Here is a 915382-nt window from a genome sequence, read left to right as displayed (position 1 = left end):
GCCATGACGATGCCGATGACGGCCATCCGCCAGCGCCCCGCCATGTTGGACCGGACCTCCAGGTCGACGAGGCCCTCGGACTCCTCCGCGAAGGAGCGGGTGAGCGAGTCGGAGCGGCCCATCGTCCGGCCGAGCAGGATGCCGCTCACGGAGAGCGACTCCGTGACGGTGGCAGCCATGGCCGCCATCTGCTTCTGGCGCTCGGTGGTGATCTTCTTGCGTTCGTTGCCGACGCGGCGGCTGATCCACACGAACACCGGCAGCAGGAGCAGGGAGACGACGGTCAGCCGCCAGTCGAGGGCGATCATCGCGATGATCGTGGCGACGACGCTGGTGAGGTTGGAGACCAGCGAGGTGGCTGTCGAGGTGACCGTCGCCTGCATTCCCCCGATGTCGTTCGCGATGCGCGACTGGACCTCGCCGGTGCGCGTCCTGGTGAAGAAGGCCAGCGACATGCGCTGAAGCCGGTCGTAGACGGCGGTGCGCAGATCGTGCATGACGCGCTGGCCGACCGTCGTGGAGATCAGGGTCTGCAGGACCCCGAAGACACCACCGAGGACGGCACTGAGGATCATGCCCAGCGCGAGCAGGCTCAGCAGACCGGTACGGCCCTGCGGGATCGCGGTGTCGAGGATCTCCTTCAGCAGGAAGGGCGTGGCGACCGAGACGAGGGAGGCGGCCCCGACGAGCAGACCGACCACGGCCAGCCGCCCGCGGTAGGGACGGAAGAGTGTGAGGATGCGGCGCACCTGCCGGGGCTGTCCGGCCTCGACGGGGGGCGGCGTCCAGATGATGTCGTCGCGGGGCATGGGCTCCTACGGGGTGTGCGAGAACGAGGACTGACAGACCATAGCTCATTGTTACCTATACTCACAATGAACGAGGTCCTGATATTGTTCCCGGCATGAACACCCCCGACGCCGACGGACTGCTCGCCGAGCAGCTGCTGCGGTTGACCCGCCGCGTGCACCGCATCCAGAAGCGTCATCTGGAGAAGCGCGGCATCGGCATCACTCCGGCACAGTCCCGGCTGCTGCGCACCCTTGCCCACTACGGGTCGCCGCCGCGCATGACCGACCTGGCCGCGCGGCTGGAGGTGGTGCCCCGGGCCGTGACCACGCTGGTCGACGGTCTGGAGGCGAGCGGCAAGGTACGCCGCGTTCCCGACCCCACCAACCGGCGGGTCATCCGCATCGAGCTGACGGACGCCGGACGACTGGCCCTGCGGGAACTGCGCGGTGCGCGCCGGGCGGCCGCGGAGGACATCCTGGCGCCTCTCACGGACGAGCAGCGGACGGTGCTCGGCGGCCTGCTGGACACACTGGTCGACGGAATGGGCGCGGCGACGGGTGCGCCAGGCACGGTCCCCGACGGGACGGGCTCAGCGGCGAACGGTACGGGTACGGCCGTCGGCGGGTCGGACACGGCGCAGGAGCCGAAGCTCGACTGCTGACCGGTGCCGTGCGACCAGGCTCGGGGCAAGGGGGCGGCGGGCCTCGGCGGCAGCGTACGCCCAAGCGGAGCGAGTGCACGGGGCCCGACGCCGAGCGGGCGCGTCGGGCCCCGGCTCTCAACCAGCCTCGTCGGCGGTCTCCTTGACCATCGGCGCCTGGCCGGCCGACGCCGTGACCTCTGCGATCCGCTCGGTCCGTTCGGCCCGGTGCGTTTGCGCGGGCGCATCCGCGTCAGGCGCCGCTCCCGCTGCCGGCGCGCTCTCGGTGTCCTCCTCCACGAACGCGATCTCGCCGTCGAGCATCTTCCGCGCCCGTTCCGTGTCGAGGGCGCCCTCCCAGCGGGAGACCGCGAAGACGGCGACGCAGTTGCCGAGCAGGTTGGTGACGACACGCATCGAGTCCATGATGCGGTCCACGCCGAGGAGCAGCGCGACGGCACCGGCGGGAATGACCCCGAGGGCGGACGCGGTCGCCGAGAGCGCGAGGAACGCCGAACCCGGCACACCCGCCATGCCCTTGCTGGTCAGCATGAGCACGAGAATCACGGTGATCTGCTGGCCGATGCTCAGGTCCACGCCCACGGCCTGCGCGATGAACAGGGTGCCGACGGAGAGGTAGATCGAGGCGCCGTCGAGGTTGAAGGAGTACCCGGTCGGCAGCACCAGGCCCACGGCGTCGTCACGGGCTCCGGCCTGACGCAGTTTCTGCATCATGCGGGGCATGACCGTCTCGCTGGACGCGGTGCCCAGCGCGAGCAGCAGTTCCTCACGGGTGTAGCGGACGAACTTCCACAGGCTCAGCCCGGTGACCAGTTTCAGGGCGACCCCGAGCAGCACCAGGAAGAACGCCGCGACCGCGTAGCAGAGGGCGATGAGTTTGCCGTACGTCTCGATGACTCCGAGGCCGTACTCGCCGACCAAGTGCACCATCGCGCCGAACACCGCGAGCGGCGCGAGCTTCATGACGAAGCCGACGATCGCGAAGATCACTTCCTGCGCCTGTTCGAGGGCGGGCAGGATCGCGGGCACCTTGGTGTGGCCGAGGTGCAGCAGTGCGGCGCCCACGAGGCACGCCAGCACGAGTACCTGCAGCAGGGAGTTCTCGGCGAAGGCGCCGACCGCGCTCTGCGGCAGCGCCTCCAGGACGAACTCGCCGGTCGAGGGCAGTGAACCGCCGGCGGTCTTGCCCTCGACCGCCGAGGCGTCGAGCTTCGAGGGGTCGACGTTCATGCCGGACCCGGGGCTGAAGACGTTGGCCGCGACCAGACCGATGACCAACGCGGCCGTGGAGGCGACCTCGAACCAGATCAGCGCCTTGAACCCGATCCGCCCGAACGCCTTCAGGTTGCCGGCCTTGGCGATGCCGACGACGACCACGCAGAACACGAGCGGCGCGATCACGGTCTTGATGAGGCGCACGAAACCGTCGCCGAGCGGCTGGAAGGTCGTGGCCGTGTCCGGCCACAACCTTCCGACGACGATTCCGAGCACGAGCGCGCAGGCGACCTGCGCGAACAGTGAGGTGCGCAGCATGTGTACGGCGCGTCGCGGCAGGGACGGTACGGGCGGCGGCACGGGCACTCCTCCGAAAGACTTCTGGTATGCGGAAAGTTGCTTCCGCGGTGATCACTATCGGGGGAGTTTGCTACCGCCGGAAACCGCCGTGTGACAGGCGTGTAAATCATGGCGCGATGTGGCACGCCGCACACGAGCGCCGGTCAACAGCCGTCGCGGACCTCGGTGAGGACGCCCTGTTCGGTCGCCAGGCGACGGTCGTGGCAGCCGCCCGAGCCGTACAGCCGGTAGCGCTCACTCGTCGTGCCGACGGCATGCCGCTGGTCGCGCGGCACGTTCGCGGTGTAGGTCGCGTCACCCGCGTAACTGTCGTCGAGCCGGGACCACGCGGTGCGCCGGCCACCGCGTGTCTCCACGACGGACGCCCGGTCCCCCAGGGACAGGACGGTCCGCAGCCGGTCGCCGGCGCCGAGCGTCGTGGTGCCGTCCATGGTGTACGTGCGATGCGTGCGGGTCATCACGGCGGGCCCGGGTCCGTCCACGGTGACCGTCTCGTCGTCGGTCCAGGTCCCCTTGAGCGCGTCCGTGCTTTCGCCGTCGGTCCACCGGTGCACGGAGGTGTTGGCCAGCTCGCGGTCGACCGTGGTCGCGACCCGGCCGTGCGAGGTGTCGACATACCCGGACACGGTCAGCCGGTGCCCGGCCCCGGTGTCGAGGCGGTGTTCCGAACCCGGCGTGTACGTCGAGGAATTGGCGAGGTCACCAGCCCGGTGCGCGGTGAGCCCACCGGTGACGTGCCTGCTCTTCGCGTCCTGCCAGACGAGCACGTTCACGGGGACGCTCCATCCGCTCTGCCCCTCGGGTACGCCCACCACGGAGACGTCGATCCGGTGAGGGCGGCCGTCGTTGAGCAGTCCCGCGAACGGAGTCAGGTCGTACTCCACGGGCTTGATGTCGAAGGCGCGCGGTCCCGGAATCACGTACCAGAGGAAGGGGTTGGACCATCCTCCGGTCCACACCGTCGGGAACGGGGCGGCGATACCGGCGAGTCGGCCGTCGACCCTGATCTGCACCTCGCGGTAAGGGCCGTCCTCGGCCTTGCAGGAGTAGGGCGCGGCGTCGGGCACCGTGAGGTACCAGTACTCCTCGCAGCCGCCGCCGGACCCGGTGGCGTACACCTCGGCGACGATGCGTTCACTGTTGCGGGGCGTGGTGAGGGCGCCGTCCCGGAGGGTGAGGACGCGGTCCGGTGTGCTGCCCGGCCTGTTCTTGGGCGCGGTCGACCCGTCGGCGGCGTAGAACGTCAGGGCGACCTTGACGTCGATGATTCCCGTGTACGTGTCGTCGACGACGTTGCCGATGAGCATCTCGACGTCGTGACCCTCGCGGAACGTGGCGCTGTAGCGCGTGACGTCCTTCTCCACCGACCAGGCGATGCCGTCGGGCGAGGGTTGCGGGGTGGATGTCCTCAAGACCTCGACCCCGCCGATGTGCAGATAGCCCAGCCGGTCGAACTGCCGTCCCTGGACCTTGCCTTCGAGGCGCAGAACGACCTTGCTCCAGCGGTCGCCGCAGCCGCGCGGGGGCGCGTACGTGCCCTTGTAGGGCGTGAAGTCGCGAAACTGCGCCTCGGCCACGGTCACTCGGCAGGACCTGCCGTCGGGCTTCGAGACGGGCGGGGCGGCGGTCAGGGGATCGTGCCAGTCGGTCCCGAACTCGGCCGGCGGGTCGACGGCGCGGGCGCCTCGGGTGCCTTCGAGGCTCTGGACGCCCTGCACAGCGGGGCGGACGGCCTGCCCGGAGGTGCTTGCGGACCGGCCGGGCGGTGCGGCGGCCTGGGCTGGTGCCGTTCCGAGGAGGGTGCTCGCCACGAGGGTCGCTCCGGCGAGCATGGACATGATGATCCGTCTTCTCATGGGCGGAGTTCTACGGGGAGTTGGGCCGCGCCGCAATGAGCCCTCGGGATCCCGCACGGCGAACGTCTCGGTTCCGGACCGACGAATGTCAGGCCTTGAGATCCGCCTTGTCGCCCATCACCACGACCGGGTTGCTGTCCGGATCGAGGGTGCGCAACAGGTACTCCATGCCCGACTTGGACAGGCTCACGCAGGCCGACGTACCACTCCCGTGGTCCATGTGCAGCCAGATGCTGCCGCCCTTGGACTGGCCCTGCGGGCGTGTCGGGTCGTTCGGCGAGGTGCCCTTGACGCGGTTGTAGTCGATGGCGATGACGTAGTCGAAGTCGTTCCAGTGCGACTTCGCCCAGTAGTGCGGGGCCTGGAAGCCCGCGGACCGCGTGTACGGGAGCTTGGCGCCCGGGTCGGCGAGGACGCCCCCCGCGTCGCTGAGCGTGAACACGCCCACAGGGCTGCGCTTGTCGTTCTCCCGGTGATCGGCCGTCCAGCCCTTCTTGCCGTTGTGCCCTTCCCAGCTGCGGGTCTTGTCCCAGGTGGAGCCGGACTTGGTGTAGAGGACGATCGTGGAGTCCGCCGAGTCCTTGCCCTGTCCGTAGACCGCCACGACCTGGCGGGAGTTGGCGGGGATCTGTTTCTGCAGCCTGTCCCCGACATCGGGGATGCGCTTGAGGTCGACGGTGCGCGCCCGCTCGGGGCGGGACTCGTCGCCGGCCTGCCCGTGACTCCCGCTCCCGCCGTCCGAACCGCCACAGCCCGCCAGGGACACCAGAAGGACACCGGAAACCGCGGCCGCGGCCGTCGTGCGCATCGCACCGCCTATTCGCATGCGGTCCATCGTCGCACCACGATCCGGACGATTGCGCCCGGCCCCTCGGCTTCCCGGCCATAACCGGGCGCTCCGGGCCGAATCTTTGCCCTGCGGAGGAAAACCGTTTGCCTGCGGACACGCTGCGACGCGAACCTTGCACGGTTTGTTGCCTCCGCCCACCCCATTCTCCGAGTCTCCTGGGACGTCATGCAGATTCAAGACCTTCCGTATCCCGACCCGGGTGTGCCGGACGCCCGCTCGGGGCCCCGGTTCCTGGTGTGGCTCGGCCGGAATCAGCTCGGTGGGCAGGTGAAGGCCCTGGTCTGGGGGCTGCTGCACTTCGTGTCCGTCTCCGCTCTGCCCTTCTGCGTCGGCTTCGCCGTCCAGGCCGTCGCGGACCGCTCCGGGGCGCGCCTCGGTCTCGCGGGCGGACTGATCGCGCTGAGCGGCCTCGGTATCGCGCTGGGCGACACCATGCTGCACCGGGCCGCGATCACGAACTGGATCACCGCGGCCGCGCGCGTCCAGCAACTGCTGGCCCGCAGAACCGCCCTGCTCGGGTCCGCGCTGACCCGACGGGTCGCGGCCGGTGAGATCGTCGCGGTCTCGACCGGCGACGTCGAGAAGATCGGCTGGTTCGTGGAAGCCGTGTCGCGGTTCACCGCGGCCGCGGTGACCATCGTGCTGGTCTGTGTCGCCCTCGTCGTCTACCAGCCGGCGCTCGGCGTCGTCGTCGCCGTGGGCGTGCCCGTCCTGGCGCTGTCGGTACTGCCGCTGCTGCCCCGGGCCACCCGCCGCGCCGACTTCCAGCGGGAGAAGGCCGGGCACGCCACCGAACTGGCCTCCGACACCGTCGCGGGCCTGCGCGTGCTGCGCGGCATCGGCGGTGAGGAACTGTTCCTCGACCGCTACCGCCGTGCCTCGCAGGAGGTCCGGCACGCTGCCGTGCGCAGCGCCCGGATGTGGTCGCTGATCTCCGCGATCCAGGTCCTGCTGCCCGGGATCCTGCTGATCGCGGTCGTCTGGCACGGCGTGAACCTGGCCCGCGAGGGCCGGATCACCGTCGGCGAGATGGTCACCGTGTACAGCGCGGTCATGATCCTCAGCTATCCGCTGCGGCACTTCGAGGAGATCGCGATGGCGTACTCCTTCTCCCGGCCGTCCGCCCAGCGCGCGGCACGGGTGCTGTCGCTGGAGCGGGCCACGGACGGTGAGGGCTCGCGCGAGGCCGTCGTACCGACCGGGGACCTGTACGACCCGGCTACCGGTCTGCTCGCGCCCGCCGGACGGCTCACCGCCGTGGTGTGCGGTGACCCGGACGCCGCCGGTGAACTGGCAGAGCGACTCGGCGGTCATACCGCGGTCTCCTCGCCCCTGCCGTCGGCGCTGGTCGGAGGTGTGCCGCTGGACGAACTGCCCCTGGATTCCGCCCGCAGTGCCGTCCTCGTCCAGGACAAGGATCCGGTCCTGCTCTCGGGAACGCTGCGCGAGCTGCTCGACGTGCCCGCCTCGGGAGACGTCAGCCCCGAGGAGGCACTGTCCGCCGCACAGTGCGGTGACGTCCTGGACGCGCTCGCCCAGGGAGCGCTGGATGCCGACGACCCGATGGACGCACGGATCACCGAACGCGGCCGTTCCCTGTCGGGCGGCCAGCGCCAGCGTCTCGCGCTGGCACGGTCGCTGATCACGGCGCCGGGCGTGCTGGTCCTGGACGAACCGACGTCCGCGGTCGACTCGCACACCGAGGCGCGGATCGCCGACGGGATCCGGTCGCTGCGCCAGGGACGCACGACGGTGGTGTTCACCTCGTCGCCACTGCTCCTCGACCACGCGGACCGGGTCGTACTCGTCCACGAGGGCGAGGTGGCGGCAGTCGGCATGCACCGCGAACTGCTGCACAGCGAGCCGCGATACCGCGCGGTGGTGACCCGTGAGACCGACGACGAAACCGCCGCGCACGAGCTGGGCCGCCTGCAGGAGCTGGAAGAAATCGAGGAGACAGCATGATCGGCGTGGCGCCACCGGCCTACGACCCGGCGGCCCCGACGACCGCAGAGACCCTGCCCGTCGGCGCCCCCGCGACCGTACGCGCCTACGTGGCCGAACTGTTCCAACGGCACCGCCGGGCCTTCCTGGTACTCATCGCCGTCAACACGGTCGCCGTCGTCTCCTCGATGGTGGGCCCCTATCTGCTGGGCTCCCTGGTCCAGCACGTCTCCGACGGCGCGGCGGCCGCACGCGAGTTCCACATGGAGCGCACCGCCGCGCTGTTCGCCCTCGCTCTGGTCGTCCAGACCCTCTTCGTGCGCCAGGTGCGGCTGCGCGGGGCCATGCTCGGTGAGCGAATGCTCGCCGACCTGCGCGAGGACTTCCTCGTGCGCGCCGTGGGGCTGCCGCCGGGCGTCCTGGAACGGGCCGGTACCGGCGACCTGCTGTCCCGGATCACCACGGACATCGACCGGCTGGCCAACGCCATGCGCGAGGCCGTGCCGCAGCTGGCCATCGGTGTGGTGTGGGTGGCGCTGCTGCTCGGCGGGCTCGCGGTCACCGCGCCGCCGCTCGCGCCCGCGGTGCTGGTCGCCGTACCGCTGCTGGTGGTCGGCTGCCGCTGGTACTTCAAACGCGCACCGTCCGCCTACCGCTCCGAGGCCGCCGGCTACGCGGCCGTCGCCGCCGTGCTCGCCGAGACCGTGGACGCCGGGCGCACCGTGGAGGCGCACCGCCTCGGAGCGCGCCGCATCGGCCTCTCCGACCAGCGGGTCAGGGAGTGGACCGCATGGGAGCGGTACACCCTGTGGCTGCGGTCGGTGCTCTTCCCTGTCATCAACGCCACGCATGTCACTGTCCTCGGCTCGGTCCTCATGATCGGCGGATACTTCGTCCTTCAGGGCTGGATCGGGGTGGGGCAACTGACGACGGGCGCCCTCATCGCGCAGATGCTCGTCGACCCGGTGGGCCTGATCCTGCGCTGGTACGACGAGCTTCAGGTGGCCCATGTCTCGCTGGCCCGGCTGGTGGGCGTCCGTGACATCGAGTCGGACGCGGGGGACGGGACACTGGCCCCCGACGGACGCGACGTGCATGCCAAGCAGGTGCACTTCGGCTACCGGGCGGGCGTCGACGTCCTGCGCAAGGTCTCCCTGGAGGTCGCGCCCGGCACCCGGCTGGCCCTGGTCGGCCCGTCCGGCGCCGGCAAGTCGACACTGGGCAGACTGCTCGCCGGGATCTACGCACCCCGCTCCGGCCAGGTCACGCTGGGCGGCGCGGAACTCTCCCGCATGTCCGCCGAACAGGTTCGCTCCCATGTGGCGCTGGTCAACCAGGAACACCACGTGTTCGTGGGCGCCCTGCGCGACAACCTGCTCCTCGCCCGTACGGGTGCCGACGACGCCGAGCTGTGGGCCGCCCTCGGCGCCGTCGACGCCGACGGCTGGGCCCGCGCGCTGGACGACGGCCTCGACACCGAGGTCGGCTCGGGCGGGGTCGCTCTCACTCCGGCCCAGGCCCAGCAGATCGCGCTGGCGCGCCTGGTGCTCGCCGACCCGCACACGCTGGTCCTGGACGAGGCCACCTCGCTCCTGGACCCGCGGGCGGCCCGGAACCTGGAGCGCTCCCTGGCCCGGGTCCTCGACGGCCGCACCGTGGTCGCCATCGCACACCGGCTGCACACCGCCCACGACGCGGACGTCATCGCCGTCGTCGAGAACGGCCGCATCAGCGAACTCGGCAGCCACGACCAGCTGGTCGCCGCGGACGGCGCGTACGCGGCACTGTGGCGGTCCTGGCACGGCTGAGCGGGCGTCCCCACGGGTCCCCCCGGGCCCGGGAGGACCCGCTCCGGCCCCGCCCGGACCGGTGGGGTCGCCGGTGTCTCGGCGAGGCCTGGACCGGCCGGATCGCCACCGGTCTCGACCCGTTGCCCGCTCCGGGACCGGCCGGGATAGACCGGGATAGACCGGGGCAGGCCGACAGTGCTCCGCCCACTCCCCTGCCGACCGGCTGACAGCGCACCGGCGGGCCGGCAGCACACCACCAAGGTCCTCGAGGCCGGGCTGACAAGCGCACCATGCCGGTCCGGGCGGGCAGGCCGGCGTCCGGCCGCCCGGACCGGGCCGGGTCGTGGACGGCCGCAGATCCGCTCGGGGCCGGGGCCGGGCTCCGCCGCGTCGCGCTCGCGGCCGCTTCCGCCCCTGGTGAGCGGGCCGGCCGCGCGGGGCCGGCCTCCGTGCCGTTGCGCGGTGTCGAAGAGGGGTGGAAGGGTGGATGTCGGCACCGGCTCGGGGAGCGCCCGGGAACCGACCGGTTCCGCGGGGTCCGTACGGGCGAGGCCTGGGCCGGGAAGTCCCCGTACCAGCCGCCGAGCGCGGTGACAGCAGGCCGGCCCGCACCACCTGGAGGTAGCCGTGAACAGCTCCGACGGATGGGGAGACGACGTCTACCAGCCCGACGGATCCGAGGTCCAGGACGACGCCGGGCTGCTGGACGCCGAGGACACCCTGGAAACCGACGGCGTGAGCGACCCACTGGACCGCGGCTGGTCCCCTCCGGAGCGCCCCTGGGCGGTGGAACGCAACGACGTGACAGCAGCCGGGCGGCAGCGCGGCGAGACCCTGGCCGAACGGCTGGCGGACGAACTGCCCGATGTCGTGGCAGCCGACGGCGACGGCATCGGAGACTGCCCCGACTCGGACGGGGAACCCCTGGACAACGAAGTGGGCGCCGTCCGCTCCGGACGTCTGGTGGCCCCCGACGAAGGCGCGCACGAGGACGAGGAGAGCGGGCTCATCGCCACCGACGTGGGCATCGACGGCGCGGCGGCCTCGGCCGAGGAGGCCGCCATGCACATCGTCGACGAGGACGCCCTCTCCGGCTGACTCCGCCTGCGTCCCGCCCTGTCCGCGCCCCCGCTCCCCACGCAAGGAGTTCCGATGCAGCAGGACAAGCACCCCGACTACCACTCCGTGGTCTTCCGTGACCGCGCCGCCGGGTACGCCTTTCTGACGCGGTCCACCGCGGCCAGCGACCAGACGATCGAGTGGGACGACGGCCGGACGTACCCGGTCGTGGACGTGGAGATCTCCTCGGAAAGTCACCCCTTCCACACCGGCAAGGCCAGGACGGTGGACACCGAGGGGCGGGTCGCACGCTTCGAGAAGCGGTACGGCGGCGGGGACCGGAGCGAGGGACCGGGCGGGGGCGACGTGGCGTGATCCCACCTGGACGCGTACGCCCCCGAGGCCGGCGGAGGCAAGATCGGGCCGGCTGAGGAAGCGACGCCGCCTGGCCGCGGCACCACGTGAGCGGCCACCAGGAGTGCTTGGCCCGCCCACAGCAGCGTGCCGCCGGACGACGGCACTGCGCGAGGGGCCGCTCACGGCGCCCGGCCCGGGGAACGACGTGTCTGGTCGACCGATGGCGCCCGCCCCGCCGGCGCTGCCCCTCAGATGACGTTGAGCGCCGCGGCGCAGCCCACCCCGCCCAGGAGCATGAACGCGGGCATCAGCACCTTCAGCTCCACCCAGCTGCCCGCCCTGAACCGCAACACCTTCGGCGGCCCGATGGGATACCACCGCTTGCGGCCGATCGGGATCGGCCACAGGATCGGGCATCCCGACACCGTCAGCGCGTCCCCGATGTCGTGCACCAGCGCGCCGAGGACGATCGGCAGTCCGAGCCACAGATACTCCTGGCCCGGTGCCGAGAACAACCAGTCCGAGCCGTTCCCCGGCTTGTCCAGCACTCCCGCGACGATCCACGCGCTCGTCGCGGCCAGCAGCCAGACCAGGACGTCGGCACTGGAGCCACGGGTGGCCCGCCACAGCAGCCCCTCGATGGCGAGCACCATGTGCACGAACAGGAGGGCGAGAACAGCCCAGCGCCCTCCCGTGATCGCGGCGACCGATGCGCCGGCGCCGATCATCACCGCCCACAGCCAGGTATGCGTCAGGGTGCGGTGTCCTCCCGAGCGGCGCGGGTCGCCGGGCTTCTTCGTCCCCTTGTAGACGGCATACGAGAGCTTGTCGACGATCTCGCACAGGCCCCTCGAGATGGGACCGAAGGCCCGCGAGATGGTGGCCGCCTTGTGGTCCAGATCCGGAGCGAGCGCGGCGCCCGCGCAGATCAGCGCGCCGGTCAGGAGGACCGGCCAGGGCATCGTGTGACCGGAGGCGGCCGCCGCCGCTCCGACGCCCAGCCAGGCCGCAGCCCCGGACAGTGAGTGTGCTGGTCCCATCATGGCCGTGCCCCGCCCCATTCCGCTTGTACTGACAGCCAGTTGCCCCAGTGCGCTGACGCCCTGTCGGCGCCACAGCGTAGCGTTCGTGATCTTCGGCCCCGCATCCGATTCCCTCATCGGGTGGGATCACAGGCAAGATGGGGTCGTGACCCTTATCGATCAGCTGCCGCCGACCGCAGATCCCGACGCCCTCTACGAAGCCTTCGAGTCGTGGGCCGTGGAACGCGGTCTGACGCTCTACCCCCACCAGGAGGAAGCGCTGATCGAGGTGGTCTCGGGTGCGAACGTGATCGTGTCGACCCCCACCGGATCCGGCAAGAGCATGATCGCCGCGGGGGCGCACTTCGCGGCGCTCGCCCGCGACGAGGTCACCTTCTACACGGCGCCGATCAAAGCGCTCGTCTCGGAGAAGTTCTTCGAGCTGTGCAAGATGTTCGGCACCGAGAACGTCGGCATGCTGACCGGCGACGCGTCCGTGAACGCCGACGCCCCGATCATCTGCTGCACGGCCGAGGTGCTGGCGTCGATCGCGCTGCGCGACGGCAAGCGTGCCGATGTCGGCCAGGTCGTGATGGACGAGTTCCACTTCTACGCCGAGGCCGACCGCGGCTGGGCCTGGCAGATCCCGATCCTCGAACTGCCGCAGGCACAGTTCATCCTCATGTCGGCGACACTCGGCGACGTCTCGATGTTCGAGCAGGACCTGACCCGGCGGACCGGTCGCCCGACCTCGGTGGTCCGCTCGGCGACCCGTCCCGTCCCTCTCTCCTACGAGTACAAGCTGACGCCGCTGACGGAGACGCTCACCGAGCTCCTCGAGACGAAGCAGGCGCCCGTCTACATCGTGCACTTCACCCAGGCCCAGGCCGTGGAGCGCGCGCAGGCGCTGATGAGCATCAACATGTGCACGCGTGAGGAGAAGGACCAGATCGCCGCGCTGATCGGCAACTTCCGCTTCACCACCAAGTTCGGCCGCAATCTCTCCCGTTACGTACGCCACGGCATCGGTGTGCACCACGCCGGCATGCTGCCCAAGTACCGCCGGCTGGTGGAGAAGCTGGCGCAGGCCGGTCTCCTCAAGGTCATCTGCGGTACGGACACTCTCGGCGTCGGCGTCAACGTGCCCATCCGCACCGTACTGTTCACGGCTCTGGCGAAGTACGACGGCAACCGGGTGCGGACGCTGCGCGCGCGGGAGTTCCACCAGATCGCGGGACGGGCCGGCCGGGCGGGATTCGACACGGCGGGCTTCGTCGTGGCACAGGCTCCCGAACACGTCGTGGAGAACGAGAAGGCTCTCGCCAAGGCGGGCGACGATCCGAAGAAGCGTCGCAAGGTGGTGCGGAAGAAGGCACCCGAAGGCTTCGTCGGCTGGACGGACGGCACGTTCGAGAAGCTGATCACGTCCGATCCGGAGCCGCTGGCCTCGCGCTTCCGGGTCACGCACACGATGCTGCTGTCCGTGATCGCGCGGCCCGGCAACGCCTTCGCCGCGATGCGTCATCTGCTGGAGGACAACCACGAGCCGCGCAAGCAGCAACTGCGGCACATCAGGCGGGCGATCGCCATCTACCGCTCGCTCCTCGACGGCGGAGTCGTGGAGAAGCTCGACGTGCCGGACGCCGAAGGCCGCATCGTGCGCCTCACCGTCGACCTGCAGCAGGACTTCGCTCTCAACCAGCCGCTGTCGACCTTCGCCCTCGCCTCGTTCGAGCTCCTCGACCCCGAATCCCCCTCCTACGCCCTGGACATGGTGTCCGTCGTGGAATCCACGCTGGACGACCCGCGGCAGATCCTCGCCGCCCAGCAGAACAAGGCCCGCGGCGAGGCCGTGGGGGCGATGAAGGCGGACGGCGTCGAGTACGAGGAGCGCATGGAGCGGCTCCAGGACGTGTCGTACCCGAAGCCGCTGGAAGAGCTGCTCTCCCACGCGTACAACACCTACCGCAAGAGCCATCCTTGGGTGGGCGACCATCCGCTGTCCCCGAAGTCCGTCATCCGCGACATGTACGAACGGGCCATGTCCTTCACGGAGTTCGTGTCCCACTACGAGCTCGCCCGCACCGAGGGCATCGTGCTCCGCTACCTGGCCAGCGCCTACAAGGCCCTTGACCACACCGTCCCGGACGACCTGAAGTCCGAGGACCTGGAGGACCTGATCGCCTGGCTCGGCGAGATGGTCCGCCAGGTCGACTCGAGCCTCCTCGACGAGTGGGAACAGCTCGCCAACCCGGAGGTGATGACCGCCGAGGAGGCCCAGGAGAGGGCCGACCAGGTCAAGCCGGTCACGGCCAACGCGCGCGCCTTCCGCGTCCTCGTCCGCAACGCCATGTTCCGGCGCGTCGAACTCGCCGCCCTCGACCACGTCGGGGAACTGGGCGGGTTGGACTCCGAGTCCGGCTGGGACGCCGACGCCTGGGGCGAGGCGATGGACAAGTACTGGGACGAGTACGACGACCTCGGCACCGGCCCGGACGCACGCGGCCCCAAGCTCCTGCTGATCGAGGAGGAGCCGCAGCACGGTCTGTGGCGGGTCCGGCAGACTTTCGCCGACCCGAACGGCGACCATGACTGGGGCATCAGCGCGGAGATCGACCTCACGGCTTCCGACGCCGAAGGACGTGCCGTCGTCAAGGTCACCGCCGTCGGGCAGTTGTGAGCACAGGAGAACGCGACACATGACGAACCCAGCGGAACGACTCGTCGATCTGCTCGACCTGGAGCAGATCGAGGTCAACATCTTCCGTGGCCGCAGTCCGCAGGAATCCCTGCAGCGGGTCTTCGGCGGACAGGTGGCGGGCCAGGCCCTCGTCGCCGCCGGCCGTACCACGGACGGAGAGCGGCCCGTGCATTCGCTGCACGCGTACTTCCTGCGCCCGGGCCGGCCGGGCGTACCCATCGTGTACCAGGTCGAGCGGGTACGTGACGGGCGGTCGTTCACCACGCGCCGCGTGACCGCCGTGCAGCAGGGCCGCACGATCTTCAATCTGACCGCCTCCTTTCACAAGCCTGAGGAAGGGAGCTTCGAACACCAGCTGCCGCCGGCCCGTGAGGTCCCCGATCCCGAGTCGCTCCCGACCGTCACTCAGGAGATCAAGGAGCATCTGGGGGTGCTCCCCGAGACGCTGGAGCGCATGGCCCGGCGCCAGCCCTTCGACATCCGCTACGCGGACCGGCTGCGATGGACCCCCGAGGAGATCGAGCACGCCGAGCCGCGCAGCGCCGTCTGGATGCGCGCTGTCGGCCCTCTGGGCGACGACCCGCTGGTCCACACGTGCGCGCTCACCTACGCGAGCGACATGACCCTCCTGGACGCCGTCCGCATCCCGGTCGAACCTCTCTGGGGCCAGCGCGGTTTCGACATGGCGTCCCTCGACCACGCGATGTGGTTCCACCGGCCGTTCCGCGCCGACGAGTGGTTCCTCTACGACCAGGAATCTCCGATCGCGACGGGCGGCCGAGGTCTGGCCCGGGGCCGCATCTACGACGTGGAGGGGCGACTGCTCGTGTCCGTCGTCCAGGAGGGGCTGTTCCGCAAGCTCGAGCGCTGAGGGTCAGGGGTTTCTGCGTCGCAGCCAGCTCAGGAGGCCCTTGGGGCGCTCCGGTTCGTCGATCGTGTGACGTACCTCGGCCGGTCGTCGCGGTTCGCCCGGTCGCCGCACGTGGACCGGCCGCCGCAACTCGGCAGGCCGCTGTACTCCGACCGGCGGCCACGGCTCGCGAGCCCGCCGCAGCTCGACGGGCCGGCGGTGACCGGCGGACTGCCGGTGCTCCCTGGGTGACGGCTGCCGGTGGTGTGCCAGGTCCGCAGTGCCGGGGATCGTCGTCGGTCGCGGTGCGGGGCGGTGGTCGCGTGCCTCTTCCAGCCCGTTCGCCAAGTCGGCCCGGAGCCAGCTGATCTCGTCCGGATCCGCCGCCGTCATGATCCGGGCGACGATGCGCGCGGCAGGCGAATCGGGCATGCCGTGAGTGCCCTGATCAGGCCGGTACCGCTCCAGGTGGGCGCGCTCGTAGGGGTCGGTGACGATCTCGGCGACCTGGGCGGGGTCGAGGAGCGACGCCACGGCCGCGGCACGTGCCCAGGGATTCTCAGTCTGTCGGAGGAGAGAGCCGAGGTGTCGCCCACGCCAGTTCCGGGCCCGCAGATCCAGGCCGGCGCCCAGCTGGTCCCGCAGCCCCTCGGGCGTACGGCCTTTCAGCAGCGGCGCGTTCTCCGCTTTCTCGGCGAACTCCCGCAGCTCCTCGGCCAGATACAGCCACACCACGGCCCGGTAGCGGTTCAAATAGAACGTGACGGGAACGACGAGGCCCAGGCGGGCGAAGCGTGTGAACCGGGCGGTCGTCACCTCCATGAGGGCCGCGCCCTGCGAGGTGCCGACCGCTTTGACGCGTTCCCGCAGGGTTTCCGGGAAGCCGTCCTCGGAGCGAACCCTGTCGATCTCCATGCGGGTGACGCGACGGCCTCCGCCGCCTTCGTCAGGGACTGTTCGGATGCGCCCGAGTCGCACGGCAAGGTCGAACTCGCCCCGCTTGAGCTCCAGTTCTCGCGCGGCGCGGCTCTGCGCGAGTGTCTGTCGCACCGCCGGGGCGGCGGCTGTGACGGTGGTGACGGTGGACGCGCTGCTCGCGTCCACGGGTCCGGTCGCGCCGGACGTGAGGGACTGCGTGATGGTGTTGCCGGACATGGTGGTTCTCCCCCGTGCAGTGTGTGCACTTGCGTGCGCTTGCTTCGAGAAAAACCGTAGCCGGTTCGCCACGCCTCGCGTCGAGCCTGTGGATAACCTCGCTCGCGCAGGCGTCTGCGCAGGTCAGATGTCCACGGAGGGCGAGCGCTCCGGTTGCCGGGCATCGACGCGGAGGTGCTCGCCTACGCGATTGACGAGCAGCGTCATCTCGTACGCGACCTGGCCGATGTCGGCCTCCGCCGCACTGAGTACGCACAGACAACTGCCGGTGCCCGCCGCGGTGACGAAGAGCACCGCGTCGTCGAACTCGATCATCGTCTGGCGGACGCGGCCCGCGCCGAAGTGCCGGCCGGAGCCTTTGGCCAGGCTGTGCAGGCCCGACGAGACGGCGGCGAGATGTTCGGCGTCCTCTCGCCTCAGACCCGTACTCGCCCCGGTCACCAGCCCGTCGTTGGACAGGACCAGTGCATGGCGTATGTGCTCGACCCGCTGGGTCAGGTCGTCGAGCAGCCAGTCGAGTCCCTGGTTCTCCGCCATGATCCGTCTCCCCGTGGAGTGTGACTCCCCCTGGCCGGAGGATCCGATCAACCAGACTTCCCCACCACCGCCGTCCGGGCAAGGAGGATAGGGGCATGGCACACAAGATGACCGATGAGGAATGGCGGGCGTTCGTCTCGCACGGAACCCGCACTGGCAAGTTGTCGACCGTCCGGGCCGACGGACGCCCGCACGTGGCGCCGATCTGGTTCGTGCTCGACGGGGACGACCTGGTCTTCAACACGGGGAAGAACACCGTCAAGGGGCGGAATCTGGTGCGGGACGGCAGGGTCGCCCTGTGTGTGGACGACGACCGGCCTCCGTACGCGTACGTCGTCCTGCAAGGGCGGGCGCATGTCTCGGAGGACCTCGACGACGTGAGGTTGTGGGCGGGACGGATCGGCGGCCGGTACATGGGTGAGGAGCGCGCAGAGGAGTTCGCCGCCCGCAACGGCGTGCCCGGCGAGCTCCTCGTGCGCGTGACCATCGAGAAGGTTCTCGCGGAGGCAAGCGTCTCCGACTGAACGGTCGCGCTCACAGGGCTGGATGCCCCTGCCGGCCGAGAGTCCTGCGTCGGCCGGCCCCGGGGGCCGACGCGAGCGAGTCGGTGTGAGGGGGCCGGTGCCTGACGTCGACGGGCTCGCCTTCTCCCGTCAGCCGACCGAGTCGAGCAGCCGGGCGGTGTGCATCCGCCCGGCGTACTCGACCAGACGGATCAGCACCTCCTTGCCCGAGTCACGATCGCGGGCGTCGCACAGCACCACGGGAGTCCCCCGGTCGAGGTCGAGGGCACGTGACACGTCGTCGGCTCCGTACGCGCGCGCCCCCGTGAAGCAGTTGACGGCCACCACGAAGGGGATGTGCCGGTGCTCGAAGTAGTCCACGGCGGGGAAACAGTCCTCGAGTCGCCGCGTGTCCGCGAGGACCACGGCGCCGAGGGCTCCTTGCGAGAGTTCGTCCCACAGGAACCAGAACCTGTCCTGGCCCGGCGTGCCGAACAGGTACAGCGACAGGCCGGACCTGATGGTGATGCGTCCGAAGTCCATGGCCACGGTCGTCGTGACCTTCTGGTCGACGCCGTCGGTGTCGTCCACCGACTGGCCCGCCTCGCTCAGCAGTTCCTCGGTGCGCAGCGGCCTGATCTCACTGACCGCGCCCACCAGGGTGGTCTTGCCGACGCCGAAGCCGCCGGCGACGAGGATCTTCAACGCCAGGGCGGCCGACTCACCGCTCGTGGCGTCGGAGTGTTCGGAGACCATCGATCACTTCTCTCGGGAGTGCCGGTATCGGCCGACGTCAGTACAGGTGTGCGGAGGCCGCGCCATGACAATGGCGCCTCCGCTTCGAAGAACGGGACCGTGCGTCGGCCGCCGTGACCGACTCGCGCCCGTTCGGCGCGGATGTGCCGGCACTAGGTCGTACGGAACGATTCGCCGACAGTGGTGATTCATCATCTACAGGGCCCTCAGTCCGTCGATGACCTCGCGCAGGATGCGCTCGTCGGGCAGTTGTGCGGGCGGCACCGGGCGGCTGACCGTCACGCAGCCCAGTTCGAGCAGATCGCCGAGGAGCACACGCACCACGCCCACGGGCAGGTCGGTGCCCGCGCCCAGCTCGGCGACCGACTGGGTCTCGGTCCGGCAGAGCTCGACGAGGGCCCGGTGCTCGGGGCCGAGCGCCATGTCGTCGCCGACCTCGGGCGCCCCGGCGTCGAGAGTGACGAGAGCGATCAGGTCGAAGCGCACCCCGGTGGGCCCCGGCCTGGTGCGTCCGCCCGTCATCGCGTACGGGCGGACGAGCGGCCCGGCCTCGTTGTCGTACCACTGGCTGCCCGGCTGCTCAGGAGCGGCTGTCCGGTCCTCGGTCATGTGCGCCGCCTCCTCCCTCACCCGGCCGCGGGCGGATGAGCGGCGCGCGGGGCCGAGTAGAGGTGCTCTCCCACCCGTTTGACCAGGCGGGCCATCTCGTAGGCGATCAGGCCGATGTCGGCCGTCACGGTGCTCAGGACGGCGAGGCAGGAGCCGTCGCCCGCGGCCGCCACGAACAGGAAGCCGTCGTCCATCTCCACCATGGTCTGGCGTACGCCGCCGGCGCCGAAATGGCGGCCGGCACCCTTGGCGAGACTGTGGAAGCCGGAGGCGACCGCGGCGAGATGTTCCGCGTCCTCGCGCCTGAGATCGCTGGAGGCGCCCACTGCGAGCCCGTCGTTGGAGAGCACGACGGCATGCCTCACCTCGGCGACGCGTGTTACCAGGTCGTCCAGCAACCAGTCGAGTTCGCCGGACCGCGCTGCGGTCCCCGTGCCCGGATCCTGGATCATGCGGGGTCTCCTTCGCTGCTGTCGCTGCCCGCCGCGGGGTCGGGGGTGGCGCGGGCGCCGGGCGTGGGGCCGCTGCCGCGGGCCCACCCTGCGCTGTACGCCGCCATCCGGTCCCGTACCGCTTCGGGGGTGCGCTCGGTGTCGTCCCGGTGACGTGCCGAGTCCGGGGGTTCTTCGGCGCGTTCCTCGCGCAGCTGCGGAGCGAGGCTGGCCTGGCGTACGCGCCGCGGAAGCTGGTCGGACGGCTCGGCGTCGTCGGAGGGGCGGTGCAGGCGCAGGGTGGTGACTCCGGGCGGAGGGCCGTCGTGCGAGCCGTCATGTGATCCGGACGCCGAGGCTTCCGCCACGGCGGCCATGGGTGCGACGAGTGCGGGCCGCTCCATGTGGGCCTCCACGGAGTCGTGCCGGGGCGCGGGGCCGGGCACGCGCGCGTACTCGCGTTCCGCAGGTCGTTCCGCAGGTCGTTCGGCAGATCGTCCCGCCTGCGCTGAGCGCGCTGCGGAGCGTTCCTCGGCGCCCGTGTGCAGCAGGGCCGTCGGGAGGAGGACCACTGCGGTGGTGCCTCCGTAGGGCGAGGGCCGCAGGTGGACCTTGATTCCGTGGCGGGCGGCGAGCCTGCTCACCACGAAGAGGCCGAGTCGGTCGCTGTCGAACAGGTCGAGCGCCTCGGACTGTTCGATGCGGTGGTTGGCCTCGGCGAGGGTCTCCTTGCCCATGCCCAGGCCCCGGTCCTCGACCTCCACGGCGTATCCGTTGCCGACCGGCTCGCCGGTGACCCGCACCCTGGTGTGGGGCGGGGAGAACTGGGCGGCGTTCTCGACGATCTCGGCCAGGAGATGCGTGAGGTCGGCGACCGCCGCTCCGACGACCGAGGTCTCCGGGAGTTGTCGTACCTCCACCCGCGCGTAGTCCTCGACCTCGGAGACGGCGGCGCGCACCACGTTCGTCAAGGAGACCGGCATGCGCCAGGCCCGGCCGGGCGCGGCTCCCGAGAGGATGATCAGGCTTTCCGCGTGGCGCCTCATCCGCGTCGTGAGGTGATCGAGCCGGAAGAGGTCGCTCAACTCGTTCGGGTCGTCGGAGCGGCGCTCCATGCTGTCCAGCAGGGTCAGCTGACGGTGGACCAGGACCTGGCTGCGGCGGGCGAGGTTGACGAAGACGCCGGAGATGCCGCTGGCGAGCTCCGCGCGTTCCACTGCTGCCCGCAGGGCGGCACGGTGCACGATGGTCAGGGCTTCCGCGACCTGTCCCGCCTCGTCCTCGGCGGGTGGCCCCGGCGGGGCTTCGGCGCGGACGTCGATCTCCTGTCCGGCCCGCAGTCTCCGCATGGCGTGCGGAAGTTTGCGCCGGGCGATCTCCAGGGCGCTGTTGCGCAGGGTCACCAGTTCGATGACGAGGCCACGTCCGATGCGTACGGAGATGACCAGGGACGCGGCCACGGCGGCGAGTCCCATGAGGACCGCGACACCCGCCGGTGAGAGCAGGCCGCGCCGGATGGGGTCGGCCCGGTCCGCGACACCGTGGCCGGCGTCCGCCTCGATGGTCCGCATGTCGTCCTGCACGCGCGCGTGGGCGCTGTTCCAGGCCTCACCGGGCGCGGACCGCAGGGCCCTGACGCCGGGCGGGGTGGCGAGCACCTTGTCCTCCATCGCGGTCATGCCGGTGTAGGCGCTCCCCTTCACCAGGTCCTGCCAGGCGGCTCGTTCCGGTCCGCGGAGATCGGCGGCAGCGGAGTCGGTGAGCAGCCTGCGGGTGTCGACGGCGCCGGTGAACATCCGCAGGCGTTGTCCGTCGAGGGTCCCTGCGAGCCGGGCGCCGGCGAGTACCGCCTCCTCCTGTGCCAGGGCCTCACCCGCGCGGGAGAACTCGAGCAGTACGCGCGCGTCGGAACCGATTTCCGCGTCCTGGATTCCGGTGAGCGCTCCGCCCACACCGAAGGCCGTCGTGATGTTCCCCGTGTACCGCTCGTACGTCTCGGCCCAACCCGTCCTGCGGTCGAGTACGGAGGCCCGCAGGGAGCGCAGCTGCTCGGTCCCGGTGACGAAGTTTTCGAGGCGCCCCGCCACTCCGGCGGGCAGTTCCTCGCTGTCCGCCACGGTGTTGTCGTCTCCGAGCCGGAGCTTCGCCACGGCCCGGTCGGTGCGTGCGGCCAGCTTCTTGAGATCGCTCTCGTGGTCCGCCGCGGGGCGCGTGGCGTAGCGGACGGCCGCTGTGCGTTCGTCCTGGAGCGCGGTGACGGCCGCGGCCACCGGGCCACGCACCTGGGAGTCCACGCGCTGCAACTGCCGCAGTCGTGAGACGTCCTGCGCGGTGGTGACCGTGGCGTACGCCCAGAGCGCGAGCAAGGAGACGACGGGAACCATGAGCAGGCAGACGATCTTGGCCCGCACGGTGCGGGGGCGCAGGCTCCAGTTTCCCGCACGCGTGGGCGGGGCGCCGGGCTCCGTGTCGGTGAATTCCTCGGGGCCGAATTCTTCGTCGGCCGGCGGCCCGGCGTGCGCGCGACGGCCCCGTACCGGGGTCGACGGATGCTGCGAGCCGTCTGTCGGGGTCCTTCGGGGTGTACGCATGGCCTCCTCGCTCGGAGTGGTTCGGGGACTCATCGGCCGGGTGGCCGGTTCGGCCCACCGCTAGCGGGTGGCGCTCTCGACAGGCTGTTGCGCCGAGGCGGAGGCCTCGCGCTCCCCCGCTGTCGGGGAGAGCGCGACGAACGCCGACGTCAGGAAGAGATAGGACCCGAGGCCGACGGCGAGGGGGAAGATGAACTGCATCGCCGTGGCCCCGGGCAGGACCTCCCCGGAAGGGTCGACGTGGACGCCGACCGCGATCATCCCGGTGTAGTGCATGCTGCTCACCGCTCCGCCCATGACGAGCGAGGCGACGGCGACCGCGACCGGTGACCTGATGTTGAGAGCGGCCCACAGTGCCGCGGTCGCCGCGACCACGGCGATCACGACGGAGACTGCGACGAGCACAGGGTCGTAGGTCACGCCGCCGTGCAGGCGCAGCGCGGCCATGCCCAGGTAGTGCATGCTCGCCACGCCCAGTCCGGTGGTCAGCCCGCCGAGGACGAGTGCGCGGCCGCGGTCGCGGCCGTAGCCGACGGCGAAGACGCCCGCGCCGACGACGACCATGGCGACGAGCAGGCTGAGCATGGTCAGTGGCACGTTGTAGCGGATGTCGGTGCCGCTGACGCCGAAGCCGAGCATCGCCACGAAGTGCATGGTCCAGATGCCCGTGCCGATCGCGGAGGCGGCGGTGAGAAGCCAGTTGCGGCGCGATCGGCCCGAGGCGCCGAGGGCGCGGACCGTGCAGCGCAGCCCGAGGGCGGCGCCTATGCAGGCCATGACGTACGACAGTACGGGGGTCAGCCACCCGAAGGTGGCGTGGTCCAGGTGTCCCATGGCTCCGGGACGCTAGACCCGTCCAGGGCGTACGTAGGGGGCGCGTTTCGAAAGCTGTTGGAATATGACGTAGAGGTGTGGTGGAACGATCGCGTCACGCTCGAACGTGTGCACCGCCTCATGTTTCGCGTCGGCGTTCGATCATGTCGCTCGCTGTGCGATGCGGGATCATGCGGTGCATGAGCGACGACCACACGCATGTCCAGGAGTTCTTCTCGGTCCGCGCGGCCTGCTGGGACGACAGGTTCCCCGACGACGGTCCGGTGTACGCGGCGGCCGTCGCCGAGCTGGGGCTGCGGGAGGGCGACCGCGTGCTCGACGCGGGCTGCGGCACGGGACGGGCCCTGCCGCCCCTCAGAGACGCCGTGGGACCGTCCGGAGTGGTCCTGGGCGCGGACCTGACGCCGGCCATGCTGGAGGCCGCGGCGGGGGCGGGGCGCGACCGGGCCGGGCAGTTGCTCGTCGCCGACGTGGCCCGGTTGCCGCTGCGCACGGCATCCCTCCATGCCGTCTTCGCGGCCGGGCTCATCGCGCATCTCCCGGATCCGGCCGAGAACCTGCGGGAATTGGCACGGGTCGTACGGCCCGGAGGGATCCTGGCGCTCTTCCACCCGATCGGCCGGGCGGCTCTCGCGGCGCGCCAGGGACGCCAGATCACTGCGGAAGATCTGCGCGCGGAGGCCAGTCTCGGCCCGCTGTTGTCCGCTTCCGGTTGGCGCATGACGTCGTACGCGGACGAGGACGCCCGGTTCCTCGCACTGGCCGTGCGCCGGCTCTGAGAATGTCAGTCCGGCCTTCCCCGAAACCTGCGCGGAGTGTGCGTCCGGGTCGCACATGAGGAGGTGCCCGGCGCCGGGGGCGATCACCTCGGCGGCCACCCCGCGCCCCGGCACTTTCCAGGTTCTCCCTGCCGGAGAGTTCACCGCTCGGAGCGCCTCGGAGCGCCTTGCAGACAGCCACAGCTGATCGCCAGGCCCGCTCGACGAGGGCGTTCGGCGGCCCTTCACGGCACCGCCCTCTTCTGGTGCAGAGGCTTCAACTCTACGTTGAATGGCAACAGATGGGCGATGACCGATGAATCTGCACACGGGGGAAGGCGGCCCGAATGTCCGGCACGTTGGCCAGACTCTGGAAGTTCTTCGCACGCCCGCGACCGGCCGAATCGCGGCCCCCGGGCCCACCGGCGACGCGCCCCTCCGAGAAGCGGACGCACAATCTGTTCGAAGCCGCGGCGGCTTACGTGTCGGCGTGCGCCGAGGACGACCAGGACGGGATGGACGAGGCGGCGACCTGGGTGTCGCCGGAGGCGCTGTCGTTCGGGGTGAACGAGCTGGCGTGCCGGGCCGTCATCGCGCTGGCGCGGGAGCGCGACGAGTCGCCCACCGCGGTGGCCCGGACGCTGCTGGGCCTGCCGGTCGCCTGACCGGGACACGGCACGGATCGCACCGGATGGCGGGCCCGAGGCAGGGCAGAAGGGGAACCTGCACGGCTGCAGGTGGTCGTTTCGCCCCCGTACAGGACGATCGACGCAGCTCGGTACGTGTTCCGGACCCGTGACAACGGCCGCGGGCGCGCATTAGGGTGCGCCGACGGATGTAGCGATGGGGAGGCTGGGATGGCCGGGACGGACGATGAGGCCGTCGCCGCCGGGGACGACGACGCACTGTATGTGCTGACGGCGGTGCTCCTGACGCCGGCGAAGTTCCCCAGCGTGCTGGGTGACGACTACCCGGAGGCGTGTGCGGCACTCGGCCTCGCGCCCCTCGCAGACGGGTACGGCCTGGTGCTGGGCCAGGACGGGGACGGGTCACGGTGGACCGTCGTGATCGACGACGTCTCACTGGTGGCTGTCGCCATCGCCTCCTGGGACTGCGGCATGGAGTACGACCTGTCGCCGGACGATCGCACGATGGTGGCGGCGCTGCCCGGGTGGCCGCTCGCCGTCGCGGTTGCGGCGCCCGATGTGCCCGCCCCGCACGATCCGGCGCCCGAGATCGCCGGGCAGGCGCCGCTGAGGCCGCCGGACACGTCCGTCTGGGGCGCCGCGCAACGGCGCCTCGGCGCGGACGAGATCGCCCTCCAGTGGGCCGCCTGGCGCGAGCAGATCGACGAATCGGAATTCGCCGATTCGTCGACCGCGCCGACCGCGCCGACCGCGCCGACCGCCGGCAACGACGAGTCCGCACCGGGTGGCGAAGACGGAGGCAGCGAGCGGGAGCCGCTCAGCGGCGTCCAACGCGTTCTTGCCGAAGCGCGCTCGTATGTGGACGCGCCGCCTCCCCTCGGCCGGGTCCGCTCGTCCTTCGCTCCGGGAGACGCGCGGACGCTCCGGGCCGACGGGCCGGGCTGGTCGCTGGTGGCACGGACCGACGACATCGCCTTCGTGCTGCTCGACGAGAAGCCCGGAGAGATCCTTCCGGTGGGCCGTGGCCCCGAGCTGCCCGGGCTGCTGGAGGCTCTGGACAAGATCGCCGTACGCCCGAACTGAGCCCGCCAGGACGACCACCGGGCGACAGCGTCTGGAGGGAAAACCCCGGGAAGTCGACGCAAGGCATGGACGACAGCGTCTCGGGACGCCATGGCGGCCGATCATGCCGTGCTACCGGGCGGCGTTCGACGCGCTCGCCGGGTGGGTGGAGCGCGGCACGCAGCCGCTCGCGAACCGGGCCATCGGCAGGTCCGCGAGCGGCGACGTGGTCAACTCCTGCGCTCTGGAGGGGAACCGACTCGGTCAGGGGTTTCTCAGCGACCGAGCTTCTTGCGGTTCACGCGGCGCAGCCTGCGCCGCTGTGAAGGGTCGAGTGTCAGGTACGCCGCCGCGGGAACTCCCAGGACGATCAGCAGGGCGGCCCACCAGGGCAGCCAGATGAGCAGGATGATGCCGGCCGCGACACCTCCTGCGGCGATCTTCGCGTTCTTCGACATGTGCGTAGCCTCCTTAGCGGCCACTGCCGCTCTCTGTCCTGAGAACGGATCCGTGCTCCCGGCGGTTCCGGCCCGCGACCCTGATACGACCCTGAGGTGCGCCCCCTACTCGCCCCTGAGGGGCTCTCCGACCTCGTGCATGTGCCGGAGGGCCTGACGGTAGGAGTCCACGAGCGTTGTCTCCGCATAGGGGATACCCAACTCGCGGCAGTGTGCGCGCACCAGGGGCTGGGCGAGTTTCAGATGGGGGCGGGGCATGCTCGGGAACAGGTGATGCTCGATCTGGTGGTTGAGACCGCCGAGGAACCAGTCGGTCAGGATCCCTCCGCGGACGTTGCGCGAGGTGAGCACCTGGCGACGGCCCCCCCCATCCCTCTCCATCGGGATCGGGCATCTCCATGCCCTTGTGGTTCGGTGCGAAGACCAGTCCCAGGTGCAGCCCGAAGAACGCATGGTGGAGCGCGGCGAAGGCGAGCGCCGTCCCCAGGGGCATGGAGCTCAGCAGCAGAGTCGCGTACGCGGCGAGGTGCGCGATCATCAGACGGGGCTCCACCATCCGTAGCTCATGCCCAACAGCAGATTCGCGTGCAAGAGGCCGATCACGCGGCCGGTCGGCCGGCTTCCGGTGATCTGGGCGTGCCCCGCGTCGTGGCCTATGAACGCGGTGCGGGCGCACAGCACGGCGAGTACCGGCGCCAGGAGCAGCACCCACCAGGAGGGGCCGACCAGGGCGACGCCCGTGACGACGCCGCCCAGGGCCAGCGCGTTGACGGCAATGGTGAACGCGTACCAGCCTTGCCGACGGTCCAGGAGTCCCGGTCCTTGACCGTGCGCAGGAGGGGTGTGAACTCGCTAGCGGCACTCCTGGGAGGGTGCTCCGCGACGGCGACGGCGACGGCGCTTTCGGACATGGCTGGACTCCGGTTTCTGAGGGAACGGGCCGAGAGAGAACGGGCTGACCTGTAGAAACGAACGGAGCAGTGCCCGTGAGCAGCCATGACGCCACCACCCGGGCGCGAGCGGGGGAACACCTGCATCGAGGGGTGGGCCTGAATCCACCTTTCAGTACAGAGTGACCGACATCACGGTCAGCACATTTGGCGCTTTTCCGGGAGCGCTGTACCCTCGGCGATTCTGACCCCCGGTAGTCAAATTTGAGGAACACAGTCATCGCTGTGCAGAGGATTCCTGCCCCCACCCCCTCCGAGATCTCCGAACTCGCCCGCTGCCGAGCCGTATTCGTCCCCTCCGACCCGGCCCGGACAGGCTGCGTCGCTTTCTGGCAGCCCGACGGCGAAGAGCCCCCGGCGGTCGGCTCGGGTTCTGTCGAGGAACTGTCGGTCGTCCTTCCCGCCACGAGCGGTGTCGAGCTGGTGAGCGTGCGGGCCGTCCTCCTGCCGATCCGGACGGCACTCCCGGTCCTCACGCGCGCGCGTGCCGCATCGGGAACCCACGGCACGACCGCCTTCTGGGGTGCCGCGGCCGTGCTGGCGCTCCAACTCGCCGCGCGCGGGCTCCTGTTGCCCGGCCTGAGCGCCGGCGACCACGACGCGTGGCGCACCGGCCCCTTGGGCGCGCAGGACCTGGAGCGGATCCGTGAGCTGGCCGCCGCGATGCCTCCGCACGCCCACGCGGTGCCCCTCAACGAGACCGAGCCACTGCGGCTGCCCGAGCCCGAGCGGCTGCTGCGCGCCTTCCTCGACGCGGTCGCCGACACCCTGCCCCGCTCCCCCGCCGCGGCGCTCGCCGCGGGCGGCCCGGCCTTCGCCGCACCGGAACCGCAGCACGTGCCCGAGCACCGTGCGTGGGCCGCCGATGTCGCGGCCGGGCACGACGCGGGCGTACGGATCTCGCTGCGCGTCGAGGTGCCGGGTCTCGCGTCGGCCGTGTCCGACGAGACCCGCCTGCCGTTCCGAGCGGTGCTGCAACTGCACAGCGTCAGCGACCCCGCCCTGCTGGCGGACGCGGCCGAGGTGTGGGGTGGTTCGAGCACGGCGTTCGGCCCGCGCGCGCGGATGGACGCCCTGCTCGCGTTGCGTCGTGCCGCTCGGGCCTGGTCCCCGCTGACTCCCCTGCTGTCGGCGACCGTGCCCGACGCGGTCGAACTCGCCGACGAGGAAGTCACCGAACTCCTGGGCGAGGGGGCACGAGCACTCGCGGCCGCCGGTGTGGAGGTGCACTGGCCCAGGGAACTGGCACACAAGCTGACGGCCCGCGCGGTCATCGGACCGCCGGACGACGAGCGGAGTGCGAGCGCGACGGCTTCGGACACGCCCTCCTTCCTTTCGGCCGACGCCCTGCTGTCCTTCAGCTGGTGGTTCGCGCTGGGCGACCAGCAACTGACGCGCCAGGAGATCGACCAGCTCGCCGAGGCCAACCGGCCCATGGTCAGGCTGCGCGACCAGTGGGTGCTGGTCGATCCGCAGGAGGTGCGCCGTGCCCGCGCCCAGCAGGACCACAAGCTGACACCCGTCGACGCGCTGAGCGCCGTTCTCACGGGCTCGACGGAGGTCGACGGCCGCAGGGTCGACGTGCGGCCCACGGGCTGGCTGGCGACACTGCGGGACCATCTGTCGGCCCCGGAGGACCAGGAGCCGGTCGGGCAGCCGCCCGCGCTGGCCGCGACCCTGCGCGACTACCAGCTCCGCGGGCTCAACTGGCTGGCCCGTATGACGTCCCTGGGTCTGGGCGGCTGTCTCGCGGACGACATGGGTCTGGGCAAGACGATCACGCTCATCGCACTGCACCTGCACCGGCAGACCGACGAGTCCGCCGCGGGCCCCACACTCGTCGTCTGTCCGACGTCCCTCATGGGCAACTGGCAGCGCGAGATCGAGAGGTTCGCTCCCGGTACTCCTGTGCGCCGCTTCCACGGCTCGCGACGGAGCCTGGAAGGGCTCGCCGCCGGCGAGTTCGTCCTCACGACCTACGGCACCATGCGGCTCGACACGGCACGGCTGGCGGACACACCGTGGGGCATGGTCGTGGCCGACGAGGCACAGCACGTGAAGAACCCGTACTCGGACACGGCCCGGCAGCTGCGGACCATCAACGCACGCGCGCGCGTGGCGCTCACCGGAACTCCGGTGGAGAACAACCTCTCCGAACTGTGGGCGATCCTCGACTGGACGACACCGGGCCTGCTGGGCCGGCTCGGGACGTTCCGCAACCAGTACGCGAAGGCTGTCGAGGGCGGGCAGGACCCGGGGGCGGCGGACCGACTCGCCCGGCTCGTGCGGCCGTTCCTCCTGCGCCGCCGCAAATCCGACCCCGGCATCGCACCGGAGCTGCCGCCGAAGACCGAGACCGACCGCGCCGTGTCCCTCTCCAAGGAGCAGGCGGGCCTGTACGAGGCCGTGGTCCGCGAGACCCTCGCGGAGATCTCCGGCGCCGACAGCATGGCGCGGCGCGGACTCATCGTGAAGCTCCTCACCGGGCTCAAGCAGATCTGCAACCACCCGGCGCAGTACCTCAAGGAGGAGCGGCCGAAGATCGCCGGGCGCTCCGGAAAGCTGGAGCTGCTGGACGAGCTGCTCGACACCATCCTGTCCGAAGGGGCGTGCGTTCTGGTCTTCACGCAGTACGTGCGGATGGCGCGCCTGATCGAACGCCATCTGAGCGCGCGCGGTGTGCACTCTCAGTTCCTGCACGGGGGTACGCCGGTGCCCGAGCGCGAGGCCATGGTGGAGCGCTTCCAGAACGGAGAAGTGCCCGTCTTCCTGCTGTCGTTGAAGGCCGCGGGCACGGGCCTGAACCTCACGCGGGCCGAGCACGTCGTGCACTACGACCGCTGGTGGAACCCCGCCGTCGAGGCCCAGGCCACCGACCGCGCGTACCGCATCGGCCAGACCCGGCCGGTCCAGGTGCACCGGCTGATCACCGAGGGGACGATCGAGGACCGCATCGCGGACATGCTGCTGCGCAAACGGGAGTTGGCGGACTCGGTCCTCGGATCCGGGGAGTCGGCCCTCACCGAACTGTCCGACGCCCAACTGGCCGACCTGGTGGAACTGCGAGGAGGCGCCCGATGAGCGAGCCTTACGAGAACACTCAGGAGCGTACGTTCGCCGCCCTGCCGCCCGCGCACGGCCGGGGCTTCGCGCAGACCTGGTGGGGGCAGGCCTGGCTCAGGGCACTGGAGGACGCCGCGCTGGACTCGGCGCAGCTGAAGGCGGGCCGTCGGCTCGCGCGGGCGGGCGCCGTGGGCGCCGTGTCGGTCCGCCCGGGGCGCGTCACCGCGGTGATCCAGGACCGCGACCGCACCGCGCGCCGCGCGGACGTCCTGCTGCAGGAACTCTCGCAGGAGCAGTGGGACCGGTTCCTGGACATGGCAGCCGAGCGGGCGGGGCACATCGCGGCACTGCTCGACCGTGAGATGCCGCCGCACCTGGTCGAGGACGCCGCGACCGCCGGTGTCGAACTCCTGCCGGGCCTCGGCGACCTGGAGGCGGAGTGCGACTGCGGCGCGTGGGACCACTGCGGTCACACCGCGGCCCTGTGCTACCAGGTGGCGCGGTTGCTGGACCAGGATCCGTTCGTGCTGCTCCTCCTGCGTGGCCGCGGCGAGCGCGAGCTCCTCGACGCCTTGCAGACCCGCAGCGTTCCTCGGTCGGCGACCCCCGCGGTGCGGCAGGAGACGCACGAGGGCGTGGACGCCGTGGAGGCCTACGCGGCGGGAGAAATCCTGCCGCCGCTGCCGGGGGAACCCGCCGTGCCCCCGGAGCCGGGTCTGCCGCCCTCGCTGGACACGGAGACCGCTCCGGCGCCCGGCGTCGATCCGGCCGCGCTCGGCTTCCTGGCGGCGCAGGCCGCCCGTGAGGCGCACCGGCTGCTCGCCGATGCGCTCGGGGCGGGCCACGGGCAGCGTGCGGTGGAGGCCGAGCCGACGCCCGCGCAGGATGCCGTGCGGCTGGCCTCGGGCGCACCCGAGGCACCGGTGGCCGCCCGGCTCGCGGAGGGATCGGGGCGTGACCGCGAAGGCCTGGCGCTGGCCGTCCGGGCCTGGGAGTACGGCGGTGCGCCCGCACTCGACGTACTCGAGGAAGACCTGCCCGCGGAGGCGGAAACACTCGCACGCGCGCGTGCCGCTCTGGAGTCGGCCTGGGAGGACGACGAGCGGCCCGCCCTGCGCCCGGCCCGCGGCCGCTGGACCGTGGTCGGAGGACGGGCACAGCTGCGGCTGGGGCAGGACGGCCGCTGGTGGCCGTACCGCAAGGAGCGGGGCCGGTGGGCTCCCGTCGGCCCCGCCTCCCAGGACCCGGCGACAGCGCTGGCCCTGGCCGAGGGGCGGGAGTGACACCGGCCCGCCGGGCACGCGGGGCGGCGCCCGTGCCCGGCGGGCGTTCGACGCGCGGCGTTCACCATTGTCGTACTCCGTTGCGTGCAGGAACGGAATCGGTGGCGGCGACGGAGGAGCGGTTCACTTCAGTGGTTTGGTGAGCTTGCGGTCGCCCTCGCCGGAGTCCGCCGCCAGGCTGCAGGCGACCTTGTCGATGCCGACCTCGAATCCTGTGGGATCGGGGTACTGGACCAGGGTGCCGCGCACGGTGTCGGCGGGCTGCTCGGCCGCCTTGGTGTCCAAGGGTTTCCGGCAGAGGTCCGACGCCGCCTTCTTGAGGGCGGCATCGGTCGTGTACGCGCCTTCCAGCTCGGCCACCTTCACCACCTCGGCGTCGTGTTCCTCTCCGCACCGACGCTTCATCGCCTGGCCGGGCCGGGTGTCGTCGATGTCGAAACAGTCACCGGTTCGCAGCATGTAGTACGGCACTTCGTCGCCGGCCAGGGACGGTAGGAGCGACTCCAGGCCACTGGGCAGGTCGGACGGCACTCCCGTGGGCAGGGAGGGCGAGGAGGGCAGTTCGGTCGGCAACTGCGACGGAATGCTCAGTGAGGGTGACGGCGACCGCCCCGTGGTGGAACTGCTCTCCGAGGGCTGCTTCTTGTCCGAAGAGCCGTCACCACCCGTGGCCGCCAGCACGACCGCGGAGGCGGCGCCGACCGCCACGACCACGGTCAGCAGGAGCAGGAGCATCCTGCGGCGCCGCCCCGAGCCGCCCGGTGATCCGGGTGGCGGGGGCGGTGGCGGTGGCGGTGGCGGCTGCCATCCTCCCCCGCCGTGCCCGGGTGGACCGACCGCAGGTGGAGGGCCGTAGCCCTCGGGCAGCGGTCCGAAGCCTTCCGGCGGAGGACCGTACCCACCCCCGCCGTAGGGCGGTGTGTTGTCCGGCGGCCGAGGAGGCTGGGGCGGTAAGGGCGGCGTGGCCATACCGTCCAGAGTCGCCTCGAACCGGTCACGAAGCGACCCCTGCGCGGAACTTGCTGCGGACTCATGGCGTGGACCGCATGGTTCCGGAAGCTGCCGCGCAAGGGTTGCTCCCCGCCCTCGCGCCGAGTCAGCCGCGGGCACCCAGCAGGTGGTCCATGGCCAGCTGGTCGAGATACTCGAACGCCATCCCGCGCGCGGCGGCCGCCTCGGCGTCGAAGTCCTCGAAGGCCGCACGGTCCGCCAGCAGCGCCTGGAGACCGTCGGAGGCGGTCGGCTGCGCCAGTTCGTCCAGACGCGAAGCGCGCAGCGCCTCCTGGACCTCCGGGTCGCCGCGGAAGGCCGCGGCCCGCTCGCGCAGGATCAGGTAGTTGCGCATGCAGCCCGCGGCCGAGGCCCACACACCGTCGTAGTCCTCGGTCCGCGGCGGCTTGAAGTCGAAGTGCTTGGGGCCCGCGTAACCGGCCGACTCCAGGAGGTCGACCAGCCAGAAGGCCGAGCGCAGGTCGCCCGCTCCGAAGCGCAGGTCCTGGTCGTACTTGATGCCGGACTGGCCGTTGAGGTCGATGTGGAAGAGCTTCCCCGCCCACAGGGCCTGGGCGATGCCGTGCGGGAAGTTCAGCCCGGCCATCTGCTCGTGGCCCACCTCGGGGTTGACCCCGTACAGCTCCGGCCGCTCCAGGCGCTCGATGAAGGCCAGCGCGTGACCGACCGTCGGCAGGAGGATGTCGCCGCGCGGCTCGTTCGGCTTCGGCTCGATCGCGAAGCGCAGGTCGTAGCCCTGGGACGTCACGTACTCGCCGAGGAGGTCGAAGGCCTCCTTCATACGGTCGAGTGCGACCCGTACGTCCTTCGCGGCGCCGGACTCGGCGCCCTCACGTCCGCCCCACGCGACGTAGACCTCCGCGCCCAGTTCCACCGCAAGATCGATGTTGCGGATCGTCTTGCGCAGGGCGTAGCGACGTACGTCCCGGTCGTTGGCGGTGAAGGCGCCGTCCTTGAAGACGGGGTGTGTGAAGAGGTTGGTGGTGGCCATCGGCACGGTCATGCCGGTCGTGTCGAGTGCCTGCCGGAAACGCTTGATGTGGGACTCGCGCTCGGTGTCCGAGGCCCCGAAGGGAATCAGGTCGTCGTCGTGGAAGGTCACTCCGTAGGCGCCGAGTTCCGACAGGCGCTGCACGGACTCGACCGGGTCCAGGGCGGCCCGGGTGGCGTCGCCGAACGGGTCCCTTCCCTGCCAGCCGACGGTCCACAGGCCGAAGGTGAACCTGTCCTCGGGGGTGGGCTGGTAGTTCATGCCGCGGCTCCTCAGCTTGCTCCGACTATTTCGTCATGGCACTTAACAAATTAGTATGCGGAGGCATCTCTGGGAAGGGACAAGATGTCCCCGCACAGGGACGGAAGCTGGATTCGGGCCGTCACCGGCCTGGACAGGCTCCGAAAACACCAGGTCAGATGCCGCGGAGCCGCGGAAGAGGGAGAGCCCGATGTCAGCAGCCGAGGGTCCGCTCGTCGTCGGCGTGGACACGTCCACCCAGTCCACCAAGGCCCTGGTCGTGGACGTGGCCACCGGCGCGGTGGTGGCAAGCGGCCAGGCGCCGCACACGGTGTCCTCCGGTGCGGGTCGTGAGAGCGATCCTCGGCAGTGGTGGGACGCGCTGCGCGAGGCGCTGCACCAGTGCGGGGACGCGGCACGCGAGGCCGCGGCGGTGTCCGTCGGCGGTCAGCAGCACGGGCTCGTCACTCTCGACGCCCAGGGCGCGCCGGTGCGGCCCGCGCTGTTGTGGAACGACGTCCGGTCGGCTCCGCAGGCCCGTCGCCTCGTGGAGGAGCTGGGCGGTCCGAAAGCGTGGGCCGAGCGCAGCGGAAGTGTGCCCGGCCCGTCCTTCACGGTCACCAAATGGGCGTGGCTCGCCGAGCACGAGCCCGAGTCCGTCCGTGCGACCGCTTCTGTGCGACTGCCCCACGACTACCTCACCGAGCGTCTCACCGGACTGGGTACGACCGACCGGGGCGACGCCTCCGGAACGGGCTGGTGGGCGTCCGGCACGGAGGCGTACGACGAGGAGGTCCTCGGCCATGTGGGGCTCGATCCGGCTCTGCTGCCCCGGGTGGCGCGGCCCGGTGAGGTCGTGGGAACCGTGCGCGGTTCCGAGGACCTGCCCTTCTCCAAGGGCACGCTGGTTGCGCCCGGCACCGGAGACAACGCCGCCGCCGCGCTGGGCCTCGGCCTGCGCCCCGGCACCGCGGTGCTCAGCCTCGGCACGTCCGGCACCGTGTACGCCGTGTCCACGCAACGGTCCGCGGACCCCACCGGCACCGTGGCGGGTTTCGCGGACGCGCGGGGCGACTGGCTGCCGCTGGCCTGCACCCTGAACTGCACCCTCGCGGTGGACCGCGTCGCCGCGCTGGTCGGCATCGACCGCGAGGCCGTCGAGCCGGGCACGGGCGTGACTCTGCTCCCCTACCTGGACGGCGAGCGCACCCCCGACCTGCCGCACGCCTCGGGCCTGCTGCACGGGCTGCGGCACGACACCACGCGGGGGCAGCTGCTCCAGGCCGCGTACGACGGGGCGGTCCACTCCCTGCTCGGCGCCCTCGACCTGGTTCTGGACGAGGACGCGAACCGTTCGGCGCCCCTCCTGCTCATCGGCGGGGGCGCCCGGGGAACCGCCTGGCAGCAGACCGTACGACGGCTGTCCGGGCGTCCCGTCCAGGTGCCCGAGGCCAGGGAGCTGGTGGCACTCGGCGCCGCCGCACAGGCCGCGGGCGTGCTGACCGGCGAGGATCCGGCGGCGGTGGCCCGGCGCTGGGACACGGCACGCGGGCCGGTACTGGAGGCCGTGGAGCGGGACGAGGCGGCGCTCGCACAAATCACCGGGGTACTCTCCGACGCGGCCGCACTGCTGGAGCGGGGGGCTGATCAGCGCTGACGGCTTCGCCTGCGGGGAGCGGGGCCGGGTGGTCACCGGCTCTCCGAGGCGCCCGCACGGACAGGGCGGCCCTGAGGGGACCGGCCGGACGAGGACTGACTCAGGCATGACCGCACCGCTTCACGAAGCCCATCCCAGCAGTCCCGGCCGACGGCTGCCCGACACGCAGCAGGGCATGCGCCGCCGCAACCTCTCGCGAGTGATGCACACGGTGAACGCCGACGGGCCGCTGTCCCGTGCGGCCGTCGCCTCACGCATCGGACTGACCAGGGCGGCCGTTTCGACGCTTGTGGACGAACTGGTCCGCTCGGGGCTGCTCGAGGAACTGGGCCCCGAGCGGCCGGGACGGGTGGGCCGGCCCGGCTCGGCGCTGGCCCTCAGCGGACGCGGCCCGACGGGAATCGGTGCGGAGGTGGGCGTCGACCATCTCGCCGTGTGCGCGGTCGATCTGCGCGGGGAGGTGCGCGCACGAGCGGTGCGGCACGGCACCAACCGCGGCCGTGCGCCCGAGCCGGTCCTGAGGGAACTGTCCGAGCTGGTACGGAAGGTCGTCGCCGAGACGGAGCGCGAGGGGCTGTGGCCTGCGGGTCTGGCCGTCGCCGTGCCCGGCCTGGTGGCACGCGACACCCGGACCGTGGTGCGAGCCCCCAACCTCGGATGGCACGACACGGACCTCGGGACGCTCCTGCCGGACGGACTCCCCCTGACCGTCGACAACGAGGCGAACTTCGGCGGGCTGGCCGAACTCTGGCTCAACGAGGCGGCACCGCGCGACTTCCTGCACGTCTCCGCTGAGATCGGCATCGGCGGGGCGGTGGTCGTGGACGGGCGGCTGTTGCGTGGAACCCGTGGCTTCGCGGGCGAGTTGGGACATGTGCCGGTACGGCCCGAGGGGCCCGCGTGTGCCTGTGGCGGACGTGGCTGTCTGGAGCAGTACGCGGGCGAGGAGGCCGTGCTGCGTGCGGCCGGTCTGGAATGCGGCGAGGACCGTGTCGGGCTGTTGGCCGAGCGCGCCTCGCAGGGCGACAAGGACGTGCGGCGAGCCTTGCGTGACGCCGGTACCGCGCTGGGCATCGCGCTGACCGGTGCGGTCAATCTGCTGGACCCGGAAACCGTCGTGCTGGGCGGCGCCCTGTCCGGGCTCGCACCCTGGCTGCTGCCTTCGCTCGAACGGGAGTTGGCCCGCAGGACGGCGGGGCCCGCCTGCTCGGTGTCGGTCTCCCGGCTCGGCCCGGAGGGCCCGCTGCTGGGCGCGGCGCATTCCGTCGTGCGGGCCGTGCTCGATGATCCGGCGGCGGTCAGGGGCGGGGCGTAGGCACAGCTGCCTCGTCCGCGGCCGGGCGCGTGGGGCCGTCACACCCGCCCGGCCCGTGAGGGGTGCGTGGTTCAGCGTCCGCTCACCTGACGGGCACGCGCGTCGGCAGTTCCGTCTCGGCGGCCTCGTCGTCCGTGCCGTGCCCCGGATTCCTGGCGACTTCCCGGCGGCCTCCGGCTTGCCTCTCACCTGCCTCGCGTGCTGCGCACGATGCTTCGATCCCCCTTACGGGTGACCGAGTTGTCCACAGTCGAGACACTGTCCACGGCCCTGGGCCGGTGATCCCTCCGCAACCGGCCCGACCCGTACCGTGATGCACGCGAGACGCCCTCGTCAGGCCGGCGGAGGCGTCCGAGGAAGCACAGAGATTCGGGGGATGCACATGCCGGGGAAGACTGTTGCCTGCTCGCGCGCCGACGTCCGCGACACCGACCACACCTGCGGGGACAAGATCCCCGAGGGACGGATGTCCGAGTGGGAGGCGCACCGGGGACCGCATGCCCGGATGCGCGAAACGGCCACCGCCCTGGGGCGTTGAACCCTGTCTCCACGGTTCGAACCGTGCCCACCCAAGGGTTCGAACCCCTGCCCCACCCTTCGCGCCTCGCATTCCGTCGAGTCCCGTCGCACGTCACATCTGCCCGCCCACCCCGAGAGGTACCTCATGGACCGAGCCACGTACCTGCCCGCCTCCCTGCCCAGCAGGCGGCGTCTGCTCCAGAGTGCGGCCCTCGCCACGCTCTCCACCGCCTTACTCCCCAGCACCCGGGCGGGCGCCAAACCCCAGGGGCTCGACCACCCGCGGGCCGAGTGGTCCCCTGCGAGCAAGTCCAACTACACGGTGGCCGACCGCCCGACGAGCCACCCCGTCGACTTCGTGATCATCCATGTGACGCAGGCGACCTACTCGAACACCCTCGCCATCTTCCAGAACCCGAGGAAGCAGGTGTCCGCGCACTACGTGGTCAGGTCCGCCGACGGCCACATCGCGCAGATGGTGCGCGAGCGCGACGTCGCCTGGCACGCGGGCAACTGGGACTACAACACCCGCAGCATCGGAATCGAGCACGAGGGCTGGGTGGACAGGCCCGCGTATTTCACCAAGGCCCTGTACGAGGAGTCGGCGAGGCTCACCGCGGCGATCTGCGCCAGGTACGCGGTCCCCAGGGACCGCTCGCACATCCTCGCCCACTACGAAGTGCCCGGCAGTGACCACACCGACCCGGGCCCCGACTGGGACTGGACGCGCTACATGAGACTGGTCAACTCCGCCTGACCGTTGGAAGTCCAGAAGTGCAAGGGGGGTGGGCGAGGTGCGTGCGGTGCGTGCGGTGGGCGAGTCCCCGAAAGCACCACGGGTCTTCAGCGAGGCCGGACCGTCCTGGATCGGGTCGGGCCATGGCCGGGTCGGATCAGGTCGGAGGGGCGGCAACGCTTGTCCGCGTCGGCCATGAGAGTGACGATGTCCCCAGCCGCGTCGCGTCCAGTCTCAACGCCCACAGGGAGGCCGAGTTGACCGATCCATGGGTGGCCCTGAATCCGGGTGCGGATCCCGTCGAGCGGGTGCGCGTCCTGCGCCGCGCCCATGAGACGTTCACCGAGGTGGGCACGGTGCCGCGGCCGGTGCGGCCCGTCGTGGCGGACTCGTGGCGGCGCTCGGCACGGGCGGGGGTCGGGCCGGAAGGTTCCGCGTATGTCGAGCTCACCGACGGAGACCTGGGGTCGTACCGGGCGGAACACCCGTTGGCCCGGGTCATGCCGCTCTTCCGGGAACTCATGGGCACATTCGCTTCGGACGGCGAGCATCTCCTCGCGGTGTGCGACGCGCAGGGCCGCCTCCTGTGGGTGGAGGGCCACCCCGGCACGCGGCAGAAGGCGGACGGCATGAACTTCGTGCCGGGCGCCCGGTGGGCGGAGTCGGCGATGGGCACGAACGCTCCGGGTACGGCGGTCGCGCTCGACCGGCCGGTGCAGGTGTTCGCCGCGGAGCACTTCATCCGACGCGTGCAGCCGTGGACGTGCGCGGCGGCTCCGGTGCACGATCCGCGCACGGGCCGGCTGCTCGGCGCCGTAGACATCACCGGCGGGGACGGGCTCGCGCATCCGCACAGTCTGGGTTTCGTGCAGGCCGTGGCGCGCGCGGCGGAGTCCCAGCTGGCGCTGCTCACTCCGGCGCCGGCCGCCACCGACGCCCTGCAGCTCACGGCGCTGGGCCGGGACGAGGCGCTGCTCGTGGCGAGTGGCCGCAAGCTGCGTCTGAGCCGCAGACACAGCGAGCTCCTGGTGCTGCTGTCCCGGCGTCCTGACGGCCTGACCGGCGACGAGCTGCTGTGCGCACTGTACGAGGACGAATCGGTGACACCGGTGACGCTGCGCGCCGAACTGGCACGCTTGCGTCGCCTCCTCGGGCCGGGGGTGCTGGGCTCGCGGCCCTACCGGCTCGCGGTTCCGGTCGAGTCCGATGTCGCGGTCGTGGAGCGCAGACTCGGCGTCGGCGCGGTCACGGCTGCCGTGGCCGCGTACGCGGGTCCGTTGCTGCCCGGATCGCAGGCCCCGGCGGTGGTGCGGCTGCGCAGACGGCTGGCCGACGGACTGCGTGCGGCCCTCGTCTCGGGCCGTGATCCCGATCTGCTGGCGGACTGGGTACAGGCCTCGTGGGGCGAGGACGACCTCGCCGTGTGGAGAGCGCTGGCCATCACCCGTCCGACGGCTCCGGTACGGGCGCGACTGGCCGAGCTGGAGGCCGAACAGTCCGCATCCGCCAGGCGGGCACGACGCTGACGGCCAAGGGCAGGCGCCTCATCCCGGCTCGGTCGGCTCACTTTCAGCCACACAGCCCGCACGGCTGCCACGCAACGTACCTGCAACCTCTCCGTCCCTACCCTCGCGGCGAGAGCTGTCCAACGGCGGGCGGCACTTTCTCGGGAGGCAGAGCACATGACCCGATACGCAGCGCCCGGCACCGACGGCGCGATCGTCTCCTACCAGTCTCGGTACGACCACTTCATCGGCGGAGAGTACGTGGAGCCCGCCCGGGGGCAGTACTTCGAGAACCCGAGTCCGGTGAACGGGCAGCCGTTCACGGAGATTGCGCGAGGAACGGCCGCGGACGTGGAGCGCGCGCTGGACGCGGCGCACGCCGCCGCCCCTGCCTGGGGCCGCACCTCGGTGACCGCGCGGGCCGACATCCTCCTCAAGGTCGCCGACCGGATGGAGGCGAACCTGGAGCAGCTCGCGGTCGCGGAGACCTGGGAGAACGGCAAGCCGGTCCGGGAGACCCTGGCCGCCGACATCCCCCTCGCCATTGACCACTTCCGCTACTTCGCCGGAGCGATCCGTGCGCAGGAGGGGTCGCTCGGCGAGATCGACGACGACACGGTGGCGTATCACTTCCACGAGCCGCTGGGTGTCGTGGCGCAGATCATCCCGTGGAACTTCCCAATCCTGATGGCGGTGTGGAAGTTGGCACCGGCGCTCGCGGCGGGCAACGCCGTCGTCATCAAACCCGCCGAGCAGACCCCGGCGTCCATCCACTACTGGATGAGTCTGGTGGCGGACCTGCTGCCGCCGGGTGTCGTCAACATCGTCAACGGCTTCGGCGTCGAGGCGGGCAAGCCCCTGGCGTCCAGCCCGCGGGTCGCGAAGGTCGCGTTCACCGGCGAGACCACGACGGGGCGGCTGATCATGCAGTACGCCTCCGAGAACATCAAGCCGGTCACGCTGGAGCTCGGCGGCAAGTCGCCGAACATCTTCTTCGACGACGTGTGGGCGCAGGACGACGACTTCCGGGACAAGGCGCTCGAAGGTTTCACGATGTTCGCGCTCAACCAGGGCGAGGTGTGCACCTGTCCGTCCCGGGCGCTCGTCCAGCAGGGTCACTACGACGAGTTCCTCGACGCGGCGGTCGCCCGCACCGAGCTGATCAAGCCCGGCCATCCGCTCGACACCGAGACGATGATCGGCGCCCAGGCCTCCAACGACCAGTTGGAGAAGATCCTCTCCTACCTGGACATCGGCCAGCAAGAAGGTGCCAAGGTACTGACGGGCGGTCACCGTATCGAGTACGACGGCGAGCTGGCGGGCGGCTACTACGTCCAGCCGACGATCTTCCAGGGCGACAACCGGATGCGGATCTTCCAGGAGGAGATCTTCGGTCCCGTCGTGTCCGTCACGTCGTTCACGGACTTCGACGACGCCATCAAGATCGCCAACGACACGCTCTACGGACTCGGGGCCGGAGTGTGGACGCGGGACATCAACACGGCGTATCGCGCGGGACGTTCGATCCAGGCGGGCCGGGTGTGGACGAACTGCTATCACGCGTACCCGGCCCACGCGGCGTTCGGCGGCTACAAGCAGTCCGGCATCGGACGGGAGAACCACAAGATGATGCTGGAGCACTACCAGCAGACGAAGAACCTTCTTGTTTCCTACAGTCCGAAGAAGCTTGGGTTCTTCTAGAGCTACACGTCGGTTGCCTGGAGGCTTCGTCGGACTCCAGGCAACCCGCCACGGAAGCCACTCTCCATCATCAAAGTGACACGTCGCGTCCCTGTCCGAGCTCCAAGAATGCATCCGTCCCGGACCAGCCACGGACCAAACGGGTGGTGTCGTTCGCCAGCATTTCGTACGGCGGTGTCGTCACGGCGTCACTCCGTCTCCCGCGTAGAGGTAGCCGCCGGGGTTGGCGGGGTCCGCGATGAGTAGGACCTGATCACCGGCGCGGGGGATGCGCAGTTTCGAAACGAGGGTCTGGAGCGTGATCGGGTCGGCGGTGACCCCGGTCAGCTGGAGGACCAGGTCGACGACGGGGTCGTGGTTGACCAGCTTGCCGGTGTCGCCGATCGTCACGACCACGGCGGGGGTCGTCGGTACGCCCATGGCGAGCAACTGCTGCACGGTGGCACCGGAGTTGTACGCGCCGATCGACTGCTGGAGCTTGGCGTAGTCCTCGCCGCCGAGCGTCGCGCGCGTCATACGGCCGTAGAAACCCTTGCCGCCAGCCACCTGCTCCGCGATCTTGGCGGCCTTCTCCTCGCGGCTCTTGCCCTTGCCCTTGCCCTTGCCCTTGCCCTTGCCCTTGCCCTTGCCCTTGCCGAAGATTCCCATGCTGTGCCTGCCCTTCCGGTCCGTTCTGCCTGGTGGTGTGGACGTTAGGAGGCGGGCAGCGCCTACCGATCCCAGGTTCGACCGCCAGTTCCCCCAGGACGTACGCTCGGCCCATGCCGTCCCCGAGCGAGCCGTCGACCGGCGAGCGCCGTCCGCGCGCCATGGTCATCGACAGGGCTTGGCGCGACCTCGGGCCGGGTCCCCAGGCGCTGAGCGGGCCCGGTGGCGCGCCGCTGACCCGGACGGTCAAGCTGATCGTGCTGCCGCTGATCGTCCGGCCCGCGCTGCGTCCGGAGCTCGCCGTCGACTTCCTCGACGCGCGGGAGGCGGAGCAACTCGACGCGCTGATACGGGAGTCTGGTGCGGTTCTGGAAGCGACGGCACGGTGGTTCACGCTGCTGAAGAAGACCCGCCGAGCACTGGCGATCGTGGCGGGCAACCCCCAGGACCTGTATTTCCAGCGGTGCTTCGAGCTGGCGACCGAGCACGGGCCGCCGGGGCCCGGGGCGGACGCGGTGGCGAGGGCGGTGCTCGAAGACGTCGTGGACGCTTCCGGCGGACGGACAGTGGAGGCGCTGAAGGAGCATCTGGCGGACGCCGCGCGGCGCGCCCGGCTCGACGCCGAGCTGGCAGCGGCGTGGGACGGACGCGAAGGGGTACCGGGCGCCGCCGACACGGGCCTGGCGGCCGAGGTTCTCGAGGCCTGCGGTGCGGCGGGGGCTGGTTCGCCGGCCTTCGCCGCCATGGTCCGGGCCGGGCAGGGCAGCCTGCTCGGGCGAGCCCTGTGGGCGGCGCACCAGGCCGACGTCTGGGACCGCGCCGACGTACCCCCGCACCTCGGACTGACCGCGCACCGCGTGCCCCCGCGCCCCGAGGTCGGCCGGAGCGCCTCGACCGCCACACTCCCCGCGCCGTTCGACCGCACGCTCTTCGAACGGCTCTTCTCCGTGCTCCAGGCGTCGACCCACCGCGAGCACCTGCCGACCGTGCCGGAGCTCGTCCGGCGGGAGGTCGACCGCAGCTGCGCCCCGCTGGGCCTGTACGACGAGAGTCTGCGCGTCACCGTCGTGCTCGGCGGCCGACTCGCGGTGGGCCTCGATCCGCTGGGCGCCGGGACCTCCGCGGCGGGGTCGACGGCGGCACACCGCATCGTCAACAGCCGCTGGCAGCGGGAGGCTTCGGTCCTGCGAGCCCGCAGGATGACCGTCTCCCCCCGCCCCGACCCGGACGGCGGCGTGCTGAACGCCCTCGCCCAGGACCTGCGCACCCCGTGGGCCGCTTACATGCGGCGCCTGTGGGTACGGCTGCATGGGCGCGACGTCCGCGACGCGGCACTGCCGGACGCGGCATCGGCCTGGGGTGTGCTCGACGGGGTCGCCCGCTCGGTGATGATGGACCACCGCGCACGCGTCCGTACGGCACTGCGCACCCTGTCGGCGACCGCTGAGCTCGCAGCCGAGCCGAGGAGCGCGTGATGCCTGAGCGGCGCTGTGTCATCACGCGAGCCGACGACGGCACACCTGAACTCCCGCCCGGTGCCGGGGTCCTGGTACACGATCGTCACCGGTATCCCGTGCTGCCCCGACTCACCGTGTCCCGGCGGATGCACCTCCACGACCCGAGCCGTCACCCACACCGCCCGCTGCGGCCGGGTCAGCCCGGCCAGCGAACACGCGTAACCCACCAACGCCAGCCCAGCGGGCACCGTCCACCACAGCCCGAGCATCTTCTGCAGGTCCATGCGGCGAGGCTCTCGCTGCCGGAACTCCTACCGATCCCAGGTTCGGGCCGGGCCGGCCGTCTCCTCCAGGAGGCTTCGGTGGAGCCAGGGGCATCCTGGCTCCACCCGTGGTGCGGGCGTGCGGGCCTGCCACTGGAACTGTGCGAAGAACCTCCAGATCTCTGCTTTGGTCCAGGTGGTGACGCCGCTTTCGCCGGAGGAGCCGTCGACCGGACCCGGTATGTGGCCTCCGTCGAACGCGGCCCATTGGACCGGGTATCCGGCACGGCAGCCCGAGTAGGTGGTGGTGATGTGCGTTCGGCTGCCCTGCGCAGGCTCGCGCGGGTTCTGGGAGGTGCAGCCGTTGTTGCGGACGAATGTGTCGCGCAGGGACCGTCCTTGCCCGATGTTGAGGACGTTGTCGCTGATGCCGTGGATTCCGAAGTAGGCGATGGGCTGGCTGCCGACGCTGCACCCGCTGATCTGAGCGCCGGAGATGACCGCGACGGCCCTGAAGGCGCCCGCCCGGCTGCACGCGAGTGCGTAGCTCATACCGCCGCCCCAGCTGAATCCGGTGGCGAAACGCTGTGCCGGGTTGACACAGAGGCCGCCCTCGATGCGCCGGATCATGTCGTCGACGAAGGTGATGTCCTCACCGCCCGCATTGGCCCAGCCGTTGCCGAGGCCCTGGGGAGCGACGAGGATCGCGCTGTTGTTCGACTGTTCCTGTTGGCCGTAGTAGGACCAGGCGTTCCCGCTCGTGCCGCCCGAGGCGACGTCGCCGGCGGTTCCGCCCCGCCAGTGGAACGCGAAGATCAGCCGGTAGGGGCGGCTGTTGTCGTAGTTGGCAGGAACCCTGAGGATGAAGCTGCGGCTCTTGCCGCCGCTCTGAATGGTGTGCGTACCGCTCGCCAGAGTCGGGGCGCTGCCGCATCCGCCGCCACCGCCACCGGACGACAGTTTGATCATCTGCCATTGCTGGTTGGCTCCGCCCCAGTCGGAGTACTGGACGACGTTGCCGCCGTCGGCGGTGGAGGCGCCCTGCACCTCCACCGCCTTGCTGCTGGTGCGGTTGATCAGCCGGACGTGACCCCCGTCGGAGTCGGCCAGACGGAACTGCTGGTTGGCCCCGTTGTGGTCGGCCCACTGCTGGATCGCGGCACCGTCTGCGGTCGAGGCGCCGGCCACGTCGAGAACCTTGCCCGAATGCCGGGCCTTGAGGCGGTAGAAGCCGCCGCCGGAGTCCACGAACTGCCACTGCTGGTTGGTCCCGTCGCTGCGCGTCCACTGGCCGGCCCGCGCGCCGTCGGCGGTGGCCGCGCCGGCGACGTCCAGCGCCTTGCCGCTGTTGCGATTGACCAGGACGTACCAGGCATTGGTGTCCACCGTCGCCGCCGCGGCGGGCGCCGGATTCACCACGGCGAGCATGCCGATCGCCAGGGTCGCCGCCACCATGCCGGCGACCCGGGACCACCAGCGACGTCTGGGTGGAGGGGCGGAGGAAGCCGCACCGTAGGTCTTCATCGATTCACCCACTTCTTTGTGGCAGGTCCCATCAGGTGCGGGTCCAGCGTTGGTTGCTGCCGTTCGAGCAGGAGTAGAGCTGGATCAGGGTGCCGTTGGCGGTGCCGCTTGCGACGGCATCCAGGCAGAGGCCGGACTGGACGCCGACGATGGATCCGTCGGAGTTGAGGCGCCATTTCTGGTTGTCGCCGCCCCAGCAGCTGTAGATCTGGACTTTGGTGCCGTTGCCCGTGCCGGCGGCGTCCAGGCACTTGTTGCCGTAGACCCTGAGCTCGCCGGCGGCGGTGTACGTCCACTGCTGGTTGCTGCCGTTGCCGCAGTCCCACAGGTTGAGCTGGGTGCCGTCGGCGGTACTGGTGCCGGGCACGTCCAGGCAGCGGCCCGAACCGACGCCCTTGACCGGTCCGGATTCCGACGGAGGCGTCGTGGAACCGCCGTTGAGTGCGTTGAGAACGGCGGTGTAGGCGGGCTTCTTGCTGCCGTTGCCGTTGAACAGCAGCGGCGTGTCCCCCGGTCGCCAGGAGTCGGTGTCGCGCACACCCCAGACGGTGATGCCGAGACAGCGCGGGACGGCCAGGCAGTCGTTGGTCACGTTGGCGTAGGTCGTGGCCGACGCGCCCTGGATGTCGAGCTCGGTGATGGCCACGTCGACGCCGAGGGCGGCGAAGTTCTGCAGGGTGGTGCGGAAGTTGCTGTTGTAGGGGCTGCCGCTGTTGAAGTGCGACTGGAAGCCGACGCAGTCGATCGGCACGCCACGCTGCTTGAAGTCCCGGACCATGGCGTACATGGCCTGGGTCTTGGCCCAGGTCCAGTTCTCGACGTTGTAGTCGTTGTAGCAGAGCTTGGCGGCCGGGTCGGCGGCGCGCGCGGCGCGGAAGGCGACCTCGATCCAGTCGTTGCCCGTGCGTTGCAGGTTGGAGTCGCGCCGGGCTCCCGAACTGCCGTCGGCGAAGGCCTCGTTCACGACGTCCCACTGGGCGATCTTGCCCTTGTAGTGGGCCATCACGCCGTTGATGTGGCCGATCATCGCCTGGCGCAGCGTGCTTCCGCTGAGGCTCTGCATCCAGCCGGGCTGCTGGGAGTGCCAGGCGAGGGTGTGGCCGCGCACCTGCTTGCCGTTCGCCACCGCCCAGTTGTAGACGCGGTCGCCAGCGGTGAAGTTGAACTGGCCCCGCTGCGGTTCGGTGGCGTCGATCTTCATCTCGTTCTCGGCCGTCACCGAGTTGAACTCACGGCCCGCGATCGTCGTGTACGCCGAGTCGCCGAGCCTGCCCGAGGCGATGGCGGTGCCGAAGTAGCGGCCACTCTGCGCCGCCGCGGCGCCGAGCGTGTTCTCGGCGGCGTGTGCGGTCGGCGGCGCGACCAGTGCGGCGGCCACGCCGAGGATGCCGGCGAGCAGCGCCAGCAGCAGGCCGCGGATCTTGCGGCGGACAAGGGATCTGGGAAGGGCATACGAGCCCATGGCTGTGCCTCCAAGGTAGAAATCACGGAAGGACTGGAGCGCAGGGGAATGCGTCGTCCGCTCCCAACCGGCAGAGGGACGGGGTGAGCCGGCACCTGGCCGGCACGAGATCGCCGGGCACCGCGGTCATGGGACCGGGACGATCTCAGTCGGCGCGAGACGGCAGCCGGTCGGCCGTCGGGTGAGGTACGGCGGGCGGTGGCGGTGTCTCGACATGGGCATGGGGCCCTCCATCGCGGCTCAGCCGGGGGATCGCCACGCGACGTCGCGTCCCTCTCCAACTGCGCGAACAGCCGGGACGCGCTGGTGCGAGCCTCACCGGAACGAAACGAGGTGGCGCATGTGCCTCGGTGCGCGGATCTGCGGTGCAGCTGTGCGTGGATCTGCCGTGCAGCGCAAGTACTCACGGCGACGTCGTTCGGAATCTCGAACTACGGTCGGTCACTCAGAGAGGGATGATTGAGGGATTGACGGTGACTCGTCAATACTCGCCGCAGAGAAAGTTTCTGTTCGTCGCCCGAATCTTTCGGAACCTCGCCGAGCGGTAGATGCCGCGCACTCAACTCCCCTTTCCCGCTCGGGCCTTGGAATGGCGGGCCGTATCGCGAGCTTCCGGAGTGCCGGGAGGAGCTGTTTGTGGACAGATCGGCGACAGACCTTGACCGGAGGGCCCCACATTCCTAACTTGTGGCGTCAATGGTTCGGAGGAGTCTTCGAAAGTTTCGAGACTGTCTCTGCCCCCGGTACGGCCGCTCCGCGGTTCATCGGCGTCGCCCCACCCCGCCACCAAGGAGGCCTTCTGATGTGGTTTCGCCACCCGTCCCCGGTCCGCCCCAGACGCATACTCGCCGTTCTTGCGCCCTTGCTGCTCGTGGCCACCTTCCTCGGTGCCCAGCCCGCCGCCGCGGCGACCGTCGACCCCAACGCCTCGTACGTGCTGGTCAACCGCAACAGCGGCAAGGCCCTGGACGTCTACAACCTGGCGACCAACGAGGGTGCCCGCATCACCCAGTGGACCAGGAACGACCAGAACCAGCAGCTGTGGCAGTTCGTCGACTCCGGCGGCGGTAACTACCGCATCAAGTCCCGCCACTCCGGCAAGGTGCTGGACGTCGACAACGGGTCCACCGCCAACGGCGGCGCGATCGTCCAGCGGACCGACCTGAACAGCACCAACCAGCAGTGGCGGCTGGCCGACAGCTCGGACGGCTACGTGAGGTTCGTCGCGCGCCACAGCAACAAGGCTCTCGAAGTACAGGGTGGCTCCACCGCCGACAACGCGAACATCGTCCAGTACGACGACTGGGGCGGCACCAACCAGCAGTGGCAGCTCGTCAAGGTCGGCGGCACCCCTCCCGGCTCGTGCAATCTCCCGTCGACCTACCGCTGGACGTCCACGGGCACGCTGGCGCAGCCCAAGGCCGGGTGGGCCTCGCTCAAGGACTTCACCGTCGTCCCCTACAACGGCAAGCATCTCGTCTATGCGACGACGCACGGCGCCGCGGGAACGGGAGCGGGCTGGGGTTCGATGAACTTCGGCCTGTTCAGCAACTGGCCGGAGATGGCCTCGGCCAGCCAGAACACGATGTCGAACTCCGTCGTGGCGCCCACGCTCTTCTACTTCGCGCCGAAGAACATCTGGGTGCTCGCCTACCAGTGGGGAGGTGGGAGCGCCTTCTCCTACCGGACGTCCAGTGACCCCTCCAATCCCAACGGCTGGTCCGCACAGCAGGTGCTCTTCTCCGGAAGCATCACCGGCTCCGACACCGGCCCCATCGACCAGACGCTCATCGCCGACGGCCAGAACATGTACCTGTTCTTCGCCGGTGACAACGGCAAGATCTACCGGGCCAGCATGCCGATCGGGAACTTCCCGAGCAGTTTCGGCTCGAACTACACGACGATCATGAGCGACACGAAGAACAACCTGTTCGAAGCCCCGCAGGTCTACAAGCTCCAGGGCCAGAACCGCTACCTCATGATCGTCGAGGCGATCGGCTCGCAGGGCCGCTACTTCCGCTCGTTCACGGCCACCAGTCTGAACGGCTCATGGACACCCCAGGCCGCGACCGAGAGCAACCCCTTCGCCGGCAAGGCCAACAGCGGCGCCACCTGGACCAACGACATCAGCCACGGCGAACTGATCCGCACCACCGCCGATCAGACCTTCACCGTCGATCCCTGCAACCTGCAGTTCCTCTACCAGGGACGCAGCCCCAACTCCGGTGGCGAGTACGGCCACTGGCCCTACCGCCCGGGTCTGCTGACACTGCAGCGCTAACGGCGTGACACCGGTCCGGCTCCCGTGCGAAGCCGGCGTGGCGGGCTCGGCGCAGGCCGAGTCCGCCTGGTCACGCGACCACGTCAGCGCTCATACGGCGACGGAGCGCGGGGGCGGGCAACGCTCACCGGCCCGAGGGCCGTCCCGCAACGCGGTGCCACCGCCGGTGGCGCCTGCCAACGGTCCAGGCGCACCGGGTCGCCTGGTGCGCCGCGACGGACGAGCCGGGCTTCGGTGATGTGGGTGTCGCGGACCAGGCAGGAAGCTTCGCTGGCGGCGATACCAGCCAGGCAGTAGTGCCCTGATCGCGGCTCATGCCGAAAAAGGTGTCTGCGGCAAAGTCCTGCCGTTCCGCAGAGAACCCTTCGCTCCGAGGGGCCGCGCCCATGAACACCGGTCCGGCCGGCCCCAGGGAGACCGGATACAGTGCGCGAGACGGCAGCCTGGTCAGGGAGGGAAGCGTGACCGACACCAGCGACACCCGGCCCGCCGACAGCGAAGCGGGGGCTCCGCGGCAGAGCCGACTGCACCGCCTGATGCGCTACATCCCCCTGATCGCGCCCGTCCTGCTGTGGGCCGTGCCCTGCTGGGTGCTCCTGCACACCGGCCAGCACTGGCCGCTGCCCGTCTCCCTGGGCGGCACCACCCTGTTCACCCTCGGCCTCGTCGGCATGCCGCTCGCGATGGTGCGCGGACACGGCCGGCGCCAGCAGGACCGGGCGGCGATCGTCGGTGACACCCTGCTGGGCGCCAGCTGGGTTCTGTTCGCCTGGTCCCTTCTGCTCGGCGTCCCGTTGCGGCTCGCCCTGACCTTGGCCGACGTCGGCGAGAGTCAGGACCGGGCCCGAATCGTCACATGGGCCGTCCTCGGCACAACCGCCGTACTGCTCGCCTGGGGGTACGCCGAAGCCCGCCGCGTGCCACGCGTGCGCCGACTCGACGTGCAACTCCCACGGCTGGGTGCCGGATTGGACGGCCTCCGCGTCGTCCTCATCACCGACACCCACTACGGCCCCCTCGATCGCACTCGCTGGTCGGAGCGGGTCTGCGAGACGGTGAACACGCTGGAAGCCGACCTGGTCTGCCACACCGGCGACATCGCGGACGGCACGGCCGAACGCCGCCGTGCCCAGGCCCTCCCACTCGGTACCGTGCGGGCCACCCGGGCCCGCGTGTACGTCACCGGCAACCACGAGTACTACAGCGAGGCCCAGGGCTGGGTCGACCTGATGGACGAGCTGGGCTGGGCGCCACTGCGCAACCGCCATCTGCTGCTCGAACGCGGCGGCGACACCCTCGTGGTCGCCGGCGTGGACGACGTCACCGCCGAGTCCTCCGGCCTGGCGGGCCACCGCGCCCACCTCGCCGGAGCCTTGCACGGCGCCGACCCCGACCACCCCGTCCTGCTCCTGGCACACCAGCCCAAGTTCGTCGACCGGGCGGCAGCCGACGGCATCGACCTGCAGCTCTCCGGCCACACCCACGGCGGCCAGATCTGGCCCTTCCACCACCTGGTCCGCATCGACCAGCCCGCCCTCGCCGGCCTCAGCCGCCACGGCACCCGCACCCTCCTCTACACCAGCCGCGGTACCGGCTTCTGGGGCCCGCCGTTCCGCGTCCTCGCCCCCAGCGAGATCACGCTCCTCGTGCTCCGCTCCCCGCACCTGCCCACCTCGCCGTAGCACTGGGCCGGCCAGCACACCCGCTCGGAGCGGACCACGAGCCGAGGGGTGCGGCATCGACAGATCGGCGCGAGTGGGACCGGGCGCCGACGACTCACACCGCCCACCTGCGTGCCGCCGCCGGAGGCACCCCCGTATGACCACACCACGGCTCAGCCTCGGGGGGAGCGAAGCATCGGGGGACAAAACTCTCCCTGCCACGAGGGTCACCGGCGGTGCCACACTTCCGGCGTGACCGGCCGCGGCTGTGATCCCCACGGTCGTCCAGGCCCGCGGCGACGCCGGTCCCGCCTCCTGCCGTGCCGCAGTGCGCGGCATGATCCGTCCGCGACGCGAAGGCGTACCCATGCCCACTGAACCCCCCGAGCCGGCCGTTGCACTCCCCACAGAAGCCGGTGAGTCCGCTCCAGCAGCCCCCAGTCGGCGCACGTTCATCGCCACCACCAGCGCGGTCGGTGGTGTCGTCGTCGCAGGCGGTCTGATCGCAGGGACCGATCTCGCCGGTCCGGGCGAGGCGTCCGCCGCCGAGGCGTCGCCCGCGAGCCGCGTCTCCCTGACGGTGAACGGCACCCGGCGGACGGTGACGGTCGACAACCGCACCTCGCTGCTGGATCTCCTGCGCGAACACTTCGGCCTGACCGGCTCCAAGAAGGGCTGCAACGCGGGTGCCTGCGGCGCGTGCACGGTCCTGGTCGACGAGCATCGGGTCAACTCCTGCCTGACGCTCGCGGTGCGGCTGGAAGGTGCCGATGTCACCACCATCGAGGGCCTGGCCGACGGTGACCAACTGCACCCGCTCCAGAAGGCGTTCATCGAGCAGGACGCATTCCAGTGCGGCTACTGCACACCGGGCCAGATCCTGTCCGGCGTCGGCTGCATCCAGGAGGGCCACACCGGTTCGCCGGAGGAGATCCGGGAGTGGATGAGCGGCAACATCTGCCGCTGCGGCTGTTACGTGAAGATCGTGCGCGCGGTCGAACAGACCGCGGGCCGGAAGTAAGGAGCGGCCACCATGCACCCCTTTACGTACACCAAGGCGTCCGACACTCGTGAAGCCCTCGACTCGGGCCGCCGCGGCGGCCGTTACATCGCCGGCGGCACCACCCTGGTCGACCTGATGCGGGAGACCGTCGAGCGCCCCGAGACCCTCGTCGACATCACCGGTCTGCCGATGCGCGCGGTCACGGCCACCACACACGGTGGTCTGCGCATCGGCGCGCTGGTGAGCATGACCGAGGCCGCCGCCCACCCCCGGGTGCGCGCCCTGTATCCCGTCATCTCGCAGTCGCTGGAACTGAGCGCCTCGGCCCAGTTGCGGAACATGGCCACCATCGGCGGCAACATCATGCAGCGCACCCGGTGCACCTATTTCCGAGACGTGACCGCCGCCTGCAACAAGCGTGAGCCGGGCTCGGGTTGTGCCGCGCGGGAGGGCCACAACCGCGCCCACGCGATCCTCGGCACCTCCGACCGCTGTGTGGCCACGCACCCCTCGGATGTCGCAGTGGCGTTCGCCGCGCTGGAGGCGACCGTGCACCTGCTGGGCCCGGACGGGGAGCGCCGTGTGCCCTTCGCCAGCTTCCTCCTCAGGCCCGGCAGCACTCCCGACCGTGAACAAGCCCTGAGGAAGGGCGAGTTGATCACGGCGGTGGAGATCCCGGCTCTGGCCCGTCCACTGAGGTCGGGCTATCTGAAGGTGCGTGACCGGCAGTCGTACGAGTTCGCCCTGACCTCGGCGGCCGTCGCCCTGCACGTGCGCGGCGGGGTGATCCGGGAGGCGAAGGTCGCCGCCGGTGGGGTGGGCACGGTGCCGTGGAAGCTGCCCGCGGTCGAGGAACACCTCGTCGGGGAGCGCCCCTCCGAGGCCCTGTGGACAGCCGCTGCCCGGACGGCGGCGGACGGGGCCCGCCCGCTCACACACAACCGGTTCAAGGTCGAGCTGCTCCGGCGGACCGTGGAACGTCAGCTGCGCATCGTAGGAGGTACCAAGTGAGTCCTCAGCCGCAGGCCGCCGTGGGTGCGCCGCTGTCGAGGGTGGACGGCCGGCTGAAGGTCACGGGCACGGCACGCTACGCCGCCGAGCACGAGGAGGACGGGGCGGTGCACGCCGTCATCGTCGACGCGAGTATCGGCCGTGGCCGCATCAGGTCCATCGAGACCCGCACCGCCGAGAGGCATCCGGGTGTGCTGCGGGTGATCCACCACGGCAACGCGCCGAAGCTGCCGTACCGCGACAACGCCGGGTCCAACAACATGCCCGGGCGCAGGCTGCGGGTGTTCCAGGACGACCGGGTGCTCTTCCACGGTCAGCCGGTGGCCGTCGTGGTCGCCACCACCCTGGAGGCCGCCCAGCACGGTGCGAGCCTGGTCGAGGTCGGCTATGACGCCGAGCGGCCGTCGACCGACCTGCACAAGGCCGAGCCGGACGAGCCGACGGACTACGCGCGCGGCGACGCGGAATCCGGCCTGCGCGACGCCGCGGTACAGCTCGACCTGACGTACCAGCTGGCCCGCAACCATCACAACCCGATGGAGCCGCACGCCACCGTCGCCCGATGGGACGGGGACAAGCTGACCGTCTGGGACAAGACGCAGTGGGTGATGGGCACCCACGACGAGATCGCCGCAGTGTTCGACCTGCCCGCGGACGCGGTGCGCGTCATCAACCCGTTCGTCGGCGGCGGCTTCGGCAGCGGGCTGCGCTGCTGGCCGCACACCATCGTCGCCGCCCTGGCCGCGCGGGAGACGAAGCGCCCGGTCAAGCTGGTGCTCAGCCGTCGGCAGATGTACTTCGGCACCGGTTTCCGGCCCTCCTACGAGTACCGGCTGCGCCTCGGCAGCGACCGGCGCGGCCGGCTGGCCGCCGCGGTCCACCGGATCGACGCCGAGACCTCCTCGTACGAGACGTTCACCGAGGGGGTCATGCTCGCGGGGCAGATGCTCTACAGCATGCCCGGCGTCAGCCAGGCGTACCGGACGGTGCCGCTGGACGTGAACACTCCGATCTGGATGCGCGGGCCGGGTTTCGCGTCGGCGTCGTTCGTGATCGAGTCGGCCATGGACGAGCTCGCGCACAAGGTCGGCATCGACCCGATCGAGCTGCGCCGGCGCAACGAACCGTCCGAGGACGAGGGGAAGAACCTGCCGTTCTCCACCCGTCGGCTGCGTGAGTGCTACACGGTCGGTGCCCGGGAGTTCGGCTGGAACCGCCGTAACCCCAAGCCCCGTTCGACGCGTGACGGGGACTGGCTGATCGGCCTGGGGATGGCTGCCGGGGTCTACGATCCCGGGCGTTTCCCGGCGCAGGCCAGGGCTCGTCTGGATGCCGACGGAACCGCGGTGGTCGAGTCGGCCACCAGTGACATGGGCCCGGGCACCTACACCTCGCAGACCCAGGTCGCCGCGGACGCGCTCGGACTGACCGTGCGCGCCGTCACGTTCCGGCTCGGCGACTCGCTGTATCCGCAGACCGGGCCGCACGGCGGCTCGGCGACCATGGCCAGTGTCGGCTCCGCCGTCGTCGACGCGTGCGACCAGGTGCGACGCCAGGCGATCAAGCTGGCAGTCGAGGACAAGAGGTCGCCGCTGTACGGGGTGGCCGCCGGCCGGGTGGTGGTGCGGAGCGGCCGGCTCCATGTGCAGGGCGACCCGGCCCGCGGGGAGACCTATCGAAGCCTGCTGGCCCGTAACGACCGCTCCCACCTGGAGGCCCGCGGTGACTACACCGGGCCGCCTGCTCCCGAGCGGGAGTCCTACGCCGCCTACAACGCGACCTTCGCCGAGGTCGCGGTGGACGCCACGCTCGGTCTGGTGCGGGTGCGGCGAATGCTCGGTGTGTACGACGCGGGCCGCATCATCAGCCCCAAGCTCGCCGACAGTCAGGCCATCGGCGGCATCGTGGGCGGCATCGGCACGGCCCTGCTGGAGCACACGGTCACCGACCACCGCGACGGCCGGATCGTCAACGCCAACCTGGCCGACTACCTGGTGCCGGTCAACGCCGATGTCCCCGAGGTGAAGGCGATCTACCTGGACGGCGAGGACAACGCGGGCAACGCATTGGGGGTCAAAGGACTCGGCGAGGTCGTCCAGGTGGGGGTGGCGGCCGCGATCGGCAACGCGGTCTTCAACGCCACCGGCCGCCGCATCCGTCAACTGCCCATCACTGCCGAGGCGTTGCTCTGAGTCGAGCGGCCCGGGCCACTGCGGAGCGGCCCAGCGCCACTCGTTCCTCGTCCGGCTGGGGGTCCCCACGCCTGCACGGCAGTTGGGGACGGTCCCCCGGCCCGGCTGCCGGACCCTCCAGGGCCGCCGCCGCGTGCAGCAACGCTCCCCGGCGGCGCGGCGGCGGCCCGCCCACGCCACCCCCTGCACGAAGGACCCGTTCATGCTGAACATCGCGGAGACACTGCACCGCTGGTGCCTCGAGGCCCGCCCCTTCGCCCTGGCCACCGTCGTCGACGTCACCGGCAGCGCACCGCTGCCCGCGGGTACGTCGGTGGCGGTGGACGCGGACGGCAACGCGGTCGGCAGTATCTCCGGCGGCTGCGTCGAGGGCGTCGTCTACGACCTGTGCCGGCAGGTGCTGCGCGACGGGGGCGCCCCCCAGCGGGCCTGGTTCGGCTACTCCGACGACGACGCCTTCGCCGTCGGCCTGACCTGCGGCGGAGAACTCGACGTCCTCGTCCAGCACATGGATCCAGCGGCCCAGCCCCACCTCGCCGCGGCCCTCTGCGATGTCGTCCAGGGACGGCCCGCCGCCGTGGCACAGGTCGTGGACGGCCCCCGCGACCTCCTCGGCTCGACCCTGAGCGTCCTCGCCGGCGGCAGCGTCACCTACGGCACGCTGGCCGACGGAGCGGCGGACCGGCTGGTGGCGGAAGAAGCCACGGCCCTGTTGCGATCCGGGCGGACCGCCCGCGTCACGGTCGGCGGGGACGGCGACGGCTGCCCCGAACCTCTGACCGTCCTCGTTCACGTCCACGCGTCCCGCCCGCGCCTGCTGGTCTTCGGCGCCGTCGACTTCGCCGCCGCGCTCAGCCAGGCCGGGGCCTTCCTCGGCTACCGCGTCACCGTCTGCGACGCCCGCCCCGTCTTCGCCACCACCGCACGTTTCCCGTACGCGGACGAGGTCGTCGTCGACTGGCCGCCCCGCTACCTGGAGCGCACCGACGTGGACGCCCGCACCGCTGTCTGCGTCCTCACCCACGACGCCAAGTTCGACATTCCCCTGCTGCGCCTGGCGCTCGATCTGCCCGTCGGCTATGTCGGTGCGATGGGGTCCCGGCGCACCCACGCCGAACGCCTTCGCCTCCTGCGGGAGGCCGACGTCCGCGCGGAACAGCTCGCCAGACTGCACTCACCGATCGGCCTCGACATCGGGGCCCGCACACCCGAGGAGACCGCGGTGTCCATCGCCGCGGAGATCATCGCCCACACCGGCCAGGGCACGGGCCTGCCGCTGTCACAGGCCACCGGTCCGATCCACCGGCCGCTTCCCTCCCGGGGGTCCGAATCGCCGCACAGCGCGTCAGCGGTTCTCTGTCCGTGAAGCGGCGGCTGCCGAGGATGCGGCCGCTCGCCGTTCCGTCACGCAGCAGGGAGAGGTTCCTCCCCCTCGCAGAACGCCCGTGCGATGCGATGTTCTCGGCGTCCCCACCCCGCGGCGGTCGCACGCCGCCCCGCAAGGAGAGTGCCACCGCATGTCATCCCCGCCCGGTGGCCGCAGGCTGCCCTTCGTCGTCCTGGTGCTGTCCGCCGGAACGTTCCTCATGGGCACCACCGAATTCGTCATCGCGGGCCTGCTCCCCGAGATCGCCGGCGATCTGGGCGTCAGCGTGTCTCACGCGGGTCTGCTGATCACCGTGTTCGCCGTCGGCATGGTCGTCGGGGCACCGGCGATGGCCATCGCGACGCTGCGCCTGCCCCGGCGCTCCACACTGGTCCTCGCACTCGTCGTCTTCTCCCTCGGCCACCTGGCCGCCGCGCTCAGCTCGTCCTTCGCGCTGGTGCTCGCGGCCCGTGTGGTGACCGCGCTGGCCACAGGCACCTTCTGGTGTGTCGGCGCGGTCGTGGCGACGACCGCGGCAGGTCCGGCAGCGACGTCACGGGCCCTGGGCATGCTCATGGGGGGCCTGACCGTGGCCACCGTGGCCGGCGTACCGCTGGGCTCGTGGCTCGGACAGCTGTCGGGCTGGCGCGGGCCGTTGTGGGTACTGGCCGCGCTGTCAGCCGTCGCGGCGGCAGTCGTCGGCCGGTTCATACCTGCCGACGAGCGGCGTGAAGCGCCTTGTGTCCGGGCCGAGTTCGCCGTGCTGCGGGATGTGCGGGTCTGGCTGACGCTGAGTGCCATGACGCTGCTGATGGGCGGTGTCCTGGCGACGTACAGCTACATCTCGCCCCTGCTCACCGAACGGGCCGGCGTCCCCGCCGAGGCCGTGCCCATGGTCCTGACCGGCTACGGCCTGGGAGCCCTGCTCGGCACCACGGTCGGCGGGCGCCTGGGTGACCGGCGCCCCCTTGCCACGCTCATCACCTCCGCTGCCACGACCACGCTGGTCCTGCTGCTGTTGACCTTGCTCTCCCCGAGCCCCGTGGCGGCCGTCATCCTGGTGACGCTCATGGGGACGACCGGCTTCGCCGCGACCCCAGTGCTCGGCGCGCTGGCCCTGCGCTTCTCCGGTTCCGCACCCAACCTCGTCTCCGGCCTCAGTGGCTCGGCGCCCAACGTGGGCATCGCCATCGGCTCCTGGACGGCAGGAATCGCCCTGACCTCACCGCTGCGGCAGGCCGGACCCCCGCTGGTCGGCACGGTGGCGGCCGCGCTGACCCTCGTACCGCTGACCGCACTCGCGCTGATGCACGCCACCCGCGCCGAGACACCCCAGCCCCAGCCAGGAACAGCCACGGACCAGGCGGTCGGGGCGCGCGCGCAGGACGTCGGCTGACGCGGTGCCCGTCCCGCGCGCGATCAGCGGGTCCCGCTCGCGGGCCGACGGCAGGTGAGTTCACGGCACGGGGCACTGCCGGGTCGGCACGCCACCGCACCCGGGAATGACCGGGAAGTCCGTCGGCCGGCGTGGGCCGCGGTCAGCGGAGGGACGAAGAGGGCGACAGGTTCTGCTCGGCGGCCCAGGAGGCGAGGATGCGCAGCCGCTCGTGGGTGGGGGAACCGGGGGCGGCGGTCCAGACGGTGAGGTGCTGGTCGGGGTCGGTGTTGGCAGTGAGGGTGTCCCAGTCCAGGACGAGTTCGCCGACGACCGGATGGTTGAGGGTCTTCGTGCCCACGGTGCGGGCGGCGACCTTGTGGTCGCCCCACCACTGGGCGAACTGCTGGTCACGCGTGGACAGTTCACCGACCAGCTCGACCAGCCGGGGGTCCTCGGGATACCTGGCCGCCTCCATCCGCAGCTGCGCCACGGCGATCCGCGCCGAGCTCTCCCAGTCGGCGTACAGGCCGCGCATCACCGGATCGGTGAAGATGAGCCGGGGGTAGTTGCGGTGCTTCTCCGGTACCTGGGAGAAGTCGGTGACCAGCGCGGCCGCCAGCGCGTTCCACGCCAGGACGTCCCCGCGCCGCCCCTGCACGATGGCCGGGGTGGCGGTGAGGTCGTCCAGCACGCGTTGCAGCTGCGGCTGGACCTTCTGCCTGCCATGACGCCGGGTGCGGGTGGTGGTCTTCCCCGCGAGCTGGAACAGATAGCCCCGCTCGTCGTCGTCCAGATGCAGGACCCGGGCGATGGTGTCCAGGACGGGAGCCGACGCCTGCATACGGCCCTGCTCAAGCCTCGTGTAGTAGTCCGTGCTGATCGAGGCGAGCTGGGCGACCTCCTCCCGGCGCAGCCCGTCCACCCGGCGCGGTCCGCCCGTCTCCGGCAGCCCCACCGTGCGCGGACTCAGCTCCGCGCGGCGCTTCTTGAGGAATTCCCCAAGCTCATTGAGAGGAACGTTGCTGGTCATGCTTCCCATCCTGACGAGGCCGGCAGGTTCTGGTCGGCGGCCCAGGAGGCGAGGATGCGCAGTCCGTCGTGCGCGGAGGAGCCCGGGGCGGCGGTCCAGACCGTCATGTACTGGTCGGAGTCGGTACTGGCGGTGAGGGTGTCGCAGTCGAGAGTGAGCTCGCCCACGACCGGATGGATCAGGGTCTTCGTGCCCACGGTGCGGGTGGCGGCCTTGTGGTCGCCCCACCACTGGGCGAACTGCTGGTCACGCATGGACAGTTCACCGACCAGTGCGATGAGCCGGGGGCCTCGGGGTACTTCGCCGCCTCCATACGTACCTGTGCCACCGTCACCTGGGCTGCCGTCTCCCAGTCGGTATGGAGAGCGCGCATCGCCGGATCGGTGAACAGGAGCCGGGGGTAGTTGCGGTGCTTCTCCGGGACACGGGAGAAGTCGGTGACACCTCGTGCAGTGGTCCGTGCTGATCGAGGCCGGCTGGGCGACCTCCTCCCGGCGCAGTCCCTCGACCCGGCGGGACCCGCCCGTCTCCGGCAGCCCCACCGTGCGCGGGCTCAGCTCCGCGCGGCGCTTCTTGAGGAGTTCTCCCAGTTCATCGAGGGTGGCATTGCTGGTCATGCTTCCCAGCATTGCATCGATCGCACCTGAGGAAGGGGGGAGAGTTTCCTCCCTGGATGTTCCTCTCCCGGGAAAGGTTCCTCCGCTTTTCCCGCCCGCTCTCGCGTGTGAGGCTCGATCGTGAGCAGCCTTTCCCGACTCTGGCTGCGGCTCTCAGTCCCCGTACCGAAGGAAGCACCATCATGCGCGGAGCAGTCATTCACGCACCTGGCGACGTGCGCTTCGAGGAACTGGACGATCCGAGGATCAGCCGGCCGACGGACGCCGTCATCCGGACGGTCGCCACCTGCGTGTGCGGTTCGGACCTGTGGCCCTACCGCGGCGCGGAGCCGGTGGACGAGCCCCACCCGATGGGGCACGAGTACGTCGGCATCGTCGAGGAGGTCGGCAGCGAGGTCACCAACGTCAAGCCGGGCCAGTTCGTGGTCGGCTCGTTCGCCACCTCGGACAACACCTGCCCGAACTGCCTGACCGGCTGGCAGTCCAGCTGTCTGCACCGGGAGTTCATGAGCACCTGCCAGGCCGACTACGTCCGCATTCCCAACGCCCACGGCACGCTCGTCGCCACCGACGAGCACCCGTCCGGCGATCTGGTGCCCAGCCTGCTGGCCGTCTCCGATGTGATGGGCACCGGCTGGTACGCCGCCGTCGCCGCCGAAGTGGGTCCGGGCTCGACCGCCGTGGTCGTCGGTGACGGTGCGGTCGGCCTGTGCGGTGTCATCGCCGCCAAGGAGCTCGGCGCCGAGCGGATCATCGCCATGAGCAGGCACTCCTCCCGCCAGAAGCTGGCCGTCGAATTCGGCGCGACCGACATCGTCACCGAGCGCGGTGAGGAAGGTGCCGCCCGTGTGAAGGAACTGACGAACGGCATCGGCGCCGACTCGGTCCTGGAGTGCGTCGGCACCTCCGAGTCGATGCGGCAGGCCCTGCACTGCGCACGGCCCGGAGGCAGCGTCGGCTTCGTCGGTGTCCCGCACGACGTGGCGATCGACGGCCAGGAGCTGTTCTTCTCGCATGTCGGTCTGCGCGGCGGCCCCGCCCCGGTCCGGCGCTTCCTGCCCGACCTGATCGGCCGTGTCCTGGACGGCAGGATCGACCCGGGCAGGGTCTTCGACCTCACTCTGCCGCTGGAGCAGGTGGCCGAGGGCTACAGGGCGATGGACGAGCGCCGCGCCATCAAGGCCCTCCTGACGCCCTGAACCCGTGAACCGTCCCACCGCCGGGGCCGGGCATCCACAGTCCGGCCCCGGCGCCCCCTCCCACCAAGGACTCACCGTGACCACCTTCGCTCTCATCGGTGCCGGCCCCGGCCTCGGGCTCGCCACCGCCCGACGCTTCGCCGCGGCCGGCCACTCCGTCGCCCTGATCTCGCGCACCGCCCAGAACCTGGACGACCTGGCGGCCGGGCTGGCCCGTGACGGCGTTCAGGCCCACGGCTTCCCCGCCGACGTCCTCGACCCCACCTCCCTGACTGCCGCCCTGCGCGCTGCCGCCGACACCCTTGGGCCCGTCGAGATCCTCCAGTACAGCCCCGTGCCCCGCGCCGACTTCATGAGGCCGGTCCTCGACACCAGAGCCGACGACCTCGACGCCCCGCTCGCCTTCTCCGTCAAGGGCCCCGTCACCGCGGTGAACGCCGTCCTGCCCGGTATGCGCGAACTCGGCCGCGGCACCCTGCTGTTCGTCAACGGCTCCAGCGCCGTACGCCCCAACCCGAACGTCGCCGGCACCTCCGTGGCCTTCGCCGCCGAAAGCGCCTACGCCCGCATGCTCCACGACGCCCTGGCCCCGGAGAACATCCACGCCGCGCAGCTGATCGTCCCCGGCGCCATCCGGCCCGACGCCGAGCACAGCAGCCCCGCCGCACTGGCCGAGCGCCTGTACGGCATCCACACCGAGCGCGACGGCTTCCGCCACTACGCCGAGGTCCTGCCGACCGAAACGCCGGGCTGACCATGACCTCGGCCGCCCCTCTCGGCCTCGCCCGTGGTGCCGTGGCCGCGGCTCTCCTGCTTGCCGTGACCGCCTGTGCCGAAAGCTCGCCGTCCCCCCAGTCCTCTTCCGGGGCGACGTCCACGTCCCCGAACACCCCGGAGCGGAGGACGCCGAGTCCCGCACCCACCACACCCCCTGGCAGGTACACCGCCATGAAGATCCGGATCACCATCGACGGCACCCCGGTCGACGCCACGCTCAACGACAGCGCCGCCGCCCGGGACTTCGCCGCCCAGCTCCCGCTCACCCTGAACCTGACCGACTTCCACCGGAACGAGAAGATCGCCGACCTGCCCCGCCGGCTGTCCACCTCCGGTGCCCCCGACGGAGTCCATCCCCGTACCGGCGACCTCGCCTACTACGCGCCCTGGGGCAACCTCGCCATCTACTACCGCGACGGTTCCCCCAGCCCCGGCAACGACCTGATCGTCCTGGGCCACATGCCCGAAGGCGCCACGGCACAACTCGCCGACAACGACGAGGTCAGGGTCACCGTCGAAGACGCCTCCTGACCTTTCCGCAGCCAGGTGGCCCCTCCCCGGCGCCCGCTCCGACGGCTGCCCTGTCCCCCTTGGCCCGACCGCATGCGCCGCCGCGGCGACCGCCCTGGTCCTGTTCCCGGTGATCCCGCGGTCCACCAACCCGGTCACGGCCGCCGCTCTCACCGTGCGCGGCACCTCCGGCAGCGGCCGCATCGTGGCCAGCGCACGGTCCCCGATCCACGACAGGAGACACACGACGTGAATCCCACCTACGACTTCGCCGGCCAGGTCGCCCTCGTCACCGGAGCCGGCTCCGGTATGGGCCTGGCGACCGCCCGCGCCTTCGCGGAGTCCGGGGCCGCGGTCGCCCTCACCGACATCGACGAAGCCGCCCTGAACGCGGCCACGAAGGAACTGACCGACGCGGGCCACAGGGTCCTCGGCCTCACCTGTGATGTCACCGACGAGGACCAGGTCGCCGCCTCGGTCGACCGGGCCGTGGAGACCTTCGGCCGCCTCGACATGGCGTACAACAACGCCGGCATCCAGATCCCGCCCAGCGACGCCGCCGACGAACCCGCCGAACGGTTCGACCGCGTCAACGCCATCAACCTCCGCGGCGTGTGGGCCTGCATGAAGCACGAACTGCGGCACATGCGCGCCCAAGGCAGCGGAGCCGTCGTCAACTGCTCCTCACTCGGCGGTCTCGTCGGTCTCCCCGGCCGCGCCTCGTACCACGCCGCCAAGCACGGTGTGATCGGCCTGACCACCAGCGCCGCCCTCGAATACGCGCCACGAGGCATCCGCATCAACGCCGTCTGCCCCGGCACGATCGACACGCCCATGGTCAGCGACATGATCGGCAAGGGAGAACTCGACCGCGCCGAGGCCGAGGCCAACCAGCCCATCAACCGTCTCGGCACCGCCGAGGAGATCGCCCAGGCCGTCCTGTGGCTGTGCAGCCCCGGAGCCGGCTTCGTCGTCGGCGTCGCCCTCCCCGTCGACGGCGGCTACGTCGCCCGGTAGGGGGCCACCACGCCGTCGACGGGATTCATCAGCCTGGAGGCGGCCCGCTCGCACGTGCAGGTCGCCCGGGAGCCGGCCGAACGCGGCTGTCCGCGCGAGGCCGGACCCGGTGTGTACGACATCCCCTCCCCGCGTGTGCCGAGCACGGGCGAGGCGGCAGCCCTGCTCCGCAAGGGACTTGAGGCCATTACGGCCGAACGGCGGTGGGTCGATCCCGACTGCGGTCTGAAGACCCGCGCCTGACCCGAGACCCGGGCCTCCCCGGAGAACCTGGTGACCGCGGCCCGGACGGTCAGCACCGAGCTGTCCGCGTCCTGATCCTGCCCCTGGTTCCGCAGCGGATCCGCGGCGGAGCCAGGGGCTGTCGAGGGCCGGCCGGGGCTACCGTCGGCTCCGTACCAGCAGATACAGGAAGTACGGCGTGCCGATCACCGCTGTCATCAGGCCGGCGCCCAGCTGGGCGGGGGCGATGACCGTGCGGCCCAGCAGGTCGGCCGTGCAGACGAGTGCCGCGCCGAGCAGGACGGCGACCGGCACCACCCGTACGTGCCGCCGGCCCACGAGGGCGCGCGCCGCGTGCGGCGCGACGAGGCCCACGAAACCGATGGTGCCGGCCGAGGCGACGGCGGTCGCGCTGAGCAGCACACCCACCACGAGGAATCCGAGCCTGGCCCGGGACAGTCCCAGGCCGAGGAGCCGCGGTGTGTCTCCGTCCAGGGAGACGAGGTCCAGCTCGACACGCCGGGCGACCGCGACGACGAGACCGAGCACCAGTACCAGCGCGACGGGCAGGACGTCCGGCATGGTCCGGCCGTACGTCGAACCGGACAGCCAGGTCAGCGCCTTCGTGGCGTTGAACGGATCGGTGAGCACGATGAGCAGGCTGATCAGCGCGGCGGTACCGGCGGCCATGCCGATGCCGACGAGAACCAGCCGGTTCTGCTGGTAGCCGCCCCGGGCGGCAAGCCCGAAGACGACCACGGAGGTAGCGGCGGCGCCCGCGAACGCGGCACCCGCGATGCCCCAGGTGCCGGCGGCGGGCACGGTGGTGACGAGGAGGACGGCTCCCAGTCCGGCTCCGCCGGACACGCCCAGGACCCCCGGCTCCGCGAGCGGGTTGCGGGTCACGGCCTGGATGAGCGTGCCGGCCAGCGCGAGAGCGGCGCCCGCGCACAGGGCCGCGAGCACCCGTGGCGTCCGGGTGTCGAGGACGAAGGAGACGGCCTGGCCGGCCCGCCCCTGGGTCCAGTTCACGAGGTCGCCGAGCAGGAGTTTGCTGTCGCCCAGCAGAGTTCCGGCGATCGTGACGCCGACGACCACGGCGACGAGGGCTACCAGGGTCACCAGGAACGCCGTCCGGCTGGGGATGCGCAGCCGGTCAGGTGCCTCGGCCCCCGAGGTGTCCCGCAGTCGCAGGGCCATCACGACCAGGAACACGGCACCGACCAGGCTGGTGACGACGCCGGTGGGCACGGCGACCGCCGTGCCCGAGGGCACGAGAGCCCGCAGCAGCACGTCCGATCCGAGCACCAGGCCCGCGCCGACGACACCGGCCACGGGCAGGACCGTACGGATGCGGACGAAGCCCCGGAAGCGGCGGGCGAGCGGACGCACCAGGGCCGGTGCGCACAGGCCGACGAAACCGATGGGCCCGGCGAGCGTGACCGCCGCAGCGGAGAGCAGGGACGCCAGTACGACGACGGTGACCCGGGTCGTCCGGACGGGGACGCCCAGTCCACGGGCGGCGTCGTCACCGAGGGCGAGGGCGTCGACCCGACGGGCCGTCAGCAGCAGGCCGACGAGGCCGATCAGGGCGATGGGCAGCATCTGCAGGACACCGTCGAAGCCGTTCTGGCCGATGCTGCCCTGGTTCCACTGGTAGAGGCCCTGCGTCTGCTCGGGGAACAGCAGGAGCAGCCCCTCCGTCACGGAGTTGAGGCCCAGTGCCAGCGCGGTGCCGGCCAGGACCAGCCGTACGGTGCCCGTGCCGAGGCCGGACAGCGCGAGGACGACGGCCGCGGCCAGGAGCCCGCCGACGAAGGCGATTCCGGAGGAGGCGAGCAGCGGGAGCGATACGCCGGTGGCGCCGGCCAGGCCGAGGGCGAGGTACGAACCGGCGTTCACCGCGAGGGTGTCGGGAGAGGCGAGGACGTTGCGGCTGACGGCCTGCAGCACGGCGCCGGCCACGCCGAGGATGACGCCGACCAGGATGCCGGCGGCCATCCGCGGCAGCCGGGAGGCGATCACGACGGACGCGTCGGCCGGATCGGCCTGTCCGGTCAGGGCCTTGAACACCTCGGCCGGTCCGACGGCGGCGGTGCCCTGGGTGATGTCGACGACGGCGAGGGCCGCGACCAGGAGGACGAGCGCGGCCGTCACCGCGGCCGCGCCCGTCCGGGACGCGGTTGTCGGCCGACGGAGGGCGGGGGGCGTGGCGGTGACGGCCATGACCTCGTTACTTCGTCAGCGCGTCGACGAGGGCGTCGATGTACGCCTCCATCGACCTGGGACCGCCGAACATCCAGATGCCGTCGGGCAGTCGGTGCACGTCGCCGGACTTCACGAACGGTAGGGAGGTCCACACCGCGTTCTTCGCGAGCGCGCCGGTGAAGGGAGTGCTGCCCTTGTCGTCGTCGTTGCCGATGTACGCGAACCGCGTGTCCTTCGGCAGGGCGGTGAGGCCTTCGACGTCGGTGGTGCCGAGGCCGTAGGCCGCGTCGCCCTTGACCTTCCAGGCGTTCTTCAGGCCGAGACGCTCGTTGACGCTGCCTATGAGGGAACCGCTGGTGTACGGGCGCAGGGAGACCTGGTTGGAGGTCACGTAACCGTCGGCGAAGGCGATGTCCGCGCCGGCGAGGTCGGCGTCGGCGAGGGCCTTCTTGCCCTCGGTGATCTTGGCCTCGAAGTCGGCGCGGACCGTCTTGGCCTTGTCGGTGGTGCCGGTGGCCTTGGCGATGAGGTCGAGGTTCTCCATCATCTGCCCGATCTGGTCGGAGGCGTCCGCCGACTTGATCCCCAGCACCGGGGCGATCTTGCGCAGTTGCTTCACGGCCGAGGGCGGCAGGTCGGAGGAGGCCACGATGAGGTCGGGCGAGAGGGAGGCGACGGTGTCCATGCTCGGCTCGCCGCGCGTGCCGATGTCCTTCGGCTCGTTCTTCAGCGGGACGGCGGTGTCCCAGGTCTTGTAGCCCTTGACGTCGGCGACGCCGACGGGGTCGACGCCGAGCGTGACGAGGCTCTCGACCTCGTTCCACTCGGTGGCGACGACCTTGGTGGCCGGGCCGTCGAGCTTGATCTTGGCACCGGTGGAGTCGGTGAGGGTGATGGCCTCCGAGGGCTTCTCGGTCTTGTCGGCGGCAGGCTCGGTGGTGCCGCAGGCGGCGAGGGTGAGCGCCGCGGCGGTGGTGGCGGCCGCGGTGAGCAGGAGGCGTCTCATGAGGTGGTGCCGAGCCTTTCGGTTCGAGTGTGCCGGGTGTGGTGGCGGCCGATCGGGCGGGTGCGCAGTCGGCCGGTCAGGGGGTCTGTGTCGACGTCGATCCGGATGCCGTAGACGGCTGTCAGGCGTTCCGGTGTGAGGACGTCCTCGGGCAGGCCGTCGGCGACGATCCGGCCCTGTTCGAGCAGCGTGACGCGGTCGGCGACGGCGGCCGCCTGGTCGAGGTCGTGGAGGACCACTCCGACGGCGATGCCGTGGTCGTCCGCCAGGTCGCGGATGAGGTCGAGGAGTTCGATCTGGTAGCGCAGGTCGAGGTAGGTCGTGGGCTCGTCCAGGAGCAGCACGCCGGTCTCCTGGGCGAGGCAGCTCGCGAGCCACACCCGCTGCAGCTGCCCGCCGGACAGGTGGTCGGCGCCCCGCTCGGCGAGGTCCGTGACTCCGGTGAGCGCGAGGGCCCGGTCGACCGCGGCCGTCGCGTCCGGATCCGGCCTGCCGAAGCGGCCGCGGTAGGGGTAGCGGCCGAACTCGACGATGTCCCGCACGGTCAGGCCGCTGGGCGTGGGGCGGCCCTGGGTCAGCAGGGCGACGTACCGTGAGAACTCGCGGGCGCTCAGGGCGAGGCCGTCGGTGTCGGCGTCGATCCTGAGCGTGGCGTGGCGGGCCCCCTGCAATCGGGCGAGCGTCCGCAGGAGAGTCGACTTTCCGCTGCCGTTGGGGCCGACCAGGACGGTCACCTCGCCGGGCCGGAGGGTGACCGCCGCGTCGTGCACGACGTCGACGCCGTCGTACGACACGGTCACACCCTTGGCCGACAGTTCGTGCCCGCGCAGACGCGGGGTGTCGGCTGTTTCTTCACCAGATCTCACATGGCGAAGGTTAGCCTAACCTAAATTGACCTTGACAGCGGTGTCCCCGACCCGGTTCAGCCGGTCTGCCAGGACGCCGGATTCCAGACTCCCGAGCGGCGCAGCGACTGCGGGCAGTGCAGGTAGATCTCGTCGATCTCCAGGACCAGGGCCAGCGTGGGGCGCTGCTCGGCCGAGGTCATCGCGTCGAAGAACGGGGCGTCGGTGAGGATGCGGGCCCGACCGTTCACCCGCAGGACCTCCTTGCCGCCGGGGATCAGGTAGAGCAGGCCCGCGTGCGGGTTGTCGAGAATGTTGTGGAAGCTGTCGCCGCGCCGGTTCCCCGGCCGGTCGGGCAGGGCGATCGTGGCGGAGTCGACGACGTGTGTGAAGCCCGGGGCGTCCCCGCGCGGGGAGACGTCGCAGTTGCCGTGCGCGTCGGAGGTGGCCAGCAGGCAGAAGGGCGAGCGGGCGAGTATCTCCAGGTCCTTGCCGGTGAGACGGTCGTGGACCTTCTCGATCACGACAGGCCAGGGCTCGCCCAGCAGCTCGCGCAGCTCGTCGCGTGAGCCCAGCTCGACCCAGCCCTTCCCGGTCGCGGCGCCCTGCCCGCTCCCGGCGGTGTCGATCGTGTGCGGCAAGGCCGACTCCCAACATGCGTATGTCCCACGAACAGTTGCACAGGGAACATTATCGGACGTTAGGTTTGCCTTACCTACCTTTGAGGCGCCTGGCGCGGGTCTCCGTCGTCAGGCGCCTCCGGCCGGCTCAGCTCGCAGGGGTCACCTTCGTCGGACCGTCCGGGTGCGGGAGGCGGCCGCGACGACGCGGTCCCGCTCGGCGCGGGTGAAGAGCCCCTCGGCCAGCCAGGTGCCGGCGAGCGTGCGTACCGCTTGGACGAAGCGGCCGGAGTTCGCGAAGGGGGCCTGCCCCCAGAGGACGTCGAGGAAGGTCAGTCCGTCGCCGCGGGCGCGGTTCGGCACGCCGGAGTCGGCGGTGCCGAACACGACGACGGGTTCGGAGCGTTCGAAGTAGGCGTGATAGCGGGCGTCGTCCGCGAGGTGGAACGGCGCCAGGGTCAGGCCGTGGGTGGTGAAGTGCAGCGGGCGGCCCTCCGGCGCGATCACATCGGCGAGATCTCCCCGGAGCGTGAAGTCCTTGTAGAAGGAGAACGTGCGAAATCCCGTCTCCTGGCTCCGCGCGACCAGCAGGACCGGCCCGTAGGACAGTGACTGGACGGTGGGATCGTCCAGGGCCCGCTCGACGCGCAGCCGGTAGGGGGCGGTGACGCGGATCCGGTCGCCGCGCTGCCAGTTCCGGCTGAGGGTGAGATAGCTGCCGGGTTCCGCCTCGGCTCGCTGCCGGACCCCGTTGACCGTGACGGTGAATCCGCCCGTGGCCCAGGACGGCACCCGCAGTCTCACGTCGAGCGGGCCGCCGCCCTCACGGAACGTCAGGGTGCGGACGCCTTCGGCCGGGTAGTCGCCGGTCTGCTCGATGACGAGGCCCTTCTCCGGCCATCGCAGGGTCGAGGCGAGGTAGAGGTTGACGTACAGCGTGTCGCCGGCGGCGGACCGGAAGTAGACCGAGTCCTGGTACTTGGTGTGGTTCTCCATGCCCGTGCCGCCGCAGCAGGTGCCGGTGTTGCCGTACTCGCGCACGACCCCGGGCCCCATGCCGACGAAGTAGGTGACCTCCGGGCTGCTCGTGCTGGGGGCGTCCCGGCGGGAGGCGAGGATGTGGTTGGTCAGGCCCCGCTCGTAGTGGTCCATGTAGGCGGCGTCCGGCTCGTGGAAGAAGAGCTGCCGGCTCAGCTTGAGCATGTTGTACGTGGCGCAGGTCTCGGCGTTCTTGTCGTCCAGGGTCGCCGCGATCGCGCCCCGGGCCCGGAACATCTCGCCCTGCCCCGTGCCGCCCAGGCTGTAGGTCCGGGAGCCCGCGACCATGCCCCAGAAGTTGCGGGCCGCGGCGGCGTACTCCTCCTGGCCGGTGTGGTCGTGGAGCCGCAGGTATCCCGTGAACTGCGGGATGTGCTGGTTGGCGTGTCTGCCGTCCAGGATGTCGCGGTCCGCCGCGCAGGCTTCGAGCAGCGCGGTGTTGTCGAAGCAGCGGGCGGCGGCGAGGTGTTCCGCCCGCCCGGTGAGGGCGTGGAGGTCGGCCAGCACCTCGTTCATCCCGCCGTACTCGCCGGCGATGTAGATCGACCACATGCGGTCCAGCTGGGTCTTCGGCAGCCGGGCCAGCCTGCTGTGCACCCAGTCGCCCATCGCCGAGGCGATGGTCAGGGCCTGTGCGTTCCCGGCCAGGGTGTGTGCGTCGAGGAGACCGCGCATGATCTTGTGGCAGGTGTAGTACGGCGCCCAGATGGTGGGGTAGGTCGTGTAGCTCTCCAGCAGGACGAACTGGGTCTCCGGGTAGGCCGCCAGGTAGCCGGGATGACTCGGTCTCGGCGAGCCCTGTTCCGCCAGGGCCCGCTGGCATTCTCCGAGTGCGGTGACCAGGTGGTCCAGCTTGGCCTTGAGTGCGGCCTCCCGTGTGTCGGCGTAGGCCTGGGCGACGAGGGTGAGGAAGTGGCCGCCGTAGTGGCCCCGCAGGTTGCCGTCGGAGGTCTCCCAGCCGCCGGGCGGGCGGGCCCCGCGGGTGTCGAGTCCGGCGTTGGCCCGGAAGACGGCCAGGATGCGGTCGGCCGGGTAGGACCTGGCGTAGTCGAGCATCAGGTCGCGCTTGCGGCGGAACACGCCGTCGCCGAGGGCGACCTGGCCCAGCGGGAACGGCTGCACCGGCCAGGCGGGCGCGGCGGACGGGGCGGCCGACGGCACGGCGGCAGCCCGGTCGGGCGTCGCCCCCGCGACGCGGGCGAGGGGCGCCGCACCCGTGGCGGCATGCGCCGGAGTGATCGCCTGAGCGAGCGGCACAGCGGCCGCCGTCCCGGCTGCGAGCCGCAACAGACCGCGGCGTGTGGGGGGTTGGGACATGCTCGGACTCCGATCGTGGTGGGTCGACGGACACGGACGTGGTGCGGAAGAGATGAGGACGGCAGCGCGCCGAGGCGGTCGTGGCGGGGTGGGGACCGGGGCCGCGGCGCCATGACGGAACGGCGGTGCACGCCTACCTCGCGGTGGGAGTGCTCTCCGGCGGCGTGGGGCGGTCCGGTTCCTCGGCGGGCAGCCACACCCGCATCGTCGCGGGACCGCGGTTCGCCCAGGAGTGGTACGGGACCAGGACGATTCCCGTCCGCTCGGCGGCCGGTGGGGCGGCGGGAGCGTCGACGGGCCGGTACGGCCAGGGTCCGTCGTGCTTCGCGTCGTGCGTGGTCACCTGCCCGGTGACCACGACGGTGGCGCCCGCCGGGTCCGGTCCGTCCTTTGGTGCGGCGGACGGGTCCACCCGGATCGCGTCGACGTCGTGGCCGGCGGGCAGGTCGACGGACTCGGCGCAGTACACCAGCGGCCCGCGCTGGACGGCCACCGCGGCGCGTACCGCGTCGACGCGCGGGTCGGCCCGGACCCAGCGCGGCCGGACGGGCAGTTCGAGCCGTATCTCGTCACCGGGCCGGAAGACCCGGGTGACCTCGGCCGTGCCCGCGGCGACGGCACGGCGTGTGCCGTCCGGGTCGGTGAGCCACGCCGTGTCCCCCGCCGTCCACGCGGGGACGCGCAGCGACACGGTCCACGGACGGGCCGGCGACGACCGGTCGATGCGTACGACCACGTTCCCGCCGGACGGGTAGTCGGTGCGCATCCGCAGTGCGACGGCGTGACCGGCCGTGAGGGAGGTGGTGATCCGCGCGTCGGCGTACTGGTGCAGTTGCACGCCGCGATCGTCCGCCGTGGCCAGGTACGCGGGCAGCAGGGCAAGGGTCCGCGCCACGTTGGTCGGACAGCAGGACACGGCGAACCAGGGCGCGCGCAGGCTCGACTCGGCGCGCGGGCTGGGTGCGTCCGTTTCGGGCACGCCGCCCCGGTGGCGCCGGTGCAGGGTGTTGGCGTAGAAGAAGGCCCGGCCGTCCTCGGCCGGGGAGGTCGCGACCACGTTGAACAGGGTTCGCTCGGCGAGGTCGGCGAAGCGTGGTTCGCCGGTGGCGAGCAGCAGCCGCCAGCCGAGCATCACGGAGGCGACACCCGCGCAGGTCTCCGAGTAGGCGCGGTCCGGCGGGAGGACGAAGTCGTCGCCGAAGGACTCGTCCCGGTGGTGCGAGCCCATGCCGCCGGTCAGGTGGGTACGCCGGGCGACACCGGCCTCCCACTGCCGTACGACGGCGGCGAGCAATTCCTCGTCGCCGGTCTCCACGGCCACGTCGACGGCGCCGGCCGCGAGGTAGAGGGCGCGGACGGCATGGCCGCGCAGCACCGTGGCCCGGCGTACGGGTAGGTCGTCCTGGTAGTAGACGCGGCCGAACTCGCCGTCGGCGAGCGTGCCGTGGCCGCGGCGGTCGACGAAGAGCGCGGCCTGGTCGAGGTAGCGCTGCTCCCCCGTCAGCCTGGCCAGTTCCACCAGGGCCGTCTCGATCCCGGGGTGGCCGCAGACCTTCTCGATGCCGCCCCGGCCGAAGGCGGCGCAGACGTGGTCGGCGGCCCGTCGGGCGATCTTCGTGAGTTCACCCTCGCCGCGGGCCCGCGCCCGGGCGACGCCGGCCTGGATCAGGAAGCCGTGACAGTAGAGCTCGTGGCCCCATTCGAGGTCGCTGTAGCGGGACTGCTGCCCGGGGTTGCCGAAGGCGGTGTTCAGGTAGCCGTCCGGTGCCTGGGCGGGCGCCAGGGTTTCGGTGAGTGCGGCGATGTCCGTGTCGAGGCCGGTACCGGTACGGGCACCGGTCTGCCAGGCCATGGCTTCGAGGAGTTTGTAGACCTCGGAGTCGGCGAACTCCCGGCCGCGCCGGTCCCGGTGGACGCGGCCCTCGGCGACGGCCCGGAAGTTGCCGGTCCAGCCGACGCGTTCCATCCAGTCGCGGCAGTGGCCGAGGGTGGCCGTCTCGTTGATGTGCCGGCGGTGGGCCCAGAAGCCCCCGGTGATGCTGACCTCGTCGAGACCCAGTGGTCGCAGCCGGCCCCGGGAAGGTGCCACCGGGAGGACGGATGACGGCGCTGTGTTCTCCTTCACCACTTCATGCCTTCGGTTCATCCCTTCGGTTGTCCGTCCAGGTCGTCCGGTGCTTCAGCCCTTGAGCGCACCGGACATGAAGCCCCGCATGTAGTGCCGTTGCAGCAGCAGGAAGAGGAGAAGGCAGGGCACGGCGAGGACCACCACACCCGCTTCGGTTGCGCCGTAGTCGACGGCGCCCATGCTCTGCTGCCGAAGGTTCGCGACGGCCAGCGGCAGGGGCGCCTTCTCGCTGTCCGAGATGAGGATCAGCGGGGCGATGAAGTCGTTCCAGGCCGCGAGGAACGCGAAGAGCCCGACGGTGATCAGCCCCGGCCGCACCGCCGGAAGAAGGATCCTGCGCAGGGCGCCCGCCGTGCCGCACCCGTCGACGAACGCCGACTCCTCCAGTTCGCGGGGCACGGCCTCGAAGGAGATCCGCATCATGAAGGTGGCGAACGGCAGTTGGAACATCGCGAGCACCAGGCTCAGCCCGACGAGCGAGTTCTGCAGGTGGAGTCTGCCGAGCAGCACGTAGAGGGGGATGAGGAGGGTGGCGTACGGGACCATGAGGATGGCCAGGGTGAGCAGGAACAGCAGGTTCTTGCCGGGGAAGTCGAAGCGGGCGAAGGCGTAGCCGCCCAGCAGGGACACTCCGAGGGTCAGGGCGACCGTCAGCGCGGAGACGACGGTGCTGTTGAGGAGGTACCGCCACAGACCCGCGTCGTAGTCGAGCAGAGTGCGGTAGTTGCCGAGCCCGTAGCCGGATTCCTGGGCGGTGCCCGGCTGTCCGCTGACGGAGGCCCAGGCGTTCCACAGCAGGGGGAAGAGGAAGATGACGGCCAGGCCGCCCGCTACGACGAAGTAGGGCGTCCTGCCGAGGGCGCGGGTCAGCACCGTGGTGTCCCTTCTCGCGAGGTACGGCTCATGACTCGTCGGCGCGGCGCAGGCCGCGGAACTGAAGGGCGTTGAGCAGGAGCAGCACGGCCAGCACGATGATCGACAGGGCGGCGGCCGTACCGAGGTTCAGCCGCTGGAAGGCCTCGCGGTAGATCAACTGGACGACGGTGACCGTGCTGTTGTCCGGTCCGCCCTTGGTGAGGATGAAGAACTGGTCGAAGGCCAGCAGGGATCCGGTCACGCAGAGCAGCAGGGTCAGTGCGAGGGAGGGCCGCAGCAGCGGCAGGGTGATGCCGCGGAAGATCTGGCCGCGGCTCGCACCGTCCATGCGGGCCGCCTCGTACACCTCGTGGGGGATGCGCTGGAGGCCGACGAGGAGGATCAGCATGTAGAAGCCGGCGAACTTCCAGACGATGAGGAAGACCGTCGACAGCAGGGCGGCGGTCGGTGTGCCGAGGAAGGACACCGGGTCGTCGACGAGGCCGAGCTTCTCCAGGATGCGGCTCAGGGGGCCGGTGGTGGGGCTGTAGAGGCCCCAGAACAGCAGGGACGCGGAGGCGAGTCCCAGGGCGCCGGGCAGGAAGTACACCGTGCGGAAGAAGCCCGCGGCGGGGCGGGCCTCCTGCACCAGCAGGGCGAGGCCGAGGGCCAGGCCGAGGAGGACGACCGTGACGATCACGGTGTAGAGGAGGGTGAAGCGGATCGCGGGCCAGAACAGGGTGCTGTCGGTGGCGTCGGTGTAGTTCTCCGGTGCGTTGACGCCCCGGTCGCCCGCGAGGAGCGGCCAGTCGCTGAGTGACATCTGTGCGACGAGCAGCAGCGGCAGCAGGAAGAACACCGTGACGAACACGGCTGTGGGAGCCGCGTAGGCGAGGCCCTTCAGGGTGCGGGGCCGCCACCGGGGCGGGGTGGGGCGGGGCGGGTGGACCCGGCGCTGTGGCCGGGTCCGGGGTTCGGCCGGCGCCGGGTCGGCCGCCTTCACCTGCATGGCTCTCCTCTGCCGGGTGACGTGGGAGGGGTGGTGCCACGGCCGGGTGCCGTTCAGTCGGCCAGTGACGAGCTGACCGCGTCGTTGTCCTTGTCGAGGGCCGCCCCGTCGCCGAAGACGGCGTTGCGCATCAGGCTCAGCCAGGGACCGTTGGGGTCGTTGAAGGTCTGGCCGAACTTCAGGGCGTACGGGGTGCGGCCGTCGGCCACGAGTTCGTTGATGGTCACCAGGCGGGGGTCCGCCTCGGAGTGCTTGTTGGACGCGAGGTCGGTGCGCGCCACCACGTCCTTGTGCGCGGCGACCACGTCGACCTGCGCCTTGTCGCCCAGGGACCAGGCGAGGAAGTTCCAGGCCTGGTCGGCCGACCTGCTGGTGGCCGAGATGCCGATGGCGTCACCGCCGACGAAGGTGGACCTGCCGCCGTCGGGCCCGGGGATGGGCGCGACCCCGAGGTCGAGGTCCTTGGGCATCAGCCCCAGGGTGGTCGACGGCATGGGCATCACGCCGACCTTCCCCTTCGGGAAGACACCGGTCCAGGTCGTGCCCGTCTCGTCGCGTGCGCCGGGGGCCACGATGTCGTCGTCCACCCATCCGCGGTAGGTGTCGTAGACCTTCTTCGCGGTGTCGGAGGCGAGCTCGGCCGCTGTTCCGTCCTTGTTCAGCACCTCGTCGCCGGCGGCCCAGATCGACGGCCACCAGGTGAAGACGCCGCAGCCGCCGCAGTTGCCGCCGAAGAAGGTGCCGCTGACGCCTTGGCCGAGCGCGTCCACGGCCCGTGCCTGCCGGTCCCATTCGGCCAGGCTGGTGGGCGGCTTCTCGGGGTCGAGTTTCGCCTGCCGGTAGAGGTCCTTGTTGTAGAAGAGGACCGACAGGTCGAGGGTGTGCGGCACGACGTACTTCTTGTCCTCGTACGTGCCCGCCTTGATGTGCGACTGGGCGAGGCTCTTGGCGAAGGGCAGGGCGTCGACGCGTTCGGTGAGGTCGGCGAACAATCCGCTGGAGGTGTAGTTGGGGACGAACACCACGTCGGAGGCGAACAGGTCGGGCAGGTCCTTCGCTCCCGCGGCCGCGCCGACCTTGGCCTGGTAGTCGTCCGTGGGGACGACGGTCAGCTCGATCCTGTTCTTGTGGCTCGCGTTGTACGCCTTGACCAGTGCCTCGCTCTGCGGCCGGGTCGCCGCGCGCGTCCACATCGTCAGCGTGGCGCCGTCGTCGGTGCCCTTGGCGTCCGCCGCTCCCCCTCCCCCGCCGCCGTCCGGTCCGTCGTCCCCGGAGCCGCATGCCGTGACCAGGCTCGCGGCGGCCAGCAGCGCGATGGCACCGGTGACGAGGCGGTGTGTACGTCCACGTGGTCCGGCCGTGCTCCCCATGGTCGATCCCCCTTGTGCGGCGGCGGGCGTGGGCCGGCCGGCGGGACGATGGATGTGGTGGCACTGAACTCTGCGGCGGAATCCGACATCGGACGAGCGCGCCGAACGTCGACGTCGAACAAGGGGTTCGGACGATGACGTCGAACTTCCACGACGGAAAGAGAACGAAAAGGCTTTCTGCAAGTTAGGACCCGGCCCATCGCCCGTCAATCCCCTTGTCGGGAAAGGCTTCACGCGGCTTGCCGAAACCTGTGGAAGCGTCATGTCCGCACCTCGGCCGAAACTTCTCGCGTACCGTTTCAGGCGTGACGTGCCACCCTCGACGGCCTCGGCACGCGACGCGAGACAGGAGAACCCCATGGCACAGGCCATCGACCCCTCCCGTTCGGGGCCCGCCACACTCAGCGACGTCGCCCGGCTGGCGGGCGTGTCCCTCGCCACCGCGTCGAAGGCCCTCAACGGCCGCAGCCAGGTGCGTGCCGAGACACGCCAGCGGGTGATCGAGGCGGCCGAGCGACTGTCGTTCCGGCCCAACCAGCTGGCGCGCGGCCTGCTCGCCGGGCGCACGGGCACCGTCGGTCTGCTCACCAGCGACCTGGAGGGCCGGTTCGGCATCCCGATCCTCATGGGCGCCGAGGACGCGTTCGGGGCGGGTGAGGTGGCGGTGTTCCTCTGCGACGCCCGCGGGGACGCGATCCGTGAGCAGCACCATGTCCGCGCCCTGCTCGGCCGCCGGGTCGACGGCCTCATCGTGGTGGGCAGCCGGACCGACCCGCGTCCGTCCCTGGGCCGCGAACTGCCCGTCCCCGTCGTCTACGCGTACGCGCCGTCGGAGGATCCGGCGGATCTGTCCATCGTCCCTGACAGCGTGGGCGCCGGCCGGATCGCGGTCGGTCATCTGCTCGCCTGTGGCCGTACGCGCATCGCGCACATCACCGGGGACCCCGGGTATCTCGCGGCGCAGGAACGGGCCGAGGGTGCCCGGGCCGCCCTCGCCGACGCCGGGCTCGGCCTGGTCGGCGAACCGCGGTTCGGGGTGTGGTCGGAGGGCTGGGGACGGGCGGCCACCGCGATGCTGCTCGACCAGCACCCGGACGTGGACGCCGTCCTGTGCGGCAGCGACCAGATCGCCCGCGGCGTCATGGACGTACTGCGTGAGCGCGGCCACCGGGTGCCGGAGGACGTGGCGGTGATGGGCTTCGACAACTGGCAGGTGCTGACCTCCGCCTCCCGCCCGCCGCTGACCAGCGTCGACATGAACCTCGAACAGGTGGGGAGGGCGGCCGCGCACGCCCTGTTCAGCGCGATCGCCGGGGCGCGGCGGTCGGGCGTGGAGACCCTGCCCTGCCGGGTGGTGATCAGGGGGTCCACCGCGGCTCTGTCCTGAGGGCGGAGGGGGGCGGGCCGCGCCGGGCCGTGCGCATCCCTCTTGACACTTCCGGAGCACGGACCTACGTTGCGAAAACCTTTTAGGTCGCTTTCAGCGCCTCTCCGGCACGCGGGGTCTCCTTCCCCGGCAGGTCCCGTTCCCGCTCTCCAGCGCCTCCCCGTGCACGTCCGCACACCTGCATGTCATGAGCACAACACATTCGACGGCAGTCGACGAGCCGTCTCCCGGCACGTCCGGGCGACGGCGTGTGCCGTCCACCGGACAGGGAGCTCCGATGAGAAGACGACGGCCGGCGTCCCCGGGAAGGGACGCCCTCCACGCCCTGCACCACTTCATGTCACCCGGGGCCGGCGGAACCGGGCCAGGAACCACCTGCGCCCGCGACCGACTGGACGCCCGCCACCAAAGGGCCCTGTCGTGAAGCGCCTTCTCGTCGCACTGGTGCTCATCATCTGTTCCGTCGTCACCGCGGCTCCGGCCCATGCCGCGCAGACCATCGGCTTCCCCACCTTCAGCGGGCCCGCGATCCCGGCACCGCCCGTCGCCCACACGACGGGCGACATGATGCGGAGCATCTACGACGCGGAGAGCTCGGGGACCGACTTCTGGATGGACCGTCTGCTGGCCCGCACCGGCAACGACCCTGCCGGGCCCTGGCTGATGACCCGCGGCCGCGCGCTCTTCATGAAGACCCACGATCCCGCGGTGCTCGGCTTCGGCGGCCACGCCGCCTACTGGGAGAGCGTCAACGACAACAACGCCTACAGCGTGGCGCTCTCCCCCGGCACCTTCACCGAGCAGGTCTCCCAGCGCCGGCAGACGCCCAGCCACTGGAAGAGCGTGCACACCAGCGGCTCGGTCACGGTCGACCAGACCAAGTTCATCACCGACAACAACGTCGCCGTGACCAACCTGTCGATCAGGAACAACGGCAGCGGCGCCACCACGCTGCAACTGCGGGCCACCTCCCCGCACGCCACCTCCGGCAGCGGCAGCGAGCTGACCGGGCAGGTCAACGCGTACAACAACCTCACCACCCTCCGCCCGCGGCTCACCGGCGACGGTTTCGCCGTCTCCGGTGGCGGGCTGAACCGGTCCGTGACGATCGCGGCCGGAGCCACGGTCACGGCCAAGGTGGTGATGGGCTTCGTCACCGACGAGATCCCCGAGTCCCTGACGGAGTACAACGCCTACGCGGGCTACTCCAACAGCACCGCGTTCGCCACCCACGTCAGGGCCTACAACCTGTGGTGGGCGCAGAACGTGCCCTACATCGACGTCCCCGAAGGCGCGATCAAGAAGAACATCTACTACCGCTGGTGGCTGATGCGCTTCAACAGCCTCGACGCCGACATCCCCGGGCAGACCTTCCAGTTCCCCACCTCGACCGAGGGCGTTCTCGGCTACAACAACGCCATCGCGCTCACCCAGCCCATGCACATCGACGACCTCAAGTACCTGCGCAACCCGGCCTACGCGTACGGGGACTGGCTCAGCGTGGGCCAGACCTCCAAGGGCGCCCGCTTCCTCGACAACCCGGGCGATCCGGAGAACTGGTCCAACAGCTACACCCAGTACATCGCCGAAGCGGCCTGGAAGAGCTACCAGATCCACGGCGGCCAGCCGGGCATCGCCGCCAACCTGGCCCGCTACGCCGAGGGCGACGTCAAGGGACAGCTCGCCCACTACGACCACGACAACAACAAGCTCATCGAGTACGACTGGGGCGCCCTGACCGGCAACGACGCCGACGCGGTGTCCTTCCACTGGAAGCCCGGGAACATGGACCGCGCCGAGTCCGCCTACCAGTACAGCGGCGCCCTCGCCGCCGCCCAGGCCTACGAGGCGATCGGCAACACGGCCAAGGCCACCGAGATGCGCACCCTCGCGACGCAGATCAAGGACGCCATCGTCAACGTGCTCTGGAACCCGAACAGGCAGCTGTTCGAGCACCGGCTCAAGTCGACCAACGAGTGGGTGCCCTGGAAGGAGATCAACAACTACTACCCGTTCTCGGTCGGAGCCGTCCCCAACACCGCGGCCTACAAGCAGGCCCTGCGCCTGTACGACGATCCCGCCCAGTACCCGGTCTTCCCCTTCTACACGGCCAACCAGGCCGACAAGAAGGCCGCGGCCGACGCCGGGAACCCCGGCTCCAACAACTTCTCCACCATCAACTCCACCGTGCAGTTCCGCCTCTACTCGTCGGTGCTGCGCAACTACCCCAACTCCGCGATGAGCGCGACCGACTACAAGAAGCTTCTCTACTGGAACACCTGGGCGCAGTACGTCGGCGGCAACACCCAGTGGCCGGACGCCAACGAGTTCTGGGCCGACTGGAACGGCACCGGGATCGACTACCGCTCCTGGATCCACCACAACATCCTCGGCAGCAGCAACTGGACCGTGATCGAGGACGTCGCGGGGCTGCGCCCACGCAACGACGCGAAGGTCGAACTCTCCCCGATCGACATCGGCTGGAGCCACTTCACCGTCAACAACCTCCGCTACCGGGGCGCCGACCTGTCCATCGTCTGGGACGACCCGGCCGACGGCGTGGTCCGCTATCCCGGTGTCCCGGAGGGCTACTCGATCTACGTCAACGGCAACCGGGCCGCGACGGTCAGCTCCCTGGTGCCCTTCACCTGGGACCCGGCCACCGGCGACGTCACCACGAGCGGCACGGTCACCCACCACACGTCCGTCGCCGGGCTGAAGGCCCCGAACCAGGTCGTGCAGAACAGCCCCCGGATGGTCGACATGCTCGCCAAGGCCGGCGTCGACCTGACCGCGGACCTCCCCAACCTCGCCTCCGGCGCGACCGTGTCCGCCTCCCACACCGCGTCCGGCAGCAGCACGTCCGGCGCGGTCGACGGCTTTCCCACCAACGAGCCGTTCTGGGGCGCCGGCGGCTCGGCCAACAGCCAGGACTGGTACGAGCTGAACCTCGGCAGCGCCCGCACGCTCGACGAGGTGCGCCTGTACTTCAAGGACAGCCGCCCGGCCAGCACCGTCTACCGGGCCCCGTCCGCGTACACCGTCCAGTACCACAACGGCAGTTCGTGGGTGAACGCGCCGAGTCAGACCAAGAGTCCGGCCGCGCCGCGCGCCAACTACAACCTGGTGCGGTTCCCGGCGGTCAGTGCCCAGCGCATACGGATTCTGGCGACCAACGCCGCGGGCGCCAGGACGGGGCTCACCGAGGTCAAGGTGTACCACCGCGGTGGCGTCCAGCCACCGGCCAACCAGGCGACGTCCGCGACGGCGTCCGCGTCGTACACCTCCTCCTGGGAGAGCGTCACCGCGGTCAACGACGGGATCGATCCGCCGTCGTCCAACGACACCGTGAACCCGCGCTGGGGAACCTGGCCGGAGACGGGCCAGCAGTGGGCCGAGCTGACCTGGCCGTCCGCGAAGGCCCTCGACAGGGCCGAGGTGTACTTCTTCGACGACGACCAGGGCATCGACATGCCCGCCTCGTGGAAGCTGCAGTACTGGAACGGCAGCGCCTACGTCGACGTGCCGGGCGCCGGCGGCTATCCACTGGCCAAGAACCAGTACAACACCGTCACCTTCACTCCCACGAACACCACCCGACTACGGGTGCTGCTCACCGGCAACGGCAGCAGCTCCGTCGGGCTCCTCGAAGCCAAGGTGTACGGCCCCCCGGCAACCTCCAAGCGATGAAGGGTGTGCCCCAGTGACCCGTTCCAGATGCCTGTCCGTGCTCACCGCCGTGCTCGCCATGGTGGTCGCCCTCCTGGTGGCACCCCCGCCCGCGGCCGCAGCCGTCGCCTTCACCTCGACGGGGGTGAACCAGAACGGCGGCAACTGCCTTGAGCTTCCCGGGGGTTCGACGACCAACGGAACACAGCTGCGCGCCTCCACCTGCGGCGCCGGTGCGAACCAGGACCTCGGCTTCACCCCGGTCGCGGGGACGAGCGACACCTACACGATCACCACGCGGTCGGGTCAGTGCGTCGACGTGTCCGGCGCGTCCACGGCGGACAACGCCACGATCATCCAGTGGCCCTGCCACGACGGGACGAACCAGCGGTGGCGGCTCGCACCGGTGTCGGTGACCGGAACGGACAAGACTTTCAACCTGGTCTCGACCGGCTCCGGCAAGTGCGTCACACCGAGCGGCGGTTCGTCGGCCTCGAACACCGGCCTGGTGCAACTGCCGTGTGCCACCGCGAACGGGAGGGTGTGGCGGCTGCCGGGCTTCACCGGCGGCACGAGCCCGGGGACGTTCAGCAACCCGCTCGCCCAGCGCGGCCCCGACCCCTGGCTCACCCATCACGACGGGTACTACTACCTCGCCACCACGACCTGGAACTCGACGGTCACCATGCGCAAGGCCGACACCCTGGCAGGTCTGAGGACGGCCACGGAGCAGGTGATCTTCAACCTGTCCCGGCCCAACGGCGCCGGCACGATGTGGGCCCCGGAGTTCCACCTGCTCGACGGCCCCAACGGAAAGCGGTGGTACTTCTACTACACGGCCGGGCGGGAGCCGTACGACCTGGGCACCCAGCGGATCCACGTGCTGGAGAGCGCCGGCCTGGACCCGATGGGGCCCTACAGCTTCAAGGCCGACCTGCTCGACCCGGCCCAGGACAACACCTGGGAGCTGGACCCGGGCATCCTCCAGCTCGACGGCAAGCTCTATCTGCTCGGCACCTTCTACAACGGTTCGCAGCCGATGTTCATCCGGCCACTGTCGAATCCGTGGACCGCGAGCGGTACCCGCCGGGTTCTGTCCACGCCGACCTACGGCTGGGAGACGGTGGGCGGCGCGGTCAACGAGGGCGCCGAGGTCCTCCAGCGGGGCGGGAAGACCTTCATCGTCTACTCCGCCAGCCACTGCTCCACGCCCGACTACAAGCTGGGGATGCTCACGTACAACGGCGGTGACCCGCTCAGCTCCTCGTCCTGGGTCAAGTCGCCGAACCCGGTCTTCCAGCGGTCCAACGCGGCCGGTGTGTACGGGCCGGGCCACAACGGCTTCTTCAAGTCGCCCGACGGGACGGAGGACTGGATGGTCTACCACGCCAACAGCTCGGCCTCCGGCGGCTGCGACATGAACCGGAGCACCAGGGCGCAGAAGTTCACCTGGAACGCCGACGGCACGCCGGACTTCGGCGCGCCGGTCGGTCTCGGTGTCAGCCTGACGGCACCGTCGGGCGAGTAGCCGCCGCTGCGGGAACCGTCGGTTCGGGAACCATCGCTTCCCGGGCCGACGGTTTGCGGATCAGGAGCAGCGCGGCGTCGTCGTGGAGCCGGCCGCCCACGTGCGCCAGCAGTTCGTCGTGGATGGCGCCGAGGGTGCGCGAGGGCTCGTCGGACACGTGGCGGGCCAGGCCTTCCACGAGGGGATAGAACGCACGGCTCCGGTCGCGGGCCTCGGTCACCCCGTCGGTGTAGAGCAGCAGTTGGTCGCCGTCGGCGAAGGGCAGGACCTGCAGGTCCGGGGTGTGGCCCGTGAGGGCGCGCAGCCCGAGGGGCGGGGCCGGGTGCGTCGGCTCCGCCGCGACGACGTTCCCGGCCGCGTCCACCAGCAGCGGGGGCGCGTGTCCGCAGTTGACGACCTCCAGGTGTCCCGCGTCGGCGTGCCCGGCCCGCGGGTAGCCGGCGACGACGGCGGTGACGAAGTCGTCGTGGCCGAGATTGCGTGCGAGGCTCCGCTCGATGCGCTCGACGACGGCGAGGAGGTCGGGCTCGTCGTAGGCGGCCTCCCGGAAGACACCGAGCACCAGCGCGGCGGTCCCCACGGCCGGCAGCCCCTTTCCGCGCACGTCGCCGACGATCAGGCGCACCCCGTACGGCGTGGGTATCAGCGCGTAGAGGTCCCCGCCGATACGGGCCTCGGCCGCGGCGGCGCTGTAGCGGACGGCCACCTGGAACGGGCCGACCGTGGCGGGCACGGGTTTGAGCAGGGCGTGCTGGGCGGTCTCCGCGACGGAGCGGACGGCCGCGAGCACCCGTTCCCGGCGCCCGCGCAACGCGCTGGCCAGGCCGCCCGCCAGGGTGACGGCGGCCAGGGCGCACAGCAGGGCCGCCAGTTCCCGGCCCGGGACGCCGTCGCGGATGCCGAGCGTCGCGCCGAGCGCCGCGGCGAGGAGACCCACGCACAGGACGCCGCGCGGGCCGTTGGTGGTCGCGGCCAGGGCCGGTCCGGCGGCGAGGAGGGGCAGCCAGATCATGCCCGCTCCGCCGAGGAGGTCGGTGAGCGCGACGACGGAGACGATCAGCCCGGGCAGGACGGGCGTCCCGGCGGCCAGCCGCACGGCGGCGCGCCTGCGGGCCGGGGTTCCGGGGCAGGTCACGCGGTGCCGGAACAGCCGGGCCTGCCGGTGGTCGCCCTCGTGGTGTCGCGCCTGGCTCATTCGGCAGCAGTCCTCGTCTGTGGATGGGCGCACCTACGGGACGTACTCCCGAAATGCCTGTTTCATCCAGGAAACGGTGTGGGCCGGGGGTGCCACAAGGAGGGGGATTTCAGATAGTGAGCGAGAGGCCGCGGGTCACCCGGTCCGCGGCCGGGATCAGCCGCGCCCTGATCTCCTCCAGCCGGGAGAGCCGGCTCACCGGAAGCGAGACGCCGAGCGAGCCGAGCGTGTCCCCGCTGTAGACGGGCACGGCCACGCAGACGGTACCGAGGGCGTACTCCTCCAGGTCCGTGACGGCCGGGGCCACCGGGGAGGAGTCCAGGCGCCGGAGCAGTTCCGGCCGGCTGGTGATGGTCCGTGGCGTGAGGTCGGCCAGGCCGTGGCGGGAGAGGTAGTCCTCGCGGGCCTCGTCGTCCAGTTCGCGCAGCACGGACTTGCCCAGGGCCGTGGCGTGCCCGGCGTCCTCGAAACCCACCCAGAGGTCGACGCGCGGGGCCCGTGGGCCGTCGACGATCTCGGCGACCCTGATCTCACCCTCCTCGTAGAAGGTGAGGTAGGCGGCGGTCGCCAGGTCGTCGCGGAGCGCGGCGAGCGCGGGACGGATGCGACTGAGGAGCGCCTGCCCGCGGCCCGCGGTGCGCAGCGTCTGCACTTTGTCGCCCAGGACGAACCCGCCGTCCTCCAGCTTCCGCACATATCCGTCGTGGACCAGTGTCCGCAGCAGGTGGTAGGCGGTCGCCAGCGGCAGACCCGTCTCCCGTGCGAGCTGTTTCGCCGGCGCGCCGTTCTCGTGCGCGGTCACCGCCTCCAGCAGCCTCAAGGCTCGCTGGACGGACGCGATGAGCGTAGGCCCGTCGTGCGCACCCATGGGACCAGCGTGCGTCACGCGCACGGAGCGGGCAAGGCGGGCACCGCCCAGGAGAAGCCAGACACGTTCACATACATAGACGCACCGTCACAGCCGTACGAATGTCGGCTTGTTGCTGCACACCCCTTGACGCCTCCGACAAGGCCCACCCAATAATGATCGTCCACATATCTAAACCGCGTTCTCCATTGTGGACGGAGTCCCTGGTTGCGCTTGCGGAGGAACAGAACAGTGATCGGTCCAGGCCCAGTGCGCATCCGTTCCCACACCCGTCCACGCCGCAGACGCACCGCGGGCGTGCTCGCGTCGGCCCTCGTTCTGCTGGCCGCCCCGGCCTGCTCGGTGGCCGGCGCCGACCCCATCGGCGAGGGCCCCGACACCCTCCGTGTCGTCCTGCCCGAGGAGCCGCCGACCCTCGAACCCTGCGACGCCTCGCTGACCGCGACGGGCCGGGTCACGCGCTCCAACATCACGGAGGCGCTCACGGAACGCGATCCGTCCACCGGACGGCTGGAACAGGCCCTGGCCACCAAGTGGAAGCGCGACTCGCCCACCTCGTGGACCTTCACCCTGCGCGAGGGCGTCCGCTTCCACGACGGCTCCGCGTTCACGGCCGAGGCCGCGGCCTTCTCCATCGAGCGCGCCACGGAGTCGGACCTCAACTGCAACGTCGACGGCTACATCTTCACCGACAGCAAGGTCACCGCGACACCCGCCGGGGACACGACGCTCGAGGTCACCACCGCCGAACCGGACCCGATCCTCCCGCTGCGCCTGTCGTTCGTCGAGATCGTGCCCACCAGCACCGACCCCGACGCGAGGGTGCGCAAGCCGGTCGGCACCGGGCCGTACCGGATCGACGAGTGGAGCCAGGGCCGGTTCCTGCGCCTCAAGCGCTTCTCCGGCTACTGGGGCGAGGCCCCCGACTTCGCCGCCGCCAAGTACGTGTGGCGGGCGGAGGGCAGCGTGCGCGCGGCCATGGTCACCAACGACGAGGCCGACGTCGCGATCGGGCTCGCCCCGGAGGACGGCGCGGGCGACCGGGCGGTCGAGTTCACCACCAACGAGGTCTCGTACCTGCGGATGGACGCCACCAAGGCGCCGCTCGACGACGTCCGGATCCGACGGGCCGTCAATTACGCCATCGACAGGGAGGGTCTGGTCACGGCGGTCTTCTCCGGCCGCCCGAGCGGCCAGCTCGTGTCGAAGGGCGTCACGGGGCACAACCCGCGGATCAAGCCCTGGGCCTACGACCCCGAGCGCGCCAAGGCTCTCGTGGCCGAAGCACGCGCGGACGGCGTACCGACCGGCACCACCATCACCCTCATCGGCCGCAACGGCATCTACCCGAAGGCCGCCGAGGCCATGGAGGTGGTGCAGGACGGCCTGATCAAGGCCGGGCTGAAGGTCGAGATCAAGATGCTGGACGTCAACGCGTGGCTGGAGTACCTGCTGCGCCCCTTCCCCAAGGGAATCGGCCCCACCCTCCTTCAGGCACAGCACGGCAACCAGGCGGGGGACGCGGCCTTCACGATGGGCCAGATCTACGGCAGCAAGGGCGCGCAGAGCAGCTACGGGACGTCCGAACTCGACGCCCTGACGACACGGGCTCAGCTGGCGTCCGGCGACAAGCGGCAGAAGGCCTTCGCGGACGCGTTCGCCCACCAGAACGACGAGGTCGTACGGGACGCCGTCATGGCCAACATGACCGGCATCCTCGCTCTCTCCTCGCACGTCCGCTACCGGCCGGACTCGGCCACCAACGACGAGATGCGGCTCTCCGACATGCGCCGCGCGGACTGAGGGAGGAGCGGACCGATGTTCACCATGCTGCGCCGCCGTGCGCTCTCCAGCGTCATCCCCCTGCTGGTGGTGGTCCTGGGAGTGTTCTTCCTGGCCCGCCTCACCGGGGACCCGTCCAACCTGTATCTCCCTCTCAGCGCGACACCCGAGATGAGGGACGAGTTCGCCGCCCGCAACGGTTTCGACCAGCCGCTGCTCACCCAGTTCGGCGACTACCTGGTCCAGGTCGCCCACCTCGACTTCGGCGAGTCGCTGCGCACCGCGCAGTCGGCGAGCGAGACGGTGCTGCGGGCCTTTCCCGCCACGCTTCAGCTCGCCGGATGGACGATGCTGCTCGCCGTCGTGGGTGCCGTGGTGATCGGCAGCCTGGCCGCGTACCGCCCGAACTCGGCGACGGACCGCGTCGCGAGCTTCCTCTCCTCGACGGCCGCCAGCATCCCCGACTTCTGGTTCGCCATCATGGGCGTCCTGATCTTCGCGGTGACACTGGGCTGGCTCCCCACGTCCGGCACCGACAGCGCGGCGGCGTGGGTGCTGCCCGTGGCCACGCTGCTCGTCCGCCCGTTCGGCGTGCTGGTGCAGGTCGTGCGCGGCGCCATGGTCTCCGCGCTCTCCGCCCCCTACGTGAAGGTGGCCCGCAGCAAGGGCGCCCGCGAGTCGCGGGTGGTCTTCGGGCACGCCCTGCGCAACGCGGCCGCCCCCGCGCTCACCGTCGCGGGGGACCTCGCCGTCGGACTGGTCAACGGGGCCGTCGTCGTCGAGACCATCTTCGGCTGGCCCGGCATCGGCAAGCTCATGATCGACTCGGTGCTTCAGCGTGACTTCGCGGTGCTGCAGGCCGCCGTCCTGCTGACCGCCCTCGTGATCTTCGCTCTCAACATCCTCGTGGACGTCTGCCACGCGATCCTCGACCCGCGGGTCCGGCAGCGGGCGGCGGCGTGAGTCAAGGAAGAGACATGCACCGTAAGAACACCGTCCTCAAGGACGCGGACCACGACAGCGACGCGGGTCCCGGCACCGGCCGGGTGACGGCCCGGCGGAAGTGGCTCGCCCTGCTCCTCCAGGACAGGTTCGCCTGCGCGGCGGCTCTGGTCCTGCTGGCCGTCGGGGTGTGCGCCGTCCTGGGCCCGCTGCTCGTCGGTGACCTGGCGACGCAGCAGAACCTGCGCGATCCCGGCCGGTCGCCGTTCACCCTCGACCACGGCTGGGCCTTCGTGCTCGGCAGCGACTCCCTGGGCCGCCCCGTGGCCGCCCGGCTGATCACAGCGGCCGGGACCACCCTGTCCGTGGCGGTGCCCGCCGTGCTCTGCTCACTCGTCATCGGCTCGGTCTGGGGCATGTGGGCGGGCTATCACGGCGGCCGGCGCGAAAACGTGTCCCTGCGGATCGCCGACGTGATCCTCAGCTTCCCCTCCCTCCTGCTGGCCGTGGTCGTGCTGTACGTCTTCTCGCCGAGCGCCGCCAACATCGTGCTGGTCCTGGCCGTCGCCCGGATCCCCGTGTACCTGCGCACCGCGCGGGCCGAGTCCGCCGAACTGCGCAGCCGCCTGTTCATGGACGCGGCACGCACCTTCGGCACCGGGAGCTGGGCGGTCATCCGTCGCCACGTCGCCCCCACGGTGCTGCCCACCCTGCTCACCGTCGCCGCGCTCGACTTCTGCTTCGTGATGCTGACCGAGTCCTCGCTGAGCTTCCTCGGCATCGGCATCCAGCCGCCGGACGTGAGCTGGGGGCTGATGGTGGCGCAGGGGCGGCAGGAGTTGCAGAGCTCCTGGTGGATCGCGGTCTTCCCGGGCCTCGCCATCGTCATGACCACCGTGTCGGCGACCGTCCTCGCCGCCTGGGCCCGGCTGTCGACCGACCCGGGCCAGCGCTGGCGGCACGGCCTGCGACGCGGTGGCCGCCGCGGAGGGCCGCGCGGCCGCCCGGCGACCGAGGGCACGGGTGCCGTCCACGCCCCTGAGTCCGCAGCCCCGGGTGCCCACCACGGTCCGGATGCCGGCCCCGCCGCCCCCACGGCCGCCGACGTCGGGCCCGCCGCGGCCGTCCACACGGTTCCCCGCCCCCGTGAAGGGGCCGACGGGACCGCCACCGGCGCGCAGGACGACACCCTCGCCGTCGACGCCCTGTCGGTCGACATCCGTACCCCCGCCGGGTCCGTTCCCGTCGTGCGCGGGGTGAGCTTCGCCGTGCGGTCCGGGGAGACGCTGGCGCTGCTGGGCGAGTCAGGATGCGGCAAGAGCATGACCGCCCACGCCGTCGCGGGGCTGCTCGACCCGGCCGCCCAGGTCGTGGGCGGGCAGGCCCGGCTGGAGGGTGAGGACCTGCTGGCGCTGGGTGCCCGGGCCAGGCGCAAGCTGGCCGGCCCCGGTCTGGCCATCGTCTTCCAGGACGCGCTCAGCGCGCTCAACCCGGTCCAGACGGTCGGGGCGCAGCTCGCGGAGCCGTTCCGCATCCACGAGAAGATGTCCCGGCGCGCCGCGAAGGCCAGGGCGGTCGAGCTGATGGAGCGGGTCGGCATCCCGGAGGCGTCCTCGCGCGCCGACGCCTACCCGCACCAGTTCTCCGGCGGCATGCGCCAGCGGCTGCTGATCGCCATGGCGGTCGCCCTGCGGCCGAAGGTGCTGCTCGCCGACGAGCCCACCACGGCGCTGGACGTCACCGTGCAGGCCCAGATCATGGACCTGCTGCGCGAACTGCGCGGCGAGCAGCGGATGGCCCTGGTCCTCATCACCCACGACCTCGGACTCGTCGCGGAGCACGCGGACCGGGTCGCCGTCATGTACGCGGGCACGGTCGTGGAGACCGGCCCGGTGGGCGAGGTGTTCGGCAAGCCCAACCACCCGTACACCCGGGGCCTGTTGGAGTCGGTACCGGCCGAGCAGCACAAGGGTTCCCGGCTGAGCTCCATACCCGGGAACCCGCCCGACCCACGCTCCGTGCCCTCCGGCTGCGCCTTCCGGCTGCGCTGCCCGATGGCCCGCGACCTGTGCGCCACCCACCGGCCCGAACTGGCCGGCACCGGAGCCGGACGCGCCGCCGCCTGCCACTTCGCGAAGGAACTGGCCGATGCCTGAGCCCGGAACACCCATGCTGGAGGCCACCGGCCTGGCCAAGACCTTCCCGGTGCCGCGTACCGCGAAGGGCAGCACCGGACTGCGGGCCCTCGCGGGCGTGGACCTGACCCTCGGCCGCGGCGAGACACTGGGCCTGGTCGGCGAGTCCGGCTGCGGCAAGACCACGCTCGCCCGGGTCCTGCTGATGCTGGAGAGGCCCGACGAGGGAACCGTACGGTTCGACGGAGTGGACCCGTTCTCGCTGTCGGGGGCGAAGCTGCTCGCCTGGCGGCGCAAGGTGCAGATGGTCTTCCAGGACCCGTTCGGCTCGCTCAATCCGCGGCTGTGCGCGGCGGACCTGATCGGCGAGCCGTGGCGCACCCATCGCGACCTGGTGCCCGCCCCGAAGCGGGCGGCGCGCGTGGCCGAACTGCTGGAGATGGTGGGGCTGCGCGCCTCCGACGCGCGCCGCCATCCCCAGGAGTTCTCCGGCGGGCAGCGGCAGCGGATCGGCATCGCCCGCGCCCTCGCCCTGGAACCCGAGGTCATCGTCTGCGACGAGCCGGTCTCCGCGCTGGACCTGTCCGTCCAGGCGCAGGTGCTCAACCTGCTGGGCGATCTGCGGGACGAGCTGGGCCTGTCGTACGTGTTCATCTCGCACGACCTGTCCGTGGTGCGGCACGTCGCCGACCGCGTCGCCGTGATGTACCTCGGCAAGATCGTGGAGACGGGCCCGGCGGAGGATCTCTTCGAACGGCCCCGGCACCCCTATACGGCGGCTCTCCTGTCGGCGGCCCCGTCGCTCGCGGCCGGGCGCGGGGCGAAGCGGGAGCGCATCCTGCTCACCGGTGAGATCCCGTCCCCGGCCGACCCGCCGTCCGGCTGCCGTTTCAGAACGCGGTGCTGGCGTGCGGAGGACATCTGCGCCGAGGCCGTCCCCGCGGCGCCCCTCGCGGCGCCGCACCACACGGCGGCCTGCCACTTCCCGCTGGAGGAGACACCCGTGGCCGCGGCGGCGCCCGGAACCGGGGCTCTCTGAGCGCGGCGCGCGCCGGGGCGCTCAGCGGACCCGGCGCGCGCTGCCGTCGGCACGTGTCAACTGGCCGTACGCCGGATGCGGCCCGCGTACCTCGTCTCCAGTTCCAGGTTGCCCTCGAAGCCGCCGGGCACGTTGGCGGAGACGTAGACGGGCGGTCGCAGTCCGTCGGCGAGCAGCCGCGCGGCCGTGTCGGCGACGGTCATCTGGACGAGCATCACCCCGGTGAGGGTGGACAGGGCGCAGACGGCACCGCCGCCGGGGAGTTCGAGGAGGGCGTCGCCCCGCGGAGCGGCGTTGTCCAGGACGACGTCGGCGATGTCGGCGAGCTTCTTCCCGCTGGGGTGGGAGGCGGGGACGGCCCGTGTGTGGGCCAGCGAGGTGATGGCGAGGACCTGGTGGCCCCGCTCCTTGGCCCGCAGCGCCATCTCCACGATGACGTTGTTGACGCCGGAGTTGGAGATGATGACGAACAGGTCCGCCGGTTGCGGCCCGGCGAGGTCGTAGAGCCGTTCGGCGACGCCCGGCCTGCGCTCCAGGAGCGGGTCGTCCAGGACGCTCGGGTCGTCGCCGCCGTACAGGACGAGGTCGGCGATGCTCAGCCGGTTGGTGGGGACCAGCCCCCCGGCGCGTCCGGCGAGTTCGAGGACGAGGGCCTGGGAGTGCCCGGTGCCGAACGCCTGGATGACGCCGTCCGTGCGCACGCACCGGGCCAGCAGTTCGGCGGCCCGGCCCACCGCGTCCCGGGAGGACGCGGCGATACGGTCCAGGACGTCCAGGCCCTGGCGTGCGTATCCGCCCGCGTTCACAGAGTCGACGGTCACGCGGCACTCCCCACCGGTGGATGAAACCACCATTCTCCATGAGCTTGCTTGAATGAATAAACCATAGGCCACGAACGTCGGGCAACGGGGCTCCTCCGCGCCCTTGCCGCGGCTGGGCGTGACGGGCCTTTCGGTCCTGATATTCAATCTGCGGGACGGTCGGTGGCTGATACATTCGCAGCTGCACTGCAGGCACCACCGAGGAGATCGGGAATCCCATGGAACGGACCGGCGCCGGCAACGGAATGCCCCCGACGGACGTCACCTCGCTGATCCGCACGGAGCTGCCCCGGCTGGCCGGCTCGCTGCGGAAGGTGGGCGAGCTGATCCTGGAGGATCCCGCGGCCGTCACCCACTCCTCCGCCGCCGAGCTCGGGCGCCGCACCGGCACCTCGCAGGCCACGGTGACCCGGTTCTGCCGCGCCATCGGCCTCGACTCGTACCAGCATCTGCTGATCGAACTGGCCCAGGAGCGCGGCCGCGGCGAGGTCTCCGACTGGGGCAGCGCGGAGATCGGCCCCGACATCTCCCCGGACGACGACCTGGAGCGGGTCGTCACCGTCGTCGGCAGCGCGGACCTGCGCGCGGTCCAGCAGACGATCGACCGGATCGACCTCGACGCACTGGAGCGGGCGGCCCAGGCCGTCGCCCGCGCCCGCCGTATCGACGTCTACGGAGTCGGCGGCAGCGGCGCGGTGGCCCAGGAGACCGAGACCCGGCTGTTCCGCATCGGCTGCTCGGTCCGCGGCTGGACCGAGGTGCACGCCGCGACCACGTCGGCGGCGCTGCTCACCCCGGCGGACGTCGCCATCGGCATCTCGCACTCCGGGGCGACCCGAGAGACCATCGAGCCCTTCGAGGTCGCCAAGGAGCGCGGCGCCACCACCGTGGCACTCACGGCGGACCCGAAGTCGCCGCTCGCCCGGACCGCGGACATCCGTCTCGTCTCCTCCTCCTCGGAGACGAGTTTCCGCACCGGCAGCATCGGCGCCCGGCACTCCGTCCTGGTGCTCATCGACTGCCTCTACGTGCGGGTGGCCCAGCTGTCGTACACCCGGGCCAGTGCCTCACTGGCCCTGACCGACCACATCGCCGGACAGCACGCGGTGAAGACCCGCCGCACGCGCTAGGCCCACCGGGAATGTATGGATGAACCACCGAGAAGCTCGATGGATGGTTGTTTGAATCATCCTCTCGGTGCCACGATGGGGCTCCGCCGAGCACCCTCGTAGGAGCCCCATGCGTGTGATCTCTGTCGAGTCGACCGAGCTCTTCGTCGGAACCGCCGAGCAGCCGCACCAGGTGGTGGCCGTCGAACTGGGCCACTCCCCCGGCCGGACCGTCCGCCTCACGGTCGAGGGCCCCGGCGTCGCCGGAGAGACCCGCGCCACGGCGGCCGACGACGGCACCGTGCGCGCCGAGACACCCGTACTCAGCAGTCTGGCCCCCGGCGAGCGCCGCACCATCACGGTGACCGCGACCGACGAGCGCGACGCCTCTCAAGTCGCCGTGCACACCGACGAGTTCACCGCGGCCGAGACCGGCTGGACCATGTTCATGGTCAGCCACTTCCACTACGACCCCGTCTGGTGGAACACCCAGGCCGCGTACACCGAGACCTGGGACGTCGCCGACGACCCGGCCGTCACGGGCCTGCCGGCCCGTACCTTCGACTCCCGCGGCCAGTCCGGGATGAGTCTCGTGCGCGCCCACTGCGATCTCGCGCGGCGCGATCCGGCGTACACCTTCGTGCTGGCGGAGGTCGACTACCTCAAGCCGTACTGGGACTCCTTCCCGGAGGAGCGCGCCTTTCTGCGGGAGTTGCTGCGCACCGGCCGTGTCGAGATCATGGGCGGCACCTACAACGAGCCGAACACCAACCTCACCGGCGCCGAGGCCACCATCCGCAACGCCGTCCACGGGGACGGTTTCCAGCGCGGCGTCATGGGGGCCTCGCCCGAGACGGCCTGGCAGCTGGACGCCTTCGGGCACGATCCGCAGTTCCCGGGCCTGATGGCCGACGCGGGTCTGACCTCCAGCTCGTGGGCGCGCGGCCCCTACCACCAGTGGGGCCCCACTCTCTCCGTCTTCGGCGAGGAACCCCGTGACCCGAAGCGGATGCAGTTCCCGGCCGAGTTCTCATGGATCGCGCCGTCGGGACGCGGGCTGCTGACCGCGTACATGGTCAACCACTACGGCGCGGGCTGGGCCATCGACAACGCGCCGACGCTCCCCGAGGCGCGGGCGGCGGCGTTCAAGCCGTGCTGCCGGTGCCGTGCCGGCCGCCGGTGGGGCTCGTTGCGGGTTCCGCGGGTGCGGGCGGGAGGACGGGGCCGGTCAGGTGGCCGGAGCTGAGGGTGCCGGGCGGCCGTGCCCCAGCCGGGCGAGGGCCACGGCGCCCCGGCAGCCGTCCGCGACCCAGTCGAGCCGCAGGCCGAGCTCCCGGAGGCGCTCGCTCAGGGGGACCGTCAGCGGCCCGTCCGGGCCGAGCAGTCCGCCGGTGGCGACCAGGGGCTCGCCGGGGCGGGGCTCCAGAGCGCGGACGGTGTCCAGCAGATGGTCCACCGCCTCTTCGAGAATCGCCTCCGCGACGGGGTCCCCGGCCCGGGCGGCCTCGGCCACCAGCGGGGCGAGCCGGGCGAGAAGGATCGGCGGCCCGGCCATGACGGCGGGCAGCAGATGCATGCGGTACGCCTCACGCCGGTCACGCGCCCACACCGGCTCCACCGGAATCCGCCTGGCTCGGCCGGCGCCGGGTCTGTCTTCAGCGCGGCAGCCGTCGGTGCGGCGGTCCCCGGCGCGGACGCCACCCTCCGCACGGGCGCCTTCGCCCAGGCCGCCCTCGCCGTGAACGGCGGCGGCGTGGCCGGGAGCACTGCGCTCCGCGTCGCCGTGGGCGTCTTCGCCCTCGGTGTCACGGGCGGGGTCGGCGGGGGTGGGGTCGGCGGCGCGTTCCGCAGGTGGGCGGGCCTCCGGCGGCACCTCCAGTGCCCGGCCGACCATGTCGGCCAGCGCGGTGGGGGCGCCGCGTCCGTCCGCCATGCGCAGCGCCGCCCGTACCGCGCTGCGGCCGATCCAGAATCCGCTGCCGTCGTCCCCGAGCAGCCAGCCGTCGCCGTCGACGGTGACGCAACAGCGGCGGTCCCTGATACGGATCGCGACCGCGCCGGTGCCGGCCACCAGGGCCAGACCGTCGGCCGGCGCCCCGGGAGCGGAGGCGAAGGCCGCCTCGATGTCGCTGCTGACGCCGATCGAGCCGGGCGCGATGCCCAGGCGCCGCAGCGCGGCGGTGAGCGCGGCCAGGGCGTTGAGGCGTCCTGGCTCGTCGGGAGAGGTCTGCGCGGCGCCCGCGAAGCCTCCGGCCACGGCGACGACCCGCGCCCGCGCCCGCTCCGGCACCGCCCCGGCAATGGCTTCGGCCAGGTGGTCGGTGAGCCGCGGCACCGGGACGGTGAGGGCGTTGCCGGGCCCGGCGGCGCCCTCGCGGAGCACACGGCCGTCCGCGGCGGCTGCCAGGACGGCTCGGGTACGGGTGCCGCCGGCGTCCAGGCCCACCACGAGATCCTGAGCCAGATCCTGGTTCAAATCATTGTTCATCGCCGACCATGGTGGTTGATACATTCGCCGAGAACAAGCCCCGACCGCGCGTCGGGACGGGATTCCACCCTTTTCCGCCCCCGCCCCCTTCCCCTCCCACTCCTTCAGCGTTCGCACTCCCCCAGCCGGGACTCCGAGGAGGACTCCATCAGCGCTTCACCCGCGTCCGCACCCCGCTTCGGCGTGAACTACACACCCCGCCGTGGCTGGTTCCACTCCTGGCACGACTTCGATCCGGCCCACGCCCGTGAGGACCTGGCCCGGATAGCCGGGCTTGGCCTCGACCACGTGCGCGTCTTCCACCTCTGGCCGCTCCTCCAGCCCAACCGCACCCTCATCCGCACCACAGCGGTCGATCAGCTCGTGCGGCTCGTCGACCTGGCGGCCGAGGCGGGTCTCGACGTCCTCGTGGACGGCGTGCAGGGCCATCTGTCGAGCTTCGACTTCTATCCGGAGTGGACCCGCGGCTGGCACCACCGCAACGTGTTCACGGATCCCGACGCCGTCGAGGCCCAGGCGGAGCTGCTGCGCGTCCTCGGCCGTGCGCTCGCCGGCCGGCCCCACCTCATCGGCCTCCAGCTCGGCAACGAGCTCAACAACCTGGTCGAGCACAACCCGGTGACGGCCGGCGAGGTGGACCACTACCTCGACACGCTGCTCGCGGCCGCCCGGGACGGTCTCACCACCACCGGCGCGAGCGCCACAGCGCCCCGCCACCTGGTCACCCACTCCGCGTACGACGCGGCCTGGTACGGCGACGACCACCCGTTCACCCCCGAGGCCTCGGCCCGCAAGGGGGATCTGACCACCGTGCACCCGTGGGTCTTCTCCGGCGACTGCGCGCGCCGCTACGGCCCCCGCTCCACCGAGGTCCTGCACCTGGCCGAGTACGGCGTGGAGCTGGCCACGGCGTACGCCGAGGACACGGCACGGCCCGTCTGGGTGCAGGAGACCGGCGCGCCAGAGCCTCACATCCCGGCCGCCGACGCCCCGGGGTTCGCCCGCGCGACCGTGCTGAACGCCGCCGGGTGCGCGGGGCTGTGGGGCGTGACCTGGTGGTGCTCGCACGACGTGGACCGCTCGCTGGCCGACTACCCGGAACTGGAGTACACGCTGGGCCTCTTCGACTCCGCCGGCCGCGCCAAACCGATCGCCGCCGCGTTCTCCGAGGCCGTCGCCGAGGTTCGGGCCGCACCCCGGCCCGGGCAGCGTCACACGGCCCTGGTACTCGACTGCACCCCCGCCACCCGGTCGGTCTCGGGCCCGGGCGGCAGGTTCTTCGAGGCCTGGATGCGTCTGCGCGAGCGGGGCGTGCGCCCGGCCGTGGTCCTGGCCTCCCGGGCGGACGATGCCACGCACCTCGCGGCCCGGGGCATCACGGAGCTCGTACGCGACACGTGAACGCGACGGAGCGGTCGGAACACGACACACGGGACGGCAGGAAGACGGGCGGTGGAGCGCCCGAGAGCGGACCGGGTGCGGCAGTGGGAGGGCCGGGGCTCAGCGGCCCGCCAGTACCTCCGCCGCCGCCCGCAGGTTGACCCGGCCCCGCCCGTACGAGCAGAGGCTGTCCCCGTCCTCCGGCAGCCCGGTGGAGACCCGGACGGCGTCCGGCCGCCGGGCGAGGAGGGCCGATCGGAAGCGGTCCTGCCAGGGGTGCAGGCCCGCGTCGCAGGTGGCGATGACCAGTGGCGAGCCCTCCGCCCACCGCAGGATCCCGGCGACGAGGGCCGCCGGCTCCGACGGCTCTCCGGTGACCGCTGTTCCCGAGGCCGTGGGATCGACGGCGCGCAGTTCGGTGAGCAGGTCCTCGCCGCCCCAGTTGAGCGCGGGGTGCGGCGGCGGGAACAGGTCGACGACGTGGGCTCCGGTCACGGGCGCCGGCGCGGGCCGGCCGCGCACGGCCCGGCGCGCCGCCTCCTGTCCGGCCCCGGTGTCCCAGCCGGCGACCGTGCCCGGGTCGACAGGATCCGCGTACCGCTCGAGGAGCCGCCCCACGCGCCCCGCGGCCTCCAGCACCCGTTCCTCGGGCAGCACGCCGGCGCGCAGCGCGCCGAGTACCGCGTCCCGGCAGGCGAGGGTGGTCTCCAGGTCGGGTACCGCGACGATCACCTGGTCGGCACCCGCGGCGAGCGCGATGCGGGCTCCCGCCGCCTCGCCGTAACGGTCGGCGATCGCCTTCATCTCCAGCGCGTCGCTGACCAGGACCCCGTCGAAGCCGAGCTCGTCGCGGAGCAGATCGCGCAGGATGCGGCGGCTCAGCGTCGCCGGGCGGTTGGGGTCGAGCGCCTGGAAGACGACATGGGCGCTCATCAGCATCGGCACGCCCGCGGCGACGGCCTCGCGGAACGCCTCGAGGTCGGGCAGGAGCTCCTCGTACGACCGCGGGTCGACGGCCGTGTCGTGGTGGCTGTCGGTGACCGTGCCGCCGTGGCCGGGGAAGTGCTTGGCGCAGGAGGCGATACCGCGCGCCTCGGTGGCGGTGATCCAGGCCCGCAGATGGCGTCCGGCTAGCCCGGGGTCGCCGCCGAAGGACCGGGTGCGCACGATCGGGTTGTCCGGGTGGTGCTGGAGGTCGGCGACCGGGGCGTACGAGGCGGTGATGCCGAGGGTGGCGAGATGCCCTGCCAGCGTGTCGGCGCAGCGGGCGGTGAGCTCCGTGTCGTCGACGACACCGAGGGCGAAGTTCCCGGGGCCGTCGGGAGCGCCCGCGCCCACCAGGTGGCCGATGCCGCCGCCCTCGTTGTCGATGGCCACGAGCAGGTCGGGGCGTATGGCCCGCAGCTCGTCGGTGAGCCGGCGCACCTGCTCGGCGTCGCGCACGTTGCGGGTGAAGAGGATGACGCCGCCGAGACCCCGGTCGATGAGCCGCTTGAGGGTGTGGGGGACGCTCGCGGTTCCGTCGAAGCCCGCGACGAGGCAGCGGTGGGCGGCTTCGTCCAGGTCGACGGGCAGCGCGGAACCGTCGTACGCGGCGAGCACGGTGTGGATCACGGCGGCTGTCCTCCGATCGGATGATGCAAGCCACCAAAACATAACCCCAAGGTGAATCAATCAACCAGCCTCGGTGTCATACGCAGCGATCTCCCGACGGGGCGCTGACGCGTGTGCGCCGACTCGGTAGTGTCCGCCGCAGCGGTCACGACCTGATCCGGTACGCCCATAGCGACGAGGAGTGATGGACAGTGCCCTCTTCCGCCCCACGCGTGGAGCTGACACCCGCAGCGGCCGAGCTGCTGCGACGACTGCGAGCCGTCCACGGTCCGCTGATGTTCCATCAGTCCGGAGGCTGCTGCGACGGCAGCGCGCCCATGTGCTACCCGGAGGGCGAATTCAGGACCGGCGACTCCGACGTCCTGCTCGCCTCGCTGGCCGTCGAGGGGGTCGAGGAGCCGGTCACGTTCTGGATGTCGCGGAGTCAGAACGAGGTGTGGAGCCACACCCGGCTGATCGTGGACGTGGTCGAAGGCAGGGGCAGCGGCTTCTCGCTGGAGGCACCCGAAGGGGTACGTTTCCTGACCCGTTCGCGTCTCGTCGGCACGTAGCCGTCGTCACGGCACCCGCTCTGTGGTGAACTCCCCTGTGTCCTGGGCTATTTGAGGAGACAGCGGAGAGAGCAGGGGCAGCGTGACACGACGCACCGGACGACTCAGAACCGCACTGACGGTCTTCGCGGCATGGAGCGCGCTGGCCGGTGCCACTCTCGCCGGGGCGGCGCCGGCCAGCGGCGCACCGGCCTTCGGCCGGCTCGCGCCGGGCGTGCGCTACGCGGAGTTCGACATCCCGGCCGCCAGGGGTGTGGCGCACGCACATGTACTCAGCATCGATCTCGGCAACCCCCGGGTGAGCGTCGATCTGCTCCACCCCGGCGCGGTCGCGGCCCGCGCCCCGATCTCGCGGCTGGCCGACGCGCAGGGCGCCGTCGCGGGCGTCAACGGCGACTTCTTCAACATCACCGAGACCCAGCACCCGGGCGTCGAGGCGACCGGGGCGTCCGTCGGCCCGGCCGTCGCGAGCGGGCGCACGACCAAGGCGGCGGTCCCGGACGGGCAGCGCTTCGGCCCCGCCCTGCCGCCCGGCACGAGCACCGAGGACGTACTCGGCGTGGGTACGGACCGCAGGGCCCGCCTCGACGCTCTGGCCCTCGACGGCTCGGTCGTGACCGGCGGGACACGGCTGCCGCTCGGCGGCCTCAACCAGTACGCCCTGCCCGTCGGGTCCGTCGGCGCGTTCACCTCGGACTGGGGCCGGGCCTCCCGCGTGCGGGCCACCTGCGGGACGGACACCGATCGCGCCGCGCCCTGCAGCACGGACACCCACGAGGTGACGGTCCGGGACGGCCGGGTCGTGTCGTCGGCCGGGGTCCCCGGCAGCGGAACCATCGCGTCCGACACCACGGTCCTGGTCGGCCGGGAGGCGGGCGCCCAACAACTGCGGAAGCTGTCCGCGGGCGAGCGGGTCGTGGTGCGGCACCGGCTGGTGGCCGCCGCGTCGAAGATCCCGTACCACTTCGCGGTCGGCGGCTATCCGGTCCTGCGGGGCGGCAGGCCGCTCGCGGGGCTCGACGACGTCACGTCGGCGGTCCGGACCGCGGCGGGCGTCTCGGACGGCGGCACCCGGCTGCTGCTCCTGGCGCTGGACGGGGCACCCGAGTTCCGCAGCGGGCTGACCATCGCTGAAGTCGCCGACACCATGCGGCAGCTGGGTTCCGTGGACGCGTTCAGCCTGGACGGGGGCGGCTCCACCACGCTGGCCGCCCGGGAGCCGGGGTCGACGGCCGCGACCGTGCGGAACCATCCCAGCGGCGGGGCCGAACGCCCGGTACCGAACGGGATCGGCGTGTTCTCGCGGTCCTGAGACACCCCGGCGCCGCCCGGCGGCCCCGTATGCCACAACCGTGCGTCGCACCGGCGTACGGGGCGGCCGCTCGGCTCACCGGCGGCTCAGGGCCTGAGGCTGCTGACGATGTCGGCGGTCGCCGTGAGCCCGTTGTGGATGGTCGGCGCCATGCTGGTGCTCGCAAGGTAGAAGCCGAGCAGGACGCAGACCACGGCGTGCGAGAGCTTCAGCGCGCCGTTGCGCAGGAAGACCACCGCCAGGATCACGAGCAGCAGTACCACTGAGATGGAAATGGCCACCGTCAACCTCCTCCGCCACGTCCACACCGCGGCTTTCGGCCGCAAGTGTGGCGTAGCGGGAGGTTCGTCCGGGCGGCTGACGTGTCCGCCGAACGTGTGTTGACTGCGTGTGGAAGCGCTGGGCTACGCCCGCGGGCGGGCGTCCAGGAAGGCCTGGAGGCCCGCGAGGTCATCGGTGTTGAGGTGGTCGACGTCCGCGGCCAGGAGTTCACCCCACAGCGCGTCTCGGGCGGGACCCGCCAGGTCCGGTGTGGCCCAGAAGCGGACCTTCTGGCCACGGGAGTGCGCCGTCGAGACGATCGCGCGCAGCTTCTGCCGTTCGGCCTCGGGGAAGGCGCCGACGCCCCGCCAGGTGAAGTTGAGCGTCCAGTTGTCGCTGATCAGCGGGATGAAGGAGGCCGGGGCCGGCACGGGAGCCAGCAGGTCGAGGAGCCGGCCGTCGTAGAAGGCGCGCCGCACGGTCTGGGCCTCCATGGGCGCCCGGGCGGCGCGGTCCCCGGAGATCACGGCCGTCACCGGGCCGGGCAGGACCCGGCCGTGGGCGTACGTGGTGAACAGGTGCCGGTAGCGGCGCAGTCGGCGGTCGAGTTCGAGGTAGGTGGACGAGCCCTCGGTCTTGATGTCGATGAGCAGTTGGAGCGGCCTGCGGTGGCCCCGGTACACCGAGCCGCGGTTCGCCTTCACCCGGGCGGCGAGGGGGTTCAGGTAGAGGGACTCCAGGGTGCGGGCCGGGTCGAGCTCCACCGGGTCGTGGGCGACGAGGAGTTGGCCGTCGACGAGGAAGATGTCGGCCTCGACGCTGCCGAAGCGGTGGCCGAGCGCGTCGAGGAGGGGCCGGGGGTGGAGGTAGTCGTTGTGCGCGTGGGCACGCCACAGCGGGCGCGGGCGGTGCCTGCTCTCCGTCGCCTGCGCGTGGGCGGGCACAGCGATGCCGCCCGCCAGACCGGCGGCGAGGGTGGTGAGGGCTCTGCGTCGGGTGGTGAAAACCATGTCTGCCTCCCTGGGAGTGCCGTACGGGGCCACGGACGCGCCCCGGCCGGGCGAAGACGGGACTGGGGAGAGTATGGGGCGCCGACGTGCCCAAGGAGCAGGGCCGTGCGGGGAGTTGGCCGGACCGCCGCTGCGTGTTCACTTCGCCGGACCACTTCCGGCGGGGGTTCACCCCGCGGTCAGCTCGGCCCAGCCCACCGTCCGGTCGCACCACCGCTCCAGCAGCACCCGGTCGTGCCCGACGGCCAGCAGCCCCGCCCCGCTCTCCCGCCGGTAGGCCTCCACGACGCCGACCAGCGCGGCCGTGGTCGAGGCGTCGAGCATCGCGGTCATCTCGTCGCAGACGAGCCAGCGCGGCCGCAGCGCGAGCGCCCGGGCGAGGCAGGCCCGCTGCAGCTGGCCGTCGCTCACCTCGTGCGGCCGGCGGCCCAGCAGGTCCGCTCCGAGCCCGACGGTTTCGGCCAGTTCGGGTACGGCGTCGACCGGTCGGCCGTTGGACCGCAGCGGTTCGGCGATGAGGTCCGCGAGGGGCAGCCGGGGGTCGGCCGACAGCCGCGGCTGCTGGAAGACGACTCCGAAGGCGGTGCGCTGCGACCGGGGCGCGCGATGGCGCCAGCCGCGTGCCGTCTCACCGTCCAGGACGACCTGGCCGGTGTCGGGCCGGTGCAGCAGGGCGGCGACCCGCGCCAGCGTGGACTTGCCGCAGCCGCTGGGTCCCTGGAGTCCCACGGCCTCTCCCGCGCCCACGGTCAGGGTGACGTCACGGACGACAGGGGCGCGCCGGTCGTATCCGGCCGTGACGGACCGCAGTTCAAGCACGCGCCACCTCCACGTGATGGCAGGCCACGCCCGACTCCAGGGCCGGGACGACCCGGCAGGCGTCGCCGGCCCGTTCGCAGCGGGCGGCGAAGGCGCAGCCCTGCGGCAGCGCGCCGAGTTCCGGCGGCATGCCCGGGATCGGTGTGAAGTCCCGCTCGGGCAGGGCGTTCAGCAGCCCGCGCGCGTAGGGATGCCGTGGGCCCGGCGAACCGAAGAAGGCTGACGCGTCGGTGATCTCCACCAGGCGTCCGGCGTACATCACGGCGACGCGGTCGGCGATGCGCCCGGCCGCCGCCAGGTCGTGGGTGATCAGCAGCAGGGCCCGGTGGTCCCCGGTGTGGCGGCGCAGTTCGTCGACGGTCCGCTCGACGAGGTCACGGTCGAGACCGGTCGTCGGTTCGTCGGCGAGCAGCAGGGGCGCGCCTCCGACGAGGGCGAGGGCGGTGGCGGCCCGTTGGGCGAGCCCGCCGGACAGTTCGTGCGGGTAGCGGTCGAGATGGTCCTCGGGGAACGCGGCGCGCCCTGCGGCGGCCGCCACGCTCTCCGGTGTGGCGATCCCTGTCAGTTCCCGCACCGTTTCGCGGAGTTGGGACCGGACGGTGCGTACCGGGGTGAGGTGGGCGGCGGGGCTCTGCGGTACGAGTCCCGCGCGCCGGCCCCGTATCTCGCGGGCCAGCACCCGTTCGTCCGCGGCCAGGACATCGAGTCCGTCGTCGCCGAGCACGGCCGATCCCGCCACCGAGGCGTTGCCCGGCAGCAGGCCGAGCAGCGCCGAGGCGAGCACCGACTTGCCGCAGCCGCTCTCGCCCACGAGGGCCAGGCACTCCCCCGCCGCGAGGTCGAAGGAGACGTCCGTGACGGCCCGTACGTGGGTTCCGTCGCGCATCCGGAAGCGTACGGAGAGTCCCCGCACCGACAGGACGTTCACGCCATCGGTCGGCGGTGTCACAGCATCAGCTCCGATCGGCGGCGCGGGTTGAGCCGTTCGCGCCAGGCGCCCGCGAGTCCCGCGATCGCCAGGGTGGCGGTCACGGCGCACAGTCCGGGGAAGAGGGTGGGCCACCAGTCGCCCGCGAGCAGCGATCCGCGCGCGCTCTGCACCAGCGTGCCGAGGCTGGCCTGGTGCGTGGGCAGGCCGAGCCCGAGGAAGGAGAGGGCGGATTCGTGCCAGACGGCGTGCGGCACCATCAGCACGGCGGCGAGCCCGGCCTGGGGCAGCACTCCGGGCAGCAGGTGCCGTACGGCGACCCGGTAGCGGGAGGCGCCGCCCGAGATCGCGGCGTCGACGTACGGGCGGGACCGCAGGGAGAGGACCTCCGCGCGGACGATCCGGGCCGTCGACAGCCAGTGGGTGAGGGCCACCGACACGACGACCGGCCACACTCCGGGCCGGAACATGGCGACGATGAAGATGCCGAGGAGCAGGTGCGGCACGGACGCGAACGCGTCCACCAGGCGCATCAGCAGCCGGTCGGTCCACCCGCCGAGCGCTCCCGCGACGGCGCCGACGGCCGTGCCGACGACGGTGGCGACGACAGCGGCCACCACGCCGACGAGCAGTGAGACCCGCAGCCCGTAGACGCAGCGCAGCAGCAGGTCCCGACCCACGTCGTCGGTCCCGAACGGGTGGTCCCAGGAGGGTGGTTGAAGCTTGGCCGCCAGGTCCACGGCCTGCTGGTCGAGCTGGACGACGGGCGGTACGAGGAGGACGGCCAGGACCAGCACGGCCACGACGGCCGCGGAGCCGCGCACCCGCCAGGCGCGCGCCGAGCGCCGCACGACCGCGCGCGTGCGCCATGCCCCGCCCGGCTCGGCGTCCTCGGCAGGTCCGGTGACGTCGGTCGTTTCGGTCGTGTCAGCCATCGAAGCCCACCCTCGGGTCGGCGAGCCCGTACAGGAGGTCCGCGAGCAGGTTGCCCACCAGTACGGCGATCGTGGCGAGCACGGTGAGCGCGGCCAGCAGGGGGAAGTCGACGGCGGTGGCGGCCTCGACCGTCGCCGCCGCGATGCCGGGCCAGCTGAAGACGGTCTCCACGAGCAGCGCGCCGGTGATGAGTTCGGGCACGCGTGAGCCGATGAGGGTGAGTACCGGCAGCATCCCGGAGCGCAGGGCGTGCCCCAGCAGGACCGTCCGCTCGGCGAGTCCACGCGCGCGTGCCCCGCGGACGGGGTCCTCCTGGAGCGCGTCGCCGACGCCCTGACGGACGTACAGGACGAACCACGGCAGCTGGGAGAGCGCCAGGACCGCCGCGGGCAGCACGAGATGGCGTGCGACCTGTCCGACGGTGACCACCGTGCTGCCCGTGTCGGTCAGGCCGCCCGCGGGCAGCAGCCCCAGTTTCAGCGCGAACAGCCATATGACGAGCAGCCCGAGCCAGAACGGGGGCGCGGCCTCCAGGGTGTACGCGAGCGAGGAGACGGCCCTGTCCGTCCAGCCGCCCGGCCGGCGCGCGGCGAGGACACCGAGCAGGCCGCCCAGCAGCACGGCCACCAGGAAGGCGGTGGCGGCCAGCAGCACGGACCAGCCGACGCGTTCGCCGATCACGTCGGCGACCGGCTGCCGCAGGGCGCTGGAGTCACCGAGGTCGCCCCGCACGGCGGCCGCCAGCCAGTTCCACCACCGGGTGACGAGCGGCTCGTCCGCGCCGAGGTTGGCACGCAGCTGGTCGAGGGTCTCCTGCGAGGCGCTGAGGCCGGCGGTGCCCGCGTACGCCTTGACGGGGTCGAACGGGGAGGCCGCGGCGATCGCGAAGACCCCGAACGTGACGATGCCGAGGACGGGGACGGCGAACAGGGCCCGCCGTCCCGCGAGCCGCGCCATGGGCCCCCAGGGCGGACGGCTCACGGACGCCAGTCCTCTACGTTCCACCACGGGCCCGCCGCGAGACCGTGGTCGTGCGGCTCGACCTGCGTGGACAGTTCGCCGAAGCGGTCGTCGACGACGTACAGGTGGTCGATGTGGGTCAGGAAGGTGTAGCCGGGGTTCTTCACCAGCTCCCGCTGCACGGTGTCGTAGGCGGCCTTGCGCTCGGCCGGGTCGCCGCTCTCGCGGCCTGCTTCCAGGGCGCGGTCGACGGTGGCGTTGTCGTACCAGCCCATGTTGTTGAAGCCGTCGCCCGCGAGGTCCGACCTCAGGAGCGGGTACTGGTCGAAGTCCGGGTCGGCCGGTGAGCCGCCGCCCGCGAGGACGGCGTCCTTGGGCATGCGCGGCTCGATGACCTCCCAGGTGCCCGCCTGCACCTTGGCCTCGACGCCGATCTTCTTGGCGTCCGAGGCGTAGGCGAGGGCATGGTCCTGGCGGAGCTTGTCGCCGGAGACGTACCAGAGCGGGAAGCTCGCGCGGACGCCGTCCTTCACGCGGATCCCGTCCTTGCCGGGCTTCCACCCGGCCGCGTCGAGGATCTTCCGCGCCTTCTTCGGGTCGTACGCCCGCTCGGTGCCCTCGGTGAACCATTCGCTGTCCGTCGGGACAGGTCCGTAGGCCTTCTTGCCGGCGCCTTCCAGGATGCCGTCGACCATGGCCTTGCGGTCGACGGCGATGTCGAGGGCCCGGCGCACGGCGGTGTTCCCGGTGACCCTGTTGCCCGTCGGCAGGGTGACGGTGCGGTGGTCGAAGCTCTCGGCCGCGTACGTCTTCTGCCCCGAGCCCTTGAAGGCCTTGGCGAGGTTCGGCGGCAGGATCGCGCCGTCGAGGTCGCCGGAGCGCAGCCGGGTGGCGCGGACGTCGTCGTCCCTGATGATCGCCATGGTGAAACGTTTGATCTTCGGAGCGCCGCCCCAGTAGCCGGAGTTGGCCTCCAGGACGAGCTGCTCGCCCTTGGACCACTGGGCGAGCTTGTAGGGCCCGGTGCCGACCGGCTTCGTCCCGAAGGAGCCCGTGTTGGCGTCCTGGCCGCCGGCTATGTGCTCGGGCGCGATGGGCAGCACCGTGCGCTCCGCGAAGGGCGCGTAGGGGTACTTGAGCCGGAAGACGACGGTGTCGTCGCCCTTGGCCTCGACGCTCCTGACCGCGTCGAGTTCACCCTTGGAGGCGTTGTTGGTCTTCTCGTCGAGGATCGTCTCGTACGTGAAGACGACGTCCTCGGCTGTGAACGGGTGGCCGTCGCTGAACTTCACGCCCCGGCGCAGCTCGTAGGTGTACGTGCGTCCGCCGTCGGTCACCTTCGGCAGGGCGACCGCGAGCGCCGGCTTCAGCTCCAGGTCGGCGTCGTGTGTGAGCAGCCCGTCGAAGATCTTGGAGTTGCCGTCCTTGCCGAAGCCGAGGAGCGGGCTCAGGGTCTCCGGTTCGTACGCGATGCCGACGACGGCCGAGGTGGCCGTGGCTGCGCTGTCGCCCTCGCCGGGCGCCGAACAGGCGGAGGCGACGGCTGTCAGAGCGGTCGCCGTCGCCAGGGCGCCCATGCCTCGTATCGATCGGGCCCTCATGCCGCCCCACCCCTAATGCAGATCAACTGTTATTGCGAACAGTTCGCAATTATGCATGATGTACGAGGTGGGCAGAGCGAAGGCCCGCTCCTGTCCGGGGGGTCGGAGCGGGCCCTCGTGCCGTGCGTGCGGTGGGTCAGGGGGCCTGGAGGTCCACCAGGACGGCCAGCGCCTCCCGATGACTGCCCGCCGTGCCGTACGCGATCGAGTCGGCCTTGGCCCGCTTCAGGTACAGGTGCGCCGGGTGTTCCCAGGTCATACCGATACCGGCGTGCAACTGGAGCGCCTCCTCCGCGACGTGGACGGCTACCGGCGCCGCGTACGACTGGGCGACGGCGACCGCCACGTCCGCGTCCGCGCTGTCGGTGGCCAGCGCGTCGGCCGCGTTGCGGGCCGCGGCGCGGGTGCTGACGGTCTCCAGCCACAGGTGCGCGAGCCGGTGCTTGAGCGCCTGGAAGCCACCGACGGGGCGGTTGAACTGCTTGCGCTCCTTCAGGTAGCGGACCGTCTCGGTCAACGACCACTCGGCGAGGCCGAGTTGCTCGGAGGCGAGGAGCCCGGCTCCGGCACGCAGGGCACGCCGTACGGCGGCTTCGGCGTCCGGGGTGAGCCGGCGTGCGGCGGCCGCGTCGAAGGTGACCGTGGCGACCGGCCGGGTCAGATCGAGGGAGACCTGAGGGGTGACCGTCACTCCCCCGGCGCCCGGGTCCACGGCGTACAGGCCGGCGTCCTGCGCCGGGACGAGCAGCACGTCCGCGGTCGCCGCGTCGGCGATCCCGCTCAACTCCCCGTGCAGAGCGCCGCCTTCGAGCCGTACGGACCTGTAGGGCGCCCCCGGTCCGACGGACAGCGCCACCGCGAGTGCGCCGAGCGTGCGGCCGGAGGCCAGCGCGGAGAGCAGCCCGGCGGCCTCGTCGGCGGGGCAGGCCAGCAGCGCCTCGGTCGCCACGACGGCACTGGTCAGATACGGGGCGGGAGCGACCGCCCGGCCCAGCTCCTCCAGGACGACGGCGACTTCGCGATGCGTGGCGCCCTGGCCGCCCAGCGACTCCGGGACGAGGAGACCGGCGAGGCCCATGCTCTCGCCGAGGGCCTTCCACAGTTCGGGGTCGTGAGGTCGGTCCGACTCCATGCGGGCGATCACACCCGGCGCGTCACAGTGGTCGGTGAGGAGATCGCGGACGGCCGCACGCAGCGCCTCTTCCTCCTCCGAGTACAGCAGGTCGGGCTGTGCGCGCTGCGTTGTCCGCGTTGTCATCGGGCCAGGTCCTTCCAGGCGACGTCCTTGTCGGTGCGCGGCTCGGAGGGCAGGCCCAGCACGCGTTCGGCGACGATGTTCAGCAGGACCTCGCTGGTCCCGCCCTCGATGCTGTTGCCCTTGGAGCGGAGGTAGCGGTATCCGGCGTCACGGCCGGTGAAGTCGACGAGCTCGGGGCGACGCATCGTCCAGTCCTCGTACAACAGGCCCTCCTCACCGAGGAGTTCGACCTCCAGGCCGCTGATCTCCTGGTTCAGGCGGGCGAACGAGAGCTTCATGCCCGAGCCCTCGTAGCCCGGCTGTCCCGCGACCAGCTGCTGCCGCAGGCGCTCCCCGGTGAGCCGGGCCACCTCCGCCTCGACCCACAGCTTGAGCAGCCGCTGGTGGAGATCGTGGGTGCGCAGCTCGGGACGCTCACGCCAGGTCTTCGAGACCGGGCCGATCATGCCGCCCTCGCGCGGGATGCGCATGCCGCCGATGGAGACCCGTTCGTTCATCAGCGTGGTCTGCGCGACCCGCCAGCCGTCGCCGACCTCACCGAGCCGGTGTGCGTCGGGGATGCGGACGTCGGTGAGGAAGACCTCGTTGAACTCGGCCTCGCCGGTGATCTGGCGCAGCGGCCGCACCTCGACACCCGGGTCCGTCATGTCGCAGATGAAGTACGTGATGCCGCGGTGCTTGGGCAGGTCCGGGTCGGTGCGGGCGATGAGGATGGCCCAGCGGGCGAGGTGGGCGCTGGACGTCCACACCTTCTGGCCGTTGACCACCCACGAGTCGCCGTCCCGCACGGCGCGTGTGCCCAGCGCCGCCAGGTCGGACCCGGCGCCCGGCTCACTGAACAGCTGGCACCAGACCTCCTCGCCCACCCACAGGGGCCTGAGGAAGCGGCTCTTCTGCTCCTCGGTTCCGAAGCCGAGGATCGTCGGCGCGGCCATGCCGAGGCCGATGCCGATGCGCCGGGGATCGTTGTCGGGAGCGCCCGCGGCCTCGAGTTCGGCGTCCACGACGGCCTGGAGGGAGCGGGGCGCGCCGAGGCCGCCGAGTCCCTGCGGGTAGTGCACCCACGCGAGACCGGCGTCGTACCGGGCCTTGAGGAAGTCCGGGCGGCCGGTACTGCCGACCGGGTGCGCGGCCAGCAACTCCTGGGTGCGGCGGCGCAGTTCGGCGGCGTCGTTCGTCCCGCCCCCGCTCACGGCGTCGGTCATGCGGCTGCTCCGCTCTCGAGTGAGGGCACCACGGCGACCCGGCCCGTGGTGACGCCGTCGGCGACCCGCTGCACGGCGTCGGCCGCGCCGGTCAGCGGCACACGCTCACTGACCAGCGGCTTGATCGCACCCCGGGTGGCCAGCTCGGTCAGCTGCTCGTGGCAGTGCAGGACCAGCTTCGGGTCCTTGGTGTTGTAGAGGCCCCAGTGCAGGCCCAGGATCGAGTAGTTCTTCACCAGGGCGTGGTTGAGCGCCGGGCTCGGGATGCTGCCGCTGGCGAAGCCCACGACGACGATGCGGCCCTCGAAGGCGACGACCTTGGTGGACTGTGTGTAGGCCCCGCCGCCGACCGGGTCGTAGACGACGTCGACGCCCCGGCCGCCGGTGGCCTCCTTGACCGCGGCGACGACGTCCTCGGAGCGCCGGTCCACGACGACGTCGCAGCCCAGCTCGCGCGCGACGGCGGCCTTGTCGGCGCCGCCCACAACGCCGATGACCTTCGCGCCCGCGGCCCTGCCGAGCTGCACGGCCGCGCTGCCGACCCCTCCCGCGGCAGCGTGGACGAGCAACGTCTCGCCGGCCTCCAGACGGGCCCGCCGGTGCAGGCCGAACCAGCCCGTCTGGTAGCCGATGTGCAGGGCCGCGGCCTCGGCGTCGTCCAGCGCCTCGGGGGCGGGCAGCAGAGCCGCGGCGTCCGCGACGGCGTACTCGGCGAAGCCGCCGTACGGCAGCGCGGGGTTGGCGATGACCCGCCGGCCGTCCTCGGTCTCGCCGCAGATCTCCACCCCCGGCGTGAACGGCATCGGCGGCCTGACCTGGTACTGCCCGCGGCACATCAGGGCGTCCGGGAAGTTGATGTTCGCCGCACGCACAGCGAGGAGGACCTGGCCGTCACCCGGAGTGGGCCGCTCGACCTCCTCGAGCCGCATCACCTCGCCGGGCTCGCCGTTCTCGTGCACTTGCCATGCCTGCATGCGGGGCCTCCACGGGACTGCTTCATCTGGTCGGGCTCAAACGCATACTAAGCGGTCGCTTGCCGATCAGGGAACAGTCGGGCGGCGGTCGGTGTCAGTCCGCACGGCCGCCGCGCTTCGGGCGCGCCCGTACATGCATCCGCTCTCCCTGCCGCCCGAAGAGGCTCAGGAACTCCACCGGCCCCTCCCCCGTGGAACCGAACCAGTGGGGCACGCGCGTGTCGAACTCGGCGGCCTCCCCCGCGCCGAGCACGACGTCGTGGTCGCCGAGCACGAGGCGCAGCCGCCCGGAGAGCACGTACAGCCACTCGTAGCCCTCGTGGACGCGGGGCTCCGGCTCCTCCTTCCGTTTCGGTTCGAGCACCTTGTAGGCCTGGAGGCCGCCCGGCTGGCGGGTGAGCGGCCAGTGCGTGCGGCCGTGCATGACGATCGGCTTCGCCGCGCGGACGCGCGGGTCGCCCACCTGTGGCGCTCCGACGAGCTCGTCGAGAGGCACCTGGTGGGCCCGGGCGATGGGCAGCAGCAGCTCCAGGCTGGGTTTGCGCAGGCCGGACTCCAGGCGGGAGAGGGTGCTCACGGAGATGCCGGTGGCGGCGGACAGCCCCGCGAGTGTGGCTCCGCGCTCCTTGCGGACGCGACGCAGCCGGGGGCCGACCTCCGCGAGAACGTCGGCCGTGCCGGTCGCGCCGGCGGCCCCGTCCGTGTCCGCGGAGCCCTCGTCGGCCGCCCCGCGCCCCTGGTGCCCTGCGTGTTCCTCGTGCTCCCTCATGACAACATTGCAGTTTCAGCAAAGAAGTTTGTCAATACGGACGTTGTCGGCGACCTTCTCAGTGGAGGTGGTCACCATGACCGATACATACGAAGTGGTCGTCGTCGGCGGCGGTGCGGCCGGACTGTCCGCGGCGCTCGTCCTGGGGCGCGCACGCCGGAGCGTGCTCGTGATCGACGCGGGCGAACCACGCAACGCGCCCGCCGCCCACATGCAGGGCTACCTGTCCCGGGACGGCATGTCGCCGGCCGAGTTCCTCGCCGTGGGCCGCGAGGAGATCGCGCGGTACGGCGTCGAGCTCGTCCAGGGCCGGGCGGTGGACGTGGCGCGGGGCGCGGACGGGGAGTTCGACGTGACACTCGAAGGAGGGCGCGCGGTGCACGGGCGCCGGCTGTTCGTCGCCACCGGGCTCGCCGACGAACTGCCGAAGGTGCCCGGGGTCGCCGAGCGCTTCGGCCGGGACGTGCTGCACTGCCCCTACTGCCACGGCTGGGAGGTGCGCGACCAGGCGTTCGGCGTCCTCGCCTCGACCCCGATGGCCGTGCACCAGGCCCTGATGGTCTCCCAGTGGTCCAAGGACGTGACCCTGTTCCTGCACACGGTCGACGAGGGCGAACTTCCGGACGAGGATCTGCGCAGGCTCGCCGCGGCCGGTGTCGCCGTGGTGCCCGGTGAGGTCGCGGGCCTGGAAGTGACCGACGACCGGCTCACCGCGGTCCGGCTCGCGGACGGCACGACGCACGAGCGTGCGGTGCTGTTCGTCGCCCCCCGGCCCGTCCCCCGCACCGGCCTGCTGGAACGGCTGGGCGCCGAACTGCAGGAGACACCTTTCGGCACGTACGCCGTGGTCGACGCGACGGGTTCGACCAGCGTGCCCGGCGTCTGGGCGGCCGGCAACGCGACCGGTTTCGGCGAGCAGGTCGTGAACGCCGCGAGCGGCGGCTACCGGGCGGGGGCCACGATCAACGGAGAGCTGCTCTTCGCGGACCTCGACGCGGCCGTCGGGGTGTAGACCGGCCGCCTCCGTTGCACCATTGCTGCATGCTGCTGACCCGGCTCGCCCATGTGTCCCAGGAGGTCGCCGCCACCTCGGCGCGGTCCCGGAAGGTCGCTCTGCTCGCGGAGCTCTTCCGGGACGCGGAGGCCGACGACGTGCCCGTCGTCATCCCGTACCTGGCGGGCCGTCTGCCCCAGGGGAGACTCGGAGTCGGCTGGAAGACGCTCAGCGCGCCCGTCCCGCCCGCCGAGCGGCCCATGTTGACCGTGCGGGAGGTGGACGCACGTCTCACGCGGCTCGGCGAGGTCTCCGGCGCCGGATCACAGGCGCGGCGGGCGCGGCTGGTCGGGGAGTTGATGGGCGAGGCCACCGGCCCCGAGCAGCGGTTCCTCCTCGCGCTGATCGGCGGTGAGGTGCGGCAGGGCGCCCTCGACGCCGTGGCGGTCGAGGGCCTGGCCCTGGCGACCGGCGCGCCCTCGGCCGATGTGCGCAGGGCGGTGATGCTGGCGGGTTCGCTCCAGAGCGTGGCCGCGCGGCTGCTCGCCGACGGACCCGAGTCCCTCGCCGCGTTCCGGCTCACCGTCGGCCGGCCCGTCCTGCCGATGCTGGCGCACAGCGCCCCGTCCGTCGCCGAGGCGGTCGACAAGCTCGGCGCCTGCGTGGTCGAGGAGAAGCTCGACGGCATTCGCGTCCAGGTCCACCGCGACGGCGACGACGTACGCGTCTACACCCGCACCCTGGACGACATCACCGACCGACTGCCCGAACTCACGAGCGCGGCGAGGGACTTGAAGGGCGAGCGCTTCATCCTGGACGGTGAGGTCATCGCCTTCGACGACAGCGGGCGGCCCCGGTCCTTCCAGGAGACCGCCGGCCGCGTCGGCTCCCGCGTGGACGTCGCCACCGCCGCCGAGGCCGTGCCCGTGTCCCCCGTCTTCTTCGACGCCCTGTCCGTGGACGGCCACGACCTGCTCGACCTGCCGTTCGCCGACCGTCACGCGGAACTGGCCCGCCTGGTCCCCGAGCCGATGCGCGTGCGGCGCGCCCTCCTGCCGGACCCCGCGGACGAGACGGCACGGGCCGCCGCCGAACGGTTCCTCACCGACACACTCGCGCGCGGCCACGAGGGCGTCGTCCTCAAGTCCCTCGACGCGCCCTACAGCGCGGGCCGGCGCGGCGCCTCCTGGCTGAAGGTCAAACCGGTGCACACGCTCGACCTGGTCGTGCTGGCCGCCGAGTGGGGCAGCGGGCGACGCACCGGCAAACTCTCCAACCTGCATCTGGGGGCGCGCAGGCCGGACGGCTCGTTCGCCATGCTGGGCAAGACCTTCAAGGGCATGACGGACGTGATGCTGGCCTGGCAGACCGAGCGGCTCCAGGAACTCGCCGTCGAGGACAGCGGCCATGTCGTGACCGTCCGTCCCGAACTGGTCGTGGAGATCGCGTACGACGGCCTGCAGCGCTCCACGCGCTACCCGGCGGGCGTCACCCTGCGCTTCGCCCGTGTCGTGCGCTATCGCGAGGACAAGACCCCGGCCGAGGCCGACACCGTCGAGACGCTGCTCGCCGCCCACCCGGAGGTCGCCCCGTGACCGCCGACGGGAAACGCAGCGCGGGCCTGCTCCTCTTCCGCCGCACCGGCCTCGGTGTCGAGGTGCTGCTCGGCCACATGGGCGGCCCGTTCTTCGCCCGGCGCGACGCCGGGGCGTGGACCGTGCCGAAGGGCGAGTACGAGCCGGACGAGGCGGCGTGGGACGCGGCCCGCCGCGAGTTCGAGGAGGAACTGGGGCTCCCGCCGCCCGACGGCGAGGCCCTGTTCCTGGGAGAGGTCACCCAGACGAACCGCAAGATCGTCACGGTCTGGGCCGTCGAGGCGAACCTCGACCCGGCGAGCGTGGTCCCCGGCACCTTCACGATGGAGTGGCCACCCCACTCGGGCCGGAGCCAGGAGTTCCCCGAGCTGGACCGGGTGGAGTGGCTGGCCATGGACCGCGCCCGAGCCGTACTGATCAAGGCCCAGACGGAGTTCCTGGACCGCCTGGAACGGCATATGGGCTGACGGGAGGGGCACGCGCCCCGAGGGGGCGCGGGGAGGGAACCGCGCGCTCAGCCACGACGAACCCGCACCCTACGAACCGCACCAGGAGGCCCGTCCATGCCGATCGCAACCGTCAACCCGGCAACAGGTGAAACGCTCAAGACCTACGACGCCCTGAACGCGGAGGAGATCGAACAGCGCCTCGCCACCGCGGAGGCGGCGTTCCGCCATCACCGCACGACCTCGTTCGCGGAGCGCGCCCGACTGCTGCACCGGGCCGCCGATCTCCTCGAAGGCGACGCACAGGACATCGGCCGGATCATGACCACCGAGATGGGCAAGCCCGTCAAGCAGGCCCGCGCCGAGGCGGCGAAGTGCGCGAAGGCCATGCGCTGGTACGCCGACCACGCGGAGGAACTCCTCGCCGACGAGGAGGGCGGCAAGGCCGACGCCGAGGACTCCGGCGCCTCCCGTGTCCTCGTGCGGTACCGCCCGCTCGGCCCGGTCCTCGCCGTCATGCCGTGGAACTTCCCGCTCTGGCAGGTGATCCGCTTCGCCGCGCCCGCGCTGATGGCGGGCAACGTCGGTCTGCTCAAGCACGCCTCGAACGTCCCGCAGACCGCCCTCTACCTGGAGGACCTGTTCCGCCGGGCCGGCTACCCGGAGGGCTGCTTCCAGACGCTGCTCATCGGCTCCGGCGCGGTCGAGGACATTCTGCGCGACCCACGGGTCAAGGCGGCCACGCTGACCGGCAGCGAACCGGCGGGCCGCGCGGTCGCCTCGGTCGCCGGGGACGAGGTCAAGAAGACCGTCCTGGAGCTGGGCGGCAGCGACCCGTACGTGGTCATGCCGTCGGCCGACATCGACAAGGCGGCGAAGACCGCGGTGACGGCCCGGGTGCAGAACAACGGGCAGTCCTGCATCGCCGCCAAGCGGTTCATCGTGCACACGGACGTCTTCGACGCCTTCGCCGAGCGCTTCACCGCGGGGATGAACGCCCTCACGGTCGGCGACCCGCTGGACGAGGGCACGGACGTCGGCCCGGTCGCCACCGAGCAGGGCCGCGACGACCTGACGGAACTGGTCGACGACGCCATCGAGAGCGGTGCGACCGTGCTGTGCGGCGGCGAGGTCCCCGACGGGGACGGCTGGTACTACCCGCCCACCGTCCTCACCGACATCACCCCTGAGATGCGCATCCACCAGGAGGAGACGTTCGGGCCCGTCGCCACGCTCTACCGCGCCGCCGACCTCGACGAGGCGGTGGCCATCGCCAACGACACGCCGTTCGGGCTGAGTTCCAACGTCTGGACCCGCGACGACACCGAGATCGACCGGTTCGTACGGGATCTGGAGGCCGGCGGGGTCTACGTCAACGGGATGACGGCGTCCCACCCTGCGTTCCCGTTCGGCGGCGTCAAGCGGTCCGGCTACGGGCGTGAGCTGTCGGGGCACGGAATCCGAGAGTTCTGCAACATCACCACCGTATGGCACGGAGCGTGAGCGTTCCGGAGCTACGATCCCCTCTGTGAACCGCGAAGTGACCCTGCCTCTGATCGTCGACGACCGCGGGACCCTGCAGGTGGCTGCCGCCGATGTGAGCAAGCTGCTGCGCACGATGGGCGGCCGGTGGCTGCATCTGGTGGAAGCCGGACAGGACGGGCTCGACGAGGACACCGTCGCCGCGCTCACCATCGAACTCGCCAAGCTTGCCGACCGGATCGATGTGGCGTGCATCGCGCACAGCAGTGGCGGTGCCTCCGGCTAGGGGCACCGTCACAGGACACGGTTCCGCACCGCTCAAGGGGCGCTCCGCTGGTCCCGTTCCCACAGGGCGTGCCAGAACCTCGTCTCGTAGGTCTGCAGCAGGCGCCCGTGGCGGTGCGCCTCGTGTTCGTTCAGCCGGCCGGTCTCCAGGCCCGCCGCCACAGCCGCCAGCGCCCTGCGGTCCAGCTCCGCGGACGGCTCGGCGAAGAGGTCGAAGAAGCCGCACGCCTCGTCGTCGAAGCCGTAGTGGCGGCGCAGCGCCTCGGCGATCGTCGCGCAATAGCCGCCCCACGCAGCGAAGTTGGCGCTGAGGGCGAGAACCACTTCGGCCGGGGAGCCGTTCAGCGCGAGCCAGGCCACGTACGCGGGATAGGTCTGGCAGTCGGCGAGCGGCTCGTACGCCGCCTCGCGTGCCGGGTCCACGCCACAGGCGGCAGCGAACGCTCCGAGGCGGTCCCGGGCCAGCTCCTCGCCCTCCGCGAGCATGCCGAAGAAGGCGGCGCACTCGGGCCCGGCGGACAGCCCCTCCCCGGCCGGCCGTGCGGCCAGATGGCGGAACGCCCGGAGGTCGGCGGCGATCACATGGCGCTGCTCCAGGGCGAGGGCCGCGAGCGTGTCGCGGCGGGCCGCACCCCGGGCGATCAGCGGAAGCAGCCGGTTGGCATGCGAGTCCGGGGCGAGCTCGGCGGTGGTGCTCTCCAGCAGTTCCCTGGCCGTCCGCGTCATCGCGCATCCCTTCGGTCCGACTGACTGGCTGCCCTGCGACCAGGGTCCCACCCCCGGCCCGTGTCCCCGGGCCCGTGTCCCCGGTCTGGAGTAGTCCGACGCGATATCCGGGCTCCCCCGGGTGATCGTGGTGGAACCACCCTTCCGCCGAGGAGAGGGAGTTCCCGGCGGGCGAGAGAAGGCGCAGGCACATGGCGACTTTGTGCAGACCCGCGGTCTCCGTTCCGGAATACGTGATCACGATGGAGGAGACGCTCGAGCTGGCGCGCTCCCGCCACCCCGATCACCCCCAACTGCCGCTCGCACTGCGGCTGATCGAGAACACCGGTGTACGCACCCGGCACATCGTGCAGCCCATCGAGGAAACGCTCAAGCACCCCGGCTTCGCCGAACGCAACAAGGTGTACGAGGCCGAGGCGAAGGCCCGCGTGCCGGCGGTCGTCCAACGGGCGCTCGACGACGCGGAGGTCCTGGCCGCCGACATCGACGTGATCATCTACGTCTCGTGCACGGGCTTCATGATGCCCTCGCTGACGGCCTGGCTGATCAACTCGATGGAGTTCACCAGCGACACCCGCCAGATACCCATAGCGCAGCTCGGCTGCGCCGCCGGGGGCGCCGCGATCAACCGGGCGCACGACTTCTGCACGGCCTACCCCGAGGCCAACGCGCTCATCGTGGCCTGCGAGTTCTGCTCGCTGTGCTACCAGCCGACCGACCTCGGAGTCGGCTCGTTGCTGTGCAACGGCCTGTTCGGGGACGGCATCGCCGCGGCCGTGGTCCGCGGACAGGGCGGCGAGGGCATCCGCCTGGAGCGCAACGGCTCGTACCTGATCCCCAAGACCGAGGACTGGATCATGTACGACGTGCGGGCCACCGGCTTCCACTTCCTGCTGGACAAGCGGGTGCCGGCCACCATGGAACCGCTCGCCCCCGCCCTTCAGGACCTCGCGAACCTGCACGGCTGGGACGCCTCCGACCTGGACTTCTACATCATCCACGCCGGGGGTCCGCGGATCCTCGACGACCTCAGCAAGTTCCTCCAAGTGGCACCGGAGGCCTTCCGGTTCAGCCGGGCGACGCTCACCGAGTACGGGAACATCGCCAGCGCCGTCGTCCTGGACGCGTTGCGCAGGCTGTTCGACGAGGGGGGCTCCCATCACCAGGCGCGCGGACTGCTCGCCGGCTTCGGGCCGGGGATCACGGCCGAGATGGCGCTGGGCCGCTGGCACCGCACGGACGAAGAAACGGCGTGACATGACCCTGAGCGAAGAGACGACGGCCGCACCCCCGGTACGGCACTGGCCGGCCCTGGACCTGACCGGGGTCGACTTCGACCCCGTCCTGTCCGAGCTGATGCGGGAGGGCCCCGTCAACCGGATCCAGCTGCCCAACGGCGAGGGCTGGGCCTGGCTGGTCACGCGCTACGAGGACGTACGGCTGGTGACGAACGACCCGCGGTTCAGCCGCGCGGCGGTCCTCGGCCGTCAGGTCACCCGGCTGGCGCCGCACTTCATTCCGGCACCGGGTGCGATGAGCTTCGTCGACAAGCCCGACCACGCCCGGCTGCGCAGAGCGGTGAACGCCGCGTTCACCACCCGCGGCATCGAGCGCCTGCGGGCGAACGCCCAGGAAACCCTCGACGCGATGGTCGACGGCATGCTCCGGGACGGGCCGCCGGCCGATCTGATCGACCGGGTCCTGTCCCCGTTCCCGATCACCGTCATCTGCGAGCTGATGGGTGTCCCGGCCGACGACCGGCACACCCTGCACACCTGGACGCAGGCGATCCTCTCCTCCTCGCAGGGCGCCGAGACGAGTGAGCGCGCCAAGCGGGACATGGAGGTGTACTTCGCCAAGCTGATCGCCGAGCGCCGCGGGGCCACGGGCGAGGACGTGACCTCGCTGCTCGGCGCGGCGGTGGGCCGGGGCGACATCACCGAGGAGGAGGCGGTGGCGCTCGCGGGTCCGATCCAGATCGGCGGCGAGGCCGTCACCAACAACACCGGGCAGATGCTCTACATCCTCCTGACCAGGCCCGCACTGTTCGACCGGCTGCGCGCCGAACCGGAGCTGCGCCCGCAGGCCCTGGACGAACTGCTGCGCTACATCCCGCACCGCAACGCGGTGGGCCTGTCCCGGATCGCCACGGAGGACGTGGTGCTCAGGGGTGTGCGGATCCGGGAGGGCGATCCCATCTACGTGTCCTATCTGGCCGCCAACCGGGATCCGGACGTCTTCCCGGACCCCGACCGGATCGACTTCGAGCGCAGCCCCAACCCGCATCTGGCGTTCGGGCACGGTCCGCACTACTGCGTGGGCGGCATGCTGGCCCGCATGGAGTCGGAGCTGATGGTGAACACGCTCCTCGACCGGATCCCGACGCTGCGCCTGTCCGTCTCCGAGGACGAGGTGCCGTGGCGGCGCGGCGCACTGATCCGCGGGCCCGAGGCCCTGCCCGTCACCTGGTGACCGCGCTCACGCCGCCCGAGGGCCTGCTGGTACCCCCGGGCCACGGCCGTACGGTCCGTACCCCGGCCCAGCACGTCACCTTCAAGGTGACCGGTACGCACTCCCGGGCGGCGTCCAGCTTCGAGGTGATCGTGCCACCCGGCTTCGACGTCGGCGCGCATGTGCACACGCGCAGCGAGGAGCTCTTCTACGTCCTCGAGGGCGAGCTGGACGTGCTCGCCTTCGAGCCGCGGGTGCGGACCCCCGACACCTGGCAGCGCTGGGAGTCCGGTTCGGGCAACCGGGTGGTGCGGGCGACGCCGGGCACGGTGATCGTCGTGCCGCCCGGCTGCCCGCACGCGTTCGCCAATCCCACGGGAAATCCGGCCAAGATGTTCTTCCAGGCGTCCCCGCCGCCCGACCACGAGCGCTATTTCGAGGAGCTGCTGAAGATCCTGGACGCGGGCGGCCCACCGGACCACGCGGCGATCGAGGAGCTGCGTTCGCGGTACGACATCGAGCAACTCACGCCGCTGAAGCACCGCTGACCGGGGCGGCGCCCCCTCAGGGGCACGGGGAACTGCGCGACCAGCCACAACGAATCCGCAGATCCCCACCGCCATCAACGAATCGGCATGCCTGCCAGGGTGCGCGCGATCACCAGACGCTGGATCTCGCTCGTGCCCTCGAAGATCGTGTAGATGGCCGCGTCCCGGTGCATCCGCTCGACGGGGTACTCGCGTGTGTACCCGTTGCCGCCGAGGATCTGGATCGCCTGCCCGGTGACCTTCTTCGCCGTCTCGCTGGCGAACAGCTTCGACATCGAGCCCTCGGCCGAGGTGAACTGCTTCCCACTCACGGCCATCCAGGAGGCGCGCCACACCAGCAGCCGTGCCGCGTCGATCGACGTGCGCATGTCGGCGAGCTGGAAGGCCACGCCCTGGTTGTCGATGATCGGCCGCCCGAACTGCTCACGCGTCCGCGCGTAGTCGAGGGCCACCTCGTACGCGGCCCGTGCCGTGCCGACCGCCATGGCACCGACGGCCGGGCGGGACGCCTCGAACGTGGCCATCGCCGCGTTCTTCAGGCGCTCACCGCCTCCCGCCTTCGCGCGCTCCCGGGCGCGGGCGAGACGCTCGTCGAGCTTCTCCTTGCCGCCGAGGAGGCAGGAGCCGGGAATCCGGACGTTCTCCAGAACGACCTCGGCGGTGTGCGAGGCGCGGATGCCGTGCTTCTTGAATTTCTGTCCCTGGGACAGACCGGGCGTGTTCGGCGGGATGATGAAGGACGCGTGGCCCTTGGAGCCCAGTTCGGAGTCCACGACCGCGACCACGACGTGCACGTTGGCGATACCACCGTTGGTCGCCCACGTCTTCGTACCGTCGAGAACCCACTCGTCCTTGGCCTCGTCGTACACGGCGCGCGTCCGCATGGAGGCGACGTCGGAGCCGGCGTCGGGCTCGGAGGAGCAGAAGGCGGCGACCTTGACATCGTTGGCATCGCCGTACATCTGGGGGATCCAGGTGCCGATCTGCTCCTCGGTGCCGTTGGCGAGGACGCCCACGGCGGCGAGGCCGGTGCCGACGATCGACAGGGCGATGCCCGCGTCGCCCCAGAACAGCTCCTCCATGGCCATGGGAATACCGAGGCCGGTGGGGTCGAAGTACTGCTGGGCGTAGAAGTCCAGGGAGTAGATGCCGACCTTCGCGGCCTCCTGGATGACCGGCCAGGGAGTCTCCTCGCGCTCGTCCCATTCGGCGGCCGCGGGGCGGATGACGTCGGCGGCGAAGCCGTGGATCCAGTCCCGGACCTCCCTCTGTTCGTCGTTGAGCTCCATGGTGAACTCGGCCATGTCCCCTCCAGGGCTGCACTCACGTGTTACTTGCGGTAACCGTAGCCTGTTACTGGTCGGTAGTAAAAGTCAACTCCCCGTTCCAGCTCGGCAGCCCGTTCGAGGCAGACCCCGCTCCGGGTGTTACGTTGCGCAGGCGTCACCGAATCAGCACGGGTGGGGAGAGCTCATGGACACCACACAGCGGACCGAGCAGCAGAGGTCCGCCGACCGCCGACGGCGCGAGCTGCTGGAGGCCGCCGACCGGGTGGTGCTCCGCGACGGCCCGGGCGCCTCGATGAACGCCATCGCGGCGGAGGCGGGCATCACCAAACCGATCCTGTACCGCCACTTCGGCGACAAGGGCGGACTCTACGCTGCCCTCGCCAAGCGTCACACCGACGCCCTCCTCGGAGCGCTGCGCGCCGCGCTCGACGCCCCCGCCGAGCGCCGGCAGCGCGTGGAGGCCACGCTCGACACCTACCTCGCGGCGATCGAGGCACGCCCTCAGGTGTACCGCTTCCTGATGCATCCGTCGGAGGGCGGCCCGCAGAGCGACCAGGGCTTCGCCGTGGGGCTCTCCGCTCCCCTGCTGCGCCGGATGGGCGAGGAGCTCGCCGAGGTCATCGAGGAGCGCGTCGATCTCGGCCCGGACAGCCAGCAGTTGGCCCGCGTCTGGGGCCACGGCATCGTCGGCATGATGCACGCGGCGGGCGACTGGTGGCTCGGCGAACGCCCCTGCGCCCGAGCCGAGTTGGTCCGAGCCCTGGCCGACCTCCTCTGGGGCAGGCTGGCCGCGGCGGGCGACAGGGTCGGCGGCCCCGGCTTCTAGCGTTCCGCCGGATGTGCGGTTCGTGGGGTCCACGCGATCAGTCCCCGTGCCCCTGTTCAGGGGCGCGGGGACTGCGCGACCAGCCACGACGCACCCGCACCCGACGACCGGGCCGCGCACCCTCAACGACTCCAAGTGGCCCGCCCCGCCTGCCACATCACCCGCCGGTGGCGCCATCCGCGAACGCGGTCCACGTACAACCCACCGTCGAGGTGGTCGCACTCGTGCTGAAGGCACCGGGCGAACCACCCGGTGCCGTGCACCCGCACCGGCTCACCGTCCATGGTGACGCCCTCCACCACGGCATGGTCGTACCGCTCGGTGCCCGCCTCCAGGCCGGGCAGCGACAGGCACCCCTCGGGCCCGCGCAGCACCAACCCGTCCACCGCCACGAGCCGCGGGTTCACCATGTGTCCCACATGTCGTCGGTCTTCGTCGTCGGGGCAGTCGTATACGAAGACCCGCAACGACTCGCCCACTTGGTTCGCGGCCAGCCCGACCCCCTCCGCCGCGTACATCGTCGAGAACATGTTCTCGACGAGCCGCGCCAGTTGGGGACCGAACTCCGTGACTTCTTCACACCGTGTGCGCAACACGGGGTCGCCGAGCAAAGACAGAGGAAGGACGCGCCCTCGGGCGCCCGGGATCGAGCCGTGTCGCATGGCCGCAAGGGTACGGTCCTCAATGTCGCGCGGGTGCCGGGGTGGTGCCGCGGTTCGGGTGGGTGAGTGGATCTCGATAGGCTGAGGGCCACACGTTGCCGGGAGCAGTGCGCGGCGCCGTACGCAAGGAGGATCGAGAACTGATGGCAGGCAACTCGGACCCGCTGTCGCCGCGGGCCAAGCTGGCCGTGACGGCGGGCAAGGCGGTCGCAGCGGCGTCCCGCGCCGCGGGCCGCGGCAGCGGATCGGTGATCGGCGGCCGGGTGGCGCTCAAACTCGACCCCGACCTGCTGGCCCGGCTCGCACAGCACCTGGACGTCATCCTGGTGTCGGCCACGAACGGCAAGACGACCACCACACGGCTGATCGCCGAGGCGCTGCGCGCCGCGGGGCCCGTCGTCTCGAACGCGCTGGGCGCGAACATGCCCGCCGGCATCACCTCGGCGCTGGCCGGCGGCTCGGACTCGCGGTTCGCCGTGATCGAGGTCGACGAGAAGTACCTCTCCGGGGTGGCGCGCGACACGGATCCCAAGTGCATCGCCCTGCTCAACCTCTCCCGCGACCAGCTGGACCGCGCCGCGGAGACCCGCATGATGGCCGAGCACTGGCGCGAGGGCCTGGCCGGGTCCAAGGCCGTCGTGGTCGCCAACGCCGACGACCCGCTCGTCGTGTGGGCGGCGTCCTCCTCACCGAACGTGGTGTGGGTGGCCGCCGGCCAGATGTGGAAGGACGACGCCTGGTCCTGCCCGTCCTGCGGCGGTGTGATGCAGCGCCCCGGCGACGACTGGTTCTGCAGCGATTGCGGTTTCCGCCGCCCCACGCCGAGCTGGGCGCTCTCCGGTGACCACGTCCTCGACCCGCACGGTTCGGCCTGGCCGATCCACCTCCAGCTGCCGGGCCGCGCCAACAAGGCCAACGCTGCCTCGTCGGCCGCCGTCGCCGCCGTCTTCGGCGTACCGCCGCAGGTAGCCCTGGAACGCATGTACCAGGTGCAGGCCGTGGCCGGACGCTACGACGTCGTGCAGTTCATGCAGCGCGACCTGCGCCTGCTGCTCGCCAAGAACCCGGCGGGCTGGCTGGAGACGTTCTCCCTGATCGACCCGCCGCCGACCCCGGTGATCCTGTCCGTGAACGCGCGCGGGGCCGACGGCACCGACACCTCCTGGCTGTGGGACGTCGACTACACCCGGCTCACCGGCCACCCGATCTTCGTGCTCGGCGACCGGAAGCTGGACCTGGCCGTCCGCCTGGAGGTTGCGAACCAGCAGTTCCAGGTCTGCGAGACCCTCGACCAAGCCGTGCAGACGGCACCGCCGGGACGCATCGAGGTCATCGCGAACTACACCGCTTTCCAGGACCTGCGGCGTCGTGTCGGCAACTGAACCCCGGAGGACGAAGAAAATGAGTGACAACAGCCTGCGGCTGGTGTGGATCTACCCGGACCTGCTGAGCACGTACGGCGACCAGGGCAACGCGCTCGTCGTCGAGCGCCGGGCCCGCCAGCGCGGGCTGGACGTGGCCCGTCTCGACGTGCGCAGCGACCAGCCGATCCCCACCTCCGGTGACATCTACCTCATCGGTGGCGGCGAGGACCGGCCGCAGCGGCTCGCGGCCGAGCGGCTGCGCCGCGACGGCGGTCTGGAACGCGCGGTCGGCAACGGCGCGATCGTCTTCTCGGTGTGCGCCGGCTACCAGATCCTCGGCCACGAGTTCATCAACGACCTGGGCCAGCGCGAGCCGGGCCTCGGTCTGCTCGACGTCGTCTCCACCCGCGGCGAGGGCGAGCGGTGCGTCGGTGACGTGTTCGGCGACATCGACGCGCGCCTGGGCCTGCCTCCGCTGACCGGCTTCGAGAACCACCAGGGCGTCACGCACCTCGGTCCCACCGCCCGCCCCTTCGCGAACGTGCGGCTCGGCAAGGGCAACGGCACGGGCGACGGGACGGAGGGCGCGTACAACGACACGGTCTTCGGCACGTACATGCACGGTCCCGTGCTGGCCCGGAACCCGCTGATCGGTGATCTGCTGCTCAAGCTGGCACTGGACGTCAACGCCCTGCCGCCGATCGACGACCGGTGGTACGAGGCGCTGCGCTCCGAGCGTATCGCCGCTGCTCAGCAGCCTGCCTGACCCCGCGGGCGGAGCCCATCCGACAGCGTGCCCGCTCACCTGTGCGGGTACGTCCAGCAGGCGGACGCACAGTGCGGATCCGCCCCCTGCCGCCGGTAGGGTGGCGGCGTCCAGCCGGACAGCGTGGTCCGGTTCCCGGCCCACGTTGAGAAGGTATTTCGGGCTATGCGCATTGGTGTCCTCACGTCCGGCGGCGACTGCCCCGGCCTGAACGCCGTCATCCGGTCCGTCGTACACCGCGCCGTCGTCGACCACGGCGACGAGGTCATCGGCTTCCGGGACGGCTGGAAAGGCCTCTTGGAGTGCGACTACCTCAAGCTCGACCTGGACGCCGTGAGCGGCATCCTGGCTCGCGGCGGCACCATGCTCGGCTCCTCCCGGGTCCAGCCCGCGCATCTGCGTGACGGTGTGGAGCGGGCCAGGGGGCACGTCGAGGAGCTCGGGCTCGACGCGATCATCCCGATCGGCGGAGAGGGCACGCTCAAGGCGGCCCGCCTCCTGTCGGACAGCGGCCTGCCGATCGTCGGCGTGCCGAAGACCATCGACAACGACATCGCGGTCACGGACGTCACCTTCGGCTTCGACACGGCCGTGGGCGTCGCCACCGAGGCTCTGGACCGGCTGAAGACCACCGCCGAGTCCCACCAGCGGGTCCTGATCGTCGAGGTCATGGGTCGCCACACCGGCTGGATCGCGCTGCACTCCGGCATGGCCGCGGGCGCCCACGCGATCGTCGTCCCGGAACGACCCTTCGACATCGAGGAGTTGGCCACCAAGGTCGGCGAGCGCTTCTCGGCGGGCAAGAAGTTCGCCATCGTCGTCGCCGCGGAGGGCGCGAAGCCCCGCGAGGGCACGATGAGTTACGACGAGGGCCGCAAGGACGTCTACGGCCACGAGCGCTTCGCGGGCATCGCGCGGCAGCTCTCGATCGAGCTGGAGGAGCGCCTCGGCAAGGAGGCCCGTCCGGTGATCCTCGGACACGTCCAGCGCGGGGGCACGCCCACCGCGTACGACCGTGTGCTCGCGACGCGGTTCGGGTGGCACGCCGTGGAGGCCGTGCACCGGGGCGAGTTCGGCAAGATGACCGCGCTGCGTGGGACGGACATCGTGATGGTGTCGCTGGCCGAGGCGGTCGAGACGCTCAAGACCGTTCCGGACGAGCGGTACGCCGAGGCGGAGTGCGTGCTCTGACACTGCGCTGAGAGCGGTCGGACCCGCGGACCGTCCGTGGGCCGGGGCCGCCTGTGGCCTGTCGCACAGTTCGCCGCGCCCTTCGAGGGGTGCCTCGGACCGGAACCGCCCCCGGTCGCGGACGTGACCGGGGGCGGTTCTAGTCTGGGTGCGGACAGACGGCACGCAACCAGTACGAACCAGGAGCCGGCGGATGGATCACAGCGGGCACGGCATGACGATGGATCTGCCGCCGTTCACGCTGGGCCGGGGACTTCAGTGGTCCCCCGACCCGTTCTTCCTCGTCGCCTGCCTCCTGGGGCTCGCACTGTACGGGTGGGGTGTGGTGCGGCTGGTGCGGCGCGGTGACGCGTGGCCGGCCGGGCGGACCGTGGCGTTCGTCGTCGGTGTCCTGAGCGTGATGCTCGTGCTCTGCACCAAGCTGAACGACTACGGCATGGTCATGTTCAGCGTGCACATGGTGCAGCACATGGTGATCAGCATGCTGTCGCCGATCCTGATCCTGCTCGGCGCCCCGATCACACTCGCGCTGCGCGCGCTGCCGACCGCCGGGCGCGGCCGCAAGGGACCGCGCGAGCTGCTCCTGATGCTGCTGCACAGCAGGTTCATGCGGGTCGTCACCCACCCGGCGTTCACGATCCCGCTGTTCATCGCGAGCCTTTACGGGCTGTACTTCACGCCGATCTTCGACTCCCTGATGGGATCCACGGCCGGCCACACCGCGATGATGTGCCACTTCCTCGCCGTCGGCATGGTGTTCTTCTGGCCGATCATGGGCGTCGATCCCGGTCCGCACCGGCCCGGCTATCTGATGCGGATGCTGGAGCTGTTCGCCGGCATGCCGTTCCACGCGTTCTTCGGCATCGCACTGATGATGGCGTCCGAGCCGATGGTCGAGACGTACAGGAATCCGTCCACCTCCCTGGGCATCGACGCCCTCGCCGACCAGACCGCGGCGGGCGGCATCGCCTGGGCGTTCAGCGAGATCCCGTCCGTGCTCGTGCTGCTCGCGCTGCTGTTCCAGTGGCACCGCTCCGAGGAGCGGCAGGCGCGGCGGTCGGACCGGGCCGCCGACCGTGACGGCGACAAGGAACTCGAGGCGTACAACGCCTATCTGGCCTCACTCAACGCACGCGGTAACTGAGTCCCTTTTCCCCTTTCGGTCACTCCGCACACTTCGACAATTCCCCTTGACTGCAGGGCTTTTCCCTTCAGTAGCATGATGCGTGACGCCCTGCTTCCGCTCTGCAGGGCTACGGGGGAAACCGCCGGGGGGGAGCGGTCATGACAATTCACGCATGCTTGTTGCGGACCGGAAAATCCGTGGTCCGAAGGCTTTCCGTTCTGCTGGCCGCTGTGTTGATCCTCAGCGGATGCGCCGAACAACGCCTGTTCGCGGTGAAGGCCGTCGCGGCCGGAATACCGTCACTCGCACCTTTTTTCGAAGAGGACGGATCGCTGGGCAGGGACAAGAGGAATGTCAGGCCGGAGCAACCGCACAGCGGCCTCCAGCAGGGCAACACCCCTGGTCTGTACGGGGGCACGCGCCATCAGCGGGTCTGTGACGTCGACCGGCTCAAGGATTTCCTCACGGATCCCAGGAACGAACAAAAGGCCCGGGAATGGGCGCGGATCGTGGACATAACACCTGGTCGGATCGAGGGGTACGTGGACAGCCTCACAGCGGTCCTGCTGCGTCACGACACCCTCGTGAAGAACCACGACTACAAGAAGGGCAGCGCGGTCCCCTACGACGCATTGCTGGAGGCGGGAATCGCGGTATTGGTGAACGACCGGGGGCTTCCCGCCGTGAAGTGCTCCTGCGGAAATCCCTTGCGGGCCTTCGACAGGGACCCCGGGCGGATCTCGGTCGAGTTCCAGGGCGGCAACGAGAAGTGGGACGGCTACGAGAAGTCGGACGTGGTGACCGTCAAGCCCTCGCCGCGGCCGCTGGAGCGGATCGCCCTGCTGGACGTGGAGGACCGCGACAGGGCCATCACCCGGCCTGTCGGCACCACGGGCGAGCAGGACAGCATCTTCGACGCGACGAAGCGGCGCGCGGTGCCGCCCGTGGTGGGGACGACCTTCGACGAGGCCGGCCAGGCGCTCGCCGAGGTGGGCCTGGCCGTGACGTATGCCGGAGACGGGCTCCCTCCGGGTGACGCGCCGGTGACCGGAGTCACTCCCGGGCCGGGGACGCCTCTGGCGTTCGGGAAGGCCGTGGCGCTGAGCGTGGATCCGGCCTCTCGGTCCGGTGGAGGGGCCACGCCCTCGTCGCCGTCCGGGACGAAGTCGCCTCCGGGCACCCGGACGCCGTCCGGGACGGAGTCCGCCCCCGGCAAGGGGACGCCGTCGGACAAGGAGACCGGGCCCGGAAGCGGCACACCGACGGGGACCGGGCCGGCACCCGGCGGCGGGACACCGTCCGGGCAGGGGTCGACGCCCGGCGGCGGGACCGCGTCCGGGACGGAGTCCTCGCCCGACGACGGGACACCTGCCGAGACCGCGTCGAAACCGGCCCCGAAGCCGCCGCCGTCCCCGGACCCGCCGCCCACGGCCGTGTCGAGCACGCCGCCCACGGCCGGTCCCACGTCCGCCGCCCCGACGTCCACCGGCCCCGCACCGGTGGAGCCCACCCGCGGCGACCCGGCCTCGGGGGAACCCGCCACGCCCGGCGCGCCGGACACCGGCGCATCCGGCATCGAGGCGTCGGACACCGGCGAGGCGGCCCAGAGCCCGGCCCAGGCCCATACGGAGCAGAACCCGGGAGTGACCGGATGTCATCAGGATCACCACAGCCGGGAGTCGGCCGCGTCATCGGCGGCCGCTATCTCCTGCTGAACCAGCTGGGCAGTGGCGGCATGGGCCACGTCTGGCTCGCCCACGACCAGCGGCTGGCCTGCGAGGTCGCGCTGAAGGAGATCGTGTTCCGCGACCCGGGAGAGTCGGGCCGGGACCGTTCGGCCAGAGTCGCCCGGGCCCGCGCGGAGGCCCGGCACGCCGCGGGCCTGCGCGGTCACCCGCACGTCGTGACCGTGCACGACGTCCTGGAGCACGAGGGCCTGCCCTGGATCGTGATGGAGTACGTGTCCGGGGCACTGGATCTCGGTGCGCTGATCACCCTGCGCGGGGCCCTGGCGCCCGCCGAGTGCGCCCGGATCGGGCTCGCCGTGCTGGACGCCCTGACCGCCGGGCACGAGCGCGGTGTCATGCACCGGGACGTGAAGCCCGCCAACATCCTCCTCGCCCCGGACCGCGCGGGGTCGCCGTACGCCCGGGTGCTGCTCACCGACTACGGCATCTCCGTGCAGCCCGACGGCGGTGAGACCCGGTACACCCTGACCTCCGCCCTGGTGGGCACCGCCGGATATCTGGCACCCGAGCGGACCCGGGGCGGGCCGCCCACCGCGGCCGCCGACCTGTTCTCGCTGGGCTGCACGCTGTACTGCGCCGTCGAGGGACACGGCCCCTTCGACCGCGAGTCGGGGCTCGCGGCGCTCACCGCCGTCGTCCTGGAGGAGCCGCGGCCCATGCTGCGAGCGGGCGCGCTCGGGCCGCTCCTCGCGGCCATGCTCGTCAAGGACCCGGTCCACCGGATCACCTCCGAGGAGACCGCGGCCGCGCTGTCCGCGATCCTGGCGCCCCGGTCGCGTCCCCGGACCCTGCTCGACCCGGGCTCGGAGTCGCCGTGGGCGGGCGGGGCCACCCATACGGCCCCTCCCCGCGACCGACCGGTGCCCGAGGCCCCGCAGAGCCACGGGAGCGGCTCGCAGTGGTACGCGCCGTCCGCCGGGCAGGAGTCGTCCTCGGCGCCGCCCCGGGTGGGGAGCCCCGGCACCTGGCCGCCCGCGCAGGAGCCCTCCGCCGCAGGGCCTCCGGGCCCTCCGGACCCGTGGACCGCCGGGCAGGGGTACGGCCCTCCCCCGGCGGTCACCGGCCGGCGCCGCCGCAGGCGCAACCGCGCCCTCCGGGCCGTCCTGGCCGGCGCGCTCGGCGTGGCTCTCGCGGGCGGCGGCACCTGGTACGCCATGGCGTACCTGCCGGGGAACGGCGACGCCGAGCCGTACGGGCAGGCCGTCGGGCTCACCGAGCCGCTCAGGGACGGCGACTGCGTGGCGACGCGGTGGCCCGGCACTCCCTTCACGGGGGACCCGGGGCTGAAGGTCGTGAAGTGCCTCAGCGACGACACGTACGGGCAGGTGATGGCCGTGTTCGAGGTGGGATCCGCGGAGGAGGCGCGCTCGGGCGGCGCCGCCGGGTGCGAGCAGCGCACCGAGGAGATTCGCAACAAGCTCGCGGATGCCCGCTCCTACGCCGTCGTACCGACCGACGAGGGCTTCGAGGCGGCCGGGCGCCGCGTGGCCTGTCTGCTGCTCGACGCACGCGGCAAGCCGCTGTTCGGTCCCGTCGGGGACCATCGTCCGCCGGGCATGGTGTTCAGGGACACGGCCACCATGCAGAAACGGGACTGCCTCGACCGGGTGTCCGACACCGGCGCCGAGCTGGTTCCGTGTGCGGGCCCGCATCAGGAGCAGGTGCTCGACTTCCACCGGATGAGCCCGGACACCACCCTCGCCGAGGCCGGGCGGGAGGCGACCGCGGCCTGCCGGAAGGACGTACCGCCGGGCGACTACGGCTACGACCCGAACGTCTACACGGGCGCGTCCTGGGTGGGCGAGAGCGCCTGGAACTCCGGCACACATTTCGTGGTCTGCACTGCAATTCGCAAAGACGGGGGCACCATGGGTAGGGACGAACCATGAGGAGGGTGTTGCGATGCCCGGTTCCACGAAGACCATGGGAGTGCTCACCGTCGGCGGCCTGGTGATGGTCACGGCCTACACGGTGGCGCTCGGGAGCAGCGGCTGGCTGTGGTTCGGCTGGGTGGTGCTCGGCCTGATCACGCTGGCGATGGTGGCGTCCCGGCCCACCTGACGCACCACACCAGTCCCCCAGGGAAGGGCCGCGGCCCTTCCCTGGGGGACCGGTGTGCGCGGGGCTCGTGCGCGGGGGACTCAACCGCGGGGCAGCGGTCCCGCCGAGTGCACACCCGGCTGGTACTTCGGCAGCCGGGCGGTGATCTTCATGCCCGCGCCCAGCGCGGTCTCGATGACGAGGCCGTAGTCGTCGCCGTACACCTGCCGCAGGCGGTCGTCGACGTTCGACAGCCCGATGCCGCCCGAGGCGCCGGCCTCACCGGCCAGGATGCGGCTCAGCCGGCCGGGATCCATGCCGGGGCCGTCGTCCTCGATGACGACGAGTGCCTCGGCTCCCGCGTCCTGCGCGGTGATGCTGATGCGGCTCTTGTCGACCTTGCCGGTGCCGCCCTCCAGGCCGTGTTTCACGGCGTTCTCGACGAGCGGCTGCAGGCAGAGGAAGGGCAGCGTCACCGGCAGCACCTCGGGGGCGATCTGCAGGGTGACCGAGAGCCGGTCCCCGAAGCGGGCCCGGACCAGCGCCAGGTAGTGGTCGATGGCGTGCAGTTCGTCGGCGAGCGTGGTGAAGTCGCCGTGTCTGCGGAACGAGTAGCGGGTGAAGTCGGCGAACTCCAGCAGGAGTTCACGGGCCCGCTCGGGGTCGGTGCGCACGAACGAGGCGATCACCGCGAGCGAGTTGAAGATGAAGTGCGGGGAGATCTGGGCCCGCAGCGCCTTGATCTCGGCCTCGATCAGCCGCGTACGGGACTGGTCGAGGTCGGCGAGTTCCAGCTGGACCGAGACCCAGCGGGCGACCTCTCCGGTGGCCCGGACGAGCACGGCGGACTCGCGGGGCGCGCAGGCGACGAGCGCCCCGTGGACCCGGTCGTCGACGGTGAGCGGCGCGACGACGGCCCAGCGCAGCGGGCAGTACGGCTCGTCGCACGCGAGGCGGAAGGCCTCACCTCGGCCGGTCTCCAGGGGTCCGCCGATCCGCTCCATGATCTGCTCCCGGTGGTGCTCGCCGACGCCCTCCCAGGCCAGCACGGTGTCCTGGTCGGTGAGGCAGAGGGCGTCGGTGCCGAGGAGGGTGCGCAGCCGTCTCGCGGACTTGCGGGCCGTCTCCCCCGTCAGGCCCGCCCGCAGGGGCGGCGCGGCGAGGGACGCGGTGTGCAGGGTCTCGAAGGTGGCGTGCTCGACGGGGGTGCCGAGGCCGCCGGGGCTCGGCGTGCGCGCGGTGCGCCTGCCGTACCAGAAGCCGGCCGCCAGCAGCGGGAGCGCGGCCACACAGAGGCCCGCCAGGAATCCACTCATGCCTTGACCTCCGTGCGTACCTGGCCTCCGGCCAGTTCCTCCGGCAGATGGAACCGGGCGAGGATCGCCGCCGTCCCGGCCGGCACCCGCCCGGGCGTCGCCAGCGACACCAGCACCATCGTGAGGAAGCCCAGCGGCACCGACCACAGGGCGGGCCAGGCGAGGAGCGCGTGCAGCGCGCCCCGGCCCGGGAAACCGGCCATGGTGGCCGCGACCGCGAGGAGTGCCGAGCCGCCGCCGACGAGCATTCCGGCCGCCGCTCCGGGCGGGGTGAGCCGGTGCCACCAGATGCCAAGGACGAGCAGGGGACAGAAGGAGGAGGCGGACACCGCGAAGGCGAGCCCCACGGCGTCGGCGACCGGCAGTCCGCCCACGAGCATGCTCGCCGCCAGCGGCACGATCATGGCGAGAACCGTGCCGAGCCGGAAGTGCCGTACGCCGCGGGAGGGCAGCACGTCCTGGGTGAGCACGCCCGCCACCGCCATGGTCAGGCCGGACGCCGTGGACAGGAACGCGGCGAAGGCCCCGCCGGCCACCAGCGCGCCGAGGAGGTCCCCGCCCAGTCCGCCGATCACCCGGTCGGGCAGCAGCAGCACGGCGGCGTCGGCGTCCCCGGTCAGGGTGAGCTCGGGTGCGTACAGGCGCCCGAGCGCGCCGTAGACCGGTGGCAGCAGGTAGAACACGCCGATCAGGACGAGGACGGCGACGGTGGTGCGGCGGGCGGCCACGCCGTGCGGGCTGGTGTAGAAGCGGACGACGACGTGCGGCAGCCCCATGGTGCCGAGGAAGGTGGCGAGGATCAGTCCGTACGTGGCGTAGAGCGGGCGTTCCTCGCGGCCCGAGGCGAGCGAGGTGGACATGCCGCCGTTGGTGACGCGGTCGGCGACGGGCACGGGGTCGCCCTTGGTGAACGCCAGCCGGGTGCCCTGCTCGATGCGGTGGACGCCCGTGGGCAGCCGGAGTCTCTCGTCCTCGTACCGTCTGCCGTCGACCGTGCCGTCCACGGTGACGGTCAGGGGCCGGGTGAGTTTCAGGTCGACTCCGGCGTCGACCCGGACGACCCGGTGCTCACGGAACGTCGCCGGTTCGTCGAAGGCGTGCCGCGGCCCCCCGTCGTCCTGCCAGGCGAGGACGAGGAAGAGCGCGGGGACGAGCAGGGCGGTGAGTTTGAGCCAGTACTGGAAGGCCTGTACGAAGGTGATGCTGCGCATGCCGCCCGCGGCGACGGTCGCCACCACGACGACCGCGACGATGACGCCGCCGAGGGACTTCGAGGCTCCGGTCAGCACGTTCAGCGTGAGCCCCGCGCCCTGGAGTTGGGGCAGCAGGTACAGCCATCCGACACCGACGACGAAGGCTCCGGCCAGCCGCCGTACGGCCTGGGAGGCGAGCCGTGCTTCGGCGAAGTCGGGCAGGGTGTACGCCCCGGAGCGGCGCAGCGGGGCCGCGACGAAGATCAGCAGGACGAGATAGCCGGCGGTGTAGCCGACGGGGTACCAGAGCATGTCGGGGCCCTGGACGAGGACCAGTCCCGCGATGCCGAGGAACGAGGCGGCGGAGAGGTACTCACCGCTGATGGCGGCCGCGTTGAGCCGGGGGCCGACCGTGCGCGAGGCCACGTAGAAGTCGGAGGTGGTGCGCGAGATGCGCAGGCCGAAGGCGCCGACGAACACGGTCGCGACGACCACGAGGGCGACCGCCGGGACGGCGTAGTTCTCGTTCACGGGCTGTTCTCGCTCACGCGCTGCTCTCGCTCACAGGCTGTTCGTCCACGGGCTCTTCGTCCACAGGCGGCTGTCCTCGGTCTCGTTCATGGCTCAGCGGTCCTCGACGAGCCGGACGAAGTCCTTCTCGTTGCGGTCGGCGCGGCGCACGTACCAGCGGGCGAGCAGGACCAGCGGCGGGTAGACGCAGAAGCCGAGCACGATCCATTCGAGGCTCGAGCTGTCGCCCGTCACGGCGAACACCAGCGGGAGCGGGCCCACTAGGAGCACGAGGACGGCGAACACCGTGAGCGCGGCGCGCAGTTGGCTGCGCATCAGGGAGCGGACGTAGGTGTGGCCGAGCGTGGTCTGTTCGTCGATCTCGGTGCGCGGCCGGGAGCCGCTGAGCGGGCGGGTGCGGCGCGGCGGGCCGGTGACGACGACACGGCGGTCGGCGGGGTCGTGGGGCACCTCCGGCCTCCTCAACTCGCGGTCCGGCGCATCAGCAGGTCACGCAGTTCCCGTGCGTGCCGGCGGCTGACCTGGAGTTCGACCGAGTCGACCAGGACGCTCACGGTACCCGCGTCGAGGCGGAGCTCGCTGATGTGACCGAGAGCGACGAGATGGCGGCGGTGGATGCGGACGAAGCCGCGCGAGCGCCAGCGCTCCTCGAGGGTGGAGAGCGGGATGCGGACGAGGTGGCTGCCCTGGGCGGTGTGCAGTCGCGCGTAGTCGCCGTGGGCCTCGGCGTGGGTGATGTCCTCTACGGCGACGAAGCGGGTGACCCCGCCGAGCTCGACGGATATGTGGTCCGGGTCGGGCTCGTGCACGGGTATCAGCGGGGCCGCGTCCATCTGCTCGACGGCCCGGCGCACGGCCTCGGCCAGCCGCTCCCGGCGTACCGGCTTCAGGACGTAGTCGACCGCCTTCAGGTCGAAGGCCTGGACGGCGAATCCCTCGTGGGCGGTGACGAACACGACGAGCGGCGGCTTGGCGAACCCGGCGAGCAGCCGCGCCATGTCGAGACCGTCGAGACCGGGCATGTGGATGTCGAGGAAGACGACGTCGATGCCCTCGTCGCCGCCGGGGCCGCTCTCCAGGGCACGGTTGATCCGCCGCAGCGCCGCGGTGGCGTCGCTCGCGCCCTCGACGCTGCTCACCCGTGGATCGGCGTCCAGCAGGTAGAGCAGCTCTTCGAGGGAGGGCGGTTCGTCGTCGACGGCGAGAGCGCGGAGCATGAACCCGGAGTGTAGGAGCAATTCGTACGCCTGCACATGCGGAGGGCCAGGTCGTCGCCGCTGGATACAGTGCCCGCATGAGACCCGCGTCCGCGCCCTTCGACGATCTCGACCGCAAGATCCTCACGGCCCTGATGGCGAACGCCCGTACCAGTTTCGCGGAGATCGGCACGGCGATCGGGCTGTCCGCCACGGCGGTCAAGCGGCGGGCGGACCGGCTGCGTGAGACGGGTGTGATCACCGGGTTCACGGCGACGGTGAAACCGGCCGCGCTCGGCTGGCGTACGGAGGCGTACGTGGAGGTGTACTGCGAGGGCGCGGCGCCGCCGCGGCGGCTCGCGGAGGTGATGCGCAACCATCCCGAGATCACCGCGGCGATGACGGTGACCGGCGGCGCGGACGCGCTGCTGCACGTGCGGGCGCGGGACGTGGAGCACTTCGAGGAGGTGCTCGAACGGATCCGCGTGGAGCCGTTCATCCGCAAGACGATCAGCTACATGGTGCTGTCGCACCTGCTGCCCGAGAGCGCGGAGGCGGGCGCGAACCTGCCCGCTCCGGAACCGGAGGCGTGAGGCGAATCTCCGGTCCGGATCCGCGCGCCCGGCCCTTCTTCCACTCTTTCGGACCAGTCACGCACGGAACGTGCGCCAAGGCACCCCAACACGCAGCATTTCTGCGGTAGCGCGCAATTCCTGATTCTTGTCGCGCTTGTCCCGCGCTTCCTACCGTTGAGGCATCAGACCCGATACCGCAGGAAAGCGGAGGAACCCCTCTGTGCCCATGAGCCGTGTGCCGCGATCGAGGCGCTTCCTTGTCTGCGAACCCAGACACTTCGCCGTGCAGTACGCCATCAATCCCTGGATGCATGAGGACACACACGTCGACGTCGATCTGGCCCGGGACCAGTGGGCGGAGCTGATCCGCGCCTACCGCGCCCACGGCCACACCGTCGACAGCGTGGAACCGGTCGCCGACCTGCCGGACATGGTCTTCGCCGCGAACTCGGCGCTGGTCATGGCGGGCCGGGTCTTCGGTTCGTACTTCCACGCACCGCAGCGCCGCCCGGAGTCCAACGCGTACGAGACGTGGTTCAAGAACGCGGGCTTCGACGTCTACCGCCCCGAGTCGGTGTGCGAGGGCGAGGGCGACCTGGTGCCCGTGGGCCGCTACGTCCTGGCCGGCACCGGTTTCCGTACGGCGCGGGCCGCCCATCACGAGGTGCAGGAGTTCTTCGGCGTCCCCACGGTCAGCCTCCAGCTGGTGGACCCGCGTTTCTACCACCTCGACACCGCGCTGTTCGTGCTCGACGAAGGGGCGGAGGCGAACATCGCGTACTACCCGCAGGCCTTCTCCGCCGGCAGCCGCGAGGTGCTTCGGCGGCTCTTCCCGGACGCGGTGGTGGCCACCTCTCAGGACGCGCTGGCGTTCGGGCTGAACTCCGTCTCGGACGGCCGCCACGTCTTCATCTCGCCGCGCGCCGAGGCCCTCGCGGGCGAACTCGCCCGCCACGGCTATGTTCCCGTCCCCGTCGACCTGTCGGAGTTCCAGAAGGCCGGCGGAGGCATCAAGTGCTGCACCCAGGAGATCCGCTCATGACTGTCGCGCCCAGCCGTTCCCTGCGTTCGTCCGCCGAGCTGATCCGTGCCGAGGAACCCGTCCTCGCGCACAACTACCACCCGCTGCCGGTCGTCGTCGCGCGCGCCGAGGGTGCCTGGGTCGAGGACGTCGAGGGCCGTCGCTTCCTGGACATGCTGGCCGGGTACTCGGCCCTCAACTTCGGCCACCGGCACCCGGCCCTGATCGAGGCCGCGCACCGCCAGCTCGACCAGCTGACGCTGACCTCACGGGCCTTCCACAACGACCGGCTGGCGCAGTTCGCCGAGTCGCTGGCCGAGCTGACGGGCCTGGACATGGTCCTGCCGATGAACACGGGCGCCGAGGCCGTGGAGAGCGCCGTCAAGGTGGCCCGCAAGTGGGCGTACGAGGTGAAGGGGGTCGCACCGGACCGGGCGACCATCGTCGTGGCCGCCGACAACTTCCACGGCCGTACGACGACCATCGTCAGCTTCTCCACCGACGAGACGGCCCGGGCGGGCTTCGGCCCGTTCACGCCGGGCTTCCGCGTCGTCCCGTACAACGATCTCGCCGCGCTCGAAGCGGCGATCGACGAGACGACCGCGGCCGTGCTGATCGAGCCCATCCAGGGCGAGGCCGGAGTCGTCATCCCGGACGACGGCTATCTGCGGGGCGTGCGTGAGCTGACCCGGCGGACCGGATGTCTGTTCGTCGCGGACGAGATCCAGTCGGGCCTCGGACGGACGGGCCGCACCCTGGCCGTCGAGCACGAGGGAGTCGTCCCGGACGTGCTGCTCCTCGGCAAGGCGCTCGGCGGGGGCATCGTCCCGGTCTCCGCGGTGGTCGCGCGGCGCGAGGTGCTCCAGGTGCTGCGGCCGGGCGAGCACGGCTCGACGTTCGGCGGCAACCCGCTGTCGGCGGCGGTCGGCTCGGCCGTCGTCGAACTCCTGGAGACCGGCGAGTTCCAGCGCAGGGCGGCGGAGCTGGGCGTGGTCCTGCGCGGCGGCCTGGACGCGCTCGTCGGCAAGGGCGTCAAGAGCTTCAGGGCGCGCGGGCTGTGGGCGGGCGTCGACATCGACCCCGCGATCGGCACCGGCCGCGAGATCAGCGAACGCCTCATGCGGGAGGGCGTCCTCGTGAAGGACACCCACGGCTCGACGATCCGCCTCGCTCCCCCGCTGACCATCACGGGCGAGGAACTGCGAACGGCCCTCGGGGCGCTGGAGACGGTACTGGGGCAGGGGGCCTAGGCCCTGGGCGGGGCGGGGCTCAGCAGTTCCGGGCCTCGGGCGAGGCAACGCTCCGGTACTCCGGCCCGCGCCCTCCGCGGCTCGTGCGCCCGCCGCGTGGCGGGACGCGGGGTACGACGGACCGGTGGCCATGCCGTGTCCGCGTACCCCGCGCCCCGCACGAGACCGGGCCACGAGGGCCCGGGGCCTGCTTCTGCTCAGCCCTCCAGCCGGCTGCGCAGCAGTCGCTTGCCGTAGTCGGCGCCCTTGGTGCTGTCGCCTCCGCGCGCCGACGGCGCTTTGACGGGCCCGGCCCGGCCGGCGCCGCGGACATCCCGCTCTCGTCGAGCGGCCGTCGCGTCGAGCGGCCGTCGATGTCGCGGCGACACCCGTCTGAAGCGACCGACGGGTACCCGGGGAGCCGGGCCGTACACGACGTCCGGGAGGGCGGGCACCGGCCGTTTCCGGTCAGTCGCACGACCGGGCCGTTCCGCCCGGGACCACCCGGGCGGAGCGGCCCGTCATCGTGCGCTACGACCCGTCGTCGATGGCCGCCCGGGTCAGAGCGCGGTCCCGAAGCGAGCCCAGACCCGGTGCTCGCCCAGGAGCCGGGTGATCTGCTCCAGGGCACCCGAGCCGCTGTCCGCGGTCACGACGCCCGCGGCGTCCGCCGGGATGCCCGCGGCCGCCAGCACCGCGTCGGCGCCGGCCCAGCCTCCGACGGCCTTACCGTGCCGGAAGGCCTCCGCCAGCATCAGCGACACCCGCGGGTCGGCGATCCCCTCGAGTCCGGCGTCGCCCGCCTTGGCGTCGCGTGCACCGTAGGCGTCCTTGCCGTGGCCGGGGACACCCGCGACCAGGAGGGCGTCGTACTCCACCGACCTGGCGGCGGCGAAGGTGCGCTGCACCTGGAGGGGCTCGCCCTCCGCGTCGAGCTTCCCGCCGGTGGGGGCGATCACCAGGGGGACCATGCCGGCGCTCAGGACCGCCTCGCGCACGACGCGTACGCCGTCGAGGTCTCCCTGCTCGTCGGTCACGATGCCGATGATCCGCCCGTCCAGCGGCCACGTCCCGCCGATCTGGGAGAGGGCGGGGCTGGGGTCGGCCGCCACGAGCGGCACGGTGGCCTCGGGCGCGGGCAGGCCGAGGCCGGTGGCGACCTGCGCGCACAGTTCGGGGTCGATGTTGGCGAGGACCTTCAGCGCACGCTCCTTGACGGCCTGCTCGTAGCACTTGCCCAGTTCGAAGGTGTAGGCGGCGACGATGTGCTCGCGTTCCACCGGCGTCATGCTGAGCCAGAAGAGCCGCGGCTGGCTGAAGTGGTCCGAGAAGGAGGCCGGGGCCCTGCGCTCCTTGTTCGCCCGCGGCACCTCCACCGGGGTCTCGATGTACGCGCGGGTGTCCTCGCCCGCCAGGAACGGGCAGCCCCCGTCGAGGGAGTTGGGCCGGTAGGGCGCCGTACCGGTGTGCACGGCCGTCTGGTGCATGCCGTCGCGCAGCATGTCGTTGACGGGGGCGTGCGGGCGGTTGACCGGGATCTGTCCGAAGTTCGGTCCGCCCAGCCGGCTGATCTGCGTGTCCAGGTAGGAGAAGAGCCGGCCGGCCAGCAGCGGGTCGTCGGTGACGTCGATGCCGGGCACGAGGTGGCCGGGGTGGAAGGCGACCTGCTCGGTCTCGGCGAAGTAGTTGGTCGGGTTGGCGTTCAGCGTCAGCAGGCCGATCGGCTGCACGGGGGCCAGCTCTTCCGGGACGATGTTCGTCGGGTCGAGCAGGTCGATGCCCTCGAAGGTCTGCTCGGCGTTGTCCGGGAAGGTCTGGATGCCCAGCTCCCACTGCGGGTACGCCCCTGCCTCGATGGCGTCGGCGAGGTCACGGCGGTGGAAGTCGGGGTCCATGCCGCCCGCGATCTGCGCCTCCTCCCACACCAGGGAGTGCACCCCGAGCTTCGGCTTCCAGTGGAACTTCACCAGCGTGGTGGCGCCCTCGGCGTTCACCAGCCGGAAGGTGTGGACGCCGAAGCCCTCCATCATGCGGTAGGAGCGCGGGATGCCCCGGTCGGACATGTTCCACAGCGTGTGGTGGGTGGCCTCGGTGTGCAGGGTCACGAAGTCCCAGAACGTGTCGTGGGCGCTCTGTGCCTGCGGGATCTCCCGGTCGGGGTGCGGCTTTCCGGCATGGATGACGTCCGGGAACTTGATGGCGTCCTGGATGAAGAAAACCGGGATGTTGTTGCCGACCAGGTCGAAGGTGCCCTCGGCGGTGTAGAACTTCGTCGCGAAGCCCCGGGTGTCACGCACCGTGTCCGAGGAGCCGCGTGAGCCGAGCACGGTCGAGAACCGCACGAACACCGGTGTCTCGATCCCGTCGCCGAGGAAGGCCGCCTTGGTGACCTTCGCGGCGGTGCCGTACCCCTGGAAGACGCCGTGCGCTGCGGCGCCCCGGGCGTGGACGACCCGTTCCGGGATCCGCTCGTGGTCGAAGTGGGTGATCTTCTCCCGCAGGTGGTGGTCCTGGAGGAGCACGGGTCCGCGGGCGCCGGCCTTCAGGGAGTGATCGGTCTCGTACAGCCGAGTTCCCTGGGCCGTGGTCAGATGGGCGCCGCCCTGGGCCCGCACGTCCGGGTCCGCGCCGGTCGGCAGCCCCGTGGGGCTGACCGTCTCGGGCGCGCCCTGGTCCGCCTTGGGCGGCAGGGGTTCGCGGGGCTCGGTCGGTTCGTCGACGGGGGGCGTCCGCACTCCCGGCTTGCCGGGAACACCGTCCTCCGGTCCCCCTTCACGCAGCGCGTCGGCCGCCTTCTCCACCACGGCCTTCAGGGGGTTCTTCTCCGTCATCACGTCTCCAAGCGTCGGGGGCGACGCCTGGGTACCCACGGCCCGATCGGTGAACCGTCGGTTCCGCGCCGGAGGACGGCCGCCTCACCGCATGCCGCACCGCCACGGCCCACGGGTGAGCGGGGCCGCGCGCCCGGGCCCTGTCCGAAACCCGGGGGCACGGCGCCGCCGAAGGAGTGAACACCTCAGTCCGCACCGCACCCGCCGGACGCCCGCACCGGATCGCACCGGCCCGTACGCAAAAGAGGGCCGGGCCGCGGACCCGGGTCCCACCGGGTCCGCGGCCCGGCGGTCCCGCGGCCGCTCGGCCACCTCGCGGGTACCCCGTCGCGCCCCGGCCGAACAGGTCCGCTCGCCGGGTCGTCCCCGGCGCGCGCCGGACACCGTCCCGTCCGGGGCCCGGTCGGGGCCCGCGGTCAGTGCCCCAGCTTCTGCTTCAGTTCGGTCTTGTTCATGGAGGAGCGGCCCTTGACGTTGCGCCGCTTGGCCTCTTCGTACAGCTGGTCGTAGGTGGGGCCGGCCGCGCCGCTGTGCGACCGTTGGCCGCCGCGCTCCGACGACGACGTGTCCCGCGTCGACGTCCTGCTCGCCGTCCTGGACTCGCCCGAGCGAGCCCGTTCCTTGTTCACCGTGCGGGCGGCGATCTCCTTGGCCCGCCCGGTGCTCTCGCCGCGCTCCTCGGCGCTCTCCTTGATGTGCTCGTACTGCCGTTCCCGCTTGGGGCTGGAACCACTGGGCATGGTCACTCCTCGGAAGTCGTCGTCACGGCTTCAGGAGGGTCTTGACCATGCCGTCCTCCTTGGCCTGGAACATCGCGTACGCCTTCGGTGCGTCCTCCAGCGGCATGGCGTGCGTCTTGAACGTGTCCACACCGAGCGGGTCCTCGTCCGTGAGCAGCGGCAGGATGTCCTCCACCCACCGCCATACGTTGGCCTGGCCCATGCGCAGCTGGATCTGCTTGTCGAACATCGTCAGGAGCGGCATCGGGCTGACCGCGCCGCCGTAGACCCCGGACAGGGAGAGCGTGCCGCCGCGGCGGACGAGTTCGATCCCGGCGTGCAGGGCTCCCAGGCGGTCCAGTCCGGCCTTCTCCATCAGGGGTTGCGCCACGGCGTCGGGGAGCAGCCCCGTGACCCACTGTGCCGCCTTGGCGAACGGCGCACCGTGCGCCTCCATGCCGACGGCGTCGATGACCGCGTCGGTCCCGCGCCCGTCGGTGAGGTCCCTGACCGCCTCCGTCAGGTCCTTGCCGTCCCTGCGTGCGTCGAAGCACGTCACTCCGTGGGCGTTGGCGCGCGTGAGACGGTCCTTGACCAGGTCCACGCCGATGACCAGCCCGGCGCCCCGGTGCTGGGCGATACGGGTGGCCATGTCCCCGATGGGTCCGAGGCCCAGCACCGTGACGGTGCCGCCTTCCGGGATCGCCGCGTACTCGACCGCCTGCCACGCGGTGGGCAGGACGTCGGAGAGATAGACGAACCGGTCGTCGGGCGGGCCCTCGGGCACCTTGATGGGCAGCTTGTTGCCGAACGGCACGCGCAGGAACTCCGCCTGCCCGCCCGGCACCTGCCCGTACAGCTTGGTGTACCCGAACAGGGAGGCGCCGCAGCCTCGGTCGCGGTTCTGGGTCGTCTCGCACTGCGAGTGCAGGCCCTGGTCGCACATGTGGCAGTCGCGGCACGAGACGTTGAAGGGAATGACGACCCGGTCGCCGGGCGCGAAGGCGTGGACGTCCGGTCCGACCTCCTCCACGACACCCATCGGTTCGTGGCCGAGGATGTCGCCGGGGTCGATGTAGGGACCGAAGAGTTCGTAGAGATGGAGGTCGGAACCACAGAGACCTGTCGATGTGATCCTGACGATGATGTCGTCCGGCTTCTCGATACGTGGATCGGGGACGGTCTCCACGCGGACGTCGCGCTTCCCCTGCCAGGTCAGTGCACGCATGGTGTGGCTCCTCCAGCGGTCGTGGTCCGGTCGTGGTCGGCTTCCGCCGTCCGAGTCCCCTTCCCCCGGTGTCCGACACTCCGCCGACGGAGGGGAAGCAGGTGTGCCGCGCGGCCCGCGGCGCAGGACCGGTGCGGTGGTCGTCGCGTGCATCCGCGGACCCCGGGTACTCGGCCCGGGCATCTCCCAAAACACCTGGATCGGATCCCTCGGAGAGGAGCCGGCAGTGAGCAGCGAAGCGGGCCGCAGGATCGTCGGCACCGGTGCCACCGGCAATGTGGGCACCAGCCTGGTGAATCTCCTCGCAAAGGACAGTGAGGTCGGCTCGGTGGTGGGCCTGGCCCGGAGGATTCCCGACCGGTCGCCGGCCAGGACGCAGTGGACGGCCGTGGACCTGGCGTCGGAGGGGACGGACCTCGCCGGGACGTTCGAGGGCGCCGACGCCGTCGTCCACCTGGCCTGGGCCTTCCAGCCCACGCACGATCCGGCCACCACCTGGCGCACCAACGTGCTCGGCAGCATGCGCGTCTTCGAGGCGGTGGCGGCCGCGAAGGTGCCCGCGCTGGTGCACGCCTCGTCGGTGGGCGCCTACTCGCCGGGGCCCAAGGAGCACACGGTGGACGAGTCATGGCCCACGCACGGCTGGCCGGACGCCGCCTACTGCCGTGAGAAGGCCTATCTGGAACGGGCCCTGGACTCCTTCGAGCACGAGCACCCCGGGGTGCGGGTCGTGCGGATGCGGCCGGCCTTCCTCTTCAAGCGGGAGTCGGCGAGCGAGCAGCGCCGTATCTTCGGCGGCCGCTTCCTGCCAGGCTCCCTCGTCCGGCCCGAGCTGCTGCCCTTCCTGCCCGACATCCCCGGTCTGCGGGTGCAGGCGCTGCATACCGACGACGCGGCCAGGGCGTACCGGCTGGCCGTGCACAGTCAGGTCCGGGGCGCGTTCAACCTGGCGAGCGAGCCGCCCGTCGACGCGCGGATGCTGGCCGGGATGCTCGGAGCGCGCCCGGTCCGGCTGCCGCGCACCGCCGCGCGTTCGGCGATCGCCGCGGCCTGGGGCCTGCACCTGCTGCCGGCCTCGCCGCACCTCTTCGACGCCGTACTGCGGCTTCCGCTCATGGACTGCTCGCGCGCTCGCACGGAGCTCCACTGGCAGGCCGGGCGGACGTCCCAGGAGGTGCTGGAGGAGTTCCTGCAAGGGGTGCGGCAGGGGGCCGGCGCGGACACGGCTCCCCTGCAGGGCCACAAGGTCGGCTAGCGCGACCCGGCACCCGGCCCTCACCGGACCCGGCCCTCCGCGGCCGGGCTCTCCCCGTGCCCCGGCACACGCCACCGAACCTGGACCGAGGAGGAACGTCACTTGTGGCATGCACTTACCTGGGAGGCCGCCGCCGTGGGGCGGGCGGTCCGCAGGTGCGTCACGCAGTCCGGGACCGAGCGCGACACCGCCGTCCAGTCCCTGAAGGCGGCGGGCGCCGCGCTGCTGGCCTGGGCGCTGGCGGGATGGTGGTGGGACGCGCCGATGGCACTCCTGGCGCCGTGGACCGCGCTGTTCCTGGTGCAGAGCACCGTCTACCGCTCGCTGCTGTCCGCGCTGCAGCAGGTCGTGGTGGTCATGGTGGGCACCCTGCTGGCCGCCGGTGCTCTCATGCTGACCCACAACACCATGGTGGCGATGGCGCTGGTCCTGCCGCTCACCGTCCTCCTCGGCAACTACGCGCGTTTCGGCGCGCACGGCCTCTACGCGCCCACGGCGGCGCTGTTCGTCCTGGTCTACGGGTCGTCCAGCGGCATCGACATCCTGCACCGGCTCCTGGAGACGCTGCTCGGAGCGGTCATCGGGGTGGTCGTGAACGCCGGTGTCCTGCCGCCGGTCCACTCCCGTCGTGTCCGCCACCTCCGCGAACGGCTGCCGCGGGACTGCGCCGACCTGCTGCACACGGTCGCCGACGGCATCGGCACGCCGTACGACGAGGAGCGGACCCGCGGCTGGTACGACAGCGCGGTGCGCCTGACCGACGTGGTGACGGAGCTGAGGGCCGCGCGGCGCTGGTCGGACGAGAGCAACCGGTTCAACCCGGGGCGCAGACTGCGCCGCTCCGTCGTCGCCCCGCCGCCCGCCGACTGGGACATCACCTGGGACGGCATCACCGAGCACATCAGGGCGACCATGCGTTCGCTGTCCGAGGCCGCCGCGCTCCCGGAGGGCGTACCGGGAATCCTGTCGGCACTGCTGCGGGCGGGCGGTGACGTCCTCGGCTCCCGGGACGGCGAGACCGACGAGCGGCGCCGCTCGCTGGAGGCGGCGACCGCGGCCCACCACCGGCTGACCTCGGTACTCGCGGACGACCGCCACGAGACCACGCCCGCGCTGGGCGGCCTGACCGCGGACACCCACCGGCTGCTGGCCGACCTCTCCGCCGTGGTCGGCGCGTGGGACGGTGACGCCCCGCGGGACGACCGGCGGCAGAGCGCTCGGTGAGAGCCTTCCCGGGGCCGGTCGGGAACGAGCCACCCGCCACCGTGGCGGGTGGTGCCCGAAGGGGAAGGAGGTCAGCATGAGTCCGACCGGAGACGGTTACAGGCCTGGACGCCTGCACATACACTGGCGTCCCGCAGCACACCTCTTGACCAGCTAGAACACGGCGGTTGAGCCAATCCGGCGAAGCGAGGAGCGACCCGTTGTTCTATTACGTTCTCAAGTACGTGCTTCTGGGACCGCTGTTGCGGCTGGTCTTCCGGCCCCGGATCGAGGGCCTGGAGCACGTACCGGCGACGGGTGCGGCCATCGTCGCGGGCAATCACCTGTCGTTCTCGGACCACTTCCTGATGCCCGCCATCCTCAAGCGGCGCATCACGTTCCTCGCGAAGGCCGAGTACTTCACGGGCCCGGGCGTGAAGGGCCGGCTGACGGCGACCTTCTTCCGCAGTGCCGGGCAGATCCCGGTCGACCGTTCCGGCAAGGACGCGGGGCAGGCGGCGATCCGTGAAGGGCTCGGCGTGCTGAGCAAGGACGAGCTGCTCGGCATCTACCCGGAGGGCACCCGCTCGCACGACGGCCGGCTCTACAAGGGCAAGGTCGGCGTCGCGGTGATGGCGCTGAGGGCCGGGGTGCCCGTCATCCCGTGCGCGATGATCGGCACCTTCGAGGCGCAGCCCCCGGGACGCAAGATCCCGAAGATGCACCCTGTGGCGATCCGCTTCGGCGAGCCCCTCGACTTCTCCCGCTACGCCGGCATGGAGAACGAGAAAGCGATCCTGCGCGCCATCACCGACGAGATCATGTACGCGATCCTCACCCTCTCCGAGCAGGAGTACGTGGACCGGTACGCGGCTGTCGTGAAGGCGGAGGAGACCGCGGCGAAGGCGAAGGCCCGCAAGTTCCCCCGCCTGCCGCAGCGCTGACGCTCTGCCCTCAGCCGATCGGCTGGGTCCCGGGCTCCGGGAGTCATACGGTCGCTCCATGACACGAGCTGTGGTGATCGGGGCGACGGGACAGATCGGGCGGGTGGCCGTGGGCGCGCCGGCCCGGGACGGCTGGGAGGTGACGGCTCTCTCCCGGGGCGGCGGACGGGATAAGGCCTGGCCCGACGGGGTGCGCACCGCGCGGGTGGACCGCGCCGACGACTCCGCGCTGGCCGTCGCGGTCGGCGAGGGCTGCGACGTGCTCGTGGACGTGGTGGCCTACGGGCCGGAGCACGCCCGGCAGTTGACGAATCTGGCCGGTCGCGTCGGATCGGCCGTGGTGATCTCCAGCGTGTCGGTGTACGAGGACGACGAGGGCCGCATCTTCGACTCGCAGACGGAGCCGGACGGCTTCCCCCGGTACCCGGTGCCGTTGACGGAGGGCCGGCGCACGATAGCGCCCGGCGGCTCCTCGTACAGTTCCCGCAAGGCGGGCCTGGAGCGTGAACTCCTGGCCGCCGCCGACCGGTTGTTGGCCACGGTGCTGCGGGCGGGGGCCGTTCACGGGCCGCGCTGTCTCACACCGCGCGAGCTGTACTTCGTCAAGCGCAACCTGGACGGCCGTACCCGGCGCGTCCTCGCCTTCGGCGGCGGGAGCCGCTTCCATCCGGTGAGCGTCCACAACATCGCGGAGTTGGCCCGGCTGGCCGCCGCGCGGCCGGGCGCTCGTGTGCTGAACGCCGTGGATCCCGACGCGCCCACGGTGGCGGAGATCGCCCGGGCGATCGACTCCGTGATGGGCGCCGACACCGAGACCGTCCTGGTCGACGGGCCCGTTCCGGCGCCCGGCGTCGGCGACACCCCGTGGACGGTGCCGCACCCGGTGGTCTGCGACATGACGGCGGCGGAGCGGGAGTTGGGGTACCGGGCTGTGACGGAGTACGCCGGGACGCTGCCGGAGACGATCGCGTGGATCGAGCGCCGGCTGGCCGACGGGGACTGGCGTCAGGCGTATCCGAAGATGTTCGCCGCGTACGGCGACCTCTTCGACTACGCGGCGGAGGACGCCTGGCTGGCGGGGCGGGGCGTCTGAGTCGCGGCGCGCGAGAGGGGGCGGCCGTCAGGACGGCCGCCCCCTCCGCTTCGACTCCCGGTGTCCGCTACGGCTTGGGCGTGGCGTGCGGGGTGCACGTCACGTCGGCCGCGTCGACCTTGCCGGTGAGCAGGTAGGTGTCCACCCGCTCGTTGACGCACGGGTTCGTCAGCCCGGTCACGCCGTGCGAGCCCGCGTCCTTCTCGGTGATCAGGCGGGAGCCCTTGAACCGCTTGTGCAGCTCGACGGCGCCCTCGTACGGGGTGGCGGCGTCACGCGTGGCCTGGACGATCAGGACGGGCGGCAGGCCCTTGCCGGTCTTCACGTTCACCGGGGTCTGCTGCTTGGCGGGCCAGGTCGCGCACGGCAGGTTCAGCCAGGCGTTGGCCCACGTCATGAACGGGTAGTTCTTGTGCAGCTTCGAGTTGTCGCGGTCCCACTTCTTCCAGCTGGTGGGCCACTTGGCGTCGGTGCACTCGACGGCCGTGTAGACGGCGTTGCCGTTCTCCGAGGCGATGTTGCCCGCAGTGTCCGACGGGTCGGGAGCGGCGGCGTCGACGAGCGCCTGGGTGTCACCGGCGACGTACTTGCTGAACACCGTCGCGGTCGAGACCCACGCGGAGTCGTAGTACGGCGCGCTCTGGAAGAAGCCGATGAGCTCGGCCGGGCCGACGACCCCGCCGATGGGGTTCTTCTTGGCGGTGGCGCGCAGCTTCAGCCACTGCGCCTGGACCTCGGCGCGGGTGTCGCCGAGGTGGAAGGACGCGTCGTTCTTGGCGACCCAGTCCTGCCAGTCCTTCCAGCGCATCTCGAAGGCGACGTCCTGGTCGAGGTTGGCCTCGTACCAGATCTTCTCGCGCGACGGGTTGACGACACTGTCCGCCACCATGCGGCGCACGTGGGTCGGGTACATGGTGCCGTAGACGGCGGCGATGTACGTGCCGTACGAGACGCCCAGGAAGTTGAGCTTCTTCTCGCCGAGCGCGGCCCGGATGACGTCCAGGTCGCGGACGGTGTTGGGGGTCGTCATGTGCGGGAGCATCTTGCCGCTGCGCTCGGCGCAGCCGGCCGCGTACTCGGCGGCGAGCTTGCGCTGGGCGCGCTTGTCGGCCTCGGAGTCCGGCACCGGGTCCATCTTGGGCGCCTTCACGAACTCCTGCGGGTCGGCGCAGGAGATGGGCGCGGAGTGGCCGACGCCGCGCGGGTCGAAGCCCACGAAGTCGTACGCCTTGGACGTCTTCACCCAGAGCGGGTTCTTGGTGGTGACGCGGAGCGGGAAGCGCAGTCCGGAGCCGCCCGGGCCGCCCGGGTTGTAGACGAGGGCACCCTGCCGCTCCGCCTTCGTGCCCGTGTTGCCGATGCGGTCCACCGCGAGCTTGATCTTCTTGCCGTTCGGCTTCGCGTAGTCGAGCGGAACGGTGACCCATCCGCACTGGACGGGCTTGGCTATCCCCCAGTCGGCGGGACAGTCCTGCCAGTCGATGCCGGCCTTCGCGGCGCGCTCGGCGGCGATCGCGGCGCCCCTCGCCTGGCTGTCCTGGCCGTGGCGGCCTTCCGCGCTGGCTGTCGGGGCCGCAACGGCACCGGCTATCAGCGTCGCCGTGACGAGCGCTCCGGCCGAGCCGAACGCCGTCGCCCTTCTCATACCCCTCAAGTGAGTTCTCCCCCTGCTGTCGTCGTGGTCGTACGAGGGATCCTTGCGACTGTGAGGTCCCTGAGAACAGGGGCGGCGCGGCTTCTTTGCCAATCCGATAACCGGAACATCTCTGCCCGTTGAGCGGTGACGTTCGTTCGCCGGTCGTCGGGCACACGGTTCGGCCGGTCCTCAGCCCAGTACGCGCAGCGCCTCGTCGAGGGTGCGGCGCAGGTCCAGCGCGTCGGGCGCGAGGGCCGTCACCAGGGCGCCCGGACCGGCGAGCGGGGTCAGCGCGGCGTACTCCCCCAGCAGCCGCGGTGCGACCGGCCGCCGCGCGAACTGTGGCCGTACGACGAGAAGCTGACCCAGGGCGCGGTGTCCGGCGAGCACCGCGGGGCCGTCCCATCCCCCCGGTGCTCCGGGACCGCAGGAGAGCTCCTGGTCGAGCAGCGGCCGTCCGTCGAGCAGGGCGGTGAGCCGGCTCGTGAGCCGCCCGGGCTCCTCGGCGGCCCGTCCGAGGACCTGCTCCTCGCGCAACGTCAGCCGGGCGCCCGCCGCGAGGTCGACGCGTGTCGTGACACGCAGGTCGCTGCCCTTCGCGGAGATCAACTGCTCGGGAAGCCAGCACAGTTCGGCGCCCTCGCCGACCGTGAGACGCACGTCGTAGCAGGCCTCTCCCTTGTCCTGGCCCGGCAGCGCGATGGTGGCCGCGGCCGATCCGACGTGCAGGCGGGCCCCCTCGGCCACGTCGGCGGTGACGGTGAAGCGGTCACCGCCCAGGGGCCCGCTCATCGCGCCGACCAGCATGACCCTGGCCTCGGAACCCGTGGCCCGCGTCCGCCGCAGGGCGAGCGGGCCCTGGCTCTCCAGGGTGGGCAGCGCGGTACCGCCCCGGCCGTCGGCCCGGGCCCCGATCCGCGCGTGGGCCCGCACCCCGGCGGCCGGCGCCGTCATGCCGTCCACACGGCGAGCCGCGCCCGTACCCAGGCGGCCACGTCCCGGACACCGTGCTCGGACCGCAACGACTGGAACACCACCGGCAGTTCGGCCCGTTGCGCCTTCGCGTCGGCGGCCATGCGTGCGAGGTCCGAGCCGACGTGGGGGGCGAGGTCCGTCTTGTTGACCACGAGCAGGTCGGCGGTGGTGACTCCGGGGCCGCCCTTGCGGGGGATGTCGTCGCCGCCCGCGACGTCGATCACGAAGATCTGTGCGTCGACGAGCCCCTTCGAGAAGGTCGCCGTCAGGTTGTCGCCCCCCGACTCGACGAGGATCAGATCCAGCGGCCCGGCCTCGTCCTCCAAATCCTCGACCGCTTCGAGGTTCGCGGAGATGTCGTCCCGGATCGCCGTGTGCGGGCAGGCCCCGGTCTCGACGGCCGTGATCCGTTCGGGCGGCAGCACGGCCTCCCGCAGCAGGAACTCGGCGTCCTCACGGGTGTAGATGTCGTTGGTGACGACCGCCAGCGACAACTCGTCGCGCAGCGCCCGGCACAGCGCGGCCACGGTGGCGGTCTTCCCGGACCCGACGGGCCCTCCGAGCCCGATACGCAGGGCACGGCGCCGCCCGTCGGGCCGGTGGGCGTCGGCGCTGACAGCCGACGGGCCGTCGTGGGAGTGGTCTAGGTGCATGGGTACGACTCCAGCTCTTGAGTCTGTCCGGCGCTCGCGGGCGAGGCCGGCCCGGTGGTCTTTGGGAGGGGGCGCCCCGGGAAGGGACGCGACGGGCAGGGGCGGCAGGTCCGACCCATGAGTCATCAGCCCCGCCGCGGGCTCCCTACGAGGCGAACAGCCGCACAGCCCAAGCCGCATGCACCTCCGCACTGATCTCCAGCACCGGCGCGGAAGCCGCGGGCAGCACACCGACCCCGTCGTCCACGGCACGCCGCGCGGCCTCGGCGCCCTGAAGCGCGACCCGGTCGAGCTCGGGAGCCAGCCGTGCCAGTACCCCGGTCGCGTCGAACGGGTCGAGACTCAGCAACCGCACCGCCGCACTCGCCGGCCCGCTCACGCACTCGTACACGGCGCAGTACGCGGCGTCCTCCGCGCCGAGGCCGGCGGCCCGGGCCGTCAGCCCGAGGACGACCGGCTGGTGGGCCCCCTTGGGGAACTCCTCGGCCAGCGCGTCGAGTTCGGGCGAGGGCCAGGTCGCCCGGGCGGCCCGCATCAGCTGCCGCCCGAGCCTGCGCGCGGTGACCCGCAGAGCGGGCGACGGCGTGCGGGCGTCCGCGGCGCCGTCCAGCGCCACCGGGTCGAGGCCGAGCGCGGCCCCGGCGGCGAGCGCGGCCGACACCAGCCCGGCCGTGTGCAACCGACCCCGGCAGAACTCCTCCAGGCTTCGCGCACCGGTGATCCGCCCGGCCTTGACGGCCGCCTCGGCCCCGCCGGAGTGGGCATGCCCTCCCGCGGGAAACCGGCCGTCGGCCAGAACGAGCAACGCAGCACGCGACATGACGAGTCCCAGGACGCAGAGTCGGAAAGCAGGGTCAAAAAGCAGGAGCCGGAGAAGTCGGCCGACGCGGAGACCGACGCCGGACGGGCCGGGGCCCGACCGGCATCGGTGTCGGGATCAGAAAAGGAAGTACCTCTGGGCCATGGGCAGTTCAGCGGCGGGCGTGGCCTCCACCAGTTCCCCGTCGATGGTGACGGCGAAGCTGTCGGGGTCGACCTGGACCCGCGGCCGCGCGTCGTTCTCCCGCATGTCCGCCTTGGTCACCCCGCGCGTCGACTCGATCGGCACGAACCGCTTCCCGAGCCCGAGCCGCTCCGGCAGCCCGTCCTCGATCGCGATCGGTGCCACGAAGTTGAAGGAGTTGGACGCGGGTGCCCGGCCGATCGCGCCGAACATCGGCCGCGGCAGGATCGGCTGCGGAGTGGGGATGGACGCGTTGGCGTCGCCCATCTGCGCGTACGCGATCTGCCCGCCCTTGACGACGAGATGCGGCTTGACCCCGAAGAACGCGGGCTCCCACAGCACCAGGTCGGCGAGTTTGCCCGTCTCGACGGAGCCGATCTCGCGGGCGAGGCCCTGCGCGACGGCAGGGTTGATCGTGTATTTGGCGACATAGCGACGAACCCGGTGGTTGTCCGCCCGCCCGTCGCCGGGCAGGGCTCCCCGGCGCCGCTTCATGACGTGCGCGGTCTGCCAGGTCCGCATGATGACCTCGCCCACGCGCCCCATCGCCTGGGCGTCGGAGGAGATGATCGAGATCGCGCCGAGGTCGTGCAGGATGTCCTCGGCCCCGATGGTGGTGGGCCGGATCCGGGACTCGGCGAAGGCGAGGTCCTCGGGCACGGCGGCGTTCAGGTGGTGGCAGACCATCAGCATGTCGAGGTGTTCCTCGGCGGTGTTGACGGTGTAGGGCCGGGTCGGGTTGGTCGAACTCGGCAGTACGTGCCCCTCGGAGACCACCGTCATGATGTCCGGCGCGTGCCCGCCGCCCGCACCCTCCGTGTGGTACGCGTGGATCGTGCGCCCCGCGATGGCGGCGAGCGTGTCGGCCACGAACCCGGCCTCGTTGAGGGTGTCCGTGTGGATGGCGATCTGGGCGCCCGTCCGGTCCGCGACGGTGAGCGCTGCGTCGATGACGGCGGGCGTGGAACCCCAGTCCTCGTGCAGCTTGAGCCCGAGCGCCCCGCCGCGCAGCTGCGACAGCATCGCCTCGTGGGAGACGGTGTTGCCCTTGCCGAGGAGGCCGAAGTTGAGCGGGTACCCCTCCATGGCCTCCAGCATCCGGGCCAGGTGCCAGGGGCCGGGGGTGACGGTGGTGGCCTTGGATCCCTCGGCGGGCCCGGTGCCGCCGCCGACGAGGGTCGTGATGCCGGAGGCGAGGGCCTCGTCGGCGATCTGCGGGCAGATCAGGTGCACGTGGGCGTCGATGGCGCCGGCCGTGAGGATCCGCCCGTTGCCGGCGATGATCTCGGTCTCCGGGCCGATCACGAGGTCCGGGTGGACCCCGTCCATGGTGTCGGGGTTGCCCGCCTTGCCGATGCCGGTGATCCGGCCGTCGCGGATTCCGACGTCGGCCTTGACGATCCCCCAGTGGTCGACGATCACCGCGCCCGTGACGACCGTGTCCGGGGTGCCCTCGGCGCGGGTGGCGCGCGACTGGCCCATGGACTCGCGGATGACCTTGCCGCCGCCGAACACGGCCTCGTCACCGGCGCGTCCGGGGCCGCCGGAACGGTCCTCCTCGATCTCGATGAGGAGGTCGGTGTCGGCCAGCCGGATGCGGTCGCCGGTGGTGGGGCCGAACAGGTCGGCGTACGCGGCACGCGAGATGTCAGGCATCGAGAGCACCTCCGGTCTCGCCGCGCAGGCCGGGCACGACACGGGCACCGGTGAGCGGTACGAGTTCGACGGCGACGGGGATTCCGGGCTCGAAGCGCACGGCGGTGCCCGCGGCGACGTTGAGCCGCTTGCCGCGCGCGACGGCGCGGTCGAAGTCGAGGCCGGGATTGGCCTCGGCGAAGTGGTAGTGCGAGCCGACCTGGACGGGCCGGTCGGCGGCGTTGAGGACGGTCAGCCGGGTGACGTCGAGGCCTTCGTTGAAGGCGACGGGCCCGTCGGCGAACAGGATCTCTCCGGGAATCATTTCTGCTGCTCCCCCGTCAGACGATCGGGTCGTGGACGGTGACGAGCTTGGTGCCGTCGGGGAAGGTCGCCTCGACCTGGACGTCGGGGATCATCTCGGGGATGCCCTCCATGACGTCCTCCCGGGTGAGGACCGCGCGACCGGAGGCCATGAGCTCGGCCACCGTGCGGCCGTCCCTGGCCCCTTCGAGGATGTGCGAGGTGATCAGGGCGACGGACTCGGGATGATTCAGCTTCAGTCCCCTGGCCCGGCGCTTCTCGGCCACATCGGCGGCCACATGGATGAGCAGCCTCTCCTGCTCGTGCGGCGTCAGTTGCACGGCGTCCACCTCTCGGTCCTCGCTCCGGACCGTGCGGGGTCCGGTTGCCGCGGCCACCACGAAGAATCGGGACGCGGTACGCGACGCGACTGCGGTACGCGGCCGGATTGCGCGACGGTGCGCGTCCGGGCTGCGAAAACCCCTGGTGACGTGGTGGTGCAGGCTAGTTGCGCGGGATTTCAGGGACGTTAACCACCACGCGGGGATTCTCCGAGGATCACCACGTCGGACGCCTGTGCCGCCGATACCGGCCCGGCGCCCTCGCGTGGCGTCTCCACACTCATCAACGCCCGCAGTCCGTCCTGGATGACCTCGACGGGCGCCGAACCGAAGAGCGCCTGCTGGGCGGCGAACCCCTGCGCCGCGGCGATCAGGGTCCTCGCGACATGCTCGGCGGGGATGTCCGCCCGCATCACACCGGCGTCCTGATAGCCCTCGACGATCTTCACCCAGGCCTCACGCACCGTGCCGAAACCCTCGCGCAGCAGCGCCGACAGCTCGCCGTCGCGGAGGGTCTCCGTCCAGACCTGGACCATCAGCCTGGGGAAGGAGGCCTCTCCCTCCCAGGTCAGGCCGTGCCTCTCCGCGCCTCCCAGACCGAGCACCTCGGTCATGACCCGGCCCACGAGGACGTCCGGCAGCGGCGGCGGGGTCTGCCGGGCGGCCTCCTCGAAGGCCTCGCGGATCTCGCCGAGAACCTCGGTGACGACGGCGGCGATCAGCTCGTCCTTGCCGCTGAAGTAGCGGTACACGGCCCCCGCGGAGAGGTTCACCTCCTTCAGGACGTCCTGCATCGACGAGGCGTGGAATCCGTTGCGGGCGAAGCAGCGGGCGGCGCCGTCGAGGATCTGGCGGCGACGGGCGTCTAGGTGTTCCTGGGATACGCGGGCCATGCGAGAAACGTAAAACGAACATTCCTTCTTGACAAGCCCGGATACCGGCGGGACAGTGGGGCCACAGCTAAAACGAACGATCCTTCTTTTTAGCGCGACGGCCTTCCGGGCCGACGAGGCCCCGGCCAGGAGCCCGAGCACCGCCCATCCGAATCGAGGGAAGAAGCATGTCCGCCACCTCCGCTACGACCACCGGGACCGCATCACCGCCGCCGGACCGGCAGCCGCCGCCCTCGGCCGCACAGCAGCCGGCGTCACCCTCGCACCTTCGCCGCATCGCCGCCGTCGTCGTGCTGGTCCCGCTTCTGGCGGCCCTCGCCCTGTGGGCCTTCGCCTGGCCGGCGGCCCGTACCGCCCCCCAGGATCTGCCGCTCGGAGTGGCGGGCCCGGCGACCGCGACCGCCCAGGTGCAGAAGCAGCTCGAAGCGCACGAGGGCGCCTTCGAGATCCACCGCTACGCGGACGAGGACGCCGCCCGGGACGCCATCGAGAACCGGACCGTATACGGAGCGGTCGTGGTCACCGAGCGGGGACCCGAGCTGCTCACCGCTTCGGCCGCGAGCCCTCTGGTGGCCCAGTCCCTCCAGCAGGCCGTGGCCCGGCAGCCCGGCGGGGCCCCGGTGAGGACCGTCGACGTCGTACCCGCCCCCGCGGACGATCCGCGCGGTGCGGTCCTGACATCGAGCGTGCTGCCCATGACACTCGCGGGTATCGCCGCCGGAGCCGTGGTGACCCTGCTGGGCCTGCGCGGGCGGCGCGCGGTGGCCGCCCTGATGGGCGCGGCGGCGGTGGTCGGCATGGTGGCCGCCCTCGTCGCGGGCAGCTGGCTGGGCGCCTTCACCGGGAGCTGGTGGCCCGAGGCGGCCGTCCTGGCGGTCTCGACGCTGGCCGTGAGCGCCGCCGTCGCGGGCCTCGCCGCCCTGCTCGGCACACCGGGGATCGGCCTGGGCGCGTTCGTCGTGATGATGCTCGGCAACCCGTTCTCCGGTGCGAGCTCCGCTCCCGAGATGCTGCCCGCGCCGGTCGGCACGATCGGCCAGTGGCTGCCGCCGGGCGCCGGCGCGTCACTCCTGCGATCGGTCTCCTTCTTCGACGGGGCCGCAGCGTCCGGTCCCGCGCTGACGCTGGCCTGGTGGTCCGCCCTCGGCCTGGGAGCGGTGCTGCTGGGCAGCGCGCTCAAGCGGCGCAAGGAGTCCGCCCCCGCCACGACCGAGCGGGAGCCCGCACTCGCCGGCTGACCCGCCGGCACCCGCCCAGGACCGGCCGTGCGCCCCCGCAGTAGCGGACGGGGGTGCACGGTCTTGTGCGTGCGGGACCGGCAGCCGGGCGCGCACCACGCATCGGGTGCCGTTCCGGAGCGATCATGCCCGTGCGGACGCACCGGCGCAGGCCGCCACCTGCCTCAGCGGCACGGGGAAGCGCGACCGGCACCCGCTCACCAGCCCGCCCTGCGGCGGCCGGCAACCCCCTCACCGCCTACGACGCGCCGGGCCCTCGATGTTCCGCGGCGATCCCGAACCGCTGCCGTTCGCGGGGAGCGGACGCGACCTCGCGGACACCGGAGACCGAGGTGATCACCTGCTCGTCCCCCACCGCGTCGAGTTTCTCGAGTCGCTCCAGGTCAGCGGCTGACACCAGGGCGACGAGGGGCTTTCCGTGCCGCGTCACCACGACGCGCTCGGCGCCGTACACCACCCGGTTGATCAGGTCGGCGAGCTCAGCCCTGGCTTGCGTCACCGGAATCTCGTAGGCCATGCTCCCCAGCTTACGTGGCGTCCGGGGAGTCCATCAGTTCCACTGGGCGCAAGGAAAGACCAGGTCAGACGCCTCTCGGCTGCCGCCTCTCATACAGTCCGTGAGAAATGTGTGAGAGGCGGCAGCCGCCTGTCAGCCCTACTCCTCCGCATTGGCCGAGCATCGCGTCTGCCGTCGTCGGCTGCGTCTTACCCTTGCCGGTGAGGATGAGCTCACTGCCAGTCTCTGTCCTTGCGGGACGGCTCCACAGTGCCACACAGCACCTACCAGCCAGGTTCTCTCCGACGGCCATTTCACCCGGGCGAGCGACTGGGTCTTCACCAGCTGCCTACGGCTGCAGCCGATCTCTACTACGCCGTCGTGCTCGGACTGCCCACACTGCTCCTCGACGCCGATGCGACCAGCCAGTCCGCCTACAACTGGTTCAAGGTCGCCAAAACCGCCGGCTTCGACATCCCGGCCAACCTGTTCATCGAGCGGCACCCGTTCGACGATATCGCCGAGTACATCCGCGACAAGCACACCAAGTTCGGCGCGATCGTCGTCGACGCCGGCGCCAAGCTGTTCCACGAAGCTGTCACCGAGGCAAACCGACTGATCGTGCCCGTCGCCCCCACCAAGATCGAGCGCCGCAAGCTCATCGCCACCTTCGACGAGGCCGAGCGAGCCGCCGCCCGCAACACCGCGACGTCACCGCCCACGTCGTCCTGGTCAAGGCCGACGACCGCACCAGCCTCCCCCGCACCGCCAAGGACCAACCGGCAAGGCATCGCGGACGGGGCCGCGGACGCGGTGCAGGTCAGCGACCGTTTCCACCTCTGGCAGGGGCTGTCGAAACGAGTCTCGGACATCGCCGCCGCCCACCGCGCCTGCTTGTCAGCCGCAGTACCTGAATCCGAACCTGCCGCGCCACCGCCAGCAGAACTGTCCGAGGCGGTTGATTCTCCCGCTCGCCGCCACGCCTAGCGGCTGTTCGAGGCGGTGCATGCTGTCTCCGATCCCGGCCGCTCGCTCCGCGCGATAGCCCGCGAGCTGGGCCTGAACCGACGTGCCGTGGCCAAGTACGCGCGCGCTGCCTCCTGGCAGGAGTGCGTACGGCGCACTCCGCCCCGCCGGTCCGCGAGTTTCGATCCGTATCTGGAGTACTTGCGTCAACGCTGGGAGGAAGGCGAGCACACAGCGACAGTGCCCACCAGGAGATCGTCGCCAAGGGCTACGGAGGCCACTACCAGAGAGTCAGAATGGCCAAACACGCCTGCGTCGCGGTCTTCCGATCGACACACCACGCAAGCGGCCACCCTCGCCCCGCCTAGTTTGTTGAGTCGTGCAGATCCCCTGCTGCCTGGAGTGCCTCAGCCCACCCAGTCGCCCACGAAGTCCGCAAGTCCACGATCACCAGGGCGGGTTCCGCCGATTGTCACGTAGTCAGTGCTCGTCGACGCGTCTCGAAGGACTCGGACCACGAGTTCATGCATGGGATGCATCGTCAGGAATCGCCAAAGCGCGCGGTTCAGAAGCCTGCTACGAGAATTGGGGGGATCTTCTGCGCCCCCGGCGTGAAAGTACCGGACATGGTCGTCACCGCGAGTCAGAGAGCGTCCCAGCCAGAGTCGTTCCCGGCACTGAGTGCAGCTCAGGTAACCGTCGCCGATAAAAACCGCCCGGCGTTCGGCGCCCTGGTTGTCACGGCTCTCTGGCTGGTTGGCCACATAATCCTCGAACGAGATGTCACGATCGGCGTCGCCGCCAAGAATACGCGGATCCAGGTTCGCGTTGAGCTCATTCCACTCCGCGGCGAAGTCGTAGAGAGGCTTGATGCGATGCCCGCCGTGCTGCGCGAGAAACCGCCAGAGCACCACTGATTCCAGGGGAGACTCCGAGAGGTAAGGTCGCTCGAAATATCGGATGGCCCCACCCGGACTCTCTTGGATCGCAACGCCGAGCGGGAGAGCCACCTCACCGCACAGGCAGGCAAGAAACACCAAGGGCCCCATTCCCTCTCCTTCCGGCCGGGCTAGCCCCCAGGAACGCCCATGCCGCGGGCCCCGAACATCCACAGGCCGAGTGGACGCCCTTTCTCGTCATGGAACGCCGCATATACGTCGGCATATTTATCGAGTGCACCTTTCCCCTTTCGGTCGTCCCAGAATCTCTGCATCAAAACCTTAGGGTCGACCTCCCCCTTGACTTGAATATAGAACTCGCCCCGGTATTTCATTTTGCCCGCATACTTCGAGAAGCTTTTGGAGAAACTGCTCTCATTCCCGTCAAAGGTCTTTATTTCACGTCGGTAGACTTCCTTTCCCTCCTGGTCACGAAAAGAGACATCTGGCGCCGGCTCTGACTGGCCAGCCACCTGCGGCGTGGAGCCTGCGGGCCCGTACAGGGATTTCTCCGCGTTCACCCGGGTCAGCGGCGGACCCTGGTGTTCGGAGTGTTCGCGAAGCAACTCGTCCATCATCTCCTTCTTCGTCGCCGCGTCGACTTTCAGTTCACCACCACATCCCGCACAGGCCGAACGGGCCGCGCTCACATTACGTGACAAGATCTCGACAGGGTCGAGTGCCGCTTGGGCTGTAGGCTCCTCTGCCGCACCAGCCGACTGCGGACCCGTCGGCGTGGGGGATTCGCTCGGCGCCGAGGTGGGGGGCGTCGGTTCCGCACCGCAGCCGACGAGGAACAGCGCGACAAATAGCGCGACCACAACCCGCGACCACCACGTCGCCTTGGCCTCCGGCCGTCCGGTCCCTCGTCGCATACCTTCAACCCCCTGATTCGCTCCCACCACGATTACGTCTTCTTCAGCTTCTCGACGGCCGTCTTCGCCAGGTTGCGAGCCACGCTCTGCAATTGATCCGCGGTATCCGTTCCGCGGGCGCCAGCCACGTAGTAGTTGACCTTGATCGTCACATTCCCCGCGCGGACATACACCTCGGCGCCGCCCGAGCTGTATGTCTCTATGGCCTCGTCGCCGATTCCCGCCGCCTTGGTGAAGCTCACGAAGTGGTCCCGCAGGAAGGTGGTGCGGGAATCGATCCAGCCCTCTGCAACCTCGGTGCCGGACTGCCGGGTAGTGGCCTCCTCCCGGCGGTACTCGATGCTGACCGTCACGAGGTCCGGGGCATAGCGGGCCCACCTCGCGGTCGAACTTGAGGTGTAGCCGCGGGAAGCGGATAGGTATCCGCGGTCCTCCTCAAGCTTGAGGATCTCGGAGAGCTGAGCGATGTCGGAGCCCTTGGTCTCGAAGACCGCGCTTGCCGGAGGCACGACGCTGTAGGTGTCACTTCTGCCCTGCCACCAAGGCATCAGATGGGTCCATGCAGCCACCCCTCCTCCGACAAGCAAGGCGAGGAGGAACGTGAGAACGACGACGCGTAACCATCGGCGCCGCCGCTTGGGCGGGGAAAGCTGCTGGGGAGCCTCAGCGTTACTGGATGCCTGCGTCATCGGACGTCACGCCACGTCGGTCTCCCCTGCCCAGCGCCGCCTCTGTCCATGAAACGCCCCCCTCGCCGCATTACCTGCGCCTCCTTCCCCACCCGGCTCAGCCTTCGCAGCAAGCGGGTCCCCGCCGTGCGGCCCCGAACAGCCCACGTAGCAGCCGGAAGCTGGCCCATCGTATAACTCCCTTAACAACGCCAACAGTTGACATGACGTCAGAGGGTGTTAAGGCTGGCGTCCTATGTGGCCGTGGCTCGTTGAGTCGTGCGTGGGGAGGAGTACGTGGGGTTGGACTTTCCGGACGGGCCGTGAGAGATCGCGAAGCCTCGATGTGGGAGAGTCCGCCGCCAGGACCGGCGCAGGCGGCGAAGCCGAGACGCTCCGCCTCACAGCGGACCACCCGGCCGGTCCCGGCGAAGCAGACCACGATGCCCCGTCTCCACACGGTCGGGTGAAGAACCCCGGACCGGAGAACTTCCACGGCCGCCGGCACGTCCTGCCGTGCATGAAGCCGATCAGCGAAGCACATCTCTCAGAGCCGGGGCTGGCCGTGGTGGACGTCGTTGCCGCGGATGACGAGACCGCTCTCGCCGTCCAGGAACTGAACGGAAAGCGCCGGTCAGAGTGATGTCAAGATCACGGCCCCACACCTCGTCCGGCTCCTCTTCGAAGAGCGGGGCATCGCGGTGGCACGCGCAGGCGTTGTTGACCAGCACGTCCAGCGAACCGTACGCCTCCACGGCGCAGGCGACAGCAGCCTCGACCGATTCCCGCGAGCCGACATCACACACAAACGCCTCGGCCGGCCCGATCGCGGCGGCCGTCCTCTGCGCCTCGGCCAGATCGATATCGGTGACCAGGACGCGGGCGCCCTCCATCACAAATCTGCGGGCAGCGGCCGCCCCGATACCGCGCGCCGCCCCAGTGACCAAGACCGCGTACCCCTCAAAACGTTCCATCCCCGGTCCGCGGGCCACGAGGTCTCGCTTGAGGCCGCTGCGGTGCCGGCCGGGCTTTCCGGGGCGCCGTAGAAGATGAACTCCTCATCGAAGGTGACCTGTTCATCCTCGTCGAGGCCTGCGCATTCCCCGGCCCAGGGCCCGCAACAAGCCGGGCGGCCACGTCCGGGTCGGGAGTGAAGTTGCGGACGACGAGGTCGGGCCGGGCGGCCGCCCACGGGTCAGGGATCGTCGTCGGCCGCCGTCGCCTGCGGTGGCGGCCCTGCAGCCCGGCGTCGCGCATCAGTCGGGCGACGCGGCGCCGTCCGCAGTCCTGGCCCTGTCGTTGCAGGGCGGCATGGACCCGAGGGACCCCGTAGGTTCCACGGGACCGCTCGTGGACTTCGGCGATCTTCTCGGTCAGCCCGGTGTCCCGGACCGCCCGCGGCCCAGGCTTGGCGGTGCGGCGGGCGTAGAAGGCGGCTCGGGAGACCTGCAGCAGTTCACACGCACGCTTGACGCTGTGACCGCCGTACGGGGCAGCGAAGAAACGAGCCAGCCCACCGGTCGGCAGGATCCTGCCACCGGAGGACGACACATCAAGGGCCAGCCACCATAAGCGAGTTCGGCCCGTGCACGCCCACCGATCGCCAACAGCCTGGCATTGACGCGAAGAAAGCTGTCGCCCGCTTGAGGACCTCGACGTCCTCGCGCAGCCGGCGGTTCTCCCGCCGCAGCGCGGCCAGTTCCCCGCGTTCGCTGCTGGTCAGTCCGTCGCGTTCGCCTGCGTCGACTTCGGCCTGGCTGACCCACAGCCGCACTGCCGGCTCGGTCAGATCGAAGTCCTTGGCGATCTGACCGACCGAGCGGTCACCGCGCCGACACAGATCAACGATCTCGGCCTTGCACTCCGGTGTGAACGAACGGCGAGGGCGTGGCTTCTTCCTCCCCATGCTCTCCATGATGGACATCCTTCCGGGATGGAACCCCTGATCTCGGATGTCCGTCAAAGCGGATCAAACCCAATAGACTATGTGGTCGCTGAGGGAAAAGAGAAGTGCGATCTCGGCCGCCCTTCCGGGACTTTGCCAGAACCGGGGCGTACCGCCGCACCCGGGTGCGATCCCCCCAAGCCGCTAAGCCCGTTTCGCTCCATTCTGCTCCCGGACGGCGTCGAACAGGGAGGTCAGAGTGGGGCTTCCCGCGAGGCTGCCCAGCAGGGCCTGAAGCGAGTCTCGTTCCGTGGCACCCAGGTCTGCGAGGATTTCGCCGTCGAGATCGACGAGTGTGCGGTTGAGGTCGGCAAGAACCTTGCGGCCTTCGGCGGTGATGTCCACGGCGTAGCGTCGACGATCCTGTGGATCTCGCGTCCGCTCGGCGCATCCGGTGCGCTCCAGGTCGTCGAGACTCGTCACCATCGTCGCCGGGTCGATCCGCAGGAATGAACCAAGTGCCAGTTGCGGCATGGCGCCGTTGTCCGCAAGAGCTTGCAAGACGCTGTAGTGCCGCACTCGCAGACCGGTCCCGCCGATACCGTCCTCAGCGATCCTGAACGCCACCTGCCCGAGCTTGACCAGCAGGCAGATGGTGTGTTCGGCCACTGTCCCTGGTACCAGCGGAGCCTCGGACATCGTTTATCCCGCCCATGGTTAGTCATACGTATGGTCCTGTCCATCGTACGAGAAAGCCCGAGGCGGCGGGACCGCTGCAGGCCGACGGGATGCCCACTGTCCGTCGGCTCACTGCACCGGCGCGTCCTGGGCGATCAGCCGACGATGGCCCGACCGAAGATCTGCCGAGCTATGACCCACTTCTGGATCTCATTGGTCCCCTCGTAGATCTCACCGATTTTGCTGTCCCGGTAGATCGCCTCGACAGGCCCGGGGCTGCCGTCGGCGCCCAGTTCGCGCGCGAAGCCGAGGCCTCCGAAGGCCTGGACGGCGTCGCGTGCCATGTCCACGGACAGCTTGGTGCCGTAGTACTTCGCCATCGCGGCCTCGGGCTCCGGGGACGGGTTGCCCGCGTCCAGACGCAGGGCGGCCTTGGTGTAGAGGGTGCGGGCGTTCTCGATCTCGGTGGCCCGTTCGGCGAGCAGGAACTGCCAGTGCTGGTTGGCGGCCACCGGCTTGCCGAAGGCGTGTCGCGTCGACAGGTGGGCCACGGTGTGATCGAAGGCGGCCTGCGCCATGCCGACCCCGGCAGCCGCGATGCCGATCCGGCCGTAGGTCAGAGTGGACAGCGCATGGCGCAGTCCGTGTCCCTCGGCGCCACCGAGGAGGTCGTCGTCGGTCAGGTGCACATCCGTGAAGCGGATGTCCGCGGTGAGTTGGCCGCGGTTGCCCATCTTGCGGTCGGGAAGGCCGACTTCCACTCCGGGAAGTGCCGTGTCGACGATGAACATGCTCAGCCGGGTGCCGGTGCGGGCGAGAACCACCACGAACCCGGCGACGGGCGAGTTGGAGATCCACCGCTTGTGGCCGTTCAGCACCCAGCCGGCCTCGGTGCGTATCGCCTCGGTCTGAACCGCCTGCGGGGACAGGTCACTTGAGGCATCCGGCTCGGTGGTGGCGAACGCGCCGACCACTGATCCCTCCACGACCTTTCGCAGCCACCGCTGCTGCTGCTCCTCAGTGCCCTGCCGCAGGGCGTTGCCCGCCAGGATGCAGTGCACATCGAAGACGGCCGCGACGCTGCTGGAGTAGTAGGCCAGTTCCTCGATGGCCGCGGCGGTGGCGGTCGCCGGGTGGGTCAGACCGTCGCCGCCGACCTCGCCGGGGAAGGGGATCCGGAAGACCCCCGCCGACGCAAGCCCGTCAAACACCTGCCGGGGGAAGCCGTCCGTGCGCTCGTCACCACCGGCGATCGCCACGGCGTGCGGAGCCACTTCGCGTTCTGCGATCCGGCGCACGGCAGCGCGAACGGACTGTGCCTCTTTGGGGGCCAGGAGCTCGTGGTAGAGCCGGTCGATCTGGCGTGTGGGAGTCGAAGTCATACGCGGAAGATACCATTAGCATCGCGTACCATTAGTCTGGCAATCTATTCTGGAGGTTCAGCCATGACACAGACACTGGCCGACAAGACCATCCTGATGTCGGGAGGCAGCCGCGGCATCGGACTCGCCATCGCCCTGCGCGCGGCCCGCGACGGTGCGAACGTGGTGATGCTCGCCAAGACCGCCGTGCCGCATCCAAAGCTCGAAGGCACGGTCCACACCGCCGTCGACGAGATTGAGCGCGCGGGCGGCAAGGGGCTGGCCGTAGTCGGCGACGTCCGCGAAGAGGACGATGTGCGCACCGCCGTCAACGCGGCGGTCAGCGCCTTCGGCGGCATCGACATCGTGGTCAACAACGCCAGCGCGATCGACCTGTCGTCGTCGGAGCAGCTGGAGATGAAGCGGTACGACCTGATGCAGGACATCAACACGCGTGGCACGTTCCTGCTGAGCAAGGCAGCGATCCCACATCTGCGCAAGGCGGGCAACCCGCACATCCTCACGCTCTCCCCGCCGTTGAACCTCGCGCCGCACTGGGTGGGGAAGCATCTCGGTTACACGCTGTCGAAGTACGGCATGAGTCTGTGCACCATCGGGCTCGCCGAGGAGCTCGCCGCCGACGGCATCGCCGCCAACTCGCTGTGGCCGCGGACCCTGATCAACACAGCCGCCGTGCGCAATGTGGTCGGCGGCGCCGGACAAGCCCGTAGTCCGCGGATCATGGCTGACGCCGCGTACGCCATCGTCACGCGTGACGCGCGGAAGTGCACCGCCAACCTGTTCATCGACGACGAGGTCCTCTCGGACGAGGGCGTCACCGACCTGTCCGCCTACAGCCCTGCCGGCTTTGAGGGTGATCTCGCGCTCGACATATTCGTCGATCCGGCCTGATCCCGCACCGCTCAGCACATGAACGCGAGGGCGTTCTCAAGGACCTCGTCGGCGAGCTTCGAGCGCGCCGCACTGGTGCCGGAGCCACCGACACCGCCCCCTCTGAAGCGCCAGCCGACGTACCGCGCCACATAATCCGCCGCTCATTCCGCAAGGCCATTGCCTTGCACCCCACCCCGCACCTATTGTCTGTCGAATGTAATATTATGACTCACATTTTATTGGCGGAATCAGAGTCAGAGATGAGGCATGGCGTGAGTGACGTCCCCTTCCAGCCCGCAGTGGAGCAGTCGCGCGCGCTGGCCGCGGGTGAGATCTCGAGCCGGGAACTCGTAGAGCTGTATCTCGAGCGGATCACCATCCACAACACCGCACTGAACGCGGTGGTGACCCTCGACGCCGAGCGTGCCCGTCGTGAGGCCGGGGAAGCCGACGCCGCCCGGGCGGCGGGGCGGGACCTCGGTCCGCTGCATGGTGTGCCGATCACGGTCAAGGACAGCTTTGAGACAGCCGGGATGCGCACCGTCTGCGGGCGCACGGACCTCAAGGACTACGTGCCCGACCTGGACGCCGAGGCGGTCAAACGGCTGCGTTCGGCCGGTGCCGTGATCATGGGGAAGAGCAACATGCCTCCGGGCAACCAGGACGTCCAGGCCGACAACCCGGTGTTCGGTCCTTCATCGAACCCGTGGGACACGACCCGCACCTCGGGCGGATCCGCCGGGGGCGGCGCCGTCGCCACCGCCGCAGGCCTCACAACGTTCGACTTCGGCTCGGAAATCGGCGGATCGACCAGGATCCCGTCCCACTTCAACGGCCTGTACGGGCACAAGTCGACCTGGCGGTCGATACCCCTCATCGGGCATGTGCCCTACGGCCCGGGCACGGGACGATGGACGGACGCCGACATGGCCTGCGGCGGCGCGCAGGTCCGCGACGCCCGTGACCTCGTACCGATCCTGCGGGCAACGGTCGGGGCAGCCGACTACGACGGCGGTTTCAGCTACACGCTCGCTCCGCCACGCGCGACCAACCTCGCCGACTTCCGGGTCGCCGTCTGGGGTGAGGATCCCGCGTGCCCGGTCGACAGCGACGTCGCGGCAGCCGTGGACGATGCAGTCACTGTGCTGCGGGCGGTCGGCGCGAAGATCACGGTCCAGCCCGCCAGCCTCCCTGTCGACATCGCGACGAATCATGGGAAGGTCTTCCAGCCCCTGCTCTTCGGCGCGGGCGACCGCACCGGCCTCGCTCCTGCCTCCAGCGCCGCGGCGCTGGCCCGGTTCGTCCAGCACCCGCGGGGTGACGCCGGTCCCGCCCTGCTCGGAACCTTCCAGTCCCACTACCGCTGGCTGCAGGCCCACATGGTGCGCAACGAAATCCGGCAGCGATGGTTCGAATTCTTCCAGGACTTCGACATCGTGCTCATGCCGGTCACCCCGACGGCCGCCCCCGCCCACCACAACAAGCTGATCGACTGGTTCGGACGGCCCTTCGAAGTCGACGGTGTACGACGTCCTTACTGGGACCAGGTCAAGTGGAGCGCCATTGCCAACGTCTCCGGAGGGCCGGCGACGACCATCCCGGTGCGCAAGGGCAGGAGCGGACTGCCCATCGGTCTCCAGGCCATGGGCCCCAGCGGGGGCGATCTCACCACCATCGAGTTCGCCGCGCTGCTGGGCCGGGAAGTCGACGGCTTCGTGCCGCCTCCGGCCTTCGTCTAGACCCCGATCGCTGAACCCTGACCACCCGCCCATGCTGCCTCAAAGCAAGATGCTGCACGTCCGGCAACACGGGGCCCCGCGTCTCCGGCCTTGAACGCCCCGGGGGCAACCGGTCTCTTGGAACGCGCCAGGCAAGGGATTGGCAACCGTTGGTGACTCAAGAGCGCTAAACCGATCCGAGCACGCTTGCGCCCCCGCGCCGTTGCACCGGGTCCAACTCACCATCTCCCCTGTCTGACCGTCTCGCGCGCATGTCGGCAACGCGGCAGAGCCCTCGATGCATCCCCACACCGCATTTCGAGGGGACGGCACCCTGCTACATGTTGATCATGTGGCCGGCGAGGCCGTGGACGGCTTCCTTGACCGCCTCGCCCAGGGTCGGGTGGGCGTGGACGTTGCGAGCGACCTCGTGGACCGTGAGGTCCCACTGCTGGGCCAGGGTCAGCTCGGGGAGCAGCTCGGTGACGTCGGGACCGATCAGATGGGCGCCGAGGAGCTCGCCGTACTTGGCGTCGCTGATCAGCTTCACGAAACCGGTCGCATCCCCGAGGCCGTGGGCCTTGGCGTTCGCGGTGAACGGGAACTTGGCGACCTGGACGTCGTACCCCTGCTCCCTCGCCTGGGCCTCGGTGTAGCCGAAGCTGGCGATCTGGGGCTGGCAGAAGGTGGCCCGCGGGATCATCGCGTAGTCGAGCTCCATGGTCTCGGCATCAGCGAGGGTCTCGGCGGCGATCACGCCCATCGCCTCCGCGGCGTGCGCGAGCATCAACTTCGCGGTGACGTCGCCGATGGCGTAGATGTGCGGCACGGAAGTGCGGCAGCGGCCGTCGACGTCGATCGCGCCGCGCTCGGTGACGCGCACGCCGGTGTTCTCCAGGCCGTAGCCCGTGACATTCGGCGCGAACCCGATCGCCTGGAGGACCTTGTCGGCCTCCAGGACCTGCTGGACGCCGTCCTTGCCGGTGACCGTGACACGGACCTGCGCGCCGGACTCGTCGATCGACTCGACACGGGTCGAGGTGAGGACGTCAATCCCCAACTTCCGGTACTGCTTGGCCAGTTCGGCGGAAACCTCCTCATCCTCCAGCGGCGCGACCCGGTCCAGGAACTCCACGACGGTGACCTTCACACCGTAGTTGTTCAGGACGTAGGCGAACTCGATGCCGATCGCGCCGGCGCCCGCGATCACGATGGACTGCGGCAGATCCTCGGCCAGGGTCTGCTCCTCGAACGTCACCACCCGGGACGTACGACGGGTGCCCGGTAGCAGCTTCGGGGTGGCGCCGGTGGCGATGATGCAGTGGTCGAAGCCGATGGTGCGGGTGTTCCCGTCGTAGTCGGCGATTTGGAGCGTGTGCGGGTCGAGGAACGTGCCACGGCCGCTGATTTCCGTGATCCTGTTCTTCTTCATCAGGTAGTGGACGCCCTTGACCCGGCCGTCCGCGACCTTCCGGCTGCGGCGGAAGGCCTCCCCGTAGTCGAAGGAGACCTGCCCGTCGACCTTGATTCCGAAGGTCTTCGCCTCGCGCGTGAAGATGTGCGCGAGCTCGGCGTTGCGCAGCAGGGCCTTGGTGGGGATACAGCCCACGTTCAGGCAGACGCCGCCCCAGTACTTCTCCTCGACGACCGCCACGCGCTTGCCCAGTTGAGCGGCCCGGATGGCGGCGACGTATCCGCCGGGGCCCGCACCAAGTACGACGACGTCGAAGCGCTCGCCCTGCTCGTCCATGGAAGGTTCCTTTCCGCTGGGGTGGTCGGCTCCTCGCGAGGGACCGGCCGGCTCCCGATCGAACAACCTGTTCATCAACTCATTAGTGGCAGCTTCAGCCACCGCCCGCCTCAGGGAAAGCGCAGGCAGTCCCCTATGCGTCCATCTCAGCGCCCCGACGCCATGATCTATGCCCGGGCAGCGATCAGCGGCGGCGCGCCGACACCTCATCGACTTCATGCACTCCGGCCTCGGCCGCACCGCGCCTGAGGGTGTCGAGCCCGAAGGCCGCGACCGGTCCGTGGGCGCCAGGTTTGAGGACCGCATCCGGCGCCGCTGCCTGCACCGCACCCCACGCCAGAAGAGATCCCGTCATCTCGTACGGATCCGGCCCGGTGAGGGTTGTCGTGACCAGGGGCCGGCCCTGCCCGTCACGGGCGACAGCGATCACCAGGGAACGGCCGTCGAGATCCGGTTCACGGCGGGATCCCGGGAGCCGCTCGGACCATCGCGCCAACGCGGCCCGCACCTTCGCCGACCGCAGCAATGGCGCCTGCAGGGTGGCGGCGATCTGTATCGGCCGGGTCCACCGTCCGAGCCAGCCCAGGCCTACCTCGACACTCTCCAACTGGGGGAAACCCGCCGGGAGTCCGAGATGCTCCGTGCCCGGGACGGTCATGGCCGAACGCTTCACACCGGCGTAGCGAAATGTGCGGACCCTCTTGGCGGCACGTTCGTCGATCAGCCGGGAAGGCTGCCCGCGACGTGCAGGACGGTAAGCGAAGCCGTCCTCGGCCGCCGCGGCAACGAGTGTCTGCCGCGTACCTGCCGTGGTCAGGGTGTAGGAGTCGCGCAGAGTGGTGCGGTAGAGCAGTTCGTCCCCGTGTCCCGAGCGGGTGATGAAGTAGCCGATCTCGACATGTCGTGCCCGCTCGCCTGCCGTGTCCAGAGCCAGCGCGCCGGCGAGGTTGCCCGGCACGTAGTCATAGCCGAACGACGGCACGAGGGTCGCTCCCCGGGCGGCGGCCACGGAGTCCAGCTCATCGCGGACACGGCGAGCGAAGGGCCCCTCCCCCGCGGAGTCGAAGTAGTGGGCCCCTGCCCGCGCGGCGGCCGTGACCGGGACCATACCGACATGGGTGAACGGCCCGACGGTAGAGAGGAGCACGTCGCCTGGCTCCAGGAGGCGCGCGAAGTCGGACGCCGACGTGGCGTCCACCTCGAACACCGGAAGCTCTGCCTCGAAGGTGTCAGCCAGAGCCAGCATCCTGGTTCGGCTACGCCCGGCCAAGGTCGGCTTCTCGCCTCGTGCGAGCAGTTCCCGGAGCACTCTCTGTCCGGTGTATCCCGTCGCACCCAGCAACACGATCCTGCGCTTCTCCACGGCTCCGCCTGCCTTCCCGGAGGGCAGTGTCATGACGACCATCGGCCGACCGTGAGTCATTCATTGACTTCGGGTCATTGAATATACGATGGCACACATGAGAGGGCCAAACCGACGCCAGATGTACGCGGAGCAGACCCGGGCGGACCTGGTGGCGACCGCGCGCAAACTGTTCGTCGACAACGGCTTCGCGGGCACGTCGGTCGAGGCCATCACCGGGGCGGCGCTGGTGAGCAAGGGCACCTTCTATCACCACTTCCCGGACAAGAAGGCGATGTTCGCCGAGCTGTACACGGAGCTCATTCAGCAGGTCGGGGCTCTGGGAGACGCGACGTCCAAGGCGGTCCGGGCCACGCCGGACACGCCCGCCATGACCGCGGTGGCCAACCTCACGCACGCCTTCCTGCGCCGGACCATCCACGACCCCCTGCACCGCGAGCTGATGGCTCAGGCTCCCGCGGTCCTGGGCGAGCAGTACCGGCACATCAACGAAACCGTCGCCCAACCGCCGATCGAACGGCTCCTGACCGTTTTGGCCGAACGCGGCGACCTGCAACCGGATGTGCCCGTCCCCACCGTCGCCCGGCTGCTCTTGGCAGGCCTGTGCGAGGGCAACCAGATCATCGCCGCCGCGGCGGATCGGGAAGATGCCCTGGCGAGGACGTTCCGCGCGATCACCCTGCTGATGTCGGGCCTGGCCGCCGACGACATCAGCGCCCGCGGTTGACCTGACCGGGACCCCGTCGACGGCGCCGACGCTGAGCGGCCCTCGTTGGCCGGCATGACCCGTCGCTACCGTGCCGCCTCGTCCTCGATGTCGCGGACCAGGTCGATGGCCCGGCCCAAGGTCGCGAGTCGGGCGGCGAGGGTCTCGCCGGCGGGATAGAAGCGAACGGTGTCGACACCGGTGTCGCGCCACACGCGCAGCCGCTCGCGCACCATGTCCTCGGTTCCGATCAGCGTGGTCGCCAGCACCATCTCGTCGGTGACCAGGCCAGCCGCGCCGTCCCGGTCCCCCGCCTGCCAGCGTGTCCGGACCTCGGCCGCCACCTCGGCCCAACCCTGGCGGCTGTAGGCGTTGTTGTAGAAGTTCGTGGTCGCCGAGCCCATGCCGCCGAGGCTGAAGGCAAGCTCCTTCTTGCGCCCGGCGACCATGGCGCACAGCGCGTCCTCGTCTTCGGCGAAGGCGACCTCGGCGCCCTGGCAGATGTCCAGGTCCGAGCGGCTGCGACCAGCGGCAGCCAGGCCCCGGTCCAGGTGGTCGAAGTACGCCTCCTTTGCGCCCTCGGGTACGAAACTGGTGCCCAGCCAGCCGTCCGCGATCTCACCGGTCAGGTGCAGCATCTTCGGGGAGAGGGTCGCCAGGTAGACCGGGATGTCGTACTCGGCGCGCATCGACAGCCGCATGGGCTTGGCTTCCCCGCCCGGCAGGGGGATCTGGAACTCCCGCCCGGAGTAGGCGACTTTCTCCCCCGACGCGGCCCGCCGCACGATCTCGACGGTCTCTCGCATCCGTGACAGCGGACGGTCGAAGGGCACTCCGTGCAGTCCTTCGATCACCTGCGGCCCGGAGGGTCCCAGTCCGAGAATGAAGCGCCCGTCGGAAATCCGGGACAGCGTGATCGCGGCGCGGGCGACGGCCATCGGCGTGCGGGTGCCGAGCTGGATGATTCCCGATCCGAGCAGCATGCGCTCGGTCCTCGCGGCGAGGTAGCCCAGCGGCGAGGGCGCCTCGGAGCCCCACGCCTCCGCCACCCAGCAGATGTCCAGACCGAGGTTCTCCGCCTCGGTGACGTAGTCGACGGTCTCCTGCCAATCGGCGTCGGAGGCTTCGATCGTGGTAGAGGTACGCATCAGAGTGTCGCCTCGCCAGAGGCCCCGGCGCCCTCAGCCAGCTTCTTGATCCCCTCGACAGTGGCGATCATGTTGGCCTCGAACTCCCGCATGCGCACGAAGACGATCTTCTGCTCCTTCTCCGGCATACGGTCGATGGCGAAGGAGAGACCCGAGCGGGCGGGCCCCATCTGCATCCATTCCCGCAGCAGAGTGCCGCCGTCCTGCGGCTCCAACAAGAACCGCCAGATCGCTGTCGGGTTCAACGGGTCCTCCACCGCCCAAGCGAGCCTCCTCGACGGCTCACACTCGACGATGTGGGACGTGGTGGCCCACTCCCCCAAGGACTCATGCCTGCTCCGGCCGATGAATCGGGCACCCAGGGCAGGTCCGTCTCCGCCGTCCAGCCACTCGACCGATTGCAGCTCCGGACTCAGGCGCGGCATCAGCTCGATGTCGGACACCAGCGTCCACACCTCTGCCGGTGGGGCGGCGATCCAGGTGTGGACCTCAACCGTCGGCTTGTCCGCATAGCGCGCGCCCGTCCACTCCATGATCCCGCAGCCTCTCGCCAAAGACACCCACGTGAGCTTGTGACCTGTAAAGTTGCGTAGATAGACTTACCTGTCAAGGGTGAGTGCGGATCTGCGGAACCACTGAGTCAGCCCGCGAAACGCTCCTTCACATCCGGCCGCTCGGCCAGGTGTGGCGGATAGCCAGGGCCCATCCGGGTGCGGGTGTTGTCCGCGGTCATCGGCTCACCACAGGCGGCGCACACCACCTCGGCATGGGTTTCCTCCCCGCACACCTCGTGATGCATGGCGACCGGCGGGCCCGCTTCACCAGCCAGCCAACGGTCCCCCCAGCGATTCATCACCAGCAGCACTCCGTAGAAGTCGCGCCCCTTCTCGGTGAGCACGTAGTCGTAGCGAACCGGCTCCGCCTGGTACGGCCGTTTCTCCAGCAGCCCCTCCTCCACCAGCCGGCGCAGCCGGTCCGTGAGCGTGTTGCGTGCGATCCCCAGCGACTCCTGGAACGCGTCGAACCGCCGGATCCCGTAGAACGCCTCGCGCAGCACCAAAGGCGTCCACCAGTCCCCGAGCAGGTCCATGGTCCGCGCGATCGAGCAGGGCCACTGAGCAAAGGATGTCCGCCTCATGACAGCCAGCATAGGTTCGTCCAGTCATGAGACCCAGCAGGTACAGCAAGCACGGAACCTGCGCGCGATGCCTTGTGTTCCGTAAATAACGAAGTTATGTTGCCGCCATGAAACGTGACTTGCTGGGCAGAAAGCTGGTTGTCACCGGAGCGGCACGCGGGATCGGCGAGAAGGTGGCCCGCCTGGCCGCCGCCCGAGGGGCTCGTGTGGCCCTGATCGGCCTGGAGGCCGATCGGCTGCGCGCCCTCGCCGATGATCTGGGCCCCGCCGCCTCATGGTCTGAGGCCGATGTGCGCGACGGTGCCGCCCTCCGGTCAGCGATCGACGGGGCCGCGGAGGTCATGGGCGGCGTCGACCTCGTCGTCGCCAATGCCGGCGTCGTGGCGTACGGAACGGTGCGGCAGACAGATGAGGCGTCGTTCGAGCGGGTCCTGGACGTCAATTTGAACGGGGTGTTCCGCACCCTCAAGTACGCGACGCCCCATCTGGAGCGCAGCCGGGGCCACGTACTGGTCGTGGCGTCCGCGCTCTCCTTCATGCCGCTGGCCGCGATGGCCTCGTACGGCGCGAGCAAGGCCGCGGCCGAGTTGCTCGCCCTGACCTACCGCCAGGAGGTGGCACACCTCGGGGTCACGGTCGGCCTCGTGCACCCCTCCTGGATCGACACGGACCTCGTCCGGGGGGCCGAGGCAGACCTCCCCTCGTTCCAGGGGCTGCGCCGACGGCTGCCCTATCCGGGCAATGTCACCACCAGCGCCGACCGGGCTGCCGCTGCGATCGTCGACGGGCTCGTGCGCCGACGCAGCCGCGTGTACGTCCCGCGCGCCGTCGCCGTGGCCAACTGGGCCAAGGGGGCACTCAACTCGCCGCTGACCTGGCCCTGGGCTCGGCGTTTCGCGGCCCGCGCGGTTCCGTCCCTGGAACGGGAGGTCGAGGCATTGGGGAGGCATGACCAACTCACGCCGGGCACCAACAGCCCCATCGTGGAGACCAGGTCGCCCTAGCGTGGAGCGCAAGGGGCGACACCCGTCCGCCCCTCCTTCTCACAGGCCTTGGGTGATGGATTCGTACAAGCGCGCGCCAGCCTCGTGGGAGGCCTCGGCACGTTCACGCCTGTCACCCAGGCCGACAGAGAAGTTCACACCCATCGGCAGAAGCACCTGCATCACCGCGTCGTCGAACTCGACGAAGTGCTCGGCCAGTTCAAGGGTGATGTAGCCGTGTACAAAGCTCCACAACTGAGCGGCTATGACCTCGGGTCGCTGCTGCCGGCCCCTGCCGGAGCGCACGAACCGTTCGCACGCCGCGGCGACATGGGCGTGGGCTTCTCGAAATTCCGGTGAGCGCCCACTCAGGCGAAGGTCCGCGTCTGACAGCGGCCGGTATGTCGCGCGAGTGGACAGACCGAACATCAGGTCGTAGAGGTGAGGGTTCTCGTGAGCCTTTCGACGACACGTCAAGGCCATGGCGAAGAGTTCCGCGATCGGATCCTCAGTCACCGGGACCTGGGCAAAGGCTCTACCGAGCTCCTTGAACCCATGGCCGGCAACGGCGCTCATCAGCTCAGGGATCCCGCCGAAGTGGCTGTAGACCACCATGGTCGACAGTCCGCTCGCGGAAGCCACCGTGCGCGCCTTGATGGCCGACGGCCCCTGCTCGGCCAGCAGGCCGATGGCCGCCTGGACAAGTCGCTCCTGCGCGTCTTCGACCCTCGCCCGCCCTGCCATGTCTCGCCTGCCTCCACCGTTGACACATTCAAAATAACTTGGTTATCTAACTCTTCACGGCAATGTTACACATCGTGGGCGACGTGTCGTCGCGGACACGGCGTACGTCTCTGGACCCGTCGTCACACGCTGCCCAGTCTCATGCCGCCTGCGCGGACACAACCCCCGGGGCGAACACGACCCCATCACTGCCACACGCGGCCGCAACTGTCCCCCCGCACTTTCCCACCCCTCCATGAACTCAGCACGGGAGCAGACTTCATGCCGTACAAAGACAAGGGCCATCTCAAGATCGAGGACCGGGGAGCCGTCCTGGTCGTCCGTGTCGACGGTGGCCCGCACCAGGAGTTCGGCCTCGACATCTCCACCCAGCTGGACAAACTGGTGGACCGGGCCGACCGCGATCCGAACATTCGTGCCGTCGTCTTCACCGGTGCCCATCCCGAACGGTTCGTCAGCCATGCCGCGGTCCGATGGCTTCAAGAAGAGGGCGCAGCCAGCCCTACCGTCGGCCGCCGTGGAGCCGCCGCCGTCGTGCGCATGGCAAAGCACGTGGACCGATCTCGTCTCCTGGGCACCTTGATGCGCAAGACTCCGATGCGAGGTGCCCTCCAACTGGAGCACCTGCACACGACCTTCCTCCGGATGAACCGCAGCGGTGTCCTCTTCGTCGCCGCCCTCAACGGTTCCGCTCTCGGCCTCGGCGCGGAGTTCGCCTGGGCATGCGATCTGCGGGTCATGGCCGACGGGGACTTCTTCATCGGCCAGCCGGAAATCCTCCTCGGCATCATCCCGGGCGGAGGCGGCACCCAACGGCTGACCCGCCTGATCGGCACCCACCGTTCCTTGGCCGCGATCCTCGAAGGCAAGCCCTTCACGCCTGCGGAGGCTCTCGCCAACGGGGCGGTCGACCAGGTCGTTCCGCAGGACAAGGTGGTCGCACAGGCCATCGAACTAGCAGAACGCTTCGGCAAGCGGCCGAAGGGGGCGGTCGAGGCCGCCAAGCGGTCGGTGTACTTCGGCGGCTCGATGTCGCTGGAGGACGGTCTACACGTCGAACGCGCCGAGTTCTTCACCAGAGTCATGTCCAAGGAGGGGCAGGAACTGATGCTCGACTACCAGGACACGACAGACGCCACCGGCGAGCTCCCGCTCTACAGCCCGGACACGTACGCGCAGGCGCTCGCCTCGGGCAGCGCGCCCGGGCGCCGCCCGGCGAATGGACGGTGACCGACATGACCGCTCCGCAGCCCTTCATCCGGCACGACGTCACCTTCCCCTCCGGTGACAGCACCTGTGCCGGCTGGCTCTACCGGCCCACGGGGGTCACCGCCCCGCCCGTCGTCGTACTCGGGCACGGCCTGGGCGCCACCCGCGAGATGCGCCTGGACGCCTTCGCCGAGCGCTTCGCACAGGCCGGCATCGCCGCCCTGGCCTTCACATACCGGCACTTCGGGGACAGCGGCGGCCACCCTCGCCAGCTCCTGTCGATCAAGCGCCAGCTGGCCGACTGGGACTCCGCCCTCGCCTACGTCAAGACACGCCATGATGTCGACCGCGCACGCGTCGCGGTGTGGGGCAGCTCCTTCGGCGGCGGCCACGCCATCACGGTGGCCTCTCGACATCCGGAACTACGCGCGGCCGTGGCCCAGTGCCCGTTCACCGACGGTCTCGCCTCCGCGCTCGCGCTCGGCCCGCTCGCCTCACTCAGAATGACTCCGGTGCTCGCCCGGGATCTGACGGCCAGAGTGCGCGGCAAGGCGCCCGCGATGGTGCCGATCGCCGCCGCCCCCGGTTCGCCGGCCCTCATGAACGCTCCGGACGCCCTCCCCGGATACCAGGCGCTGCAGCCGCCCGGGAAGACGTTCCGCAACGAGGTCGCGGCACGCGTGATCCCGACCATCGCCGGCTACCGGCCCGGGCGGGCCGCGAAGAAGGTCGCCATGCCGATCCTCTTCTGCGTCAGCAACACCGACTCCGTCACCCCTCCCGCCCAGACCCTGCGGTACGCGCGCACCGCGCCCCAGGGAGAGATCAAGCGGTACGACGCCGGTCACTTCGACTTCTACACCGGCGAGACGTTCGAGGAACTGGTACGCGACCAGATCGAGTTCCTCGCCCGCCAGCTGCACCCGGCACCCGCCGCATCGACGACTTGACCGGATCGCATCACACCGAGACAGGTATGCCCGCCATGAATTTCGCTTCTCTGCCCGACCGCCGAGCCGAGCTCGACCCCCAGGGGGCCGCGGTATCGGACGGGCGGCAGTCCCTCACCAACGCCCAACTGCTGAGCGGCGTCCTCCGGACGGCGCGTCAGCTCCACGATCTCGGAATCGGTCCCGGTGACGTCGTCGCCCTCAAGCTGACGAACCGCGTCGAATTCGTCCTTCTGCTGTTCGCCGCCTGGCGGCTCGGCGCCACCATCACGCCGGTCAACCCGAGCATGACCGATGTCGAAGTGGTCCGGCAGCTCAAGGACTCCGGTGCGCGCCTGCTCGTGGTCGAGGACGGTTCGGAAACCACGGCAGGCCTGGCCACACTCACCGTCGGTGAACTGCACGAACATCAGACGCCGGAGTGGGATGAGGCACCGCGTCCGGACTCGTCCGTGCTGGCTCTCCTCATCTACACCAGCGGCACGACCGGGGTACCCAAGGGCGTCATGCTCGACCACGCCAACATCGACGCCATGGTGGAGATGGGACGCCAGGCTCTCGAGCTGGGGCCGAGCGACCGCTGCCTGCTGATCCTGCCGCTCTTCCACGTGAACGGCATCGTGGTAAGCATCCTGACGCCGCTTCTTGCCGGCGCCAGTGTCGTCATCGCGGGCCGCCGGTTCGACCCCCACCACTTCTTCGACCTCGTCGAACAGGAGCGCCCCACCTTCTTCAGCGCCGTCCCGACGATCTACAGCATGCTCGCAGCACTCCCTGACGACGTTCGGCCCGACACATCGTCGGTGAGGTTCGCGGTCTGCGGCGCCGCACCTGCCTCCGCCGAGTTGCTGACCCGGTTCGAGGCCCGGTACGGGTTTCCCCTCGTTGAGGGGTACGGGCTCTCCGAAGGAACCTGCGGCTCCACCATCAACCCCGTCGCGGGACCCCGTCACGCAGGAACCGTGGGGCTTCCCTTCCCCGGCCAGGAGATCCGGATCCTCGACGCCGACGGTACCGAGGCGGCGCCGGGCACGGACGGCGAGGTCGTCCTGAGGGGCCCCAACATCATGCGCGGCTATCTCGGCCGTCCGGACGACACGGCCCGGGTCGTCGTCGACGGCTGGTTGCACACGGGCGACGTGGGCCACCTCGACGCCGAGGGCTATCTGACCCTGGTCGGACGCTCGAAAGACATGATCATCCGTGGTGGGGAGAACATCTACCCCAAGGAGATCGAGGACGTGCTCGCGAGCGACCCGTCGGTCCTCGAGGCCGCAGTGATCGGCGTACCCGACGAGAAGTGGGGCGAGGTGGTCGTCGCCTACGTTCAGCCCCGGCCCGGTTCGACCGTCGACCCCGCGGCGCTCGAAGCGATTTGCGCGCGCAGCCTGACCGGCTTCAAGCGCCCGGCCTCATACGTCGTGGTGGAAGCCATCCCGAAGAACGCGGTCGGCAAGATCGACAAAGGCTCTTTGCGGGCAGGCCACACCGCCGTCCTTGCAGGGTCCTGATCAGCACAGTTGAGGTTATGGGCCGCACCTGTCCGACCGCATCGGCAGCGCTCCGTTGTCACCGTCGGCGAGGCCCTGAACACGGTGGGCCTGGGGCTCTGGGCGCCGGCCGTCGAGCCGCAGGTGTCGTACACCTCGCTTCTGCCGGCGCTGATCGTCTGCGTAATCGGCATGGGTATGTTTTTCGCTCCCAGCGCGAACCTCGTCATGAGCACGGTCCGCCCGGAGGAGCAGGGCGTAGCCTCCGGTGCCAACAACGCGATCCGCGAGGTCGGCGGTGCCATAGGCGTCGCATCGCCGGCGGCGGTGTTCTCCGCGCAGGGCGGCTACGAATCGGCCTCACTGTTCGTGGACGGGCTGGTGCCGGCGCTCTGGGTCGGTGCCGGTGCGGTCGGCCTGGCGGCGGCTGGCTCTCCGGATGCCCCGGCGGCACGGGGCTGCCGGCCTTGCCACGGAAGACGCTCCGGCGGGCGCATCGGTCGCAATCTGAGCTCCACGCCGGGGGGTGGTCCGGCCTGTTGCAGCTGGGCCCCCCTCGGCGCTCCCGTCCTTCACGCTTCAAGCTCATTCGCCGCGCGCGGGGGCATCGCACCGTGGTCGAAGCCCCTCCGACGACTTGCTCGTGCGGCCACTGCGCACCTTCCGGAGGGACGCCGTGTCCGTCAGCGCGACGGCGTCAGCGGTTCGTCTCTCCGGCCAGGAACGGGCGCAAGTGCGCCAGCAGCGCCTCCGGCTGCTCTTCCGGGATGAAGTGACCGCATTCCGGGATCTCGGCACCCGTGACGTCATCCGCGTAGTCGCGCCAGATCTCCAGCGTCGGCAAGCGGGCCGGCAGCCCCGCGGCACCCCACAACGCCAGCACCGGCATGGCGAGGCGGCGCCCCGCGGAGGCGTCGATGTCGTCCAGCGCAATGTCCTGCTCCATGGCCCGGTAGTCGTCGAAACTCGCGCGCATGGCACCCGGACGGGAGAAGGCGCGGACGTACCCGTCGACTGCATCGGGCGTCAGTCCGTGGCGGTTGTAGGTCCACCGCTCGAAGAAGTACTCGAGATACCCCCGTATGTCATGCCCCACCAGCCGCTCGGGCAGATCGGGCTGCATCTGAAACAGCCAGTGCCAGTACCCGGAGGCAAGCGAGGCGTCCAGGCGGCGGAACATCTCCCGGGTGGGCACGATGTCGAGCACGGCCAGCCGTTCCACCTGCTCCGGGCGGTCCAGCGCCCAGCGGTGGCCCACCCTGGCTCCCCGGTCGTGCCCCACGACCGCGGCCTTCTCGAAGCCGAGCGCTTCGACGAGGCCGGCGATGTCGGCGGCCATCCGTCGCTTGTCGTAGCCGGTCGCGGGCTTGTCACTCAGGCCGTAACCACGCAGGTCAGGTGCTACGACGGTGTGGTCGGCGGCGAGATCCGCCAACACCGGCCGCCAGCAGTCGGAGGTCTGCGGCCAGCCGTGGAGCAGCACGAGCAGAGGGCCGGATCCCGCGCGGAGGTAGTGCAGACGGACCCCGTCCACCTGACTCACTCCGGTCGTCACTGTCGGCTGCCCCATGGATCCGCCTCCTAGCACGCACTAACCCTCTTAGAGGGTTAAGCTAACGTGCAGAATAGGGACGTGGCAACGGACGACATGTGGATCTGGGACGGCGGGCGGGTCTGCCTGGACCTCGTCAACACCCTGCGCAATCGTTGGCGGACACCGCCAACGGAGACACTCCGGAGTTCAGGCGACCTGGTCCTCTGGCTTCAAGAGGCCGGGCTGCTCGCACCGGACCCCCCGCACTCCGCCCCTGCCGCCGTCCTGGCGTCGGGCCGCCGACTGCGGGAGACGGTCGACCGGGCCGTACTGGCGGTCACAGACGGCCGGCTGCCCGCAGCCGACGACATCATGGCGCTCAACCGATCTGCAGCGCAGGCCCCGCGCCCCGCCCTGCAGATCGCCATCGCGGACGGACGCCTGGAGCCTGCCGACACCACGAACCTGGCCACCGACCCCGCGGTCGCCTTGGCGCTCGTCGCCCAGGACGCCGTCGATCTACTTCTGTCCGCCGAGATCCGGCGCGTACGCGTCTGCGGCGCGGACACCTGCGCCCTGCGCTTCCTGGACCGCTCCCCTGCCCACAACCGCCGCTGGTGCTCCATGGCGCGCTGCGGCAACCGCACCAAGGTCCGCCTCCACCAGGCCCGGGCCAGACGGAGCGAGCACACCCCGAGAGGCTGAGGCCCTCCACCCGGCACCCTCGTCTACAGCCGGCGACGTCCCGCCGGTCGCCCGACGCAACCGCGTTCAGCTCACTCGGCGGCCTTCATGCGAAATGCGGGCCCAGGAACGCTCTCGATGTCTTCCTCCCGCACGGAGTGGCCTTGCTCGCAGCGGACGTGGACGTTGACCTGCGCGCCGCACCCACGGTGCCGCGTCAGCACGGCCGGCCCCTCCGGATCGGCGCGATACCGGTCGCCCCAGTGCAGGAGCCCCATCACGGCCGGCACGAGATCCATGCCCATCGGGGTGATCACGTACTTCGGTCGGCTCCGCGCACCCGGCTCCTTGTAGGTCTCGGTGGCCAGGATCCCTTCCTCCACCAGCATCCGGAGTCGCCCCGCGAGCAGGTTGCGAGGACAGCCCAGGACGCGTTCGAAGTCGCCGAAGCGGGACGAGCCGTACCAGACCTCGCGGAGGATCAGGATCGTCCACTTCTCCCCCACGACCTCAAGGGTCCGCGCGATCGAGCAGTTCGACGTGTCCCGGTCGAGACGGTGGTCCATGCCGGAGTCCTGAAGAGCTTCGGTCCATACATCCATGGGGTGATACTAACCTCGCCTAAGTTTACTTTCCTATACCCAGCGAGTAGCGTCACAACTGACACATCAACCCGGCCGCGCACGCGAAGCGGGGCCTCCCAGAAAGGCGGCCGACATGAAGGCATTCGCCGTCGCAAAGTACGGCAAGGACGGTGCCCGCGCCGCCCAGGTACCCGAGCCCAGCGTCGGGGACCGCGACGTCCTGGTCAGAGTGAGCGCTGCCAGCATCAACCCGCTGGACAAGATGGTCCGCAACGGAGAGTTCAAGCAACTCCTGAAGTACAAGCTTCCGTTCACCCTCGGCCACGACGTGTCCGGCGTCGTGACGCGTGTCGGTTCCGCCGTACGCGGCTTCGAGGTCGGCGACGAGGTCTACGCCCGTCCGCGCGACCTGCGGATCGGCGGCTTCGCGGAGTTCATCGCGATCGACCAGGACGACGTCTCGCCCAAGCCGGCCTCGCTCACCTTCGAAGAGGCAGCCGCAGTACCGCTGGTGGCCCTGGCCGCCTGGCAGATCCTCGTCGACCGCGCCCGCGTGCAGCCGGGCCAGAAGGTGCTCATCCACGCCGGTGCCGGTGGCCTCGGCTCGACGGTCATCCAACTCGCCAAGCACCTCGGCGCCACAGTGGCGACGACGACTGGCACCGACACCGCGAAGCTGGTCAGGAGCCTCGGCGCCGACGTCGTCGTCGACTACACCAAGGAAGACTTCTCAAACGTGCTGTCCGGCTACGACCTGGTGCTGGACTCCCTGGGCGGGACAAACCTCGAGAAGTCCCTGACGGTGCTGAAGCCCGGCGGTCTGGCCATCGGTGTCGTCGGCCCGCCGGACGCCGGGTTCGCCAAGCAGCTCGGCGCCCCCTCGTTCATGCGCCTGGTGATGAACACGCTCAGCCGCAAGATCCGCAAGCAGGCCAAGGCCCTGGGCGTGCGCTACCAGTTCTTCTTCATGCAGGCCGACGGCTCCCAGCTGCGCAAGCTCAGCGCCCTCTACGACAGCGGGAAGCTCCGCCCGGTCGTCGACAGAACCTTCCCGTTCGACCAGACGCTCGAGGCTATGGCGTACGTCGAGCAGGGCCGTACCAAGGCCGGCAAGGTCGTGGTCTCGATGGTGACCGACGGCGACTGACGTCAGGCCGGGCCGCTACGCCGCCCCGAGCCGTGGTCAATACCTCGCACCCGTTGCGCGTCAGGCTGGGTCACGGCTCGAACCACCGCGCCTGTGCGAGCCCGTCGAGGCGGAGAGACGGAGATTTCACTGCGCCAGGCGAAACCCCCTTACGGCTCGCGGTCATCGACGCTCATGACGGACAGGGCCTGACAGGCTTGCATCGACCACGCACCGGCGCCGTGGACGGTTCCGCGTCCCTCCCGACACCTCGGAATTACTCAGGACTGCAGCGTCCCTCCGCCGTGCGACGCACGTTGCCAGTGGGGACTGCGGTCCTTGTCGACCAGGGCCGCACGGACGCCCTCCAGGAAGTCCGGCGTGCGGATGGTCGTGCGGGTGAGAGCGAGTTCGATGGCGAGGCATTCGCGCAACGTGGACTGCCTGCCCCGCCCGAGCAAGGCGTGAGTGATCTCCAGGCTCTGCGGCGAGGCCGCCTCCAGGGCGGCCAGCGCTGCTGCGGCCCAGGGGGTGTCGAGGTGGTGCAGGCGTTTCTCGATCTCGCCGAGGGTCGGCGCACCGAACGCCCAGTCCACGTCACCGCGTACGTCCGCCAGCCTGCTCTCCGTCACCGGGGAACGGCCGGAGAGACGGTTCAGGACGACGTCCACCGGGTCACCGGGGCTGTCGGCCAAAGCGTCCGCGACCGCGGCGAGCCGCTCGCTGGGGACGAAGTGTGTGGCCAGCCCCGTGTACAGGGCGTCGGCCGCGTCGAGCCGGTGCCCGGTCAGCCCCAGGTACATGCCGATCGCGCCGGGCAGCCGCGGCAGAAAGTAGCTGGCCCCGATGTCCGGGAAGAACCCGATCCCGGTCTCGGGCATCGCCAACACCGCGCTCTCGGTGACGACGCGGAAGCCTCCGTGGACAGACAGCCCCAGACCGCCACCCATACAGAGGCCGTCGACGAGCGACACGATCGGGACGGGATACTCGGCCATTCGGGCGTTGAGCCGGTATTCGGAGGCGAAGAACCCTTCACTGGCCGCGGCATCCCCGGCGAGACTGTGCTCTCGGATCGTGCGGATGTCTCCGCCGGCGCAGAACGCCTTCATGCTGGTGCTGGCGAGCACCACAGCGGACAGGCGGGTGTGCTCCCATGCGGCGAGTGCGCCGTCGATGGCGCCGACCATGCTCGTCGTCAAGGCGTTGAGCGCCTTGGGCCGGTTCAGCAGGATCCGGCCCACGCCTCGGTGCACGTCGGTGAGAACCTCGACCGCAGCGGTATCAGTCATGGCTCGTCACCTCGCACTCCGCGTGGTCCTGGCTGTCGTGGCCATCACGGTTCCTCACTCGCCGGGTGTCAGGCGTAGATCTGGGCGTAGAGATCCTGGATCTCGTCCGCGGTCGGTAACGGGGTTGTTGGCGGGGGACCCGGACGCGAGCGCCTGCTCTGCCATGAAGGGCGACAGGCGGAACCACTCGTGCTTGTCGATGCCGTGGGCTCTTGGGGTGGGCACCTCAAGATCCTTGCACAGGGCTCGGACCGCCTTCACGAGCCTATCGGCGGCCAAGGGGTCGCCGTCGGTGGCGGCTCCGAGTGCACGGGCGCAGTCGGCGTACCGGCTCTCGGCGGCGGGCACGGAAAAAGCGGTCACCGCGGGGAAGAGCATCGCGTTCGACAGATCGTGGGCGACGTGGAAGTGAGCGCCGATCGGACGGCTCATGCCGTGCACCAGCGCCACGCTGGAGTTGGAGAAGGCGAGGCCGGCCTGGGTCGCGGCGAGCAGCATCGCCTCGCGCGCCTCGATGTCTCTGCCATCGGCGTAGACGCGGCGGAGGGGGCTTGCAGAAAGCCCCATCGCCGCAGGTCAGCGGAGGGCCAGGATGCGTTCCGGACCGCGTCGGCAGTCCTACCTGCTGCCAGGAACCGTGCCTCCAGCCCTCGCGGACCGCTCATCGGCTGCCCGGTGGCTTCGGCCAAGGTGCTCCCGTGGCAGCAGCATCCAGCCCCACGGAGCGGGATGGCGGGCAGGGCCGGCATCCGACTACTCCGCAAACGCGTCCTTCTCGTCGCCCACTCCAGGCGAGTCCCCCGACAACCCGTCGATGACGACCCTTGGTCGATCAACGCACAACGAAATCTTGTACGAGCCAAGAGCCGCACCCATCAAGGTTGGCGGGGCCAGGAACGGAAGCTGGAAGACCTGGAGATCCGTCGGCCTGTCGGACTGCACGTGTGCGTGCAACGAGCGGTCCTCCGGGTCGGAAGAGGCGTAACCGAGTATGCCGACGGGGTCGGTGAACCGAGCCAGATCAAATATCAGATCAGCTTCGTCAATGCCCTTGGGGTCATGGAAATCCTGCGATGGCACGCAGTGGAATCCCATGCCGACCTTGAACTCACGGAGGCCGGCGGTGGCCACGTGGGCGAAGAGGTTGGCGTCGTCGCCCAGACTGATCCAGCGATATCCCTTGGCTCGGGCGATCTGCATCACGGCCAGGTAGAGGGTGCGTGCCAGGCTGAATCTGCGTTACTGACCATTACGGCGTGGTGTCGTTGAGGGCTGACGGTGTGTGATCGTCGCGGTATGCCTGTTGTGTGAGATATCCGCAGGGTGGTGGGCTGACGCCTGAACGGCAGGGGTTTCGCGAGCGGATCCGGCTGGAGGCCGCGGAGCTGTTCGCTGCGGGTGCCTCCAATGCCGAGGTCGCCAAGGACTTACGGGTGAGTGTGCGCTCGGTGCAGCGCTGGCGCCGGGCCTGGCACGACGCAGGCGCCGAGGGGCTGCGCTCTGCCGGGCCGGTGTCACGGCCCAAGCTGAGCGAGGCCCTGTTCACCGTGCTCGAGCAGGAACTCGCCAAGGGGCCGGTCGCGCACGGCTGGCCGGACCAGACGTGGACGCTGACGCGCATCAAGACGCTGATCGGGCGCCGGTTCCACAAGAGCATGACGCTGTCGGCGATCGCACGGATGCTGCACCGGCACGGCTTCAGCCACCAGGTCCCGGCCCGCCGGGCGGTCGAGCGCGACGAGGAGGCCGTGGCGGGCTGGGTGAAGGAGACCTGGCCGCAGGTGGAAGGTCCGTGGCGGCGCTTGGGGCCTGGCTGTGCTTCGAAGACGAAGCCGGCTTCTCGATGACGCCGCCGACCGTCCGCACCTGGGCCAGGCGCGGGCACACACCCGTCATCCGGGTGAAGGGACGCTCCCAGCGCCGCTTCTCTCTCGCCGCTCTGGCCTGCTACAAGCAGGGCGAACGCTCACGGCTGATCTACCGTCCCAAACGGCACGTCGATCACAAGCGCGGCGGCAGACGCAGTTTCACCTGGACCGACTACCGCGACCTGCTCATCGCCGCGCACCAGCAGCTCGGTGCACCCATTGTGCTCGTGTGGGACAACCTCAACGTCCATAAGGACCGCCGACTACGGGAGTTCATCGACGCCCGCGACTGGATCACCTGCTACTTCCTGCCGGCCTACGCACCCGACCTCAACCCCGTCGAGGGCATCTGGTCCCTGCTGCGCCGCAGCAGCCAGGCCAACACCGCCTTCACCGACCCCGACCACCTCATCAGCACGCTCCGACGCGGTCTGCGCCAGATCCAGTACCGCAGCAACCTCATCAACGGATGCCTCGCCGAAACCGGCCTCACCTTGACGACACCACGGCGACAACGTCAGTAGTGCCTAGGCACTAACTGGGAGGGTACTGCGGAGAAACGGATGCGGATCACGCCTTGGCCAGGACTCTCGCGGACGATGCAGCCGCCGACCAGCGCGCCGTTCTGGTGAGCAAAGACCCGAACTACTCCTGGCCGCCGAGGAGACGTGCGCGTTGCTGGACCGCGATGGCGACGCGGTACCGCATCGTCTCGATCTGCTGAACGTACAGGCCCAGGAACGCGTCCAGCAGCCCGGGTCCACTTGATCGTGGATGGCGATTTCCAGTTCACCCTCCGCCTTCTTGCGCCATGTCCGGATGTAGCGCCGCCGCTTCTTTGAGAGGCCGGACAGGAAGTCCTCCTCACTGGTGTCGAATTTGGCCTTCCATGTCTGCATGTTGGGCTTGCGCACGAATCCGGCTGCCGCCAGGTCGCCCCAGGAGTCGCTCGGTGGCGTGGTGAGGCAGTTCCGGGTAGGGCTGGCGCAGGAACGCGGTGCGCAGGCCGGGGAGTTCGAGGTCCGGGGCGGGGGCGTCCTGGAGCGCGTAGAGGGCCTGGTAGAGCGGGGGCCGGCCGCCCTACCACCCTGCAGGCTCCACGCGGGCACCCATTCACCTTGGCGTAATGCATCACGAGACGATGTCTCGCATATTGACCCCGACCCAGACGTCTCCTATGGTTGAGGTACTTCTCGAAAGGACGGGACCAGCATGAGGCCAGTCGCTCTGATCGGCGTCCTGCTCGTGTCATGCGCCGGCCGCCGGACCTACGACGAGCCGCTCAGCTACTTCCCTCCCCGGGAGGGACTGCGCCCCGGCACGGCTGTCGGCGAGCCTCAGACTCCCTTCTGAGCGCGGTTCGTCGCCGTGCGACGAGCCCCCGCCACACCGAACGTTCGTCGTCCGTCGTGTCGTCACCGACGGGCTTTGCCATCACATTTTCGAGGAGCGCATCATCGTGACCACCACTGTCGGCCTTCAGCCGATCTCCGGGCCGTCCGCCTGGCGCGGCGACGAGCTGTCGAAGTCCACTGACTGGATCTATGTACTCAGCGACGCCGAGCGCACCGAGCTGGAAGACCTGGGACGGCGCTTCGTCGCCGACGACCCCGACCTGCGCACCGTCACCGCCGCCGACTACCCCTTCGACGCCTGTCGCGCCCTGAACGACGAGTGCGCCCGCCAGATGGACGCCGGCCGGGGCTTCGTCCTGGTGCGCGGGTTGCGCACCGAGGAGTACGGCGACCCCATGGCCGCGGCCATCTTCTTCGTCATGGGCCTGCACCTCGGCCAGCCGATCGGGCAGAACCAGCGGGGCGACCTGCTCGACCACGTGGTCGCCACGTCGAACATGACGCTGTCCGACGAGGGCGCGCTGCCCTCCCGCGTACGCGACCGACTCCCGTTCCACTCGGACAGCTCCGACGTCGTCGCCCTCATGTGCCTGCGCGGCGCCAAGGAGGGCGGAGCCTCCAGCCTGGTCAGCGGCACCACGATCTACAACGAGATGCTGCGCCGCCGGCCGGACCTCGCCGCGCGGCTCTTCGACACCTACCACTGGGACTGGCGGCGTCAGGACCCCGACTCCCCGGAACTCACGTACACCTCGCCGATCATCAGCCACGTCGACGGCGTCTTCAGCACCTACGCGGGCAACTCGATGATCTTCAGCGCCCAGGAGTACCCCGGCGTCCCCCAACTGACGCCCGACCAGGCCGCAGCCATCAGCCTCTTCGACGAGATCTCGCAGGAACCCGGCCTGCCGATCGACATGGACTTCCAGCCGGGGGACGTGCAGTGGCTGCTCAACTACGCCGCACTGCACTCGCGCACCAGCTACATCGACCACCCGGAACCGGAGCGTCGCCGACACCTGCTGCGTCTGTGGCTCAAGCGCGACGTCGGCCGACCGCTGGCGCCCCGGTTCGGCAAGCATGTCGTCGTGATGGGTGAGCCCGCCACCCCCCTGGTGCCCGGCGGCCGGTTCGGCATCACCGACGCCGTCACCGTCAATGACGACTGGGGTGTGTGACGCCTCGCCCTCCCGGTGAGGGCCGCGCCTCTCGGACAGCGGTCGCTCGACCAGCGCCGCTGACCGTCGGGGTGCCGCCCTGGAGAAGTACCGACCGCCGCAGCCATAGCGACCCCATGGCTGCGGCGGTCGTTTTCCACAGCCAAGAGGTCCACGAGCGCGCCCACGCAGCCGAGTCGAGCACGTCGAGCGGCCCGTCGGCTCACGGCCGACGGGCCGGTGATCTCCACACGCCGGGGCCTGGATCCGGGCGCGAGCGGGGCGACATACACCGGTCGCCGACGGACCTGGGCCGTGTGTACGGCCTTGATCCCGGTCGGCGACGAGTTCGGGGTGCCCTCACCGACGGCGACGGCGCGTCGGGCCCTGAGCACGGCCTCCAGGCCCGACGCGCACAGCCCCTCGACGTTCGCTCCGGGAACGGTGACCGGCAGGCAGCACGGGCGTGCTGCCAGGTCGTACGCGCCACGGAGGGCCGGCTACGAGCGGGTTCCATAAGGGATGAGCACATTCGCCGCCGTCTTCACGGTGATCTCCTCGGCGGTGACGCCGGGGGCGGTCTCGACGAGGAGAAGGCCGTCGTCGGTGACGTCGAGGACGCCGAGGTCGGTGATGATCCGCTCCACGCAGCCCTTTCCGGTGAGCGGCAGATCGCACTCCCGCACGATCTTCGGGGTGCCGTCCTTGGCGGTGTGGGTCATGGTGACGATCACTCGGCGGGCACCGTGCACGAGGTCCATGGCTCCGCCGATACCGGTCACCATCCTGCCGGGGATCGCCCAGTTGGCGAGGTCGCCCCGTTCGGAGACCTGCATGGCGCCGAGCACGGCCGCGTCGATGTGGCCGCCGCGGATCATGCCGAACGACAGCGCGGAGTCGAAGTAGGCCGCGCCCGGCAGGACGGTGACGGTCTCCTTGCCCGCGTTGATCAGGTCCGGGTCGACCTCGTCCTCGTACGGGAAACGACCGGTGCCGAGGATGCCGTTCTCCGACTCCAGCACGACGTGGACACCCTCGGGCAGGTGGTTGGGGATCAGCGTCGGCAGCCCGATGCCCAGGTTGACGTACTCGCCGTCGCGCAGCTCGCGGGCCGCGCGGGCGGACATCTCGTCCCGTGTCCAGGCCATCAGACCCGCACCTCCCTGGGCGTCACCGTGAGGTTCTCGATCTTCTTGTCGGCGGCCTGCTCGGGGCTGAGGACCACCACGCGCTGGACGAAGATGCCCGGCAGATGGACGTGGTCGGGATCGATCGCGCCCGGTTCGACGAGCTCCTCCACCTCGGCGATCGTGATACGGCCGGCCATGGCGGCGAGGGGGTTGAAGTTGCGGGCGGACTTGTTGAACACGAGGTTGCCGTGCCGGTCGCCCTTCGCCGCCCGCACCAGGGCGAAGTCGGTGGTGATCCCACGTTCCAGGACGTGGGCGGCGCCGTCGAAGTCGCGGACCTCCTTGGCCGGTGAGGCGACGGCGACGCCGCCCCCGCCGTCGTAGCGCCAGGGCAGCCCGCCGTCGGCGACCTGGGTGCCGACCCCGGCCGGGGTGTAGAAGGCCGGGATGCCGCAGCCCCCGGCCCGCAGCCGCTCGGCGAGGGTGCCCTGCGGGATCAGCTCCAGCTCGATCTCGCCGCCCAGGTACTGGCGGGCGAACTCCTTGTTGCCGCCGATGTAGCTGCCGGTGACCCGGGCTATCCGGCCCGAGGCGAGGAGCACTGCGAGGCCGGATTCCCCCGCCCCGCAGTTGTTGGAGACGACGTCGAGTTCCGTGACGCCGGCGTCGTGCAGGGCCTGGATCAGGGCCCCCGGGATTCCGCTGAGTCCGAAGCCGCCGACGGCGAGGGACGCCCCGTCCGGGACGTCCGCCACCGCCTCGGCCGCGGAAGCGACCACCTTGTCCATCCGCCCGCCCACTTTTCTGCAGGGCGAAGCGCCCTGCGCTGATTGGTTGTTCGCTCAGTGGTTGTTCGCTGAGTAATTGTTCGCTGAGTGAGATGAAAGGTCCGGTCGGCGCCGGGATCCGGGGCGCTACGCCGGCAGTTCGGTCAACAGCCGGCGGTAGACGCGCGCGTAGGCGGTCAGCTGCCCCAACGACAGGGCGTCTCGACGGGGATCGTCGGCGGCCGGCTTCGCCTGCGGGCCGAGGCGCACGGTCTCCACGCCGCGGGCGCGCAGTACGACGCCGTCGGTCGATCCCGTCCAGCCGGTGACCGGCGGCGGCTGCTCACCGAACTCGTCGAGCCAGGCCGCCCGCGCGGCCGTCACCACCGGGGCGTCGGCCGGCGTCGCCGCTGCTGCCGTGACCGGCTCGGCCTCCACCTCGACCGCGCAGTCGCGCAGCGCCGACTTCGCGCAACGTGCCCGCAGCCGGTCGGCCAGCTCGGCCGCCAGCGCCGTCGGTTCGACCCGGTCACCTGCGACGACGTAGAGATCGATCCGCAGCTGGGCCGGCAACAGGTCCGGCTTGTCCGGCCATCCGCCGCTGATCGCGCCGATACCGCACGCCCGGCCGGTCTGCCCTTCGCGCGGGTCGGCGGCCAGGTAGTCCGTGCGCCAGCGGGCCAGCTCCTCCAGGACGACGCCGGCCCCGGCTACGACTCCCCCGGGGGGCGTGGCGGACTCCGCCGCCATCGCCGCCCCGGAGCGGCCGGTCACCGTGACCGTCAGGTAGAACGCGCCCGGCTCGTGCCACAGCAGGGTGGGCGGGCCGCACTTGGCGACGATCGCCGACCGCGGCAGTGGGTACGAGTCGGCGTAGGCCTCCAGCCCTGTGGTCCCGCCGGCGCGGCGGTGCGTACCGGAGCCCGCGAGCAGCAGCCGTCCGGCGCCCGCCTCGGCGAACGCGACCAGTGCGGCCGCCATCGGCGCGCGGGCGACCCCGAGACCGAAGCCGGTCACCACGTCGCCGTCCACGGCGAGCGGAGCGACGGGCGCGGCGTTGCCGGTGACAAGCGGGTTGTGCGCCCCGCCGTCGTCCAGCGACGTGTCGAGATGGGAGTACAGCAGCGGCCCGGCCCCGTGCGTGGCGATCAGGCTGCCGCCCGCGGGGCCGTGCTCCACCACCTGCCACTCGACGTGCGGCCACCGGTCGGCGCACCAGGCGCGCAGCCGGTGCGCCGCCGTCCGTTCCGCGCCACGTGGCGCGGGGGTCGCGTCGAGCAGGCGCAGGACGTCAAGCACCTGCTGTCTCAAAAACGTCCCCAGTCGTCGGACGCCGGACGCCACACGTCGATGTTGCGCGGGTCGGCCGGCATCCTGCGGGCCCGGTGCGTCTCGTGCTCCTCCGGCGTGAGCACCCGGTGGCTGTCGCACAGCTCGAACCGCGGGCCGAAACGCGTGTCGTGCAGGTAGAACGCGATCGATGTCGACGCCGAGTGGTTGACGATGTCGGAGGCGATCGGCGCGCCCTTGTACAGCGCGCGGGCGCGCATCCGCATGACGTGGTCGAGGCTCTTCATCGCGAAGCACAGGTGCGCGGTGAAGTGCTCCTTGTTGTTCTGCAGCGCGAGGCTGTGGTGGTAACGGTCCTCGCCACGGAGGAACGTGGTCGAACCGACGACGTAGTCCGAGGATACGAACTTCAGGACGTTCCGGTAGAAGTCCAGCGACTCCTCGTACTTCGCGGTGGCGATGAAGGGGTGCACCAGGTCGAGCGGCCTGATCTCGATGTGCGGCGGCTCGGCGTACTCCTGGAACTCGGTGAACAGTTCGACGATGAGGCCGTTGGGGTCCTTGACCGCGAAGCCGTTCTCGCACAGCGCCTGCTGCCGCTCCTGCAGGTCCAGGATGTCGAGGCCGGCGTCGGCGACGCTCTTGCGCAGCTGATCGAGGACCTCCTCGTTCTCCACGCTGTAGCCGACGGCGGTCGTCCACCCGTCGGTCCGCTCAGGCGCGTTGATCAGCTCGATCGCGTGGTGCTCGATGTCGGCGCGCAGGTAGGCGTACTCGTCCGTACGCTGCTCCAGCTGCAGTCCGACGTGGTACTCGAGGAAGTCGATCGTGGCCTGCATGTCCGGAACCTCGATCCGGGCGTACTCCATGCCGAACGGGGCGTGCGGGCGTGTGCTCACTGGGGATGTCCTTCCTGCAGCGAGCGAGGGACGCTCGGCGTACTCGAACGAGGTGATGGCCTGCCGGCCGATGACCGGTCGCCAGCGTGTGTGCACGAAGTTCTCGTGGGACTCGCTGCCGAGATAGGCGAGCAGGTCGTCCTGGCTGTCGAAGTCGACGGCCATCGTGTGGGTGAAGGTCTGGTCGCGGGTGCTGACGTTCTCGCCGAGGACGAAGCCGCGCATCGCCGGGTACCGGTCCGGGAAGGTACGCAGCTCGGCCAGTACGGACTCGCGCGTGGCCTGGTCGACGCCGTCGTCGAAACGGAAGGACAGGGTGTGTCGGATCATTGGGTCACCGTCCGTCGCCGGCTAGAGGATGAAGCTGAGCCGGGCGCCTGCCGCCAGCGACTCGTGGCCGAGGATCGAGCGCCGCAAGCGGAAACGCAGGCTGTCCTCGGTCGGCACCAGTACGTGCTCGTACCAGCCGACGTAGGCGTCGAAGTGCCCGTCGCGGGCGCGGTGCACCACGAAGGACGCGGCCACCCGGAACGAATCCTCGCTGTGCTCGGACAGCCGCACGTTGGACACCAGCCGGTGCGTTCGCGAGTGCGGGTTCTCGGCGTGCGCCTTGCGGGACTTCATGCGCTTGACCCGGGCGCGGAGCAGGTCCCAGTCGTCGTCGACGAACGATCCGGTCTCGTGCGGCGACCAGCCGGGACGGTAGTCGGTGGTAGGGATCTCATAGCGGGCGCCGGGCTCGAAGAGGGCCAGCCAGCCGTCGTAGTTCCAGTGGTCGAGGATGTCCGCCTCCGCGTAGAGGAAGTCCTCCACCTCGGGCCGGGTGACGGTGCGTCCCCCGCACCGCAGGGAGTGGGTGTTGGTGGTCGCGCTCATCGCACGTCCCTTCCCGCGAGGAAGGACTCCGGACGCCGGCCGTGGACCTGGAGTTCGTTCTCCAGCCCGACGGCTTCGATCCAGTGCCGCCAGAAGCCCCGCATCGCGCCTTCGTCGGTCGACCTGCCCTGTACGCCCTTGACCTCGTCGGCCATGCCGCGCGACATGTCGCTGTAGTCCAGCTCGGGCGCGGCGGTGCCGACCGTGGCCTGGATGCCGCGCTGGACCGCCTCGTACGCCTCGATGTCGTCAGGCGTGGCGAGCCCGCCCGGGCCGACGAAGCTGACGACCGTCTTCATGCGCAGGGCGCGGGTGTCCGGGTCCTCGTTGCGGGGCACCAGCTGCCAGGCGCGCACATCGGTCTGGTCGGGCGCCACCGGCTCCAGTTGCCGGATCGACAGGCCCTCGATGTCGAACAGCAGCAGGTTGGGGAACACGAACAGGATGTGGCTCTCGTCTGCCACGTGATGTGCTCGCTTCTCCCCCAGCCGCCGCGTCATCTCGGCTCGGTGGGCCTCGGTGCGCACCCGCTCGGCCTCGCCGAAGCGCGGTTCCCACTCCATGCTGATCCGTCCGCCGTGCCCGGTGAGGACCAGCAGCCCGTGGCCGTTGCCGAGGTTGTAGGCGTACTGGTTGTCGTCGGTGACGGCGTAGCCGCTCTCGCGCAGGTAGCCCACGAACGTGTTGTGCGTCGGCGCGAAGTGGTAGCCGTCCATCGCGTTCTCGACGGCGAGTTTCCAGTTGCCCCGCACGCTGTACTTCTGTGTGCCGGGCAGTGTGGTCATGCCGCCGACGTGCTGCTGTTCGATCATCGTCATGTAGTCGGCGGCATCGCCGAGGTGTTCGAGCAGCGGCGGAACGTCCGGATCGAAGGCGACGAAGACGAATCCCTCGTGGATCTCCAGGCGCGGCACGCCGCGCAGGCCCATGGACGCCTTGAACTCGTCGGTCGACTCGTACGCGTCGGCGTCGGGGATCGCGGCGAGGTCACCGTTGTTGCGGAATGTCCAGGCGTGGTAGAAGCACTGGAAGAGCCTGGTCGAGCCCTCGCTCTCGCGGCACAGCACGGTGCCGCGGTGCGGGCAGGAGTTCAGGAAGGCGTGCACCTCGCCGGCGCTGTCCCGGCAGAAGATCAGCGGTCGGCCCCCGAGGGTGCGGACCTTGAAGTCGTTGGGGTTGGGGATCTCGGTCTCGTGGCCGAGGTAGAGCCAGGTGTGTGTCCACACCCAGCCGCGTTCCCGGGTGAAGATCTCCGCGCTGCGGTAGGCCTCGCGGTTGACCCGGAAGGTGAGCAGGTCCCAGTCCTCGACGATCATCGGTGCTGGGACGGTCCGGGGGTTGCTTCCCATTACGGCGTTTGCCTCTCACAAGTCCCGACCCGAGTGGCGCGCTGTGAGACGCCATCTCGTATGTCGCATCAGCTTCTCCTAGCACACGCGACGATGTCAAGCAATCACCTGATGGTTGACACCCTGGACCGACGCCGTCATCATGCATTCCACGTTCCGCATTAGAAGACGCCATCTCGCATACTGTGCGACCGTGTGAAGGGCAAGAAGCCCGTGCCGTACGTCATCACTCAGGCATGTCTCGACGTCATGGACAAGTCCTGCATGGAGGAGTGCCCGGCCGACTGCATCTACGAGGGCGACCGGATGCTGTACATCCAGCCCGACGAATGCGTCGAGTGCGGGCGCTGCGAACCCGTCTGCCCACAGATCTCGATCTTCCACCACGAGGACCTGCCGGCCGAGTCCCAGCAGGCCGAGCGCATCAACACCGAGTTCTTCACCCTCGGAATCGGCGGAGCCGAGCCGCTCGGGTCGCCCGGCGGCGCGCGCAAGGTCGGCCGGGTCGGCCACGATCACCCCGAGGTGGGAGCGTGAGTGTCCTCCCGACCGTCAAGGGCGACGGCTCCGAGGTGACCGTCGATCTGCTCGTCATCGGTGCCGGCCCGACGGGGCTGTACGGCGCGTACTACGCCGGCTTCCGCGGCCTGAGCGTCGCGGTCGCCGACGCACTGCCCGAGGTGGGGGGCCAGATCGCCGCGCTGTACCCCGAGAAGCTCGTCTACGACGTGGCCGGCTTCCCCGCCGTCCGCGGCCAGGACCTGGTGGACCGGCTGGCCGAGCAGGCCGGGCGGTGGAACCCGACCTACCTGCTCGGGCACGGGGTCATCCGCCTCGACGACGCGGGCGAGGGCATCGTCGCCACCACCGACGCCGGCGCGCGGATCACCGCGGGGGCGGTGCTCGTCTGCGGCGGGATCGGCAACTTCGTCCCCCGCGAGCTTCCGGTGGGCTCCGACTACCTGGGCCGGGGGCTTCGGTACTTCGTGCCGCGCCTGGACGAACTCGCCCGACAGGACGTCGTGGTGGTCGGCGGCGGGGACTCCGCGCTGGACTGGGCGCTGTCGCTGGAGCCGATCGCCTCGTCGGTGACGCTGGTGCACCGGCGTACGCGGTTCCGGGCCCACGAACGCACCGTCGAGCAGGTGCACGCGTCCTCCGTGCGAGTCCTGACGCCCTACGAGGTCGAGAAGATCTCCGGCGACGGGTCGGCCGACGGGGCGGTGTCCGAGGTCGTGGTCGCGAGCCCGGACGGCGACCGGGTCAGCCTGCCCGCCCAGTCCGTCGTCGCCGCGCTCGGCTTCATCGCCGATCTCGGGCCGATCGAGCAGTGGGGACTGGAGCTGCGCCGCCGACGCATCCTCGTCGACCGCACGATGCGCACAAACCGGGAACGCGTCTTCGCGGCCGGCGACATCGCCGACCACGACGGCAAGGTCAGCCTGATCTCGATCGGCTTCGGCGAGGCGGCCCTCGCCGTCAACCACATCGCCTCCCTGCTCGACCCGGCACGCTCTCTCACACCGGGGCACTCCTCCGACATGTGAGGTCGTCGCACCGAGTCGGCGACCTGCCGCCGGCCGTCCGCGTGAAAGGCCCGCGCGGACGGCCGGTTCCGACGGCTCAGCTCGCGGTGGCGGAGCACCTCAGCCTTTCCCGCACATTTCCCCGACTCCCACCGTTACGCTATTCGATACGGCGTTCCATTCAACGTCTTACCCTCTTACTGAGTACGGGACAACAGGAGTAAGATTTCATGGCCACGAAGGCGCAGCCCGGCACCGGCGAACGAAGCGGTCCCGACACGACCGCGCCGACCATCCAGACGGTGCAGCGTGCGGCGCTGATCCTCGGCTCGTTCACGGTCGGCAAGCCGCACATGAATCTCAACGAGATCACCGCACGTCTCGGGGCGAGCAAGGCGACCGCGCACCGCTACACGAAGGCACTGCGTGCGGCGAACCTGCTGCGGTACGACGAGCGCACCTCGCTCTACTCCCTCGGATCCCAGGTGCTCACGCTCGCTGCGGCCGCGCGGGCCGGCCTGCCGATCGTCGCCGCCGCCGAGCCGTACATGGAGGACCTGGTCCGGCGTATCGACGAGACGATCGTGCTGTCGGTCTGGGACGGCGAGTCGGCAACCGTGGTGCGCTCGGTGGACAACACCGACCACATGGTGCGCATCAGCGTCCGGGTCGGCTCACGTCTCGACCTCACCTCCTCGGCACAGGGACGGATTTTCCTCACCTTCCTGCCCCCGGACCAGGTACCGCCGCTGCCGCGCTCGGTCCGCATGTCGGCCGAACTCGCCGACGAACTCGCCGCCATCCGGCACCACGGGCTGTCGGTCAACTCCCCCGCGGTCAACGGGGTCCGCACCATCGCGGCACCGATCTTCGACGGCGACAAGATCAGCGGGACGCTCGCGGTCGTCGGCACGACGGCGACGGTCCCCGACGACGTCAAGGCGCCGATGGCCCAGGCATTGCTGGAAACCGCCCGCGCGCTGTCGCAGCGGCTCGGCCCCTCGGACGGCGAACCCAACGGCGGCTGACCCACCCACCGGAGCGATCTGCCGGCCCACCGCGGAGGGCGCGGCGGGCCGGCAGGTCGTGGCCCGCACACCACTGACGGTGCGGCACATGGCGGGGCCCTGGTCGCACCCGCCCTCGTACGAACCCTCGGGGCGCCCGACCAGGGCGGCCGGGCCCACGAATGCGGCCGGCAGCTCAGTTCCTCTGCGAGGTCAAGTATCCGTGGTTCGGCGCCGACGAGCTGATTGCGCGCTGCAACTGAGCGCCGAAGGTGTCGGCGCCCACCGCGCCGATCATCGACACCGTGCCGCCCGCGCGGGCCGCGGCCACCGCCTGGTTGGCGCCCTTGCCGCCGGGGACCGTACGGAACTCGCGTCCGGTCACGGTCTCTCCGCGCTGCGGGGCCTTCGCGACGTACGCGACGAGGTCCATGTTCGTGCTTCCGAGCACGACGATGTGGGTCATGTGACACGCCTCCCGGCGGTGACTCGGGTGTGGGTGGGCTGAGTCAGTCCCGGCACCGATTACCGCGCGCCCCGGGTGCCGCGGCGAGCCGGCCTTCGGTCAGGGAAGCAGGTCGGCACGCGGCGGGACGAAGAAGTCGATGTTCACGCAGGGCGCCTCCGTCGGCTCCACATAGTGCTCGCTGCCTCGGGGGACCAGCAGGAACGAGCCCGCGCGCATGTCGTGCGCGACACCGTCCACGTAGTAGTTCGCTCGCCCCTGGGCGATATGGACCAGCTGGTCGAACTCCTCGTGCCGGTGCGGGTTGAGCGTCATGCCGACCTCGAGCTCGTGGTGGCAGATCATCATCTCGTCCGTCGCGTAGACACGACGGCGCACCCCCGGCCGCACCTGGGTCACCGGCAGCTCGTCCCAGTTCAGGACGGTGCTGAACAATGCCGCGTTGCGTGTGGTCACTGGTTCTCCTCTCCGGCGGCGGCGCGCAGGGCTGCCGCCAGCATTTGCAGGTCCGAGCCGACGACCAGGTAGTCGGCGTCACTCAGGCCCAGGTGTCCCGCCGCGCCCCGGGTCGGCGCCCAGCCGCCGAACGCCACCGCCGCCGAGCGGGCGGCCTCGCGCACGCGGTCCACCGCGGCGCGCAGCACCGTGGGATCGTCCGGCAGGCCCAGGTCGACCGCGAGGTCGGTGCTGCCGACGAAGCACACGTCGAGGGGGGCGAGCAGATCCGGCAGGGGATCGGTGCGGGCCGTCTCGATCTGGCCGACCAGTACCGGCGGGTCGTCCTGCTCGGCGCCCAGGAAGGCGGCCAGCGGGAGCGCGCCGAACCGGGCGGCCCTGTTGGCCAAGCTGACCGAGCGGCGGCCGGCGGGCGCGAACCGCGTCGCGGCCACGAGTGCCTCTGCCTGGTCGACGCGGGTGAGCATGGAGAGCTGGATCCCCGCCGCCCCGGCCTCCAGCAGCCGGTTGACGGCGGCGGCGTCCACCTCGGGCACGCGGACCAGGGCCGGCAGGCCGCAGGCGTGGGCGTGGCGGACCAGGTCGACGGCGTTCTGTTCGGTGAGGGTGGAGTGTTCGAGGTCGACGACCACGAACGCGAACCCGGCCGCCTCAGCCAGTTCCACCACGTCGGGCGAGGCCAGTTTGACGAACGTCCCGACGGCGGGCCGCCCCGCCGTCAGGGCCGCGCGCAGCCGGCGCCGCAGCAGGTGGACGTCGCCGATGGTCATCGCGTCCTCTCCGGGGCGGGCGGGGTTCTCATGCCGACGGCAGACCGCGCCACGGCACGATGTCGACCTCGGCGCCGGCGTGCAGCACGACGGACGGCTCCAGGCGCGGCGCGAGGATGGTGTTGCCCGCGGCGTCGGGCAGGGTGACCTCGTCGGTCCAGTCGACGACCGTGACGTCGGCCCGACCGCCGACCGCCAGGCGCCCGTAGCCCTCGGTGTCGAGGCCGAGCAGCTTTGCGGGGGCGACGGTGGCCCGCCGTATGCACTCCTCCAGCGGCGCGCCGAGCGCGACCAGCTTGGAGACGCTGGTGAGCAGGTCGAACACCGGGCCGCGCCAGTTGCGGGCGCTGGTGTCGGAGCTGAGGATGTCGGGCAGGAATCCGTCGGCGATCGCCCGGCGTGCCACCTCGAAGCTGAGGTTGCTCTTGCCGTGGGCGGAGTCGAACAGCACGCCGCGCTCGCGGGCCGCCATGACCGCGGGGTGCACCTGGTCGCCGTCGAGGATGCCGTTCGGCTTGCCGGTGTAGCAGTGCGCGACGATGTCGCCGGGGCGCAGGTAGTCCAGGACGACGGGCACCGGCTCCTCGGTCTCACCGATGTGCACCATCAGCGGAAGCTGGGCCTGTTCGGCCAGCGCCACGGACTTCTTCAGCAGCGACTCCCAGTGCTCGCCGACGACGTCCTCGGACAGCCGGATCTTGAAGCCGCGCACGATGTCGGGGTGGGCCTCGGCGGTCGCGAGCGCGTCCTCGGGGACCAGGGTGTCGGGGTTGAGCAGCTCGCCGAACCTGAAGTCGATCAGGCCGAGCACCGAGACGTTGAGGAAGTTGACGATGCGCAGCGGGTTCGCCTCGACCACCAGCTTGCGGAAGGCCGCGAACGTCGAGGCGCCTGCCGTGCCGGCGTCCGCCGCGGCGACGACGCCACGGCGCAGGTGGGCCTCCTCGGCGGGGGCGCCGACGGCGGAGACGTACTGGAAGATGTGGGTGTGGCCCTCGACGAGGCCCGGCAGCACGGTGGAACCGGTGACGTCGATCGTGCGGGCCGCGCCCGCCGCCAGCCCTTCCCCGATCGCGGCGATGCGGTCACCGGTGACGGCCACGTCGAGCCGGGCGTTGGTGCCCGACGCCGGATCGATGACGGTGCCGCCGGCCAGGACGAGGTCGTAGGACGACGGGGAGGAGATGGGCATCGGTGTGTGCTCCAGTGTGAGGGGCGGTCAGCTGACCGGTTCGGTCAGCCGGTGGTCGTGCGGTGAGGCGTCCGCGGGACGCACGACGCGGGTGACGAGGGGCAGTACGCCGTCCACCTCGACCCGTATCTCGTCGCCGTCGGCGAGGAAGCAGCCGCGGTCCTGGCCGGTGCCGGCCGGGGTTCCGGTGAGGACGACGTCGCCGGGTTCGAGGGCGGTGAACCACGAGAGCCGGCTGAGCAGATCGGCGACCGGGAAGATCATCCCGGCGCTCGTGTCGTCCTGCATGAGTACGCCGTTGACCCAGCTCCGTACGCGGATCGCATCGCGGTCGGCGAGGTCGTCGGGGGTGCAGACGGACGCGCCGAGCGGCGTGAATCCCGGGTAGCTCTTGGCGAGGGCGGGCGTGGCGGTGGCGCGCATGACATCACGCGCCGTCATGTCGTTGGCCGCGGTGATGCCGGCGATCGCGGGCCAGATCTGCGACTCGGACGCCTGGTACAGCGGGCGCCCGACGACGATCGCGATCTCCCCTTCGTAGTCGGGTTCGGTCGCGGCCCGTGGGATCACCACCTGTGCGCCCGGTGCCAGGACGCCGGACGACGCGGCCAGGTACAGGATCGGCTGCTCGGGCAGCCCCCGGCCGGCCCGGGCCGCCTTCGACACGTAGTTGAGGCCGATGCCCCACACAGCGCGTGGACGGCCCAGCGGCGCCACGAGCGTGGCTTCGTCGAGCGGGATCCGCCGACGCACCGCGCTCGACTCCAGGCACCGCAGCGATCCCTGCTGTTCGAGGACCGCGCCGACGTGCGGAAAAGCCGTGTCCAGCAGGGCGATGGCCCCGCCCTCGATCCGGCCAAGGCCGGCGTCCGTCGTCACTACTCGCATGGCGGGCATCTTTCAATGCGAGATAGCATCATGTCAAGCGATACAGAAATGCGAGATGCAGGCAGGCCGACATCCCGCCCGGACAAGAGCTGACGGGTAGTCAGGTGCGAGCTCGGAGCGCCACTTCCACGACGTCGGCCACGGCGGCACACGAGCCGCCGCCTCACCTTGCCGCCACCCCAGCGGTCCGTGCGGCGCGTGCCGACACGGCCGCCGACGGCGAACCACGAAGACCCCACGGATGCGCTCGGCCACCCGGCCGGCAGCGCCGGTAAGCAGGCCGTCGTCATGACCGTGGCCCTGTACGGCTGGCGGCGATGGACCGAGCGTGCGGCGACGGTGGGCGCCGTCACCGTCCGCACGGTCGCCGTGGCCCTGCTGTTCAAGGCCTACCCGACACTGCCCTGGGACCCTTGGCCGGACGCCTACGTCTTCGTCGGCACGGTCGTCGCGATGTACGCCCAGGCACGCGGCATGGTCGAGTTCTGGATCGCCTGACTACTGGTCGACCTGGTCGACCTGGTCGGCGTCCCGCCGGCCTTCACCAGCGGCTACGCCTTCTCCGGCTTCGTCCACGTCACCTACGGCGCGCTTGCCCTATGGGGCATGCGCGACTGGTGGCTGCACTCCCGCAGCGGACCGCGGGCCGCCCTGAAGCTGCCCGGTGCACACGATCCCAAGGGAGTGTCGCGGTAGCGGGTGGTCGAGACTCGCGGTGCGGGATCACCGCTCTCCACCCGGGCGGGCGGAGGCCGACGCCGTGGACGCCTCGCTGACAGCCCCAAGCTTCCATACATGACCCAGCGACTGATCGACGTGGCCTTCTGCACGCTCGACGAAACGACCGGCAGCGCCCGGCATCCCTCGGCACCCGCACAGCACGGCTGTTCGCACCACCGGCGAGCCGACGCCGCCGATGAGAACAACCTTGCCGAACCCCCACACCCCACTTGCGACACTCCATACGAGATAGCATATTGACATACGAAACACCTCATCTTAGCGTCGGGGCATCCCTAGCAAAGGCAAGACAAGATGAGATCCGCTTTCTCCCCGCCGGCCTCCCCGCCGGCCGCCCCGCCGAATCCCGCGACACGACGACCGTCCCGGATCACCGGCGGCGGCGATGCCTGCGGAGCACCCGGCCGCATCCACCGAGCCACCGAGTCGACGGCCTGCGGCGCGCCGGAGTGCGCCGGCGAGATGGCGGTGGTCTGACATGCCCACCCCCTCCACGGATCACGCCGTCAAGCGCCGGCCGGTCATCCGCCAAGACCCGCAGGCGTACCGCGACGGACTGTCCTCGATGGTCACGTCTGTCTGTGTAGTAACCACCGAAGTGGACGGGCAGCGGTACGGTTTCACCGCCAACTCGGTGACCAGCGTGTCGATGGACCCGCCGCTGATCTCGGTCTGTCTGGCCGACACCGCAGACGTCCACCCGGCCTTCAGCCAGGCCGAGTCGGTCGCCGTCAACGTCCTGGCATCCGACCAGCACCCGGTGGCGCAGGCGTTCGCGACGGCCGGCGTCGACAGGTTCGCTTCGGCGCGCTTCAGTCCGGGTGAGCTCGGTCCACCCCTGCTCGACGGCGCCACCGTGTCGCTCGAGGGCGTCGTGCACCAGCGCCTCACCGCCGGCGACCACACGATCATCCTGATCGAGGTGGCCGGTGTGGTGGTCGACGGAGGGGAGCCGCTCACCTATCAGGGTCGCCGGTTCCATACTCTGAACCCGCTGGAGCCGACCGCCCTGCAGCCGACCGGAAAGGATCCGTCATGAGCACCTGGACGACCTCGCTCCGCTCGGCCGTCCCCGGCCCCGTCGAAGACCTCGCGGGACGTTCATCGGCCTGATCGGCCCGAGCGGCCACAGGAAGTCCACCCTGCTGCGGGCATTCGCCTGAATCGGCGCGTACAGCAGCGACAGCCTGACGCTCTCGGGATGACTCCGGCGCAGGGCTTGCGCGCTGAAGGCGATCGGAACGGTCCCCCAGGCTCCCGCCCTGCTGCCATGGTCGACGCTACGAAAGGACGTCGCCCTGCCGGCCGGCATCAACCAATCGGTGGGTCGGCCCCGCGACCGTCGGCGCGGCGCGGACCGAGTCTCCGAGTCTCTCCACGGGAGATCAGGACGAGCTGCTGACGCCGGTCGGCCTCGGTGACTATGCCGGCAAGTACCCTGCAGAGCTGTCCAGGGGCATGCGACAGCGGTGGCCTTCGTCCGCGCCCCCGGTCTGCGGCCGGTGACCTTTCGCGCTCATGGACGAACCCTTCTCCGCAGCACCGAGTACGACGCTCCCGCCACACCGGCGCAGTGCGGACCAGGCCGCGCCGTCCGCGGGCAGGCCCGGCCGGTCCGGCGGGCGTGGCCCGTCCGGCTCAGGCCAGGATCTGTCCCGCGATCATGGCGGGCTCCACTGGCAGGTCACCGTCCCGTTGACGGCGGCTTCTCTGTCGCGACAAGGCTGCCCACGGTCGAGGGCACGCCCGAGGTCCCCCGTGTGCGCGGCCGCAGAAGGAGACGTTCGGCCAGGGCCGGGCACAGACGTCGACTGACAAGGGCGCCCTCGTTCTTCACAGGCGCCGCAGCCCGGGTCACCCACAACCTCGCACCGCGTCGTACGGTCTCTCGATTTCCGGGGGGACGCAGGCGCGGTGCCCAGCGGTGTCTCCAGCGGTTTGCTCGCATGGCGAGCATCTCTCATCCGAGACAGCGTCACGCCCGAGAATTGCCAGTCCGGGAAGGCACGGACACCCCGTCCGCACGAGGGGCGGACGGGGTGTCAGGGGGCCCGGTCTCGGGCGGCAGGAAGGGGCGTCAGGCGAGCTGCCGCTGCACCTCACCGCTGTCCCAGTAGTCCGTGCGACGCGTGATGAGGCCGCCGGCGACGGTGAACACGAAGACCCCGCGCACTCGTACGGGGCGGTCGCCCGCCGACCGCATCAGAAACGTCATGACGTACGGCACCGCGGCCGACTCGCCGTCGACGAGGACGCCCTCGGGCGCGTAGTGCAGGTCCCCGAAGTTCTCGAGGAACCCGGTCAGCGCGGCGCGGTACTCGGCGCGGCCCCTGCGGCTGTGTCCCAGCGACGACGTGTGCTCGTTGACGAAGTTCTCGGCCACGCAGGCGGCCACGGCGTCGGCGTCGTGCGCGTTCAGTGCCGCGAGGTAGGCCTCGACGGCGGCGCGGGTGTCTTTCAGGACGAGCCCCACTTCTTGCGGACCGAGGTGAAGACCCGCTGGTCGTGGGAGATCTCGACGACGTTGCCGTCGGGATCCTTCAGAGCGCAGATGTAGCCGACGGGTTCGGGCATCTGCCTCGGCTCCCAGTGCAGGCAGCCGAGCTCGCGGGCCCGGTCCGCGAGCGCGTCGACGTCCTCCCGCGCCGGCACCTCGATGCCGAGGTGCGCGAACGGGTGCAGCAGGCCCAGCTGGGCGCCCTTGTCCTTGTTGAACGACACCAGGACGAGTACGAACGGCGTCTCGGCCTGCTGGTCGTTGGAGAGCCAGACGCTCTCGCCGTCGGCGTCCTTGAACCGCTCGACCACGACCAGCGGAGTCAGGGTGGTGTAGAACGCGATCGCCTTGTCGAGATCGCCGGTCGGCAGCGCGACGTGAGTCCAGCGTGCCGAGGTGAGACCGGTGGTCACGGTACCTCCATGGTGAGTGGGTGGGATTTCTTTCGAGCCTAGGTGCGCACGCACCCGCGGGTCGATGTGCTGCGGACACAACACGCAGGCCAGGGATGCTGGCCCCGCGCGACATCGGTTCGCGGCCCGCCGCCGTGCGAGCCTGCGCGAGGACAGCGACAGGGCGTCGGCTGGGAGACGAGGGCAAGCGTGCGCTACCGGATTCTGGGTGGGACGGGCATCGAGGTGAGTCAGCTGTGCCTGGGGACGATGATGTTCGGCGCCTGGGGCAACACCGACGAGGCGGAGTGCCACCGCATGGTGGCGACGGCGCTGGACGCCGGGGTCAACGTCGTCGACACCGCCGACGTGTACGCCTTCGGCGAGTCGGAGGAGATCGTCGGCCGGGCCCTGAAGGGACGGCGCGACGACGTCGTCCTGGTGTCGAAGGTCGCGAGCCGGATGCCCGCCGGCCCGCTCGACCGCAACCGGGGCGGCACCTCCCGGCTGTGGATCACACATGCCGTGGAGGACAGCCTGCGCCGGCTGGGGACGGACCACCTGGACGTGTACCTCGTCCACCGTCCCGATCCCCACACCGACGTCGAGGAGACCCTCGGGGCGCTCAGCGACCTGGTGCGGGCGGGCAAGGTACGGGCGATCGGCTCGTCGAGCTTCCCGGCCGAGGAGATCGTGGAGGCCCAGTGGGCGGCGCGGCGCGGTGGCCGCGAGCGGTTCACCGTGGAGCAGTTGTCGTACTCGCTCCTCGCCCGGCACGCGGAGGCCGCTGCCCTGCCCACCGCGCAGCGGCACCGTATGGGCGTCATGGTCTGGAGCCCGCTCAACGGCGGCTGGCTGACGGGCAAGTACCGGGCCGGCGCCGAACCGGCGGGAGACTCGCGCGCGCTGCGCAACAGCGAGCACTTCGACTTCGCCGACGAGCAGGTGCGTACGCGCAAGCTCGCCGTCGTCGAGGAGCTTGTCCGCGTGGCCGCCGAGGAGGGCTGCACGCTCGTCGAGCTGGCGCTGCGCTTCGTGCTCGCCCATCCCGGTGTCACCTCGGCCGTCATGGGCGCGCGCACCCACGACCAGCTCCTGTCGCAGCTCACCGCGGTGGACCGGCCCTTGTCGACCGAGGCGCTGGACAGGATCGACGCGCTGGTCGCGCCGGGCAGCGTCCTCAACCCGCTGGACGTCGGCCACACGCCGCCGGCGCTGGAGACCGCGGCGCTGCGCCGACGCTGACGGCGGTGCCGCACACCCACGGCGGATGCCGGCCCCGCGCCTTCGCGGGGCCGGCATCCGCCGTCGCCGGACCTGGCCCGTCACGTCGACCCACGCTCGAAGGGACGGCCGAGCGCGCCGGGTTCCCGGTGTTGCGTGGCGAACAGGAGCATGGCCAGCAGCGCCAGGAGGTACGGGGCCGCGACGAGCAGCTGGGCGTTGAGGGTGACGCCGAGTGCCGGGAGCGCCAGGCGCATCGCGTCGGAGAGGCCGAAGACCAGGCAGCCGAGCATGGTCCGGCCGAGCCGCCACGCCCCGAAGATCACGGCGGCGATGACGAGGTATCCGCGCCCGGCGGTCATGTTCTGGTTGAACGATCCGACCTCGCCGACCGCGAGGTAGGCGCCACCGAGACCGGCCAGAGCGCCGGCCCACAGCAGAGCCTGCCGGCGCCGCATGTTCACCTTGATGCCCGTGACGTCGGCGGCCTGAGGGTTCTCCCCCACCGCCCGCAGTTCCAGGCCCCAGCGGCTACGCTCCACCAGCCACCAGGTGAGCGGCACCAGCGCGAACAGCAGGAAGGCCGGCCAGCGTTCGGAGAACAGCGGCTTGCCGAGGAGGGGGATGTCCTGCAGCAGCGGGATCGACAACACGTCTACCTGGTGCGAGACGAACTCGTTCGTCGTGATCAGGTAGCTCGTCAGCCCGAGCACCAGCGCGTTCAGCACCAGGCCGACGACGAAAGTATTGATCTGTGCCCGGTGGGAGAGGTTGCCGTGCGTGAAGCCGAGAACGAGGCCCGTCACGACGCCCGCCACGAGGCCGGCGGTGGCGCTGCCGGTCGCGCTCGCGGTGGCGATCGAGGTGAACGCGGCGCCGAGCATCATCGCCTCGACGGAGATGTTCATCGTGCCGGCGCGCTCGGCCACGTACTCACCGCAGGCGGCGAACGCCAGAGGCACGGTCAGCCGGACACCGCTGGCGAGAATGGTGGTGGTGCTGTCCAGAACGCTCACGCGGCTGCCTTCACCTTGGTCGGGACTACGGACAGGCCGGGCGTCGCCCGCGGTGTGGCACCGCGACGCCGGCGGAAAAGATCGACGAGCACGGGAGGCGCGACGAACGCGAGGACCAGCAGTGCTTTGACGACATCGACGAGGTAGTACGGCACGCCCGTGGCGGAGAGGAAATCGCCGCCCGCGCGCAGTACGGCGAACACCAGCGACACCGGGATCGCGACCAGGGGCCGGTTGCGTGCGACGAGCGCGACGAGCAGACCGTCCCAGCCGAAGTTGTCCGAGAGCCCGGCCTGCAGGCGGTTGGTGCCGACCGGGCTGACCAGCAGCAGCCCGCCAGCCAGCCCCGCGAAGGCTCCGGACAGTGCCAGGGCGAAGCCGCCGAGCGCGGCCACCCTCACTCCGGTGTGCTTGGCGGTCAGCGGGTTCAGTCCGAGCATGCGCACCCTGAAGCCCCACCGGCTGCGGGTGAGGACCACGGCGACACCGACAGCGGCGACGAGGGCGATGAACAGGCCGATGTTCCACTGCACCGACGGGTACTGCCCGAAGCCGCCGAGCCGGGCGCCTGCCGGCAGGGGGTTGGACGCCGCGTCGGTGATGCCCGAGGAGCCCTGCGCGCTCTCCTGCAGCCACGGCGTGCTGACCGCGAACGTGACGAGCTGGATGGCGAGGAACGTCATCAGCAGGGTGCTCACCGGGACGTTGACGCCGCGCAGGCGGAGCATCACCGCGCTGAGCGCGGCCCAGGCGCCACCGCCGACGGCCGCGGCGACCAGCACCACGACGACCAGCGTCGGGCCGGGCACGGCCAGCCGCAGCCCGACCCATGCTCCGACCAGGCCGCCGATGAGGACCTGTCCCTCCTGGCCGATGTTGAACGTGCCGGCCGACGCGCAGACGCACGCACCGACCGCGACCAGCAGCAACGGCGCCGTGTTGAGGAGCGTCGTCGTCCATCCCGTCGCGTCGGCCAGACTTCCGGTCCATATCGCGTCCGCCGAAGCACTAGGCGAGCCACCGGTCAGTACGAGCAGCAGCGCGGAGGCGCCCGCGGCGACGGCGACCAGTACGGCGGTCAGGCCCGCCGTCATCCAGCCGTCGCGCCCGGGCCGAAGCCGGGCGAGGAAGCGCCGGGCGAGGTCGTCCCCGTCCGTCAGCGAGGCGGCACTCATGCGGCCTCACCGCCGACCAGCATGCCCAGTCGCTCGGGAGTCGCCTCCGAGACGGGGAGGGCTCCGGTGATCCGCCCGGACGAGATCACCGCGATCCAGGTTGCAAGGGCCATGACTTCCTCGAGTTCGGTGGAGATGAGCAGCACTCCGACGCCGTCCGCGGCCGCCCCGCGCAGCCGGGCGTACATGTCCTCGATGGCGCCGACGTCCAGCCCGTGGGTGGGCTGCGCGGCCACCAGGACGCTGGTGTGACCTGACAGTTCCCGGGCGAGTACGACGCGCTGCTGGTTGCCTCCGGAGAGGCTGCGCAGCGGCGCGTCGAGCGAGGGCGCGCTGATGTTGAACTCGTCCGCGAGGCGACGGGCCTCGGCGTGCATCGCGCTCCGGCGCAGCAGGAACCGGCCGCTGAGTTTGTCGAGCGACTTCATCGTCAGGTTTTCGGTGACACTCATGTCGAGGACGACGCCGCTTTGATGCCGGTCCTCCGGCACGATGCCGAGACCGGCCTTTCCGAGCGCGCCGGGCCGGGTCACGTCGACCCTGCGGCCGGCGACCTCGATGGTGCCGGTGGTCGGCGGGACCAGCCCGGCGAGGACTTCGCCGAGCGTCGCCTGGCCGCTGCCCTCGACGCCGTAGAGGGCGCAGATCTCGCCCTCGCCCACGGTCAGGTCGACTCCTTGAAGAACCTTCACCCCGCCCTTTTCGACGGTGAGCCCGGCCAGGCTCAGGACGGGCGGGGGCCGGTCGTGGGCCCCGCCCCGGCCCGTGCGGGTCGTGTCGACCGGCAGCAGGCCGAGGGCGGCTCCCTCCTCGTGCAGCGACACGTCACGGCCCACCATCTGGCGGGCCAGTTCCGGCGCGGTGGTCTCGGCGGTGACCGCCCGGAAGGCGACAGCGCCCTTGCGCAGGACCGTCACCCGGTCCGTGGCCTGCACGATCTCGGCGAGCTTGTGGCTGATGAGGATGACGGCGCGGCCCTCCTCCTGCACCACCCGGCCGAGCACGGCGAACAGCTCCTGCGACTCGGCCTGGGTCAGCACCGAGGTGGGCTCGTCGAGGATCAGGATCTGAGGGTTGCGCCGCAGACACTTGACCACCTCGACGCGCTGCCGCTCGCCCGCCGAGAGCGCGTCGACGCGCGCCTCGGGGTCGACCGGCAGCCCGTACCGCGCGGCGACCTCGGCGATGTCGGCGCAGATGGCCTGCTTGTTCACCGCGCCGGTGTCGCCGAGTGCGACGTTCTCCCACACGGTGAGCCCGTTGATGAGGCTGAAGTGCTGGTGCACCATGCCGATGCCCAGCTCGGCCGCCTCCTGCGGGCTGTCCAGCGCGACCTGTTCACCGCGCACCAGCACGGTGCCGGCGTCGCGCCGGATCAGTCCGAGCAGAACCTTCATGAGACTGGACTTGCCCGCCCCGTTCTCGCCCAGGAGACCGTGGATCTCGCCGGCGTCGACGGTGAGGTCCACGGCGTCGCAGGCCGTGACGGACCCGTAGGACTTGGTGATGCCACGCAGCTCGAGGATCCGGGCCGCTGAGGTCGTCGGTGTCATCGCGTGTGAATCTCCTGGGTCGGTGTCGGCACGGTCGGTCAGCCGAGGCGCTTGACCTCGGCCTCCGGGTCGATCTCCTTGTTGCCGATCTTCTTCATGAACTCCGCCAGCCGCTGGTCCTCGTCGCCCTGGCCCTTGCAGATCTTGATGGTCGGGTAGGGGTCGACGCCCAGCTGCCACACGCGCGGCGTGCCCATCTTCAGGTCGTCCTTGGCGAAGTCCTCCAGCGCGGCCCGGAAGTAGTCACCCGGGCTGAAGATCACCGAGATGTCGAACTTCGGGCTGGTCGAGGCGCACCGGTCGGTGCCCGGAGTGAGGGTCAGCACGCCGCTCGCGTTCGCCACCTGCGCCGCGGCGTCGGTCGCGCCCCCGAGGTAGGGGTAGATGACCTTGGCACCCTGGCTGATCTGGGCCTGGATGGCTTCCTTGGCCTTCGCCGAGTCGTTGAAGTCACCGGTGTAGGTGCTCACCAGGGTGGCCTTGGGGACGACCTCCCGGATACCGGCGAGGAATGCCTTCGCTCCCAGGACACTGAAGTCGGCCTTGATGCCGGTGACGAATCCGGCCTTGGTGTAGCCGCCCGCCTTCATCTTCAGGCCCGCGGCGTAGCCGGCGGCGAGCATCGACTGGTTGGGGTTGTCGGAGGACAGCATGATCCGCGGGGTCTGGTCGATGTTCGCCGACGACGGCACGTACCAGGCGGTCTTGGCGCAGACCGGCTCCTCGGAGGCCGGGATGGCGGCCTTGAGCTCACTCGCGGCGAGCGCGACCATGTCGACGTGCTGCTGGCACAGCGCGCGGGCGGCGCTGAGCGCGTCGCTCGCGGGCACGCTGCCGCGCTTGATGACCGTCCAGCTCTTCTCCTTGGCGTAGGCGTCCGCCGAGTCGACGAAACTCTCGTAGTAGCCGCGGTCGTTGATGTCACCGGGGCTGAGGACACCGATGACGACCTTGCCGTCGCCGTTGACGTCGGGCTCGTTGAGGCCCGATCCGCCGCTGCCGCCAGTGGCCGCGGCGGTCGCCTTGGGTGCCGTCGCGTCGTTGCTGGCGCAGCCGGAGAGCGCGAGGGCTCCTGTGAGGGCGAGGCCGAGCGCCGCCCTACTACGCCAGAGAGATCTGCCTGCAGTCATGTCTGCGGTTCCGTTCGCTGGGTGGCACCGCCCTGTGGAGGCGGTGGTGACTTCGGAGGGAGTGACTTCGCGGGGGGGGTGACTTCGCGGGGGGACTTTGCGGGGAGTGGGTCAGTTGGCGGACCGGTCGGCCCGGTCGAGCTCGGCGTAGGAGACACGCGCCTGGTGGAAGATGGACTCCTCCCCCGCGGCGACGAACCACGGGAAGCCCATCCGCCCGACCGCTCGGACCCGGGTGGGGTCGACGCGGCCCGGGGCGGACATGAGCGAGTCGTCGGTGGTGATGCAGACGACCTCGGCGAGGACGATGTGCACGCCCGAGAAGCAGGAGGTGTGGTCGCCGCGGTCGATCACCTCGTGCACCCGGCACTCCAGGTGCGCGGGGCTGTCGGCCAGCGACGGCGTGTCGACGACCTGTGAGGGCACCGATCGCCAGTCGGCGACGTCCATCTCGCTGACACCGCGAGGGTATTCGCGGGCCACCGCCTCGATGTGCTCGGCGATCTCGGCGGTGGTGACGTTGACGACGAACTCGCCCGTGCGCTCGATGTTGAGCCACGTGTCCTTCGGCTCACGGGTCGCCTCCCGCTGGGCGCCGATGGTGACGGCGATCAGCGGGGGCTCGCCGCTGACCGGCATGTAGTAGCTGTACGGCGCGACGTTGACCCCTCCGTCCGGGTCGAGTGTGGTGATCATCGCGATCGGCCGCGGTACCACCAGTTGTGAGAGCAGGCCCTGCTTCTGTGCCGGGGAGCGTCCTGACATGTCGATGACGTTCAACGGGTGGTCTCCTTCACGGGGTGCCCGCCGGCTCTGTCGGCCAGGTCGGGCGGGGCTTGATGCCGGCGCGCCGCAGGAGGGCGGCGGACCGCTCGGCGGCGGCCTCGGCTACGGCGGTGAGGTCGATGCCGGTCGGCTGCCGGTCGCGGACGACCACGCGGCCGTCGACCAGCACGTCACGGACGGTGCGCGACACGTGGCCCCAGACGAGCTGGCGGGCCAGGTCGCCCCGCGGCATCCAGGCGGGGTCGCTGGTGTCGAGTACGACGAGGTCGGCGGCCTTGCCGACCTCCAGGGAGCCGGTCCGCCCGCCCAGACCGACCGCTTCGGCGCCGTCGACCGTCGCGAGCGCGAACGCCTGCTCGGCGCGGATGGGGTCGGGCAGGTCACGGTCGCGTTCGAGGCCGGCGAACAGATAGGCGGCCAGGAGGATGTCCGGGGCGTCGCCGGCGTTGTGGGCGTCGCAGCCCAGGGCCACCCTGCCTCCCCTGCGCACCAGCTCGGCGTGGCGCGAGGCGCGGGTGTAGCCCTGGGCGAGGCGCAGGTAGGCCCCCGGGCAGGCGGCGACGGCGGTACGGGTGTCAAGGATCGCGTCGACCTCGGCGTCGTCGAGCCACACGGCGTGCCCCAGCAGCAGGCGCGGGCCGAGTACGCCCAGTTCTCCGAAGTGGACCACCGGCCGGCGCCCGCAACGCTGGGCGTAGGCCTCGATGTCGGCGGGCCCGGGCGAGACGTGCCAGGTCAGTCCGGTGTCGAGCCGCTCGGCCAGGTTCGCCGCTCCGGTGAAGAGTTCGTCGCTGGCGAGGTCGTGGCCGACGAGTGTCACCCATCCGGTGACCGGCCCGGTGGCCGGCAGGGACTTGACGATGTCCTCCTGCCGGGCGAGCACCTCGTCGGCGGGTGCGCCGAACGGCACGCCCTCGGCGTCCCAGCCCCAGCCGCCGACCCGGGCGCGGATCCCCGCGGCGGCCAGCCCGGCGGCGACCCGTTCCGGGTAGGCCACCGTGCCCGGTTCCAGCACGGTGGTGATGCCCCGGGACAGGCACTCGACGGCGGTGATTGTCGCCGCGAGTTCGTCGTCGTCACCGTCGGCGTGGGCGTGCAGCGGGACGATCCAATCGAAGATCGACTCCTGCGAGCTGATGTGGTCCGGGATCGTGCTGCGTACGAGGGGGTCGACGGTCGTGTGCTGGTGGGCGTCGACGAGGCCCGGGATGACGACACAGCCCGTCGCGTCGATCTCTCTCGCGTCCGGGAAACGGGCGCGCAGGTCCTCGGTGGTGCCGAGTGCGGCGATGCTGTCCCCGGACACGGCGATCGTCGCGCCGGTGAGGACCCGCCGTGCGGAGTCCATGGTGACGATGTCGCCCCCCACGATGAGCAGGTCGCTCATGGCGTGATCACGACCTTTCCTATGGTGTCGCGGGCGCCGAGCACGTCCCAGGCGTCGGCGAGATCATCGAGCGGGAAGCGGGCGGCGGTGGGAAGGTGCAGGCCGTCGGCGAAACAGGCCGAGGTGGCGGCGACGAAGTCGGCCGAGGTGTAGCCCCCGGCGCCCAGCAGTTTCAGGCCACGGTGGAAGACCTCTCTCAGTGAGAAGGAGACCTGGTCGCCGCTGGTGTTGCCCAGCAGCACCAGTCGCCCGCGGATGCCGAGGCAGTCCAGTGAGGTGCGCCAGGTGCCGGTGCCGACGTGGTCCAGGACCAGGTGCGCGCCGGCGCCGTCGGTGAAGGCGGTCACCGCTTTCGCCGGATCCGGTTCGTCGTTGCGCAGGGCCAGGTCCGCGCCGGCCGCGCGGGCCGCGGCCAGCTTCGCGTCGCTGCCCGCGAACGCGACGACCGAGGCACCGGCCTGCTTGGCCAGCGCGATGGCCGCCAGGCTGACAGGACTCGCGGCCGCGTGCACCACGAAGGTCTCACCGGCGTCCAGTGCTCCGACGCTGTGTACCGCGTGCCATGCCGTCGCGAAGGCGGTGGGCAGGGTGACGGCCTCGTCGAGCGACACCGACTTGGGGACCCGTACGATCGATTCGGCGGACGCCAGGACGTATTCGGCCAGCGCGCCCGGGATGTTGCCGCCGAGGATGCGCGGGCTGACGCAGTACGCGCGATCGCCCACCGAGCAACGTGGACAGCTCCCGCAGCCCTGGGTGGGGTCGGCGACGACCCGGTCGCCTGGGACTATGGAGCTGACCGCGGATCCGGTCGCCACCACCGTTCCGGCGAAGTCCATGCCCGGTACGTGGGGAAGACGGAAGCCGGGGATCAGACCGGGCCCCTTGCGCTGCAGCAGGTCCAGGCGGTTCAGCCCGCAGTACGCGACCTCGACGACGACATCGCGCGCACCGCACACCGGCTCCGGGATGTCCTGCGGAGACACGACTTCGGTTCCCCCGAAATCGGTCTGCACCATCGCTCGCACCGCGGCCCTCCTCACCTTTGCCGTCTCGCATTGCGAGGCGGTGGAACGTATTGTGAGGCCACTCTGCCCATGCCGACCAGTGCTGTCAACGCTTGTATGGAAAAACTGGGTTTCGTCGTCGTTTCACCGACTGTTATCGGCATTTCGCTTGCTGTTAAGGCTCACCACGCAGGCCGCGGCGGCGCGTGAGCGGGTGCGGACGCATTGCGACGCACCCCCCTGGCGGCACAGGCCAAGGACGGTTCAGCGTCCGGCGGAGACCGGTTCTTCGTCGTCGCCGCGCAGCCGCTGATCGTCGGCGGCGAGCAGGTCGAGCGCCGCGAGCGCCAGGTGCAACTGCGCCGAGGCGGCGGGAATCAGGGGGTCCGTGCCGAGGAGGTTCTTGATCTGGCGGACCCGGTAGCCCACCGAGTTGCGGTGGAGATGGAGTTGTTCGGAGACGCTCTGCCGGCTGCCCCGCTCGGCCAGCCAGGCACGGAGGGTCGCCATCAGCTCCGGACGCTGCCGGATCGGCCCGAGGTGCGCCTCGGCGTACGCCTCCAGCTCCGCGCGCGGGAGGGGCAACAGCAGCTGGACCACCCCGCAGCCGGCGAAGGTGAGCAGCGGGACGCGCCGGCTCCTGGCCAGCCCGAGCAGCCGTTCTGCCTCGATGAAGGACCGGGCCAGACCGATCGTCGAGTCGGGGTAGAAACCGCTCGCCGCGACGACGTGGTCACCGGCGGACTCGTCGCCGGTCATGAGGCGCAGCCTGCTCTGCAGTCGGGCGAGTACGACCTCGCCCGACACCACCGTCCACGCCGTACGCCCCTCCTGCCGCACAGGGTGCTCCAGCCAGGCGAGGGCGGTGGACCAGGCACGCAGTCGGGAGCCGCTGTAGTGCAGTACGGCACCGGCCGGCGGTCGCCGCAGATCGATCCCCAGTCCCGCGGCCGCCGCGCACACCGAGGGGCTCACCGTCCCGGACCGCAGCGCGGCGACGACGTCGGCCGGTGTGTGCCGCGGCGAGACCTCGGCCGAGGCGTCCCCCGCGCGCACGGCGTCGATGAGGAGCGCGGTGACGGCGGCACCGGCCAGCGCCTGCACCCGCGGATCGGCGGGACCGACGGTCAGCAGCACACCGCCCAACGTCGTCCCCGCTCGTACGGGCAACGCCGTGGCGCACAGCCCGTCGAGCGTGTCGACCACCGGTTCGGCCACGCCGGAGAGCACGCCGTCCGCGACCGTGGCCGCGACTCCGGATCCGCCGTCGGTGGTCGCCAGCGGCACACCCTCGGCGGACAGCAGCCGCACCTGCCGGCCAGTCGCCCGCAGAAGCGCGCGGAGCACGTCCGAGCGCGCGGCGCCGGCGAGCACGGCCTCGGTCAGTTCCCGCTCCAGCCCGGCAGGTTCGCGGTCCGGCCCGGCGGGTTCGCGGTCCGGCCCGGCCCTCTCCCGGGCCGGGCCGGACCGCGCTTCAGCGACGGTTCCCATGATGTCGACTCTCAGCGGGCCAACAACCGGATGGCCACGCCCTTCTCCTGGGTGTACTCGCGCAGCGCCCCGTACCCGCCGCCCCGGCTGAAGCCGCTGTCCTTCTGCATGTTGAACGGAAAGCCGATCACTCCCGCGTCGTGGAACTGGTTGACCGCCACCTGCCCGGAGCGGACGTCCTTCGCCAGCCGCAGCGCCCGGGAGACGTCGTTGGTCCAGATGCAGGCCAGCAGGCCGAAGTCCGTCGCGTTCATCAGCTGGGTCGCCTCGGCCGTGTCACGGAAGGACTGGACGGCGAGAACCGGGCCGAAGACCTCCTCGCGGGCGACGCGCATGCCCGCGTCCACACCGTCGTACACGGTCGGCTGGACGAACCATCCGTCGCCGGTGGGCGCGCCACCGGTGACCAGCCGCGCGCCCTCGCGAGGGGCGTCCTGGAGGAAGCCGCTGACGCGGGCGAACTGCGCGGCGCTGACCAGCGGTCCCATGTCCAGGTCGGCGTCCCAGGGCCCCGTCTTGATCGCGGCCATGGCGGCGGCGACCCGCTCCACGACCTCGTCGTGCACCGAGGCCTCGACGAGCAGCCGGGAACCGGCGTAGCAGTTCTGCCCCGCGTTCTCGGTGATCGAGGCGACGACCGCTTCGATCGCCGTGTCGAGGTCGGCGTCGGCGAACAGCACGTTCGGCGACTTGCCGCCGAGTTCGAGCTTCACCGGGACGAGGTTCTGCGCGGCGGCCGTCATGATCGCCCGCCCGGTGGCGGTGGAGCCGACGAAGCTGATGTGGTCGACGCCCGGGTGCGAGGTCAGTGCGGCGCCCGCCTCGGGGCCGCCCGCGACGACGTTGAGCACCCCGGGCGGGAAGCCGGCGCGGCGGGCGAGTTCGACGAGTGCGAACGGGGTCAGCGGTGCGATCTCGGACGGCTTGAGGACGACCGTATTGCCCGCGGCGAGCGCCGGCGCGACGTTCGCGGCCATGAGCACGGCCGGCACGTTCCACGGGATGACGACGGCGCACACGCCGTACGGCTCGGGCACCGTGTAGCCCAGGTAGTCGGGGCTGCGTGTCGGCAGCGTGACCCCGGTGAGCTTGTCGGCCGCGCCCGCGAAGTAGTTGACGATGTCGTGGGCGATGTAGATGTTCGTCCGGCCCCCGGACAGCGGCTTGCCCACGTCCCTCGCCTCTACGGCGGCCAGCGCCTCGACGTCGGCGAGGATCAGGTCGGCCCAGCGCCGGATCAGCGTCCCGCGCTCGCTGGGGTTGGTCACAGCCCAGGCAGGGGAGGCGCGGCGCGCCGCGGCGACCGCGTCGTCGACATCGGCTCCGCCCGACAGTGCCACCTTGGTGATCACCTGCCGCGTGGCCGGATCGACGATGTCCAGGGTGCCGCCGTCACGGGCCGCGACCCACTCGCCGTCGATGAAGTGCTGGGAAGAAGGGAAGTCAACAGCAGCCATACGCGAACCTTGACCGACCTTGTCACGCATGTCAATATGCGATCTCGCTATGTGAGTCACTACAGGAGGCCTGGTGCGCGCCACCGCCGCTCTGCTGGAGCAAGCCGGACAGCCATTCGTCCTGACCGAGGTGGACCTGGAGGAGCCCCGTCCCGACGAGGTGCTCGTCCGCGTCGTCGGCGTTGGCATCTGCGGCACCGACCTCGAGTTCGCGACCTTCTTCCCCACGCCGGCGCTGCTCGGGCACGAGGGGTCGGGCATCGTCGAGAAGGTCGGCGCGCACGTCACCTCCGTACGCCCGGGCGACAGCGTCACCATGTCCTTCGCGTCGTGCGGCTCGTGCACGCTGTGCCGCACCGGCTCGCCCGCCTACTGCCGCGGCTTCGACGCCGTGAACTTCTCCGGCCGCCGCCCCGACGGCTCCACCGCCGTGACCCATGAGGGGCGGGAGGTCAACGCCCACTTCCTGGGCCAGTCGTCGTTCGCCAGCCACGTCGTCGCACCGGAGCGGGCGGTCGTGAAGATCGACCCCTCACTGGACTTGCGGCGGGCCGGACCCTTCGGCTGCGGATTCCAGACCGGCGCCGGCGGCGTGCTCAACGTGCTGCAGCCGCGCCCCGGCTCGTCGATCGCCGTCTTCGGGGCGGGGGCTGTCGGCGTGGCCGCCATCATCGCGGCCGCACTGAGCGGCTGCGCGATCGTCGCCGCCGTCGACATGAACCCGGCCAAGCTGGAGGCGGCCCGCGGCTTCGGCGCCACGCACACGGTCGACTCCTCGGCCGGACCGGCCGCCGAGCAGCTGGCCGCCCTCGTCCCCGAGGGATTCGACTTCGTCATCGACACCACCGGGCGCGAGGACGTCCTGCGCGTCGCGGTGGAGTCGCTCGGGCCGCTCGGCCGCGCCGGGGTCATCGGCATCGGGCCGAGCGAGTCGATGAGTTTCGAGTGGCGCAGCATCCTCAACGGGCGCAGCGTCACCGGCATCATCGCCGGGTCCAGCCTGCCGCAGGTGTTCCTGCCCCAGCTCCTCGACCTGAACGCCAAGGGCCGGTTTCCGGTCGAGAAGATGATCACCTACTTCCCGTTCGAGCAGATCAACGAGGCCGTCGCGGCGGTCCGGTCCGGCTCGGTCGGCAAAGCTGTGCTGACCTTCTGAGATGTCGCCCACCCTTCGTTGTCGCACACCGCGGCAGCGCCTTAGGGTGGCGACGCCGATGAGGCACCAGACATCCGGTGGCGCGGCCGGACAACACCGCGCAGAAGGCCGAGCACGTGGAGCGTGCCCACCATGTCCGCCGACATCGACTTCGATCACCACTCCGATGAGGCCAACGCCGATCCGGTCGCCTACTACGCGCGCTTTCGCGAGTCCTGCCCGGTAGGCCGGTCCGCCGCCTACGGCGGCTTCACCTACACGACGCGGTATGCCGACGTGGCCCGCATCGCCCGCGACGACGAGACGTTCTCCTCGGCCCGCAGCGACCACGGCGGCCAGGGGGTCGGCATCGTCATCCCCAAGGGACCGGGGCTCGATCAGTATCCGATCGAGCTCGACCCGCCGCGTTCGACCGAGTACCGGCAACTGATCAACCCGCTGCTGACCCCGGAGGCGGTCGAGCAACTGGTGCCCATGATCGAGCGCCATGCCGCCCGCGTCGTGGACGACTTCATCGAGCTCGGCTCCTGCGACTTCGTGCGCGACCTCACCAACCCGCTGCCGGCCGCGGTGACCTTGGACTGGCTCGGTTTCCCCGAGGAGGACTGGGCGAAGCTGGCCGGTCCGATCCACGACATCTTCGCCGCACCGGCCGACAGCGAGCGCGCCGTGCGCGGGGCCGCCGGACTGGCCTACATGGACCAGCGCATCCGCGAGCTGATCGCCGAGCGCCGGCTGGCGCCACGGGCCGACGCGGTCAGCGAGCTGGTGGCCGGCCGGCGCGGCGACGGCAGCGAGTTCGCCGAGGACGAGCTGGTGTCGGTGATCGGCCTGCTCATCGCCGGCGGCGTCGACACCACCACCTCCCTGACCGGATGGACGCTCGTCCACCTCGCCCGCAACCCCGAGCAGCGCCAGCGGCTGATCGACTCCCCCGATCTGCTGGACACCGCGACCGAGGAATTCCTGCGCGCGTTCGCCCCCTCGCAGTCGATGGCCCGTACGGTCACCCAGGACACCGAGGTCGGCGGCTGCCCGATGCGAGCGGGCGACCGGGTGCTGATCCCGTGGGTCGCCGCCAACCACGACCCCGCCGTGTTCCCCGACCCCGAGCAGGTGCGGCTGGACCGCGACGCCAGCCGGCATCTCAGCTTCGGCATCGGCTCCCACCGGTGCGCCGGCGCACACCTCGCCCGGGCCATGTTCCGCGCGATGATGACGCAGGTACTGACCCGGCTGCCCGACTACCGGGTGATCGAGGAGGGGCTCGTCGCCTACCCGACGCGCGGCAACCAGTCCGGCTGGGACGCGATCCCGGCGGTCTTCACACCCGGTCCCCGGGCGAGTGGCACGGCCGGCTCGGTCCGCGCGCTGACCACGCCGACCCCGCTGCGGGTGACCGCGGTCCGCGCGGCGGCGCAGGATGTCGTCGCCGTCGACCTCGGCCTGCCGGACGGCGGCGAACTCCCCACGTGGCGGCCCGGCGCGCACATCGAGGTGCGGCTGCCCTCGGGCAGGCTCCGTCAGTACTCCCTCTGCGGTGACCCCACCGACGCCACGACGTGGCGCATCGGCGTCCTGCGCGAGCCCGAGGGCCGGGGCGGATCGGCCGAACTGCACGAACTGGCCCGCCCGGGAGCCACCTTCGCGGTACGCGGGCCACGCAACCACTTCCCGCTAGTGCCGGCGCCTTCCTACCTGTTCCTCGCCGGCGGCATCGGCGTCACACCGATCCTCGCCATGGCCCGTGCGGCCGCCGGACGCGGCACACCCTTCTCCGTCGTGTACGGCGGACGCACCCGCTCGACGATGGCGTTCGCCGACGAGCTGTCCGCCGTCGTCGGCGACGCGCTCATCCTCCTCCCGCAGGACGAGGCCGGGCTGCCCGACCTTCCCCGGCTGCTGGGCGGGCTGGACGCGGACACCGCCGTCTATGCGTGCGGGCCGCCGCCGATGCTGGCGGCCGTCGAGCGCGAGTGCGCCCGCCTGGATCTCACCGACCGGCTGCATCTGGAGCGCTTCACGGCCGGCGACGGCCTCGAGACGGCGTTCGACGCCACGGAGAACCGGACCTTCGAGGTCCAGCTCGCGCGTACGGGAGCCACGCTCACCGTGCCGGCCGACCGCCGCCTCATCGAGGTCCTGCGCGACGCCGTGAGCGGCCTGTCCTACGACTGCGAGAAGGGGTACTGCGGTGCCTGCGAGACCCGTGTGCTCGCCGGGACGCCGGAGCACCGGGACTCCGTACTCAGCGACGAGGAACGTCTTGCCGGGCGCACGATGATGATCTGTGTCGGCCGGTGTCAGGGCGACCGACTGGTCCTGGACATCTGAGCCGTCCTCGCCGACGGACGGCGTTCGGGGACCGACGGCCCGGCACCAGCGGGCTGCCGCACGGGTCCGACAGCGGACACGACGTTCGCCGTCGGACCCGCGCCCGTGGCCGGGCCGGCGCGGCCCGGCCTTCCGTCTCCGGAAGCGGTCAGCCGAAGGCGCGGATGCCCAGCCAGACGCCGGCCAGTACGCCGAATCCGACCACGGCGGCACGCAGTACCGGCTCGCTCAGCCTCGTCGCCAGCCGGCCGCCGAGCACTCCGCCGACAAGGGACGCCGGCGCGACCACGAGCGCGATCATCCAGTGCACGGGGCCGAACAACGCGAAGACGACGAGCGACACGGTGGCCACGACCAGCTGCAACGTCCCCTTGAGTACGCTCACTTCGGCCAGCGGAGCGGACAGCGTCAGGCCGAGCAGAGCCATCAGGATGACTCCCAGCCCACCTCCGAAGTAACCGCCGTAGACCGCGCCGGCGAGCGTGCCGGCGTAGAGCCTGACGCGATGGTCACCTTCGTCGGCGCCGAGCAGTGCCCGCAACCGGGGCTGGAAGGCGAGGAGCGCACTGGCGCCGAGGACGAGGAACGGCACCGCGACCGAGAAGGTCCGCGACGGAGTGAGCAGCAGCAGCGCGCATCCGGCGGCGGCACCCACTGCGGACACGACCGCCAGTGACATGACGGAAGACGGGCGGGAAGACCCCCTCAGTGCCGCGACATTGCCCAGGTAGCCCGGCCAGAGCGCCACGGAGTTGGTGACGTTGGCGGCCACCGTACCCAGCCCGCCGGCGACCAGCGCGGGGAAGAGGAGCAGTGACCCGCCGCCGGCTATGGAGTTGACGAATCCACCGACAAGGCCGGCTCCGCCGATGAGAACAACGTCGCCGACATCCATCCAGGTCTCCTCTGCAGCACATATGCGAGATGCCATGTTGCCATACGAGACAGCTTTACGGCACAGACCCCCACCGGAAACACCGGGGCAACGCAACGTTCCTAACGTCGGGCCAGCCCTTCCACTCCCTGAAAGGTGGGCCATGACCGCGATCGACTCGCCCTTCCTCGACGTCGCCACCACCGGCTTCCCGATCCTCCAGCCCGGCCACGGAGCGATCGCGTCGACGACCTACGTCCCGGCCACGCCGGGGAACACCCTGTGGGGCCGCCTTCCGTGCGAGGCGGACCCCCCGTGCGCCGTCGTTCGACCGGGCTCCGTCGTCACGGTCGACACGATCAGCCACGAGGGAGTGCTCGAGGACCAGGGCCGCAACCCGGTCGAGTTCTTCGGCCGTTACGGCGTCGGCGGCAGCCAGGTGCTCGACGACGCCCAGCAGGTGGCGGACTCCGGAATGCCGCACGACTTCGACGACGACGGACCGCACCTCGTCACCGGGCCGATCGCCGTGGCCGGCGCCCGGCCCGGCGATCTGCTCGCGGTGACCGTCCTCAACCTCGCCCCACGGGTTCCGTACGGCATGGTCTCCGCCCGCCACGGCTTCGGCGCACTCCCCGGCGAGATGCCGTCGACGCCCGGTCCTGTCTTCACCTTCGCCACGGCACTCGCGGATCACCAGGGCGCGTGGGGCCGGATTGCGGTGGATCCGACGGACCCCGCCCGCGGCTCACTCCGCTTCCCGCTGCGGCCTTTCCTCGGCGTGATGGGCGTGGCGGTGCCCGGGGACGAGCGACCGCACTCGGTGCCGCCGGGGCGCCACGGGGGCAACATCGACATCTCCCTGCTCGGCGAGGGCGCCACGCTGTTCCTCCCGGTGCAGGTCGACGACGCGCTGGTCTACTTCGGGGACCCGCACTTCGCTCAGGGCGACGGCGAGGTCGCCCTGACCGCGTTCGAGGCATCGTTGCGCGCCACCGTCAAGCTCGAGGTGGTGCCGGGCGGCGCGGCTCTGCGGCCCGGCCACGGGCGCGTCGCACCGTTCGCCGAGACGGACGACTATCTGGTGCCCATCGGCCTGGACAAGGATCTCAACGAGGCGATGCGCGACTGCGTGCGCTGCGCGCTCGACCTGCTCGTGACCGACTACGGCATCGAACGCCATCTGGCGATGGCGTACCTCAGCGCGGCAGGCGACTTCGCGGTCTCCCAGGTCGTCGACGACGTGAAGGGCGTCCACGCGAGGATCCGCAAGTCAGACTTCCGCGAGGTCCGTCGACCGCACTGACCCGCGGAACCGATTCCCGCCGCGGAAACGCGATGCGGACCGGGCGGCGGGTCAGGTCCAGGAAGAGAGCGTTCCGAGCCACACAGAGTCGGCGACCGCGGTCAGGATCTGGGCACAGACCGGGTTCGTGGACCGCAGCATCGCCTCGTACTCGCTCCAGTCCCGGCCGCCCGACGCGACCCCACACGCACTCGCCAGTGCGGCCAGCGCGATCAAGCGATCAGAGGAATCAGCCGTAACACCAAGGGACCGGACCACGGCATCCCGCCTCCCTCCAACCAGGACGTCGTAGCGACGAGCCCACCAGGCCGGCAACGGCAACCGTCCCCGCGTGCGAACGAGGACACGCTCAGCGATCAAGCCAACCGCCAGCCGCTTGTGCGCCCCGATGCTCAAAGCCCTGACCCACTCCGACGCCGTACGCAGTCTGCGAGACGACCGGATCCGGACGAGCACCTCGCCGAGCGCCCGGTCACGCGGCTGCGCACCGTGGACGGCGACAACGCGTCCGTCCAGGACGTCGATGAAGCCACCCAGAGCGAGTTCCATCAGCATCGCGCCGCTCAGGCCGAAGCCGAGGCCGGTGCGATAGCCGGGAACACGACCTTGCTCGTCCAGGTACACAGCCAGCATGAAGTCTCCGCAAAGGCCGGAGGTGGTATCGGTCTTCATCCCGTTCTCCCCAATACGGCACTCCGGCTTCAGCTTCGGGGTCCTTCCGGACCGGGCTGGAGCCGAACCAGATCCCGAGGATTGTTCGCAGCACTATGACGGGCCCAGAGTCCTTACGTCAATGCAAGACATCGTCCTGGCATGCGGAACACAGCTCGCTTGTTCCGACCAGACTCCCAGATCGTCATTTCGGCGGTATGCCATAACACCGAGAGGCACATCGGCAGTGACTGCGACCGTTCAGCCGCATTGCGGCACGGACATCCACCGCTGCAGTGCCCACGATCACCGGTATCTCGGTGCACCCGAAATGTGCGGTGCCCACCCGCTTGCCCGTCCTGTGGGTCCGCCGCCGACTTCGAAGCGGTCGCTGCGGTCGTGGCCACCGTCGGCGCGTTCACCTTCCTCCTCACCGGTCAGGGCTTCCTGGACGACACCAGCGTCATGCTCAGCCTGTGCGATTACGGCGTCACCTGCACGATCACCTCAGAAGCTGTTGTCTTTCCGGACTTGAGGTCTGCGTTTCCGCTGGTCAGGTGTAGGGGCGGCGATCCCGTGGGAGTTGCGGCCTGTCGTGCTGCCGCTGCCCGGGAGGCCGTGGATGCCGTCGGTGGTTGGTCTGTTGGAACAGCGTGAGCTGGGTGCTCGCCGTCGTGTTGACGAGCTGCGAGAGGAAGCCGACCGTGTCCAGGCCGAGCCTGGTCGGTACTGTCGGCGGACTACCAGCGCATCCTTATGGCGCTCACAAACCGGGACCGGCTCCATCAGGGGGCCGTTGACCTGCCAGGAGTTGGCCGTGTTGTTCGGTCCGGACGTGGTGCCGGCACGGGTGGAGGCGTTGCGGTCGAAGGCGAAACGCCAGCGGCGCCTTCGCTGGTCGAACGCCGTGTCGCGGCGCTGGAGAAGAGCATCGGCCTGCGCCTCATCGAGCGCGGCCCGGACGGATGGACGCTGACGGAGATCGGAAGAGCCATCTCGGACAGCGCGCGCGTGATCGAGGAGGCCGTCGACCGTGTCGTCGACACCGTGGAGGGCCAGGACTCGCCGTCCCTGCACGGCACGGTGCGCGTCAGCGCGCCCGACGGCTTCGGCACCGCCTTCGCCACGCCCGCCCTCGTACGGGTGCGCCGCCACCATCCCCAGCTCCAGGTCGAACTCATCACCGCGACACGGCAGCTCGCCCTGCGCCCGTCCGGTTTCGATCTCGCCGTAGTCATCGGCGTTCCCTCCAGCAGCCGCCTGGTGACCGAGCACCTCACCGACTACACGCTGGGGCTCTACGCCTGCGACGACTACCTGGCCAAGTACGGCCGGCCGAAGTCGCTGGCGGAGCCGCGCGAGCACCCGCTCATCTTCTACATCGAGTCCGTGCTGCAGGTCGGCGACCTCGACATCGAGCGCCACCTTCCCGGCATGGCCCCCGCCTTCTCCTCGACGAACGTCTTCGCGCAACTCGAAGCCACCCGGCAGGGAGCCGGCATTGGCGTCCTTCCGGCCTTCCTGGCCCAGCGGACGCAACTGCGCCGGCTGCTCCCCGACGAGATCGACATCCGGCTCCCCGTCACCCTGGCCGTCCGCCGGGAGGCGGTGACACACGCCGCCGTGCGCACCCTGTGGGCCGCGCTACTGCAAGAGGTCGCCGAACGGGCCGATGAACTGCTTCCGGAGTGAACGCCGGCGAGATGCAGGTGCGGTGGAATCCCGCCGATGGAACCACAGCCGCCGCCTGGTCGCGGCGATCAGGATCAGAGCCATGGCGTAGCCGAGAACCATCCTGATGATCGCCTGGGACGGAGACCGGCCGCGCTTCAGCGAGGCAGCAGGACCTCAACCTGCCCCCGGATGTCCTGCACGATCTCCTCGACACTCAAGGCGATGTTCACGCTCACCGCCATGCTGAGGAACATCACGGCGGACACGATGTGTGCCAGCGTCGCGGCGTCGCCCTCCGCGACCCGCTCGTCTCGGCGGAGCACGGCGGCGACGGCCTCCTCGGTCTGCGCGACGATGGCGAGTGCCGCACCGTGCCGGGGCTCCTCGGGGTCGCCGAAGACCATCTCTCGCAGGTAGGTGCGTCCGTTGTCGATCTGGATGCGGTTGCACTCGACGATCGGCCGGACGATCGCCAGCACCGCGTCCAGCACGCCTGGGACGGTCTCGGCGTCCGCAAGGCCCTGCTCAAGTGCTTCGGCGTACTTGGCGTTCTGGACAAGGAGGAGGAGTTCGCCCTTGGTCTTGGCGTAAAGGAACAGGGTCCCGGTGCCGATGTCGGCCTTGTCGGCGATCTGCTGGGTTGTGACCTCATCGACGCCGTGTTCGGCGAACAACTCAGTCGCGGCAGCGACGATGCGGTCGAATTTCTCCTGCTTGTTCCGCTCGCGCCGTCCGACCGGCCGGGGGGCGACAGACATGGCGATGTCCTCCAGGGATACACTTCTGACCTTAGTCACTTATGATTACACTCAGTACCGCGTGGGCTCGAATATGGCTACGCTCATTCTCCCATGACAGGGCGAGCAGTCATTGCTCCATCCGGGCAGAGCCACGCACTTCACATCCCCCTGGAACGAAGGAACACCCATGCCCTCCCTCGATGGAGCAGTCGTCCTCGTCACCGGCGCCAATGGCGGTATCGGCACCCACTTCGTCCACGACGCCCTGGATCGCGGCGCCGCCAAGGTCTACGCCACCGCCCGTTCCCCCCGCGCCTGGGACGACGAACGCATCGTCCCCCTGGCCCTTGACGTCACCGACCGCGCGTCGATCGACGCGGCCGTCGCCGCCGCGGCGGACGTCACCGTGCTCGTCAACAACGCGGGCGCCACCCCGCCGAGCGCGAGCCTGCTGGACGTCACCGAGGCGGACATCCGGGCGAACATGGAGACGAACTTCTTCGGACCGGTCTTCCTTGCCCGCGCCTTCGCACCGATCCTCGCCGCCAAGCAGGGGTCGATCCTCATCGACGTGCACTCCGTTGCCAGTTGGTACGCCTTCGGCGGCGCCTACAGCGCGTCCAAGGCCGCACTGTGGTCGGCCACCAACTCGCTGCGCATCGAGCTCGCACCCATGGGCGTCCACGTGACGGGCGTGCACATGGGTTACGTCGACACCGACATGGCCGCGCACGCCGAGGGACCCAAGATGCTGCCGACGCAGCTGGTGACGACGGTCTACGACGCGGTCGAGGCCGGCGAGTACGAGGTCTTGGCCGACCAGTTGACCCAGGGGGTCAAGGCGGCTCTGAGCGGCCCGGTCGAGGCGCTCTACCCGGACCTGCGCGGCACGAACGCCTGAACTTGTCCTTCGGTCCCGGTGTGATCTCCTGACGTCGGGACCGCGTGATCCATGGGGTTCGAACGGTTTGCCGGTATCGCGAAGGCGTTCACCGCCGTATCGGCAGTCGGCCCAAGCAGCAGTCCGATCGATCAGCAGCCCGGCACCATCGTGAGGACAGACCATCGCGGCTGTCGGGCCACGGGCGCAGGCGGTGCCAGGTGCCGCGAGTTCACCCCGGTCGGTGTCGGTGAAACTCGGACAGGCCATGCCCGGCGAGCGCTTCGTCGAGCATCGTCCGGTGCAGTTCGCCCGGCGACCGCCAAGGACACTTCCCCGACACCATCCGCAGCCCTGTCGGCGTACAGGCCGCGCCACTGGGTGGTGAGCCCTGGTCAGTCGGCCTGTGCCCCGACGCGGGGCGCCGACGCGCTCGAATTCGCCGGCCCTGCCGGGGCGCCGGTCGACCACGGTACGGAAGACGTCGAACACCGCACCGCGTCCGCAGCAGCCCCGATCCGTCGGTCGTCCTTGATGGTGACCGGGCTTCGCGCCATCGTTCCCCTCCCCCATCGGGCAGGCGCACGACGACCCAGATGGGACTCGCGACAAACGAGCACGGCCGCGGCATCTGCTGCGTACGTGCTCGCTTCCTGCCGCGTGTCAGCGTTGCTGGTTGGCGACGCCGATGTAGTGCCCGAGACGGTATTCGAAGTCGATGCCGGCCTGTTCGGCGAGGGCCTGCGTGCCTGCGGCCCGGGCGAGGAAACCGGGGAGGGTGAGGGAGTGGGCGAACTCGCCGTACGCGGCGACCAGGTCCGCGTCCGGGGGCAGGGATGCCCGGTTGACCTGGGCTTTGGCCGAGGCGAGTGAGGTGCGGTCGAAGGAGGCGAGCCGGGCGGCGACGGTGCCGACGAAGGCGTCGAGTTCACTGTCGGGGAGGGCGCGGGTGACCCAGCCCCAGCGCTCGGCGGTGTCGGCGTCGTAATCGTCGCTGGTAAGAATGGCTTCCAGGGCGCGGTCGCGTCCGATGGCCCGGGGGAGGCGTTCGGCGCCGCCACCGCCGGGCAGCAGTCCGCTGCCGACCTCGGGCTGTCCGAAGATCGCCTTCTCACGACTGGCGTAGCGCAGATCGAGGGCGAGGGCGAGCTCGTTCCCGCCGCCGCGGGTGCGTCCCCGGATGGCCGCGATGGTGATGTAGGGCGCTCTGGAGAGTTCCAGGACCAGATTCGTCCATGCCGGCGCCGCTTCCGGGTCCTCGGGGGCGGGGAAGTCGGCGGCGGCAGCCAGGTCGAAGTGGTTGTAGAAGAAGTCGGGGGTCGCGCTGTCGAACAGCACGACCTGGATGTCCGGGTCGGTGGCCAGTTCTTCGACGATCTCGATGAGGCGCAGGACGGTCTCGCCGGTGATGAGGTTGACGGGCGGGTTGGCGAAGGTGATCTTCGCGATCTGCGGTGAGGTGCGCTCGTAGTGGATGGTGCTGTGCTCGCTCATGGCTGGCTCCGGATGTGTGAGGGGTGACAGATGGCGACGGGGGCGTGAGGAGGGCCAGGAAGCCGGGGCGGATGGATTTGCCGAGCAGATCCGGTGGTCCCGCTTCCCGTCTGTGCGCGCCGCTCACTCCTCGTAGTGCGGGAGGATGTCGCCGTTCTTGACGTAGGTGAGGGCGGCGGTGACGTCGTAGGCGTGGATCGCGGAGACCTGCGGTGCCAGACGGTTGGACAGGTCCTGGACCAGGTTGCCGGTGAAGAAGGCGTCCCGTGCTGCGGTGTCGGCGAACCCGAGGCTGACCGAGGCGTGGAAGTGCTGGTCGTGGGGGTTGTCGTGGGCGACGTCCGGGGTGTCCCAGAGTTTTTCGATCCAGGGCAGGAACGTCTGCGTGCGCAGTTCCGTCAGCGCTCCGGTGCCGGCGAGCGCGGGGGCGAGCTGCTCGTTGACGAACTTCCGGAAGGCGCCGGAGCCGACCCCGTCTCTGCGGCGAAGGTAGATCAGCGCGCGGGCACCGACCGGCTGTCCGGGTCCTGCGACGTCGTACCAGCGGGATGAGTTCGGCGGGCCGGCGTAGAGCAGGGTGCGGCGGAACACGTTGATCTCGTCGGCGTAGGCCAGCTTCGTCTGCTTGCGCCCTTTCAGGGGTGCAAGCGCCGATTGGAAGGTGACTTCCGCGACGCCGTCGATCTTCCGGTCGGCGGGAATCGCGGTCTGGACCCCGTCGGTGGCCGGCCACAGGCCCGTGTTGTGCTCGGCGAGGTGGATCTGCCGGTACTCCTCCAGGCCCGGGGTGGCGGAGATGATCCCTGAGTGCGGGCCCTTCCAGTGGTCCATGCCCCTCTGGCGGGGCTGGTCGGTGCGCACCCACAGCAGGATCGAGGAGGTGAGGGGCTTCTTCACTTCCAGGGGTGCGACGGCCGGTGACGTACTCATGGTGCTGCCCTTCTCTTCCTGGTCAGGCGGTGGTCACGGGGCGAGGAACTCGACCGCCACGGGGGCGAACCGGTCGTGGAACTGGAAGATGCCGCCGTGCCCGGAGTCGGGGTAGATGATCAGCTCACTGCCCTTGATGCGCTGGTGCAGGTCCTCCGACAGGACCGAGGGCACCATGCGGTCGTTGTCGCCGTTGGCGATCAGGGTGGGCTGCGTGAGCGTCGACAGGTCGTCGGGGGCGGAGCGCCCCCACTTCTTGATCGCCTTCAGCTGTGTCTGGAACGCCTTGGTCTTGATGTCCACGTCGCGGTCGACGGTGCGCTCCTTGAGCCGGTTGACGAACGCGCGCGCGGCGGGCTTGCCGGTGGCGTTGCGGTTGAAGAACAGGAACTCCTTGGGGTCCGAGCGGGTCAACGTGGCGCGCAGGATGTCCCAGTAGGTGACTCTGGCGACCTTGTCCATGTCCTTGCCGCCCTTGGGCCCGGTGCCGGTGAGGACAAGCTTGCGGACGAGCTCGGGGTGCTTGACCACCAGGGCCTGGGCGACCATGCCGCCGAGGGAGAAGGAGAAGACGTCGATCTTGTCGTATCCGAGCGCCCTGATGAAGGTGTAGGCGTCGTCGGCCATCGCCTCGACACTGTCCGGCACCTGGCCGGTGGACGCCCCGACCCCGCGGTTGTCGAAGGCGATGACGTGACGGCCCTGCGCGATGGGATCGACGATGCGGGGGTCCCAGTTGTCCAGGGTGGCGGCGAGGTGGACGAAGAAGACGACGGGGATACCGCCCTTCGGGCCCAGCTCCCGGTAGGCGTAGGTGACGCCACCGGCGCTGACGGTGCGGGCCGGGGCCTTCGCGTAGGAGGTGACGACGGCTTCGTTCGGGGTGCCGGTGCTGCTCATGACGGATTCTCCTCGTGTGTTCTGTGCCGCTGTGTGTTCTGTGTCGCCCGTCGCGGTTGCGCCGGGTGAGCCGGGTGAGCTGGGTCAGCTGGGTCAGCTGGGTCAGCTGGGTCGGCTGGGTCGGCTGGGTCGGCTGTTTGCGATGACGGCCTTGCCGCGGATGCCGCCCTGGGACAGGGACTGCAGTGCCTGCGGGGTCTGGTCGAAGCGGACCACCTTTCCCACGACCGGGCGCACCACGCCCTGGTCGATGAGGGTGGTGATCTGGCGGAGCTGGTCGCCGCTGGCGCGCATGAACAGGAACTCGTACGTCACGCCGAGCTTCTTGGCCTGCCTGCGGATCTTGCCGCTCAGGCCTGCGACCGCCAGGCGCATCAGCGGGTTCAGGCCGGCCTCGCGGGCGAACGCGGGGTCCGGCGGACCGGCGATCCCGATGGCCTTGCCGCCGGGCCTGAGCACCCGCAGGGACTTCTCCAGAGTCTCCCCGCCGATGCTGTCCAGCACCAGGTCGTAGCCGCTCAGGAGCTGCTCGAAGTCCTGGGTGCGGTAGTCGATCACCGTGTCCGCGCCGAGCGCGCGCACGAAGTCCGCGTTGGAACCGCTGGCGGTCGTGGCGACGCTCGCACCGAGGTGCGCGGCGAGCTGGATCGCGATCGAACCGACCCCGCCGGCCCCGGCGTGGATGAGGACCTTCTGCCCGGGCCGTACCTTCCCGCGCTCCACCAGCGCCTGCCACGCCGTGAGCGCCGCCAGCGGCAGTGAGCCCGCCTCTTCCATGCTGATGGAAGCAGGCTTGAGCGCCAGGTCGCCCTCCGCTACGGCGATGCGTTCGGCGAACGTGCCGATGCGGTCCTGGTGGGGCCGGGCGTAGACCTCGTCTCCGGGCTTGAAGCCGCGAACTGCCGTCCCGGCGCTGATGACGGTGCCCGCGACGTCGTTGCCCAGGATCAGCGGCAGCTTGTAGGGCAGGATCTGCTTGAACTCACCGGCGCGGATCTTCTCATCCAGCGGGTTCAGTCCGGCGGCCTCCACCCGGACGAGCACGTCGTGCTCCCCCACGGTGGGTTCGGGGACGTCCGCCTCCTGCAGCGGCTCCTTGTACTTGGTGACGACGAACGCTCGCATGGGGCGCCACTCCTAGAATTTGTCTTATTTATTCACGTTTGCGATTGGACCGGCCAACCCGGTGTGGCATCCGGGGTCTCGCCCCGCCCGACCAACCCGAGTACACTCAACTATGAGTCCACTCAGAAATATTGTCAAGGGAGGTCCCCATGGGAAGCGGTCACATGCCGATCGGGCGCCGCGAGCGGGCCAAACAGGCCAAGCGCGAGCGCATCATGACCGCAGCCCGCGAGCTGTTCGTCGAACACGGCGTCGACAAGGTCACGACGCAGCAGGTTGCCCGCCGGGCCGATGTCGCGATCGGGACGCTCTACCTGTACGCGTCCACCAAGGCCGAGTTGCTGATCATGGTGCAGAACGAGAAGTTCGCCGCCGCCGTCGATTCCGGCCTCGCCGCCGCGAACACCGCCGTCGGACAGGGCGCGCTGGAGCGGGTCATCGCTCTCATCCGTCCCGTAGTGGAGTGCGTGAGGGAGCACATCGAGAACGGCCGCACATACCTGCACGAACTCGTCTTCGGCGACCCGGCCGAGCCCTACCGGCAAGCGGGCCTGGCCCTTGCCGGCCGTCTCGAGGACAGCGTCACCGGCCTGCTCACGCGCGACGAGCACATCGGTGCCGCCGACGCGGCAACGCTGGCGCGGGTGATCACCGCGATCATCCACATCAGCACCACCGCCACCGTGTACCTGCACCGCAGCGACGATGCCGTCCTCGCCGACATCCGCGCCCAGATCCACGCCACCCTGGCGCCCCACCACCGCGCCGCATGACCGCTCGCTCCACGCGCCACCCATCAAACCCCGGAAAGGGGGCACATCATGAGCACGCACTACGGCGTCGTCGCCCTCGGCGCCGGAACAGCGGGTACGTCACCGCGATCCGCGCCGCGCAACTCGGCAAGACCACTCGGCTGCGGTCAGGCTTCCGAGCCCATCGCCTCCGACCCGTCGACGTTGCCGTGTGTCAGTGACGCAAGAATCCCCGCGCGGCAGACATCGAGGATTTCGTCCGCCAGCGGAGAACCGTCAGGGCATGCCCGCGACAACATGATCGCGCCGACCGAATGGGCGAGCATGCCGATCACCATGGTGCGGGCCGCGCGCTGGTCCGCATCCCCCGGTGTATCACTTTGGGACTGAAGGGCCGTCAGCAGGTTCTCGATCCCGGCTGCGAACTCTGTTTTGATGTCCGCCGGCTGGCGTGCGGCGTCGCCGCTGAGGGCCGCGATGGTGCAGCCGTCACCGCGCCCGTCGCGATGCTCCCGCGAGACGTAGCGCTCGACGAACTCGGCGGGGTCCAGACCTTCCGTCCGTGCCGCGGTCTGTGAGAGTCCGCTTGCGGACGCTTCGGCCATCAGGTCAGCCTTGGAGCGGAAGTGCTTGTAGAACCCGCCATGGGTGAACCCGGCGGCTGCCATCAGTTCTGCCACGCCGACACCGTCATATCCGCGCTCACGGAACAGCCTGGCGGCTGTCGCGACGATGTGAGCCCTGCTCTTCTCTGCCTGTGCCTTGGGGACCCGCATGTCCAGCCGTCCCTTCCTCGGTCGACGCTCGACGGTCAAGCATACATAGATGTCGATCGACATCTAAGGGGTTGACTTTTTAGATTATGACCGTCATCGTATTGATCACCCGCTACAGAAAGGCCCAGGCCATGAGTGACACACATGTGACCGCACCGACTCAGTACATCGAGGTCGACGGCGACCGGTTCGCCTACCGCCGCTGGGGCAAGCCCTCCGGAGTCCCGATCTTCCTGGTCCAGCACTTCCGCGGGGGAATGGACAACTGGGACCCGCTGCTCACCGACGGCCTGGCCGAAGGCCGTGAGGTCATCCTGTTCAACGGCCGCGGCATCGCCTCGTCATCGGGCACGCCACGTAACCGGATGGAGGACATGGCCGACGACATCGCCGCGGTCATCCGCGCACTGGGGCTGGAGCAGGTCGACCTGCTCGGCTTCTCGCTCGGCGGTTTCCAGGCGCAGGAGGTCACGCTGCGCCACCCCCAGCTGGTACGCAAGCTCCTCCTGCTCGGCACCGGCCTCCGCGGCGGGGACCCGACAAGTGACCCCCAGGTGCCCCAGTACGCCCTGAACCCGGTCCCCACCCTGGAGGACTTCCTCTTCCTGTTCTTCGGCCGCTCGGAAGCCGCGAAGCAAGCGGGCAAGGCCTTCTGGGAGCGCCGCCACCAGCGGGCCGACCAGGACCCGCCGACCTCGCCCGAAGTCGCACAGGCGCAGTTCGAAGCGACCATCGCCTACGGGGAACCGCTGCCGGGCGAGAACCCCTACGCCCACCTGAACGCGATCACCCAGCCGACGCTGGTCCTCAACGGCGAGAACGACGTGATGATCGCCTCGATCAACTCCTGGCACCTCGCCCAGAACATCCCCAACGCACAACTGCTGATCTACCCCGACGCCGGGCATGGAGCACAGTTCCAGAACCCCGAGCGCTTCCTGAAGCACGCCATTCAGTTCCTCGACGAGTAGCACCCGTGCAGTCGCTGATGCCTGGTGTGCGATGACGGCCCAGCCCAAGGGGTCCCAGGACTGCGACAAGCGCGCCTTCTCATCCAAGAAGTCATCTGCGCCTCCACCGTCGCAGACACAGGACAGTCCAGCGGTCGGATCGCCGCCGATCCCGTCGGCCTGACCAGTTGCCCGGCAAGCCGACAGGCCTGCCGGTACGGCCGACCGAGGCGGGCAAGCCCGCGCGATGCAGGCCGGGCGCAGTGGCGCCCGGCTGTCGCGCCCACACCCACCGCCACGCGACCGCCCCGAAGCCAAGCCTGGACGCGGCGGCAGAATCCCCGGATCGCCGGCGCGGACGCCGCCCACAGGCGCGTCGCACGCACTCGCCCCACCGGCTCCCGGGCGGTCCGGCCCACAGGTCGCGACCCGCCCGGCAGGCGCCCTGAAGGATCCATGCCCGATGCCCCGTCATGGGCTCCGCGCATCCATCAGGTGACTCGAGCCTTCTGAGTTTACTTTCTTATACTCAGCAACTAGCGTCATGACCAGTACCTCGACCCGCCCGCCGCGGGGGAACGCGGCACGGCACCCGCCCGACAAGGAGCAGCACCATGGGAGTAAGCCAAGAGGCACACGAGTTCGCGGAGTTCCTCGCGAGCGTGAGCGCGAAGTCGTCGACACCCGGTCTCGACCTGGCCGTCATCCGCGACATCGTGGACTCGAACCACAAGGCGTCGACCGAGCCGGAAGGCGTCACGTACGCCGAGGTGGACGCGGGCGGAGTCCCCGCCCTGTGGGCCATCCCCGAGGGCGCCGACCCCGACAAGGCGCTGCTCCACTTCCACTTCGGCGGATCCGTCACCGCCTCCATGCACTCGGACCGCAAGGCCGCCGGCCACATCGCCAAGGCCGCCGGAGCCCGCTCCCTCGTCGTGGACTTCCGCCTGGCACCCGAACACCCCTACCCCGCGCAGCTCGACGACGCCGAGACCGCCTACCGCTGGCTGCTCTCGCAGGGCTACGAGCCGCGGAACATCGGCAGCACGGGCCACTCGATCGGCGGCACCCTCGCGGTGATGCTCCCGCTGCGCCTGCTCGCGAAGGGGGAGGCCACCCCGGGCGCGATCGTCAGCGTCTCACCGTGGACCGACCTCACCATCCAGAACGCGTCGGTGGACGAGAACGAAGACAACGACAAGATGCTCAGCAGGAACACCCTCGAACTCTTCCGAGGAGCCTGGCTGCAGGACCCCGCCGTGGACTTCACCGACCCCTCGATCAGCATCGCGAACGCCGATCTGACCGGCCTGCCGCCCACGACCGTCCACTACGGCGAGTACGAGACCCTCGCCGACGACGGCGCCGAACTCGGCCGCCGCCTGACGGACTTCAAGGTCACCTCCGAGGTGCACCCGATGCCCGAAGGGCAGCACTCGTTCGTCCTGGGCGCCGGGCGCGTACCCGAGGTGGACCAGGCGATCCAGCAGATGGGTCAGTGGCTGCGCAAGCACCTCGGCACGTGAGCAGAAGCGGTACCTGACGACGGGCCTGTCGACGGCCGGGCCGCCGCACCACCGCCATCCGGCGACCGGTCTCCTGCATCCTGCTCGGCCATGCCCGCCGGCATGCGGTACTTGTGTCCGGCACCGTTCCGCAAGCAGCCCCACCACCGTCCCTCGATGCCACAAAGGAGTGCGCGATGGGAACGTACGAGGACGTCTTCCGCTTGAGTACCGAGGACCCGGAGGGCTTCTGGCTGAAGGCGGCAGAGAGCATCGACTGGGATGTCGCTCCACGACGCGCTCTGGACTACTCGGGCGCGCCCTTCTACCGCTGGTTTCCCGACGGACGGCTCAACGTCTGTTTCAACGCGCTCGACCGGCACATCGAAGCCGGCCGGGGCGAGCAACCCGCGCTCGTCTACGACTCACCCGTGACCGGCACCCGCCGCACCTACACCTACGAACAGCTGAGGGACGAGGTGGCGGCCTTCGCCGGAGCGCTCGCACAGCTCGGCGTGGGACAGGGCGACCGCGTGGTCATCTACATGCCGATGGTCCCCGAGGCAGCCGTCGCGATGCTGGCCTGCGCACGCATCGGCGCGGTCCACTCGGTCGTCTTCGGCGGGTTCGCCCCGCGCGAACTCGCCCTCCGTATCGACGACGCGGCCCCCAAGGTGGTCGTCTCCGCCTCCTGCGGCATCGAGGGCAAGCGTGTCATCGCGTACAAGCCTCTCCTCGACCAGGCGATCGAACTCGCGGCCCACAAGCCGGAGAAGAGCGTGATTCTGCAACGCCCACAGGAGACAGCCGAGTTGGGGCCTCACGATCTCGACTGGGCCGACCTGGTGGCTGCCGCACCGCCGGCCGACTGTGTTCCCGTCCCCGCAACCGACCCCCTCTACATCCTCTACACCTCCGGAACCACCGGAAAACCCAAGGGAGTCGTGCGTGACTGCGGCGGCTACGCGGTCGCCCTCCACTGGTCGATGGGAGCCGTCTACGACGTGGGCCCGGGCGAGACAATGTTCACCGGCTCCGACGTCGGCTGGGTCGTCGGACACTCGTACATCGTCTACGCGCCCCTGCTGGCCGGCGCCACGACGGTGCTGTACGAGGGCAAGCCGGTCGGCACCCCGGACGCGGGACAGTTCTGGCGCGTTGCCGCCGAGTACGGGGCCAAGACCATGTTCACGGCGCCCACCGCGTTCCGGGCCATCCGCAAGGAAGACCCGAAGGGAACGCTCACGGCGGGCCACGACCTGACCGGTCTGCGCCACCTCTTCCTCGCCGGTGAGCGCCTCGACCCCGAGACCTACCACTGGGCAAGCGATCTCCTGGGCATCCCGGTCATCGATCACTGGTGGCAGACCGAGACCGGCTGGCCCGTCGTCGCCAACCCGGTGGGCATCGAGGCGGCTCCCCTCAAGTCCGGGTCCCCCACCCGCCCGCTGCCAGGGTGGGACGTCCGTGTCCTCGACCCCTCGGGCGAACCGGTGGCCACAGGCATCGACGGCGCAATTGTCGTACGGCTCCCCCTGCCGCCCGGCGCACTGCCCACGCTCTGGCAGGACGACGACCGCTACATCGCCTCCTACCTCTCCGCCTACGACGGCTTCTACCTCACCGGCGACAGCGGTCACATCGACGACGACGGCTACGTCTTCGTCATGGGCCGCACCGACGACGTCATCAACATCGCCGGGCACCGTCTGTCCACCGGCAGCATGGAAGAGGCACTGGCCGCCCACCCCGACGTCGCCGAATGCGCCGTCATCGGCGTCGCCGACGCCCTCAAGGGACAGGTACCGCGCGGCTTCGTCGTCCTGAAGGCCGGCGTCGACCGCGAACCGGGCGAGGTCGAGTCCGAACTCGTCCAGCTCGTACGCGAGCGCATCGGAGCCGTCGCCTCCCTCAAAGAGGTCGCGGTCGTGGCCGCCCTGCCCAAGACCCGTTCAGGAAAGATCCTGCGCAAGACGATGCGCGGCATCGCCCACGGGCACGACGAACCCATCCCCTCCACGGTGGACGACCCCGGCGTCATCGAGGCCCTGCGCCCTGTTCTCCGACGCCCTGGCCACACCGCGTGAACGGCTGACCCGCAGCCCGGTCGACGACGGGCGAGCTTCCGGACCGTGCCGTGCGGCACACCAACTCGGAGGCCCCGCAGACTACCGACTCCTGCTTGCAACTGCCCGCACACCCACATAGTATTATGATTGTAATTCCATAGATCGCGCCGACACAGCTCGGCCGACAGGGGTCATGACGGGTCCCCATCGGGCCCCAAGCAGGACGGCCCGGTCCTCCCGCTCGGCTGATCACACCTACTGCCGGCCCCCGCCCTCAGCGATCGACTACTCATCACCTGAGGAATCACCCATGCTCAACGCCCTGTGGAACCCGACCGTCGCCGGAGAGATCTCCCTGCCGCACCGGCTCGCCATGGCCCCTCTGACCCGAAGCCGGGCCACCCCCGACGGCGTGCCGACCGAGCTCAACGCCGAGTACTACGCCCAGCGCGCCTCACACGCGCTCATCGTCACCGAGGGCACCCAGCCCTCCGCCGACGGCCAGGGCTACCCAGTGACCCCGGGCATCTACACCGAGGAACACATCGCCGGCTGGCGCAAGGTCACCGACGCGGTACACGAGGCCGACGGACGCATCGTCATCCAGCTCATGCACGCCGGACGCATCGCCCACCCGGACAACACCCCCCACCACCGGCAGCCGGTCGCCCCCTCCGCCATCAAGCCGGACGGCCGGACGTTCACCCCGTCCGGGCTCCAGGAGATGCCGGTGCCGCGCGAGCTGTCGACGGCAGAAGTCGCTGCGACGGTCGACGACTTCCGGCGCGCCGCCGCAGCCGCCATCGCAGCCGGCGCCGACGGCGTCGAGATCCACGGGGCCAACGGCTACCTCGTCAACCAGTTCCTCTTCCCCAGCACCAACCAGCGCACCGACCGGTACGGGGGCTCCCTCGACAACCGCATCCGCTTCGCGGTGGAGGTCGCCACGGCCGTGGCCGACGAGATCGGCGCCGGCCGCACCGGCATCCGGATCTCTCCCGGCAACCCCTTCCAGATCAACGACCTCACGGAGAGCGATCCCCACGAGCTCTACCCGCACCTCCTGCGCGCCCTCGCTCCCCTCAACCTCGCCTACCTGCACATCGGCCACGGCGGCGACGAGGAACTCCTGCACACCCTCCGGAAGCTGTGGCCGACCACGCTGCTCCTCAACCGGGGCGGTGCCGATCTCTCCACCCGCGCCAAGGACATCGAAGACGGCCTGGCCGATGTGGTCACCGTCGGCACCATGGCACTCGCCAACCCCGACCTCGTCGAGCGCGTACGCACCAGCGCACCCCTGAACACCCCCGACCCCAACACCTTCTACGGCGGCGGCGCGGCCGGCTACACCGACTACCCCGCCCTCGCCGCCTGACGAAGGACCGGGCGTCCGGGCGAAATCATCGCCCTCGCACGCCTGGAACAGGCGTACGCCGCACGGTGGTGACGACCCGAGGAGCAGCGGGCCGTCACCACCGTGCCCGCAGGTATTTCCCTCGCACCTTCGAGAGGGAGACACACCGAAAAGAGCATGCGGCTGCCGGAACCATGGGCAAGAAGGAGGTCCGCCCGGGCTGCCAACTGCGCCTGGGCCAGGGCGGTTTGACAGCCCTGGCCGACAACGGCGCCGATGGTCCGCACCGTGCCCGTGTCATGGGAATGGACGTTGCCGATCCCGCGTGACGCGACCAGGAGTCCGACGCTTCGACGACTTCCACCGCCACATCGACCTGTCGGAGGCGTCCCCAGTGACCGTTTCCGGAAGTTGATCTCGGTCGGCATCCTGAAGGCCGTCCCGCTGAGCCAGTGGGGCGAAGCATACGTACTCGGCCCCGAGGGTCCCGTGCTGAACGCTGGCCACACCGACTGCGGCACTCCAGTCCGCGTCGTCGAGCGCTCCAGGAAACATTCGCCCTCCCGCCAGGGAAGTCACCGGCCGGCCGGGACCGGGCGGGCCGCCCCGACTCCGAACAGCCGGAGAACCTTCACCCGAATGTCCTTTCGATCGTAATATTACGCACATCAGGCAATGGACTAGGCTGGACTGCGAGGCATCGGTCTTACGGAGCGAACGGAGGATGCTCGTGGTGCGCTACGCCAAGGAGCACAAGCAGGCGACACGGCAACGGATCATCGAGACGGCGGGCCACCGATTCAAGCAGGACGGCATCGACGGTTCGGGCGTCTCCACCCTGATGTCGGATGCCGGGCTCACCAACGGAGCCTTCTACGCCCACTTCGCATCCAAGGACGACCTCGTCGCCAACGTCGTGACCGACCAACTGCGCACACAGGTCGCGAGGTACGGCACTCTGCGGCCCGGCCGCCAGGGTCTCGAAGACCTGGTTCGCGAATACCTGTCGCCTGGGCACCGGGACCGCCCCGGCGACGGATGCCCCTCCGCCGCGCTGCTCGACGAGATCAGCCGTTGTGGGGACGAGACGCAGCAGGCCTACACCGACGGCGCACGAGACATCGTGGACGAGATCGCCGCCCGCCTGACGCCTGCGAATCCGCAGTCCGCCCGGGGCAAGGCCATCGGGCTCTTCACCATGATGGTGGGCACGTTGCAGTTGTCCCGAGCCCTCTCCGACCAGAAGTTCTCAGACGAGGTCCTGACGCAGGGGATCGAGAACGCCCTCTCCTTCATGCGCTGAGGGGAACCGTTCACGGCCTTGTACAACGCTCAGCCCAGCCTCACCGGGATGCCCGGGAGGTAAGCAGGGCTGCACCTCCGGAGGGTCTGCCCGACTCGCTCATACCCAGGGCGCCACGGCCCTGGGGCGACACCCCCGTCTCATACGGCGACCGCACTCGACGCCTACTACCGTTCGAGAAACTCGAGAGCCGTCTGCACGAACTGTCGGTGGAACTGGAAGATGCCGCCGTGACCGGCGTCGGGGGAGATCACTAACTCGCCGTTCGACATCCGCCTCGCCAGGTCGGCCGAGTTCTGCGACGGAACCATCCTGTCGCTCTCACCGTTCGCGACGAGCACGGGCTGATGGATGGCGGAGAGATCGTGGGGCTGCTCCAGCCCCCAGCGATGAATGACCTTGAGCTGAGCACCGTACGACGTGAGCGAGATCGCCTTGTCTCTGTCGTGGGTACGTTCCTTCAACCGGGCCAGGAACTCCTTGCCGGCCCGACGCCCGCCCGCGGTGCGGGTGAGGAAGAGGAACTGCCCGGACCAGGCCGCAGTCCATGGAGCGGACCACGACAACCGGAGATCGCCTCGGCGCTGCTCGCGTCCGCCCAGCACCTCGGCGTCGCCCCTGGCCTCGCGATCCTGGCGAGCGTCGCCGCTGCAGTCGACACCGCGCCGCGACGGCTGGCGCGAGTACTTCGTCGAGTTCGTCCTGGGCGACGCCAGTGGCCCGGCTCCTGATCAGCTCGCAGACAAGTGGCAGCAGGGGGCAGTGGCTGCCGGCAACGCTGCGTCGGCGGGCCTGCTGCGCCGTCTCTGGCTCCGCCCGGACGGGCTCCCTGCCCTCGGGGTGTGGCAGACGCTCGACCGGGCGCTCGAGGGTCTCCCTATGGCTCCGTGACTCATGATGCCGGTCACTCACCTGGATCCACACACCCGAGCGCCCCCGTCGAGCAGGCGTTCGCAGTGTGCCGAGAAAGCCCTCGCTCTATCGAGCATGCACGATTTCATGGACCAGCGGCGCGAACCCTCCAAGCTGACGAAGCCGCTGCGAAGCGCGCCTACTTCGTCTCGTTCGGGTGGCTCGTGTGCACCTGTTCCAGGAAGACCGTGCGCTCGTGGACGTAGAACCAGATGCGCGCGGCGCCCTTGGCAGTCGGTTTGTGCTGCCACCGCTCATGGGTCGCGCCGCCACGCTCGATGACGCCGAGCTCACCCTTGAGCCGGTAGTTCGTCGGCGTCGTGGACAGTGGCGTCCGCGTGAGGAAGTCCCAGGTCTCCGTCATGGGGTTGCGGATCGTCGCGACCAGCTCGCCCTTCCTGGCGGCCGCCACGGCTACGGACGCTCCACGGTCTCATCGTCGTCGAACCACTCCAGACCGGCGCTGCCGCTGCTGAGCCCGGCCGCGACGGCCGTGGCCGTCTCCTTCCAGGAGGTCAGCTCTGCGATCGCGAGGTGCGGCTGGCCGGTGGCGAACGACGCGCGCGCCGCATCGACGAGGTCCTGCGCGCAGGACTCCCGGTCGGCCGGCGACAGCGCGAGCATCCAAGGGAAGGCCTTGGACATCCGCTCGGCGAGCGAGCCGCGGTCGTCGAGGGTGACGGTGATGAGCTGCGCGGCAAAGTTCAGCAAGCGGGCACGGCCCTCGGCCTCGCGCTGCGACATCAGGACCAGAGCCTCACCGTCGCGCCGGGTCACCGTCACGGGGTGGTCCTCGTCCTCGGCGAAGACCTCGGCGGAGTGCTTGCTCAGGTCCGAGGAGCGCCGAGTCGCCACGGGGAGGCCTGCTGCTATGGGCATGGATCCATAGCATTCGGAACGTAATCGGAAGTCCAGCGGAGGCCGCGGAGCGCGTGCGCCAGACTCGAAGCACCCCACGCTGTTCGACACCGTCCTTGAGGATGCGGCATCGAGGCCGCACTCAGCGGGGTCCGGATGCCGCGAATGAACGCGCTCACGGAACGCTGGGTGCAGACCTGTCGACGCGAACTGCTGGACCGCACCCTGGTCTGGAACCAGCGCCACCTGCTCCACGCCCTGCGCGAGTTCGAACAGCCCTACAACTCCCACCGGCCCCACCAAGGCATCGCAGACGCCCGCCCGCTGCACCCCCCTGCCACCACCGATCACCGGCCCGGACGCCATCGCCCACCTCGACATACGACGACGCGACCGCCTCAGCGGCACCCTCCACGAGTACCAGCATGCGGCCTGACCTGCACGGACGAAATTTTCGCCAGGGACAGGGCCACGTGAGCGCGTCGTTCACGAAGCGCGTCCATGTCCATCCGAGCCCCGAGGACCTGCGTGCCGCCTCCGATCACCTCACGGTTCTGCTCGGCTTCCAGGACGACACGGCTGCCTGAACACACCAGATGAACATAAGAGAAGCCTGCTTCACGATCAGCGTAAACAGGGGCTGACCAGCTGTGATATATGGATCACTAGAATCCGGGCCCATCATCACGTCATGTACGTCCTGTACGTTTTTACAGAACCTCACCCGGAGGAGGCGTGTGTCATGACCCGACCGTCCGCCCGCTACGTCCTGCCCCAGTTCACCGAACGCACCAGTTCGGGGACGCTGACCATGGACCCGTACTCCAAGCTCCTCGAAGAGCGGATCGTTTTTCTCGGCACGCCGATCGACGACACGTCCGCGAACGACGTGATGGCGCAGTTCATGCACCTCGAGTACCAGGCGCCCGACCGGGACATCTCGCTCTACATCAACTCCCCGGGCGGCTCCTTCAGCGCCATGGCGGCCGTCTACGACACGATGCGGTTCGTCAGCTGCGAGGTGGAGACCGTCTGCCTGGGCCAGGCCGCGTCGGCCGCGGCGGTACTGCTGGCGGCCGGCACCCCGGGCAAGCGGTCCGCCCTGCCCGGCGCCCGCGTGCTGATCCACCAGCCGTCGTTCTCCGAGCCCGTCCAGGGGCAGGCGTCCGACCTGGCCATCCAGGCCGACGAACTGCTGCGCACCCGCACCCGGCTGGAGGAGATGCTCGCGCTGCACACGGGCCGGAGCCGCGAGCAGGTGAGCGCGGACATCGAGCGGGACAAGATCCTCGACGCCCCGGCGGCGCTGGAGTACGGCCTGATCGACCGGATCGTCCCGAGCCGCCGAGCGGCTTTCGGCACACCCGGCGCGAGGTGAACCGCCGGTGCTCCCACCCGAGTTGCCCCCGCTGCCGGCGCTGACCCGGGCCGAGGCCGAGCTGATCGACCGTTACCTGGAGGTGGTCGACCTGCTCGGCCGGATCAACCCGGCACACTCCGGGGACACCTACCGCGGACTGCGTGCGGCCCAGGCCCTGGTCGGCAGGGCCACCGCACTGCGCGACGCCCTGACGCTGATGCACCAGCGGGGCGAGCACGAGGTGCACGCGCCGACCCTGGCGCGGGCCCTGCGCGTCCTGGACGGTGAGCGCCGGGCGGGCCGGGTCGCCCTGCCGCCCGGCTCCGGCACCTGACGCACAGCCACCGGCCCGGCGTCACACGGGCATCTGACGAGGCGTCCGGGCAAGGGTTGAATCGGACCAAACGGTGTACCCCCGGATGGCGTAGACGGGGCTGCTTCTTCAGGCCCCCGGAACTTGCGCAGCACGCGCACCACCAGGGCGGAACAACCCGTTCCGGTGCTGGTACGGGGGTCCCCCGCCCTCTCGACGCCTTCAATGGAAAGGGCTGTCCACCCGAACGGGTGAGTGGTGAGTAAGCCCACAAATCGCCGATTCCGCTCGGCTTTTGGGACATCAGTGCGTCAAGATCCCTTCCGACGACAAGACCCCGCCACAAGCGGCGGGGCGATCCGGGCGGACGCCGAGTCCTGCCGCCGCCCGGATGACAGGTCGACAGAAGTGGATCGGCAGGAGTGGAGGACCCAAGCACGACGGGTCGCCGGAACGGTCACGCCATGACCGGGCCGAGCAGCCCTTGGGGTGAAGCCGCAGCAGCGGCCGGGCAACTTCGCCAGCCCGAATCCGACAGGTCATCCTTCACAGGCGGCTGACGAAGGGTTGCGCATGACTGCGCTCAATCGTGTCCCGTCGCTGTTCACCAGGGCCGGTACCGCATCGGCTCTGACCATCGCCGCTGTCGGCGGCGGCATTGTGGCCCCGGGCTTCGCGTCCGGTGCGGAAGCGGCCACACCCGCGACGAAGGCACTTCAGGTGGCGGCCTCGAAGAAGGGCTCCCCTTACAAGTACGGAGCGGTGGGGCCCAAGCGCTTCGACTGCTCCGGCCTGACGCTCTACTCGTTCAAGAAGGCGGGCAAGAGCCTGCCCCGAACGGCCGCGGCGCAGTACAACAAGACGAACCACATCTCCGCTTCGAAGCGTAAGCAGGGGGACCTCGTCTTCTTCCACTCCGGCCGGAACGTCTACCACGTCGGCATCTACGCCGGGAAGGGACGGATCTGGCACTCCCCGAAGACCGGGGAAGTGGTGAAGCTCCAGAAGATCTGGACGAAGAGCGTCTGGTACGGCCGGGTGAGGTGACCTGCCCCCGGGGTGGCAGCGGCGATCGCCGCTGCCACCCCGTGAGGGGCCGTGGCGTGATATTCGCGGCTGAACGGTTACTTGTTCAGCTATGGCCGAACGTCACCACCACGAGGAGCGCAACGAGACCCGACTCGAGCGCGCCGACCGCAACTTCAACGAGCTCCTCCAGGAGCTGCGGGTCACGCAGACCGGCGTACAGATCCTCTTCGCCTTCCTGCTGACCCTCGCCTTCACCCCGCGGTTCCCCTCCCTCGACGCGATGCAGCGCGCCACGTACGTCACCACGCTGCTGCTGTCCGTTCTGGCCGCGACCCTCTTCACTGCCCCCGCCGCACTGCACCGCCGGCTCTTCCAGCAGGGCGCCAAGCCTCAGGTCGTGCACGTGTCGTCGCATCTCGCGCAGCTCGGCATGGCCGCCCTCGCGCTCGCCCTGTCCGGCTCCGTCCTGCTCGTCGTGGACGTGGCGGTGGACCGGGCCGAGGGTATCGCCGCGGGCTCGGCCACTCTGTTCGTGTGCACCGGCCTGTGGGCCGTCATGCCCTACCTGGTGAAGCGCGCCACCGTCAAAGGCGCGAACGGGAAGGACGAGGACGGCTCGGAGGACGGGTAGCTCAGGCCGGCGTTCCCGGCTTCGGAGGGGACAGGTTCAGTCCGCCGGTACCGGCGCCACCGGAACGGTCCAGGGCAGCATGATCGACACCGTCTTTCCGCCCTCCCTCGTGGGCCGGACCGTGAGCTTGCCACCGCACTCGACGGTGAGCCAGCGGACGATCACCATGCCGCGGCCGTTGTCCTGCTGGACCGCCGCGGGCAGTCGCTTGGGGAAGCGCGGGTGGCTGTCGGTCACGCCGATGCGCAGTTGTTCGTCACGGTCGAGCGCGATGTCCACCGTGAAGGTGGGTGACTGCCCGAACGTGTGCTGGACGGCGTTCGTGGCGAGCTCGGAGACGATGAGCCGGACGGTGTCGGCGGCCTCCGAGCCGGACGGAAGCCCCCATTCGGCCAGGACGTCGGTGACGTACGTGCGGGCGGCGTGGACCGAGGCGGGATCGCTCGGCAGAGTGACGGATGCTTCCTGGTGGTCTGCCATGGCGACGTCGTCCCTTTCCCCACGGGACCGGAGTCCGACACGAAGCGGTTGATTCGAGTACGGTCCCGGACTGGTGCTTGCGCCAGAGTGCCACTACCTCGCCGTTCACGGTGCCGATCCACCAAGATATGCATATATCTGTCGCTCGAAGCGGTGAACTCTACGACCGCCGACCGTATTTGGGCGGGCCGCCGATTCGTCCTCTACCGTCGGCGTGATGCCGGACGTCATAGCGTCGGCGCGACGGTCGGAAGGAGACGGCCATGCAGTACGGTCCCGCGGTGCGCCGACGGAAACTCGGCGCCGAACTGCGCGCCCTGCGTGCCCTTGCGGGCCTCACGAGCGGTGAGGCGGCCCGGCTCGTCGGCTGGCACCAGTCGAAGGTGAGCCGGATCGAGACCGGCCGCAGCGGGGTCAAGCCCGCGGACGTACGGCTGCTCCTGGACGCGTACGACGTCCGGGACGTGGAACTGCACGAGTTGCTCGTCGCACTGGCGGGCTCTGACGACGACGGCCGGCAGCACTGGTGGCGGGCCTACCGGGGGCTTCTGCCGTCCACCTACAGCGACTTCATCAGTCTGGAGTCGCAGGCCGGCGTGATGCGCACGCTGGAGAACTCCGTCGTGCCGGGGCTCCTGCAGACACCGGAGTACGCCCGTGAGGTGACGCGCGCCGCCGTGGACGGGGCGCCCGACAGCAAGGTCGACGCCCTGGTGGAGGTGCGCCTCGCACGCCAGGACGTCCTGCGTTCGAATCCACCGCTCCGGCTGAGCGCCGTCCTCGACGAGGCGGTGCTCCGGCGAACGGTGGGCGGACCGGAGGTCATGGCACAGCAGTTGGAGCGGCTCCGCGAGGCCGCGCAACTCCCCCACGTGCGGATTCAGGTGCTGCCGTTCGGAGTTGGGGCCCACATCGGAGTCACCGGGCCCTTCGTTATTTTTTCGTTTCCGAGCAAATCTGATCTGGATGTGGTTGTTCTCGACCACTTGACGAGTAGCCTCTACCTCGAACGGAAAGAAGACCTCCAGGCCTACAGCGAGGCCTTCGACTCCCTTCAGGTCCACGCCCTTTCGCCCGAGGACACGTTGGATTTCATCGCCGGTGTAGCTGACGGCGCATAAGGAGGCACCATGCCCGCCATGCCTCGGTACGTACCTTCCAGCACTCATCTGCACGGTGTGCGGTGGCAGCGCAGCAGCCGCAGCACGGGAATGAACAACTGCGTCGAGACAGCCCGTCCCGGCTCCGGCCCGTGGGCCGGTCTGCTCGCGGTACGGGACTCCAAGAACACGCCGGGCCCCGCCCTGCTCTTCGCCCCCGCCGCCTGGGAGGGCTTTATCGCCGCGCTTCGATGATCACGCGCACGGCCTGGTCGAGCTGTCCGTCGGTGAGGTCCGCGCGGGCGGTGAGCCGCAGCCGTGAGATGCCGTCCGGTACCGACGGGGGACGGAAACAGCCGACGGCCAGTCCCGCAGCACGGCAGTCCGCGGCCCAGCGGACCGCCTGCTCCGGGGAGGGAGCGCGCACGGAGACGACCGCGGCGTCCGGCCGTACGGCTTCGAGTCCCTCGGCCGTCAGCCGTTCGTACAGAGCCGTCGCCACCGCACGCGCGCGGGCGGCCCGTTCCGGCTCCCGGCGCAGCAGACGCAGGGCCGCCAGGGCCGCGCCCGCCGCGGCGGGGGCCAGACCGGTGTCGAAGATGAAGGTGCGGGCCGCGTTCACCAGGTGGTCGATGACGTGGGCCGGTCCGAGGACGGCACCACCCTGGCTGCCGAGCGACTTCGACAGCGTGACGGTCGTGACGACGTCGGGCGCACCCGCGAGTCCCGCCGCCCGTGCGGCACCCCGGCCGCCGTCGCCGAGGACGCCCAGACCGTGCGCGTCGTCCATGACCAGGGCCGCGCCGGATGCCCGGCAGGCGGCGGCCAGGCCCGCCAGCGGGGCCGCGTCGCCGTCCACCGAGAAGACCGTGTCGGAGACGACGATCGCGGGCCCGGCATGCGTGTCCAGCGCCTTGCGTACCGCCTCGGGGTCCGCGTGGGCGACGACCTGGGTGGTGCCGCGCGCGAGACGGCAGCCGTCGATCAGCGAGGCGTGGTTGCCGGCGTCGGAGACGATGAGGGAGCCGTGCGGCGCCAGCGCGGTGACGGCGGCGAGGTTGGCCGCGTACCCCGAGGAGAAGACGAGGGCGGACTCGAAGCCGCAGAATCCGGCCAGCTCGCGTTCGAGTTCCGTGTGTAGTTCCGTGGAGCCGCTGACGAGCCGGGAGCCGGTGGCGCCGCCGCCCCACGTGCGGGCGGCCCGGGCGGCGGCCTCCGTGACCTCGGGGTGCCGGGCCAGGCCCAGATAGTCGTTCCCCGCGAGGTCGAGCAGCGCGGAGTCGGCGGGGCGCGGACGCAGGGTGCGGACCAGTCCGGCCCGGTGGCGCGCCCTCGCCTGCTCGTCGATCCACTCGAACGGCGATCGCGCCATGTGTCCTCCGGGCCATCAGGTGCGGGTGTGCGGGTGTTGCATGGAGTGCCGGCACATGACGTTCCGCCCGGCGGCCCCCACGGCCTTTTGTAGGCAACGCACAGACCCTAGCCGGACCACCAGCGGGCCATGATGTGGCAATACCCACACCTCGAACCGTCTCTGTTGTCCGGTCCCTCCTTGGCCCGGTGCGGTCGGATAGGCCAGGATCGGACCTCATGGACCTGCTGAACACGCTGGTGGACAAGGGGCTTCGGCGCGAGCTGCCGACCCGCGACGAGGCGCTGGCCGTGCTGGCCACCTCCGACGACGAACTCCTCGATGTGGTGGCCGCGGCCGGCAAGGTACGCCGGCAGTGGTTCGGCCGGCGGGTGAAACTCAACTACCTCGTCAACCTGAAGTCGGGCCTGTGCCCCGAGGACTGCTCGTACTGCTCGCAGCGGCTCGGTTCCAAGGCCGGGATCCTCAAGTACACCTGGCTCAAGCCCGACCAGGCTTCCGAGGCCGCGGCCGCCGGGCTCGCGGGCGGCGCCAAGCGGGTCTGTCTGGTGGCGAGCGGACGCGGTCCCACCGACCGGGACGTCGACCGGGTCTCGGACACCATCAAGGCGATCAAGGACCGGCACGACGGCGTGGAGGTGTGCGCCTGCCTCGGGCTCCTGTCGGACGGCCAGGCCGAGCGGCTGCGCGAGGCGGGCGCCGACGCCTACAACCACAACCTCAACACGTCCGAGGGGACGTACGAGGCGATCACCACCACCCACACGTACGCCGACCGCGTGGACACGGTCCAGAAGGCGCATGCCGCGGGTCTGTCCGCCTGTTCCGGGCTGATCGCGGGCATGGGCGAGAGCGACGAGGACCTCGTCGACGTCGTGTACGCCCTGCGGGAGCTCGACCCGGACTCGGTCCCGGTCAACTTCCTGATCCCGTTCGAGGGCACCCCGCTCGCCAAGGAGTGGAACCTCACCCCGCAGCGCTGTCTGCGCATTCTCGCGATGGTCCGCTTCGTCTGCCCGGACGCCGAGGTGCGGATCGCGGGCGGCCGCGAGGTGCATCTCCGTACGATGCAGCCCCTCGCCCTGCACCTCGCCAACTCGATCTTCCTCGGTGACTACCTGACGAGCGAGGGACAGGCGGGCAGGGCGGACCTGGACATGATCGCGGACGCCGGGTTCGAGGTGGAGGGCGCCGGCGAGGTGACGCTCCCGGAGCACCGGGCCGCGGCGGGCGCGGGGTGCGGTTCCCGCGCCGAGGCCGGATGCGGCTCGCACGCGGAGGCGGACGCGGGCTGCGGCTCGCACGAGGGCGGCGGATGCGGCCCCTGCGGTCCGGCCGCCGCCGAGCCGGCCCCGGCAGGCACGCGGGTTCCCGCCGAGGCCCGTACGGACCTGGTCGCGGTACGCCGCCGCGGTGCCGGAACGGATCTCGCCCCCAATGCCTGACCCGCACGTCCTGGGCCTCTCCGTGCCCGAACTCCTGGAGCTCGACCGGCGGCACGTCTGGCATCCCTACGGGCCCATGCCCGGCCGGCAGGAACCCCTTGTCGTGGAGTCGGCGAGCGGGGTGCGGCTGCGGCTGGCCGGCGCCCGGGACGAGCTGATCGACGGCATGTCCTCCTGGTGGTCGGCGATCCACGGCTACAACCACCCGGCGCTCAACGAGGCGGCCCGCGACCAGCTCGGGCGGATGAGCCATGTGATGTTCGGCGGGCTCACCCACGAGCCCGCCGTACGGCTGGCGAAGCGTCTTGTCGACATGTCCCCCGAAGGACTGGAGCATGTCTTCCTGGCCGACTCCGGATCGGTGTCCGTCGAGGTCGCGGTCAAGATGTGCCTCCAGCACTGGCGTTCGCTCGGGCGGCCGGGCAAGCAGCGCCTGCTGACCTGGCGCGGCGGCTATCACGGGGACACCTGGCAGCCGATGTCGGTGTGCGATCCCGAGGGCGGGATGCACGAGCTGTGGCAGGGCGTGCTCCAGCGCCAGGTGTTCGCGGACGCACCGCCGGCCGCGTACGAGGAGTCGTACGCCGACCATCTGCGTGCGCTGATCGAGCGGCACGCGCACGAGCTGGCCGCCGTGATCGTGGAGCCCGTGGTGCAGGGTGCGGGCGGGATGCGGTTCCACTCACCCGCGTATCTGAGGGTGCTGCGCGAGGCGTGCGACGCCCACGACGTGCTGCTCGTGTTCGACGAGATCGCCACGGGCTTCGGACGTACGGGGACTTTGTTCGCGGCCGGGCACGCGGGTGTGACGCCCGATGTGATGTGTGTGGGCAAGGCGCTGACCGGCGGATACATGACGATGGCGGCCACGCTGTGCACCTCGCGGGTGGCGGAGGGCATCTCGCGGGGCGAGGTGCCGGTCCTCGCCCACGGTCCGACCTTCATGGGCAATCCGCTCGCCGCCGCGGTGGCCTGTGCCTCGATCGACCTCCTGCTCGGCCAGGACTGGCAGACCGAGGTCAAACGCATCGAGGCGGGCCTGCGGGACGGGCTGGCTCCGGCGGCGGAGCTGCCGGGCGTCAGGGACGTACGCGTGCTCGGGGCCATCGGGGTCGTACAACTGGACCATGCCCTTGACGAGGCGGCCATGGCGACCGCGACCCGGGCGGCGGTGCGCGAGGGCGTGTGGCTGCGGCCGTTCAGGGACCTCGTCTACACGATGCCGCCGTACGTCACCGGGGACGCCGACCTGGCGCGGATCACGGCGGCCGTGTGCGCGGCGGCGCGGGAGGGCTGACATGACGGTGCTGGTGATCACGGGAACGGGTACGGAGGTCGGCAAGACCGTCACGACCGCCGCCGTCGCCGCGGCGGCCGTCGCGGCCGGCCTGTCGGTGGCCGTGCTCAAGCCCGCGCAGACGGGTGTGGTGCCGGGTGAGCGCGGGGACGCCGACGAGGTGGCACGGCTCGCGGGCGCGGTGACGTCCGTCGAACTCGCCCGATATCCCGAGCCGTTGGCGCCCGCCACGGCGGCCCGGCGGTCCGGTCTCGCGCCGGTGCGGCCGCAGGAGGTGGCGGAGGCCGCGGGCAAGCTGGCCGCGGCGCACGATCTCGTGCTGGTCGAGGGGGCGGGCGGGCTGCTCGTACGGTTCGACGACGAGGGCGGCACGCTCGCGGACGCCGCGCGGCTGCTGGACGCGCCGGTGCTGGTGGTGGCCTCGGCCGGGCTCGGCACGCTCAACACGACGGAGCTGACCGCCCGCGAACTGCGGTTCCGTCGGCTCGACCTGCTCGGCGTCGTCGTGGGCAGCTGGCCGGACGAGCCCGATCTCGCGTCGCGTTGCAATCTGGCCGATCTTCCCGTGGTGGCGGGGGCGCCTCTGCTGGGCGCCCTGCCCGGGGGCGCCGGGCGGCTTCCCGCCTCCGTCTTCCGCGCGAGCGCGGGCAGTTGGCTGGCACCGCGTCTGTGGGGCACGTGGGACGCGGAGGCATTTGCGGCGGAGCGGACCGGCGGCTGACCCGCCTCCGGCTCAGTCCTCCGAGGCCAGGAGACGGACCAGTTCTATGCGTGAGCGGATGCCGAGACGGGTGAAGACGCCGCGCAGGTGATGGTCGATGGTGCGGGGGCTGAGCAGCAGGCGGGACGCGATCTCCCGGTTGGTGGCGCCCTCGGCGGCCATGCGGGCCACCAACAGCTGCTGGGCGGTGAGAACGGCGGCCAAGGGCCGTGCGGCGGCCTGGGGCCGGGCCGGTTCGCCCAGTGCGCGCAGCTCGGCCCTGGCCTGGGCCGCGCAGTGCGGGGAGCCGAAGTGTTCGAACGCCTCGAGGGCGCTGTGCAGCCGGTCACGGGCCTCCGTACGGTTGCGCAGCCGGCGCAGGGCGCTGCCGAACAGGAGTTCCGTACGGGCGCGTTCGAAGTCCCGGGTCCCGTCGGCGTGGAGGCCGAGAGCGGTCCGGTAGTGGTCGGCGGCGTCGTGGCCGGTGGCCAGCAGGGCCCGGCAGCGGGCGCTCAGGGCCAGGTCGTCGGGGCTGCGGACGGCCCTCGCCCAGCGGTCGTAGTCGGCGTGGGCGGCGCGCGCGACCCGGGTGTCCCCCGTGCGGACGGCGGCTTCCACGTAGTGCGGGGTGGCGAGGTGGCGGACGGCCCGGTGCCCGTGCCCGGGGCCGAACCCGGCGAGCGCCCGCAGCCGGGACGCGGAGGCCGCGTACCGGCCCGTGCTGAGGTCGAGGAAGGCGAGCGCCCACAGGGCGAGGGCGGCGGGGAGACCGAGGCCGCGTTCCAGGGCGTGGGTGCGGGCCGCCTCGGCGCGGGCCCGGCAGAGCTCCTCGTCGCCGGTGACGGCCGCGAACATGGCGAGGGCCGCCTGGAGGTGACAGGCCCCGTTGTCCTGTCCGGTGGCGTACGCCTGCCGCAGGGCGTCCAGCGCCGCGGCTCCGGCGGATCGCGGGCGGCCGGTCCAGAACTCGGCGTACGCCCGGAACTCCATGGCCTGCGGAACGGCCGCGGGCTCGCCCATGGCACGGGCCGAGGCGGCGGCCCCGACAGCCGCGGCCGCGGCGCGGGTGTGGTCGCCGAGCAGCAGCGCGGCGATCGAGGCGTGGATCAGCGAGGTGGGGTCGCCGCCGGGCCCGCAGCGCCCGGCGGCCGCCTTCAGCAGGTCACGGGCGTCCTCGTAGCGCCCGTCGAACGCCGCGGCCAGTCCTCCCAGCGTGCCCGGGGGTACGATCCCGAGCCGGTCGGCGACCGCCGCGGCCTCCCGGCAGCGGCGCAGGTCCCCGGTGTAGACGGCGGCTTCGGTGGCACGTGCCAGCAGGTGCGCGGAGGCGTCGGCAGCGGCGGGGAACACCACCCGGCTGCCGCCCGCGCCCTCGATCAGCGCGCCTTTGACCGTGCGGTCGGACGGGGCGCCCGTGCTCGCTTCCGGCTCTCTCTCCATGCCCCTCTCCGCGCCGCGCTCGGCACTGCGCTCCGCTCCCGCGAGGAGCGCGTCGAACGCCTCCGTCGCGTTCCCCGCGCGTAGAGCGAGCAGTCCGTTCAGCCCGTCGATGTTCCCGTGGGAGGCCAGGCGGCGGGCCCGGTCGCCGTCGCCGGAGCGCCAGGCGTCGGCGGCGGCGCGGGCCAGCAGGCGCGGCCGTTCACGCGGGTCCGGAATCAGCTCGGCCGCCCGTTCGAGGAGTACGCAGGCCAGCGCGTGTTCCTGGGCGGCGCGCGCCTCGTGCGCCGCGGCGCGCAGTTCCGCCGCAAGGCGCCGGCTGGGACCGAGCGCGGCCGCGGCCCGGTGCCAGGACCGGCGGGGTGCCTCGCCCTCGCCGCGCAGGACCCGGGCAAGGAGCCGGTGTGTCTCGCGCCGGTCCACGGCGGAGGCGGTCTCGTAGGCGGCGATGCGGGTCCAGGGATCCCGGAACACGACTCCGCCGGACGTGGCCCTGGCGAGCCCTGCCGCCTCCGCGTCGTCGAGGGGGCCGGTGTCCAGCCGGGCCGCGGCCACCGCGCGTTGGTAGGCGTGCGTGGCGACCGGGTGCTGGTCGGCGGCGGCGATCAGCAGGAGACGCCGGGTGTCGGACGGGAGCGAGCGGAACTCCGGCCGGAGCGACCTCAGGAGGCCGGGCACCACGGCGGCGGGGTCGGCCGGCAGCGGTTCGAGACCGGCCAGTTGGCGCTCGTCGAGGGCGGCCGTGAGTTCGGCGGCGGCGAGCGGATCGCCGTGCACGGCGCGCAGCACCCGTATCCGGACGCCCTCGGGCATCGGCGTTCGCGCGAGCGTCCGCGCCACGCCGCCCGGCTGTTCCGGAGCGTGCGTCAGGGACGGTGGCGGATGCTGCGGGAGAGGCGGGGGGTTCACCGAAGTCACCACGCCTTTCACGTTACTGGCGAGTTAAGTGGTGCGTAAAGACCGGCGATTTCACCGATGCGCCGCGCGTAGACCCCGCCGGACACTCCTGACGAACCCACCCCCTTCAGGAGGCGTCATGACCCGCCGCATTCGCACTGCCGGCACGGTCTTCGCAGCCGCGCTCGCGTCGCTGCTCCTGTCCCTGCCCGCGTCCCCGGCCCACGCGGCCGCCCGCAATCCCGTCGTCTTCGTACACGGACTGAGCAGTTCGTCGAGCAGCTGGGACGACTGGATCGCCGACTTCAAGGCCGACGGCTACACGAGCTCCGAGCTGTTCTCCTGGTCGTACGACTGGGGCCAGTCGAACGTCACGACCGCCCAGCAGCTGTCCGCCAAGATCCAGAGCGTGCGCACGCAGACCGGAGCGGCCAAGGTCGACCTGGTCGTCCACTCGATGGGCGCGCTCAACTCCCGCTACTACCTCAAGAACCTCGGCGGCACCGCGTACGTGGACGACTTCGTGTCGACGGCCGGTGTGAACCACGGGACCACGACGGCCGGCTGGTGCCAGTGGCTCTACACGTCGTGTGCACAGATGTACACCGGCAGCTCGTTCCTGACCGCGCTCAACTCGGGGGACGAGACACCAGGCAGCGTCTCCTACGCCAGTTACTGGTCGAACTGCGACGACGCACTGACCCCCGACACCAGTGCGATCCTCAGCGGCGCCACCAATGTCGAGGTCGGATGCGTCTCGCACACCGACATGAACAACGACCACGGCGTCTACGAGCAGGTGCGCGACTTCGTCGCCTGACGCCCCACAGGTCCGCCCCGGGCCCCGGCGCGGCCGGGTTTCCGGGGCGGACCGCGGCGGTGAGGGCGAGAACCGCCGGGCGGCGGACGGGTGAGGGTGGCCCTCCGGGGGGACAATCGCGGTAGGTCCGCACCCAGGGGAGGCCCGTATGCGACCGCTCGGCTCCAGATTCGGCAAGACCGGCACGCTGCCTCCGCCTCCGGTGCACCACCCGCTGTTCGCCCGCTTCTACGCCCGGCTGAGCGTGGCGGCCGAGCCTGCGATCGGCGTCCATCGCGACGAGTTGCTCGCCGGGCTCTCCGGCCGGGTCATCGAGATCGGCGCGGGCAACGGCCTGAACTTCGCCCACTATCCGGGCACGGTCTCGGAGGTCGTCGCGATCGAACCCGAGCGCCGCCTGCGGCAGTTGGCCGGGACCGCGGCCCGGCGCGCCGACGTGCCGGTCGACGTGGTGCCGGGGGTCGCGGAGGCCCTGCCGGTCAAGAGCGAGGCGTTCGACGGGGCCGTCGTGTCACTGGTGCTGTGCAGCGTACGGGACCTGCCGCGGGCGCTCGCCGAGATCCGCCGTGTCCTGCGCCCGGGCGGTGAGCTGCGCTTCTTCGAGCACGGCAGGGGCGGCGGCCGCGCGATGACGACCGGGCAGCGCGTCCTCGACCGCACGGTGTGGCCGCTGCTGTTCGGCGGCTGTCACGTGAACCGGGACCCGGTCGCCGCGATCAGGGACGCGGGGTACGAGCTCGGCGCCTACCGGCGGCTGCTGGTGCCCGACAGGGGGCCGCGGACGCCGAGTTCGTACTGCGTGCTGGGCACCGCGCGCCGTCCGGACGCCCGGGACCCGGCCGTCTCCTGAAGCCGTCGCGACCACCGGGCCGGATGGGCCGGGCCGGGCGCAATTCTCTGCACGGGGCAGGCTCGGTGCCGCCTCACGTCTCATCACGTCGCCTGGTGGGCGACAGCCCTTCAGCACCGTGCGAAGCACCGGGTACGCGCGCCGCCCGGCCGTGGGGCCTCACGTCGCCGTGCGAGCGGGCACGGCCGACGGGCCTCACAGGGTCCACTGGCGCAGCTCTCGCGCGATGTCCTGCACCGTCGCCTCGCCCGTCTTGACCAGTCTGGCCAGGTCGCGGACCTGCTCGGGTGACGTGACGACCTTCAGGCCGCTGGCCACGAGGTAGGCGTACGCGACGGCCATGGCGAACATCGCGTTCGAACGTTCGAGTGCCGGCACGTGCAGCAGGAGCTGGAGCAGCGCGGCGGCGCGGGTGTGCGGGGTGTCGTAGACGGGGACGCCGAATATCGCGGCCTCGTGCCGGCTGACGGCGGCGACGAGTGCTCCCCAGTCGACGACCTGGGGGTCTCCGGGCGTCTTCTGTTCGGCGACCATGAGGAGCCAGGCGAGGTCGACTCTGATGTTCAGGGGTTCGTTCAAGAGCTCAGCGACGGCCTTCTCGTTCCGCGCCGAACTCCTCGGCGAACACGGACTCGTACTGCTTCATGAAGTCGGCGGCGGCCTCGACGAAGGTGTGGCCGGCCTCGCCGGTGTCCTGTCTGACCAGTTCCTCGATGTAGCGGTTGACGCTCATCCCGCGGGCCAGGGCGCGTTCACGCGCGGCGCGGGCGGTGCCCTCGTCCACGCGTACGTTCAGCTGGGTCTTCGCCATACTTCGAAGCTAGCGCCGGAACGCTAGCAACGGCAAGGGGGCAGGCCGGGCCCTTCCCTTAAGGGTGCCCCTTACACGGACCTCGGGGGCACCGACCTGCGACGGAGACCCACCCGGCACTTCGGGGGGATACCGGGTGTGCCCCGGATCACACTAGGCTCGCCCGCGGACACCGTAGTCCGACCTAGGAGGCGGCCTTGTCCACAGCAGCTACGGAGCACGCCCTCGGGCGCACGGACGCCGAGGAGATCGCGGCCCGCGCCCGGGGTCTGACGAAGGCGTACGGGTCGGGTGAGACGACCGTGCTCGCCCTCGACTCGGTCGACGTGGACATCGCGCGCGGCCGCTTCACGGCGGTCATGGGGCCCTCGGGCTCCGGAAAGTCCACCCTGATGCACTGCCTGGCGGGGCTCGACAGCGTCTCGACGGGACAGGTGTGGCTGGGCGACACCGAGATCACCGGACTGAAGGAGCGCGAGCTGACCCAGTTGCGCCGCGACCGGATCGGCTTCATGTTCCAGTCGTTCAACCTGATCCCGACTCTCGACGCGGCGGAGAACATCACGCTGCCCATGGACATCGCGGGCAGGAAGCCCGACGAGAAGTGGCTGAACCAGGTCATCGACCAGCTCGGCCTGCGCGACCGGCTGAAGCACCGGCCCGCGCAGCTCTCCGGCGGTCAGCAACAGCGCGTCGCCTGCGCCCGGGCGCTCGCGTCACGCCCCGAGCTGATCTTCGCGGACGAGCCGACCGGCAACCTCGACTCGCGGGCGGGCCTGGAGGTCCTCGGCTTCCTGCGGGACGCGGTCGACGAGCTGGGGCAGACCGTGGTCATGGTCACGCACGATCCGGGCGCGGCCGCCCACTCCGACCTGGTCCTCTTCCTCGGGGACGGGCGGATCGTGGACGAGATGGCACGGCCGACGGCGGACGCGGTGCTGGAGCGCATGAAGAGGTTCGACACGATCCGCGGGACGTTCGAGGGTGACGCCGCCCCCGACCAGGACAACGTCCTCGACCAGGGCATCGCCCCCGACAAAGACTGAGGCAGACCGTCGTGCTGAAGGCGACACTCCGGAGTTTCCTCGCCCACAAGGGCCGGCTGCTGCTCTCGGCGCTGGCCGTCGTCCTGTCCGTGGCATTTGTCGCGGGCAGCCTGATCTTCTCGGACACCGTCAGTCGTACGTTCGACCGGCTCTTCGCGTCCACGTCGGCCGACGTGACCGTGGCCCCGAAGGACGACCTGAAGTCACAGATCCCCTCCGGGGCTGTCGAGACGGTGCCCACGAGCCTCGTGGACCGCATCGCGAAGATCGACGGGGTCGCCCTCGCGCGTCAGGACGTGTCCGTCGAGAACGTCACCGTCGTCGACAGTGACAACAAGTCGGTGGGCCCGACCACGGGCGCGCCGACCATCGCCGGCGACTGGTACGTCACCGCGCGCAGCCCCGTAAAGCTGACGTCCGGGCACGCCCCGCGCGGGCCCGGTGAGGCGCTCCTCGACGCGGACACGGCCGACAAGAAGCACGTGCGCATCGGTGACACGCTGACCGTGATCGCGCAGCCCGGGTCGTTCAAGGTGGAGGTCGTCGGCATCGCGACCTTCACGACCACCAACCCCGGCGCCGCACTCCTCTTCGTCGACCCGGCGGTCGCGTCCCAGAAGCTGCTGGGCAGGGCCGGGGCCGCCACCAGCATCCAGGTGGACGCGAAGGAGGGAGTGAGCGATGCGATGCTCAAGCAGCGCATCGCCGCCGAACTCGGCTCCGGCACCTACGAGTTGGAGACCGCGGACGAGCAGGCCGAGTCGGCGGCGTCCCAACTCGGCGGATTCCTCGACGTGATCAAGTACGTGATGCTCGGCTTCGCGGGGATCGCGGTGCTCGTCGGGATCTTCCTGATCGTCAACACCTTCTCCATGCTGATCGCCCAACGCACCCGCGAACTGGGCCTGTTGCGTGCGCTCGGCGCCGACCGGCGCCAGGTGCGCCGCTCCGTGCTCACGGAGGCGACACTGCTGGGCCTGGTGGGCTCCACGCTCGGCCTGGCCACGGGAATCGGGCTCGCGGCCGGACTGATCGAGCTCATGGGTCTGTTCGGCATGAACCTGAAGAGCACCGAGATGGTCATCGGGTGGGGGACGCCCGTCGCCGCGTACGTCGTCGGGGTGGGCGTCACCTTCGTCGCGGCGTATCTTCCGGCCCGCCGCGCCGCCGGAGTGTCACCGATGGCCGCGCTGTCGGACGCCGAGATCGCCGGGGTGGGCCGGCCGTTGCGGGTCCGGGCCGTCGTCGGATCGGTCGTCGGCCCGCTGGGCGCCGCGGCACTGGTGGGCTGCGCGACGGCGACGAAGACCTCGTCCGCCGCCTCCCTGCTGGGCCTCGGTGTCGTCCTCACCCTCACCGCGACGGTGATCGCCGGACCGTTGCTCGTCCGCCCGGTGATCCGTGTCCTCGGCGGCTTCTTCCCGGCCCTGTTCGGGCCGGTCGGCCGGATGAGCCAGCGCAACGCGCTGCGCAACCCGCGCCGCACGGGCGCCACCGCGGCAGCCCTGATGGTGGGCCTCGCCCTGGTCGGCGGCATGTCCGTGGCGAGCGCGTCCATGACCAAGTCCTTCGACCAGCAGATCGACAAGACGCTGGGCGCCGACTTCGTGGTGCAGAACGCCAACTTCATGCCGTTCCCGCAGGAGATCACCGAGAAGGTGAAGGACACGGACGGCGCGGGACTCGTCGTACGGCAGCGCTTCGCGCCGGTCGCCGTCCGGCTGCCCGACGGCAAGCGCGTCAAGACGACGGCGGCGGCCTACGAGCCCCAGCTGGACGAGGTCGCCCGCATCACCTACGCCGAGGGGGACACGGCCGCCGCGCTCGCGGACGGGAACATCGCCATGGACGCCGGCTTCGCGAAGGACCACGACGTGCGCGTGGGGAGCACGATTCCCGTCGAGTTCCCCGCCGGGCGGAAGACCGAACTGAAGGTGGCGGCGCTGACCGACCAGGACGCCGCCGAGGGCTTCGGAACGCAGGGCGGGCTCTTCCTCGGCTTCGGGACCGTCGAGAAGTACGTGCCGGGCGGCCAGGACTCCGCGCTGTACGTGAACGCGGCCGCCGGCGCCTCCGCCGACACGCTGCGCTCCAACCTCGACAAGGCGCTCGACCCGTACCCCCAGGTGCAGGTCCGCGACCTCGCCGACTACAAGAAGCTGATCCACGACCAGATCGCCGTCCTGCTCTACCTGGTGTACGCCCTGCTGGGACTCGCGATCGTCATCGCGGTGCTCGGAGTGGTCAACACCCTTGCCCTGTCGGTGGTGGAGCGCACCCGCGAGATCGGCCTGCTGCGCGCGATCGGGCTCGCCCGGCGGCAGCTGCGGCGGATGATCAGGCTGGAGTCGGTGGTGATCGCCGTGTTCGGCGCGGTGCTCGGCCTGGCCCTCGGACTCGTGTGGGGCGTGTGCGTGCAGCAGGTCCTCGCACTGCAGGGGATGACGGCGTTCGCGATCCCGTGGACCACCCTCGTCGCGGTCGTCGTGGGCTCGGCCGTCGTGGGCATCGTGGCGGCGCTGCTGCCCGCGTTGCGCGCGTCACGCATGAACGTGCTGGCGGCCATCGCGCACGAGTGATCGGTACGAGGCGCGGAGCACTGTCCGAAGCGTCAAGTCGCCCGCAGGTGAGGAGAGTTCATGCCGCGCCCCTTCCGTTTCGGAGCCAGCCTCGTCACGCCCGCCCCCGCGGGCGAATGGCGCGCCAAGTGCCGCCGCGCCGAGGAGCTCGGCTACGACGTGATCCTGGTCGCCGACCATCTCGGCATGCCCGCTCCCTTCCCCTCGCTGGTCGCGGCCGCCGCGGCGACCGAGCGGCCCCGTCTCGGCACGTTCGTGCTCAACGCCGGGTTCTGGAATCCGGCGCTGCTGGCCCGCGAGGTCGCCACCACGGACGCGCTCACCGGCGGACGCCTCGAACTGGGGCTCGGCACCGGATACGTACAGGCGGAGCACGACACGGCCGGGCTCCCGTACGGTTCGCCGCGCGAGCGTGTGGACCAACTGCGACACATGATCAAGGAGCTGGACCGTCTGCTCGGCACGGCGGATCATCCGCCGGGGGCGGCGCGGAAGCGGGTGCCGCTGCTCGTCGGCGGCAACGGCGACCGGATGCTGCGGCTGACCGCCGAGCACGCGGACATCGCGGCCTTCACCGGCGCGCGCTCGGTGCGGGGCAGCACGACCGGAACCCTGGAGCCGCTCTCCGCCGAGGAGATCGACGAACGGGTGGCGGCCTACCTGCGCCTCGCCGCCGACCGGCCCGAACCCGCCGAACTGAACCTGCTCGTCCAGCTGGTCGTCGTCACGGACGACCCGCAGGGCGCCGTCCAGCCCCTCCTCCCCCACATCCCGCACCTCACCGAGGAGCAGGTCCTGGAGCTGCCGATCGTGCTGGCCGGCTCGGTGGAGCAGATCAGGAAGAAGGTCCGGGCGGTCCGGGAGCGGTACGGCTTCTCGTACCTGACGGTGCTGGAGCCGTACATGGAGGCTTTCGGAGCGGTCATCGCGGGGCTCCAGGGCGAGTGACCGCGTCCGGACCGTTCCGGACCGCGCGAGGGCCCGCGAGGACGTGTCCGCATCGTGGAATCCGATGCCCGTGAGCTTCGGCCGTGATGGGATCGGAGCATGAATGATCTTCGGATACGGGCCGCCGCGCCGGGAGACCTCGACACCGTTCTCGCCTTCTGGAAGACCGCTGCCGAGGGCACCAGCATCAGTGACGACCGGGACGGGGTGGAGCGGCTGATCGTGCGCGACCCCGAGGCCCTGATCCTCGCCGAGCGGGACGGCGAGCTCGTGGGCACCGTCATCGCGGGCTTCGACGGCTGGCGCTGTCATCTGTACCGGCTGGCGGTGGACCCTGACCGGCGCCGCCAGGGCATCGGCTCGGCGCTCCTGGCGGCGGCCGAGGAACGGTTCGTACGCCTCGGCGGGCGCCGGGGCGACGCGATGGTTCTGGCACGCAACGAGACGGCACACCATGCCTGGCGCGCGGCGGGGTACACGCCGGAAGAGCACTGGCGGCGTTGGGTCAAGCCGCTGGTCGAGTGACCGCAGCCGGGACCCCACCGGTCCTTCGCTCCCGAAGGACCGCACCGTCCCCGAGGAAAGGTGAGAGCGTCCGCCCATGGGCGAGCCTTCCGACAACCGACGGCACGGCGTCCCGCCGTGCCGACATCGCGCGATTCCTCCACCTCTGCCCGATCATTGGACGGAGGTGACCCGATGACCGAAGTGCTCCTCCTCGCCGTGGCGGTGCTGCTCTCGCTGGCCTGCGGCGCCTTCGTCGCGGCCGAGTTCTCACTGACCACCGTCGAGCGCAGCCAACTGGAGCGGGCCGTCGAGCGCGGCGAGGTCGGCGCGGCGGGCGCCCTCAGGGCCGTACGGAACCTCACCTTCCAGCTCTCCGGCGCTCAGCTGGGCATCACCGTCACCAACCTGGTCGTCGGCATGCTCGCCGAGCCGTCCGTCGCCAAGCTCATCGCCGGGCCCCTCGAAGCCGCCGGGGTACCTCCGTCGGCCACCTCGTCCGTCGCCCTGGTGATCGGTACGGCCCTGTCGACGGTCTTCCTGATGGTCGTCGGCGAGCTGGTGCCCAAGAACTGGGCGATCTCCTCGCCACTCGCCGTGGCCAAGCGGGTGGCGACGCCGCAGCGCTGGTTCAGCGCGGTGTTCCGGCCCTTCATCACCCATCTCAACAACACAGCCAACCGTGTCGTACGCCGCTTCGGCATCGAGCCGGCCGAGGAGCTGGCCTCCGCGCGCGGCCCGCAGGAACTGGTCGCCCTGGCCCGGCACTCCGCGAAGGAGGGGGCCCTGGAGGCGGACACCGCCGAACTGTTCGTACGCACGCTGAACCTCGCCGACCTCACCGCGGAGAACGTGATGACTCCGCGCGTCCAGGTCATCGCCCTCGACGTCCAGGCGACCTGCGAGGACGTGGCGAACGCGACGCGGGCGACCGGGCTGTCGCGCTTCCCGGTCTACCGCGGCAACCTCGACTCGGTCGTCGGAGTCGCACACATCAAGGACGTCATCACCGTGCCCGCCGACGGCAGGGCCCGTACACCCGTGTCCCAGGTGATGCGCGAGCCCCTTCTCGTACCGGAGACGCTGACCGTCGACCGGCTGCTGGACCGGCTGTCCGGCAAGCGCACGATGGCCGTCGTCATCGACGAGTACGGCGGCACCGCCGGGGTCGCCACCCTCGAGGACATCGTCGAGGAGGTCGTCGGGGAGGTGCGGGACGAGCACGACCCGCACGAGACGCCCGACCTGGCCCCGGCCGGCACGGACGACGAGGGCCGCACGCTGTACTCGGCCGACGGCTCCGTCCGCACCGACCGTCTGGCCCGTGTCGGCCTGCGCGCGCCCGACGGGCCGTACGAGACGCTCGCGGGCCTGGTCGCGACCGAACTCGGGCGCATCCCCGCCGAAGGGGACACGGTCGAGGTCGCCGGGTGGCGGCTGGACGTGGTGGACGCGACGGGGCGGCGGGCCGCTCGGGTACTGATGCACACGCCGGACGCCACGGACACCCGTGCCGAAGGGGCCGGATCGGAAGGAGGGCGGCGACGATGACCGCCGTACAACTGCTGATCGGCCTGGCGACCCTGGTCGTGAACGCCTTCTTCGTGGGGGCCGAGTTCGCGCTGATCTCCGTGCGCCGCAGCCAGATCGAACAGTCCATGGAGAACGGCGGGACGGGGGACCGGCGGGCACGCGCCGTGCTCTGGGGGCTGGAGCACGTGTCCGCCCTGATGGCGGCCGCGCAGCTCGGCATCACGCTGTGCACGCTGGTCCTGGGCGTGGTCGCCGAGCCCGCGATCGCGCATCTGCTGGAGCCGCTGTTCCACGCGGTGGGGCTTTCCTCCGGCACGGGGCACGCGATCTCGTTCGTGATCGCGCTCAGCCTGGCCACGTATCTGCACATGCTGCTCGGCGAGATGGTGCCGAAGAACATCGCGCTCGCCGAGCCGGTGCGGACGGCACTGCTCCTCGGTCCGCCGCTGGTCGGCCTGTCGCGGGCGCTGCGGCCGGTGATCTTCACGGTCAACGCGTTCGCCAACGGGCTGCTGAAGCTGCTGCGCGTCGAGGTCCGGGACGAGGTGTCGGCGACCTTCTCGGACACCGAGCTGGCCCGGCTGGTGAAGGACGCCAGCGAGGCGGGGCTCATCGACGACCGCGCCCAGGAGCGTCTGCACGACGCCCTGGAACTGGGGCGCCGTCCCGTGCGGGACGTGGTGCTGCCGCTGGAACGCGTCGTCTACGCGCGCCTGGGTGTCACGCCCGAGCAGTTGGAGGCCCTGTCCGCCGAGTCCGGGTTCTCCCGCTTCCCCGTGGTGGACGACGGGCTGCGCATCGTCGGCTACCTCCACGTCAAGGACGCCCTGGACGCGATGCCGCGCGACCTGCGGTTCCGGGTCCAGGACATGCGGCCCATCGCCCGCGTCCGCGAGGGCACGCCGCTCGACGACGTCCTGACGGCCATGCGGCGCAGTCGTACGCATCTGGCTGCGGTGCTCGGTGCTGACGGGCGGCTGGCCGGTCTTGTGACGATGGAGGACGTGCTGAGGGAGCTGTTCGGTCAGCCCGTGTGACGGTGTCGGTGTCGGTGGCAGTGGTGGTGGGGGTGCCGGTGGCGGTGTTGTCGTGAGGGTCGGCTCACGGCCGGGCCGGAGTCGGAACGGGGCCGGCGCGAGGTGGCGCCGGCCCCACCCGTTCGAGTCCCGCCGGCCCGGGTCGTGGCGGCGCGGGTTCATGGCGATTCAGGTCACGCCGACGCGACTCCTGTCGGCGTCGGTCCCCGCTGCGCGGGGCGCGCCCGCCTGCGCGCCGAGCGGCAGACCGGCGGGTATGTGCACGCGATATCATTTCTTCCGCCATGCAGACGAATGCCACCTTCACCAGCCTTGTCGCCGTCGGCGACTCCTTCACCGAGGGCATGTCGGACCGCCTTCCCGACGGTTCGTACCGGGGCTGGGCGGATCTCCTCGCGGCCCGGATGGCCGCGCAGACGCCCGGCTTCCGCTACGCCAACCTCGCGGTGCGCGGGAAGCTCATCGGACAGATCGTCGCCGAGCAGGTGGACGTCGCAGTGGCGATGCAGCCCGACGTGATCACGCTGGTCGGCGGCCTCAACGACACACTGCGGCCCAAGTGCGACATGGTGCGGGTCCGCGGGCTCCTGGAAGAGGCCGTGGAGCGTCTGGCGCCGGCCTGCAAGCAGCTCGTCCTGATGCGCAGCCCCGGCCGCCAGGGCCCGGTGCTGGAACGCTTCCGCCCCCGCATGGAGGAACTGTTCGTCTGCATCGACGATCTCGCCTCCCGCCACGGCGCGCTCGTGGTCGACCTCTACGGAGCGGCGTCCCTGGGCGACCCCCGCATGTGGGACGTGGACCGGCTGCACCTGACGGGCGAGGGGCACCGGCGGGTCGCCGAGGCGGTCTGGCAGGCACTCGGGCACGCGGCGGAGGACGCCGAGTGGCACACCCCGATGCCGGTTTCCGCCCCGCCCGGCTGGGCCGCCCGCCGGGCGGCCGACGCGCGCTTCGCCCGTCAGTACCTGCTGCCGTGGATCGGCCGCCGGCTGACCGGCCGCTCGTCGGGCGACGGCCGCCCGCCCAAACGACCGGAACTGCTGCCGTACGAGGAGTACCGGGGGCCGGCGGAGTAGGGGCGGCACCCGCGGCGCGGCCGGTGGTACGAGGCCTGCGGCCCTGGCGGGCGGGCGGGTGGCGTACACGGTCCGTGCGGCGCATGATCGGGCTCGCCGCCCCGAGCGTGAACGGAGAGCCCGTGACCACGACCGTGATCAACCTCAAGGGACACATCCACGACTTCGGCGCCCGGCTGGAGCGGGCCCCGGCGGACCTGGTCTACGTCGGCCGGCGCTGGACCATGGGGCACTGGGACCTCCCCCGGCACCCGCTCCACAACCCGTTCGCCTACGACACCCCGGCCAGGAAGCGCGACGGAACCCGCGCCGAGGTCATGGCCAAGTACCGGACGTACCTCCTCGAACGCCCGGACCTGCTGGCCCGGGTGCCCGAACTGCGCGGCAGGACACTGGCCTGCTGGTGCGCGCCGGAGCTGTGCCACGGCGACATCCTGGCGGAACTCGCCGACGCCGGGGCCACCTCACCCGCCCCCGGTTCACTCTCGTAGGTTCCGACGAACGGGCCCGCGGCGCCGGCCTGCAGGAACCGCCAGTAGAATGCGTCCACGTGACTGCGCCTGCAAAGCCCCGTATCCCGAACGTCCTCGCCGGCCGCTACGCCTCGGCCGAGCTCGCCACCCTGTGGTCCCCCGAGCAGAAGGTGAAACTGGAGCGTCAGCTCTGGCTCGCCGTGCTGCGGGCCCAGAAGGACCTCGGGATCGAGGTGCCCGACGCCGCCCTCGCCGACTACGAGCGGGTCCTCGACCAGGTCGACCTGGCCTCCATCGCCGAGCGCGAGAAGGTCACACGCCACGACGTGAAGGCCCGGATCGAGGAGTTCAACGACCTCGCCGGACACGAGCACGTCCACAAGGGCATGACGTCCCGCGACCTCACCGAGAACGTCGAGCAGCTGCAGATCCGGCTCTCCCTCGAACTGGTCCGCGACCGCACGGTCGCCGTCCTCGCGCGGCTGGGCAAGCTCGCGGGCGAGTACGGCGAGCTGGTCATGGCGGGCCGCTCGCACAACGTGGCGGCGCAGGCGACGACCCTCGGCAAGCGTTTCGCGACCGCGGCCGACGAGCTGCTCGTGGCGCACGGCCGGGTCGAGGAACTGCTCGGCCGCTACCCGCTGCGCGGCATCAAGGGCCCGGTGGGCACGGCCCAGGACATGCTGGACCTGCTGGGCGGGGACGCGTCGAAGCTCGCCGACCTGGAGCAGCGGATCGCCGGGCACCTCGGCTTCTCGCAGGCGTTCACGTCGGTGGGCCAGGTCTACCCCCGCTCGCTGGACTACGAGGTCGTGACCGCGCTGGTACAGCTGGCGGCCGCGCCCTCGTCCACCGCCAAGACCATCCGGCTGATGGCCGGGCACGAGCTGGTGACCGAGGGCTTCAAGCCGGGCCAGGTCGGATCCTCCGCGATGCCGCACAAGATGAACACCCGCTCCTGCGAGCGCGTCAACGGCCTGATGGTGATCCTGCGCGGATACGCCTCGATGACGGGCGAACTCGCGGGCGACCAGTGGAACGAGGGTGACGTGTCCTGCTCGGTGGTGCGCCGGGTCGCGCTGCCGGACGCGTTCTTCGCGCTGGACGGTCTGCTGGAGACCTTCCTCACGGTCCTCGACGAGTTCGGCGCCTTCCCGGCTGTCGTCGCGCGCGAGCTGGACCGCTACCTGCCGTTCCTCGCGACGACGAAGGTCCTGATGGGCGCGGTGCGCGCGGGTGTCGGCCGTGAGGTCGCGCACGAGGCCATCAAGGAGAACGCCGTCGCCTCCGCGCTCGCCATGCGTGAGCAGGGTGCCGAGCGCAACGAGCTGCTGGACAAGCTCGCCGCGGACGAGCGCATCCCGCTCGACCGTGCGCAGCTCGACACGCTGATGGCCGACAAGCTGTCCTTCACGGGCGCCGCCGCCGACCAGGTGGCCGTGGTCGTGGCCCGCGTCGAGGAGATCGTGAAGCAGCACCCGGAGGCCGCGGGCTACACGCCGGGGGCGATCCTCTGACGCGGTTCACCCCCGCCGAGTTGGAGGCCGCCCGCGACCGGCTCGTGCCGGATGTCGTCGCGGACGGCCTCCGCGTCCTGTTCTGCGGGATCAATCCCGGTCTCATGACGGCGGCGACCGGCCACCACTTCGCGCGCCCCGGCAACCGCTTCTGGCCCGTACTGCATCTGGCGGGCTTCACTCCCCGGCTGCTGAAGCCCTCGGAACAGGACGAGTTGCTCTCGTACGGGCTCGGCATCACCAACGTGGTGGCGCGAGCGAGCGCCCGGGCCGACGAGCTGAGCGCGGACGAGTACCGGGAGGGCGGGCGTCTGCTCGCCGCCAAGGTGGAACGGCTGCGGCCACGCTGGCTCGCGGTGGTCGGTGTGACCGCCTACCGGACGGCCTTCGACGACTGTAAGGCGGCGATCGGCCCGCAGGAGCGCACGTTCGGTGCCACCCGGGTGTGGGTGCTGCCCAACCCCAGTGGTCTGAACGCGCATTGGACGGCCGCGACGATGGCGGAGGAGTTCGGGCGGCTGCGGAAGGCGTCCGAGAGCCGGGGGTGATTCACGGCGGGTCCACCTCGGTGACCACGGCGAGCAGTTGGAACGGCAGCTCCGTGTCCCACTGGGAGACGCCCAGGGCGATCCAGCGGTCCTGGGCGTCCGTCCTCCAGAGGTGTATGTCCGGTACGTGTGAACTGAGCGTGCCCCAGGGCTCCGGTATGTCCTCGCCGTCCATGCTCCGCTCGAAGACACCGGCCAGGCTGAAGACGTCCGGACGGCCCCAGCGGCTGGTCAGCCGCTCGGAGAGACCGTCCCTGTCGAGCTCGTACTGCGTCTCCGTCTCCTCCCGCCCGGTGCCGTCGTCCTCCCAGAAGCCGTCACTCGTCGCTAACTCGGCGATGTGATACCCGGGTCCCGCCGTGCCGACGTCCGACCTGCCGTACTCCGCGGGGAAGTCGCGGGTGTGCAGCAGGTCGATCGTGGCCAGGTGCTGTGCCGTGGTCATGCGTTCCAGTAAAGCGGCCGCCACTGACAAGTGGCGATGCGTCAGGTGCGGGGGCGTTCCACCGGTTCACGCGTCCCGGCGCCGAACGCTCCACGCACCCGCCAGCAGAGCGGCCCCTGCCCACACCGCCGTCACCGCGAGTCCTGTCCACGGACCGAGCGCACCGTCCCACGTCTCGTGCAGGACCACCTGTCCCGCCTTGTCGGGCAGGAAGTCGGCCACGCTCCCGGACATGTCGCCGACCACGAAGGAGACGATGAGCAGGAAGGGGATGAGGATGCTCAGGGTGGCGACGCCGCTGCGCAGCAGCGCGGCCAGTCCGGCGGCGAACAGGGCCATCAGTGCGAGGTAGATCCCGCAGCCCACGGCTGCCCGCACCCCCTCGCCCCAGCTCAGCCCGCTTCCCCGGTCGCCGAGGACGGCCTTGCCGACGAGCAGGGTCGCCGCTCCGGTGAGCAGGCCTGCCGCCAGGGCCGGTAGCCCCACCGCCGCCGCCTTCGCCGCGAACCACCGCCCCCGGTGCGGCACGGCCGCGAGTGAGACCCGCAGGGCACCGCCCTGGAACTCGGCGGAGACGGCCTGCGCGCCGAAGGTGATCGCCGCGATCTGCCCGAAACTGACGCCGAAGAACGCCGAGAACAGGGGGTCGAAGTCCGCGTCCCCGGAGTTGTCGAGCCCGGCGAGCGCGGAGAAGACCGCGGTGACGGCCACGACGGCGCCCAGTGCGGCGACGAGCGACCGAAGCGTACGGATCTTGAGCCACTCCGAGTGGAGTGCGGGGGTGAACGGCACGGTCAGACCTCCTGCGGCTGCGTCGGGGACTGGGCTGCGAACTCGGCCTCCGGGGCCGTCAGATCGAGGTAGGCCTGCTCCAGCGTGGCCTCCTCCGCGGCGAGTTCGAGGATGGGCAGGCCCGCGGCCGACGCGAGGCGGCCGATGTCCTCCACGCGCGCGTGGTGCACGATCCACCGCTCGTCCTCACCCGCGCCCTCGCCCCCGCTCGCCCTCTCCACGGCGTCGTATCCGTTCCGTGCGAGCAGTTCGCGAAGGGCCGGTCCGTCCGTGGTGCGCACCCGTACCCGGGGGTCCACGCGCGCGTGGATGAACTCCCGCATCGGCATGTCGGCGAGCAGCCTGCCGCGGCCCAGCACGACGAGCTGATCTGCGAACGACGCGGTCTCGTTCATCAGATGGCTGGAGACGAGCACGGTGCGGCCCTCGCGGGCCAGGCGCCGCATCAACTCCCGGATCCAGATGATGCCTTCGGGATCGAGCCCGTTCGACGGCTCGTCGAGCAGGATCACCGGCGGGTCGCCGAGCAGTGCGGCGGCGATGCCCAGGCGCTGGCGCATGCCCAGCGAGTACGTCCTGACCCGGCGGCGGGCGACGGAGGCCAGACCCGCCTCCTCCAGGACCTCGTCCACGCGGCGCTCCGGCAGACGATTGCTCGCCGCGAGGACGCGCAGGTGGTCCCGGGCGGTACGCGAACCGTGGGCGGCCTGCGCGTCGAGCAGGGCGCCGACGTGGCGCAGCGGCTCGTCGAGCGTCGCGTAGGCGCGTCCGCCGAGGGTCGCGGTGCCGGACGTGGGCCGGTCCAGGCCGAGTACGAGCCGCATGGTGGTGGACTTCCCCGCGCCGTTGGGACCGAGGAAGCCGGTGACGCGGCCCGGCGCGACACCGAAGGTCAGCCGGTCCACGGCACGCGTGGTGCCGTACTCCTTGGTGAGTTCTTGGACGTCGATGCTGGTCATGGGCCAAGACTGGCTGGCGGGAGGGGTGTTGGGCCTCCCCCGCCCGGGGAGTGCGTCTCCCCCGCTCGGGGGAGGCTCGTTGTCGGTACCGGCTGGCACGATGACGGGATGGTCCGCCTGCTGCGCCCGCTGACCCGCGGGACGACGTACACCCGGCTGCTGCACCTGTGGGTGCCGATGCTGTTCGTCAGCGTGTGGATGTTCATCGACCCGTCCAAGCCGTGGGTGCCCGCGCTGTTGGTCGTTCCGCTGGGGCTCATCCCGGCCGTGCGTCGGGGCGAGGGCGTGCAGGCGCGGTTCATGCTGACGCCGGGCGAGCGGGACGAGCGCGGAGATCGGGCCGGGCAGGGCGGACAGGACACGGCCATTTCCATCGCGCCGTCGGCCACCTGGTACGACCGGCTGCGGACCGTGCTCCTGCTGGAAGTACGCATGGCTTTCGGGTGGGTGGTGGCGGGCGTCACGGTGTGGCTGCCGCTCATCGCCGTGGACCTGGTCCGGATCTCGACCGGCTATGTGCCGGACGACAATCCGTTCCTGCCGGTGTCGCAGCCGCACTGGGCCTACGCGCTGCTCGCACCGCTTCCCCTTGTCGCGATGTACGCCGCCGTGGTCGGCCTCGGCGAGCTGATGACGGTGATCGCGCGCCGCCTGCTCGGTCCGTCCGCCGCAGAACGGCTCGCCACCCTGGAGGAGCGCACCGAGCAGCTCCTGGAGCGCTCCCGCATCGCCCGTGAGCTGCACGACTCGATCGGCCACGCGCTGACGGTGGCCGTGGTGCAGGCGGGTGCCGCGCGCGCCGCGGGGAGCCCCGAGTTCACCGACCGGGCTCTGCTCGCCATCGAGGACACGGGCCGTGCCGCGCTGGAGGACCTGGAGCGGGTGCTCGGTGTGCTGCGCGAGTCGCGGCGGCCCACGAGCGGCCGCCCGACCCTGGTGGAGGCCGACCGGCTCATGGAGTCCGCGCGCACGTCCGGGGCGAAGATCGACGCCGAGATGACGGGCCCGCTGGAGACGGTGCCCGGTCCGGTCTCGCGCGAGGGCTACCGCATCCTCCAGGAGTCGCTCACCAACGTGCTGCGGCACGCGGGCTCGGTGCCCGTCCGCATCCGTATCGCGGTCGAGGACCGGACACTCTCCCTTGAGGTGCGCAATCCGCTGACGGCGGAGATACCGGGACCCGGCCGGGGCAGCGGCCTGCGGGGCATACGGGAGCGGGCCTCGCTGCTGGGCGGCAGCGCGCGGACCGGCCCGGACGAGGGCGACTGGCAGGTGCACGTCGAGCTGCCGTTGCGCTGATCTACGCTGGCCGGATGCCGGTCACCGTTCTGCTCGTCGACGACGAACCCCTCGTACGAGCCGGTCTGCGGGCCGTTCTGGAGGCGCAGCCCGACATCGAGGTCGTCGGTGAGGCCGCCGACGGCGCGGCGGTGATCCCGCTGGTGCGGCGGCTGCGGCCCGACGTCGTCGCGATGGACGTCCGTATGCCGCTGATGGACGGCATCGAGGCCACGCGCGCGGTGCTGCGGACCGTCGACCGGCCGCCGAAGATCCTCGTGGTGACGACCTTCGAGAACGACGAGTACGTGTACGAGGCGCTGCGCGCGGGGGCCGACGGCTTTCTGCTGAAACGGGCCCGGCCGGCCGAGATCGTGCACGCCGTGCGGCTGGTCGCCGAGGGAGAGTCGCTGCTGTTCCCGGCGTCGGTGCGGCAGTTGGCCGCCGAGTTCGGGGACGGTGACGGGAATCCAGCGGCCCGGGCCGCTCTGGAGCGGGCGGCCCTGACCGACCGTGAGGCGGAGGTGCTGCGGCTGATGACCCGGGGTCTGTCGAACGCGGAGATCGCCACGCGGCTGGTGGTCGGCACCGAGACGGTGAAGTCCCACGTCAGCGCGGTACTGGCGAAACTGGGGGCCCGGGACCGCACACAGGCGGTGATCGCGGCGTACGAGTCGGGGTTCGTGGCACCCGGCTGATTCCGGTCCCGGGCAGGGAGGGGGTCCCCGGCACTCGCCGGGACCCGCCGCGCCGAGTACGATCCGGCCAACCGACACGCGCACGAGCTGGGAGGACGGACGTTGGGGCAGTTGACCGGCGGGGATCCCTCTCTGCTGCGGAGGATCAACTCCGCGGTGGTGCTGCACGCGCTGCGGGCGACGGACTTCGCGACCCTCACCGAGATCACCCGGGTGACCGGGCTGTCCCGGCCCACCGTCGAGGGCGTCGTGGAGGGTCTCATCGGCGGCGGGCTCGTCGTGGAGACCGCGGCCGACGAGAGTGCCGCGCGGCGCCAGGGCCGGCCCGCGCGCCGGTTCCGCTTCCGGGCGGAGGCGGGCCATCTGCTGGGTCTGGAGATCGGCCCGCACCGTGTGGCGGTGCTCCTGTCGGATCTGGACGGCCGCGTGCTCGGCTCGCTCGCCAAGGACGTCTGCGAGACGGCTCCGGCGGACGAACGGCTCGAACGGCTGCGTACGGCCGTCGCCGAGCTGCTGCGTCGCGCGGGAATCGCGCGCGGTTCCCTGCGGGCCGTCGGTGTGGCCTCCCCCGGCATCGTCGAGGCCGACGGCACGGTACGCCTCGGTACGGCGCTGCCGGAGTGGACGGGGCTGGCGCTGGGCGAACGGCTGCGCCGTTCCTTCAAGTGCCCGGTGCTCGTGGAGAACGACGCCAACGCGGCGGCGGTCGCCGAGCACTGGAAGGGCGCCGCCACCGATTCCGACGACGTGGTGTTCGTGCTGGCCGGCCTGAGCCCGGGCGCCGGGGCCCTGATCGGCGGACGTCTGCACCGCGGCTACGGCGGGGCGGCCGGTGAGATCGGCGCGCTGCACCTGCTGGGCCGGGAGGCGACTCCCGAGACGCTGCTGTCGACGACCGGCGAACCGCTGCACCCGCTCGACGAACAGGCGGTGGCGGAGGTCTTCACGCACGCGCGTGAAGGCGACGAGCGGGCTCTGGCCGCCGTGGACCGCTTCATCCAGCGGCTGGTGCACGACGTCGCCGCGCTCGTCCTGGCCCTCGACCCGGAACTCGTCGTGATCGGCGGCTGGGCGGCGGGCATCGACGGCGTCCTGGAGCCGCTGCGCAAGGAGCTGGCCCGCTACTGTCTGCGGCCGCCCCGGGTGACGCTGTCGCTGCTGGGCGAGGCGGCCGTCGCGACCGGCGCGCTGCGGCTGGCTCTCGACCACGTGGAGGAACAGCTCTTCGCGGTGGAGGGCACCGTGACGGCACGCCGCTGAACCTGCCCTCAGGTTCCACCCCGCGCCATGGTCCCGCGCCACGGCAGGCTCCGTACGGCAGGGTTCGTCGCCACACTGTGCGGCACGTGGTCATCGGCAGTCGTGGCAGCGGCGGCACAGCGCCGCAGGTCCCAGCTCTTGCTCCCGGCTCCCGGCTCCCGGCAGCAGAACGTCGCGCCCCGGAAGCGGGGCGCGACGTGTGCGAGAGACACGGCTCCGGTCAGGAAGCGCGACGCTCCGGGTCGTGGTGGATCTCCACGCCGCCGGAGTCGCCGAAGGTCAGCCGGCAGGTGTCGGCGCGGTAGGTGGCGACGGAGACCGCCGCCGTGCGTCCCTCGGCGACGAAGCGGGTCGTGACGACGAGGACGGGCGCGCCGGGAAGGCGGTCCAGTTCCTTCGCGTCGTCCGCCCGGGCCGAGCCGAGCTCGACGGCACGGTCCTGGCCCTCCAGGTCCAGGCGCTGGAGCTCCCGCAGCACCGCACGCGCGCGGGCGACTCCCGCGGGTGCGTCGATGCCCGACAGCTCGGGCACCGAAAAGGCCGGGATGTACAGCAGTTCGGCGGCGACCGGCTGGCCGTGCGTCATCCGGGAGCGGCGCACGACGTGCACCTGCTCGTCGCTCTCGGTCTCCAGGACCTTGGCCACCGCCGGGGGCGGGACCGCGACCGAGCAGTCCGCCGGCTGCCAGGCGTCGCCTGCCGCGCCCGGCCACACGTGCTGCTCGGAGCCGACGGCCACACCCATCCTCGGCGGGGCCACGGTCGTGCCGACACCGCGGCGGCGCTGGAGCCGCCCTTCCAGTTCGAGCTGCTCCAGGGCCTGGCGGAGCGTCGCCCTGGCGACGCCGAACCGGGCTGCCAGATCGCGCTCGTTGGGCAGGATCTCGCCCACCGAGAACTCGGAGTCCAGTGCTTCGCTGAGCACGGTCCTGAGGTGCCAGTACTTGGGCTCCGGCACCGTATCCAACTGCGTGGTCCCCACCGTGTCCTCCGCAATCGCCGTGTCCCGGCGGCTTTTAGCGCCCTTGTTTATTAAAGGTTCCTGCACTATCCCTGCGACCATAGGGCCGCCCCCACCCTTGGTCAAGACCAATCCTCGTACTGTTACCGCTCACACAGACGGGCTGCCGCAGAGCGTTCATACGACGTTCGCGATACGCCGTACGGGTGACACGACGGCGAGACCCCCGCCTCCGGGGCGGGGGTCTCGGCCGGGCCGGGCTTCGTCAGTCGACGGTGAGGAGCAGCAGTTTCTCCGGGTTGCGGACGATGTAGACGCACTGGATCCGGCCGTCGGCGACGTCCAGTTGGAGGACGCTGTCGGGCTTGCCTCCGGACATCACCAGCAGCGCCGGACCGCCGTTGGCCTCGATGAGCCGGACGGACACGTCCACGAGGCCCCTGCGTGCGATGCCGGCGACGAAACGGCCCACATTGTCGGCCGACTCGATGGCGCGCACCGGCCCCTTCGACAGGCCGCCGCTGTCGCCCACCAGGCGCACGTCCGGAGCCAGCAGGGACATGAGTCCGTCCAGATCACCCTCGAACGCCGCGGCGAGGAACCGCTCGGTGAGGTCGCGCCGTTCGTTCGGGTCGACCTCGTAGCGCGGGCGTTTCTCCTCGACGTGACGGCGGGCCCGCCCCGCGAGCTGCCGTACCGCGGGCTCACTGCGGTCGAGGGTGACGGCGATGTCCGCGTACGGATAGCCGAAGGCTTCCCGGAGCACGAACACCGCGCGCTCCAGCGGTGAGAGGGACTCCAGGACCACGAGGACGGCCAGCGAGACCGTGTCGGCGAGGACGGCGCGCTCGGCCGTGTCGGCGACGGTGTCCCCGAAATCGGTGAGGTACGGCTCGGGCAGCCACGGTCCCACGTAGGACTCGTTGCGGGACTGGACCTGCCGCAGCCGGTCGATGGCGAGCCGGGTGACGACGCGCACCAGGTAGCCGCGCGGTTCGCGCACGCCGGAGCGGTCGGCGCCGGACCAGCGCAGCCACGCGTCCTGCACCACGTCCTCGGCGTCGGCCACCCGGCCGAGCATGCGGTAGGCGACGCCCATCAGAACGGGCCGGTGCTCCTGGAAGACCTCGGTCACGGTGTCGGTAGCCACGAAGCCATCCCATCCCGGCACGTGGGCTCGTGTCCAGCGACATCAGGAGCCGTCGGGGACCGACCGGGAGGGGCATGGGGCGCCTTGCGCGACGTACGTCCAGAAGGTTGGCACAGCCGGGGGCTACCCGCCGGTAGTAATTGCTGACAAGCTGTCTAGGAGTCGCCCCGGTTCCAGACGAGGAGCAGTCCATGGCCGCCACGGTCTCCTTCAGCGTCCCCTCTCCGCACGGCCCGCGGACCGTGTCCCTCGCGTACACGCGCGTGGGCAACGGCCAGCCGCTCCTGCTGCTGCACGGGATAGGCCACCACCGGCAGGCGTGGGACCCGGTCGTCGACCTCCTGGCGGCCGAGCGCGACGTGATCGCGGTGGACCTGCCCGGTTTCGGTGAGTCCCCCGCACTGCCCGACGGCCTCGCCCACGACCTGACGACGATGAACGCGGCGCTCGCCGCGCTGTGCGAGACGCTGGACATCGACCGGCCGCATGTGGCGGGGAACTCCCTGGGCGGCCTGCTGGCCCTCGAACTGGGCCGCGAGAAGCTCGTACGGTCCGTCACGGCGCTCTCTCCCGCCGGTTTCTGGTCGCCCGTCGAGCGGCGGTATGCGTTCGGACTGCTGCAGGCGATGCGGCAGGCGGCCCGGAGCATGCCGCTGCCGATGGTCGAGCGGCTGTCGCGGTCGGCGGCCGGCCGCGCGGCGCTGACCAGCAGCATCTACGCGCGCCCGGCCCGCCGTTCACCCGAGGCGGTGGTCGCCGAGACCCTCGCACTGGCCAACGCCCAGGGATTCATGGAGACCCTCAGGGCGGGCGGTTCGGTCCAGTTCACGGACGACGTCCCCGGGCTTCCCGTCACCGTCGCGTGGGGGATGCGGGACCGGATCCTGGTGCGCCGCCAGGGGGTCCGCGCCAAGCAGATCATCCCCGGGGCCCGGCTGGTGCGGCTGCCCGGCTGCGGTCACGTCCCGATGAACGACGACCCCGCGCTGGTCGCCCGGGTCATCCTGGACGGCAGCCGCTGAGCCCCGCGCCCCGCGGTTCGACGCACCGGAGCCGAGGGCGACTCCGGCGCCCACCAGGGCACTGCCCACGGCCTGTGCCGCCCCGTAGGACCCCGTTCCGACGAGCGGGGCCGTGCAGGCGGCGGCCACCGGAATGAGGCCGGAGAAGAGCGTCGCGCGTTCCGCGCCGATGCGCTGCATGCCCATGTACCAGCAGACGAAGCCGACGACCGTGACGATCGCCGCCTGCCACAGCAGTGCGACGGCCTCGGTGGAGTCCGGAGTCCGCAGCCAGTCACGGCCGTCGACGATCACCCCGGCCACCGCCGACTCGACCGCCGCGATCCCGCACACGGTCGCGGAGAGCAGCCTCGGTCCGAGCGGCCGCAGGACGGGCACCGCGAGCACCGCGAAGCCGACCTCTCCGACGAGCGCGCACAAGGAGAAGGCGATACCGGCTCCGTCGGTACGGCCCCAGCCCTGGACCGTGAAGGCGCCACCTGCCACGAGCAACGCTCCGTACAGGACGAGCCGTTGGGGCCGGCGGCCCTCCTGAAGGGGGACGAGTACGGCGACGACCACCGGGGCGCAGCCTACGAAGACACCCGGTATCGCGGGTTCCGCGGTGCGCTCGGCGGCGATCACGGCGAGGTTGAAACCGACCATGCCGACGGCCGCGAGCAGCGCGAGGCGTGTCCAGTGGCGCGCGGTCAGTGCCCGCAGGGGCGCCGCCCCGCCCCGCCCCACCAGGGGGAGGAGGAGCAGGCACGCGAGGCCGTAGCGCAGGAACTGGCCGCCCGCGTACGGATAGTGGCCGAGGACGCTGTTGGCGGTGAAGGAGCCTCCGACGAGGACACAGGCGAGGGCCGCGAGCAGGGACCCGCGCGTGGTGGTGGCGTTCATGGGTGTGACGCTATGAAGGGCCGCGGTCCGGTTTAAGGTCCACTTCCATGACGTCATCGGGGACCAATCCGGAGGAGCCCGCCGCGGCGGGCCGGGCCGGCGCCTGGGACATGCTCCTGCCGGCCGCTTCGGCACCGGCACGCGCGCGTGGCCGTGCCCTGCAGGCGGCGCTGCGGGAGGCGGTCCGGGCGGGGCGGCTCGCGCCGGGCACCCGGCTGCCGTCCAGCCGTGAACTCGCCGCCGATCTCGGGGTGTCACGGGGTCTGGTCACGGAGGCGTACGAGCAGCTGACCGCGGAGGGGTACCTCCGCAGTGACCGGGGTGCGGGGACCTGGGTCGGCGGTGCCGTGCGGGCGGCCGACCCTCTCGTGCGGGACCTCGCGCCCCGCTCCCCCGGCGCGCGGACGGACTTCCTGCCCGGGACGCCCGACCTGTCGCTGTTCCCGCGCGCCGCGTGGTCGGCCGCGCAGCGCGGGGTGCTCGCCGAACTGCCGCACCACACGCTGGGCTATCCGGATCCGCGCGGGCTGCCCCGGCTGCGCAGCGCGCTCGCGGAGCTGCTCACCCGGCGCAGGGGTGTGGTCGCGGATCCGGAGCGGGTGATGGTCGTCTCCGGTGTGGCCCAGGCGACCACACTGCTGGGATTCGTGCTCCACGCGCGCGGGGTGCGTGCCGTCGGCGTGGAGGACCCCGGAAGCCCCGATCACGGGGCCCTGTACGCGTCGGCGGGTCTCGGCGTCGTACCGCTGCCGCTGGACGACGAGGGTCTGGACAGCGGGGCGCTGCGGGCGTCGGGGGTGCGGGCCGTGGTGACGACCCCCTCGCACCAGTTCCCGTCCGGGATCGCGTACTCCGCGCGCCGCCGCGCGGAACTCCTCGACTGGGCACGGTCCGTGGACGGGCTCGTCGTCGAGGACGACTACGACGGGGACTTCCGCTACGACCGGGCGCCGGTGGGCGCCCTGCAGGGCCTCGATCCGGAGCACGTCGCGTACACGGGTTCCGTCAGCAAGTCGCTGGCACCCGGGCTGCGGCTCGGCTGGCTGCTGGTACCGGCGTCGTTCGCCGAGGAGGTCGTCGAACGCAAACGCACGATGGACCTCGGCAATCCCGTCATCGACCAGGCGCTCCTCGCCCGCTTCGTGGAACGCGGCGACTACGACCGTCAGCTCCGCCGCTGCGGGCGCGCGTACCGGGAACGCCGCGACACACTGGTCACGGCCCTGGCCGAACACCTTCCCGGGACGGAGGTCTCCGGCATCGCGGCCGGTCTGCACGTCATCGCGACGCTTCCCGACCGCTACGGGCCGCCCCAGCGCTTCCTGGCCTCCGCCGCCGGGGCCGGCGTCGCCGTCCGCCCGCTCTCGGACTACACACGGACTCCGGCCGGGGACGACGTGGTGCGACTCGTCCTCGGGTACGCGCATGTGTCCCCGGCACGCATCCGCGAGGGAATCCGCCTTCTGGCGACGGCGACGCGCCCCGGGTAGCCGGGCGACGACGCCCGCGCGCCGGCCTGCACCGAGTGGCGTGGGGAGCCGAGCGCCGACGGCACACACCGTCCCGTCACATGTCCGCCGACTCCGGCCGGATCTCCACCTCGGGCGGAGCGGAGCACGTTGTTCACTTGCGGTTTCCGCGTGCGCTGCGGCACACCAGTAGTTGTATCCATAGCCATGCACATCGGCCGACCCGCCCCAGGAGGCGCCCCATGCCACTCAGCCCGCCGAGCCCGCTCCCCGGCCGCCGCAGCGTCCTGCGCGGCACGCTCGCCGCGTCGGCGGCACTCGCCCTGCCCTCCGCAGTCGCCGCCGCGGCTCCGGCGTTCGCCCTGTCGGGGCGGCCCCAGGCGCAATGGGGTGTGCAGGCCGGAGACGTGACCACGCACTCCGGTCTGGTGTGGGTGCGTTCCGACCGGCCCGCACGCATGATCGTGGAGACCTCCGCGACCGAGTCGTTCCGCAGGCCGCGCAGATGGCACGGCCCCCTCCTGGGTGCCGACACGGACTTCACGGGTACGGTCCCGCTCCGCGGTCTGCCGTCCGGGGAGCAGATCCACTACCGGGTGACCCTGGCCGACCCCGACGACTACCGCCGCACGGGCGAACCCGTACAGGGCACCTTCCGGACAGCGCCCTCGAAGCGGCGCCAGGGCGTCCGGTTTTTGTGGTCCGGTGACATCGTGGGCCAGGGCTGGGGCATCAACCCGGACATCGGCGGTCTGTACGCGTACGAGGAGATGCGCCGCCTGGACCCGGACTTCTTCCTGTGCAGCGGTGACACGATCTACGCGGACGGGCCGCTGTCGGCGTCCGTGACACTCCCGGACGGCCGTGTCTGGCGGAACGTCACCACCGAGGAGAAGTCCAAGGTCGCGGAGACCCTCGCCGAGTACCGCGGCAACTTCCGGTACTCGCTGCTCGACGAGAACGTGCGCCGGTTCAACGCGCAGGTCCCGACGATCGCCCAGTGGGACGACCACGAGGTCGTCAACAACTGGTACCCGGGCGAGATCCTCACCGACGCCCGCTACACGGTGAAGGACGTCGACACGCTGGCGTCCCGGGCCCGCAAGGCGTTCAGCGAGTACTTCCCGATCTCCACGCTGCCCGCCACGGGCGAGGAGGGCCGGGTGCACCGGGTCGTGCGCCACGGCCCCCTGCTGGACGTGTTCGTGCTGGACATGCGCACATACCGCAACGCCAACTCGCCGGGGCGGCAGACCGACGACACCACCGGCATCCTGGGCGCGGAGCAACTGGCCTGGCTGAAGCGGGAACTGGCACGGTCGCGTGCCGTGTGGAAGGTGATCGCCGCCGACATGCCGCTCGGCCTGGTCGTGCCGGACGGCGCGACGGACATCGAGGCCGTCGCACAGGGCGACCCGGGCGCTCCGCTCGGCCGCGAGCTCCAGATCGCGGAGCTGCTGCGGTTCGTCAAGCACCGCCGGATCACCGGCACGGTGTGGCTGACGGCCGACGTCCACTACACCTCGGCACAGCACTACGACCCCTCGCGTGCGGCCTTCAAGGACTTCGCGCCGTTCTGGGAGTTCGTCTCCGGCCCGCTCGCCGCGGGCGGTTTCCAGGCCAACGCGCTGGACGGCACGTTCGGTCCGGACCGGGTCTTCGTCAAGGCGCCGACGAGAGCGAACGTTTCCCCGATGGAGTCGCCCCAGTACTTCGGCGAGGTCGACATCGACGGTGACAGCGGCGAACTGACGGTCCGTCTGCGGGCCACCGGAGGGGCGGTCCTGTTCACGAAGGTCCTGCAGCCGGGGCGCGTGGGGCAGTAGTTCCCTCTCGTCACGGCTGCTCCCGTGGCGCGTGCCGAGGGTGTGCGGGGCCGCGGTTCCCGTACCCTCAAAACCTGTGCCGCGTACCGGCGTCATCCCCCGGTACGCGGCACGTCGGTGCCTGCTCGGCGCCCATGTCCGCGCAGGTCGGAGCCGATTGTCAGTGGTCGCCTCTACGGTTTTTCCATGACGCGATCTTTGCAGGCCGTGGCCTACACCCGATCCTCCGCGCTGGAGTCCTCACCGGGCGGAGGCCGCCTGGGACTTGAGACCTCACGAGGTGCGACGCCCCGCGGCGTCGAGGATCATCCCCGTTTCTTCGCGGGATTCCTGACCTCGCCTCAGGTGGCGTCGGCCGGGCTGCTCGCGGTCGCCGACGTGGCGGGGGCGCGCTACTTCCAGCGGCAGCTGGCGGCGTCCCTGGACCCGGTGGTCACGGGCAACGGCGACCGGCTGCGTTTCGAGTCCTTCTCCGGCTGCGGTGGGGTGTACGCCCGGCTGGACGTCCTCGAGGCGGGGCTCGACGGCGGCGAGGTGGGGCACGGCACGACGAACGTCGACGTCAACAACCCCTTGCGGGAGGCTCTGTCGAGGATCGGTTCCGACGATCCGCTGCATCTGCGTGTCGGCCCGGACGAGATGGCCGTGACCACCCTGGACGGGCCGGTCGTGGAGAAGAAGGTGCCGCTGCCGGACCGCTGGCTCCGGGGTTTCGCCGAGGCCCAGGTGATAGCGGCCGGTTTCGACCTGCGGGCCGAACTGCCCGCGTCGGAGGCCGTGCGGTTCCTGCGCTCGCTGCCCCGGTCCAGCGCACGTGGCGCCTCCCGGGGCGCGCGGTGGGTGGTGCCCGCGGGGCATGTCCTGCGACCCACCACCCGGCCGGTGCCCGGAGCGGTCTGCCTCCCGGGCCCGGAGCGGCTGATCGCCCTCCAACGGGTGCTCCGGCACGCGTCGGCGCTGCGGGTGTACGGTCCCGCGCTCGCCGGGGGCGCCGCCACGGCCAGTGCCTGGGAGGTCGTCCTGCCCGGGATGCGGCTCACACTGACACTGTCACCGGAGGCCTCCCGGGGCTTCTCCGGCGAGGGCGGAGTGCTCGACGCGCTGGCCGCGGACGAGACGGCCGAGGACGCGGAACTGATCGCGGTCCTGCTGGCCTGGGAACCCAGGATCGACGTCGGGGACCTGTCGGCCTCTTCGGGACTGCCCGCCGAGCGGGTGCGGGCGGCCCTCGTCCGGCTGGGCACCTCGGGACGCGTGGGCTACGACACGGCGGAAGCGGCCTACTTCCACCGCGAACTCCCTTACGACGCCGGGCGCGTGGGGCGGTACAACCCCCGGTTGCGGGCCGCCCGGGATCTCGTGGGCGCGGGCGCGGTGGTCCTGGACGGCGTCCTCGGCACGGTGACCGCCCAGGACGGGCACGCGCACCGGGTGCGCGACGACGCGGGGGTGCTGAGCTGCAGCTGCCTGTGGTGGGCCAGGTACCGGGGCGGGCGCGGGCCGTGCAAGCACGCGCTGGCGGAACGCATGGTCCGCCGCGGCGCGGTGTCCGGGCAGGCGGAGGTTCTGGCAGACGGGGGTGTGCGATGAGCGGTGCGGTGCCGGTGAGTGACACGTTGCTGACGACCGTACGGGCGGGGCGGACGAACGAGGCCGCGGGTCTGCTGGACGGGATGACGGATCCGCAGCGGCGGCTCTGTCTGCCCGCGCTGAAGGAGCTGCGCAAGGAGCTGCGGGTCGCGCCCTGGGACGCCGCGTCCCGCAAGGCGTATCCCGCACTGCACGCGGCCGGTGCCGCCTGCCACACCGGAGCGGCCGGGGCGGCGGCCTGGATCACCGCGGCCGACATGCGCTGGTCCCAGGCGTCTCCCGCGGCACTGCTCCACGTGCTGGGCGACCGGGACCGGGACTGGCTGGGCAACCTCGCGCGGCGGCTCGCGGACCGCCCGGCGACCGCCCAGGTCCCCTACGAGCTGATGGCGGGACTGGTGCGGCTGTCCGGTTGCGCGGTGCCGACGACGGAGACCTACGTCGTCGGCTGGGTCGAGCAGATCGGCAGCCTGTGGCAGCGCGGCGACACCGTTGCCCAGAGGCTTCGCCAGGATCCGTACACGGCGGAGCTCGTCCCCGCGCTCTTCGGGATCCCCGACATCGGCAGCCACCTGGACTGGCTCTTCGGCGACGGTCCGGACAGTTGGTGCAACGCCCTCGCGCGGCTCACCGAGGAGGGCGTCCTCGACCGGAAGGCCCTGGTGGACGACTGCGTGGCCCGGCTGCTGCGGGGCGGCGCGGCGTCCGACTGCCGCGTCTTCCTGCGGTTGTTGGCGGCACTAGGGCTCAGCCGGGACGAGGAGCGGGAGCGGGTCGCCGACTGGCTGGCGCTCACCTCCCACGCGGCCTCCACCGTGGCGGCCCACGCCCAGTCGGTGCTGGGCGCTCTGGCGTCGGCCGGCGGGATCACGTCCCGTCAGCTCGCCGAGATGTCCGCCGGCGTGCTGTTCCGCACGGAGAAGAAGCTGGTGCGCGCCCAGCTCGTGCTGCTCGGGAAGGTGCTCCGGCGCGACCCGTCCACCGCGACCGAACTGCTGCCCTCGGTGGCGCAGGCCTTCGGGCACGAGGACACGGACATGCAGGAGCGTGCATGGAAGCTGGTGGAGCGGTACGTCGGCGTGGTGGACGTGCGGGCGCGTGCGGAAGTGGCCGACGCGGCCGTCCGGTTGAGCGCCGGACTGCGAGCGCGCGCCGGCATGGTCCTGGGAATGGACGCGGCCGAGCTCGCGCCGCCGCCGTATCTGGAGCTGCTGCCTCCCGCGCCGGTGCCGGACCGGCTCGCGCCCGCGCCGGACTCGGCGACCGAGCTGGCCGAGGAGGTCGGCGCCCTGCTGGCGTCCGGCGACGGGGACGTGGCGGCGTTCGAGCGCGCACTGGACGGCCTGGTGCGGCACGCCCACCGGCGCCGGGAGGAGCTGGCCGAAGCCCTGGCACCGGTGGTCGCGCGGCTCTGGTGGGCCGACGCCGATCTTCAGCACCACTCGGCGGACGAGTACTTCCGGGCCGCGCCGCACGGCCTGGAGGTCGTGCTCGCGGCCCTGCTGGGACGGGTGCGGACGGCCACGCTGCACAAGGCCGATCAGCACGGACCGATGTCGGACCCCTGCGTGCACAGCGCGATGAGCGCCGCCTTCAACGCGCGACTGTGGGAGGCGGCCTACCGGGTGGGCACCGACCCGATGCCGTTTCTGCTCGCCACGCCCACCTGGGCGTCCGGATTTCTGGAGCCGGACGAGCTGGTGTCCCGCCTCGGCGAGTACCACCGGCTCGGCGCCCGGCCCGGGGCGGCCGACTTCGCGCAGGCACTGCTCCGGGTACGGCGCGACGACCGTGCGGTGGCCGCTGCCGCCGCCGGGCGGGCCGCCTCACTCGGCACGGCACACGGAGAGCGGCTGGCGCGCTGGCTCGCCGGCGACGCCCCGACGGTGCCCACGAGCAGGCGACGCACCTCGGGGGTCCGCATCCTGCTGGAACTCGGCGAGCTCGACGAGCTGCAGGCAGACCTCCCGCCGGCGTTCCGCAGGCTCGGCCGACCCGTCGGCGTCTTCGAGGCGCGCAGATACTGCCACCACTACTGGAGCCAGGACGGGCGGCAGCACTGGCTGGCCGTGGTGCCCGGGCGGCGCGAGCTGGTGGCCGCCCGCCTGATGCGTGAGGTCTCCTCGGTCTCGGTCGAGGGCACCCGCAACGCCGCCACGATCCTGCCGCTGATCGCCGAGGCGGAGGGCGAGGCGGGCGAGGCCGTGCACCTCTGCGTCGCGTACGGGCTGGGGGCACGTCACCCGGAGGACCGGCTCGGCGCGGTGGACGCCCTCCTGGTCCTCGCCGCGCGGGGGCAGTTGGACGCCGAGCGGCTCGGCGGGGACCTGGGGCAGTTGGTGCGCCGCGGGGCGGTGAAGCCCCTGCGGCTCGCCGAGTCCGCGCGGACCGCGGCGACGACCGGCGCGTACGCCACCGTCTGGTCGATACTCCGGGCCGCGCTGCCCGTGCTGCTCGCGGACCTCGCGGCGGACGGCGCCGCCCCGGCCACCCGCGGATTCGGCGAACTGCTGGCGGTCGCCGCCGAGTGCGCCGAGCTCACCGGGGCGCGCGACGACGTGGCGTATCTCGCGCAGGCGGCGGAGCGGAGCGGCTCGTCCCGGCTCGTGACCCAGGCCCGTCGGCTGCGTGACACCCTGGGCAGGGAAGTGGCCGCCTGAAGCGGGCACCGCCGCCGAAGCTCCGGCCTCGGCGCGCAAGTCCTGTACGTGTTCGGCCCGTTCGACCCGTTGAGTCCGTTCAGGGGACGTTCGATTCCCATCCCGGGATTCGTAAAAAATGCAACAAAAAAGACAGAAGCACACTTAACCGATCAGTCACAAAGCGTTCGTGATCACGCAACACCGATGCTCCACAGTGAACGCATGACTCCAGACATGTCTCACGCGACGCGCACGAAAAACGGCCGGCCGGTCCACCACTGGCGCCGGCATCTCATCCGGCTGGCCGCGCTGTTCACGGCCGCGGCGGTCGCCGACACCGTGGCTCACCTGACCGGGCACGGCTCCTATGGCCCCGTCCTGCTCGCGATTCCGGCGATCGCCCTGATCGCCACGGCGGGGTTCCACACATGGTGGGCACGACGCCACGGTCACGCCCCGCCGACGGGCGATACCGGCGCCCGGCCGCCCGCATCCGTGCGGCAGGCCGGGGCGGCCGTGGGGGATGCCGGCTCGCCGGAGGCCGGCTCCGGTGAAGCCGTGCTGTGGCGGATGCGTACGACCGTGCGGGACGAGCCCGGGTCGCTGGCCGCGCTGTGCGTGGCGCTGGCCGGTCTGCGGGTCGACATCCTGAGTCTGCAGACGCATCCGCTGGCCGAGGGCACCGTGGACGAGTTCCTGCTGCGTGCTCCCGCCCCGGTGGCGGCGTCCGACGTCACCGACACGGTGGCGCTGGCCGGCGGTCGCGGCACGTGGATCGAGCGGGCCGACGCGCACGACCTGGTGGACGCTCCCACCCGTGTCCTGGGCCTCGCGACACGTACGGCACTGGACGCGGCGGAACTGCCGTTGGCGCTGCGCCAGTTGCTCGGGCGGTGCACGATCCGTTCGCTGCCCGCCACGTCGGTGCGCGGGGACCGTTCGCACGAGGGGGCGCCCGTCGAGGGGGCGCTGGAGGACACCGTGATGCGGTTGCGTGCGCCGGAGGGCGGAGTGATCACCGTGGAGCGGCCCTATCTGCCGTTCACGCCCACCGAGTTCGCGCGGGCCCGGGCGCTGGTCGAGCTGGACGCCCGGCTCGGTCCGCGGGTGCCGCACAGCAGGGACGTCCTGACACTGCCCCGGGGCAACGACATCACTGTGCGCCGCGCCGACGCCGGTGACGTCGACGCCGCGAAGGCCATGCACGAGCGGTGCTCACAGCGGACGCTGAGCATGCGCTATCACGGACCCGTCAACGACGCGGACAAGTACCTCAAGCACCTTCTCAGCCCGCACTTCGGGCGCACGCTCGCCGTGCAGACCGCGTCGGGGCGCGTCGTCGGGCTGGGCCATCTCCTCTGGGACGGCGACGAGACGGAGATCGCTCTGCTGGTGGAGGACGACTGGCAGCGGCGCGGTATCGGCGGCGAGCTCCTCGGCCGTCTGGTGGCGATGGCCGTCGAGGCCGGCTGCGAGAGCGTGTACGCCGTCACGCAGTCGTCCAACACCGGCATGGTCGCCGCGATGCGCGCCCTAGACCTCCCCCTCGACTACCAGATCGAGGAGGGCACTCTCGTCATCACCGCCCGCCTCAGCGCGATGCCCCTCGACCCGCACCCGCCGTACGCGGAGGCTCCCGGGGACGAGCGCGAGCAGATGCCCGAGCACGAGCACTCGGTGCGCGACTGACGGGGTCGACGGAAGCGACGGAGCCGGACGGGGTCGGCCGGCCGGCATCCGTTCCGCACGGTGGCGGGTCCGGCGAGCACGCCGGGCCCGCCACCGTCCGCGTTCCGGTGCATCGGCCGCACCGCATGTCCCCGATGCTCCAGGGCGACACCACACGCCGCACGCCGCGCACCACTTGCCGCACCGGGACTACCGCTCCGCCGCCAGCTCCCGCTCGGAGCTGTCGCCCGGCGCCGACCCCAGCGCCTCGTCGAGATCCCGCCAGAGATCCTCCACGTCCTCCAGCCCGACCGACAGCCGAAGGAGCCGGTCGCTCACTCCGCTCCCGCGCCGGTCCTCCGCGTCCACGATGCGATGGCTGATCGAGGCGGGGTGCTGGATCAACGTGTCGACGCTGCCGAGACTCACCGCCGGAGTGACGAGCCGGACCCCGGCGATCACCTCGTGCGGATCGCCATGGATCTCGAAGGCGATCATGGCGCCGCCGAGCCGCGGATAGTGGACCCGGGCGACACGCGGGTCGGCGCGAAGGCGCCGAGCCAGTTCGGCGGCGTTCGCGGAGGCGGCGCGCACCCGGACGGGCAGCGTCGACAGACCGCGCAGCAGCAGATAGCCGGCGAGCGGATGCAGCACGCCCCCCGTGGCGAACCGGACCTGCCGCAGCCGCCCGGCGAACTCCTCGTCGCAGGCCACGACCCCGGCCATCACGTCACCGTGCCCGCCCAGGTACTTGGTGGCGCTGTGGAGCACGAGCCGTGCTCCCAGCTCGGCGGGCCGCTGCAGCACCGGTGTGGCGAAGGTGTTGTCGGCGAGCAGCGGAACGGTCCCGCAGGAGTGGGCGATCGCCCGCAGATCGAGTTCGGCGAGCGTCGGGTTGGCCGGTGACTCGACGAGGACCAGACCGGTGTCCGGCCGCAGGGCGTCCGTGATCCCCGCGGGATCGACCCAGGTCACCTCGGAGCCGAGCAGCCCGGCCGTCAACAGGTGATCGCTGCAGCCGTACAGGGGCCGTACGGCGACGACATGGCGCAGGCCCATGGCGTTCCGTACGAGCAGCACCGCGCTCAGCGCGGCCATGCCGCTCGCGAAGGCGACAGCACTCTGCGTGCCCTCCAGCCGCGCGAGAGCCGTCTCGAACCGGGCGACGGTCGGGTTGCCGAGCCGGCCGTAGACCGGTGGCCCGTCCGGGTCGGCGCCGTCGGTGGCGAAGGCGTCGATACGGGCCGCCTCGCCCCGGCTGTCGTACGACGGGTAGGTGGTGGACAGGTCGATCGGCGGGGCGTGCAGCCCCTGCCGGGCGAGGTCGTCCCGCCCCGCGTGCACGGCCTCGGTGGCCAGCGCGCGCAGGCGAGTGCCCACCGCCCCGGCCGCCCGGCCGCCGTTCTCCGCTGCGTCGTCACACGTGTCGCGCACGTCAGTGCTGCCGAAGTCCATGAAGTGCAGCCTGAACATCGAACGGGCTGCATGGGGAAACCGCCGTGCTACGTTCGGCACATGGCTGAATCTGTCGCACTGGACCCGGTGGATCTTCATCTTCTGCGCCTGTTGCAGAACGACGCCCGGACCACGTACCGGGATCTGGCCGCACAGATCGGTGTCGCGCCCTCGACCTGTCTGGACCGGGTCACCCGGCTGCGCCGCTCGGGCGTCATCCTGGGCCATCAGCTGCGGCTCGATCCGGCCAAGCTGGGGCGAGGGCTGGAGGCACTGCTGTCCGTGCAGGTCAGGCCGCACCGGCGGGAGTTGGTCGGGCCGTTCGTGGAGCGGATCAGGACGCTTCCGGAGTCCCGTACCGTCTTCCACCTCACCGGGCCCGACGACTATCTCGTGCATGTCGCGGTCGCCGACATGGCGGATCTGCAGCGGCTGGTTCTGGACGGGTTCACCGCGCACCGCGAGGTGGCCCGCGTCGAAACCCGGCTGATCTTCCAGCAGTGGGACTGCGGGCCCCTGCTGCCTCCCGATCCGCCGGGGGCCACGCTCCCGGCCAAATCGGGCTGACGCGGCACAAGGCCCGGTAAACGAAGCTGACGCGGCCCCCGTCCCCGTATGAGGATGGCCGCATGTCACAGACGAAGAACCCGCTGCCCCGAGAGGTCGCCGACACCTACGTCGACGAGCTCATCGCCCTCGACCCGGTCACCGGTACGTACCTCGGCGTGAAGGAGAGTTCGAGCAGGCTGCCCGACACCTCGCCCGCCGGCCAGGAGGCACTCGCGCACCTGGCGAGGGTGACGCTGACCCGGCTCGACGAGGCGGAGCGGCAGCCCGGCGCGGACAGTGACATCGAGCGCCGCTGCGGCCGCCTGCTGCGCGAGCGCCTCACCGCCGAACTCGGCGTGCACGAGGCCGAGGAGGGCCTGCGGGCCGTCGGCAACATGCACACGGCGGCCCATTCGGTGCGCGAGGTGTTCACCGTGACGCCGGCGGACACGGACGAGGACTGGGCTGCCATCGCCGAGCGGCTGCGCGCGGTGCCGACGGCTCTCGACGGCTACCGCGAGTCCCTCTCCCTCGGCCTGGAGCGCAAGCTGTACGCGGGCCCGCGCCCCACCGCGACCTTCGTCGAACAGCTCACGGAGTGGTCGGACATGGACGGCTCGGGCCGCGGCTGGTTCGAGGACTTCGCGTCGGCGGGTCCCGGGACCCTGCGCGCGGAACTCGACGAGGCCGCCCGCGCCGCGACCGCAGCCGTCGTCGCGCTGCGCGACTGGATGCGCGACGTGTACGCGCCCGCGATCGAGGGCGCACCCGACACGGTGGGCCGCGACCGGTACGCCCGCTGGTCGCGCTACTTCAACGGTACGGACCTCGACCTGGACGAGGCGTACGCGTACGGCTGGGCGGAGTACCACCGGCTGCTCGACGAGATGAAGAAGGAGGCCGAGAAGGTCCTGCCCGCCGCCGGGACCCCGTGGGTCGCGCTCGCCCACCTGGACGAGCACGGCCGGCACATCGAGGGCGTCGACGAGGTCCGCGAGTGGCTGCAGGGCCTCATGGACCAGGCGATCGAGGAACTGGACGGCACACACTTCGAACTCGCCGATCGCGTACGGAAGGTGGAGTCCCGCATCGCCCCGCCGGGCAGCGCCGCGGCCCCGTACTACACGCCGCCGTCGGAGGACTTCTCACGCCCGGGCCGTACGTGGCTGCCGACCATGGGACTCACCCGTTTCCCGGTGTACGACCTGGTGTCGACCTGGTACCACGAGGGCGTCCCCGGCCATCACCTGCAGCTCGCCCAGTGGGCCCACGTCGCCGAGAACCTCTCCCGCTACCAGGCGACCATCGGCGGCGTCAGCGCCAACTGCGAGGGCTGGGCCCTGTACGCGGAGCGGCTCATGGACGAACTCGGCTACCTCAAGGACGCCGAGGAGCGGCTCGGTTACCTGGACGCGCAGATGATGCGCGCGGCCCGTGTCATCGTCGACATCGGTATGCATCTGGAGCTGGAGATTCCGGCGGACTCGCCCTTCCACCCGGGGGAGCACTGGACTCCGGAGCTGGCCCAGGAGTTCTTCGGCGCGCACAGCAGCCGCCCGGCGGACTTCGTGGAGAGCGAGCTGACCCGCTACCTCTCCATCCCCGGCCAGGCCATCGGCTACAAGCTGGGCGAGCGCGCCTGGCTGCTGGGCCGTGAGAACGCCCGCAAGCGCCACGGCGACGCCTTCGACGCGAAGGCGTGGCACATGGCGGCGCTGTCCCAGGGTTCGCTGGGTCTGGACGACCTGGTCGACGAGCTGTCCCGCCTCTGACGAGGCACGGCGGCCGGGCCCCGCACCGCGCGCGGCGGAGCGACCGGCCCGGCCGCCGGCCGCGATCAGCTTCCCAGGGGCCTCAGTTGGACGAGGCCGAGCCATGTCTCCGGTCCCGGCTCGGCGTGCGCCGCGCGCACCGCGTACCGGCCCGGTGCGAGGGCGATCCGAAGGTGCCCCGTCTTCGTGGACTCCTCCCCCGGCCATGCCGCGTCGAACAGCACGACGGCCCCGGGGACCTCCCAGTGCACCTCGCGTCCCCACGCCGCGGTGTCGAGAGCGGCCGGAACCCCGGCGAGCAGCTCACCCTCCGATTCGCCCGCCAACCACCGGACGAACGTGCCGTGTTCGGGCAGATAGGCGGTGGCGGCGGGGTCCTCACCGAGGACGAGGGCCGTGGCGTTGCCTACGGGGAGCAGGCCGACGAAACCCTCCACCTCGCAGGCCCTGTCGTAGTCGGAGGCCAGCTCGTCGCCGTCGGCCCCCGTCCAGAACGGCAGCACCCCTTCGGGTATCGCCATGAGCGGTCCACCGCCCGACTCCACCCACTCGACCGAACCGGTGTCCGTATAACTCGCCATGGGCCGAAGCTACACGCCCGTGCGGGCCGCGATTGACGATTCCTTTGCCGGTCCGCCCAGCTGATACGCGACTGAGTCCGTAGGGCCTTCGCGAGGGCGGCCTTCGCCTGGGGTGAGGACTGGGGTCGACGTCGGTGAACCGTGTGACACAGGGGCCGAGCGGCTGTCAGCAGCCGCAGTCGTCCGTGCCCGCCGGAGCCGTCAACGGGTCCGCGGCGCGCTGCTCGCGTCCCTCCCAGGTCTCGAACTCGAAGCCCTCACGCACCCAGTACTCGAACCCGCCGAGCATCTCCTTGACCTGGTAGCCGAGTTCGGCGAGGGCGAGGGCGGCCCGGGCGGCCCCGTTGCAGCCAGGGCCCCAGCAGTAGGTGACGACCGGCACGGCCCTGTCGAGGAGTTGCTCCGCCTGCTCGCGTATCAGGGCGGTGGGCAGGTGGACCGCGCCGGGCACATGACCCTGGTCCCAGGACGCCGTGGAACGCGAGTCGAGGACGACGAACCCGGGGTCGCCGTCGGCCGCCAGCGCGGCGGCGACGTCGGACACGTCGGCGTGGAAGGCGAGACTCGCCCCGAAGTGCGCGGCGGCAGCGGCGGGCGATGCCGGCGGCACGCGGAGAACGGGGTTCCGGGCGGCGGTCCTGCCGGTCGTCGCGGCGCTGGTGCTCACGGTGGTGCTGCTGGTCATGGCCATGGCCTGGGTTTCCCTCCCGGTTCCTTCCGCCGACCCGCCCTGGGGCGGTCCGGCGCCGTCGCCGCACCGGCTGTGCGGAACTCCATGACCAGAATCTACGGCCGGTGATCCTTCCCCTTGAAGGAGCGATTCCCGGCCTCCGCCTTGATCAGCCGGGGATTTCCCTGCTATTCCTCGACCATGACCGCGTATTCACCGGACACCACGGACTGGCGCATCCTCGATGTCCTCCAGCGCGACGGCCGGGCCAGTTTCGCCGAACTGGCCCGCGCCGTCTCCATGTCCGCGAGCGCGGTCACCGAGCGGGTGCGCCGGCTGGAGGAGGCAGGTGTCATCCAGGGGTACGCGGCGGTGGTCGCCCCGGAGAGCCTCGGCCTGGCGATCCTCGCGTTCGTGCGGCTGCGCTACCCGAACGGCAACTACAAGCCGTTCCACGATCTGGTCGCCGCCACCCCGGAGATCCTGGAGGCGCACCACGTCACGGGCGACGACTGCTTCGTGATCAAGGTCGCGGCCCGCTCGATGAGTCACCTGGAGGAGGTGTCGGGCAGGATCGGCACACTGGGCTCGGTCACGACGAGCGTCGTGTACTCGTCACCCTTGCCCCGCCGACCGCTCGGCCGCTGAAACCGGCCCGTCGGCACCGCACGGCCGCCGGGCGCCCCCACCGGCCCCGCCCGGCCACATGGCACCGCCGGCTGACACCGCCGACCGGCTCCTGACGCGAGCGGCCGTCTCCCGACCGACTGCCTGACCTAGCCCGGGCATCTCGCCCGACCTGCACGTGAGCGCGGCCGCCCCCACGCCGACCGGCTGCCCCGCCCCCTCTCCGCCCTCGGCCATGCCCAGGCGTCCGTCTGTCAGCCCGACCGGCTCGCCCCGGGGCCGGTCTCCGGCCCCGGCGGACGACTCCGCCGAGCCGTCCGGCAACGGCCGCCGATGCCGCGCCGACAGTCGCCGGTGCCCCGGACGTCAGCCGCCCATCCGTTGCCGTACGACCGATCCCGAGCGTCCCTTGACGATCTCCAGCTGTGCGTGGATCCGTCGGCGCAGGTCGGCGACATGACTGACGATGCCGACACTGCGATCCCGCTCCCGCAGCGAGTCCAGTACGTCGAGGACCTCGTCGAGCGTCTGGTCGTCGAGGCTGCCGAACCCCTCGTCGATGAAGAGCGTGTCGAGACGGACGCCCCCCGCTTCGTCGGTGACCACGTCCGCGAGTCCCAGCGCGAGCGCGAGGGAGGCGAAGAACGTCTCGCCCCCGGAGAGCGTCGCCGTGTCGCGCTCGCGACCGGTCCAGGCGTCGACGACGTGCAGCCCGAGCCCGCTGCGGCCGCGCCCGGCCCGGTCGTCGGAGTGCACGAGGGTGTACCGCCCGGCGGACATGCGCTGCAGCCGTGCTGTGGCGGCCGCCGCGACCTGTTCCAGACGGGCGGCGAGGACGTAGGACTCCAGACGCATCCTGCGTTCGTTGTCCGCGGAGGTGCCGGCCGCGAGTGTCGCGAGGCGGGCCACACGGTCGTACTCCTCGCGCAGCGGCGCCAGCCGGCGGACCGACACGGCCGCCCGGTGTGTCAGCCGGTCGAGTTCGGTGCAGCGGCGGGCCGCGTCGTCGCGCGACGAGGCGGCCTCACGCACTCGCCGGCCGGCCGCGGCGGCGGTCTGCTCGGCGGCCCGGAGGTCGGCCGGCGGCTGCTGCGCGGCGGACGCCGTCCCGGCCTCCGCGAGCACCGCACGCACCGTCGCCTCCTCCTGCTGCCAGGCGTCGATCCGTCGTTGCAGATCGCGGTGGGCGGCGTCGTCGAGGAGGGCGGCCGCGGCGGCCTGCGGCGTGTCGAACCCGGCCCGGAAGGCGGCGTCGGCGAGTCGCGCGTCGGCGTCCTTGAGCCGTTGCGCGGTGTCCGCCGCGACGCGCGCCGTGTCCGCGGCCTCCGTGAGCGCCGAGACCCGCCGCTCCAGCTGCGCCGCCCGCTCGGCGACGCTGCCCGCCGAACCCCTGGCCTGCGTCAACTCCTCTTCCAGCGCTGCCGTTTCCCGGGCGAGGGCGTCTTTGCGTGCGGTCCGTGAGGCGCCCCGCACCGCGGCCTCCTGGTGGGCGGTGAGCCGGCGCCGGTGCTCCTGCTCGGCCTGCCGGAGTGCCTCACCTGCCGCGTGCAGCCCCGAGGCGGCGCCCCGTGCCTCGGCGTGTCGCCGCTCCAACTCCTCGGCCTGCTCGGCGAGTCGGCCGGTGGGGGTGTCTCCCGCCTCGGCCGTCGCGGCGGCCAGCGCCTCGCGCACCACGCCGAGCCGTCGCTCCTCCTCGGTGCGCTGCTCGTCGGCGCGCTGGTACGCGGCGAGCGCGGCCTCTTCGGCCCGCCGGTCGACGTGCCCCTCAACCTTGCGGGCGGGAACGGGGTGTTCGGTGGCGCCGCAGACCGTGCAGGCCTCGCCGTCCACCAGACCCGCCGCGAGTTCCGCGGCGATGCCCTTGAGGCGCTGCTCCTTGAGATCCAGCCAGTGGGCGCGGGCCTCCGTGGCCCGTTCGCGCGCGGCCAGCACGCGTGCGTGGGCCTCGTCGGTGTCCCCGGCGAGCTGGTCGCGCAACCGGGCGGCCGCGAGCCGTGAGCGGGCGGGATCGCGCTGGACGGAGAGCTGTTCGGCGCGGGTGGCGGCCTCCTGGGCCACGTCGATACGTGTCTGGAGGCCGGTCCTGTGCGCCTCCCACTCCGAGAGCCAGTGCTCGGCGTCCTGCAGCACGTCCTCGTCGGCGCGCTCCTGACGGTCCAGCTCGTGGCTCTCGGTGGCGAGTTCGGCGAGCCGGTGCTCGCCTCGGCGGGCCGACTCCAGTCCGCCCAGCTCCTCGGCGGCCTTGCGTGCGGCGCCCGCGAGTTCCGTCGCACCGGCTTCCGTGAAGGCTTCGGGGAGCAGGGCGCGGGCGCGCGCCTCGGCGTCGGCCGCCCGGCGGTGCTCGGCCTCGGTCGCCTCACGCAGTCCGAGGGCGGGCGCCACCGCCTCCGCCTTCCGGGCACGCTCCATGCGCGCCAGCGCCTCCCGGTGGCTCCCGGACCGCTCCTCCAGACGGGCGGCCCGCTCCCGGGCCTCGGCGAACCGCTCCTGGAGCCTCGCCACTTCGCGGACGTCCTCGAGTACGCGATCCGCGGCAGCCTGTGCCGACTCCCCGGCGGCCTGCGCGCAGTGGGCGATCGTGAACCTCTCGCGGGCCGTGCTCCTGGCGATCGCCGCCCACACGAGGACGGCCTCGGCGAGCCCCGGTTCGCCGGGCGTCAGGTCGGGCAGCGGCAGCTCGACGAGATCACCGGCCGCCTGCTGCATCCGGTGGGCGTCGGCGAGCAACTCGGCGTCCGTGGATCGCACCTGCGTCTCGGTCGCCCGCCTGCGCTCGGCCAGGCGCTGCTCGACGGCGGCGAAGCGGCTCGTGTCGAAGAGACGGCCGAGGAGTCTGCCGCGGGCCTCGGCGTCGGCCCGCAGGAAGCGCGCGAAGTCTCCCTGGGGCAACAGCACGACCTGGCAGAACTGCTCGCGGCTCATGCCCAGCAGCTGGGTGATCTCCTCACCGATCTCCTGGTGGGAGCGGCTGAGGTCCTTCCAGGAGCCCGCCGGGGCGTCGTACTCGCGCAGCCAGCTCTGTGCCTTCTCCTTCGTGGTGCCGGTGCCTCGCTTCTTGGGGCGCTCCCAGGGCGGCTGCCGGGTGACCTCCAGGCGCCGTCCGGCCACGGTGAGTTCCAGCGACACCTCGGTGCGGGTGCCGGACAGCGCGTGGTCGCTGCGCAGCGAGCCGCCCTGTCTGGCGCCCGGCACCGAGCCGTAGAGCGCGAAGCAGACGGCGTCCAGGACGGAGGTCTTGCCTGCGCCCGTGGGCCCGTGCAGCAGGAAGAGTCCGGCGGCCGACAGGTCGTCGAAGTCGACCTCCTGGGCGCCGCCGAACGGCCCGAAGGCGGTGATGTGCAGCCGGTGCAGCCTCATCGGGCTCCCTCGAAGTGCGGCGCGCGGTACGGGCCGTGCGACTGCGCCGCGGGCCGTCGGCCGTCCGGGTCGTGCGGCGTCACCTGGCGACCTCGCGGACGGTGTCGTCGGCGCGGACCGTGTCGAACGCGTCCTGGAGCACGGCCTGTTCGTGTTCGTCGGGGCCGGCGCCGCGCACATGGGCCACGAAGTCCTCCGCGATCTGCTGGTCGTTGCGGCCCGCGAGCCGCCGCGCGTACGACACGTCGGGGTCGTCGGCCGCCCGCTCTGGTTCGAAGACGAGGCTGAGCGTGTGGGGGAACCGCTCGGTGAGCCGCGCCATGGGGTCGGCGGGACGCACCGGGTCGGTGAGGGTCGCCTCGATCCATGCCTCCTCGTGGCGCGTCAGTGCCGGATCGGCGAGCAGATCCTCCAGTGCGCCCCGGACACGGGCCAGTGCGCGCGGTACGGGGCAGTCGAGGCGCTCGGCCTCCACCGACCCGTCGGCTCCCAGGTCGACCAGCCACATGCTCTTGCGGTGGTCCGTCTCCGAGAAGGAGTACGGCAGGGGCGAGCCCGAGTAGCGCACGCGCGGGGTGATGGTCTGGCTGCCGTGGAGATGGCCGAGCGCCACGTAGTCGACGCCGTCGAAGACCCCCGCGGGGACGGCGGCGACCCCGCCCACCGTGATGTCCCGCTCACTGTCGCTGGCCTCACCACCGGTGACGAAGGCGTGGGCGAGGACGACGGAACGGGTGCCCGGCGCGCGGGTGGCGAGGTCGGCGCGCACCCGGTCCATGGCGGCGGCGAGCACGCTCTCGTGGCCCGCCTTGTCCACTCCGAACTCGTCCTTCACCAGGGCCGGTTCCAGATACGGCAGTCCGTAGAAGGCCACACCGCCGAAGGCGTCCGCCAGCACCACGGGCGTGCCGCACGCGGAGGGATCGGTCCGCAGATGGATGCCGGCGCGGTCGATGAGTCCGGCGCCGACGCCGAGCCGGCGCGCCGAGTCGTGGTTCCCGGAGATCATCACCGTGGGCACGCCGAGGCCGGCCAGGCGGTGCAGCGCGTCGTCGAAGAGCTCGACCGCGGCCAGCGGGGGCACGGCCCGGTCGTACACGTCCCCCGACACGACCACCGCGTCCACCTCGCGCTCGCGCACGGTGGTGACGAGGTGGCCGATGAACTCGGCCTGGGCTCCGAGCATGTTCACCCGGTGGAACGCCCGGCCGAGATGCCAGTCGGAAGTGTGCAGAAGCCTCATGATCCCCGAGACTAACGGCCGGGTCGGACATCACGGGCGGCTACTCCCGTATCGGCCCGATGTGCGGCCTATGCGTCCCCGTACGCCTCTCCGCCCGGTTCGAACCCGGCTGTCCCGGCCGTGATGTCGGCGAGCCAGCTGCGGAAGGCGTCGACTTCGGAGTCCGGCAGCCCGATCTCGATGGTGACGGCCTCCCCGTAGCGCACGTCACGTACGTCGCGGCCGGTCGAGCGCAGGTCGTTCTCCACCTTGCCCGCCCGCTGGTGGTCGACGGTCAGGGTCACGAGGCGAAAGCGTCGGCGGGTGAGTGTGCCCAAGGTGTCCAGTGCCTCGCCCACCGCGCCGCCGTAGGCCCGGATGAGTCCGCCCGCGCCGAGTTTGACGCCTCCGTAGTAGCGGGTGACGACGGCGACGACGTAGCGCATGTCGCGTCGCAGCAGCATCTGGAGCATCGGGGCGCCCGCGGTGCCGCCCGGTTCACCGTCGTCGCTCGCCTTCTGCACGGCGGCGTCGGCGCCGATGACGTACGCGAAGCAGTGGTGCGACGCGTCCGCGTGCTCCCTGCGGACGGCCGCGACGAAGTCCTGGGCCTCCCGCTCGGTGGCCGCCGGCGCCAGCGCGCAGAGGAAGCGGGAGCGGTTGATCTCGATCTCGTGCACGCCTGCGCGGGCCACCGTGCGGTACTCGTCCTGCATCGGACCAGCGTATGCGTGCGGAACACACGCGTGCGACCGTCGCCTGGGCGGCGCCGTCCCAGGAGGGCGGCAGCGGTCCGCCGAGCCCTGCCCCGCCGCCCTCACCGCCCAACACCCCCGGCTCCTCCCGCTCCCCCTCCCCCTCGATCTACGTGCCGTCCTTCTTCCTTCCCCTCGGCACGATCATGTCCGTGAGCAGGGCGGTACCGGGGCCGAGCGACTCCCAGCCGCCGTGCCGGGCGAGGATCGCGATGGCCGAGGTGGGGAACTTCGTACGCACGTCGTCGAGCGCGTCGTCGAGGCTGTCGCCGGCCAGCGTCAGCACCAGGTCCTCCAGGCCGGGGTTGTGCCCGATGAGCAGCAGGGTCTTGGCCTCGGCGGGTGCCTCGCGCACCACTTCCAGCAGCTCGGGTACGTCGGCCCCGTACAGCCGCGCGTCATGACGTACGGGAGGAGGGGTGCCCCACTGTGCGGCAGTCAGCTCCCAGGTCTGCCGGGCGCGCACGGCGGTGGAACAGAACGCGAGCTCCGGCAGGCAGTCCGCGGCGGTGAGGGCGCGTCCGGCGGCCGGGGCGTCCCGGCGCCCGCGCGGTGCGAGCGGCCGCTCGTGGTCGGTGACGCCGTCAGGCCAGGCGGACTTGGCGTGCCGCAGAATGATCAGACGGCGCAGCGGGCCCGCTCCGGCGCGCGCGATCACGCCGGGGCCCCGCGGCCGATGTCACGGGTGAGCTCCAGCCCGAGGAGCCGGTCCGCGTAGGCGTACGTCTCGAAGCGGGCCCCGTCGGGAACCGTCCCCGACGTCTCCACCTTCCGCAGGACACCGAGTACGGCGGGCACGTCCAGGTCGTCCTCCCAGGCGGCGCGCAGCTGTTCCCGTACGGGATCGGGGATGGGCCCGGAGGGCCGGGTGGCCCAGGTGGCGACGGCGTCCCGCCAGCGTCTCAGGTTCTCCTGCGCGGCCGCGAGGTCCGCGGCGCCGATGCGCAGGGTCTCGCCGCGGGGGTGTGCGAGCAGGGCGAGGCGCAGCGCCGAGGCGCTCTCCTCGTCGTGCGCCGCACCCTGCTCGACCTCTGCCCCGGCGACCTCGACGCGCAGACCGCCCGCCGCCTCACCGGCCACCGGTTCCCCGGCCACCGACTCGCCGTTCTCCCGCTCGCCGTTCTCCCGCTCGCCGCCTTCCGGATCGTTGCCCTCCGGCCGGTCGGGCGGGCCGAGTACGCGCAGCACCTGGGCCTCGCCCAGACCGGAGCCACTGTCCCGTTCGTCCTCGAACGGACGGATGCCGAGCTCCGCGGCCCGGGCCCGGAGCTCCGCGCGCTCTTCCGTGCCGGTCAGGACGGTCCAGACGGGTGTTCCGCTGAGCTCCAGGGCCCGTACGAGCACGTCGGCGATCAGGAGCACCCGCAGGCCGGTGGTGTCGGGGCGTGGCACATGGGCCTCGACGCGGGTCAGGCCCCGGCGGGCGGGGGCGGCGGTGACGGAGTCGCCGGTTCGGGCGTCGGTGATACGCAGCACGGGCTGAGCGTAGGCGCGTGAGGGGCCGCGCGCAGGGATGCCGACGTCGTGGCGGACACGCGTTCCCGCGTCATCGGGGCGCGGGCCGGCCCACGGTGCCCAAAAAACGCACGTGCGCCCGGCCGTCGGGGCCCTCGCGCGTGACCGCGGCCCGGACGCCGTACACCTCGGCGATGAGCTGCTCGGTGAGGACGTCGCCCGGGGTGCCGCCGGCCACCACGCGTCCCTCGCGCAGGACGAGGAGCTGGTCGCAGTACATCGCCGCGAGGTTGAGGTCGTGCAGGGCGACGACGCTGGTGACCGGGAGCGAGGTGACGAGGGTCAGGAGGTCGAGCTGGTGCTGGATGTCCAGGTGGTTGGTCGGTTCGTCGAGGAGCAGCTCGCGGGGCTCCTGGGCGAGCGCGCGGGCGATCTGCACGCGCTGGCGCTCGCCGCCGGAGAGGGTGTGCCAGGAGCGGTGGGCGAGGCCGGTGAGTCCGGTGCGGTCCAGGGCGTCCCGCACGGCTTCCTCGTCCGCCGGGGACGCGGGCGTCCAGGCACGGCGGTGCGGGGTGCGGCCGAGCCGTACGACGTCCAGCACACTCAACTCGACCTGGGTGTCGACCTGTTGCTCGACCACGGCGACCCGGCGCGCGATGTCCCTGCGGCTCAGGTCCGCGAGGGGGCTGCCGTCGAGCGTGACCACTCCCGACGCCGGGGCCAGGACGCCGGCGAGGAGGCGCAGGAGGGTGGATTTGCCTGAGCCGTTCGGCCCGAGGAGGCCGACGGTGGCACCCCTGGCGGGGGTGATGCTGACGCCGTCGAGAATGAGCCGGTTGTCGGCGGTGCGGCTCACGCGGTGGGCGTGCAGCCCTTCGTCCGGCGCGGCCTCCGTGGGTCCGGTGCTCCTGGTGGCCCCGGCGGTCCTGGCACTGTCCGTCGTCATCCCGTCCTCCGCGTCCGGTACAGCACCAGTACGAAGACCGGCACGCCGATCAGCGAGGTCACCACGCCCACCGGTACCTCCTGGGGGTCGAGGACGGTACGGGCCAGGGTGTCGACCCACACGAGGAAGACCGCTCCGGCCAGTGCGGTGACCGGCAGCAGCCTGGCGTGCCCGGAGCCCACCAACGCCCGTGCGGCGTGCGGCAGCACGAGCCCGACGAAGCCGATCGCGCCCGCCGAGCTGACCAGGGCGGCCGTCAGAAGCGCCGTGGCGCACAGCAGCACCAGACGGGTGCGGGCCACGGACACGCCGAGCGTCGCGGCGGCGTCCTGGCCGAAGGCGAACGCGTCGAGCGTGCGCGCGTGCCCGAGGCACACCAGCAGGGTGACCCCGAGCACCGCGCCGCAGACCCAGACGTCGGTCCAGCCGACTCCGCTCAGCGAGCCGAGCAGCCAGAACAGCACCCCGCGGGTGGTCTCGGCGTCGGCGGACGTCATCACGACGAACGAGGTGAGCGCGGAGAAGAGCTGCATCGCCGCGACACCGCTCAGCACCACGCGGTCCGTCGCACCGCCCAGGGTGTGGCTCAGCAGCAGGACGAGCCCGAACGAGAGCAGCGCGCCCAGGAACGCGCCCGCGGAGACGGAGACCAGGCCTCCGCCGACTCCGAGCACGACCACGACGACGGCGCCGGTCGAGGCGCCCGAGGACACCCCGAGGACGAACGGGTCGGCGAGCGGGTTGCGCAGCAGGGACTGCATCACCGCGCCGCACACGGCGAGTCCCGCTCCGCACACGGCCGCCAGGAGCGTGCGCGGCAGACGCAGCTCCCAGACGATGCCGTCGCGGACGGGGCTCAGTTCCGTGGCTCCGAACCCCAGATGGGCCGCAACGGCGGACCACACGTCGCCGACGCGGATGTCCGCCGGGCCGATGGTGATCGCCACGGCGACGGACACACAGAGCAGCGCGGCACCGGCCGCGACGAGCAGTAGCAGGCGCGGCCGCGTCACCCGGCGAGCCCGAACTCCCGCAGGGCGGAGGCGACCTGCTCGATGCCCCCGACCGTGCGGATGGTCGGGTTCAGGGCCTGCCCGCTGAGCAGGACGTACCGCTTCTTCCTGACGGCGGTCATGTTCTTGGTGACCGGGTCGGACTCCAGGAACTCGATCTTCTTCTTCGCGGACTCGGCGGTCTGCGACCTGCGCGTGAGGTCACCGATGACCAGGACGTCGGGGTCGCGGTCGGCGACCGTCTCCCAGTTGATCTGGGGCCACTCGTCGTGGGTGTCGTCGAAGACGTTCTTCGCGCCGACGGCCCGGGTGATGATGCCGGGCGCGCCGCAACAGCCCGCCATGTAGGGCGAGTCGGAGTTGGCGAACCAGTAGAGGAGGGTGACGTCGGACGCGTCGACCCCTGCGATGGCCTTCTTCACCCGCTGCCTGAGGTCGGCGACGAGCCGCTCGCCCCGCGCCTCCACGCCGAACACCTCGGCCAGGTCGCGCACTTCGCCGTAGACGGTGCCGATGTCGAGGGCCCGCTCACGGGCGCCGTCGCCGCCGGACGCGTTGTCCTTGCCCTCGCAGTCCGAGGGCGAGACGTAGGTGGGGACACCGAGCCTGTCGAACTGCTGCCGGGTGGCCACGCCTCCCTTGCCGAGCGTGGACACGAACGAGGCGGCGACGAAGTCGGGGTCGGCGTCCAGGACACGTTCGAAGGAGGGGTTGTTGTCGGCGATCCGCTCCACCTTCGCGTTGGCCTTCTCCAGGCCCTTCAGCACCGGATCGGTCCAGGTGGCGGTGCCGGCCATGCGGTCGGCGAGGCCGAGGGACAGCAGGATCTCGGTGGTGCCCTGGTTGAGGGAGACGGCCCGCCGTGGCGGTGAGCCGACGCGGACGGACGCACCGCAGTTGTCGAGGGTGACGGTGTCCCCGGAGTCCGCGCCGGACGGCGTTCCTTGCGAACCGCAACCGGTCAGCAGGAGGGCCCCGGACAGGACGAGGGCGGCAGGACGGGCAAGACGTGCGAAGGGCACGGAAGTTCCTCGGGCGTCGAGGGCTCGAACGCGGAGCCCGGTCGTACGGTGCTCCCCCGCCGTCAAGGGACCGCGGAGGCCGCCAGCAGGTCTTCGGACTCGGGTTCACCCGGACGAGGCGCCTTCCCGGACCGTCATACCGGTCCAGTGGCCGATGCCCCGCCCGTCACCCTCACCGCTGCGCGTCAGCTCCGGATTTCCACCGGATTCCCTGACCCACGTACATGGGTTCGACTGGCCTCGGCAAGCTATCACGGCGGCTTTCGCGGCCTCGCGGCGGTGCGAGAGGCCCGGATCCGGGGACGTTCTACGCCAGGCGCTCTGCCCACTCCCCCGCGGCCGGGCGGGCGTCGCCGCCCGGGCGGCGACGCCCGGCACCGGGAATCACCGCCCCGCGCCCGCTGTTGTCCGGCGCAGCAGCCCTCACCCGCACTCCCAGGAGGCCCACCGTGTACGGCGACCCGGCAACCGTCCGCAAGATCCTCACCGAGCTCGGCGACACCTGGGCGGTCGTCGGCCTGTCCTCGAACGAACGGCGTGCCGCGTACGGCGTCGCCGAAGTGCTCCAGCGCTACGGCAAGCGCGTCGTCCCGGTCCACCCGAAGGCCGAGACGGTCCACGGGGAGAAGGGGTACGCCTCGCTGGAGGAGATCCCCTTCGACGTCGACGTCGTCGATGTGTTCGTCAACAGCGACCTCGCCGTCGCCGTCGCCGACGAGGCCGTCACCATCGGCGCCAAGGCCGTCTGGTACCAGCTCGGCGTGATCGACGAGGCCGCGTACGAGCGCACCCGCGCGGCCGGCCTCGACATGGTCATGGACCGCTGCCCGGCGATCGAGATCCCCCGCCTGGGCTGACCTGCCGGACGGCGGCCGCGCCTTCGCTCACCAGCCGCGCCGGGCGGGCGCCCCTGACTCGTACGTGCGCCGATCCGTGGCGGACGGGGCCTCGAACAGGGCCCCGGGGCGGGCGGGCCGCTCCGTACTCTGGGCCACGGTGCGACCGCGGGTCGTGGCCCGGTTCCGGTCGCTGTCCCCGAGGACGAGCATCGGGTCGAACATCACGACCACTCCCGCGAGCAGCAGGAAGAGGACCGGGCCGATGAGCATGGGCAGCAGGAGCGAGTACGCGGAACCGCCGTCCCCCGGCGTGCCGGTCGCCCCGTGCAGATGCACGCTGACGGCCGCCATGCCCGTGTAGTGCATGCCGGACACGGCCACACCCATGACGAGGCTCGCACCCAGGCTGGTCAGGAAGCCGCGGATCGCGACCGCGGCCCAGAGCGCGGCCGTGGCGGCGACGATGGCGATCACGACGGAGAGCGCCACGGTACCGACGTCGTACTGCAGGCGGCCGTTGAGGCGGATGGCCGCCATGCCTATGTAGTGCATGGCAGCGACTCCGAGGCCGGTGAAGGCGCCCGCGATGATCAGGGTCGTCGTGTTCCCGCCCCGGTATCCGACGGCGAACACGCCCAGAGCCACCACGGCGATCGCCACCGCGAGGCTGAGAATCGTCAGCCCCACGTCATACCTGATGCGGCTTTCCTCGACCTGGAAGCCGATCATCGCGATGAAGTGCATCGTCCAGATGCCGCAGCCGATCGACGCCGCCCCGAGCGCGAGCCAACCCGGTTTCCACGACCGGTCGTTACCCAGGGACCGGGTGACGCAGCGCAGCCCCAGAGCCGCTCCCAGACAAGCCATGACATAAGCCGTCAGTGGCGTGACCATCCCATAACTGAAACCGTCGACCGTACCTTGCATATGCCAACATCCCCCCGAAACACAACTGTTGCGTGGACAGATGTACGTGCCACGCCAGGGCGGGAGCAAGCGGTTTCGTTGAATTCGCAGCCAACTGCGTTCTCCAGCAGTCACTTCCGGTCACAAGTAGTCGCCTTTGAGTCGGAGTGAATCATTCTGGTGGCGCGGTCTCATCGTTGAGGCTTCGACGTCACCGTGAACTGCGCCCCGTCGGGATCGCGCAGCACCGCCTCCGTGACGGACACCTCGCTCTGGACCGTGCCCCCGTGGGCGAGCGCGGCACGCACACAGGCTTCGACGTCGGCGACCGTGAAGTGGATCTGCCAGTGGGGCCGGATCGTGGGGTCGGGAGCGGCCTCCACCGCTCCGGAGTGGATCCGGGCCACCACGTCGCCGTCGCTGCGCAGGACGACCTCGTCCCCGTCGTAGTGCACCTCGCAGCAGCCGGGCCGCGAGGTCGCCCACTCCAGCACCTCGCCGTAGAACATGGCGGCGTCGAAGGCGTTGCGTGTGTGCAGCCTCAGGAAGGCGGGGGCGGCCCGGCGCCAGGTCTCCCAGCCGGCCACCAGCTGCCCCTCCCAGACCCCGAAGACGGCCCCGTCGCGGTCCGCCAGCAGGGCGGCCCGGCCGGGCGGGAAGCCGATCGGCCCGACCGCTGTCGTACCGCCCCGTTCCTGCCCCCGGGCCACCGCCTCGTCGGCGTTGTCCACGGCAAAGTAGGGGGTCCAGGCGACAGCCATCTGCCACATCGAGGCCACGGCGGCGATACCCGCGACCGGCACCCCGTCCGCGTACGCGACCCGGAACCTGTCCATCAGAGCGGTCGTCCGGAACCGCCAGCCCAGCACCGCCCGGTAGAAGCCCTCGGCGGCCTGCTGGTCGCGGGCCGTCAGGCTGACCCAGCAGGGGGCGCCCACCACCGAGTGGCTGGAGACGACGTCGCTTCGGAGTGTTGCGTCGCGGTTCATGGCAGTACCGTTCCTGAATCGTGCCGAGGGGCGTACGGGGACGTCCGACAGCGTCGGAAGCACCCGCGGGGCCGGGGTTCCGCCTCTCTCAGCATCCCCCGCATCGGCCTCCCGCGCCCGGAGGCAGGCTGCGGCTCATGCCCCGAGTACCCGGGGTCCGAGCCCGAAACAGACCAGGGGCCGCGGCCGCTCAGTCGTGCGCCGGCCGGTCACTCAGCCGGTGGTCGGCCAGATTCAGCGCCTCGTCCACGACCCGGCGCAGATGGCCGTCCCGCAGCGAATAGATCACCCGGCGGCCGTCCTTGCGCGTGTTGACGAGACCCGCGAGCCGCAGCCGGGCCAGGTGCTGAGAAACGGCGGGACGGGCGGCGCCGCACCGCTCCGTCAGCGTCGTGACGTCCGCCTCGTCCTCGGCGAGGGCGTGCAGCAGGACGAGCCGGGTGCGGTCCCCCAGCAGGGCCAGGAGCTCGGCGGCGAGGGCGAACTGTTCCTCGCCCGGCGTACGCGGATGCTCATCGTGTGCAGGTGACAGGTGCATGCGTGCGCTCATACGCACATAATGGCTTCGTGGACCTCACCCAGTCCACCGAACACTCCGGAATCCGGGAAGGGGGCCCAGGTGAGCGCCGAGGACAGCGGGCACGGGCAGGAACACGGGCACGTCCACGATCACGGCTCGAGTCTTGAGCACGGGCACGGGCACGGGGCCGGTCGCTCCGGGCACGGGCACCAGCACGGACACGGGAGTCCGGGGCTCGGCGCGGGGCTGCCGTCCCGGCTGCGGCATCGCCTGGCGCACCTCCTCACCCCGCATTCCCACGCCGCCTCCGACAAGGTCGACTCCGCCCTGGAGTCCTCGGCCCGGGGCATCCGCACGCTCTGGATCTCGCTGGCCGTCCTCGGCGTGACCGCCGCGGCCCAGGCGGTCGTCGTCGCGGTCTCCGGTTCCGTGGCACTGCTCGGCGACACCGTGCACAACGCCGCCGACGCGCTCACCGCCGTACCGCTCGGCATCGCCTTCGTGCTGGGCAGGCGGGCCGCGACGCGGCGCTTCACGTACGGCTACGGCCGGGCGGAGGATCTGGCGGGACTCGTGATCGTGCTGACGATCGCCGCCTCCGCGGCCTTCGCGGGATGGGCGGCGTTCGACCGGCTGCTCGATCCACGCCCCGTCGAGCACGTGCCGGTGGTCGCGGCGGCGGCCGTCATCGGTTTCGCGGGCAACGAGTGGGTGGCCCGCTACCGCATCCGCGTGGGCCGCGAGATCGGCTCGGCCGCGCTGGTGGCGGACGGGCTGCACGCGCGGACGGACGGGTTCACCTCGCTCGCGGTGCTGCTGGGCGCGGGCGGCGCGGCACTCGGCTGGCAACTCGCCGACCCGGTGGTCGGGTTGGCGATCACGGCGGCGCTGCTCCTGGTGCTGCGCGACGCCGCGCGCGAGGTGTTCCGCCGGGTCATGGACGCGATCGACCCGGCCCTGCTCGACGCGGCCGAACAAGCGCTGCGGGAGGTGCCGGGCGTGCAGGGCGTCGGCGAACTGCGGCTGCGCTGGATCGGCCACCGGCTGCGCGCGGAGGTGGCCGTGGTGGTCGACGGGGACGCGAGCGTACGTGCCGCCCACCAGGTGGCGGTCGCGGCCGAACACGCCCTGCTGCACGCGGTGCCGGGCCTCACCGCGGCCCTGGTGCACGCCGACCCGTCACCCGCGCCGGGCGAGTCGGACCCTCACCTGGCGCTGGCCCACCACACGTCGGTGTGACCCCGGCGGTCAGGCGGCCCCGAGCCCTTCGATCACCACCGCGTTCGGCAGCTCCGCGAAGGCCTTGCCCGGCACGAGCAGCTTTCCCCGCCGCCGGCCGCTGCCCACCAGCATGTACGGCAGATCGACCACCGCCGAGTCCACCAGCACCGGCCAGTCGGCGGGCAGACCGAGGGGGGTGATCCCGCCGTACTCCATGCCGGTCTCGCCGGTCGCGGTGTCCATCGACGCGAACGACGCCTTGCGTGCCCCGAGTTGGCGGCGGACCACGCCGTTCACATCGACCCGGGTGGCGGACGGCACCACACACGCGGCGAGGGTGGTCTCCCCGCCGCGCCGGCCGGCGACGACCACGCAGTTCGCGGACCGGTCGAGGAGTTCCGGGCCGTAGTGCTCCAGGAACGTCGCGGTGTCGGCCCACTCCGGTTCGGTGTCGACGTACACGATCTGCTCGGCCGGGACGCTCCCGCGCCAGTGACGTACGGCGTCGGCGACCGGGCCGGTCAGCACGTCGAGGCGGTCGGGGGCGGGCGTGGCGTCGTCGAACTGTCCGATGGGTGCGCGCATGGCGGCACGCTAACAGCCGCTCGACCGGCCCCGGCGAGGGCCTCAGTGCACGCCGGGCACCGACACGGCCATCACCATCTCCAGGGGTACGTCGCCCGTGTTGGCGTACGTATGGGGCGTGTTGGCCTCGAAGGATGCGCTCGCGCCGGCCGGGACGCGGTACTCCGCGCCGTCGACCGTGAGCGCCAGCTCGCCCTTGGTGACATGGAGGAGTTCGACCGTGCCCGTGGGGTGCGGGTCCGAGGGGCTGCCGTCGCCCGGCATCAGCAGCCAGTCCCACATCTCCAGCGGACCGGGCGCCTCGGTGCCCGCGAGGAGCCTGTTGTAGCTGCCGGCGTCGGTGTGCCAGAGGCGTACGGCCTGCTCGGCCGGGACGATGCGGACCTTGGGGCCCTGCTCGTAGTCGAGCAGGGTGGTGATGCTGATGCCGAGCGCGTCGCCGATCTTGACGACGGTGCCGAGGCTGGGGTTGGTCCTGGCCTGCTCGATCTGGATGAGCATGCCGCGGCTGACTCCGGCGCGGGCGGCGAGCGCGTCCAGGGTGAAGCCGCGCTCGGTGCGCCAGCGCTTGACGTTGCGCGCCAGGGACTGGGTCAGCAGGTCGAGGTCCGACACATTCCGTCCAATGTCGTCGTTCAATATTCTGGATGACAGAGTTCAATGAACTGAACTACGGTGTGGTGCACCGGATTGTTCACCGAACTGTACTGCGAGGTACGTGATGACAGCACTGTTCGCCCTGGCCACCAGCCTCCTGTGGGGACTGGCCGACTTCGGCGGCGGGGTGCTGGCACGGCGTACCCCCGCACTGACGGTGGTGGTCGTGTCGCAGACCATCGCCACCGTCGTGCTCGGCGCGATGGTCCTCGTGACGGGCGCCTGGAGCGAGAGGGGCCCGCAGCTGTGGTTCGCGGTGGGGGCCGGCCTCGTCGGACCCGTCGCGATGCTCGCCTTCTACAAGGCGCTCGCGCTCGGCCCGATGGGCGTCGTGTCGCCCCTCGGCTCACTCGGCGTCGCCGTACCCGTCGGCGTCGGGCTCGTCCTCGGAGAGCGTCCGGGGCTCCTGCAGTTCGCGGGCATCGCGGTCGCCGTCGCGGGAGTCGTGCTCGCGGGCGGCCCGCAGTTCAGGGGCGCGCCCGTGCAGCGGCAGGCCGTTGCGCTCACCCTGCTCGCGGCGTTCGGATTCGGCGCGGTGATGGCCCTCATCGCCGAGGCCTCGACCACTCTCACCGGCCTCTTCCTGGCCCTGTTCGTCCAGCGCGTCACGAACGTCCTCGCGGGCGGCACGGCCCTGTACGTCTCCGTCCGACGCGGCACCTCGCCTCCCCCGAAGGTCGCCCGGCGCTCGCTCGTGGCCTTCGCGTTCGTCGGTCTCGCCGACGTCGCCGCCAACGGCACGTACGCGCTGGCCGCCCAGCGCGGTCCGGTCACCGTGGCCGCCGTCCTCGCCTCGCTCTATCCGGTGGTCACGGCCCTGGCGGCGCGCGGTTTCCTCAGCGAACGGCTGCGCGGGATCCAGGCCGCGGGCGCCGGCCTCGCGCTCGTCGGCACGGTCCTGCTCGCCACGGGGTGAGGCCCCCCGGTTCAGGACTCGGCGCGTACGTCCTCGTGGGCGGTCTCGACGGCCCGCAGGGCGGCGATGCCCTCCGCGTCCAGCTCGGACAGTGCGAGCAGTTGCTCGGGGGTGACGCCGTCGGGGATCGGCACCGGCGCCGGCGTCCGCAGCGGCGGCTGCCAGCCGTCGCCCGCGGTCCAGCGCCGTACGACCCGCGCCGGCGCCCCGGCCACCACCGCGTGGTCGGGCACCACTCCGCGCACCACGGCGCCGGCCGCCACCACGACGTTCCGCCCGATCCGCGCGCCGGGCAGGATCACCGCGCCCGTGCCGATCCAGCAGCCGGGCCCGATCTCCACCGGCTCCATCCGCGGCCACTGCTTGCCGATGGGCTCCTGGGGATCGTCGTAGGAGTGGTTCGTGGACGTCACGTACACATAGGGCCCGAAGTAGCAGTCGCTGCCGATCGTGACCGTCGTGTCGGCGATGACGTGGCTGCCGCGGCCGAGGACGACGCCGTTCCCGATGCGCAGTATGGGCTCGGCACCGAGGTCGAGGTCGGGCATCAGCCCGGCGGTCAGGGTGACCTGTTCGGCGATGATGCAGTGGTCGCCGAGATGGATCCACGGCTCACCGAAGACGGTGCCCTGCGGGAAGGCCAGCCTGGTACCTGTTCCCATCGCGCCGAAGCGCAGCCGCCCGGGCCGCTCGGCGGTCACCGCGCCCGTGCGCTGCACCCAGGCCCAGCCCGCGTGGACGGCGCGCTGGACGAGCCGGCGCCGCCGGGATGAGAACGTGTTCTTGCTCTTGGGCACCCGCTCACCGTACTCAGCGCGACGTCCGCCGATCAGCCCGGGAACCTGTGATCTTCGCCCCACCCCGAGGAGGCCGGATCGCTTACGGTGCCGGTACCGACGAGGACGAGGAGACGGCGATGACGCACAGGGCGCTGATCGCGGGCGTGGGCGGCAAGGATCCGAAGGTGGATCAGGAGGCGTTCGTCGCCCCGATGTCCGTGGTGCTCGGCGAGGTGACGCTGCACCCCGGCGCGAGCGTCTGGTACGGGGCGGTGCTGCGGGCCGAATGCGGTCCGATCGTCATCGGCGCGGACAGCAACGTCCAGGACAACTGCACCCTCCACGTCGACCCGGGCTTCCCCGTCACCGTCGGCGAGCGGGTCTCCATCGGCCACAACGCCGTGGTGCACGGGGCGACCGTCGAGGACGACTGTTTGGTCGGGATGGGCGCGACCATCCTCAACGGGGCCGTGATCGGGGCGGGTTCGCTGGTCGCCGCCCAGGCCCTGGTGCCGCAGGGGATGCAGGTCCCTCCGGGGGTGCTCGTCGCCGGTGTGCCCGCCAAGGTCAGGCGGGAGCTGACCGCCGAGGAGCGGGAGGGGATCTCGCTCAACGGGGTGCTGTACGTGGAGCTGGCGAAGACGCACCGGGAAGCGCACCAGGAGTGACGGGAGTACGCGGGGCGCGGGTTCGTCGTGGCCGGTGACGCGGTCCCCCGCGCGCCTGAAGGCCTGCGCCCTGTCGGGGGCGCAGGCACTCGGTCGTCTAGTCGGCCGCCGGGACGGGCTCGGGCGCCAGGCCGGCGGGCTGCTGCTCCGCCGTCACCTTCTTCGCCTTGCGCTTGAGGACCAGCATCGAGGTGAGGCCGATGAGCAGGGCGACCACCAGGCCGAGCCAGGAGAAGCGCTTGAGCCAGGACTCGGCGACCACGCCGACGTAGTAGATGACCGCGGTCGTGCCGCCGGCCCAGAGGATGCCGCCGAGCACGTTGGCGGTCAGGAACTTCCAGTAGGGCATGCGCAGCACGCCCGCGAGGGGGCCCGCGAAGATCCGCAGCAGGGCGACGAAGCGGCCGAAGAAGACGGCCCACATGCCCCACTTCTCGAAGGACTTCTCGGCGGTGGCGATATGGCCCTCGCTGAAGTGCCTGGGGAACTTCGCGCCCAGCCAGGCCAGCAGCGGCCGACCGCCCTTGCGGCCGATCGCGTAACCGATGGAGTCACCGATGATCGCGCCGGCGACGGCACAGGCGCCGAGGACGACCGGGTCGATGTCGCCGTGCTGGGAGGCGAGCAGGGCCGCGGAGACGAGGATGATCTCGCCCGGCAGCGGAATGCCCAGGCTCTCCAGGCCGATGACCACGCCCACCAAAACGTAGATGCTGACCGCAGGCACGGTCTCTAGCCACTCCTGGACGTGCAACGCCGGTTCCTCCCGATTCACCGCGGACCGGGCCCGGGCCCGGCGTGCGCTCGGCCCCGAACGCACGCCGGGCAGCCTACCCGTTCACTCCACAGGCACAGAGCCCCTCAGGTCCCTCACACCCCGGCCCTCGAACTGAGGCGCAGTTCGCTCGACGAGGCCCCCACCCACACGGTCCGCCGTCCGGTACCGAGCACCCAGCCGTGCCGCTTCGGATCCCACGAGGAGAGCGTGCGCTCGTCGACGCGCACGGTGACCCGGCGCGACTCCCCCGCCTTCAGCGCGAGCCGCTGGTAGCCGCCCAGCACCCGCACGGCCTGGTCGACCCGGAGGTCCGGCGAGGGCCCCACGTAGACCTGCGGGACGTCGACACCGTCCCGCCGGCCCGTGTTCCGCACGGTGAAGGACACCTCCAGCCCGTCCCCGGTCCGCTCCACCCGCAGTTCCCCGTACGCGAAGGACGTGTACGAGAGCCCGTACCCGAACGGGAACAGCGGCCGTACGCCCTTGGCGTCGTACCAGCGGTAGCCGACGTGGATCCCCTCCGAGTAGTGCTCGACGCCGTTCACGCCCGGGTAGCGGCGTGGTTCCCCCGCGACCGGGTGGTGGTCGTCGTCGACCGGGAAGGACTGGGTGAGCCGTCCGCCGGGGTCGCAGTCGCCGAACAGGACGGCGGCGGTGGCCGCCGCGCCCTCCTGGCCCGGGTAGTACATCTGGAGCACGGCGGCGGTGCGTTCCAGCCACGGCATCGAGGTCGACGACGAGGTGTTGAGGACGACGGCCGTCCGGGGGTTCGCCGCCGTCACCGCCTCGATCAGCTGTGCCTGGTGGCCGGGGAGCGCGAGGGTCGTGCGGTCCTGGTTCTCGGTGGCGTCCTCGTACGCGAACAGGACGACGCTGTGGGCGGCGCTCGCGGCCCGCACGGCCTCGGCCACGTCCTGGGCGCGGGTCGCGCCGGTGGCGCGCCGCAGTCTGAACGTCTGCCCCTTGGCGCCGCCCTTCGCGGTGATCTCGATCCGGTGCTCACCGGCGGCGAGGTCCAGCGTCCTGCGGCGCACCGCCAGGCCGTCGGGCGCGGCGGACACCAGTCCGCCGGTGAAGTACTCGGCGAGGCCGGTCGCCACCGGGAAGAGGTCGACTCCGTCGAGGAGCACCTTGGGCCGTGTGCCGGAGTAGTGGACGACGAAGGTCCACTCGTCGTCGTCCTCGACGGTGAGCGTCCCGTCGTACGTCCAGGTCTTCCCGGCGGCGACCCGCTGGGCCTCCGGGGTGATCCCGGCCGAGAGCGCGTCCTTCGGCAGGGGCTTGCCGAAGAGGTCCTCACCGAGTGCGTACGACACCCGGGAGCCTTCTCCCGCGCGGAACCTGATGGCGTCGAGCGGGCTGTCGGCGTGGTCGGGCACGACGTGGGCGCTGCCGCCGCCGCTGACGAACGGGAGCGAGCCGGTGGGGCCGACGACGGCGATGCTGCGGGCGGCCTCGCCGGTCAGGGGCAGGGTGCCGTTCGCGTTGTGCAGGAGGGTCGCGCCCGCCTTGGCGACCTCCAGGGCCACGGCCGCGCCGGCCGCCGCGTCCCGGGCGGGGCGGGGCGGGGCGCTGCCGTCGAGGAGCCCGAAGTCGTCCATCGCGGTGAGGATCCGGCGTACGGCCCGGTCGACGTACTCCTCAAAGACGCTCCCGTCGCGGACCGCCGTCTTCAGGGCGGCCCCGAAGTACTTGCCGTTCGGCATCTCCATGTCGAGGCCCGCGGTGAGCGCGGCGACCGTGCTGTGGGCTGCGTGCCAGTCGGTCATCACCCAGCCCTGGAAGCCCCAGCGGTCGCGGAGGATGCCGGTGAGGAGTTCCTCGTTCTCGCAGGCGTAGGTGCCGTTGACCTTGTTGTAGGCGCCCATGACGGCGCGGGTGCCCGCGCCGACGGCGGCCTCGAAGGCGCGGAGCTCGACCTCGTTGAGGGTCTGCTCGTCGACCCGTACGTCGACGCTCTCGCGGTCCTGCTCCTGGTTGTTCATCGCGTAGTGCTTGACGGTCGCGATGAGGCCCTCGCCCTGGATGCCGCGGATCTCCTCGGCCACGAGGTCGGCGGAGAGCAGCGGATCCTCGCTGAAGGTCTCGAAGTTGCGGCCCGCGTACGGGGTGCGGACGAGGTTGACCATCGGCGAGAGCAGTACGTCCTGGCCGAGGGCGCGGCCCTCGTGTCCGATGACGCGGCCGTAGCGGCGGGCGAGGCCGGGGTCGAAGGCGGCGGCGAGCAGGACGGGGGCGGGCAGGGCGGTGGCGTGCTGCTTGACGCGGACTCCGGCGGGGCCGTCGGCGAGGCGCAGCGGTGGGATTCCGAGCCGTTCCACGCCGGGGACGCAGCCGGCCTGGCCGAGGGACTTCGGGTCGGGGGCGCCGTGCAGCAGGGAGATCTTCTCGTCCAGGGTGAGCCGGGTGAGCAGGCTCTCGACGCGGGGGCCCGCGGCTTCCCGCGCGGCCGCCCGGGCCGGGGTGGGGAGGCCGGTGGTCGCGGCGAGGGCTACGGCGGTCGCGCCGCCCAGCAGGCGCAGGACGGACCGCCGGGACACGGTGTCGGACATGAGGCGTCACTCCTCGTTGGGTGCGGGCACGAGGAGGTGAACCGCGGGGCGCGCGGGCGACCGTCCTGGTTCGCCCTCCGGACGCACTATGCGACAAAAGTGACTTAATACGACGTTAGACACCGCGTGTGCGGCAGAAAATCGGACGTCACCGGCACGGCGGAGGACCTGTCGAGACGCCGGGCCGAACCGACGGGCGCGGCGCGGGACCGCTCCCGCCGGGGCTCAGACCGCCGGGCCCGCCAGGGACTGTTCCGTCCAGATGATCTTGCCGTCCTGGGTGTAGCGCGTGCCCCAGCGCTGGGTGAACTGGGAGATCAGGAAGAGACCGCGGCCGCCCTCGTCCGTCGTCTTCGGGTGGCGCAGGTGCGGGGCCGTGGGACTGCCGTCCCACACCTCGCAGACCAGGGTTCTCGACATGATCAGCCGCAGCCTGATCGGTCCGGCCGCGTGCCGGATCGCGTTCGTGACGAGCTCGCTGACGACGAGCTCGGTGGTGAAGGTCAGCTCGTCCAGTCCCCACTCGCACAGCTGCCGCGAGGTGCGTTTGCGGACCTCGGCGACCGCGGCCGGATCACCGGGCAGCTCCCAGGACACCATCCGCTCCGCCGGCAGGCGGCGGGCGCGGGCCATCAGCAGCACGACGTCGTCCGGCGGGCGCGCCGGGACGAGCGCCTCGACCACGGCCTGGCAGCTGTCGTCGAGGCCGGGCGCCCGCCGTTCGAGCACGCGCCGCAGCCGCTCCCGGTCGGCGGCCGCGTCCCGCACGCTCGCGGGTCCTTCGGCGGCGAGCAGCCCGTCGGTGCACAGCGCCAGCACACTGCCCTCCGCGAGTTCCAGTTCGACCGACTCGAAGGGCGGGCCGCCGACGCCGAGCTCGGGGCCCGGCGGCAGTTCGGGGAAGTCCACCGTGCCGTCCGGCCTCACGACGGCGGGCAGTCCGTGGCCGGCGGCGGCCATGGAGCACCGGCCGCCGACCGGGTCGTACACCGCGTAGAGGCAGCTGGCGCCCTTCGTCGGTACGCCGTCGGCGCGGGGCGCCGTGTCGGGGTCGTCCTCGTGCCCGGACCGGTCGACCAGGTCGTCGAGGTGGGCCAGCACCTCCTGGGGCGGCAGGTCCAGATCGGCGAGGGTCTGCACGGCGGCCCGCAGCCGGCCCATGGCGGCGGCGGCCTCGATGCCGTGCCCGACCACGTCGCCCACCACGAGGGCGACCCGCGCGCCCGACAGCGGGATGACGTCGAACCAGTCCCCGCCGAGCCCCGTCAGTTCGTCGGCCGGCCGGTAGCAGGCGGCGACCTCCATCGCGTCCTGTTCGGGGAGCCGGTGCGGCAGCAGATGGCGCTGCAGGACGAGCGCCGCGTCGCGTTCCCGGGTGTAGCGGCGGGCGTTGTCCAGGCAGAGGGCGGCGCGGGCCACGAACTCCTCCGCCAGGGCCAGGTCGTCCTGGTCGAAGGGGTCCTTGCGCCGCTTGCGGAAGAACGTGGTGATCCCGAGCGTGGTGCCCCGGGCCCGGATCGGGACGATCATCACCGTGTGCAGCCCGAGGTCGCGGAAGGTCGCCGCCCGGCCGCCGGGTCCGCTGTTGGACCACTCCTTGGCCCCCGGGTCGAGCCGCTCCTCGATCCAGGAGTCGCCGCTGGTCAGACAGCTGATCGGGGGTGCTCCGACAAGGTAGCGCGCCACCTGTCCGACGTCGACGACGGCTTCCGGGACGCCCTCGCTCACGGACTGCTGGCCGGCCCGTCGCAGCGGTACCGCGTCCGTGACGCTCAGCGGGCCGGGGGCGGGCTCGCCCCCTTCGAGGACGGACTCGAGCAGGTCGACGGCGACGAAGTCCGCGAGCCCCGGCACGGCCACGTCGGCCAGCTCCTGGGCCGTGCGCATGACGTCCAGGGTGCGGCCGATGCGCTTGCCCGCCTGGTCCAGAAGGGTGAGCCGCTCCCTGGCCCGGAAGCGTTCGCTGACGTCGACCACCGTGTAGTACGCGCCGATCGGGTTGCCCTGGTCGTCGTCGAGCCGGGTGAACGACATCGCGTGGGCCGTCTCCCGGTGCGGCGCCGAGGCCACCGAGCCGATGTGCTCGTATCCGATGACGGCCTCACCGGTCTCCAGCACCCGGCGCATGACCGCTTCGAGCGCCTCGGCGTCCAGGCCCGGCTGGATGTCCGCGAGCCGTTTGCCGATCCGCTGGTGGGCGGGGCCGCCGCCGAACTGCTCCAGGGCCGCGTTCGACCACACGAACCGCAGGTCCGCGTCCACGATGGCGATGCCGATCGGCGAGTGCGCGGCCATCCGCTCCAGCACCGTACGGCTCATGTGCCAGCCCGCGGCGCCGGTCATGTCGGCGACCAGGGCCACCCGGCGCGGCGGGCCGTCCGCGCTCTCCACGGCCGAGACGACCCGCACGGTGGTGACGACCGGGTGTCCGTCACGGTGGCGTACGGCCAGGAGCCCCGTCCAGGTGCCGCTCGGGCCGCACCGGCGGGTCAGGTCAGGCAGCCGCGCGGCGTCCTCGGGCATGAGCAGGTCGGCCACGGCCCGGCCCACGACCTCGGCCGGGCGGTAGCCGAACAGCCGCTCGGCGTCGTCCGTCCAGCCGGCCACCGCCGTACGCGCGTCCAGCAGCACGACGGCGGCGTCCGCCATGTCGAAGCGCCGCGCCACGCCGCTCTCCTCGCTCATCGCCACCCTGACCCCTCTCCGTCTCTGGGAGTGGTCTTCCCGTTCGCCACACTCGGTGCACCGAGCTGCACGGGCCCAACGTACCGCCGCGGGAGCCGCACGACCCCGGCAGCCGCATCCGTCAGGGGCGGACGAGCAGCTGGAAGTCGAAGGTGTAGCGGGACGCGCGGTAGACGTGGGTGCCGTACTCGACGGCCCGCCCGGTGTCGTCGTAGGCCGTGCGGCGCATGGTGAGGAGCGCGGCTCCCGCGCGCTCGTCGAGCAGGCCGCCCTCCTCCGCGGTGGCGCTGCGGGCCCCGACGGTCTGGTGGGCGCTGTGCAGCGTGATCCCGGCGGCCCGCATCATCCGGTAGAGACCGGTTGCCTCCAGCTTCTCGGTGTCCAGGTCGAGGAGCGTGGCGGGCAGGTAGTTGCAGAGACGGGCCACGGGTTCGCCGTGGGTCGAGCGCAGCCGTTCGAGCACGACGACGTCCCGGCCCTCGGGGATGCCGAGGGCCGCGGCGACGTCCGCCGAGGCGGACTCGACCTCGTTGCGCAGTACCCGGGTGGCGGGGCTCTGGCCGGCGGCCGCGAGGTCGTCGTACAGGCTGCTCAGTTCGAGCGAACGCCGGACCTGGCTGTGCACCACCTGGGTGCCGATGCCGCGGCGGCGCACCAGCAGACCCTTGTCCACCAGCGACTGGATGGCCTGGCGGACGGTCGGCCGGGACAGGCCGAGCCGGGCGGCTATGTCCACCTCGTTGCCCAGCAGGTTGCCCGGGGCGAGCGCCCCGTGTTCGATCGCGGACTCCAGCTGCTGGGCGAGCTGGTAGTAGAGCGGGATCGGGCTGCCCCGGTCCAGGGCGACCTCCAGGCTGTCGAAGGCCGCGGCGGTAGCCGGACGTGCCGTTTCGGTGGATGCCACGGGTGCCCCTCCCTTCGCGTGTCCGTGGGTACGTGGTTCCCGGTCAGGTCGTGCCGGTACCCCGTACGGCTTCGGTGAGGCCGTGCCGGTGTCGGGCACGGCCTCCTTCGGTGCGGCTTGTGTCAGGAGTTGCTGGGGAAGCCGAGGTTGATGCCGCCGCCGTCCGCCGGGTCGGGCCAGCGGGTGGTGATGACCTTGCCCTGGGTGTAGAAGGCGACGCCGTCGTTGCCGTAGATGTGGTGGTCGCCGAAGAGGGAGTCCTTCCAGCCGCCGAAGGAGTGGTAGCCGACGGGCACGGGGATCGGGACGTTGATGCCGACCATGCCGGCCTGGACCTCCAGCTGGAAGCGGCGGGCGGCGCCGCCGTCTCGGGTGAAGATCGCGGTGCCGTTGCCCCAGCGGGAGCTGTTGATCAGCGCGATGGCCTCGTCGTACGTGTCGGCGCGGACCACGCACAGCACCGGGCCGAAGATCTCGTCCTTGTACGCGTCCGCGGTGACCGGGACCCTGTCGAGGAGCGAGACGCCGATGAAGAAGCCGTCCTCGTGACCGGGGACGGTGTAGCCGGTGCCGTCCACGACGACCTCGGCGCCCTGGGCGCGGGCGCTCTCGACGTACGAGGCGACCTTGTCGCGGTGCTCGCGGGTGATGAGGGGGCCCATCTCGCTGGCGGCGTCGCTGCCGGGGCCGATCTTCAGGCCCTTGGCGCGCTCGGCGATCTTGCCGACCAGCTCGTCGCCGGTGTCGCCGACCGCGACGACGACGGACACGGCCATGCAGCGCTCGCCTGCCGAGCCGTAGGCGGCGTTGATGGCCTGGTCGGCGGCGAAGTCCAGGTCGGCGTCGGGCAGCACCAGCATGTGGTTCTTGGCGCCGCCGAGGGCCTGCACGCGCTTGCCGTGCTCGATGCCCTTGAGCTGGATGTACTTGGCGATGGGCGTGGAGCCGACGAAGGAGACGGCCGTGATGTCCGGGTGCTCCAGGAGGCGGTCGACGGCGACCTTGTCGCCCTGCACGACGTTGAGCACGCCGTCCGGCAGGCCCGCCTCGGAGGCCAGCTCGGCCAGCCGGTAGGAGGCGGAGGGGTCCTTCTCGCTCGGCTTGAGCACGAAGGTGTTGCCGCACGCGATGGCCAGCGGGAACATCCACATCGGCACCATGGCCGGGAAGTTGAACGGCGTGATGCCGGCAACGACGCCGAGGGGCTGGCGGATCGCGGCCACGTCGACCCGGGTGGAGACCTGCGTGGACAGCTCGCCCTTCACCAACTGCGGTACCGAACAGGCGAGTTCGACGATCTCCATGCCCCGGGCGACCTCGCCGAGCGCGTCGGAGTGCACCTTGCCGTGCTCGGCGGTGATGAGCTCGGCGATCTCGTCGCGGTGCGCGTCGAGCAGCTCGCGGTACTTGAAGAGGACCGAGGTGCGCTTGGCCAGCGAGGCGGTGCCCCAGCTCTCGAAGGCGGCCTTCGCGGAGGCGACGGCGGCGTCCACCTCGTCCACGGAGGCGAAGGGCACCTGCTTCTCCTGGGCGCCCGTGGCGGGGTTGTAGACGGGCCCGAAGCGGCTGGAGGTGCCCTCGACGGGCTTCCCCCCGATCCAGTGGTCGATGTTCTTCATGAGGTGCGGGTCCTTTTCGTGAGCGGGGAGTTCAGAGGTGGCGGCGGCGGTCGACGACGTTCCGGTCGTACGTCTCGCGGGCGCGGGTCGCGGCCTCTCGGGAGGCGACCTCGGCGACCGGTACGTCCCACCAGGCCTCGGCACCGGGGGCGCCGGGCGTCGGATCGGTCTCGACGTACACGCACGTCGGCCGGTCGGAGGCGCGGGCGGTGGCCAGGGCGTCCCGCAGTTCGCGGACGGTCTTGGCGCGCAGGACGTCCATCCCGAGGCTGGCGGCGTTGGCGGCCAGGTCGACCGGCAGCGGGTCGCCGGTGAAGGTGCCGTCGGGAGCGCGGTAGCGGTAGGCGGTGCCGAAGCGCTCGCCGCCGACCGTCTCGGAGAGTCCGCCGATGGACGCGTACCCGTGGTTCTGGATCAGCACCAGGTTGACGGGCAGCCGTTCCTGGACGGCCGTGACGATCTCGGTGGGCATCATGAGGTACGTGCCGTCGCCGACCAGCGACCAGACGGGGGTGCCGGGGGCGGCCTGCTGGACGCCGATGCCCGCCGGGATCTCGTAGCCCATGCAGGAGTAGCCGTACTCCAGGTGGTACTGGCGCGGGCTTCGCGCACGCCAGAGCTTGTGCAGGTCGCCGGGGAGCGAGCCGGCCGCGTTGATGACCACGTCGTCGTCGCCCACCACGGCGTCCAGGGCGCCGAGGACCTGGGTCTGGGTGGGTACGGCGTGCTCGTCGTCCGCCCGGAAGGCGGCGTCCACGACCTGCTCCCAGCGCTCCTTGCCCGCGCGGTACTCGGCCTCGTACGCCGTGTCCACGCGATGGCCGGCGAGCGCCTGCGTGAGGGCTTCGAGACCGGCGCGGGCGTCGGCGACCAGGGTGCGCGCGCTCAGCTTGTGCGCGTCGAAGGCGGCCACGTTCAGGTTGACGAACCGGACGCCCGGCTCCTGGAAGAGCGTGGCGGAGGCGGTGGTGAAGTCCGTGTAGCGGGTGCCGACGCCGATGACCAGGTCGGCGGTGCGGGCCAGGTCGTCGGCGACGGCGGTGCCGGTGTGGCCGACGCCGCCGAGGTCGGCCGGGTGGTCGTGGCGCAGCGATCCCTTGCCGGCCTGGGTGGACGCGACCGGGATGCCGGTGGCCTCCACGAACGCCTTGAGCGCCGCCTCGGCCTCGCTGTGGTGGATTCCGCCGCCCGCGACGATCAGGGGGCGCCGGGAGCCGCGTACGGCCTCCACGGCGGCCGCGAGCTCGGCCGGGTCGGGCGCCGGGCGGCGCACGTGCCAGACCCGGTCGGCGAAGAACTCCTCGGGCCAGTCGTACGCCTCGGCCTGGACGTCCTGCGGCAGGGCCAGGGTGACGGCGCCGGTCTCCACGGGGTCGGCGAGCACGCGCATCGCGTTCAGCGCGGACGGGATCAGCGCCTCGGGGCGGGTGATCCGGTCGAAGTAGCGGGAGACCGGGCGCAGCGTGTCGTTGACCGAGAGGTCCGCCTCCACGGGGTGCTCCAGCTGCTGGAGCAGCGGGTCGGCGGCGCGGGTCGCGAAGTAGTCACCGGGCAGGAGCAGCACCGGGAGGCGGTTGACCGTGGCCAGGGCCGCGCCGGTGACGAGGTTGGTGGCGCCGGGGCCGATGGAGGTGGTGACCGCCTGCGCGGAGAGCCGGTCGAGCTGGCGGGCGTGGGCCACGGCTGCGTGCACCATGGCCTGTTCGTTGCGGCCCTGGTGGAAGGGCATGGTGTCCTCGCCGGCCTCCAGGAGTGCCTGGCCGATCCCGGCAACGTTGCCATGGCCGAAGATTCCCCAGGTTCCGGCGATCAGCCGGTGCCGTACGCCGTCGCGTTCGGTGTACTGCGCGGCCAGGAAACGCACCAGTGCCTGGGCGACGGTCAGTCGGAGGGTGGAGCGGCTCATCGGTTCCTCACTGGGATGCGGACGTGGATCGGGTCAGCCGGGGGTCGACGGGCTGGCTCGGCCAGGTGTCGCGGATCCAGGCGTGGTCGGGGTGGTCGCAGATCAGCCAGGCGCGGTCGGCACCGGGGCCCGCCATGACGTTGAGGTAGTACATGTCGTGGCCGGGCGCGGCGATCGAGGGGCCGTGCCAGCCGTCCGGGATCAGGACGACGTCTCCGCCGCGCACCTCGGCCAGCACGTCGGTGCCGCTGCCGTGGCCGGACGGCGAGACCCGCTGGTAGCCGAGGCCGGGCGTGCCCTCGTGGTCGGCGATCTCGAAGTAGTAGATCTCCTCCAGTTCGGACTCCTCGCCGGGCCGGTTCTCGTCGTGCTTGTGCGGCGGGTACGAGGACCAGTTGCCGCCGGGAGTGATCACCTCGACGGCGATGAGCTTGTCGCACTCGAAGACCCCGGCCGCGCCGAAGTTGTGGACCCGGCGGGAGCAGTTGCCACTGCCGCGCAGCTCGACGGGCACGTCCTCGGCGGGCCCGTGGCGGGCCGGCAGGCGCCGGGAGCAGCGGGCCCCGGTGAGCGCGAAGCGCCCGCCGCCGTCGGAGGTGAGGGTCGCGCTCGCGTCGCGCGGCACGTAGACGAAGTCGCTGACGCCGTCGAAGACGCTCGTGCGGCCGTGCAGCGCGAACTCGTCGCGGCCGAAGTCGTCGGTGACGGCGACGGAGCAGCCGCCGCCGAGCGAGGTGACGATCCACTCGCTGTCACCGGCGGTGAACTCGTGCGTGCCGCCGGGCGGCAGTTCCAGGACACGGAGGCTGGAGTGGTCCCAGCCGGCGCTCTCCGGGGTGACGTCCACGGCGTACGGGCCGCTCGCGGCCTTGCCCGCGGGCAGGTGATGTGCGCTGGTCATGAAGTGGGTCCTTCCGGTCAGAGGAGGCCGACCGCGGTGTCCACCGCGGTCTCCACGCTGCCCTCGGCGGGATAGAGCAGGGACCGGCCGACGACGAGGCCCTGGACGGTGGGCAGCCGCAGCGCCTTGCGCCACTTCTCGTACGCGCCCTCCTGGTCCCTGCCGACCTCGCCGCCGAGCAGGACGGCCGGCAGGGTCGAGGTCTCCAGCGCGACGGCCATGTCGTCCGGGTCGCTGGTGACGGGCAGTTTCAGCCAGGTGTACGCGGAGGTGCCGCCGAGGCCGGAGGCGATGGCGATGGAGCGGGTGACGGCCTCCGCCGTGAGGTCGTTGCGGACCGTCCCCTCGACGCGGCGGGAGATGAACGGCTCGACGAACACGGGCAGGCGGTGCGCCGCCATGTCGTCGATCGCCCGGGCGGTGGACTCCAGCGTGGTCAGCGAGCCCGGGTCGTCGTAGTCGATGCGGACCAGCAGTTTGCCCGCGTCGAAGTTCAGCCGGGCGATGTCCTCGGCCCGGTGGCCGGTGAAGCGGTCGTCCATCTCGAAGGACGCGCCGGCCAGACCGCCGCGGTTCATGGAGCCCATGACGACCTTGTTCTCCAGCGCGCCGAGCAGGAGCAGGTCGTCCAGTATGTCGGCGGTGGCGAGCACCCCGTCCACGCCCGGCCGGGACAGCGCGACGCACAGCCGCTCCAGCAGGTCGGCGCGGTTGGCCATGGCCAGTCTGCGGTCGCCGACCCCGAGAGCGCCGCGGGCCGGATGGTCGGCGGCCACGATCATGAGGCGGCCGCTGTCGCCGACGAGGGGGCGCCGGGCGCGGCGGGCGGCCGCTTCGGCCACGGCCTCGGGGTGCCGGGCGCGCACCCTGACGAGGTCGGGGATGGTGATGCTCAAGAGTTGGCTCCGTTCAGGGGGTGGCGGCGTCAGCCGCGGGAGGCGACGAGTTCCTCGACCTCGGCGGCGGTCGGCATCGCGGAGGAGCAGGCGAGGCGGGAGGCGACGAGGGCGCCGGCCGCGTTGGCGTACCGCATCGTCTTCTCCAGTTCCCAGCCGGCCAGCAGCCCGTGGCAGAGCGAGCCGCCGAACGCGTCCCCCGCGCCGAGGCCGTTGACCACCTCCACGGGTACGGGCGGTACTTCGGCGGTGGTGCCGTCGCGGTGGACGGCGAGGACGCCCTTCGGGCCCTGCTTGACGACGGCCAGCTCCACGCCTGCCTCCAGGAGGGCCTCGGCGCATGCGCGCGGCTCCCGGACGCCGGTGGCGACCTCGCACTCGTCGAGGTTGCCGACGGCGACCGTCACATGCCGCAGGGCTTCGGCGTAGTACGGGCGGGCCTCGGCCGGGTCCTTCCAGAACATCGGGCGCCAGTCGAGGTCGAAGACGGTGGTGCCGGCCTTGTCGCGGGCCTTGAGGGCGGCGAGCGTGGCCGAGCGGCTGGGCTCCTCGCTCAGTCCGGTACCGGTGATCCAGAAGATCTTCGCCGCCCGGACGGCGAAGAAGTCCAGCTCGTCCGTGCGGATCACCAGGTCGGGCGCCTTGGGCTGCCGGTAGAAGTACAGCGGGAAGTCGTCGGGCGGGAAGATCTCACAGAACGTGACCGGTGTGGGGTACTCCGCGACGGGGGTGACCCAGCGGTCGTCGACCCCGAATTCCTTGAGAGCCTGGTGGAGATAGGCTCCGAAGGGATCATCGCCGGTTCGGCTGACGATCGCCGTGGTGCGCCCCAGGCGTGCCGCGGCGACCGCCACGTTGGCCGCCGAACCGCCGAGGAACTTGCCGAAGGTTTCGACGCGGGCGAGCGGCACGCCGGTCTGCAGAGGGTAGAGATCGACCCCGATGCGACCCATGGTGATCAGGTCGAAGGACTCGGTCATACGCGTCGCTCCTCGTGGTGGCTGCGGACTTCCGGGGGTGCGGGATGCAGGGCACCGGTGTGTCCTAGGTGTAAGACCGAGACCGAGTCATGTCAAGACTTTGTACTTACATTCTCACGTGATCGTGAAATGATGTCTTAACAAAGTATTGACAGCGGGGTCAGTCAGGGACTTACATCCCCTCCCAACAGCACAGCCGAGTTTGTTCGTACCTGGCCCTGCGGTTCCCTCCGTACGGGCCAAGGCCCGGGCTCCCGCCCGGACCACTGCCCCTGCTCCCTTTCCCCTGTAGCACAGTGAGGTGCCGGAAAGATGGACCGCACGTCTCGCCCCCGTTCCCGCAGAATCGCCCTCGCCGCCGCGGCCGCCGCGGCGGCCCTGATAGTCACCGGTTGTTCCAGCGACTCCGGCGGCAAGAAGGCCGAGGAGGACACGGGCAACGCGTCCGCCGGCAAGGCCGACACCCCCCGCATGAAGGTCGCGATGGTCACCCACGCGGCTCCCGGCGACACCTTCTGGGACCTCATCCGCAAGGGGGCGGAAGCCGCCGCCGCCAAGGACAACGTCGAGCTGGTCTACTCCAGCAACCCCGACTCGGCGAAGCAGGCCAACCTCGTCCAGAACGCCATCGACCAGAAGGTCGACGGCATCGCGGTCACCCTCGCCAAGCCGGACGCCATGAAGTCCGTGGTCGCCAAGGCGGAGAAGGCCGGCATCCCGGTCGTCGGCCTCAACGGCGGCATCGACGACTGGAAGGAGCAGGGACTCCTGGAGTACTTCGGCCAGGACGAGTCGGTCGCCGGTGAGGCCTTCGGCGAGAAGCTCAACGAACTCGGCGCCAAGAACAACATCTGTGTCATCCAGGAGCAGGGCCACGTCGCCCTGGAGGCGCGCTGCGCCGGCGTGAAGAAGACGTTCAAGGGCAAGACCACGAACCTCTACGTGAACGGCACGAACATGCCGTCCGTGAAGTCGACGATCACCGCCAAGCTCAAGCAGGACAGCTCGATCGACTACGTGGTCACGCTCGGCGCCCCGTTCGCGCTGACCTCCGTGCAGTCCGTGGACGACGCGGGCAGCAAGGCCAAGGTCGCGACCTTCGACCTCAACAAGGAGATGGTCAAGGCCATCGAGGACGGCGACATCCAGTTCGCCGTCGACCAGCAGCCGTACCTGCAGGGCTACCTCTCGGTCGACGCCCTGTGGCTCTACAAGACGAACGGCAACTTCAGCGGTGGTGGCCAGGAGCCGGTGCTGACCGGTCCGGCGTTCGTCGACAAGGAGAACGTGGCCGACATCGCGAAGTTCGCCGCGAAGGGCACTCGGTGACACCCATGACCCAGGCAACGGCACCGGCGACGAGCAACTCGTCGCCGGGTTCGCCGGCCGCCCCCAAGGACGGCCGGACCACCCAACGGTCACTGGCACGCAGGCTGGCGGCCCGTCCCGAGATCGGCGCGCTGATCGCGGCGATCGCCGTCTACGTCTTCTTCTTCGCCGTCGCCTCGCCGTTCCGCGAGGCGAGCTCGCTGGCCAACGTGCTCTACGAGTCCTCCGTCATGGGCATCATGGCCCTGCCGGTGGCGCTGCTGATGATCGGCGGCGAGTTCGACCTGTCCGCCGGCGTCGCAGTCACCACCTCCGCACTGACCGCCAGCATGTGGAGCTTCCAGCTCTCCATGAACGTGTGGACCGGCGTCATCGTCGCCCTGGTGGTGGCTCTGGCCATCGGCGCGTTCAACGGCTACATGCTGGTACGCACCGGCCTGCCGTCCTTCCTGATCACCCTGGGCTCGTTCCTGATCCTGCAGGGCGCCAACCTCGCCATCACCAAGATCTTCACCGGGAACGTCGCCACCGACTCGATCAGCGACATGGACGGCTTCGACCAGGCCAAGAAGGTCTTCGCCTCCGAGATCGGCATCGGCGGCGTCGACGTCAAGATCACCGTCTTCTACTGGCTGGTCTTCGCCGCCGCCGCCACCTGGCTGCTGCTGCGCACCAAGTTCGGCAACTGGATCTTCGCCACCGGCGGCAACAAGGACAGCGCCCGCGCGGTCGGCGTCCCCGTCACGTTCACCAAGATCGCCCTGTTCATGGGCGTCGGCGCCGGCGCCTGGTTCGTCGGCATGCACATCCTGTTCTCGTTCAACACCGTCCAGTCCGGCGAGGGCGTGGGCAACGAGTTCCTCTACATCATCGCCGCGGTCATCGGCGGCTGTCTCCTGACCGGCGGCTACGGCTCCGCGATCGGCCCCGTCATCGGCGCCTTCATCTTCGGCATGGTCTCCCAGGGCATCGTCTACGCCAACTGGAACCCCGACTGGTTCAAGGCCTTCCTCGGCGTCATGCTCCTGCTCGCCGCCCTCGTCAATCTGTGGGTCCGCCGCCAGGCCACCCGGAGGTAACGCCATGACCACCGACAACACCTCCCCCAACGGAGCCACAGCCGTCCAGGACAAGCCCGAGGACGCCGAGCCGATCGTGCAGCTGCGCGGCGCCGGCAAGGCCTACGGCAACGTCCGCGCCCTGCACAGCGTGGACCTGGCCGTGCATCCCAGCCAGGTCACCTGCGTGCTCGGCGACAACGGCGCCGGCAAGTCGACGCTGATCAAGATCATCTCGGGGCTGCACCAGCACACCGAGGGCGAGTTCCTCATCGACGGCCACGCCGTCCAGCTGAACACCCCGCGCGAGGCCCTCGACAAGGGCATCGCCACCGTCTACCAGGACCTCGCCACCGTGCCGCTCATGCCGGTCTGGCGCAACTTCTTCCTCGGCTCCGAGATGACCAAGGGCCCCTGGCCCGTCCGCCGCCTCGACATCGCCAGGATGAAGGAGACCGCGGACACCGAACTCCAGGCCATGGGCATCGTCCTGGACGACCTCGACCAGCCCATCGGCACCCTCTCCGGCGGCCAGCGCCAGTCCGTGGCCATCGCCCGCGCCGTCTACTTCGGCGCCCGCGTCCTGATCCTCGACGAACCCACCGCCGCCCTCGGCGTCAAGCAGTCCGGCGTCGTCCTCAAGTACATCGCCGCCGCCCGCGACCGCGGCCTGGGCGTCATCTTCATCACCCACAACCCCCACCACGCCTACATGGTCGGCGACCACTTCAGCGTCCTGCGCCTGGGCACCATGGAACTCTCCGCCGCCCGCAGCGACGTCACCCTCGAAGAGCTCACCAACCACATGGCGGGCGGCGCCGAACTCGCCGCCCTCAAACACGAACTCGCCCAGGTCCGCGGCGTCGACGTCGACAAACTCCCCGAGGAGGAGGACCTCAAGGCTTCCCTTCCCGCGTCGGAGAGGAAGTCCTGATGACCGGCGCGCTCGACCGTATCCGCGTCGGCTCGGCTCCGGACTCCTGGGGCGTCTGGTTCCCCGACGATCCCCAGCAGGTTCCCTGGGAACGTTTCCTGGACGAGGTCTCCGAGGCCGGCTACTCCTGGATCGAGCTCGGCCCGTACGGCTATCTGCCGACCGACCCGGCCAGGCTCACCGACGAGGTGGCCAAGCGCGACCTGCGGGTGTCGGCCGGGACGGTCTTCACGGCGCTGCACCGCGGCCCCGACGTCTGGGACGCCACCTGGGAGCATGTCAGCCAGGTCGCCGAACTGACCCGGGCCATGGGCGCGAAACACCTCGTGGTCATCCCGTCGTTCTGGCGGGACGACAAGACCGCCGCGCTGATCGAGCCGCCGGACCTGACGGTCCGTCAATGGTCGTACCTGGCCAAGGGCATGGAGCGGCTGGGGCACGAGGTCAAGGAGCGCTACGGGCTCGACATCGTCGTGCACCCGCACGCCGACACGCACATCGACACCGAGGAGCACGTCGAGCGCTTCCTCGACTCGACCGACTCCGGCCTGGTGGGCCTCTGTCTGGACACGGGCCACTACGCCTACTGCGGTGGCGACAGCGTCAAGCTGATCGAGACGTACGGCGAGCGCATCGGCTATCTGCACCTCAAACAGGTCGATCCGCAGATCCTCGCCGACGTCGTCAGGAACGAGATCCCGTTCGGCCCGGCCGTGCAGCGCGGAGTGATGTGCGAGCCCCCGGCCGGCGTCCCCGCCCTGGAGCCGGTGCTGGCCGCCGCCCAGAAGCTCGGCGTCGACCTGTTCGCCATCGTCGAGCAGGACATGTACCCCTGTCCGCCGGACAAGCCCCTGCCCATCGCGGTGCGCACCCGCACGTTCCTGCGCTCCTGCGGCGCCTGAGAAGGGAGCAACCGACCATGGCTCAGCGCGGAACGCTCGGCGTGGCGGTCATCGGCACCGGGAAGATGGGCGCCGATCATGTCCGTCGGCTCAGCGAGGTGACCAACGGGGCCCGCGTGGTCGCCGTCGTGGACGTCGACGCGGAACGCGTCAAGCGCGTCGCCGACGGCATCGAGGACTGCTCCGCGTACACCGACCCGTCCGCCGCCATGGCCGCGGAGGGCGTGGACGCCGTCCTCATCGCCTCCCCGGGCCCCGCCCACGAGGCGGCCCTGCTCACCGCCTTCGAGCACGACCTGCCCGTGCTGTGCGAGAAGCCGCTCACGCCGGGCTCGGCCTCGGCGCTGCGCGTCCTGGAGGCCGAGCGGAAGCTCGGGCACCGCCTGGTGCAGGTGGGCTTCATGCGCCGTTACGACACCGAGTACGTGAAGCTCAAGGCGCTGCTGGAGACGGGCCAGCTGGGCCGGCCGCTGATGCTGCACAACCGGCACCGCAACGTCGCGACCCCGCCCGGCTTCACCAGCGAGATGCTCATCAACGACTCCGTCGTGCACGAGATGGACATCACCCGCTGGCTGCTCGGTCACGAGATCACCGCGGTGACCGTGCTGAAGCCGACACCGTCGGGCAACGCGCCGGAAGGCCTGCAGGATCCGCAGTTCGTGGTGTTCGAGACCGCCGGCGGCGCGATCGTGGACGTCGAGATCAACGTCAACTGCGGCTTCGGGTACCAGGTCCAGGCCGAGGTGGTCTGCGAGCGCGGCACGGCCCGCATCGGTGACGGACACGCCCTGGTCACGAACATGGCGGGCCGCTGGGGAGGCACTATCGCCCAGGACTTCGTGGAGCGCTTCGAGGACGCGTACGACCGCCAGGTGCAGGCCTGGGTGGACGCCACCCGGCGCGGCGAGGTCACGGGACCCAGCGCCTGGGACGGCTACGCCACGGCCGCGGTCTGCGAGGCGGGCGTCCGGGCCCAGGCCGAGGGCGGCCGCGTCGAGGTCGAACTCGTGGAGCGCCCGGCCTTCTACGCCTGAGCCAGGCACAGCGGCAACAACGCCCTGAGGGGGCCGCCGATCGGGCCCCCTCAGGCCAGGCGCGCCCCTGAAGGGGCGCGCGGGGAACTGCGCGACCAGCCCACGACGGCCTGCGGAGACGGACCGACCGGGACCGGTTCCTGCCCAGGGCGGCGCGTCCGACGCCGCCGGACGCTCACGCGCGCGGAAGCTCCGTACGGGGCCGGGGCGAGAAGCCGGCCCCGCGGTAGCAGTCGTCGATCAGGCTCATGGTGGCCACCGCGTCCTGCGCGTCGAGCGGCAGCGCCGCCCCGCCGCGCACATGGGCGGCGAACGCCTCCAGCTGGTAGGTGTACGAGGACCGCCTGCCGAGCTGCTCGGTCCGCTCCCCCGACGCCGTGCGGACCACGACGCGGTCGTCCCGGTGCGGCAGGACGAAGTTCATCGCGGTCGCCTCGCCGAGCGAGCCGACGATCCGGCAGGTCATCCGCAGTTCGCTGTAGTCCATGTGGCAGCGGGCGGAACCGGTGGCCCCGCTCGGGAAGGCCAGGTCCGCGTCCAGCCACTCGTCGACCTCCGGGGCGCCCTCGCGGCCGCCGCCCCTGGCCTCGACCAGGGTGGGCGCCCCGCCCGCCCAGGGCGCGAGCATGCGCAGGGCGTGCACGCTGTAGCAGCCGAGGTCCATGAGCGCGCCGCCGGCGAGCGGCAGGGACCAGCGGGGATCGGTGTCGGGCGGGGCCGGGACGGCGACGAGCGTCTCGACGTGCCGCAGCTCGCCCAGCTCCCCGGACTCCAGCAGTGCGTGCAGGCGCCGGGTGACCGGGTGGAAGAGGTAGTGGAAGGCCTCCATGAAGACGGTGCCCGCCTTGTCGGCGGCGTCCCGGACCTCGACGGCCTCCTCCGTGTTGCTCGCGGAGGGCTTCTCCGTCAGCACGTGCTTGCCCGCGGCGAGGGCGGCGAGGTTCCACGGCCCGTGCAGGCCGTTGGCGAGCGGGTTGTAGACGACCTCGACCCCGGGGTCGGCGATCAGTTCCGCGTACGAGTCCACGACCCGTTCGACGTCGTGCTCGGCGGCGAAGGTCTCGGCCCGGGACCGGTCGCGGGCGGCCACCGCCACGAGGCGGTGGCCGGTCGCGCGGGCCGGGCCGACGAGGGACAGATCGGCGATGCGGGCGGCGCCCAGCACGCCGATGCGCAGTGGCTCGGCCGGAATCGTCATGCGCCGCGTACCTCCTCGATCGTCACGGTGCGGTGCTCACGCAGGGAGAGCGTGCAGGCGTCGGCGATCCAGCCCGCCTCCAGCGCGTCGGCGACGGTGCACGGCGAGGTCCGCCGGCCGGCGACGACATCGGTGAACGCGCTCAGTTCCGCACGGTACGCCTCGGTGAAACGGTCCATGAAGAAGTCGTGCGGAGTGCCCGCGGGGAAGGTGACGCCGGGCTCGACGGAGCGCAGCGGCAGCTTGTCCTCCAGACCGACCGCGATGCTGTCCCGGAAGCCGTGGAGTTCCATGCGGACGTCGTAACCGCGCGCGTTGTGCCGGGAGTTGGAGACCACGGCGAGCGTGCCGTCGTCGAGGGTGAGGATCGCCGCGGTGGTGTCGGCGTCACCGGCCTCGGCGATGTAGGGCTCCCCGCGGTTGCTGCCGGTCGCGTACACCTCGGTGACCTCGCGCCCGGTGACCCAGCGGATGATGTCGAAGTCGTGCACGGAGCAGTCGCGGAAGATGCCTCCGGAGGCGGCGATGTACGCGGCCGGGGGCGGCGCGGGGTCGAGCGTGGTGGACCGTACGGTGTGCAGCGGGCCGAGCTCGCCGCCGAGGACGGCGGCGCGGGCGGCCACGAACCCGGCGTCGAAGCGCCGGTTGTAGCCGATCTGGATCTGGACACCGCTGTCGCGCACGGCGTCGAGGACCTCCACGCCCTCCTTCATGGTGCGGGCGACGGGCTTCTCGCAGAAGACCGGCACGCCCGCCTCGACGGCGGCGAGGATCAGGCCCGGGTGGGCGTCGGTCGCGGCGGCGATCACCACGCCGTCCACGCCCGCGGCCAGCACGGCCTCGGGCGAGTCCTTGGCCTCGGCGCCGAAGCGCTCGACGGCCGCCGTGACCGCGGCCCGGTACGGGTCGGCGACGACGAGGGACTCGACCGCGTCGAGCCGGGAGAGGGTCTCGGCGTGGAAGGCGCCGATCCGGCCGAGGCCGAGGATGCCGATGCGCATGGTTCAGGGCTCCTTGCTCACGTGCTTGGTGCTTGTCTGCTTGCTTGTCCGCTTGCTTGCCTGCGCGCTTGCGCCGACGTGCTCGGCCGAGTCCGTCGCGCGGAGGCTCAGTCGAGTCCGCCGAGGACGTTCTGGTCCCAGTCGATGACCGAGCCGGTGACGACACCGCTGCGGTCGGAGAGGAGCAGCACGACGAAGTCGGCGATCTCGTCGGGCTGGCCGAGTTTGCCCATCGGCAGTCGCCGCGCCGCCTGTTCGCGCCAGTCGTCGCCCGCGTCGTGGAAGGTGCGCTGGGTGGTGTCCTCGCCCTCGGTCGCCGTCCAGCCGATGTTCAGGCCGTTGATCCGGATCCGGTCCCAGCGGTGGGCGTGCGCGGCGTTGCGGGTCAGTCCCGCGAGTCCGGCCTTGGCGGCCACGTACGGGGCCAGGAAGGACTGTCCGCCGTGCTCGGAGCTGGTGATGATGTTGACGACCGTGCCGGGCGCCTTGCGGGCCACCATGTCGGCCACGGCGGCCTGCATGGCGAAGAACGGGCCCTTGAGGTTGATCGCGATGTGCGCGTCGAACAGCTCGGGGGTCGTGTCCAGGAGCGTCCCGCGCGAGGTGAGCCCGGCGGAGTTGACCAGGCAGTCGACCCGGCCGTACGCGGCGATCACCTCGGCCACGCTGCCACGTGCCTGCTGCGCGTCGGAGAGGTCGGCCCGTACGTACAGGGCCTTGGCGCCGGCCCCGGTCAGTTCGGTGACCAGCGCCTCGCCGGGCTCGGGGCGACGGCCGGTGACGGCGACGGTCGCGCCCTCCCGGGCTGCGGCCCGGGCGACGGCCGCGCCGACGCCCTGGCTGCCGCCGTTGACGAGGACGACCTTGTCGTCGAGAAGTCCCATGCTCTCTTCTCTCCTCAGCTCTCGCGGCGCCCGGCGGCGGACCGCAGCGCGTCACGCAGGTGGTCCGGGGCCCAGTCCTCGCTCAGGGCACGGCGGACGAGGTCCGCCTGGGACGGTGGGGCCAGGCCGTCGACGGGCGGGTCGGAGTCCAGGTTGGTCGGGAAGGGGTAGCCCTCCGCGCAGGACGCGACGACCGTGTCCAGCCACTCCTGGCTCGCGCCCGCCGCCTTGCGCCTGAGCAGCACCGGATAGACGGCGTTGGTCATGGCCTGCCGGTCGACGCTCTCCATGGCCCGCCCGAAGGCGGAGGAGACCTGCAGCAGGTTGGCCATGCGCCGGATGTCCGGCGACGTGTTGTGCCCGGCGGCGTGGAAGAGGGCGGGGTTGAAGAACACCGCGTCCCCTTCGGCCAGCGGCAGCTGCACGTGGTGCGCCTCGAAGTACGCGCGGAACTCCGGCAGCCGCCAGGCCAGGTAGCCACTTTCGTACTTCTGCGAGTGCGGCAGGTACATCGTGGGGCCGGACTCGACGGGCATGTCGCAGTGGGCGACCGCGCCCTGGAGCGTCAGCGCCGGCGAGAGGCGGTGCACGTGCGCGGGATACGCGGCGGCGGCCTCGTTGCTCAGGAATCCGAGGTGGTAGTCCCGGTGCACCCTCTGCGCGGCGCCGCCCGGGTTCACGACGTTGACCTGCGAGGTGACCTGGTAGCCGGGGCCGAGCCAGGCGCCGGAGAGGAGGGCGAGGACGTCGTTGGCGTAGTAGTCGGCGAAGGCCTCCGGGTCCAGCAGGGCCGTCTTCTCCAGCGCGTTCCAGACACGGTCGTTCGCGCCCGGCTTGGCGAAGTGGTCGCCCGCGGTGGCGCCCGAGGCACGCTGCTCGGCGATCAGGGCGTCGAAGGCCTCGCTCGTGCGGCGGAGGACCCCGCGGTCGGGGAAGGCGCCCCGGAACACCACGATGCCGGGGCCGTCGGCCAGCGCGTGCACCAGCTCCGCCTGGACGCGGCGGCGGCCCTCGGGCGTCCGGATCTCGGCGCGCAGGCTCTCGCTGTCGTACAGCGGCACGTTCCGCTCGACGGAGGCGGCGTACGGGTGGTCGGCCGGGTCGGTGCCCCGCTCGACCAGTTCGCGGAAGCCTTCGAGGTCGCAGTCGTCCGCGGACAGCCACGTCCGGGGGCCTGAAAGGGTGCGGGACATCGTCGTCCTTTCGGAGATCGCAGCGACCCCTTCCGGTGTCGCGGCGACGCGTTGATGTCATTCTTGTGTCGCCGAACCCCTCAAGCAATCGTCAGCGAGCCATCAAAAACCCCTCAAGGAGCCGGTGCATGGGCCACCCGTACGCGATCAGAGAGATCGCTCGTCAGGCGGGCCTGAGCGAGGCGACCGTGGACCGGGTCCTGAACGGGCGGGGCGGGGTCCGCGAGAGCACGTCCCGCTCGGTGCACCAGGCCGTCGCGGACCTGGACCGGCAGCGGACGCAGGTCCGGCTGACGGGCCGCACCTTCATGACCGACATCGTCATGCAGACCCCGGAGCGGTTCTCCACGGCGGTGCGCACGGCGCTGGAGGCCGAACTGCCGTCGCTGAGCCCGGCCGTGCTGCGCTGCCGGTTCCACTTCCGGGAGACGGGTGCGCCGGACGACCTGATCGCGACGCTGGACCGGATCGCCCGCCGCGGCTCACAGGGCGTGATCCTCAAGGCCCCGGACGTCCCGGAGATCACGGCGGCCGTCGGCAGGCTGGTGACCGCGGGCATCCCGGTGGTGACCCTGGTGACCGACCTGCCCGCCAGCGGCCGGCTCGCCTACGTCGGCATAGACAACCGGGCGGCGGGCGCCACCGCCGGATATCTGATGGGCCAGTGGCTGGGCGACGGCCCGGGGCACGTCCTGACCACCATCAGCCGCGGCTTCTTCCGCGGCGAGGAGGAGCGCGAGATGGGCTTCCGGGCCACGATGCGCACGCTGCGTCCGGCCCGGCGGCTCGTCGAGGTCACCGACAGCGACGGTCTGGACGCCACCCAGTACGACCTGGTGCTGGCCGCGCTCCGGCACGACCCCGCGATCCGGGCCGTCTACTCGATGGGCGGGGGCAACAACGCCACGCTCGAAGCCTTCGACGCCGTCGGCCGGCGCTGTGACGTCTTCGTCGCCCACGACCTGGACCACGACAACGCCCGCCTGCTGCGCGCCGGGCGCCTCTCCGCGGTGCTCCACCACGACCTGCGCCAGGACATGCGCACCGCCTGCCAGGCCGTCATACGGGCCCATGACGCCCTGCCCGCCGACCCGGCGCCCTCGCTCCCGTCGGCGATCCAGGTCGTCACGCCGTACAACATGCCGCCCGAGACACCCCTGCCGGACGTCCGCACCGGCGGCCAGGGGTGACAGGGAGATCGCTCAGCCGTTGGGGCGCAGCGTCCAAAGGACCGTCATCTCCCCGGTCACCGCGCCGTCCTCGCGCTGGATGGCGACCGCCACCGGGAACTCCGGGCGCTCCCCCGCGTCGAGTTCGGCGACGACGTCGGCGATGGGACGCCCCAGCGTCGCGGTGGCCGTGACAGGCCCTCTGGCCAGCTTCTTGAACGCGATCTCGGCGGTCACGGGCAGCGGTACGGCCCGCGCGAGCTGGTCCCCGAACGCGGCCAGTACGACCGCGCCGCTCGCCGACTCCCCGAGTGTGAACATCGCTCCGGCGTGCGGTCCGCCCACGTGGTTGTGGTACTCGCTCTGGTCGGGCAGCGCGAGCACGGCCTTCTCCGGAGTGGTCTCGAGATACTCCAGCTTCAGGGTCCGGACCATCGGCACCGTGGCGGCGAGCATCTCGCCGATCGACATCTGATCTGCGCTCATGGCCGCACGTTACCCATGAGTAGCCAAGCATGGCCAGAAAGGAACCCTCTCCACCCGGCCCGGCGGGAGGAGGCTCGGTACCGGTGCGTCCGTATAAGAACCCATCTGCCTCCCGATCCGGTACGTCCCTGACGAGGGGCAGTGACCCAACCGTGTCCGGGACAGCACTAGGGTTACTGGCCATGTGGCCAGGAAACCAGCCGCCCGGGGGCGAGCAGAACCCGCAGGACCCGAACCAGAACCCGTATCAGCAGCCGGGGTACCAGCAGCCGAATCCGTATCAGCAGCCCGGATTTCAGCAGACCGGACCTCAGCCTCAGAGTCCATACACGCAGCCGGGGCAGCCCGGTTGGAGTGCGCCCGGCGCACCGCAGCCCCCCGAGGGCGGCGGTGGCGGGAACAGGACGAAGCTCGTCGCGATCGTGGCGGCCACGGCCGTCGTCGTCGCGGCGGGTGTCACGGGCGTGCTGGTTCTCGGCGGCGACAAGGACGACGAGGCAGGCGGCGACAAGGGCGGCAAGGCGAAGCAGTCGCCGTCGTCGAGCGCGGCCAAGGACCCGAGCGCGTCGGCGTCCACCGGTGAGGACAACCCGCGCGGCGCGGACGGCGAGAAGCCGACGATCGCGGGGTGGAAGGTCGTCATCAACCCCCGCTTCGGCACGATGTTCGACGTGCCGGCCGATTGGGAGATCGAGAGTGCCGACACCAGTGTCGGCTTCGAGTGGGAGGAGAAGGGCAAGACCGACCGCACCACGGTCACCGCCCCCGCCTACCTCAAGTCCAAGTGGTGCACCAGCGACGGCGACAAGGACGGCCGCGCCGAGGACACGGCGCTGGCCACCGCCGGAACACGCGGCGAGAACGGCGCCAAGGACTCGGCCGAGGCCGCCGAGACCCGTGTGCCGTGGTGGATCTTCGGCGGCTACACGCAGCCCGACAAGAAGAGCGTGAAGTTCGACAAGGCGAAGCCGTACACGACCAAGTCGGGTCTCAAGGGCAGCATCGCCACGGCGCACTCCAGCAACACGCCGCAGAACAAGAAGTGCGACAGCGAGGGCAAGGCGATCGCCTTCGCCTTCAAGAACGGCGCGGGTGACTACGTCACCTGGAACCTGTACGGCGCCAAGGGTGTCGACGACGAGATCCCCGAGGCCACGGTCCAGAAGATCCTGGGCACGGTACGCCTGACCGAGGACGCGCCGACGGACGGCTAGCGTCCCCGGCGCATCGCACCGCCGCCGTGATCGCGACGAACCCGAGCAGTCGAGGTACGTCGATCGCGGCGGCGTTCGCCGTCCTGGACGAGGGCGGCCACCACGGCATCCCTGGGTCCAAAGCCCTCAGCCGATGCCGAACGCCCCGTCCGGCGGCTCCGGCGACGGCACCGCGTCCTCGTCGCGTACGGGCCGCGCGTCCCCCATGAAGACCCGCAGCGTGTCCCCGTGCTCGACCCGGGCCGGGAAGGCGTCGGCGGCCGTGCGGCGCATGAGGGTGGCGGTGTCGAGCGGCCGGTGCGAGGCGACGAGTACGGCGTTCCCGAAGCGGCGGCCGCGCAGCACGCCGGGCTCGGCGATCAGCGCGAGCTCTTCGAACACCGTGGAGAACGTGGCGAGCTGGGAGCGCAGGAAGGCGAAGGGCGTAGCATCGGCGAGGTTGGCCAGGTACACGCCGTCGCTCCGCAGGACGCGCGCGGTCTCCCGCGCGTACGCCTGCGAGGTCAGATGCGCCGGTACCCGGGAGCCGCCGAAGACGTCGGCGACCAGGACGTCGGCGGAGGCCGCGGGGGCGCTTTCGAGCCAGGCCCGGGCGTCCGCGCCGTGCAGCGCGATTCCGGCGTCCTCGGGAAGGGGCAGATGCTCGACGACGAGGTCCAGGAGGCCGCCGTCGGCCTCGACCACGTCCTGCCGCGACCCGGGCCGCGTCGCGGCGACGTACCGGGGCAGCGTGAGCGCGCCACCGCCGAGGTGCAGGACGTCCAGCGCCCGCCCCGGCTCCCCGACCGCGTCGAGGACGTGCCCGAGCCGTCGGGCGTACTCGAACTCCAGGTGCGTCGGCTCGTCCAGATCGACGTACGACTGGGGCGCCCCGTCGACCGTCAGGAGCCAGGCCCGCTTCCGGTCGACGTCCGGCATCAGCTTGGCGGTCCCGTGATCCACGGTCCTGGTCACGGGTATCGGCTCGTCCACGGGGCCATTGTGCCCGTACGGGCATGACCGGACCCGGTTCTCCTCCGATCCCGGCTCTCGTGGCCCTCCCGCCCCGTGTCCGCCGAGCCGCACGCGGTCCCGTGCCCGCACCTCACACGCCGACGGCCCCGTCGACGCGCTCGCGGAGCAGGTCGGCGTGGCCGTTGTGCCGGGCGTACTCCTCGATCATGTGGATGAGGACCCAGCGCAGCGACACCGGCCCTCGCCAGGAGTCCTCGCCCGCGACGGCCAGATCGGGCGCTTCGGCCACAAAGGCCTCGGAGAACGCCACCTCTGCCCGCCAGGCCGCCCAGGCCTCGGCGATCACCGCGGGGTCCGCGACCGCGCCGTCGAAGTCGCCGTCCGGGTGCGCCGCCGAGGTGAAGAGCGCGGGCGCGTCCTGCCCGGCCAGCACCCGCCTGAACCAGCGGCGCTCCACGTCGGCGAGATGCCGTACCAGCCCGAGCAGCGAGAGCGTGGAGGGCTCCACGGACCGAAGGGCCAACTCACCCGCCAGACCCGCGCACTTCATCTCCAGCGTCGCCCGCTGGGCGCCCAGGATGTCGACGAGCATGCTGCGCTCGTCGGCGGTGGCGGACGTGCTGAATCGGCGGTCCTCCCCGGCTGCGGCGAAAATCCCGGCTCTTCGGTGTGGTCGCTGGCTCGTCATGCCCCCATCCTCGGCCGGAGCCGTCGGCACGCGCACCCGTGTTTTCCGGGCGGGCGGTGTCCGGCGCCCGTGCTCCCGGACCCGGCGGACGGCGGACGGCGACGCGCGAGTGCCCGCCTCCCGTACGGATACAGGAGACGGGCACCGGTCCGGCAGCGCCGGTTCAGCCGACGGCGGTCACCGTGCCTGCGCCGACCGTGCGGCCGCCCTCACGGATCGCGAAGCCGAGCCCCGGCTCCAGCGGCACGTCGCGACCGAGCTCGACCGTCATCGTGACGGTGTCACCGGGCCGCGCGACCGCGCTCTCACCGAGGTCGACGTCGCCGACCACGTCCGCGGTGCGGATGTAGAACTGCGGCCGGTAGCCGGTGGACACCGGCGTCGTCCGGCCGCCCTCGCGCGCCGACAGGACGTAGACCTGCGCGGAGAAGCGGCGGCCGGGGACGACACTGCCGGGCGCCGCGACGATGTGTCCGCGGCGCACGGCATCGCGCGGGACGCCGCGCAGGAGCAGCGCCACGTTGTCGCCGGCCTGCGCCTCGTCCATGGGCTTGCCGAACGTCTCCAGCCCGGTGACCACCGTGTCCACGGTGGCGCCGAGCACCTCGACGCGGTCGCCCACCCTGATCGTGCCGCGCTCGACCGCGCCCGTGACGACCGTGCCGCGGCCGGTGATGGTCAGCACGTTCTCCACCGGCATCAGGAACGGCGCGTCCACGTACCGCTCGGGCATGGGCACATACGTGTCCACGGCGTCGAGCAGCGCACCGATCGCCTCGGTCCACCGCGGGTCGCCCTCCAGCGCCCGGAGCCCGGAGACCCGGACGACCGGTACGGAGTCGCCCCCGTAGCCGTGCGCGGTCAGCAGCTCACGGACCTCCAGCTCCACGAGGTCCGCCAGCACGGTGTCCTCGCCGTCGTCGACGGCGTCGGCCTTGTTCAGGGCGACGACGATGTGGTCGACGCCCACCTGCCGGGCGAGCAGCACGTGTTCGGCGGTCTGCGGCATGATCCCGTCGAGCGCGGAGACGACGAGGATCGCGCCGTCGAGCTGGGCCGCGCCCGTGACCATGTTCTTGACGTAGTCGGCGTGGCCCGGCATGTCCACGTGCGCGTAGTGCCGGGTGTCGGTCTCGTACTCGACGTGCGCGATGTTGATGGTGATGCCGCGCGCGGCCTCCTCCGGCGCCCGGTCGATCCGGTCGAACGGTACGAAGGTGCCGGAGCCGCGCTCGGCGAGGACCTTGGTGATGGCGGCGGTCAGGGTGGTCTTGCCGTGGTCGACATGACCCATGGTGCCGATGTTCAGATGCGGTTTGGTGCGCACGTAAGCCGTCTTGGGCATGGCAGAACCTCGAAGCCTCTTCAGTGTCAGCGGAGCTGAGTGATGGCCCCGGCGTCTCAGCGGCCGGGACAGGGACCCCAAGGACTTGCCGACCCTCCCCCTGCGGGGTCCGCCGGACTATCCGGGAAGGGTCAGCTTCGGGCGCCTTCTGCGGCAGCCGCTGTGGTCACGACGGCAGCCTTCGGGGCATCCGCGACTGCGGACGCTGCGAGAGGGAAGGCGTACCGGAACATGAGGCGATCATCGCCGACGCGTCCGGCCGCGTCGAATGGTTTTCCGCGGGCGCGGACCGCCGTGATCCGGGTGTTTCTGCTGGTGCGTCAGGGGCCGATGTTCTTGAGCGCCTCGCGCACGGAGAGCGGCGAGAGCCGGTCCCGCTCGCGGGCGACGAACTCCCGGACGGCCGCCGGATCCGTCTTGGCGTACTCCCGCAGACACCAGCCGATCGCCTTGCGGACGAAGAAGTCGGGGTGTCCGGACCGGCGGACGCAGTACGCGAAGAGCCGTTCGGTGTCGGTGGCCTCCTTGTACCGGAGTTGGTGGAGGAGCGCCGTACGGGCGATCCACAGGTCGTCGTCCTCGATCCACCTGTCCATGTCGGCCCGCAGGCGCGGGTCGGCGGCCACGAGGCCTCCCACCACATGGCAGGCGAGCAGATCGACGGTGTCCCACCAGGGGACCGTGGAGACGAGATGACGTGCCACGGGCAGGAAGCGGGACGAGAGACACCTCACATTGCGGCGCAGGTAGTCGACGGCGAAGTACTGGTACTCGCGCTCCGGCAACCGCCAGCAGCGCAGGGCCACCGCCGTGCAGTCGGTCTCGTCCGGACGGGGCGTTCCCGCGAGGACCGTACGGGAGAGCGCGCGGCGATCAGGCGTGGTCAGGCCGAGGAAGGGGGCGATGTCCTTCATGTACGCGCGCGCCGACCGGGCCCGCTGCGGGTCGGCGCCGCCGGCGTACGCGGCGGTCAGGCGCTCCAGCACCGTGTCCGCGAGAGCGCTGTGCGGCGGCTCCGAACGGTCACCTGACATTCCGGAAGCTGTGACGCCCATGAGACGAACCATACGGCGATCACACACATGGGTCAGTTAGTGTCACCGGATGCTCGATGCCACCACCCGCTCTGGGGGCACCGCCACGGTCACTCCCCCACTCCCCGCAACGGAACTCGTCCCCGTCGAGTTCTCCGCCGCGCCGAGAGGCCTGGCCGCCCGCTGCACGAGAGCACTGCTCTCTCCGTGGTCCCGGCTCTCGCTCCTGATCGCGCTGCTGCTGTCGGCCGCCGGGACGGTGCTGCTGTTCGAGCCGCAGAGACTGCTGTCCGACGGCTGGCCGCCCCAGCTGAACGGCGCCGCGGCGGCGCTGGTCTTCGCGGTCGCGTACGGGTTGTGCACGGTCGCGTTCGTGCCCCGTCCGATCCTCAACCTCGCGGCGGGCGCCCTCTTCGGCTCGCAGCTGGGGCTCGGGGCCGCGCTCTCCGGCACGGTGCTCGGCGCCGGGCTGGCCTTCGGGCTCGGCCGGATACTCGGGCAGGACGCGCTGCGGCCCCTGCTGCGCGGCCGCTGGCTGACGGCGGCCGACGGGCAGCTCAGCCGGCACGGCTTCCGTTCGATGATGGCCGCGCGCCTCTTCCCCGGGGTGCCGTTCTGGGCCGCGAACTACTGCGCGTCCGTGTCCCGCATGGGCTGGTTCCCGTTCCTGCTGGCCACCGGGCTCGGCTCGATCCCCAACACCGCCGCCTACGCCGTCGCGGGGGCCCGCGCCTCCACGCCGACCTCCCCGGCCTTCCTGATCGCCATGGGTTTCATCGCGCTCCCCGCTCTGGCGGGCGCGATCGTCGCCTGGCGCAAACGCCACCACTTCCGGTCCCGCTGAGGCCGGTCCCGCAAGCGGCCGCCCGGCCCCGGGGGCTCCGCGGCACGGGCCCCGGGGCGGACGCCCGGAGCGCCCACGACGGGACACACAGGGAGCGGTTCACGTCCCCCGGTACACGTCGAGCCGCCCGCACATCCCGAACTTCCCGTACGCCGACGGCTGCTCGGCCCGCACCGCGGCGTCGGCGAGGTGGGACACGTCGCCCCGCTCCAGCCGGTCGAGCTGTGTGCCCGTCGCCGCGGCGGCGGCCTCGGCTCCGCGCCGCCACCGATCCCGCCAGTCGGCGAGCCGGGGCCGTACGAGGGCCGCGGCGGCCCGGTGGAACGCGGCGAGGGGCTCGGGCCCGTCCGCCTCCCGCAGCAGCCGGTATCCCTCCAGGGCGAGGTCGCGGCGGGCGCGGGCGATGCGCTCCTTCTCCTCCTCGGGCGCGTCCGCCGGAATGACGGTGGCGGCGGCGTACGTCTCCGGGTCGGTCAGGTACTTCGGCGGCAGCGTCAGGACCGCGTCTCCCGCCTCCGGAAGGCCGCTGTTCTGCATGAGGACGGTGATGCGCAGGTCGTCGTCGTTGACCAGCCGGTGGATCGTGCCGGGCGTGAACCAGGCGACCGTGCCCGGCGCGAGCGGCGTGACCTCGTACCCGGAGGCCGTCAGGGTCTGCACGGAGCCGCGCCCGCCGGTGACGACGTACGCCTCCGAACAGGTCAGGTGCAGATGGGGAGTTCCCCCGCACACCCCGTCGTCGGCGGGCCAGTCGTAGACCGAGAGATGCGAGACGGCGACGCCGCCGGGAAGGCCGGCGAAGCCTCCCGGCGGGCCGGTGAGGGCTTCGGACGGGCCGGTGGACCCTTCGGCGGCGCTCACCACGGGTGCTCCTCCAGGTACTTGGCGATCTCCTCGCGCTCCCAGGCTCCGTCGGCGACGACCACGCGGTAGCGGCGGGTGAGCGTGGCGCCGGGCGCGAGCTCCAGTTCGTCGAAGAACGCGAAGGAGGGCGCGACGGCCGCGAAGGGCTCGTTGCGGACGAACCAGTGGGCCGGGTGTTCGCCGCCGTCGCCCGTGTGGTCGTTCTCGGGTGCGTGTGCGAAGACGAGCGTCGCGTACCCGTCGGTGACGTCGTGCTCCGCGCAGTACGCGAGCCACGGCGCCTGCTGCCCCATCAGGTCCGGTCCCTCGCTGTCGGGACCGATGATCCGGCCGTCCCGGAAGCCGCGGGGTCCGCGCCAGAACAGGCCCGTGTAGCCGGCCATCTCCCGCCCGGCCGTCGTCGGGCTGCCGAACCTCAGGGGCTCGTCCCGGCGGTTGGTGACGGAGGTCGTCCAGGTCAGCGCCCACGAGCCGGACGCCGGGTCCACGTCGTGCACCTCGACGCGGCGCTCCTCCTCCGCCCACAGCGAGCCGTCGTACGGACGCCAGGTGAGCCGCTCGGCGATGACCGCGCCGCCCTCGCCCGTGCTGTCCGCCTCGACCCGGTCGAACGCGACGTGATCCATCGACCCGACGCGTTCGGGGAGTTCGAGATACCCCTCCCCGTGAACGTATGTGTTGCCGCCCCACAGATTCGCCCCCGACAGATGCGAGGCGGTCATCTGCAGACCCTTGTGCCAGCGGTGGTCGTTGGGCCGGTAGTCCGTGACAACGTTGCCCGCGAGCGTCCTGAGCGGGTGCAGGTACGGCTTCGGAGCCTCCCAGGCCGCCTCCGGGCCGTAGACATAGCTGAACAGCTCCACGCCCGTGGTGGGTTCGGTGACCGTGATGCGGTCGCCATGGGCGTGGACGATGCGCAGGCCGCCTCGTGCGGTCATGCCGATGCCTCCTCGTGCGTCGCGGGTGCCCAGCCGGGCGCGCCACCGTGCAGGGCCGTGTAGTAGGGGTCGCCGGGGCGGATCTCGCCGGCCCGGACGGTCGTGTCCGTGAACGCCGACTTGTAGAGCGCGGTGATCAGTTCGAGGCTGGTGCGCCCGTCGGCGCCGCTGCTGCGCGGCCGCTCGCCCGCGCGCATGCTCGCGACGAGGTCACGCAGCTGGGCCAGGTGCGAACTGGGCACGTCGGCGCCGAAGTCCCGCCAGGCCGCCACGTCCTCGGCCGGCGCGTCCGGCACCGGGGTGATCCGCCAGTTGTCGTTGCTGTGGCCGTAGAGATGGGTGAGTTCGACCGTCGCGCGCTCGCAGTCGACGCGTATGCGGCTGACCTCGTCCGGGCTGAGCACGCTGTTGACCACGGTCGCGAGCGCTCCGCTCCCGAAGCGTACGAGCGCGGTCGAGACGTCCTCCGTCTGCACGTCGTGCACAAGGCGCCCGGCCATGGCCCGTACCTCGCTCCACGGACCGAGCAGGTCCAGCAGCAGATCCATCTGGTGGATGCCGTGCCCCATGGCGGGACCGCCGCCCTCGGTCTCCCACTTGCCCCGCCAGGGCACCGCGTAGTAGGCGGCGTTGCGGTACCAGGTGGTCTGGCAGTGCGCCACGAGGGGCCGTCCCATGGCTTCCTCGGCGAGCAGGCGGCGTACGTGCTGCGCGCCGGAGCCGAAGCGGTGCTGGAAGACGATGGAGGCGTACGGCCCGCCCCCGGTTCCCTCCGCCGCCTCCACGGCGTCGAAGTCGGCGAGCGTCGGCACCGGCGGCTTCTCGCACCACACCCAGGCGCCGGCACGCAGCGCGGCGACGGTCTGGTCGCGGTGCAGGGTCGGCGGGGTGCAGATGGTGACGAGGTCCGGGCGCTGCTCGGCCAGCATCCGGTCGAGGTCGGTGTAGCCGTGCGGGACACCGCCGTCCGCGCAGAAGCGCTTCACCGCCTCGGCGTCGATGTCGACCGCGGCGACGACCTCCACCTCGCCCTCGGCGGCGAGTGCCGCGAGGGCGGGCAGGTGGCTGCCGGAGGCGATGGCTCCGGTGCCGATGACGGCGGCCCGGATCCGGCGGCCTTCGAGCGGGGCCGGGCGCCGCCTCTCGGGCTCGGGGCTCTCGGGGTCCGGGGGTTCCGTGCTCTCGTGTGCGATGTCCTCGTGCTCGGTCGTCTGGCTGGTGGTGGCGTCGCGGGAAGTACGCATGGACGGGATCAGCACTCCATCGGACGAAACAACGGATCTGGCAGACGCCCGACCGTCACGATGACCACTGGGGCGTCCCGACGGGAGCAAGCGCTTTCACTCCTCGCGGAAACGTAAGCGGCGGCATCGTCGCGGGTCAACACCCTGGCCACCTCGTGGGATCTCCGCCGGGGAGGCCCTGTGGTCGCCCGGTCACCCGGGGGCGCTACGCTGCCCCGGGCGCGCCTGATCACCGAAGGCGACAACACGGCACGTCCGCCCGCCCATTCACCGCGCTCCCGCCATCAGCACTTGGATCACGTAATTCATGTCTTGGTTTGAATCCCTCATCCTCGGACTCGTCCAGGGGCTGACCGAGTTCCTGCCCGTCTCCTCCAGCGCGCACCTGCGGCTGACCGCGGCGTTCGCGGGCTGGGAGGACCCGGGAGCGGCCTTCACGGCGATCACCCAGATCGGCACGGAGACGGCGGTGCTGATCTACTTCCGCAAGGACATCGCGCGGATCATCTCGGCATGGTCCCGCTCGCTCACGAACAAGGCGATGCGGCGCGACCACGACGCCCAGATGGGCTGGCTGGTGATCATCGGCTCGATTCCGATCGGCGTGCTGGGCGTCACCCTCAAGGACCAGATCGAGGGGCCCTTCCGCGATCTGCGCATCACGGCGACCACCCTGATCGTGATGGGCATCGTCCTGGGCATCGCGGACCGGCTCGCGGCGCGTGACGAGACCGGCGGGAAGCACCGGGCCGCGAAGGAGCGCAAGTCGCTCCAGGACCTGAGCGTGAAGGACGGCCTGATCTACGGCGTCTGCCAGGCGATGGCCCTCGTCCCCGGCGTCTCCCGGTCGGGCGCCACCATCAGCGGCGGCCTCCTCATGGGCTACACCCGCGAGGCCGCGGCCCGCTACTCGTTCCTGCTCGCCATCCCGGCCGTGCTCGCCTCCGGCGCGTTCGAGCTGAAGGACGCGAGCGAGAGCGGTCATGTCTCCTGGGGACCGACGGTCTTCGCGACGATCATCGCTTTCCTGGTGGGTTACGCGGTGATCGCGTGGTTCATGAAGTTCATCACGACCAAGAGTTTCATGCCGTTCGTCTACTACCGCATCCTGCTCGGCATCCTGATCATCGTGCTGGTCAGCACGGGCGTACTGAGCCCGCACGCGGCGGAGTCGTCGGGCTGACGCCCGCCCGCCGGGGATCGCGAACATGACGGAGCCGCCCGCCTGATTCCCCCGTGGCGGGCGGCCCGTGCTCGATGTCCGGAGGTCTGACTCGGCGGCGGCGACGAGGCGTCCTGGGCCACTGGACGACACCGGCCTGCGCCGGAGGCGGGATTCGAACCCGCGTTTCCCTCTTATGAGGAGAAGTAGCCGCTGCCTTCGCACCCGGACGTCCACGACGGTAGCGGGCCCGGCGCTCGCGGGCACGCGAATAAAAGCGGCCCTGCCGAGAAGCGGACCTCGCGTCCGGCACGGCCGGGGCGTTCATTCCTGCGGGAACGCCTGCGCCCACGGCTCCTGCTCGATCTCCAGGCCGCCTGCCACGTACGCGATGGTGCGGTACCAGCCCGCGAGGACCAGGAACTCCAGGGCCTCGCGTTCGCCGAGGTGCTCGCGCAGGCCGGTCCAGGCCTCGTCACCGAGTCGGGCCGTGTCGTGGAGTTGGTCGACGGCCGCGAGCAGGGCCTTCTGGCGGGGCGTCCACGCCGGGTCGCCGGGAGCGCCGGTCACGGTCAGGAGCACCTGCTCCGGGGTCAGGTCGGCGGCCTGCGTGTACGCGGCCGCATGGACCCCCCACTCGTAGGCGCAGCCGCAGCGGGCCGTCACCCGTGCGACGACCAGCTCACGGTCCGCGTCGGAGAGCAGGCCGTGGACTAGGAGGCCCGCGCCGAGCGCGCGCATCCGGGAGGCGAGGTCCGGGTGGCGCTGCAGGACCTTGAAGAGCATCAGGGGTTCCCGGGTGACGCCGGGCGGCATCCAGCGGCGCAGGGCGCGCTCGGATTCGGGGTCGTAGGGCGGCGTGATGCCGTCGATGCGCTGCTTCATGCCTGTCGACTCTTGCGCTTCTGATTCAGAAGCGCAAGACTCGGAACGCGGCGGACCACTCGGAGAGTTGTTCGTTCAGTGAGGCAGCCGACAGGGAAGGGAGCCATTGCGTGAGCACGACACCCCGTCCCGGCCGGCCCGTGCGTGGCTCGGACACCGGCCGCCCCGTGATGGCCGCACTCGACCTCCTCGGCCGCCGCTGGACGCTCCGGGTGATCTGGGAGCTCCACCAGGGCGGTGCGCCGGTGGGGTTCCGCGATCTCCAGCGGCGCTGCGACGCCATGTCCTCCAGCGTGCTGTCCGCCCGGCTCACCGAGCTTCGCGAGGCGGGGATCGCCGCTCCCACCGACGAGTCCACCTGGCGTCTGACCCCCCTCGGCGACGAGCTCGTGACGGCGATGGGTCCCCTGCTCGCCTGGTCGCACACGTGGGCGGAGCGGCAGTGAGGCCCGGGCCCGCCGCGCCGGATCCTCAATTCGATGGCTCCCGCAGGTTTATGGCGTGACCAACCACATACGGAATGGGTAGTCATCCGGTAGCGCACGGTCAGTCCCTGGCCCTAGGCTGGTGCCCATGTCCCCCGATTCCCTGACCCCTGGTTCCGTGCGGTCTGCTGCCGCACTGAACGAGCAGATCCGAGCGTTATGGATACGCGCGGGCGGTTCCCTGTCCGCCCAGGAGCGGGCCGAGTACGAGCTTCTGGTCGTGAAGTGGGCCGCCGCCGTACGGAAAGAGATCATCGAAGCGGCATGACGTCCGGGGCGCGCGGGGCCCGTCACGGCGCCCCGCGCTCCCCCTCCCGGGCCCTCCGCCCGGAGCGGCACCCCCGCCTCGCGCCCCGCACGGCGCGTGCGGCGCGTGCGGCGCGTGCGGCGACCTCAGCCCGTCGCCCCGAGCGCGGAGGCCTCTCGCGTCGCTCGCAGCACGTGGGCACGGAAGGTGCGCGGCTCGCGGCCGGTGAGGCGTCGGACGGTGTCGGTGACGCGGTCCTCGGCCCCTTCCGCGTTCGCACGGTCCATGCCTGCCAGCATCGCGGCGTACTCCAGGGGCATCGAGGCGGCCAGGTGGTCCCGCATCCGCTCGTACGCCAGCGGCCGGTGGACGACCGTGCGCCCGGTCACCTCGGCGAGGACGGTCGCGACGTCGGTGTGACTCAGCGCCTCGGGTCCGGTGACGACCAGGTCGGTGCCGGGCGCCCGGACATCGGTCAGCGCGTGCTCGGCGACGGCCGCGATGTCGTCGGCGTCGACAAAGGCCACCCGGCCCCCGCCCGCCGCGGTGAGGATCACTCCCTCCTCCCGGATGCTCCGCGCGTGCAGGTGGTCGCCGGTGAAGTTCTGCATGAACCACGACGGCCGCAGGACCGCCCACTCGTCGAAGAGCGCGGGCAGAGCCCGGTGCACCTGCCCGACGGCCGGGCCTCCCGCGGGTATCGCCGACGAGCTGAGCAGGACCGCGCGGCGCACCCCGGACGCACGGGCCTGTTCCAGGAAGGGCAGCATGACGTCGGCCGGCGTCGGTGAGTCCACCGGCGGGACGAGATAGACGCGATCCGCGCCGCGCAGAGCCCCCTCGTACGTCGCCGGATCGTGCCAGTCGAATCGCACGGCCTCCGCGCCGTCGACGGGGGTGGCGCGCCGGCCGGCGGCCTTGACCCGGCACCCCCGCGCCGCGAGGCGGGAGGCCACGCGACTGCCGGTGGTGCCGGTGGCCCCGAGGACCAGCGCGGCGCCGGGCCCGGTCATCGGTCCCTCCGCGTGAAGTCGGCGGCGTCGCCCTGGAGGACGGCGAGCGGGTTCCAGTAGTCGCGGTAGCGGGTGATGAGACCGCCGGCCACCTTCACCACGGCGACGTACCTCATGTCGAACGGCGCATCGGTCTCCACCAGTTTCCCCACCCCGCGCATCTCCACCACGATCGTCCCGGGTTCGCCGGTCTCGTGGACCTCCACGTCGGGGAAGTCGTGGAGGTCGATGTGGTCGGGGTAGTGACGCATGTAGTCGGCGACCGCACCCCTGCCCTCCAACCGCTTGGGCCAGCCTTCCGGCGCGAAGGGGAACTCGAGGGCGCCGTCCTCGTCCCACAGGTCGAGCCAGCCGGAGATGTCCTTGTCGATCAGCAGCCGCAGGCCGTGGCGGAACAGGTCCGCCGGTCGCGTGGTCGTGGTCATGAGGGCTCCTCCGATACGATGCGGACCAGCGGTCCGCTTGACCGCAACAATACGGACCGCGGGTCCGTTTATGCAACCCTGGGAACCCCGGAGGAACCCCGTGCCCGAGCGCAAGCCCCGTGCGGACGCCGTACGCAACCAGGAAGCGGTGCTCGCCGCGGCCGACCGGCTCTTCGCCCGCAGCGACCGTCCGGAGCAGGTGACCATGGCCGACATCGCGGCCGAGGCCGGCGTGGGCAAAGGGACGCTCTTCCGCGGCTTCGGCGACCGCACCGGTCTGATCCAGGCCCTGTACGAGACCCGGCTGGAACCGGTCCGCCGGGCCGTCACGGAGGGCTCGAGCCCTCTCGGCCCCGACACCCCGCCCCTGGAGCGCGCGCCGGCCCTGCTGGACGCCGTCCTGTGCTTCAAGCTCGACCACCGGCACCTCTCGCTGGCCCTGGAGGAGGCGGGGAGCGGCAGCCCTTACGGCGCCGGGCACTACGACTGGTGGCACGGCACGCTGCGGGGCGTCCTGGAGGAGATTCCCGGTTTCGACGGCAGCGACTTCACCGCCCACGCACTGCTCGCCGCGGTCCGCGCCGACCTCGTCGACCACCTGGCCGACCGTCAGGACGCGCTCCGAGAGCGACTGCGGGCGGAGCTGGCCGCCTTCGTCGCAAAGGTCCTGAACGGCCCGTACCCGAGCGGGCCGGCCGCCCCGTAGGGGCAACTCCCTTCCGTGCAGCGGGCATCCGTCCCGGGGCGCGTCCGGGCGTCCGTACGGCCCACGCCCGGTGAATGTCCCTGCACGCCCCTTGGCTCGGCCCCCCTCGTGGCCAACACTGAGCCGATGACGCAGCGCGTGGAACTGGCAGCGGTGATGGACCGGCTCGCGGTCGACGGGGTGGTCACCGAGTACGCGGTGGCGGTCGACGACGGGGACTGGGAGGCGTACCGGCGGCTGTTCGCGCCGGACGGGCGGGCGGACTACCGGTCCGCGGGCGGTATCGAGGGGGACGCCGTCCAGATCGCCGGGTGGCTCTCGCAGACCATGGAGCTGTTCCCCATGCGGCAGCATCTGATCGTCAACCGGCAGGTGACGTTCGGGCTGCTGGAGCAGGACACGGGCGACACGGCCCGGGTGCGGGCCGACTACGTCAACCCGATGCGCTTCTCGGGACACGGGGACGGATCCACCGAACCCGACTTCGTGTGCGGCGGCCGGTACGACTTCGGCCTGCTGCGTACACACACCGGCTGGCGGCTGCGCGAGGTGGTCGTGCACGAGAAGTGGCGCCGGGCCACCCAGCCGCGCCAGGAGCCCGCCGCCCGCTGAGGCGGGCCGACCTCGTCCGACACGTCCTCGCGGGCCCAACCCACCCCGACGACACCTGCCGACTGGCCTGACCCGCGCGACTCTGGGCACCCTTACGGAGATCGTTCCGGTGCGCGCACACTGGAGTCACGCACCGGGCTTCGGGGGTCGAGGGAGGCGTTGGATGAACCTGTCCGCCACTGACTGGCGCCGACGTCTCGCCTCTCCCTGGTGGCGTGGTGCGGCGGCCGCGCTCGCCGGAGCGCTCCCGATGCTGAGCTTCCCCGCGCCGTCCCTGTGGTGGTTCGCCTACGTCGCCCTGGTGCCGTGGATCCTGCTCGTGCGCTCGGCCCCGACCGGGCGGCGGGCCGCGTACGACGGCTGGCTCGGCGGGCTCGGCTTCATGCTGGCCGTGCACCACTGGCTACTGCCGAGCCTGCATGTCTTCACCTTCGTGATAGCGGCCCTGCTGGGCGCGCTCTGGGCTCCGTGGGGCTGGCTGGTACGCCGGTTCCTGGCCGGTGTGCCGTCGCCCGGCCGGGTGGTGGCCGCCTTGTTCGTCCTGCCCTCGGGCTGGCTGATGGTCGAACTCGTGCGTTCCTGGGAGGGGCTGGGCGGCCCCTGGGGCCTGCTCGGGTCGAGCCAGTGGGACGTGGAGCCCGCGCTGCGGCTCGCCTCGGTCGGCGGTGTGTGGCTGCTCAGCTTCCTGCTCGTCGCCGTGAACGTCGCGGTCGCCGTCCTCGTCGCGGTACGGCGCTCCCGCGTCCCCGCGGTCGCCGGACTCGTCGCGACGGCCGCGGTCACCTCGGCGGTCTGGTTCTGGTCGCCGCGCCCGGAGACGGACGGCCGGACCCGGATCGCCGTCGTGCAGCCCGGCATGATCGACGGTGTCGACGGCCCGGAGAGGCGGTTCGCGCGCGAGGAGGAGCTCACCCGGGAACTGGCCGGTCAGGACGTGGACCTCGTCGTGTGGGGCGAGAGCAGTGTCGGCTTCGACCTCGTCGGCCGCCCGGACCTGGCGGACCGGCTCGCCGCGCTGTCCCGCGATGTCGACGCCGACATCATGGTCAACGTGGACGCCCGCCGCTCCGACCGGCCGGGCATATACAAGAGTTCCGTGCTCGTGGGGCCGCAGGGCCCGACGGGCGACCGCTACGACAAGATGCGGCTCGTCCCCTTCGGCGAGTACGTCCCGGCCCGGTCCCTTCTCGGCTGGGCCACCTCCGTGGGCAAGGCGGCGGGCGAGGACCGCAGGCGCGGCACCGAGCAGGTCGTGATGAACGTCGGCGACGGACTGCGGGTCGGCCCGATGGTCTGTTTCGAATCGGCGTTCCCCGACATCAGCCGGCACCTCGCGCGGGACGGGGCCCAGGTACTGCTCGCGCAGTCGGCGACCTCCTCGTTCCAGAGCAGTTGGGCGCCCGAGCAGCACGCGTCGCTCGCTGCGCTGCGGGCCGCCGAGACGGGCCGGCCGATGGTCCACGCGACCCTCACCGGTGTGTCGGCGGTCCACGGCCCGAGCGGCGAGCGCGTCGGCCCCTGGCTCGGCACCGACGCGAGTACGTCCGCCGTGTACGAGGTGCCGCTGGCCGACGGTGTCACCCCGTACGCACGGTTCGGCGCGTGGCCGGTCCACGCGGCCCTGCTGATCCTGGCCGCTCTGGGCGGCGCCGAGGTCACGCGGGCGCTGCGCCTCAGGCGGAGCGCTCCGCCACCGCCTGCACCACTCGCTCGCACAGTTCGTGAGTCGCCAACGCGTCCCGGGCGCTGACGACCTTGCCCGCGCCCACCGCGTCGAGGAAGGCGAGCACGACCTGCTCGATACCGCGCTGCCGGGCCACCGGGACCCAGTCGCCGCGCCGCCGCGTCGTCGGCTGCCCCTTGTGGTCGACGACCTCGGCGAGGTTGAGCACCTGACGCTTGGTGTCCTGTCCGGACACCTCCAGGATCTCCTCGTTCGAGCCGCTCAGCCGGTTCATCACACCGAGCGCCGTGAATCCCTCCCCGGCCAGCTGCAGCACGACGTGGTGCAGCAGCCCGTCCTCGACGCGCGCCCGTACGCTCACGTCGTCGACCTGCCCCGGCACCAGGAACCGCAGGGTGTCCACGACGTGGATGAAGTCGTCGAGGATCATCGTGCGGGGCTGTTCCGGCAGGCCGACGCGGTTCTTCTGCATCAGGATCAGGTCACGCGGATGGTCGGCGCACTGCGCGTACCCGGGCGCGTAGCGCCGGTTGAAGCCGACCGCCAGGCTGGTGTTGCGCTCCTCCGCGAGCCGCACCAGGCGCTCCGAGTCGGCGAGTTCGTACGCGATCGGCTTGTCGACATACGTGGCGACGCCCGCTTCGAGCAGCCGCGTCACGATCTCGGGATGCGCGTGGGTGGGCGCGTGCACGAACGCCGCGTCGAGGTCTTGGGCGAGCAGCGCGGAGAGGTCCGTGTGCCGCCGCTCGGCCGGCACGTGCAGGCTGTCGGCGACCGTGGCGAGGGTCGCGGGCGTCCGTGTGTGCAGGTGCAGTTCGAGCCCCGGGCGGGTGGCGAGCACCGGCAGGTACGCCTTCACCGCGATGTCGCCGAGTCCGATGCAGCCGACCTTCACGGGGATCTCCTCCAACGCTTTGGCGGGCTAGGGGACACGTACGCCCGTCTCGTCGGAAGCATACGGCGAGCGCGGCGGCCGCCAGTCGGCGATTCCGTCGAAACTCCGCAGGAAGAGGGCGGGCCCGGCCTTGGAGACCATGGTGATCGCCGCGTCCCGCAGCATGATCCCGGGACGGCTTCGCATCATGTTGAGGCGGGCCACCCCGACGGCCTTGCGGCTGATTCCGGTCGTACGCGGTTTGCGGGCCGCCGTGTACCCGGCGAGGCCCTCGACGGTCCGGCCGTCACGCGGGTCGGCGTGATGGGCGAGCACGACCGCGTCCTCGATCGCCTGGTTGCCGCCCTGGCCCAGTGTCGGCGGCATGGCGTGCGCCGCGTCCCCGAGCAGGGCGACCCGGCCGGCGTGGAAGGCGGGCAGGGGCTCGGCGATGTGGTGAACGTCGTGGCGCAGGACGTCCTCGGGGCGGGCGGCGGCGAGCACGGCGGGGACCGGGTCGTGCCAGTCGCCGAAGAGCCGTACCAGCTCGGCCCGTTCGTCGTCGGCCGCCCGCCCTCCGGCAGGTACACGGGCGGCGGCGTACGCGTACACCCGGCCGTCGTCGAGCGGGTGCGTGCCCCAGATACGGCCCCGTCCCCAGGTCTCGTGCGAGGCGAAGGCCACCCCGGGCAGCGGGATGACGGTCCGCCAGGTGGTGAAACCGGAGTAGACGGGCCCCGGATGCCCCGGGAACAGCGTCCCGCGTACGGCTGACCGGATACCGTCCGCGCCGACGACCAGCTCGGCCTCCAGTTCACCGGCGGGGGTGCTCACGCGTGCGGGCCGGCCCTCACCACCGGGATCCACCAGGACCGCCGCGGACGCCGTCCGCACGACGCCCCCGGGCAGCCGTGCGGCCAGGCTGTCGATGAGCGTGGCGCGGTGCAGGAGGACGAGCGGTCCGCCGAAGCGCTCGGCCATCACGGCGGCGTTGCTCCGCGAGAGCCAGTGGCCGCCGGGGGTGCGCAGTCCGCCGTCGCCCTGCCAGGCGGCGAGGCCGCGGATCTCGTCGCCGAGCCCGATCACGTCGAGGGCCCGCAGCGAGTTGGGCGCGAGGGAGATGCCCGCGCCGACCGGTTCGAGGAAACGCGCCCGCTCCAGGACCGTGACCCGCCAGCCGCGCCGGTGCAGCGCCACCGCCGCGGTGAGACCTCCGATGCCGCCGCCCACGATCAGCGCGCGTGGTGACTGTGCCATGGCCCCTCCAGCGTCCACTACATCTGTAGTATCCGAACACGTCGACCGTACTACAGATGTAGTGCGAAAGGTAGGTTGGTCCCCATGGCCCCCAGCAGCACCGGCGCGACCCGCGCCGAACTCATCGCCGACTCCGCCCTCGACCTGCTCGCCGAGCGCGGCATGCGCGGGCTCACCCACCGCGCCGTCGACGCGGCGGCCGGGCTCCCGCCCGGGTCCACGTCCAATCTCGCGCGGACGAGGCTCGCGCTGCTGGAGGCGGCGGTGCGGCGTCTCGCGGAGCGCGAGGCGCGGGTGCTCGGCCTCGACGAGATGCCGGATCCGCGGGGCGGCCTCGACTCGATCGCGGAGGGCATGGCCCTCGGGGTGCACCGCTCGCTGACGGGCAACCGCCACCTGCTGATCGCACGGTACGAGCTGGCGCTGGAGGCGACCCGGCGTCCGGAACTGCGCGAGTTCTTCGACGCCACGGGGCGGCAGTTCCGGGACGCCCTCACCGGGCTGCTGACGGCGGCGGGCTCACCGGACCCCGCACGGCACGTGCTGTCCCTGGTGGCCTGGGCGGACGGGCTGATGTTCTCGTGCGCCGCGGGTGCGTACCACGCGGACGTGCCGTCCCTCGGCGAGGTACGGGCCGGGCTGCGGGAGCTGCTGGACGGGATGCTGCGCGACTGACGAGGCACGACTGACGAGACGGTCCGCGGGCGTGGGCGCCTGCCGAGACCGATGCCCCAGGGACCCGGTGGCCGGGCGGTCCCGTGCAGCGGCGGCCGGTGCAGCGGTGGCCCGGGCACGGAAAGTGGTGGGCCGGGCCCGCGACGGTCCGCGATGATGCGGCCATGACGATCGAACGCAGTGAACCCGCGCAGGACGCCGGCGAACGGGCCATGCTGGAGGGCTGGCTGGACTACCACCGGGAGACCCTCGCCCGGAAGTGCGCGGGGCTGGACGACGCTCAGCTCAGGACCGCGTCGGTCCCGCCCTCCGAACTGTCCCTGCTCGGTCTCGTCCGGCACATGGCGGACGTGGAGCGCGGCTGGTTCCGCAGGGTCCTCACGAATGACGACCCCGGGCCGATCTACTACAGCGACGAGGACCGGGACGGCGAGTTTCACCTCACCGAGGCGGACACCTGGGAGGAGGCCCACGCCACCTGGCAGGGCGAGATCGCCATCGCCCGCCGCAACTCGGCGCGCTTCGGCCTGGACGACCTGTCGGAGGGCGGGAACAGGCACACCGGTGAGCGCTACAACCTGCGGTGGATCTACACCCACATGATCGAGGAGTACGCACGGCACAACGGCCACGCCGACCTGCTCCGCGAGAGCATCGACGGGGTCACCGGTGACTGAGGCACAGGCCGCCGGGCGTTCACCCATGCGGGGCATACTCCCGTCGTCGGCTCCCCAAACCCGGGCCGACGCAGCAGAGTTGCGCGGGTGCATCGAACCGCGACCACCGCAACGCTCCTGGTCACCGTGGCCGTCTCGGCCGTCTCCGGCTGTGTGACCATCCAGCGGACAGCCCCGCCCGGCCCACCGCCCGTACCGCCCCCGGTGGCGGAGCCCCGGCCGGGCGGCCGGGCCGAACCGCAGATCGTGCAGGCCCCGGCCCGCGAGGCCCTGGAGCTCATCGGCCCGTCCCGGCCTCCGGCAGCCGCGTCCACCCCTGGCCGTACGGCCCCCGAGGGTCCCGCCGCGGCCCCGGCGGACGCGCCGCGCCACGTCCCCGCCGAGCCGCCCGGGCAGCAGCGGCCGCGGCGACCCGACCACCGCGCAGTCCCGCCCCTGCCCACGTCCGTGCCGTCGGCGAACACGGACGTCTGTGCCCTGGGCCGGGCGTACGGCGGGTGGAAGGCGGACAGTCCACAGGCGGCCATCTGCAAGGACATGTACGGCCGTTGACCGCCGGGGCCGCTCCGAGGACGTCGGCCGGGCGACGACCGGCCCGTGCCCGGCCCCGCACCCCGGCCTTCGATTGCTAGGGCCTTTGGCGTGGCGGTCCCAGCGTCTCCCCGCCCGGCCCTCTCCCCTGCCTCGGCGTGGGTTCGGGCGCCTCGGCCGGACCTGCCCGGTCCAGTCTCGACTCCAGGCGGCCGATGCCGGCCCGGATCCCGTCGCCGTAGGCGTCGTCGCCGAGGACGTCCACACGGCTGCGCGCCACACCCAGGTGGCTGCGGGCCGCCTCGGAGCGGCCGAGCTTCACGTAGTCGGCGGCGAGGTTCAGATGCAGGGACGGGTAGAAAGCCCGTACCGCGAGGGACTGGTGATGCTCCGCGACCCGCGCGTCGGTGAGCTCGTCCGCCGCCGACAAAGCCCGCAGGTCCCAGGCGAGCTCGTCCGAGGGATCGTCCTGCGCGTCGGCCATGTAGTGCGCGAGCGTGCAGCGGTGGAGCGGGTCGCCCTCCTCGCCGATCTCGGCCCACAGGTCCAGGAAACGGCTCCGGGCCTCCTCACGGTCGCCGCCGTGGAGAAGCATGACGACCTGTCCGATCCTGGTCATCATCGCGTCCGCCGCCGCCTGTTCCTGTCGCTCCGCCACCGCGTCACCCTCCACCCGATCGTCCGCCGGCCGGCGCACCCGCGCCTGCCGTTGCCACCTCTCCCGACGCTAACGGCAGGCACTGACAATCGAGCTCAGGCGGCCCCGTGCACCGCTGGGCCAGCCCGGTGACGGGGCCGGGCCGGCAGGCTCGGCGCACGAGGCGCCCGGCCGGTTCTCAGGTCCGGCGCCGGTGAGGACCTGGTGACGTCACCTCACGTCAGCCGAGGTCGGGGATCCGCCAGTCGATCGGGTCGTGGCCCTGCTCGGCGACCGCCTCGTCGATCCGGGTGAAGGGCCGGGAGCCGAAGAACTTCTTCGCGGACAGCGGCGAGGGATGGGCGCCCTTCACCACGATGTGGCGCTCCTCGTCGATGAGCGGGAGCTTCTTCTGCGCGTAGTTGCCCCACAGGACGAAGACCGCCGGGTCGGGCCGGTCGGTCACGGCCCGGATCACCGCGTCCGTGAACTTCTCCCAGCCCTTGCCCTTGTGCGAGTTGGCCTCACCGGCACGGACGGTCAGCACCGCGTTGAGCAGCAGGACACCCTGCTCGGCCCACGGCATCAGATAGCCGTTGTCCGGCACGGGGTGGCCGAGCTCCTCCTTCATCTCCTTGTAGATGTTGCGCAGGGAAGGCGGGGTCTTCACACCGGGGCGGACCGAGAAGCACAGGCCGTGGCCCTGGCCCTCGCCGTGGTACGGGTCCTGGCCGAGGACGAGCACCTTCACGCGCTCGTACGGCGTCGCGGCGAGCGCGGCGAAGACCTCGTCGCGAGGCGGGTAGACAGGGCCCCTGTCGCGCTCCTCCTCGACGAACTCGGTGAGCTCCTTGAAGTAGGGCTTCTGCAGCTCTTCGCCCAGGACGCCGCGCCAGGACTCGGGCAGCATGGCGGTGTCGGTCACGTGAACTTCCTTAGATGTGCGGTCGTTTCCGGTGCACCAGAACCTACCGCCGCCCACTGACAACCGGCCGGGCTCCGGCCGACTCCGCCGCTACCAGCTGGTCTTGCGGTCCAGCTCCCACATCATCATGATCGTCGACGGGTCGATGGAGCGCTCGACGCCGGAGATCTCCTCGCTGGCGGCGACGTACTGCTTGCCCTGCCACAGCGGCAGCAGCCGCGCGTCGTCCACGAGGATGTCCTGGGCCCTCCTGAACTGCGCGACGACGGCCCCGCGGTCGCTCTGACGGCGCGACTCGGGCAGCAGCACGTCCGTGATCTCGGGGGACTTGTACGGCGTACCGAGCGCGTTCTGCTCGCCCACGAACGGCGCGATGAAGTTCTCCGCGTCCGGGAAGTCGGGGAACCAGCCGCGGCCGAACACCGGGTACTCGCCCTTGCGGTAGCCCGCCTCGTACGTCTTCCAGGGGCGGCCCTTGACGGTGACGCTGAACAGGCCGGACGCGTTGAGCTGGCGTCTGAGCTCCTCGAACTCCGGCTTGGTCGTCGAGCCGTACCGGTCGGTCGTGTACCAGAGGGTGAGCGGGACGCGTTCGGCGATCCCGGCCTCCAGGAGCATCTGCCGGGCCTTGGCGGTGCTGGGTTTGCCGTAGTCGTCGAAGAAGCCGGTGGTGTGACCGGCCAGCCCGCGCGGGACCATGGAGTACAGCGGCTCGACGGTGTCCTTGTAGATGTTGTGGGCGATGGCCGGACGGTCGATGACCTGCGCGACGGCCTTGCGGACAGCGGCCTTCTTGGCCCACGGGTCCTTCGGGTTGAACACCAGGTAACTGATCTCGGTGCCCGCCCCCTCCAGCAGCTGGATCTCGTCCTTGGCCCGCCGGTCCTGGAGGTCGACGACGTCCTTGGCGGCGAGTCCGCGGAGGGTCACGTCGATCTGCCCGTCCTCCAGCGCGGCGACCATCTCGCCCGAGTCCTGGAAGTACCGGATGGTGGTGGCGCCGTTCTTCCGGTCGGCGAAGCCCTTGTAGTTGTCGTTGCGGACGAGCCGGGCCTCCTGCCCCTCTTCGTAGCCGTCCAGGCCGTACGGTCCCGATCCGGTGACCTTGCCGTCCTCGCGCAGGGCGTCGGCCGGGTACTCCTCGGGGTCGACGATCGACATGGCCGGCGTCGCGAGCACGAACGGGAAGGTGGCGTCGGGCTTGTTGAGGCGGAAGACGACCTCGCGGTCGCCCTTCGTGTCGACCCGCTCCAGGCTGCCGAGCAGCCCCGCGGGGCCGCCGTCCACGGCGATCTTCCGGATGCGGTCGATGGAGTGCTTCACGGCCTTGGCGTCGAGTCCGTGCCCGTCGGAGAAGGAGAGACCCTCCCGCAGCGTGCAGCTGTACACGCGGTTGGAGTCGTCGGTGAAGCGGCAGCTCTGGGCGGCGTCCGGCTCGGGCGCGGCCGCCCCGGCGGGGTAGCTGAGGAGCGTCTGGTAGATGTTGCGGAACAGCTCCCAGGAGCCGTCCCAGGACGCGGCGGGGTCCAGGGTGCTGGGCGCGCTGGTCGTGCCCACGACGATCGGACCCTCGTCCTCGGACGCGTCCGAGGAGAACACCCCACATCCCGTCACCAGGGATATGGACGCGATCGCCGACAAGTGCCGTAGAGACCGATTCCGGTTGAACACGCGCACGCTCCTCGATGTGCCCTGCCAAGGTGGGCAGGACCATATCGCAGTGCCCCGCCCGGTCAACCGGATCCGATGGCGGGGCACCTGACGTGCACGAACATCATTTGTGCGATTTTTTTCGGCTCTGCGGCACTTGTTTGGAAAGTGTGCGGAACAAATCCGTCAACTGTATGAATTTTCCCAGTCGCCGCACTCCGTGAGACGCCGCGGAGAAATCACCGAACTCCTCGCCGGAGCGGCCGGTTCAGGACACGCCGGCGTTGAGGAGGATGCCGCCGTCGACCACGAGGGTCTGCCCGGTGATCCAGTCGGACTGCTCCGAGGTGAGGAACGCGGCGGTGCCGCCGATGTCCGACGGCACACCGAGCCTGCCGAGCGGGTAGGCCGCGGCGGCCTCCGCCTCCCGGCCCTCGTACAGCGCCTGCGCGAACTTGGTCTTGACCACGGCGGGAGCGATCGCGTTGACCCGCACCTGGGGCGCGAACTCGTGCGCCAGCTGCAGGGTCAGGTTGATCATGGCGGCCTTGCTGATGCCGTACGCCCCGATGAACGGGGAGGCCGAGACGCCCGCGAGGGAGGCGATGTTGACGATCGCGCCGCCGTTCGCGCTCTGCCACGCCTTCCACGTCTGCTGGGCGAACCCGAGCGCGGAGACGACGTTGGTCTCGAACACCTTGCGGGCCACGTCGAGGTCGAGGTCGGCGATCGGCCCGAACACCGGGTTCGTACCGGCGTTGTTGACCAGGAAGTCGACGCGGCCGAACGCCTCCATGGTGCGCTCGACGGCGTGGGCCTGGTGGGCGACGTCGTGGGCCTTGCCCGCGACACCGATGACGCGGTCGGCGCCGAGCTTCTCGACGGCCTCCTTGAGGGCGTCCTCGTTGCGGCCGGTGATGCACACCCGGTCGCCGCGGGCGAGCAGCGCCTCGGCGACGCCGTAGCCGATGCCTCGGCTGGCGCCGGTGACGAGGGCGACCTTGCCCGAGAGTTCCACAGTGGTCATGTCGCTGTCCCCAGTCCTAGTTGAGCGGTCCGCCGGCCACGTACAGCACCTGGCCGGAGACGAATCCGGCGTCGTCGCCCGTGAAGAAGGCGATCGCGTTGGCGATGTCGTCCGGGTTGCCGACGCGCTGGACGGGGATCTGGGTGGCGGCCGCGGCCTGGAACTCCTCGAAGCCCATGCCGACCCGCTCGGCGGTGGCGGCCGTCATGTCGGTCACGATGAAGCCGGGCGCGACGGCGTTCGCGGTGACGCCGAACTTGCCGAGCTCGAACGCGAGCGTCTTGGTGAAGCCCTGCAGTCCGGCCTTGGCGGCGGAGTAGTTGACCTGGCCGCGGTTGCCGAGCGCCGAGGACGAGGAGAGGTTGACGACCCGGCCGAACTTGGCGTCCACCATGTACTTCTGCACGGCCCGCGTCATCAGGAAGGAACCGCGCAGGTGCACGTTCAGGACCGTGTCCCAGTCGGACGCGCTCATCTTGAACAGCAGGTTGTCGCGGAGCACGCCCGCGTTGTTCACCAGGATCGTCGGCGCCCCGAGCTCGGCGGCGACACGGATCACGGCGGCCTCGACCTGCGCCTCGTCGGAGACGTCGCAGCCCACCGCGATCGCCTTGCCGCCGGCGGCGGTGATCTTCTCGACGGTGTCCTTGCACGCGGCCTCGTCGAGGTCGATCACCGCGACGGCGCGGCCCTCGGCGGCCAGTCGTACGGCGGTCGCGGCGCCGATGCCGCGCGCGGCACCGGTGACTACGGCGACGCGCTGCTCAGTGGTGGACATTGCTGGTTCTCCTCGCCCTTGGGAAGCCCTCTGACAGGCCGAAGCCTGCGGCTCTCACGGTACGCCCCTCTGGTGAGCGACCGCTTAGTACCTTCAGCAGACGTGACGCTAGAAGCCTTGGCACCCAGTGTCAACGGCCGACCGCGCCCATGTGATCCATTACCTGACCAGCAGGTCGAGCAGCCGCCGCGCCTCGGCCGCGGGATCGGCCGTGAGACCGGTGTGGACGGGCCCCGGCTGCACGACTGTGGAGCGGGGCGCGATCAGCCAGCGAAAGCGCCGCCCGGGGTCGTCGCCCGCGGCCTGTCCCGCCGCCTCGCCCCCGGCGCAGACGCCCTCTACGGCCCGCAGGGCGGCCTGTACTCCCGCCACGTCCGCCTTCGGGTCGAGGGCGCGCAGTTTGGTCTCGTCGAGGTGGGTGTGGGCGGCCACGAAGGACTTCGCGCGGCAGTAGACGAGCACGCCCGCGTTGAAGTACTCCCCTCGTTCGACGCGCGGTACGACGCGCAGCAGCGCGTACTCGTAGACGACGCGGTCGTCGCGCTCGCTCACTTCGTGCCCTCCCGGCCGGTGCGGATGCGCTCGTGAACGGTGGCGGCGCGGGCGAGGAGCGGCTCCGCGTACGCCTGCCGGAGCGCGTCGGCCGACTCGAACCCGGGCTCGTCCCTGAGCCATGCGTCGGGGATCGCGGCGGTCACCTCGGCGAGCAGTTCCGGCGTGACCCGCGACCCCAACTCCCTTGCGGCAGCCGCGATGTCGGGGTCGAAGGGGGCGAGTGCGTGCTCGGAGGCGTCGTAGTGCCTGGCAGCGGAGGCCTGTGCGCCCGGCCAGTTGTGGTGCCAGATCATGGTGGCGCCGTGGTCGATGAGCCACAGATCTCCGTCACGGACCAGCATGTTGGGGTTGCGCCACGACCGGTCGACGTTGTTGACGAGCGCGTCGAACCAGACGACCTTCCCGGCCTCCTCCCGGCTCACCCGGTGGGCGAGGGCGTCGAAGCCGATCGCCCGGGAGAGGAAGTCCATCCCGAGGTTCAGTCCGCCGCTCGACTTGAGCAACTCCTGCACCTCCTGGTCCGGTTCGCCCAGTCCGATGACCGGATCGAGTCCGATCGCGACCAGTCCCGGCACGCGCAGGCCCAGCCGCCGGGCGAGTTCACCGCAGACGACCTCCGCGACGAGGGTCTTGCGGCCCTGTCCCGCGCCGGTGAACTTCATGACGTACGTTTCCAGATCATCGGCCTCGACGAGTCCGGGCAGCGATCCGCCCTCACGCATGGGCGTGATGTAGCGGGTCGCACTGACTTCCTTGAGCATCGCCCCAGGTTACTGGGGCGTTCCCCGTCCGCCCACGCGACGTTCTGCGTCCGTCCGCACGAAGGGACCATCCGTGACCGCAGAGGACCTGCCCCTGCAGTTCGCCCGCACGAAGCGTTTCTCCCTGGGTGTGCCGCGCGGCTTCACCGTCTCGCCCGACGGCGAGCGCGTGCTCTTCGTGCGCACCGCGAGCGGCCGCTCCACGACGGGCCTGCTGTGGCTGCACGAGAACGGCGGGGAGCGGCTGCTCGCCGACCCGCTCGCGCTGGGCGCCGACGGCGAGGTCCCCGAGGCCGAGCGGATCCGCCGCGAGCGGGCCCGCGAGACGAGCGGCGGAATCGTCTCGTACGCCACGGACACGGCCGTCCGTCTGGTTGCGTTCGCTCTCGCGGGCGCCCTGTGGACCGTGCGCACGGACGAGGGCGTCCCGCGCCCGATCCCCACGCGGGGCCCGGTCGTCGCCCCGCGCCCCAGCCCCGACGGCACGCACATCGCGTACGTGAGCGAGGGTGCCCTGTGGGTCGTACGCGCCGACGGCACCGGTGACCGCGCGCTGGCCGAGCCGGAGGGCCCGGAGATCACGTACGGGCTCTCGGACCACGTGTCGTCCGAGTCCCTGGAACGTACGCGGTCGTTCTGGTGGTCGCCGGACGGGAGCGCGCTGCTGGTGGTGCGGGTCGACAACACGCCCGTCCAGCAGTGGTACATCAGCGATCCGGCGCATCCCGAGCGTCCTCCGCGCGCGGTCAGGTATCCGGCCGCGGGCACGGCCAACGCGCGGCTCTCCCTGCATGTCGTGGGCCTCGACGGGGGCCGTGTCGACGTGGCGCTCCCCGAGAAGGCCGAGTCGCATCCGGACGGGGAGTGGACGGACCCGGCCTTCGAGTACGTCGTGCACGCGGGCTGGAGCGAGGCCGCCCCCCTCACCGTCGTACAGACCCGGGACCAGCGCTCGGCGTACCTGCTGCGCGTCGATCCGGCGACCGGCGCGACCACGACACTGCACCATCTCAAGGACGCCGCCTGGCTGGAGTTCGTCCCCGGAACACCCGCCTCCACCACCGCCACCGGTCTCGTCCTCACCACGCAGGAGGGCACCCGCGGGCTGCTGATGACCGCGACCGGGGTGCGCACACCGGAGGGCATGTACGTCCACGAGCTGCTCGGCACGGCGGGCGGCCGGCTCTACTTCATGGCCGCCGAGGAACCGACCGAGGCGCACGTCTGGTCGTACGACCCGGGCAGCGGCTTCGCGCGCCTGACCGACGAGCCGGGCGTGCACCACGCCGCCGTCGGGGGCGGCACCGTCGTGCTGGACAGTCTCACGCCCGACGGCCGAACGGTCACGGTGCTGCGGGACGGCGTCCCGGCCGGACGGATCCAGGTGCTGGCCGAGCGGCCCGTGACCCGGCCGCGCCCCCGCTTCCTGACGCTCGGCGAGCGGGAGCTGCGCGCGGCGCTGTACCTGCCGGAGTCGTACGAACCGGGTGCGCGCCGGCTCCCCGTCATCGTGCACTCGTACTCCGGGCCGGGCGCGCAGAAGGTCGTGAAGGCGGCCATGTGGCACCACCCCGTGAACCAGTGGTTCGCCGACCAGGGGTTCGCGGTGCTGGCGGTCGACGGGCGCGGCACCCCGGGGCGTGACCGGGCCTGGGAGACCGCCATCCACGGCGACCAGCTGATGCCGGTGATCGAGGACCAGGCGGACGCCGTACGCGCCGCCGCGGAGCTCTTCCCGGAGCTGGACACCGGCCGTGTGGCCATCCGCGGCTGGTCCTTCGGCGGCTATCTCGCGGCGGGGGCCGTACTGCACCGGCCCGACGTGTTCCACGCGGCCGTCGCGGGCGCGGCGCCGACCGATCTGCGGCTGTACGACACGCACTGGAAAGAACGGTTCCTGGGGCATCCGGACGTACAGCCGGACCACTACGAACGCTGCTCCCTGGTGGCGCACGCCCACAAGCTCACGCGCCCCCTGATGCTCGTCCACGGTATGGCCGACGACAACGTGGCGCCCGCACACATGCTGCGGTTCTCGGCGGCGCTGCTCGCGGCGGGCCGACCGCACACCGTGCTCCCGCTGGCAGGGGAGACGCACCTGGTCGCACAGGAAGGCGTGATAGACACCCTGCTCCGGCTCGATCTCGATTTCATCAAGAAGTCGCTCGATCACCGGACCGTCTGAACCATGTGGATGACCTTCCCGTACCTCTAGTCGGATCAAGGCACATCCGCACACACGCGCATCTGAACATCTGCACATCTGTGGAAGGGACCGCCACTATGTCCAGCGAATCGCTTCAGCCTGCTCCCGCAGTCTGTCGTCGCACCCTCCTGGCGGCGCTGGGCGGGGCCGGTATCGCCGCCACGCTGACCGCCTGCGGAGGCTCCGACGACAGTTCGTCGGGCTCCTCCGACACGTCGACCGGCTCGTCCGGATCCACCGGCTCGTCCGGATCCACCGGATCCGCGGGGGGTGCGGCGCTCGCCAAGACCAGCGACATCCCGGAGGGCGGCGGCAAGGTGTTCGCCGATCAGTCGGTGGTCGTCACCCAGCCGACGGCCGGGGAGTTCAAGGCCTTCTCGACGGTGTGCCCGCACCAGAAGCAGCGCGTGAACAGTGTGGACAACGGCCTCATCACCTGCCCCGCCCACGGCAGCCAGTTCAGCGTCACGGACGGCAGCGTCGAGAAGGGCCCCGCGACCAGCGGGCTGACCGCGGCCAAGATCACCGTGTCCGGGGACTCGATCACGCTCGCCTGACCGGGCGGGTCTGCTCGAGGCAGGCCAGCACCTCGTCCGTGGTGGTGATGGTGGCCACCAGGGCGAGCGTGTTGCGGATCATCACGGGGGTGTAGTCCGCCGGCACGCCCGCGATGGCGTCCCCGGGGACCACGGCGGTGTAGCCGCGGTTCACGGCGTCGAACACCGTGTTGGGCACGGCCACGTTGGCGGAGACCCCGGTCACGACGAGGGTGCGACAGCCCAGGTTGCGCAGCAGTGCGTCGAGGTCGGTACCTGCGAGGGGCGACAGGCCGTGCAGGCGGCGTACGACGAGGTCCTCCTCGGCCACCTCGACCGGTGGCGCGACCCGGACCGCGGTGGTGCCCCTCAGCTGCTGGACCGGCAGACGTCCGGCCGCGCGGAACAGCCGGGCGTTGTGGTTAGCGCCGCGGCCGTCGGGACGGCGCTCGGCGATCGCGTGCACCACCTGTACGCCGCTCTCGTGGGCCGCGTCCACGAGGCGGGCGACGCGGGTCAGCGCGCCCGAGGCGCGGGCCGCCTCGGCGAGTTCCGGCAGCGCGCTGTCCGGGCCGACGACACCCTGCTGGCACTCGACGGTCAGCAGGGCCGTGGTCGCGGGATCGAGGAGTTCGCGGAGTTCTTCGTACGACGGCATGGGCTCCCCTGTCGCAAGCGGTCTTCGGGTCGGCCGGAACCGCGCCGCCCGACCGGCGGTGGCGGGCGAGCGTAGCCACCATTGCGTACGGACGGAAGACGGACCATGCTTTCCTGACGAAGCGTCAGACATGATGTCGGGGAAGAGGGAACCGTATGGCCGCCACTCAGCGCCGGGGCCGAAGGATCATGATGACTCCCGAGGAGCTGGACGAGTTCCTCACCGCCCAGCGCACCTGTCGCGTCGCGACCGTCACCGCCGACGGCGCTCCGCACGTCAGCACGCTGTGGTTCGCCTGGGACGGCAAGTCGCTCTGGCTGTACTCGATCACCCGGAGCAAGCGATGGGCCGACCTGCGACGCGATCCCCGGGTGGCCGTCGTCGTCGACACGGGTGAGGAGTACGACGAGCTGCGGGGCGTCGAGCTGTCGGGCTCGGTGGAGTTCGTCGGCGAGGTGCCGCGCACCGGCGAGCCGTTCCCCGAACTCGACGCCGTGGAGCGGTTGTTCGCCCGTAAGAACTTCGGCCTGGACGAGATGCCGCACGACGGCAGACACGCCTGGATGCGGCTGACGCCGGAGGCGACGGCCTCATGGGACTTCCGCAAGCTCGCCTCGCCGTGACGGGAGGGGCGCGGGCGGCACTGGCGTCGCCCGCTCTCCCCGCGCCCCGGCCCGCATCCCCGGCCCGCGATCTGCGGCGCGCCGCGTCGCCGGGTGTGCGCGCGTGCCACTCACCGGTGGCGGCGGGCCGGCTCACCCGACCGCCGAGCCCGCCTTCCGCAGCGCGTCCGCGACCGCCCGGATCGACGGGCGGCGGTCGGCGTCCGCCCGCCACACCGCGTAGACGTGCCTGGTGACCCGGTGCCGCACCGGGACCGTCCGTACGCCCGCCGGCACCGGGCCGCGCCCGAGCCGGGGCGCGACGCACACCCCGAGCCCCGCCGCGACCAGCGCGAGCTGCGTGTGATGCTCCTCCGCGCGGTGCGCGATCACCGGCTCGATCCCCTTGCCGCGCAGGGTGAAGAGCAGCCACTCGTGGCAGAACTCGCCCTCCTCCCAGGCGATCCACTCGTCGTCGGCCAGGTCCTCGAGGTCCACCTCGGAACGGTCGGCGAGGGGGTGCCCCGCGGGCATCGCCACATCGGTGGGGTCGTCGAGGAGAGAGGCCTTGACCAGCCCTTCGGGCATGGGCAACGGCTTGTTGTACCAGTCGAGCACGACGGCCAGGTCGATGTCGCCGCGCAGTACCCCGGCGACCCCGCCCTCCGGCTCCAGCTCGCGGGAGCGCACCCGCAGTCCGGGATGCTCGGACCGCAGCGCGGCCAGCGCGGCGGGGAACAGCCCGCGCGCCGCCGTCGGGAACGCGGACATCCGCAGCTCACCCACCACCTGCCCGCGCTGTGCCTCCAGGTCGGACTGGGCGAGCTCGACCTGGGACAGGATGCGCGCGGCGTGGTCGGCGAGCAGCCGCCCGGCGTCGGTGAGCCTCACCCCCCGCCCGTTCTTCGCGAGCAGTTGCTGCCCGACCTCCCGCTCCAGCTTGGACATCTGCTGGGAGACCGCGGAGGTCGTCACGTGCAACCCGTCGGCCGCGCCGCTCACCGAGCCGTGCCGGGCGAGGGCGTCGAGCGTGCGCAGGCGCTCCAGATTCAACATGTAAGCAAGACTACGAGATACCGTCCGAGAAATCTCGCTTGTTCTACGAGATCGTCTCCGTCATCGTGAAACGCATGAGCGCCCCGACCGAGCCCCGGACCCCCCTTCCCACCTCCCCCGACGCCCCTGCGGTGTCGTCCCGGGACACCGCGTTCCACCTCCGCCCGGCCCTCGACTGGCGCCTGCGGTTCGGCGCGCTCTCCCTCGTCTGGGGTTTCAGCTTCCTTCTGATCAAGGTGGGTACGGATGGGTACGCGCCGTTCCAGGTGACGCTCGGCCGGTTGCTGTTCGGGACGATGGTGCTCGCCGCCGCGATGGCCTGGAAGCGCGAGCGCCTGCCGCGCGGTGCACGCACCTGGGGACATCTGGCGGTCGCGGCCCTGCTCCTCAACGCGCTGCCGTTCTCCCTGTTCGCGTACTCCGAACTCACGATCCCGTCCACGCTGGCGGGGATCTGCAACGCGACCTCGCCCCTGTGGGGCATGGCCCTGTCGATGGTCGCCCTCTCCGAGGACCGGCCCACCCGCCGCCGCGTGGCGGGCCTCGGCATCGGGTTCGTCGGCGTGCTGACGGTGCTCGGCGCCTGGCAGGGTTTCCAGGGCCTGGACGCCGCCGGCACCACGATGGCGTTGCTGGCCTCGCTCAGTTACCCGATCGGCTGGATCTACGTCCGCCGCACGCTGGCCGGCTCCCGTGAGTCCAACCTGTCGTTGACAGGAGCCCAGTTGCTGATCGCGACGGTCCAACTGGCCGTCGTGACACCGCTGTTCACCGAAGTGCCGACCCGGTTCGCGCTCGTACCGCTGCTCGCGGTGATCGCGCTGGGCGCCCTCGGCACGGGCCTGGCGGTCCTCATCCAGTACGGCCTGGTCGCCGAGATCGGCCCGACCACGGCCCAGATGGTCACGTACTTCATCCCGGTCATCGCCACCGCCGCCGGTGTCGCGATCCTCGGCGAATCACTGACCTGGTCGACGCCGGTGGGTGCCGTCATCGTGCTGGCGGGCGCGGCACTCACCCAGTCCGGGCCCAGGACCTCGCCGTAGGTCCGGGACCTCGCCCGGCTCCGTGCCGGACCCTCGCCGCCGGACGCCCCAAGCCGACGGCCAGAGGTCGAGGGCCGCAGGTCGGGGGCGGAGGCGGGCGCCGGTCAGACGTACCGCCGTGCGGGCGCGGGCCCCACCGCGGCGGCGATCGCGTCCGCCATCGACCCGGCCTCGTCCACTCCGAGTGTCGACACGGTGATCCGCAGCCCGGGCGGCGCGCCCGTCCGGAAGCGGGCCCCAGGCGCCACGGCCCAGCCGGAGTGCAACAGCCGCGCGACGGCACCGGTCTCGTCCGGTACGGGCACCCACACGTTCATGCCACTGCGCCCGCGCGCCTCGATCCCACGCTCCGCGAGCGCGCCGATCAGCGCGTCCCGGCGCCGCCCGTAGGCCACGGCCACGGCCCGGCTGTCCACCTCGCCGCCCTCCCACAGGTGCACGACGGCCCTCTGCAGCAGTCGGCTCACCCAGCCCGGCCCCAGCCGCTGCCGCCCCTGGACCCGGTCCAGGGTCTCGGTGTCGCCGGTGACCACGGCCAGCCGCAGGTCGGGCCCGTACGCCTTGGCGACCGAGCGCAGCAGCACCCAGTGCCGGGTCACCCCGGCCAGCGGATGCAGCGGCAGGTCGACGATGCGGTGCCCGTGGTCGTCCTCGATGAGCAGGGTCTCCGGGTACTCCTCGAGGACGGCACGGAGGGCACGCGCGCGCGTGGCGCTCACCGCTGCGCCCGTCGGGTTCTGCGCCCGGTCGGTGACGATCAGGGCCCGCGCACCGCCCGCCAGGACGGCTCGTACGTCGTCGGTCAGCGGCCCTTCGTCGTCGACGCCGACCGGCACGGCCCGCAGCCCGAGGGCCGGGACCAGGTCGAGCACGCTGTGCCAGCCCGGATCCTCGACCGCGACCGCGTCCCCGGGCCTGAGGTGGGCGCTCAGCACCCGCTCGATGGCGTCGAGCGATCCCGAGGTGACGACGACCGGCCCCTCCGGGACCCCGTCCGCGTCCATGTCGGCGCGGGCCGCCCGCGCCAGCTCCGGGTCCACGCCCGCCTCTCCGTACAGCACGGGCCTGCGGTCGGAGAGTTCCGCGGCGGCCGCCAACGCCTTGGCGAGCGAGGGCAGCAGGGCAGGGTCCGGGTTGCCGTCGGACAGGTTGCGCGCCCCGGGCGGTACGTCCGGACGGGCCAGCTCACGAGCGGTCGTCACCGGCTTGGGGCGCACACGGCTGCCGCGCCGGCCCGCGGTCTCGATGACCCCCCGCTCCCGCAGCGTGCGGTAGGCGGCCGCGACGGTGTTGGGATTCACACCCAGCCGGTCCGCCAACTCCCGCATGGGCGGCAGCACTTGACCGGGCTCCAGCTCCCCCGACCCCACCGCTCGCTCGACACTGGCCGCAATCTCGACTGCGCGTCTTCCTTCGATCCGATACTCTCCTAGCACAAAGCAGAGTATGCACTAGTGCAATACGGGGCGCAAGGCGAGCACGGCGCGCCCGAGCCCACCGCGCACCTGCGAGAACAGATGACGACGCTGACCTGGAGAGCACCATGACGGAGACGGCCGCCCCGCACCCCGCCACCTACACCCCGACCGACCGCACCGTCCCCACCCGCTCCCGGGACCGCGCCGCGTACGACCACGAGATGGTGCACTCGATACTCGACGAGGGGTACGTGGGCCATCTCGGCTTCGTCCGGGACGGGGCGCCGGTCGTGCTTCCCACGCTGTACGGACGGGTCGGCGAGCGGCTCTACGTGCACGGCTCGACGGGTTCGCGTCCGCTGCGGATGGCGGGACAGGCCGACCCGGGGCTGCCGGTCTGCCTCACGGTCACGCACGTCGACGGGCTGGTGCTGGCCCGCTCGGCGTTCCACCACTCGATCAACTACCGCTCGGTGGTGGTGCACGGCGTGGCGCACCAGGTGACGGACCCGGACGAGAAGCGGGAGGCGTTGGACGCGCTGGTCGACCACGTGGTGCCCGGCCGCTCGTACGACTCCCGGCCCGCCAACGCCAAGGAGCTGGCCGCCACCGCCGTACTGCGCCTGGACCTCGCCGAGGTCTCCGCCAAGCTGCGCACCGGCGGGCCGAACGACGAACCCGAGGACCTCGGGCTGCGCCACTGGACCGGCGTCCTCCCGGTCCGCACGAGCTACGGAGCTCCCGTGGCGGCCGACGACCTGGCGCCCGGCATCGAGGTGCCCGACTACCTGACGACGCTCTGATGCTCATTCATCCCTGGGACGCGTCCCTCGACGACGCCGAGTGGCAGCAGTGGCTGGCCGTCCACGACTTCGGCCAGCTCGCGGTGAACGGCCTGCCCGGTGAGCCGCCGCACGTCCAGCCCGTCCACTTCGTCCACGACGCCGAGCGCGGTGAGGTCCTCGCCCACCTGGCCCGCCCGAGCCCGCTGTGGCCCGCGCTCCGGGCCGATCCGCTCGTGACGCTGAGCGTGGTCGACGACTACGTGTTCGTGCCGGGCCCCTGGCAGGCTCCGCCCGACGCCCCGTCGGACCACGGCACCCCGACGAGCTTCTACGCCGCCGTCCAGCTCCGCTGCACCGCCCACGTGGTGGACGACCCCGCGGAGAAGGCCGAGCTCCTCAACCGCCAGGTCGGCCACTTCCAGCCGGAGGGCGGCTCGGCCGGCGTGGCCGTCGGGGAGGACCCGTACGGCCGGCTGCTGTCCGGGATTCGCGGCCTGCGGCTCGAAGTGACCGACGTACGGGCGAAGTTCAAGTACGCCAGCCACCGGTCGGAGGAAATCCAGAACCGTGTCGCGGACGAACTGTCCGAGAGGGACGGTCCCGGGGACGCGGCGGCGCGAGCGCATCTGCTGAGGCGGCGCCGGGCCTGACACCGGGTCTCCCCGTGAATGACCGTGCCGCGCGGGCCCTACAGGGGTGGGCCCGCGCGGCTGGTCATACGCGCTCGCCGAGTCCGGGGTCCTGCGACCCGCGGGCATCGTGGAGACGCGGACGGAGCGGCGCCGGTGCCTGCTCGGGCACTGTCCCGGCGGTCCCCGTGCCCCGCGCTTCGGCGACCGCGAGCCCCGCGACCGATCCGAGCATCAGCAGCGTGCCCGCGACGGTCGGCGCGGTGATCCGCTCGCCGAGCAGCCCGACGGCGAGCACCGCCGCGCTCACGGGTTCGAGGAGCATGATCACGGAGACGGTGGCCGAGCGGACGACGGCCGCGCCGGCGAAGTACAGGGCGTAGGCGAGGGCGGTCGGGACAGCCGCGACGAACGCCAGCAGCGCGACGACCCTGACAGGTTCGGCGGTGTGCGGTACCAGTCCCTCGACGAGGGCGAACGGCAGCAGGCACAAGGTCGTGACGGCGAACGCCCCCACGGTGCCGGCCGACGCGTCGACCCCACCGCCACGCCCCCACCAGCGGGTCAGCAACGTCATGACGGAGTAGCCGACGGCGGAGACGACCGCGAGCGCGATCCCCCACGGCCGGACCGTCGCGCCCCCGCCGCCGAGCACCAGCACCGCGAGCCCGGCGAGGGCCCCGGCGACGGCGGCGTATCCGGCCCGTCCGAGCCGCTCTCCCATGGTCAGCCGCGCTCCGAGCGCGATGAGCACAGGCCCGGCGCCGAGGGTGACGACGGTGGCCACCGCCAGTCCGGTGGCCTCGACGGCGGCGAAGTACGCGGTCTGGAAGACCGCCAGCCCGACGCCCGTGGCGCCGGTCCGCAGCAGGCGCGTACGCAGCCGGGGCCGTACGCGAGGGCATGCCCGGCGTCGCAGCGACCGGACGGCGAGCAGCAGGGCCAGGCCGCCCGCGCAGCGCCAGAAGGACAAAGCGACGGGACCCATGTCGCTCGAGCGGTAGACGAGCGCGGCGACCGCGCCCGCGGTGCCCCAGGCGGCGCCCGCGACGGTCAGGTAGAGGAGGCCTCGCCCGAGGGGCAGGCCGGAGACGGCATTCGACACGTGTTCTCTCCGCAGATCCGCAGAAGTTCGGGAAAGGACCACGTCCCGCGCCGTACGGACAGCACGTCAGCCACGTCGGCGGCGTGCGCCGCCGCGAAACGGGCGGACGTCACGCGCGGCAGGCGGCACGAACACGGCGATCACCACGAGCACGGCGGTAGCCACGGAGATGGCAGTCGATGTGAACGCGACGTCGCCGAGAGCACGGCTGTCGCTTCGGCACGGAGGGTCCTCGGACTTCGTCCGCGGGCAGCACCGGCGCGCCCGGCCGGTGGCCGGGCGAGGGTTCCGGACGGCCCGCTCAGGCGGCCGGAGGCGGAAGAACGAGAGCGTTCGAATGCATGATCAGCACCCTAGAGCGCGGTTCCCCGTCCCGACAACTCCCTTTCGGTGTCCCCCGCGGCACGCGCCCCGGGTTCCTGCGAGCCCTTCCCCGCCCCCGGTTCCTGCGGTGTCCGCGAAGCCTCCGCCGGTGTCTGCGAGGTCTTGGCCTGCGTGGAGGTCTGCGCGATGAAGGCGCCGCACAGCACGACCGCGCCGCCGATGATCTGGGGCGCCGAGAGGTGCTCGCCGAGCAGGACCCAGGCGAGCACGGTCGCGACGACCGCCTCCAGGCACGCCACGACTCCCGCCACCTGGGGCGAGAGCCTGCGCACCGACAGGACGCCGGTCACGTAGGCGACGACGGTCGCGATCAGCACGATCCAGCCCAGCAGCAACGAGGCCGCGACGGCCGTTCCGTCCATGTCCGCACGGCCCGCGAGGACCGACCAGTCCATGCCCCACGGCCGCGCGACGACCGTCAGGACCAGCGCACCGACGAGCAGTCCGTACGCGATGACGCCGAGCGGGGCCGGCGCCTCCTCGCCCGCGTCGCTGCCCTGGTCGGACAGGACGAAGTAGCCGACCTGGCAGCATGCGGCGCCGAGTGCGAGCAGCAGTCCGAGGACATCGAAGCTCAGCCCCGCCCACACTTCCACGACGCAGGCGAGACCGCCGACGGCGAGGACCACCCCGAGGGCGGCGGCACGGGTGACGGGCCGGCGTTGCACGAACCGCACCCAGCCGAGGACCAGCGCCGGCGCGAGGTACTCGACGAGCAGCGCGACCCCGACGGGTATCCGGGAGATCGAGGCGAAGTAGAAGGCCTGGACGCCGGCGACGGCCAGCAGGCCGAATCCGGCGAGCAGCGCGGGGTGTTCGCGCACCAGCCGCCGGTGGCGCACGGCCAACGGCAGCATGACCAGCGCGGCGCCCGCGACGCGCAGCCACACCACATGCAGGGGGTCGAGGCCCGCCTCGATCAACGGCTTGGCGGCGACACCGGATCCACCGAACGCCACCGCGGACCCGAGCGCGAGCCCCAGCCCGACGCCCCTGCCGCGGTTGCCCTGACTGCTCTCTGACGTATGCACCGGCACATGATGACAGGCGACGACATGAGCGTCACCCCCATTGACACCTGTCTCATCGACTGGACGGGCCGGCTCCCGGCACGTCGAAGCACCGGAGTGGGCGTTCCAGGACTGGGTGTTCCAAGCGGGCATGCCGTACGGGCGCATCGGGACCGGCCCCACCCGGCTCTGAGCGCCGGTGCCCGGGGCGCGCCCCGGCGAGCACGTGGGCCGGTTCGGAGTTCTCGGGCCGGAGAACCTCAGGCCTCGACGCCCCGACCGGCCGCACCGTCCAGGCGCGCCAGCAGTTCCCGCACGTCGACCCCCGCGCGCCCCAGCACCTCCACGGCCCGCGACTCAGGTTCGGTGATGAGCGCGGCGAGCAGGTCGACTCCTTCCGCGAGCAGGTCACCCCGCCGCGTGGCGCGCTCGTACGCGGCCGTCATGACCGCGGCCGCCACCGGCGACCACCCGTCGCCGGTCACCGTCGGCACGGCTCCCGAGTCCTCGACGGAGCCCTGCCAGCGGAGGCCGTACCCGATGCTGCGCTGCACGAGGTAGCCGAGCAGGCGGGCGATCTGCGGGCCGCCTCCGAAGAGCTCGCGCACTTCGGGGTCCGACTCCAGGAGCGTGTGCAGCAGATGAGCCGTGTCGATCTGCCGGTCCCCGTCCCGCAGCGCCCGTCTGCGCGCTCCGGCGACCACGGCTGCCAGCGCCGCGCCGATCCGGGCGTCCGCGTCCACGCCGACCGAGCCTCGCTCGGTGGCCTGCTGATGGGGGGTACGGTGTTGCACATCCCCCACCTCATCAGCTGCCCGGCGTCCGGTCATCCTCGTGAGGAAGCATTTTCGCGTCCGGCGCAGGGTGTGCGCCGGTAGCCGCTCCCTCCTCCTTACGGATGACACCGCGCCGCTTCCGCCTCGGGGGCGTGCGCCACTCGGGCCCGCGCCCCCAGCGCAACCACGTCGCTCGGGCGCTCGTCCACAGGGACATGGAGAGCAGGTGCTGGCTGGTGGCCCTGCCGTCGGTCGACGGCAGACAGTACGTGTACCGGGTCTACGCCCCTGAGGACGCACTGCTCGCCGACCTGTTCTGGGAGGCGTGGCACTGCCACGACGAAGGCCCCTTCCCGCGCGCGTGGGACCTGTTCGACGCGGCGGTGATACGGCGCGTCGGCTGAGCGGAGTCGCCGCGCGTCACCGCTCGCGGCGGCAACGGCCTCCCCATTTCCTGACGGTTCATCAGTATTGAATGTTCAGGCCCCTGCGGCTACGTTCCGCGACACCGTAGGCAGCTGCGCCCGGCGCAGCGCCCGAGACGAAGGGGTGGCCGCATGGCCGAAGTCAGCGCGGAAGCACGGATCGAGGCGCCCCCCGAGAAGGTCTGGGCGCAGCTCACGGACTTCTCCTCGTACGGGGAGTGGAACTCCACGCACACCAGCTTCCCGAAGGGCGGCCCCCAGGTCCTGGAAGTGGGCGGCACCTTCGAGGAGAACATGAAGCTCATGGGCTTCCCCGCCGAGGTCAACTGGACCATCGAGGAGCTGGAGACGGCCCGGACGTTCGCGATCCGCGGCAAGGGGCCGATGTCCGTGATCGTCGCGACCCGCTACACGCTGGCCCCCGAGGGCGAGGCCACCACGGTCCGTATCGACGGCGAGTTCACGGGCGCCGCCGTCTCGCTGATGGCGGGCAAGCTGAAGGACTCGGCGACGGCGGCCCTCAACGAGTCCCTGCGCAAACTGGGCGGGCTGGTTGCCTAGAGGCCTCCACCACACCCCCCTCCGGCACACACGTCAGGGGTACCTCGAAGCCGAGGCACCCCTGGACGCGGCCTGTTCGGCCGGGTGAACCGGGCCATCAGTCCTCGTCGGCGAGGATCAGGTACAGCTTCTTGCGCGAGTCGTTGATGACGGCCAGCGCCTTCTCGCGCTGCTCCTTGCTGCCGGTCTTCCAGACCTGCCCGAACGCCTCCATCAGGCCGAAGCCGGCCTGCCGGATGTCGCTCAGCGCCTCCCAGTCGACCCCGCGCCCCGCGTCCTCCCAGGGCGCTTCCGCTCCCTCGTCGGCGGCGACGCGACCCTCCTCGGTCAGCGAGAACAGCTTTTTGCCGCCCTCGGTCGCATTGCTGATCAGGCCCTCGTCCTCCAGCAGCTGAAGGGTGGGGTACACCGAGCCGGGGCTCGGCTTCCACGCCCCTCCGCTGCGCTCGGCGATCTCCTGGATCATCTCGTAACCATGCATGGGCCGGTCCTTGAGCAGCGCCAGGATCGATGCGCGTACGTCGCCGCGCCGCGCCCTGCCGCGCGGTCCGCCCCGGCCTCCGCGCCCGCCCCAGGGGCCCGGACCGAATCCGGGACCGCCGAAGCCGGGCCCGAAGGGACCGAAGGCCGCACGCCGCCCTTCGAAGCCGCCCCGACCGGGCCCGCCGTGGCCGTGCCCACGACCGTGACCGGGGCCGAAGCCCGGTCCGTATTCCTCTCCATGGGAACGCATCGCCATCACTCCATTCCATCGTTGATCTGTCGCGATGCGTCAACGATATATCGGAATAGGTCGCGCGACAAGGTTCTGCCGACAAATGAACGCAGCCTCCCCTTGCCGCCCAGGTCAGGAGCGCCGCGCCCCGATCCCGCCGCCTGTCCACCGCCCGCGATCACCGGCAGGACCCAGCACCGGTCCACCGGTCGCGAATTGGCCTTGGCCGACGCCTCCGATCCGCGCATAACGTCGTGCGCATGCGGATTCGTATCGTCGACGCCTTCACCGACCGCCCCTTCGCCGGCAACCCGGCCGGGGTCCTCCTCCTCGACGCCTCGACGTCCTTCCCGGACGACACCTGGCTGCAGAACGTGGCACTGGAGGTCAACCACGCCGAGACGGCCTTCGCCCACCCCCTCCCGGAGGGCGGTGACGCCGACTGGGCACTTCGCTGGTTCACCCCCGCCGCCGAGGTCGCGATGTGCGGCCACGCGACACTCGCCACCGCTCACGTGCTGGCCACCACGGGGGCGGCGCGGGGCCCCGTACGGTTCGCGACCAGGAGCGGTGTGCTCGTCGCGACCGCGCTCGACGACGGCTCCATCACGATGGACTTCCCGACCGCCCCGCTCACCGCCGTCGCGAACCCGCCGGGCGTCGCCGAGGCCCTGGGCGCCGAGCCGCTCACCACGCACGACACCGGCCCGGACATCGGCGACCTGCTCGTCGAACTCGCCGACGAGAAGACGGTCCTGGGCCTGGCCCCCGACCTCGTGGCCCTCGGCCGCCACTCGGAACGAGGCATCATCGCGACGGCCCGCGCCGAAGATCCCTCCAGGGGCTACGACTTCGTCTCCCGCTGCTTCTTCCCGAACATCGGCATCGACGAGGACCCGGTCACCGGCAGCGCCCACACGGCCCTCGCCCCGTTCTGGTCCGAGCGCCTCGGCCGGGCCGAACTCACCGGCCTCCAGGCCTCGTCCCGCTCCGGACGGGTCCGCACGGAGCTCAGGGGCGAGCGCACGTTCCTCTCCGGCCGTGCGGTCACCGTGATCGAGGGCGACCTGCTCGTGTGACCGGCACGAGCAGGCCGTGAACAGCACAAAGGGGCGTACGACCGGCTCGTACGCCCCTCACTCCTCACGCCCCCGACATGCCGCGCAGGTGCCGGCCGCTCCGCTCAGGCGGTGGGCAGCCACCCCACCTTGCCCGCCAGCAGCGCGTATCCCACGAACGCCCCGATGTCGAGGAGCGAGTGGGCGACCACCAGCGGACCGACCCGGCCCCAGCGGCGGTACAGATAGACGAAGACCACGCCCATCACCATGTTGCCGATGAACCCGCCGATGCCCTGGTAGAGGTGGTACGAGCCGCGCAGCACCGAGCTGGCCACCAGGGCGGAGACCGGCGTCCAGCCCAACTGGTCGAGGCGGCGCAACAGATACCCGACGACGATGACCTCCTCCAGCACCGAGTTCTGGATCGCGGAGAGGATCAGGACGGGGAACTTCCACCACACGTCGGGCAGGGCCTCGGGCACCACGGTGAGATTGAAGCCGAAACCGCGCGCCGCCAGGTAGAAGGCGATACCGGAGCTGCCGATCACCGCGGCGATCGCGGCGCCCCGGCCCAGATCGGGCCACGGACGGGTGCGGTCGAAGCCGAGCGTGCGCAGCCCCTTGCCCTCGCGGAGCAGGAAGTGGGCGACCAGGGCGACCGGCACCAGCGCGGACGCGATCCCGAACAGCTGCCAGGCCAGATCGAGCCACGGACGGCCGGGCGCGGCCGAGGCGTTGAGCGTGGCCGCCTGATCCTTCAGACCTCCCGGTCTGGTGACCGACCCGACAAAGCTGATCAGCGCGGAGACCCCGCTCGCCCCGAGCGAGACCCCCAGTACGAGCAACGTCTCGTCGCGGAGGATCCGCCGCGTGGGCCGTTCCCCGGGAAAGGAATCAGCCACCGGCCCCTGCCCCACCTGCACGCATGCCTCCAGTTGAGTAATCCCCGCCTCATCCCCGTCTTCGCCCCGCTAGGGTCTCGAAAGAAGTTGCGAAGATCGTGCGCGACGGGCCGTCGGTGGACGGACGTCATGCGGGGCGCATCCCCCTTGTGCCATACCATTCGGCCGTTTCCGGCTTCTACGGCTCAAGGCTCGATCAGGGAGGGGCACACCGTCATGGGACGTCACAGCTTGCCCGACGGGCCGCGAAGGGGCCGCACCGGCCCCCGGTCACGCATTCCGCGCCGCAACGTGGCACTCGCGGCGGGCCTCGCGCTCGCCCTCGCCGCCGGCACCGCGGCCGCGGTCGACGGCGGCCCGCTCTCCTTCGGCTCGTCCTGCTGGGACAGCGCCGTCCGCCTCAGGATCGTCGCCGCTCCCGGCATCGCGCCCGCTCTCAAGGACGCGGCCGGCTACGCACGGGACAACGACGTGACGTCCGACGGCAGCTGCCTCGACATCAGCGTGACCGCCCGGGACACCTACGAGGTCATGGACGACCTGCGGTCGCGGCGCAAGGGCGCGACCGACTTCGAGGCGTGGGTACCGGACTCTGGCGTGTGGGTGAACCGGGTCCTGGCGGACGACCGGTCGATTCCGGTGACCCCGGCCGGCAATGTCGCCCTGTCCCCCATCGCCGTCGCCATGATCCCCACGGCGGCGAAGTCCCTCGGCTGGCCCGAGAAGCAGTACTCCTGGACCGAGCTGACCGGCGCGGCCATGACGAGCGACCGCCTGAAGCTCGGCGCGGGCGACCCCTCGCGCAGTGCCACCGGCCTGCTCGCGCTGACCCAGCTGAACCACGCGGCGAGCGGGTCGAAGGACGGCGACACGCAGGCGGCCGCCACCGCGAAGGCCCTGTCGCAGCGCACCTCCGACAACGACGGCCAGGTCCTGGAGACCCTGCCGCGCGACCTCTCCGCCGCCGAGCAGGGCAACCCGAGGCGCAATCAGGCGCTGATCCTCGCCGAGCAGGCGGCGTTCGCGTACAACGCGTCGGCGGACAGCGGCGACGACCTCGACCTGTTCTATCCGAAGGACGGCTCGCCCCGCCTCGACCACCCGTTCGCACTGGTCGACGAACCGACGCTGACCACCGACGAGAGCCGGGCGGCGCTGCGGTTCATGACACTCCTCGGCGAGCCCGAGGGGCGCAGAATCCTGGAGAAGCACGGTTTCCGTACGGACGACGACGAGGCCCCGGCCGGCCTGGTCGCCGGAGCGGGAGGCCGAGCGCCGCAGCCGTACACGGTGCTGCCGGACGAACCGATCACGGACAAGGAGATCGAGGAGGCCCTCGGCATGTGGACGATCACCGTGCAGAGCGCCCGTCTGACCACGGTCGTCGATGCCTCCTCGTCCATGTCGGACCCGGTGCCGGGCACCAGCGAGTCCCGGATGGCCGTGACCAGGGCGGCGCTGCTCCAGGCCCTGACCACCTTCACCCCGGAGGACGAGGTCGGGCTGTGGACGTTCTCCACGAAGCTCGACGGCAAGCGCGACTACCGCGTCCTCGTGCCGACCGACCGGCTCGGCGACCAGGTGGGCAGCGGTACGCAGCGGGACCGGCTGTCGGCGGCCTTCCGTGGCCTCAAGCCGGTGCCGGACGGTGCGACCGGCCTGTACGACACCACCCTGGCCGCGTACAAGGCGGCCACGGCCTCCTATCGCAAGGGCAAGTTCAACGCGGTGGTCCTGCTGACCGACGGTGTGAACCAGGACCCCGGGAGCATCTCGCGCTCCAGCCTCGTCGCCGAGCTCCGCAGGATCACCGACCCGGAGCGCCCCGTGCCTCTGATCGCGATCGCGGTGGGCCCGGAGGCCGACAAGGACGAGCTGGGCGAAATCGCCGAGGCGACCGGCGGGTCGGGCCATCTGGTCACCGACCCGTCCCAGATCCACTCGGTGATCCTGAAGGCCGTCGTTCGGGCGGGCGACAGAAACTGACCCCTCACCCCAGCGGGACGGCCGGCTCGCGCAACCCGACCGGCCAGGTGTGCACCGGCTCACCGAGGTGCATCAGCTCGCAGTACCGCTGCGTCGTGGCGGCCAGCGCGGCATCCCGCCCCATGCCGCTCTCCAGCGCCTTGTGGAACGTACGCGACTGCCAGGAGGCTCCGTTGACCCCTCGCTTGCACCGCTCCTCGATCACACCGAGGTAGAGGTCCCGGTCGGCCGGCTCGACGCCCCACGCGTCCAGCCCCTGCGCGGCGAGCGGCAGCAGCTCGTCCAGCACCAGCTGTACCGCGGGCACCCGCGTGACCCCGCCGTACCGGCCGCGCCGCGGCCACTCCATGCGGGCGTCGATGCCGTACCGGCAGGCGTGGTCGAAGTTGGCGGCCGCTGCCTCGAAGGGCAGCCGGGTCCAGACGGGCCGTGCCTCGGCGGCCAGTGCGCGTACGAGCCCGTAGTAGAAGGCCGCGTTGGCGACGACGTCGATCACGGTGGGGCCCGCCGGCAGCACCCTGTTCTCGACGCGCAGATGCGGGACACCGTCGGCGATGCCGTACACCGGGCGGTTCCAGCGGTAGACGGTGCCGTTGTGGAGCACGAGTTCGGCGAGCTTCGGGATGCCTCCCTCGTCGAGGACGCGCAGCGGGTCCTCCTCGTCGCGGATGGGCAACAGCGGAGGAAAGAAGCGCAGGTTCTCCTCGAAGAGGTCGTACGCCGAGGAGATCCACCGTTCGCCGAACCAGGTCCGCGGCCTCACCCCCTGCGCCTGGAGCTCGGGCGGGCGGGTGTCGGTGGACTGCTGGAACAGCGGCGGCCGGGACTCGCGCCACAGCTCACGGCCGAAGAGGAACGGCGAGTTGGCGCCGACCGCGATCTGGGCCGCGGCGGCGGCCTGCGCCGCGTTCCACACATCGGCGAACCGTCCGGGTGTGACCTGGAGATGCAACTGCACCGAGGTGCAGGCCGCTTCGGGCGCGATGGACGCCGAGGTGCAGCTGAGCCGCTCCACACCCTCGATGTCCAGCGTGAAGTCCTCGCCGCGGGCCGCCACGATCTGGTCGTTGAGCAGCGTGTAGCGGTCCACGTCAGAGAGGTTCGCGGAGACCAGGTCGTCGCGGGCGAGGGTCGGCAGAATACCGATCATCACAATCCCGGCATCGACCTCGTTCGCCTTCCGGTGGGCATACGCGAACGAGGTCCGCAGCTCCTCCGCGAGACGGTCGAATACACGACCCTCAAGCCGATGGGGAGCAATGTTGACTTCCAGGTTGAACATGGCGAGTTCTGTTTGGAAATCACGGCTCGCGATGCGTTCGAGTACTTGCGCATTCATCATTCTCGGCATGCCGTCGGACCCCGCCAGATTCAGCTCGATCTCCAGTCCCATGAGATTCTTGGGACGGTCGAACTGCTTCTCCGCCAACAAGCGCGCCAGCCCCGCCAGGCACTGCTGGAGCTTTTCGCGGTACCGTCGGCGATCGGACAGGCCGATCGGCCCCGCCACGACCTTCTCCCCCATCGAAGCTTCCCTCCTCGACTGGGCAGCCCGAAGAACCGGCCGCTGGTGTCCCGGGGTCACGGGGGATGATGCCCAGGCAATGTGATCGATAACGCCCCGGAAGGATCCCCCGGGCACTAGTCTGAACGCGGTGTTCTCCGGGCACATTCACCAGGCATGAGTCATCGCGTTGTTTTTGGCGATCGGCACTGTCGTGAAAAGCACCGACGAGAACCGGCCGACCACCTCGGTGGCATATCCCGAGGTCATCGTCGAGTACCCCTGGAGAACCAGGAGCAAACACACGTAACGACGACCGAATTGTCTCTTGCCTTTAATGTGCGAAGCGGTTAGATGAAACATCGTCTGAACACGTTTCGTATAAACTCCGCGAACGAGGCAGAGAGTTGACGCTCGCGGTCGCGGGGACTGTCGTCGAAGTGACGTCGTTCGCACGAAGGGCGGGCCGCGCGGTGTGGGTGCGTGCGATCGCAAAGGCGCCGGAGGGATCTCGTGGCGAAGCCGCGAAGACCTTCCGGCAACTCTGCGAGCACGCGTGCCGGTCACCGCGCGGCAGCCGTCGCTTCGACGACAGGCCCCACGCGCCCCCAGCCCCCTCTGACCCCGAGAGCTGACAGCGCCGTCCGCCCCCGCCCTCGCGCCACCATGCCTGTCTAATGAGAGGCGACCCACCATGCCGCTGCACGTCCCTCTGGCTCCCGCGCCCGCACTGCGCACCGTCCTCACGGCCCTCGGTTCCCCCACCGCGGTCCGCGAGGCACGCACCCCGTCCCTGCGCAGCGCCCAGGGGCCCCTCACAGCCGAACACCCGCTGCCCGTCCACGTACTGGACCACATCACGTCGACGGGCGCCTCCACCACCCGGCTGGCCGGGTGGCGTTTCCTCGTCCACTGCGGTGATCGGGCCATAGCAGCCGCGGAGACCAGGCTGACCCCCGACGGATGGGCCTTCTCCCACTTCTTCGAAGGTCCGTACATCACCGCCACCGAACGCGCTCTGCGCCAGGCGGAGACGACGCCCGGGCCGTACCAGCCACGCCTGCTCTCCGTACCCGCGCTCTACATGCTCACACTCTGGCTGCACGGGGACTGCGGCGCCGACGGCGCCGAGGGCCGCCCCGCCGCCACCGACCTGCTCGTACCGCTGGCGCCCGCCCCGCCGGGCATCGCCGCGCACCGACCGCACCGCGTGGCCGAGCTGCTGCCCGTCCTGACACATCGGCTCACACCGACGCCCGCCCCCCTGCTCGGCTCACCCGCCTGAGCACACCCCCGGCTTCCGTGCCCCGCGGCCCCACCCGGCCGCGGGGCACTCCGCTGTGCGCGGGACCGGTGGGAAGGGGATTGCGTGGAGTGACGTCAGGAGAACGCAGCGCACCCCCGGCCCGTACGGACTAGCCCCATCTAGCCACTCCGAACCACCCGAAGTGACAGCTCAGTTGGAATGAACCGTCCGCACGGGTGATGCGTCCTCAACCTGTGAGGAGCGCTGCCGCGAAATCCCTGCGGATTGACGCCCGTAGGGCAACACTGGGTCTGAACCATCTGACAAACGGGGGGCGGCAATGAGCATCAGTTCGAGCCGCGGGACAGACACGACACCGAACACCGACGTCACACCACAGCGAAAGATCCCATCAATGTGCCAGCACCAGCCACCGTGCCCGACAGCCGACTCCGCCGACCGGGAAGCAGCGCTCCTCGCGGCGCACCACCCGGAACAGGGATGGAGCCTGCTGTGCAACGGCGTCCTGCTCTTCGAGGACACCGGTGAGCTCCTGCCGGACGGCCGGATCATCGCCCCGCACCGGCCTCTGGCCACGGACGTGATGACCGCCGCCTGAGCGGCACGGCGCACCACGGGCGGCGGGGCAGGCCGCCCGGACAGAAAAAGGGGCCGGCCCGGGAAGCACTCCCGGAACCGGCCCCGACGCATGAGCGGGAGCGACTACTCCTCGTAGGCGTCCAGCGGCGGGCAGGAACAGACCAGGTTCCGGTCGCCGTACGCCTGGTCGATGCGCCGCACCGGCGGCCAGTACTTGTCCGCGGCCGACACACCCGCCGGGAAGACGGCTTCCTCACGGCTGTACGCGTGCTCCCACGCGCCGCCGAGCGCCGCGGCCGTGTGCGGCGCGTTCCGCAGCGGGTTGTCGTCCACGGCCCACTCCCCCGAGCCGACCTTCTCGATCTCCGCGCGAATGGCGATCATCGCCTCGCAGAACCGGTCGAGCTCGATCAGGTCCTCGCTCTCGGTCGGCTCGATCATCAGCGTGCCGGCCACCGGGAACGACATCGTCGGCGCGTGGAACCCGTAGTCGATGAGCCGCTTGGCGACGTCGTCGACGCTCACGCCGGTCGCCTTGGTCAGCGGCCGCAGGTCGATGATGCACTCGTGCGCCACCAGCCCGCCGGGACCGGTGTAGAGCACCGGATAGTGCGGCTCCAGACGCTTGGCCACGTAGTTGGCACTGAGTACGGCAACCTGTGTGGCCCGCTTGAGCCCCTCACCGCCCATGAGACGGACGTAGGCCCACGAGATGGGCAGGATGCCCGCGGAGCCCCAGGGAGCCGCGGAGATGGGTCCCACGCCCGTCTCCGGGCCGGCCGCGGGCTGCAGCGGGTGGTTCGGCAGGTAGGGCGCCAGGTGCGCGCGTACGCCGACCGGGCCGACACCCGGGCCCCCGCCGCCGTGCGGGATGCAGAACGTCTTGTGCAGGTTGAGGTGCGAGACGTCGCCGCCGAAGTGACCCGGCTTGGCCAGTCCCACCAGCGCGTTGAGGTTGGCGCCGTCCACGTAGACCTGGCCACCCGCCTCGTGCACCTGCGCGCAGATGTCGGCGACGTGCTCCTCGAACACCCCGTGCGTCGAGGGGTACGTGATCATCAGCACGGACAGCTCGTCGCGGTACTGCTCGATCTTGGCCCGCAGGTCCTCGACGTCGATCTCGCCGTCCTCGGCGGTCTTCACTACGACGACCTTCATCCCGGCCATCACCGCGCTGGCCGCGTTCGTGCCGTGCGCGGAGGACGGGATCAGGCAGACGGTGCGCTGCTCGTCGCCGTTGGCCCGGTGGTATCCGCGGACGGCCAGCAGACCGGCCAGCTCGCCCTGCGAGCCCGCGTTGGGCTGCAGCGACACCTTGTCGTAACCGGTGACCTCGGCGAGCTGCTCCTCGAGCTCACCGATGAGCGTGAGGTAGCCCTGCGCCTGCTCGGCGGGCGCGAAGGGGTGCAGCTGCCCGAACTCGGGCCAGGTGACCGGCTCCATCTCGGTGGTCGCGTTCAGCTTCATGGTGCACGAACCGAGCGGGATCATGCCCCGGTCGAGCGCGTAGTCGCGGTCCGCGAGCCGGCGCAGGTAGCGCAGCATCGCGGTCTCGGAGCGGTACTGGTGGAAGACCGGGTGCGCGAGGTACGTGTCGGTGCGCAGCAGCGGGTCCGGCAGCGTGTCCTGCGCCGTCGCGTCCAGTGCCGCCACGTCACCGTCGACTCCGAACGCCGCCCAGACGGCGCCCAGCTGGGCCCGCGTCGTCGTCTCGTCACAGGCGAGGGACAGGTGGTCGGCGTCGACCGGGCGAAGGTTGACCCCGCCCTGGCGTGCGGCCGCGAGCACCTCGGCGGCCCGGCCCGGCACCCGGACGGTGAGCGTGTCGAAGTACGCCTCGTGGACGACTTCGACGCCGCCCGCCGCCAGGCCCGCGGCGAGGATCGTGGCGTACCGGTGGGTGCGCCGGGCGATGGCCCGAAGGCCCTCGGGACCGTGGTGGACGGCGTACATGCCGGCCATCACGGCGAGCAGTACCTGAGCCGTACAGATGTTGCTGGTCGCCTTCTCACGGCGGATGTGCTGCTCGCGCGTCTGCAGGGCGAGCCGGTACGCCTTGTCGCCGTCCGCGTCGACCGAGACGCCGACGAGCCGTCCGGGCAGGCTGCGCGCGAACTTCTCGCGCACGGCCATGTATCCGGCGTGGGGCCCGCCGAAGCCCATCGGCACGCCGAAACGCTGTGTCGTGCCGACGGCGATGTCGGCGCCCAGTTCACCGGGCGGGGTGAGCAGCGTCAGGGCGAGCAGGTCGGCGGCGACGGTGACGACCGCTCCCAGCTCGTGCGCCTGCTCGACGACGGGCCCGAGATCGCGGACGGCTCCGGAGGCACCGGGGTACTGGAGGAGCACGCCGTTGATCTCGCGCTCGGCGAGCTCGGCGGGGATGCCCTCGCTCAGGTCGGCGACGACGACCTCGACGCCGGTGGGCTCGGCGCGGGTCTCGATCACGGCGATGGTCTGCGGCATCGTGTCCGCGTCTATGAGGAAGAGGCCCTTCTTGTTCTTCCCCATGCGCCGCGACAGCGCCATGGCCTCGGCGGCCGCCGTGCCTTCGTCGAGGAGCGACGCACCGGAGGTCGGCAGACCCGTCAGGTCGGCGACGACGGTCTGGAAGTTGAGCAGCGCTTCCAGGCGGCCCTGCGAGATCTCCGGCTGGTACGGCGTGTACGCCGTGTACCAGGCGGGGTTCTCCATGACGTTGCGCAGGATGACGGGCGGCGTGAACGTGCCGTAGTAGCCGAGCCCGATCATCGAGTCCAGCACCTGGTTGCGGTCCGCGAGGGAACGCAGCTCGGCCAGCACCTCGGCCTCGGAGCGGGCGCCCGGCAGATCGAGCGTGTCGGCGTTCTTGATCACGTCCGGCACCGCGGCGGCCGTCAGCTCGTCGAGCGAGCCGTACCCCACCTGCGCGAGCATCTTGGCCCGGGCTTCGGTGTCGGGCCCGATGTGACGCTGCTCGAAGGGGATTCCCTGTTCGAGCTCGGAGAGCGGAATACGATGGGCGGTCATTGCGGAGGCCTCCTGGTCTGACGACCTTCGAGGGGCACCACGGCGTGGGGGTGCCCGAACGGCCTCCCCCTCTGTCATCTCAACCTGAGAGCTTCACCGGCCCGCCACGAGGGCGCGCCGACTTTCACCGTCGGTGAGAGCGGAACCCGTCGAACACCCGTACACCGCTCTGCTTTCCAGAGTGACCTCGTCCGTGCGGTACGTGAGCCTGAGAGATTCCGGGGAGGATTTGCTCCTTCGGCGCCTCCGATGAAGCCTGGAGGACTCTCCCGCACGGGGTCAGCAGCCGTTGCCCAGCGTACCAGCGGGGTTCCCTCGAGTGGCCGCCCTCCTCAAAGTGCTCTTTCGTAGTGCTTACGGATGAGTTGCGAGCAGCTGGAGGGCCCGTGCAGACCGACATCGATCCGCGCAACCTGATAGGCCGCAAGGCGTTCGACCGCAACGGCACGAGGATCGGCACGGTCGACGAGGTCTACCTCGACGACGCGACCGGCGTACCGGAGTGGGCGGCCATACGCACCGGCCTGTTCAGCCGCGACGCCTTCGTCCCGCTGGAGCCCAGCGAGCTGGTCGGCGGATCCCTGCGCATCCCCTTCGAGCGCGCCCTGATCAAGGACGCCCCGGACTTCGGCGTGGGCCGCCATCTCTCCCCGGAACAGGAACTGCAGCTCTACCACCACTACGGCCTGGACGTGGGCCCGCCTCCCCCCTTCCCGGACCATGACTTCGGCCACCTGGCGGGCAAGGACGAAGCCCCGTAGAAACCCCTTCACAGGCGCGGGCGACTGCGGCTCCTCGGGGCGCTGGAAACCGCGCGACCGGTCGCAGGCCGCCCGCACGCTCGAAAGAGCCTCGGTCACCCCTCCCCGGCCGCCGCGGGCGACCCCGCGGGCACCCCCGCATCGCCGGGTCTTCGCTCCACCAACGGCAACGGCTCCGCCACCTCCAACGCGGGGTCGTCGACCCGGAACGTCCGTACCCGCCCCGGCGCGGACCCCGGCGTCTCGAACCGCACAGTCACCCGCCCCACCCCGCTCCCCTGCACCCACCCGTGCCCGAACTCGGCATGGCGCACATCGTGCCCCGCGTGCCACCGCCGCTCGGCTACGGGCACCGGCTCCACGGCCGGCTCTACTGCCACTTCCTCACCGGAACCCACCGGCTCCCCCGCGGCAGCGGCCCCGGCCTGGGCGAAGAGATCCTCCTGCGTGTAGTCGGCGAGCCCCGAGACCCCGACCCCCAGCAGCCGTACGCCTCCCGTGGTGTCCACGGACTCCAGCAGCCGCGCCGCCGCCTCCCGCACCACCGCGGGATCGTCCGTCGGCCCTCGCAGCGTCTCGGACCGGGTGAGTGTGGAGAAGTCGTACCGCCGCACCTTCAGCACGATGGTCCGCCCCGACAGGTGCGCGCCCCGCAGCCGCTGGACACACCGGTCCGCGAGCCGCTGCACCTCCGTCCGCACACGCACCCTCTCGTGGATGTCCACGTCGTACGTGTCCTCGACGGACACCGACTTGGTGTCCCGCTCCGCCACCACGGCCCGCTCGTCACGGGCCAGCGCCATCGCGTACAGACCGACCCCGTGCGCCTTCCCCAGCAGCCGTACGAGCTCGTCCTCGCCCGCCTCCGCGAGCTCCCCGACCGTGGTGATCCCGGCCCGCCGCAGGTGGTCCCCCGTGGCGGGTCCCACGCCCGGCAGGATGCGCACCGACATGGGCGCGAGCAGTTCCCGCTCGCTGCCCGGCTCGATCAGCACGAGCCCGTCGGGCTTGGCCTGCTCGGAGGCGATCTTCGCGAGCATCTTGGAGGCGGCGAGCCCCACCGATCCGGTCAGCCCGGTGACGGCCCGGATGTCCGCGCGCAGCTTCCCCGCGGCCAGCCGCGCCGACCCCTCGTCCCAGGCCGCCTGCCCGGCCTCCAGGTCCACGAACGCCTCGTCCAGGCTGAGCGGCTCCACCAGCGGCGACAGCTCCCGCAGCAGCCCCATCACCTGCTCGCTGATCTGCCGGTAGAGCCCGAAGCGCGGTACGAGGTACGCGGCGTTCGGCGCCAGGCGGCGGGCCTGCGCCATGGGCATCGCCGAATGCACCCCGAAGACCCGTGCCTCGTACGAGCAGGTGGCGACCACGCCGCGAGGCCCGAGGCCGCCCACGATGACCGCCTTCCCGCGCAGGCTCGGCTTGGCTGCCTGCTCCGCCGAGGCGAAGAAGGCATCCATGTCGAGATGCAGGATCGTGGGCGCGGTTCTCACATCACCGATGCTGCCCTACGCCACTGACAATGCCCCGGCACACGCCTTGGGAGCCGCGCCGGACCTCCGCGACCCGCCGGGCCGCCGGGTCAGACCGCGCGGTTCCGGCGCCGCGCCAGTTCGTCCGTGGGATTGGTCCCGACGAGGGTCTCGCCCGTGTCCACACGCTCCCCGTGCAGCTGCGAGAGCGCACTCTCCACGTCCCGCCACACGACGCCCACGGCGATGCCGAAGATGCCCTGACCGCCCTGGAGAAGCGCGTGGACCTCGTCCGGCGAGGAACACTCGTAGACCGTGGCGCCGTCGCTCATCAGCGTCATCCGCTCCAGGTCGAGAAATCCGCGCTCCCTGAGGTGCTGGACCGTGGTGCGGATGTTCTGCAGCGAGACCCCTGTGTCGAGGAACCGCTTGACGATCTTCAGGACGACCACGTCCCGGAAGCTGTAGAGCCGCTGCGTCCCCGACCCGTAGGCGGCCCGCACGCTCGGCTCGACCAGCCCGGTCCTGGCCCAGTAGTCCAGCTGCCGATAGGTGATCCCCGCGGCCGCGCAGGCCGTGGGGCCGCGATAACCGATCTCCTCGCACGCCACCTCACCGTCCTCCGGCACCGCGGTCGGCCGCTGTACGTGATCGGCCGCGCTGCTGTAAAGCGGGTACGGGCCGCTCTCCCCCAGACCGTGTCCGGGGGCACCCCCAGCCGTACCGTCGCCGCTGCTTCTCACGCCGACCTCCGTCCTTGACCTGCCTTCTCGACGGTAGGCAGTCACCAGGGGCGCGTCAACGATCGCCACACTCGGCACGCCGGGTGATAATCACCCTGAGAGTGGTTTCCCGTGCCCCACCGCGGGGAAAGGCTAGCCGAATGCGCTCGGAACGGACGCCGCACGGCCTGTCGTCCGACCGCCCCGGAGGGTCACCACCGGGCGTCCGTGCCGGTCACTGGCTGTTGGTACCGAAGTCCTCGGGCGAGATCTGGTCGAGGAACTCGCGGAACTTCTCCACCTCGTCCTCCTGCTCGTCCGGGATCGCGATGCCGGCGTCGTCCAGGACCCCGTCGCTGCCGTAGATGGGCGTCCCGGTGCGCAGAGCGAGAGCTATGGCGTCCGACGGCCGGGCACTGACCTCGACACCGCTGGCGAACACCAGCTCCGCGTAGAAGACGCCCTCCCGCAGATCCGTGATGCGCACTTCGGTCAGCTCCTGGCCGACGGCGTCCAGCACGTCCTTGAACAGGTCGTGGGTCAGCGGTCGCGCGGGAGCCATGCCCTGCTGTGCGAAGGCGATCGCCGTCGCCTCCCCCGGCCCGATCCAGATGGGGAGGTAACGGTCGCCTCCCACTTCACGCAGGAGCACGATCGGTTGGTTGGAGGGCATTTCGACCCGGACACCTACGACGTCGAGCTCGTTCACACAGCAACCCTAGGCCGTGCCCGGCACCTTTGGGTAGTCGGGCACGGAATGGGTGCCCCATCCCACGTTCCGCGCGGGCCCTCGGTTCAGGGCAGCCGCACTCCGAGCGCGGACTGGACCAGCGCGGCATGCAGCCTCACCGCGAGGCCCGCCAGCTCCTTGGTGCGTTCCTGCGCGTGTGCCCTGGTCTGCGGGTTGCGATGGAGCCGCAGGGGTGCCACGACCTGGTCCACGAGCCCGGCCTCCCGGTCGGCGGCGGCCTTCACGGCGCGCAGGTGCCGTGGCTCGATCCCGAACCTCCCGAGTTCCTGGACCAGTCCGGCCACGGTGACCGCCTCGGCGTCGTACACGCCGTCCAGCAGCGGAGTGATGAGTCCGTACGACTCCCACTCGTCGAGCTCCTGCTCGTCGATCTCGGCGGCGGCCAGCAGCTCGGCCCGCCCGATCCGGGCCACCGTGGGCCCCTCGGGCTCGCTCAGGGCCTCACCGTCGCGCTGACGCCCCACGGACGGCAACGGCACCGCCTCGCCGCGCTCCATGGCGTCCAGGTGCTCGCGGATCACTTTCAGGGGCAGGTAGTGGTCCCGCTGCATTCTCAGGACGTGGCCAAGACGCTCGACGTCGTCCGGGCTGAACTTCCGGTACCCCGACGGTGTCCGCTGCGGCTCGATGAGCCCCTCGGACTCCAGAAAACGGATCTTGGAGACGGTGACCTCGGGGAACTCGTCACGCAGCACGTTCAGTACCGTGCCGATGCTCATCAGCCCGTTGTCCGTGGCGGCGGCGCCGTTTCCGGCACCGCCGCTCGGTGTTCGAAGCATGGACCTTCCCTGGGGGTCTCCCCGGACAAAGTCTGGGGGAGGGTCAGATGCCCCGCTGGCTCGCGTAGAAGACCAGCCGGTACTTGCCGATCTGCACCTCGTCACCGTTCGACAGAGGGACCCGGTCGATCCGCTCCCGGTTGACGTACGTGCCGTTGAGGCTGCCGACGTCCGCCACCGTGAACGAGCCGTCGGGCTCACGGCGGAACTCCACATGGCGTCGCGACACGGTCACGTCGTCCAGGAAGATGTCGCTCTGCGGATGACGGCCCGCGGTGGTCAGCTCGCCGTCCAGCAGGAAGCGGCTGCCCGAATTGGGCCCCCGCCGCACCACCAGGAGCGCCGAGCCGAGCGGCAGCGCGTCGACCGCGGCCTGCGCCTCGGGCGAGAGCATCGGCATCTGTGTCTGGCCGGTCACCTCGGCGTCGTAGGCCTCGAGACCCGAGATGGAGATCGTCGAGGTGGTCTCCGACGGACGCTCCGGGGTCGCCCCCGCCCGCAGCGGCGCACCACAGTTCGAGCAGAAGCGGCTCGCTTCCGCGTTGCGGTTACCGCACCTCGTACACACCAGGGCCGACATGGACGGATCCTCCTGCCGCGGCTGCCCCGCCGGGGCATTGGACGCGTACGGGTCGGAGCCGAATCCACCACCCGTACCCGAGGCTGACGGGTCCCCGAAACCTATGCGTCCCGACTGGGCAGGGTCAACAGACGGCGCGCCCTGACCACCGGAAATGTCACCGCCCGGCCCACCGACCTGGTCCCTGAACAGCGGGCGGTCTCCCTGCTCCTCGGCGTCCGAGGGGCGTGCACGGTGCCGGGCAGTGGCGTTGTCGCTGCCCTCTCGTGCGCTCTTGCCGAACAACTTCCCAAACAACTTCACGGGCGATTCCCCTTGACCGAAACAGACCCGCCCGTGGGGCAGGACGAACCCTGATTGCACACACCGGTCGAGCCGGACACCCTCACAACGTCCGTATCCACCAGACAGTTTCCACCACGCACCACCCATTCGGTGCGTCGACCCCCCGCAACCTCATGCCCTCGCGGAGCGGCCTCCAAGCGCCCCCGGTTCACTGGGAGGACGACCGAGCGTAGTCAGGCCGCTTCGCCGGTCGCAAGGCGTCCACGACGATCTTGTCCGAGCGCTCCACCGTCACAGTGGCCTGCTCCTTCTCCAAAGTCTGCACCACTCCGCCAGGGATGTTGAGCGCCGGTTCGAGGTCCTGCGGCTTGCCGATGACCTTGAAACGATAGGGAGAGCTGATCTTGTTCCCGTCCACGGCGACTCCCCCGCTCACGTCCGTCAGATAGGTGCCGGCGACGACCCGTACGCCATTGACCTGGATCGCCTCAGCGCCGGCCGCGCGCAGCTCCTGAACCGCGTCGAGCAGCATGTCGGCCTCGACCGTCCCCTTCGCGTCGTCGATCGTCAGCGTGATGCCGGGACCCTGCGCCGCCACGGTGCCCGCCAGAATGCCGAGTTGCTTCTCCTTCTCGACGGTCTGCTTGCGGGCCTCCTCGGCCTGGTCCGAGCTGTTCTCCAGCTCGGTCCGCTGGTCCTCGAGCCCCTGCTTCTCCTCTTCCAGACGCTGCGTACGGTCATCCAGTTCATCGAGGATGCGTACGAGATCCTCCTGCCGTGCGCCGCGCAGGGCGCCGTCGCTGTCGCTGTTGGACGCGACCTGGACGGCGAGGCCGAAGCCCAGACCGAACAGCAGGAGGGCCACGATGAGTTGCGCGCGGGACACCCGCGGCGGCCACAGGCCCTTCACCAGCCGCTGACGGCCGGTGGCAACGGCCGGTCCACCCTGTTCCGGCTGGACCTCCGGCGACCCGGGCTCCTCCGCCTCGGCCAAAGGCGTGGTGTCCGGGGTCTCGGCCGGCACTTCTTCGGGCAGTTCCTTGCGCAGGGGGCTCTCGGGGGTGCCCGGCGTTTCGTCCTTGCTGCTCATCGGCCTCACGCCCGGAAGACGTGCCGACGGATCGCCGCGGCGTTGGAGAAGATGCGGATACCGAGGACGACCACGACGCCGGTGGACAGCTGCGCGCCCACGCCCAACTTGTCGCCCAGGAAGACGATCAGTGCGGCCACGACCACGTTCGACAGGAACGACACCACGAAGACCTTGTCGTCGAAGATGCCGTCGAGCATCGCCCGCAGGCCTCCGAACACGGCGTCGAGCGCCGCGACGACGGCGATCGGAAGATAGGGCTCGACCATTGCCGGAACCTCGGGCCGGACCAACAATCCAGCCACGACTCCCACGACGAGGCCCAGTACCGCGATCACGATGTGCCTTTCTCTGTGCTCGGCTCTGCTGTTCGTACGATCACACTCGGTGCTGCGGGCAGCCGGATCTCGTCCTCGACGGAGATACTGGTCCGGATCCCGAAGTTCTTCTCCAGGGCGTGCAGATACTGCCCGTCGCCACTGTTCTGGAACTTGGTGCTCAATCTCCGGCCGTCCCCCACCGCGAGCACCGTGTACGGCGGCACCAGCGGCTTGTTGTCGACCAGTATCGCGTCGCCCGCGGCCCTGATCGCCGACAGCGCCGTGAGCCGCTGACCGTTGATCGTGATGGCCTCCGCGCCCGACGCCCACAGCCCGTTGATGACGCGCTGCATGTCACGGTCGCGTACGCGTCCGGTGTCGGAGAAGCCCGATGTCTCGCGGGCGTCCCCGTCCCCGCTCTGGTCGGCTTCCTTGGCATCGTCCACGACGAGTTTGACGCCGGGGCCGTGCACTTCGACCGCGCCCGCCAGGATGCCCACCAGCTCGCCCTGGTCACCACCGTGTTTCTTCAACGCCTCGCGCTGCCGGGCGCCCACGTCGTCGCGGAGCTTGTCGATGCCGTCTTCGAGGTCTTCGGCCGCCGACGTCTCGCGGTCGATGCGGTCGATGAGTTCCTCGCGCTCCTTGGCGACGCCAGGAGCCGCTATCCGCGCCTGAGCCGCGCCCACGGTCACCACGAGGGCCGCGAGCACCAGACCGGCCGCTAGACCGAGCTTCGCCCGCAGCGTCTTGGGCATACCACCCGTGCCGTCGGCCTTCTTGCGCTCAGCCGCCTCGGCGTACCCGTCGTCGAGACTGTGGTCCATGACGTTGGTGAGCAGCGACATGGAGGCGTCCGGGCGCGAGGGGCGCGTGGGGGTGCTCCGAACGGGGGGCTGCTGCGGCATGCCGCACATCGTCGCACGTCGCGGCCAGTACCTCCGAATGGCCCCACCGACGTGCCGGACGGGCCCCCAAAAGGGCCCGTCCGGCACGCGCGCGTGCTGCTCAGCGACCGGCGCTGTCCACCACGGACGACCACTCGTCGAGCAACGCCTGCGCCGACGCGTCGTCCGGGCCTTCGGCCCACAGGTGGGTGACGGCCTCCGCGGGATCGGGAAGGACCATCACCCAGCGTCCGTCGGTCTCCACGACGCGAACGCCGTCGGTCGTGTCGACGAACCTGTCACCGGCCGCTTCCACGACGCGCCGCATCACAAGCCCCTTGACCGCCCAGGGAGTCGCGAGATCCCGCTTGATGACGTGCGCCCGCGGAATCCGTGCGTCGATCTGGCTGAGAGTGAGCTGCGTCCGCGCCACCAGTCCGATGAGCCGGACGAAGGCCGCGGCGCCGTCGAACACGGAGCTGAACTCCGGCACGATGTAACCACCGCGCCCGTCGCCACCGAAGATCGTCGACTCCTCGCGCCCGACGCGCGTCAGATCGTCCGGAGACGTCGTCGTCCAGTCGACCTGCGTCCCGTGGTACGCCGCCACCTGCTCGGCGATCCTCGTGGTGGTCACCGGCAACGCCACACGCCCGCTGCGCCGTTCGGCGGCCACCAGGTCGAGCATGACGAGCAGCGCCCGGTCGTCCTCGATGATCCGGCCCTTCTCGTCGACGAGCGACAGCCGCTCGCCCACCGGGTCGAACCGCACCCCGAACGCGGCCCGTGCGGAGGCCACGATCTCTCCGAGCCGCACCATTCCCGAACGGCGGGCGTCCGCTGTCTCCGTGGGCCGCGACTCGTCCAGTCCGGGGTTGATCGTCAGCGAATCGACCCCGAGCTTGCCCAGAAGGCTGGGCAGGACCAGGCCGGCGCTGCCGTTCGACGCGTCCACGACCACCTTGAGCCCGGACTCGGCGATCCCGGTCGTGTCGACATTCCTGAGCAGCGAGCCCGTGTACGAGTCGAAGACGCTGGCCGGGAAGTGCAGATCCCCGATCTCACCGGGGAACGCCCGCCGGTACTCCTGCCGCGCGAACACCCGGTCGAGCTTCCGCTGGCTTCCCTGCGACAGGTCCGCCCCGCGCCCGTCGAAGAACATGATGTCGACGGAGTCGGGAACTCCGGGCGTCGTACGGATCATGATCCCGCCGGCACTGCCCCGCGCGGTCTGCTGCCTAGCCACCGGCAGCGGTACGTTTTCCAGGTCCCGCACATCGATGGCGCTGGCCTGCAGAGCCGAGATGACCGCCCGCTTGAGCGCGCGGGCACCTCTGGAGTGGTCGCGGGCCGTGGTGACGGTGGAGCCCTTCTTGAGCGTGGTCGCGTACGCCCCCGCCAGGCGGACGGCCAGCTCGGGCGTGATCTCCACGTTGAGGATCCCGGTCACGCCACGGGCTCCGAAGAGATGGGCCTGCCCCCGGGACTCCCAGATGACCGACGTATTGACGAAGGCGCCGGCCTCGATCGTCTTGAACGGGTATACCCGTACGTTGCCCTGCACGATCGATTCTTCGCCGACGAGGCACTCGTCCCCGATGACGGCACCGTCTTCGATACGCGCGGCCCGCATGATGTCGGTGTTCTTTCCGATGACACAGCCGCGCAGGTTGCTGTGCTGACCGATGTACACGTTGTCGTGCAGCACGGCCTTGTGCAGGAATGCCCCGGTCTTGACGACGACGTTGGAGCCCACCACGGTGTGCTCTCGGATTTCGACGTCCGCCTCGACCTTGGCGTAGTCCCCGATGTAGAGCGGGCCTCGCAGCACCGCGTCGGGGTGGACTTCGGCGCCCTCGGCGACCCAGACGCCGGGCGAGATCTCGAAGCCGTCCAGTTCGACGTCGACCTTGCCCTCCAGGACATCGGCCTGAGCCTTCACATAACTCTCGTGAGTGCCTACGTCCTCCCAGTACCCCTCGGCGATATAGCCGTAGATCGGCTTGCCCTCCTTCATCAGCTGAGGGAAGACATCGCCGGACCAGTCGACGGAGGCATCGGCCTCGACATAGTCGAAGACTTCGGGCTCCATGACGTAGATGCCCGTGTTGACGGTGTCGGAGAAGACCTGACCCCAGGTCGGCTTTTCAAGAAAGCGCTCGACCTTGCCCTCTTCGTCCACGATGGTGATGCCGAATTCAAGAGGATTGGGGACTCGGGTCAAACAGACGGTGACCAGCCCGCCCTTTTCCTTGTGAAAATTGATCAGGTCGGTGAGATCGAAGTCGGTCAGAGCATCACCGGAGATCACGAGGAAGGTGTCGTCCTTCAGTGCCTCCTCGGCGTTCTTGACACTGCCGGCAGTACCGAGTGGCTTCTCCTCGTTGGCATAGGTGAGCTCCATACCGAGCTCTTCACCGTCACCGAAGTAGTTCTTGACCAGCGAGGCCAGGAACTGGACAGTGACGACGGTTTCGTTGAGCCCATGCCGCTTGAGCAGCCGTAGCACGTGCTCCATGATCGGGCGATTGGCCACAGGCAGGAGCGGCTTGGGCATGCTTGAGGTCATGGGGCGAAGGCGTGTGCCTTCACCTCCGGCCATCACGACGGCCTTCATGTCGGAAGCGTCCTCCTTGAAGAGACGGTCTAGCCGACTTCACCCGTCAGATTGTCCCGCACATTCTCGTCGCGGGCCATCAGAGACCTCTACGGCCACCCAGTGGGCGAGCTCAGTCGGCCATGGTGTCCGCACGGACAAGGCGGCGGACCTGAACCACGTACAGGATCCCTGCCCACCAGTACAGAGTTGTACCCCATCCGGCGAACGCCCATCCGAAAATAGCAGCGAGTGATGCGAGCCATCCACTTCCGTCACTGAGCAGCAGCAACGGGAAGGCGTACATCAGGTTGAACGTGGCTGCCTTCCCAAGGAAGTTCACCTGAGGCGGCGGATAGCCGTGCCGCCGGAGGATGCCCACCATCACGAGCAGAACGAGCTCCCGCGCGAGCAGGACAGCGGTCAGCCACAGCGGCAGAATCTCACGCCAGGTGAGCCCGAGCAGGGTCGACAGAATGTAGAGCCGGTCGGCCGCGGGGTCCAGCAGTCGGCCGAGGCTGCTGATCTGGTTCCAGCGCCGGGCGAGCTTGCCGTCCAGATAGTCGCTGATACCGCTCAACATGAGCACCAGAAGTGCCCAGCCGTCGCTCTGGGGGCCGCCGAACTCCGGCCTGAGGATCAGCCACAGGAAGAGCGGTACGCCGGCCAGGCGCGCCATGCTGAGGATGTTCGGGATGGTGAGGACCCGGTCTGTCTGGACGCGGGTCTCCTGAACCTCCACCCGGGAGCCTCCTGTGGGAACGTGCCAACGATGCTCACTGACCTTACCCTCAGCCGTGCACCCACATCGCGGAGGGGTTCCGGTGATCTCCCCTGAACGCAAAATAGCCCCCGCACCGGAGTGCGGGGGCTATCAGCAATATACGTTCGGCGGCGTCCTACTCTCCCACAGGGTCCCCCCTGCAGTACCATCGGCGCTGTAAGGCTTAGCTTCCGGGTTCGGAATGTAACCGGGCGTTTCCCTCACGCTATGACCACCGAAACACTATGAAACACTCAAACTGCGGCACCATACCCCGTGGCCAAACAAGGGTATGGGATTGTTCGTGGTTTCAGAACCAACACAGTGGACGCGAGCAACTGAGGACAAGCCCTCGGCCTATTAGTACCAGTCAGCTTCACCCCTTACAGGGCTTCCACATCTGGCCTATCAACCCAGTCGTCTACTGGGAGCCTTAACCAATCTAGTTGGTGGGAATACTCATCTCGAAGCAGGCTTCCCGCTTAGATGCTTTCAGCGGTTATCCCTCCCGAACGTAGCCAACCAGCCATGCCCTTGGCAGGACAACTGGCACACCAGAGGTTCGTCCGTCCCGGTCCTCTCGTACTAGGGACAGCCCTTCTCAATATTCCTACGCGCACAGCGGATAGGGACCGAACTGTCTCACGACGTTCTAAACCCAGCTCGCGTACCGCTTTAATGGGCGAACAGCCCAACCCTTGGGACCGACTCCAGCCCCAGGATGCGACGAGCCGACATCGAGGTGCCAAACCATCCCGTCGATATGGACTCTTGGGGAAGATCAGCCTGTTATCCCCGGGGTACCTTTTATCCGTTGAGCGACGGCGCTTCCACAAGCCACCGCCGGATCACTAGTCCCGACTTTCGTCCCTGCTCGACCCGTCGGTCTCACAGTCAAGCTCCCTTGTGCACTTACACTCAACACCTGATTGCCAACCAGGCTGAGGGAACCTTTGGGCGCCTCCGTTACTCTTTAGGAGGCAACCGCCCCAGTTAAACTACCCATCAGACACTGTCCCTGATCCGGATCACGGACCCAGGTTAGACATCCAGCACGACCAGACTGGTATTTCAACGACGACTCCACCATGGCTGGCGCCATGACTTCAAAGTCTCCCAGCTATCCTACACAAGCCGAACCGAACACCAATATCAAACTGTAGTAAAGGTCCCGGGGTCTTTCCGTCCTGCTGCGCGAAACGAGCATCTTTACTCGTAGTGCAATTTCACCGGGCCTATGGTTGAGACAGTCGAGAAGTCGTTACGCCATTCGTGCAGGTCGGAACTTACCCGACAAGGAATTTCGCTACCTTAGGATGGTTATAGTTACCACCGCCGTTTACTGGCGCTTAAGTTCTCAGCTTCGCCAAACCGAAGTTTGACTAACCGGTCCCCTTAACGTTCCAGCACCGGGCAGGCGTCAGTCCGTATACATCGCCTTACGGCTTCGCACGGACCTGTGTTTTTAGTAAACAGTCGCTTCTCGCTGGTCTCTGCGGCCACCCCCAGCTCACCGAGTAAATCGGATCACCAGTGATGGCCCCCCTTCTCCCGAAGTTACGGGGGCATTTTGCCGAGTTCCTTAACCATAGTTCACCCGAACGCCTCGGTATTCTCTACCTGACCACCTGAGTCGGTTTAGGGTACGGGCCGCCATGAAACTCGCTAGAGGCTTTTCTCGACAGCATAGGATCATCCACTTCACCACAATCGGCTCGGCATCAGGTCTCACCCTTGATGTGCGACGGATTTACCTATCACACGGGCTACACCCTTACCCCGGGACAACCACCGCCCGGGATGGACTACCTTCCTGCGTCACCCCATCACTCACCTACTGCAGGTCTGGTCCGTCGGCTCCACCACTTTCCTTTCCCCGAAGGGTCCGGAACGGCTTCACGGACTTAGCATCGCCTGGTTCAATGTTTGACGCTTCACAGCGGGTACCGGAATATCAACCGGTTATCCATCGACTACGCCTGTCGGCCTCGCCTTAGGTCCCGACTTACCCTGGGCAGATCAGCTTGACCCAGGAACCCTTAGTCAATCGGCGCACACGTTTCTCACGTGTGTATCGCTACTCATGCCTGCATTCTCACTCGTGAACCGTCCACCACTGCCTTCCGGCGCGGCTTCACCCGGCACACGACGCTCCCCTACCCATCCCAGCGGGCGTTGGCCCTATATGCTGAAATGACACGACTTCGGCGGTACGCTTGAGCCCCGCTACATTGTCGGCGCGGAATCACTAGACCAGTGAGCTATTACGCACTCTTTCAAGGGTGGCTGCTTCTAAGCCAACCTCCTGGTTGTCTGTGCGACTCCACATCCTTTCCCACTTAGCGTACGCTTAGGGGCCTTAGTCGATGCTCTGGGCTGTTTCCCTCTCGACCATGGAGCTTATCCCCCACAGTCTCACTGCCGCGCTCTCACTTACCGGCATTCGGAGTTTGGCTAAGGTCAGTAACCCGGTAGGGCCCATCGCCTATCCAGTGCTCTACCTCCGGCAAGAAACACACGACGCTGCACCTAAATGCATTTCGGGGAGAACCAGCTATCACGGAGTTTGATTGGCCTTTCACCCCTAACCACAGGTCATCCCCCAGGTTTTCAACCCTGGTGGGTTCGGTCCTCCACGACCTCTTACAGCCGCTTCAACCTGCCCATGGCTAGATCACTCCGCTTCGGGTCTTGAGCGCGCTACTGAATCGCCCTATTCGGACTCGCTTTCGCTACGGCTTCCCCACACGGGTTAACCTCGCAACACACCGCAAACTCGCAGGCTCATTCTTCAAAAGGCACGCAGTCACGACCCACAGAGTAAACTCTGTGAGCGACGCTCCCACGGCTTGTAGGCACACGGTTTCAGGTACTATTTCACTCCGCTCCCGCGGTACTTTTCACCATTCCCTCACGGTACTATCCGCTATCGGTCACCAGGGAATATTTAGGCTTAGCGGGTGGTCCCGCCAGATTCACACGGGATTTCTCGGGCCCCGTGCTACTTGGGTGTCTCTCAAACGAGCCGTTGATGTTTCGACTACGGGGGTCTTACCCTCTACGCCGGACCTTTCGCATGTCCTTCGCCTACACCAACGGTTTCTGACTCGTCTCACAGCCGGCAGACTGTGAAAGAGAGATCCCACAACCCCGCATGCGCAACCCCTGCCGGGTCTCACACACATACGGTTTGGCCTCATCCGGTTTCGCTCGCCACTACTCCCGGAATCACGGTTGTTTTCTCTTCCTGCGGGTACTGAGATGTTTCACTTCCCCGCGTTCCCTCCACACACCCTATGTGTTCAGATGTGGGTGACAGCCCATGACGACTGCCGGGTTTCCCCATTCGGAAACCCCCGGATCAAAGCCTGGTTGACGGCTCCCCGGGGACTATCGTGGCCTCCCACGTCCTTCATCGGTTCCTGGTACCAAGGCATCCACCGTGCGCCCTTAAAAACTTGGCCACAGATGCTCGCGTCCACTGTGCAGTTCTCAAACAACGACCAACCACCCATCACCCCGCCTTCACAGGCGAGTGCACTGGGGCCGGCACTGAAGGCAGCCATACGGCCATACCCTCAGACACCCAACAGCGTGCCCGGCACCCTCGCCGCTTCCCTCATTCTTTCCACGCCCCGAAGGACAGTACTGGAAGGAGAAGACGACCAAGAGTGCCGAATAATCAACGTTCCACCCATGAGCAACCACCGTCGAACGTGTGCCGACGTAATGGCCCTGGACCACCAAGCAAGCTTGGCGGCCTAGATGCTCCTTAGAAAGGAGGTGATCCAGCCGCACCTTCCGGTACGGCTACCTTGTTACGACTTCGTCCCAATCGCCAGTCCCACCTTCGACAGCTCCCTCCCCACAAGGGGGTTGGGCCACCGGCTTCGGGTGTTACCGACTTTCGTGACGTGACGGGCGGTGTGTACAAGGCCCGGGAACGTATTCACCGCAGCAATGCTGATCTGCGATTACTAGCAACTCCGACTTCATGGGGTCGAGTTGCAGACCCCAATCCGAACTGAGACAGGCTTTTTGAGATTCGCTCCACCTTGCGGTATCGCAGCTCATTGTACCTGCCATTGTAGCACGTGTGCAGCCCAAGACATAAGGGGCATGATGACTTGACGTCGTCCCCACCTTCCTCCGAGTTGACCCCGGCAGTCTCCTGTGAGTCCCCATCACCCCGAAGGGCATGCTGGCAACACAGAACAAGGGTTGCGCTCGTTGCGGGACTTAACCCAACATCTCACGACACGAGCTGACGACAGCCATGCACCACCTGTCACCCGACCACAAGGGGGGCACCATCTCTGATGCTTTCCGGGCGATGTCAAGCCTTGGTAAGGTTCTTCGCGTTGCGTCGAATTAAGCCACATGCTCCGCTGCTTGTGCGGGCCCCCGTCAATTCCTTTGAGTTTTAGCCTTGCGGCCGTACTCCCCAGGCGGGGAACTTAATGCGTTAGCTGCGGCACCGACGACGTGGAATGTCGCCAACACCTAGTTCCCACCGTTTACGGCGTGGACTACCAGGGTATCTAATCCTGTTCGCTCCCCACGCTTTCGCTCCTCAGCGTCAGTAATGGCCCAGAGATCCGCCTTCGCCACCGGTGTTCCTCCTGATATCTGCGCATTTCACCGCTACACCAGGAATTCCGATCTCCCCTACCACACTCTAGTCTGCCCGTATCGAATGCAGACCCGGGGTTAAGCCCCGGGCTTTCACATCCGACGCGACAGACCGCCTACGAGCTCTTTACGCCCAATAATTCCGGACAACGCTTGCGCCCTACGTATTACCGCGGCTGCTGGCACGTAGTTAGCCGGCGCTTCTTCTGCAGGTACCGTCACTTTCGCTTCTTCCCTGCTGAAAGAGGTTTACAACCCGAAGGCCGTCATCCCTCACGCGGCGTCGCTGCATCAGGCTTTCGCCCATTGTGCAATATTCCCCACTGCTGCCTCCCGTAGGAGTCTGGGCCGTGTCTCAGTCCCAGTGTGGCCGGTCGCCCTCTCAGGCCGGCTACCCGTCGTCGCCTTGGTGAGCCACTACCTCACCAACAAGCTGATAGGCCGCGGGCTCATCCTTCACCGCCGGAGCTTTCAACCCCCACCCATGCGAGTGGAAGTATCATCCGGTATTAGACCCCGTTTCCAGGGCTTGTCCCAGAGTGAAGGGCAGATTGCCCACGTGTTACTCACCCGTTCGCCACTAATCCCCACCGAAGTGGTTCATCGTTCGACTTGCATGTGTTAAGCACGCCGCCAGCGTTCGTCCTGAGCCAGGATCAAACTCTCCGTGAATGTATTCCCGTAATCGGGAGAACACCACGAGAGCGGAACAGTCAACCGGAATAAGGAAGACTGTTCACTGCGTCCTCGCTGATGCGCCTACCGGAACAATGCCCGGCAGGACTTTTTCAAAGGAACCTCCACCCACCACAAAGTGATGGACGGGGTATCAACATATCTGGCGTTGATTTTTGGCACGCTGTTGAGTTCTCAAGGAACGGACGCTTCCTTCGTACTCACCCTCTCGGGCTTTCCTCCGGGCGCTTCCCTTCGTGTTCCCAAACTCTATCAGTGAATTTCCGTCCCTCTGACCACCGCTCTGCGGACATGCAAAACGAGACCCGAGATAGGATCTGACAAGTTGGATGCTGCCAGGCAAGGACGCGCAGTCGCATCGCTCAGCCCCAGGCAGGAGTACGACACTACATGGGCCCCGGAGCGGGCGCAAATCGTTTGCTCTGTGCGCTACGACCCCCAACCGGGTCCTCTGGCGCGGAACCGTCACTTCATATGACTTACGCTGCTCAACAGTGCGCCGTCCGGGACAGGCAGTGACGGCCCATATGAATCACCGCCCCTGGGAGGCTTCCCATGACCACCGTGACGTCCCCTCTTGCAGGACGCACCATCGGACTCGCAGCTGTACCCGACCCGGTCTTCTCCGGAGCCATGGTGGGCCCCGGCACCGCGATCGACCCCGTTCGAGAGGCGTCCGAAGCCGTTGCCCCCATCGACGGCGTTGTTGTCTCCCTCCACCCGCACGCCTTCGTCGTGGTCGACGACCAGGGTCACGGAGTGCTGACGCACCTGGGTATCGACACCGTTCAGCTCAACGGCGAGGGCTTCGAGTTGCTCGTCAACAAGGGCGACTCCGTGCAGCGCGGTCAGGCCGTGGTGCGTTGGGACCCGGCTGCCGTCGAAGCGAGCGGCAAGTCCCCCATCTGTCCCATCGTGGCACTCGAGGCCACAGCCGAGTCCCTCTCGGACGTCAGCGTCGACGGCGACGTGAAGGCCGGCGACGCTCTCTTCAGCTGGCACTGACCCCATCGCCGTCAGTGGCAGCAGGCACGGCACAACATCTCGGCGGCAGGGCCCGCCGCTCTATCGGAGACGGGTGACATGGAGACAACGCTGCGAGGCGTCGGCGTGAGCCACGGTGTGGCGATCGGCGAGGTTCGGCACATGGGGACGGCGGTACTCGAGCCGCCTGCCAAGCAGATACCGACGGAGGACGCGGAGCGCGAGCAGGGGCGTGCCCGCAAGGCCGTCGAGGCCGTGGCGGCCGACCTGATGGCCCGCGGCAATCTGGCGGGCGGCGAGGCCCAGGCAGTTCTCGAGGCCCAGGCCATGATGGCCCAGGACCCCGAGCTCATGGCCGATGTCGAGCGGCGTATCGCGGTCGGCAGCACGGCGGAGCGCGGCGTATATGACGCATTCGCCGCGTATCGCGCTCTTCTCGCGAACGCCGGTGAGTACCTGGCGGGGCGAGTGGCGGACCTCGACGACGTGCGGAACCGTATCGTCGCCCGGCTGCTCGGCGTTCCGATGCCGGGTGTTCCCGACAGTGACGAGCCGTACGTCCTCATTGCCCGTGATCTCGCGCCGGCCGACACGGCTCTGCTGGACCCGACGCTGGTCCTCGGTTTTGTCACCGAGGAGGGCGGGCCGACCAGCCACAGCGCGATCCTGGCGCGAGCTCTCGGCGTACCGGCCGTGGTGGCGCTGCCCGGAGCCGGTGAGCTGGCCGAAGGCACGATGATCGCCGTGGACGGCAGCACCGGCGAGATCTTCGTGGACCCGAGCGCGGAGAAGAGGGCCGAGATGGAGGCCGCCGCGGCTGCGCGCAAGGCGTCGCTCGCGGCGTCGACCGGCCCCGGTGCGACGTCCGACGGTCACAAGGTTCCACTGCTCGCCAACATCGGCGGTCCCGCGGACGTTCCGGCGGCGGTGGAGGCCGGTGCCGAGGGTGTGGGTCTGTTCCGTACCGAGTTCCTCTTCCTCGACGACAGCAAGAACGCGCCGTCGGAGGAGAAGCAGGTCGAGGCGTACCGGCAGGTGCTTGAGGCCTTCCCCGAGGGGCGGGTCGTGGTGCGGGTGCTCGACGCGGGCGCCGACAAGCCGCTGGAATTCCTGACGCCGGCCGACGAGCCGAACCCTGCGCTGGGCGTACGCGGTCTGCGGTCGCTCCTCGACCACCCCGACGTGCTGCGTACGCAACTGACGGCGCTGGCGAAGGCTTCCGAGGGACTGCCTGTCTACCTCGACGTCATGGCGCCGATGGTCGCGGACCGCGCGGACGCCAAGGCGTTCGCCGACGCGTGCCGTGCCGCGGGCCTGCAGGCGAAGTTCGGTGCCATGGTCGAGATTCCGTCGGCCGCCCTGCGGGCGCGATCGATCCTGCAGGAGGTCGAGTTCCTGTCGCTGGGGACCAACGACCTCGCGCAGTACACCTTCGCCGCCGACCGCCAGGTGGGCGCTGTGTCCCGGCTCCAGGATCCGTGGCAGCCCGCGCTGCTCGACCTGGTCGCGCTGTCCGCCGAAGCGGCCGGCGCCGAGGGCAAGAGCTGTGGCGTCTGCGGCGAGGCCGCTTCGGACCCGCTGCTGGCATGTGTGCTGACCGGTCTTGGTGTCACCTCTCTCTCCATGGGCGCGGCGTCGATTCCCTACGTCCGCGCGACGCTGGCCAAGTACACGCTGGCGCAGTGCGAGCGGGCCGCGGCGGCCGCTCGTGCCTGCGACAGCGCCGAGGAAGCGCGCACGGCGGCTCAGGCGGTTCTGTCCGGCGAGTAGGAGCGGTCCCGCGCTCGTCGGCGCGCGGGACCTGTGGTCGAGGGGCGCTCCACCGAAGGGTGGGGCGCCCCCCGTGTGTTCAGTGTGTGTGGGCGGTCGTGTGCCCGTCGTCACCCAGATCCGGTGGTGCGCAGTAGTCGACGCCCGACTCCGGGGAGACGAGGTCGCCGGACTCGACGTCCGTGCAGTAGGCGTCGAAGACTTCTCCGGCGGTGAGCGCTTCGAGCCCTTCGCCCCGCAGGCGCCAGCCGTAGACCCGGTCGGTCGCGTGGGGTGTGCTGGTGCGCATGACGAGGCCGCCGGCGCTGCGGGTGGCGATGCCGAGGGCGAGGACGGTGGTGAATTCGAGGGCCTCGGCCTCGTCGAGATGCGGCGTCCCGTGCTGGTCGTCGTCGGTGCGGAGGACCGCGACGAGCGTCTCGGGCTCTGTGGAGACGCTGCAGACAAGGTGTCGTTCGCCCGGGCCCGTGGCCTCAAGGATGCGGACGACCAGGTCCGAGGCTCGTACGAACGCCGCTCGGCCGATGTCCTCGCCGCAGGAGGCGCAGGTGCCGATCCGGGACAGGAGCGTGGTCGCGTACTCCCAGGTGGCCTGGCGGACGGCCTCGTCGACGAGGTGAGGGACGAGGTCGTCGAGGGCCTGGCCCTCGTAGGAACGGTCGCGCCTGTCGCGGCGAGCTCCGCCGTGAAGCGGGTGCGGCTGGACGCGGTGTCGGGGTCAAGGTCGTGCTCGGCGCAGAACTGGGCGTACTCCTCGGGGTCGAAGAGTGCCACGGTGGTGTGGCCGCCCTCCGACGCGAGGGTCCGGAGCAGGGTCTCCACCTGTTGGAGATAGCTCGCGTGGTCGTCGAAGGCGAAGGTGCGGTAACGCCGCCGCATCGCCGTGAAGTCCTGTTCGTCGGTCAGCAGGCCGATTGTTCCGGCGATTTCGCGGCGCAGGACGCGTCGCATGGTCCGGTGCTGGGTGTGCGCCATCTTTCCCCCTGTGCGCAGTGATCAATGCTCACTCACCGTAACCGGCGGCACTGACAATGCCCCCTCGACCTGTGACGCAGATGCGGAAACTGGTCGAAATATGCAGGTCAGCGGCGTGCCAGCTGTCTGACTGCGTAGGGGCGCCGACCTCGGACGGTGACGCCGTCGCGGGATGCGTCCGAGGCCGTCGGCGGGGGTGGTCAGGCGCGTTCGTGAGCCAGTTTCTCGTAGAAGCGGAGCAGGTCGAGATTGTCGACGGAACCGGGGTTGACCGCCTTTTCGAGGGACGTGCCCTGAAGGAGGCGTTTGACCGGGACCTCGATGCGCTTGCCGGTCAGGGTGTGGGGCACGCCGGGGACCTCGATGACCTCGTCGGGGATGTGGCGCGGTGAGAGCTGTTCCCGGATGGTCTGCTTGATGCGGCCGAGGAGCGCCTCGTCGAGCACGGCTCCTGGAGCGAGGTGCACGAAGAGAGGCATCCAGTAGCCGCCGTCGGGCTGTTCGACGCCGATGACAAGGGATTCGCGGATCTCCGGGAGGCGCTCGACCGCTTCGTAGATGTCGGCCGAACCCATGCGTACGCCCTGACGGTTGAGCGTGGAGTCCGAGCGGCCGTGGATGACGACGGAGCCGCGGGAGGTGACGGTGATCCAGTCGCCGTGGCGCCACACTCCGGGGTACGTGTCGAAGTAGCTGTCGTGGTAGCGGCTGCCATCGGGGTCGTTCCAGAAGCGGATCGGCATGGACGGCATGGGGTTGGTGACGACGAGCTCGCCGACCTCGTCGGTGAGGGATTCACCGCTCGGGTCCCAGGACTGGAGGTCGGTGCCGAGGCCCGGGGCCTGCAGTTCACCGATGTGCACGGGCAGGGTGGGGACCGCTCCCGCGAAGCAGGAACACACGTCGGTGCCACCACTGACAGAGGCGATCCACAGGTCGTCGCGCACCTCGTCGTGCAGCCAGCGGAATCCGTCGGGCGGCAGGGGCGAGCCGGTGGTCGCGACGCACTGGACCTTGGAGAGGTCCAAGTCGCGGGAGGGGTGTACGCCCGCCTTGCGGCAGGCCATGACGTACGCCGCCGAGGTGCCGTACAGGGTGGCGCCGGTGCGTTCGGCGATGCGCCACTGGGCGCCGGTGTCGGGATAGCCGGGGCTGCCGTCGTACAGGACGATCGTGGTGCCCGTCAGCAGGCCGGAGACGAGGAAGTTCCACATCATCCAGCCAGTGGACGTGTACCAGAAGAAGCGGTCCTCGGGTCCCAGGTCGCAGTGCAGGCCGAGTTGTTTGAGGTGCTCGACGAGGATGCCGCCCTGGGACTGGACGATGGCCTTGGGGAGACCGGTCGTGCCGGAGGAGTAGAGCACCCACAGGGGGTGGTCGAAAGGCACCTCTTCGTAGAGGGGCGTTACGTCCGAGGAGGTGAGGGCGGACCATTCCAGGGCGCCTTCGGGGGGCTCGGTGCCCAGGAGCGGGATGTGGACGACGGCGCGCAGGGTGGGCAGTTCGCGGCGCAGTTCGGCGACGGTGTCCCGGCGGTCGTGCTCCTTGCCTCCGTAGCGGTAGCCGTCGACCGTGAAGAGGACGACGGGCTCGACCTGCTGGAAGCGGTCGAGGACGCTGCGTGCGCCGAAGTCCGGGGCGCAGGACGTCCACACTCCGCCCACGGCCGCGGTGGCGAGGAGGGCGACGACGGCCTGGGGGACGTTCGGGAGGTATCCGCTGACGCGGTCTCCCGGTCGAACGCCGAGGGAGCGGAGTTCCGCGGCCAGGGAGCCGACCTGCCGGCGCAGTTCGGACCAGCTGACCGGGCTCGGCTCATGGGTTTCGTCGACATACAGGAGGGCCGGTTCGTCCGCTCGGGTGTCGGCCGCTCTCAGGGCGTGCTCGGCGTAGTTGACGGTGGCTCCGGGAAACCACTGGGCTCCGGGCATGGAGCGGTCGGCCAGCACGCGCGCGTAAGGGGCGGTGAACCGTACGTCGAACCACTGGGTGACGGCTTCCCAGAACGTGTCCAGTTCGTCCACGGACCAGCGGTGCAGGGCGGTGTAGCCGCCTTCGGCGGGGGCTCCGTGGTGCTCGGCCGCCCAGGTCTGGAATCGGGTGATCTGCGCCCGGTCGATGCGTTCCCTGTCGGGCTGCCAGAGCGGCGAGGGGTTCGATGAGGTCATGGGGCGGCTCCCGGACTGCGCGCGTCGTGTGCGTGTACCGCGCACGTGCTGGGGTGTGCGCGTCACGCGGCTGAGACGGACGATGCCATGTGATCGACTTCCGCACCAGGGCGGGCGCCACATGGTCCGGCTCGTGAAGATGTGGTCCAACCATGGGTGAACGGAAGTTGAACGACCCGCTGATCGGCCCCTCGGAATGGCAGGCTGAGCAGCATGGACGGTCGTGACCTGGTGCGTTCGGTGAAGGCAGTCGGTTCGGCGGGGGCGGCCCAGAGCTGGCTCACCGTGCGGGCCGCGTGGCGCAGGAGGCGTACCGACGCCTCGGGACTGCCGGCGCGCGGCGCCGAGCGTGCGCGGGTTCCGGGGGCCGTGCTGTCCGTGGAGCCCGCGCCCGGCGGCGGAGTCGTCCGCTTCGCCCGGTCGCAGCTGCGGATAGCCGTCGCGGTCAACGGAGCCGTCTTCTGGGGCTGGGACGGGGCGGGGCCCGGGCCTTCGTACGCGCTCGCGGGTGAGGCTCCCGAACCGGACCCGCGAGCCGTCCTGGAGCCGGACAAGGACGGTGCCTGGCGGGTGGTGGCGGAGCGGATGACGGTGGTCGTGTCCCGGCACGGCGCCGTGGAGGTGCTCACGCCGGGCGGGGTGAGTCTGCGGCGCGATCTGCCGCCGCGCTGGTGGGAGCCGGTCGGCGGTGGACAGGCACGCTGGATGCAGCGGTCCGAAGTGGCCGCTGACTCGCGGTTCTTCGGTCTCGGTGGGCGTGCGTCGGGGCCCCGGCTGCGCGACGGGACGTACCGGCTGTGGAACACCGACCCCGGACGTGCCTTCGGTCCCGGTGACGACCCGCTGTACCTGACCATGCCGGTGCAGATGGTGCTGGCCGACGCGGCCACGCACCTCGTGTTCCACGACAGCGCCTGGGACGGCTCCGTGACCCTGCGCGAGGGCGAGGAGGGCGCCGGGTCCGGGCACGACCGGGCCGGGACGAGCGAACTGCGCATGGACGGCGGCCCACTGCGCTGCTGGGTGATGGTGGGCACTCCCGCGCGTGTGCTGCAGACCTGGGCGTCGCTGACGGGTGCCGCCGCGCTGCCGCCGGCCTGGGCCCTGGGGCACCACCACACGCGGCGCTTCGGGAACGAGCAGGAGGTGCGGCGGATCGTGGGCGGGTACCACGAGCGCGGGCTGCCGCTGGACGCCGTGCACCTCGACATCGACCACTTCGACGCGCAGCGGGTGTTCACGGTCGACCAGGACCGTTTCCCGAAGTTGCCGGTGCTCGCGGAGGAGTTGCGCCGGGACGGGATCCGGCTGGTGTCGCGTGTGGAACCGGCGGTCAGGGCCCAACCCGGATACGCCGTGTACGACAGCGGGGGCGCCGAGGACGCGTTCGTGCGGGACCCCGCCGGGCAGGTGGTGCGCGGAGTCGTCCGCCCCGGAGAGGTGGTCCATCCGGACTTCACGCGCGCGCGTACGCGCCGTTGGTGGGGCGGGCTCTACGAGGAGCGGCTCTCTCAGGGGTTCGCCGGCTTCTGGCACGACATGGACGAACCGGTGTCCCTCACGGCCTTCGGCGAGGCCACGCTGCCCCGTTCGGCACGGCACGACCTGGAGGGCCGCGGGGGCGACCATCGCGAGGCGCACAACGTGTACGCGCTCGGCATGGCCCGTGCGGCCTACGAAGGACTGCGGGAACTGGCCCCCCGGGAGCGGCCGTTCCTCTTCTCGCGCTCCGGGTGGGCCGGAAGCCAGCGCTACGGGGGGACCTGGTCCGGTGAGGTCGCCACGGGGTGGCCCGGCCTGCGGGCGTCCCTGTCGCTGGTGGTCGGTCTCGGTCTCTGTGGAGTGCCGTTCTCGGGGCCCGACGTGGGCGGCTTCGGCGGGAGTCCTTCCCCCGAGATGTATCTCCGGTGGCTTCAGCTGAGCGCCTATCTGCCGCTCTTCCGTACCCGCGTGAGCCCTCGGGCGGAGCGCGGGGAGCCTTGGGAGTTCGGTGACGAGATCCTCGGGCACGCGCGCGTGGCGCTCGTGGAGCGGCGCCGGCTTCTGCCGTACTTCATGACGCTGGCACATCTGGCACGGCGGACGGGTGCGCCGTATGTGCGGCCGATGTGGTGGAACGTCCCGGAGGACAGGGCGCTGCGTGACTGCGAGGACGCCTTCATGCTCGGTGACTGCCTGCTGGTGGCGCCGGTGCTGGATCCCGGTGCCGACCGGCGGGCCGTGCAGCTGCCCCGGGGGCGCTGGTACGACGTGGTGACCGAGAAGGCGTACGAGGGGCCGGGGCAGGTACTGATCGACGCCCCTTTGTCTCGGATTCCGGTGCTGGTCCGCGCGGGCGCCGTCCTGCCCGTACGCGGCGACGACGGGTCCGTGGAGCTGGAGGTGTGGGCGCCCGCCCGCGGGCGGACCGGGGGCGGGCTGGTGGTCGCCGACCGCGGGGACGGCTGGGAGGAGCCGGAGATCGAGCGCTATGTGACACGTCGGCCCGGTAAGTGCGTGGTCGTGGAGCGGGACGGGGAGGACGGCCCGGGTGAGCCGTCGCTTCCCGTACGGGTGCGGGGACTGGGTGCCTGATCGCAGGGCGCCGGAGGGGCTCTGCGGCACCGGTGGGGGCTCGTCGGCTTCCGGGGCCGCCGACGGGCTCTCACCCGGCCCGGGGGTCCGTCAGACGTACCTGCCCTCGAACCATGCCCGGACCGCCACGGTGTGCAGCGGAAAGGCGAGTTCGGCCGCTCCCCGCAGCAGGTGCCAGCCCTCCGTCTCGTCCATCGCGACAGACGGCGGAAGGTCGGTGGCGGGGCGCTCCGGGAGAGCCCCGAAGAGCAGCAAATGACCGTCGGGGGAGCTCAGTGCGTCGACGAGCCGTACGTCGCGGCTCGCCGCGGCGATGCCCGTCTCCTCCTTGAGTTCGCGGACGACGGCCTGTCGCCAGTCCTCCCTGTGGTCGATGAACCCTCCGGGCAGGGCGATGCCCCCGCGCGCGGGGGCGATGGTTCGGGTGATGACGACCAAGGCCGCGCCCTTCGTGTCGTACACGGGCTGCAGGGCCACCGCGACCGGCAAGGGGTTGCGGTAGGCCGTGCGGCCGCAGGAGGCGCAGGCACGGGGCCAGCCGGAGACGCCATCTCCGTAGGGCGCGCCGCAGCTCGAACAGTGGGAGTCCGGCGCGGAGTTGGCGGAGGGGATCTGGGTTGGAGACACGCCCGGGACTGTATCCGATCATCACAAGGGTGTTTTCGCGGGCCGTCTCAGTGGGACGTGACGAGGGATTTCGCCGACACGGGGAAGTCGAAGTACGTGTCGGGGTAGGCCTCGGGCTTGTAGGTGAAGTGCCACCACTCCTCGGCCAGGTTCACGAGGCCGAGGCCTTCGAGGGTGTCCTTCAGGAGCAGTCTGTTGGCGCGCTGCTGCCCTTGGACGCGCGGGTCGAGCGTGTGCGACAGGGTGTCGAAGCAGTCGTAGGCCGTGCCCATGTCCACGGAGTTGTCCGGGAAACGCTCCTTCTGGGGCGCGAAGCAGGGCACCAGGGGCTCTCCGGGGACGTACGGCCGGGTGGGCTTCGCCGGAAGTTTCACGAGTGTGAGATCCATGGTCGAGCCGCGGCTGTGACCGGACTTCTCGGCGATGTAGCCGTCCTCGAACAGGCGGGTCTTGTCGACGTTCGGGTAGAACTCGCCCTTCATGGTCTGGTCGTCGAGGTCCTCGGCCCAGCGCACGAAGTGGTCCACGGCGCGCTGGGGCCGGTAGCAGTCGTACACCTTCAGGGAGTAGCCCTGGCGCAGCAGTCGTTGCTGGGCCACGTGGAGGGCCTCGGCGGCGGGCCGGGTGAGGATGCAGAGCGGCTGCCGGTAGCCGTCGATGCGCTCGCCCACGAAGTTGTGCGGGGTGAAGTAGCGCATCTCCTGGATGATCGTGCGGTCCACTGATCTCAGGGACACGAAGTCCTCCGGGGCCTTCGGCTCGGGCGTCGCCGTGGCGGTCGCGGAGGCAGCGGTGACGGTCAGCAGGGCGGCGAGCGAGGCGACGAAGCCGCGTACCGCCGTGGAGAGTCGGGTCATGACCCCTGCGTCTATCAGGTGGGGGTTCCCCGAGGGAAGTGATCGGATACGGTCCGCGCCCGATTCGGCCGACCGGGCCGGGCTTCGGGAGAGCGCCGGGCGGGGCCCGGTGGCGAGGGACGGCCGGAACCACCCCCGTGGGCCCCGGCCGTCCCTACCGATACTCCGACGCTCAGGAGGCCTGGGCGGTTCTCCGTGACGCACTTCGGCGCACTGCCCAATCGGCGTGGCCCGTGGCAGACTTCTGACGATCCGTCAGATCCACTGCTGTGGAGGGGCCTTGTCACGCACTCGTACACCCGTGGTCACCGGCTGGTTCACCGGCGAGGGGGACGGCTTCCGGCTCCTCGGCACCCGCTGCTCGGCCTGCGCGTCCGTGTTCTTCCCCCGGGAGGACGTCTTGTGCCGCAACCCGGGCTGTCCGGGCGGCGAGCTGGCGGAGGTGCCGCTGTCCAGGCGCGGCCACATCTGGTCCTACACGGACAGCCGGTACCGGCCGCCGTCACCGTATGTGTCCGATCCGGAACTCGACTGGCGGCCCTACGCGTTGATCGCGGTGGAACTGCGGCCCGAGCGCCTGGTGGTGCTCGGACAGACGGTTCCCGGGATCTCCGTCGCCGATCTGACGGTGGGCATGGAGGTGGAGGTCGTCCCCGGCGTGCTGAACGAGGACGCGGAGACGACCTGGACGACCTGGCACTGGCGGCCGACGGGGGTGACGGCATGACGGGCGACGTGGCGGTGCTCGGCGCGGGCATGCATCCCTGGGGCAAGTGGGGGCGGGGATTCGCCGAGTACGGGACGGTGGCCGCACGCGCGGCGCTGTCCGACGCGGATGTCGACTGGCGGGAGATCAACTCGATCGTCGGCGCGGACACCGTCCGTGGCGGCTATCCGGGGTATGTGGCAGGAGCGACGTTCGCCAAGGCTCTGGGCTGGCAGGGGGCCAGGGTCACGAGCGTGTACGCGGCGTGTGCGTCGGGGGCGCAGGCGGTCGGCGCGGCACGGGCGCAGATCCTCGCGGGCCTCGCGGACGTGGTCCTCGTGGTGGGTGCGGACGCGGCGCCGAAGGGGTTCTTCCGGCCCGCGGGCGGGGACAGGGCCGACGACCCCGACTGGCTGCGGTTCCGCGTCCTGGGGGCGACGAACCCGACGTACTTCGGGCTGTACGCACGTCGGCGGATGGCCGTCCACGGAGACACCCTGGAGGACTTCGCGCAGGTCAAGGTGAAGAACGCGACCATGGGGGCACTGAACCCGAACGCCCGCTACCGCAAGCGGGTCACGGCCGAGGAGGTCGCCGCGTCGGCCGTGGTGGCCGATCCGCTGCGGCTGCTCGACATCTGCGCGACCTCGGACGGCGGGGCGGCGCTGGTGCTGTCCAGCATGGAGTTCGCCCGTCGGCACGGGGCGGCGGCACCGGTGCGGATCCGCGCGGTGTCCACGGTGACACCGCGCTACCCCAACACCGTGCTGGATCTGCCCGACATCGCGACGGACTCCGCGGTCGCGGCGGAGCCCGCGGCCACCACGTTCCGCGAGTCGATCGCGCGGGCCGCCTACGAGGAGGCGGGCATCGGCCCGGAGGACCTCTCGTTCGCCGAGGTCTACGACCTGTCCACCGCCCTGGAGTTGCAGTGGTACGAGGACCTGGGGCTGTGCGGCGAAGGAGAGGCGGCCAAGCTCCTGCGGGAGGGTGCGACGGCGCTGGGCGGTCGCATACCCGTCAACGTGAGCGGCGGGCTCTCCTCCTTCGGGGAGGCCGTCCCCGCGCAGGCCATCGCCCAGGTCTGCGAGCTCACGTGGCAGTTGCGGGGTGCGGCGGGCGACCGGCAGATCGCGGGCGCCCGGGTGGGAGTCACCGCGAACCAGGGGCTGTTCGGGCACGGTTCGTCGGTGATCGCCGTCAGGTGACGTGCCGGGCCGGCCACGGAGGGCTCCGTGCACGCTGTGTGATCGGCCGGGAATCGTGCGTGAACAGCTCGTGAACTGCCCCTGGGCGTAGTCACAGAGGGCCATCATGCTGCCGTGCCCTCCTGGACGGATACTCTCCGCTTCGCCTTCCAGCCCGTCGTCAACCTGACGACCGGAGGGGTCGTGGCGCTGGAGATACTCGCCCGTCCCGAGTCCGGCGACGTGCTCGCGCAGGCCCGTCGGGACCCTGAAATCGACGGCCTGCTGGCCGCGTCGGCGATCCGGTCGGCGGCCCGTCAGGAGACGCTGCTGCCGCTGCACGTCAACGTGTTCGCCGGGACCCTCGCCGATCTCGGGCGCCTGGCGGCGCTGCGCGAGGCGGTGCGCGGGGCCGGGCGCCTGCCGTGGGAGGTGACGGTCGACGTCGGTCCGCCCTTCACCCATGTCCCGCATCGGGCGCTGGTCGAGGCGGTGACGGCGTTGCGGGACGAGGGCTTCCGGATCTGCGCGGACGGTATCGGTGACGGGGACGTGCCCCTGCGCGTACTGGCGGACCTGGCACCCGACCTGGTGAAGCTGGACGCGTCGCTGCTGTCACGGCCGGCGGTGGTACGGGCCATGCGGACCCTGTGCGAGCAGCTCGGCGCGCTGCTGTCCGTCGAGGGCGTGGAGACCGAGTCGCAGTGCGCGGCGGCGCTGTCGGCGGGTGCACAGCTCGCGCAGGGCGATCTGTTCGGGCCTCCCGCCCGCAGACCGGCCGCGGATGTCCACGTGCCGGTCCTCTCCCCCGTCCCGGCACTCACACGCCCCGACGGCCCGCCCGTACGGCAGTTCGTACGGCCTGCCGCGCTGCTGCCCGCCGACGCGTCCGCGGGGCGGGTACGGGCGTTGCTGACGGGCTCGCCGGACGTGTCCGGGGTGGTGCTCGTGGACCGGGCCGGGATGCCGGTGCGGTCGGTGCACCGTTCGCGGTTCCTGCTGTCGATGTCGGGGCGCTACGGGCACGCCCTGTACGCCGATCGTCCGGCTGCCCGGCTCGGCGATCCGCCGCGTACGGTCGGCGTCGACGCCACCGCGTGGGAGGTCCTCGACGTGGTGGCGGACGGGGAGCGGGACCGTACGTCGGACGACGTGGCGGTCGTCGACCGGCGCGGGCGGTGTGTGGGCGTCGTACGGCTGGCGGATCTCGTACGGGCGCTGTCGGAGAGCCGTGTCGAGGAGGCGGTCGGGCTCAATCCGCTGACGCGGCTGCCCGGTTCGGACGTCATCACCGAGGAGGTGGACCGCCGGATCGCCCAGGGGCGGCTGTTCGCGCTGAGCTGGCTGGACGTCGACGGATTCAAGCAGGTCAACGACAGTGCGGGGTTCGCCGCGGGCGACGAGTTGATCCGTGCGGTGGGGCGGGCGCTGCAGGCAGCAGCGGGCGGGAACACCCGTGTGGGGCACATCGGCGGTGACGACTTCCTGGTCCTGGCGGATCCGGAAGGGCTCGATGCGCTGGCCGTGTCGGTGCTCGACGCACCCTGGTCGGCGGGCGGGCCGGCCGTCACGCTGTCTCTCGCGACCGTGCTGTGCGCCCCGGGGAGCGTGACCGACCACCGCCAGGCGGCCGCGTGTCTGGCCCCCCTCAAGAAGGCCGCGAAGTCGCTTCGGGGCGCGAGCTGGGTGATGGGCCGAGCGGGAGCGCCGGGGCACGAGATCCGGCGCGGGTCGGGGGCCGCGCCCGCGCCGGCGGGAAGCCGGGCGTAGGGCCCGGACGGCCCTGAGCGTCCTCACGACGCCGGGTCGGCCGGTGGCGGCTCGCGGTCTGCCGGACGCGTGGGCACGAACCGTTCTCGCCCACGACCTTGACGCTCCCACAGTGCCGGTGAACACTTCCGGGTGTCAGTCGGCATCGCCGCATTCCGGCGTATTCAGGCACTGCGCCGCGGGCTCTCGTCCGCGCCAACGGGCCATCTTCCAGGGGCGGTTCGACTGCGACGGCACGCTCGTCACGGACGCCGGGCGGGGCGCGGGTTCTCCCTGCCTTCCGGCTGAAGTAGCCATGGGAACGCACCCTGCACGGTGGACCGGGGCGGACTGCTCCGGGCTTGGGCCTAGGAGCCGCCATGAGCAACGGAGACATCTTCGTCGGTGAGGTCATCGGCACAGCGATTCTGATCCTCTTCGGCGCCGGAGTGGTCGCCGCCGTCGTACTCAACTACTCCAAGGCGAAGGACGCCGGCTGGGTCGTCATCGCGTTCGGCTGGGGCTTCGGCGTGCTGGCCGGGGCCTACACCGCCGCCCCGCTGTCCGGCGGACACCTCAACCCGGCCGTGACGGTCGGCATCGCCATCGACACCGGGGACTGGGACAAGGTCCACCTCTACGTGGCCGGGCAGATGGTCGGCGCCTTCCTGGGCGCGGTGCTGTGCTGGCTGGTCTACTTCGCACAGTTCCGGGCCAATGCCGAGGAGGAGATCGCGCAGCCGACGCTCGGGATCTTCTCCACCGCACCCGCGATCCGCAACACCGCGGCGAACCTCGTCACGGAGATCATCGCGACGATCGCTCTGGTCCTGCCGATCCTCGCCTTCGGTCTGACCGAGGGGCTCGGCGAGTCCGGCACCGCGATCCTGATCGTCTCGTTCCTGGTGGTCGGCATCGGCCTGTCGCTCGGCGGCCCCACGGGGTACGCCATCAACCCGGCCCGTGACCTGGGTCCGCGCATCGCCCACGCGATCCTGCCGATCCCCAACAAGGGTGGATCGGACTGGAGTTACTCGTGGATCCCGGTGGTGGGGCCGCTGATCGGCGCGGTGCTGGCCGGGCTCATCTTCAACGTGGCCTTCTAACGCGGCCTTCCGCAGAACCCGACGAAGGGGACGTCATGACGGACAAGTTCGTCGCCGCAATCGACCAGGGCACCACGTCCAGCCGCTGCATCGTCTTCAACCACGACGGCGCGATCGTCGCCGTCGACCAGCGTGAGCACCGCCAGATCTTTCCCAAGCCCGGCTGGGTGGAGCACGACGCCACCGAGATCTGGTCGAAGGTGCAGGCGGTGGTCGCGGGTGCGCTCGCGAAGGCGGGGCTGCGCGCCGACCAGCTCAGCGCGCTGGGCATCACCAACCAGCGCGAGACGACGGTCCTGTGGGACCGCGCCACGGGCAAGCCCGTGCACAACGCGATCGTCTGGCAGGACACCCGTACCTCAGCGCTCTGCAACGAACTCGGCGGCTCGGACGGCCAGGACCGCTTCCGCGAGCAGACCGGGCTGCCGCTGGCCAGCTACTTCTCGGGGCCCAAGGCGGCCTGGCTGCTGGACAACGTGCCGGGGCTGCGGGCCCGGGCCGAGCGCGGCGAGATCGCCTTCGGCACGATCGACTCCTGGCTGATCTGGAACCTCACCGGCGGCACCGACGGCGGCAAGCACGTCACCGACGTGACCAACGCCGGGCGCACCATGCTGATGAACCTCGAAACACTTCAGTGGGACACGTCCATCCTCTCCGCGATGAACGTCCCGGAAGCGGTCCTCCCCGAGATCAGGTCCTCGTCCGAGGTGTACGGAACGGCCGTGGGCCAGCTCGCCGGGGTCCCGGTGGCGTCCGCGCTGGGCGACCAGCAGGCGGCGGTGTTCGGACAGGCCTGCTACGACGTGGGCACGGCCAAGAACACGTACGGGACGGGCAGCTTCCTGCTGCTCAACACCGGGAACAGGCCCGTGCCTTCGAAGAACGGGCTGCTGACGACCATGGGGTACAAGATCGGCACCGAGGCGCCCGTCTACTGCCTGGAGGGCTCGATCGCGATCACCGGTGCGCTGGTGCAGTGGTTCCGCGACCAGCTCGGCATCATCCGTACCGCCGACGAGATCGAGACCCTGGCGGCGAGCGTCGACGACAACGGCGGCGCGTACATCGTGCCCGCGTTCTCGGGGCTGTACGCGCCGTACTGGCGCTCCGACGCGCGGGGAGTCGTCACCGGTCTGACCAGGTACGTCACGAAGGGACATCTCGCGCGGGCCGTCCTGGAGGCGACGAGCTGGCAGACGCGCGAGGTGGTGGACGCCATGTTCCAGGACTCCGGGGTGCAGATCACGACCCTGAAGGTGGACGGCGGCATGACCAAGAACAACCTCCTCATGCAGCACCAGGCGGACGTGCTGGACGTTCCGGTGATCCGTCCGAAGGTCTCGGAGACGACCTGCCTGGGAGCGGCGTACGCGGCCGGCCTCGCGACCGGGGTGTGGAACGACCTCGACGAGCTGAAGTCGCACTGGCAGAAGGACGTCGAGTGGACGCCCTCCATGGAGGCGCCGGCCCGCGACCGCGAGTACCACAACTGGCGCAAGGCGGTGGAGAAGAGCTTCGGCTGGCACGAGGACGCCCCGAGCTGAGCCGCGCCGTCGTACTCCACGCGCGCGTGCCGTCCGCGTACCGCGTCGCGCGCGTGGGGCTCCGACGGCGCACGCCTCGCAGGTGCGGTCCGTGTGCCGTGCCTGAGGCTGCGGCCCGTACCCCGGTCGGCGGGGGTACGGGCCGCGCTCGTGCTGTGCGGGGCGGCCGCCTATGAGCCGGATCTGCCCTGCCGCGGCCGCGTGTCTCAGGAGGTGACGGTCTGGCGGCGGTCGGCGGCGTACGCCATCGCGTGCTTGACGACCTCGATGAGGACCTCCTTCACCGACTCCCGGCCGCGCGCGTCGCACAGGACCACGGGGACCCCGGGGTCGAGGTCGAGGGCCTGGCGGACGTCGTCGACCGGGTAGCGGGGTGCGCCCTCGAAGCAGTTGACGCCCACCACGAAGGGTATGGAACGCCGCTCGAAGTAGTCGACGGCGGCGAAGCAGTCCTCCAGGCGACGGGTGTCGGCGAGCACGACGGCACCCAGGGCCCCGGTCGCGAGCTCGTCCCACAGGAACCAGAAGCGGTCCTGGCCGGGCGTCCCGAAGACGTACAGCACAAGGTCCTCGCGGAGCGTGATGCGGCCGAAGTCCATGGCGACCGTGGTGGTGTGCTTGCCCTCCACACCGCTGGTGTCGTCGATGGGACGGCCCGCCTCGGTCAGCAGCTCCTCGGTACGCAGCGGCTTGATCTCGCTGACGGCGCCGACCATGGTGGTCTTGCCCACGCCGAAGCCGCCCGCCACGAGGATCTTGAGGGTGACGGGCTCGACCGGGGCCTTGCCGCGTTCAGTGCGCCCGAAGATCATCGGTCTCTTCTCCTGCTTCAGTGGTGTCACGTGCTTCGGTGGTGCCGCGTGCTTCGGAGACGTCGCATGCTACGGCGGTCTCGTGCGCTTCGGCCGTGTCGTGCGGTGGCGGGCCGTACCCGCCGCCGCCGGGTGTCTCGATGACCAGCACATCGCCGGGCACGACCTCCGCCGTGTCGCTCCCGGCGAGTTCGGTGACAGTGCCGTCCGCGTGCTCCACACGGTTGGCGCCCAGTGCCCCCGGCTCGCCGCCGGCCATGCCGTAGGGCGGGACCCTGCGGTGCTGCGAGAGCGTGGAGACGGTCATCGGTTCGCGGAAGCGGATACGGCGTACGGCGCCGTCGCCGCCCGGCCACCGCCCGGCCCCGCCGCTGCCGCGTCGAACGGCGAACTCGTCGAGGTGGACGGGCAGTCGCCACTCCAGGACCTCGGGGTCCGTGAGCCGCGAGTTGGTCATGTGGGTCTGCACGACGGGCGCGCCGGGGAAGCCGTCGCCCGCGCCGGACCCGGAGGCCACTGTCTCGTAGTACTGGTACCGCTCGTTGCCGAAGGTGACGTTGTTCATGGTGCCGGAGCCTTCGGCCTGTACCCGCAGAGCACGGTACAGGGCGCCGGTGATCGCTTGTGAGGTCTCCACGTTTCCGGCCACCACGGCCGCCGGGGGCTCGGGGGCGAGCATCGAGCCGGGCGGTACGACGATGTGCAGGGGGCGCAGGCAGCCGTCGTTCAGGGGGATGTCGTCGGCGACGAGCGTGCGGAAGACGTACAGGACGGCGGCGTCGACCACCGAGAAGGGGGCGTTGAAGTTGGTGGCGAGCTGTGGGGAGGTGCCGGTGAAGTCGACCTTCGCGGAGCGTTGTTCGCGGTCCACGCAGACGCGCACCCGGATCGTCGCCCCCGAGTCGGTCTCGTAGGCGGACTCACCGTCCTCAAGGGTGTCGATGACACGGCGTACGGCTTCCTCGGCGTTGTCCTGCACGTGCCGCATGTAGGCCTGGACGACGTCGAGCCCGAAGTTCTCGATCATGCGGGCGACTTCGTCGACGCCCTTCTGGTTGGCGGCGATCTGCGCGCGCAGGTCGGCGAGGTTGGTCCGGGGGTTGCGCGAGGGGTGGCGCGCTCCGGTGAGGAGGTCGCGGGTCTGCGTCTCACGGAAGCGGCCGCCCTCCACGAGCAGCCAGTTGTCGAAGAGGACGCCCTCCTCCTCGATGGTGCGGCTGTCCGCGGGCATCGAGCCGGGAGCGATGCCGCCGATCTCCGCGTGGTGACCGCGCGAGGCGACGTAGAAGAGGATCCGCCCGTCCCGGACACCCTCCGTTCCATCACTCTTCGTGTTGACGCTCCCGGTGCCGCCGACCTCCGTACCGAAGACCGGGGTGATCACCGTGACGTCGGGGAGGTGCGTGCCGCCGTGGTACGGATCGTTCACCGCGTACGTGTCCCCGGGGCGCATGCCGGTGCCGCGGCGACGGACGACCTCCTTGACGCTGGTACCCATGGAGCCCAGGTGCACCGGGATGTGCGGTGCGTTGGCGACCAGGTTGCCGTCGGGGTCGAAGAGTGCGCAGGAGAAGTCCAGGCGTTCCTTGATGTTGACCGACTGGGCCGTGGACTCCAGCCGGGCGCCCATCTGTTCGGCGATGGACATGAAGAGGTTGTTGAAGACTTCGAGGAGAACCGGGTCGGCTTCCGTGCCGAGTTCGGAACTCTCTGTGACCGCCACGCGTTCCATGACCAGATGCCCGTCGTCCGTCGTGGCTGCCTGCCAGCCGCTGTCGACGACGGTGGTCGCGCCGGCCTCGGTGATGATCGCCGGGCCGGTGACGGTGTCGCCGGGAGGCAGTTCCTCCCGGTGGTGCAGGGGCACGTCGCACCAGGTTCCGCCGGTGTGGAGGCGGACCGTCCGGGGAGCGGGGGGTGCGGAGTGCGCGGCGGCGAGGGCGGAGAGATCGGGGGGTTCGGTGAGACCGGTGGCTTCCACGGAGAGGGCTTCGACGACGACCGGACGGTCGAGGGTGAAGGAGTAGGTGGCGCGGTGGCGGTCTTCGAAGGTGCGGGTCATGGCGCGGGGTTCGGTCAGTTCGACGGTGAGTGCCGTGTCCGTGCCGTCATAGCGCAGCTGGGCCCTGCGGGTGACCCGGACGCGGTCCTCGGGGACGTCCTCGGCGAGGAGTTCGGCGCGGGCCGCGTGCTCCAGGTCTTCGGCGGTCTTGAGGATCGCGGGCATCGCGGACGCGTTCAGCGGCGCCTCCACGGACTGTTCACGCATGGCCGTGGTGTCGGCGAGCCCGATGCCGAGCGCGGAGAGCACACCGGCCATGGGCGGGACGAGGACGGTGCGGATGCCGAGGGAGTCGGCGACCATGCACGCGTGCTGGCCGCCCGCGCCACCGAAGGTGGTGAGGGCGTAGCGGGTGACGTCGTGGCCCTTCTGCACGGAGATGCGCTTCACGGCGTTGGCGATGTTGGCCACGGCGATCCGGAGATAGCCCTCGGCCACCTGCTCGGGCGTGCGGTCGTCGCCGGTCCGGTCGCGGATCTCGCGGGTGAGTGCGGCGAAGCGGTCGCGGACCAGGGCGTCGTCGAGGGACTGGTCGCCGTCGGGGCCGAACACCGGCGGGAAGTGGGCCGGTTGGATGCGTCCGAGGGCCACGTTGGCGTCGGTGACGGTGAGCGGGCCGCCGGCCCGGTAGCAGGCAGGGCCCGGGTCCGCGCCCGCCGAGTCCGGTCCCACCCGGTAGCGGGAGCCGTCGAAGTGGAGGACGGAGCCGCCGCCCGCCGCGACGGTGTGGATGTCCAGCATGGGCGCGCGCAGCCGGACTCCGGCGATCCGGGTGGTGAAGACACGTTCGTACTCGCCGGCGAAGTGCGAGACGTCCGTGGACGTGCCTCCCATGTCGAAGCCGATGACCCGGTCGAAGCCGGCGAGCTGCGACATCCGCGCCATGCCCACGATCCCGCCCGCCGGCCCGGACAGGACGGCGTCCTTGCCGCGGAACTGTCCGGCTTCGGCGAGGCCACCGTTCGACTGCATGAACATCAGCCGCACGCCGCGCAGTTCGCCGGCGACGTGCTGGACGTAGCGGCGCAGCACGGGCGACAGATAGGCGTCGACGACGGCCGTGTCACCGCGCGGGACGAGTTTCATCAGCGGGCTGACCTCGCTGGAGAGCGAGATCTGCGGGAAGCCGGTGCGGGCCGCCAGCTCGCCGATCGCCTGTTCGTGGGCGGGGTGGAGGTGGCTGTGCATGCAGACGACCGCGACAGCACGGATTCCGGCGTCGTAGGCCTCTCGGAGGGGGCCTGCGAGGGCGTCCAGATCGGGGGCGCGCAGGACGGTGCCGTCGGCGGCCATGCGCTCGTCGGCCTCGATGACGCGTTCGTGGAGCAGCTCGGGGAGTTCGATCTCGCGGGCGAAGATGTGCGGACGGTTCTGGTAGGCGATGCGCAGCGCGTCGCGAAAGCCCCGCGTGACGACGAGGAGCGTGCGTGCGCCGGTGCGTTCCAGGAGGGCGTTCGTGGCGACGGTGGTGCCCATGCGGACGGATTCGACCAGTAGGCCGTTGCGGTGTTCCGGCTCCGGTTCCTCCTCGTTGCGCCGTCCGGAGTGCCGAGCGCTGATCCGTCCGCGGTCCGCTCCGGAGCCATGTCCGGGTTCATCTCTGGATTCATGTCCGGAATCCGGGCCTGACGGCGGGCTGGTCAGGGCTTGGCCGGCTTCCGCGAGGAGTTCCTGGATGCCCGCCACGGCCGCGTCGGAGTACCGGGCGGGATTGTCCGAGAGGAGTTTGCGGATGAGCAGCCGGCCGTCGGGGCGCTGCGCGACGACATCTGTGAAGGTGCCGCCGCGGTCGACCCAGAACTGCCAGCCCTTCACATCTGTCTCCCCGATGTCGCGCTGCTTCGACTGTGGGCCCGAAACGCCGGACGACGATCGGTCGGATCATATCGGCGCCGGCTGTCCCGGCGACCGCTGCCGCCGGGCCGTCACGTGCCGGCCGGGGCCGTCCGGACCTCCTCCTCGCCACCCGTACGGACTCCCGGACAACGTAGGGCCCGGCGGCCCGGCTCGCAGGCGCGACGACACCCGGCGTGGGTACCGACGGGCGGCTTGTCCGCCTGCCGGCGACGGCCACGGGAGCGCTCGGGACGCCCCGTCGCCCCGGCCGACGAACCCGGAGGCCGGGGCCGGCCGGGCCTCCAATTCACAGGGCCCGGAGGCCGCTGATCACGTCTCGCAGGATGCTCTCGTCCGGCAGCTCGGCCGGGGGTACCGGACGCGTCACGTGGACCAGCTCGTCGGCCACGAGGTCGCCGATGAGGACGCGTACGACCCCGATGGGCAGGTCGAGTTCGGCGGCGAGTTCGGCGACCGACTGGGGGGTGTCACGGCAGAGTCCGACGATGTCCACGTGTTCCGGGGACAGCGAGTGGTCCGCCTCCGGGTCGTCGGCGTGCTGTTGCGCCACCACCACCGCGATGAGGTCGAGGCGGTGCTGACCCACGCTGGTGGTACGGCCGCGCGTCATGGCATACGGACGGACCACCGGTCCGGCCTCGTCGTCGAACCAGTGGGACATCCCCTGACCGTCTCCGCTCATGCCCTCTCACTACCCGCCCGAGGACAGTTCGGTGCGCGGGGCCGCCGCAAGATGTGCGCCGACCCGCTTCACCAGCAGGGTCATCTCGTATGCGACCTGCCCGACGTCGGAATCGGCGTCCGAGAGGACGGCGAGGCAGCTTCCGTCGCCCGCCGCCGTGACGAACAGGAAGGCCTCGTCGAGTTCGACAACCGTCTGCCGGACGCTGCCCGCCTCGAAATGGCGGCCGACGCCCTTGGCGAGGCTGTGGAATCCGGAGGCGACAGCGGCCAGATGTTCGCTGTCCTCCCGTGTCAGGTCGCTGGAGACCCCCGTGGGGAGACCGTCTCCGGAGAGCACGAGTGCCTTGCGGATGCTGGCGACACGCGCCACCAGGTCGTCGAGGAGCCAGTTGAGTTCCCCCGTCGCCGTGCTGGTCGTGGTGTGGCCGGGGGCCTTCGGTGCGGTCATCGACCGTCTCCCTTAGTCGTTCCTGGTGCTGTGCCGTCCTGGGCCTCGTCGCCCGCGGCGTTCTCCACGCGACCGCGCTGCCAGCCGCGCTGGAGCGAGGCCATACGACTGCGTACCTCGTCGGCGTCGCGCTCCGTGGGGTCCGTCGTGCGGGCCGCGTCGCGGCGGTCGGGCCCGTCCTTCAACTGGGGTGCGAGATTGGCCTGTCGAACCCGGCGGGGCAGCGCGCCCGTGCCGCCCGCGGCCGGGACGGCGGGGCGGGAGCCTCCGCTGCCGGCCGGGGCACCGGGACGGGTACCGCCCGGTTCGATTCCGCGACGCGATCCGCGCTGCGGCAGGACCGGGGCTTCGCCGTCGCCGCCGTCCCCGGCTCGTGGTCCGCGCATGGGCGCTCCGCCGGGCTCGGCGGCCCGGCCTGTCGGCGCGGTGCGCTCACCGTCCCGGTCGCTGTCACGATCCGCGGCCGGGCGGCGTTCGCGGTCCGCCGGTCCGCTGCCCGCGGGCCAGTCGTCGGACGGCCCCCGGCGGGCGGCGCGCGAGTCCCCGGCCTCACGGCGCGCGGGCCCACGCCTCGCGCCCCTCGACCGCTTCGGCAGCTCTTCGAGCACGCCGGAGCGCTCGGCTGTCTCCTGTGCCGACTGGGGCAGCTCCGTGACCTCGCCCGTGTCGGCCCGGTCCGTCGCCTCGTCGCGTCGCGGTCTGGTCTGCGTCACGGGGCGCCCGTGGGAGCTGACGAGCTTGGGAGCACGGCGGTGCGGAAGCGGCAGGGGGCCGCCGGACCGGTCTTCGTCGTCGGAGGAGTGCGACGGCTCCCGCACCTCGTCCCCCGGCACCCCGGCGATGGAACGGCGGGGGCGGAAGATGCCGCCGCGCTCGCTGTCCTCGTCGTCGAAGGCGCCCGGGAAGCCTTCGAGGGCGTCCAGGCCGACGGGCGCCTCCAGTTCGACCGGTCCGTCGAGAAGCGACGCCGACAGGCCGGGCAGCGTGACCGGCACCTGGGACAACGCCGCCTTGCGGTCCTCGTCGCCCTTGATGTCCGAGTTCTTCGGGGACAGCGCCCGGTCGAGCCGGAACCCCACACCGTTGGTGTCGGGCACGTCGTCCGAGAGCAGTGCGTCCGGCACGAAGACCACGGCGGTCGTCCCGCCGTACGGGGAGGGCTGCAGGGAGACGCGTACGTTCTGCCGCTGGGCGAGCCGGCTGACCACGAAGAGACCGAGCCGGTCGGTGTCCGAGAGCTCGAACTCGGGAGTCTCGGCCAGCCGGAGATTGGCGTCGAGCAGGGCATCGGCGGCCATACCGAGTCCGCGGTCGTGGATCTCCAGTGTGAACCCGTTGGCGACGCGCTCACCGAGCACCTGTACCGCGGTGTGGGGCGGCGAGAACACCGTGGCGTTCTCCAGGAGTTCGGCCACCAGGTGGGTGAGGTCGGCGACGGCGGATCCGGTGACGGCCATCCTCGGCAGCCGCCGCACCTCGATGCGCTCGTAGTCCTCGACCTCGGCGACGGCGGCGCGTACGACGTCCATCAGCTGAACGGGTTTGCGCCACTGCCGGGAGGGGGCCGCGCCGGAGAGGATCACCAGGCCCTCGGCGTGCCGGCGCATACGGGTCGTCAGGTGGTCGAGACGGAAGAGGTCGGCGAGTTCGTCGGTGTCCTCGGTCCTGCGCTCCATGGTGTCCAGCAGGGTGAGCTGCTTGTGCAGCAGGACCTGGCTGCGGCGGGCGAGGTTCACGAAGACCTCGGAGACTCCGCTGCGCAGTTCGGACTGCTTGACCGCGGCCTCGACGGCCGACCGCTGGAGGATGTTGAGTGCCTGGCTGACCTCGCCGATCTCGTTCTTCTCGTACTCCAGGCGCGGCACTTCGGTCTCGACGTCGACCTGTTCGCCCGCGGAGAGGCGGCGCATCACGCTGGGCAGCCGGACCCCGGCCGTCTCGTGGGCCTCCTGGCGGAGCCGGCGCAGGTCCCGGATGAGACCGCGGCCGATGCGTACGGACATGAAGAGTGAGACCAGCAGTGCGGCAAGGCCGAGCACACCGGCGACGGCGGCCTTGACGATGACGCCGACCGCGACGGGGCGGACCCGGTCCTGGAAGCGGTCGCCCGCCTGGGTGTCGAGTCGGTCGAGGCCGTCGAGGACCTCGTTCGCGAGGCCGTCCCAGCTCTTGGCGGTGACGCCGCGGGGGGCGGTGCCCGGCGTGGAGGCGAGGACGGACTGCTCGGCCACGCGCAGGGGCGCGGTGGAGGCGTTCTTCCAGTAGCGGTCGTACCGTGCGCGCTCCGTGGAGGGCAGCTGCGGCAGGTTGATGTCGTACATGAGCGTGCGCTGGGCGATGAGGTCGGAGATGTCGCGGGCCTCGTCGCGGGTGACGCGGCCGGCGACGAGCGCGGAACCGAGCAGGGCGTCCTCACGCGCGAGCAGCTCACGGGCGCGCGACATGTTGACGAGGGCGCGGCTCTGCTTGTCCACGTCCACGTTGTCGAGGACCTGGAGGTTGGCCAGGAGGATGTAGCAGGGGTCCACCAGACGGTTGTAGAGGTGGAGGGCCTGGTCGCGGCCGACGGTGCCGTCCTCGACGCTCTGGCGCAGCGGCCCGACGCCGTCGAAGGCGTCAAGGATCGCGGCGAGGCGCTCGGTACCGTCGGCGCTCATCTCGTCGCGTACGTCCGCGTCCTTGGCGTTCCTGCGGATCTTCGACACGACCTCGTCGGTGGCGGTCCGGGTACGGCGCAGGTCTGCGAGGGCGTCGGATGCCCGGGGGTCCGCGAGGTAGACGAGGGTCTGGCGGCGCTCGTCCTGGAGCACGCTGATGACATCCTCGGTGGGATACCCGATCTCCTGGACGACGAACGTGGTGTCGAACAGGTGGTTGACCTCGCGTCCCGTGAGCACGGTGGCGAAGCCCCAGATCCCGGTCAGCGAAACCAGCGGCACGAGAAGCAGCGCCACGATCTTCCGGCGGATGGACTTCCCGCGAAAGCGCATGGCCTCCCCCAGCTCGACCCCCGCAGGCCGGGGGCACACATGTACGTCAACAAACGGCGTGAGCCTACTACCGACACACAGGTATCTCGAAGACCTGTCCGGGCCGTCTCGGTCCGCGTCGAGAACAAGACATCCGCAGTTGTCCGTTCATTGGGGGAGATTGCCTCCCCGAATCCGACACGGTGCACCGGGTGCAATTCAGTCCGTACAGCAGATCACTTGGCCGAAATTTTTCGATCGCCGGGAATCTTCGGCTTACGTCGATCGTCTTTCTGTATGGAAGTTGGGGCGGAATCGGCTGCGGGTGCCGTATGCCGCGCCGAGGCGGCGTAAAGCAGCGCAAGCCGGGCAGCCAATGGGGAGCCGGAGTCTCGTGACACCGGAGCGAGCGGCTGTCAGGCGGTGGGGAGTGACAAGTTGATGGGCACGGCGGAGCGGTACGGGGCACCTGGGACGGGCGTCGCGACGACCGCGGAGGTGGAGCGGGAACCACGGGCACCCGCTCGTGACAGTCCGGCCGACATTCCGGCCGACATCTCGACGATGGAGATCCCGGCGCGGACGGAGCGTGGGACGGCGGTCGAGGCGGAGGGGGTGACGGCGAAGGCGGAGCCAGGCGCGAAGGCAGCGGCCACACCCTCCCCCGACAGTGGCAGGCAGTTCGCCGCGGAGGCGGAACAGCGGGAGTACTACCGGCCGTTGTGGGTGGAAGTGCCCACGACCAGGCGTCGGCTGCCCGATCCCGTGCGCACGTCCGCGGTTCGGGCCGTCATCATCATCGCGGTCACCCTGATCCAGGCGATGGTCGCCTTCCTGTGCACGCTGGCCGGTTCATGGCTCGCGTTCCCCATGGTGCTGAGCAGCGTGGCGAGCACGGTCGTCGCCACGTGGGGTGCGCTGGACGTCTGGGTGACACGCCAGGTGTGGAACCAGCGGCACGGCGTGGTGTCGGAGCCGAGCAGCACGGCCCGCGCCCTGCGGCGCGAGCGTCGCAAGGCCCGGCGTCAGGAGCGGACGGCGGAGCGGGCCAAGGAGCGGATACGCCGACGGGGCGGCAGCCCGGGGCAGTTGTCGCACTCCTAGCTGTCGTCTCGATGCGGCCCCGCGCAGGAGTCCGCTCCTGGTGACCCTGCGAGTCGGCCAAGTCGGGAGTCGGCTCCGTCCGGAGTCGGCCCGGGACGCTCCGAGACGTGCGCACCGACGGGACGGCTGAAGTGGCGCCCTTCCACGGGCGCCCGGATGTGCTGCCCCCGGGCGGCGACATGCCCGAGCGACGGCAGGCGAGGGCGACGCACACGCGGCCTTCGCCTGCCTCTCCCGGAGGCCGTTACGGTCCCGTTCAGGGAGCCGTCGCCTCCATCGCGCCCGCCCCGCGGCCGAGTTCGCGCCGGGCCCGCATGAACGGGCGTGGACGGTCCACGGAAAGCACCGCGGCCGTCCGGCCGTCGCGCTCGTACAGGGCGAGGAAACCGTCCTCCCCCGGCGCTCCGTCGGCGACCGTGCCCTCCGCGATGCGGACGGTGTCGGTGTCGAGCCGCCGTCCGGCGAACTGGATCCGCGCGCCGTACTGGTCGGACCAGAAGTAGGGCAGCGGGCGTACGGTCTCCGCGGTGTACCCCGCGAGGAGGTTGCGCACGGCGATCCGGGGCTGCTCGGTGGCACTGGTCCAGTGTTCGGCGCGGGTCCCGCCCACACGGGCGACATCACCGACGGCGACCACCTGGGGCAGGGCCGTCACGCAGCCGTCGTCGCACAGCACGCCGTCGTGCAGCGCCAGTGTCGAGCCCGCCAGCCAGCCGGTGTTGGGGATCGCCCCGACGCCCACGATCACGACATCGGCAGGAAGGAGACGGCCGTCGGACAGTTCCACTCCGGTGACCGCGACGGTGCCGCGCAGTCCGGCGACGCCCGTACCGGTGACCAGGCCGACGCCGCCACGACGGTGCAGTGCGGCGCACAAGGCCGCCATCTCCGGGCCGAGTTGGGGTACCAGCGGCAGCGGCGCCGCTTCGACGACGGTGACGTCGTGGCCGAGTCCGGCGCACGAGGACGCGGTCTCGGCGCCGATGAAGCCTCCGCCGATGACGACGACCCGGCGGGCGCCTGCGGTCAGTTCGGCCCGCAGGGTGCGGGCGTCGTCGAGGGTGCGCAGGGTGTGGACGCCGGCGAGTTCGCAGCCGGGGAGCCGGCGGGCCGAGGCTCCTGTGGCGATGACGACGCCGTCGCTGGAGATGGTGCGGCCATCGTCGAGAAGGACGGTACGGCCGCGGGCGTCGAGTCCCCGGGCGCGGATTCCGAGCAGCCACTGCGCGTCGAGCTCGGCGCTCTCCTCGGCGTCGCTGAGGGCGAGCCGTTCCTCGGCGGTCCGACCGGTGAGGAAGTCCTTGGAGAGGGGCGGACGGTCGTACGGCTGGTGCGGCTCGTCCCCGACGATGACCAGCCGCCCGTCGAATCCCTGGGCGCGCAGTTCCCTGGCCGCGTACAGCCCCGACAAGGAGGCCCCGACGACGGTGACGGTCCTCATGCGCCGGACCTCTTCCGGAGAGGGGGTGTCGAGCGGGCGCTCCCCGGAACGGCCTTCGCGCGAGGGGACGCGGGCGTCCCGCCACCCTGCCCGGGGGAGCCCGTGGGAAGGTGGGGTCCGGGGGCACGCGCTGTCGCGCCCCCCGAGTAAGGGATCGTCATGCCGCCGTGCCCTCCTCGGCTGCCACGTGGACGTGGATGACACCGTCGTCGACGGTCACTCGGTGGGTGCGGACGGCACGCCGCGCGGGGAGGCACGTCGGCTGCCCCGAGCGGAGATCGAATGAGGCGGCGTGCAGCGGGCATTCGACCAGGCAGCCCTCCAGCCACCCCTCCGAGAGAGACGCGTCCTGATGGGTGCAGGTGTCGTCGATGGCGTACAACTCGCCGTCGGCGTTGAAGACGGCGATGGGCGGCATGGTGTCGACACGGACGGATTCGCCCGCGGGGAGGTCAGCAAAGCGGCAGACGGGAATCATGGGCCCCCCTCTCGGTCCAGGACCCACGGTCCTGGACCTCTCAGGTCCGGTCTGGTCCGAGACCTTCCCGGTCACGGACTCTTCGGTAACATGATGTTTCGTATGGCGCACGAGGGAGCGCTATGCGCAACAGAATCCGCGCGGGGTGCCCGCCGCGTCAAGGGCTTCCGGCAGATGCGGCTCAAACCGAGCCGCCAGGTGGTGAGAGTCGAGCTATGACCCGCACGCAGAAGCAGGCCGACCGTACAGAGGAGACGTCCGAGAAGCAGGGCAGAGGCGCGGGGAGCGCGGTCCAGTCGGTGGACCGCGCGGTGAGCGTGCTGGAGATCCTGGCCCGGCTCGGCGAGGCGGGCGTCACCGAGATCGCCGACGAGCTGGAGGTGCACAAGTCCACGGCCTTCCGCCTCCTCGGAGTGCTGGAGAACCGGGGCCTGGTCGCCCAGGCCAAGGACCGCGGGAAGTACTTCCTGGGTGCGGGGGTGCTACGCCTGGCGGGGGCGGCGGCAGTACGCCTGGACATCTCGCAGGAGGGGGTGCCCGTCTGCCGGGAGCTCGCGGACGAGCTGGGCGAGACCGTCAACATCGCGGTTCTCGACGACAACGCGGCGGTCAACATCATGCAGGCCCGCGGCGCGGCGTCCGTCACCGCGCAGAACTGGCTGGGCAGACGCACCCCGCTCCACTCCACGTCCAGCGGCAAGGTGCTGCTGGCCCACCTTCCGCCGACGCTCCGCGAAGGGCTGCTGGCCAGGGCGCTCCCCCGTTTCACCGAGCGCACGATCACCGGCACGGCCGCGCTGCGTGCCGAGCTGGAGGCCGTGGTCGAGCAGGGCTACGCGTTCGCCCTGGAGGAGCTGGAACTGGGCCTGGCCGCCACGGCCGCGCCGGTGCGTGCCCACGACGGCAAGGTGATCGGCGCGATCAGTGTCTCGGGCCCGGTGTACCGGCTGGATCCGGACCGCCTGCCGGAGCTCGCCAAGCGCACGGTCGCAGCCGCGGCCGACCTGTCGCGCCGGATGGGATACGGCTTCTGACGGAAGCGGGACCGGACGCGGACCGGAGACACGGACCGGGCTGCGGACGGACCGGGAAACACAAGCGCGGGGCCAGGAGCACCTGGCCCCGCGCTTTCGTGTGTCGGGCGGATTTCGTGCGGCCCGTTCCTTTTGCCAAGGGTTAACCCGTACCTCTTGACGGCCGCCCGACGGATTCCCACTATGTTCCTCATCGCGCAACCCATAGTGCACTGCGCAACAGCAGAGGAGCTAGGTCGTGCCACATGAGGTCCGTGCCGTAGTCGCTGTGAAGAAGGGCGCACCCGTCGAGGTGCGGACGATCGTCGTGCCCGACCCCGGTCCGGGCGAGGTGCTCGTCGCCGTGCAGGCCTGCGGGGTCTGCCACACGGATCTGCACTACCGGGAGGGGGCGATCAACGACGACTTCCCGTTCCTGCTGGGCCATGAGGCGGCCGGCACGATCGAGGCGGTCGGCGAGGGCGTCACCGACCTCGCGGCCGGCGACTACGTGGTCCTCGCCTGGCGGGCCCCCTGCGGTTCCTGCCGCTCCTGTCGCCGCGGCCGCCCCTGGTACTGCTTCGACTCGCGCAACGCCTCCCAGCCGATGACCCTGCTCGACGGCACACCGCTCAGCAACGCGCTCGGCATCGGCGCCTTCGCCGAGAAGACCCTGGTCGCGGCGGGCCAGGCGGTGAAGATCGACCCGGCGGCCCGCCCCGAGGCCGCCGGCCTGATCGGCTGCGGGGTGATGGCCGGCTACGGCGCCGCCGTGAACACCGGCAACGTCGGCCGCGGTGACACGGTCGCCGTCATCGGCTGCGGCGGCGTCGGCAACGCGGCCATCGCGGGCGCCTGCCTCAACGGCGCCATGAAGGTCATCGCCGTCGACATCGACGACAAGAAGCTCGACCAGGCGGAGCGGTTCGGCGCCACCCACACGGTCAACTCACGTGGCACCGACCCGGTCGAGGCCGTCCGCGCGCTCACCGACGGCTTCGGCGTGGACATCGCCATCGACGCGGTGGGCCGGCCGGAGACCTTCAAACAGGCCTTCTACATGCGCGATCACGCGGGCCTGCTGGTCCAGGTCGGTGTCCCGTCCCCGGAGATGAGGATCGAACTCCCGCTGATCGACGTGTTCTCCCGCGGCGGCGCGGTCAAGTCGTCCTGGTACGGCGACTGCCTGCCCAGCCGTGATTTCCCGTTCCTCATCGACCAGTATCTGTACGGCCTGCTGGACCTCAACGCCTTCGTCACGGAGACCATCGCCCTGGACCAGGTCGAGGAGGCGTTCGCCAAGATGCACCGCGGCGAGGTGCTGCGCTCGGTGGTGGTCCTGTGAGCACCGGGACCGTACGCGTCGAGCGCGTCGTCACCTCCGGCACGTTCAGTCTCGACGGCGAGACGTTCGACGTCGACAACAACGTCTGGCTGGTCGGCGACGACGAGGAGGTACTGATCGTCGACGCCGCGCACGACGCCCGCACCATCCGCGAGGCCGTCGCGGACCGCAGGGTGACGGCGATCGTGTGCACCCACGCGCACGACGACCACATCGACGCGGCGGCCGAACTGGCCGAGCTCACCGGCGCTCCGGTACTCCTGCATCCGGACGACCTCGAACTGTGGTCCGCCACGCACCCCGACCGCGCACCGGACGGCGAGCTCAAGGACGGACAACGCATCACCGTCGCGGGCATCGAGCTCCAGGTGATCCACAACCCCGGTCACACCTGGGGCAGCTGCTCCCTGTACGCCTCGTTCCTCGACGCGGTCTTCACCGGGGACACCCTCTTCCACGGCGGACCCGGCGCCACCGGCCGCTCCTACTCCGACCGGCCGACCATCAAGGCCTCCATCCGCGACCGGCTTCTCACGCTGCCCGGCGACACGGACGTCCACACCGGACACGGCGAGGACACCACGATCGCCGCCGAACGCCCCCACATTCCTTCTCCATAGGCGCGTTCACCCCGACGCGACGATCCCCACCATGACAAGGAGGGGCATGTCCAGCACGCCCGAAACGAATCCCCGCGTGGTCATCGTGGGCGCCGGAATCGTCGGCTGCTCCCTCGCCGACGAACTCACCGCCCGCGGCTGGACCGACGTCACCGTCCTCGAACAGGGCCCGCTGCCCGCTCCCGGCGGCTCCACGTCGCACGCGCCGGGCCTGGTCTTCCAGACGAACCCGTCGAAGACCCTCACCGAGTTCGCCCGGTACACGGTCGAGAAGTTCACCTCCCTCGAGGTGGAGGGGGTCTCCTGCTTCGACCCGGTGGGCGGCCTGGAACTCGCGACGACCCCCGAGCGCCTGGCCGACCTGCACCGCAGGGCCGGATACGCCGCGTCGTGGGGCATCCGCGGCGAGGTCGTGAGCGCGGCCCGGTGCAAGCAACTGTGGCCGCTCATCGACGAGTCGATGGTCCTCGGCGGCTTCCACACGCCCGACGACGGCCTGGCCCGCGCCCTGCTCGCGTCCCGCGCCCAGCTGGAACGGGCCGGGGCCCGCGGTGCCCGCTTCCTGGACCGGCACACCGTCACCGGGATCGAACAGGAGGGCGGCAGGGTCACCGCCGTCGTCACCGACCGGGGCACCTTCCCCGCCGACCACGTGGTCTCGGCGGCCGGTTTCTGGGGCCCGGTCGTCGGCCGTATGGCCGGCGTCGACATGCCTCTGCAACCGCTCGCCCACCAGTACGCGCGGACGAAGCCCCTGCCCGAGCTGGCTGGAGCCACCGTCGAGGCATCGGGGCCCATCCTCCGTTTCCAGGACCGCGACCTCTACTTCCGCGAGCACACCGACCGCCTCGGCATCGGCAGCTACGCCCACAAGCCGCTCCCCGTCGACCCGTTCGCCGTCCTCGCCTACGACGAGGCGCGCGCGAACGACCTGGAGATGCCCTCCTCGTTCCCGTTCACCGAGGAGGACTGGGCGCCGAGCTGGGACGACTGCCGCCTGCTGATGCCCGCGCTGCGCGAGGCCGAGATCGAGGAGGGCTTCAACGGCGTCTTCTCCTTCACGCCCGACGGCATGCCGGTTCTCGGCGAATCCCGCGCGCTGCGGGGCTTCTGGCTGGCGGAAGCCGTGTGGGTGACCCACTCGGCCGGTGTCGCCAGGGCCGTGGCCGAGTGGATGGTCGACGGCCGCCCCGGGACCGACCTCCACGAATGCGACCTCACACGCTTCGAGGACGCCCAGCGCTCTCCCTCGTACGTCAGGGACCGCGGCTCGCAGCAGTTCGTCGAGGTGTACGACGTCCTGCACCCGCTCCAGCCGATGGAGCAGCCGCGGCCGCTGCGGGTCAGCCCGTTCCACGCACGTCAGCAGGAGCTCGGCGCACGCTTCCTGGAGGGCGGTGGCTGGGAGCGGCCGCACTGGTACGAGGCGAACGCCCCGCTCGTCGAGGCCCTCGGCCCGCTTCCCGAGCGCGATGCCTGGTCGGCGCGGTACTGGTCGCCCGTCGCGGCGGCCGAGGCGAGGGCAACCCGCGAGAAGGTCGCGCTCTACGACATGACGCCCCTGCGCCGTCTGGAGGTCACCGGCCCCGGGGCCCTCGACTTCCTGCACGGCATGACCACCAACAACCTCCGCAAGAAGCCCGGCGCCGTCACGTACACCCTGCTCCTCGACGAGACGGGCGGCATTCGCTCCGACCTGACCGTCGCACGGCTCGGGCCCGACCGCTTCCAGGTGGGTGCCAACTCCCCCGCCGACCTGGACTGGCTCGCGCGGCACGCCCCCGGTGACGTACAGATCAGGGACATCACCTCCGGCACCTGCTGCATCGGTGTCTGGGGCCCGCTGGCCCGTGACCTCGTCCAGCCGCTGACCGGCGACGACTTCTCGCACGAGGGCTTCGGCTACTTCCGCGCCAAGGAGACGCACCTCGGCCATGTCCCCGTCACCGCGATGCGGCTGAGCTATGTCGGCGAGCTGGGCTGGGAGCTCTACACCAGCGCCGACCTGGGGCTCCGCCTCTGGGACACCCTCTGGGAGGCGGGACGGGAACACGGCGTGATCGCGGCCGGGCGCTCGGCCTTCAACAGCCTGCGTCTGGAGAAGGGCTACCGCGCCTGGGGCACCGACATGACCGACGAGCACGACCCGTACGAGGCGGGGGTCGGTTTCGCCGTCCGCCTGGACAAGGGGGACTTCACGGGAAGGCGGGCACTGGAGGCCCGGGGCGAGCCACGGCGTCGGCTCACGCCGCTTCTTCTGGACGACCCGGCGTCCGTCGTCCTCGGCAAGGAGCCCGTCTATGTCGACGGCTCCCCCGCGGGTCACGTCACCAGCGCGTCGTACGGCTACACGCTGGGCCGGTGCGTCGCGTACGCCTGGCTGCCCGTGCTCCCCACCGGGGCGAGCGTGCACGTGGAGTACTTCGGCGAGAAGGTGTCCGCGACCGTCGCCGAGGAACCGCTCTTCGACCCGGAGATGACCCGCATTCGCCGTTGACCGCTGCGCGGTCGGTGGTGATCAGGCGCGCGAGCCGGTGGGGGCCGGCCGCGCGGTCCCCCGCACCCCTCGAGGACGGGGCGCCGACGAGCAGGCACATCACCCTCACGAGCTCTGGAGGTCCCCTGTGTCCCCTACCTACGACGTGATCGTCATCGGTCTCGGTGGAATGGGCAGCGCCGCCGCCCACCACCTGTCCTCGCGCGGCGTGCGGGTGCTCGGCCTGGAGAAGTTCGGGCCGGTCCACAACCGCGGCTCCAGTCACGGTGGTTCGCGGATCACCCGCCAGTCCTACTTCGAGGACCCCGCGTACGTCCCGCTGCTGCTGCGTGCCTACGAGCTGTACGAGGACGTGGAACGGGCCACCGGCCGGGACATCGCGACCCTGTGCGGCGGTGTGATGGTCGGCCCGCCCGACTCGCTGACCGTCTCGGGCTCGCTGCGCTCGGCCACCCGGTGGGACCTGCCGCACGAGATGCTGGACGCGGCGGAGATCCGCCGTCGCTTCCCGACGCTCAACCCCAGGGACGACGAGGTCGCACTCTACGAGAAGAAGGCCGGCCTCGTCCGCCCCGAGAACATGGTCGCGGCCCACCTGCAGCTCGCCACCCGCCAGGGCGCCGACCTGCACTTCGACGAGCCGATGACCCGCTGGGAGCCGTACCGGGACGGCGTACGCGTCCACACGGCCGAGAACACGTACACGGCGGGCCGGCTGGTGATCTGTCCGGGCGCGTGGGCGCCGCAGCTGCTCACCGACCTCGGGGTGCCGTTCACCATCGAGCGGCAGGTCATGTACTGGTTCCAGCCCGAGGGCGGGGTCCAGCCCTTCCTGCCGGGGAACCACCCCATCTACGTCTGGGAGGACGCGGACGGCGTCCAGGTGTACGGCTTCCCTGCCATCGACGGCCCGGAGCTCGGTGCCAAGGTCGCCTTCTTCCGCAAGGGCGTCGAGTGCACCCCGGAAACCATCGACCGGACGGTCCACGAGGACGAGATCCAGGCCATGGCGGGTCACATGTCCCGCTGCCTCCCGGATCTGCCCGGCACCTTCCTCAAGGCCGCCACCTGCATGTACTCCAACACCCCCGACGAGCACTTCGTCATCGCCCCGCATCCCGCACATCCCGACTCCGTGACCGTGGCCTGCGGGTTCTCCGGCCATGGCTTCAAGTTCGTGCCGGTCGTCGGCGAGATCCTCGCCGATCTGGCGCTCACGGGCACCACCGGTCACCCGATCGGCCTGTTCGACCCCCACCGCCTCGCCGCCGCGCCCGCCTGAGGAGCACGCCCGTGACGACGACCCCCGTCTCCCCCTCCACCGCCTCCGCCCAGCCGTCACCGAGCCTGGTCACCACGCTGCCGGGGCACTACTACACCGATCCGGAGATCTTCCGGCAGGAGCAGGAACGTCTCTTCGAGTCGATGTGGTTCTGTGCGGTCCGCAGCGCCGACCTGGCCAGGCCCGGCGCGTTCCGTACGGTCCAGGTGGGCCGCGAGAACGTCCTGCTCACCCGGTCCCGCACCGGTGAGCTGCGCGCCTTCCTCAACGTCTGCCGGCACCGGGGGGCCCGGCTGTGCACGGAGGAGTCGGGCGAGCTCCGGCGCAACCTCCAGTGCCCGTACCACGCCTGGACGTACGACCTCGACGGCAAGCTGATCGCCGCTCCGAACCTGGTCAGGATGCCGGACGTCGACCGCACCGAGTACGGCCTGGTGGGGGTCGCGCTGCGGGAGTGGCTCGGGTACGCCTGGGTGTGCCTGGCCGACGAGCCGCCGTCCTTCGAGGAGACGGTGACGGGCGCGGCCGTGGAGCGCCTCGGGAACACGGCGGCCATCGAGCACTACGGCACCGAGAACCTCGCGCTGGGCAAACGGATCGTGTACGACGTGAAGGCGAACTGGAAGCTGATCGTCGAGAACTTCATGGAGTGCTACCACTGCGCCACCATCCACCCCGAACTCACGGACGTGCTGCCGGAGTTCGCGGACGGATACGCCGCCCAGTACTACGTGGGCCACGGCGCCGAGTTCGGCGAGGAGATCAAGGGCTTCACGGTCGACGGCAGCGAGGGTTTCGCCAGGCTGCCCGAGGTCGCAGAGGATCAGGACCGCCGTTACTATGCGATAACGGTCAAACCCACCGTGTTCATCAATCTCGTCCCCGACCATGTCATCCTGCACCGCATGTTCCCCCTCGCCGAGGACCGGACGATCGTGGAGTGCGACTGGCTCTACGCACCCGAGGTCGTCGGGTCGGGCGCCGACGTGTCGAAGTCCGTGGAACTCTTCCACCGGGTCAACGCCCAGGACTTCGAGGCCTGCGAGCGTACGCAGCCCGCGATGGCGTCCCGCGCCTACCGAGGGGGCGGGGTGCTGGTGCCCACCGAGCACCACATCGGGATCTTTCACGAGTGGCTCATCGGCATGCTGGGAGGCATGGATGCCTGATCTCTACATCGGCGGCACGTGGACGGGTGCGCGGGAGAAGGGGACCCGCGAGATCCGCTGTCCGGCCGACGGTTCGCTCGTCGCCGTCGTGGACGAGGCGGGCGGCCAGGACACGGCCGACGCGATCGCGGCCGCGCGCCGCGCCTTCGACGAGGGCCCCTGGCCGCGGACACCGGCGAACGAGCGCGGCGACCTGCTGCTGCGGGTCGCCGACCTGCTCGTACGCGACAAGGACGTGCTCGCCCGGGCGGAGTCCCTCGACACCGGCAAACGCCTGGTGGAGAGCGAGTACGACATCGACGACATCGAGAACTGCTTCCGCTACTTCGGCCGGCTCGTCGCGAGTGAGGGCGGCCGCGTGGTGGAGACGGGCACGGAGGGCGTCGACAGCCGGGTCGTGCACGAACCGGTCGGCGTCTGCGCGCTGATCACGCCCTGGAACTATCCGCTGCTCCAGACGGCCTGGAAGGTCGCCCCCGCGCTGGCGGCGGGCAACACCTTCGTCCTCAAGCCGAGCGAACTGACCCCGCACACGGCGATCCATCTGATGCGGCTCCTGGAGGAGGCCGGGCTCCCGGCCGGCGTGGCCAACCTGGTCCTCGGCGCCGGCCCCGAGGCCGGCGCTCCCCTGGGCGACCATCCGGACGTGGACCTCGTCTCCTTCACCGGTGGCCTGCAGACCGGACGCAGACTCATGGCGGCGGCGGCCGGGACGGTGAAGAAGGTCGCTCTCGAACTGGGCGGCAAGAACCCGAACATCGTCTTCGCCGACGCGGACTTCGAGACGGCCGTCGACATGGCGTTGACGGCCGTCTTCCTGCATTCCGGGCAGGTCTGCTCGGCGGGGGCGCGGCTCCTGGTCGAGGACTCGCTGCACGACCCGTTCGTCGACGAGGTCGTCAGCAGGGCCCGGCGGATCAGGCTGGGCGGACCGTTCGACGAGCGGGCGCAGACCGGTCCGCTGATCTCCGCCGCGCACCGGGCGAAGGTCGAGGCGTACGTCGCCCAGGGTCTGGCGGAGGGGGCGGTCCTGCGCTGCGGGGGAGAGCGTCCGGCCGATCCTCCGCACCCGGACGGCTTCTACTACCCGCCGACCGTCCTCGACGAGTGCTCGGGGCGGATGTCCGTCGTCCAGGAGGAGTCGTTCGGGCCGGTGCTGACCGTGGAGCGGTTCGCCGACGAGGCGGAGGCGGTGCGGCTGGCCAACGACACGATCTACGGCCTGGCGGGCGGGATCTTCACCTCCGACGAGGCCAAGGCGCAGCGGGTCGCGTCCGCGCTGCGGATCGGCACCATCTGGATCAACGACTACCACCCGTACGTCCCGCAGGCCGAGTGGGGCGGCTACAAACAGTCCGGGTTCGGGCGGGAACTCGGACCGGCCGGTCTCGCCGAATACCGCGAGACCAAGCACATCTGGCGCACGACGAACCCCAGTCCCCAGGGCTGGTTCTCGTGACCCACCGCAGGAAATCGCAAGAAATCGACGCTCCCCCTGGTCGGAACCGGCCGCGCTCCCCGTAAGATCCAGCCTTCTTCACCCGAAGATCCAGCACCCGCGCACCACCGACCCCGCACGAGCCGCACTCCCCTCCCGCCCGGGAGAACTCCCCCTTCCCAGGAGGCGCTCATGACCACCACCGCTCAACCACCTGAGAAACACAGTAATGACGACTCGGAACTCAACGAGTTCGGTTACAAGCCCGAGCTGAAGCGCACGCTCGGCAACTTCCACACCTTCGCCGCCGGCATCAGCTACATCTCCATCCTCACCGGCACCTTCCAGCTCTTCTACTTCGGATACGGCAGCGGCGGGCCCGCCTACTGGTGGTCCTGGCCCATGGTCTTCGTCGGCCAGTTCATGGTCGCGCTGTGCTTCGCCGAACTCGCCGCCCGCTATCCGGTGGCCGGTTCCGTCTACAACTGGTCCAAGAAGGTGGGCAATCCACACATAGGCTGGCTGGCCGGCTGGACGATGCTGATCGCCTCGATCGTGTCGATCGCCGCCGTGGCCCTTGCGTATCAGCTGACCCTTCCGCAGATCTCCTCCGCGTTCCAGTTCGTGGGCGACGGCACGGGCAAGTACGACGTCGCCACCAACGCCGTGCTGCTGGCCGCCGTACTCATCGTCTTCACCACGCTGGTGAACGCCCTCGGTGTGAAGCTGATGGCCAGGATCAACACGGCGGGCGTCTTCATCGAGCTCATCGCGACCGTCGTACTGATCGTGCTGTTCGCCGTGCACATCACCCGTGGACCGCAGGTCGTGCTGGAGACGAACGGCACGGGAGCGGGCCAGCCCGGTGGCTACCTCGGCGCGTTCCTGGTCGCGTCGCTGGCGTCCGCGTACGTGATGTACGGCTTCGACACGGCCGCCTCGCTCGGCGAGGAGTCCCTCGACCCGTCACGCAACGCGCCGCGCGCCATCATCCGCGCCATCGTCGCCTCGTTCATCCTCGGCGGCCTCATCCTGATCCTCGCGCTGATGAGCGTGTCCAGCCTGAAGGGCGACCGGCTGTCCACGGACGGCCTGCAGTACATCGTCCTCAACGTGCTCGGTGAGGACGCGGGCAAGGCCATGCTGTGGTGTGTGTTCATCGCGGTCACGGTCTGCGCCCTGGCCGTGCACACCGCGGCGATCCGGCTGGCCTTCGCGATGTCCCGCGACAACAACCTGCCCGCCTCCTCCAAGCTGGCCAAGGTCCATCCGCGGTTCCAGACCCCGATCCTCCCCGCCGTGATCATCGGCATCCTGGCGCTGGCGATCCTGGTGGTCAACATCCGCCAGCCGCAGATCTTCACCGTGGTCACCAGTATCGGCATCATCCTGATCTATCTCGCGTATCTGCTGGTCACCGGGCCCATGCTGGTGGCCAGGCTGCGCGGTAACTGGCAGCCCGCGGGCGACGGCAAGTTCTCCCTCGGCCGATGGGGGCTGCCCGTCAACATCGTCGCGGTGCTGTGGGGCACGGCCATGATGCTCAACCTGATCTGGCCGCGCGCCGCGGTCTACAACGCGGCGGCCCCGTACCACTGGTACCTGCGCTGGGGCGCCGTCCTGTTCGTCGGCATCGTGATGGGCGGCGGCTTCGCCTACTACTGGTTCGTGCAACGCCACCGCACCGGAGTGCTCGCGGAGCACCAGTACAAGGCCGCGGACGACACTCCCCTGCCGCCCTCCTCCCCCGCGGCCACCCCGACGGCCGACTGACCGCACCGATCCGGAAGCAGAACGACGCAAGGACTCCAAGGAGGTCAACCCCCGATGAACGAAGACGAGTTCGACTATGTCGTGGTCGGCGGCGGCACGGCGGGCAACGTGGTCGCGGCGCGGCTCTCCGAGGATCCGAACGTCACCGTGTGCGTCCTGGAGGCGGGCCCCAGCGACATCGGCGACGACGACGTCATGAAGCTGGAACGCTGGATGGGGCTGCTGGAGTCGGGCTACGACTGGGACTACCCGGTCGAGCCGCAGGCCAGCGGCAACAGTTTCATGCGGCACGCCCGCGCCAGGGTGCTCGGCGGCTGTTCGTCGCACAACTCCTGTATCGCCTTCTGGGCGCCGGCGGAGGACCTCGACGACTGGGCCGCCGCGGGCTGTACGGGGTGGAGCTCGTCCGAACTCCTGCCGCTCTACCGGCGGCTGGAGAACAACGACGCGCCCGGCGAGCACCACGGCCGCACCGGCCCGGTGAAGCTGCGCACGCTGAAGAGCGACGACCCCTGCGGCACCGCCCTGTTGGAGGCCTGCGCCCAGGCGGGCATTCCGACGACCCCGTTCAACACGGGCAGGACGGTGATCCGGGGCGCCGGCTGGTTCCAGATCAACTCCGACGAGAACAACATCAGGCAGTCCTCGTCCGTCGCGTATCTGCACCCGATCCTCGGCAGGCGTCCGAACCTCGACGTACGGACCGGGGTGCGGGCCAGGAAGCTGGTGCTCGACGGGCGGCGCTGCGTGGGCGCCGAGTACCTGGACCCGGACCTGATCCACACCCGGACGGTCCGGGCCAGGCGCGAGGTGATCGTGTCCTGCGGCTCGATCGACAGCGCGAAGCTGCTGATGCTGTCCGGTATCGGGCCCGCCGGGCACCTGCGTGAGGTGGGCGTCGACGTGGTGGTGGACTCGCCCGGCGTGGGCGAGAACCTCCAGGACCACCCCGAGGGCGTCATCATGTGGGACGCGAAACAGCCCATGCCGACCGCCTCCAGCCAGTGGTGGGAGGCCGGCATCTTCTACGACACCGAGCCCGGCCTGGACCGGCCGGACCTGATGTTCCACTACGGGTCGGTGCCGTTCGACATGAACACGGCCCGGTGGGGCTATCCGACCTCCGAGAACGCGTTCTGTCTCACGCCGAACGTCACCCGCGCGAAGTCACGCGGCACGGTGCGGCTGCGGACGCGCGACTACCGGGACAAACCCAGGGTCGATCCGCGGTACTTCACGCACGAGCACGACGCGCGCGTGATGACGTACGGGCTGAAGCTGGCCCGTCGTATCGCGGAGCAGCCCGCGCTGAGCGGTTGGGCGGGGGCGGAGCTGGCCCCCGGGCCGGACGTCAGGACGGACGACGAGCTGCTCGACTACATCCACAAGACCCACAACACCGTCTACCACCCGTCCTGCACGGTGAAGATGGGCGCGGACGACGACGCCTCGGCGCCGCTCGACGCGCGGTTGCGGGTCAAGGGGATCGACGGGCTGCGGGTCGCCGACGGGTCCGTCATGCCGAACCTCGTCACCGTCAATCCGTGCATCACGACGATGATGATCGGCGAGAAGTGCGCGGACCTTCTCAAAGAGGATGCGGACAGCGCCTTCTAGCGGGGGCGGGGAACTGCGCGACCAGCCACGAACGGCCCGCAGTCTCCCCTGCCCCGCGGTTACGGAACGCTCGGCGCGGGCCGCTTGTACATACGGGTCGCCGTGATCTCCGTGTGGGACGCCTCTCCCGCGGGGGTCTCCTTCGGGAGACCCGGGCGGAGGTGTTCCTCCACGCTGATGTACTTCAGGCCCGCCCGCAGGTCGGCGTCGTTGCGCAGGCGGATGACCAGCGGGAACTCCGCCAGCGCCGTGGTGTCGAACAGGCCGGTGGTGTAGAGGAGCTGCACGCCCAGCGCGTCGGAGACGGCCCGCTGCAGCTCCAGCAGGTACGTGGCGTTGGCGCGCCCGATGGGGTTGTCCAGGAACAGCGTGCCGGCGTGGCGGTGCTTGTCCCGCCCCCGGTCGTTCGAGCGCAGGGCCGCCATCGTGCAGTACAGCGCGATCGCGGCGGTGAGCAGCTGGCCGCCGGAGAACACGTCGCCCATCTGCCCGACGGGGACACGCTCGGCGCGCAGTACGGCGTCGGGCTTGAGGATCTCGACCGCGACGCCCTTCGGCTGAAGGGCCGCTGCGACGCCTCGCAGCAGCAGGGACATCCCGTCGCGGCGCAGGTCGGAGTTCTTCTTGACCGCCGCCCTGGTCGCCTCGTCGACGACCTCGCCGAGCCGCTCGGCGAGTGTGGCCTGGTCGGGCTCCTCGAAGCGGATCCGGAGGAACTCCTGGCCGGACCACTCCCCCAGTCCCTCGGGGAGACGGGACAGCCGCTGGGCCGACCGCAGGGTGGCGAGGGAGGACTCGACCAGCCCACGCAGCCGGTCCACGATCGAGTCGCGGTTGCGCTCCAGCTGCTCCAACTCGTCGGTGAGGACCCGAAGCCGGGGCGCGAAGGCGTCCGCCCACTTCTGCGCGTGCTCGGGCAGCGCGGACGCGGGCAGCTCCCGGATCTGCTGACGCGCGGGGGTGCGCACCTGTTCGTAGCGCGTCGAGTTGGCATGCCGTACGAGGATGTCGCCGGCCTCGCGCACGGCCGACTCGGCGGCGGAGAGGTCGGCCGCGCAGCCCCGCAGCGAGCGGCGCGTGTCGGCGGCGGACTGCCTGGCCTCCTCGATCGTGCCGGGGTGGGGCTCGGTGTCCTCCTGCTCGTCGTCCGAGTGCTCCCTGAGGAGGTCCCGGAGCAGGGCGGCCGTCTCGTCGAAGCCGCCTGCCGCGTCCTCGGCGGCACGGTGGGCGTCCAGCAGCTCGGTGTGCGCCGCGCGTGCCTGGCCCAACGCCTCGGTGCGGGAGGCCAGTTCGCCGGTGGCGGTACGCAGCAGGCTCTGTGCGTGCTCGGCGTCGCGCGGAATCAGGTCGTCGGGCAGTTCGGTGTGCGCCTCGGCGTCCTCGGGCGCGTGCCGCTCGGCCTCGCCCCGCAGCCGGCCCAGGTGTTCGCTCGCGGTCGACATCCGCGTCTCGAGGAGCTGGACCAGTTCCTCGGCGCGGGCCACGGCCGCCTGCCGGGACGGGCCGTCGGAACCGTCGGTGGACTCCAGGAGCTGGGCCGCACGCGTGCGGACCTTGTTGGTCAGCCGGTTCAGCTCCGTGAGCGCCGTGCTCTCGTCGCTCTCGGCCCGGGCCTGCTCGGCGCGCAGGTCGGCGCCGACCCCGACCTTCTCGTACAGCTGGGAGGCGGCCCGGTAGGCCTCGCGCAGGGCCGGCAGCGACGACCTCGCGGTGCCCGGGTCCGCTTCCGGTACGTCGTCGGGGGCGCCCGCGATCTCCGCGCGCTCGGCGCGCAGCGCACGGGCCGTGCGGCGGGCGTCGTCGGCGGCCCGCTGGGCGCCACGCCGGTCCTCGTCGGCGGCGCGGGCGCGCTCCAGACAGGACTGGGCGCGGGCCTCCGACTCGGCCGCGTCGTCGGCGAGTTCCCGCAGTTTGACCTGCCAGCCGGCGCGTTCGCGCAGCCGGAAGGCGAGTCCTGCGAGTGCGTCCGCGGCGCGTCGGGCCCGCTGTGCGGCTTCCTGTCGCTCGTCCCGCACGAGGGCCGCCTCGGCCGCCGCCTCGTCGGCCTCGGTCCGGAGGGTACGCGCCTCGGCGAGCTCGGCCTCGGCCTCCTCGGCGAACGTGCGCGCGTCATGGGCCGCCGTGGCGAGCTCGGCGAGCCGTCCCGCCGGGCAGCCCGTCCGCCAGGAGGCGAGCCGCGCGGACAGCTCCCTGTCCTTGGCGAGCCGGGCCGCCGATTCGCGGATCTCGTCGTCCCGCCCGGCCGCGCGCGTGCGCAGCGCCTGCCGCTCCTCGTCGGCGGCGTGCTCGTCGTGCATGGCCGGGTTCGGCGGGACGAGGAAGACGTCGCCCGCGCCGGGGGCCGGGGTCGGGGCGAGCAGAGCGGCGGCCGTACCCACGGCGACGGCGGAGCGCGGGAGCAGCGCGGCGTCGGTGAGGGCCTCCCGGGCCCGCGCGTGCGTGGCCGGGTCCGTGATGATCACGCCGTCGACCAGCTCGGGCCGCGCGGCCAGCACGCGGGCGTGGTCGACGGGATCGACGGCCTGCGCGAGGTAGCGCCAGCCGGGGAGGGCGGGGATGCCGTGCTCGCCCAGGTACTCCACGGTGGCCAGGACGTCGGGGCCGGGCGGCAGCAGTCCGCCGTCGCCGAGGGCGCCGAGGATCCGGGCGTCGTCGGCCGCTGCGGTCCGCAGTTCGAAGAGCTGCCGCTCGGCGGAGGCGACCGTGTCGTCGAGGAGCCGGCGGAGCTCGTCGGCGTAGCGGTCCAGCTCCGTGGCGGTGAGGGGACCGTCGGCCGCGGAGTCGTCCGGGCCTCCTGCCGGGGCGCCGGTGCTGCCGGAACCGTCCTGCGTGGCGGAGTGCCGGGGCTGCGGCAACGCGGGACGCCCGGCACTCCCCGAAGCGCCGACGGCCCCGGGCAGGCTCAGAAGCTCGGCCAGCCGCTCCTCCTCCGCCAGCGCCTGCGCGGTGCGCCGCTCCGCGTCGTACGCGCGCTCGGCCGCCGTGGCGGCATCGGCGGCGCGGGCCGCGGTGAGTTCGGCGCGGGACTCGGCCGACGCGGCTTCACGGGCCTGGTCCGTGGTGCGGCGGGACGTCTCGCGGGCCGTGTCCCACGCGGCGACGGCGGTCTTCTCGGCATCGCTGGCCGCGAGCGCGGCGCGGGCCGGATCGGCGTCCGGGGCGGTGTCGTCGAGCCAGCCGGCGCGCACCGCCTCGGCGGTCTCCTGCTCGACCTCGCCGAGGCGCTGGCGCAGGTGCCCGACTTCGCTGCGGGCACGCTGCGCCTCGGTGGCGGCCGACGTCGAGTCCCGGTGGGCGGCCTCACCGACCTCCTGCAGCGCGGCGGACCGCTCCTCCTCCTCGTTGGCGACCGACTCGGCCCCTTCGGCGGCCGCGTGCAGGGCCCGTACGAGATCGGCGGCGGCCCGGGCACGTGCGGCGAGGGCGGGCGCGGCGTCCCGCTCGGCCTCCAGGATCGCGGCTGCCACACGTGCGGAACGGTCGGCGGCGGCGCGGTGCCGCAGGACGGCTTCGGCCGCCTGCCAGGCGGAGTGCAGGGTGCGCGCCTCGGCGAGCTCCCGCTTCTGCGCGGCCGCTCCCTTCTCGGCCCCGGCGAGCGCCAACGAGGCGTGCCGGTAGGCCAGTTCGGCGGCGATCAGCGCGCTGCGCTCCCGGGAACCCTCGGCCTCGGTGACCCGGTGGGCGGCGGTGGTGACCTGCTGGGCGAGGTCGCCGGTACGTCCCCGCTCCAGCACGGCGCGTGCGGAGAGCCGCCGGGCCAGTGTGCGCGTACGCCGCTCGGCGGCCGCGTGGACCTCGCGGGCCCGGGAGCGGGCCCCGGCCGCCTCGACGATCCGTCCGAGGAGGTCGGCGGATCCGGCGGTGAACTCCCGTTCGGCGATGAGCTCGGCCCGTCGTCCCAGTTTGTTGCCGAAGCCGCCCACCAGGTCGGCGAGGCCGTCGGTGTCCCGGGTGTCGGTGACCGCGCGCAGCAGCAGGTCGGTGAAGTCGGAGTCCTTCTTGACGGCGAAGAGGCCGGCGGCCTCGCCCTCGTCGGCGTTCATCTCGCGCTGGTAGCGGAAGAGTTCGGGGTCGAGGCCCAGGTCGCCGAGGTGTTCGATCCAGCGGTCGTGGATCTCCTCCCAGTGCACTTCGAGGTGCGGGTACGCCTTGCCCGCCTCGGTGAGCGCGTCCCGGAAGCCCTTCATGGTGCGCCGCCGCCCCTGCGCGCCCGAGGCGCCCTCGACGGACGGCCGCACGGAGGTCGCCTCGGCGACCGGCAGGTTGTCCAGGCTCAGCCCGGGGCCGGGCCGGAAGGAGTACCAGGCCTCGGCGAACTTCCGCGGGTCGTTGGAGACCTGGCGCCCCCGCCACTCGCTGACCTTGCCGACCACGACGCACGCGCCGGTCAGCGTGTGCTGCCACTCCAGCGCCACGTGCCCGCAGTCGTCCGCGAGCAGGAACTTCCGCAGCACACCCGAGCTGGCACCGCCCAGGGTGTTGCGGTGGCCGGGCAGCATCACCGAGAAGATCAGCTTGAGCAGGACGGACTTGCCGCCGCCGTTCTCCAGGAAGAGCACACCGGCGGGGGCGGGGCGACGCGGCGGCCCGACGGGCTCCTCCTCGAAGAACTCCGCCTGCGTGGGAGCGGGGTCGGGCACGAGCCCGCCGACACCCCGAAGGTCCAGCACGGTGTCGGCGTAGCGCGCACCGGCAGGCCCGATGGAGTAGAGGCGGACCCGGGACAGCTCGTACATGGCGGCGGACTCTCGTAGTCGTATGGGGAGTTGAGGCGGTTGGTGGTGCGGTCGGCTGGTCGGTTACGAGTGGAACGGCAGCCCGGCGTCGGCGGCCAGCTCCAGGTCGTCGGTGTCCTCTGCGGGCAACAGGGTGGCGGTGCCGTCGGTCACGGGCACGACGCCCAGCTCCAGCAGCTCGGCGAGGGCGGCGCTGCCCGCCATGTCCCGCACCTGGAGCTGATAACGAGCGGTCGTCCGGTAGGTCCCCCCGGCATCGTCACCGGTGCGCTGCAGGAAGCCGGAGTCGGTGAGGAAGGCGACCGCCTTGCCGATGATGCCGGTGGTCGAACCGGCCAGTCTGCGCGCGTCCTTGGTGGCGCCGGCGGAGCTGCGCCGCGCCCAGATGCGCCAGGCGGACTCGAGTCCGGGCGCGTCCGTCGCCGGGTCGGTGTTCTCCCCCTGCTCCTCGGCCCGCTCCTCCAGGCGGCGGCAGGCCTGTCGTACGAACGCGTCGACGCCGTTGACCGACACCCGCCCGATGTACCCGTCGTCCGCGAGGTCCTCCGGCCTCGGGAAGGCCATGGCGGCGACCGCGAGATGTGCGAGCCCGTGCAGGAAGCGGTCGCTCGAGTCGGCGGACGCCCGCCGCGCGTAGTCGCCCATGCGTACGGCGAACACCGAGTCCTCGGCGGCGGTCACCGCCATTCCGGCCCTCGGGGACACTTCCAGCACGACGAGCCCGAGCCCGGTGGCCACGGCGTCGGCGAGCCGGGCGAAGGCCGGGTCCTCGCGGTAGCGCCGCAGCAGCTCGGCGTACTCCTGGTCCCGCGCGGGCTGCACCTTGGGCTGCAGCCCGAAGGCCACGAGCCGCGCGGCATCGGCGGTGTCGGCGGGAGTGACGGAGGCGGCCGCGGACGGCGCGGCGGCCGCCTCCGGCTCACTCCACTCGACGTGCTCGGTCACGACTGCTGCAACTCCTTCGGCTGGACGGCGGGACGGGGGACGAGCGCCCTCGCCGGGGCTCTCCCGGGGGCGCGGGGAACTGTGCGACGAGCTGCGGACGGTCCGCGGCCGGGCGCCGGCCGGTGCGGCATCACGCCGCCTCCGTACGGCCGGCGGCCATTCCCGCGGCGTCCAGGAGAGCCATGCCGACGATGAGATCCGCTCCGCCGAACTCGGGGTCGTCCAGCTCGGTTCCGTCGTCCACGGCGAACAACAGCCGCTCCTCGCCCTGGCGGTAGGCGGTGCCGACCGGAGGGCTGGCGGCGTGCACCGCCAGCAGGGCGACCAGATACGGCAGTTCGGGGTCCCGCCGCCGGGCGTCCGCGAGCAGCCCGGAGAGCCGGCGTGGCGCGTCGGCCGGAAGGTCGAGCAACTCCATGGCGACGGCGAGCTGCTCCTCGCTGAACCGGCTGTCGTCCGGCGTGGCGATCAGGTCCGGTTCGGGCATCTCGGCGCCCAGGTGCTCCCGCTCCACCGGAGGCGTCAGCAGCAGGTCGACGAGATCCCCGACGCGGACGGACGCGGAGGTCCGAAGGCCCGTCCCGCGCGCGAAGAAGGCGTCGGTCACCCGCAGCGCCTGCTCCACGGGCAGCGGCAGTACGGGGGCGACCAGATGGCCGTAGAGGTCTATCCCGGAGGTCGTCATCGGGGTGGCGAAGGCCTGCCGGTCCTGCTCGGCGCGGAACAGCGGCCCGGCCTCCAGCAGCCGGGACTGCAGCTGCGTGTGGCGCCGGATGCAGTCCTTGACGATGTCGACCAGCTCGGCGGCCCGGCGCTTCTGCTCGGGGTCCTCCGACTCGTCCCGCGCCTTGCGGATGTTGGTGAGGATCGCGTTCTCGTGGCGGTAGCGGTCGGCCACGTGGTCGAGGGCCTCGGCGATCATGTCGGGCACGGTCTGCAGCCAGTCCACCGCCCGGACGTTGCGCCGGGTCGCGTCGAGGGCCCTGCGGAGCGTCTCGGAGTACTGCACGGTCCGGTAGCGGGCCTGCTCGGCGGCGAGTTGGGCGTCCGCGAGGCGGCCGCGGCTGATCAGTACCTCCAGCTTGACCTCGGCGGCGATCTGCGCGCTGGTGACGTCGGTGTCGAGGGCGCCCACGAGGACGTTGACCGCCTCGTCCGTCGTACGCAGGTACACGACCCCTCCGTAGCCGGGCACCTCCTCGATCAGCTTGAAGTCGTAGTCGCGGCGCACGTACGAGCCGTCGGGCGCGAACGTGCCGTACACGGCGCGGAAGCCGCGGTCGACGCTGCCGACGTTGATCAGGTTCTCCAGGACCCAGCGCGCGACGCGTTCGTGCTCGGTGACGGGCCGGCGCGGGGCCTGGGCTGCGATGCGCGGGATGAGCCTGGCCACTATCTGGTCGTGGTCGGCGCCGGTGTCGAAGTCCATGTTCAGTGTGACGAGGTCGATGGCGGCGAGGGCGACCTCGGCCATTCCGTAGACCGTGTACTCACCCGCGAGGTTCGCCTTGCGTACGTCCAGGTCGTGCAGGGGGGCGGTGCAGGCGAGCGCGCGCAGCCGCCGCGCCAGGCCCTCGTCGGCGGCCGGGCCCGGGGCGGGCCGCGGCCCCGCGCTGAGCTGGGGCGGAACGCTGTCCGTCGATGCAGGCGAAGTCACGGTGCACAGACTAGGTCCTCGGTCTGACAACGGCACAAAGCGCTCCGCCGGGGCCGCTGTGACACTTCGGGCCGTTTGTCGGGTGCGGGCGGATTGTCACTGCTCGCGCGGTTCTCGGCAGCCCGTCGGGTGCGCTCCGGCCGGAGCGTCACCGGCGAGGCACGTCCCCGCTCAGAGTTCTTCCGACACCCGTCGGCCGTAGACCTCCACGACCCTTTTGAGTGAGTCGTCGAGGTAGACCCCGAGCAGGTCCTCCGCCTCCTCGCGGTCCCCGTCCTGAAGGGCTTGCAGTATCCGGCCGTTGCGGGCGAGATACGGCTCGTGCAGGCGACGCGGGTCGTCCACCAGGTGGAAGGCGAGCCGCAGTTCGGCGAAGACGCTGCGCATCAGCTCGTCGGTGCGGGCGCTGCCGGCGAGCGCGACCAGTTCCCGGTGGAAGTGGATGTTGGCCGTGCCCAGGCCTTTCCAGTCACCTTCACGGGTCGCCCGCTGCCCGTCGGCAACCGCCCTGGCGAGATCGTCCACCGCGTACGGCGGCTCGCCGAGGCCGCGCACCACCGCGCATTCGACGAGCCTGCGGGTGCGGTAGATGTCCTCGACGTCCTCGACCGTCAGGACCCGTACGAACACACCCCGGTTGAGCTGGTGGACGAGCAGCCGTTCGTGCGTGAGCAGCCGGAACGCCTCGCGCAGCGTGTTGCGCGAGACGCCGAGCGCATTGCCGATGGTGTCCTCCGACAGGCGCGTGCCGGGCGGGAAGTAGCCCTCGGCGATCCGGCTCCTGAGGATGTCCGAGACCCGCTCGGCGGTGCTGGTGCGGCCCAGCAGCGCGCGGTCGTCCGCCAGTCCGTTCAGTTCGGCCACGCCCGAATTCAATCGCAGATACCAGAACGAAACAACATGGGTATTGAGGGATCGTTCAACGATCCTCTACCTTACTCATCAGGCGCCGGCAGCCCACCCCCGGATCCAACGGCTTCCGCACGCCGCAACTCCGTACTGGACAACGCATAACGGCACATAACGGCAAGCAAGCGTTCGCGCACGGCACGGCTCAGCCCCGAAGCACCCTCCCCCTCCTCGTCTGTGAGGTGCCCATGAGCACGCCCCCTCCACCGCAGGCCCTGCCCACCGAGACGCGCCCCGGAGCGGGTGAACCCACCGACGAGGGCGCGTTCGCCTGGCTGCGGGCCCTCGGGCCGCGCGGCCGCCGCGCCTTCGGCGGTGCGTTCGGCGGCTATGCCCTGGACTCGTACGACTACTTCACGCTGCCGCTGAGCATGGTGGCCCTGTCGGCGTACTTCGGTCTCAACAGCGGCCAGACCGGGCTGTTCACGACCGTCACGCTCGTCGTGTCCGCGATCGGCGGTGCCGGCGCGGGAGTCATCGCCGACCGGATCGGACGCGTCAAGGCGCTGATGATCACCGTCATCACGTACGCGGTCTTCACCGTGGCCTGCGGCTTCGCGCCCAACTACGAGACCCTGCTGGTCTTCCGCGCCCTGCAGGGACTCGGCTTCGGCGGCGAGTGGGCGGTCGGCGCGATCCTGGTCGCCGAGTACGCGAGCCCCAAGCACCGCGGCCGTACGCTCGGCGCGATCCAGAGTTCCTGGGCCGTGGGCTGGGGGCTCGCCGTGGTGGTCTACACGCTGGTCTTCCAGTTCCTCAGCGACGACCTCGCCTGGCGCGTGATGTTCTGGACCGGGGCGCTGCCGGCCCTGCTGGTCATCTGGGTGCGCCGCAACGTGAAGGACGCGCCGGAGGCCGCCGAGCGCCGCAAGAAGAGCCCCGAGAAGGGTTCCTTCGCCGCGATCTTCAAGCCGGGCACGGCCGCGGCACCCGGACTGCTGAAGACGACGGTCTTCGCGGTGCTGCTCTCCACGGGCGTCCAGGGCGGCTACTACACGCTGGCCACCTGGGTCCCGACCTACCTGAAGACGGACCGCGGACTGTCCGTCGTCGGCACCGGCGGCTACCTGGCGTTCCTGATCTCGGGGGCCTTCATCGGCTACCTGACCGGCGGCTATCTCACCGACAAGCTGGGCCGCAAGCGCAACATCCTGCTCTTCGCGATCCTCTCGGCGGTCTGCATCCTGGCCTACGCGAACATCCCCAGCGGCGCCAACACCCTCGTCCTCGTGCTCGGTTTCCCGCTCGGGTTCTGCATGTCGGCGATCTTCAGCGGCTTCGGCTCGTTCCTGAGCGAGCTGTACCCGACGGCCGTACGCGGCACGGGGCAGGGATTCACGTACAACACCGGCCGCGCCGTCGGCGCGGTCTTCCCCACTCTGGTCGGCTTCCTCGCCGACAGTTGGGGCGTAGGGGGCGCGCTGGTCTTCGGCGCGATCGGATACGGCCTCGCGGCACTGGCCCTGATCGGTCTGCCCGAGACCCGTGGGAAGGAACTCCTGTGAACCGCACGCAGCACCGCCCGGCCGGCCTTCTCGACGACCACGCGCACGCGTGGAGCCCGGCAGAGGCACGTTCCCTGTTCCGTACGGGCGTCTCGGGTCCCACCGCAGGCTTCGCGGGCGGCCACACCCAGGCGAACCTGATATCGGTGCCGGCCGACTGGGCGTACGACATGCTGCTGTTCTGTCAGCGCAACCCGAAGCCCTGTCCGGTGCTCGACGTCACGGACGCCGGCTCGTGGACGACCGTCCTGGCCGCCGACGCCGACCTGCGCACCGATCTGCCGCGCTACCGGGTGTGGGAGCACGGCGAATTGGTGGAGGAGCCCACGGGCGTGGTGGCGCACTGGCGGGACGACCTCGTGTCGTTCCTCATCGGGTGCAGCTTCACCTTCGAGTGGGCGCTGACCGAGGCCGGCGTGCCGATGCGTCACATCGAGCAGGGGCGCAACGTCTCCATGTACGTGACCAACCGCCGGTGCCGTCCCGCCGGGCGGCTGCACGGCCCCATGGTGGTGTCCATGCGTCCCGTACCGCCCGAGCGCCTGTCCGTGGCGATCCGGGAGACCAGCCTCCTGCCCGCGGTGCACGGCAGTCCCGTGTACTGCGGCGACCCGGGCGCTCTCGGCATCGAGGATCTCGGCCGCCCCGACTTCGGCGACCCGGTGGACGCCGAACCGGACGACATCCCGGTGTTCTGGGCCTGCGGTGTGACGCCGCAGGCCGCGGTGATGGCCTCGCGCCCGCCGTTCGCGATCACCCACGCGCCGGGCCAGATGTTCATCACCGACTCCCGCGACGAGCAGTACCGCGTCGCCTGACCCGAGGGACGAGCACTCCATGACCCCGATCGACCTCAACGCCGATCTCGGCGAGGGCTTCGGCCGCTGGCGGCTGACCGACGACGAACAGCTGCTGTCCGTCGTCACCAGCGCCAACGTGGCCTGCGGCTTCCACGCCGGGGACGCCTCCACCATGCGGCGGGTGTGCGAACTGGCGGCCGGGCGCGGCGTGCGGATCGGTGCCCAGGTCTCCTACCGGGACCTGGCGGGTTTCGGGCGGCGCGCGATGGACGTGCCGTCCGACGAGCTGGCGGCCGAGGTGGCCTACCAGATCGGCGCCCTGGAGGTGTTCGCGCGCGCGGCGGGCGCACACGTGGCGTACGTCAAACCGCACGGTGCGCTCTACAACCGCGTCGTGCACGACGAGGAGCAGGCCGGGGCCGTCGTGCAGGGCGTGCTGCTCGCCGGTGCCGCCCTCCCGGTGCTCGGGCTGCCCGGTTCCCGGGTCCTCGACGCGGCCGGCCGGGCGGGACTCCCGGTCGTCACCGAGGCGTTCGCGGACCGCGCGTACACCGAGGAGGGCACGCTCGTGCCGCGCGGCCGGGACGGTGCGGTGATCACCGAGCCCGGCGCCGTCGTGGAACGCTCGGTGAGGCTCGCGCGTTCTGGTGTCGTCACGTCCCTGTCGGGGCGCGACATCGCGGTGCGGGCCCGCTCCTTGTGCCTGCACGGCGACACGCCCGGCGCGGTGGACCTGGCCCGCCGGGTCCGCGCACGGCTGGAGGAGTCGGGTGTCCCCGTGGAGGCGTTCGTATGAGGGCACTGCCGGTCGGTGACCGTGCCCTGCTCGTCGAAGTGTCCACGGACGAGGAGGCGCAGGCCCTGCACGCCGAGCTGCTGCGCCGCCGCGCGGAGGGCTCCCTCTCCGTGCGGGAGATCGTCCCCGCCGCCCGCACGGTCCTCCTGGACGGCCTCGACGAGCCTGCCCGGCTGGCCGCGCAGCTGTCCGTGGCGCGGCTGCCGCCCGTCCCCCCGCCCGCGAAGGAGACCGTGGAGATCCCCGTGCGCTACGACGGCCCCGATCTGGCGGACGTCGCCTCGCGGTGGGGCGTGTCCCCGGACGAGGTGGCGCGGATCCACGCGTCGGCCGAGTTCCGGGTCGCCTTCTGCGGGTTCGCTCCCGGCTTCGGCTATCTCACCGGGCTGCCGGCCCGGTACGGCGTGCCCCGGCACGCGACACCCCGTACGACCGTCCCGGCGGGTTCCGTGGGACTGGCGGGCCCGTACACGGGCGTGTACCCGCGCTCCTCGCCGGGCGGCTGGCGGCTGATCGGTACGACGGACGCCGTGCTGTGGGACCACGCGCGCGTGCCGGCCGCGCTGCTGTCGCCGGGCACACCGGTCCGATTCGTCCCGGTGGACTCCTGATGACCGACCGCGCACTCGCCGTCGCACGGGCCGGGGCGCTGACCACGGTGCAGGACCGGGGGCGCCCGGGCCACGCGCACCTCGGCGTCCCGCGCTCCGGCGCGCTGGACGCGCCCGCCGCGGCGCTGGTGAACCGGCTCGTGGGCAACGCGCCCGACGCCGCGGTTCTGGAGACGACGCTCAACGGGTGCGACGTACGGCCGCGTTCGGCGGTCACCGTGGCCGTGGGAGGTGCCCCGTGCCCCGTGTCCGTGGACGGGCGTCCGGCCGCCTGGGGAGCGCCGGTGCGCGTGCCCGCCGGGGCCCTGCTCTCGGTGGGGACGGCGGTCTCCGGAGTACGCGCCTACGTGGGCGTTTCGGGCGGGGTGGCCGTCGAGCCGGTGCTCGGCAGCCGGTCGACGGACCTGCTGTCGGGGCTGGGTCCGCCGCCCCTGGTGGACGGGGCGGTGCTCCCTCTGGGGCGGCCGAGCGGACACCACGCGCGCGTGGACGTCGCGGCGCAGCCGTCTCCGCCGTCCGAGCTCGTCCTGCGGGTGGTGCTCGGGCCGCGCGACGACTGGTTCACGGCAGCCGCAGTGCGCGTCTTCACCACCCATGTCTACCGGGTGTCGTCGGCGAGCAACCGCATCGGTCTGCGTACGGAAGGGGCCGGGCTGGAGCGGGCCATCGGCGGCGAACTGCCCAGTGAGGGCATGGTCCTCGGTGCGGTGCAGGTGCCCCCGGACGGCAGGCCCGTGGTGTTCCTGGCGGACCATCCGACCACCGGGGGCTACCCGGTGATCGCGGTCGTCCACCCCGGCGACCTCCCCGCCACGGCCCAGGCCGCGCCGGGCACACCGGTGCGATTCGTGCCGGTACGCCGCAGAAGCCACTGACCACCTCGGACGAGGCGCCGAAGGAGCCGTGCGCCGTCGGCGGGGCGCGGGGAACCGCGCGGTTTCCAGGGGCCCGGACGATCGCGTGCCCGGCCCGGACGGACCCGCGACCGAACAGCGCGGCCGGGCGGCCTCACGCGGCGTCCGGCCGTTCGCCGGTCGCCGTCAGCGCGGCCAGCGCCGACGCCACCGCGTGGGACGCGCCGAGGTCGAGGCGGGCGCTGGTCCCCCGGGCCCGATGGCGGACCTCCGAGGCGGCCAGAGTGAGAAGCTGGGGCAGCAGGTCGGTGCACCGGCGGGCCACCCACCCGGTCCCTGCGGTGGCCAGCCACCGCAGGCTCGCCGCCCGGGTGGGTTCGGGAAAGTCGGGCTCGGGGGACGGCACCGGCCCTGTGGCGAGCCCCGTCCGCGCCAGCAGCGCGTGGAAGTGGAGGGCGAGCTGCCGGTGCCCCCGCTCCCCCGGGTGCAGCCGGTCCGCGCTCCACATCGCGCGGTCGGCGACCCACTCGCCCGCCGCGGCGTGCAGATGCACCGCGCCGTACCGCTCGGACAGCGCGTGCACGACCGCGTTCACGGCCCGCTGCCGCCGCGCGAGCGGCCGGGCCAGCGCTCCCGGCAGCCCCAGCATCGCCCCGGGGTCGGGCAGACAGGCGGTGAGGAGGACGGCGCCCTGGGCGGTGAGCGCCGCGTACACCTCGTCGAGCCGCGCGGCCACGGCGCGGATGTCGAAGGTGCACCGCAGGGTGTCGTTGACACCGATGACCACCGAGGCGATGTCCGGCCGCCCGGCCAGCGCCGCCGGTGTCTGGCGTTCCAGGACGTCGCGCGACTGGGCGCCGCTGACCGCGTGATTGACGAACTCCACCGGCGCGTCCGGCGGCGTGAGGCCGGCCGCGAGCAGTGCGGCCCAGCCGCGCCACTTCTCGCCCACGGGGTCGCCCACCCCTTCCGTCAGGGAATCGCCCAGGGCCGCGAACCGGAGGGGTCTCATGCGACACCCTCCCGCGCCCGCGGCACGGGGCGGACGGCCGCGGGCGGGTCGGGCCGCCCCGCGCGGACGGGCGCGTCGTGCGCGGTGAGGAACGCCTCCACGGCGGCCGGCCACCCGAAACAGGCGGCACGCGCGCGTGCCGCCTCCCGCCGCTCGTCCTCGGGCCGGTCCAGAAGCTTCCGGATCGCGACACCGAAAGCCGCTCCGGTGTCCGCGGCGGTGACTCCGGCGGAGCCGACGACCTCCGGGAGGGCGGAGGAGGCGCTGGCGACGACGGGCGTGCCACAGGCCATCGCCTCCAGGGCGGCGAGCCCGAAGGTCTCGGCGGGCCCGGGCGCCAGGCACACGTCGGCGGAGGCCTGCAGACCACCGAGAAGCGCGGGATCGGCGACATGCCCGAGGAAGGTGACCGGCAGCCGCCGCTCGCGCGCCCGCTGTTCGAGCCGGGCCCGCAGCGGCCCGTCACCGGCCACCACGAGCACCGCTCGCTCTCCGCTCCGCAGCAGCGCCTCCAGCGCGTCCAGCGCCGTGCCCGGCCGCTTCTCGACGGACAGCCTGGAACACATCACCAGCAGCGTCTCGTCCTCGCGCGCGTACCGGGCACGGAGCCCCGCGTCCCGCAGCGCGGGGTGGCGGCCCTCCAGATCGACGCCCAGGGGGGCGCGTACGACGTTGCGGGCGCCGATGCGGACGAACTCGCGCTCCGCGAACTCCGTGGTGCACACGACGCGCGCGTAGTGGTGCGCGGTACGGAGGTTGAGGGCGTCGGAGGCCCGCCGGGCCAGGCCCGGCGGCATGCCCCAGGTGCGCAGCACCCCGTCGGCGGTCTCGTGGGAGACCATCACGGCGGGCACCCGGGCCCGCCGCGCCCAGACGCCGGTCCAGCGCAGCGTCGTACGGTCGGAGACCTCCAGGCGGTCGGGCGCGAGCTCCTCCAGGAGGTCTGCCACGCGCCGCCTGTCGGTGAGGACGCGGTAGCCGCCGGTGCCCGGCAGCAGCGGGCCCGGCAGGGTGATGATCCGCCCCTGTCCGGTCTCGCGGTCCGAGGCACGCTCGCCGGGCACGACCAGCACCGGCCGGTGCCCCGCCGCCCGGTATCCGGTGCCCAGTTCACGCAGCGCGGTCCGCAGGCCCCCGGAGGCGGGGGCGACGAAGTTGGCGAGCCGGACGATGCGCAGGGACCCGTTCATGCCGCCACCACCGCCCGGCCGGCGAGCACGTCCGTGTAGTGCCCGATGAGCTGGTCCCCGACGGCGGCCCAGGTGCGGCCCTCGACGGTGCGCCGCGCCTCGGCGCCGTACGCGGCCCGCCGGGCCGGGTCGGCGGCGAGCGACCAGACGGCGTCGCGCACGGCGGCCGCGTCGCGCGGCGGGACCAGTAGTCCGGTGCGCCCGTGCGCCACCAGGTCGAGCGGACCGCCCACGGCGGGGGCGACGACGGGCACGCCGCTCGCCATCGCCTCCTGGACGGTCTGGCAGAAGGTCTCGAACGGTCCGGTGTGCGCGAAGACGTCCAGCGAGGCGAAGATCCGGGCGAGTTCGTCGCCGGTGCGGCGTCCCAGGAAGACGGCCCCGGGGAGTGCCTGGGTCAGGCTCGGACGGCTGGGCCCGTCTCCCACGACGACCACACGGACACCGTCCAGGCCGCAGACTCCGGCGAGGAGTTCGACCTGCTTCTCGGGGGCGAGCCGGCCCACGTAGCCGACGATCAGCTCGCCGTTCGGGGCGAGTTCACGGCGCAGCGCGTCGTCCCGGTGTTCCGGCCGGAACCGGACGGTGTCGACGCCGCGCGGCCACAGCCGTACGCGGGGCACACCGTGCGTCTCCAGGTCGTGCCGGGCGGCGCTGGACGGGGCGAGGGTGCGGTGGGCGGCGGTGTGGACGGAGCGGATACGGCGCCAGGCGGTGGCCTCGCCCGCGCCCATGTAGGTGCGGGCGTAGCCGGCGAGGTCGGTCTGGTAGACGGCCACGGCGGGGACGCCGAGGCGGCCGGCGGCGGCCATGCCGCGAACGCCGAGGACGAAGGGGCTGGCCAGGTGGACGATGTCGGCGCGGTGTTCGGTGATCGCGGCGGCGACGCGTCGGCTGGGGAGGGCGACGCGGACCTGGGGGTAGCCGGGGAGCGGCAGGGAGGGGATCCGGACGACGGGGCACGGGGCGAGGGCGTCGGGTCCGCTGCCCACGGCCGTGGCCGGGGCGACGACGACGGGGGCGTGACCGCGCTCGACGAGGTGTCGGGCGGTCTGGAGGGCGCAGTGGGCCACGCCGTTCACGTCGGGGGGAAAGGACTCGGTCACGATGACGACACGCATACGGCTGTTGTCGTCGCGCTGGACGTGGACGCGTCAACGTGGATCTTTCCGGCCGAGGAACGTCCCGTGAGCGTTGCGCTCCGCACGTCCCGGCATCACGGGCCGGTCACGCTCCGGCGTCCGGGCCCGTACCTGCGGGATACGGGCCGACGACGGAACGCTCACACGCGGTGTCTCGCACGCCGGTCGCACCCGGCGCTCTTCTCGGCTGTCCCGGACGCGTCACACGGCGGACGCGTCCGGTCCGATGCGGCTGCGCACCGCGGTCTGTACCTCGGCCTCCTCGGCCGGGTCGGCGGCGAGCCGCCGGAGCTGGTCGACCACTCGGGCGTCACCGGTCTCGGCGTGCCGTGCGGCCACTTCGCGGGTGAACTCCTCGCAGTCCCACAGGCACTCGACGGCGAAGCCGGCGGCGAAGGAGGGGTCGGTGGCGGCCAGCGCGCGAGCCGCCCGCCCGCGCAGATGGGACGAGGCGGTCTCGCGGTAGACGTGCCGCAGGACGGGGGCCGCGCCCGCGATCCCGAGGCGTCCGGCGCCGTCGACCAGCGTCCACAGGGTCTGCGCGTCCGGCCCTTCTCCCCGCACGGCTTCGCGCAGGGCGCCCAGGACGAGCTCACTGTCCTGCGCGCCGCCCCGGCACGCCAGGACGCGACCGGCGGCTTCTCCCAGGGCGTCGGGCCGGTGGGCCCAGCCGCGGGCCCGTTCCACCGCGGCCACGCTCCGCATCCGCTCGAAGGCGTCCACGGCGGCATCGACGACAAGGCGTGAGCCGGAGGCCTGTGCGGCCTCGACCAGATCCAGTGCGTCGGGATCGTGGCTGTCGGCGAGGTAGCGCAGGGCGGTGCACCGTGCGCCGTCGTCGCCGGTGCGGGCGGCCTCGACGATCTCGGGCCGGTCCTCGGGTCCGGCGACGGCGGTGAGACACCGCGCCGCCGGCACATGGAGCGCGGCTCCGCGCTCGATGCCCTGCTGGGCCCACTCGAAGACGGCCCGGACGCTCCATCCGGGACGGGGCCCGGGCGGTCGCATCTGTTGCTGCCACCGGTCGAAGGAACCGGCTTCCCGGGCGGCACGCACCCGTGGGCCGACGGATGTGCGGGGATCGTCGGCCCACAGCCGCCAGGGCCGGGGTTCGAAGGAGTCCCGTACGACCGCCGCCAGTTCGGCCTCGCCCTCGGGATCGGCGGGGAACCGGGCGAGCACGGGGGCCGCGAGGGCTCGCAGGCCCGCGTCGTCGTCGCGCAACGCCAGTTCGTCGAGGGCCCAGGCCCAGTTGGCGCCGCAGGCGGCGTACCGCCGCAGCATCTCGAGGGCGTCCTGCCGGCCGTACGAGGCGAGATGCCCGAGGACGGCGAGCGCGAGACCCGTGCGGGACTCGTCCGTGTCGAGGACGTCCGCCGCGTCGAACAGGTGCGCGGCGATCTCGTCGAGACCGCCGCCCAGATCGAGGTAGAGGCGGGCGTAGTAGAGGGAGCGGTTCTCCACCTGCCAGTCGTGGCGGGGGTCGCTCAGCACGCAGTGGTTGAGCGCCGCGAGCGCTTCGGCACGCGGCGCCGTGAGCGCGTGCAGCGTGCCGTCGCCGCGGCCCCTCTGAAGCAGGCCGAGCAGCGTACCGCTGGGCGCTATGACCGGATCGAACATGGGAAACAGCCTCACATCAAGCGTCGACGCAACCGGGATCCTGATTCACCTGGCCGCGTGACAACACGTCGGGGCGCCCGCCGTTTCCTGCTTGCTGTAGACCATCTTCCTCTGCCTCTCGTCGGTGGCCCGTGCGGGCCGCATCACGGTCCGCGCGGTGCGGCAACACCTGCCCAGCCATCACGTCCGTGAATCACGACGTCATGATGACCCAGCGGTTCTCGCTGCCGCGACCGCATTTCCGGCGGCCCCGTACCGCCTCCCCCAAAAATGATGTTTCGCCTGGTCAAGGCGGATGGTTCAGTGTGTACCGAACAGCTCGAGCAGTTCGATCTTGGCGAACATACGAGCCGTGTCCTCGGCGGAGGGTGTCCCCGCCGCGGGGTCCGCGCCCGCGTCCAGGAGAACGCGGATGACCGCGTCCTCACCCTTGAAGACCGCTCCGGCGAGCGGGGTCTGACCCCGGTCGTTGATGCGGTCCGCCTCGGCGCCGCGCTCGAGGAGGGCGCGGACGGCCTCGGCGTGGCCGTGATAGGCGGCGAGCATCACGAGGGAGTCGCCGCGGTCGTTGGTGAGGTTGGCCGGGACACCCGCGTCGACGTACGCGACGAGCGCCTCGGTCTGCCCCCGCCGGGCCAGATCGAAGATCTTGGTCGCCAGCTCCACGACCTCGGGGTCGGGGGCTTCACTCATCGGCGGGACCGCCTCTCACTGCGAAAACTGCGACGACGAACGGACTGCGGGAACGTACGGGCGCCAGCGGTGCGACCGTACGAGTGAATCGCCAGCGTACTGGCTCCGCGAGCACATGACCGGGCCCGGCCGAGGCAAAGATCACCACGAATCCGGCAAACCTCCGAGAGGCCGCCCCCACGGCCTTACAGGACAGGACCATAGGGATGAAATAAGCGGAATTTCACCCAGTTGCACCTTTAATCGTATGGATACATGCTGTGAGCCTGGAAGTACTCATGGTGACTGTCCCCATCGACCAGGAGAACTCTCATGATCCTGTCCATCTCAGGTGTGGTCCTGCTCGGCATCATCGTCTTCCTCTTCTTCCGGAAGGACGGCCTCAAGGCCTCGCACGCGCTGGTCTGCGCCCTCTTCGGGTTCTACCTCGCGGGTACGGCCATCGCCCCGAGCATCACGGCCGGCGGCGCGAGCCTGGCCGGCATGCTCAGCGGGATCAAGTTCTGACGCCCACCCTGTTCGCACGCACCTCCAGGAGACAGCAGTGGCCCGGCGCCCCCTCCCCCGCATTCTGAGTACCGGCAGCGCGCAGATCGCCCGCAGCCGGGACCTGGCCCGGACGGCCGCCGACAGCGCCACCGACGTCCTCCACCCACTGATCACGATCAGTCGTGGACTGCGCCGGCTGGCGGCCGCCGGACGGCGCAGGTGGGCGGACACCCCCAAGGACCGGCGCGGTCCACTGCTGTTCCTGGTGGCCTCGGTCGTCCTGGTCGTGGCCCTCATCCCCTACGGACCGCTGCTCGCCGTCATCACCCTGATGGCGGCGGCCGCGTGGCAGGGCAAGGACCGCACTCCGCCCGGACCCACCGGGCCGGACGAGGCGCAGAGCAAGCGCCTGGAGTCCCTCTACGAAGCGCTCGTGCCGTACTTCTCCGTCCCCGAGGACCCGGCCCCGCTCTACGCCCACGGCGGCGAGTGGGGCAAGGCCTTCGAGTCGTACGAGTTCGACGACACCGGGCGCGTCTCGCACCTGTCCATCCGCTACCCCGCCTACTTCACGGACGGGGAGGCGGACTCCCGGGCCCGTATCGAGCAGCTGCTGCACGCCAAGTCGGGCCGCGGCCGGGAGTACCGCTTCGCGTGGGACGAGGAGGGCAACCAGCTCACGGTCGCCGTGCTGCCGCCACTCCCCACCGACGTCGCCGCCCAGCGGTTCGTCACGGCCCCGGGAGAGACCCTCCTCGGCTTCACGGACCCGGCCGGCGTCCAGCGCACGCTTCCGCTCACGTCCGGCGAGGAGCGGCGGGACGTCCCTCCGGTGATCTGGCGCACCGGTGCCCGCTCGACCGAGCCGCACCTGCTCGCGGTCGGCGGGCCCGGCAGCGGCACGACCACTCTTCTCCGCTCGATCGCCCTGCAGGCCCTCCAGCACGGAGACGTGCTGGTCGTCGAGGGCGTCGGCACGGGCGAGTTCGCCTGCCTGACGGGGCGCGAGGGCGTCCTGGGGGTCGAGTGCGGCCTGGCGGGCGCGCTGGCCGGCCTCGAATGGGCGGCGCACGAGACGGAACGCCGTCTCATCGCCGTGAACCGCGCCCGGCAGGCGGGCCAGGCTCCACCGGAGGACACGAAGCGTCCGCTGTGGCTCCTCCTGGACCGCCCGACCGCCCTCGGCCACCTTGCGGCGGCCGACGGCCGGAGGGATCCGCAGGACCTGCTCCAGCTGCCGCTGCGCCACGGCCGCGCGGCAGGTGTGACGGTCGTGGTGGCCGAGCAGTTCGACGCACTGGAGTCGCTCGGCGACGCGGTACGGGGGCACACGCGCGCGCGTGTCGTGCTCGGTCCGGCGTCGGCGGGTCAGCTCGAAGCGGTGCTCGGGTCGCCGCCGCACACGACTCCCACGCCCGACGTGCCGCCCGGTCGCGGGTACGCCCGGCTGGGCGCGGGCCCGGTCCACCGCCTCCAGGTACCGGCGACCCCGGACCCGTACGACGAGGCGACCAGTGAGACCCACCGCCGGGCGGTGCTCGGCCTGCTGCCGGGGCTCACCGCTCCGGTGGACGCCGAGGCCGTGCCCCCGGCCGCCCCGGACCCGGTGCCGGGAAGCCCTGCGGACGCAACACCGCAGAGCCCCGTGCGCGTCACGGCGTCCGGCGCCGTGGGTGTCCCCGCGGAGGGCTGAGCTCCGGCGCCGACGCGAACCGGAGGGACCGGCCACGAGCCGGGCCGCGAGGTCTGCACCCCACGGACGACGCCCGGATCACACGCCGGCGACGTGAGGCACCGAGGCGCGGGGCGCGGCATCACGCCACGAACGTGCGCGGTGGCTCGGTTCCTCCGCTCGCGCCCTTCTCGACCAGCCGGGCCGCCGCCGCCAGCCGCGCCGCGGCCTCGTCGGCGACCGCCCCGCCGACCGTGAAGGGCAGGCGCACGTAACCCTCGAAGGCCCCGTCCACGCCGAAACGGGGCCCTGACGGCACCCGTACGCCCACGCGCTCGCCGACCTCGGCCAGCCGCGAGCCGGACAGGCCCCCGGTACGCACCCACAGGGTGAGGCCGCCGCTCGGCACGTCGAACTCCCAGCTGGGAAGCTCACGGCGCAGGGCCGCCACCAGGGCGTCCCGGTTCTCGCGGGCCTGGTCGCGCCGCACGTCCACGGCCTGCTCCCAGCCACCGGTGCTCAGCAGCCAGTTCACCGCGAGCTGCTCCAGGACGGGGGTGCCGAGGTCGGCGTAGGCGCGCGCCGCGACCAGGCTGCGGATCACGTCGGGCGCGGCGCGGACCCAGCCGATCCGCATGCCGGCCCAGAAGGCCTTGCTGGCCGACCCGACCGTGACGACCGTCGACCCGGCCGGGTCGAATCCGCAGACGGGGCGCGGCAGTGCGAGCCCTTCGTCGAGATGCAGTTCGCTCATGGTCTCGTCGACGACCAGCACGGTGCCGGCCGACCGCGCGGCGTCGACGAGCCGGCGCCGCTGGTCCTCGTCGGCGAGCGCACCGGTCGGGTTGTGGAAGTCGGCGACGACGTAGGCGAGGCGGGGCGCCGCGTCACGCAGCACCTGCCGCCAGCGGTCCATGTCCCAGCCCGCGAGCCCCTCGGCCATGGCGACGGGCACCAGACGGGCACCGGCCTCGCGCATCAGCTGAAGGATGTTGGCGTACGAGGGCGACTCGACCGCGATGCGCTCCCCTCGCCCGGAGAAGAGGTGACAGATGGCGTCGATGGCACCCATGGCTCCGGTGGTCACCATGATCTGCTCGGGCATGGTCGGGATGCCGCGCGCGGTGTACCGCTCGGCGAGCGTCTCGCGCAGCGCGGGCAGCCCGGCCGGGTAGTCGCCGTGCGTGTGGGCGTACGGCGGCAGTTCCTCCAGCGCGCCCTGGACGGCCCGGGTGAGCCAGGGTTCGGGTGCGGGCAGGGCCGCGCAGCCGAGGTCGATCATGGAACCGAGGGCCTCGGGCGGCAGGGGTTCGAGGCCGCGGGCGGGCAGCGGGTTCCCGGCCGGTACGGCGGTCCAGCTGCCGGCTCCCCTGCGGGACTCCAGGAACCCTTCGGCGCGCAGCGCTTCGTAGGCGGCGGCCACCGTCGTGCGGCTCACGGAAAGGGAGAGGGCCAGTTCGCGCTCGGCGGGCAGTCGCGCGGCCACGGGCACCCGGCCTTCGAGGACGAGCAGCCGGACGCCGTCGGCGAGGGCACGATAGGCCGGCGGACGACGCGCGCCGGGGCCCGCCGGGCGCTCCTGCTGGGAGTTGAGCAGCCGGGCGAGCTGAGCGGCTCCCACCGCCGAAGTCCACTGCGCCATGATTTCAGTCCACCTTCCCCGAATTGGCCATGGAAGAGGCCTCTTCTCACGCCACAGAGTGTCATGAGCCGGTCCACTACCACCACCAGGGAGCACTCCTTGTCCACTCCACCGCCGGGGCGCCTCACCCGCAGACTGCTTCAGCTGTACGTGGGCCTGGCGCTGTACGGCGCGAGCGTGGCCCTCCTCGTGGAGGGGGACCTGGGTCTGGCTCCGTGGAGCGTCCTGGACCAGGGCCTCGCCGAGCTGACCGGGCTGACCATCGGTGTCGTCTCGATCATCGTGGGCGCCGCGGTTCTCCTCCTGTGGATCCCGTTGCGCCAGCGCCCGGGCCTCGGGACGATCTCCAACGTCTTCGTGGTCGGCATCGCGATGGACGGCACCCTCGCCCTGCTCCCGGACGTGCACGCCCTCGGGATCCGTGTCCCCCTGCTGGTGGCGGGCGTCCTGCTCAACGGGGTGGCGACAGGGCTCTACATAGCGGCCCGCTTCGGTCCGGGTCCGCGCGACGGCCTGATGACGGGCCTCCACCGGCGCACCGGCCGGTCGATCCGCCTGGTGCGCACGGCTTTGGAGGTGGCCGTGGTCGCGACGGGCTTCGTCCTGGGCGGCACGGTCGGCGTGGGAACGGTCCTGTACGCGGTGGCCATCGGCCCGCTGGCCCAGCTCTTCCTGCGGGTGTTCGCCGTCCCGCAGGCATCACCGGACGGCAGCACGGTCGTTGCCGGCGGGTCGTCGGAGGAGGCGATACTGCGGCGGTGACCTCGCGCGTACGCCACCCCTACCTCGACCATCCCGGCCCCATCGCGTTCGCCCACCGGGGCGGAGCCGCCGACGGCCTGGAGAACACCGTGGCCCAGTTCCGCCGCGCGGTCGGGGCCGGCTACCGGTACATCGAGACCGATGTGCACGCCACGAGGGACGGACGGCTCGTCGCCTTCCACGACGCGACGCTGGACCGGGTGACCGACGGGGCGGGCCGGATAGCGGACCTCCCCTGGGACGACGTGCGCCACGCGCGCGTGGCGGGCGCCGAACCGGTCCCCCTCTTCGAGGAACTGCTGGAGACCTTCCCCGGTGTCCGCTGGAACGTCGACGTCAAGGCGGAGCCCGCGCTGCGCCCACTCCTCGACCTGATCGGTCGCACGGATTCCTGGGACCGCGTCTGTGTCGGCTCCTTCTCCGAGGCGCGGGTCGCCCGCGCCCAGCACCTGGCCGGCCCCCGCCTGGCCACCTCGTACGGCACCCGGGGCGTACTGGGGCTGCGCCTGAGGTCGTGGGGCCTACCCGCCGCGCTGCGCCGCTCGGCGGTCTGCGCGCAGGTTCCCGAAGCCCAGTCGGGCGTCCCCGTGGTCGACCGCCGCTTCGTGCGAGCCGCCCACGCGCGCGGGCTGCAGGTCCACGTGTGGACGGTCAACGAGGCCGAGCGGATGCACCGGCTCCTGGACCTGGGAGCCGATGGCATCATGACCGATCACATCGAGACGCTGCGCGGGGTCCTGAAGGACCGTGGCACCTGGGTCTGACGGCCCGGCGCACCGCGCGGCGTCCGCGTACGGGGACACGACGGGGAAGCGAGGGCACGGATGGGCACCGACACCGTGCGGGAGCGGGCGGCGGACGGAGCCGCCGAACGGCGGCGCGAACAACGCGGCTGGTACTTCTACGACTGGGCCTGCTCCGTCTACTCGACGAGCGTCCTCACCGTGTTCCTCGGCCCGTATCTGACCTCGGTCGCCAAGGCCGCCGCGGACGCGGAGGGATTCGTCCACCCGCTGGGCGTTCCCCTGCGCGCGGGCTCCTTCTTCGCCTACTGCGTGTCCGCTTCCGTGATCCTGTCGATCTTCGTGATGCCGCTCGCGGGCGCAGCGGCCGACCGTACGGGCCGCAAGAAGCCGCTCCTCGCGATCGCCGCCTACCTGGGTGCGGCGGCCACCACGGGCATGTTCTTCCTGGACGGCGACCGCTATCTGCTGGGCGGTCTGCTGCTGATCGTGGCCAACGCCTCCCTGGCCGTGTCGATGGTGCTCTACAACTCCTATCTGCCGCAGATCGCGCCGTCCGAGGAGCGCGACGCCGTCTCCTCCAGGGGCTGGGCCTTCGGCTACGCGGCGGGCTCGCTGGTCCTCGTGGTGAACCTGGTCCTCTACACCGCCCACGCCGACTTCGGCCTCTCGGAGGCGATGGCCGTCCGGATCTGCCTGGCCTCGGCGGGCATCTGGTGGGGCGCCTTCACCCTCATCCCGCTCAAGCGGCTGCGCGACCGCCGCGCGTCGGCAGCTCCGGGCTCGTCCACCGTGTCCGGGCACGGCTGGCGGCAGCTGGCGGCCACCGTGCGCGACATGCGCCGGCAGCCGCTGACGCTCGCCTTCCTCCTCGCGTACCTCGTCTACAACGACGGCATCCAGACGGTCATCTCGCAGGCCTCCGTGTACGGCTCGGAGGAACTGGGACTCGACCAGTCGACGCTGATCGTCGCCGTGCTGCTGGTCCAGCTGCTCGCGGTGGCCGGCGCCCTCGGGATGGGCCGTCTGGCCCGGACGTACGGAGCCAAACGGACCATTCTCGGCTCGCTGGTCGCCTGGACCCTCACCCTGGGCGCCGGATACTTCCTGCCCGCCGGAGCACCCGTCTGGTTCTTCGTGCTCGCCGCCGGCATCGGACTCGTCCTCGGCGGCAGCCAGGCGCTGTCCCGGTCCCTGTTCTCGCATCTGGTGCCGCCCGGCAAGGAGGCCGCGTACTTCTCGGCGTACGAGATGAGCGACCGCGGCATGAGCTGGCTGGGCCCGCTCCTGTTCGGCCTGACGTACCAGCTGACCGGAAGTTATCGGGACGCGATCATCTCGCTCGTGGCCTTCTTCGTGCTGGGATTCGTGCTGCTCGCGAGGGTCCCGGTGCGCCAGGCGGTGCGCGACGCGGGCAACCCCGTTCCCGCGAGGATTTAGCACTCGGGGCCGAAGGACGGTAGTGTACGCGTTTGGCCTGCCAGGCGTACCGTTACTGCGCGTCAAAGATGCCGCAACGCTGGGTGACATCTACTGTCAGATGTGACAAACCGGGCGCAGGTGGGTACAACAAGGGGCAGCTACGACGGCGACGCATGACCCTGACGGGAATCTTTACCGCCGACCGGACGTTGACCGGATGACGACGACAGCGACACCTGTCCTGTGGGCGACAAGCCCGGGAGGCACGATTCATGAGTGAGCGAGCTCTTCGCGGCACGCGCCTCGTGGTGACCAGCTACGAGACGGACCGCGGCATCGACCTGGCTCCGCGCCAGGCCGTTGAGTACGCATGCGAGAAGGGCCATCGATTCGAGATGCCCTTCTCGGTGGAGGCGGAGATCCCGCCGGAGTGGGAGTGCAAGGTCTGCGGGGCCCAAGCACTCCTGGTGGACGGTGACGGCCCTGAAGAGAAGAAGGCCAAGCCCGCCCGTACGCATTGGGACATGCTCATGGAGCGGCGTACGCGGGAGGAGCTCGAAGAGGTCCTCGAAGAGCGCTTGGCCGTGCTTCGATCCGGAGCCATGAACATCGCGGTCCACCCTCGGGACAGCCGCAAGTCCGCGTAACCCCTCCGGGGGTTGGGCGGCATAGATCGCACGCACGCGACCGCGGGCGCCGTACTTCTGGGTACGGTTCCTGCGGTTTTGTGCGTCCGGATACTGGTGGTTGCCTGGGCGGGGCAGGTCCCTCCGCCCGCTTTCGCGGGTGCGGGTCCGTCGTGCTCCATTGGCGGTCGCGCAGGTCCCCGAACGATCCCTGGCCGCCATGGCCCCCCGGCGGCATCTCAGCTCACCGGTGGCGTTCCGCGTTCCGCGTCTGCGGTGGCGTCCCGGCCTCTCCGGACCGCGCGAGCGGCGCCGGGGCCGAGCCCCGGCGCACGTCCTGCCTCAGCCGGTCAGCGGCGGCCGAGACCCCGCGTCCTCCTGGTACCCCCGCGGCTCGGCGTCCCGGATGACCTCGCCCTGGACGACCTTGCCGTCGGGACGGTGGATACGGGCCTGCTGGAAGGCATCCCCGAGGCCGCCGGAGGAGACCTCACGCATCTTGCGCTCGAACGTACGCTCCGCGTAGCGGCCGAGAGCCTTCTGGACCGGCGGGATCAGCAGCAGCAGGCCGAGCGCGTCGGAGATCAGGCCCGGCAGCATCAGCAGGAGGCCGCCGAGCATCATCAGGCCGTTGCCCTCGGAATTGGTCCCGCCCTGGGGCGGCACGCCGCTCTGCTGCTGTTGCAGCGTCTCACTCAGCGCGCGGAAGGCCCGGCGCCCGGCGCGCTTGATGACCACGGAGCCGAGGACGAAGCCGGCGACCAGCAGCAGGAACACCGCGAGGCCGCTCGCCGCGCCCGCCACCACCATCAGCAGCCAGATCTCCAGCACGAGCCACGCGGCGACGCCCATCGGCAGGAACCTGAGCACCTTGGAGCGGCGGGGCCGGGATGAGGGGGGCGGGGTCGAAGCGCCAGTCGTCATGCGTCCAGTGTGCCTGGCTCAGGCTCAGTGCGGCATAAGCGGGTGGTCAGAGCCGCCCGTGCGACGGAATCCTGCTTCAGGGCTTGCGACGCCCGAGAACACGCCCTGCGCGCTCCCCCACACCCCAGGTGGTGACCCGCCACAGCGCCTCCACCAGGATGTCGCGGCTCATCTTGGAGTCGCCGAGCTCACGCTCGACGAACGTGATGGGCACCTCGACCACGTGGAAGCCTGCCTTGACGGCCCGGCGGGCCAGGTCGACCTGGAAGCAGTAGCCCTGCGAGGAGACCTCGCCGAGTCCGAGGCCTTCCAGGGTCTCGCGCCTGAAGGCCCGGTAGCCGCCTGTGACATCACGGATCGGCACGTCCAGCAGGACGCGCGAGTACAGGCTTCCCCCGCGCGAGAGGAACTCGCGGGACTTGGGCCAGTTCACCACCCGGCCGCCCGGTACCCAGCGGGAACCGAGCGCGAGGTCGGCGCCCTTCAGCGCGGTCAGCAGCCGGGGCAGTTCCTCGGGCTGGTGCGAGCCGTCGGCGTCCATCTCCACCAGGACGCCGTACCCGTGCTCCAGGCCCCAGCGGAAACCCGCGAGGTAGGCGGCGCCGAGGCCCTCCTTGCCCTTGCGGTGCATCACGTGGACGTGGTCGTCCTCGACGGTCAGTTCGTCGGCGAGCTTTCCGGTGCCGTCGGGGCTGTTGTCGTCGGCGACCAGGACGTGCGCCGCGGGGACGGCCGCCCGTACCCGGCCGACGATCGCCTTGATGTTCTCCGCCTCGTTGAAGGTCGGGATGATCACCAGGGTCGTACCGAGCGGACCGAACCGTCGTTCACCGCCGTCGTTCACAGCTTCCCCTTAAGACTTCCGTGCGAGAGGGGCTCCACCATAGCGAGCGCCGCTCTTCGCGCCGGTTAGGCGCCGACTCGAAAGTCCCGCGAAGGGGTGGTACTGCGGATCGGGGCCCGGCGCCCTTCGGGCCGACCTGGGACCCGCTGGCTGCGGGTCGACCGAAAGCCGTTGTCTACTGAGCGTCCGGGCCCCACCCGGGTCACACCATCCGGCCGGAACGTTCCCTCGCCCCGTGGCGCGGGCGCTGGGCCTGGCTCCCAGTGGCGGTGCGCCGGTGCGGCACACCACCCCTGACCCAACTGCGCTGCGGCGACTGCGCGGAAGTTCACCGGTCGGACGTCCGGTGGTGGACCCGGCCGAACCTACCGGCCACCTGCCGCTCGCTGTCAACAGCCGTTTGAGCTGCTGGTTTTCCAGCAAACGCCTGGTCAACGCGGAGGATACGCAGGTCGCACGACAGGCCGGCGGGCCATGATCGGCGCCGCGCCACCCCGGGACATCACTCGTCCGGCCGTACGAATACGGTTCGGCCGTCCACCACGGTGCGCAGGCAGACGGGCAGGCGCGCTCCGGGTGTCAGGTCGGGCAGTCCCGGCGTGCCGGAGCGGGGGTCCGTCGACCAGCGGGCGACGCGGTCGTCCGGGGCCTGGACCAGCAGTTCGTCGGTGCGCCACACGGCGTAGTCCGCGGGCGCGCCGGGCACCAGGACCCCCGCGTCGTCCCGTCCGACCGCCCGCCAGCCGCCCCGCGTGTGCGCCGTGAAGGCGGCGCGCACGGACACCCGGTGCTCGGGGGTCCGGTGGAAGGCCGCGGCGCGGACGGTGCCCCACGGGTCGAGCGGGGTGACGGGGCTGTCGGATCCGAAGGCGAGCGGGACTCCGGCCCGCAGCAACGCGGCGAAGGGGTTGAGCGTGCGTGCCCGCTCGGCGCCCAGACGCTGGACGTACATGCCGTCCTCGCCGCCCCACAGTGCGTCGAAGGCAGGCTGGACGGAGGCGATGAGGCCGAGGTCGGCGAAGCCGGCGATCGTCTCGGGTGTGAGCATCTCGGCGTGCTCGACGCGATGCCGGGCGGCGCGCACCCGGGCCGCGCCGACCTTCTCGGCGGCGACGCGCATGCCTTCGACCACGGAGGTCACGGCGGCGTCCCCGATGGCGTGGAAGCCCGCCTGGAGCCCCGCCTCGGTGCACGCCACCACATGGGCGGCGACGGCGGCGGTGTCCAGGTACGCGGTACCGCTGTGACCGGCGTCGGCGTAGGGCCGGTGCAGGCAGGCCGTGTGCGAGCCGAGGGCGCCGTCCACGAAGAGGTCGCCCGCGGCGCCCGCCGCTCCGAGCTCGCGGGCCCGGGTGACGTCCTGTTCGGCCCAGTAGCCGACGACACGGGGTCCGGGCTCCCCGGCGGCGAGCCGGAGCAGACCGGTGAAGTCGTCCTCGGAGGAGATCTCCGGGCCCGCGCACTCGTGCACGGAGCCGATGCCGAGCGAGGCCGCGTGCCGGAGGGCGGCGCGCTGGGCCTCCGTACGCTGTCGCGGCGTCACGGCTGCGAACGCGGCGGCGCGTACGGCGTGGTGGGCGTCGCGGGTGAGCGGTTCGCCGTCCGTGAATCCGGCCGCCCCGCGTACGCCCGGCGCCATGTCCAGCAGGGCGGTGGTGGCGACGGCCGAGTGGACGTCGATGCGGCTGAGGTAGAGCGGGCGGCCACCGGTGGCCTCGTCGAGCTCGGCACGCCGCGGGGGCCGTCGCTCTGGCCAGCGGGCGGCGTCCCAGCCGTGGCCGAGGAGTACCCGGTCGGCGGGACGGGAGGCCGCGAAGTCCCGTACGCGGGCCATGGCGTCGCCGAGGGTGCGGGCGCCGGAGAGGTCGAGCCCGGTGAGGGCGAGGCCGGTGGCCGTGGTGTGCACGTGCGCGTCCGTGAACGCCGGGGTGACGAGCGCCCCTTCGAGGTCCACCACCTCGTCGACGCCGTCCGAGAACGCGTCGGCGGCGCCCTCCGAACCGACCCAGGCGACCTGCCCGCGCTCCACGACCATCGCGGTGGCGAACGGGTCGGCAGGGCTGTGGACCTCCCCGCCGCGCAGCAGCACGGTCCGCGCTCCGGAGGAACGGTCGTCCTCGGTCCTGGGGGCGTGCGGGTCCGAAGGCGTGCCCGGCGCGGCGTGGTTCGGCTCGGGATCGGCGGTGCTGTCACTCATGGGGAACAGTCTCACCCCTCCTGCGGCGGCCTCGTGCGCGGGGCCCCGTGGAGGAGGGAGAGGCGGTCCTCAGATCCTCGGTGGCCGTGCCTCGTACGGTGTCGAGAGGACCACCGTCGTCCGGGTGGACACCCCTGCCAGCGTGCGCAGGCGCGCGAGGAGTTCCTCCAGCTCGTGGGGTGTCGAGACGCGGACCTTGAGGATGTAGTTCTCGTCGCCGGCGACGCTGTGGCAGGCCTCGATCTCCGGAACGCCGGCCAGTCGCTCGGCGATGTCGTCCGGGGCGCTGGGGTCGAACGGTTTCACCGAGATGAAGGCCGTCATCGGCAGTCCCACGGCCTCGGGGTCGACGACCGCGGCATAGCCGCGGATGACGCCGCGCTGCTCCAGTCGGCGTACCCGCTGGTGCACGGCCGATGTGGACAGGCCCGTGGCCTTGCCCAGGTCGGTGTAGCTCATCCGCCCGTCTTCGACGAGCAGCTGCACGATGTGGCGGTCCAGCTCCTCCATGGCGGAGAACCTACAGTGCCCTTGATCCCCCCGGATACACAGCGGCGCTGGTCATACCCGGTTCGTGATGTGTAATGGGTGCGCGGGCGGGACGGGCGGGGGGACAAACCCGCCGGGTCGGGCACCTGCGGGCGGCATGTGACGAACGCCACATGATGTCGCCGGCTTCCGTGATGTTCTCGTGATTACCGCAGAGACGGGACGGGAAGTGCTTGCTGTGGCCGAGGTCGCAGTGCCTTTTCGGCCCACCCGAGGGGGAGTAGCCCATGCAGAGTCTGAAGCGCCTTGGCCGCACCGCGCCCAAGCGGCAGCAGTCGGTCGTCGAGCCCGAGCCGGAGGGCGTCGAACCGGACGCCCTGGACGGCGAGGAACTCGACGCGTACGACACCTTCGAGATGTACCGGGTGATCTGCCCGGACTGCGCTCAGCCCATCGCGCTCCTGGCGGACGAGGAGAGCCTGCCGGAGCACGCGCTCTGCGCGTCGCCGTGGAACCCGTTCGGGCTGACGGTCTGCGCCGGTACGGGCCGCGCGGCGGCCGAGGCACGGCCCGCCGACGAGACGATGGAGGTTCAGGAGCAGGACACCGCCCTGCTGTTGACGCTCCCTCAGGGGCTCGACTGGCGTACTCAGCCCTTCTCGCACGTCGGTGGCCCCGGTTCGCGGCCCCTGCGGGTGCCGGTGATGCGCGACCAGGCCGCCTGAGCGGTCCTCGGCCCAGTCCGCGCCGAGAGGCCGTCAGTCCCCGTAACTGCCCTGCACCATGGCTCGCAGGCTGTCGTGGTGCAGGATCAGTGTGTCCGGATCCGCCGGGACGGACGCCTCGCCGAAGTGCACCTGCCGGTAGGCGACCCGCAGCATGACGACGGCGTGCCGCAGGGCCGCGTACAGGATGTGGAAGTCCATGTCCCGCGGTGTGTGGCCGGTCAGTTCGGCGTAGCGCGCCTCCACCCGGTCGCGGCGCAGGAAGCCGGGCAGCCCGCGCTGCCCGAAGCTCACCGTGAGGTCCTGGAAGAAGCGGTGCAGGTAGATCATCCAGCCGAGGTCGACCTCGCGCGGGCCCAGTGCCGCCATTTCCCAGTCGAGGACGGCGGCGGGTTCGAAGCCGTCGTAGATGACGTTGCCGATGCGTGCGTCGCCCCAGCTCAGGACGGCCGCACCCTCGTCGCGCGGCCACAGTGCGTCGAGCCGCTCGAAGGCGTCCTCGATGAGGGGCGAGCGTGACAGTCCGTCAACCACCCATGCGTAGTAGGCGCGTTGGCCGTCGACGTGGTCGCGCAGGGGACTGCCGGTGCCGGGCGTCCTGAGGAATCCGGCTTCGCCCACCGGGACCTGGTCGTGGAGGCGGGCGAGGAGGCCCACCGAGGCCGCCTCCAGCCGCTCACGCTCGGCGTCGCTCGCCGCGTGCAGCCAGTTCCCTTCGTACGTGTAGGGCATGACGTCCGGCGGCACACGGCCCTCGACGCGCTCCATCACGAAGAAGGGCGCCCCGAGCGGCGCCGGGTCCTCCTCCAGCCACAGCACGCGCGGCACAGGGACGTCCGTGCGGTCGGCCACCAGCCGCATGGTGCGGTACTGACGCGGCAGGTCGTAGACCGGGAAGACGGTGTACGCCGCCGGGTCCGCCGCGAGCCTCAACGCGCAGGTCCGGACGGGTGGTTCGGGGTGCTCGATGTCGAAGAGCAGGGTCTCGCTGGACAGTCCGTTGGAGGCGGGGACCCGGACGTCCACCGCCGTCGCGCCGGGCAGACGTCCGTTGAGCCAGCCGGTCAGCCGACGGGCGAGTTCCTGAGGGTCTCGGGTCGTCGTACGCGGACGGGGTGCTGTCGCCATGTCGTCACTCCCTCAGGGCGCGACCGAGTCGAACCCGGTGAACCCGCTCGGGTCGTGCCGCCCGAACGAGCCGTGCTCGAAGATCCCGTACCCGGTGCGCCCGTCGAGGGTGAAGCGGGCCGCGTGGTCGGTCACGCCGTAGGCGGCGACCCCGAGGGCGGCAGGGTCCGAGAGGTCGTACGTACGGCGGTCGGTCCAGCCCCTCCCCTGCCAGGTGCCGTGCTGCCAGTCGTCGGCGGGCGGGTATCCCGCGCCGACGGCGAGCGGGGAGGAGGCCAGGATCTCGACGCCCAGTTCGAGCGGCTTGCGCAGGTCGCCGAGGTGGACGGTCGCGCGCTCCGGGTGGCGGGTGCCGCTCCGGTAGGTGATCTCGGCCTGGGGCCAGCCGAGTTGGCGGTCACGCTGCCCGGGGCGTACGAGTGTCGCGTCGTTGAGCGTCCGGTAGCCGTCGGCGTCCTCCTGGGTGACGACCATCAGGAAACGGTCGTCGAACCGGACGGGGCACCACAGCCAGTGGAAGCCCTCGGTCCGGTGCTCCTCGGCCAGCCGGCCACCTTCCTCCCCGGGGAGGGGCCGCGTCCCCCAGCTGCGGTCACGGGTCGCCGTCCAGCCGTCGCCGGACAACCGCGTCTCCTTGCCCGCGACCCGGAACCAGCCGTCGCAGCGGCCCGCCTGGACGAAGCGTCTGCCCTCCAACGTGAGCCTGGCGCCCCGGCGTTGGAGGTGGTGCGGCTCCCACAGTGCGGGAAAGTCCGCGGACCAGTTGATCTCGTACGACAGTCCGTCCGGATCGTCGGGGTCGGCGGCGCAGCTCAGGACGAAGTCCCGCAAGGGGCGTTCGACGAGGATACGGAGGGGGCCGACGGCCATCCGCATCCGGGTGTCGTCGGCCAGCGCGTCCGAGGCGCGCACGGCGTGCAGGGTGTCCCCGACGCGCAGGGTCGCGTACGCGTCGATGACGCCCATGTTCGGGTACACCCCGAGCCCCAGGACGAGCAAGGCCCGCCCCTGGTGGTCGAAGACATGGAAGATGCAGCGGTCGTAGGCGTTCCGGTCCCCCGTCGCCACGTGCTTCATCGAGAGGGGGACCTGGTGCACGGGGTACTCGTCGAGGGCTACGGGACGGTCGTCGGGCATCGGCTGCCTCCCGGGGTGCGCGGCGAGGGCGCCGCGCGGAGGGTTCCGGCAGCCCCCGGCGGCGGAGTTGACGGTACGTCAGATGCGTTCGGGGGGCCAGAGTCATGGCCTGCTCCGGGCTTCGCCCTCGAGGAGGCTCAAACGCCCGGCCCCCGTATGGGCCCGCCCGTGAACGCACAGGCGAATTCACGAGTCGGTGACCTGTCCGCCCCGGGACGCGTTGCCCCGGTATGACCTCCACCTACGCAGAGACAGGCCGGCGCCGCGGGTTTCTTCTTCCCATCGCAGAATCGGTTCCCCAGGAGCCACAGTGGACGCGGGTGACTCATGAGTCACAGGAGCCCCACGCAGCCCACGAGTCCCACCAGCCCGTGGACCCTCCCATCTACCGTGCCATGATCCGCGCCTGGGCCGACCGCGGCCGGACCCTGCCGGGGCGCCACGACCCCGAGTGGGCCAGGCTCGTGGCCCCCGCGGCGATGTACGGGTACGGGAGGTTCAGCGCGACTCGGGACCCGCGAGGTGACGGGCGATGACCATCCGCTGGATCTGATTTGTGCCCTCGACGATCTGCAGCACCTTGGCCTCGCGCATGTACCGCTCGACGGGGAAGTCCGTGGTGTAGCCGTAACCGCCGAGCACCTGGACGGCGTCCACGGTGACCTGCATCGCGGTGTCGGTGCAGAACAGCTTCGCCATGGCCGCCTGCCGGGCGAAGGGCCGTCCCGCGTCGCGCAGCCGGGCCGCCGTGAGGTACAGCGAGCGGCCGGCCTCGATCCGGGTCGCCATGTCCGCGAGCATGAAGCGCAGACCCTGGAAGTCCGCGATCGGCCGCCCGAACTGCTCGCGCCCGCCTGCGTAGGCGACGGCCTCGTCCAGGGCCGCCTGGGCGACACCTATGGCGCATGCCGCGATGCCGAGCCGTCCCGAGTCCAGCGCGGACAGGGCGATCGCGAAGCCCTGCCCCTCTTCGCCGATGCGCCGGTCGTCGGGGATCCGCACCGCGTCGAAGTGGACCTGGGCGGTGGGTGAGCCCTTCATGCCCATCTTCTTCTCGGGCACCGCGGCGCTCAGCCCCTCGGCGTCGCCGGGCACCAGGAACGCCGTGATGCCCCGCGCCCCCTCGCCGCCGGTCCGCGCGAGCACCGTGCAGAAGTCGGCGACTCCGCCGTGCGTGATCCAGGCCTTGGTCCCCGTGATCACCCAGTCCTCGCCGTCCCGCACGGCCTTCGTACGCAGGCTGGCGGCGTCCGAGCCGGACGACGGCTCCGAGAGGCAGTAGGCACCCAGGAGGCCGCCGCCGAGCATCGCCGGGAGGTGCTCGGCCTGCTGCTCCTTGGTGCCGTAGTTGGCGAGGGCGTGACAGGCGAGCGAGTGCACGCTGACCCCGAGGCCCACGGTGAGGCGGGCGGCGGCGAGCTCTTCGAGTACCTGGAGGTAGACCTCGTACGGCTGGTCCCCGCCGCCGTACTCGGCGTCGTAGGGGAGGCCGAGCAGTCCCGACTCCGAGAGGAGGGTGAAGGTCTCGCGCGGGAAGCGTCCGGCGTCCTCCTCCTCGGCCACCTTCGGGGCGATCTCACGCTGCGCGATGTCGCGGACGAGCGAGATCAGATCCCGGGCCTCGTCCGTGGGCAGTTGACGGTCCACCGGCTGCGGGGCGCGGTCAGGCATGTCGACGCTCTCCTCCCTGTCGGGCACATCGGCGAAGCACACCTGGGTGGGGCTGCCCGCCGGGTCTCACTGGGCACCGACGATGCTTGCGCCTCCGGGTCGCGGAAGCGGTTGATCAGCGGCTGTGCGCTGTGAGTATGCCCGATCGGAGGCATCGAGTCACCAGTTAACGACCGCTTACTCAAGAGTAGAGGGTCGCGCGCCGAATTGGTCCGAACCATTGACCGACTGGTCTAGTCCTCCTACTGTTTCGCTCCAACGCTTCACCGCGTTCATGCCAATCGGCGTTTGTTTCCCTCTCCCCCACGAGGAGACACGATGCTCACCTCGCTCCGCCCCCGCGTCCGGTTCCGGGCGCTCCTGTCCACCGTCTGTTGCGCCGTCCTCGGCGCCGGACTGCTCGCCGGCGCGGGTACGGCCACCGCGGCCACCGCGCCCGACCGGGCCGCCGCCCCCGCGGCGGCCGGTTCCAAAGTCGTCGGGTACTTCACCGAATGGGGCACCTACGACCGGAAGTACCTGGTCAAGAACATCCAGACATCCGGCTCCGCGGCCAGGCTGACGCACATCAACTACGCCTTCGGCAACGTCACCGGCGGCAAGTGCGCGATGGGCGACAACTACGCGGCCACCGAGCGGACCCACACCGCGGCCGAGTCGGTCGACGGGGTCGCGGACACCTGGGACCAGCCGCTGCGCGGCAACTTCAACCAGTTGCGCGAACTGAAGAAGAAGAACCCGAACCTCAGGGTCCTGTGGTCCTTCGGCGGCTGGACCTGGTCCGGCGGCTTCACGGAGGCGGCCAGGAACCCGGCGGCCTTCGCCCAGTCCTGCTACGACCTGGTCGAGAACTCCAAGTGGGCGGACGTCTTCGACGGGATCGACATCGACTGGGAGTACCCCAACACCTGCGGTCTCACCTGTGACGCCAGCGGGAGGGCCGCGTACAAGAACCTGATGTCGGCCGTCCGCGCCCGGTTCGGCGGCTCCGCACTGGTCACCTCGGCGATCCCGGCCGACGCCACCGCCGGCGGCAAGCTGGACGCGGCCGACTACGCGGGCGCCGCACAGTACGTCAACTGGTACAACCCGATGACGTACGACTTCTTCGGCGCCTGGGACGCGACCGGCCCGACGGCGCCGCACTCGCCGCTGAACTCCTACACCGGGATCCCGAAGGCGGGCAACCACACCTCCGCGACGATCGCCAAGCTCAAGGGCATGGGGGTCCCCGCCTCCAAGCTGCTGCTCGGCATCGGCTTCTACGGACGCGGCTGGACCGGAGTCACCCAGGCGACACCCGGCGGCACGGCGACCGGCCCGGCGGCGGGGACGTACGAGCAGGGCATCGACGACTACAAGGTGCTCAAGACCAAGTGCCCTGCCACCGGCACGGTGGGCGGCACCGCGTACGCCAAGTGCGGTAACAACTGGTGGAGTTACGACACCCCGTCGACCATCGCGGGGAAGATGAACTACAAGAACGCGCAGGGCCTGGGAGGCACGTTCTTCTGGGAGCTGAGCGGCGACACGTCGAACGGTGAACTGATCAAGGCGATCAACTAGCCTCACCAAGACGGAACTTGGGGCGGGGGCCGGTCGGCCGGCTCCCGCCCTCGGTCAGGTGTCCCGGCGGGCGGCCCGCGGAGCCGGATACGAGGCGTCGAGTTCCTCGACGGCGCGCATCGTGCCGCCGAGTGTCTTCACCAGCAGCTCGCGCATCAGGTCACGCGGGAGGCCGTAGTGGTCGATCCAGTCGAGGGTGGACCCCTCCACGCTGCACAGCCAGCCGAGCAACGCCATCCGGGGCAGCGGGGCCACCTTCCGCCGCCCGTACGCCCCTTCGGCGATGGTCTCCACGATGGCTTCCCGCACGCTCCCCCGGATGGCGTGCACCTCGGCGTCGAAACCGACGCCGCCGCAGATGATGGTGCGGTACGCCGCCTGGTTGTGCTCGGCATAGCGCAGATAGCCGTCGATGGTGCGGTGCACCCGTTCCTCGGGGGGCAGTTCGAGTCCACCGGCCGCCCGGGCGATCAGCTCGGCCACCGAGTCCTGGACGATGGCCAGGTAGTAGCCGCGCTTGGACCGGAAGTAGTAGTAGATCAACCCCTTGGCGACGTGCGCCTGTTTGGCGATGTCGTCCATCGACAGCGCGTCGTAGGACGTGTCGGCGAACAACTTCCGCCCGATGACGATGAGTTCGGCACGGCGCGCTGAGGAACGGTCGGTGCCGCGGGCTCCGGGGCGGTCGGCACCGCCCTGAGGGCTGTTACTCAAATCCGGACCTGGTCTCCAGCTGTGAGCGGGACCTCCGCAGTATGGCAGAGCCCCGTCAGCAGGCTGTTCGACTCTCTTCGACGGGCGTCAGAGGAGGCCGAGCTGCGTCACGAACATCGCGAGCACCAGCACGAAGGTCCAGCCCATGACGTGTTCGAGGATCTTCGGCCCGTTGTCCTCGGGTCCGCCCGTGCGGGTACGGACTCGTCCGGCGGTGGCAGAGGTCGTGCTCATGGCGGCTCGCTCACGGTCGTCTTTCGGTGGACTCCCCCCACCGGTGTGTCCACCTTGCCACCGGATCGGGCTTTTGCGGGGGAGAGCTTGGTCACGCGCGGCGAGCCGTGTGGCGCGCACCACAAGGACGGCCGAAGGGCGGCCCCTCCGCGTGCGAGGAGCCGCCCCTGGCCGTACCGAACGGGTCGTGATCAGCGACAAGTCGTGTTCAGCGGACGCCCACCTCCGCGAGGGCCCTGCGCTGGCGGGCCGTGGGACTGGCCGGGAAGTAGAGGTAGCAGACACCGCCGGTGCCGGAGACCACCTTCCCGGCGGCGTTGTACCTCTTCGTACGGAGCCAGATGTTCTCCCACTCGCGCCGCCGGTAGACGCGCCGCACCGCGTCATTGTCGGGCGACGCGGGGTCGTTGGCGATCACGTCCCCGTCGGCCGTGAAACCGACGACCGTCATCAGATGCCCCGAGGTTCCGTATCCGGCGCCCGTCAGCTCGGACGCGAGGAACGACTGGGACGTTATGGCCGGGACACCGGCGGCGATCAGCGTCTCCAGGTCGGTGAGCGAGCCGAGCCGCGTCACCACGCCCTGGAGGTCCTTGTACGTCGCGGCGTACGCGGCGTTGAAGGGCCAGTTCCCACAGCCGGCGTACTGGTGGTCGAAGGTGAACCGGGCGGCGTGACACACCTGCGGGTCCGCGAACTCGGGGTTGACCCAGGCCAGGTCCTGCGCCGAGGGCTTCCGTCCCCAGTACTCGATGATCATCTGGGAGGAGGTGGGGCTGCACCAGGCCTCGCCGCCGTTGTCGTACTCGGGGTACTGGCCCTTGTGGATCTCCTGCGAGTAGCGCGGCACCCGCAGTTCCCGCGCGAGAGCGGGCGCCGACGCCGGGACGGTGAAGCGGTCCGGGACGTCGGACCCCATCGCGCCGAGCCGCCACACGGTCGGCGTCACCTTGCTCCCCGGCTTGCGGTACAGCGTCAGCCGCAGCCGGTACGACACCAGGCGCAGCCCCGAGGCCGCGTCGTCGATGGAGAAGGTGTCCGTCCAGATGCTGCTCCTGCCGTCGCTCTGGTCGTCCACCGAGGTCCGTTTGATGTCCTGGTCACCGGCCGCCCAGCGGCCCATCACGTACCAGGGGGTGTCCGTGCCGTCGGAGTACGTGCCCCGCAGTTCGACCTGCAGCCAGGTGCCGGCCGGGGTCCGCGCGTTCCAGGAGGGGATGACCTCGGTGGACGGGACGCCGAGGCGGTGGACGGGTGAGGTCCAGCGCGCGTACTCCCAGGTGCTGGTCGCGCCCGTGTGCGGGTCCGTGTGGTCGATGCGCCCCTCGGGCGTCCGGATCTCCAGGCCCGGACGGGCCCCCGCCACGGCACGGGTCCCCTCGGCGGTGCCTTCGAGCCAGTCTTTGTACGAGAGCCAGGCACGGTTGTCCACGAGTGCGGAGGGTGCTTTCGACGAAGCGGTGGCCGGTGCCTCAGCCGTGCGGGCCGTCGGCTCCGCGGCGGCCGCCGGGCTCACCGCTCCGGCGGTGGCCGCGGCCACCGCCGCGGCCAGAACGTTTCTGCGGGACGGCTGTTCGGCTCTGGTCATGGACGGAAGACCCCCTGGGTGTACGGAACGGGCTCGGCCTGTGCGCGGGCGTGCGCCCACTATGGAACGCGATCAGCGCTTCTGCCAGCACTTGAAGCGTCGCGGCGCCGACCAATATTGGTCACGACCACTGGCACGCTCCGGGCCGCCCGCGGCCACCGCGCGAGGCCCCGCGCACCCCCGGCACAGGACCGGAACCTTCCTCCCATTCACCCCCTACCAGACTCGGTAGGGTGTTCCTCCGGAACACGTACACACCCCTCCGCCCCCAGGGACCCCTCATCCGCCTCCACGCCCTCGCCCCTCTGCTGCACCGGCTGCCACCCTCCTGCGGCCCGGTCCGGCTGGTCGGCGTGGACGGCCACGCGGGCTCCGGCAAGACCACGTTCGCGGACCGTCTGGCCGGAGTGCTGGGCGGCGCCCCCGTACTGCACCTCGACGACATCGCCACGCACGAGGAGCTCTTCGCGTGGACCGGACGGCTGCTCCGGGAGGTCGTCGGGCCACTGGGCCGCGGCGAGACGGCGCACTACCGCCCGTACGACTGGCAGCTGCGCGACTTCGGGCCGGGCCGCGCCCTGCCGCCCGCGCCCGTGATCCTCGTCGAGGGGGTGGGCGCGGGCCGCCGCGCGCTGCGGCCGCATCTGGCGGGGCTGCTGTGGATGGAACTGCCCCATGAGGACGCCTGGGCGCGCGGGCGCCGGCGGGACGGTTCGGCACAGAGCGACTTCTGGGCGGGGTGGGTCCCTGCCGAGCGCCGGCACTTCGCCGAGGACCCTTCGGAGCCGTTCGCCGACCTGCTGGTACGGCAGTGTTCAGATGGATACGAGGTGCTCCCGGGACCTGCAGAGACGTCGGTGAGGGCACTGGCCGTCACTGACCGTGACGGCCCTGCGTCTGTGTGCTGAACTCGTGAAGACCCCTGTCCGAGAAGTTGCCTGAGTCCTCCAACTCGGCTTGACCGAGGGGCCGTACAGGTCTTACGTTCTCAATGAGCGGCCTTTCGAGGACGCCCCGCAGACGCGAAGCCCCCGGTTGTTCCCCCGTGATCGGGGGCTTCGTTCTGCCTTCAGGCCCTTTTCGGACGCTCCGAGGCGCAATTCGTTCACGCTCAGTGACCACCCTGAGGGCGCCCCGTCCGCTCCCACCTCGAAGAACCCGTCGTGCGGCACCCTTCGGCCCGGCGCTCCCCCGCAGGTACGATGCCTCTTGGTGCGACCTTCGGACGGCTGCTCTCCGCACCACGCGCAACTCCCGTCCGCGGCACAGCGGTTCGACGAAGACTGCCGACGGGCACCGGCCCGCCCGGCGATCAACGGGGGCACGGTTTGTGGGGGACGTGATGGACTTCGGCATGCAGGGCCCCGAGGCCCCGGCCGACCTCGCCTGGCTGCGGGGTGTGGATGCCTACACGATGGGGGCCTATCCGCAGGCGGAGGAGGAGTTCCGCGCCGCGGTCAGGATGGATCCGGGGATGGCGGACGGCTGGCTGGGGCTGCACGCGCTGCGCATCGACACGACGACCGCGCTGCTGCGGATGTTCCGGCACCGCGACCGCTTCGGGGAGCAGCGCACCCGCCACCGGCGCACGCTCAACTCCTGGTACTGGCTGGGCTGGTGGGTGCAGCCGGTCCTGGAATCGCCGCGCGACCTGCTGCTCGCGCACTCCTCGCACTGGCTCGACGGACGTCATGTCCCGGAGCTGGACCGGGCGTTGGCGAGTCTGCCCCCGGTGGACACGGATCCGCAGGTCCGGTTCCTGCACGCCTGCCGGGCCTATCTCGTCAAGGACTGGGAGCAGCTGGTCCGGCACACGGATCCGCTGATCGACGATCCGATGCTGGGCATCGAGGCCGGCCTGTTCGGCGGCATGGCCCGCGTGCGCCTGGAGATGTTCGGACAGGCCGAGCCGCTGCTGTCGTCCGCGCTGATGCGCTGCCGCAGCGAGCAGCCCCAGCGCAAGGAGCTGCGGTACTGGCTGGCGCGGGCGCACGAGGGCACGGGTCGCTCGGCCGCGGCTCTCCCCCTCTACCGGGCGGTGCACCGGGTCGACCCGGCGTTCATGGACACCTCGGCCCGGCTCGCCGCGATCTCCGAGGGCGACGGGTACGACGACACGGCCGACCTCGCGGGGATCACGCTGACCGGGGCCGGGCAGGACATGCTGGACGGCCCCGACGGCGTGGAACCGCTGTTCGGCGCCGAGGGCCGTGACCTGAAGCTGTCGGAGCCCGAGCTGCCGCCGACCGGTGGGCTGCCCTCCCAGTCGGACCGGGTCCGTGAGAAGGCCATCGTGCCGGTGCTGCCACCGCATCTGCCGACCGGTCCCACCGACCCCGCGCTGCTCGAGGAGGCGCTCTCCGAACTGGAGCGCATGGTCGGTCTCGAACCGGTGAAACGCCAGGTGAAGGCGCTCTCGGCACAGCTGAACATGGCCCGGTTGCGCGCCGGTCAGGGCCTGCCGGTCCAGCCTCCGAAGCGGCATTTCGTGTTCTCCGGGCCCTCCGGCACCGGCAAGACCACCGTGGCCCGCATTCTCGGCCGGGTCTTCTACGCGCTCGGCCTGCTCGGCGGCGACCACCTCGTCGAGGCCCAGCGCGCCGACCTGGTCGGCGAGTACCTCGGCCAGACCGCCGTGAAGGCCAATGAACTGATCGACTCCGCGATCGGCGGTGTGCTGTTCGTCGACGAGGCCTACTCGCTCTCCAACTCGGGCTACGGCAAGGGCGACGCGTACGGGGACGAGGCCCTCCAGGTCCTGCTGAAGCGCGCCGAGGACAACCGCGACCACCTGGTGGTCATACTGGCCGGCTATCCGGAGGGCATGGACCGCCTGCTGGCCGCCAACCCCGGTCTCTCGTCCCGCTTCACGACCCGCGTCGACTTCCCCTCGTACCGCCCGCTCGAACTCACCTCCATCGGAGAGGTGCTGGCCGCCGAGAACGGCGACGTGTGGGACGAGGAGGCTCTCGACGAGCTGCGCTCCATCAGCGGGCACGTGGTGGACCAGGGCTGGATCGACGAGCTCGGCAACGGACGGTTCCTGCGCACGCTCTACGAGAAGAGCTGCGCCTACCGCGATCTGCGGCTGTCGGGCTACCCGGGCAGCCTGAGCCGTGACGATCTGTCGACGCTGCGGCTGGCCGATCTGATGCAGGCGTACGGAGAGGTGCTGTCGGGGCGGGGGCCCCAGGATCCCTCAGGCGTGTAGGGGCGCTCACTGGCCGGGACGTCCTGTGACGTCCCGCGGCCGTGGATCCGCCGCGGCTTGCCGCACACGTCCCCGCGCCCCTGAGAACGGGGGCGCGGGGAGGTGTGCGTCAGCTGGCCAGCGCCTGCTCCGCCGCCTCCGGGGCCGGGCCCGGAGTCTCCTTGCGCGGCTCGCCCACCCGTGTCGCCGGAGCCTGTCGGTGGGCGGGGTCGCGGACCTCGCCCACCAACAGCTCCAGCACGTCCTCCAGGGCGACCAGGCCGAGCACCCGCCCGGACGCGTCGGCGACCTGCGCGAGATGCGTCGCCGCTCGGCGCATCACCGTCAGGGCGTCGTCCAGCGGAAGCTCGGCGCTGAGGGTGGTCATCGGGCGCCAGACCTGCTGCGGTACGGCCCGCTCGGACTCCTCCAGATCGAGGACGTCCTTCACGTGCAGATAGCCCATGAAGGCGCCGTTCTCCGCGACCACCGGGAAACGCGAGTACCCGGTGCGGGCGGTGAGCGCGACGACCTGCCCCGGGGTGACCGAGGGGCCCACGCTCACCAGCGACTCGCGGTCCAGGAGCACGTCCGTGACCGGGCGGGAGCCCAGCTCCAGGGCGTCCTCCAGGCGCTCCTGCTCCCCCGGGTCGAGAAAACCGGCCTGGCCGGCGTCCTCGACGAGCCGGTTGAGCTGCTCACTGGTGAAGACCGCCTCGACCTCGTCCCTGGGCTCGACGTGGAAGAGCCTCAGGATGACGCGGGCGCAGGCGCCGAGGCCCACGGTGACCGGCTTGCACAGCCGGGCGAAGGCGACCAGGCCGGGGCTGAGCCACAGCGCGGTCTTCTCGGGGGCGGCCATCGCCAGGTTCTTCGGCAGCATCTCGCCGACCACCAGGTGGAGGAAGACGACCGCGGCGAGGGCTATGACGTACCCGAGCGGGTGGATCATGCCCTCCGGAAGGTGCACGGCGTGGAAGACCGGCTCCAGGAGGTGCGCCACGGTGGGTTCGGCGACCGCGCCGAGTGTCAGCGAGCAGACGGTGATGCCGAACTGCGCGGCGGCCATCATCTGCGGCAGGTTCTCCAGGCCGTACATGACCTGCCGGGCCCGTGCGGTGCCGAGCGGTTCGATCTGGCTGCGCCGGACGGAGACCAGGGCGAACTCGGCGCCGACGAAGAATCCGTTGGCGAGCACGAGCAGACCGGCGAACAGGAGTTGGAGCACGCTCATCGGACGGCCTCCACCGCGGGGACGGGAGCGGAGAGGGACCCGGCGTCGGCGATCCTGACGAGCCGGACCCGCTCGGCCCGGTAGTGCCCGACCTGGCGCACCGAAAGACGCCAGCCCGGCAGTTCGGCCCTGTCGCCGGGAGCGGGGATCCGGCCGAGCAGATCGGCGACGAGGCCGGCGACCGTCTCGTACGGGCCCTCGGGGACGTCCAGGCCGATGCGCTGGAGGATGTCGACGCGGCAGCTGCCGTCGGCGTCCCAGGCGGGCCGGCCGTCCTCGGCCGGCGCCGCGGCGAGCTCGGGCGGTTCGTTGAGCACGTCGTCGTGCTCGTCGTGGACCTCGCCGACGAGTTCCTCGACGATGTCCTCCAGGGTGACGACCCCGGCGGTGCCGCCGTACTCGTCGACGACGACGGCGATGGGCTGCTCGTTGCGCAGGCGTTCCAGGAGCGGCTGCACGGGCAGCGTCTCCGGGACGAGCAGCGGGGCCTGGGCGATCCTGGTGACGGGCGTGCGCAGCCGGTCGCGCGAGGGCACGGCGAGGGCGTCCTTCAGATGCGCCATGCCGACGATCTCGTCGATCCGCTCCCGGTAGACGGGGAAGCGGGAGAGGCCGGTGGCGCGGGTGAGGTTGACGACGTCCTCTGCGGTCGCGGAGGACTGGAGGGCGCTGACCCTCACCCGCGGGGTCATGACGTGCTGTGCGGTGAGGTCGGCCAGCGAGAGCGTACGGACGAACAGGTCCGCGGTGTCCTGCTCCAGGGTGCCGGCCCGGGCCGAGTGCCGGGCCAGGGAGACGAGCTCGCCGGGGGTGCGGGCGGAGGCCAGTTCCGCGGTGGGCTCGACACCCAGCGTGCGGACGAGCCGGTTGGCGACGGAGTTCAGCCCCGAGATCACCGGCCGGAACACGGTCGAGAAGGCGTGCTGCGGGCCCGCGACGAACCGCGCGACCTGCATGGGCTTGGACACCGCCCAGTTCTTGGGTACGAGTTCGCCGATCACCATCTGCACGGCCGAGGCGAGCAGCATGCCGACGACCACGGCGACGCCGGACACGGCTCCGCCCGGGATGCCGACCGCGGTGATCGGTCCGTTCAGCAGCGCGGCCAGCGCCGGTTCGGCGAGCATGCCGACCACCAGTGAGGTGATGGTGATGCCGAGCTGGGTGCCGGAGAGCTGGAAGGACAGCTCCTTGAGCGAGTTGACGACCGTACGGGCCCGTCGGTCGCCCTCGGCCGCGGCCTTCTCGGCTTCGGGGCGCTCCACCGTGACGAGGCCGAATTCGGCCGCCACGAAGAAACCGTTGGCGAGGATCAGGAGAAATGCCGCCCCGAGGAGCAGCAGGGGGATGGTCATGCCGCCGCCTCGATATGCCGGGAGGGGGCGGCGCAGGTACTACAGGACGATCCGTCCATCGCTGGAGGGAGTCACTCCTCGAATAGCAGGGGGCCGCTGAGTTCCGGGTGGAAGGTCAGCGGCGGAGGCGCAACGAAAACGCCTCCGCCAACAGGTTAATCAAGACAGTGCCCCGTACGGCAGGGTGGAAGGCCGGGAGTCAGCCGTGATGTTCGTCGTGCTGCCCGTCGCCGTCGCCGGGCGAGCGGGCCTCGGCGAGGGCGCGCAGCGTACGGGCGTCGCTGATCGCGCGCTGCTTGGCGATGCCCGGCTGGATGCCGAGCGCGGGCAGGCTGGTGCCGTCGCTGAGGTTCAGGAAGACCCAGGGGTCCCCCGGGCGCAGGTTGACCTGCAGGATCTCCGCCCAGGCCAGCCGCCGCCGGCTGGCGATGTTGACGACGGTGACCCCGGATTCGTCGGCGACGACTTTCGGCCGTGACAGCAGCGCGAGTACGCCGAAGAGCATGGCGGCGGTGAAGACGAAACTGAGCCGCTCCCCCGGGCCGAGCTTCTCGAGCAGCAGCGCGACGGTGGTGATGACCACGAAGATCGCGGCACCGGCGGTCAGCAGCACGGCACGGGTACGGCCCGGCCGGAAGGTGACGGGGAGAGCGGGCAGCTCTGGTGCGTCCGACATGGCGAAGGTGTTCCTCAGAGGCGGCAGGCGTGGATGGCCGTGGTCAGGATGGCCCGCGCGCCGATGTCGTACAGGTCGTCCATGATCCGCTGGGCTTCCTTGCTCGGGACCATGGCGCGCACGGCGACCCAGCCCTCGTTGTGGAGCGGCGAGACGGTCGGCGACTCCAGGCCGGGGGTGAGGGCGACGGCCTTCTCCAGCTGCTCGACGCGGCAGTCGTAGTCCATCATCACGTAGGTCCGTGCGACGAGGACGCCCTGGAGGCGGCGCAGGAACTGCTGGACCTTGGGCTCTGTCTCCTCGGTGGTCTCCGCGCCGGTGCGGCGGATGACGACGGCCTCGGACTTCATGATCGGCTCGCCGAAGACTTCGAGGCCCGCGTTGCGCAGCGAGGTGCCGGTCTCGACGACGTCCGCGATGACCTCGGCGACGCCGAGCTCGATGGCCGTCTCGACGGCGCCGTCGAGGTGCACGACGGACGCGTCGACGCCCTTGTCGGCGAGGTACTTGTCGACGATGCCCTCGTACGAGGTGGCGACGGTCTTGCCGGCCAGGTCCTCGACGCTCCCGGCCGTGCCGGGCTTGGTGGCGAAGCGGAAGGTGGAGCGGGCGAAGCCGAGCGGCAGGATCTCCTCGGCGTCGGCCGCGGAGTCGATGAGCAGGTCGCGGCCGGTGATGCCGATGTCGAGGCGGCCCGAGGAGACGTAGATCGCGATGTCGCGGGGGCGGAGGTAGAAGAACTCGACCTCGTTCTCCGGGTCGACGATCCTGAGCTCCTTGGCCTCCCGGCGCTGCTGGTAGCCGGCCTCATGCAGCATCTCCCCCGCGGGGCCTGACAGGGAACCCTTGTTGGGGACGGCGATGCGCAGCATGAGGTCGGCTTCCTTCGTTCGTGCGGGTGCGGGAGTCGGGGCGAGGGGCTCGGTGCCGATGAGGCTCAGAGGTGGGCGTACACGTCGTCCAGGGAGATGCCGCGGGCGACCATCATCACCTGGACGTGGTAGAGCAGTTGCGAGATCTCCTCGGCGGCTGCTTCCTTGCCCTCGTACTCTGCGGCCATCCAGACCTCGGCGGCCTCTTCGACGACCTTCTTGCCGATGGCATGGACCCCCTTGCCGACCAGCTCCGCGGTGCGGGAGGTGGCGGGGTCGCCGTTGGCTGCCTTGTGCTGGAGCTCGGTGAAGAGCTCCTCGAAAGTCTTCTTGGACATGGTGGTCCTCACCCTACGCGCTCGGCGGCCCGCGTCAGCGCCAGGGTTCGGATACTGAGCGGAGGGTGGCCGCGGTCGCCACGGCCGCCGTCACCGCCTCGTGCCCCTTGTCCTCGTTCGAGCCCTCGATGCCCGCGCGGTCCAGGGCCTGTTCCTCGGTGTCACAGGTCAGCACGCCGAAGCCGATGGGGACCCCGGTGTCGATGGAGACCTGGGTGAGGCCCTGGGTGACGCCCTGGCACACGTACTCGAAGTGGGGTGTGCCGCCGCGGATGACGACGCCGAGCGCGACGATCGCGTCGTAGCCGCGGCCCGCGAGGACCTTCGCGACGACCGGCAGTTCGAAGCTGCCGGGGACCCGCAGGAGGGTCGGCTCGTCGATTCCCAGCTCGTGCAGGGCGCGCAGGGCGCCGTCGACGAGTCCGTCCATCACCTTCGTGTGCCACTGTGCCGCGATGACGGCGACCCGCAGGTCACCGCAGTTGCGTACGGACAGTTCGGGTGCGCCCTTGCCGCTCACGTGTCTCCTCGTGCTCTGAGTTACTGGTTGCCGCAGGCGGACACGGTGGTCGTGTCCAGCCAGGGCAGGTCGTGCCCCATCCGGTCCCGCTTGGTGCGCAGGTAGTGGAGGTTGTGCTCGCCCGCCTGTACGGGCATCGGCTCGCGGTCGGTGACCTTGAGGCCGTGGCGGACGAGCGCGTCGGTCTTGTCGGGGTTGTTGGTCATCAGCCGCAGGCTGCGGACGCCGAGGTCCTCCAGGATCTGCGCGCCGGCAGCGTAGTCGCGGGCGTCGGCGGGCAGGCCGAGTTCGAGGTTGGCGTCGAGGGTGTCGCGGCCGCGCTCCTGGAGCTCGTACGCGCGCAGCTTGGACAGGAGCCCGATGCCGCGTCCCTCGTGACCGCGGAGGTAGACGACGACGCCGCGTCCCTCCGCCTGGATGCGCTGCAGGGAGGCTTCGAGCTGGGGGCCGCAGTCGCAGCGCAGCGAGTGGAAGACGTCGCCGGTGAGGCATTCGGAGTGGACGCGCACGAGGACGTCGTCGCCGTCGCCGATCTCGCCGTGGACGAGTGCGACGTGCTCGACACCGTCGACGGTGGAGCGGTAGCCGTAGGCCGTGAACTCGCCGAAGGCGGTGGGCAGATGGGTTTTGGCCTCGCGCCGGACCGTGGGCTCGGCGGTGCGGCGGTAGGCGATCAGGTCCTCGATGGAGATGATCGTCAGCCCGTGCTTGCGGGCGAACGGGATCAGCTCGGGCAGGCGCAGCATCCGCCCGTCCTCGCCGGCGATCTCCACGATGGCGCCGGCCGGCCGCAGGCCCGCGAGCCGGGCGAGGTCGACGGCGGCCTCGGTGTGGCCGTTGCGGACGAGCACGCCGCCGGGCTTGGCGCGCAGCGGGAAGATGTGGCCGGGGCGGACGAAGTCGGTCGCCGCGGCCTGTCCGCCGGCGAGGAGCTGGAGCGTGGTGGCGCGGTCGGCGGCGGAGATGCCGGTGGTCACGCCGTGGGCGGGGCCCGCGTCGACGGAGACCGTGAAGGCGGTACGCATCGACTCGGTGTTGTTCTCGACCATCTGCGGGAGCTGGAGGCGGTCGAGTTCGTCGCCTTCCATGGGCGCGCAGATCAGACCGCGGCACTCGCTCATCATGAAGGCGATGATCTCGGGGGTCGCCTTCTCGGCGGCGATGACGAGGTCGCCCTCGTTCTCCCGGTCCTCGTCGTCGACGACCACGACCGGGCGGCCCGCGGCGATGTCCGCGACGGCCTTCTCGACCGGGTCGAGAGCGAAGTCCGAGGTGTCCTGATCATGCCCGGTGCTGTACCAGACAGGTGCGCTTGTCATGCCGGGACTCCTTCCAGGGAGGGCTGCCCGGCCTTGCGGGAGCGCAGCCACCAGTCGCGCATGCCCCACAGGACGAGCGCGCCGTAGATGATGTAGACGAAGCCGGAGAAGGCGAAGCCGTTGGCGAAGTTGAGCGGCACGCCCACGAGGTCGACGAGCAGCCAGGCGAACCAGAACTCGACCATGCCGCGCGCCTGGGCGTACATCGCGACGATCGTGCCGACGAAGATGTACGCGTCGGGCCAGGGGTCCCAGGAGAGCGACGGGTACGCCGTGAAGAGGCTCCCGACCGCGAGGGTGCCGACGGCGGCGCCTCCGAGCAGGTATCCGCGCTCGCGCCAGGTGGCGAACCGGACGGCGATGGAGCCGTCCTGGGCGGTGCCCCGGCCGCGGTTCCACTGCCAGTAGCCCCACACCGCGACGGCCATGACGACCAGCTGCTTGCCCGCGCTGCCCGAGAGGTGTGCGGTGGCGAAGGCCGCGAGGAGGATGGCGCCGGACAGGAACTGGACGGGCCAGGTCCAGATGGAGCGGCGCCAGCCGAGGGCGAGGCCGAGCAGCCCGATCACGTTGCCGATCATGTCGGCCCACTTGATGTGCTGGCCGAAGAGCGTGAACGCCTCTGAGTTCAGCCAGTTCACGAGGTCGCTCCCTGAATGCCGGGCAGGCCGGCCGGCTGCTGTCCCCGCGGGCCGAGCAGGCGCTCGACGTACTTGGCGATCACGTCGACCTCGAGGTTGACCGGGTCGCCGGGCTGCTTGCGGCCCAGCGTGGTGAGGTCGAGGGTGGTCGGGATGAGGCTGACGGTGAAGAAGTCGGGCCCGGCGTCGACGACGGTCAGGCTGATGCCGTCGACGGTGATGGAGCCCTTCTCGACGACGTAGCGCGAGAGGTCCGCGGGCAGCGAGATCTTCACGATCTCCCAGTGCTCGGACGGCTTGCGCTCGACGACCTCGCCCGTGCCGTCCACATGGCCCTGCACGATGTGCCCGCCGAGGCGCTCACCCACGGCCATGGGCCGTTCGAGGTTGACGCGGGAGCCGACGGTGAGGACGCCGAGACTGGAGCGGTTCAGGGTCTCCGCCATCACGTCGGCGGTGAACTCGCCGTCCTCGTGGTCGACGACCGTCAGACAGACGCCGTTGACGGCGATGGAGTCCCCGTGACGTGCACCTTCGGTGACCACGGGGCCACGGAGCCGGAAACGGGAGGCGTCGCCGAGGTTCTCGACGGCGGTGACTTCACCCAGCTCTTCGACGATTCCGGTGAACACTTCCCGGGTCCTCCTGCCTCATAGGGCACGGACTCCGGGGCCTGTCGATGACGACAGCTGTGAGCGGACGAGGACACCGGGGGCGACGCCGCGTAGGACGTGCCCGTGGGACACGTCGAAACAGACGGCGGCGCGCACGAATGCCCGCCCGCCGCGCACTGCCTCCCATCCGGACTTTAACCGTCGGTCCAGGAATTTCACCTGGTCAACCGGCCGCTGGAAGCGACCGGGTCGCGGACTGTAACCGCCGGTTCGGACTTTCACCGACCCCGGAGTGCGCTGCTTCTGGTACAGACTCAGTGTGCCACGCCTGATCGACGCCCATGCGGGTGAATGCTGTGGGGTGGCTCACAAGGTGTACCGATGGACTTCACGGGACACTCGTGACGCGTCAAGTTCCCCGCGAACGAGGCGTCTTGGTACTGGTCCATACCTATTGACGGAGTGGTCTAGTCCTCTCTAGGGTCTGCGTTCACCGACGCCTCTTCGGGTCCGCGTTCGCCGGCCCGCCCCAGATCGACCCGGCGGCGGTGACGGAGGCCCTTGCCCCGCCGCCGGGTCTCCGTTCCGGAAACGGGCGCGGGCAGGTCCCGCCCAGGTCACCTCTCCGGAGGCGCGAACAGCTCGTCCTGGGCCCCGTCACGCGCCATCAGCAGCGCCCCGCGCAGGACGGCGCCGCCGCCCAGGGCGCCGGCCCGCACCTCCGTGGGCAGCGGCGACATCCGGCCGAGCCGGTCCCGCACCCGGGCGGCGAGCACCTCGCCGCCGGCCCGCCCGATCTCCCCCGCGAGGACCACGCATCCGGGATCCAGCACGGCGATCACCGACGCGGCGCCGAGGGTGACGCGGTCGGCGAGCACGTCGAGGAATCCCGAGGCGGCGTCGGACAACGGTCCGGCGACCGGGCCGGGGGCCCGCGACACCGCCTCCCGCACCAGTGACGCCGCATGCGGTTCATGGGACGCGACGGCCGCCACGACGCCGTACCGGCGCGCCAGTTCGGCGATCGCGGCGGCGCCCGCCAGGGAGTGGAAGCCGCCGTCGCAGCCCGTCGCGGACGGCAGGCCGTCCGTACCCGGCACCGGCAGGAAGCCGATCTCGCCGGTGCCGCCCGAGGCGCCCCGGCGCAGCACACCGTCGAGGACCACGGCGGCACCGATGCCGTGGCCGAGCCAGAGCAGCACGAAGGTGTCGCGGTCACGGGCGGCCCCGTCGCGCTGCTCGGCCAGGGCCGCCAGGTTGGTCTCGTTCTCGACGAGGACGCGGGCCGAAAGCCGCTCCTGGAGGACGGCGGCGAGCCGCCGGTGCCATTCGGGCAGTCCGGAGGAGTCGCGGAGTTCACCCGTGGCGGGGTCGATCAGGCCGGGGGCACCGATGCCGATGGTGTGCAGCCGCTCGACGCCGGCCTCCTTGGCCGTGCGTTCGACCAGCGCGACCGCCTGCTCGACGGCGGGCCCGGTGTCCGTCTCGTACGCGATCGGCACCGACGCCTCGGCCAGCACCGAGCCCAGCAGATCCGCGACGACCACGGCCACGCCCTCGGTGCGGACGTCGAGGGCCGCCAGGTGCGCCCGGTCGGCGACGATGCCGTACAGCCGGGCGTTCGGGCCGCGCCGCTGCTCGCCCGACTCCCCCACCACGCCGACCAGGCCGGCGGCGGCGAGCCGTTCCACGAGGTCGGCGACCGAGGGCCGGGACAGGCCGGTGAGCTGCTTCAACTGGCCTGCCGTCAAAGGGCCTTCCTGCTGGAGAAGACGCAGGGCGAGCCGGTCGTTGATGGCCCGGGCGGTGCTCGGAGATGCGGGCATGCCGGGATCCTTCCAGATCAGGGGCGCCCGGGCGGCGGGGCCCAATGTCGTCTATCTATCAGGCAGGCTGCCTGATAGTTTACGGCGGAGAGGGAAAGAGGGCAGGGAGGGGCCAGAAGCATGAGCGCAGTGGTCTACGAGGAGCGCGACGTGAAGCGCTCCCGGTACGCCGTCTCGGCGGTGTTCGCCGTGCACGGGGCCGTCGCCGGTTCGTTCGCGACGCGCGTTCCGTGGATCCAGGACCACGCGTCGGTGAGCGCGGGTCAGCTCGGCCTCGCGCTCGCCTTCCCCGCGATCGGCGCGTCCGTGGCGATGCCGCTCGCGGGCAGCGTCAGCCACCGCTTCGGCGCCCGCACCGCCCTGCGCGGGCTCATGGCGCTGTGGACACTCGCGCTCGTACTGCCGTCACTCGCGCCGAACCTGCTCACCCTGTGTCTGGCCCTGTTCGTCTACGGCGCGACGGCGGGCATGGCGGACGTGGCGATGAACGCCCTGGGTGTCGAGGTGGAGAACCGGCTGGACAAGTCGATCATGTCCGGGCTGCACGGCATGTGGAGCGCGGGCGCCCTGATCGGCTCAGCCGCCGGCACGCTCGCCGCGCACCTGGGCTCGGACGCCCGGCTGCACCACGCGCTCGCGGCGGTGACACTCACCCTCGTCGGCCTGGCCGCCTGCCAGGGCGTACTGGACCTGCGCGCCACCGAGGACGAGGAACCGCCCCCGCGCTTCGCGCTGCCTCCGAGGTCGGCCCTGCTCATCGGCGCGATCGGCTTCTGCGCGGTGTTCGCGGAGGGCGCGAGCCTGGACTGGTCGGCCGTCTATCTGCGGGACGTCCTCGGCAGTTCCGCGGGACTCGCCGCCGCGTCCACGACCGGATTCACGCTCACCATGGCCCTCGCGCGGTTCGCCGGTGACGCGGTGGTGGACAGGTTCGGCCCGGTCCGCACCGTCCGGGTCAGCGGCGTGCTCGCCACCCTCGGCGGCGTGCTCGTCGTCGCGGCGGACAACGCCGCCGTGGCCATGACCGGCTTCGCGCTGCTGGGCCTCGGTATCGCCGTGGTCGTGCCGCTCTGCTTCGCCGCGGCCGGTCGCAGCGGCCCCAACCCGGCCCAGGCCATCGCGGGCGTCGCCACCATCACGTACACCTCGGGCCTGATCGCGCCCTCCGCGATCGGTACCGTCGCCGACGCGACGAGCCTGGTGACGTCGTTCGTCCTGGTGACCGTCCTGGCCTTCGGGCTCGCCGCGTTCGCGGGCGTCCTGCGTGCCAGCGGCCGCCGGACGGGCGAAGCGGTCACCGCCGCTGACGCGAAGGTCCCCGGTCCCAGGACCTGAACCGTCCCCCGCTCCCGTTCCGGCTCCGGCTCCCGTTCCGGCTCCGGCTCCGGCTCCGGCCTAGCATGGCGCTGATCTTCACATACGGAATCACCGGTACAGAGAAAGCGAAGACCCACCATGGACCTCGGCGTGCGCTGGAAGCTGCACGGTGACGGGCGAACGCCCGCTCCTGGGGCGGTCGTCCGCCCCGACGAACGGCTCTCGTGGCCCCGTACCGCCGGCCTCGGCGCCCAGCATGTGGTGGCCATGTTCGGGGCGTCCTTCGTCGCGCCGGTCCTGATGGGCCTGGACCCGAACCTCGCGATCATGATGTCGGGTGTCGCGACGGTGATCTTCCTGCTCGCGACCCGCGGCCGGGTGCCCAGCTATCTGGGCTGTTCGCTCTCCTTCGTGGGCGTCGCCGCGGTGATCCGCGCGCAGGGCGGCACCAGCGCGACCGTGACCGGTGCCGTGTTCGTCGTGGGCGTCGCCCTGTTCCTGGTCGGCCTCGCGGTGCAGCGCTTCGGGGCGCGGATCATCCACGCCGCGATGCCGCCCATCGTGACGGGCGCCGTCGTCATGCTGATCGGCTTCAACCTGGCGCCGGTCACCGCCGCCACCTACTGGCCGCAGGACCAGTGGACGGCTCTCCTGGTGATGCTGTTCACCGGGCTGGCCGTGGTGTGCCTGCGCGGATTCTGGTCACGGATCGCGATCTTCCTCGGGCTGGTCTTCGGGTACGGGATCTCGTGGGTCTTCGACCGCGTCTTCGGGCGGATCCACTCGCTCGACGCGAGCGGCAGGCTCGTCGACCACTGGCGGCTCGACCTCTCCGGTGTGGGGAAAGCCGACTGGATCGGGCTGCCCGCCTTCCACGGCCCGTCGTTCGAGTGGTCGGCGATCCTCGTCGCGCTGCCCGTCGTCATCGCGCTGGTCGCCGAGAACGCGGGCCATGTGAAGGCCGTCGGCGAGATGACCGGTGACTCGCTGGACGACAGGCTGGGCACCGCGATCTCCGCGGACGGTGTCGGCTCGATGCTCTCCACGGCCGTGGGCGGCCCGCCCAACACGACGTACTCCGAGAACATCGGCGTCATGGCCGCGACCCGCGTCTACTCGACGGCCGCCTACTGGGCCGCCGCCGGCTTCGCCCTGCTCTTCGGCCTCTGCCCGAAGTTCGGCGCGGTCGTGGCCGCCGTTCCGGGCGGCGTGCTCGGCGGGATCACCGTCATCCTGTACGGCATGATCGGCCTGCTGGGCGCGCAGATCTGGCTCAACGCCGGGGTGGACCTGCGCAATCCGCTGAATCTGGTGCCGGCCGCGGCGGGCATCATCATCGGCGTCGGCAACGTCACGATGGAGTTCACCGACACCTTCTCGCTGAGTGGCATCGCACTCGGCACCGTGGTGGTCATCACCGGCTACCACGCGCTGCGGGCGATGGCCCCCGCGCACCTCACGTCGCAGGAACCGCTGCTCGACGAGGGCACGTCCTCGTACAGCTCCGAGGCCGGGACGGAGAGCGGGTCGGAGAGCGGGTCGGAGAGCGGGCCAGGCTCCGGTTCCGGTCCGGCGGGTGGTCAGCGCGCCAAGTCATAGGCGTAGCCGGGCGTGAACGTCCCCGGCGCGCCCTTGCAGCCGTCGGACTCGCCCGGCAGCTTCACCCACAGGTAGGCGTCGATCCGTGCCTCTCCGGTCTTCAGGGTCGGCGCCTGGCCGAGCTTGCGGCCCGAGGGGTCGCACCACTCGCCGTCGGCCGGGGCGCCGTTGCCGTTGCGGCTGGTGTCGATGACGGCGCCCAGGCCCGCGGGACCGCCGAGCGCGTCGAGGGTCCGGCGGACGTACGCGACCTCGTCGCCCGTGCGGTTGAAGTTGGAGACGTTGCTGAAGATCCCGTCCGAGGAGGCGGCCGACGCGGCGCCCGCCCTGCGCAGCAGCCCGGCCTGCTTCTCCGGCGAGTTCCAGTCGGAGTGCCCGGCGTCGTAGTAGACGCGCGCCTTCGGGTTCGCCGCCTTGAGGACGCGGCCCGCGCGGGCCAGCGAGGCGAAGCGGGCGGACCGTTCGCCTTCGGAGAGGCAGTCGGACTGGGCGATCGCGTCTGGCTCCAGGATCACGACGACCTCATCGGAGCCGAGGCCCGCCGCGAACTTCTGGATCCATCCGTCGTACGCGCCGAGGTCGGGCGCCCCGCCCTGGGAGGCCCCGCCGCAGTCGCGGTTCGATATCGCGTACGGGACGACGACGGGGACGCTGCCCTTCGCCGAGCCGGCCGAGGTGACCGCCCTGACGCGGGAGGTGATGTTCGACGGCGTGTAGTCCGCGAACCAGACCGCGGCGGGACGGTCGGCGATCCGGGACTCGATGACCGGGCGGCGCGGATCGTCGCGGTTGGCCCGGACCCAGTCCAGGACCTGGGAATCGGGATGGCTGTACAGCTGCACCGACACGGGCTCGGTCCTCGGTTTCGTCGACGCGGACCTGGAGGGCTTCGGACTCGGCCGCGCCTTGGACCGCGAGGGCGACGGCGACGGGGAGGCGGACGTCTTCGAGGGTGAGGGCGTCGGCACGGCGGGCAGCGGCTGCAGCAGCGGCGAACTGGTCACGTCGGGGCGTGCCTCGTCGGACCCGCGGCCGTCGTCCAGCGCGGACATCATCCCCGTCACGGTGCCCACCGCGACGACGACGGAGGCCACCGCCACCATGGCGCCGCGCCGGGCGGCACGACCGCGCTCCGCTCTCCGTGCGGCCAGGCGCTCGGCACGTCGGCCTGACACGTGGTGCTCCCCCCTCCGCCGGGTCCCGCGTGTTCCCCCGTTCTGGGGAAGCGCTCGGCCCGGCGGCCCTGGGCACAGCCTAGGCCTGGCACCCTGCCCCCATGGTGCGGTTGGAACGCTTCGGGCAGGACACGGCGCGCGTGCACGGCGTCGACGCGGTCGTGCACCGGATGCGCGCACTCGGTGCGGGCTGGCCGGAGCGGGACGGCGTCGCGGTCTTCAACCGTGTGTACCTCGCCGTCACCGAGGAGGTCGACAGGCGCCTGGAATCGGGGCACTTCACCGACGTGGAAGCCGCGATCACCCTGGACGTACGCTTCGCCGAGCGTTATCTGAGGGCCGTCGAGGCGGTCGCGGACGAGCGCCGGCCACCCGCCTGCTGGCGGCCGTTGTTCCAGCTGAGGGGCCACCCCGGAGTACGTCCGCTGCAGTTCGCCCTCGCGGGCATCAATGCGCACATCGGGCACGACCTGGCGCTCGCGGTGGTGGACACCTGTCGTACGCTCGGCTGCGAACCGGACGAGCTGGAGGACGACTTCGACCGCGTGGGCGACGTCCTCGTCTCGCTGGAGGAGCGCATCCGCGAGGATCTGATGCCGGGCCCCGACCTCCTCCAGATCGCCGACCCGCTGACCCATCTGCTGGGCGCCTGGAGCCTGGAGCGGGCCCGGGACGCGGCCTGGTCGGCCGCCCGCGCCGTCTGGGCGCTGCGCGAACTCCCCGACCTGTCCGAGGAGTTCGTCGAGCGCCTCGACACGGGGGTGGGGCTGGTCGGTCGCTGTCTTCTCACCCCGCTGAGCGCTCCACCGTCGGCCTGGTGATCAGCCCGCCGGCCGGCCGGGGCCGGTCGTGCCCACCGGCCGGGCCGCGAGGTGCCACAGCCCCGCGCCTTCGCGCAGGCGCGGGCCCGTCGTCCTGGCTCAGTCCTCCGGCAGTTCCACCGGGGCGATCTCGTCGTAGACGTCGCCGGGCCCGGGGTTGGCCGGGTCGGTCCCGCCGCCGAAGTGGTGCATGACGCCCCACACGGCGTTGAGCGCGGTCTGTACGGCACCCTCCGCCCAGCCGGCCGTCCAGGAGATGTCGTCGCCCGCGAGGAAGATGCCCCGCTTGTCCTCGGGCAGCCGGTCCTGCATGAAGTGCGTGAACAGGCGCCGCTGGTAGCGGTAGTGGCCGGGGAGGTTGGCCTTGAACGCGCCCATGAAGTACGGCTCGTTCTCCCAGGAGACGGTCACCGGGTTGCCGATGATGTGCTTCCTGATGTCGACCTTCGGGTAGATCTCGCCGAGCGACTTCAGCATGACCTCCATCCGCTCGTTCGCGGACAGCGGCAGCCACTTCAGGCTGTCGTCGCACCACGTGTAGGAGAGGCAGATCACGGCGGGCTTGTCCGGCCCGTCGTCGAGGAGGTACGTGCCGCGCGTCATGCGGTCGGTGAGCGTCATCGACATGACGTCCCGGCCGGTCGGGTTTCCCTTGTCGTCGACGGCCTTGTCCAGCCAGAACGGCCGGTCGACGGGCACGAACAGCTTCGAGCTCTCCATGTAGTGGGTCCGCTCGATGGCGGTCCAGTGGTCGATCGGGAACAGCGCGTCGTCGCAGGCGACCTTGGAGAGCAGCATCCAGGACTGGGCGGTGAAGATCGCCGCCCGATACGTACGGATGTCGCCGGAGGCGTCGGTGACGGTGATCCGGTTGCCCGCGGTGCGGTGGAGGCGGGTCACGGCGGGCCGGGGCTCCCCGTCGTGGAGCGTGGCCAGCGACGTCCCGTACGCCCAGTGCACGATCTTCTGCGGCTCGCGCTCCCACAGGCGCAGCGGGAGCTGCTGGCTGCCGCCGACGATGCCCCGGTGGTGGTCGTCGGCCTCGGTGTAGACGACGCGCAGGATCTCCAGGATGGAGTTCGGGAAGTCGGTGTCCCAGCCGCCCGTGCCGAAGCCGACCTGGCCGAAGATCTCGCGGTGCCGGAAGGACTTGAAGGACTCGGAGTCGCAGAGGAAGCCGTAGAAGGTCTGGTTGTCGAGCTTCTCGACGAGCTTCGCCCAGATCTCACGGATGCGGGGCACGTCGCGCTCGCGCATCGCCTGGTTCATGTCGGAGAAGTCGGCGCCCTCCTCCAGGCAGGCGTTCCAGGCCTTCGCCACGTCCCGGTAGACCTGCGGCAGGTCGTCGGCCGTCTCGGCGTAGTGCGACTCGCCCTTGAGATCCACGACGGTCGAGGGCGTGGCCTCGGAGAGGGGGTTGGGGAACGGCTCGGTCCGCAGGCCCACCAGGTCGATGTAGTGCTGGAGCGCCGTGGAGGACGGCGGGAAGCGCATCGCGCCCATCTCGGCGGTGAGGGAGGGGTCGCATCCGTCGAAGCCCACGGTCCGCAGCCGTCCGCCGATCTTGTCGGCCTCGTACACGACGGGCTTGAGGCCCATCTTCATCAGCTCGTACGCGGCCACGATGCCGGAGAGGCCGCCGCCGATGACGGCCACCTCGGTGCCGAGCTCGGTCGCCGGTATCTGGCCGAGGCCCGCGGGGTGCGCGAGGAAGTCGTCGTACGCGTACGGGAAGTCCGGGCCGAACATGGTGATCGGCGGCTGCGCGTCGGTGTGCGGGACGGCGGGGGGCACCGTGGACGTCATGGGGTACGGACTCCTTGCGGGGAAAGCTGTGGCGAGGCTGGTGGTCTGGGGGGTGTCAGACGAGGGACCCGTAGAGGCCGGGGCGGCGGTCCTTCAGATACGGGTTCGTCTCGCGGGAGGCGGCGAGGAAGGCGGGGTCCACCTCGCCGAGGACGAGTTCCTCCGCGCGGCCCGCGCGGGCGCGGGCGCCGCCGTCGGGGCCGGCCAGGGTCGAGAGCCCGACGAACTCGAACTCCCCTTCCGTACCGACCCGGTTGACGTACGCGATGTACATCTGGTTCTCGAAGGCGCGCACCGGTACGACGGACTCGGCGACGAAGTGGAAGGGGTGCATCTGGGCCGTCGGCACCACGAGGAGGTCGGTACCGCCCAGGGCGTGCGCGCGGACGTTCTCCGGGAACTCCACGTCGTAGCAGACCATGAGGCCGACCCGGAGGCCGCCCAGGTCGGCCTGGACGACCGGCTCGTCGCCGGGGGTGAACCACTCCTGCTCGAAGCAGCCGAAGAGGTGGGTCTTGCGGTAGTTCGCGAGGCGCGTGCCGTCACAGGAGATCAGCTGGACCGAGTTGAAGACCGACTCCGAGGACCGCTCCGGGTAGCCGTAGACGACGGCCACGCCGTGCCGGCCGGCGATCTCGGCGACCGCGTCCGCGGAGTCTCCGTCGGCGGGCTCGGCGAGCCGGTGCACGTCGGCGCCGATCGCGTAGCCGGTGAGGAACATCTCCGGAGTGATCAGCAGCCCGGCGCCCGCGGCGGCGGCCCGGCCCGCGGCCTCGTCGAGGACCCTGAGGTTCTCGACGACGGAGCCGGGTCGGCCGGAGCTCTGGAGCAGGGCGGTGCGCATGCGTGTTCCTCACCGGGACGGAAGGCAGTGGGAGCCGGGCGGACGGCCGGAGGGTCAGGCCGGACGGCCGGGCCGGAAAGACGGGCCAGATAGACGGTACGGGCGACCGGTTCCGGCGGACAAGGAGGAGCCGTTGCGTGCCGGTGGACGAATCGTTGCGTCCGGCGGCGGTCCGGCGGCGATTCGTTGCGTGCCCCCCGGTATGAGGGCCTGTCCTCCCGTGGGCGCAGGTCACCGGCGTGCTCCCCGCCGGGTGGCGGAGGTGCGGTGCAGCCCTCGGCGCGATGTGGCGCGGCGGCGGCGCCGGAACAGTGGGACCTGTCCGCAGCACCCGCCGAAAGGACCGTCATGAACCGTCGAAGCACCGCGACGAGCCGCCGTACGACGATCGCCCTGACCCGCCGCACGAAGGGCGCCGTGCTGGGCGCGGCCCTGCTCGTCACCGCCGGGCTCGCGGGGTCCGCCACCGCGTCGGAGAGCGCGCCACAACCCGCGTCCGAGGTCGTGCGCGAGGCCGCCACGGTGACGGGGACGCCGCGCGGGGCCGCCCCTTCCGGCTCATCCGGCCGGCCGCCGCGCGAGGCCGCCGCGCTCACCGGCAGCGCGAAGCTGTACCGGTCGGCCGGCGACGACATCACGTTCTCCTTCGACGCGCACCTGGCGGCCGAGGACACCGCCGATCCGCTGAAGGCGACGGGCACCTTCGAATGGAGCCACTACGCCGGCGGCAAGGGTGCCTGGGCGAAGGCCGAGGTGGACTGCCTGGTCACCGGCGGCAAGGTGGCGGTCGTCTCCGGTGTCGTCACCGACTCCGACCTGCCCGGCGCGAAGGGCAAGCGGGTCGGTATCACCGTCCACGACACCGGACGGCAGGACCGGCTCGGCTACAGCTGGGCCGCTACGGGCAGTCCCGTCGAGACCGAGGGACTGCCCAGGTGCGTCGGCTCGGCGCCCTTCGAGAAGGTCAGGAAGGGCACCGGCGACTTCACGGTCGTGCCGTGGCTTCCGAAGCTCTGACCGCCCTCCTCCCGGTGGCCACGATCAGCGCCGTCAGGAGGTAGGGCGCCGCGGACAGCGCGAAGGCCGCGCCGTGCGTGGTCGCCGACCCGACCACGGCGTAGGCGCCGTACACGGCGATGGTGGTCAGGTCGGTGCCCACCCCGGCCACCGAGGTCAGGGTGGCGCGGCCGGTTCCGTCGATCCGCTCCTGGAGCCGGGCGTCGGCCAGGACGCTCGCCAGCTGGAATCCGCAGAAGGCCAGGGCCACCAGGCCGATACCGGCCGGGGTCCGCACCCCCGCGCCCACGGCGAGCGCCAGGGCCGACCCGGCCAGGATCGCCGCGAACCCGCCCTTGCCCAGCCGCTCTCCCGCGCCGGCCAGCAGCCCGCCGACCGTCGCCCCCGCCCAGATCAGCAACAGCCAGTGCGGTACGGCGTTCTCCGTGACTCCCGTGTCCCGGACGAGCAGGGGCGTGTATTCGTCGAGCGCGCCCCACACAGCGGTGACGGCCGGTACGAGCAGCAGGGCGGCGCGGACGGACCGGTCCTCGCGGGCCTCGGCGAGCCCGGCCCGCAGCGACCGGGCCCAACCCTCGCCGGGCCCGGCCGCGGGGTCCGGTTCCCGGTGCTCGGTGAACCGGGCCGCGGTGACCGCGGTCAGCAGACAGGCCAGCACGCTGGCGAGTCCGACGGCCGGGTAGCCGCCGAACGCGAAGACCGGGCCGGCCAGAGCCAGCGCCGCGATCACGGCCACGAGTCCCGCGGCGCGGGCCCGGCCCATGATCCGTCCGTAGCGGTCGGCGGCGCCGAGCCGGTCGAGCTCCTCGTACACCAGCGCCTCCAGCGCGCCGGAGCCGAGCGCCCCCTTGGCTCCCCAGAGGACGAAGCCGAGGGCGAACGCCCAGTAGGACGGGACGAGCACCCAGAGCGTGAAGCCCGCGGCGGTGAGCAGCGGCCCGAACCACAGGAGCGCACGGCGGGACACGGCGTCGGCCCAGGCCCCCGAGGGGATCTCCAGGAGTACACCGGTCAGCGACCAGAGGGCGAAGAGCGAGGAGATCTGCCAGACCGTGAGCCCGTTGTCGGCGAACAGCAGGGCGTACACGGGGTAGAGCAGGACGAAGTCGTCGAGGAACGCGTAGCCGTACAGCGTGGCCGTCAGCCGCCGGACAGAGGTGCCGGGCACGCGCGCGGGTGAGAGTGTCATGAGGCCTTCCCGAAGGGACCGCGAAGAGATGTCGGACGCCGGAGATACGGCGCCCGAGGCGGCCCTCGGGAGGCACGGCTGGTGGATCAATGTCGCCAGGTCATACCCCCGATGCTAGACCCGACCCCCCGCCCCGGCCCAGCGATTTACGTCTCCCCCGCACCCACCCCGAAAGGGCCGCGGGGAACTGCGCGCCAAGCCCAGAACGACCGCCGCCGACACATCACGCCGGACACCCACCCACCCAGGGGCGCGGGGAACTGCGCGACCAGCCCTCACCGACCCGCACAGGTCCACCCGCCCACCCGCGGAGCGCTACGTGGGGGACCCGGAAGAAAACCTCCGCAGCAAAGGCGAAAGCACCAGCACGGACTTCGTCCGTTCCACGAACGGCTCCCCGGCGATCCGCTCCAGCACCCGCTCGAAGTGCCGCATGTCGGAGGCGAAGACCTGCACGACCGCATCGGCCTCCCCGGTGACGGTGGACGCGGCCACGACCTCCTGGTACCGCTCCAGCCCTCGCTGAATGGTCTCGGGCGAGGTGTTCCGGCGGCAGTAGATCTCGACGAACCCCTCGGTCTCCCACCCGAGCGCCGCCGGATCCACGCGCACCGTGAACCCGGTGATGGCCCCGCTGGCCCTCAGCCGGTCCACCCGCCGCTTCACGGCGGGCGCGGAGAGCCCGACCTCCTGCCCGATGTCGGCGAAGGAGCGCCGGGCGTCTTCGGCAAGGGCGTGGACGATACGTTCGTCGAGACTGTTCAGCACTGCGGGTGAGTCACTTCTCTTCGGAGACCGCTGGGAACCGCCGGGCCCCGCGAGGACCCGCTCAGCCGACCGGCCCGGTCGCGAGACGTGAGCGCCGGTAGCCGTAACTGAAGTAGAACACGAGCCCGACAGCCATCCAGACGCCGAAGACCACCCAGGTCACGGTGTCGAGGCTGCCCATCATCCACACGCAGAACCCGAAGCCCAGCGCGGGTATCAACGGCGACAGCGGCACCCGGAACGTGCGCGGCATCTCGGGCCGCGTCCGCCGCAGCACCACGACGGCCACATTGACCAGCGCGAAGGCGAAGAGCGTGCCGATGCTGGTCGCGTCGGCGAGCTGCCCGAGCGGGATCGCGGCGGCGAGGACGCCACAGAACAGGGACACGATGACCGTGTTGACGCGCGGGGTCCCGGTCTTCGGGTGGACACGGGAGAAGACCTTGGGGACGAGCCCGTCGCGGGACATGGCGAAGAGGATGCGGGTCTGCCCGTAGAGGACCGTCAGCACGACGCTCGCGATGGCGATCACGGCGCCGGCCGCCAGCAGCGTGCCCCAGACGGCGTCACCGGTGACGTCCTTCATGATCCCGGCGAGTGCGGCCTCGGAGCCGGTGAACCGCTGCCAGGGCTTGGCACCGACGGCGACGGCCGCGACGAGCACGTACAGGGCCGTCACGATGATCAGGGAGAGCATGATCGCGCGGGGCAGGTCGCGCTGGGCGTTCTTGGCCTCCTCGCCCGCGGTGGAGGCCGCGTCGAACCCGATGTACGAGAAGAAGAGGGTCGCCCCGGCGGCGCTGACGCCGGCCATGCCGAGCGGCATGAAGTTCTCGTAGTTGCCGGAGCGGAAGCCCTGGATGCCGATCGCGCAGAACAGCAGCAGCGCGGCGATCTTGACGACGACCATGACGGTGTTGGCGCGCGCGGACTCGCGGGCGCCGCCGAGCAGGAACGCCATGGCGAGCAGTACGACGATCAGCGCGGGCAGGTTGAAGATCCCGCCGTCGCCGGGCGGGGCGGAGAGCGCGTCCGGGATGGTGACGCCGATCGTGCCGTCGAGGAGCTCGTTCAGGTACTCGCCCCAGCCGACGGCGACGGCCGCGACGGAGACGCCGTACTCCAGGACGAGGCACCAGCCGCAGATCCAGGCGACGAGTTCGCCCATGGTCGCGTACGCGTAGGAGTACGAGGATCCGGCGACCGGGATGGTGCCCGCGAGCTCGGCGTACGAGAGGGCCGAGAAGAGTGCCGTGAGTCCGGCTATCACGAAGGAGAGGGTGACGGCCGGGCCCGCCTTCGGGACGGCCTCGCCGAGCACCACGAAGATGCCGGTGCCGAGCGTGGCACCGATGCTGATCATCGTCAGCTGCCACAGGCCGAGGGAGCGCCGCAGGCTGCCGCCCTCCCCCTGGCCGCCCTCGGCGACCAGGCTCTCCACGGGCTTGCGGCGCATCAGACGCGCGCCGGGGCCGGCTGGCGCGGGGGTGGGGTGACTGCGGGACTGCGGGGGTGCGCCGTGGTCGAGCACGCGGCTGGCTCCTTCATCGCTGCCGGTGAGGGCGGCGCGGCCCCACGGCAGCCCGGAGGAGGGACCACCGTGCACGGGGTCCCCGCCACACTACGTTCAGCGCACGACTCTATGAGTCCCGGCTTTCCGGCCGTAATGCAGCAACCTTGCGCGCGTCCGCAAGATCGTTGCGTTCATCGGGGGCAGCCGGGCGATCGTTGCGCGGGGCCTTTCGACCGTTGCGCGAAACGAGCACGCGGGGCCGCGGTCGCAGACGGAGGGGTGCGCGTGCTGCCCGCTCAGAGGCCGTCGGGCTGCCCGGCGATCGCTCGCGCCTCGGCCGCGTCGTCCTCGTCGAAGCCCAGCTGCCCGGGCTGTCCGTGGGCGGCCGCCTGCTCGTCGATCCACCGGTTGTGGGCCTCCCACGCGGCCTGCTTGCTGGTCCCCAGGGCCGCTCCGATCTGCGACCAGGAGGCCCCGGCCGCACGGGCCGCGCGCACGCTGAGCTGGCGGCCGTACGCCGCCTTTCGGGCCACCACCTCGCTGAGGGCGAGCAGTTCCAGCAGTTCGCCCCGCCCGAGGGCCTCCTCGTCGCTGCCCGCTCCCGCCAGTGACTCCCGGACCCTCAGCTCGTCGAGACGGGCCACGGCGGTCAGCAGCGTGTACTGCGGCTCGGTGCTCTGCGGTGTCGTCATGACCCCAGCGTCGCGTCAGGCAGGCTTGACGTCAAGGCGCCCTGACGTCAAGCCTGCTTGACGTCCAGGTGTTTGACCATGAAGACACAGGGATCGGTGCACTCACGGCGCTCGCCGTCTACGTCGAGGTACGCCCATCGGTCGACGTAGGTCACGACGGGCCGGTAACCGAGCCGCGTGTAGAGCGCCGCCGCCCGCGGGTTGTCGTCGCCGACGCCGAGGCCCATGAGCCCGGTTCCGCGCGCGACGGCCAGTTCCTCGGCGGCGCGCACCAGCGCCCCGCCGATGCCCCGCGAGCGCAGCGTCCGAGGCCAGACGAGCAGTCCGTTGATCTCGGGGCAGCCCGGGCGCGCGGCGCGCACCTCGGCAGCCGCGCAACCGGTCCAACGGACCTCCGCGTGGCCGACGGGCCGCCCGTCGAGCCGGGGGATCAGATACGTGCTCCGGCCCGCTTCCTGCCGCGCGAACCGCGCCTCATGACTCCCGTCCACGCTGTGCGAGGGCATGAACCGCTCCAGGGCGGCGACGTCCTCGGCCCGGCAGGCATCGATCCTCATCCGCCCGACCTTAGCGACAACCGGACGCGGGGCGGCCCCTGTTGTCCCGCGCCACGGGACAACAGGGGCCGCACGAAAGGGAGTCGGGATCAGCCCCAGCTGGCGTGCAGCGGCTTGCCCTCCGCGTAGCCGGCCGCGCTCTGGATGCCGACGACGGCCCTCTGCGCGAACTCCTCCAGGGAGTTGGCACCGGCGTACGTGCACGAGGAGCGCACGCCCGCGATGATCGAGTCGACCAGGTCCTCGACGCCGGGCCGGGACGGGTCCAGGAACATCCGGGAGGTCGAGATGCCCTCCTCGAACAGCGCCTTGCGGGCCCGGTCGTACGCCGACTCCTCCGAGGTCCGGTTGCGTACCGCACGCGCGGACGCCATGCCGAACGACTCCTTGTAGAGGCGGCCGTCGGCGTCCTGCTGGAGGTCGCCCGGCGACTCGTAGGTCCCGGCGAACCACGAGCCGACCATCACGTTCGAGGCGCCCGCGGCCAGCGCCATGGCGACGTCGCGCGGGTGCCGCACACCGCCGTCGGCCCACACGTGCTTGCCGTACTTTTTCGCCTCGGCGGCGCACTCCAGGACCGCCGAGAACTGCGGGCGGCCCACGCCGGTCATCATGCGCGTGGTGCACATGGCGCCCGGTCCGACACCGACCTTGATGATGTCCGCGCCGGCCTCGATCAGGTCGCGTACGCCCTCGGCGGCGACGATGTTGCCCGCGACGACCGGCACCTGCGGGTCGAGTCCGCGGACGGCACGGACCGCGGCGATCATCGACTCCTGATGACCGTGGGCGGTGTCCACGACGAGCGTGTCGACGCCCGCGGCGAGCAGCTGCTTGGCCTTGCCCGCGACATCGCCGTTGATACCCACGGCGGCCGCGATGCGCAGCCTTCCGTCCGCGTCGGTGGCCGGCGTGTAGAGCGTGGCGCGCAGGGCGCCCTTGCGGGTGAGGATGCCGGCGAGCCTGCCGTCCTTGTCCACGGCCGGGGCGTAGCGGCGGTTGGCGTGGTCGAGCCTGCCGAAGGCCTCGCCCGGCTCGATGTCCGCGTCGAGCAGCAGCAGGTCCTTCGCCATGACCTCGGACAGCTGGGTGAAGCGGTCGACCCCGCTGAGGTCGGCGTCGGTGACGACACCGACCGGCCTGCCGTCCCCGTCCACCACGACCCCTGCGTTGTGGGCGCGCTTGGGCAGCAGGGACAGCGCGTCGGCGACGGTCTGGTGCGGCGCGAGGATGATCGGGGTGTCCAGGACGAGGTGACGGCTCTTGACCCAGGAGACGACCTCGGTGACGACCTCGATCGGGATGTCCTGCGGGATGACGACGAGCCCACCCCGGCGGGCCATGGTCTCGGCCATGCGGCGGCCCGCGATCGCCGTCATGTTGGCGACCACCAGCGGGATCGTGGTGCCGGTGCCGTCCGGCGAAGCCAGGTCGACGCCCTGCCGCGAGCCGACCGCGGAACGGCTCGGCACCATGAAGACGTCGTCGTACGTCAGGTCGTACGCGGGCTGGATGTCGTTGAGGAAACGCACGTGCTGCACATCCCAGTCGATCAGAGGTGGCCCCCGAACAGGACAGCCCGGGGGAAGAGCACGTACCTCATTGTCCCATGTCGACGAGTTCGCACGCTCCGGGCCGATCGTCCAGGCCGGTCAGCGGCCTACTGGTGGGATCCTCCAAGGGCCAGCGCCACGGTGAGCGCCGGCACGAGGTCCGCCGCCCCGGCGAACACCTCCTCGGCGATCTCCCACTCCTCGGGCCGCGTCCGCGCGTACACCCGCCAGCCGGTGACGACGACGAGCAGTCCGCCCTCGCCGGCGGCCTCGGGCCACACGGACGGGTCGGTGAGGCTGTCGGCGAGCGCGTCCCAGTTCCGTCCGAACCAGTCCGGCAGGCCCAGGGCGCTCACGCAGCGCTCCATGAGGCCGGCCTTGTCCGCGACACCGTCGAGGTCCAGCGTGACCACGTGGCGGCCCGGCACGTCGTCCGTCATCTCAGCACCGCCCTGAACGAGTCGTAGTGATCATCGGTGTAGTAGACCTCGCCGCCCCGCCCGGTGACAACGCGCCGGGCTCCGCGGTCCCGCTCTCCGGGGGTCCGTACCGTGTACTCGTGGTAGTGGCCGCGCTCGCGCCGCGGCAGCTCGCGCTCGCGGTTCCCGAAGACGGCGCCGTCCCTGGCGTACGGGAAAGGACCGCCCTCGTCGATGAGGACGAGCGTCCGGCGGGCCTCGGCGGGCAGGTCGGACTCCCTCACCGTCTTCGTCCCGGCGGCCCAGGCGGGGACCGAGGCCGGTGCGGCCGTCCCGGTGTCCGTCGACGAACATCCGGCCGACAGGGCGGCCAGACAGATCAGCAGCCCGGACAGCAGACGGGGGACGGACCGGAGCAGCATGTCGCCGATGCTGCCACAGCCGTCCCCGCGAGGCGCGCTGTCGAACCGCCGGCCGGACCGGCTGGAGGATCACATGCCGTCGGGGTCCGCCCGGTCGAGGGCGGGACGCGGCGTCGGACCAGCCGTCATCAGGGCGTCCGCGGCCGCCGTGTCGGTCACCAGGCTGGTGACGAGGCCGGACCGCAGCACCGCGTCGATGGCGGCCGCCTTGCGCTGTCCGCCGGCGATCGCGACGACCTCGGGGATCCGCCGAAGCCGGTCGGCCTCGACGGTGATGCACCGCTCCCCCAGGTCCCGGCCGACGCGGCGGCCCTCGGAGTCGAAGAGGTGCGCGGACATCTCCGCGGCCACACCGAGGGTGGCGTAGTGGGCGCGCTCCTCCTCGGTGAGCATGTCGTGCACCGTGGAGATGCCCGCCTCCCAGGAGCCGATCGACACGCAGGCGACGGTGACCTTGTCGAAGTACTCGAAGGCGCGGGCGATGCCCGTCTGGCTGCGCAGCGCCGCCGCGGTGGCCACGTCCGGCAGCAGCATCGGCGCGTAGATGGGGTGGGCGTCGCCGCCGGAGACCTGGGCGGCCCGGCGGACGGCCTCGACCGAGCCGCGCTCGGCCGTCCCGGCGTCGTACACACCCGTCAGCTGCACCACCGTGCACGGCGGCAGCCGGTCGAGCGCGGCCGCCATGTGAATGGTGGAACGGCCCCAGGCGAGGCCGAGCACATCGCCTTCGGCGACCAGCTCGCCGAGCAGGTCGGCGGCCACCTCGCCGAGGTTCTCCGGGTCGGGCGACTCCTCGGCCTCGGCCGGGGACTCGACGACGACGGCGTGCCGCAGGCCGTAGCGGGCGCGCAGCGCGTCCGAGCGCTCCGCGTCCAGTTCGGCGGGGACACGGATCTCGATCCTCACGAGATCACGTTCGAGAGCGGTCTCCAGGACCCGGGCCACCTTGAAGCGGCTGACGCCGAACTCCTCGGCGATCTGGATCTTGGATTTGCCCTCCAGATAGAAGCGACGGGCCATGGCCGCCGCCTGCACCAGCTCAGCGGGTCCCATCCGCATGGCCGACCGGCCCGCCGACATACCCGACACGGCGTTCTCCTCACTGCTGTTCACACTCTGGATTCGCCGTTCATCCTTGCAGATGCGGCGTACTTGATCAGCCCTGAGGGGCGGCGTTCATGTTCCCTTGGCTCAGTGGCCGCATGCCCATGCTGCCTGGGCCGTCGCCTCCTCCGCCTGCGTGCGCAATGCACGTACCGCCTGGGCGGGGTCGTCCGCCCCGTACACCGCGGACCCGGCGACGAAGACGTCGGCGCCCGCCTCCGCGCAACGCTCGATGGTGGAGGCCGAGACACCGCCGTCGACCTGCAGCCACAGTTCGAGGCCGTGCTTGTTGATCAACTCGCGGGTGCGGCGGATCTTCGGCAGCATGATGTCGAGAAAGGCCTGGCCTCCGAAGCCGGGCTCGACAGTCATGATCAGCAGCATGTCGAGCTCGGGAAGCAGGTCCTCGTACGGCTCGATGGCAGTCGCGGGCCGCAGGGCCATGGAGGCCCGGGCGCCCTTGGCCCGGATCTCGCGGGCGAGCCGCACGGGTGCGGCGGCCGCCTCGACATGGAAGGTGACGGAACCGGCACCCGCTTCTACGTACTGGGGCGCCCACCGATCGGCGTCCTCGATCATCAGATGGCAGTCCAGCGGCGTGTCCGTCGCCCGCGCCAAGGACTCTACGACCGGCACACCTAGCGTGAGGTTCGGGACGAAATGGTTGTCCATCACGTCGACATGCAGCCAGTCGGCCCCTTCCACCGCCCTTGCCTCCTCGGCAAGGCGGGCGAAGTCGGCGGACAGGATGCTGGGGTTGATCTGCGCGGCCATGCCACAAGCCTGCCATGCCCGGCGCCGGTTGCCCTCCTCGGTCCCCGACCCGGACCAGTCGGTATGCACCAACTCCGCCGAGTGACTGCACCTGCCGGACGGCCCGTGCCATCCTTGGCGGCCCACCAGCTCCACACACGGCTACGGGGGTGGCCATGACGGACGCGCAGGGGAACCAAGGACAACACGGACAGCAGGGGCAGGGCCGGCGCGGTATCGGCTGGCTGGTCTGCGGCCGGCGGTCCAAGTGGCTGGTCGTGGGACTGTGGCTGGTGCTGCTGGTCCTGACGGCGCCCTTCGCCCAGAAGCTCGCCGACGCCCAGGACAACGACGCGGCCTCCTGGCTGCCCGGTTCCGCCGAATCCACCCAAGTCCTGCAGATCTCCGAGGACTTCAGGCCGGAGCAGATCCCCGCGATCGTCGTGTACGCCCGTGCGGACGGCCTCACGGCACAGGACCGGGACCGGATCGCCGAGGACGTACGAGAGCTCAAGGAACTGCGTGCGCACGGCATCCGCGGCGCGGAGACCCGTGGCCCCGTCTACGACCGGCAGACGGACCCACGGGCGGCCCAGGTCCTGGTGCCGATCACGATGGACGAGAAGGGCTGGGAGCAGATCGGGCCCGCGGTGGACTCGATCCGTGCGGACGTCGGCGAGGGCGGGGACGGGCTCGCCGTGCACATCACGGGCCCGGGCGGCACCTCCGCGGACTTCTCCGAGGCCTTCGAGGGCATCGACTCCACGCTGCTGTTCTCGGCGATGATCGTCGTCATCGTGATGCTCCTGCTCACCTACCGCAGTCCGACCCTGCTGCTGGTGCCGCTGCTCGGCGTGGTCGCGGCGCTGTTCACCGCGCAGGCGCTGATCTACCTGTTCGCGGAGCACGCGGGGCTGACCGTCAACGGCCAGAGCGCGGGCATTCTGACGGTCCTCGTCTTCGGCGCGGGGACGGACTACGCCCTGCTCCTGGTGGCCCGCTACCGGGAGGAACTGCGCCGCCACGAGGACCGCCACGAGGCCATGGCGCTCGCCCTGCACCGGGCGGGCCCCGCGGTGCTCGCCTCCGGCGCCACCGTCGTCCTGAGCATGCTGGTGCTGCTCGCCGCCGAGATGAACTCGACGCGCGGTCTCGGCCCGGTCGCCGCGATCGGTGTCGCGGTGGCGCTGATCGCGATGCTGACGCTCTTCCCGGCCCTGCTGGTGATCTGCGGCCGCTGGATCTTCTGGCCGGTGATCCCGCACCTCGGCTCCCCCGACCCCACCGAGCGCGGTGTCTGGGCCCGGATGGGCCGCCGTATCTCGCTTCGCCCGCGCATGATCTGGGCCGTCACGGCGGCGGTCCTCGCGCTGTTGTCGCTGGGCCTCGTCCAGCTGCGCGCGGAGGGCATCAGCAACGCCGACGCCTTCACCGGCGAACCCGACTCGATCGTCGGCCAGGAGGTGTCCGCGCGGTACTTCCCCGCGGGCAGCGGCGATCCGCTCGTCATCGTCAGCAACCGCGCCCAGGCCGAGGAGGTCGGCCGGGCGGTCGCGGACACCCGAGGGGTCGTACCGGAATCCCTCGGCCTGCCGCCGGGCACGAAACCCGAGTTCGAGGGCAAGGTCCTCTTCGAGGCCACGATGACCGACCCGGCGGACAGCGAGGCCGCGAAACAGACGGTCGAGCGGGTACGGGACGCCGTCCACGACGTGCCGGACGCGGACGCGCAGGTCGGCGGCGGTACGGCATCACTGCTGGACATGGACGAGGCGACGACCCACGACAACATCCTGATCATCCCGCTGGTGCTGGTCGTGGTGCTGCTGATCCTCTGTGCCCTGCTCCGCGCCCTGATCGCCCCGCTGCTGCTGATCGGCACGGTGGTGCTGTCCTTCGCCGCCGCGCTGGGCATCAGCGCGCTCGCGTTCCGGTACGTCTTCGACTACGCGGGCGAGTCGACGGACTTCCCACTGTTCGTCTTCGTCTTCCTGGTGGCTCTGGGCATCGACTACAACATCTTCCTGACCACCCGGATCCGCGAGGAGGCAGCCGGCCAGGGCACCCGCAAGGGTGTGGTGACGGGCCTCTCCACCACCGGCGCGGTCATCACCTCGGCAGGCCTGGTGCTCGCGGGCACGTTCGCGGCCCTGGCGACCCTCCCGATGGTCGCCTTCGCCGAACTCGGCTTCGCGGTGGCCCTGGGCGTGCTGATCGACACGTTCATCGTGCGCTCGGTCCTCGTGACGTCCCTGTTCCTGGACGTGGGACCGAAGATCTGGTGGCCCGGCCGGCTGGCACACGAGGACGGCGCCGAGGGCGGGACCACGACACGGCCGCCGGCCGCCCCGGGAGCCGGGACGGGTGCGTCGGAACCGGCCTCGCGACCGGGTGGCCCCTCGAAGTGACCCTGGTCCGCTAGCCCGAGGGAGGTCAGCCCGTCCGGCGGATCAGCGCCAGATACATCGCGTCCGTCCCGTGCAGGTGCGGCCACAACTGGACGTCCGGCCCCTCGCCCAGGGCCGGGACACCCTGGAACAGCGGCCGGGCGTCGAGGAGTTCGGCGTCGTGCTGCTTGAGTACGTCGTTGACCACGGCCCGGGTCTCGGCGAGGTGCGGCGAGCAGGTGGCGTAGCCGACGACACCGCCGACCCGCACCGAGTCGAGCGCCGTGCGCAACAGCCCCCGCTGCAGCGGGGCGAAGCCGTCCAGGTCGTCGGGCCGGCGCCGCCAGCGGGCCTCGGGACGCCGGCGCAGAGCACCGAGCCCGGTGCAGGGCACGTCCATCAGGACGCGGTCGAAGGTCCCGGCCCGCCACGGCGGCCGTGTCCCGTCGGCGGCGATGACCTGGTACGGCCCGGGGTTCCCGGCGAGTGTCTTCGCGACCAGCCCGGCCCGGTGCGGCTGCTTCTCGGAGGCGAGCAGCACGGCCCCGCGCTCGGCGGCGAGCCCGGCGAGCATGGCCGCCTTGCCGCCCGGCCCGGCGCATCCGTCGAGCCATGCCTTGTCCGGCCCGTCGAGCGGCGCGTTGGCGAGGGCGAGGGCCACCAGCTGGCTGCCCTCGTCCTGAACGCCCACCCGGCCTTCGCGTACGGCCTCGATGGCACCGGGCTCGCCGCCCTCGGACAGCCGCACGGCGTACGGCGACCAGCGTCCCGGCAGCGCGTTCTCCTCGCCGAGCACGCCGAGGATCTCGTCGGCGGTGGAGCGGCCGGGCCGGGCGACCAGGGTCACCTCGGGCCGCTCGTTGTCGGCCTCCAGCAGATCCTCGATCCCGGCGCGTCCGCCGCCGAGCGAGTCCCACAGCGCCGAGACGACCCACCGCGGATGCGAGTGGACGACGGCGAGGTGGTCCTCGGGGTCCTCGTCGTAGGGCGGCGCGACCTTCTCGATCCAGCTGTCCAGATCGTGCTGCGCGATCTTCCGCAGCACGGCGTTGACGAACTTCGCCCGCCCGTCCCCGAGCACGACCCTCGCGAGGTCGACGGACGCGGACACGGCGGCGTGCGTCGGGATCCGCGTCCCGAGCAGCTGGTGCGCGCCCAGGCTCAGCACATCGAGCACCGGCGGGTCGACCTCGCGCAGCGGCCGGTCCACGCAGGCCGCGATGACGGCGTCATAGGTGCCCTGCCGACGCAGCGTCCCGTACACCAGCTCCGTCGCCAGTGCCGCGTCCCGCCCGTCGAAGTCGTCCTTCTCCCGGGCCTTGCGCAGCAGGGGCGGCAGTACGAGATTCGCGTACGCGTCCCTCTCGTCCACGGCCCGCAGCGCCTCGAAGGCGAGCATCCGTACGGGGTCCTTCTGCGGACGGCGATAGGGCTTGCGCTGCTGACGGGGCCGAGGGGACTGCTCGTTCACGTAAAGGTGCTCCGGCTCGTGGAAGAGATACAGCCCCAGCGTACGTCGCCCACCCGCCCCACGAGCACGCCCTCCACGCCTTCGAAGGCGAACGGCGCAGCCCGGAAGGGGCGCGGGGTACTGCCCGACCAGCCCCCACGACCCGCACATCACGTCACACCTGTCCCCCGGCGGGCGGCCGCCCGCGGCTAGAGAGCCCCGCTGCCCCCGACCATCTCGCCGGAGGCGATCCGCACGCCCCGGGCCCAGTCCGCCGCCCGCATCGGCTTCTTGCCCTGCGCCTGCACCCACAACAGCTCGACGGCGTACGACCCGGTACCGACGTACACGTTGTTCTTCCCGACCGCCAACGCTCCCGGGGCCAGATCCGTCCGCTCGGGCACCGGCACGACCTGGATCAGCTTGAGCCGTTCGGCGCGGAAGACGGTCCACGCACCGGGCGCGGGCGTACAGCCGCGTACGACCCGGTCGACCCGCAGCGCCGGCGCCGCCCAGTCCACCTGGGCGTCCTCGACGGTGATCTTCGGCGCCAGGGTGATGCCGTCCGCCGGCTGCGGCACGGCCTTCAGGGTGCCGTCCTCGATCCCGTCCATGGTCGCCGCGAGCAGCCCGGAGCCGGCGAAGGCGAGCCGCGTCAGCAGGTCCCCGCTGGTGTCGGTGGGCCGCACCTCCTCGGTGACGGTCCCGTAGACGGGCCCGGAGTCGAGCCCCTCCTCGATGAGGAAGGTGGAGGCACCGGTGATCTCGTCCCCGGCCATGACCGCGTGCTGCACGGGCGCCGCCCCGCGCCAGGCGGGAAGCAGGGAGAAGTGCAGGTTGACCCAGCCGTTGGCGGGGATGTCGAGTGCGACCCGGGGCAGCAGCGCACCGTAGGCCACGACGGGGCAGCAGTCCGGGGCGATCTCCCTCAGCCGCGCGAGGAAGGCCTCGTCCCGTGGCCGCGCCGGCTTCAGCACCTCGATCCCGGCGTCCTCGGCGCGCTGAGCCACCGGGCTCGCGACAAGCCTGCGTCCCCGCCCGGCCGGCGCGTCGGGCCGCGTGACGACGGCGGCCACCTCGTGCCGCCCGGAGGCGATCAGGGCGTCCAGTGCGGGTACGGCGACTTCGGGGGTACCGGCGAAGACGAGCTTCATGGGTGACAGTCGGCCTCTCGGGCGGATTCACAACGGGCAGCGCACCAGTCTATGGGGCGCCGGGCCGCTGAAGCCCTGCGCCCGCCGGTCCGTGCCGGTCGGCAACGCACGACGACGGCAGAGGAGTTCCCGTCCGCTGCCCGGGCCCTCACGACCGGGCGGCGGACGACGGCACCGAACCTCCCGCCGAGGCCTCCACCCGTCCGGTGCGGCGACAAAAGTCCTGGTCAGGCAGGGGCAGAGGCGAGCGCTCGCCCGACCGCCGGGGGCGTACGCACATGCCCCCACGCCCCTGCTGCGTGACCACTCACCCCGAAACGCGTTGGTCAAGAAAGAGTTGACCAAAACGGGCCGCAATCGCGGCCCGGTCCTTTTCAACGCCGGTTCGAGAGGCTTGTTCATGGCCGACCACGCAACCCACGACGCCCAGGCTCGGGCCAGCCTGCACTTGCTGGTGCGGGACATCGAGCGGGTCCGCCGGCAGGTGGACGCACTGCGCACGCTGACCGCCCAGTTGGGCAACGTCTACCGCCCGCGCCGCTCCGGACCCTCCACGGGCTTCGTCGTCTACGGACGCGCCCCCGCTCCGACCGTCCGCCTCGCCCAGGAGCTGCGGGACAGCGTCGAGACCCTGGTCACGGCCGCCGTGGACTTCGACCGCTCGCTGGGCTTCTCGTGGGACGCGGTGGGCTCGGCTCTCGGGGTCACGAAGCAGGCGGTGCACCGCCGTTACGGAGCCCGTCGAGCGACCGCGCAGGCCGCCGCCGAGGCGGAGCGCGCGACCGAGCCGTCCGGATCCCGCGCGGTCGCCGTCAACACCGGCATGCCCACGGTCCCCGCCGCCCGTTCCATGCCGATGCCCCTGCCGACCCAGCCGACGGCGGGCAGTCCCACCCTCCGCGAGGAGGTCAGGCCGAGCGCCTTCCCGGGCCCACGCAACGGCTGACGCGCACACCTGTCCGCCCTGAGCACTCCCTGGCTGCCCCCGACAGAGTTCGGGGGCAGACCTGTACGCCCGACCGGCAGCCGGTCACAGTTCCCCACCTGAGGCGTCCTGCCGGGCCAGGGTGGTCATCCGATGTCGGGCGGGTCGATCCGAATCCGTACCGCGTCGCTTCCCCCGCTCCCGCCACGGGCCATCCGAGCCGCCTGCGCGCTCTTCAGGGCCGACGCCAGTGCGGCGCCCTTCCCCGGCGGCACCCGGATCAGTGCCCGCTCCCATGGCTCACCCGTCGGCGGCGCCCCCGGCCGCCGCGGCCGTCCGGGATCTGCCGAAGGCACCGGAACGGGGCCCAACACCTCTGCCTCACCGGGCAGTTCGACCGCGGCGAGAAATCCGGTGAGCGCCTCCGCGGTCCCGGCGACGGACGCCATCCGCGACACCGGCGGGAAACCCAGCTCGGCCCGCTCGGCCAGTTCACGGACGGCATGCCCGACCGGATCCCACCGCACCAGCGCCTGCACGGGCCGCAGCGTCGGCTCGGCGACGATCACCACGGTCCCGCCGTCCCGCTGGCCCCGCACCAGCGCCGCCGCCTCGATCCACCGCCGCAGAGCGTCCTCTGCGGCCCTGAGGTCGGGCCGCCCCAGCATCGCCCAGCCGTCGAGCAGCAGGGCAGCCGCATAGCCGCCCTCGGCGACGGGCTCCGCGCCCGGCGTGCTGACGACGAGCGCCGGCGATCCCGGCACCGTGTCCAGCACCTGCTCGCGCCCCGACGTCCGCACGGGCACCGCGGGAAACGCGCGCCCCAGCTCCTCGGCGGTCCGCCGCGCCCCCACGACCTGCGCCCGCAGCCTGAACCCGCCGCACTCGGGGCAGTGCCAGCCGCCTTCGTCCCGCCCGCACCACCCGCACCGCAGGCCTCCGGCGTCCTGACCTTCCAGCGGCCCCGCACAGTGCCGGCACCGCGCGGGCGCCCGGCACTGCGCACAGGCCATCCGCGGCACGTAACCGCGCCGGGGCACCTGCACCAGCACGGGCCCCTGCTTCAGCCCCTCACGGACGGCCTGCCAGGCGAGGCTGGGCAGCCGGGCGGCCCGGGCCGCCTCGTCACGCGCGAGGTCCCCGTCGCCGACGGTCCGTACGAGCGGGGCCGCCGCCCGCACGGTCTCCCGCTCGGCGACGATCGGGGCCGCCCAGCCGCTCTCCACGAGCTGGGCGGCCTCGACCGTGCAGCTCCGACTGCCCAGCAGGAAAGCGCACTTGTCGTGGGCGGCCCGCAGCAGCAGCACTTCCCGCGTGTGCGGCTGTGGCGCGTGCAGTTCGCTGTGGCTGCCGTCCCCGTCGTCCCAGACGACCACCAGCCCCAGATCCCGGACGGGCGCGAACATGGCGGCCCTGGTCCCCACCACGGCCCGTACGGAGCCCCGCCGCACGGCCAGCCACTGCCGGTACCGCTTCTCCGGCCCGGCCTCGGCGGTGAGCACGGCATGCCGGCCCTCCCCCAGCACCGACGTCAGCGCGGCGTCGGCCCGGCTGACGGCCCGCCCGTCCGGCACGACGACGAGCGCGCCGCGCCCCGATGCGAGCGTCGCCGCCACGGCCCGTGCCAGTTCCTCGGCCCAGCCGGGGCCCGGCAGGGCGTTCCAGACCGCTCGGGGCGCCCCGCCGCCCGCCAGTGACTCGATGAAGGCCGCCCCTCGCGCGTACCTGGACCAGGTGCCCGCGGCGGGCACCTCAGGCGCGGGCAGCGGCTCGGGCGACGGTTTCCCCTCGGCCCGGGCGTTGCGCGGCGGGACGGCCAGCTGCAGCACGTCGGCCAGACTCCCGGCGTACCGATCGGCCACGGCTCGCGCGAGGCCGAGCGACTCCTCGCTCAACACGGGCTCGGGCGAGACGACTTGGGCGAGCGCCGCGAGTGGCCCCGGATAGTCGGACTCGGCCAGCCGCTCGACGAGGAACCCGTCGATCAGCCCGCCGCCCTCGCGCCGCCCCTCCCGCACCCGGTGCCGCCCGGCGCCGAACCGCACCCGCACCCGTACCCCCGGCTGCGCGTCGGCGTCGAGCTCCTCGGGGACGGCGTAGTCGAAGTAGCGGTCGAGATGCAGCACGCCCTTGTCGACGAGCACCCGTGCGACGGGCAGTTCCTTGGCGACCGCCGCGCCGCGCCAGGTCCGCGGCTTGGCCCGCGGCGCCTTGCGCACCGCGTCCCGGATCAGCGCAAGCTGCTCGGGCGGCGCACCCTCGGCCCCGCCGCCCGCCTGCCCGTCCGTGCTGCTCACAGCTGCATTCCTACCAGACCGCACTGACACCGCCGCGCCCCCGGGATCAGTCCGGCAGCCCTTCATGCCCCCCTCTCCGCAGGCACTGTGCACACTCCACCGGAGTGAGCGCGGCCGGCGCACCGGGAGGCCCTCGGCGTACGGAACTTCATGCAGACGGGTCGGCCGGTTCGGTGGCACCCGCGGCGTGAAACACCGAGGCCCGGCACCCCGAGGGGTGCCGGGCCTCGCCGAGTGCGGCGGTACTAGAGCCCCGCGGCCTTCCGCAGTGCGTCCACCCGGTCCGTCTTCTCCCACGTGAAGTCGGGCAGCGCACGCCCGAAGTGGCCGTACGCGGCGGTCTGCGCGTAGATCGGCCGCAGCAGGTCGAGGTCGCGGATGATCGCGGCCGGGCGGAGGTCGAAGACCTCGGAGATGGCCGCCTCGATCTTCTCCGCGTCGACCTTGGCGGTACCGAAGGTCTCGACGAACAGACCGACGGGCTCGGCCTTGCCGATCGCGTACGCCACCTGGACCTCGCAGCGGGTGGCGAGGCCCGCCGCCACGACGTTCTTGGCGACCCAGCGCATGGCGTACGCGGCGGAGCGGTCGACCTTGGACGGGTCCTTGCCGGAGAAGGCGCCGCCGCCGTGGCGGGCCATGCCGCCGTACGTGTCGATGATGATCTTGCGGCCGGTGAGGCCGGCGTCGCCCATCGGGCCGCCGATCTCGAAACGGCCGGTCGGGTTCACCAGGAGGCGGTAGCCCTCGGTCTCCAGCTTGATGCCGTCGTCCAGGAGCGCCTTCAGCTCGGGCTCCACCACGAACTCGCGGATGTCGGGCGCGAGCAGCGAGTCCAGGTCGATGTCCGACGCGTGCTGCGAGGAGACGACGACCGTGTCCAGGCGGACCGCCTTGTCGCCGTCGTACTCGATGGTGACCTGGGTTTTGCCGTCGGGGCGCAGGTACGGGATCGTCCCGTTCTTGCGGACGTCGGACAGGCGGCGGGAGAGGCGGTGCGCGAGGTGGATCGGGAGCGGCATGAGCTCCGGGGTCTCGTCCGTCGCGTAGCCGAACATCAGGCCCTGGTCGCCGGCACCCTGCTTGTCGAGCTCGTCGTCCTCGTCACCTGCGGCGGCACCCTCGACCCGCTTCTCGTACGCCGTGTCGACGCCCTGCGCGATGTCGGGGGACTGGGCGCCGATCGACACGGACACGCCGCAGGACGCTCCGTCGAAGCCCTTCTTCGACGAGTCGTAGCCGATCTCGAGGATCTTGTCGCGCACGAGCTGCGCGATCGGTGCGTAGGCCTTGGTCGTGACCTCGCCGGCCACGTGCACGAGGCCGGTCGTGATCAGGGTCTCGACGGCGACCCGAGACGTCGGGTCCTCACGCAGAAGCGCGTCGAGGATGGTGTCGCTGATCTGGTCAGCGATCTTGTCGGGGTGACCCTCGGTCACGGACTCCGAGGTGAACAGGCGACGGGACACAACGCTCCCTGGGGTTGCAGCGGCTGCTGGCTGATCATTGGCGGACGGCCGGGAGCTGCGCCCGGCGTCGTCCGAGAACAGTTTATCGGTCGCACTCCGCCACAGGGCCACTGTCTCGCCTCTCGGAAGCGCTGTGACCTGCGGCACGGGCATTCTGCGACACGATGAACCGTCTCCGCCAGGTTCCCACACCCTTGTGCGCCGGTTTCGAGGGGTCTCCTGGAGCGAATGAGACGTTCACCCGAAGCGGCGCACCACGAGGTCCCACACGGTTTCGGCCAGTGCTTCCTTGGGCCCGTGGGGCACGGGTGTCTCGCTTCCGTCGGCGCCCAGCACGACCGCCTCGTTCTCCTCGGAGCCGAACGTCTTGCGCTCCCCGACCTCGTTGACGACGAGGAGGTCGCAGCCCTTGCGGCGGAGCTTCGTCCGGCCGTTGGCCAGGACGTCGTCGGTCTCGGCGGCGAAGCCGACGACCACCTGGCCCGAGCGGGCACGCTCCGCCGAGATCTCCGCGAGGATGTCCGGATTACGAACGAGAACGATGGGCTCCGGTTCCCGGCCGTCCTTCTTCTTGATCTTTCCCGCCGCGTATGCAGCAGGCCGGAAGTCGGCCACCGCCGCGGCCATCACCACGGCGTCGGCGTCCGGGGCCGCCTTGAGCACGGCCTCGCGCAACTGCACGGCGGTCCCGACCTGGATGACGTCGACACCCGCCGGATCCGGCATCTGGGTGTTCGCGGCGATCAGCGTGACCCGGGCGCCCCGGGCCGCGGCGGTGCGCGCGAGGGCGTACCCCTGCTTCCCGGAGGAACGGTTGCCGAGGAAGCGGACCGGGTCGAGCGGCTCACGAGTGCCGCCCGCGCTGACGACGACGTGCCGGCCGGCGAGGTCCGGCTCGGCCGCCCCCCGCGCGAGCACCCGGCGACAGGTCTCGAAGATCTCCGACGGGTCCGGCAGGCGCCCCTTGCCCGTGTCCACGCCGGTCAGGCGCCCCACGGCGGGGTCGATGACGACGGCACCCCGGCGGCGCAGCGTCGCCACGTTCTCCTGGGTGGCCGGGTGTTCCCACATCTCGGTGTGCATGGCGGGCGCGAAGACGACCGGACAGCGGGCGGTGAGCAGGGTGTTCGTGAGGAGGTCGTCGGCCAGGCCGTGGGCCGCCTTCGCCAGCATGTCCGCGGTGGCGGGGGCGACGACGACCAGGTCGGCCGCCTGCCCGATGCGCACGTGCGGCACCTCGTGCACGTCCGACCAGACCTCGGTCGAGACGGGATGGCCCGAGAGGGCGGACCAGGTCGCGGCGCCGACGAAGTGCAGCGCGGACTCGGTCGGCACGACGCGCACGTCGTGCCCCGACTCGGTCAGCCGGCGCAGCAGCTCGCACGCCTTGTAGGCGGCGATGCCGCCGCTGACCCCCAGGACGACCTTCGGCTTGTCCACGTCTCTCCCCGGACCTCGGAAAACGTACGCCTCCATCACACACCACAGGCCCGGCAGTCGTACTGCCGGGCCTGTGGATGAACGAACCGCAAGCTGAAAATATTACTGAGCCGGGCCCTCGATGGCCTCCGACGTCAGCAGACCCGCGTTGATCTCGCGCAGGGCGATGGAGAGCGGCTTCTCGTGGACGTGCGTGTCGACGAGGGGACCGACGTACTCAAGGAGACCTTCACCGAGCTGCGAGTAGTACGCGTTGATCTGGCGGGCACGCTTGGCCGCGTAGATCACGAGGCTGTACTTCGAGTCGGTTGCCTCGAGGAGCTCGTCGATCGGAGGGTTGATGATGCCCTCGGGCGCGGTGATGGAAGAGGACACGCTCTGCCTTCCGAAAGGTGGAAATTGACCTTAAAGGTGACCTGAAAGATCAAACAACTTCCGTCAAGGCTAGCAGCTCGCGCGCCACGTCCTCGACAGAGGTGTTGACCAGGGTCTCGTCGAACTCCGGCTCGGCCGCCAGCTCGATCTTGGCGGCCTCCAGCCGGCGCTCGATCACCTCGGGCGGCTCGGTGCCCCGCCCGGTGAGCCGGCGCACGAGCTCCTCCCAGGAGGGAGGAGCCAGGAACACCAGCAGGGCGTCCGACATGGACTCGCGGACCTGCCGGGCTCCCTGGAGGTCGATCTCCAGGAGGACCGGCTCACCGGACTCCAGCCGTTCGAGCACGGCCGTGCGCGGAGTCCCGTAGCGGTTGCCCGCGAACTCCGCCCATTCGAGCAGCTCGCCGTTGGCGATCAGCTTGTCCATCTCCTCGTCACTGACGAAGAAGTAGTGGACGCCGTGCTTCTCCCCGGGGCGCGGCTTTCGGGTCGTCGCCGACACCGAGAGCCAGACCTCGGGGTGTTCCTTGCGCATATGGGCGACGACCGTGCTCTTGCCGACCCCTGAGGGGCCGGAGAGCACGGTCAGCCGCGGACGTACGTCCGGGGGTACGGGGGTCGTCCCCCGGGGTGTTGCAGCCATGCACCGATTATCCAGGTTCTCGGGGGTGCCCGAGAACGTCAGGCGGCGCCGCCGCCGAACTCGCGCTCCAAGGAGGCGATCTGATTGGAGCCGAGACCCCGCACACGGCGACTTTCGGAGATCCCGAGTCGTTCCATGATCTGCTTGGCGCGGACCTTGCCCACGCCCGGCAGGGACTCGAGGAGAGCGGAGACCTTCATCTTGCCGATGACATCGTTCTCCTGACCCTGCTTGATGACCTCGTGAAGGGAGGCGCCGGAGTGCTTGAGTCGATTCTTGACCTCGGCCCGCTCCCGGCGAGCCGCGGCGGCCTTTTCGAGCGCGGCTGCGCGCTGTTCAGGGGTAAGGGGCGGAAGAGCCACGCCTACGTCACCTCGGATGTCGAACTGTCGGATACGGACCGGTGAGGAACCTAGTCGCCCCACACCTGGGGAGCAACGAGCAACGCTCTTGCCCGTCCTCCCCCGCTCCACTGAGAGCGCGGGGGGTGCTCCCACTCGTCGGAGACTAGCGGGCAAGTCCGCCGGAGTCAGCGAGAACAGCGGAAAAGTCCTGGTCAGCCTCCATCGAGTCCGACATTTACGACAAAACGGCCCGGATTTGAGGATGTATTCAGACGCGGGACGCTCCGAGGACTCCTGCCCAGAGCGTTACGCGGTCCCGACCGCCGCCCTGATCTCCTCCGCGAAGAGATCCGATGACGCGCGTAGCGCGGCGATGTCGGGTCCGTGACGCAGAACACCCCGGCTGACGTTCGGCACCACCTGGCGCACCGCCGCGCCGAAGACCCGGGGAAGGTCGGCCGGGGTCGCCCCCTGGGCGCCGATCCCGGGGGCGAGGAGCGGTCCGTTGATGTCCAGGTCGTAGGAGGACAGATCGCCGAGCGTGGCGCCGACGACCGCGCCGAAGGAGCCCATCGGCTCCTCCCCCGCGTTCTCCTCGGCGAGATGGGCCAGCACGGTCGCGCCCACGTTCCGCAGGGCGGTGTCCTCGGGGCGTACCGCGTGCTGCACCTCGGCACCCTCCGGGTTGGAGGTGAGGGCGAGCACGAACAGACCGGAGCCGCTCGCCCGCGCGAGCTCGACCGCCGGCTTCAGCGACCCGTAACCGAGGTACGGCGAGACGGTCAGCGCGTCCGAGAAGAGCGGGGAGCCCTTCTCGAGGAAGGCGGCGGCGTAGGCCGCCATGGTGGAGCCGATGTCACCGCGCTTGGCGTCCATGACGACCAGCGCCCCGGCCGCGCGCGCCTCCTCGACGGACTTCTCCAGCACGGCCACGCCGCGGGACCCGAAGCGCTCGAAGAACGCGCTCTGCGGCTTCAGTACGGCGACCCGGTCCGCCAGTGCCTCCACGACGGTGCGGCTGAAGCGCTCCAGGCCCGCGATGTCGTCGTTCAGGCCCCAGTCCGCGAGCAGGGAGGCATGCGGGTCGATGCCGACGCACAGCGGCCCCCGCTCGTCCATGGCACGGCGCAGCCGCGCTCCGAATGACCCGGTCATACCGTCGTGCTCCTTACGTCGGCGCCGACCGCGTCGGCGAGGGTGGCGTACGGGCTGGTGCGCAGGCGGGCGGCGAGGCCCTTGTGGATCGCGCGGCCCCAGAACGGGCCTTCGTAGACGAACGCGCTGTAGCCCTGGACGAGCGTGGCGCCGGCCAGGATGCGCTGCCAGGCGTCCTCAGCGTTCTCGATCCCGCCGACGCCCACGAGGGTGATCCTGTCCCCCACGCGCGCGTAGAGGCGGCGCAGCACCTCCAGGGAGCGCGACTTCAGGGGGGCGCCCGAGAGTCCGCCGGTCTCCTCGATCAGGGCGGGTCCGGATTCCAGACGGAGCCCCTCGCGCGCGATGGTGGTGTTCGTGGCGATGATCCCGTCCAGGCCGAGTTCGACGGCGAGGTCGGCCACGGCGTCGACGTCCTCGTCGGCGAGGTCGGGCGCGATCTTCACGAGCAGCGGCACGCGGCGCGTGGTCACGGTCCGGTCGGCGGCCTCGCGGACGGCGGTCAGCAGGGGGCGCAGCGACTCCGTGGCCTGGAGGTTGCGCAGGCCCGGCGTGTTCGGGGAGCTGACGTTGACCACGAGGTAGTCGGCGTGCGCGGCCAGCCGTTCGGTGGACTTCACGTAGTCGGCGGCGGCCTCGGCCTCCGGGACGACCTTGGTCTTGCCGATGTTGACGCCCACGACCGTCCTGAAGACGGGCGTACGGGAGGCCAGGCGCTCCGCCACGGCCTTGGAACCCTCGTTGTTGAAGCCCATGCGGTTGATCAGCGCGCGGTCCGGCACGAGGCGGAACAGCCGCTTCCTCGGGTTGCCGGGCTGCGGCTCCCCCGTGACGGTGCCGATCTCGACGTGGTCGAAGCCGAGCATCGACATCCCGTCGATGGCCACGGCGTTCTTGTCGAAGCCCGCCGCGAGTCCGAAGGGGCCGTGCATGCGCAGCCCGAACGCCTCGGTGCGCAGCTCCTTGTGACGGGGCGCGAGCACGGCGGCGACGAAGGTCCGCAGGACGGGCACGCGGACGGCGAGCCGGATCCAGCGGAAGGCCAGGTGGTGGGCCTGCTCCGGGTCCATCCGCTGGAAGACGAGCCGGAAGAAGAGCTTGTACATGATCAGTTTGTCCTTACGCAGCCTCACAGAGAGGGGGACACCGTTTCCGGTGTCCCCCTCAGGGCTGCTAGTCGCGGGCCGCGGTCAGATGCTCGGCGTGTTCCTGCAGTGAACGCACGCCCACGTCGCCGTGGTTGAGCGCGTCGATGCCCTGGACGGCGGCGGCGAGCGCCTGGACCGTCGTCAGGCACGGCACGGAGCGGGCGACGGCCGCGGTACGGATGTCGTAGCCGTCGAGGCGGCCGCCGGTGCCGTACGGCGTGTTGACGATGAGGTCGACCTCGCCCTCGTGGATGAGCTGGACGATCGTCTTCTCGCCGTTCGGGCCCTCGCCCTCGGACTGCTTGCGCACGACGACGGCGTTGATGCCGTTGCGCCTGAGCACCTCGGCCGTGCCGGACGTGGCGAGCAGTTCGAAGCCGTGGGCGACGAGTTCACGCGCCGGGAAGATCATCGAGCGCTTGTCGCGGTTGGCGACGGAGATGAAGGCGCGGCCCTTGGTCGGCAGCGGCCCGTAGGCGCCGGCCTGGGACTTGGCGTACGCCGTGCCGAACACCGAGTCGATGCCCATGACCTCGCCGGTGGAGCGCATCTCCGGGCCGAGGATCGTGTCGACGCCGCGGCCGTGGATGTCGCGGAAACGCGACCACGGCATGACGGCCTCCTTGACGGAGATCGGCGCGTCCAGCGGCAGTTCACCGCCGTCGCCGACGGCCGGCAGCAGGCCTTCCGCGCGCAGTTCGGCGACGGTCGCGCCCAGCGAGATCCGGGCGGCGGCCTTGGCGAGCGGCACCGCGGTCGCCTTCGAGGTGAAGGGGACGGTGCGCGAGGCGCGCGGGTTGGCTTCGAGGACGTACAGGATGTCGCCGGCCATCGCGAACTGGATGTTGATCAGTCCGCGCACGCCGACGCCCTTGGCGATGGCCTCGGTCGAGGCCCGCAGCCGCTTGATGTCGAAGCCGCCGAGCGTGATCGGGGGCAGCGCGCAGGCCGAGTCGCCGGAGTGGATACCGGCCTCCTCGATGTGCTCCATGACCCCGCCGAGGTACAGCTCGTGGCCGTCGTACAGCGCGTCCACGTCGATCTCGATCGCGTCGTCCAGGAAGCGGTCGACCAGGACCGGCCGGGAGGGGCTGATCTCGGTGGACTCGGCGATGTACGAGGACAGCCGTGCCTCGTCGTACACGATCTCCATGCCGCGCCCGCCGAGGACGTACGAGGGCCGGACGAGGACGGGGTAGCCGATCTCGTCCGCGATGGCCTTGGCCCCGGCGAACGTCGTGGCCGTGCCGTGCTTCGGCGCGGGAAGCCCGGCCTCCGCGAGCACCTGACCGAAGGCGCCGCGGTCCTCGGCGGCGTGGATCGCCTCGGGCGGCGTGCCCACGACCGGGACGCCGTTGTCCTTGAGCGCCTGGGAGAGGCCCAGCGGGGTCTGTCCGCCGAGCTGGACGATCACGCCCGCGATCGGGCCGGCGAGCGTCTCCGCGTGGACGATCTCCAGCACGTCCTCCAGCGTGAGCGGCTCGAAGTACAGCCGGTCGGAGGTGTCGTAGTCCGTGGAGACGGTCTCGGGGTTGCAGTTGACCATCACTGTCTCGTAGCCCGCGTCGCTCAGCGCGAAGGAGGCGTGGACACAGGAGTAGTCGAACTCGATGCCCTGGCCGATGCGGTTGGGGCCGGAGCCGAGGATGATCACCGCGGGCTTCTCGCGGGCCGCGACCTCGGTCTCCTCGTCGTACGAGGAGTAGAAGTACGGCGTCTTCGCCGCGAACTCGGCGGCGCAGGTGTCGACCGTCTTGTAGACCGGGCGTACGCCCAGCGCGTGCCGCACCTCGCGCACGACGTCCTCGCGCAGCCCGCGGATCTCGCCGATCTGGACGTCGGAGAAGCCGTGGCGCTTGGCCTCAGCGAGCAGCTCCGGGTCCAGCTTGTCGGCGGCGGCCAGCCCGTCCGCGAGCTCCTTGATCAGGAACAGCTGGTCCACGAACCACGGGTCGATCTTCGTCGCCTCGAAGACCTCCTCGGGCGTGGCGCCCGCGCGGATGGCCTGCATGACGGAGTTGATGCGCCCGTCGGTCGGCCGGATGGCCTCGGCCAGCAGTTCGGCCTTGTCGCCGGGCTCGCCGACGAACGTGAACTGGCTGCCCTTCTTCTCCAGCGACCGCAGCGCCTTCTGCAGCGCCTCGGTGAAGTTGCGGCCGATCGCCATGGCCTCGCCGACCGACTTCATGGTCGTGGTCAGTGTCGAGTCGGCCGAGGGGAACTTCTCGAAGGCGAATCGCGGGGCCTTGACGACGACGTAGTCGAGCGTGGGCTCGAAGGACGCCGGGGTCTTCTCCGTGATGTCGTTCGGGATCTCGTCAAGGGTGTAGCCGACGGCCAGCTTGGCGGCGATCTTGGCGATCGGGAACCCGGTCGCCTTCGACGCGAGGGCCGAGGAGCGCGACACACGCGGGTTCATCTCGATGACGATGATGCGGCCGTCGTCCGGGTTGACCGCGAACTGGATGTTGCAGCCGCCGGTGTCGACGCCGACCTCGCGGATGATCGCGATGCCGATGTCACGCAGGCGCTGGTACTCGCGGTCGGTCAGCGTCATCGAGGGCGCCACGGTGATCGAGTCGCCGGTGTGGACGCCCATCGGGTCGAAGTTCTCGATGGAGCAGACGACCACGACGTTGTCGTTCTTGTCGCGCATCAGCTCCAGCTCGTACTCCTTCCAGCCGAGGATGGACTCCTCCAGGAGCACCTCGGTGGTCGGCGAGAGCGTAAGGCCCTGGCCGGCGATCCGGCGCAGCTCCTCCTCGTCGTGCGCGAAGCCGGAGCCGGCGCCGCCCATGGTGAAGGAGGGGCGGACGACGACCGGGTAGCCGCCGAGCGTCTCGACGCCCGCGATCACGTCGTCCATGGAGTGGCAGATGACCGAGCGGGCGGACTCGCCGTGGCCGATCTTCGCGCGGACGGCCTCGACGACGCCCTTGAAGAGGTCGCGGTCCTCGCCCTTGTTGATCGCCTCGACGTTGGCGCCGATCAACTCGACGCCGTACTTCTCCAGCACCCCCTGCTCGTGCATGGAGATGGCGGTGTTGAGGGCCGTCTGGCCGCCCAGGGTGGGCAGCAGCGCGTCGGGCCGCTCCTTGGCGATGATCTTCTCGACGAACTCGGGGGTGATCGGCTCGACGTACGTCGCGTCGGCGATCTCCGGGTCGGTCATGATCGTCGCCGGGTTCGAGTTGACGAGGATGACCCGCAGGCCCTCGGCCTTGAGGACGCGGCAGGCCTGGGTCCCGGAGTAGTCGAACTCGGCGGCCTGACCGATGACGATCGGGCCGGAGCCGATGACCAGGACGGACTGGATATCGGAGCGCTTAGGCACGCTGGCCCTCCATCAGGACGGTGTTCATCAAAGACGTGAAGCGGTCGAACAGGTAGGCGGCGTCGTGCGGGCCCGCTGCCGCCTCGGGGTGGTACTGGACGCTGAACGCGGGCTGGTCGAGCAGCTGCAGCCCCTCGACGACCTGGTCGTTCAGGCAGACGTGGCTGACCTCGGCCCGCCCGTAGGGGGTCTCCGAGACCTTGTCGAGCGGCGCGTCGACGGCGAAGCCGTGATTGTGCGCGGTGACCTCGACCTTGCCGGTCGTACGGTCCTGCACGGGCTGGTTGATGCCCCGGTGCCCGTACTTGAGCTTGTAGGTGCCGAAGCCGAGGGCGCGGCCGAGGATCTGGTTGCCGAAACAGATGCCGAACAGGGGCGTCTTCCGCTCCAGCACGGCACGCATCAGGGCGACCGGGTGCTCGGCCTGCTCCGGGTCGCCGGGGCCGTTGGAGAAGAACACGCCGTCCGGGGCGACCGCGTAGATCTCCTCGACGGTCGCGGTGGCGGGCAGCACGTGCACCTCGATGCCGCGCTCGGCCATGCGGTGCGGGGTCATGCCCTTGATGCCGAGGTCCACGGCGGCGACGGTGTACTTCTTCTCGCCGATCGCGGGGACGACGTACGCCTCTTCGGTGGCCACCTCCTCGTAGAGGTTGGCGCCCTTCATCTCGGGAGCCCGGCGCACCTCGGCCAGCATGGTGGCGTCGTCGGGCAGGGTCCCGCCGGAGAAGATGCCGACGCGCATGGCGCCTCGCTCGCGCAGGTGGCGGGTGAGCGCGCGGGTGTCGATGCCGCTGATGCCGACGACACCCTGCGCGGCCAGCTCGTCGTCCAGCGTGCGCCGGGAGCGCCAGCTGGAGGGCACGCGCGCGGGGTCGCGTACGACGTATCCGGAGACCCAGATCTTCCGGGACTCCATGTCCTCGTCGTTGATGCCGGTGTTCCCGACGTGCGGGGCGGTCATCACGACGACCTGCCGGTGGTACGACGGGTCGGTGAGGGTCTCCTGGTAGCCGGTCATGCCGGTGGAGAACACCGCCTCCCCGAACGTCACCCCCACGGCCCCGTAGGCACGGCCGCGGAAGGTCCGGCCGTCCTCCAGGACGAGTACGGCGGGAGCCGCCTTCTGCCTCTGCGAGGCGGTCCCCTCAATGGAGGTCGTCATCGTGCGCCTTCCGTGTCGCTGCTCTTGTCGATCATGTGGTTCAGGGTGTCGACCCATTCGTTGTGCTCGGCCGCGCGGTCGGAGCGGAACCCGGAGTCGATCAGCCTGTCGCCGTGTTCCCAGGTGACGACGAGCAGACCGCCCTCGGTGAGGACCTTGCCCGCGATGCCCTTGTCGAGCCGGGCCTCGCGCAGCCGCTCGGCCGGGACGAAGAAGTCGGCCGCTCCGGGCCGTACGACGTCCAGTCCCGCGTCCGTCAGTGTCAGCTCGACCCGGCTGCGGGTGCCCAGACCGTGCGCCACGATGCGGTCGAGCCACTGACCGGCGGTGGTCGAACCGTGGTAGCGGCCGCTCATCGACAGCACCGTCAGTCTGGCGTCACCGGGCTCTTCCGGCGCGCCGGGCAGCTCGGGCAGGTCGCCCTGCAGCGTGCCGCGCCACTTCCAGCCCTCGCGCATCAGCCAATAGACGAGCGCGACGAACAGGACGAGGCCGACGAGCCAGCCGATCCGGGCGGCCCAGTCGGTCACTTCCGCGGACTTCTGTTCGACTGCGAGGTCGGTTGCGATCTCCGCTGCAAGGGGGGTGAGTGATGTCACGCGAGCTTCCCGTCGACGAGCGTGGCCCTGCCCCGCAGCCACGTGTGCGTGACACGGCCCGGCAGCTCACGACCCTCGTACGGAGTGTTGCGGCTGCGCGATGCGAAGCCCGCGGGGTCCACCTCACCACGGTATGCCGTGTCGACCAGCGTGAGGTTGGCGGGCTCACCTGCCGAGACGGGACGGCCGTGCCCCTGCGCCCGGCCGATCTCGGCGGGCTTGAGGGACATGCGGTCCGCGACGCCGGCCCAGTCGAGCAGCCCGGTCTCGACCATCGTCTGCTGGACGACGGAGAGCGCGGTCTCCAGGCCCACCATGCCCATGGCGGCGGCGGCCCACTCGCAGTCCTTGTCCTCGTGCGGGTGGGGGGCGTGGTCGGTGGCGACGATGTCGATCGTGCCGTCGGCGAGCGCCTCGCGCAGGGCCAGCACGTCGCGCTCGGTGCGCAGCGGCGGGTTGACCTTGTAGACGGGGTTGTACGAGCGCACCAGCTCCTCGGTGAGGAGCAGGTGGTGCGGGGTGACCTCGGCGGTGACGTCGATGCCGCGCGACTTGGCCCACCGCACGATCTCGACGGAGCCCGCGGTCGAGAGGTGGCAGATGTGGACGCGGGAGCCGACGTGCTCCGCGAGCAGCACGTCCCGGGCGATGATCGATTCCTCGGCCACGGCGGGCCAGCCGCCGAGCCCGAGTTCCGCGGAGACGATGCCCTCGTTCATCTGGGCGCCCTCGGTGAGGCGGGGCTCCTGCGCGTGCTGGGCGACGACGCCGCCGAAGGCCTTCACGTACTCCAGCGCGCGTCGCATGATCACGGCGTCGTCGACGCACTTGCCGTCGTCCGAGAAGACGGTGACGCCGGCGGCGGACTCGTGCATCGCGCCCAGTTCGGCGAGCTTCTTGCCCTCCAGGCCGACGGTGACGGCTCCGATGGGCTGCACGTCGCAGTAGCCGTGCTCCCGGCCGAGCCGGTAGACCTGCTCGACGACGCCGGCGGTGTCGGCGACCGGGAAGGTGTTGGCCATCGCGAAGACGGCCGTGTAGCCGCCGCTCGCGGCGGCGCGCGTGCCGGTCAGGACCGTCTCGGAGTCCTCGCGGCCGGGCTCGCGCAGATGGGTGTGCAGGTCGACGAGCCCCGGCAGGAGCACCTTGCCGTCGGCCTCGACGACCTCGGCGCCCTCGGCGGACAGGCCGGCACCGACGGCGGCGACGGTCTCGCCGTCGATCAGGACGTCCTGCGGCTCGCCACCGAGCACCCGCGCACCACGAATAAGGATCTTGCCCATGAGTCTTACTTCTCCTCGGTACGGGTGTGGGTGACGGCGGGTTCGTTGCCGCCGAGCAGCAGATAGAGCACGGCCATCCGGATGGAGACACCGTTGGTGACCTGCTCGATCGCCGTGCAGCGGTCGGAGTCGGCGACCTCGGCGGTGATCTCCATACCGCGGACCATCGGGCCGGGGTGCATCACGATGGCGTGCTCGGGCATCCGCGCCATGCGGTCGCCGTCGAGCCCGTAGCGCCGCGAGTACTCGCGCTCGGTGGGGAAGAACGCCGCGTTCATCCGCTCGCGCTGGACACGCAGCAGCATCACCGCGTCGGACTTGGACAGCGTGCTGTCGAGGTCGTACGAGACCTCGCAGGGCCAGGTCTCGACGCCTACGGGGACCAGGGTCGGCGGGGCCACGAGGGTGATCTCGGCGCCGAGGGTGTGGAGCAGGTCGACGTTCGAGCGGGCCACGCGGCTGTGCAGGATGTCGCCGACCAGCGTGATGCGCTTGCCGGCCAGGTCCTGGCCGAGGCCCGCGTCCCGGCCGACGAGCCGGCGCCGCATCGTGAAGGCGTCCAGCAGCGCCTGGGTGGGGTGCTGGTGGGTGCCGTCCCCGGCGTTGATGACGGCGGCGTCGATCCAGCCGGACGTCGCGAGGCGGTACGGCGCTCCGGATGCGCCGTGCCGGATGACGACGGCGTCGACGCCCATCGCCTCCAGCGTCTGGGCGGTGTCCTTCAGGGACTCGCCCTTGGAGACGCTGGACCCCTTGGCGGTGAAGTTGATGACGTCGGCGGAGAGGCGCTTCTCGGCGGCCTCGAAGGAGATCCGGGTCCGGGTCGAATCCTCGAAGAAGAGGTTGACGACGGTGCGGCCGCGCAGGGTCGGCAGTTTCTTGATCGGCCGGTCGGCGACCCGGGCCATCTCCTCGGCGGTGTCGAGGATCAGGACGGCGTCGTCGCGGGTGAGGTCGGCGGCCGAGATGAGATGACGCTGCATCTTTCAGGCTCCGTAAGGCAGTTCAGGTCGGGAAGCGGCGCCCTGGGTGTGCCCTGGAGGCACGGCCGGGCAGGCGGGGGGGCGCGTGGACGCGGCGTACGGCGGGGCCGTACGGCCGGGTGCTACTGCTGCCCGCCCGGGGCGGTCTGCTTCACACCGAGCAGGACGGTGTCGCGACCGTCCTCCTCGGCGAGCTGGACCTTGACCGTCTCCCGCAACGACGTGGGGAGGTTCTTGCCGACGTAGTCGGCGCGGATCGGGAGTTCGCGGTGACCGCGGTCGACGAGGACCGCGAGCTGCACGGCGCGCGGGCGGCCGATGTCGTTCAGCGCGTCGAGGGCGGCGCGGATGGTGCGGCCGGAGAAGAGCACGTCGTCGACGAGGACGACCAGCCGTCCGTCGATCCCGTCACCGGGGATGTCGGTACGGGCCAGCGCGCGCGGCGGATGCATGCGCAGGTCGTCGCGGTACATGGTGATGTCGAGGGAGCCGACCGGGATCGTGCGGCCGGTGATCTCCTGGAGCTTGGCGGCGAGCCGCTGGGCCAGGAAGACGCCCCGGGTCGGGATGCCGAGGAGCACCACGTCGTCGGCACCCTTGGCGCGCTCGACGATCTCGTGGGCGATGCGGGTCAGTACCCGAGCGATGTCGGGTGCTTCCAGTACGGGCCGCGCATCGGACTCGTACTGCTGCTTCTGCTGATCAGTGTCCATACGAAACGGACCCCCTTCTCCGCCTCACGGGACGGATCATTAAAGGACGTCGGAATTGCGCCATCAACGGTACCAGCCCGGCAATGCCCCTGATCACCACCCTCGTCCCGGGCGTCACCCCCTTGCGCGGAGAGGCCGGTCCGGACCATTCGGCTTGACGAGGCAGAGTCACGCTGCGTAACCTCACAGTGAGTCACCAGCCGCGCGGCCGAGCCGCACGTCGACACCGTGTCCGGGGAGCCATATGTCCAGCGAATACGCCAAACAGCTCGGGGCCAAGCTCCGCGCCATCCGTACCCAGCAGGGCCTTTCCCTCCACGGCGTCGAGGAGAAGTCCCAGGGCCGCTGGAAGGCGGTCGTGGTCGGTTCGTACGAGCGCGGCGACCGCGCCGTGACCGTACAGCGTCTCGCGGAGCTGGCGGACTTCTACGGCGTGCCCGTGCAGGAGCTGCTCCCGGGCACCACGCCGGGCGGAGCGGCCGAGCCGCCGCCGAAGCTGGTGCTGGACCTGGAGCGGCTGGCCCACGTGCCGGCCGAGAAGGCGGGTCCCCTGCAGCGCTACGCGGCGACGATCCAGTCCCAGCGCGGCGACTACAACGGCAAGGTGCTGTCGATCCGCCAGGACGACCTGCGCACACTCGCCGTCATCTACGACCAGTCGCCCTCGACGCTCACCGAGCAGCTGATCAGCTGGGGCGTCCTGGACGCGGACGCGCGCCGCGCGGTCTCCCACGACGAGGGCTGACCCGCACCAGCACTGAGAAGAAACGTGCCGCCGGGGTGGCCGCAACCAAGTGGTTCCGGCCACCCCGGCGGCTTTCTGCGGGCCTCCGGGGCCTCGGACGCACAGGAACGCCGGAGGGCCCCCAGCGCGAGGCTGGGGGCCCTCCGGCGTTCTCTATGGTGCGTGTCCGCGCCCAAGGGCGCGAGGACCTGCGCGTACCGGCCCAGGACGACCCGCGCGTCACTTCGGAGCGCGCGGAGCGCCGAGGGTCAGACGTCGTCCCGGCGCAGCGAGGACTTGAGCTCCTTGAAGCGGCCGAGCAGGCCGTTCACGAAGGCGGGCGACTCGTCCGTGGAGAACTCCTTGGCGAGCTGCACCGCCTCGTCGAGCACGACCGCGTCCGGGGTCTCGTCCACCCAGATCAGTTCGTAGGCACCGAGGCGCAGGATGTTGCGGTCGACGACCGGCATCCTGTCGAGCGTCCAGTCGACGGCGTACTGCGAGATGAGCTCGTCGATGCGCTTCGCGTAGGTCGCGTAGCCCTCGACCAGCTGCATCGTGTACTCGCTCACCGGCGGCTGCCGGGTGTCGGACCGGGAGTGCCGGATCCAGTCCCCGAGGACCGTCTGGACGTCCACGCCGCGCTGGTCACCCTCGAAGAGGATCTGGAAGGCGCGCTTGCGGGCCGTATTGCGGGCAGCCACGGTTAGCTGTTCACCCGGCCGAGGTAGTCGCTGGAGCGGGTGTCGACCTTGATCTTCTCGCCGGTGGTGATGAAGAGCGGCACGTTGATCTGGTGGCCGGTCTCCAGGATGGCGGGCTTGGTGCCACCCGTGGAGCGGTCGCCCTGGACACCGGGCTCGGTCTCCTGGACGACGAGCTCGACGGCGGCCGGCAGCTCGACGAAGAGCACCTCGCCCTCGTGCTGCGCCACGGTGGCGGTGAAGCCCTCGATCAGGAAGTTGGCGGCGTCGCCGACGGCCTTGCGGTCGACCATGAGCTGGTCGTAGGTCTCCATGTCCATGAAGACGAAGTACTCGCCGTCCATGTACGAGAACTGCATGTCGCGCTTGTCGACAGTGGCCGTCTCGACCTTGACGCCGGCGTTGAACGTCTTGTCGACGACCTTGCCGGAAAGCACGTTCTTCAGCTTGGTGCGCACGAAGGCCGGGCCCTTGCCGGGCTTGACGTGCTGGAACTCGACGACGGACCAGAGCTGGCCCCCGTCGAGCTTGAGCACCAGGCCGTTCTTGAGGTCGTTCGTGGAAGCCACGGTTGCGGAATCTCCTGGACTGACGTGGACGACCCCGGTGGCACGCGCACGGCTCGAAGCTAGAGCGCGAGCAGTTCCTTGGTCGTGATGGTGAGTAGCTCGGGTCCGCCGTCCGCCTCGGGGCGCACGACGAGCGTGTCATCGATCCGGACGCCGCCCCGTCCCGGGAGGTGGACCCCCGGTTCGACGGTGACCGGCACGCAAGCGTCCAGTTTACCCATGGCCGCGGGGGCCAACTGCGGGTCCTCGTCGATTTCGAGCCCCACGCCGTGTCCGGTCAGCGGAGGGAGGCCCTCCGTGTACCCCGCGGAGTCCAGTACCTGGCGGGCCGCGCGGTCCACGTCACGGTAGGCGGCGCCGGGCACCAGGGCCTCCCGGCCGGCCCGCTGGGATGCGAAGACGAGGTCGTACAGCTCGATCTGCCAGTCGGCGGGCGAGGTGCCGATGACGAAGGTACGGCCGATCTCACCGCGGTATCCGCGGTAGGCCGCTCCGAGGCAGACGGAGAGAAAATCCCCTTCCTCGACCCGTCGGTCGGTGGGCCGGTGGCCGCGGCGCCCGGAGTTCGGGCCCGTGCCGACCGACGTCCGGAAGGCCGGCCCGTCGGCTCCGTGGTCGACCAGGCGGCGTTCCAGCTCCAGCGCGAGATGCCGTTCGGTGCGGCCCACCAGGATCGACTCGAGGAGTTCCCCCAGGGCCTGGTCGGCGATCTCGGCGCCGATGCGCAGGCAGGAGATCTCCTCCTCGTCCTTGATCACGCGCTGCTGTTCGACGGCTCCGCCGAGGTCGCCGAGGCGCAGCCGGGGTGCCACCGAGACGATCGCCCGGTGCCGGCTCACGGTCAGATGGTGTTCCTCCACGGCGAGGGAGTCGGCGCCCTGGGCCGCGGCGAGATCCGCGGCGGCGACGGCGGGGTCGCCCCCGGGGCTCGGCAGCGCGTGAATCCGCAGGCCCTCGTCCGGACGGCCCTCACCGGCCGCGGTCTCGGGGGGAGCGCCGTACACGAGCAGGTCCTCGGTCTTGCCCAGCAGGAGAACGGCGTCGTGCGGTGCCGCGCCCGTGAGATATCGGACGTTGGCGGGGCGGGAGATCAGCGCCGCGACACTGCCGCTCGCGTTGCAGCGTTCCCGTAGCCGCGCTCGGCGGGCCTCGTACACCTCGGACATGGGACGAGCGTAGGAGCTGTGCCCGGGGAGCGCCGGTCGAGTGGGGCCGAGTGGGCGGGAGCCGAACGGAGGACGGGGTCCGGCCGGAGGCTGTTCTCCGGGTGCGGGGCTGCGGGGGTCTGTCGCGCAGTTCCCCGCGTCCCTGATGGGCCGGACTCAGCTCCCCCGGAAGTTCCCTACCACTGGGGCGGGCTTGCGATGGACCTCGCCAGTACGTCGTCCAGGACCCGGGCCGTCTGCGGTACGTCGAGCTGGGAGTTGTCGATGATCGGCAGGCCCGACCCGTACCAGCCGGCCATCCTGCCGTGGATGCGGGCCACTTCCTCGTCGCTGAGACGGCGGTTTCCGGAGCGCTCGGCGTTGCGCTCCAGGACTATCTCCAGGCCCGGCAGGAGGACGACCGGCAGCAGGCCGGGTCCGACGTGCCGCTTCCAGCCGCCGAGGCCCACGACGGGCCGGTCGGGGAAGACGGCGTCGTCGAGGATGCAGGAGATGTTGTTGGCCAGGAAGTTGCGGGCGGCGAAGCCGCAGGTGCGGCGGGCGAGACGGTACTGCGCCTCCGAGCCGTCGTTCCACCCCGACTGCGGGTCGGCGAAACCCGAGCGCACCCATTCACGCACGTCGTCCAGGCTGATGTGCGCGGTGGGCACCCGGCGGTGGTCCGCCCAGTACTTGGCGACGCTGGTCTTGCCCGCGCCCGCGGGCCCGATGAGCAGCACGGCGAGCGTCGTGGACGTCGGGTCGGGGGTGCCGGTCGCGGGCGGCGCGCTCGGCATCGGGACGGGGCCGCCCGGCGGCAGCTGTACGTGGCCCGTGGTGTCCGGCGTCGGCGGTGCGGGAGCGTGGTGCGGGATCGTGTGGTGCGGCGCGGGCGGATGACCCGGCGGGTGCGGGGCGGCGGGCCCGGTCGGCGCTCCGGCGAAACCGGGCGGCGGACCCGCGGGCGGGTTCACCTGCGCCGGTCCCGGGTGCGGGCCCGCGTGTGTACCCGGGTGGTGCGGTCCCGTGTGTTGCGCGGCCCCGGACCAGCCCGCGGCCGGTCCGTGCCCCTGCTGGTGGGGCGGCGGCAGCGGAGGCCCCACTGCGTGCTGCATCCGGTGCCACTCCGTCTCGTACAGGCAATGGGCGCTGGCAGCGAGACACCAGCCCCGCTCCCCTACCGAACGGTACCGTCCCCGGGCGCCGTTTGGTGAACGGCCGGGGACGGCCCGAAGTGCCCGTCCGCGTAAGGCACATCGCCCCAGGTGTCGCCCGCGGGCGCTATTCGCCCACTTCGCCGTAGGCGGCGAGGAGTACCGCCGGGTCGGGGCCCTCCAGGACGGTGGGCTTGGCCAGGCCGTCCAGAACAATGAAGCGGAGCAGGTTGCCGCGGGACTTCTTGTCGACCTTCATGGTCTCCAGGAGCTTGGGCCACTGGTCGTAGCGGTAGGCCAGCGGCAGCCCGACGGACTCCAGGATCGTGCGGTGCCGGTCCGCCGTCGCGTCGTCCAGCCGCCCCGCCAGACGGCCCAGTTCCGCCGCGAAGTGCATGCCGACCGCCACCGCGGCGCCGTGCCGCCACTGGTAGCGCTCGTTCTTCTCGATGGCGTGGGCGAGGGTGTGGCCGTAGTTGAGGATCTCCCGCAGCCCGGCCTCCTTCAGGTCGGACGAGACGACCTCGGCCTTGACCTTGATGGAGCGCTCGATGAGCTCGGCGGTGTGCGGCCCGGCGGGGGTACGGGCGCCCTGCGGGTCGGCCTCGATGAGCTCGAGGATCTCCGGGTCGGCGATGAAACCCGCCTTGATGATCTCGGCGAGCCCCGACACGAAGTCGTTGACCGGCAGAGAGTCCAGGGCGGCCAGGTCGCACAGCACGCCGGCGGGCGGGTGGAAGGCGCCGACGAGGTTCTTGCCCTCGGCGGTGTTGATGCCGGTCTTGCCGCCGACCGCGGCGTCCACCATGGCCAGCACGGTCGTCGGCACGGCGATCCAGCGCACTCCGCGCAGCCAGGTCGCGGCGACGAACCCGGCCAGGTCGGTGGTGGCGCCGCCGCCGACGCCGACGATCACGTCGGTGCGGGTGAAGCCGGACTGCCCGAGCGCCTTCCAGCAGTAGGCGGCGACCTCGGCGGTCTTGGCCTCCTCCGCGTTGGGCACCTGGATGGCTACGGCCTCGAAGCCCTGACCGGCGAGGTCCGCGCGCAGCGCGTCACCGGTCTCGGCGAGCGCCTCGGGGTGGATCACCGCGACGCGCTGGGCCCGCTCCCCCACCAACGCGCCCAGCTCTCCGAGCAGTTGGCGGCCGACCAGGACCTCGTACGGCTCGCTGCCCGCCGTGCCACCGACGTGGATCCGCGTCACTGCCTCGCTCATGCTTCCTTCAACTCCAGTGCGTCGAGGACCGCTTGGGTGACCTCGTCGGGGGTACGGCCGTCGGTTGCCACCACCGCACCGGCGACCTCGCTGTACAGGTGACGGCGGGCGTCCATCAACTCACGCCACTGCCGGCGCGGGTTGACCGCCAGCAGCGGCCGGGCCGCGTTCAGCCCCGTGCGCTGCACGGCTTCCTCGACGTCCATCGAGAGATACACGACGGGATGCCCGGCGAGCAGGGCCCGGGTGTCCGCGTCGAGGACGGAGCCGCCGCCCAGCGCAAGGACGCCGTCGTGTTCCGCCAGGGCCCGGCGCACGGCCTGCTTCTCGAGGGCGCGGAAGGCCGGTTCGCCCTCGTCCACGAAGATGTCCGCGATGGTGCGGCCCTGCTCGGCCACGATGTCCTCGTCGGTGTCCCGGTAGCGGCAGCCCAGCCGCTGCGCGAGGAGCGCCCCCACCGTGGACTTGCCGACTCCCATCGGGCCGACCAGCACCACTGTGGGACCGGTCATCGCACGACCAGGTTCTCGAGGTACGACTCGACGTTGCGCCGGGTCTCCGGCACGCTGTCCCCGCCGAACTTCTCCGCGACCGCGTCCGCCAGGACCAGCGCAACCATCGCCTCGGCGACGATCCCCGCCGCCGGCACCGCGCACACGTCCGAGCGCTGGTGGTGCGCCTTGGTCGCCTCGCCGGTCGCCACGTCGATGGTCGCCAGCGCCCGCGGGACCGTGGCGATGGGCTTCATCGCCGCCCGTACGCGCAGCAGTTCGCCCGTCGTCAGACCGCCCTCGGTGCCACCGGAGCGGCCCGAGGTGCGCCGGATGCCCTCGTCGGTGTGGACGATCTCGTCGTGCGCCTTGGAGCCGGGCACCCGCGCGAGATCGAAGCCGTCGCCGACCTCCACGCCCTTGATCGCCTGAATGCCCATCAGCGCCGCCGCCAGCCGGGCGTCGAGGCGCCGGTCCCAGTGCACGTGCGAGCCGAGCCCCACCGGCACGTTGTACGCCAGGACCTCGACCACACCACCGAGGGTGTCGCCGTCCTTGTGGGCCTGGTCGATCTCCGCGACCATCGCCTTCGAGGCGTCCGCGTCCAGGCAGCGCACCGGATCCGCGTCCAGCCTCTCGACGTCGGCGGGGGTCGGCAGGACGCCGTAGGGGGCCTTCGCCGCGGCCAGCTCCACCACGTGCGAGACGACCTCGATGCCGGCGGTCTCCTTCAGGTACGAGCGGGCCACCGCGCCCAGTGCCACCCGCGCCGCGGTCTCCCGGGCGGACGCCCGCTCCAGGATCGGCCGCGCCTCGTCGAACCCGTACTTCTGCATACCGGCGAGGTCGGCGTGGCCGGGCCGCGGCCGGGTCAGCGGGGCGTTGCGCGCCAGCTCACCCAGGACCTGCGGGTCCACCGGGTCGGCCGCCATCACCTGCTCCCACTTGGGCCACTCGGTGTTGCCCACCATCACCGCGACCGGCGAGCCCAGCGTCAGACCGTGACGCACGCCGCCCAGGAAGGTGACCTCGTCCCGCTCGAACTTCATCCGCGCACCGCGCCCGTAACCCAGGCGTCGCCGGGCCAGGTGATCCGCCACCATGCCGGTGGTGATCGGCACGCCGGCGGGAAGACCCTCCAGCGTCGCCACAAGTGCGGGTCCGTGGGACTCCCCCGCGGTCAGCCAGCGCAACCTGCTCAACGGATCTCCTCATACTCGCGACCTGGTACTGCGTCCTGCCTGTGCGTACACGCGTCCTCGCGTACGGCGACGGCGTGGCCGGGTGCGCGGCCCTGGCCCGCCACCGTCGATCCTCCCACGTCCGGGCCCCCTGTTCGGCCTCAGGTCCACCAGGCGGACGCCTGTCCGGTCATACCGTGGTGTCGTCCTGCCGGGCCCGCGGGGCGTAAGCGCCCAGGTAGTCGGCGCCGCGGCCCTGCTCGTACCGCGCCGCCGCGTGGACGGGCTGAGCGGAGCGCACCGCCCGCCGGTACGCGAGCCTGCGCTTCACCTTCAGGGCCCAGTACGCGAGGACGGCCAGCACCACGAGCCCGAGCCCGGCGCTCTTCGCCCAGTCCGGCAGGAACCCGAACACCGCTTGGAAGATCTCCGACTTCCAGGATGCCTGTGTCACGTGCATGGATCAGTCCCCCGATTCCCCCGACGCCGCCCCCTGCGGAATCGAAAACCGGATCCTAGCGGGCCGCCCTATCGGGCCGCGAGGGCTTTCTCGCCCGCCGTCCGCATGGCGTCGAGCGGGGCCGGAGCGAGGTCCGTCATCTGCTCGACCTGGAGGACCGCCTGGTGCACCAGCAGGTCGAGGCCGCTGACGACGGCGCCTCCGTAGGCGGACCAGCGGGCCGCGAGGTCGGTCGGCCACGGTTCGTACAGGACATCGAAGAGGGTGGCGGGCCGCCCGGGGACGGACGAGGCGAGGGCGTCGGTGGCGCCCGCCGGAGTGGTCGCGATCACCAGTGGGGCAGTCAGTGCCCGCTCGGCGTCCGCCCAGTCCGCCGTACGCACCTCGATGTCGAGCCGTTCGCCCCACTGCCGCATCTCGGCGGCGCGCGCCGGGCTGCGGACGTAGGCGACGACCTCGCCCGTGCAGATCCGGGCGAGCGCGGCCAGCGCGGAGGAGGCGGTGGCGCCCGCTCCGAGGATCGCCGCGGAGTCCACCTGCTCGATGCCCCGCTCCCGCAGGGCGGCGACGATCCCGGGGATGTCGGTGTTGTCGCCGGTACGGCGTCCGTCCTCCGTGAACACCACCGTGTTCACCGCCTCGACGCAGGAGGCGGTCTCACTGATCTCGTCGAGCAGCGGAATCACCACACGCTTCAACGGCATGGTCAGCGAGAGCCCGGCCCACTCGGGGCCGAGCTTCTCCAGGAATGCGGGCAGCGTCGCCTCGTCGACCTCGAAACGGTCGTACGACCAGTCGGCCAGGCCCAGTTCCCCGTAAGCGGCGCCATGCAGCACCGGGGAAAGGGAATGGGCGATCGGAGAGCCGAGAACGGCGGCTCGGCACCGCCGGTCCCCGTCAGTCCTTGTTACGCCGTTCATTGAATTTCTGCACCAGCTTCTCGTGCTCGGGCAAGGTCTTGGTGAAGTCGGTCTTCTTGCCGTCGATGGAGATGAAGAACATCCACGCACCGCCGTCCGGATTCAACGCCGCCTTGAGCGCGTCATTGCCCGGATTTCCGATAGGACCGGGCGGAAGACCCTTGTAGAAGTACGTGTTGTACGGGTCGTCGTAGTTCCGGATCTCGGCGACCGAGATATCGATCTTGCTCTGACCCTTGAGGTAGTTGTACGTCGAGTCGAACTCGAGTTTCTGGTTGGTGATGTCGTTCGTCGACTTCAGACGGTTGTAGACGACGGCTGCCATCTTCCTGAAGTCGTCGTGCGTGATGCCCTCGGCCTGGACGAGGCTCGCGACGGTGATGACCTGCAGCGGGCTCTCCAGACCGAGCTCCTCCGCCTTCGCCTCCAGGTCGTGCTTCGCGTACTCCCTCTTGGCCTGCGACACCATGTCCTTCAGGACCGCCTCGGGCTTCATGCCCTTGGCGGCGGGATAGGTCGCCGGGTAGAGGAATCCTTCCAGCGGATCCTTGATGTCGCTGTTGTCGTTCGCCCAGTCCGGAAGTCCGAGACTCTTGTACTTCTTCTCGGCGACCTTCTTGGTACTGCCCTTGGAAAGTCCCAGCTGCTTGTCGATCGCCTCGTACACCGTGACGTTGCGCTGCCCCTCCCTGACAACCAGATTGTTCTGGCTCTTGGGATCGAGCATCAGCGCGACAGCGCTTTCTGCGGACATCTCCTTCTTCAGCAGATAGGAGCCCGACTGGATCTTGTCGCCGTTCGAATTCTGCGACTGGGCCGCCACGAAGGCGTCCACACTCTTCACGACACCCGCGGCCTTCAGCTTCTGGCCGATCACAGATCCGAAAGCACCCTTGGGAATCACCACGGTCACCTGCTCACTCGTGCCGTCCCCCGCGAAGTCGGGCGCCGTGCCGAAACGATTTTGGTAGAACTGGTAGCCGAAATAGCCGACTCCGCCGATCACCGAGGTGAAGACGAGCGTCACGACCAGACAGGCGAAACCGCTCCGGCGTTTCGTCTCGCCTTTGCCCTTGCCTTTGCCTTTGCTTCCCTTGCCGCGCCGCCGGCTCTGCGGGTCGTCATCGGTGTCGGGGTCGTCATCGTCGTCGCCGGCGCCCGCGAAGAAGGCGTGCTCACCCTGGTCCGGGCCCGGGTCCCAGTCGGTCTGCTGCGGTTCCGGCTCCGCGCGGCGCCGGCTCGGCGGTTCCGGCGGCGGATACGCGTCAGGGGTGCTGTAGTAGTCGGGCTGCTGACCGCCGTATGCCGCGGGCTGACCGCCATAGGGGTCGTTCGGGTCGCCGCCGTACGGCACCTGGTGCTGCTGCTGGTACTGCTGCCCCGTGTCCCAGCCGCCGTCGTGGTACTGCTGACCGTTCTGGTCGTACTGCTGGCCGCCCTGGTCGTGGTAGCCCTGCCCGCCCTGGCCGTTGTACTGCTGCGGCGGCTGTCCCCCGTACTGCTGCGACTCCTGGACGTAGTGCTGCTGCTGACCCTGGGCGTACTGCTGCTGACTCTGGTCGTAGCCACCGGGCTGCTGGCCCGTGCCCCAGTCGCCGTACTGCTGCTGCGGCTGCTCCGGATAGTGCTGCGGCTGGCCGCCGTAGGGGGACTGGGCCGCGTGGGCCTCCTGTCCTCCCCATCCGCCGTCCCCGTACAACGGGTCCTCGGGATGCCACGGTTCGGAGCCCGGGCCCCGGCCATACTCAGTCATCGATCCCCTAGAGCCGCGAGGCGGCGGTCGCGTGGTGGCTGTGGCTCGGCTCCCGTCCGCCTCTCTCTTGAGCGGAGGCTATTCGAACACCACCGCATCGCGCGGAACGTTACCGTACCGCGATCAGCTGACCACTTCGACGCCCTCGCCCGGAGATGTACCTGACGCCCGTTCGGACTCCAGTGCCTGCTGGAGGATGATCACGGCCGCTGCCTGGTCGATGACCGATCTGCCCTTCTTGGACTTCACGCCCGAGGCGCGCAGTCCCTGACTGGCCGTCACTGTGGTCATCCTCTCGTCCACGAGCCGCACCGGAACGGGTGCGATACCGCGGGCGAGCGCCTGGGCGAAGGCACGGACCTTGACGGCGGCCGGTCCCTCGCCCCCCTTGAGGGAACGAGGGAGTCCGACGACGACCTCGATCGGTTCGTACTCCTCGACGAGTTGCCCGAGCCGCCGGTGGGCGGCGGGGACATCGCGTCCCGGCACCGTCTCCACCGGGGTGGCGAGGATCCCGTCGGGGTCGCACGAGGCGACCCCGATCCGGGCGTCCCCGACGTCGATGGCGAGACGGCGGCCGCGGCGCATGACCCGCTCGCCGTCGCTCACTTGGCGGTCTCGGCCACAAGGCGCTCGACGGCGTCGGTGGCCTCACCGATGGCGGCCGGGTTCTGGCCGCCGCCCTGGGCGACGTCCGGCTTGCCGCCACCGCCGCCGCCGAGGGTCTTGGCGGCCGTACGCACCAGATCACCGGCCTTGAGGCCACGCTCGCGGGCGGCCTCGTTCGTGGCGATGACCGTCAGGGGCTTTCCGTTGACCGCCGTGAACAGGGCGACCACGGCGGCCCGTCCGCCCTGGATGCGGCCGCGGACGTCGAGGACCAGCCTGCGCAGGTCGTCGGCGGTCGTACCGTCCGGGACCTGGCCGGTGACCAGGGCGACGCCGTTCACGTCCTTGGCGGAACCGGCGAGACCGGCGGCGGCCTGGAGGACCTTCTCCGCACGGAACTTCTCGATCTCCTTCTCGGCGTCCTTCAGCTTGCCGAGCATGGCCGAGACCTTCTCCGGAAGCTCCTCCGGACGCCCCTTGATCAGCTCCTGGAGCTGGGCGACAACCGTGTGCTCACGGGCAAGGAAGTTGTAGGCGTCGACACCGACGAGGGCCTCGATACGACGTACACCGGAACCGATCGACGACTCGCCGAGCAGCTTCACCAGGCCCAGCTGGGCGGTGTTGTGCACGTGCGTGCCGCCGCACAGCTCCTTCGAGAAGTCGCCGATGGTGACGACCCGCACGCGCTCGCCGTACTTCTCGCCGAACTCGGCGATGGCGCCCTGCTTCTTGGCCTCGTCGATGCTGAGGATCTCCGCGTGCACGTCCAGGTCGCGGGCGAGCACCTCGTTGATCTTCTGCTCGACATCCGTCATCACGGCCGTGGGCACGGCGGCCGGGGAGCCGAAGTCGAAGCGGAAGCGGCCGGGCTGGTTCTCGGAACCGGCCTGGGCGGCCGTCGGGCCGAGAGCGTCGCGCAGGGCCTGGTGCGTGAGGTGCGTGGCCGAGTGGGCGCGGGCGATGGCCGTGCGGCGGCGCCCGTCGATGACGGCCTGGGCCTTGGCCCCGACGGTGACCTCGCCGACCTGGACGACGCCTTTGTGGACGTACACCCCGGGGACCGGCTTCTGGCAGTCGCGGACCTCGATCACGGCGCCGGTGTCGATCCTGATGCGGCCGGTGTCGCCGATCTGGCCGCCGCCCTCGGCGTAGAACGGGGTGCGGTCGAGGACGATCTCGACCTCGTCGCCCTCGGTGGCGGCCGGCGAGGAGGCACCGTCGACGAGGATGCCGACGACCGTGGACTCGCCCTCGATGTTCGTGTAGCCGATGAAGTCGGTCTCGCCGGCGGCGTCGGCGATCTCACGGTAGGCGCCCATGTCGGCGTGGCCGGTCTTCTTGGCCTTGGCGTCGGCCTTGGCGCGCTCCCGCTGCTCCTTCATCAGGCGCCGGAAGCCGTCCTCGTCCACGGAGAGGCCCTGTTCGGCGGCCATCTCCAGGGTGAGGTCGATCGGGAAGCCCCAGGTGTCGTGGAGCAGGAACGCCTTGTCTCCGGACAGGACCTGGCCGCCGGCGGCCTTGGTCTCCGTGACGGCGGTGTCGAGGATGTTCGTGCCGCCCTTGAGGGCCTTGAGGAAGGCGGCCTCCTCGGCGAGGGCCACGGTCTCGATGCGCTTGCGGTCGGTGACGAGCTCCGGATACTGCCGGCCCATCATCTCGATCACGACGTCGACGAGGTCCTTGACCACCAGACCGGTGGCGCCGAGCAGGCGCATGTTGCGGATGGCGCGGCGCATGATGCGGCGCAGCACGTAGCCGCGGCCCTCGTTGCCCGGGGAGACGCCGTCGCCGATGAGCATCACGGACGTCCGCATGTGGTCGGTGACCACGCGCAGCGAGACGTCGGAGTCCTTGCCGGCGCCGTACTCGACACCGGTCAGCTCGGTGGCCTTCCTGATGACGGCCATGGAGGTGTCGATCTCGTACAGGTTCTGCACGCCCTGCAGGATCATGGCGAGGCGTTCCAGGCCGAGGCCGGTGTCGATGTTCTGGCTCGGCAGGTCGCCGAGGATCTCGAAGTCCTCCTTCGAGGTGCCCTCGCCGCGCTCGTACTGCATGAAGACGAGGTTCCAGATCTCCACGTACCGCTCGTCGTTGACGGCGGGGCCGCCCTCGACGCCGAACTCGGGGCCGCGGTCGTAGTTGATCTCGGAACACGGGCCGCAGGGGCCCGGGACGCCCATGGACCAGTAGTTGTCCTTCTTGCCGAGACGCTGGATGCGCTCCTTGGGGACGCCGACGACCTCGTGCCAGATGCGCTCGGCCTCGTCGTCCTCCAGGTAGACGGTGATCCAGAGCTTCTCCGGCTCCAGGCCGTAACCGCCCTTGTCCTGAGGGCTGGTGAGCAGCTCCCAGGCGTACTTGATGGCGCCTTCCTTGAAGTAGTCGCCGAAGGAGAAGTTGCCGCACATCTGGAAGAACGTGCCGTGCCGGGTGGTCTTGCCGACCTCTTCGATGTCCGGCGTGCGCACACACTTCTGGACGCTGGTGGCGCGGTCGAACGGCGGCTTGACCTCACCCAGGAAGTAGGGCTTGAAGGGCACCATGCCGGCCGGGACCAGGAGCAGAGTCGGGTCGTCCGCGATGAGCGACGCCGAAGGGACGACGGTGTGACCGCGCTCCTCGAAGAAGCTCAACCAGCGGCGACGAATCTCGGCCGACTCCATCAGTGGTCCTCATTCCGGTTGTACGAGTACGTCGACCTCTCGACGTACGTCGGGTTCTTGCTGTACTTCGGGTCGTTGCTGTTCTCGATGGCGGCGACGCGGCGCGGGGAGGGCAGTTCGGGATCGGTGTTCAGCCCGAGGGCCTCGCCGAGTTCCGCTTCGCGCTGGGCCATTCCGTCGCGGACGTCGAGTGCGAAGTCCTTGAGACGGTGACCCGCCGCGATCGCCTTGTCGGCGGCCTGGGCCGCGAGACTCTCGGGCGTCAGCTGCCTGATCTTGCGGTTGACCTTGGTGGTGGCCCACACGCCGGCTGCTGCGCCCGCGGTGAACCAGAACGTACGGCGGAACATCGCTGCGTCAGTCCTTCTTCCGCTTTCCCCGTCGCGCCGACGGGACGGTGCGGCCCACGATCACGGTGCGCCGCGCGGGCTTGGTGGGCGTGTCGTCGCCGCGGCCGCCCATGGCCCGGCGCACGCCGTAGCCGAACGCCGCCACCTTCACCAGGGGTCCGCCGAACGTCGAGGCGACGGTCGAGGAGAGCGCCGACGCGTTCGACGTGACTTCCTGGACGTCCGATGCGATCGCGTCGACCCGGTCGATCTGGGTCTGTGCGGAGCGCACGGCCGCGGAGGCGTCCGCGAGGAGCGGGACCGTCTGTTCGGTCACGTCCGCGACGAGCTTGGTGGTCGCCCTGAGCGTCTGGGCCAGCCTCGCGAGTGCCACCGCGAGGAAGGAGACCAGAATCGCCCAGAAGACGGCCACCAGGATCCCGGCCACCTCTCCACCGGACACTGCGCACCCGCTCCCTGGATTCGTGCCTCACCATTGAAAAGTCGTCCCCCGAGCCTATCGCGCCGGGGCCGCGGCTCCGTACCGGATTACCGTCCGCCGGAACCGCGGTTGTCCGCAGCGATTGTACGGAGCGCTTACGGATGAGTACGCTCCGTTGCCCATGCGGCGTTCTGAGGGTTCACGGGGTTCCGGTGCGGGAGAGGACGGTCATCGGGCCGGCGGTCTTCCCCTGGAGCTCAACCCGTTCGTGGGCCGCTCGGCCGAACTGACCCTGCTGGGCGCGGCCCTCGAAGCGAGCCGGCTGGTGACGGTGACGGGCGTGGGCGGGGTCGGCAAGTCGCGGCTGGCGGCGCGGGCGGCGGCCCGGGTCCGGCCGCGCGACGGGGTGTGGCGCGTGGAGCTGTCCGCGCTGCGCGAGCCGGAACTCGTCGAGTACGCGGTCCTGGAGTCGCTGGGTCTGACGGATCACACGTCACGGCCACCGCGCCGGGTACTGCTTGAGCACCTCGCGGAGCGTGAACTCCTGCTCGTGATCGACGGGTTCGAGCATCTGGTGGACGCGTGCGCATCCCTGATCGGTGCGCTGCTGCGGCGCGCGGCGGGCCTGCGGGTCCTCGCCGCGGGGCGCAGGCCGCTCTCGCTGGAGGGAGAGCGGGTCCTCCCCCTGGCGCCGCTGACGGAGGAGGAGGCGGCGGAGCTGTTCGCGGACCGGGCCGCCGCCGGCGCTCCGGGCTTCGCGCTGGACGACGGCAACCGTGCGGACGTGCTCGACCTGTGCCGACGGCTCGACGGCATCCCGCTCGCCGTCGAACTGGCCGCGGGACGGCTGCGCGCCCTCTCCCCCGCACAGCTGCTGGCCCGGCTCGACGACCGCTTCCGGCTCCTGACGGGTGGCGGACGGGACGCGCTGCCGCGCCATCAGACCCTGCGTACGGCGATCGGCTGGAGCCATGAGCTGTGCACACCCGAGGAGCGGCTGATGTGGTCGCGGCTCTCGGTGTTCGCCGGGCAGTTCGACCTGGAGGCCGTCGAGTACGTGTGCGGGGGCGACGGCCTGCATCCCGACAACATCCTCGACGTGCTCGGCGAGCTGCTCGCCCAGTCGGTGGTCACCCGCGAGGACACCCCGGCGGGCGTGCGCTACCGGATGCTGGACACGGTCCGGGCGTACGGCGCGGACTGGCTGGAGGCCACGGACGACGGGGTACGGCTGCGGCGCCGCCATCGGGACTGGTACATGGGGCTCGCGACCTGGTGCGAGCTGGACTGGTTCTCGCCCCGGCAGCGCGAGGTGGCCGCGCGGGTGGAGGCGGAGCTGCCGAATCTGCGCCGCGCCCTGGAGCACTGTCTGGGCGAGCCGGACGGCGGGCATCTCGGCCAGTACCTCGCGGGGACCCTCTGGTTCTACTGGGTGGGCTGCGGCCGGCTGTCGGAGGGACGGCACTGGCTGGAGCGGAGTGTGGGCCTGCCCACGGAGCACGAGCGCTCGCGGCTGAAGGCGCTGTGGGTGCTCGGCTACGTGGCGATCCTGCAGGGCGATCCGGTGCCCGCGTCCGCCGCGCTCGACGAGTGCCGTCAGAAGGCGGAACGCGGCCGGAACGCCACCGCGCTGGCCTACGCCGAGCACCGCACCGGCTGTCTGGCCCTGGTCACCGACGACATGCCCCGCGCGCAGACACTGCTGCGTTCCGCGCTCGACCGCTATCACGAGATCGGCGAGCTCAACAGCAACGTCCTGATGGCGCAGGTCGAGCTGGCGATGGCGCTGGCCTTCCAGGGAGATCTGCCGGGCGCGGTGCGACTGTGCGAGGAGGTGCGCCGGATCTGCGAGGACCACGGGGAGCGCTGGTCCCTCTCCTACGCGCTGTACGTGCTGGCGTACGCGGCCTGGACCGAGGGTGATCTGCCGCGGGCGCGGCTGCTGTTGACCGAGTGCCTCGACATCAACCATGTCTTCCACGACCTGCTCGGCACGGTCCTGGCGGTGGAACTGCTCGCGCTGGTCACCGTGGCGGAGGGCGACGCCTTCGAGGCCGCGGTGCTCCAGGGTTGCGCGTCCCGGATGTGGCCGTCGGTGGGTCTGCCGCTGTTCGGCTCCGCCTACTACAACGCCCCGCACGAGCAGTGCGAGGCGACGGCCCGGGAACGGCTGGGCGACGAACGGTACGAGGAGTGCGTACGGGCGGGGGCGCGGCTCGGCCGTGAGGCCGCGGTGGGCCGGGCGCTGGGGCGCATCCGGCCGCGGCCGCTCGGCGCGCTGCCCGCACCGCGTGGCATTGTCACGCCCCCTGACCTGCGCAAAACCGCCGGCTCACCCACCCGAGAGCGCGGGGAGACAGCGGGCTGAAGGGCGGCTCGTCCACGCGGCGGCGTCCACGCACGCGACAGCCCGCCGCTTCCCCGCCGGTGATGGGCGGGGAAGCGACGGGCTGAGGCAGGCGCGAAGCCGGTGGTGCCGTCCGCTGGATCAGCGGGCGTAGTACTCGACGACGAGCTGCTCGTCGCAGATCACCGGGATCTCCTTGCGGTTCGGCTCGCGGTCCAGGCGGAAGGCCAGGGCGCCGAGGTTCACCTGGAGGTAGCGCGGGGTCTCGCCGTCGGGGGCGAAGCCACCGGCACGGGCGACCTCGAACAGCGTCTTGCTGCGGCTGCGCTCGCGGACCATCACGACGTCGTCGGGACGGACACGGAACGACGGCTTGTCGACCTTGCCGCCGTTGACCTCGATGTGGCCGTGGACGACCATCTGGCGGGCCTGGTAGATCGTGCGGGCGATGCCCGAACGCAGAACCAGGGCGTCGAGACGACGCTCCAGCTCGATGACCAGGGCCTCACCGGTCTTGCCCTGCGTCTTGGCGGCACGCTCGTAGGCGCGGACGAGCTGGCGCTCGGACACGTCGTACTGCGCGCGCAGACGCTGCTTCTCCAGCAGACGGACCTTGTAGTCCGAGTTCTGCTTACGGCCACGACCGTGCTCACCCGGCGGGTAGGGGCGGGCCTCGAAGTACTTGACGGCCTTCGGGGTCAGCGCGATGCCGAGGGCACGCGACTTCTTGACCTTGGGGCGGGACTGGTTCGGCATGAACCAAACACCTCGTGTTTCTGATGTGAATACGGCTTCACCAGGGTTAGGGGAGGTCGCAATCCGCAGCCGGGGAAACCCTGCGGGTCCGGTCGGTCGGACCTGCTGGGCAGCCGCTCCCTGGTCTGGGCACATACGTGCAGCACGCGAGTGGCCCACCGACCGTTTCCCGGGATACGGGAGGGTGGTGGGCTGCCCGCGACACCATCGACGGTGCGCGACGCTCCTGGATTCCCCGCCTTGCGGTGGGGGCTCCGGCTGGATGTCCCGTTCTGGTGGTGTCCGGCTCTCCAGCGACGAGAGACGGACACGGGACGCAGCGCTTCGGGGAGTCTACAGGGTGGTCAGGGCCGTCCTCGACCGAGGTGCTTCCTGGTCCACTCCACCGCGTCCGCGTAGCGCGCCTCGGCGCCGTGCCGGGTCGGGGTGTAGTACTCCCGGTCCTTGAGCTCCTCGGGGGCGTACTGCTGGGCGGCGATGCCTTCGGGCAGGTCGTGCGGATACACGTACCCCTGTGCGTGGCCGAGTTTGGCCGCGCCCTTGTAGTGGCCGTCGCGCAGATGCATCGGTACGGGGCCCGCGTGGCCCTTGCGCACGTCCTCCATGGCTGCGCCGATCGCCGTCGTGGCCGCGTTCGACTTCGGGGCCAGGGCGAGGGCGATGGTGGCGTGGCTGAGGGTGAGCGCGGCCTCGGGGAAGCCGATCATGGCGACGGCCTGGGCGGCCGCGACAGCCGTGGGCAGTGCGGTCGGATCGGCGAGGCCGATGTCCTCGCTGGCGGAGATCATCAGCCGGCGGGCGATGAAGCGGGGGTCCTCGCCCGCCTCGATCATCCGGGCCAGGTAGTGCAGCGCGGCGTCGACGTCCGAGCCGCGGATCGACTTGATCAGGGCGCTGGCCACGTCGTAGTGCTGGTCGCCGTCGCGGTCGTACTTCACCGCGGCCCGGTCGACGGTCTCCTCCAGGGTCTGGAGGGTGATCTCCGGCTCGCCCTTGTCGAGCGCGGATCCGGCCGCGGCCTCCAGGGCCGTCAGCGCGCGGCGGGCGTCGCCCCCGGCGATCCGCAGGAGGTGCTCCTCGGTGTCCTCGGGGAGGGTGACGGACTCCTTGAGGCCCCGCTCGTCGCCGAGCGCCCGGCGGAGCAGTCCACGCAGGTCGTCGTCCATGAGCGGTTCGAGGGTCAGCAGGAGCGAGCGGGACAGCAGGGGGGAGATCACCGAGAAGTACGGGTTCTCCGTGGTCGCCGCGATCAGCGTCACCCAGCGGTTCTCCACCGCCGGGAGCAGGGAGTCCTGCTGGGCCTTGCTGAAGCGGTGGATCTCGTCGAGGAAGAGGACGGTCTCCTTGCCGAAGCCTCCGGTGGCACGGCGGGCCCCCTCGATGACGGCGCGCACCTCCTTGACACCCGCGGTGATCGCGGAGAGCTCCACGAAGCGCTTGTTCGTCGCTTTGGAGACGACGTACGCCAGGGTCGTCTTGCCGGTGCCCGGCGGGCCCCAGAGGATCACCGAGGACGGTCCGGCCGGGCCGCCGCCGCTTTCGCCGACGAGTCTGCGCAGGGGGGAGCCCGGCTTCAGCAGATGCTGCTGGCCCACTACTTCGTCGAGGACGCGCGGGCGCATCCGTACGGCCAGGGGGCTGCTGGACGGGTCCTTCTCCTGGCGTTCTTCGGCTGCGGCGGTAAACAGGTCGGGCTCCACGTCGGAAACCCTATGTCACGCCACTGACAGCGCGGCCCGGCTCTTGGCGCGCAAGGGACGAGCCGGTCCCGTCAGCTGGTCCAGAAGTCCCACCAGCGGGTCAGGATCAGCATGCCGATGATCCCGATGTGCATGACCGGAAGCACCCAGGCGAACTCGCCGAGGAACCCCTTCAGCCAGGCGGGCGCGGGCAGCAGACCGTTGCGGACGTTGTGCGAGGTCACGGACCAGAACATGATGATCGTCGCGGCCCAGGCGAGGCAGCACCACAGGCACAGCGAGTTGATGTTGTACAGCGACTGGTACTGGAGCCAGGTCACGAAGCCGACGCCGAACAGCGTGCCCGCGTTGAAGGTCAGCCAGTACCAGCGCGGGAAGGTGGCCCGGCCGAGCAGGCTCATGCCGACACCGATCACGATGCCGTAGGCGACGAGGCCCATCATCGGGTTGGGGAACCCGAAGACGGAGGCCTGGTCGCTCTTCATGATGTTGCCGCAGGAGACGACCGGGTTCAGGCTGCAGCCCGGCGTGAAGTTCGGGTCCTCCAGCAGCTTGAACTTGTCGATGGTGATGACCCAGGAGGCCAGCAGTCCGGCCGCGCCCGTGATCACCAGCAGAAGGGCGAGGGCACGACCGCCGCCCACGGTGCGTGGGGCTGTGGCGGCCACCTGGTGGGTGGAGGCGCCTTCCCTGACTGTCGTCTTGCTCATCACGCCGTTTCCGTAGCTCGAGAGGACCATCCGGGCAGGGTCATTGTGCCGCACACGCGCGTGTGTCCACCGTTCGATGGACATAAGGAAGTACGTGCGGTCGCCCCGGAAGGCCCGCTCCGGCGGGACGCTCGTCGGCATGACAGCACACGCGAACGAACCCGCTGTGGACGTACGGGGGCTGGCGCAAGCGGTACGGGGACGTCACCGCGGTCGACGGCATCGATCTCCCGATCCGGCGGGGCGAGGTCTTCGGCCTGCTCGGACCCCACGGCGCGGGCAGGAGCACCACCGTGGAGCTCCTGCAGGGCAACCGCTCCAGGGACGCGGGTGACGTCTCGGTCCTGGGTTCGGACCCGGCGACGGGCACGCGCGCGTGGCGCTCACGCGTCGGCATCGTCCGGCAGGACGAATCGGCACCCGCGGAGTTGACGGTGGGCGAGACCGTGCGGCATGTCGCGCGCTACCACCCGAAGCCGCGCGATCGGGCGGAGGTCATCGGCCCGGTGGGCCCGCGGGAGAAGACGGGCAGCCGGATCTATCTGCGGCTCACGGGGCAGGAGGGTCGGCGAATCGGCGAGTCGACGGTGAAGAGCCATCTGCTGCGGGCCTTCGGCAAGCCGGGGGTGGACGACCGCACGGCGGCCGCGACCAGCGCCACGAGGTTCGGCCTGCTGGAGTGAGTTCTCACGCCTCGGACGGGCTCGGCCTTCGAGCCCGTCCGAGGCGTGAGGACGCCTGTTCGGGGCGGAGCCCCCGAACAGGAAAGGGAAGGGGAAGGGTGACGGGCGAACCCCGGCCCCCGGTCCCGGCCTCCGCCTCAGCTCAGCCGGGACTCCAGCTCGGCCACGATCTCGTTGACGCCGACCGCCACCTGCTCGCCCGACTCCATGTCCTTCAGCTGCACGACGCCCTCGGCGAGGTCACGCTCACCGGCGACGACCGTGTAGCGGGCGCCACTGCGGTTGGCGTTCTTCATGGCTCCCTTGAGCCCCTTCGCGCCGTACGAGAAGTCCGCCGCGACCCCGTTCCTGCGCAGCTCGCTCACCACACCGAACAGCACACGCCGCGCCTCGTCCCCGAGCGGCACCGCGAACACGCTGGTGGACGCGGGCAGTTCGAGCGTCACACCCTCGGCCTCGAGCGCGAGAACCGTACGGTCGACACCCAGGGCCCAGCCGACGGACGGCAGGGCGGGGCCGCCGATCATCTCGGACAGACCGTCGTACCGTCCGCCACCGCCCACCGCGGACTGCGATCCCAGACCGTCGTGCACGAACTCGAAGGTGGTGCGGGTGTAGTAGTCCAGCCCGCGGACCAGCTTCGCGTCGTCCTCGAAGGAGACGCCCGCGGCCGTGATCAGCTCGCGCACCTCCTCGTGGTACGCCTTGCACGCGTCACAGAGGTAGTCCCGCAGGAGCGGGGCGCCCACGAGCTGCTTCTGGACGTCGTCCCGCTTGTCGTCAAGGACCCGCAGAGGGTTGATGTCGGCGCGGCGCAGGGTCTCCTCGTCCAGGTCCAGACCCCGCAGGAAGTCCTGGAGCGCGGCCCGGTAGACGGGACGGCACTCCTGGTCGCCGAGCGAGTTGAGGAGGATCCGGAAGTCCCGCAGCCCCAGTGAGCGGTACGCCTGGTCGGCCAGGATGATCAACTCGGCGTCCAGGGCCGGGTCCTCGGCACCGATCGCCTCGGCGCCGACCTGGGAGAAGTGCCTGTACCGGCCCTTCTGGGGGCGCTCGTAGCGGTAGTAGGAGCCCGAGTACCAGAGCTTGACGGGGAGGTTGCCCGCCTTGTGGAGGTTGGCCTCCAGGGCGGCCCGCAGCACGGACGCCGTGCCCTCGGGGCGCAGCGCCAGCCTGTCGCCGCCCTTGGTCTCGAAGGCGTACATCTCCTTGGTCACGATGTCGGTGGACTCACCGACGCCGCGCGCGAACAGCTCGACGCTCTCGAAACCGGGCGTCTCGATGTATCCGTAGCCCGAGTTCCGCAGCGGGGCGGCGATCGCGTCACGCACCGCGAGGTACTTCGCGCTGTCCGGCGGAATCAGGTCGTACGTGCCCTTGGGGGCCTTGAAAGTACTCAACGGAAGTCTCTCGTCACATTCCTCGTCGAGGAGCGGAGGAAGGGTCCGCTCCCGGGCCGGCCGCCGCCACCTGCCGCAAGTACGGGTTGGTGGCGCGCTCCTGGCCGATGGTCGTCTGGGGGCCGTGGCCGGACAGCACCACGGTCGAGTCGTCGAGCGGCAGGCACACACGGGCCAGCGAGCCGAGCATCTCGTCCATGTCACCGCCGGGCAGGTCGGTGCGTCCGATGGAGCCGGCGAAGAGCAGATCCCCGGAGAAGAAGACGGACGGGATCTCCGTGTTCTCGGGCATCCGGAACGTCACCGACCCCTTCGTATGGCCGGGCGCGTGCGCGACCGAGAAGTCGAGTCCGGCCAGCTTCAGCGCGGCGCCGTCCGTCAGCTCCAACACGTCGTCCGGTTCGCCGACCGTGATCTCACCCATCAGCGGCATCCCGATCGAGCGGCCGAGCGCCCGCTCCGGGTCGCTCATCATGTACCGGTCCTCGGGGTGGATCCACGCCGGTACGTCGTGCGCGCCGCACACCGGGACGACCGAGGCGACATGGTCGAGGTGGCCATGGGTGAGGACGACGGCGACGGGCTTGAGCCGATGCTTCTGGAGTGCTTCCTCGACGCCCTGGGCGGCCTGGTGGCCCGGGTCGATGATCACGCACTCCTCACCCGCGGCGGGGGCGACCAAGTAACAGTTGGTGCCCCAGGCCCCGGCGGGGAACCCGGCAATGAGCACGTTCGTCCTTCGGTATGTCGTACGGGGAATGGCATCGCTGTGGATCAGAGCCTACCGGCGCTGCCGGAACCACAGCGAACCCATATACGGTACGGGGCACACGCAGGCGGTCGGCTCACAAGACGCACGCGTCCCACCTGACGTACGAGACGCATGAGGAGATAACCCGGTGGTCACCCAGGAACAGCGGCGGCGTCAGCTCGCCCGGGAGAAGTTCTTGCGGCAGCAGCAGCGGCGCACGTCCGCTCGGCGCAAGGCACACGCTCGTAACACGGTGATCGCGTCCGTCCTCGGCGTGGTCGTCGTGGGCAGCGTGGTGTCGTACGCGACCGGGGTCTTCAAGCAGGACGACAACAAGTCCGACGCGGCCGCGGAGGCCACCCCGAGCCCTTCCGCGCCCAGCAAGGCGCCGGACCCCTGCGACAAGGCCGCCAAGGGCAAGGTGAAGTCGCTGAGCTACAAGAAGGAGCCGGCGATGACCATCGACAAGTCGGCGGACTACACGATGAAGCTGCAGACGACCTGCGGCGCAATAGACATCGACATGCCGGCCTCGAAGGCCCCGCACACGGTGAACTCGTTCAACTTCCTGGTGGGCAAGGGCTACCTGGACCACACCAAGTGCCACCGGCTCACCACGAACGGCATCTACGTGCTCCAGTGCGGTGACCCGAAGGGCACCGGCATGGGCGGCCCCGGCTACACGATTCCGGACGAGAACCTCAAGGACAAGCGCCTCAAGGGCCAGGTGTATCCGGCGGGCACGGTGGCGATGGCCAACCAGTACAACGCGGAGACGAAGCAAGGCCGCAACAGCGGCGGCAGCCAGTTCTTCCTCGTGTACCAGGACAGCCAGTTGCCGGCCAACTACACACCGTTCGGGACTATTTCCGAATCGGGCATGAAGGTGATGAAGAAAATCGCCGGGGCCGGCGAGAGCACTGGCCAGGGCGACGGAGCACCCAACGCGACGGTCGTGATCGACAAGGCCACCGTGACGAAATCCTGACCTCCAGCAGCGAAATTTCGGTCGCGCGGGATGCGGACAGCCGCCCCGCCGGTCGCCTATGTTGGCCGTGACGAAACTGTGGACGATGCCGGGGGCGAAGCAGCCCCACGCAGGCATCATGTGGAGGAGGCGCTGTGAGCAGCGACCCGTGGGGCCGCGTCGACGAGACGGGGACCGTGTACGTGCGTACGGCCGACGGCGAGCAGGTCGTCGGTTCCTGGCAGGCCGGGACTCCCGACGAGGCACTGGCCTACTTCGAGCGCAAGTACGAGGGCCTGGTCGTGGAGATCGGCCTCCTCGAGCGGCGGGTGAAGACCACCGACCTGTCGTCGAAGGACGCCCAGATCGCCATCGGTCACATCCGCGAGCAGGTGGACGCCCACCACGCGGTCGGGGATCTGGACGCGCTGCGCAAGCGGTTGGACAAGCTCGTCGAGACGGTCGACGCACGCCGTGAGGAGCGCAAGGCACAACGGGCGAAGCAGTCCGACGAGGCCAGGCACTCCAAGGAGGCCCTGGTCACCGAGGCCGAGGAGCTCGCCCAGTCCGACCAGTGGCGGTCCGCCGGTGAGCGGCTGCGCGCGCTGGTGGACACCTGGAAGGGTCTGCCGCGGCTCGACCGGAAGTCCGACGACGAGCTGTGGCACCGCTTCTCGCACGCGCGCTCGGCGTTCTCCAAGCGCCGCAAGGCGCACTTCGCGTCCCTGGACGCGCAGCGCGAGGAGGCCCGCAAGACCAAGGAGAAGCTGGTCGCGGAGGCCGAGTCGCTCTCCGGATCGAGCGACTGGGGCCCGACGGCGGCCCGCTACCGCGAGCTGATGGCGGACTGGAAGGCCGCGGGCCGTGCCCAGCGCGAGCACGAGGACGACCTGTGGAACCGCTTCCGCGGCGCCCAGGACGTGTTCTTCGCGGCCCGCAGCTCGGTCTTCGCCGAGCGGGACGCGGAGCAGACGGAGAACCTGAAGCTCAAGGAGGAGCTGGCCGAGGAGGCCGAGAAGCTCGTCCCGGTGCAGGACCTCAAGGCGGCCAGGGCCGCCTTTCGTTCGCTCAACGAGCGGTGGGAGGCCATCGGCCACGTGCCGCGCGACGCCCGCCCGAAGGTCGAGGGGCGGATGCACGCGGTGGAGCGGGCTCTCCAGGATACCGAGGAGACCGAGTGGCGCCGGACGAACCCGGAGGCACGCGCGCGTGCCGAGGGTCTGACGGGCCAGCTCCAGGCCGCCGTGGACAAGCTCCAGGGCCAGATCGAGACCGCGCGCTCCGCGGGCAACAACGCGAAGGCCGACAAGCTCCAGCGGGAGCTCGACGGCCGCCAGGCGCTGCTCGACCAGGCCCTGAAGGGTCTGCACGAGTTCGGCGGCTGAGTTCCGCGACAGCACGAAGGAGGGGCCCCGTACGCACCGTACGGGGCCCCTCCTTCGTGCCGGTGGCCCCATGCCGGGCCGCGGGTCTCAGGCCTCGGAGGGCCTGCGCGCCGACGTCACCCGGTACACGTCGTAGACGCCCTCCACTCCCCTGACCGCCTTCAGGACGTGTCCCAGGTGCTTCGGGTCGCCCATCTCGAAGGTGAAGCGGGAGGTGGCCACCCGGTCGCGGGACGTCTGGACGGCCGCCGACAGGATGTTCACGTGCTGGTCGGACAGGATCCTCGTGACGTCCGACAGGAGCCGGGAGCGGTCGAGGGCCTCGACCTGGATGGCGACCAGGAAGACGGACGACTGGGTGGGGGCCCACTCGACCTCGAGGATGCGCTCCGGCTCGCGGGACAGCGAGTCGACGTTGACGCAGTCGGTGCGGTGCACCGACACCCCACTGCCGCGCGTGACGAAGCCCATGATCGGGTCTCCGGGGACGGGCGTACAACAGCGGGCCAGCTTGACCCACACGTCGTCGACGCCCTTGACGACGACACCCGGGTCGGCGTTGGAGCGGCGCTTGCGGCCGCGCGCGGGCGGAATGCTCTCGTCGATCTCCTCGGTGGCGGCCTCCTCACCGCCGAGCGCCTGGACGAGCTTCTGCACGACGCCCTGCGCGGCCACGTGGCCCTCGCCGATCGCCGCGTACAGGGACGAGATGTCGGGGTAGCGCATCTCGTGCGCGAGCGTGACCAGCGAGTCACCGGTGAGGATGCGCTGGATCGGCAGGTTCTGCTTGCGCATGGCTCGCGCGATGGAGTCCTTGCCCTGCTCGATCGCCTCGTCGCGGCGCTCCTTGGAGAACCAGGCGCGGATCTTGTTGCGGGCGCGGGGCGACTTGACGAAGCCCAGCCAGTCCCGGGACGGTCCGGCGCCGGCCGCCTTGGAGGTGAAGACCTCCACCAGGTCGCCGTTGTCGAGGGTGGACTCGAGCGGTACGAGGCGTCCGTTGACGCGTGCTCCTATGGTGCGGTGGCCCACCTCCGTGTGCACCGCGTAGGAGAAGTCCACGGGCGTGGCGCCGGCCGGCAGCGCTATCACGTCGCCCTTCGGCGTGAAGACGAAGACCTCGTTGCGCGACAGGTCGAAGCGCAGGGACTCCAGGAACTCGCCCGGGTCCTCGGTCTCCTTCTGCCAGTCGAGGAGCTGGCGCAGCCACGCCATGTCGTTGAGGTGGTCGTCCTTGCCGGTGGTCCTCGGCTGGTCGGAGCGCACCTTGGAGGCGCCGGCGACGGCCTCCTGCTTGTACTTCCAGTGGGCCGCGATGCCGTACTCGGCGCGACGGTGCATGTCGAACGTACGGATCTGGAGTTCGACCGGCTTGCCGTTGGGGCCGATGACCGTCGTGTGCAGCGACTGGTACATGTTGAACTTGGGCATCGCGATGTAGTCCTTGAACCGCCCCGGAACCGGGTTCCAGCGGGCGTGGACGGTGCCCAGTGCCGCGTAGCAGTCGCGAACCGTGTCGACAAGGACGCGGATGCCCACCAGGTCGTAGATCTCCGCGAAGTCACGGCCGCGGACGATCATCTTCTGGTAGACGCTGTAGTAGTGCTTCGGGCGGCCGGTGACGGTCGCCTTGATACGGGCCGCGCGCAGGTCGGACTGGACCTCGTCGGTCACTATGGCGAGGTACTCGTCGCGCTTGGGGGCGCGCTCGGCGACCAGACGCACGATCTCGTCGTACATCTTGGGGTAGAGGATCGCGAAGGCGAGGTCCTCCAGCTCCCACTTGATGGTGTTCATGCCCAGGCGGTGGGCGAGCGGCGCGTAGATCTCCAGGGTCTCGCGCGCCTTCTTCTCCTGCTTCTCGCGCTTGAGATACCGCATGGTGCGCATGTTGTGCAGGCGGTCGGCGAGCTTGATGACCAGGACGCGCGGGTCCTTGGCCATGGCGACGACCATCTTGCGGACGGTCTCGGCCTGTGCGGCCTCGCCGAACTTGACCTTGTCGAGCTTGGTGACGCCGTCGACGAGCAGCGCGACCTGGTCGCCGAAGTCCTTGCGCAGGGTGTCGAGGCCGTACTCCGTGTCCTCGACCGTGTCGTGCAGGAGCCCCGCCATCAGCGTGGCCGGGTCCATGCCCAGCTCGGCGAGGATCGTCGTCACGGCGAGGGGATGCGTGATGTACGGGTCGCCGCTCTTGCGCTTCTGGCCGCGGTGCCAGCGCTCGGCCACCTGGTAGGCGCGCTCGACCTGGCGGAGCGTGGACGTCTCGATCTTCGGGTCGTTGCTGCGCACTATCCGCAGCAGCGGCTCCAGGACCGGGTTGTACGGATTGGACCGCTGCACGCCGAGACGGGCGAGCCGGGCACGCACCCGGTTGGAGGAGCCACCGGAGCGCGCGGGCTGGCCGGTCGCGGGCCGGGCGGCGGGCGCGGGGGCCTGACGCTCGGAGGCCGCCGGCTCGGGGCGCGACTGCTCGGCCGCCCTGGCGTCGGCCGACCCGCTCTTCGCGGGCGGCGCGGGCGTGCCCGCGGTCGCCGCGGACGGGTCGGGCTTGGCGGCGGCTGGGGGTACCCCCATGCGTTCAGCCCTGGGGGCGAGTGGCTGGGCCTCGTCTGGCAAGAGGGCTCCTCGTGCGCGATCCGGGTCCCCGGTCAGGCTCCGGAAACCCCATGGTAGCGATCCTGGGCTCCGGACTCGCCTTCGGCCGGTGGGACGGCCTTCCATGGGAGAAACGCGAGAGGCGGGCCCCGGATTCCTCCGGAGCCCGCCTGCGCGGTGTCGTACGGGTTCTGAGCGGTGCCGGACCAGGTGCCGTCCGGGTCCGCGGGTCGCTCAGATCGTGAGCAGCGCCTCCAGGGGAGCGCCGTCCAGGGCCGTCTCCAGACGGGCACGGCCGCCCAGGAACCCGAGCTCCATGAGCACGGCGACACCCGCGACCTCGGCGCCCGCCCGGCGGATCAGCCGGAGCGACGCCTCCGCGGTGCCACCGGTGGCGAGGACGTCGTCGATGACCATGACACGATCGCTCGCGCTCAGGTCCTCGGCGTGCACCTCGATCTCGGCGGAGCCGTACTCCAGGTCGTACGCCTGGCCGAGGGTCGCTCCGGGGAGCTTGCCCGCCTTGCGTACGGGGATGAAGCCGAGGCCCGCGCGGACCGCGACGGGCGCGCCCAGGATGAAGCCGCGGGCCTCCAGGCCGACGATCTTCGTGGCGCCGCTGCGGACACTGAGCTCGGCCAGCGCGTCGGTGAGCGCCGTGAACGCCGCCGGGTCCGCCAGGAGCGGCGTGATGTCCTTGAACATCACGCCCGGCTCCGGGTAATCGGGTACGTCACGGATGCGGCTGAGCAGCAGCTCCTGGATGCCGGTCATCGGCGCTTCCCCGAGGGGCGGCCACGGCCCCTGCCCCGGGCCGACGGCTGAGCGCGCTGCCCGCGGGGTCCGACGACGGCGGGGGTCGCGTCCTCCGGCTCCTCGTCGTCGTACACCTGGGCGGCGACCGGGGCCTCCAGGGACTCGCCCTTCGCCGCGGCGGCGGACCGCTTGGCCAGTACGCGCTTCCTGAGTGCCTTTATCTGCGGCTCGCGCTCCTTGAGGTCGGCGACGAGCGGCGTGGCGATGAAGATCGAGGAGTACGCACCGGCCGCGAGGCCGACGAACAGCGACAGCGAGATGTCGTTGAGCATGCCCGCGCCGAGGACACCGCCGCCGATGAAGAGCAGGCCGGCCACCGGGAGGAGCGCGACGACCGTGGTGTTGATCGACCGCACCAGGGTGCCGTTGATCGAGCGGTCGGCGATCTCGCTGTAGGTCCAGCGGGTCTGTTTGGTGATGTCCTTCGTCTGTTCCTTGAGGCTGTCGAAGACGACCACTGTGTCGTACAGCGAGTAACCGAGGATCGTGAGCAGACCGATCACGGTGCCCGGTGTCACTTCGAAGCCGACCAGGGCGTAGATGCCGACCGTGATGGTGATGTCGTGGATGAGCGCCACCAGCGCGGCCACGGCCATGCGCCACTCGAAGGCGATCGCCAGATAGATCACCACGAGGACCATGAAGATCGCCAGGCCCTGCCAGGCCTTCGCGGCGACCTGGTCCCCCCAGCTGGGGCCGACCAGGTCGGCGCTGATCTTCTCCGCGTCGACGTTCAGGTCCTTGGCGAGTACTTCCTTGATCTGGTCCGACTTGGCGGTGTCGATGCTGGCGATCTGGATGCGCAGACCGCCCGTGCCGAGCTTCTGCACGATCGCGTCGTGTCCGGCGGCGTCTTCCGCGTACTTCTCGGCCTGGCTCGCCGAGACACTGATCCGCTCGGTGGTGAAGACGGCTCCACCCTGGAACTCGATGCCCATGTTCAGGCCGCGCACCGCCAGACCGACGATGGCCGTGATGGTGATCAGGATCGAGACGCCGTACCAGATCATGCGCTTGCCGACGAAGTCGTAGCCGATCTCGCCTCGGTGGAGCCGGGCGCCGAGGGTGCCGAGTTTCGACATCTCACGCCTCCTTCGTGTCGACGGGGGCGGACACGCGACGGGTGCGGCGCAGCGGCGGCTGGACGCCCAGTCGCTTCGGGTCGAGGCCGGACCAGCTGTGGCCCTCCGCGAAGAACTTCTTGCGGGAGAGAATCGTCATCAGCGGCTTGGTGAAGAAGAAGACGACGACCACGTCAAGCAGGGTGGTCAGACCCAGCGTGAAGGCGAAGCCCTGCACCTTGCCGACCGTGACGACGAAGAGCACCGCGGCGGCGAGGAACGACACGAAGTCCGAGACCAGGATGGTGCGCCGGGCGCGCGGCCAGCCCCGCTCGACCGCGGGCCGCAGCGAGCGGCCTTCGCGGATCTCGTCACGGATACGTTCGAAGAACACGATGAACGAGTCCGCCGTGATGCCGATGGCCACGATGGCGCCGCAGACCGCCGGGAGGTTCAGCGCGAAGCCGATGGTCGGGCCGAGCAGCGACATGATCACGTAGGTCATGGCCGCGGAGACCAGCAGCGAGGCGATGGCCACCAGCGACAGACCCCGGTAGTAGACCACCAGGTAGATGATGACCAGGGCCAGACCGATGGCACCGGCGATCAGACCGGCCTCCAGCTGCTCGCCACCGAGCGCGGCGTCCACGGTGGTGACACTCGCCTCCTGGAAGGTGAGCGGCAGCGCGCCGTACGACAGCATGTTGGCCAGGTCCTCGGCCTCCTGCTGGTTGAAGCTGCCGGAGATCTCCGCGTTGCCGCCGGTCAGCGCCTGGCTGACGTACGGGTCGGAGACGACCTCACCGTCGAGGACGATGGCGAACTGGTTCTGCGGGGACTGGTTCTTCGCCAGCTTGCCGGTGATGCTCGCGAACTTGTCGGCTCCCTTGGACGTGAAGTCCATGGTGACCTTCCAGCCCGCGCCGCCCTGCGAGTCGAACAGGGCCGCGGCCTTGTCGACGTCGGTGCCCTCGACCTCGGCCGGGCCGAGAATGTACTTCTGCCACTGACCCTGGGCGTTCTGACCGCAGGCCACGGTCGGTTCCTCGGCCTTGACGCCGTCACCGGCCTTCGCGCGGACCGTCCTCTTGGTGCAGTCCAGCGCGGTGTACTGCGCCTGGAGCTTGGCGGTCGCCGGGTCGGCCTCCGCGGGCGGCGAGGCGGGCGGGCTGGAGGCGGCGGCGGAACCGCTTCCCGAGGGGGTGGGGTCGGCCTTCAGCGCGTCCGTGACCGCCCGGCCCTGTGAGGTGGACGAGGGGGTGGCGGCGGGCGACGAGGACGAAGTGGCCTTGTCGCCCGCCTTGTCACCGTCCTTGTCCGAGCCCGCGGAAGGGCTGCCGGAGGGGCTGCCGGAGGCGCTCGGCGAGGGGCTGGCGGCGGGGTCCCCGCCGGAGACCTCGGTGGTCAGGACGGGACGGAAGTAGAGCTTGGCGGTGGTGCCGACCTGTTCCCGGGCCTGCTTGGAGTTCGTGCCCTTGGGAATGTTGACGATGATGTTGCGATCGCCCTGGGTCTGGACCTCCGCCTCGGAGACACCCAGACCGTTGACACGGCGGTTCATGATGTCGACCGCGGTGTCCATGTTGGTCTTGTTGATCGCGCCCTTCTGACCGGGCTCTTCCTTCGCCTCGAGCGTGATGCTCGTACCCCCGGCGAGGTCGATGCCGAGGCGCGGCTTCGTGTGCCCGGAGGCGAACATTCCACCGGTGAGCGCCACGATGGCGATCAGGATCAGGACCAAGGTGCGCCCCGGCCTGCCCTGGGCGCCCTGCTTTCGGCCCTTCTTAGGTGCTGCCACCTTCTCGTTCTCCCTCTTCGTCCGCCCGGTCTCTCAGTACCTTCGCGGACGGGCATGAAATGGTGTCGAGGATCCGCGCGAAGCCCTACGACCCGGGACCACGGCGCGCGAGCGGCGCACTCCGCGGTCCCCGGTCATGACTACTTCGCGTCGGACTCGCCGTCGGACTTCTTCAGGTCTGCGCCGTCGGCCTTCTTCGGCTCCGCGACGTCGGACTCGTCGTCCGTGTCCTTCTTGCCGAGGTCGATGGGCTTGTCGTCGGAAGCGTCGGCGGGCTCGTCGGTCTCGGTGAGGGAGGAGGCGTCGTCCGGAACGACCGACTCGTCGTCCTTCAGGTCGTGCTCGATGCCGTGAACGAGACGGTTGTACTCGTCGTCGCTCAGGACCGCGCCGATCGCGTTCTTCGCGAAGAGCAGGTCGACGCCCGGGCCTGCGTCAAGGAGGACCGTGTCCTCGTTGACCTCCTTCACCGTTGCGTACATGCCACCGATCGTGCGGACTCCGGAGCCGGGCTGCATGTCGTTGCGCATCTGCGCAGCCGCATTCTGCTTCTTCTTGGCCGACCGGGTCATCAGGAACATGGCCCCGATGAGCACGATGAACGGGAGGAGGGTCACGAGACTCACGGGACGGAACTTCCTTCATTCGACCGCGATGGTGAGCGGCCTGATGGATGGGGGTATGTGCGCCGTCGACAAGGGCGGCATCGGCGGAGTCTAAGCGAGTCCGCCGTCAAGGAACAACGCTCAGCATCGCACCGTGGTTCCTGACCTCGCGAGCCCCCTCGCCGTCACGCCCCGAACAGGTCCCCTTGTCCGATTCCACCGGTTGACGACCGGGGTGGCGTGAGGCCGAGATGCGCCCATGCCGCCGGTGTCGCCACGCGTCCGCGGGGCGTACGGGCCAGCAGTCCCTCGCGGACGAGGAAGGGCTCGGCGACCTCCTCGACGGTCTCCCGCTCCTCCCCGACGGCCACGGCGAGCGTGGAGAGACCGACGGGGCCGCCGCCGAAGAGCTTCAGAAGGGCTTCGAGGACGCCTCGGTCGAGGCGGTCGAGGCCGCGGCTGTCCACCTCGTACACGGCGAGGGCGGCCTCGGCGATGTCCCGGGTGATGACGCCGTCGGCCTTCACCTGGGCGTAGTCGCGGACCCGGCGCAGCAGGCGGTTGGCGATACGGGGCGTGCCCCGGGAGCGGCCGGCGATCTCGGCGGCGCCCTCCGTGCCGATCTCCACGTCGAGCAGGTGCGCGGAGCGGTGGATGACGCGCTCCAGCTCGGCCGGCTCGTAGAACTCCATGTGGGCGGTGAAGCCGAAGCGGTCGCGCAGCGGTGGCGGCAGCAGGCCCGCGCGCGTGGTGGCGCCGACGAGCGTGAAGGGCGGCAGCTCGAGCGGGATGGCGGTGGCGCCGGGCCCCTTGCCGACGATGACGTCGACGCGGAAGTCCTCCATCGCCATGTACAGCATCTCCTCGGCGGGCCTCGACATGCGGTGGATCTCGTCGAGGAAGAGGACCTCGCCCTCCTGGAGGGAGGAGAGGATCGCCGCGAGGTCGCCCGCGTGCTGGATGGCGGGGCCGCTGGTGATGCGGATCGGGGCCTCCATCTCGGCGGCGATGATCATCGAGAGGGTGGTCTTGCCCAGGCCGGGGGCTCCGGAGAGCAGCACGTGGTCGGCGGTGGCGCCACGCGCTCGTGCGGCACGCAGGACGAGGTCGAGCTGTTCCCTGACCTTTTCCTGGCCGATGAACTCGTCGAGGTCCTTGGGGCGCAGGGCGGCCTCGACGGCCTGCTCCTCATGGTCGGCGGACGCGCCGACGAGCCGCTCGGCGGTGGCGTCGTCGGTCGTGTCGTCCCAGTTCATTCGGTGTGCCTCGCGGTGTAGTGGGTCCGGGTCGTACGAGCGTGGGCGGGGCGTGCCCCGTAGGGGCGCGGGGAACGGCGCGACCAGCCACGACGGACCCGCAGCTGCACGGCAGTCTCCAGCGGGGTTCAGCGCGCCCGGTTGAGACTCTGCAGCGCGGCCTTCAACAACTGACCGACCTGCGGGGCCTCGGTGGCCTCCGCCTGCGGCGCCACCGCGGAGACCGCCTCGTCGGCCTCCCTCGTCGCATACCCCAGCCCGATCAGCGCGGCGTGCAACTGCTCGCGCCAGCCGGTGGCGACGGGCCTGCCGAGGGCCGGGCCGCCGGTGCCGAGGGGCTCGCCGAGGCGGTCCTTGAACTCCAGGAGGAGCTTCTGGGCGCCCTTCTTGCCGATGCCGGGGACGGCGGTGAGAGCCTTCTCGTCCCCCGTGGACACCGCGCGGCGCAGGGCGTCGGGGCTGTGCACGGCGAGCATGGCCTGGGCCAGGCGCGGGCCCACGCCGGTCGCCGTCTGCAGCAGCTCGAAGGTCTGGCGCTCGTCGTCGTCCGCGAAGCCGTACAGGGTCAGCGAGTCCTCACGGACGACCAGGGAGGTGGCGAGCCTGGCCTCCTTGCCCATGCGCAGCCCGGAGAGCGTGGTGGGCGTGCACTGGACGGCGATGCCGATGCCGCCCACCTCGACCACCGCCGAGTCGGGGGCGAGGGCGGCGACCGGGCCGCTGACGAAGGCGATCATCGGGTGACCTTCCGGCTGGAGACCTGGGCCTGGCGGTGGGCGGCCTGTGCCTGCTGGAGGCGGTTCACGGCCGGGGCGCGCCAGATGTGGCAGATGGCGAGAGCGAGGGCGTCGGCCGCGTCGGCGGGCTTGGGGGGCGCGTCGAGCCGGAGCAGCCGGGTGACCATGGCGCCGACCTGTGCCTTGTCGGCGCGACCGCTGCCGGTGACGGCGGCCTTGACCTCGCTGGGGGTGTGCAGGGCGACGGGGAGGCCGCGCCGGGCGGCGCAGAGCATCGCGACCGCGCTGGCCTGGGCCGTGCCCATCACCGTACGGACGTTGTGCTGGCTGAACACGCGCTCCACGGCGACGAATTCGGGCTGGTGCTCGTCCAGCCACCGCTCGATGCCCTGCTCGATGGCGACGAGCCGCTGTCCCAACTCCGCGTCCGCGGGCGTGCGTACGACGCCGACGCCGAGCATGGTGAGCGGCCGGCCCGCCACGCCCTCGACGACTCCGACTCCGCACCGGGTCAACCCGGGGTCGACGCCCAGTACCCGCATGCGGCCCCCTCCTTCGACGTCCTTCGTTTCCCGGCCGCCGGGAGATGCCCCCAGCTCGAGCAGGCTATCGGGTGGCACCGACAACCCCGTCGCCGACGCCCCGGCCGGCAGAGCGACGGGCCGACGGAGTGTGTCCCGTCGGCCCGTTGAGCCCGTGGCGCCGATGCCGTGGCGCTCGCGATGGCGTTACGCGTCGACCTTCTCCATGACCTCGTCGCTCACGTCGAAGTTGGCGAAGACGTTCTGCACGTCGTCGCTGTCCTCGAGGGCGTCGATGAGCTTGAAGATCTTCCTGGCGCCCTCCTCGTCCAGTTCGACCTGCATGGTCGGGACGAAGTTGGCGTCGGCCGAGTCGTAGTCGATCCCGGCGTCCTGGAGCGCGGTGCGCACCGCGACCAGATCGGTGGCCTCGGAGATGACCTCGAAGGACTCACCGAGATCGTTGACCTCCTCGGCGCCCGCGTCGAGCACGGCGCCCAGCACGTCGTCCTCGGACAGCTCGCCCTTGGGGACGATGACGACGCCCTTGCGGTGGAACAGGTACGAGACGGAACCCGGGTCGGCCATCGAGCCGCCGTTGCGGGTCATCGCGACGCGGACGTCGGAGGCGGCACGGTTGCGGTTGTCCGTCAGGCACTCGATGAGCACCGCGACACCGTTCGGGCCGTAGCCCTCATACATGATCGTCTCGTAGTCGGCGCCACCGGCTTCGAGGCCGGCGCCGCGCTTGACCGCGGAGTCGATGTTCTTGTTCGGGACCGAGCTCTTCTTGGCCTTCTGGATGGCGTCGAACAGCGTCGGGTTGCCGGACACGTCGGCGCCGCCCGTGCGGGCCGCGACCTCGATGTTCTTGATCATCTTCGCGAAGAGCTTGCCGCGCTTGGCATCGATCACGGCCTTCTTGTGCTTCGTCGTAGCCCATTTAGAGTGGCCGGACATCTGCCTGTCTCCTTCGCGTAACCCATCCAGATACGAACGCCAGAGATCCTACAAGGACTCCGCCGCCCGGTTCGCGCGCACCATGTCGACGAACAGGGAGTGCACGCGGTGGTCGCCGGTCAGCTCCGGGTGGAACGACGTGGCGAGCGCGTTGCCCTGGCGGACGGCGACGATGTGGCCGCCGTGCTCCGCCAGTACCTCGGCCCCGGCGCCCACCGACTCGACCCAGGGGGCCCTGATGAAGAGGCCCTCCACAGCATCGCCCGCGACGCCCTTCACGTCGACCGCCGCTTCGAAGGATTCGTTCTGCCGTCCGAAGGCGTTGCGGCGCACGATCATGTCGATGCCGCCGATGGTCTCCTGCCCCGAGCGCGGGTCGAGGATCTTGTCGGCGAGCATGATCATGCCCGCACAGCTGCCGTAGACGGGCATGCCGTCGCGCACGCGCGCGCGAAGGGGCTCCATCAGGCCGAAGAGGACGGCCAGTTTGGAGATGGTGGTGGACTCGCCGCCGGGGACGACCAGTCCGTCCACCTCGGCGAGTTCCTCGGGGCGCCGCACCGGCCTGGCCACGGCGTCCGCCGCGGCCAGGGCGATGAGGTGCTCCCGTACGTCCCCCTGGAGGGCCAGGACGCCTATGACGGGGGTGTTGCTCATCTGCGTTGTGCCTGCCTCGTGTACGTGATGCCCTGAAGAGGGTGCCTACCAGCCGCGGTTCGCGTAGCGCTCCGCCTCGGGGAGGGTGTCGCAGTTGATGCCGACCATGGCCTCGCCCAGGTTCCGGGAGGCGTCCGCGATGATCTTCGGGTCGTCGTAGAAGGTGGTGGCCTTCACGATGGCGGCGGCGCGCTTGGCGGGGTCACCGGACTTGAAGATGCCGGAGCCGACGAAGACGCCCTCGGCGCCGAGCTGACGCATCAGGGCGGCGTCGGCGGGGGTGGCGACACCACCGGCGGAGAAGAGGACCACCGGGAGTTTGCCCAGCTCGGAGACCTCCTTGACCAGCTCGTAGGGGGCGCGCAGCTCCTTGGCGGCGGCGTACAGCTCGTTGTTGTCGTAGCCGCGCAGCCGGGCGATCTCGTTCTTGATCTGGCGCAGGTGGCGGACGGCCTCGACGACGTTGCCGGTGCCGGCCTCGCCCTTGGAGCGGATCATGGCCGCGCCCTCCGCGATGCGGCGCAGGGCCTCGCCCAGGTTGGTGGCGCCACAGACGAAGGGGGTCGTGAAGGCGAACTTGTCCGAGTGGTTGACCTCGTCGGCGGGCGTCAGCACCTCGGACTCGTCGATGTAGTCGACGCCGAGGGACTGCAGGACCTGGGCCTCCACGAAGTGACCGATGCGCGACTTGGCCATCACCGGGATGGAGACGGCCTCGATGATGCCCTCGATCATGTCCGGGTCGGACATGCGCGCCACGCCGCCGTCCTTGCGGATGTCGGCCGGGACCCGCTCCAGGGCCATCACGGCCACGGCGCCCGCGTCCTCGGCGATCTTCGCCTGATCCGGCGTGACGACGTCCATGATCACGCCGCCCTTGAGCTGCTCGGCCATGCCGCGCTTCACGCGCGCGGTGCCGGTGGCCGGGGTGTCGGTGGGCTGGGCGGGGTGGGAGAGGGTGCTGGACACGGGTTGACCTCGCTCGGTGAAAGAGGGTTTCTGCAAACACCGAGGAAACGCCCGTGGACCAGGCCACAGCAAGGGCCAATGGGGAGGCGGTGGCTCATTTTCCGGTCCCCTGGACGCGTTTCCCGTGGTCAGTGGCCTTGACCGGGGTCCACGCGCGCGCGTGGCCTACGTTCCCGGACGGTCCGCGAGGGCGACCGGAGCCTCGTCGTCCATTTCGAAGGCCAGCGGGAAGGGCGCGTGTCCGGCCAGCCGGAACCAGCGCACCGTGCGGTGGCGGCGCAGCGCGCGGGCCGCCCGTACGGCGTCGTTGTGGAAGCGCCTGGCCATCGGGACCCGGCGGACCGCCTGGGCGAGTTCGCGCGCCGCGTCCTCGCCGCCCGGGGCCGCCTGGACCGCCTCGACCTGCTCGGTCTCTCCGAAGACGGCCCGCAGTGCCTGGCTGAGGTCGCTCTCGGCGACCTCTCTGTGGTCCTCCTCGGCCTGCCGGGCCGCGTGCGCCGCCTCGTAGAGCACGATCGAAGCGGCCGGATCGAGCACTCCGGAGGTGGCCAGTTCCTGCGCCACCGAGGCACGCCGCAGGAGCTGTGCGTCGAGCGCGGCGCGCGCGGCGTCGATCCGCGAGTGCAGCCGGTCGAGACGGCCCGCCGTCCAGCTCAGGTAGAGGCCGATCGCCACCAGGGCGACCACGATCCAGATCAGTGTGGAGGTCACGGGCGCACACGCTACCCGTGTGGCCGGCGCCGTCTGACGTGGCGTCGCCCCCGATACGGCGCCCGCGGCGCCGCCCAGGAGGCCGCGGGAGTCACCGGGGGCGGCCGGTTCCGGGTTCCGGGTGCGGGCCCGGTGAGGGCCGGCCGCGCAGTTCCCCGCGCCCCTGAGAAGTCGGCTTCGCCGTGCTTCTCAGCCCGTCCGGCCTTTGAGGACGAGCGCGTTCAGCGCGATGCGGGGGCCTGAGGGCGGCAGCCCCCAGGCCCGTCAGTCCCGTGCCAGCCCGAAGCGGGCCAGCAGGCCGCCCGGTTCCGCCAGGTCGTCCGCGGCGGCGACCGCCGCGGCGCCGTCGGTGACCGTCTCGTACACGGACAGGATGTCCGCCCCGACCGTCGACCAGTCGAAGCGCCGGACATGCGCGCTGCCCCGCTCGCGCAGTTCCGCGCGCCGCCCGGGATCACCGAGGAGCCGTAGCGCCGCGACGGCCAGCGCGTCCGCGTCCTCGTTGGCGAACAGCTCTCCGGCCGCGCCCTTGTCGAGGACCTGGGCGAACGCGTCGAGGTCGGAGGCGAGCACGGGCGCGCCCGCCGACATGGCCTCGACCAGGATGATCCCGAAGCTCTCGCCGCCGGTGTTCGGTGCGACGTACACGTCGACGCTCCGCAGGAAACGGGCCTTGTCCTCGTCGCTCACCATGCCGAGGAACTCCACGCGCGAGCGCAGTTCCGCGGGGAGCTTCTCGACGGCCTCCTCCTCGTCACCGCGCCCGGCGACCAGCAGCCGGGTCGCCGGCCGCTCGGCGAGGATCTTCGGCAGGGCCTTCATGAGGACCGGCAGGCCCTTGCGGGGCTCGTCGATCCGGCCGACGAACCCGATCGTGTCGCCCTGCCACTCGGCCCTGGGCTCGGCCTTCGCGAAGAAGTCCACGTCGACGCCGTTCGGAATGACCACGGCGTCACCGCCCAGGTGCTCGACGAGCGTGCGCCGCGCGTACTCGCTCACCGCGATCCGCGCCCTGATCTTCTCCAGGGCGGGCTGCAGGATCGGGTACGCGGCGATCATCGCCCGGGACCGCGGGTTCGACGTGTGGAAGGTGGCGACGATCGGCCCCTGCGCGGCCCAGCAGGCCAGCAGGCCGAGGGAGGGCGAGGCCGGCTCGTGGATGTGGATGACGTCGAACGTGCCGTCGTGCAGCCAGCGCCGCACCCGAGCGGCCGACAGGAACCCGAAGTTGAGGCGCGCGACCGACCCGTTGTACGGCACGGGCACGGCACGGCCGGCCGAGACGACGTACGGCGGGAGCGGGGTCTCGTCGTCGGCGGGCGCGAGGACGGACACGTGGTGCCCGAGAGCGATGAGGTGGTCCGCCAGGTCCCGGATGTGGAACTGGACTCCCCCGGGAACGTCCCAGGAGTACGGGCAGACGATGCCGATCCTCACGGCCGCTCCCCTGGGCGCTGCCCGTCGTCCGCTGCGGGCAGGGGTTCCCCGCCTGCCGCCTCAGCGGCGGACGTCCCTTCGGCCGGCCCGGAGCGGGGCTCCAGGTCGGCGAGCCACAGGCGTTGCAGCATGTGCCAGTCCTCCGGATGGTCGGCGATACCCGAGGCGAAGGCATCGGCCAGCGCCTGCGTCATGACAGACGTCTTCTCGGCCCGGGTACCTGACTCGGGGACGTTGACGGGCGGATGGACACGGCCGCGCATCACGGGCGAGTCGTCGTACCAGAGCGTCACCGGCAGCAGCAGCGCGCCGGTCTGCTGGGCGAGCAGCGCCGGACCGGCGGGCATCCGGGTCGTGTCCCCGAAGAAGGTGACCTCGACGCCGGAGGCGGACAGGTCACGCTCGGCGACCAGGCAGACCAGGCCGCCGTCGCGCAGCCGCCGGGCCAGCGTGCCGAACGCGGTGCCCCCGCTGTGCGGCAGCACCTCCATGCCGAGGCCTTCGCGGTACGACACGAACCGGTCGTACAGCTTCTCCGGCTTGAGTCGCTCGGCGACCGTCGTGAACGGCGTCTCCAGCTTGGTGGTGACCCAGGCACCCGCGAGGTCCCAGTTGCCCAGGTGCGGCAGCGCGAGGATGACGCCCTTGCCCGCCGCGAGCCCCTCGGTCAGATAGTGGAGATCCTTCCCTTCGAAGCCGTTCCTGATGCGCTCCTTGCTCCAGGCGGGCAGCCGGAACGACTCCATCCAGTAGCGCAGATACGAGCGCATGCCCGCGCGGGAGAGCTCGGCGAGCCGCTCCGGGCTCGCGTCGGGCAGCACGCGCGCGTAGTTGGATTCGAGGCGCCGTACGCCCTTGCCGCGCCGCTTCCAGGCGATGTCGGCGATGGTCCGGCCGAGGCGCACGGCCACGGGTTCGGGGAGCTTCTTGACCGCCCCCCAGCCCGCGGCGTACGCCGCGTACGACAGATGGTCCCGCAGACCGCTCACGAGGTGGCCTCGCTGCTCCGCGGGGTGCCCTCCGGCGGGGCGGCGACCGTGGTGTCGGTGGCCGCGTCGGCCTCGGCGGCCTCCCTGCGCACGGTGACGACGCGCTGGATCAGCGTGACGACACTGCCGACGGCGACGATCCACAGCGCGATCGGCAGCAGGATGTCGATGCCGGGCACCCCGAACGTCTTGTGGAAGCCCGCCAGACCGGCCGCGACCAGCGAGATCACCAGGCGTTCGGCGCGCTCGACGAGGCCGTTGACGGCGACGGGCAGACCGATCGACTCGCCCCGGGCCTTGGTGTACGACACCACCTGGCCGCTGGCCAGGCAGAAGATCGAGACGGCGCACAGGACGGTGTTGTCACCGCCGCCCGCGTACCAGAGGGCGAACCCGCCGAAGATCGCACTGTCGGCGACCCGGTCGAGCGTCGAGTCCAGGAAGGCGCCCCAGCGGCTGGAGCGGCCCAGCTGGCGCGCCATGTTGCCGTCGACCATGTCCGAGAACACGAAGAGCGTGATGACGATCGTGCCCCAGAAGAGCTCGCCCCGGGGGAAGAAGACCAGTGCTCCCGCGATGACTCCGGCCGTGCCCAGGATGGTGACCGTGTCGGGGCTCACCCCCCGGCGGATGAGAAACGCGGCGAACGGTGTGAGGACACGCGTGAAGAATGCACGCGCGTACTTGTTCAGCATGGCCTTCCCGAGGGTCGGTGTGGCCGCGCGGCCCCTGCTGGCCACCGGCTGGCCCATCGTAGTCACGCGTGCGCGTGTGCGACGGTCGGGCACCCGCGCCCCGGGTCACGTCCTGGTGACATCCGGGGGACGGCACGATCGCGTCCGTCGTATGGACGCACCGTGACACGAGTGCAAAGCTCGAAGACACCGCGGGCGTCATCGGAGCCGCCATACGCGGATCCGCCCGCCCGCGCCCACAGTGACCTCACCGTGCACGGGAGGCAAGTCCATGGGCGACAAGGCGAACGCACATCCCGGAGCCGCCGGCAGGGCTACGGCGGCCGACCACCCCGCGTCCGTACGGAATGTGGTGCTGGTCGGCCACAGCGGATCGGGCAAGACGACTTTGGTGGAGGCTCTCGCGCTGACGGCGGGAGCGGTGAACAGGGCGGGCCGCGTGGAGGACGGCGGCACCGTGTCCGACTACGACGAGATCGAGCACCGGCAGCAGCGTTCGGTGCAGCTCTCCCTGGTACCTCTCGACTGGGACGGGTACAAGATCAATGTCCTGGACACTCCCGGATACGCCGATTTCGTCGGCGAGTTGAGGGCCGGTCTGCGAGCGGCGGACGCGGCCCTCTTCGTCGTCTCGGCCTCGGACGGGGTGGACGGCTCGACACGCATGGTGTGGGAGGAGTGCGCGGCGGTCGGCATGCCGCGGGCCATCGTGGTGACGCACCTGGAGTCGGCCCGGGCCGACTTCGACGAGATGACACGGATCTGCGCGCAGGCCTTCGGCGCCGACGACCCCGATGCCGTACTGCCGCTGTACCTGCCGCTGCACGGCCCCCCGGGGCCGGACGGGCACGCGCCGGTCACAGGGCTGATCGGGCTGCTCTCGCAGCGGCTGTTCGACTACTCCTCCGGTGAGCGCAAGGAGTCCGAGCCGGGCCCCGAGGAGTTGCCGCTCATCGAGACGGCCCGCAACCGGCTGATCGAGGGGATCATCTCGGAGAGCGAGGACGAGACCCTCATGGACCGCTATCTCGGCGGCGAGGAGATCGATTTCGGGACACTCGTGCAGGACCTGGAACGGGCCGTGGCACGCGGTGTCTTCCACCCGGTGCTCGCCGCCGCGCCCGCGGCTCCGGGCGCCCGCCAGGGGCTGGGCACGGTGGAGCTCCTCGAGCTGGTCACGGGCGGATTCCCCACCCCGCTGGAGCGCGAGGCCCCGGTGGTCACCACCCCGGACGGCCGGGCGCGCCAGGTCAACGCCTGCGACCCGCACGGGCCGCTGGTCGCCGAGGTGGTGAAGACCGCCTCCGACCCGTATGTCGGCCGGGTCTCGATGGTCCGGGTGTTCTCCGGGACGCTGCGCCCCGACGAGACGGTGCACGTCTCCGGGCACGGGCTCGCCGACCGCGGTCACGAGGACCATGATGTCGACGAGCGCATCGGTGCCCTGTCGGCCCCGTTCGGCAAGCAGCAGCGCAGCCTCACGCACGCCATCGCGGGCGACCTGGCCTGCGTGGCCAAGCTGAGCCGCGCCGAGACCGGTGACACGCTCTCGGCCAAGGACGATCCGCTCCTCATGAAACCGTGGGAGATGCCCGACCCGCTCCTGCCCCTCGCCATCCAGGCGCACAGCAAGGCCGACGAGGACAAGCTCTCGCAGGGCCTGAGCCGGCTGGTCGCCGAGGACCCGACCATGCGTCTGGAACAGAACCAGAGCACCCACCAGGTCGTCCTGTGGTGCCTGGGCGAGGCCCACGCGGACGTCGCCCTGGAACGGCTGCGCAGCCGGTACGGCGTCCAGGTCGACGTCGTACCGCACAAGGTGTCCCTGCGGGAGACGTTCGCCGCCAGGTCGGCCGGGCGCGGCCGGCACGTGAAGCAGTCCGGCGGGCACGGGCAGTACGCGATCTGCGAGATCGAGGTGGAGCCACTGCCCGGCGGCTCGGGCATCGAGTTCGTCGACAAGGTGATCGGCGGGGCCGTACCGCGGCAGTTCATCCCGTCCGTCGAGAAGGGGGTGCGCGCCCAGGCCGCCAGGGGTGTGGCCGCCGGCTACCCGCTCATCGACGTGCGGATCACGCTGCGCGACGGCAAGGCGCACTCCGTGGACTCGTCGGACGCCGCGTTCCAGACCGCCGGCGCGCTCGCCCTGCGCGAGGCCGCGGCCGACGCGAAGATCCATCTCCTGGAGCCGGTCGCCGAGGTGACGGTCCTGGTGGGCGACGAGTACGTGGGTGCCGTGATGAGCGATCTGTCGGGCCGGCGCGGACGGGTCGTCGGCACCGAGCAGTCCGCCGGCAGCCGCACCCTCGTACGGGCCGAGGTGCCCGAGATCGAGATCGGGCGGTACGCGGTCGATCTGCGCTCCCTCTCGCACGGCACCGCACGGTTCGACCGCGCCTACGCCCGGCACGAGCCGATGCCACCGCAGTTGACCGACAGGATCCGTGAACAGGCCCAGGGCAATCCCTAGTTGATCTTCTGCCCCGGTCGGCGGACGGCTGTGGCCGTCCGCCGACGAATGTCGGCCGCTGCCGATACCCTGAGAACCTGATCAAGACGATGACCTGATCAACAGGTGTGCGGAGCACCGAAGTCGGGAAAAGCCGCAGGAGCGGAGCACGGCGGCGATGGGGGCGGCAGTGGCGGACGAGGGATTCGATTTCAGGCCCGGGGCACAGGTCCCGCTCTCGGGTTCCGCGGGACAGACGGCGGCGACGTTCGCCCTGGCCTCCGCGGCGTACCGGGACAGTCCCGTCGAGAAGATCCTCGATGCCAACAGCGAGTGGCACGAGTCGACGATCAAACCGGGCCGCAAATGGGCGACGATCTTCAAGCCCAACCTGGGCGAGGCGTTCTCGCGCGCCGTGCAGCTGCGGATGCTGGGGGGCGGCCGCAGTCCGCTCATCCAGTCGTTCGGCACGGAACCGCAGGTGGTCGTCGAGCACTGCCTGGCGGCGAACCGCATCCGCAAGGAGCGGGACAGCTGGCTCACGGCCGTGACGGTGCTGACCGGCCTGATCTTCCTGCCCGGTCTGCTCGTGTGGCTGCTGGTCTTCCAGATCCGACGGTCGGTCGCCAGGGCGGAGGACAAGCGGGCCGGGGTGCTCGCCACCACCGTCCTGGTCGGGGTGGGCGCCCTTGCGGTGCTCTTCCTTTTCAAGATGCCGTTCTCGGGTTTCTGGGCCTGGTACGCGCGTGCGGCGATCGTGGCACCCGTCATCGGCTGGCTCTGGGCGAAGCAGATCTGCGAGCGCACCGCCCATGATCTGCGGGATCGCTGGAGCAGTCTGCTGGCCGGTGGCGGCATCGGCGCCAAGATTCCCGAGGCGGTGCCCGGCAGCCCCGGCGAGACGGCGGCCGAGCGGCTGCGCCAGGGCCTGGCACGGCTCGGCGCCGAGCAGCAGTCGAACTCGGTCTTCTACGCGGGCCCCAAGGGAATACTGGGCATGGGCACGCGCTGGGGCAGCTGGCAGCTGGCCGAGGACCTGGTCCCGGCCGACTCCGGCAAGGAGATCCATCCGTTCCGCAGCTGGGACGTCATCCGGTCGATCCACGACCAGCTGCGCATGCTGGAGCGCGGCCCGCTGAACACCGGCGGTTTCCCGGCGCCTTCGATAAAGCACTGGGTCGTCACACCGATCGGTGAGAACGCCAAGGCGGTGTCCCGCCCGGGCGGCACCGACGTGGACGCGTACCAGGTCAAGTCGCACGCCATCCAGGAGATCTGCAACAAGCAGCAGTTCGGCAGCGGTGACCGCCACTACCTGGGGGTCCAGTGGACCCTCTGGGACGGCCAGTTGATCATCACCATGCTGATCACCGTGACCGTGCTGCACGAGACGCTGCGCATCGAGGTCACCGGCCATGCGCTGGGGCCCGTGCACTCCCTCTTCACCAGCGGGCCGGACGCCAAGGTGAAGCAGGTCGCCAAGACCGTCAGGTTCTGGGAGACCCGGACCCAGAAGCTGCCGCTGGTCGACGCGGACGAGGTGGTGCGGCTCGCGGTGCGCGCGCCCTTCACCTGGTATCCGCCGATCCTCGACTGGCTCGGCGGCAGCCTGGCCCTTCCCGAGCCCTTCGGTCTGCGTCACGCCTGGGCCGCCAAGCCGTGGCGTCACCGCTTCATGGCCGACGACGCCCTGCGCGCCGCGACCCCCGTACTGCGGGTGGTGCACACGGCCGCGATCCGCGTCCTGAACGACAACGGCGTGAACACCGAGAAGTTCGGCAACCGCTCGTCGTTCCTCAGCACGGCGGTCCAGGACGCCTCTCCGAGGAAGGCGGACCTCTACGACGCGTAGGCCCGCACCGCGCCCGGCAGCGCCGGCGCCCGGCCCCTCCGGCGGACGGCCCGTCGGCGGGGCTCAGGCCGAGGGCCAGGCCTCCGCGAGCATCTTCCGCGTGTCCGCGAGGAGTTGGGGCAGCACCCGCGTGTGCCCGACCACCGGCATGAAGTTCGTGTCGCCGCCCCAGCGGGGCACGAGGTGCTGGTGCAGGTGCGCGGCGATGCCGGCCCCGGCGACCGAGCCCTGGTTCATGCCGATGTTGAAGCCGTGCGCGCCGGAGGCGGTCCGCAGCGCGGTCATCGCCTGCTTGGTCAGCTCACCGAGCTCGGCGGTCTCCGGGACGGTCAGGTCGGTGTAGTCCGCGACGTGCCGGTAGGGCACGACCATCAGGTGCCCGCCGTTGTACGGGTAGAGGTTGAGCACCGCGTAGACCTGCTCACCGCGCTTGATGACAAGCCCGTCCTCGTCGGATTTCGCCGGGATCGAGCAGAAGGGGCAGCCGTCCTCGGCCCCGGGGCCGGTCGGCTTGTTCTCGCCCTGGATGTAGGCCATCCGGTGGGGCGTCCACAGGCGCTGGAACGCGTCCTGGGTGCCGACTCCGATCTGCTGCTCCGGCTCACTCGTCATGAGGTGCAGCATATTGCTTCGCCCGTTCGCGGCGTGTCGCCGGGTGCCGCGCGAAAGGGCCCCCGGCCAAGCTGAGGCGATGGACGACGACAGCCGCACGGCCCGCTGGGAGTACCGCACCGAGACGCCGCTCGCCGCCGCCTCGGCGCTCTTCCTCACCTCGTACGCGATCCGGGTCCTCGGTCACGGTCTGCCCGAGCCGTGGCGGAACGTCTGTCTCGCGGTGACCCTGGTGGCCTGGGCGGTGTTCGGCGTCGACTACGCCGTGCGCTGGCGGCTGAGCGGCCAGGGCCCCCGCTTCGTACGGACGCACTGGCTGGACACGGTCGTCCTGGCCCTGCCCCTGCTGCGTCCCCTGCGCGTCGTCAGGGTCTACGAGTCCGTCCAGCGCCGACGGGGCCGGCCGCGGCTCGCCCTGCACGCGCGTGTGATCACGTACGCCGGCCTGTCGGTGTCCCTGCTCGGCTTCGCGGGCGCGCTCGCCGTGTACCAGCAGGAGCACGCGGCGGCGGACGCGACGATCCGTACCTTCGGCGACGCGGTGTGGTGGACCTGCGCGACGCTCGCGACGGTGGGGTACGGCGACGTGGCTCCCGTGACGGCGGCGGGGCGGGTGATCGCGGTGGGGCTGATGGCCTGCGGGCTCGCCCTGCTCGGCGCCGTGACGGGGTCGTTCTCGTCCTGGCTGCTCCAGGTCTTCTCCAGTGAGGAGGACGAGAGGCCCCCGGGGAGCTGAACTCCCCGGGGGCCTGCGCGCGGACGGGTCAGACCTGCACCCGCTCCTCGACGACCTTCGCGATCTTCGCGATGGCCTCGTCGAGCGGGATGCCGTTCTCCTGGGAGCCGTCGCGGTAGCGGAAGGAGACGGCGCCGTTGGCCATGTCCTCGTCGCCCGCGATGACCATGAAGGGCACCTTCTGCTTCTGCGCGTTGCGGATCTTCTTCTGCATACGGTCGGAGGACGAGTCGACCTCGACCCGCAGCCCCTGCTTCTTCGCCTCGGCGGCGAACTTGTGCAGGTAGTCGATGTGCGCGTCACCGATCGGGATGCCGACCGCCTGGACGGGCGCCAGCCACGCCGGGAACGCGCCCGCGTAGTGCTCCAGCAGCACCGCGAAGAACCGCTCGATGGATCCGAACAACGCACGGTGGATCATGACCGGGCGCTGCTTGGAGCCGTCAGGCGAGGTGTACTCCAGCTCGAAGCGCTCCGGCAGGTTGAAGTCGAGCTGGATGGTCGACATCTGCCAGGTGCGGCCGATCGCGTCCTTGGTCTGGACGGAGATCTTCGGGCCGTAGAAGGCGGCGCCTCCCGGGTCGGGCACGAGAGGGAGGCCCTGCTTCTCGGCGACCTCGCGCAGGGTCTCGGTCGCCTCCTCCCAGACCTCGTCGGAGCCCACGAACTTCTCCGGGTCCTTGGTGGACAGCTCCAGGTAGAAGTCGGTGAGGCCGTAGTCGCGCAACAGGCCGAGGACGAAGGTGAGCGTCTTGTCGAGCTCCTCCGACATCTGCTCGCGGGTGCAGTAGATGTGCGCGTCGTCCTGGGTGAAGCCGCGCGCGCGGGTCAGGCCGTGCACCACGCCGGACTTCTCGTACCGGTACACGGTCCCGAACTCGAAGAGGCGCAGCGGCAGTTCACGGTAGGAGCGGCCGCGCGCGTCGAAGATCAGGTTGTGCATCGGGCAGTTCATGGGCTTGAGGTAGTAGTCCACGCCCTCGTCGAGCTGCATGGGCGGGTACATGCCGTCGGCGTACCAGTCCAGGTGGCCCGAGGTCTCGAAGAGCTTCCCCTTCGTCGCGTGCGGGGTGTAGACGAACTCGTAGCCCTCCTCCTCGTGGCGGCGGCGCGAGTAGTCCTCCATGACCCGGCGGATGATGCCGCCCTTGGGGTGGAAGACGGCGAGGCCGGAGCCGATCTGCTCGGGGATCGAGAACAGGTCGAGCTCGGAGCCCAGCTTGCGGTGGTCGCGCTTCTCGGCCTCGGCGAGGAACTCCAGGTGCGCCTTCAGCTCGTCCTTGGTCGGCCAGGCGGTGCCGTAGATGCGCTGGAGCATCGGGTTCTTCTCGCTGCCCCGCCAGTACGCGGCGGCGTTGCGCATGAGCTTGAACGCCGGGATGTTCCGGGTGGTGGGCAGGTGGGGACCGCGGCAGAGGTCCTTCCAGCACAGGTCGCCTGTCTTCGCGTCGAGGTTGTCGTAGATGGTCAGCTCGCCGCCGCCCACCTCGACGTCCGCGCCGTCGTCGGTGGAGGCCGAGCCCTTGATGCCGATGAGCTCCAGCTTGTAGGGCTCGCCGGCGAGCTCCTCGCGCGCGGCCTCGTCCGTGACGACGCGGCGCGAGAAGCGCTGGCCGCGCTTCTGGATCTCCTGCATCTTCTTCTCGACGGCCTTGAGGTCCTCGGGAGTGAACGGCCTCTCGACGTCGAAGTCGTAGTAGAAGCCGTCCTTGACCGGCGGGCCGATGCCCAGCTTGGCCTCGGGGAACAGCTCCTGCACGGCCTGCGCCATGACGTGCGCGGTGGAGTGCCGCAGAATGTTGAGACCGTCCTCGGAGGAGATCTCCACGCTCTCGACGGTCTCGCCGTCCCGCACCTCGTACGCGAGGTCCTTGAGCTCGCCGCCGACGCGGGCCGCGACGATGGTGCGCTCACCGGCGAAGAGCTCGGCCGCCGTAGTGCCCGTCGTCACCACGCGCTCTTCCCGCTCGGAATCGCGTTGGATGATCACACGGACGTCTGACACCGGACTCTCCTGCCTGAAGGGGACGCGCGCAGTCGTCTTCTCGCACGCGTAGTACTGGGGCGATCGTACCGAGCCCGGGGCACCCCTCGCGAAACAGTTGTCTCTCACCCGCCGCGCACCCGCGCGCGGCACCTTCAGTCCCCGCCGCACGCCTCCTCGAAGAAGGCCGCGATATCGGCGGTCGCCTGCAGCGACTTCATCAGCCGGTCCCGCTCCGCCTCGTCGACCTGCACGGGTACCACGCCGGACGCCCCCGTCAGCCGGCGGAATCCCCCGCGGCTCTCCAGCCGCCCGTGCACCCGCACCGGCAGCCCGACCAGATGGGCGTGCCCAGCGATCCGGTACGCCTCCTCGTCGAGGGTCATCCGTACGTGCGGGACCTCGACCCCGGCGATCACCCGCAGCCGTACGCTCCCGTCACCGCGCGGCCCGGACCTGCGCATCCGCACCACGGCTCCGGTGATCCGCACGGGCACGGACGGCTCCTCGCGCAGGTAGCGGGCCCCGGCCTCGCGTAGTGCGGGCAGATCGCCGGGCGAGAACTCGACGGGCTCGGCGGGTGCGGCGCATCCCTCGGGCACGCCGGCGGCGGGCGCCCACCTGACGGCGATCCTGGCTCCCTCCGTGCCCCGCACCAGCGCCACCAGTGCCTCGGTGAGCTCATGGCTCACCCCGGCCTCGACGGCGCCGTCGAAGGCGTCCATGCCGCCGGTGGCCCGCTGGTAGTCGACGGCCTCGCGGGCGGCGTACAGCGCCTGGTGGAGCCGGACGGCGAGCGGGCGGCCGGTGGCGACCGGTACGAAGGCGGTGAGCTGACGGCCACCGGTCGCGGCCCCGACCAGCACGTTGTCCAGGGATGCGGCGGCGGGTCTGCGATGGCGGGCGCCGTAGTACCCCGCCCGCGCACGCGCGGCGAGGGCTCCCGCGAGGAGCGTCTGCCGGGCCGCCGTGCGCAGTTGCTCCTCCACGGTCCACGGCGAGACGCCGACGGGACCCGTCGGCACATCGCGCCACCAGCGGATCTCGTCGCTGGGCACGGCGAGTTGCACCAGGACGTCACGGGCGGAGGGCGAACCGCTGCGGGACAGCGCGACGAGGGCCTCGCCCAGGAGGTCCTCGCTGTCAGGGAAGGCCCGGCTCTCCGGCACCAGCAGGCTGGTGCCGGAACCGCCGGGCCCGGGTGGGGTCCAGCGGCCGTACCGTCCCGGGGCCCCGCCGCGGCGCTGCCAGCCGTGCCGGTGCAGCAGCGCACCGAGAACGGCGGGGTCGACCTGGTCGGGCCGGGGCGGCCGGTCCCACGGATCCGGCGTCTCGGCGGGATGGGGCCTGACGGGGCGTAGTGGCTCGTCGATGGGGCGGTGCGTCACGGTCTGCCTCCCGTACCGACCCGCGTCATGATCTCGCAGAGCGCCCGGTCGTCGAAGACCCGCGAGGTCGGTATCCGCACGGTGGTCCTGCGCCGGCCGGTGATCCGGTGTCCGGCGAGGTTGATCCAGTAGCAGCAGTGCCGCAGATCGAGGCGGTCGTGGCCGGCGCGCAGCCAGTCGTCCTGTGACCTGGGCACGAGCATCACGACCAGGATTTTGTGCACCGAGACCGGGGTCCGGGCCAGCTTCTCCAGGTGGGCGTTGTCGAGCGTGAAGGAGAAGGCGGAACCCGGAGGGTTCGGCGGGATCTGGTACGTGCACTTGAGCTGCACCTTGATGGTGACTTCGTCGTCGACCGTGTGCCCGGGGGCGCTGTGGCTGACGTGCCAGTCGATGCCGTTGTCCGGAAAGGGCTGGGACAGGGAGCAGCCCGCCGCGGCCGCCACGGCGTGCAGATAGCCGACCTGCAGTGTCTCCATGCATGCCGTGGTGGCCAGTGAGCCGCGATGGGGTGCCGTCCGCCGGGGCAGCAGCCCGCCCTGCTCGGGCTGCGCGAGCGCCATGTCCAACAGCCTTCCGAATCAGGTGAATCCCCGCGACGGGCCGCTGAACTGCAAAGACCCGTACCTCTGTTGTCTCCTTCCGGCGTACGGCGCAAACAGCCCGGGTATCACAAAAAGGGCAGGGGACGGCGCGTCAACTGCCGAAGGTGATCGAGGAGTTGTATGCGTATGACGTGCTGGTACGAGGGCCCTCTGACCGCGTTCGACACCGAGACGACGGGTGTCGATGTGGAAACCGACCGGATCGTGTCGGCCGCCGTCGTCGTCCAGGACGCTCCCGGCAGCCGCCCGCGTGTGCGCCGCTGGCTGGTGAATCCGGGAGTTCCGGTGCCCGAGGGCGCCACGGCGATACACGGGCTGACGGATGAGCACCTGCGACGCAGCGGCCGCTGGCCGTCGCCGGTGATGGACGAGATAGTCAGGGAACTGGCCGAGCAGAGCGCGGCGGGACGTCCGCTCGTGGTGATGAACGCGCCCTTCGATCTGACGCTCCTGGACCGGGAGTTGCGCAGGCACCGGGCGTCCTCGCTGGACCACTGGTTCGAGACCGTGCCGTTGCGCGTCCTCGATCCGCGGGTCCTCGACAAGCACCTGGACCGCTACCGCAAGGGCCGTCGCACGCTGACGGACCTGTGCGCGCACTACGGCGTGGAGCTGCAGGGAGCCCATGACGCGGCGGCGGACGCGTTGGCCTCCCTGGAGGTCGTACGGGCGGTCGGGCGCCGTTTCGCGATCCGTCTGGAGCGGCTGTCGCCGGCCGAACTGCACACGCTGCAGGCCGTCTGGCACGCCGCGCAGGCCCGCGGCCTCCAGGCGTGGTTCGCCCGCAGCGGTACGGAGGAGTCGGTCGATCCGGCCTGGCCCCTGCGGCCCGATCTCCCGGCAGCGGCCTGAGCAGGCGCGACGCGCGGCGAGCAGGACGCGGCCATACAAAAAGCCGGTCCGTCTGTGACGGACCGGCCTTTCCCGGTGGGCGATACTGGGTTCGAACCAGTGACCTCTTCGGTGTGAACGAAGCGCTCTCCCACTGAGCTAATCGCCCGGGAACGCACCGAACAATACAGGTCTCCGTGCGTTTCCTTCAAACCGCTTCACGATGGTCCGGGGCGGCCGCCGTGAAGGTATGCGGCCAGCCCTCGCCGGCCCGCCCTCATCATCAGCGCGTGGTTGGCACGGAAGACGGCCCGTCCCGGCACGGCGAGCCGCCGCAGCAGCGGCTTGGTCACCCGGACCTCCTGGTCGTAGCGGGCGCGGGTGCCCGGCCCGTCGGTGGCGAGGGTCCAACGCGCCCAGCCGTCCACGTCGCCCGTCATCGCGATCTCCAGGACCCCGGCCGCCCGGTCCCGGCGCATTTCCCGGGCGGTGAACACCAGGTCGTACGGCAGTGCCGAGCGGATGCGGACGACACCGCTGAGCTCGTCCAGGGGCGTGACCTCGCGGACCTGCGGCCACCATCGCGGATAGCGTTCGGCGTCGGCCAGCGCGTCGTAGACGTCGGTGAGCGGGGCGGCGAGGTTCCACAGGCTGCGGAAGCGGTAGTGCGTCCAGTCCATGCGCTTCATGATCCGAGTCTGCCCGTCCGCAACGCGGTCGCGGAGATCTGAGTACGTCCTGAGTACGTGCGCTCATGCCCTGCGGCGTGACCTGAACCACACTCCGTGACATGACGAACATTCCGCCCCCGGCCGAGGAACTGCGCATCCTCGACCACGAGCTGCGGCAGCTGGACGCGCGCAGGGCCCAGTTGCTGGCCCGCCGGACCTGGCTGCTCGGCGTGCTGCGGTCGGCCGGGGCGCAGGCTCCGGCCGTCTGGCCCGCCCGCACTCCCGCGTCCCGTCCCGAACGGCCCGAGGCCTCGGCGCACGGCGTACAGAACGTGCTGCTCGTGCTCGGCGGCACCCTGCTGACCGTCGCGGCGATCGCGTTCACGCTGGTGAGCTGGGGGCACCTGGGCATCGCAGGGCGGTCCGTGGTCCTCGGCGCCGTCACCCTGGCCGCGCTCGGTGCGCCGGTGCTTCTCCTGAGGCGCGGGCTCCGCTCGACGGCCGAGTCGGTGGCGGGCCTCGGCCTGGCGCTGACGGTGCTCGACGCCTACGCCCTGCACGAGGTCGCCTTCCCCGAGGTGGACGGCACCGGCTGGGCGGCCGCGGCGTCGGCGCTCCTGGCCGCACTGTGGACGGCGTACGGCCTGCGTCTCGGCGCTCTGCGGCTGCCGCTGCCGGCGGCCGTGGCGGCATCCCAACTACCCCTGCTGCTGGGGGTGGTGGCGGCCGGCGGCGGCGACCACACGATCACGGCGGCGCTGCTGGTGACCGCCGCGCTCGACACCGCACTGGCGCTCCGGGTGTCCGGGCGGGCGGTACGCGCCGTCGCGGGAGCCGGCGCGTACGGGACCGCCGCCTGGGGCGTCCTGGCGGCCGGATGGCTGTCGTGGGAGGCCACCGGTCCGGGCGCCGCCGCCCGTGCGGCGGCGCTCCTCGCCCTCGCCGCGGCGATCGCCCTCGGGGCCGCGTGGCGGGCCCCCGCCGCTCGGGCGGCGCTCGGTCTGGCGCTGACCGGCGGTCTGGTGGCCGTCGCCGCGGCGGGCGGCGTGCTGCGCACGGTGCTGCCCGGCGCGTGGACGGTTCCGGCCTGTCTGGCCTGCGGTGCCGCGCTGCTCCTCGTGCGCGGTACCTGGCTGCCGGAGACCGTACGCCGTGGTCTGTGGTGGTCCTCCGCGAGTGTGCAGGCCCTGGCGGTGGCGTGGGCGCTGCCCCTCGTCACCGTGGTCGCCATCGGTCCGGTCGGCTGGGCGGCCCGCGTCTGGGGCGGAGCGCCGTCGGACGCCCGGGACGCGGTGACGGTCGACACGCCCTGGCCGTCGGGTACGGAGACGGCTCCGCTGGTACTGGCCGCCGTCGCGGTGGTTCTCGCGCCGGCGTTCCGCGCAGGACCGCACCGCACCGCCGCCCTGAGCGGTGCGCTCGCTCTGGCCTGGGCAGCCGTCCTCGTCCTGCCCGCGACGCTCGGACTGCCCTACTCCGCGGGCCTGTTGACGCAGGGCGTGATCACGGCGGCCGCGCTGGCGGTCACGGCCTACAGCCGTGACCGACACCTCACCGGTGACGGCCCGGCAGTACCGCCCGTGCCACCGCTTCCGGCCGGCACTCGGCCCTCCCCCGTGTCACTGACCGCCCTCTGCCTGGCGCTCCTCACCTCTCTCCACCTCGTCGCGCTCTCCCTCGCCGACGAAGCCGCCACCCTCGGCGTCCTGGCGGGCATGACGGCCCTGTTCGCGGCGGCCGCCGTCCGGCTGAAGCAGGAGTCACGGGCCGTCACGGCCGCAACCTCCCTCGCGTACGCCGGCGCGCTGGCCTGTGCCACGGGGGCGTTCCTGGGCTGGCAGCCGCACCACGTAGCGCTGCTCGTCCTGGTGGTCCCGGCCGTGGCGGCACTGCTGGCTCCCCGGACCGGGGACACGGCGACGACGGTGTCCGTCGAGGCGGCGGGAGCCGCGGCGGGTCTGGTGGCGATCGGCCTCGCGCTCGCGGAACCGCCCACGCTCGCCCTCGTCCTGGCCCTGTGCGGCGTGATCGCCGCGGGCACCGCGGTGCGCGCGGACCGCAGGCAGGCCGGATACGCGGCAGCGGCCCTGTTCGTGCTGGCCACCTGGGTGCGGCTGGTGTCCTGGGAGGTCGGCTCCCCGGAGGCGTACACGCTGCCGGTGACCGTGCCCGCGCTGGTCGTCGGGTTCGTCCGCAGGCGCCGTGACGCGGAGGCCTCGTCCTGGACGGCGTACGGGCCCGGCCTGTCGGTGACGCTGGTGCCGAGCCTGATCGCGGTATGGGGCGACTCCGGCTGGCCGCGCCCGCTGCTGCTCGGCGCGGCGGCGCTGCTGGTCACCCTCGCCGGTGCCCGGCAGCGCCTCCAGGCACTGCTCGTCCTCGGTGGCGGCACGCTCGCCCTGGTCGCCCTCCACGAGCTGGCCCCGTACATCGCCCAGGCCATGGGCGCGATTCCGCGCTGGGTACCTCCCGCGCTGGCGGGTCTTCTGCTGCTGGCGCTGGGCGCGACGTACGAGCAACGGCTCCGGGACGCCCGCCGGGTGCGGGAGGTACTGGGAAGGATGCGCTGACGTCGGGCGCCCTCCGGGCGGGGAACCGCGCGACCGGCCTCGATGGCCGCGCGGTCACCCCTGCCCTCAGCGGGGCGTCACGGCATCTTGTCTCCGACGAGGGCCAGGTTCTGGATGGCCGCCAGCCCGTACAGCGCCGTCGTGTTCGTCGACACCCACGGCGCCTCGCGGCCCGGGACCAGGCCGGTCGGCCCCTCGACCTTCTTCGTGGACCAGTCCGTCGACTCCTTGTAGTCCCACGCGTCGGCACTGTTGTAGAACTGCCGCCATGCCCGCGCGGCCAGCTTGTCGTCACCCAACTCGACGGCTGCGTAGGCGTCCTGGCGCGAGTGGCCCTGGAACAGCAGCAGCGAGCCGAAGTTGGACCCGTACCGGGCGGCCTGCTCGGCCTTCGTGGCGTTGAAGTAGCGGCAGTAGTCGAGCCACGCCTCCTTGAACTTCGGCATGTCGATCTGGTCGAGGAGTTCGGCGTTCAGCTCGACCAGGCCGAACATCGCCGAGAGGTGCGACACCCCCACCACGGCCTTGTCCGCGACGGCGAACTTCCCGGTGTCCAGGTCGTACAGGGCAGTGCCCTGAACGAACCCGTTGGGCTGCGCGGCGATGGTCTCCATCGTCGACAGGACCCGCGCCCTGGCCTTCTCCCACTTGGGGCCGCGCCGCTCCCACTCGGTGAGCCACGCGGACACCAGGCCGCTCCAGTCGGTGCCGAAGCCGATCGACAGGGCGTTGCGGTCCGGCTCGTACGGCTCGGTGCGGATCTTGCGGATCGGGTCGAGGACGAGGAACGTCTCGTCGGAGTCGACGTTGGCGTGCATGAGGTCGCCGACGCGTTCGTCCGCCGTGAGGAAGTAGTAGTAGCGGCGGTAGGTGGTGTTGGCGATGCGCTGCTGCTTGGCGCTGTCCGCGTAGTGCTGGACACCGTGCCGGGTGCCGAGGCCCGCCCACTTGCCCAGGTGGTAGACGTCGACCTCGCCGGTGTGCCGGGTCATGGCCTCCGCGAACCGGAAGATGTCGGCGCGGCCCGAGCGCATGTACGCGAACCAGAGCCACAGGTCGGGCGAGAGCTCGGAGTTGTCCCAGGCGTAGCCGCCCACGTCGTAGCACCACTGGTGCCGGCTCGGGTCGTACGAGTGCATGATGTCGCCGTAGTCCCAGAAGCCGTACCAACGGCGCATCTCCACCTGGTCCTTGTAATAGGTGAAGAGGAAGTCGAGGTGGTCCTCGATCTTCGCCTTGGCGGCGGTGGAACGGTCCGGCTCGGAGAACAGCCTGCCGAAGACACCGGCCTTGATGAGGTGACCCGGCGGAGCGGCGAGCTGCGCCGGGGTGCGCACGGCGTCCACCTGCTTGGCCATCGCCTCGGCGCTCGGCGTCGACTCGTGCGCCCAGAAGAGGAGTTCGCTGGTACGGGCGATGCCGTACGGGGTGCCGAAGCCGGGCTCGTAGTCCTCGTAGGTGATGTTGAGGCCCTCGAGCTGTTCGGGGTAGGTGTCCTGGCCCATGCCGTCGTGGTAGAAGCGCAGGTCCATGGGCTGCGACTCGGGCGACCACAGCCACAGGGTGACCTCGGCCTCGTCGGTCTGCGCGTCGCGGATGTCGAGCTGGGCGGGGAACTTCTCCCAGAAGTCCCGCAGCCCGAAGGCCAGTCCGCCGCTCGCACCGCCGACGTACCCGAAGCCGCTCGCCCGGCGGCCACCACCCGCGCCGATCCAGCCGTGGCCCTTCTTGGTCCGCTTGCGGACCGTGAAGCCGTCGGCGGAGAGCTGCGAGAGGGTGTAGTCACCCCATTCGGGGATGTACTGGAGCCGGGTGGTGACCCGCTGGTCCCAGGTCGACGGGTCGGGCAGCTTCTCGCCCTCGAACTGGGCCGTCCGCACGGCGGCGCCCGGGTCGCGTCGCAGACCGGTGACGCCCTTCACCGCCTCGCGGAGCAGACCGGTCCCCTCGCCGCCGATACGGATGTGCCGGTCGTACGCGGCGTCGCGCATCGGCACCTTGAAGCGGACACCGATGCCGCGGATGAAGTCTCCGCCGGCCTTGCCGGGCTCCTGGGTGCCGTCGAAGGTGATCGTGTGCACCATGCGGAAGGACTCGGCGCCCGCGTAGAAGTAGAGCCGGACCGAGAAGGGGAGCCAGCTCCGGCCGCCCTTGCGGTGCTTGCCGTCGATGCGGACGACCGCGCGGACCGGTCCGTCCTGCTCGACCTCGGCCTCCGCGACGACACTCTCGAACCGTTCGTACTTCTCCGTGCCCTGGTCGCCGTCCTCGATCTCGGGCTGGCGCAGCAGCACGAGACGGCCGTCCTTGGCGATCTCCGTCGAACCGCGCAGCACGGACTTCACCAGCGTGGAGCCGCTCTTGCCGATCCTGGCGGTGATGACACCGGTCGAGACGGTGATGGAACCGCCACGCCTGTCGACGGTCACCTTCTTCGCGGGAGCCGCGGGCGAACCCGCGTCGAGCGTGAGCTTCCCGTTCCCCGCCTCCGGGCCGACCGCGTGTGCCGTCCACTTGAGGGAGCCGTCCGGCCAGTAGCCGATCGGCCAGGACTGGACGGGCACCTCCTTGCCGTCGGCGTCCTTCAGCGCGAACGTCTGGTCCTTCTCGTACGTGCCCTTCGGCCAGGGCACGCCCACCGTCGAGCCGGGGGCGGCGCCGAGGCCGCCGTCCTCCAGCCAGTCCAGGGTCACCGGGTCCGCGTCGGCGGCCTCGGCTCTCGGCGCGGCCTGTGCGTCCTTCGCGCCCAGGGCCCAGCTGAACTGGGCGGCGGCTCCGGCGACGGCGGCCGCCTTGAGGAGGGACCTGCGGGGGATGGGAGACATCAGGGCTCAGCCTTCCTTTCCGTACGGGGAAGTCAGGGGCATGACAGAGAGAGGTGCGACGCCGGGGCGCCGGCCTTGTGCGGTGTGGCCGGTCAGCGGCGCCGACCGCGCTCCTCCACGGCAAGGGCCGCCGCCGCTACGGCCCCGAGGACGGGGATCGCCAGCGGCAGCACGAACCAGGCGGAGCAGGCCACGACGGCCAGTCCGCCGACGAGCAGGAAGGACCCGGCGGGGTCCAGGACGGTGCGGCGCCCGGCGGCGGGCAGCAGCTCCCGCCAGGAGGCTCCAGGCTCCCAGACCGCCGCCGCACGCAGCCCGGCGACGGCGAGTCCGATCAGTGCGAACAGCCCCACGGCCCCGACGAACGGGCCGCCGGGGATCCCGGCGCGTACGGCCTGGACGTCGACCCACACCGCGAGGGCCGCGGCCCAGCCGAAGAGCCCGGCGAGCCATCCGCCGCGCACGGCCGCACGGAAGTCCGCGACGAACTCCCGCCAGCCGCCGCCGACGTGGGCGGTACGCCGCCGGAGGTGCCGCGATCCGGCGGCGAACGCGGCGGGATAGGTGACCACCGGCAGCGAGGCCAGGGCGATCCACACCCCCGTGAGCAGACACTCGGCGAAGAGTGCGAACCGCTCGGCGAAGGCGGACTCCCGCTTCGGCAGCTTCCGGACGGACGCCGGCGCCGGTGCCGTACGAGCCTTCATGTGTGCCTCAGCCCTTCAGCCCGGAGGTCGCCATACCGTCGATGAGGTAGCGCTGGAAGGCGAGGAAGAAGGCCAGCACGGGCAGCAGCGCCACCAGGGACATGGCGATCATGCCGCCGTAGTTGGCGACGCCCTCCTGGTCGCGGAACATCATCATGCCGAGGGAGACGGTGTACTTGGCGGGCTCGTTGAGGTAGATCAGCGGGCCCATGAAGTCGTTCCAGGCGTTGATGAAGGTGAAGATCGCGCTGGTGATGAGAGCCGGCCGGCAGAGCGGCAGCACGATCGACCAGTAGATCCGCAGGTGTCCGCAGCCGTCGAGCCGCGCCGCCTCGTCCAGCTCCTTGGGCAGGTTCCGCATGAACTGCACCATGAGGAAGACGAAGAACGCCTCGGTGGCCAGGTACTTGCCGATCAGCAGCGGCACGTACGTGTTGATCAGTTCCATCTTCTGGAACATCACGTACTGCGGGATGAGCAGCACGTGGTACGGCAGCAGCAGCGTGCCGATCATCAGCGAGAACATCAGGTTGCGTCCGGCGAACCGGATGCGGGCGAAGGCGTACGCCGTCAGCGAGCAGGAGATGAGGATGCCGACGACGGAGCCGAGCGCGTAGAAGAGGGAGTTCTCGAAGAACGTCGCGATCGAGATGTCCGCGATGCCGTCGGCGAGTCCCTTGAAGTTCTGGAGGATCGGGCTGGTCGGGAAGAGCTCCAGGCTGCCGATGATCTCCCGGCTGGGCTTGAACGAGGCGCCGAGGACCCAGATGACGGGGTAGAGGACGACCGCGAGGACGAGCAGGGCGCCGATGTGCCAGGCGAGCGATCCGGTGCGTTTGCGCCCTAGTTCCAGGGGCTTGCGCTCAGTGGTCGTGGTGGTGCTCATCGGGAGGCCTCCTCGTAGTGCACCCATCGCTTCTGGGACCAGAAGAGGACAACCGTCACCAGCGCCACGGCGAGCAGCAGCATCCAGGCCATCGCGGAGGCGAAGCCCATCTGGGCTTCCTTGAAGCCCTTCTGGTACAGGTAACAGGTGTAGACGAGCGTGGAGTCGGCCGGTCCGCAGGTGGCGTTGGAGACCACGTACGCCGAGCCGAAGATCTGGAACGAGTGGATGGTCTCCAGCAGGACGTTGAAGAACAGCACCGGCGAGATCATCGGCAGGGTGATGCTCCAGAACCGCTTGAACGGCCCGGCGCCGTCCACCTCGGCCGCCTCGTACAGCTCCTTCGGCACCTGTTTCAGACCGGCGAGGAAGATGACCATGGGTGCGCCGAACTGCCAGACGGTCAGCGCCACCAGGCTGTAGAGCACCCAGTCCGGGTCTCCGACCCAGCCGCCCACGTTCCAGCCGAGGAACGACTGCGTGCGGTTCACGATGGCGTCGTCGGAGAAGAGCGCCCGCCACACGAAGCCGACGGACACACTCGCGCCGATCAGCGACGGAGCGTAGAACGCGGCCCGGTAGAAGGCCTGCCCGCGCCTGCTCTGCGCGAGCAGCAGGGCGACCCCCAGCGCGAGCAGCAGCTTCAGCGGGGTGCCGATGACGACGTACTTCGCCGTCACCTCCACCGACTTCTGCCACCGTGGATCGTCGAGCATCCTGGTGAAGTTGTCGAAGCCGATCCACTTCGGGGAGTCGAAGAGGTTGTAGTCGGTGAACGCGAAATACAGCGAGGCGGCCATGGGCCCCGCGGTCAGCAGCAGAAAGCCCGCGATCCACGGGGACATGAAGAGATAGCCGGCCAGATTCTCCCGGCGCCCCCGCCGCCTCACGGCGGCGGGGGGACCGGGACGCTTCTCCGGAGCATCCGGCGGAGAGTCCTTGATGAGCGTCGTCACAGCTGTTCCCATCAGGCGGCGAGGGCGGTCTTCGCCTCGGAGAAGAACTGCTTGACCGCGTCGGAGACCTTGGTCTTGCCCGTCGACATGTCGGCGGCGACGCGCAGGAAAGCGGCTTCGACGGTGTCGGCGCCCGCCGGGTGCGGGGTGATGGTCCCGAGAACCCCGGCCTTGGCGACGTCCTCCTCGTACTTCGCGATCGCCTGGTTCGGGGCGTCGGTCGGCTTGTACGCCTCGAACTGCTCGGTGGTGGCGAGGATGCCGCGGTCGTAGCCCATGATCTTGCCGACCTCGGGGTCGTGCACCATGAAGTCGATGAACTGGGCGACCTCCTTGGGGTGCTTCGTCCGCGCCGAGCCGCTCAGCATGAGCGAGGAGAGGTACTGACCGGTCTCCTTGCCGTCGGTCGTCGGGATCGGCGCCAGCCCGTAGCTGCTGTCCCCCTCCGTGGTGTAGCGCACGGTGAAGTTGTCCCAGGTGAACTCGGACGCGCCGTCACCGGAAGCCAGCGCCGACTTGGGCTTGAGCTGCTCGACCTTCTTCGGGTCGGTGATGATCCCCGCCTTGACGCGGTTGTACCCGTCCTGCCACCACTCCGTCAGATCGGCCTCGTCGAAGCCGAGACCGTCCTCCGTGAAGAACGCCTTGCCGTTCTGCCGCAGGTAGAGGTCGTACAGGTACATGATCCCGAAGTAGCCGGTGTCGCCCGCCACCTTCTGGGTGTCGTGGATCTTCTTGAGGGCGGCGAAGTACTCGTCCCAGGTCCAGCCCTGCTTGGGCTTGATTCCGGCCTTCGAGAAGACCTTCTCGTCAATGACCAGTGACATGGTGTTGGAGCCGACGGGTATGCCGAGCAGCTTTCCGTCCACCTCGCCGACCTTCTCGACACCGGCGCGGAAGTTCTTGAGGTTCAGATTTCCCGCGTCGACTTGGGGCTTGAGGTCGAGCAGGACACTTCTCTTGTCGTACTTCCGCAGAAAGGCGACGGCGTTCTGGAATACGTCCGGCGGATTCCCGCCCGCGGCCTGGGTCTGGAACTTCTCCCAAAAGGCCACGTAATCCTGGAAGTCCGTCTTCACCTTGATCTTCGGGTACTTCTTCTCGAAGAGCTTGATGGACTGATTGATGCGCTTGGCCCGCTCCTCCGCACCCCACCAGGCGAAGCGGATCTCGACGCTGCCGTCCCCCGACCCACCACCGTCTCCCCCGCAGGCCGTTGTCGTGGCCAGCCCCAGTGTGGCCAGCGACGCTCCGGTCGCCTTGAGGACCGTCCGCCTCTCGACACTCCCGTTTTTCCCCATAGTCGGGCCTCCCCGCGACGTCACTGTCCGCTGCCATGAATCGTTTCAAGTAAGCGCTTGCTGGCACAAGGTACGGAGGCCCTCAGCGGGCGTCAATGATTCGGACAGGAATTGATGTGAACCGGGCTGCCCACGCGAGCACGCGAACTGGCCTGAAACCGACCGGGAGTTGGATGATTCCGCAGGTGGGGAGGGGCGTGTCGGGTGGTCGAACAACGCTGCGGAGGAGGGCAGTTGAAAAGAGGACGGCCGGAAGCGAGAGGCGCGGGGACGCCGGAGTGACGGTGGGTGGCGACCGCGGACGCCGGACGCGTCCGCACCACCGGTTCAGCCGGCCGGCCCGTCCAACCGGTCCGAACCGACAGCGGAGACAGCGGGGCGCCGATGACGGGGCGAGGCCGGCCCCACGGACCCCGGGAGACGGCCGACGTGCGTGAACGGGCCGCATGCGGGGGTGAGTTGACGAAGCAGGGAGAGCGGCGATCGAGCCCCCGGGCACCCCCTCCCGCCGGGGCGGGGGCCGCGACAGCGCCGGGACGGCCGCGGGGTGGCCGACGGAGGGACCATCGGAGCGGCCGGCGGGCAAGCAGCGGGCGGCCCCATTCCGACGTCGCGCCCTCTCGGCGCAGAACGCCTGGTCAGGACGGTGAAGCGTCCCGGGCGGAACAGCCTCGATCCCCGGGGTCCGGACCCCAAAGCCTGCAGAACGCCGACAGGCGGCTCGGGTCCACGTCATCCGTGGACCCGAGCCGCCTGTCGGCAACGTGGGCGATACTGGGATCGAACCAGTGACCTCTTCGGTGTGAACGAAGCGCTCTCCCGCTGAGCTAATCGCCCGGGCGCAGACAGTAGATTACCCCATGTCAGAGGGTGGTCCGACCGGGCCCAGGAGCCTGCCCACGGGCGGGCGGAGCGCCTCTACTCCTTGATGCTCCACGGCATCGCGAGGCCGAACTTCCAGACGTAGACACCGGCCAGCACCGCGATGATCACCAGCCCGACGGTCGTCAGGATGATGTTGCGGCGTCGGACCTTCGGGTCGAGAGCCTTCTGTGTCGCCTCGGTGACTTTGCGTTTGGTCCAGCGGAGCGCCAGCTGCGCCCAGACGAACTCGGTCGCCCAGATCGCCATGCCGCCGAAGATCACCAGCCAGCCCGGGCCGGGCAGGGGCAGCATGATCACACCGGCCACGACGACCGCGAGACCCACCACGAACACGCCCACCTGCCAGCTCAGATGCAGCATGCGGCGGGCCTTGATGAAATGCGGCGCCCGGGATCCGAGCGCCGGCTCGCCCTTCGTTTCGTCGGTCGCCATGGCGACCTCCCCCGATCCGTCACTCCCCGTATTCATACGGCCAAACCCTACCGGACGGAAACCAGTCACCGAAATGGTCGTACTACGCGAACGAGCACTCGGCCGGATGAGGTACCTAAAGACACGCAAAACACTCAGAGGGGTTTACAACGGCACCGTAGGTGGCATGTCGATTTCGCCGACGTGCGAATCCCCGAGCGCACACTGAGCGAAAGGCCCTGGCGCTTATGAACACCACGGTCAGCTGCGAGCTGCACCTGCGCCTCGTTGTGTCGAGCGAGTCCTCTTTGCCTGTCCCCGCAGGCCTGCGGTACGACACGGCCGATCCCTACGCCGTGCACGCCACCTTCCACACCGGAGCCGAGGAGACAGTCGAATGGGTGTTCGCCCGCGATCTCCTCGCTGAGGGTCTTCATCGGCCCACCGGTACCGGCGACGTCCGAGTCTGGCCGTCCCGCAGTCACGGTCAGGGCGTCGTGTGCATCGCCCTGAGCTCTCCGGAGGGCGAAGCCCTGCTCGAGGCCCCGGCGCGGGCCCTGGAGTCGTTCCTGAAGCGAACCGACGCCGCCGTGCCCCCCGGCACGGAACACCGGCACTTCGATCTCGACACGGAGCTCTCTCACATCCTGGCCGAAAGCTAGGACGAGGCTCCGCACCAAGCCGCCCGGCGCCGTCCACTCGGGGAGACGGCTCGGGCTCAGACAACCGCATATGGCATACACGGGCGCCGTCTCCGCGAAACCACGCGGGGGCGGCGCCCGTGCGTGCGTCCCGGGGACGGGCCCCTGGAAGGCGCAGGCGCACCTCGCGCCCGTCCGGGCACGGAGGTGGCCCCGCGTACCGTCCGCGACCGCGTGCGGGCCGCACACGGCCTCCTCCCCGGCATCCTCCGCGTGGCCGGCTCCGGGTCACCCGCGCCGGGAAGCCGCTAGCATCGGCCAGCATCGGCGGGCGTCCGCCCGACCCCCAGGCCAGGGAGCGAAACGTGCTGATCACCCACGACACCCGGTGCGCCCTCGACACCGTGGTCGATCTGGTGAACACCGCACCGGAGGACGACACGACGGACGGACTGGCGAACCTCGCGGCGCTGCTCGAGTTCGTAGGAAAGCACGACATGAGCGATGTCGGGACCCTGACCGAGCTCGACCTCTCGGCGGTGCGCAGGATCCGCGGGCGCTTCGCCGGGGTCTTCGCGGCTCCCGACGCCCGGGCCGCCGCCGTGCTCATCAACGACCTGGTCGCCGCCGCGGGCACCACGCCCCGCCTCACGGACCACGACGGCTACGACTGGCACGTGCACTATTTCGCGCCGGGCGCGTCCGTCGCCGACCACCTCGCCGCGGACTGCGGCATGGCACTGGCCTTCTTCGTGGTGGCGGGGGAACAGGAGCGACTGCGCCGCTGTGAGGCACCGGACTGCCGACGCGCGTTCGTCGACCTCTCCCGCAACCGCTCCCGCCGCTACTGCGACAGCCGGACCTGCGGAAACCGTCTGCATGTGGCCGCCTACCGGGCGCGACGCAAGGAGGCGGCGGGCTGACGGAGTCCTCGGCGGGTGACGCCAGGGACTCCGCGTACGGCTCAGAGCAGCAGCAGATCGTGCAGCGAAGCCATGAGCAGCAGACAGCCGATCACCGCAAGGAAGATCATCAGCGGTGGCTGGGAAAGCGCGAAGAGACAACCCCGCCGCTCCTCGGAAGGAACCACGGTGTCGCTCTGGGTTGTGTCCAGCATCTCGCCGCGATGATGACGCAGCCGGGACTCCCGAAGCGATCAACACGCCCGAAATATGGGGGAGTTAGCCGAAATCCGTGACACGGCGGTCCACGATCTGGGATAGGCCCTCTCGCCCGTGCCCCGGTCGCGTGTCCGCCCGGTCCGGCGGGTCGGCGCGCGATGCCCTGCGCTGCGGTTTCCTCAGATCCCGTGCTTCTTCAGGATGGCCTCGATGTCGCTGAAGTCGTCCCCCGCCCCGGCCTTGCCGGGCTTGGCCGCGGGCCGGGCTGCCGGGCGGACGGCCCCCGGGCGCAGCGAAGGCGCCGAGGCGGCCGGGGCCACCGCCTCGCGCTGCGCGGCCCGGGCCGCCCTGCGCTCCTTGCGGGTCCCGCCCGTACGACGCTCCACGGCACGCGTGGTCATGAACAGCAGCCAGGCCACGCCGAGCACGCCGAACCCCGCCCAGGCCGTCGGACTGAAGGCGGTCTCGGCCACCCATTCGACGGCCCCGGTCAGTACCAGGCCCAGCGGGACCAGCGCGTACGCGGCGAGGCGGGCCGCCGCGAGGAGACGCTTGCGGTACGCGGTGACCGCGGCGATACCCAGGCCCGCCGCGGCCACGGCGGAACAGACGGTCTCGGCAATCATCCGGTCCTCCAGGCATGGCGGGGTCGGGCAGGGCCCACTTCGTCCCTTCCATCCTGCACCGCCCCACGCCCGGTATGCCATGGTCCGGGGATACCTCAGGGACATCTCCGGGTCGGGTCCTCCTGAGGTCGCGGTCCCGGCGACTCGTCCCGCGGTCCCCGTCCCAAGGACCGACTCCCGGGTCCCGGCCGGAAGGACCGGCCCCGGTCCGGGCCGGGCTGGTCGCGCCGGCCCCGGGCCCGGCCGAGTCGCCCGCGGTTGCGGTCCGCCCCGGGCCGCCGGTGCTCCCGGTTGGGTCGCGCGGGCCCCGGCTGGGACACTGGCCCCATGAGCGACTCCTCCTCCGCCCGCCCCGCCGTCCCCGTCCTGGACGTCTGGTGCGAACTCCAGTGCCCGGACTGCCGTAGCGCCCTCGACGACCTGCGCGCGCTGCGCGCCCGCTACGGGGACCGGCTGGAGCTGCGGCTGCGGCACTTCCCGCTGGAGAAGCACCAGCACGCGTTCGCGGCCGCGCAGGCCGCCGAGGAGGCCGCGGAGCAGGGCCTGGCCTGGCCGTACGTCGAGGCGGTGCTGGAGCGTGTGTCCGAGCTGGACCGCCGGGGAGAGGCCCTTCTCGTCGAGGTCGCCCGGGAACTCGGCCTGGACGCCGAGGAGTTCGACACGGCGCTCATCGACGGGCGGCACATGCTGATCGTCGACGCCGACCAGGCCGAGGGCAAGGCCATCGGCGTGACCGGCACCCCCACCTACGTGATCGACGGTGAGCACCTGGACGGCGGCAAGAGCCAGGAAGGGCTCCGCGCGCGCGTCGAGGAGATCGTGGACCGGCTGCTGGCCGAGCGGGACGCCTGACGGCCCCGGCCGCTTGCCCTACAGCAGGTCCTTGTAGAGGTGGTACGTGGTCGTCTCGTAGCCGAGTGACTCGTAGAGCCGCTCGGCCGGGGCGTTGTCGGCGAAGACGTTCAGGCGGATGCCGGGGCGTCCGGCGGCGACCGTCTGCGCCTCCGCCAGCAGCATCAGCGAACGGCCGTGGCCCCGGCCCCGGTGTCTCTCGTCGGCCTCGACGTCGTAGACGAACGCCCACCCCTCGCTCGATCCCAGTTGCAGTGTGCCGACCGGCGTTCCCTCGTGCTCCAGGACGAGGATGTCCATCCCCTCGCTGCTGAGCCCGTCCGGCAGCAGAGTGGCGTGGTCCAGCTCGGACTTGGCTCGGGCCTCGGCCTCGGGCACCCCCCGGGTGATCCACTCCTGGGCGTAGGCCTCCTTGACCTGCTCCACCCACGGCCCGTACTCGGCCTCCGTCATGGGCCGCCCCCGGCTGCCCGCGGGCAACGCGGGCGGCGCGGGCGGCGCGGCGCCGAGCCGCTTCTCCATGGCGCGGTTGCGCACCACGTACCCGAGGGCCGTCGCCAGCCGCAGAGCGGCCGCCGCACCGGCGGGTACCGACGCCTCGATCCGCTCGCAGCCCCAGCCGCGTGCCACCTCCTCCGCGGCGAGCGCGGCCACGGTGGCCCGTCCGCGCCCCCGGTCCGGCTCCTCGATGGCAAGCTCACGGATCTGGGCCACCGACGACCCGAAATCGGGGTGGGTGGCCAGGTGCACCGCGCCCACGGGACGGCTGTTCACGCACACCGTGTAGTGGCGGGACAACGCCCCGTCGGCATCGCGCTGAAGCGGCTCGGTCGGCCGCAGGGTGGTGGTCATCAGGGGTGTTGTACCCGCCCGGACGGGGCTCGCGCCATCCGTTTCGGCCGACGGCCGCCGGCTCATGGATCGAGGTCGTCGCCCGCCCGCTCGCCGAAGATCCGCATGGCCTTCGCGGTCACCGGGCCCGGCGCGCCGGGCAGTTCGCGGCCGTCCACCCGGTGCACGGCCTGCACGTCACGCAGCGTCGAGGTCAGGAAAATCTCCTCGGCCCGCTCCAGGACGTCCAGCGGCAGGTCGGTCTCCCTGGCGCCCGTCCACTCGACGGTGAGGGCGCGCGTGATGCCCGCGAGGCACCCGGAGGAGACGGGCGGGGTGTGGATCTCGCCGTCGAGGACCACGAAGACGTTGGAACCGGTCCCTTCACAGAGCTGTCCGACGGTGTTCGCGAACAGCGCCTCGGAGCCGCCCTGTTGGCGGGCGCGGGCCAGGGCGACGACGTTCTCCGCGTACGACGTCGTCTTCAGGCCCGTCAGCGCGCCGCGTTCGTTGCGGGTCCACGGCACGGTGATCACGGCGGTGGAGTCGGGGCGTCGGTGGGACTCCCCCAGGGCCACGACGAGGGTCGGCCCGTGCTCACCACGGTCCGAGCCGAGCGGCCCGTGGCCCCCGGTGTACGTGATCCTCAGGCGGCCGAGCGGCATCGGATCGGCGTCCAGGACGGCCGTGCAGGCCCGGCGCACCTCGTCACGGTCGGGCTCGGGCAGACCGAGACCGCTCGCCGAGCGCGCCAGCCGGTCCAGGTGGCGGGTGAGCGCGAACGGGCGGCCGTGGACCGCCTTCACGGTCTCGAAGACGCCGTCGCCCACGGTCAGCCCGTGGTCGAAGACGGAGACACTGGCCGTCTCGCTGTCCTGCAGCCCGCCGTCGAGCCAGATCTTCACTGAACCTCACCTCGCGTGAACGTGCCGGGTTACCGACCCGACGTGCTTTCCCGGCCGGCGGCCCCGGGGTCGTCGGGCTCGTCCTCGGGTGCCGCCCCGTCCGTGTCGTACGCCCCTGGGTACACCCCCGACGCTACAGCGAGCAGCCGGGCGGCCTTCAGCTCGGTCTCCGCCCACTCGCGCTCGGGATCCGAACCCCAGGTGATGCCCGCACCGGAGCCGAAGCGCAGCACGCCCTCCGCCCGGTCGATCCAGAAGGTACGGATGCCGACGGCCAGCTCGCCGGTGCCGCGATCGGCGTCGACCCAGCCGATGCCACCGCAGTACGGCCCCCTGGGCACCGTCTCCAAATCCTCGATGATCCGCAGCGCGCTGGACTTCGGGGCGCCGGTGACGGATCCGGGCGGGAAGGCCGCGGCCAGCAGCTCCGGCCAGCCCACGTCCGCACGCAGTTCGCCGCGGACGGTGGAGACGAGGTGGACGAGCCCGGGGTGCTTCTCGACGACGCACAGGTCGGGCACGGTCACGGTGCCGGTCGCGCACACCCGGCCCAGGTCGTTGCGCACCAGGTCCACGATCATCACGTTCTCGGCGTGATCCTTGTCCAGCAGGTCCGCCTCGGTCCGTCCCGTGCCCTTGATCGGCCCCGACTCGACGACACGGCCGGTGCGGCGCAGGAAGAGCTCCGGGGACGCGGTGGCCGTCTCGACCCCGTGACCGGGCAGGCGAATCGTTCCGGCATACGGCGCCGGGTTGCCGCGCGCCAGCAGGGCGGTCAGCGCGTCCACGTCGGCGTCCGGTGCGACGGGCGCCGAGAGGACACGGCAGAGGTTCGCCTGGTACACCTCGCCGGCCGCGATGTGCTCGCGGATGCGGCGCACCCCCGCCGTGTACGCGGCGCGGTCGAGCGACGACGTCCAGTCACCGGCGGCGGGCCCGCGCCACTCACCCGGCACCGGCGCGGGCACGGTCTCACGCCGTACGTCCGCGAAGCGGGCGCAGACCGTACGCCCCTCGAAGTCGGCGCTGACGGCCCAGAAGCCACCGGAGTCCAGGGCCGCGGGATCGCTGGTGACATCGAGGAGGCCGGTCGCGACGAGGCCGCCGAAGCGGGCGAGAGCTGGGAGATCCTGCACGACTGCGAGTCTATGGTGGGTGACCTGCGGGTGCCCCGACCGTGTCCTGGAGCGGGCGTAGCGCAGCACGCTGCACAAACGCGTTTTTGTGCTGGCCCCGGAATCCGCTAGAGTTCAACACGTCGCCGGGAAGCGTGAGCCGACCGGAAACGACAAGCGGACGTAGCTCAGTTGGTAGAGCGCAACCTTGCCAAGGTTGAGGTCGCCAGTTCGAACCTGGTCGTCCGCTCGCAGGAAGGGGGGGATCTTCCCGACCCCCGCACTCCTGGTGGAGTGGCCGAGAGGCGAGGCAACGGCCTGCAAAGCCGTCTACACGGGTTCAAATCCCGTCTCCACCTCCAAGGACGATTAGCTCAGCGGGAGAGCGCTTCCCTGACACGGAAGAGGTCACTGGTTCAATCCCAGTATCGTCCACTGGATCTTCCGGTACGTTCGGTGAGATTCGGTCCCGCGCGATTAGCTCAGCGGGAGAGCGCTTCCCTGACACGGAAGAGGTCACTGGTTCAATCCCAGTATCGCGCACGCAGTACGCACCACCAGCAGGTCCCATCCGCGCGATTAGCTCAGCGGGAGAGCGCTTCCCTGACACGGAAGAGGTCACTGGTTCAATCCCAGTATCGCGCACACACCGAAGCCCCCGGCCGTCTCGTACGGTCGGGGGCTTCGTCGTTCCTCCGGTCCGGTCAGGAGGAGAAGAGCATGTGGCCGAAGCTCTTGTGACGCTTGTTGTGGCCGTAGTGGCCGCCATGTCCGCCGTGGCCGCCCTGGCCGCCGTGAGGAGCTCCCCAGGCCGGGGCGGGAGCGGACGGGTACGCCTGCGGGGCGCCCGGGGGCGGCGGTGCGGGCTGCGACCACTGGCCCTCCATGCGGGTCAGTGACTCCAGCTCGCCGTAGTCGAGGAAAATCCCGCGGCAGCCGCTGCACTGCTCGATCTGGACACCATTGCGGTTGTACGTGTGCATCGGCGCATGGCACTTCGGACACTGCATGCTCGGCTCAACTCCTCGCCGGTCGGTACTGCTTCCGCCAGGACAGACACTGCCCGGGTTCGGTCGGTTGCACCCTACGTCGCGTATTCTCCCGCCAACTCCGGCGGGTGGGCGGCCATTCGGTCACATGCGTCGATCACGGACGTCTCGACCTCGTCCAACGGGCGCCCGCCGGCCACCGACTTCACGATCGCCAGAGCCGCCGTCTGTACGGTCAGGGCACGGGCCGGCACGTCGAGGGCCGGCCAGGGGTCACCGTCCCCGGGGACGGCCGGGCCGGCTGCCTTCCGGTACGCGGTGAGGAAGCGTGTCCATTCGTCGGGCGGGAGAAGACCGCAGGCGAACCAGGCCGCGGGGCGGGCCAGGTCCCAGGCGGGCTCACCCCGGCCGAGGTCGTCGATGTCGATGAGCAGCCAGTCGCCGGCCTGCGAACGCACCAACTGGCCCAGGTGGAGATCCCCGTGGCAGAGCGTGCGGGTGTCCGGCATCGGGGCCTCGCCGCGCGCCCAGGAGGGCAGAACGGCCCAGGCGCGCAGCACCGGAGCGGCCGCCGCATGCGGGCCCGCCGACCTGAGCCGGGCGATCGCACGGGCCGCCTTCGCCGGGCCCCGCATCGGCGGAAGCCCGGGCGGCAGCACCGGCTCCGGAGTCCGGTGCAGGTGCGCGAGGAGCGTCCCGGCCTCCTCCCAGGGGGCGGCCTCGGGGTCGTCGCGGTCCACGGGGGTGCCGTACGGCCAGAGCGTGACCGGTCGCCCCTGCAGCTCGGCCACGCTCGCGCCGAGCGGAGGCAGGAGGACGTGGGCGAGTCCGGGGTGGGCGGCGACGGCCATGCGTGCCGCCAGCGCGGGCAGGTCCGTGTCGGGGGCGTGCGCCTTCGCCACGGTGCCCGCATGCCGGACGACGGCTCCGTCGGGCCGGTCGGCGAGCACGGAGGCCCCCGTACCGCAGGCACACGCCTGCGCGGCCGGATGAACGGCGGCCCGCACCTTCGCGCGGAGCGCGGGCAGCAGCACGTCAGCGGTCACTCGGGTCCCCCTCGGGTCGTACCTCCCGCCGGGTCCAGCGCCGACGGTCCTCCCGGAGCGTACGCAGGGCAAAGCAATGCGGGCGCAGCTCCCCAGCTGCGCCCGCATTTTTGCCGTCCGCCGCACCCCCGTCCCCACGGGGTTTCATGGCCGGATGTCCCCGCCCGGACCGCTCTTCCGGGCCTGGGGCGCCGCTCAGCGCCCCAGCATCACGCCCACGGACGACGCCTGTGTGACCACTGCTTCCCAGCCTCCGAAGACGACTACGAGCAGGGTGGCCAGAGGAAGGACCATGGCGGTCGCCACCAGCGGGTGGCGCCGGCCGGACCGGCTGGAACCGAACGCTGCGCTGTACGCCCTGCGTCCCTGCGTGCGGATCATGGTCCGCGGTGCGATGTCCGCCATGGTCCCTCTCCTGACCGTTCTGTTGAAAAGCTTCTGACGTCTGGCAGCGGCGGGTGTCTGACCTCGGGGGACGAGTGCTGCACCCGCCGCTTGAGAACCAATCTAGGTGCGGGGCGCGTGCGGGTCGTCATGCCCTCGTACCTATTACCGGGCCTCCCGGAGGATGAGCGGTGACCTGCGGAGTACTCCCCTGGGTGGAGAAGAGGTCCTAGGTCTCGGGGGTTTCCCGGAGGGGACGTCCGGTCTGTTCCGAGCTGTCCTCCCTCGGGACCGGCTGTTCGACCAGGGCGAGCACCCTGGTGGCCATGAAGCGGGCCGTGCGGACGACCGATCCGCTGCGGGTGACTTCGCTCACTTCGACCACTCCTCTGCGGACCGCCGTCTCCACCCGGCGGCCCGCACGACTGGCCACCACCTCGTACGTACGGGTCGTGTCCCCCGCGTCGACCACTATCTCCACGCGATCACCCTTCACGGGCCCAATCCCCCTTCTGCGACGGATGGTTGGGGATCCGCGCAGCTCAACACCGCCCGGCTCCCCCGTCCCCTGACCACCTTTCAAGTTTCCCACCCGGCACTGACAATCGGTCGGTCCGCGAGGGCGCGGCCTCTGCGCGCACCCGGCCGCGGAAACGTAAGCTGTGGCTCGTCAAACGGACCGGGCAGCGGGGATGGACATGGCGATGATGCGCCTGAGGCGCGAGGACCCGCGTGTCGTCGGCTCGTTCAGGCTTCACCGACGGCTCGGCGCGGGCGGGATGGGCGTTGTCTATCTGGGTTCCGACCGGCGTGGCCAGCGGGTCGCCCTGAAGGTGATCCGGCCCGACCTCGCGGAGGACCAGGAGTTCCGGTCGCGCTTCGCCCGTGAGGTGTCGGCGGCGCGCCGGATCCGGGGCGGGTGCACCGCGCGGCTCGTCGCCGCGGACCTGGAGGCCGACCGCCCCTGGTTCGCGACGCAGTACGTTCCCGGTCCCTCGCTGCACGACAAGGTCACCGAGGAGGGCCCGCTCTTCGCGGCCGAGGTCGCGGCCGTCGGCGCCGCCCTCTCCGAAGGACTCGTCGCCGTGCACGAGGCCGGGGTCGTCCACCGGGACCTGAAGCCGTCGAACATCCTGCTGTCCCCGAAGGGGCCGCGCATCATCGACTTCGGCATCGCCTGGGCGACGGGTGCGAGCACCCTCACCCACGTCGGTACGGCGGTGGGCTCGCCCGGTTTCCTGGCGCCGGAGCAGGTGCGGGGCGCCGCCGTCACACCGGCCACGGACGTGTTCGCGCTCGGTGCCACGCTGGCGTACGCCGCGACCCAGGACTCGCCCTTCGGGCACGGCAGTTCCGAAGTGATGCTCTACCGCGTGGTGCACGAGGAGCCGCAGCTGCACGGGGTGCCCGACTCGCTGGCGCCTCTCGTACGCGCCTGCCTGGCGAAGGATCCCGAGGAACGGCCCAGCACACTGCAGTTGTCGCTGCGGCTCAAGGAGATCGCGGCACGCGAGACGCACGGGATGGGCGACACGCGCCCGCCCGTTCCCCGTGCCGCGGAGGCCGACCGGCCGACCGGGCGGCTCGACGACAGTTACCCGGAGCAGCGCACCCGGCGCACACCGGGCACTCCCCCGCCGCGGGGCAACGGCACCCCGTCGCGGTCCGGGGCGCGCCCTGCCCCCTCGCGGGGCAACTCGACGCGCTCCAACTCCGGCAGCCGTTCCGGCCCGCAGCGCAGTGGGACGGGGCGTCCCGGGCCGCGCACCACCGGGACCGGCCGGCGGCCGGCCAACCCGCGGCTGCTGAGGCAGCGGCTCTTCGTGTTCGTCGTGGTGACACTGCTGGTGGCGCTGGCGATCGCGGCGGCCCAGGGCTGCCAGGGGCCGGCCCGCGGACTCGGCGGCGACCGTGTGCAGGAGCGCAGGCAGGAGCACGTACAGCCGGACCGCGTACCGCCTGCCACACCGCGCGCGGCCGGGCGTCAGGCGTAGGAATCCGGAGGCGGCCGGCGCCCGCGGTCCGCGGGCGCGGGCCTCAGGGCCGTGGGCGGCCGGTCGCCACCGCGTAGAACGCGACCGCGGCGGCCGCACCCACGTTGAGCGAGTCGACGCCGTGGGCCATCGGGATGCGGACCCACTCGTCGGCGGCCACGAGCGCCTGGGTGGACAGGCCGTCGCCCTCCGCGCCGAGCATCAGCGCGACCCGGTCCATCCGGTGCGGGGCCACCTCGTCCAGGGTCTTGGCCTTCTCGTCCGGGGTGAGCGCGAGGAGGCCGAAGCCCGCCTCCCGGACCGACTCGAGCCCCTTGGGCCAGGAGTCCAGACGCGCGTACGGGACCGAGAAGACCGCGCCCATGGAGACCTTCACCGAACGCCGGTACAGAGGGTCCGCGCAGTCCGGGGAGAGCAGCACCGCGTCCATCCCCAGGGCGGCGGCGGAGCGGAAGATCGCCCCGATGTTGGTGTGGTCGTTGACCGACTCCATGACCACGACCCGGCGGGCCGTCCGGAGCAGGTCGTCGGGGGTCGGCAGCGGTTTGCGCTGCATGGAGGCGAGCGCGCCGCGGTGCACGTGGTAGCCGGTGACCTGTTCGGCGAGGTCCGGGCTGACCGCGTACACCGGGGCCGGGAGTTCGTCGATGACGTCGCGCATGACGTCGACCCACTTGGCGGACAGCAGCATCGAGCGCATCTCGTAGCCGGCGTCCTTGGCCCGTCTGATGACCTTCTCGCCCTCGGCGATGAACAGGCCCTCGGCCGGTTCGCGCTTGCGGCGCAGCTCCACGTCGGTCAGGCCCGTGTAGTCACGCAGGCGGGGGTCGGCTGGGTCCTCAACGGTGATGAGATCGGCCACAGGGTGATACTGCCTTGTCCTGGGTGCGGTGCCAACGGCTGGGAACGGTTGTGTTACCCGGGGTTACTCAGATGTCTCGAACGAGCCGTCCGCGCTCACGGTGACGACCTCGCCGATGACGATGACCGCCGGGGGCCGCACGTCCTCGGCACGTACCGTCCCGGCGACCGTCGCGAGCGTCGCGTCGACGCGGCGCTGCGCCGCGGTCGTGCCCTCCTGGACGAGCGCCACGGGGGTGTCGGACGCCTTGCCGTTGTCCATGAGTGTGCGGGCGATGGCGCCGATCTTGTCCACGCCCATCAGGACGACCAGGGTGCCGCGGAGCTTGGCGAGCGCCGCCCAGTCGACCAGGGAGCGTTCGTCGTCGGGGGCGACATGGCCGCTGACGACGGTGAACTCGTGGGCGACTCCGCGGTGCGTGACCGGGATGCCGGCCGCGCCCGGGACCGAGATCGAGCTGGAGATGCCGGGGACGACCGTGCAGGAGATGCCCGCCTCGGCCAGTGCCTGGGCCTCCTCCATGCCACGGCCGAAGACGAAGGGGTCGCCGCCCTTCAGACGGACCACCGACTTGCCCTGCTGGGCGTGCTCGATGAGCGCGTTGTTGATGGCCTCCTGGGCCATGAAGCGTCCGTACGGGATCTTCGCCGCGTCGATCACCTCGACGTGGGGCGGCAGTTCGGCGAGCAGGTCGCGGGGGCCCAGGCGGTCGGCGATGACCACGTCCGCCTCGGCGAGGAGGCGCCGCCCGCGGACCGTGATCAGGTCCGGGTCGCCGGGGCCGCCGCCGACCAGGGCGACGCCGGGCGTGCGGGTGCGGTAGTGGGGTGCCACGAGGGTGCCGTCGCGCAGGCCCTCGACCACCGCGTCGCGGACGGCCGCGGTGTGGCGGGGGTCGCGGCCCTTGGCGTTCGTGGTCAGGACGGCCACGGTGACGCCCTCACTGTGGCCCGTCGCCGGGGTCCAGGCCGTGGCCGCGTCGGCGTCGTCCGAGCGGACGCACCACACGCGGTGCGTCTCCGCCTCCGCCGAGGCCGCGATGTTCGCCTCGGGGTCGCTGGTGGCGATCAGGGCGTACCAGGCTTCCGCGAGGTCGCCCGGCTCGTAGGGGCGCCTCGTCCAGGTCAGTTCGCCCGCGTCCGCCATGGCCTCGACCGAGGGGGTGGCGGCCGGGGAGACGAGGTGGATGTCCGCGCCCGCCGCGATGAGGGCGGGGAGACGGCGTTGGGCGACCTGGCCGCCGCCGAGGACTACGACGCGGCGGCCAAGGAGGCGGAGGCCTACGGGGTAGGCGGGGTGTTCGGCCATGGAGGTGCGGCTCCTCATGCGGGTGGTGCGGTGGGGGCGCTGCTGCCTTGGAGCGGCCCTGACGTGCGGATTTTAGAGTGCGGCGTGGTGGACGGCTGGGGTGGGGTTTCTTTCCCCCGGTCCGGCCCTTGCCGAAACTGGGGCTGCGCCTCAGAGCCCCGCACGAGCGGGTCCGTCGTCGGTCCGTGCCCGCCCGTTGCGCCGGGCGGGCACGGACCGACGACGCGGCTACTTCTCGGTCACCCCGGCCGAGTCGAACGTCGCCACCTCGTGCATCGCCCGGGCCGCGCTCTGCACGACCGGGAGGGCCAGCAGGGCGCCGGTGCCCTCGCCGAGACGGAGGTCGAGGTCGACCAGGGGGCGCAGGCCCAGCTTGTTGAGGGCGGCCACGTGGCCGGGCTCGGCGCTGCGGTGGCCGGCGATGCAGGCCGCCAGCACCTCCGGGGCGATGGCGCGGGCCACCAGGGCCGCCGCGCCGGCGCTCACACCGTCCAGGATCACCGGTGTGCGCAGGGAGGCCCCGCCGAGGAGGAGGCCCACCATCGCGGCGTGCTCCAGACCGCCGATGGCCGCGAGGACACCGATCGGGTCGGCGGGGTCCGGCTGGTGGAGTTCCAGGGCCCGGCGTACCACCTCGGTCTTGCGGGCCAGGGTCTCGTCGTTGATACCGGTGCCGCGGCCGGTGACCTCGGCCGGGTCGGCGCCGGTGAAGACGGAGATCAGCGCCGCCGAGGCCGTGGTGTTGGCGATGCCCATCTCGCCCGTGATCAGGGCCTTGTTACCGGCCGCCACCAGATCGCGGGCGGTCTCGATGCCCACCTCGATGGCCGCCCTGACCTCCTCGCGGGTCAGCGCGGGACCGGTCGTCATGTCGGCCGTGCCCGCACGGACCTTGCGCGGCAGCAGGCCGGGGGTCGCGGGCAGGTCGGAGGCCACACCCACGTCGACGACGCAGACCTCGGCACCGACCTGGGTGGCGAAGGCGTTGCAGACCGCGCCGCCGCCGAGGATGTTGGCCACCATCTGGCCGGTGACCTCCTGCGGCCACGGGGTGACGCCCTGCGCGTGGACGCCGTGGTCGCCCGCGAAGATCGCGACGGCGGCCGGTTCCGGGATCGGGGGCGGGCACATCCGGGACAGGCCCGAGAGCTGCGCGGAGATGATCTCCAGCATGCCGAGGGCACCGGCCGGCTTGGTCATGCGCTTCTGGCGCTCCCACGCCTCGCCGAGCGCCTTGGCGTCCAGCGGGCGGATGTTGGTGACGGTCTCGGCGAGCAGGTCGTGCGGCTCCTCGCCGGGCAGCGCGCGACGGCCGTACGTCTCCTCGTGCACGACCCAGGACAGCGGGCGGCGCTTGGACCAGCCCGCCTGCATCAGCTCGGGCTCCTCCGGGAACTCGTCGACGTATCCGACGCAGAGGTAGGCCACGACCTCCAGGTGCTCGGGCAGGCCCAGCTCGCGGACCATCTCCCGCTCGTCGAAGAAGCTGACCCAGCCGACGCCCAGGCCCTCGGCGCGGGCCGCGAGCCACAGGTTCTCGACGGCGAGCGCGGAGGAGTACGGGGCCATCTGCGGCTGGGTGTGGCGGCCGAGGGTGTGCCGGCCGCCGCGGGTCGGGTCGGCGGTGACGACGATGTTCACCGGGGTGTCGAGGATGGCCTCGATCTTCAGTTCCTTGAACTGCTTCGCGCGGCCCTTGGGGAGCGACTGGGCGTACGCCTCGCGCTGGCGGGCGGCCAGTTCGTGCATCGTGCGCCGTGTCTCGGCGGAGCGGATGACGACGAAGTCCCAGGGCTGGGAGTGGCCGACGGAGGGCGCCGTGTGGGCCGCCTCCAGGACGCGGAGCAGCACGTCGTGCGGGATCGGGTCGCTGCGGAAGCCGTTGCGGATGTCGCGGCGCTCGCGCATGACGCGCAGGACGGCCTCGCGTTCGGCGTCGTCGTAGCCGGGCGCGGCCGGTCCGGTGGACTCTCGTGTCCGGGCCACGGCGGCCGTGCTCTCCTCCTGGTCGGCGGCGCGGGTGTCCAGGTCCTCCGCCTGCTGTGCCGCCACGGGCTCCGGGCTCTCCTCCTCGGCCTCGACCGGCGCCTCCGGTACGGGAGTCGCCTCGGCGTCGGGAGCCGGGTCGGGCTCCCTGGGGGCGGGCAGGACGAGGACGGGCTCCTCGTCCTGCCCGCTGTCGGGCGCCGGTTCGGCGGGCTGCTCGACGGTCACCGCGGCCGGGCCCGCCGCCTCTTCGGCGATCTGCTCGGCCCGCTCCTCCGGGAGGGGCGGCACGGTCATGGCGTGGGGCGGGGTCGGAGCCAGGTGCGGGGTGGTCGGCACCATGCCCTCGACGGGCACGAACTGGCCGGCGGGCTGCTCGGCGTGGGTCTCCGGGGGTCCGTCCTGCAGCGCGGCCGCCTCGCCGTGGCCCTCGTGTGCCACGGCCACCACGGGTTCTTCGGCGTACGCGGCGGTCTCGGCCGGCACCTCCTGCGGGGCCTCGGGCTCCTCGGCGCTCCGGACGGGCACGGCCTCGGGCTCGGTGGGCCCGGCGGACCACGGGGCCTCGGCGGGACCCTGGACCTGGACGGCCTCCGCGACGAACGGCTCGGCCTCCACCGGCTGCGGCTGGGGCTCCTGGGCCCCCGCGGGCGGTGCGGCCCCGGTGAACGGCACGGCTGGATCCGGGACCTGCGGCTCCGCCGGGTACACGGGCTGCGGGTCCGGCGCCGCGTACGCGGCCTGCGGGGCCTCGGGCGCGTGCTGCCCGGCGTCCTCCGACGGGTGCGCGTAGTGGGGTGCGGCGGGGAAGGGCGTGGGCTGGGGCGCGTGTGCGAACTCCGGGACGGCCTGGGCGAACTCGGGGCCGTGGCCCCCGTCCGGGGCCTGCGGGAACAGCGAACCGTCGGCGAGCTGGGGAGCCTGCGCGTAGTCCTGCACGAGAACCGGTTCGAGGACCGGTTCGGGGACCGGGACTGCGTCCGGTACCTGGACGTCCTCCACGGTCCCGGCCGGCTGCTCATCGGGCCGAACGGCTTCCGGCTGCGGCGCACCGTACGCCTCTTCGGGTGCCTGCACCGCTTCCGGAGCCTGCTCGGGCTCTGCGGGGTCCGCGGCGGACCGGGTCTGCGCGGCGTCGGGGCCGTCGGCGCTCGGAGCGTCCTGTCCCTGCGGCGCCTCGGCGGGCTGCTCCGCCGCCGGCTCCTCCGAGGGTTCCGGCGGGACCGGGGGGCCCTGGACCTCGGGAAGCGACGCGTCACCCTCGGCTTCGGGTACCTGCGCGACGGGGGCGGCCTCGACGGCTGCCGGTTCACCGGCGTGCGCCTCGGCGACCGCCGGGAAGACCGTTTCTGCAGGCACGTCCTCGGAACCGACCTGTGCCACCGGAGGCGCTACCTGTACCTGGGCCTGCGCCTGGGCTCCCCAGGGCGCCGCGCCCTGCAGCGCGATCTCGTCACGCGGTACGTCGAGGTATTCGGGTCCGGACGTGGGCGGACCCGCCTGCCGTACGGGAAAGGGGGTGGGCGGCGCTCCCGCCGGACCGCGGTCGGCGAGCGAACGCACCGGGCTGCCGGCACCGTCCGGGGTGGGCGGGCCGAGGTGCAGGGGGCGACGGGCGACGGGCGGCTGCGGTGCGGGCGAGGACATCCGGACGGCGCTGAGGTCGACCGAGCCGCTGTCGCGGCCCGCCGTCTCGTGCGGACCGGGCTCGTGGACGGCCTCGACGACAGGCGCCGGGGCCGGCGGGGCCACTTCGTTGCCCCAAGCCCCCTGGGCGCCCGGCAGCAGCAACAGGTCTTCGTCTTCGGCGGTGGACTCGGAGAGGTAGGTGTACGCGCCGGGGGCGGGGACGCCCGGCTGCTCCACCATGCCTGCGTTCTCCGGCAGTCCCTCGCCCGGGACCTGGCCGGTGTCGGTCATGCGTACCCCTCGCCCATCGGTTTAGTGCTCCTACGACCTGCTCGTCCGGAGCGGCGCACCGACCGCCCGTCATGAGAACGAGCACACGGGCCGGGCGGCACGAACGACCGGTCGACAAAGCCATTAACTGGCATTGTCGCGGTCGGTCCGCCACCGCGACAGGGTGATCCGTCACGGCCCGCTGTGGACTGCGCCACTTTGCGCGTCCTCCGGTTTCCGCCGTACCACACGCATCCCAAAACAGGTGCGTTTTCCGGACATTGACCGGCGAAATACCGGACAACCCGACTGCGGTACAACGATCGGTCAGCCTACCGCGCGCGGTACGACTACAGGATCACAGGGCGCGATCGGGCAGTGACCCGCCTGCCGGCCGGCCACCGCACCTCGGCGCGGTCAGTCGCGTCGCCCCAGTTCTCCGGAGAGCAGGAAGGCGACGCTGCGCTCCTTCTCCGTCCAGGCGCGGGTGTCCATCTCGACGGACTGCAGGAGCGCGCATTCGACCCGGTAGTCGTGCTCCGTCAGGTCCCTGCCGATGAGTTCGGCGGCGTCGCGGGTCGCGGCGTGCGTGACGATCCGCTGGGGGCGCCGGTCGGCGACGGCCGAGACCACCGCGGCCCCACCCCCGCCCACACGCACGACGTCCGGTTCCGGGAGGTTCTCGAGGACGTGCGGCGCGGTCCCGTGGGTGATCTGGAGCTGGACACCGAAGCGGCGGGCGGCGGCCATCGTGCGGGCACAGGCGTCGGGGTCGCGGTCGACGGCGATGACGGCGGCGCCGCAGCGCGCGGCCTCCGTGGCGAAGGCGCCGCTGCCGGAGCCGATGTCCCAGACGAGGTCGCCGATGCGCGGTCCCAGCCGGGCGAGTTGGGCGGCGCGCAGTACCTCGGTCTCGCCCTCGCCGAGCTCGTGGCCGTACATGTCGTCGGGCAGCGCCCAGCCGCGGGGGCCGGTGCCCGGGTCGCGGCCGGCGATCCAGCCGCCGCCCTCGGAGGACGCGACGGGGCCGCCGAGCACGATGACGACGTTCGGGTCGCGCCAGGTGTGGTCGGCGACCTTGTCGGAGGTCAGGACCGTGACCCGTTCCCGCTCGGAGCCGAGTTCCTCGCAGATGACGAAGGTGCGGTGGACTCCGTCCAGGAGCAGGCCCAGCTCGGCCGGTCCGGCGCCGGGTGAGGTGAGGACGGCGACCTTGCTGTGGGCCCGGCACACGTTCACCGCGCGTCGCAGGGTGCGCCGGTGCGCGACGACCACCTGTGCGTCGTCCCAGGGCATGCCGGCGCGGGCGAAGGCGGCGGCCACGGACGAGACCGCGGGGACGACCTCGACCTCCAGGCCGAACTCGGGCGCGCGCAGGGTGCGTACGACTCCGAAGAAGCCCGGGTCGCCGTCGGCGAGGACGACGGCGGTGCCGCGATGGGCGGCGATGCGGCGGCCCGCGAGGGCGACGCTGCCGAGGCGGATGCGCTCGGCGGACGGGGGCACTTCGGGGAGGACCAGGTGATGTCCCGCGCCGGCCACCAGTGTGGCGACGCCGAGAGCCGAGCGCGCCGCGTCCGTCAGCGGCGAGCCGTCCCAGCCGATCACCGTGACCCGGTCGGCCATCGTCGTCAGTCTCCTGGAGTCTTCGCAGGTCGTCAGGTCGTCAGGTGGGCGTGCGGCCGGGCGGGCGTGCGGAGCCCAGTGAGCGTACCTCGTGACGTCCGGGGGTGCGGGCGGGGGTCCGCGGCCGCCTCCGGTGCGGTTCCGGTCAGTTCCAGTCGGAGTAGGCGGTGAACCCGCCGCTGTCGGCGAGCTGCTCGGCGATGCCCTCGATGTCCTCGGGAAGCAGGCCCCACACGATGAAGTCGGTGCGCAGATCCTCCCAGCGCCCGCTCTCGGTGCGGGTGCGCGCTATACAGGCTCCGCGCAGGACGCCCTCGCTGATGCAGCCGATCTTCTGCGCGACCTGCTGGGAGGCGGTGTTGTCGGCCGCGGTGCGCAGCTCCAGACGCTCGAACCGCTGGTCGCCGAAGAGCCACTGGGCGGTGGCGAGTGACGCTTCGGACGCGTAGCCCTCGCCGCGTGCCCAGGGCGCGATGATGTACGAGAGCTCTGTGGAGCGGACATGCCAATTCGTCCTGCCCAGCTGGATGACGCCGACCAGCCGCTGGGTGAGGAACTCCGTGACGGCGAGGTCCAGTCCGCGGCCCGAGGTGCGCTCGGCGGGCGCGTACCGGGTGATCCAGGTGCGGGCGGCGGCCTCGGTGAAGGGCTGCGGCACGGACGTCCAGGCCGCGACCTGCTCGTCGTTCATCATCTCGGTGAGGGCGGGAACGTCGTCGTCCTCGAGAGGGCGCAGTACCAACCGCTCCGTGTTCAGGGAGATGTCGGGGAAGGTGTTCGTCATGCGCCGCTCCGTAACCATCAGGGACCGTCGGGCCTGCTGAACTGCCCAGCATGCAGCATGTGAGCGCCGAACTGCACCACGGTGTCGACGAGTCGACACCGTGGTGCAGAGGGAACGGCGGCCGACGGGAGGGTGACGGACCTGCGCCGCGTCAGCCGCTCCCGGAGCCGTCCGGTGCGGTCAGAACGACGCGACGACGGAACCGGCGTACTTGTCCTCGATGAACTTCTTGACCTCGGCGGAGGTCAGGAGCTCGGCGAGCTTCCTGACGCGCGGGTCGTCCTCGTTCCCCTCCTTGACGGCGAGGAAGTTGCCGTACGGGTTGTCGTCGGCGGACTCCAGGACCAGGGCGTCGTCGGAGGGCTTGAGGTCCGACTCGATCGCGTAGTTGCCGTTGATCACGGCGGCGTCGACGTCGTCCAGGGAGCGCGGGGTCTGGGCCGCCTCCAGCTCCTTGAACTTGAGGTTCTTCGGGTTCTTCGCGATGTCCTTGGGGGTCGCGTCGTTGCCCGCGCCGTCCTTGAGCGTGATGATCCCGTTGGCGTCGAGGAGCTTGAGCGCCCGCGCCTCGTTGACCGTGTCGTTCGGGACGGCGACCGTCGCACCGCTCTTCAGCTCGTCGGCCTTGTCGACCTTGTTGGAGTAGAGACCGAGCGGCTCCAGGTGGACCGTGACGACGGGCACGATGTGGGTGCCGTTCTTCTTGTTGAAGTCGTCGAGGTACGGCTGGTTCTGGAAGTAGTTGGCGCCGACGGAGCCGTCCTCGGTCGCGGTGTTCGGCAGGACGTAGTCCGTGAACTCCTTGACCTGCAGGTCGAGTCCCGCGTCCTTCGCCAGGTTGTCCCGCACGTAGGTGAGGATCTCGGCGTGCGGGACCGGGCTGGCGGCGACGATCAGCGGGCCGCTCGCGTCGGAGCCGGCGCCCTTCTCCGCGCCGCAGGCGGTGAGACCCAGGGTGAGGGCTCCGGCGGCGAGCACGGCGGTGGTGAGCTTGGCGGTGTTACGCACGAAAAGTGCCTTTCCTGAGGGTGTGGCGGCCCCGCGGGGGTGTGCGGGGAGAACCGAGGGGGTGGAAGTGGGCAGCGGGAGCCGTAGTGGTCAGACGGTCTTGCTGGTCGCGGTGGCGGCCTTCAGGAGCCTGAGCCGCGGGGCCGCGCCGGACTGGCCACCGCGCCGGTGCAGCCCGCGCGCGGCGAAGTCGCCCGCGAACTGGATGAGGGAGATGACCACCGCGAGGATGCCCACGGTGATCCACATCAGTTCGGTCTCGAAGCGCTGGTAGCCGTAGCGGATGGCGATGTCGCCGAGGCCTCCCGCGCCGACGGTGCCGGCCATGGCGGAGTAGCCGAGGAGCGCGACGATCGTCGTGGTGGTGCTGGAGATCAGCGACGGCAGCGACTCGGGTACGAGCACCTTGCGGACGACGGTCCAGGTGTTGCCGCCCATCGACTGCACGGCTTCCACCAGGCCGCCGTCCACCTCGCGGACGGCCGTCTCGACCAGGCGCGCGAAGAACGGGATCGCACCGATCGCGAGCGGCACGATGGCGGCCTCGCGGCCGATGGTGGTGCCGGTGATCGACCGGGTGAAGCCCATGAGCGCGACCATCAGGATGATGAAGGGCATCGAGCGGGCGACGTTCACGATCTGCCCGATGACCTTGTTCAGCACGGTGTTCTGCAGCAGGCCGCCGCGGTCCGTGAGAACCAGCAGGATGCCCAGCGGCAGCCCGCCGACGACGGCGATGAGCGTCGACCAGCCGACCATGTAGAAGGTGTCCCAACAGGCCTGCTCCAGCAGCGGCTGCATCTCGGACCAGGTCACTTGGCACCTTCCTTCACCAGTACGGGCGCCTGCCCCGCTTGTTCGACGAGGTCGATCTGCAGACCCTGCTCGCGCAGGAAGCCGACCGGCACGACGTTCTCCTCGTAGCGGCCGGGCAGCTCGATGCGCATCCGGCCGACCTGCTTGCCACCGACGGTGTCCATCGCGGCGCCGAGGATCGAGATGTCGATGTTGTAGGTGCGGGAGAGCTGCGAGATGACGGGCCGGGTCGCGGCGTCGCCGTGGAAGGTGACGTCGATGACCGTGCGGTCGTCGCCGGAGGCGTCGCCGCTCACCGGGAAGAGCGCGGCGGCCAGCTCGGAGCCCGGCGTGGCGAGCAGTTCGCTGACCGTGCCGGACTCGACGATCTTCCCGTTCTCCATGAGGGCGGCCGAGTCGCAGACGGTCTTGACGACGTCCATCTCGTGCGTGATGAGCAGGACGGTCAGGCCGAGCTGCCGGTTCAGGTCGCGCAGCAGGTGGAGGATGGAGCGGGTGGTCTCGGGGTCGAGGGCGCTGGTCGCCTCGTCGGAGAGGAGCACCTTCGGGTCGCCGGCCAGGGCGCGGGCGATGCCGACGCGCTGCTTCTGGCCGCCGGAGAGCTGGGCCGGGTAGGCCTTGGCCCGGTCGGCGAGACCGACGAGGTCGAGCAGTTCCAGCGCCTTGCGGGAACGTTCCTTCCCCGACTTGCCAAGGATCTCCAGCGGCAGCTCGACGTTGTCCTGGACCGTCCGCGAGGACAGCAGGTTGAAGTGCTGGAAGACCATGCCGATGTGGCTGCGCGCCTTCCGCAGCTCGCGGCCGGCGCGCGGGCCGCGCCCGGCGAGGGCCGTGAGGTCCTGCCCGGCGACGGTCACGGTGCCGGCGGTGGGGCGCTCCAGGAGGTTGACGCAGCGGATGAGGGAGGACTTGCCGGCGCCGGACTGTCCGATGACGCCGTACACCTCGCCCTCGCGGACATGCAGATCGACGCCGTCCAGGGCCGTGATCTCACGGCCGGGCGAGCGGTGGGCCCGATAGACCTTCGTCAGGCCAGTTGTCGTGATCACTGGGGGATTTCCGTCACTGTCGAGTGCAGGGCGTGGGTGTGCGCCGGGCACGGGTGCATTCGGTCGGAACGCGGCACGGTGGTTCACGCGGTGGCGTGGAAAGCCGGGTCTCGGCAGAACTGCGTGCGCGGGGCGGGCTCAGTCGCGTACGAAAGGGTCGTACGGGCAGACGTGAGCGGTCTCGCTTCGGGGCGCGAGGCTCTGGGTGGTGCGGGGGCCCTCTAGAAGGCGCACATTCGACACATACAGCGAGCACCGGGCGTCATGGTCGCCTCGGTCGCAGGGATGCGGCTGCTCGTCGTGGTCATGAGAAAAGTAAAGCAGACGTATGCGTGGGAACGGGAACCCGCTGTCCGCATGACGGACAGCCGTGGACGCCGCTCAGTCCCGTACGGAGATCTCCACTCCCCCGTCCGTGACCAGTGCCGACACGGCCGAGAGGTCGTCGACCACGACGTCGGCGGTCAGCTCGGCGGCCCGGTGGGTTGTGGCCAATGCCACGGTGGTCATTCCGGCCGCGCGGCCCGCCTGGAGACCCGCGGGTGCGTCCTCGAAGACGACACAGCGGGCCGGGTCCACGCCGAGCCGCCGGGCGGCGAGCAGGAACGGCTCGGGGTCGGGCTTGCCGCGCGTGATGTCGTCGGCGGCGATCAGGTTCTTGGGGCGGATGCCGACCTCGCCGAGGCGGGCCTCGGCGAGACGCCGCGTGGCGGAGGTCACGACGGCCCAGCGGTCGGCCGGCAGGGAGTCGAGGAGCGCCCGGGTGCCGGGCAGCAGGTGGACGCCGCCCGCGACGTCCTCCACCTCCAGCTGCTCGATGCGCACGACGGCCTCGGGGACCCTGGCGGCGGGCAGCAGGTCGGCGGCTATCTCGGCGGCCGGACGGCCGTGCAGTTCGACCCGGGCGAACTCCTCGGCGGTGATCCCGTGCTCCTCGGCCCACCTGCTCCAGCACCGGTGCACGGACTCCAGCGATGAGACAAGCGTTCCGTCGTTGTCGAACAGCAGGGCCTCGGTTCGGATCTTCATGTCCTCGACCCTACGGGGCACCTCGGGGGCGAGGGCATCGGGCCTTTTGGCCCGTAATAGGGTCGCGGCATGCTTGTTGCCCTGACGGTCGCGACCGCCGTCGCCGCGCTCGCGCTCGCCGCCTGGTGCGGCTGGGCCGCCCACCGGGACCAGCCGACCAAGGACTGGCACTTCATCGGTATGGCCGTGGTGACACTGCTCGCTCTCGTCCAGCTGGTGGTCGGCGTCGTCCAGCTGGCCCGCGGCGAGAAGCCGGAGCAGGGCACGACGATCTTCGTGGCCTATCTCGTCGGCGCCTTCGCGTGCGTTCCGGCGGCGGGCTTCATGTCGCTGGCGGAGCGCACCCGCTGGGGTTCGATCACGGTCGCGGCCGGCGGTGTGGTCCTGGCCGTGCTCCAGGTGCGGCTCCACGACATCTGGGGAGGCTGAGATGGTGGTGACGCCGGAGAACGGCAGGCCCCAGAAGCTGATCAGCGGCCCCGGCACGCTGCTGGTGTGGCTGTACGGCGTGATGGTGGTCGGCGCGGTGTCGCGCTCGGTCTTCCAGATCGCGACGGACTTCGACCGGGCGCCCCTCGCCTACTCCCTGTCCGCCGCGGCGGGTGTCGTGTACGGCTTCATCACGTACTCGCTCGTCCGCGGCGGGGAGACGGCCCGCAGGGCGGCGCTCGTGTGCTGCGCCGCCGAGCTCGTCGGCGTACTGGCGGTCGGCACCTGGACCCTGGTGGAGCCCTCGGCCTTCGCGGACTCCACCGTCTGGTCCGACTACGGCATGGAGTACCTGTTCATCCCGGTCGTCCTGCCGGTGACCGCGCTGTTCTGGCTCCGCAAGGCACGCCGGACCCAGTAGGGCGCCCGGGTCCCGGGCGCCCCTTCAGGGGCGCGGGGAACCGCGCGACCAGCCACAACGCACCCGCGGACACACGCGCCATCCCGCGGAGCGCTACGCGCTCGCGACGAACGCGCCGGCTGTCGCGCCCTTGGCCAGCGTCACCAGGCTGAGCCGCTCGTCCACCCGCCGCGTGGCCACCGGCTCGTACCCGTGCTTGCGGTACAGCCGCAGATTGTGCTCGCTGCGGTGGCCGCTGAAGAGCTGGAAGCTCTTCGCGCCCGAGCCCTCGGCGACCTTCGCCTCGATGGCGTCGAGAAGCCGCCCGCCCAGACCGTGCCGCTGCATGCGGGGGTGGACGATCAGTTTGTTGATCTTGGCGGTACCGTCGGTGTCCACCGTCGCGCGCACCGAGGCCACCACCTCGTCGCCGAGCCGGGCCACCAGGACCGTGCCGTCCGCGAGCTCCGCCTTGAGGGAGTCGAGCGGCTGGGTGAGGGGCTCGATGCTGTAGTCGCCGTACAGCGCGGCCTCGCTCTGGTAGCAGAGGAACTGCAGTTTGAGGATCTGTTCGGCATCCTGCTCTGTCGCCGCCGAGATGGTCACGCTCATGCCCATGTGTGCATGCCTCCCGCTCACCTGTTCCGCCGGTTGTCCCTCACTCCTATCCCCGTGGTTCGCGCGCCGCAACCTCCGACGCAAGCATTCGGCGCAGACATCCCAGGCATCTGGAACGTTCCGGACCGAGACTGCCCTGTGAGATACCCAACTCCCCCGCGATCTCCCGGTATGTGAGGTCCTTCGGGGACAGCAGAGCGGCCATGAGCCGCGGGCAGCGGCCCGGCAGGCGTCGTACGGCGGAGTGCAGGGCGCGGCGCCTGGCGGCGCTGAGCGCGAGCTGCTCGGGCCCGGGCCGGGTGTCGTCGGCGGGCTCGGACGCGTACGGCCGTTCGATGTTCGCGGTGCGCCGGGTGCGCCGCGCCTCGGAGCGGACGGCGCCCCGCAGCCAGGCGGCCGGGTCGGCGGGCGGGCCCTCCGTGCCGAGCCGCTCCAGGAGGCGCACCCAGACCGCCTGTTCCAGGTCGCCCGGCTCGGCTCCGGAGGCATATGCCTCCGCCGAGGCCTCGGCGGCGAGCAGGGGACGCAGCGTGGCAACCATGTCGTGGGTCATATGCGGCACGACGCGGCCGCCCCGGTGGAGGTTGCCGGGGCGGCCGACTGTCACCCCAACCGGGGCGGGCGGCTCCGCTGTTGACGCGTGGGACCCACGGGCGGTCTCAGCGCTCGAGGAAGTCCTCGCGGGCGAGGACCCCGGTGTCCGGGTTGTCGGTGAAGACCCCGTCGATGCCGGTCGCGAAGTACGTCCTGAAGGCGCCGAAGGCGTCTCCGTAGCCGTCGGCGTCCGTCCCCTTGCGGAAGTTCGCGGGCAGGAAGGGGTTCTCGTTGCGCATCGTGTACGGGTGCAGGACCAGGCCCTCGGCGTGCGCGTCCCGGACCAGGGTGGTCGGGGTGGTGAGGTTGCCGCCCGCGTCCTTCGGGATGACCAGGTCGAGGGTCGGGCCGATGCCCTGGGCGTACGAGGCGATCCACTTCAGGCCCGCGGGCTTGACGAGGTCGGCGACCGTACGCGGGTCGCCCGTCTCGACGAAGTCCCAGGGGCGGGTGCCGGCGGCGGACAGGAGCACGACCAGGGGGTTGCCGACCAGCTTGTTCAGGCGCTGGATGCTGGTGGGCTCGAAGGACTGGAGGATGACGGGCGAGTTCTTCTTGTCCAGGCCGTGCCTGCGCAGCACCTTGGCGACCCGCTCCTCCAGGCCGAGGCCCAGCTTGCGGAAGTAGGTGGGGTGCTTGAGCTCGGGGTAGATCCAGACCTGCCTGCCCCGCTTCCTGCTCTGCTCGTCCCGCCAGCGCAGCACCTCTTCGAAGGTGGGGATCTCCCAGCGGCCGTCGTAGAGCGTGTTGTGGGGGCGGTTGGCCGGGATGCGCTCCTTCGCCCGGAGCGTCTTCAGCTCGGCGAGCGTGAAGTCCTCGGTGAACCAGCCCGTCGTGGAGACGCCGTCGAGGAGCTTGGTCACCTTGCGGTCCGCGAACTCGGGGTGCGCGGACACGTCCGTCGTACCGCCGATCTCCGGCTCGTGACGGCACACCAGGTGGCCGTCCTTGGTCGGCACGAGGTCGCCCGCCTCGATGACGTGGGCGCCCATGTCGAGGGCCAGTTGGTACGAGCCGAGCGTGTGCTCCGGGCGGTAGCCGCTGGCCCCGCGGTGCCCGATGATCGTCGGCTTCGGCAGGCTCCGGTAGCCGCCGCTCCCGTGCTTCTCGTCGGCTCTCGCCGTGGCCGGCAGTCCGAGGACCGCTCCGCCGGCGCCGAGCACCGCGGCCCCGAGCAGCGCGCGTCGTCCCGCGCTGCTGCCCTTCAGTCCCTCGTTCGACTCCTGCGTCCCCATGAGCACTCCTCCGCATACTGCCCTGCACCTGTCAAAGCGGGACTGATCGTAGGTGCGCCCGGGTGACGGACGGGAGACCTTGGACGGAACACGCGGGTGACGCTGGATGTCGCGTGGGTGCGTGAGGTGGGGTGCGGGGTGGGTGAACTGACGGTCGGTCGGTTTCGCGGACCGTGGCTTGGATCCCGGGAGGCGGGTACCCGGCCGGTGGACGTACCGGGCTCCGTACCGACGGCTGACCGGCACGCCGGACCACCAGAACCGTACCGACCCCGCTCCATCGGCTCCACCCGTCGGCCCCGTTCGGACGCGACATCGGTCACACCGTCTCGTGCGGATGACGGCCGTGCTACAGCGCGGCACCGCAGGTAAAACAGGGTCAACACTGTGTATCCACTCGGTGAACCCGATGTGCAAGACCCCCGGGGCCGCGAGTATCGTCCTCACCTGCACAGACTTATACCGATCCCGGAGGGCCCGTTGTCCCGCTTCACGCTCATCAAGGCAGTGCTCGGACCGATCATGCGCCTGATGTTCCGCCCACGGGTGGAGGGTGCGGAGCGCATCCCGGGCTCCGGCCCGGTGATCCTCGCCGGCAACCACCTCACGTTCATCGACTCGATGATCATGCCGCTGTTCTGCGACCGTCAGGTCTTCTTCATCGGCAAGGACGAGTACGTCACCGGCAAGGGCCTCAAGGGCCGGCTGATGGCGTGGTTCTTCACCGGCTGCGGCATGATCCCCGTCGACCGGGACGGGGGCCGCGGCGGTGTCGCGGCGCTGATGACCGGCCGCCGGGTGCTGGAGGAGGGCAAGGTCTTCAGCATTTACCCGGAGGGCACCCGCTCCCCCGACGGCCGGCTCTACCGCGGCCGCACCGGCATCGCCCGGCTGGCCCTGATGACCGGAGCGCCCGTCGTCCCGTTCGCCATCATCGGCACGGACAAGATCCAGCCGAGCGGCGCCGGCTTCCCCCGCCCCGGACGGGTCACCGTCCGCTTCGGCGAGGCGATGGAGTTCTCGCGGTACGAGGGCATGGGCCGTGACCGCTACGTGCTGCGCGCCGTGACGGACTCGGTGATGACCGAGGTCATGCGGCTGTCGGGGCAGGAGTACGTGGACATGTACGCCACGAAGGCCAAGGAAGCGGCGTAGCTCCGCTGGTTTGGCGGGCTCCCGGGGTGGGGGTCGGTGGTTCGGTGCGGGTTCGTCGTGGCTGGTCGCGCAGTTCCCCGCGCCCCTAACGGGCGCTTCCCTCGCCCTCGTTCTCCAGTTTCTGGCCCCGTAGGAGCACCCACGCCGCCACCGACGCGGCCAGCAGCACCACCGCACCGAGGCCCGACGCCAGGGCGACGCCGTCGACGAAGGCCGTGCGGGCGGCGTCGAGGAGGGGCTCGGCGTCCGGCAGGGCCGCCGATGCCTCCACGGCTCCGCCGAGCGACTCGTGGGCCGCCGCGGCCACCTCGGGCGGTGTGCCCGCGGGGGCCGTGAACCCGGCGTAGACACCGGTGACGATCGAGCCGAGCAGGGCGATGCCGAGGGCCGCCCCCAGCTCGTACGCCGTCTCGGAGACCGCGGACGCTGCGCCCGCCTGTTCCTTGGGAACGCTGGAGAGGATCACGTCGGCGGTCACGGTGAAGGAGAAGCCGGCGCCGACGCCGACGACCAGCAGGGCCGCGCCGAGGAGCGGATACCCGGTGGACCGGTCGATCAGGGTCAGTGCGCCCAGGGCGAGTCCTATCGCGGCCAGGCCGCCCGCGGCGACGGCACGTACCGAGTACCGGCGTGCGAACGTACCGGCGACCAGGCCCGCCGCCACCGCGCCCAGCGCGGCGGGCAGTTCGGCGAGCCCCGCCTCCAAGGGGCCCCTGCCCTGCACGAGTTGCAGGTACTGCGAGAGGAAGAAGACCACTCCGGAGAGTCCGAGGATGGTCAGCAGGTCGGCGAGCACCGCCCCGGAGAAGCCACGGTTGCGGAACAACCTCATGTTCAGCAGCGGGACGGGCAGCGTGAGCTGGCGACGCACGAAGCCATGGAGCGCGGCCGCGCCGAGCAGCCCTGCCGCACCCGCCGTCAGGGTCGGACCGTGCGAAGCGGCTTCCTTGATGCCGTACACGATGCCGACCATGCCCACGAGGGACAGCACGACGCTGACGAGGTCCCAGGGGCCGGGCTCGGGGTTGCGGGACTCGGGCAGCAGCTTCACGCCGACGAGGACGAGGACCGCCATCACGGGGAGGTTGATCAGGAAGACGGAGCCCCACCAGAAGTGTTCGAGCAGGAAGCCGCCGACGACCGGGCCGACCGCCGTGCCGGCCGACGCGGTGGCGCCCCAGACGCCGATGGCGAGGCTGCGTTCGCGTGGGTCGTGGAAGAGGTTGCGGATGAGCGCGAGGGTGGCCGGCATCAGGGTCGCGCCCGCGACACCGAGCAGTGCCCGCGCGGCGATCAGGAGCTCGGGCGTCGTCGCGTAGGCGTTGAGCACGGACACGAGGCCGAACGCGACCGAGCCGATGAGCAGCAGCTTCTTGCGCCCGACGCGGTCACCGAGGCTGCCCATCGACACGAGCAGGCCCGCGATGACGAACGAGTAGACGTCGCCGATCCACAGGAGCTGGTTGCCCGAGGGCTGCAGGTCCTCGCTGATGTAGGGGGTCGCGAGACCGAGGACGGTCGCGTCGACGGCCACCAGCAGCACGGCGAGGACGAGGACGGCGAGCGCGAGCCAACGGCCCGGGCGCTTCTCCGTCTCCGTCGCGAACGCCGGCCGCACCGTGCTGGTCATGCTTCCTCTCTCCTTACCGCGCCGCCGAGCAGCAGCTCGACGATCATGTACTGGAAGTCGTTGGCCGCCACCCGGCCCTCGGTCACCGCCCAGGCCCCCGAGGCGATGAGCCCGTAGAGCGCTTCGGTGAGCCAGGCCGGGGTCAGGTCGATACGGAACTCGCCGCTCTCCTGGCCGCGCCGGAAGAGCGCGGCGATCCGGGCGTCGATACGGGCCCAGCCCTCGTTCTGCTCCTCGCCCTCGAACAGCTGGTTCTCGGTGTAGAGGAAGGCCATCAGCGCGGCGGAGCCCTCGAACTCCCCGACCATGCGGCGCACGGCCTCCCGGGCGGTGTCCTCGTCGAGCCGAGCCGCGTCCAGCGCCGCCTCGCACTCCTGGATGCCGAGGTCCTCCAGTGCCCGCACGAGGACGTCGCGTCCGGCGAACTGGCGGTGCAGCGTGGCCCGGCTGATCCCGGCCGCCTTGGCGACCTCGTCCATGGTCGCGGTGGATCTCCGGGTCAGCAGGGCGGCTGCGCTGCGCAGCACGTGTTCACGATCGACAGCCATGAGACAACAATAGACCACATGAGACAAGAGTGTCTCAACCGGGACGTGAGGCGATCATCACGAGAGCCGGGCCCTCGCGGTGACCCCGCGAAGGCCCGGCTGGAGATCCTGGCCGACGGTCAGTGCCAGGGCAGCTGCCCGCGGCGCGCCCAGTACGCCACCGGCTCCTCGGCGAGCGCCGCGAGCCCGGCGGTCTGCTCCTCGTCGAGGTCGACCACGGCGGCGTGCAGGTTCGAGGCCAACTGGACAGCCGTGGCCGCGCCGGACAGGACGACGCCCGCCCAGGGCTGCCGCAGGACGAGCGCGAGGGCGACCGCGTCGGAGCCGAGGCCCGCCTCCTGAGCGACCGCGCGCACGGCGGCCGGCGCGTGCGGATCGGCCAGCCGGCCGTTGGCCATGCCCTCCTTGACGATCACGGTGAGCCCGGCGTCGTGCGCCTCGGCGAGCGCGGGTCCCGCCGAGGTCTCCAGGACGTTGTAGGTGGCCTGGACGGTACGGAAGAGGGGCTCGCCGTCGACGGTCACCGCGAGCGCGGTACGGATGGCGTCGGCCTGCGCGGGGCCGCTGGTGGAGAACCCGACGGTCAGCCCCCGCGCGGCGGCCTCGGCCAGCTCGGCGTGCAGTTCCTTGTCGGTGAGGGCCGGGCTGTCGGGGGTCACCGAGTGGATCTGGTAGAGGTCGAGCCGCTCGCCGAGCAGTTCGGCGCTCTCGGCCCGCTGCCTCCGGTACGTGGCGAGGCCGTGGTCCTTGATCTCGTGCGCCTCGGCGTCGGTGCGCCACCCGGCCGTGTAGGTGTAGCCCCACTTGCTGCCGACCACGACGTCGGTGATGCCGGGCCGCGCGTTCAGCCAGTCGGCGAGGAACTCCTCCGAGCGGCCGTACGAGCGGGCGGCGTCGAAGTAGCGCACGCCCTGGGCGTAGGCGGCGTCGAGGAGTTCGTGCGTGCGGGCGCGCAGCGATTCGACCGTGCGGTCCGCCCCCAGGTCCTCGTCGCGGCCGAGGTTGAGGTAGCCGGGGCGGCCGATCGCGGCAAGGCCGAGGCCGATGTGGCAGGTGGGGGTCGTTGCTGTCGCCAGTCGGGCGAAGGGCATCGCGGGCTCCGGTTTCGGTCGGCTCCTGTACGGCGCCGGACCAACGTAACCCGCGATGACCTCTGTCGTCCGGCTCCCCGCTCCCGCACGGCTCCGGTGCGGGTCTCGTGGAGAACCGGTTACTTCTTCTGCTTCGCCGTGGCCCACTCGTGCTGGGCCGCCACGTCCGCCTTCACCTCTGCCAGTTGGATCGCCACCGCGCTGGGGGCGGTACCGCCACGGCCGTCCCGGGAGGCGAGGGCGCCCGGCACGTTCAGGACGGACCGCACCTCGGGCGTCAGGTGGGCGGAGATCTTCGCGAACTGCTCGTCCGTGAGCCCGTCGAGCTCGATGCCGTCGGCCTCGGCGGCCTTGACGCACTCGCCCGCGACCTCGTGCGCGACCCGGAACGGCACGTTCTGCTTGACCAGCCATTCCGCGATGTCGGTGGCGAGCGAGAAGCCGGCCGGGGCCAGCTCCTCCATGCGCTCACGGTTGACCGTCAGCGTGGCCATCATCCCGGTGAAGGCGGGGAGCAGGACCTCCAGCTGGTCGCAGGAGTCGAAGACCGGCTCCTTGTCCTCCTGGAGGTCACGGTTGTAGGCGAGGGGCAGCGCCTTCAGCGTCGCCATCAGGCCGGTGAGGTTGCCGATCAGCCGGCCGCTCTTGCCGCGCGCCAGCTCCGCGATGTCCGGGTTCTTCTTCTGCGGCATGATCGACGAGCCCGTGGAGAAGGCGTCGTGAAGGGTGACGAAGGAGAACTCCTTCGTGTTCCAGATGATGACCTCCTCGGCGATCCGGGAGAGGTTCACACCGATCATCGCGGTGATGAAGGCGAACTCGGCGACGAAGTCGCGGGAGGCGGTGCCGTCGATGGAGTTGCCGACGCTGCCGTGCTCGAAGCCGAGGTCCGCGGCGACCGCCTCCGGGTCGAGACCGAGGCTGCTGCCCGCGAGCGCGCCCGAGCCGTACGGCGAGACGGCGGTCCGCTCGTCCCACTGGCGCAGGCGCTCGGCGTCCCGGGAGAGGGGCTGGGCGTGGGCCAGCACATGGTGGGCGAACAGCACGGGCTGGGCGTGCTGGAGGTGCGTACGGCCGGGCATCGCCACGTCCGGGTGCGCCTCCGCGAGGCCGACCAGCGCGTCCTGGAGGTCGGCGATCAGGCCGCCGATGATGCGGGCGTGGTCGCGCAGGTACATCCGGAAGAGCGTGGCCACCTGGTCGTTGCGCGAGCGGCCCGCGCGCAGCTTGCCGCCGAGGTCCGGGCCGAGCCGCTCCAGGAGACCGCGCTCCAGGGCGGTGTGGACGTCCTCGTCGGCGACGGTGCCGACGAAGGAGCCGTCCGCGACGTCGGCCTGCAGACGGTCGAGCCCCGCGAGCATGCGGTCCAGCTCGTCGTCGTCGAGGAGGTGTGCCTTGTGCAGCACGCGCGCGTGGGCACGCGAGCCGGCGATGTCGTAGGGCGCGAGCCGCCAGTCGAAGTGGACGGACGCGGACAGCTTCGCCAGGGCCTCGGCGGGACCGTCGGCGAAACGACCGCCCCAGAGCCGTACGTCACCGCTGTTGCTGCTCACTTGCTGTGCTCCTCAGAACTGTTGGTGTGCGACCGCCACCCCGCGCTGCGGCGAGGAGGCCTCGTCAGGCTAGTACGGGACGGCCGCCCTCAGGGGCGCGTGCCCCCGGGGACGCGGGAAACCGCGCGACCGGTCCTCGCCGGCCCGTGCTTCGTGTGCAGATCACCGGCGGAGCGCCTACGCCGAGTCCCTCTTCGCGGCGATCTTCGACGACAGCGCGAAGATGTCGATGAACCCCTGCGCCCTGGACTGGTCGAACGTGTCGCCCGAGTCGTAGGTCGCGAGGTTGAAGTCGTAGAGCGACTCGTCGGACCGCCGGCCGGTGACGACGGCGCGGCCGCCGTGCAGGGTCATGCGGATGTCGCCGGACACGTGCTGGTTGGCCTCGTCGATGAAACCGTCCAGAGCGCGCTTGAGTGGGGAGAACCACAGGCCGTCGTAGACCAGTTCGCCCCAGCGCTGCTCGACCTGCCGCTTGTAGCGGGCGAGTTCACGCTCGACGGTGACGTTCTCCAGCTCCTGGTGGGCCGTGATCAGCGCGAGGGCGCCGGGGGCCTCGTACACCTCCCGGGACTTGATGCCCACGAGGCGGTCCTCGACCATGTCGATCCGGCCGATGCCCTGGGCGCCCGCGCGTTCGTTGAGCTGCTGGACGGCCTGGAGGACGCTGACGGGCCTGCCGTCGACGGCGACGGGGACGCCCTGCTCGAAGGTGATGACCACCTCGTCGGGCTCGCGCGGCAGCGACGGGTCGCGCGTGTACTCGTAGACGTCCTCGGTCGGCGCGTTCCAGATGTCCTCCAGGAAGCCGGTCTCGACGGCTCGTCCGAAGACGTTCTGGTCGATGGAGTACGGCGACTTCCTGGTGGTGGCGATCGGCAGGCCCTTCTCCTCGCAGAAGGCGATCGCCTTGTCGCGGGTCATCGCGTAGTCGCGGACCGGGGCGATGCACTTCAGGTCGGGGCCGAGCGCCTGGATGCCGGCCTCGAACCGCACCTGGTCGTTGCCCTTGCCGGTGCAGCCGTGGGCGACGACGCCCGCGCCGTGCTTGTGGGCGGCGGTCACGAGGTGCTTGACGATCGTGGGCCGCGACAGGGCGGAGACCAGCGGATAGCGGTCCATGTAGAGGGCGTTGGCCTTGATCGCCGGGAGGCAGTACTCGTCGGCGAACTCGTCCTTGGCGTCCGCGACCTCGGCCTCGACGGCGCCGCAGGCGAGCGCGCGCTCACGGATGACGTCCAGGTCCTCGCCGCCCTGGCCGACGTCGACCGCCACGGCGATGACCTCGGCGCCCGTCTCCTCGGCGATCCAGCCGATGGCGACTGAGGTGTCCAGACCGCCCGAGTAGGCGAGTACGACGCGCTCGGTCACGGGGTTCTCCTCACGGTGCACAGGCTGACATGCATGAGTATGCAGAGGTCTGTATGATTCGTCAATCTGGAGGGTGCGGAGAAGTATTTCGAAATCCGCTTGAACGCGGGAAACCGCTTTCGCGTACATCACTCCGAACGCTGGCGCCGCGTTTGTAAACCCACTCCTGACCCAAGTGAGGCATCCCCATGTCCAGGGCTCTTCCGAAGTACAACAAGCGCCGCGTGGCGATCATCGGCGGCGCTGCCGCGGTGGCGTTGTCCGGAGCAGTGATCGCAGGCTCCGCCCTCGCCGGGGAGACGTCCAAGAGCAACAACGGCCAGGCCGCCAGAACGAAGGCGTCGCCCGGCACGGTGAGCTGCCCGGCCGTCGCGCCGAGCCTGCCCGCGATCCCCGCCTCCGCGAAGGCCGAGGTCGACCGCAACCTCGCCCTCCTCAACACCCAGATCGCCGAAGCCAACAAGCGCCTCGTCGACACCGTCGGCCAGGGCGGCCCCAACTTCGCCCAGAACGCCATCGTCGGCCCCCTCAAGGACAAGCGCGTCGCGACCATCAACCGGATCGCCACCGCCATCGGCCGCACCGCGGCCAAGCCCCAGGGCCTCGACTCCCTCGCCCCCTGCACGCTGAACGCGGGCGCGGCGGCCGGAGGCGGCGCCGCGGCGCCGAGCGCGGCCCCCACCCAGCAGGCGGGCGGCAACAACGGGAACGCGGGCAACGGCGGCAATGCGGGCAACGCCGGCAACACGAACGCGGCCGGCACGGTGAGCTGCCCGGCCGTCGCGCCGAGCCTGCCCGCGATCCCCGCCTCCGCGAAGGCCGAGGTCGACCGCAACCTCGCCCTCCTCAACACCCAGATCGCCGAAGCCAACAAGCGCCTCGTCGACACCGTCGGCCAGGGCGGCCCCAACTTCGCCCAGAACGCCATCGTCGGCCCCCTCAAGGACAAGCGCGTCGCGACCATCAACCGGATCGCCACCGCCATCGGCCGCACCGCGGCCAAGCCCCAGGGCCTCGACTCCCTCGCCCCCTGCACGCTGAACAAGTAACCGACGTCCCCCCACGGGCGCCCCGCACGCCGGCCGGGGCGGCTCCGGGGCCCGTAGGCCACCAGGCCCACGGGCCCCGGGGATCTCCGGGCACCGGCAAGGATCCCCGCCCCAGCGGCGGGCGGCTCAATTACTTAGACAGGCGAACGAGTTTTCGCCCATAATCACCGGCATGGGAAAGACGTATCACCGCATAGACGGCCGCCTGCGTACGTTCATCGAGGCGCAGCCCCTCTTCTTCACCGCGACCGCGCCCCTGTCGGGCGACGGCACGGTCAACCTCTCCCCCAAGGGCCTCACCGGTTCGTTCGTGGTGCTGGACGAACTCACCGTCGCCTACCTGGACTTCGCCGGCAGCAACGCCGAGACGATCGCCCACCTGCGGGAGAACGGCCGCATCACGCTGATGTGGTGCGCCTCCAGGGCCCGCCCACCATCGTCCGCGTGCACGGCCGGGGCGAGCCGGTCTTCCGCGACGACCCTCGCTTCCCCGGACTCCTCTCGCGCTTCCCGGACATCGACCCGGCCCCGCACGGACTGCGGGCGATCATCGTCGTGACGGCCGAACTCGTCCGCGACACCTGCGGATACGCGGTGCCCACCATGTCGTACGACGAGGACCGCGACCTGCACGCCAGGCGCTTCGGGCGGGAGGACGACGCCTCGCTGGACGCGTACTTCCAGAAGAAGGAGCACGTGGGGACGAGCCTGGACGGCCTACCCGGGCTGCCGCTCCCCCTGCCGCCCAGTAGCGTCTGAGCATGCGCCTCGGAGCCGTCGTCCTCGCGTCCGTCTCCCTCCTCGTCCTGGCGGCCGCCCCGGCTCCCCCCGGCCGGTCCCCGCTGCCCGAGCGGATGGCGGACACGGGCGGCGGCAGCCAGCTCGTCACCGCGCGGGCCTCCCGGACCTCCTCGACGACCGGCACGGTCACCTGGTGGAGCCGCCGTGACGGACGCTGGGTGAAGGCCGGCTCGGCGCCCGCGCGCTTCGGCGCCCGGGGACTCGTCGAGGGCGGCTCCCGCGAGCAGGGCACGAACACCACCCCCACCGGCCTCTACGACCTGCCGTACGCCTTCGGCATCGAGCGCGCGCCCGCGGGGACCACCACGCCGTACCGCCGTGTGCGGCAGGCCTCCTGGTGGTGCCAGGACAACGCGTCCCGCTCCTACAACCGCTGGACCGAACCGAGGCCGGCCGACTGCCGCGCCGCCGAGTCCGAGCACCTGATCTCGTACCGGACCCAGTACGCCCACGCGCTCGTCATCGGCTTCAACTACGCGCGGCCGGTGCGGGGGCGGGGCGCGGGGATCTTCCTGCACGTCAACGGCCCTGGGGCGACCGCCGGTTGTGTGTCCGTGTCCAAGGACGCGATGCGCCGCGTCCTGGACTGGGCCGAGCCCGAGCAAAAGCCGCACATCGCCATCGGGACCGACAGCGGGCCGACCTCGATCACCCGTTACTGACCTGCGCGCGGCCCCGGCGGGGAGCTTCGCGCCACCGCGGTGTTACCGCGAGTCGCACCAGTTCACGGCTTGCCCTCCGGGCCGTTGAACACACGGCCGCCCCGGGACGTACCAGTGGGCCAAGGGGCCACTCCCCTTCCCAGCGTCCCACACGGAGGAACTGTGAGCACGATCGCCGGCGGCCGCGCGGCGCGGCGTCAGACGATGCGCCGCATTCGCCCTCGCCGCTCCCCCGCCATCCCGCTGCTGATCGCCGTATGGGCGGGCGCGGCCGGAGTGGTCTGGCTGTGGTGGAGCAACACCCCGGCCATCGCGGACGACAAGGGCCGGATCCTGAACGCGGGCCGCATCACGGGTCTGCTCGCCGGGTACCTGATGGCCCTCGTCGTCCTGCAGATGGCCCGGGTGCCCGCGCTGGAACGCCGGGTCGGGTCGGACCGGGTCGCCCGCTGGCACGCCATGAGCGGCCGCTACACGCTCTGCCTCACCCTCGCCCACATCGGACTGACGATGTACGGCTACGCCCTCCAGGCGAACACGGGGGTCGTGGCGCAGACCGTCGACTCGGTCACCACCCTGCCCGACATGGGCAAGGCGGCCATCGGCACGGGTCTGCTGCTGTTCATCGGCCTGATCTCCGTGGGCGGACTGCGCAAGCGGATCCCGTACGACACCTGGTACCACATCCACCTGCTCACGTACGCGGCCGTGTACCTGTCGTTCTGGCACCAGCTGTCCACCGGCAACGACTTCGCCGTCGAGCCGGCCGCGACCACGGCCTGGTACGCGCTGTACGGCACGGTGACCGCGCTGGTGGTGTGGTACCGGGTCATCACACCGATCCGCCTCAACCTGCGGCACCAGATGCGGGTCGAGGAGGTCGTCGAGGAGGCGCCCGGCATCGTCTCCGTGCTGATCAGCGGGAAGCGGCTGCACCGAATCGGTGCCGAGCCCGGGCAGTTCTTCCGCTGGCGGTTCATGGCGCCGGGCATGCGGCTCAGCTCGCACCCGTACTCGCTGTCGGCGGCACCCCGGCCCGGTCTGCTCAGGATCACCGTCAAGGCGCTCGGCGACCACAGCACCGCGCTGAAGGGGCTGAAGCGGGGCACGCGGGTGTGGGCCGAGGGCCCGTACGGGGCACTGACCGCGTCCCGGCGCAGCCGGGGCAAGGTACTGCTGATGGCCGGCGGTGTGGGCATCACCCCCATGCGGGCGCTGTTCGAGACGCTGCCCGCGGAGCGCGGCGACCTCACCCTGCTGTACCGGGCCAACAGCACCCAGGACCTGGCGCTGTGGGACGAGTTGTCGGCCATCGCCGACGAGCGCGGTGCCCGGCTGATGTACGCGGTGAACAGCCCCGACGGGGAGCGCCCGGACATCAATCCCGAGACGCTGCGCCGCAAGCTGCCCGACATCGACGAGCACGACGTGTTCCTGTGCGGGCCGCCCGGCTTCGCCGAGGGCGCGTACACCGCACTGCGCGGCGCGGGCGTGCCGGCCCGCCGCATCCACCACGAGTCCTTCGAGTTGTGAGGAACGGGAGTCCGGACCGATGAAGAAGAGCCATCCCCTGCGACGAGTCGTGCTGGCCGGTGCCGCCACGGTGTCCGGGATCGTCCTGCTGCTGACACTGAAGCCCTCGTCCGACCCGGCGGCCGCGTCCGCCGACGGCGCGCCACAGCAGCAGCAGTCGGTCGCCCCGCAAGGGTCCGGAGGTGTGCAGGCCGCGGGCGGCGCCCAGGTCCAGACCCTCACCGGTGACGTCGTCAAGACCGAGTACGGCAACGTCCAGGTACGGGTCACCGTGGCCGGCGGCAAGGTCACCTCGGCGGCTGCCGTGCAGTCGCCCACCGGCGGGCGCAGCACCGAGATCAGCACCAACGCGGTGCCGAAGCTGAACCAGGCCGCGGTCGCGACCGGCACCGCCGACATCGACGCCGTCTCCGGAGCCACCTACACCAGCGGAGGCTACAAGAAGTCCCTGCAGTCGGCCCTCGACCAGGCGGGCGCCGCGGCGCCCGGCGGCGGCTCGGCCGACGCGAGCGGTGCGAACGGCGGCAGCGGATCGGAGGGCGGTTCGGCCGACGCGGACGCGGGTGCGGGGGCGGGCGCCGCCCAGGCGCAGACCCTCACCGGTACGGCCGTCACGACCGACTACGGTCCCGTGCAGGTCCGGATCACCGTGACCGGCGGCAAGATCACCAAGGCCGAGGCGGTCCAGTCGCCCAGCGGCGGGCGCAGCAGCCAGATCAGCGGCGACGCGGTACCGAAGCTGAACCAGGCCGCGGTCGCGACCGGCACCGCCGACATCGACGCCGTCTCCGGAGCCACCTACACCAGCGGCGGCTACAAGGAGTCCCTGCAGTCGGCCCTGGATCAGGCCGGTGGCTGACCCGGCCGAACCGGCCGAGGCACCCGCGGAGTTGCGTCACGCGGAGGAGGTGATGGGCACGGTCTTCTCCTTCGACGTGCGGGGCGGTGAACCCGGGGCCGTACGAGCCGCGCTGGACGAGGCCGTCGCCCAACTCCACGTGGTGGACGAGGTGTTCAGCACCTACCGCGAGGACAGTCAGATCTCCCGGCTGGCGCGTGGCCGACTGACCGTCGAGGAGTGCGATCCGGAGGTCGCCGAGGTGCTCGAACTGTGCGCCGAGGCCGAGCGGTTGAGCGACGGCTGGTTCAGCACGAAGTACGCGGGCGTCATCGACCCGACCGGCATCGTGAAGGGCTGGTCCGTCGAACGGGCGGCCCAGCGGATCTTCGCGGCCGGGGCGAGCGGGGTGAGCGTGAACGGCGGCGGCGACGTGCAGATGTACGGCGTGCCGGGACCGCACCGGCCCTGGCGGGTCGGCGTGTCGGACCCGTTGCGCCCGGGCGGTCTGGCCGCCGTGGTCTCCGCGGCGGGTCTCGACCGGCTGGCCGTGGCCACGTCGGGCTCCGCCGAGCGCGGCACGCACATCGTGGATCCGCGCACGGGCCGCTCCGCGGTCACCGACCTGGTCGCGGTGACGGTCGTCGGCCCCCGCATCATCTGGGCGGACGCCTGGGCGACGGCGGCCTTCGCGATGGGCTCCCGGCAGGCGCTCGCCTGGCTGGAGTCCCTGCCGGACATCGAGGCGCTGCTCATCACCGCGGGCGACGAGGTCAGATGCACGGGGGGTCTGGCCGACCGGCTGGGCTGACCGGCCCGGGGTGTGTCCCGATTCGGGTGGCCGGGCGGGTGCGGGTGCGTCGTGGCTGGCCGCGCAGTTCCCCGCGCCCCTGAAGAACGGGGCTGCGCCCCGGTTCCTCACCCTCACGCACCCGCGGCGAACGTGCCCCGCCGGCCCCTCAGTGGTGGCTCTGGGCCAGCCGCAGCAGGTGGTCCGCCAGCGCCTGCCCCCCGGAGGGATCCCGGCTGATCAGCATCAACGTGTCGTCACCCGCGATCGTCCCGAGGATGTCCTGCAACTCGGCCTGGTCGATGGCCGAGGCGAGAAACTGCGCGGCCCCGGGCGGGGTCCGCAGGACCACGAGATTCGCGGACGCCTCCGCGGAGATCAGCAGCTCCGCGGACAGCCGCCGCATCCGCTCCTCCTTCGCCGACTCCCCCAGCGGGGCGCGGGGGGTCCGGAAACCGCCCTCGCTCGGTACCGCGTAGATGAGGTCGCCGTCGTTGTTGCGGATCTTCACCGCGTTCAGCTCGTCCAGGTCCCGGGAGAGCGTCGCCTGCGTGACGTTCAGTCCGTCGTCGGCGAGCAGTTTCGCCAACTGGCTCTGGGAGCGCACCGGTTGCCGGTTGAGGATGTCCACGATCCGGCGGTGGCGTGCGGTACGGGTCTGCGGGACGGCAGGTCCCGCGTGGTCGTGATCCTGCGCCTGGCTCATCGTCGTCTCATTCCCCGGTTCGTCCGTCCCCGTTGGTCACCGCGTCGAGAACGCCGGGCAGGGCCCGGAGGAACGCGTCCACCTCGTCCTCGCCGATGTTCAGCGGCGGCATCAGCCGTACGACATCGGGGGCGGGCGCGTTCACCAGGAGGCCGGCGTCCTGAGCCGCCTGCTGCACGCGGGGCGCCAGCGGCTCGGTGAGCACGATACCCAGGAGGAGGCCCGAGCCCCGGACATGGTCGATCAGCGGGTGGTCGAGGGACTCGATTCCGTCCCGCAGCTTCTCGCCGGCCCGCTTCACGTTCTCCAGCAGGCCCTCGGTCCCGATCGTGTCGAGGACGGCGAGGCCCGCGGCGCACGCCACCGGGTTGCCGCCGAACGTCGTGCCGTGGTGACCGGGCTGCAGGAGCTGGGCGGCGCGGCCGAAGGCGACGGTCGCGCCGAGCGGCAGGCCTCCGCCGAGGCCCTTGGCCAGGGTGACGACGTCCGGCAGGACGCCTTCGTGTGCCTGGTACTCGAACCAGTGCCCGGTGCGGCCGACCCCGGTCTGCACCTCGTCCAGGACGAGGAGGCTGCCGGTGGCGGCGGTGATGGCACGGGCCGCCTTCAGATAGCCGGCGGGCGGCACGACCACGCCGTTCTCGCCCTGGATCGGCTCGATGACGACCAGCGCGGTGTCCTCGGTGACGGCGGCGGCCAGCGCCTGCGGGTCCCCGTACGGCACGTGGGTGACGTCTCCCGGCAGCGGCAGGAACGGCTCGCGCTTGCCCGGCTGGCCGGTGAGTGCCAGCGCGCCCATGGTCCGGCCGTGGAAGCCGCCGTCGGTCGCCACCATGTGGGTGCGGCCGGTCAGCCGGCCGATCTTGAAGGCGCCCTCGTTGGCCTCGGCCCCCGAGTTGCAGAAGTAGACGCGGCCCTCCCGCCCGAAGAGCTGGAGCAGCCGCTCGGCGAGCGTGACGGGCGGCTCGGCGACGAAGAGGTTGGAGACATGGCCGAGCGAGGCGATCTGCCGGCTCACCGCCTCGACGATCGCCGGGTGGGCGTGGCCGAGCGCGTTCACCGCGATCCCGCCGACGAAGTCGAGGTACTCGGTGCCGTCGGCGTCCCACAGCCGGGTGCCGGCGCCGCGGACGAGGGGCAACCGGGGGGTGCCGTAGTTGTCCATGAGCGCGCCCTGCCAGCGCTGGGTGAGCTCTTCGTTGGCGGTCATGCGTCCCCCTCCGCATCGGGCACGACCATCGTGCCGATGCCCTCGTCGGTGAAGATCTCCAGCAGGATCGAGTGCTGGACCCGGCCGTCGATCACCCGGGCGGTGTTCACGCCGTTGCGGACGGCGTGCAGACAGCCCTGCATCTTCGGCACCATGCCGCTGGCCAGCTCGGGCAGCAGCTTCTCCAGCTCCCTCGCGGTGAGCCGGCTGATGACCTCGTCGGAGTTCGGCCAGTCCTCGTAGAGGCCCTCGACGTCGGTGAGGACCATCAGTGTTTCGGCGCCCAGCGCCGCAGCGAGTGCCGCAGCCGCCGTATCAGCATTGACGTTGTAGACATGTCCGTCGTCCTGGCTACGGGCGATCGACGAGACGACCGGGATCCGGCCGTCGGCGAGCAGTGCCTCGATCGCGCCCGTGTCGATCGCGGTGATCTCGCCCACCCGCCCGATGTCGACCAACTCCCCGTCGATCTCGGGCTGGTGCCTGGTGGCTGTGATGGTGTGCGCGTCCTCGCCGGTGAGTCCCACGGCGAGCGGTCCGTGCTGGTTGAGCAGCCCGACCAGTTCGCGCTGGACCTGTCCGGCGAGCACCATGCGTACGACGTCCATGGCGTCCTCGGTGGTGACCCTGAGGCCCGCCTTGAACTCGCTGACGATGCCGTGCCGGTCCAGGGCGGCGCTGATCTGCGGTCCGCCGCCGTGCACGACGACGGGCTTGAGCCCGGCCTGGCGCAGGAACACGACGTCCTGCGCGAACGCGGCTTTCAGGTCCTCGTCGATCATGGCGTTGCCGCCGAACTTGATGACGACCGTCTTCCCGTTGTGCCGGGTCAGCCAGGGCAATGCCTCGATGAGGATCTGGGCCTTGGGCAGTGCGGTGTGTTTACGCGTGGTGCTCATGACGAGTAGGCGCTGTTCTCGTGGACGTAGTCCGCGGTGAGGTCGTTGGTCCAGATGGTGGCGGTCTCGGTGCCCGCGGCGAGGTCGGCGACGATGTGGACCTCCCGGTAGCGCATGTCGACCTTGTCGCGGTCCTCGCCGACGGAGCCGTTCTTGCACACCCAGACGCCGTTGATCGCGACGTTCAGGAGGTCGGGCTCGAAGGCGGCGGACGTCGTGCCGATCGCGGACAGCACCCGGCCCCAGTTGGGGTCCTCGCCGTGGATCGCACACTTGAGGAGGTTGTTGCGGGCGATGGAACGGCCGACCTCGACGGCGTCGTCCTCGCTCGCCGCGTTCACGACCTCGACCTTGATGTCCTTGCCGGCGCCCTCGGCGTCCCGGATCAGCTGCTGTCCGAGGTCGTCGCAGACGGACCGTACCGCCTCGGCGAACTCCGCGTACTCCGGGGTGACTCCCGAGGCGCCGGAGGCGAGCAGCAGGACGGTGTCGTTCGTCGACATGCAGCCGTCGGAGTCGACCCGGTCGAAGGTGACCTTCGTCGCCGCCCGCAGTGCCCTGTCCAGTACGCCGCTGTCGACGTCGGCGTCCGTGGTGAGGACGACCAGCATCGTGGCGAGGCCGGGGGCGAGCATGCCCGCGCCCTTGGCCATGCCGCCCACGGTCCAGCCGGCCCCCGAGGCGACCGAGGTCTTGTGGACGGTGTCGGTGGTCTTGATGGCGATGGCGGCCTTCTCGCCGCCGTGCTCGGAGAGTTGGGCGGCCGCCTGCTCGACTCCCGGCAGGAGCTTGTCCATCGGGAGCAGCAGGCCGATGAGCCCGGTCGACGCGACGGCCACTTCGCCGGCGTTCTGCCCGAGGACCTCGGCGACCTTCTCAGCGGTGGCGTGCGTGTCCTGGAAGCCCTTGGGGCCCGTACAGGCGTTGGCGCCACCGGAGTTGAGGATCACGGCGGAGACCTGACCGCCCTTCAGCACCTGCTCGGACCAGAGCACCGGGGCAGCCTTCACGCGGTTGGAGGTGAAAACGCCCGCCGCGGCCAGTCGGGGCCCGTTGTTGACCACGAGGGCCAGGTCGGGGTTGCCGTTCTCCTTGATGCCTGCTGCGATGCCCGAGGCGGTGAACCCCTTGGCGGCGGTGACGCTCACGGTGCGACTCCGATCGTGGAAAGGCCGGTGGCCTCGTCGAGCCCGAGGGCGATGTTCATGCTCTGGACGGCACCGCCCGCGGTGCCCTTGGTGAGGTTGTCGATGGCGCTGATCGCGATGATGCGGCCCGCGGCCTCGTCGTACGCGACCTGCACCTGAACGGCGTTGGAACCGTTGACGGACGCGGTCGCCGGCCACTGGCCCTCGGGCAGCAGGTGCACGAACGGTTCGTCGGCGTAGGCCTTCTCGTACGCGGCCCGGACGGACTCCGCGGTGACGCCGGGCCGCGCCTTGGCGCTGCACGTGGCGAGGATGCCGCGGGGCATCGGGGCGAGGGTCGGCGTGAAGGACACGGTGACGGGCCCGCCCGCGGCCGCTCCGAGGTTCTGGATCATCTCGGGGGTGTGCCGGTGGCCACCGCCGACCCCGTACGGGGACATGGACCCCATGACCTCGCTGCCGAGCAGATGCGCCTTGGGGGCCTTGCCCGCGCCGGACGTGCCGGACGCGGCGACGACGACGGCCTCGTTCTCCGCGAGGCCCGCCGAGTACGCCGGGACGAGCGCCAGCGAGGCGGCCGTCGGATAGCAACCGGGCACCGCGACACGCTTGGACCCCTCCAGCGCGGCGCGGGCACCCGGCAGTTCGGGGAGGCCGTAGGGCCAGGTCCCGGCGTGCGCCGAGCCGTAGAACTTCTCCCAGTCGGCCGCGTCCTTCAGCCGGAAGTCGGCGCCCATGTCGATGACCAGGACGTCCGGGCCGAGCTGCTCGGCGACGGCGGCGGACTGCCCGTGGGGCAGGGCCAGGAAGACGACCTCGTGCCCCGCGAGGACCTCGGCCGTGGTCTCCTGGAGTACGCGGTCGGCCAGCGGCAGCAGATGCGGCTGCAGGGCGCCGAGCCGCTGCCCCGCGTTGGAGTTGCCGGTCAGGGCGCCGATCTCGATCTCGGGGTGCACCAGAAGCAGACGCAGCAGTTCCCCGCCCGCGTACCCACTCGCTCCGGCCACTGCCGCACGTACCGCCATGGAACCCTCCTCTTGGATGGCATGACTATACGTTCCGCTGCAGATCTATGCAATCCTGCCTCGCGGAAGGGCGGGTCGGGTCCCTGGACGTCTTCTTCTCTACCCGCCCCCGGTGCGGGATCATGCAGGTGGGCCGCGACCGGGTCCACGGGGCGGAGACGGGGGTGGGGCGGATGGGGTCGCCGGAGCCGAGGGAGCGGTGGCGCTTCTCTACGGGCCACGGGGGTATGTCGAGGCCGGCCGTGTCGGACGGCGTCGTGCACGTCAGCAGCGGGCCGAAGCTGTACGCGCTGGACGCGCTCACCGGGCAGCAGCGGTGGAGCTTCGTCACCGGTCATGACCGGATCAGTCCGCGGGCCCCGGTGGTGGCCGGCTCGGTGGTCCACTTCGGCAGCGACGACGCGACGGGTTCCGTGTACGCGCTGGACGCGCTCACGGGGCGGCAGCTCTGGAAGGCCGCCACCGGTGCGCCCGTGAGCGCGCGGGCCGCCGTGACCGACGGGGTGGTGCACATCGGCGACGGGAACGGCCTGCGGGCCCTCGACGCCACCACCGGGGAGCAGCGATGGGAGCTGACCGGCGGCGAGGTGCTCGGATGCCCGACCGTGGCCGACGGCGTGGTGTACGCGCACGTGGGCGGGGAGCGCGACAACAGAGGTCTCCATGCCGTGGACGCGGCCACCGGGGAGAGGCGCTGGCGGTTCACGACCGGCCACGAGTGGAACGAGGCGTCGGCGCCGGCGGTGTCCGGGGAGACCGTCTTCCTCAGCAGCGGAAGCAGCCTGTACGCGGTCGGCGCCCGCGACGGCCGGCGGCTGTGGGAGTACCGCACCGGTCACTACGCGACCGCCTCCCCCGCGGTCGCCGACGGCCTGGTGTACTGCGGCAGCTGGGACCACCACCTCTACGCGGTGGACGCCGTGACCGGTGAGCCGCGGTGGCGGGTGCGCGCCGACGGGGCCGTGGCGTCCTCGGCGGCGGTGGCCGACGGGCTGGTCCACTTCGGCTCGTGGGATCACCACCTGTACTCCGTGGACGCGGCCACCGGCGCGCCGCACGGGAAGTTCGCGGCCGGTGACCGGGTGGGCTCACCCACGGTCGTGGACGGCACGGTCTACGTCGGCACCCTCAAGGGCCACCTGCATGCCCTGCGTTCCCTGGCCACCGGGCCGGGGGACGCCGTGAACTGAGCGTCCGGCGCCCGGAGTTGCGCCGGCCCCGGCGACGCGGGCACCTTGCCGCGCCACCGGTCCGGGCGTCCTGCCCGCGGCCGTGACGCTCGGGGCGTCAGTCGGCGACCATCCGGTTCCCGCGCCACCCCGAGCGGTCCATGGCCCGTTCGCGCTGGCGTCGTACGACGTAGCGGCCGGGCGCGATGCCGGTGCCGCCGTGTTCGGGGTGGATGAGGTAGGCGACGGCCGTGGTCTCGAGGGCGCCGAGCGCCAGCCCCACGGGATCGCGGACGTCGGTGGTGAACCGGCAGGTGCCGGGGTCGGCGACGAGGGTGTGCGGGTTTCCTCCGGCGGCGCTGCGGAGGAGCTCGACGCCCTCGGCGGGGACGTCCTGCCAGCGGGTGGACGAGAAGGCCGGGTCCAGGTCCACGCTGTGCGCGAGGAACGCGTACGGGACGACGATCAGGTCGCCCTGGGCCTGGAGCCCGTCCACGACGGGGATGGTGACCTGGCGTTCCAGGTGGCCGAGGACGTCGAGGCCGGTGCGGTCGGCGAGGTCGGCGAGGGTCATGGTCGTCTGCATGTGTGTCACCTCTGGTGGTGAGAAGGGCCGGGAGGGTCGAGGGCCGGGAGGGTTTCGGGAACGGGTCAGGTCCGGCGGACGAGCTGGGCGTACTGCTCGCCCGACAGGCCGTACGACCAGCCCGCGGCCGCCACCGGATCGTCGAAGTGGGAGGGCACGCTCAGGCCGTAGCGGCGGTGGCTGCCGTCGGGCTCGACCGAGCCGTTGACGACGAGCAGGAGGCGCGCCGGGCGTCCCCACAGCTCTCTGGGAACGTCGTAGAGGTGCAGGTCCGAGCCCGTGTTGCCGGGGTCGGCGGCGGTGGCGACGTGCCGGAGGGCGGCCTGCTCGATGTAGGCGCCCCAGCCGATCCGTTCGATGGCGCTGCGCCGGACCTCCACGTTCCGCTCGGCGTGGATGCGGTCGGCCGTGGGGGCGTTGACCACCCAGGCCGGGACCCGGGTGCCGTGCAGGGCGTGCGCCGCGGTGCCGTCCCCGTACCGGACGGCCGGGCCGTCGTCGCGGTGCAGCCTCAGCTCGCCGTGGAAGGCGTTCGGGAGGGGTTCGGTGTGCACCTCGGTGGTGCGCTCGGCCATGACGCAGACGCCTTCGCCGGGCCACCACCAGCCGGTGGACCGGGCGAGTTCGGCCCAGTGGTCGAGGTGGGTGTGGTCCGCGGGCCGGTAGGCGGCCAGGCCGACGCGTTCGTGGACGTCGTAGTGGGCGATCCAGTGGGCGTCGTGCTGGCCGTACCAGGTCACGCCGTCCGTGCCGCCGGTCGTGGGCAGGAACTCCGTCCGCAGCAGGGCTCGGACGCAGTCGTGCAGGGTCGCGTGCAGCGCGTCGTGGACGACGCCTTCGACCACACTGCTCACCGGCACCCCCGAGGCCAGGGCGTCCTCGGTGCGCACCGCCATCGGTGTCCTGCGGCCCCTCCACGCCGACCGGCGCCCCGTGCGGTGGTCCATGCGCCGGCGCAGGTACATCACCTGCGACGCCAGGCGTGCCGCCACGGGCCAGTCGTCCGGCCGTCGGGGCAAGGAGTCGCCGGCCATGCGAACCGGAGGGAAGGAGAGGGGGTCGTCCAGGACGATCGACAGCCCCGCCCACGGCGACCGCACCCACACGAACTCGGGCGCGGGGCTGCCGATCAGGCGGTACAGGGCGGTGACGGCCGCCTCGGCCCGGGGTCTGTCGGCCGGGCGGGTGGACAGGCCGTGCGTGAGCCATTCCTGCGCCAGAAGACGCGCCGACGCCACGCGCTCTTCGGGGGATGCGGGCTGAGGGAGGGTGCGGCGCGCGGGGTGCGCGCCTCGGGGTGATCCCTGCGTGGGACCGGAGACCGCGCTCACCGGACGGGGGCGGTGTCCGCCTTTCGACTCATCATGCGAGGGATCGTGACAGCGGGGACGGAGGTTCCGCAAGGAGTTTTCGCACGGGCCGCTCCGAAGTGCGGGCGGCGCGGGCCCGTTCCTTCCGGGAGCCCGCGCCGCCCGCCGGGTCAGCCCTTCTTGATGCGCAGGAACGTCACCGAGTTCGCCGGGAAGGTGTACGTGAACTTCTTCGCCACTCCCGAGAACGTGGACGTCACCGGCGCGACGGCCGTGGCCGTCTCGGTGTTCACGGCGTCGGGCGCCGCGGCGAGCGTCGTCACCTCGGCCTTCGGCCGGACCTTCGCGCCACCGAGGTCGATCGCCGTACGGGCGTCCTCCGCCTGGGCGTTGACCACCTTGACGATGAGGTCACCGGTCTTCTTGTCCTTCGTGACCACCTGCCGGAACGGCTCGGCCGGCTTGTCGTCGGTGAAGCTGCCCCACTCCTCGCCGTCGAGGTAGAGGGACACCTGCCGTCCGCGGACCTTGATGTCGATGTCGTAGGCGCGGCCCGTCTCGATCGACCCGGCCTTGGTGACGAGCGTCGACTTGCCGCCGTCCACGGCCTGTTCGACGGCGGACTGGGTGTTGTTCCAGCCGCCCAGGTTCCACCAGTAGTAGTTGCCGGTGTCCTTGACGCCGAAGGCGACGAGGAAGCCCTCCTTGCCGGACTTCTTGGTGGCCTTCACGTGCACGTCGTAGTCGTGCCAGGCCGGATCGCCCGCGGAGACCATGGTGTTCTCGGCGGCCGTGTCGCTCTGCACGTACTGCCCGTCCTGGACGCTCCAGCTGCCGCCGCCCGTGTGGGTCCACTTCGAGGCGTCACCCGAGAAGTCGTCGCCGAACAGTGCGGTACCGTCCGCGCCGGTCACCAACACGTCGTCGTACGCGGCGCTCGTCGCCCAGGTCGACAGGCCGACCGCGCCCGTGATGGGCCCGCTGAGCGACGGCGTGCCGGTCGCCTTCGACGGTACGACCCTGTCGCCGACGTTGCGCATGAAGAGCTTCTGGACCTCGTAGTTGGCCGAGTTCCAGGAGGCGTGGTTGTTGAACCAGATCAGGTCCGGGCGCCACTGCACGTAGTCCTCGTTGGCGAGCAGCGGGGCGTACGAGGCGAGCTTCACGATGTCGGCGTTGCGCTCCAGGCCGGTCATGAACGCGGCTTCGGAGAGGGCGTTCTTGAAGGTGTTGCCCTGCGAGGCGTACTCGCCGAGGAAGACCTTGGGTCCCTTCCTGTCGTACGAGTCGTAGCGGTCGTTGTTCTGCAGGAACCAGGCCGGGCTGTTGTAGTAGTGCTCGTCGACCATGTCGACGTTCTCTTCCCGGTTGAGCTTCCAGGCCGTGTCGAACGTCGAACCGCTGTCGTCCGGGCCGGAGTTGGAGATGACGGTGATGTCGGGGTATTTCGCCTCGATGGCCGCCCGGAACTGCTTGAAGCGGTCGATGTACTCGTTCGGCAGGTTCTCCTCGTTGCCGACCGCGAGATGGGTGAGGCGGAAGGGCTTCGGGTGGCCCGCCTTCGCCCGCTTCCTGCCCCATTCGCTGGTCACCGGGCCGTTGGCGTACTCGATGAGGTCCAGGGTGTCCTGGATGTGCCGCTCGAGCAGCTCGTCGTCGTCGGTGGCGCGGTTCTGGCCGCAGCCGGTGACGAGGGCGGGCACGACGGGCAGCGGCATGGCGCCGATGTCCTCGGAGAACTGGAAGTACTCGTGGTAGCCGAGGCCGTAACTCTGGTTGTATCCCCAGAAGTTGGCGTTCGTCGCGCGCTGCTCGACGGGACCGATGGTGTCCTTCCACTGGTACGAGCGCTGACGCTCCCAGCCGGACGCCTCGTCGTACCCCTCCATGCTGCCGGTGTTGACCAGGCAGCCGCCCGGGAAGCGGACGAAGGCGGGATCCAGGGCGGCGATCTTCTGCGCGAGGTCCTTGCGCAGGCCGTGGCCCCTGTACGTGTCACGGGGCATGAGCGAGATCATGTCGAGCGCGGCCGGACCGCCCGCGGCCACCGCGAGGCGGCCGGTGGCGCTGGTGCGGGACGCGGTGAGGCGTGCCGTGTACTTGGCCCAGCCGCCGCGGGCGGTGACGCGCCGGGCCTGGGCGAGCTCGCCGTCGGCGTCCCGCAGGGTCACCGTGAGGGCGGACGCACCCTCCGCGCGGGCCCACACCGAGAAGTCGTAGACCTTGCCCTTCTCGACCGGAATCCCGGTGTTGTAGCCGGAGTTGGTGACGGACGAGCCGCCGTCCAGGGCGAGGTAGGTGCGGTTGCGGTCGCCCAGGCGGCCTTCGTCGTCCGCGGTCTTCGCGGTGCCAGTGGTCACCCACGAGGTGAGCGGCGTGTACGAGCGGTTGTCGGCCGTGGAGTACTCGAAGGACCGGTTCTGCACGAGCTCCGCGTACAGCCCGCCGTCCGCGGCCCGGTTGATGTCCTCGAAGAAGACGCCGTACATCGTGTCGTCGATCGTCGCGCCCGGGGCCTTCGGGTCGACGGTGATCGCGTAGTCGGTCGCGTCCTCGGCGGCGGCGTTCACCGGGGCCGGGACGAGGAAGGAGGCGGCCAGCAGGGCGGTGGCCGTGAGGGTCAGTCTCCGGCGAGTGCGGGTGCGGGCATGGGACATGGATCCTCCGCGGCTCCGAGAGGTAAACAGAATGTTCGATATACCGGACAGTGATCAATACTTCGAACGGCAAGATAGGTAGGAGCCAGGAGTGCGTCAATGGGTTGGACAGGAGAGGCCGGGGAGGCGGAAGGGATGGCCGAATTCTGGCCGGTAAGCGATGCGTTGGCGTATCTGGCCGGCACCTGGCGCGTGGAGCGTTCGGTGCGGGATCTCGCGAGCGGGGCTTCGGGCACCTTCGGCGGGACCACGGTGTTCGAGCCGCCGGACGACGGCGGGGCCGGGCTCCTTCACCGCGAGTCCGGCACCTTCGTGTGGCAGGGCGTGGCGCGGCCCGCCGAGCGCACCCTGCGGTTCCTGCCGGGCGACGGGGCCGGCCGGGCCGACGTGCGGTTCGCCGACGGCCGCCCCTTCCACGGGCTGGACCTGAGCTCCGGGCGGCACCTCACCGACCATCCGTGCGCGGCGGACCTGTACCGGGGCGAGTTCACCGTGCACGGCGCGGACCGATGGCGGACGGTGTGGCGGGTGGGCGGACCCGCCAAGCAGCTGCTGCTCACGACGGACTACACGCGGGACAGAGTCAGCGTCCGGCCCGCCGCGGAGCGGGGCGGCGCGCCGCCCCCGGTACGGGAGGACTACACGCGCTCGGACTGAGCGTCGAACCGGAGGTTCCAGCGCCCGGCCCGGCCGGTGAGCGTGGCCGTCGACAGCGGACGGACGTCGAGGTTCCAGTACGTCGACGGATAGGACTTCAGGGCGTGGACGAGCGCCGCGCGTACGACGGCGGGCTCGGCCACGGCGACGATCCGGCCGCCGTCGTCGGCGGGACGGGTGTCGAGCCAGCCGCCCACGCGCTGCACGAACGCCGCCAGCGGCTCGCCTCCGTGGGCAGCGGAGTACGGGTCGGCCAGCCAGGCGTCGACGGCCTCGGGTTCGCGGGCCATCGCCTCGCCGAGGGTCATCCCGCGCCAGCGGCCCATGTCGCAGTCCCGCAGAGCGGGCTGGACCAGCGGCGCGAGGCCCAGAGCGTCGCCGGTGGCCCGGCTGCGCGGCGTCGGCGAGCAGTACCGCAGCTCGGCCGCCGCCAACGGCACGAGGACGTGGGCGACGCGCTGCACCTCGCCCCAGCCCGCCTGGTCCAGTGGCCGGTCGTCGTCGAAGCGCTCGGCGAGCAACGAGGAACCGCGGGCGGCGGCGATCAGCGTGACCCGAACATGCATGCGGCGATGGTGAGGGCCGGAACCTGGCAGGTCAAGAGGCGATCGGCAGCGTGCACGGAATGCTCACGGCCGGTGGATCACCCGAGGTCCGGCGCCTGCGCGGGCCGGGTCCGCCTCAGACCCGGCTGACCTCGTCATATGCCACGCGCAGTCTCCGTACGCCTTCCGTGATCTCCGCCGTTCCGGCGACCGCGGCGAAACTCAGTCTCAGGTGCGGCGCCGGGGGCTCGGCGCTGAAGTAGGGGCGGCCGGGGGTGACGGCCACGCCCGCGCGCAGTGCGGCCGCGAGGAGGGCCGGCTCGTCCGTGCCGTCGGGCAGGCGCAGCCACAGCTGGTAGCCGCCCGACGGGATGTGCGGCAGGGAAAGCTCCGGCAGGCGCAGCCGCAGCGCGGCGGCCATCGCGTCGCGCCGGTTGCGCAACTCGGCCGACACGGCCCGCAGATGGCGGGGCCACGCGGGCGAGCCGACGAGTTCAAGCGCCGCCTCCTGGAGCGGCCGCGGCACGAAGAACGTGTCGACGACCTGGATCGCCCGCAGCCGTTCCAGCACGGGTCCCCGGGCGGCCAGGGCGCTCACCCGGAAGCTCGGCGAGGTCGCCTTGGTCAGCGAGCAGACGTGCACGACGACGCCGTCGGGGTCGTCCGAGGCCAGCGGACGCGGCATCGGCCCCGCGTCCTCGTGCACGAGACGGCGTACGAAGTCGTCCTCGACGATGAAGGCGCCCGCGTCGCGGGCGATCCGCAGCACCTCGCCCCGGCGCTGCGGCGCGAGCACCGCGCCGGTCGGGTTCTGGAACAGCGGCTGGCAGACGAAGACCCGGGCCCCGGTCGCCCGGAACGCGTCGGCGAGCAGTGCCGGCTTCACGCCGTCCCGGTCGACGGGCACGGGCACGGGCCGCAGTCCTGCCGCGCGGGCGATCGCCAGCATGCCGGGATACGTGGGCGACTCGACGAGGACCGGAGCGCCGGGCGGGGCGAGGGCGCGCAGCGCGGTGGTCAGCCCGGACTGCCCGCCGGCCGTGATCAGCACCTCGGCGGCGGTGATGGCGCCGCCGATGCCCCGCGCGAACCACTCCCGCAGCTCCGGCAGCCCGTCCGTCGGCGGACGGCCCCAGGCGCCCGGACGCCGGCCCGCCCGGGACAGCGCCGCGGACATCGCCCGTTCCGGCTGCAGCGAGGGATGCAGATAGCCGCCGTTGAACTCGACGACCCCCGGCGCCGGGGCGGCCAGCGAGACGAGCACACCCGAGGCGTCCACCGTGCGGGGGACGAGTTCGGACGCGGCGTCCGCGCTGAGGGCGACCTCCTGCCAGGAGGTGTCCCCCGCGGCGGGCTCGGCGTCGCGGGGCTCGGCACGGAACGCCCCCGCCCCGGGCCGGGTGACCACGAGCCCCTCGGCGGAGAGCTGGGCCAGCGCCCGGGACACGGTCACGGGGCTCACCCGGAACCTCTCGACGAGCGCGCGACTCGACGGCAGCTTTCCACCTGGAGAGTAGCGGTTCAGCTCGCTCTTCAGCTGGTTCGCCAGGTCACCGACACTGCTACGCTCATGCATGAGAGCAGAGAATAGCGCTACCGCACAGACTTCGATAGCGGTGCCCACTGTGCCGGACGGTGCGGGGACGGACGGGCCCGTCACGGACCGGCACCCCGCCCAGCCGGGTCCCCGGACCGGGACCGTCCTGGCCGCGCTCGGCGTCACCGCCTTCTCCCTCACCTTCCCCGCCACCGCGTGGGGCCTGGAGGGCTTCGGCCCCTGGTCGCTCGTGGCGGTGCGGAGCGTCCTGGCCGCGGTCGTCGCGGGCGGCTGCCTCCTGGCCCTGCGCGTCCCGCTGCCCGGCCGCGCCCACCTGGCGGGGCTTGCCGTCGTCGGAGCCGGGGTCGTCCTCGGCTTCCCGATGCTCACCACGCTCGCCCTGGAGACGTCGACCACCGCGCACGCCGCGGTCGTCGTCGGACTGCTCCCCCTGACGACCGCCGTGTTCTCGGCCCTGCGTGTCGGCACCCGCCCCTCCCGCACGTTCTGGGCCGCGGCGTGCACGGGCGCCGCCGTGGTGATCGCGTTCACCGTGCAGCAGAGCGGCGGCGCCCTGTCCGGCGCGGACGTCTACCTCTTCGGAGCCCTGCTGGTCTGTGCCGCGGGCTACACCGAGGGCGGCCGACTGGCCCGCGTGATGCCGGGCTGGCAGGTCATCGCCTGGGCGCTGGTGCTGTGCCTGCCGCTCACCGTGCCGGCGGCCGCGATCGCGCTGTCGTACGAACCCGTGTCGCTGACCGCGCACAGCGTGACCGGACTGCTGTGGGTCGCGGTCGGCTCGCAGTTCTTCGGCCTGGTCGTCTGGTACCGCGGCATGGCCGCGATCGGCATCCCCAGGGCCAGCCAGTTGCAGTTGGCGCAGCCGCTGCTCACACTGGTGTGGTCGGTGCTGCTCCTGGGCGAGCATCTGACGCCGGCGGCCCCGCTGACGGCCGCCGCCGTCCTCGTCTGCATCGCCGTCACCCAGCGGGCACGGGGCTGAGCGGCACGTACGAGCCGGTCACAACGCGTGCCACCGGCCGTAGACTTGCGGCCACCAATCGCCACTCCCGTGCGGAACGAGGAGGCCCCGGATGCAAGCAACCGTAGGCGACCATCTACTGGTGCACGGCAGGACCGTCGGGCAGCACGACCGGGTCGCGGAAGTCATCGAGGTGCTCGGGACGAAGGGGAGTCCCCCGTACCGGGTCCGCTTCGAGGACGGTCACGAAAGCCTGATGTCGCCCGGCCCCGACTGTGTGGTCCAGCACCACGAGGACACCGCCCGATAGGTCAGCGCGAGGGCTTCGCCGGCTGCTGGTAGTGGTCGGCGACCACCCTCGCCATGGCCCCGATACGGTCGGCCGCCACTTCCTTGGCCGAGAAGAACACGTGCCCGCGCACCTGCGGATGTCTCCTGGCGAGGGTGAGGTGCCGGGACAGCTCCGCCGGGTCCTGCCAGGCCGCGGGCTGCGCCGGGTCGCCGGCCTTGTAGAGCGCCTCGCCGACGTACAGCTCGGTGCCGCTGCCGTGCGCGACCTGGGCCCACCAGGGGATCAGCTTCGCGTAGTCGGCGGCGGTGAAGCCGATGTTCCAGTACAGCTGCGGGCAGATGTAGTCGATCCAGTGCTCCCGGACCCACTTCCTGGTGTCGGCGTGCAGGTCGTCGTACGTCTGGACGCCGGCCCGGGTGTCCGAGCCCAGCGGGTCGGTCACGGCGTTGCGCCACACCCCGAAGGGGCTGATGCCGAACTTCGTGCCGGGCCGGATCCGCCTGATCCGGGCGGCGGTCTCCAGGACCAGCCGGTCGATGTTGTCGCGCCGCCAGGCCGCCCGGTCGGGGAACGGGCCGCCGTGTGCGGCGTACGCGGCGTCGTCGTCGAAGACCTGGCCCGCGACCGGATACGGATAGAAGTAGTCGTCCCAGTGGACGGCGTCCACGGCGTACTTCCGGACCGCGTCGAGCATCGCGTCCTGGACGAAGGCGCGCACCTCGGGCAGACCGGGGTTGTAGTAGAGCTTCCCTCCGTACGGCACGACCCAGTCGGGGTGCCTGCGGGCGGGGTGCGAGGCGACGAGCTTCGCCGGGTCGGTGTGGTTGGCGACGCGGTACGGGTTGAACCAGGCGTGCAGTTCGAGCCCGCGCGCGTGGGCCTCCTTCACGGCGGTGCCGAGCGGGTCCCAGCCGGGCGCCCTGCCCTGTACGCCGGTGAGGCACTGGGCCCAGGGCTCGTACGGCGAGGGCCACAGGGCGTCGGCCGTGGGGCGCACCTGGAAGATCACGGCGTTCAGCCGGCGCCGGACGGCCGTGTCGAGGTGCGCGAGCAGCTCGGTGCGCTGCTGGGCCGCGCTCAGACCGGGCTTCGAGGGCCAGTCACGGTTCGCGACGGTCGCCAGCCACATCCCGCGCAGCGCACCCGTGCGGGCACGGCGCCCGGGCGCATCGGGGCCGCCGCCCCCGGAGACCTCAGCCGCCACGGCCAGTCCCGCCGTCGCGAGGCCCGACAGTCCGACCGCCGCGGCCGCCGCGAAGCCCCGTCGTGACATACGCCCCATGCCGCACACCCCAAACAGAGTGGGTCCGCCTGGTCACGGACCGTTCACCCCGCACAGCATGCCCGACCCGGCCGGTCGTTCGTGTGCAGATCCGGAGTAACGTGCGTGGCGTTGGCAGGCACCGCACAACGGGAACCTGCCGGGCCCGTGAACAGTGAGCGAAAGGGACGATGTGACCGACATCGAACGCGTCGGAGTGGTGGGCTGCGGCCAGATGGGAGCGGGCATCGCCGAGGTGTGCGCCCGCGCCGGCCTGGACGTGATGGTCGCCGAGACCACTGGTGAGGCGTTGGAGATTGGCCGGACCCGGCTCTACAACTCGCTCTCCAAGGCCGCCGAGCGCGGCAAGATCTCCGAGGAGGAGCGGGACGCCACGCAGGAGCGGCTGTCCTTCACCACCGACCTCGGCGAGTTCTCCGACCGCGATCTGGTGATCGAGGCGGTCGTCGAGAACGAGCAGGTGAAGACGGAGATCTTCCAGGTGCTCGACCAGGTGGTGCTCCGGCAGGACGCGATCCTCGCCTCGAACACCTCCTCCATCCCGCTGGTGAAGCTCGCCGTCGCCACCTCGCGTCCCGACCAGGTCATCGGCATCCACTTCTTCAACCCGGCCCCGGTGCAGAAGCTCGTCGAGCTGATCCCGGCCCTCACCACCTCCGAGGGCACCATCAGCCGGGCGCAGTCCCTGGTCGAGAAGATCCTCGGCAAGCACGCGATCCGCGCGCAGGACCGCTCGGGCTTCGTCGTCAACGCGCTGCTGATCCCCTATCTCCTCTCCGCGATCCGGATGTTCGAGTCCGGCATGGCGAGCCGCGAGGACATCGACAACGGCATGGAGCTGGGCTGCGCCCACCCGATGGGGCCGCTCAAGCTGTCCGACCTGATCGGCCTCGACACCGTCGCGTCGGTCGCGTACTCGATGTACGAGGAGTACAAGGAGCCCCTGTACGCGGCTCCGCCGCTGCTCCAGCGCATGGTCGACGCGGGGCGCCTCGGACGCAAGTCCGGCTCGGGCTTCTACACGTACCCCTGACCTGCACAGGCCGTTGACCGGCTGCGGGTTGTCAGTGGCTGGTCGCGCGGTTCCCCGCGCCCTTCAGGGCTCGTGACTACTGTCCGTACGACCGGCAGGCCTCTGCGGGCCCGGCTCTCTTTCGGGGGCCGGGCCCGCCGCATTCACACACCGTGTGCGCCGCGGGCCCGCATATGCCCCTCGCACACGCTCCCCACGCGTCCACCAGGCGAGTTGACTTTCCGTGCGCAGGTAGGGGATGTGACGACTACGGAAAGGAGCGGACACGTGACCGCCGACCCGGAGCATCCCGTGGTCCATGGAGAACTCGCGGAGTTACGCCGTCGCCTCGATGTGGCACATGCCCGCGTCGAGGGCGGCATGACTCTGCTCAGTCATCGCGCCGAACAGACCGCCAAGGAGCTCGACGACCTGAGTACCCGGGTCGTCTCACTCGAACACACCCGCTGGCCGCTGCGCGCGGTCGCGGTCGTCACGGCCGTGGGCGCACTCGCCGTGGCGGTCTGGCAGGCTCTGGGCCGCTAGGCCCTGGGCCCGTGGGCGCCGCGGGCGGGATCAGGGCAAAGCGTCCTGCCCGAGCCTCAGATGATGCAGGAGGAGCAGTGCGGCAGCCATGTTGGCGGCCGGGACCTCGCCGCGGGCGACCATGTCGGGGGCGAGTTTGAGGGGCACCCATTCCCGACGGTCGGACTCGAAGTCGTCCACGGGGTGTCCGATGTACGCGCCTTCGTCGGCCCAGTAGATGTGGTGCCGGGCGTCGGTGAGCCCGTTGGAGGGCTCGACGCTCATCAGATGGCGCAGGGGTCCCGGCCGCCACCCGGTCTCCTCCTCCAGTTCGCGGGCGGCCGCGACGGCGATGTCCTCACCGTCCTCGACGACGCCCGCGGGAAGCTCCCATCCCCAGCTGTCGGTGATGAAGCGGTGCCGCCACAGGAGCAGCACCTCGTTCGCCTCATTCACCACAGTGGCCACGGCGACGGGCCGCAGCCGTATCAGGAAGTGATCGAGGTGCCGACCGTCCGGCAGCTCGACATCTGCGAGATTGACGCTGAACCAGCGGTTTGCGTACACAGTTTGTTCGTTCAGTTTCGTCCACTGCACGGTTCTGCCACCTTCCGCCGAGTAGATGGCAATATCGCAGCAGGAGCGTCCGCACAGCAGGCTCACAGCGGGCCGCTCGCAGCGCAGCGGTAGGCGCAGAGTTGTACCACCGCGGAGGGCTCCGGGCCTCCGTCAGCGGTTGGGGCGTCGTCTCACGCGATCCTCCGGGTCTCTTCCCGGAGTGTTCCCCCACGGCCACTTCCCAGTGCCGCGGCACTAGAGCGGTACGCGCAGGGCTCCGTCGATGAGTTCGGCGGCCTCGGTGGTGCCCGCACATCCGTTGGCGACCAGGTGTTCGCGTACCGCACGCAGTCTGTCGCGCAGGCGCTGGGACTCCATTCCCCGGGCGCGTTCCGCCATTTCCACCGCGGTCACGACCGCCTTGTCGGCGTTGCCCTGGCGCAGCTCGATCTGGCTGAGCATGGCGAGCCGGTGCACCCTGCCCCGGTCGTGCGCCGGGTTGTCCACGGCGGCAGCGGCGTGCTCCCGCGCGGCGACCAGGTCGCCCAGGCTCAACAACGCCTCCGCCACCTGCACATTGACCAGGCCCGGCTGGACATAGCCGGTCTCGTCCGGTTCGTAGCCGCGCCGGATGCGCTCGGCGGCCTGCTCGGCACGCCGGATGCAGGACAGCGCGCTGCTGCCGTCGCCGAGGTGTGCGTACGCCTTTGCCTGCATCGCGTAGAGGTCCGACGCGAGCGCCGGAGTGATGTGCCGTCCCGCGGCGCGCAGCGCGGCCTCGGCGAAGGCCACCGCCTGCCGGTTCTCCCGCATGAACAGCGCCTGGTTGACGAGGAGCGCGATGACGTAGGCCCCGAGTCCCCTGTCCCCGCTGGCCTTCGCGAGCCTGAGGGCCTGGTGGAAGTAGCGCTGGGCGAGACCGTGCGCGTCGGAGTCGTACGCGCAGATGCCGGCGATCGCCACCAGGCCGCCGGTGGCGCGGTGGAGCTGACGGCCGGTGGCGTCGGTGTAACTGCCCCTGAGGAGCGGCGCGGTCTCGGAGTTGAGGAATCCGACGATGCGGGTACGGGTGGCGACACCTCCCGCCTTGCGGTACATCTGCTCGTAGTGGGCGCGGGCGGCGCGCAGCATCTCGATGTCGGACATGCTCACGCGGTGCCGTCCGCCGCGCGAGACGTCCACGTCCTCCGGCGGGTTCTCCCACTCCCACACCGGCATCACGGCGGGCGTGCCGGTGACGGCGGGGGCGCCGAGGATGTGCGGTCTCTGCTGTTCGTCGGAGCGCCACAGGGCGGTGGCGCGTTCGACGAAACCGGAGAGCGTCGTGCCGTGCGGGGTGGCCGGCTCGCCGGGCACCCCGAGTCCGATGTCGTCGAGCGTGACGGGCCGTTGGAGCCGGGAGGCGAGCACCTCGCAGATCAGGTCGGGCACCTGGCCACGGGGCCGCTGGCCCTTCAGCCACCGCGCCACGGCGGTGTGTTCGTACCGGAGCACGAGGCCGCGCGCCCGGCCCGCCTGGTTCACATGGGCGGCGAGTCCCGCGTGCGAGATCCCGGCCTCGTCGAGGATCGCGTCGAGCAGAGTGTTGGGCTGCATGAATGCCATCCGGTGGCTCGGGTGCCGACGGTGCTGTTCAACGTAGCGCCTCCCCCATCACACGGGGTGTGAACGGAGTGCCCGAATCCGGGCAGTACGCGCGCTGTTGCGGAGAGTTGTGGCCCGGTTGACTGAAATGCCTCGCAAGAGGCCGGCCGGGCCGCCGGCTCCCCCTCGTACAGTGCGGCGGCCCGGATTCCACGCCGTCCGCCCAGCTGCCTGCCCGACACTCCGTGGCGGGGCGGACGGCTCCGCCGGATCGATCCACCGGGTCGTTCCACCGGGCCGGGCCCGGGCGGCCGCGGCTGTTCGGCGGTCGCCGACCGGTCGTGGCTGGTCACGCGGCTCCCCGCGCCTCCTCCCGTGCGCCGAACGGCGAGCGCGAAACGGTCACTTGACCTGGTGGGCCACGGGTTCGCCCTGTTGTCTCGGCACCCTCGCCCGGTCGTTGCGCAGGACCAGCACGGCCACGTCGTCGGAGGGTGGTCCCCCCGCGTGCCCGAGCAGCCGGGTGAAGACGGTGCCGAGTACGGCCTGAGGGGAGATCGGCTGAGCGCGGGCGGCTTCCGTCAGCGCGGTGATCAGGGGAAAGAACCGGCCATGCCTGTCACGGGCGTCCTCGACACCGTCCGTGTGCAGGAACAGCGCCTCGCCGGGCAGCAGACGCCCGTAGCGGACGACGGGCAGCTCGGCCGGGAGCGGGAAGGGCCCGAGGGGAGGCAGTGGGTCGCCGGCGGCGAGGTGCTCCACCTGCCCTCGTACGCCGGCGGGTCCTCCGGGGCCACGCAGCAGATACGGCCACGGGTGACCGCAGTTCAGAGCGCGCACCTCGCCGTCGCGGCCGATCTCCAGGAGCAGCACGGTGACGAACTCCTCGGCGACCGGATTGTCGGGGTCCAGTGCCGACGAGAGGTGCTCGGCCTTCGCGCGCTCCCGGAGGTGCCTGCCCATGGCGCGCTCCAGTTTCCGCAGCACACCGGGGAGTTCGGGCTCGTCGTGGACGACCTCACGGAAGCTGCCGAGCACGGCGGCGACCGTCCCGATGGCTGCCAGCCCGTGCCCGCGGACGTCACCCATCACGACCCGTACGCCGTGCTCCGTGCCGATCACCTCGTACAGGTCGCCCCCGACGCCGGCGCCGCGGTCCGCGGAGAACTGGGCGGCCGCGACACCCAGCCCGTCGACGCACGGCGGCAGTGGACGCAGGAGCACACCCTGGGCGGCCCCCGCGACCTTGCGAATCTGCCGCAACTCCCGCAGGAGTCCCCGTCGGACGTGCAGTATCAGGCCCGTACCGACCGCGAAGAACACGGCGCAGGTGACGATCCGCGCACCGAGGGCGTTCTCCTGGGCGAGCGGACAGGCCAGCTTGTACGTGATCGCCACCGCGCCCCAGGCGGTGGGCAGCCCCATCGCCAGCACCCGGCGCAGCCGCTGTCGGTCCCGGCCGATGCGGCGGACCTCACCGCGGCGCAGTCGACCGGCCCGGGAGCGGCCGAGACCGCGGGCCGGAGCCCGGTTCAGCGCACGGGTGACGGATTGCAGCCATCGTGTCCGACGGCTCCCCCCGGGCCGGGCCCGGCGGGGAGCCCCAGCCTTGGTACGGATCATGCCGATGGCCCCCCTAGGCCCTGTTCAGCGCAGGCACCGGCCTCTTCGGCCGGGTCGATTCTGTCGACCGCGTGCCCCGGCCGGACCAGATCACCCGCACTTGTCACCCAAAAGAGTGAGGTGACTACACAGGGCTCAGGAGGGAGCTCCGCCCGGAGGGCGGCGGGAAACCGCGCGGCCGGGCGCATCGCACCCGGCCGACGGCTCTCAGTTCCCCGGCGCCCCCGGTACCGCTAACTCCGCAGGACAGCCCCCGTGCGCTCGCCCGCGAGGGCGACCGCCGTGTCCCGCGCCGCGGACGCCTCGTCCACGGTCAGGGTCCGGTCGTTCGCCCGGAAGCGCAGCGCGTACGCCAGGGACTTCCTGTCCCCGCCGAGCTGCTCGCTCTCGTACACGTCGAACAGCCGGACGGACTCGAGGAGTTCACCCGCGCCCTCGCGCAGCGCGGCCTCCACGTCAGCGGCCGGGACGTCCCGGGAGACGACCAGCGCGACGTCCTGCGTGGCGACGGGGAAGGCGGAGATGCGCGGCGCCTGGAGAGCGCCGGCGCCGGCCCGCTCCAGGAGGTCCAGCTCGATCTCCATGGCGCAGCTGCGCTCCGGCAGGTGCAGCGCCTTGATGACACGCGGGTGCAGCTCACCCGCGTGACCGACGAGCGTCTCCTCGCCGTCCACCGTGGCGTACAGCGCGGCGCAGCGGCCCGGGTGCCAGGGAGCGTGCCGGTCGCCGCGCACGGTCAGCTCGACGCCGGCCTCACGGGCGACGGTGCGAGCGGCCTCGACAGCGTCCGCCCAGTCCGCCGGGCGCCCCTTGCCCCACCAGCCGGCCTGCTCGCGGGCTCCCGCGAGGACGACGGCGGCGCGACGCGGCTGACGCGGCAGCGCGGCGTCGACCCCGGCGATCTCCTCGTCGGTGGGACGACGGTCGACGGACAGACGCTCGGCCTTCCGCTCCCGCCCCGTCGGCCGGAAGACCAGACCGGTCTCGAAGAGCGCCAGGTCGTGCGAACCGCGGCCGTCGTTGCGCCGCAGCGCGCCGAGAAGGCCCGGCAGCAGAGTCGTACGCATCGCGGGCTCTTCGTCGGAGAGCGGGTTGACCAGCCGCACGAGGGTGCGGCGCGGGTCGTCGGCCTCCAGGCCGAGCTGGTCGAGCACCTCGGTCCCGATGAACGGGTAGTTCAGCGCCTCGACGTACCCGGCGCCGGCCAGCGCCCGGCCGACCCGGCGGTGCAGCCGCTGCCGGTCGGTCAGCCCCAGGCCCGCGGGGGGCCTGGGCAGCGTCGAGGGCAGGTTCTCGTAGCCCTCGAGGCGGATGACCTCTTCGGCGAGGTCGTTCGGGTCGCTCAGGTCGGGCCGCCAGGAGGGGACGGTGACGAGCAGCTCGTCCTGCCCGTAGACGTCGCAGCCGACCTGCTGGAGACGGCGTACGACGGTCTCGCGGCCGTAGTCGACGCCCGCGACCTTGTCCGGGTGGTTCGCCGGGATGGTGATGGTGTGCGGCGCGGACGGCGCGGTGATCTGGGTGACACCGGCGTCGGCGGTGCCGCCCGCGAGGAGGACCAGCAGGTCGACCGTGCGCTGGGCGGCGGCCGCCGCGGCCTCCGGGTCGACGCCCCGCTCGAAGCGCTTGGACGCCTCCGAGGCCAGCTTGTGGCGGCGGGCCGTGCGCGCGATGGAGATGGGGTCGAAGTGCGCGGCCTCGATGACGACCTCGGTGGTGGTGCCCTCGGTGTCGTCGATCTCGGTGTTGGCTCCGCCCATGACACCGGCCAGGCCGATGGGCCCCCGGTCGTCGGTGATCACCAGGTCCTCGGCGTCCAGCGTGCGCTTGGTGCCGTCGAGGGTGGTGAGCTTCTCGCCCGGCTCGGCCCGGCGCACGCCGATCGCACCCTGGATCCGGGAGCGGTCGTACGCGTGCAGGGGCTGGCCGAGCTCCAGCATCACGTAGTTGGTGATGTCGACGGCCAGCGAGATCGGGCGCATGCCGGCCTTCTGGAGGCGGCGCTGCAGCCAGATCGGGGAGCCCGTCTCGGGTGCGAGACCGGTGACGGTGCGCGCGGTGAAGCGGTCGCAGCCCTGCCGGTCGGAGACCTCCACGGGGTGTCCGAACGCGTTCGGTCCGGGCACGTCGAGCAGCGCCGGGTCGCGCAGCGGCAGCCCGTAGGCGGTGGCGGCCTCGCGGGCGACGCCGCGCATCGACAGGGCGTAACCGCGGTCGGGCGTGACCGCGATGTCGAGGACCTCGTCGACGAGTTCGAGCAGTTCGATCGCGTCCGTGCCGACCTCGTGCTCGGGCGGCAGGACGATGATGCCGCCGCTTCCGTCGTCGCCCATGCCCAGCTCGTCGCCGGAGCAGATCATGCCGTGCGAGGTCTTGCCGTACGTCTTGCGCGCGGCGATCGCGAAGTCGCCGGGCAGCACGGCGCCGGGCAGGACCACGACGACCTTGTCGCCGACGGCGAAGTTGCGGGCGCCGCAGACGATCTCCTGGGGCTCACCCGTGCCGTTGGCGGTGCCGACGTCGACGGTGCAGAAGCGGATCGGCTTCTTGAAGCCCTCCAGCTCCTCGATGGTCAGCACCCGGCCGACGACGAGCGGCCCCTTGAGGTCGGCGCCGAGCCGCTCGACCCTCTCGACCTCCAGGCCGGCGGAGACGAGCCTGGCCTGCACGTCGCGGCCGGTCTCGGTGGCGGGGAGGTCGACGTACTCCCGCAGCCAGGAAAGCGGGACCCGCATCAGATCTCCATCCCGAACGGCCGGGTGAACCGGACGTCACCCTCGACCATGTCTCGCATGTCTTCGACGTTGTGGCGGAACATCAGCATCCGCTCGATGCCGAACCCGAAGGCGAATCCGCTGTACTTCTCGGGGTCCACACCGCAGGCGGTCAGCACGCGCGGGTTGACCATGCCGCAGCCGCCGAGCTCGATCCAGCCCTCGCTGGAGCAGGTGCGGCAGGGACGGTCGGGGTTGCCGACGGACTCGCCCTTGCAGACGTAGCAGAGCATGTCCATCTCGGCGGACGGCTCGGTGAACGGGAAGAAGTTCGGTCGCAGCCGGGTCTTCATGTCCGCGCCGAAGAGCGACCGGACCATGTGGTCGAGGGTGCCCTTGAGGTCGGCCATGGTCAGGCCCTCGTCGACGGCGAGCAGCTCGATCTGGTGGAAGACCGGCGTGTGCGTGGCGTCCAGCTCGTCCGTGCGGTACACGCGGCCGGGGCACACGATGTAGACGGGCGGCTCCCGGTCGAGGAGCGCGCGGGCCTGCACGGGCGAGGTGTGCGTGCGGAGCACGACACCGGACTCGCCGTCCGAGTCCTCGGCACCGTCGGAACCCTGGACGAAGAAGGTGTCCTGCATCTGCCGGGCCGGGTGGTCCGGGCCGAAGTTCAGGGCGTCGAAGTTGAACCACTCCGCCTCGACCTCGGGCCCTTCAGCGATCTCGTATCCCATGGACACGAAGACGTCCGCGACCCGCTCCATCATGGTGGTCAGCGGGTGCCGGGCACCGGCCGGTACGCGGTCGTGGGGCAGTGTGACGTCCACGGCCTCCTCGACCAGCACACGGGCGTCGCGCTCGGCCTCCAGTTCGACCTGGCGGGCCGCGAGCGCCTTGTTCACCGCGCCACGGGCCTGGCCGACGAGCTTGCCCGCGGCGGCCTTGGCGTGCGGGGGCAGTGCGCCGATCTCGCGGTTGGCGAGGGCCAGCGGCGAGGCGCCGCCGGTGTGGGCGACCTTGGCCTCCTGGAGCGTGTCGAGGTCGCCGGCGGCGGCGAAGGCGGCGAGCGCCTCGTCCCGCATGCGCTCGATCTCTTCCGGTTTCAGTGCCTCGACCTCAACAGGGTCGTACGACTTGTTCGGTGCCGACATCTCTTCCCGTGCTTCCGATTGGTTGGCCAAAGGTCCCCGTCGCGACTCTCGGGACGCCCTGTCCCTGAAAGGGGGACGCAAAGGTGCCAGAGGCCGAGTCTAACGGGGGTGAGGTGTGCGAATGCGCCCGTGGGGCCTCTTCGGCGTCACTGCAGATACGCCGGGGTGCTCACGGGCAACGTAAATCGGAACTGTGCCCCGCCCTCGGGGGCGCGGCCGACCGTGATGGTGCCGCCGTGGGCTTCGACGATGCCCTTGACGATGTACAGCCCCAGGCCGGTGCCGCCGCGCTTGCTGCCCCGCCAGAAGCGGGTGAAGACGCGGTTCATGGACTCCTCCGGGATGCCGGGGCCCTCGTCGCTCACCGTGACCGACGTGCCGGCGTCCTCCCCTTCGCGGGGCGACGGCGCGGGCTCTACGTCGATGGTGACGGTTCCCTCGCCGTGCCGCACCGCATTTTCCAGCAGGTTGCTGAGCACCTGGTCGACCTTGTCGGGATCGGCCCACAGATCGGGCAGCGGCTGACCGATGCGCAGCAGGAAGCGGTCGGCGGACTGGCCGGAGGCGACGTACGCCTGGATGTGGCGGCCGACGGCGGCGCCTATGTCGACGGGCTGGCGGCGCACTTCGAGGCGCCCGGAGTCGATGCGGGAGATGTCGAGGAGCTCGGCGATCAGACGCGTGACGCGGTTGGCGTCGGCGTCGACCGTCTCCAGCATCAGCTTCTTCTGGTCGTCGGTGAAGCGCTCCCACTTGGCGAGCAGTGTCGCGGTGAAGCCCTTGACGGAGGTGAGCGGCGAGCGCAGTTCGTGGGCGACCGTGGCGATCAGCTCGGCGTGGCTGCGCTCGGTGCGGCGGCGGGCCTCGGTGTCGCGGAGCGAGACGACGACCCGGCGGACCGGGCCGGTGGGCCGCACCCGGACGTACCGGGCCGAGACGAGGACCTCCCGGCCTCCCGGCAGCAGCAGATTGCGCTCGGGCTGTCCGACACGGATCGCGAGACCGCCGTACGGGTCGGTCAGCTGCCACCAGCGGCGGCCTTCGAGGTCCTCCAACGGCAGGGCCCGCTCCAGATGCCGCCCCAGGGCGTCGGCGGCGGGGGTGGCGGTGATCCGGGCGGCGGCGGCGTTGAAGCAGACGACCCTGCCGCGTTCGTCGGCGATCACGAGGCCGTCGGGCAGTTCGTCGGGGTCGAGGCCGAGCTCGGCGGGGTCGGCGGGCCGGGACGCGGGAGCGCTCCGTACGTCGTGCGCCCGCAGTGCGCTCTTCGCACCGCTCGTGCCGACACTCATCCCCGTACCCCACCTCTCCTCTGGCATCGGGGGTGCCTCCCTGCTCGAACGCGGCCGAGAGCTGGGGGGCGGTTCCCCGAGCCCGTCACCCTACTAGCTGGGAGTGACGGAACGGACCCCCTCAGGAACGAGCACGGCGGGCACGCTGCGCACGAGCCGAGGCGTAGAGGCATACGGCGGCCGCGGTCGCGAGGTTCAGGCTCTCCGCCTTGCCGTGGATCGGTACGCGCACGACGGCGTCCGCCAGCGCACGGGTCTCCTCCGGGAGCCCCCACGCCTCGTTGCCGAACACCCAGGCGGTCGGCCCGCCCATGGTGCCCTTGTCGAGCTCGTCGTCCAGGTCGTCCTCGCCCGCGCCGTCGGCGGCGAGGATCCGTACCCCGGCGTCCTTGAGGCCCTGCACGGCCTGTTCGACGGGTACGCCGACCGCGACGGGCAGGTGGAACAGCGAACCGACCGACGCCCGCACGGACTTGGGGTTGTAGAGGTCGACGGACGCGTCGGTGAGGACGACGGCGTCGGCGCCGGCGGCGTCGGCGCACCGCAGGACGGTGCCCGCGTTGCCGGGGTCCCGCACGTGTGCCAGGACGGCGACCAGCCTGGGCCCGGCCTTGAGGATCTCGTCGAACGGGGTGTCCAGGAACCGGCAGACCCCGACGAGCCCCTGCGGGGTGATGGTCGTCGAGATGTCCGCGATCACGTCGTCGGCGGCGAGGTGCACGCGGGCGCCCGCGCCCCGGGCCTCCCCCACGATGTCGGCGTACCGCTCGGCGGCGTCCGGCGTCACGAAGAGCTCGACGAGTGTCGCGCCGCTCTCCCCGCGGTGCCCGGCGGCCTCGCGCACGGCCTGCGGTCCCTCGGCGAGGAACAGGCGCTCCTTCCCCCGGAAGCTCCGCCTGGCCAGCCGCCGGGCGGCGGAGACACGCGCGGAGCGGGGGGAGATCAGCTCGGGGCCGATGGACATCGGTTCACCTTCGGTTCACGGGCGGGGGTCGGGCGTACCGCTTGCCGCGCCGAGGGGGCGCCCCGTGCTCCCGCCGCGGCGGCGCCCGGCCACGGCGGCGGATTCCGGCGGTGCCGGACCGGCCGTACGCGCGGCGACAAGGAAAACAAATGTGGGCCCGCAGCCTTACGGCAAGCGAGCCCACACACAGGATCCGGCCGGGGCCAGCGCCAGCGTCACGCAGCCTTCGGCGCGTTGACGTCCGACGGCAGCGCCTTCTGCGCGACCTCGACGAGCGCGGCGAACGCGTTGGCGTCGTTGACGGCCAGCTCCGCGAGGATCTTGCGGTCCACCTCGATGTTGGCGGCGTTCAGACCCTGGATGAGGCGGTTGTACGTCATGCCGTTGGCGCGGGCAGCGGCGTTGATGCGCTGGATCCACAGCCGACGGAAGTCGCCCTTGCGCTTCTTGCGGTCGTTGTAGTTGTAGACCAGGGAGTGGGTGACCTGCTCCTTGGCCTTGCGGTACAGGCGCGAACGCTGACCGCGGTAGCCGGAGGCCGCCTCGAGGATTGCCCGGCGCTTCTTGTGGGCGTTGACTGCCCGCTTGACGCGTGCCACTTTTTAACTCCTTGTAGCGGGACCGTGGTGGTTGTCACACGGTCCGAAATCGATGGGGTCCCGGTTCTGACGTACGGCGCCTGGGCGCCGGGACGTCACTTGCCGAGAAGCTTCTTGATCTTCTTGGCGTCGCCCGGGGCCATCTCGGCGTTGCCGGTGAGGCGGCGCGTCACGCGCGACGACTTGTGCTCGAGCAGGTGGCGCTTGCCGGCACGCTCGCGAAGCACCTTGCCGGAGCCGGTGATCTTGAAGCGCTTGCTGGCACCGCTGTGCGACTTGTTCTTCGGCATGGCGCCGTACTCTCCTCGTCGGTGGCGCTCCTGTGCCCGGTCGTTAAACCGGGCACAACGGAACGTCATGTGTATCGGTTGACGTCCCCGGACTCGCGTCCGGAAACCCACCGGGACTCGCGCCCCGGGATCAGGCCTCGGCGGGAGCCTCGGCCGGGGCCTCGGCGACCTCGGAGTCGGCGATCTCCCCTTCGGGGATGTCGTCGTCCGCGTGGTTCTGCGACTTGCCCGGGTTGGCCTTCGCCTCCGCCTTGCGTGCCGCCTGGGCCTCGCGGGCCTCGGCCATCGCCTCGGTCTTCTTCTTGTGCGGACCGAGAACCATGATCATGTTTCGGCCGTCCTGCTTCGGGTTCGACTCGACGAACCCGAGGTCCTCGACGTCCGAAGCGAGACGCTGCAGCAGTCGGTAGCCGAGTTCCGGCCGGGACTGCTCGCGACCACGGAACATGATCGTGATCTTGACCTTGTCGCCCTGCTTGAGGAACCGGACGACGTGACCCTTCTTGGTGTCATAGTCGTGCGGGTCGATCTTCGGCCGGAGCTTCATCTCCTTGATGACCGTGTGCGCCTGGTTCTTGCGCGCCTCACGGGCCTTCATGGCCGACTCGTACTTGAACTTCCCGTAGTCCATGAGCTTGCAGACCGGCGGACGCGCAGTCGCGGCCACCTCGACCAGGTCGAGGTCGTACTCCTGCGCAAGCTCCAGGGCCTTGGCAAGCGGGACAATCCCGACCTGCTCACCGCTGGGACCGACAAGTCGTACCTCGGGAACGCGAATCCGGTCGTTGATGCGGGGCTCGGCGCTGATGGATCCTCCTCGGATAGCACCACACGGCTGTCTGGCAGACAGCTCGCGTACGTCTTTCGCTGACCAACCACCGAGGCACATGAAAAATGCCCCGGACGGGACACAGGCGGTGGCTCCAAGGATTACCGGAGCACCGCCGCGGCCAACCGCGGGGCGCATATCCAGCGGCTCCATCGTCCGTACGGAACGATGGTGGCCGCCTGACCGGGTGACCCGCCGTCCCGGAGGATGGTCGGGTGGGAGATCGGAGCCTCCACTTGCGGGCCGGGCACAGGAGTGTCCGGCCGGTCGTTACACAAGGTTAGCAGCTCCCCGGGGGTGGTGCTAATCGGTGTGCACGCACCGTTCGCGGTCTCCCGCGGGCCTGGGCCGCCGGGCCTGGGCCTATCGTGTGGGGCATGAGTGACACCCCTCCTGAGTCCCCCGGTTTCGACGACATGACCCGCGACATCGCGGAGGTCCCCGCGGTCGAGGTCCTGGTCACGGTCGCCGTCAACCTGATGAGCGCCGCCGCCGTGAAGCTCGGTCTGACCGAGGAGGGCGACAAGTACAAGGACCTCGACGAGGCCCGCAAGCTGGTCCACGCCCTGGCCGGACTGCTCGACGCGAGCACGACCGAGATCAGCTCCTTCCACGCGGCACCGCTGCGCGACGGCCTGAAGTCGCTGCAGCTGGCGTTCCGCGAGGCGTCGCTCGTCCCGGACGAGCCGGGTCAGGGCCCGGGCGAGAAGTACACGGGCCCGGTCTTCGGCTGACCTCTTCGCCCCGGGGCCGCGGGCGCGCGCACGCACGGCGCGCCCGCCGGGCTACCGGGGAACCGCCGGCGTACGGATGCGTCGGCGTCCGTGTCTACCGACGTACGTACAGGGGCTCGCCCGGTGGCGTCGCCTCGGCCGGCAGGAGTGCCAGGTCGAGGCCGCGCACCAGGCGGGCCCTCAGTGTGTCGTCGTCCGCGAGGCGCCGGGCGACCGCCTGGGCGGTCTCGGCCGGGGCGGCGGACGGGTCCAGTACCAGGGCGAGGGTGCCGTCGGCCTGCCCGGGGCCGAGGTGGGCACGGCGTACCGAGGGCTCGGCGGCGACCGCGGCGCGTACCGCGGCGACCACGGCGGGATCGGCCAGCGGGTCCGTCGTCGTACGCCCCTCGGCGAGCGCCAGCAGGGCTGGTCCGGTCAGTTCGTACGCGACCGGTCCTGCCAGGTCGAGCACGACCGTGTCGGCCTTCTCGTGCGCGGCGGCCCGGAGTGCCTGGTGCAGGGGTACGGCGACGGGGCGGGCCGCCGGGTCCCAGCGGGCCAGTGTCTCGGTGGAGGTGAAGGCGGGCAGCGCGGTGCGGTCGCCCGCCTTGAGGGTGGGCACCGCCATGTCGCTGGTCTTCTCGCGGCGCAGCCCGTTCTCGTCCTCCTCGACCTCGCCGAGCACGGCGACGACGGGGACGAGGAGTCGCGCGTCCCTGAGCGCCGCCAGGACGGGACCGTGCGCGGACCTGTCCTCGGCCCAGGCCGCGAGCGCCGCGCTCAGCCGGGGGTCGGCGGAGCCGTCGTCGTCGGAGAAGCCGGGGTCGGGGATGTTCTTGTTCGCCACGGGAACCGACCCTATCGGTGGCGTCCGGCCGGCTCCGCCGGTGGGCCGCCGTCGGCCGGACGCACGCCCGGCGCGTGCCAAAGGAGGGACGTCGGCAGGTCTCACCGATTTCTCAGCGATCTCCGACCCGGCGTTCACACGCGGCCGACGCGGCGCACAGGGCCGGGCCCCACGATCGCGCCATGTTCCCACACAGAGCCGGTGGGCGCGGCGACCGCCCGTCCCGCCGCAGGCCCTTCGCACACGCGGCGGTCGCCTCCGTCGTCCTCCTGGGCACCATGGCCGCGGGGGCGGTGTACGTGACGGCACAGGCGCACGGCTCCGGGGAGCTCGTATCCTCCTCGGCGGCACCCGGAGCGTTGGAGGCGGCGGTGGAATCGGCGACGGCAGGCACGTCCGCGCCCGGTCCTGGCCGGACCTCGCCCGCTGCTCCCACGGCCGACCTGGACACCCTGCTGGCCCGGGCGGTGGGGGCTGTCCCTGTCGAGACAGGGGCGCGGGTGTCGGTGGCGGTGCTGGACACGGAGTCCGGGGAGAGCGCGGTGTACGGGGACGGGGCGTTCGACACCGCGAGCATCGTGAAGGTCGACATCCTGGCCGCCCTGCTGGTGCGGGCCCAGGACACGGGGCGTGGACTCACCGCGCAGGAGAGGACGTACGCCGCCGCGATGATCCGTGACAGTGACAACGCGTCCGCCACGGCGCTGTGGAAGGCGATCGGGCAGGCCGAGGGGCTGGCGGAGGCGAACGAGCGCTTGGGGCTCGGCGGCACGGAGGGCGGGGACGGGCCGCTGTGGGGGCTGACACAGACCACGGCCGCCGATCAACTCGTCCTGCTGCGGCAGGTGTTCGGCGACGAGTCGGAGCTCGACGAGGGCTCACGGGCCTGTCTGCGAGGGCTGATGGGGGACATCGCCGCGGGGCAGGACTGGGGTGTGTCGGCCGCCGGCGAGGCCGGGTCCGCCCTGAAGAACGGCTGGTTGCCGCGGAGTGCGACCGGGCTGTGGGTCATCAACAGCGTCGGCCGGGTGTCCGCGGACGGGCGCGAGTACCTCGTCGCGGTGCTGTCCGACGGCAACTCCACCAAGGAGAAAGGGATTTCCCTGGTGGAGGGGGCCGCGAGGGCTGCTGTGTCCGTGTTCGCGGGAGCCTGACGCGCCACGGGGCGGGCAGGCGGGACGTGCGGACGGACCCCGGGCGTCGGCCCGATCGCCGTGCCCTCAGTCGGCGTCGGGGTGACGCGGTCGCCTGCTGCCTCTCCAGAGGATGACCGCGGCGACGAGGAGCACGCCGCCGACGCTGCCTGCCAGAGGGCCGGCCCAGGCGGTCGAGGGCCGGTCCTCCTCGGCGGCGTCCGGGCCCTTGCCGAAGTACCTGTCCGCGTCGGTCACCGCGGTGAGACCCTGCGGCTTCAGTCCGGCGGCCTTCTTGATGGCCGCCTCGGGGTCCACGAAGCCGAAACCCCGGGAGTCGTCGCGGCCGCCGTCGGGGGCGTTTCGGGCCGTGTCCTCCAGGAGTTGCTTGATCTGGGCCGGGGACAGGCCGGGGTGGGCCGCCCTGACGAGGGCGACCGCGCCGGAGACGAAGGCCGAGGCGGCGCTGGTGCCCCAGCCCTCGTAGTACTTGCGGTCGGGGTCGGCGATGACCACGTCGACGCCGGGGGCGCTGACCGTGGCGTACCAGCGGCGGGTGGAGAACGAGGCGCGGGTCCCGTAGCGGTCGACGGCGGTCGCGGCGATCACGCCCGGGTAGGCCGCCGGGTACGAGATGTGGTCGCCCTTCTCGCCGCCGTTCCCGGCCGAGGCGACCACGACGGCGCCCTTCTTCAGGGCGTACTGGACGGCGGCGTCCTCGGTGGCCTCCGGATGGGCGGACTTGGAGTCGTCGCCGAGGGAGAGGTTGATGACGTCGGCGCCTTGGTCGGCGGCCCACCGGATGCCCTCGGCGAGGGCGTTTCCGCGGGTGTTGCGGGCCTTGCCGCGGGCCGAGTCGCCGTCTTCGAGGATCACGCGGACGGGGAGGATCTTCGCCTCGGGGGCTATGCCCATGACTCCGTCGGCGTTGCCCGCGCCGTGTCCGTGGCCCGCGATGATGCCGGCCATCGCCGTGCCGTGGCGTGCCCACGGGCGGTCGCCGCGGCCGGCGCCGAAACCGACCATGTCCTTGCCGGCGAGGACGTTGCCCGCCAGGTCGGGATGCTCGTCGTCGACGCCCGTGTCGAGGACCGCGACGGTGATGCCCTCGCCCTTGGTCGTCCGCCAGGCCTCCTGCGTGTGCATGGCCTCCAGGGCCCACTGCTTCGCACGGATGCCGTCGGCGTGAGCGGCTGTGGAGGGCATAAGCGCGAGGCCGGCGGCCATCACGGCGACCAGGAATCCCTTCGCGCGAAGGGGCTTCCGGGTCATGACGGCTTCTCCGTGGCCGAGTTGACGGTCTTGCGGAGGCTTCGCTCGACGCGGTCGGCGAGGCCCTGTGCGTCGTGGCCGAGCCCGGCCTGGGCAGGGGTCGTGGTGGCGGCGGCCTTCATCGCGTCCTCGGCGGGCTGCGGTTCACCGACGGCGCGGCCGTCGGCGAACCCGGACACCGCGTACGCGACCACGGGGGCGTCCGTCAGGACCGACAGCGTCCAGGACGCGCGCTGCGCGTCGCCGAAGCCCGCGGCGACCGTGCCCTTCGCCGCGTACGGGCGGGGCATGAGGTCGCGTCGGCGGTCGAGCCCCTGCTCCTCGAACCGGCGGTGCAGGACGCCCATGGCGGCGGAGTCCGCCTTCGTGAACAGCAGGCCGACCGTGGTGACATGGCTGCGCGTCGCGTCCGTGTAGGTGGCGCGCAGCAGGCGCAGGCAGCCCGCGGGGGCGAGGGCCTTGCGCAGGAGCGGGTCGAAGGCGTCCTTGCAGCCGCTGTCGGGGGCCACGGCGATACGGGTCCAGGTGCGGTCGGCGCCGCCGGGGCCCGCGCCCTCGCCGTCGACCGTGGGCGGGAAGAGCTCGTCGACGGGGATGCTGTGCCACAGGTCGCCGGCCGCCGTGAACGCGTCCGGCTTCCCCGACGCCCCCGAACTGTCGCCGGTGAGCCAACTGCCCGTCACCGCACCACCGATGAGGCCGAGGCCCAGCACCACACAGGCCGCGGCGGCCACGACGCTGCCGCGCCGCCGGGGGACCACCGGTTGCGGGGGCAGGTTCTCCTCGTCGTACGTGTCCGGGGGCGCGAGGGACACGTGGTGCCGGTGCGTCGGGTCCAAAGGCTCGGGGATGTGCCGGGCGGGGCCCGAGAAGGGCTCGCCGGGGCCGGTCATCGGCAGGCGGGACGGTGACGTGCTCGGTGCCGCGGGCGGGTCGGCGGGGACGGGCCGGAGCCTGGTGGTGGTCTCCGGCGGGGCGTCCGCGGAAACCGCGGTGCGCCGGGCGGAGGGATGGAAGGTGCTCGGGCGGGGTGGCAGCGGTGGTCTGGCAGCCGGTCGTTCCCCGGTACCGGGACCGGCCGGTGACGCGACGCGGCGCTCGCCGGCACCAGGACCGGACGGCGGCGCGACGCGGTGCTCCCCCGCACCGGGACCGGCCGGTGTGCCGACTCGCCGTTCGCCGGCACCCGATCCGGACGACGGCGTGACCTGACGCTCCCCAGCACCTGCACCTGCACCCGGACCCGGGCCCGACGGCGATGCGGCTCGCCGCTCCTCGGCACCCGGGCCGGATGGCGGCGCGGCCCGCCGTGCGTCGGTGCTGGGGCGGGACGCCGTGGTGCCCGGTCGCGGCGGGGCGAAAGGACGCAGGGGCAGGCCGGTGCCGGGCCGCTGCGGGGCATTGCCGCCGGTCGTCCGGGGTTCGGCGGCGGGACGGGCAGGAGCCTGCCTCTCCTCGCCGTCCGGCGTGGAGGAGCGGGGCGCGCTCGCGGGACGCGGCGGAACATCCGGCCGCCGGATGCCGCGGGTGGCGGCGCCCGGTTCACTCGTGGGCCGCGGGGGGAGGTGCCGCTGATCGTCTCGCCTCGGAGCCGTCCCCGGGTTCGGCCCCGGGCCGCTCACCGGACGCGAGGGGATCCGGGCACCCGGGGCGCTCCCCGAGGATCCGTGCGGCTCACGCATCGGCCGCGGCGGGATTCGCTCACCCTCGGCGGTGCTCCTGGGGGCATGCCGCTCGGCCGCCGGGCGCGGCGGGGAATCGCCCTGAGCGGTGCGCGCCGGAGCCACCCCCGGCGCGGTGGCCGGGCGCGGCGGGACACCCGGTCTCGCCGGGCCTCCCACGGGAGCGTGCGGCTCGGTCGTCGTACGCCGGGGAGGCGTCGGCCCGTCCGTGCCGGGCAGGATGCGCGATCCGCCGGGCGGTGTGTCAGGGAAGCGGGCCGAGGCCGCGGGAGGCGGAGGCGTTCCGGGCGTCTGTCGTCGGTCTCCGGCGGGGCGGAGGTTCGGGAAGCGCGGTGAGGTGGCCGGGGGTGTGTCCCGGGGACCGGCTCCGTCGGACGTACGCGGTCGCGGCGGCGCTCCGGCAGGGTGCCGTGGCGGCGTTCCCGCCGCGGCCTGCCCGGACCTGGCCCCTGCCGCTCCCGGCCTCGCGACGGTGTTCCCGCGCTCGCGCCCGGGCGGCGCGGCAGTGGTCCACTCCTCGGCGGGCTGCGGAGCCGTGGTGCCGGGGTGGTTCCTGTCCGGAGCACCCGCGCCGAAGCCCCCACCGCCGCCGGATCCGTACGAAGCGCTCCGGGGCCTGGCGGGTCCGGCGGGACCGTGCCCCTGCGGGGCTCCGGGGCTCCGGGGCCCCTCGGCGGCCGGCCCGCTCGCGCGCTCAGGGTGCGGCCGCGTGTTCGAGTCGCCGGGCTCCGGCGACGGCTCTCGGTCGCTCTCCGCTCCGGGCGGTCCCGGTGGCGTCGACGGGCGCGGAGGAATGGAGGCGCGGCGCGCTTCCGTACTCATGCACCCCCCGTTTCCTCGTCCCCGGGGCGACCGACTCGCCGAAGGAACCCCTCCGGATCCGTTCCCCGCTTGCGTGCGCGTCACTCTACGGGTTGACGCTGCGCGAGGGGGAACCAGTCCGCGGGCCCGCGGCATCTGCCCGGAACGTCCCCCTACCCTGCGGTAATCAGGTCTGGCAGGCTTCGCCCATGACTGCCCGCGCCGCAGACCGGGCCCGCTACGACCGGGCCACCGCTCACCTAGACGCACCCGTCGCGATCGTGGACCTGGAGGCCTTCGACGCCAACGCGGACGACCTCGTCCGGAGGGCGGCGGGCAAGCCCGTACGCGTGGCGAGCAAGTCCGTGCGCTGCCGGAACCTGCTCGAACGCGTGCTGGCCCGGGAGGGCTTCGCCGGGATCATGTCGTTCACGCTCGCGGAGTCGCTGTGGCTGGCACGCTCCGGCTTCGACGACGTACTGCTCGCCTATCCGTCCGCCGACCGGACGGCGTACGCGGAGCTCGCGGGCGATCCCAAGCTCGCCGCCGCCGTGACCGTCATGGTCGACGACCCCGCGCAGCTGAAGCTCATCGACGACGCCCGGGACGGCGGGCGCGAAGTGGTGCGCGTCTGCCTGGAGTTGGACACCGCGCTCAAGATGCTCGGCGGCCGGGTCCGGGTCGGTGCCCGTCGTTCGCCCCTGCACTCCGCGGCCCAGGTCGCCGAGATGGCCCGTGCGGTGGCCCGCCGGCCCGGTTTCCGGCTCGTCGGGATCATGGCGTACGAGGGGCACATCGCCGGTGTGGGCGACGCCCTGCGGGGGCGCCCGTTCCGCTCGCGTGCGATCCGGCTGATGCAGGCCACGGCCCGCAAGGAGCTGGCGCAGCGCCGGGCGGACGTCGTGCGTGCCGTTCGCGCCGTCGCGCCGGACCTGGAGTTCGTCAACGGGGGCGGCACGGGCAGTGTCCAGCACACCGCGGCCGAGGACTCGGTGACCGAGATCGCGGCCGGGTCCGGGCTGTACGTGCCGCGCCTCTTCGACAACTACACGTCGTTCAGCGGGCGTCCGGCCGCGCTCTTCGCGCAGCCGGTCGTGCGCCGGCCCGGGGTCGGCGTCGTGACCGTCCTCGGCGGTGGCTATCCGGCGTCGGGTGCCCCGGGCCCCGACCGGCTGCCCGTGCCGTACCTGCCCGAGGGCCTGCGGTACGACGCCCAGGAGGGTGCCGGAGAGGTGCAGACGCCGCTGCTCGGCTCGCCCGCCGACGATCTGCTGATCGGCGACAAGGTGTGGTTCCGGCACGCGAAGGCCGGAGAGCTGTGCGAGCGGTTCGACGTGCTGCACCTCGTCGAGGGCGACGCGGTGACGGCGACCGTGCCGACGTATCGCGGCGAGGGCCACACGTTCCTCTAGGCCCTGTCGTCACCTTCCCGTCCGCCGGGCGACGCCTGGCGCCGCGACAGGCGAGGAGCGGGGCGGCGGAGGCTGGGGCCGGTCGCGCTATCGGGTGGGCCCGATGCTGCTGCCCACTCCACCGCCCGTGCCCTCGTCCCCGATCGGCCGGATCCCCTTGGTGATCCGGTCCATGTCGGCGAGCGGCGGCCCCTGCTCGCCCGCGTCGAAGAAGTACCGCACCATGACCAGCGACTCCGAGCCGACGCTGGACGGGAAGGCCGTCGACTGGACGTACCCTCCGGGCCCCGCCTCGGTCCTGACGCGCCAGCGCACGAAGTAGCCGGTGCGCCCCGCGACCGCGACCGGCCCCTGCTCGACCAGCCGGTGGGACGTGATGCCGTGGTACGGGCGCTCGTCGACCTTGTTGCGGTCGAACGCCCGGTCGGCCGCTTCGGATATGTCGTCCCTGGCGAGGGCCTCGGGGGACTTCTCGTCGTTCGCGGTCACCGTGCGTGAGATGACGGTCCCGTGGCGGCAGAGGCCGTCGTCGCCCGGGCAGTCGTACGTCCCCGGTGTGGTCATCACGACGTCCGTCTCGGTGACGTTCTCGGGTCTGGCCCATCCGTCGAGCAGCGGCAGGGTGATGCCGTTGAGCTCGTCCACGACGACGGCGGGGTCGTCGGCGGACGGTTCCGAGGTGGACTCCGAGGGCGAGGGCGGCCCGCTCGTCGGCGCGGACGCCGTGGGCGTCGGCGCGGTCCGTGCCTCGGGGTCGCCGTCGTCCCCGCTCAGGACGACGGCGCCCGTGACGATGGCGGCGACGAGGACGGCCCCGGCGGTGGTGAGGGCGATCGTCCTCGCCCGTCCGGAGCCGCCGCCGGGCGCTGTCACCACCGTCTGTGCCATCGGCGCGAACTGCGGCTGTCCCTGCGGCGGTTGCTGTTGCGGCACCTCGGGAGTACGCCGGTGCTCGGTCCAGGCGGTGCCGTCCCACCAGCGCTCCACGTGCGGGCCCGAGGGGTCCCGGTACCAGCCGGGCGGAGGCGTCATGCTCATCCAGGCACTCTAGGGGGCTTCGGCGGACACCGGTGCGGTACCCGCGCCCCGAGCGGGACGGGGGACCGTGCCGGTGTGCGGTCCCGGTGCGGGGCCGCCTACTGGGGCGTGACGTACGCGCCCGAGATCCCCCCGTCCACCAGGAAGTCCGTGGCGTTCACGAACGACGAGTCGTCGCTGGCGAGGAAGGCGACGGCGGCGGCGATCTCGTCGGCCTCCGCGAACCGCCCGAGCGGGATGTGCACGAGGCGGCGCGCGGCCCGCTCGGGGTCCTTGGCGAACAGCTCCTGGAGCAGGGGGGTGTTGACCGGCCCGGGGCACAGGGCGTTGACCCGGATCCCCTCGCGGGCGAACTGCACGCCGAGCTCACGGGACATGGCGAGGACGCCGCCCTTGGACGCGGTGTACGAGATCTGTGAGGTCGCGGCGCCCATCCGGGCCACGAACGAGGCGGTGTTGATGATCGACCCCCTGCCCTGTCGCCGCATGTAGGGGATCGCGGCCTTGCAGCACAGGAACACCGAGGTCAGGTTGACCTCCTGGACGCGCTTCCAGGCCTCCAGGCCGGTCTCCAGGATCGAGTCGTCGTCGGGCGGGGAGATGCCCGCGTTGTTGAAGGCGATGTCGACGGATCCGTACGTGTCGTTCGCGGCCCTGAAGAGCGCCTCGACCTGTTCGGCGTCGGTGACGTCGACCTTGACGAAGATCCCGCCGAGTTCGTCGGCGGCGGCCTTGCCCCGGGTCTCGTCGACGTCGCCGAAGACGACATGGGCGCCCTCGGAGGCGAGCCGGCGGGCGGTGGCGAGGCCGATGCCGCTCCCGGCACCCGTGATGACAGCGGTACGGCCGACCAGGCGGCGGCAGACGATGGCGTCGGTCGATTCGGTCACTGTGCGGGGCCCTCCGTACTGATGAAGACGTTCTTGGTCTCGGTGAAGGCGGTCAGGGCGTCCGGGCCGAGCTCACGGCCGATGCCCGACTGCTTGAAGCCGCCGAAGGGGGTCCAGTAGCGGACCCCGGCGTGCGAGTTGACGGACAGGTTCCCGGCGCGAACAGCGCTCGACACGCGCAGGGCGCGGCCCACGTCGCGCGTCCAGATGGAGCCGGCCAGGCCGTAGTCCGTGGCGTTGGCGAGGCGGACGGCGTCGGCCTCGTCCTCGAAGGGGAGGACCACGGCGACCGGTCCGAAGACCTCCTCGACGGCCACGCGCGCGTGGGGCTCGATTCCGGTCAGGACGGTGGGCGGGAACCAGAATCCGGGGCCTTCGGGGGCGGTGCCGCGGATCCCGGCCAGGTCGTCGGTGACGTACGACCGTACGCGGTCCCGCTGGGCCGCCGAGATCAGCGGGCCCATGGTGGTCTTCTCGTCGGCTGGGTCGCCGACGACGACGGACTCGATCGCTGGGGCGAGGAGTTCGAGGAAGCGGTCGTACGCCGAGCGCTGGACGAGGATGCGGGTGCGGGCGCAGCAGTCCTGGCCGGAGTTGTCGAGGAACGACATGGGGGCGGACGCCGCGGCGGCCTCGATGTCCGCGTCGGCGAAGACGATGTTGGGGCTCTTGCCGCCGAGTTCGAGGGTGACGCGCTTGAGGAGCGCCGAGCCCTTGGCGAGCACCTGTTTGCCGACGGTCGTCGACCCCGTGAAGACGATCTTCGCGACTCCGGGGTGTTCGACCAGCGCGTTGCCGGTGACGGCGCCGGCCCCCGGGAGCACCTGGAAGAGGTGTTCCGGCAGGCCCGCCGTGAGGCCGAGCTCGGCCAGCCGCAGGGCCGTCAGCGGGGTCGTCTCGGCGGGCTTGAGGATCACCGCGTTGCCCGCCGCGAGCGCCGGAGCCGTGCCCCAGGCCGCGATCGGCATCGGGAAGTTCCAGGGCGCGATGACCCCGACGACGCCCAGCGGTTCGAGGATCGTCACGTCGAGGCCGCCGGGGACCGGGATCTGGCGCCCGGTGAGCCGCTCCACTCCCCCGGCCGCGTAGTCGAGGAGGTCCCGGACGTTGCCCGCCTCCCAGCGGGCGTTGCCGACGACGTGTCCCGCTTCGCGGACCTCCAGCTGGGCCAGCTCTTCGAGGTGTTCGTCGACGACGACGGCGAACCGGCGCAGCAGCCGGGCCCGCTCGCCGGGTGCGAGGGCGGCCCAGCGGACCTGGGCCTTCGTGGCCCGTGCGACGGCCGCGTCGACGTCCGCCGCGTCGGCGCCCCGGACGGTGGCGACGACTTCTTCGGTGGCCGGATCGAGCACCAGCAGCTCGTGTTCTCCGGGCGGGGAGGGCGTGTGCGACAACGGAGGGCCTTTCACATGCGTTCGAAGGAGCGGCGGAGCTCCCAGTCGGTCACCGCGGCGTCGAAGGCGTCCAGTTCGACCCGCGCCATGTTGCGGTAGTGGGCGACGACCTCGTCACCGAAGGCGGCCTTGGCGACGGGACTGTTCTCCCAGAGCTCGGCGGCCTCGCGCAGGGTGGTCGGCACGTGTTCGTACCCCGCGGTGTAGGCGTTGCCCGTGCACGCCTCCGGCAGCTCCAGCTTGTGCTCGATGCCGTACAGACCGGCCGCGACCAGGCCGGCGACGGCCAGATGCGGGTTGACGTCCCCGCCGGGCAGCCGGTTCTCGAACCGCATCGAGCGCCCGTGGCCGACCACGCGCAGCGCGCAGGTGCGGTTGTCGTATCCCCAGGCCACGGCCGTCGGCGCGAACGAGCCCTGCTGGAACCGCTTGTAGGAGTTGATGTTGGGCGCGTACAGCAGGGAGAAGTCGCGGAGCGCGACGAGCTGTCCGGCGAGGAAGTGCCGCATGACCTGCGACATCCCGCCCGCGCCGTCGCCCGCCATCACGTTGGTGCCGTCGGCGTCGGTGAGCGAGAGGTGGATGTGGCAGGAGTTGCCCTCGCGCTCGTTGTACTTCGCCATGAAGGTGAGCGAGACGCCCTCCTGGGCGGCGATCTCCTTGGCGCCCGTCTTGTAGACGGCGTGCTGGTCGCAGGTGACCAGGGCCTCGTCGTACTTGAAGACGATCTCGTGCTGCCCGGGGTTGCACTCGCCCTTGGCGGACTCGACGGTCAGGCCGGCCCGGGTCATCTCGTTGCGGATGCGGCGCAGCAGGGGCTCGATGCGGCCGGTGCCGAGCACCGAGTAGTCGATGTTGTACTGGTTCGCCGGCGTCAGGCCACGGTAGTTGGCGTCCCAGGCCTGCTCGTAGGTGTCCTTGAAGACGATGAACTCCAGCTCGGTCCCCACCTGGGCGGTGAAGCCGTGCTCGGCGAGCCGCTCCAGCTGGCGGCGGAGGATCTGGCGGGGCGCGGCGACGACGGGCGAGCCGTTGTCCCAGGCGAGGTCGGCGACGAGCATCGCCGTCCCCGCGTTCCAGGGCACCCGGCGCAGGGTGCTCAGGTCCGGATGCATGGCGAAGTCGCCGTAGCCGCGCTCCCAGGACGACATCTCGTAGCCGTCGACGGTGTTCATGTCGGTGTCGACCGCGAGGAGGTAGTTGCAGCCCTCCGTACCGTGGTCGAGGACCTCGTCGAGGAAGAAGCGCGCGGCGAACCGCTTGCCCTGGAGCCGCCCCTGCATGTCGGGGAACGCCAGGACGACCGTGTCGATCTCGCCGCTCGCGACGAGGGTGTGCAGTTCCTCGACACTGAGGGATGGTGTGCGGTCTGCCACGGGAAAGGCCTCCTTGGGTCAGCCGAGAGCCATAAGGTATTGCGGAGAACCATTGCTTGGGAAGGGGGTACGGCCAGATGTCGCAGACGAACGCGGACCGACAGGCTCCGCAGGTCGACGACCGCCTGACGCCGGTGCTGCGGCCGGTGCGGGCGGGCAACGGCTTCGAGGAAGCCCTGGAGCAGATCCTCCAGGTCGTGCGGCTCGGCCTGGTGCCCGGCGGCGAACGGCTGCCGTCGGAGCGGGAGCTGGCCGACCGCCTGGGCATAAGCCGGGTGACACTGCGCGAGGTGCTGAAGGTCCTCCAGGACCAGGGCCTGGTCGAGGCACGGCGCGGCCGGTACGGGGGCACGTTCGTGCTGCCGCGGACCGTGACGCCCGGCGAGGACGAGCTGCGCCGGCGCATCGGGGCGGTCGACGTCGAGGACGTGCTCCGCTTCCGGGAGGTGCTGGAGGTGGGCGCGGCCGGGCTGTGTGCCCAGCACGGGCTGGACGACGAGCAGGCCACGCGGCTGCGGGACGCCCTCACGCGCACGCGCGAGGCCCCGCTCGCCGACTACCGGCGCCTCGACACCATGCTGCATCTCACGCTCACCGAGCTGTGCGGTTCGCCGACGCTGAGCGCCCAGTACGCGGGTGTGCGGGCGTCCGTCAACGACCTCCTGGACTGCATCCCGCTGCTCGTGCGGAACCTGGAGCACTCGCAGCACCAGCACGCCGCCCTGGTGGAGGCGGTGCTCGACGGTGACGCGGACGGGGCGCGGGAGATGATGCGCGAGCACTGCGCGGGTACGGCCGCCCTGCTGCGCGGCTTCCTCACGTGACGCCGGGCCTCCCCCGGGCGGCCGCTGTGAGGACCGTTTAACGGTCACGTAGCGCACAGGTGTTGCTTTCTGGCCACGCAGCCCGCAAAGGTATGGATCCGTTCCATTGCGTATCGCCGCCCCGTGGGGAGCCGTCCATGTCCGTGGATTCCACCAAGCCTCGTGCCGCCGGAGAGGCGGACGACTATCTGGAGCGCAGGACCCTGCGCAGAGGCAGCGCCGGATGGGTGCTGCTGACCGGCCTCGGCGTCGCGTACGTCGTCTCCGGCGACTACTCGGGCTGGAACTTCGGCCTCGCCGAGGGCGGCTTCGGCGGCCTCGCGATCGCCATGGTCCTCATGGGCCTGATGTACACGTGCATGGTCTTCGCGCTCGCCGAGCTCTCCTCCGTCCTGCCGACGGCGGGCGGCGGCTACGGCTTCGCGCGCCGGGCGCTCGGCCCCTGGGGCGGCTTCCTGACCGGCACGGCGATCCTCATCGAGTACGTCCTCGCGCCCGCCGCCATCGCCATCTTCATCGGCGACTACGTCGAGTCGCTGGGCCTGTTCGGTCTCACCTCCGGATGGCCCGTGTACCTGGCCTGCTTCGTGATCTTCATCGGCATCCACCTGTGGGGGGTCGGCGAGGCGCTGCGCTTCAGCTTCGTCGTCACCGGGATAGCCGTGGTGGCGCTGCTGGTGTTCGCGGTCGGCGCCTTCCCGGACTTCGACGCCTCGCGGCTCGACGACATCGCGGTGGATCCGAGCGCCTTCGGCTCCAGCTCCTGGCTGCCCATGGGCCTGCTCGGCATCTGGGCCGCCTTCCCGTTCGGCATGTGGTTCTTCCTCGGGGTGGAGGGCGTACCGCTGGCGGCCGAGGAGACGAAGGACCCGGCCCGTTCACTGCCGAGGGCGATCCGCTGGTCGATGGGCATCCTGATCGTCCTGGCCCTGCTGACCTTCTTCGCCGCCGCCGGGGCGCGCGGCTCGGCGGCGATCCAGGAGGCCGGCAACCCGCTCGTCGAGGCCCTCCAGCCGGACGGCGAGGCGACCACGCTGAGCCGCGTCGTCAACTACGCGGGCCTCGCGGGCCTGGTGGCCTCGTTCTTCTCGCTGATCTACGCGGGCTCGCGCCAGCTCTTCGCCCTCTCGCGGGCCGGCTACCTGCCCCGCTTCCTGTCCCTGACGAGCGGCCGCAAGGCCCCGTACCTGGGTCTGCTGGTACCGGGCGCGATCGGCTTCTCGCTGGCCGCGGCGACGGGCGACGGTGCCCGCATGCTGAACATCGCGGTGTTCGGCGCCACCATCTCGTACGCGCTCATGTCGCTGTCCCACATCGTGCTGCGCCGCCGCGAGCCGGGTCTGGAGCGGCCCTACCGTACGCCCGGCGGTGTGCTGACGTCCTCGGTGGCGCTGGTCCTGGCCTGCTCCGCGCTGGTGGCGACGTTCCTGGTGGACGTGACGGCGGCGGTCATCGCGCTCCTGGTGTACGTGGTCGCGCTCGCCTACTTCGGCCTCTACAGCCGCAAGCACCTGGTGGCGAAGGCGCCGGAGGAGGAGTTCGCCGCGCTCGCCGCGGCCGAGGCAGAGTTGGAACGCAACTGAACCGGCAGAAGGAGAACAGGGTGGGCGGCAGGCCGCTGATCGGAGTCAGCACGTATCTGGATTCCGCGCGCTGGGGCGTGTGGGAGCTGGAGGCGGCGCTGCTGCCCGCCGGGTACCCCCGGCTGGTGCAGGCCTCGGGCGGGCTCGCCGCGATGCTGCCGCCGGACGATCCCTCGTTCGCCGCGGCGGCCGTCGCCCGCCTCGACGGGCTCGTGATCGCGGGCGGCCCCGACGTGGATCCGTCGCGGTACGACGCCGAGCGCGACCCCCGGACGGGCCCCGAGGCACGCCGGCGTGACACCTGGGAACTCGCGCTGATCGATGCCGCGCTGGCCTGCGGCACCCCGCTCCTCGGTGTCTGCCGCGGGATGCAGCTCCTGAACGTCGCGCTCGGCGGGACGCTCGTCCAGCACATCGACGGGCACACCAGGGCCGTGGGGGTCTTCGACCGGCATGCGGTGAAGCCGGTGCCCGGGTCCCTGTACGCCGCGCTGGTGCCGGAGGAGGAGTCCGTGCCGACCTACCACCACCAGGCCGTGGACCGCCTCGGCACCGGGCTCTTCGCCTCGGCGTTCGCGGGGGACGGCACCGTGGAGGCCATCGAGCTTCCCGACGCCGGCTTCGTCCTGGGTGTCCAGTGGCATCCCGAGATGGGCGAGGACCTGCGCGTCATGTCAGGGCTGGTCCGAGCCGCTTCCTGAGCCAGTCGACGGCGGCCTCGCCCTGGGCTCCCTGGAAGGCCCTGAGGGTCGGCAGGCCCGGCGGCGCCGGCTGCCGCGACTGGTGCACGAAGTAGCCCGCGAGGGCGGCGAGGACGGACGTGACACCGTCCGGGTCCACCTCCCGGCCCAACGGGTGGGCGGTGAACGTCGCTTCGGGATCCGGGCCGCCCTGCGCGCGGACGCACGGAAGCATCCCCAGGAGGTCGAACCACGGGGCGGCGAGCTGGGCGTGGGGCCAGTCGACGAACAGGACGCGCCGCGCGGCGGAGTTCGTGACAAGGATGTTGTCCGCGCGGAGGTCGCCGTGGGCGAGGGTGTCACCCGTAGCGAACTCCCCCCAGGGCGCCGCCAGTTCGGCCAGCGCGGACAGGTTCCGTACGATCCAGGGGTCCAGGCCCTCCCCCTCGTCACCGGCGTCGAGCATCTTCCGCCAGCCGAGGAGGCGCCCGCGAGCCGTTCGGAGACCGGGGGAACGTCCACCGGTGACGGGGTGAGCGCGCGGCTCAGCTCCGTCACGGCGTCGAGCACCAGCCTCAACTCGCTCTCGTTCCACGGCACATGCGGCTGGCGCCCCTCGACGTCCTCGAAGACGAGCGCCACCCAGGCCCCGTCGTCGTAGGTCCCGAGGAGTCGCGGTGCGGGCACGTCCGCGGGCAGTGCGGCGGTGTTCCTCGCCTCCCGCCGGTGCATGGGCGCGCTGTGCGGATTCACCGCGCCGGTCACCGCCTTGACGAACCCCCGCCGCCCTTTTGCGGTCCTGACCCGGGCCGCCGCTCCCGGCGAGAAGCCGCCGGTCTGGGTGACGGCCTCCACGACGGGTGCGCCGAGCACGTCCGCGACGGCCCGGCGCACCGCCTCGGGGAGTTCCTCCCACGGCGTACGGACGCCTGCGGCCGGCGGAGCGGTTGAAGTCATGCCCGCATGGTGGGCCGGGAGCGGGACTCGGCGCCACCGTAATTCTCAGGGCTCTCGGCTCTCGGCTTCCGGCCCCGGCAGGCACTGGGCGCGGTACGGACAGCCCGCGGCCGCGCCTACGAGCGAGTCAGTGTCAGCAGATCCCGTGCGGGCCCCGTCGGCCGGTGCCCCGCCGGCCAGACGGCCCGCAGGTCGCGGCTCAACCGGACACCGTCCACGGGAATCGAGACGAGCCGCCGGGCGGACAGTTCCTCGCCGAGCGCCAGCTCGCTCAGCACCGCGGGTCCCGCCCCGGACGCGACGGACGCCTTGACCGCCGTCGTCGAGGACAGCTCGATCAGCGGGCGGGCGAGCCCGCCGAGCGCCTCGTCCAGCACCTGCCGTGTACCCGATCCCTTCTCCCGCAGGATCAACGGCGTCGCCGCGAGCTCCTCGGCCCCGAGCGCCTTCCGCCTGCGCGCCCACGGATGCCCGGGCGCGGTGACCACCATCAACCGGTCGTGCCCGATCACGACCGAGTCGAGCCCGCCCGCCACGGACACCCCCTCCACGAACCCGAGGTCCGCCTCGCCCCCGAGCACCCGCTCGGCGACCACCGTCGAGTTGCCGGCCAGCAGCGACACCGCCGTGTCCGGCCGCTGCGCCCGCAACGCGATCAGCCACCCGGGCAACAGGTACTCGGCGATCGTCATGCTCGCGGCGACCCGCAGCCGGGAGTCCCGCCGGTCCCGCAACGCCTGCGCGCCCGCGTCGAACACCTCCGCCGCCTCCACCACCCGCCGGGCCCAGTCCGTCACCAGCGCGCCCGCGTCGGTCAGCCGCGATCCCCTGGGCGACCGGTCCACCAGAGCGACGCCCAACTGCCGTTCCATGGAGCGGATCCGGCTGCTGGCGGCCGGCTGCGTGATCCCGACCTCCCGGGCCGCCCGCCCCAGACTTCCGAGCCGCGCCACGGCGAGCAGCAGCTCCAGCGCGCCCAGGTCGGGCACCCGGTGCGCCAGCCCGCCGCCCGGGCCCGCCCCCGCTGCACGAACTCCCTGGTCACCCGCCCCGCCATCCCGACTCATAAGCCCACCTTATGCCCCCATAGACCCGTGCTCCCTGGTGAGGCCCCCGCCCGGCAGGCACCGTGAAGTCATGGTCACCGCCGCCCGCCCCCTCCCCGCCCCCACAGGTCACGCCGACCACGTCGACCACTCCGGTCACTCGGGCACGCGTACCGGCCGGAACCCTCACCCGCGGGCCCAGGCCGTGCGCCACCTCGGCCCCAACTGGTACGCCACCGTCATGGGCACCACGATCGTGGCCACGGCGGGCGCCGGCCTCCCGCTCGGCATCCCGGGCCTGCGGACCCTCTGCACGGCGTTCTGGGCGCTCTCCCTGGTCCTGCTGACCGCCCTGCTCGTGGCCAGGGCCACGCACTGGACCCACCACCGGGACCAGGCGAGGGCCCACCTCCTGGACCCCGCGACGGCACCGTTCTACGGCTGCCTCGCGATGGCCCTGCTCGCCGTCGGCGGCGGTGCCCTCGTAGTCGGCCGGGACTGGATCGGCACACCGGCGGCGGTCGCCCTGGACGCCGTCCTGTTCACGACCGGCACCCTCATCGCCCTGGCGGCGGCCGTGGCGGTCCCGTACCTGATGGTCGTACGCCACCGCGTGGACTCCTCCCAGGTCACCCCCGTCTGGCTGCTCCCCCTGGTCGCCCCGATGGTCTCCGCCGCGCTCGGCCCGCTGCTCGTGCCGCATCTGCCGGCCGGCCAGCCGCGCGAGACCCTGCTTCTCGCCTGTCTGGCGATGTTCGGTCTCAGCCTGCTGGCCACCCTGGTGACGCTGCCGATGGTCTTCGCGCGTCTGATCACGGGTGGCCCTCTGCCGCTCGCGCTCACCCCGTCGCTCTTCCTGGTACTGGGTCCGCTGGGGCAGTCCACGACGGCCGTCGACAAGTTCGCCGTCGCCGCTCCCGGCGTCGTGCCCGCCCCGTACGAGCAGGGTTTCGCGGTCCTGGCGGTGCTCTACGGCGTGCCGGTCATGGGTTTCGCGCTGTTGTGGCTCGCGCTGGCCGGCGCGATGGTGCTGCGGGCCCGGCGCAGGGGCATGGGCTTCACGATGACCTGGTGGGCGTTCACCTTCCCCGTGGGCACGTGTGTGACCGGTACCGAGGGGCTCGCACGGCACACGGGGCTCGTGGTCTACGACGGGCTCACGGTCGCCCTCTACGCCCTGCTGCTCGCCGCCTGGGCCGTGGCCGCCACGCACACGGTCCGCGGCCTGGTCAGCGGACGGCTGCTCGCAGCGCCCTCGCGAGCACGTCCGGTGCCTGCGCCAACGACGGCCCGTACCACGTGAGATGGCGCCCGTCGACGAGGGCGCAGGGCACCCCCGGAAACTCCTCGGGCCCGTCGTCGCGGGTGAAGCGGTACGGCTCGTCGGGCAGCACGACCAGGTCCAGGTCCGCCGCGCGCAGTTCCTCGGCGGACACGCGCGGATAGCGTTCGGCGTGTGCCGCGTAGGCGTTGTCGACGCCCATCCGCGCGAGCACGTCACCCGCGAAGGTGTCCCGCCCGAGCACCATCCAGGGCCGCCGCCAGACCGGTACGGCCGCACGCAGCCGGACCGCGGGTGACGGCGGGTCGAGCCAGGCCTCCTCGGCCTCGTCCAGCCAGCGCGGCCGCCCGCGCGCACCACACGCCGCGAGCACCCGCTCCAGGTCGCGGAAGGCGCCCGGCAGGTCCCGTACCTCGGTGACGAGCACCTCCAGGCCCGCGTCCCGCAGCGCGGTCAGGTCGGGCTCCCGGTTCTCCTCCTCGTTGGCCACGACGAGATCGGGAGCGAGCGCGGCGATCCGCTCCACGTCCGGGTTCTTGGTGCCGCCGACGCGTACGACGTCGAGCCCGGCGGGATGGCTGCACCAGTCGGTCGCCCCGACGAGGACGCCCGGCGCCGACACCGCGACGGCCTCGGTGAGGGACGGGACCAGCGACACCACGCGCATGCCCGGGCCGGGGTGCGGGTGCGGGCTCCCGGCACGCCGCTCACCGGCCGGGATGGTCCACCGCCTCGACGTGGTCGGCGACGGCGACGACGAGGACCCGGGTGTCCTCCTCGGTGGCCCGCCACCGGTGACGCACTCCACCGGTCAGGTACAGGGTGTCGCCCCGCCCCAGGCGGTACGCGCGGCCCTCCGCCTCGACCTCGACGACGCCGTCGGCCACGTACATCAACTCGTCGTTGCGGTGCTGGAACTCACGGCCGGCGTCCTGGTCGCCGGAGAACTCCATGGCGTGCAGCTGGTGGTGACCGCGCACCAGGGGGCGCACGCGGGGCTCGTGGGTGAACTCGGAGTCGTCGGCGCGCACCACGTCGACACTGCGCGCCGGGTCGGCTGCCGCCAGCAGCTCCACGCGGGTCGTGCCGAGGGCATCGGCCATGCGCTCCAGCGAGCGGGTGCTGGGCCGGGCCCGTTCGTTCTCGACCTGGCTGAGGAACGGCACCGACAGACCGCTGCGCTCGGCGACGACGGCAAGAGTGAGCTCCAGCGCCCGGCGGCGCCGCCTGACGGCCGCGCCCACTCGAAGGGTCTCTTTGCTTTCGTCCATCGCTTCGGCTCCCCCCTGTGCGTCGTCGGTGCATGAGGTGCGAAGGCGGCGCGGTTCCCGGTGCCACGCGCCGATGCCTCGCGGGTTCCTGATGTGTTCTCTGCACCCTACGGGTGTTCGGCAAACCGTTTCATGCGCCCGCCACATCGCCCCGAAAAGAACGCGCGCGTGGGGGCCGGTAGCGAAACCGGCCCCCACGCGCGCGGGTACGCCCTGACCACCGCGAAGCGGCTACTGCCCGGTCATGCGCTCCACCATGTCCGGGTGCTCCTTGAGCCACGCGGCGACGGCCTCTTCCTCATGGCCCTGCCCGCGGTCCTTGATCTCGGCCTCCAGGGTGCCGAGTTCGTCCTCGCTCATCTTGAAGTTCTTGATCCACTGGGTGAGCTGCGGATACTGCTCGGGGAACTTCTTGCTGGAGATGGTCCGGATCGTGTTGCCCTCACCGAACGTCTTCTTCGGGTCCGCGAGCTTCGTCAGCTTGTACTCGCTGTAGGCCCAGTGCGGCGACCAGAGCGTGACGGCGACGGGCTCCTTCTTGGCGTACGCGCGCTTCAGCTCGGCCAGCATCGCGGGCGTGGAGCCGTCGACGACCTCGTACTCCTTGTCCAGTCCGTAGCCGGTAAGGACCTTCGTCTTGGCGAGGTTCATCTCGCCGGTGCCCGGCTCGATGCCGATGATCTTCCCGTCGAAGAGGTCGGCCCTGCCCTTGAGGTCGGCGAGGGACTTGACGTCCTTCACGTACGAGGGCACGGCGATCTCCAGGGAGGTCGGCTCGTACCAGGTGCCGAGGTCGCGCAGGTTGTTCTTGTGCTTGTCCCAGTAGTTCTTCTGCGCGTAGGGCAGCCACGCGTCGAAGTTGAGGTCGATGTCGCCGGTGGCCAGGCCCGTGTAGACCGGGCCGACGTCCATCTGCTTGAGGTTCAGCTTGTAGCCGCGCCGGGCCAGGACGTCCTTCCACAGGTAGGTGACGGCGATGTCCTCGTCCCAGGGGAACCAGGCGACGTCGACCGGGCGCTCGGCCTCGGCGGGGGTACCGGACGAGGAGCTCGCGACCGGGGCCAGCTTGTCGACGACACCGGGGTTGCTCTTGAGCCAGGTGCGCACGGCTTCCTGCTGCGCGCCCTTGCCCGCCTTGTTGATCTCCGCCTCAAGGCTGGTGAGCTGCTTCTCGGTCATCCTGAAGTTCTTCAGCCACTTGCCGACGACCGGGTTCTCCTCGGCGAAGCCCTTGCGGGAGAGCGTGTGCACGCCGTCACCCTTGCCCCAGGCGCCCTTGGGGTCCTCGAGCTTCTTCAGCTTGTACTCGCTGTACGCCCAGTGCGGCGACCAGAGCGTGCCGACGAACGGCTCCTTCTTGGCGTACGCGCGCTTCAGCTCGGCCAGCATCGCCGGCGTGGAGCTGTCGACGACCTTGTACTCCTTGTCGAGCCCGTACTCCTTGAGGACCTTGGTCTTGAGCAGGCCCATCATTCCGGCGCTCGACTCGATGCCGGTGATCTTGCCGTCGAACTCGCCGGCCTTGCCCTTGAGGTCCTCCAGGGAGTCGATGCCCTTCATGTAGGAGGGCACGCTCAGCTCGAGCGACGTCGGGCCGTACCAGGAGCCCAGGTCGTCGAGCTGCTTGCCGTACTTCTTCCAGTACTGCTCGTGCGTGGTGGGCAGCCAGGAGTCGGTCTGGAAGTCGATGTCGCCCTGCGCCAGGGAGGTGTAGAGCGGGCCCGCGTCGAACTGCTTGGTGTCGACCTCGAAGCCGCGCTGTTCCAGGATCTCCTTCCAGAGGAACGTGGAGGCCACGCCCTCGTCCCAGGGGATGTAGCCGATGCTGATCTTCTTGCCCTGGCCGACGTCGTCGGCGTCGGACGCGGCGGTCTCGCTGTCGCCGGAGCCGAAGATGCCCATGCCGCCCGCGACGAGCGCGAGCACGACGACGCCGACCACGGCCACGGTGGGCCGGGGGCGGTAGGACCAGATCTTCAGGCCCTGCGCGGCGCTCAGCCTGGCGGCGGTACGGCGGCCGAGCGGTGAGACCTGGGTGCCCAGCGCGCTGGTCATGCGGTCCAGGTAGATGGCGAGGATGACGATGGCGACGCCCGCCTCGGAGCCGAGGCCGACGTTCAGCTGGCCGATGGCCTCGTTCACGTCGCCGCCGAGGCCGCCGGTACCGACCATGCCCGCGATGGCGGCCATGGACAGACCCAGCATGATGACCTGGTTGACGCCCGCCATGACCGTGGGCAGGGCCAACGGCAGCTGGACGCGCAGCAGGATGTTGCCGGGGGTCGTGCCGAACGCGTCGGCGGCCTCGACCAGTTCCTTGTCGACCTGGCGGATGCCCAGCTCGGTCATGCGGACGCCGGGTGCCAGGGCGAAGATCAGGGTGGCCACGATGCCCGCGGGGGCTCCGGTGCCGAAGAACAGGATCGCCGGGATCAGGTAGATCATCGCCGGCAGCGTCTGCATGAAGTCGAGCACGGGCCGCACGATGCCGCTGACCCGGTCGGAGCGGGCCGCCCAGATGCCGACGGGCACGGATACGACCAGCGCGATGATCGTCGCCACGAGGACGAGCGACAGGGTGATCATCGCGTTCTCCCACAGTTCGAGGGAGTCGATGAACGCGAATCCGACGAACGTGAGGAGACCGGCCGAGGTGCCGCGCAGCCAGAAGGCGACGACCGCGAAGATGCCCGCGAGGAGGAGGGGTTCGGGAGCCTGGAGGACGGCGTTGATGCCGTCGTAGGCGCCGAGGAAGACGGTCTTGAAGAAGTCGAAGAGCCACGCCATGTGGTTCAGCAGCCAGTCGACCGTGTCGTTGACCCAGTCGCCGAAGGGGATCCTAGGCATCGGTCTTCACCGCCCCGAGGGTCTTGCCGCGCGGGGAGTCGCAGGGCGCGGGTTCGCCCTGCTCGTCGCCGAGGAAGCCCACGAGCCGCCGCCGGGGCACGACTCCTACGAGCTCGCCCGTCTTGTCGACGACGGCGACGGGGTGGGTCAGCCGTGCGCTGATGGCGCACAGTTCACCGAACGACGTGTCGGGCCTCGCGGTCTCGCAGTCGCAGTCCGCCTCGTCGCCGCGCAGCTCCGTGTCCATGACGGAGGACGCCGTGAGGACCCGGGAGCGGTCGACGTCCTGGATGAAGGACGCGACGTAGTCGTTCGCGGGACGGACGAGGATGTCCTCGGCGGTGCCGATCTGGACGATCCGGCCGTCGCGCATGACGGCGATGCGGTCACCGAGGCGCATGGCCTCGTTGAGGTCGTGGGTGATGAAGACGATGGTCTTCTTGAGCTTCTTCTGCAGCTCGATCAGCTGGTCCTGCATGTCACGCCGGATCAGCGGGTCGAGCGCGCTGAACGACTCGTCCATCAGCAGCAGGTCGGCGTCGGTGGCGAGCGCCCGGGCGAGGCCCACACGCTGCTGCATACCGCCGGACAGTTCGTCGGGCCAGGACTTCTCCCAGCCCGCGAGTCCGGCCAGCACCAGGGCCTTGGTGGCGCGCTCGTGGCGTTCGGCGCGCGGTACGCCCTGCACCTCCAGACCGTAGGCCGCGTTCTCCAGGACGCTGCGGTGCGGGAAGAGCGCGAAGTGCTGGAAGACCATGCTGACCTTCCGCGACCGGACCTCGCGCATCTCGCGGTCGTTCAGCGCGGTCAGGTCCTGCCCGTCGAAGACCACGCGTCCCGCGGTCGGCTCCAGGAGTCCGTTGAGCATGCGCAGCAGGGTGGACTTGCCGGACCCGGACAGGCCCATGACGACGAAGATCTCGCCCGGTTCCACCGTGAAGGAGGCGTCGATCACCGCTGCGGTGATGCCCTCGGCCCGCAGCTCCTCACGGTCGGCGCCTGCGCTCAGTCGCTCGACCGCCTCGCCGGGTCGTCTGCCGAACACCTTGTAGAGCTGTTCCGCCTGCAGCCTGGATGACACAAGTACCTCTCAGGTCGAACGAAGACGGCCCGCCTCCCCCGCCGGCGGGCCGTGGAGCGACGCGGGTTCCGCCCGCCCGTCCGGTTCGCGCACATGTCAGGTGTGGTTGAAAACGGGACGGGGTTCGCTCCGGGTCCGCCCCTGCCCCCGACTCCCTGGCGCAAACCCGACCGTGTCCCAGTTCACAGGACGTCTACTCCAGGCCGGTGGTGGAAGCCTCTTTCGCCCACTGTCCGCGCCCGACGGTGACTGTCGGTGGCGTACGGCATGATGCGGGGCGTGACGCAGCAGACTCAGCAGCCCCGGCGAACCATGCTCCTCGACACCGCCTCCCTGTACTTCCGGGCCTATTTCGGGGTCCCGGAGTCCGTGCGGGCCCCGGACGGCACCCCGGTGAACGCCGTGCGGGGCCTGCTCGAGTTCATCGACCGGCTCGTGAAGGACCACCGGCCGGACGATCTGGTGGCCTGCATGGACGCGGACTGGCGTCCGCAGTGGCGGGTCGACCTGATTCCCTCGTACAAGGCGCATCGTGTGGCCGAGGAGACCGAGGTCGGGCCGGACGAGGAGGAGGTGCCGGACACCCTGTCGCCGCAGGTGCCGGTCATCGAGGAGGTCCTGGACGCGCTGGGCATCGCGCGCGTGGGCGTCGAGGGGTACGAGGCGGACGACGTGATCGGCACGTTCGCCGGCCGTGCCACGGGCCCGGTCGACATCGTCACGGGCGACCGCGACCTGTACCAACTGGTCGACGACAAGCGGGAGGTGCGCGTGCTGTACCCCCTCAAGGGTGTCGGCATGCTGCAGCTCACGGACGAGACGTGGCTGCGTGAGAAGTACGGCGTCGACGGCGCGGGTTACGTGGATCTGGCGCTGCTGCGCGGCGACCCGAGCGACGGCCTGCCGGGGGTGCCGGGCATCGGTGAGAAGACGGCCGCCAAGCTGCTGGCCGAGTTCGGGGACCTGGCCGGGATCATGGCGGCGGTGGACGACCCGAAGTCGAAGCTCACGCCGTCGCAGCGCAAGCGCCTCGACGAGTCGCGGCCGTACGTCTCCGTCGCCCCGAAGGTCGTCCGGGTGGCCGGTGACGTACCGCTGCCGGACGTGCGGACGGCACTGCCCCGCGCGCCGCGCGATCCGGCGGCTGTGGACGCGCTCGCGGCACGCTGGGGTCTCGGTGGATCACTTGCGCGGCTGCTGTCGACTCTGGGGTCCTGAGGGGGACACTGGGACTCCAGGGAGCGCCCAGCGCCTTCGCGTGTTCCTGCCCGAGGTGTCAACCGGCGGTTCACGAGTGATCCGCGACTTTTCGGGTTACCGCAAGGGAGGCCCTGGGCTCGGCCGCTCAGGGGTGTTAACTGGGGGGAGATGCTAACTTAGGTAAGCCTTAGCGAACTTAGCCAGGAGGCCGTTATGGCAGAACGTCCGGCACGCAGGGCCCCCAGGCCCCATTCCGCGCGGGTCGTCCGTACGGAGCGGCTGACCCCCCATATGCAGCGCGTGGTCGTCGGAGGCGAGGGTCTCGCCGATTTCACGACGGGCACCAGCACCGACCACTACGTCAAGCTGCTGTTCGGGGCCGAGGGCGTGACGTATCCGGAGCCTTTCGACATGACCCGGATCCGCGAGAAGTTCCCGCGCGAGCAGTGGCCCGTGACGCGGACGTACACCGTGCGCGCCTGGGACCCGGAGCTGCGCGAGCTGACCCTCGACTTCGTGATCCACGGCGACGAGGGACTCGCGGGGCCCTGGGCCACCCGCGTACAGGCGGGCGAGCTCGTGCGGTTCCTCGGGCCGGGCGGAGCGTACGCCCCCGATGCCGAGGCCGACTGGCATCTGCTCGCCGGTGACGAGAGCGCGCTGCCCGCGATCGCGGCGACGCTGGAGGCGATGCCCGACGGCGCGCAGGTGCGTGTCTTCGTGGAGGTCTCGGGGCCCGAGGAGGAGCAGAAGTTCGACTCGGACGTCGAGGTCGTCTGGCTGCACCGCGGTGCGCGGCCGGTCGGCGAGGCGCTGGTGGAGGCCGTACGGGCGCTGGAGTTCCCGGCGGGCCGGGTGCACGCGTTCGTGCACGGCGAGGCCGGGTTCGTGAAGGAGCTGCGCAGGCTGCTCCGCGTCGAGCGTCAGATTCCGCGCGAGGACCTCTCGATCTCCGGGTACTGGCGGCTCGGGCACAACGAGGACGGGTGGCAGGCCGCGAAGCGGGACTGGAACGCGCAGGTCGAGGCGGAGCAGGAGGCTGCGCCGCCCGCCGCCTAGACCTGGCGCCCCACCCCGGGAGGTGTGCGCCGTCCGCGGGTGCTCATGGCCGGTCGCGCAGTTCCCCGCGCCCCGGAAGGGGCGCGGCCGACCGCAGGGGCCTCCCGGCGCGGCCCCCGGGTGAGCGCACCCCGGCGGCCCGAGCATCGCCGCGACCTGATGTCACGCGGCCGGGTCCGCGGCCCCGCCGGGACGGTCCGCGCCGCCGAGCCCCGCCCGAGCCGGCCAGTCCGAGCACTGGTATCCGCCTCGACGGCGCGGCGCAGCTCGCCCACGACAGCGAGCCCTTCAAAGCGCATCACCCCATACACGACGCATCGCGAGCCCGGTCCCGGCGCATGGGCGTGAGGACTTGGGGCGCAAGGGCGTGAGGACTTAGGCCCGGCGCGGACATGGCCGCGTCACGCGGGCGAAACAGGCTCTCCCTAATTTCTGTCACCCGACAGGAATGCGCTGTCGCCTCCAGGATCCCGCTCCCTGCGCCGAAGGCAGGTGCCGTCGTGGCCACCACCGCTCCCCCCGACGTACGCCCCGATCCGCCGGAGCCGTCCGGCGACCGTTCCCTCGCGGAGTTCGGCTACCGCCAGGAGCTGCACCGCAGCCTCGGCAGGTACGCCTCGTTCGCCGCCGGCTTCTCCTTCATCTCCGTCCTGACGACCGTCTTCCAGTTCTTCGCCTTCGGGTACGCGTTCGGCGGCCCCGTCTTCTTCTGGGCCTGGCCGGCCGTGCTGGTCGGCCAGTTGCTCGTCGCCGCGTGCTTCGCGGAGCTGGCGGCGCGCTATCCGATCTCCGGCGCCATCTACCAGTGGTCCTCCCGGCTCTCCAGCCTCACCTTCGGCTGGTTCGCCGGCTGGATCATGGTGATCGGGCAGATCGTGGTGGTCGCCGCGGCGGCGCTCGCGCTGCAGGTGGTCATGCCCGCGATCTGGTCCGGCTTCCAGCTGATCGGCGACGATCCGGCACCGACGTCGGCGAGCGGCGCGGCGAACGCGGCGGTCCTCGGCGTACTCCTGCTGGTGCTGACGACCCTCGTGAACGTCCTCGACAACCGTGTGATGTCCCTGGTCAACCGCATCGGCGTGACCGCGGAGATCATCGGCGCGGTCTTGATCATCGTGCTCCTGTTCACCCACTCCGAACGCTCGCCCGGCATCACCTTCCACACCGGGACGAGCGCCCAGTCGGGCCTGGTCGGGGCCCTGCTGGTGGGTTCGTTCACGGCGGCGTACGTGATGATCGGCTTCGACAGCGCGGGCGAGATGAGCGAGGAGACGCGCGACCCCCGGCGCACCGCGCCCCGCACGATCCTCACCGCGCTCGGCGCGGCGGGCCTGCTCGGCGGTCTCATCATCCTCGGCGGTCTGCTCGCCGCGCCCAGCCTCACCGACGGCCGGCTCGGCGTCGAGGGACTGAGCTACGTGCTCACCAGCAGCCTCGGCGACGGCGTGGGCCGGGCACTGCTGGCCGACGTGGTGATCGCCATCGCGGTGGCGACCCTCGCGATCCAGACGTCCGCCTGCCGGATGCTGTTCTCCATGGCCCGCGACGGTCAACTGCCCTTCTCCGGACGGCTCGCGAAGGTCAACCCGCGCACCGGCATGCCGAGCGCCCCGGCCCTCGTCGTCGGCGCCTCGGCGGCGGCCCTGCTGCTCCTCAACTTCGCCTCGCCGGAAGCCTTCCTGGCCATCGGCACCACCTGCATCGTGATGCTGTACCTCGCGTACGCCATGGTCACCGGGCCCCTCCTGTGGCAGCGCCTGCGCGGCGGCTTCACCGTCGAGGGCACCGACGAGACGGGCCGCCCGCTCTTCTCCCTCGGCCGCTGGGGCGTCCCCGTCAACGCGCTCGCCCTGCTGTACGGCCTCTTCATGACCGTCAACCTGGCCTGGCCCCGGGCGGAGGTGTACGACCCGGCGGGCGGACACTGGTACTTCCAGTGGTTCACGGTGCTCTTCCTCGGGGCGACCCTGCTCCTGGGCGGCGCGTACCGGGCGTACCGGGCCCGGGGCGCGGCGTCGCAAGCGCCCGCTCACACCTGACCGCACGGATACGCCGGATCGCGGGACCGTCCGCCCGCCCCGCCGGGAGACCCCTGCGTACGCTTGACCAGGTGAGACGCAAACCCCGGATTCCGCCCTCTCCCCTGCCCCAGCGTGAGGGGGTGGATCCGGTGCGGCTGCGGCTGCCCGCCGAGGGAGCCTGGAGCACCGTACGGGAGCATCTGGTGGAGCGGCTCGCGGGGCAGGCCCCGGTGATCGACGAGATGCTCGCCACGGGGCAGGTCGTGGCGGCGGACGGACGGCCGGTGACCCCTGAAACGGCGTTCGTGCCGGGGATGTTCGTGTGGTTCCACCGCGAACTGCCCGACGAGGAGCGGGTGCCGTTCCCCGTGGAGGTCGTGTACCGCGACGAGCACATCGTGGTCGCCGACAAGCCGCACTTCCTCGCCACGACACCCCGGGGCAGCCATGTCGCCGAAACGGCACTGGCGCGGCTGCGACGGGAGCTGGACGTCCCGGCACTCGGAGCCGCGCACCGGCTCGACCGGCTCACCGCCGGTCTCGTGCTGTTCACCGTGCGGCCCGAGGAGCGCGGCGCCTACCAGTCACTGTTCCGCGACCGGCTGGTACGCAAGGAGTACGCGGCGGTCGCCCCGTACGCGGAAGAGGTCGACCTGCCCCGGACCGTCCGCAGCCGGATCGAGAAGGAGCGCGGAGTCCTGGCGGCCCGGGAGGTACCGGGCGAGCCGAACGCCGAGAGCCGGATCGAGCTGGTGGAGCACCGGGACGGCCGGGCCCTCTACCGGCTGCTCCCCCGCACCGGGCAGACGCACCAACTACGGGTGCACATGAGTGCGTTGGGCGTGCCGGTCCTCGGTGACCCGCTGTACCCGGCGGTCGCCGCCCCCGTGCCGGCCGGTGACTTCCGGCGCCCGCTGCAACTGCTGGCGCGGGTACTGGAGTTCACCGATCCGGTCACGGGACGCAGGCATGCGTTCCGCAGCGCGCGGACGCTGGGAGCGTGGTCCGCGTACGACGGCTGGGCCGGCGGCGGGCAGGCTCAGTAGCCGCGCCACCAGCGCACGAAGCGCTGCCAGGCGCCGAGCCGGTGGCCCGGTTCGACGACCGGTTCGGGAGCCGGGACCAGCGGCTGGTCGATCGTGGGCCGCGGCGCCGGAGCGGTCTCCGCGGTGTCCCCGGAGAGGTCCCAGTCCGGCCGCGGCCGGGGCAGCTGGCTCACTCCGGGGCGCTCCATGACGTCCTTCGGCGAAGCCGGGTCGAACACGACCGGCAGTTCCACCAGATGACGTGAGGAGATGGACGCGGTCCACTTCAAATCGTCCTCGTCGACGCCGAGCTGGACGTCGGGAAGCCGCTTGAGGAGCGCGTCGACACCGGTGTCGGCGATGGCACGGCCGATGTCCTGGCCGGGGCACTCGTGCGGACCGCCGCCGAAGGCGAGGTGCGAGCGGTTGCCCTTCATGTTCGCCGAGAGGTCCGGGCGGACGTGCGGGTCGACGTTGCCCGGCGCGATCCCGAAGAGCAGCCCGTCGCCCTTGCGGATGCGCTGTCCGCCCAACTCCGTGTCCTGCTTGGCGAAGTAGCCGAGGACGGAGCTGAACGGCGGCTCGTCCCACAGGGACTGCTCCACCGCCTGGGGCACCGTCATCTGGCCGCCGTTGAGCTGGGCACGGAAGCCGGGGTCCGTGAGGACGACCCGCAGCACGTTGGCGAGGAGGTTCGCCGTGGCCTCGTACGCGGCGAGCAGGACGAGGCGCAGGTGCTGGGCGACCTCCTCGTCGGTGAGCCCGGCGGGGTGGTTGATGAGGTGACTGGTGAAGTCGTTGGCCGGCTCGGTCCGGCGTCGTACGGTGAGCCGCATCAGCACGCTCATGACGTACTCGTTGCTGGCGATGGCGGTCTCGGTGCCCTTGAGCAGGTCGCGGGTGGTCTGCACCATCCGGTCGTCGTACTCCTCGGGCATACCGAGGATCTCGCACAGCACGGCCATGGGCAGGTGTTCGGCGAACTGGGAGACCAGGTCGGCGGTGCCCCGCTCGCAGAACTGGTTGACCAGCTCCTGGGTCCAGTGGTTGATGTGGCGGCGCAGGTCACGGGTGTTGATGGTCGACATGGCGCCCATGACCGCGCCCCGCAGCCGCTGGTGTTCGTCTCCCTCGGCGTGGGAGCAGATGGGCTGCCAGGCGATGTGGGGCATCAGCGGGTGGTCGGCGCCCGCCGTGCCGTCCATGAGGGCGGTCCAGATGCGGCTGTCGCGAGTGTAGACCGAGGGGTTGCTGACCATGTGGAGGTTCTCGCCGTGCCCGAGGACCATCCAGAAGGGCACGTCGTTGTGGAGCAGCACGGGCGCGACGGCGCCGTGTTCTGCCCGGAGCTTCTCGTACAGGGCCCCCAGGTCCTGCGCCTCGGGTCCGTACAGGCGGCGCAGTCCGCCGGGACCCGTGCCGTGGGCGGGGCAGCCCGGCGGCGGGCCGGACATGAGGTCGTCCATGCCGGTCAGGGAGTGGGATTCAGGCGTCACGGTGGTGGCTCCGAAACTGAAGTCGTTCTGGTTTCTTGGGAGTTGGTCCGGTGCGTCGGACACCGGGCGGTGCTTGCGCGGCTGGCGCCGGGAGCGGTGCCGCGCCCCGAGGGGGCGCGGGGGGCTGCGGACCAGCCCTCACCGACCCGCAGGTCGTCACCGCGCCTGCGGCGGAGCGCCTACGCGGACGCCGACGCCATGGCGATCGAGTGCAGGAAGCGCATCAGCGTCATCAGGACGTCCCGGCTGGAGGCCCGGCGGCGCGCGTCGCACTTCACCATGGGGATCTCCTCGGAGAGGTCGAGCGCCGCGCGCAGGTCCTCCATGGGGTAACGGGGCCCGTCCGGGAAGTCGTTGACGGCGACGACGAACGGCACGCCGCGCTCCTCCAGGCGTCCGATCACGTCGAAGCTGACCTCCAGGCGGCGGGTGTCCACCAGGACGACCGCGCCGAGGGCGCCCTCGAAGAGGCCGTTCCACAGGAACCAGAAGCGTTCCTGGCCGGGGGTGCCGAACAGGTACAGCACCAGTTGTTCGGTGATGCTGATGCGGCCGAAGTCCATGGCGACGGTGGTGGCCGTCTTCGTCTCGGAGCCGTAGTTGTCGTCGACCCCGATGCCTGCCTGTGTCATGGTCTCTTCGGTGGTCAGCGGCCTGATCTCGCTGACGGATCCCACCATCGTCGTCTTGCCGACCCCGAAACCGCCCACGATCACGATCTTCACCGCGGCCGTCGCCGTGTGCGGGAGGTGGTCCTCGCTGCGAGGTCCCGGGATGGTGTCAGAGCTTTTGAAGTCCATGCATCACCGCTTCGAGGAGGGAACGGTCGGGCAGCTCCGAGCGGACGATCGGGGCGCGCGCCTGTACCAGTTCAGCCGTCAGCAGCTCGGTCAGCAGTACGGTCACCACGCTGAACGGCAGATTGAGATAGGCCGAGACTTCGGCCACGGACATGGGGGCCTGGCAGAGCCGGAGCAGCGCCGACTGCTCCGGCTGGGCGGAGGGCGGTGCGTCGGCGCACGCCACGATTAAGGTCACCAGGTCGAGTTCGGCGCGGTCGCCGCCGTCGACCTGGCCGGTGACGACGTACAGCCGCTCCGGCTCGCGGGTCCGGCCCTGCCCGCCCTGCCCTTCCGGCGGGGGTGCGGGTTTCTTCGGCGGCGCCTCCTTGGGGAAGCGCCGTCGTCGTTGAGGAGGAGTCATACGGTCTGCCCGTTCCGCCGGGGCGGACTCGTGAGGTGAGCACCGATCCGGACGACGAGGTCGCGCATACGGGCGCTCATGAGCCCGGCGTCCACATGCGCCTCGGCGAGCACGGCGAGATAGGCGTTGGGGCCGGCGGCCATCATGTAGAAGTAGCCGCCCTCCATCTCGATGATGACCATCCGCATCTTGCCGTCGGTGTCGGGGATCTCCGTGGCGACGGCTCCGGCGAGGCTCTGCAGTCCGGCGCAGGCCGCGGCGATGCGGTCGGCGGCGTCGGGGTCGCCGCCGTAACGGGCGATGCGCAGGCCGTCGGCGGAGAGCACGACGACCTGCCGGGTCCCGTAGACCCCGTCGGACAGCTCCTTGAGCATCCAGTCGAAGTTGGCGCGCTGCTGGATCACTTGAGGTCCCCCTCGTCATCGGCCTCCGTGCGGGCCGGACTGTTCGTCTCTCCGGGCGTCTGCTTCTGGTCGTCGTCTCCGCCCTTGAGGCCGGCCATGAACGCTTCGACCCACAGCCCGGGTTCCTTCTCTTCCTTCTTCTTCTTGGGCACCTGCGTCGACGACCGGGTCCAGTCGATGACGGGGCGGCCCTCCTTGCGCGCGGCCTCCGCCTCCGCGGCGGCGGCGCGGGCCTCCAGGACCCGCTGGCTGTACGGGACCTTGACCCTGCTGCGGCGCTGCGGCAGGCCGTTGGCCGTCCACTCGGTGACCTCGGGGACGTCGTCGTCCTCCATGCCCTCCGGCACGTTGATCCGGGGTCCGGTGGTGGGGCGGCGCTTCTTCTCCGCGCGCTTGGGGCCCTCGACCCCGTCGAAGTCGACCTTGGGCACGGCGGCGGCGCCGATGCCGTGGGCGAGACCGGGAGCGTGCTCCTCGGTGGTGAGCAGCTTGCGCGGTACGACGAGGACGGCACGCACGCCGCCGTAGGCGGACTGCCGCAGGGAGACCTGCATGTCGTACATGTCCATGAGGCGGCCCACGACGGCGAGGCCGAGGCGCGGGTCCTCGCCGAGCTGGTTGAGGTCGGGCCCGGCGGCCGCCTGCGCGAGCATGCGCTCGGCCCTGGTGCGGGCCTCCTCGCTGAGGCTGACGCCTGCGTCCTCGATCTCGATGGCGACGCCGGTCTGCACCTCGACCGCGGTGACGTGCACCTTGGTGTGCGGCGGCGAGTAGCGGGTGGCGTTGTCGAGGAGTTCGGCGGCCGCGTGGATGACGGGCTCGACGTGGATGCCGTTGACGTTGACCTTCGCGATGGAGTGCAGCTCGATGCGCCGGTACTCCAGGATCCGGGACATGGCACCGCGCAGCACGCTGTACAGCGGGACAGGCGCGGGCCACTGGCGGCCCGGGCGGCCGCCGCCGAGCACGGCGATGGAGTCGGCGAGGCGGCCGATCAGCGCGGTGCCGTGGTCGATGCGGAGCAGGTCGTCGAAGACCTCGGGATTGCGCCCGTGGTCCTCCTCCATCTCGCGGAGTTCCACGTTCTGCTGGTGGACGATCGCCTGGACCCGGCGGGCGATGTTGACGAAGGAGCGCTGAGCGGCCTCGCGCTGCAGTTCCTCGTGGTCCACGATCCGCAGCAGTTCGACCAGCAACTCCCGCTGGGAGCGGGGGATGTTGCGCTGGGCGGGGTCGCTGTCGACGATCTGCCGGACGGCCTCCTCGGGCGCCCTGCCGCCGCGCATCCGCTTGAGGACGGCGGGGAGCAGGTCCTCGCGGAGGTGGTCGATCTCGGCGTCGTGCAGGCTGACGCGCCGCTCCATGACTTCGGTGCGGCGGGTGAGCTCGGCGCGCGCCGCCCGGATGACCCGGCCGCGGCGGACCGCCTCCGCGGCCGTCGCGATCACGAGCAGTGTGGCGATGGCGCCGCACAGGCCGACGGCCGTCCGGGCCGGCTGCGCCACCAGGGCGACGGCGGCACCGGTCGCCGCGGCCATCACTATGGCCGGCAACAACAGCACGCGCGCGTAGGGAACTTCACGGCCACCGGGAGGCGATTGAACACTCACCATGTATGCCCTCTGAGACAAATCGACTGGAGGTCGGGGGGAGGTAACTGGATCTTCAGAACTTTGGGGAACAAGCGCACGAATACACCTCAACTCGGTGCGCTGCGGGCGAGCTTAGTCCGACCGGATCATCGCTGTGTCATATTCAGCAACCACCTGAAAACGCCCTCGCGACTGGAGTACGCTCTGCCTCATTTACACGCTGCGCCTCCATTCGCACACGGTGCGTCACGATGCACAGGCGTACGAAACCCCCTCACCGGAAGGGGTGAGAAGGGGCTTCCGTGCCGCTTCCGGCCCGGCGCGCGCCTCAGATTCCGGCGATACGGAGGGCCGCGTCGGCGGTGGCCCCGGCGAAGACCGAGACGGGCCGCTCCGGATCGGAGCGGTGGACGAGGATCACTCCTTCGATGAGCCCGAAGAGCAGATCCGTGCGCAGATCGAGGTCACTCTTGGCGAGCGCGCCGCCCGCCTCCGTCGCGGCGAGCAACTGCCGGTAGGCGTCCTTGAGTTCGGCCCGTACGGCATGGAAGCCGGCGAAGCGCTCCGAGCGGACCTCGGGCAGGAGGTAGAGGCCGCCGAGGTTGTACGAGCCCTCGCAGAGCAGCTCGACGTCCGTGCGGCACAGCTCCCACAGCCTGTCCTCGGCGGAGGCGGTGTCCTCGGCGAGGAGCTGCCGCGCGAAGGCCAGCGAGGGCGTGACGGTGGACTCCAGCAGCGCGGCGAGGAGCTCCTCCTTGCCGGACACGTAGTGGTACATGGACGCCTGCCGCATCCCCGCCCGCTCGGCGACGGCACGGGTGGTCGTCGCTGCGTACCCCCGCGTGGTGAAGAGCTCGGCGGCGGCGGCCAGCAGTTCGTCACGCGGCGGGAGACCGCTGTCGGCGCGCTGCTCGGCGCGCGGCCTGCCCACCCTGCGCCCACTGGAACCCATGCTTTCGATCCTCGCACACCGCCTCACCAGGCCGTCCGGGTGAGGGATCGGTAACCGGCCCGCAACGCGCGGGCAACGGCGGTGACCCTCCCGGCTCCTAATTTCTGTCGAGCGACAGAAATGCACGGCCAGCACCTCACCGAAGACATGACACGACTGCCGAGCCGGAGGTCCCTCGATGGCGACAGCGACCACTCACGGAGCCCGCGCGCACGCCCGCGCCCAGCAGGGTGCCCGCGCCGAGGCCATGCCCCACGTGCCGGCGGGCAGCTGGCCCGCGCCGCCCTGCGAGGCGGGCCACCTGGTGTGGGCGGAGACGGTGGCGGGCGGCAACTACACCCACCGGGTGCTGGCCCGCGGCACGGAGCTGCGGCTGACGGACCTGCGCGGCGACGCCTGCGCCCACCTGCTCCTCTTCGTCGCCGACCGGCCCTGGGAGCGCCTGAACGTGGCCGACACCGTCAAGGTCCAGTGGAACGCCTACCTCGGCGAGGGCCGGCTGCTCCTCTCCGACCAGGGCCGCGTCCTCGCCTCGGTGATCGCCGACACCTCCGGGCGGCACGACGCGCTGTGCGGCACCTCGGGTCTCGTACGGAACACGCGGCGGTACGGGGACGGGACGCCGCAGTCGGGCTCGCCCGCGGGCCGTGAGTTGTTCAAGCTGGCGGCCGCCAAGAACGGGCTGGCGCCGCGCGATCTTCCGCCGTCGCTCTCCTTCTTCCAGGGGGTCGAGGTGCGCGACGACGGTTCCGTGGACTTCACCGGTTCGGCGGGTCCGGGGGCGAGCGTGACGCTGCGCGCCGAACAGGACGTCACCGTGCTGCTGGCCAACGTGCCGCATCCGGCAGACCCGCGCGACGCCTACACGAGCACGCCGCTGGAGGTGCTGGCCTGGCGCGGCGAGGCCACCCGGTCCGGCGATCCGCTGTGGGAGGCCACGCCCGAGGGCCACCGCGCCTTCCTCAACACCGCCGAGTTCCTTGCCGCGAGGGGGATCGCATGAGCGAGCAGACCGTCCTGAGGGCCACCGTCGCGGCCCGGGCCGCCTGGTCGGCCGTCGTCCCCTCCGGTGCCACGCTCACCGTCACCGACCTGCACGGCAACCAGGCCGTCGACTTCCTCGTGTACGACGCCGGGGACACGGCCGTGCGCTACAGCGCGCCCGACACGATCCAGGCGCAGGGGAACATCTTCCTGACCACGGGCAGTGTGCTCATGTCGAACGAACACACGCCCCTGATGACGGTCGTCGCGGACGACGTCGGCCGGCACGACACGGTCGGCGGCGCCTGCTCCAAGGAGTCGAACTCGCTGCGGTACGGCCACCACACCTGGTCCCAGCACGCCTGCGTGGACAACTTCCTCGCGGAGGGCGCCCGTTACGGCCTCGGCAAGCGCGACCTGGTCTCCAACATCAACTGGTACATGAACGTGCCGGTCGAGAAGGACGGCACCCTGGGCATCGTCGACGGCATCTCGGCACCGGGCCTCTCCCTCACCCTGCGCGCCGAGCGCGACGTGCTCGTACTGGTCTCCAACTGCCCCCAGATCAACAACCCCTGCAACGGCTTCGAGCCGACCGCGGTCGAGATGACGATCGGGGCTCCCGAATGAGCGGCGAGGAAGCGGCAGGCGCCTTCGACACGCTCCTCGTCGCCAACCGGGGCGAGATAGCGGTCCGGATCATCCGTACGGCACGGGAACTGGGCCTGCGCACGGTCGCCGTGTACTCCGACCCGGACCGTTCGGCACCGCATGTACGTCTCGCCGACGAGGCCGTACGGCTGGGTCCCGCGCCTGCCAAGGAGTCGTATCTCGACGCGGACCGCGTCCTCGGGGCGGCCAGGGACACGGGCGCGGGCGCCATCCACCCCGGTTACGGCTTCCTCTCCGAGGACGCGGCGTTCGCGCGGCGCTGCGAGGAGGCGGGGATCGTCTTCGTGGGGCCGACGCCGGAGCAGCTGGACCTGTTCGGGGCCAAGCACACCGCCCGGGCGGCGGCGGAGTCGGCCGGGGTGGCGCTGGCCCCGGGGACGGGCCTGCTCGCGGATGTCGACGAGGCCCTGTGGCGGGCCGCCGCCGTCGGCTACCCCGTGATGCTCAAGGCGACCGGCGGCGGGGGCGGCATCGGCATGTCCGCGTGTCACTCGGCGGATGACCTCCGTGACGCCTGGGAGCGGGTGCAGCGCGTCGCCGCGGCCTCCTTCTCCTCGGCCGGAGTCTTCCTGGAGCGCCTCGTCGAACACGCCCGCCATGTGGAGGTGCAGGTCTTCGGCGACGGCGAAGGCCGGGTCGTCACCTTCGGCGACCGTGACTGCTCGCTCCAGCGCCGCAACCAGAAGGTTCTCGAGGAGGCCCCGGCGCCCGGCCTGCCCGACCGGGTGCGCAAACAACTCGCCGCTTCCGCACGGGACTTGTGCGCGAGCGTCGGCTACCGCTCGGCCGGCACCGTCGAGTTCGTGTACGACGCGGCCCGCGAGGAGGCGTACTTCCTGGAGGTCAACACCCGACTCCAGGTGGAGCATCCGGTCACCGAGGAGATCTACGGGGTCGACCTCGTCGCGTGGATGCTGCGGCAGGCTCGCGGTGACCGGGGCGTCGTACGCGATCCGGGTGCGCCCCACGGTCATGCCGTGGAGGCGCGGGTGTACGCCGAGGACCCCTCCCGTGAACACCGGCCCAGCGCGGGCCTGTTGACGCGGGTCGAGTTCCCTTCGGGCGTCCGCGTGGACGGCTGGGTCGAGACCGGCACCGAGGTCTCCACCTCGTACGACCCGATGCTCGCGAAGGTCGTCGCGCACGGCGCCGACCGGGCACAGGCCCTCGCACGGCTGGACGAGGCGCTGGCGGGCACGAGGGTCGACGGCATCGAGACGAACCTCGGTCTGGTGCGGGCGGCGCTGTCCGACCCGGACTTCCGGACGGCCGCGCACTCCACGGACACCCTCGCCGCGGTGAGCGATCCGACGCCGAGGATCGAGGTCGTGTCGGGCGGGACGCTGACGACGGTCCAGGACTGGCCGGGGCGGACCGGCCACTGGCAGGTGGGCGTGCCGCCGAGCGGACCGATGGACGACCTCTCGTTCCGGCTCGGGAACCGTGCGCTCGGCAACGACGAGGGGGCACCCGGGCTCGAATGCACCTTGCGGGGACCGGCGTTGAGGTTCACCCACCCGACGACGGTGTGCGTCACGGGCGCTCCCGCTCCGGTGACGGTCGACGGCGCGGCCGTCGGACAGTGGGAGCCGGTGACCGTGCCCGCGGGCGGTGTGCTGGAAGTGGGCGCGCCCTCGGAGCACGGCCTGCGCACGTACGTGCTCTTCTCCGGCGGCGGACTGGACGTGCCGCCCTTCCTGGGGAGCGCCTCGACGTTCACGCTGGGGCGGTTCGGCGGCCACGGCGGGCGGAAACTGCGGACGGGCGACGTGCTGCACGGGAGTGCCATGACCGCCGCTGTGCCGTCGTCCGGTGTGCCGGTTGCGGATCCGCTCCCCGTGCCGGTGGCCGAGCGGCCGGCGTTCGGTGCGCAGTGGCGCCTCGGCGCGCTCGAAGGACCGCACGCCGCACCGGAGTTCTTCACCGAGGAGGACATCCGCGACTTCTACGCGGCCGAGTGGAAGGTCCACTTCAACTCGGCCCGCACGGGCGTACGGCTGGTCGGCCCGGGGCCCCGCTGGGCGCGCACCGACGGCGGCGAGGCGGGCCTGCACCCCTCCAACATCCACGACACCCCCTACTCGGTCGGCGCGGTCGACTACACCGGTGACATGCCGGTGCTGCTCGGCCCGGACGGCCCCTCCCTCGGCGGTTTCGTCTGCCCGGCGACCGTCGCGAAGGGGCAGCGGTGGAAGCTCGGGCAGCTGCGGCCCGGGGACACGGTGCGGTTCGTGCCGGTGACGGTGCCCGAGGCCGGGCGGCTGCGGCGCACACCGGCCGCCGCGCCGGTGGCGGACCGTGCGGAGATCGCCGACGGGGGCGTACTGGCCCGGGACGCCGACGTGACGTACCGGCGAAGCGGTGACGACAACCTGCTCGTCGAGTTCGGGCCCATGCAGCTCGACCTGGCGCTGCGGATGCGGGTGCACGCGCTGATGGAGGCGGTGTCGGCCGCCGGGCTGCCCGGCATCACGGACATCACCCCCGGCATCCGCTCGCTGCAGATCCAGACGGACCCGGACCGGCTGCCACAGCCCGAACTCCTGTCCTCGGTACGGGAGATCGTGTCCTGTCTGCCGCCCGCCGACCAGCTCGTCGTCCCCTCCCGTACCGTCCATCTCCCGCTCTCCTGGGACGATCCGGCGACACGCGAGGCGATCGCCCGCTACATGGCCGGGGTGCGCGACGACGCGCCGTGGTGCCCGTGGAACATCGAGTTCATCCGCCGCGTCAACGGCCTGGACTCGGTCGAGGACGTGTACCGGACGGTCTTCGACGCCGAGTATCTGGTCCTGGGCCTGGGCGACGTGTACCTGGGGGCGCCCGTGGCGACGCCCCTCGATCCCCGCCACCGTCTCGTCACGACGAAGTACAACCCGGCCCGCACCTGGACGGCCGAGAACTCGGTGGGCATCGGCGGGGCCTACCTCTGCGTCTACGGCATGGAGGGCCCCGGCGGCTACCAGTTCGTCGGCCGTACGACGCAGGTGTGGTCGGGATGGCAGCAGCGGGGGGCGTTCGAGCAGGGCTCTCCCTGGCTGCTGCGCTTCTTCGACCGGATCAGGTGGTATCCGGTCGAGGCCGACGAACTGCTGGACCTTCGCGCGGACATCATCTCGGGCCGTTTCGTCCCGCGGATCGAGGAGGGCACCTTCTCCCTCGCCGCGTACGAGTCCTTCCTCACCGAGAACGCGGGCGAGATCGCGGAGTTCCGCAGCCGGCAGGGCGCGGCCTTCTCCGCGGAGCGTGACGCCTGGGAGGCGGCGGGCGAGTTCACCCGCGCGGAGATGACGTCGGCCCCGGCCACGGCCCCCGTGGAGGTGACGGTTCCACCGGGCGCCCGCCTGGTGGAGGCGGAGTTCGCCGCGTCCGTCTGGCAACTGAACGTCGAGCCGGGCGACACGGTCACCACCGGTCAGCCTCTGCTGGCTCTGGAGGCCATGAAGATGGAGTCCCGAGTCGCCTCCCCCATGGACGGTGTGGTCCTCGAACTCCTCGCCCGACCCGGCGACCAGGTCGAGGCGGGGACGGCGCTGGTGGTCGTGGGCCCCGCCGCACGCTGAACGAACGGCCCGCCGTCTTCGTCCGCGGGCAGGTCTTCCGCCGGGCGGAACGAATGAGCACGGACGGCCGCCGGACCACACCATCGACGAAACCCCGAGCGAGGAGCACCGATGCCGCCCCAGACCCAACCCCAGGCAGTGGCCCGCGTCCGTGCGGCCTACGCCCGTATCGAGGCCACCGCCCGCCCCGAGATCTGGATCGACCTGCGCCCCCGGCAGGAGGTGGAGGCCGAGGCGCGGGCCGTCGAAGCCCGCCTCGCCGCGGGAGAACACCTTCCCCTCGCGGGAAAGCTCCTCGCGGCGAAGGGCAACATCGACGTGGCGGGCCTCCCCACCACCGCCGCCTGCCCGGCCTACGCCTACCGGCCGGAGGCGGACGCCCCCGCGGTGGCCCGCCTGCGCGCGGCGGGCGCGATCGTCCTGGGCACCACCAACCTGGACCAGTTCGCGACGGGCCTCGTGGGCACCCGCTCCCCGCACGGCCCGGTCCGCAACGCCGTCGACCCCGACAGGGTCAGCGGCGGTTCCAGCTCGGGGAGCGCCGTCGCGGTGGCCCTCGGCATCGTGGACCTCGCCCTCGGTACGGACACCGCGGGCAGCGGCCGCGTCCCCGCGGCCTTCAACGGGATCGTCGGCCTCAAGCCCACCCGGGGTCTCGTCCCCACGGACGGCGTGGTCCCGGCCTGCGCCTCCGTCGACTGCGTGACGGTCTTCGCCCGCACCCTCCCGGAGGCGGAGCAGGCCCTGGCGCACATGGCCTCGCCCCCCGCCCGCGGCCTTCCGTCACTCCCCGGGCGCGTCCCTGGCCCCTGGCGTATCGCGGTCCCGCCCCTGGAACAGCTCGGCGAACTCGACGCGGGGTGGTCGCAGGCGTACGAGGCCGCCGCGGCCCGACTGCGATCGGCGGGAGCCGAGGTGCGCACCATCGACCTCACTCCCTTCACCGAGGCCGCTGCGATGCTCTACGAGGGCGCCTTCGTGGCGGAGCGCTACACCGCCGTAGGGGCCTTTGTCGACAAGCTGCTCGCCGAGGGCGGCGCCGGCCTCGACCCGACGGTCGCCGGCATCATCACCCGGGCCCGCGACATCCCGGCGCACCGGCTCTTCGCCGACCAGGACCGCCTGGCGGCCCTGCGCGCCCGCGCCCTGACCGAACTCGGCGACGCGGACGCCCTGCTCCTGCCGACGGCCCCCGGCCATCCCACGCTCGCCGAGGTCGCCGCCGACCCTCTCGGGGCCAACGCCCGGCTGGGCCGTTTCACCAACTCGACCAACCTCTTCGACCTGGCCGCCGTCGCCGTACCGGCAGGCCGGGTGGCAGGGCTCCCCTTCGGCGTGATGCTGGTCGGCCCGGCCTTCACCGACGAACGCCTCGCCCGCATCGCCCACGCCCTCGAAGTGCCCACGGCCCGGATCGCCGTGGTCGGCGCACACCTGTCGGGCCAGCCACTCAACGGTCAACTGCTGTCGCTCGGCGCCCAGTTGGAGCGTACGACCCGGACAGCCGCCGTCTACCGGCTGTACGCCCTGTCCACCGAACCGTCCAAGCCGGGACTCGTCCACGTGGGTGAGGGGGGCGCCGCGATCGAGGCCGAGGTGTGGCGACTGCCCGCCGAAGGGCTCGGCCGGCTGCTCACCGCGCTGCCCCGCCCGATGGCGCTGGGCCGGGTCGCACTGGCCGACGGCGGTGACGTGCCCGGATTCCTGTGCGAGCCGGGCGCGCTCGACGGCGCACGCGACATCACCGCGTACGGGGGCTGGCGCGCCTACCTGGAGTCGCTCGCCGGATGACTGCCCCGGGCGGGCAGAGCGCGGGGCGGAAAAGGCTCGGGGCGGGGAGGGCGCGCGGCGGGCGCGGACAGGCCTGAGGCGGCGCGTGTCCGGCCCGGTCGCCCGGGCACGCCCCGCCGTCCCGTGCCGTGCGACCGGACCCGGCGCACCGACTCACCCGGTCCGCCACGACACGTCACCCCACCGACGAGTAGGCCACCACTCCGCGCAGCAACTGGTCGACGGCCTTGCGGGCGTTCTTCGCCACCGTCGAGCTCGCCGCCCCGGAGATCGGCGCAGCCGCCGAGATCTGCCCCAGCACGTCGATGACCTGCTTGCACCAGCGCACGAAGTCGCCCGCGGGCATCTCGGCCTCGCGCAGCACCTCGTCGAGGCCCTTGCCCGACGCCCACTCGTGCGCCGCCCAGGCGAAGCCCAGGTCGGGCTCGCGCTGGCCGACCCCCTCGGTCTGCGTGATGCGGAAGTCCTCCTCCATGGCGTCGAGCCGGCCCCAGATGCGGACCATCTCGCCCAGCGCGGCCTTCGCCCTGCCGGACGGCAGCTTGGGTGCCATCGCGTCGTCGCCGGCCCTGGACTCGTACACCAACGCCGAGACGCACGCGGCCAGTTCGGCCGGTCCGAGGCCCTCCCACACGCCTTCGCGCAGGCACTCGCTGGAGAGCAGGTCCATCTCGCCGTACAACCGGGCCAGCCGCTTGCCGTGCTCGGTGACGTCGTCGCCGCGCAGGTAGTCCAGCTCGGTCAGCAGCGCGACGATGCGGTCGAAGGTCCGGGCGATGGTGTTCGTCCGGCCCTCGATGCGGTTCTCCAGCTGTGCGGTGTCGCGCCGCAGCCGGTGGTAGCGCTCGGCCCAGCGGGCGTGGTCCTCACGGTCGCTGCACCCGTGGCAGGGGTGCCCCCTGATGGCGGTCCGCAGCCGGGCGATCTCGCGGTCGTCGGCTGCCTCCGCCCGCTTCCTGCGGTGCCGGTCGGGCACGATGTGCCCGGCCTTGGTGCGCAGCGCGGAGGCCAGGTCGCGGCGCGACTGCGGTGAGCGCGCGTTGAAGGACTTCGGGATGCGCATCCGCTCCAGGGCCTCGACGGGCACCGGGAAGTCGATGGACGCGAGCCGCTTGACCTGCCGCTCGGCGGTGAGCACGAGCGGCCGGGGGCCGTCGTGGTGCTCGAAGCCCCGATGGCCGTTGGACCGCCCGGCGGGCAGCCCCGGATCGAGGACCAGGGCGAGGCCCGCGAACTTGCCGGTCGGCACGTGGATGATGTCGCCCGGCTTGAGCTTCTCCAGCGCGACGGCGGCCTCGGCCCGCCGCTGGGAGGCGCCCTGCTTGGCAAGCTCGGTCTCGCGGTCCTTGAGCTCGCGACGCAGCCGCGCGTACTCCTCGAAGTCCCCCAGGTGGCAGGTCATGGACTCCTTGTAGCCTTCGAGCCCCTCCTCGTTGCGCTGCACCTGGCGGGAGATGCCGACGACGGACTTGTCGGCCTGGAACTGCGCGAAGGACGTTTCGAGCAGCTCGCGCGAGCGGTGCCGGCCGAACTGCTCGACGAGGTTGACCGCCATGTTGTACGACGGCTTGAAGCTGGAGCGCAGCGGGTACGTGCGCGTGCCGGCGAGTCCCGCGAGGTGGTCGGGGTCGATTCCGCGCTGCCACAACACCACGGCGTGGCCCTCGACATCGATGCCGCGGCGGCCGGCCCGGCCCGTGAGCTGGGTGTACTCACCGGGAGTGATGTCGGCGTGCTGCTCGCCGTTCCACTTGACGAGCTTCTCCAGCACCACCGAGCGGGCGGGCATGTTGATACCGAGCGCGAGGGTCTCGGTGGCGAACACGGCCTTCACCAGGCCGCGTACGAAGAGTTCCTCGACGACTTCCTTGAACGTCGGCAGCATGCCCGCGTGGTGGGCCGCGATGCCGCGCTCCAGGCCTTCCAGCCACTCGTAGTAGCCGAGGACATGGAGGTCCTCGTTCGGGATGGAGGCCGTGCGCTCCTCGACGAGGGCACGGACCCTTTCCCGTGCCTCTTCGTCGTTCAGCCGCAGTCCCGCGTACAGGCACTGCTGGACGGCCGCCTCGCAGGCGGCGCGGCTGAAGATGAACGTGATGGCGGGCAGCAGCCCTTCGGCGTCGAGCCGCTCGATGACCTCGGGCCGGCCCGGCGTCCACACCCGGGACCGCTGCCGTCGCTCGCGCTCCCGGTCGGGGTCGCGCATGGCGCGGCCCCGCCTGCGGTCCTGGTACGACGGGCGGCTCGCCTCCATGCGCGCCAGGCGCGAGAGGTCGGGGTTGACGGCCTTCCGGTGGCCTTCGCCCTCCTCGAAGAGGTCGTACATGCGGCGTCCGGCGAGCACGTGCTGGAACAGCGGTACCGGCCGGTGCTCGGAGACGATCACCTCGGTGTCACCGCGGACGGTGTCGAGCCAGTCCCCGAACTCCTCCGCGTTCGACACCGTCGCCGACAGCGACACCAGCGTGACCGACTCGGGGAGGTGGATGATCACTTCCTCCCACACGGCGCCCCGGAAGCGGTCGGAGAGGTAGTGCACCTCGTCCATCACCACGTACCCGAGGCCGAGGAGGGTCTGCGAACCCGCGTACAGCATGTTGCGCAGCACCTCGGTGGTCATGACGACCACCGGGGCTTCGGAGTTGACGCTGTTGTCGCCGGTGAGGAGACCGACCTTGTCCGCGCCGTAACGGCGGGAGAGGTCCGCGTACTTCTGGTTCGACAAGGCCTTGATGGGTGTCGTGTAGAAGCACTTCTTGCCCTGCTGGAGGGCGAGGTGGACGGCGAACTCGCCGACGATCGTCTTGCCCGAACCGGTGGGCGCGGCCACCAGAACGCCCTTGCCCCCTTCAAGAGCTCGGCAGGCCTCGATCTGGAAGGGGTCGAGGCCGAAGTCGTACATCTCGCGGAAGCCGGCGAGCGCGGTGGCCTGCTCGACAGCGCGCTTCCGTGCTGCCGCGTACCGCTCGGCCGGTGAGAGGTCCTCTGTCATCGTGCTTTCGAGACTACCGGCCACCACTGACAACAGGACGATCATTATCCGATCGGAGCCTGTGGATCCGGGTCCGCGCTGTTCCGGGGCGTGCGGCCGGGTCGCGGCGGGCGGGGCTCGGAGGGCGGCTCAGGGGCCCGCCACGCGCACCGCCCCGGGTACGCATTGCGCGGTCAGCGGCAGCGGACCGAGCGGCTCCCCGTCGGCGTACCCCGTGATCCCCTCCGCGGCCAGCTCGACCCTCGCGGCCCGGTGCACGGTGACCCTGGGATGACCGACGTGCGTGCCCTTGTAGACCCGGGGGAAGACGCGAAGCAGTGTCGTGCGGCTGCACGCGCCGACCACGGTGACGTCGAACAGCCCGTCCGTGAGGTCCGCGCCCGGGCAGATCCGCATGCCTCCCCCGTAACCGGACCCGTTGCCGACGGCCACCAGCGTCGCCTCGACCTCCCGGACCTCGCCGCCGTCCAGGGCGATGCGGTACGGGAACGGCCTGAGGGCGGCGAGTTCGGCGAGCATCGCGAGGTCGTACTTGAAGCGTCCGGTGGGCCATCGCATGCGGTTGCCACGGTCGTTGACCCGCGAGTCGAAGCCGGAGGCGAGGACCGTGCCGAACCAGGTGCCCACCGCCCGTCCGAGGTCGATGTCCCGCAGCCGGGCCCCCTTGAGCGCCTCGGCGACCACGCGTCCGGCGGCGGCCGGATCGCGCACGGGCAGTCCCAGAGCGCGCGCGAAGTCGTTCCCGGTGCCGACGGCGACGAGGCCCAGCGGCGTACTCGTCCCCGCGACGGCCTGGAGAGCGAGGTTCGCCATGCCGTCGCCGCCGACGGCCACGAGGGCGCCGGTGCCGGATTCCACGGCGTCGCGCGCGCGTGCGAGGGCGTCCTCGGCGTTCTCCCCGAGGACCGTGCGTACGGAGAAGCCCGCGGCCCGCAGCGCCGAGGCGGCCGGCTGCGCCGCGCGGGCGCCCCGGCCGCGTCCCGCGGCGGGGTTGACGAAGAGGGTGATCTCGCTGGTCACGGCCCGGACCCTACAAGGTCGTCGGGCGACGTCAGGTCACGTCGTCGTAACCGTTGACCCGGTCCCGCTCCCGCCCGGAGTCCGACTGCGCGGGCAGCGCGCGGGTGGCCGACACGGACTCGATCTCGCCGATGTCGTCGGGGGTGAGGTCGAGCTCAGAGGCCTCGTCGTCGTCCGGCCCCTCGGCCTCACGACGGGCCCTGCGGCGGTCGTTGAGGAGCGAGAAGGCGGTGGCCGCGAAGTACAGGATCCAGATGGGTCCGGCGAGCGCCAGCATCGTCAGGGGATCGGTGCTGGGCGTGGCGACCGCCGCGAACACGGTGATGCCCATGATCATGCCGCGCCACCAGCCGGCCATGCGCCTGCCGGTGATCACTCCGCTCATGTTGAGCATCGCCAGGAGCAGCGGCAGCTCGAAGGAGAGGCCGAAGACGACGACCATGCGGGTCACGAGGTCGAGCAGGTCGTCCAGTGGCAGCAGGTTGTCGACACCGAACGGCGTGAACTCGATCAGGACCTTCGCGGTGGTGGGCAGCACCTTGTAGGCGAAGAAGGCGCCACCGAGGAAGAGCGGGACGCCCGACGCGACGAACGCGTAGGCGTACTTCTTCTCGCTCTTGTGCAGACCGGGCGCGACGAAGGCCCAGAGCTGGTAGAGCCAGATCGGCGAGGCCAGCACGATGCCGGCCATGAGCGAGACCTTCAGGGCCAGCGTGAACGGCGTGAGCAGGCCGTTGATCGTGATCTGCGCACAGGGGTCGTCGGACGACGACTTCGCCAACTGCTGGAAGGTCTTGTCGCAGCCGACCTCTTTGAGGATCGGCTCCGTGAAGAAGTTGATGATGTCGTTGTAGAAGAACGCGGCGACGACCGTGACGAGGACGATGGCCAGCATCGCCTTCGCGAGCCGGTTGCGGAGCTCACGAAGGTGCTCCGCGAGGGGCATCCGCCCCTCCGGATCCTTCTCTTCCTTCTTGCGGGCGGACTTCAGCAACCCACGTTCCCATCTCGTGCGGCGGGCCGGAGGTCACCGGCCCTGCGTCAGCGCTTGGTCGTGTCCGTCGGCTCGCTGACCGGGCGCGAGCTGGTCACGTCGCCGGGCGCGGCCTGGATGGTGCGCTGGGGCTGCTGGTCGTCGTGCGGCGGGGCGGCCGCGGTGGCGCTGTCGTCCTTGCCCTCGGACTTCATCGCCTTGGCCTCGCTCTTGAGGATGCGGGCGGACTTGCCCAGGGAGCGGGCCATGTCCGGAAGCTTCTTCGCGCCGAACAGCAGGATGATGACGACGAGGATGAGAATGATCTCGGGAGCGCCGAGCCTTCCGAACATAAGCTTTTACCTTCTCACCGAGGCGGCGTGGTTGGGTTGCTGCCCGACCGGTCGGACGTCTGTCCGAGGGTCGTGCTGACAGCGATCGTAACGCTCAGGGGTAAACGCGGGGCAATCCCTGTGCGTACTCCCAGTTCGCGGTCCGCGCCTCGCTCTCCGGGCCGCGACCAGCAGCGTACCTGCCGATCCTGCGAAGTTGACAGGTCGGAGTGACCCAAAGCGCGGGGGCGGGAAGGCTCAGAGGGCGTCCGCGGCGCGGGCCGCGCCTGCCGAGGCGTGCTCCAGGTCCTCGGCCGCGCGGTTGATCCGACGTGCGGATTCGCTGACCTGCCTGCCCAGACGCTCCGCTTCCAGGAAGACACGGACGGCGAGCACAGCGAGGACGGCGATTCCCAGGAAACCCACAGCGATCGCGAACATCGGCCAGAACATGGGGTCGACCCTAAGCCCCTCGGACCGTGGCGTGCAGGCGCAGGGCCCGCACCCCTCCGCCGGTGAGGAGTTCGACGATGCGCTCCCCGGCGGGCTTGCGGACCGCCGCGCCGCACTCCGGGCAGGTGAAGGAGTAGAAGGTGGTCCGATGTGTGGCGCCGATGACCAGACGCAGGGCGCCCGCGGAGAGTTCGAAACCGACCCGGCAGTCGGGGCACGCGGCCTTGAAGACCACGGGATCCACTCTCGTCATCCCCGAAAATGCGGACGCTACGGACATTTCACTCGTACCAGACATCGCCGAACCGCTCAAAGCCCTTGCTCCTGCCTGCCGTACAGCCCGTCATGAACTCCGTGCGGCCCGCCGTCGGGGCGCTGCGCTCCCACACCGCCGAGCGGACCCCCCGGACCGCCGGCGTGCGGCGCGCCGGGGCGATCCTGCGGCCGGTCCCCGTCGTCGTACGTGCCCTGCGGTCCGTCGTAGGCCGCGAGAGCCTCCCGGGCTGCCCGGCGGGCGCTGTCCGCGACCTCCGGCGGCGAGACGATCCGGCCGTCACCCCCGAGCCGCAGGGCGAGGCGGCGCAGCGATGCCGGGTCGGGGGTGCGCAGGGTGATCCGCAGCCCGCCGTCCGGCAGCTCCTCCGCACTGTCGTGGGGGTAGTACTCGGCGACCCAGCGCCCGCCGGGACCGACCTCCACGACGACCTCCGGGTCCTCGGCCGCGGGCTGCACCAGCCCCTCCGAGAGGTCCCGCAGCTCGATCTCGGGCGGCGCGGACGGCTCGTCGAGGATCTTGATCTCGGCGACCCGGTCCAGCCGGAAGGTGCGCCGGGCCTCCGAGCGGCGGCACCAGGCCTCCACATAGGTGTGCCCCACGCTGACCAGGCGGATCGGGTCGATCTCGCGCTCGGACAGCTCGTCCCGCGAGGGTGAGTAGTAGCGGATCCACAGCCTGCGCCGCTCGGAGATCGCCCGGTCGACGTCCGCGAAGACCCCGCCCTCCGCCTCGAAGGTGACCGAAAGCCGGGAGCTGGCGCCGGCCGCCTCGCCCGAGGCGGCCTCCACCTTCGCGGTGGCCCGCAGCAGCGCCTGCCGGTCCCCCTCGCGCAGACCCGGCAGGGTCGAGACGGCCCGCGCGGCCACCAGCAGCGCGGTCGCCTCGTCGGCGGCGATCCGCAGCGGCTCCGCCACGTCGTCCGGGTTGTGCCACCAGATCCGGTCGCCGTCGGTGTCGATGTCGAGCAGGTCGCCGCCGCGGAAGCTGGTCCCGCACAGCGGCAGCACGTCGAGGTCGGAGATCAGCTCGTCCTCGGTGATCCCGAAGGCCCGGGCCACGTCCTCCACCCGCGCGCCGGGACGCTCACGCAGATACGTCACCAGGGAGAGCATCCGCCGGGTCTGGTCGATCGCGTTCGTGGGCCTGGCCGGTTTTCCTACCACTTTCCTACGCTCCCCCTCAGCCCTTGGCCACTGCGCGCAGCCGGTCCACGACGTCGGCCCGCAGCTCGGCGGGCTCCAGGACCACCACGTCCGGCCCGAACTCCACGAGCCAGGCGTCCAGGCCGTGCCCGTACGGAATCTCCAACTCGTCCCAGCCGTCGCCGAGTTCCCGCACGGAGGCGGCCTTGGCGCGCAGCGGGTAGCCCGAGCCCGTCCGCAGCCGGATCAGCGCCGAGCGGTCGGTGATGTCCCCCGCCCAGCCCGCGACGGTCTCCCGCACGGTCACGACGTCGGGCACCTCGGCCGTGTACTTGCCACTGCGGGTACGGACCTTGCCGGTGATCCGGGACAGCCGGAAGACGCGCTCGGCTCCCCGGTCGCGGTCCCAGCCGGCCAGGTACCAGTGACCGCGCCAGCACTCGAGCGCCCAGGGCTCGACGTTACGGGGTTCGGGGCGGGCCGCGGTCGCCTTGCGGTAGTCGAAGGAGACGGGGCGCCGGTCGCGGCAGGCGAGCATCAGCGGCTCGAAGGCGGCCTCGTGCACGGGGATGCGCGGCTCCAGCGCGCCGTGCGGCTCGTACGGGTCGACGCCCTCCGGCAGACCCGCGGCGCGCAGCTTCTGCAGGGCGCCGCTCGCCGCGCCCGCGAGGCGGGCCTGCTGCCAGACCTTGGCGGCGAGGCCGAGGGCGGCGGCCTCCTCGGCGTCCAGCGTGATGGGCGGCAGACGGTTGCTGTCGCGGCGGGCCAGGTACCCGATCTCGCCGTCGAGGTTCTCCACCGTCTCGATGACCAGGCCGAGTTCGCGCAGATCGTCCTTGTCCCGCTCGAACATCCGGTTGAAGGAGTCGTCCGAACTGGCTTCCAGATAGGCCTCGATGGACTCGCGGAGCTCACGTTTGCTGAGCGGTCGCCGCGTCCCGAGCAGACACAGCGCCAGGTTCATCAGCCGCTCCGCCTTGGCAATGGCCATCGACGCCCTTCCCTATGGTGCTTCCGACCGATGACCGTACCGCCCCGGGGTGTCGCGGCAAAAGCCGAGGGCCCACGCCCGGACAGGCATGGGCCCCAAGTGATCGAATCCGATCGGATCGTGATCACGCGGCGTACGAAGACCGGACCGTGATCCGGACTTCATGATGATCGGACCGCGGAGTCCCCGCGGCCGGTTCTCCTGGAGAACTCAGACCCCGACCAGGTCGCAGACGAAGATCAGCGTCTCACCGGGGCCGATACGGCCACCGGCGCCGCGGTCGCCGTACGCGAGGTGCGCCGGGATGATCAGCTGGCGGCGACCGCCGACCTTCATGCCCTGCACGCCCTGGTCCCAGCCCGCGATGACCTGGCCGACGCCCAGCTGGAAGTTGAGCGGCGTACCGCGGTTCCAGGACGCGTCGAACTCCTCACCGGTGGAGAAGGCCACACCGACGTAGTGGACGGAGACGGTGTCGCCCGCCTTGGCCACCGGGCCGTCGCCCTCCCAGATGTCCTTGATCTCGAGGTCCGCCGGGGGCTCGCCGCCCGGGAAGTCGATCTCGGGCTTCTCGATGCTCACGTTTCTGGCTCCTGCTTGTTTGCGGCATGTTTGCGACGCCTTCGTACATCAAGGCAACGCGGACAGTCTTGCATCCCCGGAACGGTTACATCTTCGCCAGGATGTCGACGGTGAAGACGAGTACCGAGTCCTTCTTGATGCCGCTGCCCTGCGGCGGGCTGTCGCCGTAGCCGAGCGCCGGCGGAACCACGATCAGGACGCGGCTGCCGACCTTCTTGCCGGTCAGACCCTGCGCCCAGCCCTTGACGACCTGCTGCAACGAGAACGAGGTGAGCTGTCCGCGGCTGTACGTGGAGTCGAACTCCTTGCCGTCGGCCCACAGCACGCCCTTGTACTGGACCAGGACGGTGTCGCTCGCGCCGACCTCGTCCCCGTCGCCCTCCAGGACGTAGTTCGCGACGAGCTTCTTCGGCGCGGCCTTCTTCGGTACGTCGATGGACGGGGCCTTGCCGTCGGTGTTGGTGCCGACCTTCGGCAGGTCGATGTTGTCCTGGGCGACGGCCGTCCCCTTGGCGGAGCTCTTGCCGTTGAAGACCTTCTGGATGTCGACGACGAAGACCAGCGTGTCGGTTCCCTTGATGCCCGCCTGCTCGTTGCCCGAAGTGCCGTAGCCCCAGGTCGGCGGCACCGCCATCTCGACGCGGCTGCCGGCCTTCTTGCCCGTGAGGGCGTAGCGCCAGCCGTCGATGATCTGACCCTGGGCCAGCTGGATGAGCAGCGGCGTCTTGCGGTCGTAGGAGTTGTCGAAGACCTTCGCCGAGGACCAGATCTGGCCGAGGTAGTGGGCCTGGATGTAGTCGTTCTCCGCGACCGTCTGGCCGGTGCCCACGATGACCGTCTCGACCGCGAGGTCCTTCGAGGGGTCCTTGCTGCCCTTGGCGACGGTGGGCTTCTGGCCGAACTTCTCTCCGGCGGTGATACCCGGCAGCGGCCCGTCGACGATCTTCGGCGGGGGTGCCGCCGAGCCTGACGGCGAGGCCGAGGGGGACGGACTGTCGCTGGACTGTGCCTTGTCCGACTTGTCGTCGTCACCGCATCCGGCGAGAGTGACCAGTCCAGCGGGAACGGCGATAAGAAGTGAGCGTCGGCGCACGGTGGGGGCCTCGTATCGGTCGATCTTGGTTGATGGCGTGCGCGCAACTCTACGACGTGAGAAGGGCGCCGTACGGAAAACGTACGGCGCCCAGCGTTGCGTTCCGGAATCCCTCGCTCGCAAGTTCACTCGAGCGGGAGGTGCCCTGTCCGGACACAAGGTGACTCACATTCCGGCGATCAGCTTCTCCACCCGGTCGTCGACGGAACGGAACGGGTCCTTGCACAACACGGTGCGCTGTGCCTGGTCGTTGAGCTTCAGATGGACCCAGTCGACGGTGAAATCGCGGCGCTGTTCCTGCGCGCGCCGGATGAAGTCGCCGCGCAGCCGGGCCCGAGTGGTCTGCGGCGGCACCGACTTGCCCTCGAAGATCTTCAAGTCATTGCAGATCCGAGCGGCTTGGCCCCGCTTCTCCAGCAGGTAGTACAGACCCCGGCGACGGTGGATGTCGTGGTAAGCGAGGTCTATCTGCGCGACGCGCGGGTTCGACATCGTCATGTTGTGCTTGGCGCGGTACCGCTCGATGAGCTGGTACTTCATCACCCAGTCGATCTCGGTGCCGATCCGGTCGAGGTCCTCCGACTCGATCGAGTCCAGCGTGCGGCCCCACAGCTCCAGGACCTGGTCGACCACTCCGGTACGGATACCGCGGCGCTCGACGAAGTCCACGGCCTTCTCGTAGTACTCGCGCTGCACCTCCAGCGCGGAGGCCTCCCGGCCACTGGCCAGGCGCACCTTGCGGCGGCCCGTGATGTCGTGGCTGACCTCGCGGATCGCCCGGATCGGGTTCTCCAGGGTCAGGTCGCGCATCACCGTGCCCGCCTCGATCATGCGCAGCACGAGGTCGGTGGCACCGACCTTGAGGAGCATGGTCGTCTCGGACATGTTCGAGTCGCCGACGATGACGTGGAGCCTGCGGTAGCGCTCGGCGTCCGCGTGCGGTTCGTCCCGGGTGTTGATGATCGGCCGGGAGCGGGTCGTCGCCGAGGAGACGCCCTCCCAGATGTGCTCGGCCCGCTGGCTGACGCAGTACACCGCGCCTCGCGGGGTCTGCAGCACCTTGCCGGCACCGCAGAGGAGCTGCCTCGTGACGAGGAACGGAATGAGAATGTCCGCGAGCCGGGAGAACTCCCCGTGACGGGCCACCAGATAGTTCTCGTGGCAGCCGTAGGAGTTGCCCGCCGAGTCGGTGTTGTTCTTGAAGAGGTAGACGTCGCCCGCGATTCCTTCCTCGTGCAGGCGTCGTTCGGCGTCTACCAGGAGTCCTTCCAGAATGCGTTCGCCGGCCTTGTCGTGGGTGACGAGTTCCGTCACGTTGTCACATTCGGGAGTGGCGTATTCCGGATGTGATCCCACGTCGAGATAGAGGCGGGCACCGTTTCGCAGAAAGACGTTGCTGCTGCGGCCCCATGACACGACACGGCGGAAGAGGTACCGCGCCACCTCGTCGGGAGACAGGCGCCGCTGTCCCCTGAACGTACACGTGACGCCGTACTCGTTCTCCAGCCCGAAAATGCGGCGGTCCATGACTGAACATTACGCCTGATGGCCTGTGCTGAAACGGGGTTCGGCAGCACCGTTTCGATCATTTTCCGAACTTCCCTCAACCACCGCACCGCCGCCCGTAGCTGCGAGGACCCGCCCCGTGGCCAGCAGAACGAGCAACGCGGCACCCCCCGCGGCACCGGGAACGGCGAAGCCCCACACCGCTCCGCCCCACTCCACGACCGGCCCCGCGAGGCCCGTCCCGACCGACGCTCCCACGGTGAACGTCGTCACCAGCCATGAGAACGCCTCGGTGACCGTGCCCCTCGGCGCGTGCCGGTCCACGATGATGAACGCGCACGCGATGCACGGAGCCAGGAAGACACCCGCGAGAGCGACCAGCGCGGTCATCGCGACCACGTCGGGCATGAGCATCAGCGGCAGGTAACACACCGCCAGCAGGGCGACCAGCACCCGCAGTCGCCGCTCCGGCGGGCCGGACCACTGCCGCGCCCCGTAGACCGAGCCGCCCACCAGCGCGCCGAGCCCGATCGCGGCCATCAGCCAGCCGTACGTCACATCACCGCCGTGGTCGTCCGCGTACGACACACCCGCGACCGTGATGGAGCCGAGCGCCATACCGACAAAAAGAAACGCGCCGAGCAGGGCGAGGAGTCCGGGCGAACGCAGCGCGCCGAGCCAGTGCGCCTCGCGGGGCGCCGATCGCCACGCGCGCGAGGGCCGCGAGACGACCACCGTGAGGGCGCCCAGGACACCGATGACGTTGAGGACGACCAGTGCGGCCTGCGCGGACCACAGGGACACGCACAGTGTCACCAGCAACGGCCCGACGGTGAACATGACCTCCTGTGCCACGGCGTCCATCGCGTACGCCGTGTGCACCTGGCCCTCCTTGTGGAGGACGACGGGCCACAGCGCCCGCAGACCGCCCTCCAGCGGCGGCGTGAAGAGTCCGGCGACCGCCACGAGGGCGTACGCGAGCGGGAGCGACTGCGTGCCGGTGAAGGCGAACACCGACATGCCCAGGGCGGACACGAGCGCGGCGGGCAGCTGGATCCGTGGCTGCCCGTAGAGGTCCACGAGACGGCCCAGCACCGGCTGCCCCACGGCGGTGGCCACTCCATAGACGGCGGCGAGCGCCCCGGCGAGGCTGTAGGTGCCGCCTTCGGCACGGATGAAGAGGACGACGGCGATGGCACCGGCCGCGCTCGGCAGCCGCCCCACCAGGGTGCCCACGAGCAGCCGTGCGGCATGCCTCGTCCGGAGGATCTCCAGGTATCCCGCGGCCATGTCCTGCCCCTCTCGGCTCCACGCTGCCCGTGTTTTCCCGTCCGCGGTGTCCCGAGCGTCGGAAGTTGTACGTATAACCTCGCTCGTCATACGTACCATGTGCGCTGTCCGCGAGTCCAGCAGAAAGACAGGTCGACGGTGGCAGCAGGCAGCCCCCGCCCCACGAGCCGAGACGTCGCCCAGGCCGCGGGGGTGTCCCAGGCGGCCGTCTCCCTGGTGCTCGGCGACAAGTGGCGCGGACGGGTCTCCGAGCGGACGGCGGAACGTGTACGGGAAGCCGCGCGCGAACTCGGCTACCGGCCCAATCTGGCCGCCCGCAACCTCCGTCTGGGCAGCACCCGGACCGTCCTCCTGGTGGTGCCCGCCCTGACGACGGAGTTCTTCGCAGGTGTGTACACCGGCGCGGCCCGGGTGGCCGCCGAGCACGGATTCGGCGTGGTGCTCTACCCCTCCCCCGAGGGGATCGGCCCGGCCCGGGACCCCTTCGCCTCCGCACAGGCGGCCCTGGACGGCGTCATCGCCTCCTCCATGGCCGCCGACGCCCTCACCGCGATCCGCGGTGACCAGCTGCCCCTGGTCATGCTCGACAGCGACCCGGCCGGCAGTACGGGCGCCGCCACCGTCAACCTCAACATCCGCGACGGCGTCCGGCAGGTCGCGGAACACCTGCTGACCCTCGGGCACCGCCGCTTCCTGCACCTCGCCGCGGACATCGCGTCCTGGACCTTCGAGGTTCGCGCCCGCGAACTCGCCGAGCGCGTAGCCGCGGTCCCCGGCACGGAACTGCGCACGGCCGCCGCCCCGATCTCCATCGACGGCGCCCTGGCCGCCGCGGAAACCGCCCTCTCCGCACCCGGCCCCCGCCCCACCGCCCTCGTCTGTGACGACGACAAACTGGCCGCCGGCGCCTACAAGGCGGCCCGCAGACTGGGCCTGCGCATCCCCGAGGACCTCTCCGTCACCGGCCTCGACGACCTGGCCCTCGCCACCGCCCTCGACCCCGAACTGACCACGGTCCGCCTGGACGCCGAACTCTTCGGCGAACGCGGCATGCGGGCCCTCCTGGCGGTCCTGGACGCCCGCGACCCCGCGGAGGGCGACATCCCCGTGGAACTGGTGGTCCGAGGGTCCACGGCCCCACCTGGCGCCCCGTAGGGCCCACGGAGCCGCAGAGGAGCGCCCCGGGCAACGACCGCCCAGGACCAACCCGGCCGGCCGCTCCTGAAGGGGGCGGGGCGAGCCGCGCGACCAACCCTCACGCCTCCGGCGGACAGCCGACCGGCGCCTGTCACCGGGTCCCGGAACCCCGTGTGCCCCCGGCCTTGAGAAGGCCGGGGGCACACCGAGGTCGACTACGTCGAGGAGGTCACTCCTCGCCTTCGGGGTCCTCGGCCTCGGCCGCGGTGGACGCCCCGCCCTCCTCCAGCAACCGGCCGAGCTGCCGGCCGACGATCCGCTTGAACTTGCGCTGCTGCGGACGCGTCCGGTCCAGCACCGCGACCTCCAGCCGCTCCGCGGGAATCTCCCGCTCACTGCCGTTCGTGTCGCGGGACAGGGCCTGGACGGCCAGCTTGAGCGCCTCGGCGAGCGACATCCCGTCCTGGTGGCGCTGGTCGAGATACGTGCTGATCTGCTCGGCATTGCCGCCGACCGCGACCGAGCCGTGCTCGTCCACGATCGACCCGTCGTGCGGCAGGCGGTAGATCTGGTCGCCGTCAGGGGTCTCCCCCACCTCGGCGACGACCAGCTCCACCTCGTACGGCTTCTCGGCCGCGGACGAGAAGATCGTGCCGAGCGTCTGGGCGTAGACGTTGGCGAGACCACGTGCGGTCACGTCGTCACGGTCGTAGGTGTAACCCCGGAGGTCGGCGTAGCGCACACCGCCGATCCGGAGGTTCTCGTACTCGTTGTACTTGCCGGCGGCGGCGAAGCCGATCCGGTCGTAGATCTCGCTGAACTTGTGCAGCGCACGGGACGGGTTCTCGCCGACGAACACGATGCCGTCGGCGAACTGCAGCACGACCAGGCTGCGACCACGGGCGATGCCCTTGCGGGCGTATTCCGCCCGGTCGGCCATGGCCTGCTGGGGTGAGACATAGAACGGCGTCGACACCGGCTATCCGTCCCTTTCTGTGGAAGTCACTGGATCACCTCGAAATACGGGCCGCCGTCAGAGCAGCGCGGCGCGCGGACCGTCGGGCTGCTCCAGGCGCCGCTCCAGGATCGCGCGGGCGATCTCGGAGGACTCCTCGTCGGTGAGGCGGCGGAAGCCGTCCTCGGTGATCACGGTGACGATCGGGTAGATCCGGCGCGCGACATCGGGACCACCGGTCGCCGAGTCGTCGTCGGCCGCGTCGTACAGCGCCTGTACGACGAGCGTCGTGGCCTGCTCTTCGGTCAGGTCCTTGGCGTAGAGCTTCTTCATGGCGCCGCGGGCGAAGATCGAGCCGGAGCCCGTCGCCGCGTAGCCGTTCTCCTCGGAACGGCCGCCCGTCACGTCGTACGAGAAGATGCGACCCCTGTTGCGGTCCACGTCGAACCCCGCGAAGAGCGGGACCACGGCCAGGCCCTGCATGGCCATGCCGAGGTTGGAGCGGATCATGGTGGACAGGCGGTTCGCCTTGCCCTCCAGGGAGAGCGTGTCGCCCTCCACCTTCTCGAAGTGCTCCAGCTCCAGCTGGAACAGCTTCACCATCTCCACGGCCAGACCGGCCGTACCGGCGATGCCCACCGCCGAGTACTCGTCGGCCGGGAAGACCTTCTCGATGTCGCGCTGGGCGATCATGTTGCCCATGGTGGCCCGGCGGTCACCGGCGAGCACCACGCCGCCGGGGAACGTCACGGCCACGATCGTCGTCCCGTGCGGCGCCTCGACGACACCCTTCATGGGTGGCAGCTGCCGGTTGCCCGGGAGGATGTCCGGCTGATGCTCGGTCAGGAAGTCCATGAAGGACGACGACCCGGGCGTCAGGAAGGCAGCTGGTAGACGCCCGGTGCTACGAGTGTTGGCTTCCACGCGATTCCTTCCAGGTAGTCGGCAGCTCGGTACATAACGTCGGGGTCATCCCTCAACAGGCCGAGGCCGGAATTGCAGTTGAAGCACAGTACGCCACGGACCCTACCCGTCTTGTGGCAGTGATCCACCTGAACAGCCGGGGCCTTTAGACAGATCACGCAGAGCCCCTTTTGAGAGGCGATCATCTCGTCACGTTCGGCTTCGGTGAGTCCGTAGTTGCGCTTCAGACGATCGGCGCGATCTCTGACTGAACGGCACGCTCTGCAACGCGATGCCAACTCACCCGTGGCCGAGGATCTCCGATACCACTCCGATTGCGGCTTACTCTCGCCACACCCTTGACAGTGCTTGTAGCCCTCCGGAACAGCCCCACGAGCGGGCAGCGCCCTGCCCGTCGCCTGCTGCCGCTTCCGGTCGGACCCGGCAGCGCAATCACGGCACCGGTGCTGCAAGCCGTCGAGATTCGAGCGTTTGGGCGCGAAGGCTGCGTCCGGCTTGGTCTCGCCGCACCGAACGCACCACTTCGCACCTTCACTTGCCAACCCTCACCCCTTTGGCGCCTTCGATTCGAAGGTTATTCGCCGCCCTTTTGGACGAAACTCCGAACGAAGTCCTCGGCGTTCTCTTCGAGCACATCATCGATTTCGTCCAGAACCGAGTCGACGTCGTCGCTCAGCTTCTCCTGGCGCTCCTTGAGGTCTTCGGATGCCTGCGCCTCGGGCGCCTCCTCGACCTCCTCGGTGCTGCGCGTCGCCTTCTGCTGTCCGCCGCCGGTGTCCTTGGTCGCCATAACCCTCACCCCGCTCGGTTCGACGTTCTTGATCAGACCCTACAAGCAGGGTCCGACATCGGCCCCGCAGTTCCTACAACGTCCGGGAACCACCTCGATGATTCCCGGACGGCGGCCTTTCCACCCTGTCGGGCGCGATCGGTCCGGTGGCCGTTTCAGTGCCCCGAAAGCACCCTGACCAGGTCTTCTGCCGTTCGGCAGCGGTCGAGGAGCTCCTTGACGTGATTACGCGTTCCGCGAAGCGGCTCCAGGGTTGGAACGCGCTGGAGCGAGTCCCGGCCCGGCAGATCGAAGATCACCGAGTCCCAGGAGGCCGCCGCGACGTCGTCCGCGTACTGCTCCAGGCAGCGCCCGCGGAAGTACGCGCGGGTGTCCTCCGGGGGCGCCGTCTCGGCCCGCTCCACGTCGGTCTCGTCCAGCAGCCGCTTGATCCGGCCGCGGGCAGCCAGGCGGTTGTAGAGGCCCTTGTCGGGGCGTACGTCGGCGTACTGGAGGTCGACCAGGTGCAGCCGGGCGGCGTCCCAGTCGAGGCTGTCACGGCGCCGGTAGCCCTCCATGAGCTCCCGCTTGGCCACCCAGTCCAGTTCGCCGGCCAGGCTCATCGGGTCGGTCTCCAGGCGGCCGAGGACGTCCTCCCAGCGTGCCAGGACGTCCTTGGTCTGGTCGTCCGCGTCGGCGCCGAACCGCTCCTCGACGTACTTGCGCGCCAGTTCGAAGTACTCCATCTGCAGCTGGACAGCGGTGAGTGTCCGGCCGCTGCGGAGCGTGATCAGGCGCTTGAGGGTCGGGTCGTGCGAGACCTGGTGCAGTGTGCGCACCGGCTGGTCGACGGCGAGGTCCACGGCGATGAAGCCGTCCTCGATCATGGACAGGACGAGAGCGGTCGTGCCGAGCTTCAGGTAGGTGGAGATCTCCGAGAGGTTGGCGTCGCCGATGATCACGTGCAGGCGGCGGTACTTCTCGGCGTCCGAGTGCGGCTCGTCACGCGTGTTGATGATGGGGCGCTTCAGGGTGGTCTCGAGGCCCACCTCGACCTCGAAGTAGTCGGCGCGCTGGCTCAGCTGGAAGCCGTGCTCGTGCCCGTCCTGGCCGATGCCGACGCGGCCGGCGCCGGTGACGACCTGGCGCGAGACGAAGAACGGGGTGAGGTGGCGCACGATGTCCGAGAAGGGGGTCTCCCGCTTCATCAGGTAGTTCTCGTGCGTGCCGTACGAGGCGCCCTTGTTGTCGGTGTTGTTCTTGTAGAGGTGGATCGGCTGGGCTCCTGGGAGCTGGGCCGCGCGCTCCGCGGCCTCCGCCATGATGCGTTCACCGGCCTTGTCCCACAGGACGGCGTCCAGTGGGTTGGTCACCTCCGGGGAGCTGAACTCCGGGTGTGCGTGGTCCACGTACAGCCGTGCCCCGTTGGTGAGGATGACGTTGGCCAGGCCGATGTCCTCGTCGGTGAGCTGACTGGAGTCGGCGGCCTCGCGGGCGAGGTCGAAGCCCCGCGCGTCCCGCAGCGGGTTCTCCTCCTCGAAGTCCCAGCGGGCCCGCCGGGCCCGGTGCATCGCCGCCGCGTAGGCGTTGACGATCTGGGACGAGGTGAGCATGGCATTGGCGTTCGGGTGGCCGGGGACGGAGATCCCGTACTCCGTCTCGATGCCCATTACTCGCCGTACGGTCATGCGGCCCTCCTTGCCCGGCGGCGTCCTCGGTCGGGGACGCCGCTCAAGTACCGCTGGCGCTCCGGTGCGTGTGCGGTGCCCGTCCCCGCACTGCGCGACTCGGCGGTACCGAAGAGCCTAGAGCGCCTTTGCGCTGGTGGGGAGATCATTTGCGTCATTGCTCGCTCCAGCTGTGCCCTGGAAAACAGTCGGCTGCGGGTACCCCGTGAGGGCACCCGCAGCCACCCTGTCTTTTACAGGTACTGACCGGTGTTCGCCACCGTGTCGATGGAGCGTCCGGTGTCCGCGCCCTGCTTTCCGGTGATGAGCGTGCGGATGTAGACGATCCGTTCGCCCTTCTTGCCGGAGATCCGGGCCCAGTCGTCCGGGTTGGTGGTGTTGGGAAGGTCCTCGTTCTCCTTGAACTCGTCCACGCAGGCCTGGAGCAGGTGGGAGACCCTCAGGCCCTTCTGGTTGTGTTCGAGGAAGTCCTTGATGGCCATCTTCTTGGCGCGGCCGACGATGTTCTCGATCATGGCGCCGGAGTTGAAGTCCTTGAAGTACAGGACTTCCTTGTCGCCGTTGGCGTACGTGACCTCGAGGAAGCGGTTCTCCTCGGACTCGGTGTACATGTGCTCGACGGCGGACTGGATCATGCTGCTGACCGTGGTGGACCTGCTGCCGCCGTGCTCGCCGAGGTCGTCGGAGTGCAGCGGGAGGCGCTCGGTGAGGTACTTCCCGAAGATGTCCTTCGCGGCTTCGGCGTCCGGGCGCTCGATCTTGATCTTCACGTCGAGTCGTCCGGGGCGCAGGATCGCGGGGTCGATCATGTCCTCGCGGTTCGAGGCGCCGATCACCACCACGTTCTGCAGGCCTTCCACGCCGTCGATCTCGGCGAGCAGCTGGGGGACGATGGTGTTCTCCACGTCCGAGCTGACGCCGGATCCGCGGGTGCGGAAGAGGGACTCCATCTCGTCGAAGAAGACGATGACGGGTGTGCCCTCGCTGGCCTTCTCACGAGCACGCTGGAAGACGAGGCGGATCTGCCGCTCGGTCTCGCCGACGTACTTGTTGAGGAGCTCGGGGCCCTTGATGTTGAGGAAGAAGCTCTTGCCCTGGGCCTGGCCGGTGACCTCGGCGACCTTCTTGGCCAGCGAGTTGGCGACGGCCTTGGCGATGAGCGTCTTGCCGCATCCGGGGGGCCCGTACAGCAGGACGCCCTTGGGCGGCCGCAGTTCGTGCTCCTTGAACAGGTCGGGGTAGAGGTACGGGAGCTCCACCGCGTCGCGGATCATCTCGATCTGGCCGCCCAGACCGCCGATCTGCTCGTAGCCGATGTCGGGGACCTCTTCGAGGACGAGTTCCTCGACCTCGCTCTTGGGGACGACTTCGTAGACGTATCCGGAGCGGGGTTCGAGCAGGAGGGCGTCGCCGGGGCGGATGACCACGTCGAGCAGTGGCTCGGCGAGCCGGACCACCCGTTCCTCGTCGGTGTGTCCCTGTACGAGTGCGCGCTCGCCGTCCTCGAGGATCTCCTTGAGGGTGACGATGTCGCCGACGCTCTCGTACTCCATGGCCTCGACCACGTTGAGAGCTTCGTTGAGCATCACTTCCTGGCCGCGCCGGAGCTCTTCGAGCTCGACGCTGGGGCTGACGTTCACCCGGAGCTTGCGGCCCCCGGTGAAGATGTCGGCCGTGCCGTCCTCGTTCGCCTCGAGGAAGACCCCGAATCCGGCCGGCGGCTGCGCAAGCCGGTCGACCTCCTCCTTGAGTGCCACGATCTGGTCGCGGGCCTCTCGGAGGGTGCCCGCGAGCCGCTCGTTCTGTGCGGACACGCCGGCCAGGTTGGTCTGCAGCTCGACGATCCGCTCTTCGAGAATCCTCGTGTGTCGCGGAGAGTCGGCGAGCTTGCGCCGCAGGACGGCGATCTCCTGCTCAAGGTAGGCAATCTGCCCGGACGGGTCGTCGGACCCTCGTCCCGGGCGGATGCCGCGGTTCATGTCGTCGTCGTGGGCTGCCACGGTCCTCACCTCCTCCAAGGGGAGCTGGACGCTTCCAGACCCTACCTGGGTGGGTGTCGATTGAAACCCCTAGATCAAAAGACGGTCGAGGTGTGTCCGATCTTCACCCTTGCGCTCTCCCTCACGCCAGTGGAATACCCACCCAACACGACGCGGAAGCCGACGGAGGTAGGGTCGAAGTGTTCAACACCCGTCAGAGCTGGCCCGATTCCTCCGTGTTCGGGACGCTCGACACAGGAAACGGCAGGAGAAACGACCGTGCAGCAGGAGGCCGGAGTCGACAGCGAGGCACTCGAGGTCTGGATCGACCAGGACCTGTGCACCGGCGACGGGATCTGCGTGCAGTACGCGCCCGAGGTCTTCGAGCTGGACATCGACGGTCTGGCCTACGTGAAGGGCTCGGAGGACGAGCTGCTGCAGGCCCCGGGCGCGACAACGCCCGTACCCCTGACGCTTCTGCGTGACGTCGCCGACTCCGCGAAGGAGTGCCCGGGCGACTGCATCCACGTCCGTCGCGTTTCGGACAGCGTCGAGGTCTACGGTCCGGACGCGGGGTGACCCTGCGGGCACCCCGCGTCACGGGATGCCCGCTTCCTGCCGCCTGTCTCTTTTGTCACATGCTCTGGGCCCCGGGCGGTGTCGAGCGCACGAATGCGCCGTTCTTCCACTGCCACTTGGCACTGTCGTTCACGTCGGGGCAGCAACTCGGCACGTCGGGCGAGGAGTAGCCGAGGAGCGTCGCGGTGATCGTGGCGTCGCGGAGGGTGAAGTCCTCGACGGACAGGCGGTCCTTCGGGTCGACGAGAGTGGCGACGACCCGGGCCTTCGAGGAACCCTCACCCTTGGTGAGGACGTAGACGCCGCTCGGCGGGGTGCCGGATCCGGCGTCGCAGCGGACCACGGCGACCGTCTCGGGGAGGCCGTCGCCGTCGAGATCGCCCGAAGCCTTCTTCTGGATCAGGACCTTCCCGGGACCGCAGTCGACGGGGAAGTCCACGCCGGCCGGGTCGGGGGGCGCGACGGCCGCCGGAGCGGACTTCGCCTCGGCACCGTGCTGGGCGGCCGTGGCCTCGTCGGGCTGCAGGAAGGCGGAGGCCGCGACGACCGCGGCCAGCGCCGTCGCGGTGGCGAGCCAGTGGATCGGGCGGGTGTTCGTGTGGGCCAGTTCCGGGACGGCGGATTGCTGCACTAGGAAGTGTCTCCCGTGAGGGCTGTGCCGGTGGGGTGGCCAGCATGGTGCCACACGTCACACCGTGAGGGAACGGCGGGGTCAGGGGTACTGGCGGAACGTCAGGGAAAAAGCGCCGTGGCCGAGTTCCCGAGGGTGCTCGGGAACTCGGCCACGGCGTTTGCGCGTTGTGTGCGGTACGGGGCCGTCTCAGCGGCCGGCGCCCCCGTCGGCGTTCGGACCGGAGTAGTCCTCGCCGTACGAGCCCTTGGAGGGACGGCGGCGGCGCATGGGCGGCTCGACGCCGTCGGCGAGGCGGCGGGCGGTGAGCAGGAAGCCGGTGTGGCCGATCATCCGGTGGTCGGGGCGGACGGCCAGTCCTTCGATGTGCCAGTTGCGGACCATCGACTCCCAGGCGGTCGGCTCGTTGAAGCAGCCGATCTCGCGGATGGACTCGACGGTCCGGGCGAGCTGGGTGGTGGTCGCCACGTAGCAGCAGACGATGCCGCCGGGCACGAGTGCCTTGGAGACGGCCTCCAGGCACTCCCAGGGGGCGAGCATGTCGAGCACGACGCGGTCGACGTCGGTGTCCGACAGGTTGTCCTGGAGGTCGCCGACGGTGAGCTGCCAGGCGGGGTGGGGGCCGCCGAAGTAGCGCTCCACGTTCTGCTGGGCGATCTCGGCGAAGTCCTCGCGGCGCTCGTAGGAGTGCAGCATGCCCTGGTCGCCGATGGCGCGGAGCAGGAAGCTGCTGAGTGAGCCGGAGCCCACGCCGGCTTCCACGACGCGCGCGCCGGGGAAGATGTCGGCGAAGGACAGGATCTGTCCCGCGTCCTTGGGATAGACCACGGCGGCGCCGCGGGGCATGGACAGGACGTAGTCGGGGAGCAGGGGGCGCAGCGCCAGATAGGCGACGTTCCCCGTGGTGCGGACAACGCTGCCCTCGGGAGCGCCGATCAGCTCGTCGTGCGGGAAGGAACCCTTGTGGGTGTGGAAGTTCTTCCCCGCTTCGAGCGTGAACGTGTAGTGGCGGCCCTTGGGGTCGGTCAGCTGTACCTGGTCCCCGACCTTGAAGGGCCCGCGTCGGCGGGCGGCACCGGTCGGTTCGGACATGTGAACAGCCTACCGGTCCGCTCCGGGGCTTCCGACCACTCGGGAGCGTGCACGGCCGCGGGTGGTCGTGGCCGGTCGCGCGGTGCGCGGTGCCCCTCAGGGGCGAGTACCGCGGGTCGGCGGGGCGCCGGTCAGCTCGGGCGGGCCATCGCCTTCACGAAGGCTCGTTCCACGTCCGCCGCGGACAGGACGCCGTAGATCTCACCGGACTCCTCCACCACGAGGTACTCGGTCGCCGGAGTCGCACGCAGGACCTCCAGCAGGTCCTCTCCGGCGAGTTCGGCGGAGACGCGCATGCCGTCGGTCAGGTCCTGGGCGAGCCCGCTGACGGCGACCCAGGGGCGGCGGTGCTCCGGTACGCCCACGATGGCGGCCTCGCGGACGAGCGAGAGGGGCTCGCCGTCCGCGTCCACCACGACTAGGGCGCGTGCGCCGGCGTCGTTGGCGCGGCGCAGCGCTTCGGAGAGGGGGGTGTCGGTCTCGACGGGGACGGCACGCCTGGTGAGGGCGCGGGCCCTGAGATCGGGCAGGTGTTCCCGGAGGCGGGCCACGCGCAGGCTGTTTCCGGCGCCGGTCCAGATGATGGCGGCCAGGATCGCGGCGAGCAGGGCGTCCATGACGGTGTCCATGCCGCCGAGGTCCTCGGCGTCGGCGCCGAGTGCGCCGGAGTGGGTGAGCAGGGGCAGTCCGATGAGTACGGAGATCGCGAGGGCGCGGCCGACCCACGCGGCGGCGATGGTGCCGGTCATCGGCTTGCCGGTCAGCTTCCAGACGACGGCCCGGAGCATGCGGCCGCCGTCGAGCGGCAGGCCGGGGAGCAGGTTGAACGCGGCGACGATCAGGTTCGAGATCATCAGGCCGGCCAGCAGGACGCCGGGGACGGTGCCCGGTTCGACGGTCAGCAGGGCGAGGTAGAACAGGCCGCCGAGGATCAGTGACAGGAGCGGGCCGACGAACGCGAGGACGAACTCGCGTCCGGGTGTCTCGGATTCCTTCTCGATCTCGGAGACACCGCCGAAGAACTGGAGCTGGATCCGGCGCACGGGCAGCTTGAAGCGCAGGGCCGCGACCGTGTGCGCCAGTTCGTGGACGAGTACGGAGGCGTAGAAGGCGACCGCGAAGAAGAGCGAGACGAGGTAGCGGGCCATGCCCAGTTCGGGCAGGACGCGGTCGAGCTGGCCGCCGAAGACCCAGGTGATGAGGGCGGCGACGAGGAACCAGCTGGGTGCCACGTACACGGGGACGCCGAAGGGGCGTCCCATGAGCAGGCCGCCGCCCGGTTCCTTGGCCCGCCGGGGGGCGGGTCCCCTTCGGCCCTTCTTGCGGCCGGGTTCCGGGGTGGTGTGGGCCTCGGACCGGTGGGCGTGGTGCGGTGGCTGGGCCGCGTGGCCGCCGGGACCCGTGGCCGCCACGGGTGGCTCGGGCGCGGGCGGCGGGGCGGGGGTGGTGTCGGCCTGCGGCGTGGGCGTCCGGTCTTCCGTCCGCCGGTCGTCCGCCGGGGCCTCCCCGGTTCGGGGCTCCTTGCGCAGACGCGCTGCCGTCGTGCCCTCCGCCTGATCGGGGTGGGCCGGGTCCGCCGCTTTCGCCGCGGCGTCGGCGGTGGCTTCGGCGTCGTGCGGATCCTGGTCGGCGGGCGGCCGGGCTGTCGTGGTCGCCGGGTCGCCGGGTCGCGGCTGACCCGTGCGGCGCTCGTCCGCCTCGTCAGTGCCGGATCGCGGCTGCCCGCTCCCGCCGCTCTCGTCCACGATGTCCCCTCGTTCGACGCGTATCCCGCTCGCGATCATGCCCGCGAGAGGTCTCGTGGTCGATGGTATGCGGCCGTCGCGGCGTGTTCGGCCCCGGCACCCCCTCCGTTTCCCGTGCGGCGACCCGGTTGCGTACGGCGCGCAGGTCACCGTGTGTCGCGCTGTCAGTGGCGGGCCGTAAGGTCTGTCGTCATGGATACCAGCACCGGCGGCGTCGCCCAGGACGGCCCCGGGGCCGCGGCGTCGGACGACGTGGCCCAGCCGTCCGGCACCGCGGCGGAAGCCAGGGTGCCCCGGCCCTCCGACCCGTCGACCGGGCCGGCCGACTCCGTCGTCGAGCCCGCGGACACGGCGGCAGGGAATGCCGCCGGAGAGCGGGGCGGGTCGGCCGGAGGCGCGGGGGCACCTCACGTCGGTCCCGCGCCCGAGCAGGGCCAGGGCACGGTGCCGTCGGCCGACGAACAGGCGGGCGACCCGGTGTCGCTGTCCAGCGGCCCCGTCGCCGGATCGACCGCGGATACGGCCGGGTCCGTGGACGAGGAGGCGGCCGTGCGGGGCGGCTCCGAGGGCGGGCCGGGCGCTGCTTCGGTGACCGGGCCGGAAGGTGGCGGCGCCGGTGAGGCTGCGTCCGCGGTCCCGGCCTCCGGTGATGCCGCCGAGCCGGTGGACGCCGGTACCCCGGGCGGGCCGTCGGGCCGCGCCGCCGGCGCCGTGCCTCCGGCCTCGCTGTCACCTTCGCGGGCCGGGGACTTCATGCAGTGTCCGCTGCTGTACCGGTTCCGGGTGATCGACAAGCTGCCCGAGAAGCCGAGCGAGGCGGCGACGCGCGGGACGCTGGTGCACGCCGTCCTGGAGCGGCTCTTCGACTCCCCGGCCACCGAGCGGACGGCGCCACGTGCGAAGTCGCTGATCCCCGGTCAGTGGGACCGGCTGCGGGAGGCGAAGCCGGAGCTGGCCGAGCTGTTCGCGGACGACGACGAGCAGGTGGCGGGCGAGCGGCTGGCGCGCTGGCTCGGTGAGGCCGAGCGGCTGGTCGAGCGCTGGTTCACCCTGGAGGACCCGACCCGTCTCGAGCCGGCCGAGCGGGAGCTGTTCGTGGAGGCCCGGCTCGATTCCGGCCTGAAGCTGCGCGGCATCATCGACCGTGTCGACGTGGCGCCCACGGGCGAGGTGCGGATCGTCGACTACAAGACGGGCAAGGCCCCGCGTCCGGAGTACGCGGAAGGCGCCCTGTTCCAGATGAAGTTCTACGCCCTTGTGGTGTGGCGGCTGAAGCAGGTCGTACCGCGCCGCCTCCAGCTCGTCTACCTGGGCAGCGGCGACGTGCTCACGTACGACCCGGTGCCGGCCGATCTGGAACGGGTGGAGCGGAAGTTGCACGCGCTGTGGGAGGCGATCCGGCTCGCCACCGAGACCGGCGAGTGGCGTCCACGGCCCACCAAGCTCTGCGGCTGGTGCGACCACCGGTCGGTCTGTCCGGAATTCGGTGGCACTCCCCCGCCCTATCCGCTCCCCGTGCGGGCGCCCGGGCCGAGCGGTCCGTGATCCGGGAGCCCCGTTCGCCCACGGGCGGGGTGCACGGCAGGCGAGCCCCGGCGGCGGACCGCGCGAGGTGAGCAGGGCAGAATGGGGGCGGACTAGCGAAGGAGACTTACGTGGCCATCCGCGTCCTACTGGTCGACGACCAGCCCCTGCTGCGCACCGGCTTCCGGATGATCCTGGAGGCCGAGCAGGACATCGCGGTCGTCGGCGAGGCCGGTGACGGTCTCCAGGCAATCGATCAGGTACGTGCCCTGCAGCCCGATGTGGTTCTGATGGACATCCGTATGCCGCGGATGGACGGAGTCGAGGCGACCCGGCAGATCACCGGTCCCGGCCGGGACGGTCCGGCGAAGGTACTGGTCCTGACGACGTTCGACCTCGACGAGTACGTGGTGGAGGCGCTGCGCGCCGGCGCCAGCGGTTTCCTCCTGAAGGACGCTCCGGCCGACGAACTGGTGCAGGCCATCAGGGTGGTGGCGTCCGGTGAGGCCATGCTCGCGCCCAGCATCACCCGGCGGCTCCTCGACAAGTACGCGAGCCATCTGCCCTCGGGCGACGAGCCCGTGCCGGACACCCTGCACACACTCACCGACCGCGAGGTCGAGGTCCTGAAGCTGGTGGCCCGCGGACTGTCGAACGCCGAGATCGCCGCCGACCTGTTCGTCAGCGAGACCACGGTCAAGACACATGTGGGTCACGTCCTCACCAAGCTGGGGCTGCGGGACCGTGTGCAGGCCGCGGTGTACGCGTACGAGAGCGGTCTGGTGCGCCCCGGCGCGCAGTGAGCGCGCACGCCCCGGGGCGTGGACCGGGCACGGCACCACCGAGCACAGCACCATGAGAAATGGCTGCCCCCCTTCGAAGGGGGGCAGCCATTTCTCGTCTCACGAACGCGGGCGATCCGTGTGGGGGCGGTCAGTTCTTGCTGATCTCCCAGAAGCGGAACACGGTCGAGGCGTCGAGGCAGTACTCCAGGCCGTACACGCTGTCGCGGACGACCGCGTACTGCTTGGCCTGCCAGACCGGGATGACCGGGACCTCCTCGGCGACGATGTCCTGGAGTTCGCCGTACTGCTGGTGGGTCGACGAGCGGTCGCTCTGGGCGGCGGTCTCGGGGATGAGCCGCCCGGTGACCGTGCTGTTCGTGTAGTTGTTGGCCAGCACGTTGCCCTTGCCGAAGAACGGGGCCGTGAAGTTGTCCGGGTCCGGGTAGTCGGGCACCCAGCCCTTCACGTACACGCCGTACTCGCCTGCCTCGATGCCCTTCTCGTACTGGTCGTAGGAGACGGACCTGACGCTCGCGTCGAACAGGCCGCTGTCGTTGAGCTGCCCGGCTATCGCCTTGAACTCCTCGTCCGTGGACGGCCCGTAGCGGGTCGGCGTCGACCACAGGGTCAGCTTCACCTTGTCGGTGATGCCGTCGGCGGCCAGCGCGGCCTCGGCCTTGGCGCGCGAGGGGCTCGCACCGTAGGCGTTGAAGAAGGCCGTGTTGTGGCCCGTGATGCCGGCCGGGATGATCGAGTACAGCGGGGTCGCGGTGTTCTTGTAGACCTTGTCGATGAGGGCGTTGCGGTCGAGCAGGTGGGCGATGGCCTTGCGGACACCCAGCCGGCCCGCCACCGGGTCGTCCATGTTGAAGACCAGGTGCTGCACCTCGGCGCTGGAGCCCTCGACGACGTCGATGTCCTGGCTGCCGGAGGCGTCCGCCTCGATCTCCGCGATGTCCTGGGCGGCCAGTCCTCGGTAGGCGAGGTCGACCTCGTTGTCGACGACGGCCTTCTTCAGGCCGGACCGGTCGCCGTGGAAGAGCTTGAGGACCACGCCGGAGTTGCGCGTCTTCGCGGTGCCCTCGTAGTTCTCGTTGACCGAGAAGACGGCCTCGTCCTCGCCGAACGACTCCAGCTTGTACGGGCCTGAGCCGACGGCCTCGCCGTCCTCGCGCAGTCCGTCGGCGGAGTACTCCCGGCGGTTGACGATGGAACCGGCACCCGAGGCGATCTTGCTCGGGAAGGTGGCGTCGGAGACCTTGAGCTTGAAGACGACCTTCTTGTCGTTGGGGGTCTCCACCTTGTCCAGCATGGGGAACATGATCGCGGGCCCGTCGGCGTCGTCGATCTTCAGCATGCGGTCGAAGGAGAACTTCACGTCCCGCGAGGTCAGCTCGTCACCGTTGCTGAACCGCAGCCCGTCGCGCAGGGTGCATTCGAAGACCTTGGCCGCCGCGTCCGTGAAGGAGCACTCCTTGGCGGCCTCCGGCACCGGCTCGGTGCCGCCCTTGGGGAAGCTGAGCAACGACTGGAAGACGTTGTTGAACAGGAGCCAGGAGCCCGGGTCGTAGCCGGAGGCCGGATCGGTGGCCAGGACGTCGTCGGTCATCCCCACGACGATGTCGGTGTCACTGCCGCCGGCGGAGCCCGTCTCCGAGCCGCATCCGGTCAGCAGTCCTGCGGACAGTCCCGCCATGACAGGCAGGACCGGCCACTTGGTTCGCATGTTCACGCGCGTGAGCCTTGTCGTTGTTCTCGGATCGGGTCGGTGACGTCCTCTGCGAACGTCAGCCGCCCACTCCGCGGCCGAGCTCCCACAGCTGGAGTGTCGCGGACGAGTTGAGCGCGTACTCGGCACCGGTGATGTCGTCCTGTGCGGCGATGTACTGCTTGCCCTGCCACAGCGGCAGGACCGGGACGTCCTCGGCGACGATGCTCTGGATCTCCTCGATGCTGTTCGACGCGGTGAGGCGGTCGGCCTCGCGGCGGGACTCGGGGATCAGGACGCCGCGGATCGTCTCGTTCGTGTAGGGCGAGCCGATGGTGTTGTCCTTGTCGAGGAACGGCGCGAGGTAGTTGTCGGCGTCGGGGAAGTCGGGGAACCAGCCCATGCCGTAGACCTCGTAGTCGCCCTTCTGCTCGTTCGGGCGGAAGGTCTCCCACTTCTCGCCCTCGATGCCCACCTTGAAGAGGCCGCTGTCGTTGAGCTGCTTCTGCAGCACCTCGAACTCTTCCTTGGTGGCCGGGCCGTAGTGGTCGTCCGTGTAGTGCAGCGTCAGCTTCACCGGCGTGGTGATGCTCGCCTTGGACAGCAGCTCCTTGGCCTTGGAGACGCTCGGGTCGCCGTACTTGTTGAAGAACGAGTTGGCGTGCCCCGTGACGGTGGCCGGGACCATCGAGTACAGCGGGTCGGCGCCGGAGCCGTACACCTCGGAGGTGAGCTCGCCCCGGTTGATGACTTGCGCCATCGCCTGGCGGACCGCCTTGGTCTTCACCGACGGGTCGTCCGTGTTGAAGCCGAGGTAGCGGATCTCCAGACCGGGCTGCTCGATCAGGTCGACATCGGTTTCCGTGTCGTTCTGGAGCTTCTTGATCTGCGCGGGCGAGATGGTGCGGGTCATCATGTCGATGTCGCCCTTTTCGAGCGCGGTGCCCATGGCGCCGGTCGCCTCGAAGGACCGCAGCTCGACCTTGTCGTTCTTGAGTTTCGAAGTGCCCTGGTAATTGGGGTTCTTGCTGAAGACGGCCTTGACCATCTCGTTGTCCTTGACCTCGGCCTCAAGGGTGTAGGGGCCGGAGCCGCTCACGTCGAAGCCGTCCCGCAGCTTGTTCTTGTCGTAGTCGTCGGGGTTGACGATGCCCGCGACCGGCGTGGACAGCTTGAACGGGAAGGTGGCGTCGGCGGTGTTGAGGTGGAAGATCACCTCTCGGTCGCCCTTGGTCTCGACGGTGTCGACGGTGGACAGCAGGGCGAAGACACCGGTGTCGGCCTTGATCCGCATCGCACGGTCGATGGAGAACTTCACGTCCTCCGCGGTGACCTTGTCACCGTTCGAGAACTTGAGGTCCTTGCGCAGGGTGCAGGCGTACCGCTCGTTGCCCGAGTCGGTGAAGCCGCACTCCTCGGCGGCCTCCGGCGTCGGGTCGCCGCCGCCGTTGGGCGCGACCAGCAGCGTCTGCACCGTCTGGCGGAGGATGTTCCACGTGCCGACGTCGTACGCGAAGGCCGGGTCCAGGGGTGCGGGGGCGTCCTTCGCGGCGGTGAACCGGTCGGTGGTACCGACGACGATGGCGTCGCCGCCACCGCCCCCGCTGTCGGAACCCCCACACGCGGCGAGGACCGGGACGAGCAGACCGATCACGGCCGGCAGCACCAAAGGCTTGCGGTTCATGCTCGAGGTTCTCCAGAGCTGTCGATCCCGCGGGCCCGGCAGGCCGGGGTGTTGCGGTCGGGTCACGGGGGTTACGGCGATGTTCTCGCGATGAGATTAGTCCGCACCGGCAGGACCGTTCACAGGTACCGGAGTTGAGTTCCCATCACGCTGCGAAACCAGGTGCGGACGCACCGAAAGACCGACAGCGGAATGTTTCGTACAGCGTTCCATGAATCGGGACACAAGGGCGCGCCCCACACCCGCGAAATGACGCCCCAGCCACACCGTAGCCCCCCTGTCGACCCCCCGCGGAGTGGTAAAGCTCACACTCCCAACTGGTCCGGGGAGCGCCGCAATTCAGCCATCCAAGGCGCGCGGACGACTGTCGAATTATTCCGGTGCTGTGGCCATGCAGTTTTTCGGCATTCATTCGTGCACCGTGGGTGAACGATTAGCGCTTTTCCGTCATCAGGCCTCGTAGAAATGGCAGGTCGACCTGTTCCAGGGAGGTCACGACGGTGCGCCGGGCGGCCGGAGTGATCGGTGCCACCGACGGCACGGCCACGACGTGGCAGCCCGCGGCCTCGGCGGCGGCCACTCCTGTCGCGGTGTCCTCGATGACCGCGCACCTGGCCGGGTCCGCGCCGAGCCCGGCGGCCGCGAGCAGATACGGGTCGGGGAAGGGCTTGGTGCGCGCCACCTCGTCGCCCGCGATGGTCAGGGCGAAGTTCTGGGCACCGAGCGCCACCAGGACGCGGTCGATGATGCGGCGGTGCGAGGCGGAGACCAGCGCCGTGGGGATCCGGTGGGCGGCGAGCTCGGCCAGGAGTCTCGCGGCGCCCGGCATGAGCGGCAGGTCCCGGCCGATACGGTCCTCGAACCCGTCGTTGAGCAGCACCATGAGCTCGGCGAGGGGGATGCGGGCGCCGGTGGCCCCGATGAGGAAGCCGGCACTGCGCGTCATGGGGCCGCCGACGACCACGTGGCGCCACGAGTCGTCCAGCGCGTGGCCGAGCCGGGCGAACACCTCGACCTCGGCGTCCCACCAGAAGCCCTCGGTGTCGACCAGGGTGCCGTCCATGTCGAGCAGCACGGCCTGGAGTGCGGAGCCCTCGGCCGTTTGGGTACCTAGTGCGGGGACCGTACTGGTCATATAGGCGCACCTCCGTGAGGGACGAGAAGGCCGGCCCCCAGAAGGGAACCGGCCTGCACTGGACCGACAAGTGTACGTCGCCGCCGAAGGAAGTGCCTGTTGGAACGGCCGAGACCCCTCTGCGAGGGCCTGAGGGCCTTCGGGAGGGGCCGTGGAGGGCCCAGGCAGGCGCTGTGTCCGTCGGTCGGCGCAGCCCCGCCGGGGTGGGTTGCCCGGTCAGTACCCCGCGGCCTCGCAGGGCGCCCTCGAGGGCGCCCCACGGAGCACGTGGACCCCGGCTCACCGCGCGTTGAAGTACTTCGCCTCCGGGTGGTGGATGACGATCGCGTCGGTGGACTGTTCCGGGTGGAGCTGGAACTCCTCGGAGAGGTGGACGCCGATCCGCTCGGGCTCCAGGAGGCGGGCGATCTTGGCGCGGTCCTCCAGGTCCGGGCAGGCTCCGTAGCCGAGCGAGAAGCGGGCGCCGCGGTACTTCAGCGCGAACATGTCCTCCACCTCGGCCGGGTCCTCCCCGGCGAAGCCGAGCTCCGAACGCACGCGCGCGTGCCAGTACTCGGCGAGCGCCTCGGCCAACTGGACGGACAGACCGTGCAGTTCGAGGTAGTCCCGGTAGGAGTTCGACTCGAAGAGCTTCGCCGTCTCCTCGCCGATCCGGGAGCCGACGGTGACGACCTGGAGGCCCACGACGTCCGTCTCGCCGGACTCCTCGGGCCGGAAGAAGTCGGCCAGACACAGCCGGCGGCCGCGGCGCTGGCGCGGGAAGGTGAAGCGGGTCCGTTCGTTGCCCTGCTCGTCCAGGAGGATCAGGTCGTCGTCCTTGGACACACACGGGAAGTAGCCGTAGACGACGGCCGCCTCCAGCAGGTTCCCGGTCTGCAGCTGGTCGAGGAGGCCGCGCAGCCGTGGCCTGCCCTCGGTCTCCACCAGCTCCTCGTACGTCGGCCCGTCACCCGTGCGGGCCTGCTTGAGGCCCCACTGGCCCTTGAACAGCGCGCCCTCGTCGAGCCAGGACGCGTACTCCTTGAGCTGGATGCCCTTGATGACACGGGTGCCCCAGAAGGGCGGCTCCGGCACGGGGTTGTCGGTGGCCACGTCGGAGCGGACGGCGCCCTCCTCGGGGCGTTCCTCGACGACGGCCTGGGCGGTGGCCCTGACACGGCGCTGCTTCAGCTCCGGCAGGCTCGCCCCGGGCACGCCCCGCTTGACCGCGATCAGCGCGTCCATCAGGCGCAGGCCCTCGAACGCGTCGCGTGCGTAGCGGACCTCGCCCTCGTAGATCTCGTGCAGGTCCTGCTCGACGTACGCCCGGGTCAGGGCGGCGCCGCCGAGGATCACCGGGTAGTCGGCGGCCAGCTTGCGCTGGTTGAGCTCCTCCAGGTTCTCCTTCATGATCACCGTGGACTTGACCAGCAGTCCGGACATCCCGATGACGTCCGCGCGGTGTTCCTTGGCGGCCTCCAGGATCGCGGAGACGGGCTGCTTGATGCCGAGGTTGACCACGGTGTAGCCGTTGTTGGACAGAATGATGTCGACGAGGTTCTTGCCGATGTCGTGCACGTCGCCGCGCACGGTGGCGAGCACGATGGTGCCCTTGCCCTCGTCGTCGGTCTTCTCCATGTGCGGCTCCAGGTGGGCGACCGCGGTCTTCATGACCTCGGCCGACTGGAGCACGAACGGCAGTTGCATCTGGCCGGAGCCGAACAGCTCACCGACGACCTTCATGCCGTCCAGCAGCGTCTCGTTGACGATGTCGAGGGCGGGGCGCTCCCGGAGGGCGTCCTCCAGGTCCTGTTCGAGGCCGTTCTTCTCGCCGTCGATGATGCGCCGCTTGAGGCGCTCGTCCAGGGGCAGGGCCGCCAGTTCCTCGGCCCGGCCCGCCTTGAGGGACTTGGTGGTGGCGCCCTCGAAGAGGGCCATCAGCTTCTGCAGCGGGTCGTAGCCCTCGCGGCGGCGGTCGTAGATGAGGTCGAGGGCGGTGGTGACCTGCTCCTCGTCGAAGCGGGCGATCGGCAGGATCTTGGAGGCGTGCACGATCGCCGAGTCGAGGCCCGCCTTGACGCACTCGTCGAGGAAGACCGAGTTGAGCAGGACGCGCGCGGCCGGGTTCAGGCCGAAGGAGATGTTCGACAGGCCCAGCGTGGTCTGCACGTCCGGGTGGCGTTCCTTGAGCCGTCGGATCGCCTCGATCGTGGCGATGCCGTCGCCGCGGGACTCCTCCTGGCCGGTGCAGATGGTGAAGGTCAGGGTGTCGATGAGGATGTCCGACTCGTGGATGCCCCAGTTGCCGGTGAGGTCCTCGATGAGCCGCTCGGCGATCGCCACCTTCGTCTCGGGTGTGCGGGCCTGGCCCTCCTCGTCGATGGTCAGGGCAATCAGCGCGGCGCCGTGCTCCTGCGCGAGCTTCGTGACCTTCGCGAACCGGGACTCGGGGCCGTCGCCGTCCTCGTAGTTGACCGAGTTGATGACCGCGCGGCCACCGAGCTTCTCCAGACCGGCGCGGAGCACGGGGACTTCGGTGGAGTCGAGCACGATCGGCAGGGTGGAGGCGGTGGCGAAGCGGCCGGCCAGTTCCTCCATGTCGGCGACGCCGTCGCGGCCCACGTAGTCCACGCACAGGTCGAGCATGTGCGCGCCCTCGCGGATCTGGTCGCGGGCCATCTCCACGCAGTCGTCCCAGCGGCCCTCCAGCATGGCCTCGCGGAACTTCTTGGAACCGTTGGCGTTCGTGCGCTCACCGATCGCCATGTACGCGGTGTCCTGGCGGAACGGCACGGTCTGGTAGAGCGAGGCGGCGCCCGGCTCGGGGCGCGGGGTGCGGGGCGCCGGCGTCAGGTCCCGTACCCGCTCGACGACCTGCCGCAGGTGCTCGGGGGTCGTGCCGCAGCAGCCGCCGATCAGGGAGAGGCCGTACTCGGTGACGAAGGTTTCCTGGGCGTCGGCCAGTTCGGGCGGGGTCAGCGGGTAGTGGGCACCGTTCTTGCCGAGGACCGGGAGGCCCGCGTTCGGCATGCAGGACAGCGGGATCCGGGAGTGGCGGGCCAGGTAGCGCAGGTGCTCGCTCATCTCGGCGGGCCCGGTGGCGCAGTTGAGGCCGATCATGTCGATGCCGAGCGGCTCGAGTGCGGTGAGCGCGGCGCCGATCTCCGAGCCGAGAAGCATGGTGCCGGTGGTCTCGACGGTCACGGAGACGATCAGCGGCAGGTCGGCGCCGAGGGCCTCCAGGGCCCGGCGGGCGCCGAGCACGGACGCCTTGGTCTGCAGGAGGTCCTGGGTGGTCTCCACGAGCAGCGCGTCGGCGCCGCCGACGATCATGCCCTCGGCGTTCCGCTGATAGGCGTCCCGCAGGAGCGTGTACGGGGCGTGACCGAGCGTCGGCAGTTTGGTGCCGGGGCCCATGGAGCCGAGGACCCAGCGCTGCTGTCCGGTCGAGGCGGTGAACTCGTCGGCGACCTCGCGGGCGATGCGGGCACCGGACTCGGAGAGCTCGTAGACGCGGTCGGCGATGTCGTACTCGGCGAGGGCCGCGTGGTTCGAGCCGAAGGTGTTGGTCTCGACGCAGTCGACGCCCACGGCGAAGTACGCCTCGTGGACGGAGCGCACGATGTCGGGGCGCGTGAGGTTCAGGATCTCGTTGCAGCCCTCGAGGTTCTCGAAGTCCTCGAGGGTCGGGTCCTGCGCCTGGAGCATCGTGCCCATCGCGCCGTCTGCCACCACCACCCGGGTGGCGAGCGCCTCGCGAAGGGCGTCTGTTCGGGTCCGGCTGTAGGCGGAGTCGGACGGAAGGGACGGGTTCGGCAACGAGGCCATGGAAGATGCTCCCTGGAGTGCGACGGCTGTCGGCTTTGCGCTTCTCATGGAAGGCACACGCCGTCAGGGTAGCCCGCGGTGGGGCCCGGGGGTCAGGGGCGTCCACGGGACGGACGGACGATCCGTACCCGGCACCGGCCGGGACGCGTTCGCAAACTCCTCACGACCACCCATTAGCGGGAGGTCGACCGCGACCGGTAATGTTCGGCATTGCCGAACGGTGGGAGCGAAGCGCCGACCGACGGTCCAAGGGGACGGAGGGCAGGACGGCGATGGCACGGAACATCCAGTCGCTCGAACGGGCGGCCGCGATGCTGCGGCTGCTCGCGGGCGGGGAGCGGCGGCTCGGCCTGTCGGACATCGCCTCGTCGCTGGGCCTGGCCAAGGGCACGGCCCACGGGATACTGCGCACGCTGCAGCAGGAGGGTTTCGTCGAGCAGGACGGCGCCTCCGGCCGCTACCAGCTGGGCGCGGAGCTGCTGCGTCTCGGGACGACCTATCTCGATGTGCACGAACTGCGGGCACGCGCCCTGGTGTGGACCGACGACCTGGCCCGCTCCAGCGGTGAGAGCGTCTACCTGGGAGTACTGCACCAGCAGGGCGTACTGATCGTGCACCACGTGTTCCGGCCCGACGACAGCCGGCAGGTGCTGGAGGTCGGGGCCATGCAGCCGCTGCACTCCACCGCCCTGGGCAAGGTCCTGTCCGCCTACGACCCGGTGGCGCACAGTGAGGTGCTGGAGGCCGAGCGCCAGGAGTTCACGGTGCGCACGACGATCGCGCCCGAGGCGTTCGAGGGCGTCCTCGACCTCACCCGGGCGCGCGGGTACGCGGACGACGTCGAGGAGACCTGGACGGGGGTGGCCTCGGTGGCCGCGCCGATCCACAACCAGCGGCGGATGCCCGTCGGCGCGGTGGGCGTCACGGGGGCGGTGGAGCGCGTCTGCAAGGACGGCGAACTGCGTCCCGAGCTGATCGCCGCCGTTCGCGACTGTGCCCGCGCGGTGTCCAGGGATCTGGGCGCCGGGCGGTTCTGAGGTCCGTCCGCGCGGTCCGGGCCCGTTGGGGACGCCCGGGAGTCCGCGCCCGGGATCGCGGGGAGAAGGCCGGTACGTCGATGACGTACCGGCCTTCTCCGTGCCCCGCCGGCCACAGGACGTGCCTGCTCGGACGCGGTGCGCGCCCGTTCTCGCGATCGATAGGTCACAGCAATCAATAACGATCGCGCTTTCGATAACAGAGGCCTTGACGAGGTGGTAACGGCGGAGCGAGACTCGCGTCCATCGGTCGGCATTGTCGAACACCTACCGGCAATACGCGTTAGAGTGTGACAATGCCACGGGCCGGCAACGACCTCACCTGAGGTCGCGGACCACCGGAGGGACCCGGGGTTCGGCTTCCCCTGGACGAAGGACAAAGGAGTCGCGGGTGTCCAGCTCCGACATCTTCATCGGCGAGACCATCGGTACCGCCATACTCATCCTGCTCGGCGGTGGCGTGTGCGCCGCCGTCACGCTGAAGGCCTCCAAGGCGCGCAACGCCGGGTGGCTCGCCATCACCTTCGGGTGGGGCTTCGCGGTGCTGACCGCCGTCTACACATCGGCGCCTCTCTCCGGCGCCCATCTGAACCCGGCCGTGACCCTCGCGATCGCCATCAAGGACGACGCCTGGAGCAACGTCCTGACCTACTGGTCGGGCCAGCTCCTCGGCGCCATGATCGGTGCGGCGCTCGTGTGGGTCGCGTACTACGGACAGTTCCTCGCACACCTCACCGACCGCGAGATCGTGGGCGGCCCCGGTACGCAGGACACCAAGTCCGTGGAGGCGCGGGAGGCCAAGGCCGGCCCGGTGCTCGGCGTCTTCTCCACCGGCCCGGAGGTCCGGGTCGCGTGGCAGAACGTCGCCACGGAGATCATCGGCACGGTCGTGCTGGTGCTCGCCGTCCTCACGCAGGGCCTCAACGACAGCGGCAAGGGTCTCGGCACCCTGGGCGCGCTGATCACCGCCCTCGTGGTCGTCAGCATCGGTCTCTCGCTCGGTGGCCCGACGGGGTACGCGATCAACCCGGCCCGTGACCTCGGTCCGCGCATCGTGCACGCCCTGCTGCCCCTGCCCAACAAGGGCGGTTCGGACTGGAGCTACGCCTGGGTCCCCGTCGTGGGTCCGCTGATCGGCGGAGCGATCGCCGCAGGCCTCTACAACGTCGCTTTTGCTTAGAGCCGTACGTCCGCTTCGAGCCGTACGTCCGCCCAGCGCGTACGTCGGCTCGGGGCCGGAAGCAATCCGCCGTAAGCCAGCCTCTTATCCACGGACTTTCAGGAGCACACCGTGACCGACGCGCACACCGCCGGCCCGTTCATCGCCGCCATCGACCAGGGCACCACCTCCAGCCGCTGCATCGTCTTCGACCGGGACGGCCGGATCGTCTCCGTCGACCAGAAGGAGCACGAGCAGATCTTCCCGAAGCCGGGCTGGGTCGAGCACGACGCCGCCGAGATCTGGACCAACGTCCAGGAGGTCGTCGCCAGTGCCGTCGAGAAGGCCGGCATCACCCGTGACGACATCAAGGCCATCGGCATCACCAACCAGCGCGAGACGACGCTGCTGTGGGACAAGAACACCGGTGAGCCCGTCCACAACGCCCTCGTCTGGCAGGACACCCGCACCGACGCGCTCTGCCGCGAGCTCGGCCGCAACGTCGGCCAGGACCGCTTCCGCCGCGAGACCGGCCTGCCGCTCGCGTCGTACTTCGCCGGCCCGAAGGCCCGCTGGCTGCTCGACAACGTCGAGGGCCTGCGCGAGCGCGCCGAGGCCGGCGACATCCTCTTCGGCACCATGGACTCCTGGGTCATCTGGAACCTGACGGGCGGTGTGAACGGTGGCCGGCACGTCACCGACGTCACCAACGCCTCCCGCACGATGCTGATGAACCTGCACACCATGCAGTGGGACGAGAAGATCGCCGAGTCGATCGGTGTCCCGCTGGCGATGCTGCCCGAGATCCGCTCCTCCGCCGAGGTGTACGGCGAGATCACCGGCGGCAAGCTCGGCGACCTGCTCGGCGGCATCCCCGTCGCCTCCGCGCTCGGTGACCAGCAGGCGGCCCTCTTCGGCCAGACCTGTTTCTCCGAGGGCGAGGCCAAGTCCACGTACGGCACCGGCACGTTCATGCTGATGAACACCGGTGACAAGCTCATCAACTCGTACAGCGGACTGCTGACCACCGTCGGGTACCAGATCGGTGACCAGAAGCCGGTCTACGCCCTCGAGGGCTCCATCGCCGTCACCGGCTCGCTCGTCCAGTGGATGCGCGACCAGATGGGCCTGATCAAGTCCGCCGCCGAGATCGAGACCCTCGCGCTGTCGGTCGAGGACAACGGCGGCGCATACTTCGTGCCGGCCTTCTCCGGTCTGTTCGCCCCGTACTGGCGTCCCGACGCCCGCGGTGTGATCACCGGCCTGACCCGGTACGTCACCAAGGCGCACATCGCGCGCGCCGTCCTGGAGGCCACGGCCTGGCAGACCCGTGAGATCAGCGACGCCATGACGAAGGACTCCGGCGTCGAGCTCACGGCCCTCAAGGTCGACGGCGGCATGACCTCCAACAACCTGCTGATGCAGACCCTGGCCGACGTCCTGGACGCCCCCGTGGTGCGCCCGATGGTCGCCGAGACCACCTGCCTCGGCGCCGCCTACGCCGCCGGTCTCGCCGTCGGCTTCTGGACCAACACCGAGGACCTGCGCGCCAACTGGCGCCGGGCCGCGGAATGGACCCCGAACATGGCCGCGGAAACCCGTGACCGTGAGTACAAGAGCTGGCTCAAGGCCGTCGAGCGGACCATGGGCTGGATCGAGGACGAGGAGTAATTCGCAATGACCACCCTGCAGAGTGTCCCGGCTCTTGGGACGCACCCGGCGGGCGGCTCCGCCGCGTTCACCGTGAAGGCAGTGGGCCGCGCCGAGACCCGCGAGCAGTTGTCCAAGGCGACCTACGACCTCCTGGTGATCGGTGGCGGGATCCTGGGCATCTCCACCGCCTGGCATGCCGCTCAGTCGGGCCTGCGGGTGGCCCTGGTCGACGCCGGCGACTTCGCCGGCGCGACCTCCTCCGCCTCCTCCAAGCTTCTCCACGGCGGTCTGCGCTACCTGCAGACCGGCGCGGTGAAGCTGGTGGCGGAGAACCACTTCGAGCGCCGTGCGGTCTCCCGTCAGGTGGCCCCCCACCTGGCGAATCCGCTCACGTTCTACCTCCCCGTGTACAAGGGCGGGCCGCACGGCGCAGCGAAGCTGGGCGCGGGTGTGTTCGCGTACTCGGCCCTGTCGGCCTTCGGTGACGGCGTCGGCCATCTGCTGTCGCCCGCGAAGGCCGCGCAGGACGTGCCCGAGCTGCGTACGGACAATCTGAAGGCCGTGGCCGTGTACGGCGACGACCAGATGAACGACTCCCGGATGGCGCTGATGACGGTCCGCGCGGCCGTCGACTCCGGCGCCACCGTGCTGAACCACGCCGAGGTCACGGGCCTGCGCTTCACCCGGGGCCGGGTGACCGGCGCGGAGCTCAGGGACCGGCTCTCCGGCGACGAGTTCGGTGTGTCCGCCCGTCTCGTGCTGAACGCGACCGGGCCGTGGGTCGACCACCTGCGGAAGATGGAGGACGAGAACGCGGCGCCGTCCATCCGCCTGTCGAAGGGCGCGCACCTGGTTCTCAAGCGCACCTCCCCCTGGAAGGCCGCGCTGGCCACCCCGATCGACAAGTACCGCATCACCTTCGCCCTCCCCTGGGAGGACATGCTGCTGCTCGGCACGACCGACGAGGAGTACGAGGGCGACCCCGCGGACGTCTCGGTCACCGAGAAGGACATAGCGCAGATCCTGGACGAGGCCGCGTTCTCCATCCGGGACAAGCAGCTCACCCGTGACCTGATCACGTACTCCTTCGCCGGGCTGCGCGTGCTTCCGGGCGGCCCCGGCGACACGTCGAAGGCCAAGCGGGAGACGGTCGTCACCGAGGGCCGGGGCGGCATGCTGTCCGTCGCGGGCGGCAAGTGGACGACCTTCCGGCACATCGGCCGGACCGTCATGAAGCAGCTGGAGTCGCTGCCGGGCCGTCCGCTCGGCGAGGACTTCGAGCCGGTCTCCGCCCTGCCGAAGAAGCTGCCGCTGCCGGGTGTCGCCAACCCGCGCGCGGTCGCGCACCGGCTCATGGTCGACGGCTCGGCGCCCGGCCCGCGCATGGGAGCCGACACCGCCAGGCACCTGGCGACGCACTACGGCTCGCTCGCCTTCGACATCGCCCGCCTCGCGAGCGACAACCCGGAGCTGGCCGAGCGCGTGCACGAGGACGCTCCCGAGATCTGGGCGCAGGTCGTGTACGCCCGTGACAACGAGTGGGCCGAGACGGCGGACGACGTGCTGCGCCGCCGTACGACCCTGACGATCCGCGGACTCGCGGACGACGAGGTGCGGGGCAAGGTGCAGGCCCTGCTCGACGAGAAGTAGGCCCGAAGCGGCACAGGGCGTTGGGCGAGGGGCGGCTGCCGGGCAGGCAGCCGCCCCTCGGCGTGCGCGCCCGCCTGTTCTGCCCGCCTGCCTCTGAGTCAGCCCTGCCAGCGTCCGCCGGAGAAGCGGGCGAGGGCCTCGACGATGTCCGGGGGCATGCTCTCGCGGACGTGCAGCGCCATCACCAGGGCCCAGCCGTCCCGTCCCCGGAACAGCCGCGGCGGCTCCGGCGCACCCGGCGCGAGCCGTACGTGCGGGCCGTAGACGCGCTGGTAGCGGCCTCGGGCGTACACCTGGCGGACGCGCACCGCGAGGACGTCCTGCCAGGGGTACGTCACGGAGCGGCGGCCCGTCGAGGCGGCGATCCCCCACTGGTCGATCCGCAGGGTGCGGCGCTCCTTCGGCAGCATGAACGCGACCGCGTTGAAGAACGCGGCGACAGCGGGCCAGAACAGCACGCTGGTCCAGCCCCTCGCGTTGTCCCAGTCGCCCGTCGCGGCCATCCGCACCGCCGCGAGCGCCATGAAGAGCAGGCACAGCGGCCAATGGCCCAGCGGCACGCGGCGGTTGCGGCCCTTCATGACGTACGCGTGCTCGTCGGACACGACGGCGTACCCGGGCACATCGCGCATGGACGGCGGGTTGTCGAGGACGTCGGCGAGCCGGGGCGACGGCTCGGCGGGACGCGGTCGCGGGGGCTGCCGGAGCCCGGATTGCCGGGGGCCGGATTGCTGGGGGCCGCTCACCGTGAACGGCTGCCGGGGACCGGTGGCGGCTGAGGTCCCGTCCGGGCCGGCCGCGGCGGGGGTCCCCTGCGGGCCCGCCGCACCGGCGGCCTGCCGCGGGACGGTGGGCGGCAGGGGGCCCTGCCCCGGGGCCGGGAGCAGGGGTGCGGCGGCCGGGCGGCCGGACAGGTGTTCCTGGAGCCTGAGGTGGCGGAAGCGGTACGTACCTCCGTACCGCTGGAGCAGGCCTCCGCCGTGCGCGTCCCGCAGGAACTCCATCAGGGACCAGGGCACCCGGCCGAGCACGGCGAGCCATGCCTTGGAGACCGCCCACAGGCACCAGGGGCTCAGGGCCACGAGGACGATCACGGCGCCCGTCATGCCCTTGGTGAAGGCGACCCAGAAGTCGACCGGGCCGTGGTCGGTCAGCAGGCTGTGCAGTCCGCAGCCCAGACCGATCAGCGGGGCGACCACCCCGAGGGTGAGCAGGGCGGCACGACGCTCGCCCGCCAGCAGTTCGTCCGGCGTCACCGCGTCGACCGTGTCGGCCGGCGCGGCGATCACGAGCATCACGATCGTGGGCACGATGAACCCGAAGACGGCCTGAGCCGTGAACGCGTCGGCGTGGTAGGTGCCCCGGGCCACGAGCAGGAGCAGTGTGCTGGGCACCGCGAGGATGGCGAGGGAGGCCAGGGCCCGGCGAACGGAGGCCGCTCGGGACGCGGAGCGCAGTGCCGCACCGGTTCTGAAGGGGTTGGCCCTGCGGCGCGGTTCCCAGAAACGGTCGCCGAACCACTGGAGCGTGGCGAGTTGGACGCCGGTGGCCATGACGGCGGCGCCGAACAGGTAGTTCCGGTCGAACCGCTCGATGTTGAGCTGGTACGAGTCGCTGTAGGTGTCCTCGACCCAGGTCACCGCCGTCATCATCGACTCGGCGAGCACGATGCACAGGACCACCAGGGTCGGCAGCGAGAGGAGCCGGGCGGCCCTGGCCCGGTTCAGCCGCCACCACGCGAACTCGCCGGTGCGGCGGCGTTCCAGTTCGCGGGCGAGGAACGTGAGCCACCCCCTGGCCCGCCCCGGATTCCAGTGGCCCGGCGCGTGCAGCCGCTCGGTGTCGTGGGCGCCGGGCTCGAAGGCGGCCGGGATCACCGCGTCCATCAGGTGTCTCTCGACGGCTTCCTGGGTGGGCAGCCAGGTGTGGTCGGCGAGCCGGGCCGGATCGGTGTGGACCGGGCGGTGGGCGCGCCGGGCGAGCCAGATCATCAGCGGCGTGGACAGGGCCCGGCCGAGCGGTCCTTCGGGGTGGTCGGCGAGTTCGTCGAGGACCGGCCCCCACTGCTCGTGCCGCTCCTCGTCGGCCGTGCGCAGCAGATGGACCGCGGCGTCGCGCGGCCCGACCGGAAGTGCCTCGATGTCGGAGGCGCCCGCGACCCGCACGGCGAGTGCCCGGTACTCCGGTGTGCGGGAGGCCAGGACGAATCCCAACTCCCTCGGTGCGGCGTTGAGTTCGCGGACGACGGCGGCTCGGCGGTGGGCGGGCAGTTCATCGAGGCCGTCGAGTACGGGGAGCACGCGGCCGTCGCGCACGAGACGGCGGGCCGGATGCGCGCCGGCCACCCGGGGCAGTCCGGGGTGGTCCTCGGCGAGACGGCCGACCAGCCAGTCGCGGAACGACACGGTCTCGGCGTGCCACGACTCCATGGACAGGAGCAGCGGGACGGGTACGCCCCGGTCGCCCGGGACGCGCCGGGTCACGTCGCCGAGGTGGCGCCCGGCGAGCAGCACGACGGTCATGGCGAGCAGGGTCGACTTGCCGGAGCCGGGGCCGCCGAGCACGAGGAGCCGGCGTGTGCCGAGGGCGAGGAGGGTGTCGGCGACGTCACCGAGCCGGTCGCTGCGCACGGGCCTCTCTCCGGTGCCGCCCGCGGCCGGGATGCCCCAGCGGGCGAGCCACCGCACGGCGAGCGGGCCCTCGATGTCGCCGAGTTCCCAGGCGGCAACCTCGGCCGACCACTGGGCGCGTACGGCTCGGGCCAGTTCCTCGGCGGCGGTGTCGACCGGCTCGCGCGGGGGTGGCAGGTTGACGACGAGGTCGCCGTGGATGTGTCCGGCCTGGACGAGGTACTCGACCGTGCTGTCCCGCACGATGTTGCGTACTTCGGACGGTGGCTTCCACTCGTCCCGGCCGCCCTGTCCGTCCCGTCCGTCCCGGCCGCCCCGTAACGTGTCCATGGACGGATTGTCACTGGCCGGGCCCTCGCCGTCACTCGAACTCACAGCATCGGCACACGTGTTGACCGTTCCGGGACCGACGCGGCCGTCGTGGTCGGCCACGGGTTCCGTGGGGGCGTGGGGACCCGCGCGACCGGCCCCGGCCGCCCCGCGGGTCCGTCACCACGCCTGCCGCGTGCCGCTCACCCCTCGATGTCCTCCGGGTGCGTCAACTCCGTTCGCCGCAGGATGAGTTCACGGCCGAGCAGCAGGGCGCTGCGTGAGGCGGGCACCGGGTCCGGCAGGGTCGTCAGGTCGGTGAGGTGGGCGAAGCCGATGACGCGGCGCACGATCTCGGTGCCCGCGAAGCCCACCGAGTCCGTCCGGACGCGGCGCAGGAAGCGGTCCAGGTAGGCGTCGTCGAAGAAGGTGTCGACGCGGGTCGGCCACAGTCGGCGGAACTCCTGCTCGAACCCCTCCCAGGACAGGCGGAGTTGTTCCGCGTGGTCGGTGACCGTGCCGAGGGCCCGCGCCCGTGCCCGGGCGACGAGGACGTTGGCCCAGTAGAGGCCGAGGTCGTAGCCGATCGGACCGACGAAGGAGAACTCGGGGTCGAAGACCCGTATCACCGGGGCGCCTTCGCGCTCGCCGACCATGACGCTGCCGGTGTGCAGGTCACCGTGGAGCAATGCCTGCGCGGACGTCATGAAGGTGTGGCGCAGGTCGGCGACCTCGGTGCGCAGGCGGGGGTCGGCGCGGAACTCGGCGGCGAGGTCGTCGAATCCGGGATGCCAGTGGTTGTGCTCGTGCTCGACGTACGGCTCGGAGAGGACCACGTCCTCGGTGATCTTGCACAGCTCAGGGCTCACGGAGGCCGCGATCAGGGCCTTGCGCTCGGCGGACGGCATGCCGAAGTCGCTGGTGGCGAAGGTGAGCTGGGCGACGAACTCGCCGACCCGGCGCGAGGTGTCCGGGCCGTAGGATCCGCCCTCGTTGAGGATCGTGCGCAGCACCTCGAGGTCGGACATGTCCTCCATGACGAGGGCGTGGTTGTCGGCGTCGTAGCCGTGGATCACCGGGATCTTGTCCGGGGCGACCCTGGCGACCTGCTCGTAGGCGCGGGCCTCGGCGTCGGCGCGTTCGGGGCTCATCGGCCAGGAGGGGCCCGCGACCCGGACCCAGGGCAGGGCCTGCTTCACGGCGAGGCGGTGGGTGCCGTCGTCGTTCGACGCGAGGAACACCCGGTTCATGTTGCCGTCGGAGACCTCGCGGACCCGGATGTCACCGAGGTCCTCCCAGTGGCCGCGCTCGCGCAGGTACGCGGGCACGTCCTCGGTCTCCAGGATGCGGTAGCCCATGTGAACTCCCTTATGCGGTGCGGCGCTTGGACAGGGTGAAACTGAAGACCAGGGCGAGGATGAGGACCGCGCCCTCGACGACGTCCTGGGTGTAGTAGGGCAGGCCCTTGATGGTCAGGCCGGTGGTGATGATGCCGATCAGGACGGCGCCCAGGGCGGTGCCCCAGACGTTCGGGCGGCCCCGGCCGAGGACGGAGGTGCCGACCAGGGCGACCGCCACCGCCTCCAGGAGCTGGGAGGTTCCGGCCGAGACGTCCCCCTGGCCGATGCGGGCCGCGAGGATGAGGCCGCCGATCGAGGCGAGGACGCCGGACAGGACGTAGGCCAGGGCCCGGTAGGCGCCGACGCGGATGCCTGCCAGCCGGGAGGCCTCCGGGTTGGCGCCGATCGCGTACAGGACGCGGCCCCAGCGGGTGCGGGCGAGGAACACCCAGGCGACCACCGTGAGCGCGCCGAAGATCAGCACCGAGACGGGGATGCCGAGGACCGTGCCGCGGTCGATGCGCAGGAACCCCTCGGTGAACTTCCCCGGTGCGGTGCTGCCGTCCGACTGGGTCATGCCGGGGGTGATGGACTGGCCGTCGACGAGGATGAGTTTGGTGCCCTGGATCACGAACATGGTGCCGAGCGTGGCCAGCATGTCGGGGATCTTCAGGACGACGATCAGCAGGGCGTTGAGCAGTCCGGCGAGCGCGCCCGCCGCGACGACGGCGAGGATCGCCACCAGGCCGACCTGGTTGTAGGTGACCATCGTCTTGGCGGCGACCGTGACGCCGAGCCCGGCGACGGCGCCGACGGACATGTCCATTCCGCCGACGGCCATGGTGAGGGTGACGCCCAGGCCGAGGATCGCGGCGACGGAGACGTACCGGAGGGTGTCGAGGAGCGTCGCGGAGTCCCGGAAGGACGGCTCGCTGAGCGCGAAGTACGTGAAGAGCGTGACGGTGACGAAGATGAAGCCGTACTTGATGACGGCGCTCTGGACGCGCAGACCGGTGGAGGTCGCGGGCAGGGCCGCCGCCTTGGTGGGCACCTCGGTGCTCCGGGTGATGGTCATGGCGTGCTTCCTGGGGTGGCTTTCCGGGCGGCCGGCATCAGACGGACGCCGAGATGGTCTGGATGACGCGGTCGCGCTCCGCGTCCTGTCCGTACGCGTCGAGGTGGATCTCCCCCGCGGCGAGGACGACGACCCGGTCGGCGACCTCCAGCACCTCGTCGACGTCGGCGGACAGGACGACGACGGCGGCTCCCTCGGCGGCGAGGGCGCGGGCGCGGCGGCCGATGTCACGGCGGGCTCCGATGTCCACACCTCGGAACGGCTCGTCCAGGATGAGGACACGGGGGCGTTCGGCGAGCCAGCGGCCGACGACGACCTTCTGCTGGTTGCCGCCGGACAGCTCCTCCACGGCGCTGTGTTCGTCGCGGGCGACGACGCCGAGCCGCTCGATGGTGTCGCGGCCGAGGGCGTTCTCCCTGCGCCGGCTCACCAGCCCCGCTGTGGAGAGGCCTCTGAGGAAGGGCAGCGAGATGTTCTGGGCCAGCGACCAGCCGGGGACGAGCGCGTCGGCATGGCGGTCCTCGGGGACGAGATGCACTCCGCGCCGGATCGCGTCGGCGGGGCGGCGCGGCGCGTACGGCGTGCCGTCCAGCTCCACGGTCCCGCTCGGGAACGGCTCGGCGCCGAAGAGACCGCGGGCCAGTTCCGTCTTGCCCGCGCCCAGCAGACCCACCACGCCGGTGACTTCGCCCGCCCGCAGGTCGAGGTCCTGGGGAGGATGACCGGGGAGCAGCGGTACGCCCCGCAGTGAGACGGCGATCTCACCCGAGCCGGGCCCGATGCTCTGCCGGGCGTCCGCGGGACGGGCCGTCTCCGCGCCCTGGGCCTGCGCGAGCATGGCGCGCAGCGCGCGGTCCCAGTCGAAGGGTCTGGCCTGGTCCTCGGTGAGACGGCCGTCCCGCAGGACGACCAGCCGGTCGGCCAGGGCGTCGATCTCGCCGAGGCGGTGGGAGACGTACAGGACGGCGATGCCGTCGTCCCGCATCCGCTCGACGAGCGTGAACAGGCGCTCGGCCTCGGCGGCGGAGAGGGCGGAGGTCGGCTCGTCGAGGACGAGGAGCCTCGGGCGGGTCGCGAGGGCCCGGGCCAGGATGAGCAACTGCCGGTCGGAGATGCCGAGTTCGGTGACGTCCCGCTTGAGGACCGCGTCGCTCCAGCCGAGGTCGAGCGCCGACTGGATCTCCCGGGCGCGGGCCAGCAGCCCGCGCCCGTCGAGGAACGGGTTGCCCCGCCGCCTGGCCAGCTCCTCGAAGACCAGGTTCTCGGCGACGGTCAGGCCGGGGACGATGCCCTCGCCGATCCGCTGGTGCACGGTCTGGATGCCCAGCCGGCGGGCGTCGAGCGGGGACCGGAGAGCGGCGGGTTCGCCGTTCACCTCGACGTCCCCGCTGTGGTCGGTGTGCACCCCGGAGAGGATCTTGATCAGGGTGGACTTGCCCGCGCCGTTGGCGCCCAGCAGCGCGACGACGCTGCCGGGCGCGATGTCCAGAGAGACGGACTCCAGGACCGTCCGGCCGCCGAAGGCCATGCCGACCCCACGCAGCCGCACCGCCACGCGGCCCTCGGGCGGACCGGCGGGTGAGTCGGTGGGTGAGTCAGTGGGTGAGTCAGTGGGCGACATTGGGGATCCAGTCGGCCGTGCTGACCTTGGCGAGGTTCAGTGCGGGCAGCGCCTCGCGCAGCTGGTCCATGTTCCCGATGCCCTTGCTCTTCAGGAAGTCCTGGGTGATCGCGACGGCCGGGAACTCGACCGAGGTCCTGTTCAACTCTCCGGCGAGCTCCAGGGCGGCGGTACGGACGACGGCCGCGCCGACCGCCGACGGGTCCGTGCCCGCCGTGGCCACCCAGGGACTGCCCTTGGCGGTCATGTTCTGGATGTCGGCGTTGGAGACGTCCGCGCCGAAGACCTTCACCCTGTCCTGGAGCTTCTTGTTCTGGACGGCGAGGACGGTGCCCTTGGCGAGTTCGTCGTACGGGGCGAAGACGCCCGCCACGTCCGGGTGCTGGGTGAGGGCGGCGCTGACCAGGGGCACGTTGTCGGTGGCCGTGGAGTCGGTGACCTTGCCGACCTTGAACTGCTGCTTCCACCCGTTGGCGTCGGCCGTCTTCTTCCAGACGCTGTCGCGCTTGTCGAGGGCGGCGTAACCGGCGACGTTGACGTAGCCGACCTTCGCGTCCTTGCCGAGTTCGCCGGCCATCACGTCGAGGACGGCCCGGGCCATGCTGGCGTCGTCCTGCTTGGTGGAGACGACACCCTTGGTGGCGGTCTCCACGTCGTAGACGACGACCTTGACGCCCTTCTTCACCGCCTTGTCGATCTCCGGCTGGATCGTGGCCGGGAAGCCGTGGTCGACGATGATCGCCCGGGCCCCGGAGTTGATGGCCGAGGAGAGGTCGGTGGCCTGCTTGGCGTTGTCCGCCTGGGCGTCGTACACCGTCAGGTCGATGCCGAGGGCCTTGGCCTGCGCCTTGGCTCCGTTGCCCCACTGCTCGAAGTAGTCGCCGGCGCCGCTCTGCCGGACCAGGGCGACCTTCACCCTGCCCTCACTGAAGGGCGCTGGCTTCTTGCCGGTGGCGGCGGACGCGGACGCGGCGGAGTCGCCGGTCGTCTCCGAGGCGTCCGAGGACTGCGAGCAGCCCGCGAGGAGGAGGGCGGAGACGGATGCCAGCGAGAGCGCGGCGAGAGGCAGACGGGTACGGGTCATGACGGCTCCAGGAGCGGTGCAGAGGGAATGAAGAGGGCGTGCGGGGCGCGGGTCCGGAGCGCCGGGCGGGGGAGGGAATCCAGCCACGGCCGCGGGCGCCGGGAGGCCTCGTGGGCGTCACGGGTGCCGGTGGGAATCCCGTGGTGCGGAGGCGTCCGGGGCGCTCCGGATCAGGTCAGCGACAGCGGGCTGTGGTCGACCGGAGCAAGTCCACGTACAGCCGCCGCACGAGCAGCAGCGTCTTCATACGCAGATCATGAGAACGATTCCAGCCAGCCGTCAAAGTTTTGGGACCGGATTCTCAGTGGTTGAGACAACAACTTCGTCACACTCAGCCGAGCGCCGGTCCGGAGTTACGATCTCGGGACCGGCACCCGACCCGGGACAGTGAGGCTCCGATGACGACACCAGGCGCGACAGCGATGCGACGCTGTACCGGCGCGGCGTGTCGCGGCTGACCACGGGTCCAGATCCCCTTCGGATCCCCTCTTCGGTCCGCCGCCCGCCGCGCGGCACCGTGCCCCTCCCTCGTCGATCGGTCCGGCCCCATGTCCACCATCCGGACAAGCGTCCACCGTGTTCCTCCGTCCCGCGTCCTTTCGTCTTCGCCCCTCCTCACTCCTGGAGTTGCTCCCATGACCCTGCTGACCACGTGGCCCGAGTCCGGACCCGGGACGACCGTGCGCCGCACCGGTGACCCCGTCGAGATCGCCGCCGCGCTCGCTCCGCTCGGTGTGCGGTACGAACAGTGGCCGGTCCGCGGGGACGTCCCCGCGGACGCCGACAGCGACACCGTCTTCGCCGCGTACGGGCCGGAGATCGACCGGCTCAACGCCGAGGAGGGCTTCACCACGGTCGACGTCCTCGGGCTGCACCCGAGCGACGACCCGGAGTACCCCGTGAAGGCGAAGGCCGCGCGGGAGAAGTTCCTCCAGGAGCACACGCACGACGACGATGACGAGGTCCGGTTCTTCGTCTCGGGCTCCGGGATCTTCTATCTGCACGTGAACGGCGAGGTGCACGCCGTGTTCTGCGAGAAGGGCGACCTGCTGGGTGTGCCGCGCGGCACGACGCACTGGTTCGACATGGGGACGTCACCGGCGTTCACCGCGATCCGCTTCTTCCACGAGGAGGACGGCTGGATCGGCAGCTTCACCGGCTCGGACATCGCCGGCCGCTTCCCCGACTACGACACCATCGCGGCGGGGTACGAGCGGGACCGGTCCGCGGCGTGAGCCCGCGGCCGGCGTTCGACGTGGACGCCGTGGTGCTCGACATCGAGGGCACCACGAGCGCCACGGGCTTCGTCGTCGACGTGCTCTACCCGTACTCGCGCTCCCGTTTCGGAGCGCTGCTGGCGGAGCGGAGCGGCGATCCGGACGTGCTGCGGGCACTCGCCCAGGTACGCGAACTGCTCGGCGAGCCGGACGCCGACACCGTACGGGTCGAGAAGGCGCTCGCCGAGTGGCTCGACGAGGACGTGAAGGCCACCCCCCTGAAGACCCTTCAGGGCCTCATCTGGTCCGAGGGGTTCGCCCGGGGCGACCTGGTCTCCCACTTCTACGACGACGTGGTGCCGGTACTTCGCCGCTGGCACAGTGACGGCGTACGGCTGCTCGTGTACTCGTCCGGGTCCGTGGCCGCGCAGCGCGCGTGGTTCACGAGCAGCCCGGACGGTGATCTGCTGCCGCTCGTCGACGGGTTGTACGACACCGAGAACGCGGGGCCCAAGCAGGAGCCGGGGTCCTACCGCCGTATCGCCGGATCGGCCGGCGTGGAGGCAGGCCGTCTCCTGTTCCTCTCCGACCGGCCGGGCGAGCTGGACGCGGCCCGCGAGGCGGGCTGGCACACCGTCGGGATCCGGCGGCCCGGGGAGCCGTACTACGAGCAGGGCGTCGGTGACCACGCGCAGGCGGGGACGTTCGACGAGATCAGCATCGGCACTTCAGGGAGCACGACGTGACCACCGACATCAGCACACTCGATCTGGAGGAGGCGGGGGCCGTCCTCGCCGCCGAGGCCGCCCGCTTCGCCTCCTTCGGCTGGATGCGCGGCACCTCCGGGAACCTGTCGGTGGTGCTCTCCCGCGACCCGCTGCGGCTCGCGGTCACCGCCAGCGGCCACGACAAGGGTGAACTGACGCCCGCGGACGTCGTACTGGTCGACGGCGAGGGTGCCGCGGTGAGCGGCGGCAGGCCGTCCGCCGAGGCCGCGCTGCACGCGCGCGTGGCCGCACTGACCGGCGCGGGCGCCGTGGTGCACGTGCACACGGTGGCGTCGGTGGCGCTGGGCCGGCGCTCACCCGGCGGCATCGTCCTCAAGGACCTGGAGATGCTCAAGGGGGTCGGCCAGCCCGCCCATGACGTGGAGGTCACCCTTCCCGTCATCGCCAACAGCCAGGACATGAAGGTCCTCGGCGACCGCCTGGAGGCGGCCCGCGACCCGCGGATGCCGGCGGTGGTCGTGGCGGGCCACGGCCTGTACGTGTGGGGCGACGACCCTCGCCGGGCACGCCACCACACGGAGGTCGTGGAGTGGCTCCTGGAGCTGGAACTGACGGGCCACTGAACGGGGTTCACGCGGGAGGAAGGAGAGGGGGCCGAGGCCACGCCCCCTCTCCTTGACCCGGCCCCGCCCTAGCCCAGCCGGTCCCCCGGCAGCTCCCCCGCGGACACCTCCAGCACCCCCCGCTCGGTGACCAGCCCGGTGACCAGCCCTGCCGGTGTCACGTCGAAGGCGGGGTTGTGCCCGCGGGACCCGGCCGGCGCGGTCCGCGTCCCCGACCACTCCAGCACCTCGTCCTCGCCCCGCAGTTCGATGTGGATGCCGGAACCCGTGGCCGTGGAGAGGTCCACCGTGGTCGTGGGCGCGGCCACGAGAAACGGCACCCCCGCGTAGGCGCACGCCAGCGCGATGCCCACGGTGCCCACCTTGTTGGCGGTGTCCCCGTTGGCCGCGATCCGGTCGGCGCCGACGACCGCGGCGTCGACCTCACCCCGGAGGATCGTCCCGGCGGCGGCCCCGTCCGCCTGCACGAAGTGCGGGATCCCCTCCTGGACGAGCTCCCAGGCGGTCAGCCGCGACCCCTGCAGCAGGGGTCGCGTCTCGTCGGCGTACACGACCTCGAGACGCCCGCGGGCGTGCAGCTCACGGACGACCCCGAGCGCGGTGCCCCACCCCGCCGTGGCCAGAGCCCCGGTGTTGCAGTGGGTCAGCACCCGCAGCGGCCGGTCCCCGCCGACGCGCTTGAGCAGCCAGTCCGCCCCGAACGCGCCCATCGCCCGGTTCGCCGCCACGTCCTCGCGCTGCACCTGCGCCGCCTCTGCGAGCACCGCGTCGAGCCCGTCGTCGAAACGGGTCAGCACCCGGTCGACGCACACCATGAGGTTCACCGCGGTGGGCCGCGCCGCACGGACCCGCGCGACGGCCGCGAGCACCTCCTCGCGCGACCAGCCCTCGCGCTCGCCCTGGAGCATCGCGAGCGCCACGCCGTACGCCCCGGCCGCCCCGATCGCGGGCGCCCCGCGCACGACGAGCCGCCCGATCGCGTCCACGAGGTCGTCCACATCGCGGACCTGGCGGGTCTCGGTGCGGTGCGGCAGGACGGTCTGGTCGATGAGCGCGAGGCTGTTTCCGGTCCAGTCGACAGCACGCAGTTCCTGGGGCATAGCGGGGCACTCCTGAAGTTCCGAAGATGCGCGACACCGTACATGACCTCGAAGAACACGGTTCGAGCCAGTCGGGCGGATGTCCGGATATCCGGTGTTGCAGTGCAGCACCATCAGCTCCGAAGGCCATACGAAGGAGGCCGCGGCGCCGTCGCGACCGCGCTACGACTGGAGTGACTTCATGACGCACCATCCGGCCCCCGTCACACGCATACCCGGCATCGGGCTGCCGCCGCGCGCGGTCGTCGTCGGTGACCCCGCGCGCGCCGCGGCCGTCGCCGCGCTGCTCGACGGCGCCGAGGAGGTCTCCCACCACCGCGAATACCGTGCGTTCACCGGCAGTTGGAAGGGTGTGCCGGTCGTCGTCGCCTCCCACGGCGTCGGTGCGCCAGGGGCGATCCTGCTCTTCCAGGAGCTGGCCGACGCGGGTGTGGACACCTTCCTGCGGTTCGGCACGGCGGGTGCGATGCGGCCCGGGATCCGCGACGGCGACCTCGTCATCGCGGAGGCGGCCGTACGCGACGACGGTGTGACCCAGCAGTTGCTGCCGCCCGAGTATCCGGCGGTGGCCGCGCCGGAGGCGGTGCTCGCACTGCAGCGGGCGGCGCGGGAGCAGGGCGCCGCGCACCACCGCGGCTTCGTGTGGACGCGGGCCGCCTTCCAGCCGGGGCTGATACCGCTGACCTCGTACGACGGGGCGGGGCTCGCGGCCATCGAGATGGAGCTGTCCGCGCTGTACGTGACGGCCTCGCTGCGTGGACTGAGGGCGGGCGGCGTCCTCGTGATCGACGGCGTGAACGCGGACGAGCTCGTCGACGAGGCCGCCACGGGCGGCTACGACCCGCATCGTGAGATCGTCGCCGCAGGAGTGGCGCGCGGCGGTGTGGTCTCCTTGGAGGCCCTGCGTCTGCTCGCGGAGATCGAGGAGGGCGCGCAGTGACCGTTCCCTCCCAACGCCGGGCCCACGCCGACCTGTTGATCCACGGCGGTGACGTCCTCACCGTCGACGAGGCCGGCACGGTCGTACCCGACGGAGCCGTGGCCGTCCGCGACGGCGAGATCATCGAGGTCGGACCGGTTCGCGAGCTGCGGTCGCGGTACAGGGCCGCCGACACCCTCGACGCGACGGGCTGCCTCGTACTGCCCGGCCTGGTCAACGCACACGCCCACCTGGCGATGACGCTGCTGCGCGGCCGCGCCGACGACGTCACGCTCCAGGACTTCTTGGAGCGCGTCCTGCGCTGGGAGAGCGAGCTGCTCACGGCGGACAACGTCGCGGCGGCCGTCCGGGTCGCGATCGCGGAGAGCGTACGGGCCGGGGTGACGTCGGCGCTCGACATGTACTGGTTCCACGAGGCCGCCGAGCAGGTCGCGCGGGAGGCGGGCTGGCGGCTGCACACGGGGCCGACCTTCATGGACGTACCGGACCCGGCCGACGGCATCGCGTACGAGGACCGGCTGGAGTGGGCGCGCCGCGACCTGGCCGGACGCGCCCCGCGACCCGGCACGCGCCCCGTGCTCCTCGCGCACTCCGCCTACACCCTCTCCCCCGGGCAGCTGACCGACATCGCCGCCCTGGCACGGGAGTTCGGTGCCCTGCTGCACATGCACGCGGCGGAGAACGCCACCGAGGTCACCACCGTCGAGACGCGGTACGGCAGACGGCCGGTGGAGCTGCTCGACTCGCTCGGTCTGCTCGGCCCGGACCTCCTGCTGGCCCACGCCGTGGAGCTCTCGGACACCGAGATCGCCGCTCTGGCCCGTACCGGCACGTCGGTCGCCCACTGCCCGGTGTCGAACCTCAAACTGGGCTGCGGCATCGCCCCCGTACCGCGGCTGCTGGGCGCGGGCGTGACCGTCGCACTCGGCACGGACGGCGCGGTCAGCTCCAACACGCTGGACGTGCTGCGCGCGGCGGGCCTCGCCGCCCTGGTGCACAAGGCCGGTGGCGACCCCACCGCGGTCGGCGCCGAACAGGCCCTGCGCATGGCCACGATCGAGGGCGCCCGGGCCCTGGGGCTCGACGCCCGGCTCGGTTCGCTGGAGGCGGGAAAGCGGGCCGACGTGATCGTCCTGGATCTCGGACGTCCGCATCTGGCACCCCGCCACGACCCGTGGTCGACGCTCGCGTACGCCGCCCGGGCCGAGGACGTCCGGGACACGCTCGTCGACGGCCGGGTCCTGATGCGCGACCGTGCGCTCACCACGCTCGACGAGGCCGCCGCGCTTGCGGACCTGGCGGCTCTCGTGTCACCGTCCGACCTGGTGTGATCGCCCGGGACGGGTTCGTCGGGGCGACGGAAGCCGCATAATAAGACATCGGATGTCTGAGCGACAGTCTGAGTGACAGGGAGGCCGCCATGGCAGTCACCGATGAGGCGATCGAGAAGATCAAGGGAATGATCGTCTCCGGCGCGCTGCGCCCCGGCGACCGGCTTCCGAAGGAGAGCGAACTCGCCGCCGATCTGGGCCTGTCCCGGAACTCCCTGCGGGAGGCGGTGCGCGCGCTCTCACTCATCCGCATCCTGGACGTACGGCAGGGCGACGGCACGTACGTCACGAGCCTGGACCCGCAGCTCCTCCTGGAGGCGCTGAGTTTCGTCGTGGACTTCCACCGCGACGACACGGTCCTGGAGTTCCTCGCGGTACGCCGCATCCTGGAACCGGCCGCGACGGCGATGGCTGCGCTGCGGATCAGCGAACAGCAGGTGGACGCGCTGACCGCCCAGCTGGACGCCCTCGGCGCCGGGCCCTCGGTGGAGGAACTCGTCGCCTGTGACCTGGAGTTCCACCGGGGCATCGTGCAGAGCTCCGGGAACTCGGTGCTGTGCTCCCTCCTCGACGGCCTCTCGGGGCCCACCACCCGCGCGCGCATCTGGCGGGGCCTGACCCAGGAGGACGCGGTCAGCCGCACCCTGCACGAACACCGCGCGATCCTCAGCGCCCTGCGCGACCGGGACGCGGAGGCGGCCCGTTCGTGGGCGACGGTGCACATCGCGAGCGTGGAGCAGTGGCTGCGCTCGACGCTGTGAACCCCCTTGGCGGGCCCGCCAGATGGTGCTGCAGCTCGATGTGGCGGAACTGGTAGACCGCGCCGACCCTGCGCAGCACGCCGTGGTGCTCGTGCGCGTCGGCGAGGAAGGCCAGGAGGTCGAAGGGCAGCTTCGCGCGCAGGGCCAGGTGGCAGCGGGCCACGGCGTAATGGCTCCAGGCCGCCTGACGGATGCCGATGGCCAGGCCGGTCAGCAGGGCGGGGACCAGTCCGACGACGTAGACCCACAGGCCGGAGCCGCCGGCCCCGGCTCCCCAGACACGGGCGGAGCCCCAGAGCATGGCGCACCAGCCCTGCGTCCCGATCACCGCCGCGCCGAGTACCGCCGCGGTGAACACGCAGGTCCCGAGCGTGCGCCGGTCGTTGCCGAGGAGAATTCGGCCGTCGACCGAGGTGCCGAGGTCGACCGGGACCGTCCGCAGGCCCTGCACGAGCATGCACGACACCGCGTACACCGCCGCGACCTGTTCGGCGGCCCAGAACGCCTCCATCGGCTCGGCCGGTCCGAGGTACTCGCGGCTGGCCCCTCCCGAGAGCACATCGGCGAACAGTCCCTCCAGCAGGATGCCGCCGCCGATCAGCGCGCCGCCCACCAGCCCCGTGAGGATGCCTCGCGGGCTCCAGTGCCAGCGGACCCGGGCGACGGGACACGCGGGATCCGCGCGTACACCGTCCGCGCCGACGGCGGCGGCGATCACCCCGTGGAGGAGGGCGCTGACCGTCCCGCAGGCGTTGCGGAAGGCCAGCACGTACAGGGCCGCCGCCGCGGCTCCGGTCAGGAGCGCCCGCCGGTCCCAGCGGGAGGGCCGGCGCGGTTCCGGCCGCCCGCCGAAGGCGAAGCCGGCGACGATCACTCCGACGAGGGCCAGCGAACCGCCGTCGGCCAGCCGGTTGAGGACCAGGCCGGCGGAGAGGTCGGGAGCGACGCCCGCGCACAGCAGGGTGATCACGACGGCTGCCACGAGGCCGCACATCAGCCCTCCGCAGAGGCCCGCCGCCACCACGCCGAGCCCGCCGCGTTCCTCCCAGTGGGGCGGGAACAGCGGGTTGGGCGCGGCGCGATGGGTCAGTTCCATGGCCATCCCCTCGACCAGCCAGCCGAGGCAGCCCAGCAGCGCACCGACGAGGACCGGCGGCAGCGCGGTCGGCACGGCGCGGTGGAGCTTCCACCAGGCCACCTCCGCCGCCCCGTCGAGCCCGCGCTCCATGTGGCGCGCCAGGTGGCGCAGCGCGGCGTGCGCCCGCGCCGGCGTCCACCGGCAGGGGCGGCGCGGGTGCGGCCGGTACGCCGCCCCGACGAACGCCTCGAAGAGATGGTGCTCCACCGCGGCCCGGGTGGAGCACCGCAGCAGCTCACCGGGGTCCGGCAGCTCCTCGTGCCCCTCCGCCGGACGCGGGTTGTAGACGGACCGGGCGAGCGACACCATCAGGGGGCGGGTCAGGGCCTCGGCGACCGGTGCGTCCGTTCCCAGCGCGTCGACGACCGGCCTCCAGCGTGCCGCCGCCGGGGTGCCGCTCCCGCCGGCGTCCCGGAGCAGATAGGCCTCGACGTCCGGTCCGCGGAGGGGTTCGAGGCGGATGCCGGCCATGCCGGTGAGTCGCGGGGGCACCCCGCTCCGCGGCCGTAGCGCCGCCCGGTACTCGTCGGGCCGGCTCGACAGCACCAGCCCGCATCCGTACGGCAGGGCCTCGTTGACGGCGTGCAGCGCCGTGGCTCCCACCGCGGCGGGCAGTTCGTCGAACCCGTCGAGCACCGGCAGCACCAGACGCCGGTCCAGCAGCGCCGCGGCGCGGGTGACCGGCCCGTCCTCCTCCGAGGCGGCCGCTCCCAGTTCCGGATGGTCCTGCGCGAGTTTGCGCTCCATCCAGCCGCGCAGGTCCTGGGCGCCGGGGTCCCAGGAGGCGAGGGGGAAGAGGACGGGCACGGGCCCGCCCGGCCGCCGTCGCTCGATCAGGGAGAGCACGAGGCGTACGAGCAGCAGCGTCTTGCCCGATCCCGGGGCGCCGAGGACCAGCAGACGCCGGGTGGGGATCCGCTCGGTGAAGAGGTCGCCGAGCTCCCCGTCCCGGCCGTCGAGCCCGCCGGGCCGCGTCGCCTCCGCCAGGTCGGCGTCGGCGGCCCGCCAGGCGACGGGCAGCGGGTACGGATCCTCCAGCCGCCGTATCTGCGCCTCGGTCTCCCACTGGCGCCGTACGGCGACGGCGAGCCGGTCCGCGACGGTGCCCGGGTCCGCCGCTGTGGCGGCCTCGGTCCGGTCGGCCCGGTAGGTGCTCCAGGCGAGGTAGGCGCCGGCCCCGGTCGGCAGCAGCGCGGCCACCACCGACGCGGGGTCGTCCAGGTGCGGGGCGACCAGCAGGGCTCCCACGGTTCCGGCGGCCAGCAGCGTCAGATACACCGCGCCGGCTCGCCGGACACGCGACCTGGGGGCAACTCCGCTCATCCGACGAAGAGTTCCGTACGGACACCGGGCCCGGCGGGGAATCGGGTGCCGCCCCACACGAGCGGGTGAACTTCCCGGTGGGTCCGGTCTGTGCCGGCGGGAGCACGCGGGACCCCACCGGCCGCCGGGCCCGGGCCGCCCGGCCGGCCGACGGGCGCCGGCGACGGGTGCCGTGGACCTCGAAGGACCGGTGGCGGTCGCCGCAGGCGCGCCCCGTCTCCCACCGGCGCGGGACATCGGACCTCTGTTGGTCGTCCGACGTATGGCACTGCCTCCCGACAACCTTCCGGTCGGCGATCGAGGTTGACGCAGGACAGCTCGGATGACTGGCGGGTGTTCAGAGGCGGCGAACGGGGCAGTGATCCGGTCACTCCCCCATGCGAGGGGGCTGCGGACGTCCTCCGCGCAAGCCGTAAGGTTGGGGCGTACGCGAGGGCACGTCGGAAGGAGGCGCTGGGTGATCGAGCTCGAGGGGGTTCCCGAGCTGGTCGACCCGGTCATGGTGGCCGCGTTCGAGGGCTGGAACGACGCCGGCGACGCCGCCTCGACCGCGGTCGCGCATCTGGACAGGGAGTGGAAGGGCGAGGTGTTCGCGGCGCTCGACGCCGAGGACTACTACGACTTCCAGGTGAACCGTCCCACCGTGTGGCTGGACGGCGGCGTACGCAAGATCACCTGGCCGACGACACGGTTGTCGGTGGTCCGCGTCGGCGGCGACAAGCCGCGGGACCTGGTGCTGGTGCGCGGCATCGAACCGTCGATGCGCTGGCGCTCCTTCTGCAACGAACTCCTCGGCTTCGCCCATGAACTGGGCGTGGAGCTGGTGGTGATCCTCGGCGCGCTGCTGGGCGACACCCCGCACACCCGTCCGGTGCCGGTCAGCGGGGTCACCTCCGATCCGGACCTGGCGCGCACGATGGACCTGGAGGAGACCAAGTACGAGGGCCCCACGGGCATCGTCGGCATCCTCCAGGAGGCGTGCACGCATGCGGGAGTACCCGCGGTGTCGCTGTGGGCGGCCGTGCCGCACTACGTCTCGCAGCCCCCGAACCCGAAGGCGACGCTGGCCCTCCTGAACCGCCTGGAGGACCTCATCGACATGCGGATCCCGCTGGGCGAGCTTCCCGAGGACGCCAGGGCCTGGCAGGTGGGCGTGGACCAGCTGGCCGCGGAGGACAGCGAGGTCGCCGAGTACGTACAGACGCTGGAGGAGGCCCGGGACACCGCCGAGCTGCCGGAGGCGTCGGGCGAGGCGATCGCCCGCGAGTTCGAGCGCTACCTGCGCAGACGGGACGGGGGTGGTCCGACGGCGCCGCCCGGCGGCCACGCCACGGAGAGCGGCGACCCCTCCACGTATCTGCGTGAGAGTCCGGCCGGCCGGACCAGGCCGCCGAAGCCGCAGCGGCCCGGGACCACCGACGGCGTCCCCGACAGCGCCGTGGACGGCGGGGACTCGGACCCGGGCGCCACGGACAACTCCGGCTCTCCCGAGGGCGGATCGGGCCCCACGAACCCGTCCGACGCGCCCGACGCGCCCGGCCCTTCGGACTCCTCCGGAGCCTCCGGCCCCTCCGACTCCGCGGGTCCTGCCGACCCCTCCGATCCCTCGGAGGACTGACAAGGGCCGACCGGGCCGGACCCGGGCATCCGGGTGGGCCTGGATCGACCGTCGAGGGGGTGGTGCGCTGCGGGCGTACCACCCCCTCGTACCTCACACCTGGGGTACCGCCACCGCGTCGTAGTCAGTGCCGGGCGTCGGTTCGACGTCGAAGCGCGCGTTCGGCAGGTACAGCCGGTCGCCCCACGCGGCGGCCGTCGTCGGGATCCGGAAGCGCGGGTCGGTGATCCGGGCGATCGCCGTGCCCCTGGTGCCGGCCGCGTTCAGCCGGAACACGTCGATGGCGTTCAGCTGTTGCTGGACCACGTAGAGGACCCTGCCGAGGAGCAACAGGCCGTCGCCGTTGGGGATCACGGCACCGCCGAGGTCGACGGCGGTGGCGGTTCCGGTGCGCGGGTCCACCCTCATCAGCGTGCCGCCGCCGACGAAGACGTTCACCACCAGGAGCGCGCTGCCGTCCGGCGTGCGCTCGATGCCGTTCGCGGTGAAGTCCGGGCCCTGCTGCCAGTCGCCGCCCAGCGGCACGTCCGTGACGGCTCCGGGCCTGCCGTGCCGGTCGAGCGCGAGCCGGTAGAGCCGGGGCGCGAACGAGTCGGTGAACCAGGCCGCGGGCGGAGTGAGGATCACGTCGTTCACGAACGCGCCGCCGACGGCGTACGTCTTCTCGGTCCTTCCCGTGCGGGAGTCGACGATACGCAGGTCGCTGCCGGCCCCGCCGCTGACGAACAGCCGGCCGTGCCGGTCGATCTTCAGGCCCACGGCGGGGTGTCCCGCGCCGGGACCCTCGCTGATGACCGAGCCGCGCCCGGTGGCGAGGCTCGCCCGGTAGATGTCGCCGTTGGCCAGCGACCCGAAGTACGCGAAGGGGGCCGAGCCGATGGCTATGCCCTCCGGCTGGAAGCCGTCCGGCAGCGGAAAGCGGTCGGGCCAGGCCTTCTTGCGCGGCTCGGCCGCGTGCGCCGTGCCGCCCAGGAGTGCCGCTCCGCCCGCGGCGGCGGCCGAGGTGAGGAGTCTTCGACGTGCGAAGGAACGGTCTGCGAGTGCCACGGTGCGTCCTCCCACAAGAGGGCCGGCGCACTGCCGGCCCGACGGTCAACAGACGCTGTCACCCCATCACATGGCCACCGTCCGCGCAGCCTTGGGCCGGAATGTGGCGTGACATCGGTGTCCTGTACGGACGGCACGCGGGTGCGATGCGGCTCGCCTTCGGGCCTGGTTCGGCGAACTCGGCGGCGGAGTGGCCGAGTTGGCCCGGGAGGAGCGGCCCCGGCCCTCAAGGACGCGAGCGGCCACAGCCGCCGCGCCCGGGGTGCCGGGGGCGCCGGGGGCGCCGGGCAGGCAACGACCCGCCCGGCACCCGCCGTTGTGCGGTGGGCGGCCGCCGGGCCTGCCGAACAGAGCCGGTCTGTCCGACGGAGCCGGAGCCGGTCCTAGAGAGCCACACCCATCAGGGCGTCCACGGCACGCGAGACGACGCCGGGGGCGCCCTCGTCCGTACCGCCCCGCTCGCTCTGGAGTACGGCCCAGCGGTCGACGGCCGCCAGCGCGGCCGGTGCGTCCAGGTCGTTCGCGAGGGCCTCGCGGATCTCCTCGACGAGCGCCTCGGCCGACGGGCCGTCGGGCCGCGACACGGCCGCCCGCCAGCGGTCGAGCCGTGCGAGGGCGTCCTGGAGCACCTGGTCGGTCCACTCCCAGTCGGCCCGGTAGTGGTGCGCGAGCAGGGCGAGCCGGATGGCGGCCGGGTCCACACCCTCGCGGCGCAGCGCCGACACGAAGACCAGGTTGCCCTTGGACTTGGACATCTTCTGACCGTGGAGCGCGACCATGCCGGCGTGCACGTAGGCCTTGGCCATGGGGAACTCGCCGGTCAGGGCCTGCGCGTGGGAGGCGCCCATCTCGTGGTGTGGGAAGACGAGGTCGGAGCCGCCGCCCTGTATGTCGAAGCCCATGCCCAGGTGGTCGAGCGCGATCGCGACGCACTCGATGTGCCAGCCGGGCCGGCCCCGGCCGAGCGAGCCGCCGTCCCAGCTCGGCTCGCCGTCGCGGGCGGCCATCCACAGCATCGGGTCGAGCGGGTTCTTCTTGCCCGGACGGTCCGGGTCGCCGCCCCGCTCGGCGGACAGCAGCCGCATCGCCGCCACGTCGAGGTGGGACACTCCGCCGAAGTGCGGGTCCGCCTCGACGGAGAAGTAGACGTCGCCCTCGAGCTCGTACGCGGCCCCGGAGTCCCGCAGCCGCTCGACCAGCGGGACGATCCCGGGTATGGCCTCGACGGCGCCGATGTACTGCCGCGGGGGCAGCATCCGCAGGGCGGTCATGTCCTCGCGGAAGAGAGCGGTCTCCTGCTCGGCGAGAGCGGTCCAGTCGACGTTGTCCCGCGCGGCGCGCTCCAGCAGCGGATCGTCGACGTCCGTCACGTTCTGGACGTAGTGAACCTGCCGCTTGGTGTCGAGCCACACGCGTTGCACGAGGTCGAACGCGTTGTAGGTCGCCGCGTGACCGATGTGGGTCGCGTCGTACGGCGTGATGCCGCAGACGTAGATACGGGCGACGGGACCGGGGTCGAGGGTCACGGGACCACCGGTCGCGGTGTCGTGGATCCGGAGGTCGCGGCCCGTGCCGGGCAGGGCGGGGACCTCAGAAGCGGGCCAGGCATGCATGCCCTGAGCCTAACCGGACGGATGTTCCGTATACGAACCGGACCGGTCCGATGGCCTGACAGGCACCCTTGCGCCCGGCACCGGAGTATGCGTCACGGCTCGGAGTCCGCGTCGCGCGGCTATACGGGCGGCCAGGGAATCGCGGGCCACTCCCCCGAGGGCTCCGGATGCCGTCCGGACGCGAGCAGAGCGGCCACACGCGCGCGCGTGGCGTCCACTTCCGTCTCGGTGATCAGCTCCGCCAGCCGCCCGCCCAGCGTGCCTCCCAGGGCGTCCCTGAGCCGCTCCAGGACCTGCACCGCCTCCGGGGTGAGCTTCTCCCCCGCCCAGCCCCACAGCAGCGTGCGCAGCTTGTTCTCGGCGTTGAAGGTGACGCCGTGGTCGATGCCGTACAGCAGTCCCCCGGGCGCGGGCAGCAGGTGCCCGCCCTTGCGATCGGCGTTGTTGATCACCGCGTCGAGGACGGCCAGCCTGCGCAGCCGTTCGTCGTCGGCGTGCACGAGCAGGGCCGTACGCCCCTCGCCGACCTCGGCGAGACCCACGGCCTTCCAGCCCTCGCCGGGCTCCTCGGCGTCGACCAGCCCGAGCAGCTCGGCGCCGCCGGCCTCGCCCGACGGCTCGATCCACAGCTGGCACATGCCCTCGCCGTAGGGACCCTCCCGCAGCACGGTGGTCGGGACGAGCCCCCAGCCGGTCGCCTCGGACACCTCGAAGGCCGCGACCTCCCGCTGGGCGAGGGTCCCGTCGGGGAAGTCCCACAGCGGCCGCTCACCGGCGACCGGCTTGTAGACGCAGGACGCCTCGCGCCCCTCGTACGACACGTCGCACAGCAGTACCGCGTTCGAGGCCTCACGGATGCGGCCGCGCACGGTCAGCTCGCCCTCGGTGAGCAGCTCGGCCGTGGTCACGCTTCGCGGCGGTATCCGTTCTGGCGCGGACATACGTGTCCTTCCGGGTCGAGCGGGAGACTGCACAGCGGGCAGGGCGGCCGGCCCGCGTTGACGACGTCGAGGGCCCGCTTGGCGAAGGCGCGGGCCTGTGCGCCGGTGAGGCGGACCCGCAGCATCGGCGGGCCGTTCTCCTCGTCCTGGAGGAGCTCCTCCTCGGCGGCGGCCAGGTCCTCCTCGGAGTCGGCGTCCAGCTCCACGAGGGCCTGCGCCTCGACGATCATGCGCTGCTCGTCACCGTCCCAGGCGAGCGCCATGGTGCCGACCCGGAACTCCTCCTCGACGGGGGTGTCGAGCGGGGCGGCGTCGGAGACCTCCGTCGGGGCCATCGCCGGGACGGGAGCGCTGCCCCCGGTACGCCGTACGACCTCGTCGAGAAGCTCGTCCATACGTTCGGCGAGCGCCGCGACCTGCGTCTTCTCCAGGGCCACGCTCGTCACCCTGGGGCCCGAGGAGGCCTGCAGGAAGAAGGTACGGCGCCCTGGCAGCCCGACCGTACCGGCCACGAAACGGTCCGGCGGGTCGTAGAGGAACACCTGACGGGACACGTCCTGTCTCCATTGGATCGATCGACTGCTTCTGCCGTCACTTGCGTCTGCGCTGACAACTGCTGCGCTGCTTCGACCGCTTCACCCTACTGCGGCCGACGATCACGGTGCGCCCGCACCGCCCCCGACCGTGGCGTCGCCGCCCGGGGCCTCCTCGCGCGGCGCGAGGGACGTGAGATCGCCGGTGTCACCGAGGCGCACGAGAAACGGCCGCAGCCGGGTGTAACGGATCGCGGTGATGGAACACGGTTCTACGGAGATCCGTTGGAAGAGGTCCAGATGAAGGCCGAGTGCGTCCGCGACCAGAGACTTGATGATGTCGCCGTGCGAGCACATGAGGTACACGGCGTCACTGCCGTGATCGCGCTCCACGCGCGCGTTCCACTCCCGTACCGCCTCGGCGGCGCGGGTCTGCATGGAGCGCATCGACTCGCCGCCCGGGAACGCGGCCGCGGAGGGGTGCGTCTGCACCACCTCCATCAGCGGCTCTCCCGCCAGCTCGGCGAGCTTGCGCCCGGACCAGTCTCCGTAGTGGCACTCCCCGATACGCTCGTCGGAGTGGGCCCGCAGGCCGGGCCGGGCGTCGAGGAGCGGCTGAATCGTTTCCTGGCAGCGCTGCAGAGGGCTGCTGACGACTTCCGAGAGCGGCAGTTCCCCGAGGCGCCCGGGCAGTGCCGCGGCCTGCGCCGCGCCGCGCTCGTCGAGGGCGACGCCGGGGGTCCACCCGGCGAGCAGCCCCGCGGTGTTGGCGGTGGAACGTCCGTGCCGGACGAGGATCAAGGTGGGCATGCGCCCCAGCCTAGGCGGCGGTCCGAGTGCGCCAGGCCCCTGCGAACAGGAGAATACGCTCTGTGATCGTCGACTGTGCCATCTACCGGGACGGACACCGGACGGAGGGCCCCGAGGACCTGTCCGACGCGCTGGAAGAGGCTCGTACCTGCGGAAACGCATTCGTGTGGATCGGGCTGCACGAGCCGACGGAGCGCGAGTTCGACCTCGTGACGGAGGAGTTCGGGCTGCACCCGCTGGCGGTCGAGGACGCCCTGAAGGCGCACCAACGGCCGAAACTGGAGGTGTACGACGACTCCCTGTTCGCGGTCCTCAAGCCGGTCACCTACGAGCCGGACAGCGACACCGTGTCCTCGGGCGAACTCATGATCTTCCTGGGTGACTCCTTCGTGGTGACCGTGCGGCACGGAGACGGTTCGCCGCTCAAGACCGTGCGGCAGCGCCTGGAGAAGGACCCTGAGCTGATGCGCCTCGGCCCGACGGCGGTGCTGTACTCGATCGCCGACGCCACCGTCGACCACTACCTGGAGGTGGCGTCGGAGCTGCAGAGGGACCTGGAGGAGGTCGAGGCGGAGGTGTTCTCGCCGAACGACGGCGGGTCCCGGAACACCGCGTCCCGGATCTACACCTTCAAGCGGCAGATCCTGGAGTTCCGCAGGGCCACCGGACCGCTGTCCCCGCCGCTGACCCGTCTCGCGGGCTCGGGCCTCTCCAGCTCGGGGGTGCCCTTCGTCGACGGCAAGGCACAGCCGTTCTTCCGGGACGTCAACGACCACCTGACGCGGGTGAACGACTCCGTGGAGGGCCTGGACCGGCTGGTGTCGGACGTCCTGTCGGCGCACCTGGCACAGATGAGCGTGCGGCAGAACGACGACATGCGGAAGATCTCGTCGTGGGCGGCCATGGCGGCGGTGCCCACGATGATCGCCGGGATCTACGGCATGAACTTCGAGCACATGCCGGAACTGCACTGGGTCTGGGCCTATCCGGTGGTGATCCTGCTGATGGCGGTGCTCGAAGTGCTGCTGTTCCGTCTCTTCAAGCAGCGCGGCTGGCTGTAGCGGGTCTCCGGTTCGGTCCACGCGCGCGTGCCGTGTACGTGCGGCACGCGCGCGTGGCGCACGGTCAGGCGAACTCGGGTGCCGCCGTCGCCGGCCCGCCCAGGGCGTCGCGCCGCTGCGGCATCGTCAGCGAGACCATCCGCCGCCAGCCGACCAGGCGCTCGTACGCGTACATGGCGTGGACGCCCGCCGCGAGCACCGCCGCCTTGGACCTGGGCCAGCCGAGGATGCGGCCCATGTGCCCCATCACGGCGAGGCTGACGTCCCGGTAGATGCCGACCTCGGCGAGCGCGCACTCGCGCAGGGTCCGCTGGATGGCCCGGCCGTGGCCCGCGGCCGCGAAGCGCAGCAGTTCCTCGTGGCAGTACGCGAGGTGGTTGTCCTCGTCGTCGGAGATCATCCGCACCGCCCTGCCGATCTCCGGATGATCCCCGAAGTCCTTGCGGAGCATCACCATCTGGTCCGCGGCGCGCTGCTCCGTGACCCTGCTGTGCGAGAGATACGTGACGATGTCCTGGACGGTGAGCGGCTCGTCGCGCTTGAGCTTTTCGTGCGCGAGACCGATGCCGTTCTTCTCCAGCAGAAGTGTGTAGTCGGTCTCGGGCGGGATCTCGACGGGAGTGAGGCCCCGCTTCTTCATGAGCGCGTTGAAAATCCGTCCGTGCTTGTCCTCGTCCGCGCCGTGCCGGGTGATCTTGGGTGCGAGTGAACGCTCGCTCTCCGGGACGAGGGCCGCGATCCGCGCGTTCTCCCAGCCTCCCTGTGTCTCCCCGCTGGCGGCGATGGAGCAGAAGAGCCGGAACGACTCGTCGTTGTCGATGATCTCCTGGAAGAGACTCTTGGCCGAAAGCATGACTGCCACCTCCATGCGGGACGCCCACCTCCATGCGGGAGTCCGCAAAGAACGAGTCAAATGGGCAGCCAGTGGTGCGGCAACATCTGTGTCGGACAAATCCGCCGAACGGAGGACGGGAAGGGCATGAGAGGCGCGTAACCGAGCGGGCCGTGGCGCGTTGTGCTCCGTGACGGCCGTGGCGGGGAAGACCCCCGAGCCCCCACCACGGCCGTGGAACTCTCTCGTCCCGCTGCGCGCGGCTACGCGAGTCCGGCCCGCTCCAGGGCCTCGGACCCGGCCCGCAGCGAGGCGAGCCGCTCGTCCAGCGTGAAGCCCGCCGGGGCCAGTGTGAGCGTGGTGACTCCGGCGGCCGCGTAGGCCGCCATCCGGTCCGCGATGCGGTCCACGGAACCGAGCAGCGTGGTCTGGTCGATGAGCTGCTGCGGAATGGCGGCCGCCGCGCCCGCCTTGTCGCCGGCCAGGTACTTGTCCTGGATCTCGGCGGCCTCCTTCTCGTAGCCCATGCGCTGGGCGAGCTGGTTGTAGAAGTTCTGCTTGCGGCTGCCCATGCCGCCCACGTAGAGAGCGGTGTACGGGCGGAACATGTCGGCCAGGGCCGACACGTCCTTGTCGCCTTCCTCGGGGCCCAGCGCGAGGGGCAGCGTCGGGCAGACGTCGAAGCCGTCCATGGTCAGGCCGGCCTTCTCGCGGCCCGCGCGCAGGTGCTTGACCGCGGTGTCCTCGAGGTGTTCCGCGGACGGGAAGATCAGCAGGGCGCCGTCGGCGATCTCGCCGGTCTGCTGCAGGTTCTTCGGGCCGATCGCGGCGATGTAGAGCGGGATGTGCTCGCGCTCGGGGTGCACGGTCAGCTTGAGCGGCTTGCCCGGGCCGTCCGGCAGCGGGAGGGTCCAGTGCGCGCCCTCGTAGGACAGTCGCTCGCGGGTCATCGCCCGGCGCACGATCTCGACGTACTCGCGGGTGCGGGCCAGCGGCTTGTCGAACTTGACGCCGTACCAGCCCTCGGAGACCTGCGGTCCGGAGACGCCGAGGCCGAGGCGGAAGCGGCCGCCGGACAGCGAGTCCAGGGTGGCGGCGGTCATCGCGGTCATCGCGGGCTGGCGGGCCGGGATCTGGAAGATGGCCGAACCGACGTCGATGCGCTCGGTCTGGGCGGCGACCCAGGTCAGCACGGTGGCCGCGTCCGATCCGTACGCCTCCGCGGCCCAGCAGACCGAGTAGCCGAGGCGGTCGGCCTCCTTGGCCACGGCGAGGTTGTCCGCGTCCATTCCGGCACCCCAGTAGCCGAGGTTGATCCCGAGCTGCATGGCCGATTCCCCTTACTGATCAGTAACGTCCCTTGTCCGGCACCCTAGCGCGCCACCGGGCCGAGCGGCAGGGACAGGGTTGCGGATCATGTGATCCGGGTTGTCCACAGGGGCCCCACGCTCCGACGTCCGGCCAGTAATCTCAGCCGACATGGAGCAGAGGCATCTCGGCCGTACCGGCCTGCGCGTGTCCCGAATCGGACTCGGCACCCTCACCTGGGGCCGGGACACCACCGAGCATGACGCCGCCGACCTGTTGAAGGGGTTCTGGGAGGCGGGCGGAACACTCGTGGACACGGCCGACGTGTACGGGGACGGGGAGGCCGAGTACCTGCTCGGACAGCTCATGGAAGGGCTGGTACCGCGCCGGGATCTGGTGATCTCCACGAAGGCGGGCAGCGTGCCGGACCCGGACCGGCGCTTCGACGGCTCACGGGGGCACCTGCTGTCCGCCCTCGACGCCTCACTGACCCGGCTCGGCACGGACTATGTGGACCTGTGGCAGATCCACGCCTTCGACCCCCACGCGCCGCTGGAGGAGACCCTCCAGGCTCTCGACATCGCTGTCAGCAGCGGCCGGGCCCGGTATGCCGGTGTGTCCAACTTCTGCGGCTGGCAGCTCGCGAAGGCGGCCACCTGGCAGCTCGCCTCCCCCGGGATACGCACGCGGCTCGCCAGTACGCAGATGGAGTACTCCCTGCTGCAGCGCGGTGTCGAGCGCGAAGTGCTGCCCGCGGCGCTGGACCTGGGCGTCGGCCTGCTCCCGTCCTCCCCGCTGGGCCGCGGCGTGCTGACGGGCAAGTACCGGCACGCGACGCCCGCGGACTCGCGGGGCGCCTCAGAGCACCTGGCACCGTTCGTCGCGCCGTACCTGGACGACGCGGCGAGCCGCATAGTGGACGCGGTGACGACGGCGGCGGACGGCCTCGCGGTGACTCCGCTCCAGGTGGCCCTCGCCTGGGTCCGCGACCGGCCGGGGGTGGTCGCCCCCATCATCGGCGCGCGCAACGCGCCGCAGCTCACGGCCGCGTTGTCAGTGGAGACCCTTAGTCTTCCTGACGAGATCTGCCGAGCGCTCGACGACGTGTCGGCGCCCGTGCACCACTACCCCGATCACGACTGGAGCACGCTGTGACCACGGAGCCGTCCGCCGCCGCGGAGGAAGCCGAGCCGGGGACGCCGAGCGCGGCCCCCGAGTCCACAGGGCCCGGCGCGGGGGCTCGACCGGACACCGGCGCCGCCGCACCGGGCACGGGTGAGGGCGACTCGGCCGAGGGCGCGGCGGACGGCGAGGCCCCGGAGGGCGGCGCCGCCGACGGCACCGCCGCCACCGAAGGCGCGGTCCAGTTGTCCGAGGCCGAGGCCGAGCTGGCCGCGCAGCGGGAGCTGCGGGAGCGGATCGAGCAGCGGAAGGCGGAGAAGACGGGACCGGTCCGGGCCGGGACGGGACTGAGCGGGAAGGCCGCCGACCTGCTCGCGGCCGTCCGAGCGGTGGAGAGCGGCGAGAAGCCCCCGGCGAGCGTCTTCAGTGAGCAGGAGCCCGCGCCGCGCAGGGTCGCGCCGGAGCCGGTGCGGCGCCCGCAGCCCACGCCCTCCGGCATGCCGGCGTCGATGGCCCCCGAGTCCGTCGACGCGGTGCGCGCGGTGCTGGTCCGGGGCGGCGCACCCGAGACGCTGGCGCCGCAGACCGCCGCCACCCTCGGCGAGGGAGCGGACGGCCGACTGGGCGAGGATCCCTGGCAGTTGCTGCGCGTGGCGGGGGTGCGGCCCGAGCAGGCGGACGGGTTCGCCCGGGCCCTGCTGGGCGCGGAGTGCGGGCCGGACGACGAGCGGCGGGGCCGGGCGGTCACCGTGTGGCTCCTCGAACAGGCGGCCCTGGCGGGACACACCGCCCTGGAGGCCCCGGCCCTGCACGCCGCGCTCGCGCAGCGCTCGGTTCCCGACCCCGACGCCGCCGTGCAGAGCGCCCTGGCCGAGGGCGACGCCCTGGTGTTCCAGGACGCGCTGGACGAGCCCGGCGCACCCCCGGCCCCCCGGCGGTCCGAGGAGGACGACGACGCCGAGGGTGAGGAGAGCGACGAGGGCGAGGAGGTACGCCCGGTGCGCGTCCTCATCGGACTGGAGCGGTACGCACTCGCCGAGGAGAGCCTCGCCGACGGGCTCGCCCGGGTGGTCAACGCACTGCCCAAGGAGGACGGTCCTGCCAAGGCCTGGGAGTCGGCCGCGACCGGCTCCGCCGCCGAACTGATCCGGGCGGTCGCGGGCCACGGTCTCGTGCTGCACACCGGCGGCGAGGCGTCCCGCGCCGAGCCCGCGTCCCTGGTGGCGGCCGCCCGCTCGCTCGGCCTGCGGGTGTGCGCCGCCACGCACAGCGCGGACGGCCGCCGGGACTTCGCCGCGCTGATCGCCGCCGCGCAGCAGGCGCGGACCGCGGCCTCGGCCACGCACCCGCCGTCGCAGTCCGGCCCGGACACGGACGCACCCGGCCCGCCGCAGGGCGGCACGGCCGGAGCATCGGGCGAAGCGTCCGGGAACCCCGGCCGTGGACCGTCCGGCGGCGATCCGGCCGACGCGGGCGTGACCACCGTCGCCGGCCTCCTGACCGGCGCGGAGGGCCCGGGGCGGGACTCGGACGGCATGCTCCGGACCGACCTCCTCGTCGTGCTCGACGCTCCGCAGCTCGACGTGGAGAGCGCGGCCATGCTCGCCGAGTCGCTGCCCGACGGCGCCCGGCTCGTGTTGAGCGGGGACCCCGGTGTGCTGTGGTCGGCGGGCCCCGGGCGGGTCTTCGCGGATCTGCTCGCCGCCCGGGTGTGCCCGCAGATCGCCTCGCGGACCCCTGATCCCGGCCCCGTCGGCGAACTGGTCTCGGGCATCGGCATCGGCGAGCTGAACCAGGTCGAGGCCCCCGGCAAGGAAGTGGTGATCATCCCGGTGCGTGACGCCGGGGAGGCGGTCCACCGCACCGTGCAGCTGGTCGCCGACTCGGTGCCGCGCGCGATCGGCATTCCGGCCGAACAGACACAGGTGATCACTCTGGGCCACGGCGGCGCGGCGGGCACCCGGGTGCTCAACGCCGCGCTGAAGGAGCGGCTCAATCCGGGCTCCGGGCGCTTCGGCGGCTTCGACCCGGGCGACCGGATCGTCCACTCCCCCGCGCCGGGCCGTTCGGTCCCGGGCCAGGTGGTGAAGGCCGACGCCGACGGGCTGCATCTGCAGTGCGCGGGCGCGCCCGTCGTCGTACCGAAGGAGCGGGTGGAGCAGACCGTGCGGCACGGCTGGGCGCTCACCGCCCACCAGGCGGTCGGGGTCCGCTGGCCCGCCGCGGTCGTGGTGCTTCCCGGCGACGCCGGCCAAGCGCTCTCCAGGCCCTGGGTCTACACCGCCTTCGGCCGCGCCGGCCGGCACCTCTCCGTGGTCCACGGTGTGGAGCAGGCGCTGCCGCGCGCGGTCGCGGAGGTCGCCGCGAAGCCCCGTACGACCAGGCTGTCCGCCCTGATCGCGGCCCAGGTGCCGGCGTCGGGCTGAGTCCCGTCACCGGCGGGGTCCACGGCCCCGGACGCACCGGTGGCGGCCGGCGGGCAGAGGAGCCCGGCGGCCGCCACCGTGGGTGACAGCGGACCGTCAGCGGTCCGCGTCCGTCCTCTCCAGGTCCTCGTCCCCGCCGAGCACGGCTTCGAGTTCCGGCTCGACGGCGTCGTCCGGGTCGTCATCGAGGTCGTCCTCGGCGTCGTCGTCGAAGACGGCACTGACATCGAAGCGGCACACCACCTGGTGGGTGTCGGCCTGGTCGAACGGGGCCTCCAGCCACTCACCCGGTTCGGCCTGTTCGTCCGAGGCGGTCACCCACAGCGTGGAGTCGCCCTCCTCCAGGCCGAACTCCTTGTGCCGGGAGGCGATCTCGTCGGGCTCGAACTCGCCGAAGAGGACACCGAGCGCGCCGTGCACGGTCCCGGACTCGGCGTCGAAGCCCGCCGTCACCGCACCGGACTCCTCCACGGCCTCGACGCGCTGGGCCTGCGCCAGCAGCCGCTGCGGCTCCGCCACCGCGTAGTCCCGGCGGATCAGCACGCTCAGCGAGTTGGGCTCCTCCGGCCCCGTGTACGGCGGGAGCGCGTCGTCCGAGCCGGGGATCTCGAAGGGAGTGACCTCGTCATAGCGGTCGTAGAGGAGCTCGTCGTACTCCTCGGCGGCCGCGGCCAGCTCGTTGAACGCCTCGTAGACGGCCGGGTCGTCCTCACCCGACCTGCGCTCGACCGCCGCCAGGTGGCGGTCGAGCGCGGTCTTGACCGCCTCGGCGGCGGCGCGTACCTCGGCAGCGGTGGGCTGCGCAGCATCAGACATAGGGCAGACGCTATCCGTACAGGGCCTCCGCACGCACAATAGATGCGATGCCGGAATACGAATTTGTCGACGTGTATGTGCCGCGCGGGGTCTCCCGCAAGGAAGCGGCACGCCTGCTGACGGACCATGCTGAGTACGGGCACTGGGAGTTGGACCGTCTCAGCCTGCACCGGGACGGCAGCCGCAGGGTGCGGTTGCGCCGACGGATCATTCGCCAGGTTCGCGCCACATGGTGACGCGGGACGGCTGAAACGGAGCGGGCCCCGCGCGCGGGGCCCGCTCCGTCGGACCTGCTCGGGGGATGCAAGCCCTCACCCCGGGGCGATGTGTCATGCCATGACACCGTTTTGGGCGTCATGGCGTCGGCTTCATGCCGAGGCACGTGCCTTGCGGTAGATCACGGCGCCCATGAGGAGTGCGCCCGCGCCCATCGGCAGCGCGAGGCCGAGCGGCAGGTCGCCGCCGGTCTGCGCGAGCTGCGCGGATCCGTCGGGGCGGCCGACGGCCTGGGCGTCCAGGTCGTTCGGGTTCGAGCCGTGCGGGTTCCCGCTCTTGGGACCACCGGGCCGGCCCGGGTCTCCCGGATCACCGGGGTTGCCCGGGTCTCCCGGCTTGCCCGGAGTGTTCGGCTCCCCGTGCCCGGGAGGCGTCACTGCGTGCCCGTCCTCGGTGTTCCCACAGGCATTGCCCGTGGTCGCGTTGCCGATGCCGCCGACGGAGATGCCGTTGCCGCAGACATTGACCGGCACGTCCACCGGGACCTGCACGTGGTTGCCGGAGCCGACGCCGGGCGAGTCACCGGTGTGCCCCCCGGCCTGCGATCCACCGCCCGGCCCGTGATGACCCGAGCCACCGCTCCCGTGATGGCCGGAGCCACCGCCCTTGTTGGCGCACTTGTTGCCGACCGCCGGATTGAGCAGCCCGACCACGTTCACGGTGTTGCCGCAGACATTGACCGGCGCGTGCACCGGCGCCTGCACCGAGTTCCCGGAGAGTACGCCCGGGGAGTCCGAAGCGGTGCCGTGCGCCCCCGAGTCGGCGTGCGCGTAACCGCCGGTGGCGGCGAGGACCCCGGTAGCGGCCGCCACCGTCATCAGACCTTTGCGGGTGACCTGTCGCATAGCTTTTCCCTGCCTTGTGAGCCCTGTTGCATCAGGAACGCGCACGCGCCGGACGCGCGGGCGCGCAATACGGAATGTCTGCGGCCCCGGAGCGCATGGCGCGCACTCCGGGGCCGCGGACTCAGACCCTCATGACTTCAGACCTTCATGGAATGCAGGCCTTCATGAGGTGAGTACAACGTCAGGCGTTGACGCAGGTGTTGCCGAAGGCGGGGTTCAGCAGCCCGATCACGGAGACCGTGTTGCCGCAGACGTTCACCGGCACGTGGATGGGCGCCTGGATGACGTTGCCCGAAAGCACACCGGGCGAGTGCACGGCAGCACCCTGAGCACCGGCGTCGGCAACCGCCATACCCGCACCAGCGAGAACCAGGCCACCCGTGGCAGCCGCAGCGGCGACGATCTTCTTGATCATTATTCCTCCTTGTAGGCAAATGTGATCCCAGCCGCGGATCACATCACCAGTAACGAGGAGGGAGTAATAGGGCTACGAGCCTATGAGCGCATTCACTCTTCTCAGTCGACTCCGTACGCGCTGGCGATTATTGGAGTGTCGTTTCAGCGGGTTAATTCAGGACGCCTCGCGGTTCGGTATGCCTCAGGACGCCTCGATGAAGCGGTCGAGCACCCGCACTCCGAACTTCAGGGCGTCGACCGGCACCCGCTCGTCGACACCGTGGAACATTCCGGCGAAGTCCAGCTCCGGCGGCAGCTTCAGCGGTGCGAAGCCGAAGCAGCGGATGCCGAGGTCGTCGAAGGACTTGGCGTCGGTGCCGGCGGAGAGCATGTACGGGACGGCCCGGGCGATCGGGTCCTCGGCGGACAGCGCGGTCTGCATGGCGTCCACGAGGGCCCCGTCGAAGGTGGTCTCCAGGGCCTTGTCGGCGTGCACGTCCTCGCGCTTCACGTTCGGGCCGAGGATGCGGTCCAGGTCGGCGAGGAACTCCTCCTCGTAGCCCGGCAGATAGCGGGCGTCGACGTGCGCGGTCGCCTGGCCCGGGATCACGTTCACCTTGTAGCCCGCGCCCAGCTGCGTCGGGTTGGCCGTGTTCTGCAGCGAGGCGCCGATGAGCTTGGCGATGCCGCCGAGCTTGGCGAGCGTCGCGTCCATGTTCTCCGGGTCGAGCTCGGTGCCCAGCGCGTCGCCGAGTTCGTCGAGGAAGTGCCGCAGCGTCTTCGTCACGCGCACCGGGAACTTGTGCCGGCCGAGCCGTCCGACGGCCTCGGACAGTTCGGTGATCGCGTTGTCCCGGTGGATCATCGAACCGTGCCCGGCGGTGCCGTCCACGGTCAGCTTCATCCAGTGCATGCCCTTCTGCGCGGTCTCCACGAGATACAGCCGCAGCTTCTCGTTGACCGTGAAGGAGAACCCGCCGACCTCGCCGATCGCCTCGGTCACGCCCTCGAAGAGGTCGGGGTGCTTGGTGACGAGGTGCTTGGCGCCGAACTTGCCGCCCGCCTCCTCGTCCGCCAGGAAGGCCAGTACGAGGTCCCGGGGAGGCTTGCGACCGCCGCGCATCCGGTCGCGGACGACCGCGAGGGTCATCGCGTCCATGTCCTTCATGTCGACCGCGCCCCGGCCCCACACACAGCCGTCGGCGATCTCGCCGGAGAACGGGTGGTGCGTCCAGTCCTGGGCGTTCGCCGGTACGACGTCGGTGTGGCCGTGAATGAGCAGTCCGGGCCGCGAGCGGTCCTCCCCCTCGATCCTGACCACCGTCGAGGCACGGCCTTGGTGCGACTCGAAGATCTGCGGTTCGAGGCCCACCTCGGCGAGCTTCTCCGCGACGTACTCGGCGGCCTTGCGCTCACCCGGGCCCGAGTGGTCGCCGTAGTTGCTGGTGTCGATCTGGATCAGCTCGCGGCAGAGGTCGACGACCTCGTCCTCACCCGTGATGCCCTTGGTCGTGTCCGGCTCGCTCACGCTGCTTCCTCCCACGGTCCCTGCTGGCGGTCCCTCCCATCCTCCCTCTCCGGACCTCCGGCCCCAAGGGCGGACCCGGCCCGTCACAGGCCGTTCACGCCCCGACGGCCCGTGATCGGGTGGTCTGGAAAGCCTGGTAATGTTTCCTTCGTCGCCGCGAGGGGAACCCCGCGCGACAGACACCTTGTCCGGGTGGCGGAATGGCAGACGCGCTAGCTTGAGGTGCTAGTGCCCTTTATCGGGCGTGGGGGTTCAAGTCCCCCCTCGGACACACGAGATGAACGAGGGCCGCGACCACTGGTCGCGGCCCTCGTTCGTTGCCCGTGACACCCCCCGGAACCGGGTTCCGGCCACATGTGGGATAGATCTCGTCAGGATGACATATCCCCATGTCAGAGAGTCGGCCCCGCCCCGCCGGGCCCCTCGAAAGGCCTGTTCGCATGGCTGCGGCGCAGGTCCGCGGCTAGCGTCGTACTAAAATTCCACGCTTGTTCGGAGCTGACCGGAATATCCCCAGGCATACCTGCGGGCCCGCCGGCTCCCCCGGAGGATCCGGGAACGACATGTGAGGACCCGATGGCAGCCCTCCAGCAAGGCCCCGCGCTCTCGTTGTCCGACGACGAGGTCCGGGCGGAGTTCGGCGGCCGGGCGCGCTTCTCCGCCTCCTCCGCGCCCTCACCGCGCACACTCGTCGACGTCTTCGACGCCTCCGTGCGGGCCTGTCCCGACGAGCCCGCGCTGGACGACGGCCGCCGCAGCCTCACCTACCGCGCCCTGGCCGTCGAGGTCGAGGCCCTGCGCCGGCGGCTCGGCGCCGCCGGGGTGGGCCTCGGGGACCGGGTCGGCGTGCGCGTCCCCTCTGGCACCAACGGGCTGTACGTCGCCGTCCTCGCCGTGCTGGCCGCCGGAGCCGCCTATGTGCCGGTGGACGCCGAGGACCCGGACGAGCGGGCCGAGCTGGTCTTCGGGGAGGCCGACGTCCGGGCCGTCGTCGGAGCCGGGCACGAGCTGACCGTGCGGGGGCGCAGCGAGGCGCCCGCCGCACGCCCCGGGGTCGAGCACGACGCGTGGATCATCTTCACGTCCGGTTCCACCGGCAGGCCCAAGGGCGTGGCCGTCAGCCACCGCAGCGCCGCCGCCTTCGTGGACGCCGAGGCCGGGCTGTTCCTGACCGAGGACCCGATCGGCCCGGGTGACAGGGTCATGGCGGGTCTCTCCGTCGCCTTCGACGCCTCCTGCGAGGAGATGTGGCTGGCCTGGCGGTACGGGGCCTGCCTGGTGCCCGTACCGCGCTCCCAGGTGCGCAGCGGCGCCGATCTGGGGCCCTGGCTGGTCGAGCAGGAGATCACCGTCGTCTCCACCGTGCCGACGCTGGCCGCCCTGTGGGAGCCGGAGGCGCTCAACGAGGTACGGCTGCTGATCTTCGGCGGTGAGGCCTGCCCGCCCGAGCTGGCGCAGCGCCTGGTCACCGAGGGGCGCGAGGTGTGGAACACCTACGGGCCCACCGAGGCCACCGTCGTGGCCTGTGCCTCGCTGATGAGCGGCGAGGAGCCGATCAGGATCGGCCTGCCCCTCGACGGCTGGGAGCTCGCCGTCGTCGACGAGGCCGGGGAGCCCGTGGCGATGGGCGCCAGCGGCCAGCTCGTGATCGGCGGGGTGGGGCTCGCCCGCTATCTCGACCCGGAGAAGGACGCCGAGAAGTACGCCCCGCTGGATTCGCTCGGCTGGGAGCGCGCCTATCGCAGCGGTGACCTGGTCAAGGCCGAGCCTGAGGGGCTGATCTTCCTCGGGCGGGCCGACGAGCAGATCAAGCTCGGCGGGCGCCGGATCGAGCTGGGCGAGGTGGACGCCGCGCTGCAGGCGCTGCCCGGGGTCGCGGGCGCCGCGGCCGCCGTACGGACCGCCCGTGGCGGGAACCAGCTGCTCGTCGGCTATGTGGTCACCCAGGACGGCTGGGACCGGGCGGCGGCCGTCGAGAAGCTGCGCACGGAACTGCCCGCGGCCCTCGTCCCGCTGCTCGCGCCCGTGGCCGAACTGCCGACCCGTACGTCCGGCAAGGTCGACCGCAACGCACTGCCGTGGCCGCTGGAGGGCCTGGAGACCGGCGGCCCCGCCGAGCAGCTGTACGGGACCGAGGCGTGGCTCGCCGAGCAGTGGAGCGAGGTGCTCGGTATCCCGGTGGGCTCCGCCCGCGACGACTTCTTCGCGATCGGCGGCGGCAGCCTCGCCGCCGCCCAGCTCACCACGAGGCTGCGCACCCGCTACCCGAGCGCCGCCGTGCTCGACGTCTACCAGCAGCCCGTGCTGCGGAAGCTGGCCCGGCATCTGGAGAGGTCCGCGCAGGGCGACGGTGCAGAGCGGGTGATCGTGCCCGTGCCGCTGCGGGCCAAGGTGGTGCAGCTGCTGCTGCTCGTACCGCTGTTCGCGCTGCTCGGGCTGCGCTGGACGGTGGCGCTGGCCGCGCTCGGCAACACGCTCCACTGGTTCGGCGCGTATCCGTGGGCGCCGACCGCCTCCTGGTGGCTCGTCGTCCCGTGCGCCGCCCTGCTCTTCAGCCCGCCCGGGCGGCTCGCCATCGCAGCCGGCGGCGCCCGGCTGCTCCTGCGGAACGTGACGCCCGGGCGGTATCCGCGGGGTGGAGGCGTGCACCTGCGGCTGTGGACCGCCGAGCGGCTCGCCGAGTTCAGCGGGGCGACCTCGCTGACCGGGTCCTGGCTGGAGCGGTACGCGCGTGCGCTGGGCGCCAAGGTCGGGCCGGACGTGGATCTGCACTCGCTGCCGCCCGTGACCGGCATGCTCAAGCTCGGCCGGGGTGCCGCCGTGGAGTCCGAGGTGGACCTGTCGGGGCACTGGCTGGACGGTGACCGCCTGGAGATCGGCCCGGTCAAGGTCGGCGCGCACGCCGTGGTCGGCACCCGCAGCATCCTCTTCCCCGGCGCCCGGGTGGGCAAGCGGGCCGAGGTGGCGCCCGGTTCGGCCGTGTCCGGGCAGGTTCCGACCGGCCAGCGGTGGGCGGGCGCGCCCGCGGTCAAGCTCGGCAAGGCGAAGCGGGACTGGCCCAAGGAGCGCCCGCAGAAGGGCACGTACTGGCGTGCGATGTACGGGGCGACCGGGTTCGCACTGTCGGCGTTGCCGCTGGTCGCGGGCTTCGCCGCGCTGCTCGTGGTGAGTCTCTTCGTCGCGCCGGACGCCGGGCTCGCCGCGGCGCTGCGGGGCGCCGCGGTCGCGCTGGTGCCGGCGACGCTGGCCTTCGGCCTCGCGTACGCGCTGATCCTGCTGGTCGCCGTGCGGCTGCTCAGCCTGGGTCTGCGGCCCGGTACGCATCCGACGCACAGCCGGATCGGCTGGCAGGCCTGGACGGTCACCCAGCTGATGGACCGCTCCCGCGAGACGCTGTTCCCGCTGTACGCGGGGCTGGTCACGCCGGTGTGGCTGCGGCTGCTCGGGATGCGGATCGGGCGGGGCGCCGAGGTGTCGACGGTGCTCGCGCTGCCCAGCCTGACGACGGTCGGCGACGGGGCGTTCCTGGCCGACGACACACTGACCGCGCCGTACGAGCTCGGTGGCGGCTGGATGCGGATCGGGCGGGCGGAGATCGGGCGCCGGGCCTTCCTCGGGAACTCCGGGATGACCGCGCCGGGCCGCTCGGTGCCGGACGGGGGCCTGGTCGGGGTGCTCTCCGCGACACCGAAGAAGGCCAAGAAGGGCAGCTCGTACCTGGGACTGCCGCCGGTGAAGCTGCCGCGGTCGGCGCAGGGAGGCGACCAGAGCCTCACGTACGACCCGCCCGCGCGGCTGCTGTGGGCGCGTGGGCTCGTCGAGCTGTGCCGGATCGTGCCCGTGTTCTGCTCGGCGGCGCTCGCCGTGCTGACGGTGGCGGCACTGAGCGCGCTGGGGGCCTGGGCATGGGCGCTCGCCGGGGTGGTGCTGCTGGGCGCCGGAGCGGCGGCGGGGCTGCTGTCGGTGCTCGCGAAGTGGCTGCTCGTGGGGCGGCACCGGGCCGGTGAACACCCGCTGTGGAGCGGCTTCGTGTGGCGCAACGAGCTGGCCGACACCTTCGTCGAGGTCGTCGCCGTGCCCTGGCTGGCCGGGTCCGTGCCGGGCACTCCGGTGCTGAACCTCTGGCTGCGCGCCCTGGGCGCCCGGATCGGCAAGGGCGTGTGGGTGGAGAGCTACTGGCTGCCCGAGACGGATCTGGTGACGCTGGAGGACGCGGCGACGGTGAACCGCGGCTGCGTGCTGCAGACCCACCTCTTCCACGACCGGATCTTGCGGACGGATACTGTGGTGCTCCGTGAGGGCGCCACCCTGGGCCCGGGCGGAATCGTTCTGCCCGGCAGCTCCGTCGGGGCGCGCAGCACACTGGGACCCGCGTCCCTCGTCATGGCGGCGGAAACCGTCCCCGACGACACCCGCTGGCTGGGCAACCCGATCGAGGCATGGCGTCCCTAGACGCGGCCCCGTACGGCGCCTCTCGGGCAGACCGGTCGGATCTGGCAGCGGTCGGTGCACCGGCACGTCGTACGAGCACAGCGCAGGGGAGCAGACACTTCAGTGGTTCAGCAGACAGTGGGAGCGGATCCGTACTTCCCGGCGAACGGTGATCCCCGTTACCGGGTGCACCGGTACGAACTCGCCCTGGACTACCGTCCAGGACCCAACCGGCTGTCCGGCACCGCGCGCCTGAACGCCATAGCGGGCCGGTCGCCGCTCGCCGAGTTCCATCTGAACCTCGCCGACTTCCGGATCGGCCGGGTCCGGGTCGACGGCCGGGCGCCGCACTACACGCACCGCGGCGGCAGGCTGCGGATGCGCCCGGCGAAGCCGGTCCGGGCCGGGGCCGCGTTCACCGTGGAGGTGCACTGGTCGGGCAATCCCAGGCCGGTGCGCAGCCCGTGGGGCGGGCTCGGCTGGGAGGAGCTGGAGGACGGGGCGCTGGTGGCGAGCCAGCCGGTCGGCGCGCCGTCCTGGTATCCGTGCAACGACCGGCCCGCGGACAAGGCCTCGTACCAGATCGCCGTCACCACGCCGTCGGCGTACTCGGTGGTGGCGGGCGGACGGCTGCTGACCCGCACGCCGAAGGCGTCCACGACGACGTGGGTGTACGAGCAGGCGGCGCCGACGTCCAGTTATCTGGTCGGGCTGTCCATCGGGAAGTACCAGACCGTACTGCTCGGTGATCCGGGGCTCGGCGGTGTCCCGCAGGCCGGGCACATCCCGGCGCATCTGCTGACGGAGTTCTCCCGGGACTTCGCGCGGCAGCCCGCGATGATGGAGCTGTTCGAGGAGCTCTTCGGTCCGTATCCCTTCGGTGAGTACGCGGTGGTCGTCACCGAGGAGGAGCTCGACGTCCCGGTGGAGGCGCAGGGACTGTCCCTGTTCGGCGCCAACCATGTGGACGGGGCCCGGGGTTCGGAGCGGCTGGTGGCGCACGAGCTGGCGCACCAGTGGTTCGGCAACAGTGTGAGCATCGCCGACTGGCGGCACATCTGGCTGAACGAGGGGTTCGCGAAGTACGCGGAGTGGCTGTGGTCGGAGCGGTCGGGCGGGCGCAGCGCCCAGGCCCTCGCGGGTGTCGCGCACCGCAAGGTGGCCGCGCTGCCGCAGGACCTCAGGTTGTCCGACCCGGGCCGCAAGCTGATGTTCGACGACCGGCTCTACGACCGGGGCGGGCTGGTGCTGCACGCGGTGCGGTGCGCGCTGGGTGACGAGGCGTTCTTCCGGATGCTGCGGGGCTGGGCCTCCGTGCACCGGGGCGGGTCGGTGACCACGGCGGCGTTCACGGCGCATGTGGCGCGGTACGCGGCTGAGCCGCTGGACGAGTTGTTCGCCGCGTGGCTGGACGAGACGGCGTTGCCGCCGTTGCCGTCCCGCTCCGCGGCGATTCCGGCGCGGCCGCCCTATCCGCCGTCGTGACCGTCCCGCCGTGAGGGTTCCGCCGGGAGCGGGACAGGGGCCGGCCGTCATCGGAGTGCGGGCCGTCCGTGATCGGCCGCGCAGTTCTCCGCGCCCCTGACGGGGTGTGGGGATTCACCCGGGCGGTGGTGCGGGAGAATGGCGTCCATGTCCCGACGCACTCCTCAGTCCCGTAACCGGCGCCGTTCCGTCCCCGCGCGGAACCCCTCCTGCCCCTGCGGTCTCGCGGGGACGTACGAGGAGTGCTGCGGCCGGTTCCATGAGGGCCGGGCGACGGCACCGACCGCCGAGGCTCTGATGCGCTCGCGCTACTGCGCGTTCGTGCGGCGCGACGAGGCGTACCTGCTGCGGACCTGGCATCCGCGCACCCGGCCGGCCCGGGTGGAGTTCGATCCGGCCATGCGGTGGAGCGGTCTGGAGATCCTCGGTACGAGCGAGGGCTCGGCCTTCCACGGCACCGGCACCGTGACCTTCCACGCGTCCTACGCCGGCGGCTCGCTGCAGGAGCACAGCCGCTTCGAGCGCGTCGACGGGGCATGGGTGTACGTCGACGGGGACATCGGCGAGTAGCCCCTCCAGTGGTGCGGGGAACCGCGCGACCGGCCACGACGCACCCGCGGGCGCGCAACTCCCTTGCGGAGCAAGGGCGTCAGGGGCCCCGGCTCAGGACTCCGGGCTGAGGATGTCCAGCTCCTGGAGTGCGCCCAGCACGACCTCCCGGGTCAGCTCCTCCGCCCGGACCGCGTCACCCGCCCGGACGGCCTCCGCGACCTGCACGTGCAAGGTGACCGCGGCCGGGTCGGGGTCCTCGAACATCACCTGGTGGTGGGTGCGGCCCGCCAGAACTTCCGCGACGACGTCGCCGAGCCGGGCGAACATCTCGTTGCCCGACGCCCGCAGCACGATCCGGTGGAAGGCGATGTCGTGGACGAGGTACCCCTCCAGCTTGTGGCCGCGTGAGTTGGCCACCATGCCGAGGGCGCACTCGGTGAGTTCGGCGCACTGCTCGGCCGTGGCGTACTTGGCGGCGAGGCCCGCGGCGACGGGCTCCACGGCGCAGCGCAGCATGGTCAGCGAGCGCAGCTGACGCGGCCGGTCGGCGCCCGCAAGACGCCACCGGATGACCTGGGGGTCGTAGACGTTCCACTCGTGCGCGGGACGCACGGTCACGCCGACCCGGCGCCGGGACTCGACCAGATGCATCGATTCCAGGACACGCACGGCTTCGCGCATCACGGAGCGTGACACCTCGAACCGCTGCGCCAGTTCGTCGGTGCGCAGCACGCTGCCGGCGGGGTATTCGCCCGCGGTGATCGAGGGACCGAGGCTCTCCAGTACATGGCCGTGCAGCCCCCGGCCCGGTGTGCTCATGAGGTTCAGCCTACGAGGCGAAGAGGGGGAACAAAAAGTCAGACTTATATGTCTCAGACTCTTGAATTCATCTGACCTATGGGTTTCAGTGTCGTGACGGATGCGGCACCCGACGTTCATCCGATGTCGAAGAAGACAGCGAGGCAGCAATGACTACCCCCCACGTCGTCGTGGTCATGGGTGTGGCAGGCACGGGCAAGACCACCATCGGACCCCTGCTGGCGGGCCGTCTCGACGTTCCCTACGCCGAGGCCGACGACTTCCATCCCGAGTCCAACATCGCCAAGATGACGGCCGGGACTCCCCTCACCGACGAGGACCGCGCTCCCTGGCTGGACGCCATCGGCGCCTGGGCACACGGGCGAGCCGGACTCGGCGGTGTGGTCAGCTGCTCCGCGCTGAAGCGGGACTACCGCGACCGCATCAGGTCGGCCGCCCCCGACGTCGTCTTCCTCCACCTCACCGGTGACCGTGAGCTCATCGAGGACCGGATGGCGCACCGCAAGGGCCACTTCATGCCCACGGCGCTCCTCGACTCCCAGTTCGCCACCCTCCAGCCGCTCCAGGCGGACGAGACGGGTGTCGCCGTGGACGTCTCCGGCAGCCCCGACGAGATCACCGACCGGGCTGTGGCCGCGCTGCGCGGCCTCCCCCGGTAACCCCCACAGACTCCCCCTCCCACCCAAGGAAAAGCACCGTGACCAGACTCAGCGTCGAGATGCTGGCAGCGGACCCCGTCGAGCCGATCACCTCGGCGGGCCACGCTCAGCTGGGCATCGCCGTTCTGGCGGGCATCGCCGTCATCGTCCTGCTCATCACCAAGTTCAGGCTGCACGCCTTCCTCGCGCTGACCATCGGGTCACTGGCGCTCGGCGCCTTCGCCGGGGCCCCGCTCGACAAGGCGATCGCCAGCTTCTCGGCCGGTCTCGGTTCGACCGTCGCAGGCGTGGGCGTGCTGATCGCCCTCGGCGCGATACTCGGCAAGCTCCTCGCGGACTCCGGCGGCGCCGACCAGATCGTCGACACGATCCTCGCCAGGGCGAGCGGGCGCGCGATGCCCTGGGCGATGGTGCTGATCGCCTCGGTGATCGGGCTGCCGCTGTTCTTCGAGGTCGGCATCGTGCTGCTCATCCCGGTCGTGCTGATGGTCGCCAAGCGGGGCAACTACTCGCTGATGCGCATCGGCATCCCGGCGCTCGCGGGGCTGTCCGTGATGCACGGGCTGATCCCGCCGCACCCCGGTCCGCTGGTCGCGATCGACGCGGTCAAGGCGAACCTCGGTGTCACCCTCGCCCTCGGTATCCTGGTCGCCATCCCGACGGTGATCATCGCGGGCCCGCTCTTCTCCAAGTACGCGGCCCGCTGGGTCGACGTCCCCGCCCCGGAGAAGATGATCCCCCAGCGCGCCTCCGAGGACCTGGAGAAGCGCCCCGGCTTCGGCGTCACCATCGCCACCGTGATGCTGCCGGTCGTCCTGATGCTGGCCAAGGCGCTGGTGGACATCGTCATCGACGACCCGGACAACATGGTCCAGCGGGTCTTCGACGTGATCGGCTCGCCGCTGATCGCCCTGCTCGCCGCCGTGCTCGTCGCCATCTTCACCCTCGGGCGGGCGGCCGGTTTCACCAAGGACAGGATCTCCTCGACCGTCGAGAAGTCCCTCGCGCCGATCGCGGGCATCCTGCTGATCGTCGGTGCGGGCGGCGGCTTCAAGCAGACGCTCATCGACTCCGGTGTGGGCCAGATGATCCTGGACATATCCAAGGACTGGTCGATCCCCGCGCTGCTGCTGGCCTGGCTGATCGCGGTGGCGATCCGGCTCGCGACCGGTTCCGCGACCGTCGCCACCATCTCGGCGGCCGGTCTCGTCGCACCGCTCGCGGCCGACATGTCGACCGCGCACGCTTCGCTGCTCGTCCTCGCGATCGGGGCCGGTTCGCTGTTCTTCAGCCATGTGAACGACGCCGGTTTCTGGCTGGTCAAGGAGTACTTCGGCCTCAGCGTCGGCCAGACCCTCAAGACCTGGTCGGTCATGGAGACCATCATCTCGGTGGTCGCCGGAGGCCTGGTCATGCTGCTGTCGCTGGTGATCTAGCCGGCATCGACAGCTGATCCGGCCGGCCCGAACAGAAAGTCACGTCGATGACCCATCCTCTCTTCGACATCACCGGCCGCACCGCACTGGTCACCGGGTCCAGCCGGGGCATCGGCCTCGCGCTGGCCCGGGGCCTCGCGGAGGCGGGCTGCACGGTGGTGCTCCACGGCCGCGACACCGGCCGGCTCGCCGCGGCCGCCGCGGAGCTGCCCGGCGCGATCCACACGGCCGCCTTCGACGTCACCAACGGGCCGTCGGTCGCGGCCGGGATGGCGGACGTCGAGGAGCGGGTGGGTCCACTGGACATCCTCGTCAACAACGCGGGAATGCAACTGCGGGCGCCGCTCCTGGAGTTCGCCGACGCCGACTGGCACCGCATCCTCGACACCAATCTGACGAGCGCGTTCCTCGTGGGCCGCGAGGCCGCACGGGGTATGACGGCGCGCGGTCACGGCAAGATCGTCAACATCTGCTCGCTGCAGAGCGAGGTGGCACGGCCCGGGATCGCGCCGTACGCCGCCACCAAGGGCGCGTTGAAGATGCTCACCAAGGGCATGTGCGCCGACTGGGGGCCCTCCGGGGTCCAGGTGAACGGGCTCGGCCCCGGCTACATCGAGACCGAACTCACCCAACCCCTCGTCGACGACCCCGAGTTCAGCGCGTGGGTCCGGCGACGGACCCCGGCCGGCCGCTGGGGCCGCACGGAGGACCTGGTGGGCGGCGTGCTGTTCCTCGCCTCCCCGGCGGCGGACTTCGTCAGCGGTCAGGTGCTGTACGTCGACGGCGGTATGACCAGCGTCCTGTGAGTCCGCAGAGCCTGAAAGGGGCTTTCCCGATGCTCGGTTGCGTGATCCACGGCCAGGGGGACCTGCGCGTGGAGGACCTCGCGGCTCCCGTCGCCGGACCCGGCGAGGCACTCGTCGCCGTGCGGTACGGCGGGGTGTGCGGATCCGATCTCCACTACTGGCGCCACGGCGGGGTCGGCGACTTCCGGCTCCGCGAGCCGATGGTCCTCGGTCACGAGGTCGTGGGCACCGTGCTCTCGTACGGTGGCGGCGGCAGTGGCCTTCCCGCACCGGGTACGGCCGTCGCCGTGCACCCGGCCACGCCGTGCGGGGAGTGCCCGGAGTGCGCCGCGGGCCGCCGGAACGTGTGCCGCGACACCCGCTACCTCGGCAGCGCGGCCCGCACCCCGCACGTGCAGGGCGGATTCGCGGCCCAGGTCGTGGTACCGGCCGGGCAGTTGAGGCCGCTGCCCGCCGGACTGCCCCTGCGGCGGGCCGCGTTGGCCGAGCCGCTGTCGGTCGCACTGCACGCGGTACGACGGGCCGGTGACATCGCCGGGAAGCACGTCCTCGTGACCGGCGCCGGTCCCATCGGCTGTCTGGTCGTCGCGGCGGCGAAGGCGGCGGGCGCCGCTCGGGTGACGGTCACGGACCTGCTGCCGCGGGCCCTGGAGTACGCGGTGGCGGCCGGCGCGGACGCGGCCGTACGCGCGGACGTGCCCTCCTCGCCCGACTGGCCCGCCGAGGTGGACGCGGCCGTCGAGGCCTCCGGCGTCGCCGCCGGGCTCGACACCTGCCTGCGCCTGGTGCGGCGCGGCGGGGTCGTCGTCCAGCTCGGCATGCTGCCCCCCGGCCAGAGCCTCTTCGCCGGCAACCTCGTCGTCAGCCGTGAGATCGAACTGCGGGGAGCCTTCCGCTTCGACGGGGAGTTCGACGAGGCGCTCGCGCTCCTCGCCGAGCAGCCGCGTCTCGACCGGCTGATCAGCGCGGTGGTCCCGCTGGGCGAGGCGGAGTCGGCCTTCGCCCTCGCGGCGGACCGCGCCGAGTCCTGCAAGGTCCTGCTGGACTTCGGGGACGACACCTGAGCCCTGGAAGGGGCACGGGGAACCGCGCGCCCAGCCACGCACGACCCGCGGGCTTGCGCACACCTTCGTCAAGACGCCGCAAGCCGGAGGCCGGCGCCAGGCCCTGTCGGCCTAGGGCCGCCACAGCGGGTGTTCCCGCTCCGCCCACTCGCGGCTGACCGACCCCGTCCGCAGGCCCCGCCGGGACTCCGGGCGGGCGAGGGCCATCCCGATGTGTCCCGCGAGGACGATGCCGATGGCCAGCGCGAGCCAGTCGTGGACGAAGGTCGCACTCGTGCGCCAGACCAGCGGGGCGAGGTGGGTGAACCACATGAGCAGCCCCGTGCCGAGCATGACCAGGACGGCACCGGCGATCCACGCCGCGTACGTCTTCTGCCCGGCGTTGAACTTCCCGGCGGGCCGCGCCCCGGGCCGTGCGTCACGGCGCAGCGCGGAACGCAGCCAGACGCGGTCGTGCGGCCCGAAGCGGTTGAGCAGCCGCAGGTCCGCCCGGAAGGCGCGCGAGACGAGCCCGGCGAGGACGGGCACCGGAATCAGCAGCCCCGACCACTCGTGCACGGTGACGACCAGTTCGCGGCGGCCGACGAGTTCGGCGAGCTGGGGCAGGTAGAGGCAGGCCGCGGTCAGTACGCAGAGCCCCATCAGGAGGGCCGTCGCCCGGTGCACCCACCGTTCGGCGGGCGAGAAGCGGCGCACGCGGACCGAGGCCGCGAAGCGCTCCCCGGTGTCCGGGGCCCGCGAGGCGTCGGTCTCAGGTCGCGTCATCGTCCCGTCCGTTCGATCGGCCCACCCACGCGTCCACGTCGTAGCCCCGCTCCTCCCAGTAGCCGGGACGGACGTCCGACGTCACGGTGATGCCGGACAGCCATTTCGCGGACTTGTAGAAGTACATGGGGGCGACGTAGAGGCGGACCGGGCCGCCGTGGGAGTGGTTCAGGTCCTTGTCCTGCATGCGCAGGGCGACGAGGACGTCGGCGCGGCGGGCCTGGGACAGGGTCAGGCTCTCCGAGTACGCGCCGTCGAAGCAGGTGAAGCGCACCGCACCGGCCGAGGAACGCACTCCCGCGGCGTCCAGCAACCGGGACAGCCGTACGCCCTCGAAGGGCGTGCCCGGCACCCGCCAGCCGGTGACGCACTGGACGTCGCGGACCATCCGTGTCTGCGGCAGGGCCCGCAGGTCGGCCAGGGTGTAGGTGCCGGGGCGGTCGACCAGGCCGTCGATCTTCAGACGGTACGAGTCCTCGTCCTTGCGCGGGACGGAGGAGGTGACCGAGTAGTAGCGGAAGCCGCCGCCGTTGGGGAGGAGGCCGGTCAGCCCCGTGGGGTCCTTGTCCGCGGCGTTGCCGAGGAAGGACTCCAGGCCTCGCTGGAGGGTGGGCGCGGTCACCACGCCCAGGGCACCGAGCCCGAGCATCCCGAGCATGAGCCGGCGCCCCACCGGGGCTCCGCCCTCCTCGGGCTCGCCCGCGGGCGCTGACGACAGTTCCGGGTTCACCCACCGATTCGAGCACCCCCGGCCCCGGGAAGCCAGGGGCCGGGGGTGCTCGTCAGTGTTCCGTAATCTTTCTTACGGGTTTCTCAGGAGCGGGACGGCCGGGGCCGGGTGCTCAGGCGCCGGGCCCGGCCGCCTTGTCCAGCTGGAACGCCTCGTTGCCGAGGCCGATCCCGGCGTAGGCCTCGGGCTTGCGGGCGCGCAGGAACAGGCCCTGGAGCACGCCCGCGGCGGCGGCCAGCACGATGATGCCGGGCAGTACCCAGCTCAGCGAGGAGCCGGGTCCGGCGCCCACGAGGACGTCGAAGTCCTTGACGGTGTAGACGGCGATGACGAGGAGCGAGATCCCCGCGATCACCGAGCAGGCCAGGCGCCAGGCCTGGGCGCCCGCGGCGCCCCTGCGGGCGAAGAAGACGATGACGGAGAGCGAGGCCGCGGCCATCAGCACGATGACGCCGAGCGCGCCGACGTTACCCATCCAGGTGAAGAGCTGCAGGACGGGCGCGGTCGGGTCGCCGACCGGCTTGTCGTCGGCGACGGCGAAGGCGGCCACGACCACCACGGCGACGACGGACTGGAGCAGCGAACCCGTGCCGGGTGCGCCGCTCGCGCCGGTGGTCCGGCCGAAGACGGAGGGCAGCAGGCCTTCCCGGCCCATGGCGAAGGCGTACCGGGCGACGACGTTGTGGAAGCTGAGCATCGCGGCGAACATGCCGGTCACGAACAGGATGTGGAGCACGTCGGTGAACGTCCCGCCGAGCCGTGACTCGGTGAGGTAGAAGAGCAGCCCGGCGCTCTGCTTCTGGGCGGCGCCCACGATCCCGGAGGGGCCCGCGGCGACGGTCAGCGCCCAGGAGCTGAGCGCGAAGAACACGGCGACGAAGCCGATGGCGAGGAACATCACGCGCGGGACCAGGATGTGCGGCCGGCTGGTCTCCTCCGCGTACACCGGGGCCTGTTCGAAGCCGAGGAACGCGGCGATGCAGAAGCACAGGGCGGTGCCGAGGCCCGCTCCCGTGAGGGTGTCCGGGTTGAAGGCGTGCAGCGACAGGCCTTCCTTGGCGGGGTCGGCGACGGCCGCGATGTCGAAGATGACGACGAGCGCGACCTCGATGAGCAGCAGCACCCCGAGCACGCGCGCGTTGACGTCGATCTTCAGCCAGCCGAGTGCGCCGACGAGGAGCGCGGCCGCCAAAGCCGGTATCCACCAGGCGACTTCGACGTCGAGGTAGGTGGCGAACAGGCCGGACACCTCGAAGCCGAAGATGCCGTAGATGCCGATCTGGAGCGCGTTGTACGCGACGAGCGCGACGGCCGCGGCCCCCGAGCCCGCCATGCCGCCGAGTCCCCGGGAGATGTACGCGTAGAAGGCGCCCGCGTTGTGGACGTGGCGGCTCATCTCGGCGTACCCGACGCTGAAGAGGACGAGCACGACGCCGAGCAGGACGAAGAGCAGTGGCTGGCCGACGATGCCCATCACCGCGAATGTAGTGGGCATGACACCCGCGACCACCATGAGGGGGGCGGTCGCCGCGAGCACGGAGAGCAGCAGGCCCCCCGTGCCGAGCCGGTCGGAGCGCAGCGCGCGGTCCTGGCCCTTGAAGGTACTGATGCCGCTGTCCGCGGCGGTCGGTCTGCTCTTGCTCGACGCACTTGAGGTATGCGAACTGCCCGTCGTCATGGCGGGGTTGTCCTTTCGGGGGGGCTTCGGGGGCTTCGGGGGCTTCGGGGGCTTCGGTGGCTGCGATGTACTGGGGCGTTTGTTCAGACCGTGCCGAGCACGCTGTCGCGTGCGGCACGGAAGGCCTTGTGCGGGTCTCGGTCGGGGTACGACCACGGCACCGGGGTCGCGTGCGATCCGATGCGGTGGAACAGGGCGGCCGCCTCGGCGCCCCGGCCCTCGCAGAACTTGGCGTGGGCGAGGAAGTTGAGGTCGAGCTGGCTGCGCGGATGGTCGTCGCGCTCCCACTCCAGCCACCAGTCGAAGGCCGTCTTCATCACCTGCCGAGCCCGCCGGCCGACCCAGTGCCCGGACGCCACGGGGTCGGCGGGTTCACTGCCAGCGGCGGCCAGCACCCGGTAGCGCTCGGCGTGCGCGACGACGGGCAGGATCGCCAGCGGCGAGTCGGCGGGGGCCTGTTCGGCGGACCAGGTCGCGAAGTCGTAGACCTCGTGCAGCGGGTCCTGCCCGGCGTCGGGGCGCCGCTCGGCCAGCCGGGCCACCATCAGGTGGTGGGCGTGGTGGTGGTCGGGGAACCGGTGCCGGACCTCGTCGAAGAGCTGGACCACGTCCTGCTCGGCGCCGAGGACACGCTCCAGCATCAGCAGTCCGAGCCAGGGCGTGGGGTCGGCGGGCAGAGCCGCCGCCGCGCTGCGGCATGCCTCACGCGCCCTGGTGGGCTTGTCCTTGCCGTTCAGGGCGCGTTGGACGGTGGCGACGGCGAGCAGCACCGCGGCGTCCCCCGACTCGGGTTCGGCGAGCTGCCAGTCGCGGGCCCAGGCCAGCGTGCCGCTCTCCCGCGCGAGCGTCGTGACGCGGTGCCCGCGACGGTCCCAGTCGTCGCCGGTCTCGACCAGCAGGGCACGTACGGCGGTCCACCGGCCCTGGGCCAACGCGGCACGGGCGGCAACGAGTTCGGCGTCGTCCAGTGCGGCGTCGAAGGCCTGGGCCGCGCGCTTGCGGGCGCGGCCGAGGGGTGGAGGGGGTGGAGACACCGCGGGAACTTCCTCACACGACGCGCTAATTCAGTGTCTGTTTTGTGCAACCGGTTGACATTCACCGATGACTGGTTTTGTCAGCGGTCGATCACGGACAGCCAACCCTCCACCAAGGGTTCACGTCAAGGCCTGCTTGGTTGCAGACACGCCTCAAACTACCGCCGGGTACCGTGAGTTGGTCCCGCCGTTCGACCGGTCGTCACCGCCCGCCGGGGCCCCGTCAGTTCACGGCCTTCGCCGCGGCCCGCCCGGCCGTACGCCCGGAGAAAAGGCAACCGCCGAGGAACGTGCCCTCCAGGGACCGGTAGCCGTGCACTCCGCCGCCACCGAACCCGGCCGCCTCCCCCGCCGCGTAGACCCCGGACAGCGGGTCGCCGCCCTCGGTCAGCACGCGGGACGAGAGGTCGGTCTCCAGGCCGCCGAGTGTCTTGCGGGTGAGGATGTTGAGGCGCACGGCGATGAGCGGCCCGGCCTTGGGGTCGAGGATGCGGTGCGGGGTGGCCGTGCGGATCAGCTTGTCGCCGAGGTAGGCGCGGGCGCCGCGGACCGCCGTCACCTGGAGGTCCTTGGTGAACGGGTTGGCGATCTCCCGGTCGCGCGAAGTGATCTCGCGCCGCAGCGCGGCCTCGTCGATGAGCGGCTCCTTGGTGAGCGCGTTCATGCCTCGGACGAGTGCGCCCAGGTCCTTCTCGACGACGAAGTCCGCGCCCTTGTCCATGAACGCCTGCACCGGCCCCGGCACATCGGCCCGGGCCCGCTGGAAGACGCCCTTGACGGACTTGCCGGTGAGGTCGGGGTTCTGCTCGGATCCGGAGAGCGCGAACTCCTTGCCGATGATCTTCTGGTCGAGCACGAACCACGTGTAGTCGTACCCGGTCCGCATGATGTGCTCGAGCGTGCCGAGCGTGTCGAAGCCCGGGAACAGCGGTACGGGCAGCCGGTTGCCGCGGGCGTCCAGCCACAGGGACGACGGGCCGGGCAGGATGCGGATGCCGTGGTTCTCCCAGATGGGGTTCCAGTTCTGGATGCCCTCGGTGTAGTGCCACATGCGGTCGCGGTTGATCAGACGGGCGCCGGAGCCCTCCGCGATGGCGAGCATCTCGCCGTCCACGTGCGCGGGCACGCCGGAGATCATCCGCTCGGGCGGATTCCCCAGCCGCTCCGGCCAGTTGGCGCGGACGAGCTCGTGGTTGCCGCCGATGCCGCCCGAGGTGACGATCACCGCCTGCGCCCGGAACTCGAAGGCGCCGGCGACGGTGCGGCTGCTGGCCCTGCCCCGCTCGACGCCCGACGGCTCCAGGACCTCCCCGCTCACGGTGTCGACGGTGCCCGCGCTGCGGGACAGGCCCGTGACCCGGTGGCGGAACTTGAGCTGTACGAGGCCCCGCGCGACGCCCTCGCGGACCCGGCGCTCGAAGGGGGCGACGAGACCGGGGCCCGTGCCCCAGGTGATGTGGAAGCGCGGCACGGAGTTGCCGTGGCCGTTGGCGTCGTAGCCGCCACGCTCGGCCCAGCCGACCACCGGGAACCAGCGGACGCCCTGCTTGTGCAGCCAGCTCCGCTTCTCGCCGGCCGCGAAGTCGACGTAGGCCTCGGCCCACCTGCGGGGCCAGTGGTCCTCCGCGCGGTCGAACCCGGCGGTGCCCATCCAGTCCTGGAGGGCCAGCGCGTGGCTGTCCTTGATGCGCATCCGGCGCTGCTCGGGGGAGTTCACGAAGAACAGGCCGCCGAACGACCAGTGCGCCTGGCCGCCGATCGACTGCTCCGGCTCCTGGTCGAGGAGGATCACCTTGCGCCCCGCATCGACGAGCTCCGCAGTCGCCGCGAGCCCCGCGAGGCCCGCTCCGATCACGATCACGTCTGCGTCGTACGCCATGAGCAGGTCCTCCTAGGCCTTGTTACCGGTCGGTCAGATCCTTGGGCACCGGAGTGACCCCGTCAACTGCCGGGTTCCAGGGCGCCGGCCCGGGAGGCCTCAGGGCTCGCCGGGATCGTGGTGTGCGTCGTGCTGCTCGGACCGCACCCCCGCGATGCCGAGCGGCACCGTCTCCGGGCAGCGGCTGCGGGGGCTGCAGCCGCGCTGACGTGCGGCGTGCCGCGCCGCGCCTGCTGCTTTGATGGCCGGATGAGTTCCGCTGACGAGATTCTCGACGTCGTCGACGAGCACGACGTGGTGGTGGGCCGGGCCCGGCGCGGGGACGTGTACGCGCGCGGGCTGCGGCATCGATGCGCGTTCATCCAGGTCAAGGACGCGGCCGGGCGGCTCTTCGTGCACCGGCGCACGCCGGACAAGCTGGTCTTCCCCTCCCTGTACGACATGTTCGTGGGCGGGGTCGTCGGCGCGGGCGAGAGCTACGACGACGCGGCCCTGCGGGAGGCCGAGGAGGAACTCGGTGTCCGGGGACTCGCCCGTCCGGAGTTCCTGTTCAAGTTCCTGTACGAGGACGGCGCCGGGAGGAGCTGGTGGTCGGCCGTGTACGAGGTGCGGTGCCCGGTGCCGGTGAGTCCCCAGGTGGAGGAGGTCGCCTGGCACGCGTTCCTGCCGGAGGCCGAGGTGCGGGAGCGGCTGACGGAGTGGGAATGGGTGCCGGACGGGCTGGCCGCGTACGAGCGGCTGCGGGCTCTGCGGGAGACGGGCTGAGCGGCGTCCGCGCCTGAGCGGGGGATGGTCGCGTGGTTCCCCGCGCCCCCGAGGGGTCCGCGGCCCCCGGTAGGGTCGCCGATGTGATCCATTTCGTGCAGACCGTCCGGCTGTGGTTCGCGCCCGAGCGGATCAAGGAGGAGGGCGGCACCCCCGACTACCGGTTCTCGCTGGCGAACGAGCGGACGTTCCTGGCGTGGCTGCGGACCTCGCTGGCCCTGATCGGCGGCGGCTTCGCCGTGGACCAGTTCCTGCCCGATCTGCGGTGGGCGTGGCGGGCCGGGCTGGCGCTCGGGCTGCTGGCCGCCGGGGTGCTGTGCGCGCTGCGCTCGGTGAACCACTGGGTCCGCTGCGAGCGCGCGATGCGCCGGGGCGAGGACCTGCCGGTGTCCCGTTTCCCGGCGCTGCTGAGCATCGGAGTGGCCCTGGTGGCCGTCGCGATGATCGTGGTCGTGCTGGTCGGGTGGGAGGGGTGACGGCCGGCCCCCTGGAGTCCGGGGGCCGGGACCCCGGACTCCAGCCGGAGCGGACGCGCCTGGCCTGGCGGCGTACCACCCTCGCGGCGACCGTGGTCGCCGTCCTCGCCGGGAAGTCCGCCCTGCACGAGGGGCCGAGCGCGACGGCGATCGTGGTGTGCGCGCTGTGCTGCGGGCTGTGGCTGGGGTTCCTCGCCGTGGCGCACCGGCGGATCCGCACCCTGTCCGAGGGCGTACCGCCGGCGGCGTTCACGCCGAGGCACGCGAGCACCGCGGCCCTGTGCACGATCGCCCTGGCCCTCTGCGCCGTGGCCCTCGTCCTGTGATGTCCCGGACCGCCTGTGTCCCTCCGGGGAAACCACGACACCGCACGATCCGGTTTGGGCGGATATGTTGCTGTACATGTGGCTAGCCTGCCCGGCGTCACACTCCGCACCTCCGAAGGTGAGCACCATGACCACCCTCCACCAGGAACACACCTCGCACGAGCACGCCCACGGCCCCGGCTGCGGGCACACCGAGGTACCGCACGGCGACCACGTCGACTACGCGCACGACGGGCATCTGCACCGCGAGCACTCGGAGCACTGGGACGAGTGCGAACCGGGCGGCCACGTCGCCCACGACGGGCACGGCCACGAGCACGGCGACGCCTGCGGGCACCCGGCCGTGACGCACGGCGACCACGTGGACTACGTTCATGACGGTCATCGCCACGCCCGGCACGACGGGCACTGGGACGACCACTGAGCGCCCCGCTGGAGGTCCGGTGCATCGACTGCGGGCCCGTCGTGGCTGGTCGCACCGTTCCCCGCGCCCCTTCGGGGCACCGGCACACCGCACCGCACTTCGCCCAGTCCGCTTGAGCGGGCGCAGGGCGCGGATCAACGGAACCCTCCGAGCCGTCACGGTTCGGGGGGTTCTTCGCGACCGAGACGCCGATCACGTTTCGTCCCCGCACTGGACGGCATACCGACCGGTCGGCATCATATGGGGAGCCCTGATGTCCGGTGTACGGAGGAAACACGATGAGCGCAGACCACCCGCCGGGTCTCGATCTCGACCGGCTGCGCCGCCTGCTCGACGGCGAGCGGCCCGGGCTGGTCCACGGCCCCCTGACCGGCCGGCTGATCGAGGGCGGACGGTCGAACCTCACGTACGCGGTGACGGACGGCACCGCCAAGTGGGTCGTACGGCGGCCGCCGCTGGGCCACGTACTGGCGACCGCGCACGACATGAAGCGCGAGCACCGGGTGATCAGCGCGCTGCACCCGACGGCCGTGCCCGTGCCGCGTACGCGCCTGCTGTGCGAGGACGTGGACGTGCTGGGCGCGCCCTTCTACGTCATGGACTTCGTGGAGGGCACGCCCTACCGGACCGCCGAGCAGCTCGCGCCGCTCGGCCCGGAGCGCACACGCGGCGCGGTGCTGGGGCTCGTCGACACGCTGGTCGAACTGCACGCGGTGGACCCCGCCGAGGTGGGCCTCGCCGACTTCGGCCGGCCCGAGGGCTTCCTCGACCGGCAACTGCGGCGCTGGGGCAAGCAGTTGGACGCCTCCCGCAACCGTGAGCTGGCCGGGATCGACGAGCTGCACGCGGCACTGGGGCGCGACCTGCCGCACTCCCCCACGGCCACCGTGGTGCACGGCGACTACCGCCTCGACAACGTGCTGATCGGCGAGGACGACGAGATCAAGGCGATCCTCGACTGGGAGATGTCCACGCTGGGCGATCCGCTCACCGACCTGGGCCTGCTGGTCATGTACAGCATGCCGCTGGGGCTGCCCGACTCGCCCGTCTCCACGACCGCCACGGCCGCCGGGCACCCGGAGCCGGCCGAGCTGATCGAGCGGTACGCCGCGCGCTCGGGGCGCGACGTGTCCGCCGTCGCCTGGTACACGGCGTTCGCGTGGTTCAAGCTCGCCGTGATCCTGGAGGGCATCCACTACCGCTACACGCTCGGCCAGACCGTCGGCGCGGGCTTCGACCGCATCGGCGACCTGGTCCCCGTGTTCATCGAGCACGGCCTGACCACTCTTCAGGAAGGCTGACCGGCCATGGACTTCGCATACGACGCACGCACCGAGGAACTGCGGGCCAGGCTGCTCGCCTTCATGGACGAGTACGTCTATCCGGCGGAGGCGGTCGCGCACGAGCAGCGCGAGCGGCTCGCCTCTCCGTGGGACACCCCGGCCGTGGTCCAGGAGTTGAAGGCCGAGGCCCGCCGACAGGGCCTGTGGAACCTCTTCCTCCCCGACTCCGAGTACGGGGCCGGGCTGACCAACCTCCAGTACGCGCCCCTCGCCGAAATCACCGGCCGGTCCCCGCAGTTGGCGCCCACCGCACTGAACTGCGCGGCACCCGACACCGGCAACATGGAGGTGCTCACCCAGTTCGGCGACGAGCAGCAGCGCAAGCAGTGGCTGGAGCCGCTGCTCGCCGGTGAGATCCGTTCGGCGTTCGCGATGACCGAGCCCGAGGTGGCCTCCTCCGACGCCACCAACATCACCACGCTGATAGAGCGGTCCACCGACGCCACGACGGGCACGGACGAGTACGTCGTCACAGGCCGCAAGTGGTACATCTCCGGGGCGATGAACCCCGACTGCAAGATCTTCATCGTGATGGGCAAGACGGACCCGGACGGGTCCGACATCCGCCGTCAGCAGTCGATGGTCCTGGTGCCCCGCGACACCCCCGGCGTCGAGGTCAAGCGCGCGATGCAGGTCTACGGCTACGAGGACCACTCCCACGGAGGGCACGCCGAGGTCGTCTTCCACGGTGCGCGCGTCCCGGTCACGAACCTCATCGGCGAGGAGGGCGGCGGTTTCGCCATCGCCCAGGCGCGGCTCGGCCCCGGCCGTATCCACCACTGCATGCGGCTCATCGGCATGGCCGAGCGGGCGATCGAGCTGATGTGCCGACGGGCCGTCTCCCGTGAGGCCTTCGGCAAGTCGCTGGCCCAGCAGGGGGTCGTCCACAACTGGATCGCCGACGCGCGGGTGGCGGTCGAGCAGCTGCGACTGCTGGTCCTCAAGACGGCCTGGATGATGGACACCGTCGGCAACAAGGGTGCGCACACGGAGATCCAGGCGATCAAGATCGCCACGCCTCGTACCGTCGTCGACATCATCGACAAGGCGATCCAGCTGCACGGCGCGGGCGGAGTCAGCCAGGACTTCCCGCTGGCCGAGCTGTGGGCCGGCGCGCGCACCCTGAAGCTGGCCGACGGCCCGGACGAGGTGCATCAGCGCTCGCTGGCCCGCCACGAGATCAAGAAGTACGTCTGACCCACCGGTGCGGCGGGGCCGACGGCTTCGCCCCCGCCGCCCCTGCGCTTCCCGTCCTCGGGGGCTCCGTCCCCGAACCCCCGGTCCTCGAACGCCGGGCGGGCCGAGAATCCGGCCCGTCCGGCCAGGGCAGGAGCGGCGGGGCGGGACGAACCCCCGGCGGCCTACGGCCGCAGTGCCCGCAGCAGGAGGTCCGCCAGGTGGTCGGCGACCTGCTGCTGGGTGAGCGGTCCGTCGGGCCGGTACCACGTCGACAGATGGTGCACGGAGCCGAAGTGGTAGTCCACGACGAGGTCGGCCGGCGTCTTCTTCGAGAACACCCCCGACTCCTGCCCCTCCTCGATCAGCGCACGGAAGCGCTCGTGGTAGCGCCGCCGCTCGGCACGCACCTGCTTGTTCTTCTCGGGGCTCAGATGATGCATCGAGCGGAAGAAGATCGACGCGTCGTCGAGGTTGTCGATCGTCGTGACGACGACATCGGCGGCGGCCCCCCGCAGCCGCTCCTCCACCGGCGCGTCGGCGCCCGCGAAGGCGTCGAGCCGCTCCTGCTGCACCCGCAGCACCCGTGCGTACACCTCGTGCAGGAGATCGTCCTTGGACCCGAAGTAGTGGTACAGCGCACCCTTGGTGACACCGGCCGCCTCGACGATCTCCTGGACCGAGGTGCGGTCGTAGCCGCGCTCGGCGAAGAGCCGGGTGGCGGCTGCCAGCAGCCGCCGCGGAACGGGCGTGCCGTCCCCGTCCGTCGTCCTGGGCACTGCCGCCACCTGCCTTCCAGTTCTTGTGTTGTTCTTCGCGTTGTCTACTGACCGTCGTGCGGCCGGGAACGCAGCTCCCGACGGAGGATCTTCCCACTTGCCGTCTTGGGCAAGTCGGGCAGGATCTCGACCTGCCGCGGGTACTTGTAGGCGGCCAGTCTCTCCTTGCAGTACGCGGCGAGCGCGGCCGGGTCCTCCTCCGCGCCCGGACGGAGGCTGATGTACGCCTTGACGGTCTCGCCGCGATACCCGTCGGGCACCCCGACGACGGCCGCCTCACGCACGGCCGGATGGGTGTAGAGGACGTCCTCGACCTCGCGCGGCCACACCTTGAAACCGGACGCGTTGATCATGTCCTTCTTGCGGTCGACCACGTAGAGCCAGCCGTCCGCGTCCATGAACCCGATGTCACCGGTGCGCAGCTCGCCGTCCGGGAAGGTCTCCGCGGTGGCCTCGGGCCGCCGCCAGTAGCCGGGCACGACCTGCGGGCCCCGTACGAGGATCTCGCCCTGCTCGCCGAAGGGGACCTCCTGACCCTGGTCGTCGACGATGCGTACGACCGTGTCGGGTCCCGGCAGGCCGACGGCGAGCGTCCCGGAGACCGGGTCGACGGGGGCTTCCCGGCCGGGCGGCACGGAGGCACAGGGCGCGGTGCACTCGGTGAGTCCGTAGCCGTTGCGGATGTACGGGCCGAAGCCCGCCCGGAACTTCTCGACGAGTGCGGGCGGCACGGGGGCGCCGCCCGAGGAGATGTTCACGAAGGACGAGAAGTGGTCCGGCGTCGCCGACGGGTGCGCGGCCAGCGCCATGAAGGCGGTCGAGGGGCCGACCGTGTAGTGGGGCCGGTGCTCGGCGAACGCGTCGAGGACGGCTCCCGCCTCGAAGCGGTACGCGAGGACGAGCGTGCCCCCGCTGTTGAGGCACGCGGCGAACTGGCAGACCATGCCGGTGATGTGGAACAGCGGCGCCATCGCGAAGTACACGGGCGCCTCGGGCAGGGCGAGGCCCGTCCGCTGGCGCTCGGCGTTGTACATGATGTTGCCGTGGGTGTTGGTGGCCCCCTTGGGGGCGCCGCTGGTGCCCGAGGTGTAGCTGATCAGCGCGAAGTCCGACGGGCCCGGGTCACGGCCCGCCGGGGCCCGGTGGCCCGCCCTGGCGACGGTCACCAGGTCGTCGGCGTCGGGTGCCTGCGGCAGCCGCTCGAAGGTCAGCACGCGCGCGTCGCCGCGCGTCTGGAAGTCCAGCTCGCAGCCGGTCAGCACGATGCGCACGGGCGAGTCGGCGGCCGTCCCGCGCAGGTACGACTCCCAGGCCAGGTCGGAGCAGATCAGCGCGGCGACCTCGCCGTCCCGCAGGACGTGGGCGACCTCCCCGGACTTGTACATGGGGTTGACGGGCAGGACGGTCGCCCCGGCCTTCCAGGCGCCCAGCACGGCGATCACGAAGAGCGGGGAGTTCTGCAGCAGGACGGCGACCCGGTCGCCGCGCCCGAGTCCGCGGGCGGCGAGATGCCCGGCGACGGAGTCGCTCAGCTCGTCGGTCTCGCGGTAGCTCAGGCGTCCGTCGAAGTAGGTGAGGAAGGTGCGGTCCGGGGTGCCGGCGACGGCCCGGCGCAGCGCGTGCACCACGGAGTCGTCGGGGCTGACCGGCCCGCGCTGGGCGTCGTTCAGGAGCGCGCGCCACGGCTGGGCCGCGTACAGGGAGGGGGTCACCGGCCGTCCGCCTCCCACTTCTGCTGGATGTGGTTCATGTTCGTCAGCCAGCGGTCGGGGTCGGCGGCCCGGGCCCGGTAGTACTCGGCGACCTCGGGGTGCGGAAGGATCAGGAAGCGGTCCTCCGCGATTCCCTTGAAGAGGGCGTCCGCGACGGCCTCGGGCTCGATGGCGGTGGGCTTGAGGACGAGGTCACCCGCGCTGCCGGTGCCCGCGAGCATGTCGGTGCGGACGCCCTGCGGACAGATCGCGTGGACCCTCAGGCCGCGGTGGCGGTACGTGAGGGACAGCCACTCGGCGAAGGCGTACGCCCCGTGCTTGGTGACGCTGTACGGGGCCGCGCCGACCATGGTGAGCAGGCCGGCCGCCGAGACGGTGGAGACGAAACGGCCGCTGCCGCGCTCCAGCCAGGCGGGGAGCAGCTCGTGGGCCGCCCGGACGTGCGCCATCACGTTCACGTCCCAGGCGAGCTCCCAGACCCTCTCGGGAGCCGCTTCCGAGCCGCCGGAGGCCAGTCCGGCGTTGGCGCAGTAGACGTCGACCCTGCCGCCGAGGGCGTCCCGGGCCTCGGCCACGATCGCGGAGGCGTCGCCGGGAACCGCGATCCCGCCGATCTCCTCGGCGACCGCCGCGGCCTTCACCCCGTCCAGGTCGTTGACGACGACCCGGGCCCCTTCGGCGGCGAACCGACGGGCCAGCGCGGCCCCGATCCCCCCGCCCGCTCCGGTGACGACCACTCCGGCATCCTGCATGGCTCCCACGATCGGTCCCCTTCGACACGACGAGAATCGGCTCCGCTCAGCCATCAGACTAACCGGTCGGTATGCGGCTCGAAAGGGGCGCGGGCAGCATCGGTGTGCGGCTCCGCCGCGTGGGCGCGACGAGCCACACGCCGACGCGTGGCTTACGAACAACCGGCGCAAGCGCTTAGCGTGCTTGTGCCGACCTGCCGAGAACACGGAGGTTCACCCATGCGCCGCCTGTCCAGACGCACTCTCCTCGCCGCGACGACCGCCACGGCCGCGCTCTCGGCGGGCCCGCCCGCCGCGGCCGCCCCGGCACGACCGGGCGGCAAGCGCCTGCACACCGGCTTCGAACGCCTGGCCGCGGACGGCTACGCCCTCCTCGACGGCGAACGGGTCGGCATCGTGACGAACCCGACGGGCGTCACCAGGGACGCCCGCCACATCGTCGACGTCATGCACGCCGACGACCGGGTGAACCTGGCGGCGGTCTTCGGCCCCGAACACGGCTTCCGCGGCACCGCGCAGGCGGGCGGCTCCGAGGGCCGCCACGACGACCCGGCGACCGGGCTCCCGGTCTACGACACGTATCTCAAGAGCGGACAGCCGCTGGCCGACATCTTCACGGCCTCGGGTGTGGACACGGTCGTCTTCGACATCCAGGACGTGGGCGCCCGCTTCTACACCTACATCTGGACCCTCTACGACTGCATGGAGGCGGCCCGGCTCGCGGGCAAGCGCTTCGTGGTGCTCGACCGGCCGAACCCGGTGACCGGCCGCAGCGCGCAGGGGCCCGTACTGCACAAGGAGTTCGCGACGTTCGTGGGCCGGGAGCCGATCTCGCAGGCGCACGGGATGACGGTCGCGGAGCTGGCGCGGCTGTTCAACGGGGAGTTCCTCGCGGCGCCGGTGCCCCTGGACACCGTGCGGATGTCGGGCTGGCAGCGGTCGGACTTCTACGACACCTCGGGTCTGCCGTGGGTGCCACCGAGTCCGAACATGCCGACGCCCGACACGGCACTCGTGTACTCGGGCACGTGCCTCTTCGAGGGGACGAACCTGTCGGAGGGGCGCGGCACGACCCGCCCGTTCGAGTTGCTCGGCGCGGAGGGCGTGGACCGGCGGTGGGCCGCGGAGGCCGGACAACTCGGCCTGCCCGGTGTGCATTTCAGGGAGGCGTACTTCGCGCCCACCTTCTCCAAGTTCCAGGGGAAGACGGTCGGCGGCGTACAGATCCACGTCCACGACCGGGCCGCGTTCGAGCCCGTGCGCACCGGGATCGCGCTGCTGGTGACCGCCAAGAAGGCCTGGAGCGGCTTCGCCTGGCGCCCCGACAACTGGATCGACAAGCTGACGGGCTCCACCCGGGTGCGCACGATGATCGACGCGGGTGCGACGACCGACGAGGTCGTGGCGGGTTGGCAGGACGACCTGGCCGCCTTCCGGCGCGTACGCAAGGAGTACCTCCTCTACCGCTGAGACGTGAGTTCGGGCTGGTCAGCCCGGACGCGCCCTCTGGCCAACTCCCCCTGTCGGCGGGACGATGCGTGCACATCGCACGGGCTGCGGATGCCGAAGGGGGCTCGTCATGGCGGATCCTGAAGTGGGCGTGGCTCCTTACTGGGAGCTGACGTTCGACGCGGACGGAGATGTGAACGGCGGGCAGCGCGACCGGCTGCTGCGGGAGGTGGTGGAGCGGGGCGTCAAGGACCTGATCGTGTTCGCGCACGGCTGGAACAACGACCGCTCCGGCGCGACCCGCCTCTACGGCCGCTTCTTCGCGCCGATCCCCGCCCTCTCGCCGAACGCCCGCCTCGGGTACGTGGGCGTGATGTGGCCTTCGATGCGCTTCGCCGACGAACCGATCCCCGACTTCGAGCAGTCCGCGACCGCGGTGTCCGGCGGTCCGGTACTGGACAAGGGCACGCGCGGCGCCCTGCTGTCGGTCCTTCCCGGCCGGGCCACGCTGGTCGACCAGATCTCCCGGATGCTCGACCAACAGCCGGAGGGCGACGCCTCGTTGGAGGAGTACGGGCGGCTGGTGCGGCTGCTGATCGAGCTGCGGCCGGAGGCGCCGGGTGCGGTGTTCGCCGCGGACACGCTGACGGAGGCGGGACCGCGGAGCGCCCCGGAGATGCTCCTCGGGAACACGGCGGAGCTGTGCCGCGGGTTCGCGCGGGCCCTCGCGGAGGACGAAGCGGGCGCCGAGGCCGAGGTGCCCGGCGAGGGTGTCCGGGCCGCGTTCGGGCCGCCGCGGGCATGGGACGGCGCGCACGAACTCCTGCGCCAGGCCACGTACTTCGCGATGAAGCGGCGCGCGGGCACGGTCGGCGAGCGGGGGCTCGGCCGGATGCTCGGGCGGCTCGCTCAGGTGGCACCCGGGCTGCGTGTGCACCTTGTGGGGCACAGCTTCGGGGGGCGTCTGGTGTCGTTCGCGCTGCGCGGGCTGCCCAAGGGAGTGCGGACCGTGAAGTCCGTGACCCTGCTCCAAGCGGCCTTCTCGCACTACGCGTTCGCGGCGCGGCTCCCGCACGACGTGCGGGACAGCGGTGTGCTGCACGGCCGGCAGAACCGTATCGACGGCCCGTTGGTCTGCTGCTTCTCCCGCTTCGACTCGGCGCTCGGCACGATCTACCCGCTGGCCTCCCGGACCGCGGGTGACGCCCGGACGGCGACCGACCTCGCGCTGCCCCGTCTCCTGGGACCCCGGTGGGGCGCGCTCGGCCACGACGGGGTGCAGGCCGTGCCGGGGACGAAGACGTTCACGCTCGCCGACGCGCTGCGGCAGCGGCTGCCCGAGTCGGGTTGCGTGAACATCGACGCGTCCGCGGTGGTGCGACGCGGCGGCCGCCCGTCGGGCGCCCACAGCGACATCTGCCACCGGGAACTGGCCCAGGTGGTACTGGCGGCGGGCCGCATCCGCTGACCCGCCGCCCGTACTCACGTCACCGGTGCGAGGGGAACTCCACGACCTGCTGGTAGGTCGGCCGGTTCTGCCAGCTGATCTTGTTGTGCTTGATGCCGCCCAGCGTCCGCTGGTTGACCGAGTCGGCGCACCACTGGTCGCCCGCCGAGCAGAGCTCGTCGCCGGGGTAGACCTGGGCCGCGGTGCGGCCGGCCGCCGTCTTGAGGGTGGCGACCAGGATGTCCCGGCAGGCGCTGAGGCTGCCGTTGCCGCAGTACGGCTTGGCGAGGCCGCCCTGCACGGACTCGCCGAGCACGGCCCGGATGTCCTTGTGGACGTAGCTCCACCAGCCGTACTGGAAGGAGCTTCCGGCGTGCGAGCCGGTGGGCCCGTGTCCGGCCGACGGTGCCTCGTCCACCGGGAGGTTGTTCGTCATGGCGGTGTAGAGGTCGCTGCCGAGGCCTGGTTCGAACTCGGCCTTCACCAGCAGCGGCCACCAGGCGTCCAGGATGCGGATCGCCTCGGCGTTGGCGTACGCCTTCGAGCCGGCCGAGCTCTCCTTGCGCTTGGCGCCGGCCGTCACCCAGTCGGACAGCCTGGTCACGGCCGCCGCGGCCGCCGGGTCGGTGACCGGCGAGCTCTTGACGACCTTCAGCAGTTCGGGCAGGACGTCCTCGGCGCGCAGGTCGGCCAGTGCGGCGTCGGCCATCGCCTTGGTGAGCGAGGCCCTGGTCACGCCGCCCGCGGTGACCAGCTTCTTCACCCGGTCCTCCAGGAGGTTGCCGCGGTGCACGGAGCCGTTGCCCCAGGAAGCCGTGGTGTAGTCCTTGGCCTGCTTGTTGTTCCAGGAGATGTAGTAGTCTTGGTCGATGGAGTGGGGGTGGGCGGACGCCGGGGTGTAGTCGGCGGTGTTCGTGGTGGGCGTCCAGTTCTTCCACTCGTACGCCGGCCGCGCCCAGACCGGGAACTCGGCGTCGACGCCGGTGGCACGCACCGGGTTGTCACCGCTGTTGTAGTACGCGGTGTGCTTCGAGTCGGCGTAGAACCAGTTGAAGGTGTAGTTGATGTGCTGCACCGCCGACTGGAAGGTCTGCGGGCTCTTCACGTAGTCCGGGTCGTTGAGCATCTGGAAGCCGATGATCGAGTCGGCCTCGTGCATGTAGGAGGAGCGCAGGGTGGTGTACGCGACCTTCTTGCCGCCGACCGTGGCGCGGTGCGTCACCGGGCCGTACTTCGTCCGCCAGACCTGCATGCGGTACGAGCCGGCCGCGGTGCCGTCGGCCGTGGTGGGCTTCCAGGCGTTGGTCTGCTCGATCTTCTCCATGGGGGTGCAGGTGCCGCGGTGGAGGTAGTGGGTGTCGTCCTGGCACAGCTCGACCGCGTAGGTGTCGATGATGTCCTGGCCGGAGGTCGTGGCGCTCCACGCGTAGTCCTGGCCGCGGCCGAGTTCGACGTACATGCTCAGTCCGGCGAAGGAGGCGCCGCGGGCGCTGAGACCGGGGCCCTGGATCTCCTGGAGCATGAGCAGCTGGGGCGCGAAGTAGCCGGTCTGGGGACCGAAGACGGCGATGGGGTTGCCGCTCGCGGTGTGCTTGCCGCTGACGACGAGGGCGTTGGACATGCCGCGCTTCGCCGAGCCGAGGGCGCCGGCGGTCGCCGCGGCCGAGGTCTTCGTGGCCGTGGACGTGGCCGCGCTGCCGGTGCGGTCGTGGACGAGCGGCTCGCCGGCGACCGAGCCGGCGTCGGGGAGGGCCTCGCCCTGCGGGCTGCTCGGCTTGGTCGCGTACGGGAAGCTCTCGCCGTTGTGGAGGGTGAGGACGGCCTCGGGGTCGTTGCGTTCGCGGAAGGACTCCCAGACCTTGGTGCCCTCCTCGACGCCGTACTTGGACTGGGCGGCGAGGAGCGAGATGGCGTTGTTGACCTCGCCGCCGCCTCCTGAGCCGAAGAGCGCGCCGATGACCGAGGCGAGGGCGACCAGGTCGGTCTCCTTGAACTTCTCGATGGTCCCGGCGTTGGTGACGGAGTCCTTGTGGCCGGTCAGGACGTACTCGCCGGGGAAGTAGCGGCCGCTCTCGGAGGCGTCGATGTAGGCGTTGATGCCGGCGATGTAGGCCTTGACGTCGGCGAGGGCCTGCTGGCCGCGGGCGCCGTTCGTGGCGACGGCGCTGTCGATCTGCGCCTGCAGGTCGGCCTCGGTGTAGGGGGCGTGGCGCCAGAACTCCTGCTCCAGGCCCTGGTTGGAGGGGGCTCCGCCCGCGAAGGGGGTCAGTTTGCCGCGTCCGACGTGCCGGAAGACGTCCATCAGCCAGAGCCGGTCCTGGGCGGCCGCGTATCCGGCGCCGAACTCGGTTCCGTAGCGGGTGGTGCCTGTGATGTGCGGCACACCGGTCTTCTTGTCGCGGACGATCGTGACATCGGTGCGGCCGGCCGGCTTCAGGGTCGACTCGACCTGGTCGGCGGGGACCCCGAACGAGGCGTCCCGGAAGAAGTCGTTGATCTTGGCGTCGGTGAGGCCGGAGTAGCCCGAGGCGAGGTTGCCATAGGGCGCGAGCTGGTCGTCCGCGTGTGCGGGCTGACTGCCGAAGGCCTGGTTCAGGAGGATCTGGGCGAGGGTGGCGTTCCCGTTCTGGCCCGCCGGGAGGATGTCGGAACACTGGCCGCCGCAGTGGTCGTCGGCGGCCAGGACGGTGGTGTCGGCGGCGGCCGCCTGGGAAAGCGGTGACAAAAGACCGGCGACGAGGACGCATATGGAAGCGCCCATGAGGAACTTGGGGAATCTGCGGGGAGTTCTCAGTCTGTCGAGGATGGTGCGTGGGGTACGCCGGGGCATGGCTGGCTCCTCGCGACGGGGGGTGGCCCGGGATGTTACCGCCGGTATCCCCGAGTTTGAAGATGAACATGCGTCACTTTTGGCGCCGGAGGGGCCGAAGAAGCTCCCACGGACCGCCGACCGCAGCCGGCCGACGGCCGGAAAGCACAGGGCAGACGACCGACAACCGCCTTGCGGATGGCCGAATGTCAGCCGATTGGCGGCTTTGCGGGGGTCGTCGAAAAACAGATGGAGCCGAATCGCGTGTCGATACGTCTATTCGGCGACGTCCTCAGGACGACGACGCCGAAGTGACCGAAGTACAGGTGCAGGTGTGACGGAGGTGCAGGGCGATGGCGGGTTTCCGGAGTCTGGCGAGACAGGTGCGCGACCCGAGGAGCGATCTGGCACTGCGGCGCTATTCACTGCGCAAGTGCCTTGAGCGGTTCGCTCCTTACGGTCACCGGGCGACCTGGGACCATCTGTGCTCCCGGGCCGGCTTCGGCCCCGAGGACCGGTCCCCCGATCCAGCGCGGCTCGTGGCCGCACTGGACGAACTGGAGGAGGCCCGCTCCGTCTGGCTCGCCTACGAGGCCGGATTCGCCCAGCGCCGCAAGAAGGAGAAGCACGACGGTCTGCGCAGCCCCGGCAGCGTGGACGACTGGCACCGGCTCACCTGGGGCGGCTTCGGGGTCGCCTGGTGCGACGACCCGCGGGTCCACCCCCATGAGCCGATGGCCGAGGTGCTGCGCCGGCTGATCGCCGCCCTGGAGCGCGAGCCGGGCTCCGCCTGCCCGGTCTGCACGGGCGAGCGCCTCACCTGGAAATACGACCTGGCCCACGAACCGTCCTCGGGCCCGGTCTGCACGGCGTGCGGCATCGTGGTGCCCCGACCGGTCCTCACCCCCGAGGCACTGGCGGACTGCAGGCGGGGACGACTGCTCATGGCGGCCGCGAGCTAGCGGTGGCGGGGGTGCGCCTGCCGGAGCCGCGCCCCCGCGAGCGGCTAGGGCGTCTTCACGTCCGTGTGGATGGCGAGCTTGAACTCGGCGAGCATCAGCCGTGAGCGGATCTTCGTGTCCCCCTTGCCGCGCACGGAGATCTTCAGCCCGAGCGGCGTCTGCGGGTGGACGAACATCTGCCACATGTAGGTGCGGTACTGGCCGCCGCGGGTGGGTCCGATGTCGGTCGTCGCCGTGGAGTCGTAGCCCGTCGAGAGGTTCAGCGGGTCCCGGACGAAGCGTGCCCGGTACTCGAGACCGACGGAGTCGGCCGTCCAGAAGACCATCGCGGACAGGACGCCCCAGCCGTCATGACTGGGCCAGATCAGGCCCGAGCGGGCGTCCGGGAAGACCGACGGTGCGTCGCCGCCCTTCGCCGGGTCGTGCATGTCCCAGGGGTCGTACTGCTCCTCCCCCGTGACGTACGGGAACCGCACGAGGTGGTACCCGTCGCTGTCGTACGTGATCTTCTGCGCCCCCGTGTGCGCGGCTTCCCACTTGAGTGAGCAGATCGCCAGGCTCATCGCCGGTTCCTCCTTGGGCTGGGACTGTCGGTGGCGTCTGGCACCATCGGGGCATGGTGCAGGTGTGTGTGAACGGGGGGCGCGGGTCCGGCGACGGCGCGCTCGTGCCGCTGTCGCCGGGAGCCATGGCCGGCTCCGCGGCGGAGGCCGTCGCGGCCGGGGCGTCGGACATCCATGTGCATCCCAAGTCTCCCTGTGGACAGGACACTCTGTCGGCGAAAGCGGTTGCGGCGACGCTGGAGGAGATTCGTTCCCGGACCGGCGTCCCCGTCGGGGTGACGACCGGCGCCTGGGCCGAGCCCGACCCGGCGGCCCGGGTCGCGCGCGTCCATGAGTGGACCGTCCTGCCGGACCACGCTTCGGTCAACTGGCACGAGCCGGGGGCGGAGAAGGTGGCCGCGGCGCTGCTGGAGCGGGGCGTGGGCGTGGAGGCGGGCATCTGGTCCGGCACGGACGCGGCCGCGCGGTTCGCGGCGTCACCGCTCGGGCCGCGGGTGCTGCGCGTCCTGGCGGAGGTGACCGACCCCGGCCCCGGCTCGGCCGTGGCCTCGGCCGGGGAGCTGCTGGCCGCCCTCGGCACGGCTCACGGCCGCCCCGTCCTGCTGCACGGGGAGGAGGGCGGCGCCTGGCCCGTACTGCGTCTCGCCGCGCGTCTCGGCCTGGCGACGCGCATCGGCCTGGAGGACACCCTGGTCCTGCCCGACGGGCAACGGGCCGTTTCGAACGCCCAGTTGGTGACGGAGGCCCTGGTCCAGTACAGGTCCGCGGCACAGTCCTCCGATCGGCGGCCGTGACCGTAGCAGCCCCAAAATCTGTCGCTCCACCCCTTTACCGTCCGGACAGTTGGAGGCGATGACACCGCCCTGAGGACCCGAGGAGCCCCGCCATGTCGACGCTGCGCGTCACCGCCGAAGTGCTGACCGTCCACGAGCATCCGAACGCCGACGCGCTCGAGCTGGCCCAGGTGGGCCTGTACCGTGCCGTGGTCGCCAAGGGGGCGTACCGCACCGGTGAGAGCGCCGTCTACATCCCTGAGCAGTCCGTGCTGCCGGAGGAGCTGATCGAGGAGCTGGGGCTGACCGGGCGCCTCGCGGGCAGTCGCTCGGACCGGGTGAAGGCGGTCCGGCTGCGCGGCGAGCTGTCGCAGGGGATCGTCTGCCGGCCGAAGGCGCTGGCCGGTGTCGACCTCGCCCGGGCCGCGGCCGAGGGCACGGACTTCGCGGAGCGGCTCGGCGTCACGAAATGGGTGCCGCCCATCCCGCCGACCATGAACGGCGACGTGGAGGCGGCTCCCGACCTGCTGCCCTGGGTCGACATCGAGAACATCCAGCGGTATCCGGACATCTTCACTCCGGGCGAGGACGTGGTCCTGACCGAGAAACTGCACGGCTCGGCCTGCCTGCTCACGTACTTCGCCGGGGACGGCCGCGTCCAGGTCTCCTCGAAGGGCTTCGGCGCCAAGTACCTGGCACTGAAGGAGGACCCGCGCAATCTGTACTGGCGCGCCGTCCACGGCCACGCGGTCGCGCAGGCCGCGGACCGGCTCGCCGAGCGGCTCGGGGCGCGCCGGGTCGGCATCTTCGGCGAGGTGTACGGGGCGGGCGTGCAGGATCTGACGTACGGCGCCGACGGCCGCCGCGAGACGCTCGGGTACGCGGTGTTCGACGTGTCCGCGGAGATCGACGGCGAGGTCCGCTGGCTGGACGCCGCGGAGCTGCTCACCGGCGAGCTGCCGCTCGTACCACGGCTGCACGAGGGCCCGTACGACATCGGCCGGGTGCTGGAGTTCGCCTCCGGGCGCGAGACGGTCTCGGGGCAGGGGCTCCATCTGCGCGAGGGGGTCGTGATCCGGTCGGCCACCGAGCGGTACAGCCCGGTGACGGGCGGCCGGGCCGTCGCCAAGGCGGTCAGTCCCGCGTACCTGACGCGCAAGGGCGGCACGGAGTACGAGTGAGCGGGGCACCCGGGGGCTGTCTCAGCGGCGGTTCCCGGGGTCCTTACTCCTTCTCCTGCGTCCTGTTCCCGCGCCGACCGCCGCGCTCCACCATGAGGCGGGAGCCGCTCTGCCGCTCGCCGAAGACGTCGTCGGGGTTGGACAGCACGCAGGTCTCCAGGGAGAGGCAGCCGCAGCCGATGCAGTCGGTGAGGTGATCCCGCAGGCGGCCCAACTGCTTTATCCGCTCGTCGAGTTCGGAGCGCCAGGCCTCGGAGAGACGGGCCCAGTCCTCGCGGGTCGGCGTGCGTTCCTCCGGCAGTTCGGCGAGGGCGTCGCGGATCGTGGCCAGCGGGATGCCGACGCGCTGCGCGGCTCGTACGAAAGCGACCCGGCGCAGGGCGTCACGGTGGTAGCGGCGCTGGTTGCCCGCGGTGCGGCGGCTGTTGATCAGGCCCTTGGACTCGTAGAAGTGCAGGGCCGAGACGGCGGCTCCGCTGCGGGCCGACAGCTGGCCGACCGTGAGCTCGTGGATCTTCTCGGGAATCTGGGGCATCCCCCGAACCCTACCCAGCCCGTCAGGCTTCCGGTCCGTTGACAGGGGACTCCTCCGCGACCATGCTAAGCAGTTGCTTAGACATGGTGCTCCGAGACACAGCGACGCGAGAGGCCGGGAACATGGCAGAGCCGAGGATCTTCACGTCCGCCGACGAACTGAAGGCGGCGGTGGGCGAGCAGTTGGGGCACAGCGACTGGCTGGAGGTCGACCAGAAGCGGATCGACCTGTTCGCCGAGGCGACGGGCGATCACCAGTGGATCCATGTGGACCCGGAGAAGGCCGCGGCGGGCCCCTTCGGGACGACGATCGCTCATGGCTACCTCACGTTGTCGCTGCTGCCGCTCTTCGGACCTCAGCTGATCAAGGTCGAGGGCGTCAGGATGGGCGTCAACTACGGCACGAACAAGGTGCGTTTCCCCGCCCCGGTCCCGGTGGGCTCGCGGCTGCGCGCCACGGCGAAGATCACGGGCGTCGACGAGGTGCCGGGCGGCGTCCAGGTGTCCGTCGGCTTCACCGTGGAGCGCGAGGGGGGCGACAAGCCGGTCTGTGCGGCCGAATCGGTCTCCCGCTACTACTTCTGACCCGGCCGGGGACGAACCGCGGGACCGTCACCGCCGGTCGCGCCCGGGCGGCGGAGCCGCACGCCGGTTCGGTCCCGCGCGCCCGGCGGACGTTGCCTGCCGCGGCACTAGCTCCTTGCGCCGACCATCCTCAGCACCAGGTCCGCGTACAGGGTGCCCACGTCCTCAGGCGTCCGCGAGCCGTTCACGTTGAACCAGCGGGCCACGTCGATGCACAGGGACAGGACCGCGAGGGTCGTGCCCGGGACGTCGGGGACGTCGAAGTCGCCGGCCGCCACGCCGTCCTGGATGATGCCGCGCACCTCGGCGTCGACCTGGCGGCGCAGGGCGATGATCTCCGCGCGGGCGTCCGCGCCGAGCGAGTCCAGTTCGTACTGGACGACCCGCGCGGTGGTACGTCCGCCGGCGTGCCAGCGGACGAAGGAGCTCACGGCGTCGGCGAGCCGCTCGGCCGGGCTGCCGGGGCGGCCGGCCGCCGTCCGCAGGATGTCGAGGGCCTTCTCGTGGCCGATCCTGCTGATCCGGTGGAGCAGCTCTTCCTTGGTCTTGTAGTGGATGTAGAGCGCGGCCGGGCTCATCCCCGCCCGGCCCGCGATGTCGCGGGTCGTCGTCGCGTGGTACCCGCGCTCGGCGAAGGCCTCCACGGCGGCGACGAGCAGCCGCCGGGCCGCGTCAGGGGTGACCTCGGCCCACGGCTGCATCTCGCCGCCGGCCGTCTCCTCCGCCGTACTCATCGCTCGTTCGCCCCTTCCAGTGACAGGACGAACACCATACCTCCGATACTGAGCGAGCGCTTAGACTGCCCGCTCAGAGCGGTGGGAAGCGGCCTCGGGGCCTGGTGGCCGCGCGGAGGTCACAGCTTCTCGTAGGGGTCGTGCTCGGCGAGGAGCTTCTCCAGGCGGGCCTGGTCGACACGGCTGACGATGTGCCCGGCCTCCTGCCGGTCCCGGATCACCTTGGCGAGGGTGAACGCCGAGGTGACGAGGTACAGCACGGCGATTCCCAGGAAGGCGCGCACCCAGGTGTCGGCCTCCAGCCGGAAAATGCCGAGGGCGGTGGCGACGGCTGCGACGCCGAAGGAGGCGACCGCCTGGCCGTAGAAGGCGGCGGTGGACTGCTGCTTGACCGGTGTCTCACTCATGTGACCAGGGTCGGCGGGAGTGGCCGACGGCACATCCGCCCGCGTACTCAGTCGCCGTACTCAGAAAGCCGACACGCCTGTCAGCGCCCGCCCGATGAGCAGCTTCTGTATCTGGCTGGTGCCCTCGTAGAGCGTCATGACCCGGGCGTCGCGCAGCAGCTTGCCGACCGGGTACTCGTCGATGTAGCCGTAGCCGCCGAAGACCTGGAGCGCGTTGTTCGCGGCGCGCACCGCGGCCTCCGAGGCGAAGAGCTTGGCCTTCGAGGACTCGGTGGCGAACGGCTCGCCACGGTCGACGAGATCGGCGACGCGCCAGGTGAGCAGCCGTGCCGCGTCCACGTCCACGGCGATGTCGCTGATCAGTTCCTGGACGAGCTGGTGGTGGGCGATGGTCTTCCCGAACTGCTCGCGCTCGGTCGCGTAGGTCACAGCGGCCTCCAGCGCGGCCTGGGCGATCCCCACACAGCCGGCCGCCACCGACATCCGGCCCTTGGCCAGTGCGGACATGGCGACGGTGAAGCCCTTCCCCTCGGGGCCGAGCATCGCCGAGGCCGGCACACGCACGTCCTCCAGGGTCAGTTCGGCGGTGGCCTGGCCCCGTAGTCCGAGCTTGCCGTGGACGGTGCGGCGGGTCAGCCCGGGGGTGTCGGCGGGCACGAGGAAGGCGGAGACGCCCTTGTGGCCGGGGGCGTCGGTCGAGCGGGCGAAGAGCAGTACGACGTCCGCCCAGGTGCCGTTGGTGATGAACATCTTGCTGCCGTTGATCACGTACTCGTCGCCGTCGCGCAGGGCCCTGGTCGAGAGGCTGCCCGCGTCGGAGCCGGTGCCCGGTTCCGTGAGCCCGAAGCAGCCGACGTACGCGCCGGAGGTCAGGCCCGGCAGCCACTGCCGCTTCTGCTCCTCGCTCCCCCAGGACGCGACGGTCTTGGCGACGAGCCCGAGCGAGACCGAGACGATGCCGCGGACCGAGGAGTCGCCGCGGCCCAGCTCCTCCGTCACCAGGCAGTACGCGAGGTGGTCGCCGCCGGAGCCGCCGTACTCCTCGTCGACGGTGAGGCCGAGGAAGCCGACGTCGCCGAGCTTCTTGACGAGCGAGCGGTCGACCTCCTCCGCCCGGTCCCAGGCGATCACGTTCGGCGTGATCTCCCGCTCGACGAAGTCCCTGGCCAGCCGTCGGACGGCGGTCTGCTCCTCGCTGAGCTCCAGGTTCATGCCGAGTCCTCCCGGTCGAAGGCCACGTGAAGGCCGTGGCGTGAAAGCCGCGACTTTAAATTAGCACTGCTAGTTTCTGTTTCGCAGCCCTACTATGTGCGCCATGGCCCGACCGCGCAAGCCCCTCCTCAGCACCGACCGCATCGTCGGGGCGGCACGGACGCTGGTGGACGCCGAGGGCCTCGCCGCGGTGTCGACCCGCCGGCTGGCGGCGGAGCTGGGAGTGAGCGGGCCGTCCCTCTACAACCACTTCCGCACGAAGGACCAGATCCTGGAGGCCGTCGCGGACTCCGTGAGCGCGCAGGTCGACCTGTCGATGTTCGACGACGGCCGGGACTGGCGTACCGCGCTGCACGACTGGGCCGTCTCCTACCGGGCGGCCCTGCGCGACCACCCGAACATCGTCCCGGTGCTCGCCCGCGGGCCCGGGCGCCGCCCGGCCGGACTGCGGCTCGCGGACGCCGTCTTCGGTGCGATGGTCGCGGCGGGGTGGCCGCCCGCGCAGGCCACGTCCATCGGCGCGCTGATGCGGTACTTCGTGATGGGGTCCGCGCTCGGTTCGTTCGCCGGGGGCTTCGTGGACGACGAGACGGCGTACGATCCCGCCGACTATCCGCATCTCGGGCAGGCCCATCTCCTCGCCGAGCAGCAGGAGAAGATCGACGAGCGGGCGTTCGAGACGGGGCTCAGAGCGTTGCTGGACGGCTTGGCCCAGCAGTACGAGGCGCTCCGCGCGTAGCGGGGTTCTGCGGTGGTGGGGTTCTGCGGTAGTGGGGTTCTGCGGTAGTGGGGTTCTGCGGCTGCGGGGCGGTCGGTGCCTGTTGCGCAGTTCCCCGCGCCCCTTGAAGACGCTCCGGTGGTGCGGTCGTTCGACGGCTGCGGACCGTGTGGGCTTGGCGCGCCGTTCCCCGCGCCCCTGTGGGGCACTTCGGTGGTGCGGGCATCTTTCGGTGTGCGGCGAAGTGTGGGGCGTGCATGCTGGGTGCATGTCCTCCTCACGTACGGGGCGTGCGCGGGCCGCGCGCGCCGGTGCCGCGGGGCTCGCCGCCCTTGCCTCCCTGGTCGCCGACGAGACGCGGGCCGCGTTCCTGCTGGTGCTGCTCGACGGGCGGGCGTGGACCGCCGGGGAACTGGCGCGGCACGCCGGGGTCGCCGCGTCCACGGCCAGCGAACACCTGGGCAAGCTGGTCGCGGGCGGGCTGCTGACCGAGGAGCGGCAGGGGCGGCACCGATACGTACGGCTGGCCGACGCCCGGGTCGCCCAGCTCGTCGAGGACCTCGCCGCGCAGGTGACGCCGACGGCGACCGCACGGCCGCACACCCTGCGCGAGGCCGGCGCCGGCAGCGCGATGGCTCGCGGCCGTACCTGCTACGACCATCTGGCCGGCCGTCTCGGCATCGCGGTCACCGACGCGCTCACCGGGCTCGGCCTGCTGCGCCAGGACACCGGGTTCGCGCTCACCGACGAGGGGGTGAGCTGGTTCGGCAACCTGGGCGTCCCTCTCGTACGCACCGGCCGGCGCCCGCTCGCCCGGGCCTGCCTGGACTGGACGGAACGGCGTCCTCATCTCGCGGGGACCGCGGGAGCCGCGCTGTGCCGGCACGCCCTGGACGCGGGGTGGTGCGTACGCATCGGCTCCGAGCGGGCCGTGAAGGTCACGGACCGAGGCGAGCGGATGCTCGCGGAGCTGCTGGGGATCCGGCCGGAGGCACTGCGCTGACCCGCCGCGTCCGTAACCCCTGTCGCCGAACGGCCGACGCCGAGTGCCGGGCCCCGGGGCCCTGGGCCCGGCACAGAGCCCGTCCGAAAATCGCGAGCCCTTCGACCGTCTCCCGCCTAGCCTCTGGACCGTGATGAACTCTGCTGCGCCCGCCCGTCGTACCGAACTGCTCGCCGCCGCGGCGGCCACGGTCACCGTGCTGCTGTGGGCCTCCGCCTTCGTGTCCATCCGCAGTGCGGGCGAGGCGTACGCGCCGGGCGCACTGGCCCTGGGACGCCTGCTCCCCGGGGCGCTGGTCCTCGGAGTGATCTGCCTGATACGCCGGGAGGGACTGCCCGCGCGGGCGGCCTGGCCGGGCATCGTGGTGTCCGGGCTGCTCTGGTTCGGGCTGTACATGGTGGTGCTCAACTGGGGTGAGCAGAAGGTCGACGCCGGGACCGCCGCCCTGGTGGTGAACGTCGGACCACTGATCATGGCCCTCCTCGCGGGCTGGCTGCTCAAGGAAGGGCTGCCGCAGCGGCTGCTCGCCGGGATGGCCGTCTCCTTCGCGGGCGCGGCGGTCGTCGGACTGTCCATGTCGGGCGAGGGCAGCGCCTCCGTGGTCGGCGTGCTGCTCTGTCTGCTCGCCGCGGTCGCCTACGCGGGCGGTGTGGTCGCCCAGAAGCCGGCCCTGCGGCACGGCTCCGCGCTCCAGGTGACGACGTACGGGTGTGTGATCGGCGCGGTGGCCTGTCTGCCCTTCGCCGGGCAGTTGGTCTCCGACGCCCGGGACGCCCCGCTGTCCGCGACCCTCAACATGCTGTATCTGGGCGTCTTCCCGACCGCTCTCGCCTTCACCACCTGGGCGTTCGCGCTGGCCCGCACGACGGCCGGGCGGATGGGGGCCACCACGTACGCGGTACCCGCGCTGGTGGTGCTGATGTCCTGGGCGGCGCTCGACGAGGTGCCGGGGTGGATCACTCTGGGCGGCGGGCTGGTGTGCCTCGCGGGGGTGGCGGTGTCGCGGTCGGGCCCCCGGGGCGCGGCGACGGCAGGGACAGCGGCTCCCGCCACTGCCGTCGGCGCGGCTGCGGAGGCCGGCCCGGAGACACACCCTGAAACGCGCCCTGAGCCGCAGTCCGGGAAGGCCTAGTCCGCGAACATCACCATCGCCCGTCCGCCCTTGCCCGCCAGCATGTTCTCGAACGCCGCCGGGATGCCGTCCAGGCCGATCCGTTCCGTGACGAGGGCGCCCAGGTCCAGCCGTCCCGCCCGCACGTGCTCGGCGAGGACCGGCAGGTCACGGGCAGGATCGGAGTTGCCGTAGACGCAGCCGGAGAGCGTGCGACCCCAGTGGAAGATCTCCAGCGCGTTGAAGGAGACCTGCTGGTCCTTGCCGCCGATGCCGACGACCGTCGTCCGGCCACCACGACGTGTGGACTCCCACGCGGCGCGGATCGTCACGGCACGGCCCACGCACTCCACGGCCACGTCCACCCCCTGCTTTCCGGTGAGCCCCCGGATCTCACGAGCCGTGGCGTCCGAGGCGACGACGTACTCCGTCGCTCCGGCCGCACGCGCCAGGGCCTCCTTCTCCGGTGACACGTCGACCGCCACGATCGTCGAGGCACCGGCGATCCGGGCGGCCTGGAGAGCCGCGAGCCCCACGCCGCCGACACCGAACACCGCCACGGTCTCACCGGAGCGGACCTGAGCCGAGTGGTGCACCGCCCCGTAACCGGTCAGTACGGCACAGCCGAGCAGGGCCGCGTCCGCCAGGGGGATCCCGTCCGGCGCCGGCAGCACGCACGCACCCGGCACCACCGTCTCCTGCGCGAACGCGGCGACGTTCAGACCCGGGTACAGGTCCGTCCCGTCGGAGGAGCGCCGCGCGTACACGTTCCCGGCCCCCACCAGCGCGTTGGCGCACAGCCACACCTCCCCCAGTGAGCAGGCGTGACACCTTCCGCAGGAGGGAGCCCAGTTGAGGACGACTCCGTCCCCGGGGGCGACATGCGTGACGCCGGGCCCGACGGAGACGACGGTCCCCGACCCCTCGTGCCCGAGGACGGCGGGCACCGGCACCCGCATGGTGCCGTTGGTCAGCGACAGGTCGGAGTGGCAGACCCCGGCGGCGGCGAGGCGTACCCGCACCTGCCCGGGGCCGGGCTCCGGCAGCTCGATCCCGGTGACCTCCAGCGGGGCCCCGACGGCGGGCAGGACGGCGGCGCGAACCGTGTCGTTGTTGCGGGCCATGCGTACAACGCTCCTAGAACTGGAGGGACTTGGTCTGGAGGTACTCGGAGAGTCCGTGCGAGCCGAGCTCGCGCCCGACGCCCGACTGCTTGTAACCGCCGAAGGGCGCCCGGGGGTTGAAGCGTCCGCCGTTGATGTCGACCTGCCCGGTGTCCAGGCGTCGCGCGAAGGCCACCGCCTCCGCCTCCTCCCCGGCCCAGACGGCGCCCGCGAGCCCGTACACCGTGCCGTTGGCGATGCGCAGGGCGTCCACCTCGTCCTCGTACCGGATGACCGACAGGACCGGGCCGAAGATCTCCTCCTGGGCGATCGTCATCTCCGGGGTGACGTCCGCGAAGACGGTCGGGCTGACGAAGTACCCCTGTTCCTGCGGGGCTTCGGGTCCGCCCGCGACCAGACGTGCGCCCTCGGCGACGCCCTTCTCGATGTAACCCCGCACGCGCTGCTGCTGCTTGGCGCTGACGACGGGTCCGATGCGCTCGCCGTACTTCGCGGCGGCTTCGGCGGCCAGTGAGACCGCCTCGTCGTACTGCGAGGTGTGCACCAGCATGCGGGTCCAGGCGCTGCACGTCTGGCCGGAGTTGGACATCACGTTGGCGACGCCGACGTTCACCGCCTTGGCCAGGTCGGCGCTCGGCAGGATGACGTTGGCGGACTTGCCGCCCAGTTCCAGCGCGACCCGCTTGACGGCCGCGCCCGCCGTCGCGCCGATCCGTCTGCCGACGGCCGTCGAGCCGGTGAAGGAGACGAGGTCCACGCCCTCGTGCCCGGCGAGCGCCTGGCCCGCGACCGGGCCGAGGCCGGTGACGAGGTTGAAGACACCGGCCGGCAAACCCGCCTCATGGACCACCTCAGCGAAGAGCTGCGCGGTCAGCGGGGTGTCCTCGGCGGGCTTCAGCACCACCGTGCAGCCCGCCGCGAGGGCCGGGGCGACCTTGGCGACGATCTGGTGCAGCGGGTAGTTCCAGGGGGTGATCGCTCCGACGACGCCGACCGGTTCCAGGTAGACGGTCGAGTTCCCGACCTTCTCCTCGAAGGCGTACGAGGCGGCGAGTTCGGCGTACGAACCGGCGACCGCGACCGGCGCCCCCACGTGCACCGCCTGGGAGAACTTCAGCGGCGATCCGAGCTCGGCGGTGACCGTCCCGGCGATCTCGTCCTTGCGGGCGACGAGGACGTCCCGGAGGGCGCCGATCCGCGCGGCGCGCTCGGCGGGCGGGGTGGCGGCCCAGGCCGGGAAGGCCCCGCGGGCGGCCCGGACGGCGGCGTCGACGTCCTCGGCGGTGCCCGCCGGGACATGGCCGATGACCTGCCCGTCGGCCGGGTTCACGACGGCGATCGTGTCCGCCCCGGCGGCCGGGCGCCATTCGCCGTCGATGTACATGCCGTCGTGTGCCTTCATGCGTTCCTCCCGGGAGTGGGGCGGCGTCGTCCGCCACCCCAACCTAGCCGTCGTCCGCACCTCAAACTAGCGGTGTTAGTTTTTGCACGCCAGAGGCGCCGCCGCGGTGGACGCCGCAGGCTCCGGTCCGGCCGGGAGGAACCGGACCTCAGAAGTCCGCGTGTGTCGGTTCGTCCAGCCTGGCCACGGACTCCTGGGCGAACTCGCGCTCGTACGCGTTCCGGATCCGCTCGATCCGCGGGTCGGCCGCCCGGGCCCGCCCGGCCGGATACAGCAGGATCAGCTCGTACGACCGCTCGCGCTCGACGACGCCGTTCCTGTCCCGCCACTGACCGCGCCCGTCCTGCACGGTGAGCCCGTCCGGGAAGGCCGGGGTGACCCTCCGGTCGACGAAGTCCATGAACTGCCGGTCGGTGACGGCCGGGCCCCCGTCGGGGCGCTCGGTGCCGAAGAACAGACGCGTCTCGACGTACGCCGCGCCCCTGACCGCCGGGGCGGCCTCCCGGGGCTGGTCCTCGGTGAGCGTGGCGTACGCGGCCGGGGCTCCGGCGAACAGCAGCGCGGAGGCGGTCGCGGCGGCGAGGCGGGTTCGGGTGATGTCCGTGATCATGGACGTATGCCTAGCGGGACTCACTCGTCCAGGTCCGGCAGGCGCGCCGGGGCCGGGCAGATGCGTACGCCGTGCTGGTCGAAGACGAACAGATGGGCGAGGTCCACGAGGAGCGGGACCTGCATTCCGTGGCGGAGCGTGTGGTCGGGGGTCGTACGGACGATGAGGTCTCCCGGCGGCCGGCCCTCGGCCGGCTGCTGTTCCGCCCGGTCCGGCCCCGCGTCGCCCGGGTGGTCCATGACCACGACGGGTCCGGCCCGCAGTACGTCCGCCCGGCCCCGCAGCCGGCCGAGGACACCGCCCTCCCGACGGCGGCGCCGGGACGGGCCGGCCACCGGACGCGGCGCCTCCAGATCCGGTACGAGAGCGGGCCGCGAACCGGTGTTGAAGTGGACGAGGACCTCGTGCCCCTGGAACTCGACATGCTCGACCAGCCCGCTGATCGCCACCTCGCCGGGCCGGGCCTCCGCCCGCCGGGCGATCCGTACCGCCTCGGAGCGCAGACCGACGATGACCTCGCGGCCCTGCTGCACCCGGAGCAACTGGTGGTCCAGGCAGAGGGGTTCGGGCAGGACGAGGGCCTGGCGGCCGAGGCCGATCGACATGGCGCCGTCGAGCGGGGCGAGGACGACACCCCGGAGCAGGTTGATCCTGGGCGTGCCGACGAAGGCGGCGACGAAGACGTTCTCCGGCAGCGTGTAGACATCGCGCGGGGTGCCGAGCTGCTGGAGGACACCGCCGCGCAGGACGGCGACCCGGTCACCGAGGGACATCGCCTCCGTCTGGTCGTGGGTGACGTACACGGTGGTGACGCCCAGCTCCCGGGTGAGCCTGGCTATCTCGGCCCGCAGGTGGTTGCGGAGTTTGGTGTCGAGATTGGCCAGCGGCTCGTCCATCAGGAAGGCGGAGGGGTGCCTGGCGATGGCCCTGCCCATCGCCACGCGCTGGCGTTCCCCGCCGGAGAGCTGATGGGGGAAGCGGTCGAGAAGGTCCTCGATGCCGAGCATGCGCGCCGTGGCGTCCACGCGCGGGCGCGGGTCCTGGCCGGGGGACTCGATACGGAGGGGGAAGCCGATGTTCCCGCGGCCGGTCATGCTCGGGTAGAGCGCGAAGTTCTGGAAGACCATCGCCATGTCCCGTTCGGAGGGCGGGAGATGGTTGGCGTACGTCCCGTCGAGGCGTACCTCTCCCTCGGTGGGGTCCTCCAGTCCGGCGATCATCCTCAGCACGGTCGACTTGCCGCAGCCGGACGGCCCGAGCAGCACCAGGAACTCGCCCGGCGCGATGTCGAGCGACAGCCGTTCCACCACCCGCACGCCAGGCGTGTAGGACTTGCTGACCTGGTGCAGGGAGACGGCACGTGACATGGGACGTGACCCCCGGGGGCTCACAGGGCGCCGGCGCCCCGCGGTCGGAGGTCTCGCGCGGGTCGTACGAGACCTATGAGTCACGGAAGCTAACGGACCGCACACATCCCGGGGAAGACTCACGGCGGGATCGGACGGCCGGCGCACGGCGCCCCGCGCGAAACCCGCCGTTCCGACAACTCCCGTGCGAAGAACGCCTGTTCAGCGTCTCTCACGCTCTGGTGCGGATGGCGTACGCCTCGTACGCTCCGTCGGCCCGGCCCCCGCGGCGCCGGTACTGCCCTGCCGCAGCCCCAGCCCAGAGGCGATCACCAGCAGCGCTCCCAGCATCACGAACGGCGCGGCCACGCCCGCCACTCCGGCGATCAGGCCCGCGGCGGCGGGCGCGGCGACCTGGCCGAGCCGGTTGCCGGTCAGCCTCAGGGCGAGGGCCGTGGAGCGCGCCTCGTCCGGTGCGGCCTGGACGACCGTGGTCATCGACAGGGGCTGGCCCACGCCGAGGCAGAAGCCGAGCAGCGCGAGGATCACGGCGAGGCCCCAGACCGGCACGGGCAGCGCGATCCCGGCGCACAGCACGGCGGCCAGCAGGCAGGTCGTGGTGAGCAGCGCGGCCCGGCCCAGCAGCCGCAGCATCGGGGTCATCACCAGGCGGCAGGCGATGGTCGCCGCCGCACGCAGGCTGAGCAGCAGGCCGATCACGGAGGGCGCGATGCCCCGGTGCTCACCGACCACCGGCAGGTACGCGGTGAGGATGTCCGTCGCGGAGAGCACGGCGAGGCTGATGAAGATGCCCGCGGGCACGCCCCGGGTGCGCAGGATGCGGTGCACGGGGACGCGATCGCCTTGTCCGGTACGGGACTTGGGCTGCGTGCGGTGCTCTATGCGCCACAGCGAGACGAACGAGACCGCGGCGACCGCGCCCGCGACCAGCAGGGCGAGGGCACTGGTGCCCGCCATGTCGGGGCCGCCGATGAGGGCGCCCGCGGCGATCGGTCCGACGAGCTGGCCTAGCGAGGCTCCGATGGTGAAGTGGCCGAAGTTGCGGTCCTGTTCGTGGGGCGCGGACTGGCGGGCCACGAGCGACTGGGCGCCGATCACGAACGAGAGGTGGCCGAGGCCCATCACCCCGCTCCAGGCCGCCATGGCGGCGAGGGAGTCGGCCCGGCCGCTGAGGGCGCAGCCGCCGGCGATGAGGACGACGCCCACCGGGAGCAGCGGGGCGCACCGGCCGTGGTCGGTCCGGCGTCCGAGCGGTACGGCGGCGAAGAGCGGCAGCAGTGCGTACACCCCGGCGATCACGCCGATCGCGCGTTCGTCGGCGCCCAGCGCGAGGGCCCGATAGGAGACGGCGGGCCGCGCCATCGACACCGCCCCCTGCGCGAAGCTGAAGGCGATGACGAGGCGGAGCAGCCAGCCGCGGTTCCCACCGGGCCTCACAGTGACTCTTCCCATCGGATCAAGTCGGCCCTCCCGGCCGTGCTCCAGGTCGGACGCCCGGACCCGGGAGCCCGGTCGGACTCCCGGGCACCGGGGGTCAGATGATGCCGAACAGGATTCCCGCGCCGAGGACCACCAGCGAGGTGAGCGCGGCCCACTTGACGACGAACTTGGTGTGGTCGCCGAACTCGACCTTGGCCATGCCGACGAGGACGTACACGGCCGGGACCAGCGGGCTCGACATGTGCAGGGGCTGGCCGACGAGGGAGGCGCGGGCGATCTCCAGCGGGGAGACGCCGTGCGCGGCACCGGCCTCGGCGAGGACCGGCAGGACACCGAAGTAGAAGCCGTCGTTCGACATGAAGTAGGTGAGCGGGAGGCTCAGGACGCCGGTGACGATGGCCATGTGCGGGCCCATGCCGTCCGGGATGCCGTCGACGAGCCACTTGGCCATGGAGTCGACCATGCCCGTGCCCTGGAGGACGCCGGTGAAGACGGCGGCGGCGAAGACCATGCCGGAGACGTTCAGGACGTTGTCGGCGTGGGCGGCGAGCCGGGCCCTCTGGTCGGGGATGTGCGGGAAGTTGACCGACAGGGCCAGCGCGGCGCCGAGCAGGAACAGGACCGGGATCGGCAGCAGTTCCATGATCATGGCGGTGAGGAGGGTCACCGTGAGCAGCGCGTTGAACCAGTACAGCTTGGGACGCAGCGTCGGACGGTTCGGGTCCAGGCCCTGGAGGCGGACGTCGTCCTCTTCCTCGTCGTCGTCGGCGGCGGCGGCGTCGGTGCCGGAGCCCGCGCCGCCGGTGGTCTTGGTGAAGCGCACCTTGCCGTCGCCCGGGCCGCCGGAGGCGGTGGCGCCGGCGCCGACGAGCACCGTCTCGGTCTCGGTGACCTCGGTCGTCCCCGGGGTCTCGGTCTCCTGCTTCTCCTTCTCCAGCACGTCGGCGAGGCTCAGCACACCGAGCCGCTTGCGCTCGCGCAGGCCGAGGACGTACGAGAGGGCGATCACGGCGACCAGGCCGACGGCGAGCGCCGGGATCATCGGGACGAAGATGTCGCCGGCGTCGAGCTTGAGCGCGGTGGCGGCGCGTGCGGTCGGGCCGCCCCAGGGCAGGGTGTTCATCACGCCGTTGGCGGTGGCGGCGACACCGGTCATCACCACGAGGCTCATCTTGAGGCGCTTGTACAGCGGGTACATCGCCGAGACCGTGATCATGAAGGTGGTCGAACCGTCGCCGTCCAGGGAGACGATCGCCGCGAGCAGGGCCGTGCCGACGACGATGCGCAGCGGGTCGGCCTTGCAGAACTTGAGGATGCCTCGGACGATCGGGTCGAAGAGGCCGACGTCGATCATGACGCCGAAGTACACGATGGCGAACATCAGCATCGCGGCGGTGGGCGCGAGGTTGCCCACCCCTTCGATGACGTAGTCGCCGAGATGCGCGCCCTTTCCGACGAACACGCAGAAGAGTGCCGGGATCAGTACGAGCGCCGCGATCGGCGACATCTTCTTCATCATGATCAGGACCAGGAAGGTCGCGATCATGGTGAAGCCGAGGATGGTCAGCATGAGTGGATACCTAACGTTCGCCCTTGAACTCCCACCAGGGCCGGCGGTTCGAGTGACGTTAGGGCGAGCCCACAAGTCTTAACAAGATGTTGACACGAGAGCAATAAGCGCAAAACTCCTGGTCACAGCGTTGTGCCTGTTGGCGCGATATCGATGGGCACGCCATTGAGCACTGCTGTGCCGGACAGCGGGTCGAGCAGGCTGCCGTCCAGGAGCTGGTTGACGTTGACGCCGGGTTCCGTGGCGGCGTGGGTCAGCCGGGTGCCGGGACGGTCGTGTCCCCAGCCGTGCGGCAGGCTCACGACGCCGCGTCGTACGGAGTCGGTGATCTCGGCCGGGGCCACGACCTCTCCCCCGGCGCCCTTCACCCGCACCGGCGCGCCGTCGGTGACGCCGAGGCGTTCGGCGTCCTCGGGGTGGATGTGCAGGGTGCAGCGGTTGGTGCCGCCGGTGAGGGCGGGGATGTTGTGCATCCAGCTGTTGTTGGAGCGCAGGTGGCGGCGGCCGACGAGGACGAGGCCCTCGGGGCGCCGGCGCAGCGCGTCGCGCAGGCGCGGGAGATCGTCGGCGAGCGGCCGCGGGAGGAGCTCCACGAGCCCGCTGCGGGTCTTGAGGGGCTGCGGGAGGCGCGGCTGGAGGGGGCCGAGGTCGATGCCGTGGGGCTGGTCGAGCAGCTTCTCCAGGGTCAGACCTTCGGGGCGTACGCCGAAGCCGTCGCCGTACGGGCCGAGCCGCAGCATCATGTCGAGGCGCCGCTCGGGGCCGGTCTCTCCGGTGAGGGCGGCGGCGAGTTCCTGGGGTTCGCGGCCGTGCACCGGGGAGTGCTGTTCCCTGACGGCCTTGCCGAGGGTCTGGTCGATGACCAGGGTGTCGACTGCGGAGGGGTCGGCGCCGTGCATGCCGGTCGCGGCGAGGACGAGCCGGGCGAGGATCTCCGTCTCGGCCATCCTGCCCGCTTCCAGGGGGACCGCGGCCCGGGTGTAGCGGACCTGGTTGCGCACGGCGAGCGTGTTGAAGGCGAAGTCGTGGTGCGGGCTCTGCGACGGCGGGGGCGGCGGCAGGACGACGTGGGCGTGGCGCGAGGTCTCGTTCAGGTACGGGTCGACGCTGACCATGAAGTCGAGCGAGTCGAGGGCCCTGTCGAGGCGGTCGCCGTCGGGCGTGGACAGGACGGGGTTGGCGGCGACGACGATGAGGGCGCGGACCGGCTCGCCCTCGGCGGTCGCGGTGTCGATCTCCTCGGCGAGGGCGGCGATCGGCAGTTCGCCCTTGGCCTCCGGGTGACGGCCGACCCGGCTGTGCCAGCGGCCGAGCGCGAAGCCGCGGCCGGGGCCGGCGGGGCGGGGTGTCCGGTCGGTGGCGGCCTGCGGGAAGAGGGCGCCGCCGGGGCGGTCGAGGTTGCCGGTGACGATGTTCAGGATGTCGACGAGCCAGCTGGCCAGGGTGCCGTGCTCGACGGTGCAGCTGCCGATGCGGCCGTAGACGGCGGCGGTGGGCGCGGCGGCCAGTTCGCGGGCGAGCGCCCGGATGGTGTCGGCGTCGACGTCGCAGGCCCCGGCGGCTGCCTCGGGCGTGAAGTCCCGGACGGCGTCGGCGAGTTCGTCGAGTCCTTGCACCAGGTCGCGGAGATCGCCGAGGTCGGTGAGCTTCTCGTCGAAGAGGACGTGCGCCATCGCCGCGAGGAGCAGCGCGTCGGTGCCGGGGCGGATGGCGATGTGCCGGTCGGCGAGCCGCGCGGTGCGGGTGCGGCGGGGGTCGATGACCGTGAGGGTGCCGCCGCGCGCCCTGAGGGCCTTGAGTTTCCCGGGGAAGTCGGGCGCGGTGCACAGACTGCCGTTGGACTCCAGGGGGTTGGCGCCGATCAGCAGCAGGTGGTCGGTGCGGTCGAGGTCGGGTACGGGGATCGCGTTGGCGTCTCCGTAGAGGAGGCCGCTGGAGACGTGCTTGGGCATCTGGTCGACGGTGGACGCGGTGAAGAGGCTGTGGGTGCCGAGTCCGGCGAGCAGGACGGTCGGGTAGAGGGCGCCTGCCATGGTGTGCACGTTCGGGTTGCCGAGGACGACGCCGACGGCGTGCGGCCCGTGCCGTTCGACGACCGGCCGCAGTCCGGCGGCGACCGCGTCGAAGGCCTCCTCCCAGGTGGCCTCGCGCAGTTCGCCGTCCTTGCGCACGAGCGGGGTGCGCAGTCGGTCCGGGTCGCCGTCGGCGGCCCCGAACGAGGCACCCTTCGGGCAGATGAAGCCCTGACTGAACACGTCGTCGCGGTCTCCGCGCGCGCTCGTCACCCTGGTCCCCTCGATGGTGAGCGTCAGCCCGCAGGTGGCCTCGCAGAGGGGGCAGATGCGCAGGGCTGTGCGGGAGTCGGTGGTGCTGGACACGGGGTCCTCCCGGAGGGGTGGCGGCGACGGTGACGCACTGACCCGACCGAGCATACCGACCGGTATGAACGGTGGGGAGGGGGCCGACGGGGGTCACGTCGGAAATTCGCGGGCCGCGCGACCGCGAAGGCCTGCCGCCCTCTTCGCCCGCCCCCGTGCCCGGCGGGCCGACCGTACGTCGCGCGGATCAGTCGAGCGAGCGCGAGAGGTACGCCCGGAGCAGCTGCCGGGTCTCCTCGACGACCCGCTCGTCGCCCGCCGGGCTGAGGCGGAAGGCGAGCTGGACGAGGGTGTCGGCCGCTTCGACGGCGATGAGGAAGGTGCGGCGGAGGTCGTCGTCGGGGGCGCGGTCGAGATGGACGGAGAGCATGTCGGTGAGGCGGTCGGCGACGCGCGTGTTGGGTTCGGCGTCACGGGTGCCGACGGGGATCTGGTTGCCGAAGTCGACGAGGGAGAACCCGGGCGCCGTGCGCTTCATGGCGAGGTACTCGTCGAGGACCGCGTCCATGGCCGCGCGCCAGCCGGCCCCGCCGCCGGTCTCCTGGAGGCGACGGGTGACGCGCTCGGTGTAGACGTCGAGGTTGCGCTGGGCGAGCGCGTCGGCCATGGCCCGCTTGTTGCCGAAGAACCGGTAGACGGACCCTATGGGCACACCGGCGCGCAGGGCGACCGCGCGGGTGCTCAGGGCGTCGTAGCCGACCTCGTCCAGGAGGTCGGCGCAGGCGTCGAGGATACGGGTGAGTCTTTCGGCGCTCCGGCGCTGGACGGGCGCGCGGCGCAGCGAGGTCGCGTGGGGCACGGGCTTCATGATGCCTTTCCGCCGAGGTCCGGTGAACCTTGCCCCCGGGTACGAAGTCGGTGTCCGTACCACTCATCCTTCGGTGTCCGGGCCGCTCGCCGTCCGGCGTCCGTGCCGCGCCTCGCGGGCGTCGGTCCGGTGGTCACGGAGGCCGGGGGCTGGGCGGCCTCGGAGCGCGGGGGCCCCGAACCGGCGGCCGCCGGGGGCGACGGCTGCGGGCCGGTGGCCGTGGAGGCCCGTGCGGGCGGGCCGGTCGCCGTCCGCTCCTCGTGCGTGGGGCCCGGGTCGGACACCGTGATGTCCGCCGTACTGCCGACGGGCTCTCCGTCGACGGCCCACACCGTGTCGTCGTCGGCGTGCAGGCGCACGGTCACCTGGTGGGTGCCGCGCGAAACGACCCCGCCGGAGAGATGGTGGACCGGGCCGCGGAGCTGGGACAGGGGGCGGCCGTCCAGCCGGAGCAGGGCGTAGCCGCGGCCCTGCTCGGCCGCCTTGCGCGTACCGGCGGGCGAGAAACTGAAGTCGCGGACGGTCAGCCGGACGTCCCAGCCGTCGTCGGCGGCGGGCTGTATCTCGACCTCGACCCGGGGCGCGCTCTTCTCGTCGACCTCACGGTAGTGCCGCCCCTCCTCGTCCGTGTCCTCCAGCACCTCGCCCACCGGTGAGGGCCTCACCTCGTCGTCCTCCTGCGCGTCGCCGGATCCGCAGCCGGTCGCTCCGGCGAGCAGGGCGCCGAGCAGGGCACAGACCGCGAGCGCGGTGAGTAGTACACGCGTCCACGACATGCGGGGAGATTAGAACAGCTCTCCGACAGCCGAATCCCCCTTGAGTCGGGTTCTGGGTACTACCACGGTCCCGCCGGGGGCGTGCGGCCTCCTCCGGGCGCCGGATTCCCTCTTGCGCACCGATTCCGCGAATCCTACGGTGATACATAGGAATCGGGAACGAGGGAGCGATCATGAGCGGGGACGCGCGCAACGGCGCCGAGGCACTGCGGAAGACCGCCGAGGCGCTGACGTATCTCTCGGGGTTCGGCAACGAACACAGTTCGGAGGCGGTGCCGGGTGCGCTCCCGCTCGGCCGCAACTCGCCGCAGCGGGTCCCGCTCGGGCTGTACGCGGAGCAGCTGAGCGGCTCGGCGTTCACCGAGCCGCGGGCGCACAACCGCCGCTCGTGGCTGTACCGGATCCGTCCGTCGGCCGCGCACCCCGCGTTCACCCGCACCGACAACGGCACGCTGCGCACGGCTCCCTTCACGGAGACGGTGCCGGACCCGAACCGGCTGCGCTGGAACCCCATGCCCGAGCCCGCCCCGGGCACCGACTTCCTGGCGGGCCTGTGGACTCTCGGCGGCAACGGCGACGCCACCCAGCGCACCGGCATGGCGGTGCACCTCTATCACGCCGACGTCTCGATGGAGCGGGTGTTCAGCGACGCGGACGGCGAGCTGCTGATCGTGCCGGAGCGGGGCGCGCTGCTGCTGCGCACCGAGTTCGGCCTGCTGCATGTGGAGCCGGGACACGTGGCGTTGATTCCTCGTGGGGTGCGCTTCCGTGTGGAGCTGCTCGACACCGCAGCCGACGGCAGGCGCAGCCCGTCCGCCCGGGGCTATGTGTGCGAGAACTACGGGGCGCCCTTCCAGCTCCCCGACCTCGGACCGATCGGCGCCAACGGCCTCGCCAACCCCCGGGACTTCCGGGCCCCGGTCGCCGCGTACGAGGACGACACGGAGACGGCGGGACCGGTGGAGGTGGTCAACAAGTTCTGCGGCAACCTCTGGACGGCGATGTACGACCACTCGCCGCTGGACGTCGTCGCCTGGCACGGCAACCATGTGCCGTACGCCTACGATCTGCGCCTCTTCAACGTGATCGGCACCATCAGCTACGACCATCCCGACCCGTCGATCTTCACCGTGCTGACGTCGCCGTCCGACACGCCGGGTCTGGCCGGGGTCGACTTCGTGGTCTTCGCGCCGCGCTGGCTGGTGGGCGAGGACACCTTCCGGCCGCCCTACTTCCACCGGAACGTGATGAGCGAGTACATGGGGCTCGTCGAGGGCGCCTACGACGCGAAGGCGGAGGGCTTCGTGCCGGGCGGGGGTTCGCTGCACAACATGATGTCGGCGCACGGTCCCGACCGGGAGACGTTCGACCGGGCGAGCGCCGCCGAGCTGCGGCCGCAGAGGGTCGACGACGGTCTGGCCTTCATGTTCGAGACGCGCTGGCCGGTCACCGCGACCGCACAGGCCGCCCGGGCGGAGCATCTGCAGCGCGGGTACGACGACGTGTGGCAGGGTCTGCAGCGCCACTTCCGGCCGGACGGCCGGCCGTGACGGCCGGCGGCCGCTCATGACCGCCCGTTGCACCGAACGCCCACGAACGGTACGGATACCCTCGTGACCTCCTTCGCCCCGGACTCGATCGTCCTGAACCGCAAGCTGCCGCTCTGGTATCAGGTGTCGCAGTCCCTGCGCGCCTCCATACTCGGCCGGTCGCCGCAGGATCCGCTGCGCCTGCCCACCGAGGAACGGCTGGCGGAGCACTACGGGGTGAGCGTGCTGACCATGCGGCAGGCGCTCAAGGAGCTGGAGGACGAGGGGCTCATCACCCGCCACCGCCGGCGCGGCACGTTCATCGAGCCGAGCGCCACGCGGGGCGCCCCGGTCCGGCTGCTCGGCTCGGTCGACGCGATCGTGGCCCAGCAGTCGGGCATGACGACGGAGCTGCTGGACCACGGAAGCGAGCCCGTGTCGGCCGAGCTCTCCGAGCACTTCCCGGACCTGACGGAGGTGGCGACGTACCACCGGCTGCGCAGCGACGAGAAGACCGGCGAACCGACCAACCACGCGCGCAACTACGTCCGGCCCGAACTGGCGGCGCTGATCGACCCCGAGGACCTGGTCCGCTGGCCCATGACGAAGGTGCTGCGGGATGTCGCGGGGGCGCGGATCGGCCAGATCACCGACACCGTCGAGGCGCGGCTCGCCGACCCGGAGACCGCGCGGCTGCTCAACGTCCCGCTGCTGAGCCCGATCCTGCACTACACGGGCATCGTGCACGGTGAGGACGGCCGGGCGCTGGACGTGGCCCGTATCCACTACCGGGGCGACCGTTTCTCGTTCACGGTCACCCTCGACGCCCACTGACCGTGCGGGACGGACGGGACGGAGTCGCCGCTCATGACCCACGTCGTACGATGCCGAGCGTGACGCACGACGACGCGCCGCTGCTCGCGGACCTCATGCCGTGGTCCGTCGCACCGCCCCGGCTGGGCCGGGCGTGGCCGACGGGGCCCGACGCGGCGTCCCTGAAGGCGCGGTGGGACGCCCTCGTGAAGACAGAGGGGCCCGACCGCGAGGCGCTGTTCGGCGTCACCCGCGCGCGGACCCTGCACTCGGCGGTGGGGCAGTTGCCCGGCCGGCCCTCCGGAACGGGCCGGCTGGCGCGGGCGTCCGGCCGGTGTGCGGAGCCCGTCCGGGTCCTGCACGGGCCGTTCGACGAACAGTGGCTGATCCCCGACCACCGGCTGATCGACGCGGCGCGGCCGGAGTTGTGGCGCGTGGCGGACGAGGAGCAGCTGTTCGCCGTGGAGCAGACCCCCGCCCCCGACGCGCCGCCCCTCCTGATCGCGTCGGTCCTTCCGGTGGTCCCGCCGCACCCGAAGTCCCTGCCCGTCGCCCGGCCCGGCCGGGTCCGGCCCCTGTACCGGCGCCCCGGCGGCCGTGAACCCAACCTGGCGCCGGGACTGCTGGACCTCCTGGCCGAGCGCCTCGACCACTCCCCCACCCCCCTCGACGTCCTCGCCTGGACGGTCGCGGTCGCCCGCCCCGGTCCCCGCGGGTGCGCCGTCCCGCTCACGGCCGATCCGGAACTCTGGTCGCACGGGACCGGGTTGGGCCACCGCATGCTGCGGCTGATGCGCCGCGACGGCGAGCGTCCCAGGCTTCCCGGTGGCCGCCGCCCGTACGTACGGGCCCCGCTCCCCTCCCGGCCCGTCGAACTCCGCTACGACCGCGACGAGGAGGCCCTCCACCTCGACGAGGGCCGCATCTCCCCCGTACCGCCCGCCGCCTGGGACTTCGAGGTCGGTGGCGTCCGCGTCCTGGACCAGTGGTTCGCCGGCCGGACCAGCGTGCCGGAGCCCGGCACACTGGAGGCGATCCGCCCGGCAACCTGGCCCCAGGCCTGGACGTCCGAGCTGCTGGAGGTCATCACGGCCCTGTCCCTGCTCGCCGAACTACGTCCCCAGCAGGCCGAGTTGACGCCAGGCACCCCGATCACCGCGACCGACCTGCGGAAGACGGGCATCCTGCCGCCCTCGGACACGTCCCGCAGACCGGCCTCGGTCCTGGACCACCACGAAGAGGGCCCGGAGGGCCAGTTCACCCTGCTCTGACACAACGTGGGGACGCGGGGCGAGGACGCGAGCCCACTTGCTTCGGGGGCGCGGGGAACTGCGCGACCATCCCCCACCGGCCCACAGCTCCAACTCAACCTCGCCCTCACCCCCGCCCGGCCAGAAATTCACCGCACCGGGTCGAACCCGTCCAGCACCCGAACCAACGCCCGCTCGAACACCGCCTCCAGATCGATCGGCCCCGCGGCCTCCATGAACGCCGCCGCCATCCGCGGATACGCCCCGGTGGCGACCTGCCCGCCCAGGTAGGCGCCGCGCACGGCGTTCTCCTGCTCCTCGGACCACGGCAGCGCCCGCACCCGCTCCGCCGTGGCCAGCTCGTTGCCGACGTACGTCGTCACGACCCCGTTGAGCATCGCGATCAGCTCGAACTTCGTGCCGTACGTCCCCTCGAAGGAGTCCAGGCAGGCCAGGCAGTGCTCCAGATAACGCAGGGCGCTGGGGCTGAAGCCGTACACCGGCGACATCAGGGCCGGCAGCCAGGTGTGCCGGTGCATGAGGGCGCGCGTCTGATGGGCGACCCGGAGCATGTCGGCACGCCAGTCCCCCGCGGGCTCCCACAGCTCGTGCTCGGCGCTGACGGCGTCGACCATCAGCTCGTACAGGTTTTCCTTGCGCGGCACGTAGTTGTAGAGCGACATCGTGCCGCAGCCCAGCTCGGCCGCGACGTGCCGCATCGAGACGGCGTCCAGCCCCTGCGCGTCCGCGATCCGCACCGCGGCGGCCGCGACGTCGGCCCGGCTGAACGCGGGCCGCGGCCCGCGCCCCGTGCGCTCGGGTCGGGCCCAGATCACTTCGGGTACGTCGGCACGTCCTGCCATCGGTGTCGCCAGCCCTGCCGTCGGAGAAACCTGTCGACACCATCCTAGTTACGTACAGCGTACGTAATGCGCTATGGTCAACCCATGACTACTACGTACGGTGTACTTAGTGAGGGTCTGGAGAAGCGCTTCGGGGAGGTCCACGCCCTTCGGGGGCTGGATCTCGCGGTGGCCGAGGGAACCGTCTGCGGGCTGCTGGGCTCCAACGGCGCGGGAAAGACAACGGCGGTCCGGCTCCTCACCACCCTGCTGCGGCCCGACGCCGGTTCCGCCCGGGTCGCGGGGCACGATCTCGTCCGCGAACCGGACGCCGTGCGCCGCGCGATCGGCGTCACCGGGCAGTACGCCTCGGTCGACGGCGACCTCACGGGGCGGGAGAACCTGCGGCTGTTCGCGAGGCTTCGCCGCCTGCCGAGGGCGGCCGGCCGGGCCGAGGAACTGCTCGACCGCTTCGAGCTCACCGACGCGGCGCACCGCCCCGCCTCGACCTACTCCGGCGGCATGCGACGCCGCCTGGACCTGGCCGCGAGCCTGATCACCCGGCCCGCGGTGCTGTTCCTCGACGAGCCGACGACGGGACTCGACCCGCACAGCCGCAACCAGATCTGGGAGACCGTGCGGGCCCTGAAGTCCGAGGGCACGACCGTCCTGCTCACCACCCAGTACCTGGAGGAGGCGGACCAGCTCGCCGACGACATCGTGCTCGTGGACCGGGGCCGAGCCGCGCACTCGGGGACGCCCGCGGAACTCAAGGCGCTCATCGGCTCGTACGCGGAGGCGGTCGTCGCCCACCCGGACGCGATGGCCGGCGCGGCGGCCGTGCTGGACCAACTGTCCGGCTCCGCACCGGACTTCGACCAGGAGCGGCGGGCCGTCGGCGTGGTCACCACCGACCCGACGCTCACCCTCCCCCGACTCGTGCGCGAACTCGACGCCGCCGGAGTGCCGTTGCTCGACGTGAGCCTGCGCCCGCCGACGCTCGACGACGTCTTCCTCCGCCTGACCGAAGGCGTGACCGCAGGCCGGACCGACGGCCGGACCGACGGCCGGACCGACCACAAGGAGCTTGTGACATGAGCACGTTGGCGTACGACGGAACGGCGATGCTGGGCCGCCAGCTGCGGCTGATCCGGCACAACCCGGGCCTGCTGATCCTCACCCAGACCATGCCGATCACCATGCTGCTGTTCTTCGGCTACGTCTTCGGCAGCGCGCTGGCGATGCCCGGCGAGGAGTACCGGGCCTTCCTGGTACCGGGGTTGCTGGTCGCGACGGCCGCCAACGGCATCATGACCGGCATGTTCCAGGCGGCGCAGGACTCGCACCGGGGCGTCACGGACCGCTTCCGTACGCTGCCGATGAGCAGGGCGGCGGTACCGCTCGGGCAGGCGGCGGCCGACCTGGTCGTCACGGCCGCGGGCCTGGTGCCGTTCCTGCTCGTGGGGCTCGCGGTGGGGTGGCGGGTGGAGGGTTCCGCGCCGGCCGCGGCGGGTGCCGTGGGGCTGCTGCTGCTCTTCCGGTTCGCGACCACGTGGATCGGGATCCTGCTGGGGCTCCTCTCGCAGAGCGAGGAGGCGGCCGGTCAGCTCGGCGGCGCGACGTTCATCCTGCCGCTGCTGTCGAACGCGTACATCCCGACGGACAACCTGCCCCAATGGCTGCGCACGCTCGCCGAGTGGAACCCGATCAGCGCGGTGTCCACGGCCCTGCGGGACCTGTTCGGCAACGCGCCGGTACCGTCCGACGGCGCCTGGCCGGTGACGCACCCCGTCGCGGGTTCGCTGGCCTGGTGCGCGGTCCTCATCGCGGTGTTCATGCCGCTCGCCGTCCGCCGGTACGCCCACGGCCGCCGCTGAGCCGAGGACCGGGCTCCCTGCATGACAAAGCCCCTGCGCACGGGACATGATCCCCCGCATGGAGCCGCTTCCCCTGCCCCTCGAGGGCATCACCGTCGTCGCCGTCGAGCAGGCCGTCGCCGCGCCCTTCGCCACCCGGCAACTCGCCGACCTCGGGGCCCGCGTCATCAAGGTCGAGCGTCTCGACGGCGGCGACTTCGCGCGCGGTTACGACACCGCGGCCGCCGGTCTCGCCTCGCACTTCGTGTGGTGCAACCGCGGCAAGGAGTCCGTCGCCCTCGACCTCAAGGACCCGCGCGGCCTCGACGTGGTGCGCCGACTCGTGGCGGGCGCCGACGTCTTCGTGCAGAACCTCGCCCAGGGCGCCGCCGCGCGGCTCGGCCTGGACGCGGCGACGCTGTGCGCGGCCGACCCGCGGCTGATCGCCGTGGACATCTCGGGTTACGGGGCCTCGGGCCCGTACGCCGGCAAGCGTGCGTACGACATGCTCGTGCAGTGCGAGGCGGGGCTGGTGTCCGTGACGGGGACGGCTGACCAACCGGTGAAGGCGGGGATCCCGGCGGCCGACATCGCGGCGGCCATGTACGCGTTCTCGGGGGTGCTGGCGGCCCTGGTGCGGCGCGGTACGACGGGGCGCGGCGGGCCGGTGGAGGTGTCGATGCTGGAGGCGCTGGCCGAGTGGATGGGGCATCCGCTGCACCACACGATGCACGGCGGCGCTCCTCCGGCGCGCACGGGCCTCGCGCACGCCGTCATCGCTCCGTACGACGCCTATCCGACGGCGGACGGCGGGCGGGTGCTGCTGTCGGTGCAGAACGACCGGGAGTGGCGGCGGCTGGCCGAACAGGTACTCAAGCGGCCGGAGTTGGCGCACGATCCGGCGTACGCGACGAATGCGGCCCGGGTCGAACACCGGGAGCACACCGACGAGTCGGTCGGCCGGGCACTGGTGGGTCTCGACACGGACGAGGCCGTGGCACGCCTGGAGGCGGCCGGGATCGCCTGCGCACGCCTGCGGAACGTAAGGGAAGTGGCGGAACATCCACAGCTGGCGGCGAGGGACCGCTGGCGGGAGGTGGAGTCGCCGGTCGGGCCGCTGAGGGCTCTGCTGCCGCCGATCACGCTGCCGGGCGGGGACGCGGCGAGGATGGGGCCCGTACCCGCGCTCGGGGAGCACACCGAGGCGCTGCTGCGTGCCGTGGGGATGACGGACGATGAGATCGCAGCACTGCGCCGGGACGGTGTGGCCGCCTGAGCACGGGTCGGGGTCCTGCTCGGATTCGGCCGCCCTTCAGCGACCGGGGCCGCCTGTCAGCGGCCGCCGAACAGGGAACGGCGCAGCCGGCGCAGCGGTGCGAAGAGCGAGACCCGCCTCACTCGCGCGCCCCTGCCGGTGCGGTCGTGCGCGGTGTCACGTGCGGTGAGCTCGCGCATCAGGTCCGTCGCCTCGGCCGCTTCGCGCTGAGGGATGGCGGGGCCACCCATCACCGAAAGATGACGGTCGAGGCGCGAACTGGTCGCGCTGCTTCCACACGTGATCGCAGGGACTCGCGCCCTGCCACGCACTGTTATCTGTTCCATGTCACTCCCCACCCATACGAGGGCACCCGGCCCGGGCAGGTTAACCCTATCGCTCCCTCATCACACTCGTGTATCCCGGGCACGGGATTCACCTACCCGGTAAGGGCGTTGACGATTACTCTCCGAATCCAAGCGATTCCAGGGCGAGTTGGACAACCGGTGCGGTTGTGGGCTGCGGAGAACCGCCCGACGGCTCGACGGTGACAGCGAGTGAGGTCGCGTCCGTGTTGAGTCCGGTGGCAATCAAGGGCGTGTCGCCGTCGAGGAGCCCCAGAGAACGCGGTTTCCCCTCTGGTCTCATGAGCCACAGTTGGTGAACCCTCTGGTTCGAAGGCGTACCGAGACCGGCCGACGTCACCACGGCGGTGCGCTGCGACGCGGACGCGACGACGCCGATGCCGTGACCGGTCGCGTCCCGTCCGGCGCCCGCGCGGGCGTCCGGCGCGGCGAGAACGTGTGCGATCTCACTCGCCTGTGCCCGCTCCTGGTCCAGCTGATCCTGTGTACGGGACGCCTGCATGCCGAAGAGGGCGGCGACGACGAGTGCGGCGGCCGCCGTCGTGGAGGCGAGCGGGACGAAGAACGGCGAGAAGCCGGAGCGACGGGCGCGCGACGGCGGCTGCACGGTCCGCATGCCCGGCAGCGGCTGTGCGGTGCGCACCGGGGGCGCCTGCCCCGCGACGTGTTCCTGGGGTGTGTTCCGGACGGCCATGAGGACCCGGTCGCGCATCGCGGCGGGCGGCGGGGCAGCTGTGGACCAGGCGAGGCGGACCGCGTCCTCGCGCAGGGCGCGCACCTCGGCGGCGCAGCTGTCGCATCGTCTCAGGTGCTTCTCGAACCGTTTGTGCTCGTGGGCTTCCAGGGCGTCGAGGGCGTACGGGGCGGCCAGCGAGTGCAGTTCGCTCCGCCGGAAGAGGGTGATCATGCGACACCTCCCAGGCAGTCGCGCAACCGCGTGAGTCCGTCGCGCATTCGCGTCTTGACCGTGCCGAGCGGCAGGGAGAGCCGTTCGGCCACTTCACGGTACGTGTAGCCGTCGTAGTAGGCGAGTGTGACGGACTGTCGTTGTAAGGCGGTGAGCCGGTCCAGGCAGCGGCGCACCCATTCACGTTCGAGGCCGGCCTCGACCTCCTCGGCGACCTGGTCGAAGGCCGGGCCGTTCGCCCGCCGGGCCATGCGCAGTTCGCGCTCCCCGGCGGCGCGGGCACTGCGGACCCGGTCGACCGCCCTGCGGTGCGCGAGGGTCAGGACCCAGGCGAGTGCGCTGCCACGGCCGGGATCGTAGCGCCCGGCGGAGCGCCAGAGCTCGAGGAGTACCTCCTGCGCCACTTCCTCCGACTGGGCCGGGTCCCGCACCACCCGGCGTACCAGGCCGAACACCGGCCCGGACACGAGGGCGTACAGATCCTCGAAGGCCTTCTGGTCGCCTCCGGCCACGAGCACCAGAAGTTCGTCCGCCTCCACCCGTTTCCCCCTCTCGGCCTTGAACGGCCTGACTCATCCTCACGTATTCGGCGCAGGAACGCCTTCGGATGGGGTTACGGATCAACAGCTCGAAAACGCGGGTGAATCCCGAACCAATCCTTCCGCCCACCCGCTCCGAATGGCGTGCATCAGGCAACACCGACCGACGCGGCACGAGCGCGTGAGCGGACCACTCGAGAGGTCGCTTCCGCGGACATCACCGCCGGGACACAGTTTTGGGACAGAGGACGGACGGCATGACACCTTTCACCAGCGGGTTCGTGGGACGCAGGAGCCTTGCGACCCTTGTCTGCGGTGCGCTGGCCACCGGCGGGCTCGCGGCCGTCGGCGTGACCGCGCTCCAACCGGGTACGGCAAGCGCCTCCAGCCACCGGGAGGCTCCGCTCATCTCGGGGCAGCCGCAGTTCGACAACACGGACGTGTACGCCTTCGTAAGCCCCGACAAACCGGACACGACCACGCTGGTCGCGAACTGGATCCCGTTCGAGGAACCGGCCGGAGGGCCGAACTTCTTCACGTTCGCCGAGGACGCCCAGTACGACCTGCACATCGACAGCAACGGCGACGCGCAGGGCGATCTGGTCTTCCGCTACACGTTCGAGACGCACGTCAAGAACGACAAGACCTTCCTGTACAACACGGGTCCGGTGGAGAGTCTCGACGACCCGGACCTCAACATCACGCAGACCTATGACATCGAGCTGCTGCAGCTCGAGGGCGAGCACCTGGCCAAGAGGACGACGTACGCGGACGACGTACCGGTCGCGCCGTCGAACGTCGGCAAGGCGTCGATGCCGGACTACGCCAAGCTCCGCCAGCAGGCCGTGCACGAACTCCCGGGCGGGGCGACGACGTTCGCCGGCCAGGCCGACGACCCGTTCTTCCTCGACCTGCGTGTCTTCGACCTGCTGTACGGCGGGAACCTGTCCGAGGTGGGCAACGACACGCTCAAGGAATACAACGTCAACTCCGTCGCCCTGCAGCTGCCGACCGACCTGATCCGGGAGTCGGCCGAGCAGCCGGTCATCGGTGTCTGGTCGACGACGCAGCGCAAGAGCGCGAGCGGCGAGTACCGGCAGGTCTCGCGCCTCGGCATGCCGCTGGTGAACGAGGTCGTCAACCCGATCAAGGACAAGGACAAGTTCAACGCGTCCGAGCCCAAGGACGACGCGGACTTCCTGGAGAACGTGACCAACCCCGAGCTGCCGAAGCTCATCGAGGCGATCTACAAGATCCCGGCGCCCAAGGAGCCGAGGAACGACCTGGTCGACGTGTTCCTGAAGGGCGTGGAGGGTCTCAACCAGCCCCCGCACGTCACTCCTTCGGAGATGCTGCGCCTCAACACCTCGATCGAGCCGGCCGCCAAGGAGAAGCGTCTGGGCGTGCTGGACGGTGACAACGCGGGCTTCCCGAACGGCCGTCGCCTGAAGGACGACGTGCTGGACATCGCACTGCAGGTCGTCGAGGGCGAACTCGTGGGCGCCAAGAACGACTTGGGTGACGCGGTCAACAAGAACGACCAGAAGTTCGAGAAGGCGTTCCCCTACGTCGCGCTGCCGACCTCCGGCTCGCGCGGTCCGCTCGCCAAGGGCACGACGGGTACGAACGACGTGCGCAGCCAGCTCGGTGACGCGCTGCAGCCCGCGGGCTCCACGGGCGGTGTCGCCGGTATGGACGACACCACTTTGATCGCCGTCTCGGCGGGGTCGGGCGCGGCCGGGTTCCTGCTCGTCGGCACGGGTGTCCTGTGGTGGCGCAGCCGCCGTCGGGCCTACTGACGCGCACCCCTGACTGGCGCGGCCCGCGCGTATCCGTCCCCCACGGCGCACGGGCCGCGCCGCCCAGTACGTGAACCACCGCTTCCACCAAGGTGATTGAGGAGAGGGCATGTCCCCGCGTAGGAACGACGACGCGCAGGAGAGGGATCTCGCCGACAAGGCCGGCGAGGACGCCGGCGCGACGGCCGAGGCACCCGGGGCTCCCGAGGAGGCCGGGCAGGAGGCCCCCGAGGGGCGCCGGGAGTCCGGGCGGCTCCGGGTGCTGCACCTCACGGCCTGCGCCGTCGCTCTCGCCGTCGCGATGACCGCGGGGGCCGTGGTGCTGGGCAGCGGGGACGACGACGGCATGCGTACGGTGTCGTCCGCGCCGGGTCTCGCGCCCGAGCTGCTGGCCACGGGGAGCCTGGCTTCCGGTATCTCCGCCCTGCAGACCCACCTCAAGGCACAGCCCAAGGACTACAACGGCTGGTCCACGCTGGGTGTCGCGTACATTGAGCAGGCCCGCACCAACGGCGATCCGTCCCGCTACCCGCAGGCGGAGCGCGCGCTGAAGCGCTCACTCGAACTGCGCCCCGGCAACGACCCGGCGCTCGCGGGCCGTTCGGCGCTGGCCGCGGCCCGCCACGACTTCCCGGGCGCACTGCGGTACGCGGAGAAGGCCCTCGACGAGAACGCCTTCAACGAGCGGGCGCTGTCGACCCGTATCGACGCCCTCGTCGAACTCGGCCGCTACGAGGACGCGTCCAAGGCCGCCGACCAGGCCGACACCCGCCGCCCGGGCATCCCCGTCTTCACCCGCTACGCCTACGTGCGGGAGCTGCGCGGTGACGTCGCCACGGCACGGCGGGTCCTGAAGCAGGCCCTCTCCAGTGCGTCGGCCCCCGGCGACATCGCGTACGTGGCGACGTCGCTCGGCCAACTCGCCTGGCGCGAGGGCGAGTACGGGACGGCTCTGAAGTACTACGCGCAGGCTCTGCGCGCCGACAAGGTCTACCTTCCGGCGCTGGAGGGCCGCGCCCGGGCGCAGGCCGCAAGCGGCGACCGGGCGGCGGCGATCCGTGGCATGGAGGACGTCGTGGCCCGCTTCCCGCTGCCGGGTCCGCTGGTCGTGCTGGGTGAGCTGTACGAGGCGCGCGACGGCGAGCAGGACCGGGCGAAGGCCCGCGACCAGTACGCCCTGGTGAACGCCTGGACGGCGCTGGCCCGGGCGAACGGCGTCAACGCCGATCTCGACACGGCCCTCGCGGCGGCGGACCACGGCGACCGCAAGGCCGCCCTGCGCGCCGCCCGCGCCGAGTGGGAACGCCGGCACACCGTCCACACCGCGGACGCCCTGGCGTGGGCCCTGCACGTCAACGGCCGTGACGACGAGGCCCTCCGCTACGCCCGGCGCGCCACCGCGACCGGCTACCGAGACGCCACCTTCCTCTACCACCGCGGCGTGATCGAACGCGCCACGGGTCACAGGAAGGAGGCCCGCGACAGCCTGTCGTCGGCCCTGAAGCTGAACCCCGGCTTCTCCCCGGTCGGCGCGAAGGCGGCCAAGAAGACGCTGACGGCGCTGGACGGTGCCGAATGAACGCCTCCGCCGCGGGCGGCCTCCGGTCCCGGCTCGCCCGGACGGTGTCCGTGCGCCGCCGGGCGTACGCGTCCTGCGTGGCCGTTCTCGTGGCGGCCTGCGCGCTCGTGCTGGTTCCTGCCGGGACGGCCGCGGCGCATCCGCTCGGGAACTTCACCGTCAACCGGTACGACGGTCTGGCCGTCGCTCCCGGGAAGCTGCGGGTTCTCCATGTGGAGGACCTGGCGGAGATCCCGGCGACCCAGGCCCAGCCCGACATCGACAAGGCGGGCATGGCGAGTTGGGCCCGCGAGCGGTGCGAGACGGCGGCGGGGAAGAGCCGGGTGAGCGTCGACGGCAAGGCCCGCGCGCTGACCGTCGGCGAGAGCCGTGCCCGGGTGCGGCCCGGACAGGCGGGACTCAAGACCCTGCGGGTGGAGTGCCGTTGGTCTGCCGCGCTGCCGAAGGCGAGCACGTCCGTGCGCTTCCGTGCCTCCGTGGACGACGGCCCGGGATGGCGTGAGGTCACGGCCCGCGGCGACCGGACGACGCTCACCTCCTCGGACGTGCCGAAGAAGTCCATCTCGAGTGAACTGACCGCGTATCCGGAGGAGTTGCTGTCGTCACCGGCGGACACGGCGACGGCTTCGCTGCGCGTCCGCCCCGGCGGGCCCGCACTCGTCGAGGAGAGTTCCGACGCTCCCGCTTCCTCCATCCTGCCGCGCGGCGCCGACCGCTTCACGCGCGCGCTGGACGACCTGGTGTCCCGCCAGGACCTGACGCTGGGCTTCGCCGCGCTGGCCCTGGGCATCGCCGTGCTGCTCGGCGCGATGCACGCCCTGGCGCCGGGCCACGGCAAGACGATCATGGCCGCCACCGCCGCGGCCCGCGGCGATGCCACCATGCGCGACGTCATGCCGCTCGCCATGTCCGTCACCGTCACCCACACGCTCGGCGTGATCGCCCTCGGCGTCCTCGTGACGGCCGGTTCGGCCGCCGCGCCCTCGGTGATCGCCTGGCTGGGCGTCACGAGCGGTGTCATCGTCACGGTGGCCGGCGCGGTCCTCGTACGACGGGCCTGGCGCCGGCGCGACCACGGGCACAGCCACTCCCACGGCCACGGCCACTCGCACGGGCCCCACGGTCATTCCCAGGGGCACTCACACGCCCACAGCCCCAGCCCTGTCCTCGCTCTCGCGCACGCGCAGGGTCACGAGGGCGGCCACAAGGGGACCCACGCGCCCGGAGGCGACCACGAACACGGTGACGAGCGGACGCACGCCCACACCGGCTCGCACACCCACGACGCTCCCCACACCCACGACGACGGACACCACCACCCGCACCCGCACCCGCACACCCACCCCCATCCGCACACCCACTCCCACTCCTCTTCTCTCAGGCTCAAGGACACCCTTCTCCTCGGCTTCGCCGGCGGCCTCGTCCCCAGCCCGTCCGCCGTCGTCGTGCTCGTCGGCGCCGCGGCGCTCGGCAAGGCGTGGTTCGGACTGCTGCTCGTGCTGGCCTTCGGGGCGGGACTCGCGCTCACCCTCACGGCGGCCGGGTTCGCCGTGGTCAAAGTGGGCAGCCGGGTCTCCAAGGCCATCGAGAACGGCGCCCGCTGGTCGGGCGGCCGGACCGCGGCCCTGCTCCGGCGGACCACGCCGATCGGATCCGCGTTCGTGGTGGTGGCCCTTGGGGCTGGATTGGTGTTCAAGGGGGCGGCAACCGCGCTCGGTTGAGCTACTTTTGTTCATAATCGTGCGGTTGCTGATGGGGGGCGCCCGTGTCCGAAGAGCCGGGCAGTGAACGAGTGATCGCGGGCCGCTACCGACTTCTCTCCCCGCTGGGCGAGGGCGGGATGGGGACGGTGTGGCGCGCCCGCGACGAGGTGCTGCACCGCGAGGTCGCCGTCAAGGAGGTGCGCGCCCCGGGCGGGCTGCCGGGCGCCGACGTCGAGCGGATGTACGCCCGGCTGGAGCGCGAGGCATGGGCGGCGGCCCGGGTCACCAACCGCAACGTGGTGACGGTCTACGACGTGGCGACGGAGGACGGCCGCCCGTGGATCGTGATGGAGCTGATCCGCGGGATCGCGCTGTCCGATCTTCTGGACGCCGAGGGCCCGTTGTCGCCGCAGCGTGCCGCCCACGTCGGTGCGGAGGTGCTCGCCGCGCTGCGGGCCGCACACGAGGCGGGCGTCCTGCACCGGGACGTCAAGCCCGGCAACGTACTGATGTCGAACGACGGCCGGGTGGTCCTCACCGACTTCGGTATCGCCACGGTCGAGGGCAGTTCGGCGCTCACCATGACCGGCGAGGTGATCGGCTCGCCCGAGTTCCTGGCACCCGAGCGGGCGCTGGGACGTACTCCGGGGCCCGAGTCCGACCTGTGGTCGCTCGGCGTGCTCCTCTACGCGGCGGTCGAGGGCAACTCGCCGTTCCGCCAGAACACCCCGCTCAGCACCCTGCGCGCGGTCGTCGACGAGGAGTTGCCGACTCCGCACCGGGCGGGTCCGCTCGCCCCGGTCATCGAGGGTCTGCTGCGCAAGGACCCGGCGGAGCGCATCCCGGCCGCGGACGCCGAACAGGACCTCCGTGTCGTCGCGGCGGGCGGCACCTCCCGTACGGGCACCACGTCCTACGCGCCGACGGCCGCGGCGTTCCCGCATCCGGCCTCGACCCCACCGGCCCCCGCTCCCGCGTACACGCCCGCCGCCCACTCCCCGCAGCACGCGCCGGCCGCGACGACGACGACCTCGGAGCCCGACCGTCCGCGGCGCGCCGTGATCGCGGTGATCGCGGGCCTGGCCGCTCTCGCGCTCGCGATCGCGGGTCTCACGTACGCCCTGGTCAACCGCGACAACGGGGACAACGGGGCCGGCGACTCCAACGGCGGGTCGACGAGCGGCGGATCGACGGGCGGCGGTGACAACGGCGGAAGCGGCACAGGCGGCTCCGACGGCGGCTCGACGACGGAGAGCTCCGGCACGAGCGGAACGAACGACGGCGGCTCGACCACCGGCGGCAAGCAATCCACTCCCGCGCCCACCCAGTCCGTGAAGGTGACGGTCTCGGGTTCGCACACCGACTACACCGGCGCCTGCCCGCCGCCCGAGGCGCAGGCTCCCACCTTCACGGCGACCTTCACGGTGGGCGTCGTGCCGGTGGACGTGGAATTCCGCTGGGTGACGGAGACCGGCGAGGTGTCCGACCCGAGCTGGAAGACCCTCTCGTTCCCCGAGGGCGGCGGGAGGTCGAAACAGAACACGGTGGTCCTGACGACGTACGACGCGTCCGGGACGTACGAGAACAAGGTGGGTGTGGAGGTCCGCAGCCCGGAGCAGCGGAAGTCGAACTCGGTTCCCTTCTCGGTCACCTGCGAGACGGAGACCCCGACGGGCGGGGCCTCCGGTTCCCCTTCTCCTCAGGCGCTGGCCCCCAACGGAGGGGTCAGGCCGCGGAGTTGAGGACGGGCAGGTAGCCGCCCGACTGGCCGGACGCGGTCGGGTGGTAGGACTCGCTGATGTTCAGCCACTTGACGCTGTGCAGCCAGGCGCTGCCGGAGCAGATCTCGTGGCCCGTGAAGGTGGGGCGTACGTCACCGAAGGTGAAGCCGTGGTCGGCGGCACGCTTGGCGATGGCACTGTCCAGGTAGTCGGCGGCGTTGTTGATGGCGGCCCGCTCCTTCTCGGAGAGACCGGTCAGGCAGCTGCCGCTGAGCTTGTAGAAGCGGGGGTAGCCGAGGACGACCACGTGGGCCGCCGGGGCCTTCGCGCTGATCGCCGAGTAGACCGAGTCGAGTTTGCCGGGCAGGGTCGAGTCGACGTACGCCTTCGCCGTGTTGATGCGGGCCACGCAGGCGCTCTCGGACTGCAGGACACAGGTCGTCATGACGTCGGAGAAGCCCGCGTCGTTGCCGCCGACCGAGATCGAGACGAGGCCCGTTCCGGAGCCGAGCGGGCCGAGCTGGTTGGCCAGGACATCACCCGTACGAGCGCCCGAGCAGGCCGTGAAACTGAACGACGAGGGTGAATGGGCGGCCGCCCAGAGGGCGGGGTAGGCCTTCGTGCTGCGCTTGCAGTCGCCGCTGGAGCCGATGTAGCTGCCCGCGCCGAGGCCGGAGGAGTAGGAGTCACCGAGGGCCACATAGCCCGTGGCGGCGGCTTGTTGGGACGCCTGCGCCGTCATTGCCCCGGTGAGGGTGAAGGCGGTGGCGAGGAGGAGCGAGGTCACGTATGCCGTAAGTCGGGAACGTCTCATGGAACCTCCCTTTAGCAGGATCTCTGCCATAACTTTCGTACCAGCTACGCATGTTGACAGGAAGTGTCCATGCCAAGACTTCTCCTGACCTACCGGGACCTCCGCCGGGCGTTCACGTCGCGTTCGATTGCGTGTTCATGACAGGCATGTGACAAACAGTCAACTCCCTTGAGCTACGCCCGTAGATCGATCACGCTGATGTCTCAACCGGTAGCGGAACGCAACGCTCCCGGTTGTGTGCGCGATCACGCGCGCACCCCCCACAGACGTGCGCCTCACCCAGGCGCACGCCGCCTATGAGGAGGACTCCCTCGCATGGCACAGCTGCGTAGCAAGAAGATCCGGATCGCCGCGATAACCTCCGTGGCGACCGCCGCCCTGCTCGGCGCCGTCACCGCGCTCCCCGCCCAGGCCGCACCGGCCGAGGGCCGGGTCCTGGCGGCGGGCTCCCCCACCGCCGTCAAGGACAGCTACATCGTCACGCTGAAGAAGGGCACGGACTTCAAGGCCTCGTCGGCCGAGGGCAAGAGCCTGATCAAGGAGTACGGCGGCACCGTCAGGAAGACGTTCGGCGCCGCGCTGAACGGCTACACGGCAACCCTGTCCGCGGCCGAGGCCAAGAGACTCGCCGCCGACCCGTCGGTGGCCGTCGTCGAGCAGAACCAGACGGTGCACGCGACCGACACCACCCAGTCCAGCGCCCCCTGGGGACTGGACCGCTCCGACCAGGCGTCACTGCCGCTCTCCGGCACGTACACCTACCCGGACTCGGCGGGCAGCGGTGTGACGGCGTACGTCATCGACACCGGCGTCCGCATCACGCACGCGCAGATCAGCGGCCGGGCGAGCTACGGCTACGACGCCGTGGACGGCGACACCACCGCCTCGGACGGCAACGGTCACGGCACGCACGTCGCCACGACCATCGCGGGCTCGACCTACGGCATCGCCAAGAAGGCGAAGATCGTGGCGGTCCGTGTGCTCGACAACGCGGGCTCCGGCACCACCGCGGGCGTCATCGCCGGCATCAACTGGGTGACCGCGAACCACAGCGGTCCCTCGGTCGCCAACATGTCGCTCGGCGGCGGCGCCTCCACCACGCTGGACAACGCGGTGGCGAACTCCATCGCGAGCGGCGTGACCTACGCGGTCGCGGCGGGCAACAGCAGCGCCAACGCCTCCTCGTACTCCCCGGCGCGCGTCGCCTCGGCGATCACGGTCGGCGCCACCACCAGCACGGACGCCAGGGCCAGCTACTCCAACTTCGGCTCGGTCCTGGACATCTTCGCGCCCGGTTCGTCGATCACGGCGGGCTGGTACACCAGCGACACCGCGACGAACACGATCTCCGGTACGTCGATGGCCACGCCGCACGTCGCGGGCGCGGCCGCCGTGTACCTCGCGGGCCACACCTTGGCCACCCCGGCCCAGGTCGCCACGGCCCTGATCAACGGCTCCACCACCGGCAAGGTGACCAGCCCGGGCACCGGCTCCCCGAACCGCCTCCTGAAGATCGTCCCGTAACCCGTGCGCGGTTCCCCGCGTCCCCGGGCCGGGGCGCGGGGAACCGTGCGGTCGTTCCGGAGGGCGGGGCCCCGCCCTCCGCGGCCGGACATCGGGGCCGCCCCCCTTCTTGACGCCCCCCACGACGCTGCGCCACATTGAAGCCCGGCATCCGGCGCGTCGGGGGGCAAAGTCGCCAATGCAGACCATAGGTACGAAGTCATCTTCATCAGACCCATCTCCACCAGGCGGCGACGGGCGCGGGGAGCGGGATCCGGGGAGGGACCTGCTGCCTCTGCTCGCGGGCGCGGCGGTGACGGTCGCGGGCGTCGGCGCCGTACTGGCGCTCGTCGACGTGGACTCGCCCCTGCGCGCCCCGTTCACGCTCTTCTTCCTGCTGGGCGCACCCGGGGCCGCCGTCGCAACCGCGCTGCGGGGTCTGGAACCGTTCGCCCGCGTCGTGGCGTCCCTGTCAGCAGCGGTAGCGGTCAACCTGCTGGTGGCCCAGGGCATGATCGCGGTCCACCAGTGGTCGGTCCGTGGCGGAATCGCGGCCGTGGCCGCGCTCAGCTCCCTCATTCTTCTGCTGGTCCTGGTACGGCGGCTGCGCGGCCGTACGGCGAGAAGACGGGCTTAGTGACGTGAACATCAGCGTGTACCGTCCCGGCGAACTGACCTCCGCCGACCGGTCGGCGTGGACGGCCTTCCAGTCCAAGGCGCATCTGCACGGCGCACCCGACCTCGCGAACCCCTTCCTGTCGCCGGAGTTCACACTCGCCGTGGGCCGCTGCCGCCGCGGCGTACGGATCGCGGTGGCCAGGGAGAACGGCGAACCCGCGGCGTTCTTCCCGTTCCAGACGACCGCCACCGGCGTCGGCCGGGCCGTCGGCCTGGGCGTGTCGGACTGCCAGGGGCTGGTCCACCGCCCCGGCTTCACCTGGGACGCACAGGAGCTGCTGCGGGCCTGCGGACTCGCCGTGTGGGAGTTCGACCACCTCATGGGAGGCCAGACGCCGTTCGAGGCCGGAGCCTCCGGCGCCTTTCCGTCCCCGGTCATCGACGTCGACCAGGGATACGAGGCGTATCTGGAACAACTGCGGGCCCGGTCACCGAAGTTCACCCGGACCACACTCGCCAAGGCGCGCAAGCTCGGTCGCGACCACGGCGGACTGCGCTATGTGCACGACGAGCGCGATCCCGGAGCGCTGCGCACGCTGATGCGCTGGAAGTCGGCGCAGTACCGCAGGACCGGGCGCAGCGACCGCTTCGCGCAGGACTGGATCACCCGGCTCGCCCATCAGCTCTTCCACAGCCGTACCGGGTCGTTCGCCGGACTCCTGTCGGTGCTCTACGCGGGCGACAGGCCGATCGCCGCGCACTTCGGACTGCGCTCCGAGCGTGTGCTGGCCTGCTGGTTCCCCGCGTACGACCCGGCGTTCTCGAAGTACTCCCCGGGCCTTGTCCTGCATCTGCGGATGGCCGAGGCGGCCGCCGCCGAGGGCATCGCCCATCTGGATCTCGGCCGGGGACAGAAGGAATACAAGGACTCCCTCAAGACACGGGAACTCACCGTGTCCGAGGGGTGGGTTGCGCGCCGCCATCCCGTGGCGCTCGGGCACCGGGCGCGACGCGCCCCCGTCCGGGCACTGCGCAACGCGGTGCTGGCGCGGCCGGAGTTGTTCGAGCCGGCCGACAAAATACTCAAACGGATGGGAAAAATCCGTTCGAGTGGTCAGGTAACGGCCAAACCAACAAAAACGTGAGGCCTCGTTCCAGGTCTTGCCATATCGTCTCAATCATCAATACCGTCTTACATCCACCCGCATCGGTCCATCAGTGCACATGCGATCTAGGGGAGGGCTCGAGATCGCGACGAGGGCCCGACGCGGGGCGCGGTAGGGGGGTGCCGTGCTCGGTAACCGCATGTATGCCGAGCCGTGCCGCGCGACCGACCCGGACAGTCGGCCAGTTCTGCCAGCTCACCCGGCATGGACGGAGATCCATTTCGGCATGCCGTAAGTGAGAAACCCCCCTTTCGAACCGGACAAAACACCGGACCGCCCGTGGGGCGGGCGGTCCACCGGACGAGAGGGACCAGACTCAATGAGTTCTTTTGTGCGCCCGGCTGTGTCGGACGAAGATCCGCTCACAGCCGGCAGGTACCGGCCCATATCGACTCACCTGGCCATAGCGCCTCCGGTGAGCGTCGTGATTCCCGCCATGAACGAGGCGGAGAACCTTCCGTACGTCTTCAAGACACTGCCGGGCTGGATCCACGAAGTGGTTCTCGTCGACGGCAACTCCACCGACAACACCGTCCAGGTCGCCCGCGAGCTGTGGCCCGACGTCAAGGTCGTCGCGCAGGTCGGCAAGGGCAAGGGAGACGCCCTGATCACCGGCTTCGCGGCCTGCACCGGTGACATCATCGTCATGGTCGACGCGGACGGCTCGGCCGACGGTCACGAGATCGTCAGCTACGTCTCCGCGCTGGTCTCCGGCGCGGACTTCGCCAAGGGCTCACGGTTCGCCAACGGCGGCGGCACGGACGACATGACACCGATCCGCAAGCTCGGCAACTGGGCGCTGTGCACGGTGGTCAACCGCAAGTTCGGCGCGCGCTACACCGACCTCTGCTACGGCTACAACGCCTTCTGGCGGCACTGCCTCGACAAGATCGACCTCGACTGCACGGGCTTCGAGGTGGAGACCCTGATGAACATCCGGGTGGTCAAGGCGGGCCTGAAGGTCCAGGAGATCCCGAGCCACGAGTACCTGCGGATCCACGGCGCGAGCAATCTGCGGGCCGTGCGGGACGGTCTGCGGGTGATCCGGGTGATCCTCAAGGAGCGCTCCAACCGGCGGTCACTGCGACGCCGTCCGCACGCCACGGGGCTCAACACCCGTACAGGAGAGGTGTCTTGAGAAACCCTGACATCTCCGTGGTGGTCTGCGTCTACACCGAGGACCGCTGGGAGGACATCCTCGCGGCGGTCGCCTCGGTGCGGGCGCAGTCCCGGCCCGCGCTGGAGACACTGCTGGTCGTGGACCACAACCAGGCGCTCCTGGACCGCCTGTCGAAGGAGTACAAGGAGACCGGGGAGGTGCGGGTGCTCGCCAACGCCGGCCCCCGGGGCCTGTCCGCGGGCCGCAACACCGGCATCGCCGCCTCGCACGGCGAGGTCGTCGCCTTCCTCGACGACGACGCGGTGGCCGAGCGCGACTGGCTCCTCCACTTCGCCGAGGGGTACGAGGACCCGCGGGTGATGGCCGTCGGCGGCCGCACGGTGCCGATCTGGGCGTCGGGCCGCCGGCCCGCCTGGTTCCCCGAGGAGTTCGACTGGGTCGTGGGCTGCACGTACAAGGGCCTGCCGCCCGGTCTCGTCCAAGTCCGCAACGTGCTCGGCGGCAACGCCTCGTTCCGGCGGACCGCCTTCGACGCGGCGGGCGGCTTCGCCACCGGCATCGGACGCGACGGCGACAAGCGGCCGCTGGGCTGCGAGGAGACGGAACTGTGCATCCGCCTCACCCGCGCCCGGCCGGACGCGGTCCTGCTCATCGACGACCGGGCGGTGATCCACCACCGGGTGCCTGAGGTGCGCGAGCACTTCGCCTACTTCCGCGCGCGCACGTACGCCGAGGGTCTGTCGAAGGCCCTGGTCGCCCGGAGTGTCGGGGCCGGCAAGGGACTCGAGTCGGAGCGCCGCTACACCACGCGTGTGCTGCCCGCCGGTGTCGCGCGCGGACTGCGCGACGCCCTGCTCGCCCGCCCCGGCGGCGCCGGCCGGGCCGCCGCCATCGTCGCCGGAGTGGTGACGGCGGCGGGCGGGTACGTACTCGGGAGCGTCCGGGCACGCAGGGGTGGGGCCGAGTTCGCGGTGGTCCCGGTCGTGCGGACCAAGGGGAGCTGACGATGAGCGGACCACGCGAGCCACGCGTGCCGATCCTCATGTACCACGCGGTGTCCGAGGCCCCGAACGACGCCACCCGCGCGCTCTCGGTGACCCCCGAGGCGTTCTCCGCGCAGATGGCGCTGCTGAGCGGCTCGGGATTCACGCCGGTCGGCACCGCGGATCTCGCCCGGAGCTGGCGTTCCTCCGGCCCGCTGCCGGAGCGCCCCGTGCTGGTCACCTTCGACGACGGCTACGAGGGCGTGCACCAGCACGCCCTGCCCGTGCTCGCCAAGCACGGCTTCGCGGCCACGCTCTTCGTGTCGACGGGCTGGCTGCGCGGCGCGTACGACACCGGGGGCGGCCTCGACGAGATGCTCGACTGGGACCAGGTCCGCGAACTCGCGGGCGCGGACGTCGAGATCGGCGGCCACAGCCACACCCATCCGCAGCTGGACCAGCTGACCGACGAAACGCTCCGGTTCGAGCTGCTGCGCTGCCGCGAGATCATCGCCGATGAACTGGGCGTGCGCCCCGCGTCGTTCGCGTACCCCTACGGCTACTCCAGCCGTCGGGTGCGGGAAGCCGTGCGCGAGGCGGGCTTCGCCCAGTCGCTCGCGGTCGGCAACGGCCTGGCGCGCCGCCGCCAGGGGCCGTACGCGCTGCGGCGGGTCACCGTGCGCCGCAGCACCGGGATCGAGGAGTTCGAGCGGCTCGTCGAGGGCCGTGCGATCGCCCGTACCTTCGCCAGGGACCGTGCCCTCACCAAGGGGTACTCCATGGTCCGCAGAGCACGCCAGGTTCGCCGGAAGGCCATCCGTTCCCGTGTCTGACACGACCACGGCCGAGGCCGGCACTCCCACGCCCGAGGCACCCGAGCGGTCCGGGCGCCGCCTCCGCCTGCCCCGGCTGGGCACGTCCTCCGGAGGCAGCCCGCTGTTCCGGAACGCCTACGCCCTGATGCTCAACACCGGTATCTCCGCCGTCCTCGGGCTCGGCTACTGGCTGGCCGCCGCCCGCTACTACTCCGAGTCGGCGGTCGGCCAGGGCTCCGCCGCCATCGCCGCGATGAAGCTCCTCGCGGGCCTCACCGCGGTGACGCTCACGGGGGCCCTCGCCCGGTTCATCCCGGTGGCCGGGCGAGGCACCGGGCGGCTCATCTTCCGTACGTACGCGGGCAGTTCGGTGATCGTGGCGGTGGCGGCGGGCGCCTTTCTGCTCACGCTCGGCTTCTGGGGTCCGTCGTACGGTTTCCTGCGCGACCCGCTCGTCGGTGCCGGATTCGTCCTCGCGGTCGTCGCCTGGTCGGTGCTGACGCTCCAGGACGGGGTGCTGACCGGGCTGCGCAGCGCGCTGTGGGTGCCCGTCGGCAACACCGTGTTCTCGGCGGTCAAGCTCGTACTGCTCGTCCTGTTCGCCGCGGCGATCCCGACCATGGGCGTCTTCGTGTCGTGGGTCGCGGCCATCGCGGTGTCCGTGCTGCCGCTGGGCTGGCTGGTCTTCCGGCGCCTGGTGCCCCGGCAGGTGAAGGCGACGGCGGACGACGCGGAGCCGCCCAGCACGAAGGAGATCGGGCGGTTCCTCGCGGGCGACTACACCGGCTCGCTGTTCTCGCTCGCCGTCGTCTATCTCGTCCCGGTGATCGTCGCCGCGCAGGTCAGCTCCGCCGACAACGCGTACTTCTACATCACCACCACCATCGGCGGCACGGTCAACCTGCTCGCCATCAACATGGGTGCCTCGCTGACCGTCGAGGGCTCGCACGACCCCGCGCGGCTCGCCGCGAACACCCGGGCGGCGCTGCGCCGGATGGCGCGGATCATGCTGCCGGTGGCCGGGGTGCTGTTCTTCGGGGCGCCCTGGATCCTCGGTGTGTTCGGCCAGGGGTACGCGGACGCGGCGACGCCGCTGCTGCGCTGGTTCGCGGTCGGCGCGGTGCTGCGGGTCGTCATGGAGACGTACTTCGCGGTGCTGCGCGCCCAGAGCCGCACGGCCGGACTCGCCTGGTTGCAGGGCCTGTTGTGCGCGCTGGTACTCGGACTCACGCTCGTCCTGCTGCCCCGCATGGGACTGACCGGCGCGGGCGTGGCGGAGATCTGCAGCCTCGCGGTGATCGTGGCGCTCGCCGCTCCCAGGCTGTACCGGATCCTCAGGACCGCTGCGCCGGAGGACGTTCCCCGGGGCGCGGCGCCCGACGGCGACCTGGCCGACCTGGGCACCCGTGACGTGCCCGCGCCGAAGCAGGCCGAGCCGAGGAAGGGGCGCGGGCCGGCCTGGGCGCAGCGGCTCGACACGGACACGCTGGCGCTCGGCGTGCAGCTCGACTTCGACCACCTGGAGCGACGGCCGGACGTACGGCCCGGTCCGGGGACACCGCCCACCGGGACGCCCGCGGTCGAACGGCCCGCCCGCCCGGCGGAGCCGCGGCCGGACCACCGGCCGACCTGGGCGCTCAAGGCGCCCCTCCCCCTGCCGCCGCCGCGCGTGGAGGTGGGCCTGCCCGTCGAGGAACGGGAACCCGGTTCGGAGACCTCCCTCGGTCCCTCCGAGGCCGAGGTGGACGCCCCGTTCGGGCCGTCGGCCGACGGGAGCGCCGAGGAGCCGGAGGGGACGCGCGAAGGAGGCGAACCCGGCAGGTCCGGCGCGTCCGGCTTCGTGCGGGAGACGGGGACGGTGCGGGAGACCGGGACCGTGCGGGAGGAGGACGGGTCCGGACCGGCGGCGCCGGTGCCGGGGTGGGAGCGGCTGCGGCCGACCCGGCTCGGGGTGCTGCTCGGCTGCCTGCTGACGGCCGCGCTCGTCCTGTACTGGGTGCCCGTGTCCGGCCTCGGGGAGCGCGATCTCGACCGGATGGGCGGGCTCGGCCTGGTCTCCGTCCTGCCGACGCCGACGCTGGTCGGCGCCGGCCTGCTGGCCACGGTGTTCGCCTCGCTGCTGTGGCTGGGCCGCGAGCGCAAGGGCCTGCTCCTGGTCACCCTGCTGGCCACCGTGGTGTCGCTGCACGCCCTGCCCGCCGTGATCGAGACCGAACCGCGCTTCGCGACGGCCTGGCAGCACCTCGGCTTCATCGACTACATCGACCGGACCGGTTCGGCCGTGCCCGACCTGGACGCGCGCTGGAGCTGGCCGGGCTTCTTCGCGGGGGCCGCGTTCGTCGCCAGGGCCTGCGGGGTCGACGACCTCACCGAGGTCATCCGCTGGTGGCCGACGGCCATGCAACTCCTCTATCTGGCACCGCTGTTCCTGCTCGTCCGCCATATGCGCGCGAACTGGCGCGCCAAGTGGACGGGCATCTGGATCTTCGTGCTCAGCGGCTGGGTCGGCCAGGATTACTTCTCTCCGCAGGGGTTCACGTACCTCCTCTATCTCGTCTTCGTGGCGATCCTCCTGGTGTGGTTCCGGGCACCGCGGATGCTGTGGACGAAGGTGCGGCCCGGCGAGCTGGAGGTCGAGCCGACCGACCGGCGCCAGCGGGCCGTGCTGCTCATGGTGCTGATCGGTCTGTTCATGGCGTCCGTGCCGGCCCACCAGCTGACGCCGTTCGTGATGCTGGGCGTCCTCGTGGTCCTCGTCCTGGTGGGCCGCTCCGAACTGCGGGGCCTGCCCATCCTGTTCGCCGTCATGGTCTCGGTGTGGATCGGCTTCCTCGCGGAACCGTACTGGTCGGGGCACTTCGACGAGCTGTTCGGCGGGGTCGGCGGCGTCGGCGAGAACGTGTCCTCGTCGGTCTCCGGCCGTATCGGCGAGGGCAGTTCGAACCACAAACTCGTCCTCTACTCACGCGTGGCGCTGGCCGGTGGCGTGATGGCGCTGGCCTGCTGGGGCTGGTGGCGGCGGCGCGACCACAAGTACCGCGAACGGTCGCTGCTCGTCCTCACCTTCGTCCCGTTCCTCGGCTTCGGCATGCAGTCGTACGGCGGCGAGATGGCGCTGCGCGTCTTCATGTTCGCCCTGCCGGGTGCGGCCCTGCTCGCCGGACTCGCGCTCTTCCCGCGGACCGGTGTCACCGCGAAGGAGCGGGACAAGGACCGGGTGAGCCTCGCACCGCTCGCCGCCCTGATGGCGGGCCTCGTCCTGATGGGCGGCTTCCTGGTGGCCCGCTGGGGCAACGAGCCGTTCGAGCGGATCAGGCCGGGCGAGGTCGCCGCCATGGAGTACGTGTACGCCCACGACAAGCCGACCGCACGGCTGCTGTGGCTCAGCGACGACACGGTGAACAACGTGACGCCCTCGATGCCGTGGGGCGCACGCGACATGGAGAGGGTGGAGTACGTGCCGACGCTCGCGCCCGCCGATCCCGTGCTGGTGTCGAGCCTGGTCAAGGCGCTCAAGGACGCGGGCCCGAACTCGTACCTGATGGTCAACCGCAGCCAGGTGACCTATCTGCAGCTGGACGTCGGCTATTCCAGGACGTGGGAGCAGCGGCTCGTCCGCAACCTCGACGCCCGGCAGGAGCTCCGCAAGGTCTTCGTCAACGACGACGTGACCCTGTACTCCCTGCGAGAACAGCCCGACGCCAAGGTCGCGAAGGCCGATCCCGGGCCGGTCGGTCCGCAGGTGACCTGGACACCGTGGTCGGTCGTCGGCGGGCTCGCGGCGATCGCCCTGATCGTGCTGCTCACGGCACGCGAGGTGGTACGGGTGGCCGTCCGGCCGAGTGTGCGGCAACTGCAGTGGCTGCAGGGCAGTTTCTGGTTCTCACTGCCCCTGCTGGCGGTCCTGCTGGCTTCCCTGGTGCAGAGATTCCTGACGATGGCCTGAGTGGGGCGGCCCCTGGGGGGGCGGCCCCTCAGGGTCGCGGGGAACCGCGCGACCAGCCCCAACGAACCCGCACCCGAACCGACGCCCCCGCGGAGCACCCCGTGGCGAGCCCTAACGGCGAAGCCACTTCACCCCGTACGCGCCCATCTCGAACCGCTTCCCGTCCACCTTCGCGCTGATCTTCCGGTCCAGGGTGTTCACCACGAGAACGGTCCTGTCGTCGGCGAGGACCCGGACATCGGCCCTGTCGTCCTCGGCGACGGAGACCTGCTCGTACTCCGTACCGGGCGGGAACTCCTCGCCGAACCGGGAGAGCAGGTCGAGCATCGGCAGGGGCTTCCCGCCGGAGGCCCGATCGGTCGGGGTCCACAGGCAGCCGGCGCAGGTGGCGCCCTTCTCCGTCTCGGGGTTCCAGTAGAAGGCGGAGGTCGTGCCACCGCGGGCCATGGCGATCAGGCCCGAGGCGTGTACGGCGACGCGGTGCGGCTCGGACCAGCCGTCGCGGATGTCGTCGGCGTCCGCGGGCTCCACGTAGTACTCGGCCCACCACAGGGGAAGGTCACCGGTCCGCTCCCGGACCCAGCGGCTCACCGCCGTGAACTTGGCGGTCGCGCCGAACTCGTCCGGCAGCAGGTCGTCGTCCTTGGTGTAGCTGGACCCGTCGACGACGACGAAGTCCGCACCGGCCTTGTGCTTGTTCCAGTGGTCGAAGGCGTCGAGGACCCGCTGGTCCATCGTGCCCCAACTGCCCTTCAGCGCCGACGAGGCGTTCTCCTGCTGACGTGGGTCGAGACTGTCCATCACCAGGTAGGGCCCGCCGACCTCGATGTCCTCGTCGACCTTCTTGAGCGCCTTGTAGACGAGGTTGTAGAGCTCGGTGTAGCCCTCGTGGTCCCAGCGGGCCTCGGCGTCGTTCCAGAAACCCTTGAACTCGTTCCACACGATGAAGTGGCGTACGTCCGGGTAGCGCTTGGCGACGGTCGCGGCGAGCGCGGCGTAGTCCTTGTAGTGGGCGGGGTCCGGGGCCGTCTCCAGTGCCTCCTGGCTCCAGTCGGTCTTGTCGGAGCCGGACTTGCCGCCCTTCATCCAGTCCGGTGCGCAGCACAGCGTGACGACCGGAGTGCCGCCCGTCTCCCGGACGAAGTCGATCCGGCGGTCCATGTCCTCGAAGTCGTACCGCCCCTTGACCGGCTCGGGGTTGTCCGCGCCCCAGCCCATGATGTGCTGGATCTGCGGCGGGGGCCGCTCGCCGAGGTGCTGCTCCACCCGCTTCGTGGCGGCCGCGCTGCCCTCGTCGGCGCTGAACTGGGTGTGGGTGAAGCCCCAGCCCACCGCCGGTTTCGCCGCCCCCGGGGGAACGGCGGGCGTGCCGTGGACCTTGTCGCCGTCGGGGGTCGTGCCCGCCTCGCTCCCCGCGTCCCCGGGCAGTGTGTGGATCAGGGTCAGGACGAGAGCCAGAGCGGCCACGCCCACGCCGAGCAGAGCGGTGAGGCGCCACCGCCGAGCATCCGAATTCCACCCATGACGTCCCATCAAGGGCAACAGTATCCGCGTGCGTCCGCGGGGGAACAGGTTCCGTACTCCACAGCCCTGTAACAGGACGGAGGGGATACACCGGGAGCTCGGGGCAGAGCCGGCACAAGGGGGAGCAACGCGGAAACCGGATGCACGGGGCGTCCGCGTGACGGATCATGGCGGCATGTCTGCGAACCCACACGACGCTCTGCCGATCCGGCTCAACGTCGACGACAGCGACTCACCGTCGGACGTCGTCGACGCGCTGTTCCTCGGCCGCTTCGCGACGGGTGAGCAACCGCACTCGCACGCGGCGAACATCGACCGCGTACGGTCCGGAGTCTCTCTTCTCCCGCCGGGCGCCCGCGTGTTGCGGACCGCCCGCGACGACGACCGCAGCGCGACCCTCGCGGAGGGCGACGGCTGGACGGTGCTGGTGTCGCGCTGGAACCGCGGCGCCGACGTGACGGTCACCGCGACCAGCGAGGAGCTCGCGGAGAAGATCCTCGGCCAGGCCACGGACGGCGCGGCCGACGAGCCCGAACCGCAGCCGGAGAACGTGACCATGGGGTTCTGGTACGTGTCGCCGCGCCGCGGTCCGCACCGCACGACCCGGCAGATCTCGGCGGGTACGTGGGAGGAGGTGCGCGGCAACTACACCGCGCCGGTCGCGGACGCGATGGACGGCCTGATGAAGACGACGCCCGAGGACATCGCGGGACGTCTGCTTCTGCTGCACGGTCCGCCGGGCACGGGCAAGACGTCGGCGCTCCGTACGCTGGCGCGCTCGTGGCGGGACTGGTGTCAGGTGGACTGCGTCCTGGACCCGGAGCGCCTGTTCTCCGACGTCGGCTATCTGATGGACATCGCGATCGGCGAGGAGGACGGCGCGGGCAAGGGCCGTTGGCGGCTGCTCCTCCTGGAGGACTGCGACGAGCTGATCCGCGGCGAGGCCAAGCACACGGCCGGGCAGGCCCTCTCGCGCCTGCTCAACCTCACGGACGGACTGCTGGGCCAGGGACGCAACGTCCTGGTGGGCGTCACGACCAACGAGGACCTGGAGCGTCTGCACCCCGCGGTGGTCCGCCCGGGCCGCTGCCTCGCCCGCATCGAGGTCGGCCCGCTCACCCGCGGCGAGTCCGAGGCCTGGCTGGGCACGGAGGAGGGTCTGGGCCGCGACGGCGCGACCCTGGCCGAGCTGTACGCGCTGCGCAGGGGGACGACGCCGACGTCGGTGCCCGGGGCCCGGGAGGGCGCGGACGCGGGACTGTACCTTTGACCTGCTCCTCGGGCTGAAGCCCGAGGATTCCGGCCGTCCTCACTTGTCGCTGCGCCGCTACGCGGCGCAGGTTCGGGTGGGGTTCCGTGGCTTCCCCTATTCCTCCCCGTAGGCCGCCCGCAGGGCGTCGCGGACCGCGGCGAGCGCGGCGTCCTGGCCGAGGCCGAGGCGGTGGACCCGCCCGGCGTACACCTGCGCGGCCGCCGCGGCCTCCCGCTCCGCGGCCGCGCCCACGGCAGCGACGAACGTGCCGTTGCGCCCCCGCGTCTCGATCACTCCGTCCGACTCCAGCGCCCTGTACGCCTTGGCGACCGTGTTGGCCGCGAGGCCGAGCGACTCGGCGAGGCCTCGCACCGTGGGGAGCCTGTACCCCACCGGCAGGGTCCCCGCCCGGGCCTGCCCGGAAATCTGGGCGCGTACCTGCTCGTAGGGCGCGACTCCCGCACCGTCATCGATGTCGATCTTCAATGTCACCCGGTGATTGTCCCGCACCGGCCCGAAAATGAGAGGCGTCCCGCAGCACCCCGCGCGTAGCGTGCGATTCCATGACTGTGATCGTCCGCGACTTCCGCGCCCAGGACGCCGAGAGCTTCTCCCGCATCCGGCAACTGGCACTTCCCTTCATGCTCTCCACCCCGCGGTCCGTCGCCTACGACGTCACGCACGCCCACCCCGACGCCCATGTCCGGCCGCTGGTCGCCGAGGAGGACGGCGAGGTCATCGGCACGGCCCAGACGGGCATCGCGTACGACAGTCCGCAGCCGGGCCAGGGCTATCTGAACGTGTACGTGCATCCGGAGCGCCGGGGCCGTGGCGCGGGCTCCCTGCTCGTGCGGACCGCCGAGGAGCGTCTCGCCGAGGTGTCCGCGACGAAGCTCTTCTCCTGGGTCCTCGACGAGCCCGCGAACCGCGGTTTCGCGGAGCGGCGCGGCTACCGCGCGAGCCGCTCCGCGCACTTCCTCCGTCTCGACCTGGTGAACGGCTCCCTGCCACCGCGTCGGCCCACGCCCGCGGATGTCGAACTGCGCACGGCTGCGGACTTCGCTGACGACCCGCGTCCCCTCTTCGAGCTGGACGCGGAGACGCTCCTGGACGAACCGAGCGACATCGCCCACGAGTTCACGGACTTCGAGGCATGGCTCAAGGAGACCTGGCACCACCCCCTCCTCAGCCATGAACTGACCTCCGTCGCGGTCGTCGACGGCCGCCCCGCCGCGTTCAGCGCCGCTCGCACCGACGGCGGCACCCGCTACGGCACCGTGATGACGGGCACGGCCCGCGCCCACCGCGGACGGGGCCTCGCCAAACTGGCCAAGAACGACTCGCTGCACCGCGCCCGCGCCGCCGGCTTCACGGAGGCGTTCACGGGCAACGACTCGGGCAACGAGCCGATGCTGGCGATCAACAAGTGGTTCGGCTACGAGATCTGCGCCACGGAGGTGCACCATGTCCGTCAACTCGGCTGATCCGTCAGGCCGGTCCGGTGTCACAGAGGTCCTGGACGTCGTCCTGGTCAAGGCGGGCCGCACGAAGATCCGCTACCCGGCCGTCCTGCTCCACGACGACGGGACGCACGTCGTCGTCCGCGCCGCCTGGGCGGGCGAAGGCGTCCGCGACTTCGGCTTCGTACGCTTCGAGCCGGGCGACGTCTTCACCGAGCACTACTGGCGCGACCGCTGGTACGCCGTGAAGGAGGTCCGGAACGCCGAGGGCGCGGTGAAGGGCTGGTACTGCGACATCGCCCGCCCGGCCACCGTCTCCGAGGGTGAAGTGGTCTGCGAGGACCTCGACCTGGACCTGTGGCGCTCCGCCGACGGCAGGACCGTACTGCGCCTGGACGAGGACGAGTTCGCGGCGAGCGGCCTGGAGACCACCGACCCGCGGGCCGCGTCCGCGGCCCGGTCCGCCCTGGACGAGCTCGAACTCGTGGCCCGTCAAGGCGGCTTCGAGTCGCTGCTGACCTGACCGCGGGGCGCCCCGGCTTCTCCCCTTCCGTCCTCCCCGCCCTCCCCTGTTCGCGCCGCTCCTCACGGCACGGCGATCAGTGCGTAGCGCTCGTCCTCGACCTCCCTGCCCCACAGCAGGGGATCGTCCGACAGCCGCTCCACACGCACGTCCGCCGCGAGGGGCGCCAGCATGGCGGCCAGGGTGTCGGCGGATATACCGACCGGGCTCACCGTCCCCCAGACGCCCTCTATGAGAACGAGTCGTCCACCGGGGCGCAGCAAGCCGCGCCAGTGCCGCAGGACGCGGCCGGGATCGGACAGCGTCCACAGCACATGCCGGACGAGGACGACGTCGAACCGCTGCTCCCCGACGGGCGGGGCGGCCGCGTCACCGACCAGGAACGCGGCGTCACGCCCGGCCAGTTTGGCGCGCGCCCGCTCGACCATGCGCGGCGAGAGGTCGACCCCCGTGACCCGGTGGCGCGCCTCGGACGCGAGGAGTGACAGGCTGCCGGTGCCGCACCCCAGATCGAGCACGTCGGCCGGGCCGCGCGGCAGCCAGCCGCGCAGCCTGGCCGCCCACGCCTCGCGCACGACGGGATCGCGCAGTCCGTGGTCCGGCTCGTCGTCGAAACCGGCGGACTCGGCGTCCCAGTCGACTCCGGTCCGCTCCGCATCTGAGCTGTGACTCGTCATGTGCCCACAGTGACACCTGCCACTGACAACGGGCCCGGCGTCCGGTCCGGGCCCACACCCCGCCACACCGCGCCACACCCCGCCCCGCCCCGCCCCGCCCCGCCCCGACCGACAGGATGTCCGGCATGCGGACTCATAGGGGAAACGTGACAGTCGCCACTGACAAGCGGCCGGCGATGAGTCACTCTCCCGGAAATGGTCTACCCCCGTGAAAACACGGAACCCGGTAGTCGCAAGGAGGCCCCCATGCGCCGCGTCACCGTGCAGAAGCCCCTGAAGAAGTCCGAGTCCCGTCGTGTGCGGGAAGAGGCCGAGCAACGTCCCGCCGAGCGCCCGGAGGTCCGGAAGGACATCCACCGCACCTGGTGGCCGGACGGCTGAGCAACCCGATCCGCAGCCGTCGGCGCCGGCCGTCGCGCAGCGCCGGGCAGCGGCGACGAACGCTCCGGTGGTCGTCAGGGTGCGAGCCGCTTGCGGTAGTGCAGCCGGTCGTAGGGGCCTTCCGTCCGGCGTTCCACGAGTTCGTACCCGTACTTCCGGTAGATCCGCTGGTTCTCCCACATCAGCGCGTTCGTGTGGAGTAGGACCTCGGGCAGGTCCAGCGCCCGCGCACGAGCCTCCACGAAGGCGAGGAGCCGCCGCCCCACGCCCTGTCCGTGGGCGTCCGGGTGGACGGCGACGCTGTCGAGGAACAGATGGGCCTCGGGCGCGCGGATCACGCGGATCACCACGAGCCCGGTCACGGGCCGCCCCGTGACGAACACCCGCCCCTGGCCGACGTCGGCCGCGTAATCCGCCCGCATGGGCTGCGGGACGACTCCGATGCGCTCGACGTAGTGGTGGTACGCCGCATCGGTCACGGCTTTCACCGCCTCCGCGTCGGCGGCGACGGCGGGGCGGATCTCCAGGTCTTCCGAGTTGTCTGTCATGGCCGGAACGGTAACTACCTGAGCGCAGGCTCAGCACTCCCTTAACGGCACCATAAGGATCGCCACCACCCGCTCCCAGCAGGGGATTTCCCGGTTTCGAGAGGCTAGCTTGCTGATCGCCCCCAGGCATCACAGGCACCCCCAGATCCGTTTCGAGGAGTTCCCCCATGCCCGCTCGCCCTCAGGCCGCCCGCTTCGCCAGCGTCGTCGCGGTCGGCGTCGCCCCGCTCGCCCTGACCGCCCTCGCCACCGCCCCGGCCGTCGCGCACGGCTCGATGACGGACCCGGTGAGCCGGGTCGCGGCCTGCTACGCGGAGGGCCCGGAGAGCCCGAAGTCCGCCGCCTGCAAGGCGGCGGTCGCGGCCAGTGGCACGCAGGCCCTCTACGACTGGAACGGCGTCAACATCGCGAACGCGGCCGGAAAGTCGAAGGAGATCATCCCCGACGGGAAGCTGTGCAGCGCCGGCAACGACAAGTACAAGGGCCTCGACCTGGCCCGCGCCGACTGGCCGGCCAGTCGGCTGACCTCGGGCAACCGCACCTTCCGGTACAAGGGGACCGCCCCGCACAAGGGCTCGTTCGAGCTGTACGTCACCAAGGACGGCTACGACCCGACGAAGCCGCTGAAGTGGTCGGACCTGGAGTCGAAGCCGTTCGCCAAGGTCACCGACCCGCGGATGGAGAACGGCGACTACGTCTTCGACGGGGTCGTCCCGGTCAGGTCGGGCCGTCATCTCATCTACTCGGTCTGGCAGCGCTCGGACTCCCCCGAGGCCTTCTACACCTGCTCGGACGTCGTCTTCGCCGAGGGCGGCGCGGGCGCGGAGGCCTCTGCCGCCCCGACCGCGTCGGTGCCGTCCGACGAGGAGATCGCGGACGGCACCGACGAGTCGTCCGTGGAGCACGGCGGTCACGGCGACGACGACCCGAAGACGCAGGCCACGGCCACGGCGGCCGCGAGCACGACGTCGGACTCGGGCTCCGGCACCGATTCCGGCTCCGGCTCCGGCTCCGGCTCCGAGGAGACGGCAGGGGCCGGTGAAGCGGCGGACGGCTCCGCGAACGGTGCCGGACCCGCCGGAGGTTCCGAGAACCTCGCCGAGACCGGCGGTTCCGGCTCGACCACGTACATCGCGGTCGGCGGGGCGGCCGCCCTGGCGATCGGCGCCGCGGCGTTGTTCACCTCGGTCCGTCGCCGTGCCGTGCGCGGCCGCTAGCCACCTTTCAGGCACCTCTTCCGCAGAGAGCGCCGTACGGAATTCTGTCGCACGGGAGCCGCGGGCCTGCCGACGTCCGCCGCGCGGTTCCCGGCTCCCCTCGCGGGGCTAGCCGATCGCCGACAGACAGGTCGTCGGGGTGGCGTGCGCCGGATCCAGGGCGTTCGCCACCTCGTGGAAGGCGATCCGGTCGATGAGCCCGAGTGCCGCGTGCTCGGAGAGGTCGAGCGCGCACAGGTTCTGGATCAGGACGTTGCGTACGTCCGGACCGTCGAGGAACTGCGAACGGTACGGCGTGACGACCTCGTCGTACTTGGTGGCGATGACCGTGTAGCGGACGCCCGGCACGGTGTCGCCGCCCGCGTTGAGCCTGGTCAGGAAGGCGGAGCCGGCCACCTGGTCGGCGAGGGCCGGGGTGGCCGTGGAGAGCAGGTCGCCCGCACCGGGGAAGTACGGGAGCAGGTTGGTCAGTCCGTTCAGGGTGGTGCCGTGGTTGTCGGGTGCGATGCCGACGAGGGCGTTCACCTTGGCGGCTCCGCCGAGGAACTTCAGGTAGTGGCGGGGCATCATGCCGCCCTGCGAGTGGCCGACGAGGTCCGCCTCGGCGGCTCCGGTCGCGGCGAGCACCTTGTCGACGAAGGTCTTCAGCTGCTCCGCCGACTTGTCGATGGGGCCGAGACCGTGGAAGAACGGCACGCCCGGCAGTTGCCCGTAGTCGAGGGCGTAGACGCAGTAGTCGCGGTTCACCAGGTAGGGGGCGAGGCCCAGCCAGTTGTCCACGGAGTTGGCGAAGGTGCCGTGGACGAGGACGACGGGGCGCGGGTGGGCGGCGGACGGTGTGCAGGAGTAGTCGTTCCAGCCCCTGCTGGTCGCGGCTTCGGCCCGGTCGGTGGCGGCCGTGGCGGCTGTGGCGGGGACGATCGCGACCGCGGCGGTCAGCAGCAGTGCGGCCAGGGGTCTGAGCAGGTGCTTCCAGGGCAGCATCGGGTGATCTCCTTGCGGCTCAAGGGAGTGACGAGGCGTAACGCCCTGTGATCCGGATCACGAGGATGCTGTTCTTTTTTCAAGTTACGAGTGAGTAGTAAAAGTGTGAAGTTACGCGTCAGTAAAAACTGCCAGTGATAACCGGGAGCGCTGACACGTGCCGTGGAACCGTCACCAGGCGGGCCTGATGGGACCGTAGGGTGCAATGCACAGCAAACGGTCACGCAACGCCCTGACTTCACCCTCGCCAAGCAGTTCAACCCAGGGCCGTACCGCCTCGGCGGCCGCTTCCTCCGCCGCCCGCGTGCACTCCTGGCCCCGCTCGGTCAGTACGACGAGCCGGGCCCGCGCGTCGTCGGGGTGCGGCCGCCGCTCCGCGTACCCCTTGCGGACCACCTCGTCGACAAGCTGACTCGCCGCCTGCTTGGTCACGCCCAGGTGGGCGGCCAGCTCGGTGGCCGTCGCCCCGCCGGACGCGATCCGGGCGAAGGCGAACCCGTGCGCGGGCCGCAGCCCCTCGAATCCACGGGCGACGACGCCTTCGTGGATGCGCTGCGTGAGCTCACCGGCGGCGGCGAGCAGGGCGGCGGACAGGGCCATGGCCTCGGAGTTCTGCACGCATGCATTGAAACACCCTTGACGGATCGGTCAAGTTGCTTGACCATCGACCCATATAGACAAGCAACTTGACCAATTGCCCGGGAGGCAGCCGTGCCCGTCGTCCGCTCGTCCGAAGCCGTGGTCCACGAGATCCACGGAGCCCGTTTCGTCTCGTACGCCACTCCCCTCAGCGGGAGCAAGGAACTGTGCGCCTGGCGGGGTGAGATCCCCGCCGGCACCAAGGCGCCCGCGCACACCGTCAACCGGGAGGAGATATTCCATCTCCTCTCCGGGGAACTGCTGATGACGCTCGACGGCCACACCGAGCGGATCACCGCGGGCGACACCGTGATCATCGGTCCCGGCGCGACTCTCACCGTGGAGAACCCGACCCAGGAGACAGCGGTCTCCTGGGTCACCACGTCGATCGGCCTCCAGGCGAAGCTGGCCGACGGCACCGTCATCACCCCGCCGTGGGCCAACTGACCTGAAGCGGGGCGCAACAGGGGCGCGGGGAGCGGAGCGGCTATGCCGCCAGCGCGCCCGGTATCACCGCCCGCGGCCCGAACTTCGCCCGGACCCGGTCCGCCACCTCCTCGATGCGACGGGCCTTCTCGTCCACCGGGTCGAAAGTGAGCTGGTAGGACGCCTGTTCGGCGGGGTCGAGCCCCTCCGCGCGCAGGGCGATGCCGCGGACGCGGGCGCGCTGCAGGCCGAGCGCCTCGTACATGCGGTAGGCGGCGTCGGTGAGCGCCGAGGAGTGGGCGGTCGGCTCGGGAAGGGTGCGACTGCGGGTCGTCGTGGCGGGAGTCCCCCCGCCCGACCCTGTTCGAGAGGGGGGAAGGTCGGCGTAGCGGACGGTCAGGGTGAGCGTGCGGCACACCTTCCCCAGGGCGCGCAGTCTGGAGCCCAACTCCTCGGCCGCACAGAGCAGGGCGCGCCGATGCTGGTCCGGGTCCAGCTCGTCGCGCGAGAAGGGTCGCTCGGTGGCGAGCGACCGGGAGACGGCGTTCGGTACGACCCGGCCGCGGTCGATGCCCTGTGCCATCTCGTGCAGTTCGCGGCCGGTACGGGCGCTGGTGAGCCGTTGCAGCGTGGACAGCGGCGCGGCGGCCACCTTGCCGACGCTGTCCAGGCCGTACTCACACAGGGTGCGGGCGGTGGCGGTGCCGACTCCCGGCAGCGCCCGCACGGGCTGTTCCTCCAAGAACTCCGCGAGGGCGCGGGGTTCGCCGGGCACCACGCGGGTCGTCCCGGGGGCGGCTCCCCGCAGAGCCATCCGCGCGAACATCGGGCCGGGGCCCGCCCCGATCGCGCAGTCGACGCCGTGCCAGGCGAGCGTGCGCACCCGGATCAGCGAGGCCAGCTCCCCGACGTCCCTCCTGAAGTACCGTTCGGCGCCCCGCAGATCCGCCAACGCCCCGTCGGGCGGCAGCGCCTCGACGACGGGCGTGAACTCCTCCAGCGTGCCGAGGAGTCGAGGCAGCGCGGCCTCGCGCGTCGGAGGCAGCTGGAAACGTACGCAGAGGATGGTCATCCCGCACTCCCCGGACTCTGGTGCCACAGCTTCTTTCCGATCGCGGGCCCGTCGCCCGCCGGGCGCAGATCCGCCCACGGATGCATTTCGTATCCCGTGGACATCTGGATTCGACGGCCGCCCGTCGGATCTCCAGCGCCCGGGGAGCCATCCCCGTCCCCGGCCTCCCCCTGCGGCCCGGCCAGTCTCAGCGCCACGCCGTCCAGCCCTTCCTCGCGGCGCAGTTCCACCAGGTCGGCGAGGTTCCAGGCGGCCGCCCCGACCACGCTGAGGCTGCGCGGGCCGCGCCGCTGCACCACCCCGCGCACGAGCAGGAGCCAGGAGTGGAAGACGGTGTGCGCGCACGCGTCGTGGGAGTCGTCGAAGAAGGCGAGGTCGACCAGGCCCGTGCCGTCGTCCAGGGTGGTGAAGATGACCCGCTTGCCGGAACGGACGGGCGGCGTCTGGGTGGCCGCCCTGGCGCCCGCGACCAGCACCGTCTCACCATGCCGGGCCGCCCGCAGCCGGCGTGCCGTGACGACGCCCAGCTCGTCCAGGAACGTCCGGTGATCGTCCATCAGGTTGCGTGAGGCGTCCATGGAGAGCACGCCCAGTTCGGCGCTGAGCCGTTCTGCCGAGGACAGGTCCGGCAGTCCGGCCGACGCGGTCTCCTGCCCGCCGCCCAGCGGGAGTTGGGCCCCGCGGCCACCGCGCGCGCCCCGGTGCAGTTCCGTCAGGTGCAGTTGCAGGTCACGGCGGTTGGCACCGAAGACGTCCAACGCGCCCACCTGCGCGAGCCGTCCGGCCAGGGGACGGCTCGGCCGGGCCCGTTCCCAGAAGTCGAGCAACGAGGCGTACGGCTGCCCTTCCGCGATCCGTGCCGCCTCCGCCTCGCTGATGCCGTGCACGTCGGAGAGCGCGAGCCGGACACCCCAGGTCTTCCCGGGCTCCCCGGAGGTCTTTTCGCGGTCCCCGAAACCTTCCGATTCAGACACCAGTTCGATACGGTGTGCGACCGCCGACCTGTTCACGTCCAACGGCAGGATCGGCACCCCCCGCCGCCGCGCGTCCGCGAGCAGCAGCCGCTTCGGGTACATCCCGGGATCGTGCGTGAGCAGCCCCGCGTAGAAGGCCGCCGGGTGATGCGCCTTCAGCCAGGCCGACTGGTAGGTCGGCACGGCGAAGGCGACCGCGTGCGCCTTGCAGAAGCCGTACGACCCGAAGGCCTCGACGATCTCCCAGGTGCGGGCGATCGTCTCCGCGTCGTACCCCCGCGCGGCCGCGTGCTGCGCGAACCAGAAGCGGATCCGCCCCTGCGACTCGGGGTCGGACAGCCCGCGCCGCACCCGGTCCGCCTCACCGCGCCCGCAGCCGGTCATGATGGCGACGATGTCGATGATCTGCTCGTGGAAGACCACGACCCCGTACGTGCTCTTCAGCGGTTTCTCCAGATCCGGATGCGGGTGGCGGACCGGCGCCCGGCCGTGCCGCGCCTCGATGAACGGCCGCACCATGTCGGCCGCGACCGGGCCGGGGCGGAAGAGGGAGATGTCGACGACGAGGTCGTGGAAGGTCTCGGGCTGGAGCCTGCCGACCAGGTCCCGCTGTCCCGGTGACTCGATCTGGAAGCAGCCCAGCGTCTCGGTGGACCGGATGAGCCGGTACGTCGCCGGGTCGCCCTCCTCCACGGCGTCCAGGTCGATCCGGTCCCCCGTGGCCCGCTCCACCTCGGCCACCGCGTGGGCCATCGCGGACTGCATCCGCACCCCCAGCACATCGAGCTTGAGCAGCCCGAGATCCTCGACGTCCTCCTTGTCGAACTGGGACATGGGAAGCCCTTCGCCACTGGTCGGCACGACCGGCGTACGGGCGAGGAGCGAGGCGTCGGAGAGGAGGACTCCGCACGGGTGCATGGCGACTCCGCGCGGCAGGGCGTCCAGCGCCTCCACCAGTTCCCAGAACCGTCCGTACTTCGCACCTTCCTTCGGGAACTCGCCTGCCAGGGAGCGGAGTTCGGGCAGTTCCTCCAGCGCGGCGCGGGCGTCGCGGGCGCGGATGTGCGGGAAGGACTTGGCGATCCGGTCGATGTCGGCCGGGTTCATGGAGAGCGCGGCGCCGACGTCGCGTACGGCATGCCGTACGCGGTACGTCTCGGGCATCGCCACGGTCGCGACCCGCTCGGTGCCGAACCGGCCGATGATCGCGCGGTAGACCTCGATGCGGCGTGCGGACTCCACGTCGATGTCGATGTCGGGCAGGACCTGACGGCGCTTGGACAGGAAGCGTTCCATCAGCAGCCCGTGCTCGACGGGATCGGCGTGCGCGATGCCGAGGAGGTGATTGACGAGCGAGCCCGCACCGGAGCCCCGCGCGGCGACCCGGATGCCCATCTCCCTCACGTCGTCGACGACTTGAGCGACCGTCAGGAAGTAGGAGGCGAAACCGTGGTGGGCGATGATGTCCAGCTCGTGGTGCATCCTCTCCCAGCGGTCACGCGCTCCGGGAGAACGGTCGTAGCCGCGCAGCACCATCCCCGCCGCCGCCCGTGAGGCCAGGACGCGCTGCGCGGTGCGGCGGCCGGCCCCGACGAGATGCGGTTCGGGGAAGTGCACGGCGCCGATCCCCAGGTCGTCCTCCGGGTCGACCAGGCACTCGGCGGCGGTGGCCTGGGTCTGTTCGAGCAGACGGTACGCGGTGTCGCGGCGGTAACCCGCGGCCTCGACGACGCGTTCGGCGGCGGCCAGCATGGCACCCGCGTCCTTGAGCCAGGCCTCGCCGCTGTCCAGTTCCTTGCGGGGGTCCACGGGGACCAGCCGACGGGCGGCGTCCAGCACGTCGGCGACCGGACCCATGCCCGCGTCGGCGTACCGGACGGCGTTGCCGAGCACCGGGCGCACCCGCTGCTCGGCGGCGAAGCCGACGGTACGGGCGGCCAGCCGCAGGGATCCCGGCCCGGTGCCCCTGCGTCCGTGCCAGACCGCTTCGAGGCGCAGGGCGTCGCCGTACACCTCCCGCCAGGGCGCGAGCAGTTTCGCGGCCCGGTCGGGGCGCCCGGCGGCGAGCGCCCGGCCCACGTCGGAGGCGGGCCCGAGCAGCACGGTCAGGCCCTCGGCGTGGTTGCCGGCCCAGGGCAGCAGCGGCTGCCCCTCTCCCGCATGCGCCGCAGTAACGATTCTGCAGAGGTCGGCCCAGGCCCTCGCGCCGTCCCGGGCGAGGAAGGTCACCCGGGGTGTCGACTCGTCGATGAAGGCGCCGCCCCGTACGGGAGTCCGGCGCCGCTCCCCCCGTACGGGCTCCCCGACCGCCAGGTCGACCCCGAACAGTGGACGCACACCCTGCGCGGCGCAGGCCTTGGCGAAGCGGACCGCACCCGCGAGGGTGTCCCGGTCGGTGAGCGCCAGCGCGTCCATGCCCCGCTCGGAGGCCTGCTCGGCGAGACGCTCCGGATGCGAGGCCCCGTACCGCAGCGAGAACCCGGAAGCGGTGTGCAGATGCGTGAAGCCAGGCACGCGCACCTCCACCATCCCGGGGCTCCCACGCCAGCCCTCGAACATCAGTTCCCAAGTCCCCCACCTCCACCATAGACCAATTTTCGAACGCCTGTGCGACATCCGTTCGGCCCCGTCCCACCTGCGCAAACACCGCCCGGCTCGGACCGTGGGGACATGACACGGACAGCACAGGCCCCGCACCGGTCCTTCCTCGACGAGGTGAAGGACGCGGTCACCCCGCGGGCCACGCTGCTCGTCATCGGCGTGCTCGCCCTGCAGCTGCTCTTCATCGCCTCCTACGTGGGGGCGCTGCACCATCCGAGGCCGAAGGACGTGGCGTTCGCAGTGGTCGCGCCGGGCACCGCCGCCGAGCAGGCGGTGGCCCGGCTCGAACGGCTGCCCGGCAAACCCCTGGACCCCCGCGTGCTCGCCGACGAGGCGACGGCACGCGAGCAGATCGCGAACCGTGACATCGACGGCGCCCTGCTGATCGACCCGACCGGCACCACCGACACCCTGCTGGTCGCCTCCGGCGGCGGCAAGGTCCTGGCCAGTGCGCTGATCGCGCTCACCACCGAGCTGGAGAAGAGCGAGGGCCGCACGGTACGGACCGTCGACGTGGTCCCGGCCGACGCGCAGGACGCCAACGGGCTCACACCCTTCTACCTGGTCGTCGGCTGGTGCGTGGGCGGCTATCTGTGCGCCTCGGCACTGGCGGTCAGCGCGGGCGCCCGGCCGGCCGGTCCCCGGCGCGCGGTGATCCGGCTCGCCGCCATGGCCCTGGTCGCGATCGTCGGCGGACTCGGCGGAGCGGTCATCGTCGGGCCGGTCCTCGGAGCGCTGCCGGGCAGCGTGGCGGCCCTGTGGGGGCTCGGCGCGCTCATCACCTTCGCGGTGGGCGCCGCCACGCTCGCGCTCCAGTGCGTCTTCGGGATCATCGGCATCGGAGTGGCCGTCCTGCTGGTGGTGATCCTGGGCAATCCGAGCGCGGGCGGCGCCCTCCCGCCGCCGATGCTGCCGCCGTTCTGGAAGGCGATCGGCCCCGCCCTGCCGCCGGGCGCGGGTACCTGGGCCGCCCGCTCGATCGCCTACTTCAAGGGCAACGACCTGACCGCCTCGATGCTGGTGCTCTCGGCATGGGCCGTGCTGGGAAGCGCGATCACACTCGTCGCGGGCTCTCTGCGCGGGGCCGATCCGGCGAACGCCGCCCCGCAGGAACGCCCCTGAAGGGACGCGGGGACGGCGAGACAGGCGCCCCGCCCGAATCCTCCCCCGACGCGCGAACCCCGCCCCCACCGGGCCGGTGGAAGCGGGGCTCTCGCGTACTCGGCGGAACGGTCAGCCGATCTGGGTACCCGTGGCGGACAGCGCCTCGGTCACCGGCTGGAAGAAGGTCTCCCCGCCGGAGGTGCAGTCCCCGCTGCCACCGGACGTGAGTCCGATCGCGCTGCTTCCGGAGAACAGCGAACCACCGCTGTCACCCGGCTCCGCGCAGACGTCGGTCTGGATGAGCCCGTTCACGATGTCGCCGTTGCCGTAGTTCACGGTGGCGTCCAGGCCGGTGACCGACCCGTCGTGGACCTGGGTCGTGGACCCGCTGCGGGTGACCTTCATCCCCACGGTGGCCTCGGCCGCGCCCGAGATCGCCTGCGCGGAACCGTTGTAGAGGTTCACCTCGCTCGGGTGGTCCACGTCCGCGGTGTACTTCACCAGGCCGTAGTCGTCGCCGGGGAAGCTGGAGTCCGCGTTCTCGCCGATCTCGGTGCCGGAGGAGTCGGACCAGGTGGTGATCCCCTCGGTGCAGTGCCCGGCGGTGAGGAAGAACGGCTCGCCGCCCTTGACCACGTTGAAGCCGAGCGAGCAGCGGCCGCTGCCACCGGTGATGGCGTCACCACCGGCGACGAAGGTCCTGAACTCCCCCTTCGTGGTCCTGAGTTCGGCCTTGGCACCGAGCCCGTCGACGACCTCGGTCAGCTGCGCCATCCTGGCGCCCTTGACCGTACGGTCCGCGGTGACGACGACCTTGTTGGTCGCCGGGTCCACCGCCCACGAGGTGCCGGGGATGGTCGCGTCCTGCTTCAGCGTCGTACGGGCGCCCTTGAGTTCGGCGAGGGAGTTCTCGACGATTCTGGCCTTGGCACCCGCGGCCTCGACGGTTTCGGCCGCGGTCTTGTCGAGCACGTTCACGACAAGGCTCTTGGCCTTCGCGTCGTAATACGTTCCCGCCGCGTCCGCGCCGAGGTCCTTGCCGAGCGTCGAGGCGAGCTTTCCGGCCGCCGTGACCGAAAGGATCTTGAGCTCGGGAGCGGGCGCGTTCTCACTCGCGTTCGCACTCTGCAAGGTGACTCCCGCGGCGACCAGTGCGGCGATGCCCGCACCTGCCACGGCGACCCGCCGCTTGGGTATGCGTCGGTGCTTCAACTTGTGTCCTCCTGTGGGGGGTCGGGCGCGGCGATTGTGGGGACCACCGCGACCGAAAGGTGTGCGGACAGGGACACGACTCACGAAAAAAGCCGCGTCCATGCCAACGGACGACGACCACTATTCCGAGGCCGCACGGGGGCACACAAGGTCGACTTCAGGACGCGCACACCGTGACCGACGCGCGCCCCCGCATGGTTGACGCGCGTTGACAAGCCGCTGTCCCACCTCGTCGGTTCCCAGTGCAAATACTACGAGCGAGTAACTAGCGGCATTCTGTGAGGTCTAGTCCTGTCCGGATTTCGACCCTCCGAAGTCCGGATCCAACGGTGTCTCGACGGGAGGGAGTTGCTCCTGCATCGATTGCTGCCACTGAGCGAGCAGCTGTTGCGCCTGGGCCGACAGCTCCTGCGGTTGGTCCGGCGGCGGCTGCGATCCGGCCGACGGCTGCCGCGGATCGGCAGCAGCCTGTCCCGCCCGGAGCGAAGGGTCCTCCGCGCGAGGTGCCTGCTGCGCGGGCTGCTGCGCCCGCTCCAGGAACCGCAGCAGTTCGACCGGGAAGGGCAGGACGAGCGTGGAGTTCTTCTCGGCCGCGACGGCCACCACCGTCTGCAGCAGCCGCAGTTGGAGCGCGGCGGGCTGCTCCGACATCACCCCGGCGGCCTCCGCCAGTTTCTTGGAGGCCTGCAGCTCGGCGTCCGCGTTGATGACCCGGGCCCGCCGCTCGCGGTCGGCCTCCGCCTGGCGCGCCATGGACCGCTTCATCGTCTCCGGCAGCGACACGTCCTTGATCTCGACACGGTCGATGGAGACGCCCCACTCCACGGCCGGACTGTCGATCATCAGCTCCAGGCCCTGGTTCAGTTTCTCCCGGTTGGAGAGCAGGTCGTCCAGCTCGCTCTTGCCGATGATCGAACGCAGGGACGTCTGCGCCATCTGCGAGACCGCGAACCGGTAGTCCTCGACCCGGATGACCGCGTCGGCGGCGGACACCACCTTGAAGTAGATGACAGCGTCCACGCGCACCGTGACATTGTCCCGGGTGATGCCGTCCTGTCCGGGCACCGGCATCGTCACGATCTGCATGTTGACCTTCTGGAGCCGGTCCACGAAGGGCACGATCATGGTGAATCCCGGACCGCGCACCCCGGACCGCAGCTTCCCGAGCCGGAGCACCACACCCCGCTCGTACTGTTTGACGACTCGGGCGGCGGCCATCGCGTACACCGCTCCGACGGACGCGAGCGCCGCTCCCGCCGCCACCAGCTCCTCGACCATGACGACCCCCAGGGTCCGTATCGGGCGCAAAAGGTGTGTACTTCGACGGTAACTCCGGCGTGGAGGCGAAAGGGAGATGGAGGACAGCGGTGCCTAGCGGGATACGGATGCGGGACGGACGGCGGCTGGCGTTCGAGGAATGGGGCGACCCTGGCGGTACGCCGGTGGTGCTGCTGCACGGCACACCGGGCTGCCGGCACGGCGTGGTGCCGCAGGAGGTGATCGCGGCGCGTCCCGGGGTGCGGTTCATCGCGTACGACCGCGCCGGTTACGGGGACTCCGACCGTGGCCCCGGACGCCGGGTGGCGCAGGCGGCGCGGGACGTGGCCGCGCTGGCCGACGCGCTCGGGCTCGGCCGGTTCGCTGTGCTGGGCCGGTCGGGCGGCGCTCCGCACGCGCTGGCCTGCGCGGCGCTGCTGCCGACCCGGGTACGGCGGGTCGCCGCGATGGCGAGTCTCGCGCCGCCCACCACCGAGGGGCTGAACTGGTTCGAGGGGATGGCGGCGTCCAACGTCGACGAGTACACACGGGCACTGACCGACCCCGTGGACTTCGCGGACCGGCTCGCCTCACGGGCCGCGGCGGTCCGGGCGGACCCGGCCCAGCTCCTCGCGTCGATCCGGGACGGCCTCACCGACTCCGACCGGCGGATCATCTCCACCCCGGCCGTGAGCGACATGCTGCTGCGCAACTACCGCGAGTCACTGCGCACTTCGGCCTACGGCTGGATCGACGACAACCTCGCGCTGCTGAGTCACTGGGGTTTCGATCCGGCGCGCATCACCCGCCCGGTGCTGCTGTGGCACGGCGCCCAGGACACCTTCTCCCCGGTGGGCCACTTCGAGTGGCTGGCCCGGCAGATCCCGCGCGCCCGCCCCGTCCTGGACCCGGACGGCGGCCATTTCGCGGCGCTGGAGGCCCTCCCGGACGTACTGGACTGGCTGTGCGCGACACCACGGACCGACGGGTGATCGGGAGGGCCGGGGCGGCGCCCACGTCAGGCGGACATCCGCCCGCCGCTCCCCGGTCGCCCCGTCCTTCGGACGATCTTCCGGACGCCGCTTCGGACGCCGCTTCTCACCGAGCTCCGGGGCGCCGCCCGGATCACTCTCCGGGGCGCCGCACGATGAGGCCGCCACCCGCGCCAGGCCGCTCCAGCCGGGCTCCCCGCAGCAGGTCCATCACCCGCTCATGACTGTCCCCCACGGCGTCCGTCACCCGCAGCCGCATCAGCAGCACGTCGATCTCGTCGACGAACCGCTGGGTGTACATGCCCTCGGGCACGGTCTCGTGCCCGGCGGCGCCCGCGAGCGGGAAGCCCGCACCGAGGAGCATCTGCCGGTAGTGGGTGCCGTGCACGAGACGCCGCCCGGCGAGGTCCGCCAGCAGTCCGGCGTGGTCGGTCCAGGGCCCGGGAGTCCCGCCGCGCGGCACGAGCTGGTAGTCGACCCGCTCGACCACCGCGTGCTGCTGCCCGCCGTTCAGGATGCCCACGTTCCAGGCGGGCTCGTCCGGGGCGAAGGGGCCGGGCCCCCAGGACGCCCTCCAGCCCAGCGCGGGCCGTACCGTGCGCGCGTACTGGGCCCGGCCGAGCACCGCGGCGAGGGCGACCGCCAGCAGACTGCCCAGCGGGTCCGTGTCCATCAGCCGCAGCCGCCACGGCCACTGCCTGCTCAGCTCCCCGGTCACGTTGCCCCGCACGATCTCCCACAGGAGCACCAGCGCCAGCAGCACGAGCAGCACCAGCGGTGTCGTGAACAGCAGCGGGCTGCGGCGTACGCGGCGCTGCCGGTCAAGAACCACTCGTCGTTCCCCCGGTCCTTCGGTTCGTTCCAAGGACGAGCCCCCGCACCGCGAACGGTGTGCGGGGGCTCGTCTGCTGCCGACTGCAGATCAGATCACGCGGATGTCGCTTTGTCGCGTACCGATCAGAATACGTTGACGCCGTAGGCGCTCAGGGCCTCGGTGACCGGCTGGAAGAACGTGGTGCCGCCGGAGGAGCAGTTGCCACTGCCGCCGGAGGTCAGACCGTAGGCCACACCGTTGCTGCCGTAGAGCGGACCGCCGGAGTCGCCGGGCTCGGCGCAGACCGTGGTCTGGATCATGCCGTAGACGACGTCGCCGCCACCGTAGTTGACGGTCGCGTTCAGGGCGGTGACGCGCCCTGTGCGGGTGCCGGTGGTGGAACCGGTACGGATGACGTTGGTGCCCACGGCCGGAGTGGCGGCGCGGGTGATGTCCACGCTGCCCGCGGTGCCGGACTTGGTGACGCCGGTGTTGCTGTACCGGACGAGACCGTAGTCGTTCGTCGGGAAGCTGGAGCCCGCGGTCGGTCCGAGGACCGTGGTGCGCCCGGAGTTGGAGTACCAGCTGCCCGCGCCGTCGGTGCAGTGGCCGGCGGTCACGAAGTAGTCGGCTCCCGCGCTGTTCTTGACGTTGAAGCCGAGGGAGCAGCGCCAGCTGGTCGCGTAGATGGCGTCGCCGCCCTTGATCAGCTTGTTGATTTTGCCCGGGGTGTGCTTGATCTGCAGGGCACCGGCGTTGGTGCCCGCGGCCCGCTTGATCTTCGCGATCTCCGCCTTGGTGACGGTGCTGTCGACCGTGACCACGACCTTGCCGGTCTTGGCGTCGGTCGCCCAGGCGGTGCCCGGAACATCGGCCTTGAGCACCGAGGAGTTGGCGCTCTTCAGCTGGGACGTACTGAACGTGGATGCGTCGCTCGCGTTCGCGGAAGGGATGGTGAATGCGGCCGCGGCCACGAGTCCGGAGGTGACGGCGATCAGCCGGGTCCGTCTCGCTATGCCGCTGCGGGGGGTGGTGCGCTTGGTCCTCACTGCTCGTTCCCTCCAAAGGGAAGTCGGGGGCCCGCGTGGGGTCGGGGCCCGTGAGGCGCACGCCAGGGGCGTTGTGTCCGGATTCCGGATACGCCGTGCCCCTGACAAGGCGCTGGGGGAATATTCGACCGCACGCTCGAAGGATGCAAGGGCGCCTTTCGGCCGTGCGATGTTCAACTTACGTATTTCCCACGGGAGTTGATCTCGTCGGCGCCGATGTGTGGATTCCGTGCGGATCAGCGGAGGAGATTGCGCTCCCCGGCTGCAATCTCCGCGCTCAGGCTATTCCCCGGCGGCGGGAATGGGCAGATGAAGTGGTCCGCGAATGCGCACGGCGGAAGCAGGGCGCGGTTGAAGTCCACCGTCGTGCGCCCCTGCCCGTCCGGCGCCGCCGGTCGCAGGAACCGGAAGCGGTAACTGCCGTGCCCGCTCGTGGCGTCGGCGAAGACGGCCCACAGCGAGCCGTCGCCCTGGACCGTCACCTGCAGCGTGAGGTCCCTGCCGTCCAGCGTGAAGGCGAGTTCACCGCCGAGCCCGAGTCCCCGCTCGCGCCCGTCGGCGTTCCCCACGCGTACGGTCCGGTTCTCCCGGTAGGGGGTGAAACGCCCCGGCGCCGACCACCGCGCCTCGTACGCGGTGGCCTCGATGCCACGGAACGCCCGCCGTGCGGGTGAGGCGGGGTCGAAGTCGCGTACGCCCAGGGCCTTTTCGCGGGCGAGAACGACGAACCGGCGCTCGCCGTGCGCGACACGGGCGGCGTCCGGACCGAGGTCCGCATCGAGCCGGACCTCGCCGGTGAAGGGCGTGCCGTCCACGCGGATGCCGTCGGACTCCTCGGCCGTCAGAACGACCGCGTCACCGTCCGCGGCCCACCGGCCGGGCATGTCCGGAAGTCGCCCCTCCGGATGATCTTCGAGCCAGTGCGTGCCGCTGAGCGCGAGCGGACCGTAGGGCGCGGACACCGTCGCGATGCGGTGCTCGTGCCACTGCTTCCAGTCCTCGAACGCGTCCGCCGTCATGTGATCAACCCTTCCACACGGGGTCCGGCGACCCGAGGTGTGAGCGCGGCGCGGTGCCGGTGTATTCCGTCCGGAGCGCGCTGCGCTCCTGGAACAGCGGCACGACCCGGTCCACGAACTCGCCGAGGCCGCCCGGCGTCGGACACGGCGCGAGGACGAAACCGCCGGCCGCGTCCGCCCGTACGAACCTCTCGATCCGGGCGCCGGCCGCCTCCGCGGCGCCGGCGAAGGACGCCCGGGCCGACGCCTCGGTCCCGGTCTGCCGGCTCGACGGGCCGTTCTCGCGTGACCGGGACCGCCGCCTCTCGGCCACGGCGAGGACGGAAGGGTCGGGATCGGGGCCGGAGAGGTGGGCACCTCGGATCGGCTCCGGGCGAGGATCGCGTTCTGCGGCGAGACGGACCTGCTTGCGGACGGTCGGCCGTCGCGCGACCGAACGCGTACGGAGGGGCATGGCGCGTACAGGGGGTCATGGCGCCTCCCCGGTCACGGCGTACCGGTGGGCGGGCCGGGTGAGTCCCAGGTGCTCGCGGAGTGTGCTGCCCGGGTAGAAGGTGCGGAAGAGCCCGCGGTGCTGGAGCAGCGCGACCGTGCCGTTGACCAGGCGTTCCAGGTCGCGGCGGGGCTCGGCGGGCGTGAGGTGGAAGCCGTCGGCGGCACCGGTCTCGTGCCAGGAGGCGATCAGTTCGGCGAGGTCGACCGGGCCGCCGCGGTACAGCGGGCCCTGCCCGGTCTGCCGGGGGCCGCCCCCGCCGTGGCCCGGCTCGGCCGCGCGTTCGCCGTCACCGAGGTCGACGGTGAGGGCGGCGAGGACACGCAACTCGTCAGGGTCCCGCCCGTGTGCGAGCGCGGAGGCGTGCAACTCCGCGCGCACCGAACCGACTTGTGCCGGGTTCGTGCCCTGGACGAGGGCCACGTCCGCGCATCGCGCCGCGGCCGCCCGGGCACGCCGGTCGGTGGCATCGACGACCGTCACCGGGGGTCCCTGCGGGGGACGCGGCACGGTCGACGGGCCGCGCACGGGGAAGGTGTCGCCTTCGTAGCCGGCGGGGCGCGCCTCGTCGCGGCCGACGGGCCGGCCGCTCGCATCGTCGCGTGTCCCGGCATCGACCGCCCGGTTGTCCCACAGCCGGGCGGCCAGGTCGGCGACCTGCCCCGACTCGCGCCCCGACGCCCCGGCTGACGGGGCTCGCCGGCGGCCGAGGTTCCGGGCTCCGCCCTCGGTGGTCGACAGGTCGATCCGACAGCCGGCCCGGCCGCGGCTCACGCGGTCGAGGGTGGCCAAGGCGGCCCGGGCGGGGAACGGCTCGGTGCGCGTGACGGTGACGGTGGGCACCAGACCGATACGTGTCGTGGTGGACGCGATCCGCGCCAGCACGGCGAGCGCGTCGGGCTCAGGCCGCGCGAAGGTGTCGCCCAGCGTGACGAAGTCGAACCCGCCGCGCTCCGCGAGCCGCACCAGTTCGCCATGGGCCGAGACATCGTGGACCGCCTCTTGATCGACGGCTGCGGCCAGGTGCAGAAGCCCCCGGCCGTGCGGTGCTGCCATGAGGAGAGAACCTTTCTGGAGGCTCCCGGCCGCCACCGCGACGAAGCGCCGCGGGGGCGGGTTCGGGTACGGGTATGGAGATGGGGACGGGTGCAGGCACGGGGACGGGTTCGGGGACGATGGCACCGGCCGGACGGGACCGGCGGGAGACGACCGGCCGGACCCGGCACGACTGGCGGGTCCCACGGGACCGGCAGGCGGGACCTGACTGATCGGGCCCGGCCGCGGCGCCCGGGGCGGGCGCCGCGGACCGGGGTCAGATCCTGGGCAGGCCCGGCGGGTTGATCTCCGACTTCTCCACGGCCTCGCTCGACAGGCCCCACCGCTTGAGCACGCGCCCGTAACTGCCGTCCTCGATCACGTGGTTGACGGCGGCCGCATACGCGTCGACGAGCCCGCTCCCCTTCTTCGTGGTCGCGGCGATCTTGCCCTGGAGGTCGTCCCCGGCACCCGAGAGCGTGCCGATGATCTCCGACTGCTTCGCACTGGCCACGTGGTAGGCGGCGGACGGGCTGGGGCCCAGGTAGGCGTCGATACGGCCCGACTGGAGGGCCAGGTAGTAGTCCGTGTCCTTCTGGAAGTACTTGATGGTGACGGCCTTGCGGCCCGCCTTCTCGTTCTGCTTGCTCCAGTCGACGAGGATCTTCTCCTGGTTGGTGCCGGAGGCCACGGCGATCGTCCTGCCCGCGACGTCCTCGGGGCCGTCGACCTTCCAGCCGCTGCCCTTCTTCGCCTCGAACGCGATGTTGTCGAGCCGGTAGGTCGCGAAGTCGTACTTCTCCTTGCGCTCCTCCGTGACGGTGACGTTCGAGAAGACGGCGTCGAACTTGCCGCTGTCCAGGCCGACGAAGAGGTTCTCCCAGGAGACCTCGTCGTTGTCGAGCTTCAGGCCGAGGGTGTCGGCGACGAGCGTCGCCAGATCGATCTCGGAACCGATTCTCGTCCTGTCGTCGGTCGCGTAGAACCCGAGGGGTGGTGAGGCGTCGGCGCTCTGGCCGAGCTTCAGCGTGCCGCGCTCGCGGACGGCCGCCGGGACGAGCGCGGCGATCTCGTCGACCTTCTCGCCGCGGATCCGGTTCTGGTCCGGGCCGATGTTGACGCCGCCGACCTTCCCGGTCCCGGAGGTGCCCGTCCCGGTCGCCGCGTCGCTGTCACCGCCGCAGGCGCTGAGCAGGGGGGCGACGACGAGTGCGGCGACGGAGACGGCGACGGTGCGTCGGGATATCACGGAAGAACTCCTTCACTGGGAATGGGAGAACGGGGTGGGACGCGAGGGGCCCGGCGGCTCAGAGGACCTTGGAGAGAAAGGCGCGGGTGCGCTCGTGTCTCGGCGCGTCGAGTACGTCGCCGGGGGCGCCCTGCTCGACGACGCGGCCGTCGTCCATGAAGACGACGGTGTCGGCGACCTCGCGGGCGAAGCCGATCTCGTGCGTGACGACGATCATGGTGGTGCCCCGGTGGGCCAGGTCCTTGATGACGTCGAGGACTTCGCCGACCAGCTCCGGGTCGAGCGCGGAGGTCGGCTCGTCGAAGAGGAGCAGCCTGGGCTCCAGGGCGAGCGCCCGGGCGATGGCCACGCGCTGCTGCTGCCCGCCGGACAGTTGCTTCGGATAGGCGTCGGCCTTGTCGGACAGCCCGACCCGGTCGAGCAGTCCGCGCGCCGCGCCGGTGACGTCCTTGCGGGACCGCTTCAGCGCGGAGACCGGGGCCTCGACGATGTTCTCCAGCACCGTCAGGTGCGGGAACAGGTTGAAGTTCTGGAAGACGAACCCGATGCGGGTGCGCTGCTTGAGGATCTCGCGCTCGCGCAGCTCGTACAGCTTGTCGCCGGATCGCCGGTAGCCGACCAGCGCTCCGTCCACGCTGATCCAGCCCCGGTCGGCCTTCTCCAGGTGGTTGATGGTGCGCAGCAGTGTGGACTTGCCGGAGCCGGAGGGGCCGAGGACGACGGCGACCTCACCGGCCCGTACCGCGAGGTCGACGCCCTTGAGGACCTCCAGCGGACCGAAGCTCTTGTGGACGGATCTGACGTCGACCATGGGGGCGGCGGTCCCGTCCGCCGTCGCGGGGGTGCCGGGCGCGCTCATCGGGTGCTTCCCTTCGCGAAGTGCCGTTCCACGTAGTGCTGGAGGACGGAGAGCGCGGTGGTCAGGAGGATGTACCAGGCCGTCGCGACCATGAGCAGCGGTACCACCCGGCCGTTGCGTCCGTAGATGACCTGGACCTGGTAGAAGAGTTCGCCGATCGCCATGACGGAGACGATCGAGGTGCCCTTGAAGAGGGAGATCACCTCATTGGCGGCGTTCGGCAGGATGGAGCGCATCGCCTGTGGCAGCACGATCCGCCGGATCTGCCGCAGCCGGGGAATGCCGAGCGCGGCGGCCGCCTCCAACTGCCCGCTGTCGACGGCCAGTACGCCACCGCGGACGATCTCAGCGGCGTACGCGGCCTGGTGGAGGGCGAGTCCGAGGACGGCCGCGCTCATCGCGCCGACCAGCCCCATCGTGTCGAAGGAGAAGAAGCCGGGCCCGAAGGGAACGCCGAACTGCAGCTCCTTGTAGAGGTAGGCGAGGTTGAACCAGAAGAGCAGCTGCACGATCAGCGGGATGGACCGGAAGGCCCAGATGTACGCGAAGGAGACGGCCCGGAGGAACGGGCTGTCGGACAGCCGCATGAAGGCGAGGACGATGCCGAGCGCGAAGCCCAACGCCGTTCCGTAAAGGGTGAGTTGCAGGGTGACCCAGACCGCCTTGAGGACCACCTCGGCGGTGAAGAACTCGGCGAACACCTCCCACTCCCAGCCAGGGTTGGTGGCGAGCCCGTGGGCGAACTGGGCGAGCAGCACGGCGGTCACGACCACGGCGGCCCAGCGCCAGGGGTGCCGGACGGGCACCACCTTGAGCGCGCCGTGGTCCTCGGGCCGGGCAGACGCTCTGGCGAGGGGTGGATCACTGGTCAACGGCATGGGGGCCTCCGGGCGGGAGAAGGGAGGAGAAGAGAAGGGGCCGGCACGCGGTGCGTGGCCCGGGGTGCGGCGTGGGGTTATGCGGCGGCGCGACAGGAGAGGTCGCGCAGGAAGGCGAGTGCGGCCCGCGCGGTGGCGTCGTTCTGCCGGAAGGCGAGCCCTCCGGTGCGCGGCCGGGTGAACGCGCCGAAGCCGCGGGCGTCGGTGTGCGGGCCGAGCGCGAAGCGTCGCGGGTGCGGGGTGCCGGACCGGTCGAGGACGCGCCCGTCGGCGGGGTCCACGGCCAGCAGCCCCTCGGGCGTCGCGGCGGCCCCTTCGGCGTACAGCTCGCGCAGCAGGGTGTCCCGTGTCCGCTCGACCGTGGGGTGCGGCAGCCGTGCCTCGACGAGCGCGCGGGCCTCGACGTACTCCCCCGGCACGGTGGCGCTCCCGGCCCGGAAGACCCCGTCCGAGGCGGACACGGTCATGCCCGCGCCCAGGAACCGCAGCACTCCGGCCCGTGACAGAGCGAGCATCTGCCGCAGGCGCGGTCCGGGCGGCCCCGACGCGAGGTGGCTGAAGAAGCCGTGCCACCAGGGCCCGATGTCGCCGAGCCGCACCAACTGCCCGTAGACGGAGAGGAGTCCGAGGAAGACGGCCAGGTCCGGGCTGTGCACCGGGTCGTGACGTCTGGTCAGATCCGCCTCGACGTACGCTCGCAGGCTGCCCTGGAGGGCGTCGTACGAGGTGTGCCGCGCCTCGGCCAGTGGCCGGTCGAGCGCCGCCAGGTCCAGCCGGTCGGCGGGATCGGGCACGGCGGAGGCGACCAGGGCCCGGATACCGGCGCTGTCGGCGGCGGTGTACTTCTCGTATCTCCCCTCGAAGTCCGTCCAGGTCATGGCCGTGCGGTCGGGGTGCGCCGCGAACAGCCGGTGGTAGTGGGCGAAGCCCAGCTCCTTCTCGACGAGCGGCAGCGCGTCCCGCCGGAAGTCGAAGCCCGCCGGGCGCGCCAGTAGTCCGTCCACCGCCTCGGGTCCGAAGAACCGGGGCAGCGGCGGCCGTTCACCGGTCCAGTCGTAGCCGATCTTCGAGTGGTACGGGACTCCGCGGCGGGACCCGACGTGCAGCACGGGCTCGCGTCCGGACGCCCGGTACGTCAACTGCCCTTCGGCGTCGGTCTCGTAGCGGCCGCCGCGTCCTTCCGTGAGGAGGACCATCAGGTCGACGAAGGCGAGCCCGAAACCGCGTACGAGCACCGGTTCGCCGGGGGCGAGGGCGGACAGGTCGCTGTCGACGGTGAAGTCCGGTGGCAGGTGGACGAGGTCGTGGACGCGGGCGTACGCCCCCAACCGGCGCTGTTCCTCGTCGGGTTCGGCGTCCAGATGGCCGAGGGTGAGGACGACGAGATCGGCGAGGAGCGGACGCGGCCGGCCCGCCAGCCACACCTGCTGACGCCCCTCGCGTGGGCCTCCGACCCGTACCGCGCGGCGGGGGTGGTGGTGGACACGGATGCCCGGCGGGAGCGCGGCGACGGTCTGCTCGTACACCCAGCGCAGGTAGGCGCCCTGCCGTCGCCGGTCCGCGAAGACGCGTCCGTCGAGCCGGGCCCACTCGTGCAGGGTGGGCCCCTCCCGTACGGGTCCGGCCATGTCCACGGTCTCGTCGGTGAACATGGTGACGTCCTGGGCCTGCGAGTTCATCCACAGCAGCGGCGGCTGCTCCTCGCGCCAGATGCGTCCGCCGCCCGGCGGGTACGGGTCGACGAGGTGCACGTCGAGGCCCGGACCGGCCGGTGCCGAACCGGCGTACAGCTCGGGCGCGTTGGCGGCGATCCGCTCCAGGACTCCGGTCCCTCGCGGTCCGGCTCCCACGATCACCAGCGACGGGGGCTCGGAGCCGCTCATCGGGTGTGCTCCGAACCGCGCACGTAGCGCCGCTCGAGGTGGTATTGGTCTTGCCGGGGCCGCGGGACGATGCGCGCAGGCACCGCGTCTTTCGGCGCGGCCACCTCGACAGGGGTGTGCGAGGACATGTGAAGGCTCCGTGATGCGTCGAGTCGAACACGGGTGATGCCTTCACACAGGTCACGCCGGACGCCCGGGGCGTCGTACGGCGTGCACGGCCGAGCCCCTCAGCAGGACCGTCCGTCGAGAGTACGGGGGCGTTTCCCGGGCCTGTCAAGGCTGTCCACACTGTGAGCAGTACGTCTCAGGTCAGTTGACGTCCAACCGGATGCCTGTTCCACTTACGCACATGCATTCGCAGCAGTGGCTGGTCACCCGCTCCCACATCGACTTCGGTCGAGTGTGGTCCTCGTCCTGTTGAGCTGACCCCCTGCGCGCCCGGCCCTTCGAGGGCGGGCGCCCTCCGCGTTCTCTCCGCCTGTCTCCACGCCTTCACACGCGCCCCCTCCCCTCGCGCCTGCACGCTTCGCATCTCCTCTTTCGCATGTCCTCCTTCGCGTTCGCGCCCCGCGTTCGACGCGTCGCCGCTTCGCGCTCCTCCGACGTAGGAGGGGCTGAAAGGCAGGGCGCAGCCCTGCCTTTCAGGGGCGCGGGGAACTGCGCGACCCGCCCCCACCGGACCCGCGGGCAACGGCACCGCCGACCTCCGGTGGGAGCCGCGGGAGCGTCAACAGCTGCAATCGCACCCGCATCCGTCACAACAGTTCCCGCAGCAGTCCCCGCATTTGCCGCAACAGTCGCAGCACTCACAACAGTCGCTGCAGTCGTCACACCGCTGACAGAAGCCCGGCTTCGGCTCCCCCGACCACGGGTCGTGGTATTCGCCGCAGCACATCTGGCACGTACAGGCCAGTCCCGCCCACACGAGGCACCCCGCGAGGAGCCCGCGCCGGTCACGGCGCGGCGGCTCGGGCGGCGCGGGCGGACCACCGGGCCCGGACGGCGCGTACGGGTTGCCGTGCGAGCAGGACGCGGTGCCGAACGCCCGGTCCACCGAGTTCCGCAGCTCGTGCGCGAGCAGTACGTGCGCCAGCTTCGCGTCCGTGAACTCGACGTCGCGCAGGGCGAGCCGTATCCCGTGCAGCGCGTCGTCGGCGAGACGACGGGCCTCCGCCAGGGACGCGCCGGTGGCGGTCAGCGGGTTCCAGGCCCCCGCCACGGCGTCGGCCTCTCTGTCCTCCACGGCGTCCAGCAGGTGGGCGAGCCGTCCGAAGAGCCGGCCCGCCTCGGCCAGCGGCCGCGCGTTGCCGGGCCGCCCGGCGAGGATCGCGGTGTGCGCGAAGGCCGCGGCGGTCGCGGTCTCGGTCGGCTCGGTGACGGTCAGCAGCGAGGTGCCGGGCCCGGCGAGCGTCTCGATACCCACCTGCCGGTCCACCGCGTCGACCAGTACGGCGGTGTCGAATCCGACGTCGGAGCCGGTCAGGGCGCCCGCCCGGCCCCAGCTCGCGGCGACCCGGCGTGCGGCGAGCGCCACCGGCCGGCGCGCCAACAGCCCGTCGCCGTCCGCCATGTGATCGCGCATCTTCGCCGAGGCGAGCACCAGCGAAACGGCGGCGGCGAGCCGCGCCCCCTCACCCTGAGCGACCGACGCGCTCCGCATTCCACGCAAAGGACACGGCCCCGCCGTACGCCGCCGGCCGGTGTCGCGATCGGCCTGAGCCTCTGTCAGAACCGATATCAGCAAGCCGTCGTAGTTCGTGACGACCCGCGCGAACTGCCCGTGATCCCCGCGCAGCGCGAGACAAAGCCCGCACAAATGCGCCATCCATTGGGTTTTGAGGTTCTCTCCCAGCCGATGACGGCAGGGTCTGACGATTCCGAACACGACGATCCCCCGTGGTGTGTACGACGTTGAGCTGCGGCATCGTACCGAGCGGCTCGTTCACCCGTACGCTCCAGCCGTCACCCGTACGCCGTGAAGAATCATATTTCACTCTCAGTCAGCAGCGGTGTACCGCACGACCCTTGGGGTACGCGGCCTCTCGACGAATTCGCTGTGCACCAGTACCGTCACGAAACCCCCGCGCGGCGTCTATCCCCTTGGCGCGACATCCGCATCATGGACGACCATGGGGATGCGGAAAGAAGAAAGACCGCTGTGAGAGGAGGCGTCCATGGGATCGGTGCGCAAGGCAAGTGCCTGGCTTGGCCTCGTCGACGACAACGATGACGAGCGTTACTACGACGACGACTACGCCGAAGGTTCCGAGACCGGGAGCCGGGAGGTCTGGGTCACGGACCCACGGGTCAAGGTGGCTTCGGAAGCGGCCGAGGAGAAGGGCCGCCGGATCGGCACGGTCACCCCGGACAGTTTCCGGGACGCCCGTGGCATCGGTGAGCTCTTCCGCGACGGGGTTCCCGTCATCATGAACCTCACGGCCATGGAGGCGGCCGACGCCAAGCGCGTCGTCGACTTCGCGGCCGGCCTGATCTTCGGCCTGCGCGGCTCCATCGAGCGCGTGTCGAACCGGGTTTTCCTGCTGACCCCAGCCGACACCGAGATCGTCAGCGGGGAGCCCGCCGCCCGCCGCACGGACGGTTTCTTCAACCAGAGCTGAGCAGGGCCGCTCACCGGGACCGCCTCTGGGCGCCGCGGTAGGACAACGCCTACCGGAACGCGTCGAGACCGGTGAGCGCCTTGCCCAGTACCAACTGGTGCATCTCGACGGTGCCTTCGTAGGTCAGCACCGACTCGAGGTTCGTCGCGTGCCGCATCACGGGGTACTCGAGCGAGATCCCGTTGGCCCCGAGGATCGTCCGCGCCGTACGGCAGATGTCGATCGCTTCCCGTACGTTGTTGAGCTTGCCGAAACTGACCTGTTCGGGGCGCAGCCGTCCCGCGTCCATGCGCCTGCCCAGATGGTGGGCCAGCAGAATCCCCTTGTGCAGCTCGACCGCCATGTCGGCGAGCTTGGCCTGGGTGAGCTGGAACCCCCCGATGGGCCGCCCGAACTGCTCACGGGTCTTCGCGTACTCGACCGCCGCCTCGAAGCTCGCCCGCGCGGCACCCATCGCGCCCCACACGATTCCGTATCGAGCGTGCGACAGACAGCTGAGCGGTCCCTTCAGTCCCGTGACCCCGGGGAGCACCGCGTCGGCGGGCAGCCGCACCTCGTCGAGCACCAGCTCACTGGTGACGGATGCACGCAGTGACCACTTGTGCCTGATCTCCGGCGCGGAGAAACCGGCGACGTCCGTCGGCACGACGAATCCGCGGATACCGTCGTCGGTCTGCGCCCACACCACGGCGACGCCCGCCACGGACCCGTTGGTGATCCACATCTTGCGTCCGGTGAGGACCCAGTCCCCGCCGTCCCGCTTGGCGTACGTACGCATCGCCCCGGGGTCGGACCCGTGGTCGGGCTCGGTGAGTCCGAAGCACCCGATGACCTCGCCCGCGGCCATCCGCGGCAGCCATGTCTGCTTCTGCTCCTCGCTGCCGAAGCGGTGGATCGCATACATCGCGAGCGATCCCTGCACGGAGACGAGGGAGCGGATCCCGGAGTCGGCGGCCTCCAGCTCCAGGCAGGCGAGGCCGTACTGCACGGCGGAGGCCCCGGCGCACCCGTAGCCGTCGAGTGACATCCCGAGAGCGCCGATGTCCCCCAACTCCCGTGCCAGCTCCCGGATTCCCGGCAGCTCACCCTGCTCGTACCATTCGGCGACATGGGGCAGCACCCGGTCCGCCGCCCAGGCCCGCACGGTGTCCCTGACCGCGAGGTCCTCCGCGCTCAGCAGGTCGTCGACGCCGAGGGGGTCGGCGGGATCGAAGGGCGGCAGTTTCGGGGATGCGGACATGGGTGCCTCCGGCACGGAAAACTAGCACTGTTAACCACGGGCTGGCCCGACGTTACGACGCGGTGTGACGCACGTCCAGGGTCGCCCTGCCGACAGAGTCCGCGCGAACCCGGATGCCACCGCGGACGCGTCAGCCGAGGGACTCCACCCGCAGCGACTTCTCGGCCTCCCGGGGCGCCGGCAGGTCGACGTCGGCCCCGCACTCCATGGCCCGGGGCAGTCGCAGAGCCATCACCGCCCCCAGCAGCAACAGCCCCGCACTCACCAGCAACGTCACGTGCAGCCCGTGCACGAACGCGTGCCGGGCGGCGTGCCGCAACGCCTCCCCCGGGGCCCCGCCGATCCGCGCGGCGACCTCGTACGCCTCCCCCAGCGAATGCCCCGCCGCGGCGGACTCCCCGGCGGGCACCCCCGGGACGGACGAGAGTGCGGGCGCGTACGCCGCGTTCATCACACTGCCGAGGAGCGCGATCCCGATGCCGGCCCCGAGCTGGTACGACGTCTCGCCGATCGCCGCCGCTCCGCCGGCCTGTTCCTGCGGCGCCTCGCTCAGCATCGACTCGTACGCGCCGAAGAGCGTCACCTCCAGCCCGAACCCGAGCATCACGAATCCGGCCAGGAGCAGCGGGGCGTTGTCGTGCGTTCCCATCGCCGTCAGGGTGACGACCGCTGCGGCGGTGAGACAGAAGCCGGAGCACACCATGGTCCGCGGCCCGAAGCGCTGCAGCATCTTCGCCCCGACCAGCCCCGCGGCCATGGCGGCGATGGTGAGCGGCAGCAGCCGCAGTCCGGTCTCCAGCGGGGAGAGCTTCAGGACGAGCTGCAGATACTGGGCGGCGATCAGTTCGAGGCCGACCAGCGCGAGCATGGCCAGCACGATGCAGCCGACGGAGGTGCTGAAGGCGGGCCGCGCGAACATCGTCAGATCGACCAGCGGGTGCCGGCGGCGTCGCTGGCGGCGTGCGAAGGCGACGAGCAGTCCGGCGCCCACGACCAGCGGCACGGCCGTGAAGACGCTCAGCGGCGCCTCGCCTCCGCCGAGCCGCTTCACACCGAGGACCACGCCGAAGAGACCGGCCGCGGCCATCAGGGCGCCGACGACGTCCCACGGCCCGTCGCGCTCACCCGTCGACTCGGGCAGCAGGAGTCGCCCGACGGGCAGGCTGACCAGCATCAGCGGAATGTTGATGAGGAAGACCGAACCCCACCAGAAGTGCTCCAGGAGGAATCCGCCGAGCAGCGGCCCGATGGCCGCGCCGACCGCGGCGACGGCGCTCCAGACGCCGATGGCGAGCGCCCGCTCACGCCGGTCGGGGAAGACCTGGCGCAGGATCGACAGCGTCGCGGGCATGATCATCGCGCCACCGACGCCGAGCAGGGCGCGCGCCGCGATCAGTACCTGCGCGCTGTCGGCGAGGGCCGCGACGGCGGACGCGACGCCGAACAGCGCGTATCCGAGGAGGAGGACCCGTCTGCGGCCGACGCGGTCGCCCAGCGTGCCGAAGAGGATCAGCAGCGAGGCGCAGACGAGCGGGTAGATGTCGACGATCCACAGCAGCTCTATCGCACCGGGCGTGAGGTCCTCGGTGACGGCGGGCACGGCGACGTGGAGCACGGTGGCGTCGACGGCGACCAGGAGCAGGCTGACGCACAGCACCACAAGGACGACCCAGCGGTTTGCACCGGCCCCGGCCTCCCGACGGCAACGCTCAGCGGCCGTGGTCGTCCCGGACATGTACGTACCTCCCAGATGTTCCCTCACGTTCGGCGATCCGCTGGGTGGGGACTCCCTGCGGCTGCGGCTCGGGAGGAGCGGTGTCCCGGCCCACGCAACAAAGGCGAGTGAGTCGCCAGGGTACGCGAGTTCCCGCCGAGGCCGGGTGGCGGACCTCTCACGTTCGCTTCGCAGCCGTGTGGCGTGCGCCACGCCGTCACGGGACCGGGTCGCCCCGCCGGGACGTCCGCAACCGGTCGCCCTCGATAATCGGACCCGTGACCGATCTTGCTACGCCTGTCGCGCCGCCCCGTCCGGCGCCCTCCTGGCGCCGCGCCGCGCCCGCCCTCCTCGGGTACGCGGCGGTGCGGGCGCTCGGCCTGGTGACGCTCGCGGTGTGGAGCGCCGCCCGGGACAAGAGCGCGCACCAGCTGCTCTCGGCCCGCTGGGACTCCCTCTGGTACACGCGGATCGCCGACCTCGGTTACGGCTACGAGGTGCGCCTGCCCAACGGCGACGTGCACTCGAACCTGGCGTTCTTCCCGCTGCTGCCCTGGCTGGAGCGGGCGGTGTCGGCGGTGTCCCCCCTGTCGTACGCGGACGCGGGCCTGCTGGTCAGCGCGGTCGCCTCGCTCGCGGCGGCCTGGGGGATCTTCGCGGTCGCGGACCACGTGTACGGGCACCGGGCCGCGGCCGTCACGGTGCTGCTGTGGGCCGTCCTGCCCGTCGGGATCGTGCAGTCGATGGCGTACAGCGAGTCACTGTTCACGGCGCTCGCGGCCTGGTCGTTGTACGCGGTCCTGACCGGACGCTGGCTGACCGCGGGCCTGCTCGCCTCGCTGGCCGGTCTGACCCGCCCGGTGGGCGCGGCGGTCGTCGCGGCCGTGTGGGTGACGGCGGTCGCCTCGTTCGTACGGGAGCGGGGCGTCGGGGCGCCGGACGGCGCCCCGAGGTGGCGACGCGCCCTGGCGATGGTGATCGCGCCCCTCGGGGCGGCCGGCTACGTCCTGTGGGTCGGCCGTCACACCGGTAGGGGTCCGCTGGGCTATCTCGACGTCCAGGCGGGCTGGCGCAACGGCTTCGACGGCGGTTACGCGTTCGCCCGCTTCGTCGCGGACAAGTTCACCTCGTTGCCGTCGGCTCCGGCCGGGCTCGGCCTGATCATCGGGGTGGGCCTGCTGATCTGGCTGTACGTGGTCTGCGTACGGCAGCGACAGCCGCTCCCACTCCTGGTGTACGCGGGGGCCGTCACCGCCCTCGCCCTGTGCGCGTCGAGCTATTTCGGCTCGAAACCACGCCTTCTGCTGCCCGCCTTCCCCCTGCTCCTGCCCCTCGCGTCGGCCCTTGCCCGGCTGCGGACGTCCAGGTCGGCGTGGGTGCTGGGAGGCGTGGCGGTGACGTCTGCGGCGTACGGCGCCTTCTGGCTGAACGGCACCGGTCCGCCGTGATCACCCACGGTGGCCGGTGAGCGCCCGGAGAAGGGCACGCAAGCATTCGGTGAACGAATTCAAAAGCGCCATATAACTCCGCACCGGAATGATCAATCGAATTGAAGGAAGAGTGGACGGGGGATTACATAATCCACGGTGATAAACCCCCTCCTGAGAGCAATCCCACATCACATCGTCATCACAAAGAGGGTGCTTCGGCCTGGAACACACCTCACTCGCTGTAACGTCGATTGAGTGCGTACCGAACGAAAGCTGACTCGTCTGGACCGGGTCTTCGCCCGGCTGGACCGTGAGCCGGAACGACCGGCCCACATCGACGTGCCCAGGATGAGCCGGCACCGAGTGGTCCTCTTCGCGTCCACGCTCGCCTTCTACGCGGCCATCGTGTGGGCCGTGGTGATCACCTCGTGGCTGGTCCGGCTCGACTGGCAGGTCATGTTCTTCCGGCCGTACCAGCAGTGGCCGGAGATCCACGCGTTCCTCGACTACTACGTGGTGCTGGGCCAGCGCGGCCCCACCGCCGTGATGATCGCGGCCTGGCTGGGCTGGCGCTCCTGGCGGCAGCACACGCTGCGCCCGCTGCTCACGCTGGGCGCCTCCCTGCTGCTGCTGAACCTCACGGTGGGCGCCGCCAAGCTGAGCATGGGCCGCCTCGGTCCGCACTACGCGACCAGCGTCGGCTCGAACGAGATGTGGCTGGGCGGCGACATATTCCCTTCGGGCCACACCGCAAACGCCGTCGTGACCTGGGGCATCCTCGCCTATCTGGCCTCGACGCCGCGCGCCCGCCGCTGGCTGTCGGCCCTGTCCGCCGTGGTCTCCCTCGGCGTCGGCCTGACGACCGTGTACCTCGGTACGCACTGGCTGAGCGACGTGGTGCTCGGCTGGGCCGCGGGACTGCTGATCCTGCTCGCGCTGCCCTGGTTCGAGCCGCTGATCGCCCGCGCCGAGACCGGCATCTTCGACCTGCGCGACGCCTGGCGCGCCCGTCGCCGCGGCGCCGCTCCGGCTCCGGCCGCTCCCGTGGGGGCCCCGACGACGCTCACCCCGCTCGGCAAGCCCGCCGGCGAGCAGGAGCCCGTGGTGCGCGAGCCGGTCGCCGCCTCCCGGCCGGCCCGGCAACCGGGTTACCTGGCCCCGGGCCCGCACCTGGCCCGTTCGGAGCGCACGCCGGTGACGCCGGTCGGCAGCCGCCGGCCGCCCCAGTCGGACCGAGTGACACGTGGCACCGCCTCGGCCCGCCCCCTGACGGGCGGCTGACCGCGCGGAAGGTACAACACGGCGGCGGGGACCGGTACGCACGCACCACTCCCCGCACGGCGCCGAACGCCACTGCGCGACGGGACGGGTACCGGGCCGGGCAGGGCCCGCGAGGAGCCGCTCAGCCCTTCCAGCAGCGTGTCACGCGGCCGTCGGTGACCTCGAAGTTCAGGCGCCCCACGCGGTACTCCATCGTGATGATCGCGCCCGGGGGCAACGACCGCACGGTGGACCAGCCGTGTTCACGGGCCCGGCGCTCGGCGCCGCTCGCCTCCAGTCCGACATACGCGTCCGGGGTGTCCGAGGGCTCTGCGGGAGGAGTGGGAATGGGTGCCATGCCGCCACGGTAGGCGGCGCGTCACGGGCAGGGAACCCCGGGTCCGCCACCATCAGTCACCGGTACCTCTCCGGTCACGCTTCTGTCACAGGACAACGACACCCGTTTCGACCCCACTCCGTCACACGTACGGACGGTTCCGTGCGTGTTCCGCCCGCCTTCGAACGTAATTCTGGAGCGCCGGGGACTATCTTGACCGCGGTCCGAATAGCCCGGGGGAAAGCGTGGTCCCGCGCCCGCATCCATGCCTTTCCTTTCCGGTTCCGCGGCGTGTTCCGGAAGTCGGCCCGCCACAGGAAATGCATGGTTCAAGCAGAGGACTCCGCGTACGCCCCCTGTCGAGCGTGCCGCCGCGCGAGCATCATGGCGTGAGCTTCAGGAGGCCCGGAACGCGACGAGCGAGGGGGCAGCGATGGGGACGGACACCGCACAGGCAGCGGCGAGGCCCGTACCGGTGAAGCGGCCGGGGCGACTGATCGTGGACTGGCTGACCACGACCGACCACAAGAAGATCGGCCACCTCTATCTGATCACCTCGTTCGCGTTCTTCCTGGTCGGCGGTCTGATGGCGCTGCTGATGCGGGCGGAGCTGGCCCGGCCCGGCACGCAGCTCATCGACAACAACCAGTTCAACCAGATGTTCACGATGCACGGCACGATCATGCTGCTGCTCTTCGCGACACCGACCTTCGCCGGGTTCGCCAACGAGATCATGCCGCTGCAGATCGGCGCGCCCGACGTGGCCTTCCCACGGCTGAACATGCTGTCGTACTGGCTGTTCCTCTTCGGCGGACTGATCGTGCTGGGGTCCCTGCTGGTGCCCCAGGGACCGGCGAACTTCGGCTGGTTCGCGTACGCGCCGCTCAACAGCCTGGAACGGTCGCCCGGGATCGGCGCCGACATGTGGATCATGGGGCTCGCGCTCGCGGGCTTCGGCACGATCCTCGGCGCGGTGAACTTCCTGACGACCATCATCGGGATGCGCGCGCCCGGCATGACGATGTTCCGGATGCCGATCTTCACGTGGAACACGCTGTTCACGTCGATCCTGGTCCTGCTGGCGTTCCCGGTGCTCGCCGCGGCCCTCCTGGTGCTGGAGGCGGACCGGCGGTTCGGGTCCCAGGTCTTCGCGTCGGCCAGCGGCGGGGCGCTGCTGTGGCAGCACCTCTTCTGGTTCTTCGGGCACCCCGAGGTCTACATCATCGCGTTGCCGTTCTTCGGCATCATCACGGAGATCATCCCGGTGTTCAGCAGGAAGCCGATCTTCGGCTATCTGACGCTGATCGGCGCCACGATGGCCATCACCGGCCTGTCGGTGGTCGTGTGGGCCCATCACATGTTCGCCACGGGAGCGGTGCTGCTGCCGTTCTTCTCGTTCGTGTCCTTCCTGATCGCGGTGCCGACGGGCGTGAAGTTCTTCAACTGGACCGGCACCATGCTCAAGGGGTCGCTGTCCTTCGAGACACCCATGCTCTGGGCGACGGGCTTCCTGGTGTCGTTCCTGTTCGGCGGTCTGACGGGGGTCATCCTGGCCTCGCCGCCGCTGGACTTCCACGTCACGGACACGTACTTCGTGGTGGCGCACTTCCACTACGTGGTGTTCGGCACCGTCGTCTTCGCGACCTTCGGCGGCTTCTACTTCTGGTGGCCCAAGTTCACCGGCAAGATGCTCGACGAACGGCTCGGCAAGCTGCACTTCTGGACGCTCTTCGTCGGCTTCCACACCACGTTCCTGGTGCAGCACTGGCTGGGCGCGGAGGGCATGCCGCGCCGCTACGCGGACTATCTGGCGGCCGACGGGTTCACGGCGCTCAACACCGTCTCGACGATCGGCGCCTTCCTGCTCGGCATGTCGACGCTGCCCTTCCTCTACAACGTCTGGAAGACGGCACGGTACGGCGAGACGGTGGACTGCGACGACCCCTGGGGCTTCGGCCGCTCGCTGGAGTGGGCGACCTCGTGCCCGCCGCCGCGGCACAACTTCGTCACGCTGCCCCGGATCCGCTCCGAGTCCCCGGCCTTCGACCTGCACCACCCCCGGTTCGCGGCGATCACGCCGCCCCAGACCCGCTCCGGCCAGGAGGAGAGCCCGCAGATCCGCTTCGGTCAAGAGCGTCCGTCAACCGGTCCCGAGCAGTACTGATCGCCTCGATGAGTTCGACGGGCTCCAGCACCTCGAACGGGAGGCCCATCAGCATCACGTGGATGACCATCACGTCGAGGTTCGCGGCACCGGTGCGCAGGACACAGCTGTCCGGCCCCTCGGGCTCCAGCGTCCCGGCGGAGGGCGAGACCTGCCCGATCGCCTCCTCCAGCGGCACATGCAGCCGGACGACGGCGTGGGAGGTGTACGCGCGCGTGGAGACCCCTTTGGAGACGTACGCGGCGAGGTCCTCGGCCGGTGCCTCGCGGGGTGTGAAGCGCGGCCCGTGCGGCGGCCTGGGCGTGATCCGGTCCACGCGGAACGTCCGCCAGTCGTCGCGGTCGACGTCCCACGCGACCAGGTACCAGCGGCGCTCGGTGCACACCAGCCGGTGCGGCTCGACCGTGCGGCGGGTCGGGGCGCCCTCGTGGTTCCGGTACTCGAAGCGCAGCCGTTCCGAGTCGCGGCAGGCGGCCGCGAGTTCGGTGAGGACGGCCGGGTCGACGGCGGAGGGCCGCGGGCCGCGCAGCATGGGCACGGTGAAGGCGTTCAGGGCGCCGACCCTGCGGCGCAGCCGGTGCGGCAGCACCTGTTCAAGCTTGGTGAGGGCGCGTACGGAGGTCTCGCCGATGCCCTCGATGCCCTGTCCCGCGGCGGTGCGCAGGCCGACGGCCACGGCGACCGCCTCGTCGTCGTCGAGGAGCAGCGGGGGCAGCTCGGCCCCCACGCCCAGCTGGTAGCCACCGCCCGTGCCGGGGCTGGCGTTCACCGGATAGCCGAGCTCGCGCAGCCGGTCCACGTCACGGCGGATCGTGCGCGGAGTGACGCCGAGGCGGTCGGCCAGGTCGGGGCCCGACCATTCGCGGTGCGCCTGGAGCAGTGAGAGCAGCCGCAGGAGTCGTGCCGAGGTCTCCAACATGGACGTGAGTCTGCCAGCCCTTGCGGACAACGACTGTCCGCAAGAGCCGACGTGGCATCAGCGCGCTCCGCGGCCCGTGAGGGGCTCCCTGGTGCCGCCGGACCGGCCGACGACGCCAGGGAGGCTCTCACGGGCCGCCGGGGCGGGTTCCTCGGCTCACTGCCGCGCGGCCACCGCCGTGACGGCCACGGAGAGGTCGTTGTCGCTCGTGTAGTACGGGCCGGCGGCCACCGGACCGTACGCCGTCTCCAGCGTGACCTTCGGGTACGTGAAGATGGGCTTCTTGTCGGCGATGTCGTCGAGCAGCCGGGCGATCCGTACCCGCGGGCCGGTCTCCCCCGCCGGGCGGAGCCACAGGTTCCAGATCCCCTCCGGCAGTTCGGAGTAGGCGACGGTGAAGCGGAACCGTGCTTGGTCCCGGTGGACCTCGGCCCTCGGCGCGGGTCCCGTCTCCCCGCGGCCGGTCAGCTCGGCGTACGCGTCCGCGGTGAGCGTGACCCCGTACACCTGGCCCTGGACGCCCAGTTCCCGCTCGCCTATGTGCAGTTCGCCCGCCTCCGCGTGCGGGGCGCGCAGCCAGCTGCGGACGGAGAGGTTGCCGTGCTTGGTCGCGTACGGGATGCGGACGGCGACATGGCCGCGGGCCCCGCTCGGCGCCCGGTCGACCAGGGAGCGCAGGTCGTTGAGGCCGGGCGACAGGCGCTCCGGCTCACCGCCGGCGGTCTGCGCGTAGGCGTCCCAGCGGCCCTCGGGCAGTTCCACACTGCTGGGCAGCGCGGCGCGCAGTCGGCCGTCGGCGGCGGGGACGAGCGGCAGCCGGACCTCCTGGTGGCCGTCGCGGTGCAGCAGGACGAGGTGCGTGTCACCGGCGCCGCCCGGCTCGGTCACGTCGAAGGTGAGTCCGCCCGCGGAGTCGGCGATGCAGTCGGCGCGCGGCGGCATGGCGGCTTCCTCGTCGGTGGGCTGGTGCGCGGCCTGCGGAGCCAGCGTCATCATGCGGAACGCTCCTTCCCGAGTACGGTCCGTCCGGCATCGCGAACGGCATACGCGCCGCCGAGCAGCGCTCCTCGTGTGCGGTGCAGCGAGCCGCGCATCCGGCCGATTTTCGAGGTGCCCCCGCGCGAGACGAGACCGGAGAAGATCGACTCGTAGCGCTCGGCGATCCGTGCCGGGTCGAAGCGCTCGGAGTCCCTGAGCGCCGCCCCCGCCATCTTCTGGCGCAGCTCGTCGTCGTTGATCAGTTCGAGCAGGCCCTCGGCGATGGCCTCGACGTTTCCGACCTCCACAAGGCGTCCGTCCACGCCGTTGTCGATGATCTCCCCCGGCCCGTGCGGGCAGTCGGTGGAGACGACGGGCAGGCCGCAGCGCATGGCCTCGACGATGGTCATGCCGAAGGATTCGAGGCTGGAGGTGACGGCGGCGATGGAACCCTTGGCCCACTCCGGTTCGATGGGATTGGCCGGTCCCATCAGTAAGACGTGGTTGTAGAGGCCGAGTTCGTCGATGAGGTGGCGCAGCTTGTCCTTCTGCTTTCCGCTGCCGTAGATCCTCAGGCGCCAGTCGGGCCGCTGGGCCCGCACCAGGTCGAAGGCCCTGATCAGCAGGTCGTACCGCTTCACCGGTGCGAGCCGTCCGGCCGCGACGACCCATTTGGCGGAGCCGTCCGCGGGCTCTATGCCGGGCGCGGGCACCGAGTTGGGCACGGCCGCGACCTGCACGCCGGGCAGCCGCATCTTCGTGCGGTAGGCGTCGGCGTCCGCCTCCGTGGTCGTGGTGACCGCGTCGAGCCGGGGGTAGGCGCCGCGCAGTTCCGTGCGCAGCCCGACGGAGTGGCTGTCGAGCGTGAGGTGTTCCTGGCCGACGCGGACCGGGCCGCGCCTGGTCTCGCGGGCCAGATGCACGTTCAGTCCGGGGCGGGTGCCGACCACGACATCGGCTTCGGTCGTCGAGAGGTGCTCCGCGATACGGCGGTCGGTCAGGACGCTGTACTGGTCGTAGCGGATCTCTCCTCTCGGGAAGACACGGGCCGGTGCCCGGTACTGAGGATCGTCGCCCTCGTACCCCGGGCCGTTCTTGCGCAGGTCGACGAGGTGACGCACGCGCACGCGCGGGTCCCGTGCGAACACCGGTTCGTTGCGGTGCCGGAGCACCGAGACGATCTCGACGTCGTGCTGCTGGGCGAGAGTGTTCGCAAGGTTGTACGTCGTCCGGATCGTCCCCCCGATTCCGTAGGCGTTGTGTATCAGGAAAGAGATCTGCATGCGTCCCCGTATCTCCGTCTAATCCGGCTACCTGAGGGTTAGACCGGGGAGCGGTGGGGATGGTTGGGCGCACTTATCAGTCTGTTCCCGAACAGTTGCGCCATCGGTAACCGGGAACGGGAACCCTTCGGCGCTCGATCGCATCAGGGCTCGTAGGACAACTGCGGTACGTCGTGGCACTCGCTGTTCATGTCCCCCTGACTCACCCAGCCCCGGTCGTCCTCCCAGCGCGCCACGGACAGACACGTCGTGCGTGTCCTCGGCGGCTCGGACAGGCGCTCGAACCGCACCGGCAGCAGCAGCCCGTCGGCGGTGTACGGCTTTCCCCCGTCCATGAAACGGTCGACGCACGCGCGCGTGACGCCCGTCCGCACGCAGGACCTGGCCGCGTCCGTGAACCACATCGCGGCGGCCCAGCCCTCCACCTGCCACTGGGAGCGGGTCTTCAGCGCCCTGGTGCCGTCCCGGAACGCCCGTACGGCGTCATGGGCCGATTCCGGGTCGTCGTAGTTGCGGCTCGCGCCCGTCGCCCACAGGGCGTTGCGGCAGCGGGGCGCGTCCTTGTAGTCCTCGCGGACGGTGGACGTCCAGTTCTGCACGTTGGTGACCTTGGCGATGACCTCGGCGCCGACGTCGTCCATGGCCTTGCACAACTGGGCGTTGCCGTAGGTGTCGATGGCGTCGAAGACCAGGTCGGCGCCCTGCTCCTTCAGATCGGCCGCCGCGGCGCGGAAGTTGGGCAGCGCGAAGTCGACCTGTTCGGTGACGACCTTGTAGCCCTCGGCCTTCAGGCCCCGGGCGACGAGCCGGGCGTAGGCGGCCGACGCGGACTGGTTGTACGAGACGACGGCCGCCGTGCGGGCGCCCTGCTCCCGCTTGAAGTAGCGGTAGGTCTCCGTACCGCCGTACAGCTTGCCGTCCCAGCCGGGCCGCCCGTCGCGCGGGGCGAGGCTGCCGTAGATCCCGTAGAGGTGCGGGTAGGTGTCGTAGGCCGCGCCGATGGGCTGGCCCCCGATGTCGGGCACGCGCGCGCGGGACACGCGGGAGGCTCCCGCGTAGTCGAGGGCGGTCGTGGCGACGAGGGCCACCACCTTGTCCTCGTCGACGAGCCGGTGCACGCACTCGTTGTTGCCGACACCGCTGCCGCCGTCGTCGCACGTACGGACCTCGACCCGGCGTCCGTCGATGCCGCCGCGCGCGTTCAGGGCCTCGAAGTAGGCCTTCGCGCCGTCGCGCGGTCCGGTGAAGGCGTTGCCGCCGACCGGGCTGGTGGCGCTCGTGATGACGCCCACGCGGATCGGCTCCGCGGTGGTGCGGGCGGGCGTCCGGCCGGGCCGGTCCCCGAAGTCGCTCTCCGGGAGGCGGCTGCCGCAGGCCGTGCCCAGAAGGAGCAGCAGGCCCACGGCAGCGGATTCAGCAACCCGGGCCCGGCGACTCATTGCCGCTCAGCCCCACCAGTCCGCAGAGCGTCTTGACGGACACCTTCCACGTGTCGTCCTGCTCGACCGCGGTCCCGGCGGCGTCCGGCATGACCGTGGCGCCCTTCAGGGTCAGCGTGTACGTCACGTTCGCCTCGGCCGGCGAGGTGAACTCGACCTCGGTGACCGTCGCCTCCACCTGCCCGCCGCGCTCGTCGCCGCTGAAGCTCTTGAGAACCTGGTCCATCTTGTCGCCGTTCTCCAGGACGGCCTGTTTGTCCTTCGTGGGGACGTCGGGGTCGAAGAACTTCTTCCAGTTCTCCTTGATCTGCCTCTCGGCCTCCGCCGGATCGTCCGGGGCGCTCGCGCTCGGAGTCGGTTCGGTCGTCCTGGGCAGCTTCACGGAGGGCGAGGGCGGGGTCGTCTCGTCGCCGCCGCTGTCGTCGCCGCAGGCCGTGAGGGCACAGGCGAGGACGAGTACCGCCACCGCCAGCCCCCGGCCTGTCCCCCGCCTGAGGTCACTCCCGAGAACCATCTGGCTCACCACCGGGTGTCGGTCCGGGCCAAGTGCGCCCGGAGCTTTCAGGGTCAGCTTGCAGAAGGCATAGTGCAAGTCCATCGACGGACTTGGAAGACAGTCAGACACATGACATGGGAGCCCCCATGCGGACAGCTCGACTGCGGACCGTGCACCCCGTCCTGTGGGCCGGGTGGGCCGCGCTGGCCGCGGGAGCAGTGTTGTGCGTCCTCGGCTGGTACGGGATCTCCGGCGAGCGCTACGCGGAACGGCAGCTTCCCTTCCTGGCGTCCTGCACGGTTCCTGGAGCGGCCCTGATCGTCGCCGGCGCGGTCCTCCTCACCCACGGCAGGAACGCCCTCGCCGCGGCCCGCGTCGAGGAGTTGTACGGGCTCCTGGTGGCGGCCGGGCCGGCCGACGCGGACGGCTCCGGGCAGGCGGCCGCCGCGCCCGTGGCCGTCAGCGGAGACCTGCTGATGGTGCCGGGCGGCACGCTGTGGCACCGCGCGGACTGCCCGCTCGTCGCCGGAAAGCCGGAGGCCCTGCCGGTCGACTCCATGGTCCTCGCCGGCGGGGCACTCGCCCCCTGCCCGATCTGCGAACCCGCCGCCTCGGACGACCGGTCGTCCGAGGCGGACGGCTGATGGCCTCGCTGACGTACGACCTCACGCTCGCCGGGCTCTCCGTCGGCAGCGCGGCCGCGCTCACCGGGATCGGCCTGGTCGTGACCCACCGGGCGACCGGCGTGCTCAACTTCGCGCACGGCGCCGTCGCCATGGTGTGCGCCTACCTGCTGTGGCAGCTCACCGTCGGGTGGGGCTGGCCGCTCCCACTCGCCGCCGCGCTCACGCTGCTCGTGGTCGCCCCGGGCATCGGCCTCGTGCTGGAACGGTTCGTCTTCCGTCCCCTGTCCGTCCTCGGAGGCGACCCCGCGCAGACGCTCGTCGCGTCCATCGGCGTGTTCGTCCTGCTCGTCGGCGGGGCGGCGCTGGTCTGGGGCCCCGGCGCCCGCCCGGACGCGCCGGTCCTCGTCTCCGCCGACCCCTGGGGCCAGTTGACGGTGACGCTCGTGCTGGCCGCCGCGGTGGGCGCGGTGATCCGCCGGACGCGCTTCGGCCGGGAGTTGCGGGCCGTGGTCGACGACCGCTCGCTCGCCGTCCTGGGCGGGATCGACGCCGACCGGGTGGCCGCGGCGGGCTGGGTGTTCGGCTCGTTCACCGCGGGTCTGACCGGGGTGCTGCTGGCTCCTTACGTACGTCTGGACCCGTACGGCATGCCGTTGCTGGTGATGGAGGTGGTGGCGGTCGCGGTGGCCGCCCGGATGCGGAGTCTGCCGGTGGCCGTGGTCGTGGCCCTGGGCATCGGGGTCGCCCAGAGCCAGCTGACCCGGCTGCACCCGACGGGCTGGCGCGAACCGCTCCTCCAGGCGGTGGGCGCGAACCTCTTCGTCGTCGCCCTGCTGGTCGCGGCCCTGGTGCTGCCGGGCATCGGCACCCGGGACGCCCTGCCCCGCACGGCGACGGCCCGCGTACCGACCCCGCCGGGCGCGTGGATCGTGGCCGTGGTCCTGTTCCTGCTGCCGCTGGGCTTCGCGGGGCAGGACCTGCACACGTCCGTCCAGGTCCCGGCGCTGGGCGTCGTCCTGCTGTCCCTGGTCGTCGTGACGGGCCGCGGCGGCCAGATCTCGCTGGGCCAGGCGGCGTACGCGGGTTTGGGCGCCCTTTTCACGGCGCTGCTGGCGGCGGGCCGCTTCCCGGGTCTGCCGCCGCTCCCGGAACTGGCCGCGCTCGCGGTCGCCGTCCTGCTGGTGGCACCCCTGGGCCTGCTGACCGGCTGGCCCGCCATCGGCCGCCACGGCCTGGCTCTCGCACTGGCGACCTTCGCGGTGGGCGTCGGTGTCAGCCGTTTCGTCTTCGCCCAGCCGTACGCGACGTCGGGCCTGGCCCTGGGCCGCCCGGCGGGCTTCGAGGGCGACCGCGCGTACTACGTGCTCGAACTGGTCCTGCTCGCGGGCGCGTTGCTGGCCGCCCACGCGCTGCGCCGGGGGCGTACGGGCCGGGCCCTGGCCGCGATGCGGGACCACGAGGCGGGCGCGTCGGCGGCGGGCGTCCGCGTCCCGGCGCTCAAGCTGACGGCCTTCGTGGCGGGCGCCGCCCTGGCCGCGCTGGGCGGCGGCATGCTCGGCATGGGCGTGCGTGCCTTCGACCCGGCGGCGTACGACCCGGTCCGCGGTCTGCTGTGGTTCGCCGCGATCGTGGTGCTCGGCGCCGACAGCGTCCTCGGCGCGCTGCTCGCGGCGGCTCTCCTCGTCGGTCTGGACGCCGGTACCCGGGGCGGGGTGGCGGCGGCCTCCATCGGCCTCCTGGCGGTCCTCGTGGGCCGCTTCCCCGGCGGCCCGTACGAGGCACTGCGGCAGGCGGCCGGGCGCCTGCGGCTGCGCCGGGAGGTGACGCCGACCCCGCTGGGGGCCGGGGTGAGGCGGAAGCTGCGGGCGGCGCCTGCCCAGGGCTCCGGCACGCCACGGGCGGCGGTCCCGGTGGCGCTCACGTCCACCGGGCCGGACACGATGAGCCGCCTCACCGGCGGGCGTCCGCTGGTGAGACGCGCGGTGCCGCCGTCCGCCGACGACGGGGACGGTTCCCCGTGGACACCGGGCCCGGAGGGACGCACCGACACGGCCCTGGGCACGGCCTTCGGCCCACCCCTCCCGCCGCCCGGCGCGCACGAGGACGGGGAGGCCACCACGCCCGCCCAGGGAGCCTCCGGACATCAGGAGGGGCGCGGCCGCCCCGTCGCGACTCCCGGCCCCGCCGACGGACGTGACGGCGACGGCCTCCGCACAGGTCCTGGGGCGGACGACCGTGGCGACAGCGGTACCGGAGCGGGAGACGGCCGTACTCAGCTCGGTGCGGGCGCCGGTGGCCTGGGTACGGACCTCTCCGCGCGCGCGGAGACACGGCCGACCGGATCAGCGCGACGGGAGGCCCCTGCCGGACGAGCCCCTCGTTCCGTGGCCGGGGCGGCACCTCGCCCCGCCCTCCGGGCTCGCGCCCTGCGCGTCGCCTACGACGGCCATACCGCCCTGGACGGCGTCGACCTCGATCTGCCGCCGGGCCGGATCACCGCGGTCGTCGGGCCCAACGGAGCCGGGAAGAGCACCCTGTTCCACTGTCTCGCCGGAACCGTGCGACCGGCGTCGGGAAGGGTCGCCCTGGGGGAACGGGACATCACCCGGCTGCCCGCCCACGCACGGACACGGCTCGGCATCGCCCGCACCTTCCAGCAACTGGCCGTCTTCCCGACGCTGACCGTGGCGGAGAACGTACGCGTGGGCGCCGAGCAGGGGCGCGTCATCGACGCCGACGCGGCCGAGCGGGCACTGCGTCTGCTCGGGCTCCACGGTCCCGTACGGGCGCTGCCCGCGGCGGACCTGCCCACCGGGACCCTGCGGCGCGTCGAGCTGGCCCGGGCCCTCGCCGGAAGCCCGCGGGTACTGCTGCTCGACGAACCCGCGGCCGGGCTCGACACGGGCGAGGTGACGGCACTGGCCCGCGTGCTGCGGGCACTCGCCGCCGACGGCACGGCCCTGCTCGTCGTCGAGCACGATCTCGACCTGGTGGCCGACCTCGCCGACACCGTGCACGTCATGACCGCGGGCCGCGTCGTCGCCTCCGGCCCGCCCGGCCACGTCCTCGAACGCCTCGACGCGTTCGACGGGCACCGCGGCCCCCGGACGGACCAGGGGCACACGACCCAGGAAAATCCGGGCCAAGAGCATACGGATCAAGGGAATCCGGACCTGGGTCAGGAGGGGCTCGGCCCGGTGGCCGGCGGATGAGCGCGCCCGGTATCTCGCTGCGCCACGCCCGCGTGCGCTACGGCCCGCTGGAGGCCCTGCACGGCGTCTCCCTCCACGCGCCCGCACCGGGCGTCACCGTCCTGCTCGGCCGCAACGGCTCGGGCCGTACGACCGCGCTGCGCGCCCTGGCCGGCACCGTGCCGCTGTCCCGCGGGGCCGTGGTCTGGGACGGCGACGACATCACGGGGACGCCCGCGCACGAGCGGGCCCGCCGGGGTCTGTGCCTCGTGCCGGACCGCCGCGCGGTCTTCGGCTCGCTCACCGTCCGCGAGAACCTGGAACTCGCCGCCCCCGGCAGGCCCTTCACGTCCGCCCTCGACGCGTACCCCCAGCTGGGCCCCCTCCTGACCAGAAGAGCGGGAACCCTCTCCGGCGGCGAGCAGCGCATGCTGGCCCTCTCCCGCGCCCTCCTGGCACGCGCACGCGTGGTCCTCGTCGACGAGCCCGCGCAGGGCATGTCCCCGGCGGTGGCGGCCCGCACGTACGCGTTGCTGAGCGGCCTCGACGCCTGTGTGGTCGTGGCCGAACAGCGTCTGCCGTCGGGCCTGCGCTCCGGGACGACGATCGTGTACGAACTGCGGCGCGGGACGGTCGCGTTCAGCGGCGAGGCTGCCGAGACGGCGGCCTCGGCAGCGGCGGACCCATCAGGACCGGCAGAGCCGACGAGACCGCCGGAGCCGAGGGGTCCGACGGGTCCGACGGGTCCGACGGGTCCGACGGGATCGGCAGAGTAAAGGGGCCCGGTGGGGCCGACGGAGTCGAGGGCACCGGCCCGGCCGGGGTGCTCTGGCCCGGTGCGGCCGCGCCCCCGTCCGCCGGCGTGACCGGCCGGCCCGGACCCGCCCCCTTCGGCAACCGCAGCATCGTGCCGGGGTTCAGCCGGTCCGGATACGCGCCGACCATCTGCCTGTTGAGCTTGTAGAGGGCCTTCCAGCCGCCCTTGACGCGGTACCGGCGGGCGATCGAGGCCAGTGTCTCCCCCGGCTTCACCACGTGCGCCCGCCCTTTGAGCCCGTACCTCCTGGCGCAGACGGGCCACGCCTCCCAGCCCTGGACCCGCACCACTTCCTCCGCGACCCTGATCTGCTCGTCCCGCGTGGCCAGGTCCGCGCGCCGCGCGTAGGCCAGGCCGCCGAACGCCCTCCAGGTCGGCTGCCAGAACTGCAGCCCTCCGTAGAAGCCGTTTCCGGTGTTCGCGCCCCAGCGGCCGCTGCTCTCGCAGTCGGCGAGGCAGTCCCATGGCCACCGGCCCTCGGCGCAGTCGTACGGCACCTGGGCCGCCGCGGGACCGGGCGCGGGAGGCGGGGGTGCCGCGGCGGCCTCCACCGGGGCGAGCACGGCCAGGACGGCAGCGACGGCAGCCGCGTACCGCAAGCGCTTGATCGACATCGGGCCACGCTAGGCAGGGCCTGGGTGATGCCCGGACGAGCCGCGCGGACACCGGCCGGGGCCCCACCCGGTCGGAGGACCGGGCCCGTCAAGGGCCGAGGGAGACCCGAAAGTCCCCCGTAGCAGCCGTTACCGTCGGTATCGACCAAATCGAGCCACCCACTTCATTCGCGGATTTCCTGATTTGTCGACGATTGGCCGTGATGATCCATGACCCACATCCATGCAGCAACTCCCTTGCGTACCAAGGTAGTTAGCGGGAAACAGCGAATTCTGCCGCCGGGTCCGTCCCGTACGCAGGATGGTTCGATTCCGTTCGCTCCCGGGCGTGACTCCGGCCACAGATCCTCCGTTGTCTTCTTCATGAGCCGGGAACCCATCCGGTTCACGGACCGGGAGCCCCCGGCCACAACACGCACCGCATCCCGAGGAGCCACCCGTGCCGCGCATGCTCGACGTCAGCGACGACGTACGCGCCGAGATCGGCGACGAAGAAGCCGACCGGCTGCTCGCCGGAGACAACGCCCCGGGCAGTTACGACTGCACGTCCTGCCGCACCCAGGGCGACTCCGAACAGGAGCGCACCAGCACTGTCCTGTTCATCGGCGAGGAGACCGCCGTCCTCGCCTTCGCCCACGCCGGCTGCCTGCCCTCGCAGGTCGTCCAGGTGACCGAGGAGCAACTGCAGGGCGCCGCCCGGTCCATCACCGGGGACGAGCGCCCCGCCGAGGCCCTGCCCGAGCAGGCCGTCCTCGGCGTCACCAGCGGACTCGTCCTGCTGGGCGGCGAGTTGCACCCCGCGCTCGTCGTCGAGCCGACCGGACGCATCGCCCGGCCGGGCACGGCGGGCGGTGCCGGCGACGACTTCCTGCCGCTCCTCATCGAGCAGGGGTTCATGCCGGTCAGCCAGCTCACCGAGGTGCCGCCCGTGCTGCACGGCTGGTCCGTGCTGCTCGCCATGGGCCAGCTGCACGCGGTTCTGCAGCCCGGCGCCGGCGGCGGCTCGCCCGTCGCCTGGTGGCAGGCCCACCAGCCGCTCCAGGTAACCGACAGCTGGCGGGCGGCCGCCAACAAGCACCAGCAGGTACTGCTGTTCGCGGCCCCCGTCGGCTCGATCGGCCGTCAGCCCCGCGAGGACCTGCTGCGTGACGCGCTCGACAAGGCGGCGGCGAGCGGCCGACTGGTGGCGAGCGCGATGCCCCTGGCCGGCACCTGAGCACGGGCGGCCCCGGTCCCCCGCGGACGCCGGAGACACTCCCGGTGACCTGCGAAAGCGGACCGTCGGCCGCATCCGAAGGGCGGCGGGGTCGTTGGCACGTACGTGCACACCTACGACGCCCCCCGCCGCCTGCCCTACTCGTCCCCGGTCCCGGCCCTGCGGCCGGCCCAGGACTTCACGGGCAGCTGTTCGGCCACCCCGATCTACGACGCGCTGTACGCGGAGTACCTCAGGACCTTCCGGACCCTGCCGGGCGATCGCATCGGCGAGGAGGATCTCGGCTTCAAGGCCTTCGGGATCAGCCCGAGCGGGCCCGGCCTGCACGGATCGGGCCTCCACGGCTCGGGGCTGCTCGGCTCCGGCTCGTACAACTCGGGTGCGTACACGCCGACCGCGTACGGCATGCGGCATGTCGCCGGGCAGCACCAGACCGGGCAGGTGTCCGCGCACCAGAGCCCGACGGTCACGACCGTCTGGCAGCCGGTGGCACGGCAGCACGCCACGGGCCTGATCCCGGCGGCGCTGCCGCCAGGGCCTCGCCGGGAACGCTGACGCACATGAGGAGAGGGCCCCCGCACGGTGCGGGGGCCCTCTCCTCATGTGCGTACGGTTTCCGCCGTACGGCTACTTCTTCTTGCCGCGCTTCTCGCGCACCCGCACCGAGATGTGGATCGGCGTCCCCTCGAAGCCGAACTCCTCACGCAGCCGGCGCTCCACGAAGCGGCGGTAGCCGTGCTCGATGAAGCCCGAGGCGAAGAGCACGAACCGCGGCGGCTTGGTGCCCGCCTGCGTGCCGAAGAGGATGCGGGGCTGCTTGCCGCCGCGGATCGGGTGCGGGTGGGCCGCGACCAGCTCACCCAGGAAGGCGTTCAGACGGCCCGTCGGAACGCGTTCCTCCCAGCCCGCCAGCGCGGCCTCGATCGCCGGGACCAGCTTCTCCATGTGGCGGCCCGTACGCGCCGAGACGTTGACCCGCGGGGCCCACGCCACCTGGAGGAGCTCGGTCTCGATCTCCCGCTCCAGGTAGTAGCGGCGCTCCTCGTCGAGGGTGTCCCACTTGTTGAAGGCGAGAACGATCGCGCGGCCCGCATCGACGGCCATCGTCACGATGCGCTGGTCCTGGACGCTGATGCTCTCGCTGGCATCCAGCAGGATGACCGCGACCTCCGCCTTCTCGACGGCGGCGGCAGTGCGCAGCGAGGCGTAGTAGTCGGCGCCCTGCTGGAGGTGGACCCGCTTGCGGATACCGGCCGTGTCGACGAACTTCCAGGTGACGCCGCCGAGCTCGATGAGCTCGTCGACCGGGTCACGGGTGGTGCCCGCGACCTCGTTGACGACCACGCGGTCCTCGTTCGCCACCTTGTTCAGGAGCGAGGACTTGCCGACGTTCGGGCGGCCGATGAGCGCGATGCGGCGGGGACCGCCGATCGCCGTGCCGAAGGTCTGCGCGGGGGCCTCGGGAAGCGCCTCCAGGACGGCGTCGAGCATGTCGCCGGTGCCGCGGCCGTGCAGCGCGGAGACGGGGTGCGGCTCGCCGAGACCCAGCGACCACAGGTACGAGGCGTCGGCCTCACCGCTGAGGCCGTCGACCTTGTTCGCACACAGGACGACGGGCTTGCCGGCCTTGCGCAGCAGGCGTACGACCGCCTCGTCGGTGTCGGTGGCACCGACCTTGGCGTCGACGACGAAGACGACCGCGTCGGCCGCGTCGATCGCGAACTCGGCCTGCGCGGCCACGGAGGCGTCGATGCCGAGGACGTCCTGCTCCCAGCCGCCGGTGTCGACGAGCTTGAAGCGGCGGCCCGCCCACTCGGCCTCGTAGGTGACGCGGTCGCGGGTGACGCCCGGCTTGTCCTCGACGACGGCCTCGCGGCGGCCGATGATGCGGTTCACCAGGGTCGACTTGCCGACATTCGGGCGGCCGACGACGGCGAGGACCGGAAGCGGGCCGTGACCGGCCTCGCCGATCGCGCCCTCGATGTCCTCGGCGTCGAAGCCCTCTTCCGCGGCGAGCTCCATGAACTCCGCGTACTCGGCATCGCCAAGTGCCCCGTGCTCGTGCTCCGAGCCGTCGGGCTGGATCTGGTCGTTCATGAAGTCCGTACCTCGTTCATCGTGGTGATCGGTGGAACGCCCCGTTTGGGGTGATCCACTACTCAAGTGTCTCTCAGCGCCCCGTAAGGCGCCTGGCGTTTTCCAGGTGCGCGGTGAGCTGTTTCTGGATGCGCACGGTCGCCTCGTCGAGGGCCTTGCGCGTACGCCGTCCGCTGCCGTCGCCCGCCTCGAAGGGGTCGCCGAAGACGACGTCGACCCGGCTCCGCAGCGGGGGCAGCTCCTTCGTCAACCGTCCGCGCCGCTCCGTGCTTCCCAGCACGGCGACCGGCACGATCGGGGCCCCGCCGCGGACCGCGAAGTAGGAGAGCCCCGCGCGCAGCGAGGCGAAGTCGCCCTGGCCGCGGGTGCCCTCGGGGAAGATCCCGAGGACGCCACCGTCCGCGAGGACGCCCAGCGCCTGCGTGATCGCGGTGCGGTCGGCGATCGTACGGTCCACCTTCACCTGCCCGATGGCGAGCAGGAAGGGGTCGAGCGGACCGATGAACGCCTCCTTCTTGATCAGGAAGTGCGTCGGCCGGGGTGCCACGCCCATGACCATCGGACCGTCGATGTTGTGGGAGTGGTTGACGGCGAGGATCACCGGGCCGGTCGCGGGGACCTTCCAGGCGCCCAGGACGCGCGGCTTCCACAGCCCGAACATCAGGCCGACGCCGATCCGGCGGCCGACCTCGGCACGCCGCGCCGTCGGGACGGCGGGGGCTTCGCTCACTTCGTGGTCCGCTTCTCCTCGACGAGGGTGACGACGCACTCGATGACCTGCAGGAGCGTGAGGTCGGAGGTGTCCACCTCGACCGCGTCGCCGGCCTTGGCCAGCGGCGAGGTCTTGCGGGAGGAGTCGGCCGCGTCCCGCTTGATCAGGGCCTCGCGGGTGGCGTTGACGTCGGCGCCCTTGAGTTCACCGCTGCGGCGGGCGGCGCGGGCCTCCGGGGAAGCGGTGAGGAAGATCTTTAGGTCGGCGTCGGGCAGCACGGTCGTACCGATGTCCCGGCCCTCGACGACGATGCCCTTCTCGGCCGCCGCGGCGATCGAGCGCTGCAGCTCGGTGATCCGGGCGCGCACCTCGGGGACGGCGCTGACCGCGCTCACCTTGGAGGTGACGTCCTGGGTGCGGATCGGGCCCGCGACGTCCGTGCCGTCGACCGTGATGGTCGGCGCCAGGGGGTCCGTACCGGACACGATCTCGGGCTTCCCGGCCGCGGCCGCGATCTCGGAGGGGTCGGCGACGTCGATGCCGTTGGTCACCATCCACCAGGTGATCGCACGGTACTGGGCGCCCGTGTCCAGGTAGCTCAAGCCGAGCTGTGCGGCGACGGCCTTCGAGGTGCTCGACTTGCCCGTGCCGGAGGGACCGTCGATGGCGACGATCACGGCCGGAGCGGTCCGGGCGGCGGTGGATTCCACGGGTGCGGACACCTTCCTGGTACGGGGTGCTGGGCTGGTGCGGGCACGATCGCGCCCCGAACAAGGTTACTGGCTTCCCGGACCCCGTTTTACGGACCCCGCGGCGGCCCCTCACCGTCCCTGCGCCAGGCTCACGACGATCATCAGGACCAGGACCGCCGGCACGATCGACGGACCCGCGGCGAGGGCCCGCGCGCTGCCCGGCTGCCGCGTCGCATCCGGCTGTGTCGGCGGGCCCGTCCGTGCCGGCTGCCGGGGCGGCTTCATCCGCCTCGTCCGTGACGCGCTCGCGGGGCCGGTGCGGGCGCCGCGGTGTCGCTGAACACGTCGTGCCCGCTGGCCGCGGCCCGCGCGCACCAGGGGCAGGCGCTCAGGTGGGAGCCGTGACTGTGCCGCGGCCGGTCCGGGCAGACCCGGGCCTGACGGCGCTCCTCGTCGAGCGCGCGCAGCCCCTCCTGCGCCTGGGGCCGGGCGGCCGGATCGGTGACGCGGCGGGCCCCGCCCACGCCGGACGAACCACCCCTACTGCCGGATCGCCCAGCCCCGCTCCCGCAAGGACGCCGTCAGCACCGGCACCGCCGACGGCTTCACCATCAGTTCCACCAGACCGGCCTGCTGCCCGGTCGCATGCTCGATGCGCACATCCTCGATGTTGACGCCCGCGCGGCCGGCGTCGGCGAAGATGCGGGCCAGCTGGCCCGGCTGGTCGTCGATGAGGACGACGACGCTCTCGTACGAGGTGGGCGCGGCGCCGTGCTTGCCGGGGACACGGACCTGGCCGGCGTTGCCGCGGCGCAGGACGTCCTCGATGCCTGTGGTGCCCTCGCGGCGCTTGGCCTCGTCGGAGGACTGGAGGGCGCGCAGGGCCTGCACGGTCTCGTCCAGGTCGGCGGAGACGTCCGCGAGGAGGTCGGCGACCGGACCCGGGTTCGCGGAGAGGATGTCGATCCACATCCGCGGGTCGGACGCGGCGATCCGGGTCACGTCACGGATGCCCTGCCCGCAGAGGCGTACGGCTGTCTCCTCGGCGTTCTCCAATCGGGCGGCGACCATGCTGGACACCAGATGCGGCATGTGCGAGACGAGCGCGACCGCACGGTCGTGGGCGTCGGCGTCCATCACCACCGGGACCGCCCGGCAGTGCGAGACCAGCTCCAGCGCGAGGTTGAGCACCTCGGTGTCCGTGTCCCGGGTCGGCGTCAGCACCCAGGGGCGTCCCTCGAAGAGGTCACCGGTGGCGGCCAGGGGGCCCGACTTCTCACGGCCGGACATGGGGTGCGAGCCGATGTACGCGGACAGGTCGAGGCCGAGTGACTCCAGCTCGCGGCGCGGCCCACCCTTGACGCTGGCCACGTCGAGGTAGCCGCGGGCGACCCCGCGCCGCATCGCGTCGGCGAGTGCCGCGGCGACGTGCGCGGGCGGCGCGGCGATGATCGCGAGGTCGACGGGCCCCCGGGGTTCCTCGTCCGTCCCGGCGCCGAGCGCGGCCGCCGTACGGGCCTGCTCCGGGTCGTGGTCGGCGAGGTGCACGGTGACGCCGCGCCCGGCCAGGGCCAGCGCGGCCGACGTCCCGATGAGGCCGGTGCCGATGACGAGTGCCGTTCTCACTGGGCGATGTCCTTGCGGAGCGCGCCCGCGGCACCCAGGTAGACGTGCGCGATCTCGGAGCGCGGCAGATCGGACTCGATGTGCGCGAGGACCCGCACGACCCGGGGCATCGCGCCCTCGATGTCCAGCTCCTGCGCACAGATCAGCGGTACGTCGACGATGCCGAGCTTGCGCGCCGCGGCCGCCGGGAAGTCGCTGTGCAGGTCGGGCGTCGCCGTGAACCAGATACTGATCAGCTCGTCGGTGGTCAGCGCGTTCCGCTCCAGGATGGCGGTGAGCAGCTCGCTGACCTGCTCGTCCATGTGCCCGGCCTCGTCCCGCTCCAGTTGGACGGCGCCCCGGACCGCTCGTACCGCCACGGTGATGCTCCTTGCTGATGTACGTATCGGCTTTGGTGCATCCAGCCTAGTCAGCCCTCGGTCGCCCGGTGCGCGGCGCCCGCCTGCCGAGACGCCCGCCACGCTTTCCCCGGATCACCCCAATATCACCCTTGTCACTCCTTGTCGCTATGTGGAGTGAGAGCGTGCTTCACGGTGGAATCGTCCTTGAATCTCCGCGAAGTCGCTCCTGTGCGCCTCTGGACGCAGGGCCCGCGGGTCCGCTTGCATGGTGGGGCTGTCCGCGCCACGCCTCGGGGGAGGCACGATGAAGCGTTCCGGACCACTTTTCACGCTCCTCGCGGGACTGCTGCTCGCCCTGTTCATGCTGTCGCTCAACGCGACGACGGGGACGCGCAGCACGTCGACCGGGAGCGACTCGCCCGCCGACGTCGTGTCGGCGAGCCCGACGCCCACCGCCACGGCCAGTCCGGGGAAGCCGTCCCCGTCGCCCAGCCCGTCGAGGTCCGCCGTGGCGAACGGCGACTACGCGGGCCGCACCGACGACGACTCCTCCGCGGTGGCGGTGACGCTGCGCGACGGCAAGGCGGTCGCGTACTTCTGTGACGGCCGGGACCAGGAGTCGTGGCTGAAGGGCCCGGTCGAGGCCGACGGCAGCATGCGGCTGAAGGGCCGCAAGGGCGAGGTCCTCACCGGCGAGCTGACCGGCAAACGGGTCCGCGGCACGGTCGACATGGGGCAGCGGACGTACGGCTTCACGGCGGACAGGGCCGTCAAGCCCTCCGGGCTGTACCGCGCCACCGCCACCGTGCGCGGCGCCGAGGTCGACGGCGGCTGGATCGTGCTGCCGGACGGCCGCCAGGTCGGCATCCTCAAGCGCGACGGCAGGGCGGCGGCCGCACCCCGTATCGACCCGGAGAGCGGCGCCGTGACGGTCGACGGACAGCGGCTCACCGCCCGGCCCGTGACCCCGTGACCCCCTCGGCCCGTCCTTCGTTCCGTCCTTCGTTCCGTCCCTCGCTCCAGCCCCCGCTCCGTTCTTCGCTCCGCCCCTTGCCCCATGACCGCGTGACCGCAGGGAGCCGACCATGACCGTGGACCCGAACGCCGCCACCCAGGGCTTCTCCGCGCCCGGCCCCGCCCGCCGCGGACCGGGGGCCGCCCGCTACGTCGTACCGGCCCTGGTCGCGAGCGCGGTCGCGGTGGGCCTCGGCGTCTACGGAAACGTGCACGACCCGGAGGGCACCGCCTTCAACCTGGCGGGCTTCAGCAGCACGAGCGCCGTGAAGTCGTGGCTGGGCACCGCCGCGATGGGTTTCGCGGTCGTGCAGCTCGTCTCGGCGCTCATGCTGTATGGGCGCCTGCCGGGCCCGAGCTGGTCCGGCACGGTGCACCGCTGGTCGGGCCGGATCGCGTTCTTGGTGGCGGTTCCTGTAGCGGTGCACTGTCTGTACGCGTTGGGCTATCAGACGTACGAACCGCGCGTCTTGTGGCACTCGCTCCTGGGTTGCTTCTTCTTCGGTGCGTTCAGTGCCAAGATGCTGCTGCTCCGCTCGGAGCGACTGCCCGGCTGGGTGCTGCCCGTCGTCGGCGGGCTCCTCTTCTCCGCCCTCACCGTGATCTGGCTGACCTCCGCCCTCTGGTTCTTCCGCACCTTCGGAGTGACGACATGACGAAACCCT

At 71.2% G+C, this 915382-nt stretch carries 803 protein-coding genes, 8 tRNA genes, 3 rRNA genes, 16 pseudogenes and 4 riboswitches (2 of these 834 only partly in view); of the genes and pseudogenes, 338 read left to right on the top strand and 492 right to left on the bottom strand.

Translation table 11 applies throughout. The annotated features are described in order from the left end of the window. Window positions 1–809, bottom strand: partial view of an ABC transporter ATP-binding protein gene (locus O1Q96_RS16970; RefSeq protein ID WP_269248974.1) — the 5' portion only. The gene continues 991 nt to the left of window position 1, outside the view; the window shows 809 of its 1800 coding nt (coding positions 1–809); the start codon lies at window positions 807–809; its stop codon lies beyond the left edge, outside the window. A 95-nt stretch (window positions 810–904) separates the two neighbouring features. Here O1Q96_RS16970 and O1Q96_RS16965 point away from each other — a divergent pair, with 95 nt between their 5' ends. Then, window positions 905–1453: a MarR family winged helix-turn-helix transcriptional regulator gene (locus tag O1Q96_RS16965; RefSeq protein ID WP_269248973.1), complete on the top strand. Its 549-nt coding sequence runs from the start codon at window positions 905–907 to the stop codon at window positions 1451–1453. Window positions 1454–1570: 117 nt separating this feature from the next. Here the strand turns inward: O1Q96_RS16965 and O1Q96_RS16960 are convergent, their stop codons facing one another. From O1Q96_RS16960 to O1Q96_RS16950, 3 genes are all read right to left on the bottom strand, one after another. Beyond that, complete coding sequence (locus tag O1Q96_RS16960) at window positions 1571–3028, bottom strand: cation:dicarboxylate symporter family transporter (protein WP_269248972.1); 1458 nt, start codon at window positions 3026–3028, stop codon at window positions 1571–1573. Between the two features lie 143 nt (window positions 3029–3171). Beyond that, complete coding sequence (locus tag O1Q96_RS16955; protein ID WP_269248971.1) at window positions 3172–4884, bottom strand: peptide-N4-asparagine amidase; 1713 nt, start codon at window positions 4882–4884, stop codon at window positions 3172–3174. Between the two features lie 88 nt (window positions 4885–4972). Next, on the bottom strand, window positions 4973–5710 hold the full coding sequence (locus O1Q96_RS16950) for a hypothetical protein (RefSeq protein ID WP_269248970.1): 738 nt from the start codon (window positions 5708–5710) through the stop codon (window positions 4973–4975). 189 nt (window positions 5711–5899) lie between these two features. Here O1Q96_RS16950 and O1Q96_RS16945 point away from each other — a divergent pair, with 189 nt between their 5' ends. The 4 genes from O1Q96_RS16945 (at window position 5900) to O1Q96_RS16930 (ending at window position 10902) form a co-directional block, all read left to right on the top strand. Then, window positions 5900–7699, top strand: a complete 1800-nt coding sequence (locus tag O1Q96_RS16945; protein ID WP_269248969.1) for an ABC transporter transmembrane domain-containing protein — start codon at window positions 5900–5902, stop codon at window positions 7697–7699. After that, a complete protein-coding gene (locus O1Q96_RS16940; RefSeq protein WP_269248968.1) occupies window positions 7696–9486 on the top strand; it encodes an ABC transporter ATP-binding protein in 1791 nt (596 codons plus the stop codon). Before O1Q96_RS16945 ends, O1Q96_RS16940 begins: the two co-directional genes overlap by 4 nt. A gap of 609 nt (window positions 9487–10095) precedes the next feature. Then, the gene (locus O1Q96_RS16935; RefSeq protein WP_269248967.1) at window positions 10096–10566 is read left to right on the top strand and encodes a DUF5709 domain-containing protein; all 471 of its coding nucleotides are present in this window, start codon (window positions 10096–10098) and stop codon (window positions 10564–10566) included. Between the two features lie 54 nt (window positions 10567–10620). Then, complete coding sequence (locus tag O1Q96_RS16930) at window positions 10621–10902, top strand: type B 50S ribosomal protein L31 (RefSeq protein WP_269248966.1); 282 nt, start codon at window positions 10621–10623, stop codon at window positions 10900–10902. Window positions 10903–11132: 230 nt separating this feature from the next. On the opposite strand, the gene O1Q96_RS16925 is transcribed toward O1Q96_RS16930, so the two are convergent. Then, window positions 11133–11927 carry a metal-dependent hydrolase gene (locus tag O1Q96_RS16925; protein WP_269248965.1) on the bottom strand — a complete coding sequence of 265 codons (795 nt, stop codon included), beginning with the start codon at window positions 11925–11927 and terminating at the stop codon, window positions 11133–11135. Window positions 11928–12072: 145 nt separating this feature from the next. Between O1Q96_RS16925 and O1Q96_RS16920 the strand changes: the two genes are divergently transcribed. Both O1Q96_RS16920 and O1Q96_RS16915 read left to right on the top strand, forming a co-directional pair. Further along, on the top strand, window positions 12073–14586 hold the full coding sequence (locus O1Q96_RS16920; RefSeq protein WP_269248964.1) for a DEAD/DEAH box helicase: 2514 nt from the start codon (window positions 12073–12075) through the stop codon (window positions 14584–14586). A 19-nt stretch (window positions 14587–14605) separates the two neighbouring features. After that, window positions 14606–15478, top strand: coding sequence for an acyl-CoA thioesterase (locus tag O1Q96_RS16915; protein ID WP_269248963.1), 873 nt, complete (start codon window positions 14606–14608; stop codon window positions 15476–15478). A 3-nt stretch (window positions 15479–15481) separates the two neighbouring features. Here the strand turns inward: O1Q96_RS16915 and O1Q96_RS16910 are convergent, their stop codons facing one another. Continuing rightward, entirely contained in the window at window positions 15482–16612 is a 1131-nt protein-coding gene (locus O1Q96_RS16910) for a DUF6397 family protein (RefSeq protein WP_269248962.1), read from the bottom strand. 123 nt (window positions 16613–16735) lie between these two features. Continuing rightward, the gene (locus O1Q96_RS16905) at window positions 16736–17149 is read right to left on the bottom strand and encodes a roadblock/LC7 domain-containing protein (protein ID WP_269248961.1); all 414 of its coding nucleotides are present in this window, start codon (window positions 17147–17149) and stop codon (window positions 16736–16738) included. Window positions 17150–17244: 95 nt separating this feature from the next. Between O1Q96_RS16905 and O1Q96_RS16900 the strand changes: the two genes are divergently transcribed. Next, window positions 17245–17673 (top strand): PPOX class F420-dependent oxidoreductase, encoded by a 429-nt coding sequence (locus O1Q96_RS16900; protein WP_269248960.1) that lies wholly within the window; start codon window positions 17245–17247, stop codon window positions 17671–17673. 129 nt (window positions 17674–17802) lie between these two features. On the opposite strand, the gene O1Q96_RS16895 is transcribed toward O1Q96_RS16900, so the two are convergent. From O1Q96_RS16895 to O1Q96_RS16875, 5 genes are all read right to left on the bottom strand, one after another. Then, window positions 17803–18408: a GTP-binding protein gene (locus O1Q96_RS16895; protein WP_269248959.1), complete on the bottom strand. Its 606-nt coding sequence runs from the start codon at window positions 18406–18408 to the stop codon at window positions 17803–17805. Window positions 18409–18603: 195 nt separating this feature from the next. Continuing rightward, window positions 18604–19017, bottom strand: coding sequence for a DUF742 domain-containing protein (locus O1Q96_RS16890; RefSeq protein ID WP_269248958.1), 414 nt, complete (start codon window positions 19015–19017; stop codon window positions 18604–18606). Between the two features lie 17 nt (window positions 19018–19034). Further along, entirely contained in the window at window positions 19035–19469 is a 435-nt protein-coding gene (locus O1Q96_RS16885; protein WP_269248957.1) for a roadblock/LC7 domain-containing protein, read from the bottom strand. Beyond that, window positions 19466–22039, bottom strand: coding sequence for a nitrate- and nitrite sensing domain-containing protein (locus O1Q96_RS16880; RefSeq protein ID WP_269248956.1), 2574 nt, complete (start codon window positions 22037–22039; stop codon window positions 19466–19468). The genes O1Q96_RS16885 and O1Q96_RS16880 overlap by 4 nt, the downstream gene beginning before the upstream one ends. Window positions 22040–22099: 60 nt before the next feature. Beyond that, window positions 22100–22873, bottom strand: coding sequence for an MHYT domain-containing protein (locus tag O1Q96_RS16875; protein ID WP_269248955.1), 774 nt, complete (start codon window positions 22871–22873; stop codon window positions 22100–22102). Between the two features lie 179 nt (window positions 22874–23052). Here O1Q96_RS16875 and O1Q96_RS16870 point away from each other — a divergent pair, with 179 nt between their 5' ends. The 3 genes from O1Q96_RS16870 to O1Q96_RS16860 all read left to right on the top strand — a co-directional run bounded on the left by O1Q96_RS16870 (window position 23053) and on the right by O1Q96_RS16860 (window position 25361). Then, complete coding sequence (locus O1Q96_RS16870; protein ID WP_269248954.1) at window positions 23053–23652, top strand: class I SAM-dependent methyltransferase; 600 nt, start codon at window positions 23053–23055, stop codon at window positions 23650–23652. Between the two features lie 326 nt (window positions 23653–23978). Continuing rightward, window positions 23979–24296, top strand: a complete 318-nt coding sequence (locus O1Q96_RS16865; RefSeq protein ID WP_269248953.1) for a hypothetical protein — start codon at window positions 23979–23981, stop codon at window positions 24294–24296. Between the two features lie 192 nt (window positions 24297–24488). Further along, window positions 24489–25361, top strand: coding sequence for a hypothetical protein (locus O1Q96_RS16860; RefSeq protein ID WP_269248952.1), 873 nt, complete (start codon window positions 24489–24491; stop codon window positions 25359–25361). Window positions 25362–25615: 254 nt separating this feature from the next. Here O1Q96_RS16860 and O1Q96_RS16855 read toward each other — a convergent pair whose 3' ends face one another. Further along, window positions 25616–25798, bottom strand: coding sequence for a hypothetical protein (locus tag O1Q96_RS16855; RefSeq protein WP_269248951.1), 183 nt, complete (start codon window positions 25796–25798; stop codon window positions 25616–25618). 105 nt (window positions 25799–25903) lie between these two features. Continuing rightward, window positions 25904–26709: pseudogene (locus tag O1Q96_RS16850) on the bottom strand (acyl-CoA desaturase). A 264-nt stretch (window positions 26710–26973) separates the two neighbouring features. On the opposite strand from O1Q96_RS16850, the gene O1Q96_RS16845 reads away from it, so the two are divergent. After that, window positions 26974–29829 carry a DEAD/DEAH box helicase gene (locus tag O1Q96_RS16845; RefSeq protein ID WP_269248950.1) on the top strand — a complete coding sequence of 952 codons (2856 nt, stop codon included), beginning with the start codon at window positions 26974–26976 and terminating at the stop codon, window positions 29827–29829. Continuing rightward, on the top strand, window positions 29826–31094 hold the full coding sequence (locus O1Q96_RS16840) for an SWF or SNF family helicase (RefSeq protein WP_269248949.1): 1269 nt from the start codon (window positions 29826–29828) through the stop codon (window positions 31092–31094). Before O1Q96_RS16845 ends, O1Q96_RS16840 begins: the two co-directional genes overlap by 4 nt. A gap of 123 nt (window positions 31095–31217) precedes the next feature. Here O1Q96_RS16840 and O1Q96_RS16835 read toward each other — a convergent pair whose 3' ends face one another. Both O1Q96_RS16835 and xylA read right to left on the bottom strand, forming a co-directional pair. Continuing rightward, complete coding sequence (locus O1Q96_RS16835; RefSeq protein WP_269248948.1) at window positions 31218–31829, bottom strand: hypothetical protein; 612 nt, start codon at window positions 31827–31829, stop codon at window positions 31218–31220. Window positions 31830–32190: 361 nt separating this feature from the next. Beyond that, window positions 32191–33357 (bottom strand): xylose isomerase, encoded by a 1167-nt coding sequence (gene xylA / locus O1Q96_RS16830; RefSeq protein ID WP_269248947.1) that lies wholly within the window; start codon window positions 33355–33357, stop codon window positions 32191–32193. A 190-nt stretch (window positions 33358–33547) separates the two neighbouring features. Here xylA and xylB point away from each other — a divergent pair, with 190 nt between their 5' ends. From xylB to exaC, 6 genes are all read left to right on the top strand, one after another. Further along, window positions 33548–34993: a xylulokinase gene (gene xylB / locus O1Q96_RS16825; protein WP_269248946.1), complete on the top strand. Its 1446-nt coding sequence runs from the start codon at window positions 33548–33550 to the stop codon at window positions 34991–34993. A 106-nt stretch (window positions 34994–35099) separates the two neighbouring features. Beyond that, a complete protein-coding gene (locus O1Q96_RS16820; protein ID WP_269248945.1) occupies window positions 35100–36308 on the top strand; it encodes an ROK family transcriptional regulator in 1209 nt (402 codons plus the stop codon). Between the two features lie 382 nt (window positions 36309–36690). Next, complete coding sequence (locus O1Q96_RS16815) at window positions 36691–36846, top strand: hypothetical protein (protein ID WP_269248944.1); 156 nt, start codon at window positions 36691–36693, stop codon at window positions 36844–36846. Between the two features lie 126 nt (window positions 36847–36972). After that, window positions 36973–37584 carry an N-acetylmuramoyl-L-alanine amidase gene (locus O1Q96_RS16810; protein WP_269248943.1) on the top strand — a complete coding sequence of 204 codons (612 nt, stop codon included), beginning with the start codon at window positions 36973–36975 and terminating at the stop codon, window positions 37582–37584. Window positions 37585–37820: 236 nt separating this feature from the next. Beyond that, on the top strand, window positions 37821–39089 hold the full coding sequence (locus O1Q96_RS16805; RefSeq protein WP_269248942.1) for a GAF domain-containing protein: 1269 nt from the start codon (window positions 37821–37823) through the stop codon (window positions 39087–39089). A 156-nt stretch (window positions 39090–39245) separates the two neighbouring features. Further along, a complete protein-coding gene (exaC, locus tag O1Q96_RS16800; protein ID WP_269248941.1) occupies window positions 39246–40769 on the top strand; it encodes an acetaldehyde dehydrogenase ExaC in 1524 nt (507 codons plus the stop codon). 180 nt (window positions 40770–40949) lie between these two features. Here the strand turns inward: exaC and O1Q96_RS16795 are convergent, their stop codons facing one another. Further along, complete coding sequence (locus tag O1Q96_RS16795; RefSeq protein ID WP_269248940.1) at window positions 40950–41417, bottom strand: hypothetical protein; 468 nt, start codon at window positions 41415–41417, stop codon at window positions 40950–40952. A gap of 113 nt (window positions 41418–41530) precedes the next feature. Between O1Q96_RS16795 and O1Q96_RS16790 the strand changes: the two genes are divergently transcribed. After that, entirely contained in the window at window positions 41531–42892 is a 1362-nt protein-coding gene (locus O1Q96_RS16790; RefSeq protein WP_269248939.1) for a hypothetical protein, read from the top strand. Window positions 42893–43185: 293 nt separating this feature from the next. On the opposite strand, the gene O1Q96_RS16785 is transcribed toward O1Q96_RS16790, so the two are convergent. Together O1Q96_RS16785 and O1Q96_RS16780 are read right to left on the bottom strand one after the other, a co-directional pair. Further along, window positions 43186–44592, bottom strand: coding sequence for an RICIN domain-containing protein (locus O1Q96_RS16785; protein ID WP_269253620.1), 1407 nt, complete (start codon window positions 44590–44592; stop codon window positions 43186–43188). A 100-nt stretch (window positions 44593–44692) separates the two neighbouring features. Further along, entirely contained in the window at window positions 44693–46123 is a 1431-nt protein-coding gene (locus O1Q96_RS16780; protein ID WP_269248938.1) for an endo-1,4-beta-xylanase, read from the bottom strand. Between the two features lie 802 nt (window positions 46124–46925). Between O1Q96_RS16780 and O1Q96_RS16775 the strand changes: the two genes are divergently transcribed. The 7 genes from O1Q96_RS16775 to O1Q96_RS16745 all read left to right on the top strand — a co-directional run bounded on the left by O1Q96_RS16775 (window position 46926) and on the right by O1Q96_RS16745 (window position 57033). Beyond that, the gene (locus O1Q96_RS16775) at window positions 46926–48404 is read left to right on the top strand and encodes a non-reducing end alpha-L-arabinofuranosidase family hydrolase (RefSeq protein WP_269248937.1); all 1479 of its coding nucleotides are present in this window, start codon (window positions 46926–46928) and stop codon (window positions 48402–48404) included. A gap of 461 nt (window positions 48405–48865) precedes the next feature. Next, on the top strand, window positions 48866–50086 hold the full coding sequence (locus O1Q96_RS16770) for a metallophosphoesterase (protein WP_269248936.1): 1221 nt from the start codon (window positions 48866–48868) through the stop codon (window positions 50084–50086). Between the two features lie 346 nt (window positions 50087–50432). Then, a complete protein-coding gene (locus tag O1Q96_RS16765; protein WP_269248935.1) occupies window positions 50433–51086 on the top strand; it encodes a (2Fe-2S)-binding protein in 654 nt (217 codons plus the stop codon). A 12-nt stretch (window positions 51087–51098) separates the two neighbouring features. Further along, window positions 51099–52079: an FAD binding domain-containing protein gene (locus O1Q96_RS16760; RefSeq protein ID WP_269248934.1), complete on the top strand. Its 981-nt coding sequence runs from the start codon at window positions 51099–51101 to the stop codon at window positions 52077–52079. Beyond that, complete coding sequence (locus tag O1Q96_RS16755) at window positions 52076–54271, top strand: xanthine dehydrogenase family protein molybdopterin-binding subunit (protein WP_269248933.1); 2196 nt, start codon at window positions 52076–52078, stop codon at window positions 54269–54271. The genes O1Q96_RS16760 and O1Q96_RS16755 overlap by 4 nt, the downstream gene beginning before the upstream one ends. 202 nt (window positions 54272–54473) lie before the next feature. Then, complete coding sequence (locus O1Q96_RS16750) at window positions 54474–55637, top strand: XdhC family protein (protein ID WP_269248932.1); 1164 nt, start codon at window positions 54474–54476, stop codon at window positions 55635–55637. 151 nt (window positions 55638–55788) lie between these two features. Then, a complete protein-coding gene (locus O1Q96_RS16745) occupies window positions 55789–57033 on the top strand; it encodes an MFS transporter (protein WP_269248931.1) in 1245 nt (414 codons plus the stop codon). A gap of 142 nt (window positions 57034–57175) precedes the next feature. On the opposite strand, the gene O1Q96_RS16740 is transcribed toward O1Q96_RS16745, so the two are convergent. Both O1Q96_RS16740 and O1Q96_RS16735 read right to left on the bottom strand, forming a co-directional pair. Beyond that, complete coding sequence (locus O1Q96_RS16740) at window positions 57176–58045, bottom strand: helix-turn-helix domain-containing protein (RefSeq protein WP_269248930.1); 870 nt, start codon at window positions 58043–58045, stop codon at window positions 57176–57178. Continuing rightward, window positions 58042–58662: pseudogene (locus O1Q96_RS16735) on the bottom strand (MmyB family transcriptional regulator). Before O1Q96_RS16735 ends, O1Q96_RS16740 begins: the two are co-directional and overlap by 4 nt. 182 nt (window positions 58663–58844) lie before the next feature. Between O1Q96_RS16735 and O1Q96_RS16730 the strand changes: the two are divergent. From O1Q96_RS16730 to O1Q96_RS16710, 5 genes and pseudogenes are all read left to right on the top strand, one after another. Then, entirely contained in the window at window positions 58845–59861 is a 1017-nt protein-coding gene (locus O1Q96_RS16730) for a zinc-dependent alcohol dehydrogenase family protein (RefSeq protein ID WP_269248929.1), read from the top strand. A 76-nt stretch (window positions 59862–59937) separates the two neighbouring features. After that, window positions 59938–60615, top strand: coding sequence for an SDR family oxidoreductase (locus O1Q96_RS16725; RefSeq protein ID WP_269248928.1), 678 nt, complete (start codon window positions 59938–59940; stop codon window positions 60613–60615). A gap of 194 nt (window positions 60616–60809) precedes the next feature. Continuing rightward, window positions 60810–61169 carry a cyclophilin-like fold protein gene (locus tag O1Q96_RS16720; RefSeq protein ID WP_269248927.1) on the top strand — a complete coding sequence of 120 codons (360 nt, stop codon included), beginning with the start codon at window positions 60810–60812 and terminating at the stop codon, window positions 61167–61169. Window positions 61170–61397: 228 nt separating this feature from the next. Beyond that, a complete protein-coding gene (locus O1Q96_RS16715; protein ID WP_269248926.1) occupies window positions 61398–62165 on the top strand; it encodes an SDR family NAD(P)-dependent oxidoreductase in 768 nt (255 codons plus the stop codon). A 27-nt stretch (window positions 62166–62192) separates the two neighbouring features. Further along, a pseudogene (locus tag O1Q96_RS16710) lies at window positions 62193–62483 on the top strand (5-methyltetrahydropteroyltriglutamate--homocysteine S-methyltransferase); the annotation flags it as partial. A gap of 63 nt (window positions 62484–62546) precedes the next feature. Here the strand turns inward: O1Q96_RS16710 and O1Q96_RS16705 are convergent. The 9 genes from O1Q96_RS16705 to O1Q96_RS16665 all read right to left on the bottom strand — a co-directional run bounded on the left by O1Q96_RS16705 (window position 62547) and on the right by O1Q96_RS16665 (window position 74783). Continuing rightward, entirely contained in the window at window positions 62547–64613 is a 2067-nt protein-coding gene (locus O1Q96_RS16705; protein WP_269248925.1) for an iron ABC transporter permease, read from the bottom strand. A gap of 7 nt (window positions 64614–64620) precedes the next feature. Then, window positions 64621–65601, bottom strand: a complete 981-nt coding sequence (locus O1Q96_RS16700) for an iron-siderophore ABC transporter substrate-binding protein (protein WP_269248924.1) — start codon at window positions 65599–65601, stop codon at window positions 64621–64623. Next, the gene (locus O1Q96_RS16695) at window positions 65598–66467 is read right to left on the bottom strand and encodes an ABC transporter ATP-binding protein (protein WP_269248923.1); all 870 of its coding nucleotides are present in this window, start codon (window positions 66465–66467) and stop codon (window positions 65598–65600) included. Before O1Q96_RS16695 ends, O1Q96_RS16700 begins: the two co-directional genes overlap by 4 nt. 56 nt (window positions 66468–66523) lie before the next feature. Then, window positions 66524–67087 (bottom strand): MSMEG_1061 family FMN-dependent PPOX-type flavoprotein, encoded by a 564-nt coding sequence (locus O1Q96_RS16690; RefSeq protein ID WP_269248922.1) that lies wholly within the window; start codon window positions 67085–67087, stop codon window positions 66524–66526. Between the two features lie 141 nt (window positions 67088–67228). Next, window positions 67229–69421 carry a glycoside hydrolase family 127 protein gene (locus O1Q96_RS16685; protein ID WP_269248921.1) on the bottom strand — a complete coding sequence of 731 codons (2193 nt, stop codon included), beginning with the start codon at window positions 69419–69421 and terminating at the stop codon, window positions 67229–67231. A 133-nt stretch (window positions 69422–69554) separates the two neighbouring features. Further along, window positions 69555–71567 carry a glycoside hydrolase family 127 protein gene (locus O1Q96_RS16680; protein ID WP_269248920.1) on the bottom strand — a complete coding sequence of 671 codons (2013 nt, stop codon included), beginning with the start codon at window positions 71565–71567 and terminating at the stop codon, window positions 69555–69557. A 33-nt stretch (window positions 71568–71600) separates the two neighbouring features. Beyond that, window positions 71601–72422 (bottom strand): carbohydrate ABC transporter permease, encoded by an 822-nt coding sequence (locus tag O1Q96_RS16675; RefSeq protein ID WP_269248919.1) that lies wholly within the window; start codon window positions 72420–72422, stop codon window positions 71601–71603. A 28-nt stretch (window positions 72423–72450) separates the two neighbouring features. Beyond that, window positions 72451–73413, bottom strand: coding sequence for a carbohydrate ABC transporter permease (locus O1Q96_RS16670; RefSeq protein WP_269248918.1), 963 nt, complete (start codon window positions 73411–73413; stop codon window positions 72451–72453). Window positions 73414–73466: 53 nt separating this feature from the next. Further along, complete coding sequence (locus tag O1Q96_RS16665; RefSeq protein ID WP_269248917.1) at window positions 73467–74783, bottom strand: ABC transporter substrate-binding protein; 1317 nt, start codon at window positions 74781–74783, stop codon at window positions 73467–73469. A 358-nt stretch (window positions 74784–75141) separates the two neighbouring features. Between O1Q96_RS16665 and O1Q96_RS16660 the strand changes: the two genes are divergently transcribed. The 3 genes from O1Q96_RS16660 to O1Q96_RS16650 all read left to right on the top strand — a co-directional run bounded on the left by O1Q96_RS16660 (window position 75142) and on the right by O1Q96_RS16650 (window position 81367). Then, window positions 75142–76170, top strand: a complete 1029-nt coding sequence (locus O1Q96_RS16660) for a LacI family DNA-binding transcriptional regulator (RefSeq protein WP_269248916.1) — start codon at window positions 75142–75144, stop codon at window positions 76168–76170. A gap of 420 nt (window positions 76171–76590) precedes the next feature. Further along, a complete protein-coding gene (locus tag O1Q96_RS16655) occupies window positions 76591–79860 on the top strand; it encodes a discoidin domain-containing protein (RefSeq protein ID WP_269248915.1) in 3270 nt (1089 codons plus the stop codon). Between the two features lie 13 nt (window positions 79861–79873). Continuing rightward, window positions 79874–81367, top strand: coding sequence for a family 43 glycosylhydrolase (locus tag O1Q96_RS16650; protein ID WP_269248914.1), 1494 nt, complete (start codon window positions 79874–79876; stop codon window positions 81365–81367). On the opposite strand, the gene O1Q96_RS16645 is transcribed toward O1Q96_RS16650, so the two are convergent. Together O1Q96_RS16645 and O1Q96_RS16640 are read right to left on the bottom strand one after the other, a co-directional pair. Further along, window positions 81339–82562, bottom strand: a complete 1224-nt coding sequence (locus tag O1Q96_RS16645; RefSeq protein ID WP_269248913.1) for a PP2C family protein-serine/threonine phosphatase — start codon at window positions 82560–82562, stop codon at window positions 81339–81341. The two genes, O1Q96_RS16650 and O1Q96_RS16645, sit on opposite strands and share 29 nt — an antisense overlap. Before the next feature lie 109 nt (window positions 82563–82671). After that, entirely contained in the window at window positions 82672–83430 is a 759-nt protein-coding gene (locus O1Q96_RS16640; protein ID WP_269248912.1) for an IclR family transcriptional regulator, read from the bottom strand. A 297-nt stretch (window positions 83431–83727) separates the two neighbouring features. Here O1Q96_RS16640 and O1Q96_RS16635 point away from each other — a divergent pair, with 297 nt between their 5' ends. The 4 genes from O1Q96_RS16635 to O1Q96_RS16620 are packed head-to-tail and all read left to right on the top strand — an operon-like array spanning window position 83728 to window position 89328. Further along, window positions 83728–85233 carry an ABC transporter substrate-binding protein gene (locus O1Q96_RS16635; RefSeq protein WP_269248911.1) on the top strand — a complete coding sequence of 502 codons (1506 nt, stop codon included), beginning with the start codon at window positions 83728–83730 and terminating at the stop codon, window positions 85231–85233. A 15-nt stretch (window positions 85234–85248) separates the two neighbouring features. Next, the gene (locus O1Q96_RS16630) at window positions 85249–86175 is read left to right on the top strand and encodes an ABC transporter permease (RefSeq protein ID WP_269248910.1); all 927 of its coding nucleotides are present in this window, start codon (window positions 85249–85251) and stop codon (window positions 86173–86175) included. A gap of 14 nt (window positions 86176–86189) precedes the next feature. Then, window positions 86190–88310, top strand: a complete 2121-nt coding sequence (locus O1Q96_RS16625) for a dipeptide/oligopeptide/nickel ABC transporter permease/ATP-binding protein (protein WP_269248909.1) — start codon at window positions 86190–86192, stop codon at window positions 88308–88310. Further along, on the top strand, window positions 88303–89328 hold the full coding sequence (locus O1Q96_RS16620; protein ID WP_269248908.1) for an ABC transporter ATP-binding protein: 1026 nt from the start codon (window positions 88303–88305) through the stop codon (window positions 89326–89328). Before O1Q96_RS16625 ends, O1Q96_RS16620 begins: the two co-directional genes overlap by 8 nt. 56 nt (window positions 89329–89384) lie before the next feature. Here O1Q96_RS16620 and O1Q96_RS16615 read toward each other — a convergent pair whose 3' ends face one another. Continuing rightward, window positions 89385–90149 (bottom strand): SIS domain-containing protein, encoded by a 765-nt coding sequence (locus O1Q96_RS16615; RefSeq protein WP_269248907.1) that lies wholly within the window; start codon window positions 90147–90149, stop codon window positions 89385–89387. Between the two features lie 245 nt (window positions 90150–90394). Here O1Q96_RS16615 and O1Q96_RS16610 point away from each other — a divergent pair, with 245 nt between their 5' ends. Further along, window positions 90395–91279, top strand: coding sequence for a MurR/RpiR family transcriptional regulator (locus tag O1Q96_RS16610; protein WP_269253619.1), 885 nt, complete (start codon window positions 90395–90397; stop codon window positions 91277–91279). A 109-nt stretch (window positions 91280–91388) separates the two neighbouring features. Further along, a pseudogene (locus O1Q96_RS16605) lies at window positions 91389–92408 on the top strand (glycoside hydrolase family 38 N-terminal domain-containing protein); the annotation flags it as partial. Window positions 92409–92486: 78 nt separating this feature from the next. On the opposite strand, the gene O1Q96_RS16600 reads toward O1Q96_RS16605, so the two are convergent. Beyond that, window positions 92487–93746 carry an N-acetylglucosamine kinase gene (locus tag O1Q96_RS16600; RefSeq protein ID WP_269248906.1) on the bottom strand — a complete coding sequence of 420 codons (1260 nt, stop codon included), beginning with the start codon at window positions 93744–93746 and terminating at the stop codon, window positions 92487–92489. Window positions 93747–93893: 147 nt separating this feature from the next. On the opposite strand from O1Q96_RS16600, the gene O1Q96_RS16595 reads away from it, so the two are divergent. Next, on the top strand, window positions 93894–95147 hold the full coding sequence (locus O1Q96_RS16595) for a glycoside hydrolase 5 family protein (RefSeq protein WP_269253618.1): 1254 nt from the start codon (window positions 93894–93896) through the stop codon (window positions 95145–95147). Window positions 95148–95246: 99 nt separating this feature from the next. On the opposite strand, the gene O1Q96_RS16590 is transcribed toward O1Q96_RS16595, so the two are convergent. Continuing rightward, complete coding sequence (locus tag O1Q96_RS16590; protein WP_269248905.1) at window positions 95247–96740, bottom strand: glycoside hydrolase family 3 N-terminal domain-containing protein; 1494 nt, start codon at window positions 96738–96740, stop codon at window positions 95247–95249. A gap of 191 nt (window positions 96741–96931) precedes the next feature. Between O1Q96_RS16590 and O1Q96_RS16585 the strand changes: the two genes are divergently transcribed. Both O1Q96_RS16585 and O1Q96_RS16580 read left to right on the top strand, forming a co-directional pair. Next, window positions 96932–97291, top strand: coding sequence for a DUF779 domain-containing protein (locus O1Q96_RS16585; protein ID WP_269248904.1), 360 nt, complete (start codon window positions 96932–96934; stop codon window positions 97289–97291). A gap of 82 nt (window positions 97292–97373) precedes the next feature. Next, window positions 97374–98603, top strand: a complete 1230-nt coding sequence (locus O1Q96_RS16580) for a phosphodiester glycosidase family protein (protein WP_269248903.1) — start codon at window positions 97374–97376, stop codon at window positions 98601–98603. An 86-nt stretch (window positions 98604–98689) separates the two neighbouring features. Here O1Q96_RS16580 and O1Q96_RS16575 read toward each other — a convergent pair whose 3' ends face one another. From O1Q96_RS16575 to O1Q96_RS16525, 11 genes are all read right to left on the bottom strand, one after another. Then, window positions 98690–98884, bottom strand: coding sequence for a hypothetical protein (locus O1Q96_RS16575; RefSeq protein ID WP_151475394.1), 195 nt, complete (start codon window positions 98882–98884; stop codon window positions 98690–98692). Window positions 98885–99007: 123 nt separating this feature from the next. Further along, window positions 99008–99874 carry a phosphatidylinositol-specific phospholipase C/glycerophosphodiester phosphodiesterase family protein gene (locus O1Q96_RS16570; protein WP_269248902.1) on the bottom strand — a complete coding sequence of 289 codons (867 nt, stop codon included), beginning with the start codon at window positions 99872–99874 and terminating at the stop codon, window positions 99008–99010. A gap of 168 nt (window positions 99875–100042) precedes the next feature. Further along, entirely contained in the window at window positions 100043–100693 is a 651-nt protein-coding gene (locus O1Q96_RS16565) for an ABC transporter ATP-binding protein (protein WP_269248901.1), read from the bottom strand. Beyond that, window positions 100686–101621 (bottom strand): ABC transporter ATP-binding protein, encoded by a 936-nt coding sequence (locus O1Q96_RS16560; RefSeq protein ID WP_269253617.1) that lies wholly within the window; start codon window positions 101619–101621, stop codon window positions 100686–100688. Before O1Q96_RS16560 ends, O1Q96_RS16565 begins: the two co-directional genes overlap by 8 nt. A 17-nt stretch (window positions 101622–101638) precedes the next feature. After that, a complete protein-coding gene (locus O1Q96_RS16555; protein WP_269248900.1) occupies window positions 101639–102556 on the bottom strand; it encodes an ABC transporter permease in 918 nt (305 codons plus the stop codon). Further along, the gene (locus O1Q96_RS16550) at window positions 102549–103514 is read right to left on the bottom strand and encodes an ABC transporter permease (protein WP_269253616.1); all 966 of its coding nucleotides are present in this window, start codon (window positions 103512–103514) and stop codon (window positions 102549–102551) included. The genes O1Q96_RS16555 and O1Q96_RS16550 overlap by 8 nt, the downstream gene beginning before the upstream one ends. Before the next feature lie 20 nt (window positions 103515–103534). Next, a complete protein-coding gene (locus O1Q96_RS16545; RefSeq protein ID WP_269248899.1) occupies window positions 103535–105118 on the bottom strand; it encodes an ABC transporter substrate-binding protein in 1584 nt (527 codons plus the stop codon). A gap of 136 nt (window positions 105119–105254) precedes the next feature. Beyond that, complete coding sequence (locus O1Q96_RS16540; protein ID WP_269248898.1) at window positions 105255–106376, bottom strand: acyl-CoA dehydrogenase family protein; 1122 nt, start codon at window positions 106374–106376, stop codon at window positions 105255–105257. Then, a complete protein-coding gene (locus O1Q96_RS16535) occupies window positions 106373–107581 on the bottom strand; it encodes an acyl-CoA dehydrogenase family protein (RefSeq protein WP_269248897.1) in 1209 nt (402 codons plus the stop codon). The genes O1Q96_RS16540 and O1Q96_RS16535 overlap by 4 nt, the downstream gene beginning before the upstream one ends. Then, a complete protein-coding gene (locus O1Q96_RS16530; protein WP_269248896.1) occupies window positions 107578–108555 on the bottom strand; it encodes an NADPH:quinone oxidoreductase family protein in 978 nt (325 codons plus the stop codon). Before O1Q96_RS16530 ends, O1Q96_RS16535 begins: the two co-directional genes overlap by 4 nt. Before the next feature lie 94 nt (window positions 108556–108649). Further along, a complete protein-coding gene (locus tag O1Q96_RS16525; protein ID WP_269248895.1) occupies window positions 108650–109324 on the bottom strand; it encodes a helix-turn-helix domain-containing protein in 675 nt (224 codons plus the stop codon). Between the two features lie 76 nt (window positions 109325–109400). On the opposite strand from O1Q96_RS16525, the gene O1Q96_RS16520 reads away from it, so the two are divergent. From O1Q96_RS16520 to O1Q96_RS16500, 5 genes are all read left to right on the top strand, one after another. Further along, a complete protein-coding gene (locus O1Q96_RS16520) occupies window positions 109401–110336 on the top strand; it encodes an NAD(P)/FAD-dependent oxidoreductase (RefSeq protein ID WP_269248894.1) in 936 nt (311 codons plus the stop codon). Between the two features lie 29 nt (window positions 110337–110365). After that, window positions 110366–111913: an ATP-dependent DNA ligase gene (locus O1Q96_RS16515; RefSeq protein ID WP_269248893.1), complete on the top strand. Its 1548-nt coding sequence runs from the start codon at window positions 110366–110368 to the stop codon at window positions 111911–111913. Beyond that, window positions 111910–112380 carry an NUDIX hydrolase gene (locus O1Q96_RS16510; RefSeq protein ID WP_269248892.1) on the top strand — a complete coding sequence of 157 codons (471 nt, stop codon included), beginning with the start codon at window positions 111910–111912 and terminating at the stop codon, window positions 112378–112380. The genes O1Q96_RS16515 and O1Q96_RS16510 overlap by 4 nt, the downstream gene beginning before the upstream one ends. A gap of 96 nt (window positions 112381–112476) precedes the next feature. Next, window positions 112477–113862, top strand: a complete 1386-nt coding sequence (locus O1Q96_RS16505) for an NADP-dependent succinic semialdehyde dehydrogenase (protein ID WP_269248891.1) — start codon at window positions 112477–112479, stop codon at window positions 113860–113862. Between the two features lie 25 nt (window positions 113863–113887). After that, entirely contained in the window at window positions 113888–114127 is a 240-nt protein-coding gene (locus O1Q96_RS16500; RefSeq protein ID WP_217459554.1) for a DUF6213 family protein, read from the top strand. A gap of 32 nt (window positions 114128–114159) precedes the next feature. On the opposite strand, the gene O1Q96_RS16495 is transcribed toward O1Q96_RS16500, so the two are convergent. Next, window positions 114160–114852, bottom strand: a complete 693-nt coding sequence (locus O1Q96_RS16495; RefSeq protein WP_269248890.1) for a transcriptional regulator — start codon at window positions 114850–114852, stop codon at window positions 114160–114162. Between the two features lie 191 nt (window positions 114853–115043). Between O1Q96_RS16495 and O1Q96_RS16490 the strand changes: the two genes are divergently transcribed. Genes O1Q96_RS16490 through O1Q96_RS16480 form a run of 3 tightly spaced genes read left to right on the top strand, consistent with a single transcriptional unit; the run spans window position 115044 to window position 117851 of the window. After that, window positions 115044–116108 (top strand): type III polyketide synthase, encoded by a 1065-nt coding sequence (locus O1Q96_RS16490; RefSeq protein ID WP_269248889.1) that lies wholly within the window; start codon window positions 115044–115046, stop codon window positions 116106–116108. Between the two features lies 1 nt (window position 116109). Then, entirely contained in the window at window positions 116110–117324 is a 1215-nt protein-coding gene (locus O1Q96_RS16485) for a cytochrome P450 (protein WP_269248888.1), read from the top strand. Next, window positions 117321–117851, top strand: a complete 531-nt coding sequence (locus O1Q96_RS16480) for a cupin domain-containing protein (protein WP_269248887.1) — start codon at window positions 117321–117323, stop codon at window positions 117849–117851. The genes O1Q96_RS16485 and O1Q96_RS16480 overlap by 4 nt, the downstream gene beginning before the upstream one ends. A gap of 74 nt (window positions 117852–117925) precedes the next feature. Here O1Q96_RS16480 and O1Q96_RS16475 read toward each other — a convergent pair whose 3' ends face one another. Continuing rightward, the gene (locus tag O1Q96_RS16475; RefSeq protein WP_269248886.1) at window positions 117926–119155 is read right to left on the bottom strand and encodes an acyl-CoA dehydrogenase family protein; all 1230 of its coding nucleotides are present in this window, start codon (window positions 119153–119155) and stop codon (window positions 117926–117928) included. Window positions 119156–119324: 169 nt separating this feature from the next. Here O1Q96_RS16475 and O1Q96_RS16470 point away from each other — a divergent pair, with 169 nt between their 5' ends. Continuing rightward, the gene (locus O1Q96_RS16470; RefSeq protein WP_269248885.1) at window positions 119325–119966 is read left to right on the top strand and encodes a TetR/AcrR family transcriptional regulator; all 642 of its coding nucleotides are present in this window, start codon (window positions 119325–119327) and stop codon (window positions 119964–119966) included. 122 nt (window positions 119967–120088) lie between these two features. Here O1Q96_RS16470 and def read toward each other — a convergent pair whose 3' ends face one another. Continuing rightward, window positions 120089–120628 carry a peptide deformylase gene (gene def, locus O1Q96_RS16465; protein WP_269248884.1) on the bottom strand — a complete coding sequence of 180 codons (540 nt, stop codon included), beginning with the start codon at window positions 120626–120628 and terminating at the stop codon, window positions 120089–120091. Between the two features lie 143 nt (window positions 120629–120771). Between def and O1Q96_RS16460 the strand changes: the two genes are divergently transcribed. The 7 genes from O1Q96_RS16460 to O1Q96_RS16430 all read left to right on the top strand — a co-directional run bounded on the left by O1Q96_RS16460 (window position 120772) and on the right by O1Q96_RS16430 (window position 128884). Continuing rightward, window positions 120772–122010, top strand: a complete 1239-nt coding sequence (locus O1Q96_RS16460) for a MurT ligase domain-containing protein (RefSeq protein WP_269248883.1) — start codon at window positions 120772–120774, stop codon at window positions 122008–122010. A 19-nt stretch (window positions 122011–122029) separates the two neighbouring features. Continuing rightward, window positions 122030–122758: a type 1 glutamine amidotransferase gene (locus tag O1Q96_RS16455; RefSeq protein ID WP_217459562.1), complete on the top strand. Its 729-nt coding sequence runs from the start codon at window positions 122030–122032 to the stop codon at window positions 122756–122758. 165 nt (window positions 122759–122923) lie between these two features. Next, entirely contained in the window at window positions 122924–123949 is a 1026-nt protein-coding gene (locus tag O1Q96_RS16450; RefSeq protein ID WP_217459563.1) for a 6-phosphofructokinase, read from the top strand. Window positions 123950–124142: 193 nt separating this feature from the next. Further along, the gene (locus tag O1Q96_RS16445) at window positions 124143–125093 is read left to right on the top strand and encodes a cytochrome c oxidase assembly protein (protein ID WP_269248882.1); all 951 of its coding nucleotides are present in this window, start codon (window positions 124143–124145) and stop codon (window positions 125091–125093) included. Window positions 125094–125233: 140 nt separating this feature from the next. Beyond that, window positions 125234–126790 (top strand): DUF6777 domain-containing protein, encoded by a 1557-nt coding sequence (locus O1Q96_RS16440; RefSeq protein WP_269248881.1) that lies wholly within the window; start codon window positions 125234–125236, stop codon window positions 126788–126790. Beyond that, window positions 126727–128712, top strand: a complete 1986-nt coding sequence (locus O1Q96_RS16435) for a serine/threonine-protein kinase (protein ID WP_269248880.1) — start codon at window positions 126727–126729, stop codon at window positions 128710–128712. Before O1Q96_RS16440 ends, O1Q96_RS16435 begins: the two co-directional genes overlap by 64 nt. A gap of 13 nt (window positions 128713–128725) precedes the next feature. After that, entirely contained in the window at window positions 128726–128884 is a 159-nt protein-coding gene (locus O1Q96_RS16430) for a hypothetical protein (RefSeq protein WP_107018800.1), read from the top strand. Between the two features lie 80 nt (window positions 128885–128964). Here O1Q96_RS16430 and O1Q96_RS16425 read toward each other — a convergent pair whose 3' ends face one another. The 4 genes from O1Q96_RS16425 to O1Q96_RS16410 all read right to left on the bottom strand — a co-directional run bounded on the left by O1Q96_RS16425 (window position 128965) and on the right by O1Q96_RS16410 (window position 133120). Further along, window positions 128965–130179, bottom strand: a complete 1215-nt coding sequence (locus tag O1Q96_RS16425; RefSeq protein ID WP_269248879.1) for a sensor histidine kinase — start codon at window positions 130177–130179, stop codon at window positions 128965–128967. Then, on the bottom strand, window positions 130176–131903 hold the full coding sequence (locus tag O1Q96_RS16420; RefSeq protein WP_269248878.1) for a sodium/solute symporter: 1728 nt from the start codon (window positions 131901–131903) through the stop codon (window positions 130176–130178). Before O1Q96_RS16420 ends, O1Q96_RS16425 begins: the two co-directional genes overlap by 4 nt. A gap of 93 nt (window positions 131904–131996) precedes the next feature. Beyond that, window positions 131997–132353 (bottom strand): hypothetical protein, encoded by a 357-nt coding sequence (locus tag O1Q96_RS16415; RefSeq protein ID WP_217454643.1) that lies wholly within the window; start codon window positions 132351–132353, stop codon window positions 131997–131999. 11 nt (window positions 132354–132364) lie between these two features. Beyond that, a complete protein-coding gene (locus O1Q96_RS16410) occupies window positions 132365–133120 on the bottom strand; it encodes a LytR/AlgR family response regulator transcription factor (protein ID WP_269248877.1) in 756 nt (251 codons plus the stop codon). Between the two features lie 77 nt (window positions 133121–133197). Here O1Q96_RS16410 and O1Q96_RS16405 point away from each other — a divergent pair, with 77 nt between their 5' ends. The 3 genes from O1Q96_RS16405 to rocD all read left to right on the top strand — a co-directional run bounded on the left by O1Q96_RS16405 (window position 133198) and on the right by rocD (window position 135945). Beyond that, window positions 133198–133692 carry an Lrp/AsnC family transcriptional regulator gene (locus O1Q96_RS16405; RefSeq protein WP_269248876.1) on the top strand — a complete coding sequence of 165 codons (495 nt, stop codon included), beginning with the start codon at window positions 133198–133200 and terminating at the stop codon, window positions 133690–133692. Window positions 133693–133894: 202 nt separating this feature from the next. Then, complete coding sequence (gene ddaH, locus O1Q96_RS16400; RefSeq protein ID WP_269248875.1) at window positions 133895–134716, top strand: dimethylargininase; 822 nt, start codon at window positions 133895–133897, stop codon at window positions 134714–134716. Further along, on the top strand, window positions 134713–135945 hold the full coding sequence (gene rocD, locus O1Q96_RS16395; RefSeq protein WP_269248874.1) for an ornithine--oxo-acid transaminase: 1233 nt from the start codon (window positions 134713–134715) through the stop codon (window positions 135943–135945). The genes ddaH and rocD overlap by 4 nt, the downstream gene beginning before the upstream one ends. Before the next feature lie 197 nt (window positions 135946–136142). Here rocD and O1Q96_RS16390 read toward each other — a convergent pair whose 3' ends face one another. From O1Q96_RS16390 to O1Q96_RS16375, 4 genes are all read right to left on the bottom strand, one after another. Beyond that, window positions 136143–136313 (bottom strand): hypothetical protein, encoded by a 171-nt coding sequence (locus O1Q96_RS16390; RefSeq protein WP_269248873.1) that lies wholly within the window; start codon window positions 136311–136313, stop codon window positions 136143–136145. 171 nt (window positions 136314–136484) lie between these two features. After that, window positions 136485–138755 (bottom strand): catalase, encoded by a 2271-nt coding sequence (locus O1Q96_RS16385; protein ID WP_269248872.1) that lies wholly within the window; start codon window positions 138753–138755, stop codon window positions 136485–136487. Between the two features lie 416 nt (window positions 138756–139171). Then, entirely contained in the window at window positions 139172–139495 is a 324-nt protein-coding gene (locus O1Q96_RS16380) for a plasmid stabilization protein (protein WP_269248871.1), read from the bottom strand. Window positions 139496–139517: 22 nt separating this feature from the next. Then, window positions 139518–140702, bottom strand: coding sequence for an alcohol dehydrogenase catalytic domain-containing protein (locus O1Q96_RS16375; protein ID WP_269248870.1), 1185 nt, complete (start codon window positions 140700–140702; stop codon window positions 139518–139520). A 226-nt stretch (window positions 140703–140928) separates the two neighbouring features. Here O1Q96_RS16375 and O1Q96_RS16370 point away from each other — a divergent pair, with 226 nt between their 5' ends. The 4 genes from O1Q96_RS16370 (at window position 140929) to O1Q96_RS16355 (ending at window position 145197) form a co-directional block, all read left to right on the top strand. Continuing rightward, entirely contained in the window at window positions 140929–141957 is a 1029-nt protein-coding gene (locus O1Q96_RS16370) for an SDR family oxidoreductase (protein WP_269248869.1), read from the top strand. Between the two features lie 102 nt (window positions 141958–142059). Further along, the gene (locus O1Q96_RS16365; RefSeq protein WP_269248868.1) at window positions 142060–143181 is read left to right on the top strand and encodes an FUSC family protein; all 1122 of its coding nucleotides are present in this window, start codon (window positions 142060–142062) and stop codon (window positions 143179–143181) included. 200 nt (window positions 143182–143381) lie between these two features. Then, on the top strand, window positions 143382–144104 hold the full coding sequence (locus O1Q96_RS16360) for a lysophospholipid acyltransferase family protein (protein WP_269248867.1): 723 nt from the start codon (window positions 143382–143384) through the stop codon (window positions 144102–144104). A 58-nt stretch (window positions 144105–144162) separates the two neighbouring features. Beyond that, a complete protein-coding gene (locus O1Q96_RS16355) occupies window positions 144163–145197 on the top strand; it encodes an NAD-dependent epimerase/dehydratase family protein (protein ID WP_269248866.1) in 1035 nt (344 codons plus the stop codon). 67 nt (window positions 145198–145264) lie between these two features. Here O1Q96_RS16355 and O1Q96_RS16350 read toward each other — a convergent pair whose 3' ends face one another. From O1Q96_RS16350 to O1Q96_RS16315, 8 genes are all read right to left on the bottom strand, one after another. Continuing rightward, complete coding sequence (locus O1Q96_RS16350; RefSeq protein ID WP_217454631.1) at window positions 145265–146842, bottom strand: alpha/beta hydrolase; 1578 nt, start codon at window positions 146840–146842, stop codon at window positions 145265–145267. Between the two features lie 180 nt (window positions 146843–147022). After that, entirely contained in the window at window positions 147023–147787 is a 765-nt protein-coding gene (locus O1Q96_RS16345; RefSeq protein ID WP_269248865.1) for an urease accessory protein UreD, read from the bottom strand. Beyond that, on the bottom strand, window positions 147784–148461 hold the full coding sequence (gene ureG, locus O1Q96_RS16340; RefSeq protein WP_269248864.1) for an urease accessory protein UreG: 678 nt from the start codon (window positions 148459–148461) through the stop codon (window positions 147784–147786). The genes O1Q96_RS16345 and ureG overlap by 4 nt, the downstream gene beginning before the upstream one ends. A gap of 145 nt (window positions 148462–148606) precedes the next feature. Continuing rightward, window positions 148607–149281: an urease accessory protein UreF gene (locus O1Q96_RS16335; protein WP_269248863.1), complete on the bottom strand. Its 675-nt coding sequence runs from the start codon at window positions 149279–149281 to the stop codon at window positions 148607–148609. 117 nt (window positions 149282–149398) lie between these two features. After that, window positions 149399–151120, bottom strand: coding sequence for an urease subunit alpha (locus tag O1Q96_RS16330; protein ID WP_269248862.1), 1722 nt, complete (start codon window positions 151118–151120; stop codon window positions 149399–149401). Further along, the gene (locus O1Q96_RS16325) at window positions 151113–151424 is read right to left on the bottom strand and encodes an urease subunit beta (protein WP_269248861.1); all 312 of its coding nucleotides are present in this window, start codon (window positions 151422–151424) and stop codon (window positions 151113–151115) included. Before O1Q96_RS16325 ends, O1Q96_RS16330 begins: the two co-directional genes overlap by 8 nt. A gap of 16 nt (window positions 151425–151440) precedes the next feature. Continuing rightward, window positions 151441–151743, bottom strand: coding sequence for an urease subunit gamma (locus tag O1Q96_RS16320; protein ID WP_269253615.1), 303 nt, complete (start codon window positions 151741–151743; stop codon window positions 151441–151443). 188 nt (window positions 151744–151931) lie between these two features. Further along, window positions 151932–152636: a TetR/AcrR family transcriptional regulator gene (locus tag O1Q96_RS16315; RefSeq protein WP_269248860.1), complete on the bottom strand. Its 705-nt coding sequence runs from the start codon at window positions 152634–152636 to the stop codon at window positions 151932–151934. Window positions 152637–152803: 167 nt separating this feature from the next. On the opposite strand from O1Q96_RS16315, the gene O1Q96_RS16310 reads away from it, so the two are divergent. After that, a complete protein-coding gene (locus tag O1Q96_RS16310) occupies window positions 152804–153874 on the top strand; it encodes an ABC transporter permease (protein ID WP_269248859.1) in 1071 nt (356 codons plus the stop codon). A gap of 238 nt (window positions 153875–154112) precedes the next feature. On the opposite strand, the gene O1Q96_RS16305 is transcribed toward O1Q96_RS16310, so the two are convergent. Further along, window positions 154113–154391 carry a type II toxin-antitoxin system Phd/YefM family antitoxin gene (locus O1Q96_RS16305; protein WP_269248858.1) on the bottom strand — a complete coding sequence of 93 codons (279 nt, stop codon included), beginning with the start codon at window positions 154389–154391 and terminating at the stop codon, window positions 154113–154115. A 360-nt stretch (window positions 154392–154751) separates the two neighbouring features. Here O1Q96_RS16305 and O1Q96_RS16300 point away from each other — a divergent pair, with 360 nt between their 5' ends. Then, on the top strand, window positions 154752–155357 hold the full coding sequence (locus O1Q96_RS16300) for a hypothetical protein (RefSeq protein WP_269248857.1): 606 nt from the start codon (window positions 154752–154754) through the stop codon (window positions 155355–155357). A 386-nt stretch (window positions 155358–155743) separates the two neighbouring features. Here O1Q96_RS16300 and O1Q96_RS16295 read toward each other — a convergent pair whose 3' ends face one another. The 3 genes from O1Q96_RS16295 to O1Q96_RS16285 are packed head-to-tail and all read right to left on the bottom strand — an operon-like array spanning window position 155744 to window position 157838. Beyond that, complete coding sequence (locus O1Q96_RS16295; RefSeq protein WP_269248856.1) at window positions 155744–156385, bottom strand: hypothetical protein; 642 nt, start codon at window positions 156383–156385, stop codon at window positions 155744–155746. Window positions 156386–156405: 20 nt separating this feature from the next. Next, window positions 156406–157179, bottom strand: coding sequence for a hypothetical protein (locus tag O1Q96_RS16290; protein WP_269248855.1), 774 nt, complete (start codon window positions 157177–157179; stop codon window positions 156406–156408). A gap of 2 nt (window positions 157180–157181) precedes the next feature. After that, window positions 157182–157838: a hypothetical protein gene (locus O1Q96_RS16285; protein ID WP_269248854.1), complete on the bottom strand. Its 657-nt coding sequence runs from the start codon at window positions 157836–157838 to the stop codon at window positions 157182–157184. Window positions 157839–158073: 235 nt separating this feature from the next. On the opposite strand from O1Q96_RS16285, the gene O1Q96_RS44455 reads away from it, so the two are divergent. Then, entirely contained in the window at window positions 158074–158460 is a 387-nt protein-coding gene (locus O1Q96_RS44455) for a DUF6207 family protein (protein WP_419586904.1), read from the top strand. Here the strand turns inward: O1Q96_RS44455 and O1Q96_RS16275 are convergent. The 5 genes and pseudogenes from O1Q96_RS16275 to O1Q96_RS16260 all read right to left on the bottom strand — a co-directional run. Next, window positions 158438–158791: pseudogene (locus O1Q96_RS16275) on the bottom strand (SDR family NAD(P)-dependent oxidoreductase); the annotation flags it as partial. The gene O1Q96_RS44455 and the pseudogene O1Q96_RS16275 overlap by 23 nt on opposite strands. Window positions 158792–159044: 253 nt before the next feature. Continuing rightward, window positions 159045–159368: pseudogene (locus O1Q96_RS44450) on the bottom strand (IS3 family transposase); the annotation flags it as partial. Window position 159369: 1 nt separating this feature from the next. Continuing rightward, entirely contained in the window at window positions 159370–159732 is a 363-nt protein-coding gene (locus O1Q96_RS16270) for a transposase (RefSeq protein ID WP_419586903.1), read from the bottom strand. Between the two features lie 174 nt (window positions 159733–159906). After that, window positions 159907–160371, bottom strand: coding sequence for a MarR family winged helix-turn-helix transcriptional regulator (locus O1Q96_RS16265; protein WP_269248853.1), 465 nt, complete (start codon window positions 160369–160371; stop codon window positions 159907–159909). Window positions 160372–160535: 164 nt separating this feature from the next. After that, a complete protein-coding gene (locus tag O1Q96_RS16260; RefSeq protein ID WP_269248852.1) occupies window positions 160536–161762 on the bottom strand; it encodes an acyl-CoA dehydrogenase family protein in 1227 nt (408 codons plus the stop codon). 63 nt (window positions 161763–161825) lie between these two features. Between O1Q96_RS16260 and O1Q96_RS16255 the strand changes: the two genes are divergently transcribed. Both O1Q96_RS16255 and O1Q96_RS16250 read left to right on the top strand, forming a co-directional pair. Then, window positions 161826–162653, top strand: a complete 828-nt coding sequence (locus O1Q96_RS16255) for an SDR family oxidoreductase (protein WP_269248851.1) — start codon at window positions 161826–161828, stop codon at window positions 162651–162653. Window positions 162654–162907: 254 nt separating this feature from the next. Further along, a complete protein-coding gene (locus O1Q96_RS16250; RefSeq protein ID WP_269248850.1) occupies window positions 162908–164374 on the top strand; it encodes an amidase in 1467 nt (488 codons plus the stop codon). Window positions 164375–164690: 316 nt separating this feature from the next. On the opposite strand, the gene lpdA is transcribed toward O1Q96_RS16250, so the two are convergent. Both lpdA and O1Q96_RS16240 read right to left on the bottom strand, forming a co-directional pair. Continuing rightward, window positions 164691–166103: a dihydrolipoyl dehydrogenase gene (gene lpdA / locus O1Q96_RS16245; RefSeq protein WP_269248849.1), complete on the bottom strand. Its 1413-nt coding sequence runs from the start codon at window positions 166101–166103 to the stop codon at window positions 164691–164693. Between the two features lie 184 nt (window positions 166104–166287). Next, window positions 166288–167508 (bottom strand): saccharopine dehydrogenase NADP-binding domain-containing protein, encoded by a 1221-nt coding sequence (locus O1Q96_RS16240; RefSeq protein WP_269248848.1) that lies wholly within the window; start codon window positions 167506–167508, stop codon window positions 166288–166290. Window positions 167509–167563: 55 nt separating this feature from the next. Between O1Q96_RS16240 and O1Q96_RS16235 the strand changes: the two genes are divergently transcribed. Further along, a complete protein-coding gene (locus tag O1Q96_RS16235) occupies window positions 167564–168193 on the top strand; it encodes a TetR/AcrR family transcriptional regulator (RefSeq protein WP_269248847.1) in 630 nt (209 codons plus the stop codon). Between the two features lie 65 nt (window positions 168194–168258). Here O1Q96_RS16235 and O1Q96_RS16230 read toward each other — a convergent pair whose 3' ends face one another. From O1Q96_RS16230 to O1Q96_RS16220, 3 genes are all read right to left on the bottom strand, one after another. Continuing rightward, a complete protein-coding gene (locus O1Q96_RS16230) occupies window positions 168259–169320 on the bottom strand; it encodes an LLM class flavin-dependent oxidoreductase (RefSeq protein WP_269248846.1) in 1062 nt (353 codons plus the stop codon). Continuing rightward, window positions 169320–169853, bottom strand: coding sequence for an SRPBCC family protein (locus tag O1Q96_RS16225; RefSeq protein WP_269253614.1), 534 nt, complete (start codon window positions 169851–169853; stop codon window positions 169320–169322). The genes O1Q96_RS16230 and O1Q96_RS16225 overlap by 1 nt, the downstream gene beginning before the upstream one ends. 107 nt (window positions 169854–169960) lie before the next feature. Continuing rightward, window positions 169961–170458 carry a winged helix-turn-helix transcriptional regulator gene (locus O1Q96_RS16220; protein ID WP_269248845.1) on the bottom strand — a complete coding sequence of 166 codons (498 nt, stop codon included), beginning with the start codon at window positions 170456–170458 and terminating at the stop codon, window positions 169961–169963. Between the two features lie 107 nt (window positions 170459–170565). Here O1Q96_RS16220 and O1Q96_RS16215 point away from each other — a divergent pair, with 107 nt between their 5' ends. Continuing rightward, window positions 170566–171462 carry a short-chain dehydrogenase/reductase gene (locus O1Q96_RS16215; RefSeq protein ID WP_269248844.1) on the top strand — a complete coding sequence of 299 codons (897 nt, stop codon included), beginning with the start codon at window positions 170566–170568 and terminating at the stop codon, window positions 171460–171462. Window positions 171463–171501: 39 nt separating this feature from the next. On the opposite strand, the gene O1Q96_RS16210 is transcribed toward O1Q96_RS16215, so the two are convergent. Further along, window positions 171502–172185, bottom strand: coding sequence for a TetR/AcrR family transcriptional regulator (locus tag O1Q96_RS16210; protein WP_269248843.1), 684 nt, complete (start codon window positions 172183–172185; stop codon window positions 171502–171504). A 261-nt stretch (window positions 172186–172446) separates the two neighbouring features. Here O1Q96_RS16210 and O1Q96_RS16205 point away from each other — a divergent pair, with 261 nt between their 5' ends. From O1Q96_RS16205 to O1Q96_RS44445, 4 genes are all read left to right on the top strand, one after another. Next, complete coding sequence (locus O1Q96_RS16205) at window positions 172447–173415, top strand: enoyl-CoA hydratase/isomerase family protein (protein WP_269248842.1); 969 nt, start codon at window positions 172447–172449, stop codon at window positions 173413–173415. 5 nt (window positions 173416–173420) lie between these two features. Next, a complete protein-coding gene (locus O1Q96_RS16200; RefSeq protein ID WP_269248841.1) occupies window positions 173421–174344 on the top strand; it encodes an alpha/beta hydrolase in 924 nt (307 codons plus the stop codon). Between the two features lie 35 nt (window positions 174345–174379). Next, window positions 174380–175855, top strand: coding sequence for a class I adenylate-forming enzyme family protein (locus O1Q96_RS16195; RefSeq protein WP_269248840.1), 1476 nt, complete (start codon window positions 174380–174382; stop codon window positions 175853–175855). An 84-nt stretch (window positions 175856–175939) separates the two neighbouring features. Next, entirely contained in the window at window positions 175940–176605 is a 666-nt protein-coding gene (locus O1Q96_RS44445; protein ID WP_419586902.1) for an MFS transporter, read from the top strand. On the opposite strand, the gene O1Q96_RS16185 is transcribed toward O1Q96_RS44445, so the two are convergent. Further along, window positions 176532–177404: an alpha/beta fold hydrolase gene (locus tag O1Q96_RS16185; protein WP_269248839.1), complete on the bottom strand. Its 873-nt coding sequence runs from the start codon at window positions 177402–177404 to the stop codon at window positions 176532–176534. The two genes, O1Q96_RS44445 and O1Q96_RS16185, sit on opposite strands and share 74 nt — an antisense overlap. A 63-nt stretch (window positions 177405–177467) precedes the next feature. On the opposite strand from O1Q96_RS16185, the gene O1Q96_RS16180 reads away from it, so the two are divergent. Further along, complete coding sequence (locus O1Q96_RS16180; protein WP_269248838.1) at window positions 177468–178073, top strand: CGNR zinc finger domain-containing protein; 606 nt, start codon at window positions 177468–177470, stop codon at window positions 178071–178073. Between the two features lie 71 nt (window positions 178074–178144). Here the strand turns inward: O1Q96_RS16180 and O1Q96_RS16175 are convergent, their stop codons facing one another. Further along, entirely contained in the window at window positions 178145–178654 is a 510-nt protein-coding gene (locus O1Q96_RS16175) for a winged helix-turn-helix transcriptional regulator (protein ID WP_269248837.1), read from the bottom strand. Window positions 178655–178769: 115 nt separating this feature from the next. Here O1Q96_RS16175 and O1Q96_RS16170 point away from each other — a divergent pair, with 115 nt between their 5' ends. Next, window positions 178770–179783, top strand: coding sequence for an NADP-dependent oxidoreductase (locus O1Q96_RS16170; protein ID WP_269248836.1), 1014 nt, complete (start codon window positions 178770–178772; stop codon window positions 179781–179783). A 260-nt stretch (window positions 179784–180043) separates the two neighbouring features. On the opposite strand, the gene O1Q96_RS16165 is transcribed toward O1Q96_RS16170, so the two are convergent. The 3 genes from O1Q96_RS16165 to O1Q96_RS16155 all read right to left on the bottom strand — a co-directional run bounded on the left by O1Q96_RS16165 (window position 180044) and on the right by O1Q96_RS16155 (window position 182257). Next, window positions 180044–181054 (bottom strand): enoyl-CoA hydratase/isomerase family protein, encoded by a 1011-nt coding sequence (locus O1Q96_RS16165; protein ID WP_269248835.1) that lies wholly within the window; start codon window positions 181052–181054, stop codon window positions 180044–180046. A 54-nt stretch (window positions 181055–181108) separates the two neighbouring features. After that, window positions 181109–181621: a dehydroquinate synthase/iron-containing alcohol dehydrogenase family protein gene (locus tag O1Q96_RS16160; RefSeq protein WP_269248834.1), complete on the bottom strand. Its 513-nt coding sequence runs from the start codon at window positions 181619–181621 to the stop codon at window positions 181109–181111. A gap of 186 nt (window positions 181622–181807) precedes the next feature. Beyond that, window positions 181808–182257 (bottom strand): hypothetical protein, encoded by a 450-nt coding sequence (locus O1Q96_RS16155; RefSeq protein WP_269248833.1) that lies wholly within the window; start codon window positions 182255–182257, stop codon window positions 181808–181810. A 104-nt stretch (window positions 182258–182361) separates the two neighbouring features. Here O1Q96_RS16155 and O1Q96_RS44440 point away from each other — a divergent pair. The 3 genes from O1Q96_RS44440 (at window position 182362) to O1Q96_RS16135 (ending at window position 185455) form a co-directional block, all read left to right on the top strand. Next, a protein-coding gene (locus O1Q96_RS44440) for an IS630 family transposase (RefSeq protein WP_419586901.1) occupies window positions 182362–183446 on the top strand; the annotation gives its coding sequence in 2 pieces (ribosomal slippage) (window positions 182362–182887 and window positions 182887–183446; 1086 coding nt in all). A 688-nt stretch (window positions 183447–184134) separates the two neighbouring features. After that, window positions 184135–184275 (top strand): hypothetical protein, encoded by a 141-nt coding sequence (locus tag O1Q96_RS16140; protein ID WP_157857388.1) that lies wholly within the window; start codon window positions 184135–184137, stop codon window positions 184273–184275. A 106-nt stretch (window positions 184276–184381) separates the two neighbouring features. Then, a complete protein-coding gene (locus tag O1Q96_RS16135; protein WP_269248831.1) occupies window positions 184382–185455 on the top strand; it encodes a TauD/TfdA family dioxygenase in 1074 nt (357 codons plus the stop codon). Window positions 185456–185934: 479 nt separating this feature from the next. Here the strand turns inward: O1Q96_RS16135 and O1Q96_RS16130 are convergent, their stop codons facing one another. The 6 genes from O1Q96_RS16130 to O1Q96_RS16105 form a co-directional block, all read right to left on the bottom strand. Further along, entirely contained in the window at window positions 185935–186582 is a 648-nt protein-coding gene (locus O1Q96_RS16130; protein WP_269248830.1) for a CoA transferase subunit B, read from the bottom strand. Further along, a complete protein-coding gene (locus O1Q96_RS16125; protein WP_269248829.1) occupies window positions 186582–187352 on the bottom strand; it encodes a CoA transferase subunit A in 771 nt (256 codons plus the stop codon). Before O1Q96_RS16125 ends, O1Q96_RS16130 begins: the two co-directional genes overlap by 1 nt. 126 nt (window positions 187353–187478) lie before the next feature. Then, window positions 187479–188630, bottom strand: a complete 1152-nt coding sequence (locus O1Q96_RS16120) for a hypothetical protein (RefSeq protein ID WP_269248828.1) — start codon at window positions 188628–188630, stop codon at window positions 187479–187481. 8 nt (window positions 188631–188638) lie between these two features. Continuing rightward, the gene (locus O1Q96_RS16115) at window positions 188639–189850 is read right to left on the bottom strand and encodes a Dabb family protein (RefSeq protein WP_269248827.1); all 1212 of its coding nucleotides are present in this window, start codon (window positions 189848–189850) and stop codon (window positions 188639–188641) included. Between the two features lie 21 nt (window positions 189851–189871). After that, a complete protein-coding gene (locus tag O1Q96_RS16110; RefSeq protein ID WP_269248826.1) occupies window positions 189872–190396 on the bottom strand; it encodes an aromatic-ring-hydroxylating dioxygenase subunit beta in 525 nt (174 codons plus the stop codon). Continuing rightward, window positions 190393–191745, bottom strand: a complete 1353-nt coding sequence (locus O1Q96_RS16105) for an aromatic ring-hydroxylating oxygenase subunit alpha (RefSeq protein WP_269248825.1) — start codon at window positions 191743–191745, stop codon at window positions 190393–190395. Before O1Q96_RS16105 ends, O1Q96_RS16110 begins: the two co-directional genes overlap by 4 nt. A gap of 195 nt (window positions 191746–191940) precedes the next feature. Between O1Q96_RS16105 and fdxA the strand changes: the two genes are divergently transcribed. From fdxA to O1Q96_RS16090, 3 genes are all read left to right on the top strand, one after another. Beyond that, window positions 191941–192282 carry a ferredoxin gene (gene fdxA / locus O1Q96_RS16100; protein ID WP_419586900.1) on the top strand — a complete coding sequence of 114 codons (342 nt, stop codon included), beginning with the start codon at window positions 191941–191943 and terminating at the stop codon, window positions 192280–192282. Then, on the top strand, window positions 192279–193292 hold the full coding sequence (locus O1Q96_RS16095; protein WP_269248824.1) for an NAD(P)/FAD-dependent oxidoreductase: 1014 nt from the start codon (window positions 192279–192281) through the stop codon (window positions 193290–193292). Before fdxA ends, O1Q96_RS16095 begins: the two co-directional genes overlap by 4 nt. A gap of 209 nt (window positions 193293–193501) precedes the next feature. Beyond that, entirely contained in the window at window positions 193502–194299 is a 798-nt protein-coding gene (locus O1Q96_RS16090) for an IclR family transcriptional regulator (RefSeq protein WP_269248823.1), read from the top strand. A gap of 214 nt (window positions 194300–194513) precedes the next feature. On the opposite strand, the pseudogene O1Q96_RS16085 reads toward O1Q96_RS16090, so the two are convergent. The 5 genes and pseudogenes from O1Q96_RS16085 to O1Q96_RS16065 form a co-directional block, all read right to left on the bottom strand. Beyond that, a pseudogene (locus O1Q96_RS16085) lies at window positions 194514–194744 on the bottom strand (PfkB family carbohydrate kinase); the annotation flags it as partial. A gap of 99 nt (window positions 194745–194843) precedes the next feature. Next, window positions 194844–195200, bottom strand: a complete 357-nt coding sequence (locus O1Q96_RS16080; protein ID WP_269248822.1) for a cupin domain-containing protein — start codon at window positions 195198–195200, stop codon at window positions 194844–194846. Further along, entirely contained in the window at window positions 195197–195970 is a 774-nt protein-coding gene (locus O1Q96_RS16075) for an HpcH/HpaI aldolase family protein (RefSeq protein WP_269248821.1), read from the bottom strand. The genes O1Q96_RS16080 and O1Q96_RS16075 overlap by 4 nt, the downstream gene beginning before the upstream one ends. Window positions 195971–195998: 28 nt before the next feature. Further along, entirely contained in the window at window positions 195999–197162 is a 1164-nt protein-coding gene (locus O1Q96_RS16070) for an amidohydrolase family protein (RefSeq protein WP_269248820.1), read from the bottom strand. Window positions 197163–197189: 27 nt separating this feature from the next. Then, on the bottom strand, window positions 197190–198050 hold the full coding sequence (locus tag O1Q96_RS16065) for a fumarylacetoacetate hydrolase family protein (protein WP_269248819.1): 861 nt from the start codon (window positions 198048–198050) through the stop codon (window positions 197190–197192). A 249-nt stretch (window positions 198051–198299) separates the two neighbouring features. Here O1Q96_RS16065 and O1Q96_RS16060 point away from each other — a divergent pair. Both O1Q96_RS16060 and O1Q96_RS16055 read left to right on the top strand, forming a co-directional pair. Beyond that, window positions 198300–198746, top strand: a pseudogene (locus tag O1Q96_RS16060) (nicotinamide mononucleotide transporter); the annotation flags it as partial. 523 nt (window positions 198747–199269) lie between these two features. Then, window positions 199270–199830 (top strand): flavin reductase family protein, encoded by a 561-nt coding sequence (locus O1Q96_RS16055; protein ID WP_269248818.1) that lies wholly within the window; start codon window positions 199270–199272, stop codon window positions 199828–199830. Window positions 199831–200868: 1038 nt separating this feature from the next. On the opposite strand, the gene O1Q96_RS16050 is transcribed toward O1Q96_RS16055, so the two are convergent. Continuing rightward, window positions 200869–201264: a nuclear transport factor 2 family protein gene (locus O1Q96_RS16050; RefSeq protein ID WP_269248817.1), complete on the bottom strand. Its 396-nt coding sequence runs from the start codon at window positions 201262–201264 to the stop codon at window positions 200869–200871. Continuing rightward, window positions 201249–201701 (bottom strand): VOC family protein, encoded by a 453-nt coding sequence (locus tag O1Q96_RS16045; protein WP_269248816.1) that lies wholly within the window; start codon window positions 201699–201701, stop codon window positions 201249–201251. Before O1Q96_RS16045 ends, O1Q96_RS16050 begins: the two co-directional genes overlap by 16 nt. A 189-nt stretch (window positions 201702–201890) precedes the next feature. On the opposite strand from O1Q96_RS16045, the gene O1Q96_RS16040 reads away from it, so the two are divergent. Beyond that, window positions 201891–202925: an aldo/keto reductase gene (locus tag O1Q96_RS16040; protein WP_269248815.1), complete on the top strand. Its 1035-nt coding sequence runs from the start codon at window positions 201891–201893 to the stop codon at window positions 202923–202925. Between the two features lie 80 nt (window positions 202926–203005). On the opposite strand, the gene O1Q96_RS16035 is transcribed toward O1Q96_RS16040, so the two are convergent. The 9 genes from O1Q96_RS16035 to O1Q96_RS15995 form a co-directional block, all read right to left on the bottom strand. Continuing rightward, window positions 203006–203920 (bottom strand): ABC transporter permease, encoded by a 915-nt coding sequence (locus O1Q96_RS16035; protein ID WP_269248814.1) that lies wholly within the window; start codon window positions 203918–203920, stop codon window positions 203006–203008. Then, window positions 203917–205095 (bottom strand): ABC transporter permease, encoded by a 1179-nt coding sequence (locus O1Q96_RS16030; RefSeq protein ID WP_269248813.1) that lies wholly within the window; start codon window positions 205093–205095, stop codon window positions 203917–203919. The genes O1Q96_RS16035 and O1Q96_RS16030 overlap by 4 nt, the downstream gene beginning before the upstream one ends. Then, window positions 205092–206648, bottom strand: coding sequence for an ABC transporter ATP-binding protein (locus O1Q96_RS16025; protein WP_269248812.1), 1557 nt, complete (start codon window positions 206646–206648; stop codon window positions 205092–205094). The genes O1Q96_RS16030 and O1Q96_RS16025 overlap by 4 nt, the downstream gene beginning before the upstream one ends. 38 nt (window positions 206649–206686) lie before the next feature. After that, complete coding sequence (locus tag O1Q96_RS16020; RefSeq protein WP_269248811.1) at window positions 206687–207778, bottom strand: BMP family ABC transporter substrate-binding protein; 1092 nt, start codon at window positions 207776–207778, stop codon at window positions 206687–206689. Between the two features lie 111 nt (window positions 207779–207889). Further along, window positions 207890–208558: a flavin reductase family protein gene (locus O1Q96_RS16015; RefSeq protein WP_269248810.1), complete on the bottom strand. Its 669-nt coding sequence runs from the start codon at window positions 208556–208558 to the stop codon at window positions 207890–207892. 13 nt (window positions 208559–208571) lie between these two features. Next, complete coding sequence (locus O1Q96_RS16010; protein WP_269248809.1) at window positions 208572–209951, bottom strand: amidohydrolase family protein; 1380 nt, start codon at window positions 209949–209951, stop codon at window positions 208572–208574. Continuing rightward, the gene (locus O1Q96_RS16005) at window positions 209948–210970 is read right to left on the bottom strand and encodes an alcohol dehydrogenase catalytic domain-containing protein (protein WP_269248808.1); all 1023 of its coding nucleotides are present in this window, start codon (window positions 210968–210970) and stop codon (window positions 209948–209950) included. Before O1Q96_RS16005 ends, O1Q96_RS16010 begins: the two co-directional genes overlap by 4 nt. A 252-nt stretch (window positions 210971–211222) precedes the next feature. Then, a complete protein-coding gene (locus tag O1Q96_RS16000) occupies window positions 211223–212449 on the bottom strand; it encodes a PucR family transcriptional regulator (protein ID WP_269248807.1) in 1227 nt (408 codons plus the stop codon). A gap of 11 nt (window positions 212450–212460) precedes the next feature. Then, the gene (locus O1Q96_RS15995) at window positions 212461–213906 is read right to left on the bottom strand and encodes an aldehyde dehydrogenase family protein (RefSeq protein ID WP_269248806.1); all 1446 of its coding nucleotides are present in this window, start codon (window positions 213904–213906) and stop codon (window positions 212461–212463) included. Window positions 213907–213979: 73 nt separating this feature from the next. On the opposite strand from O1Q96_RS15995, the gene O1Q96_RS15990 reads away from it, so the two are divergent. Further along, window positions 213980–215062, top strand: coding sequence for an NAD(P)-dependent alcohol dehydrogenase (locus tag O1Q96_RS15990; protein WP_269248805.1), 1083 nt, complete (start codon window positions 213980–213982; stop codon window positions 215060–215062). A gap of 132 nt (window positions 215063–215194) precedes the next feature. Continuing rightward, window positions 215195–217396 (top strand): cytochrome P450/oxidoreductase, encoded by a 2202-nt coding sequence (locus O1Q96_RS15985; RefSeq protein ID WP_269248804.1) that lies wholly within the window; start codon window positions 215195–215197, stop codon window positions 217394–217396. A 148-nt stretch (window positions 217397–217544) separates the two neighbouring features. On the opposite strand, the gene O1Q96_RS15980 is transcribed toward O1Q96_RS15985, so the two are convergent. Continuing rightward, window positions 217545–218291, bottom strand: a complete 747-nt coding sequence (locus tag O1Q96_RS15980) for a sulfite exporter TauE/SafE family protein (protein WP_269248803.1) — start codon at window positions 218289–218291, stop codon at window positions 217545–217547. Between the two features lie 142 nt (window positions 218292–218433). Between O1Q96_RS15980 and O1Q96_RS15975 the strand changes: the two genes are divergently transcribed. Further along, entirely contained in the window at window positions 218434–219576 is a 1143-nt protein-coding gene (locus tag O1Q96_RS15975; protein ID WP_269248802.1) for an acetamidase/formamidase family protein, read from the top strand. 51 nt (window positions 219577–219627) lie between these two features. On the opposite strand, the gene O1Q96_RS15970 is transcribed toward O1Q96_RS15975, so the two are convergent. Further along, the gene (locus tag O1Q96_RS15970) at window positions 219628–220248 is read right to left on the bottom strand and encodes a GOLPH3/VPS74 family protein (protein ID WP_269248801.1); all 621 of its coding nucleotides are present in this window, start codon (window positions 220246–220248) and stop codon (window positions 219628–219630) included. 378 nt (window positions 220249–220626) lie between these two features. On the opposite strand from O1Q96_RS15970, the gene O1Q96_RS15965 reads away from it, so the two are divergent. From O1Q96_RS15965 to O1Q96_RS15960, 3 genes and pseudogenes are all read left to right on the top strand, one after another. Further along, window positions 220627–220884 carry a hypothetical protein gene (locus O1Q96_RS15965; RefSeq protein WP_269248800.1) on the top strand — a complete coding sequence of 86 codons (258 nt, stop codon included), beginning with the start codon at window positions 220627–220629 and terminating at the stop codon, window positions 220882–220884. Then, window positions 220850–221125 (top strand): annotated as a pseudogene (locus O1Q96_RS44220) (hypothetical protein); the annotation flags it as partial. The gene O1Q96_RS15965 and the pseudogene O1Q96_RS44220, both read left to right, overlap by 35 nt. A gap of 113 nt (window positions 221126–221238) precedes the next feature. Continuing rightward, window positions 221239–221919, top strand: a complete 681-nt coding sequence (locus O1Q96_RS15960; protein WP_269248799.1) for a LysR substrate-binding domain-containing protein — start codon at window positions 221239–221241, stop codon at window positions 221917–221919. A gap of 137 nt (window positions 221920–222056) precedes the next feature. On the opposite strand, the gene O1Q96_RS15955 is transcribed toward O1Q96_RS15960, so the two are convergent. After that, window positions 222057–222659 (bottom strand): TetR/AcrR family transcriptional regulator, encoded by a 603-nt coding sequence (locus tag O1Q96_RS15955; RefSeq protein ID WP_269248798.1) that lies wholly within the window; start codon window positions 222657–222659, stop codon window positions 222057–222059. Window positions 222660–222828: 169 nt separating this feature from the next. Between O1Q96_RS15955 and O1Q96_RS15950 the strand changes: the two genes are divergently transcribed. Next, complete coding sequence (locus tag O1Q96_RS15950; protein WP_269248797.1) at window positions 222829–223542, top strand: SDR family oxidoreductase; 714 nt, start codon at window positions 222829–222831, stop codon at window positions 223540–223542. Between the two features lie 642 nt (window positions 223543–224184). On the opposite strand, the gene O1Q96_RS15945 is transcribed toward O1Q96_RS15950, so the two are convergent. From O1Q96_RS15945 to O1Q96_RS15930, 4 genes are all read right to left on the bottom strand, one after another. Beyond that, a complete protein-coding gene (locus O1Q96_RS15945) occupies window positions 224185–225015 on the bottom strand; it encodes an enoyl-CoA hydratase/isomerase family protein (protein WP_269248796.1) in 831 nt (276 codons plus the stop codon). A 123-nt stretch (window positions 225016–225138) separates the two neighbouring features. Further along, window positions 225139–225945, bottom strand: coding sequence for a strictosidine synthase (locus O1Q96_RS15940; RefSeq protein ID WP_269248795.1), 807 nt, complete (start codon window positions 225943–225945; stop codon window positions 225139–225141). Between the two features lie 33 nt (window positions 225946–225978). Further along, on the bottom strand, window positions 225979–226845 hold the full coding sequence (locus O1Q96_RS15935; protein ID WP_269248794.1) for an alpha/beta fold hydrolase: 867 nt from the start codon (window positions 226843–226845) through the stop codon (window positions 225979–225981). Between the two features lie 102 nt (window positions 226846–226947). Continuing rightward, the gene (locus O1Q96_RS15930; protein WP_269248793.1) at window positions 226948–227970 is read right to left on the bottom strand and encodes an NADP-dependent oxidoreductase; all 1023 of its coding nucleotides are present in this window, start codon (window positions 227968–227970) and stop codon (window positions 226948–226950) included. Window positions 227971–228119: 149 nt separating this feature from the next. On the opposite strand from O1Q96_RS15930, the gene O1Q96_RS15925 reads away from it, so the two are divergent. Next, the gene (locus tag O1Q96_RS15925) at window positions 228120–228743 is read left to right on the top strand and encodes a TetR/AcrR family transcriptional regulator (RefSeq protein ID WP_269248792.1); all 624 of its coding nucleotides are present in this window, start codon (window positions 228120–228122) and stop codon (window positions 228741–228743) included. Between the two features lie 146 nt (window positions 228744–228889). On the opposite strand, the gene O1Q96_RS15920 is transcribed toward O1Q96_RS15925, so the two are convergent. Then, window positions 228890–229561, bottom strand: coding sequence for a TetR/AcrR family transcriptional regulator (locus O1Q96_RS15920; RefSeq protein ID WP_269248791.1), 672 nt, complete (start codon window positions 229559–229561; stop codon window positions 228890–228892). A gap of 68 nt (window positions 229562–229629) precedes the next feature. On the opposite strand from O1Q96_RS15920, the gene O1Q96_RS15915 reads away from it, so the two are divergent. The 5 genes from O1Q96_RS15915 (at window position 229630) to O1Q96_RS15890 (ending at window position 236682) form a co-directional block, all read left to right on the top strand. Then, on the top strand, window positions 229630–230469 hold the full coding sequence (locus O1Q96_RS15915) for an alpha/beta fold hydrolase (RefSeq protein ID WP_269248790.1): 840 nt from the start codon (window positions 229630–229632) through the stop codon (window positions 230467–230469). Window positions 230470–231062: 593 nt separating this feature from the next. Then, a complete protein-coding gene (locus tag O1Q96_RS15910) occupies window positions 231063–231974 on the top strand; it encodes an alpha/beta hydrolase (protein ID WP_269248789.1) in 912 nt (303 codons plus the stop codon). Window positions 231975–232150: 176 nt separating this feature from the next. Next, window positions 232151–234040, top strand: coding sequence for a propionyl-CoA synthetase (locus O1Q96_RS15905; RefSeq protein ID WP_269248788.1), 1890 nt, complete (start codon window positions 232151–232153; stop codon window positions 234038–234040). Between the two features lie 292 nt (window positions 234041–234332). Next, complete coding sequence (locus O1Q96_RS15900) at window positions 234333–235400, top strand: alkene reductase (protein ID WP_269248787.1); 1068 nt, start codon at window positions 234333–234335, stop codon at window positions 235398–235400. A gap of 709 nt (window positions 235401–236109) precedes the next feature. Next, window positions 236110–236682, top strand: coding sequence for a TetR/AcrR family transcriptional regulator (locus O1Q96_RS15890; RefSeq protein WP_269253611.1), 573 nt, complete (start codon window positions 236110–236112; stop codon window positions 236680–236682). 167 nt (window positions 236683–236849) lie between these two features. On the opposite strand, the gene O1Q96_RS15885 is transcribed toward O1Q96_RS15890, so the two are convergent. The 3 genes from O1Q96_RS15885 to O1Q96_RS15875 form a co-directional block, all read right to left on the bottom strand. After that, window positions 236850–237287, bottom strand: coding sequence for an alpha/beta fold hydrolase (locus tag O1Q96_RS15885; protein WP_269248786.1), 438 nt, complete (start codon window positions 237285–237287; stop codon window positions 236850–236852). 446 nt (window positions 237288–237733) lie between these two features. Then, complete coding sequence (locus O1Q96_RS15880; protein WP_269248785.1) at window positions 237734–238006, bottom strand: hypothetical protein; 273 nt, start codon at window positions 238004–238006, stop codon at window positions 237734–237736. A 2-nt stretch (window positions 238007–238008) separates the two neighbouring features. Continuing rightward, on the bottom strand, window positions 238009–238473 hold the full coding sequence (locus O1Q96_RS15875; protein WP_269248784.1) for a prevent-host-death protein: 465 nt from the start codon (window positions 238471–238473) through the stop codon (window positions 238009–238011). 52 nt (window positions 238474–238525) lie between these two features. Here O1Q96_RS15875 and O1Q96_RS15870 point away from each other — a divergent pair. The 5 genes and pseudogenes from O1Q96_RS15870 to O1Q96_RS15850 form a co-directional block, all read left to right on the top strand. Beyond that, a pseudogene (locus tag O1Q96_RS15870) lies at window positions 238526–238888 on the top strand (integrase core domain-containing protein); the annotation flags it as partial. 306 nt (window positions 238889–239194) lie between these two features. Then, entirely contained in the window at window positions 239195–239830 is a 636-nt protein-coding gene (locus tag O1Q96_RS15865) for an ATP-dependent Clp protease proteolytic subunit (protein ID WP_269248783.1), read from the top strand. Window positions 239831–239837: 7 nt separating this feature from the next. Next, window positions 239838–240146 (top strand): hypothetical protein, encoded by a 309-nt coding sequence (locus O1Q96_RS15860; protein WP_217454519.1) that lies wholly within the window; start codon window positions 239838–239840, stop codon window positions 240144–240146. Window positions 240147–240515: 369 nt separating this feature from the next. Next, window positions 240516–240695, top strand: a riboswitch (cyclic di-AMP (ydaO/yuaA leader). 3 nt (window positions 240696–240698) lie between these two features. Continuing rightward, window positions 240699–241172 carry a C40 family peptidase gene (locus O1Q96_RS15855; protein WP_269248782.1) on the top strand — a complete coding sequence of 158 codons (474 nt, stop codon included), beginning with the start codon at window positions 240699–240701 and terminating at the stop codon, window positions 241170–241172. Window positions 241173–241263: 91 nt separating this feature from the next. Beyond that, window positions 241264–241785 (top strand): DUF6328 family protein, encoded by a 522-nt coding sequence (locus O1Q96_RS15850; RefSeq protein WP_269248781.1) that lies wholly within the window; start codon window positions 241264–241266, stop codon window positions 241783–241785. Between the two features lie 36 nt (window positions 241786–241821). Here the strand turns inward: O1Q96_RS15850 and O1Q96_RS15845 are convergent, their stop codons facing one another. Next, window positions 241822–242265, bottom strand: a complete 444-nt coding sequence (locus O1Q96_RS15845; protein WP_269248780.1) for an ATP-binding protein — start codon at window positions 242263–242265, stop codon at window positions 241822–241824. Window positions 242266–242528: 263 nt separating this feature from the next. Here O1Q96_RS15845 and O1Q96_RS15840 point away from each other — a divergent pair, with 263 nt between their 5' ends. Together O1Q96_RS15840 and O1Q96_RS15835 are read left to right on the top strand one after the other, a co-directional pair. After that, window positions 242529–243386, top strand: a complete 858-nt coding sequence (locus O1Q96_RS15840) for a helix-turn-helix domain-containing protein (protein ID WP_269248779.1) — start codon at window positions 242529–242531, stop codon at window positions 243384–243386. 9 nt (window positions 243387–243395) lie between these two features. Beyond that, window positions 243396–243620 carry a DUF397 domain-containing protein gene (locus O1Q96_RS15835; RefSeq protein WP_217454524.1) on the top strand — a complete coding sequence of 75 codons (225 nt, stop codon included), beginning with the start codon at window positions 243396–243398 and terminating at the stop codon, window positions 243618–243620. Here O1Q96_RS15835 and O1Q96_RS15830 read toward each other — a convergent pair. Further along, window positions 243601–244737 (bottom strand): 8-amino-7-oxononanoate synthase, encoded by a 1137-nt coding sequence (locus O1Q96_RS15830; protein ID WP_269248778.1) that lies wholly within the window; start codon window positions 244735–244737, stop codon window positions 243601–243603. The two genes, O1Q96_RS15835 and O1Q96_RS15830, sit on opposite strands and share 20 nt — an antisense overlap. A gap of 218 nt (window positions 244738–244955) precedes the next feature. Here O1Q96_RS15830 and bioB point away from each other — a divergent pair, with 218 nt between their 5' ends. The 3 genes from bioB to bioD are packed head-to-tail and all read left to right on the top strand — an operon-like array spanning window position 244956 to window position 248200. Next, window positions 244956–246182, top strand: a complete 1227-nt coding sequence (gene bioB / locus O1Q96_RS15825; RefSeq protein ID WP_269248777.1) for a biotin synthase BioB — start codon at window positions 244956–244958, stop codon at window positions 246180–246182. Then, the gene (locus tag O1Q96_RS15820; protein ID WP_269248776.1) at window positions 246175–247479 is read left to right on the top strand and encodes an adenosylmethionine--8-amino-7-oxononanoate transaminase; all 1305 of its coding nucleotides are present in this window, start codon (window positions 246175–246177) and stop codon (window positions 247477–247479) included. The genes bioB and O1Q96_RS15820 overlap by 8 nt, the downstream gene beginning before the upstream one ends. 1 nt (window position 247480) lies before the next feature. Further along, entirely contained in the window at window positions 247481–248200 is a 720-nt protein-coding gene (bioD, locus tag O1Q96_RS15815; protein ID WP_269248775.1) for a dethiobiotin synthase, read from the top strand. 12 nt (window positions 248201–248212) lie between these two features. On the opposite strand, the gene O1Q96_RS15810 is transcribed toward bioD, so the two are convergent. Continuing rightward, window positions 248213–250429 (bottom strand): helix-turn-helix transcriptional regulator, encoded by a 2217-nt coding sequence (locus O1Q96_RS15810; RefSeq protein WP_269253610.1) that lies wholly within the window; start codon window positions 250427–250429, stop codon window positions 248213–248215. A 223-nt stretch (window positions 250430–250652) separates the two neighbouring features. Here O1Q96_RS15810 and O1Q96_RS15805 point away from each other — a divergent pair, with 223 nt between their 5' ends. Together O1Q96_RS15805 and O1Q96_RS15800 are read left to right on the top strand one after the other, a co-directional pair. Continuing rightward, a complete protein-coding gene (locus O1Q96_RS15805; protein ID WP_217454530.1) occupies window positions 250653–251333 on the top strand; it encodes an esterase/lipase family protein in 681 nt (226 codons plus the stop codon). Window positions 251334–251481: 148 nt separating this feature from the next. After that, on the top strand, window positions 251482–252183 hold the full coding sequence (locus tag O1Q96_RS15800) for a class I SAM-dependent methyltransferase (protein ID WP_269248774.1): 702 nt from the start codon (window positions 251482–251484) through the stop codon (window positions 252181–252183). A 195-nt stretch (window positions 252184–252378) separates the two neighbouring features. On the opposite strand, the gene O1Q96_RS15795 is transcribed toward O1Q96_RS15800, so the two are convergent. Next, window positions 252379–252717, bottom strand: a complete 339-nt coding sequence (locus O1Q96_RS15795; RefSeq protein ID WP_269253609.1) for a fic family toxin-antitoxin system, toxin component — start codon at window positions 252715–252717, stop codon at window positions 252379–252381. Window positions 252718–252766: 49 nt separating this feature from the next. Continuing rightward, on the bottom strand, window positions 252767–252994 hold the full coding sequence (locus tag O1Q96_RS15790; RefSeq protein WP_151483877.1) for an antitoxin: 228 nt from the start codon (window positions 252992–252994) through the stop codon (window positions 252767–252769). A 197-nt stretch (window positions 252995–253191) separates the two neighbouring features. On the opposite strand from O1Q96_RS15790, the gene O1Q96_RS15785 reads away from it, so the two are divergent. The 10 genes from O1Q96_RS15785 (at window position 253192) to mug (ending at window position 264255) form a co-directional block, all read left to right on the top strand. Next, on the top strand, window positions 253192–254040 hold the full coding sequence (locus O1Q96_RS15785; RefSeq protein WP_269248773.1) for an ABC transporter ATP-binding protein: 849 nt from the start codon (window positions 253192–253194) through the stop codon (window positions 254038–254040). A gap of 11 nt (window positions 254041–254051) precedes the next feature. Beyond that, complete coding sequence (locus O1Q96_RS15780) at window positions 254052–256619, top strand: FtsX-like permease family protein (protein WP_269248772.1); 2568 nt, start codon at window positions 254052–254054, stop codon at window positions 256617–256619. 60 nt (window positions 256620–256679) lie between these two features. Continuing rightward, on the top strand, window positions 256680–257567 hold the full coding sequence (locus O1Q96_RS15775) for a TIGR03621 family F420-dependent LLM class oxidoreductase (protein ID WP_269248771.1): 888 nt from the start codon (window positions 256680–256682) through the stop codon (window positions 257565–257567). A 99-nt stretch (window positions 257568–257666) separates the two neighbouring features. Next, window positions 257667–258092: a GNAT family N-acetyltransferase gene (locus tag O1Q96_RS15770; RefSeq protein WP_269248770.1), complete on the top strand. Its 426-nt coding sequence runs from the start codon at window positions 257667–257669 to the stop codon at window positions 258090–258092. Window positions 258093–258266: 174 nt separating this feature from the next. Beyond that, window positions 258267–259622, top strand: coding sequence for a hemolysin family protein (locus tag O1Q96_RS15765; protein ID WP_269248769.1), 1356 nt, complete (start codon window positions 258267–258269; stop codon window positions 259620–259622). Further along, window positions 259619–260641 carry a hemolysin family protein gene (locus O1Q96_RS15760; protein WP_269248768.1) on the top strand — a complete coding sequence of 341 codons (1023 nt, stop codon included), beginning with the start codon at window positions 259619–259621 and terminating at the stop codon, window positions 260639–260641. The genes O1Q96_RS15765 and O1Q96_RS15760 overlap by 4 nt, the downstream gene beginning before the upstream one ends. 284 nt (window positions 260642–260925) lie before the next feature. Next, a complete protein-coding gene (locus O1Q96_RS15755; protein WP_269248767.1) occupies window positions 260926–261717 on the top strand; it encodes an SGNH/GDSL hydrolase family protein in 792 nt (263 codons plus the stop codon). 122 nt (window positions 261718–261839) lie between these two features. Continuing rightward, window positions 261840–262208, top strand: coding sequence for a DUF4326 domain-containing protein (locus tag O1Q96_RS15750; RefSeq protein WP_269248766.1), 369 nt, complete (start codon window positions 261840–261842; stop codon window positions 262206–262208). Window positions 262209–262267: 59 nt separating this feature from the next. Further along, on the top strand, window positions 262268–263707 hold the full coding sequence (gene purB / locus O1Q96_RS15745) for an adenylosuccinate lyase (protein ID WP_269248765.1): 1440 nt from the start codon (window positions 262268–262270) through the stop codon (window positions 263705–263707). After that, window positions 263704–264255, top strand: coding sequence for a G/U mismatch-specific DNA glycosylase (mug, locus tag O1Q96_RS15740; protein WP_269253608.1), 552 nt, complete (start codon window positions 263704–263706; stop codon window positions 264253–264255). The genes purB and mug overlap by 4 nt, the downstream gene beginning before the upstream one ends. 1 nt (window position 264256) lies before the next feature. Here the strand turns inward: mug and O1Q96_RS15735 are convergent, their stop codons facing one another. From O1Q96_RS15735 to O1Q96_RS15725, 3 genes are all read right to left on the bottom strand, one after another. Further along, window positions 264257–264700 (bottom strand): hypothetical protein, encoded by a 444-nt coding sequence (locus O1Q96_RS15735; RefSeq protein ID WP_269248764.1) that lies wholly within the window; start codon window positions 264698–264700, stop codon window positions 264257–264259. Window positions 264701–264766: 66 nt separating this feature from the next. Beyond that, entirely contained in the window at window positions 264767–265492 is a 726-nt protein-coding gene (locus O1Q96_RS15730; protein ID WP_269248763.1) for an ABC transporter permease subunit, read from the bottom strand. 2 nt (window positions 265493–265494) lie between these two features. Further along, complete coding sequence (locus O1Q96_RS15725) at window positions 265495–266451, bottom strand: ATP-binding cassette domain-containing protein (protein WP_269248762.1); 957 nt, start codon at window positions 266449–266451, stop codon at window positions 265495–265497. 108 nt (window positions 266452–266559) lie between these two features. On the opposite strand from O1Q96_RS15725, the gene O1Q96_RS15720 reads away from it, so the two are divergent. From O1Q96_RS15720 to O1Q96_RS15710, 3 genes are all read left to right on the top strand, one after another. Further along, window positions 266560–267750: a sensor histidine kinase gene (locus O1Q96_RS15720; protein WP_269248761.1), complete on the top strand. Its 1191-nt coding sequence runs from the start codon at window positions 266560–266562 to the stop codon at window positions 267748–267750. 14 nt (window positions 267751–267764) lie between these two features. Then, window positions 267765–268427 (top strand): response regulator transcription factor, encoded by a 663-nt coding sequence (locus O1Q96_RS15715; RefSeq protein WP_217454545.1) that lies wholly within the window; start codon window positions 267765–267767, stop codon window positions 268425–268427. Between the two features lie 102 nt (window positions 268428–268529). Next, the gene (locus O1Q96_RS15710; protein WP_269248760.1) at window positions 268530–269687 is read left to right on the top strand and encodes an ROK family protein; all 1158 of its coding nucleotides are present in this window, start codon (window positions 268530–268532) and stop codon (window positions 269685–269687) included. A 220-nt stretch (window positions 269688–269907) separates the two neighbouring features. Here the strand turns inward: O1Q96_RS15710 and O1Q96_RS15705 are convergent, their stop codons facing one another. Both O1Q96_RS15705 and O1Q96_RS15700 read right to left on the bottom strand, forming a co-directional pair. After that, window positions 269908–270669 carry a GntR family transcriptional regulator gene (locus O1Q96_RS15705; RefSeq protein ID WP_269253607.1) on the bottom strand — a complete coding sequence of 254 codons (762 nt, stop codon included), beginning with the start codon at window positions 270667–270669 and terminating at the stop codon, window positions 269908–269910. Window positions 270670–270913: 244 nt separating this feature from the next. Then, window positions 270914–271798 carry an RNA polymerase sigma-70 factor gene (locus O1Q96_RS15700; protein ID WP_269248759.1) on the bottom strand — a complete coding sequence of 295 codons (885 nt, stop codon included), beginning with the start codon at window positions 271796–271798 and terminating at the stop codon, window positions 270914–270916. Between the two features lie 191 nt (window positions 271799–271989). Between O1Q96_RS15700 and O1Q96_RS15695 the strand changes: the two genes are divergently transcribed. Next, entirely contained in the window at window positions 271990–272820 is an 831-nt protein-coding gene (locus tag O1Q96_RS15695; protein WP_269248758.1) for an alpha/beta fold hydrolase, read from the top strand. 45 nt (window positions 272821–272865) lie between these two features. Here O1Q96_RS15695 and O1Q96_RS15690 read toward each other — a convergent pair. Further along, a pseudogene (locus O1Q96_RS15690) lies at window positions 272866–273702 on the bottom strand (DMT family transporter); the annotation flags it as partial. Window positions 273703–273749: 47 nt separating this feature from the next. On the opposite strand from O1Q96_RS15690, the gene pdxR reads away from it, so the two are divergent. The 5 genes from pdxR to O1Q96_RS15665 all read left to right on the top strand — a co-directional run bounded on the left by pdxR (window position 273750) and on the right by O1Q96_RS15665 (window position 282918). Continuing rightward, entirely contained in the window at window positions 273750–275192 is a 1443-nt protein-coding gene (gene pdxR, locus O1Q96_RS15685) for a MocR-like pyridoxine biosynthesis transcription factor PdxR (RefSeq protein ID WP_269248757.1), read from the top strand. Between the two features lie 221 nt (window positions 275193–275413). Further along, window positions 275414–276997: an alkaline phosphatase D family protein gene (locus tag O1Q96_RS15680; protein ID WP_269248756.1), complete on the top strand. Its 1584-nt coding sequence runs from the start codon at window positions 275414–275416 to the stop codon at window positions 276995–276997. Window positions 276998–277183: 186 nt separating this feature from the next. Beyond that, window positions 277184–278587 (top strand): SWIM zinc finger family protein, encoded by a 1404-nt coding sequence (locus O1Q96_RS15675; protein WP_269248755.1) that lies wholly within the window; start codon window positions 277184–277186, stop codon window positions 278585–278587. Next, entirely contained in the window at window positions 278584–281247 is a 2664-nt protein-coding gene (locus O1Q96_RS15670; protein ID WP_419586899.1) for a DUF7824 domain-containing protein, read from the top strand. Before O1Q96_RS15675 ends, O1Q96_RS15670 begins: the two co-directional genes overlap by 4 nt. A 204-nt stretch (window positions 281248–281451) precedes the next feature. Next, window positions 281452–282918, top strand: coding sequence for a GNAT family N-acetyltransferase (locus O1Q96_RS15665; RefSeq protein ID WP_269248753.1), 1467 nt, complete (start codon window positions 281452–281454; stop codon window positions 282916–282918). 189 nt (window positions 282919–283107) lie between these two features. Here the strand turns inward: O1Q96_RS15665 and O1Q96_RS15660 are convergent, their stop codons facing one another. Further along, the gene (locus O1Q96_RS15660) at window positions 283108–284352 is read right to left on the bottom strand and encodes a trans-sulfuration enzyme family protein (RefSeq protein WP_269248752.1); all 1245 of its coding nucleotides are present in this window, start codon (window positions 284350–284352) and stop codon (window positions 283108–283110) included. 60 nt (window positions 284353–284412) lie between these two features. On the opposite strand from O1Q96_RS15660, the gene O1Q96_RS15655 reads away from it, so the two are divergent. Together O1Q96_RS15655 and O1Q96_RS15650 are read left to right on the top strand one after the other, a co-directional pair. Further along, complete coding sequence (locus tag O1Q96_RS15655; protein WP_269248751.1) at window positions 284413–284919, top strand: Lrp/AsnC family transcriptional regulator; 507 nt, start codon at window positions 284413–284415, stop codon at window positions 284917–284919. 62 nt (window positions 284920–284981) lie between these two features. Next, entirely contained in the window at window positions 284982–286673 is a 1692-nt protein-coding gene (locus tag O1Q96_RS15650; RefSeq protein WP_269248750.1) for a DUF885 domain-containing protein, read from the top strand. A gap of 65 nt (window positions 286674–286738) precedes the next feature. Here O1Q96_RS15650 and O1Q96_RS15645 read toward each other — a convergent pair whose 3' ends face one another. After that, window positions 286739–287254 (bottom strand): immunity 21 family protein, encoded by a 516-nt coding sequence (locus O1Q96_RS15645; RefSeq protein ID WP_269248749.1) that lies wholly within the window; start codon window positions 287252–287254, stop codon window positions 286739–286741. A gap of 166 nt (window positions 287255–287420) precedes the next feature. Next, entirely contained in the window at window positions 287421–287945 is a 525-nt protein-coding gene (locus O1Q96_RS15640; RefSeq protein WP_419586898.1) for a rhodanese-like domain-containing protein, read from the bottom strand. 180 nt (window positions 287946–288125) lie between these two features. Here O1Q96_RS15640 and O1Q96_RS15635 point away from each other — a divergent pair, with 180 nt between their 5' ends. Beyond that, a complete protein-coding gene (locus tag O1Q96_RS15635) occupies window positions 288126–288572 on the top strand; it encodes an Lrp/AsnC family transcriptional regulator (RefSeq protein ID WP_269248747.1) in 447 nt (148 codons plus the stop codon). Between the two features lie 345 nt (window positions 288573–288917). Here O1Q96_RS15635 and O1Q96_RS15630 read toward each other — a convergent pair whose 3' ends face one another. From O1Q96_RS15630 to O1Q96_RS15595, 8 genes are all read right to left on the bottom strand, one after another. Next, window positions 288918–291908 (bottom strand): AAA family ATPase, encoded by a 2991-nt coding sequence (locus O1Q96_RS15630; RefSeq protein WP_269248746.1) that lies wholly within the window; start codon window positions 291906–291908, stop codon window positions 288918–288920. Between the two features lie 79 nt (window positions 291909–291987). Then, window positions 291988–293151: an exonuclease SbcCD subunit D gene (locus O1Q96_RS15625; RefSeq protein ID WP_269248745.1), complete on the bottom strand. Its 1164-nt coding sequence runs from the start codon at window positions 293149–293151 to the stop codon at window positions 291988–291990. Between the two features lie 68 nt (window positions 293152–293219). Beyond that, window positions 293220–293846 (bottom strand): YigZ family protein, encoded by a 627-nt coding sequence (locus O1Q96_RS15620; RefSeq protein ID WP_269248744.1) that lies wholly within the window; start codon window positions 293844–293846, stop codon window positions 293220–293222. A gap of 148 nt (window positions 293847–293994) precedes the next feature. Further along, window positions 293995–294543 carry a SixA phosphatase family protein gene (locus tag O1Q96_RS15615; protein ID WP_269248743.1) on the bottom strand — a complete coding sequence of 183 codons (549 nt, stop codon included), beginning with the start codon at window positions 294541–294543 and terminating at the stop codon, window positions 293995–293997. Next, window positions 294540–295361, bottom strand: a complete 822-nt coding sequence (locus O1Q96_RS15610) for a hypothetical protein (protein WP_269248742.1) — start codon at window positions 295359–295361, stop codon at window positions 294540–294542. The genes O1Q96_RS15615 and O1Q96_RS15610 overlap by 4 nt, the downstream gene beginning before the upstream one ends. A gap of 70 nt (window positions 295362–295431) precedes the next feature. Further along, a complete protein-coding gene (locus O1Q96_RS15605; protein ID WP_269248741.1) occupies window positions 295432–296286 on the bottom strand; it encodes an ABC transporter ATP-binding protein in 855 nt (284 codons plus the stop codon). Continuing rightward, window positions 296283–297299 (bottom strand): FecCD family ABC transporter permease, encoded by a 1017-nt coding sequence (locus O1Q96_RS15600; RefSeq protein ID WP_269248740.1) that lies wholly within the window; start codon window positions 297297–297299, stop codon window positions 296283–296285. The genes O1Q96_RS15605 and O1Q96_RS15600 overlap by 4 nt, the downstream gene beginning before the upstream one ends. Continuing rightward, window positions 297296–298321, bottom strand: a complete 1026-nt coding sequence (locus tag O1Q96_RS15595; RefSeq protein ID WP_269248739.1) for an ABC transporter substrate-binding protein — start codon at window positions 298319–298321, stop codon at window positions 297296–297298. Before O1Q96_RS15595 ends, O1Q96_RS15600 begins: the two co-directional genes overlap by 4 nt. A gap of 64 nt (window positions 298322–298385) precedes the next feature. Next, a riboswitch (cobalamin riboswitch) is annotated at window positions 298386–298575 on the bottom strand. Between the two features lie 195 nt (window positions 298576–298770). Between O1Q96_RS15595 and O1Q96_RS15590 the strand changes: the two genes are divergently transcribed. After that, window positions 298771–299178, top strand: coding sequence for a CoA-binding protein (locus O1Q96_RS15590; protein WP_269248738.1), 408 nt, complete (start codon window positions 298771–298773; stop codon window positions 299176–299178). 27 nt (window positions 299179–299205) lie between these two features. Here the strand turns inward: O1Q96_RS15590 and O1Q96_RS15585 are convergent, their stop codons facing one another. The 3 genes from O1Q96_RS15585 to O1Q96_RS15575 all read right to left on the bottom strand — a co-directional run bounded on the left by O1Q96_RS15585 (window position 299206) and on the right by O1Q96_RS15575 (window position 301605). Further along, a complete protein-coding gene (locus O1Q96_RS15585) occupies window positions 299206–300087 on the bottom strand; it encodes an MHYT domain-containing protein (RefSeq protein ID WP_269248737.1) in 882 nt (293 codons plus the stop codon). A gap of 170 nt (window positions 300088–300257) precedes the next feature. Further along, window positions 300258–301055, bottom strand: coding sequence for a VOC family protein (locus tag O1Q96_RS15580; protein WP_269248736.1), 798 nt, complete (start codon window positions 301053–301055; stop codon window positions 300258–300260). Window positions 301056–301245: 190 nt separating this feature from the next. Continuing rightward, window positions 301246–301605 carry an ArsR/SmtB family transcription factor gene (locus O1Q96_RS15575; protein WP_269248735.1) on the bottom strand — a complete coding sequence of 120 codons (360 nt, stop codon included), beginning with the start codon at window positions 301603–301605 and terminating at the stop codon, window positions 301246–301248. A 69-nt stretch (window positions 301606–301674) separates the two neighbouring features. Between O1Q96_RS15575 and O1Q96_RS15570 the strand changes: the two genes are divergently transcribed. Further along, window positions 301675–302814 carry a cation diffusion facilitator family transporter gene (locus O1Q96_RS15570; RefSeq protein WP_419586897.1) on the top strand — a complete coding sequence of 380 codons (1140 nt, stop codon included), beginning with the start codon at window positions 301675–301677 and terminating at the stop codon, window positions 302812–302814. A gap of 9 nt (window positions 302815–302823) precedes the next feature. Here O1Q96_RS15570 and O1Q96_RS15565 read toward each other — a convergent pair whose 3' ends face one another. Together O1Q96_RS15565 and O1Q96_RS15560 are read right to left on the bottom strand one after the other, a co-directional pair. Beyond that, window positions 302824–303381, bottom strand: coding sequence for a YbaK/EbsC family protein (locus O1Q96_RS15565; protein WP_269248734.1), 558 nt, complete (start codon window positions 303379–303381; stop codon window positions 302824–302826). Window positions 303382–303423: 42 nt separating this feature from the next. Further along, window positions 303424–303996, bottom strand: a complete 573-nt coding sequence (locus O1Q96_RS15560; RefSeq protein ID WP_269248733.1) for a helix-turn-helix domain-containing protein — start codon at window positions 303994–303996, stop codon at window positions 303424–303426. A gap of 106 nt (window positions 303997–304102) precedes the next feature. Between O1Q96_RS15560 and O1Q96_RS15555 the strand changes: the two genes are divergently transcribed. Then, window positions 304103–304954 (top strand): DMT family transporter, encoded by an 852-nt coding sequence (locus O1Q96_RS15555; protein ID WP_269248732.1) that lies wholly within the window; start codon window positions 304103–304105, stop codon window positions 304952–304954. A gap of 11 nt (window positions 304955–304965) precedes the next feature. On the opposite strand, the gene O1Q96_RS15550 is transcribed toward O1Q96_RS15555, so the two are convergent. Beyond that, entirely contained in the window at window positions 304966–305751 is a 786-nt protein-coding gene (locus tag O1Q96_RS15550) for an acyltransferase (RefSeq protein ID WP_269248731.1), read from the bottom strand. Window positions 305752–305870: 119 nt separating this feature from the next. Between O1Q96_RS15550 and O1Q96_RS15545 the strand changes: the two genes are divergently transcribed. Next, on the top strand, window positions 305871–306401 hold the full coding sequence (locus tag O1Q96_RS15545; protein WP_269248730.1) for a gamma carbonic anhydrase family protein: 531 nt from the start codon (window positions 305871–305873) through the stop codon (window positions 306399–306401). A 97-nt stretch (window positions 306402–306498) separates the two neighbouring features. Here the strand turns inward: O1Q96_RS15545 and O1Q96_RS15540 are convergent, their stop codons facing one another. The 9 genes from O1Q96_RS15540 to iolC form a co-directional block, all read right to left on the bottom strand. Further along, window positions 306499–307155 (bottom strand): DedA family protein, encoded by a 657-nt coding sequence (locus O1Q96_RS15540; protein WP_269248729.1) that lies wholly within the window; start codon window positions 307153–307155, stop codon window positions 306499–306501. A gap of 116 nt (window positions 307156–307271) precedes the next feature. Next, a complete protein-coding gene (locus O1Q96_RS15535; RefSeq protein WP_269248728.1) occupies window positions 307272–309731 on the bottom strand; it encodes a beta-glucosidase family protein in 2460 nt (819 codons plus the stop codon). A 225-nt stretch (window positions 309732–309956) separates the two neighbouring features. Next, the gene (locus O1Q96_RS15530) at window positions 309957–312416 is read right to left on the bottom strand and encodes a SpoIIE family protein phosphatase (protein ID WP_269248727.1); all 2460 of its coding nucleotides are present in this window, start codon (window positions 312414–312416) and stop codon (window positions 309957–309959) included. A gap of 121 nt (window positions 312417–312537) precedes the next feature. Beyond that, on the bottom strand, window positions 312538–313320 hold the full coding sequence (locus tag O1Q96_RS15525) for a GntR family transcriptional regulator (protein ID WP_269248726.1): 783 nt from the start codon (window positions 313318–313320) through the stop codon (window positions 312538–312540). A gap of 122 nt (window positions 313321–313442) precedes the next feature. Then, complete coding sequence (locus O1Q96_RS15520) at window positions 313443–314939, bottom strand: CoA-acylating methylmalonate-semialdehyde dehydrogenase (protein ID WP_269248725.1); 1497 nt, start codon at window positions 314937–314939, stop codon at window positions 313443–313445. 31 nt (window positions 314940–314970) lie between these two features. After that, window positions 314971–316845, bottom strand: coding sequence for a 3D-(3,5/4)-trihydroxycyclohexane-1,2-dione acylhydrolase (decyclizing) (gene iolD / locus O1Q96_RS15515; protein ID WP_269248724.1), 1875 nt, complete (start codon window positions 316843–316845; stop codon window positions 314971–314973). A 7-nt stretch (window positions 316846–316852) separates the two neighbouring features. Beyond that, window positions 316853–317746, bottom strand: coding sequence for a 5-deoxy-glucuronate isomerase (iolB, locus tag O1Q96_RS15510; protein WP_269248723.1), 894 nt, complete (start codon window positions 317744–317746; stop codon window positions 316853–316855). A gap of 17 nt (window positions 317747–317763) precedes the next feature. Beyond that, window positions 317764–318642, bottom strand: a complete 879-nt coding sequence (locus O1Q96_RS15505; RefSeq protein WP_269248722.1) for a Cgl0159 family (beta/alpha)8-fold protein — start codon at window positions 318640–318642, stop codon at window positions 317764–317766. Between the two features lie 29 nt (window positions 318643–318671). After that, complete coding sequence (gene iolC, locus O1Q96_RS15500; RefSeq protein ID WP_269248721.1) at window positions 318672–319622, bottom strand: 5-dehydro-2-deoxygluconokinase; 951 nt, start codon at window positions 319620–319622, stop codon at window positions 318672–318674. Window positions 319623–319934: 312 nt separating this feature from the next. Between iolC and O1Q96_RS15495 the strand changes: the two genes are divergently transcribed. From O1Q96_RS15495 to O1Q96_RS15475, 5 genes are read left to right on the top strand one after another with little or no spacing between them, the layout of a single operon-like run. After that, a complete protein-coding gene (locus tag O1Q96_RS15495) occupies window positions 319935–320951 on the top strand; it encodes a sugar ABC transporter substrate-binding protein (RefSeq protein WP_269248720.1) in 1017 nt (338 codons plus the stop codon). A 5-nt stretch (window positions 320952–320956) separates the two neighbouring features. Then, window positions 320957–322030 (top strand): ABC transporter permease, encoded by a 1074-nt coding sequence (locus O1Q96_RS15490; protein ID WP_269248719.1) that lies wholly within the window; start codon window positions 320957–320959, stop codon window positions 322028–322030. Window positions 322031–322034: 4 nt separating this feature from the next. Next, the gene (locus O1Q96_RS15485) at window positions 322035–322943 is read left to right on the top strand and encodes an ATP-binding cassette domain-containing protein (protein ID WP_269248718.1); all 909 of its coding nucleotides are present in this window, start codon (window positions 322035–322037) and stop codon (window positions 322941–322943) included. Further along, entirely contained in the window at window positions 322943–323845 is a 903-nt protein-coding gene (locus tag O1Q96_RS15480) for a sugar phosphate isomerase/epimerase family protein (protein ID WP_269248717.1), read from the top strand. Before O1Q96_RS15485 ends, O1Q96_RS15480 begins: the two co-directional genes overlap by 1 nt. A gap of 17 nt (window positions 323846–323862) precedes the next feature. Next, window positions 323863–324882 (top strand): Gfo/Idh/MocA family protein, encoded by a 1020-nt coding sequence (locus tag O1Q96_RS15475; protein ID WP_269248716.1) that lies wholly within the window; start codon window positions 323863–323865, stop codon window positions 324880–324882. Between the two features lie 175 nt (window positions 324883–325057). Here O1Q96_RS15475 and O1Q96_RS15470 read toward each other — a convergent pair whose 3' ends face one another. From O1Q96_RS15470 to O1Q96_RS15455, 4 genes are all read right to left on the bottom strand, one after another. After that, complete coding sequence (locus tag O1Q96_RS15470; RefSeq protein ID WP_269248715.1) at window positions 325058–326080, bottom strand: Gfo/Idh/MocA family protein; 1023 nt, start codon at window positions 326078–326080, stop codon at window positions 325058–325060. After that, window positions 326077–327081 carry a Gfo/Idh/MocA family protein gene (locus O1Q96_RS15465; protein ID WP_269248714.1) on the bottom strand — a complete coding sequence of 335 codons (1005 nt, stop codon included), beginning with the start codon at window positions 327079–327081 and terminating at the stop codon, window positions 326077–326079. Before O1Q96_RS15465 ends, O1Q96_RS15470 begins: the two co-directional genes overlap by 4 nt. Before the next feature lie 107 nt (window positions 327082–327188). Then, on the bottom strand, window positions 327189–327965 hold the full coding sequence (locus tag O1Q96_RS15460; RefSeq protein WP_217459823.1) for an SDR family oxidoreductase: 777 nt from the start codon (window positions 327963–327965) through the stop codon (window positions 327189–327191). Window positions 327966–327979: 14 nt separating this feature from the next. Continuing rightward, a complete protein-coding gene (locus O1Q96_RS15455) occupies window positions 327980–329158 on the bottom strand; it encodes a phytanoyl-CoA dioxygenase family protein (protein WP_269248713.1) in 1179 nt (392 codons plus the stop codon). 128 nt (window positions 329159–329286) lie between these two features. Here O1Q96_RS15455 and O1Q96_RS15450 point away from each other — a divergent pair, with 128 nt between their 5' ends. Continuing rightward, on the top strand, window positions 329287–330348 hold the full coding sequence (locus tag O1Q96_RS15450; protein WP_269248712.1) for a LacI family DNA-binding transcriptional regulator: 1062 nt from the start codon (window positions 329287–329289) through the stop codon (window positions 330346–330348). A 12-nt stretch (window positions 330349–330360) separates the two neighbouring features. Here O1Q96_RS15450 and O1Q96_RS15445 read toward each other — a convergent pair whose 3' ends face one another. Then, window positions 330361–330798 carry a DUF4442 domain-containing protein gene (locus O1Q96_RS15445; RefSeq protein ID WP_217459883.1) on the bottom strand — a complete coding sequence of 146 codons (438 nt, stop codon included), beginning with the start codon at window positions 330796–330798 and terminating at the stop codon, window positions 330361–330363. Window positions 330799–330995: 197 nt separating this feature from the next. On the opposite strand from O1Q96_RS15445, the gene O1Q96_RS15440 reads away from it, so the two are divergent. After that, window positions 330996–332027 carry a DUF8017 domain-containing protein gene (locus O1Q96_RS15440; RefSeq protein WP_269248711.1) on the top strand — a complete coding sequence of 344 codons (1032 nt, stop codon included), beginning with the start codon at window positions 330996–330998 and terminating at the stop codon, window positions 332025–332027. A 126-nt stretch (window positions 332028–332153) separates the two neighbouring features. On the opposite strand, the gene O1Q96_RS15435 is transcribed toward O1Q96_RS15440, so the two are convergent. The 4 genes from O1Q96_RS15435 to O1Q96_RS15420 all read right to left on the bottom strand — a co-directional run bounded on the left by O1Q96_RS15435 (window position 332154) and on the right by O1Q96_RS15420 (window position 336069). After that, window positions 332154–332999, bottom strand: a complete 846-nt coding sequence (locus O1Q96_RS15435; RefSeq protein WP_269248710.1) for a spermidine synthase — start codon at window positions 332997–332999, stop codon at window positions 332154–332156. A 112-nt stretch (window positions 333000–333111) separates the two neighbouring features. Then, the gene (locus O1Q96_RS15430) at window positions 333112–333669 is read right to left on the bottom strand and encodes a DinB family protein (protein WP_269248709.1); all 558 of its coding nucleotides are present in this window, start codon (window positions 333667–333669) and stop codon (window positions 333112–333114) included. Between the two features lie 163 nt (window positions 333670–333832). After that, window positions 333833–335014: an elongation factor Tu gene (gene tuf / locus O1Q96_RS15425; protein WP_269248708.1), complete on the bottom strand. Its 1182-nt coding sequence runs from the start codon at window positions 335012–335014 to the stop codon at window positions 333833–333835. A gap of 320 nt (window positions 335015–335334) precedes the next feature. After that, the gene (locus O1Q96_RS15420) at window positions 335335–336069 is read right to left on the bottom strand and encodes a DNA alkylation repair protein (protein WP_269248707.1); all 735 of its coding nucleotides are present in this window, start codon (window positions 336067–336069) and stop codon (window positions 335335–335337) included. Between the two features lie 49 nt (window positions 336070–336118). Between O1Q96_RS15420 and O1Q96_RS15415 the strand changes: the two genes are divergently transcribed. Beyond that, on the top strand, window positions 336119–336892 hold the full coding sequence (locus O1Q96_RS15415; RefSeq protein ID WP_269248706.1) for a TVP38/TMEM64 family protein: 774 nt from the start codon (window positions 336119–336121) through the stop codon (window positions 336890–336892). Between the two features lie 99 nt (window positions 336893–336991). On the opposite strand, the gene O1Q96_RS15410 is transcribed toward O1Q96_RS15415, so the two are convergent. From O1Q96_RS15410 to O1Q96_RS15400, 3 genes are read right to left on the bottom strand one after another with little or no spacing between them, the layout of a single operon-like run. Then, entirely contained in the window at window positions 336992–337753 is a 762-nt protein-coding gene (locus O1Q96_RS15410) for a cupin domain-containing protein (protein ID WP_269248705.1), read from the bottom strand. Continuing rightward, entirely contained in the window at window positions 337750–338694 is a 945-nt protein-coding gene (locus O1Q96_RS15405; protein WP_269248704.1) for a DUF6807 domain-containing protein, read from the bottom strand. Before O1Q96_RS15405 ends, O1Q96_RS15410 begins: the two co-directional genes overlap by 4 nt. After that, the gene (locus tag O1Q96_RS15400; protein ID WP_269248703.1) at window positions 338691–339938 is read right to left on the bottom strand and encodes a Gfo/Idh/MocA family protein; all 1248 of its coding nucleotides are present in this window, start codon (window positions 339936–339938) and stop codon (window positions 338691–338693) included. Before O1Q96_RS15400 ends, O1Q96_RS15405 begins: the two co-directional genes overlap by 4 nt. Window positions 339939–340245: 307 nt before the next feature. Here O1Q96_RS15400 and O1Q96_RS15395 point away from each other — a divergent pair, with 307 nt between their 5' ends. Next, entirely contained in the window at window positions 340246–341121 is an 876-nt protein-coding gene (locus tag O1Q96_RS15395) for an undecaprenyl-diphosphate phosphatase (RefSeq protein WP_269248702.1), read from the top strand. 303 nt (window positions 341122–341424) lie between these two features. Here O1Q96_RS15395 and O1Q96_RS15390 read toward each other — a convergent pair whose 3' ends face one another. Next, on the bottom strand, window positions 341425–341985 hold the full coding sequence (locus O1Q96_RS15390; protein ID WP_269248701.1) for a carboxymuconolactone decarboxylase family protein: 561 nt from the start codon (window positions 341983–341985) through the stop codon (window positions 341425–341427). A gap of 110 nt (window positions 341986–342095) precedes the next feature. Here O1Q96_RS15390 and O1Q96_RS15385 point away from each other — a divergent pair, with 110 nt between their 5' ends. Both O1Q96_RS15385 and O1Q96_RS15380 read left to right on the top strand, forming a co-directional pair. Further along, a complete protein-coding gene (locus tag O1Q96_RS15385; protein ID WP_419586896.1) occupies window positions 342096–342431 on the top strand; it encodes a winged helix-turn-helix transcriptional regulator in 336 nt (111 codons plus the stop codon). A gap of 127 nt (window positions 342432–342558) precedes the next feature. Continuing rightward, a complete protein-coding gene (locus tag O1Q96_RS15380; protein ID WP_269248700.1) occupies window positions 342559–342738 on the top strand; it encodes a hypothetical protein in 180 nt (59 codons plus the stop codon). A 125-nt stretch (window positions 342739–342863) separates the two neighbouring features. Here the strand turns inward: O1Q96_RS15380 and O1Q96_RS15375 are convergent, their stop codons facing one another. Together O1Q96_RS15375 and O1Q96_RS15370 are read right to left on the bottom strand one after the other, a co-directional pair. Further along, on the bottom strand, window positions 342864–343730 hold the full coding sequence (locus O1Q96_RS15375; protein ID WP_269248699.1) for an NAD(P)H-binding protein: 867 nt from the start codon (window positions 343728–343730) through the stop codon (window positions 342864–342866). Then, a complete protein-coding gene (locus O1Q96_RS15370; protein ID WP_269248698.1) occupies window positions 343727–344155 on the bottom strand; it encodes a nuclear transport factor 2 family protein in 429 nt (142 codons plus the stop codon). The genes O1Q96_RS15375 and O1Q96_RS15370 overlap by 4 nt, the downstream gene beginning before the upstream one ends. Window positions 344156–344255: 100 nt before the next feature. Between O1Q96_RS15370 and O1Q96_RS15365 the strand changes: the two genes are divergently transcribed. From O1Q96_RS15365 to lnt, 3 genes are all read left to right on the top strand, one after another. Then, window positions 344256–344861 (top strand): TetR/AcrR family transcriptional regulator, encoded by a 606-nt coding sequence (locus tag O1Q96_RS15365; RefSeq protein ID WP_269248697.1) that lies wholly within the window; start codon window positions 344256–344258, stop codon window positions 344859–344861. A 126-nt stretch (window positions 344862–344987) separates the two neighbouring features. Beyond that, entirely contained in the window at window positions 344988–345473 is a 486-nt protein-coding gene (locus O1Q96_RS15360; protein ID WP_269248696.1) for a nuclear transport factor 2 family protein, read from the top strand. A 163-nt stretch (window positions 345474–345636) separates the two neighbouring features. Beyond that, on the top strand, window positions 345637–347223 hold the full coding sequence (lnt, locus tag O1Q96_RS15355; protein ID WP_269248695.1) for an apolipoprotein N-acyltransferase: 1587 nt from the start codon (window positions 345637–345639) through the stop codon (window positions 347221–347223). Here the strand turns inward: lnt and O1Q96_RS15350 are convergent. Together O1Q96_RS15350 and O1Q96_RS15345 are read right to left on the bottom strand one after the other, a co-directional pair. Beyond that, entirely contained in the window at window positions 347147–348052 is a 906-nt protein-coding gene (locus O1Q96_RS15350) for a Gfo/Idh/MocA family protein (RefSeq protein ID WP_269248694.1), read from the bottom strand. The two genes, lnt and O1Q96_RS15350, sit on opposite strands and share 77 nt — an antisense overlap. Window positions 348053–348079: 27 nt before the next feature. Beyond that, on the bottom strand, window positions 348080–349288 hold the full coding sequence (locus tag O1Q96_RS15345) for an FAD-dependent oxidoreductase (RefSeq protein ID WP_269248693.1): 1209 nt from the start codon (window positions 349286–349288) through the stop codon (window positions 348080–348082). Window positions 349289–349372: 84 nt separating this feature from the next. Between O1Q96_RS15345 and O1Q96_RS15340 the strand changes: the two genes are divergently transcribed. From O1Q96_RS15340 to O1Q96_RS15330, 3 genes are all read left to right on the top strand, one after another. Then, window positions 349373–349963: a TetR/AcrR family transcriptional regulator gene (locus O1Q96_RS15340; RefSeq protein ID WP_269248692.1), complete on the top strand. Its 591-nt coding sequence runs from the start codon at window positions 349373–349375 to the stop codon at window positions 349961–349963. A gap of 164 nt (window positions 349964–350127) precedes the next feature. Beyond that, window positions 350128–350640, top strand: a complete 513-nt coding sequence (locus O1Q96_RS15335) for a DinB family protein (RefSeq protein ID WP_269248691.1) — start codon at window positions 350128–350130, stop codon at window positions 350638–350640. 87 nt (window positions 350641–350727) lie between these two features. Next, complete coding sequence (locus O1Q96_RS15330) at window positions 350728–351192, top strand: hypothetical protein (RefSeq protein ID WP_269248690.1); 465 nt, start codon at window positions 350728–350730, stop codon at window positions 351190–351192. 76 nt (window positions 351193–351268) lie between these two features. On the opposite strand, the gene O1Q96_RS15325 is transcribed toward O1Q96_RS15330, so the two are convergent. From O1Q96_RS15325 to O1Q96_RS15295, 7 genes are all read right to left on the bottom strand, one after another. Further along, window positions 351269–351829, bottom strand: a complete 561-nt coding sequence (locus O1Q96_RS15325; protein WP_269248689.1) for a hypothetical protein — start codon at window positions 351827–351829, stop codon at window positions 351269–351271. Between the two features lie 220 nt (window positions 351830–352049). Beyond that, the gene (gene ung, locus O1Q96_RS15320) at window positions 352050–352733 is read right to left on the bottom strand and encodes a uracil-DNA glycosylase (RefSeq protein ID WP_269248688.1); all 684 of its coding nucleotides are present in this window, start codon (window positions 352731–352733) and stop codon (window positions 352050–352052) included. Between the two features lie 90 nt (window positions 352734–352823). Further along, window positions 352824–354404: an ABC transporter substrate-binding protein gene (locus O1Q96_RS15315; protein ID WP_269248687.1), complete on the bottom strand. Its 1581-nt coding sequence runs from the start codon at window positions 354402–354404 to the stop codon at window positions 352824–352826. Between the two features lie 247 nt (window positions 354405–354651). Beyond that, window positions 354652–355410, bottom strand: a complete 759-nt coding sequence (locus O1Q96_RS15310; protein WP_269248686.1) for an SDR family oxidoreductase — start codon at window positions 355408–355410, stop codon at window positions 354652–354654. Window positions 355411–355426: 16 nt separating this feature from the next. Then, window positions 355427–356188 (bottom strand): 3-oxoacyl-ACP reductase FabG, encoded by a 762-nt coding sequence (gene fabG, locus O1Q96_RS15305; RefSeq protein ID WP_269248685.1) that lies wholly within the window; start codon window positions 356186–356188, stop codon window positions 355427–355429. A 159-nt stretch (window positions 356189–356347) separates the two neighbouring features. Then, entirely contained in the window at window positions 356348–356740 is a 393-nt protein-coding gene (locus O1Q96_RS15300; protein ID WP_269248684.1) for a DUF3037 domain-containing protein, read from the bottom strand. Next, the gene (locus O1Q96_RS15295) at window positions 356737–357504 is read right to left on the bottom strand and encodes a HipA family kinase (protein WP_269248683.1); all 768 of its coding nucleotides are present in this window, start codon (window positions 357502–357504) and stop codon (window positions 356737–356739) included. The genes O1Q96_RS15300 and O1Q96_RS15295 overlap by 4 nt, the downstream gene beginning before the upstream one ends. A gap of 73 nt (window positions 357505–357577) precedes the next feature. On the opposite strand from O1Q96_RS15295, the gene O1Q96_RS15290 reads away from it, so the two are divergent. Together O1Q96_RS15290 and O1Q96_RS15285 are read left to right on the top strand one after the other, a co-directional pair. Next, a complete protein-coding gene (locus tag O1Q96_RS15290) occupies window positions 357578–359689 on the top strand; it encodes a S9 family peptidase (RefSeq protein ID WP_269248682.1) in 2112 nt (703 codons plus the stop codon). A 98-nt stretch (window positions 359690–359787) separates the two neighbouring features. Next, window positions 359788–360267, top strand: a complete 480-nt coding sequence (locus O1Q96_RS15285) for a Rieske (2Fe-2S) protein (RefSeq protein ID WP_269248681.1) — start codon at window positions 359788–359790, stop codon at window positions 360265–360267. Here O1Q96_RS15285 and O1Q96_RS15280 read toward each other — a convergent pair. Then, window positions 360254–360904 carry a cysteine hydrolase family protein gene (locus tag O1Q96_RS15280; RefSeq protein WP_269248680.1) on the bottom strand — a complete coding sequence of 217 codons (651 nt, stop codon included), beginning with the start codon at window positions 360902–360904 and terminating at the stop codon, window positions 360254–360256. The two genes, O1Q96_RS15285 and O1Q96_RS15280, sit on opposite strands and share 14 nt — an antisense overlap. Before the next feature lie 155 nt (window positions 360905–361059). Here O1Q96_RS15280 and O1Q96_RS15275 point away from each other — a divergent pair, with 155 nt between their 5' ends. Then, a complete protein-coding gene (locus tag O1Q96_RS15275) occupies window positions 361060–361527 on the top strand; it encodes a pyridoxamine 5'-phosphate oxidase family protein (protein WP_269248679.1) in 468 nt (155 codons plus the stop codon). Window positions 361528–361659: 132 nt separating this feature from the next. On the opposite strand, the gene O1Q96_RS15270 is transcribed toward O1Q96_RS15275, so the two are convergent. Further along, complete coding sequence (locus tag O1Q96_RS15270; RefSeq protein ID WP_269248678.1) at window positions 361660–362562, bottom strand: LysR family transcriptional regulator; 903 nt, start codon at window positions 362560–362562, stop codon at window positions 361660–361662. Between the two features lie 74 nt (window positions 362563–362636). Between O1Q96_RS15270 and O1Q96_RS15265 the strand changes: the two genes are divergently transcribed. Next, window positions 362637–363608 carry a DMT family transporter gene (locus O1Q96_RS15265; protein WP_419586895.1) on the top strand — a complete coding sequence of 324 codons (972 nt, stop codon included), beginning with the start codon at window positions 362637–362639 and terminating at the stop codon, window positions 363606–363608. Window positions 363609–363712: 104 nt separating this feature from the next. Here O1Q96_RS15265 and O1Q96_RS15260 read toward each other — a convergent pair whose 3' ends face one another. Then, window positions 363713–365044 carry an aminotransferase class I/II-fold pyridoxal phosphate-dependent enzyme gene (locus tag O1Q96_RS15260; protein WP_269248676.1) on the bottom strand — a complete coding sequence of 444 codons (1332 nt, stop codon included), beginning with the start codon at window positions 365042–365044 and terminating at the stop codon, window positions 363713–363715. A gap of 107 nt (window positions 365045–365151) precedes the next feature. On the opposite strand from O1Q96_RS15260, the gene O1Q96_RS15255 reads away from it, so the two are divergent. Together O1Q96_RS15255 and O1Q96_RS15250 are read left to right on the top strand one after the other, a co-directional pair. Further along, window positions 365152–365829, top strand: a complete 678-nt coding sequence (locus O1Q96_RS15255; protein ID WP_269248675.1) for a pyridoxamine 5'-phosphate oxidase family protein — start codon at window positions 365152–365154, stop codon at window positions 365827–365829. Continuing rightward, window positions 365829–366461, top strand: a complete 633-nt coding sequence (locus tag O1Q96_RS15250) for an FMN-binding negative transcriptional regulator (protein WP_269248674.1) — start codon at window positions 365829–365831, stop codon at window positions 366459–366461. The genes O1Q96_RS15255 and O1Q96_RS15250 overlap by 1 nt, the downstream gene beginning before the upstream one ends. A gap of 64 nt (window positions 366462–366525) precedes the next feature. Here the strand turns inward: O1Q96_RS15250 and O1Q96_RS15245 are convergent, their stop codons facing one another. The 3 genes from O1Q96_RS15245 to O1Q96_RS15235 all read right to left on the bottom strand — a co-directional run bounded on the left by O1Q96_RS15245 (window position 366526) and on the right by O1Q96_RS15235 (window position 369733). Then, complete coding sequence (locus O1Q96_RS15245; protein ID WP_269248673.1) at window positions 366526–367545, bottom strand: DMT family transporter; 1020 nt, start codon at window positions 367543–367545, stop codon at window positions 366526–366528. 353 nt (window positions 367546–367898) lie between these two features. Continuing rightward, a complete protein-coding gene (locus tag O1Q96_RS15240) occupies window positions 367899–368966 on the bottom strand; it encodes an EamA family transporter (protein WP_269248672.1) in 1068 nt (355 codons plus the stop codon). Window positions 368967–369199: 233 nt separating this feature from the next. After that, a complete protein-coding gene (locus O1Q96_RS15235) occupies window positions 369200–369733 on the bottom strand; it encodes a Clp protease N-terminal domain-containing protein (protein WP_269248671.1) in 534 nt (177 codons plus the stop codon). 197 nt (window positions 369734–369930) lie between these two features. Here O1Q96_RS15235 and O1Q96_RS15230 point away from each other — a divergent pair, with 197 nt between their 5' ends. Both O1Q96_RS15230 and O1Q96_RS15225 read left to right on the top strand, forming a co-directional pair. Further along, window positions 369931–370119: a hypothetical protein gene (locus tag O1Q96_RS15230; protein WP_217459888.1), complete on the top strand. Its 189-nt coding sequence runs from the start codon at window positions 369931–369933 to the stop codon at window positions 370117–370119. 153 nt (window positions 370120–370272) lie between these two features. Next, the gene (locus O1Q96_RS15225; protein WP_269248670.1) at window positions 370273–370701 is read left to right on the top strand and encodes a type II toxin-antitoxin system Rv0910 family toxin; all 429 of its coding nucleotides are present in this window, start codon (window positions 370273–370275) and stop codon (window positions 370699–370701) included. 97 nt (window positions 370702–370798) lie between these two features. On the opposite strand, the gene O1Q96_RS15220 is transcribed toward O1Q96_RS15225, so the two are convergent. After that, entirely contained in the window at window positions 370799–371434 is a 636-nt protein-coding gene (locus tag O1Q96_RS15220) for a PadR family transcriptional regulator (protein WP_269248669.1), read from the bottom strand. A 242-nt stretch (window positions 371435–371676) separates the two neighbouring features. On the opposite strand from O1Q96_RS15220, the gene O1Q96_RS15215 reads away from it, so the two are divergent. Next, on the top strand, window positions 371677–372495 hold the full coding sequence (locus O1Q96_RS15215) for a PhzF family phenazine biosynthesis protein (protein ID WP_269248668.1): 819 nt from the start codon (window positions 371677–371679) through the stop codon (window positions 372493–372495). Window positions 372496–372599: 104 nt separating this feature from the next. On the opposite strand, the gene O1Q96_RS15210 is transcribed toward O1Q96_RS15215, so the two are convergent. After that, window positions 372600–373400: a CPBP family intramembrane glutamic endopeptidase gene (locus O1Q96_RS15210; RefSeq protein ID WP_269248667.1), complete on the bottom strand. Its 801-nt coding sequence runs from the start codon at window positions 373398–373400 to the stop codon at window positions 372600–372602. Between the two features lie 195 nt (window positions 373401–373595). On the opposite strand from O1Q96_RS15210, the gene O1Q96_RS15205 reads away from it, so the two are divergent. Next, window positions 373596–375365, top strand: coding sequence for a substrate-binding and VWA domain-containing protein (locus tag O1Q96_RS15205; protein WP_269248666.1), 1770 nt, complete (start codon window positions 373596–373598; stop codon window positions 375363–375365). A gap of 4 nt (window positions 375366–375369) precedes the next feature. Here O1Q96_RS15205 and O1Q96_RS15200 read toward each other — a convergent pair whose 3' ends face one another. Next, the gene (locus O1Q96_RS15200; protein ID WP_269248665.1) at window positions 375370–376890 is read right to left on the bottom strand and encodes a glutamate-cysteine ligase family protein; all 1521 of its coding nucleotides are present in this window, start codon (window positions 376888–376890) and stop codon (window positions 375370–375372) included. A gap of 673 nt (window positions 376891–377563) precedes the next feature. Between O1Q96_RS15200 and O1Q96_RS15195 the strand changes: the two genes are divergently transcribed. Together O1Q96_RS15195 and O1Q96_RS15190 are read left to right on the top strand one after the other, a co-directional pair. Then, window positions 377564–378154, top strand: coding sequence for a hypothetical protein (locus O1Q96_RS15195; protein WP_269248664.1), 591 nt, complete (start codon window positions 377564–377566; stop codon window positions 378152–378154). A gap of 376 nt (window positions 378155–378530) precedes the next feature. Then, window positions 378531–378734 carry a DUF5999 family protein gene (locus O1Q96_RS15190; RefSeq protein ID WP_331276041.1) on the top strand — a complete coding sequence of 68 codons (204 nt, stop codon included), beginning with the start codon at window positions 378531–378533 and terminating at the stop codon, window positions 378732–378734. 104 nt (window positions 378735–378838) lie between these two features. Here the strand turns inward: O1Q96_RS15190 and gcvP are convergent, their stop codons facing one another. Further along, entirely contained in the window at window positions 378839–381724 is a 2886-nt protein-coding gene (gene gcvP / locus O1Q96_RS15185) for an aminomethyl-transferring glycine dehydrogenase (protein WP_269248662.1), read from the bottom strand. 186 nt (window positions 381725–381910) lie between these two features. Then, a riboswitch (glycine riboswitch) is annotated at window positions 381911–382006 on the bottom strand. Between the two features lie 104 nt (window positions 382007–382110). Here gcvP and O1Q96_RS15180 point away from each other — a divergent pair. After that, window positions 382111–382485 (top strand): PRC-barrel domain-containing protein, encoded by a 375-nt coding sequence (locus O1Q96_RS15180; protein ID WP_269248661.1) that lies wholly within the window; start codon window positions 382111–382113, stop codon window positions 382483–382485. A 95-nt stretch (window positions 382486–382580) separates the two neighbouring features. On the opposite strand, the gene O1Q96_RS15175 is transcribed toward O1Q96_RS15180, so the two are convergent. From O1Q96_RS15175 to O1Q96_RS15115, 13 genes are all read right to left on the bottom strand, one after another. After that, window positions 382581–383975, bottom strand: coding sequence for a DNA polymerase IV (locus O1Q96_RS15175; RefSeq protein WP_269248660.1), 1395 nt, complete (start codon window positions 383973–383975; stop codon window positions 382581–382583). A gap of 89 nt (window positions 383976–384064) precedes the next feature. After that, window positions 384065–384697: a MerR family transcriptional regulator gene (locus O1Q96_RS15170; RefSeq protein ID WP_269248659.1), complete on the bottom strand. Its 633-nt coding sequence runs from the start codon at window positions 384695–384697 to the stop codon at window positions 384065–384067. A 214-nt stretch (window positions 384698–384911) separates the two neighbouring features. Then, window positions 384912–385385 carry a bifunctional nuclease family protein gene (locus O1Q96_RS15165; protein WP_217459876.1) on the bottom strand — a complete coding sequence of 158 codons (474 nt, stop codon included), beginning with the start codon at window positions 385383–385385 and terminating at the stop codon, window positions 384912–384914. Window positions 385386–385471: 86 nt separating this feature from the next. After that, the gene (gene ftsR, locus O1Q96_RS15160) at window positions 385472–386206 is read right to left on the bottom strand and encodes a transcriptional regulator FtsR (protein WP_269248658.1); all 735 of its coding nucleotides are present in this window, start codon (window positions 386204–386206) and stop codon (window positions 385472–385474) included. A gap of 43 nt (window positions 386207–386249) precedes the next feature. Beyond that, window positions 386250–387218 carry a zinc-ribbon and FHA domain-containing protein gene (locus O1Q96_RS15155; RefSeq protein ID WP_217459878.1) on the bottom strand — a complete coding sequence of 323 codons (969 nt, stop codon included), beginning with the start codon at window positions 387216–387218 and terminating at the stop codon, window positions 386250–386252. A 61-nt stretch (window positions 387219–387279) separates the two neighbouring features. Then, on the bottom strand, window positions 387280–388161 hold the full coding sequence (locus tag O1Q96_RS15150) for a DUF881 domain-containing protein (RefSeq protein WP_269248657.1): 882 nt from the start codon (window positions 388159–388161) through the stop codon (window positions 387280–387282). 5 nt (window positions 388162–388166) lie between these two features. Next, window positions 388167–388499 (bottom strand): small basic family protein, encoded by a 333-nt coding sequence (locus O1Q96_RS15145; protein ID WP_046587749.1) that lies wholly within the window; start codon window positions 388497–388499, stop codon window positions 388167–388169. Continuing rightward, entirely contained in the window at window positions 388496–389398 is a 903-nt protein-coding gene (locus tag O1Q96_RS15140) for a DUF881 domain-containing protein (RefSeq protein ID WP_269248656.1), read from the bottom strand. The genes O1Q96_RS15145 and O1Q96_RS15140 overlap by 4 nt, the downstream gene beginning before the upstream one ends. A 91-nt stretch (window positions 389399–389489) precedes the next feature. Beyond that, a complete protein-coding gene (locus O1Q96_RS15135) occupies window positions 389490–391985 on the bottom strand; it encodes a mannose-1-phosphate guanyltransferase (RefSeq protein WP_269248655.1) in 2496 nt (831 codons plus the stop codon). A 112-nt stretch (window positions 391986–392097) separates the two neighbouring features. Further along, complete coding sequence (gene clsA / locus O1Q96_RS15130; RefSeq protein ID WP_269248654.1) at window positions 392098–392706, bottom strand: cardiolipin synthase ClsA; 609 nt, start codon at window positions 392704–392706, stop codon at window positions 392098–392100. Between the two features lie 144 nt (window positions 392707–392850). Beyond that, window positions 392851–392967, bottom strand: a 5S ribosomal RNA gene (rrf, locus tag O1Q96_RS15125). A 100-nt stretch (window positions 392968–393067) separates the two neighbouring features. Beyond that, window positions 393068–396191, bottom strand: a 23S ribosomal RNA gene (locus O1Q96_RS15120). Between the two features lie 312 nt (window positions 396192–396503). Continuing rightward, a 16S ribosomal RNA gene (locus O1Q96_RS15115) occupies window positions 396504–398031 on the bottom strand. Together the 16S, 23S and 5S rRNA genes form the textbook arrangement of a ribosomal RNA operon. A 579-nt stretch (window positions 398032–398610) precedes the next feature. On the opposite strand from O1Q96_RS15115, the gene O1Q96_RS15110 reads away from it, so the two are divergent. Together O1Q96_RS15110 and ptsP are read left to right on the top strand one after the other, a co-directional pair. Beyond that, a complete protein-coding gene (locus O1Q96_RS15110; RefSeq protein WP_269248653.1) occupies window positions 398611–399060 on the top strand; it encodes a PTS sugar transporter subunit IIA in 450 nt (149 codons plus the stop codon). 78 nt (window positions 399061–399138) lie between these two features. Then, the gene (gene ptsP, locus O1Q96_RS15105; protein WP_269248652.1) at window positions 399139–400809 is read left to right on the top strand and encodes a phosphoenolpyruvate--protein phosphotransferase; all 1671 of its coding nucleotides are present in this window, start codon (window positions 399139–399141) and stop codon (window positions 400807–400809) included. Window positions 400810–400888: 79 nt separating this feature from the next. Here ptsP and O1Q96_RS15100 read toward each other — a convergent pair. Then, window positions 400889–401724 (bottom strand): annotated as a pseudogene (locus O1Q96_RS15100) (hypothetical protein). Between O1Q96_RS15100 and O1Q96_RS15095 the strand changes: the two are divergent. Then, window positions 401650–401805, top strand: a complete 156-nt coding sequence (locus O1Q96_RS15095; RefSeq protein WP_269253967.1) for a hypothetical protein — start codon at window positions 401650–401652, stop codon at window positions 401803–401805. The pseudogene O1Q96_RS15100 and the gene O1Q96_RS15095 overlap by 75 nt on opposite strands. A gap of 179 nt (window positions 401806–401984) precedes the next feature. Here O1Q96_RS15095 and O1Q96_RS15090 read toward each other — a convergent pair whose 3' ends face one another. Then, window positions 401985–403952, bottom strand: coding sequence for an acetoacetate--CoA ligase (locus O1Q96_RS15090; protein WP_269248651.1), 1968 nt, complete (start codon window positions 403950–403952; stop codon window positions 401985–401987). A 213-nt stretch (window positions 403953–404165) separates the two neighbouring features. On the opposite strand from O1Q96_RS15090, the gene O1Q96_RS15085 reads away from it, so the two are divergent. Then, window positions 404166–406526 carry a glycoside hydrolase family 31 protein gene (locus O1Q96_RS15085; RefSeq protein WP_269248650.1) on the top strand — a complete coding sequence of 787 codons (2361 nt, stop codon included), beginning with the start codon at window positions 404166–404168 and terminating at the stop codon, window positions 406524–406526. Window positions 406527–406616: 90 nt separating this feature from the next. Here the strand turns inward: O1Q96_RS15085 and O1Q96_RS15080 are convergent, their stop codons facing one another. Both O1Q96_RS15080 and O1Q96_RS15075 read right to left on the bottom strand, forming a co-directional pair. Continuing rightward, window positions 406617–407153, bottom strand: coding sequence for an NUDIX domain-containing protein (locus O1Q96_RS15080; protein ID WP_269248649.1), 537 nt, complete (start codon window positions 407151–407153; stop codon window positions 406617–406619). Window positions 407154–407200: 47 nt separating this feature from the next. Further along, the gene (locus tag O1Q96_RS15075; protein WP_269248648.1) at window positions 407201–408010 is read right to left on the bottom strand and encodes a M15 family metallopeptidase; all 810 of its coding nucleotides are present in this window, start codon (window positions 408008–408010) and stop codon (window positions 407201–407203) included. A 301-nt stretch (window positions 408011–408311) separates the two neighbouring features. Here O1Q96_RS15075 and O1Q96_RS15070 point away from each other — a divergent pair, with 301 nt between their 5' ends. The 5 genes from O1Q96_RS15070 to glpK (O1Q96_RS15050) all read left to right on the top strand — a co-directional run bounded on the left by O1Q96_RS15070 (window position 408312) and on the right by glpK (O1Q96_RS15050) (window position 414305). After that, on the top strand, window positions 408312–408737 hold the full coding sequence (locus O1Q96_RS15070; RefSeq protein WP_269253604.1) for a Zn-ribbon domain-containing OB-fold protein: 426 nt from the start codon (window positions 408312–408314) through the stop codon (window positions 408735–408737). Beyond that, window positions 408734–409924 (top strand): lipid-transfer protein, encoded by a 1191-nt coding sequence (locus O1Q96_RS15065; protein ID WP_269248647.1) that lies wholly within the window; start codon window positions 408734–408736, stop codon window positions 409922–409924. Before O1Q96_RS15070 ends, O1Q96_RS15065 begins: the two co-directional genes overlap by 4 nt. A 114-nt stretch (window positions 409925–410038) precedes the next feature. Beyond that, window positions 410039–411673 (top strand): GGDEF domain-containing protein, encoded by a 1635-nt coding sequence (locus O1Q96_RS15060; RefSeq protein WP_269248646.1) that lies wholly within the window; start codon window positions 410039–410041, stop codon window positions 411671–411673. A gap of 359 nt (window positions 411674–412032) precedes the next feature. Then, entirely contained in the window at window positions 412033–412758 is a 726-nt protein-coding gene (locus O1Q96_RS15055; protein ID WP_269248645.1) for an MIP/aquaporin family protein, read from the top strand. 35 nt (window positions 412759–412793) lie between these two features. After that, window positions 412794–414305, top strand: a complete 1512-nt coding sequence (gene glpK / locus O1Q96_RS15050; protein WP_269248644.1) for a glycerol kinase GlpK — start codon at window positions 412794–412796, stop codon at window positions 414303–414305. 206 nt (window positions 414306–414511) lie between these two features. Here the strand turns inward: glpK (O1Q96_RS15050) and O1Q96_RS15045 are convergent, their stop codons facing one another. The 5 genes from O1Q96_RS15045 to O1Q96_RS15025 all read right to left on the bottom strand — a co-directional run bounded on the left by O1Q96_RS15045 (window position 414512) and on the right by O1Q96_RS15025 (window position 423158). Continuing rightward, the gene (locus O1Q96_RS15045) at window positions 414512–415117 is read right to left on the bottom strand and encodes a GTP-binding protein (protein ID WP_269248643.1); all 606 of its coding nucleotides are present in this window, start codon (window positions 415115–415117) and stop codon (window positions 414512–414514) included. Beyond that, complete coding sequence (locus O1Q96_RS15040; RefSeq protein WP_269248642.1) at window positions 415098–418994, bottom strand: hydantoinase B/oxoprolinase family protein; 3897 nt, start codon at window positions 418992–418994, stop codon at window positions 415098–415100. The genes O1Q96_RS15045 and O1Q96_RS15040 overlap by 20 nt, the downstream gene beginning before the upstream one ends. A gap of 328 nt (window positions 418995–419322) precedes the next feature. Further along, a complete protein-coding gene (locus O1Q96_RS15035) occupies window positions 419323–419718 on the bottom strand; it encodes a DUF742 domain-containing protein (RefSeq protein WP_217456928.1) in 396 nt (131 codons plus the stop codon). A gap of 9 nt (window positions 419719–419727) precedes the next feature. Continuing rightward, on the bottom strand, window positions 419728–420168 hold the full coding sequence (locus tag O1Q96_RS15030; RefSeq protein ID WP_217456930.1) for a roadblock/LC7 domain-containing protein: 441 nt from the start codon (window positions 420166–420168) through the stop codon (window positions 419728–419730). After that, window positions 420165–423158 (bottom strand): nitrate- and nitrite sensing domain-containing protein, encoded by a 2994-nt coding sequence (locus O1Q96_RS15025; protein WP_269248641.1) that lies wholly within the window; start codon window positions 423156–423158, stop codon window positions 420165–420167. Before O1Q96_RS15025 ends, O1Q96_RS15030 begins: the two co-directional genes overlap by 4 nt. A gap of 420 nt (window positions 423159–423578) precedes the next feature. Here O1Q96_RS15025 and O1Q96_RS15020 point away from each other — a divergent pair, with 420 nt between their 5' ends. Further along, window positions 423579–424241, top strand: a complete 663-nt coding sequence (locus tag O1Q96_RS15020; protein ID WP_269248640.1) for a hypothetical protein — start codon at window positions 423579–423581, stop codon at window positions 424239–424241. Window positions 424242–424497: 256 nt separating this feature from the next. Here O1Q96_RS15020 and O1Q96_RS15015 read toward each other — a convergent pair whose 3' ends face one another. Together O1Q96_RS15015 and O1Q96_RS15010 are read right to left on the bottom strand one after the other, a co-directional pair. Next, window positions 424498–425682 carry an NAD(P)/FAD-dependent oxidoreductase gene (locus O1Q96_RS15015; RefSeq protein WP_269248639.1) on the bottom strand — a complete coding sequence of 395 codons (1185 nt, stop codon included), beginning with the start codon at window positions 425680–425682 and terminating at the stop codon, window positions 424498–424500. 157 nt (window positions 425683–425839) lie between these two features. After that, a complete protein-coding gene (locus O1Q96_RS15010) occupies window positions 425840–426160 on the bottom strand; it encodes a bifunctional 3-phenylpropionate/cinnamic acid dioxygenase ferredoxin subunit (protein ID WP_217456937.1) in 321 nt (106 codons plus the stop codon). A 215-nt stretch (window positions 426161–426375) separates the two neighbouring features. Here O1Q96_RS15010 and O1Q96_RS15005 point away from each other — a divergent pair, with 215 nt between their 5' ends. The 9 genes from O1Q96_RS15005 (at window position 426376) to O1Q96_RS14965 (ending at window position 438914) form a co-directional block, all read left to right on the top strand. Continuing rightward, the gene (locus O1Q96_RS15005) at window positions 426376–427194 is read left to right on the top strand and encodes an IclR family transcriptional regulator (protein WP_217456939.1); all 819 of its coding nucleotides are present in this window, start codon (window positions 426376–426378) and stop codon (window positions 427192–427194) included. A 238-nt stretch (window positions 427195–427432) separates the two neighbouring features. Next, window positions 427433–428518 (top strand): S-(hydroxymethyl)mycothiol dehydrogenase, encoded by a 1086-nt coding sequence (locus O1Q96_RS15000; RefSeq protein WP_269248638.1) that lies wholly within the window; start codon window positions 427433–427435, stop codon window positions 428516–428518. Further along, entirely contained in the window at window positions 428515–429138 is a 624-nt protein-coding gene (locus O1Q96_RS14995) for an MBL fold metallo-hydrolase (RefSeq protein ID WP_269248637.1), read from the top strand. The genes O1Q96_RS15000 and O1Q96_RS14995 overlap by 4 nt, the downstream gene beginning before the upstream one ends. Window positions 429139–429184: 46 nt before the next feature. Next, a complete protein-coding gene (locus O1Q96_RS14990) occupies window positions 429185–431635 on the top strand; it encodes a GcvT family protein (RefSeq protein WP_269248636.1) in 2451 nt (816 codons plus the stop codon). Window positions 431636–431762: 127 nt separating this feature from the next. Next, a complete protein-coding gene (solA, locus tag O1Q96_RS14985) occupies window positions 431763–432917 on the top strand; it encodes an N-methyl-L-tryptophan oxidase (RefSeq protein WP_269248635.1) in 1155 nt (384 codons plus the stop codon). A gap of 11 nt (window positions 432918–432928) precedes the next feature. Next, a complete protein-coding gene (locus tag O1Q96_RS14980; protein ID WP_269248634.1) occupies window positions 432929–434086 on the top strand; it encodes an aromatic ring-hydroxylating oxygenase subunit alpha in 1158 nt (385 codons plus the stop codon). After that, complete coding sequence (locus O1Q96_RS14975; RefSeq protein WP_269248633.1) at window positions 434079–435545, top strand: aldehyde dehydrogenase family protein; 1467 nt, start codon at window positions 434079–434081, stop codon at window positions 435543–435545. The genes O1Q96_RS14980 and O1Q96_RS14975 overlap by 8 nt, the downstream gene beginning before the upstream one ends. A 171-nt stretch (window positions 435546–435716) precedes the next feature. Next, window positions 435717–437297 (top strand): APC family permease, encoded by a 1581-nt coding sequence (locus O1Q96_RS14970; protein WP_269248632.1) that lies wholly within the window; start codon window positions 435717–435719, stop codon window positions 437295–437297. 54 nt (window positions 437298–437351) lie between these two features. Further along, the gene (locus O1Q96_RS14965; protein ID WP_269248631.1) at window positions 437352–438914 is read left to right on the top strand and encodes a GMC family oxidoreductase; all 1563 of its coding nucleotides are present in this window, start codon (window positions 437352–437354) and stop codon (window positions 438912–438914) included. A 59-nt stretch (window positions 438915–438973) separates the two neighbouring features. Here the strand turns inward: O1Q96_RS14965 and O1Q96_RS14960 are convergent, their stop codons facing one another. From O1Q96_RS14960 to O1Q96_RS14945, 4 genes are all read right to left on the bottom strand, one after another. After that, window positions 438974–443650 carry a hypothetical protein gene (locus O1Q96_RS14960; protein WP_269248630.1) on the bottom strand — a complete coding sequence of 1559 codons (4677 nt, stop codon included), beginning with the start codon at window positions 443648–443650 and terminating at the stop codon, window positions 438974–438976. 63 nt (window positions 443651–443713) lie between these two features. Continuing rightward, window positions 443714–444595: a hypothetical protein gene (locus tag O1Q96_RS14955; RefSeq protein WP_269248629.1), complete on the bottom strand. Its 882-nt coding sequence runs from the start codon at window positions 444593–444595 to the stop codon at window positions 443714–443716. Window positions 444596–444725: 130 nt separating this feature from the next. Next, a complete protein-coding gene (locus O1Q96_RS14950; protein ID WP_269248628.1) occupies window positions 444726–446252 on the bottom strand; it encodes a hypothetical protein in 1527 nt (508 codons plus the stop codon). Window positions 446253–446423: 171 nt separating this feature from the next. After that, window positions 446424–447116: a GntR family transcriptional regulator gene (locus tag O1Q96_RS14945; protein ID WP_269248627.1), complete on the bottom strand. Its 693-nt coding sequence runs from the start codon at window positions 447114–447116 to the stop codon at window positions 446424–446426. Window positions 447117–447349: 233 nt separating this feature from the next. On the opposite strand from O1Q96_RS14945, the gene O1Q96_RS14940 reads away from it, so the two are divergent. From O1Q96_RS14940 to O1Q96_RS14920, 5 genes are read left to right on the top strand one after another with little or no spacing between them, the layout of a single operon-like run. Beyond that, entirely contained in the window at window positions 447350–448666 is a 1317-nt protein-coding gene (locus O1Q96_RS14940; RefSeq protein WP_269248626.1) for an MFS transporter, read from the top strand. Next, on the top strand, window positions 448663–449484 hold the full coding sequence (locus O1Q96_RS14935; RefSeq protein ID WP_269248625.1) for a putative hydro-lyase: 822 nt from the start codon (window positions 448663–448665) through the stop codon (window positions 449482–449484). Before O1Q96_RS14940 ends, O1Q96_RS14935 begins: the two co-directional genes overlap by 4 nt. Window positions 449485–449503: 19 nt before the next feature. Beyond that, a complete protein-coding gene (locus tag O1Q96_RS14930; protein WP_269248624.1) occupies window positions 449504–450262 on the top strand; it encodes a LamB/YcsF family protein in 759 nt (252 codons plus the stop codon). Then, window positions 450259–450873, top strand: a complete 615-nt coding sequence (locus tag O1Q96_RS14925) for a 5-oxoprolinase subunit B family protein (protein WP_269248623.1) — start codon at window positions 450259–450261, stop codon at window positions 450871–450873. The genes O1Q96_RS14930 and O1Q96_RS14925 overlap by 4 nt, the downstream gene beginning before the upstream one ends. Then, window positions 450873–451748 (top strand): 5-oxoprolinase subunit C family protein, encoded by an 876-nt coding sequence (locus O1Q96_RS14920; RefSeq protein ID WP_269248622.1) that lies wholly within the window; start codon window positions 450873–450875, stop codon window positions 451746–451748. The genes O1Q96_RS14925 and O1Q96_RS14920 overlap by 1 nt, the downstream gene beginning before the upstream one ends. A gap of 133 nt (window positions 451749–451881) precedes the next feature. Here O1Q96_RS14920 and O1Q96_RS14915 read toward each other — a convergent pair whose 3' ends face one another. The 5 genes from O1Q96_RS14915 to O1Q96_RS14895 form a co-directional block, all read right to left on the bottom strand. Further along, window positions 451882–452739: an SGNH/GDSL hydrolase family protein gene (locus O1Q96_RS14915; RefSeq protein ID WP_269248621.1), complete on the bottom strand. Its 858-nt coding sequence runs from the start codon at window positions 452737–452739 to the stop codon at window positions 451882–451884. Continuing rightward, window positions 452736–453929, bottom strand: coding sequence for a glycosyltransferase (locus O1Q96_RS14910; protein WP_269248620.1), 1194 nt, complete (start codon window positions 453927–453929; stop codon window positions 452736–452738). Before O1Q96_RS14910 ends, O1Q96_RS14915 begins: the two co-directional genes overlap by 4 nt. Beyond that, a complete protein-coding gene (locus O1Q96_RS14905; RefSeq protein ID WP_269248619.1) occupies window positions 453926–455050 on the bottom strand; it encodes a glycosyltransferase family 4 protein in 1125 nt (374 codons plus the stop codon). Before O1Q96_RS14905 ends, O1Q96_RS14910 begins: the two co-directional genes overlap by 4 nt. Window positions 455051–455272: 222 nt before the next feature. Continuing rightward, a complete protein-coding gene (locus tag O1Q96_RS14900) occupies window positions 455273–456691 on the bottom strand; it encodes a HEAT repeat domain-containing protein (RefSeq protein WP_269248618.1) in 1419 nt (472 codons plus the stop codon). 300 nt (window positions 456692–456991) lie between these two features. Further along, window positions 456992–457384: an ankyrin repeat domain-containing protein gene (locus tag O1Q96_RS14895; RefSeq protein ID WP_269248617.1), complete on the bottom strand. Its 393-nt coding sequence runs from the start codon at window positions 457382–457384 to the stop codon at window positions 456992–456994. A gap of 312 nt (window positions 457385–457696) precedes the next feature. Here O1Q96_RS14895 and O1Q96_RS14890 point away from each other — a divergent pair, with 312 nt between their 5' ends. Both O1Q96_RS14890 and O1Q96_RS14885 read left to right on the top strand, forming a co-directional pair. Continuing rightward, window positions 457697–457891, top strand: coding sequence for a hypothetical protein (locus O1Q96_RS14890; RefSeq protein ID WP_217456975.1), 195 nt, complete (start codon window positions 457697–457699; stop codon window positions 457889–457891). Window positions 457892–457928: 37 nt separating this feature from the next. Next, window positions 457929–459566 (top strand): ATP-binding protein, encoded by a 1638-nt coding sequence (locus O1Q96_RS14885; protein WP_269248616.1) that lies wholly within the window; start codon window positions 457929–457931, stop codon window positions 459564–459566. Window positions 459567–459687: 121 nt separating this feature from the next. On the opposite strand, the gene O1Q96_RS14880 is transcribed toward O1Q96_RS14885, so the two are convergent. Continuing rightward, on the bottom strand, window positions 459688–461187 hold the full coding sequence (locus O1Q96_RS14880; RefSeq protein WP_269248615.1) for an SCO1417 family PLP biosynthesis transcription factor: 1500 nt from the start codon (window positions 461185–461187) through the stop codon (window positions 459688–459690). Window positions 461188–461250: 63 nt separating this feature from the next. Between O1Q96_RS14880 and yczE the strand changes: the two genes are divergently transcribed. The 4 genes from yczE (at window position 461251) to O1Q96_RS14860 (ending at window position 464761) form a co-directional block, all read left to right on the top strand. Then, window positions 461251–461949 carry a membrane protein YczE gene (gene yczE, locus O1Q96_RS14875; protein WP_269248614.1) on the top strand — a complete coding sequence of 233 codons (699 nt, stop codon included), beginning with the start codon at window positions 461251–461253 and terminating at the stop codon, window positions 461947–461949. After that, on the top strand, window positions 461946–462713 hold the full coding sequence (locus O1Q96_RS14870) for a glycerophosphodiester phosphodiesterase family protein (RefSeq protein ID WP_269248613.1): 768 nt from the start codon (window positions 461946–461948) through the stop codon (window positions 462711–462713). Before yczE ends, O1Q96_RS14870 begins: the two co-directional genes overlap by 4 nt. 60 nt (window positions 462714–462773) lie before the next feature. Beyond that, window positions 462774–464132, top strand: coding sequence for an MFS transporter (locus O1Q96_RS14865; protein WP_269248612.1), 1359 nt, complete (start codon window positions 462774–462776; stop codon window positions 464130–464132). Window positions 464133–464386: 254 nt separating this feature from the next. Then, window positions 464387–464761 carry an RNA polymerase-binding protein RbpA gene (locus O1Q96_RS14860; protein WP_003977404.1) on the top strand — a complete coding sequence of 125 codons (375 nt, stop codon included), beginning with the start codon at window positions 464387–464389 and terminating at the stop codon, window positions 464759–464761. 321 nt (window positions 464762–465082) lie between these two features. Here the strand turns inward: O1Q96_RS14860 and fxsA are convergent, their stop codons facing one another. From fxsA to O1Q96_RS14840, 4 genes are all read right to left on the bottom strand, one after another. Next, the gene (fxsA, locus tag O1Q96_RS14855) at window positions 465083–465664 is read right to left on the bottom strand and encodes an FxsA family membrane protein (RefSeq protein WP_269248611.1); all 582 of its coding nucleotides are present in this window, start codon (window positions 465662–465664) and stop codon (window positions 465083–465085) included. A gap of 76 nt (window positions 465665–465740) precedes the next feature. Further along, window positions 465741–466508 carry a polyprenol monophosphomannose synthase gene (locus O1Q96_RS14850; protein ID WP_269248610.1) on the bottom strand — a complete coding sequence of 256 codons (768 nt, stop codon included), beginning with the start codon at window positions 466506–466508 and terminating at the stop codon, window positions 465741–465743. Window positions 466509–467010: 502 nt separating this feature from the next. Continuing rightward, window positions 467011–468705 (bottom strand): amidohydrolase, encoded by a 1695-nt coding sequence (locus tag O1Q96_RS14845; RefSeq protein ID WP_269248609.1) that lies wholly within the window; start codon window positions 468703–468705, stop codon window positions 467011–467013. A gap of 69 nt (window positions 468706–468774) precedes the next feature. Beyond that, window positions 468775–469215 (bottom strand): Lrp/AsnC family transcriptional regulator, encoded by a 441-nt coding sequence (locus O1Q96_RS14840; protein WP_217456987.1) that lies wholly within the window; start codon window positions 469213–469215, stop codon window positions 468775–468777. Window positions 469216–469481: 266 nt separating this feature from the next. Between O1Q96_RS14840 and O1Q96_RS14835 the strand changes: the two genes are divergently transcribed. Next, window positions 469482–469919 carry a hypothetical protein gene (locus tag O1Q96_RS14835; RefSeq protein ID WP_269248608.1) on the top strand — a complete coding sequence of 146 codons (438 nt, stop codon included), beginning with the start codon at window positions 469482–469484 and terminating at the stop codon, window positions 469917–469919. Window positions 469920–469952: 33 nt separating this feature from the next. Here the strand turns inward: O1Q96_RS14835 and O1Q96_RS14830 are convergent, their stop codons facing one another. The 3 genes from O1Q96_RS14830 to O1Q96_RS14820 form a co-directional block, all read right to left on the bottom strand. Continuing rightward, window positions 469953–471047 carry a phosphotransferase family protein gene (locus tag O1Q96_RS14830; RefSeq protein WP_269248607.1) on the bottom strand — a complete coding sequence of 365 codons (1095 nt, stop codon included), beginning with the start codon at window positions 471045–471047 and terminating at the stop codon, window positions 469953–469955. A gap of 12 nt (window positions 471048–471059) precedes the next feature. Next, on the bottom strand, window positions 471060–472184 hold the full coding sequence (locus O1Q96_RS14825; RefSeq protein WP_269248606.1) for an Rv3169 family protein: 1125 nt from the start codon (window positions 472182–472184) through the stop codon (window positions 471060–471062). A 498-nt stretch (window positions 472185–472682) separates the two neighbouring features. Next, complete coding sequence (locus O1Q96_RS14820) at window positions 472683–473855, bottom strand: acyl-CoA dehydrogenase family protein (protein WP_269248605.1); 1173 nt, start codon at window positions 473853–473855, stop codon at window positions 472683–472685. Window positions 473856–474173: 318 nt separating this feature from the next. On the opposite strand from O1Q96_RS14820, the gene O1Q96_RS14815 reads away from it, so the two are divergent. Next, window positions 474174–475421 (top strand): glycoside hydrolase family 18 protein, encoded by a 1248-nt coding sequence (locus tag O1Q96_RS14815; protein WP_269248604.1) that lies wholly within the window; start codon window positions 474174–474176, stop codon window positions 475419–475421. 54 nt (window positions 475422–475475) lie between these two features. Here O1Q96_RS14815 and O1Q96_RS14810 read toward each other — a convergent pair whose 3' ends face one another. The 3 genes from O1Q96_RS14810 to O1Q96_RS14800 form a co-directional block, all read right to left on the bottom strand. Beyond that, complete coding sequence (locus O1Q96_RS14810; RefSeq protein WP_269248603.1) at window positions 475476–476135, bottom strand: TetR/AcrR family transcriptional regulator; 660 nt, start codon at window positions 476133–476135, stop codon at window positions 475476–475478. 87 nt (window positions 476136–476222) lie between these two features. Further along, on the bottom strand, window positions 476223–476369 hold the full coding sequence (locus tag O1Q96_RS14805) for an SCO1431 family membrane protein (RefSeq protein WP_269248602.1): 147 nt from the start codon (window positions 476367–476369) through the stop codon (window positions 476223–476225). A gap of 208 nt (window positions 476370–476577) precedes the next feature. Next, the gene (locus O1Q96_RS14800) at window positions 476578–477957 is read right to left on the bottom strand and encodes a peptidase C39 family protein (RefSeq protein WP_269248601.1); all 1380 of its coding nucleotides are present in this window, start codon (window positions 477955–477957) and stop codon (window positions 476578–476580) included. 233 nt (window positions 477958–478190) lie between these two features. Between O1Q96_RS14800 and O1Q96_RS14795 the strand changes: the two genes are divergently transcribed. After that, window positions 478191–478865, top strand: a complete 675-nt coding sequence (locus O1Q96_RS14795) for a uridine kinase family protein (protein ID WP_269248600.1) — start codon at window positions 478191–478193, stop codon at window positions 478863–478865. A gap of 434 nt (window positions 478866–479299) precedes the next feature. Continuing rightward, on the top strand, window positions 479300–481168 hold the full coding sequence (locus O1Q96_RS14790; protein WP_269253603.1) for an AAA family ATPase: 1869 nt from the start codon (window positions 479300–479302) through the stop codon (window positions 481166–481168). A 109-nt stretch (window positions 481169–481277) separates the two neighbouring features. Here O1Q96_RS14790 and O1Q96_RS14785 read toward each other — a convergent pair whose 3' ends face one another. From O1Q96_RS14785 to O1Q96_RS14740, 10 genes are all read right to left on the bottom strand, one after another. Beyond that, window positions 481278–482381, bottom strand: a complete 1104-nt coding sequence (locus O1Q96_RS14785; RefSeq protein WP_269248599.1) for a hemolysin family protein — start codon at window positions 482379–482381, stop codon at window positions 481278–481280. Further along, the gene (locus tag O1Q96_RS14780) at window positions 482378–483736 is read right to left on the bottom strand and encodes a hemolysin family protein (protein ID WP_269248598.1); all 1359 of its coding nucleotides are present in this window, start codon (window positions 483734–483736) and stop codon (window positions 482378–482380) included. The genes O1Q96_RS14785 and O1Q96_RS14780 overlap by 4 nt, the downstream gene beginning before the upstream one ends. Before the next feature lie 199 nt (window positions 483737–483935). Further along, window positions 483936–484412 (bottom strand): PH domain-containing protein, encoded by a 477-nt coding sequence (locus tag O1Q96_RS14775; protein WP_269248597.1) that lies wholly within the window; start codon window positions 484410–484412, stop codon window positions 483936–483938. A gap of 14 nt (window positions 484413–484426) precedes the next feature. Beyond that, window positions 484427–485284, bottom strand: a complete 858-nt coding sequence (gene hisG, locus O1Q96_RS14770) for an ATP phosphoribosyltransferase (protein ID WP_269248596.1) — start codon at window positions 485282–485284, stop codon at window positions 484427–484429. A 65-nt stretch (window positions 485285–485349) separates the two neighbouring features. Then, entirely contained in the window at window positions 485350–485622 is a 273-nt protein-coding gene (locus tag O1Q96_RS14765) for a phosphoribosyl-ATP diphosphatase (RefSeq protein ID WP_031486114.1), read from the bottom strand. Between the two features lie 34 nt (window positions 485623–485656). Beyond that, entirely contained in the window at window positions 485657–486142 is a 486-nt protein-coding gene (gene ribH / locus O1Q96_RS14760) for a 6,7-dimethyl-8-ribityllumazine synthase (RefSeq protein WP_217457009.1), read from the bottom strand. A 20-nt stretch (window positions 486143–486162) separates the two neighbouring features. Then, window positions 486163–487461: a bifunctional 3,4-dihydroxy-2-butanone-4-phosphate synthase/GTP cyclohydrolase II gene (locus O1Q96_RS14755; RefSeq protein ID WP_269248595.1), complete on the bottom strand. Its 1299-nt coding sequence runs from the start codon at window positions 487459–487461 to the stop codon at window positions 486163–486165. Beyond that, on the bottom strand, window positions 487458–488102 hold the full coding sequence (locus O1Q96_RS14750; protein WP_269248594.1) for a nicotinamide mononucleotide transporter family protein: 645 nt from the start codon (window positions 488100–488102) through the stop codon (window positions 487458–487460). The genes O1Q96_RS14755 and O1Q96_RS14750 overlap by 4 nt, the downstream gene beginning before the upstream one ends. After that, entirely contained in the window at window positions 488099–488734 is a 636-nt protein-coding gene (locus O1Q96_RS14745; protein ID WP_269248593.1) for a riboflavin synthase, read from the bottom strand. Before O1Q96_RS14745 ends, O1Q96_RS14750 begins: the two co-directional genes overlap by 4 nt. Window positions 488735–488885: 151 nt before the next feature. Further along, window positions 488886–489016: riboswitch (FMN riboswitch) on the bottom strand. A 317-nt stretch (window positions 489017–489333) separates the two neighbouring features. Continuing rightward, a complete protein-coding gene (locus O1Q96_RS14740) occupies window positions 489334–490542 on the bottom strand; it encodes an ROK family transcriptional regulator (protein ID WP_269248592.1) in 1209 nt (402 codons plus the stop codon). Window positions 490543–490662: 120 nt separating this feature from the next. Here O1Q96_RS14740 and O1Q96_RS14735 point away from each other — a divergent pair, with 120 nt between their 5' ends. Both O1Q96_RS14735 and O1Q96_RS14730 read left to right on the top strand, forming a co-directional pair. After that, window positions 490663–491877, top strand: coding sequence for an MFS transporter (locus O1Q96_RS14735; RefSeq protein WP_269248591.1), 1215 nt, complete (start codon window positions 490663–490665; stop codon window positions 491875–491877). Between the two features lie 120 nt (window positions 491878–491997). Further along, complete coding sequence (locus tag O1Q96_RS14730) at window positions 491998–493458, top strand: uracil-xanthine permease family protein (protein ID WP_269248590.1); 1461 nt, start codon at window positions 491998–492000, stop codon at window positions 493456–493458. Here O1Q96_RS14730 and O1Q96_RS14725 read toward each other — a convergent pair. Next, window positions 493440–494561 carry a glycoside hydrolase family 6 protein gene (locus O1Q96_RS14725; RefSeq protein WP_269253602.1) on the bottom strand — a complete coding sequence of 374 codons (1122 nt, stop codon included), beginning with the start codon at window positions 494559–494561 and terminating at the stop codon, window positions 493440–493442. The genes O1Q96_RS14730 and O1Q96_RS14725 overlap by 19 nt on opposite strands. 173 nt (window positions 494562–494734) lie before the next feature. Between O1Q96_RS14725 and O1Q96_RS14720 the strand changes: the two genes are divergently transcribed. Next, window positions 494735–495454 carry a DUF5995 family protein gene (locus tag O1Q96_RS14720; RefSeq protein WP_269248589.1) on the top strand — a complete coding sequence of 240 codons (720 nt, stop codon included), beginning with the start codon at window positions 494735–494737 and terminating at the stop codon, window positions 495452–495454. Window positions 495455–495553: 99 nt separating this feature from the next. Here O1Q96_RS14720 and O1Q96_RS14715 read toward each other — a convergent pair whose 3' ends face one another. Both O1Q96_RS14715 and O1Q96_RS14710 read right to left on the bottom strand, forming a co-directional pair. Then, window positions 495554–497260, bottom strand: a complete 1707-nt coding sequence (locus O1Q96_RS14715; RefSeq protein ID WP_269248588.1) for a flavin monoamine oxidase family protein — start codon at window positions 497258–497260, stop codon at window positions 495554–495556. Window positions 497261–497315: 55 nt separating this feature from the next. Next, the gene (locus O1Q96_RS14710; protein WP_269248587.1) at window positions 497316–498104 is read right to left on the bottom strand and encodes a carbon-nitrogen hydrolase family protein; all 789 of its coding nucleotides are present in this window, start codon (window positions 498102–498104) and stop codon (window positions 497316–497318) included. A gap of 393 nt (window positions 498105–498497) precedes the next feature. On the opposite strand from O1Q96_RS14710, the gene O1Q96_RS14705 reads away from it, so the two are divergent. Continuing rightward, complete coding sequence (locus O1Q96_RS14705; RefSeq protein ID WP_269253601.1) at window positions 498498–499121, top strand: Repetin; 624 nt, start codon at window positions 498498–498500, stop codon at window positions 499119–499121. On the opposite strand, the gene O1Q96_RS14700 is transcribed toward O1Q96_RS14705, so the two are convergent. From O1Q96_RS14700 to rpe, 10 genes are all read right to left on the bottom strand, one after another. Then, window positions 499090–500310 (bottom strand): MFS transporter, encoded by a 1221-nt coding sequence (locus O1Q96_RS14700; RefSeq protein ID WP_269248586.1) that lies wholly within the window; start codon window positions 500308–500310, stop codon window positions 499090–499092. The two genes, O1Q96_RS14705 and O1Q96_RS14700, sit on opposite strands and share 32 nt — an antisense overlap. A 315-nt stretch (window positions 500311–500625) precedes the next feature. Next, window positions 500626–501078, bottom strand: a complete 453-nt coding sequence (locus O1Q96_RS14695; protein WP_269248585.1) for an Lrp/AsnC family transcriptional regulator — start codon at window positions 501076–501078, stop codon at window positions 500626–500628. Between the two features lie 61 nt (window positions 501079–501139). Next, window positions 501140–502609 carry an amino acid permease gene (locus tag O1Q96_RS14690; protein WP_269248584.1) on the bottom strand — a complete coding sequence of 490 codons (1470 nt, stop codon included), beginning with the start codon at window positions 502607–502609 and terminating at the stop codon, window positions 501140–501142. Between the two features lie 278 nt (window positions 502610–502887). Continuing rightward, window positions 502888–503283 (bottom strand): hypothetical protein, encoded by a 396-nt coding sequence (locus tag O1Q96_RS14685; protein WP_269248583.1) that lies wholly within the window; start codon window positions 503281–503283, stop codon window positions 502888–502890. 47 nt (window positions 503284–503330) lie between these two features. After that, window positions 503331–503840 carry a GNAT family N-acetyltransferase gene (locus O1Q96_RS14680; protein ID WP_269248582.1) on the bottom strand — a complete coding sequence of 170 codons (510 nt, stop codon included), beginning with the start codon at window positions 503838–503840 and terminating at the stop codon, window positions 503331–503333. 89 nt (window positions 503841–503929) lie between these two features. Continuing rightward, on the bottom strand, window positions 503930–505372 hold the full coding sequence (locus O1Q96_RS14675; RefSeq protein WP_269253600.1) for a GuaB1 family IMP dehydrogenase-related protein: 1443 nt from the start codon (window positions 505370–505372) through the stop codon (window positions 503930–503932). 128 nt (window positions 505373–505500) lie between these two features. Further along, window positions 505501–505833, bottom strand: a complete 333-nt coding sequence (locus O1Q96_RS14670) for a barstar family protein (protein ID WP_269248581.1) — start codon at window positions 505831–505833, stop codon at window positions 505501–505503. After that, on the bottom strand, window positions 505830–506234 hold the full coding sequence (locus O1Q96_RS14665; protein ID WP_269248580.1) for a guanyl-specific ribonuclease: 405 nt from the start codon (window positions 506232–506234) through the stop codon (window positions 505830–505832). Before O1Q96_RS14665 ends, O1Q96_RS14670 begins: the two co-directional genes overlap by 4 nt. Window positions 506235–506303: 69 nt before the next feature. Beyond that, a complete protein-coding gene (locus O1Q96_RS14660) occupies window positions 506304–507347 on the bottom strand; it encodes a sugar-binding transcriptional regulator (RefSeq protein WP_217457048.1) in 1044 nt (347 codons plus the stop codon). A gap of 78 nt (window positions 507348–507425) precedes the next feature. Continuing rightward, window positions 507426–508112 (bottom strand): ribulose-phosphate 3-epimerase, encoded by a 687-nt coding sequence (gene rpe / locus O1Q96_RS14655; protein WP_269248579.1) that lies wholly within the window; start codon window positions 508110–508112, stop codon window positions 507426–507428. Window positions 508113–508267: 155 nt separating this feature from the next. Between rpe and O1Q96_RS14650 the strand changes: the two genes are divergently transcribed. After that, window positions 508268–510499, top strand: coding sequence for an MMPL family transporter (locus tag O1Q96_RS14650; RefSeq protein WP_269248578.1), 2232 nt, complete (start codon window positions 508268–508270; stop codon window positions 510497–510499). A gap of 25 nt (window positions 510500–510524) precedes the next feature. Here the strand turns inward: O1Q96_RS14650 and O1Q96_RS14645 are convergent, their stop codons facing one another. After that, window positions 510525–511949 carry an RsmB/NOP family class I SAM-dependent RNA methyltransferase gene (locus tag O1Q96_RS14645; protein ID WP_269248577.1) on the bottom strand — a complete coding sequence of 475 codons (1425 nt, stop codon included), beginning with the start codon at window positions 511947–511949 and terminating at the stop codon, window positions 510525–510527. A gap of 188 nt (window positions 511950–512137) precedes the next feature. After that, complete coding sequence (gene fmt / locus O1Q96_RS14640; RefSeq protein WP_269248576.1) at window positions 512138–513082, bottom strand: methionyl-tRNA formyltransferase; 945 nt, start codon at window positions 513080–513082, stop codon at window positions 512138–512140. A 400-nt stretch (window positions 513083–513482) separates the two neighbouring features. Here fmt and O1Q96_RS14635 point away from each other — a divergent pair, with 400 nt between their 5' ends. Continuing rightward, window positions 513483–514028, top strand: coding sequence for a hypothetical protein (locus O1Q96_RS14635; RefSeq protein WP_217457055.1), 546 nt, complete (start codon window positions 513483–513485; stop codon window positions 514026–514028). A gap of 125 nt (window positions 514029–514153) precedes the next feature. On the opposite strand, the gene O1Q96_RS14630 is transcribed toward O1Q96_RS14635, so the two are convergent. From O1Q96_RS14630 to pyrR, 14 genes are all read right to left on the bottom strand, one after another. After that, complete coding sequence (locus O1Q96_RS14630) at window positions 514154–516304, bottom strand: primosomal protein N' (RefSeq protein ID WP_269248575.1); 2151 nt, start codon at window positions 516302–516304, stop codon at window positions 514154–514156. Window positions 516305–516549: 245 nt separating this feature from the next. Beyond that, window positions 516550–517773 (bottom strand): methionine adenosyltransferase, encoded by a 1224-nt coding sequence (metK, locus tag O1Q96_RS14625; protein ID WP_269248574.1) that lies wholly within the window; start codon window positions 517771–517773, stop codon window positions 516550–516552. A gap of 237 nt (window positions 517774–518010) precedes the next feature. Continuing rightward, a complete protein-coding gene (gene coaBC / locus O1Q96_RS14620) occupies window positions 518011–519213 on the bottom strand; it encodes a bifunctional phosphopantothenoylcysteine decarboxylase/phosphopantothenate--cysteine ligase CoaBC (RefSeq protein WP_269248573.1) in 1203 nt (400 codons plus the stop codon). A 102-nt stretch (window positions 519214–519315) separates the two neighbouring features. Beyond that, entirely contained in the window at window positions 519316–519588 is a 273-nt protein-coding gene (gene rpoZ / locus O1Q96_RS14615; RefSeq protein WP_005319902.1) for a DNA-directed RNA polymerase subunit omega, read from the bottom strand. Between the two features lie 49 nt (window positions 519589–519637). Next, window positions 519638–520231, bottom strand: a complete 594-nt coding sequence (gene gmk, locus O1Q96_RS14610) for a guanylate kinase (protein ID WP_269248572.1) — start codon at window positions 520229–520231, stop codon at window positions 519638–519640. Window positions 520232–520269: 38 nt separating this feature from the next. Continuing rightward, complete coding sequence (locus O1Q96_RS14605) at window positions 520270–520593, bottom strand: integration host factor (RefSeq protein WP_005319887.1); 324 nt, start codon at window positions 520591–520593, stop codon at window positions 520270–520272. 288 nt (window positions 520594–520881) lie between these two features. After that, a complete protein-coding gene (gene pyrF, locus O1Q96_RS14600; protein WP_269248571.1) occupies window positions 520882–521730 on the bottom strand; it encodes an orotidine-5'-phosphate decarboxylase in 849 nt (282 codons plus the stop codon). Further along, the gene (locus O1Q96_RS14595; protein WP_269248570.1) at window positions 521727–522836 is read right to left on the bottom strand and encodes a quinone-dependent dihydroorotate dehydrogenase; all 1110 of its coding nucleotides are present in this window, start codon (window positions 522834–522836) and stop codon (window positions 521727–521729) included. The genes pyrF and O1Q96_RS14595 overlap by 4 nt, the downstream gene beginning before the upstream one ends. A 67-nt stretch (window positions 522837–522903) precedes the next feature. Beyond that, window positions 522904–526212, bottom strand: coding sequence for a carbamoyl-phosphate synthase large subunit (gene carB / locus O1Q96_RS14590; RefSeq protein WP_269248569.1), 3309 nt, complete (start codon window positions 526210–526212; stop codon window positions 522904–522906). Beyond that, window positions 526205–527377: a glutamine-hydrolyzing carbamoyl-phosphate synthase small subunit gene (carA, locus tag O1Q96_RS14585; RefSeq protein ID WP_269248568.1), complete on the bottom strand. Its 1173-nt coding sequence runs from the start codon at window positions 527375–527377 to the stop codon at window positions 526205–526207. The genes carB and carA overlap by 8 nt, the downstream gene beginning before the upstream one ends. After that, window positions 527374–527976, bottom strand: coding sequence for a PH-like domain-containing protein (locus O1Q96_RS14580; RefSeq protein WP_269248567.1), 603 nt, complete (start codon window positions 527974–527976; stop codon window positions 527374–527376). The genes carA and O1Q96_RS14580 overlap by 4 nt, the downstream gene beginning before the upstream one ends. After that, window positions 527973–529259 (bottom strand): dihydroorotase, encoded by a 1287-nt coding sequence (locus tag O1Q96_RS14575; protein ID WP_269248566.1) that lies wholly within the window; start codon window positions 529257–529259, stop codon window positions 527973–527975. The genes O1Q96_RS14580 and O1Q96_RS14575 overlap by 4 nt, the downstream gene beginning before the upstream one ends. A gap of 5 nt (window positions 529260–529264) precedes the next feature. Then, the gene (locus O1Q96_RS14570) at window positions 529265–530242 is read right to left on the bottom strand and encodes an aspartate carbamoyltransferase catalytic subunit (protein ID WP_269248565.1); all 978 of its coding nucleotides are present in this window, start codon (window positions 530240–530242) and stop codon (window positions 529265–529267) included. A 122-nt stretch (window positions 530243–530364) separates the two neighbouring features. Further along, window positions 530365–530955, bottom strand: coding sequence for a bifunctional pyr operon transcriptional regulator/uracil phosphoribosyltransferase PyrR (gene pyrR / locus O1Q96_RS14565; RefSeq protein WP_269248564.1), 591 nt, complete (start codon window positions 530953–530955; stop codon window positions 530365–530367). Window positions 530956–531199: 244 nt separating this feature from the next. Here pyrR and bldD point away from each other — a divergent pair, with 244 nt between their 5' ends. Further along, complete coding sequence (gene bldD, locus O1Q96_RS14560) at window positions 531200–531700, top strand: transcriptional regulator BldD (protein ID WP_217457085.1); 501 nt, start codon at window positions 531200–531202, stop codon at window positions 531698–531700. A 248-nt stretch (window positions 531701–531948) separates the two neighbouring features. Here the strand turns inward: bldD and nusB are convergent, their stop codons facing one another. The 14 genes from nusB to O1Q96_RS14490 form a co-directional block, all read right to left on the bottom strand. Next, window positions 531949–532383, bottom strand: coding sequence for a transcription antitermination factor NusB (gene nusB, locus O1Q96_RS14555; RefSeq protein ID WP_217457087.1), 435 nt, complete (start codon window positions 532381–532383; stop codon window positions 531949–531951). Between the two features lie 2 nt (window positions 532384–532385). Beyond that, the gene (efp, locus tag O1Q96_RS14550; protein WP_269248563.1) at window positions 532386–532952 is read right to left on the bottom strand and encodes an elongation factor P; all 567 of its coding nucleotides are present in this window, start codon (window positions 532950–532952) and stop codon (window positions 532386–532388) included. Between the two features lie 59 nt (window positions 532953–533011). Continuing rightward, window positions 533012–534118 carry a M24 family metallopeptidase gene (locus O1Q96_RS14545; RefSeq protein WP_269248562.1) on the bottom strand — a complete coding sequence of 369 codons (1107 nt, stop codon included), beginning with the start codon at window positions 534116–534118 and terminating at the stop codon, window positions 533012–533014. A 176-nt stretch (window positions 534119–534294) separates the two neighbouring features. After that, window positions 534295–535212 carry a Pro-rich N-terminal domain-containing protein gene (locus tag O1Q96_RS14540; RefSeq protein ID WP_269248561.1) on the bottom strand — a complete coding sequence of 306 codons (918 nt, stop codon included), beginning with the start codon at window positions 535210–535212 and terminating at the stop codon, window positions 534295–534297. Between the two features lie 166 nt (window positions 535213–535378). Continuing rightward, a complete protein-coding gene (aroB, locus tag O1Q96_RS14535; protein ID WP_269248560.1) occupies window positions 535379–536470 on the bottom strand; it encodes a 3-dehydroquinate synthase in 1092 nt (363 codons plus the stop codon). Continuing rightward, window positions 536467–536982 carry a shikimate kinase gene (locus O1Q96_RS14530; RefSeq protein WP_269248559.1) on the bottom strand — a complete coding sequence of 172 codons (516 nt, stop codon included), beginning with the start codon at window positions 536980–536982 and terminating at the stop codon, window positions 536467–536469. The genes aroB and O1Q96_RS14530 overlap by 4 nt, the downstream gene beginning before the upstream one ends. Continuing rightward, a complete protein-coding gene (aroC, locus tag O1Q96_RS14525) occupies window positions 536979–538163 on the bottom strand; it encodes a chorismate synthase (protein ID WP_269248558.1) in 1185 nt (394 codons plus the stop codon). The genes O1Q96_RS14530 and aroC overlap by 4 nt, the downstream gene beginning before the upstream one ends. 169 nt (window positions 538164–538332) lie before the next feature. Further along, the gene (locus O1Q96_RS14520) at window positions 538333–538602 is read right to left on the bottom strand and encodes a hypothetical protein (protein WP_269248557.1); all 270 of its coding nucleotides are present in this window, start codon (window positions 538600–538602) and stop codon (window positions 538333–538335) included. 68 nt (window positions 538603–538670) lie between these two features. Further along, entirely contained in the window at window positions 538671–539522 is an 852-nt protein-coding gene (locus O1Q96_RS14515) for a shikimate dehydrogenase (RefSeq protein WP_269248556.1), read from the bottom strand. Beyond that, window positions 539500–541275, bottom strand: coding sequence for an endolytic transglycosylase MltG (mltG, locus tag O1Q96_RS14510; RefSeq protein WP_269248555.1), 1776 nt, complete (start codon window positions 541273–541275; stop codon window positions 539500–539502). The genes O1Q96_RS14515 and mltG overlap by 23 nt, the downstream gene beginning before the upstream one ends. 123 nt (window positions 541276–541398) lie before the next feature. Next, complete coding sequence (ruvX, locus tag O1Q96_RS14505) at window positions 541399–541863, bottom strand: Holliday junction resolvase RuvX (RefSeq protein WP_269253599.1); 465 nt, start codon at window positions 541861–541863, stop codon at window positions 541399–541401. A 17-nt stretch (window positions 541864–541880) separates the two neighbouring features. Next, window positions 541881–544553 carry an alanine--tRNA ligase gene (gene alaS / locus O1Q96_RS14500; protein ID WP_269248554.1) on the bottom strand — a complete coding sequence of 891 codons (2673 nt, stop codon included), beginning with the start codon at window positions 544551–544553 and terminating at the stop codon, window positions 541881–541883. Then, window positions 544553–544903, bottom strand: coding sequence for a DUF6167 family protein (locus O1Q96_RS14495; RefSeq protein ID WP_217457098.1), 351 nt, complete (start codon window positions 544901–544903; stop codon window positions 544553–544555). Before O1Q96_RS14495 ends, alaS begins: the two co-directional genes overlap by 1 nt. Window positions 544904–544910: 7 nt before the next feature. Beyond that, on the bottom strand, window positions 544911–545345 hold the full coding sequence (locus O1Q96_RS14490) for a DUF948 domain-containing protein (RefSeq protein ID WP_217457099.1): 435 nt from the start codon (window positions 545343–545345) through the stop codon (window positions 544911–544913). A gap of 160 nt (window positions 545346–545505) precedes the next feature. On the opposite strand from O1Q96_RS14490, the gene O1Q96_RS14485 reads away from it, so the two are divergent. After that, window positions 545506–547692, top strand: a complete 2187-nt coding sequence (locus O1Q96_RS14485; protein ID WP_269248553.1) for an ATP-binding protein — start codon at window positions 545506–545508, stop codon at window positions 547690–547692. 120 nt (window positions 547693–547812) lie between these two features. Here the strand turns inward: O1Q96_RS14485 and rpsD are convergent, their stop codons facing one another. The 3 genes from rpsD to O1Q96_RS14470 all read right to left on the bottom strand — a co-directional run bounded on the left by rpsD (window position 547813) and on the right by O1Q96_RS14470 (window position 550837). Beyond that, window positions 547813–548427, bottom strand: a complete 615-nt coding sequence (rpsD, locus tag O1Q96_RS14480) for a 30S ribosomal protein S4 (RefSeq protein ID WP_217457101.1) — start codon at window positions 548425–548427, stop codon at window positions 547813–547815. A gap of 344 nt (window positions 548428–548771) precedes the next feature. Continuing rightward, window positions 548772–550127, bottom strand: a complete 1356-nt coding sequence (locus tag O1Q96_RS14475; protein WP_269248552.1) for a replication-associated recombination protein A — start codon at window positions 550125–550127, stop codon at window positions 548772–548774. Window positions 550128–550198: 71 nt separating this feature from the next. Beyond that, on the bottom strand, window positions 550199–550837 hold the full coding sequence (locus O1Q96_RS14470; protein WP_269248551.1) for a vitamin K epoxide reductase family protein: 639 nt from the start codon (window positions 550835–550837) through the stop codon (window positions 550199–550201). 139 nt (window positions 550838–550976) lie between these two features. On the opposite strand from O1Q96_RS14470, the pseudogene O1Q96_RS14465 reads away from it, so the two are divergent. Beyond that, window positions 550977–551412: pseudogene (locus O1Q96_RS14465) on the top strand (ATP-binding cassette domain-containing protein); the annotation flags it as partial. A gap of 245 nt (window positions 551413–551657) precedes the next feature. On the opposite strand, the gene hisS reads toward O1Q96_RS14465, so the two are convergent. Together hisS and O1Q96_RS14455 are read right to left on the bottom strand one after the other, a co-directional pair. Beyond that, window positions 551658–552920 (bottom strand): histidine--tRNA ligase, encoded by a 1263-nt coding sequence (hisS, locus tag O1Q96_RS14460; RefSeq protein WP_269248550.1) that lies wholly within the window; start codon window positions 552918–552920, stop codon window positions 551658–551660. 13 nt (window positions 552921–552933) lie between these two features. After that, a complete protein-coding gene (locus O1Q96_RS14455; protein ID WP_217457105.1) occupies window positions 552934–553650 on the bottom strand; it encodes an MBL fold metallo-hydrolase in 717 nt (238 codons plus the stop codon). A gap of 169 nt (window positions 553651–553819) precedes the next feature. Between O1Q96_RS14455 and O1Q96_RS14450 the strand changes: the two genes are divergently transcribed. Next, the gene (locus O1Q96_RS14450; RefSeq protein ID WP_269248549.1) at window positions 553820–554659 is read left to right on the top strand and encodes a peptidylprolyl isomerase; all 840 of its coding nucleotides are present in this window, start codon (window positions 553820–553822) and stop codon (window positions 554657–554659) included. 134 nt (window positions 554660–554793) lie between these two features. Then, complete coding sequence (locus tag O1Q96_RS14445; protein WP_269248548.1) at window positions 554794–556023, top strand: DUF349 domain-containing protein; 1230 nt, start codon at window positions 554794–554796, stop codon at window positions 556021–556023. Between the two features lie 87 nt (window positions 556024–556110). On the opposite strand, the gene O1Q96_RS14440 is transcribed toward O1Q96_RS14445, so the two are convergent. The 15 genes from O1Q96_RS14440 to pgsA all read right to left on the bottom strand — a co-directional run bounded on the left by O1Q96_RS14440 (window position 556111) and on the right by pgsA (window position 571890). Then, window positions 556111–558642: a RelA/SpoT family protein gene (locus tag O1Q96_RS14440; RefSeq protein ID WP_269248547.1), complete on the bottom strand. Its 2532-nt coding sequence runs from the start codon at window positions 558640–558642 to the stop codon at window positions 556111–556113. A gap of 213 nt (window positions 558643–558855) precedes the next feature. Beyond that, window positions 558856–559395: an adenine phosphoribosyltransferase gene (locus O1Q96_RS14435; RefSeq protein ID WP_269248546.1), complete on the bottom strand. Its 540-nt coding sequence runs from the start codon at window positions 559393–559395 to the stop codon at window positions 558856–558858. Continuing rightward, window positions 559392–560519 carry a protein translocase subunit SecF gene (gene secF / locus O1Q96_RS14430; protein ID WP_269248545.1) on the bottom strand — a complete coding sequence of 376 codons (1128 nt, stop codon included), beginning with the start codon at window positions 560517–560519 and terminating at the stop codon, window positions 559392–559394. The genes O1Q96_RS14435 and secF overlap by 4 nt, the downstream gene beginning before the upstream one ends. 1 nt (window position 560520) lies before the next feature. After that, window positions 560521–562296, bottom strand: a complete 1776-nt coding sequence (gene secD / locus O1Q96_RS14425) for a protein translocase subunit SecD (protein ID WP_269248544.1) — start codon at window positions 562294–562296, stop codon at window positions 560521–560523. A gap of 140 nt (window positions 562297–562436) precedes the next feature. Continuing rightward, window positions 562437–562922 carry a preprotein translocase subunit YajC gene (gene yajC / locus O1Q96_RS14420; RefSeq protein ID WP_269248543.1) on the bottom strand — a complete coding sequence of 162 codons (486 nt, stop codon included), beginning with the start codon at window positions 562920–562922 and terminating at the stop codon, window positions 562437–562439. 164 nt (window positions 562923–563086) lie between these two features. Continuing rightward, window positions 563087–564157 carry a Holliday junction branch migration DNA helicase RuvB gene (gene ruvB, locus O1Q96_RS14415; RefSeq protein WP_269248542.1) on the bottom strand — a complete coding sequence of 357 codons (1071 nt, stop codon included), beginning with the start codon at window positions 564155–564157 and terminating at the stop codon, window positions 563087–563089. A gap of 128 nt (window positions 564158–564285) precedes the next feature. Then, entirely contained in the window at window positions 564286–564894 is a 609-nt protein-coding gene (gene ruvA / locus O1Q96_RS14410; protein WP_269248541.1) for a Holliday junction branch migration protein RuvA, read from the bottom strand. Next, window positions 564891–565436, bottom strand: a complete 546-nt coding sequence (gene ruvC, locus O1Q96_RS14405; protein WP_217454683.1) for a crossover junction endodeoxyribonuclease RuvC — start codon at window positions 565434–565436, stop codon at window positions 564891–564893. The genes ruvA and ruvC overlap by 4 nt, the downstream gene beginning before the upstream one ends. Window positions 565437–565622: 186 nt before the next feature. Beyond that, on the bottom strand, window positions 565623–566375 hold the full coding sequence (locus O1Q96_RS14400; RefSeq protein ID WP_217454682.1) for a YebC/PmpR family DNA-binding transcriptional regulator: 753 nt from the start codon (window positions 566373–566375) through the stop codon (window positions 565623–565625). Window positions 566376–566423: 48 nt separating this feature from the next. After that, window positions 566424–567032 carry a pyridoxal 5'-phosphate synthase glutaminase subunit PdxT gene (gene pdxT / locus O1Q96_RS14395; protein ID WP_269248540.1) on the bottom strand — a complete coding sequence of 203 codons (609 nt, stop codon included), beginning with the start codon at window positions 567030–567032 and terminating at the stop codon, window positions 566424–566426. Window positions 567033–567077: 45 nt separating this feature from the next. Continuing rightward, the gene (gene pdxS / locus O1Q96_RS14390; RefSeq protein ID WP_269248539.1) at window positions 567078–568001 is read right to left on the bottom strand and encodes a pyridoxal 5'-phosphate synthase lyase subunit PdxS; all 924 of its coding nucleotides are present in this window, start codon (window positions 567999–568001) and stop codon (window positions 567078–567080) included. Window positions 568002–568166: 165 nt separating this feature from the next. Beyond that, entirely contained in the window at window positions 568167–568712 is a 546-nt protein-coding gene (locus O1Q96_RS14385; RefSeq protein WP_217454679.1) for a LemA family protein, read from the bottom strand. A gap of 264 nt (window positions 568713–568976) precedes the next feature. Beyond that, window positions 568977–570149 carry a glycosyltransferase family 4 protein gene (locus tag O1Q96_RS14380; protein WP_269248538.1) on the bottom strand — a complete coding sequence of 391 codons (1173 nt, stop codon included), beginning with the start codon at window positions 570147–570149 and terminating at the stop codon, window positions 568977–568979. After that, window positions 570146–571129 carry a phosphatidylinositol mannoside acyltransferase gene (locus O1Q96_RS14375; protein WP_419587048.1) on the bottom strand — a complete coding sequence of 328 codons (984 nt, stop codon included), beginning with the start codon at window positions 571127–571129 and terminating at the stop codon, window positions 570146–570148. Before O1Q96_RS14375 ends, O1Q96_RS14380 begins: the two co-directional genes overlap by 4 nt. A gap of 5 nt (window positions 571130–571134) precedes the next feature. Then, on the bottom strand, window positions 571135–571890 hold the full coding sequence (gene pgsA, locus O1Q96_RS14370) for a phosphatidylinositol phosphate synthase (protein WP_269253598.1): 756 nt from the start codon (window positions 571888–571890) through the stop codon (window positions 571135–571137). 214 nt (window positions 571891–572104) lie between these two features. On the opposite strand from pgsA, the gene O1Q96_RS14365 reads away from it, so the two are divergent. Further along, window positions 572105–574303 (top strand): elongation factor G-like protein EF-G2, encoded by a 2199-nt coding sequence (locus O1Q96_RS14365; protein ID WP_269248536.1) that lies wholly within the window; start codon window positions 572105–572107, stop codon window positions 574301–574303. A 157-nt stretch (window positions 574304–574460) separates the two neighbouring features. Continuing rightward, window positions 574461–576134 (top strand): hypothetical protein, encoded by a 1674-nt coding sequence (locus O1Q96_RS14360; RefSeq protein WP_269248535.1) that lies wholly within the window; start codon window positions 574461–574463, stop codon window positions 576132–576134. Between the two features lie 63 nt (window positions 576135–576197). Here O1Q96_RS14360 and O1Q96_RS14355 read toward each other — a convergent pair whose 3' ends face one another. After that, window positions 576198–576758, bottom strand: a complete 561-nt coding sequence (locus O1Q96_RS14355; protein WP_269248534.1) for an HIT family protein — start codon at window positions 576756–576758, stop codon at window positions 576198–576200. A gap of 67 nt (window positions 576759–576825) precedes the next feature. Here O1Q96_RS14355 and O1Q96_RS14350 point away from each other — a divergent pair, with 67 nt between their 5' ends. Beyond that, complete coding sequence (locus O1Q96_RS14350) at window positions 576826–577482, top strand: potassium channel family protein (RefSeq protein ID WP_269248533.1); 657 nt, start codon at window positions 576826–576828, stop codon at window positions 577480–577482. 28 nt (window positions 577483–577510) lie between these two features. On the opposite strand, the gene thrS is transcribed toward O1Q96_RS14350, so the two are convergent. The 3 genes from thrS to O1Q96_RS14335 form a co-directional block, all read right to left on the bottom strand. Next, complete coding sequence (gene thrS, locus O1Q96_RS14345; RefSeq protein WP_269248532.1) at window positions 577511–579487, bottom strand: threonine--tRNA ligase; 1977 nt, start codon at window positions 579485–579487, stop codon at window positions 577511–577513. 134 nt (window positions 579488–579621) lie between these two features. Beyond that, a complete protein-coding gene (locus tag O1Q96_RS14340; RefSeq protein WP_269248531.1) occupies window positions 579622–580854 on the bottom strand; it encodes a hypothetical protein in 1233 nt (410 codons plus the stop codon). Beyond that, window positions 580851–581417, bottom strand: a complete 567-nt coding sequence (locus tag O1Q96_RS14335; RefSeq protein WP_217454670.1) for a DUF4365 domain-containing protein — start codon at window positions 581415–581417, stop codon at window positions 580851–580853. The genes O1Q96_RS14340 and O1Q96_RS14335 overlap by 4 nt, the downstream gene beginning before the upstream one ends. Window positions 581418–581585: 168 nt before the next feature. Here O1Q96_RS14335 and O1Q96_RS14330 point away from each other — a divergent pair, with 168 nt between their 5' ends. Further along, window positions 581586–582311: a 3'-5' exonuclease gene (locus tag O1Q96_RS14330; protein WP_269253597.1), complete on the top strand. Its 726-nt coding sequence runs from the start codon at window positions 581586–581588 to the stop codon at window positions 582309–582311. Between the two features lie 76 nt (window positions 582312–582387). Here O1Q96_RS14330 and O1Q96_RS14325 read toward each other — a convergent pair. Together O1Q96_RS14325 and O1Q96_RS14320 are read right to left on the bottom strand one after the other, a co-directional pair. Further along, window positions 582388–582459, bottom strand: a tRNA-Val gene (locus tag O1Q96_RS14325). Between the two features lie 49 nt (window positions 582460–582508). Continuing rightward, window positions 582509–582970 carry an SRPBCC family protein gene (locus O1Q96_RS14320; protein WP_269253596.1) on the bottom strand — a complete coding sequence of 154 codons (462 nt, stop codon included), beginning with the start codon at window positions 582968–582970 and terminating at the stop codon, window positions 582509–582511. Window positions 582971–583080: 110 nt separating this feature from the next. Here O1Q96_RS14320 and O1Q96_RS14315 point away from each other — a divergent pair, with 110 nt between their 5' ends. Next, a complete protein-coding gene (locus O1Q96_RS14315; protein WP_269248530.1) occupies window positions 583081–585531 on the top strand; it encodes an SCO7613 C-terminal domain-containing membrane protein in 2451 nt (816 codons plus the stop codon). Window positions 585532–585608: 77 nt separating this feature from the next. Here the strand turns inward: O1Q96_RS14315 and O1Q96_RS14310 are convergent, their stop codons facing one another. The 7 genes from O1Q96_RS14310 to O1Q96_RS14280 all read right to left on the bottom strand — a co-directional run bounded on the left by O1Q96_RS14310 (window position 585609) and on the right by O1Q96_RS14280 (window position 593559). Further along, complete coding sequence (locus O1Q96_RS14310) at window positions 585609–588356, bottom strand: exo-rhamnogalacturonan lyase family protein (RefSeq protein ID WP_269248529.1); 2748 nt, start codon at window positions 588354–588356, stop codon at window positions 585609–585611. A 92-nt stretch (window positions 588357–588448) separates the two neighbouring features. Beyond that, window positions 588449–589063 (bottom strand): hypothetical protein, encoded by a 615-nt coding sequence (locus O1Q96_RS14305; protein ID WP_269248528.1) that lies wholly within the window; start codon window positions 589061–589063, stop codon window positions 588449–588451. Window positions 589064–589070: 7 nt separating this feature from the next. Then, the gene (locus tag O1Q96_RS14300; protein WP_269248527.1) at window positions 589071–589949 is read right to left on the bottom strand and encodes a carbohydrate ABC transporter permease; all 879 of its coding nucleotides are present in this window, start codon (window positions 589947–589949) and stop codon (window positions 589071–589073) included. Continuing rightward, window positions 589946–590917 carry a carbohydrate ABC transporter permease gene (locus tag O1Q96_RS14295; protein ID WP_269248526.1) on the bottom strand — a complete coding sequence of 324 codons (972 nt, stop codon included), beginning with the start codon at window positions 590915–590917 and terminating at the stop codon, window positions 589946–589948. The genes O1Q96_RS14300 and O1Q96_RS14295 overlap by 4 nt, the downstream gene beginning before the upstream one ends. Continuing rightward, a complete protein-coding gene (locus O1Q96_RS14290; RefSeq protein ID WP_269248525.1) occupies window positions 590917–592206 on the bottom strand; it encodes an ABC transporter substrate-binding protein in 1290 nt (429 codons plus the stop codon). The genes O1Q96_RS14295 and O1Q96_RS14290 overlap by 1 nt, the downstream gene beginning before the upstream one ends. Before the next feature lie 765 nt (window positions 592207–592971). Next, window positions 592972–593043: transfer RNA gene (locus O1Q96_RS14285), tRNA-Val, on the bottom strand. A gap of 81 nt (window positions 593044–593124) precedes the next feature. Continuing rightward, on the bottom strand, window positions 593125–593559 hold the full coding sequence (locus O1Q96_RS14280; RefSeq protein ID WP_269248524.1) for a TIGR02611 family protein: 435 nt from the start codon (window positions 593557–593559) through the stop codon (window positions 593125–593127). 191 nt (window positions 593560–593750) lie between these two features. Here O1Q96_RS14280 and O1Q96_RS14275 point away from each other — a divergent pair, with 191 nt between their 5' ends. Together O1Q96_RS14275 and O1Q96_RS14270 are read left to right on the top strand one after the other, a co-directional pair. Then, entirely contained in the window at window positions 593751–594164 is a 414-nt protein-coding gene (locus O1Q96_RS14275) for an SsgA family sporulation/cell division regulator (protein WP_003959770.1), read from the top strand. A 344-nt stretch (window positions 594165–594508) separates the two neighbouring features. Further along, window positions 594509–595066: a CGNR zinc finger domain-containing protein gene (locus O1Q96_RS14270; RefSeq protein ID WP_217454349.1), complete on the top strand. Its 558-nt coding sequence runs from the start codon at window positions 594509–594511 to the stop codon at window positions 595064–595066. Window positions 595067–595107: 41 nt separating this feature from the next. Here O1Q96_RS14270 and O1Q96_RS14265 read toward each other — a convergent pair whose 3' ends face one another. Both O1Q96_RS14265 and O1Q96_RS14260 read right to left on the bottom strand, forming a co-directional pair. After that, complete coding sequence (locus O1Q96_RS14265; protein WP_217454350.1) at window positions 595108–595260, bottom strand: hypothetical protein; 153 nt, start codon at window positions 595258–595260, stop codon at window positions 595108–595110. 183 nt (window positions 595261–595443) lie between these two features. Beyond that, window positions 595444–595890, bottom strand: coding sequence for a hypothetical protein (locus O1Q96_RS14260; protein WP_269248523.1), 447 nt, complete (start codon window positions 595888–595890; stop codon window positions 595444–595446). Between the two features lie 327 nt (window positions 595891–596217). Between O1Q96_RS14260 and O1Q96_RS14255 the strand changes: the two genes are divergently transcribed. Then, a complete protein-coding gene (locus tag O1Q96_RS14255) occupies window positions 596218–596742 on the top strand; it encodes a DsbA family protein (protein ID WP_269248522.1) in 525 nt (174 codons plus the stop codon). A gap of 18 nt (window positions 596743–596760) precedes the next feature. Here the strand turns inward: O1Q96_RS14255 and O1Q96_RS14250 are convergent, their stop codons facing one another. From O1Q96_RS14250 to O1Q96_RS14240, 3 genes are all read right to left on the bottom strand, one after another. Further along, the gene (locus O1Q96_RS14250; RefSeq protein ID WP_269248521.1) at window positions 596761–597594 is read right to left on the bottom strand and encodes a GNAT family N-acetyltransferase; all 834 of its coding nucleotides are present in this window, start codon (window positions 597592–597594) and stop codon (window positions 596761–596763) included. A 62-nt stretch (window positions 597595–597656) separates the two neighbouring features. After that, window positions 597657–598478 (bottom strand): aminotransferase class IV, encoded by an 822-nt coding sequence (locus O1Q96_RS14245; protein ID WP_269248520.1) that lies wholly within the window; start codon window positions 598476–598478, stop codon window positions 597657–597659. A 29-nt stretch (window positions 598479–598507) separates the two neighbouring features. Beyond that, window positions 598508–599614 carry a chorismate-binding protein gene (locus O1Q96_RS14240; RefSeq protein ID WP_269248519.1) on the bottom strand — a complete coding sequence of 369 codons (1107 nt, stop codon included), beginning with the start codon at window positions 599612–599614 and terminating at the stop codon, window positions 598508–598510. Between the two features lie 156 nt (window positions 599615–599770). On the opposite strand from O1Q96_RS14240, the gene O1Q96_RS14235 reads away from it, so the two are divergent. The 5 genes from O1Q96_RS14235 (at window position 599771) to O1Q96_RS14215 (ending at window position 600238) form a co-directional block, all read left to right on the top strand. Further along, window positions 599771–599843: transfer RNA gene (locus tag O1Q96_RS14235), tRNA-Gly, on the top strand. A gap of 38 nt (window positions 599844–599881) precedes the next feature. Beyond that, window positions 599882–599955: transfer RNA gene (locus tag O1Q96_RS14230), tRNA-Cys, on the top strand. Window position 599956: 1 nt separating this feature from the next. Next, window positions 599957–600028: transfer RNA gene (locus O1Q96_RS14225), tRNA-Val, on the top strand. Window positions 600029–600064: 36 nt separating this feature from the next. Further along, a tRNA-Val gene (locus O1Q96_RS14220) sits at window positions 600065–600136 on the top strand. Window positions 600137–600166: 30 nt separating this feature from the next. Then, a tRNA-Val gene (locus O1Q96_RS14215) sits at window positions 600167–600238 on the top strand. 59 nt (window positions 600239–600297) lie between these two features. Here O1Q96_RS14215 and O1Q96_RS14210 read toward each other — a convergent pair. The 4 genes from O1Q96_RS14210 to O1Q96_RS14195 all read right to left on the bottom strand — a co-directional run bounded on the left by O1Q96_RS14210 (window position 600298) and on the right by O1Q96_RS14195 (window position 602508). Next, window positions 600298–600603, bottom strand: coding sequence for a TFIIB-type zinc ribbon-containing protein (locus tag O1Q96_RS14210; RefSeq protein WP_269248518.1), 306 nt, complete (start codon window positions 600601–600603; stop codon window positions 600298–600300). 74 nt (window positions 600604–600677) lie between these two features. Then, window positions 600678–601628: a phosphotransferase enzyme family protein gene (locus O1Q96_RS14205; protein ID WP_269248517.1), complete on the bottom strand. Its 951-nt coding sequence runs from the start codon at window positions 601626–601628 to the stop codon at window positions 600678–600680. Between the two features lie 195 nt (window positions 601629–601823). Next, window positions 601824–602033 (bottom strand): hypothetical protein, encoded by a 210-nt coding sequence (locus O1Q96_RS14200; protein WP_269248516.1) that lies wholly within the window; start codon window positions 602031–602033, stop codon window positions 601824–601826. Window positions 602034–602241: 208 nt separating this feature from the next. After that, a complete protein-coding gene (locus O1Q96_RS14195; protein ID WP_055511046.1) occupies window positions 602242–602508 on the bottom strand; it encodes a hypothetical protein in 267 nt (88 codons plus the stop codon). A 202-nt stretch (window positions 602509–602710) separates the two neighbouring features. Here O1Q96_RS14195 and O1Q96_RS14190 point away from each other — a divergent pair, with 202 nt between their 5' ends. Further along, complete coding sequence (locus tag O1Q96_RS14190; protein ID WP_419586880.1) at window positions 602711–604006, top strand: serine/threonine-protein kinase; 1296 nt, start codon at window positions 602711–602713, stop codon at window positions 604004–604006. 43 nt (window positions 604007–604049) lie between these two features. Here O1Q96_RS14190 and O1Q96_RS14185 read toward each other — a convergent pair whose 3' ends face one another. The 9 genes from O1Q96_RS14185 to O1Q96_RS14145 form a co-directional block, all read right to left on the bottom strand. Beyond that, window positions 604050–604868: a TrmH family RNA methyltransferase gene (locus O1Q96_RS14185; RefSeq protein ID WP_269248515.1), complete on the bottom strand. Its 819-nt coding sequence runs from the start codon at window positions 604866–604868 to the stop codon at window positions 604050–604052. A 63-nt stretch (window positions 604869–604931) separates the two neighbouring features. Beyond that, window positions 604932–606176 carry a uroporphyrinogen-III C-methyltransferase gene (cobA, locus tag O1Q96_RS14180; protein ID WP_269248514.1) on the bottom strand — a complete coding sequence of 415 codons (1245 nt, stop codon included), beginning with the start codon at window positions 606174–606176 and terminating at the stop codon, window positions 604932–604934. Between the two features lie 228 nt (window positions 606177–606404). Beyond that, window positions 606405–610082, bottom strand: a complete 3678-nt coding sequence (gene cobT / locus O1Q96_RS14175) for a nicotinate-nucleotide--dimethylbenzimidazole phosphoribosyltransferase (protein WP_269248513.1) — start codon at window positions 610080–610082, stop codon at window positions 606405–606407. Window positions 610083–610478: 396 nt separating this feature from the next. Further along, the gene (gene cbiE, locus O1Q96_RS14170; RefSeq protein ID WP_269248512.1) at window positions 610479–611687 is read right to left on the bottom strand and encodes a precorrin-6y C5,15-methyltransferase (decarboxylating) subunit CbiE; all 1209 of its coding nucleotides are present in this window, start codon (window positions 611685–611687) and stop codon (window positions 610479–610481) included. A 145-nt stretch (window positions 611688–611832) separates the two neighbouring features. Then, window positions 611833–612471, bottom strand: coding sequence for a GNAT family N-acetyltransferase (locus O1Q96_RS14165; RefSeq protein WP_269248511.1), 639 nt, complete (start codon window positions 612469–612471; stop codon window positions 611833–611835). Between the two features lie 180 nt (window positions 612472–612651). Then, window positions 612652–613479 carry a MetQ/NlpA family ABC transporter substrate-binding protein gene (locus tag O1Q96_RS14160; RefSeq protein WP_269248510.1) on the bottom strand — a complete coding sequence of 276 codons (828 nt, stop codon included), beginning with the start codon at window positions 613477–613479 and terminating at the stop codon, window positions 612652–612654. A gap of 90 nt (window positions 613480–613569) precedes the next feature. Next, window positions 613570–614295, bottom strand: a complete 726-nt coding sequence (locus tag O1Q96_RS14155) for a methionine ABC transporter permease (RefSeq protein WP_269248509.1) — start codon at window positions 614293–614295, stop codon at window positions 613570–613572. Further along, window positions 614292–615344 carry a methionine ABC transporter ATP-binding protein gene (locus O1Q96_RS14150; RefSeq protein ID WP_269248508.1) on the bottom strand — a complete coding sequence of 351 codons (1053 nt, stop codon included), beginning with the start codon at window positions 615342–615344 and terminating at the stop codon, window positions 614292–614294. Before O1Q96_RS14150 ends, O1Q96_RS14155 begins: the two co-directional genes overlap by 4 nt. Before the next feature lie 381 nt (window positions 615345–615725). Then, window positions 615726–616373 (bottom strand): HAD family hydrolase, encoded by a 648-nt coding sequence (locus O1Q96_RS14145; protein WP_269248507.1) that lies wholly within the window; start codon window positions 616371–616373, stop codon window positions 615726–615728. A gap of 69 nt (window positions 616374–616442) precedes the next feature. Here O1Q96_RS14145 and O1Q96_RS14140 point away from each other — a divergent pair, with 69 nt between their 5' ends. Continuing rightward, window positions 616443–616802 carry a hypothetical protein gene (locus O1Q96_RS14140; protein WP_217452387.1) on the top strand — a complete coding sequence of 120 codons (360 nt, stop codon included), beginning with the start codon at window positions 616443–616445 and terminating at the stop codon, window positions 616800–616802. A gap of 1 nt (window position 616803) precedes the next feature. Continuing rightward, entirely contained in the window at window positions 616804–617223 is a 420-nt protein-coding gene (locus O1Q96_RS14135; RefSeq protein WP_269248506.1) for a hypothetical protein, read from the top strand. Window positions 617224–617316: 93 nt separating this feature from the next. Here the strand turns inward: O1Q96_RS14135 and O1Q96_RS14130 are convergent, their stop codons facing one another. From O1Q96_RS14130 to O1Q96_RS14120, 3 genes are all read right to left on the bottom strand, one after another. Next, on the bottom strand, window positions 617317–617820 hold the full coding sequence (locus O1Q96_RS14130) for a GNAT family N-acetyltransferase (protein WP_269248505.1): 504 nt from the start codon (window positions 617818–617820) through the stop codon (window positions 617317–617319). Window positions 617821–617866: 46 nt separating this feature from the next. Then, window positions 617867–618373 carry an RNA polymerase sigma factor gene (locus tag O1Q96_RS14125; RefSeq protein WP_269248504.1) on the bottom strand — a complete coding sequence of 169 codons (507 nt, stop codon included), beginning with the start codon at window positions 618371–618373 and terminating at the stop codon, window positions 617867–617869. 106 nt (window positions 618374–618479) lie between these two features. Further along, the gene (locus O1Q96_RS14120; RefSeq protein ID WP_269248503.1) at window positions 618480–619649 is read right to left on the bottom strand and encodes a glycerophosphodiester phosphodiesterase; all 1170 of its coding nucleotides are present in this window, start codon (window positions 619647–619649) and stop codon (window positions 618480–618482) included. Window positions 619650–620180: 531 nt separating this feature from the next. Here O1Q96_RS14120 and O1Q96_RS14115 point away from each other — a divergent pair. Then, on the top strand, window positions 620181–620804 hold the full coding sequence (locus O1Q96_RS14115; protein WP_269248502.1) for a lysophospholipid acyltransferase family protein: 624 nt from the start codon (window positions 620181–620183) through the stop codon (window positions 620802–620804). Between the two features lie 85 nt (window positions 620805–620889). Here O1Q96_RS14115 and O1Q96_RS14110 read toward each other — a convergent pair whose 3' ends face one another. The 5 genes from O1Q96_RS14110 to O1Q96_RS14090 form a co-directional block, all read right to left on the bottom strand. Then, window positions 620890–622434 carry an MFS transporter gene (locus O1Q96_RS14110; protein WP_269248501.1) on the bottom strand — a complete coding sequence of 515 codons (1545 nt, stop codon included), beginning with the start codon at window positions 622432–622434 and terminating at the stop codon, window positions 620890–620892. Then, window positions 622431–622982: a TetR/AcrR family transcriptional regulator gene (locus O1Q96_RS14105; RefSeq protein WP_269248500.1), complete on the bottom strand. Its 552-nt coding sequence runs from the start codon at window positions 622980–622982 to the stop codon at window positions 622431–622433. The genes O1Q96_RS14110 and O1Q96_RS14105 overlap by 4 nt, the downstream gene beginning before the upstream one ends. Before the next feature lie 119 nt (window positions 622983–623101). Then, window positions 623102–624073: an aldo/keto reductase gene (locus O1Q96_RS14100; protein WP_269248499.1), complete on the bottom strand. Its 972-nt coding sequence runs from the start codon at window positions 624071–624073 to the stop codon at window positions 623102–623104. 119 nt (window positions 624074–624192) lie between these two features. Next, complete coding sequence (gene argH / locus O1Q96_RS14095; protein WP_269248498.1) at window positions 624193–625626, bottom strand: argininosuccinate lyase; 1434 nt, start codon at window positions 625624–625626, stop codon at window positions 624193–624195. A gap of 177 nt (window positions 625627–625803) precedes the next feature. Beyond that, the gene (locus O1Q96_RS14090; protein WP_269248497.1) at window positions 625804–626997 is read right to left on the bottom strand and encodes an argininosuccinate synthase; all 1194 of its coding nucleotides are present in this window, start codon (window positions 626995–626997) and stop codon (window positions 625804–625806) included. Window positions 626998–627185: 188 nt separating this feature from the next. Between O1Q96_RS14090 and O1Q96_RS14085 the strand changes: the two genes are divergently transcribed. The 6 genes and pseudogenes from O1Q96_RS14085 to O1Q96_RS14060 all read left to right on the top strand — a co-directional run bounded on the left by O1Q96_RS14085 (window position 627186) and on the right by O1Q96_RS14060 (window position 632691). Then, a complete protein-coding gene (locus tag O1Q96_RS14085; RefSeq protein WP_269248496.1) occupies window positions 627186–628046 on the top strand; it encodes a hypothetical protein in 861 nt (286 codons plus the stop codon). A 172-nt stretch (window positions 628047–628218) separates the two neighbouring features. Next, window positions 628219–628805, top strand: a pseudogene (locus O1Q96_RS14080) (pyridoxamine 5'-phosphate oxidase family protein). 2 nt (window positions 628806–628807) lie between these two features. Next, the gene (locus O1Q96_RS14075) at window positions 628808–629509 is read left to right on the top strand and encodes a L,D-transpeptidase family protein (RefSeq protein WP_269248495.1); all 702 of its coding nucleotides are present in this window, start codon (window positions 628808–628810) and stop codon (window positions 629507–629509) included. 204 nt (window positions 629510–629713) lie between these two features. Beyond that, window positions 629714–631042, top strand: a complete 1329-nt coding sequence (locus tag O1Q96_RS14070) for a ferredoxin reductase family protein (protein ID WP_269253594.1) — start codon at window positions 629714–629716, stop codon at window positions 631040–631042. A gap of 19 nt (window positions 631043–631061) precedes the next feature. Next, window positions 631062–631901: an FMN-binding protein gene (locus O1Q96_RS14065; RefSeq protein ID WP_269248494.1), complete on the top strand. Its 840-nt coding sequence runs from the start codon at window positions 631062–631064 to the stop codon at window positions 631899–631901. Between the two features lie 52 nt (window positions 631902–631953). Beyond that, window positions 631954–632691 (top strand): FAD:protein FMN transferase, encoded by a 738-nt coding sequence (locus O1Q96_RS14060; RefSeq protein WP_419587047.1) that lies wholly within the window; start codon window positions 631954–631956, stop codon window positions 632689–632691. A gap of 148 nt (window positions 632692–632839) precedes the next feature. Here the strand turns inward: O1Q96_RS14060 and O1Q96_RS14055 are convergent, their stop codons facing one another. From O1Q96_RS14055 to argC, 5 genes are read right to left on the bottom strand one after another with little or no spacing between them, the layout of a single operon-like run. Beyond that, window positions 632840–633376 (bottom strand): arginine repressor, encoded by a 537-nt coding sequence (locus O1Q96_RS14055; protein ID WP_217454892.1) that lies wholly within the window; start codon window positions 633374–633376, stop codon window positions 632840–632842. A 7-nt stretch (window positions 633377–633383) separates the two neighbouring features. After that, on the bottom strand, window positions 633384–634586 hold the full coding sequence (locus tag O1Q96_RS14050; RefSeq protein WP_269248492.1) for an acetylornithine transaminase: 1203 nt from the start codon (window positions 634584–634586) through the stop codon (window positions 633384–633386). Next, entirely contained in the window at window positions 634583–635485 is a 903-nt protein-coding gene (gene argB / locus O1Q96_RS14045; protein ID WP_217454894.1) for an acetylglutamate kinase, read from the bottom strand. Before argB ends, O1Q96_RS14050 begins: the two co-directional genes overlap by 4 nt. Continuing rightward, the gene (gene argJ, locus O1Q96_RS14040) at window positions 635482–636633 is read right to left on the bottom strand and encodes a bifunctional glutamate N-acetyltransferase/amino-acid acetyltransferase ArgJ (RefSeq protein ID WP_269248491.1); all 1152 of its coding nucleotides are present in this window, start codon (window positions 636631–636633) and stop codon (window positions 635482–635484) included. The genes argB and argJ overlap by 4 nt, the downstream gene beginning before the upstream one ends. After that, on the bottom strand, window positions 636630–637658 hold the full coding sequence (gene argC / locus O1Q96_RS14035; RefSeq protein WP_269248490.1) for an N-acetyl-gamma-glutamyl-phosphate reductase: 1029 nt from the start codon (window positions 637656–637658) through the stop codon (window positions 636630–636632). The genes argJ and argC overlap by 4 nt, the downstream gene beginning before the upstream one ends. A 47-nt stretch (window positions 637659–637705) precedes the next feature. Between argC and O1Q96_RS14030 the strand changes: the two genes are divergently transcribed. Then, the gene (locus tag O1Q96_RS14030) at window positions 637706–638848 is read left to right on the top strand and encodes an outer membrane protein assembly factor BamB family protein (protein WP_331276040.1); all 1143 of its coding nucleotides are present in this window, start codon (window positions 637706–637708) and stop codon (window positions 638846–638848) included. A 97-nt stretch (window positions 638849–638945) separates the two neighbouring features. Here the strand turns inward: O1Q96_RS14030 and O1Q96_RS14025 are convergent, their stop codons facing one another. The 3 genes from O1Q96_RS14025 to O1Q96_RS14015 form a co-directional block, all read right to left on the bottom strand. After that, window positions 638946–639413 (bottom strand): hypothetical protein, encoded by a 468-nt coding sequence (locus O1Q96_RS14025; protein WP_269248488.1) that lies wholly within the window; start codon window positions 639411–639413, stop codon window positions 638946–638948. Between the two features lie 65 nt (window positions 639414–639478). Next, entirely contained in the window at window positions 639479–640651 is a 1173-nt protein-coding gene (locus O1Q96_RS14020) for a DUF6745 domain-containing protein (protein ID WP_269248487.1), read from the bottom strand. Between the two features lie 242 nt (window positions 640652–640893). Next, complete coding sequence (locus tag O1Q96_RS14015) at window positions 640894–643380, bottom strand: alpha-L-arabinofuranosidase C-terminal domain-containing protein (RefSeq protein WP_269248486.1); 2487 nt, start codon at window positions 643378–643380, stop codon at window positions 640894–640896. Between the two features lie 135 nt (window positions 643381–643515). Here O1Q96_RS14015 and O1Q96_RS14010 point away from each other — a divergent pair, with 135 nt between their 5' ends. After that, window positions 643516–644037: a DUF6314 family protein gene (locus O1Q96_RS14010; RefSeq protein WP_269248485.1), complete on the top strand. Its 522-nt coding sequence runs from the start codon at window positions 643516–643518 to the stop codon at window positions 644035–644037. Here the strand turns inward: O1Q96_RS14010 and O1Q96_RS14005 are convergent. Both O1Q96_RS14005 and O1Q96_RS14000 read right to left on the bottom strand, forming a co-directional pair. Beyond that, window positions 644019–644603 (bottom strand): histidine phosphatase family protein, encoded by a 585-nt coding sequence (locus O1Q96_RS14005; protein ID WP_269248484.1) that lies wholly within the window; start codon window positions 644601–644603, stop codon window positions 644019–644021. The two genes, O1Q96_RS14010 and O1Q96_RS14005, sit on opposite strands and share 19 nt — an antisense overlap. A gap of 115 nt (window positions 644604–644718) precedes the next feature. Beyond that, the gene (locus O1Q96_RS14000) at window positions 644719–646158 is read right to left on the bottom strand and encodes an aminotransferase-like domain-containing protein (RefSeq protein WP_269248483.1); all 1440 of its coding nucleotides are present in this window, start codon (window positions 646156–646158) and stop codon (window positions 644719–644721) included. Here O1Q96_RS14000 and O1Q96_RS13995 point away from each other — a divergent pair. Beyond that, the gene (locus O1Q96_RS13995; RefSeq protein WP_269248482.1) at window positions 646157–647122 is read left to right on the top strand and encodes a DMT family transporter; all 966 of its coding nucleotides are present in this window, start codon (window positions 646157–646159) and stop codon (window positions 647120–647122) included. The two genes, O1Q96_RS14000 and O1Q96_RS13995, sit on opposite strands and share 2 nt — an antisense overlap. 91 nt (window positions 647123–647213) lie before the next feature. Next, window positions 647214–647411 carry a DUF1918 domain-containing protein gene (locus tag O1Q96_RS13990; protein ID WP_269248481.1) on the top strand — a complete coding sequence of 66 codons (198 nt, stop codon included), beginning with the start codon at window positions 647214–647216 and terminating at the stop codon, window positions 647409–647411. Between the two features lies 1 nt (window position 647412). Here O1Q96_RS13990 and O1Q96_RS13985 read toward each other — a convergent pair whose 3' ends face one another. Beyond that, window positions 647413–648675: a glycoside hydrolase family 10-like protein gene (locus tag O1Q96_RS13985; RefSeq protein WP_269248480.1), complete on the bottom strand. Its 1263-nt coding sequence runs from the start codon at window positions 648673–648675 to the stop codon at window positions 647413–647415. Between the two features lie 172 nt (window positions 648676–648847). On the opposite strand from O1Q96_RS13985, the gene O1Q96_RS13980 reads away from it, so the two are divergent. Both O1Q96_RS13980 and O1Q96_RS13975 read left to right on the top strand, forming a co-directional pair. Then, complete coding sequence (locus O1Q96_RS13980) at window positions 648848–649708, top strand: 3-hydroxybutyryl-CoA dehydrogenase (protein ID WP_269248479.1); 861 nt, start codon at window positions 648848–648850, stop codon at window positions 649706–649708. Between the two features lie 267 nt (window positions 649709–649975). Next, entirely contained in the window at window positions 649976–650233 is a 258-nt protein-coding gene (locus O1Q96_RS13975; RefSeq protein WP_217454907.1) for a hypothetical protein, read from the top strand. 30 nt (window positions 650234–650263) lie between these two features. Here O1Q96_RS13975 and O1Q96_RS13970 read toward each other — a convergent pair whose 3' ends face one another. From O1Q96_RS13970 to infC, 10 genes and pseudogenes are all read right to left on the bottom strand, one after another. Then, window positions 650264–650809 (bottom strand): NUDIX hydrolase, encoded by a 546-nt coding sequence (locus O1Q96_RS13970; protein ID WP_217454908.1) that lies wholly within the window; start codon window positions 650807–650809, stop codon window positions 650264–650266. 216 nt (window positions 650810–651025) lie between these two features. After that, window positions 651026–652366 (bottom strand): NsdA family TPR-like regulatory protein, encoded by a 1341-nt coding sequence (locus O1Q96_RS13965; protein ID WP_269248478.1) that lies wholly within the window; start codon window positions 652364–652366, stop codon window positions 651026–651028. A gap of 390 nt (window positions 652367–652756) precedes the next feature. After that, window positions 652757–653779, bottom strand: a complete 1023-nt coding sequence (locus O1Q96_RS13960) for a PP2C family protein-serine/threonine phosphatase (protein ID WP_269253593.1) — start codon at window positions 653777–653779, stop codon at window positions 652757–652759. Between the two features lie 431 nt (window positions 653780–654210). Beyond that, a complete protein-coding gene (pheT, locus tag O1Q96_RS13955; RefSeq protein WP_269248477.1) occupies window positions 654211–656712 on the bottom strand; it encodes a phenylalanine--tRNA ligase subunit beta in 2502 nt (833 codons plus the stop codon). Then, on the bottom strand, window positions 656712–657845 hold the full coding sequence (gene pheS / locus O1Q96_RS13950) for a phenylalanine--tRNA ligase subunit alpha (RefSeq protein WP_269248476.1): 1134 nt from the start codon (window positions 657843–657845) through the stop codon (window positions 656712–656714). Before pheS ends, pheT begins: the two co-directional genes overlap by 1 nt. 146 nt (window positions 657846–657991) lie before the next feature. Then, window positions 657992–659137, bottom strand: coding sequence for a sensor histidine kinase (locus O1Q96_RS13945; RefSeq protein WP_269248475.1), 1146 nt, complete (start codon window positions 659135–659137; stop codon window positions 657992–657994). Window positions 659138–659258: 121 nt separating this feature from the next. Next, complete coding sequence (locus O1Q96_RS13940) at window positions 659259–660101, bottom strand: TrmH family RNA methyltransferase (RefSeq protein ID WP_269248474.1); 843 nt, start codon at window positions 660099–660101, stop codon at window positions 659259–659261. 215 nt (window positions 660102–660316) lie between these two features. Beyond that, entirely contained in the window at window positions 660317–660700 is a 384-nt protein-coding gene (gene rplT, locus O1Q96_RS13935) for a 50S ribosomal protein L20 (RefSeq protein WP_055513774.1), read from the bottom strand. A gap of 95 nt (window positions 660701–660795) precedes the next feature. Next, on the bottom strand, window positions 660796–660990 hold the full coding sequence (gene rpmI / locus O1Q96_RS13930; protein ID WP_019065473.1) for a 50S ribosomal protein L35: 195 nt from the start codon (window positions 660988–660990) through the stop codon (window positions 660796–660798). Window positions 660991–661120: 130 nt separating this feature from the next. Next, window positions 661121–661823 (bottom strand): annotated as a pseudogene (gene infC, locus O1Q96_RS13925) (translation initiation factor IF-3). Between the two features lie 373 nt (window positions 661824–662196). Here infC and O1Q96_RS13920 point away from each other — a divergent pair. After that, on the top strand, window positions 662197–662553 hold the full coding sequence (locus O1Q96_RS13920) for a DUF1844 domain-containing protein (RefSeq protein ID WP_217454915.1): 357 nt from the start codon (window positions 662197–662199) through the stop codon (window positions 662551–662553). A 94-nt stretch (window positions 662554–662647) separates the two neighbouring features. Here the strand turns inward: O1Q96_RS13920 and O1Q96_RS13915 are convergent, their stop codons facing one another. Beyond that, window positions 662648–663379: an SseB family protein gene (locus O1Q96_RS13915; protein ID WP_269248472.1), complete on the bottom strand. Its 732-nt coding sequence runs from the start codon at window positions 663377–663379 to the stop codon at window positions 662648–662650. A 182-nt stretch (window positions 663380–663561) separates the two neighbouring features. Here O1Q96_RS13915 and O1Q96_RS13910 point away from each other — a divergent pair, with 182 nt between their 5' ends. Continuing rightward, the gene (locus tag O1Q96_RS13910; RefSeq protein ID WP_269248471.1) at window positions 663562–664533 is read left to right on the top strand and encodes a serine hydrolase; all 972 of its coding nucleotides are present in this window, start codon (window positions 663562–663564) and stop codon (window positions 664531–664533) included. 66 nt (window positions 664534–664599) lie between these two features. Here the strand turns inward: O1Q96_RS13910 and mycP are convergent, their stop codons facing one another. Further along, window positions 664600–665784 (bottom strand): type VII secretion-associated serine protease mycosin, encoded by a 1185-nt coding sequence (gene mycP, locus O1Q96_RS13905; RefSeq protein ID WP_269248470.1) that lies wholly within the window; start codon window positions 665782–665784, stop codon window positions 664600–664602. Next, the gene (locus O1Q96_RS13900) at window positions 665781–666677 is read right to left on the bottom strand and encodes a hypothetical protein (protein ID WP_269248469.1); all 897 of its coding nucleotides are present in this window, start codon (window positions 666675–666677) and stop codon (window positions 665781–665783) included. Before O1Q96_RS13900 ends, mycP begins: the two co-directional genes overlap by 4 nt. A gap of 1799 nt (window positions 666678–668476) precedes the next feature. Here O1Q96_RS13900 and O1Q96_RS13895 point away from each other — a divergent pair. Then, on the top strand, window positions 668477–669679 hold the full coding sequence (locus O1Q96_RS13895; protein WP_269248468.1) for an amino acid deaminase/aldolase: 1203 nt from the start codon (window positions 668477–668479) through the stop codon (window positions 669677–669679). An 87-nt stretch (window positions 669680–669766) separates the two neighbouring features. On the opposite strand, the gene O1Q96_RS13890 is transcribed toward O1Q96_RS13895, so the two are convergent. The 4 genes from O1Q96_RS13890 to O1Q96_RS13875 all read right to left on the bottom strand — a co-directional run bounded on the left by O1Q96_RS13890 (window position 669767) and on the right by O1Q96_RS13875 (window position 674377). After that, on the bottom strand, window positions 669767–670711 hold the full coding sequence (locus O1Q96_RS13890) for a DUF2510 domain-containing protein (RefSeq protein WP_269253592.1): 945 nt from the start codon (window positions 670709–670711) through the stop codon (window positions 669767–669769). A 104-nt stretch (window positions 670712–670815) separates the two neighbouring features. Beyond that, window positions 670816–671607: a 3-oxoacyl-ACP reductase gene (locus tag O1Q96_RS13885; RefSeq protein WP_217454920.1), complete on the bottom strand. Its 792-nt coding sequence runs from the start codon at window positions 671605–671607 to the stop codon at window positions 670816–670818. Continuing rightward, window positions 671604–673001: an aldehyde dehydrogenase family protein gene (locus tag O1Q96_RS13880; RefSeq protein WP_269248467.1), complete on the bottom strand. Its 1398-nt coding sequence runs from the start codon at window positions 672999–673001 to the stop codon at window positions 671604–671606. The genes O1Q96_RS13885 and O1Q96_RS13880 overlap by 4 nt, the downstream gene beginning before the upstream one ends. Window positions 673002–673012: 11 nt before the next feature. After that, on the bottom strand, window positions 673013–674377 hold the full coding sequence (locus O1Q96_RS13875; protein ID WP_269248466.1) for a glutamine synthetase family protein: 1365 nt from the start codon (window positions 674375–674377) through the stop codon (window positions 673013–673015). Between the two features lie 77 nt (window positions 674378–674454). On the opposite strand from O1Q96_RS13875, the gene O1Q96_RS13870 reads away from it, so the two are divergent. From O1Q96_RS13870 to O1Q96_RS13860, 3 genes are all read left to right on the top strand, one after another. Next, complete coding sequence (locus O1Q96_RS13870; protein WP_269248465.1) at window positions 674455–675201, top strand: FadR/GntR family transcriptional regulator; 747 nt, start codon at window positions 674455–674457, stop codon at window positions 675199–675201. Between the two features lie 137 nt (window positions 675202–675338). Next, entirely contained in the window at window positions 675339–676784 is a 1446-nt protein-coding gene (gene eat, locus O1Q96_RS13865; protein ID WP_269248464.1) for an ethanolamine permease, read from the top strand. A 20-nt stretch (window positions 676785–676804) separates the two neighbouring features. After that, window positions 676805–677485: a gamma-glutamyl-gamma-aminobutyrate hydrolase family protein gene (locus O1Q96_RS13860; RefSeq protein ID WP_269248463.1), complete on the top strand. Its 681-nt coding sequence runs from the start codon at window positions 676805–676807 to the stop codon at window positions 677483–677485. Here O1Q96_RS13860 and O1Q96_RS44215 read toward each other — a convergent pair. Next, complete coding sequence (locus O1Q96_RS44215; RefSeq protein ID WP_331276039.1) at window positions 677454–677930, bottom strand: phosphotransferase; 477 nt, start codon at window positions 677928–677930, stop codon at window positions 677454–677456. The genes O1Q96_RS13860 and O1Q96_RS44215 overlap by 32 nt on opposite strands. Window positions 677931–678537: 607 nt before the next feature. Further along, window positions 678538–679488 (bottom strand): LysR family transcriptional regulator, encoded by a 951-nt coding sequence (locus O1Q96_RS13850; RefSeq protein ID WP_269248462.1) that lies wholly within the window; start codon window positions 679486–679488, stop codon window positions 678538–678540. A 70-nt stretch (window positions 679489–679558) separates the two neighbouring features. Between O1Q96_RS13850 and O1Q96_RS13845 the strand changes: the two genes are divergently transcribed. Continuing rightward, a complete protein-coding gene (locus O1Q96_RS13845; RefSeq protein WP_269248461.1) occupies window positions 679559–680770 on the top strand; it encodes a TDT family transporter in 1212 nt (403 codons plus the stop codon). Here O1Q96_RS13845 and O1Q96_RS13840 read toward each other — a convergent pair. The 4 genes from O1Q96_RS13840 to O1Q96_RS13825 form a co-directional block, all read right to left on the bottom strand. Beyond that, a complete protein-coding gene (locus tag O1Q96_RS13840) occupies window positions 680697–681416 on the bottom strand; it encodes a helical backbone metal receptor (protein ID WP_269248460.1) in 720 nt (239 codons plus the stop codon). The genes O1Q96_RS13845 and O1Q96_RS13840 overlap by 74 nt on opposite strands. A 40-nt stretch (window positions 681417–681456) precedes the next feature. Next, complete coding sequence (locus O1Q96_RS13835; RefSeq protein ID WP_269248459.1) at window positions 681457–682020, bottom strand: helix-turn-helix domain-containing protein; 564 nt, start codon at window positions 682018–682020, stop codon at window positions 681457–681459. Window positions 682021–682251: 231 nt separating this feature from the next. Further along, window positions 682252–684867 carry an ABC transporter permease/substrate binding protein gene (locus O1Q96_RS13830; protein WP_269248458.1) on the bottom strand — a complete coding sequence of 872 codons (2616 nt, stop codon included), beginning with the start codon at window positions 684865–684867 and terminating at the stop codon, window positions 682252–682254. Further along, window positions 684860–685948, bottom strand: coding sequence for a quaternary amine ABC transporter ATP-binding protein (locus O1Q96_RS13825; RefSeq protein WP_269248457.1), 1089 nt, complete (start codon window positions 685946–685948; stop codon window positions 684860–684862). Before O1Q96_RS13825 ends, O1Q96_RS13830 begins: the two co-directional genes overlap by 8 nt. A gap of 270 nt (window positions 685949–686218) precedes the next feature. Between O1Q96_RS13825 and O1Q96_RS13820 the strand changes: the two genes are divergently transcribed. From O1Q96_RS13820 to O1Q96_RS13805, 4 genes are all read left to right on the top strand, one after another. Beyond that, complete coding sequence (locus tag O1Q96_RS13820) at window positions 686219–687166, top strand: 5'-3' exonuclease (RefSeq protein ID WP_269253591.1); 948 nt, start codon at window positions 686219–686221, stop codon at window positions 687164–687166. Between the two features lie 195 nt (window positions 687167–687361). Beyond that, the gene (locus tag O1Q96_RS13815; protein WP_269248456.1) at window positions 687362–688207 is read left to right on the top strand and encodes a siderophore-interacting protein; all 846 of its coding nucleotides are present in this window, start codon (window positions 687362–687364) and stop codon (window positions 688205–688207) included. A 500-nt stretch (window positions 688208–688707) separates the two neighbouring features. Then, the gene (locus tag O1Q96_RS13810) at window positions 688708–690246 is read left to right on the top strand and encodes an amino acid permease (RefSeq protein WP_269248455.1); all 1539 of its coding nucleotides are present in this window, start codon (window positions 688708–688710) and stop codon (window positions 690244–690246) included. 71 nt (window positions 690247–690317) lie between these two features. Further along, window positions 690318–691274: an RluA family pseudouridine synthase gene (locus tag O1Q96_RS13805; protein ID WP_269248454.1), complete on the top strand. Its 957-nt coding sequence runs from the start codon at window positions 690318–690320 to the stop codon at window positions 691272–691274. Here O1Q96_RS13805 and O1Q96_RS13800 read toward each other — a convergent pair. The 6 genes from O1Q96_RS13800 to O1Q96_RS13775 all read right to left on the bottom strand — a co-directional run bounded on the left by O1Q96_RS13800 (window position 691268) and on the right by O1Q96_RS13775 (window position 696900). Further along, window positions 691268–692749: a cytochrome P450 gene (locus O1Q96_RS13800; protein ID WP_269248453.1), complete on the bottom strand. Its 1482-nt coding sequence runs from the start codon at window positions 692747–692749 to the stop codon at window positions 691268–691270. The genes O1Q96_RS13805 and O1Q96_RS13800 overlap by 7 nt on opposite strands. 179 nt (window positions 692750–692928) lie before the next feature. Continuing rightward, window positions 692929–693549, bottom strand: coding sequence for a GTP-binding protein (locus tag O1Q96_RS13795; RefSeq protein ID WP_269248452.1), 621 nt, complete (start codon window positions 693547–693549; stop codon window positions 692929–692931). Beyond that, entirely contained in the window at window positions 693530–693952 is a 423-nt protein-coding gene (locus tag O1Q96_RS13790; RefSeq protein ID WP_269248451.1) for a DUF742 domain-containing protein, read from the bottom strand. Before O1Q96_RS13790 ends, O1Q96_RS13795 begins: the two co-directional genes overlap by 20 nt. Continuing rightward, window positions 693949–694356, bottom strand: coding sequence for a roadblock/LC7 domain-containing protein (locus O1Q96_RS13785; RefSeq protein WP_107019841.1), 408 nt, complete (start codon window positions 694354–694356; stop codon window positions 693949–693951). Before O1Q96_RS13785 ends, O1Q96_RS13790 begins: the two co-directional genes overlap by 4 nt. Beyond that, the gene (locus tag O1Q96_RS13780; RefSeq protein ID WP_217454936.1) at window positions 694353–695969 is read right to left on the bottom strand and encodes a sensor histidine kinase; all 1617 of its coding nucleotides are present in this window, start codon (window positions 695967–695969) and stop codon (window positions 694353–694355) included. Before O1Q96_RS13780 ends, O1Q96_RS13785 begins: the two co-directional genes overlap by 4 nt. 307 nt (window positions 695970–696276) lie before the next feature. Continuing rightward, window positions 696277–696900, bottom strand: coding sequence for a TetR/AcrR family transcriptional regulator (locus O1Q96_RS13775; protein WP_269248450.1), 624 nt, complete (start codon window positions 696898–696900; stop codon window positions 696277–696279). Window positions 696901–697078: 178 nt separating this feature from the next. Between O1Q96_RS13775 and O1Q96_RS13770 the strand changes: the two genes are divergently transcribed. From O1Q96_RS13770 to atzF, 4 genes are all read left to right on the top strand, one after another. Continuing rightward, window positions 697079–697903, top strand: a complete 825-nt coding sequence (locus O1Q96_RS13770; RefSeq protein WP_269248449.1) for an urea amidolyase associated protein UAAP1 — start codon at window positions 697079–697081, stop codon at window positions 697901–697903. Continuing rightward, window positions 697900–698514: an urea amidolyase associated protein UAAP2 gene (locus O1Q96_RS13765; protein ID WP_269248448.1), complete on the top strand. Its 615-nt coding sequence runs from the start codon at window positions 697900–697902 to the stop codon at window positions 698512–698514. Before O1Q96_RS13770 ends, O1Q96_RS13765 begins: the two co-directional genes overlap by 4 nt. Continuing rightward, window positions 698511–702119, top strand: coding sequence for an urea carboxylase (uca, locus tag O1Q96_RS13760; protein WP_269248447.1), 3609 nt, complete (start codon window positions 698511–698513; stop codon window positions 702117–702119). The genes O1Q96_RS13765 and uca overlap by 4 nt, the downstream gene beginning before the upstream one ends. A 111-nt stretch (window positions 702120–702230) precedes the next feature. After that, on the top strand, window positions 702231–703910 hold the full coding sequence (gene atzF, locus O1Q96_RS13755; RefSeq protein WP_269248446.1) for an allophanate hydrolase: 1680 nt from the start codon (window positions 702231–702233) through the stop codon (window positions 703908–703910). Window positions 703911–704085: 175 nt separating this feature from the next. Here atzF and O1Q96_RS13750 read toward each other — a convergent pair whose 3' ends face one another. The 12 genes from O1Q96_RS13750 to O1Q96_RS13695 form a co-directional block, all read right to left on the bottom strand. Beyond that, window positions 704086–706947 (bottom strand): DEAD/DEAH box helicase, encoded by a 2862-nt coding sequence (locus O1Q96_RS13750; protein ID WP_269248445.1) that lies wholly within the window; start codon window positions 706945–706947, stop codon window positions 704086–704088. An 84-nt stretch (window positions 706948–707031) separates the two neighbouring features. Continuing rightward, window positions 707032–707922 (bottom strand): diacylglycerol kinase, encoded by an 891-nt coding sequence (locus O1Q96_RS13745; protein ID WP_269248444.1) that lies wholly within the window; start codon window positions 707920–707922, stop codon window positions 707032–707034. A gap of 31 nt (window positions 707923–707953) precedes the next feature. Next, a complete protein-coding gene (gene tatC / locus O1Q96_RS13740) occupies window positions 707954–708916 on the bottom strand; it encodes a twin-arginine translocase subunit TatC (protein ID WP_217454944.1) in 963 nt (320 codons plus the stop codon). A 47-nt stretch (window positions 708917–708963) separates the two neighbouring features. Next, window positions 708964–709248: a Sec-independent protein translocase subunit TatA gene (gene tatA, locus O1Q96_RS13735; protein WP_217454945.1), complete on the bottom strand. Its 285-nt coding sequence runs from the start codon at window positions 709246–709248 to the stop codon at window positions 708964–708966. 237 nt (window positions 709249–709485) lie between these two features. Continuing rightward, window positions 709486–709680 carry a hypothetical protein gene (locus O1Q96_RS13730; RefSeq protein WP_269248443.1) on the bottom strand — a complete coding sequence of 65 codons (195 nt, stop codon included), beginning with the start codon at window positions 709678–709680 and terminating at the stop codon, window positions 709486–709488. A gap of 10 nt (window positions 709681–709690) precedes the next feature. After that, window positions 709691–709978, bottom strand: coding sequence for a hypothetical protein (locus O1Q96_RS13725; RefSeq protein WP_269248442.1), 288 nt, complete (start codon window positions 709976–709978; stop codon window positions 709691–709693). Window positions 709979–709989: 11 nt separating this feature from the next. Continuing rightward, entirely contained in the window at window positions 709990–711120 is a 1131-nt protein-coding gene (locus tag O1Q96_RS13720; protein ID WP_269248441.1) for a helix-turn-helix transcriptional regulator, read from the bottom strand. Between the two features lie 16 nt (window positions 711121–711136). Then, a complete protein-coding gene (locus O1Q96_RS13715; protein ID WP_269248440.1) occupies window positions 711137–712090 on the bottom strand; it encodes a helix-turn-helix transcriptional regulator in 954 nt (317 codons plus the stop codon). A 210-nt stretch (window positions 712091–712300) separates the two neighbouring features. Continuing rightward, on the bottom strand, window positions 712301–712672 hold the full coding sequence (locus tag O1Q96_RS13710) for an FKBP-type peptidyl-prolyl cis-trans isomerase (protein ID WP_217454950.1): 372 nt from the start codon (window positions 712670–712672) through the stop codon (window positions 712301–712303). 85 nt (window positions 712673–712757) lie between these two features. Then, window positions 712758–713765 carry an FKBP-type peptidyl-prolyl cis-trans isomerase gene (locus O1Q96_RS13705; RefSeq protein WP_269248439.1) on the bottom strand — a complete coding sequence of 336 codons (1008 nt, stop codon included), beginning with the start codon at window positions 713763–713765 and terminating at the stop codon, window positions 712758–712760. Window positions 713766–713930: 165 nt separating this feature from the next. After that, window positions 713931–715292, bottom strand: a complete 1362-nt coding sequence (gene pafA / locus O1Q96_RS13700; RefSeq protein WP_217454952.1) for a Pup--protein ligase — start codon at window positions 715290–715292, stop codon at window positions 713931–713933. A gap of 9 nt (window positions 715293–715301) precedes the next feature. Further along, entirely contained in the window at window positions 715302–716561 is a 1260-nt protein-coding gene (locus O1Q96_RS13695) for an MFS transporter (RefSeq protein ID WP_269248438.1), read from the bottom strand. A gap of 138 nt (window positions 716562–716699) precedes the next feature. Between O1Q96_RS13695 and O1Q96_RS13690 the strand changes: the two genes are divergently transcribed. Continuing rightward, entirely contained in the window at window positions 716700–717716 is a 1017-nt protein-coding gene (locus O1Q96_RS13690) for a LacI family DNA-binding transcriptional regulator (RefSeq protein ID WP_269248437.1), read from the top strand. 211 nt (window positions 717717–717927) lie between these two features. On the opposite strand, the gene prcA is transcribed toward O1Q96_RS13690, so the two are convergent. The 6 genes from prcA to arc form a co-directional block, all read right to left on the bottom strand. Then, a complete protein-coding gene (gene prcA / locus O1Q96_RS13685; protein ID WP_217454955.1) occupies window positions 717928–718674 on the bottom strand; it encodes a proteasome subunit alpha in 747 nt (248 codons plus the stop codon). 57 nt (window positions 718675–718731) lie between these two features. After that, window positions 718732–719577, bottom strand: coding sequence for a proteasome subunit beta (prcB, locus tag O1Q96_RS13680; protein WP_269248436.1), 846 nt, complete (start codon window positions 719575–719577; stop codon window positions 718732–718734). Next, on the bottom strand, window positions 719529–719855 hold the full coding sequence (locus tag O1Q96_RS44210; RefSeq protein ID WP_419587046.1) for an endonuclease VII domain-containing protein: 327 nt from the start codon (window positions 719853–719855) through the stop codon (window positions 719529–719531). The genes prcB and O1Q96_RS44210 overlap by 49 nt, the downstream gene beginning before the upstream one ends. A 296-nt stretch (window positions 719856–720151) precedes the next feature. Beyond that, window positions 720152–720367: a ubiquitin-like protein Pup gene (locus O1Q96_RS13670; RefSeq protein ID WP_123544333.1), complete on the bottom strand. Its 216-nt coding sequence runs from the start codon at window positions 720365–720367 to the stop codon at window positions 720152–720154. 155 nt (window positions 720368–720522) lie between these two features. After that, window positions 720523–722034, bottom strand: a complete 1512-nt coding sequence (gene dop / locus O1Q96_RS13665; RefSeq protein ID WP_269248434.1) for a depupylase/deamidase Dop — start codon at window positions 722032–722034, stop codon at window positions 720523–720525. Window positions 722035–722267: 233 nt separating this feature from the next. Continuing rightward, complete coding sequence (gene arc / locus O1Q96_RS13660) at window positions 722268–724034, bottom strand: proteasome ATPase (RefSeq protein ID WP_269248433.1); 1767 nt, start codon at window positions 724032–724034, stop codon at window positions 722268–722270. A 258-nt stretch (window positions 724035–724292) separates the two neighbouring features. Between arc and O1Q96_RS13655 the strand changes: the two genes are divergently transcribed. Then, window positions 724293–724592, top strand: coding sequence for a ferredoxin (locus O1Q96_RS13655; protein ID WP_269248432.1), 300 nt, complete (start codon window positions 724293–724295; stop codon window positions 724590–724592). Between the two features lie 55 nt (window positions 724593–724647). Here the strand turns inward: O1Q96_RS13655 and O1Q96_RS13650 are convergent, their stop codons facing one another. From O1Q96_RS13650 to O1Q96_RS13640, 3 genes are all read right to left on the bottom strand, one after another. Further along, entirely contained in the window at window positions 724648–725223 is a 576-nt protein-coding gene (locus O1Q96_RS13650) for a hypothetical protein (protein WP_269248431.1), read from the bottom strand. A 189-nt stretch (window positions 725224–725412) separates the two neighbouring features. Continuing rightward, the gene (locus O1Q96_RS13645; RefSeq protein WP_217454961.1) at window positions 725413–726315 is read right to left on the bottom strand and encodes a tRNA (adenine-N1)-methyltransferase; all 903 of its coding nucleotides are present in this window, start codon (window positions 726313–726315) and stop codon (window positions 725413–725415) included. 131 nt (window positions 726316–726446) lie between these two features. Beyond that, window positions 726447–728060 carry a site-2 protease family protein gene (locus tag O1Q96_RS13640; protein WP_269253590.1) on the bottom strand — a complete coding sequence of 538 codons (1614 nt, stop codon included), beginning with the start codon at window positions 728058–728060 and terminating at the stop codon, window positions 726447–726449. A gap of 588 nt (window positions 728061–728648) precedes the next feature. Between O1Q96_RS13640 and O1Q96_RS13635 the strand changes: the two genes are divergently transcribed. Both O1Q96_RS13635 and O1Q96_RS13630 read left to right on the top strand, forming a co-directional pair. Continuing rightward, window positions 728649–729605: a RecB family exonuclease gene (locus O1Q96_RS13635; RefSeq protein ID WP_419587045.1), complete on the top strand. Its 957-nt coding sequence runs from the start codon at window positions 728649–728651 to the stop codon at window positions 729603–729605. Between the two features lie 110 nt (window positions 729606–729715). Then, window positions 729716–730387: a response regulator gene (locus tag O1Q96_RS13630; RefSeq protein ID WP_217454962.1), complete on the top strand. Its 672-nt coding sequence runs from the start codon at window positions 729716–729718 to the stop codon at window positions 730385–730387. 130 nt (window positions 730388–730517) lie between these two features. On the opposite strand, the gene O1Q96_RS13625 is transcribed toward O1Q96_RS13630, so the two are convergent. The 4 genes from O1Q96_RS13625 to metH form a co-directional block, all read right to left on the bottom strand. Beyond that, window positions 730518–732101, bottom strand: a complete 1584-nt coding sequence (locus tag O1Q96_RS13625) for an ABC transporter substrate-binding protein (RefSeq protein WP_269248430.1) — start codon at window positions 732099–732101, stop codon at window positions 730518–730520. A gap of 55 nt (window positions 732102–732156) precedes the next feature. Then, window positions 732157–733761 (bottom strand): ABC transporter substrate-binding protein, encoded by a 1605-nt coding sequence (locus tag O1Q96_RS13620; protein WP_269248429.1) that lies wholly within the window; start codon window positions 733759–733761, stop codon window positions 732157–732159. Between the two features lie 433 nt (window positions 733762–734194). Then, entirely contained in the window at window positions 734195–734896 is a 702-nt protein-coding gene (locus O1Q96_RS13615) for an HAD family hydrolase (protein ID WP_269248428.1), read from the bottom strand. A 279-nt stretch (window positions 734897–735175) separates the two neighbouring features. After that, on the bottom strand, window positions 735176–738703 hold the full coding sequence (gene metH, locus O1Q96_RS13610) for a methionine synthase (RefSeq protein WP_269248427.1): 3528 nt from the start codon (window positions 738701–738703) through the stop codon (window positions 735176–735178). A 272-nt stretch (window positions 738704–738975) separates the two neighbouring features. Here metH and O1Q96_RS13605 point away from each other — a divergent pair, with 272 nt between their 5' ends. The 4 genes from O1Q96_RS13605 to O1Q96_RS13590 all read left to right on the top strand — a co-directional run bounded on the left by O1Q96_RS13605 (window position 738976) and on the right by O1Q96_RS13590 (window position 744202). Continuing rightward, a complete protein-coding gene (locus O1Q96_RS13605) occupies window positions 738976–739740 on the top strand; it encodes an IclR family transcriptional regulator (RefSeq protein ID WP_217454967.1) in 765 nt (254 codons plus the stop codon). Window positions 739741–740131: 391 nt separating this feature from the next. Next, window positions 740132–740920 carry an MIP/aquaporin family protein gene (locus O1Q96_RS13600; protein WP_217454968.1) on the top strand — a complete coding sequence of 263 codons (789 nt, stop codon included), beginning with the start codon at window positions 740132–740134 and terminating at the stop codon, window positions 740918–740920. Between the two features lie 111 nt (window positions 740921–741031). After that, window positions 741032–742570, top strand: coding sequence for a glycerol kinase GlpK (gene glpK / locus O1Q96_RS13595; RefSeq protein ID WP_269248426.1), 1539 nt, complete (start codon window positions 741032–741034; stop codon window positions 742568–742570). 6 nt (window positions 742571–742576) lie between these two features. Further along, window positions 742577–744202 (top strand): glycerol-3-phosphate dehydrogenase/oxidase, encoded by a 1626-nt coding sequence (locus O1Q96_RS13590; protein WP_269248425.1) that lies wholly within the window; start codon window positions 742577–742579, stop codon window positions 744200–744202. A gap of 98 nt (window positions 744203–744300) precedes the next feature. On the opposite strand, the gene O1Q96_RS13585 is transcribed toward O1Q96_RS13590, so the two are convergent. The 5 genes from O1Q96_RS13585 to O1Q96_RS13565 form a co-directional block, all read right to left on the bottom strand. Beyond that, window positions 744301–747162: an NACHT domain-containing protein gene (locus O1Q96_RS13585; RefSeq protein ID WP_269248424.1), complete on the bottom strand. Its 2862-nt coding sequence runs from the start codon at window positions 747160–747162 to the stop codon at window positions 744301–744303. Between the two features lie 182 nt (window positions 747163–747344). Continuing rightward, window positions 747345–748499: an S-methyl-5-thioribose kinase gene (gene mtnK, locus O1Q96_RS13580; RefSeq protein ID WP_269248423.1), complete on the bottom strand. Its 1155-nt coding sequence runs from the start codon at window positions 748497–748499 to the stop codon at window positions 747345–747347. A gap of 10 nt (window positions 748500–748509) precedes the next feature. Further along, window positions 748510–749556 carry an ABC transporter permease gene (locus tag O1Q96_RS13575; protein WP_269248422.1) on the bottom strand — a complete coding sequence of 349 codons (1047 nt, stop codon included), beginning with the start codon at window positions 749554–749556 and terminating at the stop codon, window positions 748510–748512. Window positions 749557–749593: 37 nt separating this feature from the next. Continuing rightward, the gene (locus O1Q96_RS13570) at window positions 749594–751177 is read right to left on the bottom strand and encodes a sugar ABC transporter ATP-binding protein (RefSeq protein WP_269248421.1); all 1584 of its coding nucleotides are present in this window, start codon (window positions 751175–751177) and stop codon (window positions 749594–749596) included. Continuing rightward, window positions 751164–752261, bottom strand: a complete 1098-nt coding sequence (locus O1Q96_RS13565) for a substrate-binding domain-containing protein (RefSeq protein WP_269248420.1) — start codon at window positions 752259–752261, stop codon at window positions 751164–751166. The genes O1Q96_RS13570 and O1Q96_RS13565 overlap by 14 nt, the downstream gene beginning before the upstream one ends. Window positions 752262–752896: 635 nt before the next feature. Between O1Q96_RS13565 and O1Q96_RS13560 the strand changes: the two genes are divergently transcribed. The 3 genes from O1Q96_RS13560 to mtnB are packed head-to-tail and all read left to right on the top strand — an operon-like array spanning window position 752897 to window position 754829. Beyond that, the gene (locus O1Q96_RS13560) at window positions 752897–753496 is read left to right on the top strand and encodes a 1,2-dihydroxy-3-keto-5-methylthiopentene dioxygenase (RefSeq protein WP_269248419.1); all 600 of its coding nucleotides are present in this window, start codon (window positions 752897–752899) and stop codon (window positions 753494–753496) included. Continuing rightward, a complete protein-coding gene (gene mtnC, locus O1Q96_RS13555) occupies window positions 753493–754224 on the top strand; it encodes an acireductone synthase (RefSeq protein WP_269248418.1) in 732 nt (243 codons plus the stop codon). The genes O1Q96_RS13560 and mtnC overlap by 4 nt, the downstream gene beginning before the upstream one ends. Continuing rightward, a complete protein-coding gene (gene mtnB / locus O1Q96_RS13550; RefSeq protein WP_269248417.1) occupies window positions 754221–754829 on the top strand; it encodes a methylthioribulose 1-phosphate dehydratase in 609 nt (202 codons plus the stop codon). Before mtnC ends, mtnB begins: the two co-directional genes overlap by 4 nt. A gap of 68 nt (window positions 754830–754897) precedes the next feature. Here the strand turns inward: mtnB and mtnA are convergent, their stop codons facing one another. Next, window positions 754898–755929, bottom strand: a complete 1032-nt coding sequence (gene mtnA, locus O1Q96_RS13545; protein WP_269248416.1) for an S-methyl-5-thioribose-1-phosphate isomerase — start codon at window positions 755927–755929, stop codon at window positions 754898–754900. 181 nt (window positions 755930–756110) lie between these two features. On the opposite strand from mtnA, the gene O1Q96_RS13540 reads away from it, so the two are divergent. From O1Q96_RS13540 to O1Q96_RS13530, 3 genes are all read left to right on the top strand, one after another. Next, window positions 756111–756869: a nucleoside phosphorylase gene (locus O1Q96_RS13540; RefSeq protein WP_269248415.1), complete on the top strand. Its 759-nt coding sequence runs from the start codon at window positions 756111–756113 to the stop codon at window positions 756867–756869. Then, entirely contained in the window at window positions 756866–758200 is a 1335-nt protein-coding gene (locus tag O1Q96_RS13535) for an amidohydrolase (RefSeq protein ID WP_269248414.1), read from the top strand. The genes O1Q96_RS13540 and O1Q96_RS13535 overlap by 4 nt, the downstream gene beginning before the upstream one ends. A gap of 89 nt (window positions 758201–758289) precedes the next feature. Then, window positions 758290–758961, top strand: a complete 672-nt coding sequence (locus tag O1Q96_RS13530) for a FadR/GntR family transcriptional regulator (protein ID WP_269248413.1) — start codon at window positions 758290–758292, stop codon at window positions 758959–758961. On the opposite strand, the gene O1Q96_RS13525 is transcribed toward O1Q96_RS13530, so the two are convergent. After that, complete coding sequence (locus O1Q96_RS13525) at window positions 758867–761422, bottom strand: NACHT domain-containing protein (protein WP_269248412.1); 2556 nt, start codon at window positions 761420–761422, stop codon at window positions 758867–758869. The two genes, O1Q96_RS13530 and O1Q96_RS13525, sit on opposite strands and share 95 nt — an antisense overlap. A gap of 457 nt (window positions 761423–761879) precedes the next feature. Here O1Q96_RS13525 and O1Q96_RS13520 point away from each other — a divergent pair, with 457 nt between their 5' ends. After that, window positions 761880–763040 carry a PAC2 family protein gene (locus O1Q96_RS13520; protein ID WP_269248411.1) on the top strand — a complete coding sequence of 387 codons (1161 nt, stop codon included), beginning with the start codon at window positions 761880–761882 and terminating at the stop codon, window positions 763038–763040. 93 nt (window positions 763041–763133) lie between these two features. Here O1Q96_RS13520 and O1Q96_RS13515 read toward each other — a convergent pair whose 3' ends face one another. The 5 genes from O1Q96_RS13515 to O1Q96_RS13495 form a co-directional block, all read right to left on the bottom strand. Next, a complete protein-coding gene (locus O1Q96_RS13515; protein WP_269248410.1) occupies window positions 763134–764087 on the bottom strand; it encodes an NHL repeat-containing protein in 954 nt (317 codons plus the stop codon). A gap of 383 nt (window positions 764088–764470) precedes the next feature. Continuing rightward, the gene (gene mshC, locus O1Q96_RS13510; protein WP_269248409.1) at window positions 764471–765700 is read right to left on the bottom strand and encodes a cysteine--1-D-myo-inosityl 2-amino-2-deoxy-alpha-D-glucopyranoside ligase; all 1230 of its coding nucleotides are present in this window, start codon (window positions 765698–765700) and stop codon (window positions 764471–764473) included. Between the two features lie 119 nt (window positions 765701–765819). After that, a complete protein-coding gene (locus tag O1Q96_RS13505; RefSeq protein WP_269248408.1) occupies window positions 765820–766641 on the bottom strand; it encodes an SCO1664 family protein in 822 nt (273 codons plus the stop codon). Further along, window positions 766605–767195 carry a DUF3090 domain-containing protein gene (locus O1Q96_RS13500; RefSeq protein WP_217454992.1) on the bottom strand — a complete coding sequence of 197 codons (591 nt, stop codon included), beginning with the start codon at window positions 767193–767195 and terminating at the stop codon, window positions 766605–766607. The genes O1Q96_RS13505 and O1Q96_RS13500 overlap by 37 nt, the downstream gene beginning before the upstream one ends. 102 nt (window positions 767196–767297) lie before the next feature. Continuing rightward, a complete protein-coding gene (locus O1Q96_RS13495; protein ID WP_269248407.1) occupies window positions 767298–767984 on the bottom strand; it encodes a histidine phosphatase family protein in 687 nt (228 codons plus the stop codon). Window positions 767985–768046: 62 nt separating this feature from the next. Here O1Q96_RS13495 and corA point away from each other — a divergent pair, with 62 nt between their 5' ends. Next, window positions 768047–769045 (top strand): magnesium/cobalt transporter CorA, encoded by a 999-nt coding sequence (corA, locus tag O1Q96_RS13490; RefSeq protein WP_269248406.1) that lies wholly within the window; start codon window positions 768047–768049, stop codon window positions 769043–769045. A 64-nt stretch (window positions 769046–769109) separates the two neighbouring features. On the opposite strand, the gene O1Q96_RS13485 is transcribed toward corA, so the two are convergent. Further along, the gene (locus O1Q96_RS13485; protein WP_269248405.1) at window positions 769110–769898 is read right to left on the bottom strand and encodes a ferritin family protein; all 789 of its coding nucleotides are present in this window, start codon (window positions 769896–769898) and stop codon (window positions 769110–769112) included. Window positions 769899–770140: 242 nt separating this feature from the next. Further along, complete coding sequence (locus O1Q96_RS13480; protein ID WP_269248404.1) at window positions 770141–771205, bottom strand: LLM class F420-dependent oxidoreductase; 1065 nt, start codon at window positions 771203–771205, stop codon at window positions 770141–770143. 151 nt (window positions 771206–771356) lie between these two features. Here O1Q96_RS13480 and O1Q96_RS13475 point away from each other — a divergent pair, with 151 nt between their 5' ends. Both O1Q96_RS13475 and O1Q96_RS13470 read left to right on the top strand, forming a co-directional pair. Then, complete coding sequence (locus tag O1Q96_RS13475; RefSeq protein WP_269248403.1) at window positions 771357–772340, top strand: aldo/keto reductase; 984 nt, start codon at window positions 771357–771359, stop codon at window positions 772338–772340. Next, window positions 772337–774733 (top strand): helix-hairpin-helix domain-containing protein, encoded by a 2397-nt coding sequence (locus O1Q96_RS13470; protein ID WP_269248402.1) that lies wholly within the window; start codon window positions 772337–772339, stop codon window positions 774731–774733. Before O1Q96_RS13475 ends, O1Q96_RS13470 begins: the two co-directional genes overlap by 4 nt. 96 nt (window positions 774734–774829) lie before the next feature. On the opposite strand, the gene O1Q96_RS13465 is transcribed toward O1Q96_RS13470, so the two are convergent. Continuing rightward, window positions 774830–775549 carry a hypothetical protein gene (locus O1Q96_RS13465; protein ID WP_269248401.1) on the bottom strand — a complete coding sequence of 240 codons (720 nt, stop codon included), beginning with the start codon at window positions 775547–775549 and terminating at the stop codon, window positions 774830–774832. A 47-nt stretch (window positions 775550–775596) separates the two neighbouring features. On the opposite strand from O1Q96_RS13465, the gene O1Q96_RS13460 reads away from it, so the two are divergent. After that, window positions 775597–775785 carry a DUF5703 family protein gene (locus O1Q96_RS13460; protein WP_030354641.1) on the top strand — a complete coding sequence of 63 codons (189 nt, stop codon included), beginning with the start codon at window positions 775597–775599 and terminating at the stop codon, window positions 775783–775785. A gap of 132 nt (window positions 775786–775917) precedes the next feature. Here O1Q96_RS13460 and O1Q96_RS13455 read toward each other — a convergent pair whose 3' ends face one another. From O1Q96_RS13455 to O1Q96_RS13445, 3 genes are all read right to left on the bottom strand, one after another. Next, the gene (locus O1Q96_RS13455) at window positions 775918–776670 is read right to left on the bottom strand and encodes a chaplin (RefSeq protein ID WP_269248400.1); all 753 of its coding nucleotides are present in this window, start codon (window positions 776668–776670) and stop codon (window positions 775918–775920) included. A gap of 181 nt (window positions 776671–776851) precedes the next feature. Beyond that, the gene (gene chpH / locus O1Q96_RS13450; protein WP_269248399.1) at window positions 776852–777085 is read right to left on the bottom strand and encodes a chaplin ChpH; all 234 of its coding nucleotides are present in this window, start codon (window positions 777083–777085) and stop codon (window positions 776852–776854) included. A gap of 183 nt (window positions 777086–777268) precedes the next feature. Further along, window positions 777269–778594 carry a M20/M25/M40 family metallo-hydrolase gene (locus O1Q96_RS13445; RefSeq protein ID WP_269248398.1) on the bottom strand — a complete coding sequence of 442 codons (1326 nt, stop codon included), beginning with the start codon at window positions 778592–778594 and terminating at the stop codon, window positions 777269–777271. A 186-nt stretch (window positions 778595–778780) separates the two neighbouring features. On the opposite strand from O1Q96_RS13445, the gene O1Q96_RS13440 reads away from it, so the two are divergent. The 4 genes from O1Q96_RS13440 (at window position 778781) to O1Q96_RS13425 (ending at window position 785080) form a co-directional block, all read left to right on the top strand. Continuing rightward, a tRNA-Leu gene (locus O1Q96_RS13440) sits at window positions 778781–778865 on the top strand. A gap of 305 nt (window positions 778866–779170) precedes the next feature. Then, complete coding sequence (locus O1Q96_RS13435; protein ID WP_269248397.1) at window positions 779171–783046, top strand: Pls/PosA family non-ribosomal peptide synthetase; 3876 nt, start codon at window positions 779171–779173, stop codon at window positions 783044–783046. 117 nt (window positions 783047–783163) lie between these two features. Further along, complete coding sequence (locus tag O1Q96_RS13430; RefSeq protein WP_269253588.1) at window positions 783164–784510, top strand: M1 family metallopeptidase; 1347 nt, start codon at window positions 783164–783166, stop codon at window positions 784508–784510. Window positions 784511–784657: 147 nt separating this feature from the next. Beyond that, window positions 784658–785080, top strand: a complete 423-nt coding sequence (locus tag O1Q96_RS13425) for a YchJ family protein (protein ID WP_269248396.1) — start codon at window positions 784658–784660, stop codon at window positions 785078–785080. A gap of 93 nt (window positions 785081–785173) precedes the next feature. On the opposite strand, the gene O1Q96_RS13420 is transcribed toward O1Q96_RS13425, so the two are convergent. Beyond that, window positions 785174–785881: a FadR/GntR family transcriptional regulator gene (locus O1Q96_RS13420; protein ID WP_269248395.1), complete on the bottom strand. Its 708-nt coding sequence runs from the start codon at window positions 785879–785881 to the stop codon at window positions 785174–785176. Window positions 785882–786030: 149 nt separating this feature from the next. Here O1Q96_RS13420 and O1Q96_RS13415 point away from each other — a divergent pair, with 149 nt between their 5' ends. From O1Q96_RS13415 to O1Q96_RS13400, 4 genes are read left to right on the top strand one after another with little or no spacing between them, the layout of a single operon-like run. After that, window positions 786031–786540, top strand: coding sequence for a gluconokinase (locus O1Q96_RS13415; protein ID WP_269248394.1), 510 nt, complete (start codon window positions 786031–786033; stop codon window positions 786538–786540). A gap of 38 nt (window positions 786541–786578) precedes the next feature. Further along, window positions 786579–787976 (top strand): GntT/GntP/DsdX family permease, encoded by a 1398-nt coding sequence (locus tag O1Q96_RS13410; protein ID WP_269248393.1) that lies wholly within the window; start codon window positions 786579–786581, stop codon window positions 787974–787976. Window positions 787977–788023: 47 nt separating this feature from the next. Beyond that, window positions 788024–788782, top strand: a complete 759-nt coding sequence (locus tag O1Q96_RS13405; protein ID WP_269248392.1) for an SDR family oxidoreductase — start codon at window positions 788024–788026, stop codon at window positions 788780–788782. Window positions 788783–788811: 29 nt separating this feature from the next. Continuing rightward, the gene (locus O1Q96_RS13400; protein WP_269248391.1) at window positions 788812–789846 is read left to right on the top strand and encodes an L-idonate 5-dehydrogenase; all 1035 of its coding nucleotides are present in this window, start codon (window positions 788812–788814) and stop codon (window positions 789844–789846) included. 111 nt (window positions 789847–789957) lie between these two features. Here O1Q96_RS13400 and O1Q96_RS13395 read toward each other — a convergent pair whose 3' ends face one another. From O1Q96_RS13395 to O1Q96_RS13375, 5 genes are all read right to left on the bottom strand, one after another. Continuing rightward, window positions 789958–790611 carry a cytochrome b/b6 domain-containing protein gene (locus O1Q96_RS13395; protein WP_269248390.1) on the bottom strand — a complete coding sequence of 218 codons (654 nt, stop codon included), beginning with the start codon at window positions 790609–790611 and terminating at the stop codon, window positions 789958–789960. After that, entirely contained in the window at window positions 790598–791269 is a 672-nt protein-coding gene (locus O1Q96_RS13390; RefSeq protein ID WP_269253587.1) for a molybdopterin-dependent oxidoreductase, read from the bottom strand. Before O1Q96_RS13390 ends, O1Q96_RS13395 begins: the two co-directional genes overlap by 14 nt. 184 nt (window positions 791270–791453) lie before the next feature. Beyond that, window positions 791454–793019, bottom strand: a complete 1566-nt coding sequence (locus tag O1Q96_RS13385; protein ID WP_269248389.1) for an APC family permease — start codon at window positions 793017–793019, stop codon at window positions 791454–791456. Window positions 793020–793102: 83 nt separating this feature from the next. Continuing rightward, window positions 793103–794053 (bottom strand): hypothetical protein, encoded by a 951-nt coding sequence (locus O1Q96_RS13380; protein ID WP_269248388.1) that lies wholly within the window; start codon window positions 794051–794053, stop codon window positions 793103–793105. Between the two features lie 223 nt (window positions 794054–794276). After that, window positions 794277–795932, bottom strand: a complete 1656-nt coding sequence (locus O1Q96_RS13375) for an FAD-binding dehydrogenase (RefSeq protein WP_269248387.1) — start codon at window positions 795930–795932, stop codon at window positions 794277–794279. Between the two features lie 249 nt (window positions 795933–796181). Here O1Q96_RS13375 and O1Q96_RS13370 point away from each other — a divergent pair, with 249 nt between their 5' ends. From O1Q96_RS13370 to O1Q96_RS13345, 6 genes are all read left to right on the top strand, one after another. Beyond that, window positions 796182–796697 (top strand): NUDIX hydrolase, encoded by a 516-nt coding sequence (locus tag O1Q96_RS13370; protein WP_269248386.1) that lies wholly within the window; start codon window positions 796182–796184, stop codon window positions 796695–796697. An 83-nt stretch (window positions 796698–796780) separates the two neighbouring features. Further along, window positions 796781–797173, top strand: coding sequence for a YidH family protein (locus tag O1Q96_RS13365; protein WP_269248385.1), 393 nt, complete (start codon window positions 796781–796783; stop codon window positions 797171–797173). Then, a complete protein-coding gene (locus O1Q96_RS13360; RefSeq protein WP_269248384.1) occupies window positions 797170–797499 on the top strand; it encodes a DUF202 domain-containing protein in 330 nt (109 codons plus the stop codon). The genes O1Q96_RS13365 and O1Q96_RS13360 overlap by 4 nt, the downstream gene beginning before the upstream one ends. A gap of 127 nt (window positions 797500–797626) precedes the next feature. Next, window positions 797627–797923, top strand: coding sequence for a hypothetical protein (locus O1Q96_RS13355; RefSeq protein ID WP_269248383.1), 297 nt, complete (start codon window positions 797627–797629; stop codon window positions 797921–797923). A gap of 278 nt (window positions 797924–798201) precedes the next feature. Further along, window positions 798202–799224, top strand: a complete 1023-nt coding sequence (locus O1Q96_RS13350; RefSeq protein WP_269248382.1) for a phosphotransferase family protein — start codon at window positions 798202–798204, stop codon at window positions 799222–799224. Between the two features lie 6 nt (window positions 799225–799230). Beyond that, complete coding sequence (locus tag O1Q96_RS13345) at window positions 799231–800463, top strand: acyl-CoA dehydrogenase family protein (RefSeq protein WP_269248381.1); 1233 nt, start codon at window positions 799231–799233, stop codon at window positions 800461–800463. 164 nt (window positions 800464–800627) lie between these two features. On the opposite strand, the gene O1Q96_RS13340 is transcribed toward O1Q96_RS13345, so the two are convergent. The 3 genes from O1Q96_RS13340 to O1Q96_RS13330 are packed head-to-tail and all read right to left on the bottom strand — an operon-like array spanning window position 800628 to window position 803685. Further along, entirely contained in the window at window positions 800628–801221 is a 594-nt protein-coding gene (locus tag O1Q96_RS13340; protein WP_217455021.1) for a TetR/AcrR family transcriptional regulator, read from the bottom strand. A 44-nt stretch (window positions 801222–801265) separates the two neighbouring features. Then, on the bottom strand, window positions 801266–802933 hold the full coding sequence (locus O1Q96_RS13335; RefSeq protein ID WP_269248380.1) for a class I adenylate-forming enzyme family protein: 1668 nt from the start codon (window positions 802931–802933) through the stop codon (window positions 801266–801268). After that, the gene (locus tag O1Q96_RS13330) at window positions 802930–803685 is read right to left on the bottom strand and encodes an SDR family oxidoreductase (protein WP_419587044.1); all 756 of its coding nucleotides are present in this window, start codon (window positions 803683–803685) and stop codon (window positions 802930–802932) included. The genes O1Q96_RS13335 and O1Q96_RS13330 overlap by 4 nt, the downstream gene beginning before the upstream one ends. Window positions 803686–803904: 219 nt before the next feature. Between O1Q96_RS13330 and O1Q96_RS13325 the strand changes: the two genes are divergently transcribed. Continuing rightward, complete coding sequence (locus tag O1Q96_RS13325) at window positions 803905–805155, top strand: exo-beta-N-acetylmuramidase NamZ family protein (protein ID WP_269248379.1); 1251 nt, start codon at window positions 803905–803907, stop codon at window positions 805153–805155. Between the two features lie 109 nt (window positions 805156–805264). Further along, window positions 805265–806602, top strand: a complete 1338-nt coding sequence (locus O1Q96_RS13320) for a serine-threonine protein kinase (protein ID WP_269248378.1) — start codon at window positions 805265–805267, stop codon at window positions 806600–806602. A 19-nt stretch (window positions 806603–806621) separates the two neighbouring features. On the opposite strand, the gene O1Q96_RS13315 is transcribed toward O1Q96_RS13320, so the two are convergent. Next, window positions 806622–809411: a penicillin acylase family protein gene (locus O1Q96_RS13315; RefSeq protein ID WP_269248377.1), complete on the bottom strand. Its 2790-nt coding sequence runs from the start codon at window positions 809409–809411 to the stop codon at window positions 806622–806624. A 332-nt stretch (window positions 809412–809743) separates the two neighbouring features. Here O1Q96_RS13315 and O1Q96_RS13310 point away from each other — a divergent pair, with 332 nt between their 5' ends. Further along, entirely contained in the window at window positions 809744–810352 is a 609-nt protein-coding gene (locus O1Q96_RS13310) for a hypothetical protein (protein WP_269248376.1), read from the top strand. A gap of 44 nt (window positions 810353–810396) precedes the next feature. Here O1Q96_RS13310 and O1Q96_RS13305 read toward each other — a convergent pair whose 3' ends face one another. Beyond that, window positions 810397–810915, bottom strand: a complete 519-nt coding sequence (locus O1Q96_RS13305; protein WP_269248375.1) for a hypothetical protein — start codon at window positions 810913–810915, stop codon at window positions 810397–810399. Between the two features lie 53 nt (window positions 810916–810968). Here O1Q96_RS13305 and O1Q96_RS13300 point away from each other — a divergent pair, with 53 nt between their 5' ends. After that, entirely contained in the window at window positions 810969–811709 is a 741-nt protein-coding gene (locus O1Q96_RS13300; protein WP_269248374.1) for a 3-keto-5-aminohexanoate cleavage protein, read from the top strand. 92 nt (window positions 811710–811801) lie between these two features. Next, window positions 811802–812869 carry an RNA ligase (ATP) gene (locus O1Q96_RS13295; RefSeq protein WP_269248373.1) on the top strand — a complete coding sequence of 356 codons (1068 nt, stop codon included), beginning with the start codon at window positions 811802–811804 and terminating at the stop codon, window positions 812867–812869. Between the two features lie 43 nt (window positions 812870–812912). On the opposite strand, the gene soxR is transcribed toward O1Q96_RS13295, so the two are convergent. After that, window positions 812913–813404, bottom strand: a complete 492-nt coding sequence (soxR, locus tag O1Q96_RS13290; protein ID WP_269248372.1) for a redox-sensitive transcriptional activator SoxR — start codon at window positions 813402–813404, stop codon at window positions 812913–812915. Window positions 813405–813526: 122 nt separating this feature from the next. On the opposite strand from soxR, the gene O1Q96_RS13285 reads away from it, so the two are divergent. Beyond that, window positions 813527–813988, top strand: a complete 462-nt coding sequence (locus O1Q96_RS13285; RefSeq protein ID WP_217455031.1) for a MaoC family dehydratase — start codon at window positions 813527–813529, stop codon at window positions 813986–813988. A 107-nt stretch (window positions 813989–814095) separates the two neighbouring features. On the opposite strand, the gene O1Q96_RS13280 is transcribed toward O1Q96_RS13285, so the two are convergent. The 3 genes from O1Q96_RS13280 to O1Q96_RS13270 all read right to left on the bottom strand — a co-directional run bounded on the left by O1Q96_RS13280 (window position 814096) and on the right by O1Q96_RS13270 (window position 816341). Next, window positions 814096–814722, bottom strand: a complete 627-nt coding sequence (locus tag O1Q96_RS13280) for a TetR/AcrR family transcriptional regulator (protein WP_217459312.1) — start codon at window positions 814720–814722, stop codon at window positions 814096–814098. A 119-nt stretch (window positions 814723–814841) separates the two neighbouring features. Further along, window positions 814842–815129, bottom strand: a complete 288-nt coding sequence (locus tag O1Q96_RS13275; protein ID WP_269248371.1) for a YiaA/YiaB family inner membrane protein — start codon at window positions 815127–815129, stop codon at window positions 814842–814844. 60 nt (window positions 815130–815189) lie between these two features. Further along, window positions 815190–816341: an acyl-CoA dehydrogenase family protein gene (locus O1Q96_RS13270; RefSeq protein WP_269248370.1), complete on the bottom strand. Its 1152-nt coding sequence runs from the start codon at window positions 816339–816341 to the stop codon at window positions 815190–815192. 103 nt (window positions 816342–816444) lie between these two features. Here O1Q96_RS13270 and O1Q96_RS13265 point away from each other — a divergent pair, with 103 nt between their 5' ends. From O1Q96_RS13265 to O1Q96_RS13255, 3 genes are all read left to right on the top strand, one after another. Further along, window positions 816445–817080 (top strand): TetR/AcrR family transcriptional regulator, encoded by a 636-nt coding sequence (locus O1Q96_RS13265; RefSeq protein WP_269248369.1) that lies wholly within the window; start codon window positions 816445–816447, stop codon window positions 817078–817080. A 247-nt stretch (window positions 817081–817327) separates the two neighbouring features. After that, window positions 817328–818062: an ArsR/SmtB family transcription factor gene (locus O1Q96_RS13260; RefSeq protein ID WP_269248368.1), complete on the top strand. Its 735-nt coding sequence runs from the start codon at window positions 817328–817330 to the stop codon at window positions 818060–818062. 133 nt (window positions 818063–818195) lie between these two features. Further along, window positions 818196–819194, top strand: a complete 999-nt coding sequence (locus O1Q96_RS13255; protein ID WP_269253585.1) for a DMT family transporter — start codon at window positions 818196–818198, stop codon at window positions 819192–819194. On the opposite strand, the gene O1Q96_RS13250 is transcribed toward O1Q96_RS13255, so the two are convergent. The 9 genes from O1Q96_RS13250 to O1Q96_RS13210 all read right to left on the bottom strand — a co-directional run bounded on the left by O1Q96_RS13250 (window position 819191) and on the right by O1Q96_RS13210 (window position 830648). After that, complete coding sequence (locus O1Q96_RS13250) at window positions 819191–820297, bottom strand: Zn-dependent alcohol dehydrogenase (protein ID WP_269248367.1); 1107 nt, start codon at window positions 820295–820297, stop codon at window positions 819191–819193. The two genes, O1Q96_RS13255 and O1Q96_RS13250, sit on opposite strands and share 4 nt — an antisense overlap. Window positions 820298–820310: 13 nt before the next feature. Beyond that, on the bottom strand, window positions 820311–821699 hold the full coding sequence (locus O1Q96_RS13245; protein WP_269248366.1) for an aldehyde dehydrogenase family protein: 1389 nt from the start codon (window positions 821697–821699) through the stop codon (window positions 820311–820313). Window positions 821700–821847: 148 nt separating this feature from the next. Further along, window positions 821848–822309 carry a DUF3574 domain-containing protein gene (locus O1Q96_RS13240; RefSeq protein WP_269248365.1) on the bottom strand — a complete coding sequence of 154 codons (462 nt, stop codon included), beginning with the start codon at window positions 822307–822309 and terminating at the stop codon, window positions 821848–821850. Between the two features lie 20 nt (window positions 822310–822329). Further along, entirely contained in the window at window positions 822330–823676 is a 1347-nt protein-coding gene (locus O1Q96_RS13235) for an ABC transporter ATP-binding protein (RefSeq protein ID WP_269248364.1), read from the bottom strand. A 201-nt stretch (window positions 823677–823877) separates the two neighbouring features. Continuing rightward, window positions 823878–825113: an MFS transporter gene (locus O1Q96_RS13230; RefSeq protein WP_269248363.1), complete on the bottom strand. Its 1236-nt coding sequence runs from the start codon at window positions 825111–825113 to the stop codon at window positions 823878–823880. A gap of 97 nt (window positions 825114–825210) precedes the next feature. Next, complete coding sequence (locus tag O1Q96_RS13225) at window positions 825211–826686, bottom strand: CitMHS family transporter (protein ID WP_269248362.1); 1476 nt, start codon at window positions 826684–826686, stop codon at window positions 825211–825213. A 122-nt stretch (window positions 826687–826808) separates the two neighbouring features. Further along, the gene (locus O1Q96_RS13220) at window positions 826809–829064 is read right to left on the bottom strand and encodes a molybdopterin oxidoreductase family protein (protein ID WP_269248361.1); all 2256 of its coding nucleotides are present in this window, start codon (window positions 829062–829064) and stop codon (window positions 826809–826811) included. 187 nt (window positions 829065–829251) lie between these two features. Further along, complete coding sequence (locus tag O1Q96_RS13215; protein ID WP_269248360.1) at window positions 829252–829872, bottom strand: TetR/AcrR family transcriptional regulator; 621 nt, start codon at window positions 829870–829872, stop codon at window positions 829252–829254. Continuing rightward, window positions 829869–830648: a nuclear transport factor 2 family protein gene (locus tag O1Q96_RS13210; protein WP_331276037.1), complete on the bottom strand. Its 780-nt coding sequence runs from the start codon at window positions 830646–830648 to the stop codon at window positions 829869–829871. Before O1Q96_RS13210 ends, O1Q96_RS13215 begins: the two co-directional genes overlap by 4 nt. Window positions 830649–830821: 173 nt before the next feature. Between O1Q96_RS13210 and hmgA the strand changes: the two genes are divergently transcribed. The 3 genes from hmgA to O1Q96_RS13195 all read left to right on the top strand — a co-directional run bounded on the left by hmgA (window position 830822) and on the right by O1Q96_RS13195 (window position 834261). Next, window positions 830822–832198: a homogentisate 1,2-dioxygenase gene (gene hmgA, locus O1Q96_RS13205; protein WP_269248359.1), complete on the top strand. Its 1377-nt coding sequence runs from the start codon at window positions 830822–830824 to the stop codon at window positions 832196–832198. Between the two features lie 63 nt (window positions 832199–832261). Next, window positions 832262–833011, top strand: a complete 750-nt coding sequence (locus O1Q96_RS13200) for a GntR family transcriptional regulator (RefSeq protein WP_269248358.1) — start codon at window positions 832262–832264, stop codon at window positions 833009–833011. 50 nt (window positions 833012–833061) lie between these two features. Further along, window positions 833062–834261 carry a type ISP restriction/modification enzyme gene (locus O1Q96_RS13195; RefSeq protein WP_269248357.1) on the top strand — a complete coding sequence of 400 codons (1200 nt, stop codon included), beginning with the start codon at window positions 833062–833064 and terminating at the stop codon, window positions 834259–834261. A gap of 128 nt (window positions 834262–834389) precedes the next feature. Here O1Q96_RS13195 and O1Q96_RS13190 read toward each other — a convergent pair whose 3' ends face one another. Continuing rightward, window positions 834390–835103 (bottom strand): TetR/AcrR family transcriptional regulator C-terminal domain-containing protein, encoded by a 714-nt coding sequence (locus O1Q96_RS13190; protein ID WP_269248356.1) that lies wholly within the window; start codon window positions 835101–835103, stop codon window positions 834390–834392. A gap of 84 nt (window positions 835104–835187) precedes the next feature. Here O1Q96_RS13190 and O1Q96_RS13185 point away from each other — a divergent pair, with 84 nt between their 5' ends. From O1Q96_RS13185 to O1Q96_RS13175, 3 genes are read left to right on the top strand one after another with little or no spacing between them, the layout of a single operon-like run. Next, the gene (locus O1Q96_RS13185; RefSeq protein ID WP_269248355.1) at window positions 835188–836180 is read left to right on the top strand and encodes an ATP-binding cassette domain-containing protein; all 993 of its coding nucleotides are present in this window, start codon (window positions 835188–835190) and stop codon (window positions 836178–836180) included. After that, entirely contained in the window at window positions 836177–836959 is a 783-nt protein-coding gene (locus O1Q96_RS13180; protein ID WP_269248354.1) for an ABC transporter permease, read from the top strand. Before O1Q96_RS13185 ends, O1Q96_RS13180 begins: the two co-directional genes overlap by 4 nt. 46 nt (window positions 836960–837005) lie before the next feature. After that, window positions 837006–838214: a CaiB/BaiF CoA transferase family protein gene (locus tag O1Q96_RS13175; RefSeq protein WP_419586816.1), complete on the top strand. Its 1209-nt coding sequence runs from the start codon at window positions 837006–837008 to the stop codon at window positions 838212–838214. A gap of 56 nt (window positions 838215–838270) precedes the next feature. On the opposite strand, the gene O1Q96_RS13170 is transcribed toward O1Q96_RS13175, so the two are convergent. The 3 genes from O1Q96_RS13170 to O1Q96_RS13160 form a co-directional block, all read right to left on the bottom strand. Beyond that, entirely contained in the window at window positions 838271–838540 is a 270-nt protein-coding gene (locus tag O1Q96_RS13170; RefSeq protein WP_200399247.1) for a hypothetical protein, read from the bottom strand. 115 nt (window positions 838541–838655) lie between these two features. Next, the gene (locus tag O1Q96_RS13165; protein WP_269253584.1) at window positions 838656–839462 is read right to left on the bottom strand and encodes an anti-sigma factor; all 807 of its coding nucleotides are present in this window, start codon (window positions 839460–839462) and stop codon (window positions 838656–838658) included. After that, window positions 839462–840004 (bottom strand): sigma-70 family RNA polymerase sigma factor, encoded by a 543-nt coding sequence (locus O1Q96_RS13160; RefSeq protein WP_217459331.1) that lies wholly within the window; start codon window positions 840002–840004, stop codon window positions 839462–839464. Before O1Q96_RS13160 ends, O1Q96_RS13165 begins: the two co-directional genes overlap by 1 nt. Before the next feature lie 257 nt (window positions 840005–840261). On the opposite strand from O1Q96_RS13160, the gene O1Q96_RS13155 reads away from it, so the two are divergent. From O1Q96_RS13155 to O1Q96_RS13140, 4 genes are all read left to right on the top strand, one after another. Next, entirely contained in the window at window positions 840262–841803 is a 1542-nt protein-coding gene (locus tag O1Q96_RS13155; protein ID WP_269248352.1) for a DUF4331 domain-containing protein, read from the top strand. Between the two features lie 109 nt (window positions 841804–841912). Next, window positions 841913–843382, top strand: coding sequence for a tetratricopeptide repeat protein (locus tag O1Q96_RS13150; RefSeq protein WP_269248351.1), 1470 nt, complete (start codon window positions 841913–841915; stop codon window positions 843380–843382). Further along, window positions 843379–845103, top strand: a complete 1725-nt coding sequence (locus tag O1Q96_RS13145; protein WP_269248350.1) for an urease accessory protein UreH domain-containing protein — start codon at window positions 843379–843381, stop codon at window positions 845101–845103. Before O1Q96_RS13150 ends, O1Q96_RS13145 begins: the two co-directional genes overlap by 4 nt. 44 nt (window positions 845104–845147) lie before the next feature. After that, window positions 845148–846827: a serine/threonine-protein kinase gene (locus O1Q96_RS13140; protein ID WP_269248349.1), complete on the top strand. Its 1680-nt coding sequence runs from the start codon at window positions 845148–845150 to the stop codon at window positions 846825–846827. On the opposite strand, the gene O1Q96_RS13135 is transcribed toward O1Q96_RS13140, so the two are convergent. Beyond that, window positions 846811–847620: an SGNH/GDSL hydrolase family protein gene (locus tag O1Q96_RS13135; protein WP_269248348.1), complete on the bottom strand. Its 810-nt coding sequence runs from the start codon at window positions 847618–847620 to the stop codon at window positions 846811–846813. The two genes, O1Q96_RS13140 and O1Q96_RS13135, sit on opposite strands and share 17 nt — an antisense overlap. A gap of 315 nt (window positions 847621–847935) precedes the next feature. Between O1Q96_RS13135 and O1Q96_RS13130 the strand changes: the two genes are divergently transcribed. From O1Q96_RS13130 to O1Q96_RS13100, 7 genes are all read left to right on the top strand, one after another. Beyond that, window positions 847936–849144 carry a S8 family peptidase gene (locus tag O1Q96_RS13130; RefSeq protein WP_269248347.1) on the top strand — a complete coding sequence of 403 codons (1209 nt, stop codon included), beginning with the start codon at window positions 847936–847938 and terminating at the stop codon, window positions 849142–849144. Between the two features lie 292 nt (window positions 849145–849436). Then, entirely contained in the window at window positions 849437–849760 is a 324-nt protein-coding gene (locus O1Q96_RS13125) for a hypothetical protein (protein ID WP_269248346.1), read from the top strand. 4 nt (window positions 849761–849764) lie between these two features. Continuing rightward, window positions 849765–850886, top strand: coding sequence for a GNAT family N-acetyltransferase (locus O1Q96_RS13120; protein WP_269248345.1), 1122 nt, complete (start codon window positions 849765–849767; stop codon window positions 850884–850886). Between the two features lie 340 nt (window positions 850887–851226). Next, window positions 851227–852045, top strand: coding sequence for a glycosyltransferase family 2 protein (locus tag O1Q96_RS13115; protein ID WP_269248344.1), 819 nt, complete (start codon window positions 851227–851229; stop codon window positions 852043–852045). Beyond that, the gene (locus tag O1Q96_RS13110; protein WP_269248343.1) at window positions 852042–853031 is read left to right on the top strand and encodes a glycosyltransferase family 2 protein; all 990 of its coding nucleotides are present in this window, start codon (window positions 852042–852044) and stop codon (window positions 853029–853031) included. The genes O1Q96_RS13115 and O1Q96_RS13110 overlap by 4 nt, the downstream gene beginning before the upstream one ends. Before the next feature lie 2 nt (window positions 853032–853033). Beyond that, window positions 853034–853843 (top strand): polysaccharide deacetylase family protein, encoded by an 810-nt coding sequence (locus O1Q96_RS13105; protein WP_269248342.1) that lies wholly within the window; start codon window positions 853034–853036, stop codon window positions 853841–853843. Then, the gene (locus tag O1Q96_RS13100) at window positions 853836–857771 is read left to right on the top strand and encodes a lipopolysaccharide biosynthesis protein (RefSeq protein ID WP_269248341.1); all 3936 of its coding nucleotides are present in this window, start codon (window positions 853836–853838) and stop codon (window positions 857769–857771) included. The genes O1Q96_RS13105 and O1Q96_RS13100 overlap by 8 nt, the downstream gene beginning before the upstream one ends. 111 nt (window positions 857772–857882) lie before the next feature. Here O1Q96_RS13100 and O1Q96_RS13095 read toward each other — a convergent pair whose 3' ends face one another. Continuing rightward, the gene (locus tag O1Q96_RS13095) at window positions 857883–859304 is read right to left on the bottom strand and encodes a GH39 family glycosyl hydrolase (protein ID WP_269248340.1); all 1422 of its coding nucleotides are present in this window, start codon (window positions 859302–859304) and stop codon (window positions 857883–857885) included. A 166-nt stretch (window positions 859305–859470) separates the two neighbouring features. On the opposite strand from O1Q96_RS13095, the gene O1Q96_RS13090 reads away from it, so the two are divergent. After that, window positions 859471–860565, top strand: a complete 1095-nt coding sequence (locus tag O1Q96_RS13090; RefSeq protein ID WP_269248339.1) for a DUF5925 domain-containing protein — start codon at window positions 859471–859473, stop codon at window positions 860563–860565. Window positions 860566–860661: 96 nt separating this feature from the next. Here O1Q96_RS13090 and O1Q96_RS13085 read toward each other — a convergent pair whose 3' ends face one another. Next, window positions 860662–861039 carry a GntR family transcriptional regulator gene (locus tag O1Q96_RS13085; RefSeq protein WP_269248338.1) on the bottom strand — a complete coding sequence of 126 codons (378 nt, stop codon included), beginning with the start codon at window positions 861037–861039 and terminating at the stop codon, window positions 860662–860664. 71 nt (window positions 861040–861110) lie between these two features. On the opposite strand from O1Q96_RS13085, the gene O1Q96_RS13080 reads away from it, so the two are divergent. Both O1Q96_RS13080 and O1Q96_RS13075 read left to right on the top strand, forming a co-directional pair. Next, complete coding sequence (locus tag O1Q96_RS13080) at window positions 861111–862031, top strand: GNAT family N-acetyltransferase (RefSeq protein ID WP_269248337.1); 921 nt, start codon at window positions 861111–861113, stop codon at window positions 862029–862031. After that, window positions 862012–862530 carry a ribonuclease FAU-1 family protein gene (locus O1Q96_RS13075; RefSeq protein ID WP_269248336.1) on the top strand — a complete coding sequence of 173 codons (519 nt, stop codon included), beginning with the start codon at window positions 862012–862014 and terminating at the stop codon, window positions 862528–862530. Before O1Q96_RS13080 ends, O1Q96_RS13075 begins: the two co-directional genes overlap by 20 nt. 62 nt (window positions 862531–862592) lie before the next feature. On the opposite strand, the gene O1Q96_RS13070 is transcribed toward O1Q96_RS13075, so the two are convergent. Continuing rightward, entirely contained in the window at window positions 862593–863207 is a 615-nt protein-coding gene (locus O1Q96_RS13070; protein WP_269248335.1) for a class I SAM-dependent methyltransferase, read from the bottom strand. Window positions 863208–863453: 246 nt separating this feature from the next. Between O1Q96_RS13070 and O1Q96_RS13065 the strand changes: the two genes are divergently transcribed. Further along, a complete protein-coding gene (locus O1Q96_RS13065; protein ID WP_269248334.1) occupies window positions 863454–863588 on the top strand; it encodes a hypothetical protein in 135 nt (44 codons plus the stop codon). A gap of 74 nt (window positions 863589–863662) precedes the next feature. On the opposite strand, the gene O1Q96_RS13060 is transcribed toward O1Q96_RS13065, so the two are convergent. Next, window positions 863663–864136: a GNAT family N-acetyltransferase gene (locus tag O1Q96_RS13060; protein WP_269248333.1), complete on the bottom strand. Its 474-nt coding sequence runs from the start codon at window positions 864134–864136 to the stop codon at window positions 863663–863665. A gap of 167 nt (window positions 864137–864303) precedes the next feature. On the opposite strand from O1Q96_RS13060, the gene O1Q96_RS13055 reads away from it, so the two are divergent. Further along, the gene (locus tag O1Q96_RS13055) at window positions 864304–865353 is read left to right on the top strand and encodes a lytic polysaccharide monooxygenase auxiliary activity family 9 protein (protein ID WP_269248332.1); all 1050 of its coding nucleotides are present in this window, start codon (window positions 864304–864306) and stop codon (window positions 865351–865353) included. A gap of 108 nt (window positions 865354–865461) precedes the next feature. Here the strand turns inward: O1Q96_RS13055 and O1Q96_RS13050 are convergent, their stop codons facing one another. Both O1Q96_RS13050 and O1Q96_RS13045 read right to left on the bottom strand, forming a co-directional pair. Then, window positions 865462–866337, bottom strand: a complete 876-nt coding sequence (locus O1Q96_RS13050) for an esterase/lipase family protein (protein ID WP_269248331.1) — start codon at window positions 866335–866337, stop codon at window positions 865462–865464. A 171-nt stretch (window positions 866338–866508) separates the two neighbouring features. Next, window positions 866509–866955, bottom strand: coding sequence for a MarR family winged helix-turn-helix transcriptional regulator (locus O1Q96_RS13045; RefSeq protein ID WP_269248330.1), 447 nt, complete (start codon window positions 866953–866955; stop codon window positions 866509–866511). 93 nt (window positions 866956–867048) lie between these two features. Between O1Q96_RS13045 and O1Q96_RS13040 the strand changes: the two genes are divergently transcribed. Beyond that, window positions 867049–867423 (top strand): cupin domain-containing protein, encoded by a 375-nt coding sequence (locus tag O1Q96_RS13040; protein WP_269248329.1) that lies wholly within the window; start codon window positions 867049–867051, stop codon window positions 867421–867423. 40 nt (window positions 867424–867463) lie between these two features. Here O1Q96_RS13040 and O1Q96_RS13035 read toward each other — a convergent pair whose 3' ends face one another. Both O1Q96_RS13035 and O1Q96_RS13030 read right to left on the bottom strand, forming a co-directional pair. Beyond that, window positions 867464–868474, bottom strand: coding sequence for a DNA polymerase Y family protein (locus tag O1Q96_RS13035; protein ID WP_269248328.1), 1011 nt, complete (start codon window positions 868472–868474; stop codon window positions 867464–867466). Continuing rightward, window positions 868471–871962 carry a DNA polymerase III subunit alpha gene (locus O1Q96_RS13030; protein ID WP_269248327.1) on the bottom strand — a complete coding sequence of 1164 codons (3492 nt, stop codon included), beginning with the start codon at window positions 871960–871962 and terminating at the stop codon, window positions 868471–868473. Before O1Q96_RS13030 ends, O1Q96_RS13035 begins: the two co-directional genes overlap by 4 nt. Before the next feature lie 156 nt (window positions 871963–872118). Here O1Q96_RS13030 and O1Q96_RS13025 point away from each other — a divergent pair, with 156 nt between their 5' ends. Next, a complete protein-coding gene (locus tag O1Q96_RS13025) occupies window positions 872119–873171 on the top strand; it encodes a YhgE/Pip domain-containing protein (protein ID WP_269248326.1) in 1053 nt (350 codons plus the stop codon). A gap of 111 nt (window positions 873172–873282) precedes the next feature. Here O1Q96_RS13025 and O1Q96_RS13020 read toward each other — a convergent pair whose 3' ends face one another. Both O1Q96_RS13020 and O1Q96_RS13015 read right to left on the bottom strand, forming a co-directional pair. Further along, window positions 873283–874365, bottom strand: coding sequence for a S1 family peptidase (locus O1Q96_RS13020; protein ID WP_269248325.1), 1083 nt, complete (start codon window positions 874363–874365; stop codon window positions 873283–873285). Between the two features lie 285 nt (window positions 874366–874650). After that, on the bottom strand, window positions 874651–875643 hold the full coding sequence (locus O1Q96_RS13015) for a slipin family protein (protein WP_269248324.1): 993 nt from the start codon (window positions 875641–875643) through the stop codon (window positions 874651–874653). 89 nt (window positions 875644–875732) lie between these two features. Between O1Q96_RS13015 and O1Q96_RS13010 the strand changes: the two genes are divergently transcribed. Then, complete coding sequence (locus O1Q96_RS13010) at window positions 875733–876614, top strand: alpha/beta fold hydrolase (protein WP_269248323.1); 882 nt, start codon at window positions 875733–875735, stop codon at window positions 876612–876614. Window positions 876615–876747: 133 nt separating this feature from the next. On the opposite strand, the gene O1Q96_RS13005 is transcribed toward O1Q96_RS13010, so the two are convergent. The 10 genes from O1Q96_RS13005 to O1Q96_RS12960 form a co-directional block, all read right to left on the bottom strand. Further along, entirely contained in the window at window positions 876748–877446 is a 699-nt protein-coding gene (locus O1Q96_RS13005; protein ID WP_269248322.1) for a hypothetical protein, read from the bottom strand. 125 nt (window positions 877447–877571) lie between these two features. Then, on the bottom strand, window positions 877572–878477 hold the full coding sequence (locus O1Q96_RS13000; RefSeq protein WP_269248321.1) for a S1 family peptidase: 906 nt from the start codon (window positions 878475–878477) through the stop codon (window positions 877572–877574). A 236-nt stretch (window positions 878478–878713) separates the two neighbouring features. Next, on the bottom strand, window positions 878714–879496 hold the full coding sequence (locus O1Q96_RS12995) for a DUF1684 domain-containing protein (protein ID WP_269248320.1): 783 nt from the start codon (window positions 879494–879496) through the stop codon (window positions 878714–878716). A gap of 4 nt (window positions 879497–879500) precedes the next feature. Beyond that, window positions 879501–879950 carry a hypothetical protein gene (locus tag O1Q96_RS12990; protein WP_269248319.1) on the bottom strand — a complete coding sequence of 150 codons (450 nt, stop codon included), beginning with the start codon at window positions 879948–879950 and terminating at the stop codon, window positions 879501–879503. Window positions 879951–879965: 15 nt separating this feature from the next. After that, window positions 879966–881045, bottom strand: a complete 1080-nt coding sequence (locus tag O1Q96_RS12985; RefSeq protein WP_269248318.1) for an LLM class flavin-dependent oxidoreductase — start codon at window positions 881043–881045, stop codon at window positions 879966–879968. A 256-nt stretch (window positions 881046–881301) separates the two neighbouring features. Beyond that, window positions 881302–882273: an ABC transporter substrate-binding protein gene (locus tag O1Q96_RS12980; protein WP_269248317.1), complete on the bottom strand. Its 972-nt coding sequence runs from the start codon at window positions 882271–882273 to the stop codon at window positions 881302–881304. 58 nt (window positions 882274–882331) lie between these two features. Further along, on the bottom strand, window positions 882332–883132 hold the full coding sequence (locus O1Q96_RS12975) for an amino acid ABC transporter ATP-binding protein (RefSeq protein ID WP_269248316.1): 801 nt from the start codon (window positions 883130–883132) through the stop codon (window positions 882332–882334). After that, the gene (locus O1Q96_RS12970) at window positions 883129–884010 is read right to left on the bottom strand and encodes an amino acid ABC transporter permease (protein ID WP_269248315.1); all 882 of its coding nucleotides are present in this window, start codon (window positions 884008–884010) and stop codon (window positions 883129–883131) included. The genes O1Q96_RS12975 and O1Q96_RS12970 overlap by 4 nt, the downstream gene beginning before the upstream one ends. 77 nt (window positions 884011–884087) lie before the next feature. After that, window positions 884088–885893: an FAD/NAD(P)-binding protein gene (locus O1Q96_RS12965; RefSeq protein ID WP_269248314.1), complete on the bottom strand. Its 1806-nt coding sequence runs from the start codon at window positions 885891–885893 to the stop codon at window positions 884088–884090. Window positions 885894–886620: 727 nt separating this feature from the next. Then, complete coding sequence (locus O1Q96_RS12960) at window positions 886621–887778, bottom strand: DUF5685 family protein (protein ID WP_269248313.1); 1158 nt, start codon at window positions 887776–887778, stop codon at window positions 886621–886623. Between the two features lie 289 nt (window positions 887779–888067). On the opposite strand from O1Q96_RS12960, the gene O1Q96_RS12955 reads away from it, so the two are divergent. After that, a complete protein-coding gene (locus O1Q96_RS12955) occupies window positions 888068–888511 on the top strand; it encodes a cell division protein SepF (protein WP_217459371.1) in 444 nt (147 codons plus the stop codon). Window positions 888512–888560: 49 nt separating this feature from the next. Here the strand turns inward: O1Q96_RS12955 and O1Q96_RS12950 are convergent, their stop codons facing one another. Further along, window positions 888561–889751, bottom strand: coding sequence for an acyl-CoA dehydrogenase family protein (locus O1Q96_RS12950; RefSeq protein ID WP_269248312.1), 1191 nt, complete (start codon window positions 889749–889751; stop codon window positions 888561–888563). A gap of 130 nt (window positions 889752–889881) precedes the next feature. Next, window positions 889882–891486 (bottom strand): MFS transporter, encoded by a 1605-nt coding sequence (locus tag O1Q96_RS12945; RefSeq protein WP_269248311.1) that lies wholly within the window; start codon window positions 891484–891486, stop codon window positions 889882–889884. 257 nt (window positions 891487–891743) lie between these two features. Between O1Q96_RS12945 and O1Q96_RS12940 the strand changes: the two genes are divergently transcribed. After that, complete coding sequence (locus tag O1Q96_RS12940) at window positions 891744–892913, top strand: glycosyltransferase family 39 protein (protein ID WP_269248310.1); 1170 nt, start codon at window positions 891744–891746, stop codon at window positions 892911–892913. A 237-nt stretch (window positions 892914–893150) separates the two neighbouring features. Next, a complete protein-coding gene (locus O1Q96_RS12935; protein WP_269248309.1) occupies window positions 893151–894176 on the top strand; it encodes a phosphatase PAP2 family protein in 1026 nt (341 codons plus the stop codon). A 121-nt stretch (window positions 894177–894297) separates the two neighbouring features. Here O1Q96_RS12935 and O1Q96_RS12930 read toward each other — a convergent pair whose 3' ends face one another. After that, entirely contained in the window at window positions 894298–894513 is a 216-nt protein-coding gene (locus O1Q96_RS12930) for an I78 family peptidase inhibitor (RefSeq protein WP_269248308.1), read from the bottom strand. Window positions 894514–894925: 412 nt separating this feature from the next. On the opposite strand from O1Q96_RS12930, the gene ctaD reads away from it, so the two are divergent. Further along, window positions 894926–896656, top strand: a complete 1731-nt coding sequence (gene ctaD / locus O1Q96_RS12925) for an aa3-type cytochrome oxidase subunit I (RefSeq protein ID WP_269248307.1) — start codon at window positions 894926–894928, stop codon at window positions 896654–896656. On the opposite strand, the gene O1Q96_RS12920 is transcribed toward ctaD, so the two are convergent. The 5 genes from O1Q96_RS12920 to O1Q96_RS12900 all read right to left on the bottom strand — a co-directional run bounded on the left by O1Q96_RS12920 (window position 896565) and on the right by O1Q96_RS12900 (window position 901789). Then, the gene (locus O1Q96_RS12920) at window positions 896565–897575 is read right to left on the bottom strand and encodes a helix-turn-helix transcriptional regulator (RefSeq protein WP_269248306.1); all 1011 of its coding nucleotides are present in this window, start codon (window positions 897573–897575) and stop codon (window positions 896565–896567) included. The genes ctaD and O1Q96_RS12920 overlap by 92 nt on opposite strands. Before the next feature lie 156 nt (window positions 897576–897731). After that, complete coding sequence (locus O1Q96_RS12915) at window positions 897732–898571, bottom strand: hypothetical protein (RefSeq protein ID WP_269248305.1); 840 nt, start codon at window positions 898569–898571, stop codon at window positions 897732–897734. After that, window positions 898568–899836: a glycosyltransferase family 4 protein gene (locus O1Q96_RS12910; RefSeq protein WP_269248304.1), complete on the bottom strand. Its 1269-nt coding sequence runs from the start codon at window positions 899834–899836 to the stop codon at window positions 898568–898570. Before O1Q96_RS12910 ends, O1Q96_RS12915 begins: the two co-directional genes overlap by 4 nt. Before the next feature lie 143 nt (window positions 899837–899979). Next, window positions 899980–901275: an ABC transporter substrate-binding protein gene (locus O1Q96_RS12905; RefSeq protein WP_269248303.1), complete on the bottom strand. Its 1296-nt coding sequence runs from the start codon at window positions 901273–901275 to the stop codon at window positions 899980–899982. Continuing rightward, window positions 901250–901789: an MTB12 C-terminal domain-containing protein gene (locus tag O1Q96_RS12900; RefSeq protein WP_269248302.1), complete on the bottom strand. Its 540-nt coding sequence runs from the start codon at window positions 901787–901789 to the stop codon at window positions 901250–901252. The genes O1Q96_RS12905 and O1Q96_RS12900 overlap by 26 nt, the downstream gene beginning before the upstream one ends. 128 nt (window positions 901790–901917) lie before the next feature. On the opposite strand from O1Q96_RS12900, the gene O1Q96_RS12895 reads away from it, so the two are divergent. The 3 genes from O1Q96_RS12895 to O1Q96_RS12885 are packed head-to-tail and all read left to right on the top strand — an operon-like array spanning window position 901918 to window position 906364. Beyond that, window positions 901918–902415: a hypothetical protein gene (locus tag O1Q96_RS12895; protein ID WP_269248301.1), complete on the top strand. Its 498-nt coding sequence runs from the start codon at window positions 901918–901920 to the stop codon at window positions 902413–902415. Next, window positions 902415–905609: an ABC transporter permease subunit gene (locus O1Q96_RS12890; RefSeq protein WP_269248300.1), complete on the top strand. Its 3195-nt coding sequence runs from the start codon at window positions 902415–902417 to the stop codon at window positions 905607–905609. The genes O1Q96_RS12895 and O1Q96_RS12890 overlap by 1 nt, the downstream gene beginning before the upstream one ends. Beyond that, a complete protein-coding gene (locus O1Q96_RS12885; protein WP_269248299.1) occupies window positions 905606–906364 on the top strand; it encodes an ABC transporter ATP-binding protein in 759 nt (252 codons plus the stop codon). Before O1Q96_RS12890 ends, O1Q96_RS12885 begins: the two co-directional genes overlap by 4 nt. Before the next feature lie 352 nt (window positions 906365–906716). Here the strand turns inward: O1Q96_RS12885 and O1Q96_RS44435 are convergent. Beyond that, window positions 906717–907019: pseudogene (locus tag O1Q96_RS44435) on the bottom strand (transglycosylase family protein); the annotation flags it as partial. Between the two features lie 439 nt (window positions 907020–907458). Between O1Q96_RS44435 and O1Q96_RS12875 the strand changes: the two are divergent. Together O1Q96_RS12875 and O1Q96_RS12870 are read left to right on the top strand one after the other, a co-directional pair. Next, the gene (locus O1Q96_RS12875) at window positions 907459–908235 is read left to right on the top strand and encodes a hypothetical protein (protein ID WP_269248298.1); all 777 of its coding nucleotides are present in this window, start codon (window positions 907459–907461) and stop codon (window positions 908233–908235) included. Window positions 908236–908340: 105 nt separating this feature from the next. Next, window positions 908341–908790, top strand: coding sequence for a hypothetical protein (locus tag O1Q96_RS12870; RefSeq protein ID WP_269248297.1), 450 nt, complete (start codon window positions 908341–908343; stop codon window positions 908788–908790). Between the two features lie 72 nt (window positions 908791–908862). Here the strand turns inward: O1Q96_RS12870 and der are convergent, their stop codons facing one another. From der to aroH, 6 genes are all read right to left on the bottom strand, one after another. Continuing rightward, window positions 908863–910332, bottom strand: a complete 1470-nt coding sequence (gene der / locus O1Q96_RS12865) for a ribosome biogenesis GTPase Der (protein WP_269248296.1) — start codon at window positions 910330–910332, stop codon at window positions 908863–908865. A 73-nt stretch (window positions 910333–910405) separates the two neighbouring features. Beyond that, window positions 910406–911101: a lysophospholipid acyltransferase family protein gene (locus tag O1Q96_RS12860; RefSeq protein WP_269248295.1), complete on the bottom strand. Its 696-nt coding sequence runs from the start codon at window positions 911099–911101 to the stop codon at window positions 910406–910408. Further along, on the bottom strand, window positions 911059–911754 hold the full coding sequence (gene cmk / locus O1Q96_RS12855; protein ID WP_269248294.1) for a (d)CMP kinase: 696 nt from the start codon (window positions 911752–911754) through the stop codon (window positions 911059–911061). Before cmk ends, O1Q96_RS12860 begins: the two co-directional genes overlap by 43 nt. 263 nt (window positions 911755–912017) lie before the next feature. Beyond that, window positions 912018–912260 (bottom strand): hypothetical protein, encoded by a 243-nt coding sequence (locus O1Q96_RS12850; RefSeq protein ID WP_269248293.1) that lies wholly within the window; start codon window positions 912258–912260, stop codon window positions 912018–912020. Window positions 912261–912276: 16 nt separating this feature from the next. Then, entirely contained in the window at window positions 912277–913362 is a 1086-nt protein-coding gene (locus O1Q96_RS12845) for a prephenate dehydrogenase (protein WP_269248292.1), read from the bottom strand. Further along, window positions 913359–913721: a chorismate mutase gene (gene aroH / locus O1Q96_RS12840; protein WP_269248291.1), complete on the bottom strand. Its 363-nt coding sequence runs from the start codon at window positions 913719–913721 to the stop codon at window positions 913359–913361. Before aroH ends, O1Q96_RS12845 begins: the two co-directional genes overlap by 4 nt. Before the next feature lie 286 nt (window positions 913722–914007). On the opposite strand from aroH, the gene O1Q96_RS12835 reads away from it, so the two are divergent. The 3 genes from O1Q96_RS12835 to O1Q96_RS12825 all read left to right on the top strand — a co-directional run. Further along, window positions 914008–914676: a hypothetical protein gene (locus O1Q96_RS12835; RefSeq protein ID WP_269248290.1), complete on the top strand. Its 669-nt coding sequence runs from the start codon at window positions 914008–914010 to the stop codon at window positions 914674–914676. A gap of 112 nt (window positions 914677–914788) precedes the next feature. Then, window positions 914789–915373 carry a DUF6529 family protein gene (locus O1Q96_RS12830; protein ID WP_269248289.1) on the top strand — a complete coding sequence of 195 codons (585 nt, stop codon included), beginning with the start codon at window positions 914789–914791 and terminating at the stop codon, window positions 915371–915373. Then, a protein-coding gene (locus tag O1Q96_RS12825) for a Rieske (2Fe-2S) protein (RefSeq protein WP_269248288.1) crosses the window boundary here: on the top strand, window positions 915370–915382 show its 5' portion. 431 nt of this gene lie beyond the right edge of the window; the window shows 13 of its 444 coding nt (coding positions 1–13); the start codon lies at window positions 915370–915372; the stop codon falls past the right edge of the window. The genes O1Q96_RS12830 and O1Q96_RS12825 overlap by 4 nt, the downstream gene beginning before the upstream one ends.

Origin of the sequence: Streptomyces aurantiacus, assembly GCF_027107535.1 — a bacterium.
Classification (GTDB): Bacteria; Actinomycetota; Actinomycetes; order Streptomycetales; family Streptomycetaceae; genus Streptomyces.
Note: the sequence above shows the minus strand (reverse complement) of the source record. Positions and strands in the feature narration are given on the sequence as shown.

Bases quoted from the DNA above. Each gene is read 5' to 3' on its own strand.
- O1Q96_RS16965 (WP_269248973.1), top strand. From the start codon at position 905: ATGAACACCCCCGACGCCGACGGACTGCTCGCCGAGCAGCTGCTGCGG.
- O1Q96_RS16955 (WP_269248971.1), bottom strand. From the start codon at position 4,884: ATGAGAAGACGGATCATCATGTCCATGCTCGCCGGAGCGACCCTCGTG.
- O1Q96_RS16950 (WP_269248970.1), bottom strand. From the start codon at position 5,710: ATGCGAATAGGCGGTGCGATGCGCACGACGGCCGCGGCCGCGGTTTCC.
- O1Q96_RS16945 (WP_269248969.1), top strand. From the start codon at position 5,900: ATGCAGATTCAAGACCTTCCGTATCCCGACCCGGGTGTGCCGGACGCC.
- O1Q96_RS16940 (WP_269248968.1), top strand. From the start codon at position 7,696: ATGATCGGCGTGGCGCCACCGGCCTACGACCCGGCGGCCCCGACGACC.
- O1Q96_RS16930 (WP_269248966.1), top strand. From the start codon at position 10,621: ATGCAGCAGGACAAGCACCCCGACTACCACTCCGTGGTCTTCCGTGAC.
- O1Q96_RS16925 (WP_269248965.1), bottom strand. From the start codon at position 11,927: ATGATGGGACCAGCACACTCACTGTCCGGGGCTGCGGCCTGGCTGGGC.
- O1Q96_RS16915 (WP_269248963.1), top strand. From the start codon at position 14,606: ATGACGAACCCAGCGGAACGACTCGTCGATCTGCTCGACCTGGAGCAG.
- O1Q96_RS16910 (WP_269248962.1), bottom strand. From the start codon at position 16,612: ATGTCCGGCAACACCATCACGCAGTCCCTCACGTCCGGCGCGACCGGA.
- O1Q96_RS16905 (WP_269248961.1), bottom strand. From the start codon at position 17,149: ATGGCGGAGAACCAGGGACTCGACTGGCTGCTCGACGACCTGACCCAG.
- O1Q96_RS16900 (WP_269248960.1), top strand. From the start codon at position 17,245: ATGGCACACAAGATGACCGATGAGGAATGGCGGGCGTTCGTCTCGCAC.
- O1Q96_RS16895 (WP_269248959.1), bottom strand. From the start codon at position 18,408: ATGGTCTCCGAACACTCCGACGCCACGAGCGGTGAGTCGGCCGCCCTG.
- O1Q96_RS16890 (WP_269248958.1), bottom strand. From the start codon at position 19,017: ATGACCGAGGACCGGACAGCCGCTCCTGAGCAGCCGGGCAGCCAGTGG.
- O1Q96_RS16885 (WP_269248957.1), bottom strand. From the start codon at position 19,469: ATGATCCAGGATCCGGGCACGGGGACCGCAGCGCGGTCCGGCGAACTC.
- O1Q96_RS16880 (WP_269248956.1), bottom strand. From the start codon at position 22,039: ATGCGTACACCCCGAAGGACCCCGACAGACGGCTCGCAGCATCCGTCG.
- O1Q96_RS16875 (WP_269248955.1), bottom strand. From the start codon at position 22,873: ATGGGACACCTGGACCACGCCACCTTCGGGTGGCTGACCCCCGTACTG.
- O1Q96_RS16870 (WP_269248954.1), top strand. From the start codon at position 23,053: ATGAGCGACGACCACACGCATGTCCAGGAGTTCTTCTCGGTCCGCGCG.
- O1Q96_RS16865 (WP_269248953.1), top strand. From the start codon at position 23,979: ATGTCCGGCACGTTGGCCAGACTCTGGAAGTTCTTCGCACGCCCGCGA.
- O1Q96_RS16860 (WP_269248952.1), top strand. From the start codon at position 24,489: ATGGCCGGGACGGACGATGAGGCCGTCGCCGCCGGGGACGACGACGCA.
- O1Q96_RS16855 (WP_269248951.1), bottom strand. From the start codon at position 25,798: ATGTCGAAGAACGCGAAGATCGCCGCAGGAGGTGTCGCGGCCGGCATC.
- O1Q96_RS16840 (WP_269248949.1), top strand. From the start codon at position 29,826: ATGAGCGAGCCTTACGAGAACACTCAGGAGCGTACGTTCGCCGCCCTG.
- O1Q96_RS16835 (WP_269248948.1), bottom strand. From the start codon at position 31,829: ATGCTCCTGCTCCTGCTGACCGTGGTCGTGGCGGTCGGCGCCGCCTCC.
- xylA (WP_269248947.1), bottom strand. From the start codon at position 33,357: ATGAACTACCAGCCCACCCCCGAGGACAGGTTCACCTTCGGCCTGTGG.
- xylB (WP_269248946.1), top strand. From the start codon at position 33,548: ATGTCAGCAGCCGAGGGTCCGCTCGTCGTCGGCGTGGACACGTCCACC.
- O1Q96_RS16820 (WP_269248945.1), top strand. From the start codon at position 35,100: ATGACCGCACCGCTTCACGAAGCCCATCCCAGCAGTCCCGGCCGACGG.
- O1Q96_RS16815 (WP_269248944.1), top strand. From the start codon at position 36,691: ATGCCGGGGAAGACTGTTGCCTGCTCGCGCGCCGACGTCCGCGACACC.
- O1Q96_RS16810 (WP_269248943.1), top strand. From the start codon at position 36,973: ATGGACCGAGCCACGTACCTGCCCGCCTCCCTGCCCAGCAGGCGGCGT.
- exaC (WP_269248941.1), top strand. From the start codon at position 39,246: ATGACCCGATACGCAGCGCCCGGCACCGACGGCGCGATCGTCTCCTAC.
- O1Q96_RS16795 (WP_269248940.1), bottom strand. From the start codon at position 41,417: ATGGGAATCTTCGGCAAGGGCAAGGGCAAGGGCAAGGGCAAGGGCAAG.
- O1Q96_RS16790 (WP_269248939.1), top strand. From the start codon at position 41,531: ATGCCGTCCCCGAGCGAGCCGTCGACCGGCGAGCGCCGTCCGCGCGCC.
- O1Q96_RS16785 (WP_269253620.1), bottom strand. From the start codon at position 44,592: ATGGTGGCGGCGACCCTGGCGATCGGCATGCTCGCCGTGGTGAATCCG.
- O1Q96_RS16780 (WP_269248938.1), bottom strand. From the start codon at position 46,123: ATGGGCTCGTATGCCCTTCCCAGATCCCTTGTCCGCCGCAAGATCCGC.
- O1Q96_RS16775 (WP_269248937.1), top strand. From the start codon at position 46,926: ATGTGGTTTCGCCACCCGTCCCCGGTCCGCCCCAGACGCATACTCGCC.
- O1Q96_RS16765 (WP_269248935.1), top strand. From the start codon at position 50,433: ATGCCCACTGAACCCCCCGAGCCGGCCGTTGCACTCCCCACAGAAGCC.
- O1Q96_RS16760 (WP_269248934.1), top strand. From the start codon at position 51,099: ATGCACCCCTTTACGTACACCAAGGCGTCCGACACTCGTGAAGCCCTC.
- O1Q96_RS16750 (WP_269248932.1), top strand. From the start codon at position 54,474: ATGCTGAACATCGCGGAGACACTGCACCGCTGGTGCCTCGAGGCCCGC.
- O1Q96_RS16745 (WP_269248931.1), top strand. From the start codon at position 55,789: ATGTCATCCCCGCCCGGTGGCCGCAGGCTGCCCTTCGTCGTCCTGGTG.
- O1Q96_RS16740 (WP_269248930.1), bottom strand. From the start codon at position 58,045: ATGACCAGCAACGTTCCTCTCAATGAGCTTGGGGAATTCCTCAAGAAG.
- O1Q96_RS16730 (WP_269248929.1), top strand. From the start codon at position 58,845: ATGCGCGGAGCAGTCATTCACGCACCTGGCGACGTGCGCTTCGAGGAA.
- O1Q96_RS16720 (WP_269248927.1), top strand. From the start codon at position 60,810: ATGAAGATCCGGATCACCATCGACGGCACCCCGGTCGACGCCACGCTC.
- O1Q96_RS16705 (WP_269248925.1), bottom strand. From the start codon at position 64,613: ATGGCCGTCACCGCCACGCCCCCCGCCCTCCGTCGGCCGACAACCGCG.
- O1Q96_RS16700 (WP_269248924.1), bottom strand. From the start codon at position 65,601: ATGAGACGCCTCCTGCTCACCGCGGCCGCCACCACCGCCGCGGCGCTC.
- O1Q96_RS16685 (WP_269248921.1), bottom strand. From the start codon at position 69,421: ATGTCCCAACCCCCCACACGCCGCGGTCTGTTGCGGCTCGCAGCCGGG.
- O1Q96_RS16680 (WP_269248920.1), bottom strand. From the start codon at position 71,567: ATGAACCGAAGGCATGAAGTGGTGAAGGAGAACACAGCGCCGTCATCC.
- O1Q96_RS16670 (WP_269248918.1), bottom strand. From the start codon at position 73,413: ATGCAGGTGAAGGCGGCCGACCCGGCGCCGGCCGAACCCCGGACCCGG.
- O1Q96_RS16665 (WP_269248917.1), bottom strand. From the start codon at position 74,783: ATGGGGAGCACGGCCGGACCACGTGGACGTACACACCGCCTCGTCACC.
- O1Q96_RS16660 (WP_269248916.1), top strand. From the start codon at position 75,142: ATGGCACAGGCCATCGACCCCTCCCGTTCGGGGCCCGCCACACTCAGC.
- O1Q96_RS16645 (WP_269248913.1), bottom strand. From the start codon at position 82,562: ATGAGCCAGGCGCGACACCACGAGGGCGACCACCGGCAGGCCCGGCTG.
- O1Q96_RS16640 (WP_269248912.1), bottom strand. From the start codon at position 83,430: ATGGGTGCGCACGACGGGCCTACGCTCATCGCGTCCGTCCAGCGAGCC.
- O1Q96_RS16630 (WP_269248910.1), top strand. From the start codon at position 85,249: ATGTTCACCATGCTGCGCCGCCGTGCGCTCTCCAGCGTCATCCCCCTG.
- O1Q96_RS16625 (WP_269248909.1), top strand. From the start codon at position 86,190: ATGCACCGTAAGAACACCGTCCTCAAGGACGCGGACCACGACAGCGAC.
- O1Q96_RS16620 (WP_269248908.1), top strand. From the start codon at position 88,303: ATGCCTGAGCCCGGAACACCCATGCTGGAGGCCACCGGCCTGGCCAAG.
- O1Q96_RS16610 (WP_269253619.1), top strand. From the start codon at position 90,395: ATGCCCCCGACGGACGTCACCTCGCTGATCCGCACGGAGCTGCCCCGG.
- O1Q96_RS16600 (WP_269248906.1), bottom strand. From the start codon at position 93,746: ATGAACAATGATTTGAACCAGGATCTGGCTCAGGATCTCGTGGTGGGC.
- O1Q96_RS16570 (WP_269248902.1), bottom strand. From the start codon at position 99,874: ATGGTTTTCACCACCCGACGCAGAGCCCTCACCACCCTCGCCGCCGGT.
- O1Q96_RS16555 (WP_269248900.1), bottom strand. From the start codon at position 102,556: ATGGCTGACACGACCGAAACGACCGACGTCACCGGACCTGCCGAGGAC.
- O1Q96_RS16550 (WP_269253616.1), bottom strand. From the start codon at position 103,514: ATGGCGCGGCTCGCGGGACGGCGGGCCCTGTTCGCCGTCCCCGTCCTC.
- O1Q96_RS16545 (WP_269248899.1), bottom strand. From the start codon at position 105,118: ATGAGGGCCCGATCGATACGAGGCATGGGCGCCCTGGCGACGGCGACC.
- O1Q96_RS16540 (WP_269248898.1), bottom strand. From the start codon at position 106,376: ATGACAACGCGGACAACGCAGCGCGCACAGCCCGACCTGCTGTACTCG.
- O1Q96_RS16535 (WP_269248897.1), bottom strand. From the start codon at position 107,581: ATGACCGACGCCGTGAGCGGGGGCGGGACGAACGACGCCGCCGAACTG.
- O1Q96_RS16530 (WP_269248896.1), bottom strand. From the start codon at position 108,555: ATGCAGGCATGGCAAGTGCACGAGAACGGCGAGCCCGGCGAGGTGATG.
- O1Q96_RS16525 (WP_269248895.1), bottom strand. From the start codon at position 109,324: ATGAGGGAGCACGAGGAACACGCAGGGCACCAGGGGCGCGGGGCGGCC.
- O1Q96_RS16520 (WP_269248894.1), top strand. From the start codon at position 109,401: ATGACCGATACATACGAAGTGGTCGTCGTCGGCGGCGGTGCGGCCGGA.
- O1Q96_RS16515 (WP_269248893.1), top strand. From the start codon at position 110,366: ATGCTGCTGACCCGGCTCGCCCATGTGTCCCAGGAGGTCGCCGCCACC.
- O1Q96_RS16505 (WP_269248891.1), top strand. From the start codon at position 112,477: ATGCCGATCGCAACCGTCAACCCGGCAACAGGTGAAACGCTCAAGACC.
- O1Q96_RS16495 (WP_269248890.1), bottom strand. From the start codon at position 114,852: ATGACGCGGACGGCCAGGGAACTGCTGGAGAGCACCACCGCCGAGCTC.
- O1Q96_RS16490 (WP_269248889.1), top strand. From the start codon at position 115,044: ATGGCGACTTTGTGCAGACCCGCGGTCTCCGTTCCGGAATACGTGATC.
- O1Q96_RS16485 (WP_269248888.1), top strand. From the start codon at position 116,110: ATGACCCTGAGCGAAGAGACGACGGCCGCACCCCCGGTACGGCACTGG.
- O1Q96_RS16475 (WP_269248886.1), bottom strand. From the start codon at position 119,155: ATGGCCGAGTTCACCATGGAGCTCAACGACGAACAGAGGGAGGTCCGG.
- O1Q96_RS16470 (WP_269248885.1), top strand. From the start codon at position 119,325: ATGGACACCACACAGCGGACCGAGCAGCAGAGGTCCGCCGACCGCCGA.
- def (WP_269248884.1), bottom strand. From the start codon at position 120,628: ATGCGACACGGCTCGATCCCGGGCGCCCGAGGGCGCGTCCTTCCTCTG.
- O1Q96_RS16460 (WP_269248883.1), top strand. From the start codon at position 120,772: ATGGCAGGCAACTCGGACCCGCTGTCGCCGCGGGCCAAGCTGGCCGTG.
- O1Q96_RS16455 (WP_217459562.1), top strand. From the start codon at position 122,030: ATGAGTGACAACAGCCTGCGGCTGGTGTGGATCTACCCGGACCTGCTG.
- O1Q96_RS16450 (WP_217459563.1), top strand. From the start codon at position 122,924: ATGCGCATTGGTGTCCTCACGTCCGGCGGCGACTGCCCCGGCCTGAAC.
- O1Q96_RS16445 (WP_269248882.1), top strand. From the start codon at position 124,143: ATGGATCACAGCGGGCACGGCATGACGATGGATCTGCCGCCGTTCACG.
- O1Q96_RS16440 (WP_269248881.1), top strand. From the start codon at position 125,234: ATGACAATTCACGCATGCTTGTTGCGGACCGGAAAATCCGTGGTCCGA.
- O1Q96_RS16435 (WP_269248880.1), top strand. From the start codon at position 126,727: ATGTCATCAGGATCACCACAGCCGGGAGTCGGCCGCGTCATCGGCGGC.
- O1Q96_RS16430 (WP_107018800.1), top strand. From the start codon at position 128,726: ATGCCCGGTTCCACGAAGACCATGGGAGTGCTCACCGTCGGCGGCCTG.
- O1Q96_RS16425 (WP_269248879.1), bottom strand. From the start codon at position 130,179: ATGAGTGGATTCCTGGCGGGCCTCTGTGTGGCCGCGCTCCCGCTGCTG.
- O1Q96_RS16410 (WP_269248877.1), bottom strand. From the start codon at position 133,120: ATGCTCCGCGCTCTCGCCGTCGACGACGAACCGCCCTCCCTCGAAGAG.
- O1Q96_RS16405 (WP_269248876.1), top strand. From the start codon at position 133,198: ATGAGACCCGCGTCCGCGCCCTTCGACGATCTCGACCGCAAGATCCTC.
- rocD (WP_269248874.1), top strand. From the start codon at position 134,713: ATGACTGTCGCGCCCAGCCGTTCCCTGCGTTCGTCCGCCGAGCTGATC.
- O1Q96_RS16385 (WP_269248872.1), bottom strand. From the start codon at position 138,755: ATGACGGAGAAGAACCCCCTGAAGGCCGTGGTGGAGAAGGCGGCCGAC.
- O1Q96_RS16380 (WP_269248871.1), bottom strand. From the start codon at position 139,495: ATGCCCAGTGGTTCCAGCCCCAAGCGGGAACGGCAGTACGAGCACATC.
- O1Q96_RS16375 (WP_269248870.1), bottom strand. From the start codon at position 140,702: ATGCGTGCACTGACCTGGCAGGGGAAGCGCGACGTCCGCGTGGAGACC.
- O1Q96_RS16355 (WP_269248866.1), top strand. From the start codon at position 144,163: ATGACACGAGCTGTGGTGATCGGGGCGACGGGACAGATCGGGCGGGTG.
- O1Q96_RS16350 (WP_217454631.1), bottom strand. From the start codon at position 146,842: ATGAGAAGGGCGACGGCGTTCGGCTCGGCCGGAGCGCTCGTCACGGCG.
- O1Q96_RS16345 (WP_269248865.1), bottom strand. From the start codon at position 147,787: ATGACGGCGCCGGCCGCCGGGGTGCGGGCCCACGCGCGGATCGGGGCC.
- ureG (WP_269248864.1), bottom strand. From the start codon at position 148,461: ATGCACCTAGACCACTCCCACGACGGCCCGTCGGCTGTCAGCGCCGAC.
- O1Q96_RS16335 (WP_269248863.1), bottom strand. From the start codon at position 149,281: ATGTCGCGTGCTGCGTTGCTCGTTCTGGCCGACGGCCGGTTTCCCGCG.
- O1Q96_RS16330 (WP_269248862.1), bottom strand. From the start codon at position 151,120: ATGCCTGACATCTCGCGTGCCGCGTACGCCGACCTGTTCGGCCCCACC.
- O1Q96_RS16325 (WP_269248861.1), bottom strand. From the start codon at position 151,424: ATGATTCCCGGAGAGATCCTGTTCGCCGACGGGCCCGTCGCCTTCAAC.
- O1Q96_RS16315 (WP_269248860.1), bottom strand. From the start codon at position 152,636: ATGGCCCGCGTATCCCAGGAACACCTAGACGCCCGTCGCCGCCAGATC.
- O1Q96_RS16310 (WP_269248859.1), top strand. From the start codon at position 152,804: ATGTCCGCCACCTCCGCTACGACCACCGGGACCGCATCACCGCCGCCG.
- O1Q96_RS16305 (WP_269248858.1), bottom strand. From the start codon at position 154,391: ATGGCCTACGAGATTCCGGTGACGCAAGCCAGGGCTGAGCTCGCCGAC.
- O1Q96_RS16295 (WP_269248856.1), bottom strand. From the start codon at position 156,385: ATGGGGCCCTTGGTGTTTCTTGCCTGCCTGTGCGGTGAGGTGGCTCTC.
- O1Q96_RS16285 (WP_269248854.1), bottom strand. From the start codon at position 157,838: ATGACGCAGGCATCCAGTAACGCTGAGGCTCCCCAGCAGCTTTCCCCG.
- O1Q96_RS44455 (WP_419586904.1), top strand. From the start codon at position 158,074: ATGTGGCCGTGGCTCGTTGAGTCGTGCGTGGGGAGGAGTACGTGGGGT.
- O1Q96_RS16270 (WP_419586903.1), bottom strand. From the start codon at position 159,732: ATGGAGAGCATGGGGAGGAAGAAGCCACGCCCTCGCCGTTCGTTCACA.
- O1Q96_RS16260 (WP_269248852.1), bottom strand. From the start codon at position 161,762: ATGACTTCGACTCCCACACGCCAGATCGACCGGCTCTACCACGAGCTC.
- O1Q96_RS16255 (WP_269248851.1), top strand. From the start codon at position 161,826: ATGACACAGACACTGGCCGACAAGACCATCCTGATGTCGGGAGGCAGC.
- lpdA (WP_269248849.1), bottom strand. From the start codon at position 166,103: ATGGACGAGCAGGGCGAGCGCTTCGACGTCGTCGTACTTGGTGCGGGC.
- O1Q96_RS16240 (WP_269248848.1), bottom strand. From the start codon at position 167,508: ATGGTCGTCATGACACTGCCCTCCGGGAAGGCAGGCGGAGCCGTGGAG.
- O1Q96_RS16235 (WP_269248847.1), top strand. From the start codon at position 167,564: ATGAGAGGGCCAAACCGACGCCAGATGTACGCGGAGCAGACCCGGGCG.
- O1Q96_RS16230 (WP_269248846.1), bottom strand. From the start codon at position 169,320: ATGCGTACCTCTACCACGATCGAAGCCTCCGACGCCGATTGGCAGGAG.
- O1Q96_RS16225 (WP_269253614.1), bottom strand. From the start codon at position 169,853: ATGGAGTGGACGGGCGCGCGCTATGCGGACAAGCCGACGGTTGAGGTC.
- O1Q96_RS16220 (WP_269248845.1), bottom strand. From the start codon at position 170,458: ATGAGGCGGACATCCTTTGCTCAGTGGCCCTGCTCGATCGCGCGGACC.
- O1Q96_RS16215 (WP_269248844.1), top strand. From the start codon at position 170,566: ATGAAACGTGACTTGCTGGGCAGAAAGCTGGTTGTCACCGGAGCGGCA.
- O1Q96_RS16210 (WP_269248843.1), bottom strand. From the start codon at position 172,185: ATGGCAGGGCGGGCGAGGGTCGAAGACGCGCAGGAGCGACTTGTCCAG.
- O1Q96_RS16205 (WP_269248842.1), top strand. From the start codon at position 172,447: ATGCCGTACAAAGACAAGGGCCATCTCAAGATCGAGGACCGGGGAGCC.
- O1Q96_RS16200 (WP_269248841.1), top strand. From the start codon at position 173,421: ATGACCGCTCCGCAGCCCTTCATCCGGCACGACGTCACCTTCCCCTCC.
- O1Q96_RS16195 (WP_269248840.1), top strand. From the start codon at position 174,380: ATGAATTTCGCTTCTCTGCCCGACCGCCGAGCCGAGCTCGACCCCCAG.
- O1Q96_RS16185 (WP_269248839.1), bottom strand. From the start codon at position 177,404: ATGGGGCAGCCGACAGTGACGACCGGAGTGAGTCAGGTGGACGGGGTC.
- O1Q96_RS16175 (WP_269248837.1), bottom strand. From the start codon at position 178,654: ATGGATGTATGGACCGAAGCTCTTCAGGACTCCGGCATGGACCACCGT.
- O1Q96_RS16170 (WP_269248836.1), top strand. From the start codon at position 178,770: ATGAAGGCATTCGCCGTCGCAAAGTACGGCAAGGACGGTGCCCGCGCC.
- O1Q96_RS16165 (WP_269248835.1), bottom strand. From the start codon at position 181,054: ATGACTGATACCGCTGCGGTCGAGGTTCTCACCGACGTGCACCGAGGC.
- O1Q96_RS16160 (WP_269248834.1), bottom strand. From the start codon at position 181,621: ATGGGGCTTTCTGCAAGCCCCCTCCGCCGCGTCTACGCCGATGGCAGA.
- O1Q96_RS16140 (WP_157857388.1), top strand. From the start codon at position 184,135: ATGAGGCCAGTCGCTCTGATCGGCGTCCTGCTCGTGTCATGCGCCGGC.
- O1Q96_RS16130 (WP_269248830.1), bottom strand. From the start codon at position 186,582: ATGGCCTGGACACGGGACGAGATGTCCGCCCGCGCGGCCCGCGAGCTG.
- O1Q96_RS16125 (WP_269248829.1), bottom strand. From the start codon at position 187,352: ATGGACAAGGTGGTCGCTTCCGCGGCCGAGGCGGTGGCGGACGTCCCG.
- O1Q96_RS16115 (WP_269248827.1), bottom strand. From the start codon at position 189,850: ATGATCCGACACACCCTGTCCTTCCGTTTCGACGACGGCGTCGACCAG.
- O1Q96_RS16110 (WP_269248826.1), bottom strand. From the start codon at position 190,396: ATGAGCGCGACCACCAACACCCACTCCCTGCGGTGCGGGGGACGCACC.
- O1Q96_RS16105 (WP_269248825.1), bottom strand. From the start codon at position 191,745: ATGGGAAGCAACCCCCGGACCGTCCCAGCACCGATGATCGTCGAGGAC.
- O1Q96_RS16090 (WP_269248823.1), top strand. From the start codon at position 193,502: ATGGCCACGAAGGCGCAGCCCGGCACCGGCGAACGAAGCGGTCCCGAC.
- O1Q96_RS16075 (WP_269248821.1), bottom strand. From the start codon at position 195,970: ATGACCATCGGCGACGTCCACCTGCTGCGGCGCCGGCTGCGCGCGGCC.
- O1Q96_RS16070 (WP_269248820.1), bottom strand. From the start codon at position 197,162: ATGCCCATCTCCTCCCCGTCGTCCTACGACCTCGTCCTGGCCGGCGGC.
- O1Q96_RS16065 (WP_269248819.1), bottom strand. From the start codon at position 198,050: ATGCGAGTAGTGACGACGGACGCCGGCCTTGGCCGGATCGAGGGCGGG.
- O1Q96_RS16055 (WP_269248818.1), top strand. From the start codon at position 199,270: ATGCCCACCCCCTCCACGGATCACGCCGTCAAGCGCCGGCCGGTCATC.
- O1Q96_RS16030 (WP_269248813.1), bottom strand. From the start codon at position 205,095: ATGAGTGCCGCCTCGCTGACGGACGGGGACGACCTCGCCCGGCGCTTC.
- O1Q96_RS16025 (WP_269248812.1), bottom strand. From the start codon at position 206,648: ATGACACCGACGACCTCAGCGGCCCGGATCCTCGAGCTGCGTGGCATC.
- O1Q96_RS16020 (WP_269248811.1), bottom strand. From the start codon at position 207,778: ATGACTGCAGGCAGATCTCTCTGGCGTAGTAGGGCGGCGCTCGGCCTC.
- O1Q96_RS16010 (WP_269248809.1), bottom strand. From the start codon at position 209,951: ATGAGCGACCTGCTCATCGTGGGGGGCGACATCGTCACCATGGACTCC.
- O1Q96_RS16005 (WP_269248808.1), bottom strand. From the start codon at position 210,970: ATGGTGCAGACCGATTTCGGGGGAACCGAAGTCGTGTCTCCGCAGGAC.
- O1Q96_RS16000 (WP_269248807.1), bottom strand. From the start codon at position 212,449: ATGGGAACCGTCGCTGAAGCGCGGTCCGGCCCGGCCCGGGAGAGGGCC.
- O1Q96_RS15995 (WP_269248806.1), bottom strand. From the start codon at position 213,906: ATGGCTGCTGTTGACTTCCCTTCTTCCCAGCACTTCATCGACGGCGAG.
- O1Q96_RS15985 (WP_269248804.1), top strand. From the start codon at position 215,195: ATGTCCGCCGACATCGACTTCGATCACCACTCCGATGAGGCCAACGCC.
- O1Q96_RS15980 (WP_269248803.1), bottom strand. From the start codon at position 218,291: ATGGATGTCGGCGACGTTGTTCTCATCGGCGGAGCCGGCCTTGTCGGT.
- O1Q96_RS15975 (WP_269248802.1), top strand. From the start codon at position 218,434: ATGACCGCGATCGACTCGCCCTTCCTCGACGTCGCCACCACCGGCTTC.
- O1Q96_RS15970 (WP_269248801.1), bottom strand. From the start codon at position 220,248: ATGAAGACCGATACCACCTCCGGCCTTTGCGGAGACTTCATGCTGGCT.
- O1Q96_RS15955 (WP_269248798.1), bottom strand. From the start codon at position 222,659: ATGTCTGTCGCCCCCCGGCCGGTCGGACGGCGCGAGCGGAACAAGCAG.
- O1Q96_RS15950 (WP_269248797.1), top strand. From the start codon at position 222,829: ATGCCCTCCCTCGATGGAGCAGTCGTCCTCGTCACCGGCGCCAATGGC.
- O1Q96_RS15945 (WP_269248796.1), bottom strand. From the start codon at position 225,015: ATGAGCGAGCACAGCACCATCCACTACGAGCGCACCTCACCGCAGATC.
- O1Q96_RS15940 (WP_269248795.1), bottom strand. From the start codon at position 225,945: ATGAGTACGTCACCGGCCGTCGCACCCCTGGAAGTGAAGAAGCCCCTC.
- O1Q96_RS15935 (WP_269248794.1), bottom strand. From the start codon at position 226,845: ATGAGCAGCACCGGCACCCCGAACGAAGCCGTCGTCACCTCCTACGCG.
- O1Q96_RS15930 (WP_269248793.1), bottom strand. From the start codon at position 227,970: ATGCGAGCGTTCGTCGTCACCAAGTACAAGGAGCCGCTGCAGGAGGCG.
- O1Q96_RS15925 (WP_269248792.1), top strand. From the start codon at position 228,120: ATGGGAAGCGGTCACATGCCGATCGGGCGCCGCGAGCGGGCCAAACAG.
- O1Q96_RS15920 (WP_269248791.1), bottom strand. From the start codon at position 229,561: ATGTCGATCGACATCTATGTATGCTTGACCGTCGAGCGTCGACCGAGG.
- O1Q96_RS15915 (WP_269248790.1), top strand. From the start codon at position 229,630: ATGAGTGACACACATGTGACCGCACCGACTCAGTACATCGAGGTCGAC.
- O1Q96_RS15910 (WP_269248789.1), top strand. From the start codon at position 231,063: ATGGGAGTAAGCCAAGAGGCACACGAGTTCGCGGAGTTCCTCGCGAGC.
- O1Q96_RS15905 (WP_269248788.1), top strand. From the start codon at position 232,151: ATGGGAACGTACGAGGACGTCTTCCGCTTGAGTACCGAGGACCCGGAG.
- O1Q96_RS15900 (WP_269248787.1), top strand. From the start codon at position 234,333: ATGCTCAACGCCCTGTGGAACCCGACCGTCGCCGGAGAGATCTCCCTG.
- O1Q96_RS15875 (WP_269248784.1), bottom strand. From the start codon at position 238,473: ATGCCCATAGCAGCAGGCCTCCCCGTGGCGACTCGGCGCTCCTCGGAC.
- O1Q96_RS15865 (WP_269248783.1), top strand. From the start codon at position 239,195: ATGACCCGACCGTCCGCCCGCTACGTCCTGCCCCAGTTCACCGAACGC.
- O1Q96_RS15855 (WP_269248782.1), top strand. From the start codon at position 240,699: ATGACTGCGCTCAATCGTGTCCCGTCGCTGTTCACCAGGGCCGGTACC.
- O1Q96_RS15850 (WP_269248781.1), top strand. From the start codon at position 241,264: ATGGCCGAACGTCACCACCACGAGGAGCGCAACGAGACCCGACTCGAG.
- O1Q96_RS15845 (WP_269248780.1), bottom strand. From the start codon at position 242,265: ATGGCAGACCACCAGGAAGCATCCGTCACTCTGCCGAGCGATCCCGCC.
- O1Q96_RS15840 (WP_269248779.1), top strand. From the start codon at position 242,529: ATGCAGTACGGTCCCGCGGTGCGCCGACGGAAACTCGGCGCCGAACTG.
- O1Q96_RS15835 (WP_217454524.1), top strand. From the start codon at position 243,396: ATGCCCGCCATGCCTCGGTACGTACCTTCCAGCACTCATCTGCACGGT.
- O1Q96_RS15830 (WP_269248778.1), bottom strand. From the start codon at position 244,737: ATGGCGCGATCGCCGTTCGAGTGGATCGACGAGCAGGCGAGGGCGCGC.
- bioB (WP_269248777.1), top strand. From the start codon at position 244,956: ATGGACCTGCTGAACACGCTGGTGGACAAGGGGCTTCGGCGCGAGCTG.
- O1Q96_RS15820 (WP_269248776.1), top strand. From the start codon at position 246,175: ATGCCTGACCCGCACGTCCTGGGCCTCTCCGTGCCCGAACTCCTGGAG.
- bioD (WP_269248775.1), top strand. From the start codon at position 247,481: ATGACGGTGCTGGTGATCACGGGAACGGGTACGGAGGTCGGCAAGACC.
- O1Q96_RS15810 (WP_269253610.1), bottom strand. From the start codon at position 250,429: ATGCCCGAGGGCGTCCGGATACGGGTGCTGCGCGCCGTGCACGGCGAT.
- O1Q96_RS15805 (WP_217454530.1), top strand. From the start codon at position 250,653: ATGACCCGCCGCATTCGCACTGCCGGCACGGTCTTCGCAGCCGCGCTC.
- O1Q96_RS15800 (WP_269248774.1), top strand. From the start codon at position 251,482: ATGCGACCGCTCGGCTCCAGATTCGGCAAGACCGGCACGCTGCCTCCG.
- O1Q96_RS15795 (WP_269253609.1), bottom strand. From the start codon at position 252,717: ATGGTCGCCGAACAGAAGACGCCCGGAGACCCCCAGGTCGTCGACTGG.
- O1Q96_RS15790 (WP_151483877.1), bottom strand. From the start codon at position 252,994: ATGGCGAAGACCCAGCTGAACGTACGCGTGGACGAGGGCACCGCCCGC.
- O1Q96_RS15775 (WP_269248771.1), top strand. From the start codon at position 256,680: ATGCCGCGCCCCTTCCGTTTCGGAGCCAGCCTCGTCACGCCCGCCCCC.
- O1Q96_RS15770 (WP_269248770.1), top strand. From the start codon at position 257,667: ATGAATGATCTTCGGATACGGGCCGCCGCGCCGGGAGACCTCGACACC.
- O1Q96_RS15765 (WP_269248769.1), top strand. From the start codon at position 258,267: ATGACCGAAGTGCTCCTCCTCGCCGTGGCGGTGCTGCTCTCGCTGGCC.
- O1Q96_RS15760 (WP_269248768.1), top strand. From the start codon at position 259,619: ATGACCGCCGTACAACTGCTGATCGGCCTGGCGACCCTGGTCGTGAAC.
- O1Q96_RS15755 (WP_269248767.1), top strand. From the start codon at position 260,926: ATGCAGACGAATGCCACCTTCACCAGCCTTGTCGCCGTCGGCGACTCC.
- O1Q96_RS15735 (WP_269248764.1), bottom strand. From the start codon at position 264,700: ATGACCACGGCACAGCACCTGGCCACGATCGACCTGCTGCACACCCGC.
- O1Q96_RS15725 (WP_269248762.1), bottom strand. From the start codon at position 266,451: ATGACCAGCATCGACGTCCAAGAACTCACCAAGGAGTACGGCACCACG.
- O1Q96_RS15720 (WP_269248761.1), top strand. From the start codon at position 266,560: ATGGTCCGCCTGCTGCGCCCGCTGACCCGCGGGACGACGTACACCCGG.
- O1Q96_RS15715 (WP_217454545.1), top strand. From the start codon at position 267,765: ATGCCGGTCACCGTTCTGCTCGTCGACGACGAACCCCTCGTACGAGCC.
- O1Q96_RS15695 (WP_269248758.1), top strand. From the start codon at position 271,990: ATGGCCGCCACGGTCTCCTTCAGCGTCCCCTCTCCGCACGGCCCGCGG.
- pdxR (WP_269248757.1), top strand. From the start codon at position 273,750: ATGACGTCATCGGGGACCAATCCGGAGGAGCCCGCCGCGGCGGGCCGG.
- O1Q96_RS15680 (WP_269248756.1), top strand. From the start codon at position 275,414: ATGCCACTCAGCCCGCCGAGCCCGCTCCCCGGCCGCCGCAGCGTCCTG.
- O1Q96_RS15675 (WP_269248755.1), top strand. From the start codon at position 277,184: ATGACGCGATCTTTGCAGGCCGTGGCCTACACCCGATCCTCCGCGCTG.
- O1Q96_RS15670 (WP_419586899.1), top strand. From the start codon at position 278,584: ATGAGCGGTGCGGTGCCGGTGAGTGACACGTTGCTGACGACCGTACGG.
- O1Q96_RS15665 (WP_269248753.1), top strand. From the start codon at position 281,452: ATGACTCCAGACATGTCTCACGCGACGCGCACGAAAAACGGCCGGCCG.
- O1Q96_RS15660 (WP_269248752.1), bottom strand. From the start codon at position 284,352: ATGGACTTCGGCAGCACTGACGTGCGCGACACGTGTGACGACGCAGCG.
- O1Q96_RS15655 (WP_269248751.1), top strand. From the start codon at position 284,413: ATGGCTGAATCTGTCGCACTGGACCCGGTGGATCTTCATCTTCTGCGC.
- O1Q96_RS15650 (WP_269248750.1), top strand. From the start codon at position 284,982: ATGTCACAGACGAAGAACCCGCTGCCCCGAGAGGTCGCCGACACCTAC.
- O1Q96_RS15645 (WP_269248749.1), bottom strand. From the start codon at position 287,254: ATGGCGAGTTATACGGACACCGGTTCGGTCGAGTGGGTGGAGTCGGGC.
- O1Q96_RS15640 (WP_419586898.1), bottom strand. From the start codon at position 287,945: ATGGCCATGACCAGCAGCACCACCGTGAGCACCAGCGCCGCGACGACC.
- O1Q96_RS15635 (WP_269248747.1), top strand. From the start codon at position 288,126: ATGACCGCGTATTCACCGGACACCACGGACTGGCGCATCCTCGATGTC.
- O1Q96_RS15630 (WP_269248746.1), bottom strand. From the start codon at position 291,908: ATGAGGCTGCACCGGCTGCACATCACCGCCTTCGGGCCGTTCGGCGGC.
- O1Q96_RS15625 (WP_269248745.1), bottom strand. From the start codon at position 293,151: ATGAGGCTTCTGCACACTTCCGACTGGCATCTCGGCCGGGCGTTCCAC.
- O1Q96_RS15620 (WP_269248744.1), bottom strand. From the start codon at position 293,846: ATGCAGGACGAGTACCGCACGGTGGCCCGCGCAGGCGTGCACGAGATC.
- O1Q96_RS15605 (WP_269248741.1), bottom strand. From the start codon at position 296,286: ATGACGACGGACAGTGCCAGGACCGCCGGGGCCACCAGGAGCACCGGA.
- O1Q96_RS15585 (WP_269248737.1), bottom strand. From the start codon at position 300,087: ATGCAAGGTACGGTCGACGGTTTCAGTTATGGGATGGTCACGCCACTG.
- O1Q96_RS15580 (WP_269248736.1), bottom strand. From the start codon at position 301,055: ATGAACCGCGACGCAACACTCCGAAGCGACGTCGTCTCCAGCCACTCG.
- O1Q96_RS15575 (WP_269248735.1), bottom strand. From the start codon at position 301,605: ATGAGCGCACGCATGCACCTGTCACCTGCACACGATGAGCATCCGCGT.
- O1Q96_RS15565 (WP_269248734.1), bottom strand. From the start codon at position 303,381: ATGCGCGCACCCATCGGACAGTTCGACGACGCCACGCCCGCCCCCGAC.
- O1Q96_RS15555 (WP_269248732.1), top strand. From the start codon at position 304,103: ATGACAGCACTGTTCGCCCTGGCCACCAGCCTCCTGTGGGGACTGGCC.
- O1Q96_RS15545 (WP_269248730.1), top strand. From the start codon at position 305,871: ATGACGCACAGGGCGCTGATCGCGGGCGTGGGCGGCAAGGATCCGAAG.
- O1Q96_RS15535 (WP_269248728.1), bottom strand. From the start codon at position 309,731: ATGTCCGACACCGTGTCCCGGCGGTCCGTCCTGCGCCTGCTGGGCGGC.
- O1Q96_RS15530 (WP_269248727.1), bottom strand. From the start codon at position 312,416: ATGAGCGAGGAGAGCGGCGTGGCGCGGCGCTTCGACATGGCGGACGCC.
- O1Q96_RS15520 (WP_269248725.1), bottom strand. From the start codon at position 314,939: ATGAAGAACATCGACCACTGGATCGGGGGGAAGCCCGTCGAGGGCACC.
- iolD (WP_269248724.1), bottom strand. From the start codon at position 316,845: ATGAGCCGCTCCACCCTCCGACTGACCGTCGCCCAGGCACTGGTGCGT.
- iolB (WP_269248723.1), bottom strand. From the start codon at position 317,746: ATGACCAGCGCACATCACCTGCCCGCGGGCAAGGCCGCGAGCGGCCCG.
- iolC (WP_269248721.1), bottom strand. From the start codon at position 319,622: ATGACCGAGTCCTTCGACCTGATCACCATGGGTCGCATCGGGGTCGAT.
- O1Q96_RS15495 (WP_269248720.1), top strand. From the start codon at position 319,935: ATGGACCGCACGTCTCGCCCCCGTTCCCGCAGAATCGCCCTCGCCGCC.
- O1Q96_RS15490 (WP_269248719.1), top strand. From the start codon at position 320,957: ATGACCCAGGCAACGGCACCGGCGACGAGCAACTCGTCGCCGGGTTCG.
- O1Q96_RS15485 (WP_269248718.1), top strand. From the start codon at position 322,035: ATGACCACCGACAACACCTCCCCCAACGGAGCCACAGCCGTCCAGGAC.
- O1Q96_RS15480 (WP_269248717.1), top strand. From the start codon at position 322,943: ATGACCGGCGCGCTCGACCGTATCCGCGTCGGCTCGGCTCCGGACTCC.
- O1Q96_RS15475 (WP_269248716.1), top strand. From the start codon at position 323,863: ATGGCTCAGCGCGGAACGCTCGGCGTGGCGGTCATCGGCACCGGGAAG.
- O1Q96_RS15470 (WP_269248715.1), bottom strand. From the start codon at position 326,080: ATGACGATTCCGGCCGAGCCACTGCGCATCGGCGTGCTGGGCGCCGCC.
- O1Q96_RS15465 (WP_269248714.1), bottom strand. From the start codon at position 327,081: ATGCGCATCGGCATCCTCGGCCTCGGCCGGATCGGCGCCTTCCACGCC.
- O1Q96_RS15460 (WP_217459823.1), bottom strand. From the start codon at position 327,965: ATGGGACTTCTCGACGACAAGGTCGTCCTCGTCAACGGCGGCAGCCAG.
- O1Q96_RS15455 (WP_269248713.1), bottom strand. From the start codon at position 329,158: ATGTCCCGCACCCTTTCAGGCCCCCGGACGTGGCTGTCCGCGGACGAC.
- O1Q96_RS15450 (WP_269248712.1), top strand. From the start codon at position 329,287: ATGGGCCACCCGTACGCGATCAGAGAGATCGCTCGTCAGGCGGGCCTG.
- O1Q96_RS15445 (WP_217459883.1), bottom strand. From the start codon at position 330,798: ATGTCGATCGGCGAGATGCTCGCCGCCACGGTGCCGATGGTCCGGACC.
- O1Q96_RS15440 (WP_269248711.1), top strand. From the start codon at position 330,996: ATGTGGCCAGGAAACCAGCCGCCCGGGGGCGAGCAGAACCCGCAGGAC.
- O1Q96_RS15430 (WP_269248709.1), bottom strand. From the start codon at position 333,669: ATGACGAGCCAGCGACCACACCGAAGAGCCGGGATTTTCGCCGCAGCC.
- tuf (WP_269248708.1), bottom strand. From the start codon at position 335,014: ATGCCCAAGACGGCTTACGTGCGCACCAAACCGCATCTGAACATCGGC.
- O1Q96_RS15420 (WP_269248707.1), bottom strand. From the start codon at position 336,069: ATGGGCGTCACAGCTTCCGGAATGTCAGGTGACCGTTCGGAGCCGCCG.
- O1Q96_RS15415 (WP_269248706.1), top strand. From the start codon at position 336,119: ATGCTCGATGCCACCACCCGCTCTGGGGGCACCGCCACGGTCACTCCC.
- O1Q96_RS15405 (WP_269248704.1), bottom strand. From the start codon at position 338,694: ATGACCGCACGAGGCGGCCTGCGCATCGTCCACGCCCATGGCGACCGC.
- O1Q96_RS15400 (WP_269248703.1), bottom strand. From the start codon at position 339,938: ATGCGTACTTCCCGCGACGCCACCACCAGCCAGACGACCGAGCACGAG.
- O1Q96_RS15395 (WP_269248702.1), top strand. From the start codon at position 340,246: ATGTCTTGGTTTGAATCCCTCATCCTCGGACTCGTCCAGGGGCTGACC.
- O1Q96_RS15390 (WP_269248701.1), bottom strand. From the start codon at position 341,985: ATGAAGCAGCGCATCGACGGCATCACGCCGCCCTACGACCCCGAATCC.
- O1Q96_RS15380 (WP_269248700.1), top strand. From the start codon at position 342,559: ATGTCCCCCGATTCCCTGACCCCTGGTTCCGTGCGGTCTGCTGCCGCA.
- O1Q96_RS15375 (WP_269248699.1), bottom strand. From the start codon at position 343,730: ATGACCGGGCCCGGCGCCGCGCTGGTCCTCGGGGCCACCGGCACCACC.
- O1Q96_RS15370 (WP_269248698.1), bottom strand. From the start codon at position 344,155: ATGACCACGACCACGCGACCGGCGGACCTGTTCCGCCACGGCCTGCGG.
- O1Q96_RS15360 (WP_269248696.1), top strand. From the start codon at position 344,988: ATGACGCAGCGCGTGGAACTGGCAGCGGTGATGGACCGGCTCGCGGTC.
- lnt (WP_269248695.1), top strand. From the start codon at position 345,637: ATGAACCTGTCCGCCACTGACTGGCGCCGACGTCTCGCCTCTCCCTGG.
- O1Q96_RS15345 (WP_269248693.1), bottom strand. From the start codon at position 349,288: ATGGCACAGTCACCACGCGCGCTGATCGTGGGCGGCGGCATCGGAGGT.
- O1Q96_RS15340 (WP_269248692.1), top strand. From the start codon at position 349,373: ATGGCCCCCAGCAGCACCGGCGCGACCCGCGCCGAACTCATCGCCGAC.
- O1Q96_RS15335 (WP_269248691.1), top strand. From the start codon at position 350,128: ATGACGATCGAACGCAGTGAACCCGCGCAGGACGCCGGCGAACGGGCC.
- O1Q96_RS15310 (WP_269248686.1), bottom strand. From the start codon at position 355,410: ATGACCACTGTGGAACTCTCGGGCAAGGTCGCCCTCGTCACCGGCGCC.
- fabG (WP_269248685.1), bottom strand. From the start codon at position 356,188: ATGTCCACCACTGAGCAGCGCGTCGCCGTAGTCACCGGTGCCGCGCGC.
- O1Q96_RS15295 (WP_269248683.1), bottom strand. From the start codon at position 357,504: ATGCTCAAGGAAGTCAGTGCGACCCGCTACATCACGCCCATGCGTGAG.
- O1Q96_RS15285 (WP_269248681.1), top strand. From the start codon at position 359,788: ATGTCCAGCGAATCGCTTCAGCCTGCTCCCGCAGTCTGTCGTCGCACC.
- O1Q96_RS15280 (WP_269248680.1), bottom strand. From the start codon at position 360,904: ATGCCGTCGTACGAAGAACTCCGCGAACTCCTCGATCCCGCGACCACG.
- O1Q96_RS15275 (WP_269248679.1), top strand. From the start codon at position 361,060: ATGGCCGCCACTCAGCGCCGGGGCCGAAGGATCATGATGACTCCCGAG.
- O1Q96_RS15270 (WP_269248678.1), bottom strand. From the start codon at position 362,562: ATGTTGAATCTGGAGCGCCTGCGCACGCTCGACGCCCTCGCCCGGCAC.
- O1Q96_RS15265 (WP_419586895.1), top strand. From the start codon at position 362,637: ATGAGCGCCCCGACCGAGCCCCGGACCCCCCTTCCCACCTCCCCCGAC.
- O1Q96_RS15255 (WP_269248675.1), top strand. From the start codon at position 365,152: ATGACGGAGACGGCCGCCCCGCACCCCGCCACCTACACCCCGACCGAC.
- O1Q96_RS15250 (WP_269248674.1), top strand. From the start codon at position 365,829: ATGCTCATTCATCCCTGGGACGCGTCCCTCGACGACGCCGAGTGGCAG.
- O1Q96_RS15230 (WP_217459888.1), top strand. From the start codon at position 369,931: ATGGAGAGCAGGTGCTGGCTGGTGGCCCTGCCGTCGGTCGACGGCAGA.
- O1Q96_RS15225 (WP_269248670.1), top strand. From the start codon at position 370,273: ATGGCCGAAGTCAGCGCGGAAGCACGGATCGAGGCGCCCCCCGAGAAG.
- O1Q96_RS15220 (WP_269248669.1), bottom strand. From the start codon at position 371,434: ATGCGTTCCCATGGAGAGGAATACGGACCGGGCTTCGGCCCCGGTCAC.
- O1Q96_RS15215 (WP_269248668.1), top strand. From the start codon at position 371,677: ATGCGGATTCGTATCGTCGACGCCTTCACCGACCGCCCCTTCGCCGGC.
- O1Q96_RS15205 (WP_269248666.1), top strand. From the start codon at position 373,596: ATGGGACGTCACAGCTTGCCCGACGGGCCGCGAAGGGGCCGCACCGGC.
- O1Q96_RS15200 (WP_269248665.1), bottom strand. From the start codon at position 376,890: ATGGGGGAGAAGGTCGTGGCGGGGCCGATCGGCCTGTCCGATCGCCGA.
- O1Q96_RS15195 (WP_269248664.1), top strand. From the start codon at position 377,564: ATGCCGCTGCACGTCCCTCTGGCTCCCGCGCCCGCACTGCGCACCGTC.
- O1Q96_RS15190 (WP_331276041.1), top strand. From the start codon at position 378,531: ATGTGCCAGCACCAGCCACCGTGCCCGACAGCCGACTCCGCCGACCGG.
- gcvP (WP_269248662.1), bottom strand. From the start codon at position 381,724: ATGACCGCCCATCGTATTCCGCTCTCCGAGCTCGAACAGGGAATCCCC.
- ftsR (WP_269248658.1), bottom strand. From the start codon at position 386,206: ATGCTTCGAACACCGAGCGGCGGTGCCGGAAACGGCGCCGCCGCCACG.
- O1Q96_RS15155 (WP_217459878.1), bottom strand. From the start codon at position 387,218: ATGGGTGGTGCGTGGTGGAAACTGTCTGGTGGATACGGACGTTGTGAG.
- O1Q96_RS15150 (WP_269248657.1), bottom strand. From the start codon at position 388,161: ATGAGCAGCAAGGACGAAACGCCGGGCACCCCCGAGAGCCCCCTGCGC.
- O1Q96_RS15140 (WP_269248656.1), bottom strand. From the start codon at position 389,398: ATGTGCGGCATGCCGCAGCAGCCCCCCGTTCGGAGCACCCCCACGCGC.
- O1Q96_RS15135 (WP_269248655.1), bottom strand. From the start codon at position 391,985: ATGAAGGCCGTCGTGATGGCCGGAGGTGAAGGCACACGCCTTCGCCCC.
- O1Q96_RS15110 (WP_269248653.1), top strand. From the start codon at position 398,611: ATGACCACCGTGACGTCCCCTCTTGCAGGACGCACCATCGGACTCGCA.
- ptsP (WP_269248652.1), top strand. From the start codon at position 399,139: ATGGAGACAACGCTGCGAGGCGTCGGCGTGAGCCACGGTGTGGCGATC.
- O1Q96_RS15090 (WP_269248651.1), bottom strand. From the start codon at position 403,952: ATGACCTCATCGAACCCCTCGCCGCTCTGGCAGCCCGACAGGGAACGC.
- O1Q96_RS15085 (WP_269248650.1), top strand. From the start codon at position 404,166: ATGGACGGTCGTGACCTGGTGCGTTCGGTGAAGGCAGTCGGTTCGGCG.
- O1Q96_RS15075 (WP_269248648.1), bottom strand. From the start codon at position 408,010: ATGACCCGACTCTCCACGGCGGTACGCGGCTTCGTCGCCTCGCTCGCC.
- O1Q96_RS15065 (WP_269248647.1), top strand. From the start codon at position 408,734: ATGACGGGCGACGTGGCGGTGCTCGGCGCGGGCATGCATCCCTGGGGC.
- O1Q96_RS15055 (WP_269248645.1), top strand. From the start codon at position 412,033: ATGAGCAACGGAGACATCTTCGTCGGTGAGGTCATCGGCACAGCGATT.
- glpK (WP_269248644.1), top strand. From the start codon at position 412,794: ATGACGGACAAGTTCGTCGCCGCAATCGACCAGGGCACCACGTCCAGC.
- O1Q96_RS15045 (WP_269248643.1), bottom strand. From the start codon at position 415,117: ATGATCTTCGGGCGCACTGAACGCGGCAAGGCCCCGGTCGAGCCCGTC.
- O1Q96_RS15035 (WP_217456928.1), bottom strand. From the start codon at position 419,718: ATGAGCGGAGACGGTCAGGGGATGTCCCACTGGTTCGACGACGAGGCC.
- O1Q96_RS15030 (WP_217456930.1), bottom strand. From the start codon at position 420,168: ATGACCGCACCGAAGGCCCCCGGCCACACCACGACCAGCACGGCGACG.
- O1Q96_RS15025 (WP_269248641.1), bottom strand. From the start codon at position 423,158: ATGCGCTTTCGCGGGAAGTCCATCCGCCGGAAGATCGTGGCGCTGCTT.
- O1Q96_RS15020 (WP_269248640.1), top strand. From the start codon at position 423,579: ATGGGCACGGCGGAGCGGTACGGGGCACCTGGGACGGGCGTCGCGACG.
- O1Q96_RS15015 (WP_269248639.1), bottom strand. From the start codon at position 425,682: ATGAGGACCGTCACCGTCGTCGGGGCCTCCTTGTCGGGGCTGTACGCG.
- O1Q96_RS15010 (WP_217456937.1), bottom strand. From the start codon at position 426,160: ATGATTCCCGTCTGCCGCTTTGCTGACCTCCCCGCGGGCGAATCCGTC.
- O1Q96_RS15005 (WP_217456939.1), top strand. From the start codon at position 426,376: ATGACCCGCACGCAGAAGCAGGCCGACCGTACAGAGGAGACGTCCGAG.
- O1Q96_RS14990 (WP_269248636.1), top strand. From the start codon at position 429,185: ATGTCCAGCACGCCCGAAACGAATCCCCGCGTGGTCATCGTGGGCGCC.
- O1Q96_RS14975 (WP_269248633.1), top strand. From the start codon at position 434,079: ATGCCTGATCTCTACATCGGCGGCACGTGGACGGGTGCGCGGGAGAAG.
- O1Q96_RS14970 (WP_269248632.1), top strand. From the start codon at position 435,717: ATGACCACCACCGCTCAACCACCTGAGAAACACAGTAATGACGACTCG.
- O1Q96_RS14965 (WP_269248631.1), top strand. From the start codon at position 437,352: ATGAACGAAGACGAGTTCGACTATGTCGTGGTCGGCGGCGGCACGGCG.
- O1Q96_RS14960 (WP_269248630.1), bottom strand. From the start codon at position 443,650: ATGTACGAGCTGTCCCGGGTCCGCCTCTACTCCATCGGGCCTGCCGGT.
- O1Q96_RS14940 (WP_269248626.1), top strand. From the start codon at position 447,350: ATGAGCACGCCCCCTCCACCGCAGGCCCTGCCCACCGAGACGCGCCCC.
- O1Q96_RS14930 (WP_269248624.1), top strand. From the start codon at position 449,504: ATGACCCCGATCGACCTCAACGCCGATCTCGGCGAGGGCTTCGGCCGC.
- O1Q96_RS14925 (WP_269248623.1), top strand. From the start codon at position 450,259: ATGAGGGCACTGCCGGTCGGTGACCGTGCCCTGCTCGTCGAAGTGTCC.
- O1Q96_RS14920 (WP_269248622.1), top strand. From the start codon at position 450,873: ATGACCGACCGCGCACTCGCCGTCGCACGGGCCGGGGCGCTGACCACG.
- O1Q96_RS14915 (WP_269248621.1), bottom strand. From the start codon at position 452,739: ATGAGACCCCTCCGGTTCGCGGCCCTGGGCGATTCCCTGACGGAAGGG.
- O1Q96_RS14910 (WP_269248620.1), bottom strand. From the start codon at position 453,929: ATGAACGGGTCCCTGCGCATCGTCCGGCTCGCCAACTTCGTCGCCCCC.
- O1Q96_RS14905 (WP_269248619.1), bottom strand. From the start codon at position 455,050: ATGCGTGTCGTCATCGTGACCGAGTCCTTTCCCCCCGACGTGAACGGC.
- O1Q96_RS14900 (WP_269248618.1), bottom strand. From the start codon at position 456,691: ATGTTCGATCCGGTCATAGCGCCCAGCGGTACGCTGCTCGGCCTGCTT.
- O1Q96_RS14895 (WP_269248617.1), bottom strand. From the start codon at position 457,384: ATGAGTGAAGCCCCCGACCCCGAGGTCGTGGAGCTGGCGACCAAGATC.
- O1Q96_RS14890 (WP_217456975.1), top strand. From the start codon at position 457,697: ATGATCCTGTCCATCTCAGGTGTGGTCCTGCTCGGCATCATCGTCTTC.
- O1Q96_RS14880 (WP_269248615.1), bottom strand. From the start codon at position 461,187: ATGGCGCAGTGGACTTCGGCGGTGGGAGCCGCTCAGCTCGCCCGGCTG.
- yczE (WP_269248614.1), top strand. From the start codon at position 461,251: ATGAGCCGGTCCACTACCACCACCAGGGAGCACTCCTTGTCCACTCCA.
- O1Q96_RS14865 (WP_269248612.1), top strand. From the start codon at position 462,774: ATGGGCACCGACACCGTGCGGGAGCGGGCGGCGGACGGAGCCGCCGAA.
- O1Q96_RS14860 (WP_003977404.1), top strand. From the start codon at position 464,387: ATGAGTGAGCGAGCTCTTCGCGGCACGCGCCTCGTGGTGACCAGCTAC.
- fxsA (WP_269248611.1), bottom strand. From the start codon at position 465,664: ATGACGACTGGCGCTTCGACCCCGCCCCCCTCATCCCGGCCCCGCCGC.
- O1Q96_RS14845 (WP_269248609.1), bottom strand. From the start codon at position 468,705: ATGAGTGACAGCACCGCCGATCCCGAGCCGAACCACGCCGCGCCGGGC.
- O1Q96_RS14840 (WP_217456987.1), bottom strand. From the start codon at position 469,215: ATGGAGGAGCTGGACCGCCACATCGTGCAGCTGCTCGTCGAAGACGGG.
- O1Q96_RS14835 (WP_269248608.1), top strand. From the start codon at position 469,482: ATGCAGAGTCTGAAGCGCCTTGGCCGCACCGCGCCCAAGCGGCAGCAG.
- O1Q96_RS14830 (WP_269248607.1), bottom strand. From the start codon at position 471,047: ATGGCGACAGCACCCCGTCCGCGTACGACGACCCGAGACCCTCAGGAA.
- O1Q96_RS14825 (WP_269248606.1), bottom strand. From the start codon at position 472,184: ATGCCCGACGACCGTCCCGTAGCCCTCGACGAGTACCCCGTGCACCAG.
- O1Q96_RS14820 (WP_269248605.1), bottom strand. From the start codon at position 473,855: ATGCCTGACCGCGCCCCGCAGCCGGTGGACCGTCAACTGCCCACGGAC.
- O1Q96_RS14815 (WP_269248604.1), top strand. From the start codon at position 474,174: ATGCTCACCTCGCTCCGCCCCCGCGTCCGGTTCCGGGCGCTCCTGTCC.
- O1Q96_RS14805 (WP_269248602.1), bottom strand. From the start codon at position 476,369: ATGAGCACGACCTCTGCCACCGCCGGACGAGTCCGTACCCGCACGGGC.
- O1Q96_RS14800 (WP_269248601.1), bottom strand. From the start codon at position 477,957: ATGACCAGAGCCGAACAGCCGTCCCGCAGAAACGTTCTGGCCGCGGCG.
- O1Q96_RS14790 (WP_269253603.1), top strand. From the start codon at position 479,300: ATGGACTTCGGCATGCAGGGCCCCGAGGCCCCGGCCGACCTCGCCTGG.
- O1Q96_RS14785 (WP_269248599.1), bottom strand. From the start codon at position 482,381: ATGAGCGTGCTCCAACTCCTGTTCGCCGGTCTGCTCGTGCTCGCCAAC.
- O1Q96_RS14780 (WP_269248598.1), bottom strand. From the start codon at position 483,736: ATGACCATCCCCCTGCTGCTCCTCGGGGCGGCATTTCTCCTGATCCTC.
- O1Q96_RS14775 (WP_269248597.1), bottom strand. From the start codon at position 484,412: ATGTCGGACGCACCAGAGCTGCCCGCTCTCCCCGTCACCTTCCGGCCG.
- hisG (WP_269248596.1), bottom strand. From the start codon at position 485,284: ATGCTGCGCATCGCCGTCCCCAACAAGGGTTCCCTGTCAGGCCCCGCG.
- O1Q96_RS14765 (WP_031486114.1), bottom strand. From the start codon at position 485,622: ATGTCCAAGAAGACTTTCGAGGAGCTCTTCACCGAGCTCCAGCACAAG.
- O1Q96_RS14755 (WP_269248595.1), bottom strand. From the start codon at position 487,461: ATGACAAGCGCACCTGTCTGGTACAGCACCGGGCATGATCAGGACACC.
- O1Q96_RS14740 (WP_269248592.1), bottom strand. From the start codon at position 490,542: ATGCCCGCATCTCCGAGCACCGCCCGGGCCATCAACGACCGGCTCGCC.
- O1Q96_RS14735 (WP_269248591.1), top strand. From the start codon at position 490,663: ATGAGCGCAGTGGTCTACGAGGAGCGCGACGTGAAGCGCTCCCGGTAC.
- O1Q96_RS14730 (WP_269248590.1), top strand. From the start codon at position 491,998: ATGGACCTCGGCGTGCGCTGGAAGCTGCACGGTGACGGGCGAACGCCC.
- O1Q96_RS14725 (WP_269253602.1), bottom strand. From the start codon at position 494,561: ATGGTGGCGGTGGCCTCCGTCGTCGTCGCGGTGGGCACCGTGACGGGG.
- O1Q96_RS14720 (WP_269248589.1), top strand. From the start codon at position 494,735: ATGGTGCGGTTGGAACGCTTCGGGCAGGACACGGCGCGCGTGCACGGC.
- O1Q96_RS14715 (WP_269248588.1), bottom strand. From the start codon at position 497,260: ATGACGTCCACGGTGCCCCCCGCCGTCCCGCACACCGACGCGCAGCCG.
- O1Q96_RS14710 (WP_269248587.1), bottom strand. From the start codon at position 498,104: ATGCGCACCGCCCTGCTCCAGAGCTCCGGCCGACCCGGCTCCGTCGTC.
- O1Q96_RS14700 (WP_269248586.1), bottom strand. From the start codon at position 500,310: ATGACACTCTCACCCGCGCGCGTGCCCGGCACCTCTGTCCGGCGGCTG.
- O1Q96_RS14685 (WP_269248583.1), bottom strand. From the start codon at position 503,283: ATGACGACACCGCAGAGCACCGAGCCGCAGTACACGCTGCTGACCGCC.
- O1Q96_RS14680 (WP_269248582.1), bottom strand. From the start codon at position 503,840: ATGAGGATCGATGCCTGCCGGGCCGAGGACGTCGCCGCCCTGGAGCGG.
- O1Q96_RS14670 (WP_269248581.1), bottom strand. From the start codon at position 505,833: ATGACGGACGACGTGCCGGGCCGCCACGTGGTCACGCTGGACCTCGAC.
- O1Q96_RS14665 (WP_269248580.1), bottom strand. From the start codon at position 506,234: ATGCTGCTCCGGTCCGTCCCCCGTCTGCTGTCCGGGCTGCTGATCTGT.
- rpe (WP_269248579.1), bottom strand. From the start codon at position 508,112: ATGGCCGCGCAGATCAACCCCAGCATCCTGTCCGCCGACTTCGCCCGC.
- O1Q96_RS14650 (WP_269248578.1), top strand. From the start codon at position 508,268: ATGACGGACGCGCAGGGGAACCAAGGACAACACGGACAGCAGGGGCAG.
- fmt (WP_269248576.1), bottom strand. From the start codon at position 513,082: ATGAAGCTCGTCTTCGCCGGTACCCCCGAAGTCGCCGTACCCGCACTG.
- O1Q96_RS14635 (WP_217457055.1), top strand. From the start codon at position 513,483: ATGGCCGACCACGCAACCCACGACGCCCAGGCTCGGGCCAGCCTGCAC.
- gmk (WP_269248572.1), bottom strand. From the start codon at position 520,231: ATGGCTGCAACACCCCGGGGGACGACCCCCGTACCCCCGGACGTACGT.
- pyrF (WP_269248571.1), bottom strand. From the start codon at position 521,730: ATGACCGGGTCATTCGGAGCGCGGCTGCGCCGTGCCATGGACGAGCGG.
- O1Q96_RS14595 (WP_269248570.1), bottom strand. From the start codon at position 522,836: ATGTACAAGCTCTTCTTCCGGCTCGTCTTCCAGCGGATGGACCCGGAG.
- carA (WP_269248568.1), bottom strand. From the start codon at position 527,377: ATGACGACCTCCATTGAGGGGACCGCCTCGCAGAGGCAGAAGGCGGCT.
- O1Q96_RS14575 (WP_269248566.1), bottom strand. From the start codon at position 529,259: ATGGGCAAGATCCTTATTCGTGGTGCGCGGGTGCTCGGTGGCGAGCCG.
- O1Q96_RS14570 (WP_269248565.1), bottom strand. From the start codon at position 530,242: ATGCAGCGTCATCTCATCTCGGCCGCCGACCTCACCCGCGACGACGCC.
- pyrR (WP_269248564.1), bottom strand. From the start codon at position 530,955: ATGGACACTGATCAGCAGAAGCAGCAGTACGAGTCCGATGCGCGGCCC.
- bldD (WP_217457085.1), top strand. From the start codon at position 531,200: ATGTCCAGCGAATACGCCAAACAGCTCGGGGCCAAGCTCCGCGCCATC.
- O1Q96_RS14545 (WP_269248562.1), bottom strand. From the start codon at position 534,118: ATGTCCGAGGTGTACGAGGCCCGCCGAGCGCGGCTACGGGAACGCTGC.
- O1Q96_RS14540 (WP_269248561.1), bottom strand. From the start codon at position 535,212: ATGCAGCACGCAGTGGGGCCTCCGCTGCCGCCGCCCCACCAGCAGGGG.
- aroB (WP_269248560.1), bottom strand. From the start codon at position 536,470: ATGAGCGAGGCAGTGACGCGGATCCACGTCGGTGGCACGGCGGGCAGC.
- O1Q96_RS14530 (WP_269248559.1), bottom strand. From the start codon at position 536,982: ATGACCGGTCCCACAGTGGTGCTGGTCGGCCCGATGGGAGTCGGCAAG.
- O1Q96_RS14520 (WP_269248557.1), bottom strand. From the start codon at position 538,602: ATGCACGTGACACAGGCATCCTGGAAGTCGGAGATCTTCCAAGCGGTG.
- O1Q96_RS14515 (WP_269248556.1), bottom strand. From the start codon at position 539,522: ATGAACGGCGTAACAAGGACTGACGGGGACCGGCGGTGCCGAGCCGCC.
- mltG (WP_269248555.1), bottom strand. From the start codon at position 541,275: ATGACTGAGTATGGCCGGGGCCCGGGCTCCGAACCGTGGCATCCCGAG.
- ruvX (WP_269253599.1), bottom strand. From the start codon at position 541,863: ATGCGCCGCGGCCGCCGTCTCGCCATCGACGTCGGGGACGCCCGGATC.
- alaS (WP_269248554.1), bottom strand. From the start codon at position 544,553: ATGGAGTCGGCCGAGATTCGTCGCCGCTGGTTGAGCTTCTTCGAGGAG.
- O1Q96_RS14495 (WP_217457098.1), bottom strand. From the start codon at position 544,903: ATGTTCCGCCGTACGTTCTGGTTCACCGCGGGCGCAGCAGCCGGCGTG.
- O1Q96_RS14485 (WP_269248553.1), top strand. From the start codon at position 545,506: ATGCGGCGTTCTGAGGGTTCACGGGGTTCCGGTGCGGGAGAGGACGGT.
- rpsD (WP_217457101.1), bottom strand. From the start codon at position 548,427: ATGCCGAACCAGTCCCGCCCCAAGGTCAAGAAGTCGCGTGCCCTCGGC.
- O1Q96_RS14470 (WP_269248551.1), bottom strand. From the start codon at position 550,837: ATGAGCAAGACGACAGTCAGGGAAGGCGCCTCCACCCACCAGGTGGCC.
- O1Q96_RS14435 (WP_269248546.1), bottom strand. From the start codon at position 559,395: ATGACCGGCATCCAGGAGCTGCTGCTCAGCCGCATCCGTGACGTACCC.
- secF (WP_269248545.1), bottom strand. From the start codon at position 560,519: ATGTCGAAACTCGGCACCCTCGGCGCCCGGCTCCACCGAGGCGAGATC.
- ruvB (WP_269248542.1), bottom strand. From the start codon at position 564,157: ATGAACTGGGACGACACGACCGACGACGCCACCGCCGAGCGGCTCGTC.
- ruvA (WP_269248541.1), bottom strand. From the start codon at position 564,894: ATGATCGCCTTCGTCAGCGGCCCGGTCGCCGCCCTCGCCCCCGACTCG.
- ruvC (WP_217454683.1), bottom strand. From the start codon at position 565,436: ATGCGGGTACTGGGCGTCGACCCCGGGTTGACCCGGTGCGGAGTCGGA.
- O1Q96_RS14400 (WP_217454682.1), bottom strand. From the start codon at position 566,375: ATGTCCGGCCACTCTAAATGGGCTACGACGAAGCACAAGAAGGCCGTG.
- pdxT (WP_269248540.1), bottom strand. From the start codon at position 567,032: ATGAGCAACACCCCCGTCATAGGCGTCCTGGCCCTCCAGGGGGACGTA.
- pgsA (WP_269253598.1), bottom strand. From the start codon at position 571,890: ATGGGCCAGCCGGTGGCCAGCAGGGGCCGCGCGGCCACACCGACCCTC.
- O1Q96_RS14365 (WP_269248536.1), top strand. From the start codon at position 572,105: ATGGGCGACAAGGCGAACGCACATCCCGGAGCCGCCGGCAGGGCTACG.
- O1Q96_RS14360 (WP_269248535.1), top strand. From the start codon at position 574,461: ATGGGGGCGGCAGTGGCGGACGAGGGATTCGATTTCAGGCCCGGGGCA.
- O1Q96_RS14355 (WP_269248534.1), bottom strand. From the start codon at position 576,758: ATGCTGCACCTCATGACGAGTGAGCCGGAGCAGCAGATCGGAGTCGGC.
- O1Q96_RS14350 (WP_269248533.1), top strand. From the start codon at position 576,826: ATGGACGACGACAGCCGCACGGCCCGCTGGGAGTACCGCACCGAGACG.
- O1Q96_RS14335 (WP_217454670.1), bottom strand. From the start codon at position 581,417: ATGGCGCTCGCGCAGCCCGAGCAGGGCGGGCTGCTGCCCCGGCGGACG.
- O1Q96_RS14330 (WP_269253597.1), top strand. From the start codon at position 581,586: ATGACGTGCTGGTACGAGGGCCCTCTGACCGCGTTCGACACCGAGACG.
- O1Q96_RS14320 (WP_269253596.1), bottom strand. From the start codon at position 582,970: ATGGACTGGACGCACTACCGCTTCCGCAGCCTGTGGAACCTCGCCGCC.
- O1Q96_RS14315 (WP_269248530.1), top strand. From the start codon at position 583,081: ATGACGAACATTCCGCCCCCGGCCGAGGAACTGCGCATCCTCGACCAC.
- O1Q96_RS14310 (WP_269248529.1), bottom strand. From the start codon at position 588,356: ATGTCTCCCATCCCCCGCAGGTCCCTCCTCAAGGCGGCCGCCGTCGCC.
- O1Q96_RS14305 (WP_269248528.1), bottom strand. From the start codon at position 589,063: ATGAAGGCTCGTACGGCACCGGCGCCGGCGTCCGTCCGGAAGCTGCCG.
- O1Q96_RS14300 (WP_269248527.1), bottom strand. From the start codon at position 589,949: ATGAGCACCACCACGACCACTGAGCGCAAGCCCCTGGAACTAGGGCGC.
- O1Q96_RS14295 (WP_269248526.1), bottom strand. From the start codon at position 590,917: ATGGGAACAGCTGTGACGACGCTCATCAAGGACTCTCCGCCGGATGCT.
- O1Q96_RS14290 (WP_269248525.1), bottom strand. From the start codon at position 592,206: ATGGGGAAAAACGGGAGTGTCGAGAGGCGGACGGTCCTCAAGGCGACC.
- O1Q96_RS14280 (WP_269248524.1), bottom strand. From the start codon at position 593,559: ATGAATACGGGGAGTGACGGATCGGGGGAGGTCGCCATGGCGACCGAC.
- O1Q96_RS14275 (WP_003959770.1), top strand. From the start codon at position 593,751: ATGAACACCACGGTCAGCTGCGAGCTGCACCTGCGCCTCGTTGTGTCG.
- O1Q96_RS14265 (WP_217454350.1), bottom strand. From the start codon at position 595,260: ATGCTGGACACAACCCAGAGCGACACCGTGGTTCCTTCCGAGGAGCGG.
- O1Q96_RS14260 (WP_269248523.1), bottom strand. From the start codon at position 595,890: ATGATTGCCGAGACCGTCTGTTCCGCCGTGGCCGCGGCGGGCCTGGGT.
- O1Q96_RS14255 (WP_269248522.1), top strand. From the start codon at position 596,218: ATGAGCGACTCCTCCTCCGCCCGCCCCGCCGTCCCCGTCCTGGACGTC.
- O1Q96_RS14250 (WP_269248521.1), bottom strand. From the start codon at position 597,594: ATGACCACCACCCTGCGGCCGACCGAGCCGCTTCAGCGCGATGCCGAC.
- O1Q96_RS14210 (WP_269248518.1), bottom strand. From the start codon at position 600,603: ATGCAGTGTCCGAAGTGCCATGCGCCGATGCACACGTACAACCGCAAT.
- O1Q96_RS14200 (WP_269248516.1), bottom strand. From the start codon at position 602,033: ATGGCGGACATCGCACCGCGGACCATGATCCGCACGCAGGGACGCAGG.
- O1Q96_RS14190 (WP_419586880.1), top strand. From the start codon at position 602,711: ATGGCGATGATGCGCCTGAGGCGCGAGGACCCGCGTGTCGTCGGCTCG.
- cobA (WP_269248514.1), bottom strand. From the start codon at position 606,176: ATGGCCGAACACCCCGCCTACCCCGTAGGCCTCCGCCTCCTTGGCCGC.
- cobT (WP_269248513.1), bottom strand. From the start codon at position 610,082: ATGACCGACACCGGCCAGGTCCCGGGCGAGGGACTGCCGGAGAACGCA.
- cbiE (WP_269248512.1), bottom strand. From the start codon at position 611,687: ATGGCCGACCGGGTCACGGTGATCGGCTGGGACGGCTCGCCGCTGACG.
- O1Q96_RS14165 (WP_269248511.1), bottom strand. From the start codon at position 612,471: ATGACGAACACCTTCCCCGACATCTCCCTGAACACGGAGCGGTTGGTA.
- O1Q96_RS14145 (WP_269248507.1), bottom strand. From the start codon at position 616,373: ATGAAGATCCGAACCGAGGCCCTGCTGTTCGACAACGACGGAACGCTT.
- O1Q96_RS14140 (WP_217452387.1), top strand. From the start codon at position 616,443: ATGCTTGTTGCCCTGACGGTCGCGACCGCCGTCGCCGCGCTCGCGCTC.
- O1Q96_RS14135 (WP_269248506.1), top strand. From the start codon at position 616,804: ATGGTGGTGACGCCGGAGAACGGCAGGCCCCAGAAGCTGATCAGCGGC.
- O1Q96_RS14130 (WP_269248505.1), bottom strand. From the start codon at position 617,820: ATGGGCATGAGCGTGACCATCTCGGCGGCGACAGAGCAGGATGCCGAA.
- O1Q96_RS14125 (WP_269248504.1), bottom strand. From the start codon at position 618,373: ATGACCCACGACATGGTTGCCACGCTGCGTCCCCTGCTCGCCGCCGAG.
- O1Q96_RS14120 (WP_269248503.1), bottom strand. From the start codon at position 619,649: ATGGGGACGCAGGAGTCGAACGAGGGACTGAAGGGCAGCAGCGCGGGA.
- O1Q96_RS14115 (WP_269248502.1), top strand. From the start codon at position 620,181: ATGTTCCGCCCACGGGTGGAGGGTGCGGAGCGCATCCCGGGCTCCGGC.
- O1Q96_RS14110 (WP_269248501.1), bottom strand. From the start codon at position 622,434: ATGACCAGCACGGTGCGGCCGGCGTTCGCGACGGAGACGGAGAAGCGC.
- O1Q96_RS14105 (WP_269248500.1), bottom strand. From the start codon at position 622,982: ATGGCTGTCGATCGTGAACACGTGCTGCGCAGCGCAGCCGCCCTGCTG.
- O1Q96_RS14100 (WP_269248499.1), bottom strand. From the start codon at position 624,073: ATGCCCTTCGCCCGACTGGCGACAGCAACGACCCCCACCTGCCACATC.
- O1Q96_RS14085 (WP_269248496.1), top strand. From the start codon at position 627,186: ATGTCCAGGGCTCTTCCGAAGTACAACAAGCGCCGCGTGGCGATCATC.
- O1Q96_RS14075 (WP_269248495.1), top strand. From the start codon at position 628,808: ATGCGCCTCGGAGCCGTCGTCCTCGCGTCCGTCTCCCTCCTCGTCCTG.
- O1Q96_RS14070 (WP_269253594.1), top strand. From the start codon at position 629,714: ATGCGCCGCATTCGCCCTCGCCGCTCCCCCGCCATCCCGCTGCTGATC.
- O1Q96_RS14065 (WP_269248494.1), top strand. From the start codon at position 631,062: ATGAAGAAGAGCCATCCCCTGCGACGAGTCGTGCTGGCCGGTGCCGCC.
- O1Q96_RS14060 (WP_419587047.1), top strand. From the start codon at position 631,954: ATGGGCACGGTCTTCTCCTTCGACGTGCGGGGCGGTGAACCCGGGGCC.
- O1Q96_RS14055 (WP_217454892.1), bottom strand. From the start codon at position 633,376: ATGAGCCAGGCGCAGGATCACGACCACGCGGGACCTGCCGTCCCGCAG.
- O1Q96_RS14050 (WP_269248492.1), bottom strand. From the start codon at position 634,586: ATGACCGCCAACGAAGAGCTCACCCAGCGCTGGCAGGGCGCGCTCATG.
- argB (WP_217454894.1), bottom strand. From the start codon at position 635,485: ATGAGCACCACGCGTAAACACACCGCACTGCCCAAGGCCCAGATCCTC.
- argC (WP_269248490.1), bottom strand. From the start codon at position 637,658: ATGGCGGTACGTGCGGCAGTGGCCGGAGCGAGTGGGTACGCGGGCGGG.
- O1Q96_RS14030 (WP_331276040.1), top strand. From the start codon at position 637,706: ATGCAATCCTGCCTCGCGGAAGGGCGGGTCGGGTCCCTGGACGTCTTC.
- O1Q96_RS14025 (WP_269248488.1), bottom strand. From the start codon at position 639,413: ATGCAGACGACCATGACCCTCGCCGACCTCGCCGACCGCACCGGCCTC.
- O1Q96_RS14015 (WP_269248486.1), bottom strand. From the start codon at position 643,380: ATGTCCCATGCCCGCACCCGCACTCGCCGGAGACTGACCCTCACGGCC.
- O1Q96_RS14010 (WP_269248485.1), top strand. From the start codon at position 643,516: ATGGCCGAATTCTGGCCGGTAAGCGATGCGTTGGCGTATCTGGCCGGC.
- O1Q96_RS14005 (WP_269248484.1), bottom strand. From the start codon at position 644,603: ATGCATGTTCGGGTCACGCTGATCGCCGCCGCCCGCGGTTCCTCGTTG.
- O1Q96_RS13995 (WP_269248482.1), top strand. From the start codon at position 646,157: ATGAGAGCAGAGAATAGCGCTACCGCACAGACTTCGATAGCGGTGCCC.
- O1Q96_RS14000 (WP_269248483.1), bottom strand. From the start codon at position 646,158: ATGCATGAGCGTAGCAGTGTCGGTGACCTGGCGAACCAGCTGAAGAGC.
- O1Q96_RS13990 (WP_269248481.1), top strand. From the start codon at position 647,214: ATGCAAGCAACCGTAGGCGACCATCTACTGGTGCACGGCAGGACCGTC.
- O1Q96_RS13985 (WP_269248480.1), bottom strand. From the start codon at position 648,675: ATGGGGCGTATGTCACGACGGGGCTTCGCGGCGGCCGCGGCGGTCGGA.
- O1Q96_RS13965 (WP_269248478.1), bottom strand. From the start codon at position 652,366: ATGCAGCCCAACACTCTGCTCGACGCGATCCTCGACGAGGCCGGGATC.
- O1Q96_RS13960 (WP_269253593.1), bottom strand. From the start codon at position 653,779: ATGGGGCTGCCCACCGCCTGGGGCGCGGTGGCGATCACGTACAAGCTG.
- pheT (WP_269248477.1), bottom strand. From the start codon at position 656,712: ATGCGGGTCCCGCTTTCCTGGCTGCGGGAGTACGTCGACCTCCCCGCC.
- pheS (WP_269248476.1), bottom strand. From the start codon at position 657,845: ATGTCGGCACCGAACAAGTCGTACGACCCTGTTGAGGTCGAGGCACTG.
- O1Q96_RS13945 (WP_269248475.1), bottom strand. From the start codon at position 659,137: ATGAGTGTCGGCACGAGCGGTGCGAAGAGCGCACTGCGGGCGCACGAC.
- O1Q96_RS13940 (WP_269248474.1), bottom strand. From the start codon at position 660,101: ATGTCCATCGGCCCCGAGCTGATCTCCCCCCGCTCCGCGCGTGTCTCC.
- rpmI (WP_019065473.1), bottom strand. From the start codon at position 660,990: ATGCCGAAGAACAAGTCGCACAGCGGTGCCAGCAAGCGCTTCAAGATC.
- O1Q96_RS13920 (WP_217454915.1), top strand. From the start codon at position 662,197: ATGAGTGACACCCCTCCTGAGTCCCCCGGTTTCGACGACATGACCCGC.
- O1Q96_RS13910 (WP_269248471.1), top strand. From the start codon at position 663,562: ATGTTCCCACACAGAGCCGGTGGGCGCGGCGACCGCCCGTCCCGCCGC.
- mycP (WP_269248470.1), bottom strand. From the start codon at position 665,784: ATGACCCGGAAGCCCCTTCGCGCGAAGGGATTCCTGGTCGCCGTGATG.
- O1Q96_RS13900 (WP_269248469.1), bottom strand. From the start codon at position 666,677: ATGACCGGCCCCGGCGAGCCCTTCTCGGGCCCCGCCCGGCACATCCCC.
- O1Q96_RS13895 (WP_269248468.1), top strand. From the start codon at position 668,477: ATGACTGCCCGCGCCGCAGACCGGGCCCGCTACGACCGGGCCACCGCT.
- O1Q96_RS13890 (WP_269253592.1), bottom strand. From the start codon at position 670,711: ATGACGCCTCCGCCCGGCTGGTACCGGGACCCCTCGGGCCCGCACGTG.
- O1Q96_RS13870 (WP_269248465.1), top strand. From the start codon at position 674,455: ATGTCGCAGACGAACGCGGACCGACAGGCTCCGCAGGTCGACGACCGC.
- eat (WP_269248464.1), top strand. From the start codon at position 675,339: ATGTCCGTGGATTCCACCAAGCCTCGTGCCGCCGGAGAGGCGGACGAC.
- O1Q96_RS44215 (WP_331276039.1), bottom strand. From the start codon at position 677,930: ATGCTCGACGCCGGTGACGAGGGGGAGGGCCTGGACCCCTGGATCGTA.
- O1Q96_RS13850 (WP_269248462.1), bottom strand. From the start codon at position 679,488: ATGAGTCGGGATGGCGGGGCGGGTGACCAGGGAGTTCGTGCAGCGGGG.
- O1Q96_RS13845 (WP_269248461.1), top strand. From the start codon at position 679,559: ATGGTCACCGCCGCCCGCCCCCTCCCCGCCCCCACAGGTCACGCCGAC.
- O1Q96_RS13840 (WP_269248460.1), bottom strand. From the start codon at position 681,416: ATGCGCGTGGTGTCGCTGGTCCCGTCCCTCACCGAGGCCGTCGCGGTG.
- O1Q96_RS13835 (WP_269248459.1), bottom strand. From the start codon at position 682,020: ATGGACGAAAGCAAAGAGACCCTTCGAGTGGGCGCGGCCGTCAGGCGG.
- O1Q96_RS13830 (WP_269248458.1), bottom strand. From the start codon at position 684,867: ATGCCTAGGATCCCCTTCGGCGACTGGGTCAACGACACGGTCGACTGG.
- O1Q96_RS13820 (WP_269253591.1), top strand. From the start codon at position 686,219: ATGCGGGGCGTGACGCAGCAGACTCAGCAGCCCCGGCGAACCATGCTC.
- O1Q96_RS13815 (WP_269248456.1), top strand. From the start codon at position 687,362: ATGGCAGAACGTCCGGCACGCAGGGCCCCCAGGCCCCATTCCGCGCGG.
- O1Q96_RS13795 (WP_269248452.1), bottom strand. From the start codon at position 693,549: ATGGACTTCAAAAGCTCTGACACCATCCCGGGACCTCGCAGCGAGGAC.
- O1Q96_RS13790 (WP_269248451.1), bottom strand. From the start codon at position 693,952: ATGACTCCTCCTCAACGACGACGGCGCTTCCCCAAGGAGGCGCCGCCG.
- O1Q96_RS13780 (WP_217454936.1), bottom strand. From the start codon at position 695,969: ATGGTGAGTGTTCAATCGCCTCCCGGTGGCCGTGAAGTTCCCTACGCG.
- O1Q96_RS13775 (WP_269248450.1), bottom strand. From the start codon at position 696,900: ATGGGTTCCAGTGGGCGCAGGGTGGGCAGGCCGCGCGCCGAGCAGCGC.
- O1Q96_RS13770 (WP_269248449.1), top strand. From the start codon at position 697,079: ATGGCGACAGCGACCACTCACGGAGCCCGCGCGCACGCCCGCGCCCAG.
- O1Q96_RS13765 (WP_269248448.1), top strand. From the start codon at position 697,900: ATGAGCGAGCAGACCGTCCTGAGGGCCACCGTCGCGGCCCGGGCCGCC.
- uca (WP_269248447.1), top strand. From the start codon at position 698,511: ATGAGCGGCGAGGAAGCGGCAGGCGCCTTCGACACGCTCCTCGTCGCC.
- atzF (WP_269248446.1), top strand. From the start codon at position 702,231: ATGCCGCCCCAGACCCAACCCCAGGCAGTGGCCCGCGTCCGTGCGGCC.
- O1Q96_RS13750 (WP_269248445.1), bottom strand. From the start codon at position 706,947: ATGATCGTCCTGTTGTCAGTGGTGGCCGGTAGTCTCGAAAGCACGATG.
- tatA (WP_217454945.1), bottom strand. From the start codon at position 709,248: ATGTTCGGAAGGCTCGGCGCTCCCGAGATCATTCTCATCCTCGTCGTC.
- O1Q96_RS13730 (WP_269248443.1), bottom strand. From the start codon at position 709,680: ATGTTCTGGCCGATGTTCGCGATCGCTGTGGGTTTCCTGGGAATCGCC.
- O1Q96_RS13725 (WP_269248442.1), bottom strand. From the start codon at position 709,978: ATGTCTGGTACGAGTGAAATGTCCGTAGCGTCCGCATTTTCGGGGATG.
- O1Q96_RS13715 (WP_269248440.1), bottom strand. From the start codon at position 712,090: ATGGCCATTGCCAAGGCGGAGCGGCTGATGAACCTGGCGCTGTGTCTG.
- pafA (WP_217454952.1), bottom strand. From the start codon at position 715,292: ATGGACCGCCGCATTTTCGGGCTGGAGAACGAGTACGGCGTCACGTGT.
- O1Q96_RS13695 (WP_269248438.1), bottom strand. From the start codon at position 716,561: ATGGCCGCGGGATACCTGGAGATCCTCCGGACGAGGCATGCCGCACGG.
- O1Q96_RS13670 (WP_123544333.1), bottom strand. From the start codon at position 720,367: ATGGCGACCAAGGACACCGGCGGCGGACAGCAGAAGGCGACGCGCAGC.
- dop (WP_269248434.1), bottom strand. From the start codon at position 722,034: ATGACCGTACGGCGAGTAATGGGCATCGAGACGGAGTACGGGATCTCC.
- O1Q96_RS13645 (WP_217454961.1), bottom strand. From the start codon at position 726,315: ATGTCCGAACCGACCGGTGCCGCCCGCCGACGCGGGCCCTTCAAGGTC.
- O1Q96_RS13620 (WP_269248429.1), bottom strand. From the start codon at position 733,761: ATGAACCGCAAGCCTTTGGTGCTGCCGGCCGTGATCGGTCTGCTCGTC.
- O1Q96_RS13615 (WP_269248428.1), bottom strand. From the start codon at position 734,896: ATGACCAGTACGGTCCCCGCACTAGGTACCCAAACGGCCGAGGGCTCC.
- metH (WP_269248427.1), bottom strand. From the start codon at position 738,703: ATGGCCTCGTTGCCGAACCCGTCCCTTCCGTCCGACTCCGCCTACAGC.
- O1Q96_RS13605 (WP_217454967.1), top strand. From the start codon at position 738,976: ATGGCACGGAACATCCAGTCGCTCGAACGGGCGGCCGCGATGCTGCGG.
- O1Q96_RS13590 (WP_269248425.1), top strand. From the start codon at position 742,577: ATGACCACCCTGCAGAGTGTCCCGGCTCTTGGGACGCACCCGGCGGGC.
- O1Q96_RS13585 (WP_269248424.1), bottom strand. From the start codon at position 747,162: ATGGACACGTTACGGGGCGGCCGGGACGGACGGGACGGACAGGGCGGC.
- mtnK (WP_269248423.1), bottom strand. From the start codon at position 748,499: ATGGGCTACCGCATCCTGGAGACCGAGGACGTGCCCGCGTACCTGCGC.
- O1Q96_RS13575 (WP_269248422.1), bottom strand. From the start codon at position 749,556: ATGACCATCACCCGGAGCACCGAGGTGCCCACCAAGGCGGCGGCCCTG.
- O1Q96_RS13570 (WP_269248421.1), bottom strand. From the start codon at position 751,177: ATGTCGCCCACTGACTCACCCACTGACTCACCCACCGACTCACCCGCC.
- O1Q96_RS13565 (WP_269248420.1), bottom strand. From the start codon at position 752,261: ATGACCCGTACCCGTCTGCCTCTCGCCGCGCTCTCGCTGGCATCCGTC.
- O1Q96_RS13560 (WP_269248419.1), top strand. From the start codon at position 752,897: ATGACCCTGCTGACCACGTGGCCCGAGTCCGGACCCGGGACGACCGTG.
- mtnA (WP_269248416.1), bottom strand. From the start codon at position 755,929: ATGCCCCAGGAACTGCGTGCTGTCGACTGGACCGGAAACAGCCTCGCG.
- O1Q96_RS13540 (WP_269248415.1), top strand. From the start codon at position 756,111: ATGACGCACCATCCGGCCCCCGTCACACGCATACCCGGCATCGGGCTG.
- O1Q96_RS13530 (WP_269248413.1), top strand. From the start codon at position 758,290: ATGGCAGTCACCGATGAGGCGATCGAGAAGATCAAGGGAATGATCGTC.
- O1Q96_RS13525 (WP_269248412.1), bottom strand. From the start codon at position 761,422: ATGAGCGGAGTTGCCCCCAGGTCGCGTGTCCGGCGAGCCGGCGCGGTG.
- mshC (WP_269248409.1), bottom strand. From the start codon at position 765,700: ATGCATGCCTGGCCCGCTTCTGAGGTCCCCGCCCTGCCCGGCACGGGC.
- O1Q96_RS13505 (WP_269248408.1), bottom strand. From the start codon at position 766,641: ATGTCCGCGCCAGAACGGATACCGCCGCGAAGCGTGACCACGGCCGAG.
- O1Q96_RS13495 (WP_269248407.1), bottom strand. From the start codon at position 767,984: ATGCCCACCTTGATCCTCGTCCGGCACGGACGTTCCACCGCCAACACC.
- O1Q96_RS13485 (WP_269248405.1), bottom strand. From the start codon at position 769,898: ATGCTTTCGGCCAAGAGTCTCTTCCAGGAGATCATCGACAACGACGAG.
- O1Q96_RS13480 (WP_269248404.1), bottom strand. From the start codon at position 771,205: ATGCAGCTCGGGATCAACCTCGGCTACTGGGGTGCCGGAATGGACGCG.
- O1Q96_RS13475 (WP_269248403.1), top strand. From the start codon at position 771,357: ATGGAGCAGAGGCATCTCGGCCGTACCGGCCTGCGCGTGTCCCGAATC.
- O1Q96_RS13465 (WP_269248401.1), bottom strand. From the start codon at position 775,549: ATGTCTGATGCTGCGCAGCCCACCGCTGCCGAGGTACGCGCCGCCGCC.
- O1Q96_RS13460 (WP_030354641.1), top strand. From the start codon at position 775,597: ATGCCGGAATACGAATTTGTCGACGTGTATGTGCCGCGCGGGGTCTCC.
- O1Q96_RS13455 (WP_269248400.1), bottom strand. From the start codon at position 776,670: ATGCGACAGGTCACCCGCAAAGGTCTGATGACGGTGGCGGCCGCTACC.
- chpH (WP_269248399.1), bottom strand. From the start codon at position 777,085: ATGATCAAGAAGATCGTCGCCGCTGCGGCTGCCACGGGTGGCCTGGTT.
- O1Q96_RS13435 (WP_269248397.1), top strand. From the start codon at position 779,171: ATGGCAGCCCTCCAGCAAGGCCCCGCGCTCTCGTTGTCCGACGACGAG.
- O1Q96_RS13425 (WP_269248396.1), top strand. From the start codon at position 784,658: ATGTCCCGACGCACTCCTCAGTCCCGTAACCGGCGCCGTTCCGTCCCC.
- O1Q96_RS13420 (WP_269248395.1), bottom strand. From the start codon at position 785,881: ATGAGCACACCGGGCCGGGGGCTGCACGGCCATGTACTGGAGAGCCTC.
- O1Q96_RS13415 (WP_269248394.1), top strand. From the start codon at position 786,031: ATGACTACCCCCCACGTCGTCGTGGTCATGGGTGTGGCAGGCACGGGC.
- O1Q96_RS13405 (WP_269248392.1), top strand. From the start codon at position 788,024: ATGACCCATCCTCTCTTCGACATCACCGGCCGCACCGCACTGGTCACC.
- O1Q96_RS13400 (WP_269248391.1), top strand. From the start codon at position 788,812: ATGCTCGGTTGCGTGATCCACGGCCAGGGGGACCTGCGCGTGGAGGAC.
- O1Q96_RS13395 (WP_269248390.1), bottom strand. From the start codon at position 790,611: ATGACGCGACCTGAGACCGACGCCTCGCGGGCCCCGGACACCGGGGAG.
- O1Q96_RS13390 (WP_269253587.1), bottom strand. From the start codon at position 791,269: ATGCTCGGGATGCTCGGGCTCGGTGCCCTGGGCGTGGTGACCGCGCCC.
- O1Q96_RS13385 (WP_269248389.1), bottom strand. From the start codon at position 793,019: ATGACGACGGGCAGTTCGCATACCTCAAGTGCGTCGAGCAAGAGCAGA.
- O1Q96_RS13375 (WP_269248387.1), bottom strand. From the start codon at position 795,932: ATGGCGTACGACGCAGACGTGATCGTGATCGGAGCGGGCCTCGCGGGG.
- O1Q96_RS13370 (WP_269248386.1), top strand. From the start codon at position 796,182: ATGAGTTCCGCTGACGAGATTCTCGACGTCGTCGACGAGCACGACGTG.
- O1Q96_RS13355 (WP_269248383.1), top strand. From the start codon at position 797,627: ATGACCACCCTCCACCAGGAACACACCTCGCACGAGCACGCCCACGGC.
- O1Q96_RS13350 (WP_269248382.1), top strand. From the start codon at position 798,202: ATGAGCGCAGACCACCCGCCGGGTCTCGATCTCGACCGGCTGCGCCGC.
- O1Q96_RS13345 (WP_269248381.1), top strand. From the start codon at position 799,231: ATGGACTTCGCATACGACGCACGCACCGAGGAACTGCGGGCCAGGCTG.
- O1Q96_RS13330 (WP_419587044.1), bottom strand. From the start codon at position 803,685: ATGCAGGATGCCGGAGTGGTCGTCACCGGAGCGGGCGGGGGGATCGGG.
- O1Q96_RS13325 (WP_269248379.1), top strand. From the start codon at position 803,905: ATGCGCCGCCTGTCCAGACGCACTCTCCTCGCCGCGACGACCGCCACG.
- O1Q96_RS13320 (WP_269248378.1), top strand. From the start codon at position 805,265: ATGGCGGATCCTGAAGTGGGCGTGGCTCCTTACTGGGAGCTGACGTTC.
- O1Q96_RS13315 (WP_269248377.1), bottom strand. From the start codon at position 809,411: ATGCCCCGGCGTACCCCACGCACCATCCTCGACAGACTGAGAACTCCC.
- O1Q96_RS13310 (WP_269248376.1), top strand. From the start codon at position 809,744: ATGGCGGGTTTCCGGAGTCTGGCGAGACAGGTGCGCGACCCGAGGAGC.
- O1Q96_RS13305 (WP_269248375.1), bottom strand. From the start codon at position 810,915: ATGAGCCTGGCGATCTGCTCACTCAAGTGGGAAGCCGCGCACACGGGG.
- O1Q96_RS13300 (WP_269248374.1), top strand. From the start codon at position 810,969: ATGGTGCAGGTGTGTGTGAACGGGGGGCGCGGGTCCGGCGACGGCGCG.
- O1Q96_RS13295 (WP_269248373.1), top strand. From the start codon at position 811,802: ATGTCGACGCTGCGCGTCACCGCCGAAGTGCTGACCGTCCACGAGCAT.
- soxR (WP_269248372.1), bottom strand. From the start codon at position 813,404: ATGCCCCAGATTCCCGAGAAGATCCACGAGCTCACGGTCGGCCAGCTG.
- O1Q96_RS13285 (WP_217455031.1), top strand. From the start codon at position 813,527: ATGGCAGAGCCGAGGATCTTCACGTCCGCCGACGAACTGAAGGCGGCG.
- O1Q96_RS13280 (WP_217459312.1), bottom strand. From the start codon at position 814,722: ATGAGTACGGCGGAGGAGACGGCCGGCGGCGAGATGCAGCCGTGGGCC.
- O1Q96_RS13275 (WP_269248371.1), bottom strand. From the start codon at position 815,129: ATGAGTGAGACACCGGTCAAGCAGCAGTCCACCGCCGCCTTCTACGGC.
- O1Q96_RS13270 (WP_269248370.1), bottom strand. From the start codon at position 816,341: ATGAACCTGGAGCTCAGCGAGGAGCAGACCGCCGTCCGACGGCTGGCC.
- O1Q96_RS13265 (WP_269248369.1), top strand. From the start codon at position 816,445: ATGGCCCGACCGCGCAAGCCCCTCCTCAGCACCGACCGCATCGTCGGG.
- O1Q96_RS13260 (WP_269248368.1), top strand. From the start codon at position 817,328: ATGTCCTCCTCACGTACGGGGCGTGCGCGGGCCGCGCGCGCCGGTGCC.
- O1Q96_RS13255 (WP_269253585.1), top strand. From the start codon at position 818,196: ATGAACTCTGCTGCGCCCGCCCGTCGTACCGAACTGCTCGCCGCCGCG.
- O1Q96_RS13250 (WP_269248367.1), bottom strand. From the start codon at position 820,297: ATGGCCCGCAACAACGACACGGTTCGCGCCGCCGTCCTGCCCGCCGTC.
- O1Q96_RS13245 (WP_269248366.1), bottom strand. From the start codon at position 821,699: ATGAAGGCACACGACGGCATGTACATCGACGGCGAATGGCGCCCGGCC.
- O1Q96_RS13240 (WP_269248365.1), bottom strand. From the start codon at position 822,309: ATGATCACGGACATCACCCGAACCCGCCTCGCCGCCGCGACCGCCTCC.
- O1Q96_RS13235 (WP_269248364.1), bottom strand. From the start codon at position 823,676: ATGTCACGTGCCGTCTCCCTGCACCAGGTCAGCAAGTCCTACACGCCT.
- O1Q96_RS13225 (WP_269248362.1), bottom strand. From the start codon at position 826,686: ATGCTGACCATCCTCGGCTTCACCATGATCGCGACCTTCCTGGTCCTG.
- O1Q96_RS13215 (WP_269248360.1), bottom strand. From the start codon at position 829,872: ATGAAGCCCGTGCCCCACGCGACCTCGCTGCGCCGCGCGCCCGTCCAG.
- O1Q96_RS13210 (WP_331276037.1), bottom strand. From the start codon at position 830,648: ATGTCGTGGACGCGTGTACTACTCACCGCGCTCGCGGTCTGTGCCCTG.
- hmgA (WP_269248359.1), top strand. From the start codon at position 830,822: ATGAGCGGGGACGCGCGCAACGGCGCCGAGGCACTGCGGAAGACCGCC.
- O1Q96_RS13195 (WP_269248357.1), top strand. From the start codon at position 833,062: ATGCCGAGCGTGACGCACGACGACGCGCCGCTGCTCGCGGACCTCATG.
- O1Q96_RS13190 (WP_269248356.1), bottom strand. From the start codon at position 835,103: ATGGCAGGACGTGCCGACGTACCCGAAGTGATCTGGGCCCGACCCGAG.
- O1Q96_RS13185 (WP_269248355.1), top strand. From the start codon at position 835,188: ATGACTACTACGTACGGTGTACTTAGTGAGGGTCTGGAGAAGCGCTTC.
- O1Q96_RS13180 (WP_269248354.1), top strand. From the start codon at position 836,177: ATGAGCACGTTGGCGTACGACGGAACGGCGATGCTGGGCCGCCAGCTG.
- O1Q96_RS13175 (WP_419586816.1), top strand. From the start codon at position 837,006: ATGATCCCCCGCATGGAGCCGCTTCCCCTGCCCCTCGAGGGCATCACC.
- O1Q96_RS13170 (WP_200399247.1), bottom strand. From the start codon at position 838,540: ATGGAACAGATAACAGTGCGTGGCAGGGCGCGAGTCCCTGCGATCACG.
- O1Q96_RS13155 (WP_269248352.1), top strand. From the start codon at position 840,262: ATGACACCTTTCACCAGCGGGTTCGTGGGACGCAGGAGCCTTGCGACC.
- O1Q96_RS13150 (WP_269248351.1), top strand. From the start codon at position 841,913: ATGTCCCCGCGTAGGAACGACGACGCGCAGGAGAGGGATCTCGCCGAC.
- O1Q96_RS13145 (WP_269248350.1), top strand. From the start codon at position 843,379: ATGAACGCCTCCGCCGCGGGCGGCCTCCGGTCCCGGCTCGCCCGGACG.
- O1Q96_RS13135 (WP_269248348.1), bottom strand. From the start codon at position 847,620: ATGAGACGTTCCCGACTTACGGCATACGTGACCTCGCTCCTCCTCGCC.
- O1Q96_RS13130 (WP_269248347.1), top strand. From the start codon at position 847,936: ATGGCACAGCTGCGTAGCAAGAAGATCCGGATCGCCGCGATAACCTCC.
- O1Q96_RS13115 (WP_269248344.1), top strand. From the start codon at position 851,227: ATGAGTTCTTTTGTGCGCCCGGCTGTGTCGGACGAAGATCCGCTCACA.
- O1Q96_RS13105 (WP_269248342.1), top strand. From the start codon at position 853,034: ATGAGCGGACCACGCGAGCCACGCGTGCCGATCCTCATGTACCACGCG.
- O1Q96_RS13095 (WP_269248340.1), bottom strand. From the start codon at position 859,304: ATGGGACGTCATGGGTGGAATTCGGATGCTCGGCGGTGGCGCCTCACC.
- O1Q96_RS13090 (WP_269248339.1), top strand. From the start codon at position 859,471: ATGTCTGCGAACCCACACGACGCTCTGCCGATCCGGCTCAACGTCGAC.
- O1Q96_RS13080 (WP_269248337.1), top strand. From the start codon at position 861,111: ATGACTGTGATCGTCCGCGACTTCCGCGCCCAGGACGCCGAGAGCTTC.
- O1Q96_RS13075 (WP_269248336.1), top strand. From the start codon at position 862,012: ATGTCCGTCAACTCGGCTGATCCGTCAGGCCGGTCCGGTGTCACAGAG.
- O1Q96_RS13070 (WP_269248335.1), bottom strand. From the start codon at position 863,207: ATGACGAGTCACAGCTCAGATGCGGAGCGGACCGGAGTCGACTGGGAC.
- O1Q96_RS13065 (WP_269248334.1), top strand. From the start codon at position 863,454: ATGCGCCGCGTCACCGTGCAGAAGCCCCTGAAGAAGTCCGAGTCCCGT.
- O1Q96_RS13060 (WP_269248333.1), bottom strand. From the start codon at position 864,136: ATGACAGACAACTCGGAAGACCTGGAGATCCGCCCCGCCGTCGCCGCC.
- O1Q96_RS13055 (WP_269248332.1), top strand. From the start codon at position 864,304: ATGCCCGCTCGCCCTCAGGCCGCCCGCTTCGCCAGCGTCGTCGCGGTC.
- O1Q96_RS13050 (WP_269248331.1), bottom strand. From the start codon at position 866,337: ATGCTGCCCTGGAAGCACCTGCTCAGACCCCTGGCCGCACTGCTGCTG.
- O1Q96_RS13035 (WP_269248328.1), bottom strand. From the start codon at position 868,474: ATGACCATCCTCTGCGTACGTTTCCAGCTGCCTCCGACGCGCGAGGCC.
- O1Q96_RS13025 (WP_269248326.1), top strand. From the start codon at position 872,119: ATGACACGGACAGCACAGGCCCCGCACCGGTCCTTCCTCGACGAGGTG.
- O1Q96_RS13015 (WP_269248324.1), bottom strand. From the start codon at position 875,643: ATGGTCGAGGAGCTGGTGGCGGCGGGAGCGGCGCTCGCGTCCGTCGGA.
- O1Q96_RS12995 (WP_269248320.1), bottom strand. From the start codon at position 879,496: ATGACGGCGGACGCGTTCGAGGACTGGAAGCAGTGGCACGAGCACCGC.
- O1Q96_RS12990 (WP_269248319.1), bottom strand. From the start codon at position 879,950: ATGCCCCTCCGTACGCGTTCGGTCGCGCGACGGCCGACCGTCCGCAAG.
- O1Q96_RS12985 (WP_269248318.1), bottom strand. From the start codon at position 881,045: ATGGCAGCACCGCACGGCCGGGGGCTTCTGCACCTGGCCGCAGCCGTC.
- O1Q96_RS12975 (WP_269248316.1), bottom strand. From the start codon at position 883,132: ATGAGCGCGCCCGGCACCCCCGCGACGGCGGACGGGACCGCCGCCCCC.
- O1Q96_RS12970 (WP_269248315.1), bottom strand. From the start codon at position 884,010: ATGCCGTTGACCAGTGATCCACCCCTCGCCAGAGCGTCTGCCCGGCCC.
- O1Q96_RS12965 (WP_269248314.1), bottom strand. From the start codon at position 885,893: ATGAGCGGCTCCGAGCCCCCGTCGCTGGTGATCGTGGGAGCCGGACCG.
- O1Q96_RS12955 (WP_217459371.1), top strand. From the start codon at position 888,068: ATGGGATCGGTGCGCAAGGCAAGTGCCTGGCTTGGCCTCGTCGACGAC.
- O1Q96_RS12950 (WP_269248312.1), bottom strand. From the start codon at position 889,751: ATGTCCGCATCCCCGAAACTGCCGCCCTTCGATCCCGCCGACCCCCTC.
- O1Q96_RS12945 (WP_269248311.1), bottom strand. From the start codon at position 891,486: ATGTCCGGGACGACCACGGCCGCTGAGCGTTGCCGTCGGGAGGCCGGG.
- O1Q96_RS12930 (WP_269248308.1), bottom strand. From the start codon at position 894,513: ATGGCACCCATTCCCACTCCTCCCGCAGAGCCCTCGGACACCCCGGAC.
- ctaD (WP_269248307.1), top strand. From the start codon at position 894,926: ATGGGGACGGACACCGCACAGGCAGCGGCGAGGCCCGTACCGGTGAAG.
- O1Q96_RS12920 (WP_269248306.1), bottom strand. From the start codon at position 897,575: ATGTTGGAGACCTCGGCACGACTCCTGCGGCTGCTCTCACTGCTCCAG.
- O1Q96_RS12915 (WP_269248305.1), bottom strand. From the start codon at position 898,571: ATGATGACGCTGGCTCCGCAGGCCGCGCACCAGCCCACCGACGAGGAA.
- O1Q96_RS12910 (WP_269248304.1), bottom strand. From the start codon at position 899,836: ATGCAGATCTCTTTCCTGATACACAACGCCTACGGAATCGGGGGGACG.
- O1Q96_RS12905 (WP_269248303.1), bottom strand. From the start codon at position 901,275: ATGAGTCGCCGGGCCCGGGTTGCTGAATCCGCTGCCGTGGGCCTGCTG.
- O1Q96_RS12900 (WP_269248302.1), bottom strand. From the start codon at position 901,789: ATGGTTCTCGGGAGTGACCTCAGGCGGGGGACAGGCCGGGGGCTGGCG.
- O1Q96_RS12895 (WP_269248301.1), top strand. From the start codon at position 901,918: ATGCGGACAGCTCGACTGCGGACCGTGCACCCCGTCCTGTGGGCCGGG.
- O1Q96_RS12890 (WP_269248300.1), top strand. From the start codon at position 902,415: ATGGCCTCGCTGACGTACGACCTCACGCTCGCCGGGCTCTCCGTCGGC.
- O1Q96_RS12885 (WP_269248299.1), top strand. From the start codon at position 905,606: ATGAGCGCGCCCGGTATCTCGCTGCGCCACGCCCGCGTGCGCTACGGC.
- der (WP_269248296.1), bottom strand. From the start codon at position 910,332: ATGAACGACCAGATCCAGCCCGACGGCTCGGAGCACGAGCACGGGGCA.
- O1Q96_RS12835 (WP_269248290.1), top strand. From the start codon at position 914,008: ATGAAGCGTTCCGGACCACTTTTCACGCTCCTCGCGGGACTGCTGCTC.
- O1Q96_RS12830 (WP_269248289.1), top strand. From the start codon at position 914,789: ATGACCGTGGACCCGAACGCCGCCACCCAGGGCTTCTCCGCGCCCGGC.